Origin of the sequence: Paenarthrobacter sp. YJN-D (assembly GCF_015040335.1) — a bacterium.
Taxonomy (GTDB): Bacteria; Actinomycetota; Actinomycetes; order Actinomycetales; family Micrococcaceae; genus Arthrobacter; species Arthrobacter nicotinovorans.
Genome location: NZ_CP053549.1, coordinates 3,375,998 through 4,268,496, shown reverse-complemented (window position 1 = coordinate 4,268,496; position 892,499 = coordinate 3,375,998). Strand labels below are relative to the sequence as shown.

Below are 892,499 nucleotides of genomic sequence, written 5' to 3'. Positions count from 1 at the left end.
GATCGAGGCGCTGTTCCGGCTCGTCAAGGATCAGCAGCGAGGATGGACGGATCAGGCCTGCTGCGAGGAGGAGCCTGCGTCGTTGCCCGGAAGAGAGGGCATCCGGGATCGCGTCGGCTCTGCCAAGAAGTCCGAAGAACCCGAGTTCTTCTTCCACCCGCCCTTCAGGGTCGGCTACGGAATGGCCGCGGGCAACGAGGAGCAGGTGCTCCCTGACCGTGAGCGAGGGGAAGAACAGGTCGTCGTCGAAAACGGCCGCTACCTGCCGACGGAACGGCACCGCGTCGGGATCGATGAGGAGGCCGTGGACTCTCACGTCTCCGGCCAGGGGAGCCTGGCGACCTGCGATGGTCCTGGCTACCGTCGACTTCCCGGCACCGTTCACCCCCACGATTCCGAGGACTTCGCCGGCAGCCACCGAAGCGGATACCTCTCCACACACTGGAGCTCCGGCATATCCCACAAGCAAGCCTTCGGCTTCCAGTACTGACCCCATGGTGCAACCCTACCGGCGGAACGGGCGCCGGCTCCCGGTAGCGTTGGGCATGGGGCCCGCGGAACCCGGGCGAAATGGACGAATGCGGGAGTGCCGGCTTGCCGGCGGAGTTGGAGAAATGATGAGGGACTTCGAAACCCTGATTGCGGAGGCCACGGAAGCCGACGTGGATGGCTGGGGGTTCGGATGGCTGGATAAGCGCGCCACTGAAGAGCGCCCGCCCTGGGGGTTCGCCGCGTTGCAGGCAGACCGCCTGGCCCAGGTCCGAAGCGCCCTGGACCTGGATACCGGTGGCGGAGAAGTGTTGTCAGAGGCCCGCAGCTTTCCCGAAAGGATGACAGCCACCGAGGCATGGCCACCCAACGCCGCCCGCGCCCGGGCCTTGTTGGGACCGCGGGGCGTGCAGATCGTGGAGCCAACAGCCGGCGATGCGCTGCCTTTCCCTGACGGGTCGTTCGAACTGGTCACTGCCCGGCACCCCGTCAGCCCGGACTGGAATGAGATCCACCGCGTCCTGGTCCCCGGCGGCCACTATTTCGCCCAGCACGTTGGGCCGGCGTCGGCCTTTGAACTCATCGAATATTTCCTGGGACCGCTGCCCGAGCAGCGGAAGGGCCGCGACCCGCAGGCCGAGGTTGCGGCAGCAGAAGCCGCCGGGCTTACCGTGACGGACCTCAGGACGGCCCGGTGCCGCATGGAGTTCTTTGACGTGGGTGCGGTGGTGTGGATCCTGCGCAAATGCGTGTGGTGGATCCCCGGGTTCACGCCGGAACGGTACCTCGACCAGCTCAAGGAACTGGATGGCCGGATGAGATGCGGACATCCCTTTGTTGCGCACTCCACCCGGCACCTGATCGAAGCGCAGCGGAAAGCGGGAGCAACACAGTCTGAGGACAGTTAGAGGAGTGAGCGGGCTTCCAGGTCTTCCATGGCCCAGCTGAGGATTCTGAGGTCGAAGGGATCGCGTTCCAAGATCCCGAAAAGGTAGGCGTCAAAGTCCCAAAGCATGGCATTCCCGCCATTTGCCCAGTACCAAGCCCATAAATCGTCAAGGGTGATCTCATGCTCAAGGACGAGTAGTCGTGCTGTCTGGCGTGAGTCCATGGGATTTCCCCGCTGCTGCCGCAGCACCACGCCGCATCCAGCTGATCGACAAAGGTTCACATCTGGGAACCCATTTTCATGGTTTCACGTTCGCTGTATATCCGAAACCCCCACAGGTTGCGAATACTATTGGAACCTCCGAGGGATACAACCGCCTGAATAAGGGACCTCGCAATGAATCAGGAGTACATCGTGGATTCTGCCCGGACCTTTGAGTCGATCGTTATCATTTTCAATCCCAACAGCACGGGGGATGCGCCGGAGCTCGCGCAGCAGTTGCAGAAGAAGCTGAAGGAACTCCTCACCTATCAGCCCGAGATCACCCTCCAGCCGACGGAGCACGCCGGCCACGCCGTGGATCTGGCGAGGGAAGCGGCAGCCAAGGGCGGGGACGTCCTCGTGGTCTCGGTGAGCGGCGACGGCGGCTACAACGAGGTCGTCAATGGCGTCATGCAGGCTGGTAACCCCAAGGCAGTATGTGCTGTCCGGGCGGCAGGCAACGCGAATGACCACAGCCGGATCATGGCCACCAAGCCCTTGGAAGAGGCCATTGCCGAGGGGCATGTCCACAACATCGACCTTCTCCGCATCCACACAGGGCAAAAAGGTGACGAACCCCTTGAATATGCGCATTCGTACATCGGCTTCGGTTTGACCCCGGTGGTTGCCACGGAACTGGAAAAGGGCAGCAAAGGCGCACTCAAGGAAATGGTCACTGTCATACAGACCTTCTCCAAATTCGAGCCGTTCGCCATCCGTTTGGCCGACGGAAAACGCCGCAAGTTCGACAGCCTGGTCTTTGCGAACATCCACGAGATGGCCAAATACGCCACGTTGAGTGAAGCCGACGGGCACCCGTCGGACGGCAAGTTCGAGGTCATCACCTTCCCGCACATGGCCAAGTGGCGCGTGCTCCTGACTGCCTTGAAGGCCACCACCCAGGGCCTGGGGGACCAGCCCAGCGTGAGCAACTACGAATTCACCACCCTCAAGCCGCTTCCTTACCAAATGGATGGCGAGGTGAAGAGCGTGGAGGCCAACGTCAAGGTCACGGTGGAGTGCGCTCCCCGCGCCCTCGCAACACTCGGATAAGGCTCTTAGCCTGCAGGTGCGCAGGCGGCGGTGACAAAGTCGTAGATGCGACCACGCAGGTCATTTGATGCCGGGACCTTTATCAGGCCCTGCCGTCCTCCGAGCCTGATCCTGAGTGGCAGGAGCGTGCCCACCTTGTCTTCGGCGACGGCATGGGGGTCGCAGCGTGCCGGGCGGATGGTCAGGGGCAGTTCCTGTTTGTCCGTGCCCACGGTGACGTTCGTGGGCCAGGGGTTACCGGGGGACTGCGCCAGCAACGTAGTCTCGTCGATCGATTCGATGGTGAGGCTTTGCGACCCCCCGCCCCGCGCGGTTGGAGTGATGATGAGTCGCACGACGGCGTCCCGTCCGTCCGTTGCCACCTTCAGTTCGGGGTCCAGCACCATGGTGGCGACGGCGGCAGCTTCAGTTGCGATGCAGAGTTCGGTTGCGTTTCTGGTCAGCACTCCGAAGGGGTCGGTGGCCTCAGTGGTTTCCTTCGTGGCTTCCTTGCCGGGTTCGGAGTACTCCAAGGTTGCTCCGGTCGGCGGCTCGGAGGTGTCTTGTGCTGCTCCGCAGGCCGCCGCAGGCAGTGCTGTGGGCACAGCTTTGGGCTGTCCCGGGGGCAGTTCGAGGCCGCTTTCGGGTCGCTGCCAGAGAATCTCTTCCTCATAGAGGGGCGAACGAAGCCGGGCAGAGGTCACTGTCAGGGGCGTGGCCGTGGTGTTGGTGAACTGGATCTGGATGGCTTGCTTGCCGTACTGGTCACGGGACTGGTTGACTTCCACGGCGATGGCTCCGGCGCTGGTGCTCGCCGAGGGCTGCGGGGAGGCGGCACCGGAGTCGCAGGCGGACAGGGCAGGCATCATCGCCGCCAGGACCAGAAACCCGGCGAGGACACGCCCTTTTTGGCACACCATGCGATCAGTGTAGGTGTCGCTGGGGGCGCGGGTACGATGTCGCTGACGCACAGCTTTCAACTCCGCCCAAGGAGTTGCCATGAAAGGCGGTATCCATGTCATTCCAGGCTTACCTCGACGCCATTGAGGACAAAACAGGCCTCACGCCGCGGCAATTGGTCGAGATCGCGGAAACCAAAGGCTTCAGCGACCCCTCGGTGAAGGCGGGCACCATCCTTGAATGGCTTAAGGCGGACTACGGCCTCGGCCGCGGCCACGGAATGGCCTTGGTGCATGTCATCAAGAAGGGAGCGCAGATCGACAGCCGGCACGTGGGATCCGAGGGAAGTCACCGGGACGAGTCGGACATGCTCTGGTTGGACGGCAAGGCCAGCAAGCCGTCATCGTGACCGCTGGAGGTCACTGGCCATAAAACACTAAGCATGCTTAGCTTAGTGTCCACTGCACCATCCGTACGCGCGCAGAAAGGTTCACATGTCTACCGTGACGCAGCTGTTCAAAACCCCTGCCGCAGATGTTTGGAAGGTTGTCCAGGAGGGCTGGCTGTATTCCGGGTGGGTGGTTGGCGCCTCAAGAATCCGTTCCGTTGACGACCATTGGCCGGAGAAGGGGTCCGGGCTTCGTCACTCCGTGGGCTCCTGGCCGTTCCTCATCGACGACAGCACCCGCGTGACCGCCGTCGAACCCGGGCGGATGCTGGAGCTTCTCGCGAGGGGCTGGCCCCTGGGCGAAGCCACAGTGCGCATCACCTTGGAAGACGTTGGAGACTCGCAATGCAGGGTTTCCATTGCCGAGGATGCCGTGCGTGGACCGGGCAAGATGGTGCCCAAGAAGCTGCGTGATCCCGTTATTGCAGTCCGGAACCGCGAAACCCTCAGACGGCTGGAACTCATGGCCCTGGGCGGGGCCGGGCGGCACAGCTAGGAGCGCACCACCCAGTCGAAAGCGTCGGCCTTGGATCGTGCGCCCTGCGCTGACTTGGAGCGGTTCGGCTCATCAAGCTCCGCCAGCAAGGTCTCCGACAGCACCACGAGTTCGCCAAAGATCCCCGGGGTCAGCCAGTCCGGGCGGGTCGCGAACAGGATGTCCTCGCTGGAAGTGTTGCCGCTGGCACCCGGGGCAAAGGGGCAGCCGCCAAGACCCCCCAAAGCGCCGTCCACCATGGCAGCTCCTGCCTGGATGGCTGCGAGGGTATTTGCCACGCCCAAACCCCAGGTGTCGTGGCCGTGATAGACGATCCGGCGGGCAGGGGATTCGTCCCGCACACGTGCCACCAGTCCGGCAACCTGGGCAGGAACCGCCTGGCCCAAGGTATCGCAGATGACAATGTCCGTGGTGCCCTCGGCGCGGGGATCATTGGCAATCGAGAGTATGCGTTCTTCGGAAATGTTGCCCTCAAACGGGCAGGTAAAAGATGTTGCGATGCACAGCTGGATCTGCCCGTTCACGGCGCGTGCGTATTCGACGGCCTCGGGCAGGGCCGCCAGGCTCTGATCCGTGGTGCGGCCGATGTTCGCCTTGTTGTGGGAATCCGAGGCGGACAGGCAGTACTGGAAGTTCCGCGCCCCCGCAGCCGATGCCTTCGCCACGTGGCCGGGGGTGGCTACCCAGATCCAGCACTTCTCCAGTTCCTCCGGCGTAAGCGCCTGGACGACTTCCAAGGTGTTGGCCATGGTGGGAACCAGGTCGGCGCGGGCCATGGAGCCGAGTTCAATGGCGGGCACGCCCAGGCGCAGCAACTCCCGGACGGTTTCGATCTTCTGCTCAGCCGTCAGGAGCTTGCCCGTGAGTTGCAAGCCGTCGCGCAGAGTGACGTCCCGAAGGATGGCCTGGCCCAGTGTTCCGGCAAGGGGGTTCTCGACGTGGTTCATGAGCGGACTGCTTCCTCACGGCCGGATGCGGCATCGATTTGGCCCGCGCTCATGCCCAGCAGGCCACCGAGGATCTCCTGGGTGTTCTCACCGAGGTCCGGCCCGAGGTTGCGGATAGGCAGGGATTGACCGCCGATGACCGGCACAATCCCGGGGAACCCAACGCCGGGGATGGTCTCCTCGCCCGTGGAAACATCGAATTTCTGGATCATGTTCCGTGCCGCGTACTGGCTGTCGTCGCTGATGTCCGCCGCTGTGTAGATGGGTCCCGCGGGGACGCCGGCGGCTTCCAGCACGGCCAGGGCTTCGGCGGCAGGCAGCGTGGCCGTCCATTCGCCAATTGCCTGATCGAGCTCTTCACGCTGGGTCCAGCGCCCGGCATTGCCCTGCAAATCCGGGCGTTCGGCCAGGTCCGGGCGTCCGATGGTCTGCATGTACCGCTGGAAGATCGAATCACCGTTGCCGGCCACCACGATGCTCGCGCCGTCCCCGCACACGTACGCGTTGGAGGGGGCAATGCCTTCCATCCGCCCACCCACGCGCTGACGGTCCACGCCGTAGGCCTGGTAATCCGGAATCAGTGATTCCATCATCGAAAACATGGCCTCATGCAGGGCAACGTCAATGACGCGTTCGGTGAGGGGAACGCCGGAACCCGGGTCCCGGCGTCGTGCTTCGCGTTGGAAGAGGCTCATGACGGAGCCGAAGGCGGCGTACAGTCCCGCGATCGAGTCTCCAATGGAGACGCCGACGCGCACCGGTGCGCGGTCCGGGTCGCCCACCAGGTTGCGGAACCCGCCGTAGGCTTCGGCGACGGCGGCAAAACCGGGCCGTCCGGACAGTGGCCCCGTCTGCCCGAAGGCGGAGATACGGGTGACGATGAGCTCGGGGTTTGCCTCGTTCAGGACTTCCGGGCCGAGGCCCCACTTTTCCAAGGTGCCGGGACGAAAGTTTTCCAACAGGATGTCGCACTTCGCCACGAGCTCCAGGACCGCCTGTTTGCCGGCATCCGTGCGGAGATCGAGGACCACTGACTTCTTGTTCCGGTTCAGCGTCCGGTAGAGCATGGAGGTGGTGCCCTTGTGGAGCCGCCAGTTGCGCAATTCGTCACCGGTTCCCGGACGTTCCACCTTGATGACTTCGGCGCCGAAGTCGGCAAGGAGCCGGCCCGCGGTAGGAGCCGCGATGTAGTTGCCGAGCTCCAGGACCCGGACGCCGTCCAGCGGGGCGATTGTTTGCTCTGTCATGGTCTTCTTTCGTGCGTGGCTGGCGAGGGCAGCAGTAGGGAACCCCTTACACTCTGGCACGGTATGGCCGGCTCCACCATCGTCACGGCCGTTGGCGGGCATTGTCGGTGACGGAAGTAGACTCACGCTATGGGTTTCCTGATCCGGACCGCCACCGAGGTGGACGTTCCCGGCATCGTCGCGGTGGAGCTGGCCGCTGGCCGGACCGCGCCCGCCGCCGCCCGGGCGTTCGGGCTGAGGATCGGCAGCGCCATCGCTGATCCCGGGCGTTTGGTTCTTGTGGCCGGGATGCCTCCGGACGTACCGGCGGGCGGAGGCTCCGCCGTCGTGGGTTGGGCCAAAACGCACCAATGGGATTTCCCGGACGGATCGGCGCCCGCCGGTCATTATCTGGCCGGCATCACCGTCCTGCCGGATTTCCGACGACGAGGGCTGGCCCAGGAGCTTACCGAAGCAAGGCTCCAATGGATTTGGCAGCAGGCCGGCGACGCTTGGTACGTAGTGAACGCCCGCAACCAGGCCTCATTGGCACTGCACCGGAAATGGGGGTTTCGTGAGGTCGCGCGTGGCCCGGGTTTTCATACGGTGACGTTCGACGGCGGTGAGGGCGTCCTGCTCTCGGCGGCACGGCCGCTGTCCTGATCCCATCCAACGGCTCCCCGCCTTAGCATGGGTCCAGGGATGCGCCGACTGGGGGAGTGTGTGATGGGGCCTTTGGATTCGATTCAAGCCAGTGCAGGGAAAGCCGAAACGGCTCAAGTGCCACCGCGACCGAAGGTTCCACGACGTCGCACCTCACGGCTGCGGAAGCTCGAGCTGGCCATCCTGGTGGTGTTGGTCCTGGCACTGGCTCTTTCCGCTACGCCCTGGCCGTCGGCCTTGCTCATCCGCAGTGTTTTTGAACGGGGTGCCCAAGCCACCATCGACGAGATGACGCCTTACGTTCCCGACACGCCCCTGGAAACCCAGGCCGGCGTTGTCTACAAGCCAGGCTCCACGTTTGACGTTTTCAGCCCGCAAGGCACGGCGGCTCCCCTTCCTACGGTCGTGTGGATTCATGGGGGCGCCTGGATTTCCGGGGCACAACGCGACGTCAATCCCTATCTGCAGATTCTGGCGGCCAAGGGCTACACCACGATTGGGATGAGCTATCCGATCGCGCCGGAGGCCACGTACCCGACCGCTGTGCGGGACATCAATGAAGCCCTGGCGTATATCAAGGCGCACGCCGCCGAGCTCAAGGTGGACACCAACCGAATCGTCCTCGCAGGGGACTCCGCCGGCGCCCAGCTGGCCAGCCAGATGACCACGCTCACGGTGAACCCGGAGTATGCCAATCTCATGGGAATCCAGCCGGCCCTCCGGAAATCGGAGCTTGCTGCCACCATCCTGCATTGCGGTGTCTACGATCTTCGCGCCATGGCTGACCTGAACGGCATCGTGGCGTGGGGTTTCAAGACTTCCCTTTGGGCCTACACCGGCACCAAGGATTGGTCTGCCACGTATGCCGGGGCCACCATGTCCACCATCGACTTTGTTACCCCCGGTTTCCCGCCGACGTTCATCAGCGGCGGCAACGGCGACGGCCTCACCTGGCTCCAATCCGTTCCGTACAGCAACCGACTAAAGGACGCCGGGGTGCCGGTGACGGAGCTGTTCTGGCCGGCCAATCATGAGCCCGAGCTGCCGCACGAATACCAGTTCCACTTGAATTTCAGCGAGGCACAGGAGGCCCGGGACAGGACGTTCGATTTCCTGGCGCGGTATACCGCCAAAGTATCTCCATGATGGAACTATTATGGGGGAATGGCTGATTCCCCTGAACGTCGGATAACCCGCACTCCCCTCCTCTTCTGGGCTTCTGTTGTCTGTGCCGCGGTACTGGTCCTGGTGCCGGCATGGATGCTTGCGGGGAACCCGGCCGTACTGCGGGGCCACCCCTTGCTTCCGTCGCTTTTGGTGACTGCCGCCGTCGTCGGGCTCTTGTGGGGCTTGCTGCTGTGGCGGCGTCGACGCGCACTACGGCCGCGTTCTGTCGTGCGGACGGTCGGGGCCTGGCTTGGGCGCGTGGCGGTGCTGGCGCTTGTGGCAGTGCTCTTCTGGCTCAATCCATTCGCGTACCAGCCAGCTGCTGACCAGGCCTCAGGCCCGGCGTCCAGCTTTTCGATCACCGAGGACCCGACGTCGATCGTGCTGACTCCCGAGGCGAGTGAGGTCAGTACAGGTCTGGTGTTCTATCCGGGCGCCCGGGTTGAAGCCCGCGCCTACGTGGACCTGCTCAAGCCCGCCGCCGATGCCGGGTTCCTGGTGGTCATTCTGAAAGAGCCCCTGAACCTCAGCTTGCTGGACGGAGACCAGGCCCGCAGCGCCATGGCCGCCCACCCCGCCATCACCACGTGGGCAGTGGGAGGCCACTCGCTCGGCGGGGTAAGCGCCAGTTCCTTCGCGCTTGGCAACGCCGATGTGGACGGGCTGCTTCTGTACGCCTCCTACCCTTTGGAATCCCTCCGGGAGCGTGCGGGGCTGATGGTCGAGTCCATTTCCGGAACAGAAGATGGCCTCAGCACTCCGGCGAAGATCGAGGCCTCCCGCGACTTGCTGCCGGGCGACACCAGGTTTGTCGCGGTCCAAGGCGGGAACCATGCCTTCTTTGGAAATTACGGAGCGCAGCCCGGAGACGGTCAGCCGGGCGTGGACAGGTCCGTGGCGCAGGCGCAGATCGCCGCGGCTACTGTGGAGTTCCTGCAGCAACTCAAGGCTCCGTAGGCCAGGAGGGAATACTTCCGGAAGGGCCCCTGTTCTTAGATTTAGATGCAAATGCATGTAAGCTGGATGAACAAGCAACAGGAGAATGCCATGGAAACCCGCCGCATCACCGTACTTTCCGCCGGACTCGGCGTCCCGTCGTCGAGCCGCTTGCTGGCGGACCAGCTGGCAGCTTCTGCCGAGCGGCAGCTGCGCGGAGCCGGCTATGAGGCGAAGATCGACATCGTCGAGCTGCGCGACCTGGCGGTGGACATCGCCAACAACTTCGTTACCGGCTACGCCGCACCGCGCCTCGCGGAGGTGATTGCCGGCGTCGAGGATTCAGATGCCATCATCGCCGTCAGCCCCGTCTTCAGCGCCTCTTACAGCGGTCTGTTCAAGTCGTTCATCGACGTCCTCGATCCCAAGTCGCTGGACGGCAAGGCCGTACTGCTGGGCGCGACGGGCGGCACCGACCGCCACCAGATGGTCCTCGACTACGCCATGCGGCCCCTGTTCAGCTACCTGCGCACCAGGATCGCGGCTACGGGCGTCTTCGCGGGGCCGCAAGACTGGGGAAACACCGACGACGGCGCCTCGCCACTTTCGTCGCGGGTGGACCGGGCCGCGGGTGAACTCGTGCAACTGCTCAGCGGCCCGCAGCCGCACCGCAAGGACAACGCCCTCGAGTCGTTACCGTTCGAGCAGCTGCTGGCCGGAATCTCAGCCGGCAGGTAGGCCGAACTTTTAGCAGGCGCCGGTCGTTGGGGCAAGCATGAAGTGTCCTGTGGATTCCATTGACCTGGGGATGAGCGAACGAAGCGGCGTGGAGATCGACTACTGCCCGCAATGCAGGGGAGTGTGGCTGGACCGCGGTGAGCTGGACAAGATTATTGACCGCGTAGCAGCTGAGACCGGCCCGGCCGTCAGCCGGCAGGCGCCACCACAACCGCCGATCGCCCCGCCGCCCCTCTACAACCCGTTTGAATCCCGTCCGCAGGAACCGCGGTACGACGACAGGGACCGCCGCGACCGGCACGATCATGACCGCGACCATCATGACCGTGACCGTCGGGACTACGACCGGCGGGATGGTGGCCGCGACCAGTACGGCCGCAAACGGAAGAAGAAGGAAGGCTTTCTGGGCGACCTCTTTGACTTCTAGCTAGTCGTCCAGAAGCTCGATGAATTCACGGGCCTGCTTGATGTTGATGTCCGAATGGCGGGTCAGGGCCAAGGCCGCGCCTTCCACGTCACCGCTCTTGGCCAACGTGCGGATCCGTCCGTAGATTTCGTCATTGAGCATATTGCTGCTCACTTCGCGGGTGACGTCACCCTTGCTGACGATTGCCCTGTAGCGGTAGGGAAAACGCTCCGGTTCATCGTCGTCATCCGCGAGCAGGTCTTTGGCCGGGGCTTCCGGCGTGAATGGTTGTGGGTGTGCCGCCAAAGCGCCCACGGCGTTGCGCGAGGCCCGCAGCCCCTCACCCGTGGCCTGCAGATACAGCTTGATCGCCGCCATGCCCTGGCCCTGGGCTATGAGCGAGTACAGCTGGCGGTGCTGTTCCTGGTTGAGCTTGGCCGCAGACTCCTTGGCCAGATCCACGGGGTCCATGGGCGCATTTGCTGCGTCGTTGCCCGCCTTTGTTTCAGCAGAGCGCTTGGTGAAGGAATGAATGAGCAGGAGCACTCCCGCCACCACCGCAATGAGGATCAGGAGCGGAATGAGGATGGAATCCATGGCGTTGTCAGAGCCGATCTACGTAGTTCTTGGCGGTAAGCAAATCTGAGTGGGTGGCTTGGCGAAGAACTTTGATGGCTTCAATCTTTTTGCCGCTTCGGACCAGGTTCTGCAGCTCGAAGGCGAGCTGGGGGTTGAGCTGGCCGTTGGGAAGCACAGCGGGTTGGTGGCCCTGCTGGCCGGCGGCCTGCGAACGGGCGGCCTGCGCCTGGACTGCCGTGCGGTTCTGCTCGGTCTGCTGGCTGTGTTGGGCTTCGTTTTGGCTCGGCTTGGTGGTGGCCTCGATGCGGGCTCGAAGGGCCAGCGCCTCTTGGACCTGGGAAGCCTGGTGCGCGGCGGAGCGGGCTGCCAGTTCCCGCTGGTATCTCTCAGCATCCGACACCCCGGTGTCCCGTGGTTTGAAGGCCGCAGTCAAGGCCCACAACAGGCCCAGGAGGACAAGAAGCGGAAGGGCAATCGTCAACACGTCACCAAAGTTCATCCCCATGCTTAGAGCTTATGCCAGAACTGCGTTATCCACAGCACATTCCACGGTGGGCATAGGCTTCTGAGAGGATAGTGTCAAATTCAGCCACGAAAAGTAAGATGCATCACATTTGGGGCATGTTTATGGTGCTTTTAGCCACTCCGGGCCTCCTTGGAACCCTTGGGGCTGTGGATGATTTTCCGCTGAATCTTTCTTTAGTCCACAGCTTGTGAGAAGCGTTTCCGCAGGTCAGAGTGTTGATTCCGTCAAAAGAATTTCTCTATCCACAGAGTAGTGCACAGTCTGTGCACAACGTGGAGGTGGTATTCCACAGCTTATCCACAGGGGTCTTCGGGCACCTGCTGTAACGTGTCTGAAGTGTCCATTTTGGGCACGGATATCCCCGAGTCGTGTTTCCTTGGTCGCAAAAAGCCGCTTACGGTGACGATCTCAGGGAAGCGGCTGTGGATAACTTGTGGATACCGCTATTTTGTCGGAGCTGCCTGACATTCTCGGAGCAACCCCGGCGGACGGTTTAGCCACACACTGCGCTTTACAGGCCGCCAGGGAGTTCAGCCCTGCAGCGGTACACAAATGGAGGACGGCTTTGTCAGTTACGCACTTGGACTCAATCGAGGGCACTCGCGCTTCGGACTCGAGCCGGAAGCCTCCCCAGGACATTCCTGCCGAACAGTCAGTACTGGGCGGCATGATGCTGTCCAAGGATGCGATCGCCGACGTCGTCGAAATCGTCCGCGGACATGACTTCTACCGGCCGGCGCACGAGACCATCTATGAATCCATCATTGACCTCTACGGCCGTGGTGAACCTGCTGATGCCGTGACGGTATCGGACGAGCTGACCAAGCGCGGCGAGATCAACCGGATCGGCGGCCCCGCCTACCTTCACGAGCTCATCCAGACTGTTCCCACCGCCGCAAACGCCGGGTACTACGCGGAGATCGTGGCCGAACGAGCGGTCCTCCGCCGCTTGGTCAATGCCGGCACCAAGATTGTGCAGATGGGCTACGGCCAGGACGGCGAGGTGGAGGACCTCGTCAACCAAGCACAGGCCGAGGTCTACGCGGTGGCTGAAAAACGCACCGCCGAGGACTACGTGGCGTTGAAGGACGTCATGGAGTCCACTGTGGACGAGATCGAAGCTTCGGGCCACCGCGGCGAAGGGATGACCGGTGTTCCCACAGGATTCTACGAGCTCGATGAACTGACGCACGGCCTCCACCCGGGCCAGATGATCGTTATCGCAGCCCGCCCGGCTGTTGGTAAGTCCACTTTCGCCTTGGACTTCGCCCGCTCGGCTGCCATCAAGAACAACCTGGCCACGGTCATGTTCTCCTTGGAAATGGGCCGGAACGAGATCGCCATGCGTCTGCTCTCCGCAGAAGCCACCATTGGCCTCCAGGATCTCCGCAAGGGAACCATCAAGGACGAGCAATGGTCCAAGATTGCCACCACCATGGGCCGCATGAACGATGCTCCCCTGTTCATTGATGACAGCCCCAACATGTCCCTCATGGAGATCCGGGCGAAATGCCGCCGCCTGAAGCAGCAGCATGACCTCAAGCTCGTGATCCTTGACTACCTCCAGCTCATGAGCTCGGGCAAGAAAGTTGAGTCCCGACAGCAGGAAGTCTCCGAGTTCTCGCGTGCACTCAAGCTGCTCGCCAAGGAGCTCCAGGTTCCCGTCATCGCGCTGTCACAGCTGAACCGTGGTTCCGAGCAGCGACAAGACAAGCGCCCGATGGTTTCCGACCTCCGTGAATCAGGCTCGATCGAGCAGGACGCCGACATGGTCATCCTGCTTCACCGTGAAGACGTTTACGACAAGGAATCGCCGCGTGCGGGTGAAGCGGACATCCTGATCGCCAAGCACCGTAACGGCCCCACCAAGGACATCGTGGTCGCCTTCCAAGGCCACTACTCGCGCTTTGCCAACATGGCCGGCGACACCGGCGGTGGCGGCGGGTTCTAATCTTCTTGTGGCCCTCCCCGGACAACGTGACCGGGCCAGTAGTGTTGACTCGGTCCGCGTCCGCGGGTTTATCAATGACTTATTGGGGAATCATATGAAGAAGAACTTGCTGCTCGGACTTGGGGCATCAGCAATCGTTGCGATGACTCTTACGGCATGCGGCGGCACTACGCCGGCATCGCAGGACTCGACGGCGGCTGCGGCCAGCGAAACTGCCTCCAGCACACCGTCCCCGGCAAAGCAGTACACCGACGAAGAACTCGTCGCTTTGGTCGGGCAAATCAAGGCCTCTGATGGCAGCAGTCCCGCCGTACTTTCCGGTGAGGAGCTCTTGGGCCAGTACGCCTCACTGCTGGACGGCTTCGGCAAGGCCACCATTGAACCGGAAAGCTGCAAGGACCTGCGCACTCTTGGAGTTCCGCACGATATCTCCGGTTCGAGCATCGCGGGGACGGCCCGGGCCAAGGTGGGCGACTTCATCAGCAACGTATCGCTGACGTCCGGAGTCGACTCTGCCGTGCTGCAGGAGAGCGTGGAGTCAAGCAAGTCCCTGGCAGAAACGTGCCGGAAAATGACGTTCTCCGCGGAGGGAGAGGCAATAACAACCTCCACCGAAAAGATCGAAGGTGTTGGCGGCGTGCCCGGCACGGTGGCGCTGAAGACGCTCATGGTGATGCCTGACGGGAAAACGGGAGCGATCTACACGGCGCACGCCGTCAAGGACGGTGTCCTGATCTCGGCCACGGCCTCAGGTACCGAAGCTGCGGCCGGTGGGCCGGAAGCAGCAGGCGCGCTCATGGACCAGGCCGCCGCGCTCATCAAATAGTTCCGTGAAGGCCGTGCGGGCGGGTTCGTCCGCACGTACGGCCTTCATCGGCTTAAAGCTGCCCTGAGCAGGGTCAGTATTCGCCCTTGATGACGAAGTAGGACCCGCGGATGGTGCCGGCCAATTTGGATTTCTGGCGGGCAAACTTGAACTTTGATTCCAGTTCTTCAGGGACTTCCATGCCGTCGGAGAGCTTGAACCCGACGGCCCTTTTTCCCTCGCCAACGCTGTACATGACGTTGATGGACAGCCCGGACTCGTAGAAAACGTAGGCCATCTGAAGGTCCTCCACCTGGAAAGACGTGGCTTCCAGTGGCCGCGACTTGATCACGATGTCGCGTTCTTCCTTGAGGATCCGGCTCACCCTGTCCACCACGTCGGGGAGCTCGTCGGCGGGGCTGACCGTGAATTCATGGTCGTACTTGTTCTTGTAGTAGCGGGCTTCGTTGGCCCGTAGTCCTGCGGCGGCTTCCGCTACGGGGGAGGATTCGAGTCCCACAGTGGAAACGTTCTTGAAGTCAACGATGTAGGGCATCAGCTCTCCTGCTCGGGCCTGTTTGGACCAATGCTACTGGTGAGGCGGGCAGGAATGACTGTGCAGCCGTTGTGGAGGCTTAGCAGCCCTCGAAGTCGCTCAGCACCTTCACCTTCGCGGCTGAGCCGGAGGATGGATCGAACGCGTAGCCGATCCACTCCTTGGCCAGGCGACGGGCAAGCTCCACGCCCACGACGCGCTGACCCATGGTGAGGACCTGGCAGTCGTTGGACAGGACTGAGCGTTCGACGGAGAACGAATCGTGTGCTGCCGTGGCCCGGATGCCGGGTACTTTGTTGGCCGCGATGGCCACGCCGATTCCCGTGCCGCAGAACAGGATGGCCCGGTCGGCCTTGCCGTCGCGGATCATCTCTCCGGCAGCGATTCCAACGTATGGGTAGGGGCGGGTAAAGTCTTCATCCGCGTGGTTGACTCCGATGTCGATCACTTCAGTAATCCGGGAGTCGGCCTTGAGGTCGGCCATGATCCGGTCTTTGTAATCAACGCCGGCTTCGTCGGCGCCCACGATAATGCGCATGGAATTCTCCTAGTTGGTAACGGCAGCTACGGGAACTGCGGTGAAATGGGGTCCGACGGCGGTGAACACCATGGCGAGCGACGTCGCCCCGGGATCCGGCGTACCGAGGCTCTTCTCGGCCAGTGGCCTGGCTCGGCCTTTGAGGGGGCGGAGGTCAGCGGTGGACGCGGCAGCGGCCGAAGCGTCAGTCGCAGCAACTGCCCAAGCCTCTTCGACAGGGATGCCGGAAGCGATGCGTTCCTCCAGCGACGCAGCGAACGGAAGCAGGGCATCCAACATTGTTTTGTCGCCCATCTCGGCCTTCCCAAGGCCCGCGATGCGGTCCGCGAAGGCGCGAACAGACTCGGCGAGGACGTCCGGCGTCGGGGTCTCTGCATCACCCAACCGCTCGCCGAAGGCGCGGAGCCCGGCACCCCAAAGAACGCCCGAGGTACCTCCGGCCTTGTCTGCCCAGGCGTCGCCCGCAGCGATCAGGACCGAACCGGCTCCCGCACCCCGCTCGAACGCGGTTGCTGCCGCCTCGTTGGCAGCTGCGGATCCGCGCACCATGCCGCGGCCGTGGTCGCCGTCGCCTGCTATCGCGTCCATGTCCCCCAGCATCGATTCGGAAGCCCGCAGCAGCGATGCGATAGTGTCCAGGGCCGAGAGGCACTGTGCTGCGTACGCGCGGGACTCAGCTGTGGAGGAGTAGTCGGCAGCTTCGGTCGCGGAATCCTCGTGGGCGACCTCGGAAACACCGGCGTCGAAGCCAACAGAGCCACGGCGGTAGGCCGGAGTCAGGGCCGGTGCGGTCCAGTACTGCTCCAGCTCATCGTCCAACCAGGTCAGCGTCAGCGACGCACCGGCCATATCCAGCGAGGTCACCAGTTCACCCACCTCCGGCATCACCAGCGTGTAACCGGCTTCGCGCAGCAGGGGAGCGACGGTGCGCCAGAGGACGAAAAGCTCCTCATGCTTGGTGGAACCCAGGCCATTGAGGATCACGGCGAGTCGCCGGGAAGCGCCCGCCGGAGTTTCGGCCAGGACCCGGCGCACCAGTTCGCGGCCAAGTTCGACGGCGGACGGCAGCTCGGTATCGAACAGTCCCGGCTCGCCGTGGATACCCAGCCCAAGGCCCATCTGTCCCTCGGGAAGGCGGAACAACGGTTGGTCGGCTCCCGGGAAGGTGCAACCGCCAAACGCGGTGCCAATGGTTCGCGTCAACCCATTCGCCTTGCTTCCCAGACGAACCACCGAGTCGAGGTCAAGTCCTGCTTCGGCAGCAGCACCCATGACCTTGAAGACCACGAAATCCCCGGCAATGCCGCGCCGCTTCCCGATCTCCCCGGGTGAGGCGCTGGCAATGTCATCGGTGACCAGAATGTTCTCTGCCCGGATACCCTCGGCGTTCAGGCGTTCGCTGGCCATGCCGAAGTTCATGACATCGCCGGCGTAGTTGCCATAGGTGAAGACGACTCCGGCCCCGGAGTTGGCGGCCTTGGCCACGGAGTAGGCCTGCTGAGATGACGGGGAGGTGAAGATGTTTCCCACCACTGCACCGTCAGCAAAGCCCGGCCCGATGATGCCGGCGAAGGCCGGGTAGTGTCCTGAACCGCCGCCGGTGATGACAGCGACCTTCGGCGAGGCCGGGCGGTTGCGACGGACGGCGCCGCCATCCACCTGCCGGACGAGGTCCGAGTGGGCGTCACAGAAACCGGCAAGGGCTTCATCGGCGAAGTCGGCGGGGTCGTTGAAGATTTTGGTCATGGTGGGTCCTGGGTTTCCTTCGAGCAGCCCGAATCAGTGGATGTGGCTGCCGCCGTTGATGTCGATGGTGGTGCCGGTGAGGTACGCGGAGTCCTCGGAGGAGAGGAACGTGATCACAGCGGCGACTTCCTCCGTGGTGGCGTTGCGGCCCAAGGGGATCCCTGCGTTGATGGCGGCTTCCTGCTCTTCGGTGCTGCCGACCCGGATGTTGGTGTCCACAGCGCCGGGGGTGATGGCATTGACGGTCACTCCGGTGTCGCCGATTTCGCGGGCGAGTGCCTTGGTGAAGCCGAGGATGGCGGCCTTGGCTGCGGAGTAGGGAACCTTGCCAAAGACGCCGCCGCCGCGCTGTGCGGAGACCGAGGACATGTTGACGATGCGGCCCCAACCGTTGGCGATCATGTCCGGCAGGAACGCCTTGGTGACCAGGTAGGTGCCGGTGGCGTTGACGTCCATGACCTTGTGCCACAGCTCAAGCGTGGTTTCCAGGAACGGGACGGGTGAGGTGATGCCGGCGATGTTCGCCAGGGCTCCGACGGGCGGGAGGTTTCCGGCGGTGACTTCTGCAGCGACGGCGGCCTGCGCTGCGGTGACTGAAGCTTCATTGGCAACGTCGATTTCGTAGCCGAAGGCGGGAACGTTGAATTCGTTGGCGATCTCGGCGGCAACCTTGGCGGACTTCTCGCCGTCGAGGTCCAGGATCACAATGCCCCAGCCCTGGCTGGCATAACGGCGGGCAGTGGTGAGGCCGATGCCGCGGTCGGAAGTAGCTCCGGTGAGGACGGCGGTGCGCTGGATGGTGGTCATGGTGCTCCTTGAATATGAGGTAACGCGGTTTAGATGAGGTCTGAGATGTAGCTGGCCGCTTTGGCTGCAGCCGCGGGGCGTTCATCGTGGGTGACGTCCCGGGTTTCGAGTTCCAGGGAGAAGTGGCCGGTGTAGCCAACGTCCCGTAAGGCGGAAAGGCCGGCAGCGAAGTCTGCTTGTCCGTTGCCGATGCTGAGGTTGATGTTCCCGGGCTCGTTTGCGGTCGCTGGAACCGCGTCACGTAGGTGGACGTGCTTTATCCGTGCGGAGAAGCGGTCCACGAAATCCGCGGGGTCGCCTCCGGACGCGACGATGTGGCTGAAGTCCATGACGATCCCGACGTCGGAACCGGCAAGGCGGTCGGCGAGCAGCTGCGCGCGTTCGGTGTTCCAGCACAGCCGGTAGTAGTGCAGGGATTCGGTCCACAGCTCGACGCCGAACTCCTTGGCACGGGCAGAGGCGTGAATAAGTTGAGCTGCGACAGTGTCGATGTCTTCTTCCAGGCCCCGCAAAGGATCGTGGTCGATCGCACCGCACGGCAGGACAAGGGCTTTCGCGCCTGTCTTGGCCGCCAGGGTGAGCAGCATCCCGAGGTGTCGTTCGCGCGCTTCCCGGGCGCCGGCGTCGAGCGTTGCGTTCAGGTCGCCGACGTCGCCGTTGACCGAGCGGACGCGCAGTCCCGAGCTGTTGACGACGGCGGCAACCGCCTCCACTGCCTCGGCGTCCAGTACGTAAGGCACATGGTCACAGACGCCGGGGAGCGCGCCGAGGTCGATTTCCTCGAAGCCGAGGCCACGCATGGTGTGCAGGGCCGTGGCCAGGTCCTGGTGGCGGAAGCTGATCGATGAACAGCCAAGTCGTTGATGAAACATCGTCGTTTGATCCTCGTGTCGAGCCCCTCGACGGAGAGGGGCCTTAGTGATGGAGACCACGTTAGCTAGGTTGACTGTCAACAGTCAACCTCCTAAGTTGACTGTTGACATTGCTGGTGGTGTCGGTCACAGTTGACGTATTATGTTGACTGTCGACAGTGGGGTTGCCGAAGACGCACCGCACTCTTGAAAGGGAAAGACACACATGAGCAATGAAGCTCTGACCATGCGTGGTCCGGTTCATGGAACCAAGGAAGCAAAGCGCGTCGCCGTCGGTTCCGGCGTTGGCGCAGTCATCGAAACCTACGACTTCATCGGTTTCGGCACAGCCGCAGCACTGTACTTCGGTACGGCGTTCTTCCCGGGCGCTGACCCGGTAACCGGCACCCTGGCCTCCTTCGCGACCCTCGGCGTCGGCTTCGCTGCCCGTCCACTGGGTGGCATCATCGGCGGCCATCTCGGCGACAAGCTCGGCCGCAAGCCGGTGCTGGTGGCCTCCCTCATCCTTATGGGTCTGGCGACGTTCGCGATCGGCCTCCTGCCCACCTACCAGCAGGTTGGCCTGCTGGCTCCGGCTCTCCTGGTCCTCGTCCGCGTCATCCAAGGCCTGGCCTTCGGCGCTGAATGGGGCGGCGCCATCCTGATGAGCTACGAGCACGCACCCTGGCGGAAGAAGGGCCAGTTCACGGGAATCGTGCAGGCCGGCTTCCCCGTCGGCCTGCTCCTCGCCAACCTGGTGTTCCTGAGCAGCGTGGGCCTGGGATCCGAGTGGGCATGGCGTGTACCGTTCCTGGCCAGCATCGTGCTGGTTGCCGTCGGTCTCATCATCCGTTCAAAGGTTCCCGAGTCCCCGGTCTTCGAAGACGTCAAGAAGTCGGGCGACATCGTGAAGTCCCCCATTGTCGAGGTCATCAAGACCGATTGGCGCAACATCGTGCGGGGCATCGGCCTCCGCATCGCTGAGACAGCCGGCTACGCCGTGTCGGTGACCTACATGATTTCCTACCTGCACACCAACAAGCTGGCTGACAAGACCGAAACCCTGGTGGCGCTCTGTGTCGCCGCAGGAATCGGAATTTTCGCCACATACTTCTGGGGCAAACTGACAGACAAGGTTGGCCGCCGCCCCGTCTACGTGTGGTCCACGGCCTTCGCAGTGGTGTTCGGTATCCCCATGTTCATGCTGGTCAACACTGGCCTGTTCTTCCTGATCATCGCCACTATCGTGGTGGCCTACGCGGTTTGCCAGAACTCCCTCGCCGGCGCCCAGGGTGCATGGTTCCCCGAGTTGTTCCAGGCCAAGACCCGCTCCTCCGGGGCGTCGCTGTCCTACCAGATCTCGGCCATGGTCTCCGGGTTCACCCCCTTTATCACCACCCTGCTGTTCGTCAGCATGGGATGGATGGGGCCGGCGCTTCTCTTCAGCGTCTATGGAGCCATCGGTCTCTGGGCAGCCCTGATCACCAAGGAAACCTGGGGCAAGCGTGAGCGTCAGCTCGCCGAAGAAGCCGCCAGCAAAACTCCCCAGACGGTAAACGCCTAAGCAACCATCGACGTCGGGCACGTTCTCTCCATTGGTACGCGCCCGACTCCGGAAGGAATCCAGTGACTATCTCATCCGTCGAAACGGCCGCCGTTTCCGCCCCCACGCCGGAGCGCATAGAGCGCATCCGCGCCGCCGCATTCCGTATCCGACACCACGCACTCAACATGGGCGAGGTCCAAGGCCAGGGCTATGTGGGCCAGGCGCTCGGTGCGGCAGACATGTTTGCCGCTGTCTACGCAGACCAGCTCAACTACCGCGCCGAGGACCCCCATTGGGCAGACCGGGACCGGTTCCTGCTTTCCACCGGGCACTACGCAATCGGCCACTACGCCGCCCTGGCCGAGGCCGGAATCGTCCCGGTGTCCGAACTTGAAACCTACGGCTCGGACGATTCCCGGCTACCTATGTCCGGCATGTCCACCTACACGCCGGGCATGGAAATCTCCGGCGGTTCGCTCGGACACGGACTCACGATCGCGGTCGGCATGGCGCTGGGCCTGCGGGCGCAGAACTCGACCAACCGTGTCATCAACTTCCTCTCCGACGGCGAACTCGACGAAGGTTCCACCTGGGAGGCCGCCATGGGCGCCCACCACCACCAACTTGGCAACCTCATCGCCATGGTGGACATCAATGCGCTCCAGGCCGACGGTGCCACCAACACGGTGCTCCGCACCGAACCGGTCACCGAAAAGTGGGAATCGTTCGGCTGGTACACCCAACGGGTGGACGGGAACGACGTCGGCGCGCTGCTGGCCGCGTTCGACAACATCGCCACCCGCAGGGCGGCTGCGGGATCCTCTGCATCCGGACAGCCGTCGGTGATTCTCTGCGACACCAAAGTTGGCCGCGGCGTTCCACTGCTGGAGACCCGCGAGAAGGCGCACTTCATGCGCATTGAAGAAAACGAATGGCAGATCTGCCGCGATCAATTGACTGCAGGATACGAAGGGGCGGCTTCAGCATGAGCACCACCACAACAGCAAAGCCGAAGCTCAAGACCTCGGCGATGATCGCGTCCTTCGCTGATCCCGGCCAGAAGACCACGTCAGCTCCGCTCGGGCACGCGCTGGTTAAGGCCGCTGAGGCGGACTCCCGGATTGTCGGGCTCACCGCTGACCTGGGCAAGTACACGGACATGCACATTTTCGCCAAGGCGTTTCCTGAGCGCTTCTTCCAGATGGGCATGGCTGAGCAGCTCCTCTTCGGCGCAGCCGCGGGCATGGCCGAAACGGGACTGGTCCCGTTCGCATCCACCTACTCGGTGTTCGCTGCCCGGCGTGCCTATGACTTCCTGTGCCTGGACATCGCGGAACCAAACCTGAACGTAAACATTGTGGGCGGCCTCCCCGGCCTGACCACCGGCTACGGACCCAGCCACCAGGCCACCGAGGACATGGCGATCTTCCGCGGCATGCCCAACCTGACCATCGTGGACCCCTGCGACTCCGTTGACATCGAACAGGCCGTTCCGCAGCTCGCTGCCTCGGACGGGCCCACCTACCTGCGGCTCCTGCGCGGCAATGTGCCCACCGTCCTGGACGAGTACGACTATAAGTTTGAGCTTGGTAAAGCCAAGGTTTTGCGGGGCGGGAACGATGTCGTCTTCGTGTCTTCCGGTCTGATGACCATGCGTGCCCTGCAGGCCGCGGATGCATTGGCGAAGCACAATGTGGACGTGGCTGTCGTGCACACCCCCACCATCAAGCCCTTCGACTCCGCCACTGTGCTGGCTGAGCTGAACACGGACCGGCTGGCCGTCACCCTGGAGAACCACACGGTTGTTGGCGGTTTGTTCGAAACCGTTGCCTCCGCCGTCGTCACCGCCGGGCTCGGCAAGCGCGTGGTTCCCATCGCCTTGCCCGACCAATTCCTCGACGCCGGTGCGCTGCCCACACTGCACGAACGTTACGGTCTGTCCGTGGACCGGATCGTGGCCAAGGTCCTGTCCGAACTCGGCTGAGTTTCCCGGGAGTGCGGGACGGATATGACTGCCCGTCCCGCACTTCTGCCCGTAGTATCGACAGTTAACACCTGACTGTCAGCAGTTGCCCATAGAACCGAGGACACACCATGGCCGCCACAGCCTCCCTGCTGGGACTGGAGAAGAAGAGCCTCCGCGAACAGGCGCTCGCAGCCCTGCGGACCGCGATCACCAGTGGCGAGCTTGAGCCCGGACGGCACCTTGTGGAAACCGAACTGTCCGAAATGCTGCAGATCAGCCGCGGTACCCTCCGCGAAGCGCTGCGGCAACTGGAACAGGAAGGTCTCATCTCCGCCGGACCACGCGGCCGGATGTCCGTCAGGCACCTGGACGTCAAGGAAATCCGTGACATCTTCGCGGTCCGAGGTGTGCTGGAATCCTTGGCCGCCCGGACGCTCAGCGACATGCCCGATAAGGAGGGTGCGCTCGCAGAGTTACGTGCCGCCGTCGACAATATGGAGAAGGCCGCGAAATCCTCATTGGAGGAACGGATCGAATCCGACCTCGAGTTCCACCGCACCCTCTGCCGCTTGTCCGGAAACGAGACACTGCTGCACTCCTGGGAATCCCTGGAAGGCTCCATCCGGATGTCCATCATGTTCGCCGGGCTGGAACGCGCAACCCGAAACATGAGCGTCGGCCGGCACCACGACATTGTTGCCGCCATTGAGACCGGAAATGCCGCCAAGGCACGGGAAACGATCATTGAACACATGAATGGTGCGGCGGAGAATCTGGTGGGTTAGGCAAATAACCGGGCCGTGTTGGCTATCGGGCAGGTTGCCGGGCTCCAGCCGGGCATAGCATTGTGAACCATGGCACTGCGACTGGTTCAAGTGAATTTCAAGGCCGGGGACGACTCAGCCCTCGGGCAGTTTTGGGCGGATGCTCTCGGCTGGGGTGTTTCCAGCGAAGGACCGGGGGTCACCAACGTGGAACCCCTTGATTTTACGTGGCCGGACCCTGCGGCTGTATGCGTGGACGTGGTCAGTGTTCCGGACCCCGAGTCAGTGAAGTACCGTGTCCATCTGGACCTTGCCACCACGTCCGCTGATCATCAGAGGGAACTCGTCCAGCGGCTCAAGGAGCTTGGTGCTTCGCCTGCGGATATTGGCCAGGGAGAGGTGCCGTGGGTGGTGATGGCTGATCCTGAGGGCAACTTGTTCTGCGTACTCGAACCTCGTCCGATCTATCAGGACACCGGCCCCATAGCCACCGTGGTGGTCAACTGCGAAGATCCCCGGGCCATGGCCGACTTCTGGGGCCGGGCAACGGACTGGACCGTGCATGAGGTGACTGATGAGCATGCGAGGTTGCGCTCCTCCAAGGGGGTTGGTCCCTACCTTGAGCTTCTTCGTACCCCCGAACCGGACGCCCTGCCCAACCGTATCCATCTGGATCTCAAGCCATATCCCGGCGACGATCAAGCCGCTGAGGTTGCCAGGCTCCACAGCCTGGGTGCCCGCGATGCCGACCTCGGCCAAGGCGATGTGTCCTGGAAGTGCCTGACCGACCCCGAGGGAAACGACTTCTGCGTATTGAGTCCAGGGTGATCATCCCTGAGCGCGGCTAGTTCCGCGCGGCCTTCAGCAGGTGGTCCGGCAGCCGGTTTCCCGGGGCGCGGCCACGGATTTCGAGAAGTTCGCGCGCGTGCGCATGCAGTTTCTTGTCCTCCTCGGATACAGGGACCCATTGGGGAATCGGCACGGCCGTCCCCGTTTCGTCACGGGCCACCATCACCGTCAGGCAGTACGTGGTGAGGTTCATTTCCCGGGTCTTGGGATCGCCCGAGCGGACGTGGACCGCGATGTGCATGCCCTTGGCGCCGGTGTAGACCAGCCGGGCTTCGACTTCCACCACATGGCCGATCAGAAGCGGCCGGTAAAAACGGACACCACCGGAGAAAACGGCCACAGTGTCCTTGCCGCAGTAACGGGACGCGCAAACGTACGCAGCCTCATCGATCCACTTCATCACGATGCCACCGTGGACTTTGCCGCCCCAGTTCACATCGGTGGGGGACGCCATGAACCGCAGCGTGACGCGCTCGGCGGTTCCGGCGTCGGTGTATTCCTGGGCGTTCATCGCATTGACGATCTGCTCACGGACTTCGATGCGGGCCAGCGCGTGGTCCCGCTGCTCGATCTCGGCAGGCGTTGAGGGTTGGAACTGGGGAACGGGAATCGGCTTGCCGTCCGGACCCACAGCTACGAAAATCACCATGCATTGGCTGTGCATTGTCTCCGGCCCGCCCTTGGGATCCCGGGAACTGACCACGGTGTGGATGTGCATGGAGGACCGGCCGGTGTAAACGATCGTTGAGGTCACTTCAACCATATCGCCGCTGTTCACGGGGTCGGTGAAGTGGATGTTGCCCACATAGGCGGTGACGCAATAGGACTTGGCCCATCCCACCGCCGCTGCGTAAGCCGCTTTGTCCACCCATTCAAGGACGGTCCCGGCATCAACGGATCCGCTGTGCCCAACGTCCGTGGGGGCTGCCAGGAAGCGGAGGGTCACAGAGTTGCCGGCGTCTTCGCTCATGCTCGAAGTTTACTGGTGCCATGTTTCTGTTACGTGACTAAGACTGCGCCCGCTGGATGCCCAGGGTGGCAATGAGGTCCTCATGGATTTCGAACCAGACGCGGTGGAAAGAGTCGCGGTCTGTACCCGTCAGCCAGGAGGCGTCCTCGGTTGAGAACTTGAGGGCCCGCAGGAGCCGGTCCGAATAGCCGCCGAACCGCGGAAGGCTTCGCATGAGCTGCGCTTCCAGGGGGCGCCACGCCGCCAAGGCTCCAATCAGCACATCCGTGGCTTCCTGATTGGAGGAAATCCCCAGCTGAAGAGTGCCGCAGGCGTTGACGACTCCATCATTGAACTCCGAAAAGTCCTCGTGCACCGCCAGGACCCGGGATCGTGCACCTGCCAGATCCAGCTCCTCGGCGAGCAGCCGTTCGTTCTCCGCCCTGCCGGCCCCGGAGAGCAACCAACCGCTGGTACCTGCGAAGGTGCTGCGCGAAACAAAGCCGTTCACACCGGCGTCGATGAGGGCGGACTCCACCACGCTTGGGTCCTGGGCAAAGCGCGCCGCTACGGCTTCTGTGTCAGCGAATCCCAACAGGCGCACGGCGTGCAAGATGAAGAGGCTCATTGCATGCCCGCCAAGGTGACCGTCCCGGTCGAACCATCAACAGTCACAACGCTGCCGTCAGGCACAAGCTCCAACGCAGCGCGCACACCCAGAACGGCCGGAATGCCGTATTCCCTCGCGACGATCGCGGCATGGGACAGCATTCCTCCTGTTTCGGTGACCACTGCCGAAGCCATCCCGAACAGAGGCGTCCATGCGGGATCAGTGGTGCGGCAAACCAGTACGTCTCCGGTCCGGAAACGGGCAAAATCATCGGGCCCCTGGATCAGGCTGGCCATCCCCCTGGCACTGCCGGCGCTCGCTGCGGTTCCGTTCAGGACTACCGCCCTTGTCACTTGGCGGCACCTGTTCCTGGGCGGTCGGACAGCCGGTCCAGCCGCTGCTGCGCGGCCTGCGCGGAACGGAGCCCAAGGCTCTCCGCGATCTGCGCCCAGGTCAGCCCTTCCGCCCGGGCCAGAAACAGAAGTGCAGTTTCGACGGCGTCCATCTCACCTCGGGCGGCGGGTATCAGTGCGAGGGCCGCGCGGAGATCGGAGGAATCCGGCGCTGGATCACCCTCCTGGCTCCGGAAACGCCACAGCACGTGTTGGATGAGGTCCATGGCGGTCGGTGGCTGTTTTTCGTGGAGCCAGGGACGCTGGGGCAGTGCGGCGGCGCCCCGGTCCAGGAGCAGCCGGGTCGCGTCCGTCTGCAACTGCGCGTCTTTCCCGTCTTGGGGTGTGGTGGAGGCGTTCATGCGAGCGAGTATCCCCCATCAACATTATGTTGTCAATATTTTGTTGATGTCTGGGGTTGATTTGCTCTCTAAATGAGAATCAATATCATTTAACTCATGTCACATCACTCACACCCCACCCTTCCTGCCGTGCGCGGCCGGAAACGCCACTTGCCCACGGGCGCGGTCGCCGTCGTCGGGCTTTCCGCCCTTCTTCTTACTGGCTGCGCGACTCCCGGCGGCTCCGCTGGCAGCACGGCCGACGCGTCGCCGTCGTCGTCCGCAAGGCCCAGCCCCAAAGAGGCCGGCGCCCCGACCCCTCGCCTGGTCTACACGTACGACGGCGGCATGGGAGTTCTGGACGCCGCCTCCCTGGAGAAGGTGGGGAGTGCGGACCTGGGTGGCTTCAACCGGCTGAATCCCGCAGGCGACGGCAGGCATGTTTTCGTGTCCACCGGTGACGCCTTCCGCCTTTTCGACGCCGGCGCCTGGACCGAGCCGCACGGCGACCACAGCCATCACTACGTCAGCGATCCCAAGCTGACGGATCTGGCGTTCGAGGCGAGTAAAGCCGGTCACGTGGTGCTGCACGCCGGCAAAACCGTGCTGTTCAGCGACGGGTCGGGCAAGGTGGAGAGCTTCAAGAGCTCTGCGCTGGGGGCGGCTGTGGAGGACGGCAAATTGCCTGACGCCGACGTTTACACAACGCCTGAAGCGCACCATGGAGTCGCCGTCGAACTCGAGGACGGCAAGCTGCTGGTGACCCTCGGCAATGAGGAAAGCAGGTCCGGGATCGCGATACTCTCCGCCGGCAAGGGGCAGGACCGTAAGGAAATCGTCCGCAACGAGGACTGCCCGGGTGTGCATGGTGAGGCAGTGGCTGCCGGAGAAGCAGTAGTGGTCGGATGCGAAAACGGCATGTTGATCTACAAGGACGGGGCCATCACCAAGGTGGCGAGCCCTGATGCTTACGGCCGCTTGGGCAATCAGGCGGGATCGGAAAAATCCCCGGTGATCCTGGGCGACTACAAGGTGGACAAGGCCGCCAAGCCGGAACGTCCTACCCGGATTTCGCTGGTCAACACCGAAACCGCAGCCATGCAGCTCGTGGACATCGGCACCAGCTACTCGTTCCGCTCACTGGGCCGCGGCCCGGCGGGTGAAGCCCTGGTTCTGGGAACTGATGGCGGCCTGCGCGTGATCGACCCACTCTCCGGTGCCGTCACCTCAACCATCCCTGTGGTTGCCGCATGGGAGGAGTCGGCCACCTGGCAGGACCCGCGGCCCACCCTTTTTGTCCAGGGCTCGACGGCGTACGTCACCGAACCTGCGACGCAGTCACTTCACGCTGTGGACCTGAAGGCGGGCAAGGTGGCGAAGTCGGTGAAGCTTGATCAGACCCCGAACGAGCTCACCGGCGTCACGGGCTAGTCCAATCCTTGGGTCCCGCGTCGTGGAAATCGGACGCTCGCTCACGTCCCACGCCTTAAACGCCGTCGCTCGCTCACTTCCCATGCCTTAAGCGCCGACGCTCGCGCACGTCCCACGCCTTAAACGCCGACGCTCGCGCACGTCCCACGCCTTAAACGCCGACGCTCGCTGACTTCCCCTGCCTTAAGCGCCAACGCTCGCTCACGTCCCATGCCTTAAGCGCCGACGCTCGCTCACTTTCCTCGAGAAAGTGAGCGAGCGTCCGCGTGAAACTGTTGTTATGTGAGGGGGCGTCCGGGGGAGTGTCGCTTAGGCCAGGGCGCGGAGCTTCGAGCCGGAGCGGCCGAAGAGTGCGGCGTCGGCCGAGATCCTGCCGGCGCCCGCCAGTGCGAGGGCCAGCGCGGCACCTGCGAAGAGCAGTACGAGTTCATACCCTCCGTTGGCCACAAAGATGCCGGCCGGAGCGTGCACCAGGAAGAGGGCCCCCAGCATGTCGATGGCCAGGAGTGCTGCGAAGACGCGGGTCAGGAGGCCGAGGATCAGTGCGATGCCGCCGACGAGCTCCAATGTTGCCACGATGGGGGCCACGACGGATGCGCCCGGCACGCCCATCTGGGTGAAGGAAGCCTGGGTTCCGGCGATGGTGAATTCGTTGAACTTCTGCCAACCGTGCGCGGCGAAGAGAAATCCTGCAATGACGCGCAGGATGGTCAGGGCTGTGGTGGTCAAGCTGGACTTGTTCATGCTTCAACCCTTGCAGCCAATTTATTGAAGTGTCAACTAAATGTGGCGCACTATCACCGAATTCCCAGCTAATTACGAGGCTTCGCCTGAAGCCAGGGCTGCAGGAGCCGGGTGGTGATCGGCAGGAAGATGTACGTCATCAGGGGCGTCAGGATCACGATGTTCAGCAAAACGGCAAACACCAGCGGCCAATACTGCGTCAACGGGTGCAGGAGGAAATTTGCCAGCAGGCTGAGCGGGAAGAACGGGAGGAAGATGCTGATGGCCTGCTTCCAGCGCGGTGGCACCACAGTTTCGGGCACGACTACCGAGACATCGCCAGGCCGCGAGAACCAACCCTCAATCCCCGTATGACGTTCCACGCGTGTGGTCTCCATCATGTCCCTGGCACTGTCGATCCACCAGCGCCTCTCCTCGGAGTCCTCCCACGCCTGCAGCGATTCGGCGTCGGCGAAACGATAGAGCATGTGCCACTCGGTGGAATCCACTCCGTTGCGCACCCATCCAGATCCCAGGTAACCCGGCCACTCGCGGGCAAGTTCCTGCCCGGCATGTGCCCACGCGTTGGCTTGGCGGGTGTAGCCCGGAAGAATGGTGCGGGCTACGGAAACGGTGACGGGATGCTCATATGACACGGCCCAAATGTACCCGTCCCCCAGCAGACTAGGCTTGTTTAGTGCCTCAAACCACAATCGCCCCCGCCCGCTCCACCGCGCGCGAAATCCTGCGCCTGGCCGTCCCCGCGTTCGGTGCGCTGATTGCCGAGCCACTGTTCCTCCTGGCCGACTCTGCGATCGTGGGGCATTTAGGGGTCGACCAGCTGGCCGGCGTCGGACTGGCGTCAACCATCCTGCACACTGCGGTGGGACTCATGGTCTTCCTGGCGTATTCGACGACGCCGGCGGTCGCCCGCGCGATCGGCGACGGAAAGTTGGGGAAGGCTCTGGCCGCAGGGCGCGACGGCGTTTGGCTGGCCCTGCTGCTGGGGCTGGTGCTCGCTGTGGTGGGCTTCGTAGCAGCCGAGCCCTTGGTCGGTTTCATGGGTGCGTCGGGCGATGTGCAGGGATTCGCCGTGGACTACCTCCGGTGGTCCATGCCCGGGCTGGCGGCAATGCTCCTGATTTTCGCCGGCACAGGTGTCCTTCGTGGTTTACAGGACACCCGGACGCCGCTGGTGGTGGCGACGGCCGGATTCGCGGTCAACATAGCCCTCAATGTGTTCCTGGTCTACGGGTTGAACATGTCCGTGACGGGTTCGGCGATCGGTACCAGCATTGCGCAGTGGGCCATGGCCGCCGTCTACCTGGTGATGGTGGGCCGTAATGCGCGGCAGCATGGTGTGTCCCTGCGGCCCGACTGGCACGGCATCCGGGCCATGACCAAGGTGGGCTCGTGGCTTATGCTCCGCACGTTGAGTCTTCGCTTGGCCATCCTCGCCACGGTCCTGGTGGTGACGGCCCAGGGTGCCGTCAATCTGGCAGCGCATCAGTTGGCCATGACAATTTTCTCCTTCCTTGCCTTTGCCTTGGATGCGCTGGCGATTGCGGCGCAGGCCCTGATCGGCAAGGAACTCGGAGCCCGGAACGCAGCCAGGGCCCGTGAACTGACCCGCACGATGATCCGCTGGGGTACGGGCTTTGGCGTGATCACCGGCATACTGCTGGCCGTGGCGGCTCCGTGGGTGGGATACATCTTCACGTCCGATTCCGGCGTTCGATCGGCACTGACGGTTGCGCTCTGGGTGCTCGCGCTCGGTCAGCCGCTGGCCGGGTACGTCTTCGTCTTGGACGGCGTCCTCATCGGCGCCGGCGACGCGCGCTATCTGGCGATTGCCGGCGTCGTAAATCTTGCGGTCTATTTGCCGCTGCTGGTGGCGGTCCACCAGCTGAGGCCCGGCGGCGAGGCGGGTCTTCTGTGGCTGTGGGCGGCGTTTGCGCTGGGTTACATGTTGGCCCGTGCGGTGACGTTGGGGCTGCGCGCGCGGACCGATCGGTGGATGGTGTTGGGTTCGCACTAAACTGGACGGGTGACTCTTCCATCGACTCCTGCCCAGACTCCTGCTGCCCCGCCGGCCGGACTGTGGAAACCCATCCTGATCCGCGCAACGGTCGCGGTGTTGTTTGGTTTGGTGACCATCTTCTGGAGTTCGCCGTCAGTGGAGGTCCTGGCGTGGGCCGTGGGCCTGTATCTGCTTGGAACGGCAGCGGCCGTGTGGATGTCCCGCGTTTTGCCAGTAGCTGTAGCAGTGGTGGTAGCCGCGGGCGGCCTCGCCGCATTGGTGACGCAGTCGGATCAAGGCGTGGCTCTTTCCGCCATGCTGGCTCTGCTGGTTCTTGGACTTCTTGAGTTCATGCAGGGCCTGAAAAAGCGCGATTCCGTAGCCCGCGACTGGCTCATCTCGGGCATTATTTCGGTGGGTACGGGCATTCTGCTGCCATTCTTTACTTCGCTGGGGGCGCACGCGCTGCTGGGGGTTGCAGGTGGGGGCGCCATTCTCTCGGGCGTCTTGTGGATGCTTTCCGGTCTGTCGCTGCGCCATGATGCCCGCACCGGTACGAGGACGCAGGCCTCTGCGCCCGGCGCCTCGCCGGAGGCCGTAAACTAGTAGTTGGACGTTCTACTCGTTGTAGAACTTTTGCAGACCGGCGGGCATGTACCGCCATCATTGGAGGAATGACCGTGGCAGACCAGACACCAGGAGAACCGCGCAAGATGCGGACTTCGGTCAAGGGACCCCTCATGTTCTCCGCCTTCTTCGCCGTGCTGGCCTTCGTGGCCGTGCTGATCTTCGCTTCCGGCGGCAGCGCGCGTGTTCCGCGGTTCGACCTCGCGTTCACCGGCGCAGGCATCGCGTTCATTGTGAGCCTCGTTGTGGCCGCCATGCTGTCCATGAGCTACAAGGAGAACGCCGACCACCTCGGCAAGGGTTCCGGGGTCAACCTCAGTTCCAAGCGTCCGCATGGCGGGTCGCCGGCTGCGGACTCCTCCGGCGGGACTGAAACGCCCGACGCCGGCCACTAACCTTCCAGCGCTTCCCCACTGTTGTTGGGGGAGCGCTTTTTGGTGGGTTTGGCTGGGCTGGCGTTAGTGGGCCAGCGAAGCGGCAGTGATGCGTTCACCAGAAGAAATGCGAGAACGCACCAGCCGCCCATGAGCAGGCCGCCGTCCGGTGCCGAAGCAATGTAGTCGATCCCGTTGGGCCTTAAGGTCTCAGGCGTGGGTTTCAGGTACCCGGAAGCAATAAGGGCCAGGCCAGCGGCAGCCATGAGTACGTAGATTCGACCGTTGCCCGCCCACCAGCGGTTGATCGGGGGAATGAGGCGCAGGGGCATACCCACCATGACTGCGAGGGAGATGGTTGCTGCCGGCACGAGAATGCCGCCCAGTACAAGGCCGATTATCACTCCGATGCCGTCGTAGTCCACCATGGTTGCCACCTGCAACATGATCCACGATGGGGCCAGGAAGGCGAAGGCCAGGGCGAGTTGGCCGAACCTGGTCATTCCTGGGCTTCCGTAGCGTTCACGTGGCAAATCGCGCAGTGTGGGGACTGGGCGATCCGCGGAGGGGTGGGTCACTTGGCCATCCTTCCAATGCGTGGTCGTTTTCGGAACCGGAGCGGGAACGATGCACTAACGACGAGGAAGTTGATGATGAGGCAGCCGCCCATGAGCATTCCGCCATGGCTCGTGACGACGTCGAAGTGGTAACCATCGATGTCGCCTATGTGGCGCTCGGGCGTGTTGAACCCGGAAATGATGAGAGTCACGCCGGCGACCGCCAGAAGAATGTACATGGGGGCATTCCCCAGCCACCAGCGGCTTAGCCGCCGGTTGAGACGCAAAGGCAGTCCGACGGCCACTGCAACGCCCATCAGGAAGGGTGGCCCTATCAGCAGGAAGAGGAGAGTTCCCAGGAACTCATACCCCGGACTTGCTGCCATCACGCATACGAACCACATTGTCGCCATGAAGGGGTATGCGATGGCCAATTGGGCAATCGGGGCCATGTCCGGTTTATCGGGGGGCCGGACCCAGGCGGTATTCGGAATCGGCGTCCGTCCAGCCGGAAAGTCGTAAGCGCCTGTATTCGGCTGTTCCCCCATGCCGCAATTATGTCTGGGTTATTCGCTTTCGGCGGCCTTCCGTGCGCGGTATGCCGCCACGTGGGCCCGGTTGGCGCAGTTGCCTGTGTCGCAGTAAAGCTTGGAGCGGTTGCGGCTGAGGTCCAGCACCACGGCATCACAATCCTCTGCGGCGCAAATGCGCATCCGGTCCATTTCCCTGCTGCGGATCACGTCGACGATGGCCATCGCGGCCTCGGTGCCCATCCTGTCAGCCAGGGGCGCTTCCGGTGTGGTGGCGTGCAGGTGCCAGTCCCAGTGGTCATGCTTGACCAGCTGTGGGAGGGCTTTTGCGTCCGCGAGCAGCTTGTTGACGGTCTTGGCTGCCGTGTCTTCGTCGGAGGTCCAGAGTGCTGCGAGTTCGCTGCGCAGGCGCTTGATGCTGGTCAATTCATCGGCCGAATTGGCGCGCGAGCCCGTGAACTCCTCGGCGTTCAGGAACGAGTTGAGTTCCTCCACGGTGGCCAGCAGTTCTTCACCGTTGGCGGCAGTGTTGATCAGGTTGACGACGCTGCGTAAGGCAACTTCGGTGTCAGGCGCAAATAGCACTTTGACTCCTTACATATTTCGGGAGTACTGTCATGACCATAAGCCCACTTTACTCCTGACAGGAGGCTGCTGTGTCAGCTCCAACGACGAAGGCTGATGCAAAGAGTTTCTTGGCATCGGGACTCGGCATTGCCCTTTTCTCTTCAGCTGTCTTCGGAACCTCCGGCTCTTTCGCCAAGTCGATGTTGGAGACCGGCTGGTCCCCGGGCGCCGCTGTTACCGTGCGCCTCACTGGAGCGGCGCTGATCCTGGCGATTCCCGCCGTCGTGGCTCTCCGGGGCCGTTGGCATCAGCTCAAGGAAAACTGGCTCACCATCCTGCTGTTCGGCCTCATCGGAGTAGCCGGCTGCCAGCTTTTCTACTTCAACGCGGTAGCCCGGCTGTCCGTGGGCGTTGCACTGCTGCTTGAATACCTGGCCCCGGTGATGATTGTGCTGTGGCTGTGGATCTCCAGCCGACGCAAACCGCGCGCACTCACCGCTGCCGGCGCGCTGCTGTCCCTGGGTGGACTGGTGCTGGTTCTTGACCTGACCGGCGCTGTGAAGGTGGACTTCGTTGGCGTCCTGTGGGGCATGGCGGCTGCCGTGTGCCTGGTGATCTACTTCTTCATCACCGCAAAGGAAAACGACACCCTCCCCCCACTGGTGCTCGCCTCAGGCGGTCTGCTGGTAGGTGCACTGGTGATGTGGCTGGTGGGCCTTTTGGGGCTTCTTCCCATGACGTTCAGCACCGCAGACACAACGCTGGGACCCTGGACCGTGCCCTGGTGGGTGTCCGTCGTCGGCTTGATCATCCTGGCAACGGTCCTGGCGTACGTTTCCGGGATCATGGCGGCCCGGAGCCTGGGATCGAAGGTGGCCTCGTTCGTGTCCCTGACGGAAGTGCTGTTCGCAGTGATCTGGGCTTGGCTCCTGTTGGGCGAACTCCCCGGCCCAATCCAACTGCTGGGCGGTCTCCTGATTGTGGGCGGCGTAGTCCTGGTCCGTGTGGACGAACTGCGCGGGGACCGTCGTGCCGTTGTCGCCCACGCGTTGGATCACCCGAACGACGTCGAGCCTGTACCTTCGGGGCCTGTCGCCGGAGCTTCCCGGGACTGAAGCACGGCCCCGCGGCCGTGTCGGGTCGCCTTGCCGTGCATTGAAGGCAAACGCGGATAACTGCGGGTTCTGCTGTGAACACAAAAATGCCCGGACGCTTGTGCGTCCGGGCATTTTCCCAACTGTCTTAGTTGGAAGCCTGCTGCTGCTGCTCAGCGTTCTTCTGAGCGCGATCGCCGGCTTCGCGAAGAGCATCGGCAACCTTCTTCAGGTTGGAAGCGTGCTGGCTGTCCCACTCGCCGCGGAACTTGTCAGCGTCCGGACCCTTCCAGTCGGTGCCGTCGAGTGCACCCTTCAGCTGTGAACGCTGCTGCTCGATGTGCTCGGCACCTGCCTTCAGCTTGTTACCGAGCTGACGAAGCTGATCAACATCTGCACCCCAAATAGCCATGAGATTCTCCTTCATTTGTTCGGACCCGAGCTCTTCGGCATCCCCAGCGGCCTCCGGCTCATCCGGAAGATCCAATAGCTAAAACCTATCCCGGGAATCGCGAACCCGTCGATGGGCACCCCTCCCCATGCAGCACTGCCCATGGTTAGCATGGGGTTATGTGCCGGAATATCAGGACTCTGCATAACTTCGAACCGCATGCCACCAGCGAGGAAGTGGAGGCCGCTGCCCTCCAATACGTGCGAAAGATCAGCGGATCCACCAAGCCCTCCAAGGCCAACGAGGAAGCCTTTGCCGAGGCTGTCCACGAAATCGCACACATTACGCAACATCTTCTGGACTCGTTGGTGAGCCACGCGCCGGCCAAGAACCGGGACGAGGAAGCGGCCAAGGCAAAGGCCCGGGCTGCGGTCCGCTTCGGAACCGCGTAGCCCAGGCCTTCCACGAAGCTATTTGCCGAACGAGCGCAGCCTAAGCGAGTTGGCCACCACCAGGACCGAGCTGGCCGCCATCGCTGCCCCCGCGATCATCGGATTCAGCAGCCCCAACGCGGCTACGGGAATGCCGATCGCGTTGTAGAAGAACGCCCAGAACAAGTTGGTCTTGATCGTGGAGAGGGTCTTCCGGGACAGTTCGATTGCCTGGACGAGCTGACCCAGGTCGCTGCCCATGACCGTCAGATCCGAGGCTTCGATGGCGACATCTGTGCCGGAACCCATCGCGATCCCCAGATCCGATTGCGCCAGGGCCGCGGCGTCGTTGACACCATCTCCGGCCATGGCGACTGTCGCCCCGGAGGCCTGAAGCTTCCGAACTGCCTCCACTTTTCCTTCCGGCAGCACCCCGGCGAATACGTCCTCCGGGGATATTCCGACGGCGGCAGCCACTTGGGCGGCCACGGCAGCGTTGTCTCCGGTCAGCAGTATCGGACGGATGCCCAGATCCTTGAGCTTCTGGATCGCTGCCGCCGAGCCGGGCTTGATGGTGTCGCTCAGGCTCACAATTCCAGCCGGTGCTCCGTCAACGGCGACCCAGATGGCGGTGGCGCCCCCGTTCTCCTCGGCAGCCAGCATTTCCCGATGGCCCGCTTCGAGGGAGATACCGTTTTCTTCAAGCCAACCCGAGCGACCTACGACCACAGCCTTCGGGCTGCCGTCCAGCACAACCCGGCCCCGCACTCCGCCGCCGGGAGCGGAACTGAAGCCGTCCACGGCAGGCAGGGCTCCGGCGTCGGGCATTGCGTCTTTTGCTGCGGCGGCAATCGCGTGGGCGATCGGGTGCTCCGACGCTGACTCGACGGCACCCGCCAGGGTGAGCACTGCGGCGGGGGAATGCCCGTTCAGGGCTACGGTGTGGTCCACGGCCAGCTTGCCGCTGGTAACGGTACCGGTCTTGTCCAACAGGATGGTGTCAACGTGCCGGGTGTCCTCGAGAACCTGCGGACCCTTGATGAGGATGCCCAATTGGGCTCCACGACCCGTTCCGGTCAGCAGGCCAACCGGCGTCGCCAGACCCAAGGCGCAGGGACAAGCGATCACCAGGACAGCAACGGCGGCGGTGAATGCGGCATTCAGGTCGCCGGAGATGAACAGCCAGAGCACGAACGTTGCCAGCGCGATGACCAGCACGATCGGGACGAAGACCGAGCTGATCCTGTCCGCGAGCCGCGCAATCGGCGCTTTGCCCGTTTGGGCCTGGCTGACCAGCCGCCCCATCTGGGCGAGCGTGGTGTCGGAGCCAACGCGCGTGGCCCGGACCAACAGGCGCCCGGAGGTATTGATCGTAGCCCCGGTCACCGTGCTGCCCGGCCCCACTTCAACCGGCACCGATTCGCCGGTAACCAAGGAAGCGTCGACGGCGGAAGCGCCGTCCGTGACAACGCCGTCCGTCGCGATCTTCTCGCCGGGGCGGACAACGAACACATCATCCACGAGGAGCTGATCCGCAGGGATCTTCCGCTCAATGCCCCGTTCGAGGATGGTTGCATCCTTCGCGCCCAGGTTCAGGAGGGCCTTGAGGGCATTGCCCGCTTTGGCCTTCGCGTTCGCTTCCAGGTAACGGCCCAGGAGGAGGAACGTGGTGACAACAGCCGCAACCTCGAAGTACAGCCCCCCGCCGGACATGCTTTCCATGCCGGGGTGTTCGGTCATTCGCGGGTCGGCGAACAACTGCCAGGCCGAGTACACGTAGGCCGCGATCACACCAATGGAAACGAGGGTGTCCATGGTGGACGCAAGATGCCGCGCATTGATGGCAGCAGCCCTGTGGAAGGGCCAGGCTGCCCAACTCACCACCGGCAGCGCCAGGGCGCCCACAACCCAGCCCCAGTTGGCGAACTGCAGGGCGGGAATCATGGAGATCGCAAACACAGGAACGGTCAGGACGGCAGCCAGGATCAGGCGCGGCCGGAGTGTCGATGCCGACGGACCGTGATCCATATGGTTTTCGTGCCCGGAATGCTCGTCGTGCATGGGCTCAGCGTCGTGATGGTGATTGTGATGCTCATGCCCGGGACTGTTTGCCGTGTCACTGACGGCCGGGCGGGTATGCGGCGCGGGTGCCTGGCGCAGGGTGGCTTTGTACCCCGTCGCATTGACCGTGTCCACGATCTGCTGGTCCGTCACGGTGGCGGGGACGGTGACATGGGCTGATTCGAGGGGCAGGTTGACGCTCGCCTCGACGCCTTCGAGCTTGCCCAGTTTCCGCTCCACCCGATTGACGCATGAGGCGCAGGTCATGCCCTCAATGTCCAGCTCGATCACCCGTTGTGCGGGTTGGTTGAAGGTTTCCTGGTTACTCAAGGGAGCCCCCTAGGCTTCGTTGGCTACCACCAGGTAGCCGGCTTCTGCCACGGCCTCGCCAATTTCTGACGGCGAGAGCTCATGGGTGGATGTGATGGTGACGGTGGACAGGCCGCCGGGGTTGAGGTCGACTGCGACATTCTGGACGCCGCTAAGAGATTCGAGTTCTTCGCTCACGCTGGAAACACAGTGGCCGCAGGTCATGCCGGAAACGTTCACGTTGGTCTGGATGGTCTGGCTCATGGAGTGCTCCTTGGTGCTGAGTTGGATGGTGTGGTGAGTGGTAGCGGGGTTACCGCAGCAGGCGCCCGATGGCATCGGTGGCCTCCTTGACTTTCGCGTCGATTTGTTCGGCGCGGGCTTCGGGGTCGGGCTCGGAGGCAGCGCCAACGACGCAGTGGCCGATGTGCTCCTCAACGAGGCCCAGGCTCACTGCGTGGAGGGCTTTGGTGGCAGCTGCGACCTGCGTGAGGATGTCGATGCAGTATTTGTCGTCTTCCACCATGCGCGCGATCCCGCGGACTTGGCCTTCGATTCGTTTCAACCTCTTGAGGTACGCGTCCTTATTGCTGGTGTAGCCGTGGTGCGCGGAGGGTTCCAGGTCCACCTCGATGACTGGCACATCCGGGTGGCTCAGTTTCAGGTCTGGTGAATTCATGTCCTCAACCTATACCCCAAGGGGGTATGCGTCAAGTACCCCCAGGGGGTATGGTGAGGAGGTGAAAGAACCCTCAATAAGGCAAGGTGACTGAATGGCGTCCGACGATCAAGCCGGGAGTTTTGGAATGAAGCTCGATCCCGCCGACTATTTCCGGGCCAAGCTTCAGTGCGAGATTGATGTCATGGAGGTGGCCGAGGCGGACCCGGAAACGCTGTTTATCGTGGACACCCGACGCCGGTCTTCCTGGGACCACGGACATATTCCTCAAGCCGTACATATACCTACGGCGCTGATTCCATCCCAGGCTCCGGACCTTGTCCCCGCTGGCTCACAGGTAGTGGTGTACTCCTGGGGCCCGGGCTGCAACGGCAGCACCTTTGCTGCGCTCGCGTTCGCGGAACTCGGCTACTCCGTGAAGGAGTTGATAGGAGGCATCGAATATTGGATCAGGAACGGGCTGCCCGTTGAAACTGACGCGGGTATCGTTCAGAGAGCGCCCGATGTGTTGGTGACAGCGCACACGGCCTGATGTGAAACGGGGCATGATGACGACTTTCGTACTGGTCCACGGCGGTGGTTCCACGGCGTGGGACTGGCATTTGGTTGGCCCGCTTCTTGAAGCGGCCGGGCATGACGTGGTGGCCGTCGACCTGCCCATCGAAGACGTTGATGCCCGGCTTGAAGACTACGCCCGCGCAGCGACGGCCGCCGTTGGCAAAGCCCCGCACACCATCGTGGTGGGGCACTCGCTGGGCGGTTTCACGGCACCGTTGGTTTGCGAAAAGCTCCATTCCAACGGCCTTGTGTACCTCTCGGCAATGATTCCGATGCCGGGGGAGACCTTCGGCGAGTGGTGGACCAAGACAGGCCATGACCGCGAGACCATCCCCGACGAACCATATTTCAATCTTGTCCCCGCGGAATTGGTGCAACAGGCCACCGACAGGGAGCGTGACCAGCAAGGTGCATGGATGTCAGACCCCTGGCCGGGAAAGCATCCGAGCGTGCCAACCCTGGGGATTTTGTGCCGCGACGATTTGCTCTTCCCTGCGTCGTTCATGAGTCGCCAGATACGCGACCGGCTGGGCATCGAACCAGTGGAGATCCCGGGCGGTCACTACGCCACGCTGAGTCACCCGGGCGCTGTAGCTGGAGCTCTTGTCGACTTTGCCGGAAAGATTGGCCTCTGACTTCACGGAGCCTCCCTCATCCCAAAGCCTCCACGAGACACCGCGAGTGGTAACTGCACCGCATAGGCTTGGATCATGCTGACCCTGGTCCTAGGACTTCTCTTTGCGGGCCTTTTCCTTGCCTCATTCCAGTCGGACCGGCGCCGGCTAAGGAATGGCGTCTTCCTTCTGGTTGCGGCCTGGTTTCTACTGCAGGCCCTCCTGGATTTCCTGATTGACCTGAATCCATGGTTCGAATGGCTGAACCTCGTAATTGTCGTAGTGCCCGTGATCAGCATTTTCGTCTTCGCCGGCTTCTTGCTCGCGAACGGCGTCACCATGGTCCGCAGGGAAGGCCCAAGCATCACCAGCTTTTTGCCCATGGCAGTGGGAATGGCTGTTTTCCTGGCACCGGTGGTGGCCTTCCTCTTCGTGCTGAGCGGGCAGCCCGTACTGGCCGGCATCGCAGCCCTTGCGTTCTTCCTCTGCGCCTACCTCGGCTGCGCATTCGTGGTGTTCCTGGGCTATGCCGTGGTGTACTCCAAGATGCGCTTCAGCCCGAACCCGGCGGCGGTCATCGTCCTGGGTTCAGGGCTCATTGACGGCAAGGTTCCGCCGCTGCTCGCCGCACGCCTGAACAAGGCTCTGGAAATTTACGACGCCGTCACCCCGGTCAGGCCAGTTTTGGTACCTTCCGGGGGCCAAGGCCCCGATGAACCCCGGCCCGAGTCCTCGGCGATGAAGGACTACCTGGTGACCAAGGGTGCCGCTCCCGGCGATGTGGTGGAGGAGAACAAAGCCACCACCACCCGCGAGAACCTTGCCTACTCCGTCGCACTGCTGGCTGACAGGGGAATCCAGGGGCCGCTGCTGGTGTGCACCAACAACTACCACGTACTCCGCGCCGCCCTCCTGTCCCGTCGGCAGAAGATCAACGCAGAGGTGGTGGGTGCTCCGACCGCCAGGTACTTTGTGCCCAGCGCGTTCCTTCGGGAGTTCGTGGCCGTGATGAGGGACAACCGCCTGACCAACGCAGTTCTCTGCCTGCCGATGTTCGGGATTGCCCTGCTCATCACGGTCGCACTGATGAACTCTCCGGTGGTGTAGCTCTTCCTATGGGTTGGGGAGCCCGGTGGTGAAGGTGTGGCTCCACTCGGTGACGGCGCCGTCCGTGAAGACGTACCCCTTGTCCGGTGCAGCGGTGACTGTCACGGTGCCCGCCGGCTTCCGGTAGGACCCAGCTGCAACCTCCTTGCCGTCAACGAGGTACGTCACGCCCTGAACTGCGGGGATGGTGTACGAATCCTGCCCCTTGCCCGGCCGGTCCGTGAAGGTGACGGCTGCCGGCGTCGCGGTGTCGTAGCTGAGGCCGAAGCCGAGCGGCAGGAGGACGCCGTCGCCGTCGGCCTTCGGGACGTTCACCGGCAGTTTGCCGCTGGGGTTGACCGCACCGGAAATGGCGCGGACGGCGCCATGGAAGTTGACCTCCTTGACCCCGTAACTGTTGAGAACGGCGTCGGCGCCCGGGAAGACGTTGATGTCGTAAGGGTTGCGCGTGGCAATGACGATCACCGGCGTTCCGGTCGCCGCGAGCTCAGCCACCATCTGCTGTTGCGCAGCGTTGCCGGTGGCGTTGTAGGAAGCGAAGACGACCGCATCCACTCCTCGGGCAGCGGCCACCGCCCGGGCCCGGTAGGCCGCGGAGGGCGATGCGCCATTCTCGTAATCTTCAGTGACCGCGAATCCTTGCTCTTTGAGCATGGGACCTGCCAGTTCCGGCCACGCTGAACCGGAACCAACCATGAGCACCGAGCTCTTGGACGGGAGCGGCAGGACGCGGTCCTCATTGCGGACCAACGTGACGGCGCGGTCGGAGATCAGATTGGCCGTGCCGAGGTTTTCGGCAGTGCCAACAAGCGTGTCCACGGCGCCGGGATCGGTCATGGGCTGGTCGAAGACGCCGCGCTTGACCTTCCATTCGAGGATCCGTCGGACGGACTCGTCCAGGCGGGCTTCAGTGATCTCTCCGGACCCGACGGCGGCACGCACCCCGGCGAACGACGCCTCCACGTCGGGGGAGTTGAGGAGGATGTCGGACCCGGCCTGGATGGCCTTGACCGCGATTTCTTCCTGGGGCCATTCGGCGGCCATCGCGGCCATGTCCAAAGCGTCGGTGGTGACGAGCCCCTTGAAGCCGAGCTCATCACGGAGCAGGCCGGTGAGCACCTTGTGGGACAGGGTTCCCGGCATGTCCGGATCGATGGCCTCGACAATGATGTGTGCGGTCATGACCATGTCCACGCCGGCATCGATCGCGGCCTTGAAAGGCTGGAGGTGCTTGTTCAGGGTCGCGCGGTCGTAGGTGACAGTTGGCAGTCCGTAATGGGAGTCCACTGAAGTGTCGCCGTGGCCGGGGAAGTGCTTGGCCGCAGCCCCCACGTTATGTGCCTGCAGGCCGTCGATCTGGGCGACGCCAAGTTTGCTGACCAGTGCGGGGTCTTCACTCATGGAACGGATTCCGATGACAGGGTTGTCCGGGTTGGAGTTGAGGTCCAATACCGGGGCGAAGTCCACGTTGATGCCCATGGCGCGCATCTCCGACCCCAGGATTCCGCCCTGGGCCCGTGCAAGCTCCTCATCTCCGGTGGCACCCAGTGCCATGTTGCCCGGGAGTACAGTGGCGGGCGGCCCGATCCGGGCCACAAGGCCACCTTCCTGGTCGATGGTCACGGCCAGCGGGATGCCTTTTCCGTCTGCGCCCACGGCCGCCTTCTGCAGGCCGTTCGAAAGGCCCGCAACCTGCCCGGGGTTGGCCGTGTTGCCGGACCAAGCGAAGTAGAGGACGCCGCCCAGGTTGTACTTCTCCACCACCTCGGCTGGCGTATTGACGCCGTACCGCTCCTGGTTGCTTGACGCCATGGACGTGTCATCCGCGGACGAACCATAAACATGGGTCCACGTCATCTGGCCGATCTTTTCGTCCAGAGTCATGCCCGCAATCATTGCGTCGATGTCCGGTGAGGCGGAGGCCGCCGTCGTCATTACCGTGCTGGTGGGCACGGCGGCGACTGCAGTGCCCGCGCCGGTCATGAGCAGCGCCGTGGCGGCCGCCGTCATGAGGGTAGTTCCTTTTCTGTACATGTGGATCCCAATCCCATCGTCCTTGTTTGTTGGTTGAGGCGGGGTGTTTCTGCGCGCTTAGCGTGGCCCGTTGTAGAGGAGGTACGGGCGGGTATCGCGAACGAACTGACCCAGTTCCTGCCGCCAGCTGTTCATGATCGTCCTGGCGTCAGCGCCGGCGTCGAGCTGTTCGGCGAAGCGGGCCGAACCGCTCAGCAGGCCCATCCAACGGCCGCCGTCGCCGCGCCAGTCGAAGCCCGGGTACAGACGCTTGGCTTCGACCGGCATGTGGGTGCCCACCTCAAGCGCTTCAACGCGGGTGGCGTCGGTGATGTGGACCTGGACGCCCCCACAGATGAGGCCTTGGTTTTTCGACAGCGTGGGCTGGAAGTAAGCCTCACGAAAGGTGACGCCGTTGAGACCCTTGCCGTTCAACGCTTCGGCCCATCGGTAGTCCACATAAGGCGCGCCGATGATTTCGAAAGGCCGGGTGGTTCCGCGGCCTTCGGACATGTTGGTCGCCTCGAACAAGGCTGTACCGGGATACAAGGTGGCTGTTTCCGGCGTGGGCATGTTGGGACTCGGGAGAATCCAGGCAGCCCTGTTATCCGGTCCGGTCATCTCGCGGCGCCATCCCTGAACCTGCACCACGTGAAGGTCCTTGATGGGCGTGAGACCGGCGGCCGGGAGGTGGACGGCGTTGAAGCAGGTGGCGAGCTCGCCCACAGTCATGCCGTGTTGCAGGGCTATGCCCAACCGTCCCACTCCGGACTCGAAGCCGGGTTGGAGGACCGGTCCGCGCGCCTGGCCGCCGATGGGATTGGGGCGGTCCAGGACCACAAACTTGGCGCCGGTCCGGGACGCCGCCTGCATGGCGCCCCACATGGTCCAGATGTAGGTATAGAACCGGGCTCCGACGTCCTGGATGTCGAAGCAGATGGTGTCCACGCCGGATGCTTCGTAAAAGCCCACGTAGTCGGCAACTTCGGCGCCGTAGGAGTCATAGACGGTGATGCCGGTCCGCGGGTCCACGGAGGTGCCTTCGCTGCCGCCGTCCTGGGCGGTTCCGCGGAAGCCGTGCTCGGGTCCGAAGACGGCCCCGACGTCGACGCCCTTGTCCGCCATGTCGTCCACGATGGAGCGGAAGTTGGCCAGGACGCCGGTGGGATTTGTGATGACACCTACCTTGCGACCGGCGAAGATGCTCCAGTTATCGGCGGCGGCGAGGTCGGCTCCGTTGACGGCGGCGCCCGGCTTTCCGGGTCGCGTGCCCGGCGGCTGCGCGACGGCGGCAGGCGTGAAGGGTGCGACGACGGCGGCCGCTGCGGCCCCGAGGCATGGATCAGTCTTCTGCGGTTGAGGTTCATGGGGTGCCTTTCGGAAAGGTGCTGCCGTGCTCAGGTGGGGATTCCTTGACAACATTTGTGATTTTCCTTACATCGACCGTATTCCCCTCGTGGAGCTGCGTCAATGACTTACCTTCGTATCCATGTTTAGGTAACTTATTTACAAGCCCTTACTTTTGGACCCAGCCGTTGGAAGGAGTCCGCCGTGGACCACGAGCTGAACACGCAGGCATCGCGTACTGTTTTGGTCCGGATCAGATCTGCCCTGCCGGCCCTTCGCCCATCCGAGCGCTCTGTTGCCGAGCTTGTCCTGGCGGACCCTTCACGGGCCGCGACTTTGTCCATCGGCGACCTCGCCGAGCACTGCGGAACGTCCACCACGTCAGTTGTCCGCTTCTACAAAAAGGTGGGCTACCGCGGGTACTCCGAGCTGCGCCTCGACCTCGCCAGGGAAGCTGCCAGGGAGAGTTCAGCCAACCCCGTGCCCGCTACGGTTTACGACGACGTGAACCCGTCGGATTCGCTTCCCGACATCATTTCCAAGATCGCTTTCAACGAAACGATGTCCATCGCTGACACCGCCCAGGTGCTCGACGTTCACGAACTGGCCACAGCCATCGAGGTCATCACCCGCTCGCGGAAGATCGACATCTTTGGTGTGGGCGCCGGAGGGTTGGTCGGCCACGACCTGCAGCAGAAACTGCACCGGATAGGCCTGACGTCCTTCAACTGGCCCGAAGTTCATGTTGCGTTGACGTCCGCAGCGCTTTTGGACGAGAACGGTGTGGCGGTGGGCATCTCACACTCGGGCACCACCGCGGATACGATCGATTTCCTCAGGGCGGCCAAGGATACCGGGGCCACTACGATCGCCATCACCAACCATGCTGACTCGCCGTTGGGCCGTGCCGCCGACATTGTGCTCAGCACCGCAGCGCGTGAGACACCCTTCAGACCAGGCGCGATGGGGAGCCGGATCGCCCAGATGATGGTGGTTGATTGCCTTTTCGTGGGGGTCGCCCAGCATTCGTACGACGCTTCCATCTCAGCGCTGCGCAAGACGCACGCGGCCGTCCAAGGCAGGAAAGTGCCGCGCGGGCATACACCGCCCCAGCCGAATATAGTCGTGTGATGTTCACCCTCGTTGCTCCGGATGCTTCCTTTTATCAGTCGTTTACCGAGTCCCACAGCGAGTGGGACGGTGCCCACCAGGACGGTGCCGGGCTGTTCCCGGGGGATGACGTCACCAGTCAAGAGGGCTTTGAGCGCTGGGTCCGCAAGCTGCTGGATGCTGAACGGGCCGTCGAAAAGGACGGTATTGTTCCCTGCACGTTCCGGTGGATAACGGAGGGCCCGCGGTATGTGGGCTCCATTGCGTTCCGCCACTATCTCACCCCAGCCCTCCTGAACTCCGGCGGGCATATCGGCTACGGCGTAAGGCCATCTGATCGTGGACGCGGGGCGGCATCCTGGGCCCTCCAGGAACTCTGCGCTCACCTGGCTGCGCGGGGAGAGCCCGATCGGGTTCTTTTGACCTGCGATGACTCCAATGCCGCGTCCGCCAAGACCATTGAACGCGCGGGCGGGCTCCTTGAGGATGCGCGAACCGACGCCGATGGGCGACTCTTCCGCCGCTATTGGATCGACCTCCAGGCTGTTCATGTTCCCGTCACCCAGCCTTGCTAGCCTGCCGTGCACCACACGGCTTAGCAGGAGGACCGCATGACGGACGCAAACCCACTCGCCACATCGCTGGACAACTGGTGGGTCAGGGACAACCTGCGCGAGACCATCGACCATCTGGTGGAGCTGGGATACACCATCAGCGGAGGCCAAGGGGAAGACCCTGAGCTCATCGATCCCGGCGGATCGGCCGTGGAAACATGGAGCGACGAATACCCCTACCCGGAGCGGATGACCCGCGACGAGTACGAGATCGAGAAGTACCACCTGCAGATCGAGCTGTTGAAGTTCCAATACTGGGGCCAGGATCTGGGCCTGAAGCATGTGATCGTGTTCGAAGGCAGGGACGCCGCGGGCAAGGGCGGAACCATCAAGCGTTTCACCGAGCACCTTGATCCCCGTTCGGCCCGGACCGTGGCGCTCGCCAAGCCCTCCGACCGCGAGCAGGGCCAGTGGTATTTCCAGCGCTACATCCAGCACCTGCCCACTGCCGGGGAGATCGTCATGTTCGACAGGTCCTGGTACAACCGGGCCAACGTGGAACGCGTCATGGGGTTCTGCACCGACGAGGAATACGACACCTTCATGGGCCAGGCGCCCGTCTTTGAAAAAATGCTGGTGGACGCCGGAATCCACGTCACCAAGTTCTGGTTCTCCGTGACCCGGCAAGAGCAGCGCACCCGTTTCGCGATCCGCCAGATCGACCCCGTGCGGCGCTGGAAACTCTCACCAATGGACCTCGCGTCTCTGGGCCGCTGGGATGAATACACCGAGGCCAAAGAGCAGACTTTCCTCCACACGGACTCCGACCACGCGCCGTGGATCACCATCAAGTCCAACGACAAGAAGCGTGCCAGGATCAACGCCATGCGCTTCTTCCTCAACCAATTCGACTACGAGGACAAGGACACCTCGGTGGTCTTCCCGGCGGATCCGCTGATCGTCCGCCGCGGCCGCGACGCCGTAGGCGACTAGTCGCTCTACGCGCAAAACCCGGCAAACCGCGACGTCGGCACTTACCGTAAGTGCCGACGTCGCGCTTTTCCTGAAAAGTTCCGTTACATTCTTCTGACTGCCGGACATTAACCGGGTATGAGCGTGCAGACGGACCAAGGAGATCGCGTGGAGCCGGCCAGACAGGAACACTTCCTGGCAGCCCACTCGGCCTGCCATGACAAGGTCTATCGCTATTTCCGGCGCCGCGCCGGGGACCCGTCCACTGTGGAGGACCTATGCGCCGAAGTCTTCCGCATCGCCTGGGAGAAGTGCCGTCAGGACCAGGAATTGTCCGTGCTGATCGTGTTCGGTATTGCCCGGAATGTTCTCCGCAACCACAACCGTTCCGCCGTCCGCTCGATGAACCTCGCGCAGCAACTGGAACGGCAGCAGACCAGGGAACCGGTTAGCGACGACGGCGAGGTGCGGGACGCGCTGGACCGGCTCAGGCCCGAGGACCGTGAGGTTCTCCTCCTGACGTACTGGGACGGCTTCACCTCGGCCGAAGTTGCGGAACTGCTCGATGTCTCGGCCACCGCTGTCAGGATGCGGCTGCACCGGGCTCGAAGACATCTCAGCCAACTACTTCGGGCAGAGCGAGAGACAGAGGATGTGCAGCGATGAGGCATGAGGAAACGGCCGCTTTGGAACGATTGACGGGCGCCGATCCGGGCGTGGCCGTCACGGAAGAGGAACTGGCCCGGAGCCGGGAGAAAAGCCTTGCTGTCAGGTTCACTGACTCGGAGCAACTCGTACCTGGCGGCTCCATCGACGACTTCCATCAGCGACGCCCGCGTCGACGTTTCCGGCTGGCTGCGGGGGCCGGGTTGGCGGCAGCGGCAGTCCTCGCCGGTGTTTTCGTGGCGTCGTCCCTGTCCGCGCCGCTCAATGAGCAGGCGGGTCCAGCCGCCACCCCGTCTGCTGCCGCACCGGAAACGGATTCGTCCGCGTCTCCATCATTGCCCGAAATTATTGGCGCCAAGGCAGCGACGGGCGCTGCCGAAATCGTCGTCGGAGGCAACGGCAACAAGGCCGCCGTCTCTACGGATCAAGGCGTCAACGTCTTCATGGAGGCTCTCAACTCAGGCAGGCTCGGCCTGAACAGCGGAGGGTGCTTCGCCGAAATCCGCCCGGACGGAACATCGACGGGCCTCATCTTCCCCTTCGGAACCCAGGTCACCGGGACGGGAGTCATTTTGCCCGACGGAACTGCAGTCAATGTGGGCGACGACTTTGCGTTCGGAGGAGGACTCGCGCCCGGTACCAGGGACCCCGGCGTGTGCTCTCCGACCGGTGCAGCGTTCCTGGTCCAGAGTTGGTGAGCCCGCGAGTTGGCATTTAATGCCCATGTTTTGGGGGCGGTTTCAGCTTGCTAGTGCAACACCATCGATTAGTTTGGTCAGTCTTTCAGTTGGGGTGTCCCATTGGAGTGTTTGACGCGGTCGGATGTTGAGCAGGTGCTGGGTGTGGGCGAGTTCTTCGTCGCTGACCTGGTTGAAGTTCGTGCCTTTGGGGTGGATATCGCGGACCAGTCCGTTGGTGTTCTCGTTCGTGCCGCGTTGCCAGGGTGAGTGCGGGTCACAGAAGAACAGCTGGCAGCCGGTCGCTACTGTGAACTTGGCGTGTTGAGCCATTTCCGTGCCTTGGTCCCAGGTGATCGTTTTAAGGATCGCCTGGGGCAGGGTGTGGATCATTTTCTGCATGACCTCGATGACCGTCGCGCTGTCCCTGGCTCCCGGCAGCCGGCCCAGCAAAGTGAACCGTGAGGAGCGCTCGACCAAGGTGACGATCCCGGAGTTACCGGGACCCACGACCAAATCACCTTCCCAATGGCCGGGCACGGCCCGGTCCTGGACTTCGGCGGGCCGGTCGCTCAGCCGGGCCCCTTCAAGCCAGGGCCTTACGTTCCTGGCAGGCAGCTTTGATTGGGGCTTACGACCGGTCCGGCCCGAACGTAGGGCCTTCTCCACGGCAAGTTCATGCCGCAAGGCACCCCGGCCCTGCACGTAAAGGGCTTGGTAAATTGACTCGTGGGACACGTGCATCTCCGGCTGCTCGGGGAACGTCTTCTTCAGGTCCGCAGCGCTCTGTTGAGGTGAGAAACGCTGGTTCAAGCGTGCCACGACCTCCTTCCACACCGCCGTTCCCGCAGAGAGCTTCACGGGCCGGTTCCGTCTACGGCGGACCAGTGCCCGGTGTTGGGCAACCCCGGCGTCGTAATAGCGCCGGGCCCAATGCTCGATACTGTGTCGGCGGATCTCCCGGGACACCGTTGATGGATGCACGCCCAACTCCTTGGCGATCTGTCGCATGGAACGCGGCTCCGGCAAGCCCAGACAGGCCTTGATATAAGCCCGGTCCTCCAAAGTCAGCCGCCGGTACCTTCGCTCCTTATCCCGCGAAAGCATCTCCGAAGCCATCGGAAGACGCACGCCACCACCAGGGCCGGAGATAAGTTCCATGCCCGCTAGTTTCGCCCAATGCGACACCGCTTGCCGGGACACCCCAGCCGCGGCAGCACTTCGTCCCGTGTCCTCACCCGCCAGCAAGTGCTCATACGCACACGCACGAACCGACCACGGCAACTTCTTGACCATGACACCCCTCCAACTACAGGGGTGTTGCACTAGCCACCTGAAGACGCCGGGGGCAAAGTCATTAGGTGCCAACTCGCGGAACGTCGGGCTTCCTATTCGGTAGCTTCGTCCTCGGCGACCGGATCCTTCAACAGGAGCGCCGTGCCCTGGAATGGCCGCAGTTCCAGGAAGAAGCTGCCCAGGTCATCCACCTGGCCCACGTCTTCGCCGCTGAACAGATCGTGGACCGTCGCGCCAGGCACCAGATGCGAGGACTGGATGCTGCCTGCGATGTCCTGGCCGGAGAAGTTCAGGACCGTCACTTGCACCGCTCCGTCAGCGAGCTGGTTGACCATCACCAACAGTCCACGGTTGGACACGTCCGGGACATCCAGGAGCGTACTGGTTGCGATCCCGGACTCTTCCCGCACCGTGAGGATCTTCTGGAGCCGCCGCGCATAGGACGCCGGATCCTTGAGTTGCTCGGGCAGCGGGCCGTAGAGGCTCCGTGCCCGGGCCATGCCCGCCAAGGAGGTCGTTGCGTCCGGGCTGGTCCCCATGAGGTCGTGGGCTCCGCGGTTGATCCAGCGGGTGTCGCCCTGGGACGTCAACTCGCGGACAGTCTCACGGTCCAGGGCAGTGATGCCGGTGAGGTCCCAACCGGACAGTGCGAAGACGCCCGGCTGCAAAGCGTTGTACATGGACAGCAGGACGTGGGCATCCAGTACTTGGGCTTCCTGTTCCGCCGTGATGGCGTCCGGGTCCTTGATCCCCAAAGTGGCCATGATGAAGCTGACGGTGGTGCAGGCGATGCCGTTGGTGGTGAAGACGGCGTTGTAGGGGCCGTTTTCACCTGTGAGGCGCTCCCGCAGGGTGTCCTGTACTTTCTCGGCCACCTCCGCGCCCGTCAGTTCTTCCCCGCCGAGCTCGAAAATGTCGTCCCTGTGGCCGGCCGCGAAGTGCAGCAGTTCGTAGGTCAGTTCGTCGTGGTTCTGGAGTGCGTGGACCAAGGACGCCTGGTCGACGCCGATTTCCATGGCGAGCTTCAAGGTCAGGCGCAGGAACTCGGTATCACCGGTCACCAGGGCGTAGTGGTAGGCGGGCCTGGTGACGAAGTCGTAGGACAGGTCCGGACCCGACTCGGACTGGGCCTTGATGTCATCAATGGTGAGGTTGAGTTCCTGGAAGGAGAAGCCACCTACTTTGCGGATCATCGAGCCGATCAGCTGGTTCGCTGCCTCGGACAACGGGTGGCCTTCGGACCAGCCCGGCTCTTCCTCGGCGCTTTTCTCAACACCCAGGAAGCCGTTGGCGTCCAGGCGCAGTGCGCCCGTTCCAAGGTCCAGCAGGGAATGCAGGGCATCGCCCACCACCAGGCGCATGCCGGCAAAGGTGGGGTCCAGCCAGTTGATGGACGGCTGCCCGGCCTTGAAATAGTGGAGGTACACCCAGCGGCGTTTCTTGCCGGTGGTGTCGACGATTGCCTTGGTCGCGCTCCAGTTGGTTTCCTTCACGCCGGGCTCGTAGAAGATGACCCGCTGCAGGCGGCCGATGATGTAGCCGGCCTGCTGGAGGGCCTTCTCCGTCTCGGGGCTGATGTTGACGGAGTCCTCGTTCTCGGGAACGTCCGGCAGCAGGTGCCAGTCCTCTTCGGGGATGTCCACCATGTGATAAATGCCGGGGTAGTCCCGGAAGTTCATTTCGGCAAGCCGGAAGTCAGCACCCTTGCCGGTGTGCCCGGGAACAATGTCGTCGATGATCGTGCCACCGTGCTCGACGGCGACCTCGCACATCTGCCGGAATTCTTCTTCGGTGCCGAACGCAGGGTCGATCGCCATGCTGATGCGGTCGAAGTGCCCGTCGACGCTTGGTGTCTGCGACCATCCGCGGATACCGCCGGCAAGTTTGACCGGCCCAGTGTGCAGCCCCCGGATGCCGATCTGGCTGAACGCATCCCACAGTGCAGGGTCACCGAGCGCAGAAAGGAACGACTGGCCGTCCTTGGTGATGAAGGACAGAGGGTAGGCCGTGAACCAGACAGGTGCGCGCTCCACTGCCGAGCGCGGGTTCGGCCTGGCGTAGGAGTTCTGCCACATGCTGGCTTGCCCCGAAAGCTGCCGGGCCATGGTGTTGGCGTCGCCGAGCATGGATTGGTTGCGCAGCCAATCGACGTACGTGGAGTTCAGTCCGTCGAACTCCAGGGACGGTCGGGCTGCAAAGAACTGACGACGGCGGGCAATCGGCCTCAGCGCTTTGGGCCGCGCAGGGTAGAACTGCTCGTCGAACGTGATTTCCGGTGACTCTGTTGCGGTTTCCTCAGTTACCTGCGGTTCTTCCTGTGATTCAGATGGATCAGCGCTGATTTCTGCCGCGCTCTCGTTGACTACAGGCTCCCGCACAGCATTCTCCTTTACGTGGCCGGCGCTGGCGCCGACCTTCCGAGGGGGTCGTTCAAGAGTTCACGTACCCGGGCTTACCCGGAGTATTCATGCTAGGCACGACCGCATGCGGTTTGTCGAACTTGGGAGAAGTGAGTCGTCAGGTTGCTGGCTAATGTCCGCCCGAAGACTATTGCTGCGCTAGTAGACGGACCCTTCCAGCAGCTCCGAAAGCCGGCCCGCTGCACGCCTTAGTTCCGGTACGCCGGCCCTCAACGCTTTGTCGGTGACGGACTCCACTGGGCTGGTGAGGGAGATGGACTCGCTTGGGCGTCCGGTGCGATGCGGAACGGCGACGGCCACTGAGAGCACGCCCGTTGCACGTTCGTCTTCTGAGTAGGCGTAATCGGCACCCTCTTCCGGCAGTCGGCTCCGGAGTTCGTCAGTGGTGAAGGTGTCCTTTTCATGTCCCGCAGCTATCGCAGCGGCCGTCACTTGGTCCAGTTCGGCGTCGGAGAGTGAGGCGAGGAGGATTTTTCCTGCGGCGCCCACGGTCAGTGGCAGGCGCTTGCCTAGGGGGAGGTCGTAACGCAAGGGGGATTCACCGTCCACCCTGGCCACGAGGATGCGTTCGAAGCCCAGCCGCGTGTAAAGCGAGGCCGTGAGCCCCGTTTGGGAAGCTACCTGCTGCAGGATGGGGCGCGCTGCGACCACCAGCGGGTCATTTTCCAGGTAGCTCCGGGCTGCCGGCAGGACGGCCGGACCCACGCGGTACGACTTGTCGGTCTGGCTGACCATCCCGAAGTCCTGCAGGACCCTCAGAATGCGCAGCGTGGTGGGAAGGCTCATACCGCAGGTCCGCGCAAGATCGCTGAGCCGTTGAGGGCGTTCCGCGCGCTGCAGCTCGGCGAATACCTCCATGGCCCTGGAAAGGGAGCGCATGTTGCCGGCCTTGGGTCCGTCCTCGGCTGCATGGGCGGAGTGCGTGGAGTTCACGGTCATTCTTTCATTGTATGTAAGTTCGTTGCGCTTGACAGGCCATGTGTCGCCTGTCACTATTTCTCCATACGCAATGTTCTTTCATTCTATGAAATGCGAATCCGCAGAATGTAAGGAACCATCGAACGTAAGAAGGAAACCATGACAACGGAGTCACTTATGGCCGAGCCTCGGCTCAAGGGGCGGATCGCGAAATCAGTACTCGCGGGCATCAGCGTTTTCGTCGTAGTCGGCGTCTACGTCCTGGTGAGCTCAATCGATTTGGGTCTCTGGACATCGCTTGGTCCCGGACCGGGAATGTTCCCCTTCGCCATGGGGGTCCTGCTGGTCGCCATGTCCGTCGTGTGGCTGTTCCAGGAACTGCGCAACCCCAGCGAAACGCCCGGGGGAGTGGACGGGCGGCTGGTGATTGCCGTCGTCGTGAGCCTCGCGGTCCTGGCCGCAGTGCTTGACCTGCTCGGCTTCCAACTGAGCATGTTCGCCTTCCTGCTGTACCACCTCAAAGTACGCGGACGAAGGGGCTGGCTTTCGTCGCTGATCATCGCGCTCGCTGGCAGCGTTGGAGCGTTCTACGCCTTCAACTACGGGCTCAATGTCTCCCTGCCGACGGCGGGCATTCCCCTCTTGAACTCGATCGGACTCTAGCCGTGGAAACACTCAACGAACTGATGGGCGGCTTCGCTGCCGCCATGACGTGGCAGAACCTGCTTTTTGCCTTCCTTGGATGCCTCCTCGGCACCATCATCGGCGTGCTGCCCGGAATCGGACCGGTTGCCGGCGTCGCCCTCCTTATCCCGCTCACCATGAACCTGGACGCGACCGGGGCCATCATCATGCTGTGTGCCATCTTCTACGGCACGGCTTATGGCGGAACGATCACCAGCGTTCTGTTGAACACGCCCGGGGAAGCGGCCTCGGCAATCACCACCATCGACGGTTACGCCATGACCAAGATCGGCAAAGCCGGAGCGGCGCTGACCATCGCAGCTGTCGGGTCCTTTGTTGGAGGCACCATAGCGACGCTTGGGCTCGTGGCAGCTGCCAAGCCTCTCGGGGAGATGGGTCTGCTGGTCGGGCCACCGGAGTTCTTTGCGCTCATGGTTGTCGGCATCTCGCTGCTCGTGGCGCTGGCCGGGAAGTCGATGGTCAAAGCATTGATTTCCGGCGCGCTGGGCCTGCTGATCTCCATGGTGGGCATTGATCCTGTTGCAGGTGCGCCACGGTTCACCTTCGGCTCCGACAACCTGCTGGACGGCGTCAGCTTCGTGGCCGTGATTGTGGGCGTCTTCGGGCTCTCCGAGATCCTGTCGTACCGCAAGGACACCAGTGCATCCATGGTGCAGGCTCCTGGACTGAGGTCGCTGCTGCCGAACCGGACCGAGTGGCGCCGGAGCGCTCCGGCAATGGCGCGCGGCACGGGCATTGGCTTCGGCTTGGGCCTCATCCCGGGTATGACCGGCTCGGTGTCCTCCCTGCTGGCCTACGGTGCCGAGAAAAAGTTCTCCAAGCACCGCAGCGAACTGGGCAAGGGTGCGATCGAGGGAGTTGCGGGACCTGAAACGGCCAACAACGCCCACGCTAACGCAGCCCTCATTCCCCTGTTCACCCTGGGCATTCCGGCGTCACCCACCATCGCCGTGCTGATGGGCGCCTTCCTGCAGCAAGGCCTGACCCCTGGACCTACGCTGTTCACCGAGCACTCGGAAATTGCCTGGGCCATCATCGCCAGCCTGTTCATCGGCAACGTGCTGTTGCTGCTGTTGAACGTTCCCTTGGTAGGCCTGTGGACCTCGATCCTCCGCGTCCCGGCATCCATCCTTACCGCCCTGATCCTGCTGTTCATGGTGATAGGCGCCTACACCATCAACTTCAACGTCTTTGATGTCTTCGTCATGATCGCCTTCGGATTGCTTGGCCTCGGCTTGCGGCATCTCGATATTCCGCTGGCGCCCATGGTCCTGACGCTCGTGCTCGGCCCCCTCATGGAGCGGTCGCTTCGCGAGTCCCTCGAGATCTCCCAAGGTGACTTCGGAATCTTCGTCAACAGGCCCATATCCGTGGTGTTGATCGGGTTGGGACTCCTCATTGTCCTCAGCCCCCTCCTGAAACTCCGCAAGCCCAAAGCGCTCAACGAAGACCCCGAAACCTAAACCGCTCCAAGACCCCTGAACCAACCTTCAAAGGAGAAGACCCGTGCCTCGTACACGCATCATCGCTGCCTTCGCTGCAGTGACCCTCATGGCCCTCACCGGCTGCGGAGCCAATGCCGGAGCCGCAAACACAGCCGGCGACGACTTTCCCAAGAAGGGCAAATCGATCGACCTGATTGTGTCCTTCTCATCAGGCGGCGCCGTAGATACCGCAGCCCGGCTGGTCCAGCCGATCCTGGAAAAGGAACTCGGCACCAACGTCGAGGTCATCAACAAGCCAGGTGCCGGCGGCCAGATCGGCTACACCCAACTGACCAGCGCCAAACCTGATGGCTACACCATCGGAGCCACCGGTTCCCCGTCCGTCGTCGTATCTCCCCTGGATCCGGCGCGCGGAGCCAAGTACACCCGGGACAGCTTCCAGCCGCTGGGCCGCCAGGTCATCGACCCCACAGTCATCGCGGTCCAGCCTGACAGCCCGTACAAGACGCTCAAGGAACTCCTCGATGCGGCCAAGGCAAAGCCCAAGTCGATGACCGCGAGCACCACAGGCCTGCAGACCGGCGAGCACTTCGCCCTCGCCCAGGTGCAGGAGACCACGGGCGCCGAGTTCGCCCCCGTTCACTTCTCCGAGGGCGCTTCCCAGGCGACCACAGCTTTCCTGGGACGGCACGTGGACATCCTGGTGGCCAACGTGAGCGACGTGACGGACTTGACCAAGCAGGGAAAAGCCAGGGTCCTTGGTGTCATGACCGCCGAGCGGGCACCGTCGTTGCCGGACGTTCCCACGTTCAAGGAATCCGGCTATGAACTCGAAGCCGGCACCGTTCGCGGCTACTCCGCACCGGCAGGTTTGCCCGATGGTGTAGCCAAGAAGCTCGAAGCAGCCCTGCAGAAAGCGATCGAGGATCCCACCGTTGTCCAGAAGATGAAGGATCTCGGCCTGCAGACCAGCTACCTGAACGGTGCAGATTACAAGCAGTTCTGGACATCGCAGGAAGACGACTTCAAGAAGGTCCTGCCCCTGGTCCAGAAGAAGGACTGAACAGAAGAGAACTTGACCGGCGGTCGGAACGGCCGGGCAAAACCCCTCCAGAAAGAAGAGACACCATGACATCTCCCGTCCTCGAAGTCCTCGACGCGGACTTCCCACGGCCAGACAGGGACGTGCTTGAAAGACTGGCCAAGCTCCCGGCAGCGAACATCGGCGACGCGATGGACCGTCTTGGGGTGGCCGACTCGGCTATCCAGGCTGTCTGGCCCGGTGCGCGCCTGGCCGGACCGGCCTTCACAGTCTGGACCCGCCCGGGCGACAACCAAGGCATCCACCGGGCGCTTCAGCTGGCCCAGCCCGGCGATGTGGTTGTTGTTGCCGGCGGAGGCGACGAATCCCGGGCATTGCTGGGTGAACTGATTGGCGAGCGGGCCATCAACCTTGGGCTGGCAGGCTTCGCCCTGGACGGTGCGGCCCGGGACGCTGAAGCACTCGGCGAGATCGGGATGCCCGTCTTCGCCCGGGCAATCACTCCGGCTGGACCATACAAGAACGGTCCTTCCAGGCTGGGTACACCGATCTCCTTCGGCGGCGTTCCCGTCATGCCGGGGGACGTCATCATCGGTGACTCGGACGGCGTCGTCGTTGTTCCCCGCGAGCAGGCAGCCGTCGTCGCCGACGCCGCCGAGGCCGTATTTGCCGACGAAACCAACCGCCGGACCGCCATCATCGCAGACCGCCGGAAGTAGCGGACCCGCTCCTGCCGTGCCCCTCCACGAACCACTCACGAAAGACACGATCATGACAGCATGCACCGTCATCGGCCTCGGCGAAGCCGGGGCAACCTACGCGGCGGCCCTCGTTGCCGCCGGACACCAGGTAACCGGGTTCGATCCCGTCGCGCCGGACACCCCGGCTGGAGTCTTCCGTGCGACCACCGCGGCAGAAGCCTGCGTCGCGGCCGATATCGTCCTGGTCCTGACAGGTGCCGCAGCCGCCCGAAGTGTCGCCGAGGAGTGTCTTCCGGTCATGGCTGAAGGCAGCTGCTACGCAGACTTCACATCGTCCTCGCCGCACGTCATGCAGGAACTGGGACAGTTGCCAACGAACGCGGACTTCGCCGACGTGGCAATCCTGGGCCCGGTACCCACGCAGGGCGTCAAGACTCCGCTGATGGTCAGCGGGCCGGGGGCAGCCGCAGTAGCGGCGCTGCTCGCACCGATGGGTGCCGCCGTCGAAATTGCCGACGGCGAACCCGGAGCGGCCATGGCACACAAACTGCTGCGTAGTGTCCTCATGAAGGGCTTTGCTTCAGTAGTGGTCGAGGCCGTCACCGCGGGACGGGCAGCCGGCCTTGAGGACTGGATCCGCGGCCAGATCGCACGGCAGCTGGCCGGCGACGGTCAAGCCGTCATCGACCGCTTCCTGGTTGGCACCGCCAAGCATGCCCGGCGCCGGTCGAAGGAAATGCAGGACACCGCCAGCTTCCTCCAGGACGACCTGAAGGTACCTGCGGAAATGACGACGGCGGCTGCCTCGGCTTTGGAGCGGATGGCAGTCGAGCCGGCGGACGAGCCCGCGGCCGAGCCGGCGGGAAAGGCCGGGGTATTGCGCTGAAGGGCGCATCGGGAAGAATCGGAACAAGGGCAATAATGAGTAACCGACCGGCAGGCACATTCCTGGCAGGAGCATTAACATGATCGGCATTTGGGCCTTGGGGGCCTACCTTGCCGTGATCCTGCTCTGGACCACGCTGTTGAAGCGCAGCGTTGGCGAGGCAATGATGATCGGCTTCCTGGTGGTGCTGCCCTTTACCGGCGCAGCCGCTGTGGAAGTGGGCTGGGCGTCGTTGTCCTCGGCAATGACGGACGAAATTGTGTACGCCACTATGGCCTTCGTCTTCATGGGATACCTCCTCGATAAAACCGGGGTACTGGATAAGCTGATCGATCTCCTGAATTCGTTGATAGGCGGCGTGAAGGGTGGCCCCGCCTGGGTTTCGACGGTGGCTTCCGCCGGTCTGGGCGGCGTGGTCCACAACCAGGCCGCCATCGCGGCGACGGTAGGTTCCGTCACCATTCCCTGGATGGAGAAGTCCAAGCTCGACAAGCCTTCGGCTGCCACCCTTGTTGCCGGCAACGCAGGCATGGGCATCACCTTTCCGTTCAGTGCCTCCATGTTCGTGCTGGTGGGATCGGCCACTGTGGGTCCGCTGCTCAACGTCAACGATCTGGTCCTGCCGCTGCTCGTCGGAGGCCTGTGGTGCTTCCTGCACCGCTTGATCGTTACGTGGTTGCTGGTCCGCAAGAGCGGGATGACGCCGCTGGGCAGCGCCCACCGCCTGGCTGTCGGCACGGCGTTCGGCCGGGGCTGGGCGACCCTGCTCCTGTTCGTCGTCGTGGCGGTTCCCCTCATCATCACCTCCGGTGCGATCGCCTCCGCGTTGTCTGACTGGACTGGTGGGGACATCACAAAGACAGTCAGCGTCATCGTCTGGATTCCCGTGGTGCTGATCATCACCGGCGCATTGCTGGGACGGAGGCAATTGCCGCGGAGCGGCCGGGCATGGTGGACGTTGCTGCAGTCTTCCGCTCCACGGTTCGGCGTCGTGGGGATCACTGTGGTGTTCGCTTTCGCCGGCGCCAACGCCTTGGCCGCAACAGGACTGCCCAAGCAGATGACCGCTTTGCTGGGCCAAATGAACCTGCCGCTGTGGCTGCTCGCCATTCTCATCGGGCTGATCGTCATCGCTGTGGCCGCGCCGCTGTCCGCGACGGCGACCATGGCCGCCGTCGGAACCGTTGGGGTCGCTACGCTCGTGGCAGCCGGCGTTCCGGCGACTACCGCCGCCGTGGCCGTACTCATCTTTTCCTCGTGCGAAGCCGCAGTTCCGCCCGGCGGTGCCCCGCTCTATGTCGCCTGCGGGATAGCGGACGTCAATCCAATCAAGACCTTCTCCAGGCTCCTCACCCACTACGCCCTGCCGCTGCTGGGCATTGGCGTGCTGGTCATCCTGGGCTTCCTGCCCATCTAAGGAACCATCCGATGCATAAGATACGACGAACCGTCCAGACAGTCTTCGTGATCACCCTCGCAGTGCTTCTTGCGGGAGGGGTGCTGTTCGTGGCCGGCCAAGCCCTGGGACTGGTCTTCGGTCAGGGCAGTTGGCTGAAGTTCTTCAACGACTACGTCAAACCGGGGATGTCTGTCGCAGCGTCCGTCTGCGCCGTCGCAGGCTTCCTGCTGAGCTACAAGAGCAGGCAGGACACGAACCTCAAAGAGGAGGCAGGCACGCGATGACCGCATCTCCGGGCACCTATCCGACATTTGCCGAGCTGTTGTGCCGGGAAGGAAAGCTTGCCGGCACGTCATGGGAGCTTTTCCCCGAAAAGGACCGTGGCACGCCGTCGTTCATCTCACGGGAGGCGGTTCTCGCGGCAAAGGACTGCATCCGCGAGGGGGTCTCGTTCGGCCTGGACTATGCGGCAGATGACTTCGACCCCGGCATGTCACTCAAACGGGGAGCTCCCCGGCACATCATCTACTCGGCCCACCCCGCCCACCGCGATGACTACCTGGACGGCTACTACCTTCAGGGATCCACGCAGATCGATGGACTCAGGCATCGCCGCGCGGACGACGTTGGCTTTTACAACGGCACCCCGGATTACTCCGTCCGCGAAGGCACACCCGAACTCGGCATCCAAGGGTGGGCGGACCGGCCCATCGTCGGCCGAGGCGTGCTGGTGGACATCGATGGCTACAGCTCGGCCCACGGCGGGCCCATTGACCACACCTCGGGCCAAGCCCTTGGACTGGACCTGATCCTCGCCGCGATCAATGCTCAGTCCCTCACCCTCAAGCCTGGCGACATCCTCATGCTCCACACGGGCTGGTGCGAATGGTTCCTCGGCTTGGCCCAGGAGGACAAACAGGAAGTCCGAACCAGCAGGAAGGCATCAGGCGTGGAACAATCCCAGGAGTTCGTCGCCTGGGCGTGGGACAACCAAATTGCGCTGCTGGCCGCCGACAACTTCGCCTTCGAATGCCTCCCGGCCGTGGCAGGCAGCCCGTTCCTGGAGGCGGCGCCGAATGACAACGGCATGATGCACCAGCAACTCCTCGCCAAACTCGGCATGCCCCTCGGTGAGCTTTGGCGACTGGGTCCATTGGCCCGGCACATGAGGTCCACCGGAAACTGGGACGCCTTTGTCAGCATCAAGCCGCTCAACATCGTGGGAGGCACGGGATCGCCGGCGAACGCCATCGCGCTGCTGTAAACCACGAAGCCGGACTACGCTGGAACTCCCGGCCCCGGAGCAAAGGCGAAGTGGACACCATGAAGACAGTTGTCATCGGAGGCAGCGGCCACATCGGCTCCTTCCTCGTTCCCAGGCTCGTCCGTGCGGGGCATGAGGTGGTCAACATCAGCCGCGGAACCAGCACGCCCTACACGGATTCACCCGAATGGCAGCAGGTCCGCCAGGTCGCTGCGGACCGTGAGCAGGAGGACCGGGCCGGCACCTTCGGTGACAGGGTCGCGGAGCTGGGTGCCGACGTCGTGGTTGACCTTGTCTGCTTCACGCTCGACTCGGCCACCGCGCTGGTGAACCGTCTCCGTGGCGAGGTGGGACATCTCCTGCACTGTGGATCCATCTGGCGGTACGGCGAGAGCTTGAAGTTGCCGTTGGCGGAGGGCTCGGATTCCGCCCTCGAACCGACTGATGAGTACGGCATCCAGAAGCGCGACATCGCCCGCATGCTGAAGGAGGAGACGGCGTCCGGCGGCCTGGTCACGACGTCGCTGCATCCCGGGCATATCGTGGGGCCGGGCTGGCATCCGGTGGGGCCGCTTGGGAATTTCGATCCCACGGTGTGGCAGAAGATCTCCGGCGGGCAGACAGTGCTCATGCCGGGAAGCGGTACGGAAATGATGCATCACGTCCATGCCGACGACCTCGCGCAGGCCTTTGAGAAGGCCATCGACCGCCGTGATGCGGCGGCCGGCGAAGACTTCAACATCGTCGCTCCCACTGCCCTGAGCGTTCGCGGCTACGCCAGGATTGCGGCGTCCTGGTTCGGCCAGGAGCCCCATCTTGAGACGGTCGGATGGGACGAATTCCGCCGGACCAGCACGCCCGAACACGCTGACACGAGCTGGGCCCACTTGTCCCGCAACCATTGCCTCACCATCGAAAAAGCCAAATCCCTCCTGGGCTACGCACCGCGCTACGAGCCCGAACAGGCCGTGCACGAGTCCCTGCGCTGGCTCGTTGACCACGGGCAACTCAAGGTCAGCAGCCCCGACTGAACCTGAACGGTATCTGTACATCCCCCGCTCGAGGCCCGAAGCTTGAAGCAAGCAAAGGGGGCTCTCTGTGTACAAGGCGCCGAGCAGGGACGTGACTGACAGCCGGCTGGACCATGCGTTCTTCATCCTGGGCGGGGCGGCTGCGGTGTGGCTGGCGTTCCTGCTGGTGGGGGAGAGTTTCCATCTGGGTTGGGGCCAGGTGTGGTTCTACTTCTTCTTCTGGGCATTTCTTGCTTATCTGCTCCTGCCCCGCCTGCACCGCATCCTGACCACTATTTATGTTCCGGGCTACTTCATCGGGCGCGCCCGGACCAGTGACGGACTCCTGGGCGATCCCGTGAACGTCGCGTTGCTCGGCCACGAGCCGCAAATCCACGCCATCATGCGCGCTGCCGGCTGGACGCAGGCGGACGACGTCACCTTCGGCAGCAGCCGCCGCATCGTCAGCTCCACCATTTTCAGGCAAAGCTATTCCGAGGCGCCGGTCAGCCCGCTCTACCTGTTCGACCGGCAACAGGATTTCGCCTATCAGCAGGAAGTGGACAACAACCCCGGCAAACGCCACCACGTCCGGTTCTGGCGCTGCCCCGATGGCTGGCTCCTGCCGGGCGGTCATAAGGTGGACTGGCTTGCCGCCGGAACCTACGACCGCAGCGTCGGTTTCTCGCTGTTCACCCTCCAGATCACGCATAAGATCGAGCAGAACACGGACGTTGAGCGTGACCACATCGTGCGGACAGTTTCCGACGCCGGGCCCGCGGTGTCCGTTCACGTGATCAAGGACTTCTCTACCGGCTACCACTCGCGGAACGGCGGCGGTGATTCAATCTCCACTGACGGCGACCTGCCCATTATCGACGCGCGGTCCGTGACTGTCCCGGCCGGCCAGCCTTCCCGTCCCACTGACAGCCGTGACAGGCGGCCGGCCCCCACCATGATGGGTGCCGCGTTGGTGGTGGCCAGGTCCATCGCGGCCTTCGTCCTCGCCCTGACGCTGCTGACTTCGTCCGAGGTCTTCACGGACCTCACCGCCGACGGCGACCCCCTTGACCCGCAAACCACGACGGCGGTGGTCACCTTCGTTGCCATCGCGGTGCTGTTGTTCGGCCTGGGTGAGATTTTCCTTGCCTGGCGGATTTTCCTGGGCAGCAACGGAGCCCGGGTGATCGCAATGGGCCTCAGTTCCATATCGGTGGTTGTCCAGGCCATTGACTACTTCACCGGAAGTACCAACATCACCCTCGAAGCCGGACTCTCAGGCCTGGCCACCGACATCCTGGTTCTCCTGGCACTTTCCAGCCAGCGGGCGAGGGTCTACGCCAAACGGCAGCGAATTCCGGCCGTGCCTGCCTCGGTCGTTGGGCGCCGCGTCTCTTCCTGACCCTCTTTCAAGCCGGGAGTGCCGGGACACGCCGTCGTTTCCGGCGTGTCGGGGGCGTTTCAGATTCAAAGCGGGTCGTGGAGCTACAGCTTTCCACGATTCTTCAGCTTGGCTCAATAGACTGGCGGTGCCCGGGGCCGCGCATAGCAGCATTGAGCCCCGGCAATTATCGAACACCGAATTGGGGACCCTCGTTTTGACTGCTGTTTTTCCGAAAATTACCGTCGTTGTGCCTACCTACAATGAGCGCGAGAACCTGCCGGTTCTTGTCGCCCAGCTCCAGGCACTCAGTATTCCGAATCTGCACGTGCTGGTTGTTGATGACAGCTCACCTGACGGGACCGGGATGGTGGCTGATCGATTGTCGGCGGAATCCCGGGGAACAGTGTCCGTCCTGCACCGGAAGGAAAAGGATGGACTGGGCCGGGCCTATGTGGCGGGAATGACCGAGGCGCTGGCCGGGAACTCGGAGATCATCATCCAAATGGACGCAGATCTGTCCCACCCTGTAGCTGCAATCCACACCATGCTTGAACGGATCCAGGATTCCGGGGCGGCGCTCGTGATTGGTTCGCGCTACGTCACTGGCGGCTCCACTGCGGCCGAATGGCCCTGGCACCGCAAGGCCCTTTCGGCGTGGGCCAACTTCTATGTCGGCGCAATCCTGGGGTTGAAGGTCAAGGATGCCACGGCGGGATACAAGGCGTGGACAGCTTCTGCGTTGCAACAGATCGATGTGGCGTCCATCCAAAGCGACGGATATTCATTCCAGGTGGAGATGAACTACCGGGCAGCCCGGCACGGCCTGAAGATCATGGAGGTTCCCATCCATTTTGAAGAGCGGGTGGAAGGCGCATCCAAGATGGACCTTCGCGAACAACTCGAATCCGCGCTCACCCCGTGGAAGCTCCGCTTCCAGAAGGTGGAGGCACCCGCACGGGTGACCGCCTTCTAAGGCGCCAAACTCTTAAAGCCCGACGGCGGCACCCAAGTGAGTGCCGCCGTCGGGCTTTATCCCTGTGCGCGAGCGTTGGCCTCAAGCTTGAGGGATGTGCGGGAGCGTTGGCCTCAAGCTTGAGGGATGTGCGCGAGCGTTACGCGGTGACTGCCAAGGCGTCGATCTCCACCAGCATGACCTCGTGCGGCAGGTCCACGAACACGGTGGTGCGGCTGGGCAGCTGGCCGCTGGGGACGTTCTCGCGGATGAACTCGCCGTAGACCTCGTTCATGGCGGCGAAGTCGCCGCGGGTGGTGAGGTAGACGCGGAACATGAGGACGTCTTCGACGGAGGATCCGCCGGCTTCCAGGATGGCCTTGACGTTCTCCAGGGTGCGGCGGGTCTGGACGCGGACGTCGCCCTCGCCGATGTACTGGTTGGTGGCGGGGTCCATGGGGCCCTGGCCCGAAACTTGGAACATGCCGCCCTTCTTGATGCCCTGGGAGAATACGTGCGCCGGGGCGGGGGCGTTTTCGGTCAGTACTACGGTCTTTTCACTCATGCTGGGTTCCTTTCGTGGCTGATCCAGCCGAGGTCGTTGGAGATGGCCTCGGTGCTGGCTTTGAGGTCGGGCAGCAGCTCAAGCAAGCCTTCATAGCTGAGCATCACTACCGGTACCGAACAAGAGGCTGCGGCAACAACGGCGCCGCTGGCGTCGCGGATGGGGGCCGCGATGCAGTGCACGAACGCTTCGTGCTCGGCGTTGTCGTGTGCCCAGCCCTGTTCCTTGACCTGCTCGAGTTCGGCCAACAAGGCCTCCGGCGAGGTCAGGGTGTTCTCGGTAACTTTCACGTAGTCCAGCCCCGCCGCGATCTTTTCCTGCCGGCTGCGCGGCATGTCGGCGAGGAGGACTTTGGACACAGCGGCCGAATGCAGCGATGCAGTCAGGCCGATGCGCGAGTACATGCGGACGGGGTGGTGGGACTCGAACTTGTCGATGTACACCACCTCGCTTCCTTCGAAGGCGGCAAGGTGCACGGTGTGCCCGGTCTTGCCGTTGAGTTCGGCCAGATGGGGGTGGGCCACTTTGCGGATGTCCCGCTGTTCCAGCGCCAGCGAGGACAGTTCGAACAGCTTGGAGCCGAGCATGAACCGTTGGTCCTCGTCCCGCACTACCAGCCGTTTTTCTTCGAGGGCGTGGAGGAGCCGCATCACGGTGGTCTTGTGTACGGATGCCTTGGATGAGAGTTCATCCAGGGTGGCTGGCTTCGCGGCGAGTTGGCCGAGCAGGTCGATGGCCCGCATGAGGCTTTGGCTCAAGGTGTCACGCTCCGGTTCCGGTGTTGAATTGTCCGTCTTCAACATGGATAGCAGCCCAGGCCCCATCCGAAGAATCGAGGATGGCCGCGAGGTCCTCCGCGGACGGCAGCGGGCCTCGGTCGCCGTGGACCGTCAGCGTGCAGGCAGCGGCGACATGGCCCCGGCGGAGGCTCTCTTTCTGGCCGAGTCCGAACAACATGCCGCTGAGGTACCCGGCGGCGAACGAGTCACCGGCGCCAACAGGTTCGACGACGGCGACCGACAGTGCGGGCACCTCTTCCCGGGTGCCGCTCCGGTCCAAAGAGATGGCGCTGATGGCCTCGTTCTTGATGACCAGGACCTTGGGGTCGGGCATCAGGCGGCGGAGTTCGGCTTCATCAGTGGTTCCGAAGGCGTGCTCGGCTTCGTCTTTTCCGACAAGCACGACGTCGGCCAGGTTCGCCAGGCGCTGCAGGACGGAACGGTCTTGGCCTGCCCACAAGGCTTCGCGCCAGTTGACGTCGAAGCTGATGGTCCGGCCGTTGCGGGGCGCGGTGAGGATTGCTTCGAGGAGGGACAAGCACTCGGGGGAGAGGGCGGCGGTGATTCCGCTCAAGTGGATCAGGGCAGCGTTTTCCAGCAGGGAGGACACCGCGGGATTGGCGAGTGTGTCCCGTCCCATGGCCGATGCCGCGGATCCTTGCCGGTAGTAGAGGACTGAGCTGCCGCCGTCGGGGTCTGAATCCTGGGCCGGGACCTTCACGTAAAGGCCGGTGGGACGCTGGGAGTCGACTTCGACGCCTGAGACGCCCACTCCGTGGTTCCGGAGATCGTGGAGGATACGCGTGCCGAAGCCGTCGTGGCCCACCCGGCTGACCCAGTGGGTGTCCAGTCCCATGGCTGCCAGGCCCATGGCGACGTTGGATTCGGCGCCGCCGATCCCGCAGTGCAGCTCCGTTGCCAGGTGCAGGGGGACGGCTTGGACAGGGGTAAGCATGGCCATGGTTTCGCCGACACATACAGCTGAAAGCACTCGTTCTCCCATAGGTTCGCGCGCTTCGCAGCGGCCTTGACTCTCTATCCGCCACCATGTTAGACATATCACCAGCAGGTTTGCAACCAGCGTTGCAAAATACGCAACTCAAGAGAATCAACCCAAAACGCAGCTTCAACGCCGCAGCACCGCGAAGGGAATCAACGCGTGGACACTTCCGAAGCCATCTCGGCAACCGCCGTGGCATCCTTGGCCGAGCGCCGGCTCGACTGGCGCCACAAGGCCATCCCCGCCGCCGCCAACGGGATCACGCACGCTGAGTTCCTTGCGGCCAAGCCAACTCTGGCCGCGCTGCAGACCCCGCTGCTCAGCCTCGACGCCCAGGCACTCCAGGGCAACGCCGACCACCTGGCGAAGTGGTGTGCAGACAAGGGCGTGCTGCTCGCTCCCCACGGCAAAACCACCATGTCCCCGCAGCTCTGGACCGAGCAGCTCAACCGGGGAGCCTGGGGCATCACGCTGGCCAACTTCGCGCAGCTGCGGGTGGCCCGCGGGTTCGGCGTCCGCAACCTGCAGCTCGCCAACAGCCTCACGGATCCCCACGCCATCCAGTGGGTGGCGGAGCAGGACTCCACCATCCTGTCCTGGGTTGATTCCGTGGACACGGTCGCGCTGATCGAACGCACCTTGGCCGATACCGACTCTGTTCTGGATGTCCTGGTTGAGCTGGGCGCACACGGTGGGCGGACCGGGGCCCGCGGTGTGGATGCCGCGCTTGAGGTTGCCCGGGCCGTTGATGCCGCGGAGCACCTTCGCCTTGTGGGCGTCGCCGGGTACGAAGGCTCGCTCGCGCACACAGCGGACGACGCCGGACTGGCCGCAGTCCGCGGGTACCTCGCCAAGATGCGGCTGCTTCACGAGGAGCTGCTCGCCGCCGGGTTGTACGGTTCCGGCTCCGTCATCATCACGGCCGGTGGCAGCGCGTACTTCGACGACGTCGTCACTGTGCTGTCCCCCTGCATCAGCACCACAGCGGAGGCGGCCCCGACTGTGTCTCATTCCTTGAAAGTGGATCTCATGATCCGCAGCGGCGCCTACATCATCCACGACGACGGTTTCTACCGCGGAATCTCGCCGTTCTCCCGGGCGGGCAACCAACCCTTCAGCCCCGGAATGTACGGCTGGGCACGGGTTGTGTCGCAACCGGAACCGGGCCTTGCACTCCTCGACGCCGGCAAGCGGGACGTTCCGTTCGACGAAGGCCTGCCCGAGCCGCAGTTCATCGGCTCAACCCTCGGCGGAGCCATGGAGCCCCTGGTCGGAGCCGAAATCACCTCGGTCAACGACCAGCACAGCTTCCTGACCTTCAACCCCGACACCACCACCGTCCGCCCCGGCGACGTCGTCCGGCTGGGCCTGTCCCATCCGTGCACCGCCTTCGACAAATGGACGGTCATCCCGGTGCTCGCGGATTCCACGCCGGGCGGCGACCAGACCGTCGTCGACCTCATCCACACCTTCTTCTAGGACCCGCCATGAAGACCCTCATCAGCAATGCCACCCTGGTGGACGGAACCGGAGCGGACCGCCGCCAAGCGGACGTCCTGCTGGACGGCGCGTTGATTGCCGCCGTCGTCGACGCCGGTAGCCTCACCCCAGCGGACGCGGGCGCCGAGCGTGTCATCGATGCCACCGGCCTGGTCCTGAGTCCCGGTTTCATCGACATGCACGCGCATTCCGACCTCCAGTTGTTGGTCAACCGGGACCACTACGCCAAGCTCAGCCAAGGCGTCACCACGGAACTGTTGGGCCAGGACGGACTGTCCTATGCGCCCGTGGACGACGCCACACTGGCCGGTGTCCGGGAGAAAATTGCGGGCTGGAACGACAACCCGGCCGGCTTCGACTGGAACTGGCGGACCGTGGGCGAGTACCTCGACCGCCTCGACAGCGTAGAAGAGGGCGGCCGCATCGCCACCAACGCCGCCTACCTGGTACCCCAAGGGACCGTCCGGGCCATGGTGATGGGTTTCGCTGAAGGAGACCCCACGCCCGGGCAACAGCAGCACATGCAGGACGTCATCCGCGCGGCGATGGAAGAAGGCGCCCTCGGCATGAGCTCCGGGCTGACCTACACGCCCGGTATGTACGCGCAGACCGAGGAACTTGCCGGGCTCCTCCGCACGGTGGGTGAGCTGGGCGGCTTCTACGCACCGCACCACCGCTCCTACGGCAAGGGCGCCCTGGGAGCCTACGCCGAGATGATCTCCCTCAGCCGCGATACCGGCTGCGCCCTCCACCTTTCCCACGCCACCATGAACTTCGCCGAAAACAAGGGCCGCGCCGGGGAACTCCTGGACTTGATCGACCAAGCCCTGGACCAAGGCGTGGACATCACCCTGGACACCTACCCCTACCTCCCCGGCGCCACCACGCTCTCCGCGATCCTGCCGAGTTGGGCCTCATCCGGCGGCACCGAGGCCACCCTGGCCCGGCTGGCGGACCCGGACACCCGCGCGCGCATCCGTGAAGCCGTGGAGATCTACGGCTCCGACGGGTGCCACGGCGTCGTTGCCGAGTGGGACACCCTGGAAATCAGCGGAGTGCAGAACCCGGCGCTCGCAGAACTCGTGGGAAAGACCATCAAGGACATCGCGGCCGAAGCCCGGCAGGATCCCTTCGACGTGTTCGTGCGCATCCTCACCGAAGACCGCCTCGGCACCGGCATCCTGCAACACGTCGGTCACGAGGAAAACGTCCAGGCCATCATGAAGCACCGCACGCACACCGGCGGCAGTGACGGACTCCTGGTCGGCGCCAAACCACACCCCCGCGCCTGGGGCACGTTCCCGCGCTACCTCGGCCATTACTCCCGCGACCTCGGCCTGCTCAGCCTCGAAGAAACAGTCCACCACCTCACGGGCCGGCCCGCCGCCCGCCTCAAGCTCAGCGGCAGGGGACTGGTCCGCGAAGGTTACGCAGCCGACGTCGTACTCTTCGACCCCGCAACCATCAGCGATACCGCCACGTTCGAGAATCCACGCCAGGCCGCCGACGGCATCCACTACGTGTTCGTCAACGGCACGGCAGCGATCGGCGGCGGCAAACCCACCGGCGCACGCGCCGGCCGCGCCCTCCGCAGACACAGCGACGGCCTCACCCGAGTAGGAAGCAGCACCTCATGACCCCCGAAGAATTCCTCCAGCAGCTCGAAACGGACCGCACGCTCGCTGTGGTCCGGGCGCCCTCCATTACGGACGCGGCCGACCTCTGCCGTGCCTTGGCCAGCGGCGGCATCCGCAGCGTCGAGCTGACGTTCACCACGCCGGATGCGCTCAAGCACGTCAAGCGCGCGGCCGAGACGGCAGCGGACCACGGTGCCGCCGTCGGAATCGGCACCGTCATGACCGGTGACCAAGCCCGCGCAGCGATCGACGCCGGGGCGAAGTTCCTGGTGACGCCCGGGCTCAGGCCGGAGGTCGCCGCCGTTGCTGCGGCCGCGGGAATCCCGTTCAGCCTCGGCGCCATGACCCCCACAGAGGTGGCGCAAGCCCTGGACCTGGGTTCGGCCGCAGTCAAGATTTTCCCCGCCCGCCAGCTCGGTCCGGCGTACCTGAAGGACCTGCAGGGCCCGTACCCGGGCATCCGCTTGCTGCCTTCGGGAGGCATCGACGCCTCCAACGCCAAGAGCTATCTCGACGCCGGTGCTGCCGCAGTCTGCTGTGGCACCAGCGTGGTCCCGCCCGCAGCAGTCGCTGCCGGCGATTGGGCAGACATCGCGGCACGTGCCGCAGCCTTCACCAGCACCCTCAAGTAGGACTCACCCAGAAAGAAACGCCCATGAATGAATTTCTTGAATGGCTGCGGCACGACACCGCCGGCCTGCTCCTCCTGGCAGGCGCGGGCATCGCGTTGCTGCTGTTCCTGATCATCAAGGTCAAGCTCGAACCGTTCATCGCCCTGGTGGGGACGGGTGTGATCGTGGCCCTGGTCGGCGGGATTTCCGTGGAAGCCCTGGTGGGTTCGGCCACCAAGAGCAGCGACGCCCTCATCGAAAAGGGCTTCGCCGGCATCCTGGGCCACATCACCGTGATCATCGGCCTCGGTACCGTGCTGGGCGCCATCCTGGAACGGTCCGGCGGCGCGGAAGTGCTGCTCGGCAGGCTCGTGAAGATCTTCGGTGAAAAGGGCACCCCGCTTGCCATGGGCATCACCGGCTTCGTACTGGGTATTCCGGTGTTCTTCGATATCGGCATCTTCGTCCTGGCGCCGCTGGTCTATGTTGCCGCCATCCGCGGCGGCAAGTCCCTGGCACTGTACGCACTGCCGCTGCTGGCAGGCCTGTCCGTAACCCACGCCTTCCTGCCTCCGCACCCCGGCCCTGTTGCCGCTGCCGGCCTCTTCCACGTTGACCTTGGCTGGATCATCCTCATGGGCCTCATCTGCGGCATCCCCGCCTGGTTCGCTTCCGGCATCCTGTGGGGTACGTACATCGGCAAGCGCGTGATGGTGTCCGTTCCGGAAGACCGGATCGTTCCCGAGGCCGAGGGAGCCCGGGGCCACGAACCGTCCATCGGCTTGGTGCTGCTGGCCATCGGCCTGCCCATGATCCTCATCCTTGGCGGCACGTTCGGCAACATCTTCGCTCCTCCCGGTGCTTTCCGGGACGTCCTCCAGTTCTTCGGCAACCCGGCCATCGCATTGACCGTGGCCGTGCTGCTGGCCATGTGGCTGCTGGGCATCCGCCGCGGCATGACCTCCGCCGAGCTCAGTGAAATCACGGGATCTTCGCTGCGGCCCGTGGGCATGATTCTCCTCGTGGTCGGTGCCGGCGCGTTCTTCGGAGCAGTCCTGTCCGCCACGGGTGTTGGTAAGGCTGTTGCGGACTCGCTGTCCCAGGCCGGCCTGCCGATCATCCTGTCCGCGTTCGTCATCAGTGCGGGCATGCGCATCGCCCAAGGCTCGGCCACCGTGGCAATCGTGACCACCGGCGGCATCCTGGCACCGAGCCTGGCCACCGGGTACTCCCAGCCGCAGCTCGCCCTGATCGTGGTGGCCATTTCCTCCGGCTCCATCATCGCCAGCCACGTCAACGACGGCGGATTCTGGATCATCTCCAAGTACTTCAACATGTCCGTCAAGGACACCCTGAAGACCTGGACCGTGCTGGAAACCGTGCTGTCCATTGTGGGCTTCGGAATGGCGGCCCTGCTGTACACCTTCGTGAGGTGAACCGCCGGCACCCACGGTGGGTTCCGGCGTCGTGAGCTTCTACCGTCACGAGCCAATGTGAAACCGGATCGGCCCCGGCATGCCTGTCAAAAGGCATGCCGGGGCCGTTGTGCTTTAAGGATGTAGTGGCCGCATCGCGCTGCCGTTAAAGCAAAGAGCTCCGGAGTGCGTTATTGGGGGATACGCACTCCGGAGCGGTCTTTGAGCAGGCGCTTTCGCTTCCTGCACTCATCACTCTACGTGCCATGGGACCCCAATGCCACCACCTCGAATAAGTACTTTCGCTTTAGTTTCTCCGGTCCCCGTCATGGCGCTTTTTCTGGGGCACAATCAGCACCGGCCGGCGCTGGTGATGGCTGAGCCAGGCCGCCACGGAACCGTTGAGGGCCTCGGAAATCCGGTGCCCCAAACCAGGTTCCGGCGAGCCCACAATGATCATGGACGCGTTGATGTCCGCCGCCAGCCGCCCCAGGGCCCGGGCGGGATCGCCGGCTAGCAGCCGCAGGGTCCAGTCGGCGCTGCCGCCATCCATGGCTTCCCCGATCATCTTGCCGAGGTCCCCCCGGACCGCATCCACCTCGGCGTCGTCCTTTTCCGGGTGCAGCGACATCCTGTGGGTTTCGCGGGAGGGATCCCACTCCACGAGGTAGCTGGCCTCGTCCACGTAGGCGCACACCAGCGGCACGCCGAGCTGCTCGGCCAGGTTCCGGGCCGTTTGCAGCACCTCCACGTGCTGGTCGGGAAGGACGCCCACCACGAGGGGAATGGGCCCGCTGAAACTTTCCTCAGCCATACCCTTATTGTTGCGCCGCGCCGTGCTGTTGAACAGGCTTGTTCCACGTCAGCCGCACCTTGAAGTTGGATGCCGTGCTGGCCGATGCGATAAAGGCGCCCGCCTCCGCATGAAGGTCTATCCCGAACTCCACACTCAGCTCATCGGGGCGGTTTTCGAGGCTGAGCAACTCGTCAATGACGCCTTGGACCGCGGGACGGACATGCTCGAGGGCCCGTTGGAACGTCTGCTGGGCACGCGCGAAGACCCCCGAGTGATCAGCCGTGTGCTCACCACCCCGTGTCACCAGGCTGCCGGCAGTGCTCGCCACCTCCACGATCACGGTGCCGCCGTCATCCGTTGCGAACTCCACCAGGTGCGTCATTTTTCAGTCCTTTCCGTTGACCGCGCACGCAGGCGGCGGGAGGCCACCAGGAAAGCCATGCCGGCCGCGCAAACCACAAAAAGCTGTATCAAGGCAAAGTAGGCGTGTGTCCGGTACCAGGATTCAAGGAACACTCCCTTGTCCTGGACCCAGACCAGCGGCACGGACAGTGTGGGCCAGAGCAGCAGCCAGCCCATAAGCCTGGATTGCCTGGAACGCATGGCCAGGATGCTCGCGCACAACCCAAAACCTGCATGCACGAAGCTGAACACCACAGCTGTCAGTTCCACGCTGTAATTCAGTCCCGAAAGTCCAAAGACCGCACCTGAGACAACAACTCCGGCCATCACCAGGCGTCCGATGATGGTCCGATCCGGAAGGCCGGCGACGGCCAGCAGCAGGTATCCCAGGGGAGCCACCAAACCGTAGAGGATCCTCAGGGATGCGTCGCCGCCGCTCTCGTACCAATAGTTGTCATCGAACCACAGGAAGTAGACGGCAAAGCACACCCCAAGCCCGCCGGCCACCGCCAGGACGGCACCGCCCCAGGCAAGGGGAACCGCATTCAATGGCGCGGACGCGCCCGGCTGTGATGCCACCGGGCTTTGCCCGGCTTGGGCAGCTGCAATATTCGACGCCGGCACACCGGTCAGCGGCGCAGCGCGCGGTTGGGGCGGGGGCTGATACACGGTGGTGTACGAACCCCGGGTGCCGGCCATATCAGTTTGGGACTCCTCCGCGGAAGGGGTTTGCTTTGGCTTGGCCTTCTCGATTTCGGCACGCGCTGCCGTGGCGAGCCCGCCGGGATCCGCCGCCGAGGGGTCCACTGAAGCCAATTCACTGGAAACGTCGAGCACTGCCTGCCAGGAGCCCTGGGAGGAGTGGTACCGCAGTTCCCCCTCTAGGTCGGAGACGCGTTGCTTTCGCTCGCAGTCCTGTTTGCGCGCTGCGGCCTGGGGATACTCGGGGTCGTCCAGGACCAAGGCGAAGCCGTCCGCAGCGGCCAACCAATCGCCGGATTCCTCCGCCTGGAGCGCCTCGCGGTAGATACGTGCCAGCTCCAGCCGTCTGCGGGCCGCATCCCTTTGCGTTGCAGCGTCCCTATAACCGGGTTCCAGAGTGAGTAGGTCCTCAAACAACTCGACGGCCTGCTCGAATCGCCGGGCACGCAATTCCGCGGTTGCCTGCACGTACAACGCCCTCAGCTGGGCCCGCTTCATCGCCTGATCGGTGTGGGCTTGTTCGGTGTTCGCAACAGCAGGGGGCGGCACCGCAGCCTGACCGCCCGACGCGGCGGCCGCCGTCGTGCTTTCACTGTAAGCCGGTGCGCGCGGCGGCCCCGTCAGCGTGAAGAGCTGCGTGGAGCCGCCCCGGACGTAGAGGGCCGGCGTGACCCATTCCAACGTGCCGTCGGGGCTGGCCATGACCGAGATGCGGCCAACGCGGGCGGCTTCGTCCACCGTGCGGCCGTTGGCGATTGCGGCGTAGAAGCCGTGGGCGAAGGCGATCGCGGCGGCGTCGCTGATGGCGAACTGCATGGCCGCCACAGCGCCTATTCCGCTCCTGACCAGCGCGGCAGCCGTCCCGGAGAAGAGGTCGGTCTGGCCCATCTCACCGGAAGAACACGAATTGAGCACCACCAGCCGTGGCCTGGGGGAGGCCACGCTGAGCAGGGCCATCAAGCGGACGGCGCGGACCATGGCTGCACGTCCGTCCTGGCCCACCAGGGCGATCCGGCCCTCGTCCGTGCGGGGGTCGTAGTCGCCATGCCCGACAAAATGGACCACATGCCATGGGCCGGCGAGGAGCATCGACTGGACGTCATCCCAGGTCCCGGTTTTGGACCACACCAGTTCCACGCGGCCCTCGCTCATGGGGCCGGCCAAAGCCCGGCCCAAGTGGTCCTTCTCCGTCTCGACGTCAAGGGCAGGCAGGTCGCGCGGCGATGCGACGATGCCCAGAATCCTCAGCGGAGGTGCGACGTCCAGCGGGTTCTGGTTGTAATCGGGGGCCGGGATGTGCCGGATGAGCGGCTCTGTCTGGCAAAGGTAGGTCTCTGTCCCGGGATCGAAGAGGGTCTCCCATGGCATCATGGCCAACTCCGGAGCCGCGAGCCGAAGCACTACGCGAAGTTGCTGGCCCGAATGCTGTGTTGCCCCAAGGCTTGCCCGGTAAGTGCCGTACACCTCACGGGTAAAGAGTGCTTGAAAGAGTTCCTGCCCCACTTCCCGGACAGCCACCTCGGCGATAGGCAACGTCCGCCGGGCGGCGACCGCGGAAGCCAGGACGGTGGCCTCAAGCTGCGGAAGCCGGTCCTGGATGCCATCTACATCCAAGGTGAAGGCTCCGGACGCATGCCCTCCCGCCGGCGCACGGACCACGTGCACCGTATATTCACCGCGTGCAGAGCCAGCGTCGATTTCCAGCTCGATGTCACAGTCCATCGCGGGTCCCTTGTGGTTCCTACGTACAGATTGGCCCTACGACGGCCACCCCGCAAGGGGTTCAGGCCTTGAAGCGGCAACCGACCAGGCCTACCGTTAAACCGACGGAAGGTGGTCCCGCGGTGGAAATCTACATGTGGTGGCTTGATCTGCACATGGACAGCAAGGAATGGCTGCGCGAGAACCTGCGCGTGGAAGAACTCCCTCTGCAGGTCCTGCAACATATCGCCGAGGCCGGCGGTCCCCATCCGGACAAAGTCAGCGGTGTGCTGACCACGGCCGACTGGGACTTCATCGAGACCCAGTCCGAATTCGTGGACTGAGGCTATTCCGTCGGCGCCCACCCCAGCGCCGGCCCCAACGTGCCCGCGATATCGGTGAGGATCTGCACGTAGTCCTCGTGCTCAAAGCTGAACGGCAACGCGAACGCTACCTCGTCCACTTCCTGGAAGCCCTGGTGCGCGTACAACTGTTCGGCAATCTGATCGCTGCTGCCGATGAGGTCCCGCGCGAACATCATGCGCTGCGGGCCTTGGGGCGCGCTGGTGCGCGGAGTCCGCTCATCGACATAGCGCTGGTACTTCTCCCGCTGGGCACTGGAAGCGGAATCCGTGGGGATCACCACCAGTCCTTGCGAGACGCGGGCGGTGCTGCTGCCGCCTGCTTCAGCCGCGCCACGGAAAGCGCGGATCTGCCGTTGCTGTACTGCAGCAAAATCCGGCTCTTCATCCTGGCCCGGGAACACCACGCTGCTGGTAAGCAGGTTGAAGCCGTTCTCCCCGGCCCACGTTGCCGACTTCAGGCTCGCTGCTCCATACCAAATCCGTTCACGCAGCCCGGCGGAATGGGGTTCCACGCGGTTTGAGAACTCCTCCACCACGCCCTGCTTGCCGGAAAACTCCCGCACCTTCCCGCCGGCGACCAGCCGGGCAAACCGGTCCACGCGGGCGTAGCTGAAATCTTCGGTGTCCGCGGAATCCGGGTAGAGCTCGTGCTTGACGGTGTCGTAGTGCATCGGTACGCCGACGCTGACCCCCGGATTGATGCGGCCTCCGCTGAGTAGGTCCACTGTGGCCAGGTCCTCGGCCAGGCGAAGCGGATTCTCCCAACCCAGCGGTGTCACCGCGGTGCCCAGCTCGATCTTCGAGGTCCGTTGGCTGGCCGCTGCCATCACCGCAACCGGCGACGAAATTCCGTACTGCAGGTGCCGGTGGCGCAACCAGGCACTGTCGAATCCCAAGCGCTCGCCGAGTTCGATGATCTCCAGGGTGGAGCGGTGCCCCGCAGCCGGATCCGCGGGATCGAACAGGCCGATGGTGAGGAATCCAAGCTTGCGCAGCGGACGGTCTGGGGTGGGCATGGCTTCCTTCTCTGTCGGTCGGCGCTTATTGCCCACCCTAAGCGTTGCCGCTTACGACGACGACGGGAGGTTACCTTGTGTGATGTGCAGCCCAGGGATACGCGGATTACGCGCAGTTTACGGCCCGGCTGGGGCGCGGGATGACCATCTGTGCGGCTGTGTCCGTGATGCTGTCCCGGGCGCCTGTGTCCCAGCCGCCTGTGTCCCAGCCGGCTGGGTCCATGGGGGCGAGGGCAGGGGCGGTCATCGGTTCGGGCTCGGCAACTGCAGCCTCCGTCCGGGAGCGCATCCGCAGCAGCGCCACCGCTGAGATGAGGAACCATGCCACGTTGGTCACCACCGAGGGCCACGCTTGGTGGAGAGTGCCGTTGATGATGAACGCGCAGGAGCCAAACAGGTTCACGGCCTGGAAGGTACTGCCCGGCTTGATCCATCCCATGGACACTGTCATGTAGGCACAGAGCATCGCCGCCGCACCGGCCCAACCGGTAATTTCCCACAGCAGTTCCATCGGGGGTCCTCTCATGTCCAGGCAGCCGGAAGTGGCCGGGCGACGAATGGTTTCAGGGGTTTTTCTGCCGAATGCAGAGACCGGCCCTTCAGAGCGAAGAGCGGCCTTGAACTAAATTTTGAGGGATAGCTGCCTTTAGTTCAATTGCATTATTCTGAAGCCCGTATTTAGAATCTCTGAACATGGAAATGGACCCCCGACGCCTGCTCGTCCTCCTCGCCGTCGCCCGTACCGGAGGGGTCCTCGCCGCTGCCGACGAACTGCGGATCACGCCGTCCGCGGTGTCCCAGCAACTCACCAAATTGGAGAACGAAGCAGGCCAGGCCCTGCTCCTCCGAACCCCCAAAGGTTCAGTGCTGACACCGGCCGGACTGGCCATGGCGGAGGCCGGGGAGGAAATAGAGCGGGCGTTGAACGTGGCGCGCTCGCGGATGCAGGGAGAAGCGGAGGTCGCGGGAGTTGTGCGGGTAGGTGGGTTCACCAGCTTCATGCGCACGGTGGTCATTCCGCGCCTTCCGGAGTGGCGCGTCCAGTACCCGCAACTACAGATCCAGCTGGTGGAGGATGGCTTCCCGGCGCTTATGCGCCTTTTCCGACAACGCCAGTTGGACGCCGTGGTGGTTGAGCAGGATTCGACGACCTCGGATCAACGTCCCCTGGCAGCCGGGATGGTGGAAGAACCACTGCTGGATGAGCCGTGGAAGCTGGTGGTGCCGGCGGGATCACTGCTCAGCACGGACAATCTTGACCTGAGCCGTCTGCCCCTGCCGTGGCTGGGCGTAGAGCCGTCCGCAGCCAACATTGCCGTGCTTGGCCGCCTGCGCCATTCGACGGGTGCCCACATCGAGACGATTCACCAGTACCAGGACACACTGACTGCCTTGGCGCTGGTGGCGGCCGGGGAAGGTGTTGCGATCGTGCCCACCCTGGCGTTGACAGGAGTGGTCCAGGACCAGGTGGACATCCTGGATGTGCCGGGTTTGGGGACGAGGCACATCGCGCTGCGTCGGTTCGACAGGCGAAGGCCGACAAGCCTTCCCTTGGACACGGTGGCCCGGCTCCTGCGGGAATCTGCGGCGGCTTTTGATACTCGGTCGACTTCGTAACCGGTTACGGCCTGGAGCGTCAACCTACTGGGTGTCCTTGGGAGCAGTGCGTTTCCCCAGACGCTATCTCGTGCCCTTGGATGCACGTGCGTTCAGGTGGCTGGTGATCATCGTGGCGCCGTATGAAAATACTGCTGCCGGTTCCCTCCACGCCTGAGTCCTCGCGCTGCAGCCACTCGCCGAAGCGGGTCCTGTGCACCTTGCCGTCACTGTTTTGATCCGGTTTACCGTGGTGGAATGGACTTTTGGCCATGGCAACCGCGCCCCTTCTGCTCGGTCTCTGTTGCCCGCATTGCACAGTAATTTTAGGACCACGCAGCAAGCACTGAAAGAGGTGCCGGGAAACGCTGGCCAAGGCCGGTCCCGGCCCGCTCGCTCAGAGCGGGCCGGGACGGCTTAGGCCTAGTTCAGCGCCGGGGTGTCCGTTGGGATGACGCCGGAGCCGTACAGGTCAGAGGCCAGATCCTGAAGAGCGCGGAGGGCCACCCGCTGGGTGAACGGACCGTAGGACACCCGGGCTACGCCGAGTTCCTGGAGCTCGGCAGCAGGCAACGCTCCGGGGGCGCCGATCACGGAGAGCTTGCCGTGGCCGAGGCCCTCAACAAGCGGTTCGATGAGGTCACGGTTCAGCGCGCCCGGCACGAAAACCAGCGCTGCACCGGCGTCGAGGAAGGCCCGACCCCTGGCGATCGCGTCCTCGATGCTGTCCTTGATCGGACGGTCACCACCACGGACGATCGCGTCCGTGCGGGCGTTCAGCTGGAACGGAATACCCTCGGCGTTGGCGGCATCGATGATCGCCTTGACGCGGGCAACCGCTTCGTCGAACGGCCGCAGGCGGTCCTCAACGTTGGCGCCCACGACTCCGATGCCAATAGCGCGCCGGATGGTTTCGGCAGGATCCTCATATCCGTCGTCGAGATCTGCAGTGACGGGGACGTCCACAGCCTTGACGATCCTCTCCACTCCGCTGAGCGCCACGTCCAAGGGCATGGTTCCGTCCTTGTAGCCAAAAGCCGCGGCGATGGAGTGCCCGGCGGTGGCGATGGCTTTTGTCTGGGGGAGGGCTGCCACCGTGGTGGCACTGACCGCATCCCAAACATTGACGACACTCAGGATTTCCGGCGCTTCATGCAGGGCCTTCAGTTGTTCTGCGCGTGCAGTCGTGTTTGCTTCAGTCATGGTTTTCTCCGTCATCCTCGGTAGGGAGTTGGTGCCACGTTCAGCCTAAACGCAACGCATCCGCCCCGGCCAAGTCCACCCGGATGTCCGTCATCAAAGGTAAGTCCGCACTGGATGTCCCTGCGCGGAGGTGGAAGATCCCGGGCTCCAGGGACCAGGAGCCGGCCGCGGTGTCCCAGTGCTCGAACAAACGCCGGGGAATCGTCACGGAAACCGTGTCTTCCGCTCCTGCCGGCAGCTCGGAAACGGCTGCCCCCGCGAACCACAGGGCGGGCCTTTCCACCCGGCTCTGCCCCCGGGAGAGGTAGAGCTGAACCACTTCGCGGGACGCCCGGGCGGAATGGTTCCTGAGACGGACGGTCACAGCCATACCCTCCTCCTGTGCCATGGCCTCCAGCTGTGACAGGCTCCAGCTTCCGTAGCCCAGTCCGTGCCCGAAGGCGTAAGCGGGTGCGGTTTCCGCCCCGGCGCGGTAGCCGATGGCGAGCCCTTCGCGATAGACCACGTCGCCATTCTGCGGCTGCGGCGAAGGCAGACCTTCCTCACGGGACGGGAAGGTGACGGGCAGCCTGCCACCGGGCTCTGCCTCTCCGGTGAGAACGTCCGCCACAGCCCAGCCCATTTCCTGGCCGCCGAACCACGTCAGGAGGATGGCATCCACCTGGTCACGCCAGGGCATGAGCACGGGCGCCCCGGAATTGACCACCACGATGGTCTTCGCGCTCACGGCCGCCACCGCTGCCACCAGTTCGTCCTGGCGCCCCGGCAGAGCGAGCGTGGTCCGGTCGAAACCTTCAGCTTCGTCTTCCGAACCCGTGCCGGCAAAGACGATGACGCAGTCCGCATCGCGGGCCGACTCCACCGCCTCCGCGATCAGCAGGTCGGCGTCGGGTGCTGCTGAATCAAAGCCCAAACGGAGGGAGGCCACGGTCCGCTGCGCCGGCGTGTAGGTGAAGACCACCCCCACCACCTGTCCCGGTGCCATGGCGAAGTCAATCAGCGCTTGCGGCGGCAGGGACATGCCCACCACGGCGTCGCCATTAATGGGGATGAGCTCCCCATCGAACCGGGCGACGCCGTCCACGGTCACCTGCGCGTGGCCCACGCCCGCCGCGGAGAACACGTACTCGCCCGGGGTGTCGGCGGTGAGGAGGGTGCTTGCCCGGATGGCCTTGACCTCGTCCTCCGGAACGCCGTCGGGGTAGCCCATCCCGTACGTCAGTGTGTCGCAGCGGTCGCGTGTTTCGCTGCCCAGCGTGCGGCCTTCCTGGTCCAGGAATTCAATGAGGACCACGCCCTGGCCTCCCGGCGCGGAGCCGTTCGCTGCGGAAAGGGTCTTCACCAGCGTGGTGGGGCGGACCCCCTCGCTGTAATGGAACAGGGTGTCCGGCATGGCCGCGCACAGCGCCTCCAGGGGCGGCACGGTCGGGGGAGCGATGACCGCCGCGCTGCCGCCGCCGTTGGTTCTCGGCACCACAGCGGCAGGACCGACGACGGCGATCTTCCGTGCCGCCGTCGTCAACGGCAAGGCCCGGTCCTCATTGCGCAACAGCACCATGCCCTTGGCCCCGGTGTCCCGCAGAAGCCGGCGTATCCCGGACGATTCCGCGGACGGCGGCGTGGGGAGGGCATCCCGGTCCACCAGTGGCTCAATGCCGTCGAGGGCTCCGAGCCGGGCCGCCAGCCGCAGCAGCCGGAGCACCTTGTTGTCGACGGCCGCCTCCGGGACGCGTCCTTGGCGGACTGCATCCACGAGGCCCGCGGCCCACATGGTCCTGGGGCCGGGCATCGCCAGGTCGGTACCACCCAGCGCGGTCGACTCCACGGTCCGGATGGCTCCCCAGTCGGAAACCACCAAACCGTCGAATCCCCATTCGCGCTCCAGAATCTCCCTCACGAGGTCCGACTCAACGGCCGGGGTGCCGTTGACCCGATTGTAGGAGGACATGATGCCGAGGCCACCGGCTTTGACGATTGCTTCGAACGGGGCCAAGTAGGCCTCCCGCAATACATTCTCTGGGACCACCGAGTTCGAATTCAGCCTGTCCGTTTCGGCCTCGTTCGCGATGAAGTGTTTGGCTGTGGTGGCCGGGCCCTCGGCTTGGATTCCCCGCACCATGGCCGCCCCCATGATGGCCGTGAGGTATGGGTCCTCGCTGAAGGCTTCGAAGTGGCGGCCGCCGTAGGGGGTGCGTTGAAGATTGACCACCGGGCCAAGGACGACATCCACGCCCTTGCGCCTGGCTTCCGCGCCGATGACGCCACCCATGGCGGCCGCCACGCGAGCGTCGAACGTTGCTGCCAGCGCCGTCGCCGAAGGGATATTGATGGAGGTGTCCGCCTCGGTCCACCGCACGCCGCGGATTCCCACGGTTCCGTCGGAGAGAACAAGGGAGCGCAGCCCGATCGATTCATCGGCGTAGGTGCTCCAGTGGTCCTTGCCCGACAGCAGCCGGACCTTGGCTTCCAGGTCCAGGCGCGCAAGACGGGCCATGAGTTCCTGCTCGAGCAAGCGGGAAGGGGGAACGGGAATTGCACGCATGGGCGGCACCTTTCGCAATATGCTGCCGGCCGCTGCCCGAGGGATACCAGGGGTGCGCGGCGGCATCAGGCCCGGTGGGGTTCGCGATGCATTGACCGCTGCGAGCAGGCCCACCGGATGGATTGCGTCTGCCTACGTTCGCCCTCAATTTACAACAGCTGCGGGCCGGGGCGCCAGATCGCGGCTACCGCCTGCGTGACACGCGCTTCGTCATGAACGCCAGGAACGCCGACACCAGAAGGACCACGGAACTTGCCAGGAAGGTACTTTCAAAGCCCAGCGAGTCGAACAGCACTCCGCCAACTGTGGAGCCCAAGGCAATGCATGTCTGGACCACGGCCACCATGAGCCCACCGCCCTGTTCGGCGTTGCGCGGCATCGCTTGCGCCACCCAACTCCACCAGCCCACCGGAGCGGACGTTCCCAACAGCCCCCAGAAACCCAACAGAACAACGACGACGGCGAACACGCCACCGAACGGGATCAAGGCAACCGCGACGAGGGCCATGACGACAGGGATCACCATGAGTGTCCGGTACAGGCCAGCACCCAGGAACCGGCCGATGAGCACGGTCCCGACGAATCCGGATACGCCCATGACCAGCAACACGAGGGACACCAGGGCTCCCTCCACCCCGGTCACGGTTTCCAGGAAGGGCCGCACGTAGGTGAAGAGGATGAACTGGCCCATGAAGAAGCTCCCGCAGGCGGCCATGCCCCATGCGACAGTCCGGTCCTTGAAAGCCGTGAAGATGGTCAGGATGTCGCGGGCCTTGGTCCTGCTGACAGGCGCTGCGAGGGACGGCAAGGAAATCCAGAGCCACACCACACAAACCACGGAGCCAGGCACAAGGCAGAGAAAAGCTCCCCGCCAACCAATGAACGAACCCAGGTAACTGCCAAGCGGCGCAGCAAGAACGGTGGCCAGGGCATTGCCGCCGTTGACGATCGCCAGCGCACGCGGGACCTGCGCCGGAGCGACGAGCCGCATGGCGGTGGCAGCGGACATGGACCAGAAACCGCCGATGACAACACCGATGGATGCCCGGCCCACCATGAATGGCAGGTACCCCGGGGCCAAGGCGATCAGGGCGCCGGAGGCACCCATCAACGCGGCCAACCCGATCAGCAAGGTGCGCCGGTTCATCCTGCCGGTTACCGCGGACACGGAAAGGCTGGTGAGGACGGCGAACAGCCCGGAGATCGCAATTCCCTGGCCCACCAACCCTTCGGAGACCTGGAGATCATTGGCCATGGGAGTCAGGAGACTCACGGGCATGAATTCGGAGGCCACCACGGCGAACGCTCCAAAGGACATGGCGAAGACACCGCCCCAACGGCTCACGGGGTTCGGGCCCTCTTTGTGTGCGCCGGGCGTGGCGGTACGGGTATCTGCTGACATGGATTGGCCTCTCAGGTGAACTGGGATCCATCGGACCATGGCTTGGCGGATAGGTGGGAGGGACCGTTTATACGGGTTCCAACAGAACCTCTCACCACGGGCAACGGGGGTCGTAACGTGGAAGGCATGGACAATCGGTCGGAAGTGCGGGAGTTCCTGATGTCCCGCCGCGCACGCATCACCCCGGAGCAGGCAGGCATCGAAGCTTTCGGCATTCGACGGCGGGTCACCGGCCTGCGGCGCGATGAAGTGGCGCGGCTTGCAGGCGTCAGTATCGACTACTACATCCGCTTGGAGCGGGGAAATCTCTCCGGCGTATCAGACAGCGTCCTGGACGCCATCGCCGGGGCTCTGCAACTGGACCGCGCAGAACTCGAGCACCTCTACGACCTCGCCCGGACAGCCAACCGGGGCGGGCGCACGAAGGTCAAGAAGGCGGCCCGCACGATCGATCCCGCGCTCCAGTTTTTCCTGGATTCCATTACGGGAGCACCGGCTTTGATCTCCAACAACCGCATGGACGTGGTGGCTGCTAATGCTCTGGGTTACGCCATGTACTTCGACCTCTTCCGGAGCACGGCCGGCCCCGCGAACCACTCCCGGTTCATCTTCCTGGATCCCCGCGGACGGGATTTTTATCCCGATTGGAACCGCGCTGCGAACACCAACGTGGAGATCCTGCGCCGCCACGCGGGTCGCTTCCCCCATGACAAGGCAATCGCCGAACTCGTGGGCGAGTTGTCCATGCGGAGCGAGGAATTCCGCACCCTTTGGGCCGCGCACAATGTCCGGCGGCACCGCTCGGGAATGAAGACCTTCCAGCACCCGGTGGTCGGATCGCTGGAACTGACTTACCAGCAGCTCGAACTCGACGAGGATACCGGCCTCCACGTCACCGTCTACCCGGCCGTGCCAGGAAGTGCCAGCGAGGAAGGCTTGAAACTCCTGGCGTCCTGGGCGGCTACCGAAAACGTCGTCGAAAAGGCCACGGCAGGCACGCGCTGATTCTTGAGGAGCGAAACATGAAGTACATGAAAAGCGGCAACCCGACAGCAGCCGGCCCGAAGGAATGGTTCACGGGAACCGTGCAGATCGACGGTATCCGGAACCCGGATGGGCAATCAGCCATCGGCTGCGCACACGTCCGGTTCGCTCCCGGTGCACGGACTGCCTGGCACCATCACCCCAAGGGACAAACCCTGTATGTCACCGACGGAATAGGTCTGGTGGCTACGCGGGACGGGGGGATACAGGAGATCCGCCCCGGCGACGTTGTCTACATCGAACCCGGCGAGGAACACTGGCACGGCGCCACCCCGGACCGGTTCATGGCACATATCGCGATGCAGGAGGCCGACGGGAACGGCCAGGTCGTGACCTGGCTGGAACACGTCACGGACGAGGACTACGGGGCCTGAGCAGCTCTTTCGAGGCATAGCCCGCCCTGCAGCTGCGGTCCTTCGCCGCGTCGTGTCCCGCCCATTCTCCTGCCGGCCCTTATGCTGGCCGGTGAATGGGGGATTCGATGTTGGATTTGTTGAGCATGAAACTTGCTCTTGCTGTTGTGACGTTAACACTGTGGGTTCTTTTCCTGGGTTCTTACCGGAGGACCCGATCGCTCTACAGTGCCTATTGGTGTGCTGCCTTGGGGTGCTGGCTTGCGGGCAACGTGGCGTACTGGCTGAAGGAAACGGACTGGGGCTGGGTAGCCAGCCCCCTGGGCAACGCTCTTACGGTCGCCGGAGCCTTCGGTGTCTGGGCGGGGTTCCGTTCCTTGCGGAACCTTGGCACGCCGTTGTGGCTGCTATTTGCGGCTCCGGCAGTAACGGCTTCGGCGACAGTCATTGAAACCGACCCCGACGGCGCGTGGCAGGGCGGGTTGGTGTACTTCGCTTTGATGGCGACCGGGATGGCGCTCGCCGCCCGGGAACTGGCCTTGCTGAAGTCGCGGGCCTCGCAAGCTCACCGGCCGCTGCTGGTTGTCGCTGCTGTCCTGGTGGCCTACTTCGGTTGCCGCATCGTGGTCTATGCCGTGGCCGGGCCGGACAGCGAGGTCCTGCAGTCCTATTTCAGCCCGGCGGTGACGTGCTTGCTGCTGATCATGCTGCTGGTCCTGGTTTCCTTCAGCATGACCGCGCTCAATAGCCACCAGCTCATCACGAGGCTCAATGAGCGGGCATCGCGCGACGGAATGACGGGCTTGTTCAATCGCCAGGCTTTCATGGAATTGGCTGAGCGGGAGCTCGCTGCCCTGCAAACGGCGGGCAGGTCGGCGGCCGTTGTCCTGGCCGACCTTGATCATTTCAAGTCCGTGAACGATACCCACGGGCATGCCGCCGGGGACGCTGCCATCCGGGCGTTTGCCGTGGCGTGCAAGGGTTCGTTGCGCAGGACCGACTTGGTGGGCCGGTACGGCGGGGAGGAATTTGTCATTTTCCTGCCGGGTGCCGACGAGGTCGCGGCGGAAGCCATCACCACCGAGATCAGCCGGCGCCTGGCCGCTGCGCCGGCACCTGACGGGCTGGAGTTTCCCACTGTCAGCTATGGGATTTCATCCACGGCAATTTCGGGCTCAACGCTGGCCCAGCTGATCCACACTGCCGATGGGGCCCTTTACCAAGCCAAAGCAGCGGGCAGGAACCGCGCGTTCAAGGCCGATGGTCCTTTGGACGCGGCCTCCGCCACCTGACATCACACAACGCGAAGGTTGCCTGAGGTACTCGTAGCTGGTGTGGCCACGGATCGGGAATCCGGTGCCGGGACCCGAATCCCAGGACCAAGCGCAAGCCCTCGTGAATTCTCCACATGGCTCCGAAAACCCATTGCCCTCCCCACCCCACGATGGTTCGATGGGACTCATGGCTACCGCAGAAAGTTATGTCCTGGCGATCGGAACCAAGAAAGGCCTGTGGCTGGCAACCAGCCCGGACCGAAAAGAATGGTCCCTCTCCGGTCCGCACTTCCTGATGAGCGAGATACCCAGCATCGGGATAGACACGCGGGACGGCAAAACACGAATCATGGTGGGGGTAAGGTCTGAGCACTGGGGACCCACTGTGGCCCATTCAGACGACCTCGGCGCCACATGGACCGAGCCCGAGCAAGGCGCCATCAAATTCCCGGACGGCACCGACGCCGCCCTGGAACGGGTTTGGCAGATCTACCCCGACGCCGACTCCCGCCCAGGCGTCGTGTGGGCCGGTTGCGAGCCGATTTCGGTGTGGAAGTCCACCGACGGCGGTGAACACTTCGAGCTGAACCGCGGACTATGGGACCACCCCCACCGCAGTGAATGGGGTGCGGGCTACGGCGGCGCGGCGGCACACTCGATTGTGGTGGATCCATCCGGCGAGAAGGTCCACATCGCCATGAGCACTGGCGGCGTCTACAGATCCCTCGACGGCGGAACCTCCTGGGAGCCCCGCAACAAGGGCATTTCGGCGTACTTCATGCCGGACCCCAATCCCGAGTTCGGCCAGTGCGTCCACAAAATCGCAGCCGATGCCTCCGTGGAAGGTCGTCTTTACGCGCAGAACCACCACGGCGTGTACCGGACGGATGACAACGGCGAGAATTGGGATTCCATCGCCGAAGGGCTGCCGGCCGATTTCGGTTTCGTCATGCTCACCCATCCGCGCCGGGAAGGGACGGCCTGGGTCATCCCGCTCAAGGCCGACGGTGAACGCATCCCGCCTGGCAGCAAGCTCAGCGTCCACCGAACCGACGATGCCGGTAACACCTGGAAGGAACTGCACACGGGCCTGCCGGACCACGAATACAACGCGGTGCTCCGGGATGCGGCATCCGTGGATACCGCCGAACCCGTGGGTGTGTACTTCGGAACCCGCGGTGGTTCCGTGTACGCCAGCGCCGACGAGGGCGAGACCTTCAATGAAGTGGTCTCGCACCTGCCGGACGTGCTGTGCGTTCGTGCGGCCGTCGTTGTTGGCAGCGACGCCGGAGCCACCGCCGTCGAGCAATCAGCAGCCAGCGCTCCGGTACCTGGTTAGGTCCGTTGTGGCTGACTTTACGGTCCTGTTGCCCGGTGTCCTGCAGCCGCTCGTCGGCGGACAGTCCTGTCTGACTGCGTCCGCCGACGGTGCTGTGACCGTTGGACAGCTCTTGGACTCGGTGACCGGAGATTATCCGGTCCTGGCCAGGCGTTTGCGTGATGAAACCGGGGCACTGCGCCGTTTCGTGAATATTTACGTTAACGGTGACGAGGTCCGGCGGTTGAATGGTCTTGAAACGGAAGTTGCGGCGGGCCAGGAGGTCTTGATCGTCCAGTCCGTGGCCGGCGGCTGAGGGTGAAGGGCGTCCAGCCTGGTCTCCAGCAGAGACTGTTCAGGCGACGCGCCAAACACTGCATTCGTCGGTATTGATGGCTTTCCTCATCCCGGAGGCGTAATCCATGATCCAGACGACACCGATCCCCGGCGCCGTTTCCTGGACCCGTCCGCGGCGTATGACCACGTCGTCGTAGGCAGGCCCAACCGACAGGCGGGCCTCGATCTCGTCTCCGCGGTGGAGCTGGCTGATCGCGCGTATTCGTGTTGTTTGAGTGGTTACTTCCTTCAGCATGGTGTCCTCCTGGCTGGAGCTGGTGCCTGCACTTGCCGGCTATTCCAGTGTGGAGGGGCAATGTTGCCACGGTATTTCGGCGTGGTTAGGGTCCGGTTAGCATTCCGGGATGGTTGCGTTTCCGCCCGTGCGCGGGCGCCGCCGCGACGGGCGGCGAAAAGACGCGCCCGCCTGAAGTCCGGCGCCTCCGCAGGCCAGTGCCGAGGCGGTTGTAGCCTGATCTCGGTTACTGAGATTTACAGCAACCACAGGCTCCGTCCTCCCGGGAGAACCAATGGGTGTTTTACGGCGATCGCTCGCGCTGTCCACAGGCTTGGTGGTTTTTGCCGCCGGCCTGTTTTTCGTCCAGGCTCCTGCCACGGCAGTTCCACTTCCCGGGCCCGATAATCCGAACGTCCAATTCGTTGAAGGGACACCGCACTCGGAGCATGTTTTCGAGACGCCCCTCCCGGAAACCAAGCAGCCCACCAAGGGCCAGGCCGACGTCGACTCGCTGCTCCGTGACGGAGCTGCGGCAGTCGGTCCGGGCGGCACCATCAACGTCCGGCTGGTCACCGCGAAACTGGCGGACAACACCAACCCGGTTTCCATGACGGACGCTGAAAAGGCTGTGGTGTCCACCAGTAACTACTGGAAAGCCATGACGGCCAACAAGCTGTCCATGACGGTGGCCAGCAAAGTCGCCGGCCACCAATCCAAGGCCCGCTCCACGGACAGTTACAGCACCATCATCTCCACCATCACGGGGGAGTTGAACTGGTCGGCCAGTCCTTACACAGCGCTGGTCATCTTCATTCCGACGTCCACGTTGTCCGGCAACGCCCTGGGCGCCGGGTACAGCAGCGGCAGTTACAGCGGCCGGGTGCTCCTGCCCCAGATCAGCAGCTTCACCAACAACGTGATGAGCCACGAGTTCGGCCACGTCATAGGCCTGATGCACGCAGATGCCCTGCAGTGCGGCAGCGGAGTGTCCGACGTCGGGGTCAACAGCAACGGCCAGTTCACCGATCCGTCCTGCTACATCCGCGAGTACGGCGACACCACCGACATCATGGGAGCTGCCCAGTACGCGACTCCGGTTGTGAGTTCGACGTTCTGGGACTATGCGGGACTGGGCCGCGGGGATGAGATCCGGGACGTGGGCATCGCAACGGGTTCCAAGAGCTACACGCTCAAGCCATGGGGAGGCACCGAAGCCCAGCGGGCGATCAAATTCACCGATCCCGTCAGCAAAGAGGTCTATTACCTGGAGCTGCGGGAACCTGCCGGCTATGACAATTACCTGGGAACAGCCGGCAAACCCGGAAACATGGGCGTGAAGATCGTCCAGCGCGGCGGCGCCACCATCGCTTCTTCCCTGATTCTGATGCCCTCCACCAAGCCTTTCTCCGACCCGTGGTACGCCAGCAACCACGCCTGGCAGGCAGGGAGCACCTTCACCACGTACACCGGTACGCAGGTGACCATGAATTCGGTGTCGTCGACGTCGGCCACCATCACCATCACTGCCGACCCGCGGCTCACCGCCAAGGTCCGCTTTTCTACGGGGGATTTCGACGGCGATGGACTCGCCGATGTCTTCTCCCGCGAGCCCGACGGCTCCCTGATGCTCTATGCCGGGTTGCCCGGCAACAGGCTGGATAATCCGCGTCAGGTGGGCTCCGGGTGGAACGTTTTCGACGCCATCACCGGCTTTTCGGATTTCGATGGAGACGGACGAAGCGACATCCTGGCGCGCACCAGCGACGGTGTTCTCTGGTTGTACCCGGGCGACGGGAACGGGGGTTTCCTTCCCAAACGGCAGATCGGTTCCGGTTGGCAGGGCTTCACGAACATCATTGGCGTGGGCGATTTCGACGGCGATGCCCGCCTAGACGTCATGGCGACCAAGCCGGATGGCACTCTCTGGCTGTACCCAGGAGATGGCCAGGGCGGCTTCCGTGCCTGGTCGCAGATCGGATCGGGTTGGAACGGCTTCACCAGCATCACTTCCGATGGCTCCTTCGGGCTTCTGGCGCGGGCAAGCGACGGCACCCTCTACCTGTACCCCGGCAACGGCTGGGGTGGTTTCGTGCCGCGCGTCGCGATCGGCAGCGGTTGGAACGCGGTGGGCGACATCGTGAGCGGACAGGACTTCACGGGTGATAAGAAGTCCGATGTCCTGACGGTGACCTCCGGGGGGTCCATGCGGCTTTACCCGGGCAGCGGTTCGGGCTTTGCCGAACGCTTGGTCATTGGTGCCGGTTGGAACCAGTTCAGCCAGGTCTGGGAGGCGGGAGATTTCGACGGCGATGCTGTCGCGGACATCCTGGCGCGCGGTACTGACGGCGCGTTGTGGCTCTATCCGGGGAACGGTTCCGGCGGCTTCCTGCCCCGCGTTCAGGTGGGGTCGGGGTGGAATGCTTTCAATACTGTCCTGAGTGCCGGAGATTTCGACGGCGATGGCCACCCGGACCTGGTCGCACGGACAGCCGGCGGAGCGCTGTGGTTGTACCCGACAGACGGCCGTGGCCAGTTCCTGGCCCGCAAGCAGATCGGTGTGGGCTGGCAGGGCTTCAACGAGCTGCTGGCTCCGGGTGACTTCAACGGTGACGGCAAAGCGGACCTTGTGGCACGGGCAGCCAACGGCACTTTGTGGCTTTACCCGGGTAACGGTTCGGGCGGCTTCCTGCCGTGGAAGCAGATCGGCACGGGGTGGGACATTTTTGACTCGGTAGTGCAGGGTGGGGACTTCAACGGCGATGGCCGGGAGGACATCATGGCCCGGGGCACTGACGGGGCGTTGTGGCTGTATCCGGGCAATGGCAGCGGCGGATTCCTGGCCCGCCTTGCTTTGGGTTCGGGCTGGAACACTTTCAGCTCGTTCGCGGCCTTGGGGACAGGCTTCACGGGAACGGGAAATCCGTCAGTTGTGGGTGTTGGCGGAAACGGGGAGCTCTTCCTGTACACAGGAACCGGTCAGGGGAGCTTTCAGTCCGTGGTGCTGGATCCCCGGTAGTCCTGGGATGTTCTTTGCTGCTTGCCTTGGCTGAACGCTGAGGCCGGGGCAGCGAAAAGCCCGGCATGTCAGGAGACGTGCCGGGCTTTCCCCGTTCCGAAGCTCCGGCAACAGGGCTGGAGCGCCGGAGAGGTGACGTTCTAGCGCAGGCCGAGTTCCGCCGTCGGGACCTTTGCCGATTCGCGCGCCGTGGAGGCCGAGACGATGGCGATGAGGCAGACGATGGCCGTGAAGATGGACACGGGAACCCATCCACCGGGCTTGGTGCCACCGATGGCGGTCACGATGGTCGGGGCGAAACCTGCGGCGAGGAAGCCGAGCTGCGTGCCGATGGCCAGCCCGGAGAAGCGGACCTTGGTGCTGAACATTTCACCGTAGAACGACGGCCAGACGGCGTTGGCGGCAGCGTAGCCAAGGGAGAAGTACACGACGGCGGCCAGGAACATCAGCGGCGTGGAACCGGACTCGAAGCTCAGGAAGAAGACCGGCGTCATGATGGCGCTGGCCACTGCTCCGTAGATGAACACGGGCTTGCGGCCGATGCGGTCTGCCAGCGTGCCGAAGAGCGGCTGGGTTCCCAGAGCCACGAGGTTGGCCACAACCACCAGCCATAGGGTGATGGTGCTGTTCACATGCGCAACGTCCTGGGCGTACTTGATGGCCAGGGTGCCGAAGACCGTGCTGACTGCGGCAATGAACGCGCAGCAGATCACGCGGAGGACGTCCTGCCAGTGGTGCTTGAGGAGGTCGGCGATGGGGAGCTTGGCAATCTGGTTGTTCTTCTGTGCCTCAGCGAATGCGGGTGGCTCGTGCAGGGTGCGGCGGATGAAGAAGGCAACCAGCACCACTACTGCGCTGAGCCAGAACGGAATACGCCAGCCGATGCCGTACTTGATGTCATCCGGCAGTGCCACCACGGGAATGAACACGAGCGCTGCCAGGATCTGGCCGCCCTGCGTTCCCGTCAAGGTCCATGAGGTGAAGAAGGAGCGGCGGTTGTCCGGGGCGTGCTCCAAGGTCATGGATGACGCGCCGGCCTGCTCGCCCGCTGCCGACAAACCCTGGCAGAGCCGGGCAAGTACCAGGAGGATCGGGGCACCCCAGCCGATGGTTTTGAAGTCGGGGAGGCAGCCGATCACGAAGGTCGAGGCGCCCATGAGCACCAGGGTGAACATGAGGACCTTCTGCCGGCCGATCCGGTCGCCGAAGTGACCCAGGAACGCAGCGCCGATGGGCCGTGCAAGGTAGGCGAAGCCGAACGTGGCAAAGGACATGACGGCCGCATTGGTGTCTGCGTCCGGGAAGAAGACGTGCGGGAAAATCAAGGCCGCGGCAGATCCGAAGATGAAGAAGTCGTAGTACTCCACGGCGCTGCCCAGGAAGCTGGCGAGGGCAGCCTTCTTGGGAGTCCCGGTGGTTTCGGTGATGCCTGGCGTCGCTGACGGCATTGTTTGGCTCATTGGGTGTTCCTTCTGTGACGACGATGTCGCGAATAGAGCTACAGCGGGAGACCCAAGCGAGGTGCGGCCGGTCAATCCCTTAGCTAGTAACCACATGGTGAGAGCTACTTGCGTAATACAGCAATGATCCCTGTGAGTATGGTCACTTGTCAAGAGGTGTAATCACCATCTAGAAATAGCTCTCACTATGTGAGAGCATCGGGTTATGAGTGTGAAAGAAGACACAAAGACCGACATGGTCGGCAAAGCCCTGGGCCTGCTGGTCCTGCTGGGAAACGAGCCGAAGGGTGCAAGTGCGGCGGATCTGGCCAGAAGCGCCGGACTGCCTTTCAGTACCACCTACCGGCTGCTGGGCTCGTTGACCCGCGACGGATTCGTTGACTACGAACCCGATGGCCGCCGCTACCACCTGGGCCTGCGCGTCTTCCAGCTCGGGCAACGCGTCTCCAACCACCACGGCTTCGCTGCCACAGCGCTGCCGGTCCTGCAGCGGGTCACTGACAGTACGCATGAGGCCACCATCCTCTCGGTCCGCGACGGCGACCACCACCTCACGGTCAACAAGGTGGACGGGCCCAAGACGTTCCGCGTCACCAGCGACCCCGGACATCTGGGAGCGTTGCACACGACGTCGGTGGGCAAGGCCCTGGTCGCGTTCGAGGATGAGCCCGAGCGAAAACGCCTGATCGAGGAACTTCCCCTGGACCCGCTCACTGAGCATTCCATTACTGATCGGGATGCCTTTAGGGCGGAAATTGAGCAGGTGCGCCGCCAGGGCTACGCCGTGATGGACGAGGAAAACGAGATCGGCATGCGTGCCGTCGCTGTCCCGGTCCTCAACTCCCAGGGCCACGCGTTCGCTTCGCTGGCCACTGCCGTTCCGGTTTTCCGACTCAGCATGGAGGAACTCATCGCCCATGTGCCCACCCTGCAGGAGGCTGCGGCTGAACTCGCGGCCCGCCTGCCGCAGCGCTGAGCTTCGTTGCGAGGCCCGTTTTGCGCGCTAAACGCGACTCTTGGCGCGCAAAGCAGGCCCCGCAACGGAAAAATCAGCCCGACGCAACGCATCTGGCACGTCATTTGTTCGCGATAAGAACAAGCGTGCGGAATATGAACACTTGTAGTAATCTGGATAACACCCGGCCGTCGACGCCCCAGAAAACGTCAATGGCCGCGGTGCTGAAGTCAAAGGAGCTTTAGGATGAGCAACCGAGCCGAGTCCGTTCTGGTGGGCCTCGTTGGCGAAGGGGTCATGCCCTCGCTCACGCCGCCCATGCATGAACGCGAAGCCGATGTGCAGGGCCTTCGCTTGCTGTACCGCCCCATCGACCTGCTGGAGCTGGCCTTGCCGGCCGCCGCCGTCGGGGACCTCCTCACCGCAGCCGCCCGCATGGGCTTCAACGGCCTCAACATCACGCACCCGTGCAAGCAGTTGGTGCTTGGGCACCTTGATGAAATTTCCGACGACGCCGCGCGCCTGGGTGCCGTCAATACGGTCCTGATCCAGGACGGCCGGTTCATCGGACACAACACGGACTTCTCCGGCTTTGGTTCGGCCTTGAGGGATGGACTTCCGGACGCCACCTTGGGCCGCGTCGTCCAGCTTGGCGCCGGCGGGGCCGGTTCTGCCGTCGCCTACGCGCTCCTCAAGGCCGGCGTCACCACCCTGGACCTGGTGGACGTGGATCCTGCCCGGGCCGCGGAACGTGCCGACGAACTCAGCGGACTTTTCCCGACGGCCACCGTCACCCCGCGCAGCACGGACGAACTCCCGCAGATCATGCCCCTCGCCGACGGCCTGGTGCACTGCACCCCGATCGGCATGGCCGCCCACCCCGGACTGCCGCTGGACCTGGGACTCGTGGAGCCGCGGCACTGGGTGGCGGACATCGTCTACCGCCCCATCGAAACGCAACTGGTCCGCGAAGCACGGGCCAAGGGCTGCAAAGTCCTCGACGGCGGCCGCATGGCAGTCGGTCAGGCGGCCGACGCCTTCAAACTCTTCACCGGACGGGACGCCGACCGCAACCGCATGCGGGAGCACTTCCTGGAGCTGATCGCCCTGGAAGACGCCGCAACCGCGCTCTCCGCCGGCACCCTCGCAAAGGCGGCCCACTGATGCGCACCGGAATCGCCACTGTCTGCCTGTCGGGCACCTTGAAGGAAAAGATGCAGGCCTGCGCCATCGCGGGCTTCGACGGCATCGAGATCTTCGAGCAGGACCTCGTCACGTCCCCGCTGAGTCCCGAGGACATCCGGAAGATGGCCGCCGACCTCGGCCTGGGCCTGGATCTCTACCAGCCGTTCCGGGATTTCGACGGCGTCACTCCGGACCTGCTGAAGGCCAACCTCAAGCGGGCCGAGGCCAAGTTCAAGCTCATGTCGCGCCTGGGCATGGACACCATCCTGGTCTGCTCCAACGTGGCCACGGCCACCATCGATGACGACCAGCTGCGGGCCGAACAGCTGGCAGCGCTCGCCGGACTGGCAGGAGACCACGGGGTCAAGGTTGCCTACGAGGCCTTGGCCTGGGGCAAGTACGTCAACGACTACGAGCACGCCTACCGCCTGGTGGAAATGGTGGACCATCCGAACCTCGGCACCTGCCTGGACTCCTTCCACATCCTTTCCCGCGACTGGGACACCGCCCCGATCGAGGACATCAACGCGGAGAAGATCTTCTTCGTGCAGGTTGCCGACGCCCCCAAGCTCTCCATGGACGTGCTCTCCTGGAGCCGCCACTACCGGGTCTTCCCCGGGGAGGGACAGTTCGAGCTCGCCAAGTTCATGGGCCACGTCGTCCGTGCGGGCTACACCGGGCCGGTATCGCTTGAGGTCTTCAATGACGTCTTCCGCCAGTCGGACGTGGAACGGACCGCAGTGGATGCCATGCGCTCACTCATCTGGCTGGAAGAACAGAGCGCAAAGTGGCTGGCCGGCACCTCCGCGGAAGCCGGAACGGAAGCAGCAGCCGCCTCCCGCCGTCGTTATCCCATGGAACTTGCCACGCTGCCCAAGGTCAACGAACCAGCCGGCTTCAACTTCGCCGAGGTCAAAGCCGACGACACCGCGCAGCTCGAGAAGCTCCTGGGGCAGCTCGGCTTCGGATTCGAGGGACGCCACCGCACCAAGGACGTCCAGCTCTGGACCATGGGCCAGGCACGCGTCATCATCAACGAGCAAGCGGCCTCGCACTCGGAACCGGCCATCGCAGCCCTGGGGTTCGACGTCGACTCTCCAGTGATTGCCTCCGCCCGCGCCCAGCAACTCAAGGCGCCCGTAGTGGCGCGCAAGGTCCAGGCCGACGAGGAAGTCTTCCAAGGCATCTCCGCCCCGGACTCCACCGAGATCTTCCTGTGCCAAGGCAGCCCTGACGGAACCGCAGCCTGGACGCACGAGTTCGGCGAAGGCTTGGAACACGTTCCCAGCGGGCAGAACGCGGTCATTGACCACGTGAACCTCGCCCAGCCGTGGCAGCACTTTGACGAAGCCGTCCTCTTCTACACCAGCGCATTGGCCCTGGAACCGCTGCCGTTCGCAGAGGTCCCGAGCCCCAGCGGCCTGGTGCGCTCGCAGGTCATGGAAACCAGCACCGGCGCGGTGCGGCTGGTGCTGAACCTGGCGCCGGCCCAGCAAGCGCAGAACGCCCGCAAAACGTACCAGGAACACATCGCCTTCGCCGTGGACGACCTCGTAGCCACGGCGCGGTCCGCCCGGGACCGCGGCCTTGAGTTCCTGCAGATTCCGGCCAACTATTACGAGGACCTGGACGCACGGTTCGATCTTGAACCGGGCTTCCTGGCCACCCTCCAGGAGCTCAACCTCCTGTATGACCGGGACGCCAACGGCGAATTCCTCCACTTCTACACGGCCACAGTAGGCAGTGTGTTTTTTGAAATGGTGGAGCGCCGTGGCAGCTACAACGGCTACGGAGCCCCGAATGCCCCAGTCCGCCATGCCGTCCAATACGACTCACTTCACCGGGCATAGCTGCCCGAACCTCACAAAGAATCCATAGAAAGGAGCCGGTTGTGCCGCAAGACAACACTGCACAAGCTCTAGAATCCGAGGAACTCGTGCCGCCAGCAGAGCCGCATGCCGCGCACGACGCCAAGAAGGTTGAGACGCAGACGGACCTCAGTGCTGAGATCAAGGCCATCGGGGATCGTTACGCCCAGGCACTGAAGGACGGCAAAGGACCTGAAACCATGCCGCGGCTGGACTATGCGCCCTACCGCAGCAGCATCCTGCGCCACCCCACCAAGAGCCTGCACCACGCGGACCCGGAGACCATCGAGCTCTACTCGCCGGCCTTCGGACACCAGGACGTGCACGCACTGGAATCGGACCTGACCATCCAGCACAACGGCGAGCCGCAGGGTGAGCGCATCATCGTCGCCGGCCGCGTGCTGGACGGCGACGGCCGCCCGGTGGCCGGCCAGCTCGTGGAGATCTGGCAGGCCAACGCATCGGGCCGCTACATCCACAAGCGCGACCAGCACCCCGCACCGCTCGACCCGAACTTCACCGGCGTCGGACGCTGCATTACCGGCGCCGACGGCTCGTACTCCTTCACCACCATCAAACCCGGCGCCTACCCGTGGAAGAACCACCTGAATGCCTGGCGTCCGGCGCACATCCACTTCTCTATGTTCGGCTCGGAGTTCACGCAGCGCATCGTCACCCAGATGTACTTCCCGGGTGACCAGTTGTTCCCGTTGGACCCCATCTACCAATCGATCGTGGACCAGGACGCCCGCGCCCGCCTGGTGGCACAGTACGACCACGAGCTGACCAGCCCCGAGTGGGCCCTCGGCTACAAGTGGGACATCATCCTGACCGGTTCCAAGCGGACCTGGACGGAAAACGAAGCATACGGCGACGCCGGGGACGAGGAGTAAGCACATGAGCAAGCTGACACCCACACCGGGCCAGACCGTGGGCCCCTTCTACGGCTACGCCCTCCCCTTCACCAAGGACAACGAGCTCCTGGCCCCGGGCAGCCCCGGCAGCATCCGCCTTCAAGGCACGGTGTACGACGGCGCGGGCAACCCCATCCCGGACGCCATCCTTGAGATCTGGCAGCCGGATTCCGAAGGCAACATCGTCCAGCGCACCGGCTCCCTGGTCCGTGACGGCTACACGTTCACCGGCTGGGGCCGGGGCTCCGTGGGCAACTCCGGCGTGTACACGTTCACCACGGTCAACCCGGGTCCCACCAAGCCCGGAACGGCAGCGTTCATCTCGGTGGCCGTTTTCGCCCGCGGCCTCATGAACCGCCTCTTCACCCGCGTGTACCTGCCGGAAAACGAGGAAGCACTGGCCAATGATCCTTTGCTGAGCTCCCTGGATCCGGAACGCCGCAAGACGCTCATCGCCCGTCGCGACCCCGACGGCGGCCTCACCTGGGACATCCGCCTGCAGGGTGGCGACGAGACCGTGTTCCTGGACTTCCAGCAAGACGGTTCGCTCGACAACAGCGTCGGCAACAGCGGGGACTCGCCGGCAAGGGAAAACCTGGCATGATCGACGGCGACTTCGGCCTCCTCAGCCCCGTCTCGGCGTCGCCCTCCGTGGCCGCGCTGACGGGCGACCGTGCCGTGATCGCGGCAATCCTCGACGTCGAAGCTGCCTGGGCGGCTGTCCTCGAGGAAGCCGGGCTTGCCCCGGCGGGATCCGCCGCTGTGGTGGCCGAAGCCGCCAACCCCGCGTCCTACGACGTCGCGGATATCGCTGAACGGGCCCAAGGCGGAGGCAACCCGGTGATTCCGTTGCTCGGCGACCTCCGCGCCCGGGTCCGCGGGCTGGACACCGCCGGCATCGGTGCGGGCAAGGCGGTCCACGCCTCGCTTACCAGCCAGGACGTCCTCGACTCCGCCCTCATGCTGCTCGCCCGCAGGACCATCGCGGCGCTCCTGGCCGAAGTCAAGGGCACGACGACGGCGCTCGCCACCTTGGCGGAACAGCATGCGGAAACGCTGTGCGTGGGCAGGAGCCTGACGCAGCATGCGCTTCCGTACTCGTTCGGGCTCAGGGCTGCGCAGTGGTTCCAGGGCGTGGCCGCTGCGGGTGCGCGCCTGGAGTCGTTGGAGTTGCCCGTACAGTTCGGCGGGGCCGGCGGAACCTTGGCCTCCGGGACCAGGCTGGCCGCGGGCTCCGGTTCAATGCCCTTCACACTGGCCGATTCGTGGGCGGCTGCGCTGGGGTTGGCCCCGGCGACGGCTCCCTGGCACACCAACCGCCTGGTGGTGACGGCCCTCGGTGACGGGCTTGCGGCACTGGTCGATTCCTTCGGGAAGATCGCAGCGGACCTGTTGTTCCTGAGCCGTCCGGAGGTTGCCGAACTTGGCGAGCCCCTGGCTGCCGGACGCGGTGTCTCTTCGGCCATGCCGCAGAAGCAGAATCCGGTGCTCTCCGTGCTGATCCGCAGCGCAGCGTTGCAGGCTCCCGGCCTCGCATCTCAGCTGCACCTGGCCGCGGCCACTTTCAATGACGAACGCCCCGACGGCGCCTGGCACAGCGAGTGGCCTGCACTGCGTCGCCTGTTGGGCCTGGCGATGGGCGCTGCTTCCCACCTCCGCGAACTCACCGAGGGTCTCCGCGTCTTCCCGGAAGCGATGCGCAGGAACCTGCAGTTGTCGGGCCCGCTGCTCCTCAGCGAAGGTGTGTCGGCCGCCGTCGCCCCTCTGCTGGGCGAGGACGGAAAGCAGAAGCTGCAGGCCGTCGTCGACCGGACCCTTGCGGCTCCGGCAACCGAACAGGGGGACACGTACCGCAAGCTCCTCCGTGAAACCGTTCCATCCAACAAGCTCTCCGACGCCGGGCTTGAGGCACTGCTGGATCCGGCAAGCTACCTGGGCGAGGCACAGGAAATCAGTCGTCGGATCCTCGCCGCCTACCCCGGCTTCACCGGATCCCCTGTGAAAGGAGCCCCTCGTGGCTAAGCCAACCATCAAGGCCGTGCTGCTGTCCCCGAAGCGTGAACTCGGAGCGAAACCGCTCCTGGTGGTCGGCCCGTCGCTGGGTACCTCCACCGTTCTATGGTCCGAAACCGCCGCGCTCCTGGGCGACGAATACGACGTCATCGGCTGGGACCTGCCCGGCCACGGCATCTCGCCGGCCGCCGCCGAAGGTTTCGACGTCGCGGACCTGGCGGACGCCGTCGTCGACCTTGTGGACTCTGTCACCGGAAACACGGCGGCGACGTTCCACTATGCGGGTGTCTCCCTGGGCGGGGCCACCGGCCTGCAGCTCGGCATCAAGCACGGCGACCGCCTCCGCAGCTTGTCCGTCCAGTGCTCCGGGCCGAAGCTCGGCACTCCGGAGGGCTGGCTGGACCGTGCGGAAACCGTGCGCTCCCTGGGTACTCCGGTGATGATCCAAGGTTCCGCTGAGCGCTGGTTCGGCCACGGATTCATGGAACGCCAACCCGAGATCAGCAGCCGCCTGCTGCACGCACTCCGCGACGCCGACAGGTTCAGCTATTCGTTCTGCTGCGAAGCCCTGGCACGCTTGGACGTCCGCGATCAGCTCGGCAGCATCGCCGTCCCCACGCAGGTGATTGCCGGTGAAGAGGACCAGGTCGCACCGCCGTCGATGGCTGAAGAGCTCGTCAACAGCATCGTCGCCGGTGGCGGCACTGCTGAGGCCGTGACGCTCGACGGCGTCGGGCACCTCGCGCCCGCAGAGGCACCGAAAGTCGTGGCATCGCTGATGCGCACCTTCATGAAGGAGAACGGACGATGAGCTCTACTGCTTCCGAAAGCAACGACGCGGCTCGCAACGGTGCCGTACAGGCGGACGCCACCGCGCAGGATATCTACGACGCCGGCATGGTGGTCCGCCGCGAAGTGCTCGGCGACGCGCACGTGGACCGGGCGAATGCCGGCAAGGATTCCTTCACCGAGGACTACCAGGACATGATCACCAGGATTGCCTGGGGTGGCATCTGGACGCGGCCTGGCCTGAGCCGGCAAATGCGTTCCGCAGTCACCCTCACGGCGCTGGTGGCGCACGGTCACTGGGAAGAGCTGGCCATGCACGTCCGGGCAGCCCTCAACAACGGCCTGAGCAGGGACGAAATCAAGGAAATTCTGCTGCAGACCGCCATTTATTGCAGTGTGCCGTCGGCCAACTCGGCCTTCAAGACGGCCCAAAAAGTATTCGCCGAAATCGACGCCACCGAACCCAACTGACCCCAGGTCCCCTGGTTGGTCAGGCAGAAACGAAGGAAACACCATGAACCAGGCTTTCGTGTACGACGCCGTGCGCACGCCCTTTGGCAAGTTCGGCTCCGGCCTTGCCGCTGTCCGTCCCGATGACCTTGCCGCGCACGTGGTCCGCGAGTCCGTGAAGCGGGCACCCGGGCTGGATGTTGAGCGGATCGACGAGGTCGTGTTCGGCAACGCCAACGGTGCAGGCGAGGAAAACCGCAACGTGGCCCGCATGGCCACCCTGTTGGCCGGCCTGCCCGTGTCCATTCCGGGCACCACCGTCAACCGTTTGTGTGGCTCGTCCCTGGACGCGGCCATCATCGCATCGCGGCAAATCAATGCCGGCGACGCCGACCTCATGCTGGTGGGCGGCGCCGAGTCCATGTCCCGTGCGCCGTGGGTGCTGCCCAAGACGTCCAAGCCCTACCCGGCCGGTGACATGACCCTGGCATCCACCACGCTTGGTTGGCGTTTGGTGAACCCGGCCATGAACAAGGACTGGACCATCTCCCTGGGCGAAGCCACCGAACGGCTGCGCGAGAAGTACGGGATCACCCGGGAACGGCAGGACGCTTTTGCGGCGGACTCGCACAACCTGGCCGACGCCGCGTGGAACGAAGGCTTCTACGATTCTTTGGTCACGGCGGTTCCGGGCACTGATCTCGTCCGGGACGAGGGCATCCGTGCCGGTTCTTCCGCTGAGAAGCTTGCGGGTTTGAAGACCGTGTTCCGCCCTGAGTCTGACGGGCCCGACGGCGGTACGGTCACCGCCGGGAACGCCTCGCCTTTGTCCGATGGTGCTTCGGCTGCGTGGATTGGTTCGGAAGCCGCTGCGGGGATTCTTGGTTTGGATCCCTTGGCCCGTATTGCCGGCCGTGGCGCGCATGGCAACGATCCCCAGTTCTTCGGGTTCGCCCCGGTGGAGGCCGCGAACAAGGCTCTGGCGAAGGCGGGCATCGGCTGGGACCAGGTGGGCGCCGTCGAACTTAACGAAGCGTTCGCCGCGCAATCGCTGGCGTGCGTTGACGCGTGGGGGATCGACCCCGGAATCGTGAACCGCCACGGCGGTGCGATCGCGATGGGCCACCCGCTCGGCGCCTCCGGTACCCGCATCCTGGGCACGCTCGCACGGTCCCTGCAGGCTTCCGGTCAGCGCTGGGGCGTCGCGGCGATCTGCATCGGCGTCGGTCAAGGCCTGGCCGTGGTGCTGGAAAACGTAACTGCCGGAGTTTCAGAAGGAGTCTAGGGCGATGTTGAATTTCATTGACACTGTTGGCGAGGCTGTCGCCGGCATCAAGGACGGGTCCACGGTGATGATCGGCGGGTTCGGCAATGCCGGGCAGCCGTTCGAGCTCATTGATGCCCTGATGGACTGCGGGGCGAAGGACCTGACCGTGGTGAACAACAACGCCGGCCAGGGCGACCAAGGCTTGGCGTTGCTGATCAAGGAAGGCCGGGTCCGCAAAATGATCTGTTCCTTCCCGCGGCAGTCCGATTCCTGGCACTTCGACGCCAAGTTCCATGCCGGTGAGATCGAGCTGGAGCTCGTGCCGCAGGGCAACCTGGCCGAGCGTATCCGAGCCGCCGGCGCCGGGATTGGCGGGTTCTTCACCCCCACCGGCTACGGCACCACCTTGGCTGAAGGCAAGGAAACCCGGTTGCTGGACGGGAAGTGGCAGGTATTTGAGACCCCGATCCACGCCGACGTCGCCCTGATCAAGGCGCTCAAGGCCGACGGCAAGGGCAACCTCGTCTACCGCAAGACCGCCCGGAACTTCGGCCCGATCATGGCCGCCGCAGCCAAGCACACCATAGTGCAGGTCTCGGAGATCGTCCCCACCGGTTCGCTGGATCCGGAGAACGTGGTGACACCCGGTATTTACGTCAACAGCGTGGTCCGCGTCGGCGGTTCCCGAGCAGAGCAGGTGGCCTGATCATGAGCACCCAAACAAGCATCCAAACCTCCGAAAAGCCGCTGGGCCGCGACGAACTCGCCCAGCTGGTGGCCCGCGATATCGCTCCCGGTTCGTTCGTGAACCTGGGCATTGGCCAGCCGACGCTCGTGTCCAACTACCTCACCGAGGAACAGAACATCACGCTCCACACGGAGAACGGGATGCTCGGCATGGGCCCGGCAGCTGTTGGCGAGGAGATTGACGGCGATTTGATCAATGCCGGCAAAATCCCCGTCACCGAACTTCCCGGAGCTTCGTACTTCCACCACGCCGACTCCTTCGCGATCATGCGCGGCGGGCACCTGGACATCTGCGTCCTCGGGGCCTTCCAAGTCTCCGCCACCGGCGACCTCGCGAACTGGCACACCGGGGCCCCGGACGCTATTCCCGCCGTGGGTGGCGCGATGGACCTCGCCACCGGCGCCAAGGATGTCTTCGTGATGATGACCCTGCTGACCCGCGAGGGCGTGTCCAAGCTCGTGGAGAAGTGCACGTACCCGCTGACCGGCGTCGGCTGCGTGACCCGCGTCTACACGGACAAGGCAGTGTTCCTCACAGGACCCGACGGCGTCACCGTCCGCGAGACCTTCGGCCACACCTTCGACGAGATCCAGGAACTCGTGCCCCTTCCGCTGAAAAAGGCAGAGTAGGCCCCGCAAATCTGGGCTCCCCGTTGTGAGGCCCGCTCTACGTGCTATCCGCGTGGCATGGCGCGCAGAGTAGGCCCCGCAAGTTTGGGCTCCGCGTTGTGAGGCCCGCTTTGCATCCCCACCGCCTCCCTAACCTCGCAAGCTCGGTCAGGGAACCCGGGCGGCGTGGGCCCTGCCTTGGCATAGCCCGCAGAGTAGGCCCCGCAAGTTTGGGCTCCCCGTTGTGAGGCCCGCTTTGCATGTTATTTTTCCCGCTTAGGGCGCAAAGCGGACCCCGCAACGCCACCTAGGATTGGTAACCATGACCGACTCCGCAGTTACCCCGCAGGCCAGCGACCAGTACGTCCAGTCGCTGGCCCGCGGCCTCGCCGTGATCCGGGCGTTCGACGCAAACAACCCCGTCATGACGTTGAGCGAAGTCGCAGCCCGCACGGACCTGACCCGCGCCACGGCTCGCCGGTTCCTGCATACCCTGGTTGAGCTCGGCTACGTCCGCACTGACGGAAAGACCTTTGCGCTCACGGCCAAAGTGCTGCAGCTCGGCTACTCGTACCTCTCCGCCCTGTCCCTGCCGCAACTCGCCCAGCCCCACTTGGAGCAGCTCAGCCTGAAACTTGGGGAATCCACGTCGGCCGCAGTCCTCGACGGGCCGGACATTTTCTACGTGGCGCGGGTCGCCACCAAGCGCATCATGAACGTCGGAATCACGGTCGGCACGCGCTTCCCCGCCTACGCGACATCCATGGGCCGGGTGTTGCTTGCCGGACTTCCGCAGGCCAAGCTCGAGGCATACCTGGCGACGGCGGAACTCACCCCGCTCACGCCGCGAACCGTCGCCAGCGTGCCCGACTTGAGGGCCGCCGTCGAGCGTGTCAGTCAGCAGGGCTGGTGCCTGCTTGACCAGGAGCTGGAACTCGGGCTGATGTCCATTGCTGCCCCGGTCTGGAACCACAACAACGGAGACAACGTGGCCGCGATCAACGTGTCCCTGCAGGCCCAGGCCGTTGCGGCGCAGCCGGATCCGGACCAATACCTGGAGGAAGTGCGGCAGCAGGTGGTGGCGACCGCCGACGCCATTTCCCAGGACGTCTCGGCCAAGCACTGAGTTTTTGTACAGCTAATGCCCTCAAGCTGGCCTCATAAGGGCATTAGCTGTACAAAAACTACTTCCGGATCGCCGCGAGCCGCGTTTCCAGAATCCGCCGCACCATGGAGTCGGGCACGGGGTTGTCCGCGGAGAACCTCAATGTTCCCGGCGACCACGAGTACCCGCCAAGCTCCTCTGACATTTCGGGGAGGATCTGGCCGCTGAACGGGTACAGCGCCAAGTGCTTCTTCGTTTCGAGCACGCTCACGAAGCCCTTGCCATCCACCAGCAACGCGGGCATCCCATAACTGGTGCCTTCCTCGGCGTCAGGGGCAAGCTCCCGCGCGATCCCGACGATCCGTTCCAACGGACCCCGGTTGCCCGCGCTGACAGTGTCCAGGTATTCGGTGACAGTTCCCATAGGGACATGCTTCACCACGGGAACCCGCCAGGCCAGAGGCTTAGCGCTCCGGGATGACCGCGATGCCCTGGATCTCGATCAACGCTTCCTTCTGCCACAGGCGCGTGACGCCGATGCCGGCCATGGCCGGGTACTGCGAGCCCGCCATTTCACGCCACAGCCGTCCGATTACCCGGCCGTTGGCCATGTAGTCGTCAACGTCGGTGAGGTAGATGGTCACGTTGACCAGGTCCTCAGGTTCGCCGCCGGCCTCGCGCAGGGTGGTGAGCACGTTGGTGAACGCCTGTTTGAACTGCTCCACAATCCCGCCGGGAACGATGTTCATGTTCTTATCCAATGCTGTCTGCCCGCCCAGGAAGACCGTGTTGCCGGCCAGGATTCCGTGCGCGTAGCCGGATGGTTTGGCCAGTGACTCCGGGTTGATTGTTGTGTGGCTCATGGTGTTCCTCCTCGGTTGTGGCAACTGCAAAAACTTTTGAAAAGCCCCTGTGCAGATCATTTCCGCCGTGCTACGTTGAGCATATGTGACGATCGTAAAAAAGTCGACACATCCAGAATCTCGAAGGGACAAGCAATGAAACTCGCCACTTTGCGCACGGCCAACGGAGGAACGACGGCGGCCATCGCCACCGGCGACGACGCCTGGCTCGCGCTTCCGGCCAGCGACGTCGGCGCACTCCTGGGCCGGTCGGACTGGCGGGCTCTCGTGGAGGAAACGCAGGCATCCGGAGCTCCGGTCATCACCGGCGCAGACCCTGCCCCGTTGCTTCCCCGAGCCGGCAAAGTCATCTGCTGCGGCCTGAACTACGGCGACCACATCCAGGAAATGGGCAGGGAGCTTCCCGAATACCCCACCTTGTTCGCCAAGTACGCGGACACCCTGGTAGGCGCCAACGACGCCGTGGAAGTCCACGGCAGTGACCGCGTCGACTGGGAAGCCGAACTCGCCGTCGTCGTGGGTTCCGAGCTGTACCGGGCGGACGAGGACCAGGCCCGCGAAGCCATCGCCGGGTACACCGTTGCCAACGACGTCTCCATGCGCGACTGGCAGAACCGGACCCTGCAGTGGTTCCAAGGCAAGGCCTGGGACCGCACTACCCCGGTGGGGCCGGTCATGCTGACCGCGGACGAGGCCGGGGAGAGTTTTGACGTCCGCGGCTACGTCAACGGCGAGCTCGTGCAGCAGGGAAACACCAGCACCCTGGTGTTCGGACCGGCACAACTGCTGTCCTACATCTCCCGGTTCACTGTCCTGCGCCCCGGCGACCTCGTACTCACCGGAACGCCCGGGGGAGTGGGCATGGGCATGACTCCGCCCCGCTTCCTGAAGGACGGGGATGTCCTCACCACCGAAATCGACGGGATCGGCCGGCTGGAAAACCTGTTCCGGATCCATGCCGACGTCGCAGTCCCCGCGTCATAACAAACGTCCCGAAACCCACACAAAGGAGAAACCCCATGAGCCAGACAACCACTGAATACGTCCTCGACGGCGACAACTCCATCTACGCCCAGCCTGACGGCAAGGTTGTCCCGGTTGTTACCCGCGCCGGTGCGGAAGACACCAACACCGCACAGTCCGGCGATTGCATTCGCGTCTCCGGCGTCAGCATCCAGCACACCCCGGCGACCAAGATCTGGTTCGGCCAGGTATCCAACACCCCGGGGTACCGTTCACTGCCGCACCACCACGGTGAGGCCGAAACCGGCGGCTATGTGCTCCGGGGTCACGGCCGGATCTACTTTGGCGAGAACTACTCGGAGTTCCTGGACATGAAGGCCGGCGACTGGGTCTTCGTGCCCCCGTTCATGCCCCACGTCGAGGCCAACATGTCCGTCACGGAAGACCTCGTGTGGCTGACCGCCCGCACCCCGGAAAACCTCGTGGTCAACCTTGAGGACGTTCCGGACGAGACCCTCGCCGACTACCGCAGGGCGTAGGCCATGATCACTGGAACCCTGACCTCGGAGACCTTCCTCCGCGCCGTCCAGCTGACCCCGGCAACGCCGGAGGTTTTCGACGAAGCGTATGAAGCAACCACGCAGTACGTGCCGTGGCCAAAAGCCTATGGTGGAGACATGGTGGCCCAAGCCGCAGCAGCCATGATGCGCTCGGTGGACGCTGACAGGACATTGCACTCGATGCACAGCTACTTCATGCGTCCGGTGGATATAGGTTCCAGTGTCCGCTACGAAGTCGAGCGCCTTCGGGACGGCCGCGGATACTCCACGCGGACAGTCCGCGGCTTCCAGAACGGCAAGCCGGTGTACGCCGCGATGGGTTCCTTCCAGGTTCCCGAGGACGGGCCGGACTTCCAGCCTGAGGCGCCTGCCGCCGTCGAGCCTGAATCCCTGCGGTCAGCGGCGGAAGCGCTTGAAGCGGCCGACGGCGCGGCGGCGGAGTACTGGTCGACGGGACGCAGCTTCGATATGCGCCATATTCCCGGCCCGGTATATATCGAATTGGAGGGCGGCATGGTCCCCCAGCAGGCCATCTGGGTCAAAGCCTTCGATGCCTTGCCGGACGACGCCGACCTCCACCGCACAGCCCTTGCCTACGTCTGCGACTACACGATCCTGGAGCCGCTCCTCCGGGTCAATGGATTGAACTGGTCCAGCCCCGGCCTCGCGACGGCGAGTTTGGACCACTCCATGTGGTTCCACCGCGACGGCCGTGCCGACGAATGGGTGCTGTATGCCCAGGAAGCCGTATCCGGCCAGAGCAACAGGGGCCTGGCCATGGGCCGGTTCTTCGACCGGCAAGGCAGGCTCCTGGCAACAGTCGCCCAGGAAGGCATGATCCGCGCGGGTTCCTGACCGGCCCGCAACCCGCACGCCCCAAAACGCCCATCCCCAGCTTCAACGACGCACCACTGAAAGGAACGGCCATGAGCATGTTGCCATCGGCCCACGTGGACACGTTCACCCGCGACCACCTGCCGCCCGCCGATACCTGGCCGGCGCTCGAATTCACCCTCCCCGAACTCCAATACCCGGACCGGCTCAACGCTGCCGCCGTGCTGATCGACGACGCTGTCGAGCAATACGGTGCCGACCGTCCCGCCCTTCGCACTCCAGACGGCGTTGTCTGGAGCTACGGCGAGCTGCAAACCCGTTCCAACCAGGTAGCCCAGGTCCTCACCGAAGACCTCGGCGTGGTTCCCGGCAACCGCGTGCTGCTGCGCGGTCCCAACAACCCGTGGATCGTCGCGGCCTGGCTCGGCGTCCTGAAGGCCGGCGCCGTGGTGGTCACCACCATGCCCATGCTGCGCTCCACCGAGGTCGCCACCCTGATCGGACTTACCAAGCCGGTGGTTGCGATTTCCGACCACCGCTTCGTGGACGAGCTCGCGATCGCGGCAGGGGACGATGTCACTGTCCTGGCGTACGGATCGACCACCGGTAACGCGGACGACGACGGCGACCTCACCTCCCGTTGCGGGCGCAAGAGCGGGGAGTTCGCCGCTGTGGACACGGCCGCGGACGACGTTGCCCTGCTGGGACCGACCTCGGGTACAACCGGTGTGCCCAAGGTGACCATGCATTTCCACCGCGACATCCTGGCCAACGCCGACACGTTTGCCCGGTACATCCTGCAACCCACGGCTGACGATGTCTTTGCGGGCTCACCTCCGCTTGCGTTCACGTTCGGACTCGGGGGCCTGGTGGTCTTCCCGCTCCGCTTCGGCGCGGCATCCCTCCTCACCGAGAAAGCCGGACCCGTGGAACTGGCAGAGCACGCAGCCGCAGCCGGTGCCACCATCCTGTTCACCGCCCCCACGGCGTACCGGGCCATCCTGAAGGAGAAGCGCGGAGATCTCCTGCGCAGCCTGCGGATTGCCGTCTCTGCCGGAGAGCACCTTTCCAAGGAGACCTGGGAAGCCGTCCGTGAAGCCACAGGCCTGCGCCTGGTCAATGGAATCGGGGCCACGGAGATGCTGCACGTCTTCATCTCCGCTGCCGGGGACGATATCCGTCCTGGAACCACGGGGCGTGCTGTGCCGGGGTTCAGGGCCACCATCCTGGACAACGACGGCAACGAACTCGGCGCGGGCAACATCGGCCGCCTCGCAGTCATCGGGCCCACCGGGTGCCGCTACCTGGATGATCCCCGGCAGGCGAACTACGTGGTGCGAGGCTGGAACGTCACCGGGGATACCTTTGCCATGGATGCCGACGGGTACTTCACCTACCAGGCTCGCTCGGACAACATGATCGTCTCCTCCGGGTACAACATCGGCGGGCCGGAGGTTGAATCGGCCATAGACCAGCACCCGGATGTCGTGGAAAACGCAGTCATCGGCATCCCGGACGAGGAACGCGGCAGCATCGTCTGCGCTTTCGTTGTCCTGCGCGACGGAGTCACCGGCGACGCCGCCAAGCGCAAGGAAATCCAGGACTTCGTGAAGCAGACCATCGCGCCCTACAAGTACCCCCGGGACGTCCGCTTCGTCACCGGACTCCCGCGCAATCCCAGCGGCAAACTCCAGCACTTCAAACTCCGCGAAGGAGTCCTTGCACAGGACGCCGGGAGCGCGAGCCAAACCCCGCAACTTACCCCTGCCGGCCAGAGCCAGGCCTGAAAAGGAGCATCACCATGAAGATCGCAATCGTTGGAGGCGGCCCGGGTGGCCTGTACTTCGCAGCACTGATGAAGCAGCTGGACCCGTCCCACGACATCACCCTCTGGGAACGCAACGCTGCCAGCGACACCTTTGGATTCGGCGTCGTGTTTTCCGATGAGACCCTCGGCGGCATCGGCAACGCCGACCCCGTGGTGGCCGAATACATGAGCCGTCGGTTCGCCCGCTGGTCCGACATCGACATCCACTTCCGGGGCGAAATGAAAACGGTGGGTGGGCAGGGGTTTGCGGCTATGAGCCGCAAGGAACTCCTTGAGTTGCTCCAGCGCCGCTGCATCGAACTGAACGTGGATGTCCGGTTCAGCACCCTGGCGCCGCCGGTGGAGGAACTCGAGGCCAATTACGATCTTGTCCTGGCCGCCGACGGAATCAACTCCCAGATCCGCGCCCGGTATGCGGAGTCCTTCAAACCGAACCTGGATCCGCGGACCAACAAGTTCATGTGGCTGGGCACCAACCAGGTCTTTGAAGCCTTCAAGTTCTTCGTGAAGGAAACCGAGTGGGGCGTCATGCAGATCCACGGCTACCCCTACTCGGATGAGGGCTCCACGTTCATTGTGGAAATGCACCAGGACGTGTGGCACGCCGCGGGCTTCGACGAGACCGCCAACGAGGTTTTCCCGCCGGGTGTCTCGGACGAAAAGGCCATCGCCAAAATCCGCGACATCTTCGCCGACGAACTGGACGGCTACGAGGTCCTGAGCAATAACTCCAAGTGGATCAACTTCACCACGGTCCGCAACGAGAGCTGGCGCCACAACAACGTGGTCCTGCTGGGCGACGCTGCCCACACGGCCCACTTCTCCATCGGCTCCGGCACCAAGCTGGCCATGGAGGACTCCCTGGCCCTTGCCGCCTGCCTGCACGAGCACCCCATGGTGGAGCAAGCCCTGGAGGCCTACGAGGCCGAACGCCGGCCCGTGGTGGCGTCGACCCAGCGTGCAGCCCAGGCTTCCCTTGAATGGTTCGAGCGCATCGGCCAGTACAAGGACCAGGATCCCACCCAATTCGCGTTCAACCTGCTCACCCGCAGCCGCCGCATCACTCAGGAGAACCTGCGCTTGCGGGATCCCGGATTCGCCGAGGCCGTGGAGCGTAACTTCGCTGAATCCCAGGGCCTTGGCGACGTTGCCCCGGCCATGTTCCAGCCGTTCCGCCTCGGAGGGCTGGAGCTCAAGAACCGCATCATCGTCTCCCCGATGGACATGTACTCCGCTATTGACGGGGTCCCGGGCGACTTCCACAAGGTCCACCTGGGGTCCAAGGCCCTGGGCGGTGCGGGGCTGGTCATGACCGAGATGGTGTGCGTTTCCGAAACGGGCCGCATCACCCCCGGCTGTACCGGCCTGTACACCGATGGCCAGCGTGACAGCTGGAAGGAGATTGTGGACTTCGTTCACAGCCGCTCCACCGCCAAGATCGGCGCGCAGCTGGGCCACTCCGGCCGCAAGGGCTCCACCAAGCTCATGTGGGAAGGCATCGACCAGCCGCTTGAGTCGGGAAACTGGACCGCCGTCGGGCCTTCCGCCTTGCCGTACAGCGCCGAAAACCAGACCCCGGTGGAATTGGACCGTGCCGGCATGGATGCCATCAAGGCGGAGTTCGTTGCCTCCACCGTCCGTGCCGAGGAGGCAGGTTTCGACCTTCTGGAGATCCACGCGGCCCACGGCTACCTGCTCTCCTCCTTCCTTTCGCCGGTCTCCAACAAGCGGACCGACGAATACGGCGGCAGCTTGGAGAACCGGCTGCGGTTCCCGTTGGAAGTGTTCGACGCCGTTCGCGCGGCCTGGCCTGCCGGCAAGCCTTTGACGGTACGCATCTCAGCGACCGACTGGATCGAGGGTGGCAACACGTCTGACGATTCCGTGGAGATCGCCCGGGCTTTTGTCGCCCACGGCGCTGCCGGCCTGGACGTCTCCACCGGCCAGGTGGCCAAGGAAGAGAAGCCCGCCTTCGGCCGCAGCTACCAGACGCCGTTCGCTGACCGTATCCGCCAGGAAGTGGCCGCTCCGGCAGATGTGGCGGTGATCGCCGTCGGCGCTATCTCAAGCTACGACGACGTCAACTCGATCCTCCTTGCCGGCCGTGCGGACCTCATCGCCCTGGGCCGCACGCACCTGTACGATCCGCAGTGGACCCTGCATGCCGCCGCTGAGCAGGAGTACCAGGGGCCCGGCGCCGGGTGGATCCCGCAATTCCGGGCGGGACGCCGCAAGCCACCGAGCTCGCGTACTGACGCCGTCCGTCCCCGCCTTTCGTTGCTGAAGGAAGCGGACATCGACGAGGCCACCACGCACCTCCGGTGGACCCCGGCGTCGGCTGCTGCATCGGTTTTGGTGAAGTAGCCGTGGCTACCGCACCAGTCAACGACTGGAACGTGCCTAAGAAGACCACCGGCTTGGTGTTGTTCTGCTGCTGGCTCGCGATCCTCGCCGAAGGCTATGACGTCGGCGTCCTCGGCGCTGTCCTTCCCGCGCTTGCGGAGTACAAGGAATGGAACCTGTCGCCGCTTGCCCTGGGCGGCCTGGGGTCATATGCCTTGATCGGCATGCTTATTGGTGCCCTGTTCATCGGCACGCTCAGCGACCTCGTAGGCCGCAAGAAGATGCTCCTGGCATCCATGGTGATCTTCACGATCACCCAAGCCGGCGCGGCCTGGGCACCTACCCCCGAACTGTTCGGGCTGTTCAGGCTTATCGGCGGTCTCGGCATGGGTGGTGTCATCCCGGTGGCGGCTGCACTGACCATCGAGTACTCAGCCCCGAACAAGCGGTCATTCAACTATGGCCTCATGTACTCCGGCTATTCCCTGGGCATTGTCGCAGCTGCCCTGGCTGCATTGTTTGTCCTGCCCCTGGGTGGCTGGCGTGCCGTGATTGCCATTGGAGCGGCACCGATTGTCCTGCTCCCGGTCATCTGGAAATTCCTGCCCGAATCGCTGGAATACCTGGAGACAAAGGGCCGCCGTTCCGAGGCGAAGGCCTTGGCCGCTACTCTTCAGATAGCCGACTACCGGCCTGTTGTCCCGGCGGCCCCGGTTGCCAACGGCGGGCCCGCGGACCCTTGGTGGAAGACCATCACCACCATGTTCTCCAGGAAGTACCTGCGCTCCACGGTGTTCTTCTGGATCTCGCTGTTCTGCGGCCTGGTGCTGGTGTACGGGCTGAATACCTGGTTGCCGAGCATCATGAAGAAGGCCGGCTACGACCTCGGCTCGTCCCTGACGTTCCTGTTGGTCTTCAGCCTCGCCTCTGCCATCGGTGGCCTGCTCCTTGGCCGCGCGGCTGACAAGTACGGCAAGAAGCTCATCCTGGTGGTGTTCTACATCCTGGGCGGCCTGGGCATCATGCTGCTGGTCTTCCCCAACACCATGGTGGTGAACTTGCTGTTCGTGGCGTTCGCCGGCGTCGGTTCGATCTCGACGTCGCTGGTCCTCACCGGCTACATTGCCGACTACTACCCTGCCAAGGTCCGTGGAACAGCCACGGGCTGGGCTTTGAGCTTCGCCCGGCTGGGTGCCATTTCCGGGCCCCTGATCGGCGGCTGGATTGCAGGCTCCAAGTTGCCCTTCGAGGCGAATTTCGCGATCTTTGCCGGCATCGCGGTCTTGGCGGCCGGGGCGGTGGCGATGATTCCCAAGCCGCAGCCTGAGCTGCAGGTCGCGGCCGTCGACGTCGATCCCGACGACGTCACCGTCAGCACCGTCTAGGAAGCAGCCCCGCGAGGTGGCAGTTAATGACAATTGGGAACCCCGGGACTGTCATTAACTGCCATCCCGACGTGGTTAGCGCAGGCCCTTCAGGATGTTCTTGGGGCGCTGCATCTCTCCGTGCTTGGCACCGAGAATGATGACCCAGGCAGCGAAGGCGGGAATGGCCCACTGAAGGGCCTTGAGCTGGGTCTGTGCCGACTTCAGCTCATCGGAGGCACCTGCGCGCGGTTCCGTGGCTCCTTCGGCGCCTTCGCCGGAGAGCTCGTCAACCTTCTTGCCCACGATGCCTGCGTAAAGTGTCACCGCAGCTCCGGCCAGGGTCACCACGGTCTTGTAGACGGTGTTGGCGGCCACGTTGTCCTGCTTGGCGATGCGCCCCTTGTTCTCCCAGGCGATGGCGAGGTCGGAGGCGAGGTGGCCCGCGAAGGCCGCGGTCTGGATCGGAGCCCATTTGCCCCAGCCCTTGCTGGACAAGCGGGTGCGCTCAGTGGGGTCCTTGGCTTCTGCGGCGGCTCCGTTGAGCCCGATGGCCCCCATCAATGAGCCGCCGAACCATGCCGCAGCGGTGAGGTCGTGGATGGAACGGGCTACAAGATTTCCTGCCATGATGTGCTTCCTATCGTTGATGCGGAAAGTACCTGATGCGGCTGCTTGATCCTGTTGCGGAGTTCAAGTGTTCCTCCATAGTAAGCATCCTTACTATGGGCTTGCCAGTTCGTGGCCTTTCGTTGAGCAGGCGGCGGCGCTCCCACACCTATGATGAAGTGGACTGGCGCCTGAACATTTGGCGCGGAAATGAGGATGTTTTCGATGTTCGCCGTCCCGGCACCCCCGGTGCGCCACCAGCAACTCCTCGTCACGATCTTTGGCCTCTACGGCCGGAACGCGGGCGACGCCTTGCCGGTCTCAGCACTGATTTCCATGCTGGGTTCCCTGGGATATGACGCTCCGGGAGTGCGTTCTTCCGTGTCCAGGCTCAAGGCCAAGGGCGTGCTCAAGAGCGTGCGTGAAGGTGGCATCGCCAAGTACAAGATTTCCGAGTCCGTCAGCGATGTGTTCCGTGAGGGCGACCGGAGGATCTTCGCCCCTGAGCAGGCCGCCCCCGTGGACAAATGGGTACTGGCCGTGTTTTCAGTGCCGGAGTCCATGCGCAACCGCCGGCACCAGCTGCGCTCCGCACTGCTGGGGCTCGGCTTTGGATCCGTAGCCAACGGCGTGTGGATCGCACCGGCGGGCAAGCTTGAGCAGGCCAGGGAGCGGCTGACAAGCAGTGGCTTGATCGAATTCGTGGACCTTTTCCGCAGCGACTACGTGTTTGACGGCCCCATGCGTCCGAAGATCGCCGAATGGTGGGACCTGAACGAACTCGACCAGCAATTCACCGAGTTCCTGGAACTCTATGAGGGGGCCGAAGAGCAGTGGACGCGGCGGGTTGGAGATGATCCCGAGGCCGCGTTGGCCGGTTCCACCGAGGGGTTGCGGCGCGAAGCCTTCCGCTACTACATCCCCATGCTCACTCTGTGGCGTAAGTTTCCGTACAAGGACCCGAACCTGCCCGCTGACTACCTGCCGCCGGAGTGGCATGGGCCCGCTGTCCGCAGGACCTTCCAAGCCGTTCACCGCTTGGCGGCTCCACTTGCCGCGGCGCACGCACACGAGGTGATCTCGGAGGCTTTGGATCCCGCCGCCGCCTGATCGTGCACCCGGACCGCTTAGTTGTTCGTCCGGGGCGCGTCGATGATGCCGAAAGTCTCACCTTGCGGGGCCCGCACGATGGCCGTGCGTCCCAAAGGGCTTTCCGCGGCCGGTCGGATGAGTGTGGCGCCGAGCTCCACCGCCTTCAGCGCGGTGGCTTGGACGTGGTCGCTGGCGAACCACGTCATCCAACGGTCGGGCAAAGAGGCATCGGCATCGTGGAACACTCCGCCGACTTCCCTGCCGTCCAGGGGCCTGCAGATGGTGGAGTACACGTAGCCGTCGTCGTGGATTTCCTGGAAACTGACGTCGAAGACGTCCGTGTAGAAGGACCGCGCCGCCTCCTTGTCGCGGGTGTGGAGTTCGTTCCAGCACAGCGCACCGTGTTCATTGACGCGTTCAGCCCCGATGTGATTCCCGGCCTGCCAGATCCCAAACACCGAACCGAGACTGTCTGAAGCCAGGGCCATCCGACCGGAGTCCATCACATCGAAAGGCGGCGCGATCAGTTGACCGCCGCTGCCCACGATTCTGCCGGCCGTCTGGTCAACGTCATCTGACGCCAGGTACGTAGTCCACGAGGACGGCGCGTCCTTGTCCTGTTGAGGGCCGATTCCAGCCACCGCGCGGCCCCGGAGTTCCGCCAGGACGTAACCCCCGGACTCCGGGCCGCCGGAAGCGAAGGTCCACCCAAACAGATCCGCGTAGAAGGCCTTGGCCGCGTCCAGGTCATCCACTCCCAAATCCACCCACATGGGCGTCGCGGCGGGCCAAGCGGAGATTTTGGTGGACATGGGGCTCCTTGGTGTAGGGCTGCGCTGAGTGGTGCAGCTGCCTCCCCGGAAGCCCTATGCGCCGAGCATCCGAAGAGGCAGCCACCCATAAAGTGCAGTCACGGCCCGGTTCATGACACCGTTTCGTCCTGCAAATCCTCCAGGACCGCCATGGCGGCGTTGTGCCCGCCCAATCCACTGACTCCGCCCCCGCGGCGGGCACCTGCCCCGCAAAGGAAGATGTTCGGGTACCCCGTTGCGACGCCCCACCGTTCAGCCGGGGAAGCCCGGGGCTCGTCGTCCTCCAGGAAGGGCCACTGCAGCTTGCCGTGGAAGATATTGCCCCCCGACATGTTCAGGGCATGTTCAAGGTCAAGGGTGGTCTTGGCCTCGACGCACGGGTTCCCGTCGGCGTCCGTGAGCAGGAGGTCCTCGATGGGTTCGGCCAGGACCGAGTTGAGCGATTCGAGGACGGCGGCCTGGAGCTTGGCACGCATCACGTGGTTGTTTTCTTCCGTCACCAGCCGGTCGGGGGTGTGCAGCCCGAACACCGTCAATGTGTGCGCTCCGGCGGCTGCAAGCTCCCCGGAAAGGATGCTTGGATCAGTCAAGGAGTGGCAGTAGATCTCACAGGGGAGTGGGCTGGGTATCTGCCCGTCGGTGGCCGCACGGTGCGCGTCGGCAAGCTGTTGGTATCGCTCGTTGATGTGGAAGGTCCCGCCGAAGGCGGCTTCGGGAGTGACCGTGGCATCCCGGAGCTTCGGAAGGCGCTTCAGGAGCAGGTTCACCTTGATCTGCGCCCCTTCGGGCCGGGCGACCTCCTGCGGTGACGGCACTCCCAGAAGGTCCTGCAGGACCCATGGCGAAACGTTGGCGAGGATACGCCTGCCCTGGAACACGTGTTCGCCGCCGTCGCGCCGGAACCGGACTTCGCCGTCGTCGGAAATGGCTGTTACCTCCGCCGATGGCAGCAGCACCGCCCCGGCCTCCCGGGCCGCCCGCTCGAGTTCGCGGGAAACGGACCCCATGCCGCCCAGGGGAATGTCCCACAACCCGGTCCCGTTGCCGATTACGTGGTAGAGGAAGCATCGGTTGGCATCCAGGGAGGGGTCGTCGAGCGAAGTGAAGGTGCCGATCAGGGCGTCGGTGGAAACCATGCCCCGGACCAGATCGTGGGTGAGGCGCTCTGTGATGACCTGGTCCAGCGGATTCTCGATGAAGGAGTTCCACAGGTTGTCGTCAGCCACGAGGGCCCGGGCTTCCGAGCGGCTGGGCAGTGGTTCGCAAACGGTGGGAAACAAGGCCTGCGCGAGCTTGCCGGTGTCGGCGTAGAAGCCTTCCAGCGCGTCAAAGTCAGCTCCCGCACCCACATTTTCGAAGGATTCCCGGCTGGCGTGGGAGTCGCCGCCGTCGATAAGGAGGCCTTTTTCGGGGTTTTCCGGGTCCGGTGTGTAGGAGGAGTATCTGCGGCGGGCCAGCGCTATGTCCAAGTTCAGCTCCTGGATAATCCGCTGGGGAAGCAGGCTGACCAGATAGGAGTAGCGCGAGAGGCGGGCATCGACGCCCTTGAAGGCGGCCGCTGAAACAGCCGCGCCGCCGAAGTGGTCGTCCCGCTCCAGGACGGCTACGCTCTTGCCCGCCCGAGCCAGGTACGCGGCCGCTGTGAGTCCGTTGTGGCCGCCGCCAACAATGACTGTGTCGTAAGGGGTCTTTTCCATAGGGCGAGACTAGACGGCGGGGGCCGTTGCTTACGGATACTGCTTCGAATGGTAAGAGGAACTTGGCCTTAGCTTGGATGCTGCCGTGATGAGCACCACCTCCGCGCGGTGATGCCCGACTGTTCCACGACGTGCGACGGCGGACAGGCGCAAGCCGCCCGTCCGCCGTCGTGCGCTGTGGTTCAGTTGGTGCGGTTCGCCTTGGCGAGGTTCTCCCGAAGTTCATCCGCGTTCTGCCGGATGACATAGGCGGGACGGTCGCGCTCGACCCGCCAGCTGTCTGCAAGGGGCCCGATGTTGACGGTGTCGAAACCGAATTCGTCGTAAAGCCTGGTGACGAGCTCCGCTGCTTCCGGGAAGTCGCTGGCGGTTGCCAGGGCACGACGGTTCGGCGTCCCCGCGGGAGTGCCGTCCGTCGTGATGTCCTTGGCGAAGATGTGATTGAAGCCCTTCGCCACCTTCGAGGTGGGGAGGTGCTTCTGGAGCAGGCCGGACGTGGTTGCTTCACCGTTGTCCAGCTCCGGAATGCGTCCGTCGCGCTCCCAGTAGTAGTTGTTCGTGTCGATAACCACCTTGCCTTCGAGTGGCTGGGCGGGAACGTCGCGGTAGTTCTTCAGAGGAACGGTCACGACGGCGAAATCGCCTGCCGCTGCTGCTTCGGCCGCCGTCGCGGCCCGGGCGCGCGGCCCCAGTTCCGCGACGAGGTCGCCGAGGGTCTCGGGGCCGCGTGAGTTGCTGATCACGACGTCGTAGCCGAGTTCGACCGCCTTGCGTGCGACCTGGCTGCCAATGTGTCCTGCACCGATAATTCCGATTGTTGTCATATCCACGCCAACAAGAAGTTGCAGGCGCCTATTTCCAGCGTTACGGATTATTTCCAAGGGCTTATACTAAGTAGTCTTACTAAGCTGTTTTTCATCGAAAACGAGGAGGTAGCGATGGCCGGCCGTTTGGAACTGGTGGAAACGCCCGATGGGGGATATCGGATTTTGATGGTGGATGGCGGGGATTGCCTGATGGGTTTGTCCAAGCGGTTCTCCACGGTGGATGACGCCGTTGAAGGGGTGGCTGCGATCCGGGAAGTGGCCGGCACCGGCCTGCTGCAAACCGGATCTGCGGAGCGGTACGCCGTATTGATGTTGGAAGAGCCCGTGATTGATTCCGCGCTCGCCGCCCAGGGGACGCGGACACAAGCGAAGGTGGTCAACTGTGGCAACTGAGGGGACGTCAAAGAAGCGCGGTGTCCTGTTCGACGTGGACGGCACCCTGATTGATTCGAGCTACTTCCACGCCATGGCGTGGTGGCAGGCGTTCCGGCGGGAAGGGTTGGACGTCGAAATGTCGGCCATCCACCGGCGAGTCGGCATGGGAGGCGACCGGCTCATCCAGAGCTTGGTGCCGGAGCCCTCGGAGGACTTGCAGGAAAACCTCAAGTCCTCGCACAGCGCGGTCTTTTCCACCTTCTGGCCCGCGCTGCGGACCTTCGAATCGGCCCGGGATCTCCTGGCCGCCTGTTCGGAAGCCGGGCTGGCGGTCGGATTGGCGTCCTCGGCGCAGGATCGCGACCTTGAGGTCAGCCGCAGGCTCCTCGACGCCGGATCCTCCATTGATGCGTGGACGAGTTCCAATGACGCGAAGGAGAGCAAGCCCGCGCCCGACATCCTGGAGGCGTGCTTGGAGAAGCTCCACCTGGAACCAAGGGACGTGGTTTTCGTGGGCGACGCTGTCTGGGACGTAAAGGCCGGCTCTGCCATTGGCGTCCCGGTGATCGCGCTGACCTGCGGCGGAATCAGCGAGGCCGAATTGCGCGACGCAGGTGCCGCGGAAGTCTATGACAATCCGCGGCACCTGCTAGAAAACCTCGAAGGCAGCCTTATCGGGAAGCTGGCCTAGCTTTCCCGGCTGATTCCCTTGTCCCTGCCGCGCCGGTTCCGCAGGGTCCAAATGATTAGCGCGATGATGATGACGGCGGCAACGCCCGCCAGCACCCACGGCACGGCGTTGGTGCGGGTCTGCTCCTGGGGTTCGGATTCTCCCGTGCCGGGGTTGGCTGGTCCGCTTCCTGCGGGGTTGGGTGTGCTGGGCGCACCCGAGGATGGCCCGGGGTTGGTGGGTGTCTGCGTTGACGGGCCCGAGGGGTTGCTTGCATCCGGCGAGGGCGTTGCCGTGGTGGCGGCTACGCTGCCCTGCGAGTGGACGGTGGTTGTGGCTGCCGCCGGGGCTGCGGCGTTTGCTGCGGCGGTGGCTGCGGCGGTGGTGGATGCCATCGACCCGGCAAAAAGGGCCAAGGCGGCTGTAGTTATGGCTAACTTACGAAGCATTGGTATCTCCTGAGTAGGGGCGTGTCCTCAAATCCTCATACTCGTAAGCATACTGACTAAATCTTTTGACCACGCTGAATACGCTGGGCGAACTGTTTTCCGTTCGACGCCTGAGGCGGACACTGTGGTGTCTCGAAAAACAAACGGCGGATTCAGGCGGTCATTGCAACAGGAGTCCTTCGATCATTTCGATCGGTTTTCTGAACTCTAGTCTTTTGCGTGGCCGGTCGTTGAGTTCCTGGGCGACCCAGTCGAGGTCTTCGGCGCTGTGGATGCTCAGGTCGGTGCCCTTCGGGAAGTACTGCCGTAGCAGGCCATTCGTGTTTTCGTTGATGCCCCGCTGCCAGGGTGAGTGCGGATCGCAGAAGTAAATGTCGATACCGGCGTCGATTTTCACGGTTTTCCAGTCCTGCATTTCGATGCCCTGGTCCCACGTGAGGGAATGCCTCAGCGCCTCGGGGAGCGTCTTGATCTTCGCGGCCAAGGCGTCGCGCATTTGTTCTGCTTTGTATCCGTCCGGCAGATGCACGAGCATCGTGTAGTTGGTGGTTCTCTCCACGAGGGTCCCGATCGCGGACTGGTTGCCCTTGCCGATAATCAGGTCACCCTCCCAATGCCCTGGCACCGCACGGTCCTGAACCTCGGCGGGTCGCTCGGAGATATTGATCATCCCCGGGATCCGGTTCTTCCGCTGGCCGGCCTTCCTGCAGGGCTGCCTGAGCGCACGTCCGGTGCGTAAACACACGGCCAGATCACGGTTGAGCGCTCCGCGGGACTGAACGTAGAGCGATTGGTAAATGGTCTCAGGTGACACCCGCATCTCCGGCTCATCGGGAAACTCAACCCGCAGGCGTCCAGCGATCTGCTCAGGCGAGTACTTCTTTTTCAGGTCCTCTTCCACCTTCGCACGCAACACAGTGTTGGTGTGCAGTTTCGCCGGTTTCGGCCGCGAAGCCCGCTCATACGCCAGAGTGTGAGCCGACGTCGCCCGGTAAGGCAACCCAGCCACCGAATTGCGCCGCAGCTCCCTGGACACCGTCGAGGCCGACCTGCCGACCACGGCCCCGATCCGGCGCAGCGAATGTCCCTGAGCGCGCAGCACCGCGATCTCCTCACGCTGAGCGAAGGTCGGGCACCTTCCCTTCAGACCCCGGCCGCGGCGTGGCCGGACACCGCCGGCCTCGGCCAGGACCCGGCGCCCGGTCCGCCTGCTCGTATTGATCGGCGCAACAGCGTCAGTGATGAAATCACCGGCCTGCATCCCGGCCCAAAAGAGCTGCAAAAGATCCGGCCTTACGTAAATCGAGTACCTCGCCACGACAACACCCATCCGCTAAGTGTTGCAATCACCGCAAGAACCCAAGGGTCCCTATCCGGGCGCCATACCGTTCCATACCGGCTGTCTTGTACGGCTTTTGTTGGAAGCGCAGAGGTTGCGCAAGTAAGTCAATCGAAGCTGTGGAGGTACCTGTCTACGTCCGCCCAGATTTCAGCTTCGGTCCTTGGAGGGATGTAGTTGCTGGTGAGCTCGTCCCAAAGCTGCCATAGGGCATACGCTTCCTCGGCGTCTCGGTCGGCATAGTCCACTGCTCGAAGGTATTGAACGGCGTCTCGGAGGACTTGCCCCCTGGTTCGCTGGCCAGCTTTCCATGTGGCTAATTCGTATGTCCAGATCTGAGGCCACCGCATTTCAAATGGAATGGCTTGGATCTCTAGGTCCTTCAGGGTTGCCGTCCATAAGTCGCGGATGTCGTTTGGATCCTCGTTGTCGGCGCCGGCAAGCATGCGAAGGTTCGCGGAATCCATGCCATCTGCCAACCACTGGGCGGCAATGTCAGGAAATTCACTGACGTCCAACAGCCCGGGGGTCAACAGGGCCATGGCCTGGGCAGGGGTCGGTTGAAGCTTCATTTGATCAGCCTTACATACGTACCGGATGATTCGAGCGCATCACGCGATAGGGTCGCCCGGTTGAGGATCTCTCAGCGTGCGTTGTTTCGATCTTCCTGGTGCGGCGCCGCTCTCAATCGCGGTAGCTGGGTGCGAACGGACTAATAAAATCAGGGGCTGGCGGTACACGGGTGAGCAGGATCGACTAGGGCGCAACACCCGGGACCTGCTCGAGTTCCCGGTGAGGGACCGACGTAGCCAGGAGGCCGCTGAGGGTCAGCCAGTACGTTGATTTGTTAGAGATCGATCTTTCCTCGTGGTCCCAGGGGTGCCGCCCCAGGAAGAGCGGCACCCGCCCCTCGCCAATACAGCTAACGCGTGAGCTTGGCCGAATCCGGTTCCGGGTCGCCGATGTGTCCCGGCGCGTTGGCTGCCAGGACACGTTGTACGAACGCGCTGTACTCCTCCATATAGTGGCGCAACAGCGCGGCGGTCCCTTCGTCCTTAACGGAACCGTCGTCGTCGTACGCGTCTGCCACGAAGCGGATGTACGCCTCGGGCGCATTCAGCTGCGGCGCGTCCAGGAAGCTCAGAACGCTGCGCATGGAGGACTGCATCACGGCGGTGCCGATGCCACCGGGCGAAGCGCCGATGATTCCGGTGGGTTTCCGTGCGAACGAGTTGGTGCCCCAGGGGCGCGAGCCCCAGTCGATGGCGTTCTTCAAGGCGCCCGGGATGGAACGGTTGTATTCGGGGGAGACGAACAGGATCCCGTCCGACGCCGCGATGGCATCCTTCAACTCCCGGCCCGCGGGCGGGAAGTCGGCATCGTAGTCAGAGCTGTAGAGGGGAAGATCCTTGATCGCGATTTCATGGAATTCGAGTTCCGGGGGTGCGACGCTGATCAGCGCTTTGGAGAGGACCCTGTTGATGGAATTGCTGGCCAGGCTTCCAACGAAATAGCCGATTTTGAAGGTGTCCATAGCGGCGTTCCTTTCCGACGGCGCGGCCGGAACCGGCTCGTCGACGGTGTGGTGGCGGGTTGACCCGACTCAACCGACACTAGTGGACTTGTTCACATAGCGCAGCCCCCTACTCCCGCCCGGACCCTCGCGGTCATAGACTCATGCCAACTGGTTTCTGGAGCGTTCCGGAAGAGGGGTGGCGGGTGAAAGCAGGCATAGCACGCGAAGCGCTCGACGGCGAGCGGCGGGTGGCAGCCACGCCGGAAACAATCAAGCAACTAGTGGGCCTCGGCCTGGCGGTGGACGTTGAATCCGGCGCGGGGCTCGCCTCCGGCCACAGCGACGACGACTACCGCAGCGCAGGAGCGTCCGTGGTGGGGTCGTTGGACCTCGGATCGCTGGACGTCTACTGCCACGTCCGTCCCATGGAACCGTCGACGGCGGGAGCCCTCCGCCGGGGTTGCGTCACCGTGGGCCTGGGGTCGCCGTCGTCGGAGTTGCCTACCGTCAGGGCGCTCGCGGCCGGCGGAATCACCGCTTTTGCATTGGAACTCGTACCGCGCATTTCACGTGCCCAGTCCATGGACGCACTGACCTCCCAGGCGCTTGTGGCGGGCTACCGCTGTGTGCTGGAGGCCGCTATGCGGCTGCCTCGGTTCTTCCCGCTGTACATGACGGCGGCCGGAACTATCCCTCCGGCCCGCGTTCTGGTGCTGGGGGCAGGGGTGGCCGGGCTGCAGGCCATCGGCACCGCCAAAAGGCTAGGCGCCAGGGTCTCTGCCAACGACATCCGGCCGGCGTCAGCCGACGAGGTTGCCTCCATGGGCGGAACGTTCATCAAGCTGGACCTCGAGACAGCAGAGGCCTCCGGGGGATACGCGCGGGAGCTCAGCGAGGACAGGGGAGCGCTTCAACGGGCGCTTCTGACACCGCATGTGGCACAGGCCGATGTGCTGATTACTACTGCTGCAGTTCCGGGCAGGCGGGCGCCCCTGCTGGTCAGCCGGGACATGGTGCAGGGCATGAGGCCGGGATCCGTGGTGGTGGACCTCGCCGCAGAATCGGGCGGGAACGTGGAGGGAAGCATTCCCGGGCAGGACATTTCCATCCCCACCGGCGATGGCCAAGGCACAGTAACCCTGGTGGGAATGAAGGATGTGGCCTCGGCGATGCCCGCAGATGCCTCCCGCTTGTATGCCAAGAACGTGGCCAACCTGCTGGCGTTGATGACCCGGGATGGCGTGGTTTCCCCGGACTTCGAGGACGAAGTGGCGGCCGGGACCTGCCTCACCCACGAAGGCACGGTCCGGCACGCACCCACGGCGGAAGCACTCACCGCGCTCGCGGGCGGGGAAGCACCCTTTGGAAGTATCCACCCCGGGACCGAAGGAGGGCGCTGATGGACGGCATGAGCCTGCTGACAATCACTGTGCTGGCCGTGTTCGTGGGCTTTGAGGTTGTTTCCAAAGTCTCCAGCACCCTGCACACGCCCCTGATGTCGGGGGCGAACGCGATTCACGGCATCATCCTGGTAGGGGCCATCATCGTGGCAGGCCAAGCAGGCGATCCCTGGGTGTTGGCGGTCGCCCTGCTCGCTGTCGTCCTGGCCACAGCCAACCTCGTGGGCGGTTTCGTGGTGACCGACCGCATGCTGGAGATGTTCCGGGGAAGGCAGCGGCCGCCGTCGAAAGCTGACGCCGCAGCAGGTGCGGCTGAGGAGCGCCGCCCGTGACACTGTTGAATCCCACCTGGACGGCACTCCTGTATCTTGCGGCAGCAGCCTGTTTCATCCTTGCCCTCAAAGGCCTGAACTCGCCGCGCACGGCCCGGCGGGGAAACCTGATCGGGGCAGTCGGAGCCCTCCTGGCCGTGGTGACCGTGTTTGTGTCGGTGAAGCTGGATAACGTGCCCTGGATACTGGGAGCTGTTGCCGTTGGTGCCGGAGTGGCCGCTCCGGTTGCCCGCAAGGTGCAAATGACGCAGATGCCGCAGTTGGTGGCTCTTTTCAACGGCGTGGGCGGTGGCGCTGCGGCCTTGGTTGCCTTGCTGGAGCTTTCCCACACCAGCGACTCCTGGGTCCGCCTGGCGATTGTGTTCACCTTGCTGGTGGGCGCAGTCTCTTTCGCCGGCTCGGGAGTGACCTTTGCGAAACTCCAAGGCCTCATGACCACCCGGCCTGTGACCTTCCCCGGGCTTCCTGCGCTCATGGCCCTGGTGCTGCTGGCGGCAGTGGGTGCTGGCGTTGCAGTGATCCTGAACGGTTCGCTGCTGTTGGCGTTGATCCTCCTGGTTCTTGGACTCGTTGCCGGCGTCCTTCTGGTGCTCCCGGTAGGTGGGGCCGATGTCCCGATCGTCATTTCCCTGCTGAACGCGTTTACGGGTTTGGCCGTAGCTGCGTCCGGACTGGTGCTGGGGAACGTGCTGCTCTTAGTGGCCGGGACCTTGGTTGGGGCGTCGGGCACCATCCTCACGCGGGCCATGGCGGCGGCGATGGGACGCAGTGTTGCCGGCATTATGTTCGGCGCCTTCAAAGGCGGGTCCACGGCCGGATCCACCGCTGTGAGTGAGCGGCCGGTGCGTTCGTCCAGTGCCGAGGACGTAGCGGTCCTGCTCGGGTACGCGCAAAGGGTGATCATCGTCCCCGGCTACGGCCTCGCGGTGGCTCAAGGGCAGCACACGGCGGCTGAATTGGCGCTGGCCCTGGAATCGCGCGGAATCGAAGTGGACTTCGCCATCCACCCCGTCGCCGGGCGCATGCCTGGACACATGAATGTCCTGCTGGCGGAGGCCAATGTTCCTTATGAGTCCCTCAAGGAAATGAGCGAGATCAACTCCGAATTCAAGACCGCGGACGTCGCCTTGGTAGTAGGCGCCAACGACGTCGTGAACCCCGCCGCGAAGACCACCGCCGGTTCACCGATTTACGGGATGCCCATCCTGGAGGTTGCTGACGCACGGCAGGTGGTGTTCCTCAAACGCTCCATGCGCCCCGGTTTCGCAGGGATTGAGAACGAACTTCTCTACGAACCCCAGACCACGCTGTTGTTTGGTGATGCCAAGGACTCGTTGACCAAGGTACTCGGCGCCGTAAAGGCACTGTAGCGTCATTAAGTTGTGGGCATGGATTAATTTGGCCGGGAATCGCGTCATGGACTGAGCCGTGGCAGCACACCTCCTGTACAGGGTTTGTAGAGGACGCGAGGAGTCGTCGGTTGAAACAGGGTGCGAAAGATTCGCTGTTCGGGGTCAGCTTTGATCGATCAGGGGGCAGACGGGTGTCCGACTGGAGATCACTCGTGGGTCAAACTGTCCAGGTCCTGAGCGGCAAGGAAGTGGTGGACGAGGGAGTCGTGGATGCGGTGACGTTCGATGGCAGCGTCCTGTGGCTCCGCCAGAAAGGCCCCATTGGCCGGCGGTTGGTGATGAAGGAACGCGGTGTGGCCGTCAAGGTCCGCATTCTCAAATAGGGGTTCGCTTCCTTCCCCAAGGTCCGGGCCCCGGCTTGCTGGCGGCAGGGGTCTTTTCGACTCTGGGTCCGCGTCCTAAGGTGAACGATAGGAAGTAACCTGTCCTTTCCGATCGCACCATGAACGAGGTTGAGCCATGACCGTGAAACTCAACAAGAAGGCATTCGAGAACGCGAAGCATCTGATCCGTGATGGCAAGGCCGTCAAAGACACCAGGGACGACTGGAGCGAGCATGCCCCTTCCACCGGGGATGAAAACTCGTTCCTAGACAAACACGGACATGCCGAATACTCAAAGTGGTTTCTCGGCGTGGACGACGAGCATCCGGATGACCAAAAGGGACACTACAATTCCCGATCGGTGACTTCAAGAAGGTCCACCGCTGTGCAGTGATCTCGGCGGAGAGCAGAGCGGGCCAATACGACTACGACGACATCCGTGATGCTCTGGGCAAACTGCTGGAGAAGATCGACGGCGACTAACCCGCCGCGGGGGCCGACCCCGCGTTCCTCCCCGGTTGCTCCATGCCAGACCCAAGGGACACCGCGTGTCGAATGAAAAACACGGTGACGCCGGAGAAGCAACGGGGAAGGAACGCAGCGGAATCAGCCGCCGCCCGTCCTAGGAGGCCTTGGTTGCGGTAAACATCTGGCGCAGGGTGAAGAAGCATCCAAGGGCACCGAAGAGCAGCGCGAGCAGGAAGTCCTTCATGTATCCGCTGATGAACTCCGGGTTGTATGCGAGGTTGTCGGCCATCAGGGCCCAAGGTTCGGAATTCATGACCATGGCCAGGGGCTCGCGGCCGAGGAACTGGACAACGTCGAGCCACACGCCACCGACGAATGACGACAGTGCCGTCACCACAGTTACGCCGACGACGATCCACACGCCTTTTCGGCTCAGGGCTCCCGCGCCAGCTACGTAGAATTTGGCGGCCATGACGGCGGCGGCAAATGTCACCAGGGAGGACATCCACCCGAGGCTCCATATGGCCATCCACAAGATAACGCCGATGGGCAGGGCAGCCAGTGCAAACAGGGCTCCGCGTCCCACGTCTTCGCGGGGAGTAACAGAGATGGGTTGGCCGTAGATTGCTTGGATGTGTTGGGCTTCCGGGTGCCATGCCGGAACGTCCGGGCCGGTCCCTTCGGGAAGTCGTACGCCGTACTGCGGTTCGGGTGTGTTGGTGTTGTTCCCGGCAGTTTCGGGCGTGCCGGAGTGAGTGTTTTCAGACAAAGGTCCCCCATGGGAAAGATGCGAATGGTGGACAAATATTCGCACGTTGGAAGTCCAGGAGTGCCTCACGACACGAATCCTGCAGGCGACCGGGATACCGTCAGTCCCTCGCCGGGGTGGGGGCAGGGCCGTAAGCCAGGATTTCGGCCAGTTCAGCCAAGCGATGGGCCCTCGCGGATTCGGCCGGAGTGAACGGCTCGCCCGGGCGGGAGAACAGGAGTGGACCATGCCAGGCGGTGGGAACCTTCAGCACATCCGTGGAACCCACGACGGCGGTCGCGGCCCCGGGTGGCCGACGTTCCGGACTGTTGGGCACTACTTTTGCGGACAGCAGCTCAGCCAAGGCGTGTGGGAGCTCAGCAGGATTTCCGGCGACCCGGGCGGCCAGGCTCAGGGCCCTGGTTTGTCCGTCGGCCATGGCCAGCGCGGTGGTCGGCCAGACCTGGGACCCACGCCCGCCGCCGTCGTCCAATGCCTTCAGCAGTTCAACCTCGGTGACCTCGCCCGGGGCGGAGAGGACGAACTCGTCCATGACGCTGCCGTCAGGCCCGGTGCCGCCCATCGGATGAACATGGATGCTCAGGATGTTGGTCTCCAAGCGGGCGAGCGATTGGGTAATCCTCTGCAGGGATCCGGGTTGGTCCAGCACGAGGGTCCGCGCCCGCCACAGGGCAGGCGCCATGTTCAGCTTGTGCCGGTGGCGGAGTGCCGGGGCGTGCAACCAGCGCCTGAGGACCTTCGCGGCGGAGGGCTCGGCGACCCAGATCACCAGGACGGTCGCGGTCACGGTGAGCAGCAGGACCTTGGCCAGATAGGGAAGATGGGTTTCCACCACCGCCGCATGGACCAGAAGTTCAATGGGAAGCATGACCGCGATGTTGGCCAGGGTCAGCCTGGCTTTGGGCGGTTCGGGCAGTTGGCCGCAGACATCGCACCGCAGGTCCGCGGTAACGGGGTTGCTCGGGTTGCGCTTCATGGTTCCATGCTGCCCCGCGCCTGTTTCGAACCCGTTGCTGGTGCGTCACGTTCCGGCTACTTCCGGGTAGCCGGCCGGTCATGCCCGGTGAGTGGCCCATGTATCTGGGCGGACAAACGTAGAGCCCGGCACTCCCTCAGGGGTAGTGCCGGGCTCTACTTGTCCAAACGTGAAAGGCCGCAACAACAGGGATGTGCGGCGGGCTTTCCTAGCGGATGGAGTCGTCGTCCAAGTCCCGGGCATTTCCGCGGGCGGCGGCCGCATCCTTCAAGAGGTCGCGGATCTCGGCAAGCAGCGCGGTGTCGGCCGGAAGCGGCTCTTCCTCGGGCTCCTCGGTGGAGAGGCGGTCCTTGACCAGTGAGTTGATCTTGTTCATGGGTGCCACGAAGATGAAGTAGACCACGGCTGCGGTGATCACAAAGGTCACGAGTGCGGTGAGCACGGCGCCGAAATCGACAAAGGTAGCGGGGTTGTTTTCCCAGATCTTGAAGCCCAGGCCTTCGGCGTTCATGCCGCCGGCGGCGGCGATCACCGGGTTGATGATGTGGTTGGTGAAAGCTCCGACGAGTGCGGTGAATGCACTGCCGATAACGACAGCGATAGCCAGTTCGATCACGTTTCCGCGAAGTATGAAGTCCTTGAAACCCTTAAACATGGATGGTCCTCCGGTTGGGTGCGTTGTCTGCCTCAGCAGGAATCAAACTACCATTCCGGTGTTTCCAGTGGGGGTCAAGTGACCAGGGAGGAAACTTGACCCCCACTCAGTGCGGGACGGCGCCCCTGAGGATCAGGCTGTAGCTTCTTCGAGTTCGAAGCCTGACACGCTGGCGCCCTTTCCCCGGTTGACCATCAGGGCCAAGAGGTCAAACACCACAGTTGCTGCGGCAACACTGGTGATGTCGGCATGGTCATACGCCGGTGCCACTTCTACGACGTCGGCGCCCACGATGTTGATGCCGTTGAGTCCGCGGAGCAGTGCCAGGAGCTCCCGGGAATGCAGACCACCCATCTCCGGGGTGCCGGTGCCGGGTGCGTAGGACGGGTCCAGGACGTCGATGTCGATGGAAACGTAGACGGGGGTGTCGCCCAACCGCTGCCTGACCTGGTCGATCGCCGCCGGGACGCCTATGACATCCAGGTCCGAGCAGCGAATGATTTGGAAACCGAACTCGTGGTCGCGCAGGAAGTCGTTGCGGTCATACACAGGACCACGGATACCCACATGCATCGACTTGTCTTCCAACAGCAAGCCCTCCTCGAACGCCCTCCGGAAGATTGTTCCGTGCGTGACCGGCTGGTCGAAGTACGTGTCCCAGGTGTCCAGGTGGGCATCGAAATGGAGTAGCGCCACTGGTCCGTGCACTTTGTTGAGCGCCTGCAACATGGGGAGCGCGATGGTGTGGTCGCCGCCGATGGAGATGAGTTTCCTGTCCTGGCTGATCAGCGGACGGGCTTGCTCCTCGATCTCGCGGATGGCACGGGCGATGTCATAAGGAGTGCAGGCGATATCCCCTGCATCCACGACCTGGACTTCGTTGACTGGCTCCACATCGAGCTCCGGGTGGTAACCGGGGCGCAGGAGGCGGGAGGCTTCGCGGACTGCGGCCGGACCAAACCGGGCCCCTGGGCGGTAGGAGGTACCGCCGTCGAACGGTACGCCGACAATGGCAATGTCGTAGTCGGGGACGCGGTCAATCTGCGGCAGACGGGCAAAGGTACCCAATCCTGCGAAGCGGGGAACCTTGGTGGCATCGACTGGTCCGACGGGCTGGTGAGTGGTCATGACAGGGATCCTTCGGTTACTTTATTCGGCTCCGGGGTGCCCGGATTCTTACGGGAGGTGAGTTCTGAAAGGGATTTGTTGGCCGTTTCCGGCGCGAGCAGGAAGGTCGCCACCAAACCGACCAGGGAGATCACGGCGCCGATGAGCAGGGAACCGGCGGCGCCGAAGCTCACTATTGCGATGGGCATCAGGTAAGTGCTGGCGGCAGATCCGATGCGGCTGATGGCGGTACCAAAACCCACTGCCGTTGCCCGCACTTCGGTGGGAAAGAGTTCGTTGGGGTAGACGACTTCGAGGAAGCTGGAGGCGCCGGAAGCCAAAGCGAATACGGCCAAGGCGATGAACAACGGCGCGGCCTGGACGTCGGGAATGAAAGCCGGGATGGCCAAGGCCACCACGATGACCCCGAAGCTCCAGAGAAGCAGCCGGCGTCGGCCGATTCTTTCCACCAGCCACAGTCCGGGGATGCCACCGACAACAAACAACATGGAAATCAAGAACGATCCTCCGTAGAGGTTGGCGTCTCCGTGCATTCCGAAGGATGCCAGAAGGTCAGGGGCGAAGGTGTACACAGCAAAGAGTGGGATCACCTGGGCTGTCCAGAAAATGGAAACAAACAACGTCCGCTTCCAGAACTGGCCCCGGAAAATGTCCAGGAACCTGCCTTGCTTCGCCGGTCCCTCGCTGTCGGAAGCGATATCAGCCAGCCCATACTGCTGTCCGTAGACCTTCTTGATGACTGCATCAGCCTCCTCACGGCGACCACGTGACAGCAGCCAGCGTGGCGACTCAGGTGTCCCGAGCCGGCACAGCAGGGTGATGATGGCGAAGATCGCCGGGCTGGCGACCATCCAGCGCCAAGCGTCCGGTCCCATGTCGCGGAGCAGGAATCCGACGGCGTAGGCGACCGCTGCGCCAACAGCCCAGACCACAAAGGTGGCCCCAAGCAGGCGGCCGCGGTGCTTCTTGGGCAGGAACTCTGCCAGGAGCGACGTGGCGATGGGGTAGTCGGCGCCGATGGCCATCCCCAGGAAGAACCTGCACAGGACTACTTGCCAGACCTCAGTGGCAAAGCCGTTCAGCAGCGAGAAGACGGCCAGCGCTATGAGGTCGGCAATATACATTTTGTGGCGGCCGATCTTGTCCGTGAGCCACCCGAAGACGGCGCCGCCGAAGAAGATGCCTACCAGGCTGGCGGCACCGATCAGTCCAATTTCCCCGGTACTCAGCTGCAGTCCGGGGGTCATTGTGATCAGGGCGATGCCGATGATCGACAACGCGTAGCCATCGATGAACGGACCGCCGGAGGCGAAGAACGTCAGCTTTTTGTGGAACGCGGTCAGTGGGGCATCGTCAATGAGGTTGCTTGTTGCGCTCATTGCAACCCTCTCTCGTGAGTGCTCTTGGGGAGCGGGGAAGTAGTCATTCAATTCTTGGGTGACCGGCGTCACTCCGACTATCCGTAGATCGACTACAAATGATTAAGTTGCATATACATTTGTCTAAACGGTGCTGGCGACCATCCGGCACACCCCGGGAGGCCAAGGCATGGCAATCACCGTCGCTGAACTCGTCGCCGAACCGCAGCTGGGCCTGACAATCCTGGCCGGCTCGGCAGGAATGGATAACCGCATCACCTGGGCTCACACCTCGGACCTGCCCCGGCTCTGGGAGTGGGTCACGGGCGGCGAACTCATGATGACCAATGGTCTCTCGATTCCCGCCGACGCAGACGGGCAAGTGGCGCTCGCGGAGGCTCTGATGGACAGCGGTGCCAGCGCCCTGGCCATCGGAGAGAAGATGCACGCGCCGACCCTGACCGCGGAATTCCTGGCGGCGTGCGATCGGCTCCCCTTGCCCCTGGTCAATATTCCGTATCCCTTGCCGTTCATCGCCATCGCCAGGTCGGTTGCGGAGTCCTCGCTGCTCGAAGAGTCGCGTCGGCTCCGGCAGACGGCGCGCGTCTATGATTTGCTCCGCACCGCAGGTGCCTCCGAGGACCATTGGCAGAGCCTCGTTCAGCGGCTGGCGACCGAGTTGGACGCGGACCTGTTCGTCGTGGATCGCCGCTGCCTCCATCCCTGGCACCCCGATGGGAAGGCACTCCCGGAGTTCCTCGCTGATGCCTGGGCGCCGTCGTCGGGGCAGGTGACCCCTGCCGGGAAGAACTTCCAGTGGCACCGAATCCGGGGCAGGCATGTGCTGACCATGGATATTCCCACCCATGCCAATGCGCTCTTGGTGGTGCTGCCCAACAGCGAACCGCACCCGGACGCCGTCGTACTTCTGCACGCCGCAACCGTGCTGGGACTGCAGCTCTCGCGCATCGTCCTGTCGCTGGAAGGCCGGCACCGGGCCGCGGGCGAGTTCTTGCTTCAGGCCTTCGACGGCCGTCTGGGAGCGGCTGAGATGGAAAGCAGGTTGGCGGCCTTCGGGGTCCCGGCAGCTGGGTTTCTGATCGCCTCGATTCAAGCGGACGACGGCGACAGGCTGGCCAACGTGCACATCGAACTGTGGCGGCACGGGGTTGCGTCGGCGTCGTTGAAGCGGAACAACAGGTTCCATGTGGTGGTCCCTGCCGACGTGCCCGACGACGTCCTGGTGCATTGCGCCGGTGTGGATGCCGCGATCGGGATAAGTGCGCCGGCAGCCGTTGCGAATATCCAACGCGCGTTGCAGGAATCCCTCTGGGCGCTTGGTTCCGCCCGGGCCAACAAGCTGGGTTTGGCCCGTTATGCCCAGGGCCCGTCCTGGTTGGGCCTGACCAGTTTCGAGGAAGGGACCGCGTTGGTCCGGCGGCTCCTTGGGCCGATTTTCGACTACGAGCAGAGCCAGGAAGGCGATCTCATTGTCACGTTGCGGACGTATTTGGACTCGCAGCGGTCCTGGCAAAAGACGGCGGCAACCCTGTTCACGCACCGGCAAACCATCATCTACCGGATCCGGAAAATCGGTGAGCTGACGGGCCTGGACATGGGTGAAACCTCCACGGTGGCCCAGCTCTGGTTCGCCCTTCAGATCCACGAGGCCATGCACGGGTAGGGGCCGCTTGCTTGCACTTTTGCGAAACCCCACGCTATGGTGTGAAGCGTGTCACTCGCGTGACGCAACGCTTTTGATCTGCGGCGGGAGAGTCCTGCCGGTACATCCAGTCAGGCGCCGTAGGAGCAAATCCTCCCCAGGAATCTCTCAGGCCCATGTACCGCCGCGGTTAGGCAACTCTGGAAAGCAGTTCGGGTAACCGGGCTCACCGACGGTGCAAGCAGGCAACCATTCCTGCGGAATCTCTCAGGTCCAATACAGAGCGGGGAGGAACCCACATCATCGTGGCGCTCAGTGGGCGCCTGAATCATGGAGTTCCTCTTGACTGTTCAATCAACCCCCACCGCTTTCGCGGACCGGCACATCGGCGCCCGGCGCCAGGCCGATGTTGACACCATGCTCAAGGCCATCGGCTACGACTCTGTCGACGGCCTGGTGGACGTCGCCGTCCCCGATTCCATCCGCCAGGACACGGCCTTGAAACTGCAGGATGCCCTCACCGAGGTGCAGGTCCTCGCCGAACTGCGGAAGCTCGCATCCAAGAACAAGACCGCGGTCCAGATGATCGGCCAGGGCTACTACGACACCGTCACGCCCCCGGTCATCCGCCGCAACATCCTGGAAGCTCCCGCGTGGTACACGGCCTACACGCCGTACCAGCCGGAAATTTCCCAGGGCCGCCTCGAAGCGCTCCTCAACTTCCAGACCATGGTGCAGGATCTCACCGGCCTTCCCGTGGCGAACGCTTCCCTGCTGGATGAAGCCACCGCCGTGGCCGAGGCCGTGCTGCTGATGCGCCGCGCCAACAAGAACAAGACGGCCAAGGATGGCAAGACTGTCCTGGACGCCGACCTCCTTCCGCAGACCATCGCCATCGTGAAGGGCCGCGCTGAGGCGCTGGGCTTCGAGGTGGAGGTCACGGACCTCTCCGCCGGTCTGCCCGACGGCGACATCAACGGCGTCGTCCTCCAGCAGCCCGGTGCTTCGGGCCGGGTTTTCGACCACTCCGCCGTCATTTCCGATGCGAAGGAACGTGGCGCACTGGTCACCGTGGCCGCGGATTTGCTGGCGCTCACCCTCATCACACCCCCGGGCGAACAAGGTGCCGACGTCGCCGTCGGAACTGCGCAGCGCTTCGGTGTTCCGCTGTTCTTCGGCGGCCCGCACGCGGCCTACATGGCCGTGCGTGAAGGCATGGAGCGGACGCTCCCGGGCCGTATCGTCGGCGTCTCCAAGGACAACGCCGGCGTCCCCGCCTACCGCCTCGCGCTGCAGACCCGCGAGCAGCACATCCGCCGCGAAAAGGCCACATCCAACATCTGCACGGCACAGGCCTTGCTCGCCATCGTGGCCTCCATGTACGCGGTCTACCACGGCCCTGAAGGCCTGAAGGCGATCGCCGAAACCGTCCACGGCCACGCCCGCACCCTTGCCACTGCGCTGCAGAAGGCTGGTCGCGAGCTCGTTGCCGACTCCTTCTTCGACACCCTCACGGTCCGCGTCCCCGGCAAGGCAGACAAGGTCATCGCCGCCGCCGAAGCCCGCGGCATCAACCTGCGGATCATCGACGCCGACACCGTGGGGGTTTCGGTTGATGAAACCACGACGCCGGAAGTCCTCTCCGCGGTAGCCGTCGCCTTTGGTGCCGGTCCGGTGGGGGACGCCTCCGGGTTCGAACTGCCCGAATCCGTAGTCCGCACCTCTGATTTCCTGCAGCACCCGGTGTTCAACACGCATCGTTCCGAGACGCAGCTGTTGCGCTATATCCGCAAGCTGTCCGATCGGGACCTCGCGCTGGACCGCACCATGATCCCGCTGGGCTCGTGCACCATGAAGCTCAACGCCACGGCCGAGATGGAAGCCATTTCCTGGCCGGAGTTCGCTTCGATCCACCCGTTCGCTCCGGACCACCAGACGGCTGGTTGGCGCGAACTGATCGAAGACCTGGAAGCCGACCTCACCGAGATCACCGGTTACGACCAGGTCTCCATTCAGCCGAACGCCGGTTCCCAGGGTGAGCTTGCCGGACTCCTGGCGATCCGCGGCTACCACCTGTCCCGTGGTGATGAGCAGCGCAACGTCTGCCTCATCCCGGCCTCGGCCCACGGCACGAACGCTGCCTCCGCGGTGCTGGCCGGCATGAAGGTTGTCGTCGTGGCGACGGCATCCGACGGCACGATCGACCACGACGACCTGAAGGCCAAGATCGAGGCCAACAAGGACGCGCTCTCCTGCATCATGATCACGTACCCGTCCACGCACGGTGTGTATGACGCCGACGTCCGCGAAGTCTGCGATGCGGTCCACGCCGCCGGTGGCCAGGTGTACGTTGACGGCGCCAACCTCAACGCGCTGGTTGGCTTGGCCCAGCCGGGCAAGTTCGGTGGCGATGTCTCGCACCTGAACCTGCACAAGACCTTCTGCATCCCGCACGGCGGTGGCGGTCCGGGCGTTGGCCCGGTCGCAGCCAAGGCACACCTGGCACCGTTCATGCCCGGCGACGCGAACAGTGATTCTGCCGAAGGCGGCGTCGCGATTTCGGCCTCCCGCTACGGTTCCGCCGGCGTCCTGCCGATCTCCTGGGCGTACGTGAAGCTCATGGGCGGCCAGGGTCTGACCGAAGCAACCAAGTCCGCGCTGCTGGCCGCGAACTATGTTGCCTCCAGGTTGGATGAGCACTTCCCGGTGCTCTACACAGGTGAAGGCGGACTTGTGGCTCACGAGTGCATCCTGGACCTCCGCGAGCTGACCGCGAAGACCGGCGTCACGGCCGAGGACGTAGCCAAGCGCCTCATCGACTTCGGATTCCACGCGCCCACGCTGGCCTTCCCTGTGGCGGGAACCTTGATGGTGGAACCCACCGAGTCCGAGGACCTGGCCGAGATCGACCGCTTCATCGAAGCCATGATCGCCATCCGTGCCGAAATCGAGCAGGTGGCCAACGGTGATTTCACTGTTGAGAAGTCGCCGCTGCGCAACGCGCCGCACACGGCTGCCGCCGTCGTCAGTTCCGATTGGGCCCGCGACTACCCGCGTGAGCAGGCCGCTTTCCCGGTCCACCACCTCAAGCAGGACAAGTACTTCCCGCCGGTTGGCCGCATCGACGGTGCCGCGGGCGACCGCAACCTGGTGTGCTCCTGCCCGCCCCTTACGGACTTCGAAAACTAAGGACTCCTGAGATGACTGAGAACTACACAGCCCTGTATGAGCAGCACAAAAAAGCCGGCGCTTCCTTCACGGATTTCGGCGGCTGGCAGATGCCCCTCAAGTACGAGTCCGAACTCGCCGAGCACCACGCGGTCCGCAACGCAGCCGGCCTGTTCGACCTCTCCCATATGGGCGAAGTCTGGGTCACCGGCCCCGAAGCCGCAGCGTTCCTGGACTACGCCCTGGCGGGCAAGCTGTCCGCGATTGCGGTGGGCAAGGCCAAGTACTCGCTGATTTGCAACGCCGACGGCGGCATCATCGACGACCTCATCACGTACCGTCGCGCTGACGATAACTTCCTGGTGGTCCCCAATGCGGGCAACGCCAAGGTGGTTGCGGCGGCACTGAAGGAGCGGTCAGCCGGCTTCGACGTCGTGGTTGACGACGCCTCCGCCGAGACGTCCCTGATTGCCGTGCAGGGCCCAAACGCCGAGGCGATCCTGCTGAAACTGGTACCCGCCGAGCAGCGCTCCTTGGTGACGGAACTGAAGTACTACGCGGCGGTGGAGGTTTCCATCACGTTCGACGGCGGCACCCAGGACTTGCTGTTGGCCCGCACGGGTTACACCGGGGAAGACGGCTTCGAGATCTACATCCCGAACGTTGACGCCCCCGGTCTGTGGGAAGCGCTCTTGGAAGCAGGCGAAGGCCACGGACTCATCCCCGCCGGCCTTGCCGCCCGGGACTCCTTGCGCCTCGAAGCCGGAATGCCCCTCTACGGCAACGAACTCTCCCGCCACGTGAACGCCTACGCCGCAGGTCTGGGCCCGGTAGTTTCCCTGGCCAAGGAAAGCGACTTTGTTGGCAAGGAAGCACTCGCCGCGATCAAGGCTGCCGGCGTGGGATCCACCATCGGCCAGAAGCTCGTGGGCCTCAAGGGCACCGGCCGTCGTGCCGCCCGTGCGCACTACTCCGTTCTCAAGGACGGTTCCCTGATCGGTGAGGTGACCTCGGGCCAGCCAAGCCCGACGCTCGGTTACCCGGTGGCGTTGGCCTATGTCGACGTCGAACATTCAGCGGTTGGCACCATCGTGGACATTGACCTGCGCGGCAAAGCGGAGCCTTTCGAAGTGGTGCCGCTGCCGTTCTACAAGCGCCAAAAATGAGAGTTTTCGTACACATAACGCCCTTATGAGGCCCTTTTGAGGGCATCAACTGTACAAAAACTCGAAGAGAGAGAAGGAATTGGAATGAGCAAGGTAGTAGCTGAACTGAAGTACTCGGCCGAGCATGAGTGGGTTGCCGCTGACGGGGACGGGCCGGTGGGGATCGGGATCTCCGCCGTCGCCGCTGACGCCCTGGGCGATATCGTGTACGTGGACCTTCCCGAGGTTGGTTCCACAGTGACCGCGGGGGAGACCTGCGGCGAGGTGGAGTCCACCAAGTCGGTATCGGATCTGTACTCGCCTGTGACGGGTGAGGTGACCGAGATCAACGACGCCGTTGTCGGAGATCCCGCGCTGATCAACAACGACCCCTACGGCCAGGGCTGGCTGTTCAAGGTCGCCGCCACCGAAGAAGGTCCGCTCATGTCGGCCGAAGAGTACGCAGCAGCCAACGGAGGCGAACTGTGAACCCGGCAGCCGTGACCGAATTCGAGCAGGTTGTGTCGGCGTCGTTGGACGCGCAGCTCTCCGAGCTGGACCCCGAGATCGCCGCGAAGATCGACGACGAACTGGGCCGCCAGCGCGACGGCCTGGAAATGATCGCATCGGAGAACCACACTGCGGTGGCTGTCATGCAGGCGCAGGGCTCAGTGCTGACCAACAAGTACGCCGAGGGCTACCCGGGCAAGCGCTACTACGGCGGCTGCGAACACGTCGACGTCATTGAGCAGCTGGCCATTGACCGCATCAAGGCATTGTTCGGAGCCGAGTACGCGAACGTGCAGCCGCACTCCGGTGCACAGGCGAACGCCTCGGTGATGCACGCGCTGATCAAGCCGGGCGACACCATCATGGGCCTGAACCTTGCCCACGGTGGCCACCTCACGCACGGCATGCGGATCAACTTCTCTGGCAAGCTCTACAACGTGGTCCCGTACGGGGTTCGCGAGGACACCCACACTGTGGACATGGCTGAGGTGGAGCGCCTGGCCCAGGAGCACAAACCGGCACTGATCATGGCCGGCTGGTCCGCGTATGCGCGGCAGCTGGACTTCGCTGAGTTCCGCCGGATCGCTGACTCCGTGGGCGCCTACCTGATGGTGGACATGGCCCACTTCGCCGGCCTGGTGGCTGCCGGCCTGCACCCTTCGCCGGTCCCGCACGCCCACGTCACCACCTCCACCACGCACAAGACCCTCGCCGGTCCGCGCGGCGGAATCATCCTGTCCAACGACGCCGACATCGCCAAGAAGATCAACTCGGCCGTGTTCCCGGGCCAGCAGGGCGGACCGCTGGAGCACGTGATCGCGGGCAAGGCTGTCGCGTTCAAGATTGCCGCTTCGGAGGAGTTCCGTGAGCGCCAGGAACGCGTCCTGGCAGGCTCGCGCATCCTGGCCGAACGCCTGGTCCAGCCCGACGTCGCTGCCAAGGGAATCTCCGTGGTTTCCGGTGGAACAGACGTGCACCTGGTCCTCGTGGATCTGCGCAACTGCGAACTCGATGGCCAGCAGGCCGAGGACCGTCTCGCCGCGATCGACATCACCGTCAACCGCAACGCCGTCCCGTTCGACCCGCGCCCGCCCATGGTCACCTCTGGCCTGCGGATCGGCACCCCTGCGCTGGCAACGCGCGGTTTCGGGGAAGCGGCCTTCCGTGAGGTCGCTGACATCATCGCCGTGGCACTGATCGCCGACGCCGATGCGGACCTTACCGGGTTGCGTCACCGCGTTGAGGCACTCGCTGCCGCGCACCCGCTGTACCCGGGAGTTGCGAACCTCGGGTAGCCACTCGGTTGTGCCGTCCGATTCGTGGGCTCGCTGCGGAATGTGCCGTGCGAACGGCATGTTTCGCAGCGAACCCCCGTTTCCGACGAGGCGCTCCACGGCGTAGGCACATTGATCTCCCGGGTGGGCGGTCGCTTGGGAACGGGCGCCCACATAAAGACCGGGTTGGAGGTCCGCACTGGGACCTCCGGGGGCCGGGCCGCCTTGGCTCGGGATTGGCCCGGCCCCCACATTCTTTGTCTTGTTTCACTCTTCCCTGAAAGGGATCCCGGCTATGGCTGTTGGTGTTTTCGATCTGTTCTCTGTGGGCATTGGTCCGTCGAGTTCCCACACGGTGGGGCCGATGCGGGCCGGGGCGGTGTTTGCCCGTGAGCTGCGTGAGTCCGGTTTGCTTCCTGCCGTGGCCGGGCTCCGTGTTGATCTTTATGGCTCCTTGGCTGCCACGGGCAAGGGGCATGGCACCTTCACGGCTACCTTGCTGGGCCTGGAAGGTTACGAGCCCGAGGAGATCCTGCCGGACGAGGTGGAGGAGCGGCTGGCCTCGATCGCGGAGACAGGCAAGCTCAACCTCGCCGGTGAGGTCCCCTTGCCGTATGCGGTGGAGGATATGGTGTTGCATCCGTTGACGGTGTTGCCGCGGCATACGAACGGGATGAAGTTCGCCGTGGCTGATGCTGAGGGAAACACTGTGCATGAGGCGACGTTCTTTTCGGTTGGTGGTGGGTTCATTGTCCGTGAGGGTGAGGAGGACGCTGCGCGGCAGGAGTTGGAGGAGTCGAAGAAGGAGTTGCCGTTGCCGTTCAGGACGGCGGCGGAGTTGTTGGGCAGGTGTGCGTCCAAGGGGTTGGGGATTTCGGACATCATGTTCATCAATGAGCGGGCGTCGCGGTCGGAGGAGGAGATCCGGGAGGGGCTTTTGCATATCTGGTCGGTGATGGAGGCCTGTGTTGAAACCAGTTTGAAGCGTGAGGGTGTGTTGCCTGGCGGGTTGCGGGTCCGGCGTCGTGCTCCTGATTGGTTGGAGCGGTTGTTGAAGGAGGACAAGGACCGGAATGATCCGAAGTATTGGCAGGAGTGGGTGAACCTGATTGCTTTGGCGGTCAATGAGGAGAACGCTTCTGGTGGTCGGGTGGTGACGGCGCCGACCAATGGTGCTGCGGGGATTATTCCGGCGGTGTTGTATTACGCGTTGAATTACGCTCCGGGCATGGATCAGGCCAGTCAGCAGGACAGGGATGATGTGGTGGTGAAGTTCCTGCTCGCTGCTGGTGCGGTGGGTGTGTTGTATAAGGAGCAGGCGTCGATTTCCGGTGCTGAGGTGGGGTGTCAGGGTGAGGTTGGTTCGGCGTCGTCGATGGCTGCTGCGGGGTTGGCTGAGGTGATGGGTGGTTCTCCGGGTCAGGTGGAGAACGCTGCGGAGATCGCGATGGAGCATAATCTGGGGTTGACGTGTGATCCGATCGGGGGGTTGGTTCAGATTCCGTGTATTGAGCGGAACGCGATCGCGGCGGCGAAGGCGATCAACGCGGCGAAGATGGCGTTGTGGGGGGACGGGACGCACCGGGTTTCCCTGGACGAGGTGATCGTGACGATGCGTGAGACGGGCAAGGACATGTCCGATAAGTACAAGGAAACCGCGATGGGCGGCCTCGCCGTCAACGTCGTCGAATGCTGAAGATCAACGTAAAGGAACCCCATGACACTCGCACCTGAAGGCCGTAAGTTGCTGCGCGTTGAGCAGGGTAATTCTGCGGTACCGGTTGAACGTAAGCCTGAGTGGATCAAGGCCAAGGTCCAGATGGGACCTGAGTTTGTCCAGCTCAAGAACCTGGTGAAGAAGGAAGGCCTGCACACAGTCTGTGAAGAGGCCGGCTGCCCGAACATTTTCGAGTGCTGGGAAGACAAGGAAGCGACGTTCCTGATCGGCGGGTCCGAGTGCACCCGGCGCTGTGATTTCTGCCAGATCGACACCGGCAAGCCCTCCCCGGTTGACATGTTCGAACCCACCAAGGTGGCCCGGAGTGTCCAGGCGATGCAGTTGCGCTACGCCACCGTGACCGGGGTGGCCCGTGATGACCTGGCCGATGAGGGTGTCTGGTTGTACGCCGAAACGGTCCGGAAGATCCATGAACTGAACCCGGGCACCGGGGTGGAGTTGCTGATCCCGGACTTCTCCGGCAAGCCTGAGCACATCGCGGCGATCTGTGATTCCAAGCCCGAGGTGTTCGCCCACAACGTCGAGACCGTGCCGAGGATTTTCAAGCGGATCCGTCCGGCGTTCCGGTACGAGAGGTCCCTGGATGTCATCACCCAGGGCCGGGATCTGGGCATGGTGACCAAGTCGAACCTGATCCTGGGCATGGGCGAGACCCGGGAGGAAATCTCCGAGGCCCTGCGCGACCTGCACCAGGCCGGTTGTGACCTGATCACGATCACCCAGTACCTTCGCCCGTCCGAACGGCACTTGCCGGTGGACCGGTGGGTCAAGCCGCAGGAATTCGTGGACCTCCAGCACGAAGCCGAAGAGATCGGCTTCCTCGGCGTCATGTCCGGGCCGTTGGTGCGGTCCTCGTACCGGGCCGGGCGTTTGTGGGCCACCGCGATGCGGAAGAAGGGCTGGGAAATCCCCGAAGCCCTGGCACACATCGAGTCCTCCGGCACCACCCGCCAGGAAGCCTCCACCATCCTCGCCGCCCACGGCTAGCCCAAAACAGATGCACGACGGCGGTCGGGCCACCTTCTGAAGGTGACCTGGCCGCCGTCGGGGGTTAAAGGAGCACGCCGGAAGCTTCGAACACCAGCGCATTTTTTGCTCAAGATGGGCACAAGATTGCCGCATCAACGTCGTAGCGCCGTCTTCGGCCGCCGCCAGGGAAGTGTCCATTCCTTGGACAGTCTGGGAGAAGGCGAGTACTTCGGGCCCTGACAGGGCTGGAATGACGACCAGCCCGCCAAGTAGTCCGGGCGGAGAACGCGAGTACTTGCGTCACGCATGCGGGTATTTCCCAGCCTTTGTTCGAAGAAAAAATGGGGTAGCCGGAATCGTAGCCACACGACTTGCCATGGCTGAAACATTGGCTGCATCGCTTCATCCGCCAGCAAAGGCCGGATGCTGGGGGTTGCGCTGCGGCTCCCCGGACCAGATCAACCAAGGAGTCACATCATGCGCAAGCTTTCCAAGAAGAGCCGGATCACCGCCGCTGTTGCGGGCGTCGCACTGGTAGCAGTCGGCGGCGGCGCCGCCTACGCCTACTGGACCACCACTGGTTCCGGCAGTGGCAATGCCACCAACTCCGCCGGCGGCGGAACGGTCACCCTCCACGCCACCTTCGCTGGCGGCCTTGCTCCGGGCAACTCCGTCCCGGTGAGCTACACGGCCGACAACTCCACCACGTCAGGCACGGTGGTTGGAGCGTTGAGCGCGAACGTGACCACCAATGTGGCCGGCTGTCTGCCGGCTTGGTTCGAAGTCACCGCAGTCACCTCGAACAGCCCGGTGGCAGCCAACAGCACCGGCACGTCCGTTGGCTCCGGAACGCTGAAGTTCAACGACAGCACCACCGTCAACCAGGACGCCTGCAAGGCGGCCATCGTGACGGTCAACGTCGGCAGCCTGTAAGACCTCGACGCCGGGGCCGGCCAGTTAGGCGGGCTCCGGCTCAGCCGTTTCGGCCCCTCCACCACCGCACCCAAGCCGACGTCCGAAAAGAGCTTCTATGGACCACCGCCCAGAGCGCACCGCACCGTTACATCGAGGTGGGGTCCTGCGTGCGATTCTGCTGGCCGTATTGGTGGCCATCCTGCCAACCGCAGCCCTTGCTGCCAGCAACGGCCAAGGGAACGCTGCGAAGGCCCCGGCGGGCATCACGGTGGCGTTGTCTCCTTCCAGCCGCACGGTTGACCAGGGCCAGTCCACCACGTTCACCGTGTCGGCGACGTCGACCGGGGGCTTTGCGGGACAGTTGACCTTCACGACCAGCGGGCTGCCGGCTGGCGCAAGTGCCAGCTTCACGCCGTCGTCGGTTAACCTCACTGCCGGCGGCACCGTCCAGACGACCCTGACGGTTGGAACCGCCACCACAACAGCGGCGGCGAAGACCGATTTCTCGGTCAAGGCGGGCAGCGGGGCCATCGTGTCGAACGCGGCTCCGGGCCAGTTGCAGGTCCTCGAAGTCAAGCGGTCGTTCGGCGTATCCGGTTCCGTGAATGGCTTGCTCGCACCGGGTGTCTCACGGTCGTTGGAACTGCAGATCTCCAATCCCGGCAACAAGAGCATCGCCGTGACCAACCTTTCCGTATCCATCACCCAGGTGGTCCGGACTCCGGCGGCCATTGCGAAGAACCTCCCCTGCACCACCGCTGACTACAAACTCACCCAATACTCCGGCGCGTATCCGTTGACCGTGGAGCCCGGCGTCCGGGCATTGTCGGCGCTGGGCGTCCCGGAGTCGGCCTGGCCCCGGATCACGATGCACGACACGGCCCAACTCCAGGACGGCTGCAAAGGCGCCACCCTCCAGCTCACGTACTCCGGCACGGGACAAGGCAACTGACATGAAGACCACAGCCCGGACACCCCGCACCCCCGTCCCAGGCCGGCTGGCAAGAACCACTGCAGCCACTGTCGCCCTGTGCGTGCTCGGCGGAGCGGGATCGGCCTACGCGTACTGGAGCGCCACAGGCCTCGGGAACGGATCATCAGTAAACGGAACAATGCAGAACGTCACGGTGGACGCACTCGTCCCGGGCGACACCCTGCAAAGCAGCCTGGTTCCCGGGGGGACGGCCGACGTCCTCCTCCGGGCCACGAACCCCAACCCTCACCCCGTCACCATTTACGGAATTGCCGCCAACGGACCCATTTCCGCGGACACTTCCCATAACGGGTGCACAACCACCGGAGTGACTTTCACACCTCCCGCCGCACCACTCAACCCGCCGATCACCATCGCCGCGAACACCTCCATCCTGGTGACGCTGCAAGGGGCAGCCAGCATGGGAGCCACCTCAGTCTCCGCCTGCCAGGGCGCCCAATTCGCCATCCCCGTGACGCTGGAGGTACGGAAGTGAGCCAGGACCGTCAGGTGTCGAGCATCAGCATGGGGCGATGGAACCGCATCATGGTTATTGCGTTGGGCATTCTCCTTCTTTCCTGCGCAGGGCCCGCTGCCAGCGCGTTCTGGGGTTCCGTCAGCAGCGGTTTCGGAGCCGCGAAGGCCGATTCCGTAGCCCAGGGCGCCAAGCCGGGCACCAGCGTGTCCGGTACCACCGTTACGGTCAACTGGGCAGCCAGTACGACGGCGGGGGGCCGGCCCGTGACCGGCTACAGCATCGCCCGCTACAGCTCGGCCGCCGGCGGCACGCGCGTGGCCGCAACCGGCACCTGCCAAGGCCCGGTTGCGGGCCTTTCGTGTGCCGAGGCCAACGTCCCGGCAGGAACCTGGTACTACACCGTGACGCCCTTGTTGTCCCTTTGGCAGGGCACCGAAAGCATCCGCAGCACCGGTACTACTCCGGTCACGGATACCACAGCGCCCAACGCGCCGGTTGTGAACGCACCGGCAGTGGTCAACGCAGCCCTCGCAGACAAGGTGCCGGTCAGCGGCACGGCGGAAGCCAACTCATCGCTCGTCCTCACTGTGACAGGTGCGGGTGCGCAACCGGTAACCCAGTCGATGGTTGTCGACAGCGCCGGGAATTGGACAGCCTTGCCCGTTGATGTTCGGAACTTCACGGACGGCACCATCAGCTACTCCGCCAAGGCTACGGATGCGGCCGGGAACACCAGTGCCGCAGGGACGGCGACCTCATCCAAGGATGCAACGGCTCCGACGGTGACGAATGTACAGCTTGGCAACGGTGGTGTCGCCAACAAGCTCGACAAGGGCGACACAGTGACCCTGACGTTTTCCGAGGCGCTCAAGGCCAGCACGATCTGCAGTATATGGACCAACAACACCACTACGCAGACCATTAACGGCAATGGGCAGGTGACAGTCAGCGTGACTGCACTGGATACGCTTACGGTTACCACCAGTGTTTGCGCCATCAACCTGGGCAGCGTTGCACTGGGAGCTGATTACACGTCGACGGCCCTGACCTTGAACGGCAATGGCAATGGCAACGTCTCGTCCCTGGCTTGGAACCCCACAGCCAAGACCCTCACGATCACCCTTGGCACCGGAGGTACCGGCGACAAGACAATTCCCACGGATCCGGCGGTGTTCCCCACGTACAACCCCGCCGCTGGACTCACGGATATCGCCGGCAACAAATTGGACACCGCCCCGGTCTCGGGAGGAGCCGCCCGCTTCTGAAGCGGCCGCTTCCAAACCGGGGCGATCCCGCCAGCATCCAGGTGATGAGCCCCACAAACTGCACTCGATCCCGCAGTAGCCCAGCAACCGGAGCGTAACCTTGAGAGCGGACGTCAGTGCCGCCGTCGTACGTTTGATCCTGCGACGAAAGGCGAGCCGCCCCTTGAAGGCTGTAGCGGAAATGTTCACGATGGGTCCTGGCAACAAGGACCACCATCCCGCCCTCCGCTGCGCAGTTGGTGTGTTCGTTCCGCTGATCACGTTGACGTTGATAGGCCGACTGGATCTGGCGGTGTTTGCTTCGTTTGGAGCCTTCACGGGGATCTACGGACGCAACGAACCCCATAGCGTCCGTTTCAGGAGCCAGTTGCGCGCCGGCGGCTTCATGCTTTTCATCATTCTCCTGGCCACATTGTTAGCCCGTTTCGCCCATGCCTTGGGCATTGAAGGCGCTGAATATTCCTGGCTTTTGACCGCTGCCACTACGGTCGTGGCCGGCGTTTGCTCGGTGGTGGTTGCTGCGTGGCGGCTGCGGCCCGGTGGCTCCTTGTTTCATATTTTTGCTTTTGCTGCCATTGCGTCGATCGCAGCCCAACCGCCCCTGTGGGAAGCCCTCCTGGTGGCTGTCGGGACCACGGTTTTCTGCCTCTTGATCGGCATGTCGGCTCGTGTGCTCAAAAGCCACAGAACGCCGTGGAAACGCCCTCCGCGCATCCGGCACACCCCGGCTGAGCGCCGGGCGATCTGGCTGGAGGGTGGCGGCTACCTGGTCGCTGCCGGCCTGGCGGGAACCATCGCCACGTTGGTGGGGGAGCGGCTTGGCTTCGGGCACACCTACTGGGCGATGGTTGCGGCGGTTGTTCCCCTCGTCGGGCATTCAACGCGCCACAGGGTCAGTCGAGGCATCCAAAGAATCGCCGGAACAGTGCTGGGCCTGGTGCTGCTGGCGGGCATTCTGTGGCTCAACCCTGCACCGTGGGCGATGGTCCTGGTGATCGCTGCGTGCCAGTTCGGTGCTGAGATGTTTATCGCCCGGCAGTACCTGGTGGCGCAGGTTTTCGTGACGCCGCTCGCCTTGATCGCAACGCTTCTTGCAGCGCCTGTCGATCCTGGTTTGCTGCTTCGGGACCGCATCGTCGAGACGGTTATTGGTGCCGCCGTCGGCGTTGCCGTCGTGGTGGCTCCAGCTCTCTGGCGGCGCGTGCGGACGCTTCGGCGGGCAGCCTGAGCGTGCCGTCCTGACCGCCTGGTCAGCAAAGGAGCGGTAAATCGCCTAGTATCGATTGGTTAGACAAGCGAGATACATGTCTACCAAAGGACTGGTGATGAGCGACAAAAGTGAACGTCAGGGCTATTGGTACGGGCTGGAGAGCCGCAAGCAGATGGGCGCCGTGGATGTCCTGAATGCACTCAGGGACTACCGTGCCGCCGAAGCGGATATGCGCCGACGTACCCGCGCTTCCATGGGGATGGGCGAAACCGATCTTCTTGCCTTGCGGTACTTGCTTGAAGCCGAACGCGCAGGCCGTGAGGTCGGGCCCAAGGAGTTGGCTGTCCGCCTGGGCGTGACGTCGGCTTCCATGACGTCCCTGGTCGATCGGCTCGTGAGGTCCGGCTATGTCACGAGGGAGCCGCATCCGACTGACCGGCGTGCGCTCATCCTGCGCCCCACCCCCGGCTCGGATCAGGAGGTGCGCAGCACCCTGGGTGATATGCACGCCCGGATGATGGAAGCGGCCGAAACCCTGAGCAGCGAGGACTCCGCTGTGGTGGTCGAGTTCCTTCGGCGCATGCGAAAGGCGATCGACGGGATCGCGGCCTCCTGAAGTCCTGAGTGACCGCATCCTGACTGGACATAATTCATAAGTACACATATAACTAGATAGCCAAGCTACTTACTAGGGAATGTGTGGGAGAGAACGATGACAGTCGCGCTGCGTGAACCAAGCTCCACACCAGTGGCTGAAAATACCGTGGAAGTTCTCACGGAACAGGTAATTCCCATGGGTCCCGTGCACTGTGGGTCACACATGGCCATCTCCGCCGGCCCGGCCTACGACGCCATGAAGTGGGTCTCCGTGGAGCCCATCTGGCCCGAGTGGGCCTGCGGATGCGGATTCCGGATGGACATCGACGCCCTCGATCCCGTGAGCTCCGTATGGATCGCTGCCCTTCGCAGGCAGAGTCTCCAGCACGAACTGGCGATCTCGCAGAACACCCTGGCGCTCGCCTTCAAAAAAGCTGTTGACGCCGGAGTCAACCCCCATGCCCTCGCCGAAGTGGCCGGAGTGCCTGCGGCCGAGATCGAAACCCTCCTCGGGTGACCACGCTCGACGTTGCGGCTGTCCGCGCCGATCGCGGAGCCGCAAGTGCATGCGGCGTGCCCCGGGACCTTACGTCCCAGGACAGCGTGGCCCAAGACAGCGTTCACCGGGATCGGGTCATCGCCGGCCGGTACCGCCTCGCAGGACCCTTGGGCGGCGGCTCGGAAGCCAACGTCCAAAAGGCATTCGACCTCCACAGTGGCGACGCTGTGGCAGTCAAGATTTTCAGGTGTTCCGACGCCGCCAACGACGCCCCCTTCCGTCGGGAAGTGGACATCCACGGCCGGTTGCGGCACAAGAACATCGTCCGGGTCCTCGGTTCCGGAACTACCGGGCGCCAGGAAGGCGGAGAAATCCGGAATTTCCTGGTGATGGAGCTGGTGGAAGGAATGGATCTGCGGACCCTCCTTCATCATCAGCCGGCTTCGCCCCGCGAGACGGCCGAGTGGGTGAGCGGAATTGCGCGTGCCTTGACGTACATCCACCGCAGGGGCATCGTCCACAACGACATCAAGCCCGGCAACATCCTGGTCAACCTCGCAGCAGACCCGGGTGGCCCCGGGGTAGCACAATTGACCGACTTTGGAATTGCCCTCACCGGCGGGACCGCCACACCGGGCTCGTCCTCGGGCACTCCGCATTACCTCAGTCCTGAAGAGGTGCGTGGCGAAAATTCCACAACCGCCAGCGATGTCTACTCGCTCGGTCTCGTTGCTCTTGAGTGCTTGACCGGAACGAAGGCATTTCCTGGCCCTCCCCTCGAGTCCATGGTTGCCAGGACTCTGGGGGAACCCCGAATTCCCGGCACGGTCCGGCGGCGCTGGTCCATGGTGCTTCATGCCATGACAGACCCCGACCCTGCCGGCAGGCCGTCTGCCAGCCAAGTCGTCGGAATGTTCCGACGACTCAGCCGGTAGCCAACAATCAGGTCAATAGCGGCATACGTTCCTATGCCGGACTAGGACCTCTTCACGAAAGAGAGAATGAAAAATGGGATTCATCGGTTGGATTGTTTTGGGTTTGATCGCCGGCGCCATTGCCAAGGCCATTAAGCCCGGCCACCAGGGCGGCGGCTGGATCGCCACCCTGCTGCTCGGCATCGTCGGTGCCGTCCTCGGCGGTTGGATCGGCAGCGCGCTCTTCAACGTCGGTATAAACGAGTTCTGGTCGATTTCCACCTGGCTCCTCGCCATTGGCGGTGCTCTGCTGGTCCTGATCATCTGGGGTCTGCTGACCCGCAAGAAGGCCTAGCGTTTCACGAAGGCCCTGTCCCCGCGGTTAATGCCGGGAGGACAGGGCTTTTTCGCGTCTGTGGGCGGCTTTTCCGGTCACAATTTCCCCGTACGACAGCGACTGCGGGCGGCATCATCAGTTCCGTTACGCTGCTCGGAGCCACCACACTCCGTACGCCAAGGGTCACCAATGACGCACTCTTCAGCTGCCACGTCCACCACCACGACGCCGCCCCAGCCGGCGCTGGGGTCCAGTGCCGCCGGTACGGCATTGGGCGCATTCGGCATGGCGGCTGCGGTAGGGCTGTTGTCCCTCCTCCTGCACGTCGCGGGAGAGGTTTCGCCCAGGGTTGGCCCGTCGTTCGAAGTATGGGCCGGTGACGCCAACGACTCCCCGGTTTCCGGCCTGCGGTGGTTCCTCGGCGACATGACTGAGCCCCTTTTCTACAAGGCGGATCTGGCGGCGCTGGGATTGCTGGCGGGTGCATTCCTGGCCTGGCGCGTTGCCCGTGGCGGCAAGGCCTGGGCCGGCTCGCTTGCCTACGGCAGCGGGCTTTGGGCGTGGGTGCTGGCGTCGGCGTCGTTGAGCCTGCTGTTGTCCAACCTGGCGTTCGGATGGATGCTCGACGACGGGTGGCAGCCAACGTTCGTGCCTTTCGTCTGCGCCGCGCCCGCCATGGTTCTGCTCTACGGTGCAGGATGGCGGACATGCGTCACCGGAGCCGTCCTCGGAGCAGCGACCGTGACGCCCTTGGCTCTGCTCTTCATCCCGACAGTTGCTGCCCCCTTGGGCTTGCCGCCCGTCGTCGGAAGCGTCCTGGCGATGGCGGTCGGTTCCGCCATCACATTCTCTATTGCACGCCGCCTGCCGTGGCTTGTCCTGCGGAAGCCGAACCCGTCCACGCCAAGCCTTCACCCGGCGTCAGGGGTTGGGCAGAGCTTCCGACAGGATGCTAACCGGGCCGCACGCCGGGTGCTCAAGGACTTCAGTGAAACGCACTTTTTCGCCAACGAAGCCGCCAGCCTGGGGATGATCCTGGGGGTCTCCGTGGCCTTCGTGATGAACCCCGGCTTGCCGTCATATGGTTCGGCCCTGCTTCCCAAGATCCTGTTCGCCCAGGCCCTGACATCAGCTGTCGGCGTGGTTCTGTGGCGGCGCTGGTACCGGGAGGAAGGGTGGGCGGCCACGTATGCATCCGTGGTGTCTGTTGCACCCGCCGCCGTCCTGGCCTCCGGAGGTTCCTGGATGGGGATCGTCGGCGGGGCGGTACTCGGCGCCGTTCTGGCACCGCCCCTCGCCCGCGCCATTTCCGGTTGGCTGCCGTCCGGTTTCCATCCGGTGATCGGCAACACTGCCGCCATGGCACTTTCGACGGCGGTTGCCTTGCCTGTGCTGGGACTGCTGGGCCCCTAGCCTCCCACGTGATGGATGGTGAAGGCGCTGAGGAAGCCGACGGCGGCCGTCAGGCCCGTGAGGTTGTGGTGCTCTTCGAAGGCCTCGGGAATCATGGTGTCGGCCAGCATGGCCAGGATCCCTCCGGCGGCAATGGCCGTGATGAAGGCGATGACCGAGTCGGGTGCGTTTTCCAAGGCCGTGAAGCCAACAAGGGCCGCAATCCCGCTGAACACGGCGATGCCCACCCACGTGCCAAAGACGTAGGCAGGGCTGCGTCCTGATTTCTTCATTCCGGCCGTGCTGGAGAGTCCCTCCGGAACGTTCGAGATGAAAACGGCGGCGAGCATGGCCGGGCTGATGGCTCCGCCGGCCAGGAGTCCTACCCCGAGGACCACCGATTCGGGGATGCCGTCGATGAGGGCGCCTATGGCAATGGCCGTGCCGCTTCCGGGAGAGTCCTTTTCCGAGGGCTGGGCGCCGCCGGAGCGTTTACGATGCTTGGCACCGGCGCGTGAGAGGAGGACATTGGAGCCCACGAAGATCAGTGCCCCCAGCAGGAAGCCCAGTACGGTGGGCAGCAGTCCGCCGCCTTGCACGGCTTCGTCTACCAGTTCGAACGCCAGTGCCGAGATCAAGACACCGGCGCCAAAGGCCATCACCGTGGAGACGACCTTGGCGGGCACCTTCCACATCCACGCGATCCCCGCGCCGAGAACCAAAGCGCCTCCGGCCAGCGTTCCCCAGAGCAAGGCCTGCAACCACATCGGCATACGTTTTGCCCTTTCATCGGCTGATCAGGTGCACCCAAGAGTGTTTCACACGGTGCTGGTGGTGCTGCGGTTTTCTTGAGGGTTTCCTGAGGAAGTGTTGTGGGTTTGCAGGATTGGTTCTTGATCCAGGCCCGGCAAAGTATTTCTTGTCAGCCACACAGGCTGAAGAAACGGCCGGCCGGTCTCACGGTGGCCACACGAAAGGACACTGATCCCCATGGCCATCAGCCTCAAAACCACCTCCGGCAAAATCCTCGCCTCCGTCGCACTGGTCGGCACCGCAGCCGCCGTCGCCGGCATGGGAACCTACGGCGCATTCACCTCCTCCACCTCCGCCTCCCAAGCCGTCACCGCAGGCACCGTCACCATCGCCCTGGGCGCCCCCGGACCAGCCAACACCCTCAACGTCCCCATCGCCGGCCTGCTGCCCGGAGACAAAGTCGAAAAACTCGTCACCCTGGCCAACACCGGCAACTCCGACCTGAACAACGTCACCCTCACCACCTCCGCCGGCGCCACCGCCTCCCTCCTCACCACCGACACCACCAACGGCCTGCAACTGACCATCGAAAACTGCTCCACCCCCTGGACCGGCACCGCCGCCCCCTACACCTGCGCCGGCACCAAAACCACCGTCCTGGCCAACGGCCCCGTCATCGCAGCGAACAAGGTCCTCAACAACCTCACCTCCCTGACCTCAGCCAAGACCGACAACCTCAAAGTCACCACCGCGTTCCCCACCACCGCGGACAACACCTTCCAAGGCGCCACCTCCACCATCGCCTTCGCCTTCACCGGCACCCAACGCACCGAAACCACCAAATAAACCACCCCAAACCCCGCCGGGCCTGGTCGGGCGCCCCCCTGCCCGATCAGGTCCGCCGGTGCAGCACCAACTGAACAATTTGCCCACTGAACGAAAGGAACGCCAGGACATGAGCACCATCGAGACCCTCAACGGACCAGCACTCCATGGCCGGCGTTCCGCTGCGAACGTCCCGGCTTCCAGGGCCGCTGCCTCGCAGCCGGCCGCCGTCGCCGTCGTCGAAACTGCAGCCGTCGAATCTGCTGCCGTCGAAACTGTCGTCGAGACCCGGGCTGAAGCCCCTGCCCCCAAAAGTGCCATCCGCCGCGTTACCGGCACCGTGGCCAAGGTGATTGCCGTGGCCTTGCTGGTCCTTGGCACGCTGGTGTTCCTGTTCCTCGCGATCGGGCCACGCGTTCTTGGCTACCAGACCTCCACCATGCTGACCGGTTCCATGGCTCCCCTGATCAACCCCGGTGACGTGGTGGTGACCGTGCCGACGCCCATCGAGGACGTCAAAGTGGGCGACATCATCACCTACCACATTCCGGTGGAAGACCAGCGGGTGGAAACCCACCGCATCACCGAAATCACCACCACGGCGGACGGCGGGGTAGCTGTCCAGACGAAGGGCGACGCCAACAACGGCATCGATCCCTGGATCGCCACTCTTCAAGGCAAAACCGTGGACAAGCAGGTCGCCACCATCCCCTATGTCGGCAACGCGATCAGGGCCATCCGGGAACCGATGGTCCTTAACACCTTGATGTACGGCGCACCAGCCATCCTGGTCATCGGGATGCTGGCCTCCATCTGGACGAAAGACCCCAGCAAGTCGGCGCCGGAAGGCGTCGCACAGCCCCAGGCAGCAAGCGGTGAGTGACCGGGCGGCACCCCACCCGGGGTCGAGTCCGCTGGAACCTTGCAAGCTGCAAGCGCTGGCCGAGGAGTTGGGCGACTCCCGGCTGGCGCTGCGTTTCCTCTCCACGTACCTCACCATGCTGCCCGAAAGGATCCTCAGGCTTTCCAACGGACTGTGCGGGCACGACCTCGACGCCAGCATGGACGCGGTCCTTAGCCTCAAGATCTCCTCGGCCATGGTGGGCGCGGTGGAAACTGAAAGCCAGTGCCGGGCCATCGAAATGATGATTCGTGAGGATCATTTCGACTCGGCGGTAGCGGCGCTCCCGGAGCTGAGGAAGTCCAGCGACCGCTGCTTCGACGCCGTGCCCCAGTTGCTGGGTACCACGGAGTCCCTCCACCGGAGTCCTTGGAATCCAAGGATCGCTTAGTGGTCGGCCGTGACGGTTTCCTCGCTGTTTTTCACCTCATGCGGGACCAGGACCAGCGCCACGACAGCCAGCACGCCGGCGGCGGCAAACACGTAGAAGCCCGCCGGGTACGCGATGTTGGCCGCAACTAGGGTTCCCGTCACGGCTGGGCCGACAATGGCACCAAGCCGGCCCACTCCGGCAGCGAAGCCGAGGGCCGTTCCGCGGAGCCGTGGCGGGAACAACTGGCTCACCCAGGCGTAGACCAGCACCTGTGAACTGAACACGAAGATGCCCGTAACGAACACGGCGGCGTTGAGCAGGAATTCGTTCTGGATTTTGACGCTCAGGATGGCCAGGAAGACAGCTGACAGCCCAAACCAGAGCAGCACGATTTTCTTGGTCCCGTGCTTGTCGGCCAGGACCCCGGCCAGGAACAGCCCGGCGACAGCCCCGAGGTTCAGGACGAGCAGCAGTGTCAGGCCCGTGCTGACCGGATATCCGGCGGCAGCCATGAGCTGGGGCAGCCAGGTGTTGAGGCCGTAAACCAGCAGCAATCCCATGAATGACGCCACGCCAATTCCCAGGGCGACTACCGGATACGGCTTTTGGAGCAGGTCCCGGAAACCGTTCTTCGCTGCGGGATTTGCGGAACGCGCGACGCCGGCTGCGGGCTTGGGCGCCCCACTCGCCTGGGCCGGGGCTGCGTCAGGCAGCGACTCGGGAAGCTTCGCCCACAGGAAGGGCAGGAGCACCAGCCCGGCGACTCCACCAATGATGAACATGAGACGCCAGTTCGGAACGATGATGATGGCCAGCAGCGCGGTGGCCACGGCGCCCACGTGGTATCCGGTCATGGTCCTGGTGGTGGATTTTCCTGCCGTACCGGAAGGGGCGTAGTCGTTCATGTACGCCAGGGCTGCAGGCAGGCACGCACCAAGGCCGAGGCCTGCAAGGAGACGCATCGCCGAGAAAACCGCCACATTGGGGGCGAACGCCACGGCGATGGTGAAAACCGAGAAGCCCGCCACGCAGGCGATCAGCAGCCTGCGGCGACCGAACTTGTCCGAGAGCGGTGCAATGAAGAGCGCTCCCAAGCCAACGCCGACCAGGGAGATGGTGGCTGCGAACGTGGCTCCCACGGCGTCAAAACCTAGTTCCCCGGTCTTGATCAGTGTTGGGATAACGGTCCCGAGGACCACAAGGTCGAAACCGTCCAGGACCATGGCCAGCCAGCAAAGCCACACGGGCCATTGGGAGCGGCGGGCAGATGACATCGTTGGCATAGCGTCCTCGTTGCTAGGGTTCCGGTCGCCTGAACGTCCGGTTAGTTACGAGAGTTGTATCACCACTCTTTGTAACGCGGCACACGTCCTACCATTGAATGGAATCGATAATTCCGGTGGATGGCGTCAGCTTGGTGCCATCGCGCAGTTTCGTGCGTCGTCCCTTACGCGCTTTCAGAAAGGTGGTGAACGGTGGCCAACTCATCATCCGGCGACTCCGTGGTCGAACGCGTCGTGCGGTTGATCGCCGCGTTTCCCGAGGGCGTGACATCGCTGCAGCTGACCGAACTCGCCGAACGAGCGGGCCTTCCGTTGTCCTCCGCCCACCGCCTGGTCCGCCAGCTTTCCCAGCAGGGGCTGCTGGATCTTGGCGCGGGCGGGACGGTGCGCCTCGGGCTGCGCTTATGGGAACTGGTCAACCGCAATTCGCCCACGCTGGCCCTGCGTCAGGCTGCCATGCCGTTCATGGAGGACATTCAGCAGGTCCTCAACCAGAACGTCAACCTGGCCATCCTCGAAGGCTGGGAAGCGCTGTTCGTGGAGCGCCTTTCCCGGCGCGGGTCCGTGGCCAACAGGGCGCGGGTCGCCGGGCGGATGCCCGTCCATATTTCGTCTGCCGGCCTGGCCCTCATGGCCAACCAACCACGGGAGCTGCAGGCGGAGTACCTCAAGCACTTCCGGGACCCGGCGGGAAAGGTTACCGCCGACGTCGTGCGCCATCTCCTGGCCGAAGCCGCGCAGCAAGGCTATGCCCAGCTGGCGGGCGTTGTTGATCCGGATACCTGGGGAATCGCTGTGCCCATACTGGACAGCAAGCGCCGTACGGTGGCGGCCCTCGGGGTGGTGGTTCCTTTGGCCGAGATGCGGCTCCAAGCGCTGGTGCCGGCGTTGCAGACCGCGGCACGTGGCATCGGACGCCAGTTGGGCGATAACAATCACAACTTCCGTTCAATGGAAGTGGTGTAACGCCAGTCACTCCGTTCGGGCCACACTGATTCCAAGCTCATCCCAGCCGTTCGAAGCGCGGGGATCCGCAACGAAGCGAGGAATCATGACACGCACACCCATCAGCACCCAGGTAGCCATCATGGGCGGAGGCCCTGCCGGGCTCATGCTTTCCCATCTGCTGGCCAGGCAGGGAATCGACTCTGTGGTGGTCGAAATCCGCAGCCGCAAGGACATCCAGGAAACAGTTCGCGCCGGAATCCTGGAGCACGGCACGGTGAACCTGCTGGTCGACTCAGGGGTGTCGGACAGAGTGCTCCGCGAGGGCGACCGGCACGACGGCATCGAGCTGCGCTTCAACGGTGAAAGCCACCGCATTAATTTCAAGGAACTCGTTGGCGAGTCCGTGTGGCTGTACCCGCAGACAGACGTTTTCATGGATCTCGCCGCCCGTCGGGAGGCTGACGGCGGCGACGTCAGGTACAGCGTCTCGGATACCACCGTGCATGACCTCGAAGGCAAACCGAAGGTCTGGTTCACTGACTCGGAAGGGCAGGAGTTCGAGATCCAGGCTGACTTCCTCGTCGGTGCCGACGGATCCCGCAGCCACTGCCGCTTCCAGATCCCCGAAGCTGATCGCAAGTGGTATTTCCACGAGTACCCGTTTGCGTGGTTCGGCATCCTGGCAGAAGCCCCCCGCAGCGCCGACGAGCTGATCTACGCCAATTCCAAAGACGGCTTCGCCTTGATCAGCCAGCGCACCGAGACGGTGCAGCGCATGTACTTCCAATGTGATCCCAAGGAAAACGTGGCCGACTGGGACGACGAACGAATCTGGACCGAGTTCCGCAAGCGCGTCAATGGCAACGGGTTCGAGCTCAAGGAAGGCCCGGTCCTGGAGAAGATGGTCCTGCCGTTCCGCAGCTTCGTGCACACGCCCATGCGCCACGGCAACCTCTTCCTCGCAGGCGACGCCGCCCACACGGTCCCGCCGACGGGGGCCAAAGGCCTGAACCTGGCCATCCATGATGTCAAAGTGCTCTTCGAAGGGCTCGACTCCTTCTACGCCAACGGCTCCACGGCCCTCCTGGACTCCTACAGTGATCGCGCCCTGGACCGGGTTTGGAAGGCGCAGCACTTCTCCTATTGGATGACGTCCATGCTGCACACCGTCCCGGAAGCCGACGATTTCGACCGCGCCCGCCAACTCGGTGAGCTGCACTCGGTGGTTACGTCCGAGCATGCCAAGGCGTACCTGGCGGAGTCGTACACGGGCTGGCCCACCTCGCATTGATTCCGGCTGGGCTTGGTCCCGTGGCCTGCGGTGTGAGGCCCGGGTCCTGGAGCCAGCCCGTGGAGGTAGCCCGCCGTCATCCTTCGCCCTGAACGCGACCACCATCGCCGTGACCTTGCACGGCCACCCTCGTTGAGTCCGCGTCAGGGGTGCTTGGCGTCGCGTTTCCACGGGCATTCCTCATCTGACTTTTGCGGAGCGGTTTGATCAGGCGTATCGCTCGGTGTCATGTTTTGGGTGGTGTGTGGTGGTGGTTGCGTCGTGGTGTTTGGTGCGGGTCGATGTGGGGTGGGGGGATGAACCAGGGGACGCCGTTTTGGATGGTGATGCGCCAGTGTTCTTTGTGGATGAGGTGGTGGTGGTGGGAGCAGAGCAGGGTGGCGTTGTTTGTTCCTGTGGTGCCGCCTTGTGACCAGTAGGTGATGTGGTGGGCTTCGCACCAGGGTGCGGGGAGGGTGCAGTCGGGGAACGCGCAGCCGCCGTCGCGGGCGGTGATGGCTTTGCGGATGTGGGGTGGGAAGATCCGGGTGGTGCGGCCGATGTCGAGTATTTGGGAGTCGGTGCCGAGCAGGACGGGCAGGATGTCGGCGTCGCAGGCGATTTTGCGGATGGTGTTGGGGTGGATCGGGCCGGTGAAGGTCGCGGTGCCGGTACTGAGGGTCTTCCGGGGGCGCGGCTGATGTGTCGCGTTGGGCTGCTTCGGGGTGTTGGTTTCTTTTGTGGCGCTCGTGGTGGTGTGGGTGAGTTGTTGGAAGAGGTCGTGGTGGTCGATGGTGACGGTGAGTTGGGGTCGGAGTCCGCCGTTGCTGGGGAGTTTCCCGGTGGTCATGGCTACGGCGCAGGCTCCGATGAGGCCGTCGAGGAGTTTCTGGGCGCGGGAGCGCCGGTCCAGCTGAGGGCCGGTGGTGCCGGTTTGGGTGTTTGTGGTGTTGGTGAGTCGTGGGTTGGTGGCGGCGTTCATGGCGGTGGTGAGGGTTTCGTATTGTTCGGTGGTGGCGAAGATTTCCAGGTGGTGGAGTCCGTGGCGGCGTTGGCGTCGTAGGAACGCGCCTTGGACGTGGTGGAGGGCTTCTTCGGTGGGTTCGGGGCCGTTGTGGTCGATGTGGTCGATCCAGCGGTTGGCCATTGTGGTGACGAAGTCGGGGTCGGATTGTGTGGCGGTGGTGGTGAGGGCGTGTTCCATGCCGTTGAGGGTGTCCGGGTCGGTGAAGTGTTGGGCTTTGTCCAGGGCGGTGCTGATGATCGTCGCGGACCGGGACGGGACCTGTCCGGTGTGGAGGGCGTCGGCGAGTCTTTGACGACGGGCCGGGATTTCCTGGCCGGTTATTCCGGCCCCGGGCAGGACCTCGTTCGCGAGGGCGAGCCGGCGCCGTGCTTCGCCGATCCCGATCCTCAACCGGGCCCGGAGGAACTCCGCCGCGTTCCGGTACCCATCATCCAAAACACTGCCACCACCACCAGCACCACCGGATCCAGCACCACCGCCCTCTGAGCTACCGGCTGGTTCGGTCCACCCCGTCCGCCATTCCTGGGCGCCGGACGCCGGGGACTGTCCGGGCTGCTGTGCCGGCGCCGCACGCTGCGCCTCGGTCCGGGTCCGCTCCACAGCCTGCGCCGCGACGACCTGCACGTACTCCAGCTGCCGAGACAGATCCTCTACCCGGCCCGCAAAATCAGCAGCCTCCCCAAAGCCAAACAACCGGGCATCGGCAGCGACCGAACTACCCAGCTCGACCAACGCCTCGGAAGCATCGTCAAGATAAGAACCGAGCGCCGTCTGTGCCAGGAGAAGGGCATCGCTACCGTCGTTTAGGGATGGCCGGGGCAAGTCGCCGGAAGGGCATTGGGCAACGGACGATGGCACCCTGCCATGAAGCAGGCCTGATGAGGGAGCTCCTTCATGGTCTGAACGCGCTCCATCATGACCGGGAGACGCTGTCCCAGGTCCCATGAGCTGCCCAATCCCATCCATGGATCAACCCTGTCAGACCCTCTAGAACGCCAGAAGCCCTCAACCACCGTATGTGGAAAACAGTCCGCACAACGCACTGCAGGCAGCCGCCCCTGAGCGCAAATCCGTTTACTAACGCGCAGCAGGCGCCCAGGCCCAGCGGCTCCTAGGTGACCAGCCCGACGACGGCGGCAGCTCGCCGTCGTCGTCTGCTCGCCAAAAGTGCGGACTAAGGCAGCCGGGGTCACCGTGCCTGCGACGCTGCCGCGGCCGGTTCGAGGTCGGCGAGGCTAAGCGGGTAGGTCGGGGCATCGGGGAAGGCGATAGTGGATGTCACCGTCAGGTCCGGTCCGACGTGAACCAGCTCGCCCGACGCCATGGGTCGCCAGCCGGGGTTTTGGTCCATGGGTTCGGTGGCGAGGAGGACGTGCGGGGACCGGGAGAGTTCGGAGCTGTGGGAGCGGATCCGTGGGCTTTGGACGTCGAGGGGGCTGGGTTTGGCGGCCGGGCGGCGTTCAAGCATGTAGAGATCGTGCGTCGCCGGGTACCTGAGTGCCCACATATCCGTGGCCGTTGTCAGGATGAAATTGAGGCTGAATACGGGCAGTTCCTTGGCTACCCAGGCGACGGCGCCCACTATGCCCGCCTGGATGTCCCCGTCGGCGGCCCTGGTCTCGGCGGTAATGAGCGCGAAAAGACGCTCGCTGTCCGACTGGCCCAGCACCAGGTCCATGGCCTCGAGCTCAACAAGGCGACGATCAAGTTTTTCCAGGCCCCGCAGCACCCCGTTATGGGCAAAGAGCCGGCCGTCCTGCTCGAATGGGTGCGTGTTGACCATGGTGAGGGCGCCGGTGCTGGCGTACCGCACGTGCGCCAGGAACGTGGTGCTTTTCAGGTCACGGGCTTCACGGGCGAAGGCGTGGTCCTCCCACGCTGCCATCGGCTGTTTGAAAACGTGTGCCTTGCCGGCCGCGTCGAAGGTTCCGATTCCCGCGCCATCGGGTTCCCGCCGGCTTTGGGCCGAGAGGCTGTCCGGTGCATTCAAGAGCCAAAACGTTGCCCGCACTGCTTGGGCGCCTGCATGCAGCCCGAAAAGACGGCACATGGGAATCCTCTCCTTCGCATGTTTAGTGGTGGAAGCCCTCGGGCTGTTTGTCCATGGGCATGGGTGACGTGAGGCTGTCCAGGTACTCCACTGCCTTGGTGAGGTCGGCCAGAAAACTGGAAGCGAGATCACGGGTGAATCCGTTCCGCACCACGATTCTCTGGACTGTTACCTCACTCAGGCCATCAGGCAAGGGATAGGCGGGCACCAGCCAGCCGTTCATGCGGAGGCGTTCGGACACGTGCTTGAGGTTCCATTTGTCCGTGTAGCCCTCCGTGAGCTGCCAGGCGAAGACGGGGATATCCGAGCCGTCGCTCCAGAGGGTGAATGCGTCCATGGCTCCAATCTCGCTGGAGAGGTACAGGGCTACATCCCGGGAAGTGGCCTGGACGGACCTGTACCCTGCAAAACCGAGCCGGAGGAACAGGTAGTACTGCAGGAGGACCTGGGCCCCGGGCCGGGAGAAGTTCAGCGCGAACGTGGGCATGTCGCCGCCGAGGTAACTGACGTGGAAGATCAGGTCTTCGGGGAGCGCATCCGCGTCCCGCCACACCACCCAACCCAGGCCCGGGTAGACCAGTCCGTATTTGTGTCCGGAGGTGTTGATCGAGGCGACCCGGGGGAGCCTGAAATCCCACACAGTTTCGGGCTGGAGGAAAGGTGCCACCATCGCACCCGACGCGCCGTCAACGTGGATTGGGATGTCCAGGCCGCGGCTTGCCTGGATCGCATCCAGCGCATCGGAGATCAGCTGGACGGGTTCGTAACGGCCTGTGTAAGTGACACCGAGGATGGCGACGACCCCGATGGTGTTTTCGTCCACGTATTGGTCCAGGTCGTGGCCGTCCAGCATGGGATGTTCGGCAGAGACCGGCACAAAGCGGGGTTCAACTTCCCAGTAGTTGCAGAACTTTTCCCAGCACACCTGGACTGCTGAACTCAGGACGAGGTTGGGTTTGTCGGTTGGCTTGCCGGCCTTGCGGCGTGCGTGTTGCCAGCGCCGTTTCAAGGCCAGTCCGCCCAGCATGCAGGCTTCGGAGGATCCGATGGTGGACGTGCCAATGCTTTTCCCGGGATCCGGTGAGTTCCACAGATCGGCGAGCATCCGCCAGCACCGGGTTTCGATGAGTGCGGTTTGGGGGTACTCGTCCTTGTCGATCATGTTCTTGTCGAACGTCTCGGCGTACAGGGTGGACGCTTCGGTCTCCATCCACGTCCCGACGAACGTTGCGAGGTTCAAACGGGAATTGCCGTCCAGCATCGCCTCGTCGTGGACAACCTGGTACGCGGTGGCGGGGAGGGATTCACCGTCCGGAAGGGTGAACCGGGGAAAGATGGTGGATTCTCCGGGCCTGCTGAACAGGGGATTGAGTTCGACGGCGGTGTCCGGTTCGTGGTGGGACGTGCGGTGGGATCTGCTCACGGGGCAACTCCTTGGATTCGTTCGCTCGCGGTGGGGCAACTCGTCTGCGGCTCACGCTACCCGTGGCCGGCCACGCACCCAAGTATTGGACATGCTCGACGGCGGGAGGTCGCCGTCGGACGTCAGGACCGTTCCGGTCTGGAAACTGCCGCTATCGCAAAAGCCGCGACGATGGGACGATCTTCCTATGGGCGAACAAGAGAAATACCAGCCCGCCGAGCCGGCCGGCATTGCGTCAGAGGATGCGGGAGCTCCAACAACCCAACAGATGCGGACCGTCGGGCAACGCAGGCGCGAAGCCGAGCGCAAGCTTGACCTGCATCTGGAAGAGGCGCGCCACAAGGGTGAGGCTACTGAAGACGGGGATCATTCCGAAGGGTAGAGCCACTGGAACTCCCGGCGCCGCCAAACGGGGTGTCGCTCTTGCGGGCCTCCCCGTGGTGCAGTTGCAAGGCGCTGTGAATCAGCGGGAAGTGGCTGAACGCCTGGGGAGTGTTGCCCAGTTGCCGTTTGGTGCGGGGATCCCATTCTTCGCTCAGCAGGCCGACGTCGTTGCGCAGGCTGAGCAGCCGCTCGAAGAGTTCTGTGGCTTCGTCTGTGCGCCCGATGCCAAGCAACGCGTCCACCAGCCAGAACGAACAGGCCAGGAAGACCCCTTCGTCGCCAGGTAATCCGTCGTGTCCGGACTGGGTCCGGTACCGAAGAACCAGTCCGTCGTCCGTAAGGCCCTTCCGTACGGCGTCCACGGTCCCGGCCACGCGCGGATGCCGGTGCGGCAGGAACCCCACGCGGGGGACCAGCAGCAGGCTCGCATCCAGTTCCTTGCTCCCGTAGGACTGCACGAAGCTGTTGAGGTCCTCGTCGAAGCCCTTGGTCATGACGTCATTGTGGATTTCGCTGCGGAGCGCCGCCCAGCGGTCATGCGGGCCGGGCAGTCCGGAGGTCCGCACGGCTTTGACCATGCGGTCGGCCGCTACCCATGCCATGACTTTTGAATGGGTGAAGTCCCGGCGGGGTCCGCGCATTTCCCACAGCCCGTTGTCCGGCTGGTTCCAGGCCCCTTCGAGGTATTCCATCAACGCCACCTGGATGTCCCAGGAATTGTCGACGGTGTCCTTGAAAGCGGCCCGGGTCAGTGAAAGTCCGTCCAGGACTTCGCCCCACACATCCAGTTGAAGCTGCGGAGCTGCCGCGTTCCCGGTTCGGACAGGCGCCGAACCTTCATACCCGGACAGCCACGGAATATCGGCCTCCGGAAGCCTGCGCGCGCCGTCGAGTCCGTACACGATCTGAAGTTGTGAGGGGTCGCCGGCGATGGCCCGCAGCAGCCAGTCCCGCCAGGCGGAGGCCTCTTCCGTGTAGCCCGCGGCGAGCAGAGATTGCAGCGTCAGGGTGGCGTCGCGCAGCCAGCAGTACCGGTAGTCCCAGTTCCGCGGGCCGCCTATCTGTTCGGGCAGGGACGTCGTGGCGGCGGCCACGATGCCGCCGGTGGGGGCGTAGGTGAGCGCTTTGAGGGTGATGAGGGACCTCTCGACCGGCTCCTTGTACTTCCCCGCTATCTTGCTGCGGCCGATCCACTCGAGCCAGTACGATTCCGTGGCGTCAAGCGCCCGCAGGGGGTCGATGCGCCGGGGTTCGCGCTCATGGCTGGGTGCCCACCGCAGAACGAACGGGACCCGGTCGCCGGCACGGACGGTGGAGTCGCTGTAGGTCCGGTTTTCCCGTCCCATGAGCGGGGCGTGGGTGGTGAGGTAGGCGGAATCCGGCCCGGCAACAGCGCTGATGCCGTGCTTGCTGCGACGCACCCAGGGCACGACGCTGCCGTAGTCGAAGCGGAGGACGAGTTCCATATGCATGTCCACCTCGCCGGACAAGCCTTCGACGATCCGCACGAGGTCCACGGCGTCGTCGCGGACGGGCATGAAGTCGATGACCTTCACCGAGCCGCCGTCGACTTCCCAAACAGTCTCCAGGATGAGGGTGTCTTCCCGATATGCGCGGCGGGTGCTGTTGCCGCCGTCGGGAGTGCCGGCAGGTGCCAGGAGCCAGCGCCCGGCTTCGGGCGTGTGCAGAAGCGCCGCAAAGCAGGCGGGCGAGTCGAACCTTGGCAGGCACATCCAGTCAATGGACCCGTTCCGTCCCACCAGGGCGGCAGTGTTCAGGTCCCCGATGATTGCGTAGTCCTCGATCCTGGCCATGGAACCGATCCTAGTCTGCGTCGCCGGCCTCCTTGGTTGAGGCTCGACGGCGGAAGTCGTCGCCGGGTTTGGGTCTGGTCTCGCTTTCGAGTGCGTGCTACCACTGTCGTAGGAACAAAACCCTGAGGAGAAGTTGTGGCCGAAGACCTGCCTGTCCTTGTTGTTGGCGCCACGGGTTTCCTGGGCGGCCAAGTGGTTGATGAGCTGTTGCGCCGCGGCAGGAAAGTCCGTGCGCTGGTTCGCCCGGGCTCCAAAGCCGCCAAGCTGGAGGCCAAAGGGGTTGAGGTCGTCCGCGGCGACATGCTGGATACCGCCTCGCTGATCGCGGCCATGACGGGCGTTTCCGCAGCAATTTCGACGGCGGCCGGCTATACCCGGAATGACAGGAATGCCAAGGTGATCGACAGCTACGGCAATAGCAACCTGGCCGTCGCTGCCAAGTACGCCTCCGTGCCGCGCTTCGTGTTGATCAGCATTCTCACCTGCGACGAAACACCCCAGATCCCGCATTTCTGGAACAAGAAACTGGCGGAGGATAAGTTCGAGGAACTCGGCGTACCGTTTGTCGCGCTGCGTCCCGGCGCGTTCTTCGACCAGGCTGTGGGAATGGGCGGGGATCCTTTCGCGAAGGGGCGTTTCGTGTGGCTCGGTTCCAAGGACGCGCGGCTGACGTTCGTTTTGGCAAGCGATCTCGCCGCTTACCTGGCAGCTGCCGTTGACGCTGACATTGTGGACGGCGAGCGCATCGATATCGGGTGGACGCGGCCGCTTAGCATGCAGGAGGCGGCCGGAATCGCAGGCCGTCGGGCGGGGAGGGAGATCAAGGTGCGGTCTGTTCCGGCCGGGGCCATCAACGGGCTCGGCAAGGTCACCGCCAAGGTCCTTCCACTGGTGGCGGACATGGCCAGCATGGTGGCGTGGTTCGAGACCGGGAAGTATGTTGCGGACACTACCCGCCAGGAGCAGGTCTTCGGTCCTGTGCCGACCCCTGAGGACGCCATCGGCCGGGTGGCTGCGCGGTATGGCCACTAGCAGCCGTGTCTTTTGATGGCTGGCGGGCACGGTAAATCATAAGTATCCTGATGACACGGATCCGGCCACGCCCTGTACATGCGCCGGACATACATGAGGAGCACGTTATGAGAATCGGTTCTTCCATTGCCCTGATTGCCATCGGAGCTATTCTGGCTTTCGCGCTCGCCCCCGGAATCATCCCTTTCCTGGACCAGGTCCTGGTCGGTTACATTCTGATAGTGGTGGGAGTCATCGGCCTCATCATTTCGATCGCCATGTCCAACAGGACCCGCCGCACGGTCGTTGAGCGCCGCGGCGATCCCCACACCGTCGTCGAACGGCGCCCCGAGATCTAGCAGCCACAGCCAACGAAAGAAGCGCACGACGGCGGCCTCCCGCCGTCGTGCGCTTTCTGCGTCCGGTGCGGGGCTGGTCCGGCCCTGCCGCCCAACGGCGTAGGCTGCTGCCATGGAGCAGACATTCGACATCGAATTGGTGAATCAGAACGAGTACCTGGTGCGTTGGGCTTCGGAAGGGCAATCCGGGGAATCCCTGATCCACACCAATCCTGCGTTCCTGGCCGAGGTGGGGCTCGAAGGCATTGATGAGCAGCGGATCGTGGAAGAAACCACCAGCTACCTCGCCGAACGCCAGCCGGTCATCGACTTCCCGCAAACGGTGGACCTGGAAGAAATTGCGGCGGCGTACACGGACTACACCGAACAATTGAAGTCGCGGCTTCAGGCCAAATAGGACTTCCGCGTCACGATCCTGCCTTTTCCGCTACTTAACCTGCGTCCGGTCAGTCGGCGTCCAAGGGAGTAGCGGCCATCAATACCTTCACGCCCGAGTCGATCGCTGCATGGGCATCATCCCTCAATTCCAGGACCACGCTTTGCTTCGACATCGCCGGGATTCATCGGGGCAAGGTGACGTTTTATGCGGGGCCAGGGTCAGCCGGGAACCAGGCAATCGCAGTCTTCGATCTTCCCGGAGCCGGAACGTTCCTTGCACGCCACCTTGGTGGGGCAATGGAAGACTGGGTAGCCGGCCTGCTTGAGGAAGCCAGGAGACTTGCTCCGGAAAGGCCTGTTCAGGCCTGAACGTCTGCCGCGATGCGCTCACCGTTGAAGTACTCAAGCTGCCAGCCGTCAACAGGGTGATGGTGGGCAAGGTTCAACACAGCGTTCTGGACACTGTCCAGCGTGCGGCCAATCGCGCGGCTCAATGTCAGCCGGATCAGCGTGCCGTGGGCAACCACCAGAACGCGCTTGCCTGCGAACTCCTGGGCCAGGGACTCCAGCGCAGCAATGCCGCGGGCTGCAGCGTCGTCGTCACTCTCGCCACCGCGGAAACCGCCCGGGATGCGCAAGGCCTCCAGTTCCGGTCCGGCCTGCAAGCCTTCCGCCGGCCCAAAGCTGCGCTCAGTGAGGTCCGGCACCAGCCGGGCCACGGAGAGTCCCAGTCCGTCGGCGATGATTTCCGCCGTTTCTGCCGCCCGGCTCAGCGGCGAGGACACTACCGTGTCCCATTGCTGGCCGGACAGGAAGGCGACGGCGTCGCGCGCCTGGCCGCGCCCGACGTCGTTCAAGGGGATGTCAGTGGCTCCCTGCAACCGGCGCTCCGCGTTCCAGTCGGTCTGGCCATGGCGGACGAGGGCGATAGTTGTGAGGGTCATGCTTCCCATTGTGCCCTGCCGGCCAAAGGGGCGCAGTTCCCTGCGTCACGTACGGAAACGCCCGACGGCGGACGGGCGTATCGCCCTGATGAGGCCCTTCGTGAAGCGTCCCATTGTCCTTACCGTGATTTAATCAGTATCCTGATGACTTATCTGGTGAAACCGGATGATGCTGTTTGAGCTGAGTTGCTCACGCCGCGAGGGCTGAAGCAACCGGCCAAGCGGCTACGTGAAATGTGATTGACGGCATTACTTGGTACCGGCGGGCAGAGATTGGGTCCGTGCCGCGCCAGGTGGTCCCAAAGGACGTGACAACCGTGGGCTACAACGAAATAACCGTGGGCGCTGGCGCCCCCGATTCCGTGAACGGCACGGAAACAAGCGGCGCACTCGACGGCCGCTACCAACTTGGACCCCTCCTGGGCCGCGGCGCGATGTCCACTGTCCATCAGGCGACTGACCTGGTCCTTGGCCGTGAGGTTGCTGTAAAGATCTTCCTTCCCGGCTCCGGCGACGAATCGTTCCGCACCCGCCAGGAAACCGAAATGCGCCTCCTCGCTGCCTTCGACCATCCCGGACTGGTGGCAGCCTTTGACGCGGGCGTCGATACGCGCAACGACGAAGAACGTGCCTACCTGGTCATGGAACTCGCCCAAGGGCGGGACCTGCGTGCCCTCCTGGCCGACGGGCCGCTCACTGTTCCCGAAACCGCGCGGATCGGGATCCGGATCGCCGGAGCCTTGTCCCAGGTCCACGAACACGGCGTCATCCACCGTGACATCAAGCCGGCCAACATCCTGGTGTCCGACGACGACGGGCTGGCTCAGTCGGTGAAGCTGGCGGACTTTGGGGTCGCCCTGGTGATGAACGATAACCGCCTCACCGCGACCGGATTCACCGTTGGCACGGCGCAGTACCTCAGCCCGGAGCAGGCGCAGGGCCTGCACCTGACGCCAAAAAGCGACATCTACTCGCTGGGCCTGGTGCTCCTGGAATGCCTGACAGGTCATGCGGAGTATCCGGGTACGCCGGTGGAGACAGCCTCGGCGCGTCTTCATAGAGCCCCGCAGATTCCGCTGGAACTGCCTGCTCCGCTGCGCTCCCTCCTGGAGGCGATGACGGACATGGACCCGGAAAAACGACCCGCGGCCCAGGACGTGGAGCAAGCGCTGTCGGAGGAGGGTGTCCAATCAGGGCGCAGGACTGCGATCCTTCCGCCCGTCCCGCAGCGGACTCCGCTTCAGGCGCCGACGGCGTTGACGCCCAATGCGGGTGGCCTTGCCACCCGACCGGCGGCTATCCGGCCGCGGAACAGGAAGCCGGCGACGGTTGCCGGAATCCGTGACTTCAGCAAACGGCGGCCCAAGACCGCACGGGGTGTGGCAGCTGCAGCAGTGGCCATTCCCCTCGCCCTGCTGGTGCTTTCCCAAGGGCTGTCCTCGGCCGGCAATACAGCCGACCCGTCCCAGCCTTCCGATAACGGCGTGTCGCAGGCCGATCCGCAACCTTCCTCGCCGATCCTTCCGGTGCCGGCAGCTCCTTCGCCCTCGGCGGTTGTGCCGGCGGAAGTAGTCAACGTGCCAGGGACATCGGTGCCGGAGCAAGCCCCGGAACCGGTGGTGCAGGGCATCCCCGTTCAGGACCTCCCCGTCCAGGCCCCCTCAGGCCAGTCTCCGGCAGATATGAACGGCGCGGACATTGCCAAGACCAAGAGCGATGGCAAGAGCGACAAGAAGCCTGGGAAAGACAAGGCCGCAAAGTAGCCCGGCTTCTACGTCCCGGCCGGAAAGCTCACCGCAATAGTGGTGCCGCCGCCGGGGGTTTCGGCGATGCTGAGGTCGCCGCCGTGGGCTTTCGCGATGCTGCTGCAGGTTGCCAGGCCCAGCCCGGAGCCCGGGCCGTCGCCTTCCCGGCGCAGCCGCACCAGGGGTTCCAGAACTTTGTGGCGGTCCTCGGGTTTGATGCCCTTGCCGTTGTCCGCGATGTAGACGGTTGCGCCATGGTAATTGGAAACACCGCTGATGCTGACCCTGGGATCCCGCTCGGGGCTGCGGTAGTTCATGGCGTTGGACAGCAGGTTCTGCAGGAGTGTCCGCAGCTGCCCACGGTCCGCGTGCACAGTGATGTCCTGGATGTCAACGATTCCGTCGTTCTCTATTCCAAGATCCCTCACCACCTCTTGGGTGACCTCGAGCAGCGAGACGCGGGCAGGCTGGATGCCGCCACCGACGCGTGAGTAGCTGAGGACGTCTTCCAGCATCCCCAGCATCCGCCGCCCGCTGGCGCCAATGCGGTCCAGGTACCGTGCAGCGGGGCTGTTGGGCTCAATGTCGGGGTCGTCCTCCACCAGTTCGACGTATCCGAGGATGGTGGTCAGGGGGATGCGCAGGTCATGGCTTACCCGTCCGGCGAATCCTGCGAGCTTGGCGTTGCTTGCCCTGAGCTCGGAATAGGTGCGGTCCAGCTGGGCGGTACGGTGCTGAAGTTCCAGGAGCTCAACCACCTGCTTGGCCAGGACCTCCAACATCCCGAGCTGTTCCTGGCTCAGTTCCTTGGTCTCGTCCGAGAAAACACACAAGGTTCCCGGCACGAAGCCCGATTCGGTTTGCAGCGGCACCGACGCGTAGAAGCGGACGTTGCCTATTTCTCCCGTGACAAAAGGGTTGTCGGCAAAGCGTGGATCCCGGGAAGCGTCTGCCACCACCGTCCGCTCCCGGGAGAGGAAGACCTTGGCGCACATCGAGTCCTCCCGGGAACAGACACCGGGCTCCACGCCCCAGGCCCCGATTTGGTGCTGGTATTTGGCGCTGATGATATTGACTACCCCAAACGGGGCACCGCAAAGCTCAGTGGCGAGCCGTACAAGGTTTTGCAGGGCGCTCATGACTGCGGCGTTGGGAAGGAGGACGGAATCCACTGCCGGGTCAAGGCCGTATTCTTGGAGTTCCATGTCCCGGCCGAAGTCCGTAGTGAAAGCCAGCCGTCCCTGAATTTCCGTCATTGAAACAACCCCCAGCAGTCTTTTGAATTCCCTGCCGATACTACCGGGAGGTTGGCCCCGGTGGTTTACTGGGACGCATGACCGAGCAGGAACCGGCCGCCGCCGGGTCTACTGGCAATGTCAATCCTCCGGAACGCACGCCCGCGGAGAGAACACGGACCTTCACGGGGATCCTGGTCAACACTGCCCTGGCCAACATCACCACCAGCTACCTGTGGTTTGCGCTGACGTTCTGGGTGTACCTGGAGACCCGCAATGTGATTGCCACGGGGGTGATCGGCGGGGCCTACATGCTGCTGATCGCGCTGTCCAGCATTAGCTTCGGCACCTTCGTGGACCGCTACAGGAAGCTCGCGGTGATGCGCTTCGCCGCCGGATTTACGCTGGTGATGTTCGTGCTGTCCGGGGTGATGTTCCTGCTGACGCCGGAACAGGCGCTGTTGGACCTGTCCCAACCGTGGTTTTGGATCTTCACCTTGATTATCCTTGTCGGCGCGGTGGTGGAGAACATGCGCAACATCGCCCTGTCCACCACGGTCACCATCCTGATCGAACCGGACAAGCGCGCCAACGCCAACGGACTGGTGGGCATGGTCCAGGGGTTGATGTTCATCGTCACCTCGGTCCTTTCAGGACTGTCAGTGGGACTCCTGGGAATGGGCTGGACCGTGGTGGTGGCCTTGGTGCTCACAGCCCTGGCCTTCGCGCATCTGCTGACGTTGCGCCTGCCGGAGGAGGTCCGGGCAGCAGCATCCGACGCCCACGGTGGGTTCGATCTTCGCGGATCCTGGGCAGCCGTCATGGCCATCTCGGGGTTGTTCGCCCTGATTGTTTTCTCCACCTTCAACAATTTCATCGGCGGGGTCTACATGGCATTGATGGACCCTTACGGCCTGGAGATGTTCCCCGTGGAGATCTGGGGCACGGTGTTCGCGGTGGGCGCCACGGGCTTCATCCTGGGCGGGGCGCTGATCGGGAAGTTCGGGCTCGGCTCCAACCCTTTGCGGACCCTCCTCATCGCGGTGGCGGTGATGGGGCTCGTCGGAGCTGTCTTCACCATCCGCGAATGGGCTTGGCTCTACATTGCCGGGATTTGGCTCTACATGGCACTGGTTCCGGTGGTGGAAGCAGCTGAGCAGACAGTCATTCAGAAAGTGGTGCCCCTGTCACGGCAAGGAAGGGTCTTTGGTTTCGCCATGGCCTTCGAATCCGCAGCGGCCCCCATCACTGCGTTCCTGATCGCACCGATTGCCCAGTTCTGGATCATCCCCTACGCCCGCTCCGCGGAAGGTGCCGCGCAGTTGGCGCCGCTTCTGGGGGAAGGAACCTCCCGGGGCATTGCCTTGGTGTTCCTGGTGGCGGGCCTGATCATGATCGTGGTTGCCCTGCTTGCTTTCCTGGCCCCGGTCTACCGCAGGGTCACTGCCTCCTACGCGCAGGCAGCCGAGGAGGAACAGAGCGAGGACGCGGACAGCCCGTCCTCCCGTTGAGCCGCGGTCAGGCGTCGATTTTGGCCACCAAAACCTCGACGACGGCGGGTACGTTTCCCAGGTGCCTGCGGATCGCCGCGGCTACTTCGCGCGCCACTTGCGGGGCCGGCAGGAGGCTTCCGACGCCGATCCGGGCCTTGACGGCCACCACGCCGTCCTCCCCGGCCAGGCTTATCAACGGCAACTGTTCGCCGGTTACTGCCGCCACCGCTGCGCCGGCAATCGACTGCCACAATGGCTGGGCCGGATATACCGCTGAGACTCCCTCCACTGCCTGGACGATGCCGAGCAGTTCGTCGGCCAGGGCGGGAGACTTGGCTTCCACATGCTCCGTCATGGCTGGTCCTCCTTGTTCGGGGTCATGGCTGGCTTGTTCGGGGACATGGCTGGCGCGGGGAGCTCCAGCACATCGGTGACAGTGATGTTGATGGCTTGGATGTTCAGTTCGGTCTGGACCTCCAGTACCTTCGCGAGTTCATTGCGCAGTGCAGCCGCGCGCTCTTCCATGGCGTGTCCGTAGACCACTGCGATCTCCACCTCCACAGTGATGCCGGCTCCCGGCACGGTAATGTCGCCGAGCAACCTGCATTTACCCGCGGCCGTTCCCGGGAAGGAATCGGCCACCGAACGGATCAGGGCAGACACCGAGCCCTCGGTTTCCCAAAGGGTGTCCTGCGGGTCCTCCGCGCGCAGCGGGATGCTCCGTCCGGGCCGCAGCTCCAGGCGCAGGTTGTCCAGGATGGTCTGCATCCAGTCGTCACTGCCCGAACCGGCGTCGGCTACGTCAGCTGTCAGCAACTCATTTCCGAGTTCCGAGAGCCGGCGCAGGGAGGCCAGTCCCGCCTGGCACTCAGGGCATGAGTCCAAGTGCGCCGGATCCGCAATCTCGCCCGTGTCCAAATAGGCACTCAGTTCCGCGAGACTGTGTCCGCATTCCAAGGCATCGCCGGGGGTTTTCATCGCCACTCCTCCATTGTGCGTGCAAGGGCAATCCGTGCCCGGGCCAGGCGGCCGCGGACGCTGGCGGGGCTGATATTCAAGGTCAGCGCAATCTCCTCATAGCTCAGGTCATTGAATTCCTTGAGTACCCAACAGCGCCGCTGCTCCTCGGGCAGCCGGGCGAGCGCCGACTTCAACGCATCCACCCGGGATGCATTGACGGCGGTGCTTTCCGGGTCCGGGGTCCGTTGGCCGGACGGGGCATCGACGTGGTTTTCGAGATCGTCCAGGGCCAAGTGGTTGCGCCGTTTTCGCAGGTGGTCGATGCTGCGCGTGCCCACAATGCGGAGCAGCCAGCTCTTCACAGCTGCAGGATCACGGAGTTGGTCCAGCTGTTTCCAGGCCTGCATCAGGCTTTCCTGGACGACGTCGTCCGCGTCAGCCAAGGTGCCCGTGAGTCGTCGTGCAGTGGCCCGCATCAATGGACCATGGCGCCGGGCGAGTGCTTCGAAAGCTGCAGTATCACCATCTGCTGCCCTGCCTGCGAGCAACGCGTCCGGCACGAGGTCCAGCTGCTGCTGTGCGGTGGGCGAAACCGCAGGTGAACCAGTCACGTTTCTGCCTTTCAAGTGGTGTGAGTCCGGCTGATCCTCGGATGGGCAGGGACGGTCCCGCCATGAAGCGGAACCGTCCCTGCTCCCGTCCTACTTGTCGGTGAAGCCTTCCTTGAGCTTCCGGGCAGCGTCCTTGATGTTCCCGGTGATGTCGGCAGCAGCGTCCTTGACCTTCTCGCCGGCCTGCTGGAGCTTGGCCTGGGCCTGATCCTGCTGGCCTTCCCGCTCGAGGGTGGAATCGCCGGTGAGCTTACCGGCGCCCTCCTTGGCGGCGCCAAGGTGCTCGGTGGCGGCATTGTTGATCTTGTCGTTGATTCCCATGGTGTTCCCTTTTCTTTTCGGTGCGCGGCTCTGAGTTGCCGTGCAGTTTGTTTACGTGGAGTACTTTGGGCTGACTGTCACCGGGCGCGCCGTGATGAGGACACTTGTGTCCGGGTGCCGCTGGTGATTCGCACCAGGACGGGCATCGGATGTCCCAGCCAGGCATCAATTTCCTGGAGCAGTTGTTCCACCGTGTCGCCAATATCCCGGGGGGATGCTCCTTTGCGGGCTTCGAGCCGCAGCCGCAGAGCCGTTCCGCGGCGTGATTCCCAGGCTGAGACGGAGGTCGCCAGCACGTCGGTGTTTCCGTTGAGGGCTTCCTTGATGGCTGCGGAAACCAGCCCCGCGTCCACGACCGTCCGGCCTGCGTTGCCCTCTGAGCGTTCGGCCAGGCGGGGTGTCTTTCCGCCACCCTGCGACGCCAGCCACGCTGCGCCAAGGACCGCACCGGCCAGCAGCACGGCAATTCCCAGCACCAGCCACCAGCTCCGAACAGGGTCCGGCAAGGGGGCGGTGCCTGCCAGGTTGCGCACGTGCTCCCGAACAGAGGAGAGGTTTGTTTCCCAGAAACCTGCGGCCCCGGGGAGGGTGCCGGCCGCGATGAGTGCGGCGCCGGCGCCCAGCAGGATGATCCCCAGGATGGTGAGCAGGATCCGGTTGAGGGCCCGGTTCGTGTTTCTCATTGCCCTACCGCTCCTTCGTTCAGAATGTGGACGCTGGACCTGACGGGGCGGTCCAACGCATAGGCGGCCAGTTCGCCGTCGACCGCTGCCTGGATGTCTTCCACCGCCAGTGGTTCGCCCGACGTCGGACGCACCTGGACGCGTACGGAACGTCCGCCAACGGTGGTGGTCACCTGGCCCGGGGCCAGGCCTGCGGCGCGTCGGGCCGCCTTGGAAACCGCCGCCGCGATGACTTCGTGGTCCACCACGACGGCGGCGCGTGCGCTGCCGAGGGCCCGGCGTTGCCTGCGGCCGCTGCCGAGGGCAAGTCCAAGAAGCAGCAGTGCCACGATTCCCAGTCCGGCTCCGGCCGCCACCATGCCTGCCTGTGTGGTGTTGGCCGGAAGCTCAATCAGCCACCGGAGCATCTGGGCCGGGCTGGCGAGCACCGGCTGGTCCTTGAGCAGCCACAACACTGATTCCAGTGCCAGCCACAGGAAGACGGCTATCAGGAGGGACGCGGCCACGATTGACGGGACCGCCCTCGAGGAGTGGGTTTCGCGTCTGATCAGACGGCGGCTTGCCGTGTCCTTGCTGATTCCACTGCTCATTCCACTCTCCTTTCCCTGGGCTGTTCGGCCTTCCCGCCGGTGAGGCGGATGTCTACCCGGCCTATGTCCAGGCCAGTGATTTCCCGCCCCCGCGCCACGATCTGCTCCCGGGCGAAGTGGGCCTGTTCGAATACCGTGTCCCCACCGTTCCGTGGCTTCAGGAGCTGGGGGAGGGCCAGCTTGACGGACACACTGACGCCGAGCTTCCCGGCGTCGTCGTCCAGCGTTGCTGACACGTTGCCCGTGGCCACTCGGAACGCGTTGGCGGTAACCGATTCCACGGTCTTGCGGATGGCGGTGTGGGTGAGGCGGTTGTGCCCGGCCCGGTCCCCGGCGTCCATGCCAGGCCGAGGGCCGGCTGATGCCCGGTTCATGAGGAGGAGCGCTTGCCCCGCAGGGCATCAAGCACCCCGCGAAGGTCAAGCTTTCCCTCGGCGGAACGGCCCAGCACCGCACCGACCCCCATGAACAGTGCCGTGAGCAGGAGGCCCCAGAATCCGAAGGCCAGGCCTGCCAGGGCGAGGACTGCCCCTATTGCCAGGCCGGCGATGGTGGGACTCATGCGACCCTCGGCTCACGCTCGATGTCGTCAGCGTCCGCGTCTTCCGACGGAACGTGGATGTCCGTGATGGTGACGTTGACCTCGGTGACTTCCATGCCCACGAGGTCCTCGATCGCGGTGTAGACGGCATTGCGGGCGTTGTCCGCAACTTCCTGGAGCGGGTGGGGGTATTCGACTACCAGCGTCACGTCGACGGCTACCTGGGTTTGGCCCACTTCCACGTTGACGCCCTGGGTGAGGTCCTTCTGGCCGACCTTCTCCCGCAGGTTGCCGATGGCGCGGGCTGCGCCGCCGCCCAGGGCGTGTACGCCAGGGATTTCCTGGATGGCGATGCCGGCAATCTTGGCGACTACGCCGTCCGCGACAGTGGTTGCGCCTCGGCCGTCCTTGCCCTTGTCCCTTTCCGGAGCGTCCACAGTCGATACAGAGCTGTTTCTGGTGTTCTTGGCCGGAACGTCAGCGGGGGTGTGCGTTTGGATCGTCATGGCGATGGCTCCTTGTCTGTTGTGCGGCGCTTGTTGTGCGCCGTCATGAATAAGACGTGCGTGCCAGGGAATTCCTCACGCTCGAAATCGTGTGATCTGGGTCACTGCCCATGCGAGGCGCTGGCGCATGTAGTTAGTTTGCCATATAACTAGTTTATCGAGACACATCTTCACGGGAGGGGTACCAAATGACTGCAGTGGTTATGACCGGGACGAAGGACGCGACTCTTCCGGAAATCTTGAAGGAAGCCCCTGTTTCCACGCCGTCGAAAAGAACCGGGCTTCTTGACCTGGTGTGGACGGCGGCCGCCCGAGTGGAGGGTCTCCAGTGGGAAATGGACGAGGCCGAGGAGTCCTTGGCCCAGGCCATGCGAAGCGCAGTGACGGCAGGAGCAGGCCTGCCGGACCTGGCGATCGCATCCGGGATGAGCTTCGCGGACATCGAGCAGTTAATGGCACAGCAGGTGGCCGGTCCCAAACCTTGAGCAAATCTTGAGATGACCCGGCGTCGTTCTTGAGGACACTGCCCGATGGTTGAACCATCAGCTATTGGAGCTGATGGGAACTTCCAGGAAGGCGACCGAAATGACTGCTCAAATCACCGCCCCGACCAATGGTGCCGGCGAGGCCAACACCGCCCCGGACGTACGTCCCTTTACTGCGCAGGCCAACCATCAGTCGGCGGATTCCCCGGTCCAGGGCCGAGCAGTCGTGACAGTCCGCGAGCAGTTCAACCCTCTTGGTGCGGGGCTGCGGAGTATCTGGCCCCAGTCGGTCGTCGGGTTCTAGGATCTTTTTGGTTTTTCTACGGGCAGGCACCCAGGTGCCTGCCCGTCGTCGTTAATGCCGTGGCATTCACGGGGTGCGGGTGGGACGATGGTGTCCATCGGAAACTAAGGAGGCTTGTCATTAAAGAGGAGATGAGGAAGGCCGCCGATGCGGCCGAAGAGGCCTCAAACTCGCGGACCTTCGAGATCGTTGCGCGTGCCGGGTACGCCGTCAGCGGGCTGCTGCACGTCCTCATCGGAGTCATCGCCCTCCAGCTGGCGTTCGGGCGCGGTGGCGAAGCCGATGTGTCAGGAGCGGTGGCCTCGCTGGCCAGCCAACCTGTGGGTCCGGTGCTCCTCTGGGCCTGCTTCGGTGCCTGCGCGGCGCTGGCGTTGTGGCAACTGGGTAACGCCATCCTTGGGGAACGGACCTCCAGCAAGAAGCTCACCAAAAGACTGTCCGCCGCAGGCCAGGCGCTCGTGTTCGCGGCCTTGGCGGCGACGATCGTCTCGTTCATCATGGGCCAGGGCAAAAACAGCCGCGAGTCCAGCAGCGATTTCACCCTCACCCTCCTGAGTGCTCCCTTCGGGGTGTTCCTGCTGGTCGCGATCGGTGCAGGCATCGCCATCACGGGCATCGTGTTCGCCGTGCGCGGCTTCCGGCAAACGTTCAAACGGGACATCTCGTTGTCCTCGGAGGAGGCCGTCCGCAAGTTCCAGGTCGGCGTGGGCGTGGTGGGCTACATAGCGAAAGGCATTGCCCTGTTCCTGGTCGGCCTGCTGGTGGTCATCGCCGCCATACGTGCCCAACCGGAGCAATCAACCGGCCTGGATGGAAGCCTGAAGGCGCTGCGGGAGCAGCCATATGGGCCGTACTTGCTGGCCGCCGTCGCCGTCGGGCTGATTGCCTACGGGCTCTTCCTGATGGTCAAGGCCAAGTCCCTCCGGACCTAGCGATTTCCGGTGGGTCCTGCCAAGGGAGCCGAGCACGGTTTAGGGGCCCGGGTGGTGGGTACAGGTCCAACAAACCGTGCGATGAACCAAACCGTGCGATGGAACACCGGTTCGGTGAATCCTGCGAGCAGGCTACCTGAGAGGGGCAGAATCATGACTCACGACCATCCACGCCGGAATGACGACCCGGAAGCAGGCGGGCATCGCCTCGCCTCCGCGCCCTCGGATCCCCGGAGCGGCTATTACGGGGATAAATTTCCCCGCCAGGAGCAGCAACAGCCAGGCCTGACCAAGCCCCTTGACCCACAGCCCGACCACGGCGAAAAAAGCTACGTTGGGCACGGCCGGCTGCAGGGCAAGACGGCGCTCATAACCGGTGGGGACTCCGGTATCGGTGCCGCAGTGGCCATCGCCTACGCGCGGGAAGGTGCCGATGTAGCCATCAGCTACCTCCCGGAAGAGGAAGAAGACGCGCAATCGACGGCGGAATGGATCCGCGAGTGCGGTGCCCGGGTCCTCCTGCTGCCCGGCGACGCGCGGGACGAAGGCTTTGCCGCCGAAATCGTGGAACGCACTGTTCAGGAGCTCGGCGGCCTCAACGTCGTAGTGCTGAACGCGGCCTACCAAAAGAACAGGGAGGGCCTGGAAACGATCCCCACTGAGGAGTTCGACCGCGTCTTCAAGACCAACCTGTACTCCCTCATCTGGACGGCACAAGCGGCTATTCCCCACCTCCGCCCCGGAGCGTCGATCATCGTGACCGCATCCATCCAAGCTTTCAATCCCTCGGCGCAACTGGTGGATTACGCCATGACCAAGGCTGCCCAGGTGGCCTTTACCAAGGCCATGGCCGAGGAACTCGGACCCAAGGGAATCCGCGTCAACGCTGTGGCGCCCGGTCCCATTTGGACTCCGTTGATCCCCGCCACCGAGTGGCCGGACAAGTTGCCCTCATTTGGTCAGGACACGCCCTTGGGCCGTGCCGGACAACCCGCGGAGCTGGCTCCTGCATACGTCCTGCTTGCCTCCGACGAGGGATCCTACATTTCCGGTGCAGTACTGCCCGTGACGGGAGGCAAGGGGCTCTAGGCCGGGGCAGAACCTGCGGTATCCCTTTCCACGGGAATCCACAGTTGGCCACGGCCGTGTGTTCCGCCTGCCTCCACCTGGACACTGAGCATTTCGGGTCCCGGCGCCCATCGGTACGGGTTGGCCGGGAACCACTCAGTGGCGGCGTCCGCCCACATACTCTGAAGAACCTCGGGGAACTTTCCTTCGGCTTCGAAGACTACCCACTGTCCGGCGGGGACCCCCAAGGAATCAAGGCCTTCCGGAGCTGCCTTGGTGCAGGCCACGGCATGCCAGTAGTCCAGCTCGCTTCCTTCGGTCCGCTGCTCATTGACGTTGTCGGTGACAGACAGTGGACCAGAGGGGTCCGTGTCAGCCAACTCAAGCAACCTGGCCGTCAGTGCAGGGTCCAGGCTTCGCTGGAAGTCGATGATCGCCTGGTTGGGCCCCGAGTGTACGAGCGGTACGCGGGCCTTCAAGCCAATCAAGTGGAAAGCTCCCTTATCCACTATGCGGTGTTTCATATCGGTATTCCCTTCAACGCGGAGATGGAACCTCAGTTGAGGTTGGGAATGGAGTACCGCTCCGGGACGCCGGGCCTCTGAGGGTGTCAGCCCATGCATTGCCTTGAAGGCCCGCGTGAACGCCTCGGCCGACCCGTATCCGTAGCGGACGGCAACGTCCAGCACGGTTGCGCCTTCCAGGATTTCCGCCGTCGCTGCGGTGAGGCGGCGTCGTCGGATGTACTCGGAGATGGGTATCCCTGCCAGTGAGGAGAACATCCTCCTGAAGTGGTATTCGGAGGTCAGTGCGGCCTTGGCCAGCTCGCTGACCTCCGCGGTCGCGACCAGATCCTGCTCGATGATGGCCATGGCCCGGTTCCACTCCTGCACAGTTGCCTCCATTCCTTGGGAACGACGCTACGCGGCCCTGTCCGCACATGCCCCGACAATCCATGCCTGAAAATATCAGCGCCTTTCGCCAACGCAAGAACCCGGAGGCTGCAATGCAGTCCTCCGGGTTCTTGCGTTGATTCAGTTATTCACGAGGCGGGAGCCACTACGGCCGGCCTGAGCCTGCTTCTTCATCCGGTTCGGACGAGAACGGCCGGTCAGCCGGGGTGTCTTCCGTGTTCTTGGCGTCGAGTTCGGCATCTGCTGAAGGCACAGTCGACTCGGCGTAGTCACCCTCGGTGTAGTCTCCGCCGGCACCTTCCTTCAGGGTTTCCGGCGACGCTCCTGCGTCTCCGTAATCCCCCTCGGTGTACTGGCCGTCGAGTTCTTCACCGTTGGCATCGCGGTCCTGGTTATTAGCCATGGGTAGCCCTGCGGTTGGTAACGAGGCCGTAGATCAGCAGCACGATGATCGAGCCGCCGATGGCCAGGAGCCAGGTTGTCAGGGAGAAGAATTCCTGCAGGCCCGTGTTGAAGATCAGGCCACCGATCCAACCACCCAGGAGGGCGCCGACGACGCCGAGGATGAGCGTGATGAACCAGCCACCACCCTGGCGGCCGGGGAGAATAAGTTTAGCGATAGCGCCGGCCAAAAGGCCGAGCAGAAGAAAACCAAAGAAACCCATTTTTGTTCCTACTTTCATGTCGATGGAAATTCCACGGACGCGATTAAGCGAGTAAGTTCACCGGGGGCCGATGCTGCGGTGCGGGCATCGCAATGGGGCCCCGGAGGCCCTATGGAATGTAAGGAGAGGAATTGCTCATTCGACTCCGATGTATTTGTTATATCCAGCCAATAAAGCACTCCTGCCAATGGGTCGGACTTGGTACTACATATGCAACGCTAGCCGCTCGCGGCACAAGTAGCAAGTAACCTGACTATCTACTTGTCATGGCCGGGAAGCCGGAAGTGCTGCGAATGGTGCTTTGACCAGCCATGCGGGGCAGTCCCGGTGGGGTTCCCGGCGTGGTTGCGTTCTCCGGCCGTGGAAGGTGCGCAATCCGGCTCTTCGCCACCCGGTAAAGTCCTGCTTTTCCCGGTGCTTGCCGGCAATGACCTTGCGTCACTCCCGGAATATCGAGGCGCCCCTCGATCCCTTTGTTCCAGTAAATGACAATTCGCACGGACCAATCTTTGCTTTTCACCAAGGCGATGGGACCAGCTGAGTGCAGGCCATTACATGGCCCGGTCATTGGGGGCCGGACTATTGGCAGGTGACAGGGCGCGTGGAGCGGGACTAGGGTCGAATAAGAACACCTCTGAAGGAGTGAGTGCCGTGAAAGGTAAAGCATTGTTCGCCGTCGGCGTGGCTGTTGGCTACGTGTGGGGGTCAAAGTCCTGGCCGGAAGTGTACCGGCGGGTCCGCGGAGGCACCGAGAAAGTCCTGAAGAACCCAGAGGTCCAGGAGAACGTCCACCAGGCTGCAGAGACAGTCCAGGAGACCGTTCCGGACATTCTGGAAAATCTGTATGAAGCCGGCAAGAAGCTAATGGAGAAGGCGGAAACCATGTTCCCTGGACACAACTCATCCACGTCCGGTGATCGGGCGGACTCCACTGGCGGCGAGGAGACCAAGGCGGCCACAGTTCCCGTGGCGGCTCCTGCTCCTGCCGTAGCCTCGGACGTCGTGTCCGATCCCGCCCTCGACGACACCACAGGTACGGACTGGACCGATGAGGGCGGCGCGGCGCCGGAAGGCCCGGCAACCAACACGCCACCCCGCCACTAGTAGCTGCAGTCCGTTAACCGCTGTGGTTGACGGCCGTCAGGATGGCCTGGCCCAGTTCGCCGGGTTTGGTGAACTGGGGCCAGTGCCCCGTGGGCAGATCCACGTAGTCAACGTCCCGGATCCGGGCTGGTTCGGCCGTGAACGGATGCCCGGCGTCCATCCACTCCTTGAGCAGTGACGATGGAAACTCGCACGCGATGATCGTTGCGGGGACGTCGTAGCGGGCAGTGTTCGTGAGGTGTTGCTGGTCGAAGGCGACGCCCTTGGGTTCGGGAATCGCCCGGGCGCGGAAGACTGCTTTCAGCTCGTCGGTGAGGTCCACGAGATCCTCATCTTCAAATGCTTCCCACGGCGGGAGGGGTATCCCGTCGCCGTCGTCCGGTAGTTCATCATTGATGACCCCGCCCTCACCCAGCGGCCCGCTGTCCACATAGATGGCCCGGGCTATGCGGTCCGGACGGGCGTCAGCCACGCCATGAATAATGGCGCCCCCGCCCGAGTGACCCACCAGGACCACTTTCCCGTCCAGCGAATCCACCTTGTCCACGACGGCATCGATGTGTGTTCGAAGGCCGATGCCCGCCCGGGGTGCGTCCGCCGATTCCAAGCCTGGCAAAGTGAGCGGATGGACCCGATGCCCTGCTTCCACCAGGGCCGGCGTCACCCCATCCCACGACGATGCGTCCAACCAAAAACCCGGTACGAGGATGATGTCCATGCGGGTACCCTACGGGAGGCCGACGACACTTTGTAGTGTTCATCAGTTCTCACGCCAGGGCTTCGCCGCATCCTTCTCCCCGCAGTGTTCCCCCTCCCGCGGGACTCAGCCTCATGGAGGGGGTTGACGGGCATCACATTAACGCGTCATAGTTTTCGTATACGATTTCGTACTCGATAACTGGGGCGATCAGATAATTATCAGGAGGAGGCGCCGTGACACTGGAGTTCCGGACCGAGGAAGTCAGCCAGGACATGCTGGCCCGGACGCGCAAGGTCATTGCGGTCCACATCAATTACCCCAGCCGTGCCGCGCAGCGTGGACGTACCCCGCAGCAGCCGTCGTACTTCCTGAAGCCTTCCTCGTCCTTGGCGCTCGGTTCGGCTGAGGCCCCCGGCATTGTTGAACGTCCGGCAGGTTGTGAATTGCTGGGCTACGAGGGCGAGATCGCGCTTATCATCGGCAAGTCCGCCCGTCGTGTCGGCCTTGAGGATGCATGGAGCCACGTCGAGTGGGTGACCGCGTCCAACGACCTCGGCGTCTACGACCTCCGCTACGCGGACAAGGGCTCCAATGTCCGGTCCAAGGGCGGCGACGGATTTACCCCCGTTGGCCCGGCGCTGATCCCTGCCGACGCCGTTGATCCCGCTGCCCTAACCATCCGCACCTGGCACAACGGCGAGTTGGTCCAGGACGACACCACCGAGGACCTGCTCTTCCCGTTCGGGCAGCTCGTCGCGGACCTTTCCCAGCTGCTCACGCTCGAAGAGGGCGACCTCATCCTCACCGGCACCCCCGCCGGCGCCTCCGTTGCCAAGCCCGGTGACGTCGTCGAAATTGAGGTCACCGGCGGTGGGTTCAGCAGCGGCCGCCTGACCACCAGAGTCACGGAAGGTACGACGCCGTTGGCGGACTTTGGTGCCCGGCCCAAGGCTGATGACATGCAGCGGGAAGAGGCGTACGGATCGCGCGAAGCCGCCGGACTTCAGGCTTCGGAACCGGCGGCTGCCGCGAGTGTGCTGACACCGGAACTGAAATCAAAACTCGAGTCTGTTGCCACCGCCACCCTTTCGTCCCAGCTGCGCAAGCGCGGACTCAACAACGTGAGCATTGACGGACTGCAGGCCACCCGACCCGACCGCAAAGTGGTGGGCCTGGCCCGGACCCTGCGCTACGTGCCCAACCGCGAGGACCTCTTCAAGACCCACGGCGGCGGCTTCAACGCCCAGAAGCGCGCGATCGACTCCGTGAACGAAGGCGAAATCCTGGTGATGGAAGCCCGCGGCGAGAAAGGCACCGGCACAGTCGGGGACATCCTGGCGCTGCGTGCCCAGGTCCGCGGGGCCGCTGCAATCATTACCGACGGCGGCGTCCGCGACTACTCGGCAGTCGCTGACCTGAAGATGCCCACGTACTTCGCCAATCCGCACCCGGCAGTCCTCGGACGCCGGCACATCCCGTGGGACACAGATATCACCATCGCCTGCGGGGGAGCCACCGTCCAGCCCGGTGACATCATCGTGGCCGACTCGGACGGAATCCTGGTGATCCCGCCGGCCATCGCCGAGGAACTCGTGGACGACTGCATCCAGCAGGAAAAGGAAGAGACGTTCATCTTCCAGATGGTCCAGGAAGGCAACAGCGTTGATGGGCTGTATCCGATGAACGCCGAATGGCAGGCCCGCTACCAGGAATGGTCAGCCCACCGGCATGCCGCGGAAGGAGCCCACAGTGACTGAAACCGCCGTCGAAAGTGCTGCCCAAAGCAAGTCCCAGCAGGCCTATACCGCCGTCAAAGCGCGGATCGTCGAGGGGACCTACACGCCGGGTTACCGGCTGGTGCTCGCAAAGATCGCCGAAGACCTGGGCTTCAGCGTGGTCCCGGTCCGGGAGGCGATCCGCCGGTTGGAGGCCGAAGGATTGGTGAAGTTCGAACGGAACGTGGGAGCCACGGTCTCCGGGATCGATCCCACCGAATACCTCTACACGATGCAGACCTTGAGCATCGTGGAAGGTGCCGCCACGGCATTGTCGGCTCCGCTGATCGATTCGGTTGCGATTGCCCGGGCACGTGCTGTGAACGAAGAGATGCGTGAGTGCCTGGAACACTTCGATCCCGTCCGCTTCACGGCTTTGAACCAGGACTTCCACAGTGTCCTCTTTGAACACTGCCCGAACCCGCACATCCTCGACCTGGTCCACCGGGGCTGGAACCGGTTGGCCTCGTTGAGGTCCTCCACGTTCCGGTTCGTCCCCGGCCGCGCCCAGGAATCAGTCCGCGAACACGAAGCACTGCTGCAGCTCATCGAGTCCGGAGCAGACGCCGACACCATCGAAAAAGCAGCCCGCCAACACCGCGCCGCCACCCTCGACGCATACCTCTCCACCACCACCTAAAAGCGACCCGGGGTCACTTATGGCCCATAAACCCACCTCGAATGGGCCATAAGTGACCCCGCGTTGGAAGAAAAGGAAGACAACGATGACGACCTCGGTAGAAACCAACAAGCATTACATTCCCGAAAACCTGCCCACCCATATCCAGCACTTCATCAACGGCGAGTTCGTTGACTCCGTGTCCGGTAAGACCTTCGACGTCCTGGATCCGGTCTCCAACGGCAATTACGCCACCGCGGCTGCCGGCCAGAAGGAAGACATCGACCTCGCCGTGGCCGCCGCCCGCGAAGCCTTCAAGAACGGCCCGTGGCCGAAGATGAAGCCGCGCGAACGTGCCCGTGTCCTGAACAAGATCGCCGACGCCGTTGAAGCGCAGGAAGCACGACTCGCCGAGCTGGAGACGTTCGATACCGGCCTGCCGATCACACAGGCCAAGGGCCAAGCGCTCCGGGCTGCCGAGAACTTCCGCTTCTTCGCGGACCTGATCGTGGCCCAGTTCGATGACGCCATGAAGGTTCCGGGCTCGCAGATCAACTACGTGAACCGCAAGCCGATCGGCGTCGCAGGCCTCATCACGCCGTGGAACACGCCCTTCATGCTGGAGTCCTGGAAGCTCGCCCCGGCTTTGGCAACGGGCAACACCGTGGTCCTCAAGCCTGCCGAGTTCACCCCGCTCTCTGCGTCGCTGTGGGCGCAGATTTTCAAGGACGCCGGCCTGCCCGACGGCGTGTTCAACCTGGTGAACGGCCTGGGCGAGGAAGCCGGCGATGCACTGGTGAAGCACCCGGACGTGCCGCTGATTTCCTTCACCGGCGAGACCACCACGGGCCAGACGATCTTCCGCAACGCTGCAGCCAACCTCAAAGGCCTGTCCATGGAGCTCGGCGGCAAGTCCCCGTGCGTCGTGTTCGCCGACGCCGATCTGGAGGCTGCGATCGACTCGGCACTGTTCGGGGTGTTCTCCCTCAACGGCGAACGCTGCACCGCCGGCTCCCGCATCCTGGTTGAGCGGGCCATCTACGACGAATTCTGTGAAAAATACGCCGCCCGGGCCAAGAACATCGTGGTGGGCGATCCCCACGACCCCAAGACCCAGGTCGGCGCACTCGTCCACCCGGAGCACTACGACAAGGTGGCATCGTACGTGGAGATCGGCAAGTCCGAAGGCCGGCTCCTGGCCGGTGGCGGCAGGCCCGACCACCTGCCTGAAGGCAACTACATCGCACCCACGGTGTTTGCCGACGTCGCGCCTGACGCGCGGATCTTCCAGGAGGAAATCTTCGGTCCCGTCGTGGCCATCACGCCCTTCGAGAACGACGACGAAGCCCTCGCCTTGGCGAACAACACCAAGTACGGCCTGGCGGCCTACATCTGGACCCAGAACCTGACCCGGGCCCACAACTTCTCCCAGAACGTCGAAGCCGGGATGGTCTGGCTCAACAGCCACAACGTCCGCGACCTCCGCACCCCGTTCGGCGGCGTCAAAGCTTCCGGCCTAGGCCACGAGGGCGGCTACCGTTCCATCGACTTCTACACCGACCAGCAGGCCGTGCACATCACGCTCGGTTCGGTCCACACACCCAAATTCGGCGCCTAACTCGGAGTTTTTGTACAGATAACGCCCCTAAAACCCGTTCTAGAGGGCCGTACCTGTACAAAAAATCCATCCAAATGACCCCTTTCAACGAAGAGAGAATCCCATGAGCAACCCATTCACCGGCCCCATCCCCACTCCCACAGTCCCGGCTCCGGATATCGTCCGCTGCGCGTACCTGGAACTCGTAGTCACGGACCTGGAGAAGTCCCGCGCGTTCTACGTGGACCTGCTGGGCCTGCACGTCACCGAAGAGGACGAGAACACCATCTACCTGCGCTCCTTCGAGGAGTTCATCCACCACAACCTGGTCCTCCGCAAGGGCCCGGTCGCCGCAGCTGCTGCCTTCGCCTACCGTGTGAAGTCCCCGGCCGAGGTCGACGCCGCCGAGGCCTACTACCGCGAGCTGGGTTGCCGCGTTGAGCGCCGCAAGGAGGGCTTCACAAAGGGCGTGGGCGACTCCGTCCGCGTGGAGGATCCGCTGGGCTTCCCGTACGAGTTCTTCTACGACGTCGAGCACGTCGAACGCCTCACCCAGCGCTACGACCTCTATTCCGCCGGGGAACTGGTCCGCCTGGACCACTTCAACCAGGTCACCCCGGACGTTCCCCGCGGCCGCAAGTACCTGGAGGACCTCGGCTTCCGCGTTTCCGAGGACATCAAGGATTCCGACGGCGTCACTTACGCCGCGTGGATGCACCGCAAGCAGACCGTGCACGATACCGCCCTGACCGGCGGCAACGGACCCCGCCTGCACCACATCGCGTTCTCCACGCACGAGAAGCACAACATCATCCAGATCTGCGACAAGATGGGTGCCCTGCGCATCTCGGACCGGATCGAACGCGGTCCCGGACGCCACGGTGTGTCCAACGCGTTCTACCTCTACATCCTTGACCCGGACGGCCACCGCGTGGAGATCTACACGCAGGACTACTACACCGGCGATCCCGACAACCCCACCGTCACCTGGGACGTCCACGACAACCAGCGCCGCGACTGGTGGGGCAACCCCGTGGTCCCGTCCTGGTACACCGAGGCCTCCCTGGTCCTGGACCTCGACGGCAACCCGCAGCCCATTATCGAGCGCGAAGACAAGTCCGAAATGGCCGTCACTGTCGGCGCCGACGGCTTCTCCTACACCCGGCCCGAGGGCGCTTCAGATACGGCGGAGGGCTTCAAGCTGGGAGCCCAGGTCTAGGCCATGTTGGACGCGAAGACGATCGAAGCCATTGCCGACGAGCTCCTCGAAGCCGGCCGGAACCGTAAACCGGTCCCGCGCCTGACCGCGCGCTACCCCGACATGACGGTGGAGGACTCCTACGCCGTGCAGCAGCTATGGATGCGGCGGAACGAGGAAGCCGGACGCACGTTGGTGGGGCGCAAGATCGGCCTCACGTCCAAAGCCATGCAAGCTGCCACCGGCATCACCGAGCCCGACTACGGCGCCATTTTCGACGACATGATCCTGGAGACCGGCTGTTCCGTGGAGTGGGACAAGTACACCCATCCACGGGTGGAGGTGGAGCTGGCCTTCGTGCTGAAGTCCGGCCTCAAGGGGCCCGGCTGCACTATTTTCGATGTCCTCAATGCCACCGACTACGTGGTTCCGGCCCTCGAAATCCTGGACTCCAGGATCGAAATGGAGGGCCGGACCATCGTGGACACCATCTCCGACAACGCCGCGATGGGGGCCATGGTGGTGGGCGGACGACCGGTGCGGCCTGACACCGTCGACCTCCGCTGGGTGTCCGCGATCCTGTACAAGAACCAGACCGTCGAGGAGACCGGAGTCGCGGCCGGCGTGCTCGACCACCCGGCCAATGGAGTGCACTGGCTGGCCAACAAGATCGCCGCGCACGGGGATTCGATGAAGGCCGGAGATATCATCCTGGCGGGCTCGTTTACCCGCCCCCTGTGGGTGTACAAAGGTGATACCGTGCACGCGGATTACGGACCGTTGGGAGTTGTGACATGTCACTTCAGCTGAGCCCCACCTTCTATTCGGCCCTCTCGGACGCGGGTCGCCCCTTGGCCGGGATGTGGGTCTGCTCCGGTAGCCCGCTGGTGGCGGAAATCTGCGCCGGTTCAGGTCTGGACTGGGTGTTGATCGACGCGGAGCACAGTCCCAACGGCCTCGAATCGATCCTTGCCCAGCTCCACGCCGTCAGCGGTTACCCCGTGCAGGCCATGGTCCGGCCACCGGTCAATGACACCGTGGTCATCAAGCAGTACCTGGACCTCGGCGTGCAGAACCTGCTGATCCCCATGGTGAACTCTGCGTTTGAGGCAGCCTCTGCGGTTGCTGCTGTCCGGTACCCGCCGCATGGTGTTCGCGGGGTTGGCTCGGCACTGGCCCGGGCTTCACGGTGGAACCGTGTCCCGGACTACCTGGCTGCTGCTTCCGAGTCCATCAGCCTCACGGTCCAGATCGAATCCGAGGCTGCGGCCTCGGCCGTGGAGGAGATCCTGGCCGTCGACGGCGTGGATGGCATCTTCCTCGGCCCCTCGGACCTCGCCGCGTCCATGGGCCTGCTGGGACAGCAGGAGAATCCCTTGGTGAGGGCCGTCGTCGAGCATTGCCTGGAAGCCGCTAAGGCGGCCGGCAAGCCTGCCGGCGTGAACGCCTTCAACCCTGATACCGCCCGTGCCTATCTCGACGCCGGTGCCTCCTTTGTGCTGGTCGGTGCCGATGTGGCGGTGCTGGCCCGCGAGTCGGAGAGGTTTGCCAAGACGTTCATCCCCGTGCCCGAAGCGGCGGAGCGCGACAGTTACTGACAGCTACTGGACCAGAGGGGGTGGGCTAGGCTGGACGGCACGGGAGCCTGAGGGGGCAGAGCCATGAAACGTCGTGTTGTCGCTGTAGTTGCCGTTGTTGCCGCGTTGGGGCTGGCCGGTTGTTCGTCGCCAACAGGTCCGGACGTCCTGGCCAGGGAAGCGACGGCAGAGGACCAGCTTCCGGAGCCCGTGAGCCTCACAGGAGTGGATCTTGAGGTCGAGCCGGGGTCGGCCCGTTTGTTGGCTACCCATGATGACGTGAAGTACTACGGGGCCAAGAGCAAGACAGGCGGATCCGCTTGCCTGTATGCGGTGCCGGTCGGACTCCCGGAGCGATGGAGGGCAGGCTGCGCGGCGGTTGCCACAGGTGAGGAGATCCTCACCCTCACTGTGTTTGACGGTTCACAAGCGAAGCTCATCAACGATGACGTCGACGCCGGCCAAGCGAAGTACCAAGGCTGGAGCCAGATCCAAAAGAATGTGCTGATCCGCCCCGCTGACCGATCCTGAGCTACTTGCGCGCCATGTACCACTCGGTGAATTCACGGGCGCGGCCGTCGTCGGCGAAACGGATCACCCAGAGGTTGTCATAGGTGGGCTCACCGTTGAGGTATGTGGTCACGCCTTGGACGAAAGCGGTATCGCCGTCCTGCCCCAGGAGTGTCCATTCGAAGGTCCAGTCCTCAGGCTTGTCGCCTGCGTCCGCCCACGCCTTGACGATCTCTTCGTGGCCATTCCACGGTTTCTCCGTGTTGGGCTTGTCGAAGTAGGTGGCGTCCTCGGTGAAGAGCGCCCGGATATCGTCAGGCTCGTTCGAGGTCCACGCGCGTTCGTACCGGTCCATCCAGGAGTTCACGTCGTTGGTCATGTACCCGTTCTACCCTCCGCCGGGGTTGGGTTCAACGGGTGCCCAGCCGGGGACGGCAGGCGGGGACGGCAGGCGGGGAGGCCCAGGCCCGGGCGTACTAGGCCGGGCGTGCGATTCCTCGGGTTGCCCGGCGGATATGGTCCGGGGTGAGCCCTGTCAGTGACGCGAGTTCCAGATCATCACAAACGTGGTTTCGGAGTGCCATCACAATCAGGGCTTCCCGCCGCTCCGTGATCTGTTCGCGGTGCCTCTCGGCCGCACGAAGCTCATGGCTTTTGGTCTTCAACGCAGCCAACTGGGCTTGCCGGGGAAGTCCGCTCGGATGGAGATCGTCATAAGCCAAAGCGATGGTTCGGACGGTGCGGAGATTCTCGCCAGTCGCTGCGGAAATGGTCGCGAACCCCAACCCGTCTTCCATGGCTTGCGCAATCAACTCGTTCCTGGCGGCGGTGAGGTTGCGGATAGCGCTGGAAGCATGGCTCAGGAGTTGCCGGTGCAGGGCCAGTGCATGCACGAGTTTGGCGCGTTCCACGTGAGTCGGAGCCTCGGTTCGTGGTGCACGGGCGCGGTATGAGTACCGGGCTGTGGTTGACCGGGTATGGGTTGGCATGGGCTACCTTTCGGTCACGGAACGGGCGCTGCGCGGACACTTCCAACCCTTCGAATCTAGGCGGAGTCCAGCAAGCCGCGGAAATACCAAAACCGCGTGAACCCATAAGCAAAGTGCATGGGTGTGGTGCCGCCTTCGGTCATAAGGGTCCCTTATAGATCCACGCACATTAGGTCTTATCCAGAGCCCCCTTTCAGTCCTTAGTCTCGAAAAAGGGATCCGCGAATCCGCGCGTCCCGGGTTCCACATTCCTGGAGGAGACATGTCCGAGTTCCTGCCGGCGTCGAGGGTCAGCCGCATCAAGGCCTCAGCCAGCGTCGCCGCTGCCGCCCGCGTCCGCGAACTGAAAGCCGAAGGCGTCCAAATCATCGACCTCACGGTCGGCGAGCCGGATTTCGACACCCCTGACCACATCAAGGCCGCCGCCATCAAGGCAATCAACGCCGGCGAGACGAAGTACACGTCGGTCACTGGCACCCCTGAGCTGCAGGCCGCCATCCTGAACAAGATCGAGCGGGACGCCGGACATCGCTACGACGCCAAGCAGCTCACCATCGGTGGCGGAGCGAAGCAGGTCCTTTACGTGGCACTGATGGCATCGCTCAACCAGGGCGACGAAGTGATCGTCCCCGCGCCGTACTGGGTTTCCTACCCGGACATGGTCCTGGCCAATGACGGCACTCCGGTGATTGTCCCGTGCGGCGAGGATACGGGCTTCAAGCTCACACCGGCCGCACTGGAGGCGGCCATCACACCCAAAACCAAGTGGCTCATCCTCAACGCTCCGTCCAACCCGACCGGGGCCGTCTACACGCGTGAGGAACTGCAGGAGCTCGGGGAGGTCCTCGGGAAGAATCCGCACGTCTTCATCCTCACCGACGAGATCTACGACGAAGTCCACTTCGGCGACGGCCGCGTGACCAGCCTGGTCACAGCCGTCCCGGCGCTCAAGGACCGCGTCCTGTTGGTCAACGGAGTTTCCAAGGCCTATGCCATGACCGGTTGGCGGCTCGGCTACGGAGTGGGTCCAGTACCCCTGATTGCGGCCATGAACAAACTGCAGTCGCAGACGTCGTCGTGCCCGTCGTCCATCAGCCAGGCCGCAGCAGTCGCGGCGCTGAACGGTGACCAGTCCTTCGTCCGTGACTCGGTGGAGGTCTACCGCAAACGCCGGGACGCCGCCGTCGAGGGCCTCAACGCCATCAACGGCCTGTCCGTTGCGCCGGCCGAAGGCGCCTTCTACGCGTACGTGAATTGCTCAGGCGTAATCGGCAAAACCGCGCCCGACGGCAAGGTCATCGGGAACGACCAGGACTTCACGCTCTACCTGTTGGACGCCGCACGCGTGGCCGTCATCCAGGGTTCGGCCTACGGCTTGGGCCCTTACTTCCGGATCTCCTTCGCTACCTCGCTGGAGACCATCAACGCCGGTGTGGACTCGATCCGCGATGCCGTCAACGCCCTCAACTAGAAAGATCCAGACAATGATCCACGTCAAGACCAAGTTCGAGCGCCCCGACGCCGATGTCGTCAGCCGCCTCGCCAAGTTTTCCTCTGCCACCATCCACGAAGCACAGGGCCGCCGCGGCGCGCTGAGCTCCAGGATCAAGCCGATCGACCGTTCCATGTCCTTCTGCGGCCCGGCCGTCACTGTCGCCTGCGCACCACAGGACAACCTCATGCTCCAGGTCGCCATCCACTATGCCCAGGCCGGCGATGTGGTCCTGGTCGGCGCGCAGGAAATGGCCGAGGCCGGCACGTTCGGCGATGTCCTGGGCAACGCGATGAAAGCCAAGGGGATCGCTGCCATGGTCACTGATTCCGGCGTGCGGGATACCCAGGACCTGATTGAACTCGGCCTTCCCGTGTTCTCCGGCAGCGTCAGTATCAAGGGCACCGTCAAGGAAACCCTCGGCCCGATCAACCACCCCATCGTCTTCGGCGACGAAATCATCTACCCGGGCGACATCCTCCGCGGCGACGCTGACGGCGTTGTGGTGGTCCGCCGCGAAGAGGCCGAGGAAGTCATTGCGCTGTCCCAAGCACGCGATGACCACGAGCGCGAACTCATCAAGCTCTACCATGACGGCGGCAACACCATTGAGCTCTGCGGACTGACGGAGAAGCTCAAGGAGAAGGGCCTCCTGGTAGAGGACTGATCTTCCGCGAAGGGGCCGGTCGCGCGTCTGTGGCGTTGCGGCCGGCCCTTTGGCGTGCCCGTTTACGGCACGAGCGGTTTGCGGCAAGACTGGTTTGTGGCACGATCAGGGCCGCGGGCATGAAAAGGCGCCCTTGCCGGGGGCAGGGCGCCTTGGTGCGGTCGAGTTAAGCGGTCCGGTGCAGCGGCGGTGGAAGTACGACGGCGGGTGGCCGGGTCCGGCGGCTGCCCTGCGGCCGCCGCTCAGTCGAGACCGGAGTGGCCGGGGCGGGTATCCACCAGATGCCACTCGATGCTGTTTCCGGAGTGTGCGGGCATCAGGCTGCCTTCGAAGACAAACAATGGTTCACCGATGCCACCGATGGGACGCCAAAAACCATTCCGCGGGCAGTGGAATCCGGTTCGTGCGCTGATCGTTCCACGGGTTGGATTCGAAACCCATCCGGTCGTGCTGATCTTTTTCACCGTTTTTTCCTTTGAACGTGCCCGCGGTGTCCGTGAGCTGTTTTCGAATTCCTTGCTGATTCGATTTTAGGAAATTAAAACGGTCTTGAATAAGACCAAAGCCGTCTGTCCGGATAAGGCTTTGTTATGGATGGGCCGGCAGTTGCACGGGGTCGGTTCCGTACTTCCTGATCAGTTGCTGGTGCAGCATTTCCTTGACCACCATGAGCACGGCTGAGGCTGCCTCGGACAGCGGCTCGTGGTCGGGAGTGCAGAGGGCGATCTTGCTCTGCAGCCCGGGTTCGACGATCCGCAACACCTTGAAGTCCTGGTCCGGGAAGAGGGCATCCGCGGCCGACTTGGGCAACACAGTGCCACCCAGGTTGGCCCGGATCAGGCGGGTCAGTGACGGTACCGACTCGACTTCGCCCACCAATTTGAGGGGCAGGTCCTGTTCGGCGAGACCCTTCTCGATGATCTGGCGGAGGGTGTGGTTCTTCTCCGGAAGGAAGAGTCCCACCTTGCTGGCTTCCGCAAGCGTGACCGTATCCTCGCCGTGGTTCACGTCCAGGTCCGGATGGACCACCAAGTGCAGGTCTTCCACGATCATGGTGGTGAATTGCACTCCGCGGATCTTTCCGGGCTCGTAGATGAGTGCCATGTCCAGGCGGCCGTTCTTGATGGCTTCGCTCAACACCCCGCCGAAAATCTCGGTCAAGTGCACCACGATGTCCGGATAGCGCCGGCTGACTTCGCTGATGATCTGCGGCGTCAGGCTGGAGGCCATGCTGTAGGGCGCAATCGCGATGGAAACCCGGCCGGAGGGTGCTGCGCCGGAGGTGGCGACGTCTTGCCGCGCCTGCTCCACCAGCCGGAGGATCGACTGCGCGTGCCGGTAGAGGGTGTGTCCCGCAGCGGTAGGCTCAACGCCCTGTTTGCTGCGGATCAGGAGGCGCTGCTTGAGGTCGTTTTCCAGTGCCGATACCTGTTGGCTCAGGGCGGGCTGTGCCACGTGGAGCGCCGCAGCAGCCTTGGTAATGCTGCCGGAGTCAACGATCTGCACGAAGTATGAGAGCTTGCGCGTATCCATTGGTCTGCCTTCCTCGAGGGCCACGTCCCCGGGTGGCATGCGTTAGGGAAATTCTATCCGGGGCCGGTGGGACCCAAGCCACAGTACAGGGTGGTGCAGGTCATAACGGAGAGCTATTACGGGATAACTATTAGGTCTTTGTGCCGCGTGGTTGACCGGTGCGAGACTTTTGGAAAGAACATCCGGCAACGGAGGGGAATCCTGAAATCACCCGCCGTTTCCTTGGAATTCAATTCCACGGCAAAACCACGAAAAGAGAACCACGTGAACCCGATAATTGATCTTGTAGCGGATCTCGGAGAGGGATTTGGCGCCTACACCATTGGCGACGATTCCGAACTCCTTGAGATCGTCTCAAGCGCCAATATCGCATGCGGGTTCCATGCCGGCGATCCGGACATTATGGCCGCGACTGTTGGCGAATGCGTGCGACGTGGAGTTGGAATCGGGGCCCATCCGGGTTTCCCGGACCTGCGGGGTTTCGGTCGGCGGGACATGGGCCTTTCGGCCGGTGAAGTTCAGAACGACGTCGTGTACCAAGTGGGCGCGCTGAATGGCTTCGCCGCATTCCACGGCACCAAGGTCACGCACTTGGCACCCCACGGCCGGCTCGGCAACCTCGTTGCCGTCCGGGCCGATTACGCCCGGGCCGTGGCCGAGGCAGCGGCCCGCGTGGACAACGAACTCGTGGTGGTGGCCCAGGAAGGCGAACTGGCTGTGGCTGCACGCGCCGCCGGGCTGGACGTGGCAATTGTCGGCATCGTTGACCGCGCCTACCAGGAAGACGGGACATTGGTTCCCCGGAGCCAACCCGGTGCTGTGCTGCATGATCCCGCCGACATCGTGGAGCGGACGCTCCGGATGGTGGTTGACGGCAAGATCCGCTGCGCCAACGGCGCTGACATGGATATCGACGTCGACACAGTCCTCCTCCACGGGGACAACCCCGGCGCTGTCGGACTGGCCCGCCTGATCCGTTCCGAGCTCATCTCCGCCGGTGTTCGCATCGCCCCGCTGGCCGAGGTCATGGATGCCAGGAAGAAGGCGGCCTGACATGACCGTCCTGACAGTGGCCCCCACCGAGATTTACGAGTCAGGTGACTCCGCACTGCGTGTCGTGGCCATCTCTCAAGCAAACGAAGACAACTGGCTCACAGTTCACCGCTTGGCCGACTGGCTGGAAAGCTGCGGCGCCGAAGGTCTCTACGGTGCCGTTCCCACCTACGACTCCGTCCTGGTGGAATTCGATCCCATCCTGGTTTCGGCCCGCCAAGTGCGCGCCTTCGTCAAGCTGGGGCTGCTGGAGCTCGGCCATGCAGCCGAGGGAGCGCAGGCGCCCCGTGAATTCGATGTCCCCGTGGTCTACGGTGGCGACTTCGGTCCGGACCTGGAACTCGTTGCGGAGCATCAAGGCATTTCAACCGGAGAAGTCATTCGGCTCCACACTGAAAAGACCTACACCGTACGATGCCTGGGCGCTCCCGCAGGTTCTCCCATGATGGACGGTCCCGCGTTCCCCAGGCCTGTACCCCGGTTGAAGGATCCCCGGCTCAGCGTCCCGGCAGGTGCGGTGTCCGTTGCCGGACGCCAGGCAGTCATCGCTCCGGCCGCTGCTCCGGGTGGCTGGTGCGTGATTGGCCAGACACCGCTTTCCGTGCTGAACATCCACAAGGAACCGTTGGTCCCGTACAAGCCCGGCGACATTTTGCGGTTCCGGCAGATCCGCAGCGAAGACTTCAACGACTTCGTTGGCCGGGAGTTGGAACCGCTGGAATTGGAACGCCTGCCATGAGCGGCCGGATCCTGATCCAGCAGCCGGGAAACTCCGTGGTGACGGACCTCGGCAGGACCCGGGGCCCCCGCTTCGGACTTCCCGTGAACGGCGCCCTCGACCAGTATTCAGCGCGCGCCGCCAATATCCTGGCCGGAAATCCTGACAACGATCCCCTGGTGGAGATCACGGCCCTCGACTTTCGGATGACCGCGAACACAGATGTCCTGATCGCTGTGACCGGCGCGCCCCTTACCCTGACCGTCGGCGGACGAGCATGCAGCCAGTGGGAACCCGTTTCGGTGCGTGCGGGCGAATCCGTGTCCATCCGCGGGATCCACCGCGGACTCCGTGCCTACCTGGCCGTCCACGGCTCCATTGAGGCCGAGACATTGCTTGGCAGCGCCGCCCCGGACACCGTCGTGGGCTTCGGACGCCAGCTCAAGGAAGGAACCGCGCTCGTCACCCGTCGGAGCGTGACACCTGTACGCCAGCCGTACTTCGACCTTCCCCTTTTCCGGCTCGGCCTCGAAAGGCCGGGCATGGGTTCAGACTTGTTGGTCGACGTGACCGACGGGCCGGACGTCGCCGAGTTCGGCGAATCCGGTGAACTGCTCTTCACCTCCGAGTACGCCGTCAGCGGCCGCAGCAACCACATAGGCCTGCGGCTTGGCGGAGAACTTCCGGAAAGAACCTCAAGCGGTGAGGTCCTTTCCCGCGGCGTGCCAGTGGGCGCCGTCGAGGTTCCCTCAAGGGAAGAGCTGCTGGTACTGCACCGGGGACGCGGCGTCACCGCCGGATATCCCGTCCTCGCAGTGGTTACCAGCACCGGACTGGATGTCCTGGCCCAAGCGAGGCCAGGGGACAAAGTCCGTTTTCGGAAAACCACAGTGGCAGAAGCAACTGCCGCCCACAGGCGCTCGCGGGCCCAGCTTGAGACCCTCCGCGAATCCGTCCACACCGTCTTCGGACTCCTCGGCATTGGATGCCGTCCCCAGTGGCAGGACCTACCAGTTGCGGCATGCAGCTAAAACCCTGTCGTCAACCAGTAGGCGTTGCTACGCTCATCCCAGTAAGGAAAAGTCATGACCGCAAGCACCAATGCTGCTCCAGTGCAGCATGAGCGGCTCACGGGCCGCCAAACCCGCAAGGTTGTCACCGCAGGGTGCGTTGGCATCTTCGTGGAACTGTACGACAACGGCATTTTCGCCTTCATGGCAGGGACTCTGGCCCTGGTCTTCCTGGCGCCCGGCAACCCGGACAACGCCCTGCTCTTCGTTTTCGCCGGGTACGCGGTCTCCTTCTTTGTCCGTCCCCTCGGCGCAGTGGTCTGCGGCTATCTTGGCGACCGGATCGGCAGGCAGAAACTACTGGTCTTTGTCATCCTCCTGATCAGCGTCGCCACCGCCGGTATCGGCCTGCTTCCCCCTTACGCAGCAATCGGTGTTGCAGCTCCCATCCTGCTGGTTCTCCTGCGGCTTCTGCAGGGCTTCTCCGTTGGTGGCGAAGCTGCCGGCGCCATGACGTTCCTCGCTGAACACGCCCCTGAAGGCAAGCGCGGCGTCATCACTTCCTACGCGCAGATTGCCTCTTTCGCGGCGCTGCTCACCGGTACTTTGGTGGCCTACTCCATGTCGCCGTGGCTCACCCAGGCAGCGATCGACGGCGGCGGCTTCGGTGCGTTCGCCTGGCGCATCCCGTTCCTGGTCGCCATCCCCATGGGCATCATCGGTTGGTACATCCGCAAGGCCATCAGCGACACCCCGAACTTCGAGAAGCTCAAGGAAGAGGGCGGCCTCTCCAAGAACCCCCTCAAGGAAGCCTTCCAGTCCAAAGAACACCGCCGGGCCATGCTCCTGGCCCTCTTCATCCCGCTGATGAACGGCTCCGGCTACTACGTTCTCTTCTCCTACATGCCGACGTTCCTCAAGGGCAAGCAGCTGAACTTCACCATCGGTGAGGCACTCCTCGTCACCGCCTGCAGCCTGGTGGTCATCTGCATCGCCATCCCGTTCATGGGCGCCTTGTCCGACCGCATTGGCCGCAAGAAAGTCATCGCTGGTTCCGCGATCGCCATGGCTGTCCTCGGCATTCCGTCCTACGCCCTCATCGCCACCGGCGAAATGGGCCTGGCCATCCTCGGCGCCTGCATCATGGCCATCGTCTTCGCCGGGCACACCGCAGTCATCCATATCCTGATCGTCGAGCTGTTCCCCACCCGCGTCCGCTACTCGGCTTACGGTCTCGGCTACAACATCTCCTCGGCATTGTTCGGCGGCACCGCCCCGCTGCTCATGACCTGGCTGATCGGCAGCACCGGCAACATCTACATGCCTGCTTTCTACGCAGTCATCACCGCCCTCGGCACGCTCATCGCGGTCAGCACGGTCAAGGACCGAGCCCACGAACCACTCCGCGACGCCTAGCCACCACCTAGCGGCTGTGCGCCGGGCCTTACCGGTCCGGCGCACAGCGGCCCACCGATTCCCCACCTTCTGGAGGACACCATGTCTTTTTCCGACTACACCACCGCCCTCGTCACCGGAGCGTCAACCGGGATGGGTGCCGCCATCGCGGAGCGCCTCGCCAAGCGCGGCCTGACAGTCCACGCCGTCGCCCGCAACGAGGAACGCCTCGCCGAACTGGCCGACCGCACCGGAGCCATCCCGCACGTAGTCGACCTAACCGACACGGCCGCGCTGGCCGCCGTCGTCGGTGACCTCAAGGTGGATGTCCTGGTGAACTGCGCCGGTGTTTCCCGACCGGGCAACATCCTGGATTCCTCCGAGGAAGACATTGACGAGCTTGTGGACGTGAACCTTCGCGGCCTGCTGCAGCTCACCCGGCTGGTGCTGCCGGGCATGGTGGAGCGCGATCTTGGCCATGTCATCAACATCAGCTCGATCGCTGGTCTGTACAACTTCTACGGGCACACGGTCTATCACGCCACCAAGGCCGCCGTGCACCAGATTTCCCGCCAGCTCCGGAACGACACCGTGGGCAAGCGCATCCGCGTTACCGAAATTTGCCCTGGCCGCGTGGAGACCGAGATCTTCGGCCGCAACCTCGGCGGCACGCCCGAGGCCATGGAAGAAGCCTGGCAGACCTACTACGAGGGCTACGAGTCGCTGACCACGGACGACATCGTCAATGCGCTGGACTACGCCATCGAAACGCCCCGCCACGTCAACGTAGGCATGCTCGAACTCATGCCGACGTTCCAGGTGCCCGGCGGGCTGACGTTCGACCGGCGCTAAAGCGCCCCACAGGTTCCGGCGGCACTCACTCCCGTCGCCGGAAATACAAGCTGGCGGCCGCGTATTCGCGGCCGCCAGCACCCGTTTAACTGCAGTTTGAAGGCTGCACGACGGCGGGTGGTTCAGTCTTCGTCGAGCGTCTCGGTCAGGTGGTGGGTGGGGATCCGGTCGCGGTCGTAGGTAATCTCCGTGTAACCGTGGGGCTGGGGACGCCCGTCAGCTCCGAGGTTGACGAACACGATCTCCTCGATGGTCAGGATGGCCTGCCGCGTGATCATGTTCCGCACCTCGGCCCGCATGGTCAAGGACGTGCGGCCGAAGTGCTTGGCCGTCAGCCCCATCTCGATGAGGTCGCCCTGGACTGCGGAGCTCACGAAGTTGATCTCCGAGATGTACTTGGTGACGGCCCTGCCGTTGCCGAGTTGAAGGATGGCGTAGATCGCGGCCTCTTCATCGATCCACTTCAGCAGGCTACCGCCGAAGAGCGTGCCGTTGGCGTTAAGGTCCTCGGGCCGAACCCATTTACGGGTCCGAAAGGTGATGTCTGCTTTTTCCATAATCCGAGATTATCGAACCGGCGCAACTCCATGCTGGATGTTGCGCCGGCGACTGTCCCGCTTACGCCATTGCAGTGTGTGAAGCACTGTGGGAATCCAGGCGCTTGGAATAGCAATATGACTCGTTGACGCCCACATAGGGACCAAAGTTGGGCACGGCCGCAAAGCCCGCGCTTTCGTAGAAGCTGCGGCCGTCCGACTGGGCTGAACCAGCCTCGGCTGCGATCACCGTGAATCCGTGTGAATGTGCCTGGGCTTCGAGCGCGGCAAGGATTGAGCTCGCCACTCCCGAGCCACGGGCATACGGAACCACGTAGAGCCTCTTTACCTCTGCCGTGTTCTCGTCCAGCATTCTCAGGCCGCCACAGCCGAGCGGTTGGCCGGAACACTTTTCGTAAGCCACCACAAAGACTGCGGTATCGGCTTCCGACGGGGGAGGCCCGGGTTCGTGGTCAGTGCTTCCGAAACGTGAATCCAGTTCTGCCTGCTGCGCGGCTCGAAGGTCGGCACCTACGGGGTTGGCCCACGTGACCTGCCGGATGTTGAGCCGTGGGTTGGTCTGCATTTATGCCTCAATTCGCCGGGTTTCGGGGAGGTGTCTATGCGACTTAAGCCTAGGTAGCCGGGGTTACCGTGGTGTTTCCTGCGCGTAAGCGTCGGGAGAAATACTGCCCGTCTCCAGCGTTACAGTGCCTCGCCTGTGGGATCCTCGGAGGTTTGGTCCGTCAGTGCCATACCGCCAACGGGGATCTGGTCCCAGTGCAGGACTCGCCAACCGCTTGCCGGGTCACCTTCGAGGGCCACAATTCCGGTGTTGGGCAACTGGTGCGTTCGGGCGAACACTGCGTCGATGTCTGAAGCCCTGCGGCCGGCCCAGCAACGGATTGCTGCTCCGTGGCTGACAATCACCGCGGTCTGATGCCCGGCGGCCGCCACTTGCTCCACGGAGGCGTCGAAGCGGGCGAAGAAGTCGTGCCCCGCGAACGCCCCGGGCATGCGTACGTCCAAGTCGCCGTCGGTCCAGGCGAATACCGTGCTCATGTAGCGCATGTGCGACTCGTGATCGGTCTTCTTTTCCAGGCTGCCGGCTTCGATCTCGTGGACGCCGTCCAGGATGGTTGCCTGCAGCCCGGTGGCCTTGACCAGCGGCAAAACAGTGCGTTGGGTGCGTAGCAAAGTAGAAGTGTAGAGGGCGTCGATGGCTTCGTCTGCCAGTGCTTCAGGAAGGGCGGCCGCTTGGCGCTCTCCGAGTGCCGTCAGGCCCGGGCCGGGGAAGGCTGTATCCAACTGGCCCGCAACATTGCCCGGGGTTTGTCCGTGCCTGATCAACAGGAGCTTCATGGTGCCCCGCTCCTTACATCGTTTCGTCTGGCCGGCGTTCCATCCGGGCTGTGTGTCCTGCGTGCTGTGCCGCAGCCCGGTTGGTTCCAGCCAATCAGTCGCGAAGGCCCGGAAAGGACCCGACACGCCGTGTCGCCCCAAGGGTCAGCGGCAGGTTAAACCACGACGGCGGGCCAAGGCTCCCAGCCCCGCCCGCCGCCGTCGAACGCTGTGCGTTCCTTTGGCTACTTCAGGTGGTCCACGAGCTTGTCCGCGATGCCCGTGTACTTGCCCGGCGTCAGGGCGAGCAGACGTGCTTCAGCCTCAGCGGAGAGGCCCAGGCCCTGAACGAACTCCTGCATGCGGGCACCGTCCACCCGCTGGCCGCGCGTGAGGTCCTTGAGCCGTTCGTAGGGGTTTTCCATGCCTTCGACTCCGGCGATGGCTTCGGCGCGCATGACCATCTGGATGGCTTCGCCCAGGACTTCCCAGTTGGTGTCGAGGTCGCCGGCCAGGACTTCCTCGGCTACGTCGAGGGCCTTGAGACCCTTGGCGACGTTGGAAATCGCAAGCAGCGAGTGGCCGAACGCGACACCGATATTGCGCTGCGAAGACGAATCCGTGAGGTCACGCTGCCAGCGGGACGTGACCAGTGTTGCGCCCAGGGTGTCCAGGAGACCGTTGGAGATTTCCAGGTTGGCTTCGGCGTTCTCGAAGCGGATCGGGTTTACCTTGTGCGGCATGGTGGATGAACCAGTGGCTCCGGCCACCGGGATCTGGCGGAAGTAGCCGATGGAGATGTAGCTCCAGATGTCCGTGCACACGTTGTGCAGGATGCGGTTGAAGCGTGCGATATCGGCGTACAGCTCGGCCTGCCAGTCGTGGCTTTCGATCTGCGTGGTGAGCGGGTTCCACGTGAGGCCCAGTCCTTCCACGAAGGACTTGGCGACAGCTTCCCAGTCAGCGCCCGGCACAGATGCGACATGGGCGGCGTAAGTGCCGGTGGCGCCGTTGATCTTGCCCAGGAATTCGGTCTTGGCGATGCGTGCGAGCTGGCGGTTGAGGCGATGCGCAATGACCGCCAGTTCCTTGCCGAGAGTGGTGGGCGTGGCCGGTTGGCCGTGCGTGCGGGAGAGCATGGGCACGGAGCGGTTTTCCTCGGCCATGGCCTCGATCTGCTTTACCAAGGCCGTGGCATTGGGAAGCCAGACATCTTCAACAGCACCCTTGATTCCAACAGCGTAGGAGAGGTTGTTGATGTCCTCGGAGGTGCAGCCGAAGTGAACCATGGCGGTCAGGTTTTCGATGCCGATGGCGGGCAGCCGGCGGCCGATATAGTACTCGACAGCCTTCACGTCGTGGACGGTAACGGCTTCGATCTCTGCGAGCTCGGCGACGGACGACGCGTCGAATTCGGTGACGATGGCCCGCAGCTGGGCAATCTGGGAGTCGGAGAGCGGACCGGCGCCCGGAAGAACAGACTGGCTGGTCAGGTGGATGAGCCACTCGACTTCGACGTGCACGCGATCGCGGTTCAGCGCGGCCTCGGACAGGTAGTCCACGAGGGGTGCGACGGCGGCACGGTAGCGGCCGTCAAGGGCGCCAAGAGCCAGAGGTTCGGAAGCGAGGGACACACGAGGGGATTCAGCCATGGTGCCTATTCTTTCATGCCCGGCGCGGAGGCCGGCGTCGATGACGGGGCTATGTGGACGACCCGTCAGGTTATCCACATACGCGACGTCGATACTTCCGTCGGCCTCTGCCCGTCCGTAGCGTTTTGGCTACCGATCAGCAGAACGACCACTGGAGTACAACCCACATGAGCCTCGGCGTGATGCCTGCAGCCAATCCACCCGCTTTCGATCCTTCGGAATGTGCTTCCCGGAGCCACGAAGTCCAACGGCTTGCATGGCGAATGAAGACCTGCGTCGACCAGGCAGATACCGTCCTTGCCTCCCTGCGGAAGATTCAGCTGGAGGAATGGCAGTCCCCGGCGGGCCGTGAGTACCGGACCACGATCGCCATCCATGCTTCTGCCCTTATGCGGGCGCGGGAGAACTTGGACGGCGCCGCCGCGGTAGTGCTGAGGCACTCACAGAACGTCTCCCTCCAGAGCGGGAGGGGATACTGATGGCCGATGCGGCTCCGGTGGGTGCCGGCGCGGCGCCCACGCCTTCTCCGCCGCCGGCCGACGGAAGCCTGAGCATCCGGGGAGGAGTTGGCGGGATCTCTTTCCAGCTGGAAGAACTTGTGAGGGGGGCCGACCGGCTCGATGACATTGTTCGGCAGCTATTGAGCATCGAGGAAGAGGCCCGTCGCGTTCAGGATGCACTCACGCCGTATCTCTCCGACTCCTATGACTCGGGCTGTCTGGCCATCGATGCCGTGGCCGAAAGCAGGAAAGACATAGGACGCCTGCGTCAGGACCTGTGCGACGTCAGCGCAAGCGTGCGGGCCAGTCACCGGGACTACGCAACGACGGAGGCACTGAACACCCGGCTCCATCTCCTTGGGCCCGGGGCAATGATGTTCCCGGACCCGGGCCACTTCCTCAGACCGGGACGTGACCTTACTGAGGACATCCTCAACCTGGTGATCACCCCGGGTCTCGAAGCAGAGCCGGTGGTGGGGCTGGTGCTCGGTTCACCGTTGCTGGCAGCGTTCCAACCCCGTCCCGTCAGCGTGGCGAAGGTCAGCGAAAGCGTGGAAGATGTGCAGCCTTCCATGGCCGAAAGTCTCCGGCGTCTCGAGAAGGTCTATGCCAGGAACGACGGCGAGATTGAGGTGATCGAGTTTGATAACGACGGTTCGTCCTCATGGATGGTCCTGATACCCGGCACACAGCCCCATACGCCCTCAACCAACCCTCTGGACATCCAGGGAATCGGCGAAGCAGTCGGCTATGGCTCCGAGGAGGTCATCCCCGCAGTCGCGCAGGCCCTGCATGAAGCAGGGGCTGGAGCCGGGGATCAGGTGGTGGCAGTCGGGCATAGCCAGGGCGGTGTGCACGCCATGAACCTTGGCCGGGACAAGGCGTTCCTCAGTGAGTTCGACCTCAAATTCGTGCTTACTGCCGGCGCTCCTGTTGGAGGCATAGTTCCCGAGCCTGGCATCAACTCCCTGCATCTGGAACACGTGCAGGATTGGGTTCCCGGAACGGACGGGCACATGAACCCTGACACGAAGGAACGGGTGACAGTGACGCTGACGGACCACGTCCAGACTCCCGAAGGGGAAGATCCGGGCCTGGGCCCCGGGCACGATCAGGAGAATTATGCGAAAGGAGCCGAGCTGGTCAGCGCGAGCGGAGATCCTTCGTTGCTTGCATCCACTGCGGCGTTCGCAGGAGTCGTGGGCGTTGGCGGCGCGGCGAAGATTACCCGGTTCAAGCTCACCCGGGATCCGCGGACAGATCGTAGGGGCAGTCTGAAGGTACCTGCCCTTCCCGAATCACGGTCCACGGCCGGAGCGCGATGATTCCTACCGCTTACGGGTACCAGGGATGAGCCCGGCCACCATGGAGATGATGCTGATGATGATCGACGCCAGGATGGCTGTCCAGAAGAAGGAATCCAAAGTCAGGTGTACGGGGGTGAAAGTGCTGAGCCACGCAGTGAGGTACAGCATCGCCGCGTTGATGACGATGGTGAACAGGCCCAGGGTCAGGATGGTCACGGGAAGCGAAAGAAGCCTCACCAAGGGACGCACGAAGGCGTTGACCACTCCAAAAATGAGCCCAATGAACAAATACGCCAAAATTATGCCCACCGTGTCAGCGCCCTGCGTCAGTCCCGCATTGGCGGCCGCTGACTCCGTGGCGCTGGTTGTGATGTCCATGCCTTGCAACAGCCAGGTTGCAACCCACAGGGCGAGCCCGTTGATGAGGACGCGGATGATGAATGAACCCATGGCCCCATGCTTTCACACTCACCTGTGCCGTGGCTGGGCGGTTTCTCCATCACTCCGGCCGTGCGAGGGGTGCAAGTAGGCTTGAAGCCATGACTACTACTGACAACGCACCGGAGGGCGTACTCCCTCGACCGGTCGTGGACAGGCTTCCCAAATACGCTGCCGGTAAACCACCGGCAGCAATTGAAGGCCTCACCAGCTATAAATTGTCGTCCAACGAGAATCCGCTGCCTCCGGTTCCTGCAGTGTTGCAGGCGATTGCGGACCAGACTGACATCAACCGCTACCCCGATCCGCTGGCAACGAAGCTTCGGACCGCCCTTGCAGGCTTTCTGGACGTCCCGGCTGACGATGTCGTCACCGGTGCCGGCAGCCTCGGAGCGCTGAACCAAATCCTTGCGACGTTCGCCGGGCAAAACGATGACGGCAAGGCAGACGAGGTGATCTACGCGTGGCGTTCCTTCGAGGCGTACCCCATCTGCGTAGGCCTGGCGGGCGCTGCCAGTGTTCAGATTCCTCTTCTGGCGGACGGCCGGCACGATCTCGACACCATGGCTGCGGCAGTTACCGTACGTACCAAGGTGATTCTGTTGTGCACGCCCAACAACCCCACCGGGCCGATTCTGACCGCCGAGGAAACTGAGCGCTTTATTCAGTCAGTACCCCCGAATGTGGTGGTGGTTATCGACGAGGCCTACCAGGAATTCGTCCGCGACCCCCAGGCCGTTGACGGCATCAAGCTCTACCGCAAGTACCCCAATGTGGTGGTTTTGCGAACCTTTTCAAAGGCGCATGGGCTCGCTGGCTTGCGCGTTGGATACAGCGTGTCCGGCCCGGCGCTTACCCAACACCTCCGGGTCACCGCAACGCCGTTTGCGGTTTCACAAATTGCGGAAAGGGCAGCCGTAACCTCGATTGAGAATTTCGACCAGGTTGTGGAAAGGGTACAAAGCCTCGTCGATGAACGGGACCGCGTGACGGCCGGGCTTCGGGAGTTGGGCTGGTTCATTCCGGAGGCCCAAGGCAACTTCATATGGTTGAATCTGGGCGAGAACAGCGCCGAATTTGCGGCCCTGGCGGCAGAGCAGGCACTGTCCGTTCGCGCCTTCGCCAATGAGGGCGTCCGTGTCAGCATCGGAGAGGTGGAGGCCAACACGCGTTTCCTGAATCTCTGTGCAGGTTATACAAAGGCGCCGCAAGGTTCCTAGCGGTTAACAAATGCGCCAACCGAACTTACTGCCGATAAAGTAAGGGACGAAAGCCAAAAATATGCCCGTTCCGGAATGCATTCCGGAACGGGCATATATCCCAGCGACAGAATTGCCCGGCAACCTGCCACGGCAAAGCAAGGAGACGGAATGGGCTCGACACAACTGCCCCCCGGGACGGAAGAATCTCTCGCGGCGACAACCGCGTTAGCAGCCGCACCAGGCGAACCTACGGAAATGGTGCAGTTGCTCGGACCCGACGGGGCGCTGGGTTCGGACCCGATCTTCTCGGACTACGCCAAGCGGATCGACCCCGAGAAACTCCGGGTGTTCTACACCGACATGGCCAGGATCCGTCGCTTTGACCAGGAAGCCACCGCGCTCCAGCGCCAGGGCGAACTCGCCTTGTGGGTTCCCTTGACGGGCCAGGAAGCCGCCCAGATCGGTTCCGGGCACGCAAGCCAGCCGCAGGACTACATCTTCCCCACGTACCGGGAGCACGGAGTTGCGTTGGTCCGGAACGTGGACCTCGCAGAGCTGCTGAAGCAGTTCCGTGGAGTATCGAACGGCGGATGGGATCCCCGCGAGAACAACTTCCACCTGTACACGCTGGTACTCGCTGCCCAGACACTCCACGCTGTCGGCTACGCCATGGGCATCCAGCGGGACCAGAAGGCTGCTGCTGCCACGGAATCGTCTGACCCCAAGGCCGCAGTCATCGCCTACTTCGGAGATGGCGCCAGCTCAGAGGGCGACGTTCACGAGTCCATGGTTTTCGCGGCGTCTTACAACGCGCCCGTGGTGTTCTTCTGCCAGAACAACCACTGGGCCATCTCAGTGCCGACCGAAGTCCAGACCAAGGTTCCGCTGGCCAACCGTGCCAAGGGTTACGGGTTCCCGGGTATCCGGGTGGACGGCAACGACGTCATCGCGGTCCACGCCGTCACGGAGTGGGCCCTGGAACATGCCCGCGAGGGCCGCGGGCCTGTCCTGATCGAGGCTTACACCTACCGGGTTGGTGCCCACACCACGGCTGATGATCCCACCAAGTACAGGGAGTCGGCCGAAGAGGCTGCCTGGCGCGAGAAGGATCCGCTGGACCGCCTGGAAAAGTACCTTCGGGCCGAAGGACTCGCCGACGAGGCGTTCTTCGAGCAGGTCAAGGCCGACGGCGACGAACTTGCCAAGTACGTACGCAGCACCACCCACGGGCTGGAAGTCCCCGACATCCGCGACGCGTTCGCCAGCGTCTACGCCGAGCAACATCCGCTGATTGCAGAGGAATTGGCCTGGTTCGAGGAGTACTCTGCCGGCTTTGAAAGCGACCAGGAGGCAGCCAACTGATGGCAACAATGACCATTGCCAAGGCCATCAACGAAGGTCTCCGTGCAACTCTGACGGGAAACCCCAAATCACTCTTGATGGGTGAAGACATTGGACACCTCGGTGGTGTCTACCGGGTCACTGACGGCCTCATCAAGGAATTCGGTGACGACCGCGTCCTGGATACGCCGCTGGCGGAGTCCGGGATCGTGGGCACTGCGATCGGCTTGGCCCTTCGCGGATATTCGCCCGTTTGCGAGATCCAGTTCGACGGCTTCGTGTACCCGGCCTTCAACCAGATCACCACGCAGCTGGCAAAGATCCATGCCCGGAGCCTGGGCAAGCTCACGGTTCCCGTTGTCATCCGCATTCCCTACGGCGGAGGTATCGGTTCCATTGAGCACCACTCCGAGTCGCCGGAGGCTTTGTTCGCACATACCGCGGGCCTGCGCATCATCACTCCTTCCAACGCCCACGACGCCTACTGGATGATCCAGAAAGCCGTAGAGTGCCAGGATCCCGTGATCTTCTTCGAGCCCAAGCGCCGTTACTGGCTCAAGGGTGAGGTCGATGTCCAGAACCCGGGTCTTTCCGCGGACCCGTTCAAGGCGCACGTTGTCCGGGAGGGCTCCGACGCCACCATCGTCGCGTACGGACCGCTGGTACCGGTGGCGTTGGCAGCTGCAAACGCTGCCGTCGAGGACGGACGGAGTATCGAGGTCATCGATCTGCGTTCCATCTCACCCTTGGACTTTGACACTGTGGAAGCTTCCGTCAAAAAGACCGGCAGGCTGATCGTTGCACACGAGGCCCCGACCTTTGGCGGCATCGGTGGTGAGATCGCGGCCCGCATCAGCGAGCGGGCGTTCCTGCACCTCGAAGCCCCGGTCATCCGTGTGGGCGGTTTCCACATGCCCTACCCGGTTGCAAAGGTGGAAGAGGATTACCTGCCGGACATCGACAAGATCCTCGAAGCCCTAGACCGCTCCCTGGCCTACTAACCCGTCTGATCCTGCCCGGCTTCGCGGCCTGGTAACCGGAAAATCGAGGACCACTGTGACTGTAAAGAAATTCAACCTGCCGGACGTCGGAGAAGGCCTGACCGAGGCCGAGGTCGTTGCCTGGAAGGTCAAACCGGGCGACACCGTTGCGATCAACGACGTTCTCTGTGAGATCGAGACCGCCAAGTCCCTCGTTGAACTGCCGTCGCCCTTTGCCGGCACGGTCACGGAGCTGTTGGTGGAAGAAGGCATAACCGTGGAGGTGGGAACGGCGATCATCGCTGTCTCGGAAGGTCAGGACGGCGACGCCCAAGCCGCCCCCGACGCCCCGGCCCCTGCGGCGGTCGCCGAGGAAACCTTCACCCCCCTGTACGGTAAGCTCACCGCCGAGGCCGGCGAACAGCCCGCCGGCGGCCCCCTGGTCGGTTCGGGTCCCAAGGCCGACGCCGTCAAGCGCCGTGCCCGCAAACGCCCCGCCGGCGCTGTGGTTGAGGCTGCCGGAGTCGCCGAAAACGCTGAAGGAACCGTGCAGGACAACCAAGCGGTCCTGGCAGCGAAAGCAGCCGAAGCGCCGGTTTCGCAGCGCCCGACGCCGGCCCGCGCCGTCGTCGAACCCCTGCAGCAGGCGCCGGCAGCCCCGGCGGCGCAACCTTCTGCGCAGCAGCCCGCGGCCACCCGAGGCGCGGCTTTCGGCGGCACCATCAGCGGTTTGGTCAACAAAGTTCTGGCCAAGCCGCCGGTACGCAAGTTTGCCCGTGACCTTGGTATCGACCTCGCCGATGTCGTGGCCACGGGGCAACGCGGTGAAGTGACCCGTGAGGACCTGGTCAGTTACCAGGCCCAGCGCGACGCCGAGCTCGATCAGGCAGACACGTTCTGGGGCGCCTCGAGGAAGCCGCAGGAGCAGCGGGTCGAACGCGTGCCGGTCAAGGGCGTACGCAAAGCCACAGCCAAGGCCATGGTGGAATCCGCTTTCTCGGCGCCCCACGTCAGCATCTTTGTGGATGTCGACGCCAGCCGGACCATGGAGTTCGTCAAGCGGCTCAAGGTTTCGCGTGATTTTGACGGCATTAAGGTCTCTCCGCTGCTCATCCTGGCCAAGGCCGTCATTTGGGCAGCAGCCCGAAACCCCAGCGTCAACGCCACCTGGGTTGAGGACGCTGACGGCAAGGGCGGGGCCGAGATCCAGATCAAGCACTTCATGAATCTGGGAATCGCCGCAGCTACCCCGCGCGGCCTCATGGTCCCGAACATCAAGGACGCCCAGGACCTTTCCCTCAAGGAACTTGCCCTGGCGCTCAATGAGCTGGCCACCAAGGCCCGCGCGGGAAAGACGCAGCCTGCCGAAATGCAGGGCGGTACTTTGACCATCACGAACATCGGTGCACTGGGAATCGATACCGGCACACCGATCATCAACCCGGGCGAAGTGGCGATCATTGCTTTCGGCACCATAAAGCAGAAGCCGTGGGTTCTGGATGGCGAAGTGATTCCGCGGTGGATTACCACCCTTGGCGGTTCCTTCGACCACCGGGTGGTCGACGGCGACTTGTCGGCGCGCTTCATGGCAGATGTTGCTGCCATTCTTGAGGAACCGGCGCTGCTGCTTGACTGAACAGAAGACAGAAGAAGCGGGCCACACGCCGCCCCAGCTGGTGACAGGTCCGTGGCGGACCTTGGCCCGCGTCCTGACGGAGGTTTTCCAGCCACCGGCCGTTGTCCTGGTCCTGCTGCTGATCAGTCCTGCGATCGAGCCTGGATTCCCGGGAACCATGTGGTTCGGGCTGCTGGGAGCGTTTTTTGTTTGCGTGCTGCCACTGGCCTATGTCCTGGTGATGGTCAAGCTGGGCCGGATCACCGACCACCATGTCAGCGACCGGCGGCAGAGGCCGGCGTTGCTTCTAATGGCACTGATATCCGTGGTGCTTGGACTGTTCGTGCTGCAGTTGCTGGGTGGGCCCGTCAGTGTGTCCGTGATGATCATCGCCCTGATCGGGGGCATCGCGGTTCTGGCTGTTGTCAGTGCTTTTTGGAAGATGAGCGGGCACGCTTCCGCACTGGCGGCGGCCGTGGTCATCGCTATCCTCATGTTCGGTCCCGCGTGGCTTCCGCTGCTGGTGCTCGTACCTGCCGTGGGCTGGTCGCGGCTCGTCCTTCGCGCCCATACCCTGGGGCAGGTCATAGCGGGATCATTGTTCGGCGGCATTGTGATTGCAGGCCTGTGGTGGCTGCTGCGGGAGCTCATGCTCTAGCAGCGCAGCCGCAGCCGTGGAGGCCGGTCCGCCACGAGCTCTGCGCCGTCGACTGTGGCAATCCGGAAGCGCCTCGCCAACTCCCTACTTGCTTGGCGCTGCCTGGCTGGCCGTGGGGCTAACGGTCTTCCTGGTCCGCCGCAGGCGGCCTGGTGCCCGGGAAGCCCCTGAATTCGGCTAGAACGCCGGGTAGTTCACCAGCAGTGCCTGGAGCTCGGTCGTCGACATGTGGTTGGCCAGCTCAACGCTGATACCCATGGCAACCGCCGCTACGGTGACCATCGCAACGCAGGCCAGGGAGAGGAAGCGCCAATCCTTGCGGAACACGCTGCCGATGGTCTCGGGCATCTCGAGGCCCGGAGTGATCATGTTCGGAGCGCTGTCCCAGGAGCCGTCATCGAGCATTGCGATGACCTGGTTGTTGGCGCGGTCGTAGCGCATGGTGCTGATGGTGTTGCCGTGGCGGGCAAGCAGGATGTCGTGGCCCACGCGCTGGCGCGGCTGCAAGGTAAGCAAGAAAGTTCCCCTGAAATCGAGAAGTGGATGGCGGCTCACGCCATTGGGGGCATCTCGATTTTATAACGGTTCGGTTTGCTGACCGGCCCGAAATACGCCAAACGCCGGGTGAGTCTCCCCACCCGGCGCAGTGATTCAGCTCGCTTTAGGGCTGGTCGGTCTTGGCGATGTACACATCGCAGGGGGCCGTGTGGGCTACCGTGTTGGCCACGCTGCCGAGGACGCGGCCCAGGCCCTGCATGCGTCGGTTGCCCACGACGATCAGGCGGGCGTCCTGCATCTCGGCCTCCTTGACCAAGGCCTCGCCCGGCTTGCCGCGGGCTGCGGAGTAGGTCACTTCGAGGCCTTCGTGAGCGAGGCGCTCGGCTACGGTGCGGGCTACGGTTTCGGCTTCGGCGGCGTCGGACACGATCCATTTGTCGGTGCCGATTTCAACCACCTCGGTCCGGTTGCTGTCGAAGGCGCTGACAACGCGCAGGCTGGCTCCCAGTCCGAGCGCCAGCTGCTGTGCTGCCTGCGCCGCCCTCATCGCCGTCTCGCTGCCGTCGACTCCTACAATCACAACTCCGGTCATTGTGCTGCTCCTTCAGTGGTGGCTTTGATGGCTTCTGCCAGGACAGGTGCCAGGCGTCGCACGCCTTCGGCAATGGTATCCGGCGGCACCGCGCTGAAGGCGAGGCGCAGTTTGTTGGAGGGGCCGTCGGCGGGCGAGAAGGCTGCGCCGGGGATGAAGACGACGCCGGCGTCGATCGCCTTTCCGAGGAGCGGATAGGTGTCCACGCCCTCGGGCAAAGTGACCCACACGAAGAAGCCGCCGGCCGGCCGGGTCCACGAGAGGCCCGCGGGCATGTACTCGTCCAGGGCGGACAGCAGGGCCTCGCAGCGCTCGGAGTAGAGCGTCCGGTAGGTGTCGATCTGTCCCTGCCAGTCGTAATCGCGCAGGTAGGCCGAGACGATCATCTGGTTCAGCGGTGGCGGGCAGAGTGTCACGGCCTCGGACGCCAGATAGAAGCGCCGCTGCAGATGGGCGGGAACCAGCGCCCAGCCGATCCGCAGTCCGGGGGCGAAAATCTTGGAGAAGGACCCGAGGTAGATCACGTCATCCGGGTTCGCCGCACGCATGGGGGCGATGGGGTGACCGTCAAAACGCAGGAGTCCGTAGGGGTTGTCCTCGAGAACGATAATATTCGCTTCGCGGCATATGTCGACGATGCGCTGCCGGCGTTCCTGCGCCAGTGTGATTCCGGAGGGGTTGTTGAAGTTGGGAATCGTGTAGAGGAACTTGATGTTCTTGCCCTCTGACTGGAGCGCCGCGATCCTGGCCCCGAGCAGCTCAGGTACCAAACCGTCGTCGTCCATTTCCACAGGTTCCACCTGCACCTGGTACGCCTCGAATGTGTTCAGGGCGCCCACATAGGTGGGGTTTTCAACCAGGACCACATCTCCGGGGTTGCAGAAGACCTTGGTGGCGACATCCTGCGCGGACTGCGATCCGGCCGTGATGACGACGTTTTCGGGCCGGGCGTCGGTGATGCCTTCAGCGGCCATGATGTCGCAGATCTGCGCGCGCAGTTCTTCCGTGCCTTGGCCGCCGCCGTATTGCAGGGCGGTCATGCCCTCCTCTGCGATGATGCGGGCGGCGGTCTGGCCGAGCTTCTCCAAGGGCAGCGACTGCAGGTACGGGTTGCCTCCGGCGAGGGAGACAAGGCCCGGCTGCATGGAGATGTCGAAGACATCGCGGACAGCGGATTGCTTGATGTTGGCGGCCCGCGCGGAGAACAGTTCCTCGTGCGGGTGAGCGGCCGTGGCGGCCCGCTCAATGGCGTCGATGGCTTCAGCGGGCAGCGTTGCGCCGGCATCCAATGTTTCGTGGGTCACAGTCTCAGGATACTCCCCGATGTTGCTAATTAGGCAACACTTGTTTTCGAATCCGACAGGCATTTTGAGGCCGAGCTTTACGCCACGGATGTGAGCGGTTGGAATGTAGCTATGACAGCGCACCGGGGATCCGTGACCAAGGCCGAACAGTTCCACAAACTCCACGACGCCGGGCCCACGCCGCTGGTGCTCGTGAACGTGTGGGACGCGGCCTCCGCCCGTGTCGTCCAGGAAGCCGGTGCGACGGCGATCGCCACCTCAAGCTCCGCCGTCTCCTGGAGCTTGGGCTTCCGGGATGGGGACCATGTGCCGTGGGGTTTGGCGATGGCCGCACTGGGCCGGGTGGTGGGCGCGACCACGCTGCCGGTCACGGCGGACATCGAAACGGGCTACGGACGTATCGATGACGAGCTCCGGGCCACGGTCCACGCCGTCCTGGACGCCGGGGCCGTGGGGATCAACATCGAGGACTCGGCTGCCGAGCCGCTCACCGATATCGACGAGCAATCGCGCCGGATCGCATTGATCCGCCTGGTCGCCGACGAGCGCGGGATCCCGTTGTTCATCAATGCCCGCACCGACACCTATCTTTCAGGCCGCTTCGCGGACACCGCCTACGAGGAAACCCTTCGCCGTGCCGAGTCGTACCTCACCGCAGGGGCCAGCGGGATCTTCGTGCCCGGCGTCGTTGATTTGCACGTCCTGCACCAACTTTCCAGCCAAATCCCGGCGCCGCTCAATGCGCTGGCTGGAGTTGGGGCGCCGTCGCCCCTTGAACTGCATGACGCCGGTGTCCGTCGCGTCAGCATCGGCGGCAACACGGCCAAGGCGGCTTACGCCAAGGTGGCGCGCGTGGCCAAGGAGATTCTGGGGGACGGAAATTGGGCAGGTCTCGCCGGCACCCGCAGCCATGACGAAATGGATGCGTTGTTCGAACAGAGTCCCAAATACAGCCTGTGAACCGGCATTAAGCGCACGACGACGGTGCCCGGCTTTAATGTCGGACCCCGCCGATAGCTTGGGAACAGAAAGAAGGCATCGCGGCGAAGGGAGGGGCGCATGGCACGGCGCAGTGTGCAGTTCTGGCGGATCGAGCAACTGAACGGCGCCGATCTCGTCCGTCCGTTCCCAGCGCGCCGCGTGGCCGAAGTCCTTATGAAGGCCCGGGAAGCCGGGACGGACAGACATTTCACCAGTGCGGACGGGACAGTGATGCTTGCCCAGGCGGTAGCAACATCGCCCTATCCAATGCTGCTTCTCGACCGCGTCCGGGATACCAATCTGCCCAGTGTTGGTGATGCGCTGGGCAGGCGGAAGCCGTTGCCCCTGGGGCCCGGGGATCATTTGCTGGAAACCACCTACTTCGCCTTCCTCAAGCGCAACGTGATGGCTGTGCTCACTACTGGAAACGGACCCAGGGCGTCCAGGATGGGGGAGTACCTGGAGGGGATGCTGGGATTGGAACCTGTTCTGGTTCCCGTGGTGAGGGAAGACATCGAGGAAATCCTTGACCGGCTGGAGGTGAGCCGTTTCGAGTTTGCCCTGCCCGCCGAGCGTCTGTCGGGAAAGCTGATGGAAGGCGAATGGGCTGACGTTCTGGACAGTGCCTCGCGCCTGATGAACCAAGGAACCTTCCGGATCTCCCTGAGCGTCGGCAGGTCAGGAAGTGCCAATGACAAGCGGCGGATCCGGGAGCGCATTCAACGGTTGATCGATCTTTTCCGCCAGGCAGGTTCCGTGGAGCATTTCGACTACGTGGTGGCGGAGGGAAAGGACTCCCTGACCGGTGACCGCGAGGTGGTGGACCTGCTGAAGGAGCGGTTCATCTCGCACATCGAAGTGGACCCGGATGTCTTCAACGACCCGCAGAAGTCCACCGCGGAGGCCATTGCGATCCTCAACAAGCAGGCCAGGGACAACGAGCCGTTCTTCGCCAGGACGTTGCCGGACGTCAAGGGAACTGCTGACTCCAGTCTGGTTCCGGACCTGGTCGAAGGCGGGATGGCCACCGTGCGTGCAGCTCTCGCCGCGGCAGTAGTGAGAGCCGAAGAAGCCGGGGAGCCCCAGGACGGGTCGGGTCATGAGCTTGTACGAGGTTGACGTTGACCGCCCTGGCCGCCGCAGGCCGTTGTGGCGTTGGTTCCTGCTGCATCCAACAGCCGACTACCTGTGGGCTGCCTTGGCCCTCACCCTCTGGGTGGGCATCGCTGCCATGGCCGGACAACCTCTCTTGCTGGAACGTGTGGACCCCGGTGCGCGGCGGGCCTTGTTTCAAACCCTGGCCACCCTGGCCGGAGCCACAGCCGGGCTCACCCTCACGAGTGTCTCCATGCTGATCAATGTGCTGGGGAAAAAGTCTGCGCCGGGCCAGCGCGAGCTCCCGCTGGAGAGGCTGTCAGCTACCCACCGCCGCCAGATCGGCGAAGTGTTCCTGTTCGCCATTCCCGGGCTGGGACTTCTGGTGGTTGCAGCGTTGGTCACGGTTGTCCTCGAAGGTGACGCGCGGACGGGCCTGTGGATTCCCGAGGCTGTGACCTTACTGCTGACGTTCGCCTCAGTACTGGCTTTGTTGCGCGTGGCCTGGGCTCTCAGGCGGGTGCTGGCGATCGCAACGGCCTAGCCGCTCCCGCCCCTCCGCCACGTACACAACGCAACCCTCAGCGCACGCTCAGTGCCTCCGTGAGGGTGCGTCCGTTGACGTAGATCTCGGCCCGCGACGCCCCCGTGGCCGATACAACGGTGTGGGTCAGCTGGGCCTGGATCCGGGGAATGTCGCAGACTCCGGCGGGTCGGAGTGATCCGCTGAGGTTCACCACAACCGTGGATCCACTCATGTAGCCGGAAAGAAATTTCAGCGAAGAGTCCGCGAGCGAGTCGTAGAGAGCAGCGTCGCTGTCCACGGGCATGCCGGCTTCCAGCAAGCGCCCCAGGGCCACGGACAAAGGATCGCCCGGAACTTCCACTCCACGTACCGGAACCAGGCTGTCGTTGCAGCCGAACCGCACGCCGCGCGCCCCGCCGTCGTCGATAGCGACGTAGTACACCGCCGGGCCGGAACCGCCGGAACCCACCGGGACTACCGTGGCCGTCGCTGATGGTTCGGGGGCGCTGGTGCCGGGTTCAGGCGAAGGCTCGACGGCGGGAAGCGGCGTGTTCGTACCCGGTGGGCCGCTGGACGGAGCCGAAGAAGGGGCACGAGCAGCAGTCGCAGTGGGGTCAGGGGATGGTGCTGCAGGAGGCGGTGCCGCTGGGACGGCAACCGAGGGAATCCCCGCAGCCGAGGCAACGGCAGCAGGCGGGTCAGTGGACGGGGCAGGAGCCGCGGACAGGCTGGGTGCGGCAGGCGATGGCAGGGTGACCGTGGGGAGGGAGGTGCGCGTTGGTGACGTGACAGCTTCCGGGGCCGGGGTGCAGCCGGCCAACCAGAGCGCCAAACCGAGGCACGCAGCTGTGATCGCCGTCGTACTCCTGGTTCCCCGTCCGGCATGCATGACAGCCCCGCGCTCCTGTCCGTCCACCTGTACTTCCAACGTTAGGACGGGATCCCGGAGCGCGTAATGCCGCTATGGTGACGGTTCGGACAAGAGTTGATCACGCACCCCGGCGTCGACGGCCGGAAAGACGGACGGCCGGAAAGACGAATGCCCCCACCCCGCAAGAAGCGGAGCGGGGGCAGGGCAACCGGAAAACTAGGCTGCTGCTTCTTCGTCTTCCTGGGCGGCGGTCAGCGGCTCGAAGATGCCCTTGATCTGCTCTACGACCTCGGCGTCGTCCTTGGGGTGCAGTTCAGCGAAGCGGATCATGGACCCCGGGACGGCCAGCTTCACGTCTTCGAGGACCTTCGCGCCGGCAATGCCGACAGCCTTGCGGGCTTCGTCCTGTGCCCAGACTCCGCCGTACTGGCCGAAGGCGGTTCCGACGACGGCGGTCGGCTTGCCGGAGAGGGCGCCGGCGCCGAAGGGGCGGGACAGCCAGTCGATTGCATTCTTCAGCGAAGCGGGGACAGTGCCGTTGTGCTCGGGGGTGACCAGCAGGATGGTGTCGGCGTCGTTTGCTGCGGCGCGGAGGGCTGCGGCTTCGGCGGGAACCTGGCCTTCGACGTCGATGTCCTCGTTGTAGAACGGGATGTTGCCCAGGGATTCGTGGATCTGGACGTCAACGTTCTCGGGCGCGTTCAGCTGGATGGCTTCGGCGAGCTTCTTGTTGTGGGAATCGGCGCGGAGGCTGCCGACGAGGGTCAGAACGGTGCTCTTGGACATGCTGTCTCCTTGTGTCTGGCCGGGTCTGTGGGAACCCGGCCTGCGGTTTCTGGGGCTTTGGAGCCTTCACCGATACTAAACGGACTACGGTCCGGTTTCTATTCCCGGGTCTAGAATGTTTCTTGTGAGCTTCATCCCCCTCCAGCCTGACGCGCCCTTGGGGACGCCAGGACTGCCGCACGAACGCAGCGACGCCGCGCGGAACCGCGAGCGCTTGCTGTGCGCTGCCCGTGAGCTGGTGGACGAGTTCGGCGCCGACGCGCTGACCATGGACGCCCTCGCGTGCAAAGCGAAGGTGGGCAAGGGCACCGTCTTCCGGCGGTTTGGCAGCCGGGCCGGGCTCATGATGACCCTGCTCAGTGACGCCGAGTCCGAATTCCAGCGCGGCTTCATGTTCGGGCCTCCGCCGTTGGGTCCGGGCGCGTCGCCTGAAGACCGCTTGGTGGCTTTCGGTGAAGGGCGGATCTATTTCGTCCTGGAAAACGGTGAGCTTCTGAAGGCTGCCGGCGCGGCAACCCGCAACAGATTCGATGTCCCCGCGACGAAGCTTTCGCACCGGCACATGGAGGTCCTGCTGCGGGAGGCGGGCATCGCGGATCCCTGGGTTATGGCCATGTCCCTGACCTACGCCCTGGACCCTGAGCGGATCGTCGACGACGTGCGCGTTCGGGGCATTTCGCCGCGGCGCCTCACGGACTCCTGGCGTGAACTCATCACCCGGCTCCTGAAGACCACCTAGCTCGAAGTTCCCGCTGGGGCCCGGCTTATGGCTTCCCAAGTGGCGTCGTCGCCGTTTTCGTGACGCAGTCTGCACATAACAATCTGGCTGCAGGCGTGAAACTGGCCGCCCGGAAGCAAAACGTGAAGCAGTTATTGTGGTAGTTTCCTCTTGAATGTGACGCATGCCATACAGGGCTGGTGATCACTGAAGGGGTGTGGGGGACACCAAGAACCCGCTGCATCAATTCGTAGCTGACGCCGGCCACAGCCGGGAACCGCGGAAGGACGAGCTTTGAGTTTTGCCACGATTCGGGGCAGCCACCCGACATGCTGAAATATCTGCTGAAGCGCTCAGGCATCTACCTGATCATGATCTTCCTGACCACCAGCGCCGGGTATTTCCTGGCCGTCTCATCGCTTAAACCGGCCGTCTTGGAACAAGAGAAGATCCCCCGGCCAACCCCTGAACAGGTAGCTGCGTCTTTCCGGGGACTGGGCTTGGACCCGGACTTGAACCCTTGGGAACGCTACATCCAGTGGCTCGGTGGCATCGTCACCCGCTGGGACTGGGGCCGCAGCCCGAACGGCGCGTACGTCAACGCAGAGTTCGCGGACCGCGTCATGGTCTCCACCCGGTTGTTCATCGCCTCGATCATCCTGACGTTGATCATCGGAGTGGCGCTGGGCGTTTACTCCGCAGCACGGCAATACAAGTTCCAGGACCGCGCCATCACGTCCTACAGCTACTTGGTCCACATCCTTCCCGCACCCATTGCCTACTTCCTGGTGCAGCTGGGTGCTATCAGCATCAATGAGGCTGTCGGCGAGCGCATCTTCTTCGTCACGGGAATTTCGACGCCGGGAATAGACCCGGGTTGGCCCGCCTTCGTTGACCTTGTGGCCCACTACGCCGTGCCCACCTTCGCGATGACCGTCTTCGGCTGGGCCGGTTACCAGATCGCCCAGCGGCAATACCTCCTGGACAACGTAAACGCAGACTTCGTCCGCACTGCCCGGGCCAAAGGCCTCACCCGCAACCAGGCCATCCGAAAGCATGCGTTGCGTGTCTCGTTCATCCCGGTGGCCCAGAGCATCGCATTCACCATTCCCGCCATCTTCACGGGCGGCTTCTTCGCCGAGGCCATCTTCGCCTGGCCGGGCATCGGCCTGTGGAGCATCCAGTCCATCGGCCTGCAGGACGTCAACGTTGCCACTGCCACGTTGGCCTATGGCTCAGTCATCTTCGCAATCGGCGCCATCCTGGCCGACTTCGCCACCACGCTGGTCGATCCACGAGTGAGGGTCCAGTAATGACAAACATCATTGACCCGATCGCCGAAATCGACGAGTCCCGTGTAGCCGACCAGGACGTGGTCATCGGCAAGTCCCGGATCATCTTCCGTCGCTTCATGCGGAACCGGACCGCCGTCGCCGGTTTGTTCATCTTCCTGGCGCTGTTCCTGTTCTCCCTGTTCGGCGGATTCCTGACTCCATGGGACAAGGACACCATCGATCCTTTGAACATCGGCATGGGTCCGTCGCCGGATCATCTCCTGGGCACCACGCAGGCCGGCATCGACCTCATGGCGCTCATTGTCGAGGGCACCAGGATCTCGATCTTCATCGGCCTGATCGTGGGCGGCGTGTCCGTCGTGATCTCGGCGGTCTACGGGTGCACCATGGCCTTCTTTGGCGGCAAGGTGGACGCCACCATGCTGTTCATCCTGGAGGCGCTCATCATGATGCCCGCCATCCTGGTAGTGGCGGTGGCCACCAGCGGCAGCGGCGGGCTCAAGAACCTTCCCAGCTGGCTGCTGCTGATCGTCGTCCTGCTGTTCTTCAGCTGGATGGGTACCGCCCGCCTGGTGCGCTCGTTGTCGATGTCGCTCATGCAGCGCGACTACGTCAAAGCCGCCAAGTACATGGGGGTCCCGTCCCGCCGCATCGTGTGGCGCCACCTGGTCCCGAACATCGGCTCCTTGCTGGTCCTCGACTTCACCCGAGGCATCACCGGTGCCGTGCTGGCCGAAGTGGCGTTCTCCTTCATCGGCATCGGCATCAAACTCCCTGACGTCAGCCTCGGTGTCCTGATCGGCCAGGCTACGGGCCAGGTGTCCTCCTTCCCGTGGATGTTCTGGGTCCCGCTCACCGTCATGTTCCTGCTGACCGGTTCGCTGGCCATGATGAACGACGGACTCCGTGACGCCTTCGACCCCAGCTCCAGCTCCATCGGCCGGGCGAAGCGGACCAAGCCCCAGACTGCGAAGGTGGCCAACTGATGAGCACCAACACCACTCCCGCCGAGCGCCTCCGCGACGCCGGACTCTACGCCCCCGGCGACGCCGTCCTCAGCGTCCGCGACCTGAACGTCCGCTTCAACTCCGAGAACGGCGTGGTCCACGCTGTCCGAGGCGTCGACTTCGACCTCATGCCAGGCAAGACCCTGGGCATCGTGGGCGAGTCCGGCTCCGGCAAGTCCGTGACGTCCATGGCCATCATGGGTCTCCTCCCCGAAACCGCTGACATCACAGGCTCCGTCCGCTACAAGGGCAAGGAACTCCTTGGCCTGAGCGACAAAGCAATGTGCAAGCACCGCGGCAGCGACATCGCCATGGTGTTCCAGGATCCGCTGTCCTCCCTGACGCCCGTCTACACAGTGGGCAACCAGATCATCGAGGCGCTGACGGTCCACAACCCGACCATGAGCAAGCAGGCCAAAGAAGCCCGCGCCGTCGACCTCTTGCGCATGGTGGGGATCCCGAGCCCCAAGGACAGGCTGAAGGCCTTCCCGCACGAGTTCTCCGGTGGTATGCGCCAGCGCGTCATGATCGCCATCGCGATCGCCAACGATCCGCGGGTACTCATCGCTGATGAACCCACGACGGCGCTCGACGTCACCATCCAGGCGCAGGTGCTCGAAGTCCTGCACACCGCGCAGGAGGAGACCGGCGCCGCCGTCGTCATGATCACGCACGACCTCGGCGTGGTCGCCGGCATGGCTGACGACATCATGGTCATGTACGCGGGCAAGCCCGTGGAGACCGGCACTGTGGAGGACATCTACTACAACCCTCGGATGCCGTACACGCTGGGCCTGCTGGGTGCTGTCCCGCGCGTGGATACAGCCACCAAGCAGTCGCTGGTTCCCATCGAGGGGACCCCACCCAACCTCGCGTTGCCGGTGACAGGCTGCTCCTTCGCGGCCCGTTGCCCCATGGTCAGCGACGCCTGCCTGCACGGCGAGCCGGAGCTCATTTCAGTACCCGGATCCGAGACCGGGACGTTGGACCACAAGGCGGCCTGCATCAAGTCCGGCGAGCTTTCCGGCAATGCGGACGCGCACCGGATTTTCCATGCGCCGCCCAAACCGGTTTCCAAGTTCGACGGCGTTGCCCGCACCGAACGCGACAAGGTCCTGGAACTCAAGGACGTCAAGAAGCACTTCCCCCTGCTGAAGGGTGCTCTCATCAAACGGCGGATCGGCACGGTCAAGGCCGTGGACGGGCTCAGCTTCGACATCCGCGAGGGCGAGTGCGTCTCCATTGTGGGCGAGTCAGGCTGCGGCAAGACCACCACGCTGTTGGAGATCATGGAATTCCATCCGGACCAGGTGGGCGAAGTGGTCATCGGCGGTGTCAGCAACAAGGTAGCCACCGACCACAAGACCAAAATGGCCATGCGCAAGGAAATGCAGATGGTCTTCCAGGACCCCACGGGTGCCCTGGACCCACGCTTCACCGTGTACGAGGTCCTGGCCGAGCCCCTGGAGAACCTGGGAATGCCCAAGGCCGCCATCAGGAAACGCATCATGGAACTCATGAAGCTGGTGGGCCTGCAGCCTGACCACGTCAACCGCTTCCCCAACCAGTTCTCCGGCGGCCAGCGGCAACGCATCGGCATAGCCCGGGCGCTCGCAGTCAACCCCAAGCTGGTTGTCCTGGACGAACCCGTGTCCGCGCTGGATGTGTCCGTCCAGGCCGGGGTCATCAACTTGCTGGACAAGCTCCGCGCCGAACTTGGCCTCAGCTACCTCATGGTCGCTCACGACCTCTCGGTCGTCCGCCATATCTCGGACCGGGTGGCCGTGATGTACCTGGGCAAGATCGTGGAAACCGGGAACGTGGACGACGTCTTCGACAACCCGCGGCACCCCTACACCCGGGCCCTGCTGTCCGCGATCCCGGTTCCGGACCCGAACCTGGAACGTACCCGCGAACGCATCATCCTGCAGGGTGACCTGCCCAGCCCGCTTGATGCGCCCAAGGGTTGTAACTTCGCTACACGTTGCCCGGTGTTTGCCGCGCTTCCTGCCGCAAAGCAGGAGAAGTGCCTTACTCTGGAGCCGCCACTGACTTCCGAGGCGGAGGGCGCGCAGGACTTTGCCTGCTTCTTCCCGGACGGAGAGCTGGATGCCGAGATGCTGGTGGTGCATGCCTGACGACATATGACGCATTGAATAAATCCCTGGTCTCAACTCGCAAAGTTATTTCAGTCGTAAACATGAAGGGCAAACCATGAAGAAGTACACGACGATCGGCGGCGTAGCACTCGCAGCAACGCTCATGCTGACCGCTTGCGGCGGGGGAACGCCGTCGGGTCCTGCCTCCCAGAAGGCAGAAGAGAGTGGCGGCGACATCAGCAAACTGATTAGCGTCAACGCCAAAGAAGCAAAGGATCTGGAACAGGGCGGCACGGTCACTTTGGCCGTCGGAAGCATTGGCCCGGACTTCAACGGCTTCTCCAACGTGGGCAACAGCGCTGATACTTCGGCCGTGATGACTCCGGTCAACACCGCTGCGATCAGCAGCGGCGGCATCGGCGGCTGCTGGAAGTTGGACTTCAACGGCAAGGCAGAGCCGAACAAGGACTTCTGCGAATCGGTGACCAGCGAAGTCAAGGACGGCAAGCAGACCATCACCATCAAGGTCAACGACAAGGCGACCTGGAACGATGGCACTCCCATTGATGTGAAGACCTTCGAGAACACGTGGAAGATGCTCCGCGGCGAAGACAAGTCCATCGACATCGTCACCGCTGGTGCCTACGCCTTCGTGGATTCGGTCAAGGCCGGTGCCAACGACAAAGAAGTCATCGTCACCACAACCCAGCCCGTTTTCCCCCTTGAAGGTCTCTTCTTCGGCCTGATCCACCCCGCCATCAATACACCCGAGATTTTCAACAAGGGCTTCGCTGGAGAAATGCACCCTGAATGGATGGCAGGTCCGTTCAAGGTGGAGAACTACGACACCACTGCCAAGACCGTCACGATGGTCCCGAACGACAAATGGTGGGGCCAGAAGCCGGTTCTTGAGAAGGTCATCTGGCGCCAGATGGAGCCGAGCGCGACCATCGCAGCGTTCAAGAATGGTGAGATCGACGCGACGAGCGGCCGTACTCTTGGCCGTTACAAGCAGCTCGAGGGCACCAAGGACGCTGACGTTCGCCGCGGCCAGCGCCTCTTCGCTGGTGGCTTGAACCTGAACGCCAAGCGCCCGGCCTTGACGGACGTTGCCGTTCGTAAGGCAATCTTCACCGCCGTCGACCGCAAGGCCATCCGCGACGTCCGCTTCAACGGCCTGAACTGGTCCGAAGAGAGCTCGGGCTCTATGATGCTCATGCCGTTCTCCGAGTACTACCAGGACAACTACCCCGTGAAGGATACGGGCGCTGAGGCTGCCAAGAAGGTCCTGACTGACGCCGGCTACACGGCCAACGACAAGGGCATCATGGCCAAGGACGGCGTCCCTGTCTCCTTCAAGATCACCAACTTCGGTGACGATCCCACCACGGCTGCAACCTCTCAGACCCTGCAGAAGCAGCTCCAGGCGGCCGGCATGGACGTTGGCATTGACCAGCGCGGTGACGCCGACTTCGGCAAGGTTGTTGGATCCCGCGAGTTCGATGTGACCATCTCCGGTTACACCGTGGGTGCTGATGCCACTGACGCCGTGAAGCAGTACTACGACTCCGCCACCAACGAGAACGGCCTGGGCGATGCTGAGCTCGACGCCGAAATCAAGCGCCTTGCCACGATCGCCGACGACACCGAGCGCAACAAGGCGGCCATGGAGGTCGAAAAGAAGCACATGGAGAAGTACTTCTCCATGGGAACCGTGCTGAACGGCCCGGAGATCCAGTTCGTGCACAAGGGCCTGGCCAACTACGGCCCGTCCCTGTTCAAGAGCCTCTCCAACGTTCCGGACTGGACCACCCTCGGCTGGGAAAAGGGCGCCAAGAAGTAGCCCTGCAGCAGTAACTTCCTGAAGGCCGGGAATCTCCCTGAACCTGATCATCGGTTCGCGGAGGTTTCCGGCCTTCGCCGTCCCCATCGCTTGCTCACGTTCCGCGTGCTTGAGCCAATCGCTTGCTCACCCGGTGATCGAGGGTTGCCGGAAAGGGGCTATTACGTGAGCGAGGATCGGTAGCCTAGGGTCATGACTTCCCAGCCGATCCGTACCGCAGTCGCAGGCTTTGGACTTTCGGGCAGTGTCTTTCACTCGCCCTACATCTCCGCCAATCCTGCCTATGAGCTCGCCGTCATCGCCACCTCGGACGCGGAACGGCAGGCCAAGGCCAAGGAACGCTATCCCCAGGCGAAGATCGTCAACACCCCTGCCGACGCCCTGGCCCTCGCCGATGAACTGGACCTCATCGTCCTCGGCACACCGCCCGCAACCCACTACCCGCTTGCTAAAGCCGCGCTGGAAGCCGGGCTCGACGTCGTCGTCGATAAGCCGTTCGTCACCCACAGTGCGCAAGGCGAGGAACTGATCCAGCTGGCAGCCAGGCTGGGCAGGGTCCTCACGGTGTATCAGAACCGGCGCTGGGACGGCGATGCGCTCACCGTGCGGCAACTGCTCGACGCCGGGACGCTGGGTACCGTCACCCGGTTCAAGGTAGGCATGGAGCGGTGGGCGCCGGAAATTGTAAAAGCCTGGAAAGCCGGGGCCACGGTGGAGGACGGCGGCGGAGTCCTGTTCGACCTCGGGACCCACGTCCTGGACCTCGCCCTCCGGTTCTTTGGCCCGGCTACGGTCACCTACTCCGAAATCGCTGCCCGCCGCCTTCAGGAGAACGCCGACGACGACGTCTTCCTTGTCCTCCGGCACGACTCCGGTGTAATCACCCACGTCACCATCAACCTCAACAGCCACCTGCACGGCCCGCGGTTCCGGATCCTGGGCACGCAGGGTGCTTTCGCGAAGTTCGGCACGGACCCCCAGGAGCCGTTTGTCCTGGGTGGCGGGTTGCCCACGGACCCGCAGTACGGCGTCGAGCCTGAAGAGGACTACGGCATCCTGGAGGTGGACGGCCAGCGCTCCACCATCCCCACCGAGCGCGGCGCCTACCCGGAGTTCTATCGCCTCCTCGCGGAAAAGCTCGACGACGGCGGAACCGCCTCCGCGCGTCCGGCACCTGTGGATCCGGCGGACTCAGTGGCGGTCCTGAAACTCATTGAGCAGGCCCGGGATCTGGCCCGGAAAAAATAAATCTGCACGAGGCGTAACCTCACCAACGCCCCCAGCGATGTAAAGGGAGTGCGGGCAACGTCCGCACGCTGATCATCCGGCAGCCACCCAACAGCTGCCGGGGCAATCCCAAAATCGTTTGTCGGAGGGTTTCATGTCCTTGTTCACTGTCCTTGCCACCAGCAAAGTCGCCGCAGGCGTCCTGGCTGCCGGAGCTGTTGCTGTCGGCGGAACCGGCGTCGCTGCCTTCAATGGCGCTCTTCCCACCGAAATCCAGCAGACCGCCCACGACGTCGTAGGTGCACCTGCCCCCCTCGCTGCCGGAACTGCCAGTGAGGCAGCCGACGCAGCGGAAACTGCCCAGGCCAAGGCGGCAGACGCCGTCGAGACCGCCAAGGCAACAGCGAATGACGCCGCAGAAGCCGGCAAGGCAACTGCGAAGGATGCCAAGGGCGAAGTCAGCGGCGCTGCCAGTGACGCAATCAACGACGCCAAGGCAGCCCTGGAAGATGCCACGTCGCCTGAAGCATTCGGACTGTGCACTTCCTTCCTCAACGGCGGCTTGAAGGCCGACACCAAGGTTGCCGGCTTCAAGTCACTGACCATCGCTGCCGGTGGCGAGGCCAACGTAGAGGCGCACTGCGAGGCCGTGGTGGAAGCCGGCAAGGCTGCCGGACTCAAGGCTGACGGCAACGCCAAGGCAGACGCCGACGCCGATGCCTCCGTTACGTCCGGACTTCCGGCCACGCCTGCCGTCCCGGCTGTTCCGGCCACTCCCGCAGTGCCCGCCGTGCCTGCAGTCCCGGCCGTACCGTCGCTGCCTACCCAGGTCCCCACTGAGCTGTCGGCTGTTCACGGAGCACCCGTCGATTCTGTCCGCTAAGCGGAGAACGGCTACGGTTTAAAGGCAGGGCTCCTTGGCTTGATGACAAGGAGCCCTGCCTCATAACGCGGGATGGGAGGCGTCCACGGGTGCTTGAACCCTTGGCTGATGAATATGTGCAGGCGGATCACGATGATCCCGCGCTGCTCTTCACTGCTGCCTACAACGCCTTCTCCGGACCGGTCTTTGGCTATCTCAAAGCACGCGGCGTGGACGATCCCGAGGCCGTAACGCAGGACGTCTTCCTTGCCCTCTACCCCAAACTGGAGACCCTCCACGGCGGGCTGCAGGGAGCCAAGACATTGCTGTTCACCATTGCGCACGCCCGGCTGGTGGATCACTACCGGAAGCGCGAACGAACCCCCGATTCCACGCCGTACGAGGCCGACTTCGACACCCGGCGCTCACCGTCGGCCGAAGAGCAGGCATTCGGAAGGGCGTCCGGCCTGGGGGTTACGGAACTTTTGGAGGACCTGACCGAGGATTATCGGGAGGTCCTGGCACTGCGGGTCGTTGCTGACCTGTCGGTGGAAGAAGCTGCGGACATCATGGGCAAATCCCAAGGGTCCGTGAAACAGCTGCAGCGCAGGGCATTGGGCGCATTGAAGAAACGTGCGCTACTAAGGAACGGCACATCATGAGCGAATACACCGCACCCGGTCGCGGCAATGACCAGCAGGCCATCGATTCCCTGCTGGCCGACGCCGGGCTTGAGGGCAGCACGGACCTCCGCAGCGAACTTCTCGAGCTGCGCTCCCTGGCCGACACTGCGCCAATTCCGTCCGAGGCCGTTCGTGCGCTGATGGCGGGTGGGGCGATGGTTACCAGACCCGCTGCCGTAACGCCGCAAGTCCCGGCACCCGAGCAAACCCCGGCAACAGATGAGTTGGCTGCGCGGCGGTGGAAGAAGCGGCGCGCAGCCATTGCGGGCCTCGCTGTGGCGGTGTCGCTGGCCGGTGGCGCCACAGCGGCTGCCGCCTCCGAGGGCGGGATTCCCGGAGCTTTCCAGCATCTTGGCGCGGCCATCGGTTCGGTGGTTTCACAACTGGCTCCCGGCGCGGGCAATGCGCCGCAACCCGCTGCCCCTTCGGGATCGACCCCGGAACCCGGCCCTGCACATCAGGAAAGCCAACCGGCAGTGGTTCCGGGACAGGCCAGCCCCAGCCCGGCGGATCCCGGGAACCCCGACGGGACACCTCACGCTGAACCGCACCCGGCGACGCCCGGAAACCCATCCCAGGATCCCAAGAGCCCGTCGCACCCCGACCCTGGCAAGCGTGTGCTCCCCACGGCTCCCTCGTTGCCGGTCACGCCTCCGGAGATCGACCCCTCAAAGCTTGATCCCTCGAAGCTCGGGCCATCGGACATCCCCGTCCCGGTCCCGTCCCAGCTGATTCCCCCGGTCCCGGAAGCCCCGAAAATCCCCGCGAAGTGACAGTTAATGCCAATGTTCCTCGGGCAAAGTCAATTGGTGGGAGCAACGCTGGGGGTTAGGCCGCTTGTAGCAGCTGGTTTAGCCGGTTGGCTGGGGTCTCGAGGTTCAGTGTTGGTCTGGGGCGGCGGTTGAGTTTCGCTGCGACCAGGCGGATGTCCTCGGGGGTGTGCACTGAAAGGTCAGTGCCTTTCTCGAACCAGAACCGCAGGAGCCGGTTGGTGTTTTCGTTGGTGCCGCGCTGCCAGGGCGAGTGCGGGTCGCAGAAGTACATCGTCGTATCGAGAGCGGTCTGGATTTTTGCGTAGTCGGCCAGTTCGGTGCCGCGGTCCCAGGTGATCGACCGGCGCAGGTGATCCGGGAGGGAGGCCATCTCCCGGATCATCGCGGCGGCAACGGTTTCCGCGGTGTGCTCCCCTGGCAGGTGCAGCAGGATCGTGAACCGGGTTGAGCGTTCCACCAAGGTTCCGATCGCTGTCCCGTTGGCGCCGATGATGAGGTCACCTTCCCAATGCCCGGGCACTGCCCGGTCCTGGACCTCGGCGGGACGTTGGCTGATCTTGAAGGCCTCTTTATAGGGGCTGTTGGCGCGCCGGTCAGTGCCGTGGGGGATGCGTTGTTTGCGTTTCAGGCTGAGCTTTTCGGCCAGGTCCGCCCGCAGGTTCCCGCGGGTTTGGACGTAAAGGGCCTGGTAGATCGTCTCGTGGCTCACCTGCATAGTCTGATCGTCACCGAAGTAATACGCCAACATCGAGGAGATCAGCTTCGGACTCCACCCGTCATCCATCCAGACGCCGATCAGCCGGCACAAACCCTCGTCCTTGGCCAGCCTGAAGGGTTTGGGACGGCGCCTGTCCTGATGCGCTTTGGCGTGAGCGACCGAGGCGTAGTACTTCCCGTCCGCGCTCGTGTGGCGTTTGACCTCCCGCCAAACTACGGACTTATCCCGCCCGATCAATGCGCCGATCTTCGCGTAACTGAGGCCCATCCGCACACCCATCTGGATCATGCCTCGCTCTTCCAGACCCAACGCACGGCCAGGGCCCCCGACTGAAGGAGCAGGATCGGCAAGACCTCCGGTAGCACCCCGGTTCACGGTCATCATTAGGCCAGACTGAACCCACCAATTGTGCCCGGTAGCGTGCACCGCCCCGACACGCCGGGCAGCAGTACGAACAGGCATCCCCGCACACACCAAATCAAGAAACTCAGTACGCGCAGCCTTGGGGAACAACTTGACCATAAAACGCTCCATCAATCAGAGCGTTGCAACGACCCTATGACTTTGCCCCGGGAACATTGGCATTAACTGTCACTTCGGCAGGCGTTAAACCACGACGGCGGGGTGCGGCTTCGCGTGGAAGCTGCACCCCGCCGTCGTGGTTGGCTGCTTAGGCGGAGACCAGGCTGTGCCAATCGTTGACGAGGGGCAGGTTGTGCGCCTCGGAAACGGAGTGGTGTGCCACGTGGCCTGCGGCGATGTTGAGGCCGGCGGCCAGGGCGGGGTCGCGGTCGAAGGCGGCCTTGACGCCCAGGTTGGCCAGTGCCACGGCGTAGCGCAGGGTGACGTTGGTCAGTGCGTACGTGGAGGTGTTCGGAACGGCGCCAGGCATGTTGGCAACGCAGTAGAAGATCGAGTTGTGGACCTTGTACGTCGGTTCCTGGTGGGTGGTGGGGTGCGTGTCCTCGAAGCAGCCGCCTTGGTCCACAGCGATGTCCACCAGGACCGAGCCCGGCTTCATGCGGGAGACGAGTTCGTTGGTGACCAGCTTGGGAGCCTTGGCGCCCGGGATCAGGACGGAGCCGATCACGAGATCTGCGTCGATGACTGACTTCTCGATCTCGTAGGCGTTGGAGGCAACGGTCTTCAGGCGGCCCTGGTAGAGGGCGTCCAGTTCGCGCAGCCGGTTGATGTTGATGTCCATGATGGTGACATCAGCACCGAGGCCCAGCGCCATGGCAGCGGCGTTGGTTCCCGCAACGCCGGCGCCGAGGACAACAACCTTGGCCGGGCGGACGCCCGGTACGCCGCCCAGGAGGACACCCTTGCCGCCGGCCGGAGCCATCAGCGAGGAAGCGCCGACCACGACGGACAGGCGGCCTGCGACCTCGGACATGGGGGCGAGCAGCGGAAGTGTGCGGCCTTCCTGCACGGTTTCGTAGGCGATGGCCGTGACGCCGGAGTTGATGAGCTCGGCGGTGAGCTCGGGTTCTGCGGCGAGGTGCAGGTAGGTGAAGAGGATCAGGCCCTTGCGGAAGCGGTGGTACTCCGCGGCGATGGGTTCCTTGACCTTCATGACCATGTCCGCGCGGCCCCACACGTCATCGGCTTCGTTGACGATTTCGGCGCCAGCGATCGAGTATTCCTCGTCGGTGATGCCCGAGCCGAGGCCTGCGCCGCGCTCAACCAGAACGGTGTGTCCGTGGGTGCGGAATTCGTGGACGCCGGCGGCCGTGATGGCTACGCGGAACTCGTTGTTCTTGATTTCTTTGGGGACGCCGATGATCATTTGCTGGCTCCATCGTTAGCGGCCTGTTCGGCCGAATATTTGCTGCGGGCTGTGATTCCAGAATAAATCCGGCTGTGAGGCAGGCGACATGGATTCCCGACCGGCCCGGGAGCAAACCCCCGGAAATTCAAGGAACTCCTGCCGTCAAGCTCGACATTTGTCGAGCACCAAGGCGTCAGGTGTCGCCTGCTGTTGGTACGCTTTCCGGATGCAGCAAGACGTGGAACAGATCGTTGAACGCGTAGCACTGAAGCTCGGCCGCGGACTGTCCTTGGAGGACCTCGACGGCGTTCTTCTCGCCTACAGTTCCAACCAATCCCACGCAGACCGCGTCCGGGTGAATTTCCTGCTCAGCAAGCGCGTCCCCAGCGACGTCAGCGCCTGGCAGCTCTCGCACGGTATCTCCACCGCCGTGCGCCCCGTGGTGGTGCCCGCCAACGACGAACTCGGGATGCTCGGCCGCGTCTGTGTCCCCTTGTTGGTCCGCGGTTTCCGTGTGGGGTACTTGTGGGTGCAACAGGACCTTGAGGAGCAAAGCGCGACGGCGATCCTCGCCCAGTTGCCCGGCGTTCGGGACGAACTGGACCTGTTGGCGGGCTTGCTCCTGGACTCGAACACGGCCGAGTCCGAGTTCCGGCGCCGGCGTGAGCAGGAGTTCCTCTCGGCCTGTGGCGGCGAATCGAACGCCGTGGCGGCCGTTGCGGGGTGGAAGGAGATCCAAGGCCGCGGCCCGTGGCAACTGGTGACGATCCTTGACGCCGAAGGTGCCCGGTCCGACGTCGATCCCATCGCGGCAACCCTCACGCACCGCTCAGCCGCGCTGCAGTCCACCATCGGCGTGAACGCGGCTTTGTTCAGCGCGGGCACGGAAACCCACTCGGTGGTCCTGTTCCGGGAATCCGGAGGACGGGCAGACCACGCGCAGGTCCTGGTCCATTACCAGCTTGAGCTCGCAAAGCGTGCCGGCCGGACCGTGGACCGCGTCATCCTGGGGATCAGCGAACCCTTCCAGGTGATCAGGCAGCTCGCGGGGGCGTACCGGCAGTCCAAGGTTGCTGCGCAGGCGGCGGCCGTGGATGCGCAGCTCGGGGAACTGGTGGACAGCCGTTCCGTGGGCGTGTACCAGCTCTTTGACCGCCTGCTGGCACCGGGCGGCTGGGACGATACCGGCTCGGTGCATTTCCGGACGCTTGAGGACCAGGACAAAAACGGCGAGCTCCTGCCGGTCCTGGAGCTTCTCTACGACAACGACAGTGCCGTGCAGGATGTCGCGGCGAAACTTCACCTCCACAGGAGCAGCATCTACAACAGGCTCGGACGCATCCGCCAGCTCATCGGTGCTGATCCCTTGAACGGTGCCATCCGGCTTGAACTGCATGCTGCCTTGAAGGCGCGGCGCTGGGCCGGCAGGCCGCGGATCTGAGCCGGACCGCGGATCTGAGCCCGGACCCGCGGATCTAAGCACCGGCAAAACTCAGCGCAAGAAACAGATAAGGCAGGTACCCGCGCGGGTACCTGCCTTATCTGATGCCAATGCGCTTGCCTGGCCGTTCACGGGGGAACGCGTCAGGAGCGCCTCAGCCGCTGGCAACTCCAGCGGCCCAAACGGCGCCGGAACGTTGCCGTGCGGCTGCTGCTGCAGTACCGCCCGTGCCAGCCGGCGTGCACGTTGGTGCGGGGCAACCGCGTGCTCACTGCAGTGCCTTCTGTGCGGCGTCAAGGAGCGACTCCAAGGTGGACGCCTGCGGCTGAGGCGACGTGCCTGCGGTGGGCTTGCCGGTGGGCCGGGGCTTTGCCGTTTGCGTTCCCGTCGGTGTTGGCGTCGGGGTCGGCGTGGGAGTGGTGGTCGGCGTCGGCGTCGTGGTGGGCGTCGGTGTTGCCGGCGGCGTCGTGATCGTGTCCGAGGGCACGTCGCCGGGCGCCGGCGCAGGTTGGGTCGGAGCCGGAGTGCCGGCTACGGGGGACGGCGCTGCGACTGCCGGGGCGGACGCCGAGGGGACCCAGACAGGGGCTGCCAGGGAGACGTGCGGTGAAGGAACCGACGACGGCGAAACCGCCACAGGCGCTTCCGGTACCGTCGCCGGTTGGCCTGCTTCGGATGACGATTGACCCGACGACGACGGGGAGGACGCTGTGGTGTAGGAAGCCCGGGGCGCAGGGGCTGCCGAGCCCGGTTGGCGGTCCTCGCCACTCTGGCCGCCGTTGGCTTCCTGGGCCGGACTTTCCTGACCGAAGAACGGAAGCTCCAGTGCCTGCCCGACGGTTCCCGCAGTCAGTACCAGGCCCAGCGCTCCGGCAACCACTGCCATGCGCTGGCTCATGTGCTTCACCGACGCGGCTTTCCGCAGAACAGCTTGGGGTTCGCGGCCAAATGAGGAGGTGGTGCCGAGGGTTGATGCCGTCACCGGCGGAGGTGTCTTGCGGGATGCCGCCGGGGCCGGGGCAGCCGCTTCGGCTCCGGCTTCCCCGCGGGTGGCTGCCTTGCGGGCGGCAACCACGGGAATGGCTGACGTGGGAGGCCCTGGTGTGGTGGATGCCGGAGCTGCGGCCCGCGCGGCTTCGACTACCGGAATCGCTGCGGTTGCCGGCTCCGGAAGCGCAGGGGCTGCCTTCGGCTCGGCAGGGGCGATCACAGCCCTTGCCGCACGCTCACGCTCAGCGGCCCGGGCCGCAGCCCGCGTGATGGGCGCAGCCGTAGCGGGTGATGCCGGAGTGGGTGCCGTTACGGTGGGGATCGCCGTCGTGGCGGGTTCTGCTTGGGTGGGGATCGCCGTCGTGGCTGGTTCCGGGGATCCGCTGGGTTGGGCCCGACGGCGTCCGGTTGGCTTGGTGCGCTCGCGCTCGAGTTGCGCGCGGCGTGGGTTATCCATGGTTGGGGACATGGTTGTGCCTCTCAACGCCTGCGAGGTTAGCTGTCGGGTTCGGACGAGGCCGTCCGGCCGCGCGTGGCGGCTTCACCCCAAGGGCTTGCGGAGAAAACAAGCCCGGGAAACTGTGGGTCCCCCGTCTCTGCCGCGGGTCTGGCGGATCCTGGATTGCGGCAGAGCCCGGCGTCAATCCAGAAGCGGCCCAGCGGAGATCGGGTCGCCCTACGACCGTACAGGAGGCGGAAAGTAAAGTCACATTAATGTAACGGGCGGTAGTTCTGCCCCCGCGGGAGGGTGCTACCGCTTAGGCTTCGGGGCCGGCGCGGGGGCGGGGAGTTCGTGTTCGATTTTCCGGACCTGGTGGGCCTGATGTGTGGCAGGGCGGAAGACTTCGTCTGCGATCCCCAGCAAGCCGCCTGCTGCGGCCCGCCGGACGCCGCGCTTGTTCTCCCGCGCAATCCAGTACCAAAGCGCGCCTATGAGCGCGGGAACTCCGAGCACTGCTGCCAACACGGCCAAGATGTCCATCCGCCAACACTAGCCTTGGGCACGTACTGGCCGGTAGACATGAGCTATGGACCTACCAGTGATGCCGCCCGTTTCGCCCATGCTCGCCAAGTCCGTCACGAACATCCCCGACGTTGGGCATTACGAGCCCAAATGGGACGGATTCCGGACCATCGTCTTCAAGGACGGGGACGACATCGTCCTGGGCAGCCGCAACGAGAAGCCCATGACCCGTTACTTCCCGGAGCTGGTGGAAGCGCTGAAGAAGAACCTTCCGGACAAGTGCGTTGTGGACGGCGAGATCATCCTGATCCAAGGCAACAGGCTTGAGTTCGAGGTGCTGCAGCAGCGAATCCATCCCGCGGACAGCCGGGTTCGGATGCTTGCGGAGAAGACGCCGGCGTCCCTGGTGGCGTTCGACCTGCTTGCCCTCGGCGACGAGGATCTGACCGGCCGGCCCTTCGCCGAGCGGCGCGCTGCCTTGGAGAAGGCCCTCGCCGACGCCCGGCCTCCTGTATACGTAACGCCTGCGGTGACGGACCTGGGGCGCGCCAAGGAATGGTTCGTGCAGCTTGAGGGAGCAGGCCTCGACGGCGTGCTGTCGAAACCGCTCGACGGCACCTACCAGCCGAACAAGCGGGTGATGTTCAAGACGAAGCATGAGCGGACAGCCGATTGCGTGGTGGCCGGATTCCGTTGGCACAAGACCGCGAAAGTTGTGGGGTCGATGCTCCTGGGGCTCTACGACGACTCAGGCCGGCTTCATCACGTCGGCGTCGTGGCGTCATTCCCCATGGCAAAGCGGGAGGCGTTGGTGGCGGAGCTTGAGCCCTATCAAGTGGAGCTCGGCGACCATCCGTGGGGCGAGTGGGCCAAGCAGGACGATTCGCCCGGGGGGTCACGGATGCCCGGGGCGCAGAGCAGGTGGAGCGCCGGAAAGGACTTCTCCTTTGTGCCGCTGCGCCCCGAACTGGTGATCGAGGTGGCCTACGACTACATGGAGGGTGACCGGTTCCGCCACACGACGCAGTTCCGTCGGTGGCGGCCGGACCGGACTCCTGAAAGTTGCACGTACTCGCAGCTGGAAGAGCCTGCGGAGTACGACCTTGGGGAGATCCTGAGCCTGCCGTAGTGGCCCGGCGGGGAACTACTCCTCGTGCCCCTGGTCGCTGCTCATGCTGCCTTCGGCGGGCGGGGTTTCTCCCGGGGGCACGCCGCCGCCTGGCTCGAGGCCTGTGACGTTTCCATCCAGGGGGTCGGGATTGGCCGAGGAAGCGGGGTCGTCGTCCTCGTCCTGGCGCATGTCGGGATCTTCGTGGATGCTGTCCGCGTCGGCGGTAGTGTCGATGGGTCCACTGGCGCCGCTCACGCCGAAGGTCCGGGGATCGTCTTCCGGGTCATAGCTGGTCATGGTGAGCCCTTTCGTAAGTAAGCTTACTAATTAGCTTGCTCCGCAAGCCTATCCGGGACGGGCCGCGCCAACAAGGCCGTCCGCAGAGGTGCCCGTGCCAATGCGGCTCCCTGCGCCTCGGCGTCCTGCTTGCTCAGCGGTGCCGGGTGGTGGCGTTGACGAAGCTGCGGATGGCGTCCGCCACGGCTTTGGGGCGCATGTGCTGGGCAACGTGGCCGACGCCGGGAATTTCCACCAGGCGCCCTTGGGCCACCGCCCGCGAAAGCCTCAAGGACCAATCCGGTCCGGCAACATTGTCGCGGCTTCCCCGGAGAACCAGGACCGGGACATCGATGCCGGACAGCCGATCCAGGGTCGGGTACTTCATCATCACGGGCAGTTCGGTGACGTACCAGCGCGGTCCGCACCGGAAGTAGTCCCCCATGACGATCCAGTTGGACGAAGGACTCTCGCGGAGGATGCCATCCAGTGTCAGGGCAATCGACTGCTGCATCACGTTCTTGTGCCGCGAATCGACAACCGGCCCCATGAGCACAAGCTGCCGTGCACTTTCCGGCCGGTGCAGTGCAGCCTCAATGGCGAACTGCACCCCCATGGAGTGGCCTACCAAAATGTAGGAGTCGATGCCGCGGGATGCCAGGGCCCCGGCAATGAAGGCACCGTAGTCCTCGACCTGGAGTTGCCTGCCGGGTCGGGGAGTGCCGCCGAAGCCCGGCAGGTCGAAGGAGTACGTGGGCGCATGCGCCGCCAGCACGGCGTGCAGTCGTGCTAGGTACCGGTGGGAAACCCCGATGCCGTGGATCAGGATGTAGGCAGGCTTCTCTGCCGACCCGGCCCCGGCGGCGGACCCGGGGTCGGGAGACCCCTCGGTCCAGAAGATGCGTCCGGTGAGGCCATGGGCCTCTATGTCGGAGGACAGTAGCGCGCTCATGCGGGATAAATGACGGAAAAGTACCTTGAAGCCATACAGCTATTGAACAGCATGCTGTCGGTTTCGGAGGGCTCGCCGGTGCGAGCTAGTCCCGCGCGGCGTCGTCCGATTCATTGGAGTCGGCCGGCCGCGCATCAGCTGCCTTCGCAGCGTCAGCCGCCTCCCGGCGTCGTGCGATTTTCGATTCGGTCCACATGGTGACCGCCACGAACACCGTGCACGCGAACATGAAGGTGGCCACAAAGTTCAATCCCATGGCTGAGCCCAAGGGTATGGCAAGGGCAAGCGCAGCCAAACCGGCCACGATATGCCACCCTTTGAAATTGCCCACCGATCAAGCGTAACCCCGGGCTTTACAGGTCCCCGCCTGTTGGCTGGGATCGTTGCTTGATCCTTATCACTCGGACGCTTTCAGTCGCTTTCCGCAGCCTCCGCAGCGGCGGTTTCGTCCTGCTTGCGCTTCTGGGTTTCCAGCCACGCAATGATCGCCGCCTGCCGGATCCGACGATGCGTTCCCCGGTACTCCACCGGAATCTCGCCACGGTCGGTCATGTTCCGCAGATAGGTGTGCGAGATCCCGGCAAGCTCCGCAGCCTGCGAAGTCGTCAGCATTTCCTCCACGCTGCTGACGGTCACCGTTTCGCCCCGCCCGAGCCTCGCAAGGAGGTCGACGACAGCGTCCCGCGCCTGATCGGGCAGGCGGTGGACCGTGCCGTCCACGAACACGGTGATGTCGTCGCTGTCGTTGAGGGAGCGTGCCAGGTTCCGGGCGTCGTCGGTGGGGAGGCCTGCTGTGACGCGGGGAGCTATCAATGCCATGGCAGAAGCCTAGCCTGCGGCGTGGAGGAAGAACTTACTCCGCGTCCAGATCCGTTTCCAGCAGCTTCACCAGTGCGTCCAGCGCGGCATCGGCACCGTCCCCCTCGGCCCGAAGCACCACCACGTCACCCTTCGCAGCGCCGAGGGTCATAAGCGAGAGGATGCTGGCCGCGTCCATCGCTTCGTCCTCGGGCTGGCCCTGCATGGCGATGGTGACATCCACCGGCTGCTCGCCGGCTGCCTCGGCGAACAGGGCAGCGGGCCGGGCGTGCAGTCCGGAGCGGCTGGCTACGGTTGCTGTGCGTTCTGGCATGGTTTCTCCTTGCGTTGGTGCGGGAAGGGTTAGAGGCCGAGCTCTTCGAGCACGGGGAGCTTGGCGCGGACCCAGTCGCGTGCCTCGGTGGCGCTGGGGGCGGAAAGAGCCAGGCGTGCAAGTTCCTGCGCCTGCTCCAGCGTGACGGTCTTCAACACGGTCCCGACCGCGGCCAACGAGCGCGCGGTCATGGACAGTGTGGTGACGCCCAGTCCGGTGAGGACGACGGCGAGGGCGGGGTCCGCGGCGGCCTCGCCACAGACGCCAACGGGCTTGTTGTTGCCCTCTTGTGCCGAGCCTTCCACGGTGAGCTGCACCAGCCGCAGCACCGCGGGCTGCCACGGAGTGTTCAGATCCGCGAGGGGGCCCAGCTGGCGGTCGGCGGCCATGGCGTACTGGGTGAGGTCGTTCGTGCCCAGGGACGCGAATCCCACTTCACGCAGCACGGTTGCGGCCGTCAGCGCGGCGGAGGGGACCTCCACCATTACGCCTGGCGTCCGGATTCCCGCTGCTGCGCAGAGCGAGGCAAAGCGTCCTGCCTCGGCAGCTGTGGAGATCATAGGAGCCATGACCCACACATCGGCCTCGGATTCCGACGCGGCGCGGGCGATCGCCTCGAGCTGGCGTTCCAGGACGCCCGGGGTGGTGAAGTCGGTGCGGTAGCCGCGAACGCCCAGTGCAGGGTTGGGCTCGGTGGCATCCGTGAGGAAGGGGAGGGGCTTGTCGGCGCCGGCGTCGAGGGTGCGGAGGACCACCTTTTTGCCCGGGAACGCGTCAAACACGGCTTTGTAGGCGGCGGCCTGCTCATCCACGGAGGGCTCGGTGTCGCGCTCCAGGAAGCAGAATTCGGTGCGGAACAGGCCAACGCCCTGGGCGCCCAGCTTCGCAGCTGCCACGGCATCCTTGGCTCCGCCCACATTGGCGAGGAGCGGGACCAGGTGGCCGTCCGCCGTCGTGCCGTTTCCGTCGAAGGCTGCCAGCGTGGCGGAAGTTTCCGCCCAGGCGGTGGCAAGTGCACGTTGTTCCTCGGTCGGTTCGACGGCGACGAAGCCGGCAGCGCCGTCCACATAAACCTCTGAGCCGTCCGCGATCCCGTCCACGCCGTGGGCCGCAACGACGGCGGGCAGGCCAAGGGAGCGCGCGATGATCGCCGTATGGGACTGCGGCCCGCCGCCTGAGGTCACCAGCGCCAGGACAACTGCGGGATTCAGGGTCGCAGTGTCGGCGGGAGCGAGATCCTCGGCTACCAGGATGAAGGGTGTTTCGGAGGACGGGATGCCCGGTGCGGGGACACCCCGGAGTTCAGCAACAATGCGTGCGCGGACATCCAGGACGTCGGTGGCGCGCTCGGCCATGTAGCCGCCCAGGTTGTGCAGCATTTCGGAGACCGATGCGCCGGCTTCCCAGATGGCCCGTTCTGCGGAGGTTCCGGCGTTGACGAGTTTGCCCGCCGATTTCAGCAGCATGGTGTCTTTGGCCATGAGGGCGGTGGCCTCAAGGACGGCCTTGCCGTCGCCGGAGGCAGTTTCCGCGCGCGCCTTGAGTTCGTCATGGACGGCTTGCGCGGCTGCCTTCAAACGCGCGACGGCGTCTTCCGGAGCGACGTCCGCGGCCAGGCGTTCCCCCGACGGCGGTTCACTCACCGGCTTGGGCATCTGGCGGACGGAACCCGTGATGCGGCCAGGGCTTACCCCAACTCCTTGGAAATTCTGCACTGAATCCTCTGTTCCTGCTTGTTGTTTCAGACCCGTCGGCGACGGCACCGGGAGCCTCTGTAACCAGCCTACAAAATTCCTTTGTGAGCCACTTCATATAGCAACGCTATAGGTGCTAGGGTAGCGGTTATGAGTTTCGATGACCAGCTTCCGCCTAAAATTCGGTTGCTTCGCGCAGCTGCCGAATTGCTGGCGAATTCGGAGGGGTCAGCGGTCTCAACGCGCCAGATCACCAAGCTTGCCGGTGTCACGGCGCCTACGCTCTACCACCACTTTGGTGACAAGGAAGGACTGTTCGACGCCGTCGTATCAGCAGGCTTCGAAGAGTACGTGGCGGGGGAGCGGGACTTTGCGCCGTCCGGGGAGCCCTTGGAAGACGTCCGGCGGATGTGGGACAACCACGTCCAGTTCGGACTGACCCAACCCCATCTGTACTTGGTCATGTTCGGCAACATCAGGCCGGAGAGCCGCCCGGCAATCGTGGCCGATGCTGAAGCGCTCCTGGAAGAGATGTTGAACAAGGCCGCCATCGCAGGTCAGATCAACGTGCCGCCCCGCGAAGCGGCACGGAGCATTCTCGCGGCCAACGTGGGCGTCACGCTCATGCTGATCGCTGAACCGGTGGAAGAACGGAACCTCGAGCTCTCAACGATGACCCGGGATTCCATGATTTTTGCCGTCTCCACGGAAACCGCCCGTGGCGCCGCAGCGGACGACTCCGGTAAGTCGTCGGTAGTTGTTGCGGCAATCGCCCTGAATGCGGCACTGCAGGCCTCGCATTCGGACCAACTTTCCAGCTCTGAACTGAAGCTTTTCCTGGAATGGCTTCACCGCATTTCCAGCAGCTCCTAGCTGCTCTCTCTCGATCTCTATATCGACTGACCCCGCGCCGCCGCGGGAAACACGTTAGGAATTCACATGGCAACAGAGACAGTTGCGAAGCCCCGCACCAGCGCCCGCGTTGGAGTCCAGAAGTTCGGAACATTCCTGTCCGGCATGATCATGCCCAACATCGGCGCCTTCATCGCCTGGGGCCTCATCACGGCCCTGTTCATCGAGAAGGGCTGGATTCCCGTCCCGGAACTCGGGGGCTATGGGACCAACGCCGAGGGTGTTGCCAACGTGGGCCTTGTGGGCCCAATGGTCAACTACCTGCTTCCGCTTCTGATTGCCTACACCGGTGGCCGGATGGTCTATGACGTCCGCGGCGGTGTGGTGGGTGCCATCGCCACCATGGGTGTCATTGTGGGCACGGGTATTCCTATGTTCATCGGGGCCATGATCATGGGGCCGCTGGGCGGCTGGACCATGAAAAAGATCGACAGCATCTGGGACGGCAAGATCCGTCCGGGCTTCGAAATGCTGGTCAACAACTTCTCCGCCGGTATCTGGGGCGGAATTCTGACCCTGCTCGGGTTCTACGGCCTGACCCCCGTAGTCAAGGCCTTCACAGCCGGTGCCGGCTCAGTGGTTCAGTTCCTGGTGGACAACGGCCTGCTGCCCCTCACCAGCATCTTCATCGAGCCTGCCAAGGTCCTCTTCCTGAACAACGCCATCAACCACGGCGTACTGACACCGCTGGGCATCCAGCAGTCGCTGGACCAGGGCAAGTCCATCCTGTTCCTGCTCGAAGCCAACCCCGGCCCCGGCCTGGGCATCCTGCTGGCCTACATGTTCTTCGGCCGTGGTGCTGCACGGGCATCGGCTCCCGGTGCTGCGATCATCCACTTCCTGGGCGGAATCCACGAGATCTATTTCCCGTACGTCCTGATGAAGCCCATCCTCATCCTCGCTGCCATCGGCGGCGGCATGACGGGCATCGCTACCCTGGCCATCACCAACTCCGGTCTCGTGGCTCCGGCAGCTCCGGGTTCCATCATTGCCGTCATAGCCCAAACCTCACGTGACAGCTACGTGGGCGTGGTCCTCGCTGTCGTGCTTGCCACCACTGTGTCCTTCCTGATCGCCTCCCTGATCCTGCGCACGTCCAAGAACAAGGGCGACGACGATCTCAGTGAAGCCACGTCCCGCATGGAAGCCATGAAGGGCAAGAAGAGCTCCGTCTCCTCCGCCCTCGTGGGAGACCGGCAAGCAGCCCAGGGTGAAGGCACCGTCCTGACCCGTCCGGTCCGGAACATCGTGTTTGCCTGCGACGCCGGCATGGGCTCGAGTGCCATGGGTGCCTCCGTCCTCCGCAACAAGATCAAGGCGGCCGGCTTCCCGGACGTCAAGGTCACCAACTCGGCCATCGCCAACCTCAGCGACACCTACGACGTCGTGGTCACCCACCAGGACCTCACCGAACGTGCACAACCGCGCACGTCCAGCGCCGTGCACTACTCGGTAGACAACTTCATGAACAGCCCCAGGTACGACGAAATCGTTGACTTGGTACGTTCGAGTAACAGCGAAGGCGCTCCAGCAGCGGCTGCTCCTTCGGGGGCCGTCGAAGAAGCCCCCGCCCATGGTGCCCATGCCGCCGAGCCGGCTGCCGCCGTCGAAGGCAAAGGCGTCCTGCTTCGCGAAAGCGTGATCCTGAACGGCACCTCCCGCGACCGCGACAGTGCGATCGACGAGGCCGGAAAGCTGCTGCTGGACCGTGGCGCCGTGGATGTCAGCTACGTCCATGCCATGCACGAGCGTGAGGAATCCGTGTCCACCTACATGGGCAGCTTCCTGGCGATCCCTCACGGCACCAACGATGCCAAGGAACACATCAACCACTCGGCCGTGTCCATCATCCGGTACCCAGAGGGCATCGACTGGGGCGGCAAGCAAGTGAAGTTCGTAGTCGGCGTGGCCGGCATCAACAACGAACACCTCCACATCCTCTCTTCCATCGCCAAGATCTTCACCAACAAGGCACAGGTTGCCCAGTTGGAGCAGGCAACCACGGTGGATGAAGTCCTGGAGCTGTTCGGAAAGGTCAACGCATAGTGAAGGCAGTCCATTTTGGGGCAGGCAACATCGGGCGGGGCTTCGTGGGGCTGCTGCTGCACGAAGCCGGGTATGAGGTGGTGTTCGCCGACGTCGCGGATGCACTCATCAGCCAGCTCGCGGAGGCCAGCAGCTACGACGTCCATGAGGTAGGCGAAAACCCGGCGGTCAAGACCGTGGAAGGCTTCCGCGCCTTGAACTCGGCTGCACAGGAAACCGCTGTTGTGGAGGAAATCGCGACGGCGGATGTGGTCACCACCGCGGTGGGGCCCCACATCCTGAAGTTCGTGGCGCCGGTGATCGCCCGCGGGCTGGCCGCCCGGCCCGTGGACCTCCCTCCGCTGCAGGTCATGGCCTGCGAGAACGCCATCAATGCCACGGACCTCCTCCACACGGAGATCCGGGCTGCCTGGGACGATTCTGCCGGTGACCTGGACGCCGTCGCGGTTTTTGCCAACACCGCAGTGGACCGGATCGTGCCCAACCAGGCACCAGGCCAAGGCCTGGACGTCACGGTGGAAACGTTCTACGAGTGGGTCATCGACCGTACGCCGTTCCGCGGCAATGCGCCGAGCATCCCCGGCGCGACGTTCGTGGACGAGCTGGGACCGTACATCGAGCGGAAGCTGTTCACGGTGAACACAGGCCATGCGTCGGCGGCGTATTTCGGCTACGGTGCAGGGCTTGAGAAGATCTCCGACGCCATGGCCGATCCCGCCGTGGCCGCCAAGGTCCGGGCCGTGCTGGAGGAAACCAAGGAACTCCTGGTCGCCAAGCACGGTTTCGTGGAGGCCGAGCAGGAAGCGTACGTCCAGAAAATCCTGCAACGCTTCAGCAACCCGCACCTGCCGGATACCGTGAACCGCGTGGGCCGTGCGCCGCTGCGGAAGCTTGGCCGGCACGAGCGGTTCGTTGGTCCGGCGGCCGAGCTGGCAGAGCGGGGCGTCACCCCGGTGGCCCTGCTCGAGGCGATGTCGGCGGCCCTCCGTTTTGACGACGGTGCCGATGACGAAGCCGTGGAGCTTGCCAGGATGCTGTCCGAACTGGACGCGGCCGCCGTCGTCGAACGCGTTACGGAACTGCCGCCGACGCACCCGCTATTCCCCGCCGTGCAGAAGCTGGTGGAGGACCGGCAGGCGGAAGCCTGATCCTCTCCAGGATGGCCGGCGCCGACGTCCGTTAGGACCCGTCGCCAAGCGAAAGAGCGTATATGGGGCTGCCGTGCAATTCGCACCGCACAGCCCCATATACGCTCTTGGCGCGTCCGGGCTACTTTGTCGCTGCCGAGGTTTCCGCTTCCGACATCGCCTTCCACTCAGCTACGCGGGCCTGGTGGAGCGGAGACTTGCGGACTACGGCGTACGCGACGCCGAGGATTGCGAACCAGATGGGTGTCACCAGCAGTGCCGTGAGGGTGTCGGGCTGCGTAGTGAGCGCCCAGACAAGGAATGCGAAGAAGGCGAACACTACCCACACCATCGGAACGCCGCCGGGCATCTTGAACGGCGAGGCCGCGTGCAGCTCGGGGCGGCGCTTGCGGTACACCAGGTAGCTGGCCAGGATGATGGACCACACGAACATGAAGCAGACTGCGGACACGGTGGTCACCATGTCGAACGCCACGCCAACGTCCTTGCCCGCGTAGAGAAGCGCGACGCCGGCCAGCAACAGGACGCAGGAGAGGAACAGTGCGTTCTGGGGTACTTTGCGGCTGGAGAGCCGGCCGAAGAGTTTGGGTGCGTCGCCGTCATTTGCCAGGCCGTAGACCATGCGGGACGTCGAGTAGATGCCCGAATTGGCCGAGGACATGGCAGAGGTGAGCACCACCAGGTTCACCACAGTCGCTGCCATGCCCAGGCCCGCCAGGGAGAACATGGCGATGAACGGGCTCTGGCCTGCCTTGAATTCGGTCCACGGGGTGACCGACATGAGGATGATCAGGGCGCCTACGTAGAAGAGCATGACGCGCAGGGGAATGGCGTTGATGGCGCGGGGCAGGTTGTGCTCCGGGTTCTTGGTTTCTGCAGCGGCAGTGCCCACCAGTTCGATGCCCACGAACGCGAACACGGCGATCTGGAAGCCGGCCACGAAGCCCATGAATTCCTTGGGGAAGAAGCCGCCGTGGCTCCAGAGGTTGGTGAAGCTGGCGGTGCCTGCGTTGGACTGGAAGCCGGTGAAGATCATGACCAGGCCCACGACGATCAGCGCGACGATGGCCACGATCTTGATGAGCGCGAACCAGAACTCGGTCTCGCCGAAGGCTTTGACGGTGGGCAGGTTCAGGAGGAGCAGGATGATGATGGTGGCCAGGCCCGGGATCCACAGCTGGATTCCCGGCCAGAGCTCATTGGCGTAGCCCGCAATGGCGATCACGTCCGCAACGCCGGTGACTACCCAGCAGAACCAGTACGTCCAACCGGTAAAGAAGCCGGCCCACGGGCCCAGGAGGTCGCCCGCGAAATCGCTGAAGGATTTGTAGTTCAGGTTGGACAGCAGGAGCTGGCCCATGGCGCGCATCACGAAGAAGAGCATGAAGCCGATGATCATATAGACGAAGATCACCGAGGGCCCGGCGACCGAGATGGTCTTGCCGGAGCCCATGAAGAGGCCCGTTCCGATGGCGCCGCCGATGGCCAGGAGCTGGATGTGGCGGTTGCTGAGCGAGCGTGAGAGGTGGGGCTCGCTGTCCCTGCTGGAGGCGCGGAGCTGCCCCTGTGTTGTCTGGTCGGACATTAGTTCAAGAACCCTTCGGAGGAACCGTCAGAATAGTGACGGCCGTTACAAATCTGTTGGATAAAGCTATAGCTAATGTCTGACCAATGGCCAATCGGTCTGCATGGCGAAAGCTCCCTTGTGGAAAAGGGAGCTTTGGCCGTTGGTTCGGGCTGGGTTTCAGAACACGGGCCGCTAGGCGTTCCGGCGCTTGTGGGCCGCCGTGGCAAAGGCGTAGGAGACGACGAGGATTCCAAGGCACCAGGCCAGTGCTACCCAAATATCCGTTCCGGCCGGTCGTTGGGCGAACAGGTCCTGGATGGTGTTCACGATGGACGTCACCGGTTGGTTCTCGGCGAACCAGCGGACCGGACCGGGCATGGTTTCCGTCGGAACGAACGCCGAGCTGATGAACGGCAGGAAGATCAGCGGGTAGGAGAAGCCGCCGGCGCCGTCCACGGACTTCGCCGAAAGGCCCGCGATGATGGCGATCCACGTCAGCGCTAGGGTGAACAGTGCCAGGATTCCAGCTACGGCCAGCCAGTCCAGCACGTTCGCCGAAGTCCTGAAGCCCATGAGCAGTGCAACTCCGACGATGATCACCAGCGAAAGTCCGTTGGCCACCAACGATGTCAGGACGTGTGCCCACAGGACCGAGGAGCGCGCGATCGGCATGGATTGGAACCGCTCGAAGATGCCGCCCTGCAGATCCGTGAAGAGGCGGACCGCCGTGTACGCGATGCCCGAAGCGATGGCTATCAGCATGATGCCCGGGAGCAGGTAGTTGACGTAGTTTTCAGTGTCGGTCCGGATGGCGCCGCCGAAAACATAGACGAACAGCAGCATCAGGGCGATCGGGGTGATCGCGGTGGTGATGATGGTGTCCACGCTGCGGAAGATGTGCCGCATGGAACGGCCCAGCAGGACCGAGGTGTCTGTGAAGAAGTGGGTGTTCATGACCTGTCCTTTGCTGGCTCGCTTGTTCCGGTGCTTCCCACGAGGGCCAGGAAGATGTCCTCCAGGCTTGGTTGCTTTTCCACGTACTCCACCTTGGCGGGCGGCAGCAGCTGCTTCAGCTCCTGGAGCGTGCCGTTGGCGATGATGCGTCCCTCATGAAGGATGGCGATGCGGTCTGCCAACTGTTCGGCCTCGTCGAGGTACTGGGTGGTGAGCAGGACCGTGGTGCCTTTGTTGGCAAGGTTCTTGACGATCTGCCACACCTCCAGGCGGGCTTCCGGGTCGAGTCCGGTGGTGGGCTCGTCCAGGAAGATCACCTTCGGATCGCCGATCAGGCTCATGGCGATGTCCAACCGGCGACGCATGCCGCCGGAGTAGGTTGCCACTTTGCGGGAGCCGGCATCGGTGAGGCTGAACCGGCCCAGCAACTCGTCGGCGATCCCGCCGGGATTCTTCAAGTGCCGCAGCTTCGCCACGAGTACCAGGTTCTCCCTGCCGGTCAACACCTCGTCCACTGCGGCGAACTGACCGGTGAGGCTGATGGACTGCCGCACCTGAAGCGACTCGGTTGCAACGTCGAAACCCTCGACGGCGGCCTGCCCGCCGTCCGCTGTGAGCAGCGTGGACAGGATCTTCACCATGGTGGTCTTGCCGGCCCCGTTGGAGCCGAGAAGGGCGAAGATGCTGCCTGACGCGACCTCGAAATCCACCCCGCGGAGGACGTGGAGATCTTTGTACGACTTCTCTATGCCCTGCACCCGGATTGCTGTGGAAGTCATGATTCCGCTTCTTTCGCTTTGTCGATTGCTTTGTTGAGGCGCTCGCGCTCCTTGTCGATCCAGCGCTTCCCGCCGTACGCCTGGGCAAAGGTCTCTGCGAATTCGATGGGATCGTCGCCGACGATCCCGCTCACGGGCGTACCGTCGACGGCTGCGCGTTCCCAGAGGTCCGCCAGGTCCGTGAACATCTGGACCATGGTGTCGCCTTCGGTCACGCCGCCGTAGTACATCAAGTACCGGTTGAAGGCGGTGGCTACGGTGAGGTACGGCTCGGGCAGGGCATCCAACCGTGCCTTGGCTTGCTTGTACTGCTTCTTCTGTTCGAGCGATCCGGTGACGAGCTCGATCCATTTTGCTGCCATGTTATTTTCCTTCCTTGCGGAGCTGTTCAAGCCGTTCGGACAAGAAGCTCCAGGTGTTCCAGAATTCGTTCAGTTCTTTTTCGCCCTGGGGGTTGAGCGTGTACACCTTGCGGGGTGGCCCCTTTTCGGACGGCCGCTTCTCGACGTCCACCAGCCCCTTTTGTTCGATCCTGACCAGCAGCGCGTAAACGGTGCCCTCAGCGATCTCGGTGAAGCCCTGCTCCCGGAGCAGCGTGGTGATTTCATACCCGTACGCTGCCTTTCCGGTCAGGAGGGCCAAGACGATGCCCTCCAATGTGCCTTTGAGCATCTCTGTCATTTGCTTGCCCATCGGACACCTCCCTCGCTACTCAGTATTACTAGCTACCACTACATAGTAGAACTAGGTACCGGTACTTAGCAACACTAGGTTCCGAGAAACTGGCATGCTGGGGTCGTGACTACGGAACCTGCCGCCGCGCCCGCTTTGATGACCGCCGCCGTCGAGGGTGGAACGTTCTCCCTGCGGCGCGCCCGCAGGGGCGATCTGCCGCGGATTCTCGCACTGCTCGCCGACGACCAGCTGGGTGCCGTCCGCGAAAGTGTCGATGATCCGGCGCCGTACGAGCGGGCCTTTGACGCGATCGACGCCGACCCGGCCCACCTTTTGGTGGTGGGGGAACTCGATGGCGAAGTGGTGGCTACCTTCCAGGTCAGCTACGTTCCAGGCTTGTCCCGCAAGGGCTCCTGGCGCTCGCAGATCGAGGCCGTGCGCGTGTCCGGGGAGCTGCGTGGGCAGGGTGTCGGTGCGCTCATGATCCAGTGGGCCATCGACCAGGCCCGGGAGCGCGGCTGCTCGCTGGTCCAGCTCACGACGGACAAATCCCGGGTTGCGGCGCGCCGCTTCTACGAGCGGCTGGGGTTTGTTGCGAGCCATGAGGGCATGAAGCTCAAGCTCTAGGTGCAGCTGCCCTCCACGTGTGGGCGGCTGCACCTTGACTATTAGGGTCCCTAACTATTAGGCTACCTAAATATGAACGGTTCTCCTGATCCCCGCCTCACGGACCTCGCACAGGACTTTCGCGAAGCACTGCGCCTGGGCGTCTACATGTTCCGACGCCTGGACCCGGAGGGCGAGCTGACGGCTGCCCAGCTGAGCCTGCTCTCCATGATCTCCGACGGCGGCCTCCGCGTAGGTGACATCGCCAAGAACCTGGGGATCAAAGTCCCGAGCGCCACAGAGCAGATCATCAAGCTTGAGCGTGCCGGCTTGGTCACCCGTCGACCCGACCCCGACGATTCCCGCGCCGTCCAGGTGGCCATCACCGACGCCGGGACTGCCGCCGTCGAATCGGCCAACCAGCGGCGGAATGCCATGGTGGCCGAACTGCTGCAGGGCCTCAGCGCACAGGAAATCGAGCAGCTGGCCGCGGCACTTCCCGTCATCAGCAAAATCAACAGCTCATTCCAGAACTAACACGAATTAACGCACCGACAAGGAGCAATTGAATGTCACGCCAGTTGGCTGACGCTTCAGCAAGCGCCGAAACAACCATCGAAACCACCCTCGAAGCGGAGAAAGCTTCCCTGCTCAAACAGCCGAAAGCGGTGTGGGCCACGGCCCTCGCGGCTGTTTTCGCCTTCATGGGCATCGGGCTCGTGGACCCCATCCTCCCTGCGATCGCCAAGAACCTGCAGGCCTCCACCAGTGAAGTGTCATTGCTGTTCACCAGCTACTTCCTGGTGACTGCGGTGGCGATGTTGATCAGTGGTTTCGTGTCGTCCCGGATCGGCGGCAAGAAGACGCTTCTCATCGGCCTGGCGATCATCGTGGTGTTTGCGTCGTTGTCCGGCCTGTCCGGCAGTGTTGAGCAGCTGGTTGGCTTCCGCGCGGGGTGGGGACTCGGCAACGCACTGTTTGTCGCAACTGCCCTGGCCGTGATCGTCGGTGTGGCCAGCGGTGGTACCGGCACAGCGATCATCCTGTACGAGGCCGCCCTGGGCCTGGGCATCTCGCTCGGCCCGCTGCTCGGTGCCCTGCTTGGCGGATGGCAGTGGCGCGCCCCGTTCTTCGGCACGGCGGTCCTGATGGCCGCAGCATTCATCGCACTGTTGGCATTGCTCCCCAAGACACCTGCCCCGGCGAAGAAGTCCCGCCTCCGGGACCCGCTCCTCGCACTTGGCCACAAGGGCCTCCGCGCCACCGCAGCCAGCGCGCTGTTCTACAACTACGGCTTCTTCACCATCCTCGCCTTCACTCCCTTCATCCTGGGAATGGATGCCTACGGCATCGGGGGAGTGTTCTTCGGTTGGGGCGTTGCCGTAGCCGTGTTCTCGGTATTCGTGGCTCCCGTCCTGCAAAAGCGCTTCGGTGCCGTCAAGGTCCTGACCGGAACGCTGGCTGTCCTGATGCTCGACCTCGTCGGGCTGGGACTGGCTGCCGGGCACTCGGTGACTGCCGTCGTCGTGCTTGTCATCGTGGCCGGTGCCCTGCTGGGCATCAACAACACGGTCTACACGGAACTGGCCATGGGCGTCTCCGATTCGCCGCGTCCCGTCGCGTCGGCGGGCTACAACTTTGTCCGCTGGATGGGCGGCGCGCTGGCTCCCTTTGCCGCCGCGCAGCTCGGCGAGCACTTCGGGCCGCAGGTGCCGTTCTTCGCTGGCGCAGTTGCCATGGTGATTGCCATTCTGATCGCGTTCAGCGGCCGCAGCTTCCTGTCGTCCCACGAACCGCACCTGGTGTAACAAGCCACCAAGCAAAAGAAGCCCGGCGGATATGATCCGCCGGGCTTCTTCGTCTGCTATTTGCCTTCGTCCGAGGTGACCGGAAGCGGCGCTACCGGCGCCCCCTTCGGGACGAACAGGGTTTCCGCCTGTTCCAAGGACATGCCATTGGTCTCGGGCACCTTGAACATCACAAAGAAGAACGACGCCGCGGCGAACGCTGCGTACATGGCGTACGTCAGGGGCAGCGAACCTGCCGCCATGATGGGGAAGCTGAGCGTGATGGCAAAGTTGGCGATCCATTGCGCGGCGGCTGCCAGGCCCAAAGCGCGTGCGCGGATCCGGGAGGGGAAGATCTCGCCCAACAGCACCCACACGAGCGGTCCCCACGAGGCGCCGAAGCTGATGACGAAGATGTTCGCCGCTACCAGGGCGATGGGTCCCCAAGCACCCGGAAGGGTGATCTCGGAGCCAGTGCCGACCGCGGAGGAGAAGGCCAGCGCCATGACCCCCAGCGATACTGCCATGCCGATGGAGCCGGTCAGCAGGATGGGCCGGCGGCCAATCCGGTCCACCAGTGCGATGGCCACGAGCGTCACCAGGATGTTGGTGATGGAGGTGGCCACGGAAATGGTCAGGGAGTCCTTTTCCTGGAATCCAACGGCCTTCCACAGAGTGGTGGAGTAATAGAAGATCACGTTGATGCCGACGAACTGCTGCAGCACGGACAGGATGATGCCGATCCACACCACGGGCAGCAGGCCGAAGCGGTTGCCGCGCAGAGAGCCCTTCTTGGTGGAGAGCTTTTCCTGCTGGATGGATTCGCGGATCTCGCGGATGTGCCGGTCGATGTCGTCGCCCGGAATGAGCTTGTTGAAGATGGTGCGGGCCTGGTCTTCCTTGCCGTTGAGTACCAGGAAGTGCGGCGACTCGGGCAGGCGGAAGGCGATCCAGCCGTAGATGGCGGCAGGCACGGCGCAGGCGATGAACATCCAGCGCCAGGCTTCGATCCCGAACCACAGCGTTCCGTCCGCGCCGCCGGCAGAGTTGGCCAGGACCGCGTCGGAGAGCAGCGCCGCAAAGATACCCGTGGTGATGGCCAGTTGCTGGAGCGAGGCCAAACGGCCGCGGACGTGCCGCGGGGAGATTTCCGAAATGTAGGCGGGGGCAATCACGGATGCGAGCCCGATGCCGAGGCCACCTACCAGCCGCCAGAAGATGAGGTCCCACACGCTGAAGGCGAGGCCGGTTCCGATGGCGCTGACCAGGAAGAGGAGTGCGCCGATCTTCATTGCGGGGATGCGGCCGTACCGGTCGGCAACTTTACCGGCCAGGTAGGCGCCCACGGCACAGCCGAGCAAGGCCACGGCGACAGCAAAGCCGGTGAGAGCCTCGCTCATGGCGAACTCGCCCGCCATGGCATCCACCGCACCGTTGACTACGGACGAATCAAAGCCGAACAGGAAGCCGCCAACTGCGCCGGCGACAGCCAGGCCGATCACCTTCCGGGAAACGTGGGGCGCGCCTGCTTCGGTGCTGGGACTGGACATGGGTCTCCCTTGGGAAAGATGTGTGGGAATGCGGTGCGTGACGTCGTCGGCTGTTCCGACGGGGACGCCGGTGCACTCGCGCTACACAGTGTGGCACGTCATATCCGCCAAGATCCAGTCACGTGATGGACGTGACATGCATTCACTTTCTTAACCCATTCAGCCCTGATCACGGGCTGTGTGTTCACTGGTAGTCCGTGAACGGTGCTCGTCCGGACCTCCAACCCGCTCCTTGAGTCCACAAATTGAACACAAAGCACGACGACGGCCCTTAGGGATGGTGCCATCCTCAAGGGCCGTCGTCGGACGGTATGCTGCTTGGTTTCGCGGGGAACTAGTGGGCCGGAACTGAATCCTTTGCGGCAGCCTTGGGATCCGTGAGCTTCTTGTTCGGCAGCGCGAAGCTGATCAGGAAAGCGATGATCATCAGGCCCGCAGCGGTCAACATGACCACGTCAATTGCCTGTGCAAAGCCCTCCGTGATCGGCCGGGTGAGCGTGCTGTTGGCCGAGTGCAACCAGCTGGTGTCGTTCAACGAATCGTTGTTGGCACCGTTCTTGAAGAAGTCGAACAGCTTGGCGTTCGCAGGATCCGAGGCCACGGCAGGGTCCCGCATGACAGCTTGGTAGTCGGGGCTGGATGCTGCTGTTTTCATGCCGTCTGCGATCTTGTCCGCGGCCGTGCTGAACAGCATGGAGATGAACACTGCCGTGCCGACGGCGCCGCCCATGGAACGGAAGAACGCGGCCGTGGAGGTGCCAACGCCCATGTCCTTGGGCGGGACGGATACCTGCATGGCAAGGGTCAGCGGTTGCATGCAGAAGCCGAGTCCGACGCCGAAGAACACTGCGATCAGTCCGGGAACCCACAAGCCGGTATCGACGCCCAGGACAAGCCCCATGACCGTTGCTGCGCCTGCAAGCACTGCCGTTCCCATGATCGGGAAGATCCGGTATACACCGGAGTTGGAGATGGTGCGGCCGGCGGAGATGGAGCCGAAGAGGATGCCCACGGTGAAGGTGATCATCATCAGGCCTGCCTCAGTGGGAGTAAGGCCCTTCACCAGCTGCAAATACATGGGCAGCATGGCGATGGCACCGAACATGCCGATACCGATGATGAAGTTCAACAGCGAGGACAAGCCGAACGTGGTGTTCTTGAAGAGACGCAACGGAATCAGCGCGTAGTCGCCGGCACGCTTCTCGGCGAGGAGGAACGCCACGATGCCGATGACGCCCAGTCCGTAGCAAAGCCATGATCCCGCAGAGGACCAGCCCCAGGTGCGGCCTTGCTCAGCTACCAGGAGCAGCGGAACAATCGCCAAGGTGATGGCGGCTGCGCCCCAGTAGTCGATCTTCTGCTTCACGTGCCTGACTGGCAGGTGCAGGTACATGAAGACCACCACCAGCGCGGCAAGGCCGATGGGGAGGTTGATGAAGAAGACCCAGCGCCAGCCGTCGAAGCCCAGGATGTTGGCTGAACCGGCAAAGGCACCGCCAATGACAGGGCCAAGGACAGACGAGACGCCGAAAACGGACATGAAGTAGCCCTGGTACTTGGCCCGGTCCTTCAGGGCAACGATGTCGCCGATGATGGTCAGGGCCAGCGCGAGGAGGCCGCCGGCGCCCAGGCCCTGGATGCCGCGGGCGATGGCAAGCTCCGTCATGGAGTGGACGGATCCTGCGTACAGGGAGCCGGCGAGGAAGATCAGGATGGCCGTGAGGTACAACGGGCGGCGGCCAAAGATGTCGCTGAGCTTGCCGTACAGCGGGGTGCTCACCGTGGAGGTGATGAGGTACGCCGTAGTGGCCCACGCCTGCAGGGACAAACCGTCGAGGTCGTTGGCGATGGTGTAGATGGACGTGGACACGATGGTCTGGTCCAGCGAGGACAGGAACATGCCGAGCATGAGTCCCACCATGACGGTGAGTGTCTGACGATGGGTCAGGACCTCACCAGCAGCCCGAACGGGCGTGGAATTGGACATATCTTCTCCAGAGATGGCAGAAAAGTGGGATTAAGCAGGATAGTTGCTTTCAGTAACTATCCTAACGCCCCGATCATTCCCAGCGGGAGAATATTTCTTGGCCGACCCTCTTCAAGTCTCCTCCGCTCACCTCAGCGTTCCAGGAGGATTCCGTCCGGATCGCTGAAGATCATCACCCCGGGACGGATGCGGACATCGTCGATCACGAGTTCCACATCGACCTCGCCGGCCCCCGTCTTGGCACTCTTCCGGGGGTTGCTTCCGAGGGCTTTGACGCCCAGGGAGAGCCGGGCGATGGCCTCACGGTCGCGAATGGCTCCGTAGATGATCACTCCGGCCCAGCCGTTTTCCACGGCGCTTTCAGCGATCATGTCGCCCATGAGGGCAGTCCGCAATGAACCTCGGCCATCGACGACCAGGACTGCTCCGTCGCCGGGCGTGGCCAGGACTGATTTCACCAGCGCGTTGTCCTCATGGCACCGGATAGTACGGACGGGGCCGCTGAAATGCGTGTGGCGTCCAAGGTTCTGGAACTGGACAGCAAGGGACTCGAGTTCCTCACCGCGTTCGTCATAGAGATCTGCCGTATTTACATGCTGGCTCATGGTGCTTCTCCTCCGTGGGTTTGAGGCCACACTAACGCGCCACACGGGCTGCTTGGGTGCGTATTTCGGGCTATGTGAATAAACGACGCGACGGCGGTTCAGCGTCCCTCCGCCACGCTAGGCTGAATTCACACATTCAAACGAGGGGGAACCTGCCATGAGCTTGTCCGACCTTCCGGGGCCGGTACCGGATCCCGCTGTCGTCCGTGGCGGCACCACGGCGCTGGCTGACCCGGTTAAACCAGTCCGCCCTGTTTGGGTCACCGGCGTGGTACTGGTCAACCTGGGCATCAACGCAGCGTTCTTCGGTCCCCTTCAGGTTCTCCTGGGCCAGCAGGCTGCCCACTTTGACGAGGGCCAGAAGGAGGCCATCCTGGCCTTGGTCACCGGCTGCGGTGCTGCAGTTTCCATGGTGGCGAATCCCCTGTTCGGCGCCTTCAGCGACCGGACCACATCCAGGTTTGGGCGGCGGGTTCCCTGGGTTCTGATGGGAGCAATCCTCGGTGCCGTTGCCCTTGTTGCCCTGGCGGGCGCGCCCAACGTAGCCGTGATGACTTTGCTGTGGTGCCTGGTGCAGGCGGGAGCCAACGCTATGTATTCGGCCATTACCGCCGCCGTCCCGGACAGGGTTCCCGTGCCGCAGCGCGGAACTGTTGGCGGCTTGGCCGCCATGGGCCAGACGGTAGGTATCCTCGTGGGCGCCGTGATCGCCGCCGTCGTCGCCGGAGACTTCGCCGCAGGTTACTGGGTGTGCGCCGCAGCGCTGCTGGCCGGCGTCGTGCTTTATCTCTTCAAGAGTGATGACCAGCCCCTTCCGCCCCAGGAGCGGCCGCCGTTCAGCCTGTGGCCGTTCCTCAAGGGTTTCTGGGTTTCGCCGAAACGTTACCCCGACTTTGCGTGGGCCTGGCTCACCCGGCTGCTGGTCAGCACGGGCAACCACATGATCACCCTGTATTTGCTTTTCTTCCTCAGCGACATTGTCCGTCTCAAGGAAACGCAAGGGATCGAGCCCGAGTTCGGCGTGCTGGTCCTGACAGGGCTGTACGCCGTCATGGTCATCATCACCAGTGTCCTGGGTGGACGCCTAAGTGATCGGATGGGAAAGCGGAAGCCCTTGGTCATAGCGTCGTCGGTCATCATTGCCGCGGCGTCGTTGATTCTTGCCTTCGCTCCGACGTGGATCGGCGGACTTGCCGGCGCGGCCGTGCTCGGAATCGGCTTTGGGGCCTACCTTGCGGTGGACTTCGCGCTGATCACCCAGGTCCTGCCCACGGCTCTGGATCGCGGGCGGGACCTGGGTGTCATCAACATCGCGAATTCGTTGCCGCAGGTGATCGCACCAGCGATCGCCTTCGTATTTGTTCAATACTGGGGCGGCTACGTCTCGCTGTACGTAGCCGCCGCAGTCATCGGGCTCTTGGGTGCCGTGTTCGTGGTGAAGATCAAGAGCGTGGCGTAGCCCAGGAAGTCGAACAGCTCCTAGAAGACGTAGTTCATGACGTTCCAGCCGCTGCCGACTACTGGTTGGCCTTTCCACTTGAAACCGTAGATGCCCCAGCTGCTGAAGCCGGAAGGATCAGCGAGGTACATCGTCAGCTGACCATTGGGGCTGATGCCGTAAACATCGTTGTAGCCATCGCCGTTGAAGTCACCGGCAATCCCGAAACGAGTGAGCGCCTCCCAGCCCCTGCCAATGGTGCCGTCATAGGCGGCGGGGCTTCCGTAATCATAGAAGAAACCGTTGCGCGTGGAAGAGCGTGCCTGCAGGTCGCCCCACCAGGTGCGGCTAAGGACCACTGCCTCGGGTGTGCCGTAGAAATGCCCCGCGCCGGCAGCATCAAGTCCCTGCCAGCCTGTAGTGACTTTGCTTGGTGCTAGCCAGCCGCCGCGACCGTTTCCCGGGTAGAGGGATACGTTGCCTGCTGCGTCCTGGGCAAGGATGTCATTGGTGCCATCGCCGTTGAAATCGCCGGGTGCGATGAGGTTGACGAAACCCTGCCAGCCCTGACCGATCTGGAAGGCCTGCTTCCAGGCTCCGGCACCATTGCCTTGGTAGAGGAAGAGCCGTCCGTAGCCGTCGCGGCCCATGACGTCCACAGTTCCGTCGCCGTCGAAGTCACCCGGTGACACGAGCAGGTTGTAGATGTGCCAGCCATTGCCGATGACACGCGGAGCCTGCCAATTGCCTCGGCCGTCGGTGGGGTAGAGCAGGAGCCGGCCAGCGGCGTCGCGGGTGAACAGATCGAAGGTGCCGTCGCCGTCGAAGCCCTTGGAGCGGGGTGCCGCTTCGATCGGCATGGCATCCGCCGTTTCGAGGCCGGAGGTTGTTTGAATGGCGGCGGTTTCGGAGGTCGCTGTTGCTGCGGATGCAGGCAGCGCCGAGGCAAGCAGCCCAGCGGCAACCAGTGGAACAGTGAGAAGCGTGAGCAGTCGTCGAGGACTGCGGCGCGCAGGCGCGCGCAGGGCAGGTTTGAAGCCCAAGGATTCCCCCAAGAAAATAAGGCGGCACGGAGACGGCCGAAAGAGATCAATTGGGATGACACTACCGCCTGCAGCGGCGCCGGGATAGAGGGCCCCGTTTATGACGAAGGCCCCGTCCGGATATCTCCGAACGGGGCCCTCAACGAAGTGAAACTAGAACAGGTCGGTGAACCCGCCCCAACCCCAGCCGACCACAGCGCTTCCGGTCCATCCCGCGGCGCCGTTGCCGTAGTAGGCACGCAATTGACCGGAACTGTCGACGGCGAAGACGTCCAGCTTTCCGTCGGCGTTGATATCGCCTGCGCTTCCGATCTTGCTCATGCCGCCCCAACCCCAGCCGACCACTGCCGTGCCGCTCCAGCCACCCGCGCCGTTCCCGCTGTAGAGCCTGAGGTTCCCGGCGGAGTCGCGGCCCAGGACGTCCACGTTGGTGTCGCCGTCGAAGTCGCCAGGAGTGATGAGTGCATCCAACGCGTTCCAACCCTGGCCGATTACGGTTCGTGGCAGCCAGCCGCCGTGTCCGTCGCCGGGGTAGAGGTAGAGGACGCCGTTGGCATCGCGGGCCATGATGTCGTTGTTGCCATCGCTGTTGAAATCGCCTGGAGCTACGAGGGAGGTGAAGATATTCCACCCCGTCCCTACTTTGCGGGGACCGTTCCAGCCGCCTGAACCATTGCCGCTGTAGAGGTAGAGGCCACCTGACGAGTCCCGGCCCAGGACGTCGTTGTTGCCATCGCCATCGAAGTCACCCGGAGACAACACGGTGGGGAAGATGTTCCATCCCATGCCTACGGTTCGTGCGGGTTCCCAGGTGTTGTTGGTCCGCGGGTACATGAGAAGGGCGCCGTCGGAGCGTCGGGCGAGCAGCTCGAAGGCACCGCGGCTGGTGAAGCCGTTGGGTCGGTTGGAGGCCGAGATCGGTGCGGTCTCCTCGCTCGCTACTTCCATGTCCTCGCACGGGTAGGCGGCCACGAGGTGCGCGGCGATGGTTTTACCGCGGTCCTCTTCGCCCAGTACGTAGTTGGGCCAGGTGGGATGGTCCGTGGCGACCTCGCCGTCCCTGGTCCAGTAGATCCGGGTGTCGGGGCCGGCTCCGGCACCGCACCCCTTGTAGGCGGAGGGATCCCATGTGACGGTGAGCGTGGAACCGACATAGGGCGCACCGGTGATGACCGGCGGTTCGGGATCCATGGTGGCCATGGCGGGCGCGGGCCCCACAACCATGGCCGCGACGATCGCAGCCACTGTTGCGGCAACCGCTCGACGCACGCCAGACCCCAGGCGTGATGGAGCGTACATTGTGTCCTCCCCAGACTTTATGAAGTTAATGGTACAGCGTCCGGGTTTTTAGAAGATTGCTGTGAACCATCCAAAGCCTGCACCCACGGCCTCGGAGCCCTTCCAGCCCGCACGACCGTCGCTGTAGTACGTCAGCAGGCGGCCCTGCTGATCCACGCCGTAGACGTCGGGGAACCCGTCGCCGTTGAAGTCGCCGGCAGCGCCGACGTACTTGAGTGCGTTCCAGCCAACGCCGATCATCCATGAGCGCGACCATCCGCCTGCGCCATTGCCCGTGTAGACGAACAGGTATCCGTTGCCGTCGCGCGCCAGCAGATCCACATTGCCGTCGCCGTTGAAGTCTCCCGGCGTCACCAAAGCGTTCATCACGTTCCAGCCGGTCCCGACGGCGGTGCGCGGCAGCCAGCCTCCCGCGCCATTGCCGGGGTACAGATAGAGGGCGCCGCCAGGCTCCCTGGCAAGGACGTCGTTGTTGCCGTCACCGTTGAAATCGCCCGGGCCGATGATGGAGTCGAAAATGTTCCAGCCGTTGCCGATGGCACGTGCCGGTTTCCAGCCGCCGGCCCCGTCACCGCTGAAGAGGTAGAGGCCGCCCACGGAATCACGGACGATCATGTCGCTCTTGCCGTCGCCGTCGAAGTCCCCTGGGGAGAAAGCCAGGTTGAAGATGTTGAAGCCGTAGCCCACGGTCCGCGCAGCATCCCACCCTGCGCCGTTGCGGCCATACAGGAGCAGCGATCCGTCAGAGGCCCTGGCAAGCAGCTCGAAGCTCCTGCCGGTGAACCCTGCCGCACGGTTCACGGCGCCGACAGGCCTGGTCTCGGCGCTGTGCAGGGATTCTCCACCGCAAGCGGTCTTGCTGGCAGTAACGTGCACGGCCATCCTGGAGCCGGTGTCGTCCGCCTCCAGGTTGTAGCTCGACGTCGTCTCCCCGGCCACCAGGAATCCGTCCCGGGTCCAGTAGATCGAGTAGTCGGGGCCTTTGCCGCCACCGCAGCCGTAGAAGGTGTAGGGGCCGATATCTGCGGTCAGCTGTTTGCCCACGAAGGCTTGACCGTTGAGCAGGGGATCGGGTCCGTTGCTGGGCGCTGCCGACGCCGATAGGGAACCAAATGCCATGGCCGCCACTGTGGCGGCCAGCAGCGCCGCTGCCATCCGGCGTCGTATTGTCCCCATGCGTTTCCTCCTGCGGGTTTCAAGTCTGCATGAAAGTGTATGCGGGCGGCCCGCTATTTCCGGGAGCGGCGGCCGCCGGGACTCCGGGGGACTCTCAGGGAATGGTCAAGAAGCTCCCGTATCATTGATGCGATCGGCCAGCCGGTGGTCTTCGCGCCGGCCGGCCGCCTCCTTGTCAGCCTGCCAAGAGATCGCCGGAAATGCCCGTAACCAACTCACTGGAACCGTACTCCCTTGACCTGACCACGGGGCTTCCCCGTATGGCTGCCGCGCCCACCACCCCGCGGCAGCAGTTGCGCTATGCCCGCATCCTGAAAACGGCCGCAGGGTTCGCCCAGCGTCAGTTCGATACCTTGAGCCTCTCCGACGTTGCTGCCCGCGCCGATGTCCCGCTTGGAACCCTTTACCGCTACTTCCCCTCCACCTCCCACCTCATGCTCGCCGTCTATAGGCAGCAGCTCAGGGAGCTAATGGAGGGCGTCCACCAGCGCGGCGCCAAGGGTCACGCACTCGCGGGTTTGATGATGGAAATCTTCCATCTCCGGGTGATGCAACCTGGTGTGGAGCACTGCCTGATCCGCCCGGCGGGCAAGGATGACGACACTGCGCAGTTGTTGCGGGAGATCGATGCCCTCTCGGAAGAGGTGGTGGGTTCGCTCAGCAAGGATGCGGGCAAGGACACTGTGAAGGCCAGGATTCTCCTGCACCTGGTCAGCGGCCTGGTCCAGGCCGTACGTTGCCGGAGGTTGTCCCTGTTTGAGGCGGAGAAGGACCTTAAGCGCGCCTGCTCACTCATGACCGGCGAATAGCCACGGCCGAAAAGGTCAAGCAAAGTCGGCGGACGAATGACAACAGCCTCCGGTGGTCTAGACCGGGTGGCGGTCAGAATGCGCTTTTTTGTATGTAGTGGGTCACATTTTGGCGAGGTTGAACGTTTTACTCTCGAATCGTCTCTCTTGGTATTGAATCTTGTACCCTCAACGCTTCCCTAGGCTGGAACTACCGAAGCGGCTAGCAGCCCCCTATCTGCAGAAGCAACGCCGGACCAGCCACCCTTGGTCCGCCACAGCAGTTCTGTTCCTGCCCGAATCATGCCGTGGGTCCACGGCTAGCCTGAGGAGACAAAGACGTGTCCATCGAGACAATTGCAACTGACAACGACGCCCTGGTACTGACCGAAGAAGAGATCTTCGCAGCCCACGAAGGCGGCAAGCTGACGATTTCCAGCACCGTTCCGCTGAACAACAAGCGTGACCTCTCCATCGCTTACACCCCCGGCGTGGCCCAGGTGAGCCGCGCAATCCACGAGGACCCCAAGCTTGCCCGCACCCACACCTGGGCCGAGCGCCTGGTTGTCGTGGTCAGCGACGGCACCGCAGTGCTGGGCCTTGGCAACATCGGCCCCAGCGCCTCCCTGCCGGTGATGGAGGGCAAGTCCGCCCTCTTCAAGTCCTTCGGCGACCTCGACTCCATCCCTTTGGTACTCAACACCACCAATGTGGACGAAATCATTGAGACCTTGGTCCGTCTCCGCCCCAGCTTCGGCGCCGTGAACCTCGAGGACATTTCCGCTCCGCGCTGCTTCGAACTCGAAGAGCGACTCATCGAAGCCCTCGACTGCCCCGTCATGCACGATGACCAGCACGGCACCGCCGTCGTGGTCCTCGCAGCCCTGACCAACGCAGCCAAGGTGACCCAGCGCGAACTCAAGGGCCTGAAGGTTGTTGTCTCCGGTGCAGGTGCCGCAGGCATCGCCATCGCCGAGATCCTCCTTGCTGTCGGCATCGAGGACGTGATCCTGCTCGACTCCAAGGGTGTAGTCAACGCCGACCGTGCCGACCTCGTGGCCGATCCCGCCAGCGTCAAGGCCCGCATGGCCCGGCGCACCAACCCCCGCGGTATCAGCGGCGGTCCCGGCGAGGGACTGACGGGCGCCGATGTGTTCGTGGGCGTTTCCTCCTCCAAGCTGGACGAAGAGCACCTGAAGCTGATGAACGACCAGTCGATCGTCTTCGCCCTGTCTAACCCGGATCCGGAAGTCCTGCCCGAGGTTGCCCGGAAGTACGCGGCCGTTGTTGCCACGGGCCGCAGCGACTTCCCGAACCAGATCAACAACGTCCTGGCCTTCCCCGGCATTTTCCGCGGCGCACTTGATGCCAAGGCCCGCCGGATCACCCCCGCCATGAAGATCGCCGCTGCGAACGCCATCGCTGAGCTGGCAGCCGAGGACCTCTCCGCGGATTACATCGTGCCGAGCCCGCTGGACGCACGCGTTGCACCCGCGGTCACCGCGGCAGTTGCCGCAGCCGTCACCGAATAGCGGCTACTGCGCAAGACCGACGACGGCGACGCCTCCCGCGCCAGGGAGCGTCGCCGTCGTTGTCGTTAAAGGCGCATGGATCAGCGGCCCATAGACTTGGGCCATGAACGCCGAACTCATCGTGACCATCCTGTGCGGCCTGGCCATTGCAGTCGGCGTGGCCGGCACCATCATCCCTGTTCTGCCCGGCAGCATCCTTATCGGCGCGAGCCTGCTGGCGTGGGCCATCTGGGGTGGTGCGGGTCCGGTTGGCTGGGTGATTTTCGCCGTCGGGATGGTCTTTGTGGTTGCCGGGATGGCAGCCAGTGCCGTGCTCACGGGGCGCAAACTGAAACAACACGGCATTCCGAGCAGGTCGGTACTGATCGGGGTTGTCCTGGGTGTCGTGGGCATGTTCGTCATTCCCGTGGTGGGGCTCTTTGTGGGCTTCGCCGTAGGCCTTCTCCTCAGCGAGGTCCAGAGGACCCGCAACTTTCAGGCCGCTGTTCGCTCCAGCGGGGCGGCGCTCAAAGCAACGGGGATCGGCATCCTGGTGGAATTCGGCCTCGCCTGTGCAGCCGCGAGCACGTGGATCATCGGAGTGTGGATCAACGCCGTCAACGGTTAAAACCCCCGCCGAGTTGGCATTAGGTGACAGTTCCAAGCTGGCGGTTTCAGCTTGCTAGTGCAACACCATCGATTAGTTTGGTCAGTCTTTCAGTTGGGGTGTCCCATTGGAGTGTTTGACGCGGTCGGATGTTGAGCAGGTGCTGGGTGTGGGCGAGTTCTTCGTCGCTGACCTGGTTGAAGTTCGTGCCTTTGGGGTGGATATCGCGGACCAGTCCGTTGGTGTTCTCGTTCGTGCCGCGTTGCCAGGGTGAGTGCGGGTCACAGAAGAACAGCTGGCAGCCGGTCGCTACTGTGAACTTGGCGTGTTGAGCCATTTCCGTGCCTTGGTCCCAGGTGATCGTTTTAAGGATCGCCTGGGGCAGGGTGTGGATCATTTTCTGCATGACCTCGATGACCGTCGCGCTGTCCCTGGCTCCCGGCAGCCGGCCCAGCAAAGTGAACCGTGAGGAGCGCTCGACCAAGGTGACGATCCCGGAGTTACCGGGACCCACGACCAAATCACCTTCCCAATGGCCGGGCACGGCCCGGTCCTGGACTTCGGCGGGCCGGTCGCTCAGCCGGGCCCCTTCAAGCCAGGGCCTTACGTTCCTGGCAGGCAGCTTTGATTGGGGCTTACGACCGGTCCGGCCCGAACGTAGGGCCTTCTCCACGGCAAGTTCATGCCGCAAGGCACCCCGGCCCTGCACGTAAAGGGCTTGGTAAATTGACTCGTGGGACACGTGCATCTCCGGCTGCTCGGGGAACGTCTTCTTCAGGTCCGCAGCGCTCTGTTGAGGTGAGAAACGCTGGTTCAAGCGTGCCACGACCTCCTTCCACACCGCCGTTCCCGCAGAGAGCTTCACGGGCCGGTTCCGTCTACGGCGGACCAGTGCCCGGTGTTGGGCAACCCCGGCGTCGTAATAGCGCCGGGCCCAATGCTCGATACTGTGTCGGCGGATCTCCCGGGACACCGTTGATGGATGCACGCCCAACTCCTTGGCGATCTGTCGCATGGAACGCGGCTCCGGCAAGCCCAGACAGGCCTTGATATAAGCCCGGTCCTCCAAAGTCAGCCGCCGGTACCTTCGCTCCTTATCCCGCGAAAGCACCTCCGAAGCCATCGGAAGACGCACGCCACCACCAGGGCCGGAGATAAGTTCCATGCCCGCTAGTTTCGCCCAATGCGACACCGCTTGCCGGGACACCCCAGCCGCGGCAGCACTTCGTCCCGTGTCCTCACCCGCCAGCAAGTGCTCATACGCACACGCACGAACCGACCACGGCAACTTCTTGACCATGACACCCCTCCAACTACAGGGGTGTTGCACTAGCCACCTGAAGACGCCGCTTCAACATCGTCATCTTTTGCCAACTCGGCGATGTTTTTAGCGGAGGGCGGGCGCTCCGGTGGGCGCTCCGGTGGGCACCTTGATTTCCGCCGGACGGAACGTTGCTCCCGCGCCCGGGAACAGTGGGATATCGATCCGGGCGTGCGAGTGGACTTCCCGGATTGTGTCCTTGGTGTGCCGGGCAATCTCGGCCAAGGTGGTGACCCACATGCCGTCCAGGCCCTTGACCCGTTCGATCAGCCGTTCCAAGGCCACGGCGCGGGATGGCCGGCCGGAGATGAACGGGTGATTGGTGAGGACGAAGCAGCTGCCCTGGGAGTGGTGAGCCTCGGCCTCCAAGGTCCACATCTCAAGTGCCTTGGCCGGGCTCTCAATGACGCCACTGCCTGTGACTCCAGGGTAGAAACCGTATTGCTCCCAGTCGTCCAGTGCCCAATCCACGGGGATTTCCACGATGTCCCGCGGGTCGTCCTCGGCGACGGCCATCCGGTAGGGGGCGTCGCCGTCGAGCAGGCTTGAATCGTAGAGGAAGCCACGGTCCGCGAGCAGGGCCGGTGATTGCCAGTTCAACTCCCACCAAGGTGCCCGGTAGCCCACCGGACGGATGCCGGCCACGTTGGCGAGTGCCTCGAGGCCGCGATCCAGGTAGCTGGCTTCGGTGGCGGCATCAATGCCCTGCATTGGTTCGTGCAGATAGCCGTGATGGGCGATTTCGTGCCCGGCATCAGCGATCCTGCGCACCACGTCAGGGTAGCTCTCTGCCGTGAACCCCGGGATGAAGAACGTACCTTGGATGTCCTGTCGATCCAGGATCTGCAGCAATCGGGGAACAGCTATCTTTGGCCCATAAGACTGGTGGCTCATGAGGGACATGCGCCGCGTGCTGGAGGGGTCATGGGCGATGGTGCAGGACTCGGCATCGACGTCGAAGGTGAAGGACGCCGCGGCCTGGAAGCCCTCGGGCCACATGATCGGGTGGAGCGCATCAGCGAAGGCGGGCTGGTTCATGCTGTGGTCCTTTCGGGAACTGAAGGTGCGGCTGGCTGTGTCACTGATACGTGGTTCGAGTCCGCGAGGAGGTACTTTTTGTGTGCGCGGGGGCCCAGGATCGCGTAGGCAGCGGCGCTGGTGAGCCCGCCGGCCAGCCACGAAAGGTCCCAACCGCCCAAGGCGACGGCGATGGGGCCCTGCATGGCGGGAACCAGGCCGTACATGAACAGCCACGTGGAGAAGATGCCCACCAGGAGGGATACGATTCCGGCCCAGTTGATGACGGGAAGCCGGTGGGTGCCGACGCCGTCGAAGAGCCGATCCACCTTCGCCGGCCAGCGCTTCTCAAGCCAGAAGTAGTGCACCAGCATGACTCCGCCCCAAGCGGCAACCCAGGCGACCAGGCCGATCAGCCAGGCGTCGAGCACTGCTGCGAAGTCCTCCTGGAAGATGAAGAACACGACGGCGATGAGCGAGAAGACGCCCACGAACAAGTTCAGCTTGCGGCGGCTGATGTTGATGTCCAAGGCCTGGGTGGCAACGGAGAAGGTGTAGATGTTCAGGATGTTGGTAGCGATGGGGCCGTGCAGCACCATGAGCAGTACGGGGAGGGCAAGGACTCCGAAGTTTTGGACAATCAGCTTGCCGGGATCGATCTCGCCGCTGTTGGTGGCCAAGCTTGCGCCGAGGATGCCCAGCCAGACGACGGGGATGAACTGGCCGAGGACCGAGGCCAGGTAGAGCTTGCGCTTGGGAACCGAGGTGCTGACGAAGCGGGAGTAGTCGGCGGCGTAGGTGAACCAGGTGATGCCCCAGCCGATACCGATGGCGGTCATGACTGCGCTCATGGCGGCGATCCGCTCTGAGCCTTCGAGGATGTTGCCGGCCGGTCCTGCGTAGCCCCAGTCGATCTTCATGCCGAACCAGGCCACGGCGGACATCACGGCCAGGATGATGATGGTGGGCGGAACCGTCCACTTCTCAAAGGCCGCGATGGCTTTGTAGCCGAACCAGGCGATGGCGACCTGCGCGGCCATGATGGCCGTGGCGACGCCGATCTTCCAAGCGTAGTTCTGTGCGTTGGGATCCACCCAGCCGAGGGTTCCGAAGAGCGCCATGACCAGGTCCAGGATGATCCAGGTGTTGACGGCGCACCACCCGATGACCAGAAGTGCCTGGATCGCTGCCGGCAGGTAGTTGCCACGGCGGCCAAAAGCCGCCCGGGCCAGAACCATTCCTGTGGCGCCGGTCTTTTGTCCAAGGAGGACGAAGCATCCGAATAAGAGCATGCCGATCAGGTTTCCCAGGACCAGGACTATCACGGTGTCTGCGAAGCCGAGGCCCAGATGGATGCCCAGTGCACCCAGCACCCAGTTGATAGGGGCAAGGTTGGCGCCGGCCCAGATCCAGAACTGTCCGGAAACCTTGCGGGTGCGGTCTGATTCGGGGATGGGTTGGAGCCAGGCTTCGCTGTCATGGGCCGGCGCCGTTGCTGGCCCAGACTGCGCTGAAGGTGAAGGCGAAGGGGAGAGGTTGTCTTGCATAGGGAGAGCCTCCGTGTGTGAAAGGGACCCTTTCAGCGTATGTGCGCCATATCACAGCAACAAGATACGATGTGTCTAAACAAATCACCCCAAACCGTACGGAGTGTCATGCCGATTCTGCTGGGCGCGGCTCTGGAGTACCAAAGCCTCAGATCTGCCGAACCGAAGCTGCTCAATGACGTGCCGGAGGCGCTGTCCCGGCCTGTCCGATGGGTGCACTCCAGCGAGGTCCTGGACATCGCTCCGCTCCTCAGCGGCGGCGAACTGCTCCTCAGTGGTGGGCAGGCGCTCGCCGGCGTGACGGCAGAACGGCAGGCTGACTATGTCCGCGACCTCGCGGCCCGGGGAGTCGCTGCACTGGCCCTCGAGACGGGTCCGGCCCTGCCCGAAGTGCCTGCGGCCATGTTGGAGGTCGCCGAGGCTGCCGGATTGCCAGTCATCGAGCTCCGTCAGGTAGTCCCGTTCGTCGGCGTGATGCAGGAAATCAATTCGCTGCTGGTGAGTGAATCCGTAGAGCACCTCCAGCGCGGTGACCAGGCAAGCCATGCCATGGCCGCCGAACTTGCCCACGGCGGCGGACTCGATCAACTCCTCGCTGTGTTGGCCGAAAGGACAGGCGCCAGCGCCAGGCTGGTCTCGCCGTCGGGCCTCACGCTCGGGGCGGCCGGCGGCACCTTTTCGTCCGACGACGACGGCAGCGTCACCGTGGTGGACGTGCCGGTGCGGGGCGTCCTTGCCGCTCGGCTCGAGGTGAAAATGCCCGACGGCGGCGATGCCGGCCTCGCGCGCGTGGCCGGCGAACGGTCCGTGGACATCCTTGGCCTGGCGCTGCTGCAGCGCATGCCTCCGGGATTGAAGGAACTGGCAGGCATCGAGCTCATGCGGGCCATCAATTCCGGAAGCCAGGAGTGGCAGCTGCAACAGCTTGGACCGGCGTCAGGCTTCCCCGTGGATGGTGCAGTGGCCGCCGTCGTGATTCGATCCACCAGCGCGGGACATCTGCGTCCGGCCGTTGACGCGCTGCTCCGCGGCTGCGTCCCGCACAGTGCGAGCTACGCCAATAACGCGGAGCTGATCGCGCTCGCCTCCCTGGGCGGGAGTGCCACCCGGCAGGTGTTGCTGGAAGCGCTGCGGGCACTCGACGTGCCATCAGGGTCCGTGGTGGCTGTGGGCCCGACGGGCAGGGGTATTTCCGAAGCGCCGTGGTCATTGGCTGAAGCACGGAGAGCCTTCGACCTCGATACGACTGGACGCGGAGTGGTGGATGCAGACACCCTCGCCGTTGAACTCCTGGCTGGCGAATCCCTGGACCCGGCCACCCGCGAGGGGTTTGTGCAGCGGCAGTTGGGTGCCGTCGTCGAGCATGACCGCCTGAAGAAGTCCGAACTGATGCGGACCTTGGCTGTCTGGTTGGATACGGGCTGCAACACGGCCCAGGCCGCCCGGGAATTGCACCTGGAGCGGCAGTCCTTGCACCACCGTCTTCAGCGGATCTTTGAGCTGTGCGGAGGAGATCCCCGGGGATCGGGGCGGCTTGCAGCGTTGCATTTGGCTACCCGGTTGGAGCGGCTGTAGCTCCTTAAACACCAATTCGCGGGTCCACTGACCACTTCGCCGTTGCGGAACGGCGAACGTGCAGCGGACCCGCGATCTCGGCGCAACAAGGCCCTACTTCAACACAATCGTCCTGTTCCCATTCAGGATGATCCGCCCCTCGCAGTGCCAACGAACGGCGTTGCTGAGGGCCTTGCATTCGGTGTCCCGACCGGCGGCTACGAGATCGTCCGGCCCGAACGTGTGGTCCACCTCCACTACCTGCTGGGCGATGATGGGTCCTTCATCCAGCTCGCCGTTCACGTAATGGGCGGTGGCGCCAACGGTTTTCACGCCCCGCGCGTATGCCTGGTGGTAGGGCTTGGCGCCCTTGAAGCTCGGCAGGAACGAGTGGTGGATGTTGATCGCCCGGCCGTCGAGCTTCCGGGCGAGGTCGTCGCTGAGGACCTGCATGTAGCGGGCCAGCACAATGAGTTCCACGTCGAGTTCGTCGATGATTTCCAGCAGGCGCCCCTCGGCGGCGGGCTTGGTGGCGGCCGTGACCGGAACGTGGAAGAACGGGATTCCGTGCCACTCGGCCAGACCCTGGTGGTCGGTGTGGTTTGAAACAACGCCTACCACGTCGATGGGCAGCTCACCGATCCGCGCCCTGAACAGGAGGTCGTTCAGGCAGTGCCCGAATTTGGAGACCATGATCAAAACCCGGCGCTTGGAACCCTGGCGCTCAAGCTGCCAGTTCATGGAGTATTTTTCTCCCACCGGGCAGAAAGCGGTACGCAGGGTGTCCAGCGTGGACTCGTCTCCGGAGGATGCGAAGTGCACCCGCATGAAGAAGTGGCCCTCGGCGCGATCACCGAACTGCTTGTTGTCGATGATGTCGCAGCCATTTTCCAGCAGGAAGCTTGATACCGCGTGGACGATCCCGGGTCCTTCGGGGCAGTCCAAGGTGAGGACGTGTTCAACGGTGGTCTCGGAAGAAACAGCGGCGGTTTCGGTTTGGATGGCAGTCATGGTCAGCACTCCACTACGTTGACGGCGAGGCCTCCACGGGAGGTCTCTTTGTACTTGGATTTCATGTCCGCGCCTGTCTCGCGCATGGTCTTAATGGCCTTGTCCAGCGATACCTTGTGGCTGCCGTCGCCATGCAGGGCAAGGCGGGCGGCGTTGATTGCCTTGACGCTGGCAATCGCGTTGCGTTCGATGCAGGGGATCTGCACCAGTCCGCCCACGGGGTCGCAGGTGAGGCCCAGGTTGTGCTCAATGCCCACTTCAGCGGCGTTTTCAACCTGCTCCGGCGTTCCGCCGAGGACTTCGCAGAGCCCGGCAGCAGCCATGGAGCAGGCAGAACCCACCTCGCCTTGGCAGCCCACTTCGGCGCCGGAAATGGATGCGTTGATTTTGAACAGGATCCCGACGGCCGCCGCCGCGAGCAGGAAGCGCACGACACCGTCGTCGTTCGCTCCCGGAACAAACTTTGTGTAATAGTGCAGCACCGCAGGCACAATACCGGCCGCGCCGTTGGTGGGGGCGGTGACAATCCTGCCGCCCGCGGCGTTCTCCTCATTCACGGCCAGAGCGAACAGGTTCACCCATTCCATGGCGAGGAGGGGGTCCGAGGGATTGGATGCAGCCCCGTCGGCCTTGTTTGCGGCGTCGGTGGCCGCGAGCGTCTTGAACAACGACGGCGCCCGTCGCCTGACCTTCAAGCCTCCAGGCAGGATGCCCTCGGCGGAGCAGCCGTTGTCCACGCATTCCTGCATGACGGCCCAGATTCCCAACAGCTTTTCGCGAAGTTCTTCCTCTGAGCGCCACACGAGCTCGTTGGCCAGCATGATGTCGGAGATGGACTTGCCTTCGCGCACGCAAATGGCCAGCAGTTCATCAGCAGTGGTGAAGGGGTACGGAAGCACGGTGTCGTCCGCTACGACTTTGTCGGCCCCGGAGGCGTCCCCGTCCACCACGAAGCCGCCGCCGATGGAGTAATAGCTGCGCTCCCGCAACACTGCCCCCGTATGGTCCAGTGCGCGGAACGTCATGCCGTTGGGGTGGGCCGGAAGCGACTTACGGCGGTGCAGGACCACGTCCTCGTCCCAGTTGAAATCCACCCGGTGGTTCCCGCCCAGACGCAGTTCGGCATCGAGCGCGGCGGCGGCAACCTGGTCGTCAGCCGTGGCAGTGTCCACAGTTTCGGGGGAGTGGCCCTGCAGTCCAAGCACCACGGCCTTGTCGGAACCGTGGCCCCGGCCGGTGGCGCCCAGGGAGCCGAAAAGCTCAGCCTGGACGCGCACCGTGGCCGGGAGCTGGCCGGATGATTCAAGACCATCCGTGAACTGCTTCGCCGCACGCATCGGGCCCACCGTGTGTGACGATGACGGCCCGATGCCCACAGAAAACAGATCAAGCACACTCAGTGCCATTACGGGACCTCAGGAGAAGCGTATTCACGCATGGCGTCCAGGAGCCAACGTCCCAGGAAATCGGCAAAGGACGCCCGGGGAAAGATCCGGTAGCCCTCATCCGAGGTCTTCCAGAGCATCACCGGGATGTGGGCAAGTTCGGTGGAGACAGCCGTGCCGGCCTTGAACACCCGGGGGTGCAGGTCCAGCGAGCACGTCTTCTCCAGCACTGCGCGGGCATGGCTGCCGGTGAGCTCAAACGTGGTGCGGTTGGCGGACAGATCCACCACCTGGCCGGCGTCGCTTCCCAGGGCCGTGGTCAGGTCGCTGACCAGGGAGCCGCCGAGGGAGTCGTGGGCTTCTTCCGGTGCGACCACCAGGAACTCGGTGGGCCCGAGCCACAAGGTGTTGACGGAGCCCTTGTCCGCAACGGCGGCGACCGTCACCTCACCGCAAGCGGCGGGCAAGCCGCCGGTCACGGACGCAACGCGGGCACCGGCGTCGGACGTTCGGTCAACCCGGATCCCCACCATGGCCTGGTACGGGATTTCGGTGAGCGTCACCGTGCCCGGCACGGAGCCGGAGGTGAAGGCGTCAGCCAAGTGCTCGGCGGGGCTGCGGCGGGCGCCCCGTACGCGGTTGACGGTTTCTGATGGTGTTGCTGTTTCAGCCATCTTTGCGGGTCCCTTCAGCATCGAAAAGTACGGTTTCGCCAACAACCACGTCCACCAATTGGTCTCCCAGCGAGGCCACGAGGGTCTCGCCGATGCGGTTGCGGCCGTTCTGGATGAGCGCCAGGGCGAAGGAGCGGCCCAAGGCGGCGCTGTGGTAGCTGGAAGTTACGAAGCCTTCCATGGGGACAGGTCCGTTTGCCGGGTTGACCGGGATGCCCTTCTCCACCAGCTGCGTGCCTTCGGGCAACCGCAGCGCGCGGTCCACAGGGAGGACGCTCACCAGGTGCTTGCGGTCCTCGCGGCTGGCGTCCTCACGGAGGTAGGAGCGTTTGCCGATGAAGTCCTTGGCCTTGGAAACGATCCAGTCCATGCCGGCGTCCTGCGGGGTGACCGTGCCGTCGGTGTCCTGCCCGACGATCGGGTAGCCCTTCTCGGCGCGGAGCACGTGCATGGTTTCGGTGCCGTACGGGGTGATGTTGAACTCTGCACCTGCGGCAGCGACTGCTTCCCAGGTGTTGAGTCCGTACCAGGAGGGCACGTTGATTTCGTAGGCCAGTTCGCCGGAGAAGGAGATGCGGCAAACGCGTGCCTGCACTCCCGAGGCCAGCGTGGTCTCGCGGAAGGTCATGAACGGGAAGGCCTCAGCATCCAGGCCGCCATCCACGGCCAGCTGCGGTGCAACCTTCGCGAGCACGGCGCGGGATTTCGGTCCGACGACGGCGATGGTGCTCCACTGCTCCGTGACGGAGGTGAAAACAACGTCAAGTTCCGGCCATTCAGTCTGGTGCCATTCCTCCAGCCAGTCGAGGACCTTCGCTGCGCCGCCCGTGGTGGTGGTCATGAAGTAGCGGTCATCGTCCAGGCGGAGGGTCACGCCGTCATCGAAGATCATGCCGTCGAGGGTGCACATGACGCCGTAGCGGGCCGAACCCGGAGCGAGCTTCTTGAACGCGTTGGTGTAGACGCGGTTCAGGAATTCGCCCGCGTCCTTGCCGCGGATCTCGATCTTGCCCAGCGTGGTGGCGTCCATGAAGCCCACGGAATCGCGGACCGCCGCGCATTCGCGCAGGACTGCCGTATCCATGTCTTCACTGCCCTGCGGGTAGTACCAGGGGCGCTTCCACTGTCCAACGTCTTCGAACAGGGCGCCCTGGGCAACGTGCCAGGGGTGGATGGACGTGACCCGGGCGGGGTCGAAGAGCTCGCCGCGCTGGCGTCCGGCCAGGGCTGCGAAAGCCACGGGCGTGAACGGCGCACGATAGGCGGTGGTGCCGATTTCACCGACTCCCGGAACGCTCTCCGCGCCGCCGAACTTCAACGCGGCGGCGATGACGCCGATTGCGTTGACGCCGGAGGTCTTGCCCTGATCGTTGGCGGTGCTGATGGACGTGTACCGCTTCACGTGCTCCACGGACCGCATGCCCGCCCCGGTGGAGCGGAGGACATCCGCCACGGACTGGTCGCGCTGGAAATCGACGAAGTGGTGGTGCCATTCGCCGGGCTCACCGGACTGGCCGGGAACCAGCCACAGCTGGCGGCTCGGTGCGCTTGCCACAGGGGCCTGCAGTTCCACCGGGGTGGTTGCGGATTCGAAACCGGCGGCAATGGATGCTGCTGCTCCGGCCGAGATTCCTTCAGCCAGGCAATCCTGCAATTCGTAGCTGCCACGTCCTGCGCCGACAACCTGCTGGTCACGGACCGGGGCTGCGGGGATGAAGGCGGCAAGTTCGTCGTCCCAGCGCAGCTTGCCCTGGCGCTGGCTGTGGAGGTGGACCACCGGGCTCCAGCCGCCGGAAACGGCGAGCAGATCGGCAGCCAACTGTTCGACGCCCGAGGTGAGTTCGCCGTCGTCGTTGATGCTCCGGACGGTGACGCCGTTCAGGCGGCCGTTCTCATCCGCGGACGTGTCGGCCACGGCACTGCCGATGAGGACCCGGATACCGGACTCGACGGCGGCGGCTGCTTTCGCGCTGATCTGCGGACGGGCGTCGACGACGGCGGCAACCGCCACGCCTGCTGCCTTCAGGTCCGCGGCGAGTGCGTAAGCGGAGTCGTTGGTGGTGCTGATGACGACGCGCGAACCGGCGGCCACTGCGTAGCGGTTCAGGTAGGTGCGGGCAGCAGAGGCGAGCATGATGCCGGGGCGGTCGTTGTTCTCGAAGACCAACGGACGCTCGTGGGCACCGGGGGCCAGGACAACCTGCTTGGCACGGATGTGCCAAATACGCTGGCGGGAGACGCCTGATGCGGCCGGGACGCTCAGGTGGTCCGTGCGGTTCTGGGCCGCGATGAAGTAGTTGGAGTCGTAGGAGCCGAAGGCGGTGGTGCGGTTCAGCACCGTGCACTCTGCTGCCGAAACCAGTTCAGCTTCAACATCGGCAACCCATTCGGGGGCCGGCTTGCCTTCGATCTGCTCGGCAAGCTCTGGCGTGGTTGAACCGGAGAGCAGCGAGCCGCCGAGTTCGGGCTGGTCGTCGATCAGGATGACGCGGGCGCCGGTGCGGACAGCCTCGCGGGCTGCCGCCAATCCGGCGATACCGCCGCCGACCACCAGGGCATCCGTGTGGACGTACTTCTTGTCGTACTCGGCCTTGTCCTCGTTGGGGTCAAGTTTGCCCAGGCCGGAAAGGAGTTCGATATTCATGCCGTCCACCAGCGAAACCGCGGTGGCAGGGAGCATGGATTCGGCAACGTGCCCGGGGAAGCGCGGAGCGATCTTCACCAGGGCGTTGGACTCTTCCACCCCGGCGGCCATGATGCCGCGGGGGCGGTCCTCGTAAAGGGAGTTGCCTGCATTGATGTGGCCGTTGGCCAGCAGCGCGGAGGCGATGGTGTCACCCGGGTGGCCGGTGAATTCCCGGCCGTCCACGGTGAAGCGCCAAGCGATGCTGCGATCGATGCGTCCGCCGGTGGCGAGGCGTGCGTTCTTGCTGGTCACTTTCAGACTCCTTCCGAGGTGGTGGGGGCAGTGGCTGTGCCGGGGGCGAGGCCTGGTTCGCCGGCCTGGCCGTAAGCGCCGCTCTGGGTGAATTCGCCTGGCTTCTCCGGTGCGGCCTTGGGGCTCGACGCGGTGATGTCGGGTCGGGGTTGGCCCATTGCGTAGATGGAGTGGATTTCGTAGCTCACGGTGTCGCGGAGCATGTTGAACCACTGCCGGCAGCCCGTGCTGTGCACCCAGCGTTCAGCGAAAGTGCCCTTGGTGTTCTCGCGGTAGAACAGGTACTCGGCCCATTCGCGGTCGCTGAGGTCGTTCGGGTTTTCGGGGTAGGCGATGTGCGCCTGGCCGCCGTAATGGAATTCGGTTTCATCGCGTGGCCCGCAGTTGGGGCATGAAATGAGGAGCATGTCTTTCCTGTCCTGTCCTGGCTAGTGGGCCACGGCTGCTGCGCCGTGTTCGTCGATGAGTGCACCGGTCTCGAAGCGTTCCAGCGCGAAAGGCTTGTTCAGCTGGTGCGGAGCACCCGTGGCGATAGTGTGGGCGAAAGTCAGGCCGGCAGCAGGGGTTCCCTTGAAGCCACCGGTTCCCCAGCCACAGTTGACGAACATGTTCTCTACCGGGGTGAGCCCGACGATCGGCGAAGCATCCAGTGTGGTGTCCACAATTCCGCCCCAGGTGCGGAGCACATGGGCCCGGGCGAAGATCGGGAAGAGCTCAACAGCTGCTGCCATCTGCTCCTCGATCACGTGGAACGAGCCGCGCTGGCCGTAGCCGTTGTAGGAGTCGACGCCGGCGCCCATCACCAGTTCGCCCTTGTGGGCCTGGGAGACGTAGACGTGGACGTGGTTGGACATGACCACCGTGGGGTGGACAGGCTCGTGCAGTTCCGACACCAAGGCCTGCAACGGGTGCGACTGGATCGGCAGGCGGAAACCGGCCATTTCGGCCAGCACGGAGCTGTGGCCGGCAGCGCAGAGGCCCACCTTTTCGGTGTTGATGGTGCCGCGCGTGGTCTGGACACCGGTGACCTTGTTGCCGTCCTTGATGAAGCCGGTGACCTCGCAGTTCTGGATGATGTCCACACCGAGTTCATCGCACTTCCGGGCGAAGGCCCAGGCGACGTGGTCGTGCTTCGCAATGCCTGCACGCGGCTGGTACGTGGCGCCCATGACCGGGTAGCGGATGTTGTCGCTGGTGTTAAGGATGGGGCAGAGTTCCTTGACCTGGTCCGGTTCAAGCCACTCAGCGTCCACGCCGTTGAGCCGGTTGGCACCCACGCGGCGCATGCTCTCGCGGACATCGCCCAAAGTGTGGGCGAGGTTCATGACGCCGCGCTGGCTGAACAGGAAGTCGTACTCCAGCTCTTCGGGCAGGATTTCCCAGAGCTTGAGGGCGTGCTCGTAGATGGCAGCGCTCTCGTCCCAGAGGTAGTTGGAACGGATGATCGTGGTGTTGCGCGCCATGTTGCCACCGGCCAGCCAGCCCTTTTCCAGGATGGCGATGTTGGTCATGCCGTGGTTCTTGGCCAGGAAGTACGCGGTGGCCAGGCCGTGTCCACCGCCGCCTACGATCACGGCGTCGTAGCTCTTCTTCGGATCCGGGTTGCGCCAGAGGAAGTCCGGGTGCTCGGGGAGGTGGTCTGCACTCACTGGGCTGCTCCAATCAGTTCTGCTTCGGTTCCGGCGCCGTTTCCGGCCGTGGAAAGGTTGGGGTAGAGGGGCAGCTTGTCTGCCAGTGCGGTCACGCGGTTGCGCAGTTCGACGGCGGTCGAGTCGTCCAGGGTGCCGGTCGCCGCTGCGGCGATCAACGCCGTCGCAATAATGTCCGAGACCTCCGTGAACTCTTCGGCTCCGAAGCCGCGGGCCGCGAGTGCCGGGGTGCCGATGCGGAGTCCGGAGGAGACCATCGGCGGGCGGGGGTCGAACGGGACGGCGTTGCGGTTGACCGTGATGCCGATCCGGTGGAGGGTGTCCTCGGCCTGCTGTCCGTTGAGTTCGGAGTTGCGGAGGTCGGCGAGGACCAGGTGAACATCGGTTCCGCCGCTGACGACGGAGATACCGGCCGCGGCGACGTCGTCCTGGAGGAGGCGCTGGGCCAGGATCTTGGAGCCTTCCAGCACGCGGGCCTGGCGCTCCTGGAATTCCGGTTCCGCAGCCATCTTGAAGGCCACAGCCTTGGCGGCGATGACGTGTTCCAGCGGGCCGCCTTGCTGGCCCGGGAAGACAGCCGAGTTGACCTTCTTGGCGATGTCGGCGTCGTTGGTCAGGATCACGCCGCCGCGCGGGCCGCCGAGGGTCTTGTGCGTGGTGCTGGTGACGATGTGCGCGTGCGGCACGGGGCTCGGGTGGAGCCCGGCTGCCACCAGGCCGGCGAAGTGGGCCATGTCCACCATGAGGTACGCGCCCACCAGGTCCGCGATGCGGCGGAACTCGGCGAAGTCTACGTGGCGGGAGTAGGCGGACCAGCCGGCGACGATGAGCTGGGGCTTGTTCTCAAGCGCGAGGCGCTCAACCTCAGCCATGTCGATGGTGTGGGTGTCCTCGCGGACGCCGTAGGGGACCACGTTGTAGAGCTTGCCGGAGAAGTTGATGCGCATGCCGTGGGTCAGGTGGCCGCCGTGGGCGAGGTTCAGGCCCATGATGGTGTCGCCTGCGTTGATCAGGGCGTGCATTGCCGAAGCGTTGGCCTGCGCGCCGGAGTGCGGCTGGACATTGGCGAATCCGGCGCCAAAGAGGGACTTCAGGCGGTCGATGGCAAGCTGTTCGATCACATCAACGTGTTCGCAGCCGCCGTAGTAGCGCTTGCCCGGGTAGCCTTCGGCGTACTTGTTGGTCAGCACTGAGCCTTGGGCTTCCATGACAGCCGTAGGGGCGAAGTTTTCAGAGGCGATCATTTCCAGCGTGGACTGCTGGCGGATGAGTTCCTGGGCGATCGCCTGATCAACCTCCGGGTCCGCCTGTGCGAGCGGGCGGATCAGGGGTTCAACCATGGTGTTCTCCTTTGACGATTGTCTAGTGGCCGACTGTTGGGCAACTGATATATTAGAACTGTTGCCATAGTATGTTGAAGATCACATGGTCGTCAACAGGTCTGCGGCAACTCGTCCGACAGACTGGGATTGCGACAACGGGAGAGAGCCATGACCACAGCTTTGGAAGCACTGGAATCAGCTCCGCAGGGTACGTCCCTCGCGGAGAACGCCTACCTGCTGCTGCGTGACAGGCTCATCATGCTGGACATCAAGCCTGGCGATCCCATCAATGACGGCCAGATCGCGGCCGAACTCGGCATCGGCCGCACCCCCGTCCGCGAGGCCATTAAGCGCTTGGAGAGCGACCACCTTGTGGTTTCCTACCCCCGGCGGGGTACATTCGCCACCGGAGTGGACATCACCCAACTCGCTGAAGTCTCCGAAATCCGCGAACTCCTGGAGCCCCTGGCATCCCGCAAGGCCGCACGCATGGCGAGCCCCGCAATGCGCGACGAACTCCGCGCCGTAGCTGCCGCCATCCGGGACCTCGAGGGGCAGGATGCTTCCTCGACCGAACTCATGCGCTACGACATCCAGGTCCACCGGCTCATCTACAAAGCCTCGGCCAATGCGCACCTCGAGGACGTCCTCATCAGGTACGACAACCTCGCAACCCGCATCTGGTGCCACATGCTTGAGAAGATGCCCTCGGTCTCCGGCCACATCTCCGAGCACGCCGACCTCCTCACCGCCATCGCCGACGGCGACGAAAACCTCGCCGCCGAGCTGGCCCTGAATCACGTGGTCAGCTTCGAAGAGACCATCCGCAAGGTCCTCTGACCCTCACTCACGTTCCGCGTGCTTGGCGCGGACGCTTGCTCACGTTCCGCGTGTTTCCTTCCGACGCTTCCTCACGTTCCGCGTGCTTGGTGTGGACGCTTCCTCACGTTCCGCGTGCTTCCTTTCCGACGCTTGCTCACATTCCGCGTGTTTGGTGTGGACGCTTCCTCACGTTCCGCGTGCTTGGTGTGAACGCTTGTTCACGTTCCGCGTGCTTGGTGCGGTCGCTTGTTCACGTTCCGCGTGCTTCCTTTCCGACGCTTGCTCACGTTCCGCGTGTTTGAGCTGGGTGTGATCTGGGTTTGACCCAAATCGCCGGGAGTCTGATGCTGCCCGCTTGTCGGTGAGTCGCGAGGCCCGACGTCGGCACCCAGGCTGGGTGCCGACGTCGGGCTTTCCCTCTTGTGCGGCTGAGGGGGGTGGGTTGAAGGGCGGGGGTGTGATGAAGCGTCGGGTTGAAGGGCGTGGGGTGTGATGAAGCGTTGGGTTGAAGGGCGTGGGGTGTGATGAAGCGTTGGGTTGAAGGGCGTGGGGTGTGATGAAGCGTTGGGGTGAAGGGCGCGGGATGTGAGCGAGGGTTGGGCGAGTTTTAGCTCTCAGTGCAACTTGAAATCACCCAGTGCAACAAGGAGCGAATCCACCCTCGCCCCCACGCTCCGCAGCACTTCGCCAGGGCAGCCGCTCGAAATTTTGCAAATCACCCCTTGACCGTGATCCACAGCACACATACTCTGGTGCAACAGCGTTGCGTTGAATGCAACCCCAATGATTTTGGTGGACACATGAGCAATGAATCCTCTGTGGCAGCCGAGCAAGGCACGTCACCCGCCTCCGGCCACGACCACACACCCAGCCCCAAGAACACAGCCAGCAAGAACACAGTCAGCAAAGACACCCGACGGCGGGTTGTCACTGCCAGCTTCATCGGCAACTTTGTCGAATGGTTCGATTACGCCGTCTACGGTTATCTGGCCGGCATCATCTCCTCGGTCTTCTTCCCTGAGTCCGACCGGCAAACCGCCCTGCTCGCGACCTTCGGAGTCTTCGCCATCAGCTTCTTCGTGAGGCCGCTCGGCGGTTTCATTTGGGGCCACATCGGAGACAGGCTCGGCCGCAAGCAAGCACTCAGTCTCTCGATCGTCCTGATGTCGGTGGCCACTTTCTGCATCGCCCTGATCCCGGGCTACGCCACGATCGGCGTCATGGCGCCCATCCTTCTCCTCCTGGTCCGGGTAGTCCAAGGCTTCTCGGCCGCCGGCGAGTATGCAGGCGCGTCCGCCTTCCTGGTGGAGTACGCACCGGCCAATCGCCGCGGACTCTATGCCGCCGTCGTGCCTGCAAGTACGGCAGCGGGACTGCTGCTGGGATCCCTGCTGGCCGCCCTGCTGAGTTCGATCCTCACCACAGAGCAGCTGAACGAATGGGGCTGGCGCCTGCCCTTCCTGCTTGCGGCACCCATGGGCCTGATTGGTCGTTACATCCGGACCAAGCTGGAGGACACGCCGGCATTCCGTGAACTGGCCGAGAAGGACACCGCAGTCAAAGCACCTGCCTTCGCCATGTTCAGGACCTACCGGAAGCAGCTCATCATCGCCACCGGTGCGGTGCTGCTCAACGCCGTCGGCTTCTACGTGATCCTCAGCTACATGCCCACCTACCTGTCGGAAGAGCTGGGCTTCGGAGCCTCGGAATCGTTCCTGGCCACCACCATTGCCCTGGCCAGCTACATCGGCTTCATCTTCCTGACCGGTATTGCCTCCGACAAATTCGGCCGCAAGCGCATGCTCATGACGGCGTCAGTCCTCTTCATCCTGCTGACCGTCCCGGCCTTCATGCTCCTGGACACCCGCAACTTCCTGGTGATCGTGCTGGTGCAGATCCTGCTGGGCGGGATGCTCACCCTCAACGACGGTACCCTGCCCAGTTTCCTCGCCGAACTCTTCCCCACGAAGGTCCGCTACACCGGCTTTGCTGTCAGCTTCAACCTCTCCAACGCCCTGTTCGGCGGCACCGCACCGTTCATGGCAACACTCCTGATCGGCATGACCCACAGCAAGCTGGCCCCCGGCTGGTACCTCGTGGCCGCCGCCCTCGTTTCCCTCATCGCAGTCCTTTTCGCAGCAGAAACGTCAAAGAAGCCGCTGCAGCAGGACTAGTCGAACCAACCCATTGAAAGGAACACCATGACCATCACCGAAAACGAGTCCGTCAACGATGTCGCAAAACTCGAGCGCACCAAGGTCCTTCACAACGGCGGAAAGGTTTCGCTGACCTTCTCCGACGCTGAGTTCGAACGCCGCCTCGCCGGCCTCCGCAGGATTATGGCCGAGAAGGACCTCGACGCCGTCGTCCTCACCAGCTACCACTCCATCAAGTACTACTCCGACTTCCTCTTCACCTACTTCGGCCGGTCCTACGGCATGGTGGTCACCAAGGATGACACGGTCACCATTACGGCCAATATCGACGCCGGTATGCCTTGGCGCCGCAGCTACGGCGACAACCTCGTGTACACGGACTGGCGCCGCGACAACTACATTCATGCCATCCAGGAAGTCCTGCGGACCCGCGGCATCAACCCGCGCCGCATCGGCGTCGAGGATGACTCGCTGCCCTTGGACAACCGGAACAAGATCCAGGCCGCGTTCTCCGGCGCGACGCTCGTGGACGTTGCGCAGGCGGCCATGCGCCAGCGCATGATCAAGTCCGACGAAGAGATCGCTGTCATCAAACACGGCGCGCGCATCGGTGATTTGGGCGGCGAAGCCATCCGTAACGCGATCACTGCGGGTATCACGGAGTACGAGGTTGCCCTGATCGGCACCGAGGCCATGGTCCACGAGATTGCCCGGACCTTCCCCGACTCGGAAATCCGCGATACCTGGGTGTGGTTCCAGTCGGGCATCAACACCGACGGCGCCCACAACTGGGCCACCACCCGCAAGATCCAGGAACACGACATCCTGTCCCTGAACTGCTTCCCGATGACCAGCGGCTACTACACCGCCCTGGAGCGCACCCTGTTCTACGGCGAACCGGATGCCCGCTCACTGGAACTGTGGAACATCAACGTTGAGGTCCACAAGCGCGGACTGGAACTTATCAAGCCGGGCGCTGTCTGCAAGGACATCGCTGCGGAGCTCAACGAGATCTACATCAGCCACGGCCTCCTGGCGAACCGGACCTTCGGCTACGGCCACTCGTTCGGTGTGCTCAGCCACTACTACGGACGTGAAGCCGGTCTTGAACTGCGCGAGGACATCGACACGGTCCTCGAGCCCGGCATGGTGGTTTCGATGGAGCCCATGATCACTGTGCTGGACGGCCAGCCGGGCGCCGGCGGATACCGGGAACACGACATCCTGGTGGTCGGCGAGGACGGTGCGGAGAACATCACCAAGTTCCCGTTCGGCCCCGAGTACAACATCATCGGAGCCTAGGGTGGAACGGCCGGCGGGCGATGTGCACGGCGTCCGCCGGCCCTGGTCCGGAACTTCCGGGCCGCCGCGGCGAAATATAGTGAACCCATGACTCCCACGGAAACCAGCGAGACTCCTGACGGCAACAACGGTAACGGCGACAGCAAGAGCACGTCCGTCATCGTCAACGCCATCGCGGTGCTGAGGAGCTTTACTGCAGACGAGCCGCTCCTGGGGGTCACCGAAATCGCGGGCCGGATCGGCCTGCACAAGAGTACGGTGTCTCGCATCCTGGCCACGCTGGAGCAGGAAAACCTGGTAGAGCGCGACGTCGATTCGCGCAGGTTCCGCTTGGGGTTGGGGATGATCGCGATGGCGGGCCCCCTCCTGGCGGAACTCGAAGAGCGACGCGTGGCCTACCCCGTACTGCGGGAGTTGACCGAACGCACGGGCGAGACGAGCGCCCTCATGGTGTGGAACGGCGTCGAGTCCATGTGCGTGGAGCAGATCCCCAGCCGCCACCAGGTGAAACACCTGGCCCCGCTCGGAGCCCGCTACAACGAGGCATTGAGTTCATCGGTGCAGGTGTTCCTTGCCAACGAAGACAAGGACAGGGTGCGGAACCTGCTGCGCAGTGGTTCCATCACCCTGCCGGGCCTGGACGAAGCTTCTGTCGAAAGTTACCTGGCTCGGCTTGAAGAAGCCGCTAAACGGGGCTGGGCCGCCAACTTCGGCGAAACCTCCATCGAAGAGGTCGGGGTTGCTTCGCCGGTCTACGACCACAGGGGCGACATCGTGGCCTCCGTCTTGATTCCTGCCCCCAAATTCCGGGTCTCACAGGACACCCTGGGCAGCCTCGGCGAAGCCTGCGCCGCAGCCGCGGCCAAGGTCACCACGCGCCTGGGTGGCCGCTCCCTGGGGTAGTTGCCCATCCGCCGTCGAGGTGGCATTTGATGACAATCCGCCGCGGGCAAAGTCATAGGGTCGTTGCAACGCTCTGATTGATGGAGCGTTTTATGGTCAAGTTGTTCCCCAAGGCTGCGCGTACTGAGTTTCTTGATTTGGTGTGTGCGGGGATGCCTGTTCGTACTGCTGCCCGGCGTGTCGGGGCGGTGCACGCTACCGGGCACAATTGGTGGGTTCAGTCTGGCCTAATGATGACCGTGAACCGGGGTGCTACCGGAGGTCTTGCCGATCCTGCTCCTTCAGTCGGGGGCCCTGGCCGTGCGTTGGGTCTGGAAGAGCGAGGCATGATCCAGATGGGTGTGCGGATGGGCCTCAGTTACGCGAAGATCGGCGCATTGATCGGGCGGGATAAGTCCGTAGTTTGGCGGGAGGTCAAACGCCACACGAGCGCGGACGGGAAGTACTACGCCTCGGTCGCTCACGCCAAAGCGCATCAGGACAGGCGCCGTCCCAAACCCTTCAGGCTGGCCAAGGACGAGGGTTTGTGCCGGCTGATCGGCGTCTGGATGGATGACGGGTGGAGTCCGAAGCTGATCTCCTCGATGTTGGCGTATTACTTCGGTGACGATCAGACTATGCAGGTGAGCCACGAGACGATCTACCAGGCCCTTTACGTCCAAACCCGCGGGAACCTGCGGGCGGACCTGGCCGAAAAGCTCAGCCTGAAACGCAAACAACGCATCCCCCACGGCACTGACCGGCGCGCCAACAGCCCCTATAAAGAGGCCTTCAAGATCAGCCAACGTCCCGCCGAGGTCCAGGACCGGGCAGTGCCCGGGCATTGGGAAGGTGACCTCATCATCGGCGCCAACGGGACAGCGATCGGAACCTTGGTGGAACGCTCAACCCGGTTCACGATCCTGCTGCACCTGCCAGGGGACCACACCGCGGAAACCGTTGCCGCCGCGATGATCCGGGAGATGGCCTCCCTCCCGGATCACCTGCGCCGGTCGATCACCTGGGACCGCGGCACCGAACTGGCCGACTACGCAAAAATCCAGACCGCTCTCGATACGACGATGTACTTCTGCGACCCGCACTCGCCCTGGCAGCGCGGCACCAACGAAAACACCAACCGGCTCCTGCGGTTCTGGTTCGAGAAAGGCACTGACCTTTCAGTGCACACCCCCGAGGACATCCGCCTGGTCGCAGCGAAACTCAACCGCCGCCCCAGACCAACACTGAACCTCGAGACCCCAGCCAACCGGCTAAACCAGCTGCTACAAGCGGCCTAACCCCCAGCGTTGCTCCCACCAATTGACTTTGCCGCGCAAACATTGTCATCAAATGGCATCTCGGCGCGCAGCCAAGTGCTTGACCCCGCCCCCAAACCTTCCTAGGGTGTTCTGAGAAAACGTTTTCTTGCTGTTTCCCAAACATTCCCGGAGAGCCCTTAGCCTCCAAGTACTGGGGCACGCCGTTGTGCCCCGGGAAGGATCATCCATGCGATCGACCCGAAGAAGACCGGAAATACGCCAAAGCCTGGGAGGCCTCGCGCTGGCAGCAGTGATGGGATTGGGCTGTGTTGTGGCCGCAGGCCCGCCGGCCTCTGCGGCTCCAGCCGGCAAAACGGACAGCCCGGCATGTTCCACCTCCAGCATCCACCTTGATTCAGGCAACGGCAGGGCACCACAAAACCTATGTGTCCCTGCGCAGGCTACCGGCAGTGACAAGACGCTGCTGGTGTGGAACAAGCCGGACGTTTACGACGACGTCGTGGACTACCGCGTCTACTTGAACGGCAGTGCGTTGGGAACCGCGGAGGAGAACGCGCGGATCTTTTCGCCCGCCCAGGAGTACGTGGACGCGTTCCGGGCCGCCGACAAGGATGGATTCCACGTCCGGACTGTGGCCCACAACTTCACGGTGACCGGCTTGTCGCCGCGCACCAGCTACCAGTTCAGCGTGACCGCTGTGAGGAAAGACGGAACCGAGTCTCCGGCGAGTGGGCCAATCACCGTCACCACCACGCCCGAACGGCACCAAGTCACCATCACCAATCCTGCGTACAAGGCCGTGGGCGATGGAAAGACCCTTAACACCAAAGCAATCCAGAAGGCCATTGACACCTGTAGAACCCCGGGCTGCACCGTGGTGGTTCCTGCAGGTACCTTCAAAACGGGGGCACTTTTCCTCCACTCGGACATGACCCTGGAACTCCAGGAGGGCGCACGCCTGCTCGGCTCCGACCAAGCGGAGGACTACCCCTTGGAGAAGGGCTATTACCTCTACCCGGTACCTGAGCCCCTCCCCGCGGAGGCCGAATACCGGAACTACCGCCGGCCGCCGTCGCTCCTTAATGTCCTTCCGGACGACAACGGCCGCTCGACGGCGGGACGCGAACCTGGCGCTGCGGCCAGCAATGTCCGCATCGTCGGCAAAGGCGTGGTGGACGGAAGCGGGTGGAAGCGCACTGCTGAGGGGTCGATAGTGGATGAGGCGGGGAACGAACTTCCGCAATACGTGGCAAGCTCCGCCGGCAAGGTCCTGGACGATGGCTTGTTGGCAGCTGACCAGTTCCACAAGGCCAAGGAGCGCCCGGAATCCCTCATCGGGGTGATCAACAGGCCGGAAACCCTGGACGACTCCGTACTGTACGGCCAATACCGCTCCAGCTTGATGACCTTCATGGGAGTAAAAAACCTGTACATCGAGGGAGTCACAGCGGACAACCCCGCGTTCCACGGTGTGATGATCCTGGACACGGAAAACAGCACGGTGAACGGAATGCGGCACACCACGTTCAACGCCAACAACGGTGACGGTCTGGAGTTCGGCGGTGCAAACAACGGCATTGTCGTGAACAACTTCTTCGACACCGGAGACGACCAAGTCAACTTTGCGGCCGGGCAGGGCAAATACGGGGCGCAGGGCCGGCCGAGCGAGAACGTCTGGATCTTCAACAATTACATGCGCATGGGCCACGGGGGAGTCGCTGTCGGTTCCAACACGGCAGCCTGGGTGCAGCGGGTCCTCGCTGAGGACAACGTCATGTACAAAGTTGAAACCGGCGGCCTCCGGATGAAAAGTACCTCGGACATGGCCGGAGGCGGCCGGGACTTTCTCTTCCGCGACACCGCGATGGCCTGCATGGGCAGCAGTGCTTTCATCATGTCGCTCAGCTATAACCAGTCACCGTCCGGATATGTCGCCGCTGAATCGGCCACGTTCAAGGACGTGGTGATACGGAACATTTCCGTGGACGGCAACAACTCGCCCACCTGCGGCATGGCTGTATCCGACAGCAAACCGGTGATCGATATCCAGGCAGGGCCGTCCCTCGGCGAAGGAACGGCCACCCTCAGCGCCTTCACTTTCCAGGACGTGGTGTTCCGGAACGTCAACCCCGCCAACATCAAAGGCCTGCAGGATTCCACGTTTGACGGCGTGACGTTCCAGAGCGTGCGGAACAACGCCAATCCCTGGCGCCTGGACCAGTACTCCACGGGAAACACGTTCACGGATGTCCATCCCATGCCGGCGGCACAGTAGCGCCCGCCGCTGCTGGCGCCCATCCGCCGTCGGGTTGGCAGTTGATGACAATCCGGGCGCGCAACCATTGTCATTAAGTGGCATCTCGGCGGAGGCGGGTGGAGGGGTGCAAAAAGCGGCGGCCGTCCCCGGGAAGGGGGCGGCCGCCGTCGTTGTTCTGCCAAGCGGCGTCGAAGGGTTACATCTTCCTTCGCGTCGCGCTGGTTTCGTCCATGACGTCCCTGCCGAGCCATGCACCAAGGCCGATCATGGCAACGCCAAGGATCAGGTGGAGCCAGTTATCGGCCGTGTTGAACGGGACAAAGTTGGCGCCCGTTTCCTGGTTGATGACCAGGCCGTAGATCCAAAGAACGATGTACACGGCGCCGCCGCCCAGGAGGAACAGGCGGGCCATGCGGTCGTTCCTTGCCATGGCCAGTCCGGCCGCGCCGAACAGCAGGTGAACGATGTTGTGGAGTATGGACACTTGGAAGACTCCAAGCAGCATGGCGCCGGATTCATGTCCCGCAAAGGTCATGGCGCCGTAATTGGTGGTGATTCCCGGGATAAAGCCCAGGACGCCTACCAGCAGAAATACAATGCCAACGCCCATGGCGGTGTTGCGAAGTGTCAACCCCATCATGTGGTGGTGTTCGGCGGGGTGCGAAGCGGTGGTCATCAGTCCTCCCTTTCACGCGGTTATCCGGCTCTTCTCCTGGAGAGCCGACCTGCGGCAAGGGGTGTCGCAAAACCTTGCCGACGCCGCCATAATACTCCTGAAATGCTCTGGATAGCAGGGGGATGAGCGCAGTTCAGGCGGCGGTTAGCATGGATTCATGAGCCAAGTGCCGAATGGTCGGGTGCACACGATTTTTCATGACGTCCGGGACCTGACGCCCTTCCGGGAAGGGTACGTACGGACGCCGGTGCGCGGACTCGCCGACGGCGTAAATGGAGTCCTTTCCGGTGTCAGCGGCCGGGACCACGCGCGCTTGTCCCTCGTGGGCAGTGTTCCCAGGCTAAAGATGCTGTCCTCCAAGCCCGCGAAGGCCATGCATGAGGCTGTGTTCTCCTCCACCGATCCGGACCGTCTCCTTGCGTTCGCCCGGACGAACCCGGGCTGGGCGGGCTTGTGCCACATCATGGCGGGCCTGCTTGTCTATAAGCACGGCGGGTTCTTGCGGGCGTCGGAACTGCTGCAGCGAGGGTTGACAACCAGGATCGACGACGACGCCAGCCAGTTCTCGGCCATGTACCTTGGTCAGGTGGTCACCCGGGTTGAGGTCGCCGAACGCATCGAGGTGCCGGTGCTGTTCAGCGAAGAGTCGGTGTTCCTGGCACTGGCCCACTGTCTGCGGGAAATGGGGATGACCGAAGCCGCCCTCGAAGCTGTGGCAGCTTTGCCGCCGTCGTTGCCTTCTGCCTTGGCGCGGTGCACGGCTGCGTTCTCCTTGGAACGCCACCGCGATGTGGTGGTCTGGACGGAGGGACTGCTGAACACGGATGATCTCTCGGCCGCGTTGTTGCTGATCAGGGCGCGTTCCCAGCGGGCGCGGGGCGACTTTGAGTCTGCCCAGGCGGCGCTGAGGGAAGTCCTTCGCCGCAGGAAAACCAACTTGGCGTTGAAGAATGATGCCCTCACTGACAGGGCCCTCTTGGCGTTGGACCAGGGACGCCGGACGCTGACGCCGTGGTCCCGGCGGGCTGCCCCGCCGGCGGTGCTTGAATCGGTGGAGGTTATCCGCAAGGACGCCGAGATGCGGCGCTTGTGGGAGAACGACTTCAGGCAGCTGGGCGGGGAGTAAAAAACCGTTGCACACGAAGGGGTGCAGGCGTATTCTCTTAATCAACCAATTGGTTGATCAAGCGATTGGTTGATTATGGAAGGTTTGCTGGTAAATGACACAGGATGCTCCAGGCCAAGACGCCCTGGACAAGGCCTTCATGGCGCTGGCGGATCCGGTCCGGCGGGCCATCGTTGCCCGGCTTTCCCGGGGAGATGCCACTGTCAACGAGCTCGCGGAACCGTTCGCCATTTCCAAGCAGGCGGTTTCCAAGCACATCCAGGTCCTGGAACACGCAGGCCTGGTGACCCGCTCCCGGGATGCCCAGCGCAGGCCCGTCCACCTGGACGCCGCAGCACTGGAACGCCTGACGGCGTGGATTGATCAGTACCGCCTGATCGCCGAGTCCCGCTTCCGGCGGCTCGACCAGCTGCTCGCCACCCACACCTCCCCACAGGAACAAGCAAAGAAAGAGGAACTGCAATGAGCAACGAAACCACCATCACCGCAGACGACGGCGTCCCCTTCGTCGATACCGTTCGGGAATTCGACGCCCCCGTCAGCGCGGTTTTCAAAGCCCATGTTGATCCGGACCTCCTGGCCAAATGGCTGGGGCCTCGGGACGCCAAGCTGAACGTCACAAAGTACGACGCGACCACCGGCGGCAGCTGGCACTACGAAAGCGGACATGGGGACGAGCTGTTTGGCTTCCACGGCATCTTCCACACAGTGGACGCGGATGAGCTGATCATCATGACGTTCGAATTCGATGGAGCCCCCAACCAGGTCGGCATTAGCAGCACCACCTTCGAGGAAATCTGCGGCCGCACCCGGCTCGTGGCGCACGAGGTCTACCCAACGGTTGAAGCGCGCGACATGGCCTTGGCGACCGGAATGAACTACGGAGTGGTGGAGGGGTATGAGCGCCTGGACGAACTGCTCGCCACCTAGAACGCCTGGAAGCGCAGCACGAGTGGAAGAACCTGCTCCGACAACAGCACCGTCCCCAGCCCGATCATGACGATCCCGCTGGTCAGGGTGACGGCCCGTGCGGCGCCGGGCCGGGAGGCCAGCAGCTTCCTGGAGGTCAGGGCCACGGCGGTGTAGACCATTCCTGCAAGGATCACGAAGGTCAACCCCAGCAAGCCCGACTGCACCGGGACGGGCAGCGCCGCATCCGGGCTGACGAACTGTGGCACCAGGGCCACGAAGAACAGGAGCCCCTTGGGGTTGATGCCGCTGGTGCCCATGCCCTGGAAGAACGTGCGGATCTGGTTTCCGGAATTCACGACGCCGTCTTCCCCACTGAAGCTTGCGCCTCGCCACGAGCGGATGGTGCCGATGCCAAGCCACAGCAGGTAGGCCGCACCGGCGATGGTCAGCCACCCGAGGAGCCCGGGAACCCCGGCCAGGAGCGCAGCGAGTCCGGCAGCCATCAAGAGTGTGTGGATCACGTAACCGCTGCAGAGGCCAGCGACGGCGGGAACGAAACTGCGCTGACGCAGGCCCGCCGAAATCGAGTACGCCCAGTCGACTCCCGGTGTGCAGGCCAGGGTGACTGCCACGAGGACGAAGGCGAGGAACAGCTGCGGGTTCACGATCTCTCCAGAGTTAGTTGGTACGAAAACTCTAGGTAAAAAGCGCCCATAAGTGTTCCCGTTTTTAGCTCTGAAGAGCCGGTTCTCGGTAAGATAATTGCGTGATTGACGGTATCGATAGAAGTATTTTGCGCCACCTCAAAGAGGATGGGCGGATGACGGCCACAGCGCTGGCTTCCAAAGTCGGTTTAACCGTCGCTCCTTGCCATCGAAGGCTCCGCGACCTGGAAGCGACAGGGGTCATCCGCGGATACCGCGCAGACATCGACCCCGCCGCCGTGGGGCTTGGTTTCGAGGCGATCGTCTTCGTGACTTTGCGCCAAGTGGACCGGGGAACGATGGCCGCCTTCGAGGCCAGGGTCACCGCCAGCCCCAACATCGTGGAGGCCCAGCGCCTGTTTGGTTCGCCCGATTACCTGTTGAAGGTCATTGCCGCGGACCTGCCCGCTTATCAGCGTTTCTACGACGACGAGCTTGCGGCCCTTCCAGCGGTGGAACGGCTGACGTCAACGTTGGTCATGAAGAACCTGAAGACCAACATCGGGCCGCCGGTTTAGCCTGCCCGCAGGCCGTTCAGCTCGCCGTTCAGCTGGCCGGGCTCACGTGCACGATGATGACTTGGGTGTCTTTGGAGCCGTCGAAGCGGAGGTCGTAATTGACCTCCAGCCCGGTGCTGGTCCCCGACGTCAATGAGTAGTCGCTCTTGGCGGAAGGGTCCTTGCTGGTGGAGGAAATCCAGCGTTCGGCGTCGTCGGCGTCGATGCCGTACTTGTCCACTCCCTCGCGGATCAGGGCGTTGAATTCCTCCGCGGAAGCTGCAGTGAGGAAGTACGTGACCTCGGTGAAATCAGGGCGCGCGTCGGTGGTCTTGAACCGGATCCGGTCCGTTTGTGCGGTGATCTCTCCGCTGGGGCCGACAATGGCCAGGTTGATCTTCCCGGAGTCCTGGGTGTTGATTTCCGGGCCGTAGCTGTCCTCGGATACACGCACAGCCGATTTCTGCAGGCTGCCGCTGCTCATGTCCAGGCGCGCTTGCTTGTCGGTCCTGATCCGGTCGACACCTGCGGCATCAAGCGTGGAGAATTCCGAGGTAATCACTGTGCTCCCTTGGGAAGTTGATGGAGAAGCGGGGACGGATAACTGGCATGCGGTGGTGGCGAGGATTCCCAAGCCAGCCGCCACGGCGATTGCCAGCCGCGAAAGCCACTTGGTCCGGGTCATTGGTGAACCTCGGCATCGAAGCCGTCCAGGAAGCGGTCCATGATTCCCGGAATGTTGTTGGTGGGTCTGTACTGTTCAACGCGGTCGTTGAAATCCGAACCGATGATGTCCCGGGCCTGTTGGGGATTGTTGGCCAGCAGGTCCTGGTAAGCGGGGAGGGTGTCCTGCTTGATGAGGGCCCAGCGTTGCTCGGCGTCGGCGATGTTGCCGTCCGGGAAGCCGGTGGTGAAGTCCGTCCGGAACTGCGTCGGGTTGTCCCAGTTGGTGAAGGGCAGGTTCTCCGGGCCGGGGCTTTCCACGCTGAACTTGTAGGGGAAGACTGCCGGGTAGCTTTTCGCGCCGGGAATCGAAGGCTCGCCGGCGAGGGTGACCATGTACGTCACGGCTTCCCCTCCCGGATGGTTGCGCATGTCAGTGTAATCGTCGGCGATGATTTCGTTCTGCTCCCGGTACAACAGGGCCGTGTTGCCTTCCTTGACCTGTGCGGGATCGCCGGAATCAATCTGGGCCCATGCTTTCGCAGTTTCCGGGTCGATCGCACCAGAGTCCCTGAGGCGGTTGATTTCGTCGATTCCACCGTTCATGTAGGCCTCGTGCTGCCGGGCCTGGTCCAGGAAGATCTCTTTGTTCATGTCCAGCATGGACGTTTCGTAGAACTTGATCTCGGCGTCGGTCATGCCGGCAAGCTGCTCGATCTGGTCGAGAACCGGGATGGGGATGTCCGACGCCGGATTGTCGGCGATCTGCTGTGCCAGGTCGCGGAGCATGGCCATGTCCTTGAACCCGCCGGCGAAGGAAGGGCCGATCATATTCGCCATGCCGGCCCACTGAAGGTCCGGGTTGGACAGGAAAGCCTGCCCGTAGAAGTCGTAGACCTTTTTGATGGTTTCCCAGTTGTACTCGGTACCCTTGCTGGTGTCCCACGTGGACGGGTCGATCCCCATCTCCCGCATGGCTTGTTGGTTCCAGTAATCGCTGAGGAACTGGGAGTACTCGGGCGATTTCTTCTCGATCAGGCCCGAGTCGGCTGCGGCATCCATGGCGGCCTTGGCGTCCTGGGGATGTTCGAGCGCCCACTTCTTGAATTCGTCGCTTCGAAGGTACTGTGCCCGCTCTTCGGGCGTCATTCCGTTCAGCAGATCCGTGAGCTCCTGGCCGTTTCCGCCGGAGCCGCCGGTTCCGCCAGCGCCGCCGGCCCCGGATCCGCCGGCCCCGCCATTGCTCGCGGCGGCCTGTTCGTCGGCGTTCTTCAACAGGCTCCGGGAAGCGGCCTTGATGCCGGAAGCCGCGCTCTGGAGGGCCCGCAAGTGCGAGCTGTTCCATTCGTGACGGAACCGGTCGCCGTCGTTCCCCCGCCAGGGACTGTTGGTGATGGACCCCGACAACTGTTGTCCCAAGGTGGTGAGGCTGTCCGCATTGCGGGCCAGTTCCTTGGCCAGCTGACGCAGCTGTGCGACGTCTGAGCCATAGAAGTTACCCGCCACGTCGCCCCCATTGTTGTGTGCTGATGATCTGGCCCCATCCTAGGCCGCCTGCGGAGCATGGCACATGGGGACAACTTCCCTATGTGCAGAACTACTCCAGAAGCAGGCCCGTTGTCCGGTACGGAATCACCTCACGGAGGAACATGCTGGTGGAGGTCCTGACGATGCCGGGGCACAGCCGGATTTCCTCCGACACCCGGTAGAGGTCGTCGGGGCTCTTGGCCACCACCCTGATGATGAGGTCGGTATCGCCGGCGGGTGCGTGGCATTCCAGGACTTCCGGGATTTCGCGCAAGGCCGCGATGGCCTCGTTCAGGTGGCTTTGGTCGAGCTCTGCGCTGACCGCCGCAGCCACGCCACGGCCCAGGGCAGATGGCAGGACGCGGCTGCTGTTGGCACGCAGGGCGCCGGAGGTTGTCATGCGTTCCAGGCGGGATTGGACCGTCCCTCGCGCGAGGTGCAGCTTCTGGGCCAGGACCATGATGGGAACGCGGGGATCGTCGTCGAGCGCAGCGAGGATTCTGCGGTCGGTCGCGTCGAGTTCCTGCAAAATGACCACTTCCTGTCGGATTTTTGTTTCTGGAGTAGTCAGATCGATCAAGGAAATGACTTCCTGTTGCACCTACTGTATGCCCCCTGTTGAAATGATGACAACGAAGCAGGACGAGGCTACCGCCGAAGCCCGCCGGCACCAGGCACCCGGAACACCACCCGGAGCCCTGTACAGGTTTCCCGCAAGGAAGCAGCCGCTGATTGACTCTTGTTCACAGCATTGTCATTCTGCACTCGTCCGCTGATGCGGACAGCACAGCAAGAGCCCCTGAGCCACCGGATCGTTGCGGTAGCTGAGGGGCTCTTGTGTTGCCCGGCTGTGTTGCCCGGCTGTGCAGGGATGGCACATAGGCTTGGTGCATGACTTCCGCAGGGCGATTTGCCCCCAGCCCGTCCGGCGAGCTGCACGTTGGCAACCTCCGCACGGCCATCCTGGCATGGCTGTTCGCGAAGTCCACTGGCCGTGATTTCCTGCTGCGCGTGGAAGATCTTGACCGTGCCAGGTCCGGCGCGGAAACCGGGCAGCTCCGTGATCTGCGGGCCATCGGCATCACGTGGGATGCGGATGTGGTGCGCCAGACTGAGCGCGCGGCACTTTACGACGCTGCGATCCAGCGCCTGACGTCGGAGGGGCGCACCTACGAGTGTTTCTGCACCCGACGGGAGATCCAGGAAGCGCCTTCCGCCCCGCACGCTCCGCAGGGGGCCTACCCCGGGACGTGCCGGCGGTTGTCCCACGCCGAGCGTGAGATCAGGCGCGCCTCACGCCCGGCGTCGATCCGTCTGCGGTCCGGGGTTGGCGGGTGGCCTGTTGAGGACCAGTTGCACGGCACGTTTGAGGGCGTGGTGGACGACTTTGTGCTGCGTCGCAATGACGGCGTCACTGCCTACAACCTGGCCGTGGTGGTGGACGACGCCGCCCAGGGAATCGACCAGGTGGTTCGCGGTGACGACCTCCTTCCCTCCACCCCGCGGCAGGCGTACTTGGCGACGCTGTTGGGCTTGCCGGTTCCCGTATATGCGCATGTTCCGTTGGTGGTGAACCACGACGGCGTCAGGCTGGCAAAGCGCGACGGTGCCGTAACGCTGGACGACCTCGCCGCCGTCGGGATCCCCGCCGCGCGTGTCCGCGGCCTGATGCTGGAATCGCTCGGCCTGCCCGGTGGATCACTGCAGGACGCCCTGGCGGAATTCGATCCGTCGAGGCTGCCCAAAGAGCCCTGGGTGTGGATAACTCCCCAGGCCTGAAGAGGGCACCACGTAGGCTGGCTGGATGCATTCACAGATGGTCGCCCCCGGTTTCGAATCCGTCGCCGAACTCTTCGGCCGTTTCCTGGCCCAGGATCCGGAGTATTCCGCCCAGGTGGCTGCGTATCATCGCGGCGTCAAAGTCCTGGACCTGAGTGGGGGGCCGCATATCCGCCCCGACTCCGTCACGGGAGTGTTCTCCTGTTCCAAGGGTATGGCGGGCCTGGTCATGGCCTTGCTGGTGCAGGACGGCCAGCTGGACCTTGACGCCGAGGTGGTCAAGTACTGGCCCGAATTCGGCGTCGAAGGCAAAGACTCGATCACGGTTGCGCAGCTCCTGTCCCATCAGGCCGGACTGTTGGGGCCCGAGGGAGGCCTGACCCTGGACGAGGTCAACAACTCTGCGCTGGCTGCGGCGAGGCTCGCCGCGTTGCCCCCGCTGTGGAAGCCCGGTGCAGCGTTCGGCTACCACGCGCTCAGCATCGGAATCTTCATGGAGGAGTTGTGTCGTCGGATCACAGGCTCGACGCTCCAGGAGATTTTCGAGCGCCGCATCCGGGCCGTAACCGGTGCGCACTTTTACCTTGGGCTCCCCGAATCCGAGGAGTCCCGCTTTGCACCCTTCCGATGGGCCGCTGATCCTTCCTGGCCATGGGTGGACCCGGCAAGCCATTTCGGTCTTGCCGCCAATGCCGCCGTTGGCGACATCCTGGACCTGCCCAATATCCGCGAAGTCCGTGCCGCGGGACTGAGCTCGGCGGCAGGCGTGTCCAGTGCAGATGGCATGGCCAGGATTTATGCGGCGGCTTCAACGGGCCTGGCCGGCGAACCCGGGCAGGCCCTGGGCGGGCAGGCCCTGGCAGGCGGGCAAACCGCCGTCGCGCCCTTGCTGGCTGAAGAGACCATCCGCGCCGTGACCGCTGAGCAAGTCTTCGGCATTGACCGGGTTTTCGGTGAGACCGGCTGCTTCGGGACCGTTTTCATGAAGTCGCACAGCCGGATGCCGTTTGGCAGTTACCGGGCGTTCGGGCACGACGGCGCCAGCGCCTCTTTGGGGTTTGCGGACCCTGTGTATGAGCTCGGCTTTGGCTACGTGCCGCAGCAGGCCGAGCCAGGGGGAGTGGGCTGCCGTAACTTCCAGCTAAGCTCCGCGGTGCGGGAAGCCATTGCCGGCCTGACGCCGTAGATCCAGCGCAGGGCTGTTGCGCTGGGCTAGTTGCGCTGCCCTGCCTGGCTTGCCTGCGTGATTTTGGCTGCGGGCACACCCGCAGCCATGCCTGCCCAGAGAGTGTCGGTGGTGGCGGAGACCATGGCATCCACCGTCGTTCCCTCCAGATGCTTGCCGGCCGCGAGCAGCGCCGCGCCGTGAAGGCTGACGAAGCACACCATGGCCAACGTTTCGGGGTCGCCGGGGGCCAGCTCGCCGGCATTCTGGGCTTCGATGATCATTGCCTGGGCTATTTCGATTCCCTGTCCACCGGTGTTTCGAAGCTCGGCGCTGGAATCCGGGTGATGCTTGGTGGAGTACATGACGGTCAGCAGGGCGGGCCGGGAAACCGCGAATCCGACGTAGGCTTTCGCGACGCTGACAAAGCGCTCCTGGAGGGTGCCGCCGGACTCCGCGGCTGTGCGGATGCGGTGGTTCATCGATTCAAAGCCTGCCATCGCCAAGGCGTCGATCAACGCCTGCTTGTCACGGAAGTGCTTGGCTGGGGCCCCGTGGCTGACGTTCACGTCCCGGGCAAGTTGGCGGAGGGAAAGACCCTCGACGCCGGCCTCCTCGATTGTTTCCATGGCGCGCTCCAAGAGGGCTTCCCGAAGTTTGCCGTGGTGGTATGGCTGTTCGATCATGGGTCAAGTCTAGGCCAATGTAGGCATTGACAACAATGTAGCCACTGCCTACCATGTAGACAGCGACTACATCAGTCCCCGCCCCAGCATTTCCCGCCCCCGACGATTGGACCCCATCATGACCATGACCTACTCCGACACCACCGCGCTCATCACGGGAGCGAGTTCCGGGCTCGGCGCCGAATTCGCGCAGCGCTTCGCTGCCCGGGGTTCCAACCTCGTCCTGGTTGCCCGTCGTGTTGACCGCCTGGAAGATTTGGCGCAGCAACTGCGCAGCGAGCACGGCATCACCGTGACAGTGCTGCCCATGGATCTGGGCCGGGCGGGCGTAGGCGCAGAGCTCTTCAAGGAACTGGCCGGACGCGGCATCACCGTGGACACCTTGATCAACAATGCCGGCTTCGGCACCCATGGCCTGTTGGTGGAGGAAGACCCGGCCGTTATTGCCTCCGAAATCTCGCTCAATGTAGCTGCCCTGGTGGATATCACGCGGGCCTTCCTGCCCGGAATGCTCGAGTCGGGCAAGGGTGCGCTGGTGAATGTGGCCAGCACGGCTGCTTTCCAGCCGATTCCCGGCATGGCGGTCTATGGCGCAACCAAGGCCTTCGTGCTGAGCTTCACGGAAGCCGTCGCCCATGAAACCAAGGATTCGGGGCTCAATGTCCTGGCCCTCTGCCCGGGGGCCACACGGACGGAGTTCTTCGATGTCCTGGGCAGCCAGTCCGCGGCGGTGGGCAGGATGCAGACCTCCGCCCAGGTGGTGGAGACGGCCATCAAGGCGCTGGACCGCAAGGTCACTCCCGGCAGCGTTGTCTCCGGGTGGATGAACCGGGTAGGCGCTGCCTTCGCCCAGCGGTTGCCCAGGGCCGTGACCGTTGCGATCGCCGCGCGGGCCGTCCAGGACTCCTAGGCCGGTACTTCCGGCGCGGCAACAGCGGATAGCCTGAGTAGAAGGACCTGTCCCCGCAGGTCCGTTGCCAAGCCGGAGGCCAGCATGACCGAACCACGCTTCACCGTAGAGACAGCCAAGGTCCTGGCGGAGGTGGCCCACAACCGCCAGAAGGACAAACTGAAGCGCCCGTACCGGGAGCATGTCCTGGCTGTCGGCGATGCCCTTGCCGATTTTGACGAGGATATCCGGATTGCGGGGTACCTTCACGACATCGCCGAGGACACGCCCATCACCCGGCAAGCGCTGCTGGAGATGGGCGTGTCAGAGCGGGCACTGGCCATAATCGAGCGCGTCACCCGCCGCTTCCACGACGATCCCGATGATTACGACGCCGGCATCCGTTACGTTGCGGAGGACCACGACGCCACGTTGGTAAAGATCGCGGACAACGCCCATAACTCCTTGCCGGAACGGGTCCGGGCCCTCGCGGAGAAGTGGCCGGACAAACCCCCGGTAACCCGCTACGCCGATGCCCGCCCGGTGCTGTATTCGGCAGTTCCGCGCGAGGAAGTCCAGCAGATCCTTGAGCGGATCAACCCGCACCTGCTTGCGGAACTGGACGAGATCGTTCCTGAGTAGTTGAGTAGCTGCGAGGCAGGGCGGGCCTGGGGCACACCCTGCCCGCCCTAAGCCCCCCGGGTAGCTTGCCCTAGCCGGCCGCAGCTTCCAGCCGGCGAAGTGCCGCGGCACGGCCCTTGTGCCCACGCCGTTCGTCGTATGCGATGGACAGGCCCAGCACGAGCATCATTTCCAGCATGCACAGAGGCACGGATGCGCCTGCTGCGGCCATGGCGATACTTCCCGCCAGGCCAAGAACCACCGCAGCTGTGCTCCAGAGCAGCTCCCGGACCGGATTGAGCATGATGCCGTAGAGCGTGGTCAGGGAAACCTTGAACAAAATAATGGGAATGGCTATCGAGGCCACGGCCGCTGCCCCGCTGATGTTGGCCTCGTGGTCGATGAAGTAGGCAGCGATGTGCAGCCCGGCACCCGTGGCGGCAATCGCAGCGAAAATGAACATGTGCCCGTAGCCGAACACCCAGGAGCGGTGCCTTTGGAAATGGAGCGCGGGGCCTGACGGCAGGATGAAGTAGATCCACCACATGGCGAACGCCAGCCCCGTGCCGCTGAAGCCGACCAGCGCGGCATCCAGCGTCCAGCCGTGCAAGGCAACGATGGCCCGGAGCGTCTCAATGGCGCCCACCAGGCATTCGCCCAGGGCGATGATCGCGAGCAGGCCATACCTTTCGGCAATGTGGTGCGCGTGCCAAGGCGTGCGGGCTTTGCGTTCGGCAAGCCCAGGGACGGACATCTCCAGGACGAACAAGGGTGCGGCCAAAAGGAACGTGGTGAGCACATCGGTTTCGATCACCAACGCTACGACCCAACCCACCTGCACGAGCGCCAGGTACTTGGCGTAGCGGAGGCAGGTCTCACGGCGTTCGGGGTCCTGGCGGGCCGCACGCAGCCATTGGAAGATCAGGGCAACGCGCATGATGATGTAGCCGATGAGGATGGCCACGTTATTGACGTGGTCGCCCTCCACCAGTGAATGGAACATCGGTTCGATGCCCATGGCGAGGATGAGGACCCCCACCATCTGGACCATCGTGACCACCCTGAAGACCCAGTCGTCGGTGTCATAGGCGCTGGCAAACCACGTGAAGTTCACCCATGCCCAGATCACCGCGAACATGGCGTAGCAGAATCCGAGCAAACCCGGCCCAACATGGGCTTCAGCCACGGCATGCGCGAACTGGTTACCGGCGACGCCGAAAGCGATGACAAACGTCAGGTCGAAGAACAGCTCAAGCGGGGTGGCAGTTCGGTGCTTCTCGTGGGGATCACGGCCGCCCATCCGGGAGAGGGCATGGCGAAGGGGATTCGTGGACATGGCTCAAAGATTACCGGCGGATCGCCGGATTGCGTCCAGATCGCCGGTTCGCGTCCAGATCGCTGCACGGCTCCGGCGTTCCCGCACGGCTCCGGCGTTCCCGCACGGCTCCGGCGTTTCCGCGGCCAGAAGCCTACACGCGGCCCAGGACGTCGATATCCTCAAGGAAGTCCTGGTGCACTTCGGCGCTCACGGTCGTCCGGGTATCGGCGATCGCGTCGAGGTAGTCCTGCGTGACCGGACCTTTCCGTCCGTTGGGGGCGGCAGCACCGTCGTCGTAGACGGCCTTCTCCAGGGCACGCTGGGAGGCGCTGCGCGCCGCGAACTCAATGTCCGCCGGCGAGAAGCCTTCCGTCCGCTCCACCAACTGGGGGATGTCCACGGCATCCACCACCGACGCCGGAATGAAGCGCTGCCACATGGCCTCACGGGCGTGGACGTCCGGCAGCCCGATGGGAATGACGTAGTCGAAGCGCCCGTGGCGAAGGAACGCGGTATCGAGTGCGCGGATGAAGTTGGTGGCGCAGACCAGCAAACGGCCGGGCTGTTCGCGGAAGGCGGGGATGATCTTGAGGAGTTCATTGGTGACGCCCTGCAGCGGCGACGGCGGATCCCCGGCACGCTGGGAGGCGATCTCCTCCACCTCGTCGATGAACACTACGGCGTGCTCCAGCTCGGCGATTTCCAGGAAGGTCTCCCGCAGTGCACCGGCCAGGCCCTTGGGATCCGAGGCCAGCCGGGATGGGAACACCTCAACAAACGGCCACTCCAAACGCGATGCGATGGCCTTGGCAAAGGTGGTCTTGCCCGTGCCCGGAGGACCGAACAGCACCACTGCCCGCGGAGGAACCACGCCGTATTCGTCCGCGAGGTCGGCCTCGGCCAGGGGAAGGACCAGGCGGCGCTCCAGCAGTTCCTTCTCGCGGCGCATGCCCGCCACGTTCTCCCACAAATCACGCGCCAGGATCCGCCCGCCGAGCAGTCCCAGCGCGCCGAGCTCCTGGCGCTGCACGGGAATGGTCCGCTCGAAGTAGCGCAGGTTCTTCTTCACCACGAAGCCGCGGCCCAGGAACGCTTCCACGCGCGTTTCGGTTTCCGGCATCAAAGCGGACAGCTTGTTCAGGCCGTGCGGGGCCATGCGGTTCTCGACGGCGGACAGCAGCGAGGTGCCGATGCCCCGCCCCCGGAACTCGGTGAGGGTGGCGAGAAAAACGATCCAGCCTTGGTCGTGCGCGGCACGTCCGACGGCGGCGCCCACCACCTGCTCGCCCTGCACCGCCACCACCGCGTGGTCCTTCTCGCAGGATGCAAGGACTTCCGATAACGCATAGACGGGCTCCACGCCGTCGGCCTTGAGCGACTCCCAGAGGTGCAGGATCCCGTCAAGATCGGACGAGTGAAAGTCCCGGATGCGCCAATTGGTCATGAGTTCTTCTCCTGGGCAGTAAGTGAGTCGCCGTTGATTCCTTGGAGTTGAGCATAGGCGAAGCACTGCTGCCGAACGTTGCGGCCCCGTTGCGTTACGGCGTCGGAGGGCGAACCTAAGATGGGCGCAGGAAACTGTCAGCATGTTCAAGGGAGCAACGTGGGTTCTGCATTGGGCGTCATAACCTCGCTGCGGCGGGCAGTAGCCGCAGGGGCCGCAACCCTGGCCGCGATCCTGGCCTCCACCGTCCCGGTTCCGGCTGCGAATGCCGTGGAACCGGACGATTTCAGCATCAGTGGCCCCGCCTATGTCGGGAGCGGCTTGTCAGTCAGTGGCGCCTACGAGTACTTCTCCTCCTGTGACCCGGACCCGCAGCACGGCTACTCCGTCCAGTGGCTTCGCGACGGAGAGCCGGTGACGCCGGAGCCGGCATACTCGCAGTTCTATGACCTCGACATCGAGGACGTCGGAACCCGGATCTCTGCCGTGGTCACGGGCTCGCAGCTGTGCCACCCGGCGCAGGTGGTGGTGAAGGAATCCGAAGTGGTCAAAAGCCAACCCATGCGCGCGGAAGGATTCACGGACAGGGGAGTCTTCGATCTTCTGGGACGTCGGCAAGATGGCGCGCTCATGCTCTATGCGGGCCAGGACACAACGCAAGGATGGAAACCGCCCCAGCTGATAGGCCCCGGCTGGGGCGCCTACACGAGGATCATTGGTGCCGGCGACCTCACCAGCGACGGCAAAACCGAGCTCCTCGCTACTGACGCACAGGGGAGGCTCTGGATGTTCTGGGGCAGGGGAGACGGAACTTTCCCGGCGAACGCCTATCCGTCGGAGATCGGCTGGGGCTGGAACGCCATGGACAAGGTTGTGGGCCCCGGGGACTTCGACGGCGACGGGTACAACGACCTCCTGGCCGCTGAACCCAATGGCAATCTCTACCTCTATCCCAAAGCCGCCCGTGGTTGGACACCCCGGGTCCATGTTGGCCAGGGCTGGGGCGTCATGGACCTGCTCATTACGCCAGGCAATTTCAATGGCGACGGCACGGTAGACGTCCTCGCCAAGGACAAGGCGGGACGTCTGTTCCTCTACGGCGGTACCGGGAGCGGCGGATGGTTGGCGTCACGGCAAGTAGGCCAAGGGTGGAACGTGCTGGGCAAGATCGGCAGTGCCGGGGACTTCAACCGTGACGGCTTCGCTGATATCCACGGGGTCAACAGCGCCGGCGAACTGCTGATGTACTACGGCGATGGGCGCGGCGGTTGGAAGGGCGTGGAGACTGTTGGCTGGGGGTGGAACATCTTCAACGGGCTCTACTGAAACAACCCCGGCCCGTTACTGAACCGGACGCAGCCGCAGACCCTGCATGCCGCCGTCGACCGCCAGCGAGGTGCCCGACGTCGAACCTGACAGCGGGCTCGCCAGATACGCGACGGCGCCGGCCACTTCAGCGGGGTCCACCATCCGGCCGTGCGGCTGGCGGGCATTGAGTGCGGCGCGCTCGCCGGCGGGGTCAGCGGCCGAATCCAACAGGCGGCCCACCCAGGGGGTATCAACGGTGCCCGGGTTGACGCAGTTCACGCGGATTCCTTCCCGGACGTGGTCTGCGGCCATGGCGAGGGTCAGCGACAGGACCGCGCCCTTTGACGCCGAGTACAGTGCACGTTGCGGCAGGCCGGCGGTCGCTGCGATGGAGCACGTGTTCACGATCGCCGCGGCCGGTGATTGGCGCAGGTGCGGCAAGGCCGCGCGGCTGACGCGGGCAATACCCACGACGTTGACATTGAGGACACGCAGCCATTCCTCGTCGTCGTTCGCGGCGATGTCACCCTGTGCGCCGATCCCGGCGTTGTTGATCACGATATCCAGGCGACCGAACTGTTGGGCGACACTCTCGACGGCGGTGCGCACCGAGGCGTCGTCGGCCACGTTGCAGTGCACGCCGAAGTGCGGGCTGGTTTCCGGAGCGAGGTCCAGGACCGCCACTTGGGCGCCGCCTGCGGCGAGGCGGTCCGCAATGGCCGCCCCGATACCCGAGGCACCGCCTGTGACGAGGGCTGCCAGGCCGTCGAATTCCTTACCGGTCATGGCCCGGCCCTCAGGCGTTGGTGCCGGCGAAGGAAACAGGGCGGGCCGATCCTGCTTGTGCCCGGTAGAACTCCTGGCGCTGCCGGCCCAAGCCTTCAATCTCGAGTTCCACAACGTCACCCGGCTGGATGAAGGGGAAGCGGCCGGACAGGGCGACGCCTTCGGGAGTGCCGGTGATGATCACATCGCCCGGTTCAAGGATCATGTACTGGCTGAGGTGGTGGACGATCGTGGCGGGGTCGAAGATCATGTCCGAGGTGGTTGAGTCCTGGCGGTCTTCGCCGTTGACCAGGGTGCGGAGCCGGAGGTTGGCGGCGTCGATGTCCGCAGCGGGTACCAGCCAGGGTCCCAGGGGAGTGGAGCCGGGGAGGGTTTTGCCCTTGGTCCACTGTCCGGCAGCGCCGGGAATCTGGTATTCGCGCTCCGAGAGGTCGTTGGCCACGGCGTAGCCGGCGATGCACATCTCCGCTTCTTCAACGGAGGAAAGGTATGACGCTTCCCGGCCGATCACGATGGCCAGCTCCACTTCCCAGTCGTATTTTTCGGACGACGGCGGGATGGGGGCGGCGTCGAACGGTCCCGCGATGGTGTTGCTCGGCTTCAGGAACACCACGGGAACTTCGGGCGGCGTGGCGCCGGATTCGGCAGCGTGCGCGGTGTAGTTCAGGCCGATGGCAACCACCGCGCCGGGGCGGGCGACGGGTGCGCCGATGCGCAGCCCCTCGGCCGAAATTTCCGCGAGTTCACCGTTTTCCAGGGCCTCGCGGGTGCGTTCGATGCCATCAGAGGCGAGGAACTTGCCGTCGATGTCCTGGGTGAGGGTGGTGAGGCTGAAGTATTTTTCGAGGCCGTGGGCGTCCTGGGCGATGACGGCCGGTTGTTCGTTTCCGGCCGTACCCAGCCTGGCGAATTTCAAGGTCATGGCTTCCTCCGTGCGTTCGGGACTAACATCCGAACTCTAGTGTGATGTTTTCCCCCATAATACGGAAATGTGACCCATTGACAAGGCATACATCCGATGTTTAGCTGGCATCGAAGAATACGACGCAGCCAGGAGCCCAATGAGCATCATCACCGAAATCGAAACATTCGATATTCGCTTCCCGACGTCCCGGGACCTGGATGGTTCCGATGCCATGAACCCGGATCCGGATTACTCAGCCGCCTACCTGGTCATCCGGACCGATGCCACCGACGGGCATGAGGGCCACGGTTTCGTCTTCACCATCGGGCGCGGCAATGAGGTGGAAACGGCGGCCATCAACGCCCTGCGCGGACACATCCTCGGCGCCGATGTTGAAACCTTGCTGGAGGACATGGGTGCGACGTGGAAGCTCCTGGCCCACGACTCCCAACTCCGCTGGCTCGGACCCGAAAAAGGCGTCATGCACATGGCCATCGGCGCGGTGGTCAATGCCCTTTGGGACCTGAAAGCCAAACGTGCGGGACTTCCCCTGTGGGAACTGCTTGCCGACATGGCCCCGGAAGAAATCGTGGCACTGGTCGACTTCAGATACCTCACGGACGCGCTCACCCCGGACGAAGCCCTGGCCATCCTCCGCGTCGCCGAACCGGGAAAGGAACAGCGGAAGGCCGCCCTTCGCGCTGAAGGCTACCCCGCGTACACCACGACGCCGGGATGGCTGGGTTACAGCGACGCGAAACTGACGCGGCTGGCCAAGGAAGCGGTGGCGGACGGATTCACACAGATCAAGCTGAAGGTGGGGGCGTCCTTGGACGACGACATCCGCCGCGTCCGGGCCGCCCGCGCCGCCGTGGGCCCGGACATCAGGATCGCTGTTGATGCCAACCAGCGCTGGGATGTCCAGGACGCCATCGACTGGATGGCCCACCTTGCCCCGTACGACATCGCCTGGATCGAAGAACCCACCAGCCCGGACGACATCCTCGGGCACGCCGCCATCGCCCGCGCAGTGGCACCCATTCCGGTGGCAACGGGGGAGCACGTCCAGAACCGGGTGGTGTTCAAACAGATGCTCCAGGCGGGCTCGCTGCAGGTCCTGCAGATCGACGCCGCCCGCGTAGCCGGGGTCAACGAGAACATCGCCATCCTGCTGCTGGCCGCGAAGTTCGGGGTCCCGGTATGCCCGCACGCAGGCGGAGTGGGGCTCTGTGAAGCCGTGCAGCATTTGTCCATGTTCGATTTCGTGGCGGTCACCGGGACCAAAGAGGGCAGGACCATAGAGTTCGTGGACCACCTCCACGAACACTTCGTCACACCCGTGGACGTCCACAGCGGCGCGTACTGGCCGCCGTCGTCCCCTGGTGCCGGCAACGAAATGCTCCGTGAAACACTGGCCGTATACAGCTTTCCGGACGGCCCGGTATGGAAGGAAACCCATTGATCCAGCACGCCCCCTGGTTCGAAGAAGCACGTTTCGGCATGTTCGTGCACTGGGGCATCTACGCCCTGCCCGCACGCCACGAATGGGTGATGAACCGGGAAGAGATCACTGTGGAGGAGTACTCAAAGTACTTCCGCCGCTTCGACCCGGACCTTTACGATCCCCGCGAGTGGGCCCGGGCCGCCCGCGAGGCAGGGATGAAGTACGTGGTCCTCACCACCAAACACCACGACGGTTTCTGCCTTTGGGACTCGGCCCTGACCGATTACAAGGCCACCAACACGCCCGCCGGCAGGGACCTGATCACGCCCTACGTCGAAGCACTTCGCGCCGAGGGGCTGAAGGTGGGCTTCTATCACTCGCTCGTTGACTGGCACCACCCCGACTTCACCATTGACGGGGTACATCCCCAACGCAACGCCGCCGACGTCGAAAGCCTCAACGCCGGTCGCGACATGGCCCGCTACCGTGACTACCTCCATGGCCAGGTGCGCGAGCTCCTGAGCAACTACGGCACCATCGACTATCTGTTCTTCGACTTCTCCTACGCCGGCCTCGGCCACGCAGAGTTCTGGGGCGGCAAGGGTCGTGACGACTGGGGCTCGGAGGCGCTGCTCGCCATGGTCCGTGAACTGCAGCCCGGGATCGTGGTCAACGACCGTCTGGACATCCCGGGAGACTTTGTCACGCCGGAGCAGTACCAGCCTGCCGGCCCCATGATGCTCGACGGCGAACCCGTCACCTGGGAGGCTTGCCAAACCCTGAACGGCAGCTGGGGGTACGACCGGGACAACCAGAACTACAAGTCCGTGGACCTGCTGATCCGGATGCTGGTGGATGGCGTTTCCAAGGGCGGCAACCTGCTGCTCAACGTTGGCCCCACCGGCAGGGGGTCCCTTGATCCGCGGGCGCTGGAGTCGTTGGAGGGAATCGGGAAGTGGATGCAGCTGCACTCCCGTTCCATCTACGGGGCGGGGACTTCGCCGTTCACCGCGCCCTCCGACGTACGCTACACGCAGCGCGGGGACAGGCTGTACGTTCACCTGTTCAGCTGGCCCTTCGAATACGTGCACCTGCCGGACCTGGCAGGCAAAGTGGAATACGCCCAGCTGCTCAACGATGCCTCGGAGGTGTTCCTGCAGGAAGTGGACCCCGGGCAGCAACCAGCCAACATGACCCCCGGAGGCCAGCCGCCGGGCACGCTGACCATCAAGCTGCCGGTGCAGCGACCCGATGCCGCTGTTCCCGTGCTGGAATTGTTCCTCAAGCCCGGCTCCACAGGGGCAGGCTCCGCAGAGTCCGACTCCACGGGGGCCGGTGAACGCGATGACTGAGAGCATCGCCCTGCACACCCGCCTCAAGCCCGGTGCCGAGGAGGAATACGCTGACGCCCATGCGAACATCCCTCCGGAACTCGTGGCGGCATTGAAGGAAGCGGGGGTGCGGAACTGGCGTATCTGGCGCAGCGGGCTCGACCTCTTCCACGTGGTGGACGTGGACGACTACCAGGCAATGCGGCATGCGCTCGCCGATCACCCCGCCAACGTCCCGTGGCAAGCCCGTTTGGCTGAACTTTTGGAGGTCCAGGACGATTACACCGGGGCTGATAGGGGTATCGGTAGAGTATGGGAACTGCCATGAATGCACCTGATCTGGGCAAGCTCGGTTTCGGCGGAGCGGGCATAGGGAATCTCTACCGGGCCCTTCCTGATGGGGAAGCCCTCGCCACGGTACTTGCTGCGTGGGACGCCGGGATCCGCTACTTCGATACCGCGCCGCATTACGGACTCGGCCTGTCCGAACAAAGGCTCGGTGCTGTCCTGAGGGACAAACCGCGGGAGGAATTCGTCATCTCCACCAAGGTGGGGCGCCGGCTGGAACCCAACGGGTCCGAAGGCCGGGATTCCGAAGGCTTCGACGTTCCTGCCACCAGCCGTCGTGTTTGGGACTTCTCCGAGGCCGGCATCCGTCGCAGTATCGAGGAGTCCTTGGAGCGGCTCGGCCTTAGCCATGTGGACATCGCGTACCTGCACGACCCCGACGTCCACGACCTGCAGGCCGGAATCGAACACGGCTTGCCGGCCCTGGAAAAGCTGCGTTCCGAAGGCCTGGTCACGGCGATTGGCGTGGGCACCAACTCCGCCGAAGCCGCGCTGGAGTGCGTCGAAGCCGCCGACCTTGACCTCCTGATGCTTGCCGGCCGCTACACCCTGCTGGAGCAGCCAGACGTTCCGCTGCTTGACCGCTGTGTGGAGCGCCGCACCGGCGTCGTGAATGTGGGCGTCTTCAACTCGGGCCTCCTGGCCCGCCCGGACGTCCCCGACGACGCGCACTACAACTACGACCAAGCGCCGCCGGAAGTGCTGGAGCGGGCCCGGGCGCTAGCGTCCGTCTGCCGCGACTTCGGCGTCGAACTCCCGACGGCGGCACTCCAGTTCCCGCTGCGGCATCCGGCCGTGGTGAACGTGACAGCAGGAGCGACTTCTCCTGAACAGGTCACCACCAACGCCGCCCGCATGGACGAGCCACTCCCCGAAGAGCTGTGGGAGGCTTTGGAGGGCTTGCGGAAAGGCGCCGGGCAGTGATTGATTCACACCTGCACCTGTGGACGCTGGACACTTTCGTCACCGGCGGTGAACGTCCCTACCCGTGGCTCGGTCCGCAGCACGGTGCGCTCTTCCGCAGCTTTGGCGAAGAAGAGGCGAGGGAGACCCTGGAGGCCGCGGGTGTCCGGGCTGCGGTGCTGGTCCAGGCCGACGACACCATAGCCGATACGGACAGCATGCTGGCCGTCGCAGCGCGGAATCCGTGGGTGCTGGGCGTGGTGGGCTGGGTGCGGTTGGACTCGCCGGCTGAGTGCGCTTCCCAGCTGGACAGCTTCAGTGCACAAACTGTGTTCAAGGGCGTGCGCCACTTGGTGCACGACGATCCACGGGCGGACTTCCTGGACCTCCCTACCGTGCGCGAGTCCCTCGCTTTGGTGGCGCTACGTGGCCTGGCCTTTGATATTCAGGATGCATTCCCCCGTCATTTGGGCGCGGCCGTCCGGCTTGCCCGGGACCTCCCGGAGCTGACCGTGGTCCTTGACCATTTGGGGAAGCCGCCGCGGTCCGATGCCTCGCTCATGGACTCGTGGCGCACTGATTTCCTTGCCTTGGGCCGCGAGCCTAACACCGTAGCCAAGCTATCCGGGCTCCACGCTCCGGGGCTGCCGTACACCAGCGCGGCACTGCGGCCGCTGTTCGAAACCGCGCTGGAAGCTTTCGGCGCCGGCCGCCTGATGATCGGTGGCGACTGGCCGGTCAGCATCCTCGGGGCGCCTTACGGCCGGACCCTCGACGTCCTGCTGGAACTGGTGTCCTCCCTGAGCCCTGCGGAGCAGGATTCCATCCTGGAGGGGACTGCGATCCGTACCTATGGGCTGGCGGCCAACCCGTTGGTGGATGCCTAGAGGGCCTGGCGCAGCCAGTTCTCCACGCCACTGATGTGCACCGTCACCAGCGCCCGCACCAGCTCCGCATCACCGCGCTCCAGCGCATCCGCGATGGCACGGTGCTCCGCCAAAGTGTGGGACACGGCCTTTTCCTGCGTCAATCCACGCCAGATCCGGGCCCGCACCGTGCTGCTGGAAAGGGCCTCCAAGAGGCTGCCGAGGTAGTCGTTTCCCGCGGCTGCGGTGATGATGCTGTGAAACTCGAGGTCATGGGCCACGAGTTCTTCGACGTCGGTGTTTTCGTCGATCCCGTCCATGGTGGCCCGCAGGGACTGGAGCTCGTCCGGGGTAATCTTGCCCGCTGCCAGCTGGGCTGTGGCGGGTTCCAGGATTCGTCGGACCTCGAAGAGTTCAAGGATGGAACGGTCCTGGTGCAGGTCCACCACGAACGCCACGGCCTCGTTGAGCAGTTTGGCATCGAGGCTGGTCACGTACGTGCCGTCGCCGCGGCGCACGTCCAGCACCCGGATCAGCTCCAGGGCCTTCACTGCTTCACGCAGCGAGCTCCTGGAAAGGCCAAGACGTTCGCTCAGTTCCTTTTCAGGGGGAAGCCGATCGCCCGCCTTGAGTTCGCCGCGGATCAGCATGTCCTTGATCTTGCTGATCGCTTCGTCTGTGACAGCCATGGACCAATAGTAGCCACGAATGATCGGATGTCTGCCCGCGCCGCGACCTCACCCAATTGGGGGCGTTAACCAACGACGGCGGCACCCGGGTTCCGCTGTTACGGAACCCGGGTGCCGCCGTCGGGCGCTAACGGGTACTGCTGTTACTTATCGCCGCCAGGCAACGGGCGGTTGGCGATCACCGGGGCGCTGCCCGTGTAACCGTCACGCGTGGCGGCGAGCTCGTGGATCTGCTTGCGGCACAGGAACCAGCCCCAGACCATCAGCCCGCAAGCGATCGCGGTGACCAGCATGGTGAGCGGGGACTCGATGAACACCATCACCAGGACGCCGGCAAGGAAGACCAGGGACAACCAGCCTGTGTAGGGTGCGCCAAACAAACGGAAGGACGGACGCTTCACCCAGCCCTTGTCGGACCAGCGCTTGAGCTGCATCTGGCACAGCACAATGGTTGCCCAGGTGACAATGATGCCCACGGAAGCCACGTTCAAAACGATCTCGAAGGCGTCGGCCGGGACCAGGTAGTTCAGCGGAACACCGAGCAGGGAAACACCTGCGGTGATCGCAATGCCGCCGTAAGGGACGCCGGCCTTGTTCATGCGCTGGGCGAACTTCGGAGCGGAACCCGCCACGGACATGGAACGGAGGATACGGCCCGTGGAGTAGAGCCCGGCGTTCAGCGAGGACAGTGCTGCCGTGAGGACCACGAGGTTCATGATCACGTCAACGCCCTGGACACCGATGGATCCGAAGAACGTCACGAACGGGCTGACGCCCTTTTCGTAGGAGGTGTAGGGGAGCAGCAGGGCGAGCAGGATGACCGAGCCGACGTAGAAGACCGCGATGCGGAAGACCACGGAGTTGATGGCCTTGGGCATGATCTTTTCGGGGTTAGGAGTTTCGCCGGCCGCCGTGCCCACGAGTTCGATCGAGGCGTAGGCGAACAGCACACCCTGCATGAGGATGATCATGGGCAGGATGCCGTTCGGGAACACGCCGCCGTTGTCCGAGATCAGGCTGAAGCCGACTTCCTGGCCATCAACCGGGGTGCCGAAGATGACGAAGTACGTGCCCACCAGGAGGAAGGCCACCAGCGCAGCAACCTTGATCAGGGCGAACCAGAATTCCATCTCGCCGAAGACCTTCACGGAGACGAGGTTCAGGCTCAGCACCACCACCAGGGCGATGAGGGCCCACGCCCACTGCGGAACGGCGCCCATCCAGGGGATGTACTTGCCGAAGAAGTTCATGTAGAGGGCGGCCGCCGTGATGTCCACGATGGTGGTGGTGGCCCAGTTGATCCAGTAGAACCAACCGGAGACGAATGCTGCCTTCTCGCCGTAGAACTCACGGGCGTAGGAGACGAACGAACCCGAGGACGGGCGGTGCAGCACCAGTTCACCCAGTGCGCGGAGGATCAGGAAGGCAAAAAAGCCGCAGACGGCGTACGCGATCACCAGGGACGGGCCGGCGGCGTTAAGGCGGCCACCTGCACCCAGGAACAGGCCGGTGCCGATTGCGCCACCGATCGCGATCATCTGGATCTGGCGGGGCTTGAGGTCCTTGTGGTAGCCGGAGTCCTCTTTGTGCAGGGCCTTCTCACTGGCGTGCGCTTGGGCCGGAACCGTGTGGTCAGTGATGGGATTGGTCATTGGAATCCTTAGGAGTGTCCTGTTGGGGTTGTCCTGGGTGGATCCGGTCGGGGATCCGGGCACACAGGACAGCGCCTCGTTGGGGGTATGCCTCATCGGGCGGGACGGCTGACTACAGCCGCTGGGATTTCTCTGGCCTGATCTGGCCTATTTGCTCAGGTTGGCCAGACGTTCCGGGCTGAGCAATTCCTCGAGCTGGGCAGCGGTCAGGAGACCGTGCTCCAACACGAGTTCTGCCACACCCTTGCCCGTCGCCAGCGCCTCCTGGGCGATAGCGGTAGCGGAGGCGTAACCGATGTGGGGGTTCAATGCCGTGACGAGACCGATCGACTGCTCCACGGTAAGCCGTAGCCGCTCGGTGTTTGCGGTGATGCCCCGGACGCAGCGTGCCGTAAGGGTGCGGCACGCTGCTTCCAGGTGGGAGATGCTCTTGTGCAGGCTGTGCACAATGATCGGTTCGAAGGCATTCAGCTGGAGCTGGCCTGCCTCCGCGGCCATGGTGACGGTGACATCGTTGCCGATGACTTCGTACGCCACCTGGCTGACCACTTCCGGGATCACCGGATTGATCTTGCCGGGCATGATCGACGAACCGGACTGCACAGCCGGAAGGTTGATCTCGCCCAATCCCGCACGCGGCCCGGAGGACAGCAGGCGGAGGTCGTTGCAAATCTTGGAGAGCTTCACTGCCACGCGCTTCAGCACACCGGACAGGTGGACAAACGCTCCCACATCCTGGGTGGCCTCAATGAGGTCCGCGGCGGTCAGCAGGGGAAGGCCGGTGATTTCGGCCAGGTGGCGGCAAGCTGCGTCCGCGTAGCCAACCGGGGCATTCAGGCCCGTACCGATGGCCGTGGCACCCAGGTTGATCTCATGGATGAGCATGTGGGACTCGTCCAGACGGGCGCGGTCCTCGCCGATGGTCACGGCGTAACCGCCGAATTCCTGGCCCAGCGTCATGGGCACAGCGTCCTGGAGCTGGGTGCGGCCCATCTTCACTACGGTCCGGAACTCAAGACCCTTTTCGGCGAACGCTTGTTCAAGCTCTTCGAGGGCCAGGAGGAGTTCCTTGACCGAGAAGATCGTCGCCAGGTTCACGGCCGTCGGGTAGACGTCGTTGGTGGACTGGCTCAGGTTCACGTGGTCATTCGGGTGCAGCTTTGCGTAGTCACCCTTGGGGTGCCCCAGGATTTCCAAGGCACGGTTGGCGATGACCTCGTTGGCGTTCATGTTGGAACTGGTTCCTGCGCCGCCCTGGATCACGTCCACCATGAACTGCTCCTGCAGCTTCCCGTCCAGGATGTCCTGGCAGGCCTGGTCGATGGCGTTCGCACGCTCAGCGTCCAGGAGGCCCAGCTCGTGGTTAGTGCGGGCGGCGGCCTGCTTGACCGCAGCCAGTCCACGGACCAGGTGCTTGTTGGTGGACAGCGGCTGCCCGGTGATGGGGAAGTTCTCGATGGCGCGGAGGGTGTGGACGCCCCAGTAGGCGTCCGCGGGTACATCGCGATCGCCCAGGAGGTCGTGTTCGGAACGGAGGGGGATCGCCTGATCGACGGTGGTCATAGCTGTCCTTGGTTTAGTTGCTGAAAATTCGGGCTGCACGGAGCTCGCCGACCGGAAGGCCGCCGCCCAGCACAGGTGGGCTTTGAAGCGTGTCCAGGCTGCCGCCGTCGACGCCCAAGCGGCGAAGCACCTCAACGGTGACGGGCATGCGGGCGCGATCGCCGCCGTCGGAAATCTTCACCGCCAGGCCGGTGCCGTCCGGAAGACCAACCAACTGCAGGCCTTCGAAGCCGTCCTTGGCGAGCAAGCCGGGGACCGCACGCATGAGGGCGGTGACGTCGCGGCCTTCGCCGGCCACCATCTCCGGGAAGCGGCGCATGGCGTGCGCAACTTTGCCTTCGAGAGTGTCCTGGTCTGCGGCGGCCAGGCGGCCATAGGCGCGGGCCATGCCATGCAGCGAGTGGGCGAACAGCGGAGTCCCGCAACCATCAGTGCTGACTGCGGCCGCTTCCTCGCCGGTCAGTTCGGTGATGGTGTCGCGGACCAGGACCTGCAGCGGGTGCTCCGGGTGCAGGTATCCCTCTACAGGCCAGCCGTTGATGACGCAGACGGCGGTCATGGACGCGTGCTTGCCGGAGCAGTTCTGCGCGATCCGGGTGGGGCCGTTTCCGGCGCGGAGCCACTCCTCGCGTTCGGCGACGCCGTACGGAAGGTCCGTGCTGTTGGCCAGGGCTTGGTCGTTGAGGCCGTGCAGCCTCAGGATCTCGGTGGCGCCGTCGCGGTGCATCTTTGCGCCGGAGTGGCTGGCAGCCGTGAGGGCCAAGAGGTTTTCGGGGATGTCCAGGCCGGCCTTCAGGAGGGCGACAGCCTGCAGCGGCTTCAGGCTCGAACGCGGGTACATGGGGGCGTCCGGCTGGCCGGCCTCGATGAGGCTGCTGTCCTCTGCCGAGAGTGCGATCAGCGAGCCGTAGTGGATGCTCTCCACCAGTCCGTCGCGGGTCACTTCGACAAGCGGGACGTGGTTTGGCGCCTTGGTGTTCTGCGCCGCGGCCTGATGGGCCGGTGCTGTGGGGACGGGCATGGTGTCCTTTGGGTGGGTCATTTGTTGAGGATTGTGTCCAGCGCAACGCTGACGGCCTGGAGGTGGTCGGCCATCGCCCTGCTTGCGGCTTCGGAATCGCCGGCTTCAATCGCGTTCAGCACTGCGACGTGTTCCTCGTCCGAGCGGTGTTGCCTGTCAGCAACGAGGTTGAGGGTTTCCGACTGGTGGGCCAAGGCCTCGCGGATGTCAGAGACAACGCTGGCGAACACGCGGTTTCCGCTGGCCCGGGCCACGGCTGAGTGGAACGTGGCGTCCAGGTTCACCCATGATTCGGGGTCGGTCTCGTTGAGCATCTCCTGGACGATGTCCTTGAGGTGTTCGAGCTCTTCCTCGGTCCTTCTTTGCGCCGCGAGTCCCGCTGCCGGGATCTCGATGTGCGGACGTGCCTCGTTGAGATCGCGTGCACTGTACTGACCCAAGGTAAGGTCATTAGCAACCTTGTTGGCCACAATGAATGTGCCCTTGCCGGTTTTGGTGACAGTGAGGCCCAAGGTGTTGCACGACCGTAGCGCTTCCCGGATGACTGAGCGGCTGACACCGTACTGGGCAGCCAGCGTCGCTTCGGAACTCAGCTTGGTGCCGATATCGAACTGGCCACCCTCGATGGCCCGCCGGAGCGCAGCAAAGACGGCCTCAGCTGCGGAAATGCGCGAAATAGGCATATGCGCTGATTGGCCGCTCATGGGCTCTTGCTGTCCGGCTGTCCGGCTGTCTGACAGGTTCACGCTTCGAATATGGCACGGGTCACAAGAGGCTGTCAACGCTGAAAGGCTTGCTTCACGGTTTGGGGACTGGTAGTGGGCTCCCCACAATGGATCATGCTCTTCACCAAAAAGACCCTCACCGAGGACGGATTCACCGGATTCCGACCACTCGACGAACTCGATCCCATGCGGATCCCACAAGGACCCGGGATATTCGTGGTCCTTCGCCCAGCCGGATTTGAACCGGTCTTTCTGAACAAGAGCACCGCCGGGACCTTCAAGAAGAAGGACCCATCATTGAAGCGCGAAGCACTCGCGTCCGAGTGGCTCACAGACGCCTCAGTGCTCTACATCGGCAAAGCCAGCGCGGGCAGTCAGGGCAACCGCGGGCTACGGAAGCAGATCCAGGAATTCATGGACTACGGCCGCGGGCGACCAACCGTCGTGTGGGATGCGCGCCTCATTTGGCAGTTGCGGGACGCCTTGGACCTGGTCATCGCTTGGAAGGAACTGCCGCCGGAGGGGCTGAGTGCAGCCGAAGCCGACTATCACGCCGCGTTCATTTCCGCTCACGGACGCCTTCCGTTCGCCAATCTCGTCCAGGCGCGCGCCAGGAAATAGCCCAAGGAGGCCGACGGCGGCAGGTGCCTTTCGCCGTCGGCCTCCCGCTGCGTGGGTGATCGGCGGATAATGGCGTCCATGACGGCCGGCAGCCCCACTGGAAGCACCGCGGGTCAACCGCGCATCACGGTAGAGGTTCCTGTCCTTCGGATCGGTGGCGGGCAGGCCGATTACGAGGGCCTCAAGCGATTCGTTGATTCGCTGCGCAAGCCGCAAGGGCTGCACATGACGCTGCTGCACGTGGGGATCCTCCACGAACTCGCAGATGATATTGCCGCGTGGACCAAAGGAAGGGCGACGCCGGAGAGGGTTCTGCCCGAGATTACGAGCTGGTTGACGGAACTGCCGGTGCTGCAGGGGTTTCTGGGTAAGTCGGACAAAGTGGTCCCGCTGGGTGGCGGTCGGCTGATGGGGCTTGAGGTGGACGTTCCCCAGGAAGTTCACGACTACCAAGCGCTTCTGGTGCAGGGCTTGCACGTGCTTCTTGATGATCTTGGCCTCGACAACATCGATGACTTCATCCTGGGCTCACCCGCTTTGGGCTACAGGTCTCCGCGCTGGTTGCCGCACATTGCCGTGGGAAGGGCGCGGTCGCGACACGAGCCGCCCGTGGAGATCGCTCCGGTGGCCATTGAATTCGGTGACTCGCGCATCCGGAACAGGCTGGCGCTCCCTGGGCAGGGGTGATTCTGACGGAGCCCGGCCGCCACGGTAAATTGGACGTGACTCCAGATCTCAACCAGAGGACTTCCATGCAGCCCCGTGCCCTGTTCCGTACCGTCGCTCTTGCCGAGGCCGTGACATGGACGCTGCTGCTGATCGGGCTGTTCCTTAAATACGTCACGAAGACCACTGACCTCGGCGTGAGTATCGCCGGAGGCATCCACGGCTTCGTGTTCCTTTGCTACGCAGCGACGGCCGCCTTCACCTGGATCAACCAGAAGTGGACAACGCGGACTGGCCTGCTCGCCATCGGCTCCGCTGTGATTCCCTATGCCACCATCCCGATGGAGAAGTCGCTGGATCGCCGGGGTCTCCTGGCCGGTGGGTGGCGTTTGGCCGCTGGGGGCGAGAAGCCTCAGGGTGGCTTTGAGAAAGCCCAGGCGTGGGTCCTTCGCAATCCGATCCTCGCGGTTGTGGTGACCCTGGTGGCTGTGGGTGCAGTGTTCAGCTTCCTTCTGTTCATGGGCCCTCCGGGTACCTGGTTCTCCTAGGATCCAGCCGGCGGGAAGCATCGGTTCTTCGGAACTGGTGCTTTTCTTGCTTTATCACCTGGTTCTCGCCTTTGCGTGTGCCGCCCCGACCTGCTTTGGATCTGTGTTGGGTCTGACACGCCGTCTGTGGGGTGTGTCGCCCGGGGTTTGGCGTTCAAAGTGGGTGGTGGCGGCACGGGTCTTTCCCAAAACTTCGACGTCGGCACCCGTTTGGTGTGGCTTTGTGACCTTGTTTGAGGCCGTTGAGTGCGCTTTTCCCGCGGTTTCGAGCTGTTTCGGGTTCAAAACGGGTCAGGAAGCTACTGTTCCGAGGCCTTAGTGCGTTGGTTCGGTGGTGGGGCAGCCCCAGGAGTTGGGGTTTTGTTGGCAGGTGTCGGCGACGAGTGCTCTTTGTGTTTTCCAGACCTGGATGGTTGTGGCTGGTGTGGTCAGGTCCAGGGTTCCGTTGATGGGTAGTGGTGGGCCGTTGTTGACGGAGTAGGTGCCGGTGAAGCTGGTGGTGATGGTGGCGGGGTAGTTGCCGGTTTGGGTGTAGCTGTGGCTGGTGCGGGTTTCGGTGGTGAGCCATTCGGCTTCGGGGATGGGGTAGCCGGCGGCGGGGGTGGGGCCCAGGGTGGTGCCGTCTCCGAAGGTGTAGGTGTGGTTGGCGGGGGTGGCGGTGAGGTGGATGGCTTGGCCGAGGATGGTGACGTCGAAGGTTTGTTCGGTGGCGGTGGTGTAGAAGTTGGTGGGTCCGCCTTTGAGGGTGTGGGGGAAGGGTTGGGCTTGTAGGTTTCCTGGGTTGATGGGGAGTTGGCGGAAGTCGTTGAGGATGCGGGCGGCGATGTCGGCCAGGACGTTTTGCGGCTCTGCGTCATAGAGGCAGGTGGGTCCGGTGATGGGGATCCAGTTGGTCCAGCCGGGGTTGGTGATGGCTTTGGGGGCTTCTTTCCAGATGACGGGGGTGCCTTCTGGGCCGCCGGGTGTGGTGGCGGGGCAGTCGAGGGCGTCGCAGCCGGGGTCTTTGGTGTCGGGTCCGTCGGCACGGCAGTGGGTATCGGCCATGTACTGGTTGGGGTCCTCGGCGGCCGGGGACGCGCCAGGCATGGGTGTGGATTTACCAGTTTCGGGATGAAACTCCCAGACAGCGCCCACGAATGCTGAACCTTCTTGAAAGCCGGCGTCAGGAGGAGCAGCCGTATTCGAGATGTTCACTGTCCCCAGCCCAGTCAAGATCGTCGAAGCCGGCCAGTTCAGGGGCATCAGAAATATGTAGGCTGCCCAAGCCGTGTACCTGGCCCAACGGGTCGTCATCGGATAATGCCCACGTCAGTGATGAGCCAAGCTCCCTGGCGGTATTCAGCAAAGAAAGCGGCGGCGTCATTCGTAGCTGCAGTGAATTCCCGACTTTCGGATCCGGTCTCTTCGAAGTAGCGAATCTCTTGCTGAATCACTTGCAACTTGCCTTGCTGGGTCGATACGACGGGATCCCACGCGACTTCTATGACAGGGGTTCGAATTGTTCCCCCGGTAAGCCAGCGCTCCTCCGCGTAATTGGCTTCGATGGACTCTGCCAGGTGCTGGCAGAGCGCACAGGCACTGGACGACAGCTCCAAGGACTTCGTGGAATTACCGGTCTCGTATGCGTAGCTAAGTTCCTGAAACCAGTACCTAATAAACGCTTCCAGTCCCGCCTTGGAGTTCTCCTTCGCCAGCTCGGGCATCACAGGCACCGGTACGTTCTGGGCTTTCCCCTTCGCATCCGCGGGTTTGTAGGCCCCGGAAGAAGACGGAGTAGCCGAAGCAGCGGGTGACGAAGCGCTTGAGGTGGGCGACGCCGTCGTCGTGTGTGTTTCCGAAGAGCCCGTACCTGGCGACCCGTCCTGGCAACCGCTCAGAAGCACCGCCGCCAGGATGGACGACAACATGGCAGACGAAAGGCGTGACATGACAAGCTCCCCAACAGCTGTTCGACGGTGTGGCGGCCAGTCTAAGCAGCGTGCGCGGGGGGATTCACGTCAGAAAAATGGTGCTGTGGATAAGTGCCGAGGAATATTCTGCTGAATGATCGGGACGTCGATATCGTAAAAGGCTTGGGATTCCGGGGTTTCTGGCCGGCGCCCAGCCTGATGATCCAGCAAAATTTGCGTGGTACACCGCAAGGTCAGCCCCGCAGCTTCTCCATGTCCCGGCGGTCCTTCTTGGTGGGCCGGCCGGCTCCGCGGTCGCGCTGGGGGAGTCCAAGCTTGGGAGCCACGGGCCTCGGCGGAGTGTGGTCGGTGAAACAGTGCGACGCGGCCTCGGCTCCTACGCGTTTGGCGATGAGTCGTCGCACTTCGAGGATCCGTTCCCAGCCGGATTCCCGGACCCGGATGGTGTCGCCGATGATCACGCTTTGCGATGCCTTGGCCGGGTTCCCGTTGATCCGGATGTGCCCGGCACGGCAGGCGGCTGTGGCGGCGGAGCGGGTTTTGTAGGCTCGGATCGCCCACAACCAGGCATCAACGCGGACGTTTGCTGGGGATGACGACGGAATACTCATGATCTGAACGAGTCTAACCGGGCGTCACGTGCACGACGAGAACGCTGGAAGAAGTCCGGAACGCGGGAAAGGTGCGAGTTCGCTGGAACGCTCCGGCGAACTCGCACCGCTCCGGCGAACTCGCACCGTCTCGGCGTTCTCAGGAGGCGCCAGGGAACCGAAAGCAACTACCGCACCGTCACCTCAACCCGCTGCGCCATGTTGTTCCCGATACCCTGGTAGTTCCACACCTGCTCGGTAGGCTGCAGTGCGCCTGAGGTATCCATGGCCCGGCACCGCAGTACATGCTCGCCCGGACTGGCCACCCACACCATGGACCACGACCGCCACGCGAAGTCCCCCACCGCCGGATCCAAGTGCGCAGGCATCCATTCGCCGTCGATCCCCACTTCCACCCGCTCCACTTCACCGTGTCCGGACCACGCCCGCCCATGCAGCATCACCGGGCCGGCGTCCACGATCCGTCGCCGGGTGAAGAATTCCGGGATCCCCGGCGGCACCATCAGGGAGCGCACGCGGATATGGGTAACAGGAATGCCGGGCCCATCCGGACCCTGCAGATAGTGATAGGCCACGGACTGCTGCCATCCCATGAACCGCGACGTCACTGCTTCGATCGACGTCAACCACTTCACACTCGCCATCCCGTACCAGCCAGGGACCAGGAGCCTCAACGGGAATCCATGCTGCAGCGGCAAAGGCTGGCCGTTCATGGCGTAGACCAGCATCACTTCGGGGTGCATGGCCTCGGCGACGGAAAGACTGCGGGCATAAGGCTCTTCGACGCCGCCTTGGACACCGTTGTCGGCACCGGTAAAAACAAGTTCGACGGCGTCACTCGACAACCCTGCCTCCTCCAGCAGGGCCGCCAATGGAGTTCCGGTCCACTCGGCTGTGCCCACCGCGCCAAGCACCCAGGGCTGGCTCAAGGGGCGGGGCTCCAGAAGCGAGCGGCCGTTTCCCGCGCATTCGAGAGTGACGGGCATGGTGACAGCCGGCCGCGCTTTGATGTCCTCAAGGCTGAGTTCAAGCGTGTGGTCGACAGCCCCGCCCAGTCGCAACCGCCACGTCTCAGGTGACAGATGCGGGATGTCGAAGTGGATCAGCAGGTAGTGCAGGCCGGCCGGAGTGATGTCGTCGTACAGGGCCTCCAGCGGCATCGAATGGTTCCGCCCGGAAAGCTGCAACTCTTCGTGGGTCAGGGGTCCATCGGTGGGCTGCCCGGTGACGACGGCTTTCGTGGCCCGTTGTTTGAGGTGATCGTTGGACATGGGACGGCGGCGTTCTACTGGAAGCTAAACGCTGCGGAGTGCCGCAGCACCTAGGTCAAGGATCACGCCGGGGCGAACCTGCGTCAATACCTCGTTGCGAGGCCCGCTCTGCGCGCTAAAACAGGTGCAAAGAACGCAGAGCAGGCCCCACAACGGAAGGTAGCTACCGGCGTCGTAATTCCGGGTACTCAAGGTGCGGGGCAACGGTGCCGGCGTCGCGTTCGAGGAAGTTGACTGCGGGCGCCACGATGTCGTCGATTTCATCCAGAACGGACTCGCTCAGCACCACGTCCGCGGCTTTCAGGTAATCGGTCAGGTGCTCCTCGGTGCGGGGGCCGATGATCACGCTGGTCACTGCCGGGTGGTTCAGGGCAAAGGCGACTGCCAACTGGATGAGCGTCAATCCGTGGCGTGCCGCGAGCTGGGCCAGGGTGTCCGCGGCGTGCAGTTTGCCTTGGTTGAACGGCGCATTCACATCGAAGCGGCCGGGAAGTGCGGAAAAACGCGAACTCTCGGGCTGCCCGGCCCCGACCCGGTAACCGCCTGCCAGCCACCCGCCGTCGAGCGGTCCGTAGCTCAAGACCCCGACGCCGTACTGCTGGGTGATGGGGAAGACGTCGCGTTCGTTGGCACGCACCAGAAGCGAATAGGGCACCTGGTCCACGACCGGCGGGGTCAAGTGGTTGGTGTTGGCGATCCACTGGGCCTCAACGAGTTGGGCCGGGCTGAACACGGACGTGCCGTAGTAGAGGATCTTGCCCTGGCGGATGAGGTCGTTGAGGGCAGTGATGGTTTCCAGGAGGTCGGTGTTGTAGTCCGGGCGGTGTGCCTGGTAGAGGTCGATCCTGTCCGTGTTCAGACGCCGCAAGCTGTCCTCCACAGCCCGGACAATCCAGCGGCGGGAGTTGCCGGCGTGCGCGGGGTTGGATCCCATTTGCCCGTGGAACTTGGTGGCGAGGAAGACGTCGTCGCGCCGGCTGTGGATCGCCTGGCCCACCACGGTTTCGGATTCTCCTTGAGAGTAGATGTCTGCAGTGTCGATGCTGGTGATACCGGCGTCGAGCGCGGCCTTGATGATCCGGATGCTCTCTGCGGGACCTGTGGGCGCGGCGCCGGTGCCGAAGTTCAGGGTGCCCAGGGTGAGCGGGCTGATCAGGGCGCCAGTGCGTCCAAGCGTTCGTAGCTCGTTGAGGCTCATGTCGGCTTCCTGTGGATGGATAGTGCTGGGTCGACGCCTGGGTCAGCGGCGTGGACGGGATGTTCAATCGAGGCTACACACGGCCGCCGGAGGCATAAACGCAAATGGTAGAAGTTCTTCGTTTTTCGTCTTGCGGGGTAATGGAAGAGGCCTTACTTCGCGACATTTCTTGACACACGGCAACACAAATGTCTTGCGGATCAACAAATATTGCCGTTCTTCCAAGCGGGTGAATTATGGGAAAGGAACTTAGGAAACGCACGAAAGGGACAGCGGGATGACACAGACCACAGTGGAAGAAACGGCGGCCATCAAGGCGGCTTTTGCGCAGTTCCCCTCCGGAGTTGCCGCCTTCAGCGCGATGGTGGATTTCACGCCGGAAGCGCTGGTGGCGTCGTCCTTCACCGTGGGCGTTTCACTGGAGCCGCCGCTGGTCATGTTCGCAGTGCAGAACTCGTCCACAACGTGGCCCAAACTGCGCCAGGCTCAGCGGCTTGGCGTCTCGGTCCTGGCTGAGGGGCAGGAAGCTGCCTGCCTCCAGCTCTCGTCGAAAACGAGGGACCGCTTCGCCGGGCTGGATACGAGTGTCAGCGACTCGGGCGCGGTGCTGATCGATGGGGCCGTGTTGGGTTTCGAATGCGAAATAGTTTCAGAAACGCCCGCCGGGGATCACGCGATCGTGGTTCTTGAGGTCAAGGCAACCACCGTCAACCTCGAGTCCAAGCCGCTGATCTACCATGGCGCAGCGTTCCGTCAGTTGGCCGCTTAGCCCGGCACGCCGAGCTAGGAGTTTCGGGCAGCGCCGCTGAGGGATCCCTTTTTGGTGGGGCCTTGGGATTTCCCCTTTGGGGACGTCACAGGGCCCTGCTTCTTTGGCGGGTTGGCCGGTGCCGGGCTTTTTGACGACGGCGTGGGCTCGTCGAGGTCGCGGACCGTCACTTTGATGGGCGGTGGCTGCTGGGCCTTGGCCCGTTCGGCCTCGCGTCGGTCGGCTTCAGCAACCGCATCCGCCCAGTCCTTCGACAGGACCGGCGGTTCCTTGGCAGCGGCCACGACGATCGGGTGGTGCGCAGTTTGGTGCTCGACGGCGGACTTGACCTCGGCCGGTTTGGGCAGTTTCCGCGGGTCCACCTTTGATTTCCACGCGCCGTCCTTGACGGCGGCCGACGCACCTGAGATCCGGCGTCGGGTCACTCCGAGCAAGTCCCGCTTGGGCGCAGCGGGCGCCGTAGCAGGAGATGGCGCGGCAACCGCCGCGGCAACCGGCGCCGCAACAGGGGCCGATTCCTCAGCTGCGCTGTCAACAGCGTCCGCGCCGACTACCCGTTCCGGCACGTATCCGGGCCGAGCGGGAAGATGCACGATGGGAGTGGTGTCCTTCTTGGGGAAGACGCCAATCAACGCCAGGAGGATGACAGACACCAGCCGTCCCACTCCGGCAACCACCAGAGTGATGATGACAATCAACCCGAGGCCGAGGAACATCAGCAGAGCCAGGCCCAGCGTCCCCAAATACGTCAGGTTGATGGCGAGTGTTGTCGGATCCTCCACGTAGCCTCCCCTGGCTGTCGTTTTGTGATGCGCGCATTGCCCACCCAGCTTGCTTATCTAGCGTAAGGTCCCGCACCGACGGAATCACGCGCCGCAGCCCACTCTGGCAGGGTTGTTTCGAACCTGTTATCTCGCATGCGAAAATATGTTGCCCAGCTCTCATTTACAGCCCAGATTGGCGCGTCGTGACCCCTGACCACACCCGGCTCCGCAACGGTGCCTGCCCCTGCCTTTCCGGCGAGCAGTACGACGAATGCTGCGGCCGGTTCCATCGCGGGGAGGCCGAGGCGCCCACCGCAGAGCAACTCATGCGGTCCCGGTATTCGGCCTTCGTGGTCCTTGAGCCCGGGTATCTGTTGCGGACGTGGCATTCCACCACACGGCCCGCCTCCATGGACCTGGACCCGGACCTGCAGTGGCGCAGGTTGGACATCCTTGCCACGAGCAACGGCGGCCCGCTCGACTCGGCGGGCACCGTTGAGTTCGCGGCGCACTACAGGTCCGACGGCGAACGCGGCGTCCAGCGTGAACTCTCCCGTTTCGTGCGGGAAGGCAAGCGTTGGTACTACGTGGACGGGGACGTGCTCCAATAGCTCACCGGTATTTGCGGTGGAGGGTTTCCTTGGTCGAGGGGCCGGGGGAGGCGTCGCCGATCCAGGGGCCCGTTCCTTCGGACTGGTCCAGGATTCCGGCCTCCAGCCAGGCATAGTCGCCGTCGAGGACTTTCCGCGAGAGGTCGTGGTCGCCGTCGTCGGTGTTGCGCCAAAGCTGGTCGAAGTACTCATCCACCCGAACACGGGCCTGTTCGCAGAAGGCTTCAGCCAGCTCGAAGGCAGCCGCGCCTTGTTCCGGGCGGGTCCGCAACAGCGACTCGGCGCGTGAACAGCACGCGGCCATGGCGAACAGCTCGGCCCCGATGTCCACGATCCTGCCCAGGAACGCCTGCTTGTGCTCAAGCTTGGCCTGCCAGCGTCCCATCCCGTAGAAGGTCTGCCGGGCGAGGCGGCGCGAGGAGCGTTCAACAAAGCGCAACTGCTTGGCGAGCCGCCCGAATTCGGCGTACGACCGAGGGTCCATCCCGGCGCCCGCAACCAGTTTGGGCAACCAGCGGGCGTAGAAGCCGGAGGCCCCGACGGCGGCCTTCGCCTTGTCTTGCAGGCTCGCGTCCGCCGAGGCGAGGTCGCCGGCGGCGGCGAGGTGTGCGTCCACTGCCTCGCGCGCGATCAGGAGTTTCATGATTTCGCTGGAACCCTCGAAGATCCTGTTGATGCGAAGATCCCGAAGGAGTTGCTCGGCCGGGACTGCCCGTTCCCCACGGGCTTCGAGGGAATCGGCGGTTTCGAAGCCGCGGCCGCCACGGATCTGCACCAGTTCATCGGCGATCCTGCAGCTCAGTTCGGTGGACCACAGTTTGGCCAGCGCGGCCTCGATGCGGACGTCTTTTTGGCCGGCGTCGGCCATCTCGGCGGAGAGCTCAAACACGGCCTCCAGCGCAAAAGTGGTGGCTGCGATGAAGGCGATCTTCTTGCCCACGGCCTCGTGCTTGCCCACTGGGCGGCCCCACTGCGTCCGGGCGTTGGACCACTCCCGGGAAATCTTCAGGCTCCACTTTCCGGCAGCGACGCAGAGGCCGGGGATGGAAAGCCGCCCGGTGTTCAGGGTCGTGAGGGCGATCTTCAGCCCCTGCCCCTCCCGCCCGAGCCGGTTGGCGGCAGGCACCCGCACCTGGTGGAAGCGCGTCACGCCATTCTCGATGCCACGCAGGCCCATGAAGGCATTCCGGTTCTCCACCGTGATGCCGGGCGAGTCCATCTCCACCACAAAAGCGGAAATGCCGCCCTTGTGTTCGGTTCCATCAGGATCGGTGTGGGCCGGGACCCTGGCCATGACTACAACGAGTTCAGCGATCACGCCGTTGGTGGTCCAAAGTTTCACGCCGTCCAGAAGGTAAGAACCGCCGTCGTCGGAAAGTACGGCAGTGGCGCCCATGCGCGCGGGGTCGCTGCCGACGTCGGGTTCTGTCAGGAGGAACGCCGTGATGGCGCCGGCGGCGCAGCGCGGCAGGTATTCCTTCTTCTGCTCCGGCGTGCCGAACTCCTTGACGGGCTCGGGGACGCCGATTGATTGGTGGGCGGAAATCAGCGCACCCAGGCTCGGATGGACTGAACCCAGGAGGGCGAGGGCCCGGCCGTAGTACACCAGGGAAAGGCCCAGTCCGCCGTATTCGCGTGGGATCTTCATGCCGAACACGCCAAGCTCAGCAAGCCCGGCCAGATACTCGTCCGGAATCCTGGCGTCGCGTTCGATCTGCCGGCCGGACATTGTTTTGGCAAACGCCAGCAGCCGGGCCATGAACTCCTCGCCCCGTTCCACGTCGTCCGCTTTGGCTTGTGGCCAGGGGTGGATCAGGCTGAGGTCGAAGCTGCCCAGATACAGGCCTTTGGCGAAGCTTGGCCGGTTCCATTCAGTTTCGCGGGCAGCCTCGGCGACGGCGCGGGCTTCCTCTGCTGTGGCATTGACGCTTGCGGCGGTGAGACTGCTGTCTGTAGCGGACGTCATGGGAAAACTCCTCTAGCCGGTTGTGCCGGATGGAGCCAGGGTCCGCCGTGGGTGGGAACCCTTCAGCTGTCCCTCAATGCTACCCGCGGGTAGCTACCCGTGCCAGAGGAAACCTGGGGCTGGAACTCCGCCGGAATTTCCACCTGTCCGGCATGGTGGACCAGGCTGTCCCAGGCAAAATTAATGCCGTGGACAAGGCCACCAAGGACGGCTTTGACGATGTACCAGGCCGTCCCCATGGCTCCGATCAGGACGATCGTTGCCATTGCTGCGGCCGCAATGAATGCGGCCAAGATTACAGCGAAGAACAGCGTTCCAATAACTACGTATGTGCCTGTTTCCAGCGCAGTGAAATCGAAATCCATGGTTCCCCCCGGAGCGACATTGCGTGAGTCGACGCGGCGTGGCGGCGTCGATGATCTGACATTAGGGGCGGGGGTGCTTTCCGGCCAGTGCTGACGCGCGTCATTGCGGCGTTGATATGCGATCGAAACCGTACCGGAGCGTAAGTCACGGAATGATTGCGGCCGGCCAGCGCGGAAGCCCCCGACGGCGGTACTTCCGGCCCGCTCGACGCCTCCGCGACGCTCTGCGTTAACCTTGTACGGGGCAGTTTCCGCTGCCAGCCAGGTTTCGCAGCAGCTGAAGGAGAGTAGTTGTCCCGTTCAGCCATGTCCTCCGCCGACGCAATCGGCGCGAGGCTCCGCGACCTCGAACAGCTGACCAAGGGTCCCGCGTGGGCCCTGACGCGCTCGGCGCCGTGGGTCATCGCCGTCCTCCAGGCCTCCTTTACCCGCACCAGGCCGCAGCTTCCGCTCGAAGAGTTCCACGCCGACGTCGACGCTTTCCTAGAGCAGCTCCGGCGCCAGGATCCCGCGCTTGGCGGCCAGCAGAACGGCAAGTTGTTCGGTGACGAATGGACGCGCAAGCAGTTCCTGACGCGACGCAACCAGTCGGGCCGGATCGTGTACGAGGTCACCGAGCCCGCAGCGCGTGTGCTCGCTTTCCTCGACAGCCTCTCCAGCGAACGTTCCACTCTGAACGGTTCGAGGCTCGGCACGCTGCTCGGCGATGTGGAGAAGCTGGCCAACGAAACAAACCCGGACCAGAGCGCGCGCCTGGAGGCCCTGGAAGAGGAAATCCACGAGCGCCAGCAGCTGGTGGAGGACATCAGTTCCGGTGAATTCGACGGCCTCCTTGACGACGAGGAAGCCGTTGAAGCTGCCGGTAACATCCTTGACCTCGCCGCAAGCCTGCCCGCGGACTACAAGAAAATGCGTGACCGTATCGAGGAACTGGTGGGGGAGCTCCGCAACCAGATCATCGAAGAGTCGTTGAGCAAGGGCGCAACCATGGCCCAGGTTCTGGAGGCCGACAAACGGCTTCGGCAAAGCCCCGAAGGACGTACTTTCCGTTCCTTCACCGCCTTCCTTGAGGATCCGCAACAGCAGCTGCGTTTCCGCTCGGCCATCGGCGAGGTGCTGAGCAGGCAGTTTGCGGACGATCTCTCCCACGAGGACCGCGAAACGCTGAAAAACCTCGTCGCGGAACTGCGGTACCAGCACAGCCAGATCCAGCGGATTTACGGAAAGCTCTCGGAAAGCCTCAACACCTATATCCAGAGCGACGACGTCCGGCAGTCGGTTAGTCTCCGCAAAGTGCTGGCCGAAGCCGAACAGGCCATCCGTTCCCTGCCATACGAACGCGACCGGCCCGGCCTGGTGCCTGGACCTGTGCTCTTCAACGCCGGTTTCGAGTCCTTGGCCATGGTCAAGCTGTTCGACCCGGACGAGTTCGCCACGCCCCCGCGCCTGGCCGACCCCATAGCGTTCAGCGACTCGGACAGGGTCCGTTCGGCCCGCACCGGCAAAGCGCGCCCCGATGTTGTGCGGGCGGCCATGGCGGGCTCGGCCACGTTGGGTGAGGCCTGGGAAAACCTGCCCGCGGAAGAACGGCACATCAACAGCGTCCGGACCCTCCTGTCCATGGCATTGCAGACCGGCGCGGCTTTCGACCGCGCCGCCTGGGAACACATCGACTTCGAACAAATCGACGGCAGCATCCGCACCGCGTACCTGCCTGTCGTCACGCTGAATGAGGATTCCAATGACTGAGGACATCACGACGACGGACATCACCGAAGCGGGTGACGTCACCGTTGCGGAGGACGTCACCGCTGCGGAGGACGTCACCGAAACGGAGCGGGACACCGAAGCGGAGCAGGACACCGTTGCGGTGCCCGATGAGACCGCCCAGCAGCCGGACCCGTTCCGGATCACGCCGCGGGACACTTTCGTGGACGGTGCCGCGCTCTTCCCCGGCGACACCGGCGTGCTCCCGATGAAAGTCCGCCATGCCCTGGTGAAGCTCCTTAAAGGTCCCTACGTTGATGGTGCCCGCGACGAGAAGCTGTGGACGACCCTCCTGGACAACCAGCTGATTCTCCGAAGCCGCCTCTCGGAACTCTTCCTGACCCTCCAGTTGGACCACGACCGCAAGATCGCTGTCCTGCGACCCGTTGATCCGGAAATCATCGGGGCGAGCTCCCGCTCCAGCATCCTCCGCCAGCAGCGTGCTTTGAGCCGCGTCGAAACCATCGTGCTGCTGCGGCTGCGCCTCCTCCTTGACCGCCACGTCACAGCCCAGACCGACCCCACGATCACCCGCGAAGAGATCTCCGACCTCGTAGCGAACTACACCCCGGCCGGCCAACAGGACGCCCTGCGCGACTCCGACGTGGTCACCCGCACCATCACCAAACTCCTCGCCCGGCAACTTCTCCTCCCCACCCCGCTGGATGACACGTACACCATCAGCAATGCCCTCCCATTGGCCCTCCCGTTCGAAAACATCGGCGACATCCCGGCCCACATAGAAGCCCTCGTGGCAGTAGCAGCGGACGAATCCGGCACGGAGCCTTTGCTGGATATGGAAGCTGACTCCAGCCCCACTTCCGAAGACGGGGACGACGACGCCGGTACCGCCGCGGACAGTGACCCAGCAGCAGAGGAGGCAGCCAAGTGACCATCGCAAGCATGCTCCCGCTCGGCGAGCTCACGAATCCGGGCCAGATGCGTTTGGCCCTCGTCCAGGTGGTCAACTGGGGCACCTTCCATGGCGCCCACACCATGCACGTGGACCGCAAGGGCACGCTGCTGACCGGCAATTCCGGTGTCGGCAAGTCCACACTCTTTGATGCCATGCTCCGCGTTTTCGATGCCCGCCCGCGGTCGAACGAGGCTGCTGCCCAGCGGTCCGGCGGGGCTGTGGAGGACAAGAGGACCACGTTCACCTACATGCGCGGCAAGGTCGGTGACAAGGCGGTCGGGGATAGTTCGGCCAGTGCCTTCCAGCGCCCCGGTGCCACCTGGTCCGCCGTCGCGCTGACGTTTGATAACGCAGCCGGCACCAAAGTGACGGTGGCAGCGCTGTTCGACCTGCCGAAAAACGGCACGGAGTCGAGCGTTGGGCGTTTCTATGTGATCGACAGCAAGCCCCTGGACCTCGAAGCGATCGAGGGGATCGCGCAGAAGCGGTTTACCAGGAGTGCCTTGGAGTCGATCTTCCCGGACGGTCAGGTGTTCGACGTCCACAAGGCGTTCGCCGAGCGGTTCCGGCGGCTCCTGGGTATCAACTCGGACCAGGCGCTTCCGCTGCTGCGCGTTATCCAGGCCGGCAAGGGCTTGGGCGGCAGCGTCAACACGTTCTTCCGGGACCAGGTGCTGGATGCCCCGGCCACGCTGGCTGCGGCGGACGACGTCGTTGAGGAATTCAGCAACCTGATGTCGATCCGGCAGCGGCTGGAGGATGTCCGGCTGCAGCGCGACCAATTGGCTCCGGTGCCGGGCCTGAACAAGGAATACGCCCAGGCCTTGTTGGACGCCAACCGCCTCCGTGAGTTGGCCGGCGAAGAGTTTGAAGCTTACAAGCAGCAGCTCGCTGTCACGGTGCACGCCAAGACGTTGGCCCGTTTCAAGGAGTTGGCACAGTCCAAGGCGCAGGAACTCGCCGCCGAGCGTGTGGTCCGCGATGCCCTGGCCAAGGAGTTGCGGGACCTTGAGCTGGACTACAACAACCGCGGTGGCAACGCCATTTCGGCCATTGAGCAGTCGTTGGAGAACGCCAAGGTTGGCCTGAAGCTGCGCCAGCAGGTTGAGGACTCGGCCAGGAAGGCGCTGGCCGACGCCGGGCTGAACCTGGAATGGTCAGCCGAGGGCTGGGACCAGGCGCACGAGCAGGCCGCCGCCCGTTCGATCGAGCTGAAAGACGATTCGGAGGCCTTGAAAGAACTCCGTTTTGAGGCGTTCGATGGCCACGCGACCAAGAAGCGTGAGCTGGCTGCGGCCCAGCAGGAACTGTTGTCGCTGCGGTCGCGCAAGTCCCTGCTGCCGCCGTCGAGCATTGAAAACCGGGCCGCCATCGCTGCCGCGACGGGCGTACCGGAAGAACGGATGCCGTTTGGCGGCGAGCTGATCGACCTCGCGGAGGGGCAGGACCAGTGGCGGCCCGCGGCGGAGCGGGCCCTGCGCAACCTGGCCACCACCTTGCTGGTTCCGGGGGAGCACTTTGCTGCCGTCACGCGATACCTGAACGACAACACTGTTCGGGGCGCGCTGCGCGCGGTGGACGTCTCCAAGCCGCTTGCCGGTGGGGCGCTGGCTGTGGAGGACGTGTCCGACGGCGACCTCTTGACGAAGTTGAGCATCCTCACCTCGGGCGCAAACGCCGACGCCGGGGAATGGATCCGTGAGCGGATCGCCTTGGACTTTGCGTATCCGTGTGTCGAGGACCCGGACGAGCTTGCCTCGATGGACAAGGGCCTGAGCCTGGGCGGCGTTGTGAAGCGGAACCGGCACACCGTTGAGAAGGACGACCGGTTCACCAGCCGGCAGGATTACGTCCTCGGCTTCGATAACGCTTCCAAGCTTGAACTCGTCGCTGCCCGCGTGGGCGAGCTGGAGAATGAGCTGGCCAAGGCTGCCGAACTGGCCCAAAGCCGTGAGGATTCGCACCAAGGCATGGCCCGCCAACTGGAAGCCCTGCGGCGCGTGGCTGAAGACGAGCGGCCGTGGGAACAGGTTTCGGCTGCCGTTGCCGCGGACGAGCTGGCACGGATAGAGCAACGGCTGGTGGATGCTTTGGCCGCCCAGGCGGACCTCGAGCCGTTGCGTGCCAGCATCGAAGCCGTCCGGGAAAAGCACCAGTCCTCCACAGGGGTGGCGGCTGTGCTGCAGAGCGAATACAAAGCGCTCGACCACAAGATGACCACGGCTGACGGGCTGTTGGATGCGGCGAGGCTCAAGCTTGAGCAGTCACCGCCGTCGGCCTCTACCGTCACCGCGCTGGAACCGTACTTCGACGGCGTCGCGGACGTCTCCGAACTGTATGAGCTGGACAACCTGGCCAACAGCGTCCGGAACAAACTCCTGGACGAGTTGCACGCGGCCGAATCCCGGAGCCAGGCGACTGCCGAACGCCTGACGCGCATGTTCGAAGCGTTCGTCCGCGACTGGGGGAGCGCCATCAGCGCCGACCACGGCACCTCAATCGGTGCCGCAGGCGACTTCGAAGCCCGCTACCACGCGATCATGAGCGATGGCCTGCCCGCACAGGAGGCCGAGTTCAGGCTGTTCTTCAACCAACGTACGCACGAGTCGTTCAGTACGCTCCTGCACCTTCTCGATGAGGAACGGCGCAGCATCACCAGCCGCATCCTCCCCCTCAACGGCATCTTGTCCGAGGTCAATTTCCACGAGGGAAGCTTCCTGGAACTGGACATCAAGCAGACGCTGCCGGCAACGGCCAAGGTCTTCAAGGACGCCATCCAGAACGCTTTGAAAACCAAACACACACGGCCCTCGCGCGGCGCTTCGGCCGCTGGTTCCGCCGAAACGGACGACGACGCCGAGCTCACCGCCCGGTATAGATCACTGGAAACGCTGGTGAAGCGGCTCGGATCGCAAACGCCGGAGGATCGACGTTGGCGTGCCGAAGTGCTGGACGTCCGTGGACACGTCTTCATCCAGTGCAAGGAACACCGCGAGGTGGCAAAGCAAGGGAAGGCCGGCGCATCCAAAACCGGCAAGAAGAAAACCGAAGTCTTCATGCACGCCGACACCGGCTCCATGTCAGGCGGTGAGCGCCAACGGTTCACGGCCTTCATCATGGCTGCTGCATTGAGCTACCAGTTGGGCATCGCCGAGCAGGGCTTCACCACCTACGGCACCGTGATGATGGACGAAGCGTTCGTGCTGGCCTCGGAGGAGTTCGCGGGTGCGGGCATCAAGGCACTCCACGAATTCGGCTTCCAGCTGTTGCTGGCCGCGCCCGAAAACGTCATTGACCTGTCACGGCACCTCGGCTCCGTCACGGAGATCCTGCGGGACAAGCGGACCAACCGCTCGGGCGTCCTCACGGCTCCCGTTATCGCAGGGCCGGGCGAACCCGGCGCATGGCGATCCGAAGCCAACCCGGTGGACATCGTCCTGCGCTAGAAAGCAACGCGGGGTCACTTATGGCCCTTAGGGAGGCCCTTTATGGGCCAAAAGTGACCCCGCGTTGCTCCAGGGCGCTACTTTGACACGTCGCGGACCCGGTCCAGGAATTGTTCCGTCCTGGACTCCAGGCCTGCGATTTGCCGAACCACGACGACGGCCGGGTCCGGGTTGATCTCATTGGCCGGTGGTTCCTTGCGCACGTTGGCGCTGCAACCGAACTCGGCGCAGATCAGGGTGCCCACGGTGTTCCCGTCCTTGCCGGACTGTCCGGCCTTCTTGGCAACCCAGAGGTAGACGTCGTCCTTGGAGAAGACGTCCCGGCACAGTTCGCACAGCACCACCCGCTTCTTGCCGGACCCTCCCTCGGGGGCGCGGAGCACGACCCCAGTAAGTTTGCCCCGGTGGGGGACCACCAGGTACCCGCGCTGGGGCATCTTCTCATCGCGCCACCCGAGGAATTCAAGGTTGTCCCAGTCGATGGTGTCGAAATCGCGGGGAAGATTGGCCTTTGCTGCCTCGGAGCGGCTGGCGTTGATGAAGGATGAACGGATCTGTTGGGCAGTGATTTTCTGCATGGCAAAGCTTCTTTCGAAAAGTGGTCGACGTCCGCGTGCCTGGGCGTGCCTCTGCCGGCACGGCCACGGGCAGTGTTGCGGGATGGCAGGAGTCGTCGGTCACCAAACGAGGAAATGGCAAGGCAAGGAAAGTGCCCTGAGGCCGGGTTTTTGCTGTGCCCGGAAACCTAGAGAGATGCCGACGTGCAGGGGAGTGCCAAGCAGGCCAAAACGGCCACCTCGCTAACCATGGCTGCAGCAACTGAAACAGTGCGCACGCTCATCCCCTCGTCGTTTTCCAGAAGCGGTAGTCCGCCATCGACCATCCTAACCCCAATCGAAAGCAGCCCGCATTGCCCAGGCCTGGAGATTAGGTGACGCAAACGTTTCGTAATTATCGGGAGGGTAGGCTAGCCTTACTTAGGTTCGCATCACTTACCTAAGGAGTACCGTGGCATCCCTTCTCCCACGCCGCGCCCTGCTGAAAACCGCAGGTACCGCGACGGCCGTCCTGGCCGCCGTCGCCCTTTCCCTCACTGGCTGCTCCACAGGACCGGCCACGTCGACGCCGGCAACCGAGCAGGCCGAGTCCGCCGCGTTCCCCGTGACCATCAAGAACGTCTTCGGTGAGACCACCATCAAGGAACAGCCCAAGCGCGTAGTCACCGTCTCGTGGGTCAACGACGACGTCGCACTCGCCCTGGGTGTTGTTCCGGTTGGCGTGCCCAAGAACGAGTGGGGCAACAACGACAAGGGCTCCACCCCGTGGAAGGACGCAGCGCTGGAGAAGCTCGGCGCCGGCTTCGGCACCGACAAGGCTCCCGTGCAGTACTCCGAGGCAGACGGCATCAACTTCACCGAGATCGCCAAGCTCAACCCGGACGTCATCCTGGCTGCCTACTCGGGCCTGGAAGAGGCTGACTACAAGAAGCTCAGCGAAATCGCCCCCGTCGTGGCGCAGCCGGAACTGGCCTACGGTACGCCGTGGCAGGAAAGCACCACCATCATCGGCAAGGCGCTGGGCAAGGAAGCTGAAGCCAAGAAGCTGGTCGAAGACACCGAAGCCACCATTAAGGACAAGGTTTCCAAGTACCCGCAGATCAAGGACAAGACCTTCATCTACGGCAACCTCGAGCCCGCCAAGGGTGACGGCGCCAACGTCTACACCGCCATCGACAACCGCCCCCGGTTCCTCTCCGAAATCGGCATGAAGCTGGCCCCCGTCGTTACGGAAAACACCAAGTCGAACACGGAATTCTTCATCCCGTGGTCCGCGGAAAAGGCCAACGAGCTTGATTCCGACATCTTCGTGACCTGGGTTCCCGAGGCTGCAACGGCCGACGCCATCAAGGCCGACCCGCTGCTGGGCCAGATCCCGGCCATCAAGAAGGGCGCACTGGTTGCCGATTCGGACCAGACCCTGACGCTCTCCATCTCCGCTTCCTCGCCGCTGAGCCTGCCGTGGGCACTGGATACGTTCCTGCCGCAGCTGGGTAAGGCCGCAGAAGCCGCAGGCAAGTAACTGCAATGAAACTGAGTACGACGACGGCCGTCCAGGGGCGGGGCAGCGGCAGCATGGTGCCGGCTGGCCCGGGAGGCATCTCCCCTGACGCTTCGGCTTCCGGTAGGGGAACCGGGGCCCGGAGCGCAGCAGGCAAGCGCACCGCCTGGCTGCTGCTGGCCGTCGTCGTACTCGCCGCAGTAAGTGCCGCATCGTTGGCGATCGGCGCGCGCGGCCTTCCCATCACCACGGTGTGGGAGGCCCTCACCAACTTCAATCCGGCTGACGGCAACCACGCTGTGGTGATCGCCCGGATTCCCCGCACCGTCCTGGGCCTCCTGGCTGGCGCTGCACTTGGCCTCGCCGGGGCTGCCATGCAGGGCGTCGCCCGCAACCCGCTGGCCGACCCGGGAATCCTTGGTCTCAACGCCGGCGCGGCCTTGTCCGTGGTTGTTGGCATCTACGTCTTCGGCATCGGCTCACTGACCGGCTACATCTGGTTCGCTTTCATCGGAGCCGCGGCAGCCGCCGTCGTCGTTTATGCCATAGCGTCCCGGGGGCGCGACGGTGCGACGCCGGTCAAGCTCGCCTTGGCGGGTGCGGCGCTGAGCGCGGGTCTGTTCTCCCTGATGAACGTCATTCTTGTCTCCAGCCAGGACACCCTGGACCGTTTCCGTTTCTGGCAGGTGGGCAGCATCGGCGGGCGGGACTGGTCGGTGCTGCTGCCTGCGCTGCCGTTCCTGGCTGTTGGCGCGGTCATCGTCCTGGGCGGCGGGCGCGTCCTGAACAGCCTGGCCCTGGGCGATGACATTGCCCGCGGCCTGGGCCAGAACGTCGGACTCGCGCGCGGGATCACGGCACTGGGCATCGTGCTGTTGTGTGGTTCGGCGACTGCGTTGGCCGGCCCCATCGGCTTCCTTGGCCTGGTGATCCCCCACGCCGTCCGGCTGCTGACCGGCCCGGATTACCGGTGGATCCTGCCGTTTTCCCTGGTCTCGGCTCCCATCCTGCTCATCACCGCCGACATCATCGGCCGCGTGATCCTCCTCCCGGGCGAAGTTCCGGCAGGCATCATGACCGCGATCGTTGGAGCGCCGGTGTTCGTTTGGCTGATTCGCCGTGGGAAGGGGGCCGGACTGTGACGGTCCTTAAATCCGCGCCCGAGACGGCACTTAATGCCAATAATTCCCCCAAACACCCTCATCATCTGCCACTTCGGCGCGTGCTGAGCCCCACGTTCTTCCTGGGCCTCGCGCTGCTGGTGATGTTCGCCGTGTACGTGCTCCTGGGCAGCTACACCGTGACCATCCCCGACTTCTTCACCATCGTCATCAACCACCTGACCGGCGGCGAGAAGATCCCGGGCGCCAGCTTCATCGTGATGGAACACAAACTGCCCCGCGCTGTGGTGGGAACGATGATCGGCCTCGCTTTCGGGCTCGCCGGCGCGCTTTTCCAGACCATGCTGCGCAACCCGCTGGCCAGCCCGGACATCATCGGCATCAGCTACGGTGCCAGCGCCGCGGCAGTGACGGCCATCGTGATCTTCGGCGCATCCGGGGCTGTCGTCTCCGGGGCAGCCCTCGGCGGCGCACTGGGTGTCGCGGCCATCATCTACGCGATCTCCCGCGGCACCGGCTCCGGCGCGGGCGGGGGCAGCCGGGGCAACGCTGCAGGCAACCGCCTCATCCTGGCCGGCGTGGGCATCGCCGCAGCACTCCACGCGGTGGTGAACTTCCTCATGACCCGTGCGGATATCCGGACTGCCGCAGACGCCCTCATCTGGCTCAACGGCTCGCTGAACTCAGCCACCTGGGACCGGGCCGGTGTTCTGGGGGTCTCCTTGCTTGTCTTGCTGCCGGCCGTCGTGGTCCTCGCCGGACCGTTGCGCATCCTTGAACTGGGCGACGACGCTGCCGCCGGCCTGGGAATCAGGGTCAATGCCGCGCGGCTGGGACTCGTGCTGACCGCCGTCGGACTTGCCGCCGTCGCCACTGCCGCCGCCGGACCGGTAGCTTTCGTCGCGTTCCTCGCCGGGCCGATCGCCCGCCGCATCGTGCGCAAACCCAGCCTTCCGGCGTCGGCCCTCACTGGCGCGCTGATCGTGCTGCTGGCCGACTTCTTCGCCTCCAACATTGCTCCGGTCGTCCTGGACGGAACCGTCCTCCCGGTCGGCGTCATCACCGGTGCGCTCGGTGCACCCTTCCTGCTGTGGCTTCTGGTCACGTCCAACCGAAAGGAAGCCTGACATGGCCATCCTTAATGCCAAGGACCTCACGCTCCAGTACGAGCAGCGCAAGGTGGTGGAGGGGCTCTCCACCGAGATTCCCGAGGGCAAAGTGACCATGATCGTCGGCGCCAACGCCTGCGGCAAATCCACGCTCCTGCGCGGCTTGTCGCGGTTGCTCAAGCCGGCCGGCGGTGCAGTGACGCTGGACGGAAAGGACATCCACTCCCGTCCGGCCCGCGAACTGGCCCGCACGCTGGGTCTCCTGCCGCAGCACCCTGCCGCGCCGGACGGCATCACCGTGCGTGACCTCGTGGGCCGCGGCCGCTACCCGCACCAAGGCTTCTTCCGCAGCTGGAGCGCCGCCGACGACGCCGCGGTGCAGCGCGCGCTCGAAGCCACCGATACCCTTGGGCTCGCTGAGCGGAGTATCGACGAACTGTCCGGCGGCCAGCGCCAGCGGGTCTGGATTGCCATGGCCTTGGCGCAGGAAACCGACGTCCTGCTGCTGGACGAGCCCACCACCTACCTGGACCTCGCGCATCAGGTGGAAGTCCTCGACCTCATCACGGACCTCAACCGCCGCCGCGCGACCACTGTGGCGATCGTGCTCCATGACTTGAACCTGGCAGCGCGCTACGCAGACCACGTCATCGCCATGAAGGGCGGGTGCATCGTGGCTGAAGGGCCCGCCATCGATGTGGTCACAGAAGAACTCGTCTTCAACGTTTTCGGCCTGGAGTCCCGGGTGGTTCCGGACCCCATCTCAGGCACACCACTGATCGTTCCCATTGGACGGCACCACGCAAGCCCCGCTGTAAGCAACGAACTGGAGATCGCCTCATGAGTGCACAACCGACACAGGCCAAAGCAAGCGCCGCCGTGGAGCCCATGACCCTCGCCTTCGACGTCACCGTGACGGCAGTGCAGGAACTGAGCCCCAATTTCCGCCGGATCACGTTCGGCGGCTACTCGCTGCGCGACTTCGGCGTTGCGGGCGACACCCTGGACCTGCGCGTGAAGCTGATGATTCCGTCCTTTGACGCAGACGGCAACGTCATTCCGTTGCCCCCCTTCAAAATGGAAGAGGCCGGCTGGTACCAGGAATGGCTGGCGATGGACCCGTCAGTCCGTGGGGACATGCGGACCTACACCGTCCGCTCCGAACGGCTCGACGCCGTGTACCCCGAAATCGACATCGACTTCGTCATGCACTTCGACGACGCCGGGCACGGCGGACCTGCGGCCAACTGGGCGCTTGCTGCGAAACCGGGCGACGCACTGACCATCATCGGTCCCAACAACAGGGCTGCACAGTGCGCCACCGCCGGCGCCTACGGTGGCATTGAATGGCGGCCGGGGCTGGCGCAGCGCGTACTCCTGGCCGGCGACGAAACCGCAGTGCCCGCCATCAGCGCCATCCTGGAAAGCCTGCCCGCCGACATGACCGGACATGCCTTCCTCGAGGTGCCCGAAGCCGGCGATTTCCAGGACATCAGCACCGCCGCCGACATCGAAATCACCTGGCTTGCCCGCGGCGCAGCCATCGGACGCTCCCGTCCCCACGGCGAACTCCTCAAGGAAGCCGTGGCCAAGGCAGTTCCCGTCCCGGGTTGGGTGGGCATCAAGGGTTCCGGAACCGCAGCAGGTCCTGAGCCCGAAGACGTCAACGTGGACCAGGACATTCTTTGGGAAACCCCGCAGCGCATGGACGCGGCAGCCATCGAAGCCACCAAGAACCCGACACTGCCCGCAGGTGCCCTGCCGTTCTACGCCTGGATTGCCGGCGAAGCGTTCGTGATCAAGGAAATGCGGCGCTACCTGGTGCGGGATGTTGGTATTGACCGCAAGCAGGTTGCGTTCATGGGCTACTGGCGTCGCGGCAAGGCGGAGGGCTAAGCCCCTGCTGCATCGTTGAGTCCGCCGAAGCGCCGGTTTAGCCGTCGCTTAGACACAACCCATAGGTGGCGTTCCGGTCGCTAAGCGACCTCCTCGCCACGATGGGCCGCGATGCGCTCCTTCTCAAAACCGCCGCTGCGGCTCGTGCCCGCGTCACCTTCCGACGCTTGCTCACATCCCGCGTGCTTGAGCCGGACGCTTGTTCACATCCCGCGTGCTTGAGCCGGACGCTTGTTCACTTGGGGTTGGCTCGGCCTTAACCGGGGCCGGGTAGCTTCAGTGGGGTGCGGGACGACTTCGGTGACGGGAACAGCGCTCGACGGCGGTATGTCGCCGTCGGGGATTCCTTCACCGAGGGCGTGGGGGACCCGAGCAAGATCCTGCCGAACGGGGTGCGCGGCTGGGCCGACCGGGTGGCCGAAAGGCTGGCGAAGGCGCAACCGGGGTGGGAGTACGCCAATCTGGCAGTTCGCAGCAAGAGGCTCCGGCACATCATCGATGAACAGCTCGAACCCGCGCTCGCCATGGAGCCCACGCTCATCACGCTGTACGCCGGCGGCAATGACATCCTGGACTTCGGCACGGACATGGACGCCCTTCTTGCCGACTACGAACTCCTGGTTGCGCGGCTGAGTGGAACCGGGGCCACGGTGGTGCTCTTCACGGGGTTCGACGTCAAGGTTTCCGCGGTCCTGGAGCCGTTCAAGAAACGCAATACCCTGTACAACCACAGAGTCCGGGAGATAGCGGCCAAGTACGGCGCCGTTCTGGTGGATTATTGGTGCTTCGATGCTTACAAGGACCCGCGGATGTGGTCCCCGGACCGGCTTCACATGTCCAAGGCCGGCCACAAGTACTTGGCCGGACAGGTCCTGGACCATCTCAATGTCCCGCACAAGATCCCGGCCAAGGAATGGGAACCGCCTACCCGTTTGACCTTGCGTGAATGGGAGCGCCGCCAACGCCGCTGGGTCAACGACTGGGTGGTGCCGTTGTTCGGGCGCAAACTGCGCGGTGTCACCCTGGGCGATTCGCTGCAACCCCGCTGGCCGCATCCGGTCAAAGTCCCCCGCAAGGGTGGTTTGAAGAAGCTCATGGAAAACCGGGAGGCAGCACAATGACCATGCCGCGGAGATTCGTCGCGTTGGGAGACTCCTTCACTGAGGGCGTGGGAGACGTTGACCGCAGGCTACCCAACAACTGCCGTGGCTGGGCTGACCGTGTGGCCGAGGAGTTCGCCCGGCACGATGACCGCACGCTCTACGCCAACCTGGCTGTTCGGGGCCGCCGCCTCCAAAGGATCGTCGACGAGCAGCTCGAACCCGCACTGGCCCTGAATCCCACGCTCATCAGCTTCTACGCCGGCGGCAACGACCTCCTCATGGCCCGGCTCAACCTGGGCCGGCTCATGAGGGATTACGAAAACGCCGTGATGCGCCTCAAAGCCAGCGGTGCCACCATCGTGCTCTTCACCGGCTACAACGTCCCGTTGTCTCCCTTGCTGGAGCCCTTGAAGGTCCGTACTGCCATTTACAACCGCCACATCCGGCGGATTGCCGCGAAGTACCAGACGCTCCTGGTGGATTATTGGTGCTTCGAAAGGTTCCAGGACCCCCGCATGTGGGCTCCCGACCGGCTGCACATGTCCACGCCGGGCCACAGGTACATGGCCAGGAAAGTCCTGGAGGTCCTGGGAGCGCCGCATTCGCTCTCTGAGCCGGTCATGGCGCCGTGGCGTTCGAAGTCCCTCACCGAAAACATCGCCGACGACGTCGCCTGGCTGAGGCGCGACGTCGGACCTTGGTTTTCACGCCGGGTCCGCGGCGTTTCGAGCGGTGACCACCTGGGTGCCCGCTGGCCGGAACTCATGCCGGTGGTGCTGCCCGAACGGCTCGGAACCAGCGCGGCGAAAACCGCGAAAGTTCAGCTGTCCAGCAGGTTTTCGTAGCCTTCGGCCACGCTGGTGGCGGTGAATTCGATGATTTCGAAGTCGGCCACCCCGTTGCTGTAGAACGGATCCTCGGCCAGCGAGGCATCCAACGTTGCCCTGTCCACTTTGGACAGCAGCACGCCTCCCGTGGCCGGGACGCGACGTCCGGACGCAAGGAAGATCCCGCCGTCGAACGCGTCCTTGAGCCAGGCCATATGGCCCGGGCGGTGAAAGTCGACGATTTCGTCCGGAACTTTGTAGGTCAAAGAGACTACGAACATGCAGCCAGCCTATCGCCAGGGCAGCAGGCCTGGACCCGGGAAGCCGACGGATTCTCATAAGATGGACCCATGAATCAACCCCGGTGGCTGAACGCCGACGAACGCCGTGCCTGGCTTGCCCTGCTGAGCATCAATACTTTGCTCCCCTCGGCGTTGGACACCCAGCTTCAGGCGGCCGGGAAACTGTCCCTGTTCGACTACAACGTGCTCGCCATGCTCTCCGAAACGGAGGGCCGGTACCTGCCCATGAGCGAGCTCGCTGCCCGGACAAGCGCCTCCCTGTCACGGCTTTCGCACGTGGTCACCAAACTGCAGAAACGCGGCTGGGTGGAACGGCAGGCCCACCCCGGCGACGCCCGCGTCACGGTGGCGCACCTGACCGACGCCGGCATGTCCACCATTGTTTCCCTGGCGCCAGCCCATGTGGAGTCGGTGCGGACGCTGATGCTCGACTCGCTCAGCCCCGACGACGTCGCCGACCTCGCACGGATCGGCGAGAAAATCGTTGCCCGGTTGGACAACAACCACTGGATTCTCCGCGATTCCTAGTGCTTTCTCCGGCGCAGAACAGCGGCTTTGTGGCTGTGAGCGCTGAAGTGGCAGACTGGCGGCATGGATTTTTCTGCCCGATACGTTGCCCTGGGGGATTCGTTCACTGAGGGCGTCGGCGACGACGATCCCACCCGCCCCAACGGGGTGCGCGGCTGGGCTGACATCGTGGCAGGGCAATTGGCCCAAAGCAACCCCGGTTTCGGCTACGCCAACCTGGCCATCCGTGGCCGGAAACTCCGCCAGATCATGGCCGAGCAGGTGGATGCCGCCGTCGCAATGAAACCCACCCTGGTGACCCTTTACGCCGGGGCGAACGACATCCTGCGGCCCAAGATCGACATCGACTCGCTGTTGGAGGAGTACGACGCCGGCATCGCCAAGTTGAGTGCGACCGGTGCCACGGTCCTCCTCTTCACGGGCTTCGATGCGAAGGGCTCGAAAGTGTTCAGCGCGATGCGTGGCCGCACTGCGATCTACAACGAACTCGTGCGGGAGATCGCCGAGGACCACGGCGCCTTGTTGGTGGATTACTGGCGCTTCGACGAATACGACGACTGGCGGCTGTGGGGCGAGGACCGGATGCACATGTCCACAGCCGGCCACATCAACATGGCCAAGCGCGTCCTGGACGTCCTGGAACACGAGCATGTGATCGACGTTCCCGAGCTCGCGCCCGCGCGGCTTTTGGGGAGGGTGGAGGCCCTGAAGGCAAACGCGCGCTGGCTCCGGGAGTCGGCAGCGCCGTGGGTGTCCCGTCGTCTCCGGGGCGTGTCTTCCGGCGATGGCCTCAGTCCCAAGTACGCAGAACTGATCAGGCCGGTTTCCTGATCAGGCCGGTTTCCTGAACCCGGAGGTAGCCAGCAGCGTCCCGTCGCGACGTACCGCGAGGACTTCCACCTTCCATTTTTCAACAGCCTGATCGAGGGTCCTTGTCCCGCCGGCGACGATGGCGGTTGCAAGGACGTCGGCGGTAACGATGTCGGCGGCGGCCACGGAAACCTGGTCGAACTCCGTTGCCGCACCTCCAATGGCCCAAATGTGCTGGCCGCGTTCAGCCGTGCCCGACGTCGCGAGTGCCCGCAGGGCCGACATCGGATACGCGCCCAGCAAGGCTTGCCGGTCCTGCGGATCAACGATGCCGGCGAGCCACGGCTCCTCCGTCCCCGGTTCGGGGGACCCGCTCACCAGGACATCGCCGCCGGCGTTCAGGCACCAGTCCCGCAAACCCAGGGCTTCGAGGGACAACGCTGCCTCACGCACCGCGTGTGCTTTCACGATCCCGGAAAGGTCCAACGTGCCATCCGGCCGCTCAGCCGTGAAAGCCCCGCCGGTTGCCAACCGCCATTCGGACGCTTCTGCGTACAGGGCCTGCATGGACTCGGAGGCGTAGGCCAGGGTCAGCTCACCGCGGGCCAGCCTGCTCGCTTCGGAGCCGTTCCGGTACAGGCTGAAGCTCAGGTCCAGTTCAGAGAACTTATCCTCGACGACGGCGGCTGCTGACTCGAGCTCGTCAACGGCTGTTTGGGCGTAGTGGCCGCTCGCCACCGTCAGGCTCACTACGGTGCCCATGGTGCGGAATGTCCGGGCCCGCAGCTGCGTGGTGCTAGAAGTGTGCGGCATCGAGGGCTGCCTGGAGTGAGGTGAGGTAGACGTCGCTGGTGACCGTTGCGCCGCCGACGGTTTGCACGTCCGCGGATTGCGCCTGGAGGACTTCTGACCGCAACACGGGTGCTGCTCGGCTGCTTATCTGGGCCGACTTGCGTTCGGCGTCAGTGAGCTGGAGGGCCGTGACTTCGGTGATCTTGCCGCCCTGGATGGTTACCCGGACCTGGACTGTACCGAAGCGGGTCTGGACGGCCGTGCCGTCGTACGTTGCCGCCGTCGTGGTTGTCTTGGTTCCGCTGCTGGTGGCGCTGCTGCTTCCGCTGGTGCCCGTGGTGGTGCCGCCGGCGGCACTGGCGCTGCTGCCCAGGCTTGTCGTGGTTGCGGTGCCGGTGTCGGCGATGTGCGCGCCCGACTGCCAGCCCGCTAGCAGGATGCCCGCCGACGCCAGCGCGGTTGCCATGGCTGCTCGAATTCTCACCAGTCAAACCTTTCGTAGTGGACTTGTTGCGAGGGGACACCCGCTGCGCGTACTTCCCTGATCACGGAGGCGGCCCAGGGGGTGGGGCCGCAAACGTAAACGTCGGCGTCTGCGATGCCGGGTGCGTAGGAGGCGATGGTGAACCCGGCAGTCGTCGCGGATTCGGGGAGCCAGGAGCGGACGCCGGCCGAGCGGGGCCCCGTGAGGTGGAAGAGGGTGGCGCCCCGTGCCTGGCACAACGCCATGATTTCCTTGCCGAGGAAAAGCTCCGACTCATCGTGTCCCCGCAGCAGGACCGTGGCCTGGCCGGGTTCGAAAGGGGTGGATTCCAGGAGCGACCGCAACGGCGTGATGCCGATCCCCGCGCCGATCATCACCACGTTGTTCCGGGTGCGTGCCGCCGTGCTGAACATGCCGTAGGGGCCCTCAAGGGCGACCTTGGTGCCGGGCTTGATCCGGGCAAGCCGGGCAGAGCCTTCACCCAGGTTTCGCACCGTGATGCGCAAGCTCCCTGGTTTGCTTCCGACGCCGGACACGGGTTCCGCCGACAAGCTGAACGGGTGCGGCTGCCACCAGTGTCCCGGAGCGAGGAACCGCCAGAAGAAGAAACGGCCCCCGGCACCGGCCAGGCGTTCCAGCTGAAGGCCCGTCATTTCGATGCTGAAAACGTCCGGCGCGACCCGGACCACGCGGCTGACGGTGAGCTGGTGCCGGAATGTCGCTGCCAACGGCAGGTACACCCTGTAGAGGAGAAGTGCGGCGCCGGTCGCAATGCAAATAGCCAGCCAGTACCAGCGTTGCCACGTCCCTTCGGCGAACAACCCGCCCACACTGAACTGGTGCGGGATGGCGGTGCCAACGGCCACATAGGTCAGCAGGTGGATCGCGTACCAGAATTCGTACGGGAACTTCCGGCGGACGGCCACCAGCGACGTCACCACCACGGCAACGAACAGTGCCATGGAGACGAACGCGAGCCACATGTCCGGGACGTTGACCCAGAGCGAGACCGACTCACTGACCGGATCCAGGCCCTCCGCCGCTCCGTAGCCGATCGCGAGCAGGAGACCATGCGCCAGCAGCAGGTAAAGAGCCGGTTTGCCCAGCTTCTTGTGCACCTCCAAGGCGCGGTCATGGCCGATTGTGTTGTCCACGAACGGGATCCTGGCCGCGAGCAACAGCATCAACAACACCAGGTCCATGCCGATCAAGCCGGCAACGATCCCCAGCGATGTCATGGTGGCCGCGAACGACGAGAACCCGCTGGCACCGCCGTCAGCAAGCCACAGCGTCACCGCCGCAACCGGCGACAACCACCCGACGAAAGCCAGGACATCGGCCCGGGCCAGCCGCCGTCGGGCTTGCGGACGGAAGCGCTCGACGGCGGCAGGTGCTGTCCGCGGGCCGGGCGACGACGGGTTGTCCACCGGAGAATCAGGGGCCAGTAACGAGGTCATATCCCAAGACTCGCCCGGCTTCCTTTCATTCTGCTGTGAAAGAGCTTTTGAGGGCGTATGATGCCGGATTGGTCTTAATTTGGCCTGGCCCGTAGAATAGTTAGGCGCTAGGTAGTGCGGATCGTGTGCAATTGCTCCGGTTGGTGGTGAAGTCAGTCTGACTGACATCCCGTTGGCCGGTAGTTAGGGGCTCAAGTTGCGTGCATTCCTGTATTCGCCCGGTATCCCAGGACCTGAATCATTGCGGTCCTGAGGCCAGCCTTCTTCGCCGCACTTGCTGCGGAAACTACCGAAATGGTGTGGACCCGGATGCGAACACTGCCTGTCGCACGGCAACGCAGGAACATCTGCACGCCGTTACATTCAATCTTTGGAGGAGAGTCATGGCAGCACACTGCCAAGTGACCGGAGCCGAGCCGGGCTTTGGACACAGCATTTCGCACTCGCACCGTCGCAACAAGCGCCGGTTCGACCCGAACATTCAGAAGAAGCGCTACTGGGTTCCGTCCCTGCGCCGTAATGTCACGCTGACCCTGTCAGCCCGTGGCATCAAGACCATCGACGTACGCGGCATCGACTCAGTCGTCGCCGACATCCTGGCACGAGGAGTAAAGCTCTAATGGCAAAGGACAAGGACGTACGTCCGATCATCAAGCTGAAGTCCACTGCGGGCACCGGTTACACCTACGTAACCCGCAAGAACCGTCGTAACGACCCGGACCGCCTGGTCCTGAAGAAGTACGACCCCAAGATCCGCCAGCACGTCGAATTCCGAGAGGAGCGCTAAACACATGGCAAAGAAGTCCAAGATTGCTCGCAACGAGCAGCGCAAGGTCATTGTTGAGCGTTACGCTGCCAAGCGTCTCGAACTGAAGAAGACCCTGGTTGACCCCAACGCGACTGACGAAGCACGCGAAGCTGCACGCCTCGGCCTGCAGAAGCTGCCCCGCAACGCCTCCCCGATCCGTCTGCGTAACCGCGACCAGATCGACGGCCGTCCCCGCGGCACGCTCCAGAAGTTCGGTATCTCCCGTGTTCGCTTCCGCGACATGGCTCACCGCGGTGAGCTCCCGGGCATCACCAAGTCTTCCTGGTAATCACGAAGCTCTGAAAGGGCCGGCGACCGTTATGGTTGCCGGCCCTTTTTGTGTTTAAGCGCGGGTTGTTCAGTTCCTCAGGCCGGTGGGGCTTGTCGGGGAGGGATGGCCGGCGGGGAGGCGGCGGTCTCGGAAGGGTGGCTGTCGGGGAGGGGTGGCCGGCGGGGAGGGGGCGGTCATCCTCTGCGCGCTCGGTCGTTCCTCCCTTGGACGCGCGCTGCCGGATAACCGCCCCCTCTTCCGACGCTCGCTCACATCCCTAGGGTTTGAGCGTGACCCTTGCTCACTTCCCGAGGGTTTCAGGCCGACGCTCGCTCACGTTCCACGGGTTTGGTTGTGACGCTTGCTCGCTTCCCGAGGGTTTGGGCCGGTCGCTTGGTCGCGTTCCGCTGGGATGGGGTTCGACGGCGGTTGTTGGGTTGGGTGCGTGGGTGTGGGTGGGTTGTGATGGGGTTCACGGTGGTTGTTTTGGTGGGTTTGGGGGTGGTTTGTTGGGTTGGTGGGGTTGTTTGGGTTGTGTTTGCGGGGTTTTTTGGGTGGTGTTGGGGTGGATTTGTGTGGGGGCTTGTGGGCGTGTAATGTCTTCTGAGTCGCCGCGAGTGAGACAGCCTGGAGCTGAGAACTGCGGGGGCCGACCCCCTTGATAACAGCCTGAGAAATGGTTCGCTTTTGAGCGTGCTGTGTGGGTGGGGCCGGATGCTTGATCGGAGAATCGCGGGAACGTTGATTTGCCAAGATCGGGTGGTTCGGGTAAGTTTGGAAAGTTGCTCCGGAGCGATCCTGGACCCTGTGGGTGTGGGTGGTGCCGGTAGTGTCTGTTGTTTGAGAACTCAATAGTGTGCCAAGTTTGTTGATACCGATTGTTTTATTGATTGGTTGAATTTTTGCCAGGTTGCTGCGCACCCCCGTGTGTGGTGGTCTGGTTTTCAGCTGGTTTCGAATTTTGTGCAGCCGTGTTTGCCGTTATTTCCGGTGGGTGTGGTTGTGTCTGTTTGATTTTGTTTTACTTCAACGGAGAGTTTGATCCTGGCTCAGGATGAACGCTGGCGGCGTGCTTAACACATGCAAGTCGAACGATGATCCCAGCTTGCTGGGGGATTAGTGGCGAACGGGTGAGTAACACGTGAGTAACCTGCCCTTGACTCTGGGATAAGCCTGGGAAACTGGGTCTAATACCGGATATGACTCCTCATCGCATGGTGGGGGGTGGAAAGCTTTTGTGGTTTTGGATGGACTCGCGGCCTATCAGCTTGTTGGTGGGGTAATGGCCTACCAAGGCGACGACGGGTAGCCGGCCTGAGAGGGTGACCGGCCACACTGGGACTGAGACACGGCCCAGACTCCTACGGGAGGCAGCAGTGGGGAATATTGCACAATGGGCGCAAGCCTGATGCAGCGACGCCGCGTGAGGGATGACGGCCTTCGGGTTGTAAACCTCTTTCAGTAGGGAAGAAGCGTAAGTGACGGTACCTGCAGAAGAAGCGCCGGCTAACTACGTGCCAGCAGCCGCGGTAATACGTAGGGCGCAAGCGTTATCCGGAATTATTGGGCGTAAAGAGCTCGTAGGCGGTTTGTCGCGTCTGCTGTGAAAGACCGGGGCTCAACTCCGGTTCTGCAGTGGGTACGGGCAGACTAGAGTGCAGTAGGGGAGACTGGAATTCCTGGTGTAGCGGTGAAATGCGCAGATATCAGGAGGAACACCGATGGCGAAGGCAGGTCTCTGGGCTGTAACTGACGCTGAGGAGCGAAAGCATGGGGAGCGAACAGGATTAGATACCCTGGTAGTCCATGCCGTAAACGTTGGGCACTAGGTGTGGGGGACATTCCACGTTTTCCGCGCCGTAGCTAACGCATTAAGTGCCCCGCCTGGGGAGTACGGCCGCAAGGCTAAAACTCAAAGGAATTGACGGGGGCCCGCACAAGCGGCGGAGCATGCGGATTAATTCGATGCAACGCGAAGAACCTTACCAAGGCTTGACATGAACCGGAAAGACCTGGAAACAGGTGCCCCGCTTGCGGTCGGTTTACAGGTGGTGCATGGTTGTCGTCAGCTCGTGTCGTGAGATGTTGGGTTAAGTCCCGCAACGAGCGCAACCCTCGTTCTATGTTGCCAGCGGTTCGGCCGGGGACTCATAGGAGACTGCCGGGGTCAACTCGGAGGAAGGTGGGGACGACGTCAAATCATCATGCCCCTTATGTCTTGGGCTTCACGCATGCTACAATGGCCGGTACAAAGGGTTGCGATACTGTGAGGTGGAGCTAATCCCAAAAAGCCGGTCTCAGTTCGGATTGGGGTCTGCAACTCGACCCCATGAAGTCGGAGTCGCTAGTAATCGCAGATCAGCAACGCTGCGGTGAATACGTTCCCGGGCCTTGTACACACCGCCCGTCAAGTCACGAAAGTTGGTAACACCCGAAGCCGGTGGCCTAACCCTTGTGGGGGGAGCCGTCGAAGGTGGGACCGGCGATTGGGACTAAGTCGTAACAAGGTAGCCGTACCGGAAGGTGCGGCTGGATCACCTCCTTTCTAAGGAGCTGCTTGCAATGATTGGTGCCCTGCATGGGGTGTCTGGTTGTTGTCAGTGTTGCCCATTGCGCAGGCGTTTGTTCTGCGGTGGGTGCTCATGGGTGGAATATCAACGAATCATTTTTTTGGCATGGCTTTCGTGGTTGTGTCCTGGTGCTAGTACGGCGGTTCGTGCTCCTGCTTTGTGTGGGGGTGTGGGTTGTTGGGAACGTGTCCGGGGTGCGGCTGGTGGGGGTTGTGTTTGGCGCACTGTTGGGTCCTGAGGCAACAGGACCTTTTTGCAGCAATGCAGGGGGGCACTTCTGGTGTTTCTTTTGTTCCTGCAGCCGGTTCCTCCGGTCTTTGTGTTGCGGCCTGCGTGTGTGGGTTGTGGCGGGTTGGGGGGTTGGTTGATGGGGTTGTTGTTTGAGAACTACATAGTGGACGCGAGCATCTGGGACATACACGCTTTGGTGTGTGTGTTCCATACAGCAATTTCTTATGAATGAACCTTGGGCCGTAGTGGCTCGTGGTTCTCTCGAGTAAGTTTTTGATCATGTTTGTGTGGTCAAGTTTTTAAGGGCACACGGTGGATGCCTTGGCATTAGGAGCCGAAGAAGGACGTAGGAATCTGCGATAAGCCTGGGGGAGTTGATAACCGAGCGTTGATCCCAGGATGTCCGAATGGGGAAACCCCGCACAACGCTGTCATGGTGATTGTGTGACCCGCATCTGAACACATAGGGTGCGTGGGGGGAACGCGGGGAAGTGAAACATCTCAGTACCCGCAGGAAGAGAAAACAAGAGTGATTCCGTTAGTAGTGGCGAGCGAACGCGGATCAGGCTAAACCGTTTCCATGTGTGATAGCCGGCGGGCGTTGCATGGGCGGGGTTGTGGGACTTTCCGTTCTGGTTCTGCCGGGCCAGTGAGGTGAGAGTGCGTGCATAGGTGAACGGTCTTGAAAGGCCGGCCAGAGAGGGTGTGAGCCCCGTAACCGTAATGTTGTGTGCCGCCTGGAGAGTATCCCAAGTAGCACGGGGCCCGAGAAATCCCGTGCGAATCTGTCAGGACCACCTGATAAGCCTAAATACTTCCTAATGACCGATAGCGGACCAGTACCGTGAGGGAAAGGTGAAAAGTACCCCGGGAGGGGAGTGAAACAGTACCTGAAACCGTGTGCTTACAATCCGTCGGAGCAGTCTTGTTACTGTGACGGCGTGCCTTTTGAAGAATGAGCCTGCGAGTTAGTGTTACGTCGCGAGGTTAACCCGTGTGGGGTAGCCGTAGCGAAAGCGAGTCTGAATAGGGCGAGTGTAGTGGCGTGATCTAGACCCGAAGCGGAGTGATCTACCCATGGCCAGGTTGAAGCGACGGTAAGACGTCGTGGAGGACCGAACCCACTTCAGTTGAAAATGGAGGGGATGAGCTGTGGGTAGGGGTGAAAGGCCAATCAAACTCCGTGATAGCTGGTTCTCCCCGAAATGCATTTAGGTGCAGCGTTGCGTGTTTCTTGCCGGAGGTAGAGCTACTGGATGGCCGATGGGCCCTACAAGGTTACTGACGTCAGCCAAACTCCGAATGCCGGTAAGTCAGAGCGCAGCAGTGAGACTGTGGGGGATAAGCTTCATAGTCGAGAGGGAAACAGCCCAGACCACCAACTAAGGCCCCTAAGCGTGTGCTAAGTGGGAAAGGATGTGGAGTTGCGAAGACAACCAGGAGGTTGGCTTAGAAGCAGCCATCCTTGAAAGAGTGCGTAATAGCTCACTGGTCAAGTGATTCCGCGCCGACAATGTAGCGGGGCTCAAGTACACCGCCGAAGTTGTGGATTTCACACAGTACCCTAGCCTTCGTGGTTCAGGGGTGTGGAGTGGTAGGGGAGCGTCGTGTGGGCAGTGAAGTCGCGGTGGAAACCAGCGGTGGAGCCTACACGAGTGAGAATGCAGGCATGAGTAGCGAAAGACGGGTGAGAAACCCGTCCGCCGAATGATCAAGGGTTCCAGGGTCAAGCTAATCTGCCCTGGGTAAGTCGGGACCTAAGGCGAGGCCGACAGGCGTAGTCGATGGACAACGGGTTGATATTCCCGTACCGGCGAAAAACCGCCCATGCCAAGCGGGGGATACTAACCGCCCGGAGCCTGCCCGCTCACCCTTGTGGTGTTGTGGGTTTTGGCCGAGCGCGGGACCTGATCCCGGGAGGTAAGCGTATTAACAGGTGTGACGCAGGAAGGTAGCCGGGCCGGGCGATGGTTGCCCCGGTCTAAGGATGTAGGGTCAGGGATAGGCAAATCCGTTCCTGTGTGCTTCGAGCACGTTCCTGAGATCTGATGGGACTCCCGTAAGGGGGGATCCGGTGATCCTATGCTGCCAAGAAAAGCATCGACGCGAGGTTTTAGCCGCCCGTACCCCAAACCGACACAGGTGATCAGGTAGAGAATACCAAGGCGATCGAGAGAATTATGGTTAAGGAACTCGGCAAAATGCCCCCGTAACTTCGGGAGAAGGGGGGCCTGCCCCGTGATGGAGACTTGCTCTCCGTGAGCGGGTGTGGGCCGCAGAGACCAGGGGGAAGCGACTGTTTACTAAAAACACAGGTCCGTGCGAAGTCGCAAGACGATGTATACGGACTGACTCCTGCCCGGTGCTGGAAGGTTAAGAGGACCGGTTAGCCACTTGTGGCGAAGCTGAGAATTTAAGCCCCAGTAAACGGCGGTGGTAACTATAACCATCCTAAGGTAGCGAAATTCCTTGTCGGGTAAGTTCCGACCTGCACGAATGGAGTAACGACTTCCCCGCTGTCTCAACCATAAACTCGGCGAAATTGCAGTACGAGTAAAGATGCTCGTTACGCGCAGCAGGACGGAAAGACCCCGAGACCTTTACTATAGTTTGGTATTGGTGTTCGGAGTGGCTTGTGTAGGATAGGTGGGAGACGTTGAAACCCGGACGCCAGTTCGGGTGGAGTCATCGTTGAAATACCACTCTGGTCACTTTGGACATCTAACTTCGGCCCGTGATCCGGGTCAGGGACAGTGCCTGATGGGTAGTTTAACTGGGGCGGTTGCCTCCTAAAAAGTAACGGAGGCGCCCAAAGGTTCCCTCAGCCTGGTTGGCAATCAGGTGTCGAGTGTAAGTGCACAAGGGAGCTTGACTGTGAGAGAGACATCTCGAGCAGGGACGAAAGTCGGGACTAGTGATCCGGCGGTACATTGTGGAATGGCCGTCGCTCAACGGATAAAAGGTACCTCGGGGATAACAGGCTGATCTTGCCCAAGAGTCCATATCGACGGCATGGTTTGGCACCTCGATGTCGGCTCGTCGCATCCTGGGGCTGGAGTAGGTCCCAAGGGTTGGGCTGTTCGCCCATTAAAGCGGTACGCGAGCTGGGTTTAGAACGTCGTGAGACAGTTCGGTCCCTATCCGCTGCGCGCGCAGGAAATTTGAGAAGGGCTGTCCTTAGTACGAGAGGACCGGGACGGACGAACCTCTGGTGTGTCAGTTGTACTGCCAAGTGCATCGCTGATTAGCTACGTTCGGATGGGATAACCGCTGAAAGCATCTAAGCGGGAAGCTCGCTTCAAGATGAGATTTCCATACACATTACGTGTGAGAGGCCCCCAGCCAGACCACTGGGTTGATAGGCCGGATGTGGAAGCGAGGACTAAAGACTCGTGAAGCTGACCGGTACTAATAGGCCAACAACTTACACCACACACAAAACACTGCACGCGTCCACTATGTGGTTCCCGAACAACAACCGTTCCAGGAACCAACAACAACAACTACATAACACCACAGTTGTAACCACAAGCTTCCCACCCACCCCCACACCAACGGGGTCGGGACGGGTAACAGAGTTACGGCGGTCATAGCGTGGGGGAAACGCCCGGTCCCATTCCGAACCCGGAAGCTAAGACCCACAGCGCCGATGGTACTGCACCCGGGAGGGTGTGGGAGAGTAGGACACCGCCGGACAACCATTAACGAAGAGCCCCAACCACGGTTGGGGCTCTTCCATTTAACAAAGCCAGTCAGGCAGCCACCACCTGACCCCGGGCCAGCGCGAACGGCAGCCGGTCGAAGATGATGCGGATCTCGCTGATGTGATTGTCTTCGATCCGATACAGTTCAGCGGCCGGAGCGTGCTGGACCGCCCGGTTGGCTGTCTCGTACATGAGAAGTGCTTCGTTCCCGGTGCCGTGGGCAGCCAGGAGCGCGGTCCCTGTCAGCGAAGCAGCGTAGGGCTCCATGAACGATCGCACGGCATCAATTCCCTTGATGGCCCCCGAGGGTGCATGGCAAACGACATCCCGGGCCAGGAGTTTTGCTGCCTCGTCCATGTCGTTGGTTGTCCATGCTCGGTAGTAGGCAACAGCGATTTCAACGGCTCGGGCCTGCTTGTCGGACATTGGCTTGTTCCTTTCGTTGGGCGTTTGCACCAGTTAAGACACCGGAACCGGGCTCATCGGAACGCATCAGGGGCACGTGCCAAGATGGGACCATGACGTCTGCGGAGTTGGAGTCGGCCAGGGCCGGTGACGAGTCGGCCTTCGCTTCGCTGATTGCACCTTTTCGCCGGGAGTTGCATGTGCACTGCTACCGGATCGTAGGGTCGGTTGACGACGCCGATGAGGTCATGCAGGAGGTGCTGCTCGCTGCGTGGCAGGGTCTGCCCGGATTCGAAGGCCGGTCATCCCTTCGTACCTGGCTGTATCGGATCGCCACCACACGCTCCCTGAACATGCGAAGGGAGCAGGGCCGCCGACCGCGTCCCGCACCGCCTCCGCCTTTCGAGCTGCCGGCGCCTGGCGACCGGTTCGAGCTTGGGAATTTGCAGCCCTACCCCGAGGTGCTGCTCAGCGAGCTGGACCCGGCGGCCCGGGCGGTGGCGCGCGAGACCATCGAGCTCGCTTTCGTGGTGGCGTTGCAACGGATGCCTCCGCGGCAGACGGCTGTGCTGATTCTCTGCGACGTACTGGCCTTCACCGCAGCTGAGGCGGCCGACATGCTTTCCATCAGTTCGACCGCGGTCAAGGGGCTGCTGCAACGCGCCCGCTCCGCTAAGCCTTCCCCCGCACCACGGGTGAACAGCACCGGTTACCTTGAGCTGGCCAGGCAATTTGCGGATGCCTTTTCACGTGATGACGTGGATGCCGTCCTTGCGCTGTTGACCGACGAATGTTGGCTGGCCATGCCTCCTGCTGTGGAGAGCTACGTTGGGCGGGATGCGGTCGGGGACTTCCTTCGAGCCAGCGCGTCCGGACGCCCGGGTGGCAGTTATACGCTGCTCCCTGTGCAAGCAGGTGGCCGGCCGGCCTTCGTCTGCTATTTGCAGGGGCGGGCCAGGGGGCTGATGGTGATCGAGCCATCCCTCGACGGTCACAGGATCGAGTCCATCATGCGTTTCCTGGATGACCGTCTGCACCGTCATTACGGGACCCCGGATACACTCCCCTGATGCGGCCTTGAGGCCGTTCCACGCGGAGTCCTTGTAGGTGGTGTTCGACGGCGGTTTGGTGGGGTTTTGGGGGTTGGTGTGGGGGTGTTGGGTGGTGGATTTGCGTTGGGGTTGTGGGGCGTGTATTGTTTTCTGAGTCGCCGGGTGCGAAACGGAAAGCCGGAAGGTGTGTACGGTTCGGTAGGCGGCCAAAAATAACTCTTCTTTTCCAATGGCCCTGTTGTGGTGCGCTGCTTTGTGTGGTGTTCCGGTGGGGTGATGTTTTGGGGGGTCTGTTGTTTGAGAACTCAATAGTGTGCCAAGTTTGTTGATACCGATTGTTTTATTGATTGGTTGAATTTTTGCCAGGTTGCTGCGCACCCCCGTGTGTGGTGGTCTGGTTTTCAGCTGGTTTCGAATTTTGTGCAGCCGTGTTTGCCGTTATTTCCGGTGGGTGTGGTTGTGTCTGTTTGATTTTGTTTCACTTCAACGGAGAGTTTGATCCTGGCTCAGGATGAACGCTGGCGGCGTGCTTAACACATGCAAGTCGAACGATGATCCCAGCTTGCTGGGGGATTAGTGGCGAACGGGTGAGTAACACGTGAGTAACCTGCCCTTGACTCTGGGATAAGCCTGGGAAACTGGGTCTAATACCGGATATGACTCCTCATCGCATGGTGGGGGGTGGAAAGCTTTTGTGGTTTTGGATGGACTCGCGGCCTATCAGCTTGTTGGTGGGGTAATGGCCTACCAAGGCGACGACGGGTAGCCGGCCTGAGAGGGTGACCGGCCACACTGGGACTGAGACACGGCCCAGACTCCTACGGGAGGCAGCAGTGGGGAATATTGCACAATGGGCGCAAGCCTGATGCAGCGACGCCGCGTGAGGGATGACGGCCTTCGGGTTGTAAACCTCTTTCAGTAGGGAAGAAGCGTAAGTGACGGTACCTGCAGAAGAAGCGCCGGCTAACTACGTGCCAGCAGCCGCGGTAATACGTAGGGCGCAAGCGTTATCCGGAATTATTGGGCGTAAAGAGCTCGTAGGCGGTTTGTCGCGTCTGCTGTGAAAGACCGGGGCTCAACTCCGGTTCTGCAGTGGGTACGGGCAGACTAGAGTGCAGTAGGGGAGACTGGAATTCCTGGTGTAGCGGTGAAATGCGCAGATATCAGGAGGAACACCGATGGCGAAGGCAGGTCTCTGGGCTGTAACTGACGCTGAGGAGCGAAAGCATGGGGAGCGAACAGGATTAGATACCCTGGTAGTCCATGCCGTAAACGTTGGGCACTAGGTGTGGGGGACATTCCACGTTTTCCGCGCCGTAGCTAACGCATTAAGTGCCCCGCCTGGGGAGTACGGCCGCAAGGCTAAAACTCAAAGGAATTGACGGGGGCCCGCACAAGCGGCGGAGCATGCGGATTAATTCGATGCAACGCGAAGAACCTTACCAAGGCTTGACATGAACCGGAAAGACCTGGAAACAGGTGCCCCGCTTGCGGTCGGTTTACAGGTGGTGCATGGTTGTCGTCAGCTCGTGTCGTGAGATGTTGGGTTAAGTCCCGCAACGAGCGCAACCCTCGTTCTATGTTGCCAGCGGTTCGGCCGGGGACTCATAGGAGACTGCCGGGGTCAACTCGGAGGAAGGTGGGGACGACGTCAAATCATCATGCCCCTTATGTCTTGGGCTTCACGCATGCTACAATGGCCGGTACAAAGGGTTGCGATACTGTGAGGTGGAGCTAATCCCAAAAAGCCGGTCTCAGTTCGGATTGGGGTCTGCAACTCGACCCCATGAAGTCGGAGTCGCTAGTAATCGCAGATCAGCAACGCTGCGGTGAATACGTTCCCGGGCCTTGTACACACCGCCCGTCAAGTCACGAAAGTTGGTAACACCCGAAGCCGGTGGCCTAACCCTTGTGGGGGGAGCCGTCGAAGGTGGGACCGGCGATTGGGACTAAGTCGTAACAAGGTAGCCGTACCGGAAGGTGCGGCTGGATCACCTCCTTTCTAAGGAGCTGCTTGCAATGATTGGTGCCCTGCATGGGGTGTCTGGTTGTTGTCAGTGTTGCCCATTGCGCAGGCGTTTGTTCTGCGGTGGGTGCTCATGGGTGGAATATCAACGAATCATTTTTTTGGCATGGCTTTCGTGGTTGTGTCCTGGTGCTAGTACGGCGGTTCGTGCTCCTGCTTTGTGTGGGGGTGTGGGTTGTTGGGAACGTGTCCGGGGTGCGGCTGGTGGGGGTTGTGTTTGGCGCACTGTTGGGTCCTGAGGCAACAGGACCTTTTTGCAGCAATGCAGGGGGGCACTTCTGGTGTTTCTTTTGTTCCTGCAGCCGGTTCCTCCGGTCTTTGTGTTGCGGCCTGCGTGTGTGGGTTGTGGCGGGTTGGGGGGTTGGTTGATGGGGTTGTTGTTTGAGAACTACATAGTGGACGCGAGCATCTGGGACATACACGCTTTGGTGTGTGTGTTCCATACAGCAATTTCTTATGAATGAACCTTGGGCCGTAGTGGCTCGTGGTTCTCTCGAGTAAGTTTTTGATCATGTTTGTGTGGTCAAGTTTTTAAGGGCACACGGTGGATGCCTTGGCATTAGGAGCCGAAGAAGGACGTAGGAATCTGCGATAAGCCTGGGGGAGTTGATAACCGAGCGTTGATCCCAGGATGTCCGAATGGGGAAACCCCGCACAACGCTGTCATGGTGATTGTGTGACCCGCATCTGAACACATAGGGTGCGTGGGGGGAACGCGGGGAAGTGAAACATCTCAGTACCCGCAGGAAGAGAAAACAAGAGTGATTCCGTTAGTAGTGGCGAGCGAACGCGGATCAGGCTAAACCGTTTCCATGTGTGATAGCCGGCGGGCGTTGCATGGGCGGGGTTGTGGGACTTTCCGTTCTGGTTCTGCCGGGCCAGTGAGGTGAGAGTGCGTGCATAGGTGAACGGTCTTGAAAGGCCGGCCAGAGAGGGTGTGAGCCCCGTAACCGTAATGTTGTGTGCCGCCTGGAGAGTATCCCAAGTAGCACGGGGCCCGAGAAATCCCGTGCGAATCTGTCAGGACCACCTGATAAGCCTAAATACTTCCTAATGACCGATAGCGGACCAGTACCGTGAGGGAAAGGTGAAAAGTACCCCGGGAGGGGAGTGAAACAGTACCTGAAACCGTGTGCTTACAATCCGTCGGAGCAGTCTTGTTACTGTGACGGCGTGCCTTTTGAAGAATGAGCCTGCGAGTTAGTGTTACGTCGCGAGGTTAACCCGTGTGGGGTAGCCGTAGCGAAAGCGAGTCTGAATAGGGCGAGTGTAGTGGCGTGATCTAGACCCGAAGCGGAGTGATCTACCCATGGCCAGGTTGAAGCGACGGTAAGACGTCGTGGAGGACCGAACCCACTTCAGTTGAAAATGGAGGGGATGAGCTGTGGGTAGGGGTGAAAGGCCAATCAAACTCCGTGATAGCTGGTTCTCCCCGAAATGCATTTAGGTGCAGCGTTGCGTGTTTCTTGCCGGAGGTAGAGCTACTGGATGGCCGATGGGCCCTACAAGGTTACTGACGTCAGCCAAACTCCGAATGCCGGTAAGTCAGAGCGCAGCAGTGAGACTGTGGGGGATAAGCTTCATAGTCGAGAGGGAAACAGCCCAGACCACCAACTAAGGCCCCTAAGCGTGTGCTAAGTGGGAAAGGATGTGGAGTTGCGAAGACAACCAGGAGGTTGGCTTAGAAGCAGCCATCCTTGAAAGAGTGCGTAATAGCTCACTGGTCAAGTGATTCCGCGCCGACAATGTAGCGGGGCTCAAGTACACCGCCGAAGTTGTGGATTTCACACAGTACCCTAGCCTTCGTGGTTCAGGGGTGTGGAGTGGTAGGGGAGCGTCGTGTGGGCAGTGAAGTCGCGGTGGAAACCAGCGGTGGAGCCTACACGAGTGAGAATGCAGGCATGAGTAGCGAAAGACGGGTGAGAAACCCGTCCGCCGAATGATCAAGGGTTCCAGGGTCAAGCTAATCTGCCCTGGGTAAGTCGGGACCTAAGGCGAGGCCGACAGGCGTAGTCGATGGACAACGGGTTGATATTCCCGTACCGGCGAAAAACCGCCCATGCCAAGCGGGGGATACTAACCGCCCGGAGCCTGCCCGCTCACCCTTGTGGTGTTGTGGGTTTTGGCCGAGCGCGGGACCTGATCCCGGGAGGTAAGCGTATTAACAGGTGTGACGCAGGAAGGTAGCCGGGCCGGGCGATGGTTGCCCCGGTCTAAGGATGTAGGGTCAGGGATAGGCAAATCCGTTCCTGTGTGCTTCGAGCACGTTCCTGAGATCTGATGGGACTCCCGTAAGGGGGGATCCGGTGATCCTATGCTGCCAAGAAAAGCATCGACGCGAGGTTTTAGCCGCCCGTACCCCAAACCGACACAGGTGATCAGGTAGAGAATACCAAGGCGATCGAGAGAATTATGGTTAAGGAACTCGGCAAAATGCCCCCGTAACTTCGGGAGAAGGGGGGCCTGCCCCGTGATGGAGACTTGCTCTCCGTGAGCGGGTGTGGGCCGCAGAGACCAGGGGGAAGCGACTGTTTACTAAAAACACAGGTCCGTGCGAAGTCGCAAGACGATGTATACGGACTGACTCCTGCCCGGTGCTGGAAGGTTAAGAGGACCGGTTAGCCACTTGTGGCGAAGCTGAGAATTTAAGCCCCAGTAAACGGCGGTGGTAACTATAACCATCCTAAGGTAGCGAAATTCCTTGTCGGGTAAGTTCCGACCTGCACGAATGGAGTAACGACTTCCCCGCTGTCTCAACCATAAACTCGGCGAAATTGCAGTACGAGTAAAGATGCTCGTTACGCGCAGCAGGACGGAAAGACCCCGAGACCTTTACTATAGTTTGGTATTGGTGTTCGGAGTGGCTTGTGTAGGATAGGTGGGAGACGTTGAAACCCGGACGCCAGTTCGGGTGGAGTCATCGTTGAAATACCACTCTGGTCACTTTGGACATCTAACTTCGGCCCGTGATCCGGGTCAGGGACAGTGCCTGATGGGTAGTTTAACTGGGGCGGTTGCCTCCTAAAAAGTAACGGAGGCGCCCAAAGGTTCCCTCAGCCTGGTTGGCAATCAGGTGTCGAGTGTAAGTGCACAAGGGAGCTTGACTGTGAGAGAGACATCTCGAGCAGGGACGAAAGTCGGGACTAGTGATCCGGCGGTACATTGTGGAATGGCCGTCGCTCAACGGATAAAAGGTACCTCGGGGATAACAGGCTGATCTTGCCCAAGAGTCCATATCGACGGCATGGTTTGGCACCTCGATGTCGGCTCGTCGCATCCTGGGGCTGGAGTAGGTCCCAAGGGTTGGGCTGTTCGCCCATTAAAGCGGTACGCGAGCTGGGTTTAGAACGTCGTGAGACAGTTCGGTCCCTATCCGCTGCGCGCGCAGGAAATTTGAGAAGGGCTGTCCTTAGTACGAGAGGACCGGGACGGACGAACCTCTGGTGTGTCAGTTGTACTGCCAAGTGCATCGCTGATTAGCTACGTTCGGATGGGATAACCGCTGAAAGCATCTAAGCGGGAAGCTCGCTTCAAGATGAGATTTCCATACACATTACGTGTGAGAGGCCCCCAGCCAGACCACTGGGTTGATAGGCCGGATGTGGAAGCGAGGACTAAAGACTCGTGAAGCTGACCGGTACTAATAGGCCAACAACTTACACCACACACAAAACACTGCACGCGTCCACTATGTGGTTCCCGAACAACAACCGTTCCAGGAACCAACAACAACAACTACATAACACCACAGTTGTAACCACAAGCTTCCCACCCACCCCCACACCAAGGGGTCGGGACGGGTAACAGAGTTACGGCGGTCATAGCGTGGGGGAAACGCCCGGTCCCATTCCGAACCCGGAAGCTAAGACCCACAGCGCCGATGGTACTGCACCCGGGAGGGTGTGGGAGAGTAGGACACCGCCGGACAACCATTAACGAAGAGCCCCAACCACGGTTGGGGCTCTTCCATTTAACAAACCACGTAACGCTAACGCGCAGCCCAGAAGCCGGCCAACCGGGAAGCCAGGACCCGGCCCTGTTCAAAGCCGACACGAGCGGCGGCTGGCCTTAGGGAAAAGTCCATCGCATTGACGCCGAACATATGCTCGGCTTCGCTGTCCGGGATGATTGTTTCCACCTGGCTGCCGCCGGCGCGCAGGACGTCCACTTGGCAATCGAGATGAATGCCCCATTCAGCAGGAGTCCGGGTTCGCCCACCGAAGGGTGACAACACCAGCACGCTTCCGTATCCGGCCGCCAGGTCCGCATTCTCGGCGTTGGTACGGTAGCCGCCGTCGATGTATTGCTCGTCGCCGATGCTGTAGGCGAAACCGCTGGCGCAACTGGCAGCCACTGCGTCCACGAGATCCACGCCGCTCTCCCGGTCGAACGCCACCGGTTCACCCGTCCGGGCATTGACGGCTGTCAGGAGTATCGCTCTTTCCGGCCACTGGGCTTGCGGCAAGCGGGTTGCCACTATGTCCCGCCAGCGCGCGCTGGCACCTTCCATGGAAGCGGCGATCTCTACGGCGGCCGCTCCAAGCCGCCGGCGCATGTCCGCCATGTCGGAGGAGGCCTTCATGATATTGCCGGTTCGCTCCATGTGATCCATCACGGGTCTTGTGGCAGTGCGTCCCGTTTCCATATTTGGTCCGGGCACGGAACGAACGGGCCCGATGGCAGCTTGGCGTGGTGCGGACTTATCAGCGCCTGCGGGTTTCTGTGGGACCGAACTGAGGATGGCTTCAAAGAGCTCGACAGGGCTGGCTCCGGCCAGTTGGGCCGCCGCGGTGGACCCCGCTGATGTGCCAATGGTGAGCTCGGGGGTGGCGACATCCAGTCCGGCGTCGAAAAGGCCAGCGACGACGCCGATGAGCCATGCGTTGCCTGTGGAGCCGCCGCCGCCAAGGACCAATGCCCGCTGCCTGTTGGACGGTTGCTGGATGGCGGAGCCGGACTCAACTTGGGACTGGACGGTGCCCGCGCGGCCGGATGCCGCCGTCGAAATGTTGTTAAAAGGTGAAGATGAGGAAGTGTTCAAGTGAACGCCTTTCGCGATGTGCGTGACGGGCGCTCCTGATAGCGACCAGCTTAGTCGCGGGATCGTGGAATGCAGGGAGCGCCCACGGTGGATACTGCGTACATGGGTCTCACCTCCTGCCGATTGTTCACGATCACCCGAAAGCTATCACTCTGCGGCCACCTGCGCAATTGGCCAAGGAGCCGGCGGTAGAGTCTGGGGATGAATCTCGTGCGAAGTGTGCCCATCGGACAAGGCCATAGTGGTGACCAGTTGCTTCTTCGTCCACTTGAGCTTTCAGACGCCGCGGATTTGGCTGGCGCGTACCTGCGTAATCGCGGGCATCTGGCGCCTTGGGAGCCCACCCGCGACGACGGATTCTTCACCGAGCATGGCCAGGAAGCCGTCATTCGCGCCAAGATCGACCAGTACGCGGCCGGCAGCGAAGTGTCCTGGGTCATCACCGGCGACCGGGGCGTTTACGGGATGATTACATTGACCGGCATCGTCCGAGGTCCCTTCCGGAATGCCAACCTTGGCTATTGGATCGACCAGGACTGTACAGGCAGGGGCGCCGCGTCAGGTGCGGTAGCCGCCGTCGTCGATATGGCCACACAGGAACTTGACCTCCACAGGATCCAGGCCGCAACCCTGCTCCACAACGCCCCGTCGCAGGCTGTCCTGGGGCGCTGCGGCTTTGACCGGATCGGCGTAGCGCCGTCTTATCTTCAGATCGCTGGCGAGTGGCAGGACCACGTTTTGTTCCAGCGCATCCTGTTCTGACCGGCACGGCGCAGGAGCAGCAGCAAGGACGCAGGGTACGCCAAGGGCTTAAATGGCTCCAAAAAACCCCGAAATTCCGGTGATTTTGGTCAAAAAGGCGCGGAAACACGCGGAATTTGCTGGCCATGGCATCGCAAGCTGGTAAGTTTTCGAACAGTGGCTTGCTCGCATTCCGCTTGAAAGCTCAAAAACGTATGAGTCCAGGAGGACGTAAATGGCTAAGAACCGTAGTGAACTCGTTGCAGAGGTAGCAGGCAAGGCTGGCACCAGCCAGGCAGCAGTCAACTCCGTGCTCGATGCACTGTTCGAAGTTTTCGAGACTTCTGTCGCCGCCGGCGAGAAGATCACCATCCCGGGCTGGCTCGCCGTTGAGCGCACCGACCGTGCAGCTCGCACCGGCCGCAACCCGCAGACCGGCGAAACCATCCAGATCGCAGCCGGCCACAGCGTCAAGCTGACCGCTGGCTCCAAGCTGAAGGCAGCTGTCGCCAAGAAGAAGTAACTTCTTCGGCATAGGCCTTGAAGGGGCGGCAACCTGATGGTTGCCGCCCCTTCTTCTTTGGGTTAATGCACATAGCGCACTGTCGATTCGCAGCCCGGCGACAGGTAGCGGACAATGGATAAGTGCCATCAGCAAGAAATTCCGCAACTGTCCCTTCGACTCCTCCCAAGCCGGGAGCGCGTGGAGGGTCCACAGTCGCGGGGATTTCCCTTCCTTGGCAATTGGCGGGCCTGGCGGTCCTGATCGTCGCCCTTGCGGGGGCATTGATCTTCTCCGGCGCGTCGGCGGCCCGCCAGGTTTCAGATCCCGGCGCCCTGGTCAGGTGGGGCCTGCCGTTTGCCAAAGCCATCCACAACGTGTCGGTGGCCACGGTGATTGGCGGCCTGATCTTTGCCGTGGGCATCCTGCCGAAGAACCTCGGCGGCTCCCGGTCCCGCGAGAAAGACGCCGACGCCGTCGAGCATCCTGCATTTGCCCGGGCCCTCGCGGTAGCCGCCGCCGCTGGCGCTGCGTGGACACTGTCCGCAGTCGCCGTCCTGGTCCTGACCTATTCGGACGTCGCCGGACAGCCGCTTTCCGGGGACGCGGAGTTCACCCGTTCGCTGGTCTACTTCATGACGGACATCGAAACCGGCAAAGCCTGGCTGGCCGTCACCATTATTGCCGCCGTGGTCACTACAGCCCTGTTCGGGGTCCGGTCCCTGACGGGCCTGGCCTTCACGCTTGTGCTCGCGCTGATCGGGCTGATTCCAACGGCGCTCATCGGCCACTCCTCCAGTTCAAGCGATCACGAGGGCGCCATCAACTCCCTTGGCCTCCACCTGGTGGGCGTCTCCACCTGGGTTGGCGGCATCATCATGCTCGCGGTCCTGTCCGGAATCCTCACCGGTTCCCGGACGAAGGGGACCCCGGACATTACGGAGCAGACCCTTCGGCGATTCTCGTCCCTGGCAGGTTTCGCTTTCGTCCTGGTGTTCGCTTCCGGTGTCATTAACGCTGCCATCCGGGTCACCAACCCGGCCGACCTCTTCGGCTCCTCTTACGGTCAACTCATTGTGGCCAAGACCCTCGCCACGTTGGTGCTGGGCGGTATCGGCTTCATGCACCGCCAATGGGTTATCCCGCAGCTCGGCAAGAACGGCTCCATGTCTGCGCGCCGGGTGCTGTGGCAGCTGGTTCTGGTTGAGCTGCTGGTGATGGGCGCGACGTCGGGACTCGCCGTCGCGTTGGGACGCTCGGCTCCGCCGCAGCCCACCACCTACGCACCGGACGCGTCGCCGTCGTTCATCCTTTCCGGATACGAGCTGCCGCCGGAACTCACCCCTTCGCGCTGGCTGACCGAATGGCGCTTTGACTGGCTGTGGGTAGGCGTGGCGTTGTTTGGCGCCGTCTCCTACATCATGGGCATCGTCAAGGTCCGGCGCCGTGGCGACCAGTGGTCCGTTTTCCGGACGGTGAACTGGATGATCGGCCTGGTGGTCCTGACCTACATCACGTCCGGCCCGCCCGCTGTCTACGGCCGGGTGTTGTTCTCTGCGCACATGGTGGACCATATGGCCCTCACTATGGTGGCTCCCATCTTCCTGGTTCTCGGCGCTCCGGTGACGCTGGCCCTTCGGGCCCTGCCGTCCCGGGGTGAAGGTACCCATGGCTCCCGTGGCCTGCGGGAATGGCTGCTCCTGTTTGTACACTCCAGGTTCTCCCAAGTGGTCACGCACCCCCTGTTCGCGGCGGCAAACTTCGCGGGTTCCATCGTCTTGTTCTACTACTCGGACCTTTTTGGTCTGGCCATGCGTGAGCACGTGGGCCATGAGTTGATGAACCTCCACTTCCTGCTGACCGGGTACATCTTTGTCCTGAGCATGATCGGCAGCGATCCTTTGCCACGCCGTGCACCGTACCCGATGCGGCTGCTGCTCCTTCTGGCAACCATGGGCTTCCACGCGTTCTTTGGCGTATCCATCATGGGTGGCACCGGCCTGCTCGCTGCGGATTACTTCGGCAACCTCGGCCGCGCCTGGGGCCCCTCGGCCCTGGGAGACCAACAATTGGGCGGCGCCGTTGCCTGGGGCATCGGCGAAATCCCCACGCTGCTGGTGGCCATCGGCGTGGCAGTGATGTGGTCCCGGTCCGACGAACGGGAGAAGCGCCGGGTGGATCGTGCGGCCGACAGGAATAACGACGCCGATCTCAGTGCTTACAACGATATGTTTGCCCGGCTGGCTGAGCGTGATGCCAAGCTTGCAAGCCGCACAGCCAGGGCGACCACAACAGCCCCGGCCGAGCGCCCCACGAACGACAATTCCGGGCAAACCGACCCGAACACCAAGCTGGAAGGACGCTGATGAGCGAAACCGTACGTACCCAACACCGGGTCCGGGCCTCCGAACTCGAGGGCCGCGGCTGGCTCAACACCGGTGGGAAGTCCTTGGACCTCGAGTCCCTGCGCGGCAAGATCGTGCTTCTCGACTTCTGGACCTTCTGCTGCATCAACTGCCTGCACGTTCTCGACGAGCTGCGTCCGTTGGAAGAAAAGTACTCGGACGTCCTGGTAACCGTTGGCGTGCATTCGCCCAAGTTCGAGCACGAGGCAGATCCTGTCGCTTTGGCATCAGCCGTCGAACGCTACGAAATCCACCACCCTGTGCTGGATGACCCCGAACTGGCCACCTGGAAGGCGTACACCGCCCGTGCCTGGCCCACGCTGGTGGTAGTGGACCCCGAGGGCTACATTGTGGCCCACCTTTCCGGCGAGGGCCACGCAGACGGCCTCGCCGTCCTGCTCGAAGAACTCGTCGCTGAACATGAAGCCAAGGGGACCCTCCACCGCGGTGACGGTCCGTACGTAGCCCCTGTGCCGACGTCGGGCACTCTGCGGTTCCCCGGTAAGGCAACCCAGCTCGCCAACGGAAACTACCTGGTGGTGGATTCCGGCCATCACCGTTTGGTGGAGTTGCGCCCGGATCTGGAGACCGTGGAGCGGATCATCGGGTCCGGCACCAAGGGCTACCTGGACGGGCAATCGGAAATTGCCCGGTTCAACGAACCCCAGGGCGTTACCCTTTTGCCGTCGGAGTTGGCCTGGAAGCTCGGCTACGACGCCGTGGTGGCCGACACCGTCAACCACCGCCTCCGAGGCGTGACCCTCAGCTCGGGATACGTCCAGACGATCGCAGGCAACGGCGTGCAGCGGCTCCTGGACACCGGCCCCGCCCGTGTCACCGACTCCGGCGCCGGTACCTGGTCTGAACACCACGACGACGGTCCGGCTGACTTCGCCGGGGACGCCCTGGATGTTGGAGCGCTCGGGCGCGGCACGGAAGTGTCCCTTTCCTCGCCGTGGGATGTGGTCTGGAGCGAAAAGCTGCAGAAGGTGGTCATCGCCATGGCCGGCACACACCAGATTTTCGCTTTCGACCCCCTGGCCAATGAGGTCTCCATCCTGGCCGGCTCCGGTCTTGAAGGTTTGCTGGACGGCAAAGCCGAGGAAGCCTGGTTCGCACAATCCTCCGGCCTGGCAATCGACGGCGAAGACAACATCTGGGTAGCTGACTCGGAGACATCGTCCTTGCGCCGCCTGGTGGTCAGCGATTCCGGCGTGACCGTGGAAACCGCAGTAGGCAAGGGCCTGTTCGATTTCGGCTTCCGTGATGGTGAAGCCGCGGAAGCCCGCTTGCAGCACCCTTTGGGCGTGACTGTGCTTCCGGACAACTCCGTGGCCATCGCCGATACCTACAACGGGTCTGTGCGCCGCTACGACCCCGCCACCAAGTCCGTCTCCACCCTGGCCCGGGGCCTCGCTGAGCCGAGCGACGTCGTGGTGGTCCAGGTGGAAGGCAGCGATCCGTTGCTGGTAGTGGTGGAATCGAATAAGCACCAGCTGGTCCTGGTACCGATCCCCAAGGAAGCCCAACAGGTGGACGAGGGCGCATCGCAGACGCACCGCCCCAAGAGCCCGGTCACGCCCGGAACCCTTGAGCTGGCCGTTCGCTTCAAGGCTCCCACCGGTCAAAAGCTTGATGACCGCTGGGGCGATCCCACCCAGATGAAGATTTCCTCCACACCGCCCGAGCTCCTGGTTTCCGGAGGCGGGACCTCGGTGGGTCTCCTGCGCACGCTTGAATTGTCGGCGGATGTCCCCGAAGGAATCCTGCACATCACGGCCCGCGCGGCCGCCTGTGATGGACCGGAAACCGAAGACGGCGAAATCCCGGACCACGCCGCTTGCCACCTGTACCAGCAGGATTGGGGCATTCCGGTGGTCCTGCAGGCCGACGGGGAGTCTGAGCTCGTGCTGGACCTCCGCGGCATGGACTAAACCCCACGCAGCTGGCCCGTCTCCTCCCACACCGGGCAGGAGGCGGGCCGTTCTGCTTTTCACCGGGACCCGATCCCCAAAGGCCGCGTGCCACTACGCTGGCGGCGCCAGCCCTGCAGTACCAAAAACCAGCCCTGCAGTACCAAAAAGCACTACAAAACCGCCGGGTTTTTCCCGCAGGCTAGAACGTCAGCAGGGGTGTAACCGTCACAGTGTCGCCGCTGACATCCAACTGGGTGGTGAAGCTGAAGTCGTGCTCCACGTTGAGGTCGTTCACGAGTCCCGTGAACAGGTTGACCTCCCGGGCGGTCAGCGTAGCCTTGCCGTTCAACGGAGCAACAACCCATTTGCCGCTGAACGGTTCAATGGTGATCTTGGGATACTCCGTGATGGCCCACTTGATGGTGCCGTCCACTACCCGGGCATTGCTGACGTGGTAGAACGGGCAGTCGGGCTGCAGGCGCTGCTGTTCGGTGGCCTGGGCTGCGCAGGTGTCCAGGAATTCGCGCACTTTCCCAGCCACGGCATCGTTCATGGCTTTGGTGGACCGGGTCTGCAGGTTCAGGGGTGCCTGTCCGCCGTCGCGCGTTGTGACGAGCGCGGAGGTTGCGGGAGCTTCGAAATAAGTACCGTTAAGGCTGGCCTCGTACTTGCCCGGGAAGAACACGGCAAACGTGTTGCGGCCGTTGGGCATGTTGACGGGAACGCCGTTGAGGGTGGCTTCGCTGGAGTTCACCACGGTCACATCAATGGTGGGCAGGGTGGTGGGCACGAACGCCCACTTCCCGAAGAACAGCCACTGCGTACCGGTTCGTTCCATGAGGAATTCCGTGTGGAGCCGGCTGCCGTCCAAGGTGTAGTCCACGGGAACGGCTACCCGGTTTGCACTGCGGGACTCGGGATTCCCCACATGGACGTCCGACAACTTGGAAGCGGCGGTTTGGAGGGCCGTGCCGTCGAGCATGGCCGCGTTGGCGCTGGGCACTTTGGCCCGCAGGAGGCCCAGGGCTTCTTCGCCTTTGCCGTCCTGGAGCGCCTGCAGATACTCCTTGACGGGCTGCTGCGGACTGGCCACGGAAGAGCCCACCAGGTTGATGCAGACGATCGCGCCGACGACAGCAAGCATCAGACCGAGCAGCCATCCGGCTGCGGTCTTGACGAACGCTTGACTCAACTGCACGCCCTTTACGTTACCTGCCGCAACAGCCCACGCCGTGCAGGAGGTACCCGTTATGACGTTTTATCAGCCGTCTGGAGAAGCCCGACGGCGGGCGGCAGCAGGCGTCGCTGCCACCCGGCGTCGTGGTTCCACCAGGCTGGCGAAGCTAGCGCCGGCGACGTGAGGACGTACCAAAAACTCCGCGCATGAGGTCCCGGCCCAGCTGCGTTCCCATGGATCGGACCATGCTCTTGAGGCCACCGCCCAGTGCGCCGCCAAGGGCTCCGGCGATGTCGCCGAACATGCCGCTGTCCTGTGGTGGTGCTTGCTGGGGGACAGGCTGGGGAGCGGGTGGCGCCGGGAAGGAGTCGGTGGTTGAAGTGGACGGGCGTGAACTGGGCCGTCCCAGGATCTCTTCCTCGATGCGGCGGGCTTCGGCGTCTATGTCCGCTTGGGATGTTCCAACGGGCGTACCGGAAGACGGCACGGGCGGCAGCCCCGGTGCGGCATCGCCTGTCGGTGCGGCTGCCCGGCCATTGAGTTTCTCGTAGGCCGAGAGGTTGTCCACAGCTGTCCCGTACTTCGCCAGGAGCGGGGACGCTGCGACGGTGCTCTTGATGAGATCGTCGGCGCTGGGGCCCATGACCGACTCGGGGGCACGGAGCCGGGTCAGCGCCACAGGCGTGGGGGCGCCCTTTTCGTTCATGACGGTGATGACGGCCTCGCCAATGCCGGCTGACGTCAGGGTCTCTTCGAGGTCGTAGTCACTGACAGGGAAGGTGGACACGGTGGCCTTCAAGGCTTTGGCGTCCTCGGGGGTGAAGGCGCGCAGGGCGTGCTGCACGCGGTTGGCCAGCTGGCCCAGGACATCGGCCGGGACATCCTTGGGGGTCTGGGTGACGAAGAAGATACCCACGCCCTTGGAACGGATCAGCCGGACGGTGGTGGTGATGGCGTCGAGGAAGGCTTTGGAGGCGTCGTTGAACAGCAGGTGGGCCTCGTCCAGGAAGAACACGAGCTTGGGTTTGTCGAGGTCTCCGGCTTCGGGGAGGTCCTCGAAAAGGTCCGCCAAGAGCCACATGAGGAACGTGGAAAACAGGAGGGGCTTGGTCTGGAGCGTGGGCAGTTCCAGGCAGCTGATGACACCGCGGCCGTCCGGTGCTGTGCGGAGCAGTTCGGCGGTGTCGAACTCGGGTTCGCCGAAGAACTTCTCCATGCCCTGCGCTTCCAAGCCGACCAGCTCGCGGAGGATGACACCGGCGGTGGCCTTCGACAACCCGCCCAGTTCGGCGAGTTCGGCCTTTCCTTCGTCCGAGGTCAGGAACTGGATCACGGCGCGGAGGTCCTTGAGGTCGATCAGTTCAAGGTTCTTCTGGTCCGCGAAGTGGAAGATCAGCTGGAGGCTGGACTCCTGGGTGTCGTTGAGGTCCATGATGCGGGAGAGCAGGATGGGCCCGAACGAGGTAATGGTGGCCCGGACCGGAATGCCGTTGCCGTCTCCGCCGAGCGAAAGGAACTCGACCGGGAAGTTTTTGGCCTGCCAGTCCTGGCCGAGCGAGGACGTACGTGCCGTCAGCTTTTCACTGCCGGTGGCCGGCGTCGCCAATCCGGACAGATCACCCTTGATGTCCGCGAGGAAAACCGGGACGCCCGCCGTCGAGAGTTGTTCGGCGATCATATGCAGCGTCACCGTCTTGCCGGTGCCGGTAGCGCCTGCCACAAGGCCGTGGCGGTTCATCATGGCGAGGGGCAGGCGGACCTGGGCTTCCTTGTGGACTTCACCGTCCACGATCGCGGCACCCAGCTCGATGGTGGCACCTTGCAGAGTGTAACCCTGCTGGATGGTGGCGAGTTTCTCAGCAGTTGTTGCTTTGGGTTCGTTGGCCATGCGCATAGCTTAGCTGGGCTTGGCAAGATCCTTGCTGAAGGCCAAATGCTTGATGTCTTCGGGGTCCGCGGCGAGGTCGAACAGGGCTTTGTAACCCGTGGCGAGGTACAGATTCTTCGCCTCGGGCTGGCGTGGACCGGTGGTCAGGTACAGCTTCCGGTAGCCGCGCCGACGGGCTTCGTTTTCGAGTTCGGCCAGGACCAGGCGAGCCAGTCCGCGCCTGCGGTGGGCGGAGTGGGTCCAGATCCGCTTGAGCTCGGCCGTGTGCTCGTCGTAGCGGCGGAAGGCGCCACCGGCCACGGATTCACCGTTTTCCTGGATGATGATGAGCGCTCCGTGCGGCGGCGCGAATTCCTCTGCCGGGTAGCGGTTCAATTCCTCGGCTGCGCCCTCGCTGCTGAACAGGTCACCGTATCGGGTGTTGTATTCGACGGCGAGCTCGTCCAGGAGCGGGCGGACGCGGGGATCGCGCATGGGCAGGCTGAGGACGGTAAGGCCCGACGTCGGCAGGGTTGGCGTTGTTGTCATGTCTGGCCTTTCGTAGGTGGAACCCAAGTGGGGGACAGCAGCTGCTGTCATGGCGGTTCAGTGCGACGTTTGCTGTCCCCTAGTTGGGATGGGGCGCTGGAGCCGAGGCCGGGGCACTCGCGCCGGCTCCCTCCAACGTGGCAGCAACCGTGGCCAGGATCCTGCGCGCGAGGGCGTCGTTCTCCCGGAACGGGGCCGCGTTGGTGTTGGGGCGTGCAAAGGCTCCGGCACCCCAGCCCGAGGTCCACGGCCCCACGGCAAACAAACCATTCTGTGGTGTACCAACAGGGGACAATACCTCGTAATTCCCGGAGATCAGGAGTTTCCCGGTGGAGTGTGGGCCCTCGGAAGTGAGCAGCCGCTGCTCGGTGCCCCATCCGGCGTCGTGCAGGTCCGCCAAAGCGGGATTCGCCGAACGTTCCACGGAAGCGGAAGGCAGGCGCGCCTCGATGTAGGCGGATGCATCCACCACCACGGGCGACTGGAAGGACCCCGCCACGAAGCGGCCCACGGAATCATCGGCCCGTACCCACATGCCGGGGCCCAGGAATTTCAAGAACCCGGCCCTGTGCAGGGCGAGCATCTCCCGGAGCCGGTGCGACGGCGGCCCTGAGTCCACGAAGCTGAAGAAGCCGTGCCACCACCCATGGATGGACTGCTGGGACCGTGCGTTCAGCCGCTCCTGCGGGACAAGCCGGCCGAGGTCCATGTAGACGAACAATAATGCGGTGAACAGGGCCAGGGTCTCGGAATGGTCCGGGCCGGTCCGCAGGTCCAGGTCCCGCTGGATATAGGCGGCGACTGAACGCTGTACCGAGTCGTGATCGGCGAACGCGCAGCCACTGAGCGGGTGGTCCAGTTTTTCGAAGTCGAGGTGCAGGGCAGCGTCCCGCACGGAGACCGCCACCAGTTCTTCGCGCTGCGGGCTGTACCAGTCGAGAGCATCGAACCGGGCTTCAAAGGCGGCCCAGGTGCCCAGGACCCGCTCAGGGTAGCCGGTGAAGAGCTCGCGGTAGTAGGCGTAACCTGCGTCCTTGGCGATCAGCGGCCACAGCTGGGTACGGAAATCCAGCTCGTGATGCCCGGCCAGCAGGGCGCCGATGGCTTCGGCGGTGAAGTATCGCGGACGCTCCACAGGGCTGCGCAGGGTCGAGGAGATCTTGGAGTGGTAGGGCACGCCGCGTCGCGACCCCGCCCAGAGCCGCGGTTCGGCGCCGGAAGGCACGTAGTCGAGTCCGCCGTCGGGCCGTTCTTCAAAGCGGCCCCCGCGGCCCTCGAACAGCAGCACCAGCAGGTCCACGAACGCCAGTCCCATGCCGGAGACGATCACGTCCTGACCGGCCTCGATCCCGGAGTAGTCGACATCCGTGGTGTACGACGGCGGGGCGTGGAAGCCGCCGTGCCGGGCAGCGAAGTCGCTGTGGCGGGCAGACTCGCGGTCAACAAGGGAATCCGTGTGGCCCAGCGAGTACACCACGACGTCGGCAACAACCTCGCCGCCGGAGGCCAGCCGCACGCTGTGCCTGTCAGCGTCGGAACGTTCGACGCCGGTGGCTGTGTCGCGGTGCACCGTCACCGTTGTTTCGGGGCCCAGTGCGCTCACGGCGCGGCCGAAGAACCACTCCAGATATTTGCTCTGGAGCTGCCGGGTGGGGAACGACGCCGGGGTCAGCAAGCGCAGCTGGGCGAGCAGGTGCGGTTCCAAAGGAGGAACATCACGGATGCTGCCATCAAGTACTCCGGCGGCCCAGGCGGACAGTCCCGGTCCTTGTACGGACGGCCCCTCGCACGTCACGGACTCGTCAGTGAACATGGTGACATCGGCTGCGGTGGAGTTCAGCAGCAACCCCGGACTCTGGTCATAGCGCCAGATCCGCCCGGAGCCTGGCTGGTAGGGCTCAATGACGTGGAGGTGAAGGGGACCCTCGAACAGGCCGGGCCGGTTGGCGGCCAACCGTTCCAGGACGCCGGCCGTGCGCGGGCCGCCGCCAATGAAGGCGATGGCGGGAACTCGTGACGGCATGGGATCTCCTGGAATGCAGTGGTTGGTGATGCCCAATCTAGGGAGCTTTGGGTGCATGGGTCGAGGCGCCGGTAACCGCCGTTCACCATGCGTCACGCACCGTCAACCCACGCAACGAAGCGACTCATATGGCCCTGCATGACGATGATTGTGACGCCGTGAGAACCCCGGCGAAGCCCCGCGAAGTCCAGTGAAGAAGTGCAAATTCCCGCCTTGCTGCGGGGTTTCGCACGCCCATAGATTGGCAGCCATCCGATAGACAACAACCGATCTGAAATGAGGTGGCGCATGAGTGCAATCGCACCGCCTGCCACGGCGGACACTGCACCGCCCACCCCGGATTATTCCGAGTACAAGCTGGTTCCTGCCCGTCATCCCTGGCGTTGGGTGGGCACAGTGGTGGTGGCCGCCGGCGTGGCCGCCATCGCATGGTCCCTTGTGACCAACCCCCGCTGGGAGTGGGGGGTGGTGGCCGAATGGTTCACGGCACAATCCGTAGTCAACGGCCTGGTGGAAACCCTCAAGCTCACGGCCATCTCAGGCGTCCTGGGATTCGTCCTGGGGTTCATCCTGGCCCTGATGCGGTTGTCGGCGTCCCCGCTGTTGGTTTCTGTCTCGTGGACCTTTTCGTGGATCTTCAGGTCGACTCCGCTGCTGGTCCAACTGCTGCTCTGGTACAACCTTGGCTACCTTTACGAGAAGATCAGCCTGGGCATCCCGTTCACGGACGTCCGCTTCTTCGAGGCCCAGACCACTACGCTGATCAGCCAGTTCGCTGCAGCAGTCCTGGGGCTCACCTTGAACCAGGCTGCCTACTCCGCGGAGATCATCCGCGGCGGCATCCTCTCCGTGGACCAGGGCCAGCTGGAAGCGGCCTCCGCGCTGGGCATTCCCGCGTGGCAGCGGAACACCAGGATCGTGCTGCCGCAAGCCATGCGTGCCATCCTGCCCAACGCCTTCAACGAGATCATCGGCCTGGTCAAGGGCACGTCGATCGTTTACGTCCTGGCTTACTCCGAGCTGTTCTACACAGTCCAGGTCATCTACAACCGGACCCAGCAGGTGCTGCCGCTGCTCCTCGTGGCGACGCTCTGGTACGTCGTGATCACCTCGGTACTGAGCGTTTTCCAGTACTACATCGAACGCCACTTCTCCAAGGGTGCCGTCCGGAACCTGCCGCTTACCCCGCTGCAGAAAGCGCGGAAATTCTTCGCTACCCATGTTGCTGCCTCTCCCACGAAGGACGCCCGATGAGCACCATCGCCGCACGCAAAGAATCCAAGACGACAGCACAGGCCGCGGACGAGGCTCCGGCTGAAACTTCGGCTGCCGCGTCAGCCGGCACGACGGCGGCCCGGCCCGCCTCTGCTGACCGGCAAGCGACCCGCGGACAGGTGGATATCACCAACGTCCGTAAGTCCTTCGGCGCCACCGAGGTCCTCAAAGGCGTATCACTGTCGGTTCCGCCGGGCGGCGTCGCGGTGATCGTGGGCCCCTCCGGTTCGGGCAAGTCCACCCTGCTCCGGACCATCAACCACCTGGAAAAGGTGGACGGCGGCTACATCACCATCGATGGCGAACTGGTGGGTTATGAGGTCCGCGGCAACAAGCTCCATGAGCTCCGTGAGAAGGACATCCTCAAGCAGCGCACCAACATCGGCATGGTGTTCCAGAGCTTCAACCTCTTCCCGCACCTCACGGCACTGGAGAACGTCATCGAAGCGCCGATCGTGGCCCAGAAGCGTTCCAAGGCCGAGGCCCGGAAGCGCGGTTTGGAGCTCCTGGACCGGGTGGGCTTGAAAGACCGCGCCGACGCCTACCCCCGCCAGCTCTCCGGCGGCCAGCAGCAACGCGTTGCCATCGCCCGGGCGTTGGCACTCGATCCCAAGATCCTGCTCTTCGACGAGCCGACGTCCGCGTTGGACCCGGAGCTGGTCAACGAGGTCCTCGACGTTATCCGGGAACTCGCCACGTCCGGAACCACGCTCATCGTCGTGACCCACGAGATGGGCTTCGCCCGGGACGTCGCGGACACCGTGGTGTTCATGGACGACGGCCTGATCGTCGAGTCCGGCACACCCCAGGACATCTTCGCCAACCCCCGCGAGGAACGCACCCGGAGCTTCTTCTCCAAAGTCATCGAACCAGCTTTCAACATCTAGGACACCCTCCATGCTTCGCACCGCCCACGGCTTCGCCGCTCATGAAACAAAACCGCGCTCAACCAAAAGCCGGCTCCTGGCACTTGCTGTACTTCCCGCCGTCGTGCTTCCTGCGCTGGCGGGGTGCTCCGATCCTGGAGCGTCGGCAGCAAAGCCCGAATCCGAAGCCGCCAAGAACGGAATCGTCTACAACACCTCCGTGGACCAGAACCGGATCCGGGGTGAGAAGGACACGACGGCGGCCGCAGCGGTACCCGCAGCCATCGCGAAGGACGGCAAGCTGACCGTTGCCACCACAGCCGGCTCCATACCGCTGTCCTTCCACGCCACCGACGACAAAACGCCGATCGGCGTGGAAGTGGATATCGCCCAGCTCGTCGCCGACAAGCTCGGCCTGGACCTGGACCTGCAGGTGACGTCGTGGGAGAACTGGCCGCTCAAGACCCAGTCCGGTGACTTCGAGGCCGTCTTCTCCAACGTGGGCATCAACGCCGCCCGCGTGAAGCTGTTCGACTTCTCCACGTACCGTGCCGCGTTCATGGGCTTCGAAGCGAAGAAGAGCTCCAGCTACGACATCAAGGGCTCGGATGACATCTCCGGCCTGAAGATCTCCGTGGGCTCCGGCACCAACCAGGAGAAGATCCTGCTGGCTTGGAACAAGGAGCTCGAAGCGAAGGGCAAGGCTCCCGCCACCCTTCAGTACTACTCCTCCGACGCCGACACCATCCTGGCGTTGTCGTCCGGCCGCACCGACCTGAACCTCGCTCCGTACCCCTCGGTGACCTATCGCGAGAACACCCGCGACGACCTCAAGGTAGTTGGCAAGGTCAACGCCGGATGGCCCTCCGAAACGTTGGTGGCAGCCACCACCCTCAAGGGCAACGGCCTGGCTCCGGCCATCACCGAAGCCCTGAACTCCACCATCAAGGACGGCTCGTACGGCAAGGTCCTGGAACGCTGGGGACTTTCCGAAGAAGCCGTGCCGCAGTCCAAGACCGTCACGGAAGCCACTTTTGGGACGGGAAAGTGAAGTTCCAAGTCCTCGACATCATCCCGCACCTGAAGAATCCGGTGACGGGGGAGATCGTCTCCACTGCCGATCGGCTCAACCAGGTGGTGGAGACGGCTCGCCGCGCGGAGGAACTCGGTTTCGACAGCTTCTCCGTGGGTGAGCGCCACGCCGGCGAGTTCGTCTCGTCATCCCCGACGACGGTCCTCGCCGCGATTGCCGCCGTCACCACCCGGATCCGCCTCCAGACCGGAGTCACCGTACTCTCCGTGCTGGATCCCGTGCGGGTGGCGGAAGACTACGCCACTATCGATCAACTGAGCCGCGGACGCCTGGAGCTCGTGATCGGCAAGGGCAACGAGGTCCTGCAGTACCCGCTGTTCGGGCTGTCCCTCGATGACCAGTGGGACCTGCTCGCGGAAAAGTACGCGCTGCTGCGTACGCTGTGGCGCAAGGAAAGCGTCACGTGGTCGGGCCGCTTCAGGCCCGCCCTGACCGAGCCAACCACGACGACGCCCCGCCCCTTCGCGGGGTCGCCCCGGATTTGGCACGGCTCGGCTACAACCCTGACGTCCGCTGCGCTCGCCGCCAAATGGGGCGATCCCCTGTTCACGGCCAACGCCATCCAGCCGCGCGGGAACTACAAAGTCCTGATCGACCATTACCGCGAAGAGTACGAGCGCCACGGGCACGATCCCCGGCATCAGTACCTCGGCTCGGGCAGCGGTGCCGGCGGTGTGTTCATCGCGGACACCACCCAGGAAGCCATCCGGCAATACGGCCCGGTTTACGAAGGACTCACTGCCGGGCGCAACGTTCCGGGCAACAACACACCGTTCCGGGATATCCACCACGCCGTGGCAGAGGGACCGGCCCTGGTAGGCAGCCCGGAGCAGGTAATCGACAAGATCCTCAGCTACCACTCGCTGTACAACCACGATCTCCAGTCGATCTCCCTGCCCACCACACTGCCGTTCGAACAGCAGCTGGAGATACTGGAACGCTTCGCCCTGGACGTCATTCCCGCAGTCCGGGCGTCCGCACCGACAACCCTGTGGGAATCCGACGATCCCTTCGGCGGCCGCCCGGAATTCGCCGGCGCCACCGAACCCGACGCCGCAGCAACCGTAACCGCAGACCACGCCTTCAACAGGACGGACAACGCCCATGTCTACGCAAACTGACAGCGCCACGAACACCGCCTCCGGCCTCGAAGCCTTTGACCAGGAATGGCAGGAATGGCACGACGCCCATGAGCGTCACCGTGCCCACCCGCACGGCTTCCTCGCCGTGACCCACCTGCACTGGCTGACCGGCGACGCGACCCGGCTGGAAGGTGCCCCCGGCACCTGGAGTGTGGACGCCGACGTCGTGCGTGTTGTCCTGGAACCGGGCGAAAGCCTGCAGCAGGACGGTGTCGAGCTGAACAACGGGACGGTCCTCGAGCTGGGACCCATTGAGGAACGCGGCGGCATCAACCTGGTATCAGGAGACACCGTGATCGAGGTTGCCAAGCGCGGCGGCGAGTACATCGTGCGTCCCCGAAACCCGGAAAACGCGCTCCTGCGTCAGTACCAGGGCACTCCGGCGTACACGCCCAATGCTGCCTTCGCCGTGGCCGGTACCTTTGTCCCGTTCGAGGTCCCGCGGCCCACCACGGTGGGTGCCGCCGTCGAAGGCATCCAGCACGTGTACGAAGCCCCGGGCGAGATCCGCTTCAAGCTGGCCGGCGAGGAACTCGCGCTGACAGCCTTCAACGGGCATGCCCCGGGTTCCCTGTCCGTGCTGTTCACCGACCAGACCTCCGGCAAGACCACGTACGCGGCCAACCGCTCGCTGTCCGTGGTTCCGGCCGCCGATGGCTCGGTGCGGCTCGATTTCAACCGGGCAGTGAACCTGCCGTGCGCCTACACAGACCTTGCGACCTGCCCGCTGCCTCCCGCCGAAAACCGGCTCCCGGTGGCCATTGAAGCCGGCGAGAAGATTCCCTACGAACGTCAGGACCAGAAGTGAGCATTGCCAAGAAGGCCGGGTTCCTGGCCATTGAACTCGATGGTGCCGGGTACGCAAACCTTGCCCGCGCCGTCCTCGACGCCGAGTCCGCGGGCTTCCACGCGGCAACCTTCAAGGACACCCCGGAAGCCGGTCGCGCGAACGCCCTGCAACGGGCGGCCTTTGCCGGACCAATCACACGGACCATCGCCGTGGTCCCCGAGGTAGACACTGTATATACGGAGCCGTTCCACATTTCCACACAGCTTGCCAGCCTGGACTACGTGTCCGGCGGCAGGGCCGGGTGGATTGCCACGGCGGCGGAGTCGCCCGAGGCCGCTGCCGCCGTCGGACGTTCCTTTGTCACGGGTAACGCTCTTGCACAGGAAGCTGCCGCCTCGATCGAAGCAGGCCGCCGGCTCTGGGATTCCTGGGAAGACGACGCCGTGATCCGCGATGTCGCCACCGGGCGCTACCTGGACGTCGACAAGCTTCACTACGTGGATTTTGAAACCCCGGCTGACTTCAGTGGCACGCCGTATTCCGTGAAGGGACCGTCGATCATCCCCAGGCCCCTGCAAGGCCAGTTGCCCGTGCTGGCAGCTGCGAAGCTGGTGGGCGAAGGCCAGGTTCCGGTTGAGGCGGTGGACGCTGTCCTGGTGTCCGCGCCGACGCCCGAGCTGCTGACTGCCGAAATCCGGGATGTCCGCGCACGGCTGGGCGGCTCGGTGGCGATCGTGGCGGAGCTCGACGTCATCCTGGACGCACGCGGGCAAAGCGCGGCCTCACGCCCGGTGGCCTCACCCGAGGCGGCCCTGTCCGACAGCGAACGGGCGCGTTACACCGGCCCCGCCGATGGACTCATCGAGCTCCTTGAGGTGCTGCTCGCCGAGGCCGACGGAATCCGCCTCCACCCTGCGGCCCTGGAGGTGGAGCTGGCGGAACTGTCACGGCTGGTCCTCCCGGAGCTCCGGCGCCGGGGTTCATTGCGGCGGCCCGTCCTGGATGGGACGTTCCGCGATGTACTCGGCCTGGAGCGCCCCCAAAGCCGCTATTCGACACCTGCCGCGGCCGTCGCCGCAGGAAAGCAGGGACCAGCATGACACGCGATATCTTCCAGCCGAGCGGCCGGATCCAGTTCGGTATCTTCTTCCAGGGCGTCAACTCCGGCACCATCTGGAAAGCGGCCGAATCCGGTTCCCAGACCGACTTCGAATCGTTCCGCCACATCGTGCAAACGGCTGAGCGTGGCAAGTTCGCCGCGTTCTTCCTGGGGGAAGGGCTGCGGCTCCGCGAACACCTCGGGCGCCCGCATGCCCTGGATGTCGCCGGACGGCCCGATGCCCAGACCATGCTCGCTGCTTTGGCGTCCGTGACGAAGAACATCGGCCTGGTGGCTACGCAGAACACTACCTACAACGACCCCGCAGACCTTGCACACCGCTTGTCCTCGCTGGACCTCATCTCCGGCGGGCGGGCAGCCTGGAACGTGGTGACGACGGACAACGCCTGGACCGGGGCAAACTTCCGCCGTGGCGGCTACCTTGACCACGCCGATCGCTACAAGCACGCCGAGGCTTTCGTCGAAACCGCCAAGCGGATCTGGGACTCCTGGGAAACGCCCACCGGCCCCGCACGCCGGGTGGTGCACCAAGGGCAGCACTACACCGTGGACGTCACCCCGCGCTTGCCCCGCAGTGCCCAGTACCGGCCCGTGCTGTTCCAGGCCGGCGACTCACCCGAGGGCCGCGACTTCGCTGCCCGGCAAGCGGACGTCATCTTCTCCGCACACCCCAAGTTCGATGACGCCGTCGAGTTCCGGCGCGACATCGTTTCCCGTTCCGTAGCCGCTGGACGGGGTGCGAACGCGGTGCAGATCATGCCTGCCAGCGAATTCATCCTTGCCGCAACGGACCAGGAAGCCCAGGAGAAAAAGGCCTGGGTCCGGAGCCTGCAGATCGGACCCCAGCAGGCGATTGCCTACCTGGAACAGTTCTGGGGCCGCGAGCTTTCCTCCTACGATCCCGATGGTCCCCTCCCGGAGATCGATCCTGTGGTGGAGGAAACGTCCGAAACCCGTGGCAGCGGATTCCACGGTGCCAAAGCACGGCAACTTGCCGATCAGTGGAGGGCCGAGGCCAAGGACAAGGGCTTGAGCATCCGGCAGTTCGTCACCTCAAAGACGGCACGCATCGATGCCACCTTTACCGGTTCCTACACCGCCGTCGCCGACCACCTCGCCGAATACGCCAGGGTTGGTGCCGTGGACGGTTTCAACATTTCGCCATGGCTCATCCCCACCGGCCTGGACGAGATCGTGAACCACCTCGTGCCCGAACTCCAGGACCGGGGCGTGTACCCCACGGAGTACCGGGGCGCCACGCTCCGCGAAAACCTGGGCCTGGAAACGCCCGTGCGTTCCTGATGAAGCGTGCATATTCTGCTGGATCATTCCGTTGGCGCCGGCGAAAAACCCCGGAAACGCGGGGCGTGTTCCGCCTGCTCCTGGCAATGATCCAGCAGAATTCCGCATCGGAGGGCGGGGATGATGCCCGCGCGACGGTGAAGCTCCAGCTGACGGTGTGGGGGCAGTCCCTCTAATGGACCGCTAGAGCAGTTCCCGGAACACGTCCCAACCGTTGCCGACCGGGCCGTAAGGACCATAAAGCCCTGTGGTGGCAGCGCCTGTGGAGTACAGGACAAGATCGCCGTTCTGGTTGATGGCAACCAGGTTGTTGTACTTCTGATGAGCGAAGCTGCCCAGGCCCGACACATCCCGGAACGTGTTCCAGCCGCTGCCCATGAACGCGGGAACACCCCAGCCGCCCTGGCCGTCGGTGGGGTACAGCTGGAGGCCGCCGCTGTGGTCGCGGCCGAAGATCTCCACTGTGCCATCGCCGTTCATGTCGCCGCTGGTGATGATCTTGTTCATGACCTGCCAGCCCCAGCCCACCTTGCCGGGCGCCAGCCACCCGCCCTCGCCATCTCCGGGGTACAGGAACAGATCGCCCGCGGGATTCCGGGCAAGGACGTCGTTGTGGCCGTCGCCGTTGAAGTCCCCGGGACCCACGATCGAGTCGAAAATGTTCCAACCGGCGCCCACCTGGCGGGCAGGAAGCCAGCCGCCGTCGCCGTCACCCGGGTAGAGGAACAGCTGGCCCGCTGAGTTCCTGGCAAGGAGGTCATTGAATCCGTCGCCGTCAAAGTCGCCGGGCGAGAAGACAATGTTGAACATGTTCCAGCCCGCCCCTACCTGCCGGGGTTCGTCCCATGTTCCCCAGTACGCGGGGCAGGGTCCCTCGCAGGCGCCCTTGTAATACGTGTAGGTCCGCGGGTACAGGATCAGCCGGCCGTCGGCGGTCCGGGCCAGGGGTTCGAAGTTGCCCCTGCCTGTCCAGCCCATTGCCCGGTTGGAGGCTTTGATCGGCGCGGTTTCCGCACTCAATTGCGTGCCTGTGGGGCAGCCGGGCTCACCGGGAGTCAACGGATGGACACGCAACGAGATCCTGGAGCCCTGGTCTTCGGGCAGGACCTTCAGGGTTTCTCCCTGGCGTTCCTGGGGTAGGGTCTCACCGTCGCGCAGCCACTCCAGGGTGATGCCGTCGCTGGAACCGTCGGGGTTCCTGCAACCCCAGTAATCGTAGTTGTACTGGCGGCGCATCTCGGACCCAACGTACGGAACGCCGTCGATGTACGGAGTTGGCTGGTAGTCGGCAAGGGCTGGTCCGGCGCCCACCAGCCCGGATGCCAGGAGACCCGTTGCCATTGCAGTAGTGGTTGCACGTCTTAGCAGACGCGATCGAATCAACAAGCGCGCTCGAAAGTTCCCCATTTTTCCCCCCGGAAAGTATCGCGTCATGGCCGCGTGGTGTGTGCTGAGGTTACCGCATTCCGGGGAGGCGTGGTCAGCTGTTGCCCGGGGCCACCATGAACACGTCGACGGGGTCCTCGGATTCCAGGACGAAGCCGTGCCGTTCGTAAAGACGCCGGGCCGGGCTTCCCTGGAGCACGTCCAGGCGGAAGGGGCGTTCGTCCACCGATGCGCCCATCACATGCCGGAGAACGGCCCCGCCAAGGCCCTTGCCCTGATGTGCCGGGGCAATGAAGAAATGTTCTATCCACCGGGCGTCCGCTTCGGGCCTGACCGCGATCACTCCGGCGTCGACGCCGTCGCTATGGATGACGTAGGTTTGCTCCGGCTCGAAGGCGGCAAGGAAGCGCTCGCGGACGCGCACGGGGTCGAAGCGTCCGAGGCGTTCCAGGTCCGGCCGCATCACCACGGCGCGAAGCTCGGCAATCCAGGCGGCATCGGTGGCTACGGCGGGGCGGAGGACAAAGTCAGGCATGGATCAAGCCTATGCGGGACGGCCGAACCATAGGATGAAAGCTGACGAAAGGTGCAGCCACAATGGTCACACGCGAAGAAGTAGAAGCAGCATACGCCCGGACATCGGGCTGGGTGCGGCACACGCCCCTTGCGGAAAGCGGGAACCAGGAGCCGTACCACTTGTGGTTCAAGTGCGAGTACATGCAGCACACGGGCTCGTTCAAGGCCCGCGGTGCCTTCAACCGGCTGCTCACCGCCAGGGAGAACGGTGAATTGGATCCCGGCGTCGGCATCGTGGTGGCTTCCGGTGGAAACGCCGGCCTGGCGAACGCATTTGCCGCAGCGAAGCTCCGCGTTCCCGCCACCGTGTTCGTCCCCGAATCGGCTCCGGCGAACAAGGTCCACAAGCTGTACGCCGTTGGGGCCACCGTAGTCCAAGGCGGTGCCGAGTACGCCGAGGCCTACGCCGCCGCCGTGAAGTTCGCGGAGGAAAAAGGCGCTGTCTATTGCCACGCGTACGACCAGCCGGAGATCGTGGCGGGTGCCGGTGGCGTCGGCCTTGAGCTGCTGGATGAACTGCCCGACGTCGATACCATCCTGGTTGCCGTAGGTGGCGGCGGGTTGATGGGCGGCATTGCCGCAGCCGTTGAGGGGAGGGCCCATGTGGTGGGCGTCGAACCGGAGACGGTTCCCACGCTGCACACCGCGCTGGCCCAGGGCGAACCGGTAGATGTGGCTGTCTCCGGCATTGCCGCCGATTCCCTGGGTGCCCGGCGGATCGGCGAGATCGGTTTCGGGGTCGCCCGCCGGACCGGGGTAGAGAGCGTCCTGGTCACGGACCAGGACATCGTCGACGCCCGGCGTGCCTTGTGGGAGAAGCACAGGATCGTGGTGGAACACGGCGCTGCCGCGGCCTACGCGGCCCTGCTGTCAGGGGCGTACACACCGAACGGCGGCGAGACCGTGGCGGTTGTTCTCTGCGGCGCCAACACGGACCCCGCCCACTTCTAGGCGCACCAAAGCAGGGGACAGCAAACGCTCCTTCGAGCGGTCATCGCGACATGTGCTGTCCCCTGCTTGGGTGGGGTACTACTTCTTGGGCAGGCCTGCCGGGTTCAGCTCGGACGCCGGGATGGCCTCGGAGGACAGTCCCCAGCGGTCCAGGATCTTGCCGTAGTTGCCGTCCTTGATGAGGGTATTGAGGGCAGCCTGCGCGGCGACGGCCAAGCCGTTGCCCTTCTGGGTGGTGAAAGCAATTTCGGCCTTCAGGGGCCAGCCTCCCTCAAGGGTGCCCACCTCCTTGGTTTTGCCGTCCTTGGCAGCCTTGTATGCGGCGGAGGCGTTGGGTCCGAACGTCAGGTCCGCACGTCCGGACTGGAGGGCGAGCTGGGAGGCGGAGTCGTCGTCGTAATACTGGAACTCAACCGGCTTCAGCCCGTTCTTCTTGTTCTCCTCGTCCCAGCGCACCAGGATTGCTTCCTGGTTGGTGCCCGAGCCGACGATGATGCGCTTGCCAGCGACGTCCTTGGGTTCCTTCACTGTTGAGATGTCGGAGTCGGCCTTGGCGTAGAAGCCCAGGAGGTCGTTGCGGTAGGTGGCGAAGTCGAACTTTTCCTTACGGGCCTCGGTGACCGTGACGTTGGAGAGGACGGCCTCGTACTTTCCGGATTCGACACCCAGCGGCCAGTCGGCCCATGCAACCGGCAGCACCTCGACCTGCAATCCCAGGGTCTCGCCCACAGCGTAGGCGATATCCACTTCGCTGCCGATCAGCGTCTTGTTGTCAGTGGCGAACGTGCTCAATGGGGGAGTGCCGCCTGTGGTCACCACGGTCAGTTTGCCGTCGGCTTTGATGGCGTCGGGGACCAAGGCTGCCGCAGCGGAATCCACGGCCACTTTGATGCGGTCCTGCTGCGGGGTCAGGTTGAATTGTTTGGTTGCGCTGGATGAAGCGTTCGACGCCGGCGCTGACGCGGCTGCCGTGGCTCCTGGATCCGAGCATGCCGTCAACCCCAGCAGTGCGGTGGCGGCCAGCGCCGCGGTGATGCCGGATGCGGCGGTAAAACGTGCCATGGGTTCTCCTCGAAGGGCTCTGATGCGTAGTCGTGGCTGCAACTATCCGGCAGGCCTGCGAGGGTGGTCAAAGCGCTCCGAAACCCTGGGATACAGGGGTTCACGGCAGTTAATCAGGCGTCGAACAGGGTCACAAAGGCCGGGCCCGAACAGCACGCGACGCAACTCACAGAAATAAGCCGGGTGCCGCCGTCGTTGTCGCTAGAGTGCCCGGAAAGCAGAAGCGGGCGCCGCGAAACGTACCGAAAGGCTTCACCGTGACTGTTCCTCTTTCCATCCTCGACCTGGCAACCATCGGGAAGGGCCAGACGGTGGCGGAGAGCCTTGCGGGCAGTGTCGCCATGGCGCAGAAGGCCGAAGAGCTTGGCTACCGTCGGGTCTGGTACGCCGAGCACCACAACATGTCCGCCATCGCGTCGTCGGCCACGAGCGTGCTGATCGCCCACGTCGCCGCGCACACCAACACCATCCGCCTGGGCGCCGGCGGTGTGATGCTGCCCAACCACTCGCCGTTGACCATCGCCGAACAGTTCGGCACCTTGGAGACGCTCCACCCGGGACGCATCGACCTCGGTTTGGGACGTGCCCCCGGCAGCGACCAGAACACCATGCGTGCGCTGCGCCGTGACCACACATCTTCCGACAGGTTCCCGCAGGACGTCCTGGAACTGCAGGGCTACCTCACGGGCCCCACCCGCATCCAGGGTGTCGAAGCAACGCCAGGCAAGGGCACCAACGTGCCGCTGTACATTCTGGGTTCCTCGCTCTTCGGCGCGCAGCTGGCCGCCCAGCTGGGTTTGCCGTACGCCTTCGCTTCACACTTCGCCCCGGCCGCGCTGCAGGACGCCGTGGCTGTTTACCGGCGTGAGTTCAAGCCCTCGGAACAGTTGTCCGAGCCGTACGTGATCGCGGGAGTGAACGTCACGGCGGCGGACACCAATGCCGAGGCGCAAGCCATCAACCTGGCAGTGAAGCGTGCACGGGTCTCCCTGTTCTTCGGTGGCGGACGCGAGTTCACGGATGACGAAGCGGATATGGTCCTCGACTCCCCGCAGGGCCAGCACATCGCCCAGATGATGAAGTTCTCGGCCGTCGGCACCAAGGACGTTGTCCGCGAGTACCTGGACGAGTTCGCCCGGTTCGCAGACGCCGACGAATTGATCGTGGCCCACCAGAGCATCGGCACTGCGGAGCGTTTGCGGTCCGTGGAGCTGCTTGCCGAGGTAGCTGGCCTGGTACCGGCGTAAACACCCGCATAAATCCAAGGAAAAGCTTTACTCGTTTGCAATCTACTAGGTAGTCAAGCGAAACCGTCCGGGCGGAGACTGTAGTTATCCGCTTCGGAAGGATCCGCCATGCCCACGCACTTGAATCAATCAGTCGCCGACTCCGCGCTGCTGATGAAATCGCTCCCGCTTGGCCTCCTCCGGACGGTCCTTCAATCCGACGCGCATAACGGCATCACCCCTGAGCTGTTCGCGGAGCTTAAGGTCCTGGCCAGGGTTCCCGGCCTCCTGGTGGCCTGCAACTACGGCGGGACGCTCTGCTCGGCGGAGGGAGTATCCACCGAGACGCTGCCCTTGGACAGCGCGGCGGTGGCGCTCCGTGCGCTCGCAGCCCTCCCGAACACCCACGCAGCCATCATTTCCGGCAGGTCTTTGCGGGACCTGGCAGCAGTGTCCCGGCTTCCGGCCGAGGTCCATTTGGTGGGTTCCCACGGGGTGGAGTTCGACATGGGCTACGCCTACACGCTTTCCCTCGCCACGGAGCAGTTGCTCCAACAGGTAGCTACAGCGTTGACCGAAGCCGTGGGATTCGAGAAGGGCATCAGCGTTGTCCGAAAGCCCGTAGGCGTTGCTGTCCACACCCGGCCGGCCACGCCCGAGGTTGTGGACCGGGCGGTGTACGCCTCGCAGAAGATCGCGATCGAATTCGGCCTCTACTTCATCATCGACGGAACGGTGCTGGACCTCACGGTGGAGGAGCCGGCGAAGGGCCAAGCCCTGGAGCAGCTCCGCGCCCGGTTGGGCGTCAGCGCGGCACTGTATGCGGGCGATGCCGAGAGCGACGAAAAAGCGCTGGCCACTTTGCGGGGGCCGGACCTCGGTTTGCATGTGGGGCCTGGAAGCACGACGGCGGCACACACCCTTCCGGATCCGGAAGCCTTTGCGCACGTGCTGGCCTTGCTGTTCGAGCTGCGGCGGGCATGGCTCTTCGGCGAAGACGCGGTGGGCCTGGAACGACACTCGATGATCGGCAACGGAAGCTCCACGGCCTTGCTTACGCCGGATGCCAAGGTCTGCTGGATGAGCCACCCGTTGCCCGATTCGGGCTCTCTGTTCGCCCATATCCTCGGCGGCGACCCCGCCGGCCACTTTAGTATCGAACCGGCGAAACCGTCACAGGTGCTGGCCCAGCGCTACGTGGACAACACCATGATCGTGGAAACCCGTTGGGCAGACGTTACCGTGACGGACTACCTGGAACCCGCCCCGGAGGGGATCACCAGCCTGGTCCGGGTGTTGTCCGGAACGGGGTCGGCCCGCGTGGTCTTCGCTCCGCGCCCCGACTATGCCAACGCACCGTTCAGCATGGAAATCCGCGGCGACGAGGTCCATATCCTTGGTACCTCGGATCCGATCATCCTGTCCGCTCCCGGGGTCGCCTTCTCCATCACCAGCGACGGCCGCTACGCCACTGCCACAGCTGAAGTCGCCCTCAGCGACGGGCCTGTGGTCCTCAATATGCGCTGTGGGGATACCGAGCCGCCGCCCCCGGACCCGGCCGGCGAGCCCCACCGTCGTGCCGCCGTCGGGCAGGTTGCGCGTGAGTGGGTAAAAGCGCTGCAGCTGCCCACCATCAAAACGTCACTGGTGCGGCGCTCCGCGCTGGTCCTCAAGTCGCTGGTCCACGAGCCCACCGGTGCCGTGCTGGCTGCGCCCACCACGTCCCTGCCGGAAGGAATCGGCGGAACCCGGAACTGGGATTACCGGTACTGCTGGCTGCGCGACGGATCCATGACCGTGAACTCGCTGGTGTCCTTGGGATCCACGGAGGAAGCGGACGGGTTCCTGCGGTGGCTGGGCCGCATCTTGGACAACGCCCCCGGCCCGGAATGGCTGCACCCCCTTTACTCGGTGACGGGCTCACCGTTGTCTACGGAGGCCATCGTGGAGAGCCTGCCGGGGTACGCGGGGTCCAGGCCTGTACGGATCGGGAACGCAGCGGACCACCAGGTGCAACTGGACGTGTTCGGCCCCATCGCCGAGCTGATCCATGATCTGTCGGAGCGGCGCGGATTCCTGCCGGACGAGCACTGGTTCCTGATGGAGCAAATGGCGCATGCGGTGCTGGCCCGCTGGCATGAGCCCGACCACGGGATCTGGGAAGCGCGCCGCCCGCCTCGCCACCACGTCTATACCAAGGTCATGTGCTGGGTCACGCTGGACCGGGCGCTGCGTGCTGCTGCCCTGCACGGCCGGACGCCGCACGCGGACTGGGCACCTACGGCCGCGACGATTCGTGAAGAAGTCCTTCGCGAGGGCTGGGATTCGTCGGCGCGGTCCTACACCGTGGCCTACGACAGCCCGGACCTCGACGCCGCAGTTCTCCACGTCGGACTGTCCGGCCTCCTGGACGTCCAGGACCAGCGGTTCCTGGATACCGTGACTGCGGTGGAGCGGGAGCTGCGCGTCGGCCCTACCGTCTTCCGGTACAGGTACGACGACGGTTTGCCGGGTCTGGAGGGCGGCTTCCACATTTGCACCACCTGGCTGATTGAGGCGTACCTCGCGGTGGGGCGACTGGACGATGCGCTGGAACTGTTCAACCAGTTGGTGGCCCTGTTCGGTCCCACCGGGCTGCTGCCCGAGGAGTACGATCCGGGCACGGAAACGCACCTCGGCAACCATCCCCAGGCCTACTCACACCTCGGCTTCATCCGCTGCGCGCAGCTCCTGGACCACTACCTGGCCAGCGCCGACGTGGAGTAACGCTGGTTGGGTCAGGTAAGCAGCAGTGCGACGGCGATCATCGCCGGCACTGCCACGATCGTGGTGATGAGCACGGTGTCCTTGGCGACGGTAATTCCCGCCTGGTAACGGTTGGCGGCCACGAACACGTTCTGGGCTGTGGGCAGCGCCGCGGTCACCACCACCGCGAACAGCGCATGGCCGTCCATCCCGAGGGCGAAGCGGGCGAAAAGATAAGCCACCAACGGGTGCACGACCAGTTTGAAGCCGCTGGCCAACAGGGTGTCGAGCCGGCGTCCTGCGGACTTCTGCAGGGGCCTGGAACCGTTCAGGCTCATCCCGAACGCCATCAGCATCGCAGGAATCGCGGCCCCGCCAATGAGGTGGATCGGCTCGAGAATAAGCGTTGGCACCTGGAAACCGGTGCCCGCCACCAGAAGGCCCAATGCTGAGCCCACGATCATGGGGTTCCGCACGATCATCAGGACGAAGCGCAGGGGGGTGGTCCGATGTGAACTGGTACTGGCATCGAGGGCCATCAGGTACATGGGGGTGAAAAACGCCAACTGGAAGATCAACAGCGGAGCCACATAGCTCGCATCGCCCAGGACGAACACGGCGATGGGGATCCCCAGGTTGGCTGAATTGGCCAGCGACGCACTCATGGAAGACATGAGCGCTTCGGGCATGCTGCGCTTCAACCAGAGCTTCACGATCAGGAAGAACAGCAGGCCGGTGATGACGGCCCCGACGGCCGTGACCAGCAACGGAGCGGCGAAAACATCATGCAGTTTCGCCTTGCTCAAGGTCTCAAAGAGGAGCGCGGGACTGGCCACGAAGAACGTCAGGGAACTTAACACGGAGCGGGCGTTGTCACCGAGGATGCCGCGACGGCCAACGAACATGCCCACCAGGATGATGGCCCAGACAACGAAAAACCCGGACAGGACGCCGATCATGAGGGCGTGCCGGCGGGGATTTGTTGGATCACGAACTACAGCCTAGCCAGAACAGCCGCGTGAGTAAGCGTTTTCAGGCGACCGTCCCGATATTTGGACCCTGAACGCGCCCGACGCCGGCACCCGGGTGAGCGCCGGCGTCGGGCGTTGCTGTGGGAACCTAGCTGAGGTGCGCTGCGTTGCTGAGCGCGTGCGGCGGGCGCATGAGCCCGGGGGTGTGGCCCTCGGCGGGGTCGTTGCCAAGCTGCAGGATCTTGTTGTCCTTGCCGACATGAACCACCCTGGGTTCGTAGGCCCGGGCCTCTTCCGTAGTCATTTCCGCATAGGTGATGAGGATGACGGTATCGCCGACGTGGACCATGTGCGCGGCCGCGCCGTTGATGCCGATCACGCCGGACCCGCGCTCGCCGGCGATGGTGTAAGTCTCCAGCCGGGCGCCGTTGGTGACGTCAACAATGGACACGAGTTCGCCGGGAAGGATGTCGGCCGCATCCAGCAGGTCCAGGTCGACAGTGACCGAACCGACGTAGTGGAGGTCGGCATGGGTCACCGTTGCACGGTGGATCTTGGACTTGAACATTGTGCGGATCATAGTGGGACCAGTTTAGCGCGGGACCCTCACCCGGCGCTGTGACGTACCAGACTCGGAGCCTGCCGTAGAGCGGGAGATTCACAACCACGAGACCGGGGCCTGTTGCTTCCTGACCTTGTTCAAATGCAGGATGGCCGCGGATCAACCTCACTTGGTTGATCCCCGGCCGCATCCGGTTCAAAGAGGGTCAGGACCGGCTGGACTGCAAGGCGCCGGCCGGCTCGTATCGCAGCAGTTCCGTTCCCGCGGCCACGAGTGCGCGCAGCTCAGCCAAGCCACCCTTGACCAAGCCTGCGGCCCTCGCCTGCACCAGCACATTGCCCAGCGCTGTTGCTTCGACCGGCCCCGCGACCACCTGTTTGCCCGTTGCGTCAGCAGTGAGCCGGCACAGGAGCCGGTTCTGCGAGCCGCCGCCCACAATGTGCACCACGCTGGTGCTTCGCCCCGTGAGCCGTTCGGCGTCGGCCAGCGTGCGGGCGTAACCGGCAGCGAGGCTGTCCATGATGCAACGCACGACGGCGGCAGGCCGGTCCGGGAGTACCGCACCGGTGTTGCGCACGGCTGCGCGGATCCGGTCCGGCATGTTGTCCGGTGCTGTGAAGCGGGGGTCGTCGGCGTTGATCCGGGGCCCACCGGCAGGCAGTGCCGCCGCGGAATCCAGCAAGGCGGTGAGCGCTTGCGTGTGGCCCTCGGCGGCCCACGCCCTTTGGCATTCGCTGAGCAGCCACAGGCCACCGACGTTGCGGAGATACCGGATGGTGCCGTCCACGCCGCGTTCGTTGGTGAAGTTGGCTTTCCGGCTGGTTTCGTTGAGGACCGGCCGGGGGAGCTCGACGCCTACCAAGGACCACGTGCCCGAGGAGATGTAGGCGAAATCCTGGTCCGCAGCGGGAACTGCGGCGACGGCGGATGCGGTGTCGTGCGAACCGACGGCCACCACTTTCGTGTCCGCCGGAAGGCCCGTCCGGTCAAGGATCTCCGGCAGAAGCGTTCCCACCGTTTCGCCGGGTTGGATCAGCGGAGGGAAGACGTTACGGGGCAGGCGGAGGGCGTCCAGGAATTCCGTGGCCCACTCTCCGGTGACGGCGTCGAAGAGCCCGGTGGTGGAGGCATTGGTGGCTTCCGCCCGGCGCTCACCCGTCAGCAGGAAAGCAATCAGATCGGGGATCAGGAGAGCTTGCAGCCCTTCAAGGTTCGGCTCCGCGGCCAGTTGATACAGGGTGTTGAACTGCAAGTACTGCAATCCCGTGGCGGCATAGAGGTTTTCCGGGGAAACGGCCGCATGGACGCGCTCCACGGCGGCCCGGCTGCGTTCGTCGCGGTAGCTGTAGGGCTGCGCGGTCAGTTCGCCGGCGTCGTTCACCAAGCCGTAGTCAACGGCCCAGGTGTCGATGCCGATGCTCACGATGCGCTCGCTGTTACCCCGGGCAGTCGCGGCGGCGGCCGTCAGGCCTTTGAGCACCTCAGCGAAGAGGGCGTCGAAATCCCAGCGGAGGCCGCCGTCGAGCTCTATGACTCCGTTGGGGAAGCGGTGGATCGTCTCAAGGGAGACTCCTGTGGCGGGGGAGACGCGGCCCAGCATGACGCGGCCGGAGGAAGCGCCGATGTCGATGGCTGCGAAAACCTGGTCTGTCTGCGGTGAGGACACCGCCCCGGCGTGTGCCGGGGCGGTGTCCGTGGTGGTTCCGGAGGTCACTGTTGGTCCTAGCGGAGGAAGGCTGCTGCCACGCCGGCATCCACGGGAATGTGCAGGCCGGTGGTGTGGGAGAGCTCGTTGCTGGTGAGCACGGACGCGGCGTTGGCGACGTGTTCGGGCAGGACTTCGCGCTTGAGGAGCGTGCGTTGGGCGTAGTACTTGCCCAGTTCCTGCTCGTCCACGCCGTACACGGCTGCTCGCTTTGCGCCCCAGCCGCCGGCGAAGATGCCGGAGCCGCGGACCACGCCGTCGGGGTTGATGCCGTTGACGCGGATACCGTGATCGCCCAGTTCGGCGGCGAGCAGGCGGACCTGGTGGGCTTGGTCTGCCTTGGTGGCGGAGTACGCGATGTTGTTCGGGCCGGCGAACACGGAGTTTTTGGAGGAGATGTAGATGATGTCCCCGCCCATGCCTTGGTCGATCATGACTTTTGCCGCGGCCTTGGACACCAGGAACGAGCCCTTGGCCATGACGTTGTGCTGGAGGTCCCAGTCCTTCTCGGTGGTTTCCAGCAGCGGCTTGGAAATGGAAAGGCCGGCGTTGTTGACCACCAGGTCCAGGCCGCCGAACGCGAGCACGGCTTCCTGGATCGCAGCAGCGATCTGGGCTTCGTCGGTCACGTCGGCCTGGACGCCGATGGCGACGTCCGGACCGCCCAGTTCCTCGGCGACCTTTTGCGCGTTTTCAAGGTTCAGGTCGGCAATCACCACGCACGCGCCGTCGGACGCCAGACGGGTGGCGATCGCCTTGCCGATACCCGACGCCGCACCGGTCACCAGCGCGATGCGGGTGGCGTGGGACTTGGGCTTGGGCATCCTGGCGAGCTTGGCTTCCTCCAGGGCCCAGTACTCGATGCGGAATTTCTCGGATTCCTCGATCGGGGCGTAGGTGGAGATGGCCTCGGCGCCGCGCATCACGTTGATGGCGTTGATGTAGAACTCGCCGGCGACGCGTGCGGTCTGCTTGTCCTTGCCGAAGGAGAACATACCCACGCCCGGGACCAACACGATCGCCGGGTCCGCGCCACGGAGCGCCGGTGAATCAGCGTCAGCGTGCCGGTCGTAGTAAGCCTGGTAGTCCTCGCGGTAGGCGGCGTGCAGTTCCTTGAGGCGCGCCACGGAGTCTTCGATCGAGGCATCGGCCGTCAGGTCCAGCACCAGTGGCTTGACCTTGGTGCGGAGGAAGTGGTCCGGACAGGAGGTGCCCAGCGCGCCCAAGCGCGGGTGCTCTTCCGAGGCAAGGAAATCAAGCACGACGGCGTCATCGCTGAAGTGCCCCAGCTGCGGTTTGTCAGTGGAGGCCAGGCCGCGGATCACCGGAGCGAGGGCCGCAGCCTTGGCCCTGCGCTCAGCTTCGGGGAGGGCGCCGTAACCGGGGAGCGGGGCACCGAAGGGCTCGGCCTTGCCGTTGTCCTTGATGTAGTTCTCTGCCTGGTCGATGATCCACAACGAGTTGGCCTCGGCCTCTTCGCTGGTGGCACCCCAGGCGGTGATGCCGTGGCCGCCCAGGATGGTGCCGATGGCCTGCGGGTTGGCTTCCTTGATCGCGGCAATGTCCAGGCCCAGCTGGAAACCGGGACGACGCCACGGCACCCACACCACCTTGTCGCCAAAGACCTTGGAAGTCAGGGCTTCGCCGTCAACGGCGGTTGCGATCGCGATGCCCGAGTCCGGGTGAAGGTGGTCAACGTGGGCGGCGTCCACCAGGCCGTGCATGGCGGTATCGATCGACGGCGCGGCGCCGCCCTTGCCGTGGAGGCAGTAATCGAAGGCGGCCACCATTTCGTCTTCGCGCTCGACGCCGGGGTAAACGGACTTCAGTGCCTGCAGCCGGTCCAGCCGGAGTACTGCGAGGTTCTCCGCTTTCAGGGTGCCGAGGTCGCCGCCGGAGCCCTTGACCCAAAGAAGCTCTACGTCCTGACCCGTGACGGGGTCCTTCTCGGTGCCCTTGGCGGAGGTGTTGCCGCCGGCGAAGTTGGTGTTCCGCTTGTCCGCACCGAGGCGGTTGGAACGGGAGATCAGTTCTTCAACAGTGGTGTTGGTAGTCATGCTTAGGCGCCCCATCCGGCTTGCTGGCCGCCTGCGCGGTCCTCGTTGATCTTCTTCTGGTATCCGCTGGCCTTGTAAGCGGCCATCGGGTCGGCGGGCAGGCCGCGGGATTCGCGCCACTCGGCCAGGACCGGGCGGACATCGGTGTAGAAGGCATCGTTGAAGATGCCGTTGGCGGCCAGGACGTCCCCGGCACGCTGTGCTTCGGACAGAGCGGCGGTGTCGACCAGCAGGGCGCGGGCCGTCATTTCCTGGACGTTCAGCACCGAGCGGATCTGGCCCGGGATCTTCTCTTCCAGGTTGTGGCACTGGTCCAGCATCAGGGCGACGCCGGATTCTTTTCCGAAACCGCCGCCACGAATGACCTCGTGCAGGATGCGGAACAGCTGGAACGGATCCGCCGCGCCCACAATCAGGTCGTCATCGGCGTAGAAGCGGGAGTTGAAGTCGAAGGAACCCAGCTTGCCCAGGCGAAGGAGCTGCATCACGATGAACTCGATGTTGGTGCCCGGGGCGTGGTGGCCGGTGTCCAGGCAGACAAAGGCCTTCTCGCCAAGGGCCAGGGTCTGAGCGTAGGAGGTACCCCAGTCCGGAACATCGGTGTGATAGAAAGCCGGCTCGAAGAACTTGTACTCAAGGACCAGGCGCTGCTCGTCACCGAGGCCCGCGTAGATTTCCTGGAGGGACTCCGCCAGGCGGTCCTGGCGGCCGCGGATATCGTCCTGGCCCGGGTAGTTGGTGCCATCGGCAAGCCAGATCTTCAGATCGCGCGAACCCGTGGCGTGCATGATCTCGATGCACTCCAGGTGGTGGTCGATCGCCCGGCGGCGCACGGACTCGTTGGACGAGGTCAGCGAGCCGAACTTGTATTCGTCATCCTGGAACGTGTTGGAGTTGATGGTGCCCAGTCCCACCCCGAGGCCCTCGGCGTACCCGCGCAGGGCAGCGTAGTCGTCAACCTTGTCCCACGGAATGTGCAGCGCCACGGTGGGAGCCAGGCCGGTGAGCTCGTGGACCTTCGCGGCGTCGGCGATCTTTTCCTGCACGGTGCGCGGCGTGCCCGGGGTGCCGAAGACCTTGAACCGGGTCCCGGAATTGCCGTAGGCCCAGGACGGCACTTCAATGGCCAGTTCTCCCAGGCGGCCCAGGGCCGATTCTGTGGTGTTCATGATTGTTCCTTCTGGTGTCCGATGGTGGTGTCTGTATGTACTGGCGTGGCCCCGTTTGTGACGTTGCCGGCGTCGGCCAGTTGGTCTTCAAGGTTGAAAACTTCTTCGATGACTTCGAAACCCTGGTCCGGAGGGAGGTTGCTGTTCGCGAACAGGGTGGCCATTTCCGCTTGCCAGCGGTTATTGACGTCCGTGAGGGCCATGCGGGCCTGTGCTGCCGCGTAGTCTTCGCATTCCAGGTAACCGATCAGTTGACCGTCGGGTGCCAGGAACAGCGAGTAGTTGTTCCACCCTGCGTCCTTCAGGGCCGTCAACATTTCAGGCCAGACGGCGGCGTGGCGGCGCTTGTATTCGTCCATCAGTTCCGCTTGGACGGAAGAGCGAAAACATACCCTCATGCGGTTCTCCGGGTTACTCGTCTTTGAATCGTTTCATTTGTTACGATTCAAATTACCCTCGGCAAGCAGGGGGTGTCAAGGCGTTTCCAGCGTCCTTGATTTTCGACCAGCGAGAACGGAAAGCATGTCCCAAACAGCGAGCATCAAGGACGTCGCCAACCACGCACAAGTTGCCGTGGGAACTGTCTCCAATGTGCTGAATTATCCGGACAGGGTTTCCCAAAAGACCAAAGAACGAGTCCTCAAATCCATCGCCGAACTTGGCTTCGTGCGCAATGACGCCGCCCGCCAACTCCGCGCCGGTCAAAGCCGGACCATCGGGCTTATCGTCCTCGACGTCGGAAACCCCTTCTTCTCTTCCGTGGCCCGTGCTGCCGAAGATGCCGCAACCACCCTGGGCAGCGTGGTGCTGGTGGGCGACAGCGGCCAGGACGCTACCCGCGAAGCGCATTACATGGATCTCTTCCAGGAGCAGCGTGTCCAGGGCCTGCTCCTGTCACCCGTCGGGGACGTCGAAGCGCGGATCGATACCCTCAGGGAGCGCGGAGTCCCCACGGTCCTGGTGGATCAGCTCGCCGACACGGAACGCTGCAGCTCAGTCTCCGTGGACGACCAGGAAGGCGGCTATCTCGCGGCCCGGCACTTGCTGGACCTGGGTCGCCGTCGTCTGGCCTTCGTTGGAAGCCCCTCCATCCGCCAGGTATCCAGCAGGCTTGAGGGCGCGCAGCGTGCTGTGGCGGAAGTCCCGGAGGCGACCATGGAGGTACTCGACTCTGCGGGGCAAACTGTACTGGCCGGCCGGCAAGTGGGAAACGCGCTGGTGGAGCGCGATCCCGCTGACAGGCCCGAGGCCGTCTTCTGCTCCAACGATCTCCTTGCCCTCGGTGTCATGCAGTCGTTGACCATGCTCCGCACCGTCCGCATCCCGGATGACATTGCCCTGATCGGGTACGACGACATCGATTTCGCCATTTCCGCTGTCGTTCCTTTGTCCTCCATCCGACAGCCCACCGAAGCCCTGGGGCGGACGGCGATCGAGCTCCTCGCCGAAGAGCAGGAAAACGGTGGAACCAAGCATCGCGCCGTCGTGTTCACCCCTGAGCTCGTAGTGCGCCAGAGTACGGCCGGCTCGCCCAACTAGGGTTCAGCTGGCAGGATTACGACGCGCGGAGCCCGGCAAGGTAGCCCATCGGCGCCACCGCGTCGGGCTGCTTCGTCTGACGGACGATGCCGCTATGGGACGCGGCCAGCTTGTCCGCAGCACGGCCCAGGCACTGCAGGAAACTCGTGATGGAAACGCCGGCCTGCGACTTCTGCCTGAGTGCTGAGATGTGGCGCCGGGCCGTGCAGCCGGAGATGCCCGTTGCCACGATCCGGTCCGTGGGTACGTGGTCCATGGCCGGGACCAGCGCTATGCCCAGCCCGGAGCGGACCATGCCGCGGAGGGCGTCGTAGTTGTTGCTGCGCACCGGAATGCGGGGTGTGAATCCGCCGCTTGCGCACAGGTGCCTGAGGCAGGCGTCGCCGGATGAGTCCTCTTTTGTCGAGACCCAAAGTTCCTGCGCAAGGTCCTGCAGGGTGATGTTCTCCGTGCCGGCCAGGCGATGGGACTCAGGGAGCAGAAGCAGCAGTTCCTCCGCAAGGAGTGGTGTTGCCGCCACGTTCGACGGCCATTGCTGGGGGACGAGGTCGTAATGGAACACCACGGCGACATCGAGCGTGGAGTCCCGGACCATGCTCGCGAGCTCGGCGGGGCCGCCCTCTTCCAGGTCAACGCTGGAATTGGGATGCCTGCGCAGGTAAGAGGCCAGGCCGTCAGGGAGAAGCCGTTGGCTGGCCGTGCTGAAGCTGCCCAGTCGCATGAGGTCGTAGTCGCCCTTGCTGAAACCCTTCATGTCGTCTTCCAGGTTGCCCAGGGCGTTGATGATGTCATGTGCCCGGGCTGCCAGGAACTTTGCCGCCTCGGTGGGGCGGATGCTTTGGGCGTCACGCTCCACCAAGGGTGCCTGCACTGCGCGTTCCAAGGCCGCCACCTGCTGCGAAACGGCTGATCCGGTGTAGCCGATCTCGCGCGCGGCGTCAGCAAAGGACCCTGTTCTGAGCACCACGGTGAGGGTGCGCAAATGGACGGGATTCAGCATGGCCGTGCTACTTCCCTGCAGGCGGCGTGAGCAGCCGCTCCACGTCCACGGCGCCGCCGGCCGCTTCGAAGTCCAGGCGGACCTGCTCCCGGAGCCGCGCGTCGGCCAGATAGTCGGCCGCAGTCAGCGCCAGCCCCACTGCGCCGTCCACGACGGCCGCATCACCGGCGGGGCTGATGGAATGCTGGCCGAACTCCACCGTGTGCATGACCGCAGTTTCGCGGGAAATGCTCACCGTGGGATGGATCGAGGGGATCCGCAGGCTCAGGTTTCCCAGGTCGGTGGACCAGCCGCCGCCCACCAGTTCGGCCTCAAGGGTGATGGCCCGGCCGCGCGCAGCCATGTGCCCGTGGTAGCGCGTGGCCAAGGCGTCATTGCTGCGGACGGGGAGGTAGGCGGGGAACGGGTCCCAGGTGGTCTCCAGCCGCGTGCCGGTCATCTGTGCTGCGCCCTCCAGGATGTCCTGCACTTTCTGCGAAATGTCCACAAGCCCTGCCGGGTCCAGGGAGCGGATTTCGACGACGGCGCCCGCCAGGTGGGGGACGACGTTCACCGCTGATCCGCCCTCCGTGATGATGCAGTGGAGGCGGTCCGTGGCGGGGATGTGCTGCCTGAGTGCTGCGATGCCTTGGTAGGCGGCCACGACGGCATCGAGGGCATTGCGGCCCATGTGCGGGGCCGACGAAGCGTGGGCCGCAACGCCATGGAAGGTGACCTCCACGTCGCGGACCGCCAGGGAGGCAAACGAGGCGACCTCGTACTCGCCGGTGAACGGGTGCAGCATCACCACCGCGTCAATGTCGTCGAAGGCGCCCGCCCGGGCCATGAGTTCCTTGCCGTTTCCGTTTTCTTCGGCAGGCGTGCCGAGGAGCACCACTGAGCCGCCGAGCTTTTCCACCTGGGCGGCAACTCCGAGGAACGCTCCGACAGCGGCAGCGCAGATGACGTTGTGTCCGCAGCCATGGCCAACGCCGGGAAGGGCATCGTATTCGGCCAGGACAGCCACTTTCGGGGATCCGGATCCCGCCTCGGCCCGAAGTGAGGTGCGGAGGCCGTATCGGCCCACCTGTACGGGATAGCCCCGATACCTGAGGAATTCGGCGGCGAAAGCGACCGAGAGGCGCTCTTCGAAGCCCACCTCTGCGATGCCGTGGATTCCGTGGCTGAGCTCGCGAAGGTCCGTGCCAAGGTCCTCGATGGTGTTGGTGATGCTTCGTGCAACGGATTCGGGGGCGCCGAGTATGCCGGTAAGCGTGAGTTTGGACGGGTACGTCTCCATGATGTCCACGTGGCGTCCTTTCAGGGGATGGGGGCCTGCTGCGGACGTCGTCGTCCACTCGGCGGCTCGTGGTTTAACTTAAGATACATCCAGATCTGCCTTAAGAATAGCTAATCGTGCAAGAATGTTTCATGACCGAAAAACCTCTTCCGGACGTGCCCCGGCTGCGCCTTCTCAACGAGGTGGCCCGGCAAGGGTCCCTGGCCGGTGCGGCACGTGTCCTGGGCATTACGTCTTCGGCCGTTTCGCAGCAGATCAGCATTCTCGAACGGGAAACCGGGGTCCAGCTCCTCGACCGTTCATCGCGGGGCGTCGGGCTGACCGGTGCCGGCGAAATCCTGGTGGAGCACGCCCGGGCCGTGGTTCGCCTTCTGGAAGCAACCCGCGCCGAAATGGACCAGCTCAGCGGCGATCTTTCGGGCAGGGTCCGCATCGGTTCCATTCCCTCCCTCGCCCGGACAGTGCTCCTGCCGGTCGCCGAGAAACTCGAGGTGACCGTTCCCGACGTCGAACTGACCGTCAACGTGGTTGAACCGGTCGACAGCATCGAGCAGTTGCTGAACGGCGCCCTGGACATCGCGATTGTCGACCTCTACGACAACGTGCCCATGGCATTTCCGGACTATCTGGTCACCAGGGAAGTGCTCAGCGAGCCGCTGGTGCTGGTCACGCCGCCGGACTACGAGGTCCCGCCCAGGCTCAAGTTGTCGGACCTCAGGAATGAGGCCTGGGTGCTGACCCCGGACGCGGGAGCATGCGGCCAGGCAGTCCGCTACGCCTGCCGGAATGAGGGCTTCGAGCCCAACATCCGCTGGGTAGTGGACGATCTGCTGCTGCTGGTGGAGTCCATTTCCCGGGGCCGGGGCATCTCCCTGCTCCCTCCGCTCTCCGTGGACAGCACTGTGGCGCCCGTGGGAATCCATGCTTTCGACAAGCCGCACATCCAAAGGCGCGTCCTGACAGTGACGCGCAGCAGTGATGCCAGGCGGCCCATCGTCAAGGCTGTCCTGGACGAAATCCACAGCCTCCTGGGTGCCGCAGCCGCCTGAGCCGCGTACCGCCGTCGGGCCCTGGACGGCAGTCCAAGAATCTCTTGGGCCAGCGCCAGCAAACGTCGTTCTGCGGGCCGTCCCGACCCCTGTTTTTCGTTCCATGCTTGAAGTGATCAGTGACGATCACCACAAAGGAGAACGAAAAAATGACCACCCTCGAACGACGCTTCGCAGAGGTTCCCGGACACTGGCAGGTGCCGGGCCACTTCAAGATCAACCACAGCCACGGCATCCGCGTGGGCGACATGATTTACGTGGGCGGCCAGGAAGACCTCGACGCGGACGGAAACGTCAACAACCCCGGCGACATCGTTGCCCAGTGCAAGAACGTCATGGAGTCCCTGAAGCGGGTCATCGAAAGCCTCGGCGGCACCATGGGCGACGTCGTCCAGTTCAACACCTTCTACGCCGGCGAGCTCAGCTACGAAGAATGGCAGCGGACCTACGACATCCGTTTCAGCTACTTCCCGGCCCCCGGCCCCACGGCAACGGGCATCCTCATCGGCGAGGAACTGAACCTGCCCGGCATCCGCGTGGAGGTCAACGCCGTCGCCATTGTCGGCAGTGCCGCCACCCGCGTGGAAGCGTTCGACGACGGCACCCAGGCAACGCTCGACGTTCCGGTTGCGGGGGAGTCACCCAATGCCTGACATCAAGCCCCAACTTGGCGTCATCCTGTGCGACCTCGATTCCTACCCCGTGGACTACATCGAATGCCTCACCCCGGATGCGCCAGGCATCAGCAACAACCCCGTGGGTTTCTTCGAGAATCCCACCAGCTGGCAGGGCCTCCCCGTGGCCTACGCCGTGGCGCGCGGAGCCCGGGTTGAGCCCTTGGTTGCCGGAGAGCCGGAAGCCATCGACGCTTTTTGGGCCGCCAGCGAAAAGCTGGCCCACTGTCCGCTGGTCATCACCGACTGCGGCTTCTTCTTCTACGCCCGCAAGGACACGCGCCGGACGGCCAACGTGATCACCAGCGGCCTGGACCTGCTGCCCATCGCCTCGGTGCTCAGCAACAAAGACATCGGTGTGCTGACTGTCTCGGAAACCCTGGCCGCCAAGTTGCTGGCCGACCACGCGTTGTCCCCGCGGATTGTCATTGCCGGCATGGAAAGCGAACCGGGCTGGGCAACCATGCTGACCAACGACCACGCACTGGGCAATGGCTGGGACCAGGAGATGCTCAAGGAAGGCGTTGCGTCCGTAGTGAAGCGGGAGTTCGGGCCGGGAGGGCGCTTGGAGAACATCGGCGTGCTGGTCCTTGAATGCACCCTGCTGCCCGAATTCCGCCAGGAAATCCGCAAATACACCAGTGTGCCCATCCTCGATATTGCCTCCTTCGCGCTGAACGCCCTTGGCAAGGGTTTCGACGTCGGCGAGGCTCCGGCGCCTGTCGGCCCGGCTTTGAGCCGATGACACAAGTCAGGAACGAGTCAGTCATGCAAGAAGCCACCCGGCAGGACCCGATCGCCATATCGCTTGAGTCCGTCACCAAGCGGTATGGGGACCATACGGTGATCAACGACGTGTCATTGTCCGTGCGGGAGGGCGAGGTGATCGCCATCATCGGACCCAGCGGAGCCGGCAAGAGCACGCTGCTGCGATGCATCAACCTGCTGGAGGTTCCGGACAGCGGCCGGATCACGGTGGAAGGAAACCACGTGGACGCCGGACACCAGATCAGCCACAAGGACCTGGTCCGCCTGCGCCGCAATGTGGGCATGGTGTTCCAGTCGTTCAACCTGTTCCCGCACATGACCGTGCTGCGGAACATCTCGCTTCCACAGGAACGCGTCCTCGGCCGCAACACCAAGGACGCCGACGCGCGCTCGCTGGCACTGCTTGAGCGGGTGGGGCTCGCGGACAAAGCCCGGCAGTATCCCAGCCGGTGCTCGGGCGGACAGCAGCAGCGGATCGCCATTGCACGGGCATTGGCCCTGGACCCCCGGGTGATGCTCTTCGACGAGCCCACGTCGGCACTGGACCCCGAGGTGGGGCTCGAAGTCCTTGCCGTCATGCGTGAGCTTGCTGCCGAAGGGATGACCATGGTGGTGGTCACCCACGAGATGCAGTTCGCCAAGGATGTCTCCGACAGGGTGGTGGTCATGGCCGAAGGCGCCATCCTCGAGGAAGGCGATCCCGCCGTCGTCTTCACGGCCCCCACCATGGACCGAACGCGGAAGTTCCTCCGCGCCGTCCTGGAGCGCTGAGGTGGAGGCCTTGGCCGTGGTTTCGCAGGGCGTCACCATGACCCTCCTGCTGACCCTCTCATCATTCCTGCTGGGAGCAATCGGAGGAATTCCCTTGGCGCTTGCCCGCCGGTCCCGGATACCAGCGGTCCGGTTCATTTCCCGCGCCGTCATCGAGTTGCTGAGGGGCATCCCTCCGCTGGCGTGGTTGTTCATCATCTACTTCGGCATCGGAACCGGCGTGATCGAACTGAGCTCCTTCGCCGCTGCCGTCATCGGGTTCGGGCTGGTGGCTTCGGCCTACATGGCGGAGATCTACCGCGGCGGCCTGACCGCCATCCATGAAGGCCAGTGGGAAGCCAGTGACGCATTGGGACTCTCCCGGGGCGCGACATTGGCCACCGTTATCGGGCCGCAGGTCCTTCGCGTTTCGATCCCGGCGGCTGCCACCTTCGCCATTGGTTTGTTGAAGGACTCCTCCGTGGCATCAGTCATCGGGGTGCAGGACACCATCTACTGGGCCAGCCATGAGTCCACGGTCAGTGGTGACGCCATTGTTCCGTTCCTCTACGCCGCCGGACTGTATGTCGCCATGACCATTCCCTGCGCCTGGGCCACCCGACAGCTGGACAGCAGGCTCCGGAAGCGGGTTGCGCGATGACATTCTTCAACGATTGGGTGGACTATTTCCCGGACCTGCTTGGCGGGCTGGGCGTCAGCCTCCAACTCACACTCGTCACTTTGCTGATCGGCCTGCCCGCCGGATTGCTCCTGGCCCTGGGTGCCGGTTCCCGGAACAAAGTCCTACGGATGATCACCATCACTGTGATCGAAATAGGCCGTGGAACACCCGCCCTGGTGGTGCTGCAGTTGTTCTACTTCGGCCTTCCCAGTGCCGGCATGACGCTGACGTCCTTCGTGGCTGCATCGTTGGCGCTGGCATTCACTACGGCCGCTTACACCAGCGAGATCCTTCGCGGGGGCCTGCAGGCTGTTCCCGGGGGCGAGGTGGAAGCCGCGCATGCGCTGGGAATGGCCCGACGCGACATCCTGCGTTTTGTTGTGATTCCACAAGGAGTCAGAATCGCCATCCCGCCGCTCATGGGATTCGCGATCATGGTGTTCCAGGCAACCTCCCTGGCCTACACCATTGCCATGCCGGAATTGATGAGCCAGGCCTACTCCATCGGTTCCATCACTTTCCGCTACCTGAGCATCCTTACCCTCGCGGGCCTGATGTACGCCTTGATTACCATTCCCGCGAGTTCCCTGAGCAACTTCGTTGAGCATCGTTTGGCGCGTCACCGTTGACGCGCCGATTAGGCAAAGGAACCACCATGAAACTACGAATGATCGCGTCGGCCGTGGCCGCCGTGACGCTGGCCGCTGCTCTCAGCGGCTGTGGCGGCAGCACCGAAGCCGCAGGGTCTAAGACCGCAGCCGACTGCAAGCCGGCCTCCCAGTTCAACACCATGAAGAAGGGAACCCTGACGGTGGCCGTGTATGAGGCGCCGCCGTATGTGACTTTCAAGGGCAATGAACTCGGCGGGGTAGACGGCGATATCCTCATGGGCTTCGCCAAGAAGGAGTGCCTGGACATCGCCACGGTTTCAGCTGCCGCTGCAGCCGTCATTCCGACGGTCCAGGGCGGACGCGCCGACATCGCAACCGGTGGTTGGTGGCGTTCGGCGGCACGCGCGGAAATCCTGGCTCTGACCGACCCCATCTACACCGACCAGATGGTCCTGATTTCCAAGGATGGCCTGACAAAGGCCTCTGACCTGAAGGGCAAGAAGGTCGGCACGGTCAATGGCAATGTCTGGGTGGACGATGCCAAGAACTACCTGGGTGGCGACCTCCAGCTCTACAAGGCCCCTGTGGACCTGTTCCAGGACCTGAAGTCCGGCCGGATCGATGTTGGGATTGATGGATTCGGTGAGGCCCACAACAACAGCAATGGCTTGAAGGTCGAGGTCATGGAGCCGGACAGTGCCATCAAGGCCTCCCTCGAACCTCCCCAGACCTGCCTCCCGGTCACCAAGGACAACGCAGGACTACTGGCAGCCCTGAACGCTTATGTTGACGGGCTGCGGAAGGACGGCAGCCTGGAGAAGATCGTGGTCAACAACGGCTACCCCGCATCTTCCATCAACACCGGGGCGGCACGGCTGATCGCCTGACCACCCAGGCAGGTCGCAGCAGATGCCGTTTTGAACGTTCAGGGCGGCATCTGCTGCCAGCCGGTTGTGCCGGGCGGAGCTTGCCGTTCGTGTGACAGGCTAGCGTCATGGTCAACCACGTACGTGGCTCCGGGGCGCCGGGGCTTGAATCCGCCAGTTCGCTCGTCAGCGGTGACGTGCGCCGACATAACCTCGAACTGGTGGCTGGACACCTCGTGGAGCACGGTCCCAGTTCCCGCAGCCAGATTGCCGACGGCACGGGGTTGACGCGTGGCGCAGTGACAGCGTTGACCAGGTTGCTGGTGGAGGCCGGGACTATCCGGGAAGTTGAACCGGTCTCTGCGGGCGGAAAAGGCCGGCCGCAGACACTCCTGGAATTGGCCGCCGATGACGTAGCCCTGGTGGCCCTTCAACTGGACGCCGATGAGGCCACCGCAGTGCTTGCCTCCTTGGCCGGAGACGTCTTGTTCCGCCATTCGGAACATCACGGACGGCCCATGGGGGACCCGGAGCCTGTGTTGGACGTCTTGGCGGCAGTGCTGGAGCGTGCTGTGGCAGCGGCCGGGGGAATGGGCCGCCGCGTGGTTGATGTGACGGTGGTGGTCTTTGCGCCGGTGCTTGGTAATCCGCCTATGGTCTTCGGCGATTCGGACATGGGCTGGGGCGAAGTGGATGTCCTTGACGGGCTTCGAAAGCGGGTCCCTGGATTACCGGAGAGCCTCTCCCTGCATTCGGACGCCGGATTCGCGGCCATGGCTGAATTCGATCTGCTCCCCGGCGTCAAGGACATGGTCTATCTGAAGAGCAATTCAGGAATCGGAGGGGCGGTCATTCTCGACGGCCGGCTCCTCACGGGAGCCCATAGCCTGGCGGGCGGCTTCGGACACCTTCCCATGGACCATCAAGGGGAACGCTGTGTCTGCGGGCAACGCGGTTGCCTGGTCCTGGTCGCCGGACCTGACGTTGTCCTGAAATCTGCCGGGCTGGGTGAAGAACTGGAATCCTTGGGCCTGGGCAGTGCCTTGGGGGAGCTGACCGAACGGATTGCACGCGGCGACGCGCGCGCAGTCGAGGCTTTCGACGCCGCGGCGGACTGGGTTGCCCGGGCCCTTCACGTCATCAGCCGTACCCTCGACCCCCAGACGGTGGTGCTGGGCGGATACTGGTCCGTTCTGGCTGACCGGATAGCCCGCTCCTTCGCCGAGCACGCACCGATCTCTCCTTCGCCGGACAGCTACCTGCCCACTATCCGGGCCGGGCAACTGGAGAACGACGCGACGCTCCTCGGAGCGATCCGGGAATCGAGAAAACGGTTGCTCCGGGAGCCGCTCGAGGTGCGTTTAATTTAACCCTTGAATTATTTATGGATGCGGCGCATACTCAATCCCAAGTGATCATCGGTTTTCGATGATCCCGCCGTAACTTTCTCAATGAGGAGAGCCGTGTCCACACCCCTGCCTGAGATCAATTCCATGCCCCCGTCTGCGCAGGTTGCAGAGCCTGCGCAAGTCACCGGGTCCGCGCAGGTCACCGGCTCCGCGCAGCTCTCCCCGTTCGCTCAGATCAGCGAAGAACCTTCGCCCGCAACAGCAACAAGCCGGCCGGCCGGCAGGGGCCTGTTGTCGTCGCTGGCCATCACCTCCATGGTCCTGTTCGCCACCTACTCCGGACTCATCGCAGTGCTTCTGCCAAACCAGGTGGCCGCCATCGACGAGGCCAACAAGGTAGCCAACTTCGCCACCATTTCCACGGTCTCGTTCTTCTTCACGCTGTTCGCCCAACCCGTTGTGGGGGCGCTCAGTGACCGGACACGGAGCAGGCTCGGCAGGCGGGCGCCCTGGATGCTTATTGGAGCCGCGATTGGCGCGGTGTTCCTCATGGGACTCGGCGGCCTCGAATCGATCTTCTGGATAGTGTGCTTTTGGGTGATCATCCAGGTGTCGCTGAATGCTTTGCAGGGCCCGTTCTCTGCGATTGTCCCGGACAGGTTTCCCCGGGAACGCCGGGGGATCGCCTCGTCCATGGTCGGTGTGGGCACGATGGCCGGCTCCACTGCCGGTGTGATCCTGGCAGGCAACCTCGCCGGCAATGTAGGCCTGGGCTATACGGTGTTCGGCATTGCAGTACTGGTGGCCGCGCTGCTGTTTGTCCTGCTGCACCGCGACTTCCCCAGCAGGAACGTGACGCATCCCCCGTTCCAGTGGAAGCAGTTCCTCGCAGGATTCGTCATCAGCCCCCGGCAGCACCCCGACTTTGCGTGGGCCTTCGCGGCCCGCTTCCTCTTCACCCTTGGCTACTTCGTGGTCTTCACTTTCCAGCTGTACATCCTGACGGACTACGTCGGCCTGGCGCTCGCAGAAGCCAACGCCAGCATTGGCCTGCTGAGCCTGGCCGGCCTCGGCAGCACCCTGATCTCCGTTTCGCTGGGTGGCTGGTGGAGTGACCGCATCGGCAAGCGCAAGGTGTTCGTCTACGTAGCGTCCGCCTTGATGGTGCTGGGGCTGTTGATGCCGGTGATCATGCCGGACATCACCGGCATGATCGCCATGGGCGTCGTCAACGGATTCGGCTTCGGACTCTACATGGCCTGCGACACGGCCCTGATGACCGAAGTCCTCCCCGGTGGCGGTACCGCCGCCGCAAAGGATCTCGGAATTCTCAACATCGCCACCAACATCCCGCAGGCAATGAGTCCGGTTGTTGCCAGCGTGCTGATCAGTTCTTTTGGCGGATACCCCGCCCTCTTCATTTTCGGCATGGCAGCGGTGGCGATCGCCGCCGTCGTGCTTGTCCCCATCAAAAGCGTCCGATAGGAGCCCCACCGCATGACCCCGTCACTTTCCCAGGAGTTCGCAGAAGTCCCGACGACGGCAGGAGCCGTACGTGGCCGCTGGCGGGAAGGCTCCGCAGCCTTCCTCGGAATACCGTATGCCGAACCACCCATTGGCGACCTTCGTTTCGCTGAGCCCGTGCCGCACCAGCCGTGGGAGGGCGTCAGGGATGCCCTCGACTATGGAGCCACGCCGCAGCGGAAACTTCCGGACTCGGAGCTGATCATCACTCCGGAGCCCTCCATTCCCGGCGACTCCATCCTCAACCTGAACGTCTTCACCCCAAGCCCTTCCAGGAACCCGGACGATGGCCTCCCTGTGCTGGTCTGGATCCATGGTGGCGGCTTCATCGCCGGCTCGCCGGCGAGCCCCTGGTACGACGGTGTTTCGTTCAACCGGGACGGTGTGGTGACCGTCAGCATCTCCTATCGCCTGGGATTCGACGGATTCGGCTGGATTCCGGACGCACCCAACAACAGGGGCGTTCTGGACTGGATCCTCGCCCTTGAATGGGTCCGCGACAACATTGAAGCTTTCGGTGGGGACCCCTCCCGCGTGACGATTGCGGGTCAGTCCGCTGGAGGGGGAGCAGTGATGACTTTACTCACGGTGTCTCGTGCCCGGGCACTGTTCGAGAGGGTCATTTCACTCTCCGGAGTCCCCACCGAGAGGACGCTGGGCCAGGCGGAGGCCGCCGGCCGCCGCCTGGCCCAGTTGGGGGGAGTCGAAGCGACGCGCGCCGGCTTGTCGGCACTTTCCGAGGAACGCGTCCTTGAACTGCAGGCTGAAGTAGCGGGGATGGGTGGGACGCCCCAACATGCAGACCCCATCGGGTCGCTCGCTGACCTCATGCGGGACGGCCTGGTGTTTGGACCGGTGGTTGACGGCGTTCTGATTCCGGGGCCAACGGTTGAGGCCATGCGCCTGGGGAACGGTTCGGACAAGGCTCTGTTGGTGGGCTGCACTGACCATGAGTTCAACATGTCGACGGCGGGTGCCGGCCCGTTGTTGCCCAAGGAACCGGACGCGGCCCTGCTGGAAAGGTTGGGTGCCTCGCCGGAGATAGCCGAAGCCTACTTGGCAAGCCACCGGGGGCTTCCGAGCGAGGTCTTGGCTGGCCAATATGTTTCCGACAGGATTTTCCGCACGCCTACCCTGAACGTTGCCGAGGCCCGTGCCGGCTCGGCGGCACCCACGTGGGTTTACCGCTTTGCTTGGCGGTCACCGGTCACCGGGGATGCCGGCCATTGCTTCGACATCCCGTTCTTCTTTGATGTGACCTCTGCCGAACGTGTGGCCGCGATAGCCGGCGACGAACCGCCCGCGGCTTTGGCTGCGGACGTGCACGGAGCGGCGGTGGCCTTCATCCGGGATGGCCAGCCGGGGTGGACACCCTGGGACGCCGGTGACCACCAGGTGCGGGTCTTCGACGAGCCAAGCATCGACGTCGAGGACGGTTACGCGGACGTGCGGCTCCTGCAACACGTCCCCTCGGTCCGGTAGCGAAGCCGGAGTCCTTCCCGGTTGGTCGACGAAAGAGCCCGGCCCGCACGGAGTGTTTCCGTGCGGGGCCGGGCTCGTTGCAGCTATAGCGCGTAGATGCTCCAGGACGCCGTGTGTTCGGCGCCGGGTTCAAGCCGGACCAGGTCCGTGCCGCTGTTGAAGGCATCGGGTGGACACGTCATGGGCTCCGCCGCCAGGCCCAGCCGGTTGGGCAGAGGGTCGGGCTTGTCGGCGGTATGGATCTGCAGCCACTTGCAGCTTTCGTCCCATGACATACCAACACCGGACATACCGACTCCGGCGCCCGCCGGGTCGCGCAGTGACAGCCGCGCCAGCCCGCCGTCGAACGAGAGGTCCGTGAAGGCATGATCGATCTCTGTGCTGCCGATGGCCCGGGCAGTGCGGAAATCGAAAGCGTGGCCCTCCGTGGGGGCAAGACCCACCGGCAGGAGCCTGTCAGGTGTCACCTCGAGGAACGAGTCTGCGGCGAACTCAAGCACCCATTCATCCAGTGGCGACGGACCTGCCACCAGGTACGGGTGGGGGCAGACGCCGTAGGGTGCAGCGACGTCGCCCACGTTGCGTGCGTTCACGGTGGTGCGCAGGCCCTCCCCGTCCAGCTCATATCGTGCCGCGAGTTCCAGTACGAACGGGTAGCCCTCGCTTGGTCCCACGGTGCAGGTGAGTGTGAGCGAAGCGGCGTCGGACTCCAGCAGGGCCCAATCGAGCACAAAGGCGAGGCCATGCAGCGCTGTTTCCCGCTCAGGTTCGTTAACCGGCACCTGATGCTCGACGCCGTCGAAACTGTACTTGCCATCAGCGATCCTGTTGGGCCACGGCGCGGCGATGATGCCACGGTAGTCCGGGATCGGGCCGCCTTCCGGGAAGGGAACCACCAGGTCCCGGCCCTCGAACTGCAGGACACGCAACGCTGCGGCGCGGGCGGCCACAACAGCCGTGTAACCGCCGGCGGTCAGCGTGTATTCAGCGCTCACAGGCCGCCGGCCAGTTTGTAGTAGGCGGCGTTCCAGGCGAGTTCCTTCTTGAACTGCTTGATGGTGGTGTCCTCGTCAATGGTGAGAAGTTCGGTCTTTGCGATTTCGGCGAAGTCCTCGAACACGTCCAGGCCCACCTGCGTGGACAATACCGTGTGGTGCGCAGCGCCGGCAGTCAGCCACGCGGCGGCCGAGGTAGCGAAGTCGGGCTTCGGCTCCCAGAGCGCGCGGGCCACCGGAAGGTTGGGCAGCGGCTGGTCAAGGTCGACGACGTCCACCACGTTCGCGACCAAGCGGAACCGGTCGCGCATATCGGACAGCGCTACCACGACGCCGGGTCCGGCGTCGGTGTCGAAGACCATGCGGACGGGATCTTCCTTGCCGCCGATGCCCAGCGGGTGGATCTCGACGCGCGGCTTCCTGGCGGTCAGTGAAGGGCAAACCTCCAGCATGTGGGCGCCCAGGATCTTCTCCGAGCCGGGTTCCAGGTGGTAGGTGTAGTCCTCCATGAGCGAGGCGCCGCCGGGCAGCTCGCCGCCCATGACTTTGGCAGCCCGCACCAGGATGGCGGTTTTCCAGTCGCCCTCTGCGCCGAAGCCGTAGCCGTCAGCCATGAGGCGCTGGACAGCCATGCCGGGGAGCTGGCGCAGCTCGCCGAGGTCCTCGAACGAGGTGGTGAACGCTGCGGAACCGTTGGCTTCGAGGAAGCTGCGCAACCCCAGTTCGATGCGGGCGCTGTACCGCAGCGACTCGTGGCGGGCGCCGCCTGCCTTCAGCTCGTCAACCACCTCATAAAGGCGCTCATACTCCGCAACCAGGGCGTCGACGTCGGACTCTTCAGCGCCGTGGACGGCATCGGCGAGCTCGTTGACGGACCAGGTGTTGACCGAGACGCCGAAGCGCAGCTCGGCTTCGGTCTTGTCGCCTTCGGTGACGGCGACATTGCGCATGTTGTCGCCAAAGCGGGTCAGCTTCAGCGTGCGGACGGCGGCCCAGCCCGCCGAGGCGCGCTGCCAGGCGCCCACCTGGCGGGCGACCTCGGGGTTGCTGACATGCCCGACGACGGTCTTCCGCGGAACGCCGAGGCGCGACTGGATGTACCCGAACTCGCGGTCGCCGTGGGCTGCCTGGTTGAGGTTCATGAAGTCGAAGTCGATGTCCGCCCAGGGGAGGTCGCGGTTGGCCTGGGTGTGCAGGTGCAGCAACGGCTTGCGGAGCGCGTCCAGGCCCTGGATCCACATCTTGGCAGGGCTGAAGGTGTGCATCCAGGCGGTCACGCCGATCACGGAGTCATTCGAGTTTGCTTCCAGTGCGGTGCGGCGGATGGCATCGCTGTCCGTGAGGACCGGCTTCCAGACGAGCTTCACGGGGACATCGCCGGCAGCGTTCAGGACGTTGGCAATCTCCTGCGACTGCGCGGCGACCTGCTTAAGGACGTCCTCACCGTAGAGGTGCTGGCTGCCGGTGAGGAACCAGACCTCGTACCGGTCAAGCGATGTGGAGTTGGCGGAGGCGTTGTTGGCGGTGGGCATTTTCGTGGGCTCCTGGGTGGCTTTGACGTAAGCGTGGGCTTGTTGGCTGGGCCGCCTCAGCGGCCGTAAACGTTCTGGTAGCGGTCGTACAGGGACTCGATCTTGGCCTGGTCAATGGGCAGCGGCTCCCCGAGCTGGCGCGAAATGTGGACGGTCCTGGCCACTTCCTCGCACATCACTGCGGCTTTGACGGCCTCGCGGGCGGATTTGCCGATGGTGAACGGGCCATGGTTCTGCATCAGCACTGCCGGTGAGTTGGAGTTCTTCAGCGTCTCAACGATGCCTTGGCCGATGGAGTCGTCGCCGATCAGCGCGAACGGTCCGACAGGGATCGGTCCGCCGAATTCATCGCCCATCATGGTGAGCACGCAAGGGATTTCCTCACCCCTGGCGGCCCAGGCCGTGGCATAGGTTGAGTGGGTGTGCACCACGCCGCCGACCTCGGGCATGTGCCGGTAAACGTAGGCGTGCGCAGCGGTATCCGAGGACGGTGAGAGGTCCGGGTTGCCCCAGTCAACTGTCCCGCCGCTGCCGGTGTTCATGCCCCGGACGGGCGTGCCGAAAAGATCGGTGACCACCATGAGCTCCGGCCTGAGGTCATCGTAGGAAACGCCCGACGGCTTGATGACCATCAGGTCGTGCCCGGGGATGCGGCCGGAGACGTTGCCGGCGGTCCAGACCACCAGTTCGTAGCGGGTCAGTTCGGCATGGAGCCCGCAGACTTCCTCGCGGACTTTGGCGATGGTGTCAAGGAGGTTGCTCATGCGGACACCCGCTCTGCGGCATCGGAGGAGGAGTTCGACGCCGGTTCGGCCACCTCACCGGTGCCCTGCGCCTGGCGTTGGATCGCCTTGAGACGGTGCATGACGTTGTTGCTTCCCCGGCCGAAGTAGTCGTGGAGGGTCTTGTACTCCTGGTAGAGCACCTCGTACGCGGCGACGTTCTCCGGGATGGGCGTGTAGACAGCGCCGGGAGCGGCGGCCATGGAAGCGGCTGCTTCGCGGATGTCCTTGTACTTGCCGGCTGCCACTGCCGCGTGGATTGCTGAGCCAAGCGCGGGACCCTGTTCGGATCCGATGGTGGAGAGCTGAAGGCCAGTGATGTCGGCGTAGACCTGCATCAGGAATTTGTTCTTCAAGAGGCCGCCGGCCACGATGAACTCCTTGACCGGCACACCGGAATCGCGGAAGGCGTCCACGATGGTCCTTGTGCCGAAAGCGGTGGCCTCCAGCAAGGCCCGGTAGCTGTCCTCCGGCTTGGTGGCCAGGGTCTGGCCCACCACCACGCCGGAAAGCTCATGGTCCACCAGCACGGAGCGGTTTCCCGAGTGCCAGTCCAGGGCGATCAGGCCGTGCTCGCCGATGGCCTGCTTCTCTGCCAACTCAGTGAGGTACTCGTGGATTCCCAGGCCTTTCTCTGCTGCGGCCTGGTGGTACTCGGGGGGAACACCGTTCTTGGTGAACCAGCCAAAGATGTCGCCGACTCCGGATTGGCCTGCCTCGTATCCCCACAGTCCGTCCACGATGCCGCCGTCAACCACGCCACACATGCCGGGGACCTCGCGCAGCACGTCGCCGTTCATCACGTGGCAGGTCGAGGTGCCCATGATGGCGACGAGCTGGCCGGGTTCAACGGCGTTGGCAGCCGGAGCGCTGACGTGGGCGTCCACATTGCCCACGGCCACCGCGATTCCTGCCGGCAGCCCGGTCCATCCCGCGGCTTCTTCGGTGAGGTAGCCCGCGGCATCTCCCAAGCGACCGATGGTGTGCTCCAGTTTGCTGCTGACAAAGTCCTTGAAGTCGGGGTTCAGCGCTGCCAGGAAATCTTCGGAGGGGTACTTGCCGTCCTGGAAGATGCCCTTGTATCCGGCGGTGCAGGCGTTACGGACGTAGTTGCCGCAGAGCTGCCAGACGATCCAGTCGGCCGCCTCCACCCAGTGGTCCATGGCGCCGTAGACTTCGGGGTCTTCCTCAAGGAGCTGCAGGCCCTTGGCGAATTCCCACTCGGAGGAGATCAGGCCGCCATAGCGCGGAAGCCAGGCCTCGCCACGCTCTTCGGCGAGTTCGTTGATGCGGTCCGCCTGCGGCTGCGCGGCGTGGTGCCGCCACAGTTTCACGAACGCGTGGGGGCGGTCCGCGAAGCGTTCCAGTTCGTTCAGCGGGGTGCCGTCCGCCGTCGTCGGAACCATGGTGCAGGCGGTGAAGTCAGTGGCTATGCCCACCACGTTGTCCGGGTTGATGCCGGCATCGGCGACGGCGGCCGGTACGGCGTTGCGCAGGACGTCGCGGTAGTCGTTGGGGACCTGGAGAGCCCAGTCGGCGGGCAGGCGGCGGCCGCTGCCGGGGAGCTTTTCCGTCACGACGGCGTGCGGGTATTCGAACACGCCGTTTCCGAGCTCGGCGCCATCCGATACGCGCACCACAACGGCGCGGCCGGACAGGGTGCCGTAGTCCACGCCGATGACGAACTGCTCATCGAGCGGACGGTTTTCAGAGGTATTCATGGGGGTCTCCATCCGGCTGGCCAGGGCCTCATTGCCGGGGGTCGGGGTGGAAAGTGAAGAAGGTCTGATGCAATTGTTAGCGCTCACAACATTGATGTCAAGAGCAAGCCAAAGCGGGGACCGGTAAGTGCGCTTTGGGTCTTCAGGAGAGGGGCCGGCTGACCCTGTCTGCGCTAGTTGCGGAGTGCAGCCGTGGTGGACCGGACCACGAGGCGGGGAGCTACCGTAGCTGCCATTCCGGTGGCTCCGCCTTCGATGCGATCCAGCAGCAGATCAATGCATCGTTGGCCGAGCTCTTCGAAATCCTGGGCAACGGTGGTCAGCGGCGGGATGAAATAGGCCGACTCCGGTTGGTCATCAAAGCCCACCACGCTGATGTCATCCGGTACCCGTACGCCGGTTTCGTTGAAGGCGCGGAGCACGCCGAGCGCCATCTGGTCATTGGCTACGAAGAGGGCTGTCATGGAACGGTCGGCGGAGATCTTCAGGCCTTCCCTGTACCCGCATTCGGCGCTCCAATCGCCCTCGATCAGTGCGGCCGGCTCAAGTCCTGCCTGGGCCAGGGCATCCTGCCAGCCCTCGATGCGCGCTGCAGCGTCAATCCAGTCCACCGGCCCGGACAAGTGGCCGATCTCCTGGTGTCCAAGTTCCAGCAGGTGTTGAACGGCCAGCTGTGCCCCTTGGCGCTGGTCAACGGTTGCTCCACTGAGGTGCTCGTCCCCGATCGACCCCACGGCCACCAGTGGGACCTGGGCGGTGATGTCCCGGAGGACGTCGAACGTGCCGGGGTGGGGGACCGTCACCACGATGCCATCCACGCCTTGGTCCATGAAATGCGCAATGGCGTCCTTGATGGTCTCCGGTGTGACTTCCCGCAAACCGGCCACGCTGACGAAATAGCCGGCGTCCCTTGCCGCCTGCTGCACGCCCAGGAGGGTGTGGGACGGCCCGTACTGCGCCAGCTCGCTGCCCAGGACTCCAATGGTTTGGGACCGCCGGGTCACCAGGCTGCGGGCTGCCGTGTTGCGCCGGTAGCCGAGCTCGGTGATGGCTTGCTCCACGCGTTCGCGCGTCTTGGAACTCACATTCGGGTGGTTGTTCAGGACGCGGGAGACGGTCTGGTGGGAAACCCCGGCCACGCGGGCGACGTCCTCCATGACAGGCGGGCGGGCTGATGCAGATTGTTCAGAGCTCACCCTGTCACGATAGAGCACCGGCAACCGTGATCAGCCGATGGCAGCCTTGGTGGCGTAATGGCGGTACCTTTCCAGGAAGGGGGCCACGCCAGCGCTATCGCCGCGGTTCACGGTCAGGCCGTCCAAGGGCCATTCGGGCAGCTGGCCCGTGAGGATACCCGCGGCTTGCCGCGCAGCGCCGTCGGCCACGTATTCACCGGGCCGGGGAACGAACACGGGCAGGCCGAAGGCCGAGGCCGCCACCTGTTGGACGGCTTCGGACTGGGCGCCGCCACCTACAAGGATGATGCGCCGGGCCTCAACGCCCTGGGCCTGAAGTGCGGACAGGCCGTCAGCCAATGAACAGATAACGCCTTCCACCGCTGCCCGGGCAAGGTTGGCGGGCTTGTAATTGGACAGGGTGAGGCCGTGGAGGGAACCGGTAGCGTCAGGAAGGTTTGGAGTCCGTTCGCCCTCGAAATAGGGGATGAGTGTCAATCCGTCGGCGCCCTCCGGGGCGGACAGTGCCAGTTCGCCGAGCTCTGTCAGGCTCACGCCCAGCAGCGCCGCTGTGGCATCGAAGATCCGCGTGGCATTGAGAGTGCAGGCCAGCGGAAGGAAGTTCCCTGTGGCGTCGGCGAAGCCGGCCACCAATCCGCTCGCATCCTCGGACGGGACATCCGAAACCGCGAAGACAGTGCCGGATGTTCCTATCGAAATGACAACATCCCCGACGGCGGCGCTCACGCCGAGTCCCGCCGCAGCGTTGTCGCCGGCTCCAGGACCGATGAGGGTGCCGGACGGGGTCTTGCCGGCCGCCTCCAACGGGCCGACTACCCCTGGCAGGATTGGCAGATGCCCCAGGGTGCTCTCCAGGACCTCCGGAAGATACCCGCCGTTGGTTGCGGAGTAATACCCGGTGCCCGATGCATCGGAGCGATCGGTGCGCAGGAGTTCCAAGGATTCCGGTCCCGTTCCCGGACCATGACCGGCCAGGCGCCAGGACAGCCAATCATGGGGAAGGCACACCGCAGCCGTCCGCCGGGCATTTTCGGGTTCGTTCCGTGCCAGCCAACGCAGCTTGGTGGCGGTCAGGGATGCCACCGGAACTGTCCCCGTGCTGCTCGCCCAGTACGCGGATCCGGCAGCCGGATCGCCCTGTCCGGCGTCGAGAATCAGCTCCTCGGCATCCCGCGCGGAGCGGGTATCGTTCCACAACAGTGCGGGACGGACCACCTCTCCGGTTTCGTCCAGGCACACCATGCCGTGCTGCTGTCCGCCAACGGAGACGGCATCGACGTCGTCCAGGCCGCCTGCCGCCGCGATGGCTTCCTGCAGGGCTGTCCACCAATGATCCGGGTGGACCTCGGTGCCGTCAGGGTGGGAAGCCCGGCCCTGGCGGACCAGGGCGCCGGTGGCTGAGTCCCGGATGACCACTTTGCAGGACTGGGTGGAGCTGTCGATCCCGGCTACGAGAGGCATGCGTTGTTCCTTTGGCGAACCGCGCCGGGCTTGCCCAGGAAATCCTGGAACAAGCCCGGCGGCGGGGTTGCGGTGGGCTGGAGAGGTTTAGCGGGCGCCGAGGAGGTGCTCGATGGCCAGCTGGTTGAGGCGGACGAAGGCGAACGAGCGTTCGGCGGCCTTGTCGGCGTCGAACGTGTCGAATGCGCTGGCGTCAGCAAGCAGGTCCGCAGTGCTTTCGCCGGCGCCCAGCGTGCTTTCGCCGAGTTCGAACACGCCCGAGGTTGTCAGTGCTTCCTGGACTTCGGGATCTGCGCGGAAGGCCAGTGCGCGTTCCTTCAGCAGCAGGTACATGGACATGTTGGACTTGGCCGATTCCCAGACACCGTCGTAGCCGTCGGTGCGGGAAGGCTTGTAGTCGAAGTGGCGGGGACCGGTGTACTTCGGTCCGCCGTTGGGGAAGCCGTTCTCCAGGAGATCGACGGTGAAGAACGCGCTGGTGAGATCGCCGTGTCCGAAGACGAGGTCCTGGTCGTACTTGATGCCGCGCTGGCCGTTGAGGTCGATGTGGAAGAGCTTGTCAGCCCACAGTGCCTGGGCGATGCCGTGGGTGAAGTTCAGCCCGGCCATCTGCTCGTGGCCCGTTTCCGGGTTGAGGCCTACGATGTCGCCGTGTTCCAGCTGCGCGATGAACGCCAGGCCGTGGCCGACGGTGGGGAGGAAGATGTCACCGCGGGGTTCGTTCGGCTTCGGTTCCAGGGCGATCCGCAGGCCGTAACCCTTCTCCTTGATGTACCCGGCGGCGGTATCCACGCCTTCCTTCATGCGGTCCAGCGCTGCGGAGAGGTCCTTGGAACCGTCATATTCGCTGCCTTCGCGGCCGCCCCACATCACGAAGGTCTCTGCGCCAAGTTCAGCGGCGAGGTCGATGTTGCGGAGGATCTTGCTCAGGGCGAAGCGACGGATGGAGCGGTCGTTGGAGGTGAAGCCGCCGTCCTTGAAGACCGGATGGCTGAAGAGGTTGGTGGTAACCATGGGCGTCTTCAGGCCGGTCTCGGCCAGGGCTGCCTTGAAGTTCTTAAGGATGAGATCGCGCTCGGAGGCGCTCGCATCGAAAGGAATGAGGTCGTTGTCGTGGAAAGTGATGCCGTAGGCGCCGAGTTCGCTGAGCTTGTGAACGGCTTCCACGGGATCCAGAGCCTGGCGGGTTGCCACGCCGAAGGGATCGGCGCCGGTCCAACCGACGGTCCAGAGGCCGAAGGTGAACTTGTCTGCAGGGGTGGGCTGCGGGGTCATGATTGCTCCTTTGCAAGGCAATGGGAATGAGGCGGAAAAAGACATTCCAATTAGTTTTCAATCTGAACTATATGGGCCATGATGGATCATGGTCAATGGAAGTCCACAAGAATTTTTTGAATCTGCGAGGAGGTCCCTGCTGATGAATGAGCCAACCGCGCCCGGACGCGTGGGTGACGTCCGCCGTCGAAACCTCTCATTGGTGCTGGATTCGATCGCCAAAACCGTCGACACCAAGCCCAGCCGCGCGCAGCTCGCCGCCGGCACCGGGCTCACCAAGGCCGCGGTGTCCAGCCTGGTGGCCGACCTCGTGGAGTCCGGCTTGGTATCCGAGGTAGGTCTGTACCGCGACGGTGAGCGGGGGCGGCCCGGCCAGGGCCTGGAGCTTAACTCTCGACGCGGCGTTGTGGGCATGGAGATCAACGTTGATTACCTTGCCGTGGGCCTGGTGGACCTTGCCGGAAACCTTCGTTTCCATTCGGCCGTCGAGTCCCGGAACCGCGGGATGCCGCCAGCGCAGGTCATGAAACAGCTTGCAGGCTTGGCTGCCGAAGCGAAGGCCGCGGCGGCGGCAGAGGACATTGCCATCCTGGGCGGCGGCCTGGCCGTGCCCGGGCTGGTGGACTCCAAAAGCGACACGGTGCTGTCAGCTCCTAACCTCCATTGGGAGGACGAGCAGCTGCATCCGCAATCGCTGCTGGAGGGTGCGCCGCTTGGTGTCAAGCTGTCCAACGAGGCCAACAGTGCTGCCCTCGGTGAGCTTTGGTATGGCGGAGGGCGGCCCGACTTCCTCTACGTTTCAGGTGAGGTGGGCGTCGGTGGCGGCATCATCATCGGGTCTGAGCTGTATACGGGCCCAGGTGGGTCTGCCGGCGAGCTGGGCCACATCGTGGTGCATCCGGAAGGCCCTCACTGCTCCTGTGGCGGGTGGGGTTGTCTGGAGACGTTCGCGGGCCAGGAGGCCATATTCGAGGCCGCGGGCGTCGCCGAAGGCACACTGGGCGAGCGGACCGGGCTGCTGCTGGCGGCTCTGGCTGCGCAGGAACCCGCGGCCGAAAAGGCGGTTCACGACGCCGGTCGCTCCCTGGGCGTCGCCCTCGCCTCGGCCTCGAGGTTGATGGACATTGAAGCTGTGGTCCTTGGCGGGCATTTCGCCGTACTGGGGGAGTGGATCCGGCCGTCACTGCTGGAAAGCCTGGAGCGCTACGCGCCGGGGTTGCTGGCTCCGGAGAACCTGACGGTCTCCCGCTTGGAGCACTCCGGGACACTCCTTGGGGCCGCGGGCCAAGTTATCCGCTCTGTCATAGAGTCACCTTTTGAGTTCCTGCTGGCGAGCAAATTGGCCTGAATCGCCGGTAAGTCCGGCGGGGTTCTTCCATAGTAATCATCAGTATGCTTACTATTGATGGGTCAGCTGTTCGCGCAAACTACCCACGGACGAGTGCCCCATGACCACACAAGACTCAGCCCACACCAGCACCACCAAAGCGAGGACCGCGCCCTCTCCGGAAGACTCGCGGAAGCCGGACAGTCCCAACGACCTCGCCAAGCCCACGTGGACCTACATCGCCAAGCGCACTCTGCGTGAGTTCAGCAAGGACCAGTGCCCGGACGCGGCTGCCGGCCTGACCTACTACGCTGTGCTCTCCCTCTTCCCCGCGCTCCTGGCGTTGGTTTCCCTGCTGGGGCTCTTTGGCGATGCCGGCAAGACCACCTCGGCCATCCTTGATATCGTCCAGCAATTCGCGCCGGGTCCGGGTGTCGACGCCATGCGCCAGCCCATTGAGGAGCTCACCCGCTCCAACTCAGCAGGTTTCGCCCTGGTCTTCGGCATCCTGGTGGCCCTCTGGTCCGCCTCCGGATACACCACGGCCTTCAGCCGGGCAATGAACCGCGTCTATGAAGTGGACGAAGGCCGCGGTTTCGTGAAGTTGCGCGGCACCATGCTCGCCGTCACCATCGTGGCTGTGTTGGGCGCTGCGCTGGTGGCTGCCATGCTAGTCCTCAGCGGCCCGGTGGCGGAGGCCATCGGTGGGGCAATCGGCTTGTCCGAGGCTTTCCTGACCGTGTGGAACATTGCCAAGTGGCCGGTACTCATCGTGATCGTGGTGGCCATCATTGCTGTCCTCTACTACTTCACCCCCAACGTCAAGCAACCCAAGTTCCGCTGGATGAGCATGGGTTCGCTCATCGCGCTGGTCATTTTCGCCCTGGCATCGCTGGGCTTCGGTTTCTACGTGGCCAACTTCAGCAACTACAACAAGACCTACGGCGCCTTGGCCGGCGTCATCATCATGCTGCTGTGGCTGTGGATCCTGAACATGTCGTTGCTGTTCGGCGCCGAGTTCGATGCCGAAATGGAACGCGGCCGCCAACTCCAAGGCGGCATTGAAGCAGAGGAAAGCCTCCAGCTGCCTCCGCGTGATACCAAGCGCAGCGACAAGCAGCAGGAAAAGGAAGAGGAAGTGGTGCGCCGCGGCGAGGAGCTCCGCGAAACCCACGGCGATGACGCCAGGAAAGACAAATAGTGGGAGCGGCCATGACCCCGGGCAAGGACAAGAAGCTCAAGGCCGTCAAGAGCGGCGACCGGTTGCGGATCGGCGGTGAAGTCTTCCAGGTCAGCACAGTGGAACCGCAGGAGGATTCGCCGAACATCAGGCTCGAACTGCAGGGGCACGACGGCGGTTCGGTCACCTTGATCGGGTTGCGGAAGACCCGCGTGGAAACCGGTTGAGGGATCGGGCTTTTTCCGCCGGCCTTCACCACCCTGCCGTGCAAAAAAGCGGGTCCCTGCCGTGACCTTGGCAGGAGCCCGCTCGTTTTTGGAGTGGTCCTCCCGCGGAGCTTAGGGCATCCGCGGGAGGATCACGTGGTTACGCGTAGGGGAGGACGAGCTCCGCGTAGCGCTGCTTCATGGTTTCCAGGACGCTGTCCCCATCGGCATCCCAGATTTCCTGGTTGAAGATCTCGACTTCGATGTCGCCCTTGTAGCCGGCGTCCCTGACCCAGGTGCCGATGGTGGCGAAGTCGATGACGCCGTCGCCCATCATGCCGCGGGACAACAGCGCATCCGCAGCGATCGGCAGGTTGAAGTCGCACACCTGGTAAGAGGCGATGCGGCTTTCGCGCCCGGCGCGGTCGATCTGCGCCTTCAGTTCCGGATCCCACCAGACGTGGAAGGTGTCGACGGCGACGCCGACCGCTTTCGCGTCGTACGGCGCGGCGAGGTCCAGTGCCTGGCCAAGGGTGGAGATGAGTGCGCGGTCAGCGGCGTACATCGGGTGCAGGGGTTCCAGCACCAAACGGACACCGTTTTCGGAGGCGAAAGGAACCAGTTCCTCAAGGCGGTCGGCGACGCGCTGGCGGGCAGCGACGACGTCCTTCTCGCCGGGAGCGAGTCCGCCAACCACCAGGAACAACTCCTGGGTGTCCAGGGCAACGGCCTCCCGGACGGCGTCGAAGTTGTCAGCGAGTGCGGCTGCCTGGCCCTCGGGGTCGGCAGCGGTCAGGAAACCACCCCGGCACAACGAGGACACCCGGAGGCCGGCGTCCTTGATGAGCTTGGCAGCCTTGTCCAAGCCAGCCTCGGCCACGCGGTCACGCCACGGACCGATCGCGGGGATGCCGGCGCGGGCGCAACCATCCACAGCTTCGGCCAGGGTCCACTTCTTGGTGGTTGCACTGTTCAGGGATAGTCGTGAAAAGTCGCTCATGCGCCCACCCCGTTGATCCGAAGGAAGTCGGACATCCGGAATGCGGCCAGCGAGGGGTCCTTCAACAGCCCCGCCTGGTCGGCCAGTTCGAAGGTCTTGGCCAGATGCAGGACCGAACGGCCCGAGTGCAGGCCGCCGACCATCTGGAAGCCGGGCTGCTTGCCGTTGAGCCACGACATGAAGGCGATGCCTGTCTTGTAGTAGAACGTCGGTGCGCTGAAGATGTGCTTCCCCAGCTCACGGGTGGAGTCCAGGATCGCGCGCCCTTCAGCACCTTGGCCGGCGTCGTACTTCTGCAAGGCGACTGAAGCGGCAGGGTAGATGGCCGCGAAGATGCCCAGCAGTGCGTCCGAGTGGTGCGTCTGGTCGCCGTCGATCAGTTCCGGGTAGTTGAAGTCGTCGCCGGTGTACAAGCGCACACCGGAAGGCAGGGCGGCGCGGAGGGCGACTTCGTGGGAAGCGTCCAGCAGCGAAACCTTGACGCCGTCAACCTTGTCCGAGTGCTCGCGGATCAGGCTGAGGAACGTCTCGGTGGCAACAGAGACGTCGTCGGAACCCCAGTAACCGGCCAATGCGGGATCGAACATGGTGCCGAGCCAGTGCAGGATGACCGGCTGATCGACTTCCTGGAGCAGCGTCGAGTAGACGTGCAGGTAGTCGTCGGCGCCGTTGGCAACCTTGGCCAGCGCGCGGGACGCCATGAGGATGACCTTGGGGCCGGCTTCACTGACGACGGCGATCTGCTCGCGGTAGGCGTCGATGACGGCCTGGATTCCTGCCGCGCCTTCGGGGAGTGCAGCGATGTCCAGCTGGTCGGTGCCCGCACCGCAGGAGACGAGGTCGCGGACGGACTTGCCGGCGATGGCTGCGTCACCGGCTGCCACCACGGAAGCGGCCTCGGCGCCCGTGCGCTTGATGAGCTGCTGGGTTGCGGCCCAGTCGAGGCCCATGCCGCGCTGCGCGGTGTCCATGGCATCGGCGACGCCCAGGCCGTAGCTCCACAGCTCGTGGCGGTAAGCCAGTGTGGCATCCCAGTCGAGCTGCGCCGGAGCGCCGGGGGTGTTGTCTGCAGCTACCTCGGGGATGACGTGCGCTGCGGCGTAGGCGCGGCGGGCAGCCAACGGTGCGGTCGGCTTGACCCACGCCGTGGCGGGCTGGAGGCGGTACTCGCGGGTTCCGCCGTCGTCAGTGGGAAGAATCAGTGACGTCATTAGAGGGTGATCTCCGGGATGTCGATGGTGCGGCGCTCAGCCGAGGACTGCAGGCCGAGCTCGGCAAGCTGCACGCCGCGGGCGGCGGAGAGCAATCCGAAACGGTGCTCGCGGCCCGCGACGACGTCGCGCAGGAATTCTTCCCACTGCAGCTTGAAGCCGTTGTCCAGGTCAGCGTTGGCGGGGACTTCCTGCCATTGGCTGCGGAACGATTCGGTGACGGGAAGGTCCGGGTTCCAGACGGGCTTGGGGGTGTGGGCGCGCTGCTGCGCAACGCACTTGTTCAAACCGGCGACGGCGGAACCGTGCGTACCGTCGATTTGGAACTCCACCAGTTCGTCGCGGTAGACGCGGACGGCCCACGAGGAGTTGATCTGTCCGATGACGTCGTCGCCACCCGGGGTTTCGAGCTCGAAGATGCCGTAGGAAGCGTCGTCAGCGGTTGCCTTGTATTCCTTGCCGGCTTCGTCCCAGCGAGCGGGGATGTGGGTGGCGGTCTTGGCGTTGACGCTCTTGACCTTGCCGATGATGCCTTCAAGGACGTAGTTCCAATGGCAGAACATGTCCGTGGTCATTCCACCGCCGTCCTCCTTGCGGTAGTTCCAGGACGGACGCTGGGCAGCCTGCACGTCGCCTTCGAAGACCCAGTAGCCGAATTCGCCCCGGATGGAGAGGATACGGCCGAAGAAGCCTTCATCGACCAAGCGGCGGAGCTTCACCAGGCCAGGGAGGTACAGCTTGTCGTGAACGACGCCGGCGGTGACTCCGGCTTCCTTGCCGATCTGTGCAAGTTCGATGGCTTCCTGGAGGGTTTCGGCGGTGGGCTTCTCGGTGAAGATGTGCTTGCCGGCGCGCATGGCCTTCTTCAGGGTGGCGGCGCGGAGGCTGGTCATGGAGGCGTCAAAGATGATGTCAACGGTGGGATCGGCGATGACTGAGTCCAGGTCCGTGGTCCATTCGGAAACCTTGTGGAGTTCGGCCAGCTCGCGGATCTTGGCCTCGTTGCGGCCTACCAGGATGGGCTCGACCTGGACTTTGGTGCCGTCCTCAAGGGTGAAGCCGCCTGCGTCACGGATGGGGAGGATGGAGCGCAGCAGGTGCTGGCGGTAGCCCATGCGTCCAGTGATGCCGTTCATGGCGATGCGGATCGTCTTTGTTTCGAAACCCATGTTTTCTCCAGTGCCTTGTGTGCCGGTCGCTGTGTGGAAGCCGGTGCTTGCTCGATATGATGGGAAAGCGCATTCCCGTTGCCATCGATCATGCACCAATGCACGGAGGTTTGGCAAGCGCTTTCCCGCTTTCTGTGAAGAACTGCCATAATTTCCTTAGCGCCAGTCCGGCGCTTGACGAAGAGGAGTCTCCCCGTGGCCGCCAGCACACTCAGCGAAGTCGCCCGATTGGCCGGGGTTTCCCTGGCAACGGCCTCCCGGGTCCTCAACGGGTCCTCGCGCAAGCCTGCCGAGGATATTGCGGAGCGTGTGAGGGAAGCCGCTGACAAACTCGGTTATGTTCCCAACGCCCAGGCCCAGGGCCTCGCCAAGTCGAGCTCAGGGTTGATCGGCCTGGTGGTGCACGATATTGCCGATCCCTACTTCTCGGCCATCGCGCGCGGCGTCCAGGAAGCTGCGCGCAGGCAGAACCGTATGGTGTTGCTGGCCAGCACCTCGGGGACTCCCGCGGAGGAAAAGGAAGCGGTGGCCGCATTTGCCGCCCGCCGCGCCGACTCAATCGTGATTGCCGGTTCACGCTCGGAGCGTGCGGAAGACAAACAGGGCAATGCCGAACTCGCCGCTGAGCTGGACCGGTACTGCCGCAACGGTGGGCACGTTGGGGTAGTGGGCCATCCTGTGGTCGGAGCCAGTGCGGCCGAGGGGTACCACGTAGTGGAAGTTCCCAACGAGGAACTCGCTGCCGGCCTGGCCGGACAACTGGCCGCCACCCACGACGGCGGTTTCGTGATCATTGCGGGTCCTGCGGGGCTCTACACCTCCGATGACCGTGTGCGCGGATTCCAGCGCGGACTGGCCGACGCCGGACGGCCGGCTGCCGAGGTCATCCGCGCCGGTTTCAACCGTGCCGGCGGGTTCGAGGCCGGGCAGGCGCTTGCGGAACGAATCAAAGGGTCCCTGGAGAGGCTCTGCATCTTCGCCGTGAATGACGTCATGGCCATTGGGGTTACCGCGGCCCTGCGGCCTGAAGGGGTATGGATTCCCCGAGATGCCACGGTTGCCGGTTTCGATGACATTGAAACGCTGCGGGACTTCCGGCCGGCCTTGTCCACGGTCCATCTTCCGCTGGAGGATATTGGCCGCCTCGCAGCCGGAGATCCCGATGCAGCTCCCATCTCCGGCACGGTGAAACTTCGCCGGAGTACGGAAACCCCGGTGGAATCCCAACCATGACGGTTCCACCGGAACAGGTGCCCGCCGCGCTGACGGTGACTCCCGCCGTCGGGCGTTCCGGAGTTGCCGGGCATTCCGGCGCGCCTGCGCCTGCCGTTCTGGTGCTGCCGGGAGGCGGCTACGCGAGGCAGGCCGACCATGAAGCCGAACCCGTGGCCGAATGGCTGGCCTCCCTGGGGATCCATGCCTTTGTGCTGCGCTATCCGGTCGCGCCGCATCGGCATCCGGCCCCGCTCTTGGCCGCCAAACAGGCCATGACGTGGATTCGTGAGGGGGCGCATGGGCTGGAGGTGGATCCTGGCCGGGTGGGGGTTCTGGGTTTTTCGGCCGGCGGCCACCTTGCTGCCACTCTGTCGGTGCAGGTGGCTACCGGCGATCCTGCGGTGGACGCTTCTGCTGCTGTGCCTGACCTCAGCATTCTCTGCTATCCCGTGATTTCCTTTGTGGACGCGGCGCACCAGGGGTCTGTGGACAACCTCGCCGGAACGGGTGCGGACGTCGATGCCCGGCGTGTGTTGTCAGCGGAACTGAGCGTCGACGCCGCCACTCCGCCCGCTTTCCTTTGGCACACTGCCGACGACGACGTCGTACCGCTCAGTCACAGCCTCTCCTACGCGGCTGCGCTTGGACGTGCCGGTGTTCCGGTGGAACTCCATGTATTCCCCAGTGGCGCCCATGGGCTGGGCCTGGCGGATGGGGCGCCCGGCGCCGGGCAATGGACCGGGCTCTGCGCGGACTGGCTCCGGCGTCTGGAATGGCTTGCCTAGCGACGGCTAGTCTTCGGCCAGGGTGATGGTGTGCAGGGTCGCGGCGTCGCTGAGCACGTTGTCAGGCAGATCGTCGACGACGAACTCAAGCATGATGTCCAGGTCTTTGCCGTTGCCGCGCAGGATGTCGGCGACCGATCGCCAGAGCAGCGACCGTTTCCGCAAAGGAAAGCGTTCGGCCGCCGGGCCCCAGGAGAAGCAGTGCACGCCCACGACGTGGGGGAGGACTTCGTGGAGGGACTCCAGTGCCTGCTCGTCGGAAAGTCCGACGGCGGGTTGCCAGTAGGTGCCGACGTTGGCGTGGTCTACACGCTTCAGCAGCTCCAAGGTGGTGGCGGGAGAGTCCGTGAGGGTGTTGCCGTGGTATTCGAAAGCGATGGTGACACCGCGTTTCGCGGCGAGGCCGGCAATGCGCTGCGTGTCGCGGACTACCGAGTCCCAGTGCTCCCGGCCGGCACCAGCAGAGCCGATTTCCCCGGCCCAGACCCGCACCCGCGGAGCGCCTGCGGCCTCGGCGAGGTCGAGAATGGACCCGAAATCCCCAAAGGCGCCGCATCGATAATAAGAGCCAAGTGACAGGACCGTCATGCCTGCGGTTTCTGTTGCGGCCTTGGCGTACAGTGCCGACCCGGTGTCGCTGACATGTACGTCAGTGCCCCACTCGATCCCGGCCAAGCCCGCCTCGGCGGAAATCCGGACCACCTCGTCGATCCCGAGGGATCGCAGGGTCACGGAACAGATGGCAGGCGTGAGGTCAGCCAGTATGGGGTGGTTGGTCATGGTTCCACGATACCGGGAATGCGCTTACCCAGTAAGCATTGTCGCGTGTTGAGAGCCAGGCCTTCCCTCACAAGTGCAGCCAATAACGCCGGATCGGTTCCGTAACAGCAAGTTCGGGGGCGAAGCTCTCGGGAGGGCGGACACTCTCCAAAACTCCGCCGCATGCCTCGATGGTGCGCGCCGAGGCCACGTTGGGTTGCTTGCAGGTCACCAGCACCCGCTCGAGTCCGAGGGTTCGCCCCTCGTCCATGGCTCCGGCAAGGGCAATCCTGGCCAAGCCACGCCCCCTTGCGCTTGGCCTGATGCCATACCCAATGTGCCCGCCGACTTCTGTCAGGTATTCGCTGGCCAGGGAATGCCTCAGGCTGGCAGCGCCCAAATAGTCCGTATTGTCGGTGACCCAAATGGTGGTCTGGTTTGCCAGCCCTTCGGGCGGTGAAAAATCCGCCCTGGGCATTTGATGGAGCAGGTCCACCCACTGCGAGAACTGGCCCTCTTCGCGGAGGTCGAGGTCGTACCGTGCGGCCAGGAATGCTGCAGAACCGTCCTGGTCGAGGGTTCCCCACTCGTCGTAACTTTCCAGCCAGGAGGCGTGGAAGCTTGATGACGGCTGAGTGAGCTTGGCGTGGGTCATTGGGTGAGCGTACTACGGCCGGGGTTCAGGCCTCGGAGGTCGTGGCCCCTTTCGGCGTCCTGGTCGAAGGGCGGGCAGGGTTCCGTTTCCGGACCTCCCGCAGCACGATCTGCTCAGGGCAGACCGTGGAAAGGAAGTCCCCCACTGACAGTGCGAGGCGTTCGCCCACGAGCGAGTAGAGAATGCGGTTGGCATCCCGCCGTTCCGTGACCAGTCCGGCCTGGCGCAGCACGCTCAAGTGCCGGGAGATGGTGGGTCCTGTGGCGTTGAACCGCGCAGCGATCTCGCCGGCGGCCAACTCGCCGTCCTTGAGGTCTTGAAGGATCTGCCGCCTGGTGGGGTGTGCCAAGGCTGCGAAGATATCCGATGCTGCATCTGCCATGTTTGCAATATAGCACAATAGCTATATACAGTTTAGCTTCATTGCTAATAAGCGAAGGAGCAAGAATATGCGTGTGGCCATTACCGGCGGTACCGGCTTTGTGGGGCGTCACCTCGCGGAGCGGCTCGACAGGCCGGACACCGTCATCATTTCGCGGCGGACAGGGACCGCAATTACTGACGTCGATGCCTTGGCAGAGGCCTTCGCGGGGTGCGACGTCGTAGCCCACTGCGCGGGGATCAACCGGGAAATAGATGGCCAGACCTTTCAGCGTGTCCACATTGAAGGAACCAAGGCAGTCATTGAAGCCGCCCGGAGGACGGGCGTCCAAAGAATCGTCATGCTGAGCTTCCTCCGGGCCCGTCCGGATTGTGGGTCGGCCTACCACGAGACCAAATGGGCTGCCGAGGAGCTCCTGCGGCAGTCGGGCATCGAGTACACGATCATCAAGGCAGGGATGATCTACGGCAACGGCGACCACATGGTTGACCACGTAACGCGTGCTGTACGCAGCTTTCCTGTCTTCGCAACGGTCGGCTTCCGGGAGCGGACTGTCCGGCCCCTCCCTGTGGAAGAGGCTGTCGATACCCTGATCGCGGCGCTTGAAGGTCGCGTGCCCACCCCGACCGTCGCCGTCGTCGGAGCCGAAGAGCTTGAGCTTGGCGCAGCTGTCCGCAGGATCGCCCGGGTGGCCGGGGGCTACCCCGTCTACGTCCGCGCCCCGATCTGGTCGATCCGCGCTCTGGCGCAACTGACCGAGTGGATCATGGTGGTACCACTCGTCGCAAAAGCCCAGGCGCAGATGCTCGCCGAGGGGGTCAGCGAGCCTTCACCGTACGCACCGTGGCTTCCGGTGGAGCTGCGTCCCAGGCTTCCCTTCGACGACGAACGCATCCGGGCTGCCGTGCCGGAAGGCCGCTTCGGACTGGACGACCTGAGGGTAGTGGGGTGGTGGAACGGGCGCCGGGGCCGGAGCCGGGCGAACCGGTCCGGCCACTAGTTCGACTTGCTCAACGTCCGCCCCATGATCGCCTGGGTGAGGGCGTCGATGACCTCCGCGTTGGCGAGCGGGTTGCGGATCAGAGTGAAGTCGACGTCGCCAACCTGTGGCAGGCCGAAGCGTTGGGTGATGACTTTCAGGTCTTCCGGAACCAGCGACGCCGGCATCACGGCAACGCCGATGCCTGCCCTGACTGCCGCCAGTACGCCACTGATCTGCTTGGTGCTGCACGTGATCCGCCAGGTACGGCCTTCGGCCTCCAGGGCGTCGATGGCAAGTTTCCGGCTGAGGCTCGGTGCCGGATAGGCGATGAGGGGGACCGGGGCGCCCGGTTCAAGGACAGTCTGCTCCACGCCGACCCAGGCGAAGTTGTCATGCCGGACGACGGTGCCTTCCTTCGCCCCGGCCACCCATTTGACGAACACCAGGTCCAGTTGCCCGGCGTTGAGGCGTTTATAGAGCTGATCGCTTTGGCTGACAGTGAGTTCGAGGTTGATCTGCGGGTACAGCTGCCGGAATTCGCGAAGGATCCGGGGCAGGCCGGTGATGGCGAGGTCGTCGGCAGTGCCGAAGCGGAGACGCCCACGCATGGCCGAGCCGGAAAAGTAGCGCGCAGCGGAATCGTGGGCCGCAAGGATGCTGCGGGCAAACCCGGCCATCGCGTCACCGTTGTCAGTGAGTCTCACTTCGCGGGTGTCGCGGGCTACGAGGACACGCTTGGCGGCGGCTTCCAGCTTGCGGACGTGCTGGCTCACCGTCGGTTGGGCAAGTCCAAGCCGTTCTGCGGCCTTGGTGAAACTCAGGGTCTCTGCGACAGCCAAAAAGGAGCGGAGCTGGACGGGATCGAACACGGAACTCCTCTAAGCGCAGGTCAGCGCCGGGCCGGAGTATCGCGCCGTTTTCGCTGGCACTGCAAGCAGCTCATTGCGTTCCGCAATGCTAGTTATAGGCGCAATACGCTTCCATAATTGCTGCTGGCAACCATAGCGTTAAACGCATCCCACCGAAACTCCCATCCGAGGACTACTTTTGGCACCCCCACCGCCTTCAGCGGCAAATGTCAGCCAGCCCGTCATCGATTCCCTGTCCGCTCGTCCCTCGCCGGACGCAAACCAGCCGGACACCGTCACCCAGCCACTCGCCGTCGTGAGTGAGAAGCTGCCCTGGCGGCACACCTTCATCTCCTTGAAGGTCCCCAACTTCAGGATCTTCGCGATCGGCCACTTCATCGCGGTGATCGCCATCTGGATGCAACGCATCGCGCAGGACTGGATGGTGCTCCAGCTTTCCGGGTCCGTCACCGCCGTCGGTATCACTGTGGCCCTGCAGTTCATGCCTTCACTTTTCCTTGGCCCGTGGGGCGGCATGATTGCCGACCGCTTCGCCAAGCGAAAGATCCTCATCATCTGCCAGTCGGCAGCAGCGGTCCTGGCGGCCCTGCTGGCCGTACTTTCCCTGAGCCAGCGCGTCGAGGTCTGGCACGTCTACGTCATCGCACTGGCGCTTGGCTTCGTCACGGTCCTTGACCAGCCGGCCCGGCAGGTGTTCGTCAACGAACTCGTCGGACCCAAGTACCTGCGGAACGCCATCAGCGTGAACTCCACGACCTTCCAGCTCGGCGGCTTGATCGGCCCGGCGCTGGCCGGAGTGCTGCTCACTGCCGTGGGCGCCGGTTGGGCCTTCGCTGCCAATGCTGTGGCCTGCTGCTCCACCGTGACCATGTTGCTGCTGCTGCGCAAGGACCAGCTGCATCTGAGCCGGCCCACGCCGCGCAAGAAGGGCATGCTGCGCGAAGGCCTCAACTATGCGCTCAGCAAACCCACCATCTACTGGCCGTGGTTGATGGCCGGGTTCGTAGCGGTTTTCGCCATGAGCCTGCCAGTGCTTCTGGCCGCCTTCGCGGACCACGTGTACGACGCCGGCGCCGGAGGCTACGGCCTGCTGAACGCCATGGTTGCGCTTGGTGCACTGACAGGTGCGGTGGCATCCACCCGTCGGAGGCAGCTGCGGTTGCGCTCGGTGGTGACCTCCGCCGGGTTGTACGGACTGATGCTTTGCGTGTCCTCGCTCATGCCGTCCATGGTGTGGTTCAGCGTCACCATGGTCTTCGCAGGATTCTGGTGCCTCATGTTCCTCACAGCTGCCAACCAAATGGTGCAGACCAGCTCAAACATGAGCATCCGGGGCCGCGTCATGAGCCTCTACCTTGTGGTGCTCATCGGCGGGCAGGCCATCGGTGGTCCCATGATGGGCTGGCTCGCCGAGCACCTCGGCCCGCATCTGGCCATCCTCGTGGCCGGCGGGGTTCCGGCCATCGCAGCGGCTGTGGTCGCCGTCGTACTTGCCAGGAAGTCCTCCCTGCACATCAAGGTGGACTTGCGCGACAGGCGGCGGGTCCTGCGGATCGTGCAGGAACCGCAGGCGGCCTAAGAAGACGGCTTAAGTAGATGAAGCGCCCCCGGCAACCGGGGGCGCTTCATCTGCGTGGGGCTATCGTGCCAGAAGCTGCGCCACCGGCAGGTGCGGGTACTCCGGGGAGCGGCCCTGGAACTCAAGGATGTCCGGATTGCGGATGACGCCGTCGCGGATTTCGATGGCACGCGAGATGGTCTCGTTGGCATCCCACCCGTCCGGGCCCGCCACCACAGTGTCCAGGAAGGGCAGCAGGGCCTCGCTGATTTCCCAGCTGGCCGAGTTCCAAAGATAGGACGGGCTGTGGTCCACCGCGTAGTAGTTGACGTGACCGCCGACGCGGAACATCGGCTCGTCGAACGTGGTGGTCCGCGCCCAGCTGAATCCCATGCCTTCATCGCAGGAAACGTCGACGATCAGACTGTCCGGCTGGAACTCCGTCAGGTCTTCGGTCCGCAAGTACGTCAGTGGAGCGTTCGGGTCCTGCAGGGTGCAATTGACCACGATGTCCGCCGCGGCCAGGAACGGAGCCAAGGGCTTGCGCCCGTTGTCCGTGATGACCTCGCTGAGGAACGGAGCCTTGCTGTCGTGGTCGAACTGCACGATCCGCACCGAATGGATGGGGGACCCGACGGCGGCAACGCCCCGGTTGGTCAGAACCTGGACGTCATGGACGCCGTGGGCATTCAGGGCGGTGACGGCACCGCGGGCAGTGGCACCGAAACCGATCACCACAGCACTGAGCCGGCGGCCATAGTCACCGGTTGAACCGGTCAAAGCCAATGCATGCAGTACCGAGCAGTACCCGGCGAGCTCGTTGTTCTTGTGGAAAACGTGCAGGCCAAAACCGCCATCGCCGGCCCAATGGTTCATGGCCTCGAAGGCGATGAGTGTGAGCTTCTTGTCGATGGCCAATTGAGTGATGGCCCGGTCCTGCACGCAGTGGGGCCAACCCCAGAGCGTCTGGCCGTCGCGGAGTTCAGCGAGATCCTGGGCCTGCGGCTTGGGCAGGAGGATGACGTCGCTGTTGGCGAGCAGTTCCTGGCGAGTGCCGAGTCCGCCCACCAACGATTCGAGCTTGCTGTCCGGGACACCGAAACGCTCGCCGTAGCCATGTTCGAAACGGAGTTGCCGGCGCACTTCCGGGGCTATGCGCTCCAAATGCTGCGGGTGGATGGGGAGGCGCCGCTCGTTCGGCTTCAGCGAGGTAGCGAGGACGCCTATGCTCAGCTGGCCGTTGGCCGCGGTCACTTCTTGTTGCCGGTGGAAGGCTTTGCGGCCTCGGTGGCGGAGGACTCGGAAGCCCTCTTGTCCGCACGTTTTTCCTTGATGGATTTACTGGATTTCTTTGATGCGGTTTGGCGCGGTGATTTGTCGCCCATGATTGCTCCCTAGAGCGGAACCGAAATGGCTCCTGACTCCTGACGATACACCTACCCGGGTTCCGGTGCCCCGGCGCTGCCCGTACGGGCGCGCTGCGGCGGGAGCCGCCGTCGGGCCTTATTGTCACGAAAAAAGAACCCCGGATCCAGAAGGATCCGGGGTTCGCTGAGCGGGCGACGGGAATCGAACCCGCGTATCGAGCTTGGGAAGCTAGCGCTCTACCATTGAGCTACGCCCGCGCTGCCCGACGGAAATGAATCGGGCGAGTCCTAGCTTAGCGCAGTTGCGGCGTCGCCCAGGACAGCCACTCCGTCCGGCCTAACGTGCCCCGGCAGGTCCTCATTTGAACAGCTTCATTGAGCCCCAGCCGTTGCCCACTTGGCGTTGCGGACCCCAGACTCCGAGTCCCAATCCGTAGTCCACCAAATAGCCGTCCACGGTCTGGGCGGTAATGCTGCGTGTACCTGGACCTGACAAGCCGAAGCCAGGCACCAAGGCCTTCATGGTTCCCCACCCGGAGCCGATGATGCTTGGCTGACCTTTGAAGCCGCCAACTCCATTGCCTGGGTAACTGAGCAGAAGTCCGGAGGATGTGGTGGCCAGGATGTCGTTGGCGCCGTCCGCGTCCCAATCGGCCATGGTCAGCCCCAGTCCCGCCCAGCCGGTTCCGATGTCCACCCGGTAAGTCAACGCCCGGCCGGAGGTGTTGGGGTAGTAGCGCAGGCCGCCGTCAGGGAAATACCCCACGACGCCCGGGTAACCCTGGTCGCTGGACCACTTGCCCACAGTGATGGTCATAGCGTCCCAGTCTCCCGTGCCCACCACGATCTGGGTCGAGAAAGCGCCGCCGGGCCATCCCTTGAACAGGCCCAGGGTGCCGTTGTTCCATTGCGCCAGAAGGTCATAGACGCCGTCCGAATCCCAATCCACCACGAACGCCTGCTTCAGGCCCGTCCAGTTGGAACCAATCTGTACAGGAACGCCGTAGCCACCGCTCGGCAGCGCGGGGTAGCGAAGCAGCCGCCCGGCAGCGTCCGTGGCCACCAGGTCCGCGCCCGAGGTGATGCTGGCATGGACGCTGGGGTTTCCGGAGAAATACTGTTCCAAAGTGGCAAAGCCACGGCGCTTCATATCCGTTGCCAGATCCACTCCGACGTAGCGCAGGTGCCACGGTTCGTAGCTGTACCCGGTGATGTTGGTGTAGCCGTTGGGGTACCGGACGATGAAACCGTATTTGTACGCGTTCGCTGCCACCCACATTCCGGCGGCAGTGTCACCGAAGCAGGTGCTGAGCCCACAGGAACCGTTGGCATTTCCGACATCGACGGCAAGGCCGGTTTGGTGCTCACTGTAGCCCGGCCTTGCCGAGATCAGGTCCGCCTGCGCCTGGCCGTAAAGGTTCACATAGGACGAGTACACCTGTTGTTGCTGGGCGTAAGAACGATAGCCACTCACGACTGCCAGCCCGCCGGTCCCGGCATCCGCCGCACCCTGGAAAAGCCCGTTGAGCCACGCTGCAGCTTCGGCCCGGAGATACTGTCCCGAGCCACGCGCGTTCACCAGATCTGCCGGGGCGTAGGTGGCAGGGTTCAGGGGGCGGGACTTGTTCACAAGGACGGACAAGTTGGCAGGATCACCCGCGGGATCGAGGCCAGGCAGCGGATTGGCGGTCGAAGGCACCTGCGCTTTTACGGCGGCGGCGTTCACGACGGCGGCGCGGTGGGCCGTGACTCCGGCTTCGGAAACGTACCGGGTCGCCTGAGCCGTGGGTGCCGCGCTGGCCGGGGCTGCCGCGGCGGCCGCGGGAGCGAGGGTGGCCGCCAGCACCAGGGCGAGGAATACAGCGCAAGCCGCCACCCGGCGTCGGGCGTTTCTTGGTGTTCCCGGTCGGTCTTGAACCTGCATGACGCCCCCCAGTGGAATTGTCCAGCGGCTGGCACTCTACCCGGCCATGGAAGGCGTGTCAGCAGTGCGCGGGAAAAAATCGGCAGGTAACCATTCGGTCAAGGCTCGGAAGTCGTGTGTCGTCACCGCACCGGGCTGACTATTCTGAACTTGTTAGCTGCTGCGTATGGGGAACCCGGCTACGACATTTGAACCGTAGGCCGAGAGAGGTTTTCCGTGGCATTCGCAGCCAATGAAGTGGTGATCAGTCGGGACGCCATGACCGTTTACGGTTTCCTAATGGACGGGATGAACAACTCACTCTGGCGTTCAGACGTGCGAAGCATCGCGCTTCGATCAGGCGTTCGCGGCCAAAAGGGTGCGTTGTACCAGCAGACCGTCGCCGGACCTGGTGGCCGGCCCATCGCAGCCGATTTCACCATCACCGAGGCCCGCCCCGGCGCGGAAGTCCGGTACGCCGTCGTAGCGGGACCCGCCCGGCCAACCGGCGGCTACTACCTCAGCACCGAAGGCGATACCACCCGGCTGCGCTTTGCCCTTGAATACCATCCCAAGGGTCTTCGCAAGCTCATGAACGGGATGATCCAGAAGGCCCTGGAGGTTGAAGTCGGCCAGTTGGAACGGCTGAAGGCCGCGATCGAATCCAGCTCCTAGCTGGCGAACCTCAGCCCGGCCCAACCATTGCCAATCGTCAAAGGGGTAGTGAGGCGTCCCGAGGTCAGGTCCCAGTACTCCACCATGCCATTGCGGTCCAGGCCCGCCACGCCCACTGAGCCCGGTCCCATGAGGCCACTCAAAGCCCGCAACCCTGTGTAGTCCGTCCACGCGCTGCCCACTACGGGGCGTGATTCCTGCTTCGGTGTACCCAGACCGCTGCCCCGGTACAGGCGCAAGGTGCCGTTCGGCTCGGTGCTGAGCAGGTCCTGGAAGCCATCGGCGTTGTAATCCACCATGGTCACCCGGACAGACGGGTTGCCGGTGCCAATCGCAGACTGGCTGCGGATGTAGGCCAAGCCCGTGTTCTTGTACAGATACAGGTTGCCGCCCTGGTCCATGGCGACGATCTGTGGAAGCCGGTTGTTGGCGCACCACGTGCCCACCGAAATGTTCAAGGTTCCCCAGCCCTGGCCCAAGACCACCGGATCCTTGAAACCGCCCGTTTGAAGGCCCGGATACACCAGGAGCGCCCCGTCCAGCCGTTGATAGAGCAGGTCGAAGACCCCATCGCGGTCCCAGTCCACCACAAACAGCTCCTTGAGGCCCACGAATCCGGCACCAATCCGCTTGCCCAGGCCAAATCTGCCGTTACCCCAGGACGGGTACGCAACGACGGAACCGTCGGCGGCGATGGACACCAGGTCGGCAGCACTGCTGATTGCCGCGGCACTCAAATCGACCGTTGGGGGTTGGTGCTTGGACCCTGGTTCGCACACCGCCACAGGGTCAGTGGGTGGTGTCACCGTTCCACCCGGGCTGGTGGTGGTTCCGGCGGGCAACGTTGTGTAGCCGAAGAAGTTGACCACGCCCCACAGCGTGTACCGGTTGGGCGTCGTCTGCCAGTTGCCGTCCGTGTAGGTGATGCCGATACCCATCACATTGAACCTGGGGTCCCGCAGCAAAGCATCGTGGCCCGGGGAGCCCTTCCACCACTCCACAAGTTGCGCCGCGTCGCGGTCCCAGCGGACTGCAATGACCTCCCCCGCTCCATTGTTCGGATTCATCGCCCGCGGGTCCGTCCAGAAATTGGGCCGGTGCTGGATCACCTCACGGGTAGCGATGTTGTTTGACCACTCCTGCGCCAGGTTGGCAACCGTGGCGTGGTACTTCACCGGAGCGAGGCCTAGCGATGCGCGGTAGCTGTTGATCGCATTGAACACCGTGAGGATCGCTGCGCTGTTGTTGTCGGGGAGGAGCGCCAAAGCGCCGTCTTGGAGATTGGGGTCGTGGCCCGGAGCCTTGCCGGGGAACGGGCTGGGGGAGTCGGTGGCGGGGGTCGCGCCGGGATCGGCCGAGGGGGTTTGCGTTGGCGTTGACGATGGTGTCGGCGTCGGTGTTGGCGTGGCTGTTGGTGTTGGCGCGGCTGTTGGCGAGGGCCCTGCGGCCTCGGCCGTCGGCGTCGTTGCGGCGGCGCCACTGTCTGCCGTCTCTTCCGACGTCGGCCGCGTTTCGACCGGCGGGGTCGTGGTACCAGTGGCGCTCGGGCTGGGATCCGAGGGATTGTCCGGTCCCCATGACGGTCCGATTTCCGGCACGGGAGGCGGTGTCTCGAAAACCGGATCGACGGCGATCGGCCCGCCATCCGAGGCAGGATCCCGCGCGGGAGGAGGTGTCAGCGTTGCTGGCGCTGCAGGCGTTGCGGAACTGGAGGACCCATCGACGGCGGGGGTCGCCGCTGCAGGTGCGGGAGCCGCCGTCGGGCTTTCCTCAGGTGCCGACAACCCGGATGGGACACTGGACGATGCTGTGGTGCTTGCGCCGGGAACCGCCTCCGTTGCCGGCAGGATCTGGCTTGATGCGGCCATGCAAAGCGCCAGCGCGCCAGCCAGCACAATGGCGGCAGGCGCTGCCAGTTTGTTCACAATTACCCCGCGGATGCTCGTTGCCCCCAAGTACGGGCGCGGCTTTACCTGTCCGGGAACTATAGTCCCATGAGGCTGTCCGGACAATGCGTTCGGTATTTGGGGTATTTTTGATGACGTGCTGATCTCTGACCGCGACATACGTGCCGAAATAGACTCCCAACGGATTGTTCTTGAGCCGTACGACCCCGCGATGGTGCAGCCGTCTTCCGTGGACGTGCGTATCGACCGGTTCTTCCGGCTCTTCGACAACCACAAATACGCGCACATCGATCCCGCCGAGGAGCAGCCCGAGCTGACCAGGCTCGTGGAGGTGGAAGGTGACGAACCCTTCATCCTGCACCCTGGAGAATTCGTCCTGGGTTCGACCTACGAGACCGTCAGCCTGGCCGATGACATTGCCGCACGCCTCGAAGGCAAGTCCTCCCTGGGGCGCCTCGGCTTGCTGACGCACTCGACGGCAGGGTTCATCGATCCGGGATTCTCCGGACACGTGACGCTGGAGCTCTCCAACGTGGCCACGCTCCCCATCAAGCTCTGGCCGGGCATGAAGATTGGCCAGCTGTGCTTCTTCCGCCTCACTTCCTCGGCTGAGCACCCTTACGGCTCCGGCGAATACGGCAACCGCTACCAAGGACAGCGCGGCCCGACCGCCAGCCGCAGCCACCAGAACTTCCACCGGACGTCCATCTAGCCCCTGTTGCGCTGAGGGGTGAGCTTTCGGCTTTTTGGGTGGCTCCCTGTTGCGCTGAGGGGTGAGCTTTCGGCTTTTTGGGTGGCTCCCTGTTGCGCTGAGGGGTGAGCTTTCGGCTCTTTGGGTGGCTCCCTTTTGCGCTGAGGGGTGAGCTTTCGGCTCTTTGGGAGGGGCGTTTTCGGTTGAGATCTTGCTCCTCGGCGCGCGCTGAGTGCGGCACTATTCCTCCACACTGTGGGTAACCGCCCAAAGGACGACCAAGGCATCCCAAGGCGTGCAAACAATGGCTGATGAGGTTGTCTCCGCCGCTTCCGCCCCATCTCCAAGGTCGCTCGTTCACCCTGGCCGAGCAACGTGCGGCCGGCCTTCCGGATCATCGTGCCTGGAACAGCGATCTCCAGGTCGCCAGCAGGGGCATCCGTGTTCCCTGGGGCGAGGAGCAAGACCCCGCACACACCGCGCGGCTCCTGACAGCAGTGAGCGATGGCGCGATTTGCTGCCATGAAACGGCCGCGATGCTGTGGGGGTGCCCGCTGCCGTGGGATCGGCAGCAGGATTTCCTGATTCATCTGACCCGGACGGACGGCGCTTTCAGGCCGCAGCGAAAGGGGGTTCGCGGACATCGGATCGTGCTCGGCGAGTTCGATGTCGCCTTCAAGGACGGCATTCCGCTGACGAGTCCTTCCCGGACATGGCTGGATCTCGCCGCTGTGTTGCCGTTCGAAGACCTGGTGGCAGCGGCCGACCATTTCATCTGCAGCCAGACCAGAAGCTTTGGACACAATCGGATTCCATTCTGCTCAATACAGGATCTGAGGAATCAAGTAGGCAGACATGCGGGCGCACGAGGCATCCGGAAGGCCCGGGCCGCGCTGGAACTTGCGCGCGTCGGCGCAGATTCAGCCCCGGAGACGCGTCTCCGCCTGGCCATCGGCCGCAATTTCCTGCCGGAACCGACGTTGAGTTACGTGGTTTTGGATGCGTGGGGCCGCGAGGTTGCGTGGCCGGATCTCGCCTTTCCGGAATACAAGGTTGCGGTGAATTACGACGGCGTGCATCACCTCAGCGCCGCCCAACAGGAATCCGACTTACGGAGGGAGGCGGCACTCGCTGCAAACGGATGGATCTCTGTCGTCATTACTGCCAGTCATGTCCAAGAGCACGGCTATGACGGAGTTGCCCGTCTTATTCGGGAGGCTCTCATAGAGGGTGGGTGGGCATCGAGGAGGTAGCTCTCGAGGCTTTCCCAGAGGGTTTTGGGGTGGGATGTCGCCCCTCGGTGGGGGTTTTGGGGTGGGATGTCGCCCCCCGGTGGAGGCGAATGGGTGGCGACGTTACGCCGGTGCGCGGTCCGTGGTCCGGGGTGGAGCTTTCGGGGTTCTGCGGATGGCCTTGACTACGGGTTCCACGAAGCGGGCGGCCAACGGACCTACGATGGCCATGATGAGGACGTAGGCCGTGGCCAGTGCGGCGAGTTCTCCAGGAACCGCCCCGGAGGCGACGGCCAAGCCGGCGATGACGATGGAGAACTCACCACGGGCAATAAGCGCAGCGCCCGCACGGAACCGGCCGGGCATCGCGATACCGGCCCTTTTGGCGGCCCAGATCCCCGTGAGCATCTTGGTGGCGGCAGTCAGCACCGCCAGGAGGAGGGCCCAGCCCAGCACAGGGGGAATTGAGGTGGGGTCGGTGTTGAGGCCGAACGCCACAAAGAAGATCGCAGCGAAAAGGTCGCGCAATGGTTCAAGGATGCGGGTGGCATTGTGGGCGGTAGCGCCGGATATGGCGATGCCCAACATGAACGCTCCCACGGCTGCGGATACCTGAAGGGCCGATGCGATTCCGGCCACCAACAGGGCGAGTCCCAGGACATTGAGCAGGAAGACCTCGGAGTTTTCGCTGTGGATAGCCTGCGAGACCCGATGCCCGTGCTTGAGGGCGATCACCAGCACTACCGTGACCACTGCCAGTGCAATCCCCACCGTCTGCAGTCCGCCCAGGAACCCGACGCCGGCAAGGATGGCGGTGAGAATGGGCAGGTAGATGGCCATCGCGAGGTCTTCGAAAACCAGGATGGAAAGCACCACAGGCGTTTCGCGGTTACCGATTCGGCCCAGGTCGGTAATGACCTTCGCGGCGATTCCGGAGGACGAAATGTAGGTAACGCCGCCCATGACGATGGCCCCTACAAGACCCCACCCCAGCAGGACGGCAAGGCCTGCGCCCGGTAAGAAGTTGAGCACGAAGTCCATGACCCCTGCTTGCCAGGACCGGCGAAGGCCGGTCACCAGCTCTGAGGCGGTGTATTCCAAGCCGAGCATAAGCAGCAGCAGGATGACGCCCATCTCGCCTGAGAGATGCGCGAACTCGTGCATGCCATCCAGCTTGACCAAGCCCCCGGCACCGAAGGCCAGGCCACCCACGAGATAGAGGGGAATGGGGGACATGCCGATTTTGCCCGCTAACCGAGCCAGGAGGCCGAGGCAGAACACGACGGCCCCCAGTTCAATGAGGGCTAGTGCGAGCGGATCCATACCGGTCAGCCGTTGCGGAGGATGTCGGCTGCCGAGTCAAGTCCTTCCTGGGTGCCGACCGCTACGAGCAGATCACCGGTGTGAAGTACGACGTCGGGCGCCGGCGAGGGGACGACCTCACCTTCGCGCATGATCGCCACGATGGAGACGCCACTGCGTGTGCGGATTTGGGCCTTGCCCATGGCCTGGTTCACGAATGGAGAATCAGCCGTGATGGAAAACTGTCGTGTGACGATACCGGGGACCTCGCGGTGCGCCTCGGCCAGGCGCATGGCGATGTGCTGTCCGCCCAGGAGGTTCCCCAAGGTCGAGGCTTCATCCGCCGTCAACGGGATGGAGGCCTGGCACGTATCCGGGTCATCCCACGTCGAGACGAAAAGCTCGGTTTCGCCCTCGCGCAGTTCCACCACGCCAATACGGCGGCCGGAGGCCGTCACGAAGTCCTTCCGGATGCCAAGGCCCGGAAGTTCGGTCTCATCCACGTTCATAGCTCCACCCTAAACTCTGTTGAACCGGTCCGGTACGTTGTTGACGCCCAACCGACCCTATGTAGTTAACGCTCTGGTACTACGGCTATTTCCACTTTGGCCGGTGGCTTCACGGGCAGGATCACCAGGAGACCGGCCAGGAGCACAACCATGATCCCGAGGATGCCCCAGCGTTGTGCCTCCCCGGCGGCAACGAGCGGTGAGGCGATGGTGATGCACAGCGTGAACAGGGTGGGGGCGAGGAAACTGACGGCCCTTCCCGTTGTGGCGTACAGGCCGAACAATTCGCCCGATTCTCCGGCCGGGGCAAGCCTGGCAAGGTAGGCCCTGGAAGAGGACTGGGCGGGACCTACGAAAAGGCAGAGCAGAAGCCCGAAGACCCAGAACGTTGCAGAACCGGGCCATGGGTTGCCGAAGAAGACATAGTCTTCGTTGCCGAGGACCAGGATGAAGGTTCCCGCGGTCAGCAGCCCTATCAGGGACAGGATGATGACAGCCTTGGGGCCGATCCTGTCGTCCAGGAAGCCGCCGATCACAGCGCCAACAGCCGCCACTACGTTGCCAAAGATGGCGAAGAAGATGACTTCCTTGAGTTCGAAACCAAAGGTTCCCGCCGCGATGACGCCGCCAAAGGTGAACACGGCGGCCAGCCCGTCGCGGAAGATGGCGCTGGACAGAAGGAAGTAGATGGTGTGCGGACTGGTCTTGTAGATGGCCCCGATACGCCGGATCAGCAATCTGTAGGAGGCGAAGAAGCCCAAGGATGAGGTGTCCTTCTTCACGGATACCTCAGGGACGGCAAACATCACGGGCAGGGCGAAGATAAAGAACCACAGGGCTGAGAAAACGGCGACCAACCGTATGTTGAGCGAGTCCTGGGTGGAGGCTCCGAACCAGTCGAAGGAAGGCTGGACAAAGAGCTGCAGGACCAGCAGAAGCGCCACGATTCCGCCGAGGTAACCCATGCCCCAGCCGAAGCCGCTGACCTTGCCAATGTTCCGGGGTGTTGAGATCTGGGCCAACATGGCGTTGTAGTTCACGCCGGCAAACTCGAAGAACACATTGCCCAGGGCGATCAGGCAGACACCCAGGAGCAGGAATTCCGGCCGCGGGAAGACGAAGAAGCACAGTCCCGTGAGCAGCGCCGTCGCGGCGGTGTTGACTCCAAGCCAGAGTTTCCGCCTGCCCCCGGCGTCGGAACGCTGCCCGGTGACCGGTGCCAGTAACGCGATGGCCAGGCCGGCAATGGCCAGCGCGGCACCCAAAGCGGCAGATGCGGCGTCTTCTCCGCCGAACGCATTGGACGTGAGGTAAACCGTGAAAACAAACGTCGTCATGACCGCGTTAAAGGCAGCCGAACCCCAGTCCCAGGAAGCCCACGCCAGGATTTGCCCCTTTTTTGAGGCGACGGGACCCGTGGCGAGCTCGGATGTCGGGTGGGAGGCTTCGGGAACTGCGGCCGCGTTCATAGTGTGAATGCTATAGGTGCAGGGAACGCTGCGCGCGGATGACAGACCGCGTTGTGAACAACCCCGGGTGAACAGCGGGCGGAGCGGGAAAGTGGCCAAAAACTGTCCTGGCCCCTTGATAAACTAGGTAAACCGAACCCAACGTATGACCGCCTGCTCCAACTTTTGACAATTCGTTCCTGACTTTGCGGAGAAAACAGTGATCACAGTTCTCGCCATCACCTTTGCAGCGGCAACTGTGGCGCCCTTGATCTTCCGCTCACTTGGACGAAATGCGTTCTACGTGCTGGCCGCCGTCCCCGCAGCCGCTTTCGTCTGGTTGGTCCTCCAGTACGGCCCCGTATATTCCGGTGGCGGCATAGAGGAAATCCTGCCGTGGATTCCGAGTCTGCAGCTTGAGCTCGCCTTCCGCATGGATCCCTTGGCGTGGGTCATGTCCCTGCTGATTCTGGGTGTCGGTTCGCTGGTGCTGGTTTACTGTGCCCGCTATTTCAAGAACAAGGATCCTGGACTGGGCGGTTTTGGTGCCCAGCTCCTGGCCTTTGCCGGCGCCATGTTTGGCCTGGTGACCTCCGATGACCTGCTGATGCTGTTCATCTTCTGGGAACTCACCACCATCCTGTCCTACCTGCTCATCGGCTACGCCCGCACCCGTTTGGCAGCCCGCCGGTCAGCCCTTCAAGCGCTGATGGTCACCACCGCTGGTGGCCTGGCGATGCTCGTAGGCCTGATCATCGTGGGCCAGGCTGCAGGCACCTACCGCATTTCCGCCATCCTGAACCAAGCCGGGACGCTCATGAGCGGACCCATGCAGGGCGCCGTGACCACCGCCGTCGTACTGATCCTGGTGGGTGCCATCACCAAATCCGCACTGGTCCCGTTCCACTTCTGGCTCCCCGGCGCGATGGCGGCTCCGACGCCGGTCAGCGCCTACCTGCATGCGGCGGCCATGGTGAAGGCCGGTATCTACATCGTCGCGAGGCTCGCTCCGGGTTTTGCTGCCTCGGAATTCTGGCTGCCGGTGGTGCTGGGACTTGGTTTGGCCACCATGCTTGTTGGCGGCTACCGCGCACTGCGGCAGACCGACATCAAACTCATCCTTGCTTACGGCACCGTCAGCCAGCTCGGTTTCCTGACCATGGTGGTGGGGCTGGGCCGGCCCGACGCCGCGCTGGCCGGGTTGGGGCTGCTGCTGGCGCACGGCCTGTTCAAGGCTGCGTTGTTCCTGGTGGTGGGCATCATCGACCACCAATCCGGAACGCGCGACATCCGCAAGCTCTCCGGCGTCTTCCGCTCGTCCCGCGCCCTGGGCGTGGTTGCAGCGATCGCCGCCGCATCCATGGCCGGTGTTCCTCCGCTGGCAGGTTTCGTCGCGAAAGAGTCGGTCTTCGAAGCGTTCGTTCACTACGGAACCGGCCACGACGCCCCTGCCTGGGGGATCTGGATCCTGGTGGGCCTTGTCATCGGCTCGATCCTCACCTTCGCCTACAGCGCCCGGTTCATGTGGGGAGCCTTCGCCGTCAAGCCCGGCGTGGAGCCCACCCCGTTCAAACCGATCAAGCCCGCCTTCCTCGCCGCCCCCGCCATCCTGAGCCTGCTCACCATCGTGTACGGGCTGTGGCCCGCGCCGGTGGACACCTGGATCCAGCCTTACGCCGCGCTGTTCGCCGGCGGACCGGACGCCGTCGACGCCGGACACCTGGCTTTGTGGCACGGGTTGACGCCTGCTTTGGGCCTGACCGCGGTCACTTTCGTGCTGGGTGCGGCCATGTTCTACGGACGGAACCTCGTTGCCCGCGCCCAGGGCCTGGTGCCCGACTGGGTGGATGGCGATCGCGCGTACCAAAACACCATTGGTGCCTTGGACGATGTGGCCGTCTGGGTCACGGGCCGCACGCAACGTGGTTCGCTGTACTTCTACCTGGCGGTAATCCTGACTGTCGCCTTCGCGGTTCCCTTGACTGCCATGCTCATGGCCAACAAACCGCTGCCTGACGGCATCTACTTCATCGACCCCAACTCACCCCTGCAGCTGGTGGCAGGAGCCGGAATCGTCGTGGGGGCGCTGGCCGCAGTTCGGGCCAACAAGCGCTTCCTCGCCGTGCTCATGGTGTCGGTCACCGGTTACGGCATCGCCCTCATGTTTGCCCTTCAGGGTGCCCCCGATCTGGCTTTGACGCAGATGCTGGTGGAGACCATCGTGCTGGTGGCCTTCGTGCTCGCGATGCGGAGCCTTCCTGCGGAATTGCGTGACAGGACAGGCGGCCGGCTCAGGGTGATCCGCGTGATCATCGGCGCGGCTTTTGGCATCACCATGATCTTCGTTGCCATCTACGCGATGGGGGCCCGCGTTGCTACTCCGGTTTCCCTGGACTTCCCGCGCCTGGCCTACGAAGGCGGCGGTGGATTGAACGTGGTCAACGTGACCCTCGTGGACATCCGTGCCTGGGATACGTTCGGCGAAATCTCGGTCTTGGCGATCGCCGCCACGGGTGTGGCGAGCTTGATCTTTGTCCGGAGCCGCGGTGACCGCATCAAGACCTCCGAGGCCGTACCGGAAGGCAGCGTGGGGCGCCGTACCGGCGTCGAACGTGATTCCCGGGCCGGCGCCACGCTCGCCGTCGCCAAGAAGTTCACGGATGTTACCCGCGACGCCTGGCTCGTGGCGGGCCGTACCCTGGCCCCCGAGCGGCGTTCGATCATTTTCGAAGTCGTCACCAGGCTCATCTTCCACTCGATGATTGTCTTCTCGATCTACCTCCTCCTCGCAGGACACAACCTGCCGGGCGGCGGGTTCGCCGGCGGCCTGACCGCCGGGCTCGCACTGACCATCCGCTACCTGGCCGGCGGACGGTTCGAGTTGAGCGAAGCTGCGACAGTCAGCGCCGGAACACTTTTGGGAACGGGACTTGCGACGGCGGCAGCGTCCGGTTTTGTCCCGTTGTTCCTGGGCGGACAGGTCTTCCAGAGCGCGATCATCGAGTTCTGGCTGCCCGTCTTCGGAGACGTCAAGTTCGTCACGTCCACCATTTTCGATATCGGCGTGTACATCGTGGTGGTGGGATTGGCGTTGGACGTCCTCCGCAGCCTTGGTGCCGAGATCGACGAACATTTTGAAGGCAAGGGCGCGCCCCTCACCGAGGAAGAGGCAGCCGAGCAGGCCGGGGGGTCGCAGGAAGCCGGACTGGCTCAGGAAGCTGCCCAATCCGTCGCGTCCGGGAAAGGTACGGCATGAGCATCAACCTGACCCTGCTGATCGTCATGGGCGTCCTGTACGCCTGCGGAATCTACCTGATCCTGGAACGCAGCCTCACCCGCGTGCTGCTCGGGCTGATGCTGTTGGCCAACGCCACCAACATCCTGATCCTGAGCACCGGAGGGTATGCCGGCCTGGCGCCCTTCTTCACCAAGGAAACCAATCCGGATTCCTACAGTGATCCGCTTCCGCAGGCACTGATCCTGACCTCGATTGTCATTTCGTTCGCGGTCACGGCATTCATGCTCGGCATCATCTACCGCACCTGGGTCCTGGCCCGCCAGGACGAAATCCAGGACGACCTCGAAGACGTCCGCGTGGCAAAGACCCCCAGCTTCGACGCCGAGGACGACGCAATCGTGCCCTTGGAAACCTCGGAGTTCGCGGTCACCCCGTCCAGCACCTCGGACAGGAACCACCCGGAAGCCACAGAAACCCCCAACACTTCATCAACGCAGGAAGGAGGCAGCGCGTGAACCTCGCAAACCTGTCGCCGCTGGCTGTCCTCCTCCCCATCCTGGGCGCCGCGCTGGCGTTCCTCCTGATCCGGCACCAGAGCGCCCAACGGTTGGTCAGCATCGGCATCCTCAGCACCACGTTGCTGCTGGAATGCCTCCTGCTCTTCTCCGTCTGGTCCGGGGGCACAACTTCCGTCACCCTGGGCGGTTGGCTGCCGCCATGGGGTGTGGTCCTGGTGGTGGACCAGTTCTCCTCGCTCATGCTGGTGGTGTCCACAGTGGTGAGCCTGGCGGTTCTGGTCTACGCCACCGGCCAGGGCATGGCCGACGGCGACCACGAAGCTCCCGTGTCGATCTTCCACCCCACGTACCTGATCCTGGTGGCGGGAGTCTCCAACGCCTTCCTTACCGGGGACCTTTTCAACCTCTACGTCGGCTTCGAGATCCTGCTGACAGCAAGCTACGTGCTCATGACCCTCGGCGGGACGGGTCCGCGTATCCGTGCCGGCGTCACGTATGTGGTGGTCTCCGTGGTGTCATCTGTCCTGTTCCTTATCGCCATCGCCATGATTTACGGGGCCACCGGCACCATCACAATGGCGGATCTGGCCATCAAGCTGGCAGAGCTGGACCAAGGTACGCAGAACCTGCTGCATGTGATGCTCCTGGTCGCCTTTGGGATCAAGGCCGCCGTGTTCCCCCTGTCCTTCTGGCTTCCTGACTCCTATCCCACGGCACCGGCCCCCGTCACTGCGGTGTTCGCCGGGTTGCTGACCAAAGTGGGCGTCTACGCCATGGTGCGGACGGAGACCCTGTTGTTCCCGGGGGATACCCTCAACGTTCCCCTGATGGTGGTGGCGCTACTGACCATGGTTGTCGGTATTCTGGGTGCCCTTGCCCAGAGCGACATCAAACGTCTGCTGTCCTTCACGTTGGTCAGCCACATCGGGTACATGGTGTTCGGGCTGGCCATGAGCTCCGTAGCGGGTCTGGGTGCGGCAGTGTTCTACGTTGCCCACCACATCACCGTGCAGACCAGCTTGTTCCTGGTCACCGGACTCATAGAACGCCGGGGAGGCAGCTCCTCCATTGACCGCTTGGGCGGCCTGGCCAAGCTGTCGCCGTTGCTGGCGTTGCTGTTCTTCGTACCGGCCATGAACCTGGCGGGCATTCCTCCGTTCTCAGGCTTCCTTGGGAAGCTGGGTCTTCTGCAGGCCGGCGTGGAGCTCGGAACCCCACTGGCGATCGTGCTGGTAGTGGGCGGCGTGGTCACCAGCCTGCTGACGTTGCTGGCAATAGCCCGTGTGTGGAACAGGGCGTTCTGGCGCAAACCCGAGGATGCCGAATACCCGGATCCCGTGTTGATGACCCCCGGCAACGTCGGAGTACTGCCGCGGACCATGGTGGGTTCCACTGCGGCGCTGGTGGTGTTCGGGGTGGCGCTGACGGTGTTCGCTGGTCCGCTCTTCCAGGTCGCGGACGGTTCCGCGGAGATCATGCTGGACCGCTCGGCCTACATCCACTCGGTACTGGGTGACTCTGTCGAGGTGCCCCCGCTGGCGCAGAATGGCGGTACGAAATGAGCCGCAAGCCGATCTCGTTCCGCACGGAACTGCCGCTGCTCATCTGGCTGGTCATCGTATGGGGTGCGCTGTGGCGTGACTTCAGCCCGGGCAACCTGCTTTTTGGCGCGTTGATCGCCGTGCTGGTGGCCAAGTTCTTCTACCTCCCGCCTGTGGAGCTCAGCGGCAGGTTCAATGTCCTGCGTGCTGTTCCGTTCGCCCTGATGTTCGTCGCGAAAGTGGTGGCAGCGAGCTTCCTGGTGCTGTACCTGGCGGTGGTCAAGGGACCCAAGGTGCGCAGCGCCGTCGTCGCTGTTCCGTTGCGAAGCCACTCGGACCTCATGGTGACGGCTACAGGGCATGTCATCTCGCTGATCCCCGGCTCGCTGGTGGTGGAGGTGGACCGCTCCACCTCCACGCTCTATTTGCACGCGCTGAACATCTACGAAGAAGCGGACATCGACAAGATCCGCCGGGAGACGCAGAACATTGAGGCAGGGCTGATCCGCATCATGGGAACGCGGGAAGAAGTCGAGGCCCTGAAGGCAGAAGCCCGGCCCGGCATGGAAGGGGCAACGCTGTGAAGGAATTTGTTCTGGTGGCCACGGCGGTGATCCTCAGCCTCGCCGCTGCAGGTGCGATCGTGCGCATCGCGATTGGCCCATCTTTGCTTGACCGCGTCCTTGCTTCCGATGTCCTGCTGGCCATCCTTGGTGCTGCCCTCGCCATCGACATGGCCGTGAACCAACACCTCAACAACCTGATGCTGCTGGTGGCCCTCGCGGTGATCGGTTTCATCGGCTCAGTGACGGTTGCCCGGTTCGTGGCCGAGCGAAGGGAGCAAAGCAATGAGTCCTGACGCCACCGGAGTGGACTTGGTCATCGACATGGTGACCGCGGTGTTCCTCATAGTGGGTGCCCTGATGTCCTTGGGTGCCGCGATCGGCTTGCTGAGGTTCCCGGACCTCATGAGCCGCATGCACGCAGCCACCAAGCCGCAGGTGTTGGGCTTGTTCCTGATGCTCGCAGCGATCGGCCTGCAGATGCGTACTTGGTGGGTGTGGCCCGTCCTGCTGGTGGCGTGGATTTTCCAGCTTCTCACCGCGCCGGTGTCCGCCCACATGGTGGGGCGCTCCGCGTACCGGACCAAACACGGGCACCGTGAGAAGCTCACCAAGGACGAACTCGAAGCCGTGGTCCAAAGGGCCGCCGCCGGCCAGGAGCCCTCCGAACCTTAAAGCAACGCGGGGTCACTTATGGCCCATTACCCCCATGGGGATGGGCCATAAGTGACCCCGCGTTGCTTGTTGGGTGATGCTTAGACGATGTCCTGGGACTTCGCGAAGCGGGCAATCGCCCGCTGGGTGCCGCGGCTGGCAAGGACCTGGATCAGCGTGCTCACGAAAGCGGAAATCAGCGCGAAGGTCAGAGCCGAGCGGAGGCTCGTCTCCATGTCATCGTTGCCTGTGGGCGGCTTGTTGCCCGTGGCCTTTTCCCAGCCTTTGTTGACGAGTTTGGTACCGACAAAGCCTGCACCGAGGCTTACCCCGGCGCCCAGCAGCTTGAAAAAGAGGTTCATGCCACCAGCCTAGCTGCACGGCACGGCTACCCGCGGTTTTCCCGCTCCTTGAGAAACGCTGCCAAGGACCCGACCGGAGCCAGAACCGGGACGACCGGGTGCTCGGCGGACCACACTGCCCCTACGGAATCGAGGACAGCGATTTCCTTCAGCAGATAGTAGGTGGGTGGCATCAGCTTCAACTGCCCTGCGGCTTCCGCTTCCAGGATTCCGGACACCGGCATCCACAGCGACTGCCAAGCCTCCGTGGTTTGATGCCGGGGCTGCGCTTCCGGTGCCGGCTTGGCCACATAGAAGTAGGTGTCGAAGCGCTTGGGCATGTCTATGGGCGTGATCCAGTTGGCCCAGGGGCGCAGGTCTCCGGGCTCGATGCCCAGCCCGGCTTCTTCCTGGACTTCGCGGATTGCTGCCGTGAGCACCATTCCCGCGTTCCTCTCCGCCAACGCTGTGTCCGCGGAAATCGAACTCTGCGCCCAGGACAACGCATGGCTGCGCAGCAGTTCCCCGGGGTAGTCCCAGCCGGACTGATCCACAGCGTCCACCCGGCCGCCCGGAAAGACCACCATTCCTGCCGCGAAGTCCATGGTGCTGACTCTGTGCTGGACAAATGCCTCTAGCCCCGAGGGGGCGTCGCGGAGCAGAATCACGCTGGCAGCGAGGCGTGGCTCGGCCACGGGTGCGTGGGAGCCTGGAAGATCCGTCATCAGGCCATTCTTGCAGGTGCGTTGTGGGGCCTGGTGTGCGTGTTTAGGCGCGGGGATGGGGTGCAGAGTGGGCCTCGCAACGCACCCTCGTTGCGTTGTGGGGCCTGGTGTGCGTGTTTAGGCGCGGGGATGGGGCGCAGAGTGGGCCTCGCAACGCACCCTCGTTGCGTTGTGGGGCCTGCTGTGCGTGCTTAGGTGTGGGGATGGGGTGCAGAGCGGGCCTCGCAACAGGATTGTGACCGCGGCCCAGAGCCGGCCGTACGCGGAGGTGTAAACTGAACCCGCCCATCAGGGCAGATTTGATAACGACAGGGGAGCGCCGCCGTCGGACCTTGCAGCGATGCAGGAGACGCGAGGGCGCTGAGAGTGCGGACAGCCGCAGACCCTCGAACCTGATCCGGTTAGTACCGGCGCAAGGGAGTCGAGCTTCTCAGAGTGTCCGGAGCCGGACGGCGCAAGCCAGGCGGATTCCGGGGAGCACTTTCCCCTCCTGTAACCTCAGGAGGCAGAAAAATGACCACGGTAAACGTGAAGAAGACCAGTTATAGCTGGCGTGTTGTAGACATCGTGGTGGCGGCCCTCATCGCCATCGCCGGCGGCGTGATTTTCTGGGCCTGGTCCCAGGGCGCGGCACTGGTATCCATCCCCATGAATGCGGCGTACCCGCCCCTTACCGGCCTGATCGCCGGTGGCTGGATGATCCCCGCAGTCCTGGGCATGCTCATTATCCGAAAGCCCGGCGCAGCTCTTTTCTGCGAGGCCGTCGCAGCCACGGGTGAGCTCATCATGGGTTCGCAGTACGGCACCACGGTGCTCATCTCCGGCGTCCTGCAGGGCCTTGGCGCCGAGCTGATCTTCGCCGCGTTCCGCTACAAGAAGTTCAACCTGCCCACCGCACTCCTCGCGGGCGCAGGCGCGGGCCTCTTCTGCGGTCTGAACGACTCCTTCCTGCCCTGGGGCTGGAATATCGCCTACGAGGCCATCGACAAACTGACGTACATCACCTTCACCACCATCTCAGGTGCAGTGATCGCCGGCGGCCTGTCCTGGATCGCCACCCGCGGTCTGGCCACGACGGGTGTCCTGAGTTCCTTCGCGTCGCGGAAGGCCGCTTCGGAGCCAGTCTTCAACTGATGTCTGCCACACACAGCGGCACGGTCCGGCCTGCCGCCATCTCCGCCGAGGGGTGGGGATGGCGGCATGCCGGCCGGGCCCAGCCTGCCATCCAGGGCCTTGACCTCCGCATTGAACCGGGGGAACGCGTCCTGTTGCTGGGCCCTTCGGGGGCCGGCAAGTCCACGCTCCTGCACGCCCTCGCCGGGGTGCTGGGTGACGAGGAAGACGACTCTGATGAGACCGGTTCGCTGCTGATCGACGGCGTCACTTCCCGCGAGCAGCGTGGCCGCGCCGGGCTGATGCAGCAGGATCCCGAAACGCAGGTGGTTCTCTCCCGGGTGGGCGACGACGTTGCCTTCGGCGCGGAGAACCTTGCCGTGCCGCGCGAGGAGATCTGGTCCCGGGTGCATGAAGCGCTCGACGACGTCGGCTTGCGTACCGCATCAGGCGGCGGTTTGGCATTGGACCACCCGACGGCGGCACTTTCCGGGGGACAGAAGCAGCGCCTCGCGCTGGCCGGCATTTTGGCGATGCGGCCAGGCTTGATCCTGCTGGACGAACCCACGGCCAACCTCGATCCTGCAGGGGTCCTCGAGGTCCGCGACGCCGTGGCCCGCTGCCTGGACAAGACCGGCGCCACGCTGGTGGTGGTGGAGCACAGGGTGTCCGTGTGGAAGGACCTGGTGGACAGGATAGTGGTCCTGCAGCCCGGTACCGCAGGCCCGCAATCAGGCACCCCGGGAGTCCTCCTGGATGGTCCGCCGGAGCAGGTCCTCACCCAGGCGCGCTCCATGCTGATGGCGGCGGGCGTATGGGTTCCCGGCTACGTTCCCGCCACAAGGGCGCGTGCCCGGACGTCCGGGACAAACGAACTCCTCCTCGCAGCGCAGGACCTGGCCGTGTCCCGGGAAAAGCCCAGGCGGAAGCGCTTCCGAACCATCCCTCCGGTTCCGGTGCAGAGGGACATCACCGCCCAGGTCCGTGCTGGCCAGGCGTTGACCATTACCGGGCCCAATGGTGCCGGGAAGTCCACTTTTGCGCTGACGTTGGCCGGCCTTCTGGCGCCGGTGGACGGCATGGTGAGCGCCGGCGTCGACCTTTCGGAGGGGGCGGGCATCGACCCGTACAAATGGAAGGCCGATCAGCTCATCTCCAGGATCGGCACGGTCTTCCAGGAGCCGGAGCACCAGTTCGTCACGGGCAAGGTCCTGGATGAGCTCATGTTCGGCCCCAGGCACCTGGGCCACGGCGGGGAACGCGTGGACGAATTGGTGGAGCGGCTGAGGCTCTCCCATCTGGTGGACGCCAATCCCTACACACTGTCCGGCGGTGAGAAGCGCAGGCTTTCAGTGGCTACGGTGTTGGCGGCGCACCCGAAGGTACTCGTCCTCGATGAGCCCACCTTCGGACAGGACGCCAACACCTGGGCCGAACTGGCCTCGTTCCTCTCGGAGTTGCTGGACGCCGGTACCGCCGTGGTTTCCGTGACCCACGACCAGGAATTCAGTGCCGTACTGGGCGGGACGGAACTGCGGCTCGGGCCGGTGTCCCAAGGTGAGACGGCCCCCCAGGAAGCGGGTGCGGCATGAGGGACGCACTGAACCTGCGCGGCAACCACGCGCTCTTGACCCGGGCAAACCCGTTGGCGAAGTTCGTGGCCGTCTTCCTTATCTCCCTGGTGCTGGCCCTGTCCATCGACTGGGTTTCCGCGTCCACGGCTCTCCTCGCGGAATTGGCGCTCTTCCCCTTGGCCGGCCTCACCCTCCGCCTTCTCTGGCAGCGCGCCTGGCCGCTGATCATTGCGGCGGCGATCGGTGGCTGGAGTACCGCGATTGTCGCCGCTGACAGCGGCGCAGTACTGCTCGACGTCGGACTCTGGTCCATCAGCGAAGGTTCCCTTGAGCTGGGGCTCGGCTTCATGCTGCGCGGTTTGGCGATCGCCCTCCCCGCGATCCTGCTGATGTCCTGCACCGACCCGACGGACCTGGCGGACGCACTTGCGCAGAAGGCAAAGCTGCCGCACCGATTTGTCCTCGGTTCCCTTGCCGCCATGCGGCTGGTGGGCCTCATGGCGGAGGAGTGGCAGACCATCGGCATGGCCCGGCGCGCCCGCGGTGTCGGCTCGCAGGGAAGCCCGATCCAGCGCCTCAAAGCGACGCTCGGACAGAGCTTCGGGCTGCTGGTCCAGGCCGTCCGGCGGGCTTCGCGGTTGGCCGTGACCATGGAAGCCCGCGGTTTCGGCGGGGGACAACGGACGTGGGCGCGTGAGTCCACGTACTCGCTGATGGACGTCTGGGTGGTACTTGGCGGCGTGGCCATAGCCGGAGGCGCCGTCCTCACGGCTTTGGGCGCCGGAACGTGGAGCTTCGTGTGGCGTTAGCGGGCCGGTAGCTCCTGGATTTCGTCGAAATCTGCGCGGGTGAGGAAGCCGAGCTGGGCCTCCTTCTCCTCGAGCTGGATGATCGGGCCGAGTTCGAAGCACGTCGCTTCAAGCCGGCGCAGGGCTTTGGCGTTGCGTGAGTCTGGCTCCACGATGATCCGGTCCTTGCCCGGGAGCGAGAACATGTACCTGATAAGGGAGGTGCCGAGCCTGGGGGTGAAGTGCGGAATGGGGCGCGTTGCCGGTGCCAGCAGCAGATGCATCCCGATGTCCGCCTCGCGGGCGGGGTAGGCCTCGCCCACGGGATCGTGCAGTGGTTCGTATGTCTGGAACAGGGCCAGGGGCTCGCCGTCGAGGAGGGCCAGGAAAGCGTGGTGCGTGTCCAGTGAGTCAAGGAATCCGTAGATTTCCAGCACTTCCTCTTGGGACTTCTCCGTCATGCCCCAGAACCTGGCGCGGGGTTGCTTGACCCATTCGAAGATGAGCCCGATGTCTTCGCTGGGGACCAGCGGGACAAGGCGCAATTCACCCCAGCCTTCGAGGTTCTCGGAGTAGACGGTGGTGCGGACGGAGAAGTCCTGGGTGGCGGTGCTCATGTGTTCCTTCGGTAGGCGGGTGTCTGGTGTCAGTTCGGGTCTTTGGCCAGGGCGGACCAGTCCGTGGTTACAGGGGCCATCCGGCCTTCGCTCCAGAGCGGGAGCTGGTCCGCGAAGTGGCTGTGGCCGGGCGATCCGGCGGCGCCGAAAGGCACAATCCACCGGCTGTTCTCCCGGCAGTCCAGGTCCCAGACGTAACGGGCCACAGGTCCGCGGAAGCTTCGGTCGTCCACTCCAGGGAGGCTTTCGGTGCTCAGCACGCAGCCGGTGTCTCCACTGAGGGCGGCCGTGGGCGCCGCAGCGGCAAGGGTTTCGGGGAGCACATGGACTGCCAGCAGCGTGTGCCGGTCACCCCAGGACGCGCCGTCCAGCAACGTTTCTTCCAATGCTGTGGCTTCCAACGCCGCCGCTGCCTCCACGGAGACGGCGATGCCAAGTTCGGAGCCGCGGGCCAGCAGGGTCTCCAGTGCGAAGCCGATGCGCGATGCCACGGACAACCACGGGCCAAACAAGGGGGAATAGCCGCTCGGGGTGTTCAGGGGAGCAAGAGCGGCGTGACGTTCGAGGCGCTGGACCAATGCACCGCGCCAGGCAGCGAAAACGGCCGCGGGATGGCTGCCGGCGTCCATCCGGCCATCCCACGCCAGTAGCTGCAGTCTCAGTTCCTTCGCCTCGTCGGACAGCCCGGTTGTCTCCAGTGCAGCCAGAATCTTCCGGAAGAACGGCCACGGACCGAGCAACGTGTCGGTATGGATTCCCTGCATGGTGTCGCCGGACAGCGTCCCTGCCGGCGCGGACTCCAGCAATTGTTGGATGCGCAGCGCCCGGTATGAGGGGGCGAATTCCATAGCCACGGCGTCCCCGCCACCGGCTGCCCGATCGTTCGCGCTGACGGCAAACTGCCGGACCTCGGTGCGGGGCAGCGCAACATAAGGTCCTTCCCAGGCATGGCGTGGTGACAAGGCCGGTGTGGGCAGCCGACGGTTCGCCGGGTTGCGCTGCGGAACCAGTCCGGCGACGAAATGCCTCACGGCCCCGGATGAATCCGCCGCCACCACACTGTTGACGGGCTCCACCCAGGCATCGAATGCAGCTTCAACGTCAGCGACGCTCCGGCTCCTCAACAGCGGCAGGAGGGCCTCAAAACCCAGCCGCCCCTCAACCCGCGCGGGAAAACGCAGGCTCAGCGCACCGCCGTCGGGCATTTCCGAAATGACGGGGCCGCGGGCAGTCTCGATCACCTCAACGGTCACCGCGTCGCCACCGCGGACGCTGATGGTCTCGGTACTGACGACGGCGGGTTCCCAACCTTCCGCTCCGTGCGCCTCGATGCGTTCGCCATTGCTGTCGGTGATCCGGCGGAGTTCCTCCACGTAGAGGTCCTGGTAGTCGGCCATCGCATTCGTGACGGCCCAAGCGGTGTGGCCCGTGTGGGCGAAGTGCGGCAGGCCCGGAACTCCGGGGAATGCGAAGCCCACGACGTCGAATTCGGGGCAGGCCAGCCGCACTTGCTGGTACACGCCGGGCAGTTCCAGAAGGCGGTGCGGGTCTCCGGCGATCAAGGGCAGGCCGCTCGCAGTCGTGGAACCGTGGGCGGCCCAGGCGTTGCTGCCGGACCAGACTGGAGCTTCGATGCTGAACAGGTCCACTGCATCTTCCCCGAGCGTCCGCGCGACGTGGGCGCGGAACAACTTGTTGGGAAAGGTGGAGAAGAGGATGTGGTGCACCAGGAAGACTCCCAGCGGTGTCCACGGAAGCCAGGGCTCAGGGGCGCAGCGGGCTTCGTCGAACTCGGGACCGCCACGAAGGCCGTCGGCCAGGGCCTGGTTGATGCCGGCAACGTACTGTCCGCACCAGCGTTGCGTTTCGTGGGGGAGTTTGTCGAAGCAGCGGAGCGCGGTGTCATTGAGCCGGGCCTGCCGGGCGAACCGGTCCCAGACCACGGCGTCGGGCCCCAGCACTTCGGCGACTCGGCCTTCTGAACGCCAGCGCTCCAGTTCGATCTGCCAGGACCGGTCCGTCGCGGCGTTCCGGCCTTGGAGGAAGGCGAGTTCGTCCGCCGAGTCAGCCCACAGGTGCGGGATTCCCCAGGTGTCGCGGTAGGTTCCGGTGCCGCCTGCCGGGGCGGATTGTTGCGTCGGGGCAGGCGTCATGAGTCAGGCCGCTTTCGAGCTTAGGTTAGGCTTACTTAAGTTCAAGATAAATGGCTTTGGCCCCGGGCACAAATCGTGGGCCATTCGTGAAGGAGTGCTGCTTGAAGCGCAATTGGGAAGGTGTCGTCCTGAAAGTCATGGGCGCCAAGGATTTCACCCTGCAGGTCACCGCCCGGGAAGAAATCACCCCCGACTTCCTTCGCGTGCACGTGCGCGACGGCGGGCTCCTCAAGGCCAGCGGCCTGCACCCGACCATGTGGATCCGCCTCTGGTTCAACGACTCCGGCAAGGCCCACCAGCGCGCCTACACCCTGGTCAACGCGGATCCGGAGGCCGGTACGTTCAGCATGGACTTCGCCATGCACCGCGGGGTGGCAGCTGATTGGGCCCGCACCGTCCAGGCCGGCGACACCATCGACGCCACAGTCCAAGGCAGCTCCTTCGCGTTCCCGCAGCCCGCGCCGCGCCGCATCTGGGTGGTCGGCGATCCTGCCTCACTTCCGGCCATCAACTCGCTCCTGGACGCGCGGGGACCGCACGGCACACCGGTCACCGCCTGGCTCGAATACCAGCACGACGCCGACACCACGCTCGCCGTCCGGACGTCCGGCGACGACGTCGTCACCTGGATTCCGCGCAAACGCGACGGCGCCTCACTGGTTGAGGAAGTCTGCGCGGGGCTGGCACCACAGGCCGTGTCAGCGACGGATGACTTCTTCTGGGTCGCATGCGAGGCATCCAGCACCCGTGCCATCGTGAAGCACCTGAAGAAGGAACTCGGGGTGGATAAGCATCGGATTGACGCTTTGGGGTACTGGCGGGCATAGGGAACTGAACCCACCGCCGCAGTGAGCGGCCCCGATGAGGCGAGTGCCGCCGTCGGGCTATATATCGCACAATACGGGTAGGGTGTGACGTTTGCCGCCTAAACGGTGTTTTGCTAGCCACTTCTAACTCACTTGTGATATTTCTTGGTTATGACGCAACCGACCGCAGAACACGTAGGCCTCCTGCTCCGCAACGCCCGCGGCGAAAAGGGCTGGACGCAGGGGCAGCTGGCTACTGAGCTGGGAACCAGCCAGAGCGCTATCGCCCGGATGGAACAGGGCAAGCAGAACCTGAGCCTCCGGATGATCGAACGCCTCGAAGCGATCTTCGGCCGTTCCATCGTCAAGGTGGGTAAACCCCAAATGACCCACCTGCGGGTGGAAGGCGGCCGTACGCTCTCCGGAGAGGTGGACGTCAACAGCAGCAAGAACGCCGGTGTGGCCCTGCTGTGCGCGAGCCTGATCAACCGCGGCACCACCACGCTGCGCCGCCTGGCACGCATCGAAGAGGTCAACAGGATCGTCGAAGTGCTGACATCCATCGGCGTGGAATGCACCTGGCTTAACGGAAGCGATCTGCGCATCCGCAGGCCCGAGGTCCTTGACCTCGAATCAATGGATGTGGACGCCGCCCGCCGGACCCGCAGCGTGATCATGCTGCTGGGACCGCTCCTTGACGAGACCAGTGAATACCTTCTTCCCTACGCCGGCGGATGCGATCTCGGAACCCGCACCGTTGAGCCCCACATGCAGGCGCTGCGCCAGTTCGGCCTCGAGGTTGAGGCGAAGTCCGGTTTCTACTCCGTCACGGCGCCCGCCGCCGACGGACACCACCGTTCGTTCGTGCTGACCGAACGCGGCGACACCGTCACGGAGAACGCCATCATGGCAGCCGCGCACCGCGAAGGCACCACGGTCATCCGCAACGCCAGCCCCAACTACATGGTCCAGGACCTCTGCTTCTATCTGCAGGGCCTTGGCGTGGATATCCAGGGTGTGGGCACCACCACGTTGAAGATCACCGGGCGGCCGGCCATCGACGTGGACATTGAATACTTCCCGTCCGAAGATCCCATCGAGGCCATGAGCCTGATCACTGCCGGAATCGTGACCAACTCGGAAGTCACCATCCGCCGGGTTCCCATCGAGTTCATGGAGATCGAGCTGGCCACACTGGAGCAGATGGGCCAGAAGCTCGAGATCTCCGGCGAATACATGGCCCGCAACGGCCGCACGCGCCTGGTGGACGTGACAACCAAGCCCTCGGAGCTGCATGCGCCGCAGGACAAGATCCACCCCATGCCATTCCCGGGCCTGAACATCGACAACCTGCCCTTCTTCGCCGTGATTGCCGGCAACGCCGAAGGACAGACCATGATCCATGACTGGGTCTACGAAAACCGGGCCATCTACCTGACAGAACTCAACAAACTCGGCGCCCAGGTTCAGCTCCTGGACCCCCACCGGATCTACGTCAACGGACCAACCAAGTGGCGAGCCGCAGAAGTCGGCTGCCCTCCGGCCCTGCGCCCCGCCGCCTGCCTTCTCCTGGCGATGCTTGCGGCCAGGGGTACTTCCGAGCTGCGCAACATCTACGTGATTGAGCGAGGTTACGAGGACCTGGCCGAGCGGCTGAACACCATCGGCGCGAAGGTGGAGTACTTCCAGGACTGATGCTGACGTATTTTTGCTGGATCATCGGCGCTCGCAGCAACGGGAAAGCCCGGAATTACGGGCGTTCCGGCTGCTGCTTCGGGCGATGATCCAGCAAATACGCTGTCACCGCCTACCCCGCGGCCTTCCGAGCCCAAGGCACGCCCGGATCTGGCCCAAGACCAGCTCCGGCGAGTTCCAGATGTGCTCGGGGGCGAAGCTCAGGACGCGGTAACCCATTGCCTGCGCCGCGTTCAACCTGCCCATGTCCTTTCTCCAGGCCTCCCGTGAACTGTGGAACTGATAGCCATTGACCTCCACAATCAGCCAGCCGTCAATCAGGGTGTCCACCCGGCCCACTCCTGGGATTTGGACCTGCCGTTCAAAGGAGAGTCCCGCCGCCTCAAAAAGCAGGCGGGCACTGATCTCCGGGACGGATTCAGACAAACCGTCGGCCTTGCGCAGTCGTTTCCTCGCATTCCCGAAGTAGTTGGCCCGCAGCTCGCCCTCCAGGACGTCACGGGGAACTCCACGGTTTTTCATAGCGGACTGGGCCACGGCAATGGCGTCAACGTCCGGCAGGCACGTGAGAGCGTGAATGACAGTGTCTTCCAGCGATGCAACTGGAACGTAGGACGCCGAGCCCAGCCTGAGACCTCCGTGCCGGATAAACCCCCGGCCTCTGTTGTGCTTGGTTGCCAGATGCAGTCTTCCCGGTTTGTCTTTAAGCCAGAGGCCATAGCGGACAGCTGCGCTTGCGCATGTCAGAAGTCCGTTGTTTACGAGGGCAGAGACAAACTCCGTATCTGCGGAGGGCAGAGCCCATATGCCGTGCCGCGGTTGATAGGCCCCCTCGAGCTTCCTTAGGTCCGCCGGGGTGTGCCCGTGGGCCTTAAGCAGCCCTACCTTGGCTACTCCACCTACTGACGACAAGAATTCGAATGCGTTCATGCCTTCAGTCAGCCACGGACTGGTCCCTGCCCAGCCCGGAAACTTCGCGTATGTGGACAAATCTGCTGGATCATCGGCCCCGGCCAGCTTGCTTGGCCGGCTAATCCGCGGGTCCTCTCCGTTTCCACGGACGATGATCCAGCAGAATCTCTTTGCCGCAGGCCAAACTGCCAGTCCCACCCTGTGTTCTGGAGGCCACCCGTGACGCAGAATGGAGCATGCGGACTTTCGGGGTCGAGGAAGAACTGCTCATCGTTGATCCGGTGACGGGCATGCCCTTGGCTCTCGCGGACGCGCTTCTGGCCGGCTACGAGGAACCTGCCACGGAGACCGGACTGAGCCAGGAGCTCAAGCTGGAGCAAATCGAAACCCAAACGCGGCCGTGTCACAGCTATGCCGAACTCCTGCAGCAGATTCGCCGGGGCCGCGCCATGGCCGATGAAGCTGCCCGGCGGCACGGTGCAAGGGTTGCAGCGATCGCCACTTCACCATTGGCCTCGAACACGCACACCACCCCGGATCCCCGGTACGCCGCGATGCTGGACCACTTCGGCATCATCGCCACCGAGCAGTTGACGTGCGGGTTCCACGTTCACACTTCAGTGGAGTCCCCGGAGGAAGGCGTGGTGGTGCTGGACCACATCCGGGACAAACTCGCGGTACTCACCGCGCTCTCGGCCAATTCGCCCTACTGGCGCGGGCTTCCGACCGGGTTCGACAGCTACCGCACGCAGGCATGGAACCGGTGGCCCACGTCCGGGCCGTCATCGCTTTTTGGCTCGCTCACGGCTTATCGACGCGTGGTGCAGCGCTTGCTTGATACCGGTGTAGTCCTGGATGAGGGGATGATCTACTTCGATGCCCGGATCGCCAGGAACCAGCCCACCGTAGAGGTCCGGGTCGCCGACGTCTGCCTCCGCGCAGAGGACGCGGCGCTGATCGCGGTGCTGGTGCGGGCTTTGGTGGAGACGGCCTCCTTGGAAATGCTCGACGGCGTTGATCCCACCCCGGTGCCGACCGCCCTGCTGCGGATGGCGGGTTGGCGGGCCAGTAATTCCGGTTTGCGGGGAGACCTCCTGGACTTCGGCGATTTCCGGCCCCAGCCTGCCGCTGATGTCGTGTGGGCGTTGGTCGACTATCTCAGCCCGGTACTGGATGACCAAGGTGAATTGGCGCTGGTCAAGGCGGGCATTGCCGGAATTCTGGAGCGCGGCAACGGAGCGCTCGAACAACGGGACGCAGCGGCACGGTACAGCGCCAGGCATCGTGACGGCGGGAACCCACCCGGCTCCGAAGCCCTTGCCGCCGTGGTCTCGCACGCTGCGAAGGTGACTGTTCGTGGCACCGCGACGGGCGCGTTCAAGGACCCGGTCCCGCTGCTGACCAGGGTGCGGCGGCCTTAGCCCTCGATGTCTCCGATGTTCTCGCTATCCCCGATGTCCCCGGGTTCCGGCCACGCCATCAGGTACGCTCCGACGGCTCCTTCGGTGAGGTAGAAAACCAGGGGCGGGATGTCCTTGGTGGTCGTCAGGACGGTCCCGGAAACCACGGCCATCCCTGCTGCCGTCATCCCCGCCCATCGTTTGGCGGGGGACTTCAGCAGGCTGCCGCCCATGGCAGCCAAGCCCAGCACATGCAGCCATGAGTAGGCGAGGAACGGTGCATTGGATCCCCGAAAATAAGCGAAACGCTCAAGATCCGAGGCCCGCCGCGACAAGCTGTAGATGAAGAATGGTGCGCCCGCGAGCAGCGCTGTTGCTGCCGCGGACGCCCACGCTTTGGAGGTCCCTGCCGGTTGTGCTTTCGAGAACGCCAGGAAGCCCACCGGGACTGCGACGGTTCCTGCAGCGGCCGCGTGGTGGCCGATCACCCATCCGCGCTCGCTGGCAAGCAGCAAACGCAGGCGCTCTGCGGGGTCGTGCATGAGGTACACGCGGGATCCCGGTGAAATCCCGGCCAACCACACCACCGATCCCGCAACGATGACAGCCCCCGCCCGGCGGTACGGATGCCTCATGCCAGCAAGGTTAGACCTGTTTGAGGGCCTTCTCCAGATCCAGGATGAGATCGTCCACGTCCTCCAGCCCCACCGACAAGCGCACCACGCCATCGGACAGCCCGATCGCCGCCCGGCCCTCCGGACCCATGGCCCGGTGGGTGGTGGTGGCAGGGTGGGTGATCAGCGACTTGGAGTCACCAAGGTTGTTGGAGATGTCGATGACACGCAATCCATCAAGCAGCGCGAACGCGGCTTCTTTCGCGGAGCGGCCAGCGGACGGCGAGAGCTCGAACGTGAGCACTGTGCCGCCGGCTTTCATCTGCTTCGCGGCGAGCTCGTACTGCGGGTGCGACTTCAGCAAGGGGTACTTGACCCAGCTGATGGCGGGTTGCTGCTCCAACCATTCCGCGATCTTCAGGGCCGATGCCGAGCTGTGGTTGACTCGGAGCCCGATGGTTTCCAGGCCCTTGGTCAACACCCAGGCGTTGAAAGCCGAAAGCGATGGCCCCGTGTGGCGCATGAGCTGCTTCACCGGTCCATCGATGAACTCCTTGGTGCCCAGGATCGCGCCACCGAGGACGCGTCCCTGGCCGTCGATGTGCTTGGTGCCTGAGTACACAATCACGTCGGCGCCCAGCTCGCCACAGCGCTGCAGCAGGGGAGTGGCAAAGACGTTGTCGACGACGACAGTCGCCCCAGCGGCATGCGCCAGTTCGCTGACGGCCTGGATGTCCACGATCTCCTGCATCGGGTTGGACGGTGACTCGAAGAAGACGGCGGTGGTCGGCTCGGAGAGAGCCTCACGCCACTGGTCAAGGTCCGGTCCGTCCACAAACACCGTCTCCACGCCCCAGCGCGGAAGGATCTCGTTGAGGATCACGAAGCAGGAGCCGAAGAGGGAACGGGCAGCAACCACGCGGTCACCGGCAGCCAGCAGGGCACCCAGTGCGGTGAACACGGCGGACATGCCGGACGCCGTCGCGAAGCAAGCCTCGGTACCTTCGAGGAGGCGCAGCCGCTCCTGGAAGGTGGCCACGGACGGGTTGCCGTAGCGGGAGTAGACGAAGCGTTCGTCCTCGCCGGTGAAGGCGCGTTCTGCCGCGGCGGCGGATTCGTAAACGAAGCCGGAGTTCAGGAAGACGGGTTCGGCCGTTTCTTGGAAGTTGGTACGGTCAAGTCCACCGCGAACGGCCTGGGTGTCGGGGCTCCAGCCGGCGGCGTCAGGATTGAAAGTCACTTACTCGGTCCCCAGATTCGTTGGCAGGCCACGGTTCTTCCAACCATTGACGGTGCGTTCGCCGTAACGGTCGGGTTCGCCTTCAAAGCCTTCAAGGACGTTGTAGGCGGTGAATCCTGCCTGCGTGGCGGCGATGGCGGCGGCGATGGAGCGCTGGCCGGAGCGGCAGATGAAGACGAGCTCCACGCCGTCGTCCTCGGGTGCCTGTTGTTGCAGGTCCTCGATGAAGCGGGAGTTCGGGATGCCGCCGGCGAGGTTCCACTGGATGAACAGGGGATCGTTCTCGGTGGCTTTCGTGTCGGGGATTCCGATGTGGGCCCATTCGCCCTCGGTGCGGACGTCCACCAGGATGGCGCCCTGTTCAAGCTTGGCCCACGCGTCCTGCGGGGTCAGGTCACCTGCGTAGCTCATGCGTGGCCCTCGAATGCTTCTTCGTCGTCGGTATCCAGTTCATCAACGGCGTTGGCGACTGCGGCATCGGCGCTGGCAATCGCGGCGGGCAGGACGACGGCCTGCGCGACGATCACGTCGGTTCCGTTGAACGTGGCGGCGGGGCTGCCGTGCAGTACGTACCCATCCGCCAGGGCGTTGGTGATCCGCTCACAAAAGTCGCGGGTATCCGGGCCTGTTATCAGGCGGTAAGAGAGTTTTTCTTCAGTGGGTTCAGGCATTGCTGGTGCTCCTCAGTCACGCTTGCAGTTCGAGTTGTCGATACGCCGAGTAGTCACCTGAGGCACCCCGCCGGAGAGAGGGTTGCCGACCAGCAAGTCAGGGCTTTGCGCTGGTTCTCATTACTCAAGAAAAACGTAGCATTCACGACGACGGCCCGCACGGCGGCCGTCGTCATGTTGCGTAACCGGGCGGTACTGGAGTACGGGTCCAATTAAGACGTCCCGGGAGCATAATTGACGCAGTACGACCCCCTGTAACTTCGTATGAAATCAGGTCGCGGTGAACGGACAGAGCAGTTCTACACTCAAGCCCATGCTGCATTTTGGTTGGTTTGTGGGGCACGGTTTCGGGGTGCAGGGCTGGGGCACTCCGGGCTACAGCCTGGGGTACGACTGGAAGAAACCGGCCCTGTACCAGGAAGCCGTGCGCGCTTTCGAGCTGTCCGGGCTGGACCTGTTCATCATCGAGGATTCCCTGACCGTCCCGGACACCTATGGCGGTACTGCCGAGGTTTCGCTGGCCCATGCTTCCTTTGCGCCGAAACACGATCCTTTGGCGTTGGTCCCGTACTTGCTTTCCGCCACGGAGCACCTGGGGATCGTTCCCACGGTCAGCGCTTCCTTCTACCCGCCCTTCACCGCGGCCCGGCTCCTCGCTACCCTGCAGCACTTCTCCGAGGGGCAGCTCGGATGGAATGTGGTCACCTCGGGCAGCGATCTCGCCGCGCAGAACTACGGCTTGGACCAGCAGATCGAACATGACCTCCGGTACGAAAAAGCGGAGGAATTCGTCGACGTCGTCAGGCGGCTTTGGCGTAGCTGGGAGGCCGACGCTGTACTTGAGGACGTTTCAGCCGGGGTGTTTGCGGACCATACCAAAGTGCATCCGATCAACCACGACGGCGACTTCTTCAAGGTCCGTGGGCCGTTGAACACGGCACCGTTGCCCGAGGAACCCGTGCTTGTCCAAGCTGGCGCCTCTCCGCGGGGCAAAGCGTTTGCCGGCGGTCACGCGGATGTGGCAATTGCGCTCGCCCGCGGCGTTGACGGTATGAAGGCCTACCGGGATTCGATCCGGGCCGAGGCGGCGAAAGCCGGGCGGAATCCCGACGACGTGAAGGTGCTTTTCGTGCTGAAGCCCACCGTGGTGGGTTCCACAGCCGAGGCCGAGGAGCTACGGGCGCAGCGCCGGGAATTGACGCAGCGTGACATCGACAGCCAGCTCAACTCCATCTCCTACCTGTCCGTGATCGACTTTAAAAAGTTCGACCTCGATGCCCCGCTTCCGGAGTTGAGCACCAACAGCAACCAGGGCACGTTGGAGCACTTCGCCAAGGCTGCCCCTCCCGGGTCCACTCTGCGTGAAATCCTGCAGGCACGCAGCGGTGGTGCCGGGGATTCGATCATCGGCACGGTGGGAGAAATTGCGGATTATCTGGAGGAGACCGGCGCGGCCGTAGGGGGCGACGGCTTCCTGTTCTCCGGCTTTGTTGATCCGGTGACCGTGCACGGTGTGCTGGACAAGCTGACCCCGGAACTCCGCCGCCGCGGCCTGTTGAGGAAGAGTTACGGCAACGGCGGATTCCGCCAAAACCTGCTGGATTTCTAATGGGCATTTTCACCATCGGGACGGGCCCCATCTCCGCGTTGGCTGTGGCGGAAGCGGCTGCGGATCCGACGTTTCACGTGGAACTCAACCAAGAAGCGTTGAATTTGATCGGACGGGGAAGGGAGATCGTGGAGCAGGCGGCCGCTTCCGGCCAACGGGTCTACGGCCTGAATACCCTTCTAGGGTCAGGCCGGGACACTGCTGTGGAGGAGAAGTCCCTCCTCGCCTACCAGGTGCAGGTCATCAGGTATCACAACAGCGGCGTAGGCCCGTATCTGGATCGTGCCGCAGCGCGCGCAGTGATCCTGGCCCGGCTTGTCGGGTTCAGCCGGGGCGGATCCGGGGTTCGTGCCGGGACCGCCGGGTTCTATGCCGAACTGCTCAACCGCGGCGTCTACCCCGCCATCCCGCGCGAAGGGTCCGTGGGTTCCTCCGACCTGACCCAGCTGGCCGCCGTCGCTGCCGTAGCCCTGGGCGAGGGAGAAGCGTTCGACGCCTCCGGCATGCTGGTGCCCGGCGCCAAAGCCCTCGCGGACGCCGGTCTGCAAGCCCTGCAACCTGCTGCCGGAGAGGCCTTGGCCCTGGTGAGCGCCAATGCCTACTCCGTGGGCGCGGGAGCCCTCGCCTTGGTGCGCCTGCAGCACCTGGCCCGGCTCGCCGACGTCGCGCTTTCATTGTCGCTGGAGGCGATCGCAAGGTACGACGGCGGCGGAAACCTCAGTCCCTTTTCGCCGGCCATCCAAGCGGCCAAGGCGGTTGACGGCCAGCGGGACTCGGCCGCCGCTGTTCGACGGCTTCTCAGCGGTGGCTGGCTGGAGGATGTCCGCAGGGAAGCGTCGGTACAGGACGCGTTGTCCTTCCGGGCTGCACCGCAGACCCACGGGGCGTTCCGGTTCTTGGTGGCGCAGTTGCGTTCGGGCCTGGAAGTGGAGCTGAACGGCCGGGGAGACAACCCGTTGGTCGATGTGGAGTCGGGAACGATGGTGTCCGGCGGGAACTTCCAACCCATGCAGCTGGCGTTGTCCTTCGAAAGCCTGCGGTTGGGATTGGCGCACGTGGGGATTTCCAGCGAGCGGCGGATCGCCAAGCTGTATCCACCGCAGCGGGCCATCCGGGCGAGGCACCTGGCAGCGGCGTCCTCCGCGCCCGGTGCGGCGTCTGCCTTGATCCAGGAGGAGCTGCCCGGGCTGCTCTGGTATTCCGCGGCCGGACTGTTGGCCGAACTCAAATTCCTGGCAGCGCCGGCAACCCTCGGCGCGCCCACGCTCTCAGCCGACATCGAGGACCACTCGACGCTTGCTCCGCTGGCCTTGCAACAGCTGGAGAAGTCGATTGATGCCGCGGAGAAGCTCCTGGCCATCGAGTCCCTCACGGCTTCCTACCTCCTGCTGGAAGCCGAAGCTGCACAGCCGCTCGGCAACGGGACCGGGCTGGTGGCGGGCCGGCTTGCTGATGTGTTGGCGGACCGGCCTTCGGCCCCGGACCTGGTGGAGCGCTCGCGGACGGTGCTGCGCGAAGCCGTGGATCAGCTTTTCACTGAAACAGAGGAGGCGACGCCATGAGCACGGCCACCCGTAAGCATGGGTTGCATGCACTGCCCGGGGGTCTTGATGGTCTCGACGCCTCGGTCCTGGAAAAGGTGGGGAACACTCCGCTGGTCAAGCTGGAGAACTTCAGCCGCGGGCTCGGCAGTGTCATCCACGTCAAGCTGGAGTCCGAGAACCCCGGTGGTTCCATCAAGGACCGCACGGCACTAAGTATGGTGCGGGCTGCCGAGCGCTCGGGGGAGCTGAGGCCGGGGGCCACCATTGTGGAGAGCACGTCCGGTAACACCGGGATCGGGCTGGCGCTGATCGGGCACCTCACGGGCCACCCGGTGGTGGTGGTCACGGGCGACACCATTTCCGAGGAAAAACTCGCTGCGCTGCACAACTATGGCGCGCGGGTGATCCTGACGGATTGGAACGCGCCGTCCGAGTCTCCGGAGAACGCGCGAGCCGTGGCCGCCCGGATTACCGCCGAAACACCCGGCGCCTGGCGGCCCATGCAGTTCGACAATCCGGCCAATCCTTTGGCACATTACGAGACCACGGGGCCGGAGATCTGGGAACAGACGGGTGGGCTGGTGACGCATTTCGTGGCCGGCATCGGTACGGGCGGCACCATCAGCGGCAACGGGCGTTACTTGAAGGAACAGGTAGCAGCCTCAAGGCCGGGAGGGCACGTTGAAGTGGTGGGTGCCGACCCCTACGGTTCCGCGTACAGCGGGGGTCATCCCGGCGAAATCCTGGTGGACGGCGTCGGCAACTCCTGGCCGCAGTCAGAGTGGCCCAAGATCTTCGACCGCTCCATCGTTGACCGCTTCCTCCGGATCCCCAACGACGAGGTCTACAGCACGGTCCATCGGCTTCTTGACGAAGAAGGGCTCGCGCTGGGGCCGTCGTCCGGTCTCGCTGTCGCGGCAGCAGTGCGCGTGGCCCGCGCCGCGCCTCACGGTTCGGTGGTGGTGGCCATAGCGCCCGACGCCGGCACCAACTACCTGAGCAAGGCCTTCAACCCCGTGTGGCTGGCCGAGAACGGCATCCGCCTGGCCGCCGACACCCCGGAGTGACCCTCCCTCACATCCCGCGTGCTTGGCGGTGACGCTCGCTCACGTTCCGCGTGCTTGGCTGTGACCCTCCCTCACATCCCGCGTGCTTGCCGGTGACGCTTGCTCACTTAAGCTCTCCGAGCGCAGTGCGTTAAGCTCCAGACATGCCTGAACAGGAAACAAAACCGCGGCTGGCCGGTTATCTCGATAAGCAGCAACCGGACCTCTACGCGACGCTCAGCCACTATTCGCAGCAACTCGTTGACGAAGCTGACCGGCTAGGGATCCCGCGCCGGACCCTCGAACTGATCAATTACCTGTGTTCGCAGATCAACGGGTGCGCGTTCTGTTTGGATCTCCACCACCGTCGGGCACTGAAGTACGGCGAGACGGAGCAGCGCCTGTCATTGGTGGCTGTGTACAAGGAAGTGCAGTTGTTCGAACCCAGCGAGGTCGTCGCCATGGAGATCGCGGAGCAGATTACCCGCATGAGTACCTCCCGTCCCAGCCCGGAACTGTTTGCCGTGGCGCGTCAGCACTACAGTGACGAACAGATCAGTGTCCTCTGCATGGCGGCGATTGGAATCAACGCTTTCAACAGGCTGTCAATTCTGAGCGAGCACCCGGTGCGGGCAAACAAGAAGTAGACCCAAGGCCATCAGCCGCGGAGAGTGATTGTGCGCAGGCGGGGTGAGGTCCGCCGTCGATCTTCCACAACAGATCAGCCCCTGGGCAACCGAAAGAGTTGTCCAAGGGCTGATCTGCATCCCAACAGGGTCAGGAATCCGCGGCGCTAGGAGTTGACGGCCTTTTTGAGCGAGCGGCGGCGTCCGTACTTGAAGTAGAAGAACGCGTAGCAGGCACCCACGAAGGGCACTCCGAACAGGAGGGCCGCCACTTGGTTGGGATCGAACGCGATGCCGATCAACGACACAACGCACAAGGCGAATGCGAGGATCGGCACCAGCGGGAACAGCGGCGCTTTGTACGGCAGAGTGTTGACGTCGCCACCGTTCCTCACGAACGTCCTCCGATAGATGAAGTGTGAAGCCACGATCGACATCCACACACCCACTGTCGCAAAGCCGGCCACGGAAACCAGCACCAGGTAAACGGTAGCCGGCGCAACGACGCTGCTGATCAGCGAGGCGAGACCGCCGAGCATGCTCACGCAGAGGGCAACCAGCGGGATGCCGCGCTTGGTGAGCTTCTTGAAGACCTGGGGTGCGTGGCCTTCGTCGGCCAGCGAGAACAGCATGCGGGCACAGGAGAAGAGTCCGCAGTTTCCGGCGGAAAGCAACGCCGTGATGATCACGAAGTTCATGATGTCCGCCGCGTACGGGATGCCGAGCATGGAGAAGACGGTGACGAACGGGCTCTCGTCCACGCTGACTTTTTCGTACGGGATGGTTGCCGCGATCACCGTGATGGCACCAACGAAGAAGATCATTAGGCGGATCACTGTGGTACGCATTGCCTTGGGGATGTTCGCGCCGGGGTTGGCGGTCTCACCAGCTGCAACACCGATCAGTTCGGAACCGGAGAAGGCATAGAAGACGGCCAGGCACGTGACAAAGACTCCCGTGAAACCGTTCGGGAAGAGCCCGTCAGGGGTGCTGAAGTTCTCGCCGAACGTGGGGTAGTCGCCCGTTGCAAGGGGGTGGAAACCGGTAAGCGCGGCGCCGCCCAGGATGATGAGGCCGACGACGGCGGCGACCTTGATGAGCGCGAACCAGAACTCCGATTCCCCAAAGACGCGCGATGAAATGGCGTTCAGGCTGAAGAGGACTGTTGCGAAAACGAAACACCAGATCCAGACATCCACGCCCGGGAACCACCGTTGCATGAGCAGCCCGGCCGCGGTGAATTCCGAACCAAGGGCCACAGCCCAGCAGAGCCAGTACAGCCACGCCGTGGCAAAGCCTGTGGCGGGTCCGATGGTGCGGGCGGCATAGATGTGGAATGCGCCCGAAACGGGAAACGCAACAGCGAGTTCCCCGAGGCAGGCCATCACGAGATACACCACGACAGCGCCGATCAGGAAGGCAAGCACCGCGCCCAGGGGGCCGGCGGTGGCGATGGTGTAGCCGGAACTGACGAAGAGGCCTGAACCGATGACACCGCCCATGGCGATCATGACCAGGTGCCGGGCCTCCATGGACCGGCGGAGTCCTGATGGTGAGGCGGCAGTTGCGGACTGCGCCTCGGTTGCCGATGCTTCGGCTTTTGTGGGGGAGCTGAGTCCCATATTCCCTCCGGGAAGTTAGCCAGCAAAGTCTGAAGTAGTGGCAGTCGGACGTGATCCAACTAACACGAGAACAAGATTCATCACATGACGAATGACCATTTCAAGGAGGATAAGAAATGCGATTGGACGCACAATTTGCTCATAGCTGAGGCCAAGAGTTCCTTATCATTGAGTCATGCGAGCAATTACTCTACTTGCGACCTGCTAGGTTCCAAGCGGAGCATCCTTGGCAGACGCCCCAGGGCGGACCTCTATTCGATACCCGCGAACAATTCGTTCAGCTCGGCTGTGAGCTGCTTTCGGATGGCGGGTGTGCCGACTTCCTTGCCGTTGATGTGGTTCACCGGAGCGATCAAGCGAATACTCGAGATGAGCCACACGGCGTCGGCGTCGAACAAGTCTTGCGGCTCCAGCGGACCGTAGCCAAGTTCCCAGCCGGCGGCCTTGGCTGCCGCGAACAGCGCACCCTGCGAGGTTCCCGGAAGGATGCCGCTGTCCAGCTGCGGTGTAATCAGGCGGCGAACAGTCCTGACGGAACCAGCGCCGTCGTCCACTTCTTCAAGGTGCGCCAGCAGCACGGTGGACGTCGGCCCTTCCAGGACGCGGCCGTCGGTCGAGGTGAAGATCGCGTCGTCGGCGCCTTGCTTATGCGCGTAGCGCAGTGCGGCCATGTTGACGGCATAGGAAAGTGTTTTGGCACCGAGCAACAGCCATGGCGCGCGCTCGCCGGCTTCGGTGTCGAAGCCGCGGTCCAGAAGCACGACGTCGATGCCCGTCTCGCGCTGCCGGCGACTGCCTGCGGGTGAGGGCGAAGCCTGTACCCAGCACGTGGGGCTCGCCGCACCTTCAACACCGCGGGTGACGATGAGTTTGACCACAACCTCGTCCTCCTCAGGCGTGGGCGCAGGGTGGGTGCTGCGGAATTCCGTGATGGCCGTTTCGATGGCCCGCCGCCAGGCGTCCTGATCGGGCAGCGTCAGGTCCAAAGCTGCTGCAGAACCGGCCAGCCTGTTCAGGTGTGCCTGGACTTTCCGGGGCCGGCCCTGGACAGCCAGGAGTGATTCGAACACGCCATCTCCGCGTGTAGCTCCCAGGTCCGTGGCCATGAGCTGCGGTTGGGTGGAATCGGCAATTCGGCCGTTTTCGAAGGCGGGGTCCAGGAAAACGAGGACCGTGGGGGCTGCTGAGGTCATGGTCCCAGCTTAGTGCGGGGCCACCGCTGATGACTTTGCCGGATAGGCTGTGGTCACTGTTGTCCATGAACCGTGGGGGTTGTCAGGTGCTCTTTCCTTTTCCGTTTGGCCAGGAGTGGACCTGGTTGCTGGGTGCGTGGGCCATCGCGGAAGTCATCATGCGGATCGTCCTGCTGGGTATCATTCCCGGCAATCGCCGTCCCACGACGGCCATGGCATGGCTTTTGGCTGTGTTCCTCATCCCATCCGTGGGCTTCGTCCTGTTCCTGTTGTTTGGCAATTTCAAACTTTCCAAGCGCAGGCGGGAGCAGCAGGAAGAAGTCAACCGCCGCGTCCGTGCCGTGACCTCCGATCTTTCGGATCCGGTGAGCGTCTACTCCGGACCCGAGTGGGTGAAGTCGGCCGGGGAGCTTAACCACAGGCTGGGCTCGCTGCCCATGGTGGATGGCAACAAGGTGGAGCTGATCCCCGGCTACCACGAGTCCATTAAGGCCATGGCCGAGGCCGTCAGGGACGCCAAGAATTACATCAACGCCGAGTTCTACATCATGAGCAGTGACTCCGTGACTGATGAGCTCCTGACTGAGCTGGAGAAAGCGGCTGAGCGGGGCGTCACTGTGCGGCTCCTCTTCGACCACATTGGAACGTTGCGCGTCAAGGGCTACCGCCGCCTGATCCGCAGGCTCAAAGCGGGCAAGATCCAGTGGAAGCGCATGCTGCCCCTGCTGCCCATCCACGGCCAATGGCGGCGTCCGGACTTGAGGAACCACCGCAAGATCATGGTGATCGACGGACAGGTGGCATTCACCGGTTCGCAGAACCTCATTGAGCCGTCCTACAACAACCCCAAGCACCACAAGGTGGGACGCAAATGGGTTGAGCTCATGTCCAGGCTTGAAGGCCCGATCGTCCCCACCCTCAACGTGGTCTTCGCGACGGACTGGCTCAGCGAAACGGACGAGTCCCTGGAGGACCAGCTGCGCCTGCCGGCGTTGCCGTCCCCCGGCCAGGTCACCGCACAGGTTGTGCCCAGCGGCCCGGGGTTCGCGACAGAGAACAACCTGCGGCTCTTCAACACGTTGATCTACTCGGCGCAGCACCGGATTTCAATCTGCAGCCCGTACTTCGTCCCCGATGATTCCTTGCTGTACGCCATCACCACTGCCGCCCAGCGGGGGGTGGACGTGGAGTTGTTCGTCTCGGAGAAGGGCGACCAGTTCCTGGTGCACCACGCCCAGCGCTCCTACTACGAGGCGCTGCTGAATGCAGGGGTGCGCATCTATCTCTACCGCGCGCCATACGTCCTCCATGCCAAGCATTTCACCATTGATGACGAGGTGGCGGTTCTTGGTTCCAGCAACATGGACATGCGCTCCTTCTCCCTCAACATGGAGGTCTCGGTGATGCTGCTGGGCTCCGAGACCGTGAACCTCATGCGGGCCGTGGAGTCCACGTACCGCGAGGTATCCCGTGAGCTTATGCTGGACGACTGGATGGACCGGCCCCCGCTGGCCAAGTATGTGGATAACGTGGCCAGATTGACGGCAACGCTCCAGTAGTCCTCACCGGGGATTCAGTCGGGGAAGCCGGCGCCGAGGGTGGAGAGCACCCCGAAGGCCTTGGTCCGTATTTCCTCGTATTCGTCGTCGGCCACGGAATCCGAGGTGATGGCGCCGCCCACGCCGAGCGTGAGGGTACGCCCCCTGCCGCCGTCGGGATTGGCCACCAAGGTGCGGATGACCACCGCGAGGTCGGTGGCGGCGTTCAGGGAGAAGTAGCCGATGGCGCCGGAGTAGATGCCGCGCGGCCCTGCTTCGAGTTGGTCGAGGATGTCCATGGTGCTGATCTTGGGCGCCCCGGTCATGGATCCTGCCGGGAACGCGGCGGCTACTGCTTCTGCCCGGGGAGCGCCTGGCCGCAGATGTGCGTCCACGGTGCTCACCATCTGGTGGACGGTCGCGTAGCTTTCGATGGCGCACAGCCTGCTCACCGTCACCGAGCCGGGGATGGCGAAGTGGCTGAGATCGTTGCGGAGCAGGTCCACGATCATGATGTTCTCGGCGCGGTCCTTCAGCGATGTCTCGAGGTCCTGCCGCAGGGCTGCGTCCGCGTCAGGGTCGGCAGACCGGCCCCGGGTGCCCTTGATCGGCTCGGCGCGCATGACGCCGTCGGACAGGATCCGCAGGAACCGCTCAGGTGAGGTGCTGGCGACCTCCAGCTCCCCGAACCGCAGGTAACTGGCGAACGGGGCCGGGTTCCGGCGTCGCAGTGCAAGGTAGCTGGTCCACGCGTCGAAGTTCCCCGCGGGTGCTTCCAGCGTGGTGGTCAGGCAGATTTCGTAGGAGTTGCCCTCGCCGATTTGGTGCTGGGAGTCGGCGATTTTGCGTTTGTAGTCGGTGGCGGAATCGCGGCTGACGAACTCGGGGACGGTTGCCGTGGGGGCGGCATCCGCGCCTGGAGAAGCGGCACCGGAAGACCCGACGACGGCGGCCCGCGCCTCGCGCAGCCACTCGTCCGCGTCGGGGGCGTCCAGGGCCAGCAGCCATACTGTCTGTTCGCGGTGGTCCAGCACCACGGCCCGGCCCGCGAAGAGGAGTGCGGCGTCCGGGGTGTCGGATCGGACATCGTTGCCGCCGGTTTCGCGCTTGAGTTCGTACCCCAGGTATCCAAGCCAGCCGAGCGTGAATTGGCCGTCGTATCCGCGGGGCGCGCGGACCGCCCGTCTGCCCCAGACCGAGTCCAGCCACCGGAAGAAGGGGCCGGATGTGGTCACAGAGGCTGACCCTGCCGTGACGGTGGTGACCCCGGAACGGTGCGATACCGTCTGGCCGAAAGTGCCGCCGTCGTCGGCCAGGATGCTGAAGCGGCTGTGGGCCGCGGCTTGGGAGCGGCCGGCCACTGCGGCCGCGTTGGACGAGTCGAGCCACACGGCGTTCCGCGACTGCCCGTAGAGGGTTTCGAAAAGGCGTGCGGCGTCCGGCGTCGCCTCCAGGCGCTCGGACCGCAACTGCAGCCCGCGCCGTGCGCTCAGTTCGGGGGAGAGGATGGCTGCCAGCGCCGGCAGGTACATGAGTGCCTGGAGAACGTGGTCCGGCGCGCTGCCGTTGGCGGGATTTTGGACGTGGATGTCGGCTTCGGCGATGACGGAGTCGTCCGAGAGCCACTCTTCTTCCTGCGCAGCCCAGGTGTCCCAGTAGGGTTCGTAGGTGCTTCCGTCGCGCGTCAGGGCTCGACGACGGCGATCGTCACCCGGCGCTTCCACCCACACCACGGCGTCCAGCATGGGACGGGCGGCGTCGGCGGCGGATCCCACGCCCTCCACGATGACGATTTCCGCGGGTAGCGTGACGTTCAGCCCGCCGTCGTAGTGCCGTTCCCAGTCCCAGCTGACCCATTCTGCGGCCGTTCCCTGGCTGAGCGGGGTGAGCACGGTGGCCACGTAACGCTCGATGCCGGTACGCAGGCCGTTCCACCCCGGATAGATGTCCTCGAGGTGGAAGAGCGAAACTTTATGGTGTTGCCGAAGCCGGGCCGCCAGCTCGACGGCCAGTGTGGTTTTGCCTGCGCCGGACCTGCCGTCAACAGCGATGATCACGGGTGCAGGGGTCATGTCATAGAGGTTACCTGCTGGTGCTCCTGGCCTGCTTCGGTGTCTCCGGAGGCGATGGCTGCTTTGACGTGTTCCACGATTCCCGGGATGGCCGATTTGATGAGCGTCCAGGTGTTGTCGAAGTCCGTGTGCCCGCCGTACCAGGGGTCCTCGATACCAAGGTCCAGGGAGCTGCGGTCGGCCACTTGGGGGTCGAAGCTTCGCAGCATGCGGACCTTTTCCAGTGAGGCGCGGTCAGGGGCGCCTTCCTGGAGCCAGCCGAAGTGGTCGACGTCCAGGGCCAGGATCAGGTCCCGCCCGGCGAACCATTCGTGCCGCCATTCCCGGGCCACGTGGTCTTCGGAGGCGATGTGCTGGGCTGTCAGGACGCGGGCGGCGCGTGGGTCGATGGGGTGGCCGACCTCGTAGCCCGTAGTGCCCGCTGAATCCACCACTACAAGCTTGCCGAGCCCTTCCGCAGTGAAGGCTTCGGCCAGCATGAGCGCTGCCATGGGCGAGCGGCAGATGTTTCCGGTGCAGACCGTGATGATGCGGTATGGGCTCGTCGTTGAGTACATGGAGCAAGCATGGTTGATGGCACCCCCTCTTGGCTAGGGGCAACTTCACAAGTGAGTCACTTTTGCTGTCAAAGCTGTCACAGGGGGAGGTTCTGCACCGCTTCGATCAGGCGGTTGCGGCTGCTGTGGCTTCGGCGGCCAGCGCTGCTGCGGCCAGGTAGACGGTGCGCACGACGGCGGCGCGTCGCCTTTGGATGCGGCCGGGGTCATTGCCGGCCATGAGTCCGTCCAAGGCCGGCAACACCGGTGCGGAATCGCAGAGGCTCACGATGGTGATGAGGAGGTCTCCCGCGTCTTCCCGGGAGATTCCGGGCAGGGCTGCGATGGTGCTGTTGACCTTCGATGCGCAGTTGGCCATGCGTTTGGGCAGGCCAACCACGTCGGACCCCCGTTCCAGGCCTTCCCAGAACAGCAAACGGGGGGCCGTTGCGTCTTCCTGGTGATGGTCGAAGAGCCGGCCCGCATAGTCCGCCATGGCTTCGGGGCCGTTGCCCTCGATGGGTACTTCGTCCATGAGGGAGCTGAGCGCCGCGACAATCACGGCGTCGAACAGCCCGTTCTTGTTCCCGAAGTACTGGTAGATCCGCTCTTTGTTGACGCCGGCCTCGGACGCGATCCTGTCGATACGGGCGCCCGCCAGTCCACGTGTGCAGAACTCGGTGGTTGCCGCTTCCAGCAGCAGTGCCTTGGTTCGTTCCGTGTCCCATGCCATAGGGTCATATTAGCAGTTTCCAACTAAGTAGTTGTAATTGTTCCAAGGTCCGGCTATTGTGATCTCAAGTCAATTGCAACTATCTGGTTGGAGAATCTGATGACGACCGAAGTCGCCGCCGAAACAACTGCCCCCGTGGCCCCGGCCGCAGCCCGCCCACAGGGGCCCTCCGTTCACATGCGGGCGCTCATTACCTGGATCGCCATATTTCCGCTTGTATCTGTAGGAATGCTGCTGCTCGGCCCGATCATGGAGCCTTGGCATCCCGTTCTGCGCGCGCTTGTGCTGACCGCATTCGTTGTCCCCACGGCCGTCTATCTCGTGGTGCCGCGCCTCATGGCCGGCCACGGAGCGCTGTCCCGCAAAGCCGTGGAGCGCGCAGCCCGCAAGTCCGCTTAACCCAAGGCAGCCCGTAAGTCCTCTTAACCCAAGGCAGCCCGTAAGTCCTCTTAACCCAAAGAGGGGACAGTGCACGCTCCAATGAAGGCTCATGAGAGCGCGTGCTGTCCCCTGGTTGGGTGCCGTGCCGCTTAGGACGCCCGTGCAGCCTCGACTTCTTCGCGGCTCGCATACGCGGCCTGCGTGCCCTTCTTCGTTGCGGCCAGGGCGGCGGCCACCGAGGCAAACGCGGCCGCGTCGGCCAGCGAATCACCTGCGGCCAGCCGGGCAGCAACAGCACCCGTGAACGCATCTCCGGCGCCCGTCGTGTCCACGGCGTCCACCCTGGTGGGGGAGATGCGCGTGATCTGGTCCTCCGCTCCACGGGCGAGCGAGTCCAAGACCACGGAGCCCTGCGCGCCCAGCGTCACGAGCACACGCTGCAGTCCACGGTCCGCGAACTGGGCCCGGACCGGCTCCCATTCCTCAGCTTCGGCGTCGGCATCGGGAATGTCGGCCTCCGAGCCGAGGAACATCGCGGCCTCGTGCGCATTCACCAACAGAACGTCGCTCAGGCCGGCCAGAACCTCGGGCACCTCAGCGTACGGTGAGAGGTTCAGCAGAACCGTGGCTCCGGCGTCGTGCCCTGCCTGCGCGGCGGCAACCACGGTATCCATTCCCACTTCCAGGCACAGGCAGACGACGGCAGCGTCGGCGAAAGCGGCAGCCTCCACGTCCGCTGGCCGCAGCGTCCCGTTGGCTCCGGCGGAGATGATGATGCTGTTCTCGCCGCGCGCGTCGACGGAAATGACCGCGACGCCGGTAGCTGCATCGGAGCGTCGGACGCGGGACACGTCCACTCCGGCGCTGGCGGTGGAGTCCAGGAGCATGGTGCCGTTGGGGTCCTCGCCCACCGCGCCGATCAGGCTGACCTTGCCGCCGAGCTTGCTGGCAGCCACCGCCTGGTTGGCGCTCTTGCCCCCGGGGTTCACCGCGAACCCGTTGCCATGGACCGTCTCGCCGGGGTTGGGGAGGCGGTCGGTGTAGATGGTGAGGTCGGCGTTGAGGGAGCCGACGACGACGATCCCCGCCTTGGGCGCGTTGCTGCCGGTGCTCATGCGGCCACCTTCCCGGCGTCGGCCACTTCTGCGTCCACCGGCTTGGGGATCAGCAGCGAAGCGGCAAACGCGGCGAACGTGATCGCGAGGCCCACCACCACAACGGTCAGGTACGACGCCTTGGCGTCATTCAGGGAGGCCGTTGCGACGAGGACGGCGGGAAGGACCAGGAAGCTCAACCCGGCACCGAGGTTGAACGCGCCGGCGTTCATGCCCGGGAGGAAGCCGGGGTTGCCCTGCGGCGAAAGGACCACGCCGAGTCCGTTCAGCATGATGTTGACGGTGCCGGCGTACATGATGCCCAGCAGGGCCGTGCCCAGGATCATCATGGGCAGGTTGTTGAGGCCGAAGAACGCAATGATGGCCAGTGCCACGAGGCTGCCGACCAGGCCGATGCGCAGGACCTTGGTGTAGCCCAGAATCGGTGCGAGGCGGCCACTGATCGGGCCGAAGATCCAACCGAGCAGCGCGTACGGCGTCAGGATGATCAGCGACATCTCAGTGGGGCCGACGCCGAAGCCCGGATCGGCAGCTTGGACGTAGGCCGGGACGATGCCGTTGATGACCGCGAAGATACCGGTCATGGTGAGGGTGGTGGTCAGCAGTGGTGCCCACGTGGAGCGCTGGCGCAGGTGCACGGTTTCCACCATGGGCTGCTTGGCGCGCTTCTCGACAGTCCAGAACGCAAAGAAGGCGACGGCGGCAATCACCGTCAGGCTGATGGCCAGGGTCAACGTGCCGGAATCGAAGGCGGTGGCCAGTTTGGAGCCTTCGTTCAGTGCCGTCAGCAGTGCGCCCACGGCGATCACGATGAAGAAGACGCCCAGCCAGTCCATGGTGGTGCCGGCGGCGGGCTTGCTCTCGCCGGCCAGGACGGCGATAAGGACCGTGGCCACCACGGCGAGGGCCACCATGAGCCAGAAGATGCTGCGGAAGCCGAAGTTCTCAGCGAAGTAGCCTCCGACAAAAGAGTCGACGCCGGCCACGCCGCCGTTGACGGCCGTGATGAGGCCCATGAGCGTGCCGTACTTGCGCGGGTTGCTGACGGCGGAGCGAAGCATGATCAGGCACAGCGGGACGGTCGGTCCGCTGACGCCCTGGATGATGCGGCCCACGAAGAGCCACGTCACGTCAGGGGCCATCGCGGCGATGACGGATCCGACGGCCATGAGAAGCATCATGCCCACCAGGATCTTCTTGCGGCCAACGATGTCGCTTAGGCGCGGAAGGAAGAGCGAGAACAGGGCGGCAGCGGTGAAGAACCAGGTCTGGGACAGGCCGATGGTGGCTTGATCCGTGTTGAGTTCGTTGCCCATGGTTACCAGGGCAGGGCTGAGCATGGAGGCGTTGAGCTGGAAGGCCACGCAGGCTGCCAGCAGGGCAACCATGAGCGCGGTGACGTTGCCGCGCGCGGACTTTGTTTCGGTGAGCGTGGACATTAGTTGGACTCTCCTGCCAGGACCGTTTCGGCAATCACGGTGGCGTCAGCGCCGCCGTCGTGCGTTGGTTCGCCGATCCGTTGGATCGCATCGGTGACCAGGTCCCAGAACTTCTTGTGGTCGAGGTCAACTGCCACCGAGGTGTGGCAGTCCTCCGGTGCGGGCGCGCGGAAGTCGGCTACGGTCATGCCGAGGGTGAGCTTGCCCTGGAGTTCGATGTCCACGGGCACCTTGCGGGTGGTCATGACGCTGGGATCGATGACGTAGGCCACGGCGCACGGATCGTGGACCGGCGGGAAGTCGAAGCCCTGGGCGTCCTTGTAGGTCTTCTTGAAGAATTCCATGAGTTCCAGGACGAACTTGGCCGGCTTGGTGCCGATGGCCGCGATGTTGTTGACCACCTCGTCCGTGGCCAGTGCCTGGTGCGTGAGGTCGAGGCCGACCATCACCACGGGCCACTTTTCGTTGAAGACGATGTGTGCGGCCTCGGGGTCGATGATGATGTTGAACTCGGCCACCGCGCTCCAGTTGCCCACGTGGTAGCCGCCGCCCATGAGGACAACTTCCTTCACGCGCTCCACGATGCGCGGTTCCTTGCGCGCGGCCATCGCGATGTTGGTGAGTCCGGCGGTGGGAACCAGGGTGACGGTGCCCGGCTCGTGCGCCATGACGGTTTCAATGATGAGGTCGACGGCGTGGCGCGGGTCGAGCTCGAGGGCGGACTCGGGCTGCTCCGGGCCGTCCATGCCGGAGTCGCCGTGGATGCTGGGGGCCGTTTCGATGGTGCGGACCAAGGGGCGGTCGCAGCCGGCGGCGAACGGAACTCCGGTGATGCCTGCGATGGTGGCTACCGAGAGGGCGTTACGGGTGACTTTCTCAAGGGTCTGGTTGCCCACCACGGTGGTCACAGCGAGCAATTCGATGTCCGGGTTGCCGTGCGCCAGCAGCATTGCCACTGCGTCGTCATGGCCGGGGTCGCAGTCAAGAATGATCTTCTTGCGTGTGTTGGGGTCCACGTTTGTCTCCACGTCATTGGGGCCTGCCGGGAACTTGCCCGGGCAGGGCGATAAGCATTCAGGGCGATTCTGGCATCCGACCGGCCAGAACGTCAAACGCTTAACGTAGAGTGCGTCAAGCGCTTGATGCCTTGGCGCAGGTCAGAGCAGCGGAACAACGCTACGATCGATGCATGGAATCCCTGGATCGGCGCAGCAGCCGTGCTCATCGCACGCCCAGGGTGACGGCTGCCATGGTGGCCGCCCGGGCCGGTGTTTCCACAGCCACGGTCTCCCTGGTGGCCAACGGCAAAACCCAGGGCCGGGTATCCGACGACAACATCTCCCGCGTCCGTACTGCGATCGCCGAACTGGGCTACGTGGTGGACAGTATCGGCAGCTCGCTGGCCCGCGGAGTCAGCTCCATCGTCATCCTGGTCACCCCTGACGTGTCCAACCCGTTCTTCGCCAACGTGATCGCCGGAGTGCGGGAATCACTGGGTGCTCAATATCAGCTGCTCCTCTCAGTGACCGACGCCGGCGAGTCGCCCCAAGCTTCCGACGTGCAGAAGTTGTTGGCCCTCCGCCCGGCAGGTTTGCTGGTGGGTGCCCCGAGCGCAAAGTTCCTGGAAGACCTTTCCGCAGCCGGTCCACTGGTGCTGCTGGACGCTCCCGGGCTGGAGTCGTACGCGCCGTCCGTGAACCTCGACGTCGCCCAAGGAGCCCGCGAGTTGGCCCGGCACCTGGCTGCATCCGGACACACCCGTGCCGCCTACGTCGACGGCATCACCGGAACCGCGACGTTCCAGCTGCGCCGTGAAGCCTTCCTGGAAGAAGCCGCTGCCTGCGGGCTGGTGGTCGACGCCGGGCATGTCATCAGTACAGCGATCGACGTCGGTGCTGCCGCCGCTGCTTTCGCCGACGCCTGGCCCGCGTGGGAGCGCGAGGGGGTGACCGCCGTCGTCTGCGGTACGGATACCCATGCCTACGGCGTACTGCAGGAAGCGCGGGTGGAGGGCGTGGCCATTCCGCAGGAGTTGGCTGTTGCGGGCTTCGATGACCTTCCATACTCGGCCACCAGCAATCCCAGCCTCACCACTGTGCACCTGCCCGCGAGACCGCTGGGCCGCAGAGCTGGGGAGCAGCTCCGCGGGCTGATGGAGGGTGTGGCTCTCAAGGAGCCGCATGTGACGCTGGAGAGCTCCCTGGTGGTGCGCGGATCTACGGCGTAGAACCGGTCTACATAGCTCCGGCCGGCTATCGCTTCAACGGGCGGAGCTGTTCCTCTGTGACAGGCAGCGAAACTGTGAAGTAGATCTGCGGAGCGGTCATGTCGCCCCAGTCGTCCTTCTTCACCCGAACTGCGGAGGGCGTGACCTCCGCGATCCGCACGCGCAGCCAGCCGCCGTCGTCGAGCCGTAATTCATGGGGGTCGGCCAGATACCGCAGGCCGAGGTCATTGAGCGTTTCCTCGGCAGTGAACCAATCCACAACGTCCGTGCGCGGGCGTCCCAGCATGTCGATGGCGACGAATCCGTCATCCACGGGCTTCATCCACCCCACATGCTCGCCGTCATCCGCACGCCGGTGCTCGATCCAGTCAGCTTCCATGCCTCCGACCGTAGCATTCGGCCATGACGTACCGGGGTTAGTGAATGACCGCCAGCAGGATGCCGACCAGCACAAACAGGCAACCGAACACGCGGTTGAGGACCTTTTGGCCCTTCTGGTCATGGGTAAAGCGTTGGAATGAACGTGCTGCCAAGGCGAAGAAGAACCACATGACAATGATGTCGATGGCGAGGACTGTTGCGGTCAGCACTACATATTGCTGTACCAGGGGCTGGTCCGGGCGGATGAACTGCGGCATGAAGGCCAGGAAGAAGACAATTGCCTTTGGGTTCAGCAGGTTGACCCAGACACCCCGCTGGAACATGGACAGTGCGGGCTCGTTCTTCTTGTCATCGACCTGCTCTTTGTCCAAGTCAGGCTTGCGCAGGAATTGGCGGATGCCAAGGTAGACCAGGTACGCGGCGCCAGCGTATCGGATGACGTTGAAGATGACCGGCGAATTGGAAACCAGGACACCCACACCGAGAGCGACGATCAGGATGTGGATGATCAACGCCACCTGTTGGCCGAGGATGCCCCAGATGGAGCGTCGGAAGCCTGAGTTCAGCGAGTTGCTCATGGTGAAGATCGCGCCGGCGCCGGGAGTGAAACTGATGAGGGTGCCGGCGCCTACCAGGGCCAGCCAAAGTGAAAACTGCACCATCTCAGCTTATGCGGGGGCGGCGGGTGGCCGGGACGCGTTGCTTCCTGACCCTGTTTAGCCGCTGCGGCCGCGGAATGCACCCGGAATAGGTTGATTTAGCGCTGCTGTGAGTTGAAAGAGGGTCGTGAAGGTACAGCCAACGCCCCCGGCAATGAGGCAGACTGATCCCGTGAGCGGAACTCCTTGGGTGCTGCACGTTGACCTCGACCAATTCATTGCGGCGGTCGAGGTATTGAGGCGGCCCGAGCTTGCCGGTAAGCCGATTATCGTGGGCGGCCGCGGAGACCCCACGGAACGGGCTGTGGTGTCCACGGCGTCCTACGAAGCAAGGGCGTTCGGCGTGGGGTCCGGCATGCCGCTGCGCATAGCAGCACGGAAAGTGCCGGACGCCATCATCCTGCCCGTCGACCAAGAGGCCTACCTCGCAGCTTCCGAAACCGTGATGGCTACCCTTCGCGAACAACCGGGCGCCACAGTCCAGGTCCTTGGCTGGGATGAAGCCTTCGTCGGCATAGAGACCGAGGACCCGGTGGCGTACGCGAAGCAGATCCAGGAAGCCGTGCTCGAAAGCACCCGGCTCCACTGCAGCGTGGGTATCGGTGACACGCTGGTCCGCGCCAAGAACGCAACTGATTTCGGCAAACCCGCCGGCATCTTCCGCCTGACGAAGGACAACTGGCTGGAGGTCATGGGGGACAAGCCCACCATTGAGCTGTGGGGCGTCGGGCCGAAGATTTCCAAGCGGCTGGCCACCCACGGGATCACCACAGTCAACGACCTGGCTGCCGCTGATCCCCAGGACCTGGTCCCGGAATTCGGCCCGAAAATGGGCCCGTGGTACGCGCAACTGGGCCGTGGCGAGGGTGCCGCGGAAGTGGACGACACCCCTTGGGTTGCCCGGGCCCAAGGCCGCGAAACCACGTTCCAACAGGACCTGACGGAACCTGGCCAGATCGAGGACGCCCTCAAGGAACTGACGGCCCGGGTCCTGGAGGACGTCGCCGCCGAAGGCCGCCCCGTGGTTGGGCTGACGCTCAAGGTCAGGTACAAGCCGTTCTTCACCAAGACCTATGCCAGGAAAATTCCCGAGACCTACGACCGCGACGAAGTCCTGGCCCAGGCCCTCGGCCTCACCGCCAAGATCGAGCCCGACCGCCCCATCCGATTACTCGGATTGCGGGCAGAAATGGCCATGCCCGAGGAAGCCCGGAAGGGCCACACGCCAACGCGCAGTGGTTGGTAACGCCCGACGCCGCACGTTGGACCGTCGTCGGGTAACGCCCGACGCCGGCCTGCCGCCTACCAGCGCGGGTGAATCGCTTCGCGGAAGTAGCGGTCGTAGATATCCCGAACCCCATCGCCGAGACCCGCACCGACAACCTTCATCTCTCCGGCTTCCGCGTTGGCAGCAGCCTGCTGGGCGGAGCGGGCTCCCGGAATCACTGACGTGACGCCGTCCTGGGCTACGACCCACGCGAGGGCCGCTTGGGGGGTGGTGACGCCGTCGGGAACCAGTGCGCTGAACTCCTGCGCGGCCTTGACGCCGGTGGCGAAGTCGACGCCGGAGAACGTTTCGCCGACATCGAACGAGGACCCGTCCCGGTTGTAGTTCCGGTGGTCGTTGGCGGGGAACTCCGTTTCGGGCGTGTACTTTCCGGAGAGCAGGCCGGAGGCGAGCGGTACGCGGGCGATGATGCCGACGCCGGCTTCCTTGGCTGCGGGCAGGACCTCGTCGAGGGGCTTCAGGCGGAACGCGTTGAAGATGATCTGCACGGAGGCAGTGTTTCCGCGTTTGATGGCTTCGAGGGCCTCGTCCGTCCGCTCCACGCTGACGCCGTAGTTGCGGATGGCACCCTCACTGACCAAGGTATCCAGGGCGTCGTACACTTCATCGTTGCTGTAAACAGAGGTGGGCGGGCAGTGCAACTGGACGAGGTCCAGGGTGTCCTGCTGCAGGTTGTGGCGCGAACGGTCGGTCCATTCGCGGAAGTTCTTGAGGGTGTAGTTTTCGGGGACCTGATCCACCCTGCGCCCCATTTTGGTGGCTACGGTGACATTCAGTTCCGCGTGGGCACTGAGGAAGCGTCCAATGAACTGCTCGCTGCGCCCATCGCCGTAGACGTCCGCCGTGTCGAAGAACGTGACGCCATGCTCCACTGAGGCCTCCAGCACGGCCAAGGCGTCCGCTTCAGTGACGGAACCCCAGTCGGCTCCGAGTTGCCATGTTCCCAGCCCGACGGTTGAAACGGATCGGCCGGTCCTGCCAAGTATGCGCTGTTCCATGGTTCCGACTATATGGGGTCAGGGCCCGGTGGAGTCCAGCTTTGCGGCTTTGCCCAGCAGGTATCGCCGCTCCTGGAGGCTGCGGGTTTTCCTTGCTGCGTCCAGGAACGCTGCGCGGGCCTCGGGAAAGGAGCCCGCCATCTCGTGCAGATGGGCCCTGACCGCGTCCAGGCGGTGTGACCGACCGAGTGCATCGTCCAAGCCGGCGAGCAACTCCAAACCGGCGGCCGGCCCGTTCACCATCGCCATCGCTACCGCACGGTTCAGCGTCACGACGGGGCTGGGAGCCACGGCCTCCAGGACCGTGTAGAGGGCCAGGATCTGAGGCCAGTCGGTTTGGTCATGGGAGGACGCTTCGGAGTGCACAGCAGCAATCGCCGCCTGCAGTTGGTACGGTCCGGCGGCGCGCCGTCCCAGCACTGAAGACAACAACGCAATGCCCTCATCGATGTGCCCGCGGTTCCACAGGCTCCGGTCCTGCTCAGCCAGCGGAACTGGTGTTCCATCGGCCAGGGCACGTGCCGCGCGACGGGAATCGGTCAGCAGCATGAGCGCCAGCAGCCCGGTCGCCTCAGGCTCCGACGGCACAGCGGCCACCAGCAACCTGGTCAGCCGGATGGCCTCCGTGGTGAGGTCCTCGCGCTGCAGCGACGAACCCGAACTCGCTGCGTAGCCTTCGTTGAAGATCAAGTACAGGACGTGAAGTACGACGCCGAGCCTCGCCTTCTGCTCGGCAGGCGGCGGCATGCTGAACGTGGCTCCCGCCTTTTGGATCCCTTGTTTCGCACGGCTGATGCGTTGTCCCATGGTCGGCTCGGGGACCAGGAAAGCCGAGGCGATTTCCGCCGTCGTGAGTCCTCCAACTGCCCGCAGGGTAAGGGCGAGTTGCGACGGTGCCGATAAGGCGGGGTGGCAGCAAAGGAACATGAGGGTAAGGGTGTCGTCTGCTTCCGGAGCTGACTGGTAGGAGTGATCGGCGTCCATGGCCGACACACGTTCTTCGCGGGCACGCCGGGCGCTTTCGCTCCGCCACATATCCACAAGCCTTCGGTTTGCGACGGCCGTCAGCCAGGCCTTCGGATCACGTGGCATGTCATGGGGCCACTGAAGTGCGGCCTCCAGCAGGGCTTCCTGGACGGCGTCTTCGCATGCATCGAACTGGCCGTTCTTGCGTGCCAGCACGCCGAGGACCTGCGGCGCGAGGGTGCGCAGCAGGTCCTCGATGTGCATGTCCCGTTCAGAGTCCAGCTAGACCTCCGGTGGTCCGTCCGGGATGGCACGAAGCTCCACGACCTGCGCGTATTTCACAATGCTTGAGCAGATCTCCACGGCGCGTTCCTCGCTGGCAACATCCACCACCCAGTAGCCCACCAAGGACTCCTTGGCCTCGGCGTAGGGTCCGTCGGTGGTGATCACGCCATCCGGGGTTTGTTTGACGAGCTTGGCGGTGCTGCCGTCGGCCAGGCCCGCGTTGAAGACGAGTTCGCCGGATTCGGTCAGGTCCTTGTCGATCTGGATCATGAAGCCGATCATTTCCCGGATCCATTCCGGATCGGCGGTCTCCATCATGCCCTCGGCCGATCCGAACATCATGATCATGTATTTCATCTCAAACTCCTTTGACGTGGCGCCCTGTGTGGGCGCTTCACCCATGGGTCGGAACAGCGGCGGACTTTTCTACATGGTTCCCAAAACTTTCTAGGCCCGGGCGATGACCTCTCCGTTGGGAATGAGGAAAAAGCCGTCTTCGGTAGCGCCCCAGCGGTGCCATCCGGCTGCGATCCGGGCGAGGTCGGCCTCGTTTGCGAAGCCGTACTCCAAGGCCTGCTCGGCAAAAGCGGAGTGCAGTACCCGTTCACTCCACACCCGGGATTGCCAGGCGCGCTGTTGGGCCGTGGCGTAGAGCCAGTTGCTGCTGGTGGGCGCCACCTGTGTGAAACCTGCCTGCTGCGCCCACGAGACCAGGCGTCGGCCGGCGTCGGGTTCTGCTCCGTTGCGGCGCGCGATCTTCTGGTAGAGCTCCATCCAGTGATCAAGTTCAGGGACTTCCGGGTACCAGCTCATGCCATGGAAATCGGCGTCCCGCACGGCAACGATAGCGCCGGGCTTGGCCACCCGGCGCATCTCGCGCAGCGCGGCGACGGGGTCGGTGAGGTGCTGGAGGACCTGGTGGGCGTGGACGAGGTCGAAGGATTCGTCTTCGAAGTCGAGATCATAGATGTTGCCCGTCTGGAAGGTCACGTTGTCCACGCCGCGCTCGGCGGCGAGTGCGGTTGCCTGAGCCACAATATCGGCAGACCGGTCCAGGCCTATTACTTGTCCGGGCGCAACCAGCCCCGCGAAATCGCACGTTATGCTGCCAGGTCCGCAGCCGACGTCGAGGACTGATATCCCGGTGGTGAGATGCGGGATGACAAACGCGGCCGAATTTTCGACCGTCCGTGAGGCGTGGGCCCGGACAACCGACTCGTGGTGTCCGTGGGTATAGACATCTTCAGGCTGCTGCGCGTTCATAGGGAAACGCTACAACCACGCATGCCGGTTTTGGTGGAACGGCCTGAACTGCCGCTACTTCGGTTCCGGGTGCGTTGCCTGTTGGCGGGCTTCGACGGTTGCCTCCACCATGTCGGTCATGAAGCGCTGGACCAGCTCCAGTTCTTCGGTGCTGTACGCGGCCATCGCCTTGCCCATCCGGATGGCGAGCGGCATGAACATTGCGCTGCCGTCGCGGTACGCCTTGGGTGTCATGTGGAGCTGGACTTGGCGGCGGTCTGTTCCCAGGCGTTCACGGACAACGTGCCCGGAGGCGTGCAGGCGATCAATCAAGGCGGTGGTGGCGGGGGAGCTGAGCCGGAGTTCGGCACGGAGCACGCCGGGTGTAACCACCTTGCCGGCCGCGGAGTGGCGCATGATGACGGCCAGCGCATTCATGTCGGTCCGGTGCATGTCGTTCTGCCCGCCGGCTGCGTCCACGTAATGGTTGGCCTCCAGAGTGAAGTCCTGGAGGATCCGCACAAGTTCTTGGGGCGCGGCGGATTGAGGAAAGTCCGCTCCTTGGAATGCGTCGGGGCGCGGGACTGATGAGTCCGACATGTCCGCCCTCCTGCCAGCGTCGTCTCGTGTTTGCTGCCTTCCGGATATTACTCCCCGCAGTCCCCGAATCCGGCATTCCTTCCCTTGAGGCCTTGGAATAATTCCATCATAGAGATAATCTATGGTGGAATAAAGGCCCGCACTGGCATCCCCACAGAAGAAGGACTCATGAACCCGAAGAAAGTACCGTTCTGGCTACGCTGGCTGGTGCCCGTGGTGCTGGTCATCACCTGGCTGGGCATTGCAGGAGTCGGCGGCCCTACCTTCGGGCGTTTGGACGAGGTCTCATCGAACGACCAGGCTTCCTTCCTCCCGGCCGGGGCCGAAGCTACCGAAGCCGGCGACTGGCAGGCCAAGTTCCGCGACTCCGAAGAGATCCCCGCGGTGGTCATCCTCGAAAACGATGCAGCGTTCACCCCGGCCCAACTGGGCGAAGCAGCCAAACTGAAAACCGACATCGAGGCACTCAAGCTGGGGAGCGCCGTCGTCGGGCCTATTCCGTCCGAAGACGGAAAAGCCGTCCAGTACATCGTTCCGATCGCTTCCACCGATGAAATACGGGACGTGGTCAAAGAACTGCGCGACGTCGTGCAGCCGGGCGCCCCGGATGGCATGAAGGCCTTCGTTACAGGCCCCGCGGGATTGACCGCTGACCTGGTCAACGCATTCGGCGGCATTGACGGCATCCTGCTGTTGGTCGCTTTGGGCGCCGTGTTCGTGATCCTGCTTCTGGTCTATCGCTCGGTGGTGCTCCCGCTGGCGGTACTCTTCACCTCGGTGTTCGCCCTGTGCGCCGCAATACTGCTGGTCTTCGCCATGGCCAAGATGGGCTGGATCCAGCTCAACGGGCAAAGCCAGGGCATCCTGTCCATCCTGGTGATCGGCGCGGCCACCGACTACGCGCTGCTGTTCGTGGCCCGCTTCCGTGAGGCCCTGACCCACACCAGCAACCGGACGCAGGCAGTCCTGACAGCTTGGAAGGCGGCCTTCGAGCCGATCCTCGCATCGGGTGCCACAGTGATCATCGCCCTGCTCTGCCTGCTCTTCTCAGACCTGAATTCCAACAAGGCACTCGGTCCCGTAGCGGCGGCAGGCATTCTCTGCTCATTGTTCGCCGCGCTCACGCTCCTGCCCGCCTTGATGGCGCTGCTGGGCCGCGCTGCCTTCTGGCCCTTCCGCCCCAAGCTCCTGCCCGACGACGAACGCGAACCTGAGATTGTCACCGGACTTGAGGGGCAAAAGGGTTTGTGGCGCGCCACGGGCCGTCTGGTTTCACGACGTCCCCGCGTTGTCTGGGTGGCGTCGGTGTTGCTGCTCCTGGTCGCTGCCACAGGTGTGTTGCAGCTGAAGGCAAACGGTGTGCCGCAGACGGATGTCATTTTGGCCAAGTCCGACGCCGTCGACGGCCAGGAAGCTTTGGCGCGCCATTTCGACGCCGGCAGCGGCAGCCCCGCCGTCGTCGTCGCCTCGCAAGGTTCCGCGCAGCAGGTCCTGGACAAGGTCAAAGCAGCCAACGGAGTTGGTGACGCCTACCTTTTGGCCGAAGGAAACGTCCCCATTACCGGAGCGCCGGGAACTCCTTCCGATCCCGCCGTCCGCGACGGCCGGGTCCTCATCAACGCCACCCTGGACTCAGCGGCGGACTCCATCGAAGCCGAAAACGCCGTGAAGGAATTGCGGTCATCAGTACGCGAGGTTGACTCCGGGGCATTGGTGGGCGGGGTGACAGCCACAGCGCTGGACACCAACACCACTGCCCAGCGCGACCTCGTGGTCATCATTCCGATCGTCCTGGTGGTCATCCTCTTCATCCTGATGCTCCTCCTGCGCTCCGTGGTAGCACCTGTGCTGCTGGTGCTCTCCGTAGTGCTTTCCTACGGTGCCGCGATGGGTGTCTCGGCATGGGTGTTCAACGGGTTCTTCGGATTCTCCGGAGCCGATGCCACCGTGCCGCTGTTCGGCTTCGTGTTCCTTGTTGCCTTGGGTGTGGACTACAACATCTTCCTGATGAGCCGGGTCCGCGAAGAGTCGTTGAAGCACGGAACCCGCCCAGGCATCCTCCGCGGCTTGGGCGTTACTGGCGGGGTCATCACTTCCGCCGGTGTGGTTCTGGCAGCTACGTTCGCGGCATTGGGCGTCATCCCCATCATGTTCCTGGTGCAGCTGGCATTCATCGTGGCCTTCGGCGTGCTGCTGGATACCGTGCTGGTCCGCTCGCTGCTGGTCCCCGCGCTCGCCTATGACATCGGCAGCAGGATCTGGTGGCCGGGCAAGCTGGCCCGTGAATCTTCGGCACCTTCGGCCGGGACCCGTGAAGAGGAAGAAGCGCCGGTGGGGAGGTAGTTACACCTGCCGCGACCGGCGCTCAATCAGGACGGTGTCACGCCACTGACCGGCGCGGGGACCTCCAGGCATGCGGGCGATGCGCTCCCGGCGTCCGACAACGACGAAGCCTTCGGCTGTGTGGAGCCGAAGGCTGGCTTCGTTCTCGGGGAACACGCTGGCTTGGATGGTCCAGATGCCGGCACTCTCCGTGGAGGCGATCAGTGCCCGGAGGAGGTTCTTCCCAATGCCCGAGCCCCTGGCTTCCCGGGCAACGTAGATGGAATGCTCCACGACGCCGGCGTAAGCGGCCCGGGACGACACCGCCGAAACCGCGGCCCAGCCCAGCACCACGCCGTCCACGTCAGCAACCAGCCGGTGTTCCTTCAAACGCGAAGCATCGAATTGCTCCCATTCCGGAGCGTTGGCTTCGAAGGTTGCGTGCCCGGACTCGATTCCGGCTGTGAAGATCTCCCTCACTCCAGGCCAATCCTGTCCCGTCATCGGACGTATAACTAGCCGTGCGCCGTCGCTGGAGTGTGCGCCGGCGGTGACCGGGAAAGTCACAGGCTTTCCAGGAGGCTGCTGGTCCGTTCCATTGCGCCGGGGACCATGGAGTAATAAGCCCAGGTGCCGCGCTTCTCGCGGTGGAGGAGGCCCGCATCCACGAGGATTCTAAGGTGGTGGGACACTGTGGGCTGGCCGAGGCTCAGGGGCCCGGTGAGGTCGCAAACGCAGGCTTCGCCTCCTTCCGAACCCTTGACGATGGACAAAAGGCGCAGGCGGTTGGGGTCCGCAAGGGCTTTGAATACCGATGCCCGGAGCTGAGCCTCGTATTCGTCGATGGAAGACGGCCCCGACGGTTCGCAGCACTCTTCCGCTTCTACTTGTGTCAACTCAAGAACAGGCCCGGACTTCATACACCCATGGTGCCATACATTGACAAGCATCGATATAGCCGGACATACTCAATATCGAAGTTCATCAATGTTCTGCCCCGTCGATAGCGGGCATCGAGATCAGGAGCCACGTGAGCACCCCGACGAAAACCGCAGCCCGTGAGGTGAACCATGGCGCCGCCGTCGTGGGAAAGCTTTCGGCCGTTGACCGTTTCCTCCCCCTCTGGATCATCGCCGCCATGGTCCTGGGTTTGCTTCTGGGCGGTCTCATTCCGGGGCTGAATACTGCCCTGGAGGGCGTGAAGATCGGCGAAGTCTCGTTGCCTATCGCCCTGGGCCTGCTGGTGATGATGTACCCGGTTCTCGCCAAAGTCCGCTACGACCAGGCACACCGGGTGCTGGCCGACCGCAAGTTGATTGTCACCTCGCTGGTGATCAACTGGGTTCTGGCCCCTGCCTTCATGTTTGCGCTGGCGTGGTTGTTCATCCCCGATCTGCCGGAATACCGGACGGGCTTGATCATTGTGGGTTTGGCACGCTGCATCGCCATGGTGATGATCTGGAACGACCTCGCGTGCGGAGACCGTGAATCCGCGGCCGTTCTTGTCTTCATCAACTCAGTCTTCCAAGTGGTCGCATTCGGGGGCCTTGGCTGGTTCTACCTCCAGTGGCTGCCCTCCCTCCTTGGTCTTCCCACCACCGCTGCCGATTTCTCCTTCTGGGCCATCACGCTCTCAGTTCTCGTCTTCCTTGGTATCCCGCTGCTCGCCGGCTTCCTCACCCGGGTCATTGGCGAGAAGGCCAAAGGACGCATCTGGTACGAGGACGTCCTCTTGCCCAGGATTGGTCCGTGGGCGCTCTACGGCCTCCTTTTCACCATCACACTTCTGTTCGCGCTCCAGGGCGGCACCATCATGTCCCGGCCGATGGATGTTCTCCGCATTGCTTTGCCGTTGCTGGTCTACTTCCTGGTGGTGTTCGGCGCCGGGATGCTGACAGGCCGCCTGCTGAATCTCGGCTACGCCAAAACCACCACCCTCGCTTTCACGGCCGCCGGCAACAACTTCGAACTCGCCATCGCCGTAGCGATCGGAACCTTTGGCGTAACCTCGGGCCAAGCCCTCGCCGGCGTCGTCGGGCCCTTGATTGAAGTACCCGTCCTTGTTGCACTTGTGTATGTAGCCCTCTGGGCGCGCGAGCGCTATTTTCCTTCCACCACCATCGCTGCCTGACCTTCGAGGAAACCATGACCACCGAAAACGCCAAGAAGCCTTCAGTCCTGTTCGTCTGCGTCCATAACGCGGGACGCTCCCAGATGGCCGCAGCATTCCTCACGACGCTCTCCGACGGAGCCATCGAAGTCCGCTCCGCCGGTTCGCAGCCCGCGGACAAAGTCAACCCTGCTGCCGTCGAAGCCATGTCTGAACTTGGCATCGATATGTCCGCCGAGATACCAAAGGTCCTCACCACGGAGGCGGTCAAGGAGTCCGACGTCGTCATCACCATGGGATGCGGCGACGAGTGCCCGTATTTTCCAGGCAAGCGCTACGAGGACTGGGTTTTGGACGACCCCGCAGGCCAAGGCCTGGACGCAGTCCGCCCGATCCGCGACGAAATCAAGACACGTATCGAGGACCTGATTGCCTCATTGATCCCTGCAGCCAAGTAAACCCCGAGAAACAGGAGAGACACCCGTGAGCAACGAACAATTGATCATCATCGGGTCCGGCCCCGCGGGGTACACGGCCGCCATTTATGCCGCCCGGGCAGGCCTGAACCCCCTGGTCCTGGCAGGTTCAGTCACGGCCGGCGGCGCCCTGATGAACACCACCGAAGTGGAGAACTTCCCCGGTTTCCCGGCAGGCATCCAAGGTCCCGAGCTCATGGACGGTCTCCAGGAACAGGCCGAAAGGTTCGGCGCCCGCATAGTGTTCGACGACGTCACGGAAGTTGAACTCAGAGGTCACCTCAAGCGGGTGGTCACCGGGGCGGGTGAGACCCACGAGGCTCCGGCCGTCATCCTCGCCACCGGTTCCGCGTACAAGGAGCTGGGCCTCCCGGAGGAGAAGAAGCTCAGCGGGCACGGTGTGTCCTGGTGTGCCACCTGTGACGGCTTCTTCTTCCGCGAACAGGACATCATCGTGGTTGGTGGCGGGGACTCTGCCATGGAGGAGGCCACGTTCCTCACACGCTTCGGCAAGTCCGTGACAGTGGTGGTCCGGAAGGGTGAGTTGCGGGCATCCCGTATCATGGCCCAGCGCGCCAAGGACAATCCGAAAATCACGTTCGCCTGGAACTCGGCCATCACCAAGATCCACGGCGACAGCAAAGTAACTGGCGTGACCCTCACGGACACCCGTACCGGCGAAACCCGGGAGCAGGGGGCTACAGGCATCTTCGTTGCCATTGGCCACCTGCCACGCACGGAGCTCGTCGCGGGCCAGGTGGACCTCGACGACGAGGGTTACATCAAGGTGGAGTCGCCCACCACGCTGACCAACTTGTCGGGTGTCTTCGCATGCGGCGACGCGGTGGATCACCGCTATCGGCAAGCCATCACAGCGGCCGGCACGGGCTGCGCGGCTGCCTTGGACGCCGAACGGTACCTGGCCGCCCTGGATGATGCGGACAGCATCGCAACAGCACTGGTCGAAGAGCCAACCCACTTCTGAGCAATACCAATGGAGGTATGAGTCACTCATGGTTGAAAACCTTCCCGTCGCCGTAATCGGTGCGGGTCCCGTCGGATTGGCTGCAGCAGCCCACCTGCTCGAGCGCGGCCTGGACCCGCTGATCTTCGAAGCCGGAGCAAGGGCAGGTGCGGCCATTGAACAATGGCGCCACATCCGGTTGTTCTCGCCATGGCGATTCAACCTCGACGCCGCGGCCGTCCGCCTGCTTGAACCCACGGGTTGGGAGTCACCGCGGCTGACTGCGCTTCCCTACGGCGGCGAACTCATCGACAACTACCTTGCCCCGTTGTCCGCCATCCCGGCGATCGCTTCCCGGCTCCGGACGGGAGCCCGGGTTCTCGCCGTCACCCGTAGCGGCCTGGACAAGACCCAAGGGCGCAACCGCGACACGACCCCCTTTGTTGTGCGCGTTCTAGATACCGCGGGGGAGGTACGCGACTACGCCGTTTCGGCGGTCATCGATGCCTCAGGCACATGGTCAAGGCGTAACCCGCTGGGGATGTCGGGCCTGCCTGCCATCGGTGAGGACCGCGCCTCTGACAGGATCTCATCATCCCTTCCCGACGTCTCAGGGCGGGACCGGCATACCTTCGCTGGACGCCGGGTCCTGGTGGTCGGTGCGGGGCACTCCGCGGCGAATACTTTGATCAACCTTGCGGAACTGGCCAAGGAAGAACCGGGGACACGTATTCTTTGGGCTGTCCGGGGAGCCTCGGCAGAGAAAGCCTACGGTGGCGGAGATGCCGATGGACTGCCCGCGCGCGGACAACTAGGCTCCCGTCTTCGCCGCTTGGTCGACGCCGGAACGATAGAACTCCACACGGGCTTTGGTATCAGCTCGCTGACCGATGCCGAGCACGGCGTGACCGTAAAGTCCGGCGACGGACGCGACTTGGTGGCAGACGTCGTCGTGCCTTGTACTGGATTCCGCCCGGACCTGGATATGCTCCGTGAGCTGCGCCTGGACCTGGACCCGGCTGTTGAGGCGCCTACCGAACTGGGGCCGCTCATCGATCCCGAGTTCCATTCCTGCGGCACTGTTCCGCCGCACGGCGCCAAGGTTCTTTCGCACCCGGAGAAGGACTTCTACATTGTGGGAATGAAGTCCTACGGCCGTGCTCCCACATTCCTGTTGGCTACCGGCTACGAGCAGGTCCGCTCGGTGGCGGCGGCGCTGGCAGGGGATCGAGTGGCGGCTGACGCCGTGCACTTGGAACTACCGGAAACCGGCGTGTGTTCGTCCGATGCCGGCACCAGTTGTGACGTTCCTGCTGTTGCCGCTGCGTCTGCGGAGGATGATTCCAACGGTTGCTGCTCCGCTCCGGAGCCGGTGCTCATCGGCATTCCGACCGGGCTGGCCCACGGTCGTTCCGGAGCCTAGCCGCTGCGGCTATCAACCGGTTCAGGCGCTGACCGTGTTCCGTTCCCTGTAGGCATCTGCTGCGTAGACGCCGAGGACGCGCACTTCCGTGGTGAAGAACTCCAATTCCTCCAGCGCACGGCGCAGGCGGGCGTCCTCGGGGTGGCCTTCGACGTCGGACAGGAACATGGTTGCCGCGAACTCGTCGCCCACCATATAGCTCTCCAAACGGGTCATGTTGAGGCCGTTGGTCGCGAATCCACCCAGTGCCTTGTAGAGGGCTGAGGGAACGTTGCGGACCCGGAAGACGAAGCTGGTGATTGCGGGACCGGGGAGTTCTTCCTTGGTGGGAAGTTCGCGTTCCCGGGCCAGGACAACAAAGCGGGTGGTGTTGCTTGGGTTGTCTTCGACGCCGGAGGCAAGCACGTCCAGTCCGTACAGTTTGGCGGCAAGCGGCGGAGCCAGCGACAGTTTGCGCGGATCATTCCACTCGCTGACTTCGCGGGCTGATCCCGCTGTGTCCCCGGCAATGACAGGCTTGAGCCCGGCTTCGCGGATAATCCTGCGGCATTGACCCAGCGCATGGATGTGGCTGTGGACCTCGGTGGCGTCCTCAATGGTGCTGCCTGGGATTCCCATCAGGTCAAAGTGGATCGGCAGGAAGTACTCGCCGACGATCTGGAGTTTCGACTGGGGGAGCAGCACGTGGATGTCGGCCACTCGTCCAGCGATGGAGTTCTCGATGGGGATCATGGCCAGATCGACGTCTCCATTGGAGACCAGTTCAAACGCGTCCTCAAAGCTGGCGCATGGGACGCTTTCAAGCTCGGGGAACATTTCCTTACATGCGAGATCCGAATTGGCTCCGGGCTCGCCTTGGTACGCAATCTTTTGGGCCATGCTGCTCATGGTTGCACGGTGAGCGTCCGGCGACCCAACCGCGTCCAACCTGTGACTGGACAGCGGGGGCGAGGAACAGCTTTCGTGGCCTGTAGGGTTCGACAGGTGAACTTCCACGCCTTTGAGCGCTTCGTAGCCCGGCAGCCGGTTCCTGATGATTCCAGCGGCATTGTCCACGCGGAAGAGCAGAACAGCGACTATGAATCCGGAGTTGCGTTGATCGCCGGACAGCAGTGGCGCATACGGACTGCGCGGATCACGCCGACGAAACCGGGTGCTTTTGTGGCGGTGTGGAAGCGGGACGTCAGTGGTTCAACCCGCCCGTTCACCGCGGCGGAGTCGTTGTCGGGCCTGCTCGTCTTCGTGGAGGACGGTGAGCGTTTCGGAGTATTCCGGTTCACCCCTGAACAGTTGATCTCACTGGGCTATGTCAGTTCCGGCCCGAGTCAGGGCAAACGCGGCTTCCGGGTCTATCCACCGTGGTGCACTGAACTGAATCCCCAGGCGCTGCGCACCCAGCGCGGGCAGGCCGCTGCGTTCGTCGAGCTACCGTCGACATGCGCAGCGGGGCCTGCCCCGGCCGGTGGAGTCAGCCGTTGATGATCTGGGGCACTCCCAGGGCCTTGAGGCCTTCGGCGCCGAATTCCAGGCCGTAGCCGGACTGCTTCGCACCACCGAACGGGATTCGTGGGTCTACGGCGCCGTGCTTGTTGATCCACACGGTGCCGGCCTGGATCCGTGAGGCGACTTCCCGGGCGGCACCCAAGTCGGATGACCAGACGGAGGCGCCCAGTCCGACGTCGAGCGCGTTCGCCTTGGCGACGGCCTCGTCAACGGTGCTGTACTTGATGATCGGCAGCGCGGGTCCGAACTGTTCTTCAGCCACCAGCGGGTTGTCGTTATCGATGTCCGCCACCAGGGTGGTCGGGTAGAAGTTGCCGGGCTGGTCGGCGTCGGGGTTGCCGCCGATCAACACGCGCGCACCGGAATCGCGGGCGGCTTCAACGAGGCGGGCCACGATGTCGTACTGCTGCCGGTTCTGCAGCGGGCCCAGGACGTTGTTCTCATCCAGGCCGTTGCCCATAGGCATGGCAGCAGCAACAGCTGCAAGCTCTGAGCAGACGGCTTCGTACTGGGACTCGTGCACGTACAGGCGCTTCAGGGCGGCGCAGGTCTGGCCGGTGTTGATGAACGCCCCCCAGAACAGCCCTTCAGCGATGGCCTTGGGGTCGGAGTCCGGCAGCACGATACCGGCGTCGTTGCCGCCGAGTTCCAGCGTGAGCCGCTTGACGGTATCGGCCGAGGAACGGATGATCGCCTTGCCCGTGGCGGTGGAGCCGGTGAACATGACCTTGCCGATGGCGTCGTGCGAGGCCAGCGCTTCGCCGACGTCGCGGCCGCCGGAGACCACGGACAGCAGTCCTTCAGGCAGTTCCTGATTGATGATGGACGCCAGCGCCAGCACGGACAGCGGAGTGTATTCGGAGGGCTTGACCACCACGGCATTGCCCATGCGCAGGGCCGGGGCGATCTGCCACACGGTGATCATCATGGGCCAGTTCCACGGGCCAATGGCACCCACGACGCCGATGGGACGGTAGTGCAGCTCGGCGCGGGTCTCGCCGTCGTCCACTACTGTCTCGGGATCCAGCGGCGTCGCGGCCGTGGCGCGCAGCCACGCGGCGCAGGCACCGACTTCGAAGCGGGCGTTCGGGCCGTTGAGCGGCTTGCCTTGCTCGCGGGAGAGCAGCTGGGCGAGTTCTTCAGCGGAACGCTCGACGGCGTCGGCTGCCTTCATGAGCGCAGCTGACCTGGCGTCGTGGCCCAAGGCAGCCCATGCAGGTTGGGCGGCAGCGGCGGCATCAACCGCATGCTGGAGGTCCTCGACGGTGTGAACGGGCGCATCGCCGACAGCCTCGCCCGTCGCAGGGTCGAAAATGGTGCGGCGGTCTTGGCCGGGGGCCGGGGTAATCGAGGCCAGCAGGGCGTCGTAAGTCTCCATTGGTACTCCGCTCGGGTAGTAAGTCTTGGCGGCCAGTGAGGCACGCGGCGATGTTTCCAGTGTGGTTGGCATCACGCGACGCGGCCTTGTCTTTGCACGAACAGCCCTTGACGGGAAGTGAACGCTTTGCCCGTGCTGCCGAGTGGCTGATAATCGTGCTTGTGACTCTTGCTTCCCTCGCAGCCTTCGCCGGTCTCTGCCTGGTCCTGTCCGTAACGCCCGGCCCGGACACCTTCCTTGTCCTGCGCATCGCATTGAACAGGCCCAGCGCAGGCATTGCCGCAGCGGCTGGATCCGCCATGGGCGCGATTGCCTGGGCTGCCTTGGTGGGCGTGGGTTTGGCCGCCATCCTGGAGCAGTCGGCGGAACTGTTCCGCTGGGTCAAGATCGCCGGCGGCTTGTACTTGCTGTACCTGGGGGTGTCGTCGTTCATCAAGTCGCGGAAGGCCGCCAAATCAGCTGCCGCCGGGGAGGGTGCCAACGAGCCACTCCCGTACAGCCGGCTCTCGGCGTTGGGTGCCGGAGCCCTGTCCACGCTCCTCAACCCCAAGGTTGGCCTCTTCTACCTGGCCGTGGTCCCGCAGTTCATCCCGCACGGCGGCGACACCATGGGTACCTCGCTCATTCTGGGAGTGGTGGTGGCCGTCATCGCCTTCGCGTATCTCTCGATGATCGCCGTGGTGGCATTCAAAGCGATGCGGTGGCTCAAACGGCCCAAGGTGAGCACCGTCGTCGAGCGTGTCAGCAGCGGCGTGATCGCCGGGCTGGGAGTCGGCGTGGTGGCGTCGGGCGCCACGAGCTAGCGGCGCCGCCTGCTGCCTACGCGGCAAGCAGCGCCAGGTAATTGTCCAACTGCCCCTCAAGGTCCTGCGAGAAGTGTTCGTCCGGCGATAACGCGGCCACGATCTGCGCGCCCAGCATCATGTTGAGCAGGTGATCGGCGACGGCGGCGTCCCCGATGGGGGTGGCGATCTCTCCGGCCGCCCGGGCTGCTGCGCAGTGGGCCGTGATGGTGGTGTGCCACTGGCTCATGGACTCGCTGTGGAGGGCGGCCATGTCGGCGTCGTTGAGTGCCTTCTGCCAAAACGGGATCACGATGCGGGCTTCGTTGACGCGTTCCTCGTCCAGGGGCAGGACTTCGGCGCAGAATGCGCGGAGGGCCGCCACCCCTGAGAGTCCGTCGGTCATGGTGGCGATGCGCTGGTTGGTGCGGTTGAAAACGTGTCCGAAAGCGGATGTCAGCAGCAGGTCCTTGGTGGGGAAGTAGGGCTTGAGGGCGCCGTTGGCGAAGCCTGCTTCCTCTGCTATTTCCCGCATGGTGGCGCCTTCCATGCCGAGCCTTGCGATGATCCGCCATGTTGCATCCACCAGTTCGAGGCGTCGTTGATCGTGGTCCACAATCTTTGGCACTGGCTGGGCTCCCGGAAAAATAATTGGCGGAAAGGTCTTGTGACCCATCTTACGTTTTGGTTATTCTCTACACCTATAGAAAATAAATCCCGACCCATCATAGGTCCCGGACAAGAGGCAGCCATGACGCCCACAGCAACTGAGACAGCAACCCAGTACCGCCTGGCCACGGGTGCCGAGATCTTCGAGGTCCAGGCAATCCTGCGGGCCGCCGGACACCTCGGTTCCGAAAAGCGGATCGCCTATCTGGGACTGGTGGATCCTTCCCGTGGGCAGGCAGAGGCAGACCGCCGGTTCCGCGTGTTCATCCACGACATCTCCGGCGGAGCACCCACGGACGTCCTGGTTTCGGTGACCCGCGGCGAAATCCTCATTGCCAAGGAACTGGACACCAAGGTCTCCGGCGAACTTCCCGTGCTGGAAGAAGAGTTCGAGGTGGTTGAAACGCTTCTCGCCACAGATGAGCGCTGGCTGGCAGCTCTTGCCGCCCGGGACCTGGACGTGGAAAAGGTTCGCGTCGCGCCGTTGTCTGCCGGCGTCTTTGAATACGACGACGAACGCGGCCGCCGCATCCTCCGCGGCCTGGCCTTCGTACAGGACTTCCCCGAGGACAGCGCCTGGGCCCACCCCGTCGATGGGCTGGTTGCGTACGTCGATGTCGTGAACAAGGAAGTCACCCAGGTCATCGACCTCGGCGCCATGCCCATCCCGGCAGAACACGGAAACTACACGGATCCTGAACTGACAGGCCCGCTGAGGGCAACGCAGAAACCCATCAGCATCACCCAGCCCGAAGGCCCGAGCTTCACGGTCACCGGCGGCAACCATGTCCAGTGGGAAAAGTGGAGCGTGGACGTCGGCTTCGATGTCCGCGAAGGAGTGGTCCTCCACAATCTTGCCTTCCAGGACGGCGAGAAGAAGCGCCCCATCATCAATCGCGCTTCCATCGCCGAGATGGTGGTTCCCTACGGTGACCCTTCGCCTATCCGGTCGTGGCAGAACTACTTCGACACCGGCGAATACCTGGTGGGCCAGTACGCCAACTCGCTGGAACTCGGCTGCGACTGCCTGGGTGACATTACCTATCTCAGCCCGGTCATCAGTGACGCCTTCGGCAACCCCCGCGAGATCCGCAACGGCATCTGCATGCACGAGGAAGACTGGGGCATCCTGTCCAAGCACTCCGACCTCTGGACCGGCATCAACTACACCCGCCGCAACCGGCGCTTGGTGATCTCCTTCTTCACCACCATCGGCAACTACGACTACGGCTTCTACTGGTACCTCTACCTGGACGGCACCATCGAGTTCGAGGCGAAGGCGACCGGCGTCGTGTTCACAAGTGCCTTCCCGGAAGGCGGCTCTGACAACATCTCGCAACTGGCCCCCGGCCTCGGCGCACCGTTCCACCAGCACCTCTTCAGCGCCCGTCTGGACATGGCCATCGACGGTTTCACCAACCGTGTGGAAGAAGAGGATGTGGTCCGCCAGGCCATGGGCGAAGGCAACGAGCGCGGCAACGCGTTCTCCCGCAAGCGCACGGTCCTCACCAAAGAGTCGGAGGCCGTCCGGGAAGCCGATGCCCGCAGTGGCCGCACCTGGATCATCTCCAACCCGGAGTCCAAGAACCGTCTCGGTGAACCGGTCGGCTACAAGCTCCACTCCGAGAACCAGCCCACGTTGCTGGCCGATCCCGGCTCCTCCATCGCCAAGCGCGCGGCCTTCGCCACCAAGGACGTATGGGTCACCCGCTACGCCGATGAGGAGCGCTACCCCACGGGCGATTTCGTGAACCAGCACGCCGGTGGCGCCGGCCTCCCGGCCTACGTCGCCCAGGACCGTGACATCGACGGCCAGGACATCGTCCTCTGGCACACCTTCGGCCTCACGCACTTCCCGCGCGTGGAGGACTGGCCCATCATGCCTGTGGACACCGTTGGCTTCAAGCTTCGGCCCGAGGGCTTCTTCGACCGCAGCCCAGTCCTGGACGTGCCGGCCAACACCTCAGGCTCAAGCTGCCACAGCGCTGCCGGTGATTCCGGCGAACCTGCCGGTCACTGCCACTAACCGGCACGCCACCAACCGGGACCATGACAACCACTGCAGGACGGGTCCGGTCAGCCGGGCCCGTCCTCCATCCCCGCCTCTGCGCGGCACTGACAGCTGTTTCCTGCGCCGTGCATCTCTGGCTCGCGGCTTCGGGACACCACGACGCCTGGCTGGGCATCCTCATGATCGCCCTGGCCGCTGTCTGCATTCCGTGCACAGTCCACATCTGGCGGCACAGCAGGGTGGGTGCGCTCCATCAAGTGACCATCTCCGCCCTCGCCATGGTGGGACTGCACGCCGTCCTGCTGCTGGGAGCGGGCGGTGCCGGACACGCCCACGGCGGCAGGCCGTCGTCGAACGTTGTTGATACGTCCGGCGCAGCGCAACTGCTGCTGGTCATCGGACTGGAAATCACGACGGCGTTGCTCGCCGCCACGCTGGTGGCGCGCCTGAGGCGTCGAGCGGCTGTAGCATCCTGACCCTCTTTGCCGCCAGAAGCACGGAACCCCAACCCTAAAAGGCTGATTTTCCGCCGCTCTGAGGCAAAAGAAGGTCAGGAAGCAACAGGCTCACGAAAATTCGGCAGGATATTGCCCACGACAGGCAGTTTCCCTGCTTCCTGCACCCGCCCCGAACACGGTTCAGTGAACAGGTGAGCAGAGCTGTGAGTAATTCGGGCCTTGGGCTGTTCAGGGCGACCGGGATTTATGTAGGTGCCATCTTGGGATCGGGAGTCCTGGTTCTGCCGGCCATCGCCGCCCAAGTGGCGGGCCCGGCGTCGATCCTGGCGTGGGCCTTGCTCCTGGTGTTCTGCACGCCGGTGGCGTTGAGCTTCGCCGAAATGTCCAGGCAGCAGCCCGACGCCGGGGGCATCGCAACGTTCGTCACGAGGGCTTTCGGACAGCGGGCCTCAGTAGTAGCCGGCTACCTGTTCTACTTCGCAATTCCGTGCGGGGCGCCGGCTACCGCGGTGATAGGTGGGGAGTACATTGCCCATGCCATGGGGGGCGGCAGGGAGACGGCGCTGATCGCGGCTGGGGTGATCCTGGCTGCGGGCTTCCTGAGCAACGCGGTGGGGATCCGGGTCTCGAGCAAGCTGCAACTCCTCCTGATGGTTCTGCTCGTTGCGTTGCTTGCCGTTGCAGTTGCCGTGGCCGCCCCCTTTGCCCGCGCGGAGAACTTCACTCCCTTTGCTCCGCACGGCTTCTGGGCTGTGGGCGGGGCGGCCAGTCTGCTGTTCTTCTGCTTCGCGGGATGGGAAGCAGTGACGCACCTGGCCGGGGAGTTCCGGAACCCCGAGCGGGACCTCAAACGCGCCACCTGGCTGACCTTGGTGGTGGTTGGAGTGGTGTACATCGGACTGGTGGTTGCCTGCGTCGCCGTGCTGGGGCCTGCGCTCGCGGACAGCAGCGTCCCGGTGGCCGAACTGCTGGCGAAAGGACTCGGTCCCGCGGCGGCACCCTTGACCGCTGTCGCGGCTGCGGTCCTCACGTTTGGTCCGCTCAGTACTTTCGTGGCAGGCGCCAGTAAGCTCGGTGCCAGATTGGCGTCCGACGGCGTGCTGCCGCGGGCTCTTGCGCGCGGCGTCGACCCGGGCCAAGTGCCGGCAGCGAGCCTGTGCTCGCTGGCGGTGATGTCGTCGATCTCCTTCGCCCTGGCTGCTCTTGGATGGCTCAGCATTGAGTTCCAGATCGGAGCAGCATCCGCATGCTTCACCGCCGTCACCGCGTTCGGGCTGGCGGCGGGCGTACGGCTGTTGCCGCGACGGACCGCAGCCTGGTACGGCGTGGTGGTGGCCGCCGTCGTGATGCTTGTGGTTCTGCTCTTCAGCGGATGGGCGCTGCTGGTACCGGCAGGGCTGGGGGCCGCGGCGTTCCTGGCCGGCCGAAGGCCGTCGAAGGGCCTCAAACCCCAGCCGGTGGACGGCCGCAGCATGGTGAAATCGTGAGCCGGGCTAGGTAAGCTGCGAAAGCCGCGTCAGCTTGTCCGGGTTGGACAGTTGCCGCAGCCCGCGGATGCTCCCGTCGGGACCCGCGTCCACTTCGACGACGTCGGAGCGGCCGTGGTGCCTGAGCACCAAAGCCGCTCCGCCGTTGATCCCAATGACCCATGCCCGGACAGGCTCCACGGGATCGAAAGCAATCGCTTTGCCCAGGATGCCCGCAAAAAAGCGTGCGATCCTCGCCGACCCGAACAAGGGGTTCATGGCGCTCTTGACCTTGCCGCCGCCGTCGGCCCACAGCACCGCGTCCTGGTGGAGCATCGCTACAACCGTGTCGATCTCGCCCTGTTCGATGGCTTCCACGAGCTTCTCCAGGACGGCACGGTCCTTGGCCCGGGGTGCGGGCGCATTGGGGTCGATGTCCAGGCGGCGTTCTGCACGCGAGATCATCTGGCGCACGGCAGCGGGTGTCTTGTCCAGGATGGCCGCGATTTCCGGAGCGGGCATCCCGAAGGCTCGGTGCAGTACCAACGCTGCCCGGGCCTCCGGTGCCAGCTGCTCCGCCAGGTGCAACAGGGTCAAGGACAACAATTCCCTGTTGGCCACCGTCTCCTCGGGCAGTTGAGCGTTGTCCACGGGCTCGGGCAACCAGGGCCCGGTGTAGTCCTCCCGCACCGCAGCGAGCTGGCGCACCCGGTCGATGGAGCGGCGCACGCACACCGTCGTCAGCCACGCCGGCCAGGAGTCCACGTGGCCCGAGGCGGTGTTCCGTTCCTGGCGCACCGCCTCGATCGCCACCTCGGAGACCACGTCTTCGGCGTGGCCGAAGTCGCCCAGCATCCGGTACGCAATCCCCAACAGGCGGTTCCGTTCGCTTTGCCACGCCGCCGTGGCGGAGACTGCAAGGGTCATGCTGCCTACGTTACCTTTCAGACCAGCGGATTCTTCTCATCCACCGGCGGCTCCATCTGTGTGCTGATGGCAATCCGGTTCCACACGTTGATGGTGGAGATTGCCAGGATCAGGCCACCCATCTGGCCGTCGTCGAAATGGGTGGCGGCGGCGTTCCAGATCTCGTCCGTCACCGTGTCCGGCCCCAGTTGAGTCAAGGCGTCGGTCAGGGCGAGCACAGCTTGCTCACGGGCATCGAAGAACACCTTGGAATGCTGCCAGGCTGCCACCGCGTGCAGTTTCCGGTCCGGGATGCCGCGCTTCCTGCCGTCCGTTGCGTGCATGTCCACGCAGAAACCGCAGCCGTTGACGATGGAGGCGCGGAGCTTGATCAGCTCGTACAGATCGGGATCGACCGACGTGCGGGCGTAACCTTCCAGGCCAATGACGGCAGCGTAGCCGAGTTTGTTGCTGCGGCCGATGTTTATGCGGGTCATGCTGACTTCCCTTCAGAGTTGATGCCTTACATGAGGGATGTCGGAAGCGGCGCCGGAAGTGTGACAGTTGTTAGAGTCAATCCGTGCGCGCAGTAGTTTTCGACGAAGTCCGGACCCAGCCCGATGTCAGGGAGGTCGCCAAGCCAGTAGCCCCGATTGGGGGTGTGGTGGTGAAAGTCCTGGCCACAGGAATGTGCCGCAGCGACTGGCACGCCTGGGCCGGCCACGATGACATTGAGATGCCCCACGTTCCGGGCCACGAGCTCGCCGGCGTGATCGACTCTGTCGGGGAAGGCGTCCAGCGCTGGAAGGTCGGCGATCGCGTCACCGTCCCCTTCGTTTGCGGTTGCGGCGCCTGTGAATGGTGCCTGGCCGGCGACGCGCAGGTCTGCCCCGAGCAGCAGCAGCCCGGCTTCACCCACTGGGGATCATTCGCTGAATACGTGGCCCTGCACGCCGCCGACAGCAACCTGGTTGCCATCCCGGAAAGCATCGAATTTACGACGGCGGCAAGCCTCGGCTGCCGCTTCGCCACGGCATACCGTGCTCTGGCAGCCCGTGCCAACGTGAAGGCCGGCGAATGGGTGACCGTGGTAGGGGCGGGAGGCGTCGGACTGAGTGCCGTGATGATCGCCAAGGCCATGGGAGCCAAGGTCATTGCCGTGGATCGGAACCCTGAGGCCCTGTCCGTGGCCGCACGCTTGGGCGCCGACCACACCGTCCTTGCCGACGGCGCGGACATCCCCGCTGCGGTCAACGTCCTCTCCGGCGGAGGCAGCCACGTGGCGGTAGACGCCGTCGGAAGTGAACAAACCTGCGCCGACGCAATCCTCAGCCTTCGCAGGCGGGGACGGCACGTCCAGATCGGACTGTTGCCTTCCATCGACGGCAACCCGCAGGTGCCCATGGCCCGCGTGATCGGCTGGGAACTTGATCTCTTGGGCAGCCACGGCATGGCCGCGGTGGACTATCCCGGAATGATGGCGCTCATTGAACAGGGTGCGCTCCAGCCGCAGTTGCTGATCGAACGCACTATCGGGCTGGAAGATGCTGCGGCACTGTTGCCCGGCTTCGACAAGGCCAACCCGGCAGGCATGACCATGGTGGACCCGGCGCTGTAAGTACCGCTGTAAGTACGCCCCTAGTTTGATTCCTCTGCCGGGCGGTTCCGGTACGCGGCCAGGAAATGCGAGATCCGGCGCACGGCTTCCTCGATGTCCTCCACCGCCGGCAGGATCACGAACCGGAAGTGGTCCGGGGTGGGCCAGTTGAAGGCGGTGCCGTGCGAGACCAGGATCTTCTGTTCCTGGAGGAGTTGGAGGACGAACTTCTCGTCCGAGGCAATGGGGTAGACCTCGGGATCCAGCCGCGGGAACAGGTACATCGCACCGGCTGCGGGGACACAGGAAACACCGGGGATGGCCGTCAACAGCTTCCACGCCAGGTCCCGTTGCTCGCGGAGCCGGCCGCCGGGACGAATGAGGGCTTCGATGCTCTGGTAACCGCCAAGGCAGGTTTGGATGGCGTGCTGCGCCGGGACGTTGGCGCACAGGCGGAGCGATGCCAGCAATTCCAGGGACTCCCGGTACGCGGCGGTCGCCGTCAAAGGCCCGGTCACGGCAACCCAGCCGGCCCGGTAACCCGGCATGCGGTACGCCTTTGACAGCCCACTGAAGGTCAGCACGCAGATGTCCTCGGCGACGGCAGCTGTGTGGATGTGAGGGGCGTCAACGTAGCGGATTTTCTCGTAGATCTCGTCGGAGAACAGGACAAGATCGTGCTTCCTGGCCAGTGCCGCGAACTGCTCCAGGATGTGCCGCGGGTAGACGGCCCCGGTGGGGTTGTTCGGGTTGATGATCACGATGCCTTTGGTGCGGGGGGTGATCTTCGCTTCGACGTCGGCCATGTCCGGCCACCAGTTTTCGTCCTCGTCACATAGATAGTGGACCGGGTTGCCGCCTGTAAGCGTCACGGCAGCGGTCCACAACGGGTAGTCCGGTGCCGGGATAAGGATCTCGTCCCCGTTTTCCATGAATGCCTGGAGTGTCATGGAGATCAGCTCGCTGACGCCGTTGCCGATGAAGACATCCTCGACGCCGATGTTCATGAGCCCTCGCGTTTGGTAATACTGCGAGATCGCTGTGCGGGCAGAGAAGATGCCCTTGGAGTCGCTGTAGCCTTGCGCACCGCGCAGATGGTGGATCATGTCCACCACCACGGACTCGGGAGCTTCCAGTCCGAACGGCGCGGTGTCCCCAAGATTCATCTTGAGGATACGGTGCCCTTCGGCCTCCATGGCCTTGGCTGCCTGAAGGATGGGACCGCGGAGTTCGTAGCGGACGTTCTGGAGTTTGCTGGAGTGCTGCATCGGACGCATGGTTGATCTTTTCATGGCGCAGGCCATGGTGGGCAAACAGGTCCGGTATCAGGACCAGCGGATGGTGACGGGAAGTCGTTTGGTGCTTGCCGAAACTTCCCTTTCGGTCCCGTCCACCGCTACGGCAAAGTGCTGAAGTTCATCGGCGGAGGTCAGGACTTCGAAATGCCCGGTTGCGTCACTGACCACTGCTGTGGCAGATGAATGGGCATGGATATAGGCGTCGGGGATGCCCTTGTTATGGGCGTCCACCAGTCGTCCCCGGATTCTGCGGACCGCCTCCCCGTTGCCCGTGACAGGTTGCTTGGGCGGGTCGGAAGGCTCCTCGAAGCGAAGGGACACGGGAACACGCACCAGGAACCCCAGCCCCTCTTCGATGGCATCGGAATACTCTTCCGCCCGGAGTTCGTCGCGGGACACCACGGAGAACTCGCTGTGGATTTCCACTGCCAAAAGCAGCTCCTCCATGATGTCCAGCTGTTCCGGCCCGTGGCATTCAACAGCCACCCTCAGTTCAAGGTCCAGGGCGGGGCTCTCATGATGGGACCTGCCCACCCGGGTGAGTGTTACCGCCCGGACGGTGACCGGAGCCTCCGGCGGCGGGACAACGGCAACGGGGGACCCGTCGTCGAACCTGACATGGTGAGGAGCGACGGCTTCCGAGAGCACCCCCAGAAGCTCAGACAACGACGAACGAACAAGGCCCACGGCAGAATCCCAGCCGGACAGAAATCCAGAATTGCAACTGGAACTAGGCTACTCCCGCAAATCCCCGTAGTCACTGGGAATAAGGGGTAACACGGGCATTCAGGCCAGGCCGGGTACGCCGTCGTTGATGGTGAAGGACTTCATGGTGCGGACCGGGGCGCCCGGCGTGGTCACGTAGTCGAGCACCCGGAAGTCGGCGGTCATCGAGTCCTTCGTGATCCGTGTGTTCACGTACCCGCGGTTGTCGTTGTAGAACTTCAGGTGCGGGTTCCAGGCCATGGTGGGGTCGGTGGTGGAGCCCGTGCCGTTGCCCGTGGACGTGATGGACGAGCACACCAGTTCGGAGCCCACCACCCGGGACTCCGGATCCTTGTAGTCCACCTTGAGGTCTGTCGCCCAGTGGCGGTGGACGTCGCCGGTCAGCACGACGGCGTTGCGCACCTTCGCGTCCACCCAGCCCTGGGTGATGCGGCGGCGGGAGGCGGCGTACCCGTCCCAGCCGTCCATGGAGACGTCGTCGATCGCGGGAGACTTATCGCGGTCCCGTTCGGAGAAGAACACCTGCTGGCCCAGGATGTCCCAGCGCTGGGTGGAGTTCCGGAAGCCATCCAGGAGCCACTTTTCCTGCTCCGCTCCGGTGATGGTGCGGTTCTCCTCCAGCCGTCCGGCCACGTTCTTCTGCCAACCGTCGCCTGCCAGCTGGTCATCACGGTATTGCCGGGTATCCATCATGTGGAAGTTGGCCAGCCGGCCCCACTGGATGGTGCGGTAGATCTTCATGTCGAAACCGGCCGGAACGGAGGATGCACGCAGCGGCATGTTCTCGTAGTAGGCCTGGAATGCTGCGGCGCGGCGCTGCCGGAAGTGCTCGGTGGTGTCGTTGAGCTGGCCCGCGTCCGTGTTCTCCGGAATGTCATCGGCCCAGTTGTTGTCTACCTCGTGGTCATCCCAAACCACCAGCCACGGCGCGATCGCGTGGGCGGCCTGCAGATCGGCGTCGGCCTTGTACTGGGCGTGGCGCTGCCGGTAGCCGGCGAGACTGACCGTCTCCGGCCCCTCATGATCACGGGGATTGCCGCCACCGATCACGTAACTGTCCTTCTTGTATTCGTAGACGTAGTCGCCGAGGTGCAGCACCAGGTCCGGGTGGTCTTCAGCCAGCCGCTTGTAGGCGGTGAAGTACCCGTGTTCGTACTGGGCACAGCTGGCGAACGCCATGGCCAGTGCGGCGGGAGTCTCACCGGGGGCGGGACTGGTCAGGGTGCGGCCCACTTGGCTGAGGTGCCGGCCGGAGCGGAAGCGGTAGAAGTACTCACGGCCGGGCTTGAGGCCCTTCACCTCGACGTGCACCGAGTGCGCGGTTTCAATCCGAGCATGCTCGACGCCGCGGGCTACTGTCCGGCGCATGGCAGGATCTTCGGCGACCTCCCAGGCGACGGCGACGTTGCGGGAGGGCATGCCGCCCAGGCCGTCCTCTGCCACGGGGTTCACTGCCAGCCGCGTCCATAACACGAAACCGTCCGGCCACGGCTCGCCGGAGGCGATACCCAGCGTGAACGGGTCGGTGCGGAGACCGGCGTCGTCCGCCGTCGAAACCGCGACGGCGGCCTGCGGCAACGCTGCCGACACACCGGCGACGAGCCCGGCTCCAAGGCCGGCTGAGATGAGGGACCTGCGAGAGATGCTTTCCATGCCACCGACCCTAGGAAGACCGGGTGGACTGGGTTCAAGGACAGCGTGAATGCGTGGTTAATTGTTGTTCCTGCCCCGGTGCTGGCTCGTCTATGCTCAGTTCATGATGACGGGGGAGCGCCCTAGACGGCCCGGTGTGGTGACTTTCTCTGTGGTGCTGATGTACATCGGCGGCATCGCGCAGATTGTCCTGGGAGTGCTGACGATCTTCCTGCGGTATACGCCGGAAGCCCAGTCCGGCGGTGTTGCCCTGCCTGTGACCTTGCTCGGGGCAGGAATGGTCCTGTTCGGTTTGCTGGTGATCGGGCTCGCCTCAGGCGTGGCCCGCGGAAGCTCGGCGGCCCGAAGCGGGGCAACGGCGGTGATGTTCCTTGGCTTGGCCTTCGCTGTGGTCGACCTGGTTGTGGCCGCTGACGGGGACTGGTCCGCCGTCATTTCGCAGTCCATCGCAACTGTGCTGGTGGTTGTGCCGCTGTGGGTAGGTCGGGGACGCCGTTACTTCGAGAGCCGCTGACGGGACTCTTCAGCGTCCCGGTAGGCAACGCGGCGGTGCACGAACCTCACGATTTCAATCAGCCCGATGCAGGCAACCGACGTTGCAAGAACCAGCAGTGCCGTGGGGAGCGTGGGGTCGGTGAACTGCAGGAAATCGCGGGCGAACCGGACGGAGTACACCAGGACGAGCCCGACCATCATGGCCCCGATGACAAGCCCTTTGAAACGGGTGACGGGCCTCGAAAGCACCACCAGGATCCAGATACCGATGATCGCCAGGATGAGGGTCGATCCCGTCCTGATTTCAGCTTCCGGTATGGACAGGTTGGCCGCGAGCTTGGCGTACGCTGCGAGCCCCAGTGTCACGGATACCCCCGCCGGCACGGCGAAAGTGAGCGATCGCCGCAGGAAACCCGGAATGTAGCGCTGGGCGTTGGGCAGCAATGCCAGGAAGAACGCAGGAATGCCGATGGTCAGCCCGTCAGTGACCGAGAGCTGGCGTGGCAGGAACGGGAACGGCAACAGGAGGATGCCGAACGCGATCGCCAGGAAGGTGGCATAAGCGGTCTTGGTGAGGAAGAGCATGGAGACCCGCTCGATGTTGGCAATCACCTGACGGCCTTCAGCCACCACGCTGGGCAGGTGCGAGAACTTACCGTCCAGCAGGACCAGCCGCGCCACTGCTTTGGTGGCGGCCGCACCGGAGTTCATGGCCACGCCGATGTCGGCTTCTTTGATGGCCAGGGCATCATTGACCCCGTCGCCGGTCATCGCCACTGTGCGTCCCGCGGCTTTCAACGCCAGGACGATACGTTTCTTCTGGTCAGGGGAAACACGCCCGAACACCACATTGTTGTTGATGACTTCCAGGAACTCCTGGTCATCGTCCGGCAGCTCACGGGCATCAAAACCGTGGGGCGCATCCAATCCGACTTCCCGTGCGATGGCCGCCACCGTCCTTGGGTTGTCACCGGAAATGATCCTCACGTCCACGTCCTGCGCCGCGAAGTAAGTGAGGGTCTCGGCAGCGTCGGGTCGGATATTTTCCTTGAAAGTCAGCAGGGCCACGGGAACGGCATCGGCCGGCACGGTTTCATCATGCGTGGGCGTCCCGTGCGCCAGGACCAGTGTGCGGCGCCCCGTCGCGGCCAGCTCAGCAGCCTGGGAGGCCAGCTGTTGTTGCCCGGCGTCGTCGGAACCGCGCTCCGGGAAGACCATCTCGGGGCCGCCCAGGATCCACATGCCGTCGTCGAAAATAACCGCACTCCACTTCCGCGCAGAGGAGAACGGCACACGGTCGCTTGGCTGATCGGCGGGCAGTTCGGTGAAGTGGCCGGCGAGACTGCGGGCCGTGGCGTTGGCGTCTTTCTGGACGCCGTACCAGGCCAGGACGCTCTCCCAGCCGGGCACCGCGGCCAGCGGCCTGGCGGCATCGAAAACGATGTCGCCTTGCGTGAGCGTGCCGGTTTTGTCGAGGCAGATGATGTCGACGCGAGCCAGCCCCTCGACGGCGGGCAGCTCCTGCACCAGCACCTGCTGCCTTGCCAGCTTCACAGCCCCTACCGCGAAGGTGATGCTGGTCATCAGCACCAGACCCAGAGGGACCATGGCGACGACGGCGGCAATGGTCGCCGTCGCCGCGTCCCGCCACGCTCCACTCGCCGAGGCTGCGGCCCACCCGCCCTGGGCAAGCATTTGCGCGTTCAGAACCAACAACGCCACCGGCCCGACAAACCAGGTGACCCATTTGAGGACCCGGTCAATGGAGGACCGCAGCTCCGAAGCCACCAGGGAGAACCTCTTGGCCTCGGCAGCCAGAGAGTTGGCGAAGGAATCGGCGCCCACCCGGTCCACCACGGCGGTCCCTTCTCCGGCAACGACGACGGATCCGGACATCACGCGGTCATCCTCCGTCTTTTCCACGGCATCGGATTCGCCGGTCAGCATGGATTCGTCCACCTGAAGCCCGCGGGAAGCTGCGACTACCCCGTCCGCGGGCACTTGGTCGCCGGCCCGGAGGACGAGGGTGTCGTCCAGGACCACGTCGTCCAAGGCTATTTCTGCTTCAGATCCGTCCCGCATCACCCGGGCGTGCGGGGCGTTCAACAGGGCCAGCCGGTCCAAAGCGCGTTTTGCCCGGTACTCCTGGACGCTTCCGATCACCGCGTTGGCGATGGCACTGAAACCGAACAGGGCATCCTGCCAGCGGCCGATCGCGAAAAGAACAATGAAGCAGGCCAGGATAATGCCGTTGAACAAGGTGAGCACGTTGGCGCGGACGATGCTCCACACGCTGCGGCTGGTGTCCTGCACGAAGGCGTTGGTTTGCCCGGCGGCGACCCTCTCGGCAACCTCCGCAGTGCTTAGTCCCTGAACGGCAGATCCGACGAGCCGGACGGCCGCCCCTGGTTCAGCCTTCTCGTTTTCCGGCACTCATGCCCCCGTTGTTGAGTCGGTCCAAGGATTTGAGACAGTCCGTGGATGGGATTGAGTATGCCAGTCGTCAGGCGGTGAAGGCGAGGTCCCGCGCGTGCAGCCTGTGGAGGAGCGGTTCGCCGCGCGCCACCCGGCGGGCCTCTTCGATGGTGCTCACCGCCATCCGCTCCAACTCCGTCCCCAGTGAACCCGCCAGATGCGGTGTCAGCAGCACGTTGGGATGCGTGTAGAAGCCGGAGTCAGCCGGGAGCACCCAAGGTGTGGTGACGTCCAGGATGGCGTACAGGTCTCCTTGCTCAACGCGCCGAAGCAGCGCGTCCTGGTCCACCAGTTCCCCGCGGGCCGTGTTGATGAACGTGGCCCCGGGCTTGAGGCCGGCGACCAGTCCTTCGTGAACCAGATTGCGGGTGGACGGGAGCGACGGCGCGTGGAGGCTGACGATATCGCAATCGGCCACCAGCTCTTTCAGGCTGACGCGTTCGACGCCGAGGGCGGCCGCCTCGGCGTCGTTGAGGAAAGGGTCGGCCACCGCGACCTGAAGGTCGTAGGCCTTCAGGAGGCGGATCACGTGCCTGCCGATCCTCGAGGCCCCGATGATGCCCACGCGCTTGCCGAAGTTGCCCATGTCCGGAAACACATGGTCGGGCTCGATTTCCACCCTCTCTGTGTGGAGCTTGCGGGCGATCTGCAGGACGCGCTTGTTGGCCAGTAGGATCATGGCCACCGTGTATTCGGCCACGGGGATGGAGTTGGCATCGGCCGCCGTGCTGACGTGGATACCCCGCTCCCAGCACTCATCACCCACATGGTGTTTGACTGTGCCTCCGGCGTGGAGAATGTGGCTCAGGCGTGGGGCAGCGCCCAAGGCCGCGGCATCAAGTTTCGGGCAGCCCCACCCTGTGATGAGTATGTCCGTGGCACCCAGAATTTCCAGGGAACGCTGCGAGGTGAAATCACCCATGGGCGCCGGGCTGAGGAGCTTCAGCCCGGGACCCAGGGAATCCAGCCGCCGGGCCGGGAACACCCGGTTCACGACGCCGGGACCCATGGCGAGCGCGACATTCAGTTCGGTGGTGGTCACTTGACGCTCCCGGCAGTAAGTCCGGACTTCCAGAAGCGTTGCAGCAAGATGAAGGCAACGAGCAGCGGAATGATCGAAAGAAGCGAGCCTGTAATGACCATGGGCGTGAACTCGGGCTGCGGTACCGAATAGCCCTGCCAGATCGAGATACCGACGCTGACGGGGAGGAGTTGCTGGTCCTGGAGCATCACCAGGGGGAGCATGAAGTTGTTCCATACGCCCACGAACTGGAACAGGGCGATGGTGATGTAGCCGGGCATCATCATGGGCAGTCCCAGGGAGAAGAAGGACCGGATGGGACCGGCGCCGTCCATACGCGCCGCCTCGAGTGTTTCGGCGGGGACGTAGCTGGCGGAGTAAACCCGCGCCAGGTACACGCCGAAGGGGTTGCACAGAACGGGGATGAGGACAGCCCAGACGGTATTTGTCATGCCCACCAGGGAGGCCAACAGATACATGGGCAGCACAGTGGCGGTGTTGGGGATCAGGACACCCACCAGGACGAAACCGAACAGCGAGTCCTTCCAGCGGAATTGGAACTTGTCGAACGCATAACCGGCCATGACGGAAATCAGGCTGCCGAGGACCGCTCCAACGCCGGCATACATCACAGAGTTGCTCAGCCACCGGAAGAACAGGCCTCCGTCCTGCTGGGCCACGTTGGCGATGTTCTCGAACAAGGAGAAGTTCCCCAAGGCGTAGGCGCTGGTGCCGTAGAGGTCTGCGGCGTTCTTGGTGGAGGCGAACACCAGCCACAGGACAGGGACCACCATGTAGGCGGAGCCAATGAGCAGGAGCCCGTTGACTGTGAGCTTGCTGGCGAATCCTCCGCCACGGTTGGACATACCCCTGGTGAATGCGGGGCCTCCTCGGCGGTGGCCCTGCTGTGAAGGAGAGGTGCTGCGGGGGCGGGAGAGTGTTGGGGTGCTCATGATTTGTTCATCCTGGAGCTGAGGCGGGTGACGGCCAGGGACAGGATTGCTGCCAACCCGGCAATGATGATGGAGGCAGCTGCTGCCTGGTTGAGGTTGTGGCGGATGAAGGCTGCGTCATAGGCCCACAGGTTGGGGACCCACGTGCTTGTCACAGACGCTGTCGCCTTGGAGATGATGTTCGGCTCCGTGAACAGCTGCAAGGTGCCGATGATGGTGAACAGCATGATGACGCTCAAGGCCGGAAGAATCAGTGGGAACTTGATGCTTACCGCGGCTCGGATTTCGCCGGCACCGTCCACCCTGGCGGCTTCCAGGATCTCCCGGGGAACGGCCTGCAAAGCGGTGAACAGGATGATCACGTTGTAGCCGGTCCACTCCCAGACACCGATGTTCACAATGGACGGAAGCACCATGTGGGAGTCAAGGAAGTTGATCTGGATCCCGCCGCCCTGGAGTGCCTGGACCAGCGGGCTGATGCCCGGGGTGTAAAGGTAAGCCCAGATCAGGGCAGCGATGACGCCGGGAACCGCGTGCGGCAGGAATACCAGGAGTTGGAAAAGCTTGCGCGCCTTGGCCACCGTTGCATCGAGAAGGAGGGCAAAAACAACGGCTCCGCCTACCATGCAGGGAACGTAGATCAGGCAGTACAAGCCCAGCCTGGCGATGCCCTCCATGAAAGTCTCGGACTGGAAGACCTGCACATAGTTCTCGAGTCCTACAAAGACGGTCTTGGCTTCCCCGAACCCCAGCCCGGACTTCTGCTGCGAGTGGAAACTCAGCACGAGGGAATAGATCACCGGTGCGATCATGGCGATCACAAAGACCGCAAAGAAGGGGACCAGGAACAGTGCGGCAGTCCGCCCGCCGGTTCCTGCCAGTGCGCGGCCTTGGCGGCGCACTGTGGTGGTAAGGGCCTGGGTGGCCATGGGATTCTCCTAGCTTGGAGGGGGCCTCCGCGGAGGCCCCCTGCCGGTGTGGCTTCTTTGTAGAGAGCTGCCGAACGCCGCCGGACTACTCTTTGACGGACAGGCCGGCTTGTTTCAGGCTCGCCACGGTGGCGTCCTGGGCGGTGTCGATGGCGTCGTCGATGGTGCCGCCGGTGGTGAGTTTTCCGTAGGCGTCTTTAAGCGCGGTGTTGGTGATGTCCCAGTTGGGACCCCACTGCCAGCCCGGGGTGATGTTTCCGTACGCCTTGTTGAAGACCTCGTAGATGTCGTTGCCGAAGTAGCTGGAGTCGTAGGCCTTCTGCGCAACCGGCGTCAGGCCCGGGAAGGCGAGGAACGCTGAACCTGTGTTGCCGCGCGCCTTGATGGCGTCCTGGTTGGTGGTGAGGAACTCCACGAATTTTGCGGCGGCTGCCGGATTTTTGCTGCTCTTTGTGACGTTGAAGCTGGATCCGCCATAGAAGGCTCCGGATTCATTGCCCCAGGTGGGGAGTTCGGCTGCGATCCACTGGCCTTTCTGGCCGCTGGCTTCGGTGCGCTTCTGAATGCCTGTGGCGCTCCAGTTGCCGCCCAGCACACCAACCACCGTGCTGTTGGCCAGGTCCAAGCTCCACTCGTCGCTGTAGGCCTGGCTGACCTTCACGATCTTCTCGTCAATCAGCTTCTGCCAGTAGCCCGCCACCTTCTGCGTGGCCTCGTCGTTGACGCCCACCTTCCAGCTGTCGCCTTCGGTGCCGAACCACTTGGCGCCGGCCTGCCAGGCCAGTCCCGCGCTCGCCGCTACCTCGTTGGGGTTGAAAGTGGCCAGATAGGAGTCGGGCGCAACGGCCTTGAGCTTTTTGCCGGCCTGTTCGAAGTCATCCCAGGTCTTGGGGACCTCGACGCCGGCCTTGTCCAGCATGTCTTTGCGGTACCACATGAGCATGGGGGCTGCGTCGTACGGAAGGGCGTAGGTCTTCTCACCGAACTGGACCAGGGCCTTGGTTTCGTCCGTGAGCTTGTCCACGGTTTCGGCCTTGTTGATCAGGCCGTCGAGGGCAATGACCTGGCTGTTGCTGACGAACTGGGGCAATTGCGGATATTCGATGGTGGCCACGTCCGGGCCGTTGCCCGCTGTGATGGCGGTGGAGAGCTTGGCGTACCCGCCGTTGGCGCCGTTGGGTATCGTTTCGAAACTGACTTTGATCTTGTCCTGGCTGGCGTTGAACGCTTCAGCCACCTTGTCCATACCGGCCAGGGACGACCAGAAAGTGATGGACCCGGAGGGATCGTCTGCAGGTGTGGGAGCGGCTGATGTGCTGGGGCCGGTGCCGCAGGCCGTGAGCAGCAGGGTACTGGCGGCCAGGCCGGCCATCCCTGCGAACAGGTGACGACGCTTCATGGTGTTCTCCTTTGAAGACTTGCGATGCGAAGGGGGCATGTGGTGGAGGCCACACGGCGATAGGTTCATGTAAACCCCAAGTTCGAACATCTTCAATATTTCAAACAAATTCAAACATTTGATGCCCGCGGTTTTGCCGAAAGGCAGGGAAATTGCCAGCAACAGCCAAAGGCATTCTTGTTTGAACGAACAGAAATGCTGGACTGTGCTTACTCCTCGCTGCTATGAATTCTGGACACCCGAACGGCGGCTACTCAAAAGCCACTACCCAAGAACAGGGATTCCCATGGAGAAATCGAACATCAGCAGACGGTCAGTCCTTCAAGTTGGGGGAGCAGCGTCGCTCGCCGCGGCCATCGGGCTGGCAGCCGGCCAGCCGGCGTCGGCGTCCGCCCTCCTGGGATCCAAGCCAAAGGCGACCGAAGTCCTGGACCTGGGTCCCGGCGTCGTACAGTTCTCCCTCATGAGCGGGCTGCTGGTGGGCGAGACACTGTACATAGGTTCTCGAAACCTCGATCCGGTGCGGATCGTGGCCTTCCATGTACCCAGCGGCAAAGTCTCCGGCGTGACCGAACTGGAAAACGGCTATGCCATCCAAACTCTCGCTGCCGACGCCTCCGGACGGTACCTGTATGCAGGCGTGTTGCAGAACGCTGCAGGTCCCAAGCCGAACCTGTTCCGCTGGGACCTTTCCACCCCGGGCGTGAGAGCCACCCCGATCGGACGCATCGGTGACCGCGACGTACGTGATCTCAGCGTGGCCCCCAACGGACGCCTCTACGCGGTGGGTGGCGGAAGCGGCACGGCCCCGGCCCTGTGGGAATACGATCCCGCCACAGGAGCAGTCACCAACCTGGGCGTTCCGGATGCGGGCGCCACCTTGGCCCGCGCTGTCGCGGCCACCGATTCCACTATCTTCTTCGGCGCCGGCAGCACCTTGAACGGAGGAGGCAGCGCCAGCCGCGCTTGCCTCTACGCGTACAACCATGCCGCCAAAACGTTCGCCAACGTCACCCCGGCGGAGATGGTCGCAGACCCCAGCATCCGCGACCTCGCGATCGTCGGAGACAAGGTCATGGTCAGCTCGGCAGCTTCGACGTCCACGTCCAAGATCGCGGCCGTGAGCGTCACCAATCCGTCCTCCTATGCCTTGGCTGCATCCGAGGGAAAGACCGCCAAGAACTTCGCAGCAATCGGTGACAAGGTCTATTTCGCCAACGAAGCCGGGCTCCTGGTCTATTCACTGTCCGCCAATTCGGTATCCGCCGTCTCCTACCAGGGGCCGTTCCTGGGCGAGATTTGGGGCGTTGACGCCCTGAACAGCAAGGTTCTGGTGACCTCCGCGTTCGGATTCGTAGCCGAGATCGACCCCGCTAGCGGGTCGTACAAGACCACCGACCTAGGCGAGGCCGGGGCGCCGTCGGACGCGCAGGAAGTCATGGGACTGGCAGCTGGAGGCGGCCTGGTCTACGTGGGCGGCAACGGGGTCATCTCACGCCGATCGTTGAAGACCGGACAGGTCACCAACATGACGGTCCCGGGTGAAGCCAAGGACGCCGTGGTGGTGGACCAGGTGCTTTACACCGGCCAGTACAGCTCCCAGGGCATCTGGAGCTATGACCCCCGCAGCGGTCAACCGATCAGCCAGGTGGCAAAGTTCTCCGCCGAACAGAACCGGCCCCTGGATGTCCATTGGGACGAGGTGAACAAGCTGGTCCTGGTGTGCGCCCAGGCTGACACCGAGGGTGGTGGCTCGTTGTGGACCTACAATCCCGCCACCGGGAAGTCGGGATTCTTCCTCAACCCCGTGGACTCAGTGCAGTTGGTGCGCGCAGTAACAGCGCGCGACGGCGTCGCCTACCTTGGCGGGGGACGGCCCGGTACTGAAGGTCCAGGTACCGTTGTGGCGTTGAATCCCGTAACGGGCAAGGAACTATGGCGGCTCGATCCCGGATTGGGTGCCGGCGTGTCTGCACTGGCGGTGCAAGGCAGATACCTTTACGGGATCGTTCGCACGGGACGTGTTTTCGTCATTGACCTGCCAAAGCGCAAGCTGATCCACCAAGCGGACATCAGTCCGGTCTGCACCGGGTTCGCCGCGCTGGTAACCAACCGAGGCGCTGTTTACGGTGTCTCGGACACGGACGTGTTCCGCTTTGATCCCAAGACCTTCGAGGTGGCCACAGTGGTGGCAGGCATCGACGGCGGCTGGTACAGCGGCTCCCACATCACCAACGACGAAGACGGGTACCTCTACACGATGCGTGGCCGGAACGTCGTACGGATCGACGACCACCCGCGGCGGTAGTGGATGGCGTTGTGGGGCCCGCTCTGCGCGCTCTGGCGGGTGTTTTACGCGCAGAGCGGGCCCCACAACGTTCGTTTATGCTTGTTTGAACATTTGGATTCCGGAAGAGGACTGGCATGCTCAGCGGGGAACGCCACGAGAAGATACTCCGTGAACTGGAGCTTCGCGGGACCCTGACCGTGAACGACTTCGCCGAAAAAAGCGGCCAGTCCACCATGACTATCCGCCGGGACCTTACCCAGCTCGCGGCTCAGGGCCTCCTGCGCCGGGTCCACGGTGGTGCGGTCCGCATGGTGGTGGAGCGGCCGGGGGACACGGTCCACAGGCGCGCACGCCAGCCGCTGGCTACCCTCGGACTCATAGTCCCAACCACCGGCTACTACTTCCCTGAAGTCATTCGTGGCGCAGAAGCTGCGGCCAGGGCCCTGAACGCACGCCTCATCCTAGGCGTCAGCAACTACTCCGCGGAGGACGAGCTTCGCCAGCTCCAGCGCATGGTGGCCAACTCCGTGGACGGGATCCTCCTGGCGACCGCGGGCCCCCTCGAGCCCGGTTCGCCGACGTTTGACCTGCTGTCCGGCGTGCGGATCCCCGTGGTGCTGGTGGAGCGCTCCAGCCGGGTATTCGAGTCAGTGATGTCGGATCACGGCTATGGCGCTGAACTGGCCATGGAGCACCTCGCGTCTCTGGGACACCGCAGGATCGGGCTGGCTGTTGCCACCAGCGCTACGGCCCCCTGGCTCCGTGAAAGCCATGAGCGGATGGTGGCCAAGCTGGGTCTGGAAACGGATGCCCCCGTCATGGAGTATGACCGTTCAGTGGTGGGCGCGGGCAACAACCAAAAAGAGTTCAAGAAGTTCCTGAAAGATTGCCGCCGCACCGGAACCCACGCTGCGCTGGTCCTTCCCGATGAGGAAGCCATCACGCTGATCAACCTTGCTGAGGAATCCGGAGTCAGTGTGCCCGAAGACCTCGCCATCGTGGCGTATGACGACGAAGTGGCCGACCTCGCTCCGGTGCCGCTGACGTCCATCGCACCGCCCAAACGGGACGTCGGCCACGCCGCGGTGACCATGTGTATGGAACGCCTGGCAGGAAAGCCCGGGGCTGCAGTTTCGCCTGCCCTCCGCCGCGTAAGCCTCGCCCCCAAGCTGATCATCCGGGAGTCCACGGCGTTCGGGGAGGATGCGGAGTAGGGGGTGAGGAGGCCACTGATACGGCAGAACGCAAGATAGGGCCGAGAACTCGCTCCGGCTGGCAGGACCAGAAGAGAACAGAAGCGTTCGACGGCGGGTACGCACCCGCCGTCGAACGCTTCCGTTTTTGGACTAGTTCCGGATCATGTCCAGAACGGCATCCCGCATGCGTTCCATGAGTTGCGCATTCCTGGCTTCGACATTGAGCCGGAGTAGTTCCTCCGTGTTTGAGGCCCTGAGGTTGAACCACCATTCGCCTGACTCGTCGATCACGCTCAGCCCGTCCAGGTCATCAATGCGGATGCCCTGCGATTGATCATAGGTTTGGCACACGTCCGCAATGGCTTGGGATACATCCGGAACGGTTGAGTTGATCTCGCCGCTGGCCGAGTACGGCTCGTACTGCCGTGCCAGCGTGGAGAGGGGCGCTGATTGCCCGCCCAGGGCAGCAAGTACGTGCATGGCTGCCAGCATGCCGGTGTCTGCGTTGTAGAAGTCGCGGAAGTAGTAGTGGGCCGAATGTTCTCCACCGAAAACAGCGTCCTCTTCAGCCATTCGGGCCTTGATGAACGAGTGGCCTACCCGGGTTCGGACTGGCCGGCCACCGGCAGCCTGAACGAACTCGGGCACCGACCGGGACGTTATCAGATTGTGGATTACTACCGGGTTGCTTTGGCCCGTTGCTTGAACCCTTGCAATCTCCCGCACAGCGATCATGGAGGTTATGGCCGACGGTGTTACTGGTTGCCCGGTCTCGTCCACAACAAAGCAGCGGTCTGCGTCGCCGTCGAATGCCAACCCCAGGTCAGCGCCGTGGGCAAGCACGGCTGCTTGCAGGTCCCGAAGGTTCTCCGGTTCCAAGGGGTTGGCAGGGTGGTTTGGAAAAGTACCGTCCAGCTCGAAATACAACGGGACGATGGTCAGGGGCAAGGCCTCCAGAATTTCGCTGCCCAACACCGCGGGAACTGTCAGGCCGGCCATGCCGTTCCCGGCATCAACTACAACCTCTAGCGGCCGAACGTCCGTCAAGTCCACGAGCGAACGCAGCTTGAGCGCGTAGTCACCAAGGACATCGAGCGGTGCAACGGTCCCCGCTGATTCAGCCTTGGGAAACCCGTGGTCCAGATATCGCTGGGCAAGGTCCCTGATATCGAAAAGTCCCGAGTCGGAAGAGATGGGAACGGCTCCGGCCTTGGCCATCTTGATTCCGTTGTACTGGGCAGGGTTATGGCTTGCTGTGAAGATGGCACCAGCCGCGTTCATGGCGCCGCACGCAAAATAGAGCTCGTCGGTGGCAATGAGTCCGAGATCGTACACATCGGCGCCCCGGGTTGCGGCGCCCTGTGAGAACGCAGAGACGAACCCCTTGGAGGACGGTCGCATATCTCCGCCGCAGAACACGGTCTTGCCCGCAAGGCCCAGAACATCCACGAATGCGGCCCCAATGGCTTCTGCGACTTCATCGGTGAGGGAAACCCCCACCAAGCCACGGACGTCGTAGGCCTTGAAAGATGAGGAAAGATCCATTGTTCTCCTTGCGGGCGCGCTCAGTGATAGGAAGCAAACGGCTTGTGTTGGAAAAACAACACTATCAGGTAGGTTGGCGGGCCATCCTTACAGGACCTCAGCGTCGGCCGAAGTCAGTATCTGTGTACGAGCCGACGCCTCGGGCATGGCCGTCGGCACAGCCGCAGTTGTTGTCAATTTCAAGACGAACGGCCACTGGATCGGAGGCACCAATCGTGAGATCAACATGGTCACCCTTGGTTGCAGAAACCCGCAGGGTACGTTCTTTTGCTGAATCGATCTTTGCTGAAACGGGGGACATGGCAGTCCTTTCGATGGTGGTGGGTTCTCTAGGTTGGAGGGAGGGCGGGTCAGCCAATGGCATCCAGCACACCGCGAACGATGGTTGCTGCTGCTCCCAGGTAGGCCAGGATAATCAGGAGAATCTGGGCGGCCCTGGTGGATACCCGCTTGGAAGCGAGGTCACCCAGGACGAGCCCGATCAAACAGGCAGCGGCGACGGCCAGCCACATTGTCATCGGCAGGACCGGCAACGAAGCTGGTGCGGTCACCGCTTTGGAAACAAGGGACAGCGCCCCGATGGTAAAGAAATAGGGCTGCATCGTGGCGGCGAACGACTTGTGCTGCCACCGGGTAGCCATGGAGTAAATGCTCACGGCTGGTCCTCCTACTCCCGCGGCAGTATTCATGAAGCCGCTGAGGCCGCCGGCGGCGAAGAGATAACGACGACGCTGGGGTAGGACGGCTGACTTCATGACCAGCAGGACTGTCAGGCCTGCGGCAAGGGTCACGCCGATTGAAATCTCCAGGACCGACGGCGGAAGGTACCGGATGAGGAATGCCGCGGGGACAATCCCTAATAGCGCCGAGGCAGCCAGCGCCATGTACCTCTTCCAGTCGATGTCCCGCATGACGCGGAAAATGATGGCGCCGGCCGTCACGGCTCCGCAGACGTTGACCAGCACCACCCCTTCGACGGGGCCGAGGAGAAGTACCAGGAACGGGGCTGCCACCAGCGCGAATCCCATGCCGGTAATGCGTTGCATCCCGGCACCCACGACCACTGCGCCCAGAACAAGTCCCGTAGTCAGCATTTAGGGCTTCCAGGCCACGTACTGGACCTCCTCGAACTCTTCGAGGCCAAGGCTTGATCCTTCCCGGCCCAGTCCCGACTGCTTGGCGCCGCCCATGGGGGCGAAGGCCACGGATGGGAGGGGGTCGTTGACTCCCACAATGCCTGCTTCCAACTGCTCCGGGATGTCCCAGCCACGCTTGGGGCTGCTGCTCCAGATGTAGGCGGCAAGTCCCATTTCGGTGGCATTCGCCTTCCTGATTGCTTCCTCTTCCGAGGAGAAAGTGAGTACCCCTGCCGCGGGGCCGAAGACTTCCTCGCTCACCAAGGGTGCGTCATCGGGAACATCGGTCAGGAGCGTGGGCGCCATGAAGGAACCCTCTCCCGGAACGTGGGTACGTTCGGTCAGGCGGCGGGCTCCGCGGCCCAGGGCATCGTCCACCAGGGCCTGCACAGCGGCGACGCGCTCGGCGTCAATGACGGGACCAAGGTCCGGGACAGGTGTGTCACCGTCGGGAACTCCATGTCCTATGGTCATGGCATCAAATTTCGCGGCAAGCTTCCGGCCGAATTCGTCCGCGATGCTGTCTTGGACCAGGAACCGGTTAGCGGCGACGCAGGACTGTCCTGTGTTGCGGAGCCTTCCGAGCACTGCCCCCTCAACGGCGGCGTCCAGGTCTGCGTCCTCGAAGACGATGAACGGTGCATTGCCGCCAAGTTCCAGCAACGGCCTCACCACACGTTCTGACGCAGAAGCCATGATCTGACGGCCCACACCGGTGGAACCAGTAAAACTGACGGCGCGGACTGCGGGGTGCTTGAGCAGGGCGCCGGTGATTTCGCGGGAAGGACCGTGCACCAGATTGATCACTCCGGCGGGGAACCCGGCATCGTGCAGTATCTCGAAAAGGCCGGTCGCGGCAAGCGGTGCCTTCTCGGAAACACGGCCAACCACGGTGCAGCCGGCGGCGAGCATGGCAGCGAGTTTGCGGGCCTGGATTGAAACCGGAAAATTCCATGGGGTGAGGCTAAGCGCGACTCCAATGGGCTTGCTGGTGCTGAGGTGTCGACGGCCCCGCAGCTCGGGTGGGCTGACAGTGCTTGTTGCGCGGCGTACTTCCTCGGCGAACCAGCGGAAGTATTCCACTGAGAAGTCCACTTCGCCTTGCGCCTCGGGGAGTCGCTTGCCGGCTTCCAACGCCAAGGTATGCGCCAGTTCGTCGCGGCGTTCGGATAAGAGCGCAGCAGCGTTGCGGAGAAGGTCGGCGCGGGTGCGGGCCGTTGTGCGGGACCAGTCGCCGAAAGCCTCGGCAGCGGCGTCACCGGCTTTGCCCGCGTCCTCAGTGTTTCCCCAGGCCACCTCGCCCACAGTGCCCCCGTTTCCGGGGTCCGTCACGTTCTTGAATGTTCCGGCAGAGTGCCAGGTTCCGTTAATCAGGTGTTGCGCTGATTTCAGGTTCACTTTGTGTTGCCTTTCGTTGGCTGATTGAGGTGCGCTGTCCCGCGACCGGAGTGGAGCCTTATCCCTTGCTGGCACCGGCGGTAATGCCCGCAACGAAGTAGCGCTGCAGGAAGACATAGGCCACCACGACGGGAAGCGATGCCAGGATGACGCCGGCGAACAAGAGCGGGTAGTTGGTTTGGAACTCGCCCTGGAAGCTCAGCAATGCCAATGGAAGGGTTCGGTTTCCGGGGGACTGGATGAACAGGAGGGGGTACAGCAGCTCATTCCAGTGGATGACGAACAGGAAGATGGCAGCAGCAGCTATCGAGGGTGCCGAGAGCGGGAGTGCAATGGACACGTAGGTCCGCCACGGTCCGGTGCCGTCAATGGAGCAAGCCTCATAGAGCTCTTTGGGCAGCGTACGCATGAACCCACCCAGGATGAATACGGCAATGGGCAAGGTGGACACGATGTTGGCCACAATGAGTCCGGTGAGGTTGTCCAACAGGCCGATGCGGCCGAACAGCACGTACAGCGGCACCATGTTGGCCTGGGCCGGGATGGCCATTCCCAGGACAAGGAATCCGAAGATGGCCCACGAGGCGAAGCCCCTCAGCCGGGCCACAGCATAACCAGCCAGGCTGGCAATGAAGAGCGTTATGGGAACGGAGATCCCGGTGACAATGACGCTGTTCAGGAAGGACGAGCCGAGGTCCTGGCCGCCGATGACTTCCGCGAAGTTGTCGGGCGCGAGGGATTGGGGAAGGCTGAAAGGACCCTCGAAGAGTTCCTGCGTTGACTTGAAGCTGCCGAACAGGACAACGGTGATGGGGACGATGATGATGACCGCGTAGATGGCAAGGATTCCGCGGCGGCTAATGGATGCAAGCATGCTGTCATTCCCCCTTCGGGGTCAGACGGAGCAACCGGCGTTGCAGCCAGGTGACCAAGGCGATCATCCCCATGAAGATGATTGACTGAGCGGCGGCATATCCGAACTCCGAGTTGGCAAAAGTGCTGTAGATGCGGGTGGACAGGATGTCCAGGGAACCTTTGGGCGGGTTGCCCGCGATCCCCAGGATCAAGTCAAAGGCCTTGAACGACTGGACCGTGGTGTAGGCGACCACGATGGACGTGGCCGGGGCAACGAACGGCCAGGTGATGGACTTGAACTGCTGCCATTTGTTGGCGCCGTCCATCTCGGCCGCTTCATACAGTTCACGGGGAATGGATTGGAGGCCGGCGATGTAGACCACCATCATCTGGCCTGCGTGGAACCACACTTGCGTTACTGCAACCCAGTACAGCGCTTGGGAATTGTTACCGAGGTATGAGCCTTGAAGGCCCTCCAGACCGATCGCGCCCAGAGCGGAGTTGGCGAGACCGAAATTGGGGTCGTAGATGAACTTCCAGATGAAGGCCACGGACACGGAGGACAGGATGGTGGGGAAGAAGAACAGGGCGCGAAGCACTACGTTTCCCCGTGAGTTCTTTGTCAGCAGCAGCGCAAGCAGCAACGAGAACACCGTTTGTGCGATGACCACCAGCAAAACAAACTTGAGGTTGTTGGTCAGCGCATTGGTGAACAGCGAATCCTTGGTAAATGCCCGGACGAAGTTGTCCACACCCACGTAGTTGAAGGCTGCCGAGAATCCATTCCAGTCCGTGATGGCGTACTGGAATGCCTGCAGCGTGGGCATCACCAGGAAAAAGGCGATGATTGCTACCGCTGGCAGCGGGAACAGGTACAGCGCAGGGTGCACCCGGGTAGGGGACCGGCGCTTCTTCGACGCAGCGTCGGTGGTGCTGTCCGGCGCCTTTCGCTTGGCAGCCGTTCCGGTATGGGTGCTCATAGCCGTTCGTCAACAATCTTCTGGGCTGCTTCAGCTGCTTGCTCGGGACTGGTGCCGGAGATGACCGCCGTAGCGCTGGCTTCGACGGCGTTGCGGACGTCCAGGTTCTGGAACTGGAACCGGGCGGCCAGGGCCGTTTTCTTGTCCAGCCATGGACTCAAACGCTTGAGGTCGGCGTTGGTGTACTCAACGTCTTTGACGGACACATGCTGCGCGGTCTGATTGGCGTAGTAGCCGGCGTTCTCGGGTTCGGAAAGGAAATCAATCCACGCTGCCGATGCCGCCTGGTTCTTGCTCGCGGAATTCACGCCCAAGATGAACGTGGCGTTGTAGACGCCCTCAAACTTGGCGTTGCCATCCGTGGACGTGTTGGGGAAGACCAGTTCGATGGGGAACTTTGCACCCAGATTGCGAACGGCCGCAATGTGGTAGGAACCAGTGGCCAACATGGCAGCTTTGCCCTGGGAAAACAGGTTCTGCGCAGGCTCCACCGCGGTGCCGGTGGCGTTGGGTTGAAGGTAGGGGGCCAGGTCCTTGTACTGGTTCAACATCTTGATGAACCAGTCGTCCGTGCATTTGAGCTTGCCCTGCTCTATCTGCGAACACATGTCATCTACGGGTGCATTGTTGGCGATCATGCAGTTGAACAGCTGACCGCCGTTTCCCACATCACCACCGGGCCATGAGAGAGCAACGACGCCGGACGCGGCAAGTTTTTCGCACATGCCCAGGAAAGCGTCCCAGTCCTTGGGTGCCAGTTCCGCGCCGGCCTTGTCAAAGAGGTCCGTGTTGGCCATGGGCATGGGGAAGACCACCTGATAGGGCAGACCCAATTGGCTGTCCCCCGATTGTCCGGCTGTCAGCAGACCCTTCTGGTAGTTGCCCACAGCTTTGCTGTTTTTCAGTTCCGTGTAGATCCCTGCTTCACTGAAATTGTTGAACTGCGCGCCGCGGAAGGTGGCAAATGCGTCACCGATGGCAGCCCCCCGGACCTTTTGCAAGCCCTGGGCGTTGTAGTCGTTGGACGTGGAGATATCTTGGATCACCTCTACGCCGGAGTTCTTTGCAACGAATCGCTTGATGAGTTCGTCGAAGACAGCTTTGTCCTCGCCGCGCCAGTGGGCAAAGGACACTTTGCCGGTGATGTCACCTGTTGCAGGAGCGGCCGGGCCCGTGGCGCCACCCGGGGCGGTGGAACCGCCCGGACCTGCGCATGCTGCGGCGGTTGCGCCAAAACCCAGGGCTCCGAGAACAGCCATGGCCTGCCTGCGTGAAATCTGACTCACAATATTCTCCTCATTGAGTGTTGCTGTGCCTAGTTATGGGGGACCGCGACGGGGCACCCGTGATGCCCCGAAGGATCAGGCGGTGGTTCGCTGTGCAGAGACCACTTCGTCCACCACAGCGCAGAGCCGCTGCAGACGACTGACTGCGTCAGTTGACAAAGATTCGACGACGTCGGGTGAACCGATGCAGGACGCCCAGACTGCGCGTCCGGACAGGAACCCGCTGGCACCTTCCAAGCAAGCCCACCGGACGGCGTCAGGGAAGATTTCTTCCGGTACGCCCGAAGAAAGTACTACCCATGGACCGTTGATGGCCTTGGTAAGTTCGGCGCAAGCAGACCGCACCTCTGATTCGGAGGCCTGGCCCTTGAAGGGGACCTCGGCTTTATAGAGATCGGCGCCGAGATCGCCCAGTTCCTTGGCGGCGGCCAGAATACCGGCATTCCAGTCGAAGTCGCCTCCTGCCAGCGGTTTGCGGGAAACGGGTTCGATGATGCTGATGAGTCCGGCGGATTTGCAGCTTTCCACGAATTCGCGGACCATGGCCACCCGTTCTTCGGCGCCTTCGTCCGGGCGGTAGAGAACCAGCAGCTTGAGGGCTGTGACGCCCAAGGCGGCGTACTTCTTGGGATCGACCAATTTGTCTATTGTCACTTCGCCCACAAGCTCTCCGTGGGCAGACTCAAAGTGGTCGGCCGAAGCGATGAGCCCGCAGCCGGGGGCAACCACCTTGGCTTCGATGGCCGCGTCAAGAGCGAACTGGCGATCAATGAGGACGCCGGAAGCGTAAGGAGTGAGGATTCGGGCAGCTGCGAGCTTGAAGTCGCGGAGGTCCTCGTCAGTTACCGCTTGGTCTGTGTGCTCAGCGAACATATTTCTCATGGCTTCGCGCTGGTCAACGGCGAGCATGGCGAAGGCACCGGACGGGCGCTGGAGGGTGGAAAGGTCTGTGTTGCTCATGGGCTGCTTCTTTCAGCTAGGGGGTGGGATTAGCGGTGAGGACAGAGGTGATGGTCTCGCGGGGGATCATGGAACGCCCATCCAGGCCTGCACAGGAAGCCGAAGCAATGCGGCCAGCGAACGACGCGGCCTCTGCAATCGGTAGTCCTGCTGCCACAGCCGCGAGGATGGCGCCGTGGTAGACGTCGCCAGCGCCGAGCGTAGAGACGATGTCAGCAGGGGTTGCGGGGACGTGGAAGGGAATACCGCCCCGTTCAAGGCCCCATGCTCCCTCCGACCCTGCGGTGGCCACCACGGTAGTAGCACCGTCATCGATGGCTTTTTGGACGAGGGCTTCAGGTTTGAGGTTGGCTCCATATATTGCCTGCAGGCGTTCGATGGTGGGCACGTACAGCTCAACGCCCTTGGGGCTGAAGCTTGGAATCGGGTTTCCGGCGTCCACGCTGATCCGTAAGCCAGGCAGACCAGCTACGGCATTCCAGCCCAAGTGATCCACGTGGACCCACTCCGCAACATGCAGGAGTTCATGAAAGCGGCTGCCGGCAGGAAAGCGGATCGGCGGTACAGGGCGGGTGACGATCGCCCGGCTTTCGGTAGCCTTGCTGACAACAATCACGCTCGCGCCTGTGTAGACATGAGGGTCACGGATGACAGCTGAAGTGTCCACGCCTTCAGTTTGGAGTCCTACGATGATCCGGTCGCCCGCTTCGTCCGCGCCGAGAACGCCGGCAAACGCAACCTTGGCACCTGCGCGGGCTGCGGCTACAGCGGCTGTGGCTGCGGGTCCGCCACCTGCTGTAGCGAAGTCGTCGGCTATGGTCCGGCTGTCGGCGGCAGGGTATTCCTGCACGAGGGCGATGGAGTCCAAAGTGGCACACCCGACGAAGAGCAGTGTTCCGGATGACGGTTGGGGCACGTTCCACCTCGTTGTAGTTGGGTTGGTAGTGAAAAAATATACACACGCTATGTGTGAAAAACAACACATTCGGTATAGTGATGTTCGGGATGCAACGTCAGTCCCCTTCACTCAACGCTGAGAAACGGAGCAGTTCATGTCATTGCCTTCTGGAGAAACGGTCCCAACCATTCGCTATGGCCTCATCGGCGCCGGTCATATGGCCCGCGAACACGTCCGGAACCTCGCACTGATTCCGGGAAGCCGAATCACCGCGGTCTCCGACCCCACTCTTTCCTCCCTTGAAGAGACCTCGCGTGAAATCGGCTACGAAGTACAGACGTACTCCTCACATCAGGACCTGCTGGCATCAGGGCTCGTGGACGCACTGGTGATCGCCAGCCCCAACGACACGCACTTGGGAATCCTGAAGGACATCTTTGCCAGCGGCACCAACCTGCCCGTTCTGGTGGAAAAGCCGGTATGTACCAGCGCTGAGCAGGCTGATGAGCTTGAGACTCTGGCGGCTGGTTACACGGCACCCGTCTGGGTGGCAATGGAGTATCGCTACATGCCTCCGGTGCAGGAAGTCATCCGGGCCGCACATACCGGCAAGCTGGGTAATATCCGCATGCTATCGATCGTGGAGCACCGTTTCCCGTTCCTGCATAAAGTGGATGCTTGGAACAGGTTTGCCGAGCGCACCGGCGGGACCTTGGTGGAAAAGTGCTGCCACTTCTTTGATTTGATGCGCCTCATCCTGCAGGACGAACCCACACGCGTCTTCGCCAGTGGTGGACACGATGTCAATCACTTGGATGAGGTGTACGACGGACGGGTATCGGACATGGTGGACAACGCATACGTGATCGTTGACTTTGCGGGCGGGCGACGCGCAATGCTGGAGCTGTCCATGTTCGCCGAAGGATCCAAATTCCAGGAACGAATTTCCATTGTGGGCGACTCGGCAAAAATTGAAACGCTGATCCCCGTGGCAGCCAACCACTGGATTGAGGGAGACGAAAGCGAAGCGACCGTCGAGTTCAGCCCACGTTCGCCGCTGGGTCCGGAGAAGCATGAAGTTCCCGTGGACGAAGCGGTCTTGGCTGCTGGGGCGCACCACGGTTCGACTTACTACGAGCACCTCGGCTACCGGAAGGCCATTCTGGGCGAGGGGCCTGTGGAGGTATCCGTCGCCGATGGCCTCCAATCAGTGCGAATGGGCCTCGCTGCGGAGCGCTCCATTGTTGAAGGCCGACCCATTGAGCTGGTCGCTGCGCAAGTCCTTGCGCAGAAGTAAGTAAGATTGTGTTGGAATTACAACACTTTCCCACGCCGATGAAGGGGCTGGGGGTGTCAGGAGAGGGGAAGCCATGAGCATCGCACGAGAAGAGGCAACGCTGACACCGCGGCAGCAGACCATTCTGGACGAGCTTGGCAGGCGGGGGTTTCTTTCCACAGCGGACCTCGCCGGCACATTTGACGTGTCGGACATGACCGTCCGCCGCGATACGCGTGCATTGTCCAAACTCGGACTGGTCAAGGTGGTTCATGGCGGCGTCAGTGCCATCGAAGGCCACGGCCAGAACGCCGATTTCGCGGCCCGCGTCCGGGAAGACGCTGATGCGAAACAGAGGGTCGCGAAAGCCTGTGTGGACCTGGTCTCCGAGCGCGATGCGATCATCCTGGACGCCGGAACCACTACCTACCAGATTGCCCAGGAGCTCCCAGCCGCTTTCATGGGGACGATCATCACCCATTCCGCTCCCGCCATACAACGATGCCTGCAGCTGACGTCGGCCCGGACCATATGTCTCGGTGGCGAACTGTTGTTGGACAGCCAGGCTTTCAACGGACCCATGACTGTCAACGCCGTTCAGGGGCTTCGTGCGAAGACGGCTTTCATCGGGGTAAGCGGGATCCATGATGAGGGTTTCTACATTGAACGGGATGTGGAACGTGCAACGAAGCTGGCCCTGATGGCCTCCGCTGAGCAGGTTGTGGTGGTTGCGACCCACCAGAAAATGCTTCGGTATGCGCTCGCTCGACTGGCTGCATTTGAGGCCGTAGATATTCTCGTCACCGATGCGCCCCCACCCCGTGAGGTTGCTGCCGCCTTGTCGGCTGCAAATGTCCGTCTGATCGTCGCTGACTGACACCCGCTTACCAGGTACGGATTTTCCCGGGGCGTCCTAGTCCTCTAGCCACGGCACTTTCTGGGCGCGTGTGGCCTCAACATCCCCGCCGACTTTTGAAACGGCCGATCCCCAACAACCTCTTGTTTGAAAACGAACTTAACCTGGTGGAATTCCATCACCTTGGCTTAGCATAAGAACAGGCCCTACCTCTGGTGGCCGCAAATTTATTGAGGAGATGCACATGACGTGGTTGAACAGCGCCGCTCACGCACGTTGGCTCGAAGCAGAAACAGACCGGCTTATCAATTTCGCCTCCGGCTCGAAAGTGCCGACGGGCTTTGGCTGGCTCGACAACTACGGGAAGGTCATGACCGACAAGCCGACCCATCTCTGGATCACTGCCCGTATGATCCATAGCTTTTCGGTTGCGGCATTGATGGGGCGCCCGGGTGCCGCGTCCATGGTGGACCATGGCATTGCCGCGCTCAATGGGGTCTTCCGTGATGATGAATTCGGTGGATGGTTCGCCGAAGTGGACGAAAACGGGCCAGTGAATGACACAAAGTCCGGCTATCAGCATTCGTTCGTGCTCTTGGCCGCAGCGAGTGCCGCCGCGGCCAAGCGGCCCGGCGCCCGGGAGTTGCTGGACGAGGCATTGCACATAGCGGACTCGAAGTTCTGGGACCACGAAGCCAACATGTGCTTCGACTCATGGAACCGGGAATTCACGGAAACTGAGGCATACCGGGGTGGAAACGCCAGCATGCATTCTGTTGAGGCATACCTCATCGTCGCCGATGTAACCGGCGAAAGCCGCTGGATTGAGCGGGCACTCCATATCGCTGAGGTGCTCATCCACAAATTTGCACGCAACAACAATTACCGGGTGTTCGAGCACTTCGACCCTGAATGGAACCCGATTCCGGAGTACAACACCGACGACCGTGCCAGCCAGTTCCGCGCCTATGGTGGAACGCCTGGCCACTGGGTGGAGTGGGCCAGGCTTCTCTTGCATCTCCGCGCCGGCCTGGACGCTCGCGGCATGGACGTTCCTGGGTGGCTCATGGAAGACGCGAAAGGACTTTTCGCCGCTGCGATCCGCGACGCGTGGGAGCCGGATGGCCACCCCGGGTTTGTGTACTCCGTTGACTGGGACGGCAAGCCCATTGTCACGTCCCGCATTCGCTGGGTGCCGGTCGAAGCAATCGGCGGCGCGGCCGCGCTGTACATGGTCACCGGAGACGAATCATATGCCGAGTGGTACGAGCGCATCTGGGACCACGCACGGGACTGGTTCATCGATTACGAGCACGGTTCCTGGAAACAGGAACTGGACGAGCAGGGCAACGTCGCGTCCACCGTCTGGTCGGGCAAGGCTGACATTTATCACCTGTGGCACTGCCTTGTAGTTCCGCGACTTCCGCTGGCTCCCGGCCTCGCTCCGGCAGTGGCGGCAGGGCTGCTGGACTCCCGTCTCCGGGCCGTGCAAGGACAATAGCGGACCGCTGCCGGATCTCTTCGAACCGGACCATAGGCTGCTGCGTCAACCCCGAGCACGTGACATCAATTAAGGGGAAGGCGGACCGGGGGAGTAATTTGACTAACCCCTGCCATGGGACGACCTGCGCGGCTAAAACAGAAGCGTTCGACGGCGGTACGCACCCGCCGTCGAACGCTTCTGTTTTGTCTGCCCTAAAGCGCCGCCGGCTCCGCGAGCGGTGAGCGCTGAGCCCGACCCCGCACCACAATCAGGGCTACGAGGGCGATCAGGATGTAGATCATGTTGGCCGGGCCCGCCAGTTGCAGGAGCGGGCTCTGTGGTCCGGCAGCGGCTTGGTCGATGCCGCCGGTGGACAGGAAGAGCGTGGGGTCATAGAGGGCGTGCAGAATCATGGGCCAGATCAGGTTACAGGTGACCCGCAGGGTCAGATACATGCAAATGCCGAAGCCGAACGTGAACAGTATGGTCACCAGGACGGTGATGATCGGCATGCCTGACAGGGCATTGGCCGAGTGCAGGAGCGAGAATACCAGTGATGAAAGCACCATGACCACCCACTCGGACTTCCCAGAATCGCGGAGCATTTTCACCACGATGCCTCGTGTGAGGATTTCCTCCGCGAAGCCGATCAGGAGTCCGGTAACCAGTGTGATCACCACGACGGATGCCTGGTAGCTGCTGTAGTTGATTCCCAGGAAGCGCAGCACGATGGCAGCAACCAGGAAGAACGGCGCGGCCCACATCCACCAGCTTCCCTTGACGGGTTGCTGCGCGAAGAGTGGTTTAAACCATTTCACCGAATAGACAAAGACAGCCAGCACGAGGCTGCCAACAAGCAATGACAGGGTCAGGCCGACGAAGACGCTCTGCGGGGTGCGGAAGAGATCCTCTGCATCCACCTGGTCGCGTGCAAAGGCGCCGATCACTTGGCCGGCGCCGAGGTAGATCGCCATGTAGAGAACCGCCAGCAGGACGGCCCGCCACCAGCCTCCTCGATCCCAGAAAGCCTTCCAACCGGAGATGCGTGCTTCCTTCCCCATTTACTGCCCCCTTTTTTCGGAACTCGGGTTGCCCTCGCCCCCCCGCTAAAAACCTACTACTTCGTGCAGTTCCCCAGCCGATCGCCTGGCATGCCGGTAGTAGTCGGCATGTGCCAGGTTTACAGCGGCATCTTCGTCAATAATCACCGTGGTCCGCGGGTGCTGTTGGATGACAGAGCCTGGCACGGCCGCGGACACAGGACCTTCAAGCGCGGCTGCCACAGCCTGCGCTTTGTTGGCTCCGAAGGCCAGGAGCACCAACTGCCTGGCCCGGAGGATCGTGCCCAGGCCTTGGGTGATGCAGTGGGTGGGGACCTCCTCGGGCGAGGCGAAGAACCTGGCGTTATCCTTGCGTGTTTGTTCGGCCAGAGCCTTGATCCGGGTGGTGGAAGCCAGGGAGGAGCCCGGTTCATTGAAACCCACATGCCCGTTGGACCCGATGCCTAGTATCTGGAGGTCGATGCCTCCGGCCTCGGCGATCATGGCTTCATACTCTGCTCCGGCCTGGGTGATGTCAGGGCCGGTGCCCCTCGGAGTGAACACGTGATCCGGGTTCAATCCCAGGGGCTTCACTACTTCGCGGGTGATCACGGAGCGGTAGCTCTCCGGGTGCTCCGGCGGGACGCCGAGATACTCATCCAACGCGAAGCCGCGTACGCGGGAAACATCGATGCCCTCTTCCCTGACCGACTTGGCTAATGCTGCGTACGTGGTTAGCGGGGTCGAACCTGTGGCCAGCCCGAGCACGGTGGCCGGGTTGTCCTGGATCTGCTGCGCGAAGATCGACGCGGCTACGCTTCCTGCCTCTGCTTGGTCGCGGACGATAATGACTTCTGCCATGGGATTCCTTTGCTTGCTGGAGGGTCCTACTTTTCTTTCGAAGGCTTTTTGTCCTTCTTGTCCTTCTTCAACTTCCCCTCCAGCGATAAGTCATCGATCCGGACCAGGTTGGGGCCTTGAAGCGTGTAGAGCAGGCCGTCTTCGTCCGCTGTGATGTGCGGACCGCTGTACCAGCCGCCATTGATGCCTGGCACAACAACCGAGACCGCAAACGTGGCAGGGTCGATTCGGAACACCGTGGTGTCGGAGACACCATAGACAATTCCCCGACTTACCTGGAGGGCGCCGAAGTCGGTGCACACCGCGCTCAGGTCGCCCCGGTGGACCACCTGGCGGGTGTCCAGGTCAATGACGAACAAGCCCGCGGCCTTCCGAGACATGCCATAGAGGAACTTGCCGTGGATGGCCATTGCTGCGATGCCCGCCGTCTGCCCTGGGTCCAGCCGCCACAGCTCTTGGTTGGCCACCGGATCCCAGGCAACCACGGTGCTTCGGGGGCCGGTGGCGTAGATGTTGTCCCCGCCCAGGTAGGCCACTCCGTCCTTTGTGGCCACTGCCCGGACCATCTGGAGGGCATCGATTGGATTGACCTTGGTGATGACCTGCGTTGTCACCGGGTTGTAGGCGGCGAAGCAGCCGCCACCGCCGGTATCGTTCTGCGCGCCGGCAATGACCAGCCCGTTGACGGCGTCCCAACAGACATCCAAGGGGCGGTTTTGTCCGGCAGGGAGGGCCGCCACTTGATAGGGGAGCTGCCCGGTAGAGGGATCGTAGGAGTAGATGCCCCTGGAGTTGTACTGGCCCGTGAACAGGATTCCGCCCACCACTACGGCGTCCTTGGCCTCGCCCGTCGCGCGGAGGTAGGAAACCTGGTTTGACGCCAACTGGTGACGCGCAATGGTTCCTGTGCCGCCCACGTAAACGTCCCCGGCGCCCGCGGCGAGGCCCATGCAAAGCTGCGGCCCGCCCGGTGCTCCAGCCTGTGTGAGGTCATGCTTGACGGCGGTCTTCGCTACAGGATCGACTTCAATGACGTCGTAAGAGGAAACAGTGAGCGCCTTATTGCCGTAGACGTCCAGACCCCACATGGCGCCAACATCCTCTGTGAGGATCTGGGCGATCTTCTTGCTGACCATGTTGTAGGACCAGACGCCCGGCTCCTTGACGAAGAAGACGTCGTTGCCCAACTGCCGGAACATCACGCCGGTCTTGGCGATGATCGTGAATTTAGAGTGGTCCGCCAGGTTGATCAGCACGGACTTTCCTGGTCCCTTGACCCCTACTCCCAGCTGTCCGTTCAGGACACTCAACGAGGTCACTGAGACACCGGTGGCCACGTCCGCCGGAAGGATGTTCGTGGAGGTTTTCGTTGTCCGATCGAACGCAAACAGGCGCGCCGGGCTGGAGCCATTGCCGCCGCCCAGTGTGCTGCCTGTGCCGAAGTACACGGTGTCAGCGGTAGCGGCAACAGCCTGGGCGATGGTGGCTCCGGGGTCCGGGGTACCCCAGTTGGTCACGGTATTCGTGGCGGGGTCGTATTCCCAGAGTGAAGGGGCCTTCGTGGTTTCACCGCCACCTGCTGCGTAGACCTTGCCATCAGGGGATACGGACAGCGCCCGGATGTCACGGTCGCCGGTTTCGCCCACGCCCACTGCGGGCACGTTGGGCGTTCGGAGGTCCCAGCGGTACAGGTTCGGCTTTCCATCGATTCCATCGCGCAGCACACCTGCGTACAGGTAGCGGCCGGTGGAGTCGGCGGCCAAAGCCTGGATGCTGTACCCCGCGCCGAGGTCCGTCCGTGACGTGATGGTGCCTGTGGGGAGGTGGTATCCAATCACCCGTACCGGGTTCAAGTTGCGCGATCCGATATAGACCGTGTCGCCCACAAGCAGCGAACTCATGAGCGAAAACTGGACGACGGCGGGTCCCAGGTCCGTGATCTGAGGCGCCCAAGTGTTGAGCGGACGGGCGGCCTCTGCGGCGCCGGGGGACATTGCTGACAGCGCTACGGCGAGTCCGCCGATGCCCCCGGTCTGCAGCAATTGACGGCGATTGATGGCGAAGGTGGACATGGAAAGTTCTCCTCATTGAGTATCCCGTGGGGGTGGATTCATGGCGCTTGGAGCGGTCCGGATCCGCACTGCGCACTTCACTCAGGGTTTCAGCCGCAGAACGGGAAATCCATGATTCGAACATTTTCAGACATTGGGTGGTGCCCGTCCTTGCCGGTGTTCAACTGTCGGGGCACCGTCATGGCAGAGGCGTATCCCTGTGGTGTAAACGCCGGAACTGGATCGGAGAGTGGCCGGTCTTCTTGGTGAAGAGCCGGCTGAAGTAGGCGGGGTCGTCGTAGCCGGTGAGCGTAGCGATCCGTTGAACGGACAGGGCCGTATCGGCAAGGAGCGACTGGGCACGGGATATGCGCAGCTGCAGAACGAGCTCCTTGGGGCCTGTCCCGGTAGCAGCCCGGACTGTACGCCTGAGGTCGGGGACGGAAACCTCCATTGATGCGGCCAGTTGGGACAGGCTGAGTGGCAGATGGGCCAGTTCGTGCAGCGCGGTGAGGAGCTTGTCGTCCCGGCCGGGAAGGCCGGGGTCCGTGGTGCGTCGGCCGGTTTCGATGAGGATTCTTTGGCAGAGCACTGAGGCCTCAAGGTCTCCATGCCGCCCAGCGGTTGAGAGGGCGGCCCGCAGCTGGGGAAAAAGTCCAAGTCCCGCCTTATCTGCGTGGCCGTCAATTCGGACCAAGGGCCGGGTGCGGGCGAAGCACCCCAGCTCCTCCATCGCCCGCGCCGTGGGCCCGGTAAAGAGGAGCCAGTGCTCTTTCCACCCAAGGGGTCCTGGCCCGTAGCCGTGGCTTACCCCCGGAAAGAGCCAGATGACAGCGGGAGCCTGGACTTCGAACCGGGCGCCATCCATCGTGAAATGACCGGACCCCTCAGAGACCAGCACCATGGCGTGGCTGCTCAATGTCCTCTCGGAAAAGGAGGGCAGAACACCGCTTTGCTCACCGGCGCCGAGGCACGCCAAGCCCAGGTCCCGTAGCGAGTGGGCGGGTTGCCGATAGCTCGACCAATTGTCCATGGCCTCCAATGTTGCCCTTGCTTGAACAAGAAAGACAAGGCTCGCAAAAGTCCAAGTGATCGCCAAGGGGAGTCCATTCACTTCCTTGGGCGCCGATGCCAAGGTGGTGACTATGTTGACCTCGAATGGCTACGTCCTGGACGAATCGGAAACCCGCTTGGCCGAGCTTGAACCGGTGCCCTCCTCCGAACGTGGTGATCGCGACGCGTTGTGGGCACGGCTTCGCCGGGACGGATACCTCTACTTGAAGGGTCAGTTGAAACCGGACAGGCTCCTGGATTTCAGGGAGTTCTACTTTGCTTCATTGGCCGAGGCGAATGTCTTCGCACCCGGCACCGATCCCCGTGACGGTATCGCCTCTGAGGGCGACGCGGACAGGGCCGCCTTGCGCCGGGGCCTGTTTGATCGCATTGTCCCGGGCCCGGAGTACCAGGCGCTGTGCACGGCGGAGGGAATTGCCGATTGGTTTGCCTGGTTTCTCGCCGATGACGTCCATCTGCACCGGCGCAAGATCATTCGCCACACCAAGCCCGGTGAGAGCGGCATCGGCACGGCAACCCAGGCACACTACGATCTCGTCTACCTCCGCGAGGGCAGCGATCGCGTGCTCTCCATGTGGATTCCGCTGGGCGATTGCCCCCGTGAGCGCGGCGGTTTGACCTACCTTGAGGGCAGCCACCACTGGGTGATGGCAGACGAGCGCGAGGGGAGCCTGAAACTTCCCGCTGCGTCCATTACCGCCGACCTTCCGGGGTTGGCGGACGAACGTAACGCACGATGGCTGGTGGCCGATTACGAGGTTGGGGACGTCGTGGTCCACTCGGCTCACATTGTGCACGCTGCCTTGGACAACATGGACCGCGGAGGCACCATGCGGCTGTCCACGGATATCCGTTATCAGCGGTTGAGCGAACCTATCGACTGGCGCTGGCAGGAGCACTGGAATTACGACGACGGCCTCTGAGCCGCAGCCGTGCGGCACCTCTACTTGGGCTGCTGGACCGCGCCGCGCCACCACGCAACCGTGGCCGCCGTGGCTTCGGCCAGAGGGGTGGGGTCGAGCCCCAGGAGCCGCTGGCTTTCCGAGGAATCCATCACGAACGGCCGCTCGAACTGGTACAACAACTCGGCCAGTTCGCGCATGTCCGTAGAGAATAGGCCCGCCACCCGCAGCACCCATCCGGGCACGGCGCTCACTTTGGGTGCAGCAACACCGGCGGCAGCCGCATGCGCTTCGGCTATTTCCCGCTGGGTCACGGCGGCACCGGTGGGGGCATGCAGCACACGGTTCCAGAGTTCCGGCTTATGCGCCGCAGCGATCATGGCGGCTGCGAGGTCCGGTACATAGGTAAAGGAGTGCGGCTGGCGGGTGCTCCCGATGACCTGCACTACCTTGCCTGCCAGGATGGGCTTCACCATGCGCTCGCCGGCGTGGGCCATTTTCACGCGCGGCCCGAAGAAGTCGCCGGCCACGACGCTGACGGTATTGGCCGCATGTGCCTGCCGTGCCTTCAGCAGCGCGGTGCGGATGCCGCGCTTACCGCCGTCCGCGGCGCGAGGCCCGACTTCGGTCATGATCCGGTCGGGCTCGCTGTAGGAGTACAGGCTTTCAGGGAACACGACGACGGCGCCCACGGCTGCCGCTGCATCCATCACGGTCTGCTCGGCCTGGGGAAGTTCGGCTGCCCAGGCCGCGGCACGGTAGGCGCTTCCGTGGATGCAGTGGAACACCGCATGGGCGCCTTGGAATGCATGGGAGACCTGACCGGGGTCGGAGGCATCTACCCGCATCCTTTCCACCAGCGGGTGCTCCGGGCCACTGCCTGATCGGGTCAGGATGCGGACTTGGTGACCTTGCTCCGCGAGCTGTTCGGCGACGGTGTATCCAGCGGGTCCTGCTCCGGTCACAACGTACATGGGGTTCTTCTTTCGGGATAGCGGCAGATGGTCTGGTCAAAAGAGAGAGCACTGCTCTCTGAATCCAGAATGACGGCCCTTTCAATCAATGTCAAGAGCAGTGCTCTCATTTGTTGGCGACGCTCTCTCTTATGGCAAGCTGGACTCATGCCGTCCACCGGAACGCCCAAAAGCAAACCAGCTACTCCGCGCGAACGTGCTCGCGCCCAAACCCTGGTCGACATCGTGCGCATCGGACGCGAGCACTTGGCGGTCCATGGGGCCGCTGCCCTTTCCCTGCGTGCCGTGGCCCGGGACCTCGGTGTCGTATCCTCTGCGGTCTACCGTTACGTCCAGAACCGGGACGAACTCCTTACACTCCTGCTCATCGACGGCTACAACGAGCTCGGCGACGAAGTGGACACGGCCGTGGCAGCAGTTCCGGACGGTGACTTTGCCGGGCAATTCAAGGCCCTGGGCCGCGCGGTCCGGCACTGGGCTCTCCGGGAACCCGCCAGCTACGCCCTCCTCTTTGGCAGTCCGGTGCCCGGATACCAAGCTCCGGGGGAGCGCACCACCGTCCCGGGAACCCGCGTCATCTTCCGCTTGGTGGGCATCTTCGATTCCGCCCAGCGGGCGGGCGTCCTGGACGCCCGGGTGGGTCCCGCCGTCGTGATTCCTCCGGCGTTGGCGGCAGATCTGGAAGCCATCCGCTCGGAACTGAAGCTCTCCGTGTCGGATCCGTCCCTGGCGCGCGGTGTGCTGGTGTGGACGTCCGTTTTCGGGGCGATCAGTTTTGAGGTTTTCGGTCAGTACGGCCAGGACACCTTCAAGGCACGCGACGAGTTGTTCGAGCACCAGTTGTCCGTCCTTCAGGGCGTGGCCGGGCTCTAAGGTTGGGGCGCTAGAGTATTCGGATGGCTCGAGGACTGGCGGATATCGGTGCGGAGGGCGTCCTGCTGGCCGGTGCCGGCCGCGCCATTCTCCTGCAGATCGCCAATCCGCGCGTCGGCCACGGCGTAGCCGAGCACAGCAACTTCGCGGAGCGCCCCATGGACAGGCTCCGGGCCACCATGACCTACGTGTACGCGGTGATCTATGGTTCCGAGGAACAGCTCAAAGCCGTCCGACGCGCCGTCAACCGGGCTCACGCGCCGGTCCGGCGGAGCCCCGATGCCACCTCCGCGGGCTACAGTGCGTTCGATGCCGAGTCCCAGCTCTGGGTGGTCGCCACCCTCTACGACACCGCCGTCACCGTGTACGAAAAGGTCCACGGACAGCTCGACGAGGAGACCGCCGACAGCATCTACCGCGACTATGCCCGGATCGGTACGGCGCTCCAGCTTCCGCCCGGAAGGTGGCCACGCGACCGGTCCGCTTTCGCTGAATATTGGGCGGCTCAGGTTGAGGCGTTGCGGCCGGACGCAAAGGCGCTCAAAGTCGCCAGGGAACTGCTCTATCCATCCGGCGGTCCGCGCTTGCTGCGCCTGGCCATGCCGCTGGCCCGTTTCCTCACGGCCGGGCTCCTGCCCGCGCCTGTCCGGGAAGCTTTTGGTTTCCCATGGAGCCCCGGCCACGCCCGACGGTTCGACCGGACCATGAAGGGCCTGGGCCGGATCTACCCCAGGCTGCCGGAGCGGATCCGGCACTGGCCGCGGGACTACTACTTGAAGCAACTCGCCGTCGACGCCAAGGCACCACATGCGTAATCCCACTTCCGTTGAAGAGTCCATTGACCGGGCTGCCCACCGTTACCTTGACCGTGCGGACGGCGGACGGCTGCGTGGCCGGCTCACGGAGTTTGTGGTTTTTGGGCTGAAGCAGGCGTGGGCGTGTGTGTTCGGGGCCGCGCTGCTTGCGGTGATCATCGCGGCCCGCCTCTGGTATCCCGCCGACGCCGGACTGGCCCGCAACGACTTCCTCACCATTGCCGCGATTGTCATCCAAGTGCTCATGATCAGCTTCAAGCTGGAGACGTTGCGGGAGTTGCGGGTGATCCTGCTTTTCCATGTGGTGGGGACGGTGATGGAACTGTTCAAGACGGACGTGGGCTCCTGGGCGTATGAGGCCGAGGGTGTCCTGCGGATCGGCGCGGTGCCGCTGTTCAGCGGGTTTATGTATGCGGCCGTGGGTTCCTACATGGTGCGGGTTTTCCGGCTGTTCGACCTCCGCTTCGACCGCTACCCGCGGCGGTGGATCACGGCCCTTGTTGCGGCGGGGATTTACGTCAACTTCTTCTCGCACCACTACATCCTTGACCTTCGCTGGGTGCTGCTTGCCGCCGTCGTGCTTGTCTACGGGCGGTGCGTGATGCACTTCCGGGTGTTCCGCCGCCGCTTCAAGATGCCGATTCTGGTGTCGTTCCTGCTGGTGGCAGTGTTCATCTGGTTCGCCGAGAACATCGGCACGTGGTCGCGTGCGTGGCTGTATCCGAACCAGCTGAACGGATGGCAGGCGGTTTCCATCGACAAACTCCTGGCGTGGTTCCTGCTGATGATCATTTCCGTGGTGCTGGTGGCGTGGGTCTACAAACCGGAACCGCTCGACGCCGCTGACGCCACCCAAACGGCTGACGCCACCCAAATTCACTAGTGACACCCGGATGTGGGTGTCATCGCTCCGGGTGAGTGGCGCTGTGCATTGTGCGCGTCGTGAGGCTTCACCGCCAGTTCACCGTAGGCGAAACAACCCCTTTTTGCCGCGTGATTCCGGGGGTCTCCGGGTGGTCTTCCAGAAAGTTGAGCGCACTAGACTCAACTTTAGATTGACTTAAATCCAGGGCTGAGTACAGTTGAGTGCAGAACGCTCAACTAGCCGATTGTTGAGCAGGCTCCCGACAGGTCAACCGCCCAGCGGACCACTGCCAGGTGCAATCTCCAACATCGGCCATTGAAAGGAAACAAGATATGTCACGTGCAGTAGGTATCGACCTCGGAACCACCAACTCCGTGGTCTCTGTTCTCGAAGGTGGCGAGCCCACCGTCATCGCCAACGCGGAAGGCGGCCGCACCACGCCGTCCGTAGTTGCGTTCTCCAAGTCCGGCGAAGTCCTGGTCGGCGAAATCGCCAAGCGCCAGGCCGTCAACAACATCGACCGCACCATCGCCTCCGTCAAGCGCCACATGGGCACCGACTGGAGCGTCGCAATCGATGACAAGAAGTACACGCCGCAGGAAATTTCCGCGCGTATCCTCATGAAGCTCAAGAACGACGCCGAGAGCTACTTGGGCGAAAAGGTCACCGACGCTGTGATCACCGTTCCGGCATACTTCAACGATGCCGAGCGCCAGTCCACCAAGGAAGCCGGCGAAATCGCAGGCCTCAACGTCCTCCGTATTGTCAACGAGCCCACCGCGGCTGCACTGGCCTACGGCCTGGACAAGGGCAAGGAAGACGAACTCATCCTGGTCTTCGACCTCGGTGGCGGTACCTTCGACGTCTCCCTCCTCGAGGTTGGCAAGGACGAAGACAACTTCTCCACCATCCAGGTCCGCGCAACTGCCGGTGACAACCGCCTCGGTGGCGACGACTGGGACAACCGCGTCGTCGAGTGGCTCCTGAGCCAGCTCAAGGTCAAGGGCATCGACCTCTCCAAGGACAAGATCGCCCTCCAGCGTCTCCGCGAAGCTGCAGAGCAGGCCAAGAAGGAACTGTCCTCCTCCACCAGCACCAACATCTCCCTCCAGTACCTCTCCGTCACCCCTGACGGCCCGGTCCACCTGGATGAGCAGCTGACCCGTGCCAAGTTCCAGGACCTCACCAAGGACCTGCTGGACCGCACCAAGAAGCCGTTCCACGACGTCATCGCCGAAGCCGGCATCAAGGTTTCCGACATCGACCACATCGTCCTCGTCGGTGGCTCCACCCGTATGCCTGCTGTCTCCGAGCTCGTCAAGGAACTCGCCGGCGGCAAGGAGCCCAACAAGGGCGTCAACCCGGACGAAGTTGTGGCCGTTGGTGCCGCACTGCAGGCCGGTGTCCTGAAGGGCGAGCGCAAGGACGTCCTCCTCATCGACGTCACCCCGCTGTCCCTCGGCATCGAAACCAAGGGTGGTGTCATGACGCACCTCATCGAGCGCAACACGGCCATCCCCACCAAGCGTTCCGAGACCTTCACCACCGCTGACGACAACCAGCCGTCCGTGGCCATCCAGGTCTTCCAGGGCGAGCGTGAATTCACCCGCGACAACAAGCCGCTGGGCACGTTCGAACTGACCGGCATCGCTCCGGCACCGCGTGGCGTCCCGCAGGTCGAGGTCACCTTCGACATCGACGCCAACGGCATCGTCCACGTCTCCGCCAAGGACAAGGGCACGGGCAAGGAACAGTCCATGACCATCACCGGTGGCACCGCGCTCTCCAAGGACGACATCGACCGCATGGTCCGTGAAGCCGAAGAGCACGCTGCAGAGGACAAGGCGCGCCGCGAAGCTACGGACACCCGTAACTCCGCAGAGCAGCTCGCCTACTCGGTGGACAAGCTGATCGCCGACAACGACGACAAGCTGCCGGAAGAGGTCAAGACCGAGGTCAAGGCCGACGTCGACGCCCTCAAGTCCGCACTGGAAGGCACCGACGACGCCGCCGTCAAGACCGCGTTCGAGAAGCTCCAGGCCTCCCAGACCAAGCTCGGCGAAGCCATCTACTCGCAGGCCGCCGCAGCTGATGCTCCGGGTGCCGGCGCTGAAGGCGCACCTGCCGGTGACAAGGCAGCCAACGACGAAGACATCGTTGACGCCGAAATCATCGACGAAGACGAAGCGAAGAAGTAGCCATGCCTCATCACGGCAACGAAGCAGAGCACTCAGAAGGCAACGAGCCGCGCAAGCCGGTTATTCGGGACAACCGCAAGGTTGACCCGGAAACCGGGGCAGCCCGCCACCCTGAAGGCGAAGCCACGGCTCACAGCGAAGGCAATGCCGCTCCCTCGGACGGCGATGCGCTCTCCCAGGCTGAGGAAATCCTCAACGGGGTAGAGGTGCCGGCTGAAGAGTCGGTAGCCTCCGGTGCCGCAGCTGAAGCCCAGGCAGCGGAGCTCCGCAACGATCTCCTTCGCCTCCAGGCTGAGTACGTCAATTACCGCAAGCGCGTCGAACGCGACCGCGCCGTAGCAGGGGAGATGGCCGTCATCGGCGTCCTGAACTCCCTGCTCCCGGTGCTGGACGACGTCGACGCCGCACGCCAGCACGGTGACCTCGAGGACGGCCCCTTCGCCGCGATCGCCACCAAACTGGAGAACGCGCTGAAGACGTACGGACTGGAACGCATCGCGGACACGGGAGTCGAATTCGACCCCACCATCCACGAAGCACTCATCCAGCAGCCCGGCGAGGACATCCAGGTTGACACCGTCAGCCAGGTGCTGCGCTCCGGATACCGCTCAGGAGAGCGTGTCCTGCGTGCAGCCCAAGTGATCGTGGCTGTCCCGGCGTAACCTCCGCCTTCGCGGATGAGGGGGCCCCGCCCCTACGCGTGGCGGCTAAGTCCTACGGACTCGGCCGCCACGCTCCGGCAGGCCCGATGCCACTCCCGGGCCCCCTCATCCGCTACGGCTTAGAGGTAGTCTCGCCGTACGCTTTGTTTGTTTTAGAAAGGAAACGCTCTTGGCCAGCCAGGACTGGGTTGAAAAGGATTTTTACGCGATCCTTGGTATCGCCAAGGACGCGTCCGACGCGGATATCAAGAAGGCTTACCGCAAGCTAGCCCGGCAGTACCACCCGGATACGAATTCCGGGGATGCTGCTGCGGAGAAGAAGTTCAAGGACATTTCCGAGGCTTACTCGGTGTTGTCGAGTCCTGAGGACCGGCAGCAGTATGACGCCATCCGTGCCATGGGTGGCGGGGCCCGGTTTGCTCCGGGAGCCGGGCGTGGCGGTGCGGGTGCCAACGGTGGGTTCGAGGACCTCTTTGGCGGCCTGTTCGGCGGCGGACCAGGCGCCCGTCAGCCTGCGGGCGGAGGCATCCCTCCGGAGTTTGCCGACTTGTTCGGCGGGGGATTCGGCGGTGCCGGCCAGACCGGTTTCCAGCGGGCTCCGCAGAAAGGTTCGGACCGCACGGCGACCACCACCATTTCCTTCGCCGGCTCCATCAAAGGCACCACGGTGAGCCTGCGCGAAAGCAACGGCAACGTGATCGACGTCAAGATTCCAGCCGGGATCAAGGACGGGCAGAAGGTCCGTCAGCGTGGCAAGGGCAATGTCGGTCCTGCCGGCAACGGTGATCTCATCATCACCGTGAGCGTGAAGCCCCACGATTTCTTCCAGCGCGACGGCGACAACATCCGCATCCACGTGCCTGTCACGTTCGCGGAAGCGGCGCTCGGCGCCACCATTGAGGTTCCAACGCTCGACGGCGACACCGTCAAGTTGCGTGTACCGGCGGGCACACCCTCTGGCCGTACCTTGAGGGTCAAGGGCCGTGGCGTGAAGACGTCCAAGGCGACCGGCGATCTCCTGGTGACCATCGACGTCGCGGTTCCCCAAAACCTGAACAAAGAAGCGGAAGAAGCTGTCAAGGCGTTCGCTGCTGCCACCACTGACGCGAACCCGCGTCGCGACCTGGCCGCGAAGGCCCGGTTGTAAGGAGGCAGGTCATGGCAATCGACGTCAACCAGCCGATCTTTGTCATCTCCGTCGCTGCGGAGCTCGCTGACATGCATCCGCAGACGTTGCGCCAGTACGACCGCCTGGGCATCGTCTCGCCCAGCCGCGCCCCCGGCAAGTCCCGCCGCTACTCCCAGAACGACGTCAATAAACTGCGGGAGGTCCAGCGCCTTTCGCAGTCCGGCGTCTCCCTCGAGGGCATCAAGCGCATCCTTGACCTTGAGAACCAGGTGGCCGCGCTGCAGTACCGGGTGGCTGAACTGACCGAGGAACTGTCACGGCGCCGCACGCCGATGGATGCGCGCATCTTCGCGGCGGGAGCTGCCGGCGACGTCGTCAGCCTTGCCCGCGGGCAGCGGCCACGGGGTCGTTCCCAGGCAGTTGTCGTGTGGCGGCCGCGGCCGGCGGAGGACCGCTGATCCCCGGATCAATGCAGCTGGTGCAGGCTTAGCTAGACCAGTCCTCCGCGTTCGCCGATCGCCGCTTCCAAGGACCGGAGGACGGCAAAGGGGACTATCCCGCTGGTCCTCGGGTTCTGCGGACTGGGATTGTTGCGGATCTCGAAGCGGTATTCGCCGGAGGGGCCCGAGGCTTCAATGACGTGGCTGGTCAGTGAGGCCTTCGGGTCGGCTGTCAGCCGCACCTGCACGCCGTCCCAATCCCCGACGGCCTCAGCCACGGCCGCTGCGACGTTGAGTGAGCGCGGAAACAGCCGTGCCGCTTCCTGGGCTGAGCCGAGGAAGACCTCAAGCGGTTCTGTGGTCGCTCGGATCCCATCGGCTTGCTCCTGTTCCATCCAAGGTTGGACCAGCGTTTCAGGAAGTTTGGTGGTGGAAACCACCACGGAATCGTAGGCGGCTTCCCTTGCGCCGGCTTCAAGGAGGTCGAGCCCGCCCACTGCGCCCGACGTCATGAACAATCTCCCTGGACCGCACGCGTTCAAGCGTGCTGCCAGGCCCTGGTCGGCAAGGGCGCCGATGGAGGTGATCAGGAAATCCACGCCCGCGCCCAGGATCTTTTCAGCGTATTCCGTCACGGCGGACTGCCCCGCGCACTCCACGATCAGCTCGCAGCACTCCAGGGCCGCTTCCAAGGTCAGCGAAGGGAAGGGGCGTTCGACGGCGGGACGCCCGGTTCCGTTGTCGGTGCGGCTGATGATGCCGGCTAGTTCTGCGCCCACCACCTTGCCCAGGGAGATGTCCTCGGCGACGCGCGCGCCGATGGCTCCGTAGCCGATGATTCCTATGCGGTGGGACGTCATTCCTGTTTCACTTTCCGGCGTCAGCGGTGGGTACTGACTGTCCGTCCTCGAATTGGTCGATGGAAGCGGACACCTTCCTGAGGAGCCCGCTGAGCTGGGTGATTTCCTTGGCGTTCAGCCCGGCCAGCATCTGGCGCTGTGTGGCGAGGTGCTCCTCGAAAATGGAGTCGATAACGTCTTTGCCGTGCGGGGTCAATTGCGCGTAGACGACGCGTCGGTCGGTACGCGTGCGCACCCGCTCGATGAGGTTTTGTTCCTCCATGCGGTCCAGCCTGAACGTGATCCCGCCGGTGGTAAGCATTGACGAACTTGCCAGCTCGCCGGCTGTCTTGCGGTGTGGTTCACCGGAGCGGCGCAGGTTTGCCAGCACGTCAAAGGAGGCCAGTGTGAGTCCGTATTTTTCGAAAACTGAGTTTTCAATGACGCGCTGTTTGATGATGATCTGGGCCAAGCGCCCGAAGACGCCGATGGTACCGGCGTCCAGTCCGGGCTTCTCCCGGGCCCAATCCTCGAGGATGCTGTCCACTGTGTCGCTGGTGTCCGGTTGCTTACCCATGGTGGTCCATTCTCATCGTGGTTGCCCTTTTCATAAATAACTTAGCACTGACTTTCTCAGTACGAGGAAGATTGGTGCGTGAGTCCATCGGGTTTGTCCTGCTTGTCACTCAGATCTGGCTATCTTAGAGTTGAGATAACTAGATCCAAGGAGATAGTTGAATGCGGCGTCATCGAAGACGTCCGCAACAAGGCAGTAGCAACGAGAGAGGTCCATCATGAGTGAAGCTGTTGCAGCAACGGAGACCACACCCGAACTTGAAGCGATGATTGATTCGTCCATCGCTTCAAGGGACACGCGGCAGGTCGATTTCGACACCCTGAAGTTCCAAACGAAGGCCGGCGCCAAGTTCCGTCGTGGTCAGGTCCGTTACATCGGTTCAGGCGCCACGGGGGACCATTCCGGTGATACCAATGTCCTCCAAGCGGAGCATTTCACCTTCTCCAACATGGTTCTCCCGGCGGGATGCGTAGGTCCGGAACATACTCATCCCGACGTGGAAGAAGTATTCTTCGTTCTTGAGGGACAGGTTGAATTCAGCGTTCACGATGTCGAAGACGGGACCAAGAAGGCGAGCCGGGTTCTGGGTTACCGCGATTTGATCCGTGTACCTGCCGGTGTACCCAGGAGCCTTCGGACGGTCAGCGACGAAGACGCATTGATCTGCGTCATTATCGGCTCCAGGAAGCCGGAGATTCCTTTCTACCCGCCGTCCTCCGAAATGCACGGGGTAACCCGGTAGTACGAGTCGGCAACCAAGTACGCCCGGAGCCTACTGGCAGGCTCCGGGCGTACTTGTGTGTGACCGCGATACCTCAAGCGACAACCGGGTCCTGAAGCTACAGCGCTTCCAGTTTGGCGGCTTGCTCGCGTGCATCGGCCTGATGGATTCTGCGGATCCTCGCTACGCCGAGATCGTGCTGGTACAGATTTTCTTCCCTGTCTGCGTCAGCTGCCAGGGCCTCAAGAACCTCGCGGTCCTGTTCCAGGACCACCCAGTGTTTTTCCTCCAGGGTTGCCTTGTACATGAACCTCCACACATCCCGTTCCCAGCCGGATACACGCCGGGTACGCCAGTGGAAGACAGCGGAGGTCTCCTGGTCGATCGGCGTCGACATTCCTACGATTCCGAAAACGCCGCCTGGTCCGGCCGACCGGGCGTACGGAATTTCCAGGTCAACGTAGTCCATGCCCTCGCGGCAGAACTCAACCCAGTCGAAATTGACGCCGCGCTGATCTGTTTTCTCGAAGAAGAATCCCCGTTCCGTCTCACGGATCCGGAACCGCGCACTGGTATCGCCGCCGGACATCGAATGTGATTCACGGTGCAGGAATGCGCCATGCATGGGGTCCAGGACGTTGTCCATGTAGAAGCGCCAAGGACCCCTCCACTCGGCATAGTTGGAAAACCAGGCGACGGCGGGATCAGCCAGCCGGTCCGGGACCTTGAATTCCGGTACCTCGGAATCCTCCGTGAGCGGCATGAACGCAAAGATCGTGTCTGCTGCTTCAACAACGGAAAGCGACACCGTGGCAGTCTTCCCTTCCAAGGCACAGCCGGGCATCCCTGGAACGGAAACCACTTTTCCGGTCCCATCCACTTGGACGCCGTGGTACTTGCAAGCAATCCTGTCTCCCAGGTGCTGGCCCACAGACAACGGTGCACTACGGTGAGGGCACCGGTCCTCGAGCATGCGGACCTGCCCCCGGGCGTCACGGAACAGCAGCCAGTCGATGTTCAGCCTTTTGACCTTGACCATGGCTCCCGCACCGACGAACCGCGAGGGGATGATGGGGTACCAGCGGTCGCGAAGGCCACTGGCGGCCAATTCGGCGGCATCCATGTGATGGCGTACGCCCACTGCGTACTTCTTCTTTCCGACTGGTCGTGATACCGGGGCGCCTGCTTGTCCGGAGGTCGGAGCTGTTGTGATGGTCATGGGCTATTCTCCTAGTCGTCGCATTTCGGCACGGAAGCTTTCTTCGTTCCAGGGCTCGCCGTTCGGTGCGTGCAAGCCAAGGGTGTTGAGTCCCGCAATGACTCCTTCCAAGTCATGCGTCCCCCCGCCAAAGATCTCTGCCAACGCTCCTGACAGCTTCTTCTCGTAGGGACCAAGGGGTTTCCCCAGGCGCGACTGGGCTGGATCCAGATACAGTTCAGGCATTTCCATCCTTTTCGGGTCGGGCGAAGGCGTGCAGGCCTTCTGCGATCTTGATGAACGATGTGGCCCACTCATTGAAGGAACCGGGACGGTTCCGGTGAGCGGGGATCCCGCAATGGTCGATGATGACGAAGACCCCGTTCCGGATGCCTCCGGCCACGCTCTGGGCTTTTGAGATGTCCGTATCGAGCGTCGGTGCTGCTGCAATCACCAGCGTGGGAGCTTGTACCTCGGACATCACGCCGGCCAGCTGGAGATCTTGTGGGTCCACCTCCGGGTCGCCCAGGATGAGGCTCATCACCAGCCCGGGATGGGTTGATCCCAGAATGACGGCGCCCAGGACATCCGGCCCGGTTGCCACGATGTGTACCGGACCCTTCTCCGCTTTCTTCAAGGCAACAGCAGCAGACTCTGCCCAGCCCCGGGCGCTCCCAGCGGCAGCGGAAGCCGGCTCTTCGGCCCACACCCGGGCGCCTAAGTCATCACGCTGGAAAGAGAACCAAGAGTCCGTAGTGCCGGAACCACCCAGACAGACAACGGGGTACTTGGGCATGGACAGCGCATCCGGGGAATCTGTGTCCATGACACGGCCGAGGCCAGGGTCGCTGAAATTCAAAGTTTCCATTCAGGCCTCATCGTGCCCGGGCTGCGGGATGTGGACGGGAGGAACAAAAGGTCCCGGCTGGGGGACCAGCGCTGTGACGTCAACTTCGATGACGGCCGGTCCGCGGACGTCCAATGCTTCAACCAAGGCTTGGTCGAAGGTCCCCGGTGACTCTACGCGCCAAAACGGCAGGCTGAGCGAACGCGACAACAGCTCGAAGTCGGGAGTTCTGAGATCCACTCCCGCCCGCGCAAATCCATTGGCCTCCTGGAGGTTTCGGAGCACACCGTAACCGCCGTCGTTGAACACGAGCACCACACACCATGTGCCTGAATCGGCCAAGGAAGCGAGCTCTCCAAGGTGGACGGCCAGGCCGCCGTCGCCCACCATTACTGCAGTGGGAACCTCCGGCCGCGCGCAAGCTGCGCCGATGCCCATGGCCAGGCCTTGGCCGATGCCACCACCAACGGGAAAGACGTTGGTTTCCCTTGCGTAGATCGGAAGCAGCCGATTGCCCCACTGGCTGGAAGGAATCGTCACGTCCCTGGCGATGACCGATTCGCGGTGGAACCTTTGACGGATGCTTTCGCAGACCTCGGCGTATCCACCGATGTAACCGGAGAGCTGTTCCCGGACGGAGTAGCGGACCTGGCGGACCCTCTTCGGCCAGGACCCTGCGGCCGGATCGGTGTCGGACTGATGCGGGCCCCGCCGGGCGTCCAGCTGCCCGTTGATGGCGGCCAGGATGCTCCGCGCGTCACCAAGCAGCCCAACATCGGCGGGATAGACGCGGCCGATGGCGTCGGCGTCGATGTCTATTTGGATATGGGGCGCTGGCAACGCCAGGTGGTAGTGCTTGGTTTCGTTGGACCGGAAGTGCGTGCCGATGCTGAGCAGCAGATCCGCCTCCGCCAGCAACTGTGATGCCTCCGGCGTAGTGGCAAAATTCCCGATGACCAGATTGTGGTCTTCGGGAACAACGCCCCGCCCGGAGTTGCTGCTCAGCAGCCCGGCTCCCAGACGCTCCATGAGGGAGGCCAGCGCTTCGCCTGCTCCGGCAGCCCCGCCACCTGCCCAGATCACCGGGCGCTTGGACGCGGCCAACAATTCGACTGCCTCGTTGAGGGCATCGGCATCCACCTCGGGGGGAAGCCGCTCAGCGGCCTCGATGGCCCGCTGCTCATCGGGGCGCGCCAGGTATTGCAGGTCAGTGGGCCATTCGATGCTGGAGGGGGAATGCGGCAGCGACTGCAGGTGGGCAATGGCCTCCTCCAGATCGGCTTCAGCGTCCTTGCAGTTGAAGATGGTGCGCGCGTATCCGGAGACGGCGTCCAGCATTTGCAGTTGGCGTGGAACCTCGTGGATAACCCCGCGGTTCCCGCCGAGAAATTCACTGTCGATCTGGCCGGTAATGTGCAGGACGCGGCTTCCCGCCGTCAACGCCTCCACCATGGAGCCGGCCGCATTGCCGGCTCCGGTACCGGTGCTGGTCAGGGCAACACCGAACTTGCCGCTTGCCCTGGCGTAAGCATCGGCTGCATTCACCGCGGCGGCTTCGTGGCGCATGGGGATGAAGGTAAGTTCACGGTCCACGGCTTCCACCAGGGGGAGGTTGTGGATGCTGATGACGCCGAAGGCGGTGTCGATCCCGTGACGGCGCATCACCCTGACCAGTACGTCCCCGCCGTTGGGTCCGTTGGTTGATTGTTTCTGTGACATCGAGTCCCTTTCGTAGCTTGAGTGGTTGTCAGACGTACCGGTTCACGCCGCCGCCGACTTCCACCGTGGTTCCGGTGGTATAGCCGCTCAGAGGCGAAAGCAGCGTGACGATGTGGAAAGCCACTTCCTCCGCTGTGCCGAACCGGCCCAGTCCGATGCCCCTGTCCTTGGCTATTTCGGCGCTCCAGTCGGCGTATCCGAGGTCGGACATCGCGTTTTCGAAGCGCCGGCGCCACTGGCCTGTATCGATGAGCCCGAGCATCACTGAGTTCACGCGGATGCCGTCCGATGCCAGGTCCTCGGCGATCGAGTGCGTCAGGTTGAGCAGCCCGGCACGGGCTGCAGACGTCGCCGCAAGGCGAAGTTCCGGTTGCCGGGCCAGGATGGCGTTGACGTTGACTATCGCCGCGCCCGGCCGGCGGGTCGTCGACGACGGCGGTTGGCTTACCTCGACGGCGGACGCCGAGCGGGCAAGCGACGCGCGCGCGGAGCGGATCATGTTCCAGGCACCGAAAATCTTGAGGTCGAACTCTTCCCGGAATTGCTCGTCTGTGGTGTCTTCCAGTGTTGCCATCAGCGATCGTCCTGCGTTGCAGACCAGTCCGTCGATGCCACCGAAGCGTTTCAGTGTGGTGGTGATGAAGGCATCGGCAGCGTTCCGGTCCGTGACATCGCAGGATTCCAAAAGGATGGAATTCGGGTCGGCCCAGGAGAATTCGCTGAACGCTTCCTCAAGCCGGTCCACGTCCCGTGCGCATGCCGCTACCCGGGCTCCTTCGCCCAGGAGAAGCCGTGCGGTGGCGAGGCCAACGCCTGAGCTGGCTCCCGTCACCACCACTGTCCGATCTTTCAACTGCAGGTCCACGTACGGTTCTCCTTCTTTTTGATGTTCAAGGGGGTCATCACTGCGCTGGCTACTGACCCATGACGAATCCGCCATCAACAACGATGTTTTGGCCGGTAATGAAAGCTGCTGAATCCGAGATCAGGAACTGCACCACGCCGGCCACATCGTCAGGAGTCTGCTCCCGGGCGAGGACCCGGCGGTCCTGGTAGAGCTGGAAGCGGTCAGCCGGGACCCGTTCGGTTGCTTCCACCCGGGTCAGCCCGGGAGCCACGGCATTGATCCTGACGCCGGCCGGGCCGGCGTCGCGGGCCATCGTCCGGGTCATGGACAGCACCGCTCCCTTCGACCCCACATAGTGCACAAGCCGGGGTGAGCCATACAGCGCCGCGTCCGAGGCAATATTCACGATGGAACTGCCGGATTTCACCGCTAATTGCGGATAGAAATGCTTGCTCATCAACCACGTGCCAAAGGCGTTGACGGTCATGACCCGTTGGAAGAAGTCGTCATCGAGTTCCCAAAACGCGTCCCCTCCCACCCCGTCGGCAAGTGCCGCATTGTTGACCAGGGCATGGGCGCCCCCCAGTCTTTCCACAGCCGTGGCCAGCGCTGAGACGGAGGAGGCATCGGAGATGTCCGTGATGATCGCTGTTGCCGAGAGGCCCCGCGATCGCAGGGTGTCCTGGGCCGATTCTGCCAATTGCGGGCTTTTCTCGGCGAGCACAACGTGGTCCCCTCCAACGGCGAGCCGTTCGGCGATGCTGAATCCCAGCCCCCGGCCGGATCCGCTGACCACAACGAGCCGGCTCATGCCTGGCCCGCCCAGAAACGGAGCACGGCGTCGGCCATCAGCCCGGGCTGCTCCTGCAGTGCGGCGTGCCCCGCATCCTCAAGGATTTCGAACCCGGCTCCAGGGATGAGCTTTGACACCAAACGGGACTCCTCGACGCCCGTGACGAAGTCGTCCCGGCCGACGACCACGAAGGAAGGGACTTTGAGCGCAGTCAGGACAACTGTGTTGTTGGTCCGGGCCATCATCCGCGCCGCTGCCGAGTATCCCGGCAGGCGGACCGCCGCCATCTCGCGGCGCACGGTGTCGGCCACCGTCGTCGGCGTCACGGGGGAGACCAATCTGCGGAAGCGCCTGGCGGCAAAAACCTCGGGTCCGACGTCGCGGAGTTCATTGATCCGTTTGAGCATTCTGTCCGCCGATTCCTTCGTCAGGCAGGACCCTCGGGTGCTGCTGGCAAGGACCAAAGAGCGCACCAGTTCCGGATACCGTGCTGCCATCTGCGTGCCGATGACGCCACCCCATGACGTGCCAAAGACGTGGACGGGACCGCTGCCCAGCTCCGTAATCAACGCAGCCGCCACGTCCACATGGTCGTCGTGGACGGACGCGTCCGTGGATTGACCGTAGCCTGGCGCGTCCCAGGAGATGGTGCGGTAACCGTTGCTGCTCAATCGTTTCGCCAAGAGGGCGCATGAATTGGCGTTGCCGCCGATCCCGTGCATCATCAGGACCGGGACCCCGGAACCGCGCATTTCAATGGATATGCCTTCGGACGACATCCAACGCATGGCCTTGTCAGTGGGTGGCATGGACAGCCTCCATGCTCAGGAAATAGTCACCGGATTCAGGCTGTACCAAGTCGCGGAACCCAGGATCGGCAATGCCCGCCATTGCACTGCGGACGGTTGCCGTGGGCGGTCCCGCGGTTCCCCATTGGTCGGACAGCTCAGGGGTTCGTCTCCATGTGCGGCAGAGCCAACTGTCTTCATCCACTTGGGCAACCTCCGAGGTGTATTCACAAACCAGGTTGTTGGGATCGGTGAAGTAGGAGAAGGTGTTGTCGCCGGGGCCGTGCCGGCCAGGCCCCCACTGCGGGGCGATACCGTGCGATTTCAGGCTTCCTATCCCGCGCATGAAGTGGTCGATGCTTTGCATCTCGTAGGCAACGTGGTTGACGGAGGACCACGGCGCTTGGTTGAAGGCGATGACATGATGCTCGGCATTGCACCGGAGGAAAGCCATTTGGTGCTCCGACCAGTCGGAGATCCGCATGCCAAGCACTTGCGTATAGAAATCGGTGGCACGATCAATGTCCACCGTGTTCAGGACAACGTGGGCAATTTTCCGCGGCAGGGCGCGCCTGCCGCCGGGTTCCTGTGAGACCACTGCGTGGACGTTCGCGGACAGTTCCAGCAGCCGCCCTTCGGGGTCCACCAATTGCAGCCCGTAGCCGCCGGCTGCGTCATCCAGGGGACCGGGCTCCCGGAACAGCGGAATGCCAAGGGCTGCGAGTTTGACTGCCGCGACGTCCACGTCCCGTGGAGTGGAGAGGGCGAACGAGATGGAGCCGAGTCCGTTCTGCTCGGCCTGTTCCAGGCGAAGTATGTGGTGGTCCGAACCTGTTCCCCGCAGCCAGAACCTGTCGCTGTCTTCCTCCACTGTGGAGAGGCCCCAGACTTCATGGTAAAAATCCTTGGCTGCGACGGCCCGGGGGACCTTGAGGGAAACCGATCGGAGCGATCGGAGCTTGCATACGGGTTCAGCGGCGAAAAAAGTCATGGACAACCTTCCGGATTGAGTTGGGTGGGCGGATTGAGGATCAGAGGTCCAGGACGAGCTCCCGTGAGCGGCAACGGGAAACACAGACGAACATGGATCTGCTTTCGGCTTGTTCGGCTGGGCTCAGGAGGAAATCCCGGTGGTCGACGTCGCCTTCGACAACACCCACCTCGCACGTGCCGCAAATTCCTTCCGTGCAGGAACTCGGGACGTCGACTCCGGCCTGGTTGAGGGCATCCAGGACCGAGATGTCGGGGCCGACAGCGATGCGCTGGCCGGTGCTCTTGCACACGACATCAAAGCCGGTACTCTCCTCGGCGGTCGTGGAAGCAGGGACCGGGGCCTTGAACCGCTCCAGCCTGAGCCGGGAGGGGTCTTCGAGGGCAGCTTCAACGGCTTTCATGAGAGGTTCCGGACCACACACGTAGACGAGCGCATTTGCGTCGAGGGAACCTACCGCACCGGCAATATCCGCGAAGGTGCCATTGGCTTCGTCATCCGCATGGACTGTCACACGGTCCTGCGGCATGCCGGCTATTTCATCCAGGAACGCCATGGTGGCCCTGGACCGGCCAGTGTAAAGGAGAGACCAGTCCGCGCCATCACTTTCCAGCTGGCGGGCCATGGCGATGATTGGCGTTATGCCCACCCCACCTGCCACCAGTACGTAGCTTCCGGCCTCCTCCAATGAGAAGTTCGTCCGGGGACCCTCCACGTCAAGCAACGAGCCCACTGGGAGGTTCTCGTGAACAAACTTGCTTCCACCACGGGAGTCGGGGGTGCGGAGCACGGCCACCGTCCATGACGTTGAACTCGACGGATCCGAACACAGTGAATATTCCCGGGTGAGTCCATTGGGAAGGCGGAGGCTCAGGTGTGCCCCGGGAACCCACGAGGGAAGAGGGGCTCCTGACGGGTCGGTCAACGTGAGGCTGGTGACGCCGTCGGCCTCCCACTTTTTCTGGTGTACACGCAAAGTGCGGCGTGCAGGGCTGGTGCTCACTGAAGTGCCTTTCATTATTGTTCGACGGCGGGTTGCTGGGCCGCCCAGTCGATGGGCTTACCGGACAGGTCCAGGTAGATGCTCTTTTGCCGCATATAGGAGCGGATGCCTTCGCGGCCCTTTTCGATGCCCAGCCCGCTTTCCTTGGACCCGCTGAACGGCGTCGAGATGCTGAACTGCTTGTAAGTGTTGATCCACACCGTTCCCGCCTGGATGGCTTTGGCTGTGCGCCATGCGCGGCGATAATCGCTCGTCCAAACACCGCACGCGAGACCAAAGACGGTGTCGTTTGCTTCCCGGACGAGGTCGGTTTCGTCGTCGAAAGGCAGGACCACTGCCACCGGTCCAAAGATCTCCTCCTGGCAAATGGCGGCCGAATTCGACACCCCGCTCAGGATGGTTGGCAGGAAGTAGGCTCCGGCATGCAGTGCCTCATCTTCCGGAGGCCCGCCACCACAGAGCACAGTGGCCCCATCCCGCCACGCAGCGTCCACCATGGCAGCCACACTGTCCCTGTGCTCGTGCGTCACCATGGGGCCCACTTGCGTGGCAGGATCGGAACCGGGACCAACGCGGAGCCGTTTGGCCCCATCGACAAGCCGGTTCAGGACTTCCTCAAAGATCGAACGTTGGATGAAGACCCTCGAACCGGCAATGCAACTCTGGCCGGTCGAAGAGAAGATTCCGTACAGGATGCCGGCCACGGCCTGGTCAAGATCGGCATCGGCGAACACAATGGTGGGCGACTTGCCGCCCAACTCCAACGTGATGGGCATGATCTTTTCAGCGGCAACCGCGCCCAGGGTCCGTCCGGTGGAGGTGCCGCCCGTGAACGAGATCTTGCCGACCTGCGGATGGCGCGCCAGAGCGTCACCCACCGTCCGTCCCGGTCCCGGCAGTACGGAGAGCAGCCCGGGCGGCAGGCCGGCGTCGTCACAAATGCGGGCCAAGAGGAGCGAAACCCAGGGCGCCCACACCGGGGGCTTGATGATCACGGCGTTGCCTGCCGCAAGGGCTGGCGCAACCTTCTGGGCGTCGCTGGCGATCGGCGAGTTCCACGGCGTGATGGCGCCCACCACGCCCACGGGCTCGTACATCGAAACAGAAAGGTAGTCGCCGCGGGAGGGAGTCAGAGCGTCCTCCAAAGTTTCCAAGGCAGCCGCCGTGAAGCGGAAGGTGCCCGCGGCACTGACGGCGAGGGCGCGGGTTTCAGCGAGCGTTTTTCCGGTGTCGAGGGTTTGCAGCTCAGCAATTCTTTCCGCATTGTCCAGGATGGCGTCACTGATCCGATGCAGCACTGTGGCCCGTTCGTGGGGGAGCATCCGCGCCCAACCACTGTTCTCGACCGCTTTCAAGCCTGCCTGGACGGCGGCATCGACATCATCGACCGTGGCTCCGTGCAACGTTGCGAAGCACGCGCCCGTGGCTGGATCGATTGACTCGATGAGCTTTCCGGCTCCTTGCCGCCACGTGCCTCCGACGTAAATCTCATCGGGTGTTGCAGGGGAGGGGCGCATCGTATTGCTCGGCGCAGCTCCGGTTTTGTCGGGGTTCATGATCGAGTTCCGTCCGTCATTGATGGTGCGAAAGGGGAGGTCCACTGCCTGGCCGGCCTCAATGGCTGCGGAGCAGGGACGCGACGTGGGCACGAAGCTCCACGAACCGGGGTTCCTGCTTGGTAGCCACCTGATCCCTTGGCCGGGGAAGGTCCACCTCCACCGTCTCTGCGACAACGCTTGGAGGCGCTGAAAGGGCTATGACGTGGTCCGCCAGGTAGATGCTCTCGTCGATGTCGTGGGTCACGACCAGGACCGTCACCCCCAAGGAAGCGTGGATATCCAGCAAAAGGTCCTCAAGATCGGACCGTGTCTGGGCGTCCACTGATGCATACGGCTCGTCCATCAGCAAGAGCTTGGGGTTCGATGCCAGTGCCCTCGCGATGGCGGCACGCTGCTGCATTCCGCCGGACATTTGCCACGGGTATAGCTTTTCCTTGCCAGTGAGTCCCACCGCGTCGATCGCCTCTTGTACTCTTTGGCGTCTTTCTTCCACCGGGACGCTCCGCAAAGGAAAAGCGATGTTCTTATCGACGCGCATCCAGGGAAAGAGGGAACGTGAGTAGTCCTGAAAGACCATAGCGAGTCCGTCGGGCACACCTTTGACGGGTTTGCCGTTGAAGGTCACGGTTCCCTGGGTGGGGGTATCCAAGCCACTGATGATGCGCAGGAGTGTGGATTTACCGCAGCCCGAGGGGCCCACGATGACGCTGATCTTCCCGTGGGGGATGCTTGCTGTGATGCTCTTGACGGCCAGATTCTGTCCGTAGGATTTGGTTACCGCCTGCAGTTCGAGTTCAATGGCCTGCTCTGTGCTGGTTGCGCTAGTCATGTTGTTGTGTCGCTCCTCGGTGCCAGGACAAAGCCCGGCGTTCGACGATGTGGAATAAGACATTGAGAGCCACGCCCAGGAGACCAAGGACGATCAGGATGGCCCAGAAATTCGTGTAGTCGAAGGTCCGCTGTGTGGTGACCAGGAGGTAACCCAGTCCGTTCTTGGATTTCTGTAGTTCCGAAATGATCATGATGATGAGGGACAGCGACAACGATGTCCGTACACCAGCAAAGATTTTGGGCGAGGCGCCGGGCAGGATGACGTTGAAGAGCACATCCAAGGGGCGGATTTTGAAGACCGCCGCTGCCTGAAGCCGTTGATGGCCGATCGAGTTCACCCCGTCGATCGTGTTGAACAGAATGGGCCACACAACGCCGAAAGCGATGAGAAAGATCTTGGGGCTATCCCCGGTTCCGAACAGAAGGAAGAACACTCCCAGCAGTGCTGGACTGGGAAGAGAGCGGCCAAGGTGGATCAGGGGCTGGAAGAGCGAAGCCAGCACGGGAACGGAACCCAACGCAATGCCGGCCGCCACCCCGGCGGCTGTTGCCAGGGCCAGGCCTGCCATTGCCCTGGCGAGGCTCGGAATAAGGTGCTGGAAGGTAGCCTCGCCCAGGAAGAGCGATGAGATGTCGGGGCTGAGGAACTCCTCGCCGGCGCGCACGAGCGCCGCCCAGGGACTGGCAATAAACAGGCCCGTGCCCGGTCCAGCGGACAGCGCCCACCAAATGCCAACGAGAACGGCGGGAACCACAAGCCGCAGGAATATCCGCTCACCTGTGATGCCCGGGCCATGCGTTCGCGGTGCACGCGACTTAACGGCGGTGGTCATTGTGCCAGTCCTTTCTTCCAACTGAAGGCTGCTCGATCCACGACTGCGAAGGCGGTGTTGATCAGGACGCCGAGAACCCCGGCGATGAGAGTGGCGGCGTACACGGCGTCCAGGTTCCCGGCGTTGGTGCTGGCGAGAAGGATGTAGCCGCCGATTCCTTGTCCGCTGCCAATCAGCAACTCGGCGCTGACTGTCACGATCAACCCGATGGAAGCTGCCACCCTGACGCCGGTGAAAGCGAAGGGCAGGGCACTCATGAGCCTTATGCGCATCAGCAGTCCCAACGTTCCGACGCCCAATGTTTTGGCGGTAGCCACGGCAGTGGCGTCGGTGCCCCGGACGCCGTACATCGTGTTGAGGAGAATGGGCCACACGCTGGACAGGGCTACCGTGATGGCGATGGGTGCCACGCCTGCGCCAAGCAACAGCACGAGGATGGGTCCGACGGCGATCGACGGCAGGGTTCGGAAGACTTCCACGGGATATTCAAACGCCACGAATACCCTCGGGAAGGCGCCCATCAGGCCTCCGAGCAGGACGCCGGCCACGGCTGCGACTCCGAGCCCAAGCAGCCACTCACCAATGGTGGTGACCATTTGGTTGAGAAAGACGGTGTTGGCCGCCAGCCCCGCAGCTTCACCGAAGACGCGGGTGGGGACGGGAAGGCCAGGCTTGGAGATCGCCCCGCTCTGGAGCAGGAGCTCCCACACCGCCAGGATCCCGAGAGTCCCGAGGACACCAAGGACGAAGATCCTGGTGTGGCCGATGGGGGCCCGGAGGAGCCTCACTGCTTCCCCGGCGTGGTGTAGGTGGACTTGCCGGCATCAAACTTCTTGATGATGTCCTGCTTGATCAGGATGTCCGCCACAGACTGGACTTTCTCCACGCTCATGGCGGTTTCGAAGTGGGGAAGGGCCATGGTGCCGGCAACTTCCGCGGGCACTTTGGCGATGCTTGGCAGCCATTGCCGGAAGTCGGCTTCCTTGCCGGTGATGTCTTTGCCCGCCGCGTAGACGGCATCAACGAACGCCGCCGTGGTGTCGGGGTTGTCCTTAACAAAGTTGTTGCTCGCCACGAAGGTGGAGATGGGAAGGCCGGCGTTGGGGCCGCTGGAAAGGTCGACGACGCGCCGCAGGCCCGCCTTTTCGGCCGCCGAAGCAAAGGGCTCCGGAAGGTAGCCGGCCTCGATGGATCCCGCTTGCACGCCGGCGATCATTTCATTGAACGGAACCTCTACCCATGAGGGCTCAACATTGAGCCCCTGAGAGGAAACGAGGTTCCGGAAAGTTACGTCACCGATGGTGTTGGTGGTGTTGATGCCGATCGTTTTGCCGTCGAGGTCGGTGATTGCTTTGACGGGCGAGTCAGCCTTGACGAAGACGCCGAGGGACTGTGGTCCTAGACTGCTCGTCAGGACCACCGTGGTGACCGGGGCCCCGCCCTCAACCGCGATGGCGGAAGAGACGGTGTTGGAAAAGCTGAGGTCCAGCTGGCCGGCGACGGCCTGCTGGATACCGATCGGTCCGCCCTGGATTGGTGTCAGAGTGACATCCAGGCCGGCCTTGTCGAAGTACCCGTGGTCCTTCGCCCAATAGACGGCGGCGTAGTCCGCAAGAGGAAGCACGCCGACATTCAAGCTGGTCTTTTCCAGCTTCCCGTCTGCAGTGCCGCCACCTTGGCTGGCCGGCTGTCCACAAGCCGTGAGGGTCATGCCAAGAGCGCTCACAAGTGCAAGCGATGCAAGGAGAGTCTTCCGCATCCGTGTGTTTCCTGTCGCGTCGAGGGTGGCCAAGCACGAGGAAGGATCCAAAGTGGCTTGACGTGAATTTACTCAGTACCAATTGTCTTAGTACTAAGATCTTTTGACTTGACCGATTCTTGCGGATTTTGTGATGCAGGTCAACACGCGTTCTTGCGCGGTGGAAATGTCGACGGGTGGATGGCGGCAGGGGTTATGGCAGGTTAAGTGCGGTATCGCGCCCGTTCATGACGCTGCCTGGTGGTTTTTGGGCGCGCTCATCCAGGGAGCAGCACGTGGATGTGTCTCCGCTGACTGCGTTCAGGGCAGGGCAGGGCAGGGTACGGGAGGGCAGGGCAGGGCCTCAAAGGCCTCGGCGCGAGGGCGCGAAGGCTACCGGCGACGTGGAGGTGACTGTCGTCGTGGTCCCTTGAATACGGGGACGTGCGTCGGAAAGGGAGCTAGTCCCGGGTCCGGTCCCAACTGACCACTACCCGCGCAGCGCCCGCTTCCGTGCGCGCCACGTTTGTAATGATCTGTGATTCCTTGGCGCCCATTTCCCGGATCCGGCGCCGGTAGTCTTCAATGTGGGCCTGAAGCGACTCTTCAGTCCATTCGCCTGGTCGCATCCTCGTTGAGATCTCTACCGGCTCTTCCCGGGGCAGGATCTCCGGGGGCTGGCGCAAAGGGTCCTTGGCCGGCTCGGGTTCGCCGGGTGGCACCAGCATCCGGACAGCGAAAGCCCCGCCTGCTATCCCGGCGACGAGGCCAGCTGCAATCAGCAACAGTGTTCGCCCGCGTTTGCGGTTTCGTGGGGCGTGAACCTTTGCTTTGGGAGTCGGCGTGACGGTCGATTTGTGGGCCATGGGAAGACGCAACCTTCCGATCAGTGGTTCGTTGTCCGTTGTAGGAATGGTCAGGAGAACACCCACTCAGTCTGCCACTGTATCGCCGTGTCTGTGCGCTACTTTTCACCCGCCGGATCCGCGACCCCTTCACCCGTGATTCACGGCCCGATTCCCGCCTGCCGGGGCAGTGGCTGGATGGCCGGATCGGGAAGATAATGAAGTCAGAGCACGGCAAGCAGCGTCCGTGCCGGTAAATGAGCAGCGATGCCGGGACAGGCAAGCCTGCTCGCGTGGTGAGGAAGAGTCCGGTGTCCTTGTCGGATGAAGAGCGCAGGAGCCTGGAAGAACTGGAGCAGGACTTGGCTGCGACAGATCCAGACCTCGCGCATGAGCTGATGTCGGGCCGCCTTCGGGGAGCGAAGGCCCGCACGACCTTTGGGGTCCTTGCCGTGCTTTGCGGCTTCGTCATGGTGATCGCCGGGATCATCACCCAACTGTTGGTGCTGGGTGTGGTGGGCTTCCTGTTGGCTGGATCAGGCGCGTATCTGCTATTTGCCGGGACGCCGTTCCGGCGGCGCGTTGGCCGGCATGGACAAGGCCCCGCGGCTTAGCGTGGCCAAATGGCCAGACGGTCCGGCAATCGGCGGACCGTGGAGCCCGCATACGCAGGACTGCCCGCAGACGCAGGACTGTCAGGGAACCGGCGGTACAGGTGGCTGAACCGGGTTCTCCGGATTCTTGACGGGCTCAGGTTCGCCGGGAGGCATCATCGTCCGCCAAGCCAGGACGGCGCCGGCACCGACGACGCCCGCCAAGAGCGCAATCAACCAGCCCCAGGGGCGTGGGGTGGGCTTCCTGGTCTGACGGGACAACGCACGCGTAGCCCTCTTCACGGCCTTGGCAGCGGTGCGTTGGGCTTCTTTGGCTGTCTTCTTGTTCCCGGTCAGTGTGAGCATGACGCCATGAACCACGGAAGGGACATCGGCGTGGTTGATCCTGGCCAAAGCCCAGCGCACTACGGCGTCGCTCTGTGAGCTGGTTCCGTCTGCCGCGTGCGTTACCCATTCCCGCGCGAGATCCTGGACTGCAGGAAAGATGCTCTGCGGTTTGTACATTGTGCGCCCCTAACGGAGAGATGGCCCCGTGAGCCAGCCTACGCCGTGGGCGCGGCACGCAACAGGCACAGCGCTCCTGCCCGGTTACCCAGCCCGGCAAGGGGATAAATCCCGGGTACCCGGCGCAGCGCTGCAGCCGAAACCCGGGGGCAGTGGCCAGGCCCGTGGTAACCGGGAAGGAGCGTTACATCCGACGGGGCAAGCTAGTCCCGGATCACCGCAGCCAGCTCCACGGGCTTCTCCAGGCCGGCCCATTGTCCACTCAGGATCAGCTCGTGGTGAAGTTCCGGTGCCGCAGCGGTGGTCGCTGATGCGTCGGCTGCCACATCCAGCACTCGGGTCACTTTCAACCGCAGCTCGCCTGCATTAATGATGGTCACGCCACTCCCCGATACCGGCGCCGATGCACTCAAGTCGGGCACGCCGCCGTCGAGCGTTCCGCTGCCCTTGACCGTTACGCTGCTGGGTCGGGGTTCGGGCTCGCCCTCTACCAGCAGGGCCGCCTCTTCCTGGCCGGTGAGGATGGCCGTGGCCAGGGCCTTAACGTAAACAGGGTCGGCGCAGGCGTCGTAGACCCAGCGCTTGCCGAGGACCGAATGGTCCATGGTGCCGATCAGCCATTCCTCGGCGCCACCCAACTCGTGTCCGCGATAGCTGAGGGGAACCTGGTAGATCCGCTCGCCCGCAGCCACCACATGTGTTTCGAGGCCGACCTCGCCGGCGGGATCGTCGAAGCGGTAGGCGCCGATGAGTTCCGGGGTACCGTCCTGGATGAACCACGGCTGCGTCGGCAGATAGTCAGCGATGATTTCGAGCTTGGTGGGGGACAGGTTTGCTTTGTGTATGATCGCCATGTCCCCCAGCCTAGGGCAGCCCGGATCCTGTCTCTAAGCAGGGTTCGATGCGTGGGCTCGGCTCTGCTCTGTTTACAATCAAAGGGACGTCGACCACTGAGGGAATCATGAAGAAACTCACCACTGTCCTGATCGCTGCCGGGCTGCTTGTCTCGGCTTCCGCTTGTTCCGCTCAGCAGCAGCTGACCACCAAGGAAACCTGCGACCGCGTGAACGTCGCCGCGGCCGGCGGCATCTCGCAAAACCCGAGCCGGACCCTTTCCACCCGTGCAGCGAACGCTGTCCGGCCAATTGAGTCCGTGGCGTCCGACGAAATGAAGCCCGTGGTCACCGCCATCCTCGAATACCTGGACGAGCAGTCCAAGGAGAACCCGAACGAAGAACGGATGGGTGAACTGACCACCGCTTTCCAGGAAGCCGGAGCCAAGTTCGGCCAGCTCTGCACCGCTGGACAGTAGTACTCCCGCTTCCAACGCTCTCCCACCTGATGCTCCCGCGGGCTTGATGGTGGGGGAGCGTTTTTTGCTGCGCCCACGCCAGCCGTTTCGATGCGTGGCTGCAGATTCGATGCGGCGCGCGGCATCTTTGGCAGCGATCCAACGAACCGGGCTACCCAAGTTCCGGAACGGTTGCAGTAGGCTCTCCGAATGACCCAACCCGACGCAAAAAAGCGCCTTCTCGCAGCCTATGACCAGCAGCTTCGCACGGATGCGGAGACTTCGGACGCCCTCACGGTCACCGGGAATGGTCCGCTCCGGCTGGCCACATTCATGGGTGGGCGCGGGTTCATCACTTACCGGGACTTGGGCGGGGCGGGCCGGGATGGCATTCGTCGCCTGGTTGCCGAAGCGATCGCCTATTTCGAAGACCAGCCCGGAATCAGCCGGGTCGAGTGGAAGACGCGCGGGCATGATGACGCCCCCGGACTCCACGAAGCACTTGTCGATATGGGCTTCACCGCTGATCCGCCTGAGTCGATCATGATCGGCGAAGCCCAGGCGTTGAGTGCGGACGTGCCGCTTCCCGACGGCGTGACGTTGCGTCGCGTCGTCGACGAACCGGACGTGCGGGCGATGACAGCGATGCAGGATGAAGTCTTCGGCGAGCCGGCTTCGAACGACATGGCGGATGCCCTGCTGCATCGGATGTCACTGGACGAGACCATGGAACTGTGGGTCGCCGAGGCGGAGGGTCGCGTCATCAGTGCCGGGCGCCTCGATCCCGTGGCCGGAACCGAATTTGCCGGTATTTGGGGAGGTGCAACCCGTCCGGAGTGGCGTGGCCGCGGGGTTTACCGGGCACTCACTGCCCGCCGCGCCCAGTCAGCATTGGCTCAGGGCAAAGCATTTATCCAGAGCGACTCGACCGAGTACTCACGCCCGATTCTGGAACGCTCGGGATTGGTTAAGGTTTCGACGACGACGCCGTACCGCTGGGTGCGCGGCTGACCTCCGCATTGCTTTGGGTGACGGTTGCAATGTATAGATGTATACAAGTACACCTTCTGGACAACCTTCTGGACGACCTTCTGAACAGCGGCGGCAATTTTGGCAGATCCACAACCCCGGAACACTGGAGCGCACCTCGTTTACAACGAGCTGAAGCGGCGAATCCTCAGCCTCGAACTCAAACCAGGTGAACGCATCTACGAGCCGGCAATGGCCACGGAGCTCCAGGTCAGCCGGACCCCGCTCCGGGAAGCGATCCGTCGGCTGATCTCCGAAAGCCTGCTTGAGCAGCAAACCACTGGTGGAGTGCTTGTTCCGCTGCTGGACGAGAAAGCCATTTCCGAGTTGTACGACGTCCGGGCCGCCTTGGAGTCCCTCATGGCACGGGAAGCAAGCGCCAATGCCACTGCAAATGACCTCGAAGAGCTTCAAGGGATCGTGGCCCGCAATGCCGCGTTGGTGGACTTTGCCGATGAAGCCATGAAGTACGGGGTTGCCCTGCACGCCGCCATCGCCAAAATCGCCGGAAACTCCTGGGCACAGCGCTTTCATGAGCAGATCGCCAGCCAGGTTGAACGGTACCGGTACTTCACCAACAACGCCCCCGAACGTCGTGAAGAGGCGCTCGCCAATCACCGGCTACTGGTGGACGCCATTGCCTCCAAGGACGCGGAGAAGGCGGCCCGGGTTGCCTTCGACCACGTCATTGGTGCCCGCGACGAGACGTTGCGGGTCATTTCCCACAAGGGCCTCGACGTCCAATGATCGGCGAACTGGGCCGACGCTCGTCCACGGCACTGCTTGTCCACTCGGCATTGATCCAGGCAGTGACCTTCCTGGTCCGCCCTGCTGCCACCTATCGGGCCCTTGAACTTGATGTTCCGGCGTTTGCGTTGGGTGTCCTCGCAGCCAGCTATGCGGTTTTCCCGTTGCTGCTGGCGCTGCCAATCGGCGGGCTTGTGGACAGATTGGGTGAGCGCCGCCTCATGGCGATCGGGGCCGCCGTCGTTCTTGGTTGTTCTGCTTTCCTGCTGTTTTGGGGAACGTCGGTGGCTGCGCTGGTGGCCGGCACAGCGCTTCTTGGGGCGGGGCAATTGGCGTGCGTGGTAGGCCAACAGGCGGTAGTGGCGAACAACGCGGCGTCGTCGCGCCTGGACTCGGCATTCGGGTATCTGACGTTCGCCGCCTCACTGGGCCAGGCCCTCGGACCGTTGGCCATCTCAGTGGTGGGCGGCGCGACCGTGCACCCGAACACAGAGGCCATCTTCATCCTTTCGGTCGGCATGAGCCTGGTGCTGTTCTTGACCACGTTCGTGATTTCCCGCAAAGTCAGCGGCCGGACAAACAGGGCCAAAGCCAGGAACGCGCCCAAGGGCGGGGCGATCGCGTTGCTGAGAACACCGGGCGTCGCCCGGGCGCTTGCCACGAGCGCGACGGTTCTGGCCGTCGTCGACCTGACCGTCGTTTATCTTCCCGCCCTCGGCGCCGAACGCGGCCTGACGGCGGCCACCGTGGGTCTGATGCTGACTGTCCGTGCGTTGTTCTCCATGGTTTCCCGCATCGGCCTCGGCAGCATGTCGCGCAAGCTGGGACGTATGAAGCTGCTGGTCCTGAGCCTGGCCATCTCCACCGTGGCCCTGGCAGTGGCGGCCATTCCGATGCCGGCCTGGCTGCTGTTCGTTGTCATGGCGTTCCTGGGCCTGGGGTTGGGAATCGGGCAGCCCCTGACCATGTCGTGGCTTTCAGCGCAGGCCCCCGCCGGCCAACGGGGTCGCGCGCTGGCCTTGAGATTGGCGGGCAACAGGGTTGGCCAAGTGGTGCTGCCCAGCGCCATCGGCGTGGTAGCCGTCGGAATGGGTGCGGCCGGAGTGTTCCTGGCGTCCGCAGTTGCCGTGGGCGGGACGACGCTGCTGCTGCGGGGTGTCCGACTGGACGACTGATTTCGCCGTCACGTTCTGCCTCTTGGCCGCACTGCTAATTAGGCGGGAAAGTAAGGGGGCGGTTCGCAATGGAGAAATGCACGGTGTTCGTGATGGCGGATCCGGACGCCTTGCCGGTGCGCTACTACAAGGCGTGGGAGTACTTCCTGCCGGGCGATGAAGTCGAAGTGAGGCTCGCCGGTGGCGCCCCCAACCCCGGTGTGGTCGTGGCTGTCATGCCGGACGGCAGCGGAATGTGGGTCTACGTCAACGGCGTCGGGCAACGTCTTTTCAGCGTGGAGGAAGACGTGGACATCACGGTCACCGGGACTCCGGCAGGCGCCGACCGGGAGAAAGCATGAAATCGCACCTGACAGCGCCCCGCCCCTACTCCGCGAACAGCGCAGCCAGGTCCTCAGCGGTCAACGATCCGCCGGCCAACGCGTCGCCTTCCATTACATCCGCGAACAACTGCGACTTCTTGGCCTTCAGCGCCATGACCTTCTCTTCGATGGTGTCCTTCGCGACGAGCCGGTAGACCATCACATTCCGGGCCTGTCCAATGCGGTGCGTGCGGTCCACGGCTTGTGCCTCCGACGCGGGGTTCCACCAAGGATCCAGCAGGAACACGTAGTCGGCCTCGGTAAGGTTGAGCCCGAAGCCGCCGGCCTTCAACGAAATCAGGAACACCGGTGCTGAACCGTTCTTGAACTCGCTCACGACGTCGCCGCGGTTGCGGGTGCTGCCGTCGAGGTAGCAGTACTCCACGCCTTCCTCGTCCAAGCGCTCGCGGACCTTCCCAAGGAAGCCGGTGAACTGGCTGAAGATCAGCGTGCGGTGGCCCTCGGAGATCACGTCCTCCAGTTGCTCAAACAACACGTCGAGCTTGGATGAGCGCACGCCGGACAGCGAGGAATCCACCAACGAGGCGTCCAGGCTCAGCTGCCGGAGCAGGGTCAGGGACTGGAAGATCGTGAAGCGGTTCTTGTTGACGTCGTCGATCAGTCCCAGGATCTTCTGCCGTTCGCGCTGAAGATGCGTTTGGTAGACCTTCTGGTGCCGCGGGTTCAGCACCACTTCAAGGACCTGTTCCTGCTTCGGCGGCAGGTCCTTGATGACCTGCTCTTTGGTGCGGCGCATCATGAGCGGACGGACACGACGCCGGAGCTTGCCCAGTTGCGCGGAGTCACCGTTCTTCTCCACGGGCTTTTGGTAGTTTTCGGCGAACCTCTTGGGGCTCGGGAACAGGCCCGGCGCCACGATGGAGGTCAGTGCCCAGAACTCCATGAGGTTGTTCTCCAGCGGGGTACCCGTGATGGCCAGCTTGAACCTTGCCGGGAGCTTCCGAGCGCACTGGTACGCCTTGGACTGGTGGTTCTTCACGAACTGGGCCTCGTCGAGCATCAGCCCGGCCCACTGGAACGAGGCGTAGGCATCGTAGTCAATGCGGAAGAGCGCATACGAGGTGATGACGACGTCGGCACCCGTCAGTGCTTCCGACGGCGCCATGCCGCTCTTGGCGAAAGTCTCACCAACGGTGCGGACCACCAGCCCGGGGGCAAAGCGCTCCGCTTCAAGTGCCCAGTTGCTGACAACACTGGTGGGCGCAACCACCAGGAAGGGAGCCCGGGGGATCACGTCAGCAGAGGCACCCTGCGCAGCGGTCGCTGTCTCAGCGGCCAGGTCCTTCGCCGCGCAGATCAGCGCGATTGCCTGCACGGTCTTGCCCAGGCCCATGTCGTCGGCGAGCACACCGCCGAGGCTGTGCTTGTACAGGAAGCTGAGCCAGTTGAAACCCTCGAGCTGGTACGGACGAAGCTCAGCGTTAAGTCCGGCCGGAAGCGGCAGTCCGGTCACGCCGTCGTCGAGCAGTCCGCCTACGGCCTCGCGCCACGCGGCGGCCTGTTCATCCACGATCCCCAGCTGCGCCAACTCGTCCCAGAGCCCGGCCTGGAAACGGCTGATCTGCAGGGTGCCGTCCTTGTTGTCCGGGTTGTCCTGCAGGGAACGGGCTTCGTCGATCAGGGCCCGCAGCTGGTGGAGTTCGGGCAGATCCAGCGAGAAGTAGGCGCCGCTGGGCAGCAGCATGCGGCTCATCCCGGCTGCGAGTGCCGAGAACACGGCGGCGAATGAGACGGGTTCGCCTTCGAGTGTGATGACGATACCGAGGTCGAACCAGTCGCCGCTGGCCGTCTCCTTGGTGGAGATGGACACAACAGGCGCTTCGGCGGCTTCGCGGTAGTCGGCGATGTCGCCGGATGTTTCAACGACGACGTCGGGCAGGTCCTTGAGCGCGGGCAGCACCTCTTCCGTGAATGCCAGTGTGTCCAGTCCACCCAGTTCAGCGGTAGCTGCCAGGCGCGGAGCACCCCAGCCGCCGGTGGCGGACTCGGCGAGCGCCGGGACCACGTCCCACGGCCGGCCGAGTGACTCCAGGATGCGGGCTTCTTCGGGATCGTCGCGGTAGCCGCGGTCGTCGGGGTGGCGCCAGAGTGGCTGGGCCGTGACGAGGGTGCCGGACTTGTAGTGCCACTCCCAGTGCAGCCGAACCTTGTGGTCGTTGCCGTAATTGGCCAGCAGGGACAGGGTGGGGACAGCCAAGGTGGGCAGTTCGACGGACTCGTCAGCGGCCTGCACTGGCGTCGATTGCCGCAGCTTGGGGTAGAACGAGGTGAGGAAGCGGCTTTCGTCTTCGGCCGGGATCTGGAGTGTCTGGCCGTCGGTGACGAATTCCAGCAGCTCGTCGCTGATGCCGCCCTCGATCGGTGCGAGGGTGATCAGGTTCTTCTGCTGTGGCACGCCGGGCAGGGTGTCGCCGGCGTGGGTGAAGAAGATGCCGTTGGCCGGCTTTCCCAGGAAGCCAACGGTTCCCGGGTCCACCGCTTCCCCGCCCAAGGTAACGGACGGCGCGAGCTGCAGCCCGCCGTCGGGCGTTGTGCTTTCGGTTCCGTCCGCGTCAAGGCGCGCCAAACTAAGTCCGACGACGGCGGACTGGGTCTCGACGCGGACGGGCTCGCTCCCAGCGGAGTGGATGAGGGGGATGCCGGCTTTCGCGGCGTCGGCCAGGAGGGTCCACAGGTTCTTGGCAGCGAAGTCGTTGAGGCTCAGCCACATCGCCCCGGAGGGTTGCTGGCGTCCGTTGCTGGAACCGTGCGCGGCCAGGAATGTTTGGAGCCACTCGACGTGGACTTCATTGAACTCGCGCCGGAAGCTGATGTAGCTGAGGTTGTTCCAGGACACGTCGCCGCGGATCCATTTGCCTTTGGCGCCCATCATGACGGGGCGGGCCTTGAGCTGGCGGACGCTGCGCATGGGGTCGCGGCGTCCTGTGTAGGAGAAGTGGGCCGCGGGCTCTTCAATTTCGAATTGGAGGGCGAGCGGGATTCCTGCCGCGCTGGGTGCGGATCCGGGCTTGGCGATCAGCCTGTTGAGGGCTTGTTCCCAGGCAGGCCGGGCCGAGCCGCCCTGTTCCATGGCGCCGTGCCGCGACGTTTGGATTCCGGGCGCCTGCGACAGGAGCTGGGAACGGATGGTGGGGTGGTCCTCGGCGGTGAAGAGCAGCGCGGCGACGTGCTTGCAGTCCTTCCGGACCGGGCAACTGCAGATACCCACAGTGCAGCTCCAGCCGGCGGGCTTGCGGACCAGTTTGGCCGACGTCGAATAGGGTTGCGGGCCGCTGCCCCGAACCTTGCCGAGGAGGAGCCCGGTTGCCGCGTCGAAGGAAATCCCGCTCACGCGGCTGCCCATGGCATAGGCCAGTCCGGCCGCCAGGGAGCGGTCGTTAATGGCAGGAGTCTGAATGGCCAGTTCCCAGGATTCGTCTGTGTGGGACGGCATGCGTCGGGCTACTTTCGGCAGGAGGTTATCTGCTCAATCTTAGTCAGCAGAAAACAGCTCCCAAACTTCGCCCTCCGTTAACCTCAACCTCGATTGCCGCGCCGCTCCCACGCGTACGTTGAAAGTGTCCGGAGCACCATCAGCTTTCAGCAGTGAGGATTCCCCATGACTACCAACGAGTACCCCGTCGTCCTGAACAAGACCGGATTCGAAGCCGGCAATGCGGATGTTGTGGATTCCAACGTCAACGTCGTGAACCAGATGTACCAGGAGCTCCTCAACAGCGACGAAATCGCGCTCCCTGCGCTCAACAGCTACTTCGTGGATTTCTACCTGACGCAAGCGCTGTCCGGCGGTTTTGCCCAGTACGTCTTCACCGCGCCGGAGCGTGAGGAAGTTGATGAGTATGTCCGCGCCGGGCTCGAAGCCATGGGCGCTGAGCGGCACCTGGATCTCTTCAACCGAACGGCTGCGGCGTTTGACGCGCTGACGGAAGAGGAAGCAGAGGCCTACCTGGACGGCGAGCTGGATGAGTCCGAGACTCCCGTTCCCGCGGTTGTGGCCTTGGACGAACTCGACGGCGAGTTCGAAGCCTTGCTTGAGGAAGAGGACATCATCGATCTCAACGCTGCCTACCTGCGCGACCAGTCCGAGCTCCTGGTTCTTTCCGAGGATGAGATCGAGGAACACATCGCTGCCCGTGTGGCCCAAATCCCGGACCTGGCCGAGCGCCAGGCAGAGGCAGAAGAGGAAGCACTCGCCAACGCTCCCGAGTTCGAGGTCATCATCCGCGAATTGTGCGACGTGGCCGGCTACTCCTTGGAGAAGATCACCATGGGCGATCCCAACTACGAGCACGACGGCGTGAAGACCCTCGCCTGGCACTTCTCCACCGACCACGGGGACTACCTCATGATCGAGGACGACGACGAGGCCTTCATGATCCACCCGGAGACGAAGGAAATCATCGCGGCCGTGGAGTTCGAAGAGTCTGAGGAATTCGCGGACGCCTAAACCGCCCCTATGTAGCCGAAAACGCCGGAGCGCTGCGGATTCGCCGTGGCGCTCCGGCGATTTCGGCGCGCTCCGGCGTTCTGGACGTGCTCCCGCGTTCTGGGGCTAGCTTGTCCTGGCCCGGCTGAGCTTGACGAAACCCCAAACTATGGAGGCCTGCCAGCAGACGAGCAGGCCGACCCAGATCCAGTCAAAGCCGCGGTTTGCCGCGTTGATGGCCATGGCTATGAGCCCCAAAGTCCAAGCGACCTCCTGCAATGCAAGGAATCCCAGGTTTGGCGGTGTCTTCGCTGTGTTTTTCGCTGCCATCTTCCCTCCCCAATGAGTAAATGGCAGTCTAACGGACGGGCGAAACCGTACCGGGCTCAGTATCCGGATGCCGCGGCGCCCTTGATCATCTCCCCGCTCGGGCTGACCAAGTACCAGACGCCGCCCACGCCCTGTCCGGTGACGTCGCCGGCTGCTTTGTCCTTGGCGTAGTAGTACAGGGGCATGCCGTTGAGGGTGACTTGCTTCTTCCCGTCAGGCGTTGCGATGGTTCCCACCGTTCCTGTGACGCCGTCAACGCCGGGCGCGTCCGACGTCGTGGTGAAGACGGGCCAGGCCTGCAGGCAGGCGCCGGTGCACGCGCTGGTGCCCGAGTCCTTCACATCCTTGGTGAAGAAGTAGAGGCTCATCCCTTTGCTGTCCACCACGATCTGCCCCGCGCTGGACGACGCCGTTTTCATCTCAGCACCAGCTGCGGTGCTGGCGGCCGGGGAAGAGGACGCCGCGGACGGGGGAGCGGAAGTACTTGTTCCCGAACTGCCGCCGCACCCCGCCAGTGCTGCCGCAACGATCAATGCACCCAATCCAAAGCCAATTTTGTTCTTCATGTCCAGCTCCTTGAGACGAGCCGGTCGGGAGGGCCGGCGCTAACCCCTACGACGCCGGACGGGTGAGAATGGTTCATGCTTGCTGAACCTTTTTGGGGCTCGGCGCGTCGTATAGGCGAAGGGCTGCGGAAACAGGACGAGGAGGTGCCGATGCCGTTGGACGAAGACGTGGTGGCTGCGATTTACCGCGATCACGGCACGGCGCTGAAGAGGTTTGTCGTCAGCTGTACCTCGGACACCCATCAGGCCGACGACGTGGTGCAGGAGACCATCCTCAAGGTGTGGCAGCACGCTCCGCAGATCACGGGAAGCCTGCGCAGTTACCTCTTCCGGACAGCGCGGAACGTCATCATCGACAACTACCGCAAAGCCCAGAGGCGTCCGCACGAGACCGGCGAATACGACCTCCCGGACAACGCAGCCACCGAACGCGTGGACGAGCTCCTGAACCGGGTACTCATGGAAGAGGCGTTGCTCCGGCTCAGCGTCGAGCACCGCGAGGTCCTGGTGGCCTTGCACTATCAACGGTTCACAGTGGTGGAGGCGGCTCTTCAGCTGAACATTCCGGCCGGAACAGTGAAATCCCGGGCTTTCTACGCAGTGAAGGCCCTCCGAACAATCCTCGATGAAATGGGGGTGGAACGATGAACGGCAACTCCGTCCACCAGTTGCTGGGCGCCTACCTTCTGGGAGGTTTGGAACCCGGCGAAGCCCGCACGTTTGAGGACCACCTCGAATCATGCGCTGACTGTCGGCGTGAACTGGAAGAACTCGCGAGCCTTCCTGCACTCCTGGACGCCGTGCCCGCTGCCGACGCGGTGGCCCTCACCGCCGCCGGGGCCGCACCCCTTGCACCGCTGGCAATGGAACCGGAGCCGCTCCCGGAAAAGGTCCTGGTTGACCTGGCGGTCCGAAGGCGGAAATCACGACGCCGGTGGGCAGCTTTTGTTGGCGCTGTCGCCGCTGCTTGCCTCGCGGTCGGGTTCCTGGCCGGACCGTTGTTGAACCAGCCTCCGAAACCGGATGCCAGCTATTCGGTGCAGTCGGACGGCGGTTTGCAGCTGACGGTGGACATGGTCAAGAAGACCTGGGGCACTGAGCTTGAAGTCGAGGGCCGGAGCATGCCGCTTGAGGGCACTCTCTATCTTTGGGTCAAGGGCCGCGACGGCGCCGAAGAGCGCACCTGCGGCTGGACGGCCACGCCGAGTGGACGGATCAAGATCACCGGTGCCACACCCGTTCAGTTGGCGGGGATCGCCGGGGTTGAGCTGCGTGACGAGGCCCAGAAGACGGTGGCTTCCATTTCGGTGCCCTAAACCAGGTGCCCTAAACCAGGTGTCTTGAAACCAGGTGCCGTGAAGCTAGGCGCCGGCGCCTTGGGCTTTCAACTCAGCCACCAACGCAGGGTCCTCGCAAGCACGGGCGAACGCTTCGATCCGTCGTTCGATCTCCCTGCCCAGGAGCCAACCGCCGACTCTCTCGGCGACGGGCTTGATGAAAGCCGGCCGGCACGAAAAGGTGTACTTCCAGACTGCCCGGGTGCCGCCGTCGTCCGGGGTGAACCGCCAGCCGCCGCCGAAGTTCTCAAAAAACCACGGACCGGACACCATGGTCATGCCCACATTTCGCGGGGGAGCGTAGGAGACGTATTCGCTGACCATCTTCAATCCCATGCGCGAAACGGTCCGGGTCCGCACACCCTTTCCGGCTGCTTGGGCACCATCAATGAATGCCTGCGCGGAAATGAACGGATCCCACTTGAGCCGGAACGCGCCGGTTGTCTGGGAGAGGGCAAAAGCTGTTTCAGGATCCAAACGGATGAATCGTTCCGCGCGTACCTGTGGCATTAGAATCCCTGCCCTGATCCGAGTACCAGGAACACCATGAAGGCGATGCCGAAGACGTTGACCGCCATGATCGCCAGCCCGATGATTCCAGTGATGCGTCCGGCGTTCATACGCCCGGCCCGGAAGACGGCAATGAGGCCACTGATGACGGCCACAATGGACAGCAGGACGGCCACCCCGGCCAGAACCAGGGCTCCGATCCACCAGGCGTCGTTATCCGGGTTGTAACGGCTTAGTGACGAGGCGATGGCCGCAAGCCCAAGGGGAATACTGACCACCGCGGCAATCGGCGACAAGACTGCGGAGACGATGCTGGTGATGCCGGCGCCCAGACCCCGGGTGCCTTGTCTCTGCGGCTGTTGGTAGTAGTCGATCGGTGGCTGGTAGCTCATGATTCCCCCAAAGTCCGTTGGCTAAAGCTTGCGGTACGTGAGGTCGAAGATCATACGCCCGGCCTCGTGCGCTTTGTTCTCAAAGCTCGTGCGGATCCGGCCCTCGAACCGGGGAGCCCAGCCGCCTTCTTCGTCCACTCCCTCATTCGGGCCGGTGTGCTCGGTACTGACCGGCGCGCGGCCCTCCCTGACGGGCGCACCGCCCACAACGGATTCGACGCCGGACTGCCACACTTGCGTCAACGGGCTCTCCTCGCCGCTGCGCTCGCCTTCGTGCATGTTCTCGAAGTCCGTGGATCCCGCCAGGACTTCCCGGACGTGCACGGCATAGTTGGACCAGTCCGTGGCGATCCTCCAGTAGCCGCCCTTCCGCAGGGCTTTGGCAGCAACGGAGGCGAAGGCCGGCTGGATGAGACGGCGCTTGTGGTGCCGTGCCTTGTGCCAGGGGTCAGGGAAGAACACCCATAGTTCGCTGACCGACCCTGCAGGCAGCATCGATTCGAGGACCTCGGGTGCGTTGGCTTCCACCACGCGCACGTTGGTCAGGCCCCGGCTGTTGATCTTGATGATGGTGTTGGCCAGCCCGGGTGTGTAAACCTCGACGGCAAGGAAGTCTTTGTCCGGGTTCTGCTCGGCGGCGTGAACCACGGCGTCGCCCAGTCCGGAACCGATTTCGACAATCAAGGGCGCCTTCCGTCCGAAGACAGCCTCGGCGTCGAAGGTGTAATCCGGGTGCACGGAGGTGTTGGCGACATGACGGGGGACCTGGATGGCCCAGCGCTCCGCGTGCTCTTCCCAGGCCGCCTGCCTCCGACCCTGCAGGCGTGTGCCGCGGCGCACGAAACTGACCGGGCGGCCACCGTAGGTACCGAAGGAAGCCTGGCTGCCGGGGGTGACAGGGCGCGGGGAATCTGGGGTTTCACTCATCCTTTCCAGAATACTTGGGTTCGGGCGGGGGGCTCTGCAGAGGGGCCGGGCGCTTGTCTTTGGACAAAGCATCACCATCAAAATAGGGGGAGTGTTAGGCTCGGCTCCAATGACGCGCTTACTGGTCTTGGAGGCGCTCACTGGTCTTTGGGGGAAAGCATGGGAAGCTTGCGGTCATTTGCGTTCAAGTCGGCGGCACTGGGCGCCTTGTTGTTGGGCTCGACGACCTTGGGGGCGGCTCCCGCTGCAGCGGACTACCAGGATTGGGTTCCGCCGATCTTCGGCATGCCCTACGTGGGTTCCGAACTGACCATCGGCAGCGCCGACCATGGGCTGCAGGTGTGCCCGCCCACAGCTGAGGCCCCGCATGGCTTCGTCATGGAGTGGCTGAGCAACGGCGAGCCACTGCCTGCCGGGCGTCAAGGCGAATCCCTGAAACTGCTCCCCGAAGACCGTGGAAACCGTATTTCGTTCACAGCCCACGGCGTGTGCTCCGAAGAGGAAGTTTTCCGGAGCGATGAAACAGCTCCGATCGCTGCCTCCAGCCGTTCCATGGGCTGGACCGGGCGCGGCAACTTTGAGCTCCTGGGCCGCACGGATAACGGCACGTTGGTCCTCTATCCGCATGCTTATACGTCCGAATACCGAATGTGTCCTTCCGGCGCCGGGTGCACCTACTACAACCACACGATCGAAGAACCAAGAGTGGTTGGCCGGGGCTTCGGCATTTTCGACGTCGTTTTCTCCACCGGTGATTTCGACGGCGACGGAAACAACGACCTCCTGGGCCGTGACAGCGCTGGAACCCTGCACATCTATCCAGGCGATGGGGAGGGCGGCTGGCTTCCGCCCAGGCAAGTTGGCTGGGGCTGGAACATCTTTGACACTGTCGTTGGCCCGGGGGACTTCGACGGTGACGGAAACAACGACGTCCTGGCCCGGGACTCCGCCGGAGACCTCTATCTATACCCGGGAGACGGCGACGGCGGCTGGCTGACGCCATCACGCGTCGGGACCGGCTGGGACGTGATGAACAAGATCGCCACCCCCGGCGATACCGACGGCGATGGCGCTGTGGACATCTATGCCAGGGACGGCGCCGGCATCCTGCACCAGTACCCCGCAGACGGAAACGGTGGCTGGAAGCCGCCGTCGATCGCGGGCCACGGTTGGGAGCTCATGACCGAAATCAGCGGAGCCGGCGTCTACGAACCGCTCTATGGAAACCGGTACTCGGCCCTGAAACCCCTCAACGACATTGTGGCGATCGACGAGACAGGCGATATGCGGCTCTTCCTGAATTCGGAGTTCGGAGCGGGCCTGTTCGGAAACACGCACATAGGCGTGGGCTGGGGTTACTTCGACACCCTGATCTAGCCCGCAACTGATGTCCCGCGCTGGTCACAATGATCCCATCACGCGCCCCCAACACGTGGCTGACAGAATAGGACGTGTGACCTCCTCGAAGATGCCCGGCTACCCAGAGAAATCCGTCCTGCCCGAGATTGCGGCCGATGCAGAGATCGATGAAGAACCGGCCGCCGGCCCCACGCAGCTCCGGGGCAGGAGAGGCCTGGTCTACCTGGGCATCTGCCTGGTACTGATCGGGCTGAACCTCCGAACGGTCTTCTCCAGCTTCTCCGCGGTCCTTCCGGAAATAACGTCCGACGCCGGTCTGCCGGGTTGGTCGCTGGTGGTCCTCACCACGGTGCCGGTCACTTTGCTGGGCATCTTCGCGCCCCTTGCCCCCATCCTGGCCCGCAGGTTCGGCGCGGAACGGGTGCTCCTGGGCGCCATGGCTGTCCTCACTGCGGGCCTGCTACTCAGGCCCGTGGACGTACCCGGAGTGGGCCATCTCCCGGGGCTTCTCGCGGGCACGGCGGCCTGTGGTGCTGCGATTGCGCTGTGCAACGTGCTCCTGCCGGGCGTGGTCAAGAGGGATTTCCCGCACCGCCTCGGCTTGATGGGCGGCCTCTACACCACAGCGATCTGCGCGTCGGCGGCCTTGGGCGCGGGCTTCACGTATCCGGTCTTTACGGCAACCGGCCAGTGGACTTCGGCGCTGTGGTTCTGGGTGGTGCCTGCCGCCGTCGTGCTTTTGCTGTTCCTGCCGCTGGCCGTCAAGCAACCGTCGGTAAGGCACCAAGTCGTCCATGGTGGCGTGAACGTCTGGAAATCGGCCGTGGCCTGGCAGGTGACGATGTTCATGGTGCTGCAGGCGATGATGTCCTTCAGCGTGTTCGCGTGGATGGCGCCGATCCTGCGCGACCGGGGCATCGACGGTGCAACGGCCGGGCTCATTGTTTCGGTGTCGATCGTGCTGCAGATGCTCGGCTCCCTGTTTGCCCCCGCCCTGGCGACGCGCTTCAAGGATCAACGGATCATCAATATGGTGGTGGCGTTGATGACCGGCGGTGGTTTCGCACTGACGATCTTCGGTCCCACTGAACTGATCTGGGTGTGGACGGGCCTCAACGGACTGGGGCAAGGCTCGCTCACAGCAGTGGCCCTCACCATGATCATGGTCCGCACCCGCGACGCCCACACGGCCGCGCACCTTTCGGGAATGATGCAGGGCGTGGGCTACGGGGTTGGTTCGGTCGGCACTCTCATGGTGGGGCAACTCCACCAGGCCACCGGCGGGTTCGCAGCCGCGGGAATCCTGTTCCTGGTGGTCGGTTCGCTCGCGGCTTTCTTCGGCTACCGGGCCGGCCGCGACCGCTTCGTTTAACGTTGCGAGGCCCACTCTGCGTCCCCACCGCCCGGGTTTGGGAATAGCGCGCAGAGCGGGCCTCGCAACGAAGTAGCTAGACGGTCAGGTCCTTGCCCTTCGTCTCCGGGATGGAGACAGCGAACGCGATACCCACCAGCAGCAGGATCACGGCGTACACATTGAAGAGGTAGCCCTGTCCGATGGTGCCGAGCCAGGTCTGCAGGTACGGGGCCGTGCCACCGAAGACTGCCACGCAGATGGAGTACGGAACACCGACGCCGATGGTGCGGATGTGGGTCGGGAACAGTTCGGCGTACACGGCAGGGACGATCGCTGCGCTGCCGGCGATGAAGAACAGCATCACGGACATCGACACCGCCAACTGCCACGGCGAGTCCTTGAGCAGCCACGTCATGGGGAAGTGCAGCAAAGCAGCGCCAGCGGAGGAGGCGATCAGCACCGGCTTGCGTCCGATCCGGTCCGACATTTTGCCCCAGAACGGCAGCGCCGCGATGAACACCACGTTGGCAATCACGCCGGCCCACAGTGCCGCGCCGCGGTCCATCTTCAACGAGGTTGCGGCGTAGCTCGGTGCCACGACGCCCCAGATGTAGTAGACAACCGTCAGGCCAACGGTGAGGCCGATGACCTGCAGGGCCTGCTTGCGGTACTTGACGATCTGCGGCCAGATGGCCAGGCGCTTCTCCTGCGGAGCTTCGGCCTCAAACGCTTCGGTTTCCTTCATCTTGGCCCGCATGAACAGTGCGTAAATGCCCAGTGCGCCGCCGATCAGGAACGGGATGCGCCAACCCCAGGCGCTCATGTCGCCCTTGCTCAGGACAGCGGTGAGGATGGCGCCCAGCAGCGTCCCGGCAAGGATTCCGGCGGTGCCGGAGGTGTAGATGAGGGTAGCCCAGAAGCCTCGGTGTTCCTTGGGTGCCATCTCGGACAGGTAAGTTTGCGACGACGGCAGCTCGCCACCGTGGGCGAGGCCCTGGATGAGCCGGGCGACCAGCAACATCACCGAGGCGAAGGCGCCGACCGATTCGAACGTGGGCGCGACACCGATCAGCAGGCTGCCCACAGCTCCGAGTGCCACAGCGACGGTCATGGACGTCTTGCGGCCGATCCTGTCACCGATCCAGCCGAACACGAACCCGCCGAACGGCCGGGCAACGAACCCGACGGCGAAGATCGCCAACGTGGACAGCACGGCTGAGGTGGGGTCGGCGCTGCTGAACAACGCGCTCGCGATGAACGGCGAGAACGTGGCATAGATGGCCCAGTCGTACCACTCGACGGCGTTGCCGATGCCGGTGCCGACCAATGTCCGCACATGCGACTTGTGGGCCTTGACGTCCGTGGACGTTCCAACGGTGGTGGTCATGTGATTCTCCAAGGGGGTGGGGAGGCTAGTTGCCGGAGAGGGTTGCGATGCGGGATACGGCGAGCTCTGCATACAGCGCTGCACCGTCGGTGAGGACGCCGTCGTCGAACGTGGCGTAAGGGGAGTGGTTGAACGGCGACGTCGTGTGGTCGGCTCCGGGAGCGACGGCACTGAGGCCCACGAACGTGCCGGGGACCTCGGCGAGGACGCGGGAGAAGTCCTCCGAACCGCTCAGGGGAGTGGCCATGCGGGTGTACCGGGACTCGCCGAACATCCCGGCGATGACCTTTTCGGCGGTGGCGGTCTCGTCGTCGTTGTTGATGGTGAGGGGGTATTCCTCTTGGTAATGCACGTCAGCCTCCAGGCCGTGGGCTGCGGCAATACCTTGCAGCAGCCGGGGTACTGCTTCCATCATCTTCCGGCGGGACTCCTCGGAGAAGGTCCGGATGGTGGCTTCGATCCGGGCGGTCTCGGGGATCACGTTGCGCTTGGTTCCGGCGTGCAGGACGCCGACGGTCAGGACGACGGGGTCGAACATGTTGAACTGCCGCGTGACCATCACCTGCAGAGCGGTGACCATTTCGGCGGCGGCTGTGACGGGATCCTTGGCGGAGTGGGGCGCTGAACCGTGGCCCCCCGCGCCCAGCACGGTCACCACGAGGCCGTCCGAGGAGCTGAGCATGACTCCGGGTTTGGTGACGAACTGCCCGTGCGGCTCCAGTGAGGAGAAGACGTGCATCCCGTAGGCGGTGTCCGCGCGTCGGCCCGCGGCGTCCAGGACGCCCTCCTTGATCATGTAGCTGGCACCGTCGAAGCCTTCTTCGCCCGGCTGGAACATCAGGATGACGTCGCCGGCCAGTTGCTCCCTGCGCTCGGCCAGGAGGGTGGCAGCGCCGGCGAGCATGGAGGTGTGAAGGTCGTGGCCGCAGGCGTGCATCGCGCCGTCCACGCGGGAGGTGTAGTCAACGCCGGTGTTCTCCTGCACGGGGAGACCATCCATGTCGGCGCGCAGGAGGACCACGGGCTTCTCAGCCGAAGCGTGGGCCGCACCTCCCCGCAGTACTGCGGTGACCGACGTCGTTTCCTTCCCCAGGGTGATCTCGTACGGAAGTCCGTCCAGTGCCTTGAGCACCTTCTCCTGCGTGCGGGGGAGCTGCAATCCGATCTCCGGTTCGCGGTGGAGGTCGTGGCGGAGGCGGACGATGTCCCCTTGCAGTTCTTTGGCGTCGGCGGCGAGTGTCATGAAGTCTCCTGATCCATAAGGTGATGTGTTCCTTATGCCATTTTGTGGTGACCTGCTTCACATGCTTGAAAACAACTGTAAATATGCATTTTTCTGGTTGCAACACACGATTCATGCACGCTCCTGGGAGAATCAGCTCATGGAACTCAGCGAAGAAGATCTGCGTTTGGTCAACGCCTTGCAGATATCGCCCCGGATCAGTTGGTCCGACGCCGGCAGCGTCCTTGGCGTCCACGCCACCACCCTGGCATCCCGCTGGGACCGCCTGAGGGCTGCGGGCGCTGCCTGGACCACGGCGCATCTGATGGGTGATCCCAAGGACATGTGCCTGGCCATGGTGGACATCGACTGCGAAATGCACCTCAGGCCCGAGGTGACCGCCGCCGTCGCGCAACTGCCCGAGGTCATCACAGTGGAAGAAGCTGCCAGTAACCGCGACCTGACACTGACGGTCATCACCCAGGACCTGGAACAGTTCAGCACGCAGGTGTTGCCTCGGCTCAAGGAAGTACGGGGACTCACCAAGTACCACACGGCTCTCTGTACACGGATCCACACCAGCGGCTACGCGTGGCGGCTCAATGTGCTCAGCAAGGCGGAACAGCAGGCATTGCGGTCGCTGGCGGGACCTGAATCCGCCAACCCTTCTTCTCCCGACACCGTCGTGGCGCCCTTGCCGGAGACGCACCTGGCGCTCATCCCGTTCCTTGCCCGGGACGGCCGCGCCACTGCGGCCGAGATCGCTCGGGCGCTGGACCGGAATCCAGCCACCGTGCAGCGCCAACTGGGACGCGTCCTGGCCAGCCGCATGCTGTCCTTCCGCTGCGAAATAGCCCAGCAGTACTCAGGCTTCCCCATCACCGTCCAATGGTTCGCCAATGTCCCGGCAGGTCAGCACGAGGCCGCAGCCACCGAGCTCAGGGCCATCCGCAACATCCGCTTCTCCGCATCCACCACGGGGCGCACCAACTTCACCATGATCATGTGGCTGCGATCCCTGGCGGATGTCATGGAAATGGAGCTCACCATCCAGCAGCGGATCCCCGGCATTGAATTGGTGGAAAGCGTGGTGATGCTCAATACGGCAAAACGGGTGGGGTGGATGCTGAACCCGGACTCGACCGCCACGGGAACAGTCGTACCGCCCTACGGAGACCTGCTGCCGGAGGGCGCCTAAGCCCGCTTCGTGGCCCTCAGGACAGTGTCCAAGGTGGTGCCCGATTCACCGCTGGGACCCGAAACCGTCCGCGCCCGGTCTGTCAGCACATGGACGAACCACGGCTCGGTATCTAGCCGCAGGGCACCCGCCAGCTGCTCCGGAGTGAAGAAAAGCCCGGCCTCGTGGTGGTGCTGGCTCCAGGACGGCAGGCCGTGCGGGTGATGCCCCACCACCAGCAATGTCCCGCCAGGCGCCACAGCCCCGGCGGCCGAGGTGACCGAATCACGCCACGGCAGCAGGGGCGAATGCAGGAACTGCGCCGAGACCAGATCGAAGTCCGGCTGCGGCTCCCATTCCGTCAGGTCCTGCTGCTGCCACGTGATCCGGTCGGCGACGCCCGCTTCCTCGGCGTGCGCGGCCGCGCGTTCAAGCGCAACGGCGGACACGTCCAGGGCGGTAACCGTCCAGCCCTGCTTCGCGAGCCAGATAGCGTCCCCGCCTTCGCCGCAGCCCAAATCGAGGGCCTTGCCGGGTTTCAGGTCCTTGGCTTCGGCCACCAGCTGCGGGTTCGGATTCCCGCTCCAGATCTTCGGCCGCTCCCGGTACATGCCGTCCCACATGTCCACGGCGTTGTCCGCATCCTTATGGAGGTTCAAGCCACCTTGCTGGGCGCCTTCGTGGGTGGGTTGGCCGTGCTGGTGGGTGCCGCCGTCGTGCGTGTGTTCAGTCATGACCCAAGCGTGCCAAGAGGCTGCAGCGGAAGGCAATGCCTTTTGCTGTTTCAGCAAAGCCGGCATTCAGTTTTGCCCCGCAGTCAGTTTGGCTAGTCCGGCAGCATCCACCGTTGTGCCCCCGCGCCCGACGCACCGAGTTCGTCCGACGGGTTCTGCAGCGTGCACGATTTCAAGCTCAGGCAACCGCAGCCAATGCAGCCGTCGAGGTCGTTGCGCAGGTGCTGCAAGGCTGCGATCCGTTGGTCGAGTTCCTCCCGCCAGCGCAACGACAACCTGCTCCAATCCCTCTTGGTGGGCGTGCGTCCTTCGGGCAACGAGTTCAGCGCCTCCCGGATGTCCCTAAGCGGCAGTCCCACCCGTTGCGAGGTCTTGATGAACGCGACGCGCCGGAGTGTGTCACGCCGGTACCGCCGTTGGTTGCCTGCTGTCCGCTCGGCTTCGATAAGCCCGTTGCGTTCGTAGAAATGAAGGGCCGACGGCGACACTCCGCTGCGCTCGGAGAGCTCACCAATGGTCAGTGGCCGGTGGGCGGGGGCGGTGGGCATGGACCTTCTTCCGGTAGGGGTGTGCTGGATTGACCTCAACATTAGTTGAGGTTCTAGGCTGGCGTCCATGACCTCAGACACCTCAACGGCCGGAATCCTGGGCCGCCCCTACCTCCTTGCCACCGTGGGGGCCTGCGCGCTGGTATTCCTCAGCGCGTTCGAGTCCCTCGCAGTGACAACCATCATGCCGCTCGTGAGCCGGGACCTGGACGGAGCCAGCCTCTACGCGCTTGCCTTCGCCGGACCACTGGCTACTGGCGTGATGGGTATGGTGGCGGCCGGCAACTGGTCCGACCGTCGGGGTCCGGCGGCGCCCCTGTACTCCTCGGTGGCACTGTTCGTTGCCGGCCTGCTGATCGCCGGCATGGCCGGAACCATGGAGATCCTGGTGCTCGGGCGCTTGGTGCAGGGCCTGGGGGGCGGTGCGATGACCGTTGCCCTCTACGTGCTGGTGGCCCGTGTGTACCCGCCGGAGTTGCACCCGAAGATCTTTGCCGCCTTCGCCGCGTCCTGGGTGGTCCCGTCGCTCGTTGGGCCGTTCGCCGCAGGTGTCGTGGCCCAGCTGAGCAGCTGGCACTGGGTCTTCCTGGGTGTCGTGGGCCTGGTGGTGCCAGCGCTGCTGATGGTGGTGCCGGCAGTCCGGGGCATGTCGTCCGAGCCTCCCGCCGAAACGGTTCCGTGGGCTTTCGGGCGCATGGGATGGGCGGCGCTCGCAGCTGTTGCCGTCCTCGGCCTGAACCTCTCCGCTGAGGTGCCGGGAGTTGGTGGGGTGATTGCCGTCGTCGCGCTGGTCCTTGCCGTGGTGGCTGTCCGGCCGCTGGTGCCGCGCGGGACACTGACCGCCCGGCGGGGACTGCCCAGTGTGATCCTTGTCCGGGGCCTGGCGTCGGCGGCATTCTTCGGGGCCGAGGTCTACCTGCCGTACCTCCTGACCGAACGCTATTCATTCACGCCCACTTTTGCCGGGCTGACCCTGACCGGTGCGGCACTGGCGTGGGCCGGGGCGTCGGCGATCCAGGGGCGGCTTGGCACCCGCTTGGCTGATGACCTCGCCATCAAGATCGGTGCCTCGCTGGTGCTGGTGGCCATTGTCCTCACCCTCGTGACGGCCGCGCTGGCGCTGTCCGCCGCCGTTGCCATTGGCGGGTGGATCCTTGCCGGCGGCGGGATGGGACTGATGTACCCGCGCTTGTCCGTCATGACGTTGGCGCTGTCCACCGAGGAGAACCAGGGCTTCAACAGTGCGGCCATGTCCATCTCCGACTCCCTGGGCGGTGCGCTGTCTCTCGCCGCTACAGGACTGGTCTTCGCGGCATTTACGACGACGAACCCGTTTGCGGCGGTCTTCGCACTTACGGCGGTGATCGCCGTCGTCGGGGTTCTGATGGCGCCGAGGGTCGCCGCCCGCGCGGCCGCAACCAAGTCCCCGAACGCCGAACCGGAGCTCTCGCACCACGCCTGACCCGTTGTGGGGCCCGCTTTGCGCGCTTTGCACGCCCGGAAGCACGCATAGCAGGCCCCGCAACGCTGGGCAGGTTAGTTGTGGGGCCCGCTTTGCGCGCTTTGCACGGCCCGAAGCACGCATAGCAGGCCCCGCAACGCTGGCCGATGCAAGGTTCCACCCCCATCACTGCTAAGCTAGGAACACTTGATGTGCGGTGACGCCCTGAAGCAGGTGGCCTGAAAGGCTGCGCGACGGGGCATTTTTCATGTGAGAGGCACATCCTGCGTCGATGAACGCGTTCTATTTGGTCCCGGCCACCGCTGTTGCAGCGAACCGGTAGACCACCTGACTTTTCCTCGGCGAACCCCTGGCCCAACCGGCGTCGGGGGCCGATGTCCGCAACTGGACACCGCCCGAAAGACATGAAGTTTATGACTACTTTTGCTGCCCTTGGCACGCCCAAGGCCATTGCTGATTCCCTCGCTGCAGACGGCATCGAAGAGGCATTCCCCATCCAGGTGAAGACCCTCCCGGACACCCTCGCAGGCCGCGACGTCCTGGGCCGTGGCCGCACCGGCTCCGGCAAGACCATCGCTTTCGCCATCCCGCTCGTGGCCCGCTTGGCCGAGCGCGAAGCCAAGCATTTCCGCAAGCCCGGCCGCCCCATGGGCCTGGTCCTTGCACCGACGCGTGAACTGGCAACCCAGATCAACGCCACCATCGAACCGCTGGCCAAAGCCATGGGCCTGAACACCACGGTCATCTACGGCGGTATCTCCCAGGCACGCCAGGAAAAGGCGCTGCGCGCCGGCGTCGACATCGTCATCGCCTGCCCGGGCCGCCTCGAAGACCTGATCCGCCAGCGCATCCTGACCCTCGAAGCCGTTGAGGTCACCGTGCTGGACGAGGCCGACCACATGGCCGACCTCGGCTTCCTCCCGGTGGTCAAGAAGCTCATGGACATGACCCCCACCCAGGGTCAGCGCCTGCTCTTCTCCGCGACGCTGGACAACGGTGTTGACAAGCTGGTCAACCGTTACCTGTCCAACCCGCTGACACACTCCGTGGACGATCCCCAGGCCGCTGTCACCACCATGGAACACCACGTCCTGGTGGTCAACGACCAGACCGTCAAGAAGCAGCTCATTGTTGAATTGGCTTCCGGCGCCGGCCGCCGCGTCCTCTTCATGCGGACCAAGCACCACGCCCGCAAGCTTGCCAAGACCCTCACCGACGCCGGCATCCCCGCCGTCGACCTGCATGGCAACCTGTCGCAGAACGCCCGCGACCGCAACCTTGCCGAGTTCTCCAACGGTGACGTCCGCGTCCTGGTGGCAACCGACGTCGCAGCCCGCGGCGTTCACGTTGACGACGTCGAACTCGTCATCCACGTGGACCCGCCCACAGAGCACAAGGCATACCTGCACCGCTCCGGCCGTACGGCCCGCGCAGGTTCCGATGGCACCGTGGTCACGCTGACCCTTCCGGAGCAGCAGAGCGACGTCAAGAAGCTCATGAAGGCTGCCGGCGTTGACGTTTCGTTTGAGCGCGTCACTGCCAACTCTCCGTTGGTTGCCGACCTCGTTGGCGAAATCGCCGACAAGGTCGATCCCCGCACCCGTGCAGCACTCCTCGCGGCGAAAGCCCCGCAGGGTGGCGGCACGTCCACCGGTGCGAACGCACAGCGTAAGCGTGCACGCCGTTCCACGCAGGCTGCTCCCACGGCCGGTGGCCGTGGTGGTCGCAACGGACGTGGCAAGGTCGCGGCTGAGCCGGTTCGCACCGACGTCAACCGCGCCGAGCGTCGCGCAGCAATGAACGACGACGTCGCCCGCAGCTCACGTGGCCGCGGCAAGTCCGGTGCCACTCACCGCAACGACGTCCCGGGCTCGCAGGGCCAGGGCGGCCGCAGTGGTCGTCCGGCTACCGGCCAGCGCGCAGCTTCGGCTCCTCGCACGGCATCCACCACCTCTACGCGTACCGGTGGGAACAAGGCCGTATGGTCCTCCGCTACGGGCGCTACGTCCGGTGGATCCTACGGTTCGGGTTCCGGCAACTCCGGTCGCGGTGGATCCGGCGCAGGCCGTCCGGCACGCAGCGGTCCCCGCCGCGCGTCGGCTCCTGCTTCGAACGAGCGCCGCGGCCGCTAACCTCCCGTTGTGAGGCCCGCTCTACGCGCTTTCCGCAAGGAATGGAGCGCAGAGCAGGCCCCGCAACTCCAGGTGCTACCAGCCCCGGGCGCGCCACTCCTCAAGGTGTGGCCGCTCGGCTCCGAGGGTTGTGGGCAGTCCATGGCCCGGGTGCACCAGGGTATCGTCCGGATAGGCGTCGAACAGTCGTTCCGACACGTCGTTCAACAGAGAAGTGAAGCGCGCAGGATCTTTCTGTGTGTTGCCGACGCCTCCCGGAAACAGCGAGTCTCCACTGAAAATGTGGGCCGGCCCGTCCGGATCCTGGTACACGAAGGCGATCGAGCCAGGGGTATGTCCACGCAGGTGGACCGCCGTGAGCTCGATGTCGTCGAAGCGCTCAACGTCGCCGTGACCAAGCCGGACATCCACCGGAACCGGCAACGCATCGGCGTCGTCCGCTCCCGCTGACGTGGTGGCCCCGGTGACTTCCACCAGCTCCGCCAGCGCACGGACGTGATCCCAGTGCTGGTGGGTGGTTGCTATCCGGACCAGCTTGGTGGGCTCGGTCGAATCGCCCGCGGACTCCGACAGAAGCTGCTGGATGGCTGGAAGGTCGTCGGCGGCGTCGATCAACACCTGCGCCCCTGTGGACTTTGACGTCAACAGGTACACGTTGTTGTTCATCTCGCTGACCGAAATGCTGCGAATGGTGACGTCACGTAGTGAGTGAATAAGCGAATCCATTCGTTCAGCCTACGTTCTTGGCTTCGCGGCCCTGCGAGACCCAATTGGGGTCGGCGGAGCGTGAACCCACGACGGCGGCAGCGGCTTGGTCGAGCACCCCAAGGTGCGCTGTTCCCAGTTGCAGGGACAGTGCGCCGAGATTCTCGTCGATCCGGAACGTCTTGCGCGTGCCGGGGATGGGGACCACCGAAATCCCGAGGCGCTGACCTTGGGCGAAAAGCCAAGCCAGGGCTACCTGGGCAGGAGTTGCATCCAGCCCACTGGCTACCTCGCGAACCGCGGCTACAACGGCCTGGTTTGCATCAAGTGCCTCGTCGCCAAAACGGGGGATCTTATGACGGAAGTCATTTTCGCCAAGATCGCCCGCGCTGACGGTTCCCGTAAGGAACCCGCGGCCCAGCGGCGAATACGGCACAAACCCTACGCCAAGCTCCTTGGCTGCAGGAACAACGTTGAGCTCAACATCCCTGCTCCAGATTGACCATTCACTCTGGACCGCGGCAATGGGATGGACGGCGTTGGCCTGCCTGAGCTCCTCGGCTGTCACTTCCGACAAGCCGAGGTGCCGGACCTTGCCCTCACGGACCAGCTCCGCCATTGCCTCCACGGTTTCCACTATCGGAACGCGGAGGTCACGGCGATGCATGTAGTAGAGGTCAATGACGTCAGTGTCCAAGCGGCGGAGGCTCGCTTCCGCCGCTTGCCTGACGTACGGTGCATCCCCGCGGACTCCCGTGTATCCGTCCGCGGGGTTGCCCTCAATTCCAAACTTCGTGGCTACCTGGATCTCGTCGCGGCGCTCCTTGAGGAGCCTGCCCACGAGTTCCTCGTTGCTGCCCGCGCCATACACATCTGCGGTGTCGATGAACGTGATGCCCGCGTCCACGGCGTGCCTGAGTGTTTGCAGGCCTTCCTCCGGGTCGATCCCGCCATAGACCGGGGTCAGGGCCATTCCGCCGAAACCGAGGGGGCTTACCGTGAGGCCATCTCCGAGCTGAACTGCAGTCATGAACGTCTCCAATGCGTGTTTGGGTGCTCTTGAAGGCGTGAACCCGATGGCGCGCTGGGGTATTCCTGCGATTTCTGCGAGCACCGCCTGGCCTCGCGTGGCCTTGCCTGGCTGATTCGATGGTTCGCTGCACACTGTGCCGTGCGAGCGGCATGGTGTGCAGCGAACCATCGAAACAGGGCGCCAGGGAGCGGGCGCTACTCGGGCTTGGCTACAGCTTTCTCTGCGGGCAGCGCCTTCAAGCCGGCGGCACAGCCCACGATTCCTGCGATGAACAGCAGTTTCAGCGGGCTCGCCGATTCAACGCCCGTGATCATGGCCCAGCCAACGGTCAGCGCCGCGCCGATACCCACCCATACCGCGTAAGCAGTGCCAAGGGGGATGCGCTTCACCGCGATACCCAGTCCCAGCATGCTCAATACTGCAGTGACGGCGAAGACCAGTGTGGGCATGAGTTGCGTGAAGCCATTGGAGAGCCCCAAAGCAGTGGCCCACACGGCTTCGAGGAGCGCCGACGCCAGGAGGATGGCCCAGAAGATTCCGTTACCGGTGTTCTTGGTTTTTGTCGTCATGGCTATGCCACCACCTTCAGGCCGACCACGCATGCGCCGATGCCGGCAAGCAGAAGCAGCCGGGCCGTCGTCGCGCGTTCAACTTTGGTGACCATCGCGTACGCCGCGGTGAGCACCACACCCACCCCTACCCACACGGCGTAGGCCGTGCCCGTTGGGATGGATTGCATTGCGATTGCCAGCCCGCCCATGCTCGCAGTGACTGCGACCAGGAAAACGACTGTTGGGACGGGTTTACGGAAGCCCTTGGAACGGTGCAGAGCTGCGGCCCAGACGGCCTCGAGTGCACCGGAAAGAATGAGAATTATCCACGACATGACATTTCCTTTGGCCAGTCTTGTCGCGTGCCGGGTACTGAACCGTCGTCCGGAGGTTCCAGAGCGGAACCTTCATTTCAGGCTAGCAACTCCGGCGCGGGGTGGCCACTTCTGGTGGTTAACGTCACCAGCTCAGGCGTCAGCCGGCTCCACATGGTCGATCGAGATCACTGCGATAAAGCCCCGCCCGGAGATCTCAGGGCTGCGGGTATCCGAACCCACGACGGCGTCATAGCGAGCCAACTCGACAGGTTCCCCGGGGCTGGTTGCCGGAGCGCCGCCGTCGGACTTTTCCTCAGCAGCCGGCTCTTCCTCGACTCCGGCGCCGGGCGCAACTGTCGCCTTGCCCTCCAGCAGAACAGCCAACTGCCCCTCGAACACCGGGTGAGCCCGTTTCTTGGAGATCTCAACAATCGACGTGTAGCCCTTGAACGCGCCTTCCCGGGCGATGACGTTCAAGTCCCGGATATCTCCGGTGGGGAGGGTCGCCGAGGATGCGGCCTCGCCGGAGAAACGGAACGGACGGTATTTCTCGAGCGGGTGCTCGGAGCCGTCCACGGTGAGGAGCAGCAGTTCGCCGTCGATGATGGTAATGACCCGCTCCATGCCCGGGAAAACGGAGAATTCTCCGGCTTTGGAGACGTCGGCGATGCTGACACGCCAATCCCAGGCGCCGTCCTGCGCAGAGGCTGCCTGCGGGTGGCTCGCGAGTTCGCGCGTCACCCCGCCGCCATTGCGCCACGGTTCGGGACGGATGTCAGCAAAACGGATAATCTCCATCCGACCAGCCTAATGGTGGACGCAGGTTCTCCGATGGCAACGCGGCTTGCTAACGTCATATGTGGAAAACGTTGTTCGGGTAGTGAGGGAGGCGCTGGATGTTCGTCAAAGTATGCGGCTTGAGCACGCCCGAGTCAGTACGTGAAGCCGTCGACGCCGGTGCTGACGCCGTCGGTTTCGTCCTCACCACCAGCCCGCGGGAGGTCAGCCCGGACCAGGTTCGTATCCTGCTCCCGCTGGTGCCCGCCGGGGTTCATGCCGTGGGCGTTTTCCGGCATGAAGCCGCCGCCGATGCCGTGGCGACGGCCCGCGCGGCAGGACTTTCGTGGGTGCAGCTGCACGGTCGCCGTACTGCCGACGACGTCAAAACAGTGCACGACGCCGGCATGCGGCTCATCCGGGCCGTCACCATGGGTGCCTCCCAGGACGAGTTCGCGGATCTGGGCGAAGACGTGTTCCTGATCGACGCCGCAGTGCCGGGGTCGGGGGAGTCCTGGGACTACGCCTCAGTGCGTGACAAGGGGCTCGAGAGCCGGGCGTGGTTGCTCGCCGGTGGTCTGGAACCCGGCAACGTGGCCTTCGCCGCAGCCGCTGCCGGCGCTTGGGGAGTGGACGTTTCCTCCGGTGTCGAGTCTTCGCGGGGTGTGAAGGACCTGGCTAAGATCCGCGCCTTCGTCACAGCCGCAAAGCCTGACCCTCCCTCACATCCCTAGGGTTTCAACCGGTCCCTTCTTCACGTCCCGCGTGTTTCGGCCGGTTCCTTCCTCACGTTCCGCGTGTTTCGGCCGGTTCCTTCCTCACGTTCCGGGTGTTTGAACGGGACGCTTCTTCACGTCCCGGGGGTTTCAACCGGTCCCTTCCTCACGTCCCGGGCGTTTCAACCGATCCCTTCCTCTCATCCCGCGTGTTTGAATCGGGTCCTTCTTCACTTCCCGCGTGTTTGAACCGGACGATTCCTCACATCCAGGGCGCTTCGGTAGGGGTGTCAGTGAGGGTTGGTGGGAAGGGTGTGGGGTGTGAGTGAGGGTTGGTGGGAAGGGCGTGGGGTGTGGAAGAGGGTTGGGGGGGAAGCCATAGGGATGTGAGCGAGCGTCGGGTTGGGCGGCTGAAGTCAGGGAAGATTCAGGGCAGACCCCTAGGCATTTTGTAAGCCCCGCAGGAGAGAATGAGGACATGAAAACGATCCTTAACGTCATCTGGCTTGTCTTCGGCGGGTTCTGGTTGGCCCTGGGCTACTTCGCGGCAGGCATTATTTGCTGCGTGCTCATCGTGACCATTCCTTGGGGCATCGCTTCGTTCCGGATCGGGGCGTACTGCTTGTGGCCCTTCGGGCGGATGGTGGTTGAGAAGCCGGGCGGCACAGGGGTGTTCGCGCTCCTGGGCAACGTCATCTGGTTGCTGGTGGCGGGTATCTGGATTGCCATCGGCCATGTGGTTACGGCGTTTGCCATGGCCATCACCATCATTGGGATTCCGCTGGCCATCGCCAACCTGAAGTTGATCCCGGTGTCGCTGATGCCGCTCGGCAAGCAGATTGTGCCCACCAACCAGCCGTTCGTCAGCACCTACCGCTAAGGTGCGGCCCCGCTAGGACGCAACAACCGCCCCGGTGCGCAGATCGAAACGGAACGTCCGCTCCACACGCACGCTCCCGCCGTCGGCCTCCACCGTGAAGGCGAGTTCCAGCGTGCTGTGCTCGAGGTCCGACGCCGTAATGGTGTAGGTCGGCGTGAAGTAGAGGACATGCTCGCCGGGTAACAGGTCCGCGGGCGGGAAACCGCCCGCGTTCTGGTGCGGTCCGCGAAGTACGACGCCGGCAGCCGGCTCAGTGCCTCCGTTGCGGACCCGTCCGGTGAAGGCAAGGATGTCCCCGGCTTTGTAGCCGGGGACTATGGGGCCGTAGTTGAGGTCCTGGGCTTCCCGGGTGCCGAGAACCTGGTCTCCGGCGTAGCCCTGCCCGATTTCCTTCCACGTTTGGACATCCCATTGGCCGTCGCTGTTGGACGGGATCACGTGGAAGTCGCCGGCGTTCTGCCACTCGGCGGGCCGGCCGGGAGTGATGGACCGCAGTTCCATGTCGAAGACCAGGCCCGTGGGCCCAGGCGTAACCCGGGGTGGAGCGGAGAGTTGCCCCGCCAGCTGCTCGGCAGGAATGGACGCGAACACAATCTCCCGGTATCCCTGCCGTTCATAGAGAACCCCGATATTCCCGTTCGGCAGCCGCGCCACGGTGGAGTAGGCCGAGCTTCCCGGGCACAGCAGCAGCTTTGCCGGCCAGGTGGCGCCGTTGTCGGGGGAGAGACTCAGCATGGTGTTCCGACGCAGATGAGGGTCCTGGTTGTTGCTCGCCAGCAGCCAGGATGAAGTCTCCGGCGCCACGAAGGTACCATGCGGCTGACCATCGAAGCGCGTCAGGGACCCGTTGTCGCTGGGATCCGGCAGGTCCGGAACAGGCTGCAGCGGGCTCCACGTTTGGCCGCCGTCCTCGGACACTGCAGCCAAGCGGCAGGGCGTGGCCCGTGAATGCAGGAGCAACCGGCCATCGTCCAAGCACACTACTTTGTTCTCGTTCGGCCCCACGCCTGAGGTGCCCGGACCGATCAGCTCGCCCAACCGCCATGTGTCACCATGATCGTCGCTGAACGCAGACGCCGCCGTGATGGCACCGTCCACCAGCAGCACAAACTGTTGCGCCAACCGGCCCGCAAAAGGTCCGGTGTGGATCTGGATGCCCTGTCCGGCGGCGGCGAACAGGCCAGTGACAGCGCCGCGCTTAAGTTGCGCGGTGAGCCGGCGGTGCTGCCAGGTGTCGCCGTCGTCGTCGGAGAAGCTGACGTCCGCGTGCTGCACGTCGTCATCCGGCTCCAATCCGGCAACTGCTTCAAAGAAACCTGCGTGGGTCCCGGCGGCATGGAACATGAAGATGCGCCCGGTGTCGGAGTCCACCAGCAGGCTTGGATCGCCGAAGCCGTGGAGTCCCGAACCGGTGCGAACCAGCTGCTGTGGCTCCCACGTGACTCCGTTGTCGTAGCTGCGGCGCAGGAGGAGATCGATGGGATTGGGGAGGTCGTCCAGGTTGGGCCTGCCGTCATAGGCGGCTAAAAGAGTGCCCCGGGTGCTGATAGCAAGGGCGGGGATGCGGTATTGCCGGTAGCCGCCCACGCCGCGCACAGCCAGGACGTGCTCTACATCGGGGACGGCTAGGGGAACCGATGAGCGGGAAGGGTCCAAGAGGTAGGAGGTCACACCTCTATGCTAGCTGGACGCCAACACTCCCCGATAGGCACCGTCCTGCAAGAGAGCAATTGCGGAACCTGCGTCCAGCTCCGCCGCGATGACGACATCACCCGCAAAACCGGCGTCGATCAGTTCCCGGCCACTGGAACATCCCCGCAGAGTGCCCGCAAGATGCGGTTCCGCAGCATCGAAGGCGGCAGCAGCAGCGGCCGCTTCCGGGGAAAAATTGTGACGCCCGGCAGCCGCGAGCCCGGCAATGAACGCCCCGGCTCCAAGCTCGTCCTCCAAAGCCGGTCGCAGGCTACCGTTGCCCCATTTCTCACCCGCAGCGATGACGGCAATAACGGCACCATGAGGCAGTGTGGCCTGCGCCCAATCGGCCGTGGCAGCGGCGTTGCGGAGTGAAACGGCCACCACCTGACGGGCTGAACCGGCCAATTCATGGCTGATGGTGGACCCGTTGGGGGAGGGCAGAACGACCCGGTCGAGTACCGGCGCAGCACTGAGGCTCACGGGCGACAAGCTCAGCCCTTCCGAACCCCGCGGCCCCGCCAATGCAGCCCCGTGGCGGGCCGCGAACTCGCTTGCACCCGCGTCCCTCAGCGGATAGGGAAACACCACCGCCCCGCGATCCACCGCGACGCTCACGCACGTGGTGAACGACAGGACGTCAACCACCACCGCAAGGTCAGCTCCGGGCACAACTGCACGGGCACCGTCGAGCCCCCATTCAAACCGGACCGAGTACGGAAGCTGCCGCTGCGGCGCTCCGGGTTCGCTGGGCACGCCGCTCACGCGAGTTCGCCCGCTAGGTTCCGGCGGGCGGCGTCGAGCCAGAGGCCCTTGGCCCGTTCGCTGTGGAACAGCGGGTCCAGGCTTAGCAGATGGCGTACGACGGCGGCGCGACCCTTCGCGAAGTCATCGTCGCTGACGTGGGCGTAGTCTTCGCGGACGGCGGCCAGGTAACGTGCGTAGGCCTGTTCGTCGCCGCCAAGGACAGAGAGGTCGGCGTCGCAGAGGAGGGCGCCGGCATGGTCACCGGGCTCAGGGGAGTGGGTGGAAGTGAGCCTGACGAGCCGGGCCACCTCGGCCACATCGGCAGCGGCGAGGCCAGCAGCCGTGAGCCGGTCCTCGGCCAGGATGGCTGAGTCTTCCTCATCCTGACCAGCAACACCTTCATAAACGGCGTCGTGAAACCAAGCCGCCAAGGAGACGGTCCGTGCAGGCAGGGCGGGTTCTGTCAGAGTGTCCAGGGCTTCAAGAACTGCCAGGAGGTGTGTGCGGCTGTGGTATTTCCTGCCGTCCTCGCCCCACCGCTCCAACAGCTCCAGGCCCAGCTCCTCATGGCCGGGGAAGATACTGTTCCAACGCTCCATCAACGGAACTGTCAAAGCTTTACTCCGTTCCCGCGCGGGAATTCGTAGGCCGCTGGCGATGAGTTTGCGGACCAGGATTCTGGCCTCCACGGGGATTGCGCCGGCGAGCACGAGGTCGTCGTAGCGGCGTTCCGGGACGTCATAGTGGTCCCCGTCGAAGGCCCTCTCCGGAACCCCGGCGGCAGCGGCGAACGCATGGAGCTCATCCAGTGAAGTGTCCGAAACGAGGTGCGAAAACACGGTTCCGTGCGCGGGCCACAGGGGCGGATCGACGTAGATGGCCATGGCCAAAGTGTAGTCCCGGGCGATCCCTCCCAGTTGCCGGACGGGACGCCTGCAAAGAGGCTTCCGGTCACGGCAGCGGGGAAGGAACGCACCCGTGGGACATCATCTGTGGCGCCGACTATCCCAACAACAGCCGGGCACGCTCTGAAGCATCGTGGCGTATCTGCTTAACCGCAGCCACCTCCGTCTCCAGTTCCTTCATGCGCGTGGTCAAGTACTTGTCCAACACCGTGGTGATCTTCGCGTCGAATCCGGTGCTTTCGCGGCAGCCCGCATCGGTGACAGCGATCTTCCGTTCTTTCTGGCCGCCGGCGTCCAATCCCGCAGAGACCGCTTCGCCCGGATGGCTGTAGGGGAAGGCCGTTGTGGACATGCATTCTTTCCAGGAGTCGACGGCGGTCTGGATCCCGGCGTCCTGGCCTGCAGCGTTGGTGGCGACCATCAGCGAGTTGAAAGCCAATGCGGTGGCCCTCATGTAGTTGTCGGCAGTCCCATAGATGGCGGTGATGCCCTCGGCTTTGCAGCCTCCCCACAGCATTCCCGTACCTGCTGAGGACTGGACTATGTTCTGTTCAGACGAACCACTGCCGTTGAGGGCCTGCTGAAAAGCGGTATCGGCCATGAGTTTGCCGAGGTCGGAGTCCGGGGCGGGCTCGCCCGGTCCCTTGGGCTTGGTTGAGGCGTATCCCGAAGCCCGTGCAGTTTCAACGCTGAGCGTATCGAAGCCTACGTGCTGTTTGAGATCCACGGATTGCTGTCCTGCGGAAACCGGTGTGTAGTCGTATCCAGCCTTGGCCATGCACCGACGCACGGCTTCGGCCACCCCGTTTTCGGCCGCGGAATCCGCGGACGCGAACTGCTCGGCTGCCAGAGTCACGCCGGACACCGGATGCTCCGCCGGTTTGGTCAGCATGGAGGAGACTCCTGGCGTGGCGGCGGCAGCCAATGTCGCGGCAGCCCCGGCAGTAAGAATCAGTACCCCAATGGTTTTCTTTTTCATCGTTTCTCCTCTGGACGAATTATGGTCGGTTTTTGGCAATGCGGTGGCCGGCCCTGGTGTTCCAGGGCCTGGTTTGGAGCGTGATGATCTAGCCGATCAGCCTGTTTTGGTACGCGAAGGCAACCAGCTGGATCCGGTTTTTGAGTTTGAGCTTGGACAGGATGTTCCCGATGTGGGATTTCACCGTGGCGTCGCTGAGAACCAGGGACGCGGCGATCTCCCCGTTGGCTAGGCCTTTGGCGGCCAGCATGAAGACATCGTGCTCCCGGGCTGACAGGGGTTCCAGGACTGCCGTGTTGGACTCTGCGGGAGTGGTGTAGTCCCTGAGTAGTTCATTCGTAGCCGAAGGAGCCATGACCGCGTGCCCGGAGTGAACGGTGCGGATGGTGGCGAGCAGGAATTCCGGTGTCGCATCTTTGGTGAGGAAACCGCCGGCGCCGGCTTGGATGGCGCGCACCACGGCTTCGTCGTGCTGGATGGTGGTGAGCACAATGACCTTTGTACGGCCGCTGCTTTCGGTGATGTGGCGCGTGGCGGTGATCCCGTCCATGACCGGCATCCGGATGTCCATCAGCATCACGTCCGGTCCGACGTCCGCCGCGAGGGCAACAGCCTGCTCACCGTCAGTGGCTTCGCCTACCAGGTCCAGGTCAGGCTGGCTGCCAAGGATCATCTTCAAACCAGCGCTGAACAGGGGTTGATCGTCAACCAATGCGACGCGGATCGGGGTGTCGTTCATGGCAGGATTGCCTCCACTTCGAAGAGTTGGCCGTTGGTGACCGTAGTGAGCCGCCCGCCCGCCGCCGTCGCGCGTTCACGCATACCCGGGATGCCGCGGCCGGTTCCCGACGGCGGCAGTTCCGTCCCGCCGTCGGCCAGCCTTGAGCGGATCTTCAGACGCAGGCCGCGGGGTTCGCGGGCAACCGTCACCACTGCGCCGGCCGCGCGGTCCCCATGTTTGAACGCATTCGTCAGGCTTTCCTGGACGATTCTGTAGACGGTGAGGTCCTCTACCGGGGAGAGACCCTCCAACCCGGCCGTGTGCAGCTCGACAGGCATCCCGCTGCTCTCCAGGCGTTCGGCCAGGGCCGGCAATTCCCAGGTTCCGGGCGCGGGGCCCTCCAGTTCCGAGCCGAAACTTTGCACGAGCCGCCGGGTTTCCTGCAGTGCGCTCCTTGCCGAAGACGCAATGACGTTGGCCGCCTCCTCCACCAGTTCCGGCTCAGTCCGGTGGACGTAGCGGATCCCTTCCGCCTGGGCTGTGATGACGGCGAGGGAATGCGCAAGGACGTCATGCAGCTCCCGGGCGATCCTGTTGCGCTCTTGTTCGATCACCAAGGCGCCCGCCGTTGATTCGAGCCGGGACTCCGCCTGTTCCTTCGCCATCCGGTTGGCAACGGCTTGCCGTACCGATGCAGCGGCAGCCCATCCAGCGAGGTTGAGGGCCGAGAATGAGGCGAACACCAGGAAGGCGTACACAGCAATGCGGAAGGGGCTCGCTTCGGTCAGCTGTTTGCCGAAAACAAAGTTGATCCACGCGGTGTCGGCGAACCAGTTCACGGTGACCAGCCCGGCTGCGGTCACGGCCGCAACGGGCAGTGGCCACCGCTGCGGTTCTTTCCAACCGAGAGTGGCGAAAAAGAAGAGCACCGGCAAGCACACATAGGGCGTGGCGCCGGACAGCATCACGCTCGGGAAGATGCCGAACGCCTGGAAGCCCAAGGCAGCGAAGGCGAAGACGATGGCGGGAACGGGGACCAGTTCGGCGGCTGCAACCGCCGCCGCGAGGGCGACCAGGACCGCGCTCGCCGAATCGAAACTGCGTTCCTCCAGGACCATGAGTGCCACGAGCATGCCAAGGCCTGCCAAGGGTGCGGCGGCGGGGCGGAGGGCCTGGATTCTCGGTGACATGCTTCAACCCTAGGGTGAGCGGTCCGGGCTCGGGCCCCGTTTGGCCCTTGGTTCATCCGGGAGGGGGAGCAAGTTCGTCCGAGGTACTGAGAGGCGCGACATGCCGATGGGGGTGCGGCGGCGCGCGCCCCCCGGAGCACGGTCACATTGCGTTTGCGGAGTAGAGCAGCCCACATAAGCGCATCTGCGGAACTACACTGTATCCATGCCGCAAATACGAATTTCCGAGGCCGCCCGCTTCCTCGGTGTCAGTGACGACACCGTGAGGCGTTGGACAGAGAACGGGACGCTCACTCCGCAGAAGGATCCTGCTGGCCGATTGGCGGTTGATGGCCTGGAACTCGCGACTTTGGCGCGCAGCCAGTCCCACCTTCCGGACGACCCCTCCCGTTCCGGAAGTTCAGCGCGGAACCGCTTCGTCGGCCTGGTTACCGGCATCACCGCAGACAAGGTCATGGCCCAGGTGGAGCTCCAGTGTGGCCCGTTCCGGGTGGTGTCGCTCATGAGCAGTGAAGCCGTCCGGGAGCTTGGGCTGGAACTCGGCTCAGTGGCCACCGCCGTGGTCAAGGCCACCACCGTCATCATCGAAACACCCCAGGGAAAGAGCATCATATGAAGACCCTCCGCATGAAGAAGAGCATCCTGGGCATCTCCGTAGCCGTGGGATTGGCTGGGGCCCTCACTGCCTGTGGCACCACGGCCCCCGCTGCGGCCCCATCGAGCACCAACAGCACGTCCCAGTTGAGCGGGACAGTGACCGTCTTCGCGGCGGCCTCGCTGAAGTCCACGTTCACCCAGCTGGCCAAGGATTTCGAAGCCAGGAACCCAGGCACCAAAGTGGAACTGAGCTTCGCGGGCTCCTCCGATCTCGTCACGCAGATAACCCAGGGGGCCCCGGCCGATGTGTTCGCCTCGGCTGACACCAAGAACATGGCCAGGCTCTCCGACGCAAACCTCGTGGACGGCGCTGCCACCAACTTCGCCACGAACGCCCTTGAGATCGCCGTCCCACCCGGCAACCCGGCGTCGATCGCGTCCTTCGCGGATTTGGCCAAAGCGGACGTCAAGGTGGTCACCTGCGCCAGCCAGGTTCCCTGCGGCGCGGCAACGGACACGGTTGAGAAGGCCAGCGGCATAACGTTGAGCCCCGTCAGCGAGGAATCATCGGTGACCGACGTGCTCGGCAAGGTCACCTCGGGCGAGGCCGACGCCGGCTTGGTCTACGTCACGGACGTGAAGGGAGCCGGCGACAAGGTCAAAGGCATTCCTTTCGCTGAATCGGACAAGGCGGTCAACACGTACCCGATCGCCACGGTAGGCTCCAGCAAGAACAAGGCGCTGGCAGCGGCTTTCGTGGCCGCAGTGACCAGCGACAAGGGCAGGAAGGTTCTGGGAGACGCCGGTTTCGGCGCACCGTAAGGAGAGCATGAAGACCACCACCGGCTACCATGGCGTCCCCCGATGGATCTATGCCGTGGCAGCAGCGGGCGGCCTCCTGGTGGTCCTTCCGCTGGCGGCCATGCTGCTGCGCGTCAACTGGCCGCAGTTCGTTCCCCTGATCACCTCGGAGTCTTCCCTGGCCGCGTTGGGCCTGAGCCTGCGGACCTCTGCCGCCAGCACGGTCCTCTGCATCGTGTTGGGCGTGCCGCTGGCGCTGGTGCTGGCACGCGGCGAGTTCCCCGGACAGAAACTCCTGAGGTCCTTCGTCCTGTTGCCGCTGGTGCTGCCGCCGGTGGTGGGGGGCATCGCGTTGCTGTATACCTTTGGCCGTCAGGGCCTTCTGGGGAAGTCGCTGGAGATGGCCGGCGTCCAGATCGCGTTTTCGACCACCGCGGTGGTCCTGGCGCAGACCTTCGTAGCCCTACCCTTCCTGGTGGTCAGTTTGGAGGGTGCCTTGAGGTCGGCAGGAAACCGGTATGAAGCCGTGGCTGCGACCCTCGGGGCGAAACCCACCACCGTCCTTCGCCGCGTCACCCTTCCGCTGGTCCTGCCGGGGCTGGCATCGGGCGCTGTGTTGTCGTTCGCGCGCAGCTTGGGGGAGTTCGGAGCTACCCTGACGTTTGCGGGCAGCCTGGAAGGCGTCACGCGGACCCTGCCGCTGGAAATCTACTTGCAGCGCGAGACCGACGCCGACTCCGCCGTCGCGCTGTCCCTTGTCCTGGTGGCGGTGGCCGTCGCGGTGGTGGGGCTCAGTTACGGCGGCCGTCGGCGCGCGGCTGCGGCGGTCCAGGCATGAGCTTCGAACTGCGGGCCAGCCTCCGTGCCCGGAACTTCGACATGTCGCTCAGCCTCGCTGACGGTGAAACCGTGGCCATCCTCGGTCCCAACGGGGCGGGCAAATCAACGTTGTTGGGCGTGATCGCCGGGCTGTTGCGGCCCGATTCCGGCTCGGCCGGGATTGCCGGGCGGCAATTATTCAACCTCGACGCCGGCACCCACCATTGGGACGCACCCCACCTGCGCGGTACGGCGCTTCTGGCCCAGGAAGCGCTGCTGTTCCCGCACCTGAGCGTGGTGGACAACGTGGCCTTCGGCCCCCGCAGTGCCGGTGCATCCAAAGCTGCTGCCCGGGAAACCGCGCAGCGTTGGCTGGCGGAGGTTGACGCTTCGTCCCTCACCGACAGGAAGCCTGCCCAGCTCTCCGGAGGCCAGGCGCAACGGGTTGCCGTGGCGCGCGCCCTGGCCGCCGAGCCGGAACTACTGCTGCTCGACGAACCCATGGCTGCCCTGGACATCCACGCTGCACCGCTGCTGCGCCGTGTGCTCAAACGCGTGTTGAAGGACCGGAAGGCCATCATCGTCACACACGACGTCCTGGACGCCTACATGCTGGCAGACCGTGTGGTGGTGGTGGAAAACGGCCGGATCGTCGAAGAAGGTCCCACGCGCCAGGTCCTTGAACGGCCCAGGAGCCACTTTGCCGCCGGGCTCGCAGGACTGAACCTCGTCGGCGGTACTCTGGGCCGAGAGGGAATCACGACGCCGGATGGCCGGGTTTTCGCTGGACAGCACGATCCCGGCTGGTCACCCGTTCCCGGCCAGGCAGGCGTGGCGGCGTTCCCGCCGTCGAGCGTTTCTGTCTTCCTGGGTGATGTGCACGGAAGCCCGCGCAACTCATATGCGGTGACCATCACGGACCTTGAGCCGCACGGCGACCAGGTCCGGGTGCGCGCCAGCGCCGGCACCGACGGCGCGTTGTCCGCCGACATCACGCCGGCAGCCTCCGCAGACCTTGGCCTTGCCCCCGGGATGGAGGTGCGGTTCGTGGTGAAGTCCGCGTTGGTGTCGGTCTACCCGGCGTGAGTCTTAGTCCCGGCTTCAACCGACGGAGGCCGCCGGCACTACGCCGACGGCCCCCGCTCCCGTTTAGGGGATGTTGTGCCAGAACAAGCGGATAACATCATGGAAGGCGCTCCACCACGCCCGCCGTCCCAATTACACGCAGCTCATCGGGACTCTTGAACTCTCGTGAAGCTGTAGTGCCGTTGGCGACATCGAGTTCGGCTTTGGAAACTTAGCCTCTCTTGCCGTCGGTCGTTAGGGCTGCGATGAGATCCGGCTCCGTTTCGGGTGATACGGAATCTTTGACGAACCCGTAGGTGTTGCCGTTAGCGTTCCTCGGATACTCGGGAGCCGGCTTGTTCAGGGAAGACGCGATGGAAGAAACTGAGCCACCCGCGGCTACGGCCATGGACGCGCCAGCTCCTAGGCCCAGAACTGCGCCAAAGTCACGGCAATCCCGTAGCTTCGCTTCGGCATGCTTCTAATACTCATGATTTTCCCTACCAATTTCCCTGGAGAACATGAAAATATTGGGGCGCTTATTTTCTGTTGTATTTTCTGGATATCACCCGGGCGCCATAAATACTCCCACCTGTGTGGCGCCGTCGCTGAGGTAAACAGGAATTTCCCGTGGAGGTCTGGGAAGATTTCTGGCTGCTTCTTCGGGAGTTGTCGGTTCGGTCCCCTGCATCTGTGCCGAGTAGGCGTAGCCCTTTGCTCCGTTCGTGGCTACCACTGCGAGCAAGTCCGGGACGCCGCGCCCTGGTACCTCGACGCCGTAGGTCTCGCCCTTCGCGTTTAGTTCCCATTCGGTGGCAACTTGAGAGACATACCTGACACTGATTTGCCACCTGTTTCCAGGCTCAGTCGTAATGGTCACCCCTCGTGCTGATGGATCCAAGGGCACGACATACTTTGACCATGCGCCGGGTGTGCCCAAATCTGCCGATGAACATGTGACGTTGGCTCCATCCGGGAAGTTGAACTTACCGACACTGAGGCAGGTCAATTCCACCTCAACCCCGGTAGCCCCTTCCGGGGCTGGTCCAGGGTCCGCTGTTGCTGTGCCGGTGTAGATGGCGGTCGATGGGGTGCTTAGGGCAGCAGTCGTGGGTACACCGGGCGGGGAGAAGAGCCCTGCAGCCGTTGCACCTGCGCCACCCAGCATCCCCGCGCCAGCCAAAGCCCCGGCGAACAAGAACCAACGTCGCCTCTGGGTCCGCGGTTTTGAACTGCTTCGAACCTGAGCAAGGAGTACCTCACGAAGCGCCCGGTCAAATTGCGGATCAATGTGCTTCATGTCGGATCTCCTTTCAGTGCCGGCGAGTGGACGTGAGGAAGTGGCTGAGGCAGCGCAGCCTTCAGCCGCTTGCGTGCGCGGTACATGCGGACCTTTGCGGCCCCCGGTGAAATTCCTATAGCCTCAGCCGCCACCGCCAGGGGCAGCTCTTCGAACACGACAAGGCTGACGAGCCTCAGGTCCAGTGGCTTTAGGACAGTCAGGGCCTGTGCGACCTTCTCAGTCATCAAATCGTGGTTCGAATAAGCCGGGTCCAGCTCCGCTTCGAACGTGCTGTTGCGGGGAATGGCTTCCAGGAGCCTCCGGTGGCGAACCTTTGACCGCTGTAGATTCCTGGCAATGTTTGTGGTCGTCACCAAAAGCCACGGAAGGATCGAATCGTCAACCAGTCGCACCCTCTCACGACGGCGCCAAAGCTCAAAGAATGCGGCCGCCGTGGCATCCTCGGCATCGTGCGTTCCGACAGTCAGGCGATAAGCATGACGAAACACACGACTGCGGTGACGGTCGTACAAGACACCAAAGGCCTCCGCATCGCCTTTGAGGCTGTCTGCCCACAGGACGCCATCCCCCGGCTGAACGTTCTCCATGCCCTGTATTGTCCGGGAGGCTGCTGATGGTTACACATCGGCAGAAGATTTTTTTGCGAGCCCACCGCACACTTACCTACTCCCGGCTTCAACCGACGGAGACTGTCGGCGCTGCGCCGACGGCCCCCGCTCCCGTTTGGATTCCATGCCGGCACCTCCTCCCGGAGGAACAGGCACGGCCTGCACGTGTCTGTGGGCGCAACAACGTTGCGCCCTACGTGCGCAGGGCAAGCCCAGGACAGATTCTCTGCTACTCCCGGTACATCCGCTCCGCATAGGACGGCCCGTAGTAGGTCTCGAGATCTTCCAGCGGCGTCTCCGGCTGGGTGTACGCCTGGGCGAGCACCGCGATGCTAGGAAGGTCTTCGGATTCCCACGTTTCCGGCTGCCACAGGCCGCTGCGCATGAAGGCCTTGCCGCAGTGCGTGAACACTTCCTCCACCGAAACCACGACGGCGGCACGCGGCCGGTGCCCCTTGACCACCATCTGATCGAAGAAGTCGGCGTCACGCACAATCCGAGCTGTGCCGTTGATTCTCAGGGTGTCCGTCCGGCCGGGCACCACGGAGAGGATGCCGACGTTGGGGTTCTCCAGGATGTTGTGGAAACCGAAAGCGAGCTTGTTGCCCGGGCGCTCGGGGATGGCGATGGTGTGCTCGTCCAGGACGTGGATGAAGCCGGCCGGGTCCCCTTTGGGCGAGGCGTCCACGCGGCCGTTCGCGTCCGTCGTCGAGAGGACGCAGAAGGGGCTGGCAGCCAGCCATTGGCGGTCGAATTCACTGAGCGCGGTGCGGACCTTCTTACGCACGCGCTCAAGGGGCAATCCGATCAGGGCTTCGAGTTCATCAGCGGTGGAAATGGTGTCCATGCCCCCAGCCTAACCGGGCAGCTATGGACACTGGTTTCGCCGTGGGCAAACATGGAAGCAATGACCACGAAATCAAACTTGAGCGTAGTAGACTCAACTTTGAAAGTATTGGTCACACTCCAGAAAGGGAGCACTCTTTGGACGTCAAATTCACTACCAAAAGCCAGGAGGCCCTTTCTGCGGCCGCCATGAACGCCTCAACGGCCGGGAACCCCCAGCTGGAGCCGGCGCACCTGCTCAAAGCCCTCATGGACCAGCGGGAGGGTGTTGCCGTGGCTCTTCTGCGTGCCACGGGGGCTGATCCTGATGCGGTGAGCGTGCAGGCGAGCTCGGCCATCAAGGCACTGCCGTCGTCGTCGGGCACCTCGGTGCAGCAGGCACAGCTGTCCCGCCAGTCCATGCAGGCCATCCAAGCGGCACAGAACGAGGCCGACAAACTTGGCGATTCCTTCGTCTCGACCGAGCACCTGCTGCTGGGGCTCTCCGCCGGAAGTGACGCCGTCGGGAAGTTAATGCGCGACGCCGGTGCCTCCCATGAGGCGCTGCTCGCCGCCCTGCCCGGTGTCCGGGGTGACCGGAAGGTCGACTCCCCGGATCCCGAAAACACCTTCCAGGCTCTGGAGAAGTTCGGCACGGACCTGACCGCCGTGGCCCGTTCGGGCAAGCTGGACCCCGTCATCGGGCGCGACAGCGAGATCCGGCGCGTGGTTCAGGTGCTGAGCCGCCGTACCAAGAACAACCCGGTGCTGATCGGTGAGCCCGGCGTCGGCAAGACCGCCGTCGTCGAGGGCCTCGCCCAGCGCATGGTGGCCGGCGACGTCCCTGAGAGCCTGCGCGGCAAGACCCTCATCGCCCTGGACCTCGCCTCCATGGTGGCCGGTGCCAAGTATCGCGGCGAATTCGAGGAACGGCTCAAGGCTGTGCTCGAGGAGATCAAGAACAGCAACGGGCAGATCGTCACGTTCATCGACGAAATCCACACGGTAGTGGGCGCCGGAGCCACCGGCGAGAGCGCCATGGATGCCGGCAACATGCTCAAGCCCATGCTGGCCCGCGGCGAACTGCGGCTCATCGGTGCCACCACCCTTGACGAGTACCGCGAGAACATCGAGAAGGACCCGGCCTTGGAACGCCGCTTCCAGCAGGTTTACGTTGGCGAGCCCAGCGTCGAGGACACCATCGGCATTCTCCGCGGCCTGAAGGAACGCTACGAGGCACACCACAAGGTCGCCATCGCAGACTCAGCCCTGGTTGCTGCGGCCACGCTGTCCAACCGCTACATTTCGGGTCGGCAGCTGCCTGACAAAGCCATCGACCTCGTGGACGAGGCTGCGTCCCGGCTCCGCATGGAGATCGATTCCGCCCCGGAAGAGATCGACCAGCTCCGCCGCGCCGTCGACCGTTTGACCATGGAGGAACTGGCGCTCCAGAACGAGACCGACCCCGCCTCCGTCGAGCGGCTCGCCGCAATCCGCGCCGACATGGCGGACAAGAAGGAAGAACTCAACGCGCTCAACGCCCGTTGGGAGGCTGAGAAGGCCGGGCTGAACCGCGTGGGTGACCTGAAGGCCAAGATCGACGAGCTGCGTTCGGCCGCCGACAAGCACCAACGCGAAGGCGACCTCGAATCGGCGTCGCGGATCCTGTACGGCGAACTGCCCGCACTGGAACGTGAGTTGAGCGCCGCAGCCGAGGAAGAGTCTGCCCGCGGCGGTTCGAAGCCTGAGCTGATGGTGGCAGAAGATGTCACCGCCGACGACATTGCCGAGGTCATTTCGGCCTGGACAGGTATCCCCGCCGGCCGCATGCTCCAAGGCGAGTCCCAGAAGCTGCTCCACATGGAAGAAGAGCTGGGCAAGCGGCTCATCGGACAGAGCAAGGCAGTGCAGGCCGTTTCCGATGCTGTGCGGCGTGCCCGTGCCGGCATCAGCGACCCCAACCGCCCCACCGGTTCGTTCCTGTTCCTGGGTCCCACCGGCGTCGGTAAGACGGAGCTGGCCAAAGCCTTGGCCGACTTCCTCTTCGACGACGAACGCGCCATGATCCGGATCGACATGTCCGAGTACAGCGAGAAGCACGCCGTGGCCCGCCTGGTCGGCGCCCCTCCGGGATACGTTGGCTACGAAGAAGGCGGCCAGCTCACCGAGGCCGTACGTCGCCGCCCGTATTCCGTGGTTCTGCTGGACGAAGTCGAAAAGGCCCACCCCGAGGTCTTCGACATCCTCCTGCAGGTTCTCGACGACGGTCGCCTCACCGATGGCCAGGGCCGCACCGTGGACTTCCGCAACACCATCCTGGTGCTGACGTCCAACTCGGGAAGCCAGTTCCTGGTGGACCCGTCGCTGGACGCCAAAGCCAAGCGCGACGCCGTCATGGCCGTGGTCCAGGCATCCTTCAAGCCGGAGTTCCTGAACCGCCTGGACGAGATCGTGCTGTTCGATCCGCTGTCCGTCGAGGAACTTGCCCGGATTGTGGAGCTGCATGTCGCCGAGCTGAGCAACCGGCTCCGTGATCGCCGCCTCAGCCTCGAGGTGACCGACGGCGCCCGCGCCTGGCTCGCGATGTCCGGCTACGATCCTGCGTACGGCGCCCGGCCGCTGCGCCGCCTGGTCCAGCGCGAGATCGGTGACCGCCTGGCCAAGGAAATCCTGGCAGGGGAGATCAGCGACGGCGACACCGTGCTGGTCGATACCGCCGCTGATGTGGACGAACTCACCATCGAGGGTTTTGAGGCACTCTCAAACCCCGACGGCGGTGCCCCCGCAGGCACGGGCCTCACCGTCCGCAGGAAGTAGCTCCGTCCGGCGCTACTTGTCGAGGAGGTTTTCCTTGATGGTGTTGCCGGAGTCCACCACGATGAAGCAATCAACGCGGCGGTCGCCCCTATCCCAGCTGGTGCTGCTGGGGTACACGTTCTGCTGGAGCAGGATGTAGTTGGCGGCCGCTTTGTTGAGCTTCACCGTTTTACATACTTCCCTGCCCTTGTCCCGCAAAGCAGTGGCGCCGGGGAAGGACTCGTCGGCTCCGTAGCTGAAGACTGCGCCGAGCTGGGCTGAGTGTTCTGTTCCGCACTCCACGGCCCTGGCTTCAGTGGCTTTGGGGTCGAAGCTGGCGAAGCAGTCGCCTACCTGGAAATCCTTGGCGTTCGTGTCGCGGGGAAGGGGTCCGGGGGTGGACGTCGCGCTGGGGCTTGCCACGGAGGCTTCGGGGCGGGTGCCGAGAAGGTTAAGCAGGACCCAGATCACCACCCCGATCAGGACCAGGACACCGAGCACGATTCCACCAATGACAAGGCGCTGACGCTTGATCGGATCGCCGTGCTGCTCGGGCTGCCACTCCTGGCCCATGCCCGGCTCGTGGCCTGGGTAGGGCTGGGTTTGGTAGGGCTGTCCCGCCGTGGGCTGCTGGGGCGGATATGGCTGCTGCCACGGGTAGTGCGGGTCCGTGCCGGTGGGCGCTTCAGCAGCCGCTGAAACGTCGCTGTGAGCAGGGTCGGGGGCGTCGCCGTCGGTGGCTGCGGTAGCCTCGCCGCTTTCCGGTGGCAGCGCGGGGTCCGGCTGCTCGCTCGGATTCGGTACGAAGTCAGGATCAAGCTCGGGTGCGGGATCCGGCTGGAGGCCTGATGGTGTCGTCAGTGGGGCCGAGTGCGGCTGCTCACCGGAAGCCGGGGGAGGTGTTTCGGGCGTGGGGGATGACCCCTCTTGGCCTTGATCGTGTGGCGAACCATCACGCGGTGAGGTGTTGTCCTGGCTCATATTCCGGGGTGTGCCTTTCCTGCTGTGGAGCCGCATTGAGGCCGACTCTACCCAATTTTCGGCGGGCTTGGAGGTCTCTGCCGTTGGTTTTGGCGGTGTTGGCCCCGGACTCGGGGTTGGAGTGGCGCACAGGCACCCCTGAAAGCATGTAATCTAGACATACGACAAATTGACCAAACATTCCGGGGCCTCACCGATAGCCAAGGTGACCACCTCCGGTCCAAGTACAAAAGGGGGTCACGCCATGGGGCGCGGCCGTCAAAAGGCAAAAGCTACCAAGCAGGCTCGGGACATCAAGTACTACTCCCCGAACACTGACTATTCGGCACTTGAGCGGGAGCTCACGGGTCCGTCCAGTCGTGTCAAGAGCCACTTCCCCGACGATCCCCCGGAGCCGGACTATTCGGCCTACGAGGACAAGTACGCGGAAGATGATGACGACGAGGTAGACACCCGCCGTATCGTATAGCTGTCGCAACCAACAGGTGCCGCTGGCACTGAGTTGCGTACCGCCGTCGTACATAAGGTCATCGCGCATCCCCGGATGCCGTACATCTTTTGAAAAGGCCCTCAGGGCACGCCGCTCATTGGCGTACCCTGGGGGTCTTTTTCTGCGTAGGCTGGAGTTTCCAGCGCAGCATGCGTTGGGTCAACTATCCCGCAGCTGAGTCGGCCAATGAGCCGCGCACAGATGGAAGCAGGAGTACACAGGCACCATGACCACCCGTAACCATTACGCCAGCGGTGAACCGTGTTGGGCGGACCTGCAGACAAGGGACGTCGCGGCGGCCAAGGATTTCTACCAGCGCGTTTTCGGCTGGACATACAAGGACCTGCCCACCCCCGATGGACGCAGCTACTCCGAGGCCTTCGTGAAGGACCAGCTGGTAGCGGTGATCGCTCCGCAGAACTCCATGCAGGAAGCAGCCGGAACCCACGGCCAATGGAACATCTACCTCGCTGCCACGGACACTGAGGAAGTGGCCGAGGATGCTGCCCATGCCGGCGGGAAGCTCCAGTTCGGGCCGGAGGCTGTCGCCGATACCGGGGTACTGGCGTTCATCGAGGCCGCGGGTGGCGGAACCACCGGTATTTGGCAGGCCGGAACGCACCTCGGCAGCCACCTCTACAACGAACCCGGAGCGCTGGCCTGGGCTGAACTCCTGACGCCCGAGCCCCAGGCCGCCGTCGGATTCCTCCAGCAGCTGTTCGGATACGAGGTCACCGAATACCCCCAGGACGACGGCGGCAGCTACAGCACGCTGATGGTGAACGGTGAGGAAGTGGCTGGCGTGGTCCCTGCCGGAGAGGGCGAGGAAGCCGGATGGCAGGTGTACTTCGGAGTGGACGATGTCCGCAAAGCCGCCGATGCAGCTGTTGCCGCCGGGGGAGAGCTGCTGGTTGAACCCGATGCCCGGCCGGAGGCGGGGTCGCTCGCTACCATCCAGGATCCGCAGGGCGGTGTGCTGAGCCTGATCCAGGTGTGAAGCACAGCGGGCCGTGGCCATTGATGACGCGCATATTCACTGAGGCCGCGGACATGGACTGACGCTGCCCGGATGTGGGTGTCGGCCGTCCGGATCCTTGGCACCAACGAATATGGGTGTCGCCAGTGACAGCCCACAGGCAATAAAAAGAGCGGCCAGGCAGTTGAGACTGCCGGGCCGCTCCTTTTATAAGGCGATATGCCGCTTAGGCGTAGGCGTTCACCAAACGGACAGCGCCGCCGTCGACGCCCTTGGCACCCTGGACGTAGTCCGGGCCGGTCTTGTCGATCGAGTCGCTGTCAGCCGAAACTGTGCCCATGATCCAGGACGGCAGGCCGCGGTCGTTCAGGCGGGCTACGGCGGCGTCCGCTGCTTCGGCGGAAACGATGGCCACCATGCCCACACCGAGGTTCAGCGTGCGCTCAAGGTCGGCCAGCGGGACGTTGCCGAGCTCGGAGACTAGCTTGAAGATGGCCGGGAGTTCCCAGGTGTTGCGGTCCACCGTGGCGACGAGGCCCTGCGGGAGGACGCGTGCCAGGTTGGCAGCGAGGCCACCACCGGTGACGTGGCTGAAGCCGTGAACGGCGTTGGCCGAGTGCACCGGGAAGGCGCGGGCCAGGTCCAGGCAGTCAGCTGCGTAGACGCGGGTGGGCTCCAGGAGCTCTTCGCCCAGCGTGCGGCCGAGCTCGGAAACCTGGCGGTCCAGTGCCCAACCTGCGTGGTTGATGACGCGGCGGACCAGGGAGTAGCCGTTGGAGTGCAGGCCCGAGGAAGCCATGCCGATCACGACATCGCCGGCACGGACGCGGTCCGGGCCGAGCAGCGCGTCAGCCTCGACGATGCCCGTTGCGGCACCTGCGACGTCGTACTCGTGCTCACCCAGCAGGCCCGGGTGCTCAGCGGTTTCGCCACCCACCAGGGCGGTGCCGGCAACAGAGCAAGCAGCTGCGATACCGCGGACGATGTCCGCGATGCGCTCGGGAACAACCTTGCCGCAGGCGATGTAGTCCGTCATGTAGAGCGGCTCTGCACCGACAACGACGATGTCGTCCACGACCATGCCCACGAGGTCGAAACCGATGGTGTCGTGGATGTCCATGGCCTGCGCGATGGCAACCTTGGTGCCGACACCGTCCGTGGACGTGGCCAGCAGCGGCTTCTTGAAGGTGAGCAGCTTGGAGACGTCGTACAGGCCGGCAAAACCGCCGACGCCGCCAATCACCGACGAGTTGTGGGTCGCCTTGACAGCGTCCTTCATGAGTTCGACGGCGCGGTCTCCCGCTTCGACGTCGACACCGGCCGAAGCGTAGGTGATGCCGGCGTTGTTCTCAGCGGCGGGGGTTGCGGAGGTCATACAGACTCTTTCTTGTCGGCGTCGGTCAAACGATCAGCGTCGGTCAGCAAATTCTCGAATTCGGCGTCAGGCCCGGGATCGCAGCCTGTGGCGCCCGGCTTCTCGGCCGGGTCCTCGGAAGCGTCCACCGAATCGGCCTCGGCAGCCGGTTCCAGTCCGCCAAGATCGGTCCGTTCCAGCAGGTTCTTGCCGAGCTTGTCCGCGTGCGGCAGCTCGATCGGGTACTTGCCGGTGAAGCATGCCGTGCAGAGGCGTTCGCGCGGCTGCTGGGTGGCGCCGATCATGCCGTCTTCGGAGATGTAGGCCAGCGAGTCAGCGCCGATGGCCTGGGAGATCTCCTCGATGGTGGCGCCGTTGGCGATGAGCTCCGCGCGGGAGGCGAAGTCGATGCCGTAGAAGCAGGGCCACTGGACCGGGGGAGAAGAAATCTTGACGTGTACCTCAGCGGCGCCGGCTTCGCGGAGCATGCGTACGATGGCGCGCTGGGTGTTGCCGCGGACGATCGAGTCATCCACCACCACAATGCGCTTGCCACGGATCACGGATTCCAAAGCGTTGAGCTTAAGCCGGATACCGAGCTGGCGCAGGGTCTGCGAAGGCTGGATGAACGTACGGCCCACGTAGGCGTTCTTGACGAAGCCGTGCGCGAACGGGATCCCGGACTGCTCGGCATAGCCAACAGCGGCGGGGGTACCGGACTCGGGAACCGGGATCACGAGGTCTGCCTCGTGCGTGTTTTCGCGGGCCAGCTGGCGACCCATTTCAACGCGGGCCTCGTACACGGAGCGGCCGGCAATGGCAGCATCCGGGCGGGCGAGGTAGACGTACTCGAAGACACAGCCGGCAGGAGTTGCCTCGGCGAAACGCTGGGAGCGGACGCCGTCCTCGTCGATCGCGATGAATTCGCCGGGCTCAATCTCGCGGATAAAGCTTGCACCAACGGTCGCCAGACCGGCCTGCTCGGAAGCGACAACCCAGCCGCGTTCCAGGCGACCCAGGCACAGCGGGCGGATGCCGTAGGTATCGCGGGCTGCGTAGAGGGTTCCTTCATCCATGAAGACGAAGCAGAAGCCACCCTTGATCTTGGGCAGCAGCTCCAGTGCGGTCTGCTCCAGGGTCTTGCCCTCTTCGCCCTCAAGGAGAGCGGTCACCAGTGCGGTGTCGGAGGTGTTGCCCTGCTTCATTTCACCGGTCAGCTGGCCGTCGTTGCGCTCAAGGATCATTTCCCGGAGCTCAGCGGTGTTGGTCAGGTTGCCGTTGTGGGCCAGGGCAACCGTACCGGTTGCTGTCGCACCGAGGGTCGGCTGCGCGTTGGCCCAGTGGCTTGCACCGGTGGTGGAGTACCGGCAGTGGCCTACGGCCAGGTGCCCGGTGAGGGTGTTGAGGGTCGTCTCGTCGAAGACCTGGGACACAAGGCCCATGTCTTTGTAGACGTTGATGCGCTTGCCGTCACTGGTAGCAATACCAGCCGATTCTTGTCCGCGGTGCTGCAGCGCATACAGCCCGTAATAGGTGAGTTTTGCTACTTCTTCACCGGGAGCCCAAACCCCGAAGACGCCACAAGCGTCCTGGGGGCCTTTTTCGCCGGGGAGAAGATCATGAGAAAGTTTTCCGTCGCCACGTGCCACTGGTCGATTGTCTCATGTTGTGGCCGTGGTACGTTCCCCCGATTCCTATATGACCCCGCGAAGGGGCAAAGATCAGGCGTGTCCGGCCGAAAATGCGGTGTGTCTCACAGTGGCTCCCCTCAAAAGAGGCGGGCCGGGCGCCCGACCTAGCGGACGTCGTCGTTCTCGGGTCCTTCGTCCGGAACCGAATCCGGGACGGCTTCGACGACGGCCCGCTCGGAGCGCTTGACGCTGACGCGGTCCAGGATCAGGGCCAGGACCGAGAAGAGGATGACGCCGCCGCCGGCGCAGACGATCAGGAAGAAGCCAAAGACCGTGCCGGCATCGAAGGCGGGGTCGGCCGGGCGGCCGTAGGCGATGATTGCGGCCACGATCGCGCCCACCACCGCGCCCAAAATCATGAAGGGAACGAACTTGGGTGCCCGGCGAACGGTGATTTCGCGGCGGGCGGTGTTGGGGGTGGTGTCCTCTGAAGCCATGTCTTCAAGCGTACCGTTCCTCGCCGATGCGACAGTTAATGCCAATGTTCGCGGGGAACATTGGCATCATCTGTCACACCGGCGGGGCGGGTTAGCTGCCGCGGTACGTCGAGAACGCGAACGGGCTCAGCAGCAGGGGCACGTGGTAGTGCTCGCCGGCGTCGGAAACTGTGAAGTGGAGGTCCACTTCCGGGAAGAACGTCTCCGTGCCCAGGCCTTCGTAATATGCACCTGTGGCGAAGTTCAGGCGGTAGGCGCCACCTGGAATCCGCTCGGGGCCCAGGTTCTTGATCCGGCCGTCGGCGTCGGTTTCGCCCTTGCCCACCAAGGTCCAGTCGTCGCCGTCGCGGACGTAAAGCACGACGGCGACACCCGCCGCCGGGCGGCCGGAACCGGTGTCCAGAATGTGCGTGGTGACTTGTGAAACGCTCATGCGTTGACTCCTTCGCTGATCAGTCCGGAGAGCCGCAGCAGTGCGATCTCCCGCAGCTGGCCGGCCACGATTGTGTCTTCTTCTTCGGGGGTGTGGGTGAGGCGTTCCTGGAGGGCGGCGAGCATCTCCTGTGCGCTGCGGCCTGCAGCACGGATCAGGAAGACCCTGTCGAACTTCTCCTCGTACGCGCGGTTGCCTTCGGCCAGCGCTGCTGTTGTCTGGCTGTCACCCGGGTCCACACCGGCCTGCTCCGAACGCGACATCGCGGCTTCGGTGGTTTGGGCCTTGGGTCGTTCACCGATCCGTGGGTGGTGGGCCATGGCTGACTCCACTTCGGCAGGGGTGAACGGCTCGGCGGCGCGCTGGGCCTGTCCCAGGAGTTCGTCGACGTTGGCGTAGGGGCGCGCGTCAACGATGGTTTCCACCCAGCGGCTGATGTCCAGGCAGGGGGTCAAGGTCTTGATGGCCTCGTCCCGGTCAGCCGTGTTGAATACTGCAAGCTCCATGCTTGTCATCCTCGTGCAAAATGCTGGCATCCATGGTGTGGGCTATGCGGAACTCCCGCTTTATCGGGAGGAAGTCTGGTGCTTCAAGCTTCCGCATCATGGAACTGTTATTTCAGCATACGTAATTCAGTTAAGCCGAGCGGCCCGCCCGGTGTCAAGAGACTACCTCGCGATGACGCCGTGTGCGCACTGTCAGGTAGAGCCGATGCGCGGTGATGACCAAGGCCAACCAGGCGATGCCGATGGCCCACGCGGCCAGAACGTCGGTCAGCCAGTGATGGCCAAGATAGACGCGGCTCAAGCCCATGGTGAAGGCGAAGGCTGCCGCCACGACCACCGTGACCACCCGTGCCCGCGTGGTGTTGAGCCGCAGGATGACCAGGTAGGCCACGATGCCTGCGATCACGATCGAGTTCAGGGAGTGTCCGCTGGGGAAGGAGGCTGAATGCTCATAGGGCGGAATTGCGTCGGCTTGGTCGGGGCGGGTGCGGCCGAAGATCGGCTTGCCCAGGATGGTGATCACCAGGGAGCCCAGTCCGGCCGCGAGCATCAGGATGACGGGTGTCCATGAGCGGCGCCGTGTGGCCAGGAAGATCATGATGCCCACGGCAATGATGGGCATGCCCACGGTGCCGCCGACATTTGTGTAGGCCGTGATGGCCGCGTCCACAGCGGGGGACCGGACCGACTTGGCAGCATCCAGAACGGGGTGGTCGAAGCCTGCGACCCCATCTGCTTCGGTCACTGACTCATACACTTCGCCGAACGCCCAGGCCAACGTCAGGGTGACGCCCAGGCCCACCGCCAGGGTGATGATGAGTGCGGCATATGGGCCCAGGAGTCCGGTGACCCATTCGGCGCCCCGGGCCAAGGTCCGGCCGGCGGGGGACTTCCAGCGCGTCAGGTCCTGTCCCGCAACGAAGCGGTCCTGGTGCACCTCGCCCCGTATGCCCTTTTCTGCGGGCCCGTTTCCTTCAGTCGTCACTTGCGTCCCCTATCGTGGCGGCTTCGGTATTGGTGAGTAACCTTAGCAGTTTGGATTCGGGGGAACCTGGGGCGGGTCACGGTGCCGGCTGGCCCACTTTGACCACCAGCGTTTCCTGGGGCTGGAGGTCACTGCCGTCCGGGCTCAGGGGTCGTAACTGTGGCACCGGCTGACCCGTAGCGTGGGTGAGTAGGACGGAGTGGCGTTCGTTGATGCCGAACGCGTTCCGCTCGCCCCATTGCCGGAGGCTGAGGATCAGTGTGAAGAGGTCGAGCCCGGCACTTGTGAGTTCGTACTCACTCCGTGTTCCGCGATCGTTGGGAATCCGGGCGAGGATCCCCCTGTCCACCAGGAGTCGCAGGCGGTCCGAGAGGATGTTCTTGGCCACGCCCAGGGACTTCTGGAACTCCGAGAACCGCCGTTTGCCGTCCAGTGAGTCCCGGATGATCAGCAAGGTCCACTTATCGCCTACCAAGTCAGCCGTCCTGGCGACGGGGCACTCGGGGTCTGTCCAGTCCATGTCGATTGGTTGCAACATGAAACCATTCTGCCATAGGGTCAGATGGTTGCATATTGAAACCATCTTGCGGGAGGCGCTCTATGAGGAACGGCATTCAGACAAGCACCCCGGCGGGACTGGGCCGTCGCCACTTGCTGTTGCTCGCCGTCGTCGCCGGGTTCATGGTGTCGAACCTCTACTACGGACAACCCCTGCTTGAACGCATCGGAGCGGATGTGGGAATTCCTGTTGCCGGCGTGGGCTGGGTGGTGGCATCGGCCCAGGCCGGGTATCTCCTCGGCCTGGTCCTCGTGGTGCCGCTGGGCGACCTGGTGAACCGCCGGGCACTCATCGCCTTGCAGATCGGGGCCACCTCGGCAGGAGCCACGGCCGTAGCCCTGGCGTCCTCCCCGGCTGCCCTTCTCGTCGGCTTCTTGCTCCTGGGCCTGGCATCGTCCGTCGTGCAGACCATCGTGGCGTTCACCGCCGCCTCAAGCACCCCCGCGCAAAGGGGAGGAAACATCGGAACCGTCACTGCCGGCGTCGTGAGTGGCATTATCCTGGCGCGGACAGTGGCGGGAGGCATGACGGATCTCTGGGGTTGGCGCTCGGTCTACGTCCTCGCGGCCGGAGCTGGGGCGGTCCTCGCCGTCGCGGTCTTCCGTACCCTGCCGTCCGACAACCGCGACCGGGGAGAGGTGCGCTACTGGCGGGCCGTTTGCTCCGTCGTCGTGCTGACCCGGAACAATCCCGTATTCCGCACCCGGGCCCTGATTACCATGCTGCTCTTTGCGTCCTTCGGCGTGCTGTGGAGCGGTATGTCGCTGCTCCTGGGCAGTCCGGCCTGGAACCTGCCTCCGGGTGCTATCGGGCTCTTCGGGCTGGCCGGGCTCGTGGGGATACTGGCGGCGTCCAAAGCCGGTGCTGCGGCAGACAGGGGCTGGGGGCAGCGCGTCACTGGGGTGAGCCTCTTTGCTCTCCTGGGTTCATGGCTCGCCTTGTCCATGGGAAGTTGGTCGCTGCTGTGGTTCATCGCCGGCATCATCGTCCTGGACGCTGCGGTGCAGGCTGTCCACGTCAGCAGCCAGACCATGATCGTGGCCGGGGCTGAAGAGTCAGCCAGCAGCATTATTGGGAGCTACATGGTGTTCTATTCAGTAGGCAGCGCGGCTGGGGCTGCGGCTGTAGCGCCGGTGTTTGACGCCTCGGGCTGGGCTGGAGCCAGCGTGCTCGGGGCGATCTTCGCATTGCTTGCGCTCGCGGTGTGGGGTGCGGACAGGGTCCGGCACGCCAAGAAGCCTGCGGGCTTGGTTCGCTCCGCCCAGCATGCTGGGGCAGAATGACCTCAACCAGCTGAAGGAGTTCGCCATGCCAGACATTCTGACGTCCAGGTTCCTGTTCGGTCCCGGTCCGAGCAATTGCTACCCCGAAGCCATGGCCGCGTTGGCGTATCCCGTGCTGGGTCATCTCGACCCTGTGTTCATCGAGCGCCTCGACCACACTTGCGAAGGACTCCGAACCGTCTGGGGCACCTCCAACGCGCGTACTCTTCCGTTGAGTGCCACCGGTTCAGGCGGGATGGAAGCAGCCTTCGTGAACACAGTGTCCGACGGCGACGTGGCAGTCATCGCTGTCAACGGACTATTCGGGGTGCGCATGTGCGAGGTCGCCCGGCGCTGCGGGGCAACGGTTGTTCGCGTGGATTACGAGTGGGGCCAGCCTGTGGACGCCGACCGCGTTCTCTCAGCGCACCCCAATCCCAAGGTCATCGCCGCGGTTCACGCCGAGACGTCCGTGGGTGTGCTCTCCGACATCGCTGCCCTCGGTGCGGGCAAGGGTGACGCCCTGCTCATCACCGACGCTGTCACGTCCATCGGCGGACTGGAGCTGTTGGCAGACGACTGGGGGATCGACGTCGGATACGCCGGAACCCAGAAGTGCCTCGGCGTTCCGCCGGGCCTCTCGCCGTTCACGGTGTCCGACCGCGCCTTCGAACGCCGTGTCAAGGACCCCCGCTCCTGGTACCTCGACATTGGCCTGCTCGGCGGTTACGTTGGCGCGGCGAGCGGAGCCCGGACGTACCACCACACTGCGCCGGTCACGATGATCGCAGGCCTCGAAGCCGCACTGGACCGCATCCTGGCGGAGGGCCTGGACGTTGTGCAGGGGCGGCACAGGGCGGCGGGCGCCGCTTTGCAGGACGGGCTGCAGGAAATGGGGCTCGAGCTGTTTGCCGCCGAGGGCTCCCGACTGCCGAGCCTCACCACGGTCAAAGTGCCCGACGGCGTCAACTCGGCTGCCGTCCGCGCCTACCTCCTGGAGAACTTCAGCATGGAGATCGGCTCGGGGGTTGGGGAGTTCGCGGATACGGTGTGGCGCATCGGCATGATGGGCCCGAACGCCAACAGTGCCTCGGTGACCCTGGTGCTCGGTGCGCTGAAGGAAGCGATCGCCAAGGCCTGACGCTCGCTCACATCCCGCGTGTTTGGTCCTGACGCTTGCTCACATCCCGCGTGTTTGGTCCTGACGCTTGCTCGTCTTCCGGGCCGTGCTGCGGTTACCTGGACACCCGGTTCACTGGAACGCTCGACGGCGGATCCTCCGAGCGCTTCCACGCTGCGTTGCGCTTGGCGAAGGGTCAAGAAAACGCGTTGCGGCTCAAAAGCCGAGGTTGTGACGGAGGGTTGCGTTCAAGCACTTGGGTTGTGAGTAAGCGTTGGGTTGAGGCGCCCGGGTTGTGAGTAAGCGTTGGGTTGAGGCGCCCGGGTTGTGAGTAAGCGTTGGGTTGAGGCGCCCGGGTTGTGAGTAAGGGTTGGATTCACGCACTTGGGATGTGAGTAAGGGTTGGATTGAAGCACTTGGGATGTGAGTAAGGGTTGGGTTGAAGCACTTGGGTTGTGAGCAAGCGTCCGGTTGAAGCACTTGGGATGTGAGCAAGCGTCCGGCCCAAGCACCCGGGATGTCAGCAAGGGTCAGGTGTTCCGGGTCAGGATCCAGGTGTTCGTGCCGTCCTGGCGCTCGAACGTCACCGTCGTCACCAAAGCTTCGATCAGCGCCAGCCCACGTCCGGACTCTGCCTCCGCATCGGGCATCGAGGCCTGCATGTCGTCGGCGAACGGTTCCCGGGCATTAAAGGCACTCACCCGGGCAATGAGTCGGGCCGGGCGGACGCTGATGTCGACGTCGATCTCCACCGGCTTCTCAGCCACGGGAAGGGCGTGCTGGACGATGTTCGCCGCTGCTTCGATCACGGCGGTGGCGAAGGTCATCCTGTCCATGTCGGGCACAAAGGAGGCGTCGTCCCACAGGGAGTCGAGCTCGTTGTGGATGGCTTCGATGGCGTCTTCGTTGGAGGGCCCGTGGTATCCCCGCCGGGCGAGTATGTCAGTCATCGCCGAACGCGGCTTCGGCCGTGGGGTAGGCAGTGAGGACGCGATCCATGTTGGTCAGTTCCAGGACCATTTTGACCTGCGGCTGAACGGCCGCGATCCGAAGGTCACCACCGGCCTGGCGTGCCGCTTTGAGGCAGCCAATGAGTGCGCCCAGGCCCGAGGAATCCATGAAGTCCGTTTCGGCCAGGTTGACCACGACGCGGCTGGACCCGCCGGCCACCACCTCATTCACTACCTCACGCAGCTTGGGCGCGGCCACCATGTTCAGCCGGCCCACGCTCTTCACCTCCGCGTAGGAGTCCTTGACCTCATAGCTAAACGGCATCTGCTTTCCTTTCCTCCGGGCGTTCCGGCCCACTATGCTCGGGCCCATTTTCAGGCACAAAACCCTTGTACAAAACTGCCTTGACCAGCACGCTCAGGACCACGAGGTCGAACGCCACCCAGGCCACGTTCACCAGTGTCCCCAGAGGCTCGGACATTCCGGCGAGCAACCGGATTAGGCCGACAATCAACGCAACAGTCAGCAGCACAGCCACGATGATCTGCGGGCGGATGAGGCTCCAACTCGGGCCGCCGCTCTGCCGCGCCTTGGGGGTGACCGCGAACCCAAGGGGACGGCCGAACCAAACGTTGCGGGCCGCCGTCGTGCAGGCCTTGATCCAGGTGGGGAACAGCGCGAGGCTGTATTGCTGCCCCCGCCAGGTGGGAATCCCGTGCCCGGCCACCAGGAACAGGAGCTGGTTGACCACCATGAACGGGATGAAGCGGATGAAGAAGTCGTAGCTCAAGCTGCTGACCGGGAGGATGCCCAGCGTCAGGTAGATGATGGGCGCGGCGAAGTAGATAACGGCCGCGAAGCCGCTCAGGTAGCTCCACATGGTGGAGAAGTACATGAGCCGTTGACCCCACGACAGACGACGCTGCACCAGGGGGTTCTCGCGGAGCAGGACCTGGATGGTGCCTTGGGCCCAGCGGAGGCGTTGGGTGAGCATGGTCTTGATGTCCTCGGGCGCCAGGCCGTTGGCCAGGATTTCGTGGTGGTACACGCTCTTCCAGCCCAGGCCGTGCAGGCGCATTGCGGTGGCCATGTCCTCGGTGACCGAGATGGTGGCCAGGGGCATGATCGGCTGGGCTTCGTCGGTGCGTTCCACCGAGATGGCGTCCAAGACGGCGTGGACGGACTCGAGCGCACCCAGAGGGGACCAGTCGCGCCCTGACATACGGTCGACGGCGTCACTCGCCACGGTGGTGACGCCCGACTCACCGACGTGGGCAAGTTCCATCGCGGCGATTTCTTCGAGGTCGGATTGGAGCGCGGAGAAGTCGGCGGCCACGAGGGTTCGGACGGCGTCGTCCACTTTGCGGCGGACCCGGTAGGTGATCTCGCTCAGGGATGCTCCGGCTTCGAGTTCCTTCTGGGCGGATTCCGTGGCGGCCTCAACCTCGTTCAGCATCTGCTCTACCAGCGGGTTCTCAGCCTCAGCAGAGCGACGCGCCTTCTTGATGGCGGTCCGGGACGCTGCGAGGGCGCGGCGGACGCTCTTCTCCGTGGCCTTCACGTAGCCCACCAGGCCCAGCTGCATGAGCGCTTCCCTGCGCAGGATTGCGTTGGAGCCGCAGAAGAACGCGGCGTTCCAGCCGTCCTTGCCCTGCTGGATGGGGCCGTAGAACAGGGGTGCCTGGCTGCCCAGGGGATCGTCGGCGGGGACGTTGATGAAGTACTGCGGGGTCTGGACCAGGGCCACGCGGTCGTCGTTGAAGTAGCCCAGCGTCTTGTCCAAGATGTCCGGCTCGGGGATCTGGTCGGCGTCGAGGATCAACAGGTACTCGCCCGAGGTGATCATGAGCGCGTTGTTCAGGTTGCCGGCTTTGGCGTGCCGCGGCATGTCGGGCGTCCAGTCCGCACCGCGCGTCACGTAGCCGATCCCGTGCGATTCGGCGAGTTGGCGCATCTCGGGGCGATCGCCGTCGTCGAGGATCCAGGTGCTGTGCGGCCAGGTGATCTTCTTGGCGGCCAGGGCTGTGGTCAGCACGAGGTCCAGGGGTTCGTTGTAAGTGGTGATGAAGACGTCCACGGTGGCCGTGTCCGGGGCCGGGGGCGGCGGTTTGCGGAACTTGATGTTCCAGACCGTCAGGCCGAACAACATCACGTCAATCAGGCTGTACGTCTCTGCAATCACCAGCGGGACGGCGATCCACCAAGCATCCCAGTTGAGCGACGCCATCCAGCGCCACGCCACATAGTTGACGCCCAGAATCACTGTCAGGACAACGATCAACCGAGTCCAGAATCGTGTCACATTCCCCCCTTTTGTGGCTTTAGTGCGTAGCGTCAGGTCTGCGGCGGACGACGACGGCGGTCACGTCGTCTTCGGCTGTTGCCGCGGGTGCCAGCTCCAGCAGGGCGGCGCACACTTCGTCCGAGGTAGTCCCGGTACGCGCGGCTTTCTCGACGTTCCGCAGGAAGTCCTCCAGGGAGTCGTGGGCGTCCAGCACACCATCGCTGACGATCACCAGGGAATCTCCCGGCTCCAGGTCCAGCTCCGAAGCCGGCCAGTGCTGTCCGTCCAGGATGCCGACGGGCGGACCGGCGGAGATGAGCCTCTGTGCCGCCCCCTCAGCCGGAATGTGCAGCGCGAGTCCGTGGCCGGCGTCGATATAGCTGAGCTTTCCGGACGCGCTGTCCAGCCGGGCGTGGAACATCGTGGCGAACGAGCCTGACTGGTCGAGGTCGGCGGCGATGGTGAGGCTGGCGGAACCGAAGGCGTCATCAATGGCGGGCGTGTCAGCGACGGACCGCATCACGGCACGGACGGTGGCTGCGATCAGGGCGGCGCCCATTCCCTTGCCCATGGCGTCGGCGAAGGTCAGGTGCATGCCGTCGCGGGTCTGGTACCAGTCGTAGAAGTCCCCGCCAACGCTGCGCGTCGGACGGAAGGCACCGGCGACGTCGTATCCGTCCAGCCGGACTGTTTCGCGAGGGAGGAGGCTTTGCTGCACAACCGCCGCGCGCTCGAGTTCGTCGCTTTGCCGCGGATCTTCGGCGGGAGCAGCGGGCGTGCGGGCCCGACGGAACAGCGCGCGGATGCGGGCCTGGAGTTCTTTGGGGCTGAAGGGCTTGTTGATGTAGTCATCCGCGCCGGTGTCCAGGCCGTTGAGGCGGTCGATTTCGTCGGCCCGGGCGGTGAGCATCAGGACGTAGGCATCCGAGAATTCGCGGAGGCGGCGGCACACTTCCATGCCGTCGATGTCTGGGAGGTTGATGTCCAGGGTCACCAGTTCGGCGTTGGTCCTGCGGACGGCCTCGACGCCGGAAAGACCGTCGGGTGCCTCGGTCACCACGAAGTCGAGCTGCTCGAGGACGAGTACGAGGAGGCCGCGGATGTCGGCGTCATCTTCGACGACGACAGCATGGCGAGGGGGCGAGGTTGAGACCATGGCTCCATTAACTAATGATGCTGGGTATTTGTCACGTTTAGTCATGACATATGTAACGCCCGCTCATATGGGTGAGCGGGCGTTACAGGATTTGTTCAGTTATCTGCCCGAGGGTTTCGCTCAAGCACGCGGGATGTGAGCGAGCGTCGGGTTGAAGAACGCGGGATGTGAGCGAGGGTTAGACGCCCAGCTCTTCCTTGAGCGCCTGGACGTGGCCCTGTGCAGAAACCTGGTACTGGGTGAGCTTCACGGTGCCTTCGCCGTCGAGGACAACGGTGGAGCGGACCAGGCCTTCGACGATTTCGCCGTCAACCAGCTTCTCGCCCCAGGCGCCGTAGGCCAGTGCAACCTTGTGGTCTTCGTCAGAGAGCAGGGGGAAGGTCAATGCGAATTCGCCGGTGAACTTGGCGAGGGCCTCGGGGCCGTCCGGGGAGATCCCGATGACGTCGTAGCCGTTGCCCTGCAGGCTGGCGAGGTTGTCGCGGAAGTCGCAGGCCTCGGTGGTGCAGCCGGGGGTGGCCGCCTTCGGGTAGAAGTACACAATGACGTTGCGTCCGCGGTAGTCGGACAGCGAGACCTTGGTGCCGTCGGCGTCGAGCAGCGCAAAGTCAGGTGCTTGCGTTCCGACGAGGAGTTTCTGGGTCATGGCGATCCTTTACGTTTCACCGGCAAACGGCCGGCATTGGTCATTCAAAAAACGGATTGTCTAGAAGACAGAACAGCGAAGTTAGATGCTGTATTCCGCAGGTCCGCGCACTGTGGCATAGGGCCCTGGCACGAACTGGTAGCCGCCACCACGGACGGTGGCGACGGTGTGTCGGGCGGAGCCTAGCTTCCGCCGCACCCTTCCAACATAAACGTCGATCGAGCGAAATGCCGCGCCGGGAAGGTCAAATGACTCCAGGAAACGTTGCAATTCTTCACGACTGATGGCCCGTGAGCAGTTCACCACGAGGTAGCGGAGCAGCTTGTATTCCATGCCAGTAAAGGCCACGGGCTCGCCGTCGAGCAGGACTACTTCAGCGGCGAGGTCCACCGCAAGTTGGCTGCGGCGGCTCGCCAAAGTTACGGGCTCGACGGCGGTGCTGCCGCCCGCTGAGGCGCCGTCGCCGCCGTCGGAACCTGTCGTGGAACGGGCCTCGGCGAGGGCATCGGCGAGCGAAAGTGTGCTCGCTCCTCCAGGGGTGGTACCGGCGTCGGCGGCTTCCTGCGGAGTGCCGCCCCAGGAAGTGTCGCCGACGCCGGAGTGCTGTGCCCCGATGGCGGGCCAGATGCGGACTTCCGCCTCCGGGGCAAGTTTCATGGCGCGGGCCAGCACAAGTCGTGCTGCCCGCTCCCAGACCTCAGGATCGATCTCGTCGCCCTCGGCCGGGTTGACCCAAAGTGCCAGGCCGCGCGCGTTCAAGCCGGGCCGTCGCGCGGAAGAACCGCGCGACGGGGCCGGCCCGTAGGCATTGACTGCCATGGCGCTGGACCCTAAACGTTGCCGCGGCGGAGCAGCTTGCCGCCGGGGTTCTGGCCGTCGATCGGGGTGCCGCGCAGGTAGGTCTTGCGGACGACGCCGGCGAGCGGACGGCCGTCGTACGGCGTGATCGGGTTCTTGTGCTTGAGCTTGGTGACGTCCACAACGAAGGCCTCGTCCGGAGCGAAGATGGAGAAGTCGGCGTCGTAGCCCAGGGCGAGCTGGCCCTTGTTGTGCAGGCGGGCCAGGGCCGCGGGCTTCTCGGCCATCCACGAGACGACCTGTTCCAGCGGGATGCCGCGGTGGCGCGCTTCGGTCCAGATCAGGGACAGGCCCAGCTGGAGGGAGGAAACGCCGCCCCAGGCCACTGCGAAGTCGCCGTTTTCCAGGTCCTTCAGATCCAGTGTGGAGGGGGAGTGGTCCGAGACGATGCAGTCGATGGTGCCGTCCTGCAGGCCCTTCCAGAGGAGCTCGCGGTTGGAGGCCTCGCGGATGGGCGGGCAGCACTTGTAGGCCGTGGCGCCGTCGGGGATTTCTTCGGCCATGAGCGTCAGGTAGTGCGGGCAGGTCTCAACGGTGAGGTTGACGCCGTCGCGCTTTGCCGAAGCGATCATCGGCAGCGCGTCGGAGGAGGAGAGGTGCAGGATGTGGGCGCGGGCGCCGGTCCAGCGGGCACGTTCGATGACCTCGGCGATGGCCTTGTTCTCGGCGCCGCGGGGACGGGAGGCCAGGAAGGTCTCGTAGTGGTCGCCGCCCGGGTGCGGGGCGCGGTCGATCGCGTGGGAGTCCTCGGCGTGGACGATCATGAGGGAGTCGAAGGACTTGAGTTCCTTCATGTCCTCTTCCATCTCGTCCGCGTCCAGGTGCGGGAACTCGTCCACGCCGGAGTGCAGGAGGAAGCACTTGAAGCCGAAGACGCCTTCGTCGTGCAGCGGGCGGAGGTCGCTCTTGTTGCCGGGGATGGCACCGCCCCAGAATCCGACGTCCACGAACGCCTGGTCCTTGGCGACAACGCGCTTCTGTTCCAGGCCGTCCACGGTGGTGGTGGGCGGGATGCTGTTCAGCGGCATGTCGATGATGGTGGTCACGCCACCGGCGGCTGCGGCACGGGTGGCGGAGGCGAAGCCTTCCCACTCGGTGCGGCCGGGCTCGTTGACGTGGACGTGGGTGTCCACCAGGCCGGGGATGAGGGTTTCGTCGTCTGCGAGTTCGATGACCTCGTTGCCCGTCAGGCCGTTGCCCAGGGGTTCGATGGCGACGATGACGCCGTCGCGGATGCCAACTTCGCGGGCTGCGAGGCCGGCGGTGGTCAGGATGCGCTGGCCCCGGATAACGAGGTCATAGGCGCCGATTGCTTCAGACATTGAGGTACTCCTTGTTTTCGGTCCGTTCCGCCAGGTACACGCCTATGTGCTTCCCTAATTGTTCAAGCAACGGACCTGCTTCAGCGATACATTTTTGGACATCTTTTTCCAGATCGGTCAGTGCGTGGACCGTGTGGAAGCCGGCATCCGTGAGTTGTTCCCGGCTCAGGGTACTCCGGCCGCACACTGCGATCACGGGAACCCCGGCCCTTTGTGCCGCCCGCGAGACACCCATGGGCGTCTTGCCGAGCAGGCTTTGCTCGTCCAGGCTGCCTTCTCCGGTGATCACCAGGTCGGCGCCCTTGAGCCTGCGCTCGAGTTCAGTGAATTCAAGCACGACGTCGATGCCCGGCCGCCGCTCTGCCTTCAGTGCCGCGATGGCAATGTAGCCAACGCCGCCTGCGGCTCCAGCGCCTTCTGCCTTGGCGGCGTACTTGGCATGGTGCCCGGTGGTGGCTGCGAGGACGTCGACGAAGTGGCTTGCCGCGGCATCCAGTTCGGTGACGTCGTCCGGCGTCGCGCCTTTTTGCGGACCGAAGATGGCCGGGGCTCCGCTGGCCCCCAAAAGGGGATTGTCGACGTCGGACGCCAACACGAACTCCGTTGCCTCTACGCGGACGTCGAAGTTGGAGAAGTCGATGCTGTCGATGTCCGCGAGAGCGGCACCGCCGCCGGGGAGCTCGTTGCCGTTCTTGTCCAGGAAGACGGCGCCGAGGCCCTGCAGGACGCCTGCGCCGGCGTCGGTGTTGGCGCTGCCGCCGACACCCAGGATGATCTTGCGGCAGCCGAGGTCCAGCGCGGCGCGGATGAGTTCGCCCGTTCCGATGCTGGTGGCTGTTTTGGCCGTCTCGGACGTGGGGCCGTCCGGGAGGAGGGCGAGACCGGAAGCTGCCGCCATTTCGATGACAGCTTCCTGGTCCCGCACCGCGAAGTCGGCCTTCACAGGCTCGCCGAGCGGGCCGGTGACGGTGGTGGTCCGGCGGGTGAAGCCGGAGCCGATGGCGGCGTCGATGGTTCCTTCGCCGCCGTCGGCCACCGGAATGCGTGTTGCTTCAATGCCGTGGCCGAAGCCTGCCAGCAGGCCTGTTGCCAGGTGCTCGGCGACGTCGGGCGCGGACAGCGAGCCCTTGAATTTGTCCGGGGCGATGACAACACGCATTCCGGTGCCTCCTTCCTTTACTTACTTACGCTTTGGCCAGGATCGCGGTGGGTGCGTCCGCCGCGGTTTCTGCCAGCTCTTCGAACTCGTTCACGCCGTTGATCTCAACGCCCATGGAGATGTTGGTGATCTTTTCCAGGATCACTTCAACAACCACGGGAACCTTGAACTCGCCCATCAGGGCCTTGGCCTTGTCGAAGGCGGCGGGCAGATCGTTGGGGTCCTCAACGCGGATGGCCTTGCAGCCCAGACCTTCGGCAACCTTGATGTGGTCAACGCCGTAGCCGTTTGTCTCCGGGCTGTTGATGTTTTCGAAAGCCAGGGAAACGTTCTGTTCCATGTTGAAGCCGCGCTGGCTCTGACGGATCAGGCCCAGGTAGCTGTTGTTCACCACAACGTGGATGTACGGCAGGTTGAACTGTGCGCCCACGGCCAGTTCTTCGATCATGAACTGGAAGTCGTAGTCACCGGACAGGGCAACAACGGTGGCGTCCGGGGTACCCCTCACTACACCGAGTGCTGCCGGAGCGGTCCAACCCAGCGGGCCGGCCTGGCCTGCGTTGATCCACTTGCGGGCACCGAACACGTGCAGCATCTGTGCGCCGGCGATCTGCGACAGGCCAATGGTGGACACGTAGGTGGTGTCGCGGCCGAAGGCCTTGTTCATCTCCTGGTACACGCGCTGCGGCTTGATGGGCACGTTGTCGAAGTTGGTCTTGCGGTGCAGGGAGCCCTTGCGCTCCTGGCACTCGGCAACCCAACCCGAGTAGTCCGGCAGGGTCTTTGCAGCCTGGCGCTCGCGTGCCAGCTCCAACAGACCGTCCAGCGCCGCACCGGCGTCGGACGCAATGCCCAAGTCCGGCGAGAAAACGCGACCGATCTGGGTCGGCTCGATGTCGATGTGCACGAACTTACGGCCGGCCGTGTAGGTGTCCAGGCCGCCGGTGTGGCGGTTGGCCCAACGGTTGCCGATGCCGATCACGAAGTCGCTCTGCAGGAACGTCTCGTTGCCGTAGCGGTGCGAGGTCTGCAGGCCAACCATGCCGGCCATCAGCTGGTGGTCGTCCGGGATGGCGCCCCAGCCCATCAGGGTGGGGATAACCGGAACGTTCAGGACCTCGGCCAGCTCAACCAGCTGAGCGGAAGCGCCGGCGTTGATGATGCCGCCACCGGCAACGATCAGCGGGTGCTTGGCTGCGGTCAGCAGGTCCAGTGCCTTTTCCAGCTGCTTGCGGGAAGCCTTGGGCTTCTCCACCGGCAGGGGCTCGTAGGCGTCGATGTCGAACTCGATCTCGGCCATCTGGACGTCGATGGGCAGGTCCAGCAGGACCGGGCCCGGACGACCCGAGCGCATCAGCTGGAATGCCTTCTGGAACGCGCCGGGAACCTGGCCCGGCTCCAGGATGGTCATGGCGAACTTGGTCAACGGCTTGGCGATGGACTCGATGTCCACAGCCTGGAAGTCTTCCTTGTGCAGCTTGGCAACGGGTGCCTGGCCGGTGATGCAGAGGATCGGGATCGAGTCAGCCTGGGCTGCGTACAGTCCGGTGATCATGTCCGTGCCAGCGGGACCCGACGTGCCGACGCAGATGCCGATGTTGCCATCAGCGGCGCGGCTGTAGCCGTCAGCCATGTGGCTGGCACCTTCAACGTGGCGGGCCAGCGTGTGGCGGATGCCGCCGTGGGCACGCATTGCTGAGTAGAAGGGGTTGATCGCTGCGCCTGGCAGGCCGAAAGCCTCGGTGGCGCCTTCCTTTTCCAGGATGGCGACTGCCGCGTCAACGGTGCGCATCTTTGCCATGGTGTACTCCTTGAAGTCTGTTTTTGGGTGTGCTGAAGCGAGTTTGTGTACAGATAACGCCTTCTAGAAGGTGTTTTCCGGGCGTCAGCTGTACACAAACTCTTTTGCCGTGGGGGCTGGTCTTACTTCCGGCCGCTGAGCTGGAGGACCTGCTTGAAGAGGCCCGAGTGGTCGAGGCCACCGTCGCCCTGGTTGACGGTTGCGGCGACGAGCTGTGCGACGACGGCGCCGAGCGGGACAGCGACGTTGGCTTCGCGGGCTGCGGAGGTGACGATGCCGAGGTCCTTGTGGTGGAGGGCCAGGCGGAAGCCGGGGTCGAAGTTGCGGTCGAGCATCTTCTGACCCTTCTGGTCGAGGACCTTGGAGCCGGCCAAGCCGCCGCCCAGGACCTTCAGTGCTGCGTCGGTGTCTACGCCGTAAGCCTCGAGGAAGGCGATGGCCTCGCCGAGGACCTGAATGTTGACGGCTACGATCAGCTGGTTGGCTGCCTTGACGGTCTGACCGGAGCCGGACGGGCCGACGTGGACGATGGTCTTGCCCACTGCGTTGAGGACATCCTGTGCTGCCTCGAAGTCCTCAGCTGCGCCGCCGACCATGATGGACAGGACGGCGTCGATTGCGCCCTGTTCGCCGCCGGAGACGGGAGCGTCGAGCGGGCGGATGCCTGCCTTTGTGGCCTCGTCGGAGAGGCGCTTGGCGACATCCGGGCGGATGCTGGAGGCGTCGATCCAGATGGTGCCCTTCTTCGCGTTGGCGAAGACGCCGTCCTTGCCGCTGACTACGCCCTCAACATCGGGGGAGTCCGGGACCATGGTGATGACGACGTCGGCGTCCTTGACTGCGTCAGCGATGCTCGTGGCACCCTGGCCGCCTTCGGAGACGAGCTTGTCGATCTTGTCCTGGCTGCGGTTGAAACCGGTGACCGTGTGGCCGGCCTTGACGAGGTTGATGGCCATGGGGAGGCCCATGATTCCGAGGCCGATGACTGCAACGTTGCTCATTGTGGTTCTCTTTCTGAAAGTCTGTTTTAGCTCAGGTGTGCTTGTTGAGCTGGGTGCTTAGTTGGCGTTGGCGCGCTGGCGGATGGCCCAGCTGAAGGCCGTCTCCTGCGGTTCTTTGTACTCGAGGCCGATGTAGCCGTAGTAGCCGAGTTCGCGGCTGCGGGCGATCCATTCGCCGAGGGGGAGCGTGCCGGTTCCGGGGGCGCCGCGGCCGGGGTTGTCGGCGATCTGGATGTGGCCGAAGTCCTTGGCGTGGTTCTCGATGACGGATTCGACGTCGTCGCCGTTGACTGCCAGGTGGTAGAAGTCGGCGAGGAGCTTGATGTTCTGTGCACCGGATTCTGCCTTGACGCGGGCGATGACCTTGAGTGCGTCTTCGGCGGTGAGGAGCGGGTACTTGGGTGCGCCGCTGACCGGTTCGAGGAGGACTGTGCCGCCGATGCGGGCGACGCCTTCCGCTGCTGCGGCGAGGTTCTTTGCCGCGAGTTCGTCCTGCTCTTCAGGGGTGAACTCATCCTGGCGGTTGCCGTAGAGGGCGTTGAAGGCCTTGCAGCCCAGGCGCTCACCGATGCCGGCTACGACGTCGATGTTGTCCTTGAACTCGGAGCAACGTCCCTTCCAGGAAACCAGGCCGCGGTCGCCGCCGGGCATGTTGCCGGCGTTGAAGTTCAAGCCCGTGAGCTGAACGCCGGCGTCCTTGATGGCTGTTTCAAACTCGGTTGTCTCTTTGTCGGTGGGAACCGACGTGGCGAAGGGCCACCAGAACTCGACGGCGTCAAAACCGGCTGCCTTCGCGGCGGCGGGGCGCTCGAGCAAGGGCAGCTCCGTCAGGAGGATGGAGCAGTTCACTGTGTACGTCATCGTAGGTCCTTCCGAGGAGGGGCTTGGATCTATCTTCCCGTGTGCTTGGCTGCGGCCTTGTTGCTTGGCTTCAGTTTCCGCTTTGTGGAATTTAGATTCTGCTTTATGAAAAGTCTAGGGAAGGTGGGGGTGCGAGTCAAGGGGTGGGTGGGGAGGTGGGGGTTTGGGATACCACGTGGGTCTGATTGGCTAAAGCTGGTTGTCCGTTAAAAGTAATCGGACCGGGCTGCCGCGAGCAGAGAAGAGCTATCGCCAGGAGACTCGCAAGAACTTAGCGGCTGGGTCCTTGATCCTTAGCCAATTGCCCACTGTGCCGCGTAGCAAGCAGTCGCGTGCGGGGACTCTCAAGGGGGTGTTCGCTCTACAGCGAACGAAACGGTGCCTGAGGCAAAAGACGTAGAGGAGCGACTGCGGGGTGTAGGACACTGCCGACGAGGAGGACTACGATTTTTTGTCTTGCTCGGGAGAATACAACATAGAGAAGTCTGCTTGTGGTTGGAAACGGTTCCTTCTCGCTTCCTAGAAAGTCCCCCTCGCGCAACACGACTACAGTTGCGTCGGCCTCGCGGCCTTTCGTTTGATAGAGGTTCATTAGTTGCACATCACGTAGATTCAGTGAGCTCTCGGTAAGTGCATCAAAGGATGCTTCTCGTGCTTGGGCGCTAATGCTTACGGCTATCTTTTGCATGTCGGACCCGTGGCCCGACAGCCGAAGCGCTCGAGCCTGCATCGTCGAGAGCAGGGTCGATGCCTGCTCCCAAGCGCTCGATTTACTTGGAAGTTTGAGGGACTGCCGTGCAGAGATGGCGGTCGTTGAGAGGTCTTCAATGTCACGTGAGTCGTGGAGAGAGGCTTTCAGACTGCTCAGGCGCTCTTTAAGCGCCGCGTCACCGTTGCCCGTCAAGAGCCGGTGGGCGAGTTGCGGAACTCGGGAACCTCTTTGAGCACTAGTTACGAAGACGGCCAACGCGTCGAGTACGACGTCCCACGCTGCGTAACCTACTCCGAACCGCAGCATCGCCGCTTGTGCGTCCAGTGCACTTGCCACGGCATCGCTCAATCCCGCGATTTCATGTTGGATACCAGCCTCTTCCAGGGCATCCGAGAGGGTGGCAAGCATGTCGTTATGGTGGGTAAAGACTGCAACACCCAGCCCTTCATCCCGCAAAGCCCTAACGACCCTAGCGACTTCCGATGTTTCTTCGCTGAGCGGTATTCCGCTTTGGATTCTGAGACGCCCTTGCGCAACAGCCTCGCTTAGGACGGGCGACTTGAACCGCCGTTGTCTAATGGCAGTTGCGACAGCAGGGATGACGCCCGTTGGGTCCCGAAAAGAAGTCGGGGGAAGCACGATCGTGTTGTTCCTCCCAGCAGACTCTGACGCCTCAATTATTTTCTCGTATCTAACTCCGTCCGACGCGAGAAAGGTATAAATGCACTGTTCCGGGTCGCCCAGTAGGATCACGCGCGAATTGGGCGTTACAAGCTCGAGGAGTTGCTGTTGCGCGTCCCCTGTGTCCTGGAACTCGTCAACGATTACGAGACTCCACCGCGAGCCAACGTGTTTGCGCACGGCAGGAGATGCCTTCGCGACCTGAAGTGCAAGGGGAAACAGATCCTCATAGCCAACTTCTCCTCGCTTTTTTCCAATCCTTTGCCGTGCCGGACTCACAAGCACTGGCGTAGGGTGACCCACTAGCCGTCCGAACCGGCGGACGAGAGAGAAAGCGAGTGCATGAAATGTCATGACATCGACTCGCTCGCTGGCTCTACCCAGAATTGATTGAGTCCGGGAGGAAATGCGAGCAACTGAAGCTCGAGAAAATGACAAGAAGAGGACACGGCCAGTTGGGTCAACATCTGTGGTTCTGTCCAGATGCGCCCGGGCTGCAGCAAGGGCGCTAGTAGTCTTTCCGACTCCCGCGCCACCAAGAACGACCGTAAGTTTGGCTTGAGTCTCTACGACTTGTCTTTGTTGTGAATTCTGCGGGGCAAAGATCATCTACTGACATCTCCGATGTCGATGCGGCCTAGCGTGTCTCCGCAGATTGCTTCCACCACCGCTCTGGCTATAGGAGCGGGCTCTTCAAGTCCGTGCACCCATGCGACATGTAAACCCTGCTTCTTTAGAATCTTCTGTGAAATAAGGTAATCGGCAACTCGGTTGTCTGCGACTTCGCTGGGTAACGTGGGCATGCCTAGTGGGATGAGAGTATCAACGCTCTTCCTGAGACTTGCTCCTGGAATGCCACGGATCAGCGCAGCCTCAACGGCAGTTCTCGTCGGCAACACTACAAGCTGCTCTACTATGCTGCCCAGTTCGTCCACGGCAGGGTCCTCGTGCCCTGGTTTGTCATTGTCTACGACGGCTCGTACATGAAACCCCAGATTAAGGGCAAAGCGGGCAATTAGGGGGAGACGGCTGATACCCCCGTCAGTACCAGGAGGCGCAATTAGCCGGATCCCATTTGCTGAGAGACTGTGTCGTCGGTTATCGCTCCTCATCGCAAGCCGTGATGCGAAAGCGCCGTACCCCTCAACATCAAGAGGTCCCTCCATGAGAACGAGGGTACGAGCCGTCAGCGCCGACATGACCTGTTCGAGAACCAGGCGACGTGAAACACGCTCCGACTTTGAAGTGGTCGGCGACAGCCTATGCTGCATCCTCCGCCCGTGACTTACAGTCAGTCTCATAAGATCTTCTGGTGCGTAAGCGCGGACGACTTCGGATCGCCGCGTCGTGAGGATAGTCTGGTTCGCCTCTCGGTGAAGGATAGTTGCCATGTGTTCTGCCGAAGCTGCGTCTAGACCTTCTCCGAAGTCATCGCCAATGATGACTAGCTGGCCCGCTTTTGAACGCCCCGCAGCAACAGCCTCCGCTGCTGAAAAGATACTTTGCAGTGTTGACCCGTGCGATCGGAGCGGAAGAACCACTGCTGTGTCCAGTTCTAGCGAGGGCTGTAGAGCTCGGAGGAGCGCGGCCAACGAACCGTCGTCAGGGACAAATTCCACCTTGCCGGGATCTGTCAACCCGACAAGATCGGCAGGACCAGCGTTCAGGACCGCTGCCACCCCGGCCCTCACAGCCCCAGACTTCGAAAATGCCTGAGTGGCAGTATGGATTCCGTGGTCCAGCACTGACAGCTCGTCCTGCAGTGATTGAGAGCCGGCGTTTGTAAGAAGCTCGCGAAGTGCCCCTTCTGCCCGGAGCTGGAGGGGTGGATTGTTGCTGATGAAAAGGACCGGCAAAGCTTCGCGTTCTGCGCGTCCGACGCGTCTAAACACATCATATTCAGGTGCGCTGCGCCCTGGAAAATCCACCCAATGGTCGCCTGTATCCGTTTCAAAGTCGTAATGAGCCCTGTAACAGAGACGAAGACCCAGGACGGACGTGGCAGCGCCGCCGGTGTCCGCGAGCTCCCCAGTCCGGGCGTCAAAGGATTCGAGACTCTCATCGAACAGCCTTTCAAGCTGTGGTCCGAGCTCCAGGAGGGTTACTTCTACCTCGGTAAGCGGCACGTCCCCGTCAGCGGGCAGCGGGCGATGGATATCTAGCGGGTTGACTCTGTTCCGTGTGCTCCCGAACGACAGAACTCGTCGCAGTGCTTCGACAAGGTCGGTGCGTCCGGCTCTTGGCTCACCGGAGATGACGGTGTGAGTGGAGAAGGACAGCACTGCTTCCTGAAAACCTCGAAACCTCTGAACCCGGACTCGCGCAACCTTCACCGTTGCTTGCCGATCCGCTCCAGTTGACCTCGTTCAACAGCGATCCAACGGTCGAGTCGCTCGATGCTGTTCCGGTCTATGACTAGCCGAGCCTCGGATTCAGCTTCCTCCAGGAGCGTCAACGATTTCGAAAGGTCGCCGCAGAGTCGTTCTTGGCCTGCCCAACGAATTAGAGTTTCCGCTCTGTGCCAGTGTCTGTCGTCAGATTTGTCGAGCGTTACTGTAAGGGCATTCTTAAATGCTTGCCTACCTTCATCGTGTTTTCCCATGCGCAGGAGAACGAGACCCAGTCCTCGTTCGACAAACATCTTTTCGGGGCCTGAGATGGAGCGGCTAGTACCTTGCCGTAGAAGGCTTTCAGCTTTTTGGAGGTACCCAGCATTTGAAAAACCAGCCGCCACCGTTCGCAACTGACTGATTGTCAAACCCCCCTTAATGAGACCCGCGAGTTGTATCGCCTCTGCGCATAAGATTTCACGCCGACCGTTGGCGACAGAGTTTAGACTCGTTGGAACCAGTTGCGCGGTGGCCACGTACTGGTCACTGTCCTTTTGGAGGTCATACGAAACTTTGTTGAGCTCATCCACGACGGTGTTCAGCCGAAGGAGCGTCTGTCGCTGGCTCTCACGCTGCTTGTTCCAAACACTGTAAATGGAAACCAAGAGTGCAACAACACTTACCACGAGTGGGGCTACATCCACCATGAATTAGTTCTCCTCAGGTACTTTCTGAGGCACAGATCGCTTGCCCCGACTGCCAGCATATAGGCCTGCAGCGTCCCCGGACGCTAAGGATCTCATCTCGAACCTAGTAGTTGGCTCTTCAATACGTCTAGCGATCGATTCAGTAGCCCTTCAGGCGACGCTTCCCCCCGATGGCTGCTTGGCCGCGTTGCTCTCTGTCTCCTACGCGCCTGTGATGGATTCGTATTTGTCTGGACCTGCTACTCCTGTACGCGCGGTCGTTTCCGCTGATGATTGGCCTTTATCAAAGGGCCGGGTCACAAATTGAAACTCACGTATTCCAGGGGTCAGCGAGCTGAGCTAGATTCGCACTTTCCTCCCCTCGGACGCGTGAGCGGTGCCTTTAGGGGAGATTATTCGTTGGTAAACATTTTGAGGAAATTTGAAATGGAGGATTGCTCCGGTTGTGAATATCGCTCCCGACTAATCTCCTCCGCGAGTGAAGATATCTGGCTCCTAGGCAATTCGCACCTCGAGGGTGGCAAATGTTGACCATTGGCGGATCGCATGGGCTCACTGCGGCCGGCCCGTAACATCCGCTGATGCAACATGCATATTCTTCCCCAGCTATGCTGAGAAACGCCTATGGGCACGGTAGTGGCGTGGCGGCAAGGACCATCGTCGCTGCTCGCGGAAGGACAAATAATGGCTCGGCCGACAGTGCAGGACGTCGCCAAAACGGCGGGTGTGTCCGTGGGTACGGTTTCGCGCGTCTTGAATGGGAGCTCGGCTGTAAGCGAGGCGGCCAAGGAAAAGGTCAACGCGGCCATCCGTCAGCTCAGCTATCGCCCACTGGCCTCCGCGCGGGATCTTCGAAGAGACCGGACAATGCGCGTTCTTGCGCTGGCCAAGAACCTAGACTCGCTCGTCATCAGCGAGGTCTTCCGGGGTGTCGGCGATGCTGCAGCTGGCTCGGGCTACGTCAGCCTCATCGCAGCCACTGACGGGGATCTGGATCGCGAACAGAAACTGGTCGACATGCTGCGGAACGGATCTGTGGACGGACTCGTCATCTTTTCGCCAACAATGCCGGACGGTGACGTGAACACGGTCGCAGAACAACTGAGCGTGATTCAGGTCTGTGAAATCGTCGATGCCGAGGCAGCGTTCGGGGTGTCCATCGATGACCGCCAGGCTGCCTACGACATCACGAAACACCTCATCGACACCGGCGCCAAGAAACTGGCCATGCTCGCCCATAGAGGCGCCCGCTCAGGCCGGCTGCGCGAAGAAGGATTCCGGCAGGCCCTCAAGGAGTCGGGCCGGGAATCGGACCAGATCCTGTTCGGCGAAGGCAACTTCGGCTTCCACGCCGGCCGTACGCTCGCCAAGAAGCTTCTCAAAGCAAAAGACCTCCCGGACGCCGTCTTCTGCGGGACCGACGTCGTCGCAGCCGGGTGCGTTCGGGAACTCACGGATGCCGGACTGAGAGTTCCACAAGACATCGCCGTAGCCGGGTTCGACGACTCGGCCCAGGCAGAAATGTGCGTCCCAGAGCTAACCACGGTCCGCCAACCCGCCTACGAAATGGGCCGAGTCGCTTTCGCCGAACTCCTGGAGCGGATGACCGTCGAGGGCTCACATCGCAAGGGAAGAACCTTTCTCCCGCACGAACTCGTCATCCGGGACTCCACCAAATAAAGAGGGTTGACAGCCCTCAGTGGTCCCTGTCACACTACTTTGGAATCGATTCCACGGCCGCAAGGCCGATTCTTTTGGAAACATTTGGAATCGATTCCACGGATCACAAGCACCACCGGCAAAGAAGCCACCCTCAGCACGCGGGACAGCCAACCCGCGCCGCCTGAACATCCCCACAGCCACCAAAGGAGCCACTTGTGGACTTGAACCGACCTGCTCTCCCGCTCCAGAACAAAGCTAGAAACCGCAAAGCCCTCGGAGCGGCGACCGCCATAGCCGCAGCCCTCCTCCTCAGCGCGTGCGGCGGGGGAGCCGCGCCTCAAGGTGCCGAGCAAGCAGCAGCTGCCGACCCGGCGTCGGGCGCTAATGCCAGCGGTGCCGTGAACATCTGCGGCGTCAAGGATGCAAGCGGTATCTACAAGGGCACGGCGGAGGCGTTCACCAAGGCGAACGGCAAGGTCACGGCCAAGTACACCGAGATCGGCGCCACCACGGATGAAGCCCGCACGCAGATCGTGCAGCGGCTCGAAGGCAAGTCCACCGAGTGCGACCTCTTCGTCACGGATGTCATCTGGACCTCCGAGTTCGCTTCCCAGGGCTGGCTGCTGGACCAGACCAAGCTGGTGGAGGCCAACAAGGACCGGCTCATTCCCTCCACTGTGGAAACCACCAAGTACCAGGACAAGTACTGGGGCTCGCCGTTCTTCACCAACGCCGGGTTGATCTATTACCAGAAGGACAAGGTGGCCAAGCCCGAGTCCTGGCAGCAGCTCTACGCGGAAGCCGCCAAGGCTCCCGGCAACGGCTACGTCTACCAGGGCAAGCAGTACGAGGGCCTCACGGTGAACTTCCTCGAAATGCTCTACAGCGCAGGCGGCGAAGTCCTTAACGAGCAGGGCGACGTCAAAATCGACTCCAAAGAAACCCGCGACGTGCTCAACTTCATGAGCGACGGACTCAAGAACGGCTCAGCCGACCGCGCCGTCCTCACCTACAACGAAGACCCCGCCCGCCTCGCCTACGAGTCCGGCGACTTCGGATACCAGCGCAACTGGCCGCACGTCTACCGCCTGCTCAACGCGACACCGCTCGCGTCCAGCTTCGCGGTTGCACCGCTGCCGGCATGGGAAGGCGGCAAGGCCTCCGGCGTGCTCGGCGGTTGGAACCTGGCAATCTCGGCCCACTCCACCAACCAGGCAGGGGCTGTCGCGTTCATCGACTTCGCCACCACCCCGGACTGGCAGAAGCACGTGGCCATGGACTACTCGCAGGCCCCGGTCAACGAGGCCGCCTATTCTGACGTGGCTGTGCTAGAAAAGATGCCGTTCGCCACGGAACTCCTCGCCTCGGTGAAGGGTGCCAAGCCGCGCCCGATCTCCCCGGTTTACCCGCAGATCAGCCAGGCGATCTACAAGAACGTCTACGCTGTCCTCTCCGGCACCGCCTCCACCGAGGACGCCGTGAAGAAGATGGCTGACGAAATCACCACCGCCAAAGCGAGCTTCTAGCTATGGCCCTCAGAACAATCCCGCCAAGCCGCGGCCCAGCGAAGACAAGCGGCCGCGACCGCGCCGAACGCAAGCTCGCGTTCCGCATGACCGCACCGTCGCTGGTGATCATGGCGCTGGTGGCGGCAGTCCCCATTGGCTACGCGATCTGGCTCTCGCTGAACCAGTACAGCGTCCGCACCGCCGGCCTGTCCCGCTTTGTCGGCCTGGAAAACTACATCAACGCCCTCGCAAGCCGGGAGTGGTGGGCTGCGTTCGGCCAGACGTTCCTCTTCGCAGGCCTGTCGGTCAGCCTGGAACTGGTCCTCGGCACGGCCATGGCGCTCCTGCTCAACCTCGCGTTCAAGGGCCGCGCCGTCCTGCGCACTGTGGTGCTGCTGCCGTACGCGATCATCACCGTGGTCAGCGCCATCACCTGGCAGACGATGTTCCAGCCCAACATGGGCCTGGTCACCAACGTCCTCTCCGCGCTGGGCCTGCCGGGCGGCGACGTCGTATGGCTCGGGGAGCACGGCTATGCAATGGCAGTGATCGTCATGGCCGACGTCTGGAAGACCACGCCCTTCGCGGCGCTCATCATCCTGGCCGGCCTGCAGGTCATCTCCGCCGAAACGTACGAGGCCGCGGAACTCGACGGCGCCAGCAAATGGCAGACCTTCGTCAACATCACCCTTCCGCTCCTGCGCCCGGCAATCGTCCTGGCCGCGATCTTCCGCACCATGGACGCCCTCCGCGTCTTCGACCTGCCGTTCGTCCTCACCCGCGGCGCGAACGGCACCGAATCCATGTCCATGCTCGCCTACACCCAACTGCGCGAAAACCGGCTGGTGGGCGAAGGGTCGGCGCTGTCCATCCTGACCTTCCTCACCGTCATGGTGGTCTCCGTTATCTACGTCCGCTTCGCCGGCGGCAACATCCGCGACGTCGCGAAGGAGGAACAATGAGCACGCTGACTGCAGAACGCCCGACGCCGGAACTCGCCACGCGCGCCAAGGCGCCGAAACGTCGTCGCTTGCGTGGGGAGGCGAAACTGCACCCCATGGTGTGGGTGTTCGTGGTGGCCGTCATGGGCTTCTCGCTCATCCCGTTCTACTGGCTGGTGAACACCTCCCTTAAGAAGGGCGCGAGCCTGTCCCAAGGCGAGCTCTTCCCGAGCCAGCCGACCCTGGAGAACTATCTGGTGGTCTTTCAGAACCCCGAGTTCCTCCTGGCCTTGCGCAATTCGGTGATTATCGCCGTCGTGACTACAACGGTGGCGCTGGTGTTCGCGTCCTTTGCCGCCTATGCGCTGGCCCGGTTGAAGATGCGACGCAAGGCGATGATCCTGACGCTGATCCTCTCGGTCACCACGTTCCCGGCCATCGCCATCGCGGCTCCGATGTTCTCCATCTGGCGCGAGATCGGGCTGTACGACACGTTGCTCGGCCTCATCATCCCGAAGCTGACGTTCGCGTTGCCCCTGGCGATCTACACGCTGACGTCCTTCTTCAAGGAGATACCGCGTGAACTTGAGGAGTCCGCGTACATGGATGGCGCCACACCGTTTGTCGCCTTCCGCAAGGTCATCCTGCCGCTGGCGGTCCCCGGCCTGGCGACGACGGCGATCCTGGTGTTCATTTCGGTCTGGAACGAATTCCTCCTGGCCGTCACGCTGACCACCTCGCCCGAAGCCCGGCCCGTGCCTGTCGCGATTGCGTTCTTCAGCGGCACCAGCGAGTTCGACCAACCCCTCGGCACCATCAGCGCGGCCTCGGTGATCATCACCGTCCCGCTCGTGATCCTCGTGCTGCTGTGCCAGAAACGCATCGTTTCCGGCATGACAGCCGGCGCGGTCAAGGGCTGACCCCGTCACAAAATCCAAGAACCACCCACTGACTCCCAGAAACCCGGAAAGAACAGGAACAACGTGAGCATTCAGCAGCAGGCCCCGTCCGCAACCCTCAAAGTGGGAGTTGTGGGCATCGGTTGGGCCGGCCAGCAGCACCTCAAGGCGTACAGCAACATCGACGGCGTCGAGATTGTCGCCGTCGCGGGCATGGAAGCCGACCTCCTTGCCCAGCTGAAGGAGGAGTACAGCATTCCCCACGCGTTCGCCCGCTGGGAGGACATGATCGAGCTGGAAGGCCTCGACGCCGTCAGCGTCGCCGTGCCGACGTTCCTGCACGCACCCATCGCCATTGCCTCGCTCGAGCGGGGCCTGCATGTGCTGAGCGAAAAGCCGTTGGCGCGTAACGCCGTCGAGGGTCAACAAATGGTGGACGCCGCCCGTAAGGCAGGCCGCGTCCTGGACGTCGCGTTCAACCACCGCCGCCGCGGAGACATCCAGGCGCTCAAGGAAGTGATCGACGCCGGCGCGCTGGGTCGGCCGTACTACGCCAAGGCGTCGTGGCTGCGCAGGCAGGGAATTCCGATGCTGGGCAGCTGGTTCACCAACCCGGAACTCGCCGGCGGCGGTCCGCTGGCTGACATCGGCGTGCACGTCCTGGACTACTCGCTGCACCTCCTCGGTGAGCCCAAGGTGCTGGCCGTTTCCGCCTCGACCCATTCCGAACTCGGCCCGCGCGGCCTCGGCGGCAACGCCCGGTACACGGCGTCGAACTCCAGCCACAAGTTTGAAGTGGAAGACTTCGCCTCCGCGTTCATCCGGCTGGAAGGCGGCGGAACCCTGATCCTGGAAGCCGGTTGGGCCACGTACCGCGACGAGCGGGACCTGATGGACTTCACTGTTTACGGGACCGACGGCGGCGCGGACTTGCGCTCGGTCGGCGCCTCCGAGAACCCGGTAGCGGACGTCCACGTCTTCACCGAGAAGGACGGCGAAAACGCGGACTTCGAAGTGGTGGCCGAACCCGGGCGAGCCCACCAGGCCGTCGTCGACGACTTCATTGCCGCCGTCCGCGGCGGCGAGACCGTGTGGGGAAGCCACGACGGTTCGCTCGCCCTCAGCCGGGCCCTGGTGCTCGATGCCTGCTACAAATCCGCCCTTGAACAACGTGAAGTGGTGCTCTGAAATGTCTGATGCGAAATTGAAGATTGTCGTCTGGAACGAAGCTGTCCACGAGGCCCGTAACGAGCCCGCAACCATCGGCGAGATGTACCCCGAAGGGATCCACGGCGCCATCGCCGCCGGGCTCCGCGGCTTCTACCCGGACTCCGAAATCACGACGGCGACACTCGCCGATCCCGAGCACGGTCTTTCTGAAGAGGTGCTGGAGCAGACTGACGTGCTGCTGTGGTGGGGGCACATTGCGCATGGGGAAGTTGCTGACGAAGTAGTGGAACGCGTGCAGCGCCACGTGCTCGGCGGCATGGGCCTTGTGGTGCTCCACTCCGGGCACTTCGCCAAGATCTTCACCCGCTTGCTGGGAACCACCTGCTCGCTGAAGTGGCGCAACGAGGGCGAACGCGAGCTGGTGTGGACGGTCAAGCCGTCGCACCCGATCGCGGCTGGCATTGAGAGCCCGATTGTTATTCCGCAGCAGGAGATGTACGGCGAGCTGTTCGACATCCCGGAGCCCGACGACCTCATCTTCATCAGCTCGTTCACCGGGGGAGAGGTGTTCCGTTCCGGTGTGACGTTCTCCCGGGGCAAGGGCCGGATCTTCTACTTCAGCCCCGGCGACCAGGAATACCCGGTGTACCACCAGCCACAGATCCAGAAGGTCATCGCCAACGGTGTCGGCTGGGTGGCCCAGCCGGGCGTCTTCCGGGAGTCACCCGAGGTTTCCAACCCTGCACGGGGCTGGTTCGAGGCCTAAAGACGATGAACACTCCTCTTCCTAGTGGCCGTCCATTGGGCGTGGCCGCCATCGGTTACGCCTTCATGGGGAAGGCCCACTCGAACGCGTGGCGGAACGTGGCCAGCTTCTTCGAAGTCCCGGCCTTCGAGCAGAAAGTGCTCGTTGGCCGGGACGCCTTGGCGGTGGCCGAGGCCGCAGCCAAGTACGGCTGGGCCGGGTCAGCCACGGACTGGCGTTCCGTGATTGCGCGGGACGACATCGACATTGTGGACATCTGCGCACCGGGCTGGATGCACGCGGAGATCGCTCTGGAAGCTCTGGCTGCCGGGAAGCATGTGCTCGTGGAGAAACCGCTGGCCAACACTCTGGAAGAGGCCGAGTTGATGGCTACCGCCGCAGCTTCGGCGCGGGACCGTGGTGTGCAATCGATGATCGGCTTCAACTACCGCCGCGTTCCTGCACTTGCATTGGCCCGCGAACTGATTGCCGAAGGGCGTCTTGGAACCGTGCGGCACGTCCGTGCCGCCTACCTGCAGGACTGGCTTTCCGACGTCGAAACCCCCATGAGCTGGCGGCTCCGCAAGGAGACGGCCGGCTCCGGAGCGCTGGGCGATATCGCCTCCCACGCCATCGACCAGGTCCAGCACCTCACGGGCCAAACCGTCACCGAGGTGACCGGAACGTTGCGGACTTTTGTGACCGAACGCCCCGGTGCCGCTGGGCTGGAGAAAGTGACAGTCGACGACGCCGCGTGGGCCACTTTGGGCCTGACCGGCGGCGTGAGTGCCTCCGTAGAAGCGTCACGAGTGGCTACGGGACAGAAGAACTCTTTGAAGATAGAGATCTACGGGTCTTTGGGTTCGTTGACGTTCGACCTGGAGAATCTGAACGAGCTCGGTTTCCTGGACGCTACGGTTCCCGTGCGGGAGCAGGGCTTCCGGCGGATCCTGGTCAACGAGCCCGAGCACCCTTACGCTGCGGCGTGGTGGCCGCAGGGCCACGTCATCGGTTGGGAGCACACGTTCACGCACCAGGTCCGCGACTTCCTCCTTGCCGTTCGCGACGGAAGCGAGCCGTCGCCGTCGTTCGATGACGGGCTGCAGATCCAGCGGGTGCTGGCCGCCGTCGAAGAGTCGGCGCGGAACAGGAGCACGGTGACTGAGGTACGGGAACGGGTTGGCGCCAGGGCGTGAATCTGCGGCGAAGTATTTTCCTTCTCACGAACTCCGGGTTCGCGACCGGCGGCCCATTTCATTCAGCTGGCTTTTCTGGCAAAAAACCCTGTGCAAGGGCAGTGTCAATAGCCTTAGGCGACGGCAGCGAAGCTTGTTCCTGGGCAGGCAGGGCGTCGTAGGTGTAGGAGCTCACTGCAATGGGCTGCGACGATCCGTCAAGGGCATAGCGAACCGTCCGTTCGTGCTTTGAGCCGCAAACGAGGATTCCCACGGTCGGTTCCATGCCCGGGAACCGCACCATGTCATTTATGGCGGCGACATAAAAATTCAATTGACCGAGGTGTTCCGGCCGGAATTTGCCTGATTTCAGTTCAACGACGACGAAACGGTTTGTCGGCACGTGAACCAACAGAAGGTCGATGTAGAAGTCTTCTCCGTCAACGTCCAAGTGGTACTGGCGACCGTAAAACGCAAAGCCGCGGCCAAATTCGGCCAGTGTCTGCGACATCCGAAGAGTCATTGCTTCTTCTATCGCAATCTCTTCTGCCTCCTTTGTCAGCCCAAGAAAGTCCAGGACCAACGGGTCCTTGGCTAGGTCGGCAGCAAGGTTTGCGCCCTCGCCGGGGAGACGATGTTCGAGATTGTTCGGTGCTTTCCCCGTGCGATCACGAAGACGGGTCAGGACCTGATGTTGAAGTACCGGAAGCGTCCAGCCATGCAGCGCCGCCTGAGCCGCGTACCAGTCCCGCTGCACGGGATCCCTTAGCTTGAGTAATTCGATGATGTGGCCCCACGGCAATTGTGCAAAGCTGCTTTGCACTCCCGAGTCCGGCCAATCCCAAGCTGCGGCAAAGGCCCTCATATAGAAGAGGTTGCGTCGGGAGAAGCCCCGCATGCTGGGGAATTCACTCCGCAGGTCGTTTGCAAGGCGATCAAGCACTTTAGTTCCCCACGGTTGGGTAGTTTGTCGATCGAGGATTGTGCGCCCAATACCCCAGTACAACTTCAGCATCGCCACGTTGACCACGCGTTGGACGCGGCTCTGTGCCGTTCGCACTTGATCCTTCACAGAGGCAAGAACCTCGGCGTATGGACCTGGTAGCTCGGGGTGAATCGACTTCATGGTGGAAACCGTAGCCTGCCCCTCCGACAATCAAAGCTCATGCCCAGCAGTGAGTAGATCCGGCTGCGGCGCCGAGTGAACACGCTCGGTCGCAATTGTGCAAAGCGGCTTTGCACAATTGCGACCAGACGAACGGACCACATGGCACATGTTCTTGGACGACTCACCCGAGCCCGCCTGCCTCCAACAGCAGCCACGCCGGCGAATCACCAGCTCACGGCTGCCATGGGAACCCAGACATCGAGTTTAGGTATGACAAGCTCGCGCCGCTCCGGGGGGACAACGCGTGGTCCGGCGTCGCTCTTCAATCCCGGGCACGCGGCGGCCCTGCTGGTTATCTAGGGGTATGGGACAACGCTTTGTGCGCTACCAGTCGACTGCCACTGATGCCAAGGGGCGGTATCTCGGTATCTTCGCCTTGGCGAACCGATTGGCGAAGGAGGGAAGCCTCAGCGCCGAAGATTGGGGCAGCTGGCGAAGGGCAAACGATTTTTACGACGCGGCTTACGTCACGCCTGAGGCATCGTTCTATGCAAGGCCGGGTGCGCAAGCGTGGTTCAAAGTGTCGGCCACTCACCTGTTGGAGAAAACGGATTTCTACATCGATCTTCTGCGCCGACATGATGTTCCCTGCAGGGCTGTCTACTCAAGCGATCCGGGCAACGTCCTCTATGAGGACGATGTTCAGGTTGTCGTCATTCCGTACGAAAGGGAGCTCTAATCAATCTACTGAATCCATTGATGGGTCAGCTCTGCTTTCGGCTCGCGATCACGTCAGAAAGCTGCTGCACGTCGGCGGGGTTCGCGTCCGTGGCAAGTGCAACGTAGTGGTCCATGACGGCTGGCCGGTAGCGAACTGGCAACGTCTGTCCCGGAGCAAGCCGGGTGAGGGCGGTAATCGTCAGACTTTCGTCTGCGATACCGCGGAACGAGATGCCGTCGGCGGTCTCCACGTCGAGCATCAGGACAACGCGCGGGTTGCTGTTGACCTCGCGCCAGTCAACGAGAACACCAAGCGCCAGCGTCCCGTTGCGCAGTTCCGCATTGCGCCGCCGCGCTTCACCGCTGAGGAGCGGGTTCGGGGCGACGCCCGGGAAATTGGGGCCGACGCCGAGGGACTCCCGACTCAGGTCCGGCCTGAGATGCTCCACCAGACCGTTGAGCTTCTTCTTCGAACCGAACATTCTGACCTCTTCCCCCATCAGCGGTGCCGAATTTTCGGCACTTTGCTTCGCCCTCACGGCGATTCTATGCCACGAGCATTTGCGGTCGGAGTTGCTACAGGGGCCGGAATGGTATCCGTGAGCCTGTGAACACACCTCCCGAACCTGCTTCGAATGTTTTGCTTCGAATCGTTGCCGTGATGAGATTGCCTCAACTGATGGGGGTCCCAATGCACTGGTACGAAAAGCACAGCAGTTTGCGTCCAAGCCGAGGCAACCTAGATTGGTTGAATGCACGGAGCGAAGGAGATCTGCCGTACTTCACGGGCATGGATGCTGCTGGCTGGGAGGACTCCACCTGGATCCTCAACGCGTTCTACGAACTCCCGTCCAACCGAACGCTTCCGACTCATGATGAGTTGCGTAAAGCCAGCATAGTGGCGGGTGATGAGGAACCCCTGATGGTTGGCGAGGTCAACCTTGACGAAATGACGATTGCTACGGGGAGCCAACTTGGATACGCGAAAAGGCCGCCGGCAGATTGGCAGCGGCGGACGTGGGCTGAAATGCTACTCCGGTTCCCGCATCCCCACCCAGCTGGAGGTCCCCCCACCGTATTACCGATGGTTTCCCGCAACAGACTTCCCGGCAAATATCCAGTTGCCCACCGAAGGTTCCATGTCTGAGGAAGACTTCTCCGAGCTTATCGATGTCCTTTCGAGGTACTCGCCCACCGCCGATTGCTCTGTTTATTTCGCAAACGTATTCAGCACCTATCCGGACCCATGCGAAGCACCCGTGTATGACACGAACTTGATGAAGCTCCCCTCCCTTATTCGAGAGATCAGCGAAGATCGCCAAGTCTTCACACCCGCGAACATCTGGTCATCCGATAGATCCTGGCTTGTTTACACCGATTACGATCTTTGGGCGACCAAAGTCAGCAGCAGCTCAGAACTCATCGACGAACTTCGCGCCAACCCGCATCTTGAAACCCTCGACTGGGCGCCGGGTGGCTCGTCGAGTCTCAGCCCCGGTAAAAGCTAGCCATGGCCTCCTTCGCGGGACCTGCCATTGTGGACGGACGTAGTCCATCGACCGGAAGTCGCGCAGTTGTGGCATCCCAGATGGCACCCCAAAACGTATCGTCGTCAAGGTCGACGCCGGACGGACGACGGATGAACCAGTAGAATCCGCGGGGTCTTGGCGGGATTCCCGCGTCGGCCAGATAGGCATCGACGTCATCGTCGATGGATGACAGATCCGCTTCTGTCAGCGGGAATTGCTGTCTCTGTTCTTCGCCCCCAGGCAGGCGACGGGCAATGGAACCATTACGGCCACTGGATGCTGCGAGTACCCTCGCAACGTTGCCAGGACCGGCGGCCCAGGTGACTAAGGCGCCCCATCCATTCTCCGTAGCCAGTATCCAATCCTGTGGAGGCTCCTGCAGTTCAGTGCACTCCCACGGGTCGTGAGTCATGTTCACCATCTTTCATCCTTGATCGAAGCAAGCAAATCCCTGGGTCGATACAGAATGGGTTTTCGAGCGGCTGCCGTACACCTGTCATCCGTCGGTGCTGGGCAACAAATCTGGCACACCATCCAACGTCCAGGAAAATTGCCGATGGTCTGCCTAGCATTGGGTCTAACGACTTCTTGGGGGAGCAATGAACTTGAGTCCGGCTTTTGGAATTATCGGAATTCTTTACGCCGTCTTCGTGATCGTGGTGGCCGTCCTGGCGGTGTATGCCTTGGTCTTGACCATTATCTTCTTACGACTGCGCATCGCTGAGTTGAAGAGGGCTGCGCGCACTGGGGATGGCTGAGACATTCCTTCAGCCACCGGTCGAGTCTGGCTGCGTTACTGGGCCATCTGCTGCAGAGCAACAGGGATATACGTGACCACGTTGAGCAGGGCCCAGGTGGCAAGTCCATAGCCGACTACGAGGGCCAGAATCGCCAGTGTGCGACCCCTCTCGTTCTTTCGACGGATCTGATTCAACGAGACGTGTCCGGCCCCGACGGCAAAGGTTGCGAGAATGCCTAAGCCAAAGAACCAAATCCCGGAAAAGGCAAAAGCGCCCAAGAGAATTGCCAGGATAGCCAGTTTGTTAACCCGCGTGCTGGTCAGCGGTGCCGATGTAGATGACAAACTCACAGTTTCCCCATTTCGTAAGTGTCAATTCAGTCTAGCCTCGAACCGGATGCTTAGGGGGCGGGTTCTCGGAGAAGGTAAACGATCAGAGTGACCCCTGGCGCAGCAAATTCACCCGTGGCCGCCTGCCTCCAAACCCGGCACCACAGCAGCAACTATTGCGTCGTTCTCCGCTGACCGTCGGCTCTTCAACCACAACGCCGACGTCCGCCACGCCGATCCTTTCCGTTGCCTCGGTCCAGGAGCGATGAAGGACTACTTGAGCTGCCGTTTGTAGGCCACGTAGGTCGCAACCATGCCAACGGCAGCGGTCAAGGCCAGCCAGGCCATCAATGGATTACTGAAGAACGCGATAACGGAAGTAACGAGTAGCGCCGCGGCCGCCGTAAGGGTCAATAACTTCATCTGGCCAGGATGCATCAATCAACAGCGCTCACGAGCAGAAGATACAGGAATTGAGTGGCAGTTTGGCTGCCTCTAGGTGCTCGCCAGGTCAAAAACGAGTGTCGGTCAGAGCCGTCGAGGTGGTGGAGCGGTCACCAGCCTGCCGACAAAGGCGCCCCATGATGGTGCGCAACGGGTAGCTGTATCACCACCTAGACGACTGCGGATCACCACCTAGATGACCACATATCACCACCTAATTTGATAAATTTCGCTACCTAATTTTGAATTTTGATCCTGTGCAAGCATTTTCGTTCAGTTAGATGCCGATAGGTGCGGTGTTCACCGCAGCCAAATTTGGATGCAAAGTATCCAATTACATCGGAGGAAATTTTGAAGAAGAATCTCTTGATGTCCGCGAGGGTGGTCCTGGCCACGACAGTGAGCGCCTGCCTCCTGGCGGCCGGTCTGGGTCCTGCCGTGGCGGATGACCACCGGGATGGTTCGCGCGCGATCGAATACACTCGGGCGAATGCCTTGAGCGGCGATGCCGAATCACCCATCGCGACCGTACCGGTTGCGGGCACTGAAATAGTTACAACCGACGAACAATCGCGAGACAGCATCTCGGTATCGCTTCCCGGGACTCCTTCGCTTCCCGAAGACGTGGATCTGAGTGGAGTGCCGGCGGGGCTGTTTCACGGGGACGATGCTCCCCTGGTGAGCACGGCGCTGCCCGGGGCATCGGTCACCGCCTACGCAACTGAGTATGGAAGTCAGTCCATCATCAGCATCGAGGGTGAAGCGGCGCCCCATGAGTATCGATTCGATTTGGATCTTCCCTCAGGGGCGTCAGCAGAAGTGAACACTGACGGTTCAGTTCGTATCGTCGACGTCGACGGTCAGCCGCTGGGTCTTGTCCAAGTTCCGTGGGCATACGATGCCAATGGGGCGAAGGTTCCCACGTCGTTCTCCCTGTCAGGTTCGGAGCTCGTCCAAACAATTGCCCATGATGCCTCTACGGCTTACCCGGTAAAGGCGGATCCAAGTATCCAGTGGATTCCGTGGCCGGTGCTCGCCGTCTGGGGCGCGGAGATAAAGGCCTTCAGCTCCATTTCAGTCGCACTTGGGGCTGGTGGGGCATGGGCTGGATGTACCTTCACGCGGCTTTCCGGAGCGCTGTCTAAGATTGTTAGCCAGATCTGTACCGTTGTCGGTATTGCCGGCGTCAAGGGCGTAGTGGATGCTGTCGCTTCCGTTTGGGGGCCTTCGTACATCAATAGCAACACCTGTTACGGCGTTCCCTTGTACAACCCTCGGGGTGGCCTTGCGACTATGCCAGCGCGGGACTGCTGGTAGCAGAGGCGCTGCTGACCAGGGAGAAACCATGAAATGGTACAGGTACGTTCATCCAGCAATTTTCGTTGCTTCATTCGTGCCGCTCGTGTTCTCTATGGTTCCGTTTTGGCACGGCGTCGCAATACCGCTCATTGCTCTCATCCCCTTTGCGGCCAACGAAATCTGGCTTTCCCGAAAAGTCAGGAAGCCGTCTGGCGGTAAGACCCCGTAGGCATCCTGGCGGTGAGCCCTCGGCGCACGGACATTTGACCGGCGCCGAGGGTTTGCACGTCTGAAGGGCTTGGGCCACCTAGACGAGGCTCGTTACACCACCTAGACGAACCCAAACAGCCCCTAATTTCGTCCGATTCACCACCTAGTTTTGCCGTTCCGCCCTGTGGCGCCCCCGGCCGCACGTAGTGTCGATTCCAAGAACGAACACGCCGAAACTGGGGGAAGGTCACAGATGACAACCACACCGGAACGGGCCGTTGATCCTGTCCTGCAGGCCTTGGAAGGTGGAGACCGTCCCAGAGACCAGCAGGAGATCCATGGATGCCGCCTTTATGACCACATCCTCTCCAAGGACCTGACGGAGATTCCCGAGATCATGGCCGCAGTTAGTGAGACCCATGGGCCGATCCTTGACGTGGCGCCAGGTTCAGGCCGCCTCACTTGGCACCTCCGTTCCCTGGGGCGGGAGGTGGCTTTGGGAGAGGTGGGTACAGCTTGCGCCGCTTTGGTGGAAACGTATGGCTGCGTCGTCCTTGGGGCCAGTTATGCCACACTTCTTGAGCCGCACCGCAGGCGAATGCTGTTCCGCGAGGTGAGTCGGGGCTTGGCTCCGGACGGACGCTTCCTGATGACCGTGGTCAATGCTGATCACCGCGCCGAGAAGGAAACCATCAACGGCGGCACCACTATTTCCCAACTGGGGGAGGACGCATTCCTGATCACTGTTGAAAGCCGGGATGCCCTTAACGGCGCACGTCACCTGAACATGAGCTACGTCAGCTTCAACGAGTGTGGAACCTACCGGTCGTCTGAGTACACGAGTGATATCGCTTCAGTGAGCACCGAACTCCTCGAAGAAGAGCTCAATGCGGAGGGTCTCAGCGTTCTGGAGCGCCGGCCCATCGCAGTTGTCCCCGAAAGCGCCGACATTCAAGAGCTCAACCTTTGGATGTGCGCCCGCAATCAACAGGGCCAGACAGATGTAAAGGATCGTCCATGAGCAACAAATCGATGAGCTGGCTAATCCTGGCCATGGTCCTGGGATTCTATTCCCTGTACATCTTCATTTCCGGTGCCAGCGACTCCGTGTGGTCGCTCACCACCGGAGTCGTTTGCGCCCTCGCTGCCTGCACAGCCTACTGGCGTTCCCGGCTGGAACGCAGAGCGGACCGCGGCTGACAATGCCGCGGTCCGCTCTGACGGTAGAAAGCTACTTGGGCTTAGGACCCTTTCCGGGGCCTTGACCGTGGTCGGAGACCACCATCGCAGAGCCCCCTCCGCGACGAGCCGGCTCGGATACGGCGGTGAGCTTGCCGCCGTCGCCGAATTCAATGGCAGTAGCCGCGCCGATCTCAGCCGCAGATGTGAAAGCATCACCGGCCGGAACCAGATCGTGTCCCAGGGACTCCAGCGCCGGCCCATAAGCGTCAATGAACGCTGGTTCGGAGCTGACGGTGGTTCCGTTTCTGGGCGCTGCCCGTGGAGCCGCGAGGGCCTCGGAGATGCTCATGCCCAGGTCAACCCGGTTGATGATCGTCTGGAGCACAGTCGTGATGATGGTGGAACCGCCTGGCGAGCCGAGGGCAAGGAACGGGGTGCCGTCCTTCACGATGATCGTGGGAGACATGGAGGAACGCGGCCGTTTCCCCGGCTGGATACGGTTGGGGTCGGCGGCGTCGTAAACCGTGCTGAAGTCAGTCAGCTCGTTGTTCAGCAGGAATCCGCGACCGGGAACAACGATCCCGGACCCGCCCGTCTGCTCAATCGTGAGCGTGTACTCCACCACGTTTCCCCACTTATCCGCAACGGTCAGGTTGGTGGTGGAGATGTTCTCGGTGTCGGATTCTTTGGCGAGCGGTGCCGCCGAAGTCGGGCATGCGCCGTCGTAATTGGTGACGTCACCCGGGGCTACCGGCTTCTTGGCCGCCGCTGCCGGATCGATCAGGCAAGAGCGTTCCTTTCCGAAAGCAGGGTCCAGGAGGGCCTGGGTCGGAACCTTCACGAACGCAGGATCGCCGACGTATTTGCCGCGATCTGCGAACGCAAGCGAACTTGCCTCGAAGTAGTGGTGTAGCGCGTCCGTTGCTTTCATTTCGGAGAGGTTGAACGGCGCCAGGATATTCAGCGCCTCCCCGACAGTGGTGCCGCCGCTGCTGGAGGGGGCCATGCCGTAGACGTCATAACCGCGGTAGGTCATGTGGGTGGGATCCTGATCCACCACCTTGTAGTCGGCCAAGTCCTTGGCTGTCATGAAACCAACAGGAACGGGCAGCGTCGGTTTGGCGACCTTGGGCGGCGCCTTGACGGTAGCGGCGATTTCCGTAGCCAGCTTGCCGCCATAGAAGGCGTCCGTGCCTTCCTTGGCAAGCAGCCGATAGGTCGCCGCGAGGTCGTGGTTCTGGAAGACGCTTCCGACGGCGGGAGCCTCGCCACCGGGGAGGAACAGGTCCTTGGTCGAGGTGAAGTTGCTGAACCGTGCCTGGTTGTCCTTGGTTTGCTGGCGGAACGTTTCGTCCACCACGAAGCCCCGGGTTGCCACCTTGATGGCTGGCTTCAGCGCGTCACCCAGGTCCATGCTGCCCCACCGTTCCAGGGCGCGTTCCCACGTGGCCGGAGTGCCGGGGACACCGACGGAGACGCCGCTTGTCACCAGCTGCGGGGTGAAGGGGTAGGGCTTCCCTGTGGCGGGGTCAATGAATGCATCGTTCGGCATCGCCGCCGGAGCAGTTTCGCGGCCGTCAATCGTGCCGACTTTTCCGGTCTTGGCGTCGTAGAACACGAAGTATCCGCCGCCTCCTATGCCGGCACTGTACGGTTCGGTGACTCCCAAGGTCGCGGCAGCGGCGACGGCGGCATCGGCCGCGTTGCCGCCCTTTTTCAGGACCTCAATCGCTGCTGCCGAGGCTTCCGGATCCACGGTGCTGACAGCTCCGCCATATCCGGTGGCCGTAGCTGTTTTCTCGGTTTCACGAGGATCGGCGGAAGCCGGGCTTGCTATCCCCACGCTCGTTGCGCCGAGTGCGAAGGCTGCTGCGACAGCGGCCAGCTGACGTCTCACATGTGTCATGGTTTCTCCCAGAACTTTCCCAGACGATGATGTGGGCGAACGGTTCGGTCACCCTACCCCGGGGTTCTGCGAGGGACAACGGTTGATTCTTGAAGCAGTGGGTATTGACCTACTGCTTGCCAGCGGCCTGTCGTGCGGCGATGGTCCGAACGGCGACGCCTACCAGGCCGATACCCAAGGCCAACAACACTGTTGGACCGGCACCGCCGTCGGGCCCCAACGCTGCGGTCAGGACCTGCTGGCCCATGAGCACCATCTCAGGGATATCGCCGGCAATGACCCGGGTCCCCAGAACCGACTGGACAGCTGTGAAAATCGCCGGGATAACCCACAGAAAAACAAGGTTCAGCACCCACACCACTACACGGCGGGTAGGTTTGAGCCCGCACCAAGCCAGCGCGCAACCCACCAGGACAGCGGGAACCCAATGGGCGATGGCCGGTACTTGGATGGGCAGGTTCTGCCGCCCTGCGACACCGACTGCCCACGCCACAGTCCAGGACGTAAAGGGGACGGCCATGAGTCCTATACCCAAGGCTGCGATGGCCCGCGTCTTGGCTGCGACCAGGAGAAGCGCCACAAGGGAGGCAGCCAGCGAGGAGATGACGCCGGCGAGGAGGCCAAAGTAATAGTAGTCCGTGAGCCTTCCACCAGCGAGGCCATTGTTCAGTGCCGTGAACGACTGGACCGTTGCTACAACCTGGACCATCAGGACACCGCACACCGCACACCACGTCGCTACCCCTCGGTGAACGGGCTTCCAGAGCCTGATCACCAGTCCGGCCGCTGCTCCTCCGGTGGTCAGGAGTGCGATCAGGGTCAGGACTTCGTATTGGCTAAGGGGCAGCAGCGCCAAAGGCATCTGATCCGGCATGACCTGGTTGGCCCAGAGGTTCTGCAGGGGGAGCTTCGCGCCGGTAATCCACCACGGGGTGAGGCCGAGCGCTGCGGCAAGGAAGCCGATCGACAAGGCCACTGCGGCCTCGCGGGCGGCACTGCTATGGTGGCTTTCCGACGCCGGAGCGTGGTTCAGTGCCTGCGGGGCGTGGCTCACGGAAGCTCCTTTGTCTCTGTGGGATTCATAGGCGTGATGGGCATGAAGAGCGACGCCAAACCACATACTACATTGACTGGATTAACCGTTGGCGCGGTGGTTTCCCATGATCATTGTTGGCTTCGGCCCGCCCAAACCTAAACAACCAACCGCAGCGGCCGTTGCCCCAACTGCACCGTGATCTCCTGCCCCCAGGAAGCCGTCAACCGGTCGTCCTCCATGCCATCACCGAACACCACCAGCTGGTCGGATGCCACGGTAATGCGCAGCACTTCTCCGGCTTCCAGCACGCCTTCGGTCAAAGAAGCCCCGGTGACCGGTGATGGCCAGGCTTCGCGAACGAACCAGGCGAGGCGCGGATCGGTAGGGGCGGGCAGGGCCCGCCCACCACGTTCCAAGGCGATGGACGCGCACCATCCGGTGGCCCCGGTTCCGGTGGAAACAATGAGGCCCGACGACGACTGCCGCTCGGTCTGTCCGCCGGCCTGCGTGAAGCTCGGCGCGGCGAGCGAGTACTTCGCCGACTGGTGCGAGGCGTGCCCGACGAAAACTTCGTTAAGCGCCGAAAGCTGCTGGCCGTCGTCGAGCGTTGCCGTCACGGTGGTGAGGTCCTGGCAGCGCAGCCGCCCGACATCTCCAGCTGCCAGGAGTGCAGCGGCGGCCGTTGGCGTGTGACGGACAAGGACGCCGGGGTTGGCCCCCGGCTCGGGGTCGATGCCGATCACCGGCTGCCCGTTCAGGTACTTGGCGACGTTCGCAACCAGTCCGTCCTGCCCTACGACTGCGATGATGTCCTCCGCCGTGAGGAGGAAGCGGCTGAGGTCCGCGCGTTCAACTTCGGCCTGCCGCCAGTCGGACGGCACCGCTTCCCGGACGGTTGCGAGGGCGGCGGTGAGGCGGTCGTGCCGGTCCTGAACGTCCTGGATGCTGCGCCCGCGGGTGCTGAGGAAGAATTCGGCCTGGCCGCGGGTGGCGTGCCGGTCCAGGAGTTCCTGAAGTTCGGTCCGCCGGTGGACGAGGACGATGCGAGGGGTTGCCATGACAGATCCTTACTTGGTGACTTCAGCGGTGGCAGCGGGTTCCTTGAACAGTCCGGCAAGTGCTCCGCTGAGCAGGTCCGGGGTGATGGTGAGGTTACCAATGTTCGGCAGGCTGCCTGCTGCATCCTTGAGGGCCAGAGCCAGCAGGGTGGCTTGTTCCATTCCGCGGTAGACCTCCATGGTGGCGGCTTCGCGGGCAGCTGCCGCTTCGCCGACCAGCCGGATCTGGTTGGCTTCAGCCGCGGCGCCGATGCCCTTGCGTTCGGCAGATCCCTGGGCCTCGATCAGACCTGCCGCTGCCTTCTCTTCGGCGGCGCGACGGGCGTTGGCACCTTCCTGGGCCACCAGGTTCTCGCGGCGGACCGCCAGTTCGATCTGGCTTGCCATCTCGTTCTCGGAGATAGTGCGTTCACGTTCGACGGCGACTGCCCGCCTTTCGTAAACCGCCCGGTCCGCTTCGGCTTGGAGCTGTTCGCGGACGGGTGTCTGCAAGGCCCGTTCCACGTCGGCTTCGGGCCGGACGGCCAGGACCTGCACGCCGAGGATTTCGATGCCGGTGGACTGGAGCCTTGCATCGGCGCGGAGTGCTTCGGTGAGAACCAGGCGGAGTTGGCTGACGCCGCGTTCCAGGGCTTCGGCGAGTGTGGTGGTGGCGATCTGGTCGATCGCGTGGCTCTGGCACAGCTGGCCGATGATGGTGGACACCTGTTCGCGACCGGTGGCCGGTGCCTTGCCTGCGGTCTGCAATCCGAAGTCCAGGCGTGTGGACACGGCTACTGGATCGATGAACCGGTAGGTCACGTTGGCCTGAACGCTGACGTCCTGGTGGTCCCGGGTGATGGCGTGGAAAAGCGTGGGGAGTTCCTGGTCGTCCACGGGAACTTCGCTCAGTACCGAGTTGGCGGGACGGAAGAAGAATGCCTGGCCCACTCCCTGGTGCTTGACCGTCCCCTTCTGCAGGTGGACGACGTAGCCGGTGGGGCTGCCGAGGAAGTGGCTGATCCAGGGGTAGCGCTTGATGATGGCCATGATGTTCTCCTTTACTTATTGTCGTCAATTTGACGATAACTAAAGAGTAGGAGCTTCCCGCATTATTGTCAACATGACGATAACTTGCCTAGAATTGCTGCATGCCTGAATCCCATCCGGCGCCGCAGCGCTTCCCGGTGACCGTCGACGTCGTCGCCCTCACCGTGCGCGACGGCGAGCTGAACGTCCTGCTCATCACACGCCTCATCGAACCCTTCAAGGGCAAACCCGCACTGCCGGGCGGCTTCGTTCTCGCAGGCGAGGACCTGCAGGAGGCAGCGGTCCGCGAACTCGCGGAAGAGACCGGCGTCGAGCGCCTTCCCGGGCACCTCGAGCAATTGGGGAGCTACGGACCCAAGGGGCGCGACCCCCGCGGCGACGTACTGACCGTCGCGCACCTCCTCCTGGCACCGGACTTCCCGGTACTGGCGGCCGGCAGTGACGCGGAGAACGCCGCGTGGTATCCGGTGACGAAAGTCCAAAGCGGAGAGCTGGAACTCGCCTTCGACCACGCCAAAATCCTCGACGACGCCCTTGAGCGGGCCAAGTCGAAACTCGAATACTCACCCCTCGGCGCGGCTTTCTGCGGCGAGGAGTTCACTATTGCCCAGCTTCGTGCCGTGTACGAAGCCGTCTGGGGCACGCGCCTGGATCCGCGGAACTTCCACCGGAAGGCGACGGGGACGCCCGGTTTCCTGGAGGACACCGGCCGCATGACAGCGGGCGACGCCGGCCGCCCGGCTGCGCTGTTCAGGCTCGCCCCGGAGGCCCGTCCGACGGCGGGCCACCCCACGCGCGCGGTGCTGAACCCGCCGCTGATGCGCCCCGCTGCGCCCAAATAGGCGAAAGCTAACGCTCTCTTGGGAACCTAGGGGGACGTTATTCGTCCCTTAGTTTGCCGGCGTGGGCGAGAACCGCCGTTGCTGTCGCCTCCGGCTCCGGCGTCGAGACGATCCAGATGCGGTTCGGCAGCAGCAAAGCTATAGCCAGAGCTGTGGTGATCAACAGGACGCCACTGGGAATCGCCGTGGCGATGATAAACAAGCAGGCCACCCCTACAACGCCTGCGATGACCTTCCGGGAGTTGCGGCCGATCCGCGCCTCAGAGATGACTGACGAGTTCGAAGCCAAAGCCGGCAATCCGCTCACTGCGGCAGGTCCGGTTCCGAAGGGGCATCCGCGGCCTTCAGGCCAGGGTGCTTGCTGAACCTTAGCCGCAGCCATCCATCCAGGTAAACCGTGGCCGCGGCCACCACAAGACCCAGAAGAAGGGATGGCAGTGGGCCCAACGTGGATAAGAGGATCATGTAGGACCCGAATCCACTGATGAAGATAAGGAGTCCTCGCCGGGTTTTGGCGCTCATTAACTTTCCCCCAATCGCTGCCCGCATCGGTGTGGACATGTGGCGAGCCTACCCGGAGCGCGCCAGGGAGCAAGTCAAATGCTGCCTACGCATGAATCCGGGAAGGCGCCACTTAGGAGGACGTTACCCGTCCCTCATTGCCTGCGTGGGCGAAGGGAACCGGCTCCGTTGCTGCAATGAGCCGGTTCAGTTGGGCCCGCACCTCTTCCGGGGTGCCGTTGGCGTCCACGACAACAAAGTCAGCGAACCCAGGGAGAGCGCGGTAAGCGTCCCGAAACGCCTGCAGTTCGGCCAGGCTTTCTTTATCGATGCCGCGTGCCATGACACGCTGGTGCGCACGGCGCGGGTCGACGTCGAAATGAACTGCCAGGTCCGGGGTGGGCAGCATCCGCAGCAGCCACGGCAGCAGTCGTCCGGGTTCCAGGCCCTTGCTTTCCCGGAGCGCAAGCTGGCAATGCAGGTGGCGATCCATGACAACCAGGCCGTCGGTCCGCCGGGCGCGTGCATGGTTGACGAGCACGGTAAAAAGGCGCACGCCTGTCTCAATGAAATCTGCCACCCGCGGCGGAAGCGGGAAACTGAACCGCTCGGCCAGCAGGGATAACTGCCTCCGGCCGGCGTGATTGCTCAGCAGCAGGGCATCCCGCCCCTCAGCGCGGGCCGACTCGACCAGGGCGCGGGCCGCCGTCGTTTTTCCTGAACCGTCAATTCCTGTCAGAACAATGAGCATGAGGCCTCCCCTCGTTTCCTGTCCAACGAAGGGGAGCGGCCTCTTGTGCCGTGAGTCGGCACACAGCTCGGCGGGGGCGTCCTGAGGGCGGTCCCGGGGGCATCTCCGCAAAACGGTAGTAAGTTTCCTGACGAACTGCTTCGCCAAAGAGGGAAGCACGCCTATCATGATGCTATGTACGTACTACTGACGGGCAAAAGATTCGTTTGGATCCTTTTCCCTGAGGGTACGTAAGAAATACGGAGATGAATTTCTCCAACCGGTGCCCGTTGGCATGGGTGGCGCTCCACACGGTGTGGAGTACCAGCGGACGCCTTCCTGAATAGACAACAGTTATTGAAAGGGATGCGTAGCTCAATGAACACACTCTTGATAATCGCCGGCGTAATCGCGATCATCCTGCTTCTTGTAGGCGGATTCAACCAAGCACTCAGTTTCCTGCTTTGGGTAGGAATTATCCTGCTGGTGCTGGCACTTATTGGTTGGGTCGTCGGCAGGGGCCGGTCGCGCGTATGACAACTGATCCAAGCGAAGTTGCCGGTTTTTCCCAGGTTCGCGACGGAACCACCACCCCTGGCCATCCCATTCCCAGGGAGCCGGGGGTGCCAGAAACCAGCGGCCCGGGAGACGCCGGTGACGCATCGTCGGGAAGTCAGGATGACTCCGTCGATGCTGGTCCCAGCGAATCTGCCAATCCACCCGGGCCGGCAGAAGAAAAGGATGAAAAGACAGCGGACAACCGCGGTCTGACAACCGAAACCAATCCCACGGATTGATCGGATCAGCGGGGCGGCGGGCGGGAGATATCCGGTCCGCCGCCACGCTCCTTTAGGGTCCCAAAACCACGGTTTGTCACTAATTGCTGAGCGTTGTCAGTTAGCGATTGGGGTAGAAATGCGAATCGGTTCAATCATCGGGCTATTGGTAGTCGTCTGGCTCGTTATAGGGGCAGTTGCCGCCGGGCAACGCGGCTACTACAGCGACCCGCCCGCCCAGTGCTCGCAAGTGGCAACCATTGCGCTGAATATCGTTGCCGGCCCACTGAATTACATGGGCATGAATCCTCAGGGTGGGTGCGAGATTCCGAAGCCGTCATGAGTAAATCTCCGCGGCTCCGAACCGTTCTCCTCACTCTTCTGGTGGCTGCTGCCGGCGTGTTGGCCGGCTGTTCGCAGCAACCCTCAGCCGACGCCCTGAAAGGGCCGGCTGATGAGGTTTCATCGGCCGTGCGGGCGGCCAGCCTTGCGGTGGATCTCAGGATTTCGGACAGTACGACGGCGGCCGCCGCTGCTACCGCTGCCGACGACATGCTGGGCGATGTGGAGTCGGCCACGAACGAGGTGCACGGACTCACGGCGCAAACCCAGGAAGAACGCGTACTTCGCAACGATGTCCTGGCTGCCTTCTCCTCCATTTCCAGGGCACTCCTGCACGCGCGGGATGCCCTTTCTTCATCGTCGAACGGTCCTGACGACGGGCAAGGGAAAGCCAGGCTTTCCACCGTGCAAGGAGAACTTCGCGTTGCCACCGAGCAACTGGACAGTCTGATGACCAAGGCCGGCATCCAGTGAAACGGCTCCTCGGTGTTGCACTCGGCATCCTGACGGCGATCGGGGGCTTTGTCGACATCGGGGACCTCGTGACGAACGCCGTGGTGGGCTCACGGTTCGGCATGTCGCTGGCATGGGTGGTGTTGGTCGGCGTCGTGGGTATCTGCCTCTTCGCCAACATGTCCGGCAGGGTGGCTGCAGTCTCCGGCAGGGCCACTTTCGAAGTCATTCGGGAGCGCCTTGGACCCCGGGCCGGATTAGCCAATCTGGGTGCGTCCTTCCTGATCAATGTCATGACGGTAACCGCCGAAATCGGCGGCATTGCCCTTGCCCTCCAACTAGCCAGCGGGGTGGCCTATATTCTCTGGGTTCCTTTTGCGCTGCTGGCCGTGTGGCTGGTGGTTTGGCGGGTGAAGTTCAGCATCATGGAGAACGTCACAGGGCTTGTGGGTTTGTCCTTGGTGGTGTTCGCCGTCGCCCTGTTCCTTCTCAAACCTGATTGGGGTGCCCTGGCCGGGCAGGCGTTTTCTCCGTCCGTTCCGGCCCAGGAAGGCGCCGGCGTGTACTGGTACTACGCCATTGCCCTGTTCGGAGCTGCGATGACGCCGTATGAGGTGTTCTTCTTTTCCTCCGGAGCAGTGGAGGAGCGCTGGAAGATCAAGGACCTGGCCCAGTCACGCCTCAACGTCCTTCTCGGCTTCCCGCTCGGCGGGTTCTTGTCCCTTGCGATCGCCGGGTGTGCCGCCGTCGTTCTTCTCCCAGCCGGAATCAGCGTCACCTCGTTGTCGCAGGTTGCGCTTCCCGTGGCGCAGGCGGGCGGCCAGCTTGCACTGGCTGTGCTGATTCTGGGGGTGGTGGCAGCGACTTTCGGGGCGGCCTTGGAGACGACGCTGTCCAGTGGCTACACGCTTGCACAGTTCTTTGGATGGTCGTGGGGAAAGTTCCGCCGCCCGGCCCAGGCGGCCCGGTTCCACGTGTCGATGATCGTGGTGTTGCTGGCCGGGGTGGCGGTGCTGGCCACGGGCGTTGATCCCATCCTCGTGACTGAATACTCCGTGGTTTTCTCGGCGATAGCGCTTCCGTTGACCTACCTGCCGATACTCATCGTGGCCAACGACCCGCAGTACATGGGCAAGCATGTCAACAACCGCGCGGTGAACATCGCCGGAGTGATCTACCTGTTCATCATCCTGGTTGCCTCCCTGGCGGCCATCCCCTTGATGATCGCCACAGGAGCCGGAGCATGAACAAGAGCAAGCCCAAACGCTTCCAACCGCAGCAGCTCCACGCTGCACCCTATCCGGCGGGCCTTGTGCTCGACGCCCAGCTGCACTTGTTGGACAGGCAGATATTGGACGTCGACGGCGTCCCTGTCACCACAGTCGACGACATCGAGCTGAGCGGGCCCGAACCCGATGAGAAGATCCCGGAGGGATCGGCGCCCCCGCAGATCACGGCTTGGCTCACCGGGCCGGTACTGGGAACCCGCATTTTCGGCGGCAGGCCGCCGTCGAGCCGTTTGATCCGTATTCCGTGGAAAGTGGTGGCGGGCGTGGACACGGTGGTGTCGCTGGGGGTCCGCGCCGACTCGATGGATGCCTCATGGGTTGAGCGGTGGCTGCGAAACCATGTCATTGCGCGGATCCCGGGAGGCAGGCATGAACCTTAGCGACGTGTTGGGCAGCGATGTAGTGGATGGGGCCGGCCAGCGGTTAGGCGAGGTGTCGGACGTCCGGTTCGCGTTGGATGCGGGAGCAGGCCAGCTCCTTAGCCCGGCCAGGCTGGTGGGCATCGTGGTAAGTCCGCGGACGGCGTCGTCGTTTCTGGGCTACGAGCGGCAGGAAATCAGTCAGCCTTGGCCTGTTGCTCAGCTGCTCCGTTGGCGGCACAAGGGGTCATTTCTGGTGCTGTGGGAGGACATCGCGGTGATGGGTCCGGAGAGGGTTGGGCTGCGGCCCGGCTTCACCGCCTACGATGCGCGGCTGACACGATAGACCATCGAAAAGGGAATTGCTAAGTTTACTGATAATTTTGGCGTAGCATGGACATGCCACTAAGCATCCTTATAGGTTCGAAGTGTTCCATCAACACGTTCGCCGCATCGGAAAGGACTAGTCATATGGACAAGCAGGACGCCACACCCGAAGAGGAAGTAGGAGGCTACGGCACTCCTACGGCAGAGCAGGAAGCCGGCGGAGGCCAGGCCCAGCCGCGCGTTGAAGAAGACATCGACGAGGCTGCATTGGGTGAGGGTACCGGTGCGCCGAACCTCAGCCACTTGAATCCGGAAGACTCGGACAGCTCCGGCGAGCCGGGCGCAGGCCGCTTTGGCGGCATCGATGAACAGTCCCACGCAGAGCAGTCATCCGTGCCGGATGACACTGAAGAACTGCCCGATGGCAGCGGAAACGACCTTCCCCAGGAAGAGTCGCCGAACGATGATGACGAAGAAAGTTTTGACGCCGGCTAAGAGCTTTGGCTGGCGCGCTTAGACTGGCGCGCCACTGGTTAAGCAGCCAGCCGGTTGGTGCGCCGCCGGAAATCCCGAATCTGGAAACAGAGACTAGATCGAAGGAGCAAGACCCATGGCAACGGTGAACAAGTCAATTGACGTGGACGTGCCCGTGTCTGTCGCCTACAACCAATGGACGCAGTTCGAATCCTTCCCGGAATTCATGAATGGCGTGGAGTCCGTGAAGCAGATCGATGACACGGCCCTGCACTTCTCCACCAACGTGGGAGGGGTCAAGCGCGAATACAACGCCCAGATCATCGAGCAGGTTCCTGACGCATTGGTGAGCTGGACAAGCGTTGACGGGCCGCGGAATTCGGGCACAGTCAGCTTCGTGCCCCTCGAGGATGACCGCACCCGGGTCAACGTGGCCATCGACTGGGAGCCTGAAGGCCTCGCCGAAAAGGCCGGATCTGCGCTTGGCGTGGACGAACTGCGGGTGGGCGCCGACCTCGACAAGTTCAAGAAGTTCATAGAAGCCCAAGGGCACGAGTCCGGCGCCTGGCGCGGAACAGTGTCTGGTGGCGATGTGGACGACGCAGGCGGAGCGCCTCTGTAAATCTTGCTGCACGCGAGGGCCGGCCGTTTCCACGGACCGGCCCTCGCGGCATACTTGGAGTAACCGTGAAGGGGAGTACCGAAAGCCATGGCAACGTCCAGCAGCGTAGAGGCAGAACAGAAATTCGACGCCCTGGAGTCCACGCCGCTTCCGATGCTGGACGCCATCGACGGCGTGGGCAGAGTCGGTGACCCGGTAAGCCACACACTGGAAGCCACTTACTTCGACACCAGCCGGCTTTCGCTCGCACGCCACGGAATCACGCTGCGGCGCCGCACCGGAGGACACGACGCCGGCTGGCACCTCAAACTGCCGCTCGGCCCCGGAAAACGAACCGAAATCCACGCTCCTTTGGGCAGCGCAGATACCGTTCCGGTGGAGCTCATGGACAGAGTGCTCGCCTATACCCGGGCGCACGCCGTCCTCGCAGTGGCCACCCTGCATACGGATCGTATGAGCTACGCCCTGTACGGAGGCCAGGGCGAGCGTTTGGCCGACTTCGTGGATGACCGGGTGCGGGCCCATGTCACGGTGGGGGACGACCGCCGGCTTGAATGGCGGGAATGGGAGGTGGAGCTGGCGGCCTCCGACGGAACCGGTGACTCCCTGTTGGCTACCTTGACCCGCCAGCTTTCCGCAGCAGGTGCGACTCCCAGCCATCGAAGCTCCAAACTGGCCACCGCCTTGGGTGGCTTGGGTGGCGAATTGCCCATGGCTGGGAAAGCTGACCGGAAGCCAGACGCCGCAAAGGGCGCCGGTAAGAAAAGGGCAGCGGACGCCGTGCTCAGCTATTTGCAGCGGCAGCTCGCCGGCCTGCTTCTCCAGGACGCCCACGTGCGGCTGGGCCGTGACGATTCCGTACATCAAATGCGGGCGTTCACCCGACGGATACGCTCGGTCCTGCACAGTTACCGTCCGCTCTTTGCCCCCGGGCCCGTCAATGACCTGGAACGCGGGCTGAAATCCTTGGCGGAGACCCTGGGCCGGTACCGCGACACCGAAGTCCTGCATGAGCGCCTGCGGGATGCCCTTGATGAGCTGCCGGAAAACCTGGTCCTGGGCCCGCTCCACGATGAGCTGGACCAGCGGATGATGATCAGGGCCGATACTGCACTGGCCGCCATCCGGACGCGTCTGACCAGCCCGGGGTACTTCCGTCTCCTCGACGACCTTGAGGCGTTCATCGAAGCGCCGCCCCTGACGGAAAAAGGGCGCGCACCGGCAAGGAAGACCACCGCGAAGCTCGTCAACAAAGCCGTGAAGCGGCTCCGCAAGCGCCACGACGCGGCGGTATCGGCCGCCGTCGGGCAATCACGCGACGAAGCCCTGCACCGCGTGCGGAAGTCCGCCAAGAAGCTGCGTTTCGCGGCGGCGGCCGCAGAGAGCGTCCACGGCAAGCGCGCAGCGAAGCTTGGCAAGGCTGCGCACAAAGTCCAATCGGTTCTGGGTACCCACCAGGACAGCGTGTTGGCCCGCAGAGAATTGCTGGACCTTGGTTCAGCGCCCGGGACGGCCAGCGCGGCCTTCACCTATGGGGTGCTGCATGCAAGGGAATCCGCCGTTTCAGACGCAACGGAGCGCAAGTACCTTAAGGGCAGCGCCAAGACCTTGAAGCTGCGCCTTAAGAAGTAGGTTCCGGGTTGCCGGCCGGTGTGGCCCGGGCACGCTCCGCGTCGTGCAGCCGGCGCGACGCAGCCACGGCGTCCATGTTGTCCTCAGCCCATTCCTTCATGTCGAAAATAATCGGCAGTAGTGAGCGGCCACGGTCCGTGAGCCAGTAGTCGGTCCGAACGGGGACGGACGGCGTGACTTCCCTGTGGATCAGGCCATCGCGCTCCAAAGAACGCAGCGTGGATGTCAGCATTTTCTGGCTGGCCCCCGGAATGTGCCTGCGTAACCCGCTGTGGCGTTGCGGTCCCTCTTCCAGCGCCAGCATCACCAAAGTCACCCATTTGCTGCTGATCGCTTCGAGCAATTGCCGGGCCGGGCAGTTCTCCAGGGAGGCGTTGTACTGGTGCCGGGCTTTCTGACGGGTCTGCTCAGCCGTGAGTGTCATACCCCAAATCATTGCAGGCACTTCGACGTGCCTTGGGCACAAAAAAGTGCGTTCTTACGCTGTGCCGGGGAGCCGGGCGAGGATCAGTAAGGGGTCGGAACGTCCCCCGTTTGAAAGGAAAACCATGCCCTCCATCCTCCATATCAACGCCTCTCCCCGTTACGGCAGCAGCGATTCGCTGGGACTCGCCCGTCACTTCATCGATTCGGTCCAGTCTGCGGCTCCGGAGACTTTTGAACTGGAGACACTGAACCTGTTCGACGACGATGCACTGCCGGCTTTCGGTCGGGTCGCCGCCTCCGCGAAAATGGCGGTCTTCATGGGCCAGGAACAAACGCCGGAGCAGATGGCAGCGTGGGAAGCGGCACGGTCGGTCTTTGACCAGTTCGCGGCGGCGGATGCCTACGTGTTCAACATTCCCATGTGGAATTCGGGGATTCCCTACGCCTTGAAGCAGTGGATCGACATCGTCACCCAGCCCGGTTGGAGTTTCGGTTTCCACCCGGAGCATGGGTACACCGGTCTCATGGAAGGGAAGCTGGCGATGGCCATCCACACCAGCGGTGTCTACGCCCCAGGGGTCCCGGCAATGTTCGGTGCCGACTTCAGCAGCACGTATTTTGCCGATTGGCTGAACTTCGTGGGGATCCAGGACGCCGCCCACATCCGATTTGCCCCTACGGTCCTGAACACGGACGTGGACGGCAGCCGCCACCTCGCGGAAAGGGAATTGAGCGACGCAGCACTGTTGTTCGCAGGGAACCTCGATGCCGTTCGGGCCTCGGAACTGATCAGCAAGTGAGGTGAACCGGGGGCGTTGTCCGGGTTGCCTCCACAACGCCCCGGTTCCCTCTAGTTGCCCACAGCAACCAGACGTAAACTGGCCTTCGGTTTCACTTCGAAAGCTCGGAGACAGCATGCTCTGGAAGGTACTGGTTCGCTTCCTGCGGCCGCATCAGCGGTTGCTGGTGGGCGTCGTCATTTTTCAGTTGGCGCAGTCGATTGCGTCCTTGTACCTGCCGACGCTCAATGCCGACATCATCGATCACGGCGTAGCCACCGGGGATACCGACTACATCCTCCGCATGGGCGGGCTCATGCTGCTGATCACTCTCCTGCAGATCGCGTGCGCCGTGGTTGCGGTCTACTTCGGGGCGAAGGCTGCGATGGGCATGGGCCGCGACGTGCGTGACGCGATCTTCAGCCGGGTGGGGGAGTTTTCCGAACAGGAAGTCACCAGGTTCGGTGCTCCTTCCCTGATCACCCGGTCCACCAACGACGTCCAGCAGGTCCAACAGCTGGTTCTGATGTCCTGCACGCTCATGGTCGCGGCGCCGATGCTGAGCATTGGCGGCGTGATCATGGCCGTGCGCCAGGACGCGCAATTGTCCTGGCTGATTGCCGTGTGCGTGCCCGTGCTGTTGGTTGCCGTCGGGCTGATCGTGACACGGATGGTTCCCCTGTTCCGCAAGATGCAGGTGCGGATCGACGCCGTGAACCGGGTCCTGCGCGAGCAACTCACCGGCATCCGCGTCGTGCGGGCTTTCGTGCGGGAGGACATGGAAATCAGCCGGTTCGCCAAAGCGAACGACGACGTCACCGACGTCGCGCTGCGGGCCGGCCGTTTGATGGCGCTCATGTTCCCTGTGGTCATGCTGGTCATGAACGTATCCAGCGTGGCAGTGATCTGGTTCGGGTCCTTCCGGATCGAGGACGGCTCCATGCAAGTGGGCACCCTGATCGCATTCCTGAGCTACCTCATGCAGATCCTCATGTCGGTCATGATGGCCACGTTCATGGCCGTGATGATCCCGCGCGCGTCGGTTTCTGCCGACCGCATCGGGGAGGTGCTGGATACCGACTCCAGTGTCCGGCCGCCGTCGAACCCTGTCACCGGCGGCATCCGCCGCGGCGAGTTGGAAATGCGCGACGTCGGATTCGCCTACCCGGGTGCCGAGCGGCCCGTGCTGAGTGGCCTGACTTTCACGGCCCGCGCAGGGCAGACCACCGCGATCATCGGCAGCACCGGAGCCGGCAAGACCACGCTGGTCAACCTCATGCCCCGGTTGTTCGACGCCACAACGGGCTCCGTCCGGATGGACGGTGTGGACGTCCGCGACCTCCACCCGGACCTGCTGTGGGGGCACATCGGATTGGTGCCGCAGCGGCCGTACCTGTTCTCCGGCACGGTCCGCAGCAACCTGCAATACGGCAAGCCGGACGCCACCGAGGACGAACTGTGGCAAGCGCTGCGCGTGGCCCAGGCTGACGACTTCGTACGCGGCATGGACGGGGGCCTGGATGCGGCCATCTCCCAGGGTGGGACCAACGTTTCGGGCGGGCAGCGTCAAAGGCTCGCCATTGCGCGGGCCCTGGTGAAGCAGCCGGAGCTCTACATTTTTGATGACTCCTTCTCCTCATTGGATACCGCCACCGACGCGCGGCTCCGGCAGGCCCTCAAGCGCCATACCAACGGCGCCACCTTGGTGATCATCGCCCAGCGTGTGTCCAGCATCGCCGACGCAGACCGGATCCTGGTGCTCGACGACGGCAGGATCGTCGGCCAGGGGACGCACGAAGAATTGTTGGAGACATCCGAAACGTACCGCGAAATCGTCTCGTCCCAGCTGGCAGCGGAGGAGGCAGCATGAGCACGTCCACCGCTCCAGCCGGCGGCCGCGGACCCCAGCGCCCCGCAATGGGCCCGGGAAGGGGAGGCCCTTTCGCCGGAATGAACATTCCGGCAGAGAAAGCGTCGAACTTCAAGGCTTCGGCCCGCAGACTCCTGGGAACCCTGCATCCGGAACGGCTCTGGCTGGCCCTGGTGCTGGTCTTCGCCGTGGCCAGCGTTGCGCTGTCCGTGATCGGTCCCCGCTTGCTGGGCGAAGGGACCAACCTGATCTTCGCCGGCATCGTGTCCAAGCAACTGCCCGCCGGGGTGTCCAAAGAGCAGGTCATCGCGGGCCTGCGGGCCTCAGGTGAGAACAGCAAAGCCGACATGCTGGGCGCCATGACCCTCACACCCGGCGTCGGAATCGACTTTGGTGCGTTGTCCTCCGTACTGCTGTGGGCACTGGCCCTGTACGTCCTTGCCTCAGCGTTCGGCTGGATGCAGGCCTACGTGCTCAACGGCGTCGTGCAGCGGACGGTGTACCGCCTCCGCCAACGCATTGAAGCAAAAATCCACCGCCTGCCCCTGCGCTACTTCGACTCCATCCAGCGCGGCGAACTGCTGAGCCGGGTAACCAACGATGTTGACAACATCTCCCAAAGTTTGCAGCAATCGATCAGCCAGGTGGTCTCGTCCCTGCTGACTGTGCTGGGCGTGCTGGTCATGATGTTCCTGCTCTCGCCCTTGCTGGCGCTGATCGCACTGGTGACCATTCCCCTGACGCTCGGCACGACGCTCCTCATTGCAAAGCGCTCGCAGAAGCTGTTCGTTGCCCAGTGGAAGAACACCGGTGAGCTCAACGGCCAGATTGAGGAAACCTACACCGGGCATGCCCTGGTGAAGGTGTTCGGGCGGCAGAACGAGGTCCAGGAGAAGTTCCGCGCCAAGAATGGTGAGCTGTTCCAGGCCAGCTTCGGAGCGCAGTTCGTCAGCGGTCTGATCATGCCGGCCATGACGTTCATCGGAAACCTGGTGTACGTGGGCATTGCCGTGGTTGGCGGCCTGCAGGTGGCTTCCGGTTCCATGCAATTGGGTGATGTGCAGGCGTTCATCCAGTACTCACGGCAATTCACCATGCCCCTGGCGCAGCTCGGATCCATGGCGAACATGCTGCAATCCGGCGTTGCCTCCGCCGAGCGTGTGTTCGATCTCCTGGACGAGGACGAAGAGTCGCCCGAACCTGCTCCTTCGGGCGCTTCGGCCGGGCGCGGTCGCCTGGTGTTCGAGAACGTCTCTTTCCGCTACTCCCCGGACAAGCCCCTGATCACGGACCTCAGCCTGGTGGCAGAACCCGGCCAGAGCATCGCCATCGTCGGGCCTACGGGGGCGGGCAAAACCACCCTGGTGAACCTGATGATGCGCTTCTACGAGCTGGACTCGGGGCGGATAACGCTCGACGGCGTCGACATTGCCTCCATCTCGCGGCAGGAGTTGCGCTCGCGGATGGGCATGGTCCTCCAGGACACGTGGCTGTTCGGCGGCACCATCCTGGACAACATCGCCTATGGCCGGCCCACGGCTTCTGAAGCCGAGATCGTCGAAGCGGCGCAGGCAACGTATGTGGACAGGTTCGTCCGGTCCCTCCCCGAGGGCTACGACACCGTTCTCGACGACGAAGGCGGCAACGTCTCGGCCGGCGAGAAGCAATTGCTGACCATCGCCAGGGCCTTCCTGTCCCGGCCATCGGTGCTGATCCTGGACGAAGCCACGAGCAGCGTCGACACCCGTACCGAGGTGCTGGTGCAGAAAGCCATGAATGCCCTCCGCTCGGACCGGACCAGCTTCGTCATTGCCCACCGGCTCTCCACCATCCGCGACGCCGACCTGATCCTGGTGATGGAGGACGGGCAGATCGTGGAGCAGGGCACGCACTCGGAGCTGCTCTCTGCCGGTGGGGCCTACTCCCGGTTGTACGAGGCCCAGTTTGCGGCGCCGGCGTCGGAGGAAGTTTGAGCTTTCCGGTTGCGGGGCAGGTGGCTTCCTGACCCACTTATGGGTGGCTTCCTGACCCACTTTGGATGCGGAAACGCCATATTTCAACGCTATTTGGTTGTTTTCGGATCACGCTGCGGCCAAAGAAGGTCGGGAAGCGCACGTGCCTGCTAAGGCAGCCTCGAAGGCCGGAGCACGTTTGCGTCGCCCGCCTTGCCCGGGTCGAGCGGCACCGGGCTGGTCAGGACAGCCGGCCCACGATGCAGCACTCCGCCGGAAACAACCTGGCACCGCACGCCGCCGCGCCCGCGCATCGCCTTGTGGGCACCCGGGGCGAGCATCTGGTCCATCCAGGCGCAAGGATGGGCTGGTCTGCCGGCCTTCAGCGTCACCACATCTCCGCCGGATTCCAGCGTGAACCCGTGGCCGAGCAATGGAGCCAGTTCCACCCCCCGCAGCACGACGTTCCGGCGCGTCAGCAGCGGATCGAAAGGCCCGGCGTCGAGTTCGGCAGCAATGGCTTCCAGTGCCTCAACGGCGAACACCGTCACTGCGGCGTCCATGTGGGCGGCCTTGCCGAAGAACCTGTCCCCAACAATCCCCTTGCCGGCAACCAACTCAGCGTGGTCGGCGTCGGCAGTTGGAACGTCCGCGGCGCCTTCGCGCGCACGGCCAAAGTAGGCGTGCGCCGGCGACACCAAAAGGTGCAGCACTTCGACGTCGTACCTGTAATCAGTCATGCTTCAACGCTAGCCCCTGTCCGTGTGGAGCGCAGGGGCATTGTTCCGCGGTGTAAAGCGTGCTTTACTTTGCCTATGAGTAAAGCGTCCTTTACATCCCGGCGGGTCCCGGCCCAGCACTATGTCTTGGCCGTCATCCTCGGCGCCATCCTGACAATCACGGTTGCGGTGGTGGTGGGAGCAACCAACCCGGATGATTTCTGGCCCGCCGCAGGGATCGGGGCGCTATGCTCCGGGTACCCTGCGATGTCCCTCGGAGTGCGGGTTTTCGTCTCCCATAACACCGTCACCCGCGATCCGAACGGGGAACAAAGCGTGGAGCTGCAATGGATGCGCCAGGCCGGGGCCGGGGCCTTCATTGACGTGCTGGTCGCGACGATTGTTGCTTCGCTGGTGTTGGCCATCGGCCGTTTCCAGGTTGATGCGGTCCCACTGCTTCTGGGGCTCGTTGGCCTCAGTACGCTGGATGCCGGCCTCCGTTACGTGGCCATCCGCCACCGTGCTCTGAAGTGAAGAACAACCTTGCCGAGCGCCGAGCCGGCCGCAACTGGACCCAGGCGGATCTGGCCGCCGCGCTCGGAGTGTCCCGGCAGACCGTCATCTCCATCGAGCGAGAGAAGTTCGACCCGTCATTGCCCTTGGCGTTCCTCATTGCGCGGACCTTTGGCTGCGCCATCGAGGACGTCTTCACCGCGGAGTGACACCACGGTAAAGATAAAGTGGCACCGTGAACTTTGCTGAAGCAGCCGACGGCGTCGAACTCGCCTGGACATCGGAGGGCGAAGGCGAACCCATGCTGCTTATCGCCGGGCAGGCCACGTCCATGGACGGTTGGGGCCCGACGGCGGAGCTTCTGTCGCGCTATTACCGCGTCATCCGCTTTGATCACCGCGGGATTGGCCACAGTGGGAGGGGTGACGCTGAGCGGTACACCACTCGACGTCTCGCCAACGATGCTGCGGCCGTGCTCAGCGCGGCCGGGGCGGAGTCAGCGCACGTGTACGGCCATTCAATGGGCGGACGCATAGGCCAGTGGCTGGCCATCGATGAGCCGCAAAGGGTTCGTACCCTGATCCTGGCGGCAACGAGTGGCGGGAGAATGCCGGACAGCGCAGCCGAGCCGGACAAAGCCGCCGAGCCGGACAAAGCCGCCCTTGACGCCCTGGTCAGTGGCGACCTTGCCCGTCTGGGGCCGCTCTTTTTCGACTCTGAGTGGGCCAGGAACAACCCCGAGGCGACACGTACTTTCTTCAATTCCCGCGCGTCGGCGTGGGCCAAGGCGCGTCATTTCAGGGCCAGCCGCGAGCACGATGCCTGGAGCGAACTGGGTGCGATTACGGCTCCCACCTTGATACTCCATGGCACCGAAGACAGACTGACTCCCTTGCCCAATGCGCTGCTGCTACGCGGGCACATAGCCCGTTCGGTCCTTGTCCGCGTACCGGGTGCGGGACACGGGCTGCACCTGGATCACCCCGGGACCGTCGAGTGGATCCGGCAGTTCATCGCGCGCAGGAGCGGCTAGCTAATACTGCGGGCCGGCCTGGGACGATTCCCCGGCGAGCCGTTGTACCAGCGCGTCCACGATTGGCAGTTGCCCTTTGACGAGCTTGGTCCGGGCCACGGCTTCCTCAAGCCATTGGGCGTCGTCGATTTCGGGAAAGTCCTTGATGGTGCCAGAGCCTTTGGGCCATTCCATGGGGAATGTGTTGCTGACAATCTCTTCGGGCTGAAAACCACTGGCTTCCGCGATGAACGCCGTGATCAGTTTGCCCGGGGGCTGCCGGAATGTACCCAACAGAACGTAGTCCGCAGATGGCGGCGGAGTGCCGATTTCTTCAGTGAATTCCCTTCGTGCGGCAACCAAAGCGTCTTCGTCGTCGGAGAATTCGCCCTTGGGAATTGACCACGCGTGCTGATCTTTCCGCGCCCAAAAGGGCCCACCCATGTGGGCTATCCAAAGCTCCAATTGTCCGGCGGTATTTCGCCGGTAAAGGAGGATTCCTGCGCTGCGGATAGTGATGTCGCCTCCCGGGGTAAAGGTGCTGCACACATTTGTTGGAACACCTCAAGGCTACGCCGCCAAGCGCGGCCGTTATCCAATCGATGTTAATTCCCGGATCTTGGGTACCAATTTCGCTTCCCGCAAGGCCACGGCTACTCGATAATCGAGGAGTTGTACGTTCTCCGGGGGGAGGAGCGTATTGCGGCCAGCGGGATCAGCCGCTGGCATTCTGGGCGCATCAGCAGGAGGAAACAGCTATGGCATTGTCAGTGAGGCTCCTTCCACGTGGGGGAAGAAAAGTTATGGGGGTAGCCGTAATTGCTGCGGTTGCCCTGTCCATGTTTGCCGGCACAGGACCATCGCATGCCGCGGACACAACGCCCATGGCAGATGATCCCGGCCCGGTGGGCAGTTTTGCCTGGAAGGGATTCAATTGGCAGAAGCGTTTTTGGGGTGGAGCGCCCATGTACAACGCGACGTGGGATGCCAACAATGTCAGCAACCCGGATGCCAACGGCTACGTGAAGCTGTCCATAAGCAACCCGACAGGTTCGGCGCCCAAGGGTGCGGAATTCCAGTCCACCCGTGAAGGATTCGGTTACGGTACATACAGCACCACGGTGGAAAAGGATGTCAGCGCACTCCAAAAGGAAGTGGTGTGGGGCTGCCTATTCACCTATGACCCCAATGCCGTTCCCGGCTACACCGAGATCGACCTCTGTGAAGCGTCGGCGTGGGGCGGGGGCGCCGCATATGGCGAAAGCTGGCCGGTGACCCAAGGGCACGGTTACTGGTTCGATGCCACCTTGCCTCCGGGCCAAGGCAACAACACGGTCACCTTCGATGTCACGAATGCCCCCATCCTCACCCACCGGATGGTCTGGGAGCCGGGCAAGCTGACCTTTGAGACGTTTGCCGGGGAAGGCTACGACGGGCCGCTCCTCAAGAGGACCGTCCTGGAAGGCTCCACTGTTCCCACTCCTGCCAAGGAACAGATTCACTTCAACCTGTGGGTCACCGGCGGCGGCGGTGGAGACGCTGCACATGTTGCACCGGAAACCGTCACGATCAGGGACTTCTCCTTTGTCCCGGCGAACCAGCTCACGGGTCCGGTTCCGACTATCACCGGCACGGCAGCGGTGGGCTCGACACTCACTGCAGTCCCGGGCACCTGGCCTGCCGGAACAACCTTGGCGTATCAATGGTTCAAGAACGGCACGGCCATTTCAGGAGCCACGGGACCCACCCGAGTCCTGGCCGCTGCGGACCAGGGCGCCAGCCTGACTGTGCGTGTGACGGGAAGCCTGGCCGGGTATGCCACGGCTACTAAGGAGTCGGCCCCGACAGCGGCAGTGGTGGCCGGAACCTTGCAGGCTCCGACCCCCACCATCACAGGTACGCTCACAGTTGGTTCGACCCTGACGGCAAACCCCGGAACGTGGACTTCCGGTACCGCACTGACGTACCAGTGGTACCGCTCCGGGACCTTGATTGCTGGAGCGACGGCCAAGAACTACAAGCTTGTGAGCGCAGACCAGGCGGACACCATGAGCGTCAGAGTCACCGGAACCAAAGCCGGCTACACCACGGTGTCCAGGGTTTCAGCAAGCACCGCGGTGATCCCCTAGGAGGCGGACGGCAGGTTCTTCTGTGCGCGGACGGGAACAATCCTCTTGATCGCGAGCCCCAATGCCAGCATGGCGAACGCGGCCAGGGCGAACCAGAAAAGGTCGCCTGCTCCGGTCAGGGCGAGGGTACCGGATCCCATTCCGGCCGCGGCTGCTCCGGCTGCGGGGGTTACTGGGCTGTTGTACATGAGTCGATTACCAAACTTTCTTTCTGTTGAGTGCTGCGTCCAGGTAAGCCTTGGCGTGGACTGCCTGGAGGAAGATGTCGATCACTGTTTCGTACATGGTTGCGGCCAGCAGCATGTGCCTCCAGCCCCGGAACCGCACAGTGATGACGCGTTCCAGGATGAAGATGCCGGTGACTGCAATCCAGAAGGGCTGGAGGTTCAGGCCCATCCCTGAAATGAGCGCGAAGAGGATGGAGCCAAAGTAGGCCAGCGTCACTACGACGCCGATCATTGAAAGGAACTGGCGACCCCAGTAGGGCCTGGTCACTTTGGTCCATCCGTATTGCACGCAGTTCTCCACCGCGCCCCGCTTCCACCGGAGCCGTTGCGCCCACAGTTCGCGCCACGTGGGCATGACCTCTGTGACCAGCGTGCAGTTGGCTGGTGAAGCGATCCGGTAACCCAGTGTCAGCAGGGCGAAGGAGAGTTCGTTGTCCTCTGTCAGGACGGACGTGTCGTAGATGCCGCCCTTGCCGTTTCCGGGAGGGAGTGTGCCGCCAAGGCGGGCAGCTGCGACGTCGCGAAGAGTCTTGACGCGGAAAAGCGCGGCGGTCCCTGTGACTACCAAGCACTTGCCGTGGAGGCGCTTGACGTCCCGGGCGTAGCGGGCGTATTCGTTGCGCTGGAGGTGACCTACGAAGCCGCCACCGGGACCTCCGCTGAAGACACCGCCTACCGCGCCGAGCAGTTCGTCGGCGAGCAGGTTTTGTGTGGCGTTCTCAATGAAGTCAAGGGCGAGCTGGGAGTCTGCGTCCTGGACCAGGATGAGGTCCTCGGGGTCGGCGTCGGGCAGCAGCCGGCTGAGGGCGAAGTTAAGAGCTCCGGCCTTCTTGTCCTTGTTTCCCACCGTACGGATGACCTCAGCGCCCTGGGCGACCGCGAGGTCCTCGGTATCGTCGGTGCAGTTATCGGCCACCACGATCACGCGGTCCGGGCGGCGGGTCTGGTTGTTCAGGGAGACAAGTGTGTCGGTGATGCCGGCGGATTCGTTGTGGGCCGGAACCAGGACAGTTACCACGCCGCCGGCGGCACGGTGGGATCCGCGGGGCGCGGTGGCCGGGGCCGGTGAGGCAGCGGTGTCCGTTGATGCGTGGACCGTGGTTTCCGTGAGCATTGTGATCCCTCCGTTCGTTAGCTGGAAGCGTTGACTCACTTAGAGTTCCAACGCCAACGCAAGAAACGCGCAGGCAAAGCGTCAAGGAAAAATCAAGGTTTGCTCAGGGTTTGCTTGAAGCGTCACGCAAACGGTTATGGGATCAGGTGCAGCCTTAAACGCAAGAGGACGACGTCGGGAGGTCCCGGCGTCGTCCTCTTGCGTTTGTTGTCGAGCAGCTTAGCGGCTCAGGCTGACCGTAAAGGTCTTCGGTCCGCTGAGGGTCACGGCAATGCCGCAGTTTTCTGCCGCAGCGCGGTGGGAAAGGGACTGGATGGCGGCATCGATGGTGTGGTCGATGGCCGACTTGTCCCAGATTTTCAGCGTGATGGAGTCAGTATGTGTCGTCATTGTCAGTACTTTCACTCAGGCTGGTGACAGCCCCAAGCTTCGTCGCCCGGGGCCGCATCCTCGTCGGTGAGGATTGCTGATTCAGCTTGTATGGGAACGGATTCCCTCATTCATGGTTCATGCTGCCCACCGTGATTGACAAGCGAATCCAGCCAAGTGTGACCGATTACACGTTGCTTGTTACTCCGTGTAACCGGTGCTGACAGTGAGCTCCCGCCAACGATCCACCTCGGCCCGCTGGGCTTCCGCTACGGCGTCAAAGGCCTTGGCGGCGTCCTCACCGAGCAGCAGGAAGCCAGGAGTTTCAGCGGCCTCGACAGCGTTGATAATCACCTGGGCTGCCCTGTCCGGATCACCCTGCTGCGTCCCATGCACCGTGTCGTTTTCCTTGCGTCGCTTGCCGGCAGTCTGGGCGTAGTCGTCAATGGCTTCTGCGGATTGCGTGAGCGACCTTCCGGCGAAGTCCGTCCTGAAACCACCCGGTTCCACGGCCGTGACTGTGATGCCCAACGGCGCCAGTTCCTTCTGCAGGGAACCGGAAATGCCTTCCAGCGCGGCCTTTGTTGCCGAGTAATAGCCCGACCCGGGTGGGCAGATGCGGGCGCCGATCGAGGAGATGTTCACGATCGCACCCGAACGCCGGGTACGCATCCCGGGCAGGACGGCCTTGATCATGGCGACGGGACCGAACACGTTGGTATCGAACAGCGTCCTGACGTCCGCGTCGGCGCCCTCTTCGATCGCGGCGCGATAGCCGTATCCCGCGTTGTTGACCAGGACGTCCACACCGCCGAAGCGCTCCACGGCCTGCTGCACGGCCGCTTCCACCTGCGACTGATCGGTGACGTCGAGCGGGACGGTGAGTGCCGTCGTCGGGAATTCCGCGGCGAGGTCCTGCAGAGTGGCGGTGTCGCGCGCGGTCACGACGGCGTTATCGCCTTTCGCGAGGACCGCCCGGGCAAGTGCGCGGCCGAGACCGGTGGAGCAGCCTGTGATGAGCCAGGTAGTCATGATTTTCCTTTCATGGTTGACCTATCCCACTGAACGCTACTCCCCGGCGCCACGGGAGTGACGGCCCATACAGGTATTGCCGGTGCCACCCGGGACAGAGGACGCCGCTCAACCGACGTGCACCCACGGGCGGCGGCTCACCTCCGGTTCGGCCTCCCTGAGGACCTCGCGGGTCACCGGGGCTATTTCGCCCTCGCCCAGGAACAGGAAGCGCAACAGGTTGGTCATCGGGTTGCCCTCAGTCCAGCGGAAATATATGTGGGGCATCAACCCTGTGACGTCACGGATATGCAAAAGCACCGAGGCAATGGTGTTCGCCACCACCGGACCATGCACCTCAAGGATCCGGTAGCCGTGCCGTTCGATGCCCTTGACGTACAGTTCGGTCTCGAAATCCGAAGTGTCGTCGAGCACCACTTCAAGGAACAGGCCGTGGTAGTTGAGGGGGAGGTGGCTGACCTCGATGGCCGAGACCAGCTTCGAGCGATAGGCCTCCGCCGTAAGCCGGAGCGGTTCGTGCGCGATGAGCCGTATGGGTTCGGTGCCGTCGTCAAGGATGAATTCCAGGGCGTTGCGGTCCATGTGAACGTGTGTGGCGTGCAACTCGAACGACCTGCGCACCCGGGACAGCAGGGAGATGCCGATGATGCCGGCGATGAACACGGCCGCAATCCGGATGCCTTCGGGTCGCTCCACGACGTTGGCCACCGTGGTGTAGACGAACACGGCGGCGATGGCGCCGAAGCCGATCATGCGTTTGCGCTGATCACGACGGCGGGTGGACAGTGTCACGGCAACGGCGGCTGACGTCATCAGCACCAGGACACCGGTGGCGTAGGCACCGCCCTGGGCGTCGACGTCGGCGTTGAAGACGAAAGTGATGAAGAACCCCACCAGCGTGAAAACCAGCACCAAGGGGCGAACCGCCTTGGCCCATTCCGGAGCCATGCCGTAGCGGGGAAGGTACCGCGGTACAAGGTTGAGCAGGCCGGCCATGGCGGAGGCGCCTGCGAACCACAGGATGGCGATGGTGCTGATGTCGTACACCGTGCCAAAACCCAGGCCCAGGTACTCGTGGGCGAGGAACGCGAGGGCACGGCCGTTTGCCTGGCCGCCGGGCTCGAACTCGCGCTCGGGGATGAGGACAACAGTAGTGAAGCTTGAGGTGATGAGGAACGAACTCATGATCAATGCGGCGGTGGTCAGCATTCTCCGGGTTCCCCGGATGCGGCCTGTTGGCTTGGCCTCAGTGTCATCGGGGTCGCCCTGCACCTGCGGCATCACGGCGACACCCGTCTCGAATCCGGAGAGGCCCAACGCGAGTTTCGGAAAGACAATGCAAGCGATGGCTACGGCCATGAGCGGGTTGCCGTGGGATGTCCACAGCAGCTGCCACCAGTCACCTACGGCGGTGGGATGCGCCAGGACCTCGACGACGGTGGTGGCGACCACCACCACATTCAAGCCCAGGTAAAGGACCACAAGAACGACGGCGACGCCTATCGCCTCCTTGAAACCACGGAGGAAAACAGCGGCCAGGAGTGCCAGGAGGACCAAGGTGACAGGAACATTCTGGCCCTGCAGCCAGGACGGCATCACGGGGTTCTGGATGAAGTGGGCCGTGGCATCCGCCGCGGAAAGGGTCATGGTGATCATGAAGTCCGTGGCGGCAAAGCCGAGCAGCACCAGCACCAGCAGTTTGCCTCCCCAGCGTGGAAGCAAACGCTCGAGCATGGCGATGGAGCCCTCGCCGCGGGGACTTTCCCCTGCCACGCGCCGGTAGACCGGAAGCGCGCCGAACAAGGTAACGGCAACCAGGACGATGGTGGCCAGCGGTGAGATCACGCCCGCGGCCAAGGCAGCGATGGCCGGCTGGTAGCCAAGGGTGGAGAAGTAGTCCACGCCCGTCAGGCACATGACCTGCCACCAATGGTGCTTCTTTTCGTGGGCCGCACTGACCACGCCGGGGCCGGGATGCCGGCCTTTGCTGTCCTGCAGCCCGAACAGGAGCCACGTCCGGAATGATGTCCAACCCCGGGGCCTGGGAGCCGAGGGGTCAGCCGGTGGTCTGCTTAACGTGGTCATGGGTGCCCTCCCAGACGCTCGTCGATCTGAGCTGAACATAGCACCGCGCACGAGCCGTGATGCCGGAAGGGGCCAATTCTTGACGAGACCTTTACGCGAGGGGTGAGCTCCCGGGGTTATTGGCGCGAGCCAAAGGGGTGGAAGCTAACCCCTCACGGGCGGAAGGTCCAAGGACTGTTGATCGGTGATGAGGCCCAGGCACGCGTCCTCTCGGTGGCTTCCTGACCCGCTTTGACATTCATATTCCCCCAAATTAACCATTTCTGGTTGTTTTCGGGCCAACCTGAGGCAAAGGGGGGCGGGAAGGAACGCATGGCGGGAGTGGCGGCAGGTTTCTACCAACTCAGCCAACGATTCGCGGCGGCACTGTGCTCAGCCGCCGCCGCGGGAATGTTCCTGCAAGCCCAGGGAGCGGCCACCGGCCAGGCCTCCAAGGATGCTTTCCACCAAGGCATCGTGATGTGCTGTGTCCTGCTGGGCGTCGCCTTGCTCGCCGGCGGACTCGACTGGTTCCGCGAGGCGCGGGACCGCAGAAACGCACGTGCCGCCGTCGTGACTTCCGGGAAGGAAACCGCGACGGCGGCGGTAGCACTTACGTCGGAGCGTCCGACGGCGGCCGGTGCTCAGCGTTCGGAAGCCACCGAATCAGTGGACGCCTGAGCTACGGGAGCCGGCGGGGCCGTCGGCCCGGTGGTGGGGACGCCGGCGTCGCGGAGTGCCGGGAAGCCGCCGTCCACGTGGACGGCGTTGGCGTAGCCGAGGACTTTGAGCTTCTGCGCGACGGGACGTGAACCGTTCACGGAGCCGCAGAACACCACGATTTTCTGGTCGGTGCCGCTGACCTGGGCAAGGCGGTGCGCGGATTCGGGGCTGAAGTCTTCCTCAACGTGCTCGCGGTTGACCACTACGGCACCGGGGACTGCGCCGGTGCTGGCGCGCCCGCCTTCGCTGCGGACATCGATCAGGAGGGCGCCTTCTTCGATGAGTTTGGCCGCGGCATCGGCGGTGATCAGCTGGGTGTCTTCTTGTACTGAATCCTGGACTGTGGTTTCGATGGACATGGATGCTCCCTTGGTAGGTGGTGGGTGGAAAATCGGAAAAGTTAGAGCCCCCAGGCCTCGGCGAGCAGTTGGTAGGAGTTCTGCCGGTCGGCGGGGTCGTGGGCAATGGTGGTGATGAGCAGTTCCTGGGCGCCGGTGACGCGCTGCAACGTGCGCAGCTTGGCGCTGACTTGGTGGGGGTCGCCCACCAGCCTCGTGTCCACGCGGTCTTTGATCAGCTCCTCGGCTTCCGCGTCCAAAGGAAGATCCAGGGCATCGTCCGGCGAGGGGTAGGGGATGGCGTCCTGGCCGCTGCGAATGCCGTGTACCCACTGGGCATAGCCGCGTGCGAGGCGCTGTGCTTGGCGTTCGTCCGGGGCCACCAGCACGTCCGCCGAGACGATCACCTGCGGTTCCTGCAAGGAAGCAGACGGTTCAAAGTGGGCCCGGTATTCGGCAATGGAGTCCAGCACGCCGGCTGGTGCTACGTGGTAGTTCGCGCCGAAGGGAAGTCCCAACTTGCCTGCCAAACGCGCGCTGGGACCCGCTGTTGAACCGTGGATCCAGAATTGGGGCGCCTGCCCGAGAGCCGGCGTCGCGGTGACTTCCTCGCCATGCTTGGTCCTGTACTCCCCGGTGAAGAAACCGATGATGTCCTGGACGTCGTTCTCGAAGTTGTCCGTGTCTCCAGGGAAGCGGCCCAGCAGTTCACCTTGCAAGCGGAATTTCCTGGGAAGGACGGCGCTGAAGATGGGGCGCGGCGAAGGAATCAGCAAACCGTCAACCACGCGATCGCCGGGTGTGTCCGTAGGGGGAACTACTCCAGGAGCCGGTTCGCTGGGCGACTTCGGCGGGCCGGAGCGACCAAAGCCAAGGTCCACACGGTCCGGGAACACGGCGGCGAGCGTGCCGATGCTCTCCGCAATCTGGAGCGGCCTGTAATTCCCCAACAGGGTGGCCGCCGTGCCGACACGGATGGTCGTGGTGGCCGACGCAACCAAACCGGCCAGGATATGCGGGGCAGAACCGGCAACGCCTGTGTTGAGGTGATGTTCTGCGAGCCAGTAGCGCGAGTAGCCGGAAGCTTCGGCGGAGGCGGCAAGCGCGATGGTGCTGCGCAGTGCCTCGCCGGGGCTCTGCCCGGCTGACACCGGGCTGAGGTCAAGGACGGACAGGGGAGTAACTGGAGGCTTCGGCATGGCACGACACTACGGAGCCCGGCCCAGAGCCCAAAGCCGTTCCGTCACCCCGCTCAACCCGGCGAAATCCGACGAAACGGACCGTCACGGAGGGCTCACAGATGCACATGGAGCAACGGACAAATTCGAACATTTCGCACCGAAGCCGCACAGTCATTTCCTGTCAAACCCTTGACCGGATGGTTGAGGCGCTGGTAAACCTTGTTGGCGGAAAGCGTTTTCTCGCATCGATCACCTCACTCGCTCATATGCGGAGAGATTGCTTGATGTTTAGTGAAACGTTCCAAAATGTGCGTGCAGACCCCCTGCCGCCCAGCATCAAAGGAGATGTTCTTTGGCTCACCCCTCGAAATGTTCCTACCCCACCGCCCGTCGTCATGCGCGGAGGGCAGTTCCACTGGCGGCCTCTGCCTCCCTGGCTGCCGCCGCCATCGCGCTGACAGGCGTCCCGCTTGCCCAAGCAGCTCCCGCCCAACTCCAGCAGTCAGCGCAAACCGGACTTCCCGCCGTCGTGCCTGCCGCCAAGGACCCCGCTTCGCTGAAGCGCCAAGTGGAAAATCTGGACCGCGCACCCGTAGCCGTCCTGACGGATCAGGGCGTCACAGTGAGCTGGCGTATGCTCGGCCTGGACAAAGACAGTGTCGGCTTCCAGGTTCTGCGCGACGGCGTCAACATCACCCCCGAACCCCTGCGCAACGCCACGATGTTCGTTGACCCGCACGGGACGGCGCAGTCCAGCTACGTGATCAAGACCGTCGGCAACGGCCAGGGCCGGGACAAGCTGACCGAGGCGGTCACGCCCTTGGCGCAGAACTACCTGGCCATCAAGCTGGACAAGCCGGCCGACGGTGTGACGCCCGACGGCAAGCCCTACACCTACTCGGCCAACGACGCCACCGTGGCAGACCTCGACGGCGACGGCAAGTACGAGGTTATTCAGACGTGGGCGCCATCCAACGCGAAGGACAACTCGCAATCCGGTTACACGGGCAACGTCTACGTGGATGCCTACAAACTGGACGGAACCAAGCTGTGGCGCATCGACCTGGGGCGCAACATTCGCGCCGGCGCACACTACACGCAGGTCCTCGCGTACGACTTCGACGGCGACGGCAAGGCCGAGGTCTCGTTCAAGACGGCGGACGGCACGACGGACGCGGCGGGAACGGTGATCGGCAACGCCAACGCCGACTACCGCAACAGTGCCGGCTACGTCTTGTCCGGTCCCGAGTTCCTCACGGTCTTCAAGGGCGAGACTGGAACGATCATGGACACCGTCGCTTACGAGCCGGCCCGGGGCCCGGTGGCAGGATGGGGCGACAATTACGGCAACCGCGTTGACCGCTTCCTCGCCGCCGTGGCTTATCTCGACGGCGAACACCCCTCGCTGATGTTCAGCCGCGGCTACTACACCCGCACAGTGCTGGTGACCTACGACCTCGTCAACGGAAAACTCGTGAAACGCTGGACCTTCGATTCCAACCAGGCCGGGGACGAGTACAAGGGGCAAGGCAACCACAACCTCTCCGTCGCGGACGTGGACCAGGACGGCAAGGATGAGTTCGTCTTCGGCTCAATGACCATCGATGACAACGGCCAGCCGCTGTACAACACCAAGCTCGGTCATGGCGACGCGATCCACACCGGCGACCTCGACCCGTCCAGGCCGGGGCTGGAGACATTTGCCGTCCACGAAAGCATGGGGCAAAGCGGCAACCGTGGAGCGACCTTCCGGGATGCTGCTACGGGTGAAATTCTCTGGAGCATCCCTGCCGTCAAGGACACCGGCCGTGGTGCAGCGGGTGACATCGATCCCCGCTATGAAGGGGCCGAGGGCTGGGCCGTGGGTGGTTCCGCCGCCTGGGACTCGCCGGTGGGCCAGCTGAGGTCGGCCAAGGGTGAGCTGATCTCCGAGAACATTCCCGCCGCCAACTTCCTGGCTTGGTGGGACGGGGACCTCCTCCGCGAGATCGTTGACCACGACTACGATGCAACGGTCTCCCGTGGCGTCCCCACTATCTCCAAGTGGAACTGGGAAACCGAAACCAGCGACCGCCTCCTGACGGCAGACGGTGCCCGCAGCAACAACACCACCAAGGGCAACCCGTCCATTCAGGCCGACATCCTGGGTGACTGGCGCGAGGAGATCGCCTGGCCGTCCACGGACAGCACCGAACTCAGGATCTACACCACCACGGCTCCCACCGAGGTTCGCCTGCGCACACTGATGCACGACACCGTCTACCGCACGGCTGTTGCACGTGAGAATGTGGCGTACAACCAGCCGCCGCACCCGGGCTTCTTCATCGGTGAGGGGATGCAGGCCCCGGCGGCGCCCGCCGTCGTCTACACTGGCACCAAGTAGAACAACGCGGGGTTACTTATGGCCTTTGGGATACCCCCTATGGGCCGTAAGTAACCCCGCGTTTCTTTCTCCGGTCAGTGCTGGCCGAGGGTGCCACCCAGTGGGGGGATGGCTCCGGGGTCGTCCCCGTCCCTGCGTTCGGCCTTGCTTCGGGTATCGCTTTCGGCGGTGCCATCCGAGTCTCCATCGACGTCCGCCAACCCGTTGGTCTGGTCGAACGGGTGGTTGATGGGGTCGACAACCGGTGTGGTGTTTGTGGTGTCGGTTCCCGCAGTGTTTGTGGTGCCGGTTCCCGCGGTGCCGGTCTCCGGTGCCTGCTTTTCGATGTACTCCTTGAACTTCTTCAAGTCTGACTCAGCCTGCCTCTCAACAATGTGCAACTTGTCCCCCAGGAATTCCAGGACGCCGTGGGGTTCGTATTCCAACGACAAGTGCAGGGAAGTCTGGCTGGGGCCGGCTTCCTTGAACTCCACCCACCCTGCGTTCTTGACACCCTCGACGGCGGCCCACGCCACGGCACGGTCCACGTCCTGCTGGACGATCCTGGCTTCCCAGGTGCGGTGGACGCCTGCGATCTCGGCGACCCATTCAAGGCGGTCGTCGCCGAGCCGCGTCACTCGCTCCACTCCGCCCATGAAGTGCGGGAATTCCTCGAACTGTGTCCATTGCCTGTAGGCCGTACTGATCGGAACGTTGACCATGATTGTCTTGTTCACTTTCGTGGTCACTTTTTCCTCCTCCTGCTCGATTCGGTATTGATCAGCATGCTTACATTATCGGGCTTTTTGGAGGGGAAGAACAGGCCTGATGGCCCTCGGGAGCAGGCGCTAGGAGATCACCCGGCCGTTCTGGACCAGGTATTCGAGGTGCTCCGAAATATCGGCAAGCACGGAGATATCGGCCACCGGATCCGCGTCCAGGACCAGCATGTCCGCGTCGGCGCCTGGCGCCACCACGCCAAGTTCACCTGCGCGCTCAAGCAGCAGCGCCGCCGTCGTGGTGGCTGAGCGGATGGCGTCGATGGCGGGCTGGACCTTGCCCAACAGCCTGAACTGTTCGTTCTGGTGGCGGTGCATGCCGCCCAGAAGATCGGATCCGAAGGCCATCTTGACGCCTGCCTGGTGGGCCCGCGAGATGGCTTCGAGTCCGCTGGTGAGCACGGAGTCCACCTTGGCCCACATCTCCTCGGTGAGGCCGAATTCCTTGCCTTCTTCCTTCAACGCCCAGTAGGTCACCAGCGTGGGAACCAGGAAGGCGTCCTTCTCGAGGAAGAGCCGCAGGCTTTCGTCGTCCAGGAGGTTGCCGTGTTCGATCGAACGCACCCCAGCTTCCAGCGCGCGGTTGATGGCCCGGGCAGTGTAGGCGTGGGCTGCGACGTAGCGGTTGGCAGCCTCGGCCTCTTCCACTGCTGCCCGCATTTCCTCCATGGAATACTGCGTCGAGTCGATGCGGTCAGTGGGGGAGGAGACGCCGCCGGACGCCATGATCTTGATGTGGTGGGCACCCTTGCGGATTTCGTCGCGGGCAGCGGCCCTGACGGCGTCCACGCCATCAGCCACCCTGCCGATGCCACAGCAGCCGCGGCCATTGGGATCATGATCTTCGCCGGGGAGCCGCATATCGCCGTGACCGCCGGTCTGGCTCAGCGCGTGGCCGCAGAAGTGGATTTTCGGGCCTTCCAGCAGCCCCTCCTCCTGCGCCATGGCCAGCCCGAAGTCGGCGCCCGAGAGGTCACGGACAGTAGTAAAGCCGCGGCGCAGCATCTCTCCCATGATCCGGGCCGTCTGCGCATAGACGTACGACGCCGGCGTGTAGGTCAGGGAACGGAAGTCGGCGCTTGACGCCACGACGTGGACGTGGGCGTCGATGAGGCCCGGGATGACGAACTTCCCTGTGCCGTCGATGACCCGGGCGTTCGAAGGCGCCTCGGCGTTCGGTCCCACGCTGCTGATCTTTCCATCAACGCTCACGACGTCGGCAGTCGAGTAGGTGCCGGCGTCCACGTCCAGGACGCTGGCGTTGCGGATGACGAGGGCCGTGGTTTCAAGGGTGGTGCTCATGCTAAACGGTGTCCTTCCCGGGGACTTCGGGGTCTTCAGGTACTTCAGTGGGATGGGCTTCAAAGGCTTGGACCAGCGCGGGCAGGTTCGCGTTGATGACTTCGACGGCGGTGTCCACACTTTGCTGCGTGTACTTGCCTTCCGCATCAAGGAGCGCCAGGACGCCCACCACGTTGTTGTCAGGATCGAGGACCGGCACGTTGATCACGGCTCCGCAGCCGAGCTGCTGGATAAGTCCGGAGTCTGAAAAGACTTCGCGGAGTGCTGCCAGGTCAGGGGCAAGGAACGGCTTCTTTTCTTCGATGACCGTTCCCAGCCAGCCGGGGGAGATCTCGACGGTCTTCTCTCCGCCCACCGGGTATTCCGCGGGATGGCTGGTGAACAGCCGCTTCAAACCGGAACGTTGCGGGATCCACTGCAATGCAGTGAACAGGATGACTCCCGGATCCTTCTGCAGGGAGGTGAAGGCCTCTTGGAACGTGGTATCAGTCTTCATGGTGTTTCCGCTCATTTGCTCGCTGTTCCTGCCGCTGCCGGGTCATGTTCGGCGCGGGCGTTGATGTCTTCCAGCGACTTGCCCGCAGTGGAGGCGCCGAAGATCACGACGCCCAGGACGCCGATTGTCAGCACCACGGTGGTCATGGTGAACACTCCGCCGAAACCGAGGGAAGCCGCGAAGATTCCGATGATGGACGGGGCCAGGATGCTGCCGACGCGGCCCACAGCACTGGCAAGGCCAACGCCGGTGGCGCGCATCCAGGTGGGGAAGAGCTCCGGCGTGTAGGCGTAAACACCTGCGTAGGTGCCGTTCAGGAAGAAGGACAACGTTGCTGCGGCCACCAGGATCATGCCGGAATCGTTGGACTGGCTCAGCCAGAAGGCGCTGATGGCCGATCCCGCCAGGTAGAGGGCGATGGTGTTTTTGCGGTCGATCCGGTCACACAACCAGGCCGCCGAGAAGTAGCCGGGGATCTGTGCCAGGTAAATGAGGATGGAGAATTCGAAGCTCTTGGTGACCGTGATGCCACGGCCGACCAGCAACGTGGGAATCCAGGAGAAGAAGCCGTAGTAGGAGAACGTGATGACGAACCAGATCAACCAGATCACCGCGGTCCGGCGGCGCATTGCCTTGGACCACATGAATTTCAGGGCATTCCAGACACTGATCTTTTGCTCGTGCTTGGTGATCTCTTCTTCCGCGGATGGCAAGGGCTCCAAGGGCTTCCCGGTGGCTTTCACTACGCTCTGCTCAAAGCGATCCACAACTGCGGTTGCCTCTGCGATGCGCCCGCGGCTGATGAGGAAGCGCGGGGATTCGGGTAGGCTGCGACGCCACCAGAGCAGGAGGAGGATGGGAACGGCAGTGATGACCTGCGCCCAGCGCCAGCCATCCTCGCCCATCGGAACCACGAACCGGCCGATCAGCGCGGCAGCCACGAAGCCGAAGGAGAAGAAGCCGGCCAGGGTTCCGATGAACCAGCCGCGGCGCTTGGGAGGGATGAACTCGGAGAGGAAGGGGGCGATGATCACGCTTTCAGCGCCGGCCCCCAATCCTGCAAAGATCCGTGCAATCAGGAAGATTTCGAAGTTGGGGGCCATGGCCGCGACGATCGACATGAGGCAGTAGAAGGCAAGAGCCCACAACATGACCTTCTTGCGGCCGAAGCGGTCACCCATCCAACCGGCCAGGATTGCGCCGAAGAAGAAGCCGAACGGGGCCGCGGAGCCAACCAATCCGAGGCTGGCGGTGCTGAGGCCCCATAGTTCCTGGATGCGCGGGAGCAGGAAGGCGACTACTGCGCCGTCCATGCCGTCGAACGAGTAGCCGAGGCCTCCGATAAGGAGAAGCTTGTAGTGTGGTCGACTGAGAGCCAGACGATCCAAGCGTGCTGTGAGAGACATGGTGATTCCTGCCAAAGTGGGCCAAGTTGTACATTTTTAGGAATATGCACGGATCTGTGCAGAAGCGATGTATCGAAGTTACGGCCAAAGTGTGAGGTAGGTCAATAGGTGGAAGAAGATTTCGACTCGTCAACGTTGACCGAGTGGCTGGACAGCCGTGTCCAAGGGCGGAAGCTCGCGGCACGCCAATTGCAAGTCATTGGCATCCTCCGATCCCAGCCACGGCTTGCGTCCTACGGCTCTGTCAGCGACATCGCCGGGGCTGCCGCCTCGAACGCCTCCACGGTGACAAGAACCGCGCAAACACTGGGATTCAAGGGGTGGGCAGACTTCCAATTCGAGCTGCGTTCACGCTTCCTGGCGTCCCTTAGCGCAGTGGAAGTTGCCGCCGAACACAACGGCCACATCAACAGCCCGGCACAGGCTGCCGTGTCCACGGATCGCGCCAACCTGGCCCATTTTGAGCGAACCCTGGATGCCAACACCCTTCATGACATTGCGCAGGCGATTGCCGGTGCACGGCAGACTTTCATCGTTGCAGCAGGCAGTTACGCCATACCGGGCAAGGCGCTGGAACACAACGCGATCATCGCCGGCTACAACGTCCGGCTCCTCGACGCCGACGTCGCTGCCCTGACCAACGCCATTGCACGGCTTGGTGCAGACGACCTCGTCATCGCGATCAGCCTTTGGAGGGTCTACGACAGCACCATGCGGGCTGTCGAGATCGCGCACAACCTGGGCACCCCCATCGCCTCCATCACGGACAGCGCAGGATCGCCGGTGGCAGTGCATGCTGATCATCGGATCGTGGTGCCTACGGAAGGCGCGGGATTCTTCCCATCCCTGACAGGTGCCGTATCCGCGGTCCAGGCGATCGCCGTCGAACTCGCTTCCCTGGACCGTGAGCGGTCCAACCAGAACATCGCTGCATCGGAGCGTACCTGGGACCAGATGCGGATCATGCACCCGCGCTCCAGCTCTTAGCGGGAGAGTAGTCTTGTAACCCCGGCCGCCTCTCGAAACGGACCAGTGTCATGGCGCGACTGATCATCATGGGCCCTCCAGGTTCCGGCAAAGGCACGCAGGCTGAGCACCTTGCGCGGCATTTCGGGATTCCCGCCATCTCCACGGGGGATCTGTTCCGCGCCCACGTCCGGGACAAAACCGAACTCGGGCTGGAAGCCAGTGCTTTCATGGACAAGGGCGAGTTTGTGCCGGACCACGTCACCACGGACATGCTCAAGCAGCGCATGGAGGAACCCGATGCTGCCGACGGCTTCCTGCTGGATGGCTACCCCCGGACTGTCATTCAGATCGGGGCCCTGGACGAGATGCTTGCAGCACGTGGCCAGCCCTTGGAAGTTGTCCTGGCGCTCACGGCCCCGGACGGCGAGCTGCTGGCCCGGATGCTCCGCCGGGCCAAAGAACAGGGTCGGAGCGATGATACCGAAGACGTGATCCAACGTCGGTTGGAGCTGTACCGCGAAGAGACCCAGCCGGTTTTGACGGCGTACACCAAGCGCGGGATTCTGTTGACCGTGGAGGGAACCGGCGAGCGGGAAAGCATTACGCGGGCCGCAATTGCCGCCGTCGAAGGGGCGCTGGCGGCTTAGCTCCAGGGGACCGCTTCGCGCGCAGTTCGACGACGGCGACCGCACCGCCGTCGACTTTAACGAGGACGACGGCGGGAGTTATGCTCCCGCCGTCGTCCGCCGTTCGGCCTGCTGCATTGCATTGTTGGCGCGGCGCTCAGCCTTCATGCTTGGAATGCTCGCCCAGGCGGTGCCATGAACGGTTGTGGTAGACCAGGGCGTCGCCGGATTCGCCCGCTTGGACGTCACGCATCACGCGGGACTCCAGGGCGTGAACGGCGATGATGCTGGAGGTCCCCACCTCCATGCGATTGATGACGGCGCAACGCACCCAGGCACGGACATCGTCATAAACCGCTTCTCCGGTTGCCAGGGTCGACCAGCGGTGCGTTTGGTCAAAGCGGTCGGCGCCGGGGGTGGCTCCAAACTTCGCCAAGTCGATGTCGTGCGCGTCCAGCAGGTGCACGACGACGGTTTCGGCGCGTGAAAGGACCTCAGAGGCAGAGGACAATGCCGAGACCGAGAAAATCAGCAACGGAGGTTCCGCACTCACTGAGACGACCGACGACACCGTCAGCGCCACGGGTCCTTCGCCGGCATCCGCCGTGATGACGGCGACACCTCCCGGGTGGCCACGGAACAGTGCTTTGAATTCGTCGGCCGAGAGGGAGGACGGGAAGCTTTGCTTCGGAGCCCCGACCCACGTGTCCGGCGGGTAGGCGTGAAACATGGTTATGACACCTGGGCGGCGGAGCGGGCGAGTTCCTCGCGGATGATGTTCGTCCCTGCGCTGAGAGCGCTCAGCTTGGCCAGTGCGACGTCCCGCGGGAACGGTGCCATGCCGCAGTTGGAGCTGGGGATGAGCTTGTCCGCATCGACGAACTGCAGGGCCTTGCGGAGGGTGTCGGCGACCTCCTCCGGGGTCTCGATGGTCTCATTTGCGACGTCGATTGCCCCGAGCATGACTTTCTTGCCGCGGAGGAGCTCGATGAGGTCCATGGGCACGTGGGAGTTCTGGCACTCCAGCGAGATGATGTCGATGCTGGAGCTCTGCAGCAGCGGGAACGATTCCTCGTACTGCCGCCACTGTGAGCCGAGCGTCGCCTTCCAGTCAGTATTAGCCTTGATCCCGTAGCCGTAGCATATATGCACGGCGGTCTCCGCGCGCAGTCCCTCTGCCGCTCTCTCCAGGGCAGCCACGCCCCAGTCCTTGACCTCATCGAGGAAGACATTGAACGCGGGCTCGTCGAACTGGATGATGTCCACTCCGGCCGCCTCCAGTTCTTTCGCCTCCTCGTTCAGGATCGCGGCGAACTCCCAGGCCAGCTTCTCGCGGCTCTTGTAGTGGTCATCGTAGAGCGTGTCCACCATTGTCATTGGACCGGGCAGAGTCCATTTGATCGGCCGGTCGGTGGTTGCGCGGAGGAACTTTGCGTCTTCGACGAATACCGGCCGTTCACGGCGCACCGGTCCGACGACGGTCGGCACGCTCGCGTCGTAGCGGTCGCGGATGCGCACGGTCTTGCGCTGTTCGAAGTCGACCCCGCTGAGATGCTCGATGAAGGTAGTGACGAAGTGCTGGCGGGTTTGCTCGCCGTCGCTGACAATGTCGATGCCGCGCCGGGTCTGTTCCTGGATGGCGATGCGGAGAGCATCCTGCTTGCCTTCGAGCAGCGCATCTCCCTCCAGTTTCCACGGCGACCAAAGAGTCTCCGGCTGTGCGAGCCACGATGGTTTCGGCAGGCTTCCGACAACGGTGGTGGGCAAAATTGTGTTCATGATTGACGTTTCTCCGGGGGTCAGTTGACGAGAGCGGGGTATTTGGCGGTCCACCGGTCCAACAGGTCCTTGTGGGGAGTGATGAAGTGCTCCTCCGTGTACTTCGCCTGCTTGACCGCGAGCTGACTGCGCTCGACGCGGTCGTAAGCGATCCGGGTCCGCGAGTAATCCTGTTCTCCCAGGCTCGGCTGGTAGATGGCGGCGGCGGCGGAGTTCGCGTTGTAGACCTCCGGGCGGTAGATCTTCTGGAAGGTCTCCATGGTGCTGATCGTGCCGATGAGCTGCAGGTTGGAGTAGTCGTTGAGCAGGTCGCCGCGGAAATAGAAGGCGAGCGGCGCTACGCTGCCGGGCGGCATGAAGTAGCGGACCTGCAGCCCCATCTTTCCGAAGTACAGGTCGGTCAGCGAGAAGTCGTCCTGCTGGTACTCGACGCCCAGGACCGGGTGATGGTTTCCGGTGCGCCGGTATGTCTTGCTCGTGGAGACGCTGATGCAGACCACCGGCGGCTGCGGGAAGCGTTCCTGGCATTCCGGGGAATCGAGGAAGTGCTGGAACAGTTTGCCGTGAAGATCGCCGAAGTCCTCGGGAACGGTGGGCTTGCCTGAGTCGCCTGCTGCTGCCGGCAGTACGACGCTGAAGTCGAAGTCGCGGACGTAGGAGGAGAAGTTGTTTCCCACGATCCCTTGGTGACGGACCCCGTTCAGCTGGTCGACGATCTGGATGTCGAGAACCTCGAACAGGGGGAACTGCTGGTCCGTGGCTTCCGTGGGGAGCTGTATCTGTACGGAAACGATCTCAAGTTCGAGCGTGTAGCGGTCCCGGTGCGGGTTGTCCCAGGCTGCGAGATCGTTGAAGCGTCGCCGCATCATCGTCAAGGCGTTGCGGAGGTTCTCCTGGCGGTGCTCGCCCCGTGCCAGGTTGGCAAAATTCGTCGTGATCCGGGAGCCTTCCGACGGCGAGTAGTCCTCGTCGAAGCGGGTGGTGGTGATGCTGAAGCTGAAGTCGTCTGCCATGCGTTGCCAATCCGTGGTGATGGGCCGGAGACGGCCTTTCAGAAGGGGATGTATCCATGGTGCAACCTTCCTAGGGATATCGGGTAACTAGGCATTTCTATGCATTCATATAGAATTTCCCTATGCCCCAGATTTCGAGTGGTCTGACCCTGCAGCAGCTCCGTTACTTCATAGAGGTTGCAGCTGAGGGGTCGATCTCCGCGGCTGCAGACCTTCTCTACGTTGCGCAGCCGACAATGTCTGCCGCGATGAAGGATCTTGAGGCCCGGGTGGGCCGTGCGCTCCTGCTCCGTTCCGCCCGCGGGGTGACCCTCACCGCCGACGGGGTGGAGTTCCTCGGCTATGCGAGGCAGGTCGTCGAGCAGTTTGCTCTCCTTGAGCAGCGCTACCTCGGCAGCCCGCCGACGCGACGTTTGCTCGGGGTGTCAACGCAGCACTACTCTTTCGCGGTTGATGCCTTCGTCCGGATGGTCAAGGCCACCGACGTGGCCGAATACGAGTTCTCGCTGCGCGAGTCCCGCACCTGGGACATCATCGAGGATGTCCGGACGCTCCGCAGCGAGATAGGCATCCTCTACCGGAACGATTTCAACCGGAAGATCATCGACAAGCTGATCCGGGATTCCGGGCTCGCGTTCACTCCGCTTTTCCTTGCCGATCCGCACATTTTCATTTCACGGCACAACCCGCTCGCCTCAAAAGAGCGCGCGACCCTCGACGATCTCGCCGGCATGCCCCGGCTTACCTTCGACCAAGGTGCGAATAACTCCTTCTACTTCGCCGAGGAGATTCTCTCCACCTTGTCCAGCAAGCAGGAGATCCGGGTCTCTGACCGTGCCACGATCTTCAACCTCATGATCGGGCTCCACGGCTACACAATCTCGACGGGTATCATCAGCGGCCGCCTCGACCCGGAGATCGTCGCCATCCCGCTCGACGTTGACGAACGCATCGAGATCGGCTGGATCGGCCACGCAGCGATTCCGCTCACTGACCAAGCACAGCGCTACCTCAAGGAATTGCGGGCCGTCGTCGCTGAGTTCGGCGTAGCGCTGATCGACTGACGGCTTAGCCCGTTACGGCCGGAAGTTCCGCTCCCAGAGCCCGGAGGTAGGCAGCGAATCCCTCCGGTGCGCGGGCGTGGGTCCGCCCGGAAGTCAGGACGCGGATGCTGTCCGTAGCGACCACCTGGAATCCCCGGCTGCGGAGGCGTTCCACCAGGACCCTGTCCTCGTGCGCCCGAAGCATCGGAAAGCCGCCCACGGCAAGATATGCAGAGCCGCGGACACCAAAGTTCGCGCCATAAATATGCTGGTGGTTCTCGCGGAACGGGTGGAGTTCCAGCCAGCGCCGCAGCACTGCGGGGTCAACATCGTCGGGGTCGGGCTCCACGGAACCCAGGATGGCATCCGCTCCGTTGTCAGCGAGCTCCACCTGACGCACAAGCCAGTTCTCCGGCACCGCGGAATCGGCATCGGTGTTGGCGAGCCAGAGGTCCCCGGCGTTGATGGGGTGGCACGCGGCCAGCGCGCTGCGGAAGCCAAAACCGCGGCTGGCGCCCGTGCTCCGCAACGCCACTTCAATCAGGGAAAAGCGGGCATCGCCGGTTACGTACGCGGCCGTGATCTCCGCTGAACGGTCGGTGCAACTGTCCAGGACCACCGTCATGCGGAGCCGGATGTCCGGGCGTGCCTTGTTGAGCGCGTCGGCGGCTGCCCGAAGCGCTGACAGCGCTTTGCCGATGTGCTGGTCCTCGTTGTGGGCGGGCACCACCACTGCCACATCCCGTATGCCCTGGGGTGCCGGATCTGTCATGTCGCTCCGCCCGGGGCGATGAGGATCTCGAGCATGAAGTCTTTCTCACGGTAAAGCCCATGCGTAGGCCACTCCAGCTGGGTGCGGGCCATCGCATGGACGGCTTCCGCATCAAGTTGCCAGCCGGAAATCGGGTGCCGCCAGTGGCACAGGAGCAGGGTGCCGCCGGGGCGGGTGGAGGCATGGATCCTGGCCAGGAGTTCGGTGAGCTCCTCCGGGGAAAGGTAGTAGCCGGTCTCGGACAACACCACCAGATCGAACATGCCTTCGGGCCATTCATGCGGCATGGTGAGGTGCCGGGCTTCCGCCGACGGAAACCCGGAAAGCCGCTTACTGGCCTCCTCGAGCGCCGTGCTGCTGGCATCCACTCCGAGGAACGTTCCGCAGCGCTTGGCGAGCTCTTCGCTCAGCGTGCCGATGGAACAGCCCAGTTCCAGTCCTGCTTCGTAGGATTCCCGGGGGAGTGCAGCCAGGGTCAGGGCCCGCTTGCGGCGTTCGTACCAGCTGGTGGTGTAGCTCCAGGGATCCTCTTCGCGGGAGTGGACTTCGTCGAAGATCCGCTCGGCATCCTTGGCGCTGTTGTTTCCAGCCGTTGACGGGTGCCAGGCGAAGGTTTCCCAAGGCCTCTGGAAGTGTTCCAGGAACGTTCCGGAGAGCAGTGTCTCGTCGCCCGGCTGCCCGGAGAGAGGTTCCGTTTGCGAGGCGTGGGCCCGCATCGCGGCAGCTTTGGCTTCCTGCTCCGATGCTTCGAGCGGGACCCGCACCCACGTCCGCCAGGTTTCGTGCTCCGGCCCTGCCCACAGCCAGTACCAGATGGGGTATTCCAACAAACCGTGGCCATCGTTTTCGGCGAGCTGCGCGGCCGTGGAGCCCAGGACGTCGTGGTCGGTGTGCCCGTCGGAACGGAACGGGGCAACGATCGTCACGTTTTCCGCCGGACGCCCTGATGATGCCACGGCCTCCCGCACCGCGTCCGCGATCCGGTCTGCGTTGGCTGCCAGTCTGCCGTCGGGCAGTTCCAGGAACTGCCAGCTCGCGCCGGGAGCCAGCCCGGACACAGCCGCGTCGAACTCAGTGAGCCTGACAGCGGCAAGCTGTTCCGGCGTCGTCGTTGGCGATTCCGGGTGGGAGGCTTCACCGGCGGTGCAGAGCAGGACCTTGATGTCTGCGCCTGCTGCGTGAAGTTTTGCGAGGAATCCGCCGGCGCCCAGGGATTCGTCATCCGGGTGCGCAGCGAGCACCACGAAGGTCGTGCCCGCGAGTTCGTCCTTGTCCAGGGGGAGTTCGGGCAAGGCGGCCAGGCCGCTGGCCAGCCAGTCAGACTCCGCCGTGCCGGTATCCGCATGCGTGAACGTCACCAACTGCGATCCCCTTTCAACGCCAGGGCGCCCAACTGGGCATCGTCCCGCATGGCGTGGTGCTGCCTGATGTACAGGGACAGGTCCGCCATGCGCTTTGCATATGCTTCGTCGAATGCCAGCGGGGCGGGGCCGAGGTTCTGCGTCACCAGGGTTTGGATGCGCTCGACGGCGGCGGCTACCGTTCCGCGGACACGCAAGGCATCGCTCCAGGGGCTTTGACCTTCGGAATCCGCGTCCTCCAGCTCGCCGGCGTCGATGCGTTCCGCGGTCTGGGCGAGGTAGCCGGTGACCGTGCTGATGGTGCGGTCGATTTCACCCAAGGTGGCCAGTGCGATCTGGTCGGGTTCACGGCCGTTGCCGGAAGCCTTGTTCAGCGCGGTGGCATAATCCCGGGCCACGGCCACCGCCCCGCCCAGCCAGCATGCAGCGACTCCCATTCCGCCCCACGCGAATCCGGGCCGGGAGAAGTACCAGCCCTCCCCGCCGACCGGTCTGGCCGGGACGTTGGTGAAGTGGACCGTGCCGCTCGGGATTTCCTGCAGTCCGCGTGCCGTCCATACCGGGGTTTCCGCGCTGACCCCGGGGTCCTTCAGGTTCACCGCGAAGGCGGCCCTGCCGCCGTCGTCGGGAAGATGCGCGGTGATCACCGCGCCGTCCAGCTGTTGGGCCAGGGAGCACCACGGCTTGGATCCGTGCAGGACGTAGCTGCCGTTCGCGGTGCGTTTGGCTTCGAGCTTCATGCCGGGTCCCTCCGCCGCGAACACTCCCCAGGCGCCTGCCGTGGTGGTTTCGCTTCCGGCCTGGGCGAGGATCGCGAGGGCGTCCAAGTGGGGTTCCAGCACTCGCCCGGCAGCGACATCCACGGCCGTCACTGAGGCCAGGAGTTCCCAGAGCTTGGCTGTGCTGCCCTCCCCGGGCATGGGAGCTGTCTGGCCGAGTTCCCCGGCGATGGCGAGCAGGGCCGGGACGTCGCCCACGGCAGCCTTGATTTTTTCCAGGGCCGGCTCCAGGGCTTGGAGCTGTACTGGTACGGAGCTGATGCGTACGGGCTGGGGGTCGGGTGCGCTCATGGACCCAGCCTATTCTAAGCAGCCTTAGTTTTGGCGCGGGTGGAAAGAAACGACGGCGGGAAGGTCCGCCTCGACTGCCACGCTCCGGACCCCCAACGCGCGCCACCCCCGTCAAAGTTCCCATAGGTCCCAACATGAAGCGCATCTTCACAGCTTTTGTCACGCTTGTCACATCTTGTTGTCATTAACCGTGACAGGTTCCGTAGCTTGGAAGGGTCAGCACATTCCGAGCCAGGAGAACCAATGCCTCAGCCCAACGAATCCGCCACCGTCCCCACCGACTCCCACAGCCCGCCGGGCCCGGGAACAAAGAAGCCAAGTTTCCTCAGCAACCTCGGTGCGGATCTCCCTGCCTCACTCGTGGTCTTCCTCGTAGCCCTTCCGCTTTCCCTTGGAATCGCCGCAGCCTCCGGTGCTCCGATCATGGCCGGGCTCATTGCCGCAGCCGTTGGCGGCATTGTCGCGGGCAGACTTGGCGGCTCCCCGCTGCAGGTGAGCGGCCCCGCCGCGGGACTGACCGTCGTCGTCGCCGGTCTGGTCGCCGAGTTCGGCTGGCAGGTGACGTGCGCGATCACCGCTGCAGCCGGCGTCGTTCAACTGCTCATGGGCGTCAGCCGCATAGGCCGGGCCGCGCTGGCAGTGTCGCCAGTGGTGGTCAAGGCGATGCTCGCGGGCATCGGAATCACGATCATCCTGCAGCAGCTCCATGTCCTCCTCGGCGGGCAGGCCGCAGGCTCCGCCGTCGACAACCTCACCGCACTGCCAGCCGCAGTCACCAACGTTGAGCTGCACTCGGCACTGCTGGGACTGGCCGTCGTCGCGATTCTGCTGACGTGGAAGTTCCTCCCCGCTGCGGTGCGTAAAGTGCCGGGACCCCTGGCCGCCGTCGTTGCCGTCACCGCGCTGTCCGTAGCGGTGGCGCCGGGCGTGGAGCGGATCAGCTTCACGGGTTCGATTTTCGACGCCGTCGCACTCCCCAGCCTGCCTGATGGCAACTGGCGCGCCGCCGCCATGGCCGTTATCACGGTGGCGCTGATCGCCAGCATCGAATCGCTGCTGTCCGCCGTGGCCGTGGACAAGATGCACGGCGGAATCCGGACCAACCTCAACCGCGAACTCGTCGGTCAAGGCTCGGCGAACATGGTCTCCGGCATGCTCGGTGGATTGCCGGTCACCGGGGTCATCGTCCGCAGCGCCACCAATGTCGAAGCCGGCGCGAAAAGCCGGACGTCCGCCATCCTGCATGGCGTTTGGGTCCTGGTCTTCTCGGCCTTGTTCGCCGGCCTCATCCAGCTGATCCCGCTTTCTGTCCTTGCCGGTCTGCTGTTGGTGATCGGCGCGAAGCTCGTCAAAGTGGCCGACATCCGCACCAGTCTTCGCACGGGCGACCTCCTGGTCTATGCCGTCACGCTGGTGTGCGTCGTCGCGCTGAACCTCCTGGAGGGCGTCATCATCGGCCTGGCACTCGCCGCCCTGTGCGTGCTGTGGCGGGTCCTTCGTGCCCAGATCCAGGCGCACGCCCCGGCAGGAACCGGGCTGCCCTGGCGCGTAACGATCGCCGGCTCGTGCAGCTTCTTCGCGCTGCCCCGGCTCAACCGCGTCCTGCACTCCGTGCCCGAAGGCCAGGACGCTGTAGTGGAACTCAACGCCGACTACCTGGATCATGCCTTCCGCGAAGCACTGGTGGCGTGGGAGAAACAGCAGAGGAACGGCGGAGCAGCCGTGGTGGTGGAGGAGCACGGCACCACCGCCTTCAGCGACGCCGAGGACAACTCGCCGCAGCGCCAGGAACCGCGCGAATTTCCGCTGCCACCGCGTACGTCATGGCAGCCCGCCGATGCCGCCGGCCAAAGGAACGACGACGGCGACTCCCACCCGCCGCTGCGCTCCATCCTCCTGGGCATCGACAAATACCACCGCCGCCACGCAGACAAAGTCCGGCCCCTGGTCCAGGACCTCACCGAAGGCCAGAATCCCGACACCCTGTTCGTGGCCTGCGTTGATTCGCGGGTGAATCCGAACCTGATCACCAGCAGTGGTCCCGGTGATCTCCTCACCCTGAGGAACATCGGCAACGTGGTGTGCAGCGACGATCATGACGCCTCCATTGACTCCACGCTGGCCTTTGCAGTGAAGGCCTTGTCCGTGGACTCGATCGTTGTCTGCGGCCACTCCAACTGCGGAGCCATGAAAGCCGTGATCGCCGATGCGGAAGGATCAGCCGCTGGCCTGGGACGTGGGTTCGATGCCTGGCTTGAACATGCCCGCCCCAGTTACCAAGCACTCCTGGCGGGACATCCCGTGGCCCGCGCCGCCGAAGCAGAAGGTTTCAGCCGCCTGGATCAACTCAGCATGGTGAATGTGGCAATGCAACTGGGCAAGCTGGCCGAGCATCCCGTCACCGGTCCGGCGTTGGCATCCGGCACAGTGCAGGCGACCGGTCTGTTCTACGACATCTGTACGGCGAGGGTGGTCCTGGTGACCCCGGAAGGTATCGAGCAGTTGGATCCGAGCATGGCCGTCCGCTAGGCGTTGCCACTGCACCGCCACCGCCCACTTTCGATCCCGTACTGCCCCGACACTCCGTACCCGCGGCGTGTCGGGGCAGTTTCGCGTTCAGAGTGGGTGGTGGAGGTGCGGCCTGTCGGTTTCGACGACGGCGCGCTGGGTACGGATTAAGCACTGCAAGGTGGGGAATACTGGACGGAGAACCACGAATTCCGGCAGACGAGGGCTGCCGTTCGAGGAGGTGGCGGACACGATGAGTGCCGGGAACAACGCTTTCAGACGGAAGCTGGAGCGCGGGGCCGAACTGCGGGCCGTACGCGGCTGGGGCGGCAACGCCCAGGAGGACGCCGAGCTTGAGGCTGCGGACGCGGAAGAACGCGAGAAGCGCCGGAAGGTGGATGACGCGGCCCGCGTCGAATACCTGATCCGGGACGCCATGAACCAAGGGAAGTTCGACAACCTCAAGTACGCGGGCAAACCGATCCCCGGGCTCGGCGAGCACTACGATCCCGACTGGTGGGTCAAGGGACTCATCCAGCGCGAACGGCTGAGCGGGATCGGCCCTCCTGCCATCCTGCTGCGCATTGAAGACGCCGAACTGGACGCGAAGCTGGATCAGCAATACAGAGAGAAACAAGTCCGGGACATCCTCGAGGACTTCAACAAACGCGTGATCGAGGCCCGGAGGCAGCTCCAAGGCGGGCCGCCGGTCATCACGAAACTCAGGGATGTGGATGCCGAACTCGAACGGTGGCGGCAGCGGCGTGCTGCCGCCTCTCCGCCGGAGCCGGAACCGCAGGCGCCGGGCAAACGGACTTGGTGGCAGCGCCTCTGGAACGGCTCGGGCTAATCCGGACGCTGCCCGCTTGGGCGGGGCGCACACAACAGCAGCCGACGGCGGAACCAGGGTCCCGCCGTCGGCTGCTGTTTGATGGTGGTGCCGTTAGGCGAAGCTGTCTTCCTTGGCCTCCGGAGTGGCCGCGGCCGGCTTTCCCTTGAGCAGCGCGGACAGGTGCGCCTGCTGCTGGCGGAAGTGCCCGTGCGCAGTGAGGCCGAACTCGTAAGCGGACTCGGCATGCTGGGTGAGGTCCACGCCGGTGATTTCGTGCTCGTGCGGGACCCGGAAGCCGATGGTCTTGTTGATGATCCGGCCAATGACCAAGGTGCCCACACCGGAGAGCGCGATGGTGATCACGACAGCCACGAGTTGCGCAATGAGCTGCTGGGGGCCGCCGCCGTAGAAGAGGCCGCCGGCCACACCGTCCTGGGGGAAGGCGATGAAGCCCAGGGACAGGGTGCCGATGACACCGGCGCCGAAGTGCACGCCAACAACGTCGAGGGAATCGTCGAAACCGAACTTGTACTTCAGGTCAACGAACACCGCGCAGGCAGCACCGGCCACCAAACCCAGACCCAGGGCGGCCAGCGGGCTGATGTTGGCGCAGGAAGGGGTGATCGCAACCAGGCCGGCCACGACGCCGGACGCTGCACCCAGGGAGGTGGGGTGTCCGTGGCGGACCTTCTCGACCACAAGCCAGCTCAGCATGGCCGCTGCCGGAGTTACCAAGGTGTTGACCCAGATCAGGCCGGCCTGCTCGGCAGTGGTGGCAGCGCCGCCGTTGAAACCGAACCAGCCGAACCACAGGATTGCTGCGCCGATCATGATGAAGGGGACGTTGTGCGGGCGGTGGTTGGGGTCCTTGGCGAATCCATGGCGCTTTCCCACGATCAATGCGAGGACGAAAGCGGCAGTTCCCGAGCTGACCTCAACTACCGCACCGCCGGCGAAGTCGATGACCTGGCCGAAGACTTCAGTCACGGCCCCGCCGGCGCTCATCAGGCCGCCGCCCCACACCATGTATGCCAGCGGGCAGTAGACAACGGTGATCCAGATCGGCACGAACAGTGCCCAGGCACCGAACTTGGCCCGGTCGGCTATGGCACCGCTGATGAGGGCAACGGTGATGATGGCGAAGGTCGCTGCGAAGGTGGCCTTGATGAGGTCGGGCGTGCCCACCAGGTCCTGCAGGCCGAAGTGTGCGAAGGGGTTGCCGAACAGGCCCAGGAAGCCATCACCGGTAGTCATCGAGTAGCCCCAAAGGACCCAGACAACACCCACGATCCCCGCGGAGATGAAGCTCATCATGATCATGTTCAGTGCTGCCTTGGCGCGGGTCATGCCGCCGTAGAACAGGCCGAGGCCGGGGGTCATGAAGAGCACCATTGCCGCCGACAACATCATCCAGACGTTCTGCGCAGAGATCTCCACCTGCGTTCCCTTCTTTCAAGCCTGTCCGAAACGAGCCGTGATTTATCCGGCTCCCGTAAAGCCCCCCGATCAATATTCGGTGAGCTATGTTTCCGACTCAGAAGAGCTAAGTTGCAGGTAAGTTACAGAAATCTCCCGTTCGTGAAGATCAGGTCACTGGCATGTTTCGGGGATGTTAACGGCGCTTCTCCCTGGGTCCGGCCGGGTAGCCGCCGCGCCTGCTGGCGATGATGATCACCAGCGCTATCGCTGTCGGAACCGCCGCGGCCAGGGGCACCAGCTGGGCGCCCACAGTGGTGAGGGCGAACGCGCCATAGACAGCCCCGACGGCGATCCCCAGTTGGATGGTCACCACGGTGAGGCCGTTGGCAGCGTCCTTGTGCTCGCCGCCGGCCCGGAGAATCGCTGCCTGGTTGTAGATACCCACGGCGCCGAACGCGATACCCCACAGCGTCATCAGCCCGAACGCCCCCACCCAGGTGCCGCCCAGTGCCGGCAGCAGGGCGAACGCAAGAGTCAGGAGTCCGACGGCGGCAATCACCGAGGCACGTGGACGGGAGTCGGCGGTCATGCCGGCAATCCAAATCCCCACCAGGCTGGCGATTCCCACCACGGACAGGGAGATGCTGGTGGCCGATTCCGGCAGCCCGGATGCCAGCAGGAAGGGCGCCACGTAGGTGAACAGGGTGAAGTGGGCCAGGAGCAGGAGGGGCCAGGCGATGGCCACGGCGATGACGCCCGGCAGTTTCATGGCAGCACGCAGGGACGGAGCCTTCTGGCTGGCGTTGTCGTGAGCGCCGGGAAGGAGCCAGAAGGCCAACACGGCCAACAGCACGCCCACGCCCGCGAGAACCAGGAAGGAAGCGCGCCAGGTCATCAGTGAACCCATGAGTGTACCGATGGGAGCCCCCACTGCAAGTGCGATGCTGTTGCCGCTGAACACCACGGCCATGGATTTACCCACGGAGTGTGCCGGAACGATTCGTGCCACATAGGGTGCCATGCTGGACCACAGCATTCCGTGCGCGATGCCGCCGAGTAGCCTGGCCCCGATCGCCCACCCCAGCTCGGGGCTCAACGCCAGCAGGACATTGCTGAGCGCAAAAGCCAGCACGGTGGCGATCAGCAGCGTCTTGCGGGGAACCCTGCCGGCCAGGAACCGGGATAGGGGGAGCGCCGTGAAGACGATGATCGCCGCATACACGGCGGTCAGCGAACCAACTGCCGACTCGTCGACACCGAGGTCGCGGCTGATTTGCGGAAGCAAGCCGGAAGGAAGAAGCTCGGTGGTTACCGCAGTGAACCCGGCCGCTGCCAGCACAAGCAGTCCGCCCCAGGGGATCTTCCTGGGCTGCTGCCTTTCAGCGGGTGACGCCGTGGGCGATGGTGTTTCGACGACCGAAGGGTCCTGCGTCAAAGATTGCTCCTCAGGGATGGGTCAAGCTCGGGGTGCTGTTTCATGGGGGTCCGTACAACGGTATGCAGCCACGGCGGTGTGAGGGAGTCCCTGTCAGACACCCCCTTGCAGCAACACACTTTGTCTCCCGGCCATTCCTCACGCAGACTTGGCCTGTGAAGCCCTTCCTATTGCTGGCTACCCGCGCCGAAGACGCCGCAGCAGATGACGAGTACCAGGCTTACCTACGCTACTGCGGACTGAAACCGGACGAATTGATCCGGATCCGGCTGGAATCCGGGCCTTTGCCGCCTCTTGAACTGTCGGACTACTCCGGGGTGATCGTGGGTGGAAGTCCCTACACCTCAAGCGATCCTGTGGAGGAGAAGAGCGCAGACCAGGTCCGGGTTGAGACGGAACTCTCATCCCTCCTGGACCGGATCGTGGCGGAAGACTTCCCCTTCCTGGGTGCCTGTTACGGTGTCGGCACGCTGGGAGTGCACCAGGGCGCAGTCATCGACCGGCGCTTCGGGGAGCCGGTGGGAGCTACGGAGATCACCCTGACGACGGAAGGGGACCGGGATCCGCTGCTGCAGGGTCTCCCGCGCCGGTTCGAGGCCTTCGTCGGCCACAAGGAAGCGTGCAGCCAGCTGCCCCCGAACGCAGTATTGCTGGCCAGCTCGGAGGCCTGCCCCGTGCACATGTTCCGCATCAAGAACAACCTCTACGCAACCCAGTTCCACCCCGAGCTGGACGCCGACGGACTCATCACGCGGATCAACATCTACAAGAACGCCGGATATTTCCCGCCCCACGAAGCCGATGAACTCATCGAGACAGCCCGGAAGTCATCCGTGACAGAGCCCATGCGCGTGCTCAGGAATTTCACGGAGCGCTACGCCCGCTAGCCCCTCCCGTTGTGAGGCCCGCTTTGCGTGCTGAGCGCGGGGAATGCCACGCAGAGCGGGCCCCGCAACGCGACGTCCGACGCCGGAAACCCCCTGTGGACGTCAACGTCACCTGTGGCACGGCTACCGTTGCGGCGCTGCCGGACTGGTGCTGGGCTGTTGGGCGGGTGGGGGAGCAGGAGCCACAAAGGGTCCGCTTGGGTAGAGCGCCGTGGCTTCCATCATGTAGTTCGCCCATTGCGGACCGGCGATCATGTAGCCGTCCAGGGATTTGTAGAACTTGCCGTTGATGGTGACGTTCTGGCCCGCCCGCTGTTGTCCCGCCGTCGTGTCCCCAAAGAACGACGCCGTGGCGAGCGCCGTCGTGTACCCGGCCACCCAGGTGGCGCCGTTGTTGTTGGACGTTCCGGTCTTGGCGGCTACCGGGACCCTGCTTTGGACCTTGGGTTCGATGTAGACGCCGGATCCCATCTTGAGCACATCCTGGAGTACGGCATTTACGCCCCGTGCCACAGCCGGCTTGACGGCTTCACGGCATTCCGGCGTCTGTGCTTCGTATTCCCTGCCCTGGGCGTCGCTGATCTCCGTGATGGCGATGGGCTTGCAGTAGGTGCCGTCATTGGCGAAGGTGGCGTAGGCGCTCGCCAACACAAGAGGCGCGACGCCGATGGAACCCAGGAGATTGCCGATCTGGTGCATGTTGATTGGGGCATTGTCCAGCCCGCTGTGCAGGCCAACAGTGTCCACCATCCGCTGGATTCCGCAGAAGTCCAGCTGTGCCGCTGTGGCGAAAGTGGCCGTGTTGATGGAGTTGTAGAGGCCGTAGTTGATGGGCATGGGGCGGTAGTAGCCAGGGTCGTTGTTCTGCAGGTCGTCATCCGCGCCAAGGTTTTGTGCCTTCTGTGCCGTACTGTAGCCGCCCAGCACCTTGCCGCAACTGGAACGCCAAGGGAAGCCCACGGGGTATACCCGCCGTGATGCGTCCACCACGGCGGTGGGGTTCTTGCCTTCGTTGAGCCACTCCGCATAGATGAAGGGCTTCATGGTGGAACCGGGCTGGAAACCTCCGGCACCGTTCAGGTCGTAGCCGTTCTCGTCTTTTGCATCCACGTTGAAGTTCAGCTGGGTGTCGAACTTCCCCTCTTGTGGAACGAACACCGTGTTCTGGGCCATCGCCAGGACCTTACCGGTACCTGGCTGCACGGTGGTCATGGCAGCACCCCATTTGTCCGGGTTATCACCGGCGGATGCGTCCACCTGTTGCTGGGCGATGGCCTGGAGCCTGCTGTCCAGTGTGGTGGTGATGGTGAGGCCGCCGCGATACAGGAGCCGTTCACGATCCTGGACCGTGTCACCATAGGCCTCGTTGTTAAGGATGAGGTGCGAGATGTAATCGCAGAAATACGTGGCAATGGCAGCACCGGCACATCCTTGAAGGGATGGAGTGATGTTCAATTCCACCGGTGTTGCCACAGCCACGCCATGGTCCACGGGGGTGATCTTCCCCTGTTCGAGCATCCGGTCCAGCACCAGGTTGCGCCTGGCCAGTGCTGCCGCCGGGTCGACCGTGGGGTCGTAGATGCTGGGACCATTCACCAGGCCTGCCAACAGCGCCGCCTGGGGCAGTGTCAGCTCCGCGGCGGAGGTGCTGAAGAAGTAGCGGGACGCAGCCTCGATGCCGTAGGCATTCCTGTTGAAGAACACGATGTTCAGGTATCCCTCAAGGATCTGGTCCTTGCTGAAGCGTTTCTCCAGTTCCAGGGCGAGCTTGATCTCGCGCAGCTTGTCTCCCACTGTTTTCTCGCCGCTGAGTACTACGTCCTCGGGGCGGCCCTGTGAAAGCCGGGACTCGTTGAGGACGTTGGTGACGTACTGCTGCGTCAGCGTGGAGGCCCCCTGCTTGGTTCCTTTGGTCAGGTTGGAGGTCAGCGCCCGCATGATTCCGTGCGCATCCACACCCGGATGCTCGTAGAAACGGCTGTCTTCGATGGCTACGATTGCTTCGCGGATGAACGGCGACATGTCCTCGAGAGGAACCTTGACCCTGTTCTCGGCGAAAAACGTGGCGATGAGTTGGCCGTCAGCGGTGACCACCTTGCTGGAAAGGGAAGGTGACTCCACGTCGAGCTGGCTGGGAAGACTCTCGTAGAAACCTATGGACCCACCCACGGTTGTGCTGGTGAGGGCAACCACCGGGACCACGAAGCCGGAGATCAACACCCCGCAGAGCAGGCTCACGAAGAAGAACCCGAAGATCCTTAACAGGACCTTGCCCAGACCCAGTGGTCCTCTGTTGTTCCGCGCCATTTTCGTGCCAATCCGTAGGGATGCCAGGCTGAAAAGTAGCTACAGAATACGTCCGGAACGTCAGTTGTTCCATGGCTCAGGTACGCAATGAAGGTCCCAAATCGGACTCAATCCAGCGGCAGTGTCACCCGGACACTGGTGCCCCGCCCAACCGCGGAGTCGATGTCGACTGTCCCGCCGGCGTCGTGAACGGCGATCGACATCAACAGCAATCCAAAACCATGCCTGCGGCCGCTGGGCGCAGCGTGGATCTCGAAGCCGTCACCGTCGTCCGTGATGGTGAGCTGGATGCCATGGTAGACAGCGTTGAGGCGGATGGTGAGTTCACTGGCGTTCGCGTAGTTCAACGTGTTGCTGAACGCTTCCTGCGCCACGTGGTACAGGAGCCCTGCGGCGGAGGACGAGATCTCGATGCCGTGGTGGGGAGTATGCCAGTGGACCGTGACACCGGCGCGGCGAAGCGGCGCGGCAAGTCGGTCGATGCACCCTGCGACACCCAACGCGTAGAAATCCACGGGGTTCTGGTCCTGGATGATGCCCTTCACGGCCACCACCTCGTCGACGGCTGCTGACTGTTCCACTGGTTCCCCCACATCGTTGTGCTTCATACCGGAAATTCGTTGTCGGAATGCCTTTGTATTGGTATTCCGGCTGATTCCAGCGTGGCGCCGCTACATCAAGGAACCTTTTCGATTGGCTCAAGTTCGCATCAAGTTTGCGGGCGAGGCTTGCGTCCCGTTTTCTGCTGGATCATTCGCTTGTTCCCTCTGAAGATCCCCGGATTACCGGGGACCGCGTCGGGGCGATGACGAATGATCCAGCAGAATTGCACCTGCCACGAAGCTCAGCGGCGGCCGGGACCTTGCGCCTGGGTGTACTGGCCCGCGGTCACGGTGCCCTGTTGCTTGGCGCCGTCGATGGATCCCGTCGTGAGGCCGGCTGTGGCATCGGCGGTGCCGCCCGTGTACACCGTGTACGTGGCACCGTCGGCGATCGCGGAAGAGGAGAACACCAGGGATGCGATGGTCTTGGTGGTCACGAACGTCGCCACCACGGCTCCCGACGAGTCGACGATGTGAACCGGGGTGCCCGCAGGTACGGAGGAACTGAACGTGATCTGCAGACCGGATTGCGTGGACGACGTTCCCGGGGTAACGGCCATCCCGGCGCTTCCCGCAGCAGCCACGGTGCCTCCGGAAACGGCCAGCTCGCCGTTGACATCCAGTGCTCCGTTGCCGTCGTTGGTGGGCCCGTTGACCACGACGGTCCCGCCGGAAATGCTGGCGTTTCCGTTCGAGTCCAAACCGTCACCCTGCGCATTGATGGTCAGTGTCCCGCCGGAGACGTCAACGCTGTAATCGCGACGGTCTCGCCCCCACCCATGCCGCCGCCCATCCCGCCACCCATGCCGCCGCCGTCGGCAGTGCTGGAGGAGGCTCCGCCCGAGGCGTTCACGCCGTCATCGTTGGAAGTGACGGTCACGTCCCCGCCGGAGATGGCGATGTGCTGCGCCTCCAGCCCTTCTTCGGACTTGGCTACGTTCACTGTGCCGCCGGAAACAGTCAAGGTGTTGAACGCCTTCACGCCGTCATCTCCCGCGGTCACGGAGAGGGAACCACCGCTGACCAGCAGCCAGCCCCGCCCCTCGTCCGTCTCGTTGTCGGCCTTCACCCCGTCGCCGCCCGCGGTCACCTGGTAGGCGCCGTCCAGGAGCACGGTGTAGTCCTTCCCCCGGATGCCGTCGTCTGCTGCCTCGACGGTGACTTTGCCCGATGCCAGGACCAGGCCGTCCTTGGAGACGATGCCGTCGTTGTACTTTCCGGTGACCTTCAGGGAACCGGGCCCGGCAATGGTCAGGTCCGCCATGGAGAAGAGGGCCGCGTTGGGTGCGTCGTCGCCTTGGTCCGCGTAGCTTGCGGCATCCGTTACGGTGTTGGTGCTGCCGTCCTCCAGGTACAGGATCGCTTCATCGGCGCTTTGCACCACGAACGGGGAACCGCTGGAGTTACCAAGCTGCACCCCGTCCAGGATGATCCTCACCGTGTCTGAATCGCCCGCGGCCACCATGATCTTTCCGTCAGTCAGCGAGCCGCTGAGGCGGTAGGTTCCGGCGGCACTGATGGTGACGGTATTGCCGTCCACCGCCACGCCGGTGGAGGACGACGACGTCACTTTGCTGCCGCCGTCGGCCAGGCTGATGGCCACTTCCGTTGAGGCGTCCCAGCTGAGGTCGTCGCCGTCGTAGTGGGTGTCTTCTTCGATGGTGGCGGCGGTGACTGCCTGCTGGGTGGTGGTTGTTGTGGCCGTGCCGGAGGTGCCTGAGGAGGTGGAGCCGGTGGTTGGGGCGGAGCAGCCGGCCAGGGAGATCGCCAGCGCGACGGCGGCAATGGACAGGGAGGTGCGGAATGAGCGCATGGTTGATTCCTTAGCTTTGGGGGAGTTGGTTGAGGGGGCGCAGCGGCATCCTGCGCCGAAGGGTTTGATTCCACCGGTTTGCGGGCAGTTCCGGGTGGAGTGCGGCCATGCCGGTGGCGAACTTGGAGATGCGGCACGGCCGGACGCCGTTGGCCCAGAGGTGCCGGTCCAAGGGGCCCGGGGCGGAGCCGGACTTGGTCTCCACCACCACCGCGTTGTCCAGGACCCAGGGCTGCCCGTCCGGCCGCTGCCAGGTGACGTCGGAATCGATGGTGGCGCGGCTTCCCGACTCAGGCAGGAACAGCGTGGTGCGGTTGTACTGCGTGGACAGGACGGGGGACAAGGGGCCGAACGTGACGTCCCCGATGGCCGCGGAAAGGGTCTCGTTTACATAGAGAAGGCCTTCGTCGGTCAGCCGGTCGCGGTCGCAAAGTTCGTACGGGATGCGTTCCTTGACGGTGGCTTCACGTGCTCCTTCGGTCTTGACTTCAAGGAAGCTGACGGCGCTGTCCACGTAGGTCCGGGTGCGGATCTTGAAGCGCCGGCGCCGCCCGTGGGCTGCCAGCATGTAACTGTCCAGTGCCGGGGTGTCGAAGTACACGGAGTCGTAGGCGAAGGTCCGGGCCCCGTCCATTTCCAGGACACGGGCGTGGGTGGTGAAAGTGGAGAGGACGCGTCGGGCTGCTGCCGAGGGAACCAGGTACTTGCGGTCAACACGGGTCAGCAGCGCGGCTTCAGCAGTGAGTTCTTCAAGCCCGACGGCGGAAAGCCGGCCCAGGTGGGGCATGACCCCTGGAGCTTCGGGCCGGCTCATGCGACACCCGCAGAGGTGGGCATGGACGGCTGGGGCGACGGCTGGGCAGGCAGTTCCTGCGGGGCCTCTGTCAGCGCGCCCGCTGGATGGTTGACGGTGAGCCGGGCGGGGCGGACCGCGTAGCGGACATCCACGATCGTCTTGTCATTCACCAGGTCCAGCTCCTGGATGGTGGCCGAGTGGACGGTACCGTTGAGGACTTCTTCCAGCCGGACGTAGAGTTCGGCTTCGTCGTTGATGGCCCGGTCCAGCACCACCGTCTGGTGGCGGTAGGAGGGCAGGACCTTCGGGTTGTCACCAATGAACATCACCAGCAGGACCAACGACATGAGGGACAACGTCAACCACAGAGGCTCGACGCCGATGCCCGAGATCAGGCCCAGCGCCAGTGCCGAGAAGTAGTAGGCAACCTCGTGCTGGGCAAGTTCGGTGGAGCGGAGCCGGATGATCGAGAGCACACCGAACAGCCCCAGGCCCAAACCAACGCCGGCAGCAGAACCGGACAGTGCGGTGGCGACTGCGAGGACTCCCACGTTCATGCCGAGGTAGGACACCACCAGGTCACGGCGCCTGTGGCGGCGGAGGTACAGGGCCAACGTGAGGATGGAAATGGCAGCGAGGTCTGCCGCTATGAGGATGAGGGTGTTCATCGGTTACTCCGGAATCTCTGGGGGAATTGGTGTCCACTTTTCAGGGCCACGCTGTGCTGGAACTGTGCCGGGACCAAGGGTGGGGTATGCGTTTCCTTCTGTGCGGCACGGCCTTTGCGGGTGAACAGGAAACGGTGCTGCACTACGAAACTGATGCCCAGCAGCGCGGCCTCCGTGAGGATCTTTGCGGGCAGGTCCGGGACGGAAACGGACGTCAGCGCCAGGATCGAGGCGTAGTTGGCCGCCAGCAACACCAGCACCAGGGCCACATAGCCGGCCGCGGCCACCCGCAGTGGCCGGTCTTTGCCGTGCTCGAACACCAGGCGCCGGTTGACCAGGAAGTTCACTGTGGCGCTGACCAGCCGGGCACCCAGCACGGCAATGAGCAGGGAGTCCGTGACACCGATGAGCACCAGGAACATCACCATGTCCACCACGAAAGCGGACAGGGACGAGCCCAGGAACTTCAGCAGGGGGGCATAGATCCTGATCGAGTCCGCGACAGGCCGGAAGTGCGAGCCTGCGTTGTCGTTCAGGTACACGGTGGCGATCCCGACGCTGCTGATGCCGTAGCCCGCATGCTTCGCTTCGAGCAGCAGGTTCAGTTCGTACTCGTACCGCTGTCCGCGGACCGTCAGCAACCAAGGGAGCATGTCCGCTTTGTAGCCCCGCAGGCCCGTCTGGGTGTCCGTGATCCGCTGGCCCGTCGCTAGCCTGAACAGGCCGCGGGTCACGGTGTTGCCGAACCGGCTCCGGGCCGGGACATTCCCGGTGAAGTTCCGGGAGCCCAGGACCATGGCCGCGGTGACGTGCCGGACCCGGTCGGCGACGGCCAGGATATCCGCCACGCCATGCTGCCCATCGCTGTCGGCGCATACCACGTCATGTCCCGGAAAACGCTCAGCGATGAAGGCGAAGCCGCTCTTGAGGGCGTGACCTTTCCCGCCGTTCACGGCGTAGCCAAGCAAATGGCACCCAAGCTGGGCGGCGGCGTCGAACGTGTCCTTGTACTCGGGGCCGGAACCGTCGTCCACCACCACGATGCTGATCCACGGCTCTGCTTCCTGGAGGTTTCGGACAAGGGTGATGAGCTGGTGGTCCGGCTCGTAGGCCGGTATCAGGATGATCATGACCGGGCGATGTAGAGGATGTCCGAGGTGCCGCGCTCTTTGTTCTCGCCGAGCGGGTTGTTCACCAGGGATCCGTTGAAGTACATGGTGGAGGAGCCGCCGCCGTCGATGTTGTACGCGGTGGTGGCGCCGAGGTCCTTCATGATCTGCGCCAGGCCCGTCATGGTGACGCCGGCGGAGTAGCCGGGGCTGCGCCCGTCCACCACCACGAACACCAGATGGTTTTGGTCGATGACGCCCACCGCCGTGCGCGGCTGTTCGCCCTGGATGGAGTGGTTGCCGAAATTGGTATCAACTTCCACGTCCTCGATGCCCGAGGCAATCTCGCCGTTGTCCAGCAGCGACGGGCCAAACGAGAGGGTGTTCCAAACGCCATCCGCGATGAGTTGGTCAGCGGTGGTGGTGGTCTCGTCGTACACCTTGACGGTGCCGTCCTTGTAGAAGGCCAGGCCCTGCCGTGCGCCCTCATCCCGATACACCACACCGTTGCGGATCACGATGCCGGTGTCCCGGAAACCGTAGTAGTCGCCGTTGATGGCGAAGATCGCGTTGTGGTCCTGGGCGATCGCGGAGGTGTTTTCAGTGATGTTGCCGCCGTACGTGTCCTCCGCGAATGCCGACTTCAGCGTGGTGGCCGCATCAAGCACGACGTCGGCAACGTAGTACGTTACGGTGCTGTCGCCGCTGCCGGTAGTTACCTTGCTGATGCTGATACCGGTGTCACCCGAGGTGTACCCAGTATCAGTGACCACGGCGCTCGCGGAGGAATCAGCGGCGCTGCTGTCCGTCGTCGTGGTTTCGGTGGTGCCGGCCTGGCTGGCTTCGTATTCCGAGACGTTGGTGATTTCGGCGTGCGGAATGACGAAGCGGTCCAGGGCCCAGGCTGTTGCACCCCCGGCAGAGAGAGTGACCGCCAGGACGGCGGAGACGATCGCTCGCCGTGTCCGGCGGCCTTTGCGGTTTTCGGTCTATGGAGGAGTCATGCCTCATTTCTACGGAGGCAGGCTACGCCTGAGGTTTGCCTCGCATATGCGGCGGCTGTGAAGGTCTCCCCGTGCCTGTGAAAGTCAGCGCCCGTCGGCTTCCAACGCTGCCTGTTCTATGCGCCGGCGGTGTGCGGCCAGTTCTTCTGCGGTCCGTTGAGGGATGTTGGGATCATTCGCGCGCTGGCCGGCTTGGCCGTCGATAAGTTCCCGGATGATGTCCGCATGGCCTGCGTGGCGGGCCGTTTCGACGCACATGTGGACCAGGATCTGGTGCAGGGTGACGTTCTTTTTCTCTTCGGACCACCACGGCACTACGCCCGGCGCGTCCAAGGGGAGGGACTCGATGGTTTCGTCGCTGTGCTTGGCGGAGAAGTGGTGCAACTCGATGATCTCTTCGCGGCTCTGGGTGGCAGGCACCCACATGTCGGCGTCGGGTTCGGCGGTGGCCTCGTACCAGGGGAGTTCCCGTCCGTTCGGTCGCCCGAACGTTTCGCCGAAGTATCCCAGCTCCACACCGGCAACGTGTTTCACAAGGCCCAGCAGGTTGGTTCCGGTGGGGGTCATGGGCCTGCGGACATCGTATTCGCCGAGGCCGTCCAGTTTGTCCAGCAGGTCCTGCCGGCGGGTACGGAGATAGTTGAGCAACGTTGCTTTGTCATCCATGGTGAGCACTCTACCGAAGGGGTGCTGCAGCGAGATCGCCGCGAACCCGGGGCAGTCCGCGACAGTCGGGACGAAGCTCTCTTCATCAGTACCATTCTGGTACCATTGATGCATGGCCATGAACCTGCGCGTACCTGAAGACCTGGATCGACGGCTGGAGAAGTTGGCCGCCGAGGAACACACATCCAAGTCCGCGCTCCTGCTACAGGGGGCAGAGCTGGTTCTGCAGCGCCATGCGCGCCGACGCGAAATCAGCGAGGGCCTTGATTTCGTCATGAGTCATGATGCTGAGCTCCTGACGCGCCTTGAAGACGCGTGACAGCATACCTGGACATCGAGGATGCCCTTCAAGTCGTTGATCGGTACGGCTTCCATATCCGCGATGTCGGCCTGCTCGCCTCGGCTTTGGCCAGGCCGGCTACAAGCGTCTTGGGCACAGATGCCTATCCCGACCTTGCACTGAAGGCGGCTGCGCTGTTGGAGTCCGTCGCCCGGTTCTACCCACTCATTGATGGCAACAAGCGAACCGCATGGACACTCATGGTGCTGCTGCTTTGGGTCAACGGATATCAGCATGACTTCACCACAGATAAGGGCTTCAAGCTTGTCGTCGGTGTCGCCAGCGGCACCATCGAACTGCGGGATTCTGCCGCCGAAATCTCCCGACACCTGGTGCCACGTTAGTCGTACCGGGAATCAGCCGCCCGTACAGTCTCCTAAGCGACGCTCCGTAGGCAAAGCAGTGCAGAAAGCCCAACTGTTCGCCGCAGCCGGGGCCCGGGAGGTCTCGACGGCGGTCCCGCACGTTTCCGGCGACGTGGACGTGACCAGGTACTGCTTTATTCCTCTCTTCGGCATCGCGTTGACTTCAACCCAAGCCAGTGGCGGACCCGGCGAAGGACGCCGGACCCCGTCCCGCCACGAGTGTTAGGAGCAACTCCTTGTCACTTCAATTCCCCCGCAGGACCCTGCTCCAGGGTGCCGGCGCACTTTCCCTGGCGGCAGTGGTCAGCTCGATGTTCGCGCAGAACGCCTGGGCCGAGGCAGAACCGGGCGCCGCGGAGTTCGCAGCGCTGCGAAACCGTTGGGTGGACCAAATCACGGGCCGCAACGTCATCCAGGCCGGCGACCCCGATTTCGCCAAAGCCATCACCGCACTGAACAACAAAGCCGCAGACTCTCTGGCCAAGCTCAACACGTCGTCGGGCCGAACCTCGGTGTTCACGGACCTGTCCTTGGCCAAGGACGCAGAAATGGTCACCACCTACACCCGCCTGTCCCAACTGGCCACGGCCTGGGCCACCCCCACAGCGGCCGTGTTCGGGGACGTCGCGGTCCTTGCCGCCATCAAGGCCGGCCTGGCTGATGCCAACACCCTTTGCTACAACGACAGAAAGGAAGAGGTAGGAAACTGGTGGTCCTGGGAGATCGGCGTACCCCGGGCACTCGCCGACGCCATGGTGCTCCTGCATGCCGAATTGTCGGCCGCGGAACGCACTGCCTACTGCGCGGCCATCGACCATTTCGTGCCCGACCCGTGGCTGCAGTTCCCGCCCAAGCGCGGCAAAATCACCTCCGTTGGCGCCAACCGCGTGGACCTGTGCCAGGGCATCATCATCCGTTCCCTGGCAGGAGAGGACCCGGCCAAACTCAACCATGCTGTGGCCGGACTCAGCCAGGTGTGGCAGTACGTCACCAGCGGAGACGGCATTTTCCGCGACGGCTCGTTCATCCAACACAGCACTACTCCGTACACCGGTTCCTACGGAGTTGTCCTGCTCACCGGGCTGTCCAAATTGTTCTCCTTGCTGGGAGGTACGGCGTTCGAGGTTTCCGACCCAACGCGCAGCATCTTCTTCGACGCCGTGGAGGGCTCGTTTGCGCCCGTCATGATCAACGGGGCCATGGCCGATGCCGTCCGCGGCAGGAGCATCAGCCGTGAGGCCAACACCGGCTATGACCTGGGGGCGTCGGCGATCGAGGCCATCCTGCTCCTGGCACGGGCCATGGATCCAGCGACGGCGGCCCGATGGCGGGGTTTGTGCGCTGGCTGGATTGCGCGCAATACCTATCGACCGATCCTCAACAGTGCGAGCGTGCCCAGGACGGCACTGGTCAAGGAGCTCCAAGCTACTGGTGTTGCCCCCGTGGCAGAAGCTACCGGCCACAAGCTCTTCCCCGCGATGGACCGCACCATGCACCGCGGACCCGGCTGGGCATTGTCGCTCGCCCTGTCCAGCAACCGCATTGCCTGGTACGAATGCGGCAACGGCGAGAACAACCGCGGCTATCACACTGGCTCCGGCATGACCTACTTCTACACGTCCGACCTCGGCCAGTACGACGACGCGTTCTGGGCCACGGCCAACTACAACCGCCTCCCCGGCATCACGGTGGACACCACTCCCTTGCCGGACAAGGTGGAGGGGGAGTGGGGCGCTGCCGTCCCCGCGAATGAGTGGAGCGGGGCCACGACGCTGGGCGAGGTGGCCGCCGTCGGACAGCATCTGCTGGGGCCGGGCCGCACGGGCCTGACCGCGCGGAAGTCCTGGTTTGTCAGCGGCGACGTCACCGTTTGCCTCGGCGCGGACATCAGCACTGCTTCGGGCGCCAGGGTGGAAACCATCGTCGACCACCGCAACCTCCACCAAGGCAGCAATACACTCACGACGGCGGCGGGCACCATCGCTGGAACGGCAGGCACCGTTGAGGTGCTGGGCGATGGGCGCTGGGTGCACCTGGAGGGATTCGGCGGGTACGCGATGCTCGATGATTCCCCGCTCCACGTGCTGCGGGAAACCCGGTCCGGCAGCTGGTCCGGGGTCAACATCAATGGCAGCCCCACAGTGCAGCAGCGCAATTTCGCCACCCTCTTCGTGGATCACGGGGTCGGGCCTGTCGCCGGCAGTTATGCGTACATGGTGGCGCCGGGAGCATCGGTGGACCTGACCCGGAAGCTGTTGCAGGGAAACAAGTACAGCGTGATCCGCAACGATGCTACGGCCCAGTCCGTGGAGTTCAAGACCGCGAAGACCACGGCCGCAACGTTCTGGAAGCCCGGAATGGCGGGGGATCTTGGCGCATCGGGTCCTGCGTGCGTGGTGTTCTCCAGGCATGGGAATGAGCTGAGCCTGGCCGTCAGCGAGCCGACGCAGAAGGCCGCCGGCCTCACGCTGACCTTGCCGGAGGGTACGTGGTCCAGCGTCCTGGAGGGCGCGGGCACCCTGGGGACGGACGCCGACGGGCGGAGCACCCTGACGCTTGACACCACTGGGCTCAGCGGCCAGACAAAGCTCATCAAGCTCCGCCGCTAGAGCCTCGTTGTGGGGCCCGCTCTGCGCGCCATTTAGCCCCCGGAGACCGCAGAGCGGGCCTCACAACGCTTCGCCCCGCAGGAGTCACGGACCACAATGCGTGGCCGCAACCGGATCTGGTAGAGCGGACACGCGTCGCCTTCGGTGAGCCGACGCAGCAGGACATCGGCGGCCATGACGCCCAGCCTGTGCTTGGCGGGCGAAACCGCCGTGAGCGGTATCCGGGCGAGGTCAGCCATTTCGTCGTCATAGGAGACGAGCGCGAGGTCCTCGGGAACCCGAACCCCGTGCCTGGACGCGGCGCCTTCCAGCAGAGCGGCTTCCCGGTCTCCGAAGACCAACGCCGCCGTGGCACCACTGCCAGCCAGCAGCCCGAACATGTGCTCGGCCTGGTCGGCTTCCCACTCCGGCTTGGTTGCGCTGAACGCCATGTGCCCATCGTTCTCCAACCCCAACGCCGTGATGGCAGCCGTATACCCTGCGATGACCGCAGCCTGCGTGGGATTACTGCTGCGAGCGGCCTCGTTCGCGCGCGTGAGTAGCCCGATCTTTCGGTGACCCAAGCGGTGGAGGTGCATGACGGCGTCGTACGCTCCGCCTTGGTGATCCGAGCAGACGTGTTCCGTGCGGTCGCCGGGCCCCAGATCGTCAAGGCTCCGCTCCAAGAGGACAACCGGCACGGGAAGGGCCATGAGCTCGGCGACGCGCTGCTGGGGATCGGCCAAACCGGTCAGCGTCGGCACCAGGATGAGGCCGTCCACGCCGGCATCCAGAAGGAACTGGATGCCGGCGTTCTCGCGCGTGAAGTCGTAGTGGTACGTGGACAGTTGCAGGCTCGCGCCCCGGGCCGAGAGGTGTTCCTCGATCCCCTGGAGGACGCGCGGGTAGTACAGCTGCGTGTCCGGGAGCAGGACGCCGATGACGAACCTCGAGCGTTTCTGCGTGCGCTGTGGTGCAGCGACGAAGCTGCCGGCGCCCTGCCGCCTGACCACCAGCCCTTTGCCTACAAGGTCCTCGAAGGCCCTCCGCACCGTGGTCAGGGAAAGGCCGGTCTCTGCCGCGAGTTGCTGCTCGGTGGGGAGCTTGGTCCCCACGGCCCACGTCCCGGCGAGGATGTCCCTGCGGAGGTCGTCGCTCAAGTCCTGGAACTTCAAGTTGGCCTTGGCAGTGTCGCGAAGGGGTGCGCCACCGGAGTCCGGTTCCTGTTTCCTCTTTGGCATGATCCATCTCCACCTGTGGACAGACGATTTCTCTCATCATGCACCACAATTTAGAGAGTATTTGAGGAGTAATTGTCAGATCCCCGGAGTATTTTCACGCCAACCGGGAATGCTCATTGATTCCTTGCCTTGAGGCTCAGTAGCAATGGGAGGGTGTCCAACAAGAAGCCGAACATCCTTTTCATCCTCAGCGACGACCAAGGCGCCTGGGCGCTGGGTTGCGCCGGAAACCCCGAAATCCACACACCAAATCTGGACGGCCTCGCTGCCCGCGGCACGCGGCTGGAGAACTTCTTCTGCGCCTCACCGGTCTGCTCCCCGGCGCGCGCCAGCCTGATGACCGGGGACATCCCGTCGCGCCACGGCGTCCACGATTACCTGGCGGGCGTCGAGGTCGGAGCGGACGCCACTGATTACCTGCAGGGTCAGCGGTTGTTCACGGATGACCTCGCCGATGCCGGCTACCGCCTGGGCCTGTCCGGCAAATGGCACCTTGGCGCCAACGATGCTCCCCGGAAGGGCTTCAGCCACTGGTTCGCCCTGGAAGGCGGCGGCAGCACGTATGACAGCTCGGTGATGTACAGGTTCGACGGCGGCACCAGCCACCGGGAAACGGTCACCGAGTACTTGACGGACGCGATCACCGGCGATGCCCTGGACTTCATCAACGATGCCTCGCAAGAGCCCGAACCCTTCTTCCTGGCCCTCAACTACACAGCTCCCCACAAGCCGTGGAAGGGGCAACATCCGCCGGAATTTGAGGATCTCTACAGCGACTGCGGATTTTCCAGCTGCCCGCAGGAAGCCATGCACCCATGGACTCCCACCGTGGACGGGGTGCCGATCGGCGGCGAAGCAGACACCCGTGCAGCCCTTGTGGGGTACTTTGCCGCCGTCAGTGCCATGGACGCCGGGATCGGGACGGTCCTCAGCCGGCTGGAGGAACTCGGCATCCAAGACAACACCTTGGTGGTCTTCAGCAGCGACAACGGCTTCAATTGCGGCCACCACGGCATTTGGGGGAAGGGCAACGGGACGTTTCCGCAGAACGTCTACGATTCCTCCGTCAAAGTGCCGGCGATCTTCGCACTCCCGGCCAGGATCCGGCAGGGCGCGGTAATGACGGAACTGTTGTCCGCCTACGATATGGCGGCCACCATCCTGGAGCTGGCGGAGGTAAACCACAGCCCCTTCGAAGACGGGCCGGGACAGTCTTTCGCGGAGCTTTTAGGCGGACTGCCACCGGCGTCCGGCGATCGCGCCGTCGTGGTCTTTGACGAATACGGTCCCGTCCGGATGATCCGCAGCACCGACTGGAAGTACGTGCACCGCTATCCGCACGGTCCGCATGAACTCTACGATCTCCTGGCCGACCCGGACGAGCGAGTCAACCTCGTGGACCAGCCGGCGCACGCGGCACGGGTGTCCGCCATGCGTTCCCGGCTTCAGGAATGGTTTCAGCTGCACGCCGTCCCTGGCCTCGACGGGAGTTGGCTTCCCGTGGCGGGGGCAGGCCAGACTGCGTCCGTGCTGGATGATCCCCTGGGGGCTTTCACCCCACCCAACTGGGATGGCACGGACGCAGCCGGAGGGTCGTCCTAACCGGCGTCCGTGAGGGCGAGTCCGGTACTGAGCTCTTGGGCACTGAGCTCCTGGGTACTGAGCTCCTGGCCACTGTCCAGGAGAACCACGGCCTGGCCGCTACCGGCAGCCTCGTAGGACGCCAGGACTACCTCCACGATGTGGCGGGCGTGCTCAACACTGACTTTGGGCGCACCGCCGTCGAGCACAGTGATGAAATCCTGCAGCTGCAGGAAGAAGCCCTCTTGGATGTCCTCGGGCCGCGGCTCCCATACCGTGCGTGTCACGCCGTCGCGCCGGACCAAGGTTCCATGGTGGGGGCTGCAGGACAGGGTGCCGTACTCACACACGATCAGGACCTCGTCCAAGCGCTGCACGGCGTCGGACACCACGGAGATGCTGACATGCACCCCGTTCCTGAGGGTCAACGCCATGGCACCGTCGGTTTCCACGGGAACGCCGAAGCGCTTGAGGGTAGAGGCGCTCACGGACTCAACGGGTGCGCCACCGAACCAGATGGAGCGGTCAAGGCAATGGCCGCCGATGTTCATCAGTGCACCCCCACCTGCCATGGCCTCGCTGAAGAACCAATCCGGCCGGGTTCCCGGACGGTAATCGGTGGTCCTGTAGTCGCGGATCATCAGGACCCGGCCCAGTTCGCCGCTCGCCAGTACGTCCTCCGCGGCCAGTTTCTCCGGAAGGAAATGCTGGATCTGCCCGATCACCAAGGACACCCCGGCCTCCCGGCAGGCTTGAATCATGCGATCGCAGTCGGCCACGGTGGTGGCCATGGGCTTTTCCACCAGCACGTGCAATCCGTGGTCGGCTGCGGCCAGCACCATCTCCAGGTGCAGGGCGTGCGGGGTATTGATGATGACGGCGTTCAAGCCGGCCTCACGGTACATGGCCAGGTAGTCCCCAAAGACGGAAGCCCCCCATGGCGATGCGACCCTCTCTGCGGCTTCAGGCCGCAGGTCGCAGACGGCGGCCAACTCCACGTTGCTGATCCGCGCTGCGGATGCTGCATGGAAATGTGCCACGGCGCCCGCGCCAATGATTCCAAGTCGTATCAATTTCCCTCTTTAGCTCGGAGCCGGAGCGCGGGCTCGTTCGATCGGAACGCCGCGCAGGTCTCCTCGATTGTTGGGCAGCCGGAAAAGAGGAATAAATGCCTAATTGGGTCCCACCGCCCACGGGCTGCCAGGCAGGTGGAGAAACTTTCCAAAATACTCATTGAATCCTGCTTTCCGAGGCTGTGAGAGTCGTCTCACTGAACCGCATCCGGCTGGTTCCCCCTCACTCGAAAGGTGATTCCCATGGGCAAAACAGCCCGTCATCTTCGCCCACTGGCCGCCCTGTTGGGTGCAGCGCTTGCCTTGTCCACCACTGCCTGCGGCGGAGCCACCGATGCCTCCCCGGCCGCCGAAGCCGTGGATATTTCCGGGTCCATTTCCGGCCAGACCATCAACTATTGGTCGATGTGGAAAGACGGCGAACCTCAGCAAAAGGTCATCGCCACTGCCATCGCGGACTTCGAAAAAGAAACCGGCGCCAAAGTCAGCGTCCAATGGCAGGGACGCAGCAACACCGAAAAGCTCGTCCCTGCGCTGAACACCAACAACGTCCCGGACCTGGTGGACGGAACGTTCGCCAAGCTCGCTCCGGTGATCGGCGAAACCGGGCAGGCCAGCCCCCTGACGTCCGTCTACGCGTACGAGCTGGACGGGAAGACCGTCAGTTCAGTGATTCCGGAGAAGTTCACCAGCAACGGCGTCTTCAAGGGAGAAGACGGACAGCCTTGGATGGTGCCCTACAGCATCAGCTCGGACGGCATCTGGTTCGATGCCGCCAAGCACCCGGAGCTCAAAGCAAAGCCGCCAGCCACCTGGGATGAATTCATTGCAGTCCTGGACAAGCTGAAGGCTGGCGGAACAGCCCCCATTGCCGCCGACGGTGATATCGCAGGCTATAACTCCACCTGGTTCGTTACCTCGCTGCTCCGGCTCAAAGGCGCTGGCAGCTTCAAGGCCCTTGCAGAAGACAAATCAGGCGCAGGATGGGATGACCCTGCCGTCCTTGAAGCAGCACAAAAGGTGGAAACCCTGGTCAAGGGCGGATACCTCAACAGTGGCTACAACGCCAGCAAGTTCCCCGCCCAACAGCAGCTCTGGGCAAACGGTGACGCCGCCCTGATCCTCAACGGCTCGTGGACGCCCACGGAAACCGGTTCATACGCCGCCCCAGGCTTCGAATACTCCTCGTTCCAGTTCCCGGCCATCGGCGACAAGCCGGCCAGCGCCCGCGTGGACTTCATCGGCTTCGCTGTTCCGGCAAAATCCAAGAACCAGGTTCCTGCCCAGCGGCTTGCGGCGTACCTGCTGGGCGCCAAGTACCAGGACGCCCTCGGAACGGACGCCAAGGTGCTGCCGGTGAGGCAGGACGCACCGGTGGATCCCGCCGTCGCAAGCGTCAAAGCCGCTATAGACGCCGCTCCGGCCACGCACCTGCAGAACGACGGCGTGACGTTCCCCGGATACACGGAGAAAGTCTTCTTCCCCAGGGACGATGAACTGTTCCTTGGAAAGACCACAGCCGCAGAGTTCGTGGCCAAGATGAAGGAAGCCCAGATCCAGTACTGGAAGGACAACGGCTGATGTCCGTCGGCCTGAAAGAACCCCGCGCCGGTAAAGCGGCAATGCAGAATCCCGAGTCCCGGAAAACGGTGACCAGGAAGGCCTCAGCTCAGGGCCGCCAACCGGGAAGCTCCATCGATGTGCAGCGCAAGAAGCTGCTGGTTCCCTTCGTGGGTCCGGCGTTCGTCCTGTACACGGTCCTGTTCATCGTTCCCGCCCTTGGTGCAGTGTGGATCAGCCTCCACAAATGGGCCGGCTCCGGACCCATGAAATTCGTGGGCCTGGACAACTACGGCCGGATCTTCCGGGACCCGCTGTTCCTGTCATCGTTCGGCAACACCCTGCTGCTGCTGTTCGTGGTGGGAGCCGCAATCTTCATTCTCGCTTTCGCCATGACGCTCGTCCTCCGGGACATGGCAGGGAAGAAGGTGGTCCGTAACGTCATCTTCTTCCCGCACCTCATCAACGCGCTCGTTTTCGGTGTCCTGGCCGGCTTCATCTTCAACCCCGGCGGAATGGTCAACAGCCTCCTTGCGCCCCTTGGAGTGACAGACCCGCCCAAGTGGCTGGCACAGGACAACATCTTCCCACTCATCATGGTCACCCTGGTCTGCACCACCACCGGTTACTTCACCACCATCCTGATGGCCGGCGTCGACCGTATTCCGCCCTACTACTACGAGGACTGCGCCCTGGCAGGAGCCTCCGCGTTCCAGCGGCTGCGGTACGTCATCCTCCCGCTGACCTGGGATGTCTTCGGTACCTGTGCCGTGCTGTGGACCATCTCGTCGGTGAAGATCTTCGAGATCGTGTGGGTATTCGGCGGTAGCTCCGGGGCAGGGGTGCCTCCCACCCAAAGCTGGACGGCAGCCGTCTACACCTACGTCAACGCCTTCTCCGGACAGTCCACGCCCGCCTATGGAGCCGCAACGGCCTCCGCTGTGTTGTCGCTGGCCCTGATCTCCGTCCTGGTTGTCCTGCTGCGCCGCGCCATGCGTCGCGACGCCGTCGAGTTCTAAAGGAAATGACATGAGCGAATACAAACTGCTGGCTCCCTTGACCGCCCGCAGGCGGGGACGCCGCGGTGTCAGTCCCGCCCTGCGGGGGGAACGCAGCGTAGTCCGGGGCATCGGTGTGGGGTTGCTGTGGCTGGTGGTTGCGATCAGTATCGCGGCGCTGGTGTGGATGGTGGCGCAGGCCTTCCGGGATACGCGGGCCATTCTTGATGACCCGTGGGGCGTGCCGGCCTCCCTGGACTTCGGCAACTTCGTTCGGGCCTGGACCGTGGGAGACTTCGCGGTGGCCACGTGGAACAGCCTGCTGACCACAGTGGTGTCGTCGGTCCTTACCGTCGCCATCGCCGCGCCGTGCGCTTACTACCTGAGCCGGGTGGACAACAAGCTCACCCGCGGCCTGAGCCTGTACTTCATCCTGGGCCTCGGAATTCCGGCGCAGGTCATCCTGATTCCGCTGTTCGTGATGCTGAACAAGGTGTACCTCACGGACAGCATCATCGGATTGAACCTCGTCTACATCGGGGTTTCCATGCCGTTCACGGTCTTCCTGCTGACCGCCTTCTTCCGTTCCCTCCCCCTGGAAATGGAGGAAGCCGCAGCCCTCGACGGGACCACGGCCTTCGGAACCTTCTGGCGCATCACCCTGCCTTTGGCCAAGGGAGGCATCCTCACTGCCTTCATCCTCCAGGTCATCTCGCACTGGAACGAGACCCTTCTGGCCTTGACCCTGCTGCAATCCACTGAGAAGTACACGCTCCCGGTAGCGCTGATTTCGTTCGTCCAACAGCAGACCTACTCCGGCGCTGACTGGGGTGGACTGTTCGCAGGCCTGGTGATGGTGGTGCTGCCCATGCTGGTCATCTACGTGTGGCTGGGCCGGCGGCTTACCGAGGGACTCACGCTCGGGATGGGCAAATAGACCCTCGACGCCGGCGCTACCGCAGCCGGCCCAGCCTAGCTACGGGTTGCCCGGGATGTCTTGTCCTCGGAAGCGCGCCAATGCCACAGTGAACCATGGCCACCGAAGAGGACGTCAGGAGGATCTGCCTGGAGATGCCGGGTGTCAGCGAACGCTTGAGCTGGGGTCAACCCGCCTGGTTCGCCAAGACGCTCATGGCACGTATCTGGGAAGACGGGGTTGTCACGGTCAAGACCGATGAACGTGAAGCGCTCGCAGCCATGGAACCGGACACCTATTTCTGGACACCTCATCACGACCAATCCCCGAAGCTGCTCCTGGTCCGACTGGAGGGGATCGACGTGGACGAGCTCGACGAACTGCTGCAGGAGTCGTACAGGATCGCCGGCGGCCGGGCAGGTTAGACTCGGCCGCATGGGGGACAACAACACGCCTGGGGAACACCACTCACCGCAGCCCGCCCGGAAACTGGCGGTCGTCGTCGTGCCTTTGCTGGGCCTGGTTGCCGCGATCGTTGGGCTGATCGTGGCGTGGAACGGAACCAACGAACCGATTGGTTGGTTTGCCTACGCGCCGCTGAGCGACAACGTCTTCCAACCGAGCGGGGGGAGCTTTGTCAGCCGCGGAAGCCAGCTGGGGCTGGCCGTGGCGGGGGTTGGCCTGCTGGTCCTCGCGTTCTGCGCCGGGCTGGCCATCGGCCGCCGCCAAGTTCGCCGCTGACTTCGCCGCAGAAACGCGAAAACGCCGCAGAAACGCGAAATCGCCGGATAGCTCCAGCGAACTGGCAGCTTTCCGGCGATCTCGGCGCAAGGAGAAGACTAGGTGAGCTTCACTTGGCGGTTCATGTCCTTGTACAGCAGGTAGCGGAACTCGCCCGGTCCACCGGCGTAGCAAGCCTGCGGGCAGAACGCGCGCAGCCACATGAAGTCGCCGGCTTCCACCTCAACCCAGTCGTTGTTGAGCAAGTACATGGCCTTGCCTTCCAGCACGTACAAGCCGTGCTCCATGACGTGGGTTTCCGGGAAGGGGATCACGCCGCCGGGCTGGAAGGTCACGATGTTGACCTGCATATCGTGGGCGAGGTCGCTGGAGTCCGTGAAGCGAGTGGTCTTCCAGACGTCGTTGGTGTCCGGCATGGAGGTGGGCTCCACGTCCTTCTCGTTGGTGACGAAGGATTTGGCCTCGAAGCCTTCAAGGCGCTCGTAGGCTTTGCGGATCCAGTGGAAGGAGACGATGTCGTCCGAGACGTTTTCCAGGCCCCACTCCGCGCCGGCGGCGAGGTAGGCGTAGCCGCCCTCCTCGAGGTGGTGCAGTTCGCCGTCGAGCGTCAGGTTGACCTGGCCCTTGGTCACGAAGATGACGCCTTCAACGCCGGCCTCGAATTCTGCCTTGGGTGCCCCGCCGCCCGGGGCGATCTCGACGATCAGCTGGGAGAACGTGGTGGCGAAGCCGGAAATCGGCCGCGCGATGATCCAGGAACGCGTGTTGGAGAAGCCCGGCAGGTTGCTGGTGACGATGTCCGTCATCACGCCCTTGGGGATCACCGTGTAAGCCTCGGTGACGATGGCCCGTTCCGTGGTCAGATGTGTCTGGGGCGGCAGTCCGCCCTGCGGGTAGTAGTAGTTGCCCATGCGGGAAGCTCCTATCAGTGGGAAGTCGGTTGTGCGAGCCGCGGGTGCGCAAGCGCGGTCAGCTGTGAAAGTTCGACGCCGGCAAGCGCCTTGACCTCGTCGGTCCCCACTGCGCCGCACTGGACGCCGCGGAGGACGAAGCCTGCGAGGGCACGGGCCGTGGCGGGCTCGTCCATGACGCCGCCTTCGGTGCGTTCCACGTAGTTGCGCAGGCGCAGTGCCGCGGCGGGAAGGCCTTCGCGGTAGAACGCATACGACGCCGAGAAGCGGCTGGGCAGCTGGGCGGCGTGGAGATCCCAGCCTTGGTAGTAGCCGTTCTCCAGGGAACGGCGGACCAGCCGGCCGTGCAGCTTCCAGGCATCTTCCACGGCGTCACCGACGGGGATGATGTTGGTGGAACCGTCGGAGAGACGGATTCCCGTGCCGGCAACAGCGAGCTGCATGACTTCCTTGGCGAAGTCGGCCACGGGGTGCTCCATGGACTGGTACTCGGCGGAGATTCCCAGCGAGGCGCTGTAGTCGTAGGTCCCGTAGTGCAGGGCACTGATACGGCCCGGAACAACGTGGGGGAGCTGGGCTACCGGAGAGGTCCCGTCGGCACCGATGATGAGCTGCGGCGTTTCCACCTGCACCTCGAAGCGGAGCCGGCCTGCGGGGAGTCCGTGCACTTCTTCCAACCGCGACACTGCGAAGTCCATGGCCTGCACCTGTGCCACCGTGGTGACCTTGGGCAGGGTGAGGATCAGCCCGGCAGGGAGTTCCCCGGCCTGGGCCAGGGTGGAGACGAACAGGTCCAGGGTCTTCAGGCCGCGGGCACGCGTCGGTGCTTCGAAGCACTTGAAGCGGATGCCGATGAACGGCGGGGCCGTTCCGGCGGCAACTGCTGCGGCAACTGCGTTGGCGGCAGCAACGGCGTCGGCGTCTTCTGCCTCATCGCCGCGGGCGCCGTAGCCGTCCTCGAAGTCCAGACGGAGGTCCTCGATCGGCTCGGAAGCGAGCTTCGCGGCGACGCGCTCGGCAACAGCGGCAGCCAGGTGAGGTTCCTGGCCCAACAGCTGACCGAGCTTTTCGAGGCCACCGTGGGCTTCCGCCGTCGCGAGTGCCTGGGCGCCCCAATCTGCCACGAAGGTGGGCGTGAAGCGGTCGGCGGGGATGTAGACGGTGTGGATGGGCTGGCGTGAGCCGTCGTCGCCGGGGTAGTTGCGGTCAAGCAACTGGTCCGTTGCCTCCAGCTGCGACTCAATGTGTGCCAGGTCGGATGCAGAGAATGAACCCATCTCAGCCCACCAGCTCATACGCGGGCGTGGTGAGGAAGTCCGTGTAATCGTCGGAGAGACAGATGTCCTCGATCAGCTTGGACGCCGGCTCGTAGTACTTGGTGAAGTTCTCGTCGCCGAACTCGATCCGCAGGCGCTCGGTCTCTTCGCCCAGGATGCGGGTGACCAGTTCGCGGGTCACGGTGTTGCCCGTGTCCGCGAGGACGGACTTGTTGCGGATCTGCTGCCACACCTGCGAGCGGGAGATTTCCGCGGTCGCGGCGTCTTCCATGAGGTTGTGGATGGCTACCGCGCCGCTGCCGGAGATCCAGACGCCCGTGTAGGCGACGGCGACGTACAGATTCAGCCGCAGGCCGGCTTCCGTGACGGTTCCGCCGGCGGACGCGACGTCGATCAGCTGCTCAGCGGTGACGTTCACCTCCGGGCGCTGCTTGTCCAGCTGGTTGGGCCGGTCACCGAGCACGGAGTCGAAGACTTCGCGGCAGGTGGGAACGAGGTCCGGGTGGGCAACCCATGAACCGTCGAAGCCGTCGTTCGCCTCACGGGTCTTGTCGGCGCGGACCTTGTCGAAGGCAGCGGCGGTGACGTCGGGCTGCTTGCGGTTGGGGATGACGGCGGCCATGCCACCCATGGCGAAAGCGCCGCGCTTGTGGCAGGTCTTGACCAGGAGTTCGGTGTAGGCGCGCATGAACGGAGCCGTCATGGCAACGGTGGCACGGTCCGGGAGGACGAACTCTTCGCCTGCATCACGGAAGTACTTGATGATGCTGAAGAGGTAGTCCCAGCGTCCGGCGTTCAGGCCAGAGGCGTGGTCACGGAGTTCGTAGAGAATCTCGTCCATTTCGAACGCGGCCGGGATGGTCTCGATCAGCACGGTGGCGCGGACGCTGCCCTGCGGGATGCCGAGGAAGTCCTGGGCGAAGACGAAGACGTCATTCCAGAGGCGTGCCTCCAGGTGGCTCTCCATCTTGGGCAGGTAGTAGTACGGGCCGTGGCCGTTGAGCAGAAGCTGCTTGGCGATGTGGAAGAAGTGCAGGCCGAAGTCCACCAGCGCACCCACGGCGGGTTCGCCGTCGATCAGCAGGTGGCTCTCTTCCATGTGCCAGCCGCGGGGGCGGGCCACCACAACGGCCAGGGGAGCGTCCGTGCGGAGACGGTATTCCTTGCCTTCGGGGGAGGTGTAGCTCAGGGTTCCCTGGGCGGCGTCGCGGAGGTTGAGGATGGCGTCGATGACGTTGGGCCAGGTGGGCGTGCTGGCATCTTCGAGGTCAGCCAACCAGACCTTGGCGCCGGAGTTGAGGGCGTTGATGGCCATCTTGGCCGGGGTCGCGGGGCCGGTCATCTCAACGCGGCGGTCTTGCAAAGCTGCGGGTGCCTCGGCAACCTTCCAGTCGCCGTCGCGGATTTCGCGGGTCTCCGGAAGGAAGTCCAGGCGGCTGGTTTCGGCGACCTTTTGGCGCTTGGCTTTGCGGGCCTCCAGGAGTTCGTTGCGGGTGCCTGCGAAGCGCTGGTGCAGTTCCTCGATGAAGGCCAAGGCCTTGGGGGTGAGGATTTCCTCGGCGCGATCGATCGGCTGGGGATCTGTGACTGTGATAGCCATGTGAGCGGATTCCTTTTTCTAGAGTGCGCTGGCGGCGTTGGCGTGCGCAGCGTTGGCTACGGCGGTCGCTACATCGGCGGCAACATGGGGATCGAAGACGCTGGGGATAATGTAACTCGCGTTCAGCTCCTCGTCAGCTACCCGGTTGGCGATTGCCTCGGCTGCGGCTACCAGCATGTTCGGCGTGATGTCCGACGCTCCGGCATCCAGCAGGCCCCGGAAGAACCCGGGGAAGGCCAGCACGTTGTTGATCTGGTTCGGGAAGTCGCTGCGGCCCGTGGCCACTACTGCTGCGTGCTTGGAAGCAATCACGGGATCGATTTCCGGCGTCGGGTTGGCCATGGCGAACACGATCGCGTCCTCGGCCATGGAAGCAACCTGCTCCTCGCCGATGACGTGCGGGGCGCTGACGCCGATGAAGACGTCCGCTCCCTTGAGGGCGTCGTGCAGGGTTCCGGAGAAGCCTTCTTCGTTGGTGTTCGCGGCGATCCAGCTGCGGTGCTCGTCGTCGTACTTTTCGCCCGAGTGGATGGCTCCGGAGCGGCCGGCGGCGATGATGTGCTGCGCGCCCTGGGCCTTGAGGAGTTGGATGATGGCCGAGCCGGCAGCGCCGACGCCCGAGACCACGATCTTGACTTCGGAGAGCTTCTTGTCCACCACACGCAGGGCATTGACCAAGGCAGCGAGCGTGACGATCGCGGTGCCGTGCTGGTCATCGTGGAAGACCGGGATGTCGAGTTCTTCGCGGAGGCGGTTCTCGATTTCGAAGCAGCGCGGCGCGGCGATGTCTTCGAGGTTGATGCCGCCGTAGACCGGTGCCATGGCCTTGGCGATCATGATGATCTCTTCGGTGTCCTGTGTATCCAGACAGACCGGCCAGGCATCCACGTTGGCGAACTGCTTGAAGAGCGCAGCCTTGCCTTCCATCACGGGAAGGGCGGCTGCGGGGCCGATGTTGCCGAGGCCCAGGACTGCCGAACCGTCGGTGAGGACGGCGATGGTGTTGCGCTTGACCGTCAGGTTGCGGGCAGCGGCCGGGTCTTCAGCGATCGCCATGCAGACGCGGGCGACGCCGGGAGTGTAGGCGCGCGACAGGTCGTCGCGGTTGCGCAGGGCTACTTTGGGGACAACTTCGAGCTTGCCGCCCAGGTGCATGAGGAAGGTGCGGTCCGAGACGTGCTGGACGGTGACGCCGTCGAGGGCGTTCAGGGCGTCCTTGACGCGGGCTGCGTGGTCGTCGTCGGTGGTGTTGCAGGTGACGTCAACGACGATCGTCTCGTGGTGGGATTCCGTGACGTCCAGCGCGGTGATTGCTGCACCGGCTGCGCCGACGGCTGCTGCCAGTTCGCTGGTAGCGGTGAAGCTCGACGGTGCGGCGACGCGCAGGGTGATCGAGTTTCCGGGGCTCGGATTCGCCATTGAAATTCCTCCTGTAAGGCCCGTTCCCGGGCCGCCGTTCCAAACTGAATGTTTTCGTATTATGGATATTATTATCTACAAAGTGGAAACACAAGCCCTTGCTTGGTCATGTTCGGTGTCATCGCAGAGGTGCGCCTCGTGCTGTATCTTGGGTGTTCTAAGCATTCTTTTCACGATGCGGATAAGAGTTGTCGGAATCTGAGTCATTGGAGACAAGGGAATGGCTGAAAAAGCCTCCGGAGGCGTGCAGTCCGTTGAGCGCGTCTTTGAACTGTTGGAACTGATCACGGACGCGGGCGGCGATGTCACCCTGAGCGAGCTCTCGTCGTCCACTGACCTGCCCCTGCCCACCATCCACCGGCTGCTGCGCACGCTGGTGTCGCTGGGCTACATCCGGCAGCTGCCCAATCGCCGCTACGCCCTGGGCCCGCGGCTGATCCGGCTTGGGGAGGGTGCCAGCAAGCAGCTTGGTGCCGTGGCTCGTCCGCAGTTGAAGACCCTGGTGGAACGCCTCGGCGAAACTTCCAACATGGCAGTCCTCGATTCCGACATGGTCATCTACGTGGCGCAGGTCCCGTCCATGCACTCCATGCGCATGTTCACCGAGGTGGGCCGCCGCGCCCACACGCACGATACCGGCGTCGGCAAAGCCATCCTGGCCCAGCTGGACGATGAGCAGGTCCGCGGAATCGTTGCACGCACCGGCATGCCTACTCCCACGGCCAAGAGCATCGGCGATATCGACTCCCTGCTGGCAGACCTGAAGCTCATCCGTGAACGCGGCTACTCCATTGACGAGGAAGAGCAGGAACTCGGCGTCCGCTGCTTCGCCATGGCCGTTCCCAACGCTCCCACGCCCACGGCGATCTCCGTCTCCGGCCCCATCACCCGCGTGGACCAGAGCTTCGCCGACCGCGCCGTGCCCATGTTGCGTGAAGCAGCCATGGCCATCTCCGCGGAGCTGAACCAGAACTAACGCCCAGTTGGCATTTGATGGCAATGTTCCGCTGGAACATTGCCATCTTTTGTCGTCCCGCCGGGACGAAAAGAAGGCGGCAGTGTCCCCCAAGGAAACACTGCCGCCTTCTGTCATCTGCGGACCGGAGCTAGTGCTCTGACGCGCTGGATGTCTTGAGCGGAACTTCGTTGCCGTCCGCGTCGATCAGCTTGCCGTTTTCGAAGCGGTCGCCTTCGCTGAGGCACTTGATGTCCTCTTCGCTGACGATCCGGTCCGTGCCCGCGACGAACACCGACTGGTTGTCCGAGTTGCCGGCCTTGAAGTGGTTGAAGAGGATGTTCAGGATGATCGCCATGACCGCAGCGGAGCTGATGCCGGAGTGGAAGATCGTGGAGAACCAGGAGGGGAACTGGTCGTAGAACTTCGGTGCCGCAATGGGGATCATGCCGAAGCCAATGGAAGCGGCAACGATGATCAGGTTCATGTTGTTCTTGTACTCGACCTTGGCCAGGGTACGGATACCGCTGGCTGCCACCGTACCGAACAGCACGACGCCGGCGCCGCCCAGGACGGGCGTCGGAACCGCTGCGACAACCCGGCCGAGGATCGGCAGGAGACCGAGGATGACCAGGATGAGGCCGCCGGCGCTGACCACGAAGCGGCTCTTGATGCCGGTGATGGCGACGAGTCCCACGTTCTGGGCGAAGGCGCTCTGGGTGAAGGAGTTGAACAGCGGGGAGATCGCGCTGGAGAGCATGTCGGCGCGGAGGCCGTCGCCGATGCGGCGGGAGTCAACCTTGGTGTCGACGATTTCGCCCACTGCGATGATGTCTGCCGAGGTCTCGGTCAGGGTCACCAGGATAACGATGAGCATGGAGATGATCGCGGCAATTTCGAAGGTTGGAGCACCGAAGGCGAAGGGCGTGGGGAATGCGACGATGTCGCCCTGGCCCACCTTGGAGAAGTCAGCCATGCCCGCAACGAGCGCGATGATGGTTCCGATCACCATGGCCAGGAGGATCGAGAGCCGGGAAATGGCGGCGTTGCCCACCTTGCTCAGCAGCAGGACGATGCCCATGGTGGCCGCCGCGAGCCCGATGTTGGAGACGCTGCCGTAGTTCTCGGCCTTGGCGTTGCCGCCCATGGCCCAGTTCGCGGCCACGGGCATCAGCGTCAGGCCGATGGTGGTGATCACCGTGCCCGTCACCACGGGCGGGAAGAATTTGATGATCTTGGAGAACAGGGGAGTGATCGCCAGGCCAATCAGGGATGCCACGATCACCGAGCCGAAGACCGCCTGGATCCCGCCACCGCCTTGGACGATCGCCACCATGGTTGAGACGCCTGCGAAGGAAACGCCCTGTACCAGCGGCAACTGCGAGCCGAACCACGGGATGCCTACAGTCTGGAGGATGGTGGCCAGGCCGCCAACGAACAAACAGGCGGCAATAAGGAGGCCGATGTCCTGCGAGGACATGCCGGCGGCTGCACCGATGATCAGCGGCGGGGCGATGATTCCGCCGTACATGGTGAGGACGTGCTGGAAGCCGTAGGCGAAGGTGCTTCCGATGGAGAGCTTCTTGTCCTCGGGCCGTTCAGGACGGTGCGAGGCGGTGGTATTCGCGGGGCGGGATTTTTTCTTGATGTTCATGGCAGACTTCCTAGGTTCATGGCAGACGTCTTCGTCTGGCTAACTGTGTCTGGCTAACAAAATCTTTGGTGTTGCGGGGTTTTTGGGGTTGGGTTTGGGTGCAGGCCCGGCCCCTTGCGGGGCGCTTCGGAGCCGGACCTGCACACAAGTCCCTGGGGGTGTTGCGGTTTAGCAGAAGCCGGCGATGCCGCTCCAGGCAACGGGTGCAGCCTCGATGTTCTCGCGCTGGACAGTTGCTTCGATGAGGCCGTACGGGCGGTCGGCGGCGAAGAAGACCTCGTTGGGGTTGTCGAGGCCGAACGGGCTCAGGTCAACCAGGAAGTGGTGCTTGTTGGGCATGGAGAACTTGATTTCATCAACTTCGCTGTGTGCTTCCAGGACCTTCTTGCCCATGTCGAACAGCGTCTGCTGCAGGGCGTGGGAGTAGTTCTCGGTGAAGCCTTCCAGCAGGAGGGCCTTGATGTCGTCGTAGCTCTTGTTGAAGTCCGTGCCGGCGACGTCCAGGTTGGTGTTGTAGCGCCAGCGGGCGGATACGTCGGTGGCCAGGATGCGGTCGGTGGTCTCCGGCAGGGTGGTGTACTTGTCGCGCGGGTAGCCGACAAAACCGGACTGCGTGGTCTTGAGGACGGTCAGGTCCTTGAGGCCGGAAATCACGTGCGTGGTTGCGCCATCACGGACGACGACGGCGGTACGCACCTCCTGGCCGTTGCGGACGAAGCTGTGGTCGTGTCCCTCTCCGTGTGCCTGGATGCGGTCCCAGCTGTAGGCCTCGGCTTCCCAACGGCCGCCGGTGACCCAGTCGAATCCGCCGGTGAAGTGGTCCGCGAGGCGCAGGAGGAAGGATTCGGGCGAGCCGATGCCTTCACGGGCAAACGCGTAGACGGTGTTCTTCTGGGTGTCCGTGGCAACGACGTGGCCGTTGTCGCCCTGAAGGTGTGCGGCCTGGAAGTCGCCACGCAGCTGCGAGGTGACGTTCAGGTCTTCGATGTGGTGGCGGTCCGTATCCCGAGTGACCTTGACGACGCGGACTTCTGCTTTGCCGTACTGGTTTTCGCCGAGGACGATGTTGTTGCTCATGGTCATATCCCAACTTCTGTGAGGTGGAACCTACGTTCCATCAATGAAATTAAGCGCGTGTTTCCACTGCGTTTCTGGTGGAGCCGACCCAACAAAAAAGAGCCGGCATCCATGGATGCCAGCTCATTACGACCCTGCCTGCTGCTCTCAGGTTACGTGACCTACGCCACGAACTGATTCGAGAGTAGCGCATGTTTTCGGGTTGTGTATATGGCTTCCCGGTGATCGTTATGAACTACCCGAATGTGACCGGGGCAACTTCATTCGGCTTCTCCGGGGGTCTTGACGGGTGACTCGCCCGCTGCCTACACTTTCCACATAACAATAAAAGTTTTCCGAAGAGCGGAAACTGAGCACGAGAAAGAGGAGGAACAGATGGACTCGAAGGATACGAACAGCGTCGTGGAATTCCCGGCGCCGGGCCAGGAACTGTACCTGCCCTTTGGTGCGACAGATCCGGACTTCTACATTCCGGCCGACTGTGATCGCAAGGCCGGCGGGTTCTCCCGTTGGCTGCGTGCGCTTCCGGTGTTCGGCCGGCAGCGCCCCTGATCTGCAACAGGGGCGCGGACTCTGCGCAACAGAGCCAACGGCGGGCGGCACCTGGGGAGGTGTCGCCCGCCTTGTTGTGCCCGGACGCGCTTGGTTCTCCCGCTGCTTCGATGCTTCGCTGCACAGTGTGCCGTGCGCAGCATCGAGTGTGCAGCGGACCCCCGAACCGGGCTCAACTCCGTTGCCGCAGCGCACGAAGGACCCGCATTTTGAACTCCTGTTCCCGGTGCAAGTCCCGCCAGCGGACGCGGATGAACGTCCAGCCGAGCTCCATCAAGGCCTTCTCGCGCAGCCGTTCCTTGTACAGCACCTCGGCCGTGGGCGCGTAGTCGAAGTACTTGACCTTGCCGTCAAACTCCAAGGCCACCTGCTTTTTCCGCCAGGCAAAGTCCAAGCGATGATCTCCCTCGGCTGATGAGACCCTGACCTGCAGCTCAGGCATCTCGATCCCGAGGCGTTGCAGGAGCTCGCGCGTCAATGTTTCGCCGGGGGATTCCGACCTCGCATCCGCGTTCTCCAGGGCTCTGCGTAACGAGAGGACTCCATGGCGTCCCTTGAGGAGGGCGCACCTTCGCCGGATTTCCCCGGCGTCAGCGCCTTTTCGTAGGGCGTGGTCCATAAGCACCAGGGATTGCTTGTCATTGAGTATGAGGCAGCTATCCACCACAGTTCGTTCCAGTGAGGTGCAGGGCATGCCCCTTACCGTCTGGACTTCGCCCGCCGCCAAGGCGCGGGTATGCGGCGCAACGTCAGCTCCGTGGGACGTGGAAGAAGCGGTGGTTGGGGTGGTGATGTGCACCCGGTCATCAACGTTAAGGAGAAACAAGCCATGAAGTCGCGCCGCAGAAGTGTGGCTGTAGACGAAGCCGCGTGCCGACGTCGTTAGTGTTCCGTGGGCGTGTGCGGCGATCAGCTGCGGCTCCTTACGGCGGGTTTTTGAGCTGCCCAGGTACTGCCCCTGAGATAGCACCCCCTGCGAAGCCTCACCAACTCCCCGCTCCGCACCAGGGAAGCAATTCTCCTGTCGTTGAAGCCGGCCTGGTGGAGTTCGTTGGTTCGCCATAAATCCATGCCTTCCGGTAACTGCCGGGATTTCGTCGTCATCAAAACAGCCTCGATTGCGAGGGCTCCCACGAACAGTCGCGGGTTGTCCTATGTGGAAAACCCGTTTCGTTGCCCGGCTGCAGCCTGTGCCGTGCGCGCGGCACGTTGTGCGGCGGGGCATCGAACCGGTCGGATGAGGGTGCGTCACATTCAGTTCAGATGTGGTCTGCGTCACGTAAGCTGGGCTGGCGGCCGCCCTCCGGGTTCTTCAAAGGCCGTCGCGACCCCACGACGGGCCGCACATGCGGGCTCGATGACGCCGGACAGAAGTCCGCACGCGTTGCATTGCCGCAGGTCGGGCAAGGACAGGCGCTCGTCATCGGGCTGAGCCGGGACACGGATTTCCGGCCGATAATCCCTGCGCTGCAGGAGACAAAAGAGAAGCCGGGAGTGGGGATCCGGCGCCACGGCAGTCCGGTTGCGGCTGCTACCCAAAGGAAAACAATGTCATGAAACCCACTATCATCACGCTCGGGGCGGTGCTCGCGTTGGCCCTCGCCGGCTGCACGGACCCCGGCACGCCCCTGCCCACGGAAAGCCCGACGGTCACGTCGACGGCGGAACCCACCTCAACTGCGACGGCGGAACCTACGTCAGAGCCGACGTCGACGGCGTCGCCCACGTCAACTGAGACGGCCGAACCTACGTCAGAGCCGACGTCGACGGCGGAGCCCACCTCAACAGCGACGGCGGAACCTACGTCAGAGCCGACGTCGACGGCGGAACCCACCTCAACTGCGACGGCTGAACCCACCTCAACTGCGACGGCCACGCCAACGCCGACCCCAACCCCGACCCCAACCCCAACGCCAACGCCAACCCCAACCCCAACCCCCACCACGCCCCCGGGCACCGGCAGCCTCGCCAACCTGCCCAGGGTCCCGTGGGACGGCGGCCCGGAGTACTGGAAGCAGTTCCCGAAAGCCGATGCGGCCGGTTGGGATGATCCGGCGTTCCTGCCCATCGTCGTCTGGTACGGCTCGCCCGGAAGCGACGCGCAGCTGAAGTACGACAAAGCGCTCGGGATCAACACCTACGCCCAGGGCAACCCGGCGACTCCGTCCGCGGGCATCACGGCCAACGGCATGTTCACGTTGTTCTCGCCCAACGACGCCCCCGCGGATTGGGCCAGTCAGGTGGGAACACTTCTGGACGATGAAGTGGATGGCCGGTTCGACACCGCCTCGGGCCTGGCGCACATGCGTTCACTGGCCGCCCAGTTCGACCCCGCCAAGACAGGCCGGTTTACCTACTCGAACTGGACTTCGGGGATCGTTACCTATGACCGGTCGATGGCGTTCAGCGCGGACTATTACAACACGGCCAATGTGAACTCAGTGGACCAGTACTTCTACGCAGTACCGCAATGCGACTGGGGCGACAACCAGCTCCGTTGGCGTACACCGGTGGGACAGACCCCGATCGTGACATCGAACTGCCGTACGGCGTCGAGCTACGGGAAGATCATTTCCCTGCAGAACGAGGTGAACGCGGCCCGCAATGTGCAGGCTCCCATTTGGGCCCTGCCAACCGTGGTGTCCACGGGCGGCTCCACCGGGGGCTACAGGCAGCTCACGCCGGAGCAGACCAAGGCCCAGGTGTGGGCGTCGATCATTCATGAGGCCCGGGGCATTGTCTGGTTCAGCCAGTCGCCGGACCAGCAAAACATCAATGACTGCATCAGTGGTGACGCCTTCGCGGACGCGCGGCTCAGGGGCACCGCATGCCTCAAGGACCAGGTAGCTGCAGCCGGTGCGGTGAACAACCAGATCAAGGCCCTGGCGCCCGTGATCAATACCCAGTCCTATGTATGGGACTTCGGTGACGGCATTGATTCGATGCTGAAGGTCAAGGATGGATCCGCGTACATCTTTGCCATGGGCGAGGACGGCACTACAGGTTCCAGGACCTTTGCGCTTCCCTCAGGGATCACCGGCACGCAGGTGGAGGTTGTGGGCGAGAACCGGAGCATCGCGGTGCAGGGCGGGAAGTTCACGGATTCCTTCGCCAATGAGTACACGCACCACGTCTACAAGATCACGGTCTAGCCAAGGCCCTTCGCGTCATCGCTGGAGAATGACGCGCGGGAACATCGGGTGAACCCGTTTCGTTGGCTCGCTGCGCACTGTGCCGCACGCACGGCACAGTGCGCAGCGAAGCCACGAATCGGGCCACCGGAGAGGCCGTAAAGCTATCCGGCTACGAGCTTCCGCGCCGCAGCCGAGTGTTCGGCGATCAGCCCGGCCACGTCAAGGTCGGGTATCGCCCCGTCCACTACGCGCCACTGACCGCCAACCATCACGCGGTCTGCCCGGTCCGCGCCGCAGAGCAGCAAGGCGGCAACGGGATCGTGGCTGCCGGAGAACCGCAGCTCGTCAGGCTTGAACAAGGCCAGGTCGGCCTGGAGCCCGGGAGCCAGCTGCCCGATGTCGGAGCGACCCAGAACAGCTGCGGATCCCCGCGTCGCCCAGCCCAGGGCGCGCTCCACGGGCACGGAGGCGCCGTAGCGCAGACGCTGCAAGTACAGTGCTTGCCGCGATTCGAGGATCATGTTGGAGGCATCGTTCGACGCCGATCCATCCACGCCCAGCCCCACCGGCACACCCGCTGCCTCGAGTTCCAGGACGCGTGCGGTCCCGGATGCCAGCCTCATGTTGGAGGTGGGGCAATGCGCGACGGCGGTTCCGGCGGCTCCCAGCCTGGCGATCTCCTCGTCATTGAAGTGGATGCCGTGTCCCAGCCAGGTTCGGGATCCCAACCAGCCCACTGATTCCAAGTAATCCACGGTCCGCAGGCCGAACATTGACCGGCAGAAGTCCTCCTCATCGATGGTTTCCGCGAGGTGTGTATGGAGCCGGACGTCGAAGCGTTCGGCCATGGCGGCGCTTTCGGCCATGATTTCCTTGGTCACGGAGAAGGGTGAGCACGGTGCAAGCGCGATCTGCACCACGGCTCCATCGCCGGTCTCGTGGTACTGGCGGATCAGTCGTTCGCTGTCCGCAAGGATCGCCTCAGGTGATTGGACCGTGGTCCTTGGCGGCAGCCCGCCGTCGTCCTCTCCCAGGGTCATGGACCCGCGGGTGAGTGTCGCCCGCATGCCCATGGAACGGACGGCCGCGACCTCGATATCGATGGCGTCTTCCATGCCGTCGGGGAAGAGGTAGTGGTGGTCGGCGGCCGTGGTGCAGCCGGAGAGCAGCAACTCCGCCAACGCGACCTGCACCGCGAGTTCCAGGCTGCGGGGCGTCAGCCGTGCCCACACCGGGTAGAGATTTTGCAGCCATGGGAACAATGGCGCATTGGCCACGGGACCCCAGGCGCGCGTGAGGGTTTGGTAGAAGTGGTGATGAGTGTTGATGAGGCCGGGAAGGACCACGTGTCCGGACGCGTCAAAGACGGTGGCAGGGGAAGAAGGTTGGCCGCCCGCGGGCACCAACTCCACGATTTTCCCGTCGGAAACCACCAGGCCGCCGCCGGCGTCGAGGTCGTTTGCGGTGAAGATGCCCAGCGGATTCCTGATCCACAGCCGGGAGGGGGATTGCGACATAAGGGGTTCCTTGTCTGGTCGGCGTGTTCGCGTTCCAGCTCAGTTAGGCCCTGTCTGCTGATCCAGGTTACGCGCCACCAAGGGCGTCGTTCAGAAAAGCGTAGAAGCCCCGACGGCGGCAGTCAACGCCCGCGGGCAGTCACATTTGGCCTGCACCCACCCGGATTAAGTAATTTCGTATGACGAAATTAAGTTTTCAAAAAACTATGGCGCGGCTCACAAACGTGGTGCTACGCTCTAACTGCCAAAGGCGGGCACCCGGACTTCGGGAAGCTATCTACCAGGCGCAACTTAACCTTCATCGCACATGCTGAAGCCTGGTAACCGAGCTGACTGGAGCTCTTTTTGCAGCGCCCCCAAACGGTCACCCGGCTTCCACAGCACTAAGGAAGTCGCAACATGAGTACAACCGTCACGGCCGAGCAATTCCTGGCCACATCCATTGAGCTGGCTACAGCCAATGTCCTCAACAGTGGGGGCCCGTTCGGGGCCGTCATTGTCACCGCGGACGGACGAGCCTTTGAAGGCGTCAACCGCGTTACCGCCTCGAACGATCCCACCGCACACGCAGAAGTCACGGCCATCCGCAACGCCTGCCGCGAACTGGGAACCTTCGATCTGAGCGGAGCAACCCTCTACACCAGCTGCGAGCCATGCCCCATGTGCCTGGCTTCCGCGCTCTGGGCACGCGTTGACCGCGTGTTCTTTGCTGCAGACCGTCACGACGCCGCATCCGTCGGCTTCGATGACGCCGTCTTCTACGAGTACTTCGAGAACGACAACCGGGACGCGCTGATGCCGGTAGCCAAGCTGGAACTGGGCGACCCCCAGGCTCCGGAGGCCATCCAGCCGTTCAACACATGGAACACGCTTGATTCCAGGATTGATTACTAGGGCCCGGTGGCTGACATGAACATCCTGGACAACGCAGAAATGCAGACAGCAGCTGAAAAGCAGGCTGCGCTCTTCCCCGAGGGAAGCAAAGGCGCAGAGCCCACAGCCGCAAAGCACACGGCAACCGGACAGGCCAACGGCAACAGCAAGCCCCCGGCGTCGAACTCCTTCCTGGACAAGTTTTTCCAGATCTCCAAGCGTGGATCCACGCTGGCCCGTGAATTCCGGGGCGGCCTGGTCACCTTCTTCACCATGGCGTACATCGTCATCCTTAACCCGCTCATCCTGGGCGGTTTCTCCGCGGAAAACGCCCCGACGGACGTGGCCGGCGGTTGGCTTTCGGCCGCCCAGGTCGGTGCCGTCACCGGCTTGACCGCAGGGGTCATGACCATTGTTTTCGGTCTGATCGCCAACCTGCCGTTCGGCCTGGCAGCAGGCCTGGGCATCAACTCCTTCCTGGCGGTAGCAGTCATCCAGGAAGTCACGTGGCCGGAAGCCATGGGCCTGGTGGTCATCAACGGCATCCTGATCGTCCTCTTCGGTGCCACAGGTGCCCGGACGGCGATCTTCAAGGCGGTCCCCAAGGAACTCAAGGCCGCCATCACCGTTGGCATCGGCCTGTTCATCGCCTTCATCGGCTTTGTCGACTCCGGTTTTGTCCGTCCCACCGCGGGCGGCCCGCCGGTCCAGCTGGGCAATGATGGATCCATCACCTCCATCCCCACCCTCGTCTTTATTGTTGGATTGCTGGCCATGGGCATCCTCGTGGCACGCAAAATCCAGGGCGGCCTGCTGATCGGCATCGTCGCCACCACGGTCCTTGCCGCAGTTGTCGAGGCCATCTTCCACATCGGACCCGGCACCGCGGACAACCCCGGCGGTTGGCACCTCAACGTGCCCATCCTGTCCAGTCAGCTGGTGTCCGTTCCGGACCTCAGCCTGGTGGGCCAGTTCGACCTCTTCGGTTCGTTTGCCCGGATTGGCGGTCTCGCCGCCACCATGCTGGTCTTCACCCTGGTGTTCACCAACTTCTTCGACGCCATGGGCACCATGACCGGCCTGGCCAAGAGCGCCGGCGTGGCACACAAGGACGGCACGTTCCCCAAGCTGAAGTCGGCCTTCATCGTTGAAGGCATGGGTGCAGTGGTGGGCGGGGCAACTTCGGGTTCATCCAACACCGTGTACATCGACTCCGCAGCCGGCATCGGCGAAGGCGCACGCACCGGCCTGGCCTCCGTGGTCACCGGCCTGCTGTTCCTGGGCTCGATGTTCTTCACACCGCTTACCTCGGTTGTCCCGCTGGAAGTGGCTGCTGCGGCACTGGTGGTGGTGGGCGCGATGATGATGGCGCAGATCCGCGAGATCAAGTTCACCAAGTTCTCCATCGCGCTCCCTGCGTTCCTCACCATCGTGACCATGCCGCTGACGTACTCCATCGCCAACGGCATCGGGGTCGGGTTCATCTCCTTCGCGGTGATCAGCGCAGCCTCGGGCAAAGCCAAGAAGGTCCATCCGCTCATGTGGGTGGTCACGGTTGGCTTCATCATCTACTTTGCCCGCGGACCCATCAACGCCCTGATGGGCGTCTGACCGGGACCGCCCCCCGCGCCGGCGGGTCCCTTCCGGCACTCCGATCGACGGTCCGTCGGTACCCACCGCATGAATAGGCGTCCGTCGTCGTGGTCCCTCTCACCAGGCACGATGACGGGCGGCGGCCGGACGCCGACGCTCCGTCAGGGAACGGGGGCAGGGAGATGAAGCCCTTGCCCCCGTTCCTATGAACACTGACCGATTGAACTCTTACTGAAAAACCGCGACTACCCCTCAACCTCCTCCGGAAATGAGAATATGGGGCTAGATCGCGCACTGCTCCGGCTGGGCCATCCCGGCCGGGACACCTGGAAAAAGGACGTGTTGCCATGCTGGATCTGATGCCTTCACTGGGCAGCTGGCGGCCTGCGGTCTCCGGCCAACGACTGGCCGTGGCCACGATCGTAGGGAGCGGCGGTTCCGTGCCGCGGCCCTTGGGGACCTCCATGATGGTCTCCGAAAACGGCGAAATCCTGGGCAGCTTGTCCGGTGGTTGCGTTGAAGGCGCCGTCGTGGAGGCGGCGCTGGAAGCCATGCGCGACGGCGGTCCGCGCCTTGAGTCCTACGGCTTCAGTGCCGAGGACGCGTTCGCCGTCGGACTTACCTGCGGCGGCGAGCTGGAAGTCCACATCCAGCCTTTCGGGGCCGGCGCGCCGGAACTGTCATTGTTCGCCGGACCGCAACGCCCGGCAGCCCTGATTCGCCGGCTCGATGCCAAGGGCGGAGTCATGGTGGTGGATGACCCTGTCCGGTTCCGGGCCATGGAGTCGCAGGAACTTGCCGTACTGCTGGGCGACCACCCCTCCACGCTTTTTGCCGCAGCTGCCCAGGTGGAGCCACTGCTCCAGGGCGGCCGGGCGGGTCTGGTCCGGCTGGCCCCGCCGGAAGGATGCATCGACGGATGGGTCACCACCGAAAGGCTGGCCGCCCCGCCCCGGGAAGAAGAAGAGCCACAGCCCATCACGTTGTTCGTGGAAAGCCGCTTGCCGGCGGCACGGATGATTGTCTTCGGAGCCAACGACTTCGGCGCAGCCCTGTTGCCGGCCGGGCAGCTCCTTGGCTACAACGTCACCCTCTGTGATGCCCGGCCTGCCTTCGCCTCCCAGCAGCGTTTTTCCGGTGCAGACCAGGTGGTCACCGACTGGCCGCACCGTTACCTCGAGTCCGAGGCAGCCGGTGGGCGACTCGATTCCCGCACCGTGGTGTGCGTCCTGACCCACGATCCCAAGTTCGACATCCCCTTGATCCAGGCCGCGCTCCGGCTGAACCTGTCCTACGTCGGTGCCATGGGTTCGCGCCGCAGCCACCGCCAACGGGTGGACGCACTCCTGCAGGCCGGAACACCTTCCGAAGACCTGGACCGCTTGCATTCGCCCATCGGGCTGGACCTCGGCGCCGTGACTCCGGCCGAAGTAGCCGTCTCCATCGCAGCCGAAATCATCGCCGGGCGCGGGACCAGCCACCACAGGGATAGCTTCCCTTCCCTCAAAGACAGCACCGGTCCGATCCACCCGGCCCCTCGACACCTCACTCAGGAGGACCCATGGACATGAACTCCATCGAGGCCGTGGTCCCCACCACGGACCCCGCGCAATGGCGTGAAGGCGATGCCTGGCTCGCCGGAGGCACTGTCCTCTTCTCCTACGGAAGCACCGTACTCACGCGGCTGCTGGACCTTGGCCAAGCCGGCTGGCCGGCCATCACCGTCACCGATGACGGGATTGAACTGGCCGCTACCTGCACCGTTGCGGAGCTCTATGCCCTGCCGCTTTCCGCCGGTACCGCGGACCGTGAGTGGCCGGGACTGGCACTGATCCGGCCGTGCTGCGACTCGTTCGTGGCGTCGTTCAAGATCTGGAACATGTCCACGGTTGGCGGGAACATCTGCACCGGGCTGCCGGCCGGGCCCATGACGTCCCTCTGCGCAGGACTGGACGGTACGGCAACCATTATCAGCCCTGACGGGAGCAGTCGGACCGTTCCGGTGGCAGACGTTGTGGTGGGCGATATGCAGACAGTGCTGGAGCCGGGGGAGTTGCTCCGCAGCATCCACCTCCCCGCCGAAGCGCTCTCCGCCCGGGTGGCTTTCCGGCGTTTGTCCCTGAGTAACCTGGGGCGCTCCGGAGTGCTGCTTATCGGCAGGCTCGACCCCGTTTTTGGCCTGGTCATCACCGTCACCGCAGCCACCAAGAGGCCCGTACAACTCAGGTTCCCCGCCGGCCAGGTTCCGGACGCAGCAGCGCTGGCCCACGCCGTCGGGCAATCCATTCCCTGGCCGCTGTACCACGACGACATCCACGGGCTTCCGGCATGGCGCCGCGACATGACCCTCAAGTTGGCCGAAGAGATCCGGGCCGAGCTGCTGGATGAGTCGATGACGGTGTCCGGCGATTTCTGGCCGCCGCATGCCACTTCGCCCCAGCCGTCCACGCAACCCGAAACATCAGGCACCCACAAGGAGGCCTCCCATGGCAATTGAGATCAACGGCACCGCCGCGCAGGACGCCCCCCGCCCCGGCCAGTGCCTTCGCACGTTCCTCCGGGAGCAAGGCAACTTCGGCGTCAAGAAGGGCTGCGACGGCGGTGACTGCGGTGCCTGCACAGTGCACGTCGACGGCACGCCCGTACATAGCTGCATCTACCCGGCGGTCCGTGCCGAGGGCAAAGCAGTCACCACCATCGAGGGCCTGGCCACGGCCGATGGCCTGCACCCTGTGCAGGAACAGTTCCTGGAGGCGCAGGGTTTCCAATGCGGTTTCTGCACCGCCGGGATGATGATGACGGCAGCCACGTTCGACGACGAGCAACGCGCCAACCTGCCCCGCAACCTCAAGGGCAACCTGTGCCGCTGCACCGGCTACCGCGCCATCGCGGACGCGGTCTGCGGCCACGGCGGCGATCACCGGCACGAAGATCACGACGCCGGAGCGGACGTTTCGGGGGCACAGGAACCTGCCGCCGGCCACGCCGCCGTTCCCGCCACCGCAGTTCCTGTTCCCGCCACGCCCGGCCAGCTCGGGGACAACGTCCCCGCACCCGCCGGACAGGCCGTGGTGACAGGCACTGCCCGCTACACCCTGGATGTCCCTGCTGAACAATTGCCGGGCCTGCTGCACATGAAACTGCTGAGGTCCCCGCACCCCCACGCGCGGATCGTGTCCATCGACAAGGCCCCGGCGCTGGCGGTTCCGGGCGTGGTGGCTGTCTTCACCCACGAGGATGCCCCGCAGCAGCTCTTTTCCACGGCGCAGCACGAGAACTTCACGGACGATCCCGACGACACCCGAGTCCTGGACGACGTGGTGCGGTTCATCGGGCAGCGGGTGGCCGCTGTGGTCGCCGAATCCGTGGGCGCGGCTGAGGCCGGGGCCCGTGCGCTGGAGGTGCAGTACGAACTCCTGGAGCCGGTTTTCACTCCCCAGGAAGCCATCCTCCCCGGCGCGCCGGCCATCCACGGTGAGAAGGACGGCGAAGCGTCACGCATCTCCCGGCCGCTGCAGAACGTGGTGGCCGAGGTCCATGCTGAACTTGGCAGCGTGGCTGACGGTTTCGCTGCCGCCGATTTCATCCACGAACACACTTACCAGACCCAACGCGTCCAGCACGTGGCCATGGAAACGCACGCCTCCATTGCCTGGCTGGATGACGATGGCCGGCTGATGGTCCGTTCCTCCACGCAGGTTCCGTTCCTGGTGAAGCGGACGCTGAGCCGTCTGTTCAATCTGCCGCCGGAGACCATCCGCGTGGTGGCCGGTCGTGTCGGTGGCGGGTTCGGCGGCAAGCAGGAGGTGCTCACCGAGGACCTCGTTGCCCTTGCAGCCCTCACGTTGAAGCGGCCCGTCCAGCTGGAGTTCACCCGGACCGAACAGTTCACCGCAACCACTACCCGCCACCCCTTCACGATTCACCTGAAGGCCGGCGCCAACAGGGACGGATACCTCACCGCGCTGCAACTGAACGTCCTCACGAACACCGGAGCCTATGGAAACCACGCTCCCGGCGTGATGTTCCACGGTTGCGGCGAATCGTTGGCCGTGTACAAGTGCGTGAACAAGAAAGTGGATGCCCACGCCGTCTACACCAACACCGTTCCTGCCGGGGCTTTCCGTGGTTACGGGCTGAGCCAGATGATCTTCGCGATCGAGTCGGCCATTGATGAACTCGCAGTGGGCATCGGCATGGATCCCCTGGAGTTCCGGCTCAAGAACATGGTCCGGCCCGGCGATCACATGCTGTCCACCACGCCCGAGCCGGAAGAAGACGTCCACTACGGGAGCTACGGCCTTGACCAGTGCGTGGCGTTGGTGCGCGACGCCCTGGACAGGGGGAAGGAACGCTATCGTGCGGCAGGGCTGGACAACCTCGGGCCGGAATGGATGGTCGGGGAAGGCTCGGCGTTGTCCATGATCGACACCGTGCCGCCGCGTGGCCACTTCGCTCACACCCGGGTGAGCCTGGAAGCGGACGGAAGGTTCGCCGTCGACGTCGGAACTGCGGAATTCGGGAACGGCACCACAACTGTCCATGCGCAGCTGGCTGCCACCGCGCTGGCAACCTCGGCGTCAAAGGTGACGGTGCGACAGTCGGATACCGACCTGGTGGAGCACGACACCGGAGCGTTCGGTTCAGCCGGAACGGTTGTGGCCGGGAAAGCGACGCTGGGCGCTGCGCTCGAACTCGCCACCCGCATCCAAACAGTTGCGTCCTCGCTGGCCGGTGCGCCCCTGGGCGATTGCCGTCTGGTGGACGGAGCCGTGGAGTGCGGCGACCGCTCGGTGCCGCTGAAGGACATCGCCGACGCCGCCCGGCTGCAAGGCGTCCGGCTCGCCACGGATGGAAACTGGGGAGGGACGCCGCGTTCGGTGGCGTTCAACGTCCATGGTTTCCGCGTCGCCGTGAACAGGGGAACGGGGGAGCTGCGGATCCTTCAAAGCGTGCAGGCAGCCGACGCCGGAGTGGTGGTGAATCCGCGGCAATGCCGGGGACAGATCGAGGGCGGGATCGCGCAGGCGCTCGGCGCGGTGCTGTACGAGGAAGTGAAAGTGGACGACGCCGGACGGGTCACCACGGACATTTTGCGGCAGTACCACATCCCGTCGTTCGCGGACGTGCCCCGGAGCGAGGTGTACTTCGCCGCCACCAACGACTCCACCGGTCCGCTGGGTGCCAAGTCCATGAGTGAGAGCCCGTTCAACCCGGTGGCACCCGCACTGGCCAACGCCATCCGCAACGCAACGGGCGTCCGCTTCGGTGAGCTGCCCATCGCGCGGGACAAGATCTACCTGGCCCTCCGCGACCGGACCACTGCGCCCGTCTAACCCAAGCGACCCAACCAGGGGACAGCAGACGCCGGTATGAGCCTTTATTACGACGTTTGCTGTCCCCTACTTGGGTGAAACGGTGAGCTCCATGAACACGCTGTTCGGGTCCAGGGTGTAGTCGGCGAATGGTGGGCACTCGGTGAAGCCGTGCCGGGAATACAGGCGGCGCGCGGGGGCGAAATACTCCTCGGTGCCTGTTTCCAGGCTCACGCGTTCGTAGCCCAGGCGGCCGGCCTCGGCCACGATGTGCTCCAGCATCAAGGTGGCGACTCCGCGCCCACGGGCACTGGCTGTTGTGCGCATGGATTTGATCTCGGCATGCCCACCGGAGAGCTTCTTCAACGCGCCGCATCCCAACAGCACGCCGTTCTCGCGGGCCGTCCAGAACGTGATCGATTCGTGGGACAACGCGGAGTGATCCAGCGCGTGGACGCTCTCGGCCGGAGACGTGGCGAACATGTCGGCCAGGTGCTCGCTCAGGAGGGCATGGACGTCAGGGCGTGCGGGATCGTCAGGTTCGATGCGGATCATGGAACCAATTTACCCGTCCAGAAGATGCAGCTGGTCCTTCGTATCCAGGTCCTCGCCCGAGCAGAGATCGCTGCAGTCCACCAGGTCCACCAACCCCGGATGGGCTTTGAGGAAGGAACGCGCACCCGTGTCACCATGGGCGGCTGCGGCCGCCTCGGAGCGGACGCCGACGTCGAAAATCACCGGGTGCCTGCGTTTCAGGTGGCCTGACGCATCCGGGTAGGCGGCTGCGGTGACCCGGCCAGGACGATGGCTGCCCAGCAACCTGCTCACCGCCGTCGGGGTCAACCCGGGCTGGTCGACCAGGGCCACCATGATGTTGTTGCCGGGTGTGGCGGCGTCGATGCCGGCGCGGAAGGATCCGGCCATTCCCTTGGCCCAGTCGGGGTTATCCACCACCGTATGCGGGCCCAGCTCCGTGGCGCTGCGGACGCGGTCGGCCTCGGCGCCGAGGACCACCACTACCTCGCTGCAGCCGCCGTCGAACAGTGTGTCGGCCAGGACTTCCACCAGCGTGCGGGCGCGGAAAGGCAGCAGCGCCTTGGGGCCACGCCCCAGGCGGGTGCCGGCGCCGGCGGCGAGCAGGACACCGGTGGTGGGTGTCGTGCCGGATGGAGTCATATCCTCACCATACGCGCGGGGGTTCATGCGGTCTCTAGCTCCTGGGTGGCTTTCCATTTGATCTACCGATATCGGTTTCAAACTACTGCTGAGTAGGGCTGTTGGCCCCGTGAATTGGCTATTAGGGTCGATGACGGAGTTATGAAGTCAGCTCGGTTACGCAACGACGCGTGAGGACAGGGGAAAATGGCGGGCAGTTTCGAGATTCTCAAAGCAGGTACCAATTCATTCCGTTTCAGGCTCACAGCCGAGGACGGCACAGTTGTGGCAGTGTCGCCGCAGTTTCCCAATTTGAAGGCCGTGGTGGCCGGTATCAACGCAGTCCGCGAGAACGCGGCAACGGGCTTTGTGGTCGACCGGCGGAACCTGGGCACCTGAGCCCGGTCCGGCGAAACCAGCACAACGACAGTTGGCGGCAGTGTTCTTCACGAACACTGCCGCCAACTGTCGTTAGTGCGGGTTGTCAGGCGTCGCCGCCTGCTCCGCCGGTGGTACCGGCGTTGACGTCGAGCAGTTTGTAGCGGTCAATGGCGTACGACGGCGCGCCCTCCTCGACTTCACCCCTCGCCGCCAGCAACTGGAGGGTTTTGGCGACGATGGAGTGGGTGTCGTTTTTGAAGTAGCGGCGTGCGGCTTGGCGGGTGTCGGAGAAGCCGAAGCCGTCTGCTCCGAGGGAGGCGAAGTCGTTGGGGATGAATTGTCGGATTTGGTCGGGGACGGCTTTCATGTAGTCGGAGACTGCGATGACTGGTCCGGTGTGGCCGTGGAGTTGTTCGGTGATGAAGGGTGTGCGGGTGGGTTGGCCGGGGTTGAGGAAGGCGTGTTCTTCGGCGTCGAGTCCGTCGCGTCGGAGTTCGTTCCAGGAGGTCACGGACCAGACGGTCGCGGCGACTCCCCAGTCGTCGTTGAGGATTTTTTGGGCTTCGAGGGCCCAGGGGACGGACACGCCGGAGGCGAGGATGTTCGCGGTGGGGCGGTTGCTGTTTCCGGTGGTGGCCTCGGGGGCGTCGGCGAGTTGGTAGCTGCCTTTGAGGAGCCCGTTGGTGTCGAGGTTTTCGGGTTCGGCGGGTTGGGTGATGGGCTCGTTGTAGACGGTGAGGTAGTACATGACGTTTTTATCGTCACTGGCCTCGCCGTACATTTGTTCGAGGCCGTGGCGGATGATGTGGCCGATTTCGTAGCCGTAGGCGGGGTCGTAGGTGCGGACGGCGGGGTTGGTGGAGGCCAGGATGGGGGAGTGCCCGTCGGCGTGTTGGAGTCCTTCGCCGGTGAGGGTGGTTCGTCCTGCGGTCGCGCCGATGATGAAGCCGCGGGTCATTTGGTCCGCGGCGGCCCAGAAGGAATCTCCGGTGCGTTGGAAGCCGAACATGGAGTAGAAGACGTAGATCGGGACCAGGGGTTCGCCGTGGGTGGCGTAGGCGGTGCCGGCGGCGGTGAATGCTGCGACGGCGCCGGCTTCGTTGATGCCGGGGTGGATCAGTTGGCCTGCGGGTGATTCTTTGTAGGCCAGGACGAGGTCGCGGTCCACGGAGAGGTAGTTCTGGCCTTTGGGGTTGTAGATTTTCGCGGTCGGGAAGAACGCGTCCATGCCGAAGGTGCGGGATTCGTCCGGGACGACGGGCACGAACCGGGCGCCGAAGTTCTTGTCGCGCATGAGGTCTTTGAGGAGCCGGACGAAGGCCATGGTGGTCGCGGCTTGTTGTTTGCCGGATCCGCGTTTGGCGACGTCGTAGGATTTGGCTTCGGGCAGGGTGACCGGGGTGTGGGTGCGGCGCCGTTCGGGCACGAACCCGCCGAGTTCGGCGCGGCGGTCCATGAGGTATTTGATTTCCGGGGCGTCCATGCCGGGGTGGTAGTACGGGGGCCGGTAAAGGTCGGCGTCGAGCTGGTCATCGCTGATCGGGATGCGCAGGTGGTCACGGAAGGCTTTGAGGTCTTCCATGGTCAGTTTCTTCATCTGGTGGGTCGCGTTGCGGCCCTCGAAGTGCGGGCCCAAGCCGTAGCCCTTGACCGTTTTGGCCAGGATCACGGTGGGTTTGCCCTTGAACTCGGTCGCTGCCTTGTACGCGGCGTAGACCTTGCGGTAGTCGTGACCGCCGCGTTTGAGGCCCCAGATCTGCTCATCGTCCAGGTCCGCGACCATGTCCTTGGTCTGCGGGGATTTACCGAAGAAGTGCTCACGGACGAACCCGCCGGACTCGGCCTTGTAGGTCTGGTAGTCACCATCGGGGGTTTCGTTCATGATTTTCACCAACGCCCCGTCCTTGTCCGCTTCCAGCAGGGAGTCCCATTCCCGGCCCCAGACGACCTTGATCACGTTCCAGCCCGCACCGCGGAAGAACGCTTCGAGTTCCTGCATGATCTTGCCGTTGCCACGCACCGGCCCGTCCAGGCGCTGGAGGTTGCAGTTGATCACGAAGTTCAGGTTGTCCAGGTTCTCGTTCGCTGCCAGCTGCAGCAGACCACGGGACTCGGGCTCGTCCATTTCCCCGTCACCAAGGAACGCCCAGACCTGCTGGTCCGAGGTGTCCTTGATCCCACGGTTCTGCAGGTACCGGTTGGACTGGGCCTGGTAAATCGCGTTCATCGGGCCGATACCCATCGACACGGTCGGGAATTCCCAGAAATCAGGCATCAACCGCGGGTGCGGGTACGAGGACAACGCATGCCCGGCCTTGGACTTCTCCTGACGGAACCCGTCCAAATCCTCTTCGCTCAACCGGCCTTCCATGAACGCCCTGGCGTACATCCCCGGAGACGCGTGACCCTGGAAAAACACCTGGTCCCCGCCACTGGGGTGGTCCTTGCCGCGGAAGAAATGGTTGAAGCCCACCTCATACAACGTCGCAGCACCGGCATAAGTGGAAATATGCCCACCCACACCAATATCGGAGCGCTGCGCACGATGGACCATCACCGCAGCGTTCCACCGCATATACGCCCGATACCGGCGCTCGAACTCCTCGTTCCCCGGGAACGGCGCTTCCTGATCCACCGGGATCGTGTTCACATAATCAGTGGTCGTCACCATCGGCACACCCACCGACCGGGCACCAGCACGCTGCAACAACGAACGCATAATGTACTGAGCCCGCTCGGTACCCTGCTCAGCGATCAACGCATCAAGGGACTCAATCCACTCCGCGGTCTCTTCCGGATCACGATCAGGCAGCTGGGCAGTCAACCCGCTGAGGATGTGTGAGGTCTCTTCTCCTGCAGCCACGTCCAACCTCTCTTCATTGAATGTCTGGGCGCTTGCTCTGTGGGGGGCGCTCAAGGAATTTCGTATTGTGAGAATAAAATTCTGCAATTCGAGATTACGTCCGCCGATGGGCAGCGTCAACACGGATTACGTATCCGAAACAGTCAACCCGCAAACCTGGCGGCAAACAACCAAATGTGACCCTGCATACAGCGTGAAGCCTTGACCGGGCGTGACCTGCGTCATAGAGTTCTTTCACTATTCAATAACTCGATTCCATAATGTGGAATCAGTACGAAGTGGAGATCCACGATGCAGACGACTTCATCAGTCGGCGTCAATGAGACTCCGGAAGACGCAAAGACGGGTGCCCCCAACCACCCGGTCGTGGGAAACACGGATCTTTGCGCGATTGCTTCCGAAGCCGCAGGCCGTACCATCAGTCCCAGTCTTTACAACATCGACCTCGCCCCCACCAAGGCCAAGGGCCGCAAGTGGACCAGCTACAGCATCTTTACCCTCTGGGCCAACGACGTCCACAGCCTGGGTAACTATGCCTTCGCCATCGGGCTGTTTTCCCTGGGCCTGGGGGGATGGCAGATCCTGGTAGCCCTGGGCATCGGCGCCGTCCTTCTGTTCGCCCTCCTGAATTTTTCAGGTTTCATGGGCCAGAAGACAGGTGTCCCGTTCCCGGTCATGAGCCGCATCAGCTTCGGCATCAGGGGAGCCCAGATCGCCAGCCTCGTCCGCGGTGCCGTTGCCGTTGCCTGGTTCGGCATCCAGACGTACCTGGCGTCGGTGGTCCTCCGGGTCCTGCTGGTAGCCGTGGCTCCCGGACTGAAGGACCTGGACAGCAACTCCATCCTCGGCCTTTCAACCCTTGGCTGGTTCTCCTTCGTGGCGCTGTGGATCGTGCAGCTGGTGATCGTCAGCTTCGGCATGGAAATGATCCGTAAGTACGAGGCCTTCGCCGGCCCCATCATCCTGGTGACGATGGCGGCCATTGCAGTGTGGGTCTTCATCGAAGCCGGCGGTGCCATCCAGTGGAGCGGCATCAAGGGCCTTGAGGGCACCGAAATGTGGCTCACCATTTTCGCCGGCGGCGCCCTGTGGGTATCCATCTACGGAACGTTCGTGCTGAACTTCTGCGACTTCACCCGCTCTTCAACGTCCAGGAAGTCCATCGTCAAGGGCAACTTCTGGGGCATCCCCATCAACATGCTTGTCTTTGGTGCGATCGTCGTCGTCATGGCCGGCGGCCAGTACAAGATCAACGGCACTGTCATCCAGAGCCCGTCGGACATCGTGCAGAGCATCCCGAATACGCTCCTGCTGGTCCTGGCCTGCCTTGCCCTGTTGATCCTGACTATCGCGGTGAACCTGATGGCCAATTTCGTGGCCCCGGTTTATGCACTGACGAACCTTTTCCCGCGGCACTTGAATTTCCGCAAGGCAGCCTGGGTGAGCGGCACCATCGGCCTGGTCATCCTGCCCTGGAACCTCTACAACAACCCCATCGTGATCGTGTACTTCCTCGGTGGCCTGGGCGCCTTGCTCGGCCCGCTGTTCGGTGTGGTCATGGCTGACTACTGGCTGGTCCGGCGCGGCAAGGTCAATGTTCCGGAGCTGTACTCGGAAGACCCCAAGGGCGCGTACTTCTACAAGCGCGGCGTCAACCCCAAGGCCATTATCGCCATGCTTCCGGCCGCTGCCATGGCCATCGCCATCGCGTTCATTCCCGCTTTGGCGGCCGCAGCTCCGTTCGCCTGGTTCATCGGAGCAGGCGTCGCTGCGCTCACGTACTTCGCCGTGGCAGACAAGAAGCAGGTCCACGAGGACGTTTCCGGCGAGCCAATCGCCGTCGCCAGCACGCACTGAGCGCCGTCAACCAAAGATATAAAGGACATTCCATGCGCATCCTTGTCGCGAACGTCAACACCACCCAATCCATGACCGATTCCATTGCAGCCCAGGCCCGCGCGGTGGCGGCGCCCGGCACCGAGATCATCGGAATCACACCCCGCTTCGGCGCCGATTCCTGCGAAGGCAACTTCGAAAGCTACCTGGCCGCGATTGCCGTCATGGACGCCGTGGTCAACTATCCGGAACCGTTCGACGCCGTCATCCAAGCCGGCTACGGCGAGCATGGCCGCGAAGGCCTCCAGGAACTGCTGGACGTGCCGGTCGTGGACATCACCGAGGCCGCAGCCAGCACGGCGATGTTCCTGGGCCACAAGTACTCCGTGGTGACGACGCTCGACCGCGCGGTTCCCCTCATCGAGGACCGGCTCAAGCTCGCCGGGCTGGAAGCGCGTTGTGCCTCCGTCCGCGCCAGTGGCATGGCTGTGCTGGAACTCGAGGAGTATCCGGAACGTGCGGTCGAGGCGATCGTGGGCCAGGCGGAGCAAGCGGTGCACAATGACAAGGCCGAAGTGATCGTCCTTGGCTGCGGCGGCATGGCCGGACTGGATGAGCAGATCCGCCAACGCACCGGGGTTCCCGTGGTGGACGGGGTTGCTGCTGCGGTCACGATCGCCGAGTCCTTGGTCCGTCTTGGCCTGTCCACGTCCAAGGTGCGAACGTATGCCACGCCCCGCCCGAAGACTGTCATAGGCTGGCCGATAACCGCAGCCCAGGCCGCCGAAGCCGCGCGCTGAGCCAAAGCGCTGAACGCACCACCCGAGAGGCAACCACATGACTGACTCCAGCCTGCCCGCCGACCTGAGGGTCGCCGTCGTTACCGGGGCCGGTTCCGGTATCGGGCGGGCCGTCGCCAGGCTCATGCTGGCCGATGGCAACAAGGTAGCGCTGGCCGGGCGGCGGGAGGCGCAATTGCTTGAAACCGCCGACGGCCATCCGGATGCCCTGGCGGTTCCCTGCGACGTAACAGTGCCCGACGACGTCGCGCGCCTTTTCGCGGAGGTGCGCCAACGCTGGGGCCGGGTGGATGTGCTGTTCAACAACGCCGGGGTCTTCGGACCGGCCGGGGACGTGGGGGAGATTGGCGTTGACGAGTGGGAAGCAACCCTGCGTGTCAACGTCACAGGGTCCATGTTGTGCGCTGCGGAGGCTGTCCGGACCATGAAGGACCAGCAACCGCAGGGTGGGCGCATCATCAACAATGGTTCCATCTCCGCCCATTCGCCCAGGCCCAGGTCTGTGGCTTATACGGTCACCAAGCATGCGATGACGGGCCTGACCAAGAGCATCGAGCTTGATGGCCGGGCGTTCGGGATCACGTGCGGGCAGATCGATATCGGCAATACCCGTACGGAGATCATGGACACCATCGGCGTGGGCTCAGGGGCCTTGCAAGCCGACGGCAGCCGCAAGGTGGAACCCATGTTTCCGGTGGAAGATGCTGCCCGCGCCGTGCTCATGATGGCCAACATGCCGGCCACGGCCAGTGTTGGATCCTTGGTGGTCACTGCTGCCGGAATGCCGTTCGTGGGCCGCGGCTAGCGAGTTTTTGTACACTTACCGCCCTTAAATCGGGCCCTTAAGGGCATCTGCTGTACAAAAACTCGCGGCCGAGCGGGCGGACCTGTGGATAACGTCCCGCCGGCTCCTTCGTTGTGACTCAATAGGGCATGCGTCCTTTGTCGCCTCTTCCCCCTGCCCTCTCGAGTCGCGCCTTCACCATCAAGGAGGCCGCGGAATATGGCGTCGCTCCCAAGCGACTCCGGGCAACGGACCTGGTGGTGCCCAGCCGCGGACTCCGCATTCCGCAGAAACCGCAGACACTACTGGACATCGCCCGGCCCCATCTTGAACTTCGTCAGGGCGATTTCCTCAGCCACATCAGTGCCGCTGAGGTACTGGGACTACCGTTGCCTCCTTGGGCGCATTTCAAACCCGACGACGGCGGGCCGGTGACCGCAGTTGCGGAACCTGTTCCGTGGGGTCCCAAGAGCGGCCCCCACTTTCGCGAACCGGGGAGATTTATCCACCTGTCGCGGTCACGGGGTGGTTCTTTGCCGCGGCGAAGAGGGGTGGCCGGTCACCGGCTGACGTTGCGGGACGGCGACCTCGCTGACCTGGACGGCGTTGTGCTCACGTCCGTGGCGCGTACATGGGTGGACCTGGCCACCATGCTGCCGATTGAAGACTTGGTGGTGGCCGGCGACGCCATTGTCAGCGAACATACCCGCACGTTCGGTCCGGCAAGGGTAGCGATGGTTTCCTTGTCCGAACTACGCGCGTTCGTTGCGCGGGCCAACGGTGTCCATGGTGTTCGCAAAGCCCGCTTGGCGCTCGACGACTTGAGGGTGGGTGTCGACTCCCCGCCGGAAACCAAGCTGAGACTCATGCTGGAGGACGCCCGCTTGCCGGCGTTTATGCCCAACTGTCCAGTGATGGATGCCCTGGGGCGGCCTGTGTGGACGGACTTGGGATGCCCTGAATATCGCATTTGCCTGGAGTATGAAGGCCTTCATCATCTGTCTCCCGAACAGCAGGCGCTTGACGCCTATCGGGACCAGCGGGTTGCAGACGCCGGTTGGCGGCAGGTCAAGATCAACAGGATCGACATGCGGCAGGGGCATAGGTGGGTGGTTGCCCGGGTGGCGCAGGCCCTCCGCAAGCAGGGCTGGGCAGCGCAGTTTTTGTACAGCTCCCGCCCCTAAACACCCCTCATGCGGGCATCACCTGCACAAAAAACCAATTGTGACTTCCACAATATGGAAATCGAATTTCCCCTTGCGGAATGGTGTGACCGGGCTTACATTGAAAACATCCCCCCAAAACGAGGGGCTGTTCCCAAACTGATTGGTTCAGATCAATGAAGATCCCAGACCCCGCGGCGCTGAAGGCGAGTTCGGCCCCGCAGAAGAAAAAGCGGCTGTACCAGTCGCTCTTTTTTCAAATCCTGATCGCCGTCGTCGCAGGTGTGCTCATCGGTCATTTCTGGCCGAACATCGGGTCCGCACTCCGGCCACTGGGTGATGGATTCATTCAACTCATCAAAATGATCATCGCCCCGCTGATTTTCCTCGTGATCGTCACAGGCATCTCGGCAGTGGGCGACGTCAAGGCGGTCGGAAGGGTCGGGGTCAAAGCCCTCCTGTACTTCACCGGCGCCACTCTCTTCGCCCTGGTCTTCGGGCTCATCGTCGGCAACATTGTCCAGCCGGGTGCCGGCCTGAACATTGACCCCTCAACGCTTTCCCAGGACGCACTGAACGCCAAGACCGGCAACGCGCCTCCCAAGGACGCCGCAGCGTTCATCCTGGATGTCATTCCCGTCAGCGTGATCGGCGCTTTCGCCAACAACAGCCTGCTCCAGGTGCTCTTCTTCTCGGTCTTCTTCGGCGCCGCGATCGTGGTCATCGGCCGGGACCGTTGCCTCCCGGTCATCAGCCTCATGGAGACTGTCCTGGAGCTGATCTTCAAGATCATGTCCTGGATCATGAAGGTGGCCCCCATCGGTGCTTTCGGTGCCATGGCATTCATCATTGGCCAGTACGGCGTGGGCACCCTTGGAACGTATGCCCTGTTGATAGCGTCCTGCTACGGCGCCGCGATCGTCTTCATCGGCCTGCTGTTCCTCGTGGCCTGGGGCTTCGCCCGCGTTCCGCTGTGGCAGTTCCTGAAGTACACCCGGGAGGAGTTCCTGCTGGCTCTCGGCACGGCTTCCACCGAAGCTGTCATGCCACGCATCATGACCAAGCTGACCAACGCCGGCTGCTCCCGTGCCACCACCGGTCTCGTGGTTCCGACCGGCTACTCCTTCAACCTCGACGGCGCAGCGATCTACCTTTCCATCTCCCTGTTGTTCCTGGCCCAGGCGTTCGGGCACAACCTGGACCTCGGCCAGCAACTGGCTGCGCTGGGTGTGCTGCTCCTGACTTCCAAGGGCATGGCGGGCGTTCCCGGCTCGTCCTTCCTGGCACTCTCCGCCACCGCGGCCGCACTGGGTATCTTCCCGGTAGCCGGCGTGGCGCTCCTCCTCGGAGCCGACCGCCTCATGGACTCCATGCGCGTCGTGGTGAACCTGCTGGGCAACTGCGTAGCGACCTTCGTCGTCGCAAAGTGGGAAGGCCAGTTCGACCGCAGCGTCATGGTCCGCGCTTTCAACGGCGAGATCACCAACGAGGACACGGCCATCATGCTCGGCAAGGAAGAGGTTTACGCACAGCAGGAGCTGGAACGCATCAGCACCGGCCAGCAGCCCTCCCCGAAGTTCCGCGGCGGACCTGCAGCGGACGACATCCCCCAGTTCGAGATGAGCAAGCCCGGGCAACCGTCCACCCCGGTCTGCCCTGACTGACCTGGCGAGTTTTTGTACAGCTGATGCCCCTAAGACGTGGTCTTAGGGGCATCAGCTGTACAAAAACTCGTTTAGAGGGGCAGCAGTTCAGAAAGATCGGCGCGCAAACCGGAGGCGGTCACCTTGTGGGCCGAAACGGCGTCGGCCCAGGTGATGCTGCCGGTCACCAAACCAAGCCAGGTGTCGGCGTCGGTCTCTATGACGTTCGGGGGAGTGCCGCGCGTGTGCCGGGGCCCCTCCACGCATTGGGTGACGCCGAACGGCGGGACGCGGACCTCCACTGAATTGCCGGGCGCACGCGCGGTGACTTCTTCCAGCGTGTAGCGGACCGCCGTCGCTATCACAGCGCGCGACGGCGTGGTCCCGGCAGCGGTGCCACGCTCACCGGCGGCTTCACCACTGGAAGGCCCGACGGCGGTTTGCCAGGCAGCCAGCGCAGCCTGGCCCTCGGAGATGTCGACGCGGCGTCGTGCAACAGCCATGGGTTCTTTCCTTCTTAACTACTAGTCCAGCAGGGCAGAGACTGCGTGGCCCAGCCGGATCCTGCCCACTTCATGACCGCCACCCAGAACAGGCTCCACCACCCGTTCAAGGACGTTGGATACGGCCGGGATGTCCACCGCCCCGCTCACGGCGAGCAGGGTCAGTCCCACAAGGGTGGTGGCGCGGAGGTTGCCGTCCAGAACCTTGACTGCCACCGTGGCGCCGGTGGGGGTGGCCAGGACCAGGACGCCTTCGGCACCGATCTTGGCCAGAACCTCCAGCTCTTCCATGACGACGGCGTTCGACTCACCCTTGCCCTGGACGGCCCACGGGTAATCCAGCATGGACGTGGCGATGGTGGCTGCGCGGGCGTTGGAGGATTTATCGCCCGGGGACTTGGCCAGGCGGGAGTAGGCACGGGCCAACCCGGTCAGCGAGAGCGCGGCAACAGGAGCGCCGCAGCCGTCGATGCCCAGGTGTGAGATGGTTTCGCCGCTGTATTCCTCGATGACGGAACGCACCCTTTGCTGGAGGGGGTGGTTCGGTTCGAGGTAGCTGCGGAGGTCCCAGCCGTTTTCGGTGCACGCCCACAGGAAGGCTGCGTGCTTGCCGGAACAGTTGAAGGCGAGCTTGGACTGCCCGCGCTCAGACCGGACCAGCCAGTTCCGGGCTGTCTCGTCCTGGGGCCAGGCGGTGGGGCACTGCAGGTGTTCCTCCCGAACGCCGGCCGCTTTGAGCATTCCCTCCACCACGTCCATGTGGTCCAGGGATCCGGTGTGGCTTCCGCACGCCACGGCCACTTGCGCACCGCGCAGCGGAACTCCGGATTGCATGGAGGCGAGGGCTTGGAAGGGCTTGAGGGTTGACCGGGCGAAGACGGGAGCGTCGATGTCGCCGAGGCGGGTGACAACGGAACCGTCACCCGCGAGGACCACGGCCGCACCTATGTGCCGGGACTCGATGAAGCCACTGCGTTCGATCACTGCCAGTTCGACGGCGGTCTCAACGTTGAACGTTTCATGCGAACTCATGGGCATGAAGCAAGTCTAGGCGTGGCGGGGTGGTTCCCGGGCCAGGCGGGTGCGCGCCGGGTCCGCTGCGTGACACAGCTTAGGCCGAGCGCTCCACACAAAGTACCCTTGAAGACTGTGAAGGTACTCGTCATTGGCCCAGGCGGCCGCGAACACGCCATTGTCCGCTCTCTGCTTGAAGACCCCAACGTTTCCGAGGTCCACGCGGCCCCCGGCAACGCGGGCATCAGCAAACTCGTGCCCACGCACGCTATTGACGGGAACAACCCGGAAGCCGTCTCCGCCCTGGCCACCAAGCTTGGCGTGGACCTGGTGGTTGTTGGCCCGGAAGCGCCGCTGGCAGCCGGTGTCTCCGATGCCGTGCGCGAGGCCGGCATTCCGGTGTTCGGCCCCAGCAAGGAAGCCGCCCAGCTGGAAGCTTCCAAGGCGTTCGCCAAGCAGATCATGGCTGAAGCGAACGTTCCCACGGCCATGGCCCGGGTGGCCGAAAACGCCGAGGAAGCCGCAGACGCCCTGGATACCTTCGGCGCTCCCTACGTCGTCAAGGACGACGGACTGGCCGCAGGCAAGGGCGTCGTTGTCACCAAGGACCGCGCGGAGGCCCTGGCGCACGCGCAGACCTGCTTCGACGCCGGTGGAACCGTGGTGATCGAGGAATTCCTTGACGGCCCCGAAGTTTCCCTGTTTGTCCTCTGCGACGGCCGGACCACGGTCCCGCTGTCCCCGGCACAGGACTTCAAGCGCATCTTCGACAACGACGAAGGCCCCAACACCGGCGGCATGGGTGCCTACACTCCGCTGGAGTGGGCCCCCGAAGGCTTGGTCCAGGAAGTCATCGACCGTGTCGCCCAGCCCACCGTGGACGAGATGGCCCGCCGCGGCACGCCCTTCATCGGCGTCCTGTACTGCGGTTTGGCCCTCACCTCGCGCGGCACGCGCGTCATCGAATTCAACGTCCGTTTCGGCGATCCGGAGACCCAGGCTGTCCTGGCACGCCTCAAGACGCCGCTCGGTGCGCTGCTGCTGGCAGCTGCCAAGGGCGAACTGGACACCGCCGAAGAGCTGCGCTGGTCCAAGGACACGGCAGTCGCCGTCGTCGTTGCTGCCGAGAACTACCCTGACGCACCCCGCACGGGCGACCGCATCCGTGGCCTGAAGAAGGTCGACGAACTGGATGGTGTCCACGTGGTCCACGCCGGTACCAAGCTGGACGACGAAGGCAAGGTTGTCTCCGCCGGCGGCCGCGTCCTGGCGGTTGTGGCGCTCGGTTCGGATCTGGTGGAGGCCCGCGAGAAAGCGTACGACGGCGTCGAGCTGGTTCAGCTTGAAGGCTCACAGTTCCGTACGGACATCGCAGGCAAGGCCGCCCGCGGCGAAATCCGGGTGCCGTACGCGGCCACCGGCACCATCCCGAAAGTGCAGGCCTGAGCATGACTGAATCCCTTCCCGCAGGCGGTTTCGAGACCGAGACCCTGGATCTCCCTGGTTGGACCCACGTCTACTCCGGCAAGGTCCGGGACCTCTACGTCCCCGCCGATGAAGCGATCACGGAGAAGATCGGCCAGGAATGCGTCCTGGTTGTCGCCAGCGACCGCATCAGCGCCTACGATCACGTCCTCAGCAGTGAGATCCCGGACAAGGGCCGCGTCCTGACCCAGCTGAGCCTGTGGTGGTTCGAGCAGTTGGACGTTGAGCACCACGTGCTGGCCTCAACAGTCGAAGGCGGAGTGCCTGCCGAGGTCGAGGGCCGGGCCATGATCTGCAAGAAGCTGGACATGTTCCCGGTGGAATGCATCGCCCGCGGCTACCTGACGGGTTCGGGCCTGGCCGAGTACAAGGAACACGGCACCGTCTGCGAGATCCCGCTGCCTGAGGGCCTGGTTGATGGCTCCCGCCTGGAGAAGGCATTGTTCACGCCGTCTGCGAAGGCCGAGGTTGGCGAGCACGACGTCAATATCACCTACGACGACGTCGTGGCGATGGTGGGCGATGACATTGCTGCCCGCCTGAGCGAGCTCACGCTGAAGATCTACACCCGCGCCGAGGAGATCGCCCGTGAACGCGGCATCATCCTGGCCGACACCAAAGTGGAATTCGGTATCGACGCCGCCACCGGTGTGATCACCCTTGGGGATGAGGTCCTTACGCCGGATTCCTCGCGGTTCTGGGATGCGTCCACGTACGCGCCCGGCAAGTCGCAGCCCTCGTATGACAAGCAGTACGTCCGTGACTGGCTGACTTCCGCCGAATCCGGCTGGGACAGGTCCTCGGACACCCCGCCGCCGGCACTTCCCGCCGACGTCGTGGAGCGCACCCGTGCCCGTTACGTGGAGGCTTACGAGAAGCTCACGGGCCGCACGTTCGCGTAAAGCACCCAACTGAGTCGCAGTTCATGTCGTTTTGAGTTCTCTCAACGGCATGAACTGCGACTCACTTGTTTAATCAGGCTTGGGAGTGTTCCTTGGCAGCCCGGCGCTCGGCCAGGCGGATCTCCAGGACGGCGTCCATGGCTTGCTGGACCCTGTCAGAGGCTCCCGCGGCGCTGAAGTCGTGCTGGGCTTCCTCCAGGAACTTCAGAGCTTCCGACGCTTCTCCTGCGGCCTTCAACGACTTACCCAACAGCAGTGAAACTTCGCCGGCCGTGTGGCGGGCCAAGACCTTGCGGTCGGTATGGATTTCGCGGAGTTTCTCGACGGCGGCCGGAATGTCGCCGGTGAGATAGAGCCACCGGGCGCGGATGAAAGCGACCTCCAACTGGTCCGTCTTGTTGCCTCCGACGATCGACAGCGCGAGTTCTGCACGTTCAATGGCGGACAGGGTTTCCGGTTCCACGATGCCGGAAGACAGGCGTACCGCTGCCGAAGCCTTGTTGAAGCGGGCCCACAGCTCGATGTCATTGGCGGGGGAGAGCAGTTTGGCGGCGCGTTCGTGGTGTTTGATGCCCTCCACGTAGTCGTGGCGCATGAAAGCGACGTTGCCCACCACCCACGCGACCTCACCGGCCAACTGGGACATGGAATGTTCGTCCATGTGCTCGATCATCGCCAGGCAATACTCCCAGGCCTCATCCAGCTTGCCGCTCTCAGCCAATGCACCGATCAGCGCGCGGTGCGCGCCAATGATGAGGGTGGAGCCCTTGGGCAGTTGCTCGCTGAGCTTCACTGCCTGCTTGGCATGCTCGACGGCGGTGGCCAGCTGCCCTTGTCCGTGGCACACGGCGGCAAGCATCTGCCAGGCGCGTACTCCGAGGCCGGCGGATTCGGTGGCCATGGGGTGCTCCAGCAGGTGCTCAACGATCTGCTGGCATTCCTTGAGCTGGCCTTGCTTCATCACGCACTCGGCCTGCATATAGGTCATGTTCCACCAGGCGCTGTTGTTCTTGGCCTCGAGGGCTATTTGTGCTGCGGTGGCGGCGTGGCTCGCGGCGAGTTGGTAGTCCCGCAGGTCCCACGCCTGGCGGGCGTACAGGCCGGCCAGGACGTACTCGGCATCGCTGACGGAGACGGGTTGGCTCCACGCTTCCAACGCTTTGGGAGCCAGTTCCAGCCGGCGGGCCAGCTCTTCGATGACCTCTGCCGTAGGTTCGCGCCTGCCGGTTTCCAGCAGTGAAATGTAGCTGGGCGAGTAAAGGTTCTTGCCGAGCTCTGCCTGCGTTAACCCGCGTTCGAGCCGTTCGGCACGTAGTTTCTCGCCGAATCCGTTTCCCACGGGTCCCTCCTACAGGTGTCTTTTGACCAAAACCTTGACAGTCTCTGTGGAAAACATTTTACAATGTATGTCAACAGGGACCGCGCAATTTCCGTAACGAATCCGACTCGCATTGGGGTACATCATGTTCAAGAAAATCTTCGCGTCAGTGGCCTTGGCAAGCGCACTGACCGCCACGGTTGCAGTTCCCGCAGTCGTCTCTGCCGCTTCGGCAGCAGACTCCTCCACCGTAAGCGCCATCGGCAACTGGCCTGATCCCATGCGCATTGCTGCGCCGACCAAGTCAGCGGACACCACCTATACGCCGATGTCCATCGGTAACTGGCCGGATCCAATGTAAATCAATTGTAGTTAGTAAAACCCCGGGGCGTGACGAGCGATGCCCCGGGGTTTTACTTTTGCCCATTTTGGCGTGCAATGGCGCCGGGAATATTCATTCGCTCAACGATTCACGTTTGGCAGCACCCGAAGCCACAAAGGCCGCAACGACGATGAACAGCACCACCCCGGCTGCGGTGATCGAAGCCAGGGTTGGCGGGTCCAGCGTGGGAAACAGAAGTATGGCCGCCGCACCTGCAGCAGAGCAGATGCCTCCCATGATCACGTAGGGACCTGCTGCCTTGTGGCCCGCAATCCACGCTTCCTCGGAAACCGTGGTGGCCGGCAAACGGATCCCGATCAGGGAGTTCATGGGGAGCTTGCCCTTGATGCAGATCGACCCCATGACGATGAGCAGGGCTCCCATGGCGCCCAGGACGACGATGAGTTGGATAAATTCTGTCTGCATTCTCTGGCCCTGCCCGTTCTGCGATTTCCTAGAACCCGATGTCGATGGCGCCAGGATGCTGCGCTGGCCCTTGACAGCGTAGTGACAGCGTTCTCCCGTGCCAACAGAAAAGCGCAGCCTGTGGATAACCGCGACGAAAGCGGCTGGACTTGGACAGAAATGGCAACAAAAAATGGCGCCGATTTCTCGACGCCATTTTCGTGTTTGGTCGGGATGACAGGATTTGAACCTGCGACCTCTTCGTCCCGAACGAAGCGCGCTACCAAGCTGCGCTACATCCCGATCCGCTGCGAAAGCAACTGTTCAAGAATAGCCGAAACGTCCCGTGATGCGAAATCGGGGAGAGGGTGTCCCTCGCCACACCCGCACCCGGCACCACGACTACACCAGTGAGTCCCGCCAAGCCCCGTGCAACTGCGCAAAGCGTCCGCCGCCGCTGATCAGCTCGGCGGGCGTCCCGTCCTCGACGATACGCCCGTCGTGGACCACCAGCACCCGGTCGGCCGTCTCCACGGTTGAAAGGCGGTGGGCAATGATGATGGCCGTTCGGGCAGCGTTCCCGCCTGCGACTCCCTCCAAGAGATGAGCCAGTCCTTGCTGGACCATCCGCTCGGAAGGAATGTCCAGGGAGGATGTAGCTTCGTCCAGAATCAACACGGCCGGCGCGGCAAGGAAGGCCCGGGCAAAACCGATGAGCTGCCGTTGACCCGACGACACACGGCCGCCGCGCTTGTTGACGTCCGTGTCGTAGCCTTCGGGCAGGCTCGTGATGAACTCGTGCGCACCAACTGCTGCGGCGGCGGCTTCGATTTCGGCGCGGGAAGCCTCGGGGCGACCCAAAGCAATGTTATCGGCAACCGAACCGCTGAAGAGGAAGGCCTCCTGGGTCACCATCACCACGGCCCGGCGGAGGTCCGTCGTCGCCAGATCCCGCAGGTCCACCCCATCCAAGGTGATGGCGCCGGACGTGACATCGTAGAAGCGGGCCACCAGCTTGGCCAGCGTGGACTTACCGGCACCTGTCTGTCCCACCAAGGCAACCGTCTGCCCGGCCGGAATGTGCAGGTCCAAGGTAGGAACAACCAACTGGCCGTCGCTGTAGCCGAACTCCACTCCCTTGAAGTCGATCTCCCCGCGTGAGCTTTTCAGAGGCACCGGGTTTTTCGGCGGACGGACGGTGGGTACTTCTTCCAAGAGTCCGGACACCTTTTCCAGCGCTGCCTGGGCACTCTGGAAGGAGTTGTAGAACATGGCCATCTGGTCCACCGGCTGGAAAAAGCGTTTGGTGGAGAGGATCAGGGCGAGCAGGACGCCTACTGCGAGGTCGCCGCTGAGCACCCGGAAGCCGCCAAACAGCAGGACCACAGCCACGCACACGTTACCGATCAGCACCAGTCCGGGTTGGAAAATGCCGTTCAGGTTGATGGAGCGGACAGTGTTCTTGCGGTAGTCCTCAGCCAGTTGGCCATAGCGGTCCGCGTTCTCGCGCTCCTTGCGGAACGCCTTCACAGCACGGATACCCGTCATGGTCTCCACAAAGTGCACGATCAACCGGGCGGAGACCACCCGGGATTCCCGGAACGCGATCTGCGAGTGTTTCTGGTACCAACGCGCCAGGAAGAACATGGGGACACCGGCCGCGAGCATGATCAGGCCACTCCGCCAATCCAAGGCAAACACCGTGAATGCCGTGAACAGCATGAACAGCATGCCGGAGGCGAGCGAACTAACCCCGGAATCCAACAGCTCTCGCAGCGCTTCCAGGTCCGAAGTTTGCCGGGCGATGATGCGTCCCGAGGTGTACTTCTCGTGGAATTCCAGGCTCAGGCGCTGGGTGTGCCGGAAAACGCGGAGCCGCAGGTCCAGGAGCATCGCCTGGCTCAACCGGGCCGTGGAGGTCACGTAGAGCGCGGTCATTCCGGCCGTGGCGATCGCAGCGGCCAGGTAGAGGGACCCAGCCAGCACCAAGGGCCCGTTGTCGCCTGCCTGAAGTGCCGGCAAGGCGTTGTCGATCCCAAAAGCGATCAGTGCCGGCCCCGCTACGCGGGTGAGCTGCGAAACAACCACCATCACGATCGTCAGCCAAAACCGCAACCGCACCGGGCGGATCAGCGAGGCAAGCAAGGCGAGTGACCGGCGTCGTACGGCTTTGCTGTCTGCTTTGCTGAGGTGGGTGTTGTCCTCGTTGGCGGTGCCAAAGGTGGTGGCGCTCACCGGCGGGCCTCCTCAGCTTCTTCGAGTTCGTCCAGTTCTGTATCAAGGTCCTTCGGACCGGCATCCAGGCTGGCGATGACGTAACGGTAGTGGTCGTTTTCGGCCAGCAGTTCCGTGTGGGTTCCGACGGCGGTGATGGTCCCGTTTTCGAGCAAGGCCACCCGGTCGGCCAACGCCACGGTGGAGGGACGGTGCGCCACGATCAGCGTGGTGGTCTCCCGCAGGACCTCACGCAAGCGGGCTTCCACGCGCTCCTCGGTATTCACGTCCAATGCCGACAGGGGATCGTCCAGCACCAGGACTTTCGGTTTGGCGGCGATGGCGCGGGCCAGGGCGATGCGCTGCCGCTGGCCACCGGACAGGCTCAGGCCTTCCTCTCCGATGAGGGTGTCCACGCCGTCCGGCAGGGAGTAGGCAAAGTGTGCCTGCGCCACATCCAATGCCTCGTCCAAGGCTGCGTCGCTGGGATCGGATGCACCAAGCAGCACGTTGTCACGCACCGAACTGGAGAAGAGCGTGGTGTCCTCGAACGCCACTGCAACCACCTTGCGGAGTTCGTCGATGTCGAAGTCGCGGACATCCACGCTGTCGATGGTTACTGCACCGGAGGTGACGTCGTACAGGCGGGGGACCAGTTGAAGCAGCGCGCTCTTGCCGCTTCCCGTGATGCCCACGAGGGCCATGGTTTCGCCGGGACGGATGTCCAGGGTGATGTCGTGCAGGAGGGTGCCGCCGTCGTCGAACCCAAAACCCGCATGGTCAAAGCGCAAGGCACCCTTGACGGTTTCCGGCACCACGGCCGTCTCCGGGGAGGTGATGGTGTTCTCGGTGTCCATGACCTCGAAATGCCGGTCCAGCGCGGTCTTGGCCGTGAGCGCCATGGCCAAGAGCATGCCGGAGAATTCAACCGGGGTAGCCACCACGGCTGCGGTCGCGAAAAAGGCGACCAAGGCACCAATGCTGAGCTGACCGCTCGCGGCGAGCATGACGCCAACCACCAGCCCGACACCCAAGGCGAGTTCCGGCAGCAGTGTCACCACCAAGGTGAAACCGGCCTGCTGCTTGGCTTTCGCGATCTCCGTCTGGCGCAGTTCCTCGGCCTGGCCATTGAAGTTCTCCAGTGCCTCGCGGCTCCGTCCGAACGCCTTTAGGACGCGGATTCCGTGGACGGATTCTTCCACGGTGGTGGCGAGGTCGCCGGCTTGGTCCTGGCTGAGCCGGGCCACCAGGCTGAAGCGCCGCCGGAACCGGAAGGAATTGATCATGATCGGCACCGCGGCGGCGAGGAAGATGAGCGCCAGCTGCCAGCTCATGGAGAACATCACGCCGACGCCGATGATCACCGTCAGCGTCGTGACCACCAGCATGATCGCGCCGAACGCCATCCAACGGCGCAGGAAGCTGAGGTCCGTCATGGCGCGGGAGAGCAGCTGCCCGGAACCCCAGCGGTCATGGAACGCCACCGTGAGCTCCTGCAGGTGCCCGTAAAGGGTCACGCGCATCCGGGTCTCCACGGTGGTGGCCGGGTTGATCACGAACTGGCGGCGCAAGGCCACCAGTCCTGCTTCGGCGATGCCCAGAGCAAGGATCACGACGGCGGCAATCCAGACGGCGTCCGTGGAACCGCCGGGCTGCAAGGAGTTGTTGACCAAGACCCGCAGGACTTGCGGGATGGTGAGCGCGACAATGCTGGCCAGCAAAGCGCAGATCAGGCCCATGAATAGGCGCGGGAGGATGGGCCGTACGTGAGGGTACAGGCGGCCGACGGAGGTGAAAAATGAGGTTTGCTTGGACATGCCCGCTTCTCAACAGCTGGATCTTCAGATGGTGCGGAGGTAGTTTCCCGTAGCAACTACCCTATGCCATGGCGTGATTCGTTTCACAGGACCACGCACCCCAGGTGAAATGTTTGACCCAGTTATTGGGATTCGTAATGCTGCGCGAGGTTCAGTTGCGTGGCGTGAGCGTCAGCAGTACAGCCTCCGGGCGGCACGCTATGCGGACCGGGGCGAAGCGCGAGGTGCCGATGCCGCCCGAGACGTTCACCGGCGTCGTGAATCCGTTGCTTTCCCAATCGTGGAGGCCCTTGGCGCGCCACGTGGGGAGGTCGCAATTGGAGACCAAAGCGCCGTAGCCGGGGACGCAGATCTGGCCACCGTGCGTGTGACCGGCGATGATCAGGTCAGCGCCCGCCTGCGTGAAGTGGTCCAGCACGCGTTGGTAGGGAGCGTGGATCACGGCGACTTTGAGGTGCGGCCGGGCATCCTGGTTCACGGTGCCGCGGGGCCAGCCGGCGTAGCGTTCGCGCCCCAAATGGGGATCGTCGACGCCCGAAAAATCGAACCGCAGGCCGTTGAGGACCACAGACTGGGCACGGTTGGTGAGGTCGATCCAGCCACTCATGCCGAAGGCGGAGCGGAGCTTGGGCCAGTCGAGCTGGAGGGGCTCGGTTTTAGGTTTCGAAGGACCACGGAAGTAGCCCGCCGGGTTCTTGATCCGCGGCGCGTAGTAGTCGTTGGAACCTGGAACGAAGACCCCGGGGAACTCCATCAGGGGCCTCAAGGCCTGGATGAGGGGGTCAATGGCCTTGGTGTGGCTCAAGTTGTCGCCCGTGTTGATTACAAGATCGGGTTTGAGGTCCGCCAGGGAATGCAGCCATTGCGTCTTCTTGACTTGGCCGGGGACAAAGTGGATGTCGCTCAGGTGCAGGACACGAAGGGGTGCCGAGCCCTCAGGGAGAATCGGCAACGTTTCGCGGCGTACCTCGAACTGGTCCTTCTCCCACCACCCGTAGGCGGCAGCCGCAGTACCTGCGGCTGCGCCGACTGCTGCAGTGACGGCAAAACCGCGCCCGAAGGAACGGGCGCGGTTTGCCAGTGAATCAGCGAACGTCACTCGTTAGTCCTTGCCGGGGGCGTCGCCGCTGTTTCCATTGCCGTTACCGTTGTTGCCGGTTCCGGTGGACGGCGCGGGGTTTGGTGCCTGCTTCGGCGCGGACGGCGTGGTGTTCGACGGCGTGTTGTTGCGTTGCGGTGTCGGCGCACCAGTCAGGTTGGACGGCGGCTGCTGGAACGGGTTGGTGCCGTAGGCCGGAGCGACGGCCAACATGTAGTTGGTGAACTGCGGGCCGGCGATCATGTAACCGTCAACGAACTCGTAGAACTTGCCGTTGACAGTGAGATTGCGTCCGTAGCGCGACTGGTCACCCAACGGGTCTCCGAACCAGGACGCTGTGGCGAGACCGGTGGTGTAGCCAACAACCCAGGTGGAGCCGTTCGAGTCGTTGGTGCCGGTCTTGGCGGCAACAGGGAAGTTCTTGGAGTTCAAGGCAGGGCGGATCAGCGAGCCGGAACCTTGATCCAGCACCTTGCCCATGGCGTAGGCCACGCCCCGGGCTACCTCAGGTTTCACGGCGTCCTTGCAACTGGACGACTGGGCCGGAAGATCAGCGCCGGATTGGTCCTTTACCGAAGTGATGGCGATGGGTGCACAGTACTTCCCATCTGCTGCGAAGGTTGCAAAAGCTGCGGCCATGGTCAGGGGGGCGGTCTGGGTTGCACCGATCAGGTTAGACAGTCGAGTCATAGGCACCTGCGGGTTTGGATCCGTGACCTTGCCGGTGCCGTCTCGGGTTGGGAGCCCTCCGTGGATGCCGGTGGCGTCTACGATCCCTTGAATGCCACAGAGATCAACCTGTGAGGCAGAGGCGAACGTTGCAGTGTTGATCGAGTTCATGAGGCCGTACAGCACCGTCATGTTCCTGTAGTAACCCTCGTCAGAGTTCTGAAGGTCGAAACTGCCAGGCACGTTTCTGTCGTAGAAACCGTCGACTGGCGTCGGACAGGTGTTCTTCCACGGGAAGTTCTGCGGATAGTTCCGTCTGGAAGCATTGATGGTGGTTTCCATCGACTTCCCCTCATTCAGCCACTGGGCGAACGTGAAGGGTTTCATCGTGGAACCGGGCTGGAATCCACCGATGCCGTTGAGGTCATTGCCGTTGGCGTCAAGGACGTCCACGTTGAAGTTCTGGGTCTGATCGAACTTGCCCTCTTGAGGGAGCCACACGGTGTTCTGAGCCATGCTGACGATCTGTCCCGTGCCCGGCTGGACAGAGACGATTGAGGCGCCCCACTTGTCCGGGTTGGCACCCGCCGTGGCGTCAACCTGCTGCTGAGCTACGTTCTGGGCGGTCGGGTCGAGCGTGGTCTGAATGGTCAGGCCGCCGCGCATAACGCGCTTTTCGCGTTCCTCCGTGGTGTCACCGTAAGCCGGGTTGTTCAGCAGGAGGTGCAGAACATAGTCGCAGAAGTACGGAGCCATGGTGGCGTAGGCGCAACCCTGGCGGGCCGGGGTTACCTTGGTGGTCACGGGCGTGGCGACAGCTTCGTCGTACTGGGCCTGGGTGATCTTCTTCTGGGCCAGCATGGCGTTCAGGACAAGGTCGCGCCGCATCTTCGAGTTGTCCGGGTTGGTGATCGGATCGAAGGCAGACGGGCTGTTGACCAGGCCGGCAAGCAGCGCAGCCTGGGGAAGCGTCAGGTCTTTGGCGGTGGTGCTGAAGAAGAACTTGGACGCAGCTTCGATGCCGTAGGCATCGCGGTTGAAGAACACGATGTTGAGGTAGCCCTCAAGGATCTGCTCCTTGGAGAACTTCTTCTCCAGGGCGATCGCGAGCTTCATTTCGCGGAGCTTGTCGCCAACGCCCTTGTTAACACCGTTGAGGAGGACGTCGTCACCCTTGCCCGACGCCACCAGTGACTCGTTGATGACGTTGTTCACGTACTGCTGGGTGATGGTGGACGCACCCTGCTTGTTGCCGCGGGCGGTGCTCACCAGTGCTCGCATGATGCCGGTGGTGTCGATGCCGCCGTGCTCATAAAAACGGCTATCCTCGATGGCGATGACAGCGTCCTTGATGAACGGGCTCATGGAATCCAGCGGAACTTTGGTGCGGTTCTCTGCGTAGATCGAGGCGATCGGCGTACCGTCCTTCGCCAGGATCGTGGTGTTCTGGCTGGGCGGATCCACTTGGAGCTCCGCCGGCAGAGTGTCAAAGAACTGGATTGAACCACTTGCGGCACTGCCCGAGACGGCAGCGGCGGGGACCAAAAGTCCCGCCACCAGGACGCCACAGATCGCACTCACGCCAAGGAAACCTAAAATCTTTCCGAGGGTGGTGGCAGTATCGAATATGGGGTTCTTGCGAGTCACCATGTTTTCCAGTTTACCGGCAAGGGCTAGGCTTTCTGTCATGACCAAATGGGAGTACGCCACGATTCCGCTCATTATTCACGCCACCAAGCAGATCCTGGACCAGTGGGGCGAGGACGGCTGGGAGCTTGTCCAGGTTGTCGGCGGCCCCGATGGCAAGGGCCTTGTCGCATACCTTAAGAGGGAGAAGCAGTAACCATGACCACCCCCGCAGAAACCACCTCTCCCGCGGAATCCGGCGCCCCGACGTCGGCCGTTGAGCAGCGTCTCGCCGAGCTCGGACTGACCCTTCCCGAGGTCGCCGCCCCCGTAGCCGCCTACGTCCCTGCCGTCGTCTCTGGCAACTACGTTTACACGTCCGGACAGTTGCCCTTTATTAACGGCAAACTCGAAGCTACGGGCAAGGTGTCCTTGGGCGAGTTGGGTGCCTCGGACGAGGCAACTGTTGATCCCGAAGAAGCCAAGCGCTACGCCGCCGTCTGCGCCATTAACGCACTGGCTGCCGTCAAGAGCGTCATCGGCGACCTCGACCGCGTAACCCGCATCGTGAAGGTCGTCGGATTCGTTTCCTCCGAACCCACCTTCACCGGCCAGCCCGGCGTCATCAACGGTGCGTCGGAACTTCTCGGACAGGTATTCGGCGACGCCGGCATCCACGCACGTTCCGCCGTCGGCGTTTCCGTGCTGCCCCTCGACTCTCCCGTAGAGGTCGAGCTCATCGCTGAATTCAGCTAAGGAACCGGTTCACCCAATTGCCGCAGCTTGCCCGCCGATTGTTTGTCCTCCCTCCCGAACTTGAGGGGGCAGCACAAAACTGGCTTGAACTCGGCGAGCGGACCCCCAGGGCCGCCCGCTACGCATCATCCGTTGTTCTTCTGCGCGACTCGCCCTCCGGCTTGGAGACCTGGCTTGGATACAGGCCAGGCTCCTCGCCGTTGGGCGTTGTGGCGTTCCCGGGCGGTTCCCTGGACCCGTCCGACGACGACCCCGTCGGTTGGGTAGGCCCCTCACCCCAGCATTGGGCTGAGCAGATGGGAACAGACGACGTCGGACTCGCCCGCCGTCATGTGGTGGGTGCCATCCGTGAACTGTTCGAAGAAACGGGTGTCCTGTTGGCCGGACCCGACGCTTCCTCCACAGTGGAGGCCAACTCCACTGTGGACTGGATGCGTGCCCGCGAAGCCGTGGCCTCCCAGGAGAAGTCCTTCACGGAGATGCTCACCAAGCGTGGGCTTTCCCTGCGGACGGATCTGCTGAAGCCGCTGGTTAACTGGCTCAGCCCGGACTTTGCGCACACCCGCTTCAACACCCGGTACTTTGCCGCAACCGTGCCGGTGAACCAGCAGCCCAGCATCCTTGGCAGCAAAGGGGTGTGGGGCCGATGGGTGTCCGCGGCAGAGGCCATTGCCCTCCGCGAGACGTCTGCCCTTGGCGACGAAATCGCCCAGCCAAACACTGTGGGCCTGGCCCTTGGGCAGCTTTTGGTGCCGGGTTCCGAAATCATGCTGGAAAAGATGGCCCACGCCAACGGGTGCATCGCGTACCTGAGCTACAAGCGCAAAGCCCACGTCTACCAGCCCAAACTGGTGGACGAGGGCGGCATTCTGATGCTCGAAGTCGAAGCCGCCAAGACCGTCGCGGGGGAGCCACAGCGCGAACGCTGACGCTTGCTCACGTTCAGCGTGCTTGAGCTTGACGCTTACTCACGTTCAGCGTGCTTGAGCTTGACGCTTACTCACTGGACAACAAAAAAGCCGCCCCGGTTCCAAACCGGGGCGGCTTTTCTTGCGCTTTAGCGTGAACGCTGGCGGAGGCGCTGCATGTCGAGAATGACGACGGCGCGGGCTTCCAACCGCAGCCAGCCACGCTGGACGAATTCGGCCAGGGCCTTGTTGACGGTCTCGCGGGAAGCGCCCACAAGCTGGGCCAGTTCTTCCTGCGTGAGCTCGTGGGCAACCAGGACGCCATCGGTGGCCGGGCGGCCGAAGCGGTCGGCCAAGTCCAGGAGTGCCTTGGCCACACGGCCGGGTACATCGGAGAAGACGAGGTCGGAGAGGGAGTCGTTGGTGCGGCGCAGGCGGCGGGCCAGTGCCTGCAGCAACTGTGCGGAGACCTCGGGACGCGTGCGAAGCAGTGCGTTCAGGCTCTCGTTCTTCAGGCCGGCAAGGCGGGTCTCGGAGACAGCCGTGGCCGTTGCCGTACGGGGGCTGGGGTCGAACAACGCCATTTCGCCGAAGAGTTCGCCCGGGCCGAGGATGGCCAGCAGGGACTCGCGGCCGTCGGGGGAGGTGCGGCCGAGCTTCACCTTGCCGGAAACGATGAAGTAGAGCTGGTCACCCTGGTCGCCTTCGCGGAACACGGAAGCCCCGCGTGAAAGGTCCACCTCTGTGAGTTCGTCCGTCAGCAAGCGGAATGCGTCGTCGTCAAGGGTGGCGAAGAGGGGTGCGCGGCGCAATACCTCGATGTCCATGAAATCTCCTGAATATAAGTTTCGGTCGTGGCGCTCCAGCCATTGTTTCAGAATTTTTGAGCTTCTGTGACGTACTTGGCACGCGAAACGCTGAAATGGCGCGGGTTTGGGGCGTTCCAGGCCCCAAACGACGGCACGAAAGGGGCGTAAGACCGCCCTGCCGAGGTGATGTGACTAACGGTTGGCTGTCAGGGTGCACAACTACAATTGGCGCTACCCGGCTATGAGGAGCATTGGTGTTTGGCTTGACGATATTGGATTTGGCATTGATCTTGATGCTCCTGTCCTACCTGATCTATGGCCTGCGCAACGGCTTTATGGTCACTTTGGGCGGAATTGCAGGATTCATTGTTGGCGCCATCGCCGCGTTCATTGCCGTACCTCTCGTCAGCAACTGGGTGACCGACAGCGGCTGGAGGCTGACCGCCACGGTGGGTGCCGCCGTCGTACTTATCGCGTTGGGACATGGGCTGGGAACCATGATCGGGCGCAAAATCCGCCACGCGGTGCGGATCAAGCCGCTGCATGCCGTGGACCGACTGATCGGTGGCGTCGTGAGTGTGGTGGTTGCCGCGCTGGTGATGTCCATGTTGGCCTTCAGCATCAGTTCTCTGGGCGTGCCGTTCGTGTCGCAGCAGCTGGCGGAATCCCGCGTCATCCGCTACATCGACAACATCACGCCCACACCGGTCAAGAGCACCATGGCGCAGTTGCGCTCCACGGTGATCGGCGACGGCATTCCGAAGCTCATTGAAGGCATCGGCCCCGTCACGCCCGTGCCCGTTCCCAATGCATCCACGGACACCCCTGCGTTGAACCAAGCTGCGGAATCCGTACTGAAGATTGCCGGTACGGCCTTCGAATGCGGTCAGAACCAGACCGGGTCCGGATTCGTAGTATCGCCCGGGCGCGTCGTCACCAACGCGCACGTGGTGGCGGGCGTGTCGCAACCCGTTGTGGAAGTTCCCGACGGCAGTGCGTTGCCGGGTCGCGTGGTCTACTTCGACCCCCAGCGGGACATTGCGGTCCTGGCCGTGGATGGACTGCAGTCCAGCCCTCTGCCTCTGAGCCCGGACCTGCCTGACGGAAGCCCCGCCGCTTTCGCCGGCTACCCGCATGGCGGTCCGTTCCAGTCCAAGCCCGCCACGGTGCAAGGAATTTCGCCCATTTTGGTGCCGGACATTTATGGCAACAATCCTTCCCCGGAGCTCGTGTACAAGCTTGCCGGCGACGTTCAACCGGGCAACTCCGGCGGCCCATTGCTGACGATGCAGGGCCAAGTGGCGGGCCTGATCTTCGCCAAGACCACCACGGACGCCGCCCTGGGATTCGCCTTGACCATGACCGATCTGGAACCGGTAGCGGCCCAGGCTCCCGGACTCAGCGAATCGGTCTCCGCCGGGCAGTGCACCCGCAAGTAGCGGCTCTTCTCTCACATGGTGAGTGTTTTAGCTTGGTGCTCTCTCATACTTTGGTCGTGATTCCCGGACACCCGCGAGCAGCTATAGATTGGGAGCCATGACTGAAGCCACCCCCGCCACCGAAGCCGGTCGCGGCACCATCCTTGTGATCAATGGACCCAACCTCAACCTTCTGGGCACGCGCGAACCCGAGAAGTACGGAACCTCCACGCTGGCCGACGTCGAGCAACTCGCCATGACGGCAGCCGCTGCCCACGGGTTCACCGTTGACTGCGTGCAGTCGAACCACGAAGGCGACCTCCTGGATGCGATCCATGCAGCCCGCGGAACCGCCGTCGGAATCGTCATCAATGCCGGGGCCTTCACGCACACGTCCGTGGCTCTCCGCGATGCCCTCGCGGCGGTGCAGCTGCCCGCCGTCGAGGTCCACATCACCAACGTCCACCAGCGCGAAGAGTTCCGCCACCACTCGTACCTCTCCGGCGTCTGCAACGCGGTCATCGCCGGTGCCGGGGTCCTGGGCTACAAGCTGGCCATCGAATACCTGGCAGAGGCCGTCTAAACCCCTGCCGGTGAGCGAGGGTTCCCGGGAAGCCTGTGGGATGTGAGTGAGGGTTCCCGGGAAGCCTGTGGGATGTGAGTGAGGGTTCCCGGGAAGCCTGTGGGTTGTGAGTGAGGGTTCCCGGGAAGCCTGTGGGTTGTGAGTAAGGGTTCCCGGGAAGCCTGTGGGATGTGAGTAAGGGTTCCCGGGAAGCCTGTGGGTTGTGAGTGAGGGTTCCCGGGAAGCCTGTGGGTTGTGAGTGAGGGTTCCCGGGAAGCCTGTGGGTTGTGAGTGAGGGTTCCCGGGAAGCCTGTGGGTTGTGAGTGAGGGTTCCCGGGAAGCCCGTGGGATGTGAGTAAGGGTTCCCGGGAAGCCTGTGGGATGTGAGTAAGGGTTCCCGGGAAGCCCGTGGGATGTGATTGAGGGTCAGAGGGCGGTGAAACGCAGGAGGACTGCGTGCTCCGGGTTCAGGACGGGCATCGGCAGCCCCACTTCGCCCAGGAACCGCCCGGTAGCCTCTGCCCCGGAAGCCAACCACGGTGCCGGCTTGGCCTCGATGAACGTGTGCCCGTAGTCGGCATCGACGGGGGTCGGGAACAGAAGCTCCACCCGGTAGGAACGTAGAGGATCCAACCCCGGGATCGCCACCCGCCCGATGCGCTCGGCGAAGCTCGTCGCCGTCTTGACCACAGCGAAAAGCGCCGCGGTGGCACCCGCTGGAGTGCCGCCGTCGTGCTCCGAAGCCACGACGCCGTGCACCATCAGTGACTCGTCCGGCACGTCGGCCCGCACCATCCGCCCGCTGTGGATCAACGCGCGGTGCTCCTTGTACAAGGCGATGAAGCGCTTGAGCTCCTCGCGATCAGCCCCCGTGACAGAGCGGACGTCCCACTCCATCCCGAAGTGACCGAACAAGGCCGTGATGGCGCGGAACGAAAGGTCGTGGGTGCGTCCGGTCGTATGGGACGTGGCCGGCCCAATGTGCCCGCCGACCAGTTCGGGCGGAACCACCAGGCCGGTCCAGCGCTGGATGGTTTGCCGTTCAAGGGCGTCGTTGCAATCCGAAGCCCAGATCCGGTCCGTCCGCTCCAGGATCCCGAGGTCCACGCGGGCGCCTCCGGAGGAACAACTCTCGATTTCCACGGTGGGGTGCGCCGCCCGGAGGGCATCGAACAACCGGTAGGCGGCCAAGGTCTGCCCATGGACCGAGGCGCGGCCGCCATGACCGTGTTCCAGGAGATCCCGGTTCTGGTCCCATTTGAGGTAGCTGATGGTGTTTTCGCGCAGCAGGGTGTCGATCCGGTCGTAGACGTACTGCCAGGCTTCGGGATTGACGAGGTCGATGACGTGCTGCTGGCGCCATTCGAGCGGAAGCCGGCCGCCGTCCTTGTACGAAGCAGCGGATGGGCCCACGATCCACTCGGGATGCTCACGGGCAATGTCCGAATCCAGGTTCAGCATTTCCGGCTCCACCCAGAGCCCGAATTCCATACCGCGGGACGTCACGGCGTCGATCAAAGGAGTGAGGCCGGCGGGCCACAAAGTCTCATCCACGTACCAGTCACCCAGTCCGGCGTTGTCGGACCGACGCCCCCGGAACCAGCCGTCGTCGAGGACGAACCGCTCAACACCGAGCTCGGCAGCAGAACCCGCCAGCTCGATCAACGTGTCCAGGCTGTGGTCGAAGTAGACCGCCTCCCAGGTGTTGAGGACCACTGGGCGCGGTGTGCCCACATGGTGCGGACGCGAGCGGAACCAGCTGTAAAACGCCTCGCTGATGCCGTCCAGCCCACGGTCCGAGTAGGCAGCAAACAGCGCAGGCGTCGTGTAACTTTCGCCGGGCTGCAAGACGACTTCAGCGGATCCAAGCAGCTCGGATCCACCCACCATGGTCCGGCCATCGGCAACGCTGTCGGCAAACTGCTCGTGATTGCCGCTCCATGCCAAGTGAGTGGCCCACACTTTGCCGTGGCGGTTGCCAAAGCCCGCGGTCCCGGCGGCAAGAAGCAGCGACGAATCGTGGCCTGTGCGGCCGTGGCGTCCGGTGCGGACCCAGGTTCCTTGCTGGATCGCCCGCCGCTGCGGGTGCCGTTCACGGCACCAGCGCCCGGTCAGGTCCAGGAGTTCGACGGCGTCCGGCGCCACCGGAAGCATGGTTGCCAGCTCGTCCACCTGGAAAGGCGACGAGCCGTCGTTGGTGGCAGTGTGCCGCATTTCGAGAAGCCCGCCCGGGTGCAAGGTGAGGTTGCTGGTCACCGAGATGCCGGCGTCGGGATCTGACTGAAGCACGACGGCGGTGATGCCGTCCGTCGTCGCACGCACCACGCGCAGGCGAACGGAGAAGTCAAAGCCGGGTACGCCGTCGGTGATGCGGTGGCCGCGGAGCCCTTGCCTGCCCTGCCACGATGACGATGCCTGGGGGAGGAGCCCGGCGGGGACATTGGCGTCGATGGACGACGGCGGGATGGGTTCGTTGAGGATGGCAAGGTCCGGCAGGGAATCGCCCAGATCTGCTCCCCAGTGGGTGATCTCAGCCTCTCCACGGTGGGTGCTGATCACCAGGCTGGTACCTGCGGAACGGAGATGGAGCGGTTGCATGTTGTGAGTCACTTTCAGCTGGGGTGGGCTCTGGGCCCTGGACGAAAAAGTTGTGGGGCCCGTTCTGCGCGCCTGAGGGGCGTCAGAGTGCGCAGAGCGGGCCCCACAACGGGAGGGTTGTTACTACTTCGCGAAGAGTGCGTTGACTTGCTCGTTGGCGGCTGTCAGCGAGCTGGCCGGGGCCTTGCCGGCGAGCACCGCGTCCACGGCAGGCTTCATGATTCCGGAAACCTTGGAGGCGTTGTCCGTGATCGGGAGCATGAAGGTGGTCTTGTCCTTCACATGCTGGGTGAATGCGCTGACGTCCACGTTCTTGGCCTTGAAAGCGTCTGCGGCCTTCTCGGAGGAGGTGGTGATGGCCGGGAAGACAACAGCCTTCGAAGCTACGACGTCCTGGCAAGCGGCGGAGCCGAGGTATTCCACCCACTTGACGGCGGCGTCCTTCTTCTTGGTGCCGGCCCACACGGAATCGGCCAGGCCGTTGAACATGGAAGCGCGCTTGCCATCGGGGCCCTGGGGCGTGGGGGCGATGCCGAGGTCGATGCCCTTGTAACTGGTGTACTGGCCGATCATCCAGGAGCCGTTGCTGTTGATGGCGGCCTTGCCTGCACCAAAGTTGTCGGCGGCGTTGGCGCCAACGGTGGTTTCAAGCTTGGGCATGTAGCCCTTCGCAGCGAGCGAGGCCCACCAGCCGATGGTGTCCTGGAGCTTCTTGTCGTCGTAGTTGAAGTGGGTGCCCCAAGGGTTCTTGTCTGTGGTGGTCCAGCCGGTGGTGGCCGACAGGTAGCTCCACTGGGTCTGGCCGGCGTTCTCGGCATCGGAACCCGGGAGGCCCAATCCGTAGACGGCAACGTTGTCCTTGTCGAAGCCGGCTTCGTCGCCGCGCTTGCCGTTCTTGTCGACCGTGAGGTGGGCGATGACCTTCTCGTACGTGCCGCCGTCCTGCGCGTTCCAGGTCAGGGAGCCCATTTGTTCCGGGGTGATGCCGGCGTCGGCGGCCATTTTCTGGTTGTAGAACAGTGCCACGGTGTCCCAGTCCTTGGGCAGGCCGTAGCGCTTGCCGTCCTGGCCCACCCAGAGGTCAGCGAGGCCTTCGTTGTACTGGGAAAGGTCCACGTTGTCCTTCGAGACTGCGTCATCGAGGGCCACCAGCTGCTTGGTCTTGAGGAAGTCCGGGTACTTGGACAGGTGGTCCGTGAAGACGTCCGGTGCAGTACCGGAGGCCATGCCGTTGGTGAGCTTGGACCAGTAGTCGTCCCAACCGGTCTGGGTGATCTTGACGGTGATGTCCGGGTTGGCTTTGGTGAAGTCGGTTGCGCACTGCTGGTAGGCGGGGAGCTGGTTGGCGTCCCAGAGCCAGTAGTTGATCTCGCCCTTGGCAGAGTCTCCACCGGAACTGCCTCCGGAGTTTCCGCCGGAGCAGGAGGACAGCGCGAGGACGGCGGCTGCCGCGACGGCGACGGCGCCGATTGCCTTCTTGTTCATCATGGTTGGTCCTTTCAGGACTGGATGGGTGCGTGCCGGCGCATGCCGGTTTCCGCGTGAGCAGGTGGAGAGAGCTATTTGGTGCCGTTGAAGCCGATGGAGTTGACGATCCGTTTGCCGAAGATGGCGAAGAGGATCAGCACGGGCGTGGCGGACACGAGCGTTGCGGCCATGAGCCCGGACCAGTCCGGAGCGCCTTGCGGGGACTGGGATTTGAAGACCCCCAGTCCCACGGTGAGCACCCTGGATTCCTCGGAGGTGCCTACGAGCAGGGGCCAGAAGTATTCGTTCCACTGACCCATGAAGGTCAGCAGCGCCAGGGTCGCGATCGGGGCAGCGGCGTTGGGCATGATGATCTGGAAGAAGATCCGCCAGTGCTTGGCGCCGTCGAGCATCGCAGCCTCTTCCACTTCCCTGGACATGTTCAGGAAGAACTGGCGCATGAAGAAGATCGCGAACGGCGTCATGAACAGGTACGGCAGCACGAGTCCGAGCATGGAATTGAGCAGGCCCAGGTTCTTCACGAGCAGGAAATTGGGCAGGGCGGTGAAGATCGGCGGGACGAGCATGGTGGCAAGGAACAGGGAAAAGACCGCGTCGCGACCTTTCCACCGCAGCCGGGAGAATGCGTAGGCGGCCATGGAGCTGAAGAACACCGCGCAGGCTGTCGTGATGCCGGCGAAGAGCAGGGAGTTCCACAGGTACTGCCAGAAATTGATCGAGGCGCCGGATCCGCCTTCTGCGATGGCCTCGGAGGCAGTCTGGAGGCCGAAGACCCGCTTGAACGCACCCAGGTTGAAGTCGGCCGGGAGCAGGTTGGCGGAGTTGGCGGCGAGGGAGCCGTTGGAGGACAGGGCCGTGCGCAGCACCCAGTAGAAGGGCAGGATGCTGACGGCGATCGCAAGGGTGAGGAGGGTCAGGGCGATGGCGCGGCGCCAGTTGAAGGGGCGGCTGAACGGGCGACGGCGGCCGGTGTTCGTGGGTGAGGTGAAAGTGGTCATGGCGTGTCCTTAGTCCAGGTCCGACTGGTTGCCGCGGAGGAATTTCATCTGGATAAAAGCGACGATGGCGAGGATGAGGAAGAGGATGACAGCCAGGGCGGATCCGTAGCCGAAGTCCTGCTCGTTGAAGGCGCGCTGGTAGATGTAGAACTGCAGCACGCGGGTGGCGTTGACGGGACCGCCGGCTGTGGTGACCGCGACGGTGTCGAAAACCTGGAAGGAACCGATCACGGTTACTACCAGGACCAGTACCAGAACGGGTCGCAGCAGCGGGAGGGTGATCCGCCAGAAAGTGTTCATGGCCTTGGAACCATCGATGCTGGCGGCTTCGTAGACACTGTTCGGGATGGCCTGGAGTCCGGCGAAGATCAGGAGGGCTGTGTAACCCATGTGCCGCCAGGTGTTGATGAGTGCTTGGGTGGGGATGGCCCATTGCTCGCTGCCGAAGAAGGCTACGCGGGGCAGTCCGGTCCATTCGATGATTTGGTTGATGATGCCGATCTGGTAGTCGAGCATCCAAAACCACAGGAGGGCCGCGATGACGTTTGCCATCAGGTACGGCATCAGGAGCGCACCGCGGATGATGGTCGACTTTGCGACGCGGTGCATCAGGATTGCCAGGCCCAGGGCCAGCGCCGTCTGAAGGACGATGTTGATCACCACGTATTCCGCCGTGACGCTCAAGGCGTTCCAGAACAGCGGATCCTTGGCAATGCGTTCGTAGTTCCGTGCGCCGATCCATTCCGGGTCGCCGAGGATGCTGTACTCGGTGAAGCTGAGGTAGATGCCCCGGATGGTGGGGACGAGGTAGAAGAGGATCAATCCGACCATCGCTGGAGCTATGAAGAAGAGTGCGACCTTCAGGTCTCCGATGCCGCGGAACCCGTCGGATGGTTTTCCCCGCTTCCGTGACTTCCGCGGCGCCTTGGCCGAGAGCCCCGGATCCGGTTGCTTGGTGAGCGTGGTCATCGTCGACCCTTTCGTGGGAGTGATGCTGGTAACAACTGGAGGCGAATCTACACGAGTAGATTTTGGCTTGGCAAGAGCTGACGCAAGATTTTGATGAAAAATGTTCAGAAATGTTGTTTCTGTTGACTCGTGTAGATCGTGATGCGAAACTCGTCCGTACGTGTCATGCGACAGACAAGCGGCTGCACCCGTAGCCACAGGAAAGGTAAACAATGACGTTTTCAATAGGTGTTGTGGGCGCCGGGCAGTTCGGCAGCCAGTTCGCCCACCTCTTCAAGCTCCACCCCGGTGTCAGCGAGGTCTACGCGGTGGACGAGCTGCCTGAACGCGCCGCCGCAGCGCAGGAGCGCTGGGGGCTGGACGGCACCATGGCCTCCTTCGAGGATCTGTTGGAGTCCGACGTCGATGCTGTCGCCATCTTCACGCAGCGGTGGACGCACGGGCCCTTGGTGGAGCACGCCCTCCGGGCCGGAAAGCACGTCTACTCAGCGGTTCCCATGGCCATCTCCGAAGAAGAGATCGAGCGCATCATCGAGGCCGTCCGCGAGACGAAACTGGTCTACGCCATGGGCGAGACCAGCTACTACAACCCCGCCACTGTCTTCGCCCGGCAGCAGCACCAAGCCGGCAAATTCGGCCGGATCTTCTACACCGAGGGCGACTACGTCCACGACATGGACCTCGGCTTCTACGAGGCCTACCAGTACAGTGGCGGGGAACGGTGGAAGGAAACTGCCAGCTACCCGCCCATGCTCTATCCCACGCACGCCATCGGCGGGGTCCTGGGCGCCGTGCCCGGACATGCGGTCAGCGTGAGCTGCATCGGGGTCAAGGACCAGCGGGGCGACGGCGTCTTCGACAAGGACGTCAGCATGTTCGCCAATGACTTCTCCAACGCGACCGCACTGTTCGAAATGAACGACGGCGGTGCGATGCGGACCAACGAGATGCGCCGCGTGGGCTACCCCTCGCACATCCGGGAGTCCCGGTTCCGCTTCTTCGGCACCGAAGCCAGCTTCGAGCAACTGGCAACCACCACAGTGTGGCAGGACAAGTCCACCGTGGAGGACGTATCCGAGCAGGTGGAAACGAAGCCCACCATGTCCGCCGATGATCCCTCACTGGCTGACGTGGCTCCGGAGCTGCGGGACGCCTTCATCTCAGGACTGGCCCCGGTTCACGACCAGTCCCGCCTCCCGGAAGCGTTCCTCGGGGCGCCCAATGGACACGAGGGCAGCCACCAATTCCTGGTGGACGACTTTGTGACGGCCGTGAACAACCGCAGCCTTCCGCCGGTCAACGCTTGGGTGGCTGCCCGCTTCACCCTTCCCGGCATCGTGGCCCACGAGTCCGCGCTTCGGGGCGGGGAGCGTCTTCCCATCCGCGACTTCGGTGATGCTCCCGTGGAGTAGCTAGCATTTACCCCATGACAACAACAGCTGTACAAACCCCGCGCGGCCCGGTTACACGCAAAGACGTGGCCCGGTACGCCGGGGTGAGTACCGCCGTCGTGAGTTATGTGGTGAACGGTGGGCCCAAGAACGTGGCCCCGGCAACGGAAGCCAAAGTCCGCGAAGCCATCCGCGTCCTCGGCTACCGGCCCAACGCCGCGGCGCGCGCGCTGAAGCTGGGTTCCAGCGAAACCATTGGCGTGGTGGTGCCGGACAACACCAACCCGTTCTTCACCCAGCTTGCCCACGCGGTGGAGGACGCCGCGGCCGAACTTGGCTTCGGCATGGTGCTGACGAACTCGGACGGAAGCCTGACCCGCGAACGCAAGAACATCCGGACCCTCGCCGCCCGGCAGGTGGATGGGGTGTTTCTGGCCAGCTGTGTGTTCGATCCCGATGTCACCGAGTTGGAAGCCTCGGAAATCCCGGCTGTCCTCCTGAACAACGCAGGATCCCCGCCCGGCTTCAACAGCGTGGGAGTCGACCTGGAGGCCGGGGCACGGGCTGCGGTGGGTCACCTGATCGGCCATGGACACCGCAACATCGGCCTGGCAATCGGCACCAACACAGGCAACCAGTTGGATGGCCGTGAGGTCGGCTGGCTCGCCGCCCTGCGCGAGGCCGGGTTGCCGGACGGTCCGATGCTCCACGGCCCCTTCAGCCGTCCCGGAGGCTACGAAGTGGGCAAGCGGTTCCTCTCCATGGCGAACCGTCCCACCGCCATCTTTGCCAGCAATGACATGCAGGCCATCGGCATTCTTCGCGCCCTCCACGAAGCCGGTGTCCGGGTTCCCGACGAGTTGGCCCTGGTCTCGTTCGATGGCTCCCTGGACGCCGAATACAGTTGGCCGGCCCTCACCACGGTTGCCCAGCCGGTCAAGGCGATGGCACAGGCGGCAGTCCGGGCCCTGGTGGGCAAGGGGCGCGGCGAGGAACTGCAGCACCAGATCCTGCCTACCGAGCTCATCATCCGGCAGTCGTGCGGCTGTAAATAGCTCCGCCGGGATGGCACCTCGGCGCGGGCAGTGGGGGCGGCGCGGGCCGGGGGCTACGAGTCCATGCTCGCGTAGCGCTCCGGGCGGGCCAGCACCTGGCCGATCTGCGCAGTGCCGGCCGCGACAGCCAAGCGGACCAGCAGGAAGCCGGCCGCGAACACCCCGCCGATGGTCAGGAACACCACAGGCTGGGTCAACAGGACGGCACCTGTCAGCGGCAGGACCAGGAGCGCGGCAGCGGCTGCGGAAATGCCCGCCACCAGGAACAGGGGCGACATCACCGCCTTGACCCGTGCCGCCACCATCAGTTTCCGGGGCATTCCCACCCGGTCCAGGGCTACCAGTGTCGAGGCCCGGTCAAGGACTGCCGCAGCTTGGTTCACCCCGGCTGAGCATGCCACCATCAGGAACGAACCCAGCAGCGTGATCATCACGCCGGTATTGATGTCCCGAACCAGCAGGGCGGTTTCGTCCCCCGCACTGCCTCCCATGGTGTCGGCCACCGCCATGCCCACCCCGACGAAGACTCCCACAAAACTGGTCATCGCGACGCTCCCAACTTGCCGCCACGATTCCTTGGGACTCTCCAGTACGGTCCTTGCAGCCAACAACTGCTCCGGACCCTTGGCACGCTTCAATTGCGAGGATGCCCGCAGGCGCAGGATCCAGGGGCCCATGAGGTTCAGCGCCAGGAGGGCCAAACCGAAGCAGCCGCCCATCACGGCGATGATCACAATGAAAGCCCCGAAGCTGCTGAGCATCCCCATCGCCACCACTCCGGTCACCACAACGACAGCCGCAATGAGACCGCGAACCCAATGGGCGCCGTCGGCCGTCTGCCTGGTCCGGACGCCCAGCGGCGTCACCACCACCTTCCGCAGTCCCAACGCGGCGCTCGCCGCTGCGAGAACGCAGACCGCCAGGACACAGCCCAGGATGGAAGGAACGGACAACCACGCGTGGCCGCCGATCGCCTGACCGCGGAACTGGATCAGGCCCAGGAACGGAGCCGCGCAGGCGTACAGTCCGGCACCAGCCACCGCGCCTACAGCTGCCAGGGCCGTGGACTCAATGACCGTCATCCAGACCACCGTCGCGCTGTTCGCGCCCAGCAGACGCAAGGAAGCCAAGCGGTCATCACGACGCCGGGCGGCCAGTCGCGCGGCTGAGGCGCCGAGGGTCAGCAACGGGATGATGAGCAGGACCATGGCGACGACGGCCAAGGCCTGGTAAGTGCCGGCGATGTCGTCAGTCCAGGACCAGAAGACCTGTGAGCCACCGGCAACGGTGAGCAGGAGGGCAGTGACGGTCCCGAAGGCAAGGATGGGCAGCCCGGCGTCGCGAAGGGCGGTTTCGCGGAGGCTGCTGCCACTGCTTCGCGCGAGATACGGGGTGAGGCGCAGGGCCAGGCTGAGGCTAGACATTGAAGGCACCCTTGAAGTTAGTGGTCGTGGGAGCCGTCTGGACCGGACTGGCAACGGTGCTGCCGCTGTCCGCCACGATCCTGCCATCGCGGAGTTCCACCACGCGTTGGCAGCGCGCAGCCACATTGGGATCGTGGGTGACAACCAGCAGGGTCCGCCCGTTGGCGGCCACAGAATGCAGCAGCACATCAAGGACCTCGGCTGACGTTGCCGAGTCCAGGGCGCCGGTGGGCTCATCGGCAAAGACCACCCTGGCACCTGTCACCTGGGCGCGGGCGATGGCCACACGCTGGACCTGTCCGCCGGACAGTTCACCGAGCCGGCGCTGTTCCATACCCGCCAGGCCCAGGGCAGCGAGCCACTCCGCAGCGCGGGACTCGGACGTCGGGCGGTCGGTGCCGTTCAGCATCAACGCCAGGGCGACGTTCTCCACGGCAGTCAGTTCCGGCAGGAGCATTCCCTGCTGGAAGACGAAGCCGAACTCTTCGCGTCGCAGGCGCGAGAGTGCCGCGTCCCCCAGGCTGTCCAACCGGAGCGGCGCCGAGGGAGTGCTCAAGGTGATGGAGCCGGCGTCGGGCCTCAAAATTCCGGCGAGGCAATGCAGAAGCGTCGTCTTGCCCGAACCTGACGGCCCGATGATCGCGATGGATTCCCCGGCGTTCGCAGTGAAGTCGACGTGGTCCAGGGCGATGCTGCCGGGGTAGTGCTTTGTGAGTTGCTGAGCGTGGAGGATGGCGTTCATAAGACCAGCATCGCCAATGAGCGCACGCCGCAGCGTCCGTCTACCGGGTGAACTCTGCGCGCCGGCCTCCACCCGGGGTATGAGGGCTTACGCCTCCGCGATCCTCAGTTTCGCGACGCTTTCAGCCAGTACGCGGCGCGCATCTTCCCCAAGAAGCGAGTCGGTAATGAGTTCATCCGTCTCTTCCAGCTGGGCAATCGAGGCAATGCCCACCACGCCCCATTTGCTGTGGTCGGCAAGGACAACGGTGCTGCGTGCCGAGGACATGAAGGCGCGGTCGGTCTCTGCCTCCAGCAGGTTGGGCGTCGTGAAACCGGCTTGCGCGTCCATGCCGTGGACACCCAGGAAAAGGAGGTCAAGGTGGAGCTGCTTCAGCGAAGCGGTGGCGATCGGGCCTACCAGGGCGTCCGACGGAGTGCGCTCGCCGCCGATCAGGATTACCGTGGATCCGAAGCGGCCAGGGCCCGAGGAAGCGCCGTGGTGGAAAAGATCCGCAATCCGCACGGAGTTGGTCACCACGGTGATCCGGGGCCCATTGACCAGTTCCTTGGCCAGGGCCCAGGTGGTGGTACCTGCACTCAGGCCAATCGCCATGCCCTCCTGGACCATGGAAGCAGCCTCGACGGCGATGGCATGCTTTTCGGCGGTAAGCTGCGTGGATTTCAGTTCGAATCCGGGTTCGTGGGTGCTGGCGTCGCCGGGCAGCTTGGCTCCGCCATGGATGCGCTCAACCCGGCCCGTTTCCTCGAGGGCTTCGATGTCCCGGCGAACGGTCATGGGGGAGACACCCAGCTGTTGGGCAAGATCAGAGACCCGCACCACGCGTTCGCGCTGGACGGCATCGATGATGGCGGAGTGGCGTGCTGCCTGAAGCATCAGGGCCTTTCTGGGATCCTCGTCAAACATGGGTCTGAGTCTGGCTCCAGTCTAGGGCGCGGCCCCCGTTTAAAGGCGTGACGACGCCATTAAACGCACGACGTCGCCGCTCACCTCGGGAGGTGGGCGGCGACGTCGTTATGCCGGGTCCGGGACGCTACTTGCGCAGCGACTCGGCGATCTGGGTCATGATTCCGGGGTCGGCCAGGGTGGTGGCGTCGCCGGTGTCGCGGCCTTCTGCGATGTCTTTGAGGAGACGGCGCACGATCTTGCCGGAACGGGTCTTGGGCAGTTCCGGGACGATCAGCAGCTGCTTGGGCTTGGCGATCGGTCCGATTTCCTTGCCCACGTGGTTGCGCAGTTCCAGCACGGTTTCGTCGCCGTTGTTCACGGCGTCACCGCGGAGGATGACGAACGCGACGACGGCCTGGCCGGTAGTCTCGTCAGCGGCACCGACCACTGCTGCTTCCGCGACGGACGGGTGGCTGACGAGGGCGGATTCGATTTCGGTGGTGGAGAGGCGGTGGCCGGAGACGTTCATGACGTCGTCCACGCGGCCCAGGAGCCAGACGTCGCCGTCTTCGTCCTTCTTGGCACCGTCGCCGGCGAAGTACATGGCCTCGAAGCGGGACCAGTAGGTGTCCTTGAACCGTTCCGGGTCGCCCCAGATGCCGCGGAGCATGGAGGGCCACGGTTCGCGGACCACCAGGTAGCCGCCTTCGCCGTTGGCTACCGATTGGCCGTTTTCGTCCACCACGTCCACGGCGATGCCGGGCAGCGGAACCTGCGCGGAGCCGGGCTTGGTGGCGGTCACACCGGGCAGCGGGGCGATCATTTGCGCGCCGGTTTCGGTCTGCCACCAGGTGTCCACGATCGGGGCCGGGTGTTCTTTCTTCTCGCCGTTCTTGCCGGCGTTGCCGCCGATGACGTCCCGGTACCACATCCACGCTTCGGGGTTGATGGATTCACCCACGGAGCCGAGGACGCGGATGGAGGAGAGGTCGTACTTGTCCGGGATGTCCCGGCCCCACTTCATGAACGTCCGGATCGCGGTGGGGGCGGTGTAGAGGATGGAGACCTTGTACTTCTCCACGATTTCCCACCAGCGGCCCTGGTGCGGGGAGTCGGGGGTGCCTTCGTACATGACCTGGGTGGCGCCGTTGATGAGCGGTGCGTAGGTGACGTAGGAGTGGCCGGTGACCCATCCGACGTCGGCGGTGCACCAGTACACGTCCGTTTCGGGGTGGAGGTCGAACACGGCTTTGTGCGTGTAGGCGCCCTGGGTGAGGTAGCCGCCGGTGGTGTGCAGGATGCCCTTGGGCTTGCCCGTGGTACCGGAGGTGTAGAGGATGAACAGCGGGTGCTCGGAGTCATGCCCGACGGCGGTGTGCTCGTTGGATGCCTTGTCCACGGTGTCGGACCACCAGAGGTCGCGGCCTTCGACCCAGTTGACGTCCTCGCCGTTGCGCTTGACCACCACGACGTTCTGGACCGTATGACCGGGCTTGGAGAGGGCTTCGTCAACGGCCGGCTTCAGGGCGGAGGGCTTGCCGCGGCGGTAGGTGCCATCGGCGGTGACCACCAGCTTGGCTTCGGCGTCCTCGATCCGGGAACGCAACGCGTCAGCGGAGAAGCCGCCGAACACCACGGAGTGCACGGCACCGATCCTGGCGCAGGCAAGCAACGTGATGACCGCTTCGGGGATCATGGGCAGGTACACGGCCACACGGTCGCCCTTGGCCACGCCGAGGGACTCGAAGGCGTTGGCGGCCTTCTTGACCTCTTCGGTCAGCTCCGCGTACGTGTAGCTGCGGGTATCACCGGGCTCACCCTCGAAGTAGATGGCGACGCGGTCGCCCAGGCCGTTCTCCACGTGCCGGTCCAGCGCGTTGTAGGCCGCGTTGATCTCGCCACCGACGAACCACTTCGCGAACGGCGGGTTGGACCAATCCAAGGCCTCGGTGAAGTCCTTATCCCAGGTCAGCAACTCGCGGGCCTGCTTGGCCCAAAAAGCCGGGCGGTCAGCCTCAGCTTCTTTATAGGCATTTGCTGACGTGATGGCGTTCGAAGCGAACTCTTCCGAAGGCGCGAACTTGCGGTTCTCGTGAAGGAGGTTTTCAAGCGCCTCTACGTGTGGGGCCTGCCCGTTCTGAGCCGAAGAAGCTGCAGCGGTGGCCGTGGATCCGGTGGTGTCCTGGGACATGGTGAACCTCATTATTCATCGATCTTTGCTGCGCGGAGCCCGCCGTGAGGTCCGCAGAGTATTGTCCGCCTTCCACACTATCGCCTCGAAAGGTCCTACGTGTGCGTGGTCACAAACGCGGCAGCGAGCGGCGCATTTTTAGCGCCGAATGGCACCTTGGGCGTCGAGGAAACGCTTACATGACGCCCGACGGCGGTGCCCGCCTGCCGCTGCGGACCCCGGAAGGCGTGCCGGATTCTGTAAGTAACCTTGGAGTTCCCTGTGGGCCGGGCAGTATGACCGTTTTCAGCTAGAAGGCTGTCAGTGGGGTGGCATAGGCTGAAGAAGTCTTGGGACGCATCTTCAGGCGTGTCCGGTGTTGCCGCGGAATCCCGCGTGGATCACCGGACCGGACTGCCCAAGGCGCCGCCGTACGAAGGAGAAATACATGAACCAGCTGAGCCCAGGACCGCACGACTCACAGCCGACGGGACCGGACACGACGGCTGGAACGGCCACAGCAGCAAGTAGCAACGCCGCTGCGGAGGACACCGCTGCCGTGCCGGGAAAAAGCGATGCCACAACAAACGGCGCCGCCAAGTTCGACGCCGTCGCCGGCCCCTTCACCATCCGGGACCTCACCGTCTTTGGCTCGACGCTGCTGATGTTCGTCGCGTCCCTCCTGCCGATGTTCGGCTCGCTCTACAACCTGTGGAACCTCGGAAACCTGTTCTTCCTCCTGCTGGGCATCATCCTGCCCCTGGTTGTTGTTGCCCTCTTTGTCGCCCGGCGCTTGCAGCCGGGGACGATCATCCGGGTTGGCTCGCTGTCCATCGATCAGTTCGCCTCCGTGACAGCGTCCTTTGCGTTCCCCCTGTTCTTCCTGACCCTTGCCATTGACTTCAATGGCAGCGTGCTTCTGGGCTTGATTGGTTCCGTGGGCTTGCTGGCCGCGACGGTCCTTGCCCCGCACCTGCCCTTGCTGTCCGCCGATTTCAAGGGCCGCGCTGAGACTCCGGCCCATGTTGTCGCCCGTGAAGCAGCGGTGCCCAGCCGCAAGCCGGTTGCACCCAAGGCACCGAAAGAGCCCAAGGCTCCCAAGCCCACCGCGACGACGTCAACGGTCACTCCGGGCGCTGCCAACGCGGGTGCGGGTTATCAAGGGTCCTCAGCGGCGTACCCTGCATCCGGTCCCGCTGCCACTGCCGCATCTGCAGCCGGCCCGGGCGCGGGTGCTCCCGGCGCCGGAAACTCCGCTACTGGCAGTGCCAATGCCGTCGCCAGCCCCTTTGCTCCGCCGGCAACCTACGGAAGCACGCCGTCGCCTGTAACGGAAGCTCCCGCCGTCGTGCACTCTGCCGACTCCAAGCCCTTTGGGGAGCCGGCTGCCGGCCCCGAAGCCGCTGCCGTATCTGAACACGCCGGGTCAGCGTCGCCTGAGCGCGCAGACGCCGTGAAGGATCAGCAGACCGCGGACGAGTCCGCGGTCTCCCGGCCCGTGGCTGCCGAACCGGCCACCACCCAGCACCCGCAGCAGCCGGCCGCACAGCAGCCCGCCGCGCCGCAGACAGGAGCCCAGCAGGCCGCCACCCAACAGCCGTGGGCTGCCACCATGGCCACCCCGATCGTCTCCGGAGACACCCGGAAGGTCAGCGACTCCATCGGCGCAACAGTGGATCCCGCCAGCCGGCCGGAAGAGTCCGACGCGCCGCAGTACGAGGCGTTTTGGTTCGCCGTGGCCCAGCCCCGCACCGCATACGACGAACAATCGGGCGCTCCCGCCTTCGTCATCGAACCAGGCGGCTGGGTGCTCGCGCTCGAAGACCGTGGCCATGAGTTCCTGGTCCAGGACACCGACGGCAAGGTCGGGGTTCTCCGGGAGCTCAGCAACATCGAACGCGGCTAGGCAGGGACGCCGTGGCCATCGCCGAAGCTGGTTCGCTGCTCGCACTCAAGCGCAGGGCCCGCAAGATCAACAGGGTCCTCGCTGAGAAGTATCCCTACGCGCACGCGGAGCTGGACTTCAGGAATCCCTTCGAGCTGGTGGTGGCCACGGTCCTATCCGCCCAAACCACGGACGTCGCGGTCAACCAGGTCACCAAGATCCTGTTCGCCCGCTACCCCGATGCCCGGGCCATGGCCGAAGCCGAGCCCGCCGAGCTGGAGGCGATCCTCCAGCCGACGGGCTTCTTCCGGGCCAAAGCCCGGAACGTCCTGGCGCTAAGCACGCGGCTGGTGGATGAGTACGACGGCGAGGTCCCCGGCAGGCTTGAGGACCTGGTGACGCTCCCTGGTGTCGGGCGCAAGACCGCCAATGTGGTCCTGGGAAACGCCTTCGGGATTCCCGGAATCACCGTTGACACGCACTTTGGCCGCCTGGCCCGCAGATTCGGATGGACGGAGTCCGACGACCCCGTCAAGATCGAATTTGATGTCGCCGAATTGTTTGAACCCCGGGACTGGACCATGTTGTCGCACCGTGTGGTTTTCCACGGACGGCGGGTTTGCCACTCCCGGAAGCCGGCCTGCGGCGCGTGCCCGGTGGCCAGCCTGTGTCCCAGCTACGGGGAAGGCGAAACGGACCCCGTCAAGGCCGCCAAACTCCTGAAGTATGAGCTGGCCCCCGGCAACGAGGAATTGCTGGAAAGGCTGCTGGCCGAGACAGACCGCGCCGCGGAGATCCGCATGGAATCGCAAAGGAGGCCCGGGTGACCGCGCTGGAGGAACTGACCGCGCTGGTGTCCCGTTTTGAGGCGGGTCAGCAGAAGGATTCCGCCCTATGGGACCTGCTCCCGGTCACGGCCGAGACCAACCGCGCAGCTGCCGTCCTCATGCTTTTTGGCGTCCTTGATGATGTTCCCGCCGAGTCAGGACGGCAGATCGCACCCGCAGACCTTGACGTCCTGCTGCTGGAACGGGCGCACACCCTGGATGACCACCCGGGGCAAGTGGCATTCCCGGGCGGCAGCGTGGACCCAGAAGACGAGTCAGTGGTGGCAGCCGCCCTGCGCGAAGCAGTAGAAGAAACGGGGCTGGATGCCGGCGGTGTCCGCGTCCTTGGCGTGATCCCGGAGCTTGGACTCATCCGCAGCAACTTCCGGGTAACGCCGGTGTTGGCATGGTGGGATGCCCCGTCGCCTGTCCGTGTGGTGGACTACGCTGAATCGGCACAGGTGTTCAGGGTTCCGGTCCGGGATCTGCTGGACCCTGCCAACCGCGTCACCGCCACGATTTCCCGCTTGGGCCGAACCTACACAAGCCCGGGCTTCACCATCAACGGCGTGCTGGTGTGGGGCTTCACCGGTATGGTCCTCAGCGGCCTCTTCGACGAGCTGGGTTGGACCGTGCCTTGGGACAGAGCCAACCTTCACCACCTCGACCTCTGACGGCGCCGCCGGTGCAGCCGTTCAGGCGGCCTCGCGTGCCGGCGTCGAACGGTCCACGATCAAGCCGGTGGCCGCATTCTCCCGAACGGCCTTGATACCGGCCACAACGCCGTCAAGGTGCGGGAACGTCGGCGACTCCGCCACCACGGTTCCATCGGCTGCCGTGAGGCGGAACCGGTATGCCCGATCGTTTTCCTTGAGAATTTCAAACCTGCCTGCCATGCTTTTCCCCCTTGTGATGCTTTCCTGCATGCCCTGTGGGTCGCTGAAGCTGCCCACACTGTGAAAATATCGGCAAGCGGCAGCGAACCAAAGTCAACCGTCATTCGTGGGTCATCGCGCCTCATACGGCGAGATGTGACTGGAAAGTGTTCAACCTGGCGGCTACTGTGCGGCTATTTCGCCCTGTCGTAGGATTCGACGACGGCGACGCTCACCGGGAACTCCACCGGGATCCGGCCGAACATGAGCTCTTTCGCAGCCGCAGCGGACTCTTCAATGGCACGGATGCAGGCGTCCACGGCGATATCGGGGGCGTGGACCATCACCTCATCGTGCAGGAAAAACACGAGCTCCCCGGACGGCGACCCTTCCGAGCGCAAAGCCCGCAACCGGCGTCGTAATTCCGCGAGCCAGCAGGCAGCCCACTCAGCTGCAGAACCCTGGACGACAAAGTTGCGTGTGAAGCGGCCGCGTGAGCGGGCCAGATTGTCCGCCCGGCGTTGTTCCTCGGCGGTGGTCGATTGCTGGCTCCGCAGCCAGCCAACAGAAGGCGGCGGGCTGCTCCGGCCAAGCCGGGTGGTGACAGTCCTGCCGGCCTCGCCCTCGCGGGCGGCCTGTTCCACGAACCCCACGGCGCGGGGATACGTTCGGGCCAATTGGGGCATGAGCCTGCCCGATTCGCCGGTGGTGGCTCCGTAAATCGCACCCAGCAGTGCAATCTTCGCCTTCGCCCGGTCGCCGCCAAAGCCTTGGGCTGCGATGCCGGCGTAGAGGTCCTTGTCGCGGGCAGCCTCGGCCATTTTTGTGTCCTGGGCCAAGGCCACCAGAACCCGGGGCTCCAACTGCGACGCGTCAGCCACGATCAGTTTGTGTCCCGGGTCAGCATGGACCGCTGCACGGATATTGCGCGGGATCTGCAGGGCGCCTCCACCACGCGAGGCCCAGCGGCCTGACACCACGCCACCCACCACGTATTCGGGATGGAACCGTCCATCACGGACCCACGCATCCAACCATGCCCATCCATTGGCTGTGTGCAGCCGGGAGAGCTTTTTGTAGGCGAGCAACGGCTGGATGGCCGGGTGCTTGGACTCCTGGAGTTCCCACTGCCGTGTGCTCTTGACCTCGATGCCGTTGCGGTGGAGGGCGCGCATCAGATCCTGCGGGGAATCGGGGTTCAGACCGGGTGAGTTGAGGATGGTCCGCAACTCAGCGCAGAGAGCTTCCAAAGCAGGAGGCCTGTGTCCGGGTGCCGGTCGGGGGCCGAGCACGTCGGCCAGGATCTGCTGATGCAGCTCCTCACGCCAGGGGACCCCGGCATGCTGCATTTCGACGGCAATGATCGCGCACGCCGATTCCGCTGCGAGCAGCAACTGCAGCCGTTGCCTGCATTGGTTGTCAGTAGTCAGGTCGGCGACCGCTTGCTGTTGGGCCGCGAACTCCGCCTTCAGTTCGGCCAGCCCAGCCCCCGGAGCCGCCGGGGAAAGGTCCTCGAAGAGGGCGCCCTGGTCCGCCGGCGGTGGTGGCGGCTGGAGGATGCGGGGAGGGCCGTCGTCGTCCTGGGTGAGCTTGACCGCATTCTTCGCATAGTCCGTGTGGGCGGTGAATTCCGAGTGCGCCAGGATTGCCCCGCACAGCGCCAGGTCGTGGCACCGCTCCAGCTCGACGCCCTGGGCCAGCAGTTCGGGGTACCAGTCCTGCGCGCGTTGCCACACCCAGCGGGGCCGCTGGGCTTCGGATTCACGGACGACGCCGGCCAGCTCACCACGGGTGAGGACGCGGGCGTCGGCAGTTGCCTTCCCGGTGGGGGAGAGCCGCTGTATGGCTGCGCCATCCGGGTGGGCGGCGAGCAGCAAATACATGCGTTCCATTCTGCCCTGTTGCTTGCGCTGCCGGCGTGCAGCCGGACTTTTTGCGCGTTACTTGTCCTCCACATCCCTTGTTGGCGCATCCCGTGAGCGGGTTTTGCACATACGGGCGTCCGCTCCTTACCGGGGTTCCGGGATTCGGCCACTGTGGTTCCATGAGCAAGCGAAATCGTAGGCACCGGCAATCCATCAGCCCCGCAACGGAAGGTGAGCCGAACAGATCGTGGCTGCCCCGGGATGCCTCCGGGGTACTCCTCGTTTCGGCGGATCCGTACCTCCAGGAGGAGGCAAAACGGGTGGTGGCCGCGGCAGGTGGAACGCTTCGAACAGCCGTCGGCGTGACCGAAGCCGTCCACGGATGGGACAGCGCGGACGTTGTCTTGGTGGGCAGCGATGTTCGTGAACTGCCACCTCGACGGCGGCCGCCCTCAGTACTGCTGGGCAGGGCGGGTGAAGGAGAAGGGCTTTGGAGGTTGGCTGCTGCGCTGGGGGCCGACCGGGTGGCAGTCCTTCCGGAAGCAGCCGCTTGGCTGGCCGAGTATCTGAGCATGTCCGGAGCGCCCGACCCCGGAGGAACAGTGACGGGGATCGTCGGCGGTTGCGGCGGCGCCGGCGCGTCAACAGCGGCCATCTGGCTTGCCCAGGCCGCAGCCTCGGAAGGCGTCAGTACCCTCCTTATTGACGGAGATCCTTGGGGAGGCGGGCTGGAACTTGCCCTGACGGACGGGTCTGTCCCGGGTCTGCGATGGCCGGATTTCCAGGAAAGCCGGGGCAGTATTGATCCTGCCCAGTTCAGGGATTCCTTGCCTGCCGCCGGTGGATTCGCGTACTTGTCCTGGCCGGGGACGCGGGAAGCGGTGAAGAGTCCCGATGCTGGTGCCGTTGCCGCCATCATGGACGCTGCGCGCCGGGGGTTCGAACTCATCATCGTGGACCTCGGGCGCAGCGGCGAAGGCGTGGGAAGACTCGCGTGGGACTGCGACAAACTGTTGTTGCTGACCACCGCCCACCTCAGGTCTGCAGTCGCATCCGCCCGGATCCTGAACGAACTTCCACCCGTGGAGACAGGGCTGATCGTGCGCGGGAGCAACGCATCGCCCGTCAGCCCCTCCTTCATCGCCGAATCGCTCGGGCTCCCATTGGTCGGCGTTGTTCCCGAGGTGCGGGGCGTCGCCGCAGGCACGGAACTGGGCCGCTTGCTTGAAATGGGCAGACGCAAGAGCGTCGGCCGCTTCACGGACGAGGTGCTGGAGCTGAACGGAGCCATCCAGTGAGCCGCTTCGTTGACGGTCCACGCCGCCGTCAGAACCCGAAACTGGACTCGGTACTGCTTGAAACGGTTCGCGGCTCGGTACTTGCCAACAACGGACCAGTCACTCCCTCCTCGGTGGCAGCAGCTGTGCAGGCCAGCGGCAGGTTGCTGGGCACTGCCGGAGCTTTGGAAGCCGCAGAATCGATCAATGCCGAACTGAACGGGCTCGGACCTTTACAGCAGCTCGCCCACGACCCGGCCGTCACTGACATTTTCGTCAATGCACCGGATTCGGTGTGGTTCGACCGCGGGCGGGGCCTGGAACGCAGTTCACTTCGTTTTGACGCCGAGCACCAGTTACGTTCTCTCGCATCCCGGCTGGTTGCCGCCGGCGGGCGCCGGCTGGACGACGGTTCCCCGTGCGTGGACGTCCGGCTGAAGGGCGGCTACCGGGTGCACGCAGTGCTGTCTCCCATCTCCACCGCCGGAACCCTCTTGTCCATCCGCATCCGCCGCGAAGAAGTCTTCACACTGTCGGAGCTGCGGGAAAGCGGCATGTTCTGCGACAGGGTGGAGACGGTTCTCCGGGCCATCATCGCGCAGAGGCTGAGCTTCCTGATCAGCGGGGCCACGGGATCAGGGAAGACCACCCTCCTGTCCACCCTACTTGGCCTCAGCGATCCGGGCGAACGCATAGTGCTGATTGAGGACGCTGCAGAACTCAACCCGGTCCATCCCCACGTTGTCAGCCTTGAATCCCGCCACGGAAATCTTGAGGGCGGAGGCACGTTGGACCTGGGTGAACTGGTCCGCCAGGCGCTGCGCATGCGGCCGGACCGGCTGATCGTCGGGGAATGCCGGGGTGCTGAGGTCCGTGAACTGCTGACGGCCTTGAACACGGGCCATACCGGTGGCGGTGGCACCATTCACGCCAACACAGCCGAAGCGGTGCCCGCGCGCCTTGTTGCCCTCGGCGCATTAGCCGGGTTGAATGCCGAGGCCGTCCGGTTGCAGGTCTCCTCGGCCCTGGACGCCATCATCCATGTGGCCAGGAACCACTCCGGACGCAGGGTGGCTTCCATCGGAGTGATGACCCAAACCCCGAAAGGACCGGAAGTGGTCTCCGCCCTCAGCCTGGGTCCAACCGGGATATCGCACGGACCGGCGTGGCCGGAACTCTCCGGTCGCCTTTCCCTGAACCACCACCCATGACAGTCGTCTTCGTCCTCGCCTTGGCTTTGGCTGCGTGGCTGCAGTTCCGGAGCAACCAGTCTGATCGCCGCCGCCTGGCGAACAGCCTGGGCATGGAAGGGGAGGCTCTCGCCCGTTCGCCACTCCTGTTCCCGTTCCTGCGGTTGCGGCGTCATCGACCTGCCGGGGGTCTGCCCCTTGTGGTCCTGGTCCAGCAATTGGCGGCACTCCTGCGGGGAGGCCGGGGAACGTCGCGCCTATGGGAAGAACTGTGGCTTGTCCATGCCTCCCAATCCTCGGGGGAAGCTGCCGCGCCTGCCCATGTCGGAAGTGGTGTTGCCTCGCTTTCCGCCACGTCGCTAAAAGTACTGGCTGCGGCGCGGGCCGCGTCCAGCGTGGGAAATTCCCCGGCTGAAGCGATCCGCGGAACTGCAGCGCAGAGTTACCCATCCCGGGGAAGCTCCGAGCGCAGGGTGTGGATGGAACTGGCTGCCTGCCTCGACGTTGCCGAAAGCAGTGGATGCCCCTTGGCAGAGCTCTTGGCCCGGTTCGCGGCACAACTGGAAGCCGAAGAGGATACCGAGGCGGCACGCCGAACAGCGCTCGCGGGGCCGAAGGCCACCGTTCGGCTGCTGTCGTGGCTGCCGCTGCTCGGGCTGGCACTCGGCATGGCGCTGGGTGTGGACCCCCTGGGTATCCTGCTGGACAACCCCTGGGGCATTGCCACTTTCGCGACCGGTCTTCTGCTCACAGCAGCGGGACGCATCTGGTCGTCGAAGTTGGTTGCAGCCGCGGTGGGAGGAAACTGATGCCCGGAGCAGGGGTCCTCTTGATGATGGGCGTCCTGGCGCTCGCAGCGTTCGTTTCATTCCCGCTCCGGCACCGCGCAAGCTGGCTCCTTGCATATCGGGCCGGTAGATCGGGCGTGCCCGGCACATCAAACATGCCCGGGACATCAAGCGTGCCCGGCACAGCGTCGGACGGCGAGGATCGGGAGACCGTGAGCGCCGCAGCGGACGGCCTTCGCGACACCGCCATGATGCTGGAGCTGACGGCTTCCATGCTGGATGCCGGGGCGGGGATAGGGAGGGCATTGGAACTCCTCGCCAGAGCGGCGTCGCCCCCGATCAATCACTCGTTGAGACCCGTTGTAGCGGCGCTGGCCATTGGCGCCGACTGGGAAACCGCGTGGCAGACGCCTCAGCGACACGCCCCTGAGGCGCTGAGCCTGAGGGATGCCCTCGCCTTCGCCGCTCTGACCGGAGCTCCCTCCGCGTCGATCCTCTATGCGCAGGCAGCCAGGGAACGGCGCGAGCACTTCCGGGCGGCAGAGAAACGTGCCGCGGCGTTGGGCGTGAAACTCGTGGTGCCGTTGGGGCTATGCTCCCTTCCGGCCTTCATCTGCCTGGGCATCGTGCCCGTACTGATCGCCATGCTTCCCGCGGCCTGAAGCGGACGTTCCGCCGTCGCTCGGCCGCGCTCCGCGGCACTGCTCCTCCACATGCGGTCGATCCGGAGGGGTTTTCCACTTGCAGGAATCCGGTTCTTCCGAGGCCTGCCCGGGCCGCGGAAGAGTCAAAGCAGCCAGTGAATGCTGGCATCCCTTGAAAGGAACACACCGTGAAAACAACAGTCAGCCCGCCCCTCGCCGCGCTCATCGGCCCAAGTGTCCCATCCCTCCCCGCCCGTACGGCAGAGTCAAGCCAAGCGGTTGTGGCGCTCCGGGAACCCGAACCGGGCGCAACATCCGTGCGTTTGCGAACCAGGCAAGGCCGCCGGTCGAACAGTCGCCCACGGACCGGCTCCCTGAAAGGGTTGATGGGTTCGGAAACGGGCATGGCCACCGCCGAGTACGCGATCACCACCCTGGCCGCCGTTGGCCTGGCCGGATTGCTCGTGGTCATCCTGCGCAGCGAAGAAGTCCGGGGCTTCCTGCTCAACGTCATCCGCACGGCTTTGTCGCTGCCATGACAGAAGTGCTGCCTGCCCGCAGGAGAGTGGTCGCAGCAGTGCGGGAGCGGGGCGCCGTCACTGCCGAGTTCGCTGTCGCCTTGCCGGCTGTGGTGTTGCTACTGGCTTTCCTGTTGGCAGGCGGCGCTGCCGGCCTCACACAATTGCGGCTGGAAGAGGCTGTGAGGGCCGGGGCCAGGGCCGCAGCGCGGGACGAGTCCATTGACTCGGTGAAAGATACCGTCGGACGGCTTGCGGGGAAGGATGTCACGTCGTCGGTGACCGACGACGGCAGCTGGCTCACGGTCACTGCCTCATCACCGGTTGGGGGCGCCTTGGGGTCGTTGATCCCATGGCGCCTGACAGCTTCGGCGGCCGCTCGCGCAGAGACGGGAACTCCATGAGGAACCGAACCATCAACGTCGATTCAGAGCGCGGGTCCGGGACGGTGCTTGCGCTGGCCTTGGGTGCTGTGGTGATCGCCCTCCTGCTTGGCCTGCTCCTGTTGGCACAAGCAGCAGTCATGGCCTCCCGGGCGGCGTCTGCTGCCGACCTCGCGGCCCTTGCAGGAGCCGATGCTGCCCGGGGCCTGACGTCGGGAGAGCCTTGCGCCGTGGCGGAAAGCGTGGTGGGGCAGCACCACGTAACCCTGGCATCCTGCGTGGTGACAGGTGGGGAGATCGTGGAGGTGGTTACCGAGTTGGCTTACCCCTTCAACGTAGGAGTCGCCTCGGGCCACGCCAGAGCGGGACCCCCACCGTAACTGCCGGAGCGCTTAGACGGCGTCCTTCAGCAGGACGCCGAGGAGGGTGATGGCGGCTGCCTTGTCCAGGGGATTGTTCTTGTTGCCGCATTTGGGCGACTGGACGCAGGACGGGCAGCCGGCCTCGCATTCACAGGCCTTGATGGCCTCCCGGGTCGCGGTCAACCAGGTTTTGGCTTTTTCGAAGCCCCGCTCCGCGAATCCGGCGCCTCCGGGATGTCCGTCGTAGACAAAGATCGTAGGTACCCCGGTGTCGGCGTGCAGGGCGGTGGAAACGCCGCCGATGTCCCAGCGGTCGCTTGACGCCACCAAGGGCAGAAGGCCGATGGCGGCGTGTTCTGCGGCATGGAGCGCGCCGGGGAACTCAGCTTCCACCAGTCCGGCGCCGTGCAGCGAGCGGTTGTCCACTACAAACCAGACGGCCTTGGTAAAGAGATCCCGGGCTCCGAGATCCAGCGGTTCCTCGCCGAGGATCTCATTTGAAATCAATGCCTTGCGTTGGAAGGAAACTACTTGGGTGGTTACTTTGACGTCGCCGAAGTGCACGGTGATGTCGCCCCATTGAACGGTGCGTGTGGTTTCCAGCACCTCGATCTGCGTCACGTCCCGTGCCGTGGTGTAGAAGTCGGGGTTCACGCGGCGGACCATGACGCAGTGGTCGGTCTCATTGAGATCCTCCACCAGATAGCTGTCGCCCTGATGGACGTAGATTGCCCCTGTGTGGGCCTGGTAATGCGTTTGTGGCGAGTCCATGGTTCCCAGGAGGGACCCGGTCTCGGCGTCCACGATGCTCACCGGTCCACCGCCGTCGGCCCGCAGGTTCACCATCCCGGCTGCGCTTTCCGGGTGTGTCCAGAACCATCCTGCCGGCCTCTTGCGGAGATAGCCCTGGGCCACCAAGCGATCAAGGAGGCCCTCTGCCGTGGGGCCGAAAAGGTCGAGTTCCGCCGGGCCGATGGGCAACTCCGCGGCCGCCGCGCACAAGTGCGGGCCAAGGACATAGGGGTTGCCCGGATCGAAGACAGTGGCTTCCACCGACACGTCAAAGATGGCCTCGGGGTGATTCACCAAGTAGGTGTCCAGGGGGTCGTCGCTGGCAACGAACGCAGCGATCGCGTCCTGTCCGGCACGCCCTGCGCGGCCAATCTGTTGGAACAGCGAAGCCCGCGTCCCGGGCCACCCCGCCACCAGCACAGCGTCCAGTCCCGAGATATCGATGCCCAGTTCAAGGGCAGACGTGCTGGAGACTCCGAGCAGTTGGCCGGATCTCAGTGCTTGTTCCAGGGCACGCCGTTCTTCGGGCAGATAACCGGATCTGTAGGCAGCCACCCGCCCCGGCAGGCTGGGATCCACCTCGTCCAGAAGCCTCTTGGTAATGGACGCAATGGACTCCGCCCCGCGCCGGGACTTGATGAACGCGATGGTGCGGACCCGCGAGGAAACCAGGTTGGCCAGGATGTCGGCCGTTTCGGCGACTGCCGTCCGCCGCTGTTTGGCCCCGTTTTCACCTTTGACGTCAGTCAGTGCAGGCTCCCAGAAGGCCACTGTGGTGGATCCGTGCGGGGAGCAATCCTCGGACACTTCCCGCACCGGGGCACCGATAAGCCTGCCAAAGGAGACAGCGGGATCGGAGGCGGTGGCCGAGGCCGCGATGAACACCGGCTCGGGGAAGGAGGTCCCCGCGCCGTAGTAGGCGCAGATCCGGCGCAGACGCCTCATGAGGTTCGCTACATGCGAGCCAAAGACTCCACGGTAGCTGTGTGCTTCGTCCACGATCACGTAGCGAAGCCTCCGGAAGAACCTGGCCCACCACGTGTGGTTGGGCAGGATCCCGAAGTGCAGCATGTCCGGGTTCGCCAGGATGAAATTGGCGTGGTCGCGGATCCACCGACGCGACGAGACGTCAGTGTCGCCGTCGTAGGTTTCGGCCCGGACGGTGGGCAACTTCAAGGCGCGGATCGCGGCGAGTTGGTCTGCAGCCAGGGCCTTGGTGGGGGAGAGGTAGAGCGTGACGGCGCCGTCGTCGTGGATTTTCCCCGGATCAGCCAGGACCCGCAATTCGGATCGGTGGATGGCATCCAAGGCCGGCAGTTGGTACGCCAGGGACTTCCCCGAAGCGGTTCCGGTGGCGATGACCACGTGCTGGCCGCCATGGGCTATGTCCGCGGCCTGGATCTGGTGCCGGTACGGTTCCTGGATACCCAAGGTGTCGTAAGCAGCCACAACATCCGGATGCACCCAGGCCGGCCAAGGCTCATTGACGGCCTTTCGAGCAGGGATCGTGTGGACATGGCGAAGCTGCTCAGGGTCGGGGGTCCGGCCCAGCAAGGAGATCAGCGAATTCGGTGCAGCCACCGAATCATTCTGTCACTCTACGGAGACGCCGACGGCGGCCCACCGGGGGAGCCGTCGTCGAGCCCGGCCGCCAAGCGGCAAACGTCAGGCTCCGGAGAGGTCCGAGCCATCCACTCCGCTGGCCGACATCATGAGCACATGGCACACGACGTCCCAGCCAAGGTGCGAGTAGAGCTTCTGGCCATCAAGGGAGGCCAGGAGGAGGCCGTTCTCGACGTCGTGGGAGAAAGCCTGGGCGGCGAGTGCCTTCATGATGAAGCTGCCCAGTCCGCGGCGCTGGAACCTGGGTTCGGTGACGATCTTGTCGAATACGGCGGTGCCGTCCACCACATACACCCTGCCGCTGGCAGCCACTTCTTCGCCGGAATGCACCACTGCGTAGTGGACCCCGTTGGATTCGGAGGTGGCAAGTTCAAGGTCGTCGTCGGGAAGCCAGGGGTCCTCGGCATCCTGGGTTTCCATGTCGACGATCATCATGGTCTGGGAAGCGGACGTCACTTTCAGGCCCTGTTGTTCGGCCAGGTACTTATACCGTTGGACGTCGTTGGTGAGCACCGTCAGGATCCGGGTGGGGGCTTCTGCGGTTTTGCCCGCCAGGACAGCGAACTCTTCGTCGGAGGGGTCGTGGGCGAAATATTCCCAGTCACCTGTCTTGTCGGCGCGAAGTGCGGCAGGGAAGCGTCCCTCTTGGCGTGACTCATAGCCCCGGCAGCCGGACCAGCCGGCCACCCAGACTTCCAAGAGGTGAGCAATGTCTTCAACCAAGGCGTCTGGACTCATGTAGAGAGAGTATGCCAGCGCTCCCTGAAGGAACAGAGCGAGGTCAGCGGAAGGATCGTTGCTTATTGAATTGTGACGTAGTCCCTCCGGCGCAACCGGATTTTACTGCACCAAGTACCCTTTAACAGTGGCTTTGAACCGAATTGTGCTCTTCTATGGCTTTACCCCGATCGCCGACCCGGACGCCGTGCGTCTGTGGCAGCGCGCCCTCTGCGAAAAGCTGGGCCTCACGGGCAGGATCCTCATTTCCAAGGACGGCATCAACGCCACCGTGGGCGGCGAACTGAACAACATGAAGCAGTACGTCAAAACCACCCGGGAGTACAAGGGTTTCCACGGGATCGACTTCAAATGGTCAGAGGGCAGCGCCGCGGATTTCCCACGGCTCAGCGTCAAGGTCCGCGACGAAATCGTTTCGTTTGGCGCGCCGGGCGAGTTGAAGGTGGATGAGAACGGTGTTGTGGGCGGCGGCAAGCACCTGCAGCCCGAGGAACTTCACGCCTTGGTGGATGCGAAAAAGGCCGGCGGCGACGACGTCGTGTTCTTTGACGGCCGCAATGCGTTCGAAGCCCAAATCGGCAAGTTCAAGGATGCGATCGTGCCGGATGTGGATACCACCCACGACTTCATCAAGGAACTCGATTCCGGCAAGTACGACGACCTCAAGGACAAGCCGGTGGTGACTTACTGCACCGGTGGAATCCGTTGCGAGGTGCTCTCCAGCCTGATGGTCAACCGGGGCTTCAAAGAGGTTTACCAGTTGGATGGCGGCATTGTCCGCTACGGAGAAACGTTCAAGGACCAAGGCCTCTGGGAAGGCTCCCTCTACGTGTTCGACAAGCGCATGCACGTCGAATTCAGCGAAGACGCCAAGACCATCGGCGAGTGCGTGAGGTGCGCATCGCCCACCAACAAGTTCGAGAATTGCTCCAACCCCAGTTGCCGCACGCTCACTCTGTACTGCGCCGAATGTGCGTCAAGCCCGGAAACGCTCCGCTGCCCCGGTGGCTGCGACGCGGCCTGAGCGAAAGCTCATAGCCTGCTTACCCGATACGCAAAGTTCGCATCCGCGCCTGCCCCGACGGTAATGGCAAGCACGGCGTCCTTTTCCAGCTGGACCACGCTGACCCGGGCGTTGGCACATCCCAGCGTCAGATCGACGAGTTCTGCCTCGCCCACTTTGACCGAAAACGAAACCCGCCGCGTGCCCCGGCAAGCCAACGTCACCGCATACGTGCCGCCCGGCAGCTGGACTGTCTGCTCAGTCCTTGACTCGCCGGCGGCCAGGGAGCCGCTGCTTGAATAGAACGCCTGCCCTTGGGATTCGGGCAGAGCGGCCGTGGCCCACTCATCCAGGGCCTTGCCGGTGACCGTTGATTCCAGAGCTGGATCCGGCGGGAGAACCACGTTGGTGGACGTCGGGCCGGGACTGCTCGCGGCCCTGCTGCCGTCTTCGTACGTATATTCGCAGGCGCTGACGCTTCCGCAGAGCACAAGGAGTGCGACGGCGGCCCTCGCCAGCCGCTGCGCCGTTACGGAGGGAGCTGCCTTGCTGCCCATGAGCTGACTTTACGCCCGTGCGGGCTCCGGCTGAAGGCCGCCCCGGGGATCGTTGTGGCGGTGTTCTAGCTGCCCGAAGGGACCAGGTGGTAGGCGAAGATCAGAGGAGCGTCAACGCTGCTGGTTGAGATGCTGACAGGGCCGTTTCCGGGCACCTTGATCTTCACCACATCGAGGCTGGCGTTGCAGGCTGCCGCGGCGTCGGTGATCTTCTTCCCGCCCGAAGAAACCGCGAAGTAGGCCTTGCCGCCGCCATCGCATGCCATGGTGAGCGTGTAATTTCCGGCCGGAACGTCGGCGGACTCCTTAACAAGCGGATCCCGGTTGAGGATTTTGCCTGAATCCTCCAACACACCGGTGCTGGTAGCGGGGAGGACTTTCTCCTTCCACGCAGGGACGTCGGCATCCTGGATGTTGACCGGAGCCTGGCAGGCTGAGACCCCCAGCAGTGCGGCAGCAGCGATGGAAACAAGGCCGGCAAGGCGCCTTGCAGTGGAGAAAGTGAGCATGGATCCAACGCTACCGGGTTCGGAAGGCGTGCTTTGTCCACATAGGGCGAACGACGAACCCATGGGCAGCTGTGCCGCACCTACACTGGCAAGGTGACTGACACAGCTTCCTTGTTTACCGCCGGCAATACTGACGATGCTCCCCGCAGCGACCAGCCGGACCTTCTTCTGGCCCTCTCCTCGGACCTTCGTGACATCTCCTACACCGTGGACGGAGTGGCCGGGCTCCTGGGCGGGTCAGCCTCGGAAGCGCTGTCCCGGGACCAGCTCGTTCCCGCCCTGTTGGCCAGTGAACGTCAGCTTCTCTCCGAAGACCCCGCCGTCCGGGCGCTGGCCGTCATTGTCCGCCTGTGGCTTTTGGCGGTTCCGCAAAATGTCGCTGACGTCGATGCCGCACTGACCGGAACCGGGTCGAGCGGACTGGAAAGTCTGGGACTTGTAACTGTTGAGTCCGGGCTGGTCCAGGCCAGGGTGGACCTTCGTCCCTATGGCTGGGATGCCAACGCGGACGGCACCGGTGGAGCGGAACTGTGGGTGGCCAGCGACCTCGCTGCCCATCAGCAGCCAGGGGTTTTGAGGCACGATCACGTCCTGGGGATTGGCCGGGCCTCCACAACGCTTGTCCAGACCACGTCCCGGCGCCACACCGTACGCGCGTTGGATCTGGGTACGGGCTGCGGGATCCAGACATTCCACCTCCTGCACCACTGTGAGCATGTCACGGCCACGGATATCTCCCCCCGGGCGCTCGCCTTCACCCGCTTCAATCTCCTGCTCAACGCCACTGAGCTGGACTTGGACCCCGACAACCTGGAAGCCCGCGTGAGCTTGAGGCTGGGCTCGCTGCTGGATCCGGTGGCCGGGGAACTGTTCGGTCTGGTGGTGTCCAACCCGCCGTTCGTGATCACTCCCCGCACCGGCGGTGAGTCCTCTGCCGAGCAATTCACCTACAGGGACGGCGGATTGGCAGGTGACGGGATCGTGGCATCACTCGTGCAGTCCCTCGCCTCCGTCCTCGAACCGGGCGGTACCGCGCAGATGCTGGGCAACTGGGAGATTGCCGCGGGGGCGGACTGGAAAGACCGTCCGAAGGCCTGGCTGAAGGATTCAGGTTTGGATGTGTGGTTTATCCAACGCGAGCAGGTTGGCCCAGAGCAGTACGCTGAAACGTGGCTGCAGGACGCCTCGCAGAACCGTGAAGGCGGCCATTACAAGGACGCCTACGCCGCCTACCTCAGCGACTTCGCTTCCCGGAATGTCGAGGGAATCGGTTTCGGCATGATCCTGCTGCGCCGCCCCGAGGCCGGGCACGGTGCCGTTATCAACCGCTTCGAGGAAATCACCTATCCCATAGAGCAGCCGATTGGGCCACATCTGGGTTCCGCGGTGGAGAGGGCGGACTGGGTGTCCGCGCACCCCATCCCGGAGGCGCATCTCATAGTGGCCGAGGACGTGACCGAGGAACGCCACCAACGGCCTGGAGCAGCCCATCCGGGTGTCATCCTCCTGCGTCAGGGGGCCGGTCTGCGGCGTACCAACCTGCTGAGCACGGAACTGGCCGGCTTTGTTTCAGCCTGCGATGGGCAGCTGTCTGTCAGGCAGATCGTTTCTGCCTTGGTGGCATTGCTGGGCGGAGACGATACCTTCGACGAAGGTGTTTTCCGTGAGGGATTGTTCAGCGAGGTCACCAACCTGGTCCTCGATGGTTTCCTGCTTCCCGACCCGGAGCGGTACGGCTCATGAATGGCCCAGGCGTGCCGCGCCCGTCGACGTCCGGTCGCCCCGATAGTGACCCTGACTACACTGATGAAGTGATTGCGAACAACGAGACATCCCAAACGTCGGGAGACGCCCCGCGGCGGAAGCGGGCAGAGAAGACGGTTGAGATTACCGATCCCAAGGCTATCCGCGCCTTGGCGCATGCTGCCCGCATTGAGGTCATCTCCGAGCTCTACGCTACCCAGGTAAGCCACACGGCCACCGAACTTGCCGCCAGGACGGGCCTGACCCCGAGCGCCATGAGCTACCACCTCCGGGCTCTCCAAAAGTGGGGAATTGTGGCACCGGCGGAGAACTCGGGAGATGCCCGTGAAAGGCGTTGGAAAGCGGCAGGGACGGACTTCACGATTTCCGGAGGCAGCGTTGCCAGTCCGGAGATCGCAGTGGTGGACCTGGAACTGGACGCCTTCCGGCGCAGGGCATCGGCATTTGCCAAAGCCCGGGGTGAGCGGCGTCAGCGGGGGGAAACGGGGGAGGAGCCCGCAGCCGTGGTCCTCTCAAGCAACCTGCTGTACCTGACCAACCCGCAGAGGAAAGAGCTTGCGGACAGGATCCGGGAGGTTGTGCGGGAGTACGAACTCGAGGATCCCACCCGGATTCCCGAGGGTGCGCAGCGAATGGCAACCTTGTGGTCAATGATCCCTGACGACCGCGTGGCACCGGGCCAATAGCACCATCCCAGGTCCCCGAAGGACCGCCTGGTTTCCCTGGCCAAAACGCAGGATTCTGCAAACTATGGTGAACTAGGCCAATATGGGCAGCAGCCCAATTACACATTTTTTCTGTAGGAGCACCGTGCCCAGCAAGGCAAAAACCGGCAAGAAACTCGTGATCGTGGAGTCTCCGGCCAAGAGCAAGACCATCGCCAAGTACCTTGGCGAGGGCTTCATCGTCGAGGCTTCCATCGGCCATATCCGGGATCTTCCCCAGCCGTCAGACCTCCCTGCAGAACTGAAGAAGACTTCGCTGGGCAAGTTCGCGGTGGACATCGAAAACGACTTCAAGCCTTACTACGTGGTGTCTCCCGACAAGAAGAAAAAGGTTGCCGAGCTCAAAGCGCAGCTGAAAGATGCTGACGCTCTCTACCTCGCAACCGATGGGGACCGCGAAGGCGAAGCCATCGCGTGGCACCTCCTGGAGGTCCTGAAGCCCAAGGTTCCCGTATACCGGATGACCTTTGGTGAAATCACCAAGGAAGCCATCCACCGGGCCATGGACAACCTGCGCGACGTCGACACGGCGCTGGTCGATGCCCAGGAAACCCGCCGTATCCTCGACCGGCTCTACGGTTATGAAATTTCCCCCGTACTGTGGCGCAAAGTAGCCCGCGGACTCTCGGCGGGCCGCGTGCAATCCGTGGTGACCCGCATGGTCGTGGACCGTGAACGCGAACGCATGGCCTTCCGGGCAGCCTCATACTGGGACCTGACGGGGCAGTTCGGCGCAGGATCAGGATCCTTCAAGGCCAAGCTCGCCGCCGTGGATGGTGCCAAGGTGGCCAGCGGCCGCGACTTCAACGACAACGGCCAGCTCACGTCCAGCAACGTTGTACATCTCAACGAGGAACTGGCCACGTCTCTGGCGTCAGGGCTGGAAAACGCTGATTTCCGTGTCCGTTCCGTAGACACCAAGCCGTACACGCGCCGGCCCGCAGCTCCGTTCACAACCTCGACGTTGCAGCAGGAAGCTGGCCGCAAGCTCCGGTTCTCCTCCAAGAGCACCATGCAGATCGCGCAGCGCCTGTATGAAAACGGCTACATCACCTATATGCGTACCGACTCCTCGGCGCTGAGCGATGAAGCGCTGACCGCTTCCCGCCGCCAGGCTGCTGAACTGTACGGACCCGAGTACGTACCCCAGAGCCCGCGCGTTTACGCAAACAAGGCGGCCAACGCCCAGGAAGCCCACGAAGCCATCCGCCCCGCTGGTGACTCCTTCCGCACTCCGGCCCAGGTTGCCAAGCAGCTTAGCGGCGACGAATTCCGGTTGTACGAACTCATCTGGAAGCGCACCGTCGCCTCGCAGATGGCCGATGCCAAGGGATCCACTGCCACGATCCGCCTGGGCGCAGTTGCCGCCGATGGACGTGACGCAGAGTTCTCCGCCTCCGGCACCGTCATTACGTTCCCCGGCTTCCTTGCCGCCTACGAAGAGGGCAAGGACGAAAGCCGCGGCGACGACGAATCCGATGAAGCCCGCCGCCTGCCGAACGTTGCCAAGGACGATTCCCTGACTGCTTCGGACATCGTTGCTGTTGGCCACGAAACGTCCCCGCCCCCGCGGTACACGGAAGCGTCCCTCACCGCAGAGCTGGAAAAGCGCGGCATCGGCCGCCCATCCACGTATGCGTCCACGATTTCCACCATCCAGGACCGCGGATACGTCCGGAAACAGGGCTCTGCCCTGGTTCCCAGCTGGATTGCCTTCTCGGTGATCCGGTTGCTGGAGCAGCACTTCACGGACTACGTGGACTACGAGTTCACGGCCGACATGGAAGGCGACCTGGACAAGATCGCCAACGGCCAGGCAGCGGGTACCGCCTGGCTCAAGCACTTCTACTACGGTGAAGACGCCGATCCCGGCCTGCTGAGCATCGTCAACAACCTGGGCGAAATTGATGCGCGGGAAATCAACTCGGTGCCGATCGCCGAAGGCATCACACTGCGCGTTGGCAAGTTCGGACCCTACCTGGAGAGCTCCATCCCCACGGTGGATGAGAAGACGGGCGAGGTAGTTGAGTCTGCCCGTGCCAATGTCCCTGAGGAACTCGCTCCCGACGAGCTCACGGCCGAAAAAGCCAAAGAGCTCATGGAGACAGCCGCTCCCGAGGAACGCGTTCTGGGAACCGACCCGCACACCGGTCACACGGTTGTGGCAAAGAATGGTCGCTACGGTGCCTACGTCACCGAGATCATCCCGGAAATGACCGAGGAACAGTTGGCCAACCAACCGGTCGAGTATTACAAGAACGGCAAGCCCAAGCCTCCGAAGAAGCCGGTCAAGGCAAAGCCGCGCACCGGTTCGCTCTTCAAATCCATGACGGTGGACAGCGTGACCCTGGATGAAGCGCTGCAGCTCATGAGCCTTCCGAGGGTCCTGGGTGAGGACGCCGAAGGCAACCCCATTACAGTCCAGAACGGCCGTTTTGGTCCGTACTTGAAGAAGGGCACGGACTCGCGGTCCATCGGATCCGAAGAGGAAATCTTCACGATCACTCTGGACCAGGCGTTGGAGATCTACTCGCAGCCCAAACAACGTGGAGCGCGGGCAGCCGTCCCGCCCTTGGCCGAGTTCGGCCCTGACCCAGTGTCGGAGAAGAACATCGTCGTGAAGGAAGGCCGCTTCGGGCCCTACATCACGGACGGCGTCACGAACATTACTGTCCCGCGCTCAACCTCGCTTGAGGAACTGACCCGGGAACGCGCCGTCGAGCTCTTGGCTGAAAAGCGGGCCAAGGGACCGGTCAAGCGGACCACCACACGTAAGGCCCCGGCGAAGAAAGCCGCGGCGAGGAAGTAGCCGGGACGTCGGCCGGGAAGCATTCGCGAATTGCGTCCCGGCCGTCATCGTGGTCGAGTAGAACCATGACTGAACAGACGGATTCCCCGGACAACGGACCCTTGAACGACCTCGAGGCGAAGCTCGCCTTGGCCGACCAGCCGGACGCGAACCCCGTGGACGTCATCCTCGCTTTCCTGAACAACGAGGTCTACCTCGTCAGCTCGGAAGCGGTTGACGGACCTGACTCCTCGGTTGAGCCGTTGGTGCTCTCGAACGCCGACGGACAACCCGTTCTTGCAGTGTTCAGCCACCCCAGCCGCGTTGACGACCGCTTCCTCGAGGCCGCACCGCACGTCCTGGGCACCATGGGTTCAGCCATCCTTGGAAACATCGGTGATGAGCTCGGCATGGTCATCAACCCGGGAAGCGAATTCGGCTTCGAAATCGACCCTGAGGGCATCGCGAATATCCGCCGCGACTTCAAGCGGGCGGACGAGGCAGCAGATCAGGCGGAATAGAAGTAAGCCAGGCAGCTGGCTTCCTTCGCGTCGGCGAAACGTCACCGCCAAGTTGCTTACCGGGCTTCAAATCGGTGAATAATGGCAGAATGCGTCTTGGCGTTCTCGACATCGGGTCCAATACCGTCCACCTTCTGCTGGTGGACGCCCACCCCGGCGCGCGCCCGGTAGCCTTCGCCTCCCACAAGCGTCCGCTGTCACTGGTGCAATACCTCGACGGTGATGGCAACATCAACGACGCCGGCCAGCATGAGCTCATCGAGTTCGTCCTGGAGGCCTGGGAGTTCGCGGCCAGCCACAAAGCGGAGGACCTCCTGGCCTTCTGTACCTCGGCCATACGGGAGGCAACCAACGGGCCCGAGGTCCTGGCCAGGGTCAAGCACGAAACCACTGTGACCCTCCAGGAACTAACAGGCAGCGAAGAAGCCTCCATGACGTTCTTCGCCGTGCGCCGTTGGTATGGCTGGGGCGCCGGGCCGATCCTGGACCTGGACATCGGAGGCGGCTCCTTCGAAATGGCTTACGGCACAGACGAGCTCCCGGAGTTCGCCACCTCGGTCCCTCTGGGTGCCAGCCGGTTGACGCGGGACTGGCTCCACGACGACCCTCCCAGCGCCAAAAGCGTCAAGGAACTCCGGCGCTACATCCGCTCCACCTTGAAGCCCGTTGTCCGCAACTTCCACGAACTCGGCCGCGCTAATCTTGTGGCCGGCACATCAAAGACCTTCCGTTCACTGGCCCGTATTGCCGGCGCCGCTCCCAGCGCCGCCGGACCCTACGTGAAGCGCGAACTCCATGCGGCGGACCTGGGCTTGTGGGCGCAACGGATTTCGGCCATGACGGTGGAAGACAGGCTGTACCTCCCAGGTGTCTCGGATGCCCGGGCGCGCCAGCTGTTGGCTGGTGCCCTGGTCGCTGAAGCGGCGCTGGAACTTTTCGAATTCCCCACCATGGAGATCTGTCCTTGGGCACTGCGGGAAGGCTTGATCCTGCGCCGTCTGGACCAATTGGTTTTTGAGGAAGCCCTCGACCCCGCACCCCACGTGGGGAAAAGGAAGAAGGACAAATCAAAAAAGAAAGCGGCCAAGGAAGACGGCCGAAGCGCCGAATATGAAGATTCCCACCCGGATGTGAAAGAGTTTCCGGTCCCGGTAAATACCCCTGCCCCTTCCCCCATTCCAGCCCCCGCGGCAGGCGGGCTGGCCTCCTGAGATGAGCAACGACGTCGAACCTGAAGTGAATGACCGCCAGATCCCAGTGGCGCTGTCCAGCGCCTCCGTCTATCCCCTGAGTGTCCATGACGCTTTCGCCGTCGCCCAGGACCTGGGCTACGAGGGCGTTGAAGTGATGGTCACCAACAACGCCGTGAGCCAGGACCCCGCTGCCCTGATCCAGCTCAGCCACCGCTACAACCAGGAGATCGTCTCCATCCACGCACCCACCCTGCTGTTGACCCAGCAGGTGTGGGGCACGGCGTGGAACAAGATCGAGAAATCCTGCCAGATGGCCGCTGAAGTGGGTTGCGATACCGTGGTGGTCCATCCGCCTTTCCGCTGGCAGTCCAATTACGCGGAGAACTTCGTTGAAGGCGTCCGTGAGATCGCGACGACCTACCAGGTTCGCATCGCCGTCGAGAACATGTATCCGTGGCGCGTACGGGGTCGGGAAGCGGTGGCTTACCTGCCGCACTGGGATCCGCTGGGACAGGATTACGACGACGTCACGTGGGACTTCTCGCATGCCGCCACTGCGGGAGCCAACAGCCTGGAAGCCATCAAGGCCCTGGGAAGCAAACTCAGGCACGTCCACCTGACGGACGGATCGGGCTCGGGCAAGGACGAACACTTGGTTCCTGGCACGGGAACCCAACAGTGCGCGGATGCCCTGCAGCACTTGGCAGCCACCGGCTTCGACGGCGTTGTGGTGGCAGAGATTTCCACCCGCAAGGCGAAGGTGGCGGGGGAGCGGGAGGAAATGCTCGCCGAAACCCTGCGTTTCGCCCGGCAGCACCTCACGATCCCGGCAAACGCGGAGCGTGGCTAGGCAATAATTTCCCGGGTTGTTCGCTTGGCCTGCCGTTCCACGGCGGGCCATGCGAACAGTTCAGGGCTGCCTGCCGGCGCCTGAACAGGCTCTTAAATGCGAAAGCACCGGCGGCCGAATCGGGAAATGGGGGAAAACCCGCCCGGCCACCGGTGCTGCTGGCGGACATCCCCATGCCCGCCTCATCACTCGCACCCTCAATGAGGTAACTACTAAGTTACGGACCAAGCATGGGTACTGCCTGCAATAACCTTGGGAACAAGCTGTGAATCCGGAACCCATTCGACCCTGTCCGAGGTCTGCTGCAATGATGGAGCCATGAGCAACCGAATCGCTTTCCTTGGCTGTGGATCCATGAACGAGGCAATCATGGGGGGTCTGCTCGCAGCGGGCACGGATCCCTCCGACATCGTGGCAACGGTTCGCCGGCCGGAACGCGCCGATGAACTTGCCCAGCGCCACGGCGTCATGGCGATCGCCGGCGAAGAAGAACCGGACAACAACAAGCTGGCCACCAAAGGTTCCGGGATGGTCATCCTCGGAGTGAAGCCAGTGGGCATTGCGGATCTTGCCCGGGAAATCAGCCCGTCATTGTCGGAGGACACCATTGTGGTGAGCGTCGCTGCGGCCGTTTCCATCGCGCAGCTTGAGGCGGCGCTGCCGGAAGGCCAGCCGGTGATCCGTACGATGCCCAACACCCCTGCCAGGCTGGGCCGCGGCGTCGTGTCTGTTTCGCCTGGAACGCACTGCACGCCGGAACAGCTGGAGAAGGTCAAAACGGCGTTGGCCGGTGCCGGCATGGTGGTTGAGGTTCCCGAAGAGCAGGTGGACGCGTTGTCGGCCATCAGTGGCTCGGGCCCGGCCTACGCGTTCTATTTGGCTGAAGCAATGGCTGCTGCGGGCGTGGAGCTTGGCCTGGACGAAGAACTCTCCCTGATGCTGGCACGCGAGACGGTGGCCGGTGCAGGTTTCATGCTGGCCGAACCGGGGGCGGACCCGCGTGCGCTCCGCATCGCCGTCACGAGCCCCAACGGCACGACTGAACGCGCCATCATGGCATTTGACGACGGCGGGATCCCCAGGATCATTGCCGACGGCGCCAGGGCTGCAGCGGCCCGCGCAGCGGAGATCACCAAGCAGCTCGGCTAGTTCCCTACGGCAAACGCCCTCCCGCGAGCGGCGGAAGGGCGTTTGCTGTACCAAAAATCAGTGGCTACGGGCGGGCGGCGAACCGCTCCAGCAGGTCTACGTGTCCGGACACGATCAACATGTCGTGGCCGGACACTTTGGTTTCCGGCCGGGCGTAGGTGAAGTCCTCGCCGGGGGTTTTCACGCCGACAATCGTCACACCGTATTTGGAACGGACCTTGGACTCTTCCAGCGTGAAGCCAACCGTTTCCTTGGGCGGGTACATCTTGACGATTGCGTAGTCGTCGTCGAACTCGATGAAGTCCAGCATCCTGCCCGATACCAGGTGGGCGGCGCGCACGCCGGCGTCGGCCTCCGGGTAGATCACGTGGTTGGCGCCGATGCGGGTGAGGATCTTGCCGTGCGAGGGGGTGATGGCCTTGACCCAGAGGTGCTGGATGCCGAGGTCCACGAGGTTCACGGTGATGAGCACGGACGATTCAATGGAGGTGCCCACGCCCACTACGGCGGAGCTGAACTCCTGGGCACCCAATTGGCGGAGGGCATCGATGTTGGTGGCATCGGCCTCCACAACGTGCGTCAGCACAGGTGCCCACTTTTGAACCAGCGTGCGGTCGCGCTCGATGGCCAAAACTTCGCGGCCCTGCTTCACCAATTGCTCGGCTGTGGCAGAGCCGAACCGGCCCAGGCCAATGACCAGCACTGGGGCATTGTGTGCGGGGCGGTTGGCAGCCCCCGTGGTGTTAGCCAATGATTGGCCTCTCTTCCGGGTAGTGGAACAGCTGGCTGCGCTGGCGCAGGGCCAGGCCGGCTGCAAGGGTTACTGTGCCGACGCGTCCGGCGAACATCAGCGCTGTCAGTACATAAACTCCCGACGGCGGCAGCTCGGCACTGAGGTTGGTGCTGAGTCCCACGGTGGCGAAGGCGGAGATGGATTCGAAAAGCACCCGATCCAGTGACGCTCCGCTGATGGAGAGCAACAAGAATGCTGCCACGGATACCAAGGTGGCGCCAGCAACGATCACCGAAATGGCCACACGCATGGTGCCTTGGGGAATGGTACGACCGTAGACCTTCACATCGGCGTCACCGCGGGCTTCGGCCATGATGGCAAGGAACATGACGGCAATGGTGGTCACTTTGATGCCACCTGCTGTGGAGGCGGACCCGCCGCCGGCAAACATGAGTGCGTCGGTGAGGAGCATGGTGGTGGATTCCATGTGGTTCTGGTCCACCAGGTTGAAGCCGCCCGAACGCGTCATTACGGATGCAAAGAGCGAATGCGTGATCTTGTCGCCGAGGTCCATGTTCGCGATGGTCCGCACGTTGTCCCACTCCATCATGGCCCAGAGCACTGTGCCGGCGACGAGCAGGATAAAGGAAACCTGGATGGTGAGCTTGGTGTGGAGGTTCCATTTCTTCCAGTTGAGCCCGTTCTGCTGCAGCACCATCACTACCGGGAAGCCCAGGCTGCCGAGGAAGACCCCGAGCATCAGGGGCACAAGTATCCAGAGGTCGGTTTCGTAGGGCACGATGCCGTCCGAGTGGGGCGTGAAACCGGCGTTGTTGAAAGAAGAGATCGAGTAGAAAACTCCGTGCCACACCGCTTGCCAGAAGTCTTCGCCGAGCACTATGAAGCGCGGAATGAGCGCCAGTGCGAGGGCCCCTTCGATGACCACCGAGGTCACGATCACGATTCGGAGCAGGGTACCCACTTCACCCAGGCGGCCTGCATTGTTCATGGCTTCCTGTGCGATGAGCTTGCCGCGCACACCGAGCCGCTTGCTGACCATGAGGGCCAGGAGGGAGGCCAGCGTGAGGGTGCCCAAGCCTCCAACGAAGATGCCGACCAGGATGACGAGCTGGCCGAAAAACGTCCAATGGGTGGCTGTGGAAACCACAGTCAACCCGGTGACGCAGACACTCGATACGGCAGTGAACAGAGCCTGGTGCAGTGGCGTCACCACCCCTTCCGTCGAGGCCGCGGGAAGGGACAGCAATCCAGTGAAGAACAGGATGACGACGGCGAACACCGTCAGTGCCAAACGCGCCGGTGAGGTGTTGGCAATATTGTCGATGAAGTCACGCACGCGCGTGAAGATCCAGAGACCTTCGCGTTCCTGCTGAATGGGTTGCCAGTTGCTCGGGCTCGTTGACCGCGACTGGCTGTGGGACATGGCGTTCTTCCTTGGTTGAAACAAGCTTTCCTGAGTAGTAAACCACTATTCGCGCGCGTAACCGGGCGTTGAGGCGTTCCAGCCTCAGGTAGCCTGTTCTGGATGAACTCCAGGCTTGGAACAGCTGCTTCCAGCATTACGCGGTCCGCACTGCCAACGACGGTGGTGTGGGATCCAGCCATGACTGCCTACAATTTTGGTCCGGGCCATCCCATGGCTCCGCAGCGGCTGGAACTGACAGCCCGCCTCGCAGAATCGTTGGGACTCTTCGGACACCATCATGTGGCGGTGGAGGCACCCAACGTCGCGACCGACGTCGAACTTCTTTCTGTCCACAGCCCCGGATATGTGGCGGCGGTGCGCCGCGTCAGCGAAGACCCGTCCACTCCGGAGGAAGACCGTGGCCTGGGCACCGAAGACGACCCCGCCTTTGCAGGAATGCATGAAGCCAGCGCACGCCTGGCCGGAGGATCGCTTCTGGCGGCTGACACCATCCTTTCCGGCCGCGCTGTGCGGGCCGTGAACTTCAGCGGCGGCATGCACCACGCCGCCCGGGAGCGGGCCAGCGGATTCTGCGTTTACAACGATGTCGCCATGGCCATCCAGCGGCTGCTCGACGGCGGTGTGCAGCGCGTGGTGAGCATCGACGTCGACGCCCACCACGGGGACGGCACGCAGGGTATTTTCTGGAACGACCCCCGCGTCATGACCATCAGCCTCCACGAAACAGGCCTCACGCTGTTCCCCGGAACGGGTTTCGCCAACGAAACCGGTGGGCCGGACGCGATCGGAACAGCAGTCAACGTTGCGCTTCCGACGTTCACTGGGGACGCCGCCTGGTTGCGGGCTTTCCATGCTGTGGTTCCGCAGCTGGTGGGAGCCTTCCAACCTGAGGTGATCGTGAGCCAGCACGGCTGCGACTCGCATCGGAACGATCCCCTGACGCACCTCAACCTGAGTATCGACGGACAGCGCGAGGCCGCTTCCGCCGTCGCGAGTCTTGCTGCCCGCTATTGCGACAACCGTTGGATCGCCACCGGGGGAGGCGGCTACGACGTCACCGGCGTTGTGCCGCGCGCGTGGAGCCATCTGATCGGCATGGTGACGCAGCGCCCTGTGCCGCTCAGCACCCCGGTGCCGGAAGCCTGGCGGACCTATGTGAAGGAAACGTACGGAGTGACGGCACCGGAGTCGATGGGTGACGACGTTGATGTCTGGTGGCGCTCCTGGGAGGTTGGCTACGATCCCGCGGACGAGGTTGACCGGACGGTCATAGCGACCCGTAAGGAAATCTTCCCGCTGTATGGATTGGATCCGTGGTTCGACTAAGGCGCGGTTCGTGGGGCCTCCTTAGGCTAGGGCTCGGTCTTCTCCGTTTGGAAGACCACTCCCGCTGCGCCGATGAGCCAGCCCAGCAGGGACAGGGCGAAAGCACCGATCAGATCCGTGGATGCCTGTCCTTTGAATAACCAGACCACCAGGACCAGCATCCCCATGGTCATGTAGACCATGATGGCGAAGATCACCCGGCCAGAGAGTTTCATGGCCACCTCTGACGGGCGGATCACGGGATTCGGGTCGCCGGCCTTTTGGTTCCCGCTCTTGACTTCGGCGATGGTGAAACCCAAGGCCGACGCCGTCAGGGAACTCAGCGAGGTCGCCAGGACTCCCGCCGCGGTCACCAGGGCGCCGTTGAGTTCGGGGGCTTTGGCGCCGCCGGTGGGCACCCAGGTCCCGACCCGCAGCAGCACAGTAGTCCACACGAGGACGAACAAAGCGAGGAAGGCTGCGGCGATGATGTTGAAGATGTGCCGCCGAAAGAAGTCACTCATTGCCACTCACCCCGTGCTCTGGGCGGCCGGGGCCCTGGGAGCCCGGACGGGCCGTGACTCTGTTGTAGCACCAGCCATGGGGAGGGTCAACGAACTGCCGCCGCATCACAACGAAACCCGCCGCATCACAACGAAACAGGGATGCCAATCGGCGTATATGTCGCTAGGGTGTAAGGCATGGTGACTGACGACGTATTTGCCGTCATAGCTGAGGCAACCAGGCGCGACATCCTGGTCTCCCTCCGCTCTGGGGATAAAGCAGTAGGCGAACTGGTGGAGGAACTGGCTGCGAGCCAGCCCACTATCTCCAAGCATCTGAAGGTGCTCCGCGAGGCCGATCTCGTCAGCATGCGCGCCCAGGGCCAGAAGCGCTTCTACGCGCTCAATCCCAAGCCGCTCGCCGGCGTCGCCAATTGGCTCGAAACGTTCGACGTCGGTCCCTCGGTTCCCGCCGCCGTCGCGCCTGCCGCTGCGCCGGCTGCCGTCGAGCCTGCAGCCGCCCCGGTTGAGACGCCGACCCTTCCCGAGGCAATCAACCAAGCCGCGAAGGTCCACGCAAGCGGCACCCCCGTCTCACTCGATCCGGCGTCCGACGATACCGTTCCCCAGCAAATCGGCCGGACCGTGGGCCGTGCCGCCACCAAGGCTGCTGACCTGCTGGCCAATCTGCCGAATCTGCCCAACCTCCCCAAGTTCGGCCGCAAACGCTGAGAAGCCTCCAGCTAACGTGATCCTCGTCACATTGTGAGTTCTTGTTAACCTTCCGGTTCCTTGATTTATCGGTGATTTTCTACGGTTGTGTTAACTCCGTCCAGAGGGTCACATTGGCTCCGGATGGAGATCCTATGTCCTCGGGTGCAACCATGGGCGGGACTGATTCGTCCCGCCGCTGGCCGGCGCACCGAGGTTAGGAAGACGCATGGATTCAAGGCTCGAAGCCGTCCGCGACACTGTTTTGGCGAGGAACCCGGGGGAGAAGGAATTCCACCAGGCCGTCAGTGAGGTCTTCGAAAGCCTTGGCCCGGTGCACGACCGTCATCCCGAGTTCCTGGAGGGTGCCGTCCTGGAACGCCTGTGCGAACCCGAACGCCAGATCATCTTCCGCGTCCCGTGGACCGACGACGCCGGACGCGTCCACGTGAACCGCGGCTTCCGGGTGGAGTTCAACTCCGCGCTCGGACCCTACAAGGGTGGACTCCGCTTCCACCCTTCCGTGTATCTGGGCATCGTCAAGTTCCTCGGTTTCGAACAGATCTTCAAGAACGCCCTCACGGGCATGCCGATCGGCGGCGGCAAAGGCGGCTCGGACTTCGATCCCCGCGGACGTTCCGACGCCGAAATCATGCGCTTCTGCCAGTCCTTCATGACGGAGCTATACCGTCACATCGGCGAGTACACCGACGTTCCGGCCGGCGATATCGGCGTGGGTGGCCGCGAAATCGGCTACCTCTTTGGCCAGTACAAGCGCATCACCAACCGCTACGAATCGGGCGTCCTCACGGGTAAGGGCATTTCCTGGGGTGGTTCCCTGGTCCGTCCCGAAGCCACCGGGTATGGCACCGTGATTTTCGCCCAGGAGATGCTCAAGACCAAGGGCCAGTCCTTTGACGGCCAGCGTGTGGTGGTCTCCGGGTCGGGCAATGTCGCCATTCACGCCATCGCCAAGGCGCAGTCCCTCGGTGCCACGGTGGTGGCCTGCTCCGATTCGGCCGGCTACATCGTGGACGAGGCGGGGATCGACGTCGCGCTGTTGAGCCAGATCAAGGAGGTCGAGCGCGGGCGCCTCACCGATTACGCCGCCCGGCGGCCGGGTGCCAGCCACGTTGCCGGCGGTTCCGTATGGGATGTGAACGGTACTGTCGCGCTGCCGTGCGCCACCCAGAATGAACTCGACGGCGAGGCCGCAGCCAAGCTGGTCAGCAATGGACTGATCGCCGTGGCCGAGGGCGCCAACATGCCCTCCACGCGTTCGGCCGTATCCGTGTTCCAGGAAGCTGGGATCCTGTTCGGTCCGGGCAAGGCCGCCAACGCCGGCGGTGTTGCGACCTCCGCGCTGGAAATGCAGCAGAACGCCAGCCGTGACTCCTGGTCTTTCGAGCACACCGAGCAGCGCCTCACCGAGATCATGGTGGGTATCCATGACCGTTGCGCCGAGACTGCCGAGGAATACGGGGCGCCTGGAAACTACGTGGTGGGGGCCAATATCGGTGGCTTCGTCAAGGTAGCCGATGCGATGCTTGCGCAGGGCCTGATCTAGCCCCTCCCCAAATCCAAAAGCAGAGGCCGTTTTGAATATTCAAAACGGCCTCTACAGCTTTGTGCTCGGGTCTATGTGCTTGGCTGCGCTCAGCGCTGCAGGAGCCGCACGTGGTCCGGGTTCAGGTCCGAGACCTTGCTGACGCCCAGGAGTGCCATGGTCCGGGTCATGTCCTTCTCCAGGATCTGGATGGTCCGGTCCACGCCTTCACGGCCCCCGGCCATCAGGCCGTAAAGGTAGGCGCGGCCGATCAGTGCGAAGTCAGCGCCCAGGGCCAAGGCGGCCACGATGTCGGCGCCGCTCATGATGCCGGTGTCCAGGATGATTTCGGCCTGGCTGTTGTCTGCCTTCAATGCCGAGGTGACGTCCGGGAGCAGGTGGAACGGGATGGGTGCGCGGTCCAGTTGGCGGCCGCCATGGTTGGACAGGATGATTCCGTCTGCGCCGTGGTCCACTACCTTGCGGGCGTCTTCCACGGTCTGGATGCCCTTGACCACCAGCTTGCCCTTCCAGGTTTCACGGAGCCAGTCCAGGTCCTCATAGGTGAGGGTGGGGTCGAACATGGAGTTGATGAGGTCAGCAACCGTACCGGTGTAGCGCGAGAGGGACGCGAATGTGAGGGGTTCGTGCGTGAGGAAGTTGAACCACCACGCCGGACGGTACGACGCGTCCAGGACCGTTTTCACCGTCAGCGCCGGCGGGATGGTCATGCCGTTGCGGACATCGCGAAGGCGCGCCCCGGCCACAGCAGTGTCCACGGTGACCATGAGGGTGTCGTTTCCTGCCTTGGCGGCACGTTCGATTAGTTCGAGCGAGCGGTCGCGGTCGGTCCACAGGTAGAGCTGGAACCAGTTGCGGCCGTTCGGGGCAGCGGTGGCGACATCCTCGATGGAGGCGGTGCCCATGGTGGACAAGGTGTAGGGAATACCCGCGGCCTCAGCGGCCTGCGAGCCGGCGTATTCGCCCTCGGACTGCATCATGCGCGTGAACCCGGTGGGTGCGATGCCGAAGGGGAGGCGTGATTCCTTGCCGAGAATGTCCGTGCGGAGATCGATCCGCGATACGTCCCGGAGGATGCCCGGGCGGAACTCGATGTCTTGGAAAGCCTGGCGTGCCCGGCGCAGCGTGATTTCTTCTTCGGCGGCACCGTCGGTGTAGTCAAACGGAGCCTTCGGAGTGCGGCGCTTGGCGATGTCCCGCAATTCCCAGATGGTGCTGGCGCGCTTCAGCCGTGCGGTCTTGCTGAATTCCGGCTTCTTGAACTGCATCAGCGGGGCAAGGTCCGAGACTTTGGGGATGCGGCGCTTCAGTGCCGGAGGCTGCACGACGGCGGGTCGCGGCTGGGGCGGGCGGCTCACGTTTTCGTCGCTCCCGGCATTTGCGGGGGCGGCGGTGATCTTGGGATCGAGGGTGTCGGTCATGCGGTTCTCCCTTGAATTCTGTGGTCCTGCCACTGTGGTCTAACCACACTGTAATCCATGTGGTCGGACCACATCAACTAGTATTCCGTTATGCGTACCCACGAACTTGTCCTGCAATGGATCGAGAAGCAGCTCTCCGACGGCGACCTCACGCTCGGAGGGCGCCTGCCCGGCGAGCGGACCATGGCGGAGCAGCTGCAGGTGTCCCGGACTTCCGTCCGGGAAGCAGTCAGGATTCTCGAAGCAATGGGTGTGGTCCGCGCGGGCGTTGGTTCGGGGAAGGACGCCGGGACCGTGGTCATCGCGGAACCGGGCTCTGCGCTGGGATCCACCCTCCGGCTTCATGTGGCCACGCGCCATCTCCCCGTGGCCGATATCGTGGAGACGCGGGTCCTTCTGGAATCCTGGGCGGCGGAGCGTGCCAAGACGGGTGTTCCGGCGCTGGAGGAGGCCGCAGGTCTGCTGGATCAGATGGATTCCGAGCAGGATGTCGACGCGTTCCTGGCTCTCGACGCCCGCTTCCACGTTGCCCTCGCCGAGGCGGCGGGAAACGCCGTCGTCAGTGCGATGATGGCGTCGCTGCGGGGCGCGATCGAAAACTATGCGGGTGAGCTGACAGGGAACCTGCCCGACTGGAGTGCCACGTGCGCCAGGCTGAGGGCGGAACACCGGGCCATCCTCGCCGCGGTGAACAACAACGACGGCGGCACGGCGGCTGCGCTGGTGGCGGCCCACATCCAAGGCTTCTACAAAGAAGCCGGAGTGGGCTCGTCCCACGGGTCATAGAGCAACGCGGGGTCACTTATGGCCCATAGAAGCCCCCCGAAAGGGCCATAAGTGACCCCGCGTTGCTTTCTAAGCGGGCTTGAGGGCAGGGGCTGCGGTGCTCTTCCGGATCTCGACCCTGGGCGAGAATTCGTCCTGAGCCTGGACGGGGGCATCGCCGGCCTGCTGGATCTGTTCGCGCATCCTCCGCCAGGCCAGGCTCCCGAGTTCGTTGATGGGCACGGCCGCAGTCGTGAGCGGCGGTGTGGTGTATTTTGCGAACGGAATGTCATCGAAGCCGGTGACCGAAATGTCCTCCGGGACGCGGATTCCGCGCTCGTGCAAGCCACTGAGCAGGCCCATGGCTACGAGGTCGTTGAAGGCCAGGATGCCCGTGGCGCCGCTGGCGATGATGGCATCCGTGGATTCGTGGCCCGAATCGAAGTTCGAACCTCCCGGGAGCATCTGCAGTTCGATCTCCGGGTGCTCCTTCCGGAACTGGTCCAAACCCACCAGCCGCTGCCGGTTTGAAGCGCTGTGCTCGGGCCCGGAAAGGAATACCAGCCTGCGGTGACCCAGGGATACCAGGTGCTGCGCCAGTTCCTGGATGCCCTGGCCATAGTCCACGCTCAGGCTCGGAGTGTTGGTGGCAATAGTGGTCCGGTTGATGAGTACCAGCGGGTGCAGGGTGGGTGCCAGTTCCTCAAGTTCGGCATCGCCCATGCGGGGCGCGCACAGGACAACGCCATCACAGCGCCGCCGGGCCTCCCCGGCCAGGATCGCTTCTTCGCTGGTGACTTCCGAAGAGTCGGCAATGAGGACACGGTACCCATCCTGGGCTGCTGCGATGCTGAGTCCGCGCAGGATGGCCTGGAAGGTGGGGTTCGCCAGGTCCGGGACCACAATGCCGATGGTGTCGGTTTTCCCGAGTGCCAGGCTTCGGCCCACGGGGTTGGGTTGGTACTTGAGCTCGGCCGCAGCCGCACGGACCCGCGCGGCGATGCCGGGGTCAACCGCGGCGTTACCGTTCATGACGCGTGAAACCGTGGCGTGCGAAACGCCGGCCTTCTCCGCGACGTCGGCAATCCCAACGCGCCTGTTGGTGTTCCTGCGTGCCATGTGGCCCCTTCCCTTTTGCCTGCCGCGCATGTGCTCCGTCGTTGGAGCAGTGGTTGACGTGACCACCTGAGTCTTGATAGAAAGCTTATATCCCTCCGAGAAAACGCTTTCTCAGTTATTCTTCCACACGAACCCGGGCCGTCAAACGGTTCACTCCTGCCTTTTGAAAGGGGCATTCACATGGTCAACGTCGACTCAGCCGAGACCCGGACCCCAGAAGCGGAAACGGCAACCCGGACAGACAGCCGCCAACGGACCAGGATCGCCCTGATTGGAACCGGCGGACGCTCGGAAATGTACATCCGGGCCATTTACGGACAGCACGCGGATGCCGCAGAACTCATTGCCCTTTCGGACGTCAACCAGGGCCGGGTGGACTTTTATCGGGAGCTCATCAAGGAACTCGGTGGAACACAGCCGGTGGCGTCCTTCGAGCCGGGCGAGCTGACCGGCTTCATCCAGGCCAACGGCATCGAACGAGTCATTGTCACCACACCCGATTACACCCACGCGGATTACATCGTCGAGGCACTTGAGGCCGGTGCCGACGTCGTGGTTGAAAAGCCGCTGACCATCGACGTTGAGGGCTGCCGCCGCATCACGGAGGCGGTCGCAAAGACCGGCCGCAACGTGGTGGTCACGTTCAACTACCGCTACTCGCCGCGAAACAGCGCGCTCAAGGAAGTCATCCAGAACGGGGTGATCGGCAAGGTCACGTCCATCGACTTCAGCTGGGTCCTGGACACCGTGCACGGCGCTGACTACTTCCGCCGCTGGCACCGTGAAAAGAAGAACTCCGGGGGCCTGCTGATCCACAAGGCCTCGCACCACTTCGACCTCGTCAACTGGTGGATCAACGACGTTCCGGAGCGCGTGTTCGCATCCGGTGGCCTGCGCTTCTACGGCGACAAGAATGCTGCCGAGCGTGGCTTGGGCTCCCGTCCCCAGCGTGGCACCGTTGATGGCCTTGAGCATGACCCCTTCCGTCTGGACATGCGCGAGGACGAACGCCTGAAGGCCCTGTACTACGACAACGAAAAATTTGACGGCTACCTCCGCGACCAGGACGTCTTCACCGAAGGCATCACCATCGAAGACAACCTCGCACTGGTGGTGGACTACCAGGGCGGCCCCACACTCAGCTACTCGCTGAACGCCCACAGCCCGTGGGAAGGCTACCGCGTCACCGTCAACGGCACTGAAGGCCGGGCGGAACTCGAAGTGGTGGAACGAGCCGCGGTCGAGTCCAGCACCGACAAGAAGACTGTGGTTGACCCGAGCGCGACACCCATCGAGGAAGAGGACGCAGTCCGCCGTAACGGTGAACGCCTGGTTGTCCAACGACACTGGGAAGCTGCCTACGAGGTCCCCATCATCAATGGCGAGGGTGGTCACGGTGGCGGCGACAACCTGCTGCTCTCGGACCTGTTCAACGGTCCCGGCGAGGACCCGCTGGGCCGCCCGTCCGGCTACATCGACGGGCTTCGCTCGGTGTCCGTGGGAATCGCCGGCAACCAGTCCCTGGACACAGACCTTCCAGTCCGTATCAGCGAGCTTGGCCTCGGGGCTGACCTCAGCCGCAGCCAGGCCTGACCGGTTCACCTACCAACGCAAGGAACAGATCATGAGCAGGATTTTCGTCACCGGTGGTTCCGGCAGGCTCGGCCGCAGCGTTGTGGCCGTTCTCGCCGAAGCAGGCCACGAGGTGATTTCCGTCGACCGGGACGCCATCCCGGCGGAACAGCTGCCGGCCGGAGCCGGGCAATACACCGCAGACCTTCTTGCGCCGGGTGAGGCAGAACGCCTGATCCGGGAAACAGCACCCGACGCCGTCATCCACCTCGCTGCTATCGCCGTACCCTTCAGCGCACCCGAGGACTTCATCTTCAGCACGAACACGCGGCTCGCCTACGCAGTGATCAGCGCGGCCACCGACGCCGGTGTCCCGAAGATCGTGACAGCAAGCAGCCCCACGGCCCTGGGCTACGGCTCGCCGGCCGGGTGGCTGCCGCCGTCGTTCCCCCTGGACGAGCGGACGCCGCCCAAGCCATGGAACGCCTACGCGCTGTCCAAGTTGATCGCCGAGCAAACGGTGCAGATGTTCGCAGCGGCGCAGGGCGACAAGCTCCGGTACGCGGCCTTCCGTCCGTGCTTCGTGATCTCCCCGGAGGAGTGGGAAGGAGCGCTCACGCAGCAAGGCCATACAGTCCGCGAACGCCTGGACGATCCCGCGCTGTCCGCTCCGGCCCTGTTCAACTACGTGGACGCCCGGGATGTCGCCGACTTCCTGGATGTTCTCCTGGACAGGATGGACACCATTCCCAACGGCGAGGTGTTCTTCGTGGGCGCCAAGGATGCCCTGGCTACAGCGCCCTTGGCGGAACTGTTCCCACGCTTCCTGCCGGGCAGCGGCCCGCTGACCCAACACTTGACCGGCACCAGCCCGGCGTTCTCCATCGACAAAGCCCGCGACCTTTTGGGCTGGGAACCGAAGCGCACCTGGCGCACCGAACTCACCCCGCCCTACGAAGGCCCCGACACTGCCGCAAACCGAGCACCACTCAATGACGAGATCACCGCCGGCCTGGTCCCGGCGGGAGCAACCAAGGAGACACCATGAATTTCGACGGCGTACTGTTCTTCCCCGTCACCCCCTTCGACGAAGACGGCAGCGTTGATGTTGCCCTGCTGAAGGAACACATCACTTCACGGCTCCCGTTCGGTCCGGGCGGCGTCTTCCCGGCGTGCGGCACCGGCGAGTTCCATGCGCTTTCCCTCGATGAGATCCGCACCGTGGTGACTGCCGCCGTCGAGGCCGTTGCGGGTGCCGTTCCCGTGGTCTCCGGTGCCGGCGGCCCGCTGGGCCATGCCATTGCCGCTGCCAGGGTGGCCGAGGAAGCCGGCGCGGACGCCCTCCTGGTGCTCCCGCCCTACCTGGTGACCGGCCCCACCGACGGCGTGGTGGCCTACGTTGAGGCCATCGCTGCGGCGAGCAGCCTGCCCGTGATCGTCTACCACCGCGGAACTGCCAAGTTCACGGCCGAAGCGATCACCCGCCTCACCGCAAACCCGAAGGTAGTCGGCTTCAAGGACGGCATCGGGGACGTGGGGCTGGCCCAGGAAATTGTCACGGCCATCAACGCGAGCGGGCGTAAGGACTTCGCGCTCTTCAACGGCCTCCTCACTGCGGAACTGACCCAGGGTGCCTACCGTGGCCTGGGCATCCCGCTGTACTCGTCGGCAGCGTTCGCCATGGCTCCCGAAATCGCCAAGGCCTACTACGACGCCTACATCTCAGGTGACGAAGAACGCCGTCACGCGCTGCTTGAGGGCTTCTATGCGCCGCTGGTCCGCCTGCGCGACCAGACCCCCGGCTTTGGCGTCTCCCTTATCAAGGCCGGCCTGAGGCTCGCCGGATTGCCCGTTGGCCCGGTCCGTCCGCCGTTGGTTGATCCCAGCGAGGAACAGCTCCTGGAACTCAAGGCCATCCTGGCCAAGGGCCACGAGCTGGCCGGCAGCTGATGACCGCCCGCATTACGGGCCTCAGCACCCGGCTGATCACGGTGCCGCTGCTACGCAGTTGGGGCGCGGAGGCGCCCGAGAACCACGTGATTGTCACCGAACTGACCACGGACGACGGCGGCACGGGCCACGGCTTCTCATGGACACCGACCATCGGTCCCCAGGCAGTGAAGGCCCTCCTGGACCACGACCTCGCCCCCTTCATCCTGGGCGTCGAGGCGAACCCGGAGATTGTGTGGGACCAGCTGTGGAAGCGGCTGCATGAAGCGGGCGGGGGAGGGCTGACCACCATCGCCATGGCGGGCGTGGACCTTGCCCTGTGGGACTTGAAAGCACGCCAGGCGGGAACGTCTGTCACGGGGCTCCTGGGCCGGCGCCAGGAATCCGTGGAGGTGTACGGCTCCGGAGTGAACCTGCACTACACCCTGGAACAGCTCGTGGAGCAAGCCCAGCGGTGGGTTGCTGCCGGACACAACGCGGTGAAGATCAAAGTGGGCAAGCCCGAGCTCAGGGAGGATGCCGAGCGCGTTGCCGCAGTGCGCCAGGTGATCGGCCCTGACCGGCTGCTCATGATCGACGCCAACCAGCGTTGGGACCTCGCCCACACGTTCCGTGCCTTGGATGTTTTGGGGGAGTACGGACTGGAGTGGCTGGAAGAACCGATTCGTGCCGACGACCTCTGGGCATACCGGCGCCTGCGCAAGCACTCGCCGGTTCCCATTGCCCTGGGTGAGAACGTCCACACCATCTACCGCTTCCGTGACTTCATCGAAGCGGAAGCCGTGGACATCATCCAGCCCAACATTGTCCGGGTGGGCGGCATCACCCCATTCCGCAGGATCGTGGAGTTGGCCCGCACCCACAGCATCAGGGTGGCACCGCACTTGCTACCGGAGCTCTCCGGACAGTTGGCGCTCACCTTGGCTGAGCCGGTCAGCGTGGAGGACGTGGAGGATGCCTCGTTCGGCCAACTCGGGATCCTGGCCGGACCTTCCCCGGTGCGGATCAGCAACACGACAGGCACCATCAGGCTTAGTTCAGCCGGCCTGCCCGGTCTCGGCTTCGAGTTCGCCGGGGCATGGCCGCCGACGCAAGCCACTGACACTTCAGCCCCCGAAAGCAAAGGAAACCGCATTGAGTACAGCAACTCTTGACCTGACCGCCGTCACGGCCGCAGCCACGGCAGCGGCGAAGGTGACCGCAGCAGCTTCCGACGCCGAACGCGCGGCCTGGCTGACCGCCGTCGCCGACGCTTTGGACGCCAACGTCACCGAACTGGTAGCAATCGCCGACTCTGAAACAAGCCTCGGGACCGTCCGGCTCACGGGCGAGGTGGCGAGGACCAGCGGGCAGCTGCGCCTGTTCGCCAACGTCATCACTGAAGGCTCGTACCTCGAAGCCGTCATCGACCACGCTGACCCGTCCGCCACGCCGCCCAAGCCAGACCTGCGCCGCATACTGCGGCCGATCGGTCCCGTGGCCGTGTTCTCGGCATCGAACTTCCCGTTCGCGTTCTCCGTGGCGGGCGGCGATACAGCGTCCGCTCTGGCTGTTGGCTGCCCGGTGGTCGTCAAAGCACACTCGGGCCACCTTCGGCTGTCCCAGAGGACCGCGGAAATCGTCACCGAGGCGCTGGCCAAGGCCGGAGCCCCGGATGGAATCTTCGCGCTGGTCAGCGGACGCGAAGCCGGCACGGCACTGGTCCAGGACCCGGCCATCAAGGCAGTAGGCTTCACCGGCTCCATCCCCGGCGGCCGGGCGCTGTTCGATCTCGCGACGTCCCGCCCGGAGCCCATCCCGTTCTACGGTGAACTGGGCAGCTTGAACCCGGTGGTCATCACTGCGGACGCGCTCGCCGAACGCGGTCAGCAGCTAGCGGCAGGCCTGGCGGGTTCCTTTACCCAGGGCGCCGGCCAGTTCTGCACCAAGCCCGGACTGGTGTTCATCCCGGCGGGATCGGACTTCGCATCGCACCTTGCCGAGGCCAGCAAGGACAAGCCGACAGCCGCCATGCTGACCGAGCGCATCGCGGAAGCCTATCCGGACGGGCTGCGCAACGTTGCTGAGCAGCCGGGAGTCGCCGTCGTCAGCGGCACGGTGGAGCAGGACAGCTTGGCGGACGGCGCCGCGCCTGTGGTGTTCTCCACCAGCGCCGCAAATGTGCTGGAACGCCCTGATGAGTTGCTGGAGGAATGCTTCGGCCCCACCACGCTGCTGATCGAGTACGCCTCCCAGGACGAACTGTCCGCCGCGCTCGCCAAGGTTCCCGGAAGCCTCACGGGCACTGTGCACGCACAACCCGGCGAGGACGTTTCTGCACTGGTGGAGCAGCTGAGCACTTTGGCCGGCAGGGTCCTGTTCGACGGTTGGCCCACGGGGGTGGCCGTGAACTGGGCCCAGCAACACGGCGGCCCCTACCCGGCCACGACCTCCCTGTTCACGTCCGTGGGCGCCACTGCAGTCCGCCGCTTCCAGCGCCCCGTGGCCTACCAGGACGCGCCGGAGAGCGTGCTGCACCCGGCGCTGCACGACTCCAACCCGCTGGGGATCCCGCGGCGCGAGGACGGCGTCCTGACGCTCGGCTAACGCACCCAACACGAAAGGGGCGGGGTCACCATCACGGTGACCCCGCCCTTTTTCGCGTTACCTGCCGGGTCAGGGACGCAGGGTCAGGGGACGACGGCGGCCGTCCACGTCGGTGGTCGGCCACCGCTCGTCTACGGTCAGGACGCGCAGGCCGGAATCCGTGAGCAGCACGGTGTCCTCGATCTTCACTCCGGGCCCGGACGGGTTCCACGTGAAGGGCTGGTTGAGGACGATGGTGTCCGTGACCTCTGCGGTGACCCGGGGGTCGCGGCCCGCGTAGCCTGCGGGACCACCCTGGTGGTGAAGCGTCCACTGATCATCACCGAATCCGTGGCGGGCGTAAGCTGCCTTGATCCCGGTGAAGACCTCGTTGAGCCGTGCTCCCGGGACCGTGGCCCGGAAAATGTCGGCCTCCACTTCTGCGATGCGTGCCTCGGCGTCGAGCTCCTGAGGAGTGCCGGCGTCGAAAGCCACCCACCGGGTCACGTTGGCAACCAGGCCGTTCCGGCGGGCGCACACCACGGCCATGGCACGGCGGCCGATCGGGGAGTGGGTGGCCAGGGGATGCCGGAAGTCGCTGCGGTCGGCACCGTTGCAGAGGAGGACCAGTGGCTCGGCGCCCACTGACACAATGCGGGCGGCCAGCTGCGAGACCAGTTCGAATTCCGTTGTTTCCGGGGTTGCGGCCGTCAGGACGTCTGTCATCGCCCGCGCCGCATCGACCGAAAGCTCGGAGTACCGGGCTGTTTCGGCGGGGAGCAACTGCTGGCGGGCAGCCCGCAGCTCCGCGGTGACGGCTGCTTCCACCAGCGGGTTGCCGTCGAGGGCCAGGGCCGCCGCTGCCGCATGCAACTGCCCGTGCCACGGCACAGTGTCCAGGCTGACGCCCGCCGGCAATTCTTCGGCAGCTATCCGCGCGGCCTCGTTGTTGAACGTGACCAGGTGGTCGCCGCTGCGGTCCACCAGGAGGGCCGCAATGGGGTCTCCGGCCAGGCTGATGTGCACCCGGCTGCCGTCCAGGTACCAGGTGAGGGCGGTGTTGGACGTGAGCAGCAATGAGTCGTGGCCCGCTTTGTCCAGGATGTCCAGGACACGACGACGCTTCACGGCACGGTCTGCAACGTTTCCCGGGGCCGTCGTTGCCGGAACCGCGGCGGATTGAGTAGGTATGGTCATGACTGTTCCCCCAAAGTGGTGATGAGTTGTTCGATGTCCTGTGTCGCGAGGAACCCGTCCGCGATAAGTACGGTCACTGTCCGGTGGACCGGGCGGCCGGGCTTCGTCGCCACGGGCCGGTCCCACGCCAGGGAGAGCCCGACGCCGGGATAGCCGGCGTGCCGGACGAACCAAGGGTCCGGAGCCTGCGGAGCGGCCAGAAAGACGAGTGTGGCGGGGTGTCCCAGCCCGGGATCGCCCGTGGCCTGCGCCGCGCCGGAGGTCCCGGCGTCGAAAGTTCCCGACCACGCCAGCCACGGTGTAACGCTGCCGTGCACGGCGTCCTCGCCCCGGGCTTCCGGGGTCCAGATGGTGGCATCGCCAACCTTCGGCAAACGCCAGAAGAAGCCGCCGTAACCGCCCTGTGGCCGCCCGTTGGAACCCGGGCTGCCCAGCAGCACAGGACGGCCGGTGGCGGACTCCAGTGTGAAGTCCAGCGTCAGTTTCCACGCGGAATTCCCGACGGCGGCCCAGCGCCACCTGCGCTGCTCGCGGAGCACAGGAGACCCGTCAGGCCCTACCCAGCTCAGCTGCTCCTGCCTGTACCCGTCGCCCTGTTCCGCGGAATCAAGGACGATCCTGCCGTGGTCCTTCCGCCAGACATAGGCTCCGGCATCACGGGTGTAGGTCCTGCCTCCCCAGAAGTTGATGCCATCCACGTCCTGGAGGGCCACGCCCGCTCCCAGGTGCCACACGTGGTCCTCCGGGATGTGATCTGTCACGACGGTTCCGGCCAGGGTGCGCACAGGGTGGAGGTACGGACGCGGCGAAGATGTTGCCCGGATGAGGGACCCGTCCCGGAGGGTCGCAACAGGGGTTCCGTTGATCTCGAGCGTGGGCCCACCGGACACAGTCCATGGAGCGCCGAGCTCCGCGAAGGTTGATTGGCCCAGTGCTGCCCGTTGGATCAGGGATTCAATGCCGTGGACTACGGGGTGGGCGTCATCGCCGTCGCCCTCCCATGTCACCCGGTCCGGGTGTATCGGGCGTGGCGATTCGGCAGTGCGGATGGCCTCGAGGACCGCCATGTATGCGCCGGCGCCGCTGAGGGGGCTGAGCAGTTCCGCTTCGCTCCGTGCACTCAACAGGTTCTCCAGCAGGTCGGCACGGCCGAAGGTTTCGGTCCGGACCCCCTCTGCGGTGGTGATCTCCACGCGGTCTTCCGTGTAGGAGAGCGTGAGCTGGCCCCGCGTGCCGAACACGGTGACCGACGGCTCGGACTGTACGGGTGCGCAAAGCGTCAGTGCGCAGGTCAGCACGGTGCCGTCCGTTGTCCGCACCCGGACTACGGAGGTGTCGTCGCTTTCGGTGTCGTTTGCCCTGTAGAGGTCCGTGTCCACGGACTGCACATCGGCCACGGTCCGGGCACCTGCAAGTCGCAGTCCGGTTGCCACGGCGTGAGCCAGGGCATTGGTGGCCACGCCGTCCACCACGTCCGTTCCGTTGAGGCTGCGCTTGCCTGCCCAGCGGGAACGCTTGAAGTATGCCTTGTTCCGCAGCCACAACCCTGTGGCGCTGATGCCCCGGACCTCGCCGATTTCGCCGGATGCCACCAGGGCTTCGATCGCGGGAAGGGCTTCTGAACCCAGGCTCTGGAACCCCACTTGCACCAGTCGGCCGGCGCTCGCCGCAGCTGCCATCACTTCCTCGTATTGCGCCATGGACGCCACGGGCGGCTTTTCCAGATACACATTGGCCCCGGCCTGGAGGGCAGCGAGTGCCAGGGGCGCGTGCGTCTGGATCGGCGTGGAAACGATGACGACATCGGGGGCCGTCCCTGCAGCGAGGAGTTCGTCGAGGGAAGCGAAAACTTCCACTTCGGGGCCGACAGTTCCGTCGGCCGGCGGCAGCGGATCGGCGACGGCCACCAGTTCAAGGACGCCGTCAGCGCCCAGGCGCTCAAGGTTTTCCAGGTGCCTTTCGCCGAAGCCGTGCACACCCACCAATGCGATGCGGGGAGTCCGGGGGCGGGCGTCCACTGTGACGGTGGTTGAGGGTTGGGTCATGAGTCTGTCCTAGTGCGGTCCGGTAAGGGTGAATTGATGCGGTGCCGGGTCTGCAGGGAGGTGGCGAGGAACGCTGCCGCCTCCTCCTGCATGGCCGGGGTGAAAACGTGTGGTTCCTGCCAGAAGCTGCCGGTGTACAGCCCGCGCGGCAGTTGCCGGGACAGGCAGGCGTGGGCGTCGCGCATTCCCTGCTCGGGGAAGAGGGCGTCAGCCATTGCGTACTGGACCAGCACACGGGCCGGGGACCGCGTGGCCAGGTCCGGCCAGTCCCCGAGCTTGGCGAGGCCGGGGGAGTGCAGCAACCACGAGTGCGCATCCAGGTACGCCGGCAGCAGCGAGGCGAAGGTGGTCATCATGCACGTCACCACATAGCTGCGGATCACAGGGCTCAGGGCAGCAAGCATCAAGGCCCGGCCGCCCCCGCCTGAAAACCCGAGGCAGGCTATCCGGTCCCGGTCCACCCCGGGCAGCGTGGCGAGGATTCCCAACGCCGCCAGATCGTCATGGGCAACGGTCCCGGCAATGGTGGTTCCCATGAGTGCCGCCGCTTTCGCCACGGTTTCCTCATGGACCGCCGCCGCAGCGTCGTAGCGTTGCTGCGCGGAAGGTTCGACGCCGGCCTCCCGCCAAAGTGCCTGCTGGCCGTCAACTGCGGTAGCCGCCCGCCGCGGCAGGGGATCCAGGACGAATCGGCGGCTGCCCCACATGAAAGCGTCGTGGGCCAGGACAGCGAAACCCTGCTGTGCCAGCCACGTAGCGAGTGCCCGCCCGCCGTAAAGACTGGCCCGGATTTCCAGAGGCGGGATCCCGGCGTCGAGACCGGCGGGCTGACCGGGCTGATTTTGGAGGGCCACCAATCGCTCGGCGCCGTAGAACTTGATCCCGCCATGGCAGTGCAGGGCGAGCACCGCCGGAAGCGGGCCGGTAACTTGTGCAGGGCGCACAAACCAAGCGGCTGTCCGGGGCCCGAAGCCCAACTGCCAGGACAGCGAAGAGGTGATGACGCCGTCGTGCTCCGTTTCCCGGTGAGTCGTGTACGAAAGGCCCGAAGCTATTGCGGGCACGCCCAAGATATCGGCCAGGTCCCTGCGCTCCGGGGAGTCCGCCTCATGGCGATGGGATGCCTGGTAGACGGGCCAGTCTTCGTAACCACCCAGCGCGGTGGGGCGGGTGGATGGCCCTGCCACGTCAGTTCGGGTCATGGCAGGCGGGGTCGGTGGGAAACAATGGTGTCCTGCCTTGTCGATGCGGAGGGTATGCGAATGCGCACGCCGGGCTTCTTCAGCGTGGAAAACCGTATTGGGCGAGTTCGCAAGAAAACGCTTTCTCAAAAATTAGCAAAAGGCTGTACATGGGTCAAGAAAACGTTTACTTTGGTACGGAGCCGCTGAAACCGGGACCCGCATCCTGGCACTTCGAAGGGGTAGCGCCAGAGCATCGGCGACGTCCCGGCAGGCAAACACCAACCACACTCGTACTCCGTGGATGGCCACGATGACCAAAGGAGACCACATGGCCGCATACGAATACGCGGGGACGCCGCAAGGCGCCCGCGGGACGGCGAGGGGGAAGCAATGAGCGCTATTGGCGAACTCTCAACCATGACGCGCCGCAAGGGCCCCATGACCAAGGAAGAGAAGAAGGCAAACGGGCGCGACAACAAGGCCGCCTACGTCTTTCTCCTTCCGTGGCTGCTTGGCCTGGCGGTCATCACGGTGGGGCCCATGCTCATGTCGCTCTACCTGTCCTTCACGGACTACAACCTCCTCCAGCCCCCGGAATGGGTGGGCCTGGACAACTTCGTCCGAATGTTCGGCGATGCCCGGTTGCACAACTCGCTACGGGTCACGTTCACCTACGTGCTGGTCGGCGTACCTCTGCAGCTGGCGGTTGCCTTGGTGATCGCCCTCGTCCTGGACAAGGGCCTTCGCGGTTTGCCGTTCTACCGTTCCATCTTCTACTTGCCCTCCCTGCTGGGCGGCTCCGTGGCTGTTGCCATCCTCTGGAAGCAGATCTTCGGCACCACCGGTCTGGTGAACCAGGTCCTGGCGATGATCGGAATAGAAGGGCCGGGCTGGATCTCGGATCCCAATACCGCTCTCGGCTCGATCATCCTGCTCCACGTGTGGACCTTCGGCAGCCCCATGATCATCTTCCTGGCCGGGCTGCGGCAGATTCCGGTGATGTACTACGAGGCAGCCAAGGTGGATGGGGCCACCACGCTCCAGCAGTTCTGGCGGATCACCCTGCCCATGCTGAGCCCCATCATCTTCTTCAACCTGGTGCTGCAGATCATCGGTTCGTTCCAGTCGTTCACCCAGGCGTTCATCGTCTCCGGCGGCAACGGCGGACCGTCCGACTCCACCATGTTCTTCACCCTGTACCTCTACCAAAAGGGCTTCGGCCAGTTTGATATGGGCTACGCCTCAGCGATGGCCTGGTTCCTGCTGGTCATCATCGGTGTCTTCACTGCCATCAACTTCATCGCTTCAAAGTATTGGGTGTTCTACGATGACTAAACTCCAGACCCTCCCCGCCGCTAATGGCGGTTCCGCCGAAAAGTCCGGAAAGAACCCACGCCGGCGTGAATCCCGCGGAAGCCTGGCTTTCAGCCGCAGTGCCCGCGTCAAAGGCCTGATCAAGCACGCGATCCTCATCATTGTGGGCGGCGTGATGATCTACCCCCTGCTGTGGATGGTGATCTCTTCCCTGCGGCCGAATGACCTCATCTTCCGTGAGCCCGGACTGTGGCTGAACAACCTTGAAATGAGCAACTACACGGATGGTTGGTCGGCGCTGACCCACCCGTTCGGTCATTACATGATCAACTCGGCGATCGTGGTCCTGGGCTCGATTGTTGGCAACCTGGTTTCCTGTTCCATGGCTGCCTATGCGTTCGCCCGGCTGCAGTTCACCGGCAAGAAGCTGTTCTTCGGCATCATGCTGCTGACCATCATGCTGCCGTTCCACGTGGTGATCGTTCCGCAGTACATCCTGTTCTCGCAGATCGGCTGGGTAAATACTTTCTGGCCGCTGATTGTTCCCAAGCTGCTCGCCACGGATGCGTTCTTCGTGTTCCTGATGGTCCAGTTCATTCGCGGCATTCCGAAGGACCTCGATGAAGCAGCGCGCATTGACGGCGCAGGGCACCCCAGGATCTTCCTCCGGGTCATCCTTCCGCTGATGGTCCCGGCCCTGGCCACCACCACCATCTTCACCTTCATCTGGACCTGGAACGACTTCTTCGGGGCCCTGATCTACCTGACGGACCCGGACATGTTCACAGTTCCCGTCGCCCTTCGCGCCTTTGTCGATTCGCAGTCGGCCACCAGCTGGGGATCGCTGTTCGCGATGTCCATCGTGTCCTTGCTGCCGGTCTTCCTGGTGTTCCTCTTCGGCCAGAGGTTCCTCATCAAGGGCATCGCCACCACCGGTATCAAGTAGACGTGCCGGTCTCCATCCGGAGGGGGCGGCCCCCTCCGGGTGAGTGGCCGCCGTCGGACGTCCCGGACAAGAACAAAATGGCATCTTGTCATACAAGAATGTGACTTGTATCATAAATACCAAGCAAGAAAACGCTTTCTCAGTCTTTCCATCGCATCAGGATCAACGAAGATCGGAGACATCAGTGCCCGTACATCCAGAGGGTGAAGCAGTCGCCCCCGCAGCAGCAACGTCAACAGGAGGACCCTTGGTGGCCAAGGCCAAACGCACCAAGCGCAAGCTCCGTGCCTCTGCCCTGATCGCCGCTACGGCCGCAGCGGTCCTTGCACTTACCGCCTGTGGCGGAGGTTCGGAACCCAAGAGTGCCGACGGTAAAGTGGAGCTCCGCTTCTCCTGGTGGGGTGGAGACAAGAGGGCCCAGCTGACGCAGGAAGCCATCAAGGCGTTCGAAGCCGAGAACCCCAACATCACCGTCAAGGCTGAGTTCGGCGACTGGTCCGGATACTGGGACAAGCTCGCGACACAGGTCGCTGCCAACGACGCTCCGGACATCATTCAGATGGACGAAAAGTACATCACCGAATACTCCACCCGAGGCGCCTTGCTCGACCTCTCCAAGTACGACATCGATACCTCCAAACTCGATGAAGCTGCGCTGAACGCAGGCAAGGGCGAGAAGGGCCTCACGGGCATCGCGGCCGGCATCAATGCAGCGACAATCCTCGCGAACCCGGCAGTCTTCCAGGCAGCCGGCGTCCAACTCCCGGACGACAAGACCTGGACGTGGGAAGACTTCGAGCGCATTGCCGCCGAAGTGACCGCCAAGTCTCCCAAGGGGACTTACGGTGCCGCAGCCTACGGCACGGACGAGGCTTCGCTCGGGGTCTGGCTGCGACAGAACGGCAAGTCGCTCTACACCCAGGACGGCAAGCTTGGCTTCGAGCCCAATGACATCAAGGGCTACTGGGAATTCCTCAAGGAGATGAGCGAGAAGAAGGCAGTCCCGTCGGCGTCGGAAATCGTTGAAGCGGAAGCTGCGCCGCTCGACCAGAGCGGGCTGGCAACCGGCAAGAACGGTATGGCGTTCTGGTGGTCCAACCAGCTCCCCGCCCTTGAGAAGGCAGCGGGCGGCGAACTCCAGATTCTCCGGTTCCCGTCCAAGACGGGCAAGGCTGACGATGCCGGGCTTTGGTACAAGGCCTCACAGTTCTGGTCTGCGTCCTCACGGACCAAGCACCCTGAAGAAGCCGCCAAGTTCATCGACTTCCTGACCAACAACGTCAAGGCCGGCGAGATCCTCCTCGCTGACCGCGGCGTCTACCCGAACTCCGAGGTCCGGGAGGCTATCGCGCCCAAGCTGGCCAAGGCAGACGTCAAGGTGGTTGACTTCATCAGCGCCATCAAGGACGAGCTCGGTGATGCGCCGGCGGCTCCGCCGAAGGGTGCAGGTGCCATCCAGGAAATCATCAAGCGCTACACCTCGGAAGTTATGTTCGACAGGCTTTCGGCGGAAGAAGCAGGCAAGAAGGCAGTGGACGAAATGAAGTCCGCCATCAGTTAGCAACGTCGCAGCAGGAACCGTGCCCCGGGCTGATCATTCGTGATCCGTCCGGGGCACGGTTTTTTGCGTGCCGGTCAGCTTTCGGCGATGACTGCGACGGCGCCGGCGGGAACCACTCCACTGAAGCGGGCCCCGCTGAGGAGGTCCTCGCCGTCGGCCTTGACGGTGGCGTCCTCGGTGCTGTGGTTGATGGCAAACAGGAAGGTCCGGCCGTCGTCGCACCGCCGGCGTGACAGCTCGACGCCGACGGAGGCCTCGGTCACCGGCCTCACCCCGGCCTCTTTAACCAGTCGTGCGGTCAGCGCTTCAATCCCGGCGGCGTCCGGGAGGGTGGCGAGGTACCACGCCGATCCCGTCCCGACGCTGCGCCGGGTCAGTGCCGGAACGCCCTCCAGCGGGTAGCCGGTGAACGTCGCCTCCACGTGTGTCGCCGGTTCCGCGTGGACGTGTTCGCTCCAGACCGAAGCGTCAGTGCCGTCGCTCAGGGTGATGATGGCGCCGGGGAACAGCGGGTGGAATTCCTCGCTGCGGATTCCCAGGAGATCCCGGAAAGCGCCGGGGTAGCCACCCAGGCGCACATGGTCCTTCTCGTCCACGATGCCGCTGAAGTAGCTGATGAGGACAGTGGCTCCACCTGCCGCGGCTGCGGCGATGGAAGCTGCTGCCGCATCTGTCACGGAGTACAACGTGCATACCAGGATCAGCTCGTAGCCGGACAAATCGGCGCCGGGATGGACGAAGTCGGTGCTGATTCCCTGCAGGTAGAGTGCCCGGTGGAAGGCCCGCATGGTGTCCAGATACTTCAGCGAATTGCTCGGATGCGAGTCCAGTTCCGAAGCCCACCAGGCCTCGTAGTCGAACACGATCGCCACCTTGGAGTCCACCCGTGAACCCTTGACCGGTTCCAGCTTGGACAGGGCTTCTCCAAGCTCCACGACGTTCCGCCACACCTGGGTTTCGCGTCCGCCATGGGGAACCATGGCGGAGTGGAACTTCTCTGATCCGGCTTTGCTTTGCCGCCACTGGAAGAACATGACGGCGTCAGCGCCGCGGGCCACGTGGCTGAGGGAGTTGCGCAGCATTTCGCCGGGCATTTTGGGCTGGTTGTGCGGCTGCCAGTTGACCGCTGATGTCGAGTGCTCCATCAGGATCCAGGGCGTGCCGCCTGCCACGGCGCGGGTGAGATCGGCGCTGAAGGCCAGTTCGATGTGGCGCTCGGGGTCGGCGGCCACCAGGTAGTGGTCGTTTGCCACGACGTCCATGTCTTTGGACCAGTCGAAGTAGTCCAGTGACTTGGTAGCGCTGGACACCATGAAGTTGGTGGTGGCCGGAATGTCAGGTGTGACCTCCCGGATGACTGCCAGCAGTTCGCGGTAGTAGTCGATGAACACCCACGAATTGAACCGGGCAAAATCAAGTTGCTGCCCTGGGTTCAGGGTGGTGGGGGCGGCACCCGGCGGGATGATCTCGTCAAAGGATGCGTAGTGCTGGGACCAGAAGGCCGTTCCCCACGAATCGTTGAGTTCTTCAATGGAGCCGTACCGCCGCTCGAGCCAGGCCCGGAACGCGGTGGCGTCCTCTTCGCCATGGAACTCGCCCACATGGCAGCCGAGTTCATTGTCCACGTGCCAGAGGGCCAGAGCCGGGTGGTCTTTATAGCGTTCGGCGATGACCCTCGTCATGGTGGTGGCGTACCTGCGGTACACGGCGGACGACGGCGTGTAGTGGCGTCGGGAGCCCCTCTCAAGTCTGGTTCCTTCCGCCGTGACGGGCAGGATTTCGGGGTACTTGCGGGCCAGCCATGCCGGCGGTGATGCGGTAGCTGTGGCCAGGGCAACCTTGATGCCGGCTCCGTGGAGGTTGTCCATGACATCGTCCAGCCAGGCGAAATCGTAGTTGCCCTCGGTGGGTTCAAGCAGGCCCCAGGAGAAGATCCCGACGCTGAGGAAGGTGACGCCCGCTTCCTTCATAAGTCCGATGTCTTCCAAACGGACGTCCTCGGGCCACTGTTCCGGGTTGTAGTCACCGCCGTAAGCGATGCCGTCCAGGCTGCTCCACACGTCGGGGCGGTGGGGTGTTTCGGGGGAGGTCATGGGGACTCCTTGCTCGGGTTGCCGGATTTGGATGGAAGCTGTGTGTGGAAATGGGCAAAACCCACTGTCTTTGGAAAACGCTTGCCCAGATGGTCCATTGAGGATATTGTATCGATTCAGAACGAGTGTAAGCGAGATCACTGCCACGTTGCAGAAACTCGGAAAGCTTGCACCAACTGAGCAAGGAGGCTCTCATGATCGACAGAAGGAAATTCCTCACCACGGTGGCTCTCGGCACTGCATCTGCCGCGTTCCTCTCCGCTTGTGGCCAGTCGTCGTCCAGCGGACAGACCGGTTCCGCGGACAACCCCGTCACCATCACCTACACCTGGTGGGGCAACGACGACCGTGCCGAACGCACCCGCAAGGCCATTGCGTTGTTTGAGTCCAAGAACCCGGACATCAAGGTCAACGGCAACTTCTCGGACTTCGCGGGCTACTGGCAGAAGCGTGCTACGGAAGCCGCCGGCGGTGGCCTGCCGGATGTGATGCAGTGGGACCTGTCCTATCTGCGCGATTACGGGCAGCGGAACCAGCTCCTGGACCTGGGCACCGTAAAGATCAATACGGACGCCTTTGAGAAGTCCCTCCTTCCGTCGGGCCAGATCCGCGGCAAGACCTACGGCATCCCCACCAGCACCAATGCATTCGCGGTGTACTACGATCCCGCCAAGCTCGCTTCACTGGGCATTGCGGAGCCGGACGGTTCCTGGAACTACAAGGAATTCAACGCGTTCCTGGCTGAGGTTGGCGCCAAGGGTAACGGCACATTGTTCGGCGGCACCGACTACACGGGCATCTGGTGGAACTTCAACATCTGGCTGCGGCAGAACAACATCAAGGCCTTCACCGACGAAGGCAAACTCGGTTTCTCCAAAGACGACCTGAAGAAGTGGTGGAACCTCACCGCGGACCTGCGCGGTACCGGTGCGATTGTGGGCGAAGACAAGGCCACCCAGCTGCTGCCCAAGTCTCCGTTCGGTTCGAATGTCACCGCTACCGAAGTCACCTGGGACAACTTCATGGCCGGGTACCTCGCGGACAGCGGCGCCAAGGAACTCAAGCTGGTGCCGGTCCCATCGGATGATCCGGACAACCTGGGCCTGTTCCTCAAGCCGTCCATGTTGATGGTGGCCAGCGCGAAGACCAAGTACAAGGACGCTGCTGCACGCTTCATCGACTTCATGGTCAACGATCCCGAGGTCGGCCAGATCTTCAAGACCTCCCGCGGTGTACCGGCGTCGAAGACCCAGCGCGACGGAACCACCTTCGAAGGCACGGACAAACTCGTGGTCGATTACGAGAAGTCCATCGAGAAGTACCTCAAGGACGCACCGGAGCCGCCCATCGTTGGGTTCGGCACCCTCGAGTCCACGTTCAAGCGGGTCACCCAGGACCTGAACTACGGAAAGCTCACCGTGGACGGCGCAGTGGATGCGTGGTTCAAGGAAGCCGAAGACCTCATCAAGCAGAACGCCTGATCCAGACCTTCCGTGTCTGATCCTGGCTTCCCAACTGACGGACTGATCTCGTGACTCAAAGCCCAACCCTGAGCAGGCGCACCGCCTCCGCTCCCTCGCAGCCGCGCAAGTCGCGGCGGCGCGGGGCGGACGCCCGCGCCGGCTACACCTTCCTGCTGCCCTGGCTGCTGGGATTCATCGCCTTGACCGTAGGACCGATGATTTCCTCGCTGTACCTTTCCTTCACCAACTACAACCTCTTTGATGCCCCCAAATGGATCGGCTTCGATAACTACACCACCCTCTTCCAGGACGAACGCTTCCTGCAGTCGGTAGGTGTGACCCTGCAATACGTTGTCTTCGGTACCCCGCTGAAGCTCGCGGCGGCGTTGGCCATCGCGATGCTGCTCAACAGCAAACGCAAGGGCCAGGGTTTCTACCGGTCCGCGTTCTACGCCCCGTCTCTGATCGGCGCATCGGTGTCCATCGCAATCGTCTGGAAGGCCATGTTCGGCGATTCCGGCCCCGTGGACCAGGGACTGTCCTTCTTCGGAATCAACCTCGGTGGCTGGGTGGGCAACCCCAACATGACCATGGGCATGATGATCCTGCTGACCGTGTGGCAGTTCGGCGCCCCCATGGTGATCTTCCTCGCCGGCCTCAAGCAGATCCCCACGGACCTTTACGAAGCAGCGTCAATGGACGGTGCCGGACCGGTCCGGAAGTTCCTGAACATCACCTGGCCCATGCTGTCCCCGGTGATTTTCTTCAACCTCCTGATGGAAACCATCCACGCGTTCCAGATCTTCGCCTCGGCCTACATCATCTCCAACGGTGAAGGCGGCCCGGCAGGATCCACTCTCTTCTACACCCTTTACCTGTACTTGCGCGGTTTCTCCGATTTCCGGATGGGTTACGCCTCGGCGATGGCCTGGCTCCTGGTGATCGTGGTCGGCATCATCACGCTGATCTTCTTCAAGACCTCCAAGTCCTGGGTCCACTACAGCGGTGATTCAAAATGACAACCACGGCAACGCCCATCCAGTCCACGCCAAGCACTCCGGCGCCGGCCTACAACCCGAAGTCCGAATCCGTCATGGCCAAGCGGATCAAGAGCGCCATCTTCCACATTATTGCCCTGGCACTGGTGGCCATGGTTCTCTACCCTGCCCTGTGGATGATCACTTCCGCCTTCAAACCGAACTCCGAAATCGGCGGCGCGAACAACGCGTTGTGGTCGAACAACTTCAGCTTCGACAACTTCGCCACGGCCATGGAAGGCATCGGCGGGGTCTCCACACTGACTTTCTTCACCAACTCGCTGATCCTGGCCGTCGGCGCCGTGGTTGGCACGGTCCTTTCAGCGTCCATCTCCGCCTACGCCTTCGCCCGGATCAACTTCCCCGGCCGCGGACTGTTCTTCGGCATGATGATCGCCACCCTGCTACTGCCTTTCCACGTGGTGATCATTCCGCAATACATCGTGTTCCAGCAGCTGGGCCTCGTAGACACCTACGTGCCCTTGCTGATCGGCAAGTTCCTGGCAGCGGATGCGTTCTTCGTGTTCCTCATGGTCCAGTTCATGCGCGGACTGCCGGCCGAACTGGACGAAGCAGCGCGCATCGACGGCGCAGGACACGTCCGCATCTTCGGTTCCATCATGCTCCCGCTCATGAAACCGGCCCTGATTTCCACGTCGATCTTCTCCTTCATCTGGAGCTGGAACGACTTCCTGGGGCCGCTGCTCTACTTGAACACACCCGAGAAGTACCCGCTGCCGTTGGCATTGCGGCTCTTTGTGGACCAGACCCAGTCATCGGACTACGGAGCGATGATCGCCATGTCGGTCCTGGCCCTCCTGCCCGTGCTGGTGTTCTTCCTGGTCTTCCAGCGCTACATCGTCGAAGGCGTTTCAACACAAGGCCTCAAGGGCTAGGGGAGAGACAGAAATGAGCACCATGGACGCCACTGGCAAGTCCTCGCCGAAGCCCGGGATTCCGGTCAACCGCTTCGCCCTCTTCGCCGAGACCATCCTGGCGGGAGTCATCGTGCTCCTCCTGTCCATCCCCTTGGTGACGGCGCCGGCTGCCTATGCGGCCGGCGTCGCACACCTGGAGAGGCACCTCAGCGGCAGGGACGATTCGCTCCGCAGCCTCTGGGGGAATTTCCGCTGTGCGCTGCCCGGCAGCTGGAAGATCGGAATCACGACGGCGGCAGCCGCCGTCGTGCTTGTCCTGAACCTGCTGCTCGCCCTGGTGGGCCAACTGCCCGGCCGGGCAGTCATCCTGCCCGCCACGCTGATCCTGGCTGCGGCCGGCGCCGTGCTGTTCCTTCGGATCGTCGCGAATTGGAGCGGGGGAGTGGCCTGGGACGGCGACGCCGACCGGCATCCCGCCGACGTCCCCGGACCACAGCGCTGGGCTGCTGCCTACTCCAGTGCCAAGGCTGATTCGCTCCGTGACTGGAGCGGCTCACTGCTGCTGCTCGCGGCCGTGTTCATGGCAGTGGTGTTCGTCTGGATGTTGCAAGCCTTGTTCGTCATTGTCCCCGGAACCCTGGTCCTGGCCGCTGCGGCCGTCAAAATCCGCTCCCACCACTAGGAGTTTTTGTACAGCTGATGCCCTCAAGAAGCCTTCTTAAAGGCATCAGCTGTACAAAAACTCCCCACCGACCCAGCTGAATCGAGCAGACCCCCAGTGTCGCCGCGCCCCTTTCCACCGCGCCTTTTTCCACGTCGATCCACTCCCAATCAGCCTGCAAGCCCACGAGCCCGCTCGGTCGAGACCTGGCACTATCCGTTGCGGCACCACAACTACCGGATCTTTGTGGCCCTCTCATTGGTGGGCAGCGGCGGGGTCTGGATGCAGCGTTTGGCCCAGGACTGGCTGGTTCTCCAGCTCACGGGCAGCCCGGCCGCCGTGGGTCTTGCCGTCGCGCTCCAATTCCTGCCCATGCTGGTGGTGGGCCCGGTCAGCGGTGTCCTGGTGGACCTATTCCCCAAACGCCGCATTCTCGTTGTTTGCCAATCGGTGGCCGCCGCCCTGGCTGCCGGGCTCGCTGTCTGGAACGCGATGGGAGGCAGCGACGTCTGGGTTGTCTACGCCGCGTGCATCGCACTGGGAGTAACCAGCGCCATTGACGGCCCCGCACGGCAGGTTTTCGTCAACGAAGTGGTGGGCGACGCCGGGTTGCCGGCGGCCATCGGACTGAACAGCGCCATCGGCCAACTGGGGGCCATGGCCGGACCCGCGCTGGCAGGCGTTGTCATTGCCCAGGCAGGCCCGGCGGCGGCGTTCGCGGCCAATGCCTGCCTTGGCGTAGCGGTCCTGGTGATGATCGCAGCCATCAGGCCCGGGGAACTCCATCACTCGCCGGTGGTGCCGGATCCTACGGCCCGAAAAGGCCGGGTATTGGCTGGATTCCACTTCGTCCGTGCCCGCCCACGACTCCTCCTCACCATGCTGCTGGCGGGCTTGCTGGGTGCCTTCGGAATGAACGGTCCTGTGGTGCTGGCCGCCTTCGCCGACCGGGTCTGGCACAGCGGTCCCGCGGGCTTCGGTTTGTTCAACACCGTCAGTGCCCTCGGCGCGTTGGCCGGGGCGCTGGTGGCTACCCGGATCAAGCGCTTTGGCCGGAAAGGAATCGTGGCCAGCGCAGACCTTTTTGGGTTGGCACAAGCGATCGCCGCCGTGATGCCAACGCAGGAATGGTTCGTGGCCATGCTCGTGGTGGTTGGCTTCATGACGCTCGTCTTCCTCACCAGCGCGGCCACTGCCGTGCAGCTTGAAGCCGGCGCGCATGTCCGGGGCCGGGTCCTGGCGCTCTACTTTCCGCTGCTCCTGGGTGGCCATGCGTTGGGCGGGCTGCTCGCGGGGTGGCTCACCGAAGACTTCGGCGTGCGGACCGGTCTGGTGGTGACCGGTGCCCTGGGCATGGCCTCCGCCGTGATCATTGGCCTCCTGATGTGGGGCTCAGGGCGTCGTCGCGTCCAGCCGTAACCAAGTCCTCGATCTCCCGCGGATCCAGCAAGCCGTCACTGATCCAGACGGAGTTGGTCCGCGTCAGCGTCTCACCGGCAGCCAACTCGACGGACTCATCCCAGGCCAGAGCCGAGCCAACGGCCGGGTAGCCCCCGCACCTGACGAACCATGGGTCCGCCGACTCCCGGGGTGCGGCGAACACCAAGGTGGCAGGGCCGGCGTCGAACTCTCCCGCCCAGGCCAACCAGGGCGAAACCGAGCCGTGCACGGCGGATTCGCCGTCGGCTGTGGAGGAAAAGACGCGAGGCGAGGCGTTTGCCGGAAGCCGCCAAAAGAATCCGCCGTAGCCGCTGCCGGGGGCACCATGCGACCCCGGGCTCCCCAGCGAGGCGTCGACGACGGCGGTGAGCCGGGTCCGGATGTCCAGTCGCCACGTGCGGGCGGTGATGGCGGTCCGTTCGAAGGTCCGGCGTTCCTGGAGGAGGAGGCTGCCGTCCGAACCGAACCAGTCGAGGTCCAAGGCGGTGTAGTCGGCAGCGCGGGCAGCAGCGGCGATCTCGATCCGGCCGTGGTCCATCAGGTCCACGTACTTTCCGGCGCTCCGCCGGTAGCTTCGACCTCCCCAGAAATTGCTCCCGTTGACGTCCTGCAGCGCGAAACCAGCCCCCAGGTGCCAGACGTGGTCCGACGGAAGATGGTCTGTCACCACTGTCCCTGACGGGGTGCTGACGGGGTGCAGGTAGGGGCGGGGCGAGAGCCAGGATTCGAGGCCACTCCCGTTCCGAAGGACAGCGTCGGACGGTCCGTTCGCGAACAACGGTTCGGTGTTCGTCGTTGCCTGTCGTGCCCAGGGTAGGCCCAATTCGGCGAAGGTTGCGTGGGCATGCGTCGCACGTTCAACGGCGTCCTGGATGCCCGGAATCACCGCATGGGCCTGCTGGCCTGTGCCCACCCACTCCACGAAGTCCGGCGAGATCGGCTGGGGCGGTTCCGCAGTGCGGATGGCTTCCACAACACGCATGAACGCACCGCTGTGCTGGAGTGGACTGATCAGCGGTACGCCGGTGGCCAGGTGCTCTATCAGGTTCCCGGTGAGGTCTTCGCGCCCGAAGACACGGCTGCTTTCGCCCGCCTCCGTGGTGACGGCCACGCGGTCCTCGGTGTAGTGGAAGACAGCTGTTCCTTTAGTGCCCTGCAGGGTGATGTATGGTTCCACTGATTCGGCCGAGCAGAGGGTGAGGGCGCAGGTTATCGGTAGGCCGCTGGCGGTCCGGAGGCGGATCACGGAGGTGTCGTCGGCTTCAATGTCGTTCGCGCGGTACAGGTCGGTTTCCACCGAGGCCAGGTCATGTGGTTCGCGTGCCCCGGCGATGCGCAGGGCCGTCGCGATCGCATGGGCCAAGGGGTTGGTAGCCACGCCGTCCACCACGTCCACGCCATCCAGGCTGCGCTTTCCGGCCCAGCGCGAGCGTTTGTAGTAGGCCCGGTCCCGGACCCAACGCCCGGTCGCCGCGATTCCCTTGAGGGTGCCAATGCCGGGGAAGTCCGCCGTGGAGTTGCCGGCCGCCAGTTGTTCCAATGCGGCCAGGGCATGTGAGCCAAGGCTTTGGAACCCCACCTGGACACTCCGGCCGGTGGCGGATGCCGCTTCCTGCAGCCGCAGGAAATCCGCCATGGATGCCACAGGGGGCTTTTCAAGGTAGAGGTCCGCATGGGAGGCCAGTACGGACAGTGCCAGGGGTGCGTGGGTCTGGATGGGTGTTGCCACGATGATGATGTCCGGGCGGTGGTCTGCGGCAAGCAGTTCATCCAGTGTGCTGTGGACCGCCGTTGTGCCCGGCAAGCCTCCTGCAGCAGGGGGACTGGGGTCTGCCACCGCAACAAGTTCCACCATTCCTTCGGCGGCGAGCCGCTCAAGGTTGTGGAGGTGGTGAGTGCCGAATCCATGGACTCCTACTAAAGCAACCCGTGCCCGTACCGGCGTGGTTCCCGATGTGCTCTGCAAGGGCCTCGAACCCATGGCGGGCTCGAAAGATGGGGTGTCCATGGCTCTCCTCTGCTGGGGCTGCAACGAAGGCGCGTGACGTCGTCGTCGGAGTCTTTACGGTGTACTGTGCTGGCTAAGACTCTACTTAGCAAGCGCTTTCCAATGGTAGTTACAGATCAGTGTAGCGCGGTGTACGTAGAAATGTAACGATTCAAAAAAGTCGGCTTTGCCCGGTGGCGTCGCCCTCAAAGCCATGACGTAGGATGTCCCCATGCCTCTCTTCGACCTCCCCCTCGAGCAACTCCGCGAGTACGTCTCACCAGCGCTCCCGCCGGCCGACCTGGATCAATTCTGGGACCGGACCATCGCCGAAGCCCGCACGGTTCCGCTCGATGCAGCGTTCGAACCGGTGGACAACTACCTCAGCGTGATCGACACGTTCGATGTCACGTTCTCCGGCTTCGGGGGAGACCGGATCAGAGGCTGGCTGCACGTGCCCGCCCACCTTGAGGCCGGGCAGCAGCTCCCGGTCGTGGTGGAATACATCGGCTACTCGGGCGGTCGCGGCCTGGTCAACCAGAACACCCGCTGGGCGCAGGCCGGCTATGCGCACTTCATCATGGACACCCGCGGGCAGGGCTACGGTGGTGTCGCCGGGGATACCCCGGATCCCCACCCGTCAGCCGGCGAGGTCAACTATGCGGGCCTGATGACCCGCGGTGCCGACCACCAGGACAACTACTACTTCCGCCGGGTCTACGTCGACGCCTTCCGCGCGGTAGAGGCGGCACAGAACCATCCCGCCGTCGACCCTTCCGCGGTGGTCCTCACCGGCATAAGCCAAGGCGGCGGCATCACTGTGGCGGCTGCCGGGCTGACGGCCGGAAGGCTCGACGGCGTCATAGCCGCGCTGCCCGACGTCCCCTTCCTACAGGACTTCCCGCGCGCCATCGACATCGCCCCGCGTGGTCCGTACCCGGAGATCGCCGGTTTCCTGGGCCGCCACCGCGACCGTTACGAGCCCATGCTGGCGGTGCTCAACTACTTCGACGGCGTCCACCTTGGCCGGGCGGCAAGCGTCCCGGCGCTGTTCTCAGCAGCCCAAATGGACGATATCTGCCCGCCGTCCACGGTGTTCGCGAGCTACAACAACTACGGCACTGATTCCCGGGCGAAGGGCAGCGAGCCCGCCAAGGACATCGAGGTTTACCGCTTCAACAACCATGAAGGCGGCCAGGAACACCACTGGATCAAGCAGTTGCAGTTCCTGCGCAAACTTTTGTCATCATGATGAACACGATTTGCCGGGTTTGATCGGGCGCGGTTATGGTGTGGCTATGACAAACCGTTGGTATGCGTATTTTTCGTTGGCTCTGGAGGGGCCCGCGTCTAACTGACACGCATCCAACTTTCCTTCAGAGCCAACAGGGCAGAGATGATTCTCTGCCCTTCGCCATATCCGGCGGGTTCTGAAAAGGGGCCCGCTCCGTATCCCGGACAGGACCCAGACATGACCAGCACCGCCCCCGAATCCATCGAAGCGCTCGATTCCGCAGCCGCAACGGACGCCGCGCAGCCCGCCACCTCCAACCTGCGGGTTGCCCGCTTCGAGCCACTTCCGGCCCCGCAGGACCTCATCGCCGAGTTGCCGCTGGACGCCCGCTCAGCAGCCGTCGTCGACCGTGGCCGTGACCAGGTCCGCGCCATCATGGACGGCGTCGACGACCGCCTGCTGGTGATCGTGGGGCCCTGCTCCATCCACGATCCCAAAGCCGGACTTGAATACGCCCGCCGCTTGGTCAGCCAGGCCGAGAAGCACAAGGAAGACCTGCTGATCGTGATGCGTACGTACTTCGAAAAGCCGCGCACCACCGTCGGATGGAAAGGGCTCATCAACGATCCCCACCTGGACGGCAGCCACGACATCGCTGCAGGCCTTCGTGCCGCCCGCGGTTTCCTGAAGCAGGTCACCGCCCTGGGCCTGCCCACAGCCACCGAATTCCTGGAGCCCATCAGCCCGCAGTACATGGCTGACCTGGTCTCGTGGGGTGCCATCGGTGCCCGCACCACCGAGAGCCAGATCCACCGCCAGCTCGCCTCGGGCCTGTCCATGCCGATCGGCTTCAAGAACGGTACCGACGGCGACCTCCAGGTTGCCATCGACGCTTGCGGCGCCTCGGCCGCTGAACAGGCCTTCCTGGGAATCGACGACGACGGCCGGGCGGCCCTCGTGGCGACCTCCGGCAATCCGGACACGCACGTGATTCTCCGCGGCGGACGCAAGGGACCGAACTACTCGCAGGACGATGTAGCAGCGGCTTCCGCGAAACTGGCGGCCAAGGGACTCAACCCGCGCTTGATCGTTGATGCGAGCCATGCCAACAGCGGCAAGAGCCACCACCGCCAGGCAGAGGTCGCCCTGGAGATCGGAGCCCAGCTCGAAGCAGGTGCTTCCTCCCCGATTGCCGGCATCATGCTGGAGAGTTTCCTGGTGGGCGGTGCGCAGAACCTGGATGTTGCCAAGCAGTTGGCCGGTGAACAGGAGCTCGTGTACGGCCAGAGCGTTACTGATGCCTGCATGGAATGGGATGTCACCGCTTCGGTGCTGGAGCAGCTCGCGGCCTCAGCCCGGAAGCGCCGGGAAGTCTCGGGGGAGTAGTATCCCACTTCGTCGAAAGGCTTTCACATAGGCCCCATCAGCCTCTAGAGTATCTAGCACATGGTTGTTTGATGGCTCAGCATCGTCACACCGTTTCCTGGGGGTGTCCTAGTCGGCTGAGAGCAAAGGAATATGGGAAATGTCCGCGGAGACCAACTTCTCGAATGCGCGATTCATGACGGTGGCTGAAGTGGCCGACGTCTTGCGTGTTTCCAAAATGACCGTGTACCGCCTGGTCCACTCAGGGGAAATGCCGGCCGTCAGGTTTGGCCGCTCCTTCCGGGTCCCCGAAGAAGCCGTGGCCCAGTACCTCAAAGGTGCTGTGGTGGACGGACAATCCGAGACCGCCTGAGGCTGCCGGGGTCCGTCCAACGGACCGTGGTCATGGGGTACCCCTTTGAAGCGGTACTCTGTTAAGGAACGTTTTACGTCAATGTAAGAATCTGTCAGTTGTACTTGTCTGCTTCCGCGGATGTGTTCCAACAGACAGGAACTTCTAGTTTGTAAGGAACTTTCGTGGGTTCAGTTATTAAGAAGCGCCGCAAGCGTATGGCCAAGAAGAAGCACCGCAAGCTGCTTCGCAAGACTCGCCACCAGCGCCGCAATAAGAAGTAGAGATACTTCATCAAGCGTGAATGCCCGTTGCCTCTCGAGGTGGCGGGCATTTTTGCATCCCTGACGCTTGCTCACATCCCGCGGGTTTGGGTGTGACGCTTGCTCACGTTCCGTGGGTTTGGTGGTGACGCTTGCTCACATCCCGCGGGTTTGGGTGTGACGCTTGCTCACGTTCCGTGGGTTTGGGTGTGGCGCTTGCTCACGTTCCGCGGGTTTGGGTGTGGCGCTTGCTCACGTCCGGGGCCGTGCGAAGCCGGAACGGACTGCGGGGTCTACCCATCCTTGCCGCAACGCCCTCTTTATCTGCCGGGTAGCGTTTGCGAAATTGTCTGCGAGGTCGTCCTTCCCGAAGATGAGAACCGTCCACCCGGCAGCCCCGAACGCTTTATCCCTGCGCCGATCGCTAAAGATCTGCTCCTCCGCGAGGTGATGGCCGCCGTCGTACTGGATAGCGATCCGACGCTCCCGGTAACCGAGGTCGGCAGAAGGGGAAAGGGGATCGGCCGGCCGGAGCCGAAGTTGCAGTTCGGGTTCCGGAAGACCGTCGTCAAGCATCGCAAGACGAAGCAGCGACTCGGGGGCTGAGTCAGCGCCTACCCGCATCAGGTCGATTGCTTCCCGAGCCCGCACAACACCTTGAAGGTTCTTGTGGAGCTCCACCATCGAGCGGAGGGAAGCAATGGTTGCAAACGCTGTGTCCCGTTGTTCAAATTCGGGCCTGGGTACGCGGATGAGTTGGTCTCCGACGCAGACGAGTTCCTTCAACGGCAATATGCGGGCCAAATCCAGCCAGGTCCGGGACCGGGTGCTGATCCAAAACCCTCGGACCAACTCGACCTCGCTCTCCGCCACTACGACGCTATGCCCGGAGACGCCCTTTCGCCGCACGGCCGGCAGATTTCGAGGCTTGCTCAGGTGCAGCTCATTGGAATCGGCGAGCCACGGAGGGAGCGGCAAGCCGTGCAGCCGGGCGGCAGTGACGTGCGAAATCCAGGCCCCTGGACTCGCGACCGAGAGCGATCGGGCAGCTGCTTCAAGGTCGAAGTCCCAGTCCGACGGCCGGTAGATACCTTTACTCACTGCTTCAATGCTGACGCGGTTCCAGAGATTGCGCGGCGCGAGACCGGCAGCCTTGGCCTCGTCAAGAGTGAACGGAGCGGATCCCAGCTGGGACGGAACGGGTTTCGGTATCTGCATACGGCATTGTTACCCGGATCCGGCTGTGAGCGCAGAAGTTATCCACAGGCGGGTCTGCCCTCATCCGGGGACGTGAGGGAGGGATTGGTTCAAGCAGTGGGGATGTGAGGGAGGGTTTGGTTCAAGCAGTGGGGATGTGAGGGAGGGTTTGGTTCAAGCAGTGGGGATGTGAGGGAGGGTTTGGCGACGCTAGAGGCGGGGGCCGCGGAATCGTGAGAAGCCGCGCCACAGGCCGTAGATCGCCCCTCCGACGGTGGCGGCTTTGAGGCCGAGGGTTGCCGCGCGTCGGCCGGACCGGAAGTCGTATACGGGCCAGTTGTTGTCGCGGGCATGGCGTCGCAGCTTGGCGTCAGGATTGATGACGACGGGGTGCCCCACCATTGTCAAAAGCGGGATGTCGTTGGCGGAATCGCTGTAGGCCCAGCAGTGGTCCAGATCCAGGCCCTCCCGGTCGGCGACCAACTGCACGGCGACCGCCTTGGCCGGTCCGTGCAGGATGTCTCCGACCAATTTCCCCGTGTACATGCCCTCATGCACTTCACCCACGGTCCCCAATGCGCCGGTGAGCCCGAGCCGGGTGGAAATTACGGTGGCAACCTCGATCGGCGTCGCCGTCACCAGCCAGACCTTACGGCCCACCCTGAGATGTTGCTCTGCGAGAGCCTTCGTTCCGGGCCAAATCCGGGACTCGATCATTTCGTCGTAGACCTCTTCGCCCAGGGCTTTGATGTCATCTACGGTGATGCCGGCCGCCAGGGTCAAGGCCGAGTCGCGAACGGCATGGACGTCCTCCATGTTCTCGCCGCGCATCACGAACTTAAATTGCTTCCAGGCGAACCCGGCCGCTTGCGGCAAGGTAAAAGCTTTGCGTTCATACATTTTGCGTGCGACGTGGAAGAGGCTCGCACCCTTCATCAACGTGTTGTCGACGTCGAAGAAAGCAGCTTCGCCGCTGTGCTTCTGCGCTTGGGCAGCAGCGGCAACGGCGACATTCTTCTCCTCGGGCATGCCTTGAGTCTAGTCAATGGCGGGTACCCCGCGTTGAGGGCGCACTCGAACGCCCTTACCTGTGGGGTGTGAGGGAGGGTTGGGTTGAAGGGGGTGGGGTGTGAGGGAGGGTTGGGTTGAGGGGGGGGGGGTGTGAGGGAGGATCGCGGGGCGGTTACCGTTAATCACATGGCTACTCCCGACGTCGTCCTCCTCACCAAAGCTGACTGCCACCTCTGCACGGACGCCCGCGCCGCCGTCGAACGTGTTACTGCGGGCCTCGGCTTGAGCTGGTCTGAACAGCGGATCGACGCCGATCCCCAACTTCAGGAGCGCTACGCGGAAGAGATTCCGGTGGTGCTGGTGAACGGTGTCCAGCGCGATTTTTGGAAGATCGACGAGGCCCGGCTGACCCGCACCTTGAAGAAGGCCCTGGAGGGCTGAGGGTGGCCTTGCCCGTATGTAGCGGCTTTTGTTGAGTCCGGCCCGGGGGTCATAGAGTGGAACAACAAAGCGACGCAATGGAGAATACCGTGACTGCGCTGGAACCGTCCGCGGAAGCACTATCCGGGGACAACGAACCTGCGGCTAAGCAGATCCCGCCCGCGGCTGTGGCCCGGATGACCCTCTATTTGCGTGCGCTGAACTCGCTCCTGGCCGAAGGAGTTGAGCGCGTCTCCTCCGAAGCGCTGGCCGAGGCGTCAGGCGTCAGTTCCTCCACGCTCCGCAAGGACCTCTCATACGTAGGCTCGTATGGCACGCGCGGGGTCGGCTATGAAGTCCAGTACTTGAGCCGTCACATCGCCGCGGCGCTGGGTCTGACCCATGACTGGAAAGTCGCCATCGTCGGTGCCGGCAACCTCGGCAAGGCCCTGGCCCGGTATGGCGGCTTCGAGTCCAGGGGATTCGACGTCGTAGCCATCTTCGACGCGGACCCCATGGTGATAGGCAACGAGGTAGGGTGGCTGCGCGTCAGCGACTCAGCCGAACTTGAGCGGGTCCTGGAGCGAACCCACACGAACATGGTGGTGCTTGCCCTGCCGGCCACGGTGGCGCAGGCAGTGTGTGACCGGGTGATTGCCGCCGGCATCAGGAGCATCCTGAGCTTTGCGCCGGTGCTCCTGCAAGTTCCGCCGCACGTGAATCTGCGGAAAGTGGACATGGCCACGGAGCTGCAGATTCTTGCCTACCACGCACAACGGGCGCAGACCCCGGGCCAGGCTGTTTAGCCTTCGCCGGGTCCGCGCCCGTAGTGGTGTGTTTGGAACCCTGTCGCTTTAGCGTCCGGAGGGAGTCTGGTACGGGTTTCCGAACTGCGGTGTCTTGCGGAAGTACGGAGCCGACGCCGGCAGGTACAGCAGGACGATCGCTACGATTCCGAGCAGTGCTGAAAGCGTCGCCAGGCTGAGCGGCACGAGGGCAAAGATCGAGAGCGCGGCGAGGACCGTGCCGAGGATGCGAGCCCAGTTCTTGCCCTTGCGGACGTTGATGGCAACGAGTGCGTACAGGCCGGCACCAATGACACCGAGTGCAATCATGACGCCGACGATGAAGCCCTGGACGTCTTCAAAGCGGACATCCGCGGCGCCGCCGGCCGACATCTGGTCTTCGAACATGCTCCTGAAGGAGGGGTCGTTCAGTGCCGCCATGGAAATAAGGATGGAGATCAGCCAGATTGCGCCTGCGCCGACAATCAACCAGAAGGCGATGTTGACCATTTGCGGGACTGTGGCAGGACCCGGCTGCTGGCTCGGCCAGTTGGTGTCCTGACCGTACTGGGGCGCCTGGCCATAGGGCGAAGCGCCGGTCTGGCCGTACTGTGGGGCCGCTGGCGGCTGGGACTGCTGGCCGTACTGCGGTGCTGCAGGCTGGCCGTACTGCGGTGCTGCAGGCTGGCCATATTGCGGAGCTGCCGGCGGTGGGGACTGCTGGCCGTACTGTGGTGCAGCGGGCTGCGTGCCCGGCTGCTCAGGCTGGTTGGAGTCGCCCGGGTTCGACGGCGGGTATGGAGGGTTGCTCATGGCATTCCTTTGCTTGTTCGACTGCAGGTACGGCCGCCGGGATCAGCAAAGTGACCCTGCCCCCAGCGTGGTTCTGCTTCCACCGTACCCCCAGGGTCCCGCGCCGCTGCATACCACACGCAGGAATTTCAAGAGGGCAGGGAAAATCATCATGTTGGCGTACGTCTTCATGATGAAGGCCGCGGGAATCCCAGGGGATCCGGCCGCGGCCTTCATGCTCAGCAAGTGCTAAACGAAGTGTTTCTGCGATTCCGGGAGCCACATCATGATTGCTGCGGCAACAGCGGCCGCTGAACTGAGCAGCCCGAGGTTGAAAGTGATCAGGAGGAACAGCAGGGAGAAGACCGCGAAGCCGCCCAAAATGGAGAGGACCAGCCGGGCCCACCGGGCGCCCTCCTTCATGCGGATGGCGATGAAGGCGTAGACGGCGGCCATGATGATGCTGAAGACGAAGTTGAAGATCCCCGTCCCGATGGCCAGGGCTCCGAAGTAGTCGCGGTAGATGAAGATATTGGCGAAGTTGGCGATGACGCCCAGTGCCGCTGCGGCAATCCACAGCCAGTAGGACGTGGTGAGGGTCTTCGGGACGCCCGTGGTGTCACGGAATCTCTGGGCGATGTTGTTGAAGTCCAAACCGAAGACGTTCCGCGGAGGTGCGTTATAGCCGAGTCCGGCGGGCGGTGCGGGGTTCGGGCCGGCCGGTGCTGTGTAGGCGGGTTGTCCCGGCTGCTGGTAGGCAGGGGGAGGTTGGTAACCTTGCTGCCCTTGGTAGCCACCTGGCGGAACAGATCCGCTTTGGGGTGGCTGGTAACCGCCGGGAGGTTGGTAGCCCGCAGGAGGAACATTGCCTGGCTGCGGTGGCTGGGCGCCGGGCTGCTGTGGCTGAGGTGCTTCATCTGGGGTACTCATGGCATCACTGTAGACCGCAGGTTGAAGGTTGCATAGGAAATTCCGAGCCAACTCGCAGCTAAATACAGGGTGTTTGCCGAACAATGGCCGGGTGACTCATGTGTATGCGAAACGGCGCCCCTGCAGCGCGAAGCTGGGCAGGGACGCCGTCCGGGGTGTTCTGGAATCAGGCTGCGGCCGGAGCGATGAACGCGAGTTCGAGGTTGATGACGACCTTGTCGCTGACCAAGACGCCACCGGCTTCGAGGACTGCGTTCCAGGTAAGGCCGAAGTCCTTGCGGCTGATGGTGGTTTCACCCGAGACGCCTGCGCGGGTGTTGCCGAACGGGTCTACTGCAACGCCGTTGAATTCGGTCTCGATGGAGACCTCCTTGGTGACGCCCTTGATTGTGAGATCGCCCACGAGGTCGAAGCTGTTTCCGTTGGCCTTGACGTGGCGGGACACGAAGGTGATTTCCGGGAACTTCTCGACGTCGAAGAAGTCTTCGCCCTTGACGTGGCCATCGCGGTTGACATCGCCGGAGTCGAAGCTGGCGGTCTGGATGGTTGCGGAGACCTTGGAGTCCGTCAGGGTTTCGCCGACTTCCAAAGTGGCCGAAGCGTCCTTGAACTGGCCGCGGACCTTGCTGATGCCTGCGTGGCGGACGGTGAAGCCGATCTCGCTGTGGGAAGCGTCGAGGGTCCAGGTGCCGGTAGTGACGGAAGCGGGGAGGGTCATCATGGTTGTTGCTCCTATAGGTAGTGGAGGGTACTGCGTGCTTGCCCGGTTGAACCAATTGCTTGAAGCGTCAACCGAGCTTCGTGTCTAGTATAAACATGCATATGCATCTTTTATTCCAACTCCACGGAACATTTACGGAAAACTTTGAGTTCTACTTGCGGTAGAAGATTTCGGATCGCCCCGCTTCTTTGAGAAACTGGTAAACATGCCCCAAGCAACTGTCCATCTGCTTCGCCATGGCGAGGTCCACAATCCCGACGGCGTCCTCTACGGTCGCCTGCCGGAGTTCCACCTCTCCGAGCGTGGCCGGGAGATGGCCCGTATGCTGGCCGACCACTTTGTTGCCCGCGCCGCCGAGGGTGCGAAGATAGTCCATCTGGTGGCCTCTCCGTTGACGCGTGCCCAGGAGACGGCCATGCCGACGGCGGAAGCACTGAACCTCGAAATCACGGTCGAGCCGCGCATCATTGAAGCCGAGAACCACTTCCAGGGACTCCACCCCACCAAGAGTGAGTTCCTGAAGCCCAAGCACTGGTTCTACTTCCGGAATCCGATGCGGCCCTCCTGGGGCGAGCCGTACAAGGAGCAGGCAGCCCGCGTGCTGGCTGCAGTTGAGGATGCCCGCGTCAAGGCAATCGAACTTGGCGGGGACGGCGCCGAGGCCATCCTGGTCAGCCACCAGCTGCCGATCTGGTCGACGCGGCTCACGGCTGAGGGTCGTCGCCTGGCGCACGATCCCCGTAAACGTGAATGCACTTTGACGTCGCTTACGTCCCTGACGCTCGACGACGACGGCCGGATTATCCGGGTTGAGTACAGCGAACCTGCCGCCGCGCTGCTTCCCGGTGCGGCCAGCACTCCGGGGGCATAGGAAGACATGGACAACAACCTTTCACGTCGAGGCGTTCTTACCGCCGGCGGTGTCCTGCTGGCGGGACTGACCATGGGACTTTCCGCGTGCGCCCAGAAGGACTCCCTTGCTGAGCAGGCAAAGGCGGGCGACAACAAGAACTACGTGGCCGGCGACGGCTCGGTGACGGAATTCGCCAAAGCCGACCGTGCAGCGCCCGTAGCCCTCAAGGGCACTCTGTTCAACGGAAATGAAGTCAAGCCCGAGGACCTCAAGGGCAAGGTCACGGTCCTGAACTTCTGGTTTGCTGCGTGCGCTCCCTGCCGGATCGAAGCGCCGCAGCTTGAAGCGCTGCACCAGGAATTCAAGGACCAGGGCGTCCAGTTCTTCGGCGTGAACCTCCGCGATGAAAAGGCCACCGCTGAGGCCTTCGACAAGACGTTCAACCTCACCTACCCGAGCTTCAACGACAAGGACGGGTCCGTGCTGCTGTCCGTGTCCGGCATCGTTCCGCCCGGTGCTGTCCCCACAACCCTGGTCCTTGATAAGGAAGGCAAAGTTGCCTCCCGCGTGCTTGGCGAGATTGAAAAGAGCACCTTGAAGGCCCTCATCACCTCAGCCGTGGCCGAGTAGTCGCCGTGAACAGTCCTTTCGCCGAGACCATCCTCAACGGTTCCCTGCTGCTGGCCGTGCCGGTCGCATTGCTGGCCGGGCTGGTTTCGTTCCTCTCGCCGTGCGTGCTGCCGTTGGTACCCGGGTACCTGGGGTACGTCACCGGGCTGACCGGCGTCGACCTGCAAAAGCAGCGGCGTGGCCGGATGCTGGCGGGGATCGGGCTGTTTGTCCTCGGGTTCTCCGTAATTTTCGTGCTCCTGGGTGGTGCGTTCGGCCAGCTCGGCACACTGCTGACGGGCCCGCAGAACGCCTGGATCACGCAGCTGCTGGGCCTTTTGGTGATCGTCATGGGCGTCGTGTTCATGGGCGGCTTCGGCTGGCTTCAGCGTGATGCCAAGATCCACGCCAAACCGCCGGCCGGACTGTGGGGTGCGCCGCTGCTTGGACTCACGTTCGGTTTGGGCTGGGCACCATGCATTGGCCCGACCTACTCCGCGGTACAGTTGCTGAGCTTGTCCGGCGGATCGTCGGCGGCCAAAGGTGCGCTCCTGGCGTTCATCTACAGCCTTGGCCTGGGCATCCCGTTCCTCCTGATCGCCTTGGCCGTCCGCCGGGGCATGGGTGTCATGTCCTTCTTCCGCAAGCACCGTTTGGCCATCCAGCGGATCGGCGGAGGCATCCTGATTTTGCTCGGCATCCTGATGGCCACCGGTGTGTGGGGCCAGTGGGTGACCGGGTTGCAGTACTGGTTCCAAAATGACGTGAAGTTGCCAATCTGATGAGCGAGTCCGTGAAAGCCAAGAAGAAGTCACCATCCGCTGAAGGCGCCACCACAGCGGAAGGAAAACTCCAGCAGGCCAAGTCTGAGGCCGCGGTACCCGTGCTCGGATTCAAGGGCATGCTCAGGTGGGCCTGGACCCAGTTGACGAGCATGCGTACAGCGCTGTTCCTGCTGCTCCTGCTGGCCGTCGGTGCAGTGCCGGGTTCGCTGTTCCCGCAGCGCGCCGCCAACCCTGTCACGGTCACTGAGTGGATCAAGAACAACCCTGCAACCGGGCCGTTCCTGGATGCCCTCCAGATGTTCGACGTCTATTCGTCCGCCTGGTTCTCGGCCATCTACATTCTGCTGTTCATTTCGCTGATCGGCTGCGTGACCCCCCGCGCCATTGCGCACTACAAAGCCATGAAGTCGCAGCCGCCGCGCACTCCCAAGCGCCTTTCGCGGCTTCCGGAGTACGGCACCCTGGCGCTGCCCGCCGACGCCGGGATCCCGGCGTCGAAAGCCATCAACGATGCCGCCGGGCTGCTCAAGAAGCGCGGTTACCGCGTCGACGTACGCGACGCCGACGGCGCCCTGCCGTCCCTGGGTGCCGAGCGTGGCTTCCTGAAGGAAGTCGGCAACCTGGTGTTCCACACCTCGTTGATCGGCGTGCTGGTGTCCGTGGCCATCGGCGGCCTGTTCGGATACAGCGGCCAGCGCATCCTGGTCGAAGGCGAAACTTTCGTCAACACCCTGGTTGGCTATGACCAGTTCACCCCGGGCACCAACTTCCAAAGCAGCTCGCTTCAGCCGTACTCGGTCCGTTTGGACAAGTTCCAGGCAACGTTCGACCGGGAGTCGCCCAAGAAGACCGGCCAGCCGATCGACTACACGGCCGAGGTCACCACCAAGGAAGACCCAGGCGCGCCCGAGCGGAAGGAAGTGCTGAAGGTCAACGACCCCATTTCCCTGGGCGGAACAAGCCTGTACCTCACGGGCAACGGCTATGCACCCGTGGTCACGGTCCGGGACGGCGACGGTAACGTGGCTTTCCAGGGTCCCGTCACCGCGAAGGTCCAGGGAGCCAACTACTACTCGTCCGTGGTCATCAAGGTCCCGGACGGCACTCCCGACCAGCTTGGCTTCAACGGCTTCTTCCTGCCGACCGCCTTCGAGTCGGAACAAGGAATCTCCTTCAGTGCCGACCCCGCTTTGGCCAACCCGCAGTTGAACCTGGATTCCTACTACGGCGACCTGGGCCTGGATGAGGGAACCCCCCAGAATGTCTTTGAACTGGACGTCAAGAACCTTACCCAGCTGAACGGGCGCAAGCTCGAGGCCGGCGGCATCGTGCTCGGTTTGGGCCAGACCGCAACTCTGCCCGAAGGTAAGGGAAGCATCACCTTCGACAGTGTCAAGAAGTACATCGGCGTTGACATCCACCACAACCCCGGCCAGCTGTACGCCCTTATCTTCGGCCTCCTGGCGGTGGGTGGCCTGATGGTTTCCCTTTACGTCAACCGCCGCCGGGTCTGGGTCCGCACCGGAACCCACCAGGACGGGCGCACCATGGTGGAGTACGGCTTGCTGGCACGCGGTGAAGACCACCGCCTCGCCGGAGAAGCCGCAGCACTGCGTGAAATCTTTGCCCGCGAATGGAACCTCCCGGAATCACCGGAGCCTCCCGCACCTCGAATCGTCTCTTCCTCAACCTCGAAGGACCAGTAATGCCAGCCATCAACGAAACCCTGGGCCAGTACAGCGAGCTGTTCATGCTGTTGGCCGCCGGCACGTACACCGTGGCGTTCATCGCCTTTGCCTGGGATCTGGCGAAGAGCAGCAAGACCTTCCAGGCAGTGGATTTGAAGGCAGCAGCCAGGTCCACCAGCGAAAAGGTCAGCGTTGCAGCCGGTCGCGTTGGGGCTGCCCTGTCAGGTCCCGACGCCGGCGGGCCGGCCGGCCGGGCCGAGCGTCCGACGTCGGGCCCCACCCATGCAGGCGGGACTGCGGCAGGCGACATGCGGTACACGGCCGAACGGCGCGTTCCCGCTCGCGTGGCAGTGGCCTTGACGGTGCTTGGCGTGCTGATTCACGGCGCAGGAGTGGTGACCCGGGCATTGGGCGCCGGCCGCGTGCCGTGGGGCAACATGTATGAATTCCTCACCACGGGCGCTTTCGTTGCCGTGGCCGTCTTCCTGATCACGCTGATCCGCCGCGACCTGCGGTTCCTCGGCACGTTCGTGCTGGGCTTGGCTATCATCATGCTGGTGGCTGCGTCGGTGTCCTTCTGGACCCCGGTTGGCCACTTGGTCCCCGCATTGCAGAGCTACTGGCTCATCATCCACGTCTCCATCGCGGTCCTGTCATCCGCTTTGTTCACCCTGACCTTCGCCATGTCCGTCCTGCAGTTGCTGCAGTCGTACCGGCAGAAGAACCTGGCGGCCGGCCGCGCAGACAACCTGGCCTTCATGCGCGTGGTTCCCAACGCCCTGAGCCTGGAGAACCTGTCCTACCGCATCAACGCGATCGCCTTCATTGGCTGGACGTTCACGCTCATGTTCGGCGCCATCTGGGCCGAGAAGGCCTGGGGCCGGTTCTGGGGCTGGGATCCCAAGGAAGTCTGGACCTTCGTGATCTGGGTTGTCTACGCAGGCTACCTGCACGCCCGTGCCACCCGTGGTTGGACAGGCACCCGTGCAGCGTGGTTGTCAATCGTCGGATACGCCTGCGTCATCATCAACTTCACGTTGGTAAATACCGTTTTCAACGGCTTGCATTCCTACTCCGGCCTCTAAGGTCCAATCCGGCGCTGAGCAGGAGCTTTACTTCAATAGTCATCAGCGGCCTCGGGAAATTGACAATTCGGTGTAGCAATTAAGCCTTTTGCGTGTCCGGAGCAGGTGCTAACTTGTTCAAGACCCGCTAGTGAAGCAGCTCGCTTGCGTCGTGCCATGTGAACTCTCGAGGTACCCATGAGCTATGTTCTCGCCATTGATGTCGGGACAAGTTACACCGCCGCAGCTCTTATCAAGCCTGGGCGGAGCGCCGCACCCACGCCTGAAATCCTGCCCCTCGGGATCCATGGAAGCACTGTGCCTTCGGTGCTTTTCTACGCGGACGACGGCCGGATATTGGTGGGCGAGGCGGCTGAACGCCGGGGCCTGGACGATCCCCGGCGGATGGTCAGGGAATTCAAGCGCCGTATAGGCGACTCCGTTCCACTCGCTGTGGGTGAGGGCTGGATGTCGCCCGAGGACGTGTACGCCACCATGGCCCGATGGGTGGTGGACAGGGCCGAAGAGCGGGAGGGGAGCCTGCCATCGTCGATCATCATGACGCACCCCGCAGCGTGGGGCGCGCACCGTACCTCGACGGTCCTCGCCGCGTTGAACGTTGCGGGCCTGCACGATGTCACCCTGATCAGCGAACCAGTTGCCGCCGCCCTGCACTACGCCACCCAAACCCGCGTGGAGGACGGCAGCACCATCGCCGTGTATGACCTTGGCGGCGGAACGTTTGATACCGCGGTCCTGCGCAAGGCGGGCGCTGGCAGCTTCGAACTCCTGGGCCGTCCCGACGGCATTGAAACCCTTGGCGGCGCCGATTTCGACGCCGCCGTTCTGCGCCACGTCATGGGTCACCTCGGGGACGCCTTGGAGGGACTCGAGCCGGAGGCGCCGGAAAGCAAGGCAGCGTTATCCAGGCTGCGGCGGGAGTGCCGCGAAGCCAAGGAAGCGCTGTCCATGGACAGCGAGGCCAGTATCGCCGTCGCGCTGCCGGGAACCCAGCGGACCCTGCGGCTGGTGCGGTCCGAGTTCGAGGCCCTGATCGAGGCGTCCATCCGGGAAACCGTGCACGCTCTCGAGCGGAGCCTGCGCAGCATCCACCTTGAGCCCGGGGACCTGAGTACCGTGCTGCTCATCGGCGGCTCGTCCCGCATTCCCTTGGTGGCGGAAATGATTTCGGTGGAACTGGACCGTCCGATCGCCGTCGATGCCGATCCCAAGTCGTCCATCTGCCTTGGCGCCGCTGTCGCGGGTCTGGGTACCGCAACTGCAGCAGACCTGGAAGCGGCCGAAGCTGAGGCTGCCCCGGCGACGGTGATGGAAGGACGTGGCGTTGCCAAGCGGGCGAAGACCGCGCGGCCGCACGTCGCCGGCTCCAGGCCCCACCTCGGTGCCGTCAAAGCCGCGGTCGCTCCCGGGGGCGCACACCGCTCCCACGTCCGCCTGGCCGCAGCGGCGGTTGCAGCAGCAACTGCGCTGACCATTGCCACCGCCACGGCGGCGCAGAGCCCTGAAGGCAGCGGCATTCTGGCGTCCATGTTCGGAAACCAGGCTGCCGACGTCATGCGCGGCGACGGCTCGCCGGTTGCCGCAGCCCAAGCCAACGGCGGGGGCGGTGCCGCCTCGGGTGCGGCACCGGCGGTGGGAGGTCCGACGGCGGGACTTGAGGCCAGTGCCCGCGCTGGAGTGACGCGGGCGGGGACCGGGAGCGGAAAGAGCCCGGCACGGTCGGGAAGCACGGGAAGCGGCTCAGGTGCGGGATCGGGGGCTGCCCAAGGCCAGACAGCCGGTACCGGCGGAGCAGGCAGTGCGGCCGGGACAGGCGGTGCGGCCGGGACAGGCGGTGCGGCCGGGACAGGCGGTGCGGCCGGGACAGGCGGTGCGGCCACTGGATCCACGACGCCGGAGACTCCCGGAAGCGGCTCCAGCAACCCTCCGGCGGCGACGCCCACCCCGGAGCCTACAGGCGGGGCCGCCAGCGGACCCACACCACCACCGGCAACGACGCCACCCACTGTGCCGCCGCCGGTAACCGATCCTTCCACGCCACCTGTCATACCGACGGACCCGGTTACCCCATCGCCGGTACCCACGGTGCCGCAGCCAGAACCCACAGTGACCCAGGACCCTGCTCCACCGTCGCCTGAACCAACAGTGCAGCCTGAGCCCACCATCCCGCCGGCCACAGTCGCCCCGGAGCCCCTGCCAACAGAGACAAGTCCGGCCCCGGATCCAGCACTGACTCCGGCGGTCTGACCCATGACGGGACAGGACCACCGGCCGCGGCATTTTCCGCCCGGGCGGGATGAGCAGCCGTCCGGCCTCCCGGCCGACGCCCCGGGGGAGGCGCCGGGCCCTGAACTGCCCGGTCAGCCCGCCGCAGTCCAGGAGTTGCTGCTGGCGCTGTCCTTGGGTTTTTCCCTCCACTCCCTTCTGCCCGGCAGCCTTGAACACCGCGAAGACCTGGACTCGGTCATCCACGTGGCAAAGGACGCCGGGCTGATATCGCCTGATGGATCAGTGGTTGGGACCGTCCACTATGCCTTGCTTTCGAGCACACCGCCGGCGCGCATCCGGGCCCTGCAGAGGGAACTGGTGGACAGGACCGCGGCAGAGGGCCGTCCCTTGGGCGACGTCGCCCGGCAGCTTGCGCAGAACGGGTTCCAGGATCCACGGATCGTCGCGGAGCTGGAGCGTGCCGCGGAGGGGGTTCTGGACTCCGAGCCCGGCCTGGCGGCCGAACTCTATGCAGAAGCACTTCTCGCCGGAGGACAGGAGACCACCACGGCGGCCAGGCGGGCGCAGGCAGCGGCGGCCTTGGGCGATCTGGACACTGCCGGCAGGATAGTGGACCGGCTCCTGGCAACACCGGAGGCCCCTCACATCCGCCTGGGAGTTGACGTTGCTGCGGCTGTTTGGGCACAGCGGGGCATGCTCTCCCGGAGCGCGGACACCTACACCTGGCTGGGGCGGGATAGGATCGACGGTTCGGCGCCCCTTGCAGCCGTGGCCATGATCGGTTCAGGCAACGTTGCGGGCGCCGGTCAGTTGGCGGCTGCCTCGCCGGAGGGCTCACCTACACTCCTGGCTGTGGCTCTGTCATTGACCCAGCAGGGACTTCGTCAAACACTGGGACCCACGCCGCAAATCGCACTGCCCGAGCTCATCAGGGCCTCCGACATGATGAACGCGGCCGGCACGTCGATTCCCCTTGTGGAGACACCGGCGGCCCTTGCCGCGCTGTGCGCCCTCCACACCGGGGAAGCCGGCATCGCCGATATGGTCCTCAAGGCAGCGCTTGCCGCCGGACAGGGCGGCAATACGGCCCGTCCCAGGCTGTTCCTGTTGCAGGCCTGGACCGCCATGCAGCAGGACAACCCGGACGAAGCCCGCTTGGCCATCAACGAAGCAGTGAAAGCGAACCACTGGCCCCTGGCGCCCAGGGATGATTTCCTGCTGGCTGCATTGGATGTCGGTTTGGCACGCCGGGGCAGCGAAGTCCACGAGCTGCTGCTGGCGTGGGAGCGGGCCCGCGAGGCAATGATGCATGTGTCAGTGGACCTGTTCAGTCTCCTGCCCTGGGGAGAGCTCATGATCGCCGCCGCACGGTTGCGGGAGACCCGCCGGGTGGGGCATTACCTGGACGGTGTCTGGCACTTCCTTGGCCGGCTGGGGGATGCCCCATTATGGTCGGTACCCCTGCATTGGGCTGGAGTGCAGGCAGCCCTTCTTAGCGAGAGTCCGGCCGAACTCGCTCCCCACGCTGCTGCGCTGGTGCGTGCCTCCGAACACAGCCACCTGGCGTCCGTGCTCGCCGCAGCGGGCAAAGCCTGGGTTTCGGTCCTGGCCGCACGGTTTGAAGCGTCCGACGTCGAAACCGCCGCCCGTGGTTTGGCCTCGGTCGGATTGCCCTGGGAAGGCGCACGGCTGGCCGGCCATGCCGCTGCGCACGCCGAAGAGCGGCGGGACATGGTGCGGCTCCTTGCCTGTGCCCGGGACATCCACCCCCAAGGGGTTTCCCCATCGGCCCCGCCTCAGGAGCTGGCCGGCGCTTCACAAGCTGACGTCTCCTTGCATGCACTTGCCGGGGAGTACGGGAGTCCGGGGGTTCAGGATTCATCCGGGCTCAGCCCCAGGGAGCGCGAGGTCGCCCGGCTCATCCTGGAAGGCAAGACCTACCGCGAGATCGGCGAGGCCATCTACATCTCGCCCCGCACCGCGGAACACCATGTGGCGCGCATGCGGCGTCGCTTGGGAGCGGAAAACCGTTCAGAGCTGCTGGTCCGCCTGCGCCTGGCGTTGGGGGAGGGGTACCCCCCTCCGTAAGCGGGACCCCCTCAGCCCCCTAACGGAAAACCCGGCAATCCCCTAACGGCAGGGCATGGGGTAGGGGGACCACCCCCGATGCCCGGTCTTCGGTCCCGGCAATACGTTGAATGCAAGCCCGGCAAAGGCGCCGGGCCAATTTCGAAAAACCACAGAATTTGAGGGAGCACTCCAATGCCAACACTCGCACAACAGCTCGTGCAGTTCCTGATGAGCCTGTTCAACGATCCTGACGCCGCAGAAGACTTTGTACGCGATCCCGAAGCGGCCCTCGCCGCTGCGGGCCTGCGGGATGTCTCCTCGGCAGATGTCGACGCGGTCCGCCCCGTGGTCCTCGACTACGCACCGATCAATGCCAGGTCGTCCTTCGACCGTGAATACAACACCGGAGGAAACCACGCGACGACCGGCGGCGGACGGCCCGAGCACGATGGCGGCGGCTGGAGTGGCGGCGGACGCCCGGAGCACGATGACGATCACGGCGGCGGCGGTGGCGGTGCCGGCGGTGGTTGGGATGGCGGGCATGACGGTCATGACCACGACCACGACGACGATCACGGCGGCGGCGGTGGCGGTGCCGGCGGTGGTTGGGGCGGCGGGCACGACGGTCATGACCACGACCACGACGACGATCACGGCGGCGGCGGTGGCGGTGCCGGCGGTGGTTGGGGCGGCGGGCACGACGACCATGCACATGCGGTCCAGCAACTCGTCCACGTGGTGAACAACTACTCCTACACCACCACCATCGATGACCGCGACACGATCACGGACCAGTCGGTGAACCAGAACATCTGGGCCAACGGAGATGTCTCCCAGATGTTCAACCAGGACGCAGTGATCGCCTCCGGTGATGGTGCCATTGCCGCCGGCGACGATGTCACGAATTCCGGAAACACCACGACCACAACCACCACCACGAACAACGATGACCACACCGTGGACAACTCGGTCAACGTCAACACCAGCGGCAACAACAACGATGTCTCGGTGGGCAACGACTACTCGGATCATTCGGTGACCAAGGACTCGTACAACACGGACGATTCCTACAACACAGAGGATTCGTACAACACCGATGTTGACGTGGACGTGGAGATCGAGGATTCGTTCAACGAGGACAACTCCAACCACACAACGAATACCACCAACACAACGAACACGACCACCACAACCAACACCACCAACACGGCCACGGGCTCGTTCAACGACAACTCCACGGACGTGGATGTCGATCTGGAGGACGTACAAGTGGTGAACGATTCCGTGGTGGTCCAGGACAACGAACTGGACCTGGAATACTCGCCGGACTACTCCACCAACGTGGAAGTGGACGACGTCAACGTCATCAACGATTCCATCGTTGTGGCCGACAACGAGTTGACCTACACCGAGGACAATTCCACCACCGTAGGCGACGTCGACGTTGACTACACCAACGTCGAGGACAACGTTGTTGTGGCGGATAACGAACTCGATGTCGAGTACAACGACATTGATGATTCGGTGGTGGTTGCCAAGAACGACGTCGATATCGACTGAGGCAGCACCCTCCGCGCAGGAGTTGCAAGCACAAGCGCGAAACCCCAGCAGTGCCCGGCAGGTGGACCCCCTCCTGCCGGGCACTTCGTGGCCCCCGGACAAGGGGCGGCATGTGAGCAAAGGAAGAACCGTGGCGGAAACAGTACGCATGACCACCCTTGTGGAGCACGGGATAGCACTGGCAGGTGAGCGGAACGACCTCAGGCGGCGCTTGGACAACACGCTCCGACGCCTCCAGGACCCCAGCGTCAGGGTGATTGTGGTGGGCGAGTTCAAACAAGGGAAGAGCCAGCTCATCAACGCTTTGGTCAACGCTCCTGTGTGCCCGGTGGATGACGACATCGCCACCACCGTTCCCACGCTGGTAAGGCAAGGTGATCCGGCGTCGGCGGTTGTCCTTGTCCCCGCGGCCGATCCCCCCGGGCCGGACAGCTTTACGGACATCGATGGCGGTGAATCGCGCCTTGAGCGCAAGCCCGTGCCGTTGGCCGAATTGTCGGACTTTGTCTCCGAGAAGGGCAACCCGGGAAATGCCAGGAACATCGTTGCAGCGGAGGTCGCCCTTCCCAGGAAGCTCCTGTCAGGCGGGCTCTGCATTGTGGATTCCCCGGGAGTGGGAGGACTTGGCTCAAGCCACACCCTGACCACGCTCACGGCATTGCCCTCGGCACATGCCATGCTGTTTGTCTCCGATGCGTCCCAGGAGTACACAGAACCGGAAATGCGCTTCCTCCGGCAAGCCATGCGCGTGAGTCCCAACGTAGCCTGCGTGCTGTCCAAAACAGACCTCTATCCGGCATGGCGCCAGATCGCTGAGCTGGACAAGGGCCACCTGGCCGACGTCGGGCCGGAAATCCCCCTGTTTCCTGTCTCTTCGGAGCTGCGGCTCGAGGCCGCGAGGCTCCAGGACGCCGAATTGAACAACGAATCCGGGTTCCCGGAGCTGGTCTCCTACCTGCGAAAGGCCATTGTTGCTGAGGCGGCCCTCATTCAGCGCCGGTCCGTAGGCAACGACCTCGTGTCGGTTACGGGGAACCTCATGCTGGCGTTGCGGTCGGAACTTGGGGCCTTGGAAAATCCCGAAGACACACCGCAGATGATCGCGGGCCTGAAAGCGGCCAAGGACGATGCCGACGCGCTCCGGAAGAAGTCCGCCCGATGGCAGACCACCCTGAATGACGGCATTGGCGATCTCATCGCGGACATGGAATATGACCTCAAGGACCGTCTTCGGCGAATACAACGCGAAGCCGAGGCGGCCATTGACCAGGGCGATCCCGGTCCCGCGTGGGAACAGTTCGCCAAGTGGCTTGAACAAAGCGTTGCCGCCGCCGTTTCCGACACTTTCGTGTGGACCAGCGAGCGGGCACAGTGGCTGGCCGGACAGGTGGCAGAGCATTTTTCCGAAGACGAAGTGGCTTTGCCTGCCCTCCACGTTGCCGACACCGGCGGAGTGCTTGACCCCGTGGCAGAAATCCAGGACATGGAAGATGGCCGTATGGGACCTGTGCAGAAGGTTCTGATCGGCATGCGCGGGTCCTATGGCGGGGTGCTGATGTTTGGCCTCTTGACGGGTTTGTTTGGCTTGGCCCTGATCAACCCGCTGTCTGTGGGGGCCGGGCTCATGCTGGGCCGGAAAGCGTATCGGGAGGAGCAGGAAGCACGGCTGAAACGTCGGCAGGCAGAGGCCAAACTCCTGGTGCGGAAGCAGGTGGACGACGTCGTGTTCCAGGTGGGCAAGCAACTCAAGGACCGGTTGCGGCTGGTTCAGCGGGCCACCCGGGATCACTTCACGGACATCGCAGAGGAACACCACCGTTCCCTCACCGAATCCGTGGCTGCGGCGCAGAAGGCGGCAGCCACCTACGCTGCCGAGCGGGACCTACGGATCAAGGAGATCAAGAACCAGCTCAAAGCCGTGGAAACCTTGCACGCGGTTGCCCGGCAACTTCAGGAAGAAGGGGCCGGAGGACAGCACGCCGTTCCGGCGTCGTCCGCGGTTCCGGCGGGATGATCGAATCGGGAATCGCCGGCGCAGCGGAGCTGCTCCGGCAAGCGCGGGAGGTCTTCCAGGGGGAGCCGGCTGCCCTGGCTGTCCTGGACGACCTCGACCAACGCCTTGCCGGGCCGTTGCGTATTGCGGTGGCCGGAATGGTCAAAGCCGGAAAGTCCACCCTTCTCAATGCCATCATCGGCGAGGAGATCGCTCCTACCGACGCCGGTGAGTGCACGAAGATCGTCACGTGGTACCGCTACGGGCACGCTCCCCGTATCACCCTGCACCCCTTGGCAGGCGGGCCGCAGGCGCTGCCAGTGCACCGTGAAGATGGCCGCTTGGTGTTTTCATTGGGGGAATTCCAGGCGGAGGACGTGGAAAAGCTCGTGGTTGATTGGCCGGCAGCCAGCCTCCGGGATCTCACCTTGATCGACACCCCGGGCATCGCTTCCTTGTCCAAGGATGTATCCGGGAGGTCCACGGCCTTCCTGCTTCCCGAAGACGCTCCCACCGCTGCGGACGCCGTCATCTACCTGATGCGTCATTTGCACGCCTCGGATGTCCGGTTCCTCGAATCCTTCAAGGACACCGCCGCCGGGAAATCCGGGACGGTCAATGCCCTCGCTGTCCTGTCACGCGCGGATGAGATAGGTGCCGGCAGGATAGATTCGCTCATTTCCGCTGCCGTGATTGCCGACAGATACAGCCGGGACGAAAACCTCAAACCGCTCGCACTGGGAGTGGTACCCGTGGCGGGACTGCTGGCGCAGAGCTCCAGGACCATGCGCCAGGGCGACGTGGACGCCCTCATGCTCCTGGCGCGCATGGACCGGAACCAGCGCGAAAGGATGATGCTCTCTGTTGACCGCTTTGTCCGCGCGGCCGGACCGGAAGGCGTGGAGCCCGGCCTGAAGGCTTCCCTGGTCCAACGGTTCGGGCTGTTCGGGATCAGGCTGGCAGTGGCCCTGATCCGGGGCGGAATCACCAACCCGACGGAACTGGCGCACGAACTCGCGCGACGCAGCGGACTCGGCCGCCTGCTGGACACAGTGGCCTCCTTGTTCCAAACGCGGGCCGACGCACTCAGGGCGCGCGCCGCCGTCGTGGGTTTGGAGTCACTGCTAAGCGGCTCCCAACCCGGCCAGTCAGCAGTCCTCGAACCGGCGCTGGAGGAGTTGCTCGCCGGCGCGCACGAATTCCGCGAACTCAAGCTCCTGGGCTCGCTGAGGACAGGTGGTGTGGTCCTGCCACCCGGGCAGGCAGAGGACGCGGAACGACTGGTGGGCGGCCGCGGCAACCTTCCGTTCCAGAGGCTGGGACTTCCCCCGGAAGCGGACGCGGAGGAGATCGCGCGCGAAACCCGCAGGGCCCTTGACCGTTGGCGGCAGATCGCGGAAAACCCGTTGTTGGTCGAGCCTTCGGCGGTGGAAGCCTGCCGGGTTGTCCTGCGCAGTTGCGAAGGTATCCTGGCGGCTATGCCCGCCGCCCGCTGAGCAGCCAGGCTGTCGTCGACGGCAGGAAAAGCAGAATCAGGCCGGCTGCAGCGAGGATGAATTGCGCGGCGAGAAGCACCATGGCCATGACGCCGTCATTGCCCGGAGCCACCACATAATCAGCGGTGATCACGGTGACGACGGCGTGGAGGAGGAGCAGGGGAGCCAAGGCCCAACGGGGCCATGTGCGTCGCCTGAAAAGGATCGCCAAGAGGACGGCTTCCATCGCGACCACCACGGCGATCATGGCCAGGCTGCCGAGGAATACGACGGCGGCGGCCCCCTCGACGGAGTTGGCGTCGCCGTCCGGGACCATGGACTGGATAACGCCCTTCAAGCGCTCAAAGTGGGCGTCGCGGCCAAGGAACCCCGTGAAGACCACGGCGATGCCGGCCACGAAACTTGCCAGCCACAGCGAACGGGACAACCGGGCCGGCCCGGGAGGCTTTACCGCTGCAGGGATGGGCGGCGGAGTGGAAAGGGACATGCCCGGGCGCTGGGGTGGCGCCGGTGGCCCGCTGACTGATGGCGTGGAGGGTGACTGCCGTGAACCATCAGCTTGCTGGGCCATGTTTGCCTACTTCAGCTCGTCGGTATCATGCGTATCCGGCTCACCGCGTTGGGCATCGTCCGTGCCTGGTGACGTGTCCCGGAGTTTGCGTTCCTTGGCTTCGAGATCCGCCTTGAGCTTCTTCAGGCGGTCCTCTTCGGCTTGGTTGCGACGGCGGGTCTCCAGGTTGCGGAGGAACTCGGGGTCGTCGTCCGGTGCGGTGGGGTGGCGCCTTACGGGGGTGGCCGTGGGCTTGTTGTAGGGACGGCCGAAAATGAACCACAGAACGGCACCCAGCAACGGCAGGACGATCATCACGATGATCCACGCGGTCTTCGAAATGCCGCGGGTCTGGTGCCGGTCAGTGCGTATGACATCCACCAGGGCATAGACGAAGACAACAAGAACGACGACGACGCCTATAACGCGGAGCATGCATCAAGTCTAGTGCCCGGAAGCCGTTCGCTGGACGCCCTCTTTGGGCCGTGACCAGAGTGCAACCATTCGGGCGGCTAAACTTGGATGGTGGCTTTCCTGAAGTATTCCCTCATCCGCCTGGCGCTGTTCGTGCCGTTGTTCATCGTCTTCGCCCTTTTGCAGGTGGGTCTGCTGCCTGCGGCCATCTTCGCAGGGCTCATGGCCTTCGCCATCAGCTACCTGTTCTTCCAGAAGCAGCGCGACGAAGCCACGGCGGCGATGCGCGAGCGTTTCTCCGGGCGCGCCAAGCCCATCCGCACCGCCGGCGAGGTTGAAGACGCCGAAGCTGAGGACAGCCTGGTGGAGAAGAACCCGGACATTGCCGTCAATAACGACAAGCGCCCCGGCGCGGCCTAAGAATTGAAACAGCGAACGCCCCTCAGCACATTGCCGGGGGCGTTCGCTTTTTGTGGAGCCTAGAAGCCGCGGCTCAGAACGAGCCCGAGCGAGAACAACAGGCTGTAGCCGAGGTTGATCAGGCCGGTCTGCTTGAGCACCGGGATGAGGCTCTTGCGCTTCTTGCCGTTGACCATCAGCCATGCAGGCATGAGGCAGGCGGGGATCAGCAGGAGCACGATCAACATCCAGGGCTTCGTGGGCGCCAGGACGATCACCAGCAGGATGGACACGGCCAGCATCAGCACGTAGCTTTCGCGGGCATGACGGTCACCCAGGCGGACTGCCAAGGTCCGCTTTCCGGCCGCGGTGTCCGTGGGGATGTCCCGTACGTTGTTGGCCATGAGCAAGGCGCAGGCGATGAGGCCGGTACCTATTGCGCCGATGACTGCGGCCAGGCTCACCTGGCCGGCCTGCGTGTAGGTGGTACCCAGGGTGGCCACCAGTCCGAAGAACACAAACACGAACACATCACCCAGGCCCATGTAGCCGTAGGGGTTCTTGCCGCCCGTGTAACCCCACGCTGCCAGGACGCAACCGATGCCCACCAGGATGAGCCACCACGTTTGGGTAATGATCACCAGGATGAGGCCGCACAGCATGGCAGCGCCGAACAGGGCGAAGGCCGCCCACTTCACCTGTTCCGGCTTCGCTGCCCCGGAACCCACCAAGCGCAGCGGGCCGACCCGGTCCTCATCGGTTCCGCGAATGCCGTCGGAGTAGTCGTTGGCGTAGTTGACGCCGATCTGCAGCAGAAGCGCGACAAGCGCCGCGAGGATCGCGTTCGGCAGCCGGAAAGCATGGAGCTCGTACGCCGCTGCCGAACCGATCAGGACCGGCGCTATTGCCGCGGGCAGGGTGCGGAGCCGGGCTCCTTGGATCCATTGTGCAGCTGTCGCCACGTGTAGTACCTCGTGTGTTTCGCGTTTGATCTCAGTTGGGGGGAAGAACTTGTCTATTGTCCCTGATGCAGATTGGAAAGCTGTTCAATCATGGCCAGCCTGTCCGGTTTTCCGTTCGGCAGCATCAGCAATTCCTTGTCGGCCAACACTGTTTTCGGGGCCAGGACGCCCAGGGCGGCCTCCCGCCGGGCCGTGAAACCCTTGATTCCGTCAGGGCTGGGATCCTCGACGGCCACGTAGGCCGCAACAGCCTGGCCCCATTCCCGCGAGGGGACGCCTGCGACGAAAGCCGCGGTGACGCCGTCGAGCTCTTCCAGCTTGCTCTGGATATACGTGGCGGAGGCCTTGACGCCCCCGGTGATGATGACGTCGTCGGCGCGTCCCAGCACGGTGAGTTTGCCTTCCGGGGACAGTTCCCCGAGGTCGCCGGTGACGTACCAGCGCGTACCGTCCTCTTCGAAGAACGCAGCCTTTGACGCACGGGCAGCATCCAGGTAACCCGCGGCCACCGTGTCGCCGCCCAGCAGGACCCGGCCTTCCAGGTCGCCGTCGCCGATCCGGATTTCGACGCCGTCCAGCGGCTCGCCGTCGTACACGCACCCGCCGCACGTTTCGGCGGAACCGTAGGTGGTGACCACCTTCAGGCCCGCGGCCTGGGCGGCTGCCAGGAGGCCGGGCGACGCCGGTGCGCCGCCCAGCAAGATGGCGTTGAAGCGGCGCAGTACGGCGAGGGTTTCGGGCGCGGGGGAGTCCAGGAGCCGTTGCAGCTGCGTGGGCACCAGGGAGGTGAACCGGATCTTGTCCGTCAGTTCCTCGGCTGCGGCAGTGAAGGCCTCCGGAGTGAAGCCGTTGGTCTGGTCCATCACCCACGGCCGGGTTCCCGCATAAAGGGAGCGGACCAGCACCTGCACGCCGGCCACGTACTGCAGGGGCAGCGCGAGCAGCCACTGGCCTTCGCCGCGCAGTGCCATGGCGGTCGCCACCGACGACGCCGCGAGGGCATCGACGGTCAGTACAGTTGCCTTGGGTGTTCCCGTGGAACCGGAGGTGCGGACCACCACTGCGGCATCCTCGACGCCGGTCTCCACCGGCACCGCCCGGGGTTCGCCGTTTTCATCCAAGACGATTTCGACGGCGGGACCCTCACCGTGGAGGGCAGCCATCAGGGCTTTGAGGACAGGATCGACGTTCACGGAGGAGTCCTAGAAGTAGTAGGGGAAGCTGGACCAGTCGGGATCCCGCTTTTGGAGGAACGCTTCCTTGCCTTCCACGGCCTCGTCCGTCATGTACGCCAGGCGGGTGGCTTCGCCCGCGAAGACCTGCTGCCCGGCCAGTCCGTCGTCGGCCAGGTTGAACGCGAATTTGAGCATGCGGATGGCCTGCGGGGATTGGCGGGCGATGTCGGCGGCGTACTCGAGGGCGACTTCTTCGAGGCGTTCGTGGTCCACGGCCTCGTTGACGGCACCCATCCGGACCATGTCCTCGGCGGAGTATTCGCGGGCGAGGAAGAAGATTTCCCGCGCGGCTTTCTGCCCGATCTGGCGCGCCAGTAGCGCAGAGCCGTATCCGGCGTCGAAACTTCCTACCGTGGCGTCCGTCTGCTTGAACTTGCCGTGTTGGCGGGAGGCGATGGTGAGGTCGCTGACCACGTGCAGGGAGTGCCCGCCGCCGGCCGCCCATCCGTTGACGACGGCGATGACCACCTTGGGCATGGTCCGCATGAGCCGCTGGACTTCCAGGATGTGGAGGCGGCCTGCACGGGCGGGGTCTATAAATTCAGCAGAGTCTCCTGGGGCGTCTTCTACTGCGTACCTGTATCCGTCGCGGCCACGGATCCGCTGGTCGCCACCGGAACAGAACGAATGTCCGCCGTCCTTTTCGGACGGCCCGTTGCCGGTGAGCAGCACGGTGGCGACGTCCGGAGTCATCCGGGCGTGGTCCATGGCCCGGTAGAGCTCATCGACTGTGCCGGGACGGAACGCGTTGCGGACCTCGGGACGGTTGAACGCGATACGGACCGTGGGCAGATCCTTGACCGTGCCGTCCGCGGACCGTTCGACCTGCCGGTGGTACGTCATGTCCTTGAAGTCGTCGAAACCCGAAACCGTGCGCCAGCGCGAGGGGTCAAAGATGTCGGAAACCTTGGCAGGGAGATCGTTGTTCACAGTCCGAGTCTAGTAATGGCCTTAGCTGATGCAGAACTCGTTGCCTTCGGGGTCGGCCATGGTGTGCCATTCCTGGGGTCCCTGGCGGGCGGTCCAGAGGTGTTTGGCGCCGCGGGCTTCCAGCTCCTTGCGCACGACGTCCTTGTCCCGGCCGTCCAGGCGGACGTCCCAGTGCACCCGGTTCTTGACGGTCTTGGGGTTGGGATCGGTCTGGAAGAGGATACGGCGGCCTGTTTTGGGATCGGTGTCTTCGGAGGGCACGATCGCACACCCTTCGGCCCAGACGAGTTTGCCGTTGTGGGTGATGGTCTGGTCTTCGGTGGCGAATCCCTGCTCGATCATGGACCGGATGAACGCCTCGTCCTGGGGTTCGACGGTCCATTCGAGGGTCTCGGCCCACCAATCGGCGAGTTCGTGGGGCTTCCTGCAGTCGACGGCTACCTGGATGTTGAGTGTCATGCCCACCAAGCTATTCCGACGGCGGGTGGCTGGGTAGCGCAATGCGGTCAACTTCCGTCCGGGTTACCCGAGCGGGGGGACAGTGCGCGTAGAGATTTGCTGTCCCTTAGTTGGACAGGAGCTCGGGCGGGACCGCGTAGATCAGCACCACCGCCATGAGGTTCTTGGCCGCGTGCACGAAGTAGGAAAACATCAGGTTCTTGCCTGTCCAGACATAGACGGCCACCAGCACCGCGGCCATTCCCAGATAGGGCGCCAAGGCTGAAAGCACCAGTCCTTCGCGGCCCACCACATGGATGGACGCGAAAACCACCACGGAGATCACGCAGCAGATCCAGATGTTCACATGCTGCGACAACTTGCCGATCAGGAGATGGCGGAACAGGTACTCCTCAACAAACGGCCCCAGAACCACCAGCAGCGGCACCATCAACCAGGCCGGAACGTGCTGCAGCAATCCCTGGATACCCAGTTGGTTCTCGGAGCTTTGGGCGGTCCCGAACGCGGCGACGAGCAGAGCCGTCAGGATGAGCATCACCACGATCGCGAGGGGGATCATGCCCAAGGTGAACCACGGACGTGTCCCCAGGATCTTCAGGTCACGTCCCGCCACACGCCAGGCTGACGCCACGGCAAATATTCCGACGCCGGCATAGAAGACCGCGTTGACGGCATAGGACGCTGTGGCCGGGTCGGGAAACAGCTGAAGCATCAGCCGTTCGCCGGCTTCCCCGCTGGCCGTGAAGTAGATGGTGAATCCGAGATAGACGGCTACGGCCAAGGCATCCAGGGCAGTGAATCTGTACAAAGATGCCTTGGTATGAAGAGTGCCCATGAGTCCAGCCTAGCTTTGCTGCCTGATGCTCCGGATCAGGCCAGGCCGGATATCAGGACTGCCCTGTGAGGGTGAGCGTGATGAGGACACAGTTCAAACCGACGATCAGCACGGCACTTGTCCAACCCGCGATCTTCAGCGGCATGCCGTCGGTGTGGAGGCCCATGACATCCTTCTTGCCGGTGAGCCGGATCAGGGGAATCAAAGCGAAAGGAATACCGAAGCTGAGCAACACCTGGCTCAGCACCAGGGCGAGTGTCGGCTCAATGCCGGCCCCCAGCACGATCAGGGCGGGGATCAGGGTGATGACGCGGCGGGTGAGCAGGGGAATGCGGACTTTGAGGAGACCGCCCATGATGGTCGCGCCGGCATAGCAACCAACCGATGTGGACGCCAGTCCGGATGCCAGCAAGCCGATGGCAAAGATCACGCCGATGGCCGGGCCCAGGGCGGACGTCACCGCGGCGTGGGCGCCGGCGATTGTGTCCGTGCCTTCTATGCCGCGCAGGCTGGAGGCGGCAAGAAGGAGCATCGAGATGTTGACGACCCCGGCCAGGAGCAGGGCGCCGACGACGTCCGTGCGGGTGGCGCGGATCAGCTTTGTCCGGATAACGGGGTCCGGGGAGAAACCGTGCCGGTCGCGGGCAAGGGCCGAGTGGAGGTAGATCGCGTGGGGCATCACGGTGGCGCCCAGCATGCTCGCTGCCAGAAGGATGGTGTCCGTACCTTCAAAACGCGGAACCAGCCCGCCAAGGGCGCTCCCTGCATCCGGGGGATTGACGAACAGCCCGGACACGAAGCCCACGGCGATGATCCCCAAGAGGACCAGGATGGCGTACTCGAAGGAGCGCTGGCCCCGCCGCGACTGCAAGGCCAAAAGCAGCATGGAGGCGATGCCGACGATCACGCCACCGGCAAGCAGCGGAATTCCGAACAGCAGGTTCAAGGCCACGGCTCCACCGATGACTTCCGCCATATCCGTGGCTCCGGCAACAACTTCAGCTTGCAGCCAATAGAGGCGCCGGCGCTTGTTGCCGAGCCGCTTGCCAAGAATCTCAGGGAGGCTCATCCCCGTGGCGAGGCCGAGTTTGGCTGACTGGTACTGGACCAGGACAGCCATGGCGTTCGCTACAACCAGGACCCAGACCAGCAGGTAGCCGTAGTTGGCACCGGCTGTGAGGTTGGCTGCCACGTTTCCCGGATCCACGTAGGCGATCGCAGCAACGAAGGCAGGTCCCAGGAGCAGGAGCCGGGACCATACTTTGCCGGGGGTGGCACGTGTTTCCAGGGTGGGTGCAGCCATTGGGGTTCCTCATCGTTGGGGGTACTCACTACGAGGATAGCGAAATTTAGGCATACCGAAAAGTTTTATTTAGGCAATCCATTGGAGAACCGAAATCCGGGGTCGGAGATGGACCATCCAGCGGATGAATATGGGCCATATCCGACCCCGCGTGGCTTCCGGAGAAAGGGGTGCTGTTGCCTGCGTCACGGGCATTCCGGTTAATCCCGTAAGATAGACGGGTTGCGCGAAGCTTCGGCGTTCTGCGTTCTTTGTCACACTTCGGGATCCTCAAAGCGGGAAAGCTCGAATTATGTGTGCCAAAGCCGCCCGTGTCCCGGCACTGGGCGAAACCCCTACAGCAATACCCCAACCCACAAGGAACAGCTGTGCCGCAAAGTACTCCCACAGATCTCCAGAGCCCCAAGGCCTCATCCACAGCCGCAGGCTCTACCCTCAGCGCCGAGGGATACAAAAAGACCCTGAGCCGCCGCCACGTCACCATGATCGCCATGGGTGGCGCCATCGGCGTCGGCCTCTTCATGGGTGCCGGTGGCCGCCTGGCCTCCACGGGCCCGGCCCTCATCTTCTCCTACGCCATCGCCGGCGTCATCGCCTACCTGCTGATGCGCGCACTCGGTGAGCTCATCATGTACCGCCAGACATCGGGCTCCTTTGTGAGCTACGCCGGCGAAATGTTCGGCAAGAAGGGCGCCTTCCTCTCCGGTTGGATGTACTTCATCAACTGGGCCATGACGGGCATTGCCGAACTCATCGCGATCGGACTGTACTTCCAGTTCTTCTTCCCCAACGTCCCGATTGAACTGTCCGCCATTGCCGCATTGGTGCTGCTGGTGGCTGTGAACCTGTTCAGCGTCAAGGCGTTCGGCGAGTTCGAATTCTGGGCGTCCTGCCTCAAGGTCGCAGCAATCGTGATCTTCCTGGCCGTTGGCACGTTCATGGTTGTCACCAACGCCAAGGTGGGCGAGGGCCATGCGTCCGTTGCCAACCTCTTCCACGAAGACGGCGGCATGTTCCCCAAGGGCGGCCTGGTGATGATCCTGGTCCTCAACGCCGTGATCTTCGCTTACAACGCCATTGAACTCGTCGGCATCACCGCAGGTGAGATGGAGAACCCGGAACGCGAAGTTCCCAAGGCGATCCGCGCCGTCGTATTCCGCATCGTTGTCTTCTACGTCGGTTCGGTGACGCTGCTTGCCATGCTGCTGCCGTCCGACCAGTACGTCGCCGGCACCTCGCCGTTCGTTACCGTGTTCGGCCAGATGGGACTTGGCTGGATGGGCGATGTCATGAACATGATCGTCATCACCGCCGCGCTGTCCTCCTGCAACTCCGGTCTCTACTCGATCGGCCGTATCTTCCGCACCATGGCCAACAACGGCCACGCCCCGCAGTGGCTCACCAAGATGTCCACCCGCCATGTGCCGTACGCGGCCATCCTCGCGATCGGCGGCGTGTACCTCGTTGGCATCCTGCTCAACATCTGGCTGGGTGGCTCGCACGCCTTCGACCTCGCACTGAACACGGCCTCCATCGGCGTGATCTTCACGTGGGGTTCCATCTTCGCCAGCCAGATCGCGCTTCGTAAGAAGCATGGCAAGGTCTCCAGCCTCCCCATGCCCGGTTCGCCGTGGACCAGCTGGCTGGGTTTGGTCGCCCTGCTTGCCATCACTGTGCTGATCGGTTTCGACACCATGACCGACAAGGCAACAGGCGAGGTCTTCCTGCTGGGCCTGTGGACCCTTGCCACCATTCCGTTCTTCGCCCTGGTGCTGTGGCTCGGCTGGCAGAAGGTCAAGAACAACCAGCCGAAGAGCGAGCTTTTCAGCTGACGCTTATGAGCTGACAGAGGCTCGACGACGGGCGCCCCCTCCAGTGATTGGTTCACCGGAAGGGGCGCCCGCCGTCGTTTCGGCCCGCTTTTGCCCGAATCAGCTTTGCCCGGGTCAGCCTGCCAGGTGCTTCGCGAAATGCTCTTCGATGCGCCGCCATGCTTCCGGGGCGGAGGCTGGATCGGGTTTGATGCCCATGACCCGCGTCAGGGGGCGGAGCAGCTTCGGTCCCACCGGGGCGTCGTTCATGAAGGCGTGGCCCGCCGTCGGAAATTCCTTGACGTCATGCTCAATGCCGAGGCTGTTGAGGGCCTGATCCAGCTTGGCGGCGGCTCCGGGCAGGGTGCGGTCCTTGCCGCCGTAATTGGCAACCACGGGACACGCGCCTTGGAGGGCGTTATGCAGGTCCCGCGGGAGTTGGCCGTAGTTCACGGCCGCGGCGTCAAAACCATCGTTTGCGGCCAGTAACGCGAAAGCGCCGCCCATGCAGAAGCCGATGACGCCCACCTTGCCGGTGCACCTGTCGTCGTTGCGCAACCACCCTTTGGCGGTGGCCACGTCGGTGAAAGCCCGGCCCTCGCCCGAGAGCATAGAGCGCATGGTGGCGACGAGGCAGCGCCTTGCACCGCCGTCGCTGTACAGATCCACCGCGAGCGTCAGGTAGCCCGCCGTCGCCAGCCGGTCAGCCTGGCGACGCATCACATCATCCAATCCAAAGGCTTCGTGGATCATCACCACCCCGGGGAACGGACCCTCGCCCGGGGGCTCGGCCAGGTATCCCTTGAGGGAGACTGAGCCTCCCGCTGCTTTGCTCTGTCCGCTCAAATCGATGGTGACCATGGGGTGGCCTTTCGGTGTGGTTTCCAGCGCCGGCGGTGGTTTGGCAGGGTTGCTGATCCCCGGGGACGGTTTTGTCGGCGCCCGGGGATAGGCTCGAAGCATGGAACCAGCCACCACTTTGACGCAGCATATCAACGCCGGACCGGAGCAGGCCCGGGCCGGCTTGCCGGATCTTCCGCCGGACACCGGGACCACCGCTCCAGCTGCGGTTGCAAGAAAAACGGAGGCGCTCTGATGGCGGCTGCGAAGGTGGCGGCCCCCAAGATCTCCCCGGTGCGGTTGGATGAACTGCGCGATGACGACGCCCCGGACTTCCAGCGCGGCGAACGGTACGACGGCGTCCGGCTCACCCGGGTCTCGGCGGACGGGGAGGAACTGAGCGGCGCGGATTTCATTGAGTGTGAATTCAACGGTGTGTCCTTCAACGAGGCACAACTGCGGGGAGCGACGTTCCGTGAGTGCATCCTGGCTGAGCCCTACGCGCCCGTGTTCATGGCTGCGCGTACGTCCTGGCAGGATGTCGAGATCACCAATCCCCGATGGGGTTCGGCCGAACTTTATGAGGGCAACTGGCGCTCGGTCCGAATCGACGGCGGCAAGCTGGACTACGTGAATCTCCGTGGTTCCAAGCTCATGGATGTCCAGATCTCCGATTGCATCATCAACGAACTCGATCTCGGTGGATGCACGGGAACGCGGGTGGCGTTGAAGAACTGCACCATCGGAACCCTTGATGTGACGGGCGCCAAGCTCAAGGACGTGGATCTGCGGACATCGGAGTTTCGGGGAATCAATGGTTTGGCCGGGCTGGCGGGGGCGGTTATCGACGATTACCAGTTGAGCTTGATGGCGCCGTTGTTGGCCGGTCATCTCGGAATCCGGGTGGTCTGAGCGGGGTGGGAGCCGGTCCGGCGGGCAGCTTCATCTGTTGACCCTCCCGCTGGGCCGTGTAATCTTTATAGAACGAACGGTCGGTATATTATTCGAGGCCGGTCCCTTTCACTTTCGCGAAGGATGTTCTCATGGTCGAGGCTTTTCTTGTTGGCGGCGCACGGACGCCTGTGGGTCGCTATGGTGGGGCGCTGTCCTCAGTCCGCCCCGATGATCTCGCCGCATTGGTGGTCCGGGAAGCTGTGGCGCGTGCCGGCGTCGACCCTGACTCGATTGATGAGGTGATCCTCGGCAACGCCAACGGCGCCGGGGAGGAAAACCGCAATGTTGCCCGAATGGCAACCCTCCTTGCCGGGCTTCCCCTCCACATCCCGGGCATTACGGTCAACCGGCTCTGCGCTTCCGGATTGAGCGCCATCATCATGGCCAGTCAGATGATCAAATCCGGTGCCGCGGACATCGTGGTTGCCGGCGGCGTCGAGTCCATGAGCCGTGCGCCGTGGGTCCAGGAGAAGCCGACCACGGCCTTCGCCAAGCCTGGCCAGATTTTTGATACCTCCATCGGCTGGCGCTTCGCCAACCCGCTCTTCACCAAGGGCGAGCTGTCGCGCGACGGCAAGATGACCTACTCAATGCCGGAAACTGCCGAGGAAGTCGGCCGTGTGGACAATATCTCCCGCGAAGACGCCGACGCGTTTGCCGTTCGGTCGCACGAGCGTGCGCTGGCAGCCATCGCCGGCGGACGGTTCAAAGATGAGATCGTTCCCGTCACCGTGAAAACGCGGAAGTCCGAGACCGTGGTGGACACGGACGAAGGCCCCCGGGAAGGAACCACCATGGACGTCCTTGCCGGATTGCGCCCCGTGGTTCCCGGCGGATCCGTGGTCACCGCCGGGAACTCCTCCACCCTCAACGACGGCGCTTCGGCCATCATCGTCGCCTCCGAAGCCGCCATCAAGAAGTTCGGCCTCACACCACGCGCCCGCATCATCGACGGAGCCTCAGCCGGCTGCGAGCCCGAGATCATGGGCATCGGTCCCGTCCCGGCCACCCAAAAGGTGCTGGCCCGCACCGGGCTCAGCGTCGACCAGCTCGGTGCCGTGGAACTCAACGAGGCTTTCGCCACCCAGTCCCTCGCCAGCATGCGTCGCCTAGGACTTGACCCTGAAATCGTCAACAACGACGGCGGTGCCATCAGTTTGGGACACCCCCTCGGTTCCAGCGGCTCAAGGATCGCCATCACACTGCTGGGCCGGATGGAACGCGAATTGGCCTCGGCGACGGGACCGAAGCTCGGCCTGGCCACCATGTGCATCGGCGTGGGCCAAGGCACGGCAATGCTGCTGGAAGGCGTGTAATGGCACTGAATCCTGAAGACTTCACTACGCTCCTTCTCGAAGAACGCGACGACCGCCTGACCGTTCTGCTGAACCGCCCTGAGGTCCGCAACGCGATCGACCAGAAAATGGTGGACGAGCTTCATGCGGTGTGTGCCGAGCTGGAGCGGAACCCCAGAATACTGATCATTGCCGGTACCGACGGTGTGTTCGCCTCCGGTGCCGATATCGGCCAGTTGCGTGAGCGGCGCAGGGACGACGCTTTGCAGGGCATCAACTCCACGATCTTTGTCCGCATCGCCAAGCTGCCCATGCCCGTCATCGCGGCGTTGGATGGTTACTGCCTGGGCGGCGGCGCTGAGTTGGCTTACGCTGCCGATTTCCGGATCGGCACCCCGAGCGTGCGCATCGGCAACCCGGAAACCGGATTGGGCATCATGGCCGCTGCCGGCGCCACCTGGCGTCTCAAGGAACTCGTCGGGGAACCGAAAGCCAAGGAGATCCTCCTGGCCGGGGCGGTACTGCGGGCTGAAGAGGCGCTGCGGATCAACCTCATTACCGGGATCTACGAAGCTCCCGAGCTGATGGATGCGGCCCATGCCCTGGCAGACCGGATCGCCCGCCAGGATCCGATGGCCGTGCGCATCACCAAATCGGTGTTCCACGCGCCGGCGGAGGCCCATCCCGTGATCGACACCCTCGCCCAGGGGATCCTCTTTGAGTCCCAGGCGAAGTTCGACCGCATGCAGGCATTCCTCGACAAGAAGTCGGCCAAAGCTTCGCAAGACTCCGACGCTTCCACGCAGGACAGGACGCAGAAATGACCACAGTATCCGCAATCCCGCACGTCGTAGGTGTCCTCGGCGGAGGCCGGATGGGCGCCGGCATCGCGCACGCCTTCCTCACCAAAGGTGCCACGGTCATTGTGGTGGAACGCGACCATGAGGCTGCAGCCGGTGCGCACTCCCGGGTAGCCGACGCCGTGGCCAAATCCGCAGCGCGTGGCACCCTCACTGAAACAACCGACGAGGCAATGTCGCGCTTCAGTACCTCCACGGACTACGAATCCTTCGTCCACTGCGGCCTGGTGGTGGAAGCCGTCCCAGAGGACTACGACCTCAAGGTCACGGCGCTCAAGGCCGTGGAGGACCACCTGTCTGCCGATGCTTTCCTGGCCTCCAACACGTCGTCGCTGTCTGTCACAGGACTCGCCAACGAACTTCGCCGGCCTGCAAACTTCGTCGGGCTGCACTTCTTCAACCCTGTTCCCGCATCCACCCTCATCGAGGTGGTGCTGGCCAAGGAGACGTCTCCCGAACTCGCTGAAGCGGCAAAAAGCTGGACGGAGGCACTCGGCAAGACCGCCGTCGTCGTCAATGACGCTCCGGGCTTTGCATCCTCACGGCTGGGGGTGGCCATAGCCCTGGAAGCGATGCGCATGGTGGAAGAGGGCGTGGCGTCCGCGGAGGACATCGATGCCGCGATGGTTCTCGGCTACAAGCACCCCACGGGCCCGCTGAAGACCACGGACATTGTCGGGTTGGACGTGCGGCTTGGCATTGCCGAGTACCTGCAGTCCACGCTGGGCGACCGTTTTGCTCCGCCACAGATCCTTCGGGACAAAGTGGCGCGGGGCGAGCTGGGCCGCAAAACGGGCAAGGGCTTCTTCGACTGGAACGACTAAGCGCTGGGTCCGGTTAGGCTATCCGGGTGACTTTCATTGAACCCATTACCCTGACCGGCAAGTTCGTGACCCTTGAGCCGTTGAGCCAGGAACACCACGATGGCCTGGTGGATGCGGCCCGCGACGGAGATCTGTGGAAGCTTTGGTACACCTCCGTTCCGACGCCGGAGGGCATGGCTGCGGACATCGAGCGTCGCCTTTCCTTGCAGGAGGCGGGCTCCATGCTGCCGTTCGCCACGCGCTCCAAAGCCACGGGCAAACTGATCGGCATGACCACGTACATGAACATCGACGCCGCGACCCCTCGCGTGGAGATCGGTTCCACCTGGAACGCGGCGTCGGCGCACGGTACAGGAACCAACCCGGATTCGAAGCTGCTGCTGCTGCGGCACGCCTTTGAGACCCTGGGCTGCCCGGCCGTGGAATTCCGCACGCACTGGCTGAACCACCAGTCCCGTGAAGCCATTGCCCGGCTCGGCGCCAAGCAGGACGGGGTTCTCCGGAACCACTCCCGCACCAAGGACGGCGTGCTTCGCGACACGGTGGTGTTCTCCATCCTTGAGCACGAGTGGCCGGCTGTGCGTAACGGTCTCGAGTACCGGCTGGCCAAGTACGGCGCCGAGGGGTGAGCTTTCGGCGGTAAGCGCCCGCGGTTGGTCCCGAGAGCTCACCCCTCGGCGCGCAGTTGGTCCCGAGAGCTCACCCCTCGGCGCGCAGGCGGTCCCTTCCGGCCCGTCGATGTGCTTAGCTGGCTGCTATGGACGGGACTTCTTCAACGCACCAAAGTGTCCACTGGGATGGCGCTGTCAACGCCTGGAAGATCGCCGGCGACGTGTACCGGATGGGTCGCCACGAATGGGTCAGCGGGGACGGTTGGCAGCAAATGTACGACGACGGCGTCCGCACCGTGATCGATCTCCGCGCCTCGCGCGAGCGGCGGCAACGCGACACGGATCCTGAGGTGCCGGACGATGTGAAGGCGCGCATCGACGTCGTCCATTGCCCCACGGAAGACCCGGACCACAGCCAATTCAGTGAGCTGTTCGGCCCGTACCTGAGGGATCCAGCCCAGTACGGCGACTATCTGCAGCTGTTCGGGGAGAAGGTCGCCGCCGTCTTCAAAGCCATCGCTGCCTCACCGGGCAAAGTGGTGGTGCACTGTTCTGCCGGGAGGGACCGGAGCGGAATGATCGCCCTGATGCTGCAGCGGCTCGCGGGGATGGACGATCAGGAAATCCTTGCCGGGTATGAGCTTGCTGCCCGCGGGATCAATGAGCGCCACCGGACCCATGGGGCGCCCCACGCACATGATCCGTATCTTCCCGACGAGCAGCTCGAGGCCATGTTGGCTGAACGCTTGGCGGCTTTGCGGAGCTTCCTGGCTTCGCTTGATGTTGCCGGATTCCTCACGGACAACGGGCTTTCTCCGGAGGAGCTGGGCACGGTCCGGGCCAAGGTGGGAGCCGGGGCGGGCTTCTCCGCTTGAAAAACAACTGCTGTACTCGCCGGGGGATTCATGTACCCTGTATATATTACCGAACGGCCGGTCAGTAATGTTGGCTTCAGTCATCTGACCGTGCCGATTTCCTGTGCCTTGGAAGGACCCGTCGACGATGACCACTACCGCAGTCGCCCCGGAAACCACAGCCGTTGCCACCGTCCCCAGCTACGTCCAGGATGCCTGGTGGACCCCGGCCCCCGATGCCAAGAAGGTTCCTGTTCGCGACGCCAGCACCGGAGAAGTCCTGGCGAACGTGAGCACCGACGGCCTGGACCTGGCCGCCGTCGTGCATTTCGCGCGGACCACCGGCCAGGCTGAACTCGGGAAGCTGACGTTCCACCAGCGCGCGCTCAAGCTCAAAGAGCTTGCCATGTACCTCAACGGGCGCCGTGAAGAGCTGTACGCGTCGTCCTCGCAGAGCGGCGCCACCAAGATCGACAACATGATCGACATCGACGGCGGCATCGGTGTCCTCTTCACCTTCGGTTCCAAGGGCCGCCGCGAACTCCCGAACTCGCAGGTCATTGTCGATGGCCCCATGGAGGTGCTCTCCAAGGACGGCTCGTTCGCCGGTGAGCACATCTACACCCGCATTCCAGGCGTCGCTGTTCAGATCAACGCCTTCAACTTCCCCGTCTGGGGCATGCTGGAAAAGTTCGCCCCAGCGTTCCTGGCCGGCGTTCCCACCATCGTGAAGCCTGCCACGCCCACCGGCTATGTGGCCGCTGACGCCGTCAGGGCAATCGTCGAGTCCGGCATCCTCCCGGCTGGTTCCCTGCAGCTGATCTCAGGGTCTGCCCGGACCATCCTGGACGAACTCGACTACCGCGACCTCGTTTCCTTCACGGGCTCGGCATCCACCGCCAACTCCCTCAAATCCCATCGGAACGTGGTGCAGGGCGGTGTCCGCTTCACCTCCGAGACCGACTCGCTCAACGCAGCAATCCTTGGCCCCGACGCCGTTCCCGGGACCCCTGAATTCGATGCCTTCGTCAAAGCCGTCGTCACCGAGATGACCGTCAAGGCCGGCCAGAAGTGCACTGCCATCCGCCGCGTCATCGTTCCCCAGGAGTTGACCGCTGACGTCGCGGCCGCCGTCGGAGCCCGCATCAACGAACGCGTCGTACTCGGCGACCCGCGCGCCGAGGGCGTCACCATGGGCGCCCTGGCTTCCCTCGAACAGCTCGCCGACGTCCGCGCGGCCGTGCAGTCAATGCTCGACGCCGGAGGTGAACTTGCGTACGGATCCCTCGATTCGCCGTCGGTCACCTCCGTTGGGGGCACCGTAGGAGTTGTGGAGGACGGCGCGTTCATGTCGCCCGTGCTCCTCAGCTGGGCAGACGCCGAAGCCGAAGAAGTCCACTCCCTGGAAGCCTTCGGGCCGGTTTCTTCCGTGCTCGGGTACTCCGACCTTGCCGACGCCATCCGCCTGGCAGCCCGCGGCTCAGGCTCGCTTGTGGCTTCCGTGTGCACCAACGATCCCGCTGTCGCCCGCGAACTTGTGACAGGAATCGCCGCCCACCACGGCCGCGTGCACATGCTCAACCGCGAAGACGCACGATCCTCCACCGGACACGGCTCGCCGGTACCCCACCTGGTCCACGGCGGTCCGGGCCGCGCCGGCGGTGGCGAGGAACTGGGTGGTATCCGTTCCGTCCTGCACCACATGCAGCGCACGGCCATCCAAGGTTCGCCGAACATGCTCACCGCGGTCACTGGCCAGTGGCACACCGGCGCCGACCGCAACTTCACTGTGGAAACAGAAGGCGAGCACCCGTTCCGGAAGCACCTTTCGACCCTTCGCATTGGTGACGCCGTCCGTTCGGAACTGCGCGAGGTCAGGCTTGAAGACATCACCGCCTTCGCGAACTCCACGGGCGACACCTTCTACGCGCACACCAACCAGGAAGCCGCCGAAGCCAACCCCTTCTTCCCGGGCATCGTGGCCCACGGCTACTTGCTGCTGAGCTGGGCCGCGGGGCTGTTCGTGGAGCCCGCGCCGGGTCCCGTGCTGGCCAACTACGGCCTGGAGAACCTGCGCTTCATCACCCCGGTCGCAGCCGGCGACTCCATCCGCGTCACACTGACGGCCAAGAAGATCACCCCGCGTGAAACGGACGAATACGGCGAGGTGGCGTGGGACGCCGTCCTGACCAACCAGAACGACGAGATCGTGGCCACCTACGACGTCCTGACCCTCGTGGAGAAGTAACCCTTCCTCACCTTCCTAGGGTTTGGTCGTGACGCTTGCTCACATCCCGCGTGTTTGGTGGTGACGCTTGCTCACGTTCCTTGGGTTTGGTCGTGACGCTTGCTCACGTTCCTAGGGTTTGGTCGTGACGCTTGCTCACGTTCCTAGGGTTTGGTCGTGACGCTTGCTCACGTTCCTTGGGTTTGATCGTGACGCTTGCTCACGTTCCTTGGGTTTGGTGGTGTTGCTTGCTCACGTTCCTTGGGTTTGGTGGTAACCCTTCCTCACGTTCCTAGGGTTTGGTGCTGACGCTTGCTCACGAACGAAACGCCTTCTCACATCGTGGGATGGCGTTTCGTTTTGTGCCTGCGCGTCTATGGGCATTGCACGACGACGGCACCTGGCGCGCATGCCACGCCCACCTTTGGGGAAGGTGGCAGCCTGGAGGGCGTGGGGTGTGAGGGAGCGTTGGCATCAAGCACGGGGGTGTGATGGAGCGTCGGCAATGAAGGGCGTGGGGTGTGATGGAGCGTTGGCATCAAACACGGGGGATGTGATGGAGCGTCGGCGCCAAGGGCGTGGGATGTGCGGGAGGGTCAGGCTGCGGTGTGGAGTCCGTCGAAGGCCATGGTGATGACGTCGTCCGCGAGCTTCTCAGGGGACAGGGAACCGCCGGGCTTGTACCATTCCACGATCGAGTTGATGGTGCCGAACAGGAGCCGTGTGACCGTCCGGGGATCGATGTCCTGGCGCAGGGAGCCGTCCTCGCGGGCGGCGGAAATCAACTCAGCCACCTTGTGGTCGAATGCGCGCCGGCGTTCCAGTGCGTCCCGTTCGATCTCCGTGTTTCCGCGCAAACGCAGCAGCAGGGTCACAAACGGCAAGCGGTCCACCAGCACCGCGATGGTCTGCCGCAGCACGAACTCGAGCCGCGCATCAGCAGGTCCGGACGTTGCTGAGGGCTCCTCCAGGATGGCCTCAAGACCACCCAGTGCGTGGTCCAGGGCGAGCTTCAGCAGATCGCCCTTGGACGGCACGTGGTGGTAGATGGCTGACTTGGAGATCCCGAGGTTCTCGGCCAGGATGCCCATGGACGTGGCGTCGTACCCGTGGCGGTTGAAGACGTCGACGGCGATGCGGAGCACCGACTGCTGGTCATAACCGGGCCGTCCGCGCTTGGTGGTGGTCTCAGTAGGCATGCTGGCATTTTCTCACGATCTCAACCGGGGAAGGCGCTCAGCCCTTGGGCCGCATGTCGTAGATCCGGCGGAGCTTGCCGTTGGACCGCTCAAGCGAGCCCGGCTCCACTACGTCGACTACGCAGGATGACCCGACGTGAATCTTGATCTGCTCCCGCAAGGTGTGGGCCGCCGTCGTGCCGGCATCAACGGTGACGTTTTCGCGCCGCTCAATCTTGACGGTCAGCGAGTCCATGCGCTTGCCCTCTGGGCGCGTGATTTCAAGCTGGAAGTGGGGGCTGAGCTCGGGGATGCGGAGTGCGATTTCTTCGATCTGCGACGGGAAGAGGTTCACGCCACGGAGGATGATCATGTCGTCGCTGCGGCCGGTGATGCGGCCCATGCGGCGGTGCGCGGGACGTGCGGTGCCGGGCAGCAGGCGGGTGAGGTCCTTGGTGCGGTATCGGATGATCGGCAGCGCTTCCTTGGTCAACGAGGTGAAAACGAGTTCGCCCGGTTCACCGTCGCCCAGGACCGTGGAGTGGTCGAACGGGTCGATGATTTCGGGGCGGAAGTGGTCTTCCCAGATGTGGCAGCCGTCCTGCGTTTCAACCGCTTCACCCGCAACTCCCGGACCCATGACTTCGGAGAGCCCGTAAATGTCCGAGGCTTTGATGTTCATGGTGACTTCGAGTTCGTGCCGCATTTCCTCTGTCCACGGCTCTGCGCCGAGCACTGCGTATTTGAGGGAGGTGGACGTGGGATCGATTCCCATGTGCGCCATGGCGTCGGCGATGGTGAGCAGGTAGGTGGGTGTGGCCAGGATGGCGTCCGGCTTGAAGTCCTGGATGAGCTGGATCTGGCGTTCGGTCTGGCCGCCTGACATGGGGATGACGGTGCAGCCGAGCGCTTCGGCGCCGGCGTGCGCGCCCAGGCCGCCGGTGAAGAGGCCGTAGCCGTAGGCGTTGTGGACTTTCATGCCGGGGCGGACGCCGGAGGCGCGGAAGGACCGGGCCACCAGTGTTGCCCAGTTGGCGAGGTCGTTCTTGGTGTAGCCGACCACAGTAGGCCGTCCGGTGGTGCCGGAGCTGGCGTGGATGCGTGCCACCTGGTCCTGCGGGACGGCGAACATGCCGAACGGGTACTCCAGACGGAGGTCTTCCTTGGTGGTGTACGGGAACTTGCCAAGGTCGCTCAGTTCGCGGAGGTCCGACGGGTGCACGCCGGCTTCATCGAACTTGCGCTTGTACAGGGGAACGCGATCGTAGGCGTAGGCCACCGTGTGCTGGAGGCGGGTGAGCTGGAGTGCCTCGAGTTCGTCGCGGGAGATGGTCTCTTCACGGTCCAGCACGGGAGAACCGGCTTCGGACATGTTGGCGGTGGGTGCGGCCACGGTGTTCTGCGTCATGGGGGTTTCCTACTTCTTGGAGATGGTACGGCTGCGGCCACGGAACTCAGCAATGAGTTCGCCGGTCTCTGCGTCGGATGCGGTGTCCGGGGCAGCATCGGGGGAGGCCGCGAAGATCTGGATGTCGTACAGTCCGCTGCGTCCCGTGCTTGCGCGGCGGTTTGCGACGGCGGTGATCACCTGGCCCTGGTGGGCCGGCTTGATGAAGTTGATGTCGACGCCGGAGGCCACCGTGATGGAGGCCGCCTCCTCGGGTGTCGGGTTGGCCGGGTTGCAGGCCAGTGCGAAGGCGGTGTCGCCGAAGGCAAAGATCATTCCGCCGTGGGCCATGCCGAATCCGTTGAGCATCTCCTGCCGGAGGTGCATGCGGATCGTGGCGTGGCCGTCGTCGAGCTTGAGGACCTCGATACCCATCCATTCGGACGCGTAGTCGTTCGTAAGGATGTGGTGCGATGCACCGGAGAGGGTTGTTTCAACCATGCGTCATTGCCTCCAGCTTTATTTACCGAATGTTCATTAGGTAATCCCAGATCGCGCCACGTGTCAAGACTGGGCCACTATTCGTCCCGGCCTAGTAGCCTCATGTGCATGCCCGAAATTGAGCTCCCGATTGTCACCGACCGCCTGATCCTGCGCCGTTTCGGTGTGGAAGACCTTGAACGCTTCCACGAATACCAGGCCCTCCCCGAAACAGCCCGCTTCCTGTTCCGCCACGAACTCACCAAGACCAAGTCCATGGAGGTCCTGGGCCGCTACGCCAACTTCGAGTTCAACCAAGAAGGGGATTGGGTGTGCCTGGCCATTGAGCGCCAGGACCAGCCGGGCCTGGTAGGCGAGGTCGTGCTGAAATGGCTGGAAGGCACCGGGCAGGGCGAGCTTGGCTGGATCCTGCACCCGGATGCCCGTGGCCACGGATACGCCACGGAGGCAGCCGAAGCCGTCCTGCGCCTGGCGTTCGAGCAGTTGTCCTTCCACCGCGTGGACGCCAAGCTCGATGCCCTCAACGAAGGCTCTGCAGGGATCTGCCAGCGGCTCGGGATGCGTTTGGAGGCAACCCTGGTGGACAACTGGCACTACAAGGGCCAGTGGGCTACGGAGAACATCTACGCGATCCTGGACTCGGAGTGGCGCAACCGGCACCGCCCGTGGACCCGCAGCGTCAGCTGACCGGCCACGTGTTGTGGTGCTTCAGCTGCTCGGTCAGCTGTGCCTCGGCCAGCGGCCTGCTGAAGTAGTAGCCCTGTCCGCTGGTGCAGCCAATGCCCAACAGGTACTCGGCCTGCTCCGCGGTTTCGATGCCTTCCCAGACGGCATTCAGCCCGCATGCCCGGATCAGCTGCAATACCGCTGCCAGGAGGGCAGGCTGGGAAGGATCGCTGCCCAGTGCTGACAGGAGTGTCCGGTCCACTTTCACGGTGTCGACGGGCAACTGCCGCAGGTAGCTGATGGACGAGTAGCCCGTGCCGAAGTCATCGATCTCCAGCCCCACCCCCAAACGGCGCAGGCTGTTGAGGGTGTATCGATCCAGGTCGTTTCCCTGGATGACGGCGCTCTCGGTCAGCTCCAGCACCAGGAGCGAGGGGTCCAGGTCTGCCTCAGAGAGCGCCTCCCGCACGTCTTCCACGAACTCCAGCCGCTGCAGATCCGCCGCCGAAACGTTGATGCGCATGCTGAAGCGGTGGCGTCGGGTCAGGGGGTCGGTTCGCCATTGCTTCAATTGTTCGACGGCGGTGCGGAGCACCCAGCCGCCCAGATCGGAGATCATTCCCGTTTCTTCGGCGATGGGGATGAACTCATCGGGCATGATGAGTCCACGGGTGGGGTGGTTCCAACGGACCAGGGCCTCCACGCCTTCGATTTCCCGGGTGTCCAGCCTGACGATGGGCTGGTAGTGGAGCACCAGCTGGGAACCGGCGATTGCCTCCTTGAGTTCGCCGATCAGTTGGTTGCGCATCTGCCGCGCGTGCAACATGGCCGGTTCGAAGATCTTCAGCCGTCCACGGCCGTCGGATTTGGACTCGTACATGGCGATGTCCGCCTCCATCATGAGTTCCTCCGCGCGCTGGCCGGGGTCGGCCATACGCAGGCCCATGCTGGCACCGCACCGTAGGTGCTGGCCTTCGATCTCCATGACCTCTACGACGGCGGCGAGGATGCGGTTGCCGATGGCGGCGGCTTCGCTGGGGCTTACCCCAGGGATCAGAACCGCGAATTCGTCACCACCCATCCGCGCCACCATGTCCTGTTCCCGGACCGCCCCGCTGATCCTCCCGGCTACGGTTTCCAGGACTTTGTCGCCGATGGTGTGGCCCAGGGAGTCGTTGATGGCTTTGAAACCGTCCATGTCCAGCAGCAGGATGGCGGCCCTCTTCTTGCCGTCTGCCTCCCCGGCCTGTGCTTCGTTGAGCGCGGCGGCAAAGGCCGAACGGTTGTGAAGGCCGGTCAAGGGATCGGTCATGGCCATGCGGCGCATTGCGAGGTGGGCTTCGTTGAGCTGCTGGGTACGGGCCTGCACCCGCTGTTCCAGCTCCTCGTAAACAATCTGCAGGTCTTCGGCAAGGAGGTTCGTGCCCATGATCACGGCGTCGATCTCATCGCGCGCTTCGGAGACCTCCACCCGGGTGCTCAGGTCTCCTGCAGCGAGCCGGACGATGCCTTCGAGGAGCAGCTCCAAGCGGGGATCGTTCCCGGAATACATGCTTGCCTCGGCCACAACTAAACCTTGCGTGGCCCGTCCTGCAGTTCAACAGTCTTCTGCAAGTAGTCGCGAACCGCCGCACTGCGCTCGGGCAGTGCTGCTTGGTCAAAAAGCTTTGCTGCGACTTCGCATGCTGCCAGGCCGTCGTCCGTCCGGCCGGAGTCCAACAGGGCCCGGGCCAGGAGGAAGTGCGCTTCGGCCGCGGTTTGGGTGGCCAAGATGGAGGAGCGGGCACTCAACGGCTCAAGGATGGCCAGGGCCTCCTTCATTTGGCCGTTGAGGAAATTCCAGTGGGCGCGGACCAGTGACATTTCCAGGTGGTCCCGCTCTGAGCCGCCCACAATATCGGTGGCGAGCTCGGCCCGTTCGATGCAGCGCAAGGTGGCGGCGTCGTCGAGCTTGGCCTGGAGCCGCATTTCCGCCGAGGCGCGGTTGAAGCGTGCCCACAGATCGACGTCTTTCGACGGCGAAAGCCATTCTGCGGCAAGGTCGTGATATCTGCCGCCATCGGCCACCCGGTCGGCCAGGAACGCTACGTTTCCGATGACCCAATAGCCTTTGCCCGCGGTGTCTTCGTCAATGTCGTCGGTGATCAACGTTTCCAGGACAAGGCATTCGCGCCAGGCGTCATCCAGGAGCCGGCTTTCTGCCAGGGCTGCAATAAGCGCACGCTGGGCCAGGATCTGCACGTACAGCAAATCGGAGTCCAAGGACGCGAGTTTCGCGGCATCGGCTGCGGTGGTGGCAGCCTCCGCGAGCCGGCCCAGTCCTTGGTATGCCACGGCCACCATGGTTCCCGCTTTCGCGCCGAGCTCGGGGGAAGTGGCTGTGAAGCTGTGGTCCTTCAGCTCTGTGGCCAGTTGAAGGTATTCCTCTATCCGTCCCTGGTCACGGAGGCATTCGGCCTGCAAATAGCGCATGTCCCACCAGGAATGGTCGTCCCCGGCGTCCGAGGCCAGCTCCGCGGCTTCACCCGCAAGCCTGAAGGCCTCGTCGAAATCCCGTTCCTTCCATTTGGCACGGGCCGTGAGACCGGCCACGAGGTGCGAGGCGAGGTGGGGACTATTCATGTGCCCATTATCCATGTCATTGCCGGAGAAAAGCTCGTATAGTTTGCCCCGTGACTTTATTCAAGTCACAGTCAACAATTCGCATCAGTACGAAAGGGCATAGCGGATGAAAAAATTTGCGGCAACCCTGCTCATGGCGGCAGTTCTGGCAGTAACGGGATTCGCTGCTCCGGCTAATGCCGAGCCTTCGCAGGACAGCACGGCAATCGGCTGGTGGCCGAACAGCACCACCACAACCAAGACGAACACCACCAGCATCGGGTGGTGGCCGAACTAAACATTGGGGGAGCCTCTCAAGGCCACTTGACATAAAATTGATGCCCCGGGCCGCTGCCTGGGGCATCAATTTTTGTTTCAAATTATGTCGCGCATTAGTGACGGCCCGGGTGTGGTCCGGCTGAGCCATTGACAGGGCTGTCACAGGGTCTCGAAACCTAAGGTCCGCCGACGGGCAGCTCCACGGACACCGTGGTCCCGGAGCCGAGGGTGGAGTCAAACACCATGCGTCCCATGTGGCGGCTGATGATGTCATGTGCGATTGCCAGGCCCAGGCCGCTGCCAGGAACTGCTGCCGAGGTGGCATTGGAAGCGCGGTAGAAACGGGTCAGGATATGGGGGAGATCGTGTTCCGGGATACCAAGGCCGTTGTCTGCGATCTTTACCAACGCTGCCCGCCCGCCATCCTTGGAAGAGGACACGGCGCTGCTGATGCCCACCCGGCCGCCCTCGGGGGTGAACTTGATGGCGTTGGCCACGATGTTCGTGAAGACCTGTTCCAGTTTTGCCTCATCCGCGGTGACTTCGATGTCCTCGGGGCCCTCCGTGACAGACACCGACACGTGGCGGGACTCTGCCAGCGGCCTCAGCGTCGCCACGACAACCTGGAGGAGCTTGGCAATGTCCACCGGTTTGAGGTCGAGGTTGCTGCCGTCCTGCATCGATACCGTCAGCATGTCCTCAATGAGCTTCCGCAGGCGGCTGGAGTTCCGGGCTATGACGTCCAGCATCCTGTTGATGCCCTCGGGAACCGGGCCACCTGAACCGTCCTGGATCATGTCCAGGTAGGCCGTGATGGAGGTCAACGGGGTGCGAAGCTCGTGGTTCACGGTGGCCAGGAAGTCAGTCTTGGCCTTGTCCAGTTGCCGCAGCTGGTGCAGGACACGCTGCTGTGCGCTGATCAGGTTTCCCTGGATGAGTCCGTGCGCAACGTTTCCGGCCACGTGCTGCAGGAGTGCGATTTCGGGCCGGGTCCATTCGTGCCGGTCCTCCACTGTGGAGAGCAGGATGATGCCCATGGCCGATGCGCCTTCGCCCACAGGCAGCAGCACTGTAGAGACGGGGTTGAGTTCGTTGGACCAGGTTTTCAGGGCCTGGGCGATGGCCGAGTCGGGGTCCTCACGGTGGTCGGTAATGGCCAGCACATCTGCGGCAGCCCATAGTTTGTTGGCCACCTCCGTGATTGCGCCCTCACTGCCGCCCAGCCTTGCCGGAAGCATCTGGCGTCCCGGGCGGCTCCATTGGGCGCGGATGCTGGGGACCCGTTCATCCTGGAACGTCGCGAACCAGACGTGGTCCACACCCAGGGCGTCGCCGAAACCCTGGACGACGTGGTCTGCGATCAGCTGGGGGTCGTTCGTTTCCCGGATCGCTGACGAAACTCCCCGCAGGCTCTCGCGCAAGGCCTCGACCTCGCCCCGGGAGCGCGCGCGTTCCTTGGAGCGGCCGATCAGGGTATGCACCCGATGGACAATTTCGCCCCCGCGGACCGGGCTCATGACGTAGTCGGCAACCCGCCATGACTCCACGGCTTCCACATCCAGCGATTCGTCTTCACCGAGGAGGAGCAGGACCGGGACCCCGGGATTGCGGAGGGACTGCCCGAGCGAGCTTTCCGCTACCACTACCGCGGGGCGCTCGTGCTGGAGCAGCGAAGCGATTTCGCCGGCGTCCTTGGCAGGAAGAACGCGGAAGCCCGCGGCAGCGAGGGCCGCCGATGCCACGGCCAGGCGGTCCGCATCGGAATCTGCGACCACGGCGGAAAGGGAATGCTGTACTTCGGCGTTGTCCTGGCCCACTGAGCCCCTTCCCTTCAACGCTTAACCACGTAAATTCCGGATGTGGCAACACCCTATCAGCGGCGTGGGGGCGTACGGACGCCACGCAGCAAACGGGCTGGATGAGTCGTGGGTCACGCCTTTACATTGTCCTCCGGATTCGACAGCCTTGAAGAAGCACCGAAGCCCACTGCCTGTGGCACACAATCGGATGAGGAGCATCGTGGACCAACCCGCCACACCGCCGGAACACCAGCAGGTGATGTTTGAGCTGGAGCTTGAAGAGTCCGGAATTCTGCGTCTTACCTGGCCTCGCGGCGCCAGGATCAAGGAAGGGGACGCACAGCGGGCCATGGATCGGGTCAACGAGCTGTGCGGCCAGGAACGCCACCCCATGATTGTGGACATGGCAACCACAGACGACGTCACGCGCGGCGCCCGCTCCGTCTTCGCCAAACCCTGCCAGGCCAACAGGATCGCCCTTTGGGGTTCGTCGCCGGTGGACCGGGTCATTGCCAATTTCTTCCTGGGCATCATGAAGCCGCCGTGTCCCACCAAATTCTTCACCTCCGAAACAGAAGCGCTGGAGTGGCTGGTGCAGGGATAAGGCACCCTATATTTGGAGCATGCTCTCTGCGCTGAGGAAGTACCTGCTGATCCCACGCCTTATCAGGCTCTCCTCTTCGGCGCCCAAGGATCCGCTGACCGCCTGGGACCAATACTGGGGCAACGTGCGATCGACGGGAGCCAGCGGCGATGTCCTCTGGGACTCGGGAAGCGACCATGAACTGAACGGCTACCTTCCCAAGCTGGCGAAACTTGACCCGGCCCTCCCTGTGGTGGACGTTGGATGCGGCAACGGCAGTTTCACCCGGCTCCTCGCAGGGCACTTCCCCCTGGCCCTGGGGCTCGACTACTCCGCCAACGCCATCGACCGCGCCCGGCAGGAGTCAGCCGGCATCACGACGGCGGCATTCGCCGTGTGCGACATGACGGCACCGGACGCTGCGCAGACTGTCGCAACGGCGCTGGAAAAGGCGGGCTGGACCGGCGACGCCAACGTCTTCATCCGAGGCGTGCTGCACGTGCTGGACCGCAAAGGACGTGCGGCCGTGGCGGCAAACCTGCTGCCCGTCGTCGGACGCCGTGGCGGCGTGTTCCTGGCAGAGACCAACTTTCCCGGCACCCCCGTGGACTACGTCAGCCACCTCGGCGCTACCCGCAAGTCGATCCCTGCACCGCTTGAATGGGCCATACGCGGATTGCCCATGCCGGGCCGCTTCGGCGCGGCGCAGCGCGCCAAGGCCTTTCCGACGGCGGACTGGAACCTTGTGGAGGACGGCGCGACGAACATCGAAACCCGTCCGTTGAGCAACCCATCGGTTCCGGATGTGATCCCGGGGTATTACGCCATCCTCCGCTCAAGGGCTACTTGAGGCCGGCTCCCGGAAGCAGTTTCGTGGCGCCCAGGGAGTCGGCCACGAAGGCGTAGTCCCAGGCACGCTCGCGCCACTGCACGTAGCGGCCAGACGCGCCACCGTGGCCGCCGTCCATCTCGATCTTCATGACGATCGGCTCCGTCCCCGTGGAGGTGGCGCGCAGAGCCTGGACCCACTTGGCCGGTTCAACGTAAAGCACACGGGTGTCATTGAAGGACGTCACAGCGGCGATCTTTGGATAGGCCGTGGCTCCCACATTCTCGTAGGGAGTGTAGGACTTCATGTACGCATACGCCTGGGGATCGGTAATCGGGTTTCCCCATTCCTCCCATTCGAGGGCGGACAAAGGCAGCTCGGGGTCCAGGATGGTGGTCAGGGCGTCCACGAACGGGACCTGCGCCACCACCGCAGCGTACTTTTCGGGGGCCATGTTGGCGACGGCGCCCATCAGCAGTCCGCCTGCGGAGCCGCCCATCGCGGCAATACGCGAGGGGTCGACCAAGCCCGAGGACGCCAGCCAGTCCGTTGCGGCAATGAAGTCCGTGAAGGTGTTCTTCTTGTTGAGCTTCTTCCCGTCCTCGTACCAGTGGCGTCCCAGTTCGCCGCCGCCCCGGATGTGGGCGATGACCATGACGATGCCGCGGTCCAGGAGTGACAACCGCGCTACGCCGAATCCGGGGTCCATGCTGACCTCGTACGAGCCATATCCGTAGACGAGACCCGCCGCAGTGCCGTCCGGCTGTACCGAAGCGTGACGCAGTACCGACAACGGGACCCGGGTGCCGTCGTCGGCCGTTGCCCATTCGCGCGTCGCCACGTAGTCGGAAGAGGAGTAGCCGCCCAGGACGGGGCTTTCCTTGCGCAGCAGAAGCTGGCCATCGGGCAGCCCGGGAGTGGGGAGGACGAAGTCGTACACCCGTGACGGTGTGAAGTAGGAGGTGTAGCCCATCCGGATCACGGGGGCTTCATAATCCGAGCCCGAAACGCCTGCCGTGTAGAGCTCTTCGTCGAAGGCCGGCTCCACGGGTACGCCCTGCGCCGGGGTGCCCAGCCCTGCCAACGGCAGCACCTGCACCCTTTCGATGGTGTCTTTGCGGATGGAAAGAACCAGATGGGTGGAGGTCACGCCTGCGCCGTTGACCCTGACGTCGTCCGAATGCGCGACGACGGTACGCCAGTTCTGCGCGGCGATGGGCTTGGTGAGCTCCGCCGGGTCCACGAGGCTGACCATGGAGTTGATGGCGTCCTTGTTGTGGGTCAGGAGCAGGGTTTCCCGGCCGCCCAGGAGGAAGGGCTCGGCCTCGTAGAGAATGTGCTCTTCACGTGGAATGACGGTGCTGAGGCCGGATTCGTAGTCGTCGAAACGAAGCAGGCGGGTTTCGCTGAACTCCGAGCAGCCGATGCTGAGCACGAGGTGGCGACGGTCGGAGGCGAGGTCGAAGCCCAGCCACATGGCGACGTCGTCCTCCTGGTAGAGAACCTCATCCTCGGTGACGGGCGTGCCCAGGACGTGGGCCTTCACCTGGTAGGGCCGCCACGACTCGTCCACCACTGTGTAGAAGAGCCTGGTGCCGTCCGGGGAGAAAGCAACTCCGTAGAAAATGTCCTCAATGACATCCGGAAGGAGTTCGCCTGTGCGCAGGTCCTTGATCCGCAGAGTGAATCGTTCGTCCCCGGAGTTGTCCACTGCGTAGGCGTAGAGGTTGCCATCCACGGTCACGGCAGCGCCGCCGACGCTGAAGAACGGCTGGCCCTCGGCTTCGATGTTGCCGTCAAGGAGCACTTCCTCGCCGGGCAGTTCCACGCCGGCCTCCACGGCCGGGGGAGTCCAGTCCGCCACGGGATCGCCCGTGTTCCGGGCCAGGACGCGGCACTGGATGCTGTACTCCTTGCCCTCCACCGAGCGGCTGTAGTACCACCAGCCATCCTTGCGGCTGGGGACCGAAAGATCCGTTTCCTGGGTGCGGCCCTTGATCTCCTGGAACATCGCTTCGCGCAATGGCTCCTGGTGCGCAGTCACGGCCTCCTGGTAGGCGTTCTCCGCTTTCAGGTGCTCCACGACCTCCGGTGATTCCTTGTCCCGGAGCCACTCGTACTGGTCCACGAAAACATCGCCGTGATGTTCCCGCCGGGTGGGAACCCGCTTGGCAACGGGCGGCTCCGGAACAGTTTCGCGGGTTACCGGGGATGCAGAAGAAATGTGGCTCATGGGGCCACTCTATAGACG

At 63.7% G+C, this 892,499-nt stretch carries 857 protein-coding genes, 2 tRNA genes, 6 rRNA genes, 2 pseudogenes and 5 riboswitches (1 of these 872 cut by a window edge); of the genes and pseudogenes, 448 read left to right on the top strand and 419 right to left on the bottom strand.

Annotation, left to right across the window (positions count from 1 at the left end; all coding sequences use genetic code 11):
• On the bottom strand, positions 1-496 hold the 5' portion of the coding sequence (locus HMI60_RS19915; protein ID WP_018779439.1) for an ABC transporter ATP-binding protein. It extends 182 nt beyond the left edge of the window; the window shows 496 of its 678 coding nt (coding positions 1-496); it begins with the start codon at positions 494-496; its stop codon lies beyond the left edge, outside the window.
• 121 nt (positions 497-617) lie between these two features.
• Here HMI60_RS19915 and HMI60_RS19910 point away from each other — a divergent pair, with 121 nt between their 5' ends.
• Positions 618-1,397, top strand: coding sequence for a class I SAM-dependent methyltransferase (locus HMI60_RS19910; RefSeq protein ID WP_193590282.1), 780 nt, complete (start codon positions 618-620; stop codon positions 1,395-1,397).
• On the opposite strand, the gene HMI60_RS19905 is transcribed toward HMI60_RS19910, so the two are convergent.
• Positions 1,394-1,600 (bottom strand): hypothetical protein, encoded by a 207-nt coding sequence (locus tag HMI60_RS19905; RefSeq protein ID WP_035734196.1) that lies wholly within the window; start codon positions 1,598-1,600, stop codon positions 1,394-1,396. The genes HMI60_RS19910 and HMI60_RS19905 overlap by 4 nt on opposite strands.
• 174 nt (positions 1,601-1,774) lie before the next feature.
• On the opposite strand from HMI60_RS19905, the gene HMI60_RS19900 reads away from it, so the two are divergent.
• The gene (locus HMI60_RS19900) at positions 1,775-2,692 is read left to right on the top strand and encodes a diacylglycerol kinase family protein (RefSeq protein WP_227453614.1); all 918 of its coding nucleotides are present in this window, start codon (positions 1,775-1,777) and stop codon (positions 2,690-2,692) included.
• 5 nt (positions 2,693-2,697) lie between these two features.
• On the opposite strand, the gene HMI60_RS19895 is transcribed toward HMI60_RS19900, so the two are convergent.
• The gene (locus HMI60_RS19895) at positions 2,698-3,591 is read right to left on the bottom strand and encodes a hypothetical protein (RefSeq protein ID WP_193590281.1); all 894 of its coding nucleotides are present in this window, start codon (positions 3,589-3,591) and stop codon (positions 2,698-2,700) included.
• A 95-nt stretch (positions 3,592-3,686) separates the two neighbouring features.
• On the opposite strand from HMI60_RS19895, the gene HMI60_RS19890 reads away from it, so the two are divergent.
• Together HMI60_RS19890 and HMI60_RS19885 are read left to right on the top strand one after the other, a co-directional pair.
• Positions 3,687-3,980 carry a DUF4287 domain-containing protein gene (locus HMI60_RS19890; RefSeq protein ID WP_018779434.1) on the top strand — a complete coding sequence of 98 codons (294 nt, stop codon included), beginning with the start codon at positions 3,687-3,689 and terminating at the stop codon, positions 3,978-3,980.
• An 85-nt stretch (positions 3,981-4,065) separates the two neighbouring features.
• Entirely contained in the window at positions 4,066-4,515 is a 450-nt protein-coding gene (locus HMI60_RS19885; RefSeq protein ID WP_055974117.1) for an SRPBCC family protein, read from the top strand.
• Here the strand turns inward: HMI60_RS19885 and HMI60_RS19880 are convergent.
• Entirely contained in the window at positions 4,512-5,462 is a 951-nt protein-coding gene (locus tag HMI60_RS19880) for a hydroxymethylglutaryl-CoA lyase (protein ID WP_055974114.1), read from the bottom strand. The two genes, HMI60_RS19885 and HMI60_RS19880, sit on opposite strands and share 4 nt — an antisense overlap.
• A complete protein-coding gene (locus HMI60_RS19875) occupies positions 5,459-6,709 on the bottom strand; it encodes a CaiB/BaiF CoA-transferase family protein (RefSeq protein WP_193590280.1) in 1,251 nt (416 codons plus the stop codon). The genes HMI60_RS19880 and HMI60_RS19875 overlap by 4 nt, the downstream gene beginning before the upstream one ends.
• 129 nt (positions 6,710-6,838) lie before the next feature.
• Between HMI60_RS19875 and HMI60_RS19870 the strand changes: the two genes are divergently transcribed.
• The 5 genes from HMI60_RS19870 to HMI60_RS19850 all read left to right on the top strand — a co-directional run bounded on the left by HMI60_RS19870 (position 6,839) and on the right by HMI60_RS19850 (position 10,619).
• Positions 6,839-7,351, top strand: a complete 513-nt coding sequence (locus HMI60_RS19870; RefSeq protein WP_018779430.1) for a GNAT family N-acetyltransferase — start codon at positions 6,839-6,841, stop codon at positions 7,349-7,351.
• A 117-nt stretch (positions 7,352-7,468) separates the two neighbouring features.
• Complete coding sequence (locus tag HMI60_RS19865) at positions 7,469-8,497, top strand: alpha/beta hydrolase (RefSeq protein WP_227453613.1); 1,029 nt, start codon at positions 7,469-7,471, stop codon at positions 8,495-8,497.
• 18 nt (positions 8,498-8,515) lie between these two features.
• Positions 8,516-9,475, top strand: a complete 960-nt coding sequence (locus HMI60_RS19860) for an alpha/beta hydrolase (RefSeq protein ID WP_193590278.1) — start codon at positions 8,516-8,518, stop codon at positions 9,473-9,475.
• A 90-nt stretch (positions 9,476-9,565) separates the two neighbouring features.
• Complete coding sequence (locus HMI60_RS19855; RefSeq protein ID WP_039243524.1) at positions 9,566-10,192, top strand: FMN reductase; 627 nt, start codon at positions 9,566-9,568, stop codon at positions 10,190-10,192.
• Between the two features lie 49 nt (positions 10,193-10,241).
• On the top strand, positions 10,242-10,619 hold the full coding sequence (locus tag HMI60_RS19850; protein ID WP_255520221.1) for a zf-TFIIB domain-containing protein: 378 nt from the start codon (positions 10,242-10,244) through the stop codon (positions 10,617-10,619).
• On the opposite strand, the gene HMI60_RS19845 is transcribed toward HMI60_RS19850, so the two are convergent.
• Positions 10,620-11,195: a hypothetical protein gene (locus HMI60_RS19845; RefSeq protein WP_039243491.1), complete on the bottom strand. Its 576-nt coding sequence runs from the start codon at positions 11,193-11,195 to the stop codon at positions 10,620-10,622.
• 7 nt (positions 11,196-11,202) lie between these two features.
• Entirely contained in the window at positions 11,203-11,676 is a 474-nt protein-coding gene (locus HMI60_RS19840) for a hypothetical protein (RefSeq protein WP_039243490.1), read from the bottom strand.
• A 592-nt stretch (positions 11,677-12,268) separates the two neighbouring features.
• Here HMI60_RS19840 and dnaB point away from each other — a divergent pair.
• Both dnaB and HMI60_RS19830 read left to right on the top strand, forming a co-directional pair.
• Positions 12,269-13,654, top strand: a complete 1,386-nt coding sequence (gene dnaB, locus HMI60_RS19835; protein ID WP_018779423.1) for a replicative DNA helicase — start codon at positions 12,269-12,271, stop codon at positions 13,652-13,654.
• 94 nt (positions 13,655-13,748) lie between these two features.
• Positions 13,749-14,480: a hypothetical protein gene (locus tag HMI60_RS19830; RefSeq protein WP_018779422.1), complete on the top strand. Its 732-nt coding sequence runs from the start codon at positions 13,749-13,751 to the stop codon at positions 14,478-14,480.
• Positions 14,481-14,553: 73 nt separating this feature from the next.
• Here HMI60_RS19830 and HMI60_RS19825 read toward each other — a convergent pair whose 3' ends face one another.
• The 5 genes from HMI60_RS19825 to HMI60_RS19805 all read right to left on the bottom strand — a co-directional run bounded on the left by HMI60_RS19825 (position 14,554) and on the right by HMI60_RS19805 (position 18,978).
• On the bottom strand, positions 14,554-15,015 hold the full coding sequence (locus HMI60_RS19825) for a hypothetical protein (RefSeq protein WP_018779421.1): 462 nt from the start codon (positions 15,013-15,015) through the stop codon (positions 14,554-14,556).
• 79 nt (positions 15,016-15,094) lie between these two features.
• Positions 15,095-15,553 carry a ribose-5-phosphate isomerase gene (locus tag HMI60_RS19820; protein WP_018779420.1) on the bottom strand — a complete coding sequence of 153 codons (459 nt, stop codon included), beginning with the start codon at positions 15,551-15,553 and terminating at the stop codon, positions 15,095-15,097.
• A gap of 9 nt (positions 15,554-15,562) precedes the next feature.
• Positions 15,563-17,299, bottom strand: coding sequence for a dihydroxyacetone kinase family protein (locus HMI60_RS19815; RefSeq protein ID WP_193590276.1), 1,737 nt, complete (start codon positions 17,297-17,299; stop codon positions 15,563-15,565).
• A gap of 33 nt (positions 17,300-17,332) precedes the next feature.
• Positions 17,333-18,106 carry an SDR family NAD(P)-dependent oxidoreductase gene (locus tag HMI60_RS19810; protein WP_055974092.1) on the bottom strand — a complete coding sequence of 258 codons (774 nt, stop codon included), beginning with the start codon at positions 18,104-18,106 and terminating at the stop codon, positions 17,333-17,335.
• A 29-nt stretch (positions 18,107-18,135) separates the two neighbouring features.
• Entirely contained in the window at positions 18,136-18,978 is an 843-nt protein-coding gene (locus HMI60_RS19805; protein WP_193590275.1) for a sugar phosphate isomerase/epimerase, read from the bottom strand.
• 205 nt (positions 18,979-19,183) lie between these two features.
• Between HMI60_RS19805 and HMI60_RS19800 the strand changes: the two genes are divergently transcribed.
• From HMI60_RS19800 to HMI60_RS19780, 5 genes are all read left to right on the top strand, one after another.
• Complete coding sequence (locus HMI60_RS19800) at positions 19,184-20,521, top strand: MFS transporter (protein WP_018779416.1); 1,338 nt, start codon at positions 19,184-19,186, stop codon at positions 20,519-20,521.
• Positions 20,522-20,583: 62 nt separating this feature from the next.
• Positions 20,584-21,492, top strand: coding sequence for a transketolase (locus HMI60_RS19795; RefSeq protein ID WP_039243483.1), 909 nt, complete (start codon positions 20,584-20,586; stop codon positions 21,490-21,492).
• On the top strand, positions 21,489-22,487 hold the full coding sequence (locus tag HMI60_RS19790; protein WP_193590274.1) for a transketolase family protein: 999 nt from the start codon (positions 21,489-21,491) through the stop codon (positions 22,485-22,487). The genes HMI60_RS19795 and HMI60_RS19790 overlap by 4 nt, the downstream gene beginning before the upstream one ends.
• A 110-nt stretch (positions 22,488-22,597) precedes the next feature.
• Positions 22,598-23,254 carry a GntR family transcriptional regulator gene (locus tag HMI60_RS19785; RefSeq protein ID WP_018779413.1) on the top strand — a complete coding sequence of 219 codons (657 nt, stop codon included), beginning with the start codon at positions 22,598-22,600 and terminating at the stop codon, positions 23,252-23,254.
• Positions 23,255-23,323: 69 nt separating this feature from the next.
• Positions 23,324-24,061, top strand: a complete 738-nt coding sequence (locus tag HMI60_RS19780; protein WP_018779412.1) for a VOC family protein — start codon at positions 23,324-23,326, stop codon at positions 24,059-24,061.
• 16 nt (positions 24,062-24,077) lie between these two features.
• On the opposite strand, the gene HMI60_RS19775 is transcribed toward HMI60_RS19780, so the two are convergent.
• The 4 genes from HMI60_RS19775 to HMI60_RS19760 are packed head-to-tail and all read right to left on the bottom strand — an operon-like array spanning position 24,078 to position 26,395.
• Complete coding sequence (locus HMI60_RS19775; protein WP_018779411.1) at positions 24,078-25,052, bottom strand: acyl-CoA thioesterase; 975 nt, start codon at positions 25,050-25,052, stop codon at positions 24,078-24,080.
• Positions 25,053-25,089: 37 nt separating this feature from the next.
• A complete protein-coding gene (locus tag HMI60_RS19770) occupies positions 25,090-25,659 on the bottom strand; it encodes a hypothetical protein (RefSeq protein ID WP_193590273.1) in 570 nt (189 codons plus the stop codon).
• Entirely contained in the window at positions 25,656-25,994 is a 339-nt protein-coding gene (locus tag HMI60_RS19765) for a PEP-utilizing enzyme (RefSeq protein WP_193590272.1), read from the bottom strand. Before HMI60_RS19765 ends, HMI60_RS19770 begins: the two co-directional genes overlap by 4 nt.
• The gene (locus tag HMI60_RS19760; protein ID WP_193590271.1) at positions 25,991-26,395 is read right to left on the bottom strand and encodes a hypothetical protein; all 405 of its coding nucleotides are present in this window, start codon (positions 26,393-26,395) and stop codon (positions 25,991-25,993) included. Before HMI60_RS19760 ends, HMI60_RS19765 begins: the two co-directional genes overlap by 4 nt.
• Positions 26,396-26,491: 96 nt before the next feature.
• Between HMI60_RS19760 and aztD the strand changes: the two genes are divergently transcribed.
• Positions 26,492-27,805 carry a zinc metallochaperone AztD gene (aztD, locus tag HMI60_RS19755; RefSeq protein WP_218670595.1) on the top strand — a complete coding sequence of 438 codons (1,314 nt, stop codon included), beginning with the start codon at positions 26,492-26,494 and terminating at the stop codon, positions 27,803-27,805.
• Positions 27,806-28,114: 309 nt separating this feature from the next.
• On the opposite strand, the gene HMI60_RS19750 is transcribed toward aztD, so the two are convergent.
• Together HMI60_RS19750 and HMI60_RS19745 are read right to left on the bottom strand one after the other, a co-directional pair.
• On the bottom strand, positions 28,115-28,549 hold the full coding sequence (locus tag HMI60_RS19750; protein WP_018779406.1) for a DoxX family protein: 435 nt from the start codon (positions 28,547-28,549) through the stop codon (positions 28,115-28,117).
• Between the two features lie 68 nt (positions 28,550-28,617).
• A complete protein-coding gene (locus HMI60_RS19745) occupies positions 28,618-29,184 on the bottom strand; it encodes an antibiotic biosynthesis monooxygenase (RefSeq protein WP_193590270.1) in 567 nt (188 codons plus the stop codon).
• 41 nt (positions 29,185-29,225) lie between these two features.
• Here HMI60_RS19745 and HMI60_RS19740 point away from each other — a divergent pair, with 41 nt between their 5' ends.
• The 3 genes from HMI60_RS19740 (at position 29,226) to HMI60_RS19730 (ending at position 31,570) form a co-directional block, all read left to right on the top strand.
• Positions 29,226-30,566, top strand: coding sequence for an MATE family efflux transporter (locus tag HMI60_RS19740; protein WP_193590269.1), 1,341 nt, complete (start codon positions 29,226-29,228; stop codon positions 30,564-30,566).
• 9 nt (positions 30,567-30,575) lie between these two features.
• Positions 30,576-31,154: a DUF308 domain-containing protein gene (locus tag HMI60_RS19735; RefSeq protein ID WP_193590268.1), complete on the top strand. Its 579-nt coding sequence runs from the start codon at positions 30,576-30,578 to the stop codon at positions 31,152-31,154.
• A 68-nt stretch (positions 31,155-31,222) separates the two neighbouring features.
• Positions 31,223-31,570, top strand: coding sequence for a hypothetical protein (locus HMI60_RS19730; RefSeq protein ID WP_018779402.1), 348 nt, complete (start codon positions 31,223-31,225; stop codon positions 31,568-31,570).
• Here HMI60_RS19730 and HMI60_RS19725 read toward each other — a convergent pair.
• The 3 genes from HMI60_RS19725 to HMI60_RS19715 form a co-directional block, all read right to left on the bottom strand.
• Positions 31,567-32,052 carry a hypothetical protein gene (locus HMI60_RS19725; RefSeq protein ID WP_018779401.1) on the bottom strand — a complete coding sequence of 162 codons (486 nt, stop codon included), beginning with the start codon at positions 32,050-32,052 and terminating at the stop codon, positions 31,567-31,569. The genes HMI60_RS19730 and HMI60_RS19725 overlap by 4 nt on opposite strands.
• Positions 32,053-32,123: 71 nt before the next feature.
• Positions 32,124-32,558: a hypothetical protein gene (locus HMI60_RS19720; RefSeq protein ID WP_018779400.1), complete on the bottom strand. Its 435-nt coding sequence runs from the start codon at positions 32,556-32,558 to the stop codon at positions 32,124-32,126.
• 114 nt (positions 32,559-32,672) lie between these two features.
• The gene (locus HMI60_RS19715) at positions 32,673-33,221 is read right to left on the bottom strand and encodes a CGNR zinc finger domain-containing protein (RefSeq protein ID WP_018779399.1); all 549 of its coding nucleotides are present in this window, start codon (positions 33,219-33,221) and stop codon (positions 32,673-32,675) included.
• Between the two features lie 71 nt (positions 33,222-33,292).
• Here HMI60_RS19715 and HMI60_RS19710 point away from each other — a divergent pair, with 71 nt between their 5' ends.
• A complete protein-coding gene (locus HMI60_RS19710) occupies positions 33,293-34,318 on the top strand; it encodes a DMT family transporter (RefSeq protein ID WP_193590267.1) in 1,026 nt (341 codons plus the stop codon).
• 127 nt (positions 34,319-34,445) lie between these two features.
• On the opposite strand, the gene HMI60_RS19705 is transcribed toward HMI60_RS19710, so the two are convergent.
• Positions 34,446-34,709 (bottom strand): WXG100 family type VII secretion target, encoded by a 264-nt coding sequence (locus HMI60_RS19705; RefSeq protein ID WP_018779397.1) that lies wholly within the window; start codon positions 34,707-34,709, stop codon positions 34,446-34,448.
• A 158-nt stretch (positions 34,710-34,867) separates the two neighbouring features.
• Between HMI60_RS19705 and HMI60_RS19700 the strand changes: the two genes are divergently transcribed.
• A complete protein-coding gene (locus HMI60_RS19700; protein WP_018779396.1) occupies positions 34,868-35,140 on the top strand; it encodes a DUF2277 domain-containing protein in 273 nt (90 codons plus the stop codon).
• Between the two features lie 18 nt (positions 35,141-35,158).
• On the opposite strand, the gene HMI60_RS19695 is transcribed toward HMI60_RS19700, so the two are convergent.
• Genes HMI60_RS19695 through HMI60_RS19685 form a run of 3 tightly spaced genes read right to left on the bottom strand, consistent with a single transcriptional unit; the run spans position 35,159 to position 38,168 of the window.
• The gene (locus tag HMI60_RS19695; protein WP_193590266.1) at positions 35,159-37,510 is read right to left on the bottom strand and encodes a cation-translocating P-type ATPase; all 2,352 of its coding nucleotides are present in this window, start codon (positions 37,508-37,510) and stop codon (positions 35,159-35,161) included.
• 9 nt (positions 37,511-37,519) lie between these two features.
• On the bottom strand, positions 37,520-37,753 hold the full coding sequence (locus HMI60_RS19690) for a heavy-metal-associated domain-containing protein (protein WP_026267396.1): 234 nt from the start codon (positions 37,751-37,753) through the stop codon (positions 37,520-37,522).
• Between the two features lie 49 nt (positions 37,754-37,802).
• On the bottom strand, positions 37,803-38,168 hold the full coding sequence (locus tag HMI60_RS19685; RefSeq protein WP_193590265.1) for a metal-sensitive transcriptional regulator: 366 nt from the start codon (positions 38,166-38,168) through the stop codon (positions 37,803-37,805).
• Between the two features lie 94 nt (positions 38,169-38,262).
• On the opposite strand from HMI60_RS19685, the gene HMI60_RS19680 reads away from it, so the two are divergent.
• From HMI60_RS19680 to HMI60_RS19670, 3 genes are all read left to right on the top strand, one after another.
• Positions 38,263-38,700, top strand: coding sequence for a rhodanese-like domain-containing protein (locus HMI60_RS19680; protein ID WP_227453612.1), 438 nt, complete (start codon positions 38,263-38,265; stop codon positions 38,698-38,700).
• Positions 38,701-38,713: 13 nt separating this feature from the next.
• Positions 38,714-39,361 (top strand): alpha/beta fold hydrolase, encoded by a 648-nt coding sequence (locus HMI60_RS19675; RefSeq protein WP_220034257.1) that lies wholly within the window; start codon positions 38,714-38,716, stop codon positions 39,359-39,361.
• A 75-nt stretch (positions 39,362-39,436) separates the two neighbouring features.
• Positions 39,437-40,447 (top strand): YdcF family protein, encoded by a 1,011-nt coding sequence (locus tag HMI60_RS19670; protein WP_039243472.1) that lies wholly within the window; start codon positions 39,437-39,439, stop codon positions 40,445-40,447.
• Between the two features lie 6 nt (positions 40,448-40,453).
• Here the strand turns inward: HMI60_RS19670 and HMI60_RS19665 are convergent, their stop codons facing one another.
• Together HMI60_RS19665 and HMI60_RS19660 are read right to left on the bottom strand one after the other, a co-directional pair.
• Positions 40,454-42,457 (bottom strand): glycoside hydrolase family 3 protein, encoded by a 2,004-nt coding sequence (locus HMI60_RS19665; RefSeq protein ID WP_227453611.1) that lies wholly within the window; start codon positions 42,455-42,457, stop codon positions 40,454-40,456.
• An 81-nt stretch (positions 42,458-42,538) separates the two neighbouring features.
• Positions 42,539-43,882: an exo-beta-N-acetylmuramidase NamZ domain-containing protein gene (locus HMI60_RS19660; protein WP_227453610.1), complete on the bottom strand. Its 1,344-nt coding sequence runs from the start codon at positions 43,880-43,882 to the stop codon at positions 42,539-42,541.
• A 129-nt stretch (positions 43,883-44,011) separates the two neighbouring features.
• Between HMI60_RS19660 and HMI60_RS19655 the strand changes: the two genes are divergently transcribed.
• The 5 genes from HMI60_RS19655 to HMI60_RS19635 all read left to right on the top strand — a co-directional run bounded on the left by HMI60_RS19655 (position 44,012) and on the right by HMI60_RS19635 (position 47,807).
• Positions 44,012-44,938 (top strand): MurR/RpiR family transcriptional regulator, encoded by a 927-nt coding sequence (locus tag HMI60_RS19655; RefSeq protein ID WP_039243469.1) that lies wholly within the window; start codon positions 44,012-44,014, stop codon positions 44,936-44,938.
• Complete coding sequence (locus tag HMI60_RS19650; RefSeq protein WP_193590263.1) at positions 44,938-45,492, top strand: GNAT family N-acetyltransferase; 555 nt, start codon at positions 44,938-44,940, stop codon at positions 45,490-45,492. The genes HMI60_RS19655 and HMI60_RS19650 overlap by 1 nt, the downstream gene beginning before the upstream one ends.
• Positions 45,493-45,528: 36 nt before the next feature.
• Positions 45,529-46,464: a polyphosphate kinase 2 gene (gene ppk2, locus HMI60_RS19645; RefSeq protein ID WP_018779385.1), complete on the top strand. Its 936-nt coding sequence runs from the start codon at positions 45,529-45,531 to the stop codon at positions 46,462-46,464.
• Positions 46,465-46,611: 147 nt separating this feature from the next.
• Entirely contained in the window at positions 46,612-47,109 is a 498-nt protein-coding gene (locus HMI60_RS19640) for an RNA polymerase sigma factor (protein WP_193590262.1), read from the top strand.
• Positions 47,106-47,807 (top strand): hypothetical protein, encoded by a 702-nt coding sequence (locus tag HMI60_RS19635; RefSeq protein WP_193590261.1) that lies wholly within the window; start codon positions 47,106-47,108, stop codon positions 47,805-47,807. The genes HMI60_RS19640 and HMI60_RS19635 overlap by 4 nt, the downstream gene beginning before the upstream one ends.
• A 42-nt stretch (positions 47,808-47,849) precedes the next feature.
• Here the strand turns inward: HMI60_RS19635 and HMI60_RS19630 are convergent, their stop codons facing one another.
• From HMI60_RS19630 to HMI60_RS19620, 3 genes are all read right to left on the bottom strand, one after another.
• On the bottom strand, positions 47,850-48,947 hold the full coding sequence (locus tag HMI60_RS19630) for an IS30 family transposase (RefSeq protein WP_370584070.1): 1,098 nt from the start codon (positions 48,945-48,947) through the stop codon (positions 47,850-47,852).
• Positions 48,948-49,174: 227 nt separating this feature from the next.
• The gene (treS, locus tag HMI60_RS19625; protein WP_193590260.1) at positions 49,175-51,460 is read right to left on the bottom strand and encodes a maltose alpha-D-glucosyltransferase; all 2,286 of its coding nucleotides are present in this window, start codon (positions 51,458-51,460) and stop codon (positions 49,175-49,177) included.
• Between the two features lie 180 nt (positions 51,461-51,640).
• Positions 51,641-52,441 (bottom strand): IclR family transcriptional regulator, encoded by an 801-nt coding sequence (locus HMI60_RS19620; protein WP_079582282.1) that lies wholly within the window; start codon positions 52,439-52,441, stop codon positions 51,641-51,643.
• A 138-nt stretch (positions 52,442-52,579) separates the two neighbouring features.
• Here HMI60_RS19620 and HMI60_RS19615 point away from each other — a divergent pair, with 138 nt between their 5' ends.
• The 11 genes from HMI60_RS19615 (at position 52,580) to HMI60_RS19565 (ending at position 63,229) form a co-directional block, all read left to right on the top strand.
• Entirely contained in the window at positions 52,580-53,083 is a 504-nt protein-coding gene (locus HMI60_RS19615; protein WP_110504757.1) for a tripartite tricarboxylate transporter TctB family protein, read from the top strand.
• Positions 53,084-53,085: 2 nt separating this feature from the next.
• The gene (locus HMI60_RS19610) at positions 53,086-54,588 is read left to right on the top strand and encodes a tripartite tricarboxylate transporter permease (protein ID WP_110504756.1); all 1,503 of its coding nucleotides are present in this window, start codon (positions 53,086-53,088) and stop codon (positions 54,586-54,588) included.
• Positions 54,589-54,676: 88 nt separating this feature from the next.
• Complete coding sequence (locus tag HMI60_RS19605; RefSeq protein WP_179128445.1) at positions 54,677-55,633, top strand: tripartite tricarboxylate transporter substrate binding protein; 957 nt, start codon at positions 54,677-54,679, stop codon at positions 55,631-55,633.
• Positions 55,634-55,698: 65 nt separating this feature from the next.
• Complete coding sequence (locus tag HMI60_RS19600; RefSeq protein ID WP_193590259.1) at positions 55,699-56,331, top strand: methyltransferase; 633 nt, start codon at positions 55,699-55,701, stop codon at positions 56,329-56,331.
• Positions 56,332-56,383: 52 nt separating this feature from the next.
• Positions 56,384-57,199 carry an NAD(P)-dependent oxidoreductase gene (locus tag HMI60_RS19595; RefSeq protein ID WP_193590258.1) on the top strand — a complete coding sequence of 272 codons (816 nt, stop codon included), beginning with the start codon at positions 56,384-56,386 and terminating at the stop codon, positions 57,197-57,199.
• 79 nt (positions 57,200-57,278) lie between these two features.
• On the top strand, positions 57,279-58,616 hold the full coding sequence (locus HMI60_RS19590) for a TRAP transporter large permease subunit (RefSeq protein ID WP_193590257.1): 1,338 nt from the start codon (positions 57,279-57,281) through the stop codon (positions 58,614-58,616).
• A gap of 11 nt (positions 58,617-58,627) precedes the next feature.
• Positions 58,628-58,882: a hypothetical protein gene (locus HMI60_RS19585; RefSeq protein ID WP_110504753.1), complete on the top strand. Its 255-nt coding sequence runs from the start codon at positions 58,628-58,630 to the stop codon at positions 58,880-58,882.
• Positions 58,879-59,862 (top strand): cyclase family protein, encoded by a 984-nt coding sequence (locus HMI60_RS19580; RefSeq protein WP_193590256.1) that lies wholly within the window; start codon positions 58,879-58,881, stop codon positions 59,860-59,862. Before HMI60_RS19585 ends, HMI60_RS19580 begins: the two co-directional genes overlap by 4 nt.
• A gap of 59 nt (positions 59,863-59,921) precedes the next feature.
• On the top strand, positions 59,922-60,893 hold the full coding sequence (locus tag HMI60_RS19575) for an NAD(P)-dependent oxidoreductase (RefSeq protein WP_193590255.1): 972 nt from the start codon (positions 59,922-59,924) through the stop codon (positions 60,891-60,893).
• 67 nt (positions 60,894-60,960) lie between these two features.
• On the top strand, positions 60,961-62,274 hold the full coding sequence (locus HMI60_RS19570) for an LssY C-terminal domain-containing protein (RefSeq protein WP_018779379.1): 1,314 nt from the start codon (positions 60,961-60,963) through the stop codon (positions 62,272-62,274).
• A gap of 127 nt (positions 62,275-62,401) precedes the next feature.
• Positions 62,402-63,229 (top strand): polyprenol monophosphomannose synthase, encoded by an 828-nt coding sequence (locus tag HMI60_RS19565; RefSeq protein WP_227453608.1) that lies wholly within the window; start codon positions 62,402-62,404, stop codon positions 63,227-63,229.
• Between the two features lie 139 nt (positions 63,230-63,368).
• Here the strand turns inward: HMI60_RS19565 and HMI60_RS19560 are convergent, their stop codons facing one another.
• The 3 genes from HMI60_RS19560 to HMI60_RS19550 are packed head-to-tail and all read right to left on the bottom strand — an operon-like array spanning position 63,369 to position 65,543.
• Positions 63,369-63,773: a RidA family protein gene (locus HMI60_RS19560; protein ID WP_193590253.1), complete on the bottom strand. Its 405-nt coding sequence runs from the start codon at positions 63,771-63,773 to the stop codon at positions 63,369-63,371.
• Positions 63,770-64,576 (bottom strand): IclR family transcriptional regulator, encoded by an 807-nt coding sequence (locus tag HMI60_RS19555; RefSeq protein ID WP_079582292.1) that lies wholly within the window; start codon positions 64,574-64,576, stop codon positions 63,770-63,772. The genes HMI60_RS19560 and HMI60_RS19555 overlap by 4 nt, the downstream gene beginning before the upstream one ends.
• Entirely contained in the window at positions 64,536-65,543 is a 1,008-nt protein-coding gene (locus tag HMI60_RS19550; protein WP_110504750.1) for a sugar kinase, read from the bottom strand. Before HMI60_RS19550 ends, HMI60_RS19555 begins: the two co-directional genes overlap by 41 nt.
• 168 nt (positions 65,544-65,711) lie before the next feature.
• Here HMI60_RS19550 and HMI60_RS19545 point away from each other — a divergent pair, with 168 nt between their 5' ends.
• The 4 genes from HMI60_RS19545 to HMI60_RS19530 are packed head-to-tail and all read left to right on the top strand — an operon-like array spanning position 65,712 to position 70,736.
• Entirely contained in the window at positions 65,712-67,031 is a 1,320-nt protein-coding gene (locus HMI60_RS19545; RefSeq protein ID WP_110504749.1) for an alanine racemase, read from the top strand.
• 8 nt (positions 67,032-67,039) lie between these two features.
• The gene (locus HMI60_RS19540; protein ID WP_110504748.1) at positions 67,040-68,689 is read left to right on the top strand and encodes an amidohydrolase family protein; all 1,650 of its coding nucleotides are present in this window, start codon (positions 67,040-67,042) and stop codon (positions 68,687-68,689) included.
• A complete protein-coding gene (locus tag HMI60_RS19535; protein ID WP_018779373.1) occupies positions 68,686-69,321 on the top strand; it encodes a bifunctional 4-hydroxy-2-oxoglutarate aldolase/2-dehydro-3-deoxy-phosphogluconate aldolase in 636 nt (211 codons plus the stop codon). Before HMI60_RS19540 ends, HMI60_RS19535 begins: the two co-directional genes overlap by 4 nt.
• Before the next feature lie 23 nt (positions 69,322-69,344).
• A complete protein-coding gene (locus tag HMI60_RS19530) occupies positions 69,345-70,736 on the top strand; it encodes a GntP family permease (protein WP_018779372.1) in 1,392 nt (463 codons plus the stop codon).
• Positions 70,737-71,022: 286 nt separating this feature from the next.
• On the opposite strand, the gene HMI60_RS19525 is transcribed toward HMI60_RS19530, so the two are convergent.
• From HMI60_RS19525 to HMI60_RS19515, 3 genes are read right to left on the bottom strand one after another with little or no spacing between them, the layout of a single operon-like run.
• Positions 71,023-71,529 carry a universal stress protein gene (locus HMI60_RS19525; RefSeq protein ID WP_018779371.1) on the bottom strand — a complete coding sequence of 169 codons (507 nt, stop codon included), beginning with the start codon at positions 71,527-71,529 and terminating at the stop codon, positions 71,023-71,025.
• 4 nt (positions 71,530-71,533) lie between these two features.
• A complete protein-coding gene (locus tag HMI60_RS19520; RefSeq protein WP_018779370.1) occupies positions 71,534-71,893 on the bottom strand; it encodes a CU044_2847 family protein in 360 nt (119 codons plus the stop codon).
• Positions 71,890-74,337, bottom strand: coding sequence for a CHAT domain-containing protein (locus HMI60_RS19515; protein ID WP_193590252.1), 2,448 nt, complete (start codon positions 74,335-74,337; stop codon positions 71,890-71,892). The genes HMI60_RS19520 and HMI60_RS19515 overlap by 4 nt, the downstream gene beginning before the upstream one ends.
• A 122-nt stretch (positions 74,338-74,459) precedes the next feature.
• On the opposite strand from HMI60_RS19515, the gene HMI60_RS19510 reads away from it, so the two are divergent.
• Positions 74,460-74,660 carry a hypothetical protein gene (locus HMI60_RS19510; protein ID WP_018779368.1) on the top strand — a complete coding sequence of 67 codons (201 nt, stop codon included), beginning with the start codon at positions 74,460-74,462 and terminating at the stop codon, positions 74,658-74,660.
• A 2-nt stretch (positions 74,661-74,662) separates the two neighbouring features.
• Here HMI60_RS19510 and HMI60_RS19505 read toward each other — a convergent pair whose 3' ends face one another.
• On the bottom strand, positions 74,663-75,697 hold the full coding sequence (locus tag HMI60_RS19505; protein ID WP_110504746.1) for an LLM class flavin-dependent oxidoreductase: 1,035 nt from the start codon (positions 75,695-75,697) through the stop codon (positions 74,663-74,665).
• Between the two features lie 106 nt (positions 75,698-75,803).
• Complete coding sequence (locus tag HMI60_RS19500; RefSeq protein WP_110504745.1) at positions 75,804-76,208, bottom strand: hypothetical protein; 405 nt, start codon at positions 76,206-76,208, stop codon at positions 75,804-75,806.
• Positions 76,209-76,390: 182 nt separating this feature from the next.
• Between HMI60_RS19500 and HMI60_RS19495 the strand changes: the two genes are divergently transcribed.
• Entirely contained in the window at positions 76,391-77,314 is a 924-nt protein-coding gene (locus HMI60_RS19495) for a LysR family transcriptional regulator (protein ID WP_026267390.1), read from the top strand.
• A 402-nt stretch (positions 77,315-77,716) separates the two neighbouring features.
• Here HMI60_RS19495 and HMI60_RS19490 read toward each other — a convergent pair whose 3' ends face one another.
• The 3 genes from HMI60_RS19490 to HMI60_RS19480 all read right to left on the bottom strand — a co-directional run bounded on the left by HMI60_RS19490 (position 77,717) and on the right by HMI60_RS19480 (position 82,440).
• Positions 77,717-78,496, bottom strand: coding sequence for an isocitrate lyase/phosphoenolpyruvate mutase family protein (locus HMI60_RS19490; protein ID WP_055974013.1), 780 nt, complete (start codon positions 78,494-78,496; stop codon positions 77,717-77,719).
• A 40-nt stretch (positions 78,497-78,536) separates the two neighbouring features.
• Positions 78,537-81,038, bottom strand: a complete 2,502-nt coding sequence (locus HMI60_RS19485; RefSeq protein ID WP_193590251.1) for a glycoside hydrolase family 3 C-terminal domain-containing protein — start codon at positions 81,036-81,038, stop codon at positions 78,537-78,539.
• A 184-nt stretch (positions 81,039-81,222) separates the two neighbouring features.
• Positions 81,223-82,440 carry an MFS transporter gene (locus tag HMI60_RS19480; RefSeq protein ID WP_193590250.1) on the bottom strand — a complete coding sequence of 406 codons (1,218 nt, stop codon included), beginning with the start codon at positions 82,438-82,440 and terminating at the stop codon, positions 81,223-81,225.
• A gap of 126 nt (positions 82,441-82,566) precedes the next feature.
• Between HMI60_RS19480 and HMI60_RS19475 the strand changes: the two genes are divergently transcribed.
• The 5 genes from HMI60_RS19475 (at position 82,567) to HMI60_RS19455 (ending at position 86,745) form a co-directional block, all read left to right on the top strand.
• On the top strand, positions 82,567-83,445 hold the full coding sequence (locus HMI60_RS19475) for a helix-turn-helix transcriptional regulator (protein WP_018779361.1): 879 nt from the start codon (positions 82,567-82,569) through the stop codon (positions 83,443-83,445).
• A 17-nt stretch (positions 83,446-83,462) separates the two neighbouring features.
• Positions 83,463-83,858, top strand: a complete 396-nt coding sequence (locus HMI60_RS19470) for a cupin domain-containing protein (protein WP_039243452.1) — start codon at positions 83,463-83,465, stop codon at positions 83,856-83,858.
• Between the two features lie 125 nt (positions 83,859-83,983).
• Positions 83,984-85,129 (top strand): GGDEF domain-containing protein, encoded by a 1,146-nt coding sequence (locus HMI60_RS19465; protein WP_227453607.1) that lies wholly within the window; start codon positions 83,984-83,986, stop codon positions 85,127-85,129.
• A gap of 160 nt (positions 85,130-85,289) precedes the next feature.
• Positions 85,290-86,450, top strand: a complete 1,161-nt coding sequence (locus HMI60_RS19460; protein ID WP_039243451.1) for an exo-alpha-sialidase — start codon at positions 85,290-85,292, stop codon at positions 86,448-86,450.
• Positions 86,451-86,457: 7 nt separating this feature from the next.
• Positions 86,458-86,745: a MoaD/ThiS family protein gene (locus tag HMI60_RS19455; protein ID WP_018779357.1), complete on the top strand. Its 288-nt coding sequence runs from the start codon at positions 86,458-86,460 to the stop codon at positions 86,743-86,745.
• 39 nt (positions 86,746-86,784) lie between these two features.
• On the opposite strand, the gene HMI60_RS19450 is transcribed toward HMI60_RS19455, so the two are convergent.
• Entirely contained in the window at positions 86,785-87,021 is a 237-nt protein-coding gene (locus HMI60_RS19450; RefSeq protein ID WP_018779356.1) for a hypothetical protein, read from the bottom strand.
• A gap of 274 nt (positions 87,022-87,295) precedes the next feature.
• Here HMI60_RS19450 and HMI60_RS19445 point away from each other — a divergent pair, with 274 nt between their 5' ends.
• The gene (locus tag HMI60_RS19445; RefSeq protein WP_193590249.1) at positions 87,296-90,019 is read left to right on the top strand and encodes an FG-GAP-like repeat-containing protein; all 2,724 of its coding nucleotides are present in this window, start codon (positions 87,296-87,298) and stop codon (positions 90,017-90,019) included.
• A 140-nt stretch (positions 90,020-90,159) separates the two neighbouring features.
• On the opposite strand, the gene HMI60_RS19440 is transcribed toward HMI60_RS19445, so the two are convergent.
• Positions 90,160-91,479: an MFS transporter gene (locus HMI60_RS19440; RefSeq protein ID WP_018779355.1), complete on the bottom strand. Its 1,320-nt coding sequence runs from the start codon at positions 91,477-91,479 to the stop codon at positions 90,160-90,162.
• A gap of 205 nt (positions 91,480-91,684) precedes the next feature.
• On the opposite strand from HMI60_RS19440, the gene HMI60_RS19435 reads away from it, so the two are divergent.
• The 12 genes from HMI60_RS19435 to HMI60_RS19380 all read left to right on the top strand — a co-directional run bounded on the left by HMI60_RS19435 (position 91,685) and on the right by HMI60_RS19380 (position 103,402).
• On the top strand, positions 91,685-92,455 hold the full coding sequence (locus HMI60_RS19435) for an IclR family transcriptional regulator (protein ID WP_193590248.1): 771 nt from the start codon (positions 91,685-91,687) through the stop codon (positions 92,453-92,455).
• Positions 92,456-92,680: 225 nt separating this feature from the next.
• Positions 92,681-93,598 carry a shikimate dehydrogenase gene (locus tag HMI60_RS19430; RefSeq protein ID WP_110504737.1) on the top strand — a complete coding sequence of 306 codons (918 nt, stop codon included), beginning with the start codon at positions 92,681-92,683 and terminating at the stop codon, positions 93,596-93,598.
• Positions 93,598-95,469: a bifunctional sugar phosphate isomerase/epimerase/4-hydroxyphenylpyruvate dioxygenase family protein gene (locus HMI60_RS19425; RefSeq protein WP_018779352.1), complete on the top strand. Its 1,872-nt coding sequence runs from the start codon at positions 93,598-93,600 to the stop codon at positions 95,467-95,469. The genes HMI60_RS19430 and HMI60_RS19425 overlap by 1 nt, the downstream gene beginning before the upstream one ends.
• Positions 95,470-95,555: 86 nt before the next feature.
• Entirely contained in the window at positions 95,556-96,380 is an 825-nt protein-coding gene (gene pcaH, locus HMI60_RS19420; RefSeq protein WP_370584067.1) for a protocatechuate 3,4-dioxygenase subunit beta, read from the top strand.
• A 4-nt stretch (positions 96,381-96,384) separates the two neighbouring features.
• A complete protein-coding gene (gene pcaG / locus HMI60_RS19415; protein ID WP_193590246.1) occupies positions 96,385-97,005 on the top strand; it encodes a protocatechuate 3,4-dioxygenase subunit alpha in 621 nt (206 codons plus the stop codon).
• Complete coding sequence (locus HMI60_RS19410) at positions 97,002-98,423, top strand: adenylosuccinate lyase family protein (protein WP_193590245.1); 1,422 nt, start codon at positions 97,002-97,004, stop codon at positions 98,421-98,423. Before pcaG ends, HMI60_RS19410 begins: the two co-directional genes overlap by 4 nt.
• A complete protein-coding gene (locus HMI60_RS19405; protein WP_079582313.1) occupies positions 98,416-99,225 on the top strand; it encodes an alpha/beta fold hydrolase in 810 nt (269 codons plus the stop codon). Before HMI60_RS19410 ends, HMI60_RS19405 begins: the two co-directional genes overlap by 8 nt.
• Positions 99,222-99,674 (top strand): 4-carboxymuconolactone decarboxylase, encoded by a 453-nt coding sequence (pcaC, locus tag HMI60_RS19400; RefSeq protein ID WP_039243438.1) that lies wholly within the window; start codon positions 99,222-99,224, stop codon positions 99,672-99,674. The genes HMI60_RS19405 and pcaC overlap by 4 nt, the downstream gene beginning before the upstream one ends.
• 43 nt (positions 99,675-99,717) lie before the next feature.
• The gene (locus HMI60_RS19395) at positions 99,718-100,938 is read left to right on the top strand and encodes a thiolase family protein (RefSeq protein ID WP_018779346.1); all 1,221 of its coding nucleotides are present in this window, start codon (positions 99,718-99,720) and stop codon (positions 100,936-100,938) included.
• A 4-nt stretch (positions 100,939-100,942) separates the two neighbouring features.
• Positions 100,943-101,626: a 3-oxoacid CoA-transferase subunit A gene (locus HMI60_RS19390; protein ID WP_018779345.1), complete on the top strand. Its 684-nt coding sequence runs from the start codon at positions 100,943-100,945 to the stop codon at positions 101,624-101,626.
• A gap of 2 nt (positions 101,627-101,628) precedes the next feature.
• Complete coding sequence (locus HMI60_RS19385; RefSeq protein WP_193590244.1) at positions 101,629-102,297, top strand: 3-oxoacid CoA-transferase subunit B; 669 nt, start codon at positions 101,629-101,631, stop codon at positions 102,295-102,297.
• 301 nt (positions 102,298-102,598) lie between these two features.
• Positions 102,599-103,402 carry an IclR family transcriptional regulator C-terminal domain-containing protein gene (locus HMI60_RS19380; RefSeq protein WP_193590243.1) on the top strand — a complete coding sequence of 268 codons (804 nt, stop codon included), beginning with the start codon at positions 102,599-102,601 and terminating at the stop codon, positions 103,400-103,402.
• A gap of 58 nt (positions 103,403-103,460) precedes the next feature.
• Here HMI60_RS19380 and HMI60_RS19375 read toward each other — a convergent pair whose 3' ends face one another.
• Together HMI60_RS19375 and HMI60_RS19370 are read right to left on the bottom strand one after the other, a co-directional pair.
• Positions 103,461-103,805 carry an iron chaperone gene (locus tag HMI60_RS19375; RefSeq protein ID WP_018779342.1) on the bottom strand — a complete coding sequence of 115 codons (345 nt, stop codon included), beginning with the start codon at positions 103,803-103,805 and terminating at the stop codon, positions 103,461-103,463.
• A gap of 40 nt (positions 103,806-103,845) precedes the next feature.
• On the bottom strand, positions 103,846-104,244 hold the full coding sequence (locus HMI60_RS19370) for a RidA family protein (protein WP_193590242.1): 399 nt from the start codon (positions 104,242-104,244) through the stop codon (positions 103,846-103,848).
• Positions 104,245-104,379: 135 nt separating this feature from the next.
• Here HMI60_RS19370 and HMI60_RS19365 point away from each other — a divergent pair, with 135 nt between their 5' ends.
• From HMI60_RS19365 to HMI60_RS19340, 6 genes are all read left to right on the top strand, one after another.
• Entirely contained in the window at positions 104,380-105,228 is an 849-nt protein-coding gene (locus HMI60_RS19365; protein ID WP_193590241.1) for a fumarylacetoacetate hydrolase family protein, read from the top strand.
• Between the two features lie 35 nt (positions 105,229-105,263).
• On the top strand, positions 105,264-105,746 hold the full coding sequence (locus tag HMI60_RS19360; protein WP_055973957.1) for a cupin domain-containing protein: 483 nt from the start codon (positions 105,264-105,266) through the stop codon (positions 105,744-105,746).
• Between the two features lie 3 nt (positions 105,747-105,749).
• Positions 105,750-106,622 carry an acyl-CoA thioesterase II gene (locus HMI60_RS19355; RefSeq protein WP_193590240.1) on the top strand — a complete coding sequence of 291 codons (873 nt, stop codon included), beginning with the start codon at positions 105,750-105,752 and terminating at the stop codon, positions 106,620-106,622.
• Between the two features lie 71 nt (positions 106,623-106,693).
• Entirely contained in the window at positions 106,694-108,388 is a 1,695-nt protein-coding gene (locus HMI60_RS19350) for an AMP-binding protein (protein ID WP_079582992.1), read from the top strand.
• A gap of 14 nt (positions 108,389-108,402) precedes the next feature.
• Positions 108,403-110,793, top strand: a complete 2,391-nt coding sequence (locus tag HMI60_RS19345; RefSeq protein ID WP_193590239.1) for a bifunctional salicylyl-CoA 5-hydroxylase/oxidoreductase — start codon at positions 108,403-108,405, stop codon at positions 110,791-110,793.
• A 2-nt stretch (positions 110,794-110,795) separates the two neighbouring features.
• Positions 110,796-112,157: an aromatic acid/H+ symport family MFS transporter gene (locus tag HMI60_RS19340; RefSeq protein ID WP_193590238.1), complete on the top strand. Its 1,362-nt coding sequence runs from the start codon at positions 110,796-110,798 to the stop codon at positions 112,155-112,157.
• A 75-nt stretch (positions 112,158-112,232) separates the two neighbouring features.
• Here the strand turns inward: HMI60_RS19340 and HMI60_RS19335 are convergent, their stop codons facing one another.
• Positions 112,233-112,766: a hypothetical protein gene (locus HMI60_RS19335; RefSeq protein WP_039243426.1), complete on the bottom strand. Its 534-nt coding sequence runs from the start codon at positions 112,764-112,766 to the stop codon at positions 112,233-112,235.
• Positions 112,767-112,955: 189 nt separating this feature from the next.
• Between HMI60_RS19335 and HMI60_RS19330 the strand changes: the two genes are divergently transcribed.
• Positions 112,956-113,855, top strand: coding sequence for a PaaX family transcriptional regulator C-terminal domain-containing protein (locus HMI60_RS19330; protein WP_227453606.1), 900 nt, complete (start codon positions 112,956-112,958; stop codon positions 113,853-113,855).
• 17 nt (positions 113,856-113,872) lie between these two features.
• Here the strand turns inward: HMI60_RS19330 and HMI60_RS19325 are convergent, their stop codons facing one another.
• The 3 genes from HMI60_RS19325 to HMI60_RS19315 form a co-directional block, all read right to left on the bottom strand.
• On the bottom strand, positions 113,873-114,649 hold the full coding sequence (locus HMI60_RS19325) for a VOC family protein (protein WP_193590237.1): 777 nt from the start codon (positions 114,647-114,649) through the stop codon (positions 113,873-113,875).
• A gap of 110 nt (positions 114,650-114,759) precedes the next feature.
• Positions 114,760-116,346: an NAD(P)/FAD-dependent oxidoreductase gene (locus tag HMI60_RS19320; protein WP_110506159.1), complete on the bottom strand. Its 1,587-nt coding sequence runs from the start codon at positions 116,344-116,346 to the stop codon at positions 114,760-114,762.
• A 182-nt stretch (positions 116,347-116,528) separates the two neighbouring features.
• On the bottom strand, positions 116,529-117,170 hold the full coding sequence (locus HMI60_RS19315; RefSeq protein ID WP_064723800.1) for an NADPH-dependent F420 reductase: 642 nt from the start codon (positions 117,168-117,170) through the stop codon (positions 116,529-116,531).
• A 114-nt stretch (positions 117,171-117,284) separates the two neighbouring features.
• Here HMI60_RS19315 and HMI60_RS19310 point away from each other — a divergent pair, with 114 nt between their 5' ends.
• Positions 117,285-117,566, top strand: coding sequence for a hypothetical protein (locus tag HMI60_RS19310; RefSeq protein ID WP_018780347.1), 282 nt, complete (start codon positions 117,285-117,287; stop codon positions 117,564-117,566).
• Positions 117,556-118,239, top strand: coding sequence for an HAD family hydrolase (locus HMI60_RS19305; protein ID WP_110506158.1), 684 nt, complete (start codon positions 117,556-117,558; stop codon positions 118,237-118,239). The genes HMI60_RS19310 and HMI60_RS19305 overlap by 11 nt, the downstream gene beginning before the upstream one ends.
• Here the strand turns inward: HMI60_RS19305 and HMI60_RS19300 are convergent.
• From HMI60_RS19300 to HMI60_RS19285, 4 genes are all read right to left on the bottom strand, one after another.
• Positions 118,236-118,667 (bottom strand): hypothetical protein, encoded by a 432-nt coding sequence (locus tag HMI60_RS19300; protein ID WP_193590236.1) that lies wholly within the window; start codon positions 118,665-118,667, stop codon positions 118,236-118,238. The two genes, HMI60_RS19305 and HMI60_RS19300, sit on opposite strands and share 4 nt — an antisense overlap.
• Positions 118,668-118,827: 160 nt before the next feature.
• The gene (locus HMI60_RS19295) at positions 118,828-119,997 is read right to left on the bottom strand and encodes an IS30 family transposase (protein ID WP_227453605.1); all 1,170 of its coding nucleotides are present in this window, start codon (positions 119,995-119,997) and stop codon (positions 118,828-118,830) included.
• A 116-nt stretch (positions 119,998-120,113) separates the two neighbouring features.
• Positions 120,114-120,578: a hypothetical protein gene (locus tag HMI60_RS19290; protein ID WP_055973342.1), complete on the bottom strand. Its 465-nt coding sequence runs from the start codon at positions 120,576-120,578 to the stop codon at positions 120,114-120,116.
• Between the two features lie 350 nt (positions 120,579-120,928).
• Positions 120,929-121,540, bottom strand: a complete 612-nt coding sequence (locus HMI60_RS19285) for an NADPH-dependent FMN reductase (RefSeq protein WP_039243399.1) — start codon at positions 121,538-121,540, stop codon at positions 120,929-120,931.
• Between the two features lie 185 nt (positions 121,541-121,725).
• Here HMI60_RS19285 and HMI60_RS19280 point away from each other — a divergent pair, with 185 nt between their 5' ends.
• From HMI60_RS19280 to HMI60_RS19260, 5 genes are all read left to right on the top strand, one after another.
• Positions 121,726-122,922: a Re/Si-specific NAD(P)(+) transhydrogenase subunit alpha gene (locus HMI60_RS19280; protein ID WP_193590235.1), complete on the top strand. Its 1,197-nt coding sequence runs from the start codon at positions 121,726-121,728 to the stop codon at positions 122,920-122,922.
• The gene (locus HMI60_RS19275; RefSeq protein ID WP_055973351.1) at positions 122,922-123,254 is read left to right on the top strand and encodes an NAD(P) transhydrogenase subunit alpha; all 333 of its coding nucleotides are present in this window, start codon (positions 122,922-122,924) and stop codon (positions 123,252-123,254) included. Before HMI60_RS19280 ends, HMI60_RS19275 begins: the two co-directional genes overlap by 1 nt.
• Entirely contained in the window at positions 123,251-124,624 is a 1,374-nt protein-coding gene (locus HMI60_RS19270) for an NAD(P)(+) transhydrogenase (Re/Si-specific) subunit beta (RefSeq protein ID WP_193590234.1), read from the top strand. The genes HMI60_RS19275 and HMI60_RS19270 overlap by 4 nt, the downstream gene beginning before the upstream one ends.
• A gap of 194 nt (positions 124,625-124,818) precedes the next feature.
• Complete coding sequence (locus HMI60_RS19265; RefSeq protein ID WP_018780338.1) at positions 124,819-124,989, top strand: hypothetical protein; 171 nt, start codon at positions 124,819-124,821, stop codon at positions 124,987-124,989.
• 136 nt (positions 124,990-125,125) lie between these two features.
• Complete coding sequence (locus HMI60_RS19260) at positions 125,126-125,383, top strand: hypothetical protein (protein WP_227453604.1); 258 nt, start codon at positions 125,126-125,128, stop codon at positions 125,381-125,383.
• A 228-nt stretch (positions 125,384-125,611) separates the two neighbouring features.
• On the opposite strand, the gene HMI60_RS19255 is transcribed toward HMI60_RS19260, so the two are convergent.
• From HMI60_RS19255 to HMI60_RS19235, 5 genes are all read right to left on the bottom strand, one after another.
• Complete coding sequence (locus tag HMI60_RS19255) at positions 125,612-126,226, bottom strand: hypothetical protein (protein ID WP_064723814.1); 615 nt, start codon at positions 126,224-126,226, stop codon at positions 125,612-125,614.
• Positions 126,227-126,326: 100 nt separating this feature from the next.
• On the bottom strand, positions 126,327-127,202 hold the full coding sequence (locus tag HMI60_RS19250) for an amino acid-binding protein (RefSeq protein WP_193590233.1): 876 nt from the start codon (positions 127,200-127,202) through the stop codon (positions 126,327-126,329).
• A 208-nt stretch (positions 127,203-127,410) separates the two neighbouring features.
• Entirely contained in the window at positions 127,411-127,857 is a 447-nt protein-coding gene (mscL, locus tag HMI60_RS19245) for a large conductance mechanosensitive channel protein MscL (protein WP_055973364.1), read from the bottom strand.
• A 132-nt stretch (positions 127,858-127,989) separates the two neighbouring features.
• Entirely contained in the window at positions 127,990-128,985 is a 996-nt protein-coding gene (gene speB, locus HMI60_RS19240; protein ID WP_018780333.1) for an agmatinase, read from the bottom strand.
• Positions 128,982-130,364, bottom strand: coding sequence for an MFS transporter (locus HMI60_RS19235; protein WP_039243388.1), 1,383 nt, complete (start codon positions 130,362-130,364; stop codon positions 128,982-128,984). The genes speB and HMI60_RS19235 overlap by 4 nt, the downstream gene beginning before the upstream one ends.
• Positions 130,365-130,533: 169 nt before the next feature.
• On the opposite strand from HMI60_RS19235, the gene HMI60_RS19230 reads away from it, so the two are divergent.
• The 17 genes from HMI60_RS19230 to HMI60_RS19150 all read left to right on the top strand — a co-directional run bounded on the left by HMI60_RS19230 (position 130,534) and on the right by HMI60_RS19150 (position 149,411).
• Positions 130,534-132,027 (top strand): PucR family transcriptional regulator, encoded by a 1,494-nt coding sequence (locus HMI60_RS19230; RefSeq protein WP_193590232.1) that lies wholly within the window; start codon positions 130,534-130,536, stop codon positions 132,025-132,027.
• 74 nt (positions 132,028-132,101) lie between these two features.
• A riboswitch (glycine riboswitch) is annotated at positions 132,102-132,200 on the top strand.
• 148 nt (positions 132,201-132,348) lie between these two features.
• Positions 132,349-135,195 carry an aminomethyl-transferring glycine dehydrogenase gene (gene gcvP, locus HMI60_RS19225; RefSeq protein ID WP_193590231.1) on the top strand — a complete coding sequence of 949 codons (2,847 nt, stop codon included), beginning with the start codon at positions 132,349-132,351 and terminating at the stop codon, positions 135,193-135,195.
• A gap of 11 nt (positions 135,196-135,206) precedes the next feature.
• Positions 135,207-136,340 (top strand): glycine cleavage system aminomethyltransferase GcvT, encoded by a 1,134-nt coding sequence (gene gcvT, locus HMI60_RS19220; RefSeq protein ID WP_193590230.1) that lies wholly within the window; start codon positions 135,207-135,209, stop codon positions 136,338-136,340.
• An 84-nt stretch (positions 136,341-136,424) separates the two neighbouring features.
• A complete protein-coding gene (gcvH, locus tag HMI60_RS19215) occupies positions 136,425-136,808 on the top strand; it encodes a glycine cleavage system protein GcvH (protein ID WP_018780328.1) in 384 nt (127 codons plus the stop codon).
• On the top strand, positions 136,805-138,124 hold the full coding sequence (glyA, locus tag HMI60_RS19210; RefSeq protein ID WP_281445067.1) for a serine hydroxymethyltransferase: 1,320 nt from the start codon (positions 136,805-136,807) through the stop codon (positions 138,122-138,124). The genes gcvH and glyA (HMI60_RS19210) overlap by 4 nt, the downstream gene beginning before the upstream one ends.
• 274 nt (positions 138,125-138,398) lie before the next feature.
• A complete protein-coding gene (locus HMI60_RS19205; protein ID WP_189076555.1) occupies positions 138,399-139,799 on the top strand; it encodes an L-serine ammonia-lyase in 1,401 nt (466 codons plus the stop codon).
• A 21-nt stretch (positions 139,800-139,820) separates the two neighbouring features.
• Complete coding sequence (lipA, locus tag HMI60_RS19200; RefSeq protein WP_193590229.1) at positions 139,821-140,828, top strand: lipoyl synthase; 1,008 nt, start codon at positions 139,821-139,823, stop codon at positions 140,826-140,828.
• A 459-nt stretch (positions 140,829-141,287) separates the two neighbouring features.
• Complete coding sequence (locus HMI60_RS19195; RefSeq protein ID WP_110506142.1) at positions 141,288-141,743, top strand: hypothetical protein; 456 nt, start codon at positions 141,288-141,290, stop codon at positions 141,741-141,743.
• Positions 141,744-141,840: 97 nt separating this feature from the next.
• On the top strand, positions 141,841-142,677 hold the full coding sequence (locus tag HMI60_RS19190) for a hypothetical protein (protein WP_193590228.1): 837 nt from the start codon (positions 141,841-141,843) through the stop codon (positions 142,675-142,677).
• Between the two features lies 1 nt (position 142,678).
• Entirely contained in the window at positions 142,679-143,194 is a 516-nt protein-coding gene (locus HMI60_RS19185) for a hypothetical protein (protein ID WP_193590227.1), read from the top strand.
• On the top strand, positions 143,191-144,441 hold the full coding sequence (locus HMI60_RS19180; RefSeq protein WP_227453603.1) for a hypothetical protein: 1,251 nt from the start codon (positions 143,191-143,193) through the stop codon (positions 144,439-144,441). The genes HMI60_RS19185 and HMI60_RS19180 overlap by 4 nt, the downstream gene beginning before the upstream one ends.
• Before the next feature lie 163 nt (positions 144,442-144,604).
• Positions 144,605-145,669, top strand: a complete 1,065-nt coding sequence (locus HMI60_RS19175; RefSeq protein ID WP_064723910.1) for an FUSC family protein — start codon at positions 144,605-144,607, stop codon at positions 145,667-145,669.
• Between the two features lie 97 nt (positions 145,670-145,766).
• On the top strand, positions 145,767-146,267 hold the full coding sequence (locus HMI60_RS19170) for a MarR family winged helix-turn-helix transcriptional regulator (protein ID WP_018779328.1): 501 nt from the start codon (positions 145,767-145,769) through the stop codon (positions 146,265-146,267).
• Positions 146,268-146,471: 204 nt separating this feature from the next.
• Entirely contained in the window at positions 146,472-146,765 is a 294-nt protein-coding gene (locus HMI60_RS19165) for a hypothetical protein (RefSeq protein ID WP_227453602.1), read from the top strand.
• Entirely contained in the window at positions 146,762-147,682 is a 921-nt protein-coding gene (locus tag HMI60_RS19160; protein ID WP_110506138.1) for a serine/threonine-protein kinase, read from the top strand. The genes HMI60_RS19165 and HMI60_RS19160 overlap by 4 nt, the downstream gene beginning before the upstream one ends.
• A gap of 73 nt (positions 147,683-147,755) precedes the next feature.
• Complete coding sequence (locus tag HMI60_RS19155) at positions 147,756-148,016, top strand: GlsB/YeaQ/YmgE family stress response membrane protein (protein WP_018779325.1); 261 nt, start codon at positions 147,756-147,758, stop codon at positions 148,014-148,016.
• 171 nt (positions 148,017-148,187) lie between these two features.
• Positions 148,188-149,411 (top strand): hypothetical protein, encoded by a 1,224-nt coding sequence (locus tag HMI60_RS19150; RefSeq protein WP_193590226.1) that lies wholly within the window; start codon positions 148,188-148,190, stop codon positions 149,409-149,411.
• Here HMI60_RS19150 and HMI60_RS19145 read toward each other — a convergent pair.
• On the bottom strand, positions 149,408-150,163 hold the full coding sequence (locus tag HMI60_RS19145) for a ZIP family metal transporter (RefSeq protein WP_039243375.1): 756 nt from the start codon (positions 150,161-150,163) through the stop codon (positions 149,408-149,410). The genes HMI60_RS19150 and HMI60_RS19145 overlap by 4 nt on opposite strands.
• Positions 150,164-150,380: 217 nt before the next feature.
• On the opposite strand from HMI60_RS19145, the gene HMI60_RS19140 reads away from it, so the two are divergent.
• The 3 genes from HMI60_RS19140 to HMI60_RS19130 all read left to right on the top strand — a co-directional run bounded on the left by HMI60_RS19140 (position 150,381) and on the right by HMI60_RS19130 (position 152,260).
• The gene (locus tag HMI60_RS19140; RefSeq protein WP_064723919.1) at positions 150,381-150,989 is read left to right on the top strand and encodes a TasA family protein; all 609 of its coding nucleotides are present in this window, start codon (positions 150,381-150,383) and stop codon (positions 150,987-150,989) included.
• A 109-nt stretch (positions 150,990-151,098) separates the two neighbouring features.
• On the top strand, positions 151,099-151,851 hold the full coding sequence (locus HMI60_RS19135) for a signal peptidase I (RefSeq protein ID WP_193590225.1): 753 nt from the start codon (positions 151,099-151,101) through the stop codon (positions 151,849-151,851).
• Positions 151,844-152,260, top strand: a complete 417-nt coding sequence (locus HMI60_RS19130; protein WP_055975567.1) for an Hpt domain-containing protein — start codon at positions 151,844-151,846, stop codon at positions 152,258-152,260. The genes HMI60_RS19135 and HMI60_RS19130 overlap by 8 nt, the downstream gene beginning before the upstream one ends.
• On the opposite strand, the gene HMI60_RS19125 is transcribed toward HMI60_RS19130, so the two are convergent.
• Positions 152,257-153,525 carry an aromatic acid/H+ symport family MFS transporter gene (locus tag HMI60_RS19125; protein WP_079582636.1) on the bottom strand — a complete coding sequence of 423 codons (1,269 nt, stop codon included), beginning with the start codon at positions 153,523-153,525 and terminating at the stop codon, positions 152,257-152,259. The genes HMI60_RS19130 and HMI60_RS19125 overlap by 4 nt on opposite strands.
• A gap of 192 nt (positions 153,526-153,717) precedes the next feature.
• Here HMI60_RS19125 and HMI60_RS19120 point away from each other — a divergent pair, with 192 nt between their 5' ends.
• The gene (locus HMI60_RS19120; RefSeq protein WP_018780355.1) at positions 153,718-154,491 is read left to right on the top strand and encodes an IclR family transcriptional regulator; all 774 of its coding nucleotides are present in this window, start codon (positions 153,718-153,720) and stop codon (positions 154,489-154,491) included.
• 85 nt (positions 154,492-154,576) lie between these two features.
• Positions 154,577-155,764, top strand: coding sequence for a 4-hydroxybenzoate 3-monooxygenase (locus HMI60_RS19115; RefSeq protein ID WP_193590224.1), 1,188 nt, complete (start codon positions 154,577-154,579; stop codon positions 155,762-155,764).
• A gap of 226 nt (positions 155,765-155,990) precedes the next feature.
• On the opposite strand, the gene HMI60_RS19110 is transcribed toward HMI60_RS19115, so the two are convergent.
• The 3 genes from HMI60_RS19110 to HMI60_RS19100 all read right to left on the bottom strand — a co-directional run bounded on the left by HMI60_RS19110 (position 155,991) and on the right by HMI60_RS19100 (position 160,243).
• On the bottom strand, positions 155,991-157,592 hold the full coding sequence (locus HMI60_RS19110; RefSeq protein ID WP_370584062.1) for a DUF222 domain-containing protein: 1,602 nt from the start codon (positions 157,590-157,592) through the stop codon (positions 155,991-155,993).
• A 367-nt stretch (positions 157,593-157,959) separates the two neighbouring features.
• Positions 157,960-158,820 carry a class II glutamine amidotransferase gene (locus HMI60_RS19105; protein WP_193590222.1) on the bottom strand — a complete coding sequence of 287 codons (861 nt, stop codon included), beginning with the start codon at positions 158,818-158,820 and terminating at the stop codon, positions 157,960-157,962.
• A gap of 22 nt (positions 158,821-158,842) precedes the next feature.
• Positions 158,843-160,243, bottom strand: coding sequence for a glutamate decarboxylase (locus HMI60_RS19100; RefSeq protein ID WP_193590221.1), 1,401 nt, complete (start codon positions 160,241-160,243; stop codon positions 158,843-158,845).
• Between the two features lie 187 nt (positions 160,244-160,430).
• Between HMI60_RS19100 and HMI60_RS19095 the strand changes: the two genes are divergently transcribed.
• Complete coding sequence (locus HMI60_RS19095; RefSeq protein WP_026267446.1) at positions 160,431-160,625, top strand: hypothetical protein; 195 nt, start codon at positions 160,431-160,433, stop codon at positions 160,623-160,625.
• On the opposite strand, the gene HMI60_RS19090 is transcribed toward HMI60_RS19095, so the two are convergent.
• Complete coding sequence (locus tag HMI60_RS19090; RefSeq protein ID WP_193590220.1) at positions 160,594-162,441, bottom strand: glycoside hydrolase family 15 protein; 1,848 nt, start codon at positions 162,439-162,441, stop codon at positions 160,594-160,596. The genes HMI60_RS19095 and HMI60_RS19090 overlap by 32 nt on opposite strands.
• Positions 162,442-162,576: 135 nt before the next feature.
• Here HMI60_RS19090 and HMI60_RS19085 point away from each other — a divergent pair, with 135 nt between their 5' ends.
• From HMI60_RS19085 to HMI60_RS19075, 3 genes are all read left to right on the top strand, one after another.
• On the top strand, positions 162,577-163,473 hold the full coding sequence (locus tag HMI60_RS19085; RefSeq protein WP_039243358.1) for an SDR family oxidoreductase: 897 nt from the start codon (positions 162,577-162,579) through the stop codon (positions 163,471-163,473).
• Between the two features lie 107 nt (positions 163,474-163,580).
• On the top strand, positions 163,581-163,811 hold the full coding sequence (locus HMI60_RS19080; RefSeq protein ID WP_018779783.1) for a DUF6458 family protein: 231 nt from the start codon (positions 163,581-163,583) through the stop codon (positions 163,809-163,811).
• Positions 163,812-163,923: 112 nt separating this feature from the next.
• The gene (locus HMI60_RS19075; RefSeq protein ID WP_018779784.1) at positions 163,924-164,208 is read left to right on the top strand and encodes a hypothetical protein; all 285 of its coding nucleotides are present in this window, start codon (positions 163,924-163,926) and stop codon (positions 164,206-164,208) included.
• A gap of 340 nt (positions 164,209-164,548) precedes the next feature.
• Here the strand turns inward: HMI60_RS19075 and HMI60_RS19070 are convergent, their stop codons facing one another.
• On the bottom strand, positions 164,549-165,142 hold the full coding sequence (locus HMI60_RS19070) for a histidine phosphatase family protein (RefSeq protein WP_110506059.1): 594 nt from the start codon (positions 165,140-165,142) through the stop codon (positions 164,549-164,551).
• A gap of 272 nt (positions 165,143-165,414) precedes the next feature.
• On the opposite strand from HMI60_RS19070, the gene HMI60_RS19065 reads away from it, so the two are divergent.
• Complete coding sequence (locus HMI60_RS19065) at positions 165,415-166,896, top strand: serine/threonine-protein kinase (RefSeq protein WP_227453601.1); 1,482 nt, start codon at positions 165,415-165,417, stop codon at positions 166,894-166,896.
• 8 nt (positions 166,897-166,904) lie between these two features.
• Here HMI60_RS19065 and HMI60_RS19060 read toward each other — a convergent pair whose 3' ends face one another.
• A complete protein-coding gene (locus HMI60_RS19060) occupies positions 166,905-168,134 on the bottom strand; it encodes a GAF domain-containing sensor histidine kinase (RefSeq protein ID WP_055973596.1) in 1,230 nt (409 codons plus the stop codon).
• Positions 168,135-168,211: 77 nt separating this feature from the next.
• Here HMI60_RS19060 and HMI60_RS19055 point away from each other — a divergent pair, with 77 nt between their 5' ends.
• Positions 168,212-169,624 (top strand): MFS transporter, encoded by a 1,413-nt coding sequence (locus HMI60_RS19055; RefSeq protein WP_079582413.1) that lies wholly within the window; start codon positions 168,212-168,214, stop codon positions 169,622-169,624.
• A gap of 7 nt (positions 169,625-169,631) precedes the next feature.
• On the opposite strand, the gene HMI60_RS19050 is transcribed toward HMI60_RS19055, so the two are convergent.
• The 9 genes from HMI60_RS19050 to HMI60_RS19010 form a co-directional block, all read right to left on the bottom strand.
• Complete coding sequence (locus HMI60_RS19050) at positions 169,632-169,961, bottom strand: hypothetical protein (RefSeq protein ID WP_018779789.1); 330 nt, start codon at positions 169,959-169,961, stop codon at positions 169,632-169,634.
• Positions 169,958-170,584 carry an Asp23/Gls24 family envelope stress response protein gene (locus HMI60_RS19045; RefSeq protein WP_193591226.1) on the bottom strand — a complete coding sequence of 209 codons (627 nt, stop codon included), beginning with the start codon at positions 170,582-170,584 and terminating at the stop codon, positions 169,958-169,960. Before HMI60_RS19045 ends, HMI60_RS19050 begins: the two co-directional genes overlap by 4 nt.
• Positions 170,581-171,177 (bottom strand): RNA polymerase sigma factor, encoded by a 597-nt coding sequence (locus HMI60_RS19040; protein ID WP_018779791.1) that lies wholly within the window; start codon positions 171,175-171,177, stop codon positions 170,581-170,583. Before HMI60_RS19040 ends, HMI60_RS19045 begins: the two co-directional genes overlap by 4 nt.
• A 90-nt stretch (positions 171,178-171,267) precedes the next feature.
• Complete coding sequence (locus tag HMI60_RS19035; RefSeq protein ID WP_018779792.1) at positions 171,268-171,498, bottom strand: CsbD family protein; 231 nt, start codon at positions 171,496-171,498, stop codon at positions 171,268-171,270.
• A 77-nt stretch (positions 171,499-171,575) separates the two neighbouring features.
• Positions 171,576-172,181 (bottom strand): hypothetical protein, encoded by a 606-nt coding sequence (locus HMI60_RS19030; RefSeq protein WP_193590219.1) that lies wholly within the window; start codon positions 172,179-172,181, stop codon positions 171,576-171,578.
• A complete protein-coding gene (locus tag HMI60_RS19025; RefSeq protein WP_018779794.1) occupies positions 172,178-172,771 on the bottom strand; it encodes a DUF6286 domain-containing protein in 594 nt (197 codons plus the stop codon). Before HMI60_RS19025 ends, HMI60_RS19030 begins: the two co-directional genes overlap by 4 nt.
• Entirely contained in the window at positions 172,768-173,145 is a 378-nt protein-coding gene (locus tag HMI60_RS19020) for a hypothetical protein (protein WP_227453600.1), read from the bottom strand. Before HMI60_RS19020 ends, HMI60_RS19025 begins: the two co-directional genes overlap by 4 nt.
• Positions 173,142-173,333 (bottom strand): DUF2273 domain-containing protein, encoded by a 192-nt coding sequence (locus HMI60_RS19015; RefSeq protein WP_018779796.1) that lies wholly within the window; start codon positions 173,331-173,333, stop codon positions 173,142-173,144. Before HMI60_RS19015 ends, HMI60_RS19020 begins: the two co-directional genes overlap by 4 nt.
• Positions 173,330-173,818: an Asp23/Gls24 family envelope stress response protein gene (locus HMI60_RS19010; protein WP_193590218.1), complete on the bottom strand. Its 489-nt coding sequence runs from the start codon at positions 173,816-173,818 to the stop codon at positions 173,330-173,332. The genes HMI60_RS19015 and HMI60_RS19010 overlap by 4 nt, the downstream gene beginning before the upstream one ends.
• A gap of 188 nt (positions 173,819-174,006) precedes the next feature.
• On the opposite strand from HMI60_RS19010, the gene HMI60_RS19005 reads away from it, so the two are divergent.
• The 4 genes from HMI60_RS19005 (at position 174,007) to HMI60_RS18990 (ending at position 176,628) form a co-directional block, all read left to right on the top strand.
• Positions 174,007-174,303, top strand: coding sequence for a hypothetical protein (locus HMI60_RS19005; RefSeq protein ID WP_110506052.1), 297 nt, complete (start codon positions 174,007-174,009; stop codon positions 174,301-174,303).
• A 100-nt stretch (positions 174,304-174,403) separates the two neighbouring features.
• Positions 174,404-174,607: a hypothetical protein gene (locus tag HMI60_RS19000; RefSeq protein ID WP_227453599.1), complete on the top strand. Its 204-nt coding sequence runs from the start codon at positions 174,404-174,406 to the stop codon at positions 174,605-174,607.
• A 131-nt stretch (positions 174,608-174,738) separates the two neighbouring features.
• A complete protein-coding gene (locus HMI60_RS18995; protein ID WP_018779800.1) occupies positions 174,739-175,539 on the top strand; it encodes a DUF1206 domain-containing protein in 801 nt (266 codons plus the stop codon).
• Positions 175,540-175,692: 153 nt separating this feature from the next.
• Entirely contained in the window at positions 175,693-176,628 is a 936-nt protein-coding gene (locus tag HMI60_RS18990; RefSeq protein WP_193590216.1) for an SDR family oxidoreductase, read from the top strand.
• Here HMI60_RS18990 and HMI60_RS18985 read toward each other — a convergent pair.
• The 3 genes from HMI60_RS18985 to HMI60_RS18975 all read right to left on the bottom strand — a co-directional run bounded on the left by HMI60_RS18985 (position 176,625) and on the right by HMI60_RS18975 (position 178,186).
• The gene (locus tag HMI60_RS18985) at positions 176,625-177,500 is read right to left on the bottom strand and encodes a helix-turn-helix domain-containing protein (RefSeq protein ID WP_193590215.1); all 876 of its coding nucleotides are present in this window, start codon (positions 177,498-177,500) and stop codon (positions 176,625-176,627) included. The genes HMI60_RS18990 and HMI60_RS18985 overlap by 4 nt on opposite strands.
• Positions 177,501-177,666: 166 nt before the next feature.
• Positions 177,667-177,924 (bottom strand): hypothetical protein, encoded by a 258-nt coding sequence (locus HMI60_RS18980; protein WP_193590214.1) that lies wholly within the window; start codon positions 177,922-177,924, stop codon positions 177,667-177,669.
• Positions 177,917-178,186 (bottom strand): GlsB/YeaQ/YmgE family stress response membrane protein, encoded by a 270-nt coding sequence (locus HMI60_RS18975; RefSeq protein WP_018779804.1) that lies wholly within the window; start codon positions 178,184-178,186, stop codon positions 177,917-177,919. Before HMI60_RS18975 ends, HMI60_RS18980 begins: the two co-directional genes overlap by 8 nt.
• A gap of 651 nt (positions 178,187-178,837) precedes the next feature.
• Here HMI60_RS18975 and HMI60_RS18970 point away from each other — a divergent pair.
• Positions 178,838-179,290, top strand: coding sequence for a hypothetical protein (locus tag HMI60_RS18970; RefSeq protein WP_018779805.1), 453 nt, complete (start codon positions 178,838-178,840; stop codon positions 179,288-179,290).
• A gap of 13 nt (positions 179,291-179,303) precedes the next feature.
• On the opposite strand, the gene HMI60_RS18965 is transcribed toward HMI60_RS18970, so the two are convergent.
• Positions 179,304-180,008, bottom strand: coding sequence for an alpha/beta fold hydrolase (locus tag HMI60_RS18965; protein WP_193590213.1), 705 nt, complete (start codon positions 180,006-180,008; stop codon positions 179,304-179,306).
• Between the two features lie 215 nt (positions 180,009-180,223).
• On the opposite strand from HMI60_RS18965, the gene HMI60_RS18960 reads away from it, so the two are divergent.
• From HMI60_RS18960 to HMI60_RS18930, 7 genes are all read left to right on the top strand, one after another.
• Positions 180,224-181,747 (top strand): fumarylacetoacetate hydrolase family protein, encoded by a 1,524-nt coding sequence (locus tag HMI60_RS18960; RefSeq protein WP_193590212.1) that lies wholly within the window; start codon positions 180,224-180,226, stop codon positions 181,745-181,747.
• Positions 181,740-182,405, top strand: a complete 666-nt coding sequence (locus HMI60_RS18955) for a GntR family transcriptional regulator (protein ID WP_018779808.1) — start codon at positions 181,740-181,742, stop codon at positions 182,403-182,405. Before HMI60_RS18960 ends, HMI60_RS18955 begins: the two co-directional genes overlap by 8 nt.
• Positions 182,406-182,490: 85 nt before the next feature.
• The gene (gene hpaE / locus HMI60_RS18950; protein WP_193590211.1) at positions 182,491-184,002 is read left to right on the top strand and encodes a 5-carboxymethyl-2-hydroxymuconate semialdehyde dehydrogenase; all 1,512 of its coding nucleotides are present in this window, start codon (positions 182,491-182,493) and stop codon (positions 184,000-184,002) included.
• Positions 184,003-184,105: 103 nt separating this feature from the next.
• Entirely contained in the window at positions 184,106-185,200 is a 1,095-nt protein-coding gene (hpaD, locus tag HMI60_RS18945) for a 3,4-dihydroxyphenylacetate 2,3-dioxygenase (protein ID WP_018779810.1), read from the top strand.
• A gap of 3 nt (positions 185,201-185,203) precedes the next feature.
• Complete coding sequence (gene hpaH, locus HMI60_RS18940; protein ID WP_193590210.1) at positions 185,204-185,989, top strand: 2-oxo-hept-4-ene-1,7-dioate hydratase; 786 nt, start codon at positions 185,204-185,206, stop codon at positions 185,987-185,989.
• On the top strand, positions 185,974-186,777 hold the full coding sequence (locus HMI60_RS18935; RefSeq protein WP_193590209.1) for an HpcH/HpaI aldolase/citrate lyase family protein: 804 nt from the start codon (positions 185,974-185,976) through the stop codon (positions 186,775-186,777). The genes hpaH and HMI60_RS18935 overlap by 16 nt, the downstream gene beginning before the upstream one ends.
• Positions 186,778-186,840: 63 nt before the next feature.
• On the top strand, positions 186,841-187,287 hold the full coding sequence (locus HMI60_RS18930) for a hypothetical protein (protein WP_193590208.1): 447 nt from the start codon (positions 186,841-186,843) through the stop codon (positions 187,285-187,287).
• A gap of 1 nt (position 187,288) precedes the next feature.
• Here the strand turns inward: HMI60_RS18930 and HMI60_RS18925 are convergent, their stop codons facing one another.
• The gene (locus tag HMI60_RS18925) at positions 187,289-187,645 is read right to left on the bottom strand and encodes a nuclear transport factor 2 family protein (RefSeq protein ID WP_193590207.1); all 357 of its coding nucleotides are present in this window, start codon (positions 187,643-187,645) and stop codon (positions 187,289-187,291) included.
• Between the two features lie 97 nt (positions 187,646-187,742).
• On the bottom strand, positions 187,743-188,255 hold the full coding sequence (locus tag HMI60_RS18920) for a hypothetical protein (RefSeq protein WP_227453598.1): 513 nt from the start codon (positions 188,253-188,255) through the stop codon (positions 187,743-187,745).
• A gap of 262 nt (positions 188,256-188,517) precedes the next feature.
• Between HMI60_RS18920 and HMI60_RS18915 the strand changes: the two genes are divergently transcribed.
• Both HMI60_RS18915 and HMI60_RS18910 read left to right on the top strand, forming a co-directional pair.
• Positions 188,518-189,726 carry an aspartate transaminase gene (locus tag HMI60_RS18915; RefSeq protein WP_018779816.1) on the top strand — a complete coding sequence of 403 codons (1,209 nt, stop codon included), beginning with the start codon at positions 188,518-188,520 and terminating at the stop codon, positions 189,724-189,726.
• Positions 189,727-189,739: 13 nt separating this feature from the next.
• Positions 189,740-190,414, top strand: coding sequence for a 4-carboxy-4-hydroxy-2-oxoadipate aldolase/oxaloacetate decarboxylase (locus HMI60_RS18910; RefSeq protein WP_018779817.1), 675 nt, complete (start codon positions 189,740-189,742; stop codon positions 190,412-190,414).
• A 242-nt stretch (positions 190,415-190,656) separates the two neighbouring features.
• Here the strand turns inward: HMI60_RS18910 and HMI60_RS18905 are convergent, their stop codons facing one another.
• Both HMI60_RS18905 and HMI60_RS18900 read right to left on the bottom strand, forming a co-directional pair.
• The gene (locus HMI60_RS18905) at positions 190,657-190,878 is read right to left on the bottom strand and encodes a hypothetical protein (protein ID WP_018779818.1); all 222 of its coding nucleotides are present in this window, start codon (positions 190,876-190,878) and stop codon (positions 190,657-190,659) included.
• Between the two features lie 124 nt (positions 190,879-191,002).
• Positions 191,003-191,947, bottom strand: a complete 945-nt coding sequence (locus tag HMI60_RS18900; protein WP_039243331.1) for a LysR substrate-binding domain-containing protein — start codon at positions 191,945-191,947, stop codon at positions 191,003-191,005.
• A 264-nt stretch (positions 191,948-192,211) separates the two neighbouring features.
• Between HMI60_RS18900 and HMI60_RS18895 the strand changes: the two genes are divergently transcribed.
• From HMI60_RS18895 to HMI60_RS18875, 5 genes are all read left to right on the top strand, one after another.
• Positions 192,212-193,000, top strand: a complete 789-nt coding sequence (locus HMI60_RS18895) for a LamB/YcsF family protein (protein WP_055973562.1) — start codon at positions 192,212-192,214, stop codon at positions 192,998-193,000.
• A 1-nt stretch (position 193,001) separates the two neighbouring features.
• Positions 193,002-193,739, top strand: a complete 738-nt coding sequence (locus HMI60_RS18890; RefSeq protein ID WP_193590206.1) for an allophanate hydrolase subunit 1 — start codon at positions 193,002-193,004, stop codon at positions 193,737-193,739.
• Positions 193,736-194,749 carry a biotin-dependent carboxyltransferase family protein gene (locus tag HMI60_RS18885; protein ID WP_018779822.1) on the top strand — a complete coding sequence of 338 codons (1,014 nt, stop codon included), beginning with the start codon at positions 193,736-193,738 and terminating at the stop codon, positions 194,747-194,749. The genes HMI60_RS18890 and HMI60_RS18885 overlap by 4 nt, the downstream gene beginning before the upstream one ends.
• A 54-nt stretch (positions 194,750-194,803) precedes the next feature.
• Positions 194,804-196,144, top strand: coding sequence for an MFS transporter (locus HMI60_RS18880; RefSeq protein WP_018779823.1), 1,341 nt, complete (start codon positions 194,804-194,806; stop codon positions 196,142-196,144).
• 81 nt (positions 196,145-196,225) lie between these two features.
• Positions 196,226-196,975: an SDR family oxidoreductase gene (locus HMI60_RS18875; RefSeq protein WP_039243328.1), complete on the top strand. Its 750-nt coding sequence runs from the start codon at positions 196,226-196,228 to the stop codon at positions 196,973-196,975.
• A 122-nt stretch (positions 196,976-197,097) separates the two neighbouring features.
• Here the strand turns inward: HMI60_RS18875 and HMI60_RS18870 are convergent, their stop codons facing one another.
• From HMI60_RS18870 to purB, 4 genes are all read right to left on the bottom strand, one after another.
• Complete coding sequence (locus HMI60_RS18870; protein WP_018779825.1) at positions 197,098-197,532, bottom strand: acyl-CoA thioesterase; 435 nt, start codon at positions 197,530-197,532, stop codon at positions 197,098-197,100.
• Between the two features lie 61 nt (positions 197,533-197,593).
• Positions 197,594-198,097: a GNAT family N-acetyltransferase gene (locus HMI60_RS18865; RefSeq protein WP_018779826.1), complete on the bottom strand. Its 504-nt coding sequence runs from the start codon at positions 198,095-198,097 to the stop codon at positions 197,594-197,596.
• Positions 198,098-198,216: 119 nt separating this feature from the next.
• Positions 198,217-198,873, bottom strand: coding sequence for a histidine phosphatase family protein (locus tag HMI60_RS18860; RefSeq protein WP_193590205.1), 657 nt, complete (start codon positions 198,871-198,873; stop codon positions 198,217-198,219).
• Between the two features lie 224 nt (positions 198,874-199,097).
• Positions 199,098-200,504 carry an adenylosuccinate lyase gene (gene purB, locus HMI60_RS18855; RefSeq protein ID WP_079582396.1) on the bottom strand — a complete coding sequence of 469 codons (1,407 nt, stop codon included), beginning with the start codon at positions 200,502-200,504 and terminating at the stop codon, positions 199,098-199,100.
• A 167-nt stretch (positions 200,505-200,671) separates the two neighbouring features.
• Between purB and HMI60_RS18850 the strand changes: the two genes are divergently transcribed.
• Both HMI60_RS18850 and HMI60_RS18845 read left to right on the top strand, forming a co-directional pair.
• A complete protein-coding gene (locus HMI60_RS18850; protein ID WP_018779829.1) occupies positions 200,672-200,983 on the top strand; it encodes a hypothetical protein in 312 nt (103 codons plus the stop codon).
• The gene (locus HMI60_RS18845; protein WP_110506039.1) at positions 200,983-202,329 is read left to right on the top strand and encodes a hypothetical protein; all 1,347 of its coding nucleotides are present in this window, start codon (positions 200,983-200,985) and stop codon (positions 202,327-202,329) included. The genes HMI60_RS18850 and HMI60_RS18845 overlap by 1 nt, the downstream gene beginning before the upstream one ends.
• A gap of 3 nt (positions 202,330-202,332) precedes the next feature.
• Here HMI60_RS18845 and HMI60_RS18840 read toward each other — a convergent pair whose 3' ends face one another.
• On the bottom strand, positions 202,333-202,761 hold the full coding sequence (locus HMI60_RS18840; RefSeq protein WP_018779831.1) for a phage holin family protein: 429 nt from the start codon (positions 202,759-202,761) through the stop codon (positions 202,333-202,335).
• Between the two features lie 89 nt (positions 202,762-202,850).
• Here HMI60_RS18840 and HMI60_RS18835 point away from each other — a divergent pair, with 89 nt between their 5' ends.
• From HMI60_RS18835 to HMI60_RS18815, 5 genes are all read left to right on the top strand, one after another.
• Complete coding sequence (locus HMI60_RS18835; protein WP_026267454.1) at positions 202,851-203,969, top strand: histidinol-phosphate transaminase; 1,119 nt, start codon at positions 202,851-202,853, stop codon at positions 203,967-203,969.
• Between the two features lie 150 nt (positions 203,970-204,119).
• Positions 204,120-205,313 carry a pyruvate dehydrogenase (acetyl-transferring) E1 component subunit alpha gene (gene pdhA / locus HMI60_RS18830; RefSeq protein ID WP_026267455.1) on the top strand — a complete coding sequence of 398 codons (1,194 nt, stop codon included), beginning with the start codon at positions 204,120-204,122 and terminating at the stop codon, positions 205,311-205,313.
• Entirely contained in the window at positions 205,313-206,293 is a 981-nt protein-coding gene (locus tag HMI60_RS18825; RefSeq protein ID WP_018779834.1) for an alpha-ketoacid dehydrogenase subunit beta, read from the top strand. The genes pdhA and HMI60_RS18825 overlap by 1 nt, the downstream gene beginning before the upstream one ends.
• A 55-nt stretch (positions 206,294-206,348) precedes the next feature.
• Positions 206,349-207,908 carry a dihydrolipoamide acetyltransferase family protein gene (locus tag HMI60_RS18820; RefSeq protein ID WP_110506037.1) on the top strand — a complete coding sequence of 520 codons (1,560 nt, stop codon included), beginning with the start codon at positions 206,349-206,351 and terminating at the stop codon, positions 207,906-207,908.
• Positions 207,909-207,948: 40 nt separating this feature from the next.
• Entirely contained in the window at positions 207,949-208,545 is a 597-nt protein-coding gene (locus tag HMI60_RS18815) for a phosphatase PAP2 family protein (RefSeq protein ID WP_026267456.1), read from the top strand.
• 177 nt (positions 208,546-208,722) lie between these two features.
• On the opposite strand, the gene HMI60_RS18810 is transcribed toward HMI60_RS18815, so the two are convergent.
• From HMI60_RS18810 to HMI60_RS18800, 3 genes are all read right to left on the bottom strand, one after another.
• Positions 208,723-209,034, bottom strand: coding sequence for a hypothetical protein (locus tag HMI60_RS18810; RefSeq protein ID WP_018779837.1), 312 nt, complete (start codon positions 209,032-209,034; stop codon positions 208,723-208,725).
• A 172-nt stretch (positions 209,035-209,206) separates the two neighbouring features.
• Positions 209,207-209,635 carry a universal stress protein gene (locus HMI60_RS18805; RefSeq protein ID WP_018779839.1) on the bottom strand — a complete coding sequence of 143 codons (429 nt, stop codon included), beginning with the start codon at positions 209,633-209,635 and terminating at the stop codon, positions 209,207-209,209.
• Positions 209,632-210,939, bottom strand: coding sequence for a PLP-dependent aminotransferase family protein (locus HMI60_RS18800; RefSeq protein WP_193590204.1), 1,308 nt, complete (start codon positions 210,937-210,939; stop codon positions 209,632-209,634). Before HMI60_RS18800 ends, HMI60_RS18805 begins: the two co-directional genes overlap by 4 nt.
• A 111-nt stretch (positions 210,940-211,050) precedes the next feature.
• Here HMI60_RS18800 and HMI60_RS18795 point away from each other — a divergent pair, with 111 nt between their 5' ends.
• From HMI60_RS18795 to HMI60_RS18785, 3 genes are all read left to right on the top strand, one after another.
• On the top strand, positions 211,051-211,899 hold the full coding sequence (locus HMI60_RS18795) for an isocitrate lyase/phosphoenolpyruvate mutase family protein (RefSeq protein WP_110506036.1): 849 nt from the start codon (positions 211,051-211,053) through the stop codon (positions 211,897-211,899).
• 99 nt (positions 211,900-211,998) lie between these two features.
• Positions 211,999-213,039, top strand: a complete 1,041-nt coding sequence (locus HMI60_RS18790; RefSeq protein WP_079582390.1) for a hypothetical protein — start codon at positions 211,999-212,001, stop codon at positions 213,037-213,039.
• On the top strand, positions 213,020-213,559 hold the full coding sequence (locus HMI60_RS18785; protein ID WP_110506035.1) for a hypothetical protein: 540 nt from the start codon (positions 213,020-213,022) through the stop codon (positions 213,557-213,559). The genes HMI60_RS18790 and HMI60_RS18785 overlap by 20 nt, the downstream gene beginning before the upstream one ends.
• A gap of 37 nt (positions 213,560-213,596) precedes the next feature.
• On the opposite strand, the gene HMI60_RS18780 is transcribed toward HMI60_RS18785, so the two are convergent.
• Both HMI60_RS18780 and HMI60_RS18775 read right to left on the bottom strand, forming a co-directional pair.
• Entirely contained in the window at positions 213,597-214,457 is an 861-nt protein-coding gene (locus tag HMI60_RS18780; RefSeq protein WP_227453596.1) for a GerMN domain-containing protein, read from the bottom strand.
• 171 nt (positions 214,458-214,628) lie between these two features.
• On the bottom strand, positions 214,629-215,198 hold the full coding sequence (locus tag HMI60_RS18775; protein ID WP_193590203.1) for an NAD(P)H-dependent oxidoreductase: 570 nt from the start codon (positions 215,196-215,198) through the stop codon (positions 214,629-214,631).
• Between the two features lie 124 nt (positions 215,199-215,322).
• On the opposite strand from HMI60_RS18775, the gene HMI60_RS18770 reads away from it, so the two are divergent.
• From HMI60_RS18770 to HMI60_RS18730, 9 genes are all read left to right on the top strand, one after another.
• Positions 215,323-215,937: a TetR/AcrR family transcriptional regulator gene (locus HMI60_RS18770; protein ID WP_055973619.1), complete on the top strand. Its 615-nt coding sequence runs from the start codon at positions 215,323-215,325 to the stop codon at positions 215,935-215,937.
• 308 nt (positions 215,938-216,245) lie between these two features.
• The gene (locus HMI60_RS18765; RefSeq protein WP_018779848.1) at positions 216,246-217,229 is read left to right on the top strand and encodes an ABC transporter permease; all 984 of its coding nucleotides are present in this window, start codon (positions 216,246-216,248) and stop codon (positions 217,227-217,229) included.
• Positions 217,229-218,197, top strand: a complete 969-nt coding sequence (locus HMI60_RS18760) for an ABC transporter permease (protein WP_018779849.1) — start codon at positions 217,229-217,231, stop codon at positions 218,195-218,197. The genes HMI60_RS18765 and HMI60_RS18760 overlap by 1 nt, the downstream gene beginning before the upstream one ends.
• Positions 218,197-220,356, top strand: coding sequence for an ABC transporter ATP-binding protein (locus tag HMI60_RS18755; protein WP_018779850.1), 2,160 nt, complete (start codon positions 218,197-218,199; stop codon positions 220,354-220,356). Before HMI60_RS18760 ends, HMI60_RS18755 begins: the two co-directional genes overlap by 1 nt.
• 76 nt (positions 220,357-220,432) lie before the next feature.
• A complete protein-coding gene (locus HMI60_RS18750; RefSeq protein ID WP_193590202.1) occupies positions 220,433-222,160 on the top strand; it encodes an ABC transporter family substrate-binding protein in 1,728 nt (575 codons plus the stop codon).
• Between the two features lie 192 nt (positions 222,161-222,352).
• A complete protein-coding gene (locus tag HMI60_RS18745) occupies positions 222,353-223,408 on the top strand; it encodes a Gfo/Idh/MocA family oxidoreductase (protein WP_193590201.1) in 1,056 nt (351 codons plus the stop codon).
• Positions 223,409-223,541: 133 nt separating this feature from the next.
• Positions 223,542-224,270, top strand: a complete 729-nt coding sequence (locus tag HMI60_RS18740) for a hypothetical protein (protein WP_193590200.1) — start codon at positions 223,542-223,544, stop codon at positions 224,268-224,270.
• A gap of 89 nt (positions 224,271-224,359) precedes the next feature.
• Entirely contained in the window at positions 224,360-224,911 is a 552-nt protein-coding gene (locus tag HMI60_RS18735; RefSeq protein ID WP_193590199.1) for an RNA polymerase sigma factor, read from the top strand.
• Positions 224,908-225,705, top strand: coding sequence for a hypothetical protein (locus tag HMI60_RS18730; protein WP_193590198.1), 798 nt, complete (start codon positions 224,908-224,910; stop codon positions 225,703-225,705). Before HMI60_RS18735 ends, HMI60_RS18730 begins: the two co-directional genes overlap by 4 nt.
• 55 nt (positions 225,706-225,760) lie before the next feature.
• On the opposite strand, the gene HMI60_RS18725 is transcribed toward HMI60_RS18730, so the two are convergent.
• The gene (locus tag HMI60_RS18725; RefSeq protein WP_193590197.1) at positions 225,761-226,945 is read right to left on the bottom strand and encodes an IS30 family transposase; all 1,185 of its coding nucleotides are present in this window, start codon (positions 226,943-226,945) and stop codon (positions 225,761-225,763) included.
• Positions 226,946-227,093: 148 nt separating this feature from the next.
• Entirely contained in the window at positions 227,094-228,212 is a 1,119-nt protein-coding gene (gene ald, locus HMI60_RS18720; RefSeq protein ID WP_018780201.1) for an alanine dehydrogenase, read from the bottom strand.
• Between the two features lie 208 nt (positions 228,213-228,420).
• Here ald and HMI60_RS18715 point away from each other — a divergent pair, with 208 nt between their 5' ends.
• The gene (locus HMI60_RS18715) at positions 228,421-229,635 is read left to right on the top strand and encodes a CdaR family transcriptional regulator (protein ID WP_039243307.1); all 1,215 of its coding nucleotides are present in this window, start codon (positions 228,421-228,423) and stop codon (positions 229,633-229,635) included.
• 268 nt (positions 229,636-229,903) lie between these two features.
• Here HMI60_RS18715 and HMI60_RS18710 read toward each other — a convergent pair whose 3' ends face one another.
• On the bottom strand, positions 229,904-231,082 hold the full coding sequence (locus HMI60_RS18710; RefSeq protein WP_227453595.1) for a hypothetical protein: 1,179 nt from the start codon (positions 231,080-231,082) through the stop codon (positions 229,904-229,906).
• Between the two features lie 15 nt (positions 231,083-231,097).
• A riboswitch (cyclic di-AMP (ydaO/yuaA leader) is annotated at positions 231,098-231,248 on the bottom strand.
• Positions 231,249-231,376: 128 nt separating this feature from the next.
• The gene (locus HMI60_RS18705; RefSeq protein WP_193590195.1) at positions 231,377-231,607 is read right to left on the bottom strand and encodes a hypothetical protein; all 231 of its coding nucleotides are present in this window, start codon (positions 231,605-231,607) and stop codon (positions 231,377-231,379) included.
• A gap of 46 nt (positions 231,608-231,653) precedes the next feature.
• Here HMI60_RS18705 and HMI60_RS18700 point away from each other — a divergent pair, with 46 nt between their 5' ends.
• A complete protein-coding gene (locus HMI60_RS18700) occupies positions 231,654-232,718 on the top strand; it encodes an ATP-dependent DNA ligase (protein ID WP_039243303.1) in 1,065 nt (354 codons plus the stop codon).
• A 15-nt stretch (positions 232,719-232,733) separates the two neighbouring features.
• Here the strand turns inward: HMI60_RS18700 and HMI60_RS18695 are convergent, their stop codons facing one another.
• From HMI60_RS18695 to ptsP, 6 genes are all read right to left on the bottom strand, one after another.
• Complete coding sequence (locus HMI60_RS18695; protein WP_018780195.1) at positions 232,734-232,997, bottom strand: DUF6480 family protein; 264 nt, start codon at positions 232,995-232,997, stop codon at positions 232,734-232,736.
• A 133-nt stretch (positions 232,998-233,130) separates the two neighbouring features.
• On the bottom strand, positions 233,131-233,928 hold the full coding sequence (locus tag HMI60_RS18690) for an alpha/beta fold hydrolase (RefSeq protein WP_193590194.1): 798 nt from the start codon (positions 233,926-233,928) through the stop codon (positions 233,131-233,133).
• A gap of 85 nt (positions 233,929-234,013) precedes the next feature.
• Positions 234,014-234,259, bottom strand: a complete 246-nt coding sequence (locus HMI60_RS18685) for a hypothetical protein (RefSeq protein WP_018780193.1) — start codon at positions 234,257-234,259, stop codon at positions 234,014-234,016.
• A gap of 80 nt (positions 234,260-234,339) precedes the next feature.
• The gene (locus HMI60_RS18680; RefSeq protein WP_018780192.1) at positions 234,340-234,747 is read right to left on the bottom strand and encodes a helix-turn-helix domain-containing protein; all 408 of its coding nucleotides are present in this window, start codon (positions 234,745-234,747) and stop codon (positions 234,340-234,342) included.
• A 34-nt stretch (positions 234,748-234,781) separates the two neighbouring features.
• Positions 234,782-235,060 carry an HPr family phosphocarrier protein gene (locus tag HMI60_RS18675; protein WP_018780191.1) on the bottom strand — a complete coding sequence of 93 codons (279 nt, stop codon included), beginning with the start codon at positions 235,058-235,060 and terminating at the stop codon, positions 234,782-234,784.
• A gap of 29 nt (positions 235,061-235,089) precedes the next feature.
• The gene (gene ptsP / locus HMI60_RS18670) at positions 235,090-236,775 is read right to left on the bottom strand and encodes a phosphoenolpyruvate--protein phosphotransferase (protein WP_189076902.1); all 1,686 of its coding nucleotides are present in this window, start codon (positions 236,773-236,775) and stop codon (positions 235,090-235,092) included.
• Between the two features lie 129 nt (positions 236,776-236,904).
• Here ptsP and HMI60_RS18665 point away from each other — a divergent pair, with 129 nt between their 5' ends.
• The 3 genes from HMI60_RS18665 to HMI60_RS18655 all read left to right on the top strand — a co-directional run bounded on the left by HMI60_RS18665 (position 236,905) and on the right by HMI60_RS18655 (position 240,860).
• On the top strand, positions 236,905-237,627 hold the full coding sequence (locus HMI60_RS18665) for a TetR/AcrR family transcriptional regulator (protein WP_018780189.1): 723 nt from the start codon (positions 236,905-236,907) through the stop codon (positions 237,625-237,627).
• Between the two features lie 66 nt (positions 237,628-237,693).
• Positions 237,694-239,712: a PTS mannitol transporter subunit IICBA gene (locus HMI60_RS18660; protein WP_064723661.1), complete on the top strand. Its 2,019-nt coding sequence runs from the start codon at positions 237,694-237,696 to the stop codon at positions 239,710-239,712.
• Positions 239,712-240,860, top strand: a complete 1,149-nt coding sequence (locus HMI60_RS18655) for a mannitol-1-phosphate 5-dehydrogenase (protein ID WP_193590193.1) — start codon at positions 239,712-239,714, stop codon at positions 240,858-240,860. Before HMI60_RS18660 ends, HMI60_RS18655 begins: the two co-directional genes overlap by 1 nt.
• Before the next feature lie 121 nt (positions 240,861-240,981).
• Here HMI60_RS18655 and cycA read toward each other — a convergent pair whose 3' ends face one another.
• From cycA to HMI60_RS18630, 5 genes are all read right to left on the bottom strand, one after another.
• On the bottom strand, positions 240,982-242,445 hold the full coding sequence (gene cycA, locus HMI60_RS18650; protein ID WP_039243291.1) for a D-serine/D-alanine/glycine transporter: 1,464 nt from the start codon (positions 242,443-242,445) through the stop codon (positions 240,982-240,984).
• Between the two features lie 174 nt (positions 242,446-242,619).
• Complete coding sequence (locus HMI60_RS18645; protein WP_193590192.1) at positions 242,620-243,381, bottom strand: ABC transporter permease; 762 nt, start codon at positions 243,379-243,381, stop codon at positions 242,620-242,622.
• Complete coding sequence (locus HMI60_RS18640) at positions 243,378-244,160, bottom strand: ABC transporter ATP-binding protein (protein ID WP_064723658.1); 783 nt, start codon at positions 244,158-244,160, stop codon at positions 243,378-243,380. The genes HMI60_RS18645 and HMI60_RS18640 overlap by 4 nt, the downstream gene beginning before the upstream one ends.
• Positions 244,157-244,522, bottom strand: coding sequence for a DUF1048 domain-containing protein (locus HMI60_RS18635; protein ID WP_064723657.1), 366 nt, complete (start codon positions 244,520-244,522; stop codon positions 244,157-244,159). Before HMI60_RS18635 ends, HMI60_RS18640 begins: the two co-directional genes overlap by 4 nt.
• A 1-nt stretch (position 244,523) precedes the next feature.
• Positions 244,524-244,853, bottom strand: a complete 330-nt coding sequence (locus HMI60_RS18630; RefSeq protein WP_039243288.1) for a PadR family transcriptional regulator — start codon at positions 244,851-244,853, stop codon at positions 244,524-244,526.
• A gap of 138 nt (positions 244,854-244,991) precedes the next feature.
• Here HMI60_RS18630 and HMI60_RS18625 point away from each other — a divergent pair, with 138 nt between their 5' ends.
• The 3 genes from HMI60_RS18625 (at position 244,992) to HMI60_RS18615 (ending at position 247,249) form a co-directional block, all read left to right on the top strand.
• Complete coding sequence (locus tag HMI60_RS18625) at positions 244,992-245,462, top strand: GNAT family N-acetyltransferase (RefSeq protein ID WP_193591223.1); 471 nt, start codon at positions 244,992-244,994, stop codon at positions 245,460-245,462.
• 72 nt (positions 245,463-245,534) lie between these two features.
• Positions 245,535-245,978 (top strand): MarR family winged helix-turn-helix transcriptional regulator, encoded by a 444-nt coding sequence (locus HMI60_RS18620; RefSeq protein WP_018780180.1) that lies wholly within the window; start codon positions 245,535-245,537, stop codon positions 245,976-245,978.
• 32 nt (positions 245,979-246,010) lie between these two features.
• Positions 246,011-247,249 carry an MFS transporter gene (locus HMI60_RS18615; RefSeq protein ID WP_193590191.1) on the top strand — a complete coding sequence of 413 codons (1,239 nt, stop codon included), beginning with the start codon at positions 246,011-246,013 and terminating at the stop codon, positions 247,247-247,249.
• Between the two features lie 56 nt (positions 247,250-247,305).
• Here the strand turns inward: HMI60_RS18615 and HMI60_RS18610 are convergent, their stop codons facing one another.
• From HMI60_RS18610 to rraA, 3 genes are all read right to left on the bottom strand, one after another.
• Positions 247,306-248,778: a sugar porter family MFS transporter gene (locus tag HMI60_RS18610; RefSeq protein WP_018780178.1), complete on the bottom strand. Its 1,473-nt coding sequence runs from the start codon at positions 248,776-248,778 to the stop codon at positions 247,306-247,308.
• Positions 248,779-249,112: 334 nt separating this feature from the next.
• Entirely contained in the window at positions 249,113-250,765 is a 1,653-nt protein-coding gene (locus HMI60_RS18605; protein ID WP_193590190.1) for an MDR family MFS transporter, read from the bottom strand.
• Positions 250,766-250,896: 131 nt separating this feature from the next.
• Positions 250,897-251,370, bottom strand: coding sequence for a ribonuclease E activity regulator RraA (gene rraA, locus HMI60_RS18600; protein ID WP_018780176.1), 474 nt, complete (start codon positions 251,368-251,370; stop codon positions 250,897-250,899).
• A gap of 157 nt (positions 251,371-251,527) precedes the next feature.
• Here rraA and HMI60_RS18595 point away from each other — a divergent pair, with 157 nt between their 5' ends.
• A complete protein-coding gene (locus tag HMI60_RS18595; protein ID WP_193590189.1) occupies positions 251,528-252,829 on the top strand; it encodes an MFS transporter in 1,302 nt (433 codons plus the stop codon).
• Positions 252,830-252,849: 20 nt separating this feature from the next.
• Here HMI60_RS18595 and HMI60_RS18590 read toward each other — a convergent pair whose 3' ends face one another.
• The 3 genes from HMI60_RS18590 to HMI60_RS18580 all read right to left on the bottom strand — a co-directional run bounded on the left by HMI60_RS18590 (position 252,850) and on the right by HMI60_RS18580 (position 256,326).
• A complete protein-coding gene (locus HMI60_RS18590; protein ID WP_227453594.1) occupies positions 252,850-253,851 on the bottom strand; it encodes a VCBS repeat-containing protein in 1,002 nt (333 codons plus the stop codon).
• Between the two features lie 153 nt (positions 253,852-254,004).
• The gene (locus HMI60_RS18585) at positions 254,005-255,150 is read right to left on the bottom strand and encodes a VCBS repeat-containing protein (protein WP_193590187.1); all 1,146 of its coding nucleotides are present in this window, start codon (positions 255,148-255,150) and stop codon (positions 254,005-254,007) included.
• 48 nt (positions 255,151-255,198) lie between these two features.
• Positions 255,199-256,326 (bottom strand): VCBS repeat-containing protein, encoded by a 1,128-nt coding sequence (locus HMI60_RS18580; protein ID WP_227453593.1) that lies wholly within the window; start codon positions 256,324-256,326, stop codon positions 255,199-255,201.
• Between the two features lie 200 nt (positions 256,327-256,526).
• On the opposite strand from HMI60_RS18580, the gene HMI60_RS18575 reads away from it, so the two are divergent.
• From HMI60_RS18575 to HMI60_RS18565, 3 genes are all read left to right on the top strand, one after another.
• Positions 256,527-257,135 (top strand): TetR/AcrR family transcriptional regulator, encoded by a 609-nt coding sequence (locus tag HMI60_RS18575; protein ID WP_018780171.1) that lies wholly within the window; start codon positions 256,527-256,529, stop codon positions 257,133-257,135.
• Between the two features lie 320 nt (positions 257,136-257,455).
• Positions 257,456-258,646 (top strand): NADP-dependent malic enzyme, encoded by a 1,191-nt coding sequence (locus HMI60_RS18570; RefSeq protein WP_018780170.1) that lies wholly within the window; start codon positions 257,456-257,458, stop codon positions 258,644-258,646.
• 103 nt (positions 258,647-258,749) lie between these two features.
• Positions 258,750-259,253: a DUF456 domain-containing protein gene (locus HMI60_RS18565; protein WP_018780169.1), complete on the top strand. Its 504-nt coding sequence runs from the start codon at positions 258,750-258,752 to the stop codon at positions 259,251-259,253.
• A gap of 46 nt (positions 259,254-259,299) precedes the next feature.
• Here the strand turns inward: HMI60_RS18565 and HMI60_RS18560 are convergent, their stop codons facing one another.
• The 3 genes from HMI60_RS18560 to HMI60_RS18550 all read right to left on the bottom strand — a co-directional run bounded on the left by HMI60_RS18560 (position 259,300) and on the right by HMI60_RS18550 (position 263,117).
• Positions 259,300-260,397, bottom strand: coding sequence for an IS30 family transposase (locus tag HMI60_RS18560; RefSeq protein ID WP_209783738.1), 1,098 nt, complete (start codon positions 260,395-260,397; stop codon positions 259,300-259,302).
• Positions 260,398-260,619: 222 nt separating this feature from the next.
• Complete coding sequence (locus HMI60_RS18555; protein WP_018780326.1) at positions 260,620-261,591, bottom strand: polysaccharide deacetylase; 972 nt, start codon at positions 261,589-261,591, stop codon at positions 260,620-260,622.
• Positions 261,588-263,117, bottom strand: a complete 1,530-nt coding sequence (locus tag HMI60_RS18550; RefSeq protein WP_018780325.1) for a cytosine permease — start codon at positions 263,115-263,117, stop codon at positions 261,588-261,590. Before HMI60_RS18550 ends, HMI60_RS18555 begins: the two co-directional genes overlap by 4 nt.
• Positions 263,118-263,225: 108 nt before the next feature.
• Between HMI60_RS18550 and HMI60_RS18545 the strand changes: the two genes are divergently transcribed.
• Entirely contained in the window at positions 263,226-264,692 is a 1,467-nt protein-coding gene (locus HMI60_RS18545; protein ID WP_110506184.1) for a PucR family transcriptional regulator, read from the top strand.
• A gap of 93 nt (positions 264,693-264,785) precedes the next feature.
• Here HMI60_RS18545 and purU read toward each other — a convergent pair whose 3' ends face one another.
• Genes purU through glyA (HMI60_RS18510) form a run of 7 tightly spaced genes read right to left on the bottom strand, consistent with a single transcriptional unit; the run spans position 264,786 to position 273,668 of the window.
• Positions 264,786-265,682, bottom strand: a complete 897-nt coding sequence (gene purU, locus HMI60_RS18540; RefSeq protein ID WP_026267513.1) for a formyltetrahydrofolate deformylase — start codon at positions 265,680-265,682, stop codon at positions 264,786-264,788.
• A gap of 2 nt (positions 265,683-265,684) precedes the next feature.
• Positions 265,685-267,088, bottom strand: coding sequence for an L-serine ammonia-lyase (locus HMI60_RS18535; RefSeq protein ID WP_018780322.1), 1,404 nt, complete (start codon positions 267,086-267,088; stop codon positions 265,685-265,687).
• Positions 267,088-267,741: a sarcosine oxidase subunit gamma gene (locus HMI60_RS18530; protein ID WP_193590186.1), complete on the bottom strand. Its 654-nt coding sequence runs from the start codon at positions 267,739-267,741 to the stop codon at positions 267,088-267,090. The genes HMI60_RS18535 and HMI60_RS18530 overlap by 1 nt, the downstream gene beginning before the upstream one ends.
• Positions 267,734-270,679: a sarcosine oxidase subunit alpha family protein gene (locus tag HMI60_RS18525; RefSeq protein WP_193590185.1), complete on the bottom strand. Its 2,946-nt coding sequence runs from the start codon at positions 270,677-270,679 to the stop codon at positions 267,734-267,736. The genes HMI60_RS18530 and HMI60_RS18525 overlap by 8 nt, the downstream gene beginning before the upstream one ends.
• Positions 270,680-270,681: 2 nt before the next feature.
• Positions 270,682-271,086: a sarcosine oxidase subunit delta gene (locus HMI60_RS18520; protein WP_018780319.1), complete on the bottom strand. Its 405-nt coding sequence runs from the start codon at positions 271,084-271,086 to the stop codon at positions 270,682-270,684.
• 21 nt (positions 271,087-271,107) lie between these two features.
• Positions 271,108-272,328 carry a sarcosine oxidase subunit beta family protein gene (locus tag HMI60_RS18515; protein WP_039243264.1) on the bottom strand — a complete coding sequence of 407 codons (1,221 nt, stop codon included), beginning with the start codon at positions 272,326-272,328 and terminating at the stop codon, positions 271,108-271,110.
• Positions 272,325-273,668 carry a serine hydroxymethyltransferase gene (glyA, locus tag HMI60_RS18510; protein WP_227453592.1) on the bottom strand — a complete coding sequence of 448 codons (1,344 nt, stop codon included), beginning with the start codon at positions 273,666-273,668 and terminating at the stop codon, positions 272,325-272,327. The genes HMI60_RS18515 and glyA (HMI60_RS18510) overlap by 4 nt, the downstream gene beginning before the upstream one ends.
• A 150-nt stretch (positions 273,669-273,818) precedes the next feature.
• Between glyA (HMI60_RS18510) and HMI60_RS18505 the strand changes: the two genes are divergently transcribed.
• The 6 genes from HMI60_RS18505 (at position 273,819) to HMI60_RS18480 (ending at position 282,367) form a co-directional block, all read left to right on the top strand.
• On the top strand, positions 273,819-274,490 hold the full coding sequence (locus HMI60_RS18505; RefSeq protein WP_018780316.1) for a GntR family transcriptional regulator: 672 nt from the start codon (positions 273,819-273,821) through the stop codon (positions 274,488-274,490).
• Between the two features lie 782 nt (positions 274,491-275,272).
• Positions 275,273-276,646 (top strand): MFS transporter, encoded by a 1,374-nt coding sequence (locus HMI60_RS18500; protein WP_193590184.1) that lies wholly within the window; start codon positions 275,273-275,275, stop codon positions 276,644-276,646.
• Positions 276,647-276,673: 27 nt separating this feature from the next.
• On the top strand, positions 276,674-277,930 hold the full coding sequence (locus HMI60_RS18495; RefSeq protein ID WP_018780314.1) for an aminopeptidase P family protein: 1,257 nt from the start codon (positions 276,674-276,676) through the stop codon (positions 277,928-277,930).
• 87 nt (positions 277,931-278,017) lie between these two features.
• Positions 278,018-278,833 (top strand): IclR family transcriptional regulator, encoded by an 816-nt coding sequence (locus HMI60_RS18490; RefSeq protein ID WP_193590183.1) that lies wholly within the window; start codon positions 278,018-278,020, stop codon positions 278,831-278,833.
• A 92-nt stretch (positions 278,834-278,925) separates the two neighbouring features.
• A complete protein-coding gene (locus HMI60_RS18485) occupies positions 278,926-280,110 on the top strand; it encodes an IS30 family transposase (RefSeq protein ID WP_039243563.1) in 1,185 nt (394 codons plus the stop codon).
• A 208-nt stretch (positions 280,111-280,318) separates the two neighbouring features.
• Positions 280,319-282,367 (top strand): glycoside hydrolase family 28 protein, encoded by a 2,049-nt coding sequence (locus HMI60_RS18480; protein WP_193590182.1) that lies wholly within the window; start codon positions 280,319-280,321, stop codon positions 282,365-282,367.
• Positions 282,368-282,545: 178 nt separating this feature from the next.
• Here HMI60_RS18480 and HMI60_RS18475 read toward each other — a convergent pair whose 3' ends face one another.
• Positions 282,546-283,025 (bottom strand): DUF4383 domain-containing protein, encoded by a 480-nt coding sequence (locus HMI60_RS18475; protein ID WP_018779978.1) that lies wholly within the window; start codon positions 283,023-283,025, stop codon positions 282,546-282,548.
• Positions 283,026-283,182: 157 nt separating this feature from the next.
• Here HMI60_RS18475 and HMI60_RS18470 point away from each other — a divergent pair, with 157 nt between their 5' ends.
• The 3 genes from HMI60_RS18470 to HMI60_RS18460 all read left to right on the top strand — a co-directional run bounded on the left by HMI60_RS18470 (position 283,183) and on the right by HMI60_RS18460 (position 285,081).
• Positions 283,183-284,151: a hypothetical protein gene (locus HMI60_RS18470; RefSeq protein ID WP_193590181.1), complete on the top strand. Its 969-nt coding sequence runs from the start codon at positions 283,183-283,185 to the stop codon at positions 284,149-284,151.
• Positions 284,152-284,245: 94 nt separating this feature from the next.
• Positions 284,246-284,617: a helix-turn-helix transcriptional regulator gene (locus tag HMI60_RS18465; protein WP_018779976.1), complete on the top strand. Its 372-nt coding sequence runs from the start codon at positions 284,246-284,248 to the stop codon at positions 284,615-284,617.
• On the top strand, positions 284,614-285,081 hold the full coding sequence (locus HMI60_RS18460; protein WP_193590180.1) for an SRPBCC family protein: 468 nt from the start codon (positions 284,614-284,616) through the stop codon (positions 285,079-285,081). Before HMI60_RS18465 ends, HMI60_RS18460 begins: the two co-directional genes overlap by 4 nt.
• Here the strand turns inward: HMI60_RS18460 and HMI60_RS18455 are convergent.
• The gene (locus tag HMI60_RS18455) at positions 285,078-285,728 is read right to left on the bottom strand and encodes a LysE family translocator (RefSeq protein WP_193590179.1); all 651 of its coding nucleotides are present in this window, start codon (positions 285,726-285,728) and stop codon (positions 285,078-285,080) included. The two genes, HMI60_RS18460 and HMI60_RS18455, sit on opposite strands and share 4 nt — an antisense overlap.
• A 101-nt stretch (positions 285,729-285,829) precedes the next feature.
• On the opposite strand from HMI60_RS18455, the gene HMI60_RS18450 reads away from it, so the two are divergent.
• Complete coding sequence (locus tag HMI60_RS18450) at positions 285,830-286,285, top strand: Lrp/AsnC family transcriptional regulator (protein WP_082010247.1); 456 nt, start codon at positions 285,830-285,832, stop codon at positions 286,283-286,285.
• Positions 286,286-286,313: 28 nt separating this feature from the next.
• On the opposite strand, the gene HMI60_RS18445 is transcribed toward HMI60_RS18450, so the two are convergent.
• The 3 genes from HMI60_RS18445 to HMI60_RS18435 all read right to left on the bottom strand — a co-directional run bounded on the left by HMI60_RS18445 (position 286,314) and on the right by HMI60_RS18435 (position 288,983).
• Positions 286,314-286,949: a hypothetical protein gene (locus HMI60_RS18445; protein ID WP_193590178.1), complete on the bottom strand. Its 636-nt coding sequence runs from the start codon at positions 286,947-286,949 to the stop codon at positions 286,314-286,316.
• On the bottom strand, positions 286,946-288,433 hold the full coding sequence (locus HMI60_RS18440; protein WP_193590177.1) for a WXG100 family type VII secretion target: 1,488 nt from the start codon (positions 288,431-288,433) through the stop codon (positions 286,946-286,948). Before HMI60_RS18440 ends, HMI60_RS18445 begins: the two co-directional genes overlap by 4 nt.
• Before the next feature lie 91 nt (positions 288,434-288,524).
• Positions 288,525-288,983 (bottom strand): Lrp/AsnC family transcriptional regulator, encoded by a 459-nt coding sequence (locus tag HMI60_RS18435; protein WP_026267476.1) that lies wholly within the window; start codon positions 288,981-288,983, stop codon positions 288,525-288,527.
• 362 nt (positions 288,984-289,345) lie between these two features.
• On the opposite strand from HMI60_RS18435, the gene gluQRS reads away from it, so the two are divergent.
• Both gluQRS and HMI60_RS18425 read left to right on the top strand, forming a co-directional pair.
• Positions 289,346-290,233 carry a tRNA glutamyl-Q(34) synthetase GluQRS gene (gene gluQRS / locus HMI60_RS18430; protein ID WP_055975396.1) on the top strand — a complete coding sequence of 296 codons (888 nt, stop codon included), beginning with the start codon at positions 289,346-289,348 and terminating at the stop codon, positions 290,231-290,233.
• Positions 290,234-290,258: 25 nt separating this feature from the next.
• Positions 290,259-291,419, top strand: coding sequence for a serine hydrolase domain-containing protein (locus HMI60_RS18425; protein ID WP_193590176.1), 1,161 nt, complete (start codon positions 290,259-290,261; stop codon positions 291,417-291,419).
• Between the two features lie 26 nt (positions 291,420-291,445).
• On the opposite strand, the gene HMI60_RS18420 is transcribed toward HMI60_RS18425, so the two are convergent.
• Positions 291,446-292,084 carry a TetR/AcrR family transcriptional regulator gene (locus tag HMI60_RS18420; RefSeq protein ID WP_193590175.1) on the bottom strand — a complete coding sequence of 213 codons (639 nt, stop codon included), beginning with the start codon at positions 292,082-292,084 and terminating at the stop codon, positions 291,446-291,448.
• Positions 292,085-292,202: 118 nt separating this feature from the next.
• Between HMI60_RS18420 and HMI60_RS18415 the strand changes: the two genes are divergently transcribed.
• Together HMI60_RS18415 and HMI60_RS18410 are read left to right on the top strand one after the other, a co-directional pair.
• Positions 292,203-292,994, top strand: coding sequence for an SDR family oxidoreductase (locus HMI60_RS18415; RefSeq protein WP_039243241.1), 792 nt, complete (start codon positions 292,203-292,205; stop codon positions 292,992-292,994).
• 84 nt (positions 292,995-293,078) lie between these two features.
• Entirely contained in the window at positions 293,079-293,615 is a 537-nt protein-coding gene (locus HMI60_RS18410) for an HD domain-containing protein (RefSeq protein ID WP_018779965.1), read from the top strand.
• 70 nt (positions 293,616-293,685) lie between these two features.
• Here the strand turns inward: HMI60_RS18410 and HMI60_RS18405 are convergent, their stop codons facing one another.
• Together HMI60_RS18405 and HMI60_RS18400 are read right to left on the bottom strand one after the other, a co-directional pair.
• Positions 293,686-294,930, bottom strand: a complete 1,245-nt coding sequence (locus tag HMI60_RS18405) for a low temperature requirement protein A (RefSeq protein ID WP_193590174.1) — start codon at positions 294,928-294,930, stop codon at positions 293,686-293,688.
• A 133-nt stretch (positions 294,931-295,063) separates the two neighbouring features.
• Complete coding sequence (locus HMI60_RS18400) at positions 295,064-296,356, bottom strand: ATP-binding protein (RefSeq protein ID WP_018779963.1); 1,293 nt, start codon at positions 296,354-296,356, stop codon at positions 295,064-295,066.
• Between the two features lie 159 nt (positions 296,357-296,515).
• Here HMI60_RS18400 and HMI60_RS18395 point away from each other — a divergent pair, with 159 nt between their 5' ends.
• Positions 296,516-297,682: a VCBS repeat-containing protein gene (locus tag HMI60_RS18395; protein ID WP_193590173.1), complete on the top strand. Its 1,167-nt coding sequence runs from the start codon at positions 296,516-296,518 to the stop codon at positions 297,680-297,682.
• A 15-nt stretch (positions 297,683-297,697) separates the two neighbouring features.
• Here HMI60_RS18395 and HMI60_RS18390 read toward each other — a convergent pair whose 3' ends face one another.
• Together HMI60_RS18390 and HMI60_RS18385 are read right to left on the bottom strand one after the other, a co-directional pair.
• Positions 297,698-298,450, bottom strand: a complete 753-nt coding sequence (locus HMI60_RS18390) for an SDR family NAD(P)-dependent oxidoreductase (RefSeq protein WP_055975373.1) — start codon at positions 298,448-298,450, stop codon at positions 297,698-297,700.
• Between the two features lie 10 nt (positions 298,451-298,460).
• The gene (locus tag HMI60_RS18385; protein ID WP_193590172.1) at positions 298,461-299,372 is read right to left on the bottom strand and encodes a fumarylacetoacetate hydrolase family protein; all 912 of its coding nucleotides are present in this window, start codon (positions 299,370-299,372) and stop codon (positions 298,461-298,463) included.
• Positions 299,373-299,511: 139 nt separating this feature from the next.
• On the opposite strand from HMI60_RS18385, the gene HMI60_RS18380 reads away from it, so the two are divergent.
• The 5 genes from HMI60_RS18380 to HMI60_RS18360 are packed head-to-tail and all read left to right on the top strand — an operon-like array spanning position 299,512 to position 304,267.
• Entirely contained in the window at positions 299,512-300,816 is a 1,305-nt protein-coding gene (locus HMI60_RS18380) for an L-fuconate dehydratase (protein WP_193590171.1), read from the top strand.
• The gene (locus HMI60_RS18375; RefSeq protein ID WP_193590170.1) at positions 300,813-302,150 is read left to right on the top strand and encodes an alpha-L-fucosidase; all 1,338 of its coding nucleotides are present in this window, start codon (positions 300,813-300,815) and stop codon (positions 302,148-302,150) included. The genes HMI60_RS18380 and HMI60_RS18375 overlap by 4 nt, the downstream gene beginning before the upstream one ends.
• A complete protein-coding gene (locus HMI60_RS18370; RefSeq protein WP_193590169.1) occupies positions 302,143-302,457 on the top strand; it encodes an L-rhamnose mutarotase in 315 nt (104 codons plus the stop codon). The genes HMI60_RS18375 and HMI60_RS18370 overlap by 8 nt, the downstream gene beginning before the upstream one ends.
• Positions 302,454-303,401, top strand: coding sequence for an aldo/keto reductase (locus HMI60_RS18365; RefSeq protein ID WP_193590168.1), 948 nt, complete (start codon positions 302,454-302,456; stop codon positions 303,399-303,401). Before HMI60_RS18370 ends, HMI60_RS18365 begins: the two co-directional genes overlap by 4 nt.
• The gene (locus HMI60_RS18360) at positions 303,398-304,267 is read left to right on the top strand and encodes an amidohydrolase (protein ID WP_193590167.1); all 870 of its coding nucleotides are present in this window, start codon (positions 303,398-303,400) and stop codon (positions 304,265-304,267) included. Before HMI60_RS18365 ends, HMI60_RS18360 begins: the two co-directional genes overlap by 4 nt.
• On the opposite strand, the gene HMI60_RS18355 is transcribed toward HMI60_RS18360, so the two are convergent.
• From HMI60_RS18355 to HMI60_RS18335, 5 genes are all read right to left on the bottom strand, one after another.
• A complete protein-coding gene (locus HMI60_RS18355; RefSeq protein ID WP_039243230.1) occupies positions 304,264-304,935 on the bottom strand; it encodes a FadR/GntR family transcriptional regulator in 672 nt (223 codons plus the stop codon). The genes HMI60_RS18360 and HMI60_RS18355 overlap by 4 nt on opposite strands.
• A gap of 143 nt (positions 304,936-305,078) precedes the next feature.
• Positions 305,079-306,587: an amino acid permease gene (locus HMI60_RS18350; RefSeq protein WP_055975351.1), complete on the bottom strand. Its 1,509-nt coding sequence runs from the start codon at positions 306,585-306,587 to the stop codon at positions 305,079-305,081.
• Positions 306,588-306,734: 147 nt separating this feature from the next.
• Positions 306,735-308,150 carry an aspartate ammonia-lyase gene (aspA, locus tag HMI60_RS18345; RefSeq protein ID WP_018779953.1) on the bottom strand — a complete coding sequence of 472 codons (1,416 nt, stop codon included), beginning with the start codon at positions 308,148-308,150 and terminating at the stop codon, positions 306,735-306,737.
• A gap of 13 nt (positions 308,151-308,163) precedes the next feature.
• Positions 308,164-309,192, bottom strand: a complete 1,029-nt coding sequence (locus HMI60_RS18340) for an asparaginase (RefSeq protein WP_370584051.1) — start codon at positions 309,190-309,192, stop codon at positions 308,164-308,166.
• On the bottom strand, positions 309,189-309,917 hold the full coding sequence (locus HMI60_RS18335; protein WP_039243226.1) for a FadR/GntR family transcriptional regulator: 729 nt from the start codon (positions 309,915-309,917) through the stop codon (positions 309,189-309,191). The genes HMI60_RS18340 and HMI60_RS18335 overlap by 4 nt, the downstream gene beginning before the upstream one ends.
• A gap of 93 nt (positions 309,918-310,010) precedes the next feature.
• Between HMI60_RS18335 and HMI60_RS18330 the strand changes: the two genes are divergently transcribed.
• The 3 genes from HMI60_RS18330 to HMI60_RS18320 all read left to right on the top strand — a co-directional run bounded on the left by HMI60_RS18330 (position 310,011) and on the right by HMI60_RS18320 (position 311,731).
• The gene (locus HMI60_RS18330) at positions 310,011-310,517 is read left to right on the top strand and encodes a hypothetical protein (RefSeq protein ID WP_018779950.1); all 507 of its coding nucleotides are present in this window, start codon (positions 310,011-310,013) and stop codon (positions 310,515-310,517) included.
• A 69-nt stretch (positions 310,518-310,586) separates the two neighbouring features.
• Complete coding sequence (locus HMI60_RS18325; RefSeq protein WP_055975336.1) at positions 310,587-311,204, top strand: hypothetical protein; 618 nt, start codon at positions 310,587-310,589, stop codon at positions 311,202-311,204.
• Positions 311,205-311,269: 65 nt separating this feature from the next.
• Positions 311,270-311,731 (top strand): DUF3817 domain-containing protein, encoded by a 462-nt coding sequence (locus HMI60_RS18320; RefSeq protein WP_193590166.1) that lies wholly within the window; start codon positions 311,270-311,272, stop codon positions 311,729-311,731.
• Between the two features lie 315 nt (positions 311,732-312,046).
• On the opposite strand, the gene HMI60_RS18315 is transcribed toward HMI60_RS18320, so the two are convergent.
• The 5 genes from HMI60_RS18315 to HMI60_RS18295 form a co-directional block, all read right to left on the bottom strand.
• Positions 312,047-312,817 carry a hypothetical protein gene (locus HMI60_RS18315; RefSeq protein WP_227453591.1) on the bottom strand — a complete coding sequence of 257 codons (771 nt, stop codon included), beginning with the start codon at positions 312,815-312,817 and terminating at the stop codon, positions 312,047-312,049.
• A 203-nt stretch (positions 312,818-313,020) separates the two neighbouring features.
• A complete protein-coding gene (locus HMI60_RS21110) occupies positions 313,021-313,659 on the bottom strand; it encodes a DUF6318 family protein (protein WP_227453590.1) in 639 nt (212 codons plus the stop codon).
• Between the two features lie 215 nt (positions 313,660-313,874).
• Positions 313,875-314,252 (bottom strand): RNA-binding S4 domain-containing protein, encoded by a 378-nt coding sequence (locus HMI60_RS18305; protein WP_055975330.1) that lies wholly within the window; start codon positions 314,250-314,252, stop codon positions 313,875-313,877.
• Positions 314,253-314,419: 167 nt separating this feature from the next.
• On the bottom strand, positions 314,420-315,523 hold the full coding sequence (locus HMI60_RS18300; RefSeq protein WP_193590165.1) for a sulfite oxidase: 1,104 nt from the start codon (positions 315,521-315,523) through the stop codon (positions 314,420-314,422).
• Positions 315,524-315,686: 163 nt separating this feature from the next.
• Positions 315,687-316,721 (bottom strand): aldo/keto reductase, encoded by a 1,035-nt coding sequence (locus HMI60_RS18295; RefSeq protein ID WP_193590164.1) that lies wholly within the window; start codon positions 316,719-316,721, stop codon positions 315,687-315,689.
• Positions 316,722-316,998: 277 nt separating this feature from the next.
• Here HMI60_RS18295 and HMI60_RS18290 point away from each other — a divergent pair, with 277 nt between their 5' ends.
• Positions 316,999-317,490: a flavin reductase family protein gene (locus tag HMI60_RS18290; RefSeq protein WP_018779942.1), complete on the top strand. Its 492-nt coding sequence runs from the start codon at positions 316,999-317,001 to the stop codon at positions 317,488-317,490.
• A gap of 14 nt (positions 317,491-317,504) precedes the next feature.
• Here the strand turns inward: HMI60_RS18290 and HMI60_RS18285 are convergent, their stop codons facing one another.
• A complete protein-coding gene (locus HMI60_RS18285; protein WP_193590163.1) occupies positions 317,505-318,272 on the bottom strand; it encodes a hypothetical protein in 768 nt (255 codons plus the stop codon).
• A 185-nt stretch (positions 318,273-318,457) separates the two neighbouring features.
• Between HMI60_RS18285 and HMI60_RS18280 the strand changes: the two genes are divergently transcribed.
• A complete protein-coding gene (locus tag HMI60_RS18280; RefSeq protein ID WP_193590162.1) occupies positions 318,458-318,865 on the top strand; it encodes a YchJ family protein in 408 nt (135 codons plus the stop codon).
• 1 nt (position 318,866) lies between these two features.
• Here HMI60_RS18280 and HMI60_RS18275 read toward each other — a convergent pair whose 3' ends face one another.
• On the bottom strand, positions 318,867-320,831 hold the full coding sequence (locus HMI60_RS18275) for an acyl-CoA dehydrogenase family protein (RefSeq protein ID WP_055975316.1): 1,965 nt from the start codon (positions 320,829-320,831) through the stop codon (positions 318,867-318,869).
• Positions 320,832-320,893: 62 nt separating this feature from the next.
• Positions 320,894-321,196: a hypothetical protein gene (locus HMI60_RS18270; RefSeq protein ID WP_018779938.1), complete on the bottom strand. Its 303-nt coding sequence runs from the start codon at positions 321,194-321,196 to the stop codon at positions 320,894-320,896.
• 291 nt (positions 321,197-321,487) lie between these two features.
• Between HMI60_RS18270 and HMI60_RS18265 the strand changes: the two genes are divergently transcribed.
• Genes HMI60_RS18265 through HMI60_RS18255 form a run of 3 tightly spaced genes read left to right on the top strand, consistent with a single transcriptional unit; the run spans position 321,488 to position 327,325 of the window.
• A complete protein-coding gene (locus HMI60_RS18265) occupies positions 321,488-322,945 on the top strand; it encodes a DUF3375 family protein (RefSeq protein WP_026267467.1) in 1,458 nt (485 codons plus the stop codon).
• Positions 322,938-323,855: a DUF4194 domain-containing protein gene (locus HMI60_RS18260; RefSeq protein ID WP_193590161.1), complete on the top strand. Its 918-nt coding sequence runs from the start codon at positions 322,938-322,940 to the stop codon at positions 323,853-323,855. The genes HMI60_RS18265 and HMI60_RS18260 overlap by 8 nt, the downstream gene beginning before the upstream one ends.
• Entirely contained in the window at positions 323,852-327,325 is a 3,474-nt protein-coding gene (locus HMI60_RS18255; protein ID WP_193590160.1) for an ATP-binding protein, read from the top strand. Before HMI60_RS18260 ends, HMI60_RS18255 begins: the two co-directional genes overlap by 4 nt.
• A gap of 77 nt (positions 327,326-327,402) precedes the next feature.
• On the opposite strand, the gene HMI60_RS18250 is transcribed toward HMI60_RS18255, so the two are convergent.
• A complete protein-coding gene (locus HMI60_RS18250; RefSeq protein ID WP_193590159.1) occupies positions 327,403-327,903 on the bottom strand; it encodes an FBP domain-containing protein in 501 nt (166 codons plus the stop codon).
• Positions 327,904-328,333: 430 nt separating this feature from the next.
• Here HMI60_RS18250 and HMI60_RS18245 point away from each other — a divergent pair, with 430 nt between their 5' ends.
• The 7 genes from HMI60_RS18245 (at position 328,334) to HMI60_RS18215 (ending at position 335,457) form a co-directional block, all read left to right on the top strand.
• Positions 328,334-329,404 carry an iron-siderophore ABC transporter substrate-binding protein gene (locus tag HMI60_RS18245; protein WP_018779932.1) on the top strand — a complete coding sequence of 357 codons (1,071 nt, stop codon included), beginning with the start codon at positions 328,334-328,336 and terminating at the stop codon, positions 329,402-329,404.
• A gap of 5 nt (positions 329,405-329,409) precedes the next feature.
• Complete coding sequence (locus HMI60_RS18240) at positions 329,410-330,525, top strand: iron ABC transporter permease (RefSeq protein ID WP_193590158.1); 1,116 nt, start codon at positions 329,410-329,412, stop codon at positions 330,523-330,525.
• A 122-nt stretch (positions 330,526-330,647) separates the two neighbouring features.
• Complete coding sequence (locus HMI60_RS18235; protein WP_227453738.1) at positions 330,648-331,631, top strand: iron chelate uptake ABC transporter family permease subunit; 984 nt, start codon at positions 330,648-330,650, stop codon at positions 331,629-331,631.
• A gap of 1 nt (position 331,632) precedes the next feature.
• A complete protein-coding gene (locus HMI60_RS18230) occupies positions 331,633-332,457 on the top strand; it encodes an ABC transporter ATP-binding protein (RefSeq protein ID WP_193590157.1) in 825 nt (274 codons plus the stop codon).
• On the top strand, positions 332,454-333,509 hold the full coding sequence (locus HMI60_RS18225; protein WP_018779928.1) for a siderophore-interacting protein: 1,056 nt from the start codon (positions 332,454-332,456) through the stop codon (positions 333,507-333,509). The genes HMI60_RS18230 and HMI60_RS18225 overlap by 4 nt, the downstream gene beginning before the upstream one ends.
• Positions 333,510-333,793: 284 nt before the next feature.
• The gene (locus HMI60_RS18220) at positions 333,794-334,630 is read left to right on the top strand and encodes an SGNH/GDSL hydrolase family protein (RefSeq protein ID WP_193590156.1); all 837 of its coding nucleotides are present in this window, start codon (positions 333,794-333,796) and stop codon (positions 334,628-334,630) included.
• On the top strand, positions 334,627-335,457 hold the full coding sequence (locus HMI60_RS18215) for an SGNH/GDSL hydrolase family protein (RefSeq protein WP_193590155.1): 831 nt from the start codon (positions 334,627-334,629) through the stop codon (positions 335,455-335,457). Before HMI60_RS18220 ends, HMI60_RS18215 begins: the two co-directional genes overlap by 4 nt.
• On the opposite strand, the gene HMI60_RS18210 is transcribed toward HMI60_RS18215, so the two are convergent.
• The gene (locus tag HMI60_RS18210) at positions 335,433-335,720 is read right to left on the bottom strand and encodes a YciI family protein (RefSeq protein WP_018779925.1); all 288 of its coding nucleotides are present in this window, start codon (positions 335,718-335,720) and stop codon (positions 335,433-335,435) included. The genes HMI60_RS18215 and HMI60_RS18210 overlap by 25 nt on opposite strands.
• A gap of 69 nt (positions 335,721-335,789) precedes the next feature.
• On the opposite strand from HMI60_RS18210, the gene HMI60_RS18205 reads away from it, so the two are divergent.
• Together HMI60_RS18205 and HMI60_RS18200 are read left to right on the top strand one after the other, a co-directional pair.
• Entirely contained in the window at positions 335,790-336,269 is a 480-nt protein-coding gene (locus HMI60_RS18205) for a MarR family winged helix-turn-helix transcriptional regulator (RefSeq protein WP_018779924.1), read from the top strand.
• 63 nt (positions 336,270-336,332) lie between these two features.
• Complete coding sequence (locus tag HMI60_RS18200) at positions 336,333-337,100, top strand: SGNH/GDSL hydrolase family protein (RefSeq protein ID WP_193590154.1); 768 nt, start codon at positions 336,333-336,335, stop codon at positions 337,098-337,100.
• Here HMI60_RS18200 and HMI60_RS18195 read toward each other — a convergent pair whose 3' ends face one another.
• Genes HMI60_RS18195 through HMI60_RS18185 form a run of 3 tightly spaced genes read right to left on the bottom strand, consistent with a single transcriptional unit; the run spans position 337,101 to position 339,812 of the window.
• Positions 337,101-337,892: an FAD:protein FMN transferase gene (locus tag HMI60_RS18195; RefSeq protein ID WP_018779922.1), complete on the bottom strand. Its 792-nt coding sequence runs from the start codon at positions 337,890-337,892 to the stop codon at positions 337,101-337,103.
• A complete protein-coding gene (locus HMI60_RS18190; RefSeq protein WP_227453589.1) occupies positions 337,876-338,355 on the bottom strand; it encodes an FMN-binding protein in 480 nt (159 codons plus the stop codon). Before HMI60_RS18190 ends, HMI60_RS18195 begins: the two co-directional genes overlap by 17 nt.
• Entirely contained in the window at positions 338,352-339,812 is a 1,461-nt protein-coding gene (locus HMI60_RS18185) for a ferric reductase-like transmembrane domain-containing protein (protein WP_193590153.1), read from the bottom strand. Before HMI60_RS18185 ends, HMI60_RS18190 begins: the two co-directional genes overlap by 4 nt.
• 383 nt (positions 339,813-340,195) lie before the next feature.
• Between HMI60_RS18185 and rpmB the strand changes: the two genes are divergently transcribed.
• The 6 genes from rpmB to rrf (HMI60_RS18155) all read left to right on the top strand — a co-directional run bounded on the left by rpmB (position 340,196) and on the right by rrf (HMI60_RS18155) (position 347,388).
• Positions 340,196-340,432 carry a 50S ribosomal protein L28 gene (gene rpmB / locus HMI60_RS18180; RefSeq protein WP_011776361.1) on the top strand — a complete coding sequence of 79 codons (237 nt, stop codon included), beginning with the start codon at positions 340,196-340,198 and terminating at the stop codon, positions 340,430-340,432.
• Complete coding sequence (rpmG, locus tag HMI60_RS18175) at positions 340,432-340,599, top strand: 50S ribosomal protein L33 (protein WP_003798558.1); 168 nt, start codon at positions 340,432-340,434, stop codon at positions 340,597-340,599. Before rpmB ends, rpmG begins: the two co-directional genes overlap by 1 nt.
• Positions 340,600-340,603: 4 nt before the next feature.
• The gene (gene rpsN / locus HMI60_RS18170; protein ID WP_011776360.1) at positions 340,604-340,909 is read left to right on the top strand and encodes a 30S ribosomal protein S14; all 306 of its coding nucleotides are present in this window, start codon (positions 340,604-340,606) and stop codon (positions 340,907-340,909) included.
• Positions 340,910-341,917: 1,008 nt separating this feature from the next.
• Positions 341,918-343,436: ribosomal RNA gene (locus HMI60_RS18165) — 16S ribosomal RNA — on the top strand.
• Positions 343,437-343,981: 545 nt separating this feature from the next.
• Positions 343,982-347,125 (top strand): 23S ribosomal RNA (locus tag HMI60_RS18160).
• A 146-nt stretch (positions 347,126-347,271) separates the two neighbouring features.
• Positions 347,272-347,388, top strand: a 5S ribosomal RNA gene (rrf, locus tag HMI60_RS18155).
• Positions 347,389-347,444: 56 nt separating this feature from the next.
• Here rrf (HMI60_RS18155) and HMI60_RS18150 read toward each other — a convergent pair.
• Positions 347,445-347,822: a nuclear transport factor 2 family protein gene (locus tag HMI60_RS18150; protein ID WP_018780367.1), complete on the bottom strand. Its 378-nt coding sequence runs from the start codon at positions 347,820-347,822 to the stop codon at positions 347,445-347,447.
• Between the two features lie 92 nt (positions 347,823-347,914).
• On the opposite strand from HMI60_RS18150, the gene HMI60_RS18145 reads away from it, so the two are divergent.
• From HMI60_RS18145 to rrf (HMI60_RS18130), 4 genes are all read left to right on the top strand, one after another.
• Positions 347,915-348,871 (top strand): RNA polymerase subunit sigma-70, encoded by a 957-nt coding sequence (locus HMI60_RS18145; protein WP_193590152.1) that lies wholly within the window; start codon positions 347,915-347,917, stop codon positions 348,869-348,871.
• Between the two features lie 465 nt (positions 348,872-349,336).
• Positions 349,337-350,855 (top strand): 16S ribosomal RNA (locus HMI60_RS18140).
• Positions 350,856-351,400: 545 nt separating this feature from the next.
• A 23S ribosomal RNA gene (locus HMI60_RS18135) occupies positions 351,401-354,544 on the top strand.
• Between the two features lie 145 nt (positions 354,545-354,689).
• Positions 354,690-354,806: ribosomal RNA gene (gene rrf, locus HMI60_RS18130) — 5S ribosomal RNA — on the top strand.
• Together the 16S, 23S and 5S rRNA genes form the textbook arrangement of a ribosomal RNA operon.
• A gap of 61 nt (positions 354,807-354,867) precedes the next feature.
• Here rrf (HMI60_RS18130) and HMI60_RS18125 read toward each other — a convergent pair.
• Entirely contained in the window at positions 354,868-355,920 is a 1,053-nt protein-coding gene (locus HMI60_RS18125; protein ID WP_193590151.1) for a patatin-like phospholipase family protein, read from the bottom strand.
• Positions 355,921-356,121: 201 nt separating this feature from the next.
• Between HMI60_RS18125 and HMI60_RS18120 the strand changes: the two genes are divergently transcribed.
• The 4 genes from HMI60_RS18120 (at position 356,122) to HMI60_RS18105 (ending at position 361,502) form a co-directional block, all read left to right on the top strand.
• A complete protein-coding gene (locus tag HMI60_RS18120; RefSeq protein WP_193590150.1) occupies positions 356,122-356,682 on the top strand; it encodes a GNAT family N-acetyltransferase in 561 nt (186 codons plus the stop codon).
• 214 nt (positions 356,683-356,896) lie between these two features.
• Entirely contained in the window at positions 356,897-357,184 is a 288-nt protein-coding gene (locus tag HMI60_RS18115; RefSeq protein ID WP_011776355.1) for an HU family DNA-binding protein, read from the top strand.
• 122 nt (positions 357,185-357,306) lie between these two features.
• Positions 357,307-359,529, top strand: a complete 2,223-nt coding sequence (locus tag HMI60_RS18110; RefSeq protein ID WP_193590149.1) for a cytochrome c oxidase assembly protein — start codon at positions 357,307-357,309, stop codon at positions 359,527-359,529.
• Positions 359,529-361,502, top strand: coding sequence for an NHL domain-containing thioredoxin family protein (locus HMI60_RS18105; RefSeq protein WP_193590148.1), 1,974 nt, complete (start codon positions 359,529-359,531; stop codon positions 361,500-361,502). The genes HMI60_RS18110 and HMI60_RS18105 overlap by 1 nt, the downstream gene beginning before the upstream one ends.
• 181 nt (positions 361,503-361,683) lie before the next feature.
• On the opposite strand, the gene HMI60_RS18100 is transcribed toward HMI60_RS18105, so the two are convergent.
• The 4 genes from HMI60_RS18100 to HMI60_RS18085 all read right to left on the bottom strand — a co-directional run bounded on the left by HMI60_RS18100 (position 361,684) and on the right by HMI60_RS18085 (position 367,100).
• Positions 361,684-362,676 carry a hypothetical protein gene (locus tag HMI60_RS18100; RefSeq protein WP_179128412.1) on the bottom strand — a complete coding sequence of 331 codons (993 nt, stop codon included), beginning with the start codon at positions 362,674-362,676 and terminating at the stop codon, positions 361,684-361,686.
• Between the two features lie 151 nt (positions 362,677-362,827).
• The gene (locus tag HMI60_RS18095) at positions 362,828-364,555 is read right to left on the bottom strand and encodes a helicase HerA-like domain-containing protein (RefSeq protein ID WP_193590147.1); all 1,728 of its coding nucleotides are present in this window, start codon (positions 364,553-364,555) and stop codon (positions 362,828-362,830) included.
• Positions 364,556-364,558: 3 nt separating this feature from the next.
• Complete coding sequence (locus HMI60_RS18090) at positions 364,559-365,077, bottom strand: GNAT family N-acetyltransferase (protein WP_026267222.1); 519 nt, start codon at positions 365,075-365,077, stop codon at positions 364,559-364,561.
• Positions 365,078-365,156: 79 nt separating this feature from the next.
• Complete coding sequence (locus tag HMI60_RS18085; protein ID WP_193590146.1) at positions 365,157-367,100, bottom strand: FAD/NAD(P)-binding domain-containing protein; 1,944 nt, start codon at positions 367,098-367,100, stop codon at positions 365,157-365,159.
• Positions 367,101-367,388: 288 nt separating this feature from the next.
• Here HMI60_RS18085 and HMI60_RS18080 point away from each other — a divergent pair, with 288 nt between their 5' ends.
• The 7 genes from HMI60_RS18080 to HMI60_RS18050 are packed head-to-tail and all read left to right on the top strand — an operon-like array spanning position 367,389 to position 374,688.
• The gene (locus tag HMI60_RS18080; protein ID WP_018778116.1) at positions 367,389-368,354 is read left to right on the top strand and encodes an amino acid ABC transporter permease; all 966 of its coding nucleotides are present in this window, start codon (positions 367,389-367,391) and stop codon (positions 368,352-368,354) included.
• On the top strand, positions 368,351-369,262 hold the full coding sequence (locus tag HMI60_RS18075; protein ID WP_227453587.1) for an amino acid ABC transporter ATP-binding protein: 912 nt from the start codon (positions 368,351-368,353) through the stop codon (positions 369,260-369,262). Before HMI60_RS18080 ends, HMI60_RS18075 begins: the two co-directional genes overlap by 4 nt.
• A 10-nt stretch (positions 369,263-369,272) precedes the next feature.
• A complete protein-coding gene (locus tag HMI60_RS18070; RefSeq protein ID WP_193590145.1) occupies positions 369,273-370,292 on the top strand; it encodes an ABC transporter substrate-binding protein in 1,020 nt (339 codons plus the stop codon).
• On the top strand, positions 370,289-371,455 hold the full coding sequence (locus tag HMI60_RS18065) for an LLM class flavin-dependent oxidoreductase (protein WP_018778119.1): 1,167 nt from the start codon (positions 370,289-370,291) through the stop codon (positions 371,453-371,455). Before HMI60_RS18070 ends, HMI60_RS18065 begins: the two co-directional genes overlap by 4 nt.
• Positions 371,439-372,284 (top strand): DUF1684 domain-containing protein, encoded by an 846-nt coding sequence (locus tag HMI60_RS18060; protein ID WP_193590144.1) that lies wholly within the window; start codon positions 371,439-371,441, stop codon positions 372,282-372,284. The genes HMI60_RS18065 and HMI60_RS18060 overlap by 17 nt, the downstream gene beginning before the upstream one ends.
• Complete coding sequence (locus tag HMI60_RS18055; RefSeq protein ID WP_193590143.1) at positions 372,281-373,366, top strand: LLM class flavin-dependent oxidoreductase; 1,086 nt, start codon at positions 372,281-372,283, stop codon at positions 373,364-373,366. The genes HMI60_RS18060 and HMI60_RS18055 overlap by 4 nt, the downstream gene beginning before the upstream one ends.
• Complete coding sequence (locus HMI60_RS18050; protein WP_079581857.1) at positions 373,363-374,688, top strand: NtaA/DmoA family FMN-dependent monooxygenase; 1,326 nt, start codon at positions 373,363-373,365, stop codon at positions 374,686-374,688. Before HMI60_RS18055 ends, HMI60_RS18050 begins: the two co-directional genes overlap by 4 nt.
• A gap of 183 nt (positions 374,689-374,871) precedes the next feature.
• Here the strand turns inward: HMI60_RS18050 and HMI60_RS18045 are convergent, their stop codons facing one another.
• Positions 374,872-376,029: a VCBS repeat-containing protein gene (locus tag HMI60_RS18045; RefSeq protein ID WP_018778124.1), complete on the bottom strand. Its 1,158-nt coding sequence runs from the start codon at positions 376,027-376,029 to the stop codon at positions 374,872-374,874.
• Between the two features lie 139 nt (positions 376,030-376,168).
• Positions 376,169-376,609 (bottom strand): GNAT family N-acetyltransferase, encoded by a 441-nt coding sequence (locus HMI60_RS18040; RefSeq protein WP_064722454.1) that lies wholly within the window; start codon positions 376,607-376,609, stop codon positions 376,169-376,171.
• Positions 376,610-376,671: 62 nt separating this feature from the next.
• Here HMI60_RS18040 and HMI60_RS18035 point away from each other — a divergent pair, with 62 nt between their 5' ends.
• Positions 376,672-377,601 carry a threonine/serine dehydratase gene (locus HMI60_RS18035; RefSeq protein ID WP_193590142.1) on the top strand — a complete coding sequence of 310 codons (930 nt, stop codon included), beginning with the start codon at positions 376,672-376,674 and terminating at the stop codon, positions 377,599-377,601.
• A 78-nt stretch (positions 377,602-377,679) separates the two neighbouring features.
• Here the strand turns inward: HMI60_RS18035 and HMI60_RS18030 are convergent, their stop codons facing one another.
• A complete protein-coding gene (locus HMI60_RS18030; RefSeq protein ID WP_018778127.1) occupies positions 377,680-378,663 on the bottom strand; it encodes an ABC transporter substrate-binding protein in 984 nt (327 codons plus the stop codon).
• Between the two features lie 257 nt (positions 378,664-378,920).
• On the opposite strand from HMI60_RS18030, the gene HMI60_RS18025 reads away from it, so the two are divergent.
• Both HMI60_RS18025 and HMI60_RS18020 read left to right on the top strand, forming a co-directional pair.
• A complete protein-coding gene (locus tag HMI60_RS18025) occupies positions 378,921-379,910 on the top strand; it encodes an LLM class flavin-dependent oxidoreductase (RefSeq protein WP_026267225.1) in 990 nt (329 codons plus the stop codon).
• Positions 379,911-380,018: 108 nt separating this feature from the next.
• On the top strand, positions 380,019-382,655 hold the full coding sequence (locus HMI60_RS18020; protein ID WP_039243144.1) for a trehalase-like domain-containing protein: 2,637 nt from the start codon (positions 380,019-380,021) through the stop codon (positions 382,653-382,655).
• An 11-nt stretch (positions 382,656-382,666) separates the two neighbouring features.
• On the opposite strand, the gene HMI60_RS18015 is transcribed toward HMI60_RS18020, so the two are convergent.
• The 6 genes from HMI60_RS18015 to HMI60_RS17990 form a co-directional block, all read right to left on the bottom strand.
• Entirely contained in the window at positions 382,667-383,593 is a 927-nt protein-coding gene (locus HMI60_RS18015) for an AEC family transporter (RefSeq protein WP_018778130.1), read from the bottom strand.
• 160 nt (positions 383,594-383,753) lie between these two features.
• A complete protein-coding gene (gene panD / locus HMI60_RS18010; protein WP_026267226.1) occupies positions 383,754-384,185 on the bottom strand; it encodes an aspartate 1-decarboxylase in 432 nt (143 codons plus the stop codon).
• A 187-nt stretch (positions 384,186-384,372) separates the two neighbouring features.
• Positions 384,373-385,881: a rhamnulokinase family protein gene (locus HMI60_RS18005; protein WP_193590141.1), complete on the bottom strand. Its 1,509-nt coding sequence runs from the start codon at positions 385,879-385,881 to the stop codon at positions 384,373-384,375.
• 8 nt (positions 385,882-385,889) lie between these two features.
• Positions 385,890-387,929: a bifunctional aldolase/short-chain dehydrogenase gene (locus HMI60_RS18000; protein ID WP_193590140.1), complete on the bottom strand. Its 2,040-nt coding sequence runs from the start codon at positions 387,927-387,929 to the stop codon at positions 385,890-385,892.
• A 2-nt stretch (positions 387,930-387,931) separates the two neighbouring features.
• The gene (gene rhaI / locus HMI60_RS17995) at positions 387,932-389,098 is read right to left on the bottom strand and encodes an L-rhamnose isomerase (protein WP_193590139.1); all 1,167 of its coding nucleotides are present in this window, start codon (positions 389,096-389,098) and stop codon (positions 387,932-387,934) included.
• Positions 389,095-389,496: an L-rhamnose mutarotase gene (locus HMI60_RS17990; RefSeq protein WP_064722458.1), complete on the bottom strand. Its 402-nt coding sequence runs from the start codon at positions 389,494-389,496 to the stop codon at positions 389,095-389,097. The genes rhaI and HMI60_RS17990 overlap by 4 nt, the downstream gene beginning before the upstream one ends.
• Positions 389,497-389,620: 124 nt before the next feature.
• Here HMI60_RS17990 and HMI60_RS17985 point away from each other — a divergent pair, with 124 nt between their 5' ends.
• Positions 389,621-390,637 carry a LacI family DNA-binding transcriptional regulator gene (locus HMI60_RS17985; protein ID WP_193590138.1) on the top strand — a complete coding sequence of 339 codons (1,017 nt, stop codon included), beginning with the start codon at positions 389,621-389,623 and terminating at the stop codon, positions 390,635-390,637.
• 16 nt (positions 390,638-390,653) lie between these two features.
• Here the strand turns inward: HMI60_RS17985 and HMI60_RS17980 are convergent, their stop codons facing one another.
• Together HMI60_RS17980 and HMI60_RS17975 are read right to left on the bottom strand one after the other, a co-directional pair.
• Positions 390,654-391,637 (bottom strand): LysR family transcriptional regulator, encoded by a 984-nt coding sequence (locus HMI60_RS17980; RefSeq protein WP_193590137.1) that lies wholly within the window; start codon positions 391,635-391,637, stop codon positions 390,654-390,656.
• Positions 391,638-391,644: 7 nt separating this feature from the next.
• Positions 391,645-392,916 carry an amidohydrolase gene (locus HMI60_RS17975; RefSeq protein ID WP_193591216.1) on the bottom strand — a complete coding sequence of 424 codons (1,272 nt, stop codon included), beginning with the start codon at positions 392,914-392,916 and terminating at the stop codon, positions 391,645-391,647.
• A 131-nt stretch (positions 392,917-393,047) separates the two neighbouring features.
• Here HMI60_RS17975 and HMI60_RS17970 point away from each other — a divergent pair, with 131 nt between their 5' ends.
• The 10 genes from HMI60_RS17970 to HMI60_RS17925 all read left to right on the top strand — a co-directional run bounded on the left by HMI60_RS17970 (position 393,048) and on the right by HMI60_RS17925 (position 402,671).
• Positions 393,048-393,965 (top strand): LysR family transcriptional regulator, encoded by a 918-nt coding sequence (locus HMI60_RS17970; protein WP_039243135.1) that lies wholly within the window; start codon positions 393,048-393,050, stop codon positions 393,963-393,965.
• A gap of 149 nt (positions 393,966-394,114) precedes the next feature.
• Complete coding sequence (locus tag HMI60_RS17965; protein WP_144027654.1) at positions 394,115-394,618, top strand: RidA family protein; 504 nt, start codon at positions 394,115-394,117, stop codon at positions 394,616-394,618.
• The gene (locus HMI60_RS17960; protein WP_079581865.1) at positions 394,611-395,384 is read left to right on the top strand and encodes a hypothetical protein; all 774 of its coding nucleotides are present in this window, start codon (positions 394,611-394,613) and stop codon (positions 395,382-395,384) included. The genes HMI60_RS17965 and HMI60_RS17960 overlap by 8 nt, the downstream gene beginning before the upstream one ends.
• Before the next feature lie 23 nt (positions 395,385-395,407).
• Positions 395,408-396,178, top strand: a complete 771-nt coding sequence (locus HMI60_RS17955) for an amino acid ABC transporter ATP-binding protein (RefSeq protein WP_018778142.1) — start codon at positions 395,408-395,410, stop codon at positions 396,176-396,178.
• Position 396,179: 1 nt separating this feature from the next.
• Positions 396,180-396,818, top strand: coding sequence for an amino acid ABC transporter permease (locus tag HMI60_RS17950; RefSeq protein ID WP_018778143.1), 639 nt, complete (start codon positions 396,180-396,182; stop codon positions 396,816-396,818).
• Positions 396,815-397,468: an amino acid ABC transporter permease gene (locus HMI60_RS17945; RefSeq protein WP_039243131.1), complete on the top strand. Its 654-nt coding sequence runs from the start codon at positions 396,815-396,817 to the stop codon at positions 397,466-397,468. Before HMI60_RS17950 ends, HMI60_RS17945 begins: the two co-directional genes overlap by 4 nt.
• Before the next feature lie 26 nt (positions 397,469-397,494).
• Entirely contained in the window at positions 397,495-398,337 is an 843-nt protein-coding gene (locus HMI60_RS17940; protein ID WP_193590136.1) for an ABC transporter substrate-binding protein, read from the top strand.
• A 107-nt stretch (positions 398,338-398,444) separates the two neighbouring features.
• Entirely contained in the window at positions 398,445-399,686 is a 1,242-nt protein-coding gene (locus HMI60_RS17935; RefSeq protein WP_018778146.1) for an ROK family protein, read from the top strand.
• Between the two features lie 93 nt (positions 399,687-399,779).
• Complete coding sequence (locus HMI60_RS17930) at positions 399,780-401,150, top strand: MFS transporter (RefSeq protein ID WP_193590135.1); 1,371 nt, start codon at positions 399,780-399,782, stop codon at positions 401,148-401,150.
• A 12-nt stretch (positions 401,151-401,162) separates the two neighbouring features.
• Entirely contained in the window at positions 401,163-402,671 is a 1,509-nt protein-coding gene (locus HMI60_RS17925) for a carboxylesterase/lipase family protein (protein WP_193590134.1), read from the top strand.
• Positions 402,672-402,754: 83 nt separating this feature from the next.
• Here the strand turns inward: HMI60_RS17925 and HMI60_RS17920 are convergent, their stop codons facing one another.
• The 7 genes from HMI60_RS17920 to xylA all read right to left on the bottom strand — a co-directional run bounded on the left by HMI60_RS17920 (position 402,755) and on the right by xylA (position 411,633).
• Positions 402,755-403,666 (bottom strand): aldose 1-epimerase family protein, encoded by a 912-nt coding sequence (locus HMI60_RS17920; RefSeq protein WP_193590133.1) that lies wholly within the window; start codon positions 403,664-403,666, stop codon positions 402,755-402,757.
• Positions 403,663-405,198: an L-arabinose isomerase gene (araA, locus tag HMI60_RS17915; RefSeq protein WP_039243124.1), complete on the bottom strand. Its 1,536-nt coding sequence runs from the start codon at positions 405,196-405,198 to the stop codon at positions 403,663-403,665. Before araA ends, HMI60_RS17920 begins: the two co-directional genes overlap by 4 nt.
• Positions 405,199-405,254: 56 nt before the next feature.
• Positions 405,255-405,962, bottom strand: a complete 708-nt coding sequence (locus HMI60_RS17910) for an L-ribulose-5-phosphate 4-epimerase (RefSeq protein WP_018778151.1) — start codon at positions 405,960-405,962, stop codon at positions 405,255-405,257.
• Positions 405,959-407,701: a ribulokinase gene (gene araB / locus HMI60_RS17905; protein WP_193590132.1), complete on the bottom strand. Its 1,743-nt coding sequence runs from the start codon at positions 407,699-407,701 to the stop codon at positions 405,959-405,961. Before araB ends, HMI60_RS17910 begins: the two co-directional genes overlap by 4 nt.
• Positions 407,702-407,874: 173 nt before the next feature.
• Entirely contained in the window at positions 407,875-408,858 is a 984-nt protein-coding gene (locus HMI60_RS17900; RefSeq protein ID WP_064722469.1) for a LacI family DNA-binding transcriptional regulator, read from the bottom strand.
• A gap of 69 nt (positions 408,859-408,927) precedes the next feature.
• Positions 408,928-410,358 (bottom strand): xylulokinase, encoded by a 1,431-nt coding sequence (locus HMI60_RS17895; protein WP_193590131.1) that lies wholly within the window; start codon positions 410,356-410,358, stop codon positions 408,928-408,930.
• A gap of 87 nt (positions 410,359-410,445) precedes the next feature.
• Positions 410,446-411,633 carry a xylose isomerase gene (xylA, locus tag HMI60_RS17890; protein ID WP_018778155.1) on the bottom strand — a complete coding sequence of 396 codons (1,188 nt, stop codon included), beginning with the start codon at positions 411,631-411,633 and terminating at the stop codon, positions 410,446-410,448.
• A 142-nt stretch (positions 411,634-411,775) separates the two neighbouring features.
• On the opposite strand from xylA, the gene HMI60_RS17885 reads away from it, so the two are divergent.
• From HMI60_RS17885 to HMI60_RS17875, 3 genes are all read left to right on the top strand, one after another.
• Positions 411,776-412,981: an ROK family transcriptional regulator gene (locus HMI60_RS17885; protein WP_179128408.1), complete on the top strand. Its 1,206-nt coding sequence runs from the start codon at positions 411,776-411,778 to the stop codon at positions 412,979-412,981.
• Positions 412,982-413,081: 100 nt separating this feature from the next.
• On the top strand, positions 413,082-414,161 hold the full coding sequence (locus HMI60_RS17880; RefSeq protein WP_193590130.1) for a YihY/virulence factor BrkB family protein: 1,080 nt from the start codon (positions 413,082-413,084) through the stop codon (positions 414,159-414,161).
• Positions 414,162-414,172: 11 nt separating this feature from the next.
• Positions 414,173-414,367: a hypothetical protein gene (locus tag HMI60_RS17875; protein ID WP_035733800.1), complete on the top strand. Its 195-nt coding sequence runs from the start codon at positions 414,173-414,175 to the stop codon at positions 414,365-414,367.
• A gap of 139 nt (positions 414,368-414,506) precedes the next feature.
• Here HMI60_RS17875 and HMI60_RS17870 read toward each other — a convergent pair whose 3' ends face one another.
• From HMI60_RS17870 to HMI60_RS17860, 3 genes are read right to left on the bottom strand one after another with little or no spacing between them, the layout of a single operon-like run.
• Positions 414,507-415,346 carry a sugar phosphate isomerase/epimerase gene (locus tag HMI60_RS17870; protein WP_193590129.1) on the bottom strand — a complete coding sequence of 280 codons (840 nt, stop codon included), beginning with the start codon at positions 415,344-415,346 and terminating at the stop codon, positions 414,507-414,509.
• A complete protein-coding gene (locus tag HMI60_RS17865) occupies positions 415,343-416,557 on the bottom strand; it encodes a dihydrodipicolinate synthase family protein (protein WP_018778160.1) in 1,215 nt (404 codons plus the stop codon). The genes HMI60_RS17870 and HMI60_RS17865 overlap by 4 nt, the downstream gene beginning before the upstream one ends.
• Positions 416,557-417,726, bottom strand: a complete 1,170-nt coding sequence (locus tag HMI60_RS17860; RefSeq protein ID WP_193590128.1) for a Gfo/Idh/MocA family protein — start codon at positions 417,724-417,726, stop codon at positions 416,557-416,559. The genes HMI60_RS17865 and HMI60_RS17860 overlap by 1 nt, the downstream gene beginning before the upstream one ends.
• A 195-nt stretch (positions 417,727-417,921) precedes the next feature.
• On the opposite strand from HMI60_RS17860, the gene HMI60_RS17855 reads away from it, so the two are divergent.
• Complete coding sequence (locus HMI60_RS17855; RefSeq protein WP_193590127.1) at positions 417,922-418,959, top strand: LacI family DNA-binding transcriptional regulator; 1,038 nt, start codon at positions 417,922-417,924, stop codon at positions 418,957-418,959.
• Positions 418,956-419,726, top strand: a complete 771-nt coding sequence (locus tag HMI60_RS17850; protein WP_193590126.1) for an alpha/beta hydrolase — start codon at positions 418,956-418,958, stop codon at positions 419,724-419,726. Before HMI60_RS17855 ends, HMI60_RS17850 begins: the two co-directional genes overlap by 4 nt.
• Before the next feature lie 6 nt (positions 419,727-419,732).
• On the opposite strand, the gene HMI60_RS17845 is transcribed toward HMI60_RS17850, so the two are convergent.
• From HMI60_RS17845 to HMI60_RS17835, 3 genes are all read right to left on the bottom strand, one after another.
• The gene (locus HMI60_RS17845; protein ID WP_193590125.1) at positions 419,733-420,506 is read right to left on the bottom strand and encodes a sugar phosphate isomerase/epimerase; all 774 of its coding nucleotides are present in this window, start codon (positions 420,504-420,506) and stop codon (positions 419,733-419,735) included.
• 67 nt (positions 420,507-420,573) lie between these two features.
• Complete coding sequence (locus HMI60_RS17840) at positions 420,574-421,140, bottom strand: GNAT family N-acetyltransferase (RefSeq protein WP_193590124.1); 567 nt, start codon at positions 421,138-421,140, stop codon at positions 420,574-420,576.
• A gap of 25 nt (positions 421,141-421,165) precedes the next feature.
• Positions 421,166-421,522, bottom strand: coding sequence for a metalloregulator ArsR/SmtB family transcription factor (locus HMI60_RS17835; protein ID WP_018778166.1), 357 nt, complete (start codon positions 421,520-421,522; stop codon positions 421,166-421,168).
• 67 nt (positions 421,523-421,589) lie between these two features.
• Here HMI60_RS17835 and HMI60_RS17830 point away from each other — a divergent pair, with 67 nt between their 5' ends.
• Positions 421,590-422,522: an SDR family oxidoreductase gene (locus HMI60_RS17830; RefSeq protein WP_193590123.1), complete on the top strand. Its 933-nt coding sequence runs from the start codon at positions 421,590-421,592 to the stop codon at positions 422,520-422,522.
• Here HMI60_RS17830 and HMI60_RS17825 read toward each other — a convergent pair.
• Positions 422,519-423,373 carry a LysR substrate-binding domain-containing protein gene (locus tag HMI60_RS17825; protein WP_018778168.1) on the bottom strand — a complete coding sequence of 285 codons (855 nt, stop codon included), beginning with the start codon at positions 423,371-423,373 and terminating at the stop codon, positions 422,519-422,521. The genes HMI60_RS17830 and HMI60_RS17825 overlap by 4 nt on opposite strands.
• Positions 423,374-423,551: 178 nt before the next feature.
• On the opposite strand from HMI60_RS17825, the gene HMI60_RS17820 reads away from it, so the two are divergent.
• Positions 423,552-424,952, top strand: a complete 1,401-nt coding sequence (locus HMI60_RS17820; protein ID WP_193590122.1) for an MFS transporter — start codon at positions 423,552-423,554, stop codon at positions 424,950-424,952.
• A gap of 60 nt (positions 424,953-425,012) precedes the next feature.
• On the opposite strand, the gene HMI60_RS17815 is transcribed toward HMI60_RS17820, so the two are convergent.
• The 4 genes from HMI60_RS17815 to HMI60_RS17805 form a co-directional block, all read right to left on the bottom strand.
• Positions 425,013-426,185 (bottom strand): N(5)-(carboxyethyl)ornithine synthase, encoded by a 1,173-nt coding sequence (locus tag HMI60_RS17815; protein ID WP_055972877.1) that lies wholly within the window; start codon positions 426,183-426,185, stop codon positions 425,013-425,015.
• A complete protein-coding gene (locus HMI60_RS21190; protein WP_011776304.1) occupies positions 426,182-426,316 on the bottom strand; it encodes a hypothetical protein in 135 nt (44 codons plus the stop codon). Before HMI60_RS21190 ends, HMI60_RS17815 begins: the two co-directional genes overlap by 4 nt.
• Positions 426,317-426,485: 169 nt before the next feature.
• Positions 426,486-426,556, bottom strand: a tRNA-Gly gene (locus HMI60_RS17810).
• 100 nt (positions 426,557-426,656) lie between these two features.
• Positions 426,657-428,222, bottom strand: coding sequence for a D-alanyl-D-alanine carboxypeptidase family protein (locus tag HMI60_RS17805; protein ID WP_193590121.1), 1,566 nt, complete (start codon positions 428,220-428,222; stop codon positions 426,657-426,659).
• A gap of 216 nt (positions 428,223-428,438) precedes the next feature.
• On the opposite strand from HMI60_RS17805, the gene HMI60_RS17800 reads away from it, so the two are divergent.
• The gene (locus tag HMI60_RS17800; RefSeq protein WP_018778172.1) at positions 428,439-428,876 is read left to right on the top strand and encodes an SRPBCC family protein; all 438 of its coding nucleotides are present in this window, start codon (positions 428,439-428,441) and stop codon (positions 428,874-428,876) included.
• Here HMI60_RS17800 and HMI60_RS17795 read toward each other — a convergent pair.
• Positions 428,873-430,744 (bottom strand): CAP domain-containing protein, encoded by a 1,872-nt coding sequence (locus HMI60_RS17795; protein ID WP_305082342.1) that lies wholly within the window; start codon positions 430,742-430,744, stop codon positions 428,873-428,875. The two genes, HMI60_RS17800 and HMI60_RS17795, sit on opposite strands and share 4 nt — an antisense overlap.
• Positions 430,745-430,919: 175 nt before the next feature.
• On the opposite strand from HMI60_RS17795, the gene dcd reads away from it, so the two are divergent.
• Positions 430,920-431,495 carry a dCTP deaminase gene (dcd, locus tag HMI60_RS17790; protein ID WP_011776299.1) on the top strand — a complete coding sequence of 192 codons (576 nt, stop codon included), beginning with the start codon at positions 430,920-430,922 and terminating at the stop codon, positions 431,493-431,495.
• A gap of 476 nt (positions 431,496-431,971) precedes the next feature.
• Positions 431,972-432,727: an endonuclease domain-containing protein gene (locus HMI60_RS17785; RefSeq protein ID WP_227453586.1), complete on the top strand. Its 756-nt coding sequence runs from the start codon at positions 431,972-431,974 to the stop codon at positions 432,725-432,727.
• A 102-nt stretch (positions 432,728-432,829) separates the two neighbouring features.
• Here the strand turns inward: HMI60_RS17785 and HMI60_RS17780 are convergent, their stop codons facing one another.
• From HMI60_RS17780 to HMI60_RS17770, 3 genes are all read right to left on the bottom strand, one after another.
• Positions 432,830-434,029 (bottom strand): cation:proton antiporter, encoded by a 1,200-nt coding sequence (locus tag HMI60_RS17780; RefSeq protein WP_039243100.1) that lies wholly within the window; start codon positions 434,027-434,029, stop codon positions 432,830-432,832.
• Between the two features lie 5 nt (positions 434,030-434,034).
• Positions 434,035-434,517, bottom strand: coding sequence for a cation:proton antiporter regulatory subunit (locus HMI60_RS17775; RefSeq protein ID WP_018778177.1), 483 nt, complete (start codon positions 434,515-434,517; stop codon positions 434,035-434,037).
• Positions 434,518-434,582: 65 nt separating this feature from the next.
• Entirely contained in the window at positions 434,583-435,986 is a 1,404-nt protein-coding gene (locus HMI60_RS17770) for an MFS transporter (RefSeq protein WP_110505170.1), read from the bottom strand.
• 199 nt (positions 435,987-436,185) lie between these two features.
• Between HMI60_RS17770 and HMI60_RS17765 the strand changes: the two genes are divergently transcribed.
• The 6 genes from HMI60_RS17765 to mnhG are packed head-to-tail and all read left to right on the top strand — an operon-like array spanning position 436,186 to position 442,500.
• Positions 436,186-439,221: a Na+/H+ antiporter subunit A gene (locus tag HMI60_RS17765; protein WP_193590119.1), complete on the top strand. Its 3,036-nt coding sequence runs from the start codon at positions 436,186-436,188 to the stop codon at positions 439,219-439,221.
• Positions 439,218-439,718: a Na(+)/H(+) antiporter subunit C gene (locus tag HMI60_RS17760; protein WP_018778180.1), complete on the top strand. Its 501-nt coding sequence runs from the start codon at positions 439,218-439,220 to the stop codon at positions 439,716-439,718. The genes HMI60_RS17765 and HMI60_RS17760 overlap by 4 nt, the downstream gene beginning before the upstream one ends.
• The gene (locus tag HMI60_RS17755) at positions 439,715-441,283 is read left to right on the top strand and encodes a Na+/H+ antiporter subunit D (protein WP_039243098.1); all 1,569 of its coding nucleotides are present in this window, start codon (positions 439,715-439,717) and stop codon (positions 441,281-441,283) included. The genes HMI60_RS17760 and HMI60_RS17755 overlap by 4 nt, the downstream gene beginning before the upstream one ends.
• Positions 441,280-441,846, top strand: coding sequence for a Na+/H+ antiporter subunit E (locus HMI60_RS17750; protein WP_018778182.1), 567 nt, complete (start codon positions 441,280-441,282; stop codon positions 441,844-441,846). The genes HMI60_RS17755 and HMI60_RS17750 overlap by 4 nt, the downstream gene beginning before the upstream one ends.
• Positions 441,843-442,121 carry a monovalent cation/H+ antiporter complex subunit F gene (locus tag HMI60_RS17745; protein ID WP_018778183.1) on the top strand — a complete coding sequence of 93 codons (279 nt, stop codon included), beginning with the start codon at positions 441,843-441,845 and terminating at the stop codon, positions 442,119-442,121. Before HMI60_RS17750 ends, HMI60_RS17745 begins: the two co-directional genes overlap by 4 nt.
• Complete coding sequence (mnhG, locus tag HMI60_RS17740; protein WP_018778184.1) at positions 442,111-442,500, top strand: monovalent cation/H(+) antiporter subunit G; 390 nt, start codon at positions 442,111-442,113, stop codon at positions 442,498-442,500. The genes HMI60_RS17745 and mnhG overlap by 11 nt, the downstream gene beginning before the upstream one ends.
• Positions 442,501-442,580: 80 nt before the next feature.
• Here the strand turns inward: mnhG and HMI60_RS17735 are convergent, their stop codons facing one another.
• Both HMI60_RS17735 and HMI60_RS17730 read right to left on the bottom strand, forming a co-directional pair.
• Positions 442,581-442,841, bottom strand: coding sequence for a DUF4235 domain-containing protein (locus HMI60_RS17735; RefSeq protein ID WP_018778185.1), 261 nt, complete (start codon positions 442,839-442,841; stop codon positions 442,581-442,583).
• Positions 442,842-442,867: 26 nt separating this feature from the next.
• The gene (locus tag HMI60_RS17730; protein ID WP_193590118.1) at positions 442,868-443,545 is read right to left on the bottom strand and encodes an NUDIX domain-containing protein; all 678 of its coding nucleotides are present in this window, start codon (positions 443,543-443,545) and stop codon (positions 442,868-442,870) included.
• A 300-nt stretch (positions 443,546-443,845) separates the two neighbouring features.
• A riboswitch (TPP riboswitch) is annotated at positions 443,846-443,982 on the top strand.
• A 76-nt stretch (positions 443,983-444,058) separates the two neighbouring features.
• On the opposite strand from HMI60_RS17730, the gene HMI60_RS17725 reads away from it, so the two are divergent.
• From HMI60_RS17725 to HMI60_RS17715, 3 genes are read left to right on the top strand one after another with little or no spacing between them, the layout of a single operon-like run.
• Entirely contained in the window at positions 444,059-444,679 is a 621-nt protein-coding gene (locus tag HMI60_RS17725) for an ECF transporter S component (protein ID WP_039243096.1), read from the top strand.
• Positions 444,679-446,250, top strand: coding sequence for an ABC transporter ATP-binding protein (locus tag HMI60_RS17720; RefSeq protein WP_193590117.1), 1,572 nt, complete (start codon positions 444,679-444,681; stop codon positions 446,248-446,250). The genes HMI60_RS17725 and HMI60_RS17720 overlap by 1 nt, the downstream gene beginning before the upstream one ends.
• On the top strand, positions 446,247-447,041 hold the full coding sequence (locus HMI60_RS17715) for an energy-coupling factor transporter transmembrane protein EcfT (RefSeq protein ID WP_018778189.1): 795 nt from the start codon (positions 446,247-446,249) through the stop codon (positions 447,039-447,041). Before HMI60_RS17720 ends, HMI60_RS17715 begins: the two co-directional genes overlap by 4 nt.
• Here the strand turns inward: HMI60_RS17715 and HMI60_RS17710 are convergent.
• Together HMI60_RS17710 and HMI60_RS17705 are read right to left on the bottom strand one after the other, a co-directional pair.
• A complete protein-coding gene (locus HMI60_RS17710) occupies positions 447,038-447,637 on the bottom strand; it encodes a GNAT family N-acetyltransferase (RefSeq protein WP_018778190.1) in 600 nt (199 codons plus the stop codon). The genes HMI60_RS17715 and HMI60_RS17710 overlap by 4 nt on opposite strands.
• Positions 447,638-447,666: 29 nt before the next feature.
• Positions 447,667-449,790 carry a penicillin acylase family protein gene (locus HMI60_RS17705; protein WP_193590116.1) on the bottom strand — a complete coding sequence of 708 codons (2,124 nt, stop codon included), beginning with the start codon at positions 449,788-449,790 and terminating at the stop codon, positions 447,667-447,669.
• 101 nt (positions 449,791-449,891) lie between these two features.
• Between HMI60_RS17705 and HMI60_RS17700 the strand changes: the two genes are divergently transcribed.
• Both HMI60_RS17700 and HMI60_RS17695 read left to right on the top strand, forming a co-directional pair.
• A complete protein-coding gene (locus tag HMI60_RS17700; RefSeq protein WP_193590115.1) occupies positions 449,892-450,617 on the top strand; it encodes a siderophore-interacting protein in 726 nt (241 codons plus the stop codon).
• A 150-nt stretch (positions 450,618-450,767) separates the two neighbouring features.
• Positions 450,768-452,291: a UDP-N-acetylglucosamine 1-carboxyvinyltransferase gene (locus tag HMI60_RS17695; RefSeq protein ID WP_018778193.1), complete on the top strand. Its 1,524-nt coding sequence runs from the start codon at positions 450,768-450,770 to the stop codon at positions 452,289-452,291.
• A 105-nt stretch (positions 452,292-452,396) separates the two neighbouring features.
• On the opposite strand, the gene HMI60_RS17690 is transcribed toward HMI60_RS17695, so the two are convergent.
• Positions 452,397-453,221: an endonuclease domain-containing protein gene (locus tag HMI60_RS17690; protein ID WP_193590114.1), complete on the bottom strand. Its 825-nt coding sequence runs from the start codon at positions 453,219-453,221 to the stop codon at positions 452,397-452,399.
• A gap of 218 nt (positions 453,222-453,439) precedes the next feature.
• Here HMI60_RS17690 and HMI60_RS17685 point away from each other — a divergent pair, with 218 nt between their 5' ends.
• On the top strand, positions 453,440-454,624 hold the full coding sequence (locus HMI60_RS17685; RefSeq protein WP_193590113.1) for a glutamate--cysteine ligase: 1,185 nt from the start codon (positions 453,440-453,442) through the stop codon (positions 454,622-454,624).
• Here the strand turns inward: HMI60_RS17685 and HMI60_RS17680 are convergent.
• Genes HMI60_RS17680 through HMI60_RS17665 form a run of 4 tightly spaced genes read right to left on the bottom strand, consistent with a single transcriptional unit; the run spans position 454,621 to position 457,128 of the window.
• The gene (locus HMI60_RS17680; RefSeq protein WP_193590112.1) at positions 454,621-455,238 is read right to left on the bottom strand and encodes a hypothetical protein; all 618 of its coding nucleotides are present in this window, start codon (positions 455,236-455,238) and stop codon (positions 454,621-454,623) included. The genes HMI60_RS17685 and HMI60_RS17680 overlap by 4 nt on opposite strands.
• 10 nt (positions 455,239-455,248) lie before the next feature.
• Positions 455,249-456,457 carry an O-succinylhomoserine sulfhydrylase gene (locus HMI60_RS17675; RefSeq protein ID WP_079581891.1) on the bottom strand — a complete coding sequence of 403 codons (1,209 nt, stop codon included), beginning with the start codon at positions 456,455-456,457 and terminating at the stop codon, positions 455,249-455,251.
• On the bottom strand, positions 456,458-456,868 hold the full coding sequence (locus HMI60_RS17670) for a rhodanese-like domain-containing protein (protein WP_039243084.1): 411 nt from the start codon (positions 456,866-456,868) through the stop codon (positions 456,458-456,460).
• Positions 456,865-457,128 carry a DUF1737 domain-containing protein gene (locus HMI60_RS17665; RefSeq protein ID WP_018778199.1) on the bottom strand — a complete coding sequence of 88 codons (264 nt, stop codon included), beginning with the start codon at positions 457,126-457,128 and terminating at the stop codon, positions 456,865-456,867. The genes HMI60_RS17670 and HMI60_RS17665 overlap by 4 nt, the downstream gene beginning before the upstream one ends.
• A gap of 13 nt (positions 457,129-457,141) precedes the next feature.
• A riboswitch (SAM riboswitch) is annotated at positions 457,142-457,253 on the bottom strand.
• Positions 457,254-457,408: 155 nt separating this feature from the next.
• On the opposite strand from HMI60_RS17665, the gene HMI60_RS17660 reads away from it, so the two are divergent.
• The 4 genes from HMI60_RS17660 (at position 457,409) to HMI60_RS17645 (ending at position 461,974) form a co-directional block, all read left to right on the top strand.
• On the top strand, positions 457,409-458,737 hold the full coding sequence (locus HMI60_RS17660) for an NtaA/DmoA family FMN-dependent monooxygenase (protein WP_018778200.1): 1,329 nt from the start codon (positions 457,409-457,411) through the stop codon (positions 458,735-458,737).
• Entirely contained in the window at positions 458,737-460,299 is a 1,563-nt protein-coding gene (locus HMI60_RS17655; protein WP_193590111.1) for an aromatic amino acid ammonia-lyase, read from the top strand. Before HMI60_RS17660 ends, HMI60_RS17655 begins: the two co-directional genes overlap by 1 nt.
• On the top strand, positions 460,296-461,348 hold the full coding sequence (locus tag HMI60_RS17650; RefSeq protein ID WP_018778202.1) for a PLP-dependent cysteine synthase family protein: 1,053 nt from the start codon (positions 460,296-460,298) through the stop codon (positions 461,346-461,348). Before HMI60_RS17655 ends, HMI60_RS17650 begins: the two co-directional genes overlap by 4 nt.
• Before the next feature lie 143 nt (positions 461,349-461,491).
• Positions 461,492-461,974, top strand: coding sequence for a carboxymuconolactone decarboxylase family protein (locus HMI60_RS17645; RefSeq protein ID WP_018778203.1), 483 nt, complete (start codon positions 461,492-461,494; stop codon positions 461,972-461,974).
• Between the two features lie 146 nt (positions 461,975-462,120).
• On the opposite strand, the gene HMI60_RS17640 is transcribed toward HMI60_RS17645, so the two are convergent.
• Complete coding sequence (locus HMI60_RS17640) at positions 462,121-463,575, bottom strand: amino acid permease (protein ID WP_193590110.1); 1,455 nt, start codon at positions 463,573-463,575, stop codon at positions 462,121-462,123.
• 251 nt (positions 463,576-463,826) lie between these two features.
• A complete protein-coding gene (locus tag HMI60_RS17635; RefSeq protein WP_193590109.1) occupies positions 463,827-464,768 on the bottom strand; it encodes an aminodeoxychorismate lyase in 942 nt (313 codons plus the stop codon).
• Between the two features lie 86 nt (positions 464,769-464,854).
• Between HMI60_RS17635 and cls the strand changes: the two genes are divergently transcribed.
• Entirely contained in the window at positions 464,855-466,327 is a 1,473-nt protein-coding gene (gene cls / locus HMI60_RS17630) for a cardiolipin synthase (protein WP_018778206.1), read from the top strand.
• 14 nt (positions 466,328-466,341) lie between these two features.
• On the opposite strand, the gene pabB is transcribed toward cls, so the two are convergent.
• From pabB to HMI60_RS17615, 3 genes are all read right to left on the bottom strand, one after another.
• A complete protein-coding gene (gene pabB, locus HMI60_RS17625; protein ID WP_193590108.1) occupies positions 466,342-468,378 on the bottom strand; it encodes an aminodeoxychorismate synthase component I in 2,037 nt (678 codons plus the stop codon).
• Complete coding sequence (locus HMI60_RS17620) at positions 468,375-468,935, bottom strand: low molecular weight protein-tyrosine-phosphatase (RefSeq protein ID WP_026267233.1); 561 nt, start codon at positions 468,933-468,935, stop codon at positions 468,375-468,377. The genes pabB and HMI60_RS17620 overlap by 4 nt, the downstream gene beginning before the upstream one ends.
• Positions 468,936-469,041: 106 nt before the next feature.
• Positions 469,042-469,647, bottom strand: a complete 606-nt coding sequence (locus HMI60_RS17615; RefSeq protein ID WP_039243075.1) for a TetR/AcrR family transcriptional regulator — start codon at positions 469,645-469,647, stop codon at positions 469,042-469,044.
• A 99-nt stretch (positions 469,648-469,746) separates the two neighbouring features.
• On the opposite strand from HMI60_RS17615, the gene HMI60_RS17610 reads away from it, so the two are divergent.
• Complete coding sequence (locus tag HMI60_RS17610; protein WP_018778211.1) at positions 469,747-470,046, top strand: hypothetical protein; 300 nt, start codon at positions 469,747-469,749, stop codon at positions 470,044-470,046.
• Between the two features lie 131 nt (positions 470,047-470,177).
• Here the strand turns inward: HMI60_RS17610 and HMI60_RS17605 are convergent, their stop codons facing one another.
• From HMI60_RS17605 to HMI60_RS17595, 3 genes are read right to left on the bottom strand one after another with little or no spacing between them, the layout of a single operon-like run.
• Positions 470,178-471,143, bottom strand: a complete 966-nt coding sequence (locus HMI60_RS17605; protein ID WP_193590107.1) for a ribokinase — start codon at positions 471,141-471,143, stop codon at positions 470,178-470,180.
• Entirely contained in the window at positions 471,140-472,582 is a 1,443-nt protein-coding gene (locus HMI60_RS17600; RefSeq protein WP_039243073.1) for an MFS transporter, read from the bottom strand. The genes HMI60_RS17605 and HMI60_RS17600 overlap by 4 nt, the downstream gene beginning before the upstream one ends.
• On the bottom strand, positions 472,582-473,598 hold the full coding sequence (locus tag HMI60_RS17595; RefSeq protein WP_227453584.1) for a nucleoside hydrolase: 1,017 nt from the start codon (positions 473,596-473,598) through the stop codon (positions 472,582-472,584). The genes HMI60_RS17600 and HMI60_RS17595 overlap by 1 nt, the downstream gene beginning before the upstream one ends.
• 173 nt (positions 473,599-473,771) lie before the next feature.
• On the opposite strand from HMI60_RS17595, the gene HMI60_RS17590 reads away from it, so the two are divergent.
• Positions 473,772-474,809, top strand: coding sequence for a LacI family DNA-binding transcriptional regulator (locus HMI60_RS17590; protein WP_193590105.1), 1,038 nt, complete (start codon positions 473,772-473,774; stop codon positions 474,807-474,809).
• Positions 474,810-474,834: 25 nt separating this feature from the next.
• On the opposite strand, the gene HMI60_RS17585 is transcribed toward HMI60_RS17590, so the two are convergent.
• Together HMI60_RS17585 and HMI60_RS17580 are read right to left on the bottom strand one after the other, a co-directional pair.
• A complete protein-coding gene (locus HMI60_RS17585; RefSeq protein ID WP_055972799.1) occupies positions 474,835-475,188 on the bottom strand; it encodes a hypothetical protein in 354 nt (117 codons plus the stop codon).
• Between the two features lie 37 nt (positions 475,189-475,225).
• Positions 475,226-475,852 (bottom strand): LysE family transporter, encoded by a 627-nt coding sequence (locus HMI60_RS17580; RefSeq protein WP_018778217.1) that lies wholly within the window; start codon positions 475,850-475,852, stop codon positions 475,226-475,228.
• 151 nt (positions 475,853-476,003) lie between these two features.
• On the opposite strand from HMI60_RS17580, the gene HMI60_RS17575 reads away from it, so the two are divergent.
• Positions 476,004-477,095 (top strand): DNA polymerase IV, encoded by a 1,092-nt coding sequence (locus tag HMI60_RS17575; protein ID WP_193591214.1) that lies wholly within the window; start codon positions 476,004-476,006, stop codon positions 477,093-477,095.
• 56 nt (positions 477,096-477,151) lie between these two features.
• On the opposite strand, the gene HMI60_RS17570 is transcribed toward HMI60_RS17575, so the two are convergent.
• From HMI60_RS17570 to HMI60_RS17550, 5 genes are all read right to left on the bottom strand, one after another.
• On the bottom strand, positions 477,152-478,135 hold the full coding sequence (locus HMI60_RS17570; RefSeq protein ID WP_193590104.1) for an aldo/keto reductase: 984 nt from the start codon (positions 478,133-478,135) through the stop codon (positions 477,152-477,154).
• A gap of 18 nt (positions 478,136-478,153) precedes the next feature.
• Positions 478,154-479,365 (bottom strand): RNA polymerase sigma factor, encoded by a 1,212-nt coding sequence (locus tag HMI60_RS17565; RefSeq protein WP_193590103.1) that lies wholly within the window; start codon positions 479,363-479,365, stop codon positions 478,154-478,156.
• Positions 479,366-479,383: 18 nt separating this feature from the next.
• Complete coding sequence (locus HMI60_RS17560) at positions 479,384-479,743, bottom strand: YciI family protein (RefSeq protein WP_018778223.1); 360 nt, start codon at positions 479,741-479,743, stop codon at positions 479,384-479,386.
• Between the two features lie 90 nt (positions 479,744-479,833).
• Positions 479,834-480,649 (bottom strand): methyltransferase domain-containing protein, encoded by an 816-nt coding sequence (locus tag HMI60_RS17555; protein WP_018778224.1) that lies wholly within the window; start codon positions 480,647-480,649, stop codon positions 479,834-479,836.
• Between the two features lie 54 nt (positions 480,650-480,703).
• Positions 480,704-481,228 (bottom strand): MarR family winged helix-turn-helix transcriptional regulator, encoded by a 525-nt coding sequence (locus tag HMI60_RS17550; protein WP_079581904.1) that lies wholly within the window; start codon positions 481,226-481,228, stop codon positions 480,704-480,706.
• A 168-nt stretch (positions 481,229-481,396) separates the two neighbouring features.
• Between HMI60_RS17550 and HMI60_RS17545 the strand changes: the two genes are divergently transcribed.
• Positions 481,397-483,571: an efflux RND transporter permease subunit gene (locus tag HMI60_RS17545; protein WP_193590102.1), complete on the top strand. Its 2,175-nt coding sequence runs from the start codon at positions 481,397-481,399 to the stop codon at positions 483,569-483,571.
• On the opposite strand, the gene HMI60_RS17540 is transcribed toward HMI60_RS17545, so the two are convergent.
• Together HMI60_RS17540 and HMI60_RS17535 are read right to left on the bottom strand one after the other, a co-directional pair.
• Positions 483,572-484,117 (bottom strand): GNAT family N-acetyltransferase, encoded by a 546-nt coding sequence (locus HMI60_RS17540; protein ID WP_193590101.1) that lies wholly within the window; start codon positions 484,115-484,117, stop codon positions 483,572-483,574.
• Positions 484,114-484,470, bottom strand: coding sequence for a metalloregulator ArsR/SmtB family transcription factor (locus tag HMI60_RS17535; RefSeq protein ID WP_018778228.1), 357 nt, complete (start codon positions 484,468-484,470; stop codon positions 484,114-484,116). Before HMI60_RS17535 ends, HMI60_RS17540 begins: the two co-directional genes overlap by 4 nt.
• A 110-nt stretch (positions 484,471-484,580) precedes the next feature.
• On the opposite strand from HMI60_RS17535, the gene arsB reads away from it, so the two are divergent.
• Genes arsB through HMI60_RS17515 form a run of 4 tightly spaced genes read left to right on the top strand, consistent with a single transcriptional unit; the run spans position 484,581 to position 488,523 of the window.
• Positions 484,581-485,681 (top strand): ACR3 family arsenite efflux transporter, encoded by a 1,101-nt coding sequence (gene arsB, locus HMI60_RS17530; protein ID WP_193590100.1) that lies wholly within the window; start codon positions 484,581-484,583, stop codon positions 485,679-485,681.
• Positions 485,682-485,695: 14 nt separating this feature from the next.
• Positions 485,696-486,118 carry an arsenate reductase ArsC gene (locus tag HMI60_RS17525; protein WP_018778230.1) on the top strand — a complete coding sequence of 141 codons (423 nt, stop codon included), beginning with the start codon at positions 485,696-485,698 and terminating at the stop codon, positions 486,116-486,118.
• Between the two features lie 25 nt (positions 486,119-486,143).
• The gene (trxB, locus tag HMI60_RS17520) at positions 486,144-487,121 is read left to right on the top strand and encodes a thioredoxin-disulfide reductase (protein ID WP_193590099.1); all 978 of its coding nucleotides are present in this window, start codon (positions 486,144-486,146) and stop codon (positions 487,119-487,121) included.
• A gap of 28 nt (positions 487,122-487,149) precedes the next feature.
• The gene (locus HMI60_RS17515; RefSeq protein ID WP_193590098.1) at positions 487,150-488,523 is read left to right on the top strand and encodes an NAD(P)-binding domain-containing protein; all 1,374 of its coding nucleotides are present in this window, start codon (positions 487,150-487,152) and stop codon (positions 488,521-488,523) included.
• A 21-nt stretch (positions 488,524-488,544) separates the two neighbouring features.
• Here HMI60_RS17515 and HMI60_RS17510 read toward each other — a convergent pair whose 3' ends face one another.
• Positions 488,545-489,402, bottom strand: coding sequence for a prephenate dehydratase (locus HMI60_RS17510; protein ID WP_018778233.1), 858 nt, complete (start codon positions 489,400-489,402; stop codon positions 488,545-488,547).
• Between the two features lie 105 nt (positions 489,403-489,507).
• On the opposite strand from HMI60_RS17510, the gene HMI60_RS17505 reads away from it, so the two are divergent.
• Positions 489,508-490,002, top strand: a complete 495-nt coding sequence (locus HMI60_RS17505) for a MepB family protein (protein ID WP_039243058.1) — start codon at positions 489,508-489,510, stop codon at positions 490,000-490,002.
• Here HMI60_RS17505 and HMI60_RS17500 read toward each other — a convergent pair.
• The gene (locus HMI60_RS17500) at positions 489,992-491,404 is read right to left on the bottom strand and encodes an aldehyde dehydrogenase family protein (protein WP_018778235.1); all 1,413 of its coding nucleotides are present in this window, start codon (positions 491,402-491,404) and stop codon (positions 489,992-489,994) included. The genes HMI60_RS17505 and HMI60_RS17500 overlap by 11 nt on opposite strands.
• 161 nt (positions 491,405-491,565) lie before the next feature.
• Here HMI60_RS17500 and HMI60_RS17495 point away from each other — a divergent pair, with 161 nt between their 5' ends.
• Positions 491,566-492,207 (top strand): LysE family translocator, encoded by a 642-nt coding sequence (locus HMI60_RS17495; protein WP_189076277.1) that lies wholly within the window; start codon positions 491,566-491,568, stop codon positions 492,205-492,207.
• A gap of 16 nt (positions 492,208-492,223) precedes the next feature.
• Here the strand turns inward: HMI60_RS17495 and HMI60_RS17490 are convergent, their stop codons facing one another.
• Positions 492,224-492,814, bottom strand: coding sequence for a TetR/AcrR family transcriptional regulator (locus HMI60_RS17490; RefSeq protein ID WP_026267241.1), 591 nt, complete (start codon positions 492,812-492,814; stop codon positions 492,224-492,226).
• A 123-nt stretch (positions 492,815-492,937) separates the two neighbouring features.
• Between HMI60_RS17490 and HMI60_RS17485 the strand changes: the two genes are divergently transcribed.
• From HMI60_RS17485 to HMI60_RS17475, 3 genes are all read left to right on the top strand, one after another.
• Positions 492,938-494,881, top strand: coding sequence for a primary-amine oxidase (locus tag HMI60_RS17485; protein ID WP_193590097.1), 1,944 nt, complete (start codon positions 492,938-492,940; stop codon positions 494,879-494,881).
• A 23-nt stretch (positions 494,882-494,904) separates the two neighbouring features.
• Entirely contained in the window at positions 494,905-495,342 is a 438-nt protein-coding gene (locus HMI60_RS17480) for a hypothetical protein (RefSeq protein ID WP_018778239.1), read from the top strand.
• Between the two features lie 173 nt (positions 495,343-495,515).
• Positions 495,516-496,811 carry an APC family permease gene (locus HMI60_RS17475; RefSeq protein ID WP_370584045.1) on the top strand — a complete coding sequence of 432 codons (1,296 nt, stop codon included), beginning with the start codon at positions 495,516-495,518 and terminating at the stop codon, positions 496,809-496,811.
• A 6-nt stretch (positions 496,812-496,817) separates the two neighbouring features.
• On the opposite strand, the gene HMI60_RS17470 is transcribed toward HMI60_RS17475, so the two are convergent.
• Positions 496,818-497,717 carry a sigma-70 family RNA polymerase sigma factor gene (locus HMI60_RS17470; RefSeq protein ID WP_110505221.1) on the bottom strand — a complete coding sequence of 300 codons (900 nt, stop codon included), beginning with the start codon at positions 497,715-497,717 and terminating at the stop codon, positions 496,818-496,820.
• Between the two features lie 17 nt (positions 497,718-497,734).
• Entirely contained in the window at positions 497,735-498,193 is a 459-nt protein-coding gene (locus tag HMI60_RS17465) for a carboxymuconolactone decarboxylase family protein (RefSeq protein WP_193590095.1), read from the bottom strand.
• 83 nt (positions 498,194-498,276) lie between these two features.
• Here HMI60_RS17465 and HMI60_RS17460 point away from each other — a divergent pair, with 83 nt between their 5' ends.
• A complete protein-coding gene (locus HMI60_RS17460) occupies positions 498,277-499,314 on the top strand; it encodes a zinc-dependent alcohol dehydrogenase family protein (protein WP_018778243.1) in 1,038 nt (345 codons plus the stop codon).
• A 20-nt stretch (positions 499,315-499,334) separates the two neighbouring features.
• On the opposite strand, the gene HMI60_RS17455 is transcribed toward HMI60_RS17460, so the two are convergent.
• The 3 genes from HMI60_RS17455 to HMI60_RS17445 all read right to left on the bottom strand — a co-directional run bounded on the left by HMI60_RS17455 (position 499,335) and on the right by HMI60_RS17445 (position 502,970).
• The gene (locus tag HMI60_RS17455; RefSeq protein ID WP_064722512.1) at positions 499,335-500,570 is read right to left on the bottom strand and encodes a pyridoxal phosphate-dependent aminotransferase; all 1,236 of its coding nucleotides are present in this window, start codon (positions 500,568-500,570) and stop codon (positions 499,335-499,337) included.
• Positions 500,571-500,618: 48 nt separating this feature from the next.
• A complete protein-coding gene (locus HMI60_RS17450) occupies positions 500,619-501,278 on the bottom strand; it encodes a hypothetical protein (protein ID WP_026267242.1) in 660 nt (219 codons plus the stop codon).
• 99 nt (positions 501,279-501,377) lie between these two features.
• Entirely contained in the window at positions 501,378-502,970 is a 1,593-nt protein-coding gene (locus HMI60_RS17445; RefSeq protein WP_193590094.1) for an alkaline phosphatase, read from the bottom strand.
• Positions 502,971-503,106: 136 nt separating this feature from the next.
• Here HMI60_RS17445 and HMI60_RS17440 point away from each other — a divergent pair, with 136 nt between their 5' ends.
• The gene (locus tag HMI60_RS17440) at positions 503,107-503,484 is read left to right on the top strand and encodes a hypothetical protein (protein WP_227453583.1); all 378 of its coding nucleotides are present in this window, start codon (positions 503,107-503,109) and stop codon (positions 503,482-503,484) included.
• On the opposite strand, the gene HMI60_RS17435 is transcribed toward HMI60_RS17440, so the two are convergent.
• From HMI60_RS17435 to HMI60_RS17415, 5 genes are all read right to left on the bottom strand, one after another.
• A complete protein-coding gene (locus HMI60_RS17435) occupies positions 503,466-505,898 on the bottom strand; it encodes an HAD-IC family P-type ATPase (RefSeq protein WP_193590093.1) in 2,433 nt (810 codons plus the stop codon). The genes HMI60_RS17440 and HMI60_RS17435 overlap by 19 nt on opposite strands.
• Before the next feature lie 70 nt (positions 505,899-505,968).
• Entirely contained in the window at positions 505,969-506,982 is a 1,014-nt protein-coding gene (locus HMI60_RS17430; RefSeq protein ID WP_193590092.1) for a hydroxyacid dehydrogenase, read from the bottom strand.
• On the bottom strand, positions 506,979-507,914 hold the full coding sequence (locus HMI60_RS17425) for a carbohydrate ABC transporter permease (protein ID WP_193590091.1): 936 nt from the start codon (positions 507,912-507,914) through the stop codon (positions 506,979-506,981). The genes HMI60_RS17430 and HMI60_RS17425 overlap by 4 nt, the downstream gene beginning before the upstream one ends.
• Positions 507,911-508,843 carry a carbohydrate ABC transporter permease gene (locus tag HMI60_RS17420; protein ID WP_193590090.1) on the bottom strand — a complete coding sequence of 311 codons (933 nt, stop codon included), beginning with the start codon at positions 508,841-508,843 and terminating at the stop codon, positions 507,911-507,913. The genes HMI60_RS17425 and HMI60_RS17420 overlap by 4 nt, the downstream gene beginning before the upstream one ends.
• Before the next feature lie 85 nt (positions 508,844-508,928).
• Complete coding sequence (locus HMI60_RS17415) at positions 508,929-510,242, bottom strand: sugar ABC transporter substrate-binding protein (protein ID WP_055972739.1); 1,314 nt, start codon at positions 510,240-510,242, stop codon at positions 508,929-508,931.
• A 286-nt stretch (positions 510,243-510,528) separates the two neighbouring features.
• On the opposite strand from HMI60_RS17415, the gene HMI60_RS17410 reads away from it, so the two are divergent.
• Together HMI60_RS17410 and HMI60_RS17405 are read left to right on the top strand one after the other, a co-directional pair.
• Positions 510,529-512,550, top strand: coding sequence for a hypothetical protein (locus HMI60_RS17410; RefSeq protein WP_193590089.1), 2,022 nt, complete (start codon positions 510,529-510,531; stop codon positions 512,548-512,550).
• Positions 512,551-512,666: 116 nt separating this feature from the next.
• Positions 512,667-513,746 (top strand): substrate-binding domain-containing protein, encoded by a 1,080-nt coding sequence (locus HMI60_RS17405; protein WP_079581923.1) that lies wholly within the window; start codon positions 512,667-512,669, stop codon positions 513,744-513,746.
• A gap of 132 nt (positions 513,747-513,878) precedes the next feature.
• Here the strand turns inward: HMI60_RS17405 and HMI60_RS17400 are convergent, their stop codons facing one another.
• The 9 genes from HMI60_RS17400 to HMI60_RS17360 all read right to left on the bottom strand — a co-directional run bounded on the left by HMI60_RS17400 (position 513,879) and on the right by HMI60_RS17360 (position 522,804).
• Positions 513,879-515,273: a phosphomannomutase/phosphoglucomutase gene (locus HMI60_RS17400; RefSeq protein ID WP_193590088.1), complete on the bottom strand. Its 1,395-nt coding sequence runs from the start codon at positions 515,271-515,273 to the stop codon at positions 513,879-513,881.
• Positions 515,274-515,370: 97 nt separating this feature from the next.
• Positions 515,371-515,574 (bottom strand): hypothetical protein, encoded by a 204-nt coding sequence (locus HMI60_RS17395; protein WP_193590087.1) that lies wholly within the window; start codon positions 515,572-515,574, stop codon positions 515,371-515,373.
• A 49-nt stretch (positions 515,575-515,623) separates the two neighbouring features.
• Positions 515,624-516,367, bottom strand: coding sequence for a sulfite exporter TauE/SafE family protein (locus tag HMI60_RS17390; protein WP_189076264.1), 744 nt, complete (start codon positions 516,365-516,367; stop codon positions 515,624-515,626).
• Positions 516,368-517,807, bottom strand: coding sequence for an NAD-dependent succinate-semialdehyde dehydrogenase (locus HMI60_RS17385; protein ID WP_189076263.1), 1,440 nt, complete (start codon positions 517,805-517,807; stop codon positions 516,368-516,370).
• Positions 517,808-517,865: 58 nt separating this feature from the next.
• Positions 517,866-518,681: a carbohydrate ABC transporter permease gene (locus HMI60_RS17380; RefSeq protein WP_024818275.1), complete on the bottom strand. Its 816-nt coding sequence runs from the start codon at positions 518,679-518,681 to the stop codon at positions 517,866-517,868.
• A 4-nt stretch (positions 518,682-518,685) separates the two neighbouring features.
• Complete coding sequence (locus tag HMI60_RS17375; RefSeq protein WP_193590086.1) at positions 518,686-519,642, bottom strand: carbohydrate ABC transporter permease; 957 nt, start codon at positions 519,640-519,642, stop codon at positions 518,686-518,688.
• Positions 519,639-520,928: an ABC transporter substrate-binding protein gene (locus HMI60_RS17370; protein ID WP_189076260.1), complete on the bottom strand. Its 1,290-nt coding sequence runs from the start codon at positions 520,926-520,928 to the stop codon at positions 519,639-519,641. Before HMI60_RS17370 ends, HMI60_RS17375 begins: the two co-directional genes overlap by 4 nt.
• 75 nt (positions 520,929-521,003) lie before the next feature.
• The gene (locus HMI60_RS17365; RefSeq protein WP_189076259.1) at positions 521,004-521,888 is read right to left on the bottom strand and encodes an aldolase; all 885 of its coding nucleotides are present in this window, start codon (positions 521,886-521,888) and stop codon (positions 521,004-521,006) included.
• 16 nt (positions 521,889-521,904) lie between these two features.
• Positions 521,905-522,804, bottom strand: coding sequence for a carbohydrate kinase family protein (locus tag HMI60_RS17360; RefSeq protein ID WP_189076258.1), 900 nt, complete (start codon positions 522,802-522,804; stop codon positions 521,905-521,907).
• 136 nt (positions 522,805-522,940) lie between these two features.
• On the opposite strand from HMI60_RS17360, the gene HMI60_RS17355 reads away from it, so the two are divergent.
• The 3 genes from HMI60_RS17355 to HMI60_RS17345 all read left to right on the top strand — a co-directional run bounded on the left by HMI60_RS17355 (position 522,941) and on the right by HMI60_RS17345 (position 526,419).
• Positions 522,941-524,083: a Gfo/Idh/MocA family protein gene (locus HMI60_RS17355; RefSeq protein ID WP_189076257.1), complete on the top strand. Its 1,143-nt coding sequence runs from the start codon at positions 522,941-522,943 to the stop codon at positions 524,081-524,083.
• A gap of 73 nt (positions 524,084-524,156) precedes the next feature.
• A complete protein-coding gene (locus HMI60_RS17350; protein ID WP_189076256.1) occupies positions 524,157-524,939 on the top strand; it encodes a DeoR/GlpR family DNA-binding transcription regulator in 783 nt (260 codons plus the stop codon).
• Positions 524,940-525,162: 223 nt separating this feature from the next.
• Entirely contained in the window at positions 525,163-526,419 is a 1,257-nt protein-coding gene (locus HMI60_RS17345) for an AGE family epimerase/isomerase (RefSeq protein ID WP_189076255.1), read from the top strand.
• A 194-nt stretch (positions 526,420-526,613) separates the two neighbouring features.
• Here HMI60_RS17345 and HMI60_RS17340 read toward each other — a convergent pair whose 3' ends face one another.
• The 4 genes from HMI60_RS17340 to HMI60_RS17325 all read right to left on the bottom strand — a co-directional run bounded on the left by HMI60_RS17340 (position 526,614) and on the right by HMI60_RS17325 (position 531,386).
• Entirely contained in the window at positions 526,614-527,462 is an 849-nt protein-coding gene (locus HMI60_RS17340; RefSeq protein ID WP_193590085.1) for a CPBP family intramembrane glutamic endopeptidase, read from the bottom strand.
• A gap of 45 nt (positions 527,463-527,507) precedes the next feature.
• Positions 527,508-528,302: a glucosamine-6-phosphate deaminase gene (gene nagB, locus HMI60_RS17335; RefSeq protein WP_189076253.1), complete on the bottom strand. Its 795-nt coding sequence runs from the start codon at positions 528,300-528,302 to the stop codon at positions 527,508-527,510.
• 26 nt (positions 528,303-528,328) lie between these two features.
• On the bottom strand, positions 528,329-530,374 hold the full coding sequence (locus HMI60_RS17330; protein ID WP_227453582.1) for a hypothetical protein: 2,046 nt from the start codon (positions 530,372-530,374) through the stop codon (positions 528,329-528,331).
• 178 nt (positions 530,375-530,552) lie between these two features.
• On the bottom strand, positions 530,553-531,386 hold the full coding sequence (locus tag HMI60_RS17325; protein WP_193590084.1) for an AraC family transcriptional regulator: 834 nt from the start codon (positions 531,384-531,386) through the stop codon (positions 530,553-530,555).
• Positions 531,387-531,498: 112 nt separating this feature from the next.
• On the opposite strand from HMI60_RS17325, the gene HMI60_RS17320 reads away from it, so the two are divergent.
• Complete coding sequence (locus tag HMI60_RS17320; RefSeq protein ID WP_193590083.1) at positions 531,499-532,350, top strand: phytanoyl-CoA dioxygenase family protein; 852 nt, start codon at positions 531,499-531,501, stop codon at positions 532,348-532,350.
• Positions 532,351-532,370: 20 nt separating this feature from the next.
• On the opposite strand, the gene HMI60_RS17315 is transcribed toward HMI60_RS17320, so the two are convergent.
• Positions 532,371-533,303 carry an NAD-dependent epimerase/dehydratase family protein gene (locus HMI60_RS17315; RefSeq protein WP_193590082.1) on the bottom strand — a complete coding sequence of 311 codons (933 nt, stop codon included), beginning with the start codon at positions 533,301-533,303 and terminating at the stop codon, positions 532,371-532,373.
• Positions 533,304-533,450: 147 nt separating this feature from the next.
• On the opposite strand from HMI60_RS17315, the gene HMI60_RS17310 reads away from it, so the two are divergent.
• The 7 genes from HMI60_RS17310 (at position 533,451) to HMI60_RS17280 (ending at position 540,303) form a co-directional block, all read left to right on the top strand.
• Positions 533,451-534,176 carry a TetR/AcrR family transcriptional regulator gene (locus HMI60_RS17310; RefSeq protein WP_193590081.1) on the top strand — a complete coding sequence of 242 codons (726 nt, stop codon included), beginning with the start codon at positions 533,451-533,453 and terminating at the stop codon, positions 534,174-534,176.
• 23 nt (positions 534,177-534,199) lie between these two features.
• Complete coding sequence (locus tag HMI60_RS17305) at positions 534,200-534,991, top strand: oxygenase MpaB family protein (RefSeq protein ID WP_193590080.1); 792 nt, start codon at positions 534,200-534,202, stop codon at positions 534,989-534,991.
• Positions 534,984-535,874: a DUF817 domain-containing protein gene (locus HMI60_RS17300; protein WP_193590079.1), complete on the top strand. Its 891-nt coding sequence runs from the start codon at positions 534,984-534,986 to the stop codon at positions 535,872-535,874. Before HMI60_RS17305 ends, HMI60_RS17300 begins: the two co-directional genes overlap by 8 nt.
• A gap of 314 nt (positions 535,875-536,188) precedes the next feature.
• Positions 536,189-538,054: a molecular chaperone DnaK gene (gene dnaK / locus HMI60_RS17295; RefSeq protein WP_018778257.1), complete on the top strand. Its 1,866-nt coding sequence runs from the start codon at positions 536,189-536,191 to the stop codon at positions 538,052-538,054.
• A 2-nt stretch (positions 538,055-538,056) separates the two neighbouring features.
• Positions 538,057-538,716, top strand: a complete 660-nt coding sequence (locus HMI60_RS17290; RefSeq protein ID WP_018778258.1) for a nucleotide exchange factor GrpE — start codon at positions 538,057-538,059, stop codon at positions 538,714-538,716.
• A gap of 169 nt (positions 538,717-538,885) precedes the next feature.
• A complete protein-coding gene (locus HMI60_RS17285) occupies positions 538,886-539,863 on the top strand; it encodes a DnaJ C-terminal domain-containing protein (protein ID WP_018778259.1) in 978 nt (325 codons plus the stop codon).
• Between the two features lie 11 nt (positions 539,864-539,874).
• On the top strand, positions 539,875-540,303 hold the full coding sequence (locus HMI60_RS17280; RefSeq protein WP_018778260.1) for a heat shock protein transcriptional repressor HspR: 429 nt from the start codon (positions 539,875-539,877) through the stop codon (positions 540,301-540,303).
• 32 nt (positions 540,304-540,335) lie between these two features.
• On the opposite strand, the gene HMI60_RS17275 is transcribed toward HMI60_RS17280, so the two are convergent.
• On the bottom strand, positions 540,336-541,145 hold the full coding sequence (locus HMI60_RS17275; protein WP_189076247.1) for an aspartate dehydrogenase domain-containing protein: 810 nt from the start codon (positions 541,143-541,145) through the stop codon (positions 540,336-540,338).
• Between the two features lie 7 nt (positions 541,146-541,152).
• Positions 541,153-541,701: a MarR family winged helix-turn-helix transcriptional regulator gene (locus tag HMI60_RS17270; protein WP_018778262.1), complete on the bottom strand. Its 549-nt coding sequence runs from the start codon at positions 541,699-541,701 to the stop codon at positions 541,153-541,155.
• 217 nt (positions 541,702-541,918) lie between these two features.
• Between HMI60_RS17270 and HMI60_RS17265 the strand changes: the two genes are divergently transcribed.
• Positions 541,919-542,443: a cupin domain-containing protein gene (locus HMI60_RS17265; protein ID WP_018778263.1), complete on the top strand. Its 525-nt coding sequence runs from the start codon at positions 541,919-541,921 to the stop codon at positions 542,441-542,443.
• Positions 542,444-542,540: 97 nt separating this feature from the next.
• On the opposite strand, the gene HMI60_RS17260 is transcribed toward HMI60_RS17265, so the two are convergent.
• From HMI60_RS17260 to HMI60_RS21105, 15 genes are all read right to left on the bottom strand, one after another.
• Positions 542,541-543,641 (bottom strand): Rieske 2Fe-2S domain-containing protein, encoded by a 1,101-nt coding sequence (locus HMI60_RS17260; protein WP_039243039.1) that lies wholly within the window; start codon positions 543,639-543,641, stop codon positions 542,541-542,543.
• A gap of 3 nt (positions 543,642-543,644) precedes the next feature.
• On the bottom strand, positions 543,645-543,866 hold the full coding sequence (locus tag HMI60_RS17255) for a recombinase-like helix-turn-helix domain-containing protein (RefSeq protein WP_018778265.1): 222 nt from the start codon (positions 543,864-543,866) through the stop codon (positions 543,645-543,647).
• A complete protein-coding gene (locus HMI60_RS17250; RefSeq protein ID WP_227453581.1) occupies positions 543,859-544,488 on the bottom strand; it encodes an alpha/beta fold hydrolase in 630 nt (209 codons plus the stop codon). Before HMI60_RS17250 ends, HMI60_RS17255 begins: the two co-directional genes overlap by 8 nt.
• Entirely contained in the window at positions 544,489-546,186 is a 1,698-nt protein-coding gene (locus tag HMI60_RS17245) for a thiamine pyrophosphate-binding protein (RefSeq protein WP_110505237.1), read from the bottom strand.
• Positions 546,187-546,214: 28 nt separating this feature from the next.
• Positions 546,215-547,051, bottom strand: coding sequence for an SDR family oxidoreductase (locus HMI60_RS17240; RefSeq protein WP_193590078.1), 837 nt, complete (start codon positions 547,049-547,051; stop codon positions 546,215-546,217).
• A gap of 49 nt (positions 547,052-547,100) precedes the next feature.
• Positions 547,101-547,844 carry an SDR family oxidoreductase gene (locus HMI60_RS17235; protein WP_055972697.1) on the bottom strand — a complete coding sequence of 248 codons (744 nt, stop codon included), beginning with the start codon at positions 547,842-547,844 and terminating at the stop codon, positions 547,101-547,103.
• On the bottom strand, positions 547,841-548,635 hold the full coding sequence (locus tag HMI60_RS17230) for an alpha/beta fold hydrolase (protein WP_193590077.1): 795 nt from the start codon (positions 548,633-548,635) through the stop codon (positions 547,841-547,843). Before HMI60_RS17230 ends, HMI60_RS17235 begins: the two co-directional genes overlap by 4 nt.
• Positions 548,622-549,605: a VOC family protein gene (locus HMI60_RS17225; RefSeq protein ID WP_193590076.1), complete on the bottom strand. Its 984-nt coding sequence runs from the start codon at positions 549,603-549,605 to the stop codon at positions 548,622-548,624. The genes HMI60_RS17230 and HMI60_RS17225 overlap by 14 nt, the downstream gene beginning before the upstream one ends.
• 40 nt (positions 549,606-549,645) lie before the next feature.
• The gene (locus tag HMI60_RS17220) at positions 549,646-550,608 is read right to left on the bottom strand and encodes a PDR/VanB family oxidoreductase (protein WP_144401332.1); all 963 of its coding nucleotides are present in this window, start codon (positions 550,606-550,608) and stop codon (positions 549,646-549,648) included.
• Positions 550,609-550,622: 14 nt separating this feature from the next.
• On the bottom strand, positions 550,623-552,257 hold the full coding sequence (locus HMI60_RS17215) for an aldehyde dehydrogenase (RefSeq protein ID WP_370584043.1): 1,635 nt from the start codon (positions 552,255-552,257) through the stop codon (positions 550,623-550,625).
• On the bottom strand, positions 552,223-552,996 hold the full coding sequence (locus HMI60_RS17210; RefSeq protein ID WP_039243034.1) for an ABC transporter ATP-binding protein: 774 nt from the start codon (positions 552,994-552,996) through the stop codon (positions 552,223-552,225). The genes HMI60_RS17215 and HMI60_RS17210 overlap by 35 nt, the downstream gene beginning before the upstream one ends.
• Complete coding sequence (locus HMI60_RS17205) at positions 552,989-553,831, bottom strand: ABC transporter permease (RefSeq protein ID WP_193590075.1); 843 nt, start codon at positions 553,829-553,831, stop codon at positions 552,989-552,991. Before HMI60_RS17205 ends, HMI60_RS17210 begins: the two co-directional genes overlap by 8 nt.
• Complete coding sequence (locus HMI60_RS17200) at positions 553,828-554,619, bottom strand: ABC transporter permease (RefSeq protein ID WP_018778276.1); 792 nt, start codon at positions 554,617-554,619, stop codon at positions 553,828-553,830. Before HMI60_RS17200 ends, HMI60_RS17205 begins: the two co-directional genes overlap by 4 nt.
• On the bottom strand, positions 554,616-555,542 hold the full coding sequence (locus tag HMI60_RS17195) for an ABC transporter substrate-binding protein (protein ID WP_227453580.1): 927 nt from the start codon (positions 555,540-555,542) through the stop codon (positions 554,616-554,618). The genes HMI60_RS17200 and HMI60_RS17195 overlap by 4 nt, the downstream gene beginning before the upstream one ends.
• A 488-nt stretch (positions 555,543-556,030) precedes the next feature.
• Positions 556,031-556,435: a hypothetical protein gene (locus HMI60_RS21105; RefSeq protein ID WP_227453579.1), complete on the bottom strand. Its 405-nt coding sequence runs from the start codon at positions 556,433-556,435 to the stop codon at positions 556,031-556,033.
• 272 nt (positions 556,436-556,707) lie between these two features.
• Between HMI60_RS21105 and HMI60_RS17185 the strand changes: the two genes are divergently transcribed.
• Positions 556,708-557,028, top strand: coding sequence for a DUF3040 domain-containing protein (locus HMI60_RS17185; protein WP_227453578.1), 321 nt, complete (start codon positions 556,708-556,710; stop codon positions 557,026-557,028).
• A gap of 81 nt (positions 557,029-557,109) precedes the next feature.
• On the opposite strand, the gene HMI60_RS17180 is transcribed toward HMI60_RS17185, so the two are convergent.
• Entirely contained in the window at positions 557,110-557,532 is a 423-nt protein-coding gene (locus tag HMI60_RS17180) for a hypothetical protein (protein WP_055972688.1), read from the bottom strand.
• A gap of 203 nt (positions 557,533-557,735) precedes the next feature.
• Complete coding sequence (locus HMI60_RS17175) at positions 557,736-558,386, bottom strand: hypothetical protein (protein ID WP_039243028.1); 651 nt, start codon at positions 558,384-558,386, stop codon at positions 557,736-557,738.
• Positions 558,387-558,493: 107 nt separating this feature from the next.
• Here HMI60_RS17175 and HMI60_RS17170 point away from each other — a divergent pair, with 107 nt between their 5' ends.
• The 5 genes from HMI60_RS17170 to HMI60_RS17150 all read left to right on the top strand — a co-directional run bounded on the left by HMI60_RS17170 (position 558,494) and on the right by HMI60_RS17150 (position 562,115).
• Complete coding sequence (locus HMI60_RS17170) at positions 558,494-558,844, top strand: hypothetical protein (RefSeq protein WP_018778282.1); 351 nt, start codon at positions 558,494-558,496, stop codon at positions 558,842-558,844.
• Between the two features lie 189 nt (positions 558,845-559,033).
• Complete coding sequence (locus HMI60_RS17165) at positions 559,034-559,834, top strand: GNAT family N-acetyltransferase (protein ID WP_193590074.1); 801 nt, start codon at positions 559,034-559,036, stop codon at positions 559,832-559,834.
• Between the two features lie 99 nt (positions 559,835-559,933).
• A complete protein-coding gene (locus HMI60_RS17160) occupies positions 559,934-560,599 on the top strand; it encodes a GntR family transcriptional regulator (protein WP_193590073.1) in 666 nt (221 codons plus the stop codon).
• Complete coding sequence (locus HMI60_RS17155) at positions 560,596-561,774, top strand: MFS transporter (protein WP_193590072.1); 1,179 nt, start codon at positions 560,596-560,598, stop codon at positions 561,772-561,774. The genes HMI60_RS17160 and HMI60_RS17155 overlap by 4 nt, the downstream gene beginning before the upstream one ends.
• A 68-nt stretch (positions 561,775-561,842) precedes the next feature.
• Positions 561,843-562,115: a hypothetical protein gene (locus HMI60_RS17150; protein WP_079581943.1), complete on the top strand. Its 273-nt coding sequence runs from the start codon at positions 561,843-561,845 to the stop codon at positions 562,113-562,115.
• 25 nt (positions 562,116-562,140) lie between these two features.
• On the opposite strand, the gene HMI60_RS17145 is transcribed toward HMI60_RS17150, so the two are convergent.
• The gene (locus tag HMI60_RS17145) at positions 562,141-565,590 is read right to left on the bottom strand and encodes a DEAD/DEAH box helicase (protein ID WP_079581944.1); all 3,450 of its coding nucleotides are present in this window, start codon (positions 565,588-565,590) and stop codon (positions 562,141-562,143) included.
• Positions 565,591-565,755: 165 nt separating this feature from the next.
• Here HMI60_RS17145 and HMI60_RS17140 point away from each other — a divergent pair, with 165 nt between their 5' ends.
• Positions 565,756-566,604 carry a hypothetical protein gene (locus tag HMI60_RS17140; RefSeq protein ID WP_039243022.1) on the top strand — a complete coding sequence of 283 codons (849 nt, stop codon included), beginning with the start codon at positions 565,756-565,758 and terminating at the stop codon, positions 566,602-566,604.
• Positions 566,605-566,709: 105 nt separating this feature from the next.
• Here HMI60_RS17140 and HMI60_RS17135 read toward each other — a convergent pair whose 3' ends face one another.
• Positions 566,710-566,913: a hypothetical protein gene (locus HMI60_RS17135; RefSeq protein ID WP_018778289.1), complete on the bottom strand. Its 204-nt coding sequence runs from the start codon at positions 566,911-566,913 to the stop codon at positions 566,710-566,712.
• A gap of 56 nt (positions 566,914-566,969) precedes the next feature.
• Positions 566,970-567,479, bottom strand: coding sequence for a hypothetical protein (locus HMI60_RS17130; RefSeq protein WP_193590071.1), 510 nt, complete (start codon positions 567,477-567,479; stop codon positions 566,970-566,972).
• 150 nt (positions 567,480-567,629) lie between these two features.
• Here HMI60_RS17130 and HMI60_RS17125 point away from each other — a divergent pair, with 150 nt between their 5' ends.
• Both HMI60_RS17125 and HMI60_RS17120 read left to right on the top strand, forming a co-directional pair.
• Positions 567,630-568,127, top strand: a complete 498-nt coding sequence (locus tag HMI60_RS17125; RefSeq protein WP_018778291.1) for a sigma-70 family RNA polymerase sigma factor — start codon at positions 567,630-567,632, stop codon at positions 568,125-568,127.
• Positions 568,124-568,795 (top strand): anti-sigma factor, encoded by a 672-nt coding sequence (locus HMI60_RS17120; protein WP_193590070.1) that lies wholly within the window; start codon positions 568,124-568,126, stop codon positions 568,793-568,795. The genes HMI60_RS17125 and HMI60_RS17120 overlap by 4 nt, the downstream gene beginning before the upstream one ends.
• A gap of 45 nt (positions 568,796-568,840) precedes the next feature.
• Here HMI60_RS17120 and HMI60_RS17115 read toward each other — a convergent pair whose 3' ends face one another.
• The 3 genes from HMI60_RS17115 to trmB are packed head-to-tail and all read right to left on the bottom strand — an operon-like array spanning position 568,841 to position 570,645.
• Positions 568,841-569,326, bottom strand: a complete 486-nt coding sequence (locus HMI60_RS17115) for a type II toxin-antitoxin system RatA family toxin (RefSeq protein WP_193590069.1) — start codon at positions 569,324-569,326, stop codon at positions 568,841-568,843.
• On the bottom strand, positions 569,326-569,718 hold the full coding sequence (locus HMI60_RS17110) for a hypothetical protein (RefSeq protein ID WP_018778294.1): 393 nt from the start codon (positions 569,716-569,718) through the stop codon (positions 569,326-569,328). Before HMI60_RS17110 ends, HMI60_RS17115 begins: the two co-directional genes overlap by 1 nt.
• A 21-nt stretch (positions 569,719-569,739) precedes the next feature.
• On the bottom strand, positions 569,740-570,645 hold the full coding sequence (gene trmB, locus HMI60_RS17105) for a tRNA (guanosine(46)-N7)-methyltransferase TrmB (RefSeq protein WP_193590068.1): 906 nt from the start codon (positions 570,643-570,645) through the stop codon (positions 569,740-569,742).
• A gap of 159 nt (positions 570,646-570,804) precedes the next feature.
• Between trmB and HMI60_RS17100 the strand changes: the two genes are divergently transcribed.
• Positions 570,805-572,022, top strand: a complete 1,218-nt coding sequence (locus HMI60_RS17100; RefSeq protein ID WP_227453577.1) for a VCBS repeat-containing protein — start codon at positions 570,805-570,807, stop codon at positions 572,020-572,022.
• A gap of 91 nt (positions 572,023-572,113) precedes the next feature.
• The gene (locus HMI60_RS17095) at positions 572,114-573,376 is read left to right on the top strand and encodes an MFS transporter (protein ID WP_227453734.1); all 1,263 of its coding nucleotides are present in this window, start codon (positions 572,114-572,116) and stop codon (positions 573,374-573,376) included.
• 76 nt (positions 573,377-573,452) lie between these two features.
• Here HMI60_RS17095 and HMI60_RS17090 read toward each other — a convergent pair whose 3' ends face one another.
• Positions 573,453-574,745: an MFS transporter gene (locus tag HMI60_RS17090; RefSeq protein WP_018778299.1), complete on the bottom strand. Its 1,293-nt coding sequence runs from the start codon at positions 574,743-574,745 to the stop codon at positions 573,453-573,455.
• A gap of 25 nt (positions 574,746-574,770) precedes the next feature.
• Complete coding sequence (locus tag HMI60_RS17085) at positions 574,771-575,988, bottom strand: M20 family metallopeptidase (RefSeq protein ID WP_039243011.1); 1,218 nt, start codon at positions 575,986-575,988, stop codon at positions 574,771-574,773.
• 139 nt (positions 575,989-576,127) lie between these two features.
• Here HMI60_RS17085 and HMI60_RS17080 point away from each other — a divergent pair, with 139 nt between their 5' ends.
• Positions 576,128-577,165: an Lrp/AsnC family transcriptional regulator gene (locus HMI60_RS17080; protein WP_110505263.1), complete on the top strand. Its 1,038-nt coding sequence runs from the start codon at positions 576,128-576,130 to the stop codon at positions 577,163-577,165.
• Here the strand turns inward: HMI60_RS17080 and HMI60_RS17075 are convergent.
• Together HMI60_RS17075 and soxR are read right to left on the bottom strand one after the other, a co-directional pair.
• Positions 577,162-577,878 (bottom strand): cyclopropane-fatty-acyl-phospholipid synthase family protein, encoded by a 717-nt coding sequence (locus HMI60_RS17075; RefSeq protein ID WP_370584041.1) that lies wholly within the window; start codon positions 577,876-577,878, stop codon positions 577,162-577,164. The genes HMI60_RS17080 and HMI60_RS17075 overlap by 4 nt on opposite strands.
• A gap of 92 nt (positions 577,879-577,970) precedes the next feature.
• On the bottom strand, positions 577,971-578,495 hold the full coding sequence (gene soxR, locus HMI60_RS17070) for a redox-sensitive transcriptional activator SoxR (protein ID WP_193590066.1): 525 nt from the start codon (positions 578,493-578,495) through the stop codon (positions 577,971-577,973).
• Here soxR and HMI60_RS17065 point away from each other — a divergent pair.
• Both HMI60_RS17065 and HMI60_RS17060 read left to right on the top strand, forming a co-directional pair.
• Positions 578,494-579,888 carry an MFS transporter gene (locus HMI60_RS17065; RefSeq protein ID WP_039243009.1) on the top strand — a complete coding sequence of 465 codons (1,395 nt, stop codon included), beginning with the start codon at positions 578,494-578,496 and terminating at the stop codon, positions 579,886-579,888. The genes soxR and HMI60_RS17065 overlap by 2 nt on opposite strands.
• Before the next feature lie 413 nt (positions 579,889-580,301).
• Positions 580,302-582,020 carry a DEAD/DEAH box helicase gene (locus HMI60_RS17060; RefSeq protein WP_018778305.1) on the top strand — a complete coding sequence of 573 codons (1,719 nt, stop codon included), beginning with the start codon at positions 580,302-580,304 and terminating at the stop codon, positions 582,018-582,020.
• Between the two features lie 75 nt (positions 582,021-582,095).
• On the opposite strand, the gene HMI60_RS17055 is transcribed toward HMI60_RS17060, so the two are convergent.
• The 5 genes from HMI60_RS17055 to HMI60_RS17035 all read right to left on the bottom strand — a co-directional run bounded on the left by HMI60_RS17055 (position 582,096) and on the right by HMI60_RS17035 (position 585,424).
• The gene (locus HMI60_RS17055; RefSeq protein ID WP_193590065.1) at positions 582,096-582,746 is read right to left on the bottom strand and encodes an MBL fold metallo-hydrolase; all 651 of its coding nucleotides are present in this window, start codon (positions 582,744-582,746) and stop codon (positions 582,096-582,098) included.
• A 4-nt stretch (positions 582,747-582,750) separates the two neighbouring features.
• Positions 582,751-583,755 carry an aldo/keto reductase gene (locus HMI60_RS17050; protein WP_193590064.1) on the bottom strand — a complete coding sequence of 335 codons (1,005 nt, stop codon included), beginning with the start codon at positions 583,753-583,755 and terminating at the stop codon, positions 582,751-582,753.
• A gap of 197 nt (positions 583,756-583,952) precedes the next feature.
• Positions 583,953-584,327 carry a multidrug efflux SMR transporter gene (locus HMI60_RS17045; RefSeq protein WP_018778308.1) on the bottom strand — a complete coding sequence of 125 codons (375 nt, stop codon included), beginning with the start codon at positions 584,325-584,327 and terminating at the stop codon, positions 583,953-583,955.
• 2 nt (positions 584,328-584,329) lie between these two features.
• The gene (locus HMI60_RS17040; protein WP_018778309.1) at positions 584,330-584,644 is read right to left on the bottom strand and encodes a multidrug efflux SMR transporter; all 315 of its coding nucleotides are present in this window, start codon (positions 584,642-584,644) and stop codon (positions 584,330-584,332) included.
• A 9-nt stretch (positions 584,645-584,653) separates the two neighbouring features.
• Positions 584,654-584,719: riboswitch (guanidine-III (ykkC-III) riboswitch) on the bottom strand.
• Positions 584,720-584,776: 57 nt separating this feature from the next.
• Positions 584,777-585,424 (bottom strand): HutD family protein, encoded by a 648-nt coding sequence (locus HMI60_RS17035; protein ID WP_193590063.1) that lies wholly within the window; start codon positions 585,422-585,424, stop codon positions 584,777-584,779.
• Between the two features lie 98 nt (positions 585,425-585,522).
• Here HMI60_RS17035 and HMI60_RS17030 point away from each other — a divergent pair, with 98 nt between their 5' ends.
• Together HMI60_RS17030 and HMI60_RS17025 are read left to right on the top strand one after the other, a co-directional pair.
• Positions 585,523-586,137 (top strand): phosphoribosylanthranilate isomerase, encoded by a 615-nt coding sequence (locus HMI60_RS17030; protein ID WP_193590062.1) that lies wholly within the window; start codon positions 585,523-585,525, stop codon positions 586,135-586,137.
• Between the two features lie 460 nt (positions 586,138-586,597).
• Positions 586,598-586,999 (top strand): YccF domain-containing protein, encoded by a 402-nt coding sequence (locus HMI60_RS17025; protein ID WP_018778312.1) that lies wholly within the window; start codon positions 586,598-586,600, stop codon positions 586,997-586,999.
• A gap of 12 nt (positions 587,000-587,011) precedes the next feature.
• On the opposite strand, the gene HMI60_RS17020 is transcribed toward HMI60_RS17025, so the two are convergent.
• From HMI60_RS17020 to HMI60_RS16995, 6 genes are all read right to left on the bottom strand, one after another.
• Entirely contained in the window at positions 587,012-588,670 is a 1,659-nt protein-coding gene (locus tag HMI60_RS17020) for an exo-alpha-sialidase (RefSeq protein ID WP_193590061.1), read from the bottom strand.
• A 9-nt stretch (positions 588,671-588,679) separates the two neighbouring features.
• Positions 588,680-589,456, bottom strand: a complete 777-nt coding sequence (locus HMI60_RS17015; protein ID WP_193590060.1) for a 2-phosphosulfolactate phosphatase — start codon at positions 589,454-589,456, stop codon at positions 588,680-588,682.
• Positions 589,453-590,322: a DUF4031 domain-containing protein gene (locus HMI60_RS17010; RefSeq protein ID WP_193590059.1), complete on the bottom strand. Its 870-nt coding sequence runs from the start codon at positions 590,320-590,322 to the stop codon at positions 589,453-589,455. The genes HMI60_RS17015 and HMI60_RS17010 overlap by 4 nt, the downstream gene beginning before the upstream one ends.
• A 118-nt stretch (positions 590,323-590,440) precedes the next feature.
• Positions 590,441-591,322 (bottom strand): hypothetical protein, encoded by an 882-nt coding sequence (locus HMI60_RS17005; protein WP_193590058.1) that lies wholly within the window; start codon positions 591,320-591,322, stop codon positions 590,441-590,443.
• Between the two features lie 88 nt (positions 591,323-591,410).
• Positions 591,411-592,061 (bottom strand): response regulator transcription factor, encoded by a 651-nt coding sequence (locus tag HMI60_RS17000; protein ID WP_039243000.1) that lies wholly within the window; start codon positions 592,059-592,061, stop codon positions 591,411-591,413.
• Positions 592,058-593,233, bottom strand: coding sequence for a sensor histidine kinase (locus HMI60_RS16995; protein WP_193590057.1), 1,176 nt, complete (start codon positions 593,231-593,233; stop codon positions 592,058-592,060). Before HMI60_RS16995 ends, HMI60_RS17000 begins: the two co-directional genes overlap by 4 nt.
• Before the next feature lie 205 nt (positions 593,234-593,438).
• On the opposite strand from HMI60_RS16995, the gene HMI60_RS16990 reads away from it, so the two are divergent.
• The 4 genes from HMI60_RS16990 to HMI60_RS16975 are packed head-to-tail and all read left to right on the top strand — an operon-like array spanning position 593,439 to position 596,536.
• Positions 593,439-593,849, top strand: coding sequence for a molybdopterin-binding protein (locus HMI60_RS16990; protein ID WP_018778319.1), 411 nt, complete (start codon positions 593,439-593,441; stop codon positions 593,847-593,849).
• Positions 593,846-594,652, top strand: a complete 807-nt coding sequence (gene modA, locus HMI60_RS16985) for a molybdate ABC transporter substrate-binding protein (RefSeq protein WP_193590056.1) — start codon at positions 593,846-593,848, stop codon at positions 594,650-594,652. Before HMI60_RS16990 ends, modA begins: the two co-directional genes overlap by 4 nt.
• A 7-nt stretch (positions 594,653-594,659) precedes the next feature.
• Positions 594,660-595,469: an ABC transporter permease gene (locus HMI60_RS16980; RefSeq protein WP_018778321.1), complete on the top strand. Its 810-nt coding sequence runs from the start codon at positions 594,660-594,662 to the stop codon at positions 595,467-595,469.
• The gene (locus tag HMI60_RS16975) at positions 595,466-596,536 is read left to right on the top strand and encodes a sulfate/molybdate ABC transporter ATP-binding protein (protein WP_193590055.1); all 1,071 of its coding nucleotides are present in this window, start codon (positions 595,466-595,468) and stop codon (positions 596,534-596,536) included. The genes HMI60_RS16980 and HMI60_RS16975 overlap by 4 nt, the downstream gene beginning before the upstream one ends.
• Positions 596,537-597,811: 1,275 nt before the next feature.
• Here HMI60_RS16975 and HMI60_RS16970 read toward each other — a convergent pair.
• Positions 597,812-598,405 (bottom strand): RNA polymerase sigma factor, encoded by a 594-nt coding sequence (locus HMI60_RS16970; RefSeq protein WP_193590054.1) that lies wholly within the window; start codon positions 598,403-598,405, stop codon positions 597,812-597,814.
• Between the two features lie 250 nt (positions 598,406-598,655).
• A complete protein-coding gene (locus HMI60_RS16965; protein WP_055972618.1) occupies positions 598,656-599,273 on the bottom strand; it encodes a pyridoxamine 5'-phosphate oxidase family protein in 618 nt (205 codons plus the stop codon).
• A gap of 137 nt (positions 599,274-599,410) precedes the next feature.
• On the opposite strand from HMI60_RS16965, the gene clpB reads away from it, so the two are divergent.
• Complete coding sequence (gene clpB / locus HMI60_RS16960) at positions 599,411-602,068, top strand: ATP-dependent chaperone ClpB (RefSeq protein WP_193590053.1); 2,658 nt, start codon at positions 599,411-599,413, stop codon at positions 602,066-602,068.
• Between the two features lie 12 nt (positions 602,069-602,080).
• On the opposite strand, the gene HMI60_RS16955 is transcribed toward clpB, so the two are convergent.
• Positions 602,081-603,028 carry a septum formation family protein gene (locus HMI60_RS16955; protein WP_227453575.1) on the bottom strand — a complete coding sequence of 316 codons (948 nt, stop codon included), beginning with the start codon at positions 603,026-603,028 and terminating at the stop codon, positions 602,081-602,083.
• Between the two features lie 244 nt (positions 603,029-603,272).
• Here HMI60_RS16955 and HMI60_RS16950 point away from each other — a divergent pair, with 244 nt between their 5' ends.
• Complete coding sequence (locus HMI60_RS16950; protein WP_018778327.1) at positions 603,273-603,497, top strand: DUF3073 domain-containing protein; 225 nt, start codon at positions 603,273-603,275, stop codon at positions 603,495-603,497.
• Positions 603,498-603,744: 247 nt separating this feature from the next.
• A complete protein-coding gene (locus tag HMI60_RS16945) occupies positions 603,745-604,515 on the top strand; it encodes a VOC family protein (protein WP_193590052.1) in 771 nt (256 codons plus the stop codon).
• 205 nt (positions 604,516-604,720) lie between these two features.
• On the opposite strand, the gene purM is transcribed toward HMI60_RS16945, so the two are convergent.
• The 7 genes from purM to HMI60_RS16910 form a co-directional block, all read right to left on the bottom strand.
• Positions 604,721-605,869 (bottom strand): phosphoribosylformylglycinamidine cyclo-ligase, encoded by a 1,149-nt coding sequence (purM, locus tag HMI60_RS16940; protein WP_193590051.1) that lies wholly within the window; start codon positions 605,867-605,869, stop codon positions 604,721-604,723.
• Positions 605,866-607,497 carry an amidophosphoribosyltransferase gene (purF, locus tag HMI60_RS16935; RefSeq protein WP_055972604.1) on the bottom strand — a complete coding sequence of 544 codons (1,632 nt, stop codon included), beginning with the start codon at positions 607,495-607,497 and terminating at the stop codon, positions 605,866-605,868. Before purF ends, purM begins: the two co-directional genes overlap by 4 nt.
• Positions 607,498-607,643: 146 nt before the next feature.
• Positions 607,644-607,976, bottom strand: a complete 333-nt coding sequence (locus tag HMI60_RS16930) for a hypothetical protein (protein WP_039242993.1) — start codon at positions 607,974-607,976, stop codon at positions 607,644-607,646.
• Between the two features lie 91 nt (positions 607,977-608,067).
• Entirely contained in the window at positions 608,068-608,409 is a 342-nt protein-coding gene (gene uraH, locus HMI60_RS16925; RefSeq protein WP_193590050.1) for a hydroxyisourate hydrolase, read from the bottom strand.
• Positions 608,406-608,915 carry a 2-oxo-4-hydroxy-4-carboxy-5-ureidoimidazoline decarboxylase gene (uraD, locus tag HMI60_RS16920; protein ID WP_018778722.1) on the bottom strand — a complete coding sequence of 170 codons (510 nt, stop codon included), beginning with the start codon at positions 608,913-608,915 and terminating at the stop codon, positions 608,406-608,408. Before uraD ends, uraH begins: the two co-directional genes overlap by 4 nt.
• Before the next feature lie 154 nt (positions 608,916-609,069).
• Complete coding sequence (locus HMI60_RS16915) at positions 609,070-609,900, bottom strand: phosphatase PAP2 family protein (protein WP_193590049.1); 831 nt, start codon at positions 609,898-609,900, stop codon at positions 609,070-609,072.
• A gap of 76 nt (positions 609,901-609,976) precedes the next feature.
• The gene (locus HMI60_RS16910; RefSeq protein ID WP_193590048.1) at positions 609,977-610,438 is read right to left on the bottom strand and encodes a helix-turn-helix domain-containing protein; all 462 of its coding nucleotides are present in this window, start codon (positions 610,436-610,438) and stop codon (positions 609,977-609,979) included.
• Between the two features lie 62 nt (positions 610,439-610,500).
• Here HMI60_RS16910 and HMI60_RS16905 point away from each other — a divergent pair, with 62 nt between their 5' ends.
• Positions 610,501-611,742, top strand: coding sequence for an MFS transporter (locus HMI60_RS16905; RefSeq protein WP_193590047.1), 1,242 nt, complete (start codon positions 610,501-610,503; stop codon positions 611,740-611,742).
• Positions 611,743-611,767: 25 nt separating this feature from the next.
• Positions 611,768-612,862, top strand: coding sequence for an alanine--glyoxylate aminotransferase family protein (locus tag HMI60_RS16900; RefSeq protein ID WP_193590046.1), 1,095 nt, complete (start codon positions 611,768-611,770; stop codon positions 612,860-612,862).
• 509 nt (positions 612,863-613,371) lie between these two features.
• Here the strand turns inward: HMI60_RS16900 and HMI60_RS16895 are convergent.
• The 13 genes and pseudogenes from HMI60_RS16895 to HMI60_RS16835 all read right to left on the bottom strand — a co-directional run bounded on the left by HMI60_RS16895 (position 613,372) and on the right by HMI60_RS16835 (position 627,208).
• Positions 613,372-613,791, bottom strand: a complete 420-nt coding sequence (locus tag HMI60_RS16895; protein ID WP_039242974.1) for an ATP-binding protein — start codon at positions 613,789-613,791, stop codon at positions 613,372-613,374.
• The gene (locus tag HMI60_RS16890; RefSeq protein WP_018778728.1) at positions 613,784-614,116 is read right to left on the bottom strand and encodes an STAS domain-containing protein; all 333 of its coding nucleotides are present in this window, start codon (positions 614,114-614,116) and stop codon (positions 613,784-613,786) included. Before HMI60_RS16890 ends, HMI60_RS16895 begins: the two co-directional genes overlap by 8 nt.
• Positions 614,106-616,094 carry a glycosyltransferase family 2 protein gene (locus HMI60_RS16885; protein WP_193590045.1) on the bottom strand — a complete coding sequence of 663 codons (1,989 nt, stop codon included), beginning with the start codon at positions 616,092-616,094 and terminating at the stop codon, positions 614,106-614,108. Before HMI60_RS16885 ends, HMI60_RS16890 begins: the two co-directional genes overlap by 11 nt.
• 19 nt (positions 616,095-616,113) lie before the next feature.
• Positions 616,114-617,232 carry a PP2C family protein-serine/threonine phosphatase gene (locus tag HMI60_RS16880; protein ID WP_110505498.1) on the bottom strand — a complete coding sequence of 373 codons (1,119 nt, stop codon included), beginning with the start codon at positions 617,230-617,232 and terminating at the stop codon, positions 616,114-616,116.
• A 178-nt stretch (positions 617,233-617,410) separates the two neighbouring features.
• On the bottom strand, positions 617,411-617,878 hold the full coding sequence (gene bcp / locus HMI60_RS16875; RefSeq protein ID WP_018778731.1) for a thioredoxin-dependent thiol peroxidase: 468 nt from the start codon (positions 617,876-617,878) through the stop codon (positions 617,411-617,413).
• Between the two features lie 81 nt (positions 617,879-617,959).
• Entirely contained in the window at positions 617,960-618,697 is a 738-nt protein-coding gene (locus HMI60_RS16870; protein ID WP_193590044.1) for a winged helix-turn-helix domain-containing protein, read from the bottom strand.
• An 11-nt stretch (positions 618,698-618,708) separates the two neighbouring features.
• Complete coding sequence (allB, locus tag HMI60_RS16865; RefSeq protein WP_091324862.1) at positions 618,709-620,058, bottom strand: allantoinase AllB; 1,350 nt, start codon at positions 620,056-620,058, stop codon at positions 618,709-618,711.
• Positions 620,051-621,217, bottom strand: coding sequence for a glycerate kinase (locus HMI60_RS16860; protein ID WP_193590043.1), 1,167 nt, complete (start codon positions 621,215-621,217; stop codon positions 620,051-620,053). Before HMI60_RS16860 ends, allB begins: the two co-directional genes overlap by 8 nt.
• A 25-nt stretch (positions 621,218-621,242) precedes the next feature.
• A complete protein-coding gene (gene gcl, locus HMI60_RS16855; RefSeq protein ID WP_193590042.1) occupies positions 621,243-623,018 on the bottom strand; it encodes a glyoxylate carboligase in 1,776 nt (591 codons plus the stop codon).
• Positions 623,019-623,140: 122 nt separating this feature from the next.
• A pseudogene (locus tag HMI60_RS16850) lies at positions 623,141-624,022 on the bottom strand (2-hydroxy-3-oxopropionate reductase); the annotation flags it as partial.
• A 54-nt stretch (positions 624,023-624,076) separates the two neighbouring features.
• Positions 624,077-624,880, bottom strand: coding sequence for a hydroxypyruvate isomerase family protein (locus HMI60_RS16845; protein WP_193590040.1), 804 nt, complete (start codon positions 624,878-624,880; stop codon positions 624,077-624,079).
• Positions 624,881-625,241: 361 nt separating this feature from the next.
• Positions 625,242-626,882 carry a UvrD-helicase domain-containing protein gene (locus HMI60_RS16840; protein ID WP_193590039.1) on the bottom strand — a complete coding sequence of 547 codons (1,641 nt, stop codon included), beginning with the start codon at positions 626,880-626,882 and terminating at the stop codon, positions 625,242-625,244.
• Entirely contained in the window at positions 626,879-627,208 is a 330-nt protein-coding gene (locus HMI60_RS16835; protein ID WP_193590038.1) for a hypothetical protein, read from the bottom strand. The genes HMI60_RS16840 and HMI60_RS16835 overlap by 4 nt, the downstream gene beginning before the upstream one ends.
• Positions 627,209-628,234: 1,026 nt before the next feature.
• Between HMI60_RS16835 and HMI60_RS16830 the strand changes: the two genes are divergently transcribed.
• Positions 628,235-628,435: a hypothetical protein gene (locus HMI60_RS16830; RefSeq protein WP_193590037.1), complete on the top strand. Its 201-nt coding sequence runs from the start codon at positions 628,235-628,237 to the stop codon at positions 628,433-628,435.
• Positions 628,436-628,602: 167 nt separating this feature from the next.
• Here HMI60_RS16830 and HMI60_RS16825 read toward each other — a convergent pair whose 3' ends face one another.
• On the bottom strand, positions 628,603-629,310 hold the full coding sequence (locus HMI60_RS16825) for a tetratricopeptide repeat protein (RefSeq protein ID WP_193590036.1): 708 nt from the start codon (positions 629,308-629,310) through the stop codon (positions 628,603-628,605).
• Between the two features lie 684 nt (positions 629,311-629,994).
• Here HMI60_RS16825 and HMI60_RS16820 point away from each other — a divergent pair.
• From HMI60_RS16820 to HMI60_RS16790, 7 genes are all read left to right on the top strand, one after another.
• A complete protein-coding gene (locus HMI60_RS16820) occupies positions 629,995-630,990 on the top strand; it encodes a LacI family DNA-binding transcriptional regulator (RefSeq protein ID WP_193590035.1) in 996 nt (331 codons plus the stop codon).
• A 197-nt stretch (positions 630,991-631,187) separates the two neighbouring features.
• Positions 631,188-632,498: an ABC transporter substrate-binding protein gene (locus HMI60_RS16815; protein WP_193590034.1), complete on the top strand. Its 1,311-nt coding sequence runs from the start codon at positions 631,188-631,190 to the stop codon at positions 632,496-632,498.
• Between the two features lie 2 nt (positions 632,499-632,500).
• Positions 632,501-633,442, top strand: a complete 942-nt coding sequence (locus HMI60_RS16810; RefSeq protein ID WP_144649376.1) for a carbohydrate ABC transporter permease — start codon at positions 632,501-632,503, stop codon at positions 633,440-633,442.
• Positions 633,439-634,341: a carbohydrate ABC transporter permease gene (locus tag HMI60_RS16805; protein WP_193590033.1), complete on the top strand. Its 903-nt coding sequence runs from the start codon at positions 633,439-633,441 to the stop codon at positions 634,339-634,341. Before HMI60_RS16810 ends, HMI60_RS16805 begins: the two co-directional genes overlap by 4 nt.
• A 63-nt stretch (positions 634,342-634,404) precedes the next feature.
• Positions 634,405-635,508, top strand: a complete 1,104-nt coding sequence (locus HMI60_RS16800) for a Gfo/Idh/MocA family protein (RefSeq protein ID WP_193590032.1) — start codon at positions 634,405-634,407, stop codon at positions 635,506-635,508.
• Position 635,509: 1 nt separating this feature from the next.
• Positions 635,510-636,256 (top strand): ThuA domain-containing protein, encoded by a 747-nt coding sequence (locus HMI60_RS16795; protein ID WP_193590031.1) that lies wholly within the window; start codon positions 635,510-635,512, stop codon positions 636,254-636,256.
• 5 nt (positions 636,257-636,261) lie between these two features.
• The gene (locus HMI60_RS16790; RefSeq protein ID WP_193590030.1) at positions 636,262-637,431 is read left to right on the top strand and encodes a Gfo/Idh/MocA family protein; all 1,170 of its coding nucleotides are present in this window, start codon (positions 636,262-636,264) and stop codon (positions 637,429-637,431) included.
• A gap of 58 nt (positions 637,432-637,489) precedes the next feature.
• Here the strand turns inward: HMI60_RS16790 and HMI60_RS16785 are convergent, their stop codons facing one another.
• Positions 637,490-638,536, bottom strand: a complete 1,047-nt coding sequence (locus HMI60_RS16785; RefSeq protein ID WP_189076673.1) for a YhcG family protein — start codon at positions 638,534-638,536, stop codon at positions 637,490-637,492.
• 346 nt (positions 638,537-638,882) lie between these two features.
• On the opposite strand from HMI60_RS16785, the gene HMI60_RS16780 reads away from it, so the two are divergent.
• Complete coding sequence (locus tag HMI60_RS16780) at positions 638,883-639,257, top strand: hypothetical protein (RefSeq protein WP_018778758.1); 375 nt, start codon at positions 638,883-638,885, stop codon at positions 639,255-639,257.
• A gap of 25 nt (positions 639,258-639,282) precedes the next feature.
• On the opposite strand, the gene HMI60_RS16775 is transcribed toward HMI60_RS16780, so the two are convergent.
• Positions 639,283-639,777 (bottom strand): hypothetical protein, encoded by a 495-nt coding sequence (locus tag HMI60_RS16775; protein WP_227453574.1) that lies wholly within the window; start codon positions 639,775-639,777, stop codon positions 639,283-639,285.
• Positions 639,778-640,377: 600 nt separating this feature from the next.
• Here HMI60_RS16775 and HMI60_RS16770 point away from each other — a divergent pair.
• A complete protein-coding gene (locus HMI60_RS16770; protein ID WP_193590029.1) occupies positions 640,378-640,746 on the top strand; it encodes a hypothetical protein in 369 nt (122 codons plus the stop codon).
• On the opposite strand, the gene HMI60_RS16765 is transcribed toward HMI60_RS16770, so the two are convergent.
• On the bottom strand, positions 640,727-641,188 hold the full coding sequence (locus HMI60_RS16765) for a DUF5956 family protein (RefSeq protein ID WP_193590028.1): 462 nt from the start codon (positions 641,186-641,188) through the stop codon (positions 640,727-640,729). The two genes, HMI60_RS16770 and HMI60_RS16765, sit on opposite strands and share 20 nt — an antisense overlap.
• 178 nt (positions 641,189-641,366) lie before the next feature.
• On the opposite strand from HMI60_RS16765, the gene HMI60_RS16760 reads away from it, so the two are divergent.
• Positions 641,367-641,525 carry a hypothetical protein gene (locus HMI60_RS16760; protein ID WP_018778762.1) on the top strand — a complete coding sequence of 53 codons (159 nt, stop codon included), beginning with the start codon at positions 641,367-641,369 and terminating at the stop codon, positions 641,523-641,525.
• A gap of 35 nt (positions 641,526-641,560) precedes the next feature.
• Here the strand turns inward: HMI60_RS16760 and HMI60_RS16755 are convergent, their stop codons facing one another.
• Positions 641,561-641,851, bottom strand: a complete 291-nt coding sequence (locus HMI60_RS16755; protein ID WP_181423339.1) for a DUF4190 domain-containing protein — start codon at positions 641,849-641,851, stop codon at positions 641,561-641,563.
• A 258-nt stretch (positions 641,852-642,109) separates the two neighbouring features.
• Positions 642,110-642,259: a hypothetical protein gene (locus HMI60_RS16750; protein WP_156369767.1), complete on the bottom strand. Its 150-nt coding sequence runs from the start codon at positions 642,257-642,259 to the stop codon at positions 642,110-642,112.
• Between the two features lie 390 nt (positions 642,260-642,649).
• On the opposite strand from HMI60_RS16750, the gene HMI60_RS16745 reads away from it, so the two are divergent.
• The 3 genes from HMI60_RS16745 to HMI60_RS16735 all read left to right on the top strand — a co-directional run bounded on the left by HMI60_RS16745 (position 642,650) and on the right by HMI60_RS16735 (position 644,989).
• Positions 642,650-643,597 (top strand): hypothetical protein, encoded by a 948-nt coding sequence (locus HMI60_RS16745; RefSeq protein ID WP_193590027.1) that lies wholly within the window; start codon positions 642,650-642,652, stop codon positions 643,595-643,597.
• 445 nt (positions 643,598-644,042) lie between these two features.
• On the top strand, positions 644,043-644,810 hold the full coding sequence (locus HMI60_RS16740; RefSeq protein ID WP_193590026.1) for a class I SAM-dependent methyltransferase: 768 nt from the start codon (positions 644,043-644,045) through the stop codon (positions 644,808-644,810).
• Positions 644,807-644,989: a hypothetical protein gene (locus HMI60_RS16735; RefSeq protein ID WP_018778767.1), complete on the top strand. Its 183-nt coding sequence runs from the start codon at positions 644,807-644,809 to the stop codon at positions 644,987-644,989. Before HMI60_RS16740 ends, HMI60_RS16735 begins: the two co-directional genes overlap by 4 nt.
• A gap of 31 nt (positions 644,990-645,020) precedes the next feature.
• On the opposite strand, the gene ggt is transcribed toward HMI60_RS16735, so the two are convergent.
• From ggt to HMI60_RS16715, 4 genes are all read right to left on the bottom strand, one after another.
• Positions 645,021-646,877 (bottom strand): gamma-glutamyltransferase, encoded by a 1,857-nt coding sequence (gene ggt, locus HMI60_RS16730; protein ID WP_193590025.1) that lies wholly within the window; start codon positions 646,875-646,877, stop codon positions 645,021-645,023.
• Positions 646,878-646,986: 109 nt separating this feature from the next.
• Positions 646,987-647,931 (bottom strand): hypothetical protein, encoded by a 945-nt coding sequence (locus HMI60_RS16725; RefSeq protein ID WP_193590024.1) that lies wholly within the window; start codon positions 647,929-647,931, stop codon positions 646,987-646,989.
• A 137-nt stretch (positions 647,932-648,068) separates the two neighbouring features.
• Positions 648,069-648,971, bottom strand: coding sequence for an NAD(+)/NADH kinase (locus HMI60_RS16720; RefSeq protein WP_193590023.1), 903 nt, complete (start codon positions 648,969-648,971; stop codon positions 648,069-648,071).
• A gap of 9 nt (positions 648,972-648,980) precedes the next feature.
• Positions 648,981-650,000 carry an SPFH domain-containing protein gene (locus tag HMI60_RS16715; protein ID WP_039242937.1) on the bottom strand — a complete coding sequence of 340 codons (1,020 nt, stop codon included), beginning with the start codon at positions 649,998-650,000 and terminating at the stop codon, positions 648,981-648,983.
• 101 nt (positions 650,001-650,101) lie between these two features.
• Between HMI60_RS16715 and HMI60_RS16710 the strand changes: the two genes are divergently transcribed.
• Positions 650,102-650,842, top strand: coding sequence for an NUDIX domain-containing protein (locus HMI60_RS16710; RefSeq protein WP_018778772.1), 741 nt, complete (start codon positions 650,102-650,104; stop codon positions 650,840-650,842).
• A 37-nt stretch (positions 650,843-650,879) separates the two neighbouring features.
• On the opposite strand, the gene HMI60_RS16705 is transcribed toward HMI60_RS16710, so the two are convergent.
• From HMI60_RS16705 to HMI60_RS16695, 3 genes are all read right to left on the bottom strand, one after another.
• Positions 650,880-651,149, bottom strand: coding sequence for a hypothetical protein (locus tag HMI60_RS16705; RefSeq protein WP_227453573.1), 270 nt, complete (start codon positions 651,147-651,149; stop codon positions 650,880-650,882).
• On the bottom strand, positions 651,146-651,364 hold the full coding sequence (locus HMI60_RS16700; protein ID WP_156524776.1) for a hypothetical protein: 219 nt from the start codon (positions 651,362-651,364) through the stop codon (positions 651,146-651,148). The genes HMI60_RS16705 and HMI60_RS16700 overlap by 4 nt, the downstream gene beginning before the upstream one ends.
• Before the next feature lie 112 nt (positions 651,365-651,476).
• The gene (locus tag HMI60_RS16695) at positions 651,477-652,094 is read right to left on the bottom strand and encodes a dTMP kinase (protein WP_193590022.1); all 618 of its coding nucleotides are present in this window, start codon (positions 652,092-652,094) and stop codon (positions 651,477-651,479) included.
• A 357-nt stretch (positions 652,095-652,451) separates the two neighbouring features.
• Between HMI60_RS16695 and HMI60_RS16690 the strand changes: the two genes are divergently transcribed.
• The 9 genes from HMI60_RS16690 to HMI60_RS16650 all read left to right on the top strand — a co-directional run bounded on the left by HMI60_RS16690 (position 652,452) and on the right by HMI60_RS16650 (position 658,347).
• Entirely contained in the window at positions 652,452-652,610 is a 159-nt protein-coding gene (locus tag HMI60_RS16690; protein WP_018778776.1) for a hypothetical protein, read from the top strand.
• Between the two features lie 86 nt (positions 652,611-652,696).
• Positions 652,697-652,870 carry a hypothetical protein gene (locus HMI60_RS16685; RefSeq protein WP_156369765.1) on the top strand — a complete coding sequence of 58 codons (174 nt, stop codon included), beginning with the start codon at positions 652,697-652,699 and terminating at the stop codon, positions 652,868-652,870.
• 318 nt (positions 652,871-653,188) lie between these two features.
• The gene (locus HMI60_RS16680) at positions 653,189-653,665 is read left to right on the top strand and encodes a hypothetical protein (protein WP_018778778.1); all 477 of its coding nucleotides are present in this window, start codon (positions 653,189-653,191) and stop codon (positions 653,663-653,665) included.
• On the top strand, positions 653,662-654,891 hold the full coding sequence (locus HMI60_RS16675) for an NRAMP family divalent metal transporter (RefSeq protein WP_039242931.1): 1,230 nt from the start codon (positions 653,662-653,664) through the stop codon (positions 654,889-654,891). Before HMI60_RS16680 ends, HMI60_RS16675 begins: the two co-directional genes overlap by 4 nt.
• The gene (locus HMI60_RS16670; protein WP_193590021.1) at positions 654,888-655,313 is read left to right on the top strand and encodes a hypothetical protein; all 426 of its coding nucleotides are present in this window, start codon (positions 654,888-654,890) and stop codon (positions 655,311-655,313) included. Before HMI60_RS16675 ends, HMI60_RS16670 begins: the two co-directional genes overlap by 4 nt.
• Positions 655,303-655,638: a PRC-barrel domain-containing protein gene (locus tag HMI60_RS16665; RefSeq protein ID WP_079582101.1), complete on the top strand. Its 336-nt coding sequence runs from the start codon at positions 655,303-655,305 to the stop codon at positions 655,636-655,638. The genes HMI60_RS16670 and HMI60_RS16665 overlap by 11 nt, the downstream gene beginning before the upstream one ends.
• A gap of 125 nt (positions 655,639-655,763) precedes the next feature.
• The gene (locus tag HMI60_RS16660) at positions 655,764-656,114 is read left to right on the top strand and encodes a hypothetical protein (RefSeq protein WP_018778782.1); all 351 of its coding nucleotides are present in this window, start codon (positions 655,764-655,766) and stop codon (positions 656,112-656,114) included.
• 115 nt (positions 656,115-656,229) lie between these two features.
• The gene (locus tag HMI60_RS16655) at positions 656,230-656,715 is read left to right on the top strand and encodes an SRPBCC family protein (RefSeq protein ID WP_079582099.1); all 486 of its coding nucleotides are present in this window, start codon (positions 656,230-656,232) and stop codon (positions 656,713-656,715) included.
• Between the two features lie 87 nt (positions 656,716-656,802).
• Positions 656,803-658,347: a CYTH and CHAD domain-containing protein gene (locus HMI60_RS16650; protein WP_193590020.1), complete on the top strand. Its 1,545-nt coding sequence runs from the start codon at positions 656,803-656,805 to the stop codon at positions 658,345-658,347.
• Here the strand turns inward: HMI60_RS16650 and HMI60_RS16645 are convergent.
• A complete protein-coding gene (locus HMI60_RS16645; protein ID WP_018778785.1) occupies positions 658,337-658,771 on the bottom strand; it encodes a helix-turn-helix domain-containing protein in 435 nt (144 codons plus the stop codon). The genes HMI60_RS16650 and HMI60_RS16645 overlap by 11 nt on opposite strands.
• Positions 658,772-658,895: 124 nt before the next feature.
• On the opposite strand from HMI60_RS16645, the gene HMI60_RS16640 reads away from it, so the two are divergent.
• From HMI60_RS16640 to HMI60_RS16630, 3 genes are all read left to right on the top strand, one after another.
• Positions 658,896-659,573, top strand: a complete 678-nt coding sequence (locus HMI60_RS16640) for an FMN-dependent NADH-azoreductase (RefSeq protein ID WP_018778786.1) — start codon at positions 658,896-658,898, stop codon at positions 659,571-659,573.
• Positions 659,574-659,688: 115 nt separating this feature from the next.
• The gene (locus HMI60_RS16635; RefSeq protein ID WP_039242924.1) at positions 659,689-661,422 is read left to right on the top strand and encodes an ABC transporter ATP-binding protein; all 1,734 of its coding nucleotides are present in this window, start codon (positions 659,689-659,691) and stop codon (positions 661,420-661,422) included.
• Positions 661,419-663,395 (top strand): ABC transporter ATP-binding protein, encoded by a 1,977-nt coding sequence (locus HMI60_RS16630; RefSeq protein ID WP_079582095.1) that lies wholly within the window; start codon positions 661,419-661,421, stop codon positions 663,393-663,395. Before HMI60_RS16635 ends, HMI60_RS16630 begins: the two co-directional genes overlap by 4 nt.
• A gap of 149 nt (positions 663,396-663,544) precedes the next feature.
• Here the strand turns inward: HMI60_RS16630 and HMI60_RS16625 are convergent, their stop codons facing one another.
• Positions 663,545-664,114, bottom strand: coding sequence for an MOSC domain-containing protein (locus HMI60_RS16625; protein ID WP_193590019.1), 570 nt, complete (start codon positions 664,112-664,114; stop codon positions 663,545-663,547).
• A gap of 75 nt (positions 664,115-664,189) precedes the next feature.
• On the opposite strand from HMI60_RS16625, the gene HMI60_RS16620 reads away from it, so the two are divergent.
• From HMI60_RS16620 to HMI60_RS16610, 3 genes are read left to right on the top strand one after another with little or no spacing between them, the layout of a single operon-like run.
• Complete coding sequence (locus HMI60_RS16620; RefSeq protein ID WP_079582094.1) at positions 664,190-664,627, top strand: hypothetical protein; 438 nt, start codon at positions 664,190-664,192, stop codon at positions 664,625-664,627.
• The gene (locus HMI60_RS16615) at positions 664,624-664,815 is read left to right on the top strand and encodes a helix-turn-helix transcriptional regulator (RefSeq protein ID WP_018778791.1); all 192 of its coding nucleotides are present in this window, start codon (positions 664,624-664,626) and stop codon (positions 664,813-664,815) included. Before HMI60_RS16620 ends, HMI60_RS16615 begins: the two co-directional genes overlap by 4 nt.
• 26 nt (positions 664,816-664,841) lie before the next feature.
• On the top strand, positions 664,842-665,639 hold the full coding sequence (locus HMI60_RS16610) for an alpha/beta fold hydrolase (protein ID WP_193590018.1): 798 nt from the start codon (positions 664,842-664,844) through the stop codon (positions 665,637-665,639).
• On the opposite strand, the gene HMI60_RS16605 is transcribed toward HMI60_RS16610, so the two are convergent.
• Positions 665,640-666,137, bottom strand: coding sequence for an NUDIX domain-containing protein (locus tag HMI60_RS16605; protein ID WP_193591208.1), 498 nt, complete (start codon positions 666,135-666,137; stop codon positions 665,640-665,642).
• A 284-nt stretch (positions 666,138-666,421) separates the two neighbouring features.
• On the opposite strand from HMI60_RS16605, the gene HMI60_RS16600 reads away from it, so the two are divergent.
• Positions 666,422-667,747 (top strand): hypothetical protein, encoded by a 1,326-nt coding sequence (locus tag HMI60_RS16600; protein WP_039242919.1) that lies wholly within the window; start codon positions 666,422-666,424, stop codon positions 667,745-667,747.
• Here HMI60_RS16600 and HMI60_RS16595 read toward each other — a convergent pair.
• From HMI60_RS16595 to HMI60_RS16575, 5 genes are all read right to left on the bottom strand, one after another.
• Positions 667,744-667,935 (bottom strand): hypothetical protein, encoded by a 192-nt coding sequence (locus tag HMI60_RS16595; RefSeq protein ID WP_018778794.1) that lies wholly within the window; start codon positions 667,933-667,935, stop codon positions 667,744-667,746. The two genes, HMI60_RS16600 and HMI60_RS16595, sit on opposite strands and share 4 nt — an antisense overlap.
• A gap of 7 nt (positions 667,936-667,942) precedes the next feature.
• On the bottom strand, positions 667,943-669,088 hold the full coding sequence (locus HMI60_RS16590) for a glycosyltransferase family 2 protein (RefSeq protein ID WP_227453572.1): 1,146 nt from the start codon (positions 669,086-669,088) through the stop codon (positions 667,943-667,945).
• A gap of 219 nt (positions 669,089-669,307) precedes the next feature.
• Complete coding sequence (locus HMI60_RS16585) at positions 669,308-669,478, bottom strand: hypothetical protein (protein WP_018778796.1); 171 nt, start codon at positions 669,476-669,478, stop codon at positions 669,308-669,310.
• A gap of 180 nt (positions 669,479-669,658) precedes the next feature.
• Complete coding sequence (locus HMI60_RS16580; RefSeq protein WP_193590017.1) at positions 669,659-670,489, bottom strand: oxidoreductase; 831 nt, start codon at positions 670,487-670,489, stop codon at positions 669,659-669,661.
• Between the two features lie 108 nt (positions 670,490-670,597).
• A complete protein-coding gene (locus tag HMI60_RS16575; RefSeq protein ID WP_193590016.1) occupies positions 670,598-672,574 on the bottom strand; it encodes an amino acid transporter in 1,977 nt (658 codons plus the stop codon).
• A 312-nt stretch (positions 672,575-672,886) separates the two neighbouring features.
• Here HMI60_RS16575 and HMI60_RS16570 point away from each other — a divergent pair, with 312 nt between their 5' ends.
• Positions 672,887-673,234 (top strand): hypothetical protein, encoded by a 348-nt coding sequence (locus HMI60_RS16570; protein WP_227453571.1) that lies wholly within the window; start codon positions 672,887-672,889, stop codon positions 673,232-673,234.
• On the opposite strand, the gene HMI60_RS16565 is transcribed toward HMI60_RS16570, so the two are convergent.
• A complete protein-coding gene (locus tag HMI60_RS16565) occupies positions 673,198-673,635 on the bottom strand; it encodes a rhodanese-like domain-containing protein (RefSeq protein WP_055972450.1) in 438 nt (145 codons plus the stop codon). The genes HMI60_RS16570 and HMI60_RS16565 overlap by 37 nt on opposite strands.
• A 41-nt stretch (positions 673,636-673,676) precedes the next feature.
• Positions 673,677-674,813 carry an LLM class flavin-dependent oxidoreductase gene (locus HMI60_RS16560; protein ID WP_193590015.1) on the bottom strand — a complete coding sequence of 379 codons (1,137 nt, stop codon included), beginning with the start codon at positions 674,811-674,813 and terminating at the stop codon, positions 673,677-673,679.
• A 334-nt stretch (positions 674,814-675,147) separates the two neighbouring features.
• On the opposite strand from HMI60_RS16560, the gene HMI60_RS16555 reads away from it, so the two are divergent.
• Positions 675,148-677,178 (top strand): rhamnogalacturonan lyase, encoded by a 2,031-nt coding sequence (locus tag HMI60_RS16555; protein ID WP_193590014.1) that lies wholly within the window; start codon positions 675,148-675,150, stop codon positions 677,176-677,178.
• Positions 677,179-677,252: 74 nt separating this feature from the next.
• Here the strand turns inward: HMI60_RS16555 and HMI60_RS16550 are convergent, their stop codons facing one another.
• The 4 genes from HMI60_RS16550 to HMI60_RS16535 form a co-directional block, all read right to left on the bottom strand.
• Positions 677,253-677,906 (bottom strand): SRPBCC family protein, encoded by a 654-nt coding sequence (locus tag HMI60_RS16550; RefSeq protein WP_193590013.1) that lies wholly within the window; start codon positions 677,904-677,906, stop codon positions 677,253-677,255.
• Positions 677,907-678,005: 99 nt separating this feature from the next.
• The gene (locus HMI60_RS16545) at positions 678,006-679,238 is read right to left on the bottom strand and encodes an amidohydrolase family protein (protein WP_039242906.1); all 1,233 of its coding nucleotides are present in this window, start codon (positions 679,236-679,238) and stop codon (positions 678,006-678,008) included.
• 1 nt (position 679,239) lies between these two features.
• Entirely contained in the window at positions 679,240-679,734 is a 495-nt protein-coding gene (locus HMI60_RS16540) for a GAF domain-containing protein (protein WP_227453570.1), read from the bottom strand.
• 11 nt (positions 679,735-679,745) lie between these two features.
• Positions 679,746-681,140, bottom strand: coding sequence for an MFS transporter (locus HMI60_RS16535; RefSeq protein WP_064722704.1), 1,395 nt, complete (start codon positions 681,138-681,140; stop codon positions 679,746-679,748).
• Between the two features lie 108 nt (positions 681,141-681,248).
• Here HMI60_RS16535 and HMI60_RS16530 point away from each other — a divergent pair, with 108 nt between their 5' ends.
• Both HMI60_RS16530 and HMI60_RS16525 read left to right on the top strand, forming a co-directional pair.
• Positions 681,249-682,127 carry a MurR/RpiR family transcriptional regulator gene (locus HMI60_RS16530; protein ID WP_193590011.1) on the top strand — a complete coding sequence of 293 codons (879 nt, stop codon included), beginning with the start codon at positions 681,249-681,251 and terminating at the stop codon, positions 682,125-682,127.
• Positions 682,128-682,177: 50 nt separating this feature from the next.
• Positions 682,178-682,756 (top strand): adenylate kinase, encoded by a 579-nt coding sequence (locus HMI60_RS16525; RefSeq protein WP_193590010.1) that lies wholly within the window; start codon positions 682,178-682,180, stop codon positions 682,754-682,756.
• 136 nt (positions 682,757-682,892) lie between these two features.
• Here HMI60_RS16525 and HMI60_RS16520 read toward each other — a convergent pair whose 3' ends face one another.
• From HMI60_RS16520 to HMI60_RS16510, 3 genes are read right to left on the bottom strand one after another with little or no spacing between them, the layout of a single operon-like run.
• Positions 682,893-683,465 (bottom strand): flavin reductase family protein, encoded by a 573-nt coding sequence (locus HMI60_RS16520; protein ID WP_193590009.1) that lies wholly within the window; start codon positions 683,463-683,465, stop codon positions 682,893-682,895.
• A gap of 2 nt (positions 683,466-683,467) precedes the next feature.
• Complete coding sequence (locus tag HMI60_RS16515; RefSeq protein WP_193590008.1) at positions 683,468-684,514, bottom strand: methionine synthase; 1,047 nt, start codon at positions 684,512-684,514, stop codon at positions 683,468-683,470.
• Positions 684,515-684,534: 20 nt separating this feature from the next.
• Positions 684,535-685,527, bottom strand: coding sequence for a DUF1852 domain-containing protein (locus HMI60_RS16510; RefSeq protein WP_039242901.1), 993 nt, complete (start codon positions 685,525-685,527; stop codon positions 684,535-684,537).
• Positions 685,528-685,649: 122 nt separating this feature from the next.
• Between HMI60_RS16510 and HMI60_RS16505 the strand changes: the two genes are divergently transcribed.
• Complete coding sequence (locus HMI60_RS16505; RefSeq protein WP_018778818.1) at positions 685,650-686,591, top strand: LysR family transcriptional regulator; 942 nt, start codon at positions 685,650-685,652, stop codon at positions 686,589-686,591.
• 4 nt (positions 686,592-686,595) lie between these two features.
• Here HMI60_RS16505 and HMI60_RS16500 read toward each other — a convergent pair whose 3' ends face one another.
• Genes HMI60_RS16500 through HMI60_RS16490 form a run of 3 tightly spaced genes read right to left on the bottom strand, consistent with a single transcriptional unit; the run spans position 686,596 to position 689,773 of the window.
• Positions 686,596-687,342: a glycosyltransferase family 2 protein gene (locus tag HMI60_RS16500; RefSeq protein WP_193590007.1), complete on the bottom strand. Its 747-nt coding sequence runs from the start codon at positions 687,340-687,342 to the stop codon at positions 686,596-686,598.
• Complete coding sequence (locus tag HMI60_RS16495) at positions 687,339-688,703, bottom strand: bifunctional PIG-L family deacetylase/class I SAM-dependent methyltransferase (RefSeq protein WP_193590006.1); 1,365 nt, start codon at positions 688,701-688,703, stop codon at positions 687,339-687,341. The genes HMI60_RS16500 and HMI60_RS16495 overlap by 4 nt, the downstream gene beginning before the upstream one ends.
• A complete protein-coding gene (locus HMI60_RS16490; RefSeq protein ID WP_193590005.1) occupies positions 688,697-689,773 on the bottom strand; it encodes an acyl-CoA dehydrogenase family protein in 1,077 nt (358 codons plus the stop codon). The genes HMI60_RS16495 and HMI60_RS16490 overlap by 7 nt, the downstream gene beginning before the upstream one ends.
• A gap of 243 nt (positions 689,774-690,016) precedes the next feature.
• Between HMI60_RS16490 and HMI60_RS16485 the strand changes: the two genes are divergently transcribed.
• Positions 690,017-692,302, top strand: coding sequence for a bifunctional SulP family inorganic anion transporter/carbonic anhydrase (locus HMI60_RS16485; RefSeq protein ID WP_193590004.1), 2,286 nt, complete (start codon positions 690,017-690,019; stop codon positions 692,300-692,302).
• 232 nt (positions 692,303-692,534) lie between these two features.
• On the top strand, positions 692,535-693,131 hold the full coding sequence (locus tag HMI60_RS16480) for a DUF1992 domain-containing protein (RefSeq protein ID WP_193590003.1): 597 nt from the start codon (positions 692,535-692,537) through the stop codon (positions 693,129-693,131).
• 93 nt (positions 693,132-693,224) lie between these two features.
• Here the strand turns inward: HMI60_RS16480 and HMI60_RS16475 are convergent, their stop codons facing one another.
• Both HMI60_RS16475 and HMI60_RS16470 read right to left on the bottom strand, forming a co-directional pair.
• Positions 693,225-694,550, bottom strand: coding sequence for an ammonium transporter (locus HMI60_RS16475; protein WP_018778824.1), 1,326 nt, complete (start codon positions 694,548-694,550; stop codon positions 693,225-693,227).
• 175 nt (positions 694,551-694,725) lie between these two features.
• A complete protein-coding gene (locus HMI60_RS16470) occupies positions 694,726-695,967 on the bottom strand; it encodes an MFS transporter (RefSeq protein WP_039242894.1) in 1,242 nt (413 codons plus the stop codon).
• Between the two features lie 155 nt (positions 695,968-696,122).
• Here HMI60_RS16470 and HMI60_RS16465 point away from each other — a divergent pair, with 155 nt between their 5' ends.
• Positions 696,123-696,854: a glutamine amidotransferase gene (locus tag HMI60_RS16465; RefSeq protein ID WP_193590002.1), complete on the top strand. Its 732-nt coding sequence runs from the start codon at positions 696,123-696,125 to the stop codon at positions 696,852-696,854.
• 123 nt (positions 696,855-696,977) lie between these two features.
• Here HMI60_RS16465 and HMI60_RS16460 read toward each other — a convergent pair whose 3' ends face one another.
• The 9 genes from HMI60_RS16460 to HMI60_RS16425 form a co-directional block, all read right to left on the bottom strand.
• Positions 696,978-699,161, bottom strand: a complete 2,184-nt coding sequence (locus HMI60_RS16460) for a transglycosylase domain-containing protein (RefSeq protein WP_018778827.1) — start codon at positions 699,159-699,161, stop codon at positions 696,978-696,980.
• 107 nt (positions 699,162-699,268) lie between these two features.
• The gene (locus tag HMI60_RS16455; protein WP_018778828.1) at positions 699,269-699,769 is read right to left on the bottom strand and encodes a sensor histidine kinase; all 501 of its coding nucleotides are present in this window, start codon (positions 699,767-699,769) and stop codon (positions 699,269-699,271) included.
• Positions 699,770-700,005: 236 nt separating this feature from the next.
• Complete coding sequence (locus HMI60_RS21100; RefSeq protein WP_227453569.1) at positions 700,006-700,464, bottom strand: hypothetical protein; 459 nt, start codon at positions 700,462-700,464, stop codon at positions 700,006-700,008.
• 23 nt (positions 700,465-700,487) lie between these two features.
• Positions 700,488-701,576: a carbohydrate-binding domain-containing protein gene (locus tag HMI60_RS16450; protein WP_227453568.1), complete on the bottom strand. Its 1,089-nt coding sequence runs from the start codon at positions 701,574-701,576 to the stop codon at positions 700,488-700,490.
• 10 nt (positions 701,577-701,586) lie between these two features.
• Positions 701,587-702,390, bottom strand: a complete 804-nt coding sequence (locus tag HMI60_RS16445) for a polyphosphate polymerase domain-containing protein (protein WP_227453567.1) — start codon at positions 702,388-702,390, stop codon at positions 701,587-701,589.
• Positions 702,387-703,040 carry a DUF4956 domain-containing protein gene (locus tag HMI60_RS16440; protein WP_055972406.1) on the bottom strand — a complete coding sequence of 218 codons (654 nt, stop codon included), beginning with the start codon at positions 703,038-703,040 and terminating at the stop codon, positions 702,387-702,389. The genes HMI60_RS16445 and HMI60_RS16440 overlap by 4 nt, the downstream gene beginning before the upstream one ends.
• Positions 703,037-704,170: a bifunctional glycosyltransferase family 2/GtrA family protein gene (locus HMI60_RS16435; protein ID WP_193590001.1), complete on the bottom strand. Its 1,134-nt coding sequence runs from the start codon at positions 704,168-704,170 to the stop codon at positions 703,037-703,039. The genes HMI60_RS16440 and HMI60_RS16435 overlap by 4 nt, the downstream gene beginning before the upstream one ends.
• The gene (locus tag HMI60_RS16430; RefSeq protein ID WP_193591206.1) at positions 704,167-705,102 is read right to left on the bottom strand and encodes a phosphodiester glycosidase family protein; all 936 of its coding nucleotides are present in this window, start codon (positions 705,100-705,102) and stop codon (positions 704,167-704,169) included. Before HMI60_RS16430 ends, HMI60_RS16435 begins: the two co-directional genes overlap by 4 nt.
• 135 nt (positions 705,103-705,237) lie before the next feature.
• Entirely contained in the window at positions 705,238-705,819 is a 582-nt protein-coding gene (locus HMI60_RS16425) for a DinB family protein (protein WP_039242981.1), read from the bottom strand.
• A gap of 112 nt (positions 705,820-705,931) precedes the next feature.
• Between HMI60_RS16425 and HMI60_RS16420 the strand changes: the two genes are divergently transcribed.
• From HMI60_RS16420 to HMI60_RS16405, 4 genes are read left to right on the top strand one after another with little or no spacing between them, the layout of a single operon-like run.
• On the top strand, positions 705,932-706,138 hold the full coding sequence (locus HMI60_RS16420; RefSeq protein WP_223941739.1) for a ribbon-helix-helix protein, CopG family: 207 nt from the start codon (positions 705,932-705,934) through the stop codon (positions 706,136-706,138).
• The gene (locus tag HMI60_RS16415; protein ID WP_193590000.1) at positions 706,135-706,503 is read left to right on the top strand and encodes a type II toxin-antitoxin system death-on-curing family toxin; all 369 of its coding nucleotides are present in this window, start codon (positions 706,135-706,137) and stop codon (positions 706,501-706,503) included. The genes HMI60_RS16420 and HMI60_RS16415 overlap by 4 nt, the downstream gene beginning before the upstream one ends.
• 58 nt (positions 706,504-706,561) lie before the next feature.
• Complete coding sequence (locus tag HMI60_RS16410; protein ID WP_144027665.1) at positions 706,562-706,750, top strand: hypothetical protein; 189 nt, start codon at positions 706,562-706,564, stop codon at positions 706,748-706,750.
• Positions 706,751-706,760: 10 nt separating this feature from the next.
• Complete coding sequence (locus HMI60_RS16405; RefSeq protein ID WP_193589999.1) at positions 706,761-709,133, top strand: polysaccharide lyase 8 family protein; 2,373 nt, start codon at positions 706,761-706,763, stop codon at positions 709,131-709,133.
• Positions 709,134-709,165: 32 nt separating this feature from the next.
• On the opposite strand, the gene HMI60_RS16400 is transcribed toward HMI60_RS16405, so the two are convergent.
• Positions 709,166-710,353 (bottom strand): substrate-binding domain-containing protein, encoded by a 1,188-nt coding sequence (locus HMI60_RS16400; RefSeq protein WP_055972395.1) that lies wholly within the window; start codon positions 710,351-710,353, stop codon positions 709,166-709,168.
• A 153-nt stretch (positions 710,354-710,506) separates the two neighbouring features.
• Between HMI60_RS16400 and HMI60_RS16395 the strand changes: the two genes are divergently transcribed.
• Entirely contained in the window at positions 710,507-711,955 is a 1,449-nt protein-coding gene (locus HMI60_RS16395) for a sulfatase-like hydrolase/transferase (protein WP_193589998.1), read from the top strand.
• Here the strand turns inward: HMI60_RS16395 and HMI60_RS16390 are convergent.
• Complete coding sequence (locus HMI60_RS16390; protein ID WP_227453566.1) at positions 711,952-713,007, bottom strand: Gfo/Idh/MocA family protein; 1,056 nt, start codon at positions 713,005-713,007, stop codon at positions 711,952-711,954. The genes HMI60_RS16395 and HMI60_RS16390 overlap by 4 nt on opposite strands.
• A 243-nt stretch (positions 713,008-713,250) precedes the next feature.
• On the opposite strand from HMI60_RS16390, the gene HMI60_RS16385 reads away from it, so the two are divergent.
• The 5 genes from HMI60_RS16385 to HMI60_RS16365 all read left to right on the top strand — a co-directional run bounded on the left by HMI60_RS16385 (position 713,251) and on the right by HMI60_RS16365 (position 717,222).
• A complete protein-coding gene (locus HMI60_RS16385; protein WP_193589997.1) occupies positions 713,251-714,588 on the top strand; it encodes an extracellular solute-binding protein in 1,338 nt (445 codons plus the stop codon).
• Complete coding sequence (locus HMI60_RS16380) at positions 714,588-715,586, top strand: carbohydrate ABC transporter permease (protein ID WP_193589996.1); 999 nt, start codon at positions 714,588-714,590, stop codon at positions 715,584-715,586. The genes HMI60_RS16385 and HMI60_RS16380 overlap by 1 nt, the downstream gene beginning before the upstream one ends.
• Positions 715,587-715,596: 10 nt before the next feature.
• Entirely contained in the window at positions 715,597-716,502 is a 906-nt protein-coding gene (locus HMI60_RS16375) for a carbohydrate ABC transporter permease (RefSeq protein WP_039242882.1), read from the top strand.
• Between the two features lie 95 nt (positions 716,503-716,597).
• A complete protein-coding gene (locus HMI60_RS16370) occupies positions 716,598-716,906 on the top strand; it encodes an MmcQ/YjbR family DNA-binding protein (protein ID WP_055972381.1) in 309 nt (102 codons plus the stop codon).
• 10 nt (positions 716,907-716,916) lie between these two features.
• Positions 716,917-717,222: a hypothetical protein gene (locus tag HMI60_RS16365; RefSeq protein ID WP_193589995.1), complete on the top strand. Its 306-nt coding sequence runs from the start codon at positions 716,917-716,919 to the stop codon at positions 717,220-717,222.
• A gap of 98 nt (positions 717,223-717,320) precedes the next feature.
• Here the strand turns inward: HMI60_RS16365 and HMI60_RS16360 are convergent, their stop codons facing one another.
• From HMI60_RS16360 to HMI60_RS16345, 4 genes are read right to left on the bottom strand one after another with little or no spacing between them, the layout of a single operon-like run.
• Positions 717,321-718,133 (bottom strand): bifunctional allantoicase/(S)-ureidoglycine aminohydrolase, encoded by an 813-nt coding sequence (locus HMI60_RS16360; RefSeq protein ID WP_055972375.1) that lies wholly within the window; start codon positions 718,131-718,133, stop codon positions 717,321-717,323.
• Between the two features lie 14 nt (positions 718,134-718,147).
• Positions 718,148-719,410 (bottom strand): aldolase, encoded by a 1,263-nt coding sequence (locus tag HMI60_RS16355; protein ID WP_193589994.1) that lies wholly within the window; start codon positions 719,408-719,410, stop codon positions 718,148-718,150.
• A gap of 1 nt (position 719,411) precedes the next feature.
• Positions 719,412-721,010 carry a malate synthase A gene (gene aceB, locus HMI60_RS16350; protein ID WP_193589993.1) on the bottom strand — a complete coding sequence of 533 codons (1,599 nt, stop codon included), beginning with the start codon at positions 721,008-721,010 and terminating at the stop codon, positions 719,412-719,414.
• 18 nt (positions 721,011-721,028) lie between these two features.
• Positions 721,029-722,429, bottom strand: coding sequence for an NAD-dependent malic enzyme (locus HMI60_RS16345; RefSeq protein ID WP_018778851.1), 1,401 nt, complete (start codon positions 722,427-722,429; stop codon positions 721,029-721,031).
• A gap of 220 nt (positions 722,430-722,649) precedes the next feature.
• Here HMI60_RS16345 and HMI60_RS16340 point away from each other — a divergent pair, with 220 nt between their 5' ends.
• Positions 722,650-723,405, top strand: coding sequence for an IclR family transcriptional regulator (locus tag HMI60_RS16340; protein WP_018778852.1), 756 nt, complete (start codon positions 722,650-722,652; stop codon positions 723,403-723,405).
• A 130-nt stretch (positions 723,406-723,535) separates the two neighbouring features.
• Here the strand turns inward: HMI60_RS16340 and HMI60_RS16335 are convergent, their stop codons facing one another.
• Positions 723,536-725,038 (bottom strand): nucleobase:cation symporter-2 family protein, encoded by a 1,503-nt coding sequence (locus tag HMI60_RS16335; RefSeq protein WP_193589992.1) that lies wholly within the window; start codon positions 725,036-725,038, stop codon positions 723,536-723,538.
• A gap of 168 nt (positions 725,039-725,206) precedes the next feature.
• On the bottom strand, positions 725,207-726,121 hold the full coding sequence (gene pucL / locus HMI60_RS16330) for a factor-independent urate hydroxylase (protein WP_018778854.1): 915 nt from the start codon (positions 726,119-726,121) through the stop codon (positions 725,207-725,209).
• A gap of 369 nt (positions 726,122-726,490) precedes the next feature.
• On the opposite strand from pucL, the gene HMI60_RS16325 reads away from it, so the two are divergent.
• The gene (locus HMI60_RS16325; protein ID WP_018778855.1) at positions 726,491-726,667 is read left to right on the top strand and encodes a hypothetical protein; all 177 of its coding nucleotides are present in this window, start codon (positions 726,491-726,493) and stop codon (positions 726,665-726,667) included.
• 172 nt (positions 726,668-726,839) lie between these two features.
• Here HMI60_RS16325 and HMI60_RS16320 read toward each other — a convergent pair.
• Positions 726,840-727,771, bottom strand: a pseudogene (locus HMI60_RS16320) (type IV toxin-antitoxin system AbiEi family antitoxin domain-containing protein).
• Positions 727,772-728,220: 449 nt separating this feature from the next.
• Here HMI60_RS16320 and HMI60_RS21095 point away from each other — a divergent pair.
• Positions 728,221-729,819 carry a hypothetical protein gene (locus HMI60_RS21095; protein WP_227453565.1) on the top strand — a complete coding sequence of 533 codons (1,599 nt, stop codon included), beginning with the start codon at positions 728,221-728,223 and terminating at the stop codon, positions 729,817-729,819.
• 143 nt (positions 729,820-729,962) lie between these two features.
• Here the strand turns inward: HMI60_RS21095 and HMI60_RS16310 are convergent, their stop codons facing one another.
• Positions 729,963-731,318 carry an 8-oxoguanine deaminase gene (locus tag HMI60_RS16310; protein ID WP_193589991.1) on the bottom strand — a complete coding sequence of 452 codons (1,356 nt, stop codon included), beginning with the start codon at positions 731,316-731,318 and terminating at the stop codon, positions 729,963-729,965.
• A 399-nt stretch (positions 731,319-731,717) separates the two neighbouring features.
• Between HMI60_RS16310 and HMI60_RS16305 the strand changes: the two genes are divergently transcribed.
• From HMI60_RS16305 to HMI60_RS16285, 5 genes are all read left to right on the top strand, one after another.
• Positions 731,718-732,212 (top strand): nucleoside deaminase, encoded by a 495-nt coding sequence (locus HMI60_RS16305; protein ID WP_193589990.1) that lies wholly within the window; start codon positions 731,718-731,720, stop codon positions 732,210-732,212.
• 6 nt (positions 732,213-732,218) lie between these two features.
• Complete coding sequence (locus HMI60_RS16300) at positions 732,219-733,802, top strand: NCS2 family permease (protein ID WP_193589989.1); 1,584 nt, start codon at positions 732,219-732,221, stop codon at positions 733,800-733,802.
• 329 nt (positions 733,803-734,131) lie between these two features.
• A complete protein-coding gene (locus HMI60_RS16295; RefSeq protein ID WP_193589988.1) occupies positions 734,132-735,355 on the top strand; it encodes an XdhC family protein in 1,224 nt (407 codons plus the stop codon).
• Positions 735,346-736,281: a xanthine dehydrogenase family protein subunit M gene (locus HMI60_RS16290; RefSeq protein WP_193589987.1), complete on the top strand. Its 936-nt coding sequence runs from the start codon at positions 735,346-735,348 to the stop codon at positions 736,279-736,281. The genes HMI60_RS16295 and HMI60_RS16290 overlap by 10 nt, the downstream gene beginning before the upstream one ends.
• Positions 736,271-739,120, top strand: coding sequence for a molybdopterin-dependent oxidoreductase (locus HMI60_RS16285; protein ID WP_193589986.1), 2,850 nt, complete (start codon positions 736,271-736,273; stop codon positions 739,118-739,120). Before HMI60_RS16290 ends, HMI60_RS16285 begins: the two co-directional genes overlap by 11 nt.
• Positions 739,121-739,186: 66 nt before the next feature.
• Here HMI60_RS16285 and HMI60_RS16280 read toward each other — a convergent pair whose 3' ends face one another.
• The gene (locus HMI60_RS16280) at positions 739,187-739,654 is read right to left on the bottom strand and encodes a GNAT family N-acetyltransferase (RefSeq protein ID WP_193589985.1); all 468 of its coding nucleotides are present in this window, start codon (positions 739,652-739,654) and stop codon (positions 739,187-739,189) included.
• A 9-nt stretch (positions 739,655-739,663) separates the two neighbouring features.
• Positions 739,664-740,302, bottom strand: a complete 639-nt coding sequence (nboR, locus tag HMI60_RS16275; RefSeq protein WP_193589984.1) for a nicotine blue oxidoreductase — start codon at positions 740,300-740,302, stop codon at positions 739,664-739,666.
• A 159-nt stretch (positions 740,303-740,461) separates the two neighbouring features.
• Here nboR and HMI60_RS16270 point away from each other — a divergent pair, with 159 nt between their 5' ends.
• Positions 740,462-740,653: a DUF1508 domain-containing protein gene (locus tag HMI60_RS16270; RefSeq protein ID WP_044569301.1), complete on the top strand. Its 192-nt coding sequence runs from the start codon at positions 740,462-740,464 to the stop codon at positions 740,651-740,653.
• An 85-nt stretch (positions 740,654-740,738) separates the two neighbouring features.
• Here HMI60_RS16270 and aceE read toward each other — a convergent pair whose 3' ends face one another.
• Positions 740,739-743,498 (bottom strand): pyruvate dehydrogenase (acetyl-transferring), homodimeric type, encoded by a 2,760-nt coding sequence (gene aceE / locus HMI60_RS16265; protein WP_193589983.1) that lies wholly within the window; start codon positions 743,496-743,498, stop codon positions 740,739-740,741.
• A 291-nt stretch (positions 743,499-743,789) separates the two neighbouring features.
• Here aceE and HMI60_RS16260 point away from each other — a divergent pair, with 291 nt between their 5' ends.
• The 5 genes from HMI60_RS16260 (at position 743,790) to HMI60_RS16240 (ending at position 749,745) form a co-directional block, all read left to right on the top strand.
• The gene (locus HMI60_RS16260; protein WP_018777067.1) at positions 743,790-745,355 is read left to right on the top strand and encodes an NCS1 family nucleobase:cation symporter-1; all 1,566 of its coding nucleotides are present in this window, start codon (positions 743,790-743,792) and stop codon (positions 745,353-745,355) included.
• A gap of 32 nt (positions 745,356-745,387) precedes the next feature.
• A complete protein-coding gene (locus HMI60_RS16255) occupies positions 745,388-746,134 on the top strand; it encodes an aspartate/glutamate racemase family protein (RefSeq protein WP_018777066.1) in 747 nt (248 codons plus the stop codon).
• A gap of 37 nt (positions 746,135-746,171) precedes the next feature.
• Positions 746,172-746,939 carry an SDR family oxidoreductase gene (locus tag HMI60_RS16250; RefSeq protein ID WP_193589982.1) on the top strand — a complete coding sequence of 256 codons (768 nt, stop codon included), beginning with the start codon at positions 746,172-746,174 and terminating at the stop codon, positions 746,937-746,939.
• A 128-nt stretch (positions 746,940-747,067) separates the two neighbouring features.
• Positions 747,068-748,102, top strand: a complete 1,035-nt coding sequence (locus HMI60_RS21090) for an endonuclease domain-containing protein (RefSeq protein ID WP_227453564.1) — start codon at positions 747,068-747,070, stop codon at positions 748,100-748,102.
• Between the two features lie 155 nt (positions 748,103-748,257).
• A complete protein-coding gene (locus HMI60_RS16240; protein ID WP_018777062.1) occupies positions 748,258-749,745 on the top strand; it encodes a C4-dicarboxylate transporter DctA in 1,488 nt (495 codons plus the stop codon).
• 71 nt (positions 749,746-749,816) lie between these two features.
• Here the strand turns inward: HMI60_RS16240 and HMI60_RS16235 are convergent, their stop codons facing one another.
• Positions 749,817-750,227 (bottom strand): sterol carrier family protein, encoded by a 411-nt coding sequence (locus HMI60_RS16235; RefSeq protein ID WP_064721400.1) that lies wholly within the window; start codon positions 750,225-750,227, stop codon positions 749,817-749,819.
• Between the two features lie 21 nt (positions 750,228-750,248).
• Entirely contained in the window at positions 750,249-751,265 is a 1,017-nt protein-coding gene (locus HMI60_RS16230) for an asparaginase (RefSeq protein WP_193589981.1), read from the bottom strand.
• A gap of 111 nt (positions 751,266-751,376) precedes the next feature.
• Between HMI60_RS16230 and purD the strand changes: the two genes are divergently transcribed.
• Both purD and HMI60_RS16220 read left to right on the top strand, forming a co-directional pair.
• Positions 751,377-752,687: a phosphoribosylamine--glycine ligase gene (gene purD, locus HMI60_RS16225; RefSeq protein WP_018777059.1), complete on the top strand. Its 1,311-nt coding sequence runs from the start codon at positions 751,377-751,379 to the stop codon at positions 752,685-752,687.
• Between the two features lie 2 nt (positions 752,688-752,689).
• Entirely contained in the window at positions 752,690-753,628 is a 939-nt protein-coding gene (locus HMI60_RS16220; RefSeq protein WP_193589980.1) for a phosphoribosylaminoimidazolesuccinocarboxamide synthase, read from the top strand.
• A 73-nt stretch (positions 753,629-753,701) separates the two neighbouring features.
• Here HMI60_RS16220 and HMI60_RS16215 read toward each other — a convergent pair whose 3' ends face one another.
• The gene (locus HMI60_RS16215; protein ID WP_018777057.1) at positions 753,702-754,967 is read right to left on the bottom strand and encodes a helix-turn-helix transcriptional regulator; all 1,266 of its coding nucleotides are present in this window, start codon (positions 754,965-754,967) and stop codon (positions 753,702-753,704) included.
• Between the two features lie 124 nt (positions 754,968-755,091).
• Between HMI60_RS16215 and HMI60_RS16210 the strand changes: the two genes are divergently transcribed.
• Positions 755,092-755,307: a hypothetical protein gene (locus HMI60_RS16210; RefSeq protein ID WP_018777056.1), complete on the top strand. Its 216-nt coding sequence runs from the start codon at positions 755,092-755,094 to the stop codon at positions 755,305-755,307.
• 93 nt (positions 755,308-755,400) lie between these two features.
• On the opposite strand, the gene HMI60_RS16205 is transcribed toward HMI60_RS16210, so the two are convergent.
• The 6 genes from HMI60_RS16205 to HMI60_RS16180 all read right to left on the bottom strand — a co-directional run bounded on the left by HMI60_RS16205 (position 755,401) and on the right by HMI60_RS16180 (position 763,182).
• Complete coding sequence (locus HMI60_RS16205; RefSeq protein WP_193589979.1) at positions 755,401-755,754, bottom strand: SdpI family protein; 354 nt, start codon at positions 755,752-755,754, stop codon at positions 755,401-755,403.
• Between the two features lie 205 nt (positions 755,755-755,959).
• Positions 755,960-756,036: transfer RNA gene (locus tag HMI60_RS16200), tRNA-Pro, on the bottom strand.
• A gap of 99 nt (positions 756,037-756,135) precedes the next feature.
• Positions 756,136-757,968, bottom strand: a complete 1,833-nt coding sequence (locus HMI60_RS16195) for an ABC transporter ATP-binding protein (RefSeq protein WP_018777054.1) — start codon at positions 757,966-757,968, stop codon at positions 756,136-756,138.
• Positions 757,965-759,764: an ABC transporter ATP-binding protein gene (locus HMI60_RS16190; RefSeq protein WP_018777053.1), complete on the bottom strand. Its 1,800-nt coding sequence runs from the start codon at positions 759,762-759,764 to the stop codon at positions 757,965-757,967. The genes HMI60_RS16195 and HMI60_RS16190 overlap by 4 nt, the downstream gene beginning before the upstream one ends.
• Positions 759,765-759,915: 151 nt before the next feature.
• Entirely contained in the window at positions 759,916-760,863 is a 948-nt protein-coding gene (locus HMI60_RS16185; protein ID WP_193589978.1) for a metallophosphoesterase, read from the bottom strand.
• Between the two features lie 3 nt (positions 760,864-760,866).
• On the bottom strand, positions 760,867-763,182 hold the full coding sequence (locus HMI60_RS16180) for a transglycosylase domain-containing protein (protein ID WP_035733280.1): 2,316 nt from the start codon (positions 763,180-763,182) through the stop codon (positions 760,867-760,869).
• Between the two features lie 37 nt (positions 763,183-763,219).
• Between HMI60_RS16180 and HMI60_RS16175 the strand changes: the two genes are divergently transcribed.
• The 3 genes from HMI60_RS16175 to HMI60_RS16165 are packed head-to-tail and all read left to right on the top strand — an operon-like array spanning position 763,220 to position 764,843.
• Complete coding sequence (locus tag HMI60_RS16175; protein ID WP_011775990.1) at positions 763,220-763,375, top strand: DUF4177 domain-containing protein; 156 nt, start codon at positions 763,220-763,222, stop codon at positions 763,373-763,375.
• A 2-nt stretch (positions 763,376-763,377) separates the two neighbouring features.
• Positions 763,378-763,914, top strand: coding sequence for a RidA family protein (locus HMI60_RS16170; RefSeq protein WP_018777050.1), 537 nt, complete (start codon positions 763,378-763,380; stop codon positions 763,912-763,914).
• A 17-nt stretch (positions 763,915-763,931) separates the two neighbouring features.
• A complete protein-coding gene (locus HMI60_RS16165; protein ID WP_018777049.1) occupies positions 763,932-764,843 on the top strand; it encodes an NUDIX hydrolase in 912 nt (303 codons plus the stop codon).
• Positions 764,844-764,971: 128 nt separating this feature from the next.
• On the opposite strand, the gene HMI60_RS16160 is transcribed toward HMI60_RS16165, so the two are convergent.
• Positions 764,972-765,649, bottom strand: a complete 678-nt coding sequence (locus HMI60_RS16160; protein ID WP_011775987.1) for a Crp/Fnr family transcriptional regulator — start codon at positions 765,647-765,649, stop codon at positions 764,972-764,974.
• A gap of 236 nt (positions 765,650-765,885) precedes the next feature.
• On the opposite strand from HMI60_RS16160, the gene HMI60_RS16155 reads away from it, so the two are divergent.
• Together HMI60_RS16155 and aroQ are read left to right on the top strand one after the other, a co-directional pair.
• Positions 765,886-767,070: a MarP family serine protease gene (locus tag HMI60_RS16155; protein WP_018777048.1), complete on the top strand. Its 1,185-nt coding sequence runs from the start codon at positions 765,886-765,888 to the stop codon at positions 767,068-767,070.
• A gap of 97 nt (positions 767,071-767,167) precedes the next feature.
• Positions 767,168-767,632, top strand: coding sequence for a type II 3-dehydroquinate dehydratase (gene aroQ / locus HMI60_RS16150; RefSeq protein WP_018777047.1), 465 nt, complete (start codon positions 767,168-767,170; stop codon positions 767,630-767,632).
• A gap of 405 nt (positions 767,633-768,037) precedes the next feature.
• Here aroQ and HMI60_RS16145 read toward each other — a convergent pair whose 3' ends face one another.
• The 4 genes from HMI60_RS16145 to HMI60_RS16130 all read right to left on the bottom strand — a co-directional run bounded on the left by HMI60_RS16145 (position 768,038) and on the right by HMI60_RS16130 (position 773,664).
• Complete coding sequence (locus HMI60_RS16145; RefSeq protein ID WP_193589977.1) at positions 768,038-770,209, bottom strand: alpha-galactosidase; 2,172 nt, start codon at positions 770,207-770,209, stop codon at positions 768,038-768,040.
• Positions 770,210-770,332: 123 nt separating this feature from the next.
• Positions 770,333-771,697, bottom strand: coding sequence for a sugar ABC transporter substrate-binding protein (locus HMI60_RS16140; RefSeq protein ID WP_018777045.1), 1,365 nt, complete (start codon positions 771,695-771,697; stop codon positions 770,333-770,335).
• A 71-nt stretch (positions 771,698-771,768) separates the two neighbouring features.
• The gene (locus HMI60_RS16135; protein WP_039242850.1) at positions 771,769-772,695 is read right to left on the bottom strand and encodes a carbohydrate ABC transporter permease; all 927 of its coding nucleotides are present in this window, start codon (positions 772,693-772,695) and stop codon (positions 771,769-771,771) included.
• 9 nt (positions 772,696-772,704) lie between these two features.
• A complete protein-coding gene (locus HMI60_RS16130; RefSeq protein ID WP_018777043.1) occupies positions 772,705-773,664 on the bottom strand; it encodes a carbohydrate ABC transporter permease in 960 nt (319 codons plus the stop codon).
• 212 nt (positions 773,665-773,876) lie between these two features.
• Here HMI60_RS16130 and HMI60_RS16125 point away from each other — a divergent pair, with 212 nt between their 5' ends.
• Together HMI60_RS16125 and HMI60_RS16120 are read left to right on the top strand one after the other, a co-directional pair.
• Positions 773,877-775,076, top strand: a complete 1,200-nt coding sequence (locus HMI60_RS16125) for a Gfo/Idh/MocA family protein (protein ID WP_193589976.1) — start codon at positions 773,877-773,879, stop codon at positions 775,074-775,076.
• A gap of 14 nt (positions 775,077-775,090) precedes the next feature.
• Entirely contained in the window at positions 775,091-776,110 is a 1,020-nt protein-coding gene (locus HMI60_RS16120; protein WP_193589975.1) for a LacI family DNA-binding transcriptional regulator, read from the top strand.
• A 53-nt stretch (positions 776,111-776,163) separates the two neighbouring features.
• Here the strand turns inward: HMI60_RS16120 and HMI60_RS16115 are convergent, their stop codons facing one another.
• The 4 genes from HMI60_RS16115 to acs form a co-directional block, all read right to left on the bottom strand.
• Positions 776,164-777,534: an FtsX-like permease family protein gene (locus HMI60_RS16115; RefSeq protein ID WP_227453563.1), complete on the bottom strand. Its 1,371-nt coding sequence runs from the start codon at positions 777,532-777,534 to the stop codon at positions 776,164-776,166.
• The gene (locus HMI60_RS16110) at positions 777,527-778,276 is read right to left on the bottom strand and encodes an ABC transporter ATP-binding protein (protein ID WP_193589974.1); all 750 of its coding nucleotides are present in this window, start codon (positions 778,274-778,276) and stop codon (positions 777,527-777,529) included. The genes HMI60_RS16115 and HMI60_RS16110 overlap by 8 nt, the downstream gene beginning before the upstream one ends.
• 87 nt (positions 778,277-778,363) lie before the next feature.
• Positions 778,364-779,152 (bottom strand): DeoR/GlpR family DNA-binding transcription regulator, encoded by a 789-nt coding sequence (locus HMI60_RS16105; protein ID WP_026267067.1) that lies wholly within the window; start codon positions 779,150-779,152, stop codon positions 778,364-778,366.
• A 157-nt stretch (positions 779,153-779,309) separates the two neighbouring features.
• Positions 779,310-781,355 (bottom strand): acetate--CoA ligase, encoded by a 2,046-nt coding sequence (gene acs, locus HMI60_RS16100; RefSeq protein WP_018777037.1) that lies wholly within the window; start codon positions 781,353-781,355, stop codon positions 779,310-779,312.
• A gap of 427 nt (positions 781,356-781,782) precedes the next feature.
• Here acs and HMI60_RS16095 point away from each other — a divergent pair, with 427 nt between their 5' ends.
• Genes HMI60_RS16095 through HMI60_RS16085 form a run of 3 tightly spaced genes read left to right on the top strand, consistent with a single transcriptional unit; the run spans position 781,783 to position 784,720 of the window.
• Positions 781,783-783,240 carry a hypothetical protein gene (locus tag HMI60_RS16095; RefSeq protein WP_018777036.1) on the top strand — a complete coding sequence of 486 codons (1,458 nt, stop codon included), beginning with the start codon at positions 781,783-781,785 and terminating at the stop codon, positions 783,238-783,240.
• Positions 783,241-783,251: 11 nt separating this feature from the next.
• On the top strand, positions 783,252-784,046 hold the full coding sequence (nth, locus tag HMI60_RS16090; RefSeq protein ID WP_018777035.1) for an endonuclease III: 795 nt from the start codon (positions 783,252-783,254) through the stop codon (positions 784,044-784,046).
• The gene (locus HMI60_RS16085; protein ID WP_018777034.1) at positions 784,043-784,720 is read left to right on the top strand and encodes a CoA pyrophosphatase; all 678 of its coding nucleotides are present in this window, start codon (positions 784,043-784,045) and stop codon (positions 784,718-784,720) included. Before nth ends, HMI60_RS16085 begins: the two co-directional genes overlap by 4 nt.
• A 21-nt stretch (positions 784,721-784,741) precedes the next feature.
• On the opposite strand, the gene HMI60_RS16080 is transcribed toward HMI60_RS16085, so the two are convergent.
• A complete protein-coding gene (locus tag HMI60_RS16080) occupies positions 784,742-784,942 on the bottom strand; it encodes a DUF1508 domain-containing protein (RefSeq protein WP_193589973.1) in 201 nt (66 codons plus the stop codon).
• 173 nt (positions 784,943-785,115) lie between these two features.
• Positions 785,116-786,804, bottom strand: a complete 1,689-nt coding sequence (locus tag HMI60_RS16075) for a bifunctional 3'-5' exonuclease/DNA polymerase (RefSeq protein ID WP_193591203.1) — start codon at positions 786,802-786,804, stop codon at positions 785,116-785,118.
• Positions 786,805-786,965: 161 nt separating this feature from the next.
• Between HMI60_RS16075 and ssd the strand changes: the two genes are divergently transcribed.
• From ssd to HMI60_RS16040, 7 genes are all read left to right on the top strand, one after another.
• Positions 786,966-788,084, top strand: a complete 1,119-nt coding sequence (gene ssd, locus HMI60_RS16070) for a septum site-determining protein Ssd (protein ID WP_227453562.1) — start codon at positions 786,966-786,968, stop codon at positions 788,082-788,084.
• The gene (locus tag HMI60_RS16065) at positions 788,081-789,274 is read left to right on the top strand and encodes a TadA family conjugal transfer-associated ATPase (protein ID WP_193589972.1); all 1,194 of its coding nucleotides are present in this window, start codon (positions 788,081-788,083) and stop codon (positions 789,272-789,274) included. The genes ssd and HMI60_RS16065 overlap by 4 nt, the downstream gene beginning before the upstream one ends.
• A complete protein-coding gene (locus tag HMI60_RS16060) occupies positions 789,271-790,062 on the top strand; it encodes a hypothetical protein (RefSeq protein ID WP_193589971.1) in 792 nt (263 codons plus the stop codon). Before HMI60_RS16065 ends, HMI60_RS16060 begins: the two co-directional genes overlap by 4 nt.
• A complete protein-coding gene (locus HMI60_RS16055) occupies positions 790,062-790,703 on the top strand; it encodes a type II secretion system F family protein (RefSeq protein WP_193589970.1) in 642 nt (213 codons plus the stop codon). Before HMI60_RS16060 ends, HMI60_RS16055 begins: the two co-directional genes overlap by 1 nt.
• Positions 790,704-791,002: 299 nt before the next feature.
• Positions 791,003-791,224, top strand: coding sequence for a DUF4244 domain-containing protein (locus HMI60_RS21295; RefSeq protein ID WP_370584108.1), 222 nt, complete (start codon positions 791,003-791,005; stop codon positions 791,222-791,224).
• Complete coding sequence (locus HMI60_RS16045; RefSeq protein WP_193589969.1) at positions 791,221-791,607, top strand: TadE family type IV pilus minor pilin; 387 nt, start codon at positions 791,221-791,223, stop codon at positions 791,605-791,607. Before HMI60_RS21295 ends, HMI60_RS16045 begins: the two co-directional genes overlap by 4 nt.
• The gene (locus tag HMI60_RS16040) at positions 791,604-791,966 is read left to right on the top strand and encodes an Rv3654c family TadE-like protein (RefSeq protein ID WP_039242804.1); all 363 of its coding nucleotides are present in this window, start codon (positions 791,604-791,606) and stop codon (positions 791,964-791,966) included. The genes HMI60_RS16045 and HMI60_RS16040 overlap by 4 nt, the downstream gene beginning before the upstream one ends.
• Before the next feature lie 12 nt (positions 791,967-791,978).
• Here the strand turns inward: HMI60_RS16040 and HMI60_RS16035 are convergent, their stop codons facing one another.
• Together HMI60_RS16035 and HMI60_RS16030 are read right to left on the bottom strand one after the other, a co-directional pair.
• On the bottom strand, positions 791,979-794,321 hold the full coding sequence (locus HMI60_RS16035; RefSeq protein ID WP_064721415.1) for a DEAD/DEAH box helicase: 2,343 nt from the start codon (positions 794,319-794,321) through the stop codon (positions 791,979-791,981).
• Positions 794,322-794,405: 84 nt separating this feature from the next.
• Complete coding sequence (locus tag HMI60_RS16030; RefSeq protein ID WP_026267063.1) at positions 794,406-795,101, bottom strand: GNAT family N-acetyltransferase; 696 nt, start codon at positions 795,099-795,101, stop codon at positions 794,406-794,408.
• Positions 795,102-795,228: 127 nt separating this feature from the next.
• On the opposite strand from HMI60_RS16030, the gene HMI60_RS16025 reads away from it, so the two are divergent.
• Positions 795,229-796,125, top strand: a complete 897-nt coding sequence (locus tag HMI60_RS16025; RefSeq protein WP_055971129.1) for a rhodanese-related sulfurtransferase — start codon at positions 795,229-795,231, stop codon at positions 796,123-796,125.
• A gap of 8 nt (positions 796,126-796,133) precedes the next feature.
• On the opposite strand, the gene HMI60_RS16020 is transcribed toward HMI60_RS16025, so the two are convergent.
• Both HMI60_RS16020 and HMI60_RS16015 read right to left on the bottom strand, forming a co-directional pair.
• Positions 796,134-796,661, bottom strand: a complete 528-nt coding sequence (locus HMI60_RS16020; protein ID WP_018777021.1) for a hypothetical protein — start codon at positions 796,659-796,661, stop codon at positions 796,134-796,136.
• Between the two features lie 65 nt (positions 796,662-796,726).
• Positions 796,727-797,170, bottom strand: a complete 444-nt coding sequence (locus HMI60_RS16015; protein ID WP_193589968.1) for a hypothetical protein — start codon at positions 797,168-797,170, stop codon at positions 796,727-796,729.
• A 93-nt stretch (positions 797,171-797,263) separates the two neighbouring features.
• Between HMI60_RS16015 and HMI60_RS16010 the strand changes: the two genes are divergently transcribed.
• The 7 genes from HMI60_RS16010 (at position 797,264) to proC (ending at position 806,160) form a co-directional block, all read left to right on the top strand.
• The gene (locus HMI60_RS16010) at positions 797,264-798,913 is read left to right on the top strand and encodes a methyltransferase (protein WP_227453560.1); all 1,650 of its coding nucleotides are present in this window, start codon (positions 797,264-797,266) and stop codon (positions 798,911-798,913) included.
• Positions 798,910-799,620: a helix-turn-helix transcriptional regulator gene (locus HMI60_RS16005; protein ID WP_026267060.1), complete on the top strand. Its 711-nt coding sequence runs from the start codon at positions 798,910-798,912 to the stop codon at positions 799,618-799,620. The genes HMI60_RS16010 and HMI60_RS16005 overlap by 4 nt, the downstream gene beginning before the upstream one ends.
• 124 nt (positions 799,621-799,744) lie before the next feature.
• Complete coding sequence (topA, locus tag HMI60_RS16000) at positions 799,745-802,468, top strand: type I DNA topoisomerase (RefSeq protein WP_018777017.1); 2,724 nt, start codon at positions 799,745-799,747, stop codon at positions 802,466-802,468.
• A 65-nt stretch (positions 802,469-802,533) separates the two neighbouring features.
• On the top strand, positions 802,534-802,968 hold the full coding sequence (locus HMI60_RS15995) for an SseB family protein (protein ID WP_018777016.1): 435 nt from the start codon (positions 802,534-802,536) through the stop codon (positions 802,966-802,968).
• An 89-nt stretch (positions 802,969-803,057) separates the two neighbouring features.
• Positions 803,058-804,179 (top strand): Ppx/GppA phosphatase family protein, encoded by a 1,122-nt coding sequence (locus tag HMI60_RS15990; protein WP_018777015.1) that lies wholly within the window; start codon positions 803,058-803,060, stop codon positions 804,177-804,179.
• Between the two features lies 1 nt (position 804,180).
• Positions 804,181-805,011, top strand: coding sequence for a sugar phosphate isomerase/epimerase (locus HMI60_RS15985; RefSeq protein WP_018777014.1), 831 nt, complete (start codon positions 804,181-804,183; stop codon positions 805,009-805,011).
• A 318-nt stretch (positions 805,012-805,329) separates the two neighbouring features.
• Positions 805,330-806,160: a pyrroline-5-carboxylate reductase gene (gene proC / locus HMI60_RS15980; protein WP_110503686.1), complete on the top strand. Its 831-nt coding sequence runs from the start codon at positions 805,330-805,332 to the stop codon at positions 806,158-806,160.
• A 64-nt stretch (positions 806,161-806,224) separates the two neighbouring features.
• On the opposite strand, the gene HMI60_RS15975 is transcribed toward proC, so the two are convergent.
• Entirely contained in the window at positions 806,225-806,863 is a 639-nt protein-coding gene (locus HMI60_RS15975) for a TrkA family potassium uptake protein (RefSeq protein ID WP_011775951.1), read from the bottom strand.
• Between the two features lie 40 nt (positions 806,864-806,903).
• Complete coding sequence (locus tag HMI60_RS15970) at positions 806,904-808,337, bottom strand: TrkH family potassium uptake protein (protein ID WP_018777012.1); 1,434 nt, start codon at positions 808,335-808,337, stop codon at positions 806,904-806,906.
• Positions 808,338-808,439: 102 nt separating this feature from the next.
• On the opposite strand from HMI60_RS15970, the gene HMI60_RS15965 reads away from it, so the two are divergent.
• On the top strand, positions 808,440-809,666 hold the full coding sequence (locus tag HMI60_RS15965) for an acetoin utilization protein AcuC (RefSeq protein WP_018777011.1): 1,227 nt from the start codon (positions 808,440-808,442) through the stop codon (positions 809,664-809,666).
• Positions 809,667-809,692: 26 nt separating this feature from the next.
• Here HMI60_RS15965 and HMI60_RS15960 read toward each other — a convergent pair whose 3' ends face one another.
• A complete protein-coding gene (locus tag HMI60_RS15960; protein ID WP_110503687.1) occupies positions 809,693-810,169 on the bottom strand; it encodes a hypothetical protein in 477 nt (158 codons plus the stop codon).
• A gap of 177 nt (positions 810,170-810,346) precedes the next feature.
• Here HMI60_RS15960 and HMI60_RS15955 point away from each other — a divergent pair, with 177 nt between their 5' ends.
• Both HMI60_RS15955 and gdhA read left to right on the top strand, forming a co-directional pair.
• A complete protein-coding gene (locus HMI60_RS15955; protein WP_018777009.1) occupies positions 810,347-810,880 on the top strand; it encodes a helix-turn-helix transcriptional regulator in 534 nt (177 codons plus the stop codon).
• Between the two features lie 208 nt (positions 810,881-811,088).
• Positions 811,089-812,426, top strand: a complete 1,338-nt coding sequence (gene gdhA, locus HMI60_RS15950) for an NADP-specific glutamate dehydrogenase (protein ID WP_055971149.1) — start codon at positions 811,089-811,091, stop codon at positions 812,424-812,426.
• 89 nt (positions 812,427-812,515) lie between these two features.
• Here gdhA and HMI60_RS15945 read toward each other — a convergent pair whose 3' ends face one another.
• The gene (locus tag HMI60_RS15945) at positions 812,516-813,847 is read right to left on the bottom strand and encodes an alpha-hydroxy acid oxidase (RefSeq protein ID WP_018777007.1); all 1,332 of its coding nucleotides are present in this window, start codon (positions 813,845-813,847) and stop codon (positions 812,516-812,518) included.
• 90 nt (positions 813,848-813,937) lie between these two features.
• On the opposite strand from HMI60_RS15945, the gene HMI60_RS15940 reads away from it, so the two are divergent.
• Positions 813,938-814,633: a FadR/GntR family transcriptional regulator gene (locus tag HMI60_RS15940; RefSeq protein ID WP_110503688.1), complete on the top strand. Its 696-nt coding sequence runs from the start codon at positions 813,938-813,940 to the stop codon at positions 814,631-814,633.
• A gap of 69 nt (positions 814,634-814,702) precedes the next feature.
• On the opposite strand, the gene HMI60_RS15935 is transcribed toward HMI60_RS15940, so the two are convergent.
• The gene (locus HMI60_RS15935) at positions 814,703-815,731 is read right to left on the bottom strand and encodes a LacI family DNA-binding transcriptional regulator (RefSeq protein WP_018777005.1); all 1,029 of its coding nucleotides are present in this window, start codon (positions 815,729-815,731) and stop codon (positions 814,703-814,705) included.
• A gap of 180 nt (positions 815,732-815,911) precedes the next feature.
• Between HMI60_RS15935 and HMI60_RS15930 the strand changes: the two genes are divergently transcribed.
• The 5 genes from HMI60_RS15930 to HMI60_RS15910 are packed head-to-tail and all read left to right on the top strand — an operon-like array spanning position 815,912 to position 821,839.
• On the top strand, positions 815,912-817,324 hold the full coding sequence (locus HMI60_RS15930) for a Gfo/Idh/MocA family protein (RefSeq protein WP_193589967.1): 1,413 nt from the start codon (positions 815,912-815,914) through the stop codon (positions 817,322-817,324).
• 31 nt (positions 817,325-817,355) lie between these two features.
• On the top strand, positions 817,356-818,351 hold the full coding sequence (locus tag HMI60_RS15925) for an NAD(P)-dependent oxidoreductase (RefSeq protein ID WP_193589966.1): 996 nt from the start codon (positions 817,356-817,358) through the stop codon (positions 818,349-818,351).
• A complete protein-coding gene (locus HMI60_RS15920; protein WP_110503690.1) occupies positions 818,348-819,253 on the top strand; it encodes a 5-dehydro-4-deoxyglucarate dehydratase in 906 nt (301 codons plus the stop codon). Before HMI60_RS15925 ends, HMI60_RS15920 begins: the two co-directional genes overlap by 4 nt.
• Complete coding sequence (locus tag HMI60_RS15915) at positions 819,253-820,407, top strand: mandelate racemase/muconate lactonizing enzyme family protein (RefSeq protein ID WP_193589965.1); 1,155 nt, start codon at positions 819,253-819,255, stop codon at positions 820,405-820,407. The genes HMI60_RS15920 and HMI60_RS15915 overlap by 1 nt, the downstream gene beginning before the upstream one ends.
• Positions 820,388-821,839 (top strand): aldehyde dehydrogenase (NADP(+)), encoded by a 1,452-nt coding sequence (locus HMI60_RS15910; protein WP_193589964.1) that lies wholly within the window; start codon positions 820,388-820,390, stop codon positions 821,837-821,839. The genes HMI60_RS15915 and HMI60_RS15910 overlap by 20 nt, the downstream gene beginning before the upstream one ends.
• Before the next feature lie 69 nt (positions 821,840-821,908).
• Here the strand turns inward: HMI60_RS15910 and HMI60_RS15905 are convergent, their stop codons facing one another.
• The 3 genes from HMI60_RS15905 to HMI60_RS15895 are packed head-to-tail and all read right to left on the bottom strand — an operon-like array spanning position 821,909 to position 826,262.
• A complete protein-coding gene (locus HMI60_RS15905) occupies positions 821,909-823,015 on the bottom strand; it encodes a Xaa-Pro peptidase family protein (RefSeq protein WP_193589963.1) in 1,107 nt (368 codons plus the stop codon).
• Positions 823,012-825,060 carry a DUF6807 family protein gene (locus HMI60_RS15900; protein ID WP_193589962.1) on the bottom strand — a complete coding sequence of 683 codons (2,049 nt, stop codon included), beginning with the start codon at positions 825,058-825,060 and terminating at the stop codon, positions 823,012-823,014. Before HMI60_RS15900 ends, HMI60_RS15905 begins: the two co-directional genes overlap by 4 nt.
• Positions 825,057-826,262 (bottom strand): dienelactone hydrolase family protein, encoded by a 1,206-nt coding sequence (locus HMI60_RS15895; protein WP_193589961.1) that lies wholly within the window; start codon positions 826,260-826,262, stop codon positions 825,057-825,059. The genes HMI60_RS15900 and HMI60_RS15895 overlap by 4 nt, the downstream gene beginning before the upstream one ends.
• Before the next feature lie 372 nt (positions 826,263-826,634).
• Here HMI60_RS15895 and HMI60_RS15890 point away from each other — a divergent pair, with 372 nt between their 5' ends.
• The 3 genes from HMI60_RS15890 to HMI60_RS15880 all read left to right on the top strand — a co-directional run bounded on the left by HMI60_RS15890 (position 826,635) and on the right by HMI60_RS15880 (position 830,065).
• Positions 826,635-827,579: a carbohydrate ABC transporter permease gene (locus HMI60_RS15890; RefSeq protein ID WP_026267057.1), complete on the top strand. Its 945-nt coding sequence runs from the start codon at positions 826,635-826,637 to the stop codon at positions 827,577-827,579.
• The gene (locus HMI60_RS15885) at positions 827,572-828,504 is read left to right on the top strand and encodes a carbohydrate ABC transporter permease (protein WP_018776995.1); all 933 of its coding nucleotides are present in this window, start codon (positions 827,572-827,574) and stop codon (positions 828,502-828,504) included. The genes HMI60_RS15890 and HMI60_RS15885 overlap by 8 nt, the downstream gene beginning before the upstream one ends.
• Positions 828,505-828,688: 184 nt before the next feature.
• Positions 828,689-830,065: an ABC transporter substrate-binding protein gene (locus HMI60_RS15880; protein ID WP_055971174.1), complete on the top strand. Its 1,377-nt coding sequence runs from the start codon at positions 828,689-828,691 to the stop codon at positions 830,063-830,065.
• 74 nt (positions 830,066-830,139) lie between these two features.
• Here the strand turns inward: HMI60_RS15880 and HMI60_RS15875 are convergent, their stop codons facing one another.
• Positions 830,140-832,158 (bottom strand): beta-galactosidase, encoded by a 2,019-nt coding sequence (locus HMI60_RS15875; protein WP_193589960.1) that lies wholly within the window; start codon positions 832,156-832,158, stop codon positions 830,140-830,142.
• A gap of 194 nt (positions 832,159-832,352) precedes the next feature.
• Here HMI60_RS15875 and HMI60_RS15870 point away from each other — a divergent pair, with 194 nt between their 5' ends.
• From HMI60_RS15870 to HMI60_RS15850, 5 genes are all read left to right on the top strand, one after another.
• Positions 832,353-833,639, top strand: a complete 1,287-nt coding sequence (locus HMI60_RS15870; protein ID WP_193589959.1) for an ABC transporter substrate-binding protein — start codon at positions 832,353-832,355, stop codon at positions 833,637-833,639.
• 50 nt (positions 833,640-833,689) lie between these two features.
• Entirely contained in the window at positions 833,690-834,640 is a 951-nt protein-coding gene (locus HMI60_RS15865) for a carbohydrate ABC transporter permease (protein WP_018776991.1), read from the top strand.
• Positions 834,637-835,554 (top strand): carbohydrate ABC transporter permease, encoded by a 918-nt coding sequence (locus tag HMI60_RS15860; protein ID WP_018776990.1) that lies wholly within the window; start codon positions 834,637-834,639, stop codon positions 835,552-835,554. Before HMI60_RS15865 ends, HMI60_RS15860 begins: the two co-directional genes overlap by 4 nt.
• A gap of 13 nt (positions 835,555-835,567) precedes the next feature.
• On the top strand, positions 835,568-836,218 hold the full coding sequence (locus HMI60_RS15855; protein ID WP_370584034.1) for a Poxvirus protein I5: 651 nt from the start codon (positions 835,568-835,570) through the stop codon (positions 836,216-836,218).
• A gap of 96 nt (positions 836,219-836,314) precedes the next feature.
• A complete protein-coding gene (locus tag HMI60_RS15850; protein WP_193589958.1) occupies positions 836,315-837,616 on the top strand; it encodes an MFS transporter in 1,302 nt (433 codons plus the stop codon).
• Here the strand turns inward: HMI60_RS15850 and HMI60_RS15845 are convergent.
• The gene (locus tag HMI60_RS15845; RefSeq protein ID WP_370584033.1) at positions 837,567-839,645 is read right to left on the bottom strand and encodes a DUF6807 family protein; all 2,079 of its coding nucleotides are present in this window, start codon (positions 839,643-839,645) and stop codon (positions 837,567-837,569) included. The two genes, HMI60_RS15850 and HMI60_RS15845, sit on opposite strands and share 50 nt — an antisense overlap.
• Positions 839,646-839,856: 211 nt before the next feature.
• Here HMI60_RS15845 and HMI60_RS15840 point away from each other — a divergent pair, with 211 nt between their 5' ends.
• The 4 genes from HMI60_RS15840 (at position 839,857) to HMI60_RS15825 (ending at position 842,859) form a co-directional block, all read left to right on the top strand.
• Entirely contained in the window at positions 839,857-840,876 is a 1,020-nt protein-coding gene (locus HMI60_RS15840; RefSeq protein ID WP_193589957.1) for an acetylxylan esterase, read from the top strand.
• Positions 840,877-841,095: 219 nt separating this feature from the next.
• Complete coding sequence (locus tag HMI60_RS15835; protein ID WP_039242783.1) at positions 841,096-842,244, top strand: 3-deoxy-7-phosphoheptulonate synthase; 1,149 nt, start codon at positions 841,096-841,098, stop codon at positions 842,242-842,244.
• 139 nt (positions 842,245-842,383) lie between these two features.
• The gene (locus HMI60_RS15830; RefSeq protein ID WP_017199160.1) at positions 842,384-842,596 is read left to right on the top strand and encodes a helix-turn-helix domain-containing protein; all 213 of its coding nucleotides are present in this window, start codon (positions 842,384-842,386) and stop codon (positions 842,594-842,596) included.
• 164 nt (positions 842,597-842,760) lie between these two features.
• Complete coding sequence (locus HMI60_RS15825) at positions 842,761-842,859, top strand: 30S ribosomal protein bS22 (protein WP_003792170.1); 99 nt, start codon at positions 842,761-842,763, stop codon at positions 842,857-842,859.
• 231 nt (positions 842,860-843,090) lie between these two features.
• Here the strand turns inward: HMI60_RS15825 and HMI60_RS15820 are convergent, their stop codons facing one another.
• Both HMI60_RS15820 and HMI60_RS15815 read right to left on the bottom strand, forming a co-directional pair.
• Complete coding sequence (locus HMI60_RS15820; RefSeq protein ID WP_055971192.1) at positions 843,091-844,056, bottom strand: DUF559 domain-containing protein; 966 nt, start codon at positions 844,054-844,056, stop codon at positions 843,091-843,093.
• 189 nt (positions 844,057-844,245) lie between these two features.
• A complete protein-coding gene (locus tag HMI60_RS15815) occupies positions 844,246-845,064 on the bottom strand; it encodes an HAD family phosphatase (RefSeq protein WP_018776983.1) in 819 nt (272 codons plus the stop codon).
• Positions 845,065-845,232: 168 nt separating this feature from the next.
• Between HMI60_RS15815 and HMI60_RS15810 the strand changes: the two genes are divergently transcribed.
• Both HMI60_RS15810 and HMI60_RS15805 read left to right on the top strand, forming a co-directional pair.
• The gene (locus HMI60_RS15810) at positions 845,233-845,487 is read left to right on the top strand and encodes a glutaredoxin family protein (protein WP_018776982.1); all 255 of its coding nucleotides are present in this window, start codon (positions 845,233-845,235) and stop codon (positions 845,485-845,487) included.
• Between the two features lie 77 nt (positions 845,488-845,564).
• A complete protein-coding gene (locus HMI60_RS15805; RefSeq protein ID WP_039242779.1) occupies positions 845,565-846,272 on the top strand; it encodes a redox-sensing transcriptional repressor Rex in 708 nt (235 codons plus the stop codon).
• A gap of 48 nt (positions 846,273-846,320) precedes the next feature.
• On the opposite strand, the gene HMI60_RS15800 is transcribed toward HMI60_RS15805, so the two are convergent.
• The 3 genes from HMI60_RS15800 to HMI60_RS15790 form a co-directional block, all read right to left on the bottom strand.
• A complete protein-coding gene (locus HMI60_RS15800; RefSeq protein ID WP_018776980.1) occupies positions 846,321-847,064 on the bottom strand; it encodes a hypothetical protein in 744 nt (247 codons plus the stop codon).
• 228 nt (positions 847,065-847,292) lie between these two features.
• The gene (locus HMI60_RS15795; protein WP_144027583.1) at positions 847,293-847,973 is read right to left on the bottom strand and encodes a hypothetical protein; all 681 of its coding nucleotides are present in this window, start codon (positions 847,971-847,973) and stop codon (positions 847,293-847,295) included.
• Positions 847,974-848,139: 166 nt separating this feature from the next.
• Positions 848,140-848,691 carry a YceI family protein gene (locus HMI60_RS15790; protein WP_026267054.1) on the bottom strand — a complete coding sequence of 184 codons (552 nt, stop codon included), beginning with the start codon at positions 848,689-848,691 and terminating at the stop codon, positions 848,140-848,142.
• A gap of 208 nt (positions 848,692-848,899) precedes the next feature.
• Between HMI60_RS15790 and HMI60_RS15785 the strand changes: the two genes are divergently transcribed.
• From HMI60_RS15785 to HMI60_RS15740, 10 genes are all read left to right on the top strand, one after another.
• Positions 848,900-849,565: a histidine phosphatase family protein gene (locus HMI60_RS15785; protein ID WP_026267053.1), complete on the top strand. Its 666-nt coding sequence runs from the start codon at positions 848,900-848,902 to the stop codon at positions 849,563-849,565.
• A 6-nt stretch (positions 849,566-849,571) separates the two neighbouring features.
• Positions 849,572-850,177, top strand: a complete 606-nt coding sequence (locus HMI60_RS15780) for a TlpA disulfide reductase family protein (protein WP_055971202.1) — start codon at positions 849,572-849,574, stop codon at positions 850,175-850,177.
• Between the two features lie 5 nt (positions 850,178-850,182).
• Complete coding sequence (locus tag HMI60_RS15775; RefSeq protein ID WP_018776973.1) at positions 850,183-850,938, top strand: cytochrome c biogenesis CcdA family protein; 756 nt, start codon at positions 850,183-850,185, stop codon at positions 850,936-850,938.
• Complete coding sequence (locus HMI60_RS15770) at positions 850,938-852,647, top strand: cytochrome c biogenesis protein ResB (protein WP_193589956.1); 1,710 nt, start codon at positions 850,938-850,940, stop codon at positions 852,645-852,647. Before HMI60_RS15775 ends, HMI60_RS15770 begins: the two co-directional genes overlap by 1 nt.
• Entirely contained in the window at positions 852,647-853,714 is a 1,068-nt protein-coding gene (gene ccsB, locus HMI60_RS15765) for a c-type cytochrome biogenesis protein CcsB (protein WP_018776971.1), read from the top strand. Before HMI60_RS15770 ends, ccsB begins: the two co-directional genes overlap by 1 nt.
• A gap of 177 nt (positions 853,715-853,891) precedes the next feature.
• A complete protein-coding gene (locus tag HMI60_RS15760; protein ID WP_193589955.1) occupies positions 853,892-855,961 on the top strand; it encodes an Hsp70 family protein in 2,070 nt (689 codons plus the stop codon).
• Positions 855,962-855,964: 3 nt separating this feature from the next.
• Complete coding sequence (locus tag HMI60_RS15755; protein ID WP_193589954.1) at positions 855,965-858,031, top strand: LuxR C-terminal-related transcriptional regulator; 2,067 nt, start codon at positions 855,965-855,967, stop codon at positions 858,029-858,031.
• Between the two features lie 174 nt (positions 858,032-858,205).
• Positions 858,206-859,573, top strand: coding sequence for an IniB N-terminal domain-containing protein (locus HMI60_RS21185; protein ID WP_193589953.1), 1,368 nt, complete (start codon positions 858,206-858,208; stop codon positions 859,571-859,573).
• Positions 859,574-859,703: 130 nt separating this feature from the next.
• A complete protein-coding gene (locus HMI60_RS15745; protein ID WP_193589952.1) occupies positions 859,704-861,587 on the top strand; it encodes a dynamin family protein in 1,884 nt (627 codons plus the stop codon).
• The gene (locus HMI60_RS15740) at positions 861,584-863,062 is read left to right on the top strand and encodes a dynamin family protein (RefSeq protein ID WP_193589951.1); all 1,479 of its coding nucleotides are present in this window, start codon (positions 861,584-861,586) and stop codon (positions 863,060-863,062) included. Before HMI60_RS15745 ends, HMI60_RS15740 begins: the two co-directional genes overlap by 4 nt.
• On the opposite strand, the gene HMI60_RS15735 is transcribed toward HMI60_RS15740, so the two are convergent.
• Together HMI60_RS15735 and HMI60_RS15730 are read right to left on the bottom strand one after the other, a co-directional pair.
• Positions 863,043-863,633, bottom strand: coding sequence for a hypothetical protein (locus HMI60_RS15735; RefSeq protein ID WP_039242769.1), 591 nt, complete (start codon positions 863,631-863,633; stop codon positions 863,043-863,045). The two genes, HMI60_RS15740 and HMI60_RS15735, sit on opposite strands and share 20 nt — an antisense overlap.
• A 6-nt stretch (positions 863,634-863,639) precedes the next feature.
• The gene (locus HMI60_RS15730; RefSeq protein ID WP_055971220.1) at positions 863,640-864,047 is read right to left on the bottom strand and encodes a PLD nuclease N-terminal domain-containing protein; all 408 of its coding nucleotides are present in this window, start codon (positions 864,045-864,047) and stop codon (positions 863,640-863,642) included.
• Between the two features lie 87 nt (positions 864,048-864,134).
• Between HMI60_RS15730 and HMI60_RS15725 the strand changes: the two genes are divergently transcribed.
• Positions 864,135-864,446, top strand: a complete 312-nt coding sequence (locus tag HMI60_RS15725; protein ID WP_193589950.1) for a DUF4229 domain-containing protein — start codon at positions 864,135-864,137, stop codon at positions 864,444-864,446.
• Between the two features lie 59 nt (positions 864,447-864,505).
• Here the strand turns inward: HMI60_RS15725 and HMI60_RS15720 are convergent, their stop codons facing one another.
• From HMI60_RS15720 to HMI60_RS15695, 6 genes are all read right to left on the bottom strand, one after another.
• A complete protein-coding gene (locus HMI60_RS15720) occupies positions 864,506-865,387 on the bottom strand; it encodes a 1,4-dihydroxy-2-naphthoate polyprenyltransferase (RefSeq protein WP_064721439.1) in 882 nt (293 codons plus the stop codon).
• 53 nt (positions 865,388-865,440) lie between these two features.
• Positions 865,441-866,580 (bottom strand): AMP-binding protein, encoded by a 1,140-nt coding sequence (locus HMI60_RS15715; protein WP_193589949.1) that lies wholly within the window; start codon positions 866,578-866,580, stop codon positions 865,441-865,443.
• A gap of 9 nt (positions 866,581-866,589) precedes the next feature.
• Positions 866,590-867,552 carry a 1,4-dihydroxy-2-naphthoyl-CoA synthase gene (locus tag HMI60_RS15710; RefSeq protein ID WP_018776960.1) on the bottom strand — a complete coding sequence of 321 codons (963 nt, stop codon included), beginning with the start codon at positions 867,550-867,552 and terminating at the stop codon, positions 866,590-866,592.
• Positions 867,553-867,573: 21 nt separating this feature from the next.
• Positions 867,574-868,011, bottom strand: a complete 438-nt coding sequence (locus tag HMI60_RS15705; RefSeq protein ID WP_193589948.1) for a VOC family protein — start codon at positions 868,009-868,011, stop codon at positions 867,574-867,576.
• Positions 868,012-868,117: 106 nt separating this feature from the next.
• Entirely contained in the window at positions 868,118-868,846 is a 729-nt protein-coding gene (locus HMI60_RS15700; RefSeq protein WP_193589947.1) for a CPBP family intramembrane glutamic endopeptidase, read from the bottom strand.
• A 52-nt stretch (positions 868,847-868,898) separates the two neighbouring features.
• Positions 868,899-870,149, bottom strand: a complete 1,251-nt coding sequence (locus tag HMI60_RS15695; protein WP_055971229.1) for an Nramp family divalent metal transporter — start codon at positions 870,147-870,149, stop codon at positions 868,899-868,901.
• Between the two features lie 368 nt (positions 870,150-870,517).
• Here HMI60_RS15695 and HMI60_RS15690 point away from each other — a divergent pair, with 368 nt between their 5' ends.
• Positions 870,518-871,981 carry an amino acid permease gene (locus HMI60_RS15690; RefSeq protein ID WP_018776956.1) on the top strand — a complete coding sequence of 488 codons (1,464 nt, stop codon included), beginning with the start codon at positions 870,518-870,520 and terminating at the stop codon, positions 871,979-871,981.
• Positions 871,982-872,095: 114 nt separating this feature from the next.
• On the opposite strand, the gene HMI60_RS15685 is transcribed toward HMI60_RS15690, so the two are convergent.
• Complete coding sequence (locus HMI60_RS15685) at positions 872,096-872,821, bottom strand: dienelactone hydrolase family protein (RefSeq protein WP_193589946.1); 726 nt, start codon at positions 872,819-872,821, stop codon at positions 872,096-872,098.
• A 234-nt stretch (positions 872,822-873,055) separates the two neighbouring features.
• Here HMI60_RS15685 and HMI60_RS15680 point away from each other — a divergent pair, with 234 nt between their 5' ends.
• The 7 genes from HMI60_RS15680 (at position 873,056) to paaZ (ending at position 880,446) form a co-directional block, all read left to right on the top strand.
• Positions 873,056-873,712, top strand: a complete 657-nt coding sequence (locus HMI60_RS15680) for a pentapeptide repeat-containing protein (RefSeq protein WP_018776953.1) — start codon at positions 873,056-873,058, stop codon at positions 873,710-873,712.
• Between the two features lie 131 nt (positions 873,713-873,843).
• Positions 873,844-875,070, top strand: a complete 1,227-nt coding sequence (locus HMI60_RS15675; RefSeq protein ID WP_055971238.1) for an acetyl-CoA C-acyltransferase — start codon at positions 873,844-873,846, stop codon at positions 875,068-875,070.
• A complete protein-coding gene (locus HMI60_RS15670; RefSeq protein WP_039242761.1) occupies positions 875,070-875,873 on the top strand; it encodes an enoyl-CoA hydratase/isomerase family protein in 804 nt (267 codons plus the stop codon). The genes HMI60_RS15675 and HMI60_RS15670 overlap by 1 nt, the downstream gene beginning before the upstream one ends.
• Entirely contained in the window at positions 875,870-876,733 is an 864-nt protein-coding gene (locus HMI60_RS15665) for a 3-hydroxyacyl-CoA dehydrogenase family protein (RefSeq protein ID WP_039242760.1), read from the top strand. Before HMI60_RS15670 ends, HMI60_RS15665 begins: the two co-directional genes overlap by 4 nt.
• A gap of 26 nt (positions 876,734-876,759) precedes the next feature.
• Positions 876,760-877,362 carry a GNAT family N-acetyltransferase gene (locus HMI60_RS15660; protein WP_039242759.1) on the top strand — a complete coding sequence of 201 codons (603 nt, stop codon included), beginning with the start codon at positions 876,760-876,762 and terminating at the stop codon, positions 877,360-877,362.
• Positions 877,363-877,490: 128 nt separating this feature from the next.
• Complete coding sequence (locus HMI60_RS15655; protein WP_193589945.1) at positions 877,491-878,219, top strand: tyrosine-protein phosphatase; 729 nt, start codon at positions 877,491-877,493, stop codon at positions 878,217-878,219.
• Positions 878,220-878,346: 127 nt separating this feature from the next.
• Positions 878,347-880,446 carry a phenylacetic acid degradation bifunctional protein PaaZ gene (paaZ, locus tag HMI60_RS15650; RefSeq protein WP_039242757.1) on the top strand — a complete coding sequence of 700 codons (2,100 nt, stop codon included), beginning with the start codon at positions 878,347-878,349 and terminating at the stop codon, positions 880,444-880,446.
• A 575-nt stretch (positions 880,447-881,021) separates the two neighbouring features.
• Here paaZ and HMI60_RS15645 read toward each other — a convergent pair.
• Genes HMI60_RS15645 through HMI60_RS15635 form a run of 3 tightly spaced genes read right to left on the bottom strand, consistent with a single transcriptional unit; the run spans position 881,022 to position 883,491 of the window.
• Positions 881,022-881,624 carry a TetR/AcrR family transcriptional regulator gene (locus HMI60_RS15645; protein ID WP_018776946.1) on the bottom strand — a complete coding sequence of 201 codons (603 nt, stop codon included), beginning with the start codon at positions 881,622-881,624 and terminating at the stop codon, positions 881,022-881,024.
• Positions 881,625-881,661: 37 nt separating this feature from the next.
• Positions 881,662-883,011, bottom strand: a complete 1,350-nt coding sequence (gene paaK / locus HMI60_RS15640) for a phenylacetate--CoA ligase PaaK (protein WP_039242731.1) — start codon at positions 883,009-883,011, stop codon at positions 881,662-881,664.
• A 9-nt stretch (positions 883,012-883,020) separates the two neighbouring features.
• Positions 883,021-883,491, bottom strand: a complete 471-nt coding sequence (locus tag HMI60_RS15635) for a hotdog fold thioesterase (RefSeq protein ID WP_193589944.1) — start codon at positions 883,489-883,491, stop codon at positions 883,021-883,023.
• Between the two features lie 108 nt (positions 883,492-883,599).
• Between HMI60_RS15635 and HMI60_RS15630 the strand changes: the two genes are divergently transcribed.
• Positions 883,600-884,178, top strand: a complete 579-nt coding sequence (locus HMI60_RS15630; RefSeq protein ID WP_018776943.1) for a GNAT family N-acetyltransferase — start codon at positions 883,600-883,602, stop codon at positions 884,176-884,178.
• Here HMI60_RS15630 and HMI60_RS15625 read toward each other — a convergent pair.
• On the bottom strand, positions 884,171-885,709 hold the full coding sequence (locus HMI60_RS15625; RefSeq protein WP_370584107.1) for a putative bifunctional diguanylate cyclase/phosphodiesterase: 1,539 nt from the start codon (positions 885,707-885,709) through the stop codon (positions 884,171-884,173). The genes HMI60_RS15630 and HMI60_RS15625 overlap by 8 nt on opposite strands.
• 17 nt (positions 885,710-885,726) lie before the next feature.
• Positions 885,727-886,779 (bottom strand): hypothetical protein, encoded by a 1,053-nt coding sequence (locus HMI60_RS15620; protein WP_193589942.1) that lies wholly within the window; start codon positions 886,777-886,779, stop codon positions 885,727-885,729.
• Positions 886,780-886,885: 106 nt separating this feature from the next.
• On the opposite strand from HMI60_RS15620, the gene HMI60_RS15615 reads away from it, so the two are divergent.
• Positions 886,886-887,056: a hypothetical protein gene (locus tag HMI60_RS15615; protein ID WP_162239598.1), complete on the top strand. Its 171-nt coding sequence runs from the start codon at positions 886,886-886,888 to the stop codon at positions 887,054-887,056.
• A 157-nt stretch (positions 887,057-887,213) separates the two neighbouring features.
• Here the strand turns inward: HMI60_RS15615 and HMI60_RS15610 are convergent, their stop codons facing one another.
• Positions 887,214-888,854 (bottom strand): ATP-binding protein, encoded by a 1,641-nt coding sequence (locus HMI60_RS15610; protein ID WP_193589941.1) that lies wholly within the window; start codon positions 888,852-888,854, stop codon positions 887,214-887,216.
• A 202-nt stretch (positions 888,855-889,056) separates the two neighbouring features.
• Here HMI60_RS15610 and HMI60_RS15605 point away from each other — a divergent pair, with 202 nt between their 5' ends.
• Positions 889,057-889,440, top strand: a complete 384-nt coding sequence (locus HMI60_RS15605) for an STAS/SEC14 domain-containing protein (protein ID WP_039242755.1) — start codon at positions 889,057-889,059, stop codon at positions 889,438-889,440.
• Between the two features lie 19 nt (positions 889,441-889,459).
• On the top strand, positions 889,460-890,269 hold the full coding sequence (locus HMI60_RS15600; RefSeq protein ID WP_018776937.1) for a class I SAM-dependent methyltransferase: 810 nt from the start codon (positions 889,460-889,462) through the stop codon (positions 890,267-890,269).
• Here the strand turns inward: HMI60_RS15600 and HMI60_RS15595 are convergent.
• Positions 890,262-892,481, bottom strand: a complete 2,220-nt coding sequence (locus HMI60_RS15595) for a S9 family peptidase (RefSeq protein ID WP_193589940.1) — start codon at positions 892,479-892,481, stop codon at positions 890,262-890,264. The two genes, HMI60_RS15600 and HMI60_RS15595, sit on opposite strands and share 8 nt — an antisense overlap.
• Positions 892,482-892,499: the final 18 nt, after the last annotated feature.

What these genes read in the sequence shown, in the direction of transcription:
- HMI60_RS19910 (WP_193590282.1), top strand. Translation starts at nt 618, where the DNA reads ATGAGGGACTTCGAAACCCTGATTGCGGAGGCCACGGAAGCCGACGTG.
- HMI60_RS19905 (WP_035734196.1), bottom strand. Translation starts at nt 1,600, where the DNA reads ATGGACTCACGCCAGACAGCACGACTACTCGTCCTTGAGCATGAGATC.
- HMI60_RS19900 (WP_227453614.1), top strand. Translation starts at nt 1,775, where the DNA reads ATGAATCAGGAGTACATCGTGGATTCTGCCCGGACCTTTGAGTCGATC.
- HMI60_RS19895 (WP_193590281.1), bottom strand. Translation starts at nt 3,591, where the DNA reads ATGGTGTGCCAAAAAGGGCGTGTCCTCGCCGGGTTTCTGGTCCTGGCG.
- HMI60_RS19890 (WP_018779434.1), top strand. Translation starts at nt 3,687, where the DNA reads ATGTCATTCCAGGCTTACCTCGACGCCATTGAGGACAAAACAGGCCTC.
- HMI60_RS19885 (WP_055974117.1), top strand. Translation starts at nt 4,066, where the DNA reads ATGTCTACCGTGACGCAGCTGTTCAAAACCCCTGCCGCAGATGTTTGG.
- HMI60_RS19880 (WP_055974114.1), bottom strand. Translation starts at nt 5,462, where the DNA reads ATGAACCACGTCGAGAACCCCCTTGCCGGAACACTGGGCCAGGCCATC.
- HMI60_RS19875 (WP_193590280.1), bottom strand. Translation starts at nt 6,709, where the DNA reads ATGACAGAGCAAACAATCGCCCCGCTGGACGGCGTCCGGGTCCTGGAG.
- HMI60_RS19870 (WP_018779430.1), top strand. Translation starts at nt 6,839, where the DNA reads ATGGGTTTCCTGATCCGGACCGCCACCGAGGTGGACGTTCCCGGCATC.
- HMI60_RS19860 (WP_193590278.1), top strand. Translation starts at nt 8,516, where the DNA reads ATGGCTGATTCCCCTGAACGTCGGATAACCCGCACTCCCCTCCTCTTC.
- HMI60_RS19855 (WP_039243524.1), top strand. Translation starts at nt 9,566, where the DNA reads ATGGAAACCCGCCGCATCACCGTACTTTCCGCCGGACTCGGCGTCCCG.
- HMI60_RS19845 (WP_039243491.1), bottom strand. Translation starts at nt 11,195, where the DNA reads ATGGATTCCATCCTCATTCCGCTCCTGATCCTCATTGCGGTGGTGGCG.
- HMI60_RS19840 (WP_039243490.1), bottom strand. Translation starts at nt 11,676, where the DNA reads ATGAACTTTGGTGACGTGTTGACGATTGCCCTTCCGCTTCTTGTCCTC.
- HMI60_RS19830 (WP_018779422.1), top strand. Translation starts at nt 13,749, where the DNA reads ATGAAGAAGAACTTGCTGCTCGGACTTGGGGCATCAGCAATCGTTGCG.
- HMI60_RS19825 (WP_018779421.1), bottom strand. Translation starts at nt 15,015, where the DNA reads ATGCCCTACATCGTTGACTTCAAGAACGTTTCCACTGTGGGACTCGAA.
- HMI60_RS19820 (WP_018779420.1), bottom strand. Translation starts at nt 15,553, where the DNA reads ATGCGCATTATCGTGGGCGCCGACGAAGCCGGCGTTGATTACAAAGAC.
- HMI60_RS19815 (WP_193590276.1), bottom strand. Translation starts at nt 17,299, where the DNA reads ATGACCAAAATCTTCAACGACCCCGCCGACTTCGCCGATGAAGCCCTT.
- HMI60_RS19810 (WP_055974092.1), bottom strand. Translation starts at nt 18,106, where the DNA reads ATGACCACCATCCAGCGCACCGCCGTCCTCACCGGAGCTACTTCCGAC.
- HMI60_RS19805 (WP_193590275.1), bottom strand. Translation starts at nt 18,978, where the DNA reads ATGTTTCATCAACGACTTGGCTGTTCATCGATCAGCTTCCGCCACCAG.
- HMI60_RS19800 (WP_018779416.1), top strand. Translation starts at nt 19,184, where the DNA reads ATGAGCAATGAAGCTCTGACCATGCGTGGTCCGGTTCATGGAACCAAG.
- HMI60_RS19790 (WP_193590274.1), top strand. Translation starts at nt 21,489, where the DNA reads ATGAGCACCACCACAACAGCAAAGCCGAAGCTCAAGACCTCGGCGATG.
- HMI60_RS19785 (WP_018779413.1), top strand. Translation starts at nt 22,598, where the DNA reads ATGGCCGCCACAGCCTCCCTGCTGGGACTGGAGAAGAAGAGCCTCCGC.
- HMI60_RS19780 (WP_018779412.1), top strand. Translation starts at nt 23,324, where the DNA reads ATGGCACTGCGACTGGTTCAAGTGAATTTCAAGGCCGGGGACGACTCA.
- HMI60_RS19775 (WP_018779411.1), bottom strand. Translation starts at nt 25,052, where the DNA reads ATGAGCGAAGACGCCGGCAACTCTGTGACCCTCCGCTTCCTGGCAGCC.
- HMI60_RS19770 (WP_193590273.1), bottom strand. Translation starts at nt 25,659, where the DNA reads ATGAGCCTCTTCATCTTGCACGCCGTGCGCCTGTTGGGATTCGCTGAC.
- HMI60_RS19760 (WP_193590271.1), bottom strand. Translation starts at nt 26,395, where the DNA reads ATGAACGCCTCCACCACACCCCAAGACGGGAAAGACGCGCAGTTGCAG.
- aztD (WP_218670595.1), top strand. Translation starts at nt 26,492, where the DNA reads ATGTCACATCACTCACACCCCACCCTTCCTGCCGTGCGCGGCCGGAAA.
- HMI60_RS19750 (WP_018779406.1), bottom strand. Translation starts at nt 28,549, where the DNA reads ATGAACAAGTCCAGCTTGACCACCACAGCCCTGACCATCCTGCGCGTC.
- HMI60_RS19730 (WP_018779402.1), top strand. Translation starts at nt 31,223, where the DNA reads ATGACCGTGGCAGACCAGACACCAGGAGAACCGCGCAAGATGCGGACT.
- HMI60_RS19725 (WP_018779401.1), bottom strand. Translation starts at nt 32,052, where the DNA reads ATGACCAGGTTCGGCCAACTCGCCCTGGCCTTCGCCTTCCTGGCCCCA.
- HMI60_RS19720 (WP_018779400.1), bottom strand. Translation starts at nt 32,558, where the DNA reads ATGGCCCCGATTGCCCAATTGGCCATCGCATACCCCTTCATGGCGACA.
- HMI60_RS19705 (WP_018779397.1), bottom strand. Translation starts at nt 34,709, where the DNA reads ATGGCTATTTGGGGTGCAGATGTTGATCAGCTTCGTCAGCTCGGTAAC.
- HMI60_RS19700 (WP_018779396.1), top strand. Translation starts at nt 34,868, where the DNA reads ATGTGCCGGAATATCAGGACTCTGCATAACTTCGAACCGCATGCCACC.
- HMI60_RS19690 (WP_026267396.1), bottom strand. Translation starts at nt 37,753, where the DNA reads ATGAGCCAGACCATCCAGACCAACGTGAACGTTTCCGGCATGACCTGC.
- HMI60_RS19685 (WP_193590265.1), bottom strand. Translation starts at nt 38,168, where the DNA reads ATGAATTCACCAGACCTGAAACTGAGCCACCCGGATGTGCCAGTCATC.
- HMI60_RS19680 (WP_227453612.1), top strand. Translation starts at nt 38,263, where the DNA reads ATGGCGTCCGACGATCAAGCCGGGAGTTTTGGAATGAAGCTCGATCCC.
- HMI60_RS19675 (WP_220034257.1), top strand. Translation starts at nt 38,714, where the DNA reads ATGATGACGACTTTCGTACTGGTCCACGGCGGTGGTTCCACGGCGTGG.
- HMI60_RS19670 (WP_039243472.1), top strand. Translation starts at nt 39,437, where the DNA reads ATGCTGACCCTGGTCCTAGGACTTCTCTTTGCGGGCCTTTTCCTTGCC.
- HMI60_RS19665 (WP_227453611.1), bottom strand. Translation starts at nt 42,457, where the DNA reads ATGACGGCGGCCGCCACGGCGCTGCTCATGACCGGCGCGGGCACTGCA.
- HMI60_RS19660 (WP_227453610.1), bottom strand. Translation starts at nt 43,882, where the DNA reads ATGTTGTCAAGGAATCCCCACCTGAGCACGGCAGCACCTTTCCGAAAG.
- HMI60_RS19650 (WP_193590263.1), top strand. Translation starts at nt 44,938, where the DNA reads ATGTTCACCCTCGTTGCTCCGGATGCTTCCTTTTATCAGTCGTTTACC.
- ppk2 (WP_018779385.1), top strand. Translation starts at nt 45,529, where the DNA reads ATGACGGACGCAAACCCACTCGCCACATCGCTGGACAACTGGTGGGTC.
- HMI60_RS19635 (WP_193590261.1), top strand. Translation starts at nt 47,106, where the DNA reads ATGAGGCATGAGGAAACGGCCGCTTTGGAACGATTGACGGGCGCCGAT.
- HMI60_RS19630 (WP_370584070.1), bottom strand. Translation starts at nt 48,947, where the DNA reads ATGGAACTTATCTCCGGCCCTGGTGGTGGCGTGCGTCTTCCGATGGCT.
- HMI60_RS19620 (WP_079582282.1), bottom strand. Translation starts at nt 52,441, where the DNA reads ATGACCGTGAACTCCACGCACTCCGCCCATGCAGCCGAGGACGGACCC.
- HMI60_RS19615 (WP_110504757.1), top strand. Translation starts at nt 52,580, where the DNA reads ATGACAACGGAGTCACTTATGGCCGAGCCTCGGCTCAAGGGGCGGATC.
- HMI60_RS19605 (WP_179128445.1), top strand. Translation starts at nt 54,677, where the DNA reads ATGGCCCTCACCGGCTGCGGAGCCAATGCCGGAGCCGCAAACACAGCC.
- HMI60_RS19600 (WP_193590259.1), top strand. Translation starts at nt 55,699, where the DNA reads ATGACATCTCCCGTCCTCGAAGTCCTCGACGCGGACTTCCCACGGCCA.
- HMI60_RS19595 (WP_193590258.1), top strand. Translation starts at nt 56,384, where the DNA reads ATGACAGCATGCACCGTCATCGGCCTCGGCGAAGCCGGGGCAACCTAC.
- HMI60_RS19590 (WP_193590257.1), top strand. Translation starts at nt 57,279, where the DNA reads ATGATCGGCATTTGGGCCTTGGGGGCCTACCTTGCCGTGATCCTGCTC.
- HMI60_RS19585 (WP_110504753.1), top strand. Translation starts at nt 58,628, where the DNA reads ATGCATAAGATACGACGAACCGTCCAGACAGTCTTCGTGATCACCCTC.
- HMI60_RS19580 (WP_193590256.1), top strand. Translation starts at nt 58,879, where the DNA reads ATGACCGCATCTCCGGGCACCTATCCGACATTTGCCGAGCTGTTGTGC.
- HMI60_RS19575 (WP_193590255.1), top strand. Translation starts at nt 59,922, where the DNA reads ATGAAGACAGTTGTCATCGGAGGCAGCGGCCACATCGGCTCCTTCCTC.
- HMI60_RS19560 (WP_193590253.1), bottom strand. Translation starts at nt 63,773, where the DNA reads ATGAGTGAAAAGACCGTAGTACTGACCGAAAACGCCCCCGCCCCGGCG.
- HMI60_RS19555 (WP_079582292.1), bottom strand. Translation starts at nt 64,576, where the DNA reads ATGTTGAAGACGGACAATTCAACACCGGAACCGGAGCGTGACACCTTG.
- HMI60_RS19540 (WP_110504748.1), top strand. Translation starts at nt 67,040, where the DNA reads ATGAAGACCCTCATCAGCAATGCCACCCTGGTGGACGGAACCGGAGCG.
- HMI60_RS19535 (WP_018779373.1), top strand. Translation starts at nt 68,686, where the DNA reads ATGACCCCCGAAGAATTCCTCCAGCAGCTCGAAACGGACCGCACGCTC.
- HMI60_RS19530 (WP_018779372.1), top strand. Translation starts at nt 69,345, where the DNA reads ATGAATGAATTTCTTGAATGGCTGCGGCACGACACCGCCGGCCTGCTC.
- HMI60_RS19525 (WP_018779371.1), bottom strand. Translation starts at nt 71,529, where the DNA reads ATGGCTGAGGAAAGTTTCAGCGGGCCCATTCCCCTCGTGGTGGGCGTC.
- HMI60_RS19520 (WP_018779370.1), bottom strand. Translation starts at nt 71,893, where the DNA reads ATGACGCACCTGGTGGAGTTCGCAACGGATGACGGCGGCACCGTGATC.
- HMI60_RS19515 (WP_193590252.1), bottom strand. Translation starts at nt 74,337, where the DNA reads ATGGACTGTGACATCGAGCTGGAAATCGACGCTGGCTCTGCACGCGGT.
- HMI60_RS19505 (WP_110504746.1), bottom strand. Translation starts at nt 75,697, where the DNA reads ATGCCCACCCCAGACCGTCCGCTGCGCAAGCTTGGATTCCTCACCATC.
- HMI60_RS19500 (WP_110504745.1), bottom strand. Translation starts at nt 76,208, where the DNA reads ATGGAACTGCTGTGGGAAATTACCGGTTGGGCCGGTGCGGCGGCGATG.
- HMI60_RS19495 (WP_026267390.1), top strand. Translation starts at nt 76,391, where the DNA reads ATGGAAATGGACCCCCGACGCCTGCTCGTCCTCCTCGCCGTCGCCCGT.
- HMI60_RS19490 (WP_055974013.1), bottom strand. Translation starts at nt 78,496, where the DNA reads ATGACTGAAGCAAACACGACTGCACGCGCAGAACAACTGAAGGCCCTG.
- HMI60_RS19485 (WP_193590251.1), bottom strand. Translation starts at nt 81,038, where the DNA reads ATGCGTGCAATTCCCGTTCCCCCTTCCCGCTTGCTCGAGCAGGAACTC.
- HMI60_RS19480 (WP_193590250.1), bottom strand. Translation starts at nt 82,440, where the DNA reads ATGTCAGCAGATACCCGTACCGCCACGCCCGGCGCACACAAAGAGGGC.
- HMI60_RS19475 (WP_018779361.1), top strand. Translation starts at nt 82,567, where the DNA reads ATGGACAATCGGTCGGAAGTGCGGGAGTTCCTGATGTCCCGCCGCGCA.
- HMI60_RS19470 (WP_039243452.1), top strand. Translation starts at nt 83,463, where the DNA reads ATGAAGTACATGAAAAGCGGCAACCCGACAGCAGCCGGCCCGAAGGAA.
- HMI60_RS19465 (WP_227453607.1), top strand. Translation starts at nt 83,984, where the DNA reads ATGAAACTTGCTCTTGCTGTTGTGACGTTAACACTGTGGGTTCTTTTC.
- HMI60_RS19460 (WP_039243451.1), top strand. Translation starts at nt 85,290, where the DNA reads ATGGGACTCATGGCTACCGCAGAAAGTTATGTCCTGGCGATCGGAACC.
- HMI60_RS19450 (WP_018779356.1), bottom strand. Translation starts at nt 87,021, where the DNA reads ATGCTGAAGGAAGTAACCACTCAAACAACACGAATACGCGCGATCAGC.
- HMI60_RS19445 (WP_193590249.1), top strand. Translation starts at nt 87,296, where the DNA reads ATGGGTGTTTTACGGCGATCGCTCGCGCTGTCCACAGGCTTGGTGGTT.
- HMI60_RS19440 (WP_018779355.1), bottom strand. Translation starts at nt 91,479, where the DNA reads ATGAGCCAAACAATGCCGTCAGCGACGCCAGGCATCACCGAAACCACC.
- HMI60_RS19435 (WP_193590248.1), top strand. Translation starts at nt 91,685, where the DNA reads ATGAGTGTGAAAGAAGACACAAAGACCGACATGGTCGGCAAAGCCCTG.
- HMI60_RS19430 (WP_110504737.1), top strand. Translation starts at nt 92,681, where the DNA reads ATGAGCAACCGAGCCGAGTCCGTTCTGGTGGGCCTCGTTGGCGAAGGG.
- HMI60_RS19425 (WP_018779352.1), top strand. Translation starts at nt 93,598, where the DNA reads ATGCGCACCGGAATCGCCACTGTCTGCCTGTCGGGCACCTTGAAGGAA.
- pcaG (WP_193590246.1), top strand. Translation starts at nt 96,385, where the DNA reads ATGAGCAAGCTGACACCCACACCGGGCCAGACCGTGGGCCCCTTCTAC.
- HMI60_RS19410 (WP_193590245.1), top strand. Translation starts at nt 97,002, where the DNA reads ATGATCGACGGCGACTTCGGCCTCCTCAGCCCCGTCTCGGCGTCGCCC.
- pcaC (WP_039243438.1), top strand. Translation starts at nt 99,222, where the DNA reads ATGAGCTCTACTGCTTCCGAAAGCAACGACGCGGCTCGCAACGGTGCC.
- HMI60_RS19395 (WP_018779346.1), top strand. Translation starts at nt 99,718, where the DNA reads ATGAACCAGGCTTTCGTGTACGACGCCGTGCGCACGCCCTTTGGCAAG.
- HMI60_RS19390 (WP_018779345.1), top strand. Translation starts at nt 100,943, where the DNA reads ATGTTGAATTTCATTGACACTGTTGGCGAGGCTGTCGCCGGCATCAAG.
- HMI60_RS19385 (WP_193590244.1), top strand. Translation starts at nt 101,629, where the DNA reads ATGAGCACCCAAACAAGCATCCAAACCTCCGAAAAGCCGCTGGGCCGC.
- HMI60_RS19380 (WP_193590243.1), top strand. Translation starts at nt 102,599, where the DNA reads ATGACCGACTCCGCAGTTACCCCGCAGGCCAGCGACCAGTACGTCCAG.
- HMI60_RS19375 (WP_018779342.1), bottom strand. Translation starts at nt 103,805, where the DNA reads ATGGGAACTGTCACCGAATACCTGGACACTGTCAGCGCGGGCAACCGG.
- HMI60_RS19370 (WP_193590242.1), bottom strand. Translation starts at nt 104,244, where the DNA reads ATGAGCCACACAACAATCAACCCGGAGTCACTGGCCAAACCATCCGGC.
- HMI60_RS19365 (WP_193590241.1), top strand. Translation starts at nt 104,380, where the DNA reads ATGAAACTCGCCACTTTGCGCACGGCCAACGGAGGAACGACGGCGGCC.
- HMI60_RS19360 (WP_055973957.1), top strand. Translation starts at nt 105,264, where the DNA reads ATGAGCCAGACAACCACTGAATACGTCCTCGACGGCGACAACTCCATC.
- HMI60_RS19355 (WP_193590240.1), top strand. Translation starts at nt 105,750, where the DNA reads ATGATCACTGGAACCCTGACCTCGGAGACCTTCCTCCGCGCCGTCCAG.
- HMI60_RS19350 (WP_079582992.1), top strand. Translation starts at nt 106,694, where the DNA reads ATGAGCATGTTGCCATCGGCCCACGTGGACACGTTCACCCGCGACCAC.
- HMI60_RS19345 (WP_193590239.1), top strand. Translation starts at nt 108,403, where the DNA reads ATGAAGATCGCAATCGTTGGAGGCGGCCCGGGTGGCCTGTACTTCGCA.
- HMI60_RS19335 (WP_039243426.1), bottom strand. Translation starts at nt 112,766, where the DNA reads ATGGCAGGAAATCTTGTAGCCCGTTCCATCCACGACCTCACCGCTGCG.
- HMI60_RS19330 (WP_227453606.1), top strand. Translation starts at nt 112,956, where the DNA reads ATGAGGATGTTTTCGATGTTCGCCGTCCCGGCACCCCCGGTGCGCCAC.
- HMI60_RS19325 (WP_193590237.1), bottom strand. Translation starts at nt 114,649, where the DNA reads ATGTCCACCAAAATCTCCGCTTGGCCCGCCGCGACGCCCATGTGGGTG.
- HMI60_RS19320 (WP_110506159.1), bottom strand. Translation starts at nt 116,346, where the DNA reads ATGGAAAAGACCCCTTACGACACAGTCATTGTTGGCGGCGGCCACAAC.
- HMI60_RS19315 (WP_064723800.1), bottom strand. Translation starts at nt 117,170, where the DNA reads ATGACAACAATCGGAATTATCGGTGCAGGACACATTGGCAGCCAGGTC.
- HMI60_RS19310 (WP_018780347.1), top strand. Translation starts at nt 117,285, where the DNA reads ATGGCCGGCCGTTTGGAACTGGTGGAAACGCCCGATGGGGGATATCGG.
- HMI60_RS19300 (WP_193590236.1), bottom strand. Translation starts at nt 118,667, where the DNA reads ATGCTTCGTAAGTTAGCCATAACTACAGCCGCCTTGGCCCTTTTTGCC.
- HMI60_RS19295 (WP_227453605.1), bottom strand. Translation starts at nt 119,997, where the DNA reads ATGGGTGTTGTCGTGGCGAGGTACTCGATTTACGTAAGGCCGGATCTT.
- HMI60_RS19290 (WP_055973342.1), bottom strand. Translation starts at nt 120,578, where the DNA reads ATGAAGCTTCAACCGACCCCTGCCCAGGCCATGGCCCTGTTGACCCCC.
- HMI60_RS19285 (WP_039243399.1), bottom strand. Translation starts at nt 121,540, where the DNA reads ATGGACACCTTCAAAATCGGCTATTTCGTTGGAAGCCTGGCCAGCAAT.
- HMI60_RS19275 (WP_055973351.1), top strand. Translation starts at nt 122,922, where the DNA reads ATGGACGGCATGAGCCTGCTGACAATCACTGTGCTGGCCGTGTTCGTG.
- HMI60_RS19260 (WP_227453604.1), top strand. Translation starts at nt 125,126, where the DNA reads ATGACCGTGAAACTCAACAAGAAGGCATTCGAGAACGCGAAGCATCTG.
- HMI60_RS19250 (WP_193590233.1), bottom strand. Translation starts at nt 127,202, where the DNA reads ATGAAGCGCAACCCGAGCAACCCCGTTACCGCGGACCTGCGGTGCGAT.
- mscL (WP_055973364.1), bottom strand. Translation starts at nt 127,857, where the DNA reads ATGTTTAAGGGTTTCAAGGACTTCATACTTCGCGGAAACGTGATCGAA.
- speB (WP_018780333.1), bottom strand. Translation starts at nt 128,985, where the DNA reads ATGACCACTCACCAGCCCGTCGGACCAGTCGATGCCACCAAGGTTCCC.
- HMI60_RS19235 (WP_039243388.1), bottom strand. Translation starts at nt 130,364, where the DNA reads ATGAGCGCAACAAGCAACCTCATTGACGATGCCCCACTGACCGCGTTC.
- HMI60_RS19230 (WP_193590232.1), top strand. Translation starts at nt 130,534, where the DNA reads ATGGCAATCACCGTCGCTGAACTCGTCGCCGAACCGCAGCTGGGCCTG.
- gcvT (WP_193590230.1), top strand. Translation starts at nt 135,207, where the DNA reads ATGACTGAGAACTACACAGCCCTGTATGAGCAGCACAAAAAAGCCGGC.
- gcvH (WP_018780328.1), top strand. Translation starts at nt 136,425, where the DNA reads ATGAGCAAGGTAGTAGCTGAACTGAAGTACTCGGCCGAGCATGAGTGG.
- HMI60_RS19205 (WP_189076555.1), top strand. Translation starts at nt 138,399, where the DNA reads ATGGCTGTTGGTGTTTTCGATCTGTTCTCTGTGGGCATTGGTCCGTCG.
- lipA (WP_193590229.1), top strand. Translation starts at nt 139,821, where the DNA reads ATGACACTCGCACCTGAAGGCCGTAAGTTGCTGCGCGTTGAGCAGGGT.
- HMI60_RS19195 (WP_110506142.1), top strand. Translation starts at nt 141,288, where the DNA reads ATGCGCAAGCTTTCCAAGAAGAGCCGGATCACCGCCGCTGTTGCGGGC.
- HMI60_RS19190 (WP_193590228.1), top strand. Translation starts at nt 141,841, where the DNA reads ATGGACCACCGCCCAGAGCGCACCGCACCGTTACATCGAGGTGGGGTC.
- HMI60_RS19185 (WP_193590227.1), top strand. Translation starts at nt 142,679, where the DNA reads ATGAAGACCACAGCCCGGACACCCCGCACCCCCGTCCCAGGCCGGCTG.
- HMI60_RS19170 (WP_018779328.1), top strand. Translation starts at nt 145,767, where the DNA reads ATGAGCGACAAAAGTGAACGTCAGGGCTATTGGTACGGGCTGGAGAGC.
- HMI60_RS19165 (WP_227453602.1), top strand. Translation starts at nt 146,472, where the DNA reads ATGGCCATCTCCGCCGGCCCGGCCTACGACGCCATGAAGTGGGTCTCC.
- HMI60_RS19155 (WP_018779325.1), top strand. Translation starts at nt 147,756, where the DNA reads ATGGGATTCATCGGTTGGATTGTTTTGGGTTTGATCGCCGGCGCCATT.
- HMI60_RS19150 (WP_193590226.1), top strand. Translation starts at nt 148,188, where the DNA reads ATGACGCACTCTTCAGCTGCCACGTCCACCACCACGACGCCGCCCCAG.
- HMI60_RS19145 (WP_039243375.1), bottom strand. Translation starts at nt 150,163, where the DNA reads ATGCCGATGTGGTTGCAGGCCTTGCTCTGGGGAACGCTGGCCGGAGGC.
- HMI60_RS19140 (WP_064723919.1), top strand. Translation starts at nt 150,381, where the DNA reads ATGGCCATCAGCCTCAAAACCACCTCCGGCAAAATCCTCGCCTCCGTC.
- HMI60_RS19135 (WP_193590225.1), top strand. Translation starts at nt 151,099, where the DNA reads ATGAGCACCATCGAGACCCTCAACGGACCAGCACTCCATGGCCGGCGT.
- HMI60_RS19125 (WP_079582636.1), bottom strand. Translation starts at nt 153,525, where the DNA reads ATGCCAACGATGTCATCTGCCCGCCGCTCCCAATGGCCCGTGTGGCTT.
- HMI60_RS19115 (WP_193590224.1), top strand. Translation starts at nt 154,577, where the DNA reads ATGACACGCACACCCATCAGCACCCAGGTAGCCATCATGGGCGGAGGC.
- HMI60_RS19105 (WP_193590222.1), bottom strand. Translation starts at nt 158,820, where the DNA reads ATGTGCCGTCTTTTCGGGCTGCATGCAGGCGCCCAAGCAGTGCGGGCA.
- HMI60_RS19095 (WP_026267446.1), top strand. Translation starts at nt 160,431, where the DNA reads ATGGGCGAACAAGAGAAATACCAGCCCGCCGAGCCGGCCGGCATTGCG.
- HMI60_RS19090 (WP_193590220.1), bottom strand. Translation starts at nt 162,441, where the DNA reads ATGGCCAGGATCGAGGACTACGCAATCATCGGGGACCTGAACACTGCC.
- HMI60_RS19080 (WP_018779783.1), top strand. Translation starts at nt 163,581, where the DNA reads ATGAGAATCGGTTCTTCCATTGCCCTGATTGCCATCGGAGCTATTCTG.
- HMI60_RS19075 (WP_018779784.1), top strand. Translation starts at nt 163,924, where the DNA reads ATGGAGCAGACATTCGACATCGAATTGGTGAATCAGAACGAGTACCTG.
- HMI60_RS19070 (WP_110506059.1), bottom strand. Translation starts at nt 165,142, where the DNA reads ATGGGAAGCATGACCCTCACAACTATCGCCCTCGTCCGCCATGGCCAG.
- HMI60_RS19060 (WP_055973596.1), bottom strand. Translation starts at nt 168,134, where the DNA reads ATGACGGAAATTCAGGGACGGCTGGCTTTCACTACGGACTTCGGCCGG.
- HMI60_RS19055 (WP_079582413.1), top strand. Translation starts at nt 168,212, where the DNA reads ATGACCGAGCAGGAACCGGCCGCCGCCGGGTCTACTGGCAATGTCAAT.
- HMI60_RS19050 (WP_018779789.1), bottom strand. Translation starts at nt 169,961, where the DNA reads ATGACGGAGCATGTGGAAGCCAAGTCTCCCGCCCTGGCCGACGAACTG.
- HMI60_RS19045 (WP_193591226.1), bottom strand. Translation starts at nt 170,584, where the DNA reads ATGAAAACCCCCGGCGATGCCTTGGAATGCGGACACAGTCTCGCGGAA.
- HMI60_RS19035 (WP_018779792.1), bottom strand. Translation starts at nt 171,498, where the DNA reads ATGGGAATCAACGACAAGATCAACAATGCCGCCACCGAGCACCTTGGC.
- HMI60_RS19030 (WP_193590219.1), bottom strand. Translation starts at nt 172,181, where the DNA reads ATGAGAAACACGAACCGGGCCCTCAACCGGATCCTGCTCACCATCCTG.
- HMI60_RS19025 (WP_018779794.1), bottom strand. Translation starts at nt 172,771, where the DNA reads ATGAGCAGTGGAATCAGCAAGGACACGGCAAGCCGCCGTCTGATCAGA.
- HMI60_RS19020 (WP_227453600.1), bottom strand. Translation starts at nt 173,145, where the DNA reads ATGAACCGGGCATCAGCCGGCCCTCGGCCTGGCATGGACGCCGGGGAC.
- HMI60_RS19015 (WP_018779796.1), bottom strand. Translation starts at nt 173,333, where the DNA reads ATGAGTCCCACCATCGCCGGCCTGGCAATAGGGGCAGTCCTCGCCCTG.
- HMI60_RS19010 (WP_193590218.1), bottom strand. Translation starts at nt 173,818, where the DNA reads ATGACGATCCAAACGCACACCCCCGCTGACGTTCCGGCCAAGAACACC.
- HMI60_RS19005 (WP_110506052.1), top strand. Translation starts at nt 174,007, where the DNA reads ATGACTGCAGTGGTTATGACCGGGACGAAGGACGCGACTCTTCCGGAA.
- HMI60_RS19000 (WP_227453599.1), top strand. Translation starts at nt 174,404, where the DNA reads ATGACTGCTCAAATCACCGCCCCGACCAATGGTGCCGGCGAGGCCAAC.
- HMI60_RS18995 (WP_018779800.1), top strand. Translation starts at nt 174,739, where the DNA reads ATGAGGAAGGCCGCCGATGCGGCCGAAGAGGCCTCAAACTCGCGGACC.
- HMI60_RS18990 (WP_193590216.1), top strand. Translation starts at nt 175,693, where the DNA reads ATGACTCACGACCATCCACGCCGGAATGACGACCCGGAAGCAGGCGGG.
- HMI60_RS18980 (WP_193590214.1), bottom strand. Translation starts at nt 177,924, where the DNA reads ATGGCTAATAACCAGGACCGCGATGCCAACGGTGAAGAACTCGACGGC.
- HMI60_RS18975 (WP_018779804.1), bottom strand. Translation starts at nt 178,186, where the DNA reads ATGGGTTTCTTTGGTTTTCTTCTGCTCGGCCTTTTGGCCGGCGCTATC.
- HMI60_RS18965 (WP_193590213.1), bottom strand. Translation starts at nt 180,008, where the DNA reads ATGGACATCATCCTCGTACCGGGTTTTTGGTTGGACGCATCGTCGTGG.
- hpaE (WP_193590211.1), top strand. Translation starts at nt 182,491, where the DNA reads ATGACGACCTCGGTAGAAACCAACAAGCATTACATTCCCGAAAACCTG.
- hpaD (WP_018779810.1), top strand. Translation starts at nt 184,106, where the DNA reads ATGAGCAACCCATTCACCGGCCCCATCCCCACTCCCACAGTCCCGGCT.
- hpaH (WP_193590210.1), top strand. Translation starts at nt 185,204, where the DNA reads ATGTTGGACGCGAAGACGATCGAAGCCATTGCCGACGAGCTCCTCGAA.
- HMI60_RS18935 (WP_193590209.1), top strand. Translation starts at nt 185,974, where the DNA reads ATGTCACTTCAGCTGAGCCCCACCTTCTATTCGGCCCTCTCGGACGCG.
- HMI60_RS18930 (WP_193590208.1), top strand. Translation starts at nt 186,841, where the DNA reads ATGAAACGTCGTGTTGTCGCTGTAGTTGCCGTTGTTGCCGCGTTGGGG.
- HMI60_RS18925 (WP_193590207.1), bottom strand. Translation starts at nt 187,645, where the DNA reads ATGACCAACGACGTGAACTCCTGGATGGACCGGTACGAACGCGCGTGG.
- HMI60_RS18920 (WP_227453598.1), bottom strand. Translation starts at nt 188,255, where the DNA reads ATGCCAACCCATACCCGGTCAACCACAGCCCGGTACTCATACCGCGCC.
- HMI60_RS18915 (WP_018779816.1), top strand. Translation starts at nt 188,518, where the DNA reads ATGTCCGAGTTCCTGCCGGCGTCGAGGGTCAGCCGCATCAAGGCCTCA.
- HMI60_RS18910 (WP_018779817.1), top strand. Translation starts at nt 189,740, where the DNA reads ATGATCCACGTCAAGACCAAGTTCGAGCGCCCCGACGCCGATGTCGTC.
- HMI60_RS18900 (WP_039243331.1), bottom strand. Translation starts at nt 191,947, where the DNA reads ATGGATACGCGCAAGCTCTCATACTTCGTGCAGATCGTTGACTCCGGC.
- HMI60_RS18890 (WP_193590206.1), top strand. Translation starts at nt 193,002, where the DNA reads ATGACCGTCCTGACAGTGGCCCCCACCGAGATTTACGAGTCAGGTGAC.
- HMI60_RS18885 (WP_018779822.1), top strand. Translation starts at nt 193,736, where the DNA reads ATGAGCGGCCGGATCCTGATCCAGCAGCCGGGAAACTCCGTGGTGACG.
- HMI60_RS18880 (WP_018779823.1), top strand. Translation starts at nt 194,804, where the DNA reads ATGACCGCAAGCACCAATGCTGCTCCAGTGCAGCATGAGCGGCTCACG.
- HMI60_RS18875 (WP_039243328.1), top strand. Translation starts at nt 196,226, where the DNA reads ATGTCTTTTTCCGACTACACCACCGCCCTCGTCACCGGAGCGTCAACC.
- HMI60_RS18870 (WP_018779825.1), bottom strand. Translation starts at nt 197,532, where the DNA reads ATGGAAAAAGCAGACATCACCTTTCGGACCCGTAAATGGGTTCGGCCC.
- HMI60_RS18865 (WP_018779826.1), bottom strand. Translation starts at nt 198,097, where the DNA reads ATGCAGACCAACCCACGGCTCAACATCCGGCAGGTCACGTGGGCCAAC.
- HMI60_RS18860 (WP_193590205.1), bottom strand. Translation starts at nt 198,873, where the DNA reads ATGAAGCTCCTGTTGATCAGGCACGGACAAACCCCGGGCAATGTTGCG.
- purB (WP_079582396.1), bottom strand. Translation starts at nt 200,504, where the DNA reads ATGGCTGAATCCCCTCGTGTGTCCCTCGCTTCCGAACCTCTGGCTCTT.
- HMI60_RS18850 (WP_018779829.1), top strand. Translation starts at nt 200,672, where the DNA reads ATGAGCCTCGGCGTGATGCCTGCAGCCAATCCACCCGCTTTCGATCCT.
- HMI60_RS18845 (WP_110506039.1), top strand. Translation starts at nt 200,983, where the DNA reads ATGGCCGATGCGGCTCCGGTGGGTGCCGGCGCGGCGCCCACGCCTTCT.
- HMI60_RS18840 (WP_018779831.1), bottom strand. Translation starts at nt 202,761, where the DNA reads ATGGGTTCATTCATCATCCGCGTCCTCATCAACGGGCTCGCCCTGTGG.
- HMI60_RS18835 (WP_026267454.1), top strand. Translation starts at nt 202,851, where the DNA reads ATGACTACTACTGACAACGCACCGGAGGGCGTACTCCCTCGACCGGTC.
- pdhA (WP_026267455.1), top strand. Translation starts at nt 204,120, where the DNA reads ATGGGCTCGACACAACTGCCCCCCGGGACGGAAGAATCTCTCGCGGCG.
- HMI60_RS18825 (WP_018779834.1), top strand. Translation starts at nt 205,313, where the DNA reads ATGGCAACAATGACCATTGCCAAGGCCATCAACGAAGGTCTCCGTGCA.
- HMI60_RS18805 (WP_018779839.1), bottom strand. Translation starts at nt 209,635, where the DNA reads ATGACCGGAGTTGTGATTGTAGGAGTCGACGGCAGCGAGACGGCGATG.
- HMI60_RS18795 (WP_110506036.1), top strand. Translation starts at nt 211,051, where the DNA reads ATGACAGCGCACCGGGGATCCGTGACCAAGGCCGAACAGTTCCACAAA.
- HMI60_RS18790 (WP_079582390.1), top strand. Translation starts at nt 211,999, where the DNA reads ATGGCACGGCGCAGTGTGCAGTTCTGGCGGATCGAGCAACTGAACGGC.
- HMI60_RS18785 (WP_110506035.1), top strand. Translation starts at nt 213,020, where the DNA reads ATGAGCTTGTACGAGGTTGACGTTGACCGCCCTGGCCGCCGCAGGCCG.
- HMI60_RS18775 (WP_193590203.1), bottom strand. Translation starts at nt 215,198, where the DNA reads ATGTCCAAGAGCACCGTTCTGACCCTCGTCGGCAGCCTCCGCGCCGAT.
- HMI60_RS18765 (WP_018779848.1), top strand. Translation starts at nt 216,246, where the DNA reads ATGCTGAAATATCTGCTGAAGCGCTCAGGCATCTACCTGATCATGATC.
- HMI60_RS18760 (WP_018779849.1), top strand. Translation starts at nt 217,229, where the DNA reads ATGACAAACATCATTGACCCGATCGCCGAAATCGACGAGTCCCGTGTA.
- HMI60_RS18755 (WP_018779850.1), top strand. Translation starts at nt 218,197, where the DNA reads ATGAGCACCAACACCACTCCCGCCGAGCGCCTCCGCGACGCCGGACTC.
- HMI60_RS18750 (WP_193590202.1), top strand. Translation starts at nt 220,433, where the DNA reads ATGAAGAAGTACACGACGATCGGCGGCGTAGCACTCGCAGCAACGCTC.
- HMI60_RS18745 (WP_193590201.1), top strand. Translation starts at nt 222,353, where the DNA reads ATGACTTCCCAGCCGATCCGTACCGCAGTCGCAGGCTTTGGACTTTCG.
- HMI60_RS18740 (WP_193590200.1), top strand. Translation starts at nt 223,542, where the DNA reads ATGTCCTTGTTCACTGTCCTTGCCACCAGCAAAGTCGCCGCAGGCGTC.
- HMI60_RS18730 (WP_193590198.1), top strand. Translation starts at nt 224,908, where the DNA reads ATGAGCGAATACACCGCACCCGGTCGCGGCAATGACCAGCAGGCCATC.
- HMI60_RS18725 (WP_193590197.1), bottom strand. Translation starts at nt 226,945, where the DNA reads ATGGTCAAGTTGTTCCCCAAGGCTGCGCGTACTGAGTTTCTTGATTTG.
- ald (WP_018780201.1), bottom strand. Translation starts at nt 228,212, where the DNA reads ATGATCATCGGCGTCCCCAAAGAAATCAAGAACAACGAGTTCCGCGTA.
- HMI60_RS18715 (WP_039243307.1), top strand. Translation starts at nt 228,421, where the DNA reads ATGCAGCAAGACGTGGAACAGATCGTTGAACGCGTAGCACTGAAGCTC.
- HMI60_RS18710 (WP_227453595.1), bottom strand. Translation starts at nt 231,082, where the DNA reads ATGGATAACCCACGCCGCGCGCAACTCGAGCGCGAGCGCACCAAGCCA.
- HMI60_RS18705 (WP_193590195.1), bottom strand. Translation starts at nt 231,607, where the DNA reads ATGGACATCTTGGCCGTGTTGGCAGCAGTGCTCGGAGTTCCCGCGCTC.
- HMI60_RS18700 (WP_039243303.1), top strand. Translation starts at nt 231,654, where the DNA reads ATGGACCTACCAGTGATGCCGCCCGTTTCGCCCATGCTCGCCAAGTCC.
- HMI60_RS18695 (WP_018780195.1), bottom strand. Translation starts at nt 232,997, where the DNA reads ATGACCAGCTATGACCCGGAAGACGATCCCCGGACCTTCGGCGTGAGC.
- HMI60_RS18690 (WP_193590194.1), bottom strand. Translation starts at nt 233,928, where the DNA reads ATGAGCGCGCTACTGTCCTCCGACATAGAGGCCCATGGCCTCACCGGA.
- HMI60_RS18680 (WP_018780192.1), bottom strand. Translation starts at nt 234,747, where the DNA reads ATGGCATTGATAGCTCCCCGCGTCACAGCAGGCCTCCCCACCGACGAC.
- HMI60_RS18675 (WP_018780191.1), bottom strand. Translation starts at nt 235,060, where the DNA reads ATGCCAGAACGCACAGCAACCGTAGCCAGCCGCTCCGGACTGCACGCC.
- HMI60_RS18665 (WP_018780189.1), top strand. Translation starts at nt 236,905, where the DNA reads ATGAGTTTCGATGACCAGCTTCCGCCTAAAATTCGGTTGCTTCGCGCA.
- HMI60_RS18660 (WP_064723661.1), top strand. Translation starts at nt 237,694, where the DNA reads ATGGCAACAGAGACAGTTGCGAAGCCCCGCACCAGCGCCCGCGTTGGA.
- cycA (WP_039243291.1), bottom strand. Translation starts at nt 242,445, where the DNA reads ATGTCCGACCAGACAACACAGGGGCAGCTCCGCGCCTCCAGCAGGGAC.
- HMI60_RS18645 (WP_193590192.1), bottom strand. Translation starts at nt 243,381, where the DNA reads ATGAACACCCACTTCTTCACAGACACCTCGGTCCTGCTGGGCCGTTCC.
- HMI60_RS18640 (WP_064723658.1), bottom strand. Translation starts at nt 244,160, where the DNA reads ATGACTTCCACAGCAATCCGGGTGCAGGGCATAGAGAAGTCGTACAAA.
- HMI60_RS18635 (WP_064723657.1), bottom strand. Translation starts at nt 244,522, where the DNA reads ATGGCAGCAAAATGGATCGAGCTCGTCACCGGATCGCTCGAACAGAAG.
- HMI60_RS18630 (WP_039243288.1), bottom strand. Translation starts at nt 244,853, where the DNA reads ATGGGCAAGCAAATGACAGAGATGCTCAAAGGCACATTGGAGGGCATC.
- HMI60_RS18625 (WP_193591223.1), top strand. Translation starts at nt 244,992, where the DNA reads ATGACCGCCGCCGTCGAGGGTGGAACGTTCTCCCTGCGGCGCGCCCGC.
- HMI60_RS18620 (WP_018780180.1), top strand. Translation starts at nt 245,535, where the DNA reads ATGAACGGTTCTCCTGATCCCCGCCTCACGGACCTCGCACAGGACTTT.
- HMI60_RS18615 (WP_193590191.1), top strand. Translation starts at nt 246,011, where the DNA reads ATGTCACGCCAGTTGGCTGACGCTTCAGCAAGCGCCGAAACAACCATC.
- HMI60_RS18610 (WP_018780178.1), bottom strand. Translation starts at nt 248,778, where the DNA reads ATGTCCAGTCCCAGCACCGAAGCAGGCGCGCCCCACGTTTCCCGGAAG.
- HMI60_RS18605 (WP_193590190.1), bottom strand. Translation starts at nt 250,765, where the DNA reads ATGTCCAATTCCACGCCCGTTCGGGCTGCTGGTGAGGTCCTGACCCAT.
- rraA (WP_018780176.1), bottom strand. Translation starts at nt 251,370, where the DNA reads ATGAGCCAGCATGTAAATACGGCAGATCTCTATGACGAACGCGGTGAG.
- HMI60_RS18595 (WP_193590189.1), top strand. Translation starts at nt 251,528, where the DNA reads ATGAGCTTGTCCGACCTTCCGGGGCCGGTACCGGATCCCGCTGTCGTC.
- HMI60_RS18585 (WP_193590187.1), bottom strand. Translation starts at nt 255,150, where the DNA reads ATGTACGCTCCATCACGCCTGGGGTCTGGCGTGCGTCGAGCGGTTGCC.
- HMI60_RS18580 (WP_227453593.1), bottom strand. Translation starts at nt 256,326, where the DNA reads ATGGGGACAATACGACGCCGGATGGCAGCGGCGCTGCTGGCCGCCACA.
- HMI60_RS18575 (WP_018780171.1), top strand. Translation starts at nt 256,527, where the DNA reads ATGCCCGTAACCAACTCACTGGAACCGTACTCCCTTGACCTGACCACG.
- HMI60_RS18565 (WP_018780169.1), top strand. Translation starts at nt 258,750, where the DNA reads ATGAACGCCGAACTCATCGTGACCATCCTGTGCGGCCTGGCCATTGCA.
- HMI60_RS18560 (WP_209783738.1), bottom strand. Translation starts at nt 260,397, where the DNA reads ATGGAACTTATCTCCGGCCCTGGTGGTGGCGTGCGTCTTCCGATGGCT.
- HMI60_RS18555 (WP_018780326.1), bottom strand. Translation starts at nt 261,591, where the DNA reads ATGAACCAGCCCGCCTTCGCTGATGCGCTCCACCCGATCATGTGGCCC.
- HMI60_RS18550 (WP_018780325.1), bottom strand. Translation starts at nt 263,117, where the DNA reads ATGCAAGACAACCTCTCCCCTTCGCCTTCACCTTCAGCGCAGTCTGGG.
- HMI60_RS18545 (WP_110506184.1), top strand. Translation starts at nt 263,226, where the DNA reads ATGCCGATTCTGCTGGGCGCGGCTCTGGAGTACCAAAGCCTCAGATCT.
- purU (WP_026267513.1), bottom strand. Translation starts at nt 265,682, where the DNA reads ATGACTGCCATCCAAACCGAAACCGCCGCTGTTTCTTCCGAGACCACC.
- HMI60_RS18535 (WP_018780322.1), bottom strand. Translation starts at nt 267,088, where the DNA reads ATGGCACTGAGTGTGCTTGATCTGTTTTCTGTGGGCATCGGGCCGTCA.
- HMI60_RS18530 (WP_193590186.1), bottom strand. Translation starts at nt 267,741, where the DNA reads ATGGCTGAAACAGCAACACCATCAGAAACCGTCAACCGCGTACGGGGC.
- HMI60_RS18520 (WP_018780319.1), bottom strand. Translation starts at nt 271,086, where the DNA reads ATGCTCCTCATTTCATGCCCCAACTGCGGGCCACGCGATGAAACCGAA.
- glyA (WP_227453592.1), bottom strand. Translation starts at nt 273,668, where the DNA reads ATGGTTGAACCCCTGATCCGCCCGCTCGCACAGGCGGACCCGGAGGTT.
- HMI60_RS18505 (WP_018780316.1), top strand. Translation starts at nt 273,819, where the DNA reads ATGACCACAGCTTTGGAAGCACTGGAATCAGCTCCGCAGGGTACGTCC.
- HMI60_RS18500 (WP_193590184.1), top strand. Translation starts at nt 275,273, where the DNA reads ATGAGCAATGAATCCTCTGTGGCAGCCGAGCAAGGCACGTCACCCGCC.
- HMI60_RS18495 (WP_018780314.1), top strand. Translation starts at nt 276,674, where the DNA reads ATGACCATCACCGAAAACGAGTCCGTCAACGATGTCGCAAAACTCGAG.
- HMI60_RS18490 (WP_193590183.1), top strand. Translation starts at nt 278,018, where the DNA reads ATGACTCCCACGGAAACCAGCGAGACTCCTGACGGCAACAACGGTAAC.
- HMI60_RS18485 (WP_039243563.1), top strand. Translation starts at nt 278,926, where the DNA reads ATGGTCAAGTTGTTCCCCAAGGCTGCGCGTACTGAGTTTCTTGATTTG.
- HMI60_RS18480 (WP_193590182.1), top strand. Translation starts at nt 280,319, where the DNA reads ATGCGATCGACCCGAAGAAGACCGGAAATACGCCAAAGCCTGGGAGGC.
- HMI60_RS18475 (WP_018779978.1), bottom strand. Translation starts at nt 283,025, where the DNA reads ATGACCACCGCTTCGCACCCCGCCGAACACCACCACATGATGGGGTTG.
- HMI60_RS18470 (WP_193590181.1), top strand. Translation starts at nt 283,183, where the DNA reads ATGAGCCAAGTGCCGAATGGTCGGGTGCACACGATTTTTCATGACGTC.
- HMI60_RS18465 (WP_018779976.1), top strand. Translation starts at nt 284,246, where the DNA reads ATGACACAGGATGCTCCAGGCCAAGACGCCCTGGACAAGGCCTTCATG.
- HMI60_RS18460 (WP_193590180.1), top strand. Translation starts at nt 284,614, where the DNA reads ATGAGCAACGAAACCACCATCACCGCAGACGACGGCGTCCCCTTCGTC.
- HMI60_RS18445 (WP_193590178.1), bottom strand. Translation starts at nt 286,949, where the DNA reads ATGACCCGGACCAAGTGGCTTTCGCGGCTGGCAATCGCCGTGGCGGCT.
- gluQRS (WP_055975396.1), top strand. Translation starts at nt 289,346, where the DNA reads ATGACTTCCGCAGGGCGATTTGCCCCCAGCCCGTCCGGCGAGCTGCAC.
- HMI60_RS18425 (WP_193590176.1), top strand. Translation starts at nt 290,259, where the DNA reads ATGCATTCACAGATGGTCGCCCCCGGTTTCGAATCCGTCGCCGAACTC.
- HMI60_RS18420 (WP_193590175.1), bottom strand. Translation starts at nt 292,084, where the DNA reads ATGATCGAACAGCCATACCACCACGGCAAACTTCGGGAAGCCCTCTTG.
- HMI60_RS18415 (WP_039243241.1), top strand. Translation starts at nt 292,203, where the DNA reads ATGACCATGACCTACTCCGACACCACCGCGCTCATCACGGGAGCGAGT.
- HMI60_RS18410 (WP_018779965.1), top strand. Translation starts at nt 293,079, where the DNA reads ATGACCGAACCACGCTTCACCGTAGAGACAGCCAAGGTCCTGGCGGAG.
- HMI60_RS18405 (WP_193590174.1), bottom strand. Translation starts at nt 294,930, where the DNA reads ATGTCCACGAATCCCCTTCGCCATGCCCTCTCCCGGATGGGCGGCCGT.
- HMI60_RS18400 (WP_018779963.1), bottom strand. Translation starts at nt 296,356, where the DNA reads ATGACCAATTGGCGCATCCGGGACTTTCACTCGTCCGATCTTGACGGG.
- HMI60_RS18390 (WP_055975373.1), bottom strand. Translation starts at nt 298,450, where the DNA reads ATGACCGGTAAGGAATTCGACGGCCTGGCAGCCCTCGTCACAGGCGGT.
- HMI60_RS18385 (WP_193590172.1), bottom strand. Translation starts at nt 299,372, where the DNA reads ATGACCTTGAAATTCGCCAGGCTGGGTACGGCCGGAAACGAACAACCG.
- HMI60_RS18380 (WP_193590171.1), top strand. Translation starts at nt 299,512, where the DNA reads ATGAGCATCATCACCGAAATCGAAACATTCGATATTCGCTTCCCGACG.
- HMI60_RS18370 (WP_193590169.1), top strand. Translation starts at nt 302,143, where the DNA reads ATGACTGAGAGCATCGCCCTGCACACCCGCCTCAAGCCCGGTGCCGAG.
- HMI60_RS18365 (WP_193590168.1), top strand. Translation starts at nt 302,454, where the DNA reads ATGAATGCACCTGATCTGGGCAAGCTCGGTTTCGGCGGAGCGGGCATA.
- HMI60_RS18355 (WP_039243230.1), bottom strand. Translation starts at nt 304,935, where the DNA reads ATGGCTGTCACAGACGAAGCGATCAGCAAGATCAAGGACATGCTGATC.
- HMI60_RS18350 (WP_055975351.1), bottom strand. Translation starts at nt 306,587, where the DNA reads ATGACCAATCCCATCACTGACCACACGGTTCCGGCCCAAGCGCACGCC.
- aspA (WP_018779953.1), bottom strand. Translation starts at nt 308,150, where the DNA reads ATGACCACCGTCGATCAGGCGATCCCCCTCCGTTCCGAACACGACCTC.
- HMI60_RS18340 (WP_370584051.1), bottom strand. Translation starts at nt 309,192, where the DNA reads ATGACCCACCCAAAGGACACCATGCCCGTCCCCACAGCACCGGCCCAT.
- HMI60_RS18330 (WP_018779950.1), top strand. Translation starts at nt 310,011, where the DNA reads ATGCTCTTCACCAAAAAGACCCTCACCGAGGACGGATTCACCGGATTC.
- HMI60_RS18325 (WP_055975336.1), top strand. Translation starts at nt 310,587, where the DNA reads ATGGCGTCCATGACGGCCGGCAGCCCCACTGGAAGCACCGCGGGTCAA.
- HMI60_RS18320 (WP_193590166.1), top strand. Translation starts at nt 311,270, where the DNA reads ATGCAGCCCCGTGCCCTGTTCCGTACCGTCGCTCTTGCCGAGGCCGTG.
- HMI60_RS18315 (WP_227453591.1), bottom strand. Translation starts at nt 312,817, where the DNA reads ATGCCTGGCGCGTCCCCGGCCGCCGAGGACCCCAACCAGTACATGGCC.
- HMI60_RS21110 (WP_227453590.1), bottom strand. Translation starts at nt 313,659, where the DNA reads ATGTCACGCCTTTCGTCTGCCATGTTGTCGTCCATCCTGGCGGCGGTG.
- HMI60_RS18305 (WP_055975330.1), bottom strand. Translation starts at nt 314,252, where the DNA reads ATGAGTATTCCGTCGTCATCCCCAGCAAACGTCCGCGTTGATGCCTGG.
- HMI60_RS18300 (WP_193590165.1), bottom strand. Translation starts at nt 315,523, where the DNA reads ATGTCCAACGATCACCTCAAACAACGGGCCACGAAAGCCGTCGTCACC.
- HMI60_RS18295 (WP_193590164.1), bottom strand. Translation starts at nt 316,721, where the DNA reads ATGAGCCTCAACGAGCTACGAACGCTTGGACGCACTGGCGCCCTGATC.
- HMI60_RS18290 (WP_018779942.1), top strand. Translation starts at nt 316,999, where the DNA reads ATGACACAGACCACAGTGGAAGAAACGGCGGCCATCAAGGCGGCTTTT.
- HMI60_RS18275 (WP_055975316.1), bottom strand. Translation starts at nt 320,831, where the DNA reads ATGACGTCCGCTACAGACAGCAGTCTCACCGCCGCAAGCGTCAATGCC.
- HMI60_RS18270 (WP_018779938.1), bottom strand. Translation starts at nt 321,196, where the DNA reads ATGGATTTCGATTTCACTGCGCTGGAAACAGGCACATACGTAGTTATT.
- HMI60_RS18260 (WP_193590161.1), top strand. Translation starts at nt 322,938, where the DNA reads ATGACTGAGGACATCACGACGACGGACATCACCGAAGCGGGTGACGTC.
- HMI60_RS18250 (WP_193590159.1), bottom strand. Translation starts at nt 327,903, where the DNA reads ATGCAGAAAATCACTGCCCAACAGATCCGTTCATCCTTCATCAACGCC.
- HMI60_RS18240 (WP_193590158.1), top strand. Translation starts at nt 329,410, where the DNA reads ATGAAACTGAGTACGACGACGGCCGTCCAGGGGCGGGGCAGCGGCAGC.
- HMI60_RS18235 (WP_227453738.1), top strand. Translation starts at nt 330,648, where the DNA reads ATGTTCGCCGTGTACGTGCTCCTGGGCAGCTACACCGTGACCATCCCC.
- HMI60_RS18230 (WP_193590157.1), top strand. Translation starts at nt 331,633, where the DNA reads ATGGCCATCCTTAATGCCAAGGACCTCACGCTCCAGTACGAGCAGCGC.
- HMI60_RS18225 (WP_018779928.1), top strand. Translation starts at nt 332,454, where the DNA reads ATGAGTGCACAACCGACACAGGCCAAAGCAAGCGCCGCCGTGGAGCCC.
- HMI60_RS18215 (WP_193590155.1), top strand. Translation starts at nt 334,627, where the DNA reads ATGACCATGCCGCGGAGATTCGTCGCGTTGGGAGACTCCTTCACTGAG.
- HMI60_RS18210 (WP_018779925.1), bottom strand. Translation starts at nt 335,720, where the DNA reads ATGTTCGTAGTCTCTTTGACCTACAAAGTTCCGGACGAAATCGTCGAC.
- HMI60_RS18205 (WP_018779924.1), top strand. Translation starts at nt 335,790, where the DNA reads ATGAATCAACCCCGGTGGCTGAACGCCGACGAACGCCGTGCCTGGCTT.
- HMI60_RS18200 (WP_193590154.1), top strand. Translation starts at nt 336,333, where the DNA reads ATGGATTTTTCTGCCCGATACGTTGCCCTGGGGGATTCGTTCACTGAG.
- HMI60_RS18195 (WP_018779922.1), bottom strand. Translation starts at nt 337,892, where the DNA reads ATGCCGCACACTTCTAGCACCACGCAGCTGCGGGCCCGGACATTCCGC.
- HMI60_RS18185 (WP_193590153.1), bottom strand. Translation starts at nt 339,812, where the DNA reads ATGACCTCGTTACTGGCCCCTGATTCTCCGGTGGACAACCCGTCGTCG.
- rpmB (WP_011776361.1), top strand. Translation starts at nt 340,196, where the DNA reads ATGGCAGCACACTGCCAAGTGACCGGAGCCGAGCCGGGCTTTGGACAC.
- rpmG (WP_003798558.1), top strand. Translation starts at nt 340,432, where the DNA reads ATGGCAAAGGACAAGGACGTACGTCCGATCATCAAGCTGAAGTCCACT.
- rpsN (WP_011776360.1), top strand. Translation starts at nt 340,604, where the DNA reads ATGGCAAAGAAGTCCAAGATTGCTCGCAACGAGCAGCGCAAGGTCATT.
- HMI60_RS18150 (WP_018780367.1), bottom strand. Translation starts at nt 347,822, where the DNA reads ATGTCCGACAAGCAGGCCCGAGCCGTTGAAATCGCTGTTGCCTACTAC.
- HMI60_RS18145 (WP_193590152.1), top strand. Translation starts at nt 347,915, where the DNA reads ATGACGTCTGCGGAGTTGGAGTCGGCCAGGGCCGGTGACGAGTCGGCC.
- HMI60_RS18120 (WP_193590150.1), top strand. Translation starts at nt 356,122, where the DNA reads ATGAATCTCGTGCGAAGTGTGCCCATCGGACAAGGCCATAGTGGTGAC.
- HMI60_RS18115 (WP_011776355.1), top strand. Translation starts at nt 356,897, where the DNA reads ATGGCTAAGAACCGTAGTGAACTCGTTGCAGAGGTAGCAGGCAAGGCT.
- HMI60_RS18105 (WP_193590148.1), top strand. Translation starts at nt 359,529, where the DNA reads ATGAGCGAAACCGTACGTACCCAACACCGGGTCCGGGCCTCCGAACTC.
- HMI60_RS18095 (WP_193590147.1), bottom strand. Translation starts at nt 364,555, where the DNA reads ATGCGCATGGCCAACGAACCCAAAGCAACAACTGCTGAGAAACTCGCC.
- HMI60_RS18090 (WP_026267222.1), bottom strand. Translation starts at nt 365,077, where the DNA reads ATGACAACAACGCCAACCCTGCCGACGTCGGGCCTTACCGTCCTCAGC.
- HMI60_RS18085 (WP_193590146.1), bottom strand. Translation starts at nt 367,100, where the DNA reads ATGCCGTCACGAGTTCCCGCCATCGCCTTCATTGGCGGCGGCCCGCGC.
- HMI60_RS18080 (WP_018778116.1), top strand. Translation starts at nt 367,389, where the DNA reads ATGAGTGCAATCGCACCGCCTGCCACGGCGGACACTGCACCGCCCACC.
- HMI60_RS18075 (WP_227453587.1), top strand. Translation starts at nt 368,351, where the DNA reads ATGAGCACCATCGCCGCACGCAAAGAATCCAAGACGACAGCACAGGCC.
- HMI60_RS18070 (WP_193590145.1), top strand. Translation starts at nt 369,273, where the DNA reads ATGCTTCGCACCGCCCACGGCTTCGCCGCTCATGAAACAAAACCGCGC.
- HMI60_RS18060 (WP_193590144.1), top strand. Translation starts at nt 371,439, where the DNA reads ATGTCTACGCAAACTGACAGCGCCACGAACACCGCCTCCGGCCTCGAA.
- HMI60_RS18050 (WP_079581857.1), top strand. Translation starts at nt 373,363, where the DNA reads ATGACACGCGATATCTTCCAGCCGAGCGGCCGGATCCAGTTCGGTATC.
- HMI60_RS18045 (WP_018778124.1), bottom strand. Translation starts at nt 376,029, where the DNA reads ATGGCAACGGGTCTCCTGGCATCCGGGCTGGTGGGCGCCGGACCAGCC.
- HMI60_RS18040 (WP_064722454.1), bottom strand. Translation starts at nt 376,609, where the DNA reads ATGCCTGACTTTGTCCTCCGCCCCGCCGTAGCCACCGATGCCGCCTGG.
- HMI60_RS18035 (WP_193590142.1), top strand. Translation starts at nt 376,672, where the DNA reads ATGGTCACACGCGAAGAAGTAGAAGCAGCATACGCCCGGACATCGGGC.
- HMI60_RS18030 (WP_018778127.1), bottom strand. Translation starts at nt 378,663, where the DNA reads ATGGCACGTTTTACCGCCGCATCCGGCATCACCGCGGCGCTGGCCGCC.
- HMI60_RS18020 (WP_039243144.1), top strand. Translation starts at nt 380,019, where the DNA reads ATGCCCACGCACTTGAATCAATCAGTCGCCGACTCCGCGCTGCTGATG.
- HMI60_RS18015 (WP_018778130.1), bottom strand. Translation starts at nt 383,593, where the DNA reads ATGATCGGCGTCCTGTCCGGGTTTTTCGTTGTCTGGGCCATCATCCTG.
- panD (WP_026267226.1), bottom strand. Translation starts at nt 384,185, where the DNA reads ATGATCCGCACAATGTTCAAGTCCAAGATCCACCGTGCAACGGTGACC.
- HMI60_RS18000 (WP_193590140.1), bottom strand. Translation starts at nt 387,929, where the DNA reads ATGACTACCAACACCACTGTTGAAGAACTGATCTCCCGTTCCAACCGC.
- rhaI (WP_193590139.1), bottom strand. Translation starts at nt 389,098, where the DNA reads ATGAACACCACAGAATCGGCCCTGGGCCGCCTGGGAGAACTGGCCATT.
- HMI60_RS17990 (WP_064722458.1), bottom strand. Translation starts at nt 389,496, where the DNA reads ATGAGGGTATGTTTTCGCTCTTCCGTCCAAGCGGAACTGATGGACGAA.
- HMI60_RS17985 (WP_193590138.1), top strand. Translation starts at nt 389,621, where the DNA reads ATGTCCCAAACAGCGAGCATCAAGGACGTCGCCAACCACGCACAAGTT.
- HMI60_RS17980 (WP_193590137.1), bottom strand. Translation starts at nt 391,637, where the DNA reads ATGCTGAATCCCGTCCATTTGCGCACCCTCACCGTGGTGCTCAGAACA.
- HMI60_RS17975 (WP_193591216.1), bottom strand. Translation starts at nt 392,916, where the DNA reads ATGGAGACGTACCCGTCCAAACTCACGCTTACCGGCATACTCGGCGCC.
- HMI60_RS17970 (WP_039243135.1), top strand. Translation starts at nt 393,048, where the DNA reads ATGACCGAAAAACCTCTTCCGGACGTGCCCCGGCTGCGCCTTCTCAAC.
- HMI60_RS17965 (WP_144027654.1), top strand. Translation starts at nt 394,115, where the DNA reads ATGACCACCCTCGAACGACGCTTCGCAGAGGTTCCCGGACACTGGCAG.
- HMI60_RS17960 (WP_079581865.1), top strand. Translation starts at nt 394,611, where the DNA reads ATGCCTGACATCAAGCCCCAACTTGGCGTCATCCTGTGCGACCTCGAT.
- HMI60_RS17955 (WP_018778142.1), top strand. Translation starts at nt 395,408, where the DNA reads ATGCAAGAAGCCACCCGGCAGGACCCGATCGCCATATCGCTTGAGTCC.
- HMI60_RS17945 (WP_039243131.1), top strand. Translation starts at nt 396,815, where the DNA reads ATGACATTCTTCAACGATTGGGTGGACTATTTCCCGGACCTGCTTGGC.
- HMI60_RS17940 (WP_193590136.1), top strand. Translation starts at nt 397,495, where the DNA reads ATGAAACTACGAATGATCGCGTCGGCCGTGGCCGCCGTGACGCTGGCC.
- HMI60_RS17935 (WP_018778146.1), top strand. Translation starts at nt 398,445, where the DNA reads ATGGTCAACCACGTACGTGGCTCCGGGGCGCCGGGGCTTGAATCCGCC.
- HMI60_RS17925 (WP_193590134.1), top strand. Translation starts at nt 401,163, where the DNA reads ATGACCCCGTCACTTTCCCAGGAGTTCGCAGAAGTCCCGACGACGGCA.
- araA (WP_039243124.1), bottom strand. Translation starts at nt 405,198, where the DNA reads ATGCCCACCGCCAACAACGCCTCCGCCAACTCCACATCGCTTGACCGG.
- HMI60_RS17910 (WP_018778151.1), bottom strand. Translation starts at nt 405,962, where the DNA reads ATGAGCAACCTCCTTGACACCATCGCCAAAGTCCGCGAGGAAGTCTGC.
- araB (WP_193590132.1), bottom strand. Translation starts at nt 407,701, where the DNA reads ATGAATACCTCTGAAAACCGTCCGCTCGATGAGCAGTTCGTCATCGGC.
- HMI60_RS17900 (WP_064722469.1), bottom strand. Translation starts at nt 408,858, where the DNA reads ATGGAGGACGTCGCCCGCGTGGCCGGGGTTTCCCACCAGACCGTCTCC.
- HMI60_RS17895 (WP_193590131.1), bottom strand. Translation starts at nt 410,358, where the DNA reads ATGCCTCTCGTAGCCGGGATCGACAGCTCCACCCAGTCCTGCAAAGTG.
- xylA (WP_018778155.1), bottom strand. Translation starts at nt 411,633, where the DNA reads ATGACCCCGCAGCCCACCCCTGCAGACAAGTTCACCTTCGGCCTCTGG.
- HMI60_RS17885 (WP_179128408.1), top strand. Translation starts at nt 411,776, where the DNA reads ATGAATGAGCCAACCGCGCCCGGACGCGTGGGTGACGTCCGCCGTCGA.
- HMI60_RS17880 (WP_193590130.1), top strand. Translation starts at nt 413,082, where the DNA reads ATGACCACACAAGACTCAGCCCACACCAGCACCACCAAAGCGAGGACC.
- HMI60_RS17875 (WP_035733800.1), top strand. Translation starts at nt 414,173, where the DNA reads ATGACCCCGGGCAAGGACAAGAAGCTCAAGGCCGTCAAGAGCGGCGAC.
- HMI60_RS17870 (WP_193590129.1), bottom strand. Translation starts at nt 415,346, where the DNA reads ATGAGCGACTTTTCACGACTATCCCTGAACAGTGCAACCACCAAGAAG.
- HMI60_RS17865 (WP_018778160.1), bottom strand. Translation starts at nt 416,557, where the DNA reads ATGACGTCACTGATTCTTCCCACTGACGACGGCGGAACCCGCGAGTAC.
- HMI60_RS17860 (WP_193590128.1), bottom strand. Translation starts at nt 417,726, where the DNA reads ATGGGTTTCGAAACAAAGACGATCCGCATCGCCATGAACGGCATCACT.
- HMI60_RS17850 (WP_193590126.1), top strand. Translation starts at nt 418,956, where the DNA reads ATGACGGTTCCACCGGAACAGGTGCCCGCCGCGCTGACGGTGACTCCC.
- HMI60_RS17845 (WP_193590125.1), bottom strand. Translation starts at nt 420,506, where the DNA reads ATGACCAACCACCCCATACTGGCTGACCTCACGCCTGCCATCTGTTCC.
- HMI60_RS17840 (WP_193590124.1), bottom strand. Translation starts at nt 421,140, where the DNA reads ATGACCCACGCCAAGCTCACTCAGCCGTCATCAAGCTTCCACGCCTCC.
- HMI60_RS17835 (WP_018778166.1), bottom strand. Translation starts at nt 421,522, where the DNA reads ATGGCAGATGCAGCATCGGATATCTTCGCAGCCTTGGCACACCCCACC.
- HMI60_RS17830 (WP_193590123.1), top strand. Translation starts at nt 421,590, where the DNA reads ATGCGTGTGGCCATTACCGGCGGTACCGGCTTTGTGGGGCGTCACCTC.
- HMI60_RS21190 (WP_011776304.1), bottom strand. Translation starts at nt 426,316, where the DNA reads ATGGGCGACAAATCACCGCGCCAAACCGCATCAAAGAAATCCAGTAAA.
- HMI60_RS17805 (WP_193590121.1), bottom strand. Translation starts at nt 428,222, where the DNA reads ATGCAGGTTCAAGACCGACCGGGAACACCAAGAAACGCCCGACGCCGG.
- HMI60_RS17795 (WP_305082342.1), bottom strand. Translation starts at nt 430,744, where the DNA reads ATGGCCGCATCAAGCCAGATCCTGCCGGCAACGGAGGCGGTTCCCGGC.
- HMI60_RS17780 (WP_039243100.1), bottom strand. Translation starts at nt 434,029, where the DNA reads ATGGATCCGCTCGCACTAGCCCTCATTGAACTGGGGGCCGTCGTGTTC.
- HMI60_RS17775 (WP_018778177.1), bottom strand. Translation starts at nt 434,517, where the DNA reads ATGAACGTGGATGAGACCGAACTTCCGGGCCTTGGCATCCGGAAGGAC.
- HMI60_RS17770 (WP_110505170.1), bottom strand. Translation starts at nt 435,986, where the DNA reads ATGAACGCGGCCGCAGTTCCCGAAGCCTCCCACCCGACATCCGAGCTC.
- HMI60_RS17760 (WP_018778180.1), top strand. Translation starts at nt 439,218, where the DNA reads ATGAGCATCAACCTGACCCTGCTGATCGTCATGGGCGTCCTGTACGCC.
- HMI60_RS17750 (WP_018778182.1), top strand. Translation starts at nt 441,280, where the DNA reads ATGAGCCGCAAGCCGATCTCGTTCCGCACGGAACTGCCGCTGCTCATC.
- mnhG (WP_018778184.1), top strand. Translation starts at nt 442,111, where the DNA reads ATGAGTCCTGACGCCACCGGAGTGGACTTGGTCATCGACATGGTGACC.
- HMI60_RS17735 (WP_018778185.1), bottom strand. Translation starts at nt 442,841, where the DNA reads ATGAACCTCTTTTTCAAGCTGCTGGGCGCCGGGGTAAGCCTCGGTGCA.
- HMI60_RS17730 (WP_193590118.1), bottom strand. Translation starts at nt 443,545, where the DNA reads ATGACGGATCTTCCAGGCTCCCACGCACCCGTGGCCGAGCCACGCCTC.
- HMI60_RS17725 (WP_039243096.1), top strand. Translation starts at nt 444,059, where the DNA reads ATGACCACGGTAAACGTGAAGAAGACCAGTTATAGCTGGCGTGTTGTA.
- HMI60_RS17720 (WP_193590117.1), top strand. Translation starts at nt 444,679, where the DNA reads ATGTCTGCCACACACAGCGGCACGGTCCGGCCTGCCGCCATCTCCGCC.
- HMI60_RS17715 (WP_018778189.1), top strand. Translation starts at nt 446,247, where the DNA reads ATGAGGGACGCACTGAACCTGCGCGGCAACCACGCGCTCTTGACCCGG.
- HMI60_RS17710 (WP_018778190.1), bottom strand. Translation starts at nt 447,637, where the DNA reads ATGAGCACCGCCACCCAGGACTTCTCCGTCCGCACCACCGTCTACTCC.
- HMI60_RS17705 (WP_193590116.1), bottom strand. Translation starts at nt 449,790, where the DNA reads ATGACGCCTGCCCCGACGCAACAATCCGCCCCGGCAGGCGGCACCGGA.
- HMI60_RS17695 (WP_018778193.1), top strand. Translation starts at nt 450,768, where the DNA reads ATGACGCAACCGACCGCAGAACACGTAGGCCTCCTGCTCCGCAACGCC.
- HMI60_RS17690 (WP_193590114.1), bottom strand. Translation starts at nt 453,221, where the DNA reads ATGAACGCATTCGAATTCTTGTCGTCAGTAGGTGGAGTAGCCAAGGTA.
- HMI60_RS17685 (WP_193590113.1), top strand. Translation starts at nt 453,440, where the DNA reads ATGCGGACTTTCGGGGTCGAGGAAGAACTGCTCATCGTTGATCCGGTG.
- HMI60_RS17680 (WP_193590112.1), bottom strand. Translation starts at nt 455,238, where the DNA reads ATGAGGCATCCGTACCGCCGGGCGGGGGCTGTCATCGTTGCGGGATCG.
- HMI60_RS17670 (WP_039243084.1), bottom strand. Translation starts at nt 456,868, where the DNA reads ATGAGCTACGCAGGTGACCTGACCCCGCAGGACGCGTGGGCCAAGCTT.
- HMI60_RS17665 (WP_018778199.1), bottom strand. Translation starts at nt 457,128, where the DNA reads ATGCCTGAACCCACTGAAGAAAAACTCTCTTACCGCCTGATAACAGGC.
- HMI60_RS17655 (WP_193590111.1), top strand. Translation starts at nt 458,737, where the DNA reads ATGGGCATTTTCACCATCGGGACGGGCCCCATCTCCGCGTTGGCTGTG.
- HMI60_RS17650 (WP_018778202.1), top strand. Translation starts at nt 460,296, where the DNA reads ATGAGCACGGCCACCCGTAAGCATGGGTTGCATGCACTGCCCGGGGGT.
- HMI60_RS17645 (WP_018778203.1), top strand. Translation starts at nt 461,492, where the DNA reads ATGCCTGAACAGGAAACAAAACCGCGGCTGGCCGGTTATCTCGATAAG.
- HMI60_RS17640 (WP_193590110.1), bottom strand. Translation starts at nt 463,575, where the DNA reads ATGGGACTCAGCTCCCCCACAAAAGCCGAAGCATCGGCAACCGAGGCG.
- HMI60_RS17635 (WP_193590109.1), bottom strand. Translation starts at nt 464,768, where the DNA reads ATGACCTCAGCAGCCCCCACGGTCCTCGTTTTCCTGGACCCCGCCTTC.
- pabB (WP_193590108.1), bottom strand. Translation starts at nt 468,378, where the DNA reads ATGACCCCTGCACCCGTGATCATCGCTGTTGACGGCAGGTCCGGCGCA.
- HMI60_RS17620 (WP_026267233.1), bottom strand. Translation starts at nt 468,935, where the DNA reads ATGTACTCAACGACGAGCCCATACCGCATCATCACGGTCTGCACCGGA.
- HMI60_RS17615 (WP_039243075.1), bottom strand. Translation starts at nt 469,647, where the DNA reads ATGGCATGGGACACGGAACGAACCAAGGCACTGCTGCTGGAAGCGGCA.
- HMI60_RS17610 (WP_018778211.1), top strand. Translation starts at nt 469,747, where the DNA reads ATGACGACCGAAGTCGCCGCCGAAACAACTGCCCCCGTGGCCCCGGCC.
- HMI60_RS17605 (WP_193590107.1), bottom strand. Translation starts at nt 471,143, where the DNA reads ATGAGCACCGGCAGCAACGCGCCCAAGGCGGGGATCGTCGTCGTCGGC.
- HMI60_RS17600 (WP_039243073.1), bottom strand. Translation starts at nt 472,582, where the DNA reads ATGTCCACGCTCACCGAAACAAAGTCCGCGCGCGGCAACGTCACCGCG.
- HMI60_RS17590 (WP_193590105.1), top strand. Translation starts at nt 473,772, where the DNA reads ATGGAATCCCTGGATCGGCGCAGCAGCCGTGCTCATCGCACGCCCAGG.
- HMI60_RS17585 (WP_055972799.1), bottom strand. Translation starts at nt 475,188, where the DNA reads ATGGAAGCTGACTGGATCGAGCACCGGCGTGCGGATGACGGCGAGCAT.
- HMI60_RS17580 (WP_018778217.1), bottom strand. Translation starts at nt 475,852, where the DNA reads ATGGTGCAGTTTTCACTTTGGCTGGCCCTGGTAGGCGCCGGCACCCTC.
- HMI60_RS17575 (WP_193591214.1), top strand. Translation starts at nt 476,004, where the DNA reads ATGAGGCAGACTGATCCCGTGAGCGGAACTCCTTGGGTGCTGCACGTT.
- HMI60_RS17570 (WP_193590104.1), bottom strand. Translation starts at nt 478,135, where the DNA reads ATGGAACAGCGCATACTTGGCAGGACCGGCCGATCCGTTTCAACCGTC.
- HMI60_RS17565 (WP_193590103.1), bottom strand. Translation starts at nt 479,365, where the DNA reads ATGCACATCGAGGACCTGCTGCGCACCCTCGCGCCGCAGGTCCTCGGC.
- HMI60_RS17560 (WP_018778223.1), bottom strand. Translation starts at nt 479,743, where the DNA reads ATGAAATACATGATCATGATGTTCGGATCGGCCGAGGGCATGATGGAG.
- HMI60_RS17555 (WP_018778224.1), bottom strand. Translation starts at nt 480,649, where the DNA reads ATGAACGCGCAGCAGCCTGAAGATGTCTATACCCACGGACACCACGAG.
- HMI60_RS17550 (WP_079581904.1), bottom strand. Translation starts at nt 481,228, where the DNA reads ATGTCGGACTCATCAGTCCCGCGCCCCGACGCATTCCAAGGAGCGGAC.
- HMI60_RS17545 (WP_193590102.1), top strand. Translation starts at nt 481,397, where the DNA reads ATGAACCCGAAGAAAGTACCGTTCTGGCTACGCTGGCTGGTGCCCGTG.
- HMI60_RS17535 (WP_018778228.1), bottom strand. Translation starts at nt 484,470, where the DNA reads ATGAAGTCCGGGCCTGTTCTTGAGTTGACACAAGTAGAAGCGGAAGAG.
- HMI60_RS17525 (WP_018778230.1), top strand. Translation starts at nt 485,696, where the DNA reads ATGACCACCGAAAACGCCAAGAAGCCTTCAGTCCTGTTCGTCTGCGTC.
- HMI60_RS17515 (WP_193590098.1), top strand. Translation starts at nt 487,150, where the DNA reads ATGGTTGAAAACCTTCCCGTCGCCGTAATCGGTGCGGGTCCCGTCGGA.
- HMI60_RS17510 (WP_018778233.1), bottom strand. Translation starts at nt 489,402, where the DNA reads ATGGCCCAAAAGATTGCGTACCAAGGCGAGCCCGGAGCCAATTCGGAT.
- HMI60_RS17500 (WP_018778235.1), bottom strand. Translation starts at nt 491,404, where the DNA reads ATGGAGACTTACGACGCCCTGCTGGCCTCGATTACCCCGGCCCCCGGC.
- HMI60_RS17485 (WP_193590097.1), top strand. Translation starts at nt 492,938, where the DNA reads ATGACGCCCACAGCAACTGAGACAGCAACCCAGTACCGCCTGGCCACG.
- HMI60_RS17480 (WP_018778239.1), top strand. Translation starts at nt 494,905, where the DNA reads ATGACAACCACTGCAGGACGGGTCCGGTCAGCCGGGCCCGTCCTCCAT.
- HMI60_RS17470 (WP_110505221.1), bottom strand. Translation starts at nt 497,717, where the DNA reads ATGACCCTTGCAGTCTCCGCCACGGCGGCGTGGCAAAGCGAACGGAAC.
- HMI60_RS17465 (WP_193590095.1), bottom strand. Translation starts at nt 498,193, where the DNA reads ATGACCCGCATAAACATCGGCCGCAGCAACAAACTCGGCTACGCTGCC.
- HMI60_RS17455 (WP_064722512.1), bottom strand. Translation starts at nt 500,570, where the DNA reads ATGCGTCCGATGCAGCACTCCAGCAAACTCCAGAACGTCCGCTACGAA.
- HMI60_RS17445 (WP_193590094.1), bottom strand. Translation starts at nt 502,970, where the DNA reads ATGGAAAGCATCTCTCGCAGGTCCCTCATCTCAGCCGGCCTTGGAGCC.
- HMI60_RS17425 (WP_193590091.1), bottom strand. Translation starts at nt 507,914, where the DNA reads ATGAGCACCCCAACACTCTCCCGCCCCCGCAGCACCTCTCCTTCACAG.
- HMI60_RS17420 (WP_193590090.1), bottom strand. Translation starts at nt 508,843, where the DNA reads ATGGCCACCCAGGCCCTTACCACCACAGTGCGCCGCCAAGGCCGCGCA.
- HMI60_RS17415 (WP_055972739.1), bottom strand. Translation starts at nt 510,242, where the DNA reads ATGAAGCGTCGTCACCTGTTCGCAGGGATGGCCGGCCTGGCCGCCAGT.
- HMI60_RS17410 (WP_193590089.1), top strand. Translation starts at nt 510,529, where the DNA reads ATGGAGAAATCGAACATCAGCAGACGGTCAGTCCTTCAAGTTGGGGGA.
- HMI60_RS17405 (WP_079581923.1), top strand. Translation starts at nt 512,667, where the DNA reads ATGCTCAGCGGGGAACGCCACGAGAAGATACTCCGTGAACTGGAGCTT.
- HMI60_RS17400 (WP_193590088.1), bottom strand. Translation starts at nt 515,273, where the DNA reads ATGGATCTTTCCTCATCTTTCAAGGCCTACGACGTCCGTGGCTTGGTG.
- HMI60_RS17395 (WP_193590087.1), bottom strand. Translation starts at nt 515,574, where the DNA reads ATGTCCCCCGTTTCAGCAAAGATCGATTCAGCAAAAGAACGTACCCTG.
- HMI60_RS17390 (WP_189076264.1), bottom strand. Translation starts at nt 516,367, where the DNA reads ATGCTGACTACGGGACTTGTTCTGGGCGCAGTGGTCGTGGGTGCCGGG.
- HMI60_RS17380 (WP_024818275.1), bottom strand. Translation starts at nt 518,681, where the DNA reads ATGCTTGCATCCATTAGCCGCCGCGGAATCCTTGCCATCTACGCGGTC.
- HMI60_RS17375 (WP_193590086.1), bottom strand. Translation starts at nt 519,642, where the DNA reads ATGAGCACCCATACCGGAACGGCTGCCAAGCGAAAGGCGCCGGACAGC.
- HMI60_RS17365 (WP_189076259.1), bottom strand. Translation starts at nt 521,888, where the DNA reads ATGAGCAACACAGACCTTTCCACCCTCCAGCGCCCGTCCGGTGCCTTC.
- HMI60_RS17355 (WP_189076257.1), top strand. Translation starts at nt 522,941, where the DNA reads ATGTCATTGCCTTCTGGAGAAACGGTCCCAACCATTCGCTATGGCCTC.
- HMI60_RS17350 (WP_189076256.1), top strand. Translation starts at nt 524,157, where the DNA reads ATGAGCATCGCACGAGAAGAGGCAACGCTGACACCGCGGCAGCAGACC.
- HMI60_RS17345 (WP_189076255.1), top strand. Translation starts at nt 525,163, where the DNA reads ATGACGTGGTTGAACAGCGCCGCTCACGCACGTTGGCTCGAAGCAGAA.
- HMI60_RS17340 (WP_193590085.1), bottom strand. Translation starts at nt 527,462, where the DNA reads ATGGGGAAGGAAGCACGCATCTCCGGTTGGAAGGCTTTCTGGGATCGA.
- nagB (WP_189076253.1), bottom strand. Translation starts at nt 528,302, where the DNA reads ATGGCAGAAGTCATTATCGTCCGCGACCAAGCAGAGGCAGGAAGCGTA.
- HMI60_RS17330 (WP_227453582.1), bottom strand. Translation starts at nt 530,374, where the DNA reads ATGTCCACCTTCGCCATCAATCGCCGTCAATTGCTGCAGACCGGGGGC.
- HMI60_RS17325 (WP_193590084.1), bottom strand. Translation starts at nt 531,386, where the DNA reads ATGGACAATTGGTCGAGCTATCGGCAACCCGCCCACTCGCTACGGGAC.
- HMI60_RS17320 (WP_193590083.1), top strand. Translation starts at nt 531,499, where the DNA reads ATGTTGACCTCGAATGGCTACGTCCTGGACGAATCGGAAACCCGCTTG.
- HMI60_RS17315 (WP_193590082.1), bottom strand. Translation starts at nt 533,303, where the DNA reads ATGTACGTTGTGACCGGAGCAGGACCCGCTGGATACACCGTCGCCGAA.
- HMI60_RS17310 (WP_193590081.1), top strand. Translation starts at nt 533,451, where the DNA reads ATGCCGTCCACCGGAACGCCCAAAAGCAAACCAGCTACTCCGCGCGAA.
- HMI60_RS17305 (WP_193590080.1), top strand. Translation starts at nt 534,200, where the DNA reads ATGGCTCGAGGACTGGCGGATATCGGTGCGGAGGGCGTCCTGCTGGCC.
- HMI60_RS17300 (WP_193590079.1), top strand. Translation starts at nt 534,984, where the DNA reads ATGCGTAATCCCACTTCCGTTGAAGAGTCCATTGACCGGGCTGCCCAC.
- dnaK (WP_018778257.1), top strand. Translation starts at nt 536,189, where the DNA reads ATGTCACGTGCAGTAGGTATCGACCTCGGAACCACCAACTCCGTGGTC.
- HMI60_RS17290 (WP_018778258.1), top strand. Translation starts at nt 538,057, where the DNA reads ATGCCTCATCACGGCAACGAAGCAGAGCACTCAGAAGGCAACGAGCCG.
- HMI60_RS17280 (WP_018778260.1), top strand. Translation starts at nt 539,875, where the DNA reads ATGGCAATCGACGTCAACCAGCCGATCTTTGTCATCTCCGTCGCTGCG.
- HMI60_RS17275 (WP_189076247.1), bottom strand. Translation starts at nt 541,145, where the DNA reads ATGACGTCCCACCGCATAGGAATCATCGGCTACGGAGCCATCGGCGCG.
- HMI60_RS17270 (WP_018778262.1), bottom strand. Translation starts at nt 541,701, where the DNA reads ATGGGTAAGCAACCGGACACCAGCGACACAGTGGACAGCATCCTCGAG.
- HMI60_RS17265 (WP_018778263.1), top strand. Translation starts at nt 541,919, where the DNA reads ATGAGTGAAGCTGTTGCAGCAACGGAGACCACACCCGAACTTGAAGCG.
- HMI60_RS17260 (WP_039243039.1), bottom strand. Translation starts at nt 543,641, where the DNA reads ATGACCATCACAACAGCTCCGACCTCCGGACAAGCAGGCGCCCCGGTA.
- HMI60_RS17255 (WP_018778265.1), bottom strand. Translation starts at nt 543,866, where the DNA reads ATGCCTGAACTGTATCTGGATCCAGCCCAGTCGCGCCTGGGGAAACCC.
- HMI60_RS17250 (WP_227453581.1), bottom strand. Translation starts at nt 544,488, where the DNA reads ATGGAAACTTTGAATTTCAGCGACCCTGGCCTCGGCCGTGTCATGGAC.
- HMI60_RS17245 (WP_110505237.1), bottom strand. Translation starts at nt 546,186, where the DNA reads ATGTCACAGAAACAATCAACCAACGGACCCAACGGCGGGGACGTACTG.
- HMI60_RS17235 (WP_055972697.1), bottom strand. Translation starts at nt 547,844, where the DNA reads ATGAGCCGGCTCGTTGTGGTCAGCGGATCCGGCCGGGGGCTGGGATTC.
- HMI60_RS17230 (WP_193590077.1), bottom strand. Translation starts at nt 548,635, where the DNA reads ATGCCACCCACTGACAAGGCCATGCGTTGGATGTCGTCCGAAGGCATA.
- HMI60_RS17225 (WP_193590076.1), bottom strand. Translation starts at nt 549,605, where the DNA reads ATGACTTTTTTCGCCGCTGAACCCGTATGCAAGCTCCGATCGCTCCGA.
- HMI60_RS17210 (WP_039243034.1), bottom strand. Translation starts at nt 552,996, where the DNA reads ATGACTAGCGCAACCAGCACAGAGCAGGCCATTGAACTCGAACTGCAG.
- HMI60_RS17205 (WP_193590075.1), bottom strand. Translation starts at nt 553,831, where the DNA reads ATGACCACCGCCGTTAAGTCGCGTGCACCGCGAACGCATGGCCCGGGC.
- HMI60_RS17195 (WP_227453580.1), bottom strand. Translation starts at nt 555,542, where the DNA reads ATGACCCTCACGGCTTGTGGACAGCCGGCCAGCCAAGGTGGCGGCACT.
- HMI60_RS21105 (WP_227453579.1), bottom strand. Translation starts at nt 556,435, where the DNA reads ATGGCCCACAAATCGACCGTCACGCCGACTCCCAAAGCAAAGGTTCAC.
- HMI60_RS17180 (WP_055972688.1), bottom strand. Translation starts at nt 557,532, where the DNA reads ATGTACAAACCGCAGAGCATCTTTCCTGCAGTCCAGGATCTCGCGCGG.
- HMI60_RS17175 (WP_039243028.1), bottom strand. Translation starts at nt 558,386, where the DNA reads ATGGCGATCATACACAAAGCAAACCTGTCCCCCACCAAGCTCGAAATC.
- HMI60_RS17170 (WP_018778282.1), top strand. Translation starts at nt 558,494, where the DNA reads ATGAAGAAACTCACCACTGTCCTGATCGCTGCCGGGCTGCTTGTCTCG.
- HMI60_RS17165 (WP_193590074.1), top strand. Translation starts at nt 559,034, where the DNA reads ATGACCCAACCCGACGCAAAAAAGCGCCTTCTCGCAGCCTATGACCAG.
- HMI60_RS17155 (WP_193590072.1), top strand. Translation starts at nt 560,596, where the DNA reads ATGATCGGCGAACTGGGCCGACGCTCGTCCACGGCACTGCTTGTCCAC.
- HMI60_RS17150 (WP_079581943.1), top strand. Translation starts at nt 561,843, where the DNA reads ATGGAGAAATGCACGGTGTTCGTGATGGCGGATCCGGACGCCTTGCCG.
- HMI60_RS17145 (WP_079581944.1), bottom strand. Translation starts at nt 565,590, where the DNA reads ATGCCGTCCCACACAGACGAATCCTGGGAACTGGCCATTCAGACTCCT.
- HMI60_RS17140 (WP_039243022.1), top strand. Translation starts at nt 565,756, where the DNA reads ATGACTACCAACGAGTACCCCGTCGTCCTGAACAAGACCGGATTCGAA.
- HMI60_RS17135 (WP_018778289.1), bottom strand. Translation starts at nt 566,913, where the DNA reads ATGGCAGCGAAAAACACAGCGAAGACACCGCCAAACCTGGGATTCCTT.
- HMI60_RS17130 (WP_193590071.1), bottom strand. Translation starts at nt 567,479, where the DNA reads ATGAAGAACAAAATTGGCTTTGGATTGGGTGCATTGATCGTTGCGGCA.
- HMI60_RS17125 (WP_018778291.1), top strand. Translation starts at nt 567,630, where the DNA reads ATGCCGTTGGACGAAGACGTGGTGGCTGCGATTTACCGCGATCACGGC.
- HMI60_RS17120 (WP_193590070.1), top strand. Translation starts at nt 568,124, where the DNA reads ATGAACGGCAACTCCGTCCACCAGTTGCTGGGCGCCTACCTTCTGGGA.
- HMI60_RS17115 (WP_193590069.1), bottom strand. Translation starts at nt 569,326, where the DNA reads ATGCCACAGGTACGCGCGGAACGATTCATCCGTTTGGATCCTGAAACA.
- HMI60_RS17110 (WP_018778294.1), bottom strand. Translation starts at nt 569,718, where the DNA reads ATGAGCTACCAGCCACCGATCGACTACTACCAACAGCCGCAGAGACAA.
- trmB (WP_193590068.1), bottom strand. Translation starts at nt 570,645, where the DNA reads ATGAGTGAAACCCCAGATTCCCCGCGCCCTGTCACCCCCGGCAGCCAG.
- HMI60_RS17100 (WP_227453577.1), top strand. Translation starts at nt 570,805, where the DNA reads ATGGGAAGCTTGCGGTCATTTGCGTTCAAGTCGGCGGCACTGGGCGCC.
- HMI60_RS17095 (WP_227453734.1), top strand. Translation starts at nt 572,114, where the DNA reads ATGCCCGGCTACCCAGAGAAATCCGTCCTGCCCGAGATTGCGGCCGAT.
- HMI60_RS17090 (WP_018778299.1), bottom strand. Translation starts at nt 574,745, where the DNA reads ATGACCACCACCGTTGGAACGTCCACGGACGTCAAGGCCCACAAGTCG.
- HMI60_RS17085 (WP_039243011.1), bottom strand. Translation starts at nt 575,988, where the DNA reads ATGACACTCGCCGCCGACGCCAAAGAACTGCAAGGGGACATCGTCCGC.
- HMI60_RS17080 (WP_110505263.1), top strand. Translation starts at nt 576,128, where the DNA reads ATGGAACTCAGCGAAGAAGATCTGCGTTTGGTCAACGCCTTGCAGATA.
- HMI60_RS17075 (WP_370584041.1), bottom strand. Translation starts at nt 577,878, where the DNA reads ATGACTGAACACACGCACGACGGCGGCACCCACCAGCACGGCCAACCC.
- HMI60_RS17065 (WP_039243009.1), top strand. Translation starts at nt 578,494, where the DNA reads ATGACCTCAGACACCTCAACGGCCGGAATCCTGGGCCGCCCCTACCTC.
- soxR (WP_193590066.1), bottom strand. Translation starts at nt 578,495, where the DNA reads ATGGACGCCAGCCTAGAACCTCAACTAATGTTGAGGTCAATCCAGCAC.
- HMI60_RS17060 (WP_018778305.1), top strand. Translation starts at nt 580,302, where the DNA reads ATGACTACTTTTGCTGCCCTTGGCACGCCCAAGGCCATTGCTGATTCC.
- HMI60_RS17055 (WP_193590065.1), bottom strand. Translation starts at nt 582,746, where the DNA reads ATGGATTCGCTTATTCACTCACTACGTGACGTCACCATTCGCAGCATT.
- HMI60_RS17050 (WP_193590064.1), bottom strand. Translation starts at nt 583,755, where the DNA reads ATGACTGCAGTTCAGCTCGGAGATGGCCTCACGGTAAGCCCCCTCGGT.
- HMI60_RS17045 (WP_018778308.1), bottom strand. Translation starts at nt 584,327, where the DNA reads ATGACGACAAAAACCAAGAACACCGGTAACGGAATCTTCTGGGCCATC.
- HMI60_RS17040 (WP_018778309.1), bottom strand. Translation starts at nt 584,644, where the DNA reads ATGTCGTGGATAATTCTCATTCTTTCCGGTGCACTCGAGGCCGTCTGG.
- HMI60_RS17035 (WP_193590063.1), bottom strand. Translation starts at nt 585,424, where the DNA reads ATGGAGATTATCCGTTTTGCTGACATCCGTCCCGAACCGTGGCGCAAT.
- HMI60_RS17030 (WP_193590062.1), top strand. Translation starts at nt 585,523, where the DNA reads ATGTTCGTCAAAGTATGCGGCTTGAGCACGCCCGAGTCAGTACGTGAA.
- HMI60_RS17025 (WP_018778312.1), top strand. Translation starts at nt 586,598, where the DNA reads ATGAAAACGATCCTTAACGTCATCTGGCTTGTCTTCGGCGGGTTCTGG.
- HMI60_RS17010 (WP_193590059.1), bottom strand. Translation starts at nt 590,322, where the DNA reads ATGGCCATCTACGTCGATCCGCCCCTGTGGCCCGCGCACGGAACCGTG.
- HMI60_RS17005 (WP_193590058.1), bottom strand. Translation starts at nt 591,322, where the DNA reads ATGAAAAAGAAAACCATTGGGGTACTGATTCTTACTGCCGGGGCTGCC.
- HMI60_RS17000 (WP_039243000.1), bottom strand. Translation starts at nt 592,061, where the DNA reads ATGAACGACACCCCGATCCGCGTCGCATTGGTTGACGATCAACCCCTG.
- HMI60_RS16995 (WP_193590057.1), bottom strand. Translation starts at nt 593,233, where the DNA reads ATGTCACCGAGAATCCAGGCCCTCCGCCCCGCCGCCGCACCCTTGGCA.
- HMI60_RS16990 (WP_018778319.1), top strand. Translation starts at nt 593,439, where the DNA reads ATGCCGCAAATACGAATTTCCGAGGCCGCCCGCTTCCTCGGTGTCAGT.
- modA (WP_193590056.1), top strand. Translation starts at nt 593,846, where the DNA reads ATGAAGACCCTCCGCATGAAGAAGAGCATCCTGGGCATCTCCGTAGCC.
- HMI60_RS16980 (WP_018778321.1), top strand. Translation starts at nt 594,660, where the DNA reads ATGAAGACCACCACCGGCTACCATGGCGTCCCCCGATGGATCTATGCC.
- HMI60_RS16975 (WP_193590055.1), top strand. Translation starts at nt 595,466, where the DNA reads ATGAGCTTCGAACTGCGGGCCAGCCTCCGTGCCCGGAACTTCGACATG.
- HMI60_RS16970 (WP_193590054.1), bottom strand. Translation starts at nt 598,405, where the DNA reads ATGGAGAACGTTCAGCCGGGGGATGGCGTCCTGTGGGCAGACAGCCTC.
- HMI60_RS16965 (WP_055972618.1), bottom strand. Translation starts at nt 599,273, where the DNA reads ATGGACACCATTTCCACCGCTGATGAACTCGAAGCCCTGATCGGATTG.
- HMI60_RS16955 (WP_227453575.1), bottom strand. Translation starts at nt 603,028, where the DNA reads ATGAGCCAGGACAACACCTCACCGCGTGATGGTTCGCCACACGATCAA.
- HMI60_RS16950 (WP_018778327.1), top strand. Translation starts at nt 603,273, where the DNA reads ATGGGGCGCGGCCGTCAAAAGGCAAAAGCTACCAAGCAGGCTCGGGAC.
- HMI60_RS16945 (WP_193590052.1), top strand. Translation starts at nt 603,745, where the DNA reads ATGACCACCCGTAACCATTACGCCAGCGGTGAACCGTGTTGGGCGGAC.
- purM (WP_193590051.1), bottom strand. Translation starts at nt 605,869, where the DNA reads ATGACCTCCGCAACCCCCGCCGCTGAGAACAACGCCGGCATCACCTAC.
- HMI60_RS16930 (WP_039242993.1), bottom strand. Translation starts at nt 607,976, where the DNA reads ATGGCTTCAGAGGACACCACCCCCAACACCGCCCGCCGCGAAATCACC.
- uraH (WP_193590050.1), bottom strand. Translation starts at nt 608,409, where the DNA reads ATGAGCGTTTCACAAGTCACCACGCACATTCTGGACACCGGTTCCGGC.
- uraD (WP_018778722.1), bottom strand. Translation starts at nt 608,915, where the DNA reads ATGGAGCTTGCAGTATTCAACACGGCTGACCGGGACGAGGCCATCAAG.
- HMI60_RS16910 (WP_193590048.1), bottom strand. Translation starts at nt 610,438, where the DNA reads ATGTTGCAACCAATCGACATGGACTGGACAGACCCCGAGTGCCCCGTC.
- HMI60_RS16905 (WP_193590047.1), top strand. Translation starts at nt 610,501, where the DNA reads ATGAGGAACGGCATTCAGACAAGCACCCCGGCGGGACTGGGCCGTCGC.
- HMI60_RS16900 (WP_193590046.1), top strand. Translation starts at nt 611,768, where the DNA reads ATGCCAGACATTCTGACGTCCAGGTTCCTGTTCGGTCCCGGTCCGAGC.
- HMI60_RS16895 (WP_039242974.1), bottom strand. Translation starts at nt 613,791, where the DNA reads ATGACTGACATACTCGCCCGGCGGGGATACCACGGGCCCTCCAACGAA.
- HMI60_RS16890 (WP_018778728.1), bottom strand. Translation starts at nt 614,116, where the DNA reads ATGCCGTTTAGCTATGAGGTCAAGGACTCCTACGCGGAGGTGAAGAGC.
- HMI60_RS16880 (WP_110505498.1), bottom strand. Translation starts at nt 617,232, where the DNA reads ATGGTCTCAACCTCGCCCCCTCGCCATGCTGTCGTCGTCGAAGATGAC.
- bcp (WP_018778731.1), bottom strand. Translation starts at nt 617,878, where the DNA reads ATGACCCAGAAACTCCTCGTCGGAACGCAAGCACCTGACTTTGCGCTG.
- HMI60_RS16870 (WP_193590044.1), bottom strand. Translation starts at nt 618,697, where the DNA reads ATGGCAGTCAATGCCTACGGGCCGGCCCCGTCGCGCGGTTCTTCCGCG.
- allB (WP_091324862.1), bottom strand. Translation starts at nt 620,058, where the DNA reads ATGTCTGAAGCAATCGGCGCCTATGACCTCGTTATCCGGGGCCAGCGC.
- HMI60_RS16860 (WP_193590043.1), bottom strand. Translation starts at nt 621,217, where the DNA reads ATGCGTGTTGTCATCGCCCCGGACAAATTCAAGGGCTCGCTGTCCGCG.
- gcl (WP_193590042.1), bottom strand. Translation starts at nt 623,018, where the DNA reads ATGGCAAAGATGCGCACCGTTGACGCGGCAGTCGCCATCCTGGAAAAG.
- HMI60_RS16845 (WP_193590040.1), bottom strand. Translation starts at nt 624,880, where the DNA reads ATGACGTACACAGTGAACTGCTCCATCCTCCTGACGGAGCTGCCCTTG.
- HMI60_RS16840 (WP_193590039.1), bottom strand. Translation starts at nt 626,882, where the DNA reads ATGATCTTTGCCCCGCAGAATTCACAACAAAGACAAGTCGTAGAGACT.
- HMI60_RS16830 (WP_193590037.1), top strand. Translation starts at nt 628,235, where the DNA reads ATGAGCCCTGTAACAGAGACGAAGACCCAGGACGGACGTGGCAGCGCC.
- HMI60_RS16825 (WP_193590036.1), bottom strand. Translation starts at nt 629,310, where the DNA reads ATGGTGGATGTAGCCCCACTCGTGGTAAGTGTTGTTGCACTCTTGGTT.
- HMI60_RS16820 (WP_193590035.1), top strand. Translation starts at nt 629,995, where the DNA reads ATGGCTCGGCCGACAGTGCAGGACGTCGCCAAAACGGCGGGTGTGTCC.
- HMI60_RS16810 (WP_144649376.1), top strand. Translation starts at nt 632,501, where the DNA reads ATGGCCCTCAGAACAATCCCGCCAAGCCGCGGCCCAGCGAAGACAAGC.
- HMI60_RS16805 (WP_193590033.1), top strand. Translation starts at nt 633,439, where the DNA reads ATGAGCACGCTGACTGCAGAACGCCCGACGCCGGAACTCGCCACGCGC.
- HMI60_RS16795 (WP_193590031.1), top strand. Translation starts at nt 635,510, where the DNA reads ATGTCTGATGCGAAATTGAAGATTGTCGTCTGGAACGAAGCTGTCCAC.
- HMI60_RS16790 (WP_193590030.1), top strand. Translation starts at nt 636,262, where the DNA reads ATGAACACTCCTCTTCCTAGTGGCCGTCCATTGGGCGTGGCCGCCATC.
- HMI60_RS16785 (WP_189076673.1), bottom strand. Translation starts at nt 638,536, where the DNA reads ATGAAGTCGATTCACCCCGAGCTACCAGGTCCATACGCCGAGGTTCTT.
- HMI60_RS16780 (WP_018778758.1), top strand. Translation starts at nt 638,883, where the DNA reads ATGGGACAACGCTTTGTGCGCTACCAGTCGACTGCCACTGATGCCAAG.
- HMI60_RS16770 (WP_193590029.1), top strand. Translation starts at nt 640,378, where the DNA reads ATGTCTGAGGAAGACTTCTCCGAGCTTATCGATGTCCTTTCGAGGTAC.
- HMI60_RS16765 (WP_193590028.1), bottom strand. Translation starts at nt 641,188, where the DNA reads ATGGTGAACATGACTCACGACCCGTGGGAGTGCACTGAACTGCAGGAG.
- HMI60_RS16760 (WP_018778762.1), top strand. Translation starts at nt 641,367, where the DNA reads ATGAACTTGAGTCCGGCTTTTGGAATTATCGGAATTCTTTACGCCGTC.
- HMI60_RS16750 (WP_156369767.1), bottom strand. Translation starts at nt 642,259, where the DNA reads ATGAAGTTATTGACCCTTACGGCGGCCGCGGCGCTACTCGTTACTTCC.
- HMI60_RS16745 (WP_193590027.1), top strand. Translation starts at nt 642,650, where the DNA reads ATGTCCGCGAGGGTGGTCCTGGCCACGACAGTGAGCGCCTGCCTCCTG.
- HMI60_RS16740 (WP_193590026.1), top strand. Translation starts at nt 644,043, where the DNA reads ATGACAACCACACCGGAACGGGCCGTTGATCCTGTCCTGCAGGCCTTG.
- HMI60_RS16735 (WP_018778767.1), top strand. Translation starts at nt 644,807, where the DNA reads ATGAGCAACAAATCGATGAGCTGGCTAATCCTGGCCATGGTCCTGGGA.
- ggt (WP_193590025.1), bottom strand. Translation starts at nt 646,877, where the DNA reads ATGACACATGTGAGACGTCAGCTGGCCGCTGTCGCAGCAGCCTTCGCA.
- HMI60_RS16720 (WP_193590023.1), bottom strand. Translation starts at nt 648,971, where the DNA reads ATGGCAACCCCTCGCATCGTCCTCGTCCACCGGCGGACCGAACTTCAG.
- HMI60_RS16715 (WP_039242937.1), bottom strand. Translation starts at nt 650,000, where the DNA reads ATGGCCATCATCAAGCGCTACCCCTGGATCAGCCACTTCCTCGGCAGC.
- HMI60_RS16710 (WP_018778772.1), top strand. Translation starts at nt 650,102, where the DNA reads ATGCCTGAATCCCATCCGGCGCCGCAGCGCTTCCCGGTGACCGTCGAC.
- HMI60_RS16700 (WP_156524776.1), bottom strand. Translation starts at nt 651,364, where the DNA reads ATGAGCGCCAAAACCCGGCGAGGACTCCTTATCTTCATCAGTGGATTC.
- HMI60_RS16695 (WP_193590022.1), bottom strand. Translation starts at nt 652,094, where the DNA reads ATGCTCATTGTTCTGACAGGAATTGACGGTTCAGGAAAAACGACGGCG.
- HMI60_RS16690 (WP_018778776.1), top strand. Translation starts at nt 652,452, where the DNA reads ATGAACACACTCTTGATAATCGCCGGCGTAATCGCGATCATCCTGCTT.
- HMI60_RS16680 (WP_018778778.1), top strand. Translation starts at nt 653,189, where the DNA reads ATGAGTAAATCTCCGCGGCTCCGAACCGTTCTCCTCACTCTTCTGGTG.
- HMI60_RS16670 (WP_193590021.1), top strand. Translation starts at nt 654,888, where the DNA reads ATGAACAAGAGCAAGCCCAAACGCTTCCAACCGCAGCAGCTCCACGCT.
- HMI60_RS16665 (WP_079582101.1), top strand. Translation starts at nt 655,303, where the DNA reads ATGAACCTTAGCGACGTGTTGGGCAGCGATGTAGTGGATGGGGCCGGC.
- HMI60_RS16660 (WP_018778782.1), top strand. Translation starts at nt 655,764, where the DNA reads ATGGACAAGCAGGACGCCACACCCGAAGAGGAAGTAGGAGGCTACGGC.
- HMI60_RS16655 (WP_079582099.1), top strand. Translation starts at nt 656,230, where the DNA reads ATGGCAACGGTGAACAAGTCAATTGACGTGGACGTGCCCGTGTCTGTC.
- HMI60_RS16650 (WP_193590020.1), top strand. Translation starts at nt 656,803, where the DNA reads ATGGCAACGTCCAGCAGCGTAGAGGCAGAACAGAAATTCGACGCCCTG.
- HMI60_RS16645 (WP_018778785.1), bottom strand. Translation starts at nt 658,771, where the DNA reads ATGACACTCACGGCTGAGCAGACCCGTCAGAAAGCCCGGCACCAGTAC.
- HMI60_RS16640 (WP_018778786.1), top strand. Translation starts at nt 658,896, where the DNA reads ATGCCCTCCATCCTCCATATCAACGCCTCTCCCCGTTACGGCAGCAGC.
- HMI60_RS16635 (WP_039242924.1), top strand. Translation starts at nt 659,689, where the DNA reads ATGCTCTGGAAGGTACTGGTTCGCTTCCTGCGGCCGCATCAGCGGTTG.
- HMI60_RS16630 (WP_079582095.1), top strand. Translation starts at nt 661,419, where the DNA reads ATGAGCACGTCCACCGCTCCAGCCGGCGGCCGCGGACCCCAGCGCCCC.
- HMI60_RS16625 (WP_193590019.1), bottom strand. Translation starts at nt 664,114, where the DNA reads ATGACTGATTACAGGTACGACGTCGAAGTGCTGCACCTTTTGGTGTCG.
- HMI60_RS16620 (WP_079582094.1), top strand. Translation starts at nt 664,190, where the DNA reads ATGAGTAAAGCGTCCTTTACATCCCGGCGGGTCCCGGCCCAGCACTAT.
- HMI60_RS16600 (WP_039242919.1), top strand. Translation starts at nt 666,422, where the DNA reads ATGGGGGTAGCCGTAATTGCTGCGGTTGCCCTGTCCATGTTTGCCGGC.
- HMI60_RS16595 (WP_018778794.1), bottom strand. Translation starts at nt 667,935, where the DNA reads ATGTACAACAGCCCAGTAACCCCCGCAGCCGGAGCAGCCGCGGCCGGA.
- HMI60_RS16590 (WP_227453572.1), bottom strand. Translation starts at nt 669,088, where the DNA reads ATGCTCACGGAAACCACGGTCCACGCATCAACGGACACCGCTGCCTCA.
- HMI60_RS16585 (WP_018778796.1), bottom strand. Translation starts at nt 669,478, where the DNA reads ATGACGACACATACTGACTCCATCACGCTGAAAATCTGGGACAAGTCG.
- HMI60_RS16580 (WP_193590017.1), bottom strand. Translation starts at nt 670,489, where the DNA reads ATGACTACCTGGCTCATCACAGGCTGCTCCACCGGTCTCGGCCGCGCA.
- HMI60_RS16575 (WP_193590016.1), bottom strand. Translation starts at nt 672,574, where the DNA reads ATGACCACGTTAAGCAGACCACCGGCTGACCCCTCGGCTCCCAGGCCC.
- HMI60_RS16570 (WP_227453571.1), top strand. Translation starts at nt 672,887, where the DNA reads ATGGCGGGAGTGGCGGCAGGTTTCTACCAACTCAGCCAACGATTCGCG.
- HMI60_RS16565 (WP_055972450.1), bottom strand. Translation starts at nt 673,635, where the DNA reads ATGTCCATCGAAACCACAGTCCAGGATTCAGTACAAGAAGACACCCAG.
- HMI60_RS16560 (WP_193590015.1), bottom strand. Translation starts at nt 674,813, where the DNA reads ATGCCGAAGCCTCCAGTTACTCCCCTGTCCGTCCTTGACCTCAGCCCG.
- HMI60_RS16545 (WP_039242906.1), bottom strand. Translation starts at nt 679,238, where the DNA reads ATGAGCACCACCCTTGAAACCACGGCCCTCGTCATCCGCAACGCCAGC.
- HMI60_RS16540 (WP_227453570.1), bottom strand. Translation starts at nt 679,734, where the DNA reads ATGAAGACTGATACCACGTTCCAAGAGGCCTTCACCTCCCTGCAGAAG.
- HMI60_RS16535 (WP_064722704.1), bottom strand. Translation starts at nt 681,140, where the DNA reads ATGTCTCTCACAGCACGCTTGGATCGTCTGGCTCTCAGTCGACCACAC.
- HMI60_RS16525 (WP_193590010.1), top strand. Translation starts at nt 682,178, where the DNA reads ATGGCGCGACTGATCATCATGGGCCCTCCAGGTTCCGGCAAAGGCACG.
- HMI60_RS16520 (WP_193590009.1), bottom strand. Translation starts at nt 683,465, where the DNA reads ATGTTTCACGCCTACCCGCCGGACACGTGGGTCGGGGCTCCGAAGCAA.
- HMI60_RS16515 (WP_193590008.1), bottom strand. Translation starts at nt 684,514, where the DNA reads ATGAACACAATTTTGCCCACCACCGTTGTCGGAAGCCTGCCGAAACCA.
- HMI60_RS16510 (WP_039242901.1), bottom strand. Translation starts at nt 685,527, where the DNA reads ATGGCAGACGACTTCAGCTTCAGCATCACCACCACCCGCTTCGACGAG.
- HMI60_RS16505 (WP_018778818.1), top strand. Translation starts at nt 685,650, where the DNA reads ATGCCCCAGATTTCGAGTGGTCTGACCCTGCAGCAGCTCCGTTACTTC.
- HMI60_RS16500 (WP_193590007.1), bottom strand. Translation starts at nt 687,342, where the DNA reads ATGACAGATCCGGCACCCCAGGGCATACGGGATGTGGCAGTGGTGGTG.
- HMI60_RS16490 (WP_193590005.1), bottom strand. Translation starts at nt 689,773, where the DNA reads ATGAGCGCACCCGACCCCCAGCCCGTACGCATCAGCTCCGTACCAGTA.
- HMI60_RS16485 (WP_193590004.1), top strand. Translation starts at nt 690,017, where the DNA reads ATGCCTCAGCCCAACGAATCCGCCACCGTCCCCACCGACTCCCACAGC.
- HMI60_RS16480 (WP_193590003.1), top strand. Translation starts at nt 692,535, where the DNA reads ATGAGTGCCGGGAACAACGCTTTCAGACGGAAGCTGGAGCGCGGGGCC.
- HMI60_RS16460 (WP_018778827.1), bottom strand. Translation starts at nt 699,161, where the DNA reads ATGGCGCGGAACAACAGAGGACCACTGGGTCTGGGCAAGGTCCTGTTA.
- HMI60_RS16455 (WP_018778828.1), bottom strand. Translation starts at nt 699,769, where the DNA reads ATGAAGCACAACGATGTGGGGGAACCAGTGGAACAGTCAGCAGCCGTC.
- HMI60_RS16450 (WP_227453568.1), bottom strand. Translation starts at nt 701,576, where the DNA reads ATGCGCTCATTCCGCACCTCCCTGTCCATTGCCGCCGTCGCGCTGGCG.
- HMI60_RS16445 (WP_227453567.1), bottom strand. Translation starts at nt 702,390, where the DNA reads ATGAGCCGGCCCGAAGCTCCAGGGGTCATGCCCCACCTGGGCCGGCTT.
- HMI60_RS16440 (WP_055972406.1), bottom strand. Translation starts at nt 703,040, where the DNA reads ATGAACACCCTCATCCTCATAGCGGCAGACCTCGCTGCCATTTCCATC.
- HMI60_RS16435 (WP_193590001.1), bottom strand. Translation starts at nt 704,170, where the DNA reads ATGATCATCCTGATACCGGCCTACGAGCCGGACCACCAGCTCATCACC.
- HMI60_RS16425 (WP_039242981.1), bottom strand. Translation starts at nt 705,819, where the DNA reads ATGGATGACAAAGCAACGTTGCTCAACTATCTCCGTACCCGCCGGCAG.
- HMI60_RS16420 (WP_223941739.1), top strand. Translation starts at nt 705,932, where the DNA reads ATGGCCATGAACCTGCGCGTACCTGAAGACCTGGATCGACGGCTGGAG.
- HMI60_RS16400 (WP_055972395.1), bottom strand. Translation starts at nt 710,353, where the DNA reads ATGCCAAAGAGGAAACAGGAACCGGACTCCGGTGGCGCACCCCTTCGC.
- HMI60_RS16385 (WP_193589997.1), top strand. Translation starts at nt 713,251, where the DNA reads ATGGGCAAAACAGCCCGTCATCTTCGCCCACTGGCCGCCCTGTTGGGT.
- HMI60_RS16380 (WP_193589996.1), top strand. Translation starts at nt 714,588, where the DNA reads ATGTCCGTCGGCCTGAAAGAACCCCGCGCCGGTAAAGCGGCAATGCAG.
- HMI60_RS16375 (WP_039242882.1), top strand. Translation starts at nt 715,597, where the DNA reads ATGAGCGAATACAAACTGCTGGCTCCCTTGACCGCCCGCAGGCGGGGA.
- HMI60_RS16370 (WP_055972381.1), top strand. Translation starts at nt 716,598, where the DNA reads ATGGCCACCGAAGAGGACGTCAGGAGGATCTGCCTGGAGATGCCGGGT.
- HMI60_RS16365 (WP_193589995.1), top strand. Translation starts at nt 716,917, where the DNA reads ATGGGGGACAACAACACGCCTGGGGAACACCACTCACCGCAGCCCGCC.
- HMI60_RS16360 (WP_055972375.1), bottom strand. Translation starts at nt 718,133, where the DNA reads ATGGGCAACTACTACTACCCGCAGGGCGGACTGCCGCCCCAGACACAT.
- HMI60_RS16355 (WP_193589994.1), bottom strand. Translation starts at nt 719,410, where the DNA reads ATGGGTTCATTCTCTGCATCCGACCTGGCACACATTGAGTCGCAGCTG.
- aceB (WP_193589993.1), bottom strand. Translation starts at nt 721,010, where the DNA reads ATGGCTATCACAGTCACAGATCCCCAGCCGATCGATCGCGCCGAGGAA.
- HMI60_RS16345 (WP_018778851.1), bottom strand. Translation starts at nt 722,429, where the DNA reads ATGGCGAATCCGAGCCCCGGAAACTCGATCACCCTGCGCGTCGCCGCA.
- HMI60_RS16340 (WP_018778852.1), top strand. Translation starts at nt 722,650, where the DNA reads ATGGCTGAAAAAGCCTCCGGAGGCGTGCAGTCCGTTGAGCGCGTCTTT.
- HMI60_RS16335 (WP_193589992.1), bottom strand. Translation starts at nt 725,038, where the DNA reads ATGAACATCAAGAAAAAATCCCGCCCCGCGAATACCACCGCCTCGCAC.
- pucL (WP_018778854.1), bottom strand. Translation starts at nt 726,121, where the DNA reads ATGACCATGAGCAACAACATCGTCCTCGGCGAAAACCAGTACGGCAAA.
- HMI60_RS16325 (WP_018778855.1), top strand. Translation starts at nt 726,491, where the DNA reads ATGGACTCGAAGGATACGAACAGCGTCGTGGAATTCCCGGCGCCGGGC.
- HMI60_RS21095 (WP_227453565.1), top strand. Translation starts at nt 728,221, where the DNA reads ATGAAACCCACTATCATCACGCTCGGGGCGGTGCTCGCGTTGGCCCTC.
- HMI60_RS16310 (WP_193589991.1), bottom strand. Translation starts at nt 731,318, where the DNA reads ATGTCGCAATCCCCCTCCCGGCTGTGGATCAGGAATCCGCTGGGCATC.
- HMI60_RS16305 (WP_193589990.1), top strand. Translation starts at nt 731,718, where the DNA reads ATGAGTACAACCGTCACGGCCGAGCAATTCCTGGCCACATCCATTGAG.
- HMI60_RS16295 (WP_193589988.1), top strand. Translation starts at nt 734,132, where the DNA reads ATGCTGGATCTGATGCCTTCACTGGGCAGCTGGCGGCCTGCGGTCTCC.
- HMI60_RS16290 (WP_193589987.1), top strand. Translation starts at nt 735,346, where the DNA reads ATGGACATGAACTCCATCGAGGCCGTGGTCCCCACCACGGACCCCGCG.
- HMI60_RS16285 (WP_193589986.1), top strand. Translation starts at nt 736,271, where the DNA reads ATGGCAATTGAGATCAACGGCACCGCCGCGCAGGACGCCCCCCGCCCC.
- HMI60_RS16280 (WP_193589985.1), bottom strand. Translation starts at nt 739,654, where the DNA reads ATGATCCGCATCGAACCTGACGATCCCGCACGCCCTGACGTCCATGCC.
- nboR (WP_193589984.1), bottom strand. Translation starts at nt 740,302, where the DNA reads ATGAACCCCCGCGCGTATGGTGAGGATATGACTCCATCCGGCACGACA.
- HMI60_RS16270 (WP_044569301.1), top strand. Translation starts at nt 740,462, where the DNA reads ATGGCGGGCAGTTTCGAGATTCTCAAAGCAGGTACCAATTCATTCCGT.
- HMI60_RS16260 (WP_018777067.1), top strand. Translation starts at nt 743,790, where the DNA reads ATGCAGACGACTTCATCAGTCGGCGTCAATGAGACTCCGGAAGACGCA.
- HMI60_RS16255 (WP_018777066.1), top strand. Translation starts at nt 745,388, where the DNA reads ATGCGCATCCTTGTCGCGAACGTCAACACCACCCAATCCATGACCGAT.
- HMI60_RS16250 (WP_193589982.1), top strand. Translation starts at nt 746,172, where the DNA reads ATGACTGACTCCAGCCTGCCCGCCGACCTGAGGGTCGCCGTCGTTACC.
- HMI60_RS21090 (WP_227453564.1), top strand. Translation starts at nt 747,068, where the DNA reads ATGCGTCCTTTGTCGCCTCTTCCCCCTGCCCTCTCGAGTCGCGCCTTC.
- HMI60_RS16240 (WP_018777062.1), top strand. Translation starts at nt 748,258, where the DNA reads ATGAAGATCCCAGACCCCGCGGCGCTGAAGGCGAGTTCGGCCCCGCAG.
- HMI60_RS16235 (WP_064721400.1), bottom strand. Translation starts at nt 750,227, where the DNA reads ATGGCTGTTGCACGACGCCGCGTCGACATCTCCGAGGGCCAGGCTGCG.
- HMI60_RS16230 (WP_193589981.1), bottom strand. Translation starts at nt 751,265, where the DNA reads ATGCCCATGAGTTCGCATGAAACGTTCAACGTTGAGACCGCCGTCGAA.
- HMI60_RS16220 (WP_193589980.1), top strand. Translation starts at nt 752,690, where the DNA reads ATGACTGAATCCCTTCCCGCAGGCGGTTTCGAGACCGAGACCCTGGAT.
- HMI60_RS16210 (WP_018777056.1), top strand. Translation starts at nt 755,092, where the DNA reads ATGTTCAAGAAAATCTTCGCGTCAGTGGCCTTGGCAAGCGCACTGACC.
- HMI60_RS16205 (WP_193589979.1), bottom strand. Translation starts at nt 755,754, where the DNA reads ATGCAGACAGAATTTATCCAACTCATCGTCGTCCTGGGCGCCATGGGA.
- HMI60_RS16190 (WP_018777053.1), bottom strand. Translation starts at nt 759,764, where the DNA reads ATGTCCAAGCAAACCTCATTTTTCACCTCCGTCGGCCGCCTGTACCCT.
- HMI60_RS16180 (WP_035733280.1), bottom strand. Translation starts at nt 763,182, where the DNA reads ATGGTGACTCGCAAGAACCCCATATTCGATACTGCCACCACCCTCGGA.
- HMI60_RS16175 (WP_011775990.1), top strand. Translation starts at nt 763,220, where the DNA reads ATGACCAAATGGGAGTACGCCACGATTCCGCTCATTATTCACGCCACC.
- HMI60_RS16170 (WP_018777050.1), top strand. Translation starts at nt 763,378, where the DNA reads ATGACCACCCCCGCAGAAACCACCTCTCCCGCGGAATCCGGCGCCCCG.
- HMI60_RS16160 (WP_011775987.1), bottom strand. Translation starts at nt 765,649, where the DNA reads ATGGACATCGAGGTATTGCGCCGCGCACCCCTCTTCGCCACCCTTGAC.
- aroQ (WP_018777047.1), top strand. Translation starts at nt 767,168, where the DNA reads ATGACTGAAGCCACCCCCGCCACCGAAGCCGGTCGCGGCACCATCCTT.
- HMI60_RS16145 (WP_193589977.1), bottom strand. Translation starts at nt 770,209, where the DNA reads ATGCAACCGCTCCATCTCCGTTCCGCAGGTACCAGCCTGGTGATCAGC.
- HMI60_RS16140 (WP_018777045.1), bottom strand. Translation starts at nt 771,697, where the DNA reads ATGATGAACAAGAAGGCAATCGGCGCCGTCGCCGTCGCGGCAGCCGCC.
- HMI60_RS16135 (WP_039242850.1), bottom strand. Translation starts at nt 772,695, where the DNA reads ATGACCACTTTCACCTCACCCACGAACACCGGCCGCCGTCGCCCGTTC.
- HMI60_RS16130 (WP_018777043.1), bottom strand. Translation starts at nt 773,664, where the DNA reads ATGACCACGCTCACCAAGCAACCGGATCCGGGGCTCTCGGCCAAGGCG.
- HMI60_RS16125 (WP_193589976.1), top strand. Translation starts at nt 773,877, where the DNA reads ATGACGTTTTCAATAGGTGTTGTGGGCGCCGGGCAGTTCGGCAGCCAG.
- HMI60_RS16120 (WP_193589975.1), top strand. Translation starts at nt 775,091, where the DNA reads ATGACAACAACAGCTGTACAAACCCCGCGCGGCCCGGTTACACGCAAA.
- HMI60_RS16115 (WP_227453563.1), bottom strand. Translation starts at nt 777,534, where the DNA reads ATGTCTAGCCTCAGCCTGGCCCTGCGCCTCACCCCGTATCTCGCGCGA.
- HMI60_RS16110 (WP_193589974.1), bottom strand. Translation starts at nt 778,276, where the DNA reads ATGAACGCCATCCTCCACGCTCAGCAACTCACAAAGCACTACCCCGGC.
- HMI60_RS16105 (WP_026267067.1), bottom strand. Translation starts at nt 779,152, where the DNA reads ATGCTTCAGGCAGCACGCCACTCCGCCATCATCGATGCCGTCCAGCGC.
- acs (WP_018777037.1), bottom strand. Translation starts at nt 781,355, where the DNA reads ATGTCCCAGGACACCACCGGATCCACGGCCACCGCTGCAGCTTCTTCG.
- HMI60_RS16095 (WP_018777036.1), top strand. Translation starts at nt 781,783, where the DNA reads ATGAACCAGCTGAGCCCAGGACCGCACGACTCACAGCCGACGGGACCG.
- HMI60_RS16080 (WP_193589973.1), bottom strand. Translation starts at nt 784,942, where the DNA reads ATGGCAGGCAGGTTTGAAATTCTCAAGGAAAACGATCGGGCATACCGG.
- HMI60_RS16075 (WP_193591203.1), bottom strand. Translation starts at nt 786,804, where the DNA reads ATGTATTTGCTGCTCGCCGCCCACCCGGATGGCGCAGCCATACAGCGG.
- ssd (WP_227453562.1), top strand. Translation starts at nt 786,966, where the DNA reads ATGAGCAAGCGAAATCGTAGGCACCGGCAATCCATCAGCCCCGCAACG.
- HMI60_RS16060 (WP_193589971.1), top strand. Translation starts at nt 789,271, where the DNA reads ATGACAGTCGTCTTCGTCCTCGCCTTGGCTTTGGCTGCGTGGCTGCAG.
- HMI60_RS16055 (WP_193589970.1), top strand. Translation starts at nt 790,062, where the DNA reads ATGCCCGGAGCAGGGGTCCTCTTGATGATGGGCGTCCTGGCGCTCGCA.
- HMI60_RS16045 (WP_193589969.1), top strand. Translation starts at nt 791,221, where the DNA reads ATGACAGAAGTGCTGCCTGCCCGCAGGAGAGTGGTCGCAGCAGTGCGG.
- HMI60_RS16040 (WP_039242804.1), top strand. Translation starts at nt 791,604, where the DNA reads ATGAGGAACCGAACCATCAACGTCGATTCAGAGCGCGGGTCCGGGACG.
- HMI60_RS16030 (WP_026267063.1), bottom strand. Translation starts at nt 795,101, where the DNA reads ATGAGTCCAGACGCCTTGGTTGAAGACATTGCTCACCTCTTGGAAGTC.
- HMI60_RS16020 (WP_018777021.1), bottom strand. Translation starts at nt 796,661, where the DNA reads ATGGGCAGCAAGGCAGCTCCCTCCGTAACGGCGCAGCGGCTGGCGAGG.
- HMI60_RS16015 (WP_193589968.1), bottom strand. Translation starts at nt 797,170, where the DNA reads ATGCTCACTTTCTCCACTGCAAGGCGCCTTGCCGGCCTTGTTTCCATC.
- HMI60_RS16005 (WP_026267060.1), top strand. Translation starts at nt 798,910, where the DNA reads ATGAATGGCCCAGGCGTGCCGCGCCCGTCGACGTCCGGTCGCCCCGAT.
- HMI60_RS15995 (WP_018777016.1), top strand. Translation starts at nt 802,534, where the DNA reads ATGACTGAACAGACGGATTCCCCGGACAACGGACCCTTGAACGACCTC.
- HMI60_RS15990 (WP_018777015.1), top strand. Translation starts at nt 803,058, where the DNA reads ATGCGTCTTGGCGTTCTCGACATCGGGTCCAATACCGTCCACCTTCTG.
- HMI60_RS15985 (WP_018777014.1), top strand. Translation starts at nt 804,181, where the DNA reads ATGAGCAACGACGTCGAACCTGAAGTGAATGACCGCCAGATCCCAGTG.
- proC (WP_110503686.1), top strand. Translation starts at nt 805,330, where the DNA reads ATGAGCAACCGAATCGCTTTCCTTGGCTGTGGATCCATGAACGAGGCA.
- HMI60_RS15970 (WP_018777012.1), bottom strand. Translation starts at nt 808,337, where the DNA reads ATGTCCCACAGCCAGTCGCGGTCAACGAGCCCGAGCAACTGGCAACCC.
- HMI60_RS15965 (WP_018777011.1), top strand. Translation starts at nt 808,440, where the DNA reads ATGAACTCCAGGCTTGGAACAGCTGCTTCCAGCATTACGCGGTCCGCA.
- HMI60_RS15960 (WP_110503687.1), bottom strand. Translation starts at nt 810,169, where the DNA reads ATGAGTGACTTCTTTCGGCGGCACATCTTCAACATCATCGCCGCAGCC.
- HMI60_RS15955 (WP_018777009.1), top strand. Translation starts at nt 810,347, where the DNA reads ATGGTGACTGACGACGTATTTGCCGTCATAGCTGAGGCAACCAGGCGC.
- gdhA (WP_055971149.1), top strand. Translation starts at nt 811,089, where the DNA reads ATGGATTCAAGGCTCGAAGCCGTCCGCGACACTGTTTTGGCGAGGAAC.
- HMI60_RS15945 (WP_018777007.1), bottom strand. Translation starts at nt 813,847, where the DNA reads ATGACCGACACCCTCGATCCCAAGATCACCGCCGCCCCCGCAAATGCC.
- HMI60_RS15940 (WP_110503688.1), top strand. Translation starts at nt 813,938, where the DNA reads ATGCGTACCCACGAACTTGTCCTGCAATGGATCGAGAAGCAGCTCTCC.
- HMI60_RS15935 (WP_018777005.1), bottom strand. Translation starts at nt 815,731, where the DNA reads ATGGCACGCAGGAACACCAACAGGCGCGTTGGGATTGCCGACGTCGCG.
- HMI60_RS15930 (WP_193589967.1), top strand. Translation starts at nt 815,912, where the DNA reads ATGGTCAACGTCGACTCAGCCGAGACCCGGACCCCAGAAGCGGAAACG.
- HMI60_RS15925 (WP_193589966.1), top strand. Translation starts at nt 817,356, where the DNA reads ATGAGCAGGATTTTCGTCACCGGTGGTTCCGGCAGGCTCGGCCGCAGC.
- HMI60_RS15920 (WP_110503690.1), top strand. Translation starts at nt 818,348, where the DNA reads ATGAATTTCGACGGCGTACTGTTCTTCCCCGTCACCCCCTTCGACGAA.
- HMI60_RS15915 (WP_193589965.1), top strand. Translation starts at nt 819,253, where the DNA reads ATGACCGCCCGCATTACGGGCCTCAGCACCCGGCTGATCACGGTGCCG.
- HMI60_RS15905 (WP_193589963.1), bottom strand. Translation starts at nt 823,015, where the DNA reads ATGACCATACCTACTCAATCCGCCGCGGTTCCGGCAACGACGGCCCCG.
- HMI60_RS15900 (WP_193589962.1), bottom strand. Translation starts at nt 825,060, where the DNA reads ATGACCCAACCCTCAACCACCGTCACAGTGGACGCCCGCCCCCGGACT.
- HMI60_RS15895 (WP_193589961.1), bottom strand. Translation starts at nt 826,262, where the DNA reads ATGACCCGAACTGACGTGGCAGGGCCATCCACCCGCCCCACCGCGCTG.
- HMI60_RS15890 (WP_026267057.1), top strand. Translation starts at nt 826,635, where the DNA reads ATGAGCGCTATTGGCGAACTCTCAACCATGACGCGCCGCAAGGGCCCC.
- HMI60_RS15885 (WP_018776995.1), top strand. Translation starts at nt 827,572, where the DNA reads ATGACTAAACTCCAGACCCTCCCCGCCGCTAATGGCGGTTCCGCCGAA.
- HMI60_RS15875 (WP_193589960.1), bottom strand. Translation starts at nt 832,158, where the DNA reads ATGACCTCCCCCGAAACACCCCACCGCCCCGACGTGTGGAGCAGCCTG.
- HMI60_RS15870 (WP_193589959.1), top strand. Translation starts at nt 832,353, where the DNA reads ATGATCGACAGAAGGAAATTCCTCACCACGGTGGCTCTCGGCACTGCA.
- HMI60_RS15860 (WP_018776990.1), top strand. Translation starts at nt 834,637, where the DNA reads ATGACAACCACGGCAACGCCCATCCAGTCCACGCCAAGCACTCCGGCG.
- HMI60_RS15855 (WP_370584034.1), top strand. Translation starts at nt 835,568, where the DNA reads ATGAGCACCATGGACGCCACTGGCAAGTCCTCGCCGAAGCCCGGGATT.
- HMI60_RS15845 (WP_370584033.1), bottom strand. Translation starts at nt 839,645, where the DNA reads ATGGACACCCCATCTTTCGAGCCCGCCATGGGTTCGAGGCCCTTGCAG.
- HMI60_RS15840 (WP_193589957.1), top strand. Translation starts at nt 839,857, where the DNA reads ATGCCTCTCTTCGACCTCCCCCTCGAGCAACTCCGCGAGTACGTCTCA.
- HMI60_RS15835 (WP_039242783.1), top strand. Translation starts at nt 841,096, where the DNA reads ATGACCAGCACCGCCCCCGAATCCATCGAAGCGCTCGATTCCGCAGCC.
- HMI60_RS15830 (WP_017199160.1), top strand. Translation starts at nt 842,384, where the DNA reads ATGTCCGCGGAGACCAACTTCTCGAATGCGCGATTCATGACGGTGGCT.
- HMI60_RS15820 (WP_055971192.1), bottom strand. Translation starts at nt 844,056, where the DNA reads ATGCAGATACCGAAACCCGTTCCGTCCCAGCTGGGATCCGCTCCGTTC.
- HMI60_RS15815 (WP_018776983.1), bottom strand. Translation starts at nt 845,064, where the DNA reads ATGCCCGAGGAGAAGAATGTCGCCGTTGCCGCTGCTGCCCAAGCGCAG.
- HMI60_RS15810 (WP_018776982.1), top strand. Translation starts at nt 845,233, where the DNA reads ATGGCTACTCCCGACGTCGTCCTCCTCACCAAAGCTGACTGCCACCTC.
- HMI60_RS15805 (WP_039242779.1), top strand. Translation starts at nt 845,565, where the DNA reads ATGGAGAATACCGTGACTGCGCTGGAACCGTCCGCGGAAGCACTATCC.
- HMI60_RS15800 (WP_018776980.1), bottom strand. Translation starts at nt 847,064, where the DNA reads ATGAGCAACCCTCCATACCCGCCGTCGAACCCGGGCGACTCCAACCAG.
- HMI60_RS15795 (WP_144027583.1), bottom strand. Translation starts at nt 847,973, where the DNA reads ATGAGTACCCCAGATGAAGCACCTCAGCCACAGCAGCCCGGCGCCCAG.
- HMI60_RS15790 (WP_026267054.1), bottom strand. Translation starts at nt 848,691, where the DNA reads ATGACCCTCCCCGCTTCCGTCACTACCGGCACCTGGACCCTCGACGCT.
- HMI60_RS15785 (WP_026267053.1), top strand. Translation starts at nt 848,900, where the DNA reads ATGCCCCAAGCAACTGTCCATCTGCTTCGCCATGGCGAGGTCCACAAT.
- HMI60_RS15780 (WP_055971202.1), top strand. Translation starts at nt 849,572, where the DNA reads ATGGACAACAACCTTTCACGTCGAGGCGTTCTTACCGCCGGCGGTGTC.
- HMI60_RS15770 (WP_193589956.1), top strand. Translation starts at nt 850,938, where the DNA reads ATGAGCGAGTCCGTGAAAGCCAAGAAGAAGTCACCATCCGCTGAAGGC.
- ccsB (WP_018776971.1), top strand. Translation starts at nt 852,647, where the DNA reads ATGCCAGCCATCAACGAAACCCTGGGCCAGTACAGCGAGCTGTTCATG.
- HMI60_RS15760 (WP_193589955.1), top strand. Translation starts at nt 853,892, where the DNA reads ATGAGCTATGTTCTCGCCATTGATGTCGGGACAAGTTACACCGCCGCA.
- HMI60_RS15755 (WP_193589954.1), top strand. Translation starts at nt 855,965, where the DNA reads ATGACGGGACAGGACCACCGGCCGCGGCATTTTCCGCCCGGGCGGGAT.
- HMI60_RS21185 (WP_193589953.1), top strand. Translation starts at nt 858,206, where the DNA reads ATGCCAACACTCGCACAACAGCTCGTGCAGTTCCTGATGAGCCTGTTC.
- HMI60_RS15740 (WP_193589951.1), top strand. Translation starts at nt 861,584, where the DNA reads ATGATCGAATCGGGAATCGCCGGCGCAGCGGAGCTGCTCCGGCAAGCG.
- HMI60_RS15735 (WP_039242769.1), bottom strand. Translation starts at nt 863,633, where the DNA reads ATGGCCCAGCAAGCTGATGGTTCACGGCAGTCACCCTCCACGCCATCA.
- HMI60_RS15730 (WP_055971220.1), bottom strand. Translation starts at nt 864,047, where the DNA reads ATGCTCCGCGTTATAGGCGTCGTCGTCGTTCTTGTTGTCTTCGTCTAT.
- HMI60_RS15725 (WP_193589950.1), top strand. Translation starts at nt 864,135, where the DNA reads ATGGTGGCTTTCCTGAAGTATTCCCTCATCCGCCTGGCGCTGTTCGTG.
- HMI60_RS15705 (WP_193589948.1), bottom strand. Translation starts at nt 868,011, where the DNA reads ATGACACTCAACATCCAGGTAGCCGTCGACTGCAGGAAGCCCCACGAA.
- HMI60_RS15700 (WP_193589947.1), bottom strand. Translation starts at nt 868,846, where the DNA reads ATGGGCACTCTTCATACCAAGGCATCTTTGTACAGATTCACTGCCCTG.
- HMI60_RS15695 (WP_055971229.1), bottom strand. Translation starts at nt 870,149, where the DNA reads ATGGCTGCACCCACCCTGGAAACACGTGCCACCCCCGGCAAAGTATGG.
- HMI60_RS15685 (WP_193589946.1), bottom strand. Translation starts at nt 872,821, where the DNA reads ATGGTCACCATCGATTTGAGCGGACAGAGCAAAGCAGCGGGAGGCTCA.
- HMI60_RS15680 (WP_018776953.1), top strand. Translation starts at nt 873,056, where the DNA reads ATGGCGGCTGCGAAGGTGGCGGCCCCCAAGATCTCCCCGGTGCGGTTG.
- HMI60_RS15675 (WP_055971238.1), top strand. Translation starts at nt 873,844, where the DNA reads ATGGTCGAGGCTTTTCTTGTTGGCGGCGCACGGACGCCTGTGGGTCGC.
- HMI60_RS15670 (WP_039242761.1), top strand. Translation starts at nt 875,070, where the DNA reads ATGGCACTGAATCCTGAAGACTTCACTACGCTCCTTCTCGAAGAACGC.
- HMI60_RS15665 (WP_039242760.1), top strand. Translation starts at nt 875,870, where the DNA reads ATGACCACAGTATCCGCAATCCCGCACGTCGTAGGTGTCCTCGGCGGA.
- HMI60_RS15655 (WP_193589945.1), top strand. Translation starts at nt 877,491, where the DNA reads ATGGACGGGACTTCTTCAACGCACCAAAGTGTCCACTGGGATGGCGCT.
- paaZ (WP_039242757.1), top strand. Translation starts at nt 878,347, where the DNA reads ATGACCACTACCGCAGTCGCCCCGGAAACCACAGCCGTTGCCACCGTC.
- HMI60_RS15645 (WP_018776946.1), bottom strand. Translation starts at nt 881,624, where the DNA reads ATGCCTACTGAGACCACCACCAAGCGCGGACGGCCCGGTTATGACCAG.
- paaK (WP_039242731.1), bottom strand. Translation starts at nt 883,011, where the DNA reads ATGACGCAGAACACCGTGGCCGCACCCACCGCCAACATGTCCGAAGCC.
- HMI60_RS15635 (WP_193589944.1), bottom strand. Translation starts at nt 883,491, where the DNA reads ATGGTTGAAACAACCCTCTCCGGTGCATCGCACCACATCCTTACGAAC.
- HMI60_RS15630 (WP_018776943.1), top strand. Translation starts at nt 883,600, where the DNA reads ATGCCCGAAATTGAGCTCCCGATTGTCACCGACCGCCTGATCCTGCGC.
- HMI60_RS15625 (WP_370584107.1), bottom strand. Translation starts at nt 885,709, where the DNA reads ATGTATTCCGGGAACGATCCCCGCTTGGAGCTGCTCCTCGAAGGCATC.
- HMI60_RS15620 (WP_193589942.1), bottom strand. Translation starts at nt 886,779, where the DNA reads ATGAATAGTCCCCACCTCGCCTCGCACCTCGTGGCCGGTCTCACGGCC.
- HMI60_RS15615 (WP_162239598.1), top strand. Translation starts at nt 886,886, where the DNA reads ATGAAAAAATTTGCGGCAACCCTGCTCATGGCGGCAGTTCTGGCAGTA.
- HMI60_RS15600 (WP_018776937.1), top strand. Translation starts at nt 889,460, where the DNA reads ATGCTCTCTGCGCTGAGGAAGTACCTGCTGATCCCACGCCTTATCAGG.
- HMI60_RS15595 (WP_193589940.1), bottom strand. Translation starts at nt 892,481, where the DNA reads ATGAGCCACATTTCTTCTGCATCCCCGGTAACCCGCGAAACTGTTCCG.